Below are 870,087 nucleotides of genomic sequence, written 5' to 3' on the forward strand. Positions count from 1 at the left end.
GGGGTGCGGCAGACCAGCCTCGACACCGCACGCGCGAGCTGCAGCTCCGCGAGTCGCAGGAGTTCTGCGCCCCCCGCCTGCAGTTCGAGGTCACGCAGGTGCGCTGACGCGGCATCCGCCCGCCTCGCCCCGCGCCACCGGCGCATAACTCAGGCTGTTTCGCATCTGCGGCCGCCGAATCGGCCCGCACGGCCGAATCTGCCTGAGTTATGCGCCGTGGCGCGGCGCGACCAGCCACCTGCGGGGCCGGTCGGAGCGGATCGGGGTGGGGCCAAGGCGGATGCCGTCGACTCTCGCGCACCGCCCAGCAGCTGCGGCAACGGGTGAGGGAGGCGCGCCGCGGGGCCCCCAGGCGCACGGGATGCCGGCGCCCCAGCATCGGCCCGCGCCGGCACCAGCGCGTGAATCGGGGTCCGGAGCGGCGGGCTCGGGGTGGGTGAGGTGGGTGATCGCGACCCTGGATCGGTCGCCGAATCGCCCGCAGCGGCACGGCCAGCGGGCGGCGGGGACGGCGAAGGCCCCGGGTCGGGGACCCGGGGCCTTCGTTGAGCTAGCTCAGTTGTACGACGTGAAGTCGTCGGTGGTGAAGCTGTCGAAGTCGACGTAGCTCAGGTCGGCGTCGCTGTAGGCGCCGTCCGAGGCGAAGATGCGGTTGGGGTACCGCTCGCTCTTGGCCTCTTCGGTCGCCTCCACCGTGACATTGCGGTACTTCGTGAGTCCGGTGCCGGCGGGGATGAGCTTTCCGATGATGACGTTCTCCTTGAGGCCCACCAGCGGGTCGCTCTTGCCGTCCATGGCCGCCTGCGTCAGGACGCGGGTGGTCTCCTGGAACGACGCGGCCGACAGCCACGACTCCGTCGCGAGCGACGCCTTCGTGATACCCATCAGCTCGGGACGACCCGACGCGGGGCGCTTGCCCTCGACCACCGCGGTGCGGTTGATCTCCTGGTAGCGCTTGAAGTCCACCAGCTCACCGGGCAGCAGGTCGGTGTCGCCGTGGTCGACGACGGTGACCTTGCGCAGCATCTGGCGCACGATGACCTCGATGTGCTTGTCGTGGATCGGCACACCCTGCGAGCGGTACACGCCCTGCACGCCGCCGACGAGGTACTTCTGCACCTCGCGGGCACCCTGCACGCGCATGACCTCCTTGGGGTCGAGCGTTCCGACCTGCAGCGGCTGGCCGACCGTGACACGCTGGCCGTCCTCGACCAGCAGCGTCGCGCGCTTGAGCACGGGGTAGACATGCGGCTCGTCGCCGTTGTCGGGCGTGAGGATGACCTTCTTGGCCTTGTCGGTCTCGTCGATCGTGATGCGACCGTCGGCCTCGGCGATCGGGGACGCGCCCTTGGGGGTGCGCGCCTCGAACAGCTCCTGCACACGGGGCAGACCCTGCGTGATGTCATCGGCGCCGGCGGTACCACCGGTGTGGAAGGTACGCATCGTCAGCTGCGTGCCGGGCTCACCGATCGACTGGGCCGCGATGATGCCGACGGCCTCGCCGATGTCGACGAGCTTGCCGGTCGCGAGCGAACGGCCGTAGCACTTCGCGCAGACACCGACGGCCGAGTCGCAGGTGAGCACCGAGCGCACCTTGATGGACTCGACACCCGCCTCGACGAGCTTGTCGATGAGCACGTCGCCCACGTCGTCACCGGCGTCGGCGAGCACCGTGCCCGCGGCATCCACCGCGTCGGCTGCCAGCGTGCGGGCGAACACCGAGTTCTCGACGTTCGCGTCGCGCACCAGGGTGCCGTCGGCGCCCGGAGCTGCGATGACGAACTCGAGGCCCTTGCTCGTGCCGCAGTCCTCCTCGCGGATGATGACATCCTGCGAGACGTCCACGAGACGACGGGTGAGGTAACCCGAGTCGGCGGTACGGAGGGCCGTGTCGGCCAGACCCTTACGGGCACCGTGCGTCGCGATGAAGTACTCCGCCACCGACAGACCCTCGCGGTACGAGGAGATGATCGGACGGGGGATGATCTCACCCTTGGGGTTGTTCACCAGGCCTCGCATACCCGCGATGTTGCGGATCTGCAGCCAGTTGCCTCGGGCGCCGGAGCTCACCATGCGGTTGATGGTGTTGTCCTCGGGGAAGTTGTCCCGCATCGCCTTCTGGATCTCGTCGGTCGCCTCGGTCCAGATCTTGATGAGCTCCTGACGACGCTCGGCGTCGGTCGTGAGGCCCTTCTCGAACTGGCCCTGCACCTTGGCGGCCTGCTTCTCGTAGCCCGCGACGATCTCGCCCTTGTTGGGCGGGGTCAGCACGTCGCTGAGGGCGACGGTCACGCCGGAGCGGGTCGCCCAGTGGAAGCCGGCGTCCTTGATGCGGTCGAGCGACGCAGCCGTCTCGGTCTTGGTGTACTCCTCGGCCAGCTTGTTGACGATCTGCGACAGCTTGCCCTTGTCGGCCTGCTCGCGAACGAACGGGTAGCCCTTGGGGAGGGTGTCGTTGAAGATCGCCTGACCGAGCGAGGCGTCCACGAGGCCGTGACGCTCGTAGCCCTCGGGGGCTTCGCCCTCGAGGAAGCTCAGACCCGGGATGCGGATGCGGACCTTGGCCTGCAGGTCGAGGGTGCCCTCGTCCTTGGCCAGGATCGCCTCGCCGACCGAACCGAACACGCGGCCCTCACCTGCGGCGCCCTGCTTGAGGGTCGTCAGGTGGTGCAGACCGATGATCATGTCCTGCGAGGGCAGGGTGACCGGACGGCCGTCGGAGGGCTTCAGGATGTTGTTCGACGCGAGCATCAGCACGCGGGCCTCAGCCTGAGCCTCGACCGACAGCGGCAGGTGCACGGCCATCTGGTCACCGTCGAAGTCGGCGTTGAACGCCGCGCAGACGAGCGGGTGCAGCTGGATGGCCTTGCCCTCGACGAGCTGAGGCTCGAAGGCCTGGATGCCCAGGCGGTGCAGGGTCGGGGCACGGTTGAGCAGCACCGGGCGCTCGCGGATGATCTCCTCGAGCACGTCCCAGACCTCGGGACGGGTGCGCTCGACGGCGCGCTTGGCGGCCTTAATGTTCTGCGAGTGACCGAGGTCGATCAGGCGCTTGATCACGAACGGCTTGAACAGCTCGAGGGCCATCTGCTTGGGCAGACCGCACTGGTGGAGCTTGAGCTGCGGGCCGACGATGATGACCGAACGGCCCGAGTAGTCCACGCGCTTGCCGAGCAGGTTCTGGCGGAAACGACCCTGCTTGCCCTTCAGCATGTCGCTGAGGGACTTGAGGGCACGGTTGCCGGTACCGGTGACGGGGCGACCGCGGCGGCCGTTGTCGAACAGGGCGTCGACGGCCTCCTGCAGCATGCGCTTCTCGTTGTTGACGATGATCTCGGGGGCACCGAGGTCGATCAGGCGACGGAGGCGGTTGTTGCGGTTGATCACGCGACGGTACAGGTCGTTGAGGTCGGAGGTCGCGAAGCGGCCACCGTCGAGCTGGACCATGGGACGCAGCTCCGGCGGGATCACCGGGACGACGTCGAGCACCATCGCGGCCGGCGACATGCCGGTCTGCAGGAACGAGTTGACGACCTTCAGACGCTTGATCGCGCGGATCTTGCGCTGGCCCTTGCCCTCGGAGATCTGCAGGTGCAGGTTCTCCGACTCGGCGGCCAGGTCGAAGGCCTGCAGACGACGCTGGATCGACTCGGCGCCCATGTAGGCCTCGAAGTACTGACCGAAGCGGTCCTGCAGCTCGTGGAAGACGTCGTCCTCCTGCTTGAGCTGACCCACCTCGAGCGTGCGGAACTCCTCCCACATGCGCTCGAGCTTGGCGATCTGCTCGTCGAGGTTCTTGCGGATGGATGCCATGTCCTTCTCGGCGGCATCCTTGACCTTCTTCTTCTGGTCGGCCTTGGCGCCTTCCTCCTCGAGCGCGGCGAGCTCCTCCTCCAGCTTGGCGAGGCGGGAGGCGATGCGGGCGTCGCGACGGTCTCCGAGGTTCTTGATCTCGAGGCGCAGGTTCGACTCGTGCGTGGGGAGGTCGCGGTGGCGGGCCTCCTCATCGACCGAGATGACCATGTAGGCGGCGAAGTAGATGACCTTCTCGAGGTCCTTCGGCGCCATGTCCAGCAGGTAGCCGAGGCGCGAGGGCACGCCCTTGAAGTACCAGATGTGGGTGACGGGGGCGGCGAGCTCGATGTGGCCCATGCGCTCACGACGCACCGAGGACTTGGTGACCTCGACGCCGCAGCGCTCGCAGACGATGCCCTTGAAGCGGACGCGCTTGTACTTGCCGCAGGCGCACTCCCAGTCGCGGGAAGGTCCGAAGATCTGCTCGCCGAACAGACCGTCCTTCTCGGGCTTGAGGGTGCGGTAGTTGATGGTCTCGGGCTTCTTGACCTCGCCGTAGGACCAACGACGGATGTCGTCGGCGGTGGCCAGGCCGATGCGAAGCTGATCGAAGGTGTGTGACTCGAGCACTGATTCTCCTGTGTGCTTAAAAACTTCGGTGATTGAGTGGGCGGCGCAGCCGCCCTATCGAAATCGGCCGGATCAGATCTCGTCGATGGACGAGGACTCGAAGCGGCTGGAGATGTTGATGCCGAGCTCTTCCGCCGCGCGGAAGGCCTCATCGTCGGTGTCGCGGAGGTTGACCTCGGTACCGTCGGCCGAGAGGACCTCGACGTTCAGGCACAGCGACTGCATCTCCTTCATGAGCACCTTGAAGGACTCGGGGATGCCGGGCTCCTGGATGTTCTCACCCTTGACGATCGCCTCGTAGACCTTGACGCGGCCCACGATGTCGTCGGACTTGATCGTCAGGAGCTCCTGCAGCGCGTAGGCGGCACCGTAGGCCTCGAGGGCCCACACCTCCATCTCACCGAAGCGCTGACCGCCGAACTGCGCCTTACCACCGAGCGGCTGCTGGGTGATCATCGAGTACGGGCCGGTCGAGCGGGCGTGGATCTTGTCGTCGACGAGGTGGTGCAGCTTCAGGATGTACATGTAGCCGACCGAGATCGGGGCCGGGAACGGGTCACCGCTGCGGCCGTCGAAGAGCACCGTCTTGCCCGAGCCGCCGATGAGGCGGTCGCCGTCGCGGTTGGGGAGGGTCGAGTCGAGCAGACCGACGATCTCCTCCTCGCGCGCACCGTCGAACACCGGGGTGGCAACCTTGGTGCCGGGAGCGGCCTCGCGGGCGGCCTCCGGCAGCTCCTTGGCCCACTCCGGCGAGCCGTCGACCTTCCAGCCCTGCTTCGCGATCCACCCGAGGTGGGTCTCGAGCACCTGGCCGAAGTTCATGCGGCCGGGGATGCCGAGCGGGTTGAGCACGACGTCGACGGGGGTGCCGTCGGCGAGGAAGGGCATGTCCTCGACGGGGAGGATCTTCGCGATGACGCCCTTGTTGCCATGACGACCGGCGAGCTTGTCACCCTCGGTGATCTTGCGCTTCTGGGCGATGTACACCACGACGCGACGGTTGACGCCCGAGCCGAGCTCGTCGTCGCCGTCTTCGGCGTTGAACTCCTTGACCGCGATGATCGTGCCCTGCTCGCCGTGAGGCACCTTCAGGGACGTGTCGCGCACCTCGCGGCTCTTCTCGTTGAAGATCGCGCGGAGCAGGCGCTCCTCGGCCGACAGCTCGGTCTCACCCTTGGGCGTGACCTTGCCGACGAGGATGTCGCCAGGACGCACCTCGGCGCCGATGCGGACGATGCCGCGCTCGTCGAGGTCCTTCAGCAGGTCGGGGCTGACGTTGGGGAGGTCACGGGTGATCTCCTCCTTGCCGAGCTTGGTGTCGCGCGCGTCGACCTCGTACTCCTCGATGTGGATCGAGGAGAGCGTGTCGTTCTTGACGAGCTCCTGGCTGAGGATGATGGCGTCCTCGAAGTTGTGACCCTCCCACGTCATGAAGGCGACGAGGAGGTTCTTGCCGATGGCCAGCTCACCGTTCTCGGTGGCGGGGCCGTCGGCGAGGACCTCGCCCACCTCGACGCGGTCGCCGGCGGAGACGATGACGCGCTGGTTGTAGGAGTTGCCCTGGTTGGAGCGGTCGAACTTGCGCAGGAAGTAGTCCTGCGTGCCGCCCTCGTCGAGCTGCACGGTCACGACGTCGGCCGAGACCTCGAGCACGACACCGGCCTTCTCGGCGGTGACGACGTCACCGGCGTCGATGGCGGCGTAGCCCTCCATACCGGTGCCCACGAGCGGCGAGTCGCTGCGCAGCAGCGGCACGGCCTGACGCTGCATGTTCGCACCCATGAGGGCGCGGTTGGCGTCGTCGTGCTCGAGGAACGGGATGAGCGAGGTACCCACCGACACCATCTGGCGCGGCGAGACGTCCATGTAGCCGATCTCGTCGGCGTGGAACAGGTCGACCTCGCCACCCTGGCCACGGCGGGCGAGCACGCGGTCGCTGGCGAACGAGCCGTCGGCGGCGAGCTCCACACCGGCCTGGGCGACGATGTAGTCGGCCTCCTGCGAGGCGGTCAGGTAGTCGATGTTGTCGGTGACCTTGCCCTCGACCACGCGACGGTACGGCGTCTCGATGAAGCCGAACGCGTTGATGCGGGCGAACGAGGCGAGCGAGCCGATGAGGCCGATGTTCGGGCCTTCCGGAGTCTCGATCGGGCACATGCGGCCGTAGTGCGAGGGGTGGACGTCACGAACCTCGACGCCGGCACGCTCACGCGACAGACCACCGGGGCCCAGCGCCGAGAGGCGACGCTTGTGGGTCAGACCCGCGAGCGGGTTGTTCTGGTCCATGAACTGCGACAGCTGCGAGGTTCCGAAGAACTCCTTGATCGCGGCGACGACGGGGCGCACGTTGATCAGGGTCTGCGGCGTGATCGCCTCGATGTCCTGCGTGGTCATGCGCTCGCGGACGACGCGCTCCATGCGAGACAGACCGGTGCGGACCTGGTTCTGGATGAGCTCGCCGACGGCGCGGATGCGACGGTTGCCGAAGTTGTCGATGTCGTCGATGTCGAGACGGATCTCGGCGGGCTGGCCGCCGCGGACGCCGTTGATCGACGCGTCGCCGCGGTGCAGCGCGACGAGGTACTTGATCGTCGCGACGATGTCGGCGACGGTGAGCACGGAGTCGGAGAGGGGGCCCTCGAGACCGAGCTTCTGGTTGATCTTGTACCGGCCGACCTTGGCGAGGTCGTAGCGCTTCGGGTTGAAGTAGAAGTTGTCCAGCAGCGCGCGGGCGGCCTCGGCGGCGACCTGCTCGCCCGGACGCAGCTTGCGGTAGATGTCGCGCAGCGCGTCTTCCTTGGTGAGGATCGTGTCCTTGCTGAGGGTGTCCTCGATGGACTCGAAGCCGGCGAACTCGGCGAGGATGTCCTCGCTCGACAGGCCGAGGGCCTTGAGGAAGACGGTCACCGACTGCTTGCGCTTGCGGTCGATGCGCACGCCGACCTGGTCGCGCTTGTCGATCTCGAACTCGAGCCAGGCGCCGCGGCTGGGGATGACGCGCGCCGAGACGATGTCCTTGTCGGAGGTCTTGTCGGGCGTCTTGTCGAAGTAGACGCCGGGCGAGCGCACGAGCTGCGAGACGACGACACGCTCGGTGCCGTTGATGATGAAGGTGCCGCGACCGGTCTGGAGCGGGAAGTCGCCCATGAAGACCGTCTGGGTCTTGATCTCACCGGTGAGGTGGTTCATGAACTCGGCCTCGACGTAGAGCGGGGCGGCGTAGGTCTTGCCACGCTCCTTGCACTCTTCGATCGAGTACTTCTCGGGCTCGAGGTAGGGGTTCGTGAACGAGAGCTGCATGGTCTCGCCGAGGTCCTCGATGGGCGAGATCTCCTCGAAGATCTCCTCGAGTCCGCTGGTGTTGGGCACGTCGGTGCGACCGGCGGCCTCCGCCTCGGCGACACGGTTCTTCCATGCGTCGTTGCCGACGAGCCAGTCGAAGGACTCGGTCTGCAGCGCCAGCAGGTCGGGGACCGTGAGCGTGTCGGTGATCTTCGCGAACGACAGACGCGATGCGCCGCGGCCGTTCTTGGGGGTGGTGGAATTGGTTGCGTTGCGCGCAGCAGCCAAGGGGATTACCTCCGTGGGCCCGGGACGGGCCGGTGTCCTTGTCGTCAGGTGGAGTGCTCCCAGGTCCGACGCCTGCGGCATCCACCGTCTTCATCGGGACGGGGCGCAGGCACAAGCCGACCACCATATGAAGGCAAGGGGGACGGGAGCGCAACTACCCACTATACGCATCGAGACACGCCATGTCCAGCAGGTTCCTTGACGAGTTTCGGATGCTGCGGTATAACCGCGTGGCCAGACCTCAGCGGGTGTGGCGGAAGCGCACCCGGGTGCCCGGGCGTGCCTGCGCGAGGGCGTCGAGCGAGTCGTCGGCGACCACCGCGATGACGGGGTAGCCGCCGGTGACGGGCCCGTCGGGTCCGAGGATCACGGGCTGTCCGCTCGGCGGCACCTGGATCGCGCCGGGGAGCATGCCTTCGCTGGGCAGTTCGGCGGTGCGGATGCGCGCGAGCGCGGGGCCGTCGAGGCGGATGCCGACGCGGTCGGCCTCGTTCGAGACTGTCCACACGGCGTCGAAGAGCGCCCGGTGGGCGGCGGGAGTGAACCAGTCGGCGCGGGGCCCCGGGGCGAGGGCGACCTCGAGTGCGGTGTCGTCCGGCGGCGACCAGGGGTGCAGATCGGATGCCGGGACGGGAGCGACCGCTTCCCCCGCGAGCGCCAGGGCGCTGCCGGCGGCCAGGGCGGGCGGGCCGAGGCCGGAGAGCGAGTCGGTGGACCGCGAGCGGGCGACGGCGGGGGCCTCGACGCCGCCGCGGACGGCGAGGTAGGCGCGCGCGCCGTGGGCGGCCCAGTCGATGTGGAGCTCCTCCCCCGCCGGCCACGGCACGGCGGTGTAGGGGTCGACCGCGCGCCCGCCGATGCGCACGGGGCCCCACGCCCCGGTGACGGCGACCCAGAGGTCGGCGCGTGCGGTGGCGCGGAAGCCGCCGAGGGCGATCTCGATGCCGGCGGCCGCTTCGGGGTTGCCGACGAGGCGGTTCGCGGTGCGCAGCGCCCCGCGGTCGGCGGCGCCGGCGGGGGCGATCCCCTCGGCGAGGTGGCCGGGGCGGCCGAGGTCTTGCACGGTCGCGCGCAGTCCCGGGTCGCGCACGACCAGCGCGGGGGCGGCCGGCGGGGTCGCGGGCGGCGTCGACGACTGCGCAGGCGCCGGCGCACCGATCGTCGCGGTGGCGGGGACGACGACGACGCGCACGCGGCTGCCGGGGGCGAGGAGCGCGGGCGGGTCGGCGGCGGGGTCGAACAGCGGCGCTGCGGTGGTGCCGATCAGCTGCCAGCCGCCCGGGGTCTCGCGCGGGTAGGCGCCGGTGAAGGCGCCGGCCAGGCCCACCGCTCCCTGCGGGACGCGGGTGCGCGGGGCGGTGAGGCGCGGCACGTCGAGGGTCCAGTCGGGGCTCACCAGGTAGCCGAACCCCGGGGCGAAGCCGGTGAAGGCGACGGTCCACGCCGCGGCGGCGTGCCGGGCGGCGAGCGCGTCGGGCGACATGCCCAGCAGCGCTGCGACGGCGTGCAGGTCGGCGCCGTCGTAGGTGATGGGCAGGTCGACCACGGATGCCGGACGCGGAGGCGCCGACGCCGCTGCCGAGGTGTCGAGAAGCCAGCCGCGGGCCGCGGCGAGGGTCAGCCGTGCCGGGTCGACGTGCACGAGCACGGTGCGCGCGGCGGGCACGAGGTCGATGACCCCCGGCGGCCGGGTGGACTGCAGCCGCGTGTGCAGCGCGAGCACGTCGTCGAGCGTGTCGACCTCGGCCAGCACCGCGCGGTCGCCGAACGGCCGCAGCCGCGGAACCGTGTCGCCGGGCGCGACGCCCCCGGGATCGGCACCACTCGGAATGGGAACCCCGGGAACGGGGCCGCCGTGAGCGGAGCCCCTGGGGACGGGGCCGCCGCTCACCATGGCGCGCGGATCTCGACGCCCGCGGCCTGCAGCGCCGCGCGCACGGCGCGGGCCATGGCGACGGCGCCGGGCGAGTCGCCGTGCACGCACAGCGAGACGGCGTCGGCGCGCACGAGCGTGCCGTCGACGGCCTCGACGACGCCGTCGCGCGCGAGCCGCACCGCGCGGGCGGCGACGAGGTCGGGATCGGCGAGCAGGGCGCCGGGCTCGCCGCGCGGCACGAGCGACCCGTCGGGCAGGTAGCCGCGGTCGAGGAACGCCTCGACCCGGAAGGGCAGGCCCGCCGCGGCGGCGGCGTCGGAGATCGCCCCGGGCAGCCCCAGCACCGGCAGCGCCCGCCCGAGCGTGCGCGACAGGTCGGCGACGGCGCCCACCACCGCCTGCGCCTGCGCGGGGTCAGCCTGCACCGCGTGGTAGAGCGCGCCGTGGGGCTTGACGTAGCGCACGTCGGCGCCGGCGGCGACGAGCGCGGCCAGCTGCCCGGCGACGCTCGCGCCGAGGGCCTCGGCGGTCATCTCGATGCGCGTGCGGCCGAAGCCGGCCCGGTCGGGATAGGAGGGGTGCGCCCCGACGGCCACGCCGAACCGGCGCGCGCGGGCCGCGGCATCCGCCATCGAGAGGGCGTCGCCGGCGTGCGCCCCGCAGGCGACCGAGGCGGAGGACACGACGGCGAACATGGCGTCGTCGTCGGCGGTCGGGACGCCGTCGACGGTCTCGCCGAGGTCCGCGTTGAGGTCGATCGCCGGCATGGCTCCACGGTACCGGGAGCGGCCCCGACGCGGCGGGCCGGACGGCGTCGCGCCGGTAGCGTGGGCACATGGCCCGTGCACACGTCGAAGAACCCGCCCCGCAGGTGCGGCTGAGCGACGGGACGATCGCGCGCGTCGTGCCGAGCCGGTTCGCGGCGGGCTGGGAGCTCGACGTCGACGGCACCCCGCAGTCGCACGTCGACCTCGACGACCCGACGCACCTGCACTTCGAGTACGTCGCCCGGATGGCCGCCGTGATCGATCAGCTGCGGATGCCGGGGCAGCCGCTGACGGCCGTGCACCTCGGCGCCGGCGCCCTCACCCTGCCCCGCTACATCGAGCACAGCCGCCCCGGCTCGCGGCAGCAGGTGGTGGAGCTGGAGCAGCCGCTGGTCGACCTGGTGCGCAGCGCCCTGCCGCTGCCGCGCGGCGGCCAGCTGCGGGTGCGTATCGGCGACGCCCGCGACGTGGCCTCGCGCCTGCCCGCAGGGCTCGTGGGAGCGGCCGACCTGGTGGTGTCGGATGTATTTGCCGGCGCGCAGACCCCCGCGCACCTCACGAGCATCGAGTACTTCCAGGTGCTGGCGCGCCTGCTCTCCCCCGAGGGCGTGCTGCTGGTGAACGTCGCCGACGGGGCGGGCCTGGCCTTCGCGCGTCGCGAGGTCGCGACCGTGCGCGAGGTGCTGCCGCACACGATCGTGCTGGCCGAAGTGCAGACGCTGAAGGGCCGCCGGTTCGGCAACCTGGTGATCGCCGCGTCGGCCGCGCCGCTGCCCACCGGCTGGCTGCCGCGCCTCATGGCCGCCGGCCCCCACCCCGCGAAGGTGGCGCAGGGCGCCGAGATCGACGAGTTCGTGCGCGGCGCCCGGGTGGTCACCGACGCCGACGCGACCGCGTCGCCCAAGCCCGCGTCGTCCGTCTTCGACGTCTGACCGGGGCGCTCCCGGCGTGCCCGGAGCACTTTCCCGGGCGGCCGGGTGAGACTGGACGGCGAGCCTGGTGGGGGCGAAGGGAGTCACGTGAGCTACATCCTCGGTTACGATCCGGAGACCCTGCGCGAGCAGGTCGACTTGGCGCGGTGCCGCGACCGACTGGACGAGCTGGGCGACCAGCGCAGTCTCGCGGCCCTGCTCGAGCGGGTGTGGCTGCTGAAGGTGCTCGACCGGCTCGACGAGGCGCTGACGGTGTCGGAGCAGTCGGTGCGCGTGGCCCGCATGGCCGGTCCCCGCAAAGACCTGCTGCGCGCCCGCATCCTGCACGCGACGATCCTGCAGATGCGCGGCGCCTACGCCGCCGCCGAGCAGGAGCTGACCACCTGCGCCGACGAGGCCGAGGGCCAGGGCTGGGCGGCGCTGGCCGCGTTCGCGCTGCAGCACCGCGGCAAGGTGCACTTCGACGCCGGCGAGTTCGACGAGGCCCGCAGCGACTTCAAGCGCACGCTGTTCCTGCGCCAGGAGTCGGGCGCGCCCGAAGACCAGCTGGAGTCGACGCTGCTGGCCATCGAAGCCGCCGACCGCCGCCGCAGCCGCGTGGCGAGCTGACCGCGCCCCGCGTGTCGTAGGTATGTTCTAGCGTTCTCGCATGTCAGAACCCGCTCACGTCCGCCGCGAGGCGGAGCTGCTCATCGCGACGCACCTGGATGCCGGGTGGTCGTTCGCCTTCGACAACGCCAAGCGTCGCGCGGGGGCGTGCGACTACACCCGGCGTCGCATCACCGTGTCGCGTTACCTGTCGGCGCGCTACGACGACGAGACCAACCACCAGACCCTCCTGCACGAGGTCGCCCACGCCCTCGCCGGCGCCGAAGCCGGCCACGGCGCGCGCTGGAAGCGGGTCGCGCGGTCGATCGGGTACACCGGCGGCACCACCCATCACGGCGAGACGGCCACCGAGCTCGCCCCGTGGGTGGGCGTGTGCCCGGCCGGGCACGTGGCCTACCGGCACCGCCAGGCGACGCGGGCGACGTCGTGCGCGAAGTGCTCGCGCCGGTTCGACGAACGGTTCCTCTTCCAGTGGAACCGGCGCGAGATCACCCCGGCCACCCGCCTGTCGGCGATGACGCCGCGCTGAAGCGGCCCCGGCGCTCAGGCCCCCGCGAACACGCCGGCGCGCAGCAGCGGCACCGCGTCGGTGTCGTCGACCACGGCGGCCGCCAACACCTCGTCGCGGCGACCCGCGTCGATGAGCTCCTGCCCCGAACCGGATGCCGTGAGCAGATGCCGGGTCGCCCCGCGCAGTCCGCGGAACGCCTCGCAGGCCGCCGCCGCCTCGGGAGCGGTGTGGTCGATGCCCAGCGCGCTGAGCGCGTCGACGACGGCGCCCGCCCCGAGCAGGTCTTCCACGGCGACGCGCACCGGGCCGCTGCGCCCGTCGCGCTCCCCCGCCGCGATGACGGCGATGGAGGTGCGTGCGGCGCGGCGCGTCTGCTCGGCGAGCACGGCGCGGGCCACGGCCGCGGCGTTGCGCAGGCAGCCCAGCAGCACCACCGCACCGGTGCCGGCTGCCCGCTCGGCGACCGCGGCGCCGTTGAGCGACACCGCGTGGGCGGCCTCATCCAGCGGCACCGCCTCGCCGCCGGCGACGGCGGCGGTGACCGTGGACGAGAACCGCAGCACGTCGACGACGATCACGACGTCGGCGGGGGCCAGACGGTCGAGACCGTCGACGCCCCACTCGAGGCGGACCTGATAGCGGGACTGGTCGAACGGCGAGCTCACCGCAACAGCGTACGCGGCGGGCGCGGTCAGGCTCGGGCGTCGACGGTGGGCGCCAGGGCGAGCACCAGTCGCAGCACGTTGCGGGCGGTGCGCTGCAGCTCGCCGAGCGTGATGCCCTCGGGCTGCGCATACGAGGCGAGGATCGTCTCGTCGGCGTAGGCCTGCGGCCCCTCGTCGGTCTTGACCCCGCCCGGCATGAGCACGTCGACCTGCGCGCGCACACGGTAGGCGTTGTCGGCGAGGGCCGGGAAGTCGGGGTCGACGGCATCCTCCATCCACCAGTCGGTGATGACGGTGCCGGTGAAGCCCCACTCGTCACGCAGGATCGTGGTGACCAGATCGTGGTGGTAGTGCGCCCACACGCCGTTGATCTGGTTGTACGAGGTCATGAGGGCCAGCGGCCGCGCCTCGCGGATGCACAGCTCGAACCCGCGCAGGTAGATCTCGCGCAGCGCGCGCTCCGAGACGCGCGAGTCGTTGCGGGTGCGGTTGGTCTCCTGGTTGTTGGCGGCGAAGTGCTTGGGGCACGCGGCCACGCCGTTGGCCTGCACGCCCTGCACGACCGCGGCAGCGGTGCGGCCGGTGACCAGGGGGTCTTCGGAGAAGTACTCGAAGTTGCGGCCGCACAGCGGGTCGCGGTGGATGTTCATGCCGGGGCTCAGCAGCACGTCGGAGCCCTTGCGCACCATCTCCTCGCCGTGGCGGGTGGTGAGCTCGCGCACGAGCGGCAGGTTCCAGGTGGAGGCCAGCGCGGTGCCGCACGGCAGCAGCGAGGCGTACGCCGAGACACGGATGCCGGAGGGTCCGTCGGTCGTGGTGATCGGGCGCACGCCCTTGGCGCGCAGCGACTCGGCCACCCCGCCCAGCACGCCGGCGTTGCCGGCGACGCCCAGCGGGCTGTGCATCGTGACGTCGCCGCGGGCCAGCAGCGACAGCTCCTCGACGCTCAGCTGCGCGAGGAACGCGTCGAGCTCGGCGGTGCCGGCGGCCACGTCGTCGAGGTGGATGCCGCGGTCGCCGGTGAGGGGCACCTCGGCGGGGAGGGTGTCGAGGATGCGGGCGCGACGGGACACGGTGGCCGTGGGCACGTCCTCCCATCCGGCGACGGCGCGGCCGTCGGCGTCGGTCGCCCGAGTCATGCGGGGGAAGGCGTGCACGGGGGCGGCGGCCTCGGTCACCTGGCGCACCACCTGCGGCTCGTCCTGCGTCACGACGCCGGCACGGGAGGCCGAGCGCACGTCGGTGCCGACGTGGATGACGTAGTCGCCGGCCTCGCGCACCCATGCGCTGCGGTGACCGGTGGCGCCGGTGTCGTCGTAGGAGGCGAGGTCGTCGAGGGCGATCTCGATGCGGACGCGCTCGCTCTCTCCGGGGGCGAGCAGGGCGGTCTTGGCGAATCCGGCCAGGCGCCGCGCCGGCTGCGAGAGCGCCACCGACGGGGCCTCGATGTAGACCTGCACGGTCTCTTTGCCGCTGTGCCGGTCGCCGGTGTTGCGCACGTCGGCCACGACGGCGAGGGTGCCGCCGTCGACGGCCGTCTGGATCACGTCGACGGCGAACGTGGCGTAGCCCAGGCCGAAGCCGAACGGGTACTGCACGCGCTCGGGGGCGAAGGTCTCGAAGTAGCGGTAGCCGACGAAGATGTCTTCGCGGTACTCGTTGCGATCGGGGTCGCCGAAGTTGTCGGAGCTCGGGTAGTCGGCGTACGACCAGGCGATCGTGTCGGTGAGCTTGCCGCTCGGGGCGACCTCGCCCGCCAGCACGGCGGCGACGGCGCGCGCGCCCTCCATGCCGCCCTGCCAGGCGTAGAGCACGGCGGCGATGCGCGGGCCGTAGCCGGCGATCCACGAGAGGTCCATGACGTTGCCCGCGTCGATGACGACGACGGTGTGCGGGAAGGCCGCGGTGACGGCATCCAGCATCGCCCGCTCGTCGGCGGTGAGGTGGAAGCTGCCGTCTTCGAGGGTGCTCTCGCGGGCCTCGCCGGCGGCGCGACCGATCACGACGATCGCGGTGTCGGCGCGCTCGGCGGCGGCGGTGACCAGGGCGGGGTCGAGCGGCATCTCGGGGAAGTGGTGCGGCCACTGGCCCCAGGTGCCGTCGTGACGGGGACGGTTCTCGCCCGACCAGGCGGTGTAGGCGGCGGCCAGCTCCGCGTCGACCTGCACACCGGCGTCGCGCAGCCCGGCGAGCAGGTTCCAGATGTAAGGGACCTTCACGTCGCCGCCCGAGCCGTATCCGACCGCGAACCAGTCGACCTGCACCCGTCCGAACACGGCGACGGGGCGCTCGGCGCCCAGCGGCAGCGTGCCGTCGTTGGCCAGCAGCACCGCGCCCTCGGCGGCCGCCTGCCGCGCCAGTGCGGCCAGGGCGGGGTCGAGCGTGGGGTCGGTGTCGAGCAGCAGCGTCGAGATCTGCGCGACCGACTCGACGGGGGCGAGGGAGTGCGAGCGGTCGCCGGACTCGATGGCGGGGGAGAGAGGCATGGTGGGGATTCCAGTCGTGGGAGCGTTCTCACAGCGTATCGGGCCAGTATGCCATCGAAACGATTCGACGGCTAGTGGCGGATGCGGGCCCACGGTGTGAGACTGGGGCGATGCGCGTGCACCTGAAACTCGTCATCGACTGCGATGCGGATGCCGCGTGGCGGGCACTGCACTCCCCGCGCGCCGTCGCCGAACTGTACGGCCCGTTCCTCGCGCTCGAACCGCTCGCCGCGGAAGGGCTGCCGACCACCCTCGAGGCCGGCGCCGATGTGCCGGTGCGCCTGCGCGCGCTCGGCGCCTCGCTCGGCGCGCAGCTGATCCACATCAGCGACCGCCGCGTCGACGACGCCCACGGTCCGGTGCGCATCATGCGCGACAGCGGCATCCCGCTGACGGGACCGCTGGCCGCCCTCGACGTGTGGGACCACCAGCTCGCCGTCGCGCCCGCGCCCGGAGACCCCGGCCGCACCCTGTGGCGCGAGCGGCTGGTGATCGGCGGGGCCGCGGCCCCGGCGTTCTGGCCGGTGCTGTGGGGCGTGTGGCAGTGGCGCGCGGCGCGCATCCGCGCCCTCGCGCCCACCTGGGCCCACGACCCCGAGTCCGCCGGCTGACACCCGCGCAGCGCGCCGCCCCGGTCCCGGCCCACCCGTGCGGGCGCGACCGGGACCGGGGCGTGCGGCTTACTCCGCCAGGGCCGCCACGGGGCTCACCCGGGTGGCCAGGCGCGTGGGCACGACGGCGGCGAGCGCGGTCAGCACCGCGGTCGCGGCGACGACCACCGCCAGCGTGACCCACGGCATCCCGGGGGCGACGAACGTCGGCGACGACCAGTCGGGCGGGATCTGCACCGACCCGAGCAGCGACTGCGCGCCCGCCCAGCCGTAGGCCACGCCCAGCAGCAGCCCGAACAGCAGCGAGGTCACCGTCACGTGCGCCGCCTCGAGCAGCACGACCCGGCGCACCTGGGATGCCGTGAGCCCGAGCGCCCGCAGCAGTCCCAGTTCGCGGCGACGCTGCACCACCCCGATCGTCAGCAGGTTCACCAGGCCCACCGCGGCGATGATCGCCGACACCCCGACCAGGCCCATCATGACGCCGGTGAAGGTGTCGAGCAGCTGCGCCATCTCGACGGGCATGTCGCCGCCGCCCGAGGCGGTGATCACCCCCTTCACGCTCTCGTTGGCGACGGCGAACATCGTCACCAGCGCGACGCCCATGACGACGCCGATCGCCATGCGGCTGGAGCGCTCGGGGTAGCGCAGCGCGTTCTCGGATGCCAGTCGTGCCGGCACCGACGAGCCGAACAGCCGCCCCGTCAGGCGCAGCAGCGGGGGCATCACCTGCACCGCGCCGAGAGTCAGCCCGGTGAAGGAGAGGAGGCCGCCGGCGAAGGCGACGATCACCCCGGCCGGGGTCACCAGGCCCGCCACGATGCCCAGCGCCAGCAGGGCCAAGCCCGTGACGACCAGGCCGATCGCGGCGATCGCCCGACCGCGCGACGAGCTCGCCTCCTCGTGGCTGCGCGGCGTCGACCCGGCGAGCGCCTGCAGCGGCGTCACCGTCAGCACCCGCCGCGACCCCGCCCAGGCGGCCGCGCCGGTGACGGCGGCCACGACGACGGCGGGAACGAGCAGCACCGGCTGCACGACCGACACGCTCGCGGCGATGTCGAGCACGGTGCGCGCCACCTCGATCAGCCCCCAGGCCGCAAGCGCAGCGCCGACCAGCCCGATGGCCGCGCCGATCGCGCCCACCGTCAGCCCCTGCCGGGCGATCTCGCTGCGCTGCGAGCGCGCCGAGGCGCCGATGAGGCGCAGCAGCGCGATGCGGCGGGTGCGTCCGGCGACGATCGTGGCGAAGGTGTTGGCCGTGACGATCGCGGCGACGTAGACCGCGACGCCCAGCAGCAGCACGCTGAGGATGCCGACCACGATGGTCACCGTCTCGCCGCCGCCGATGTAGGGGTCGCTGCGCAGCCACTGGCCGAGGAAGGCGGTGGTGCTCAGCAGCAGCACGCCGAACGCGGTGGAGATGGCGGCCACCAGCACCGTGGCCCCCATGCCGCGCTCGCGCAGCCAGGCGGTGTCGACGCGGCGGCGCGGGGCTGCCGTCGCGGCGGGCCCGGAGACCGCGGTGAGCGCACTCATGCCGGCACCTCGGCGGCGAGCATGTGAGCCGAGATCTGCTCGGCGCTCTGCCGGGGCTTGTCGGCGACGAGACGTCCGTCGCCGAGGAAGAGCACGCGATCGGCGGCGGCCGCGGCGATCGGGTCGTGGGTGACCATCGCGATCGACTGCCCATGCTCGCGGCTGGCGGCCGCCAGCAGCGCCAGCACCTCGCGCCCGGAGCGGGAGTCGAGGTTGCCGGTGGGCTCGTCGGCGAAGACGAGGTCGGGGGCCGTGGCCAGCGCCCGCGCGATCGCGACGCGCTGCTGCTGACCGCCCGACAGCTGGTGCGGGCGGTGGCGCAGCCGCGGCCCGAGGCCGAGCGTGTCGACGAGGCCGTCGATGCGGGCGCGCTCGAGGGCGCTGGGACGCCGGCCGTCGAGGTCGAAGGGCAGCAGGATGTTGCCGATCGCGTCGAGGGTGGGCACGAGGTTGAACGACTGGAACACGAACCCGACGCGGCGGCGGCGCAGCACCGTGAGCTCCAGGTCGGAGAGGTCGGTGATGTCGGTGTCGCCGATCCACGCCCGCCCCGACGAGGGCGCGTCGAGGCCGGCCATGATGTGCATAAGCGTCGACTTGCCCGAGCCCGACGGGCCCATGATCGCCGTGAACTCGCCGCGACGGATGCCGACGGTCACCCCGTCGAGGGCGTGCACCCCGGTCTCGCCGGTGCCGTAGGTCTTGGTGAGGCGCTGGACGCGGGCGGCCAGGCCCAGCTCGCTGGTGGTGATTTCCATGTGGCCGACGCTACGGACGGGCCCCGGCCCCCGGCATCCGCCCCCGGTCGCTGCCGGATACATCGCACGGATGATCTGACCGGCCGCTGCCGGCACCGGCGGCGCGGTGCGCGTCAGGCGAGGTTGTGCTCGAACGCGAAGACCACCAGCTGCACGCGGTCGCGCAGTCCGAGTTTGGTGAGGACGCGGCTGATGTGGGTCTTGACGGTGGCCTCGGAGAGGAACTCGCGCGCGGCGATCTCGGCGTTGGAGAGCCCGCGGGCGGCGAGCGCGAAGATCTCGCGCTCGCGCTCGGTGAGGGCCGCATAGCTCGGCGGGGCCTCGCGCACCGGCGCGGTGAACTGCGCGAACAGCTCGCGGGTGGCCGCGGCGGCGATCACCGACGACCCGGAGTGCACGGTGCGGATGGCGGCGAGCAGGAACTCGGGGTCGGCGTCTTTCAGCAGGAAGCCGCTCGCCCCCTGCCGGATGGCGCGGGCGGCGGCCTCGTCGAGGTCGAACGTCGTGAGCATCACGACGCGGGGCGGGTCGGGGCGCTCCAGCAGCTCGGCCGTCGCTGCCAGACCGTCCATCACCGGCATCCGGATGTCCATCAGCACGACGTCGGGGCGGGTCTGCTCGACGACCGCGATCCCCTGCCTGCCGTCGCCGGCCTCGCCGACGACTTCGAGGTCGGGCTGCGAGTCGATGACCATGCGGATGCCGGCGCGGAACAGCGCCTGGTCGTCGACGAGCACGACGCGGATGGGGCCGCTCATGCGACGCTCCGGAGGGGAAGGGTGGCGATCACGGCGAACTCGTCACCCATCGGCGAGGCCTGCAGCGCCCCGCCCACGAGCGCGGCCCGCTCCCCCATGCCCACCAGGCCGTGGCCGCCCGAGGCGGCACGGTGCCCCGGCGCCAGCGCGTTGCGCACGTCGATCTCCACCCGGTCAGGATGCCACGACAGCCCGACCCGCACCGGACCCGCCCCGCCGTGGCGCAGCGCATTGGTGAGCGCCTCCTGCAGGATGCGGTAGACCGCCAGCTGCACCGCGGCCGGCGGCTCGGCCACCGGCGCGGGGTCGACGTCGACGCGCAGGTCGACCGCGGCGGCGCGCACCTGCGCGTACAGCGTCTCGAGGTCGGCGAGGGTGGGCTGGGGCCCTTCGGTCTGCGAGTGGCGCAGCTGCGTGAGCAGCAGGCGCACGTCGGACAGCGCCGCCCGCGCCGTCGTGGAGATGGTGCCGAGGGCCGCGGTCGCCGCATCCGGGTCGTGCGCGGCGGCGTAGCGCGCGCCGTCGGCTTGGGCGATGACGACCGCGAGCGAGTGGGCCACCACGTCGTGCATGTCGCGGGCGATGCGCACCCGCTCCTGCTCGGCGGCCGCCTCGGACTCGGCGCGCACCTGCGCGGCCCGGTTCTCGCGCCCGCGGATCACGGCGCGCACGAGCGCGCCGATGGTCCACGCCAGGCCCAGCCCGAACAGCGCCGCGACGAGCACGGCCACGGCGGTGGCCACATCGGCCAGTGCGAGACCCCCCGTGACCCCCACCACGCGGGCGTAGAGGTAGACGACGATGGCGGCCGACCCGACGAACACCGAGACGAATCCGGCCCAGAAGGTGCGCCGGCCGCCGTAGGCGGCGCTGGCGTACAGCGCGATGAACACCGGCAGGTCGGTGGGACTCGGGTCGCGACCGAAGGCCATCTGGATGATCGCCCCCACCCAGGCCGCCGTGAGGGCCAGCGCGGGCGAGACCGTGGTCAGCGCGAGGCTCACCGCCATCGCGACCACGAACAGCACCGTTGACAGCGCGTTGAAGGCGAGGTCGCTTCCGGCCGAGAGCTCAAGGAAGAACGCGACGACCGCGAACAGGCCTGCCACGCTCACGCTGACGATCAGGCGGGGGCGGGACACGTCTCGGAACACCCTTCGACGCTACGCGAGGCGGCATCCGTCCGGCATCCGCCTGGCGATGTATGCGGTCGCGGCGGGGCGTGGAGGAGGGCGGGCGCGTCAGCGCGGGACGGCGGCGCGGTTCTCGAAGAAGGTCTGCAGCACCACGGTGGTGCGGGTGTTGACGGCGGCGGCCTGGCGGATGTCGCGGATGAGGGCCTCGAGATCACGCGGCGAGGCGACGCGCACGAACAGCATGTAGGCGGCCTGGCCGGCGATGGAGTGGCACGCCTCGATCTGGGGCAGGTGCTCGAGCAGCTCGGGGGCGTTGTCGGGCTGAGCCGGATCGAGCGGGGTGATCTCGATGAACGCCGACAGCGGCACGCCCACGACATCGGGGTCGACCACGGCGCGATAGCCGGTGATCGCCCCCCGCGCCTCGAGCCGCTTGATGCGCGCCTGCACGGCCGACACCGACAGACCCGACTCGGCGGCCAAGCGGGCGAGCGTGGCGCGGCCGTCGGCGGCGACCACGCGCAGGAGTCGCAGGTCGATGTCGTCGAGGGCGGATGCGGGCACGACAGGAGAGTACCGGAATTCTTCCGGCGAGAAGGGCTTGCAGCCGATGCGTTTCCTAGACTCCGAACGACGAAAGGACGAGCCATGACGATGACCACGCCCCGTGCGCCCGGCGAGGACCGCGCCACCGCCGACCTCGCCCGGCACCCCGACTGGCTGGCGCTGAAGGGCGCCGCCACCGCGCTGCAGCAACTGCAGGCCGCCGACGGCGCGGTGCCGGAGGCCACCGACCACCCCGTCGCCCGCGCCCACGTCGCGGCGATCGTGGCGGCCATCGAGGCGCTGAGCCCACTCTTCCCCCACGACGCCGACTACCTCGCCGCCCTGCCGGTGGACTTCCGGCGCTGGGTCGACGGCGGCTTCGGCGTGCCCGACTTCCTCGACGCCCTCACCCGCTTCCAGCCGCAGCGGGATCGGGTCGACGGTCTCGCCCACCTGGTCGTGTTCCCGATGTACACGCAGAACGGCTCGCGCAGCCGCCTGGTGGAAGCAGTGCTGTGCGAGGTCATCTGGCCCGAGTTCATCGACCGGCTCGAGACCGAGTACACCAACGGACTGTTCGTGTCGCTGCGGTTCATCGACTTCACGCCCGGATACGACACGAACTCGGCGGTGCTGTTCCCCGAGACGGTCGCGATGCGCGAGATCCCGACCTTCACGTGGGGGGCGATCTTCCAAGACCGCGAGGCCGCGCGCTACCGCCGGGTCGTCGCGGCCGCGGCGCGCATCACCAAGCTCGATCTGCCCGAAGCGGCGGCGCGCATGCTCGCCGACCAGCAGCTCACCGAGAAGACGTTCGTGATGTGGGACCTCATCCACGACCGCACGCACATGCGCGGCGATCTGCCGTTCGATCCGTTCATGATCAAGCAGCGGATGCCGTACTTCCTGTACTCGCTGGAGGAGCTGCGCTGCGACCTCACCGCGTTCCGCGAGTGCGTGCGGCTGCAGCAGCGGCTGGAGGCGGCCGGCGACCTCGACGAGGTCGATGTCGAGCTGCGCAGCCAGGCCGTGCTCGTGCAGTACGCGGTGATCTTCGACCGCATCTTCCGGTTCGCGATCACCGGCGCGCGCGTGCGCAACTACGACGGCCTCGGCGGGCAGCTGCTGTTCGCGTGGCTGCACCAGCGCGGCGTGCTGCACTGGACCGACACCGCCCTCACCTTCGACTGGGACGAGGTGCCGGCCGCGGTCGTGGCCCTCGCCGACGCGATCGACGACCTCTACTGGCGCTCGATCGACCGCCCCAAGACGGCGCACTGGCTGGCCGCCTACGACCTCGTGCGCGGCGTGCTGACCCCGCACCCGGCCTCGCAGTGGGCGCGGGGGCTGCCCGACGAGGTGCTCGCCGGTCCCCCGGCGGGCTACACCGACGCCGTGCGCGACGACGAGTTCCCACTGTCGATGTTCTACGAGGCGCTGGAGAAGAAGATGCGCGCGGTCATCGCCTCGACCGCGGGCATCACCGGACGCACGGCGGACACGGACCCCGCCACCTGAGCACGGCCCCGAGCGCGCTACGCCCCGTCGACGTCGGCGGAGCCCGCGCGGGAGTGCACGGCGGGGGCCGGCGTGCCGTCGGCGGGGACGGATGCCGGCTGGTCGACGTACTCGGCCGACAGCGTGCGATAGGCCTTGGTGGTGAAGGCGAGGGCGGCGATGACGATCATCACGATGCCCGCGAAGAAGAACACCAGCGCGATGCCGCGCGCTTCTCCGTCGCCCAGGAGCCAGCCCCACGTGTCGCGCCCGGCGTCGGAGTTCATGTAGGGGATGATCCAGAACTGCGCCAGCGGCGCGATGAGGAACGCCGTGACGGGCGCCGCTGCCGCTTCGAAGGCCTGCGCGAACCCGAACACCCGCCCCTGCGTCTCGTAGGGGACGACCTTCTGGATGACGGTCTGCTCGCTGGCTTCGATCACCGGGATGAGGCACATGTACGCCCAGATGCCGACGATGTACAGCCAGCCCCACTCCCGCACCGTGAACAGCGACCCGAGCGCGCCCATCACCATGACGAACAGCAGCATGGTGCGGATGGGGTTGCGGCCGAGCCCGAACTTGGCGATGAGACCGCCGCCGATGATGAAGCCGGTGGCGGTGATGCCCAGGATGACGCCCCACCACTCCACGGGGAACAGCGTCAGGCCGTACGGGTCCATGAGGGCCATGTACACGCCGCCGACGAGGTTGTTGAGCATCGAGAACAGGATGAGCGCGAACAGCCCGCCGACGGCCGAGACCGCCCGCCAGCTGCCCCGCAGGTCGATGAGCGGCGCCTTCTCGGCGGGCGCGGCGGGCTCCCGCTCGGGGATGCGGATGATCAGCAGGTGGAGGAACGCCAGCACCGTGAACACGATCGCCAGGGCGAGGGTCCACCCCATGCCGAGCAGGCCCACCGACAGGCCGCTGAAGATGCTGGTCACCATGAACGCCATGCCCTGCACGGTGCCGACGAGGCCGTTCGCGTTGGCGTGGCGCTCGACGGGCACCAGCAGGGTCACCGTGGTCGACAGGGCGATGTTGCGGAGGTTCTCGATGACCGCGCCGGCCAGCAGCACGGTGGCGAACAGCCAGAACCAGGGCTGACCGAGGTCGATGAGCGCGTCTTCGCCCAGCGCGATCCACATCGCCCCGCACACCAGGAAGGCGGCGAGGGTGATGACCCCCGAGACGAGCATGACGCGGTGCTTGCGGTGACGGTCGACCACGGTGCCGAACAGCATGCCGAACAGCGCGATGAGCAGCATGTAGGCGCCGCCGATGAGACCCGTCGCCAGCACCGACTGCGTCTCGAGGTAGGCCCAGAAGGTGAGGGCGAACCACAGGTAGCTGGTCGTCACGTTGGCGACGGCGGTGGTGATGAGCACCTGCAGGAACACGCGCTCGCCGCCGGGCGGCGCGAGCTCGGTCGCGCCGCCCGCCTCGCTGACGTCGACCTCGGCGGTGGCGTCGGAGGCGGCGGCGCGGGGCTCGGACGGGGTCACGGCCGACGGCCCCCCGGTCGGGTCGGTCATGCGGCGAGGATAACGCGGACCGCCGACATGCGGAACCGGGTGACAGGATGACAGGCATGACCCACCCCGTGCACGGTCGCACGATCCTGCTCGCCGGCGGCACCAGCGCCGCCGGACGGGTCGTGGCGGCAGCCGCCGTCGAGGCCGGGGCGACGGTGCTCGTCGCCGGCCGTGACGCGGCGAAGCTCGACGCCCTGCGCCGCGATCTGCCGCCGGTCGGCACCTTCCGCTGCGACCTCGCCGACGAGGGCGATGTCGCCCGGCTCGCCGCCCGCGTGCACGACGCGCACGGCCCCGTCGACGGCGTGCTGCACCTGGTCGGCGGCTGGCGCGGCGGCGGAGGCCTGGCCGGTCAGTCCGACGCCGACTTCCGCGCGCTCGAGGTCTCGCTCACGGCGCTGCGCCACGTCAGCCGGGTCTTCGACGCCGACCTGCGCGCGGCGCCCGCCGGGCGGCTCGCGATCGTCTCGTCGACCGCGGTGGCCCGTCCCCTCGCCGGGGGCGCCGCCTACGCGGCGGTGAAGGCCGCGAGCGAGGCCTGGACCCGCGCGGTCGCGCACGGCTTCGCGAAGGACGCCCGCGATCGCGGGGTGCCGCCGGCCGCGGCCTCCGTCGTCTTCCGGGTGCGCGCGCTGGCGGGGCTCGAAGCGGCGCTGGCCGCGGCCTTCCTCGGGCTGTGGGGGCAGCCGGCCGACGCGGTCAACGACCGCATCGTCGAGCTCGCCTGACCGGCCCCGCCCGGGAGGGGGCCGGCGTCGTAGGCTGGACGATCGTGATGACCCTGCACGACACCAGCATCCGCAGCTTCGCTAGCGACAACTACTCCGGCGTGCACCCCGACGTGCTCGCGGCCGTGGCCGCCGCCAACGACGGACACCAGCGCGCCTACGGCGAGGACGACTACACCGCGCGGCTGGCGGAGGTGTTCACCCACCACTTCGGCGAGGGCGTGGAGGCCTTCCCGGTGTTCAACGGCACCGGAGCCAACGTCGTCGGGCTGCAGTCGATGCTCCCCCGCTGGGGCGCGGTCGTGGCGGCGACCACCGCGCACATCAACGTGGACGAGGGCGGCGCGCCCGAGCGCGTCGGCGGCATCAAGATCCTCGGTGTGCCCACCGACGACGGCAAGCTCACCCCCGAGCTCATCGACCGCGAGGCGTGGGGCTGGGGCGACGAGCACCGCGCACAGCCGCTGGTCGTGTCGATCACGCAGTCCACCGAGCTCGGCACCCTCTACACGCCCGACGAGATCCGCGCGATCACCGACCACGCCCATGGGCTGGGCATGCGCGTGCACCTCGACGGCGCGCGCATCGCCAACGCCGCCGCCGCGCTCGGCCTGCCCCTGCGCGCGTTCACCCGCGACGTCGGCGTCGACGTGCTGAGCGTCGGCGGCACCAAGAACGGCGCCCTGGGCGCGGAGGCGATCGTCGTGCTCGACCCCGCGGCATCCACGGGTCTGCAGTACCTGCGCAAGCTCAACATGCAGCTGGGCAGCAAGATGCGCTTCATCTCGGCGCAGCTGATCGCGCTGCTGGACGGCGACCTCTACCTGCGCAACGCGCGCCACGCCAACGCGATGGCCGCGCGCCTGCGCGCCGCGGTGGCGGCGGGGCTCGGCGACGGCTCGATCGCGGGCGTCGCCTTCACCCAGCCCACCCAGTCCAACGGCGTCTTCGCGACCGTTCCCGACGGCGTCGCCGACCGGCTGCGCGAGCGGTTCCGCTTCTACGACTGGGATGCCGCGAAGAACGAGGTGCGCTGGATGTGCTCGTTCGACACCGACCCGGGCGACATCGACCTGTTCGTGGCCGAGCTGTCGCGGCTGACCACCGCGCGCTGACCCGACGCCGCCGCTGCCGCTCCTCCGCGGGGCGGAGGCAGCGATCGGCGAGGGGGTCGGTCAGGCGTTGTCGGCGGCCTCGACGATGGCCTCGGCCTCGTCGATGACGGCAGCGGCATCCTCGGCGGGCACGCCCGCCACGGTGACTGCGGATGCCGAGGCCGCGGATGCCGAGGGCGCGGTGTCGGTGCGCATGAGGTCCTTGACCTCGGCCATGAAGCTCGACAGCTGGTGCTGCTGCCAGCGCAGCGAGCGCGCGCGGTCTTCGGCGTCGCGCAGCACGCCCTGCGAGTGGGCGGTGACGGTGTCGATGATCTTCTGCGCCTTCACCCGCGCCCGCTCGAGGTGCTCGCGCGCACGCACATCGGCATCGGCCTCGATCTGCAGCGCCTGCGCGCGCATCAGGCGGTCGAAGTCATCGGCCTTCGCCGAGACCCGCTGGGCGTGGTCGAGCGACGCGGCCACCTGGTCGTTGGCGTCCTGCGTGATGCGCTCGGCGTGGGCGACGGCCTGGTTGTGGAGGGTGAGGAACTCCTGCTGCGCGTCGTCCTGACGGCGGGTGAGGGACTCCTCGAACTCGAGGGTGCGCACGCGCAGCTCGCGCACGGCGTCTTCGGCCTCGGCGCGCTGCTGCTCGGTCTCGCGCGCCACCAGCGCCCGCAGCGACGCGGCGCCCTTCTCGGCCTCGGTGCGGATCGCGGCGGCCTCCTGCTCGGCCTGCGACACCTTCTCGGCGGCGTGGGCGGCCTGACGCTCGAGCTCGGCCTGGTGCGCGGTCAGCTCGGTGTCGATGCGCAGGCGCACCTGCTGGGCGTCGTGCTCGGCACGGGCGCGGATGGCCTCGGCATCGGCCTGCGCCTGACCGCGCCGGTTCTGGGTCTCTTCGTGCGCGGCCTCCATGAGGCGGTCGGCCTGGATCGACGCGTTCTTGATGATGACGCTCGCCTGCTCTTCGGCGACGTGCAGCACCTCTTCGAACTGGTGCCGGTTGGCCGACTCGCCGGGGGCGGCGACGAGCTCTTCGGTGAGCGCCTGCACCTTCTCTTCGGCGTTGGAGGCCTTCGCCGTCTCGACGGCGAGGTCGGCCTCGAGCTGCTCGACCTTCTTGGCGTGGGTCTTGGCGGTGGCCACCGCCCGCCGGTAGCGATCCTTGAGGTCCTCCACCTCGCGGGCGAGCGCGTCGGCCTCGCTCTTGGCGCCGCTGAGCTCGCCGGTGTGCGCGCTCTGGCGCGACGAGAGCGCGGCGATCGCGGCATCCACCTCGCTCTTGTCGTAGCCGCGGAACACGGTGGTGAACGCGCCCCCGCCTTGGCCGGACGAGGCGCTGATCAGCTCGTCGAACGGCGACGGATCCTGGTCACGGGACGAAGGCTGATCGGGCACGGGCGCACTCCGGTTTCACGCAGGGGCCGCCGCGGATCCTTCACGCGACGACGGGGTGGATGCCGGCCCCGGGTAGGCCGACAGGAGGAAGGATACCGGGTCGCGGGACCCGCGTGAACACGCGGTCGGCGGCGGGTGCGGCGGGTGGGTGGGGCGGCGGTCGCCGGGTGGGTGCGGGGTGGGTGGGGCGGCGGTCAGCGCAGGGCCCCGACACTGGCCAGGGCCAGGCGCACGAGGGTGCCGCGGCCGCCCTCCATCTCGGCGGCGAGAGTGTCGGATGCGGCCTCTTCGGGCGGCATCCAGGTGACCTCGAGGGCGTCTTGGCGCGGCTCGCACGTGCCGGTCACCGGCACGACGAACGCGAGCGACACGGCGTGCTGGCGGTCGTCGTGGAAGGCGCTGACGCCGGGGATCGGGAAGTACTCGGCCACCGTGAACGGCAGCGGCTGCGGCGGCAGCAGCGGGAAGGCCATCGGCCCGAGGTCGTTCTCGAGGTGACGGAAGAGGGCGTCGCGCACCGTCTCGCCGTAGCGCACACGCCCCGACACGAGCGTGCGGGTGATCTCGCCGACGGGGGTCGCCCGCAACAGGATGCCGACCTCGGTCACGGTGCCGACGCCGTCGGTGCGCACCGGCAGCGCCTCGACGTAGAGGATCGGCAGGCGGCGTCGCGCCTCGGCGAGCTCGACGTCGGTGAGCCAGCCCGGGTTGGCCGCGTTGCCGGGCGCCGGCGAGCCGAACGACCCGTCGCCGAGCGGATGCCCGGACCGTCCGAACCCGTCGCCGAGCCCGCGCAGCGGGTCGCGGGGATCCTCGTCGCCGCGCTCGTTCGGGTCGGGGTCGGGGGTGCGAACGGCCATGGTCCATGTATACCTCAGCCCCCGCCGCGGGAGTGGGGGCGGGGCGGGTGGTGGGTGCGGGTGTCGGGGGTGGCTGGTTGGATGGGGCGGTATGACGGACGGTTCGGGAACTGGCGCTTCGGGAGCAGTGGGCATGGCGGGCGCGGGGGCGGAGATCCCCGAGCTGGATGCCGACGCCGTGGTGTGGTCGCACGCGCCGGGCGACCGGGCGGGCAGGCCGCTGCTCGTGCTGCTGCACGGTTACGGATCCCACGAGCAGGACCTCTTCGCCCTGGTCCCCCACCTTCCGGACGGCGTGACGATCGCCGCGGTGCGCGCACCGCTGGCGCCGCCGTTCCCCACGCCGGGCTGGTCGTGGTTCCCCATCGAGGGCCTGCGGCGCCACGACCCCGTGAGCACCACCGCGGCCGCGGAGCGCTTCCTCGCCTGGCTCGACACCCTCGCCCACGACGGGCCGGTCGGCCTGCTCGGCTTCTCGCAGGGCGGGGTGATCGCCCTGCAGGCGCTGCGACTGCGCCCCGAGGCGTTCGCCTTCGTCGTCGACCTCGCCGGATACGCCGACCCCGCCCCCGTTGCGGGCGACGAGCGCCTCGCCGCGCTGCGACCACCCGTGTTCTGGGGGCGCGGCGCGCGCGACGAGGTGATCCCCGCCCCCCTCGTCGAGCACTCGGTGGCCTGGCTCCCCGCGCACGTCGACCTCAGTGGACGCGTGTACCCGGGCCTGGCCCACAGCGTGTCGCAGGACGAACTCGACGACGTCGTGGCCTTCCTCACCAAACGGCTCGGCGAACTCGACGCGCAGCCCGCGGCATCCGCCCCCGCCTGATCGGGTCAGCCGCGACGAACGGATGCCGGTCGCCAGGCATACCGCCCGGTGACCACGCCCATCAGCCATTCCACCGGTCCGAGCCCGACGAAGCGCCACCAGAGCGTTCCCAGCACCATGAGCCCCGGCACGAGCACGAGCCACGGCACGGGGTGGTTGCCGTGCCAGCCGAGCCCCTGCGACGACCACCAGGCGATCAGTGCGACCTGCACGACGTAGAGACTGAGCGCGACCGAGCCGCAGGCACGCAGCGGCACGAACACCGCATCGACCACGCGCCGCACCCCCGGACGCCGGATCGCGGCGAGGCCCGCGACCGCGGCATACGCCAGCGCGACCAGGCCGATGTCACGGGCCGTGTCGGCCCACGTTCCCGAGGCGGGCGGGTACCCCTGCACCGCGGCGACCGCCTGGTTGGCACTGAACCCGGCGATCCCGACGAAGCCGGCCACGGCGACCGCCGTCCACGACGACGGCAGTCCCACCCGCAGCAGCAGCGCGCCGGCGAGGAACATCGGCAGCAGGTTCACGAGCCGGTAGTGCGGGTTCATGCTGATCCACCCCGCCACCAGACTCCCCGCCGTCGACGACCCCGCCAGCGGCGCGAGCACCTGGTTCAGCCACGTGATGAGGGGCTCCGACGCCAGCAGCAGCACCACGGTGAGCGCGGCGACCGCGCGCGTCGACAGCAGCAGCAGCGGGGCGCCGACCAGCAGCACGAGACCGAGGAACGACAGCACGATCGCCACCCAGCTCCCCCACATCGACAGCCACACGCCGAGCACGATGAGGATGACCCCGCGCGCCAGCTGCTGCAGCGTCACGACCCGCGGCGAGGCCGCCGGCCGCCCCAGCACCAGCTGGGCCGAGATCCCCATGACGAGGGCGAACAACGGCGATGCCACGTCGTTGAGCATCCCCGTGAGCACGGTGACCGTCGCCGGCACGTCGGTCATCAGCGGGATGCCGTGGGCGACGAGCATCGCGAAGATCGCCACGCCGCGCAGCACATCGGGGATCACCAGCCGCCCGGGCTGACGGCGCGGGGCGACGGCGGGACGCGGGTGCGACATGCCCCTCCTCGACTGGTGGACGCGACTGGTGGATGCAGCCGGCGGACGCCGCTGACGGGTGCCGACGGTGCCGCCAGCCTAGCCACCGGCATCCGCCCGCCTCTGGACCCGTCCAGGTGGATGGGGTAACCTCGCTGGCGTCCCTGTCCCGAGTGTGAGGAAGACCGTTGAAGGGTATCGACGCGACCGCGCTGTGATCTCGCGCTGATCGTCGACCTCCGGTCTGGGGCTTCTCGCCTCCCGTTCTTCGACGCGTCTGCGCATCTTTCCGATCCGCGCAGGCACGTCGACCCCGTCTCCACCGGGCTACCCGGTGTCCGGCGTTGCGTGCGTGCGCTCCGACCCTCACCGGGAGGCACCATGCTCAACACTTCTCCTGCGGTCGTCCTCGACCGCCTCTCCTTCACCTGGCCCGACGGCACCCCCGCCCTCGGCGACGTCTCGGGCGCGTTCGGCTCGGGACGCACCGGGCTCATCGGACGCAACGGCGCCGGCAAGTCGACCCTGCTGCGCCTGATCGCGGGCGAGCTGGCCCCCTCGGCCGGCTCGGTGGCGACGGTCGGCACCGTCGACCGGCTGCCCCAGCAGCTGACCCTCGACACCGACCGGCCGATCGTCGACCTGCTCGGCATCGGCGACGCGGTGCGCGCCGTGCGCGCCATCGAGTCGGGCGATCCCGACCCGGCGCACTTCGACGCGGTCGGCGACGACTGGGACATCGAGGCGCGCGCCACGGCGGCCCTCGCCGAGGCCGGGCTGCCGCCGGGGGCGCTCGACCGCCGCATCGGATCGCTGTCCGGCGGCGAGGCGGTGCTGGCCGCGCTGGTCGGCGTGCGCCTGCGCGGCGCCCCGATCGCGCTGCTGGACGAGCCGACCAACAACCTCGACGGCGATGCCCGCGCGCGCCTCTCCGAGCTCGTACGCGGGTGGCGCGGGGCACTGATCGTCGTCAGCCACGACACCTCGCTGCTCGAGCTCATGGACGACACCGCCGAGCTCTACGGCAACGGACTGAGCGTCTACGGCGGCCCGTACTCGCAGTGGCGGGAGTGGCTGGAGGCCGAGCAGGCCGCAGCCCGGCAGGCCGAGACGGCGGCGCGCGCCGACCTGCGGCGCGAGAAGCGCGACCGCATCCAGCAGGAGCAGGTGATCGCCACCCGCGCCGCGATGGGACGCAAGGCCCAGATCGAGAAGCGGGTGCCGGGCATCATCGCGGGCGCGCGGAAGCGGGCGGCGCAGGTGTCGGCCGGGAAGGTGCGCGGCACGGCGGCCGACCGCGAGACCGCGGCCCGCAGCGCCCTGGATCTGGCGGAGCGGCGCGTGCGCGACGACGAGTCGGTGCGCATCGACCTGCCCGATCCGGGCGTGGCCGCGGGCCGGCGGATCGCGACGCTCGGCGACGCCGAGCGGTCGTGGACCGTGCAGGGCCCCGAGCGGGTCGCCCTTGTCGGGCCCAACGGGGCCGGGAAGACGACCCTGCTGCAGCGGATGCTCGCCGACGCCTCGCGAAACTCCTCCAATCCGGACGGAATCGGGGCCGGGGGGCCGGATACGGGCGAAACCGCGACGGATTGGAGGAGTTCGGCGACGGCGACCGCGCACACCGACCGCATCGGCTACCTGTCGCAGCGCATCGACGGCCTCGACGAGGGCGCCTCCGTGCTCGAGAACGTGCGGGCGTCGGCTCCCGGTGTCGGTGACGTCGAGCTGCGCAACCGGCTCGCCCGGTTCCTGGTGCGCGGCGACACGGTGCTGCGGCCGGTGTCGGCCCTGTCGGGCGGCGAGCGGTTCCGCGTCGCGCTGGCGCGCCTGCTGCTGGCCGACCCACCGCCGCAGCTGCTGGTGCTCGACGAGCCGACGAACAACCTCGACCTCGACACGCTCGACCAGCTCGTCGATGCTCTGTCGGCCTACCGCGGGGCCGTGCTGGTGGTCAGCCACGACACCGGATTCCTGCAGCGCCTGGGCCCCGACCTGACCCTCGAGCTGCGGGGCGGGGAGCTGTCGGAGCACTGACCGGACGAGGCGGGGCGGGGCGGATGCCGCATCCCGATAGGCTCGCGGAAAGGAGAGACGATGACCGACGCTGCACCGGCCCCCGCCCCCCGATCCCGCCGCTGGCTGCCGTGGACCCTGGCTGTCTTCGTCGCCCTCGCCGTCGGGATCGCCGCTGCCTTCGTCGTGGTGCCGCGCCTGACCGCCACGCCGGCGGAGACACCCGCGGCCTCGCCCGCCCCCTCGAGCCCGACACCCTCCGCCACGCCGTCATGCCTCGTTACCACTGTCGACACGACGTGGCGCGACGCGCAGGCCCTCGATCTTCCGACCGACGGCGCGCTGACCGCGACGACGCTCGCCGACGTCACAGGGAAGTACGCGTCTCCCTTCGCCATCGACGACACCCGCACCGGCGTGCTGGTACAGGGCGATTACGGCACCGGCGACGCAACACTGCTGGTGATTGACCACGACGACGCCGAGGTCCTCTGGTCGGCGGAGGTGCCGTACGGGACGGCCGCCGTCGCCACCCCCGCCAGCGCGGGACTCGACGAGCGCATCGTGGTGTCCCATAGTGTCTCGCCCGCGTTCACGGAGAGCGCTCTGACGATGTACGACCTGGCCACCGGCGAGGCCGTCGCCGAACGCACCCTGCCCGGCGACTGGGCGGGCGGTATCCATCCGGGCGGCGGGCTCACCGCCTCCGCCCTCATCGCCCCCGCGGACCCGTCGGGGTTCGCCGTCACGACGCGCGACGCCGCGACCTATCTCGACGCCGCGACCCTCGAACCGCGCTGGTCCGTCACGGGAGAGCAGTTCGATGTCGGTTGGTTCGAGGGCGGCGTGCCCTTCGACCTCGCTGCCGATTCCCTCTTCGTCAGGGGCAATGCCGTTTTGCTCGAGTCCGGCGAACCGCGCGGGTGGACGGTCGACGGGAGCGTGTTCGTCGCGGCGGGCCACGTACTGACCACGCCCATCGTGTACGACTCGCTCGAGCCGTATGCACTGTCCGGCATCGACACCCGCACCGGTGAGGCGTGCTGGAGCCATCAGGTCATCAGCGCGGCGTCGGATGACGAGGCGGTCTGGATCGTGACCGCTGACGGGCTGCTGCAGCGCATCTCGCCGTCCGACGGCGCCGTGGTCGACGATCGCGGACAGGTCGGCGACGTGGGCGTTCACCTCCTGCCGGGGGCGCTGGTGGTGACTCCCCGTGTGCACGACATCGCCGACGCGATCTACACGACCGTACATCCGCCCACGGGAGCGCCCTGGACGCTGGCCGGCTACTCGGGAGCGCCGCTGCGCACCTCGAACGGCCAGATCATCATGATGGAGTGGGGTTCGGTCACCTCGCCGGGGGTGGCCACGGCGTACGACATCGCCACCGGTGAGACGGCATGGAACCTCGAGACCGACCCGGTGGACCGCACGTCGAGCACGATGTTGGAGGCCGGTGTCGCACTGCGCACGACCGATCTCGGCGGCGGTCGCTTCCGCCTCGAGCTGCTGCGCTGATCCGCTCCCGCGGGCCAGATGTCGGCGGTGGGGGTGAAGATGGGGTGATGGTCGATGTGCTCGAGCGGTTCGGTCCTGCCACCCAGGACTGGTTCCGCTCTGCGTTCGCGCGCCCGACCGATGCGCAGGCGGGCGCGTGGACGGCCATCTCGGCGCGCAAGCATGCGCTCGTGGTCGCCCCGACCGGGTCGGGAAAGACGCTGTCGGCGTTCCTCTGGGCGATCGACCGCATCTTCCACGACAAAGACGCGGCACCGGCTCCCGCCCCCGCCCCCGCCCCCGCCAAGGGACGGAAGAAGGAGCCCCGCCCCCCGCGCACCCGCGTGCTCTACATCTCGCCGCTGAAAGCGCTCGGCGTCGACGTCGAGCGCAACCTCCGCTCACCCCTGGTCGGCATCGGCCAGTCCGCGCGGCGGCTGGGCGTGTCCGTCCCCGAGGTCACCGTCGGCGTGCGCTCGGGCGACACGGCATCCGCCGACCGCCGCAGGCTCGTGGCCGACCCGCCCGACATCCTGATCACGACACCCGAGTCGCTGTACCTCATGCTCACCTCGCAGGCCGCAGAGACGCTCACGGGCGTGCACACGGTGATCGTCGACGAGGTGCACGCGGTGGCCGCCACCAAGCGCGGCGCGCACCTGGCCGTGAGCCTCGAGCGCCTCGACGCGCTGCTGGAGACGCCCGCCCAGCGCATCGGCCTGTCGGCCACGGTGCGACCCATCGACGAGGTCGCGCGCTTTCTCGGGGGCGCCGCACCCGTCGAGATCGTGGCGCCGCGGGCGACGAAGGCGTTCGACCTGTCGGTCGTCGTGCCCATGGACGACATGTCGAACCCGCCGCCCGCTCCGGGCGCCGAGACGCCCGCACCGCCGGCGGATGCCGACGCGGATGCCGACGGCGACGGCGACTGGTTCGCGCCGCAGACCACCGAGATCACCGGGTCGGTGTGGCCGCACGTCGAAGAGGCGATCGTCGACCGCATCCTCGCGCATCGCTCGACGATCGTGTTCGCCAACGCCCGCCGCCTCGCGGAGCGCCTCACCGGGCGGCTCAACGAGATCTACGCCGAGCGGCTCGGGCTGGAGGTGCCCGACCCGACCGTGCCGGCGGCGATGATGGCGCAGGCGGGGGCCAGCGCCGGTGTGGCGCCGGTGCTCGCGAAAGCCCACCACGGGTCGGTGTCGAAGGAGCAGCGCGCGCAGGTCGAAGACGAGCTCAAGTCGGGCGCACTGCGGTGCGTCGTGGCGACGAGCTCGCTCGAACTCGGCATCGACATGGGAGCGGTCGACCTCGTCATCCAGGTGGAGGCGCCGCCGTCGGCCGCCTCGGGGCTGCAGCGCGTGGGGCGCGCCGGCCACCAGGTCGGCGAGGTGAGCCGCGCGGCCCTGTTCCCCAAGCACCGCGGCGACGTGCTGCACACCGCGGTGGTCACCGAGCGGATGCTGGCGGGCCAGATCGAGTCGATCTCGATCCCCCAGAACCCGCTCGACATCCTCGCCCAGCAGACGGTCGCCGCCTGCGCGATCGGGCCGGTCGACGTCGAGGGCTGGTTCGAGACCGTGAAGCGCTCGGCGCCGTTCCGGGCGCTGCCGCGCTCGGCGTACGAGGCCACGCTCGACCTGCTGGCGGGCCGCTACCCGTCGGACGAGTTCGCCGAGCTGCGACCCCGCGTCGTCTGGGACCGCGATCAGGGCGTGCTCACCGGGCGGCCGGGCGCCCAGCGGGTCGCCGTCACCAGCGGCGGCACCATCCCCGATCGCGGCCTGTTCGGCGTGTTCGTCGCCGGCGAGACGCGCAACGCCCGCGTCGGCGAGCTCGACGAGGAGATGGTGTACGAGTCGCGCGTCAACGACGTGTTCACCCTCGGCACCACGAGCTGGCGCATCGTGGAGATCACCCACGACCGCGTCAACGTGACCCCCGCGTTCGGCCAGCCGGGCAAGCTCCCGTTCTGGCACGGCGACGGCCTCGGCCGCCCCGCCGAGCTCGGCGAGGCGCTCGGCCGGTTCTCGCGCGAGGTCGCCGCGGCAGGCGCCGAGAAGGCCACCACGCGCCTGCGGGCATCGGGGCTCGACGACAACGCCATCGGCAACCTGCTCGGCTACCTCGACGAGCAGAAAGAGGCCACCGGCACCCTGCCGACCGACAAGACGCTCACCGTCGAGCGGTCGCGCGACGAGGTCGGCGATTGGCGCATCATCCTGCATTCCCCGTACGGCATGCACGTGCATTCGCCGTGGGCACTGGCCGTGAACGCGCGCATCCGCGAGCGCCTGGGCGTCGAGGGATCGGCGGTCGCCAGCGACGACGGCATCATCGCCCGGGTGCCGGATGCCGAGGCGGAACCGCCCGGCGCCGAGCTGTTCGTCTTCGACCCCGACGAGCTCGAGCAGATCGTCACCGACGAGGTGGGCGGGTCGGCCCTGTTCGCCTCGCGGTTCCGCGAGTGCGCGGCGCGGGCGCTGCTGCTGCCGCGGCTGAACCCGAACCGCCGGTCGCCGCTGTGGCAGCAGCGGCAGAAGTCGGCGCAGCTGCTCGAGGTCGCCAAGAACCATCCGACCTTCCCCATCATCCTCGAGACCCTGCGCGAGGTGCTGCAGGACGTCTACGACCTGCCCGCGCTGCTGCGGGTCACCCGCGCGATCGGCGACCGTCGCATCCGTCTGGTCGAGACCTCGACCAGCCAGCCCTCCCCCTTCGCGCGCGACCTGCTCTTCGGCTATGTCGGGGCGTTCATGTACGAGGGCGACTCGCCGCTGGCCGAACGCCGCGCCGCCGCCCTGTCGGTCGATCCGGCGCTGCTGTCGGAGCTGCTCGGCAAGATCGAGATGCGCGAACTGCTCGACCCCGAGGTCATCGCGCAGTTCGAGCGCGAGGCGCAGCGGCTCGATCCGTCGCGGCGGGCGCGCGGCGAAGAGGGCGTCGCCGATCTGCTGCGTGTGCTCGGGCCGCTGTCGGTGGCCGAGGTGGCCGAGCGACTGGAAGAGCCGGGGACGGCCACGACGACCGTCGACGACGGAGCGACCCGCACCGCCGACGCGGCCACCGCGCGCACCGCCGAGCTCGCGGTCGGGGCCCTCGTCGACGCGCGCCGGGCGATCACGGTCACCGTCGGCGGGGCGCCGCGGATCGCCGCGATCGAGGATGCCGCGCGGCTGCGCGACGCGCTGGGCATCGCGCTGCCCGTCGGCATCGCCACCGCCTTCCTCGAGCCGGTGGCCGACCCGCTCGCCGATCTCATCGCACGCCACGCGCGCACCCACGGGCCGTTCCGCACCGCCGAGGTGGCCGAGCGACTGGGCATCGGCGCGGCCGTCGCGCGGCAGACCCTGCAACGACTCGAAGCGCAGGGACGACTGGCCAGCGGGTTCTTCCTGCCGGCCACCGGCCCGGCATCCGACGAGGTCGAATGGTGCGATCGCGAAGTGCTGCGCCGACTGCGGATGCGGTCGCTCGCGGCCATCCGGGGCAGCGTCGAGCCCGTCTCGCCCGAGGCGTTCGCGCGGTTCCTGCCGGAGTGGCAGCACCTGGCGCGCCCGCTCGACGGCATCGACGGGGTGCTCGCCGTGATCGAGCAGCTCGCCGGGGTGCCCATCCCGGCGAGCGCCTGGGAGTCGCTCGTGCTGCCCGCACGCGTCTCGGACTACAGCCCGGCGATGCTCGACGAGCTGACCTCGACCGGCGAGGTCGTCTGGTCGGGCCACGGGTCGCTTCCGGGGCGCGACGGCTGGATCGCGCTGCATCCGATCGATGCGGCGCCGCTCACCCTGCGCCCCTCCGACGACGACGTGGAGTCGTCCGAGCTCGAGCAGCGCGTGCTCGACGCGCTGGCCTCGGGCGGTGCCTACTTCGCGGCGCAGCTGGCGGCGATCACCGGCGCCGAGAACGAACTGAGCGTCGTGGACGCCCTGTGGAACCTGGCGTGGACGGGCCGGGTCACCAACGACACCTTCTCGCCGGTGCGTGCGCTGCTGGGCGGCGGCTCGCAGGCGCACCGGGTGAAGCGGCGCACCCCGCGCACGCGGATGTTCCGGGGCACGCCGCTGGCCGCCGCCGCCCCGCGCACCACCGCGCCGCAGCGACCCGTGCTCGTGGGCGGCCGTTGGTCGCTGCTGCCTGAGCCCGCCGAAGACCCGGGGCACCGCGCGGCGGCGGCGGCCGGTTTGCTGCTCGACCGCCACGGTGTCGTCACGCGCGGCGCGGTGCAGGCCGAGGGCGTGCCGGGCGGGTTCGCCCAGGTGTACCGCACGCTGGCCGGCTTCGAGGATGCCGGGCACTGCCGGCGCGGGTACTTCATCGAGAAGCTCGGCGCCGCACAGTTCGCCACGTCGGCCACCGTCGACCGCCTGCGCGGCTACGCGGGACTGGCCGACCCGCCGCCGCTGACGGCAGTGACCCTCGCGGCCACCGACCCCGCCAACCCCTACGGCGCCGCGCTGGGCTGGCCCGCACTCGAGGGTGTGACGCACCGTCCGGGCCGCAAGGCCGGCGGGCTCGTCGTGCTCGTCGACGGAGCACTCGTGCTCTACCTGGAACGGGGCGGCCGCACCGCCCTGACGTTCTCGAGCGACACCGACGTGCTCGCCGCCGCCGCCCGCAGCCTCGTCGACACCGCCCGGGCACGGCGCCTCGACACCCTCACCATCGAGCAGGTGGGTGGCGCGTTCGTCTACGGCACCCCGCTCGGCACCGCGCTGCGCGCCGCCGGCTTCGTCGAGTCGTCGCGGGGTCTCACCCTTCGACGCGGGCACGGGTGAGTGCCGTGCAGGTGAGCGGGGTGCCGGTCGCGCGACCGCTCCTGGGCCAGCCCAGGGGCGTGGTGGTGCGGGTGCCTGGGGGCTCGATGCCTGAGGTTCTCGATGACTGAGGTTCTCGATGCCTGAGGGCGACACCGTCTTCCGTGCCGCGCGGCGCCTGCATGAGGCGCTCGCGGGCGACGAGGTGACGCGGTTCGACATCCGGGTGCCCGGCAGCGCCACCGCCGACCTCACCGGACAGCGGGTCGAGGCGGTCGCAGCGCGCGGCAAGCACCTGCTGCTGCGCATCGGCGATCACACCCTGCACTCCCACCTGAAGATGGAGGGAGAGTGGCACGTCTATCCGTCGGGCGGGCGCTGGCGCAAACCCGCGTTCACGGCGCGCGCGATCGTCGGCACCCGCCGGGCGGATGCCGTCGGCTTCGACCTCGCGCAGGTCGAGGTGCTGCCCACCGCCGAGGAGGACCGCGTCGTCGGACATCTCGGGCCCGACCTGCTCGGACCCGACTGGGACGCGGCGGAGGCGGTGCGCCGGGTGGCCGCCGACCCGCGCGCGGCGCACGTCGCACTGCTCGACCAGCGCAATGTGGCCGGGTTCGGCAACGTCTACGCCAACGAGCTGCTGTTCGTGCGCGGCATCCGCCCCACCCTGCCCGCCGCCGAGATCGACGACGTGCCGGGGCTGATCGCCACCGGTGCGCGCATGATCCGGGCCAATCGCGACCGGTCGCACCGCACGTTCACCGGCGAAGACCGCCCCGGGCGGCGGATGTGGGTGTACCGGCGCGAACGTCAGCCGTGCCGCCGCTGCGGAACGCCGATCGAGCGCACCGACCTGGGAGCCGATGCCACCAGCGAGCGCATCGTGTTCTGGTGCCCCCGCTGTCAGCCGTGACGGCGGCGCGGTGCGCGGTCAGTGACCGAGGTAGCGTCCGGGGCGGTGGTTGAGGGCGAGCACCAGGTTCAGCAGCACGGCGCCGACGGCGCTCATCAGCACGACCGGCCACGGCACGATCAGCAGCGACAGCGCGATGATCACGAGGTCGAAGATCATCATCGTCCACCCGGCACGGAATCCGGTGAGGTCTTCGACGACGAGCCCGATGACGTTGACGCCGCCGACGCTGCCGCGGTGGCGGAAGAGGATCAGCACGCCGACGCCGGCCAGCAGGTTGCCGGCGAGGATGCCGTAGAACGGCTGCAGCCCGTCGATCGGGAAGAACGCGTCGTGCACGATCGCGAACCCCGAGACCAGCGCGATGCACACCAGGGTGCGCAGCGTGAAGCTCCACCCCTTCTTCCAGATCGCCAGCAGGGCGAACGGCACGTTGATGACGAAGAACAGCAGCGGGAGGGGCCACCCGGTCGCGTAGGTCACCAGCAGCGCCAGGCCCGCGGTGCCGCCGGTGACCGCGTCGACCGCGTGCAGCAGGTGCAGCCCGAGCGAGACGAGGAAGGTGCCGGTGAGGATGCCGAGGATGTCCTCGGCGACCGAGTGCGCGTGGGCCTTCGAGTCGAACACCAACGAGGGCCCGGTCGTCGGGTCGGCGGGATCTGTCACCACCCAATCCTGCCCCACGCGTGTTTCGCGCTCGTCACGGTGCGACCGGCACAAACGGGTCCTCGGCCCGCGGCATCCGGGAATGAACAGGGGGTTCCGGTCGTTGTCATCTACCTGGAGGTTCTGTTGGGAAAGAACTACATCGACATCGAGAACGACAGCGGCGAGCTGCTGCGCTACCGGAAGCACGTGAACGGCCGCGGGCTCATCGCCAACGGCGCGAAGGTGCACGCCAGCGCGCTGGTCGAAGCGGGCGCCTACGTCGAACCGGGCGCGCAGATCGCCGCGGGTGCACACGTCGGCCGCGGCGTGTGGATCGAACCGGATGCCGTCATCGGCCCGGACGTCGAGATCGCCCCGCACGCCCACATCGGATCGGGCGCGGCCATCGGCGCGCGCGCGAAGATCGGCGTGCGCACCGTCGTCGGCCGCGGCGCCCTGGTCGTGACCGGGTCGCTCATCGGCGACGACGAGACGATCGGCGACGGCGAACGCGTCGCGACCGACCGTCGCGGCCTGCGCCTCGCCGCCTGACCCGCCCCGTCGCGCGCGCTGCGGCATCCGCCCATCACGGGCTCGCCTACGGGCACCGCGCGAGCGCGCGTGCGGAGCCGCCGTGACCTCAGGCGAGGATGAGCAGGATGATCGCGATGAGGGGCAGGGTGCCCTGCAGCGTCGCGGCGCGCAGGTAGCGCTTGCCCGAGCTGATCAGCACGACCGCGGCGGCGAGCATCGAGCCGACACTGAAGATCGCGAGCACGCGTCCGGCGAGGCCGACCTCACCGCCGAGGGCGAACAGCACCAGGCCGATGATCGTGCCGATCGCGAGGAACAGGTTGTAGAAGCCCTGGTTGTAGGCCATCGGCGCGGTCGTGTCGGCGGCGGCTTGGTCGGCGACCGAGAAGCGCTTCCAGGTCTCGGGGCGCCGCCACGTGATGCTCTCCATCGTGAAGATGTAGATGTGCAGGGCTGCGGCCAGGGCCGCGACCAGCGTGGCCAGCGTTGCGATCATGCCCCGACGATAGCGCGACTACGCTGACGGTATGGCGGCTCGCGCACACGGCGGCACCCCCGCGCGGAAGGGACGCTCGCAGCCGACCCGCCGCGGCGGCACCGCCCCGACCCCGAAGGCCCGGTCGAAGCAGGCGTCGACGCCGAAGCCCCCGCCCCCACCCGCCGGACCGTTCCGCCTCGGCGCGATCGCCGGCGCGACTCCGGGCAAGTGGATCGACGTGTGGCAGCAGCGGATGCCGCGCACCCCGCTGGAGCTCGTGCCGCTCGAGGTCGCCGACCAGCGCGCCGCGCTCGACGACGACATCGTCGACGCGGCCCTCGTGCGCCTGCCGATCGACCGCGACGACCTCCACGTGATCGCGCTCTACGACGAGGTCGCCGTCGTGGTGTGCGCCGCCGACTCCCATCTCACCGCCGCCGACGAGCTGACGCTCGCCGATCTTGCCGGCGAGGTCGTCATCACCCCTGCGGATGCCGCGATCACCGTCGCCGTCCCGGATGCCGTCGCGCCGCGCTTCACGCCCCCCGAGACGACCGCCGACGCGATCGCCACCGCCGCCACGGGCGTCGGGGTGGTCGTCGTGCCGATGTCGCTGGCGCGCCTGCACCACCGCAAAGACACCGAGTGGCGTCCGCTGGCCGACGGCCCGCTGTCGCCGGTGGCGCTCGTGTGGCCCGCGGAGCGCACCACCGAGCTCGTGGAGACCTTCGTCGGCATCGTGCGCGGCCGCTCGGCGAACTCGTCCCGCGCCTGACCCGTCCGGCCGCACCCGCAGCCCGCCCCCGCAGCCCCGCCCCCGCACCCGCACCCATCCGGACGCCGGGCAGACCGAACGGGTCGGTGAGGCCCCACACCTCACCGACCCGCGGACGGGCGTCATACCCCCCGGTCAGCCGTCCTTGTGGGAATGCGCTCGCCGCTCCCCAGCGACTCTCGCTTGCGCGGCGATTCGGTGAGGCCCCCCGACCTCTCCCGCGCGGTCATTCCGTATGAGAGGAGCGGTGTCGGGATGCCCTGATACATCCCCGCCCGAGATTTCTCAGAACCCGTTGCCGTGGCACTGGAACGGGGCGAGCACCCCGGTGCGCTCGGCGGCGACGGCCAGGGCCACGGCGGGTGCCTGCCCGGCCGCGAGTCCCTCGTGCATCGCGCCGAGCAGCTCGCACGCATCGTCGTCGGCGACGATGACCGGGGCGGCGACGACCGCGCCGGCGCCGGCGTGCAGCCACGCCCGCGTCATGCCGACCGCCTCCTCGCCCCACCGCACCGACGAGCGCCCCGACTCGCAGGCCGACAGCACGACGGTGCCCGGCACCCGCGGCATCCGGTCGATGTCGTAGCCGAACAGCACCCCATCGGCCAGTTGCAGACCCGAGAAGACCGGGTTGTCGACCGCGTGGCGGCCGTGGGCGCTGATGTGGAGCACGTCGACGGATGCCGCGAGCTCGCCGACCGCGTCGACGGTGGCCGCCGCGCCCTCGCGCACGGTCGCCGACGACCACGCCGCCGCGCCGACGGCGGCCTCTTCGGCCCCGCGTGCCACGCGCGGTCCGACGGCGAACCCGGCCGTGGTGGGCACGACCCCGGCGGCCGCGCGCCCGTGCACCCAGCGCGAGACCGATCCGGCCAGCGTGAAGGCCCGGCCGCGGAAGGCGGGGAGCATGCCCCAGGGCATCCCCGCCAGCACGCCGGGCGCCGTGAGCACGACGCGGGCGGGGTCGATGCCCCGCAGCGGCTCGTCGAGGAGCATCTGCGACAGCCGCTCCACGCGGCCGGCCAGCGAGCGGGCGACGACGGGCACCATGGGTCCGGTGCGCACCATGGCGGCCATGTCGAGGTCGGAGCGCAGACCCGCCAGAGCGGTGCGCAGATCGCCCCACGCCGGGAGGGTCACCACGCGCGCGCCGGCGGCGGTGACGACCACGCACGCCAGACCCACGGGGCTGAAGACGAACGAGAGCACGGCGGTGTCGGCATCCAGCACGGCAGCGGTCTCGCCGAGCGAGACGCGAGCCTCGATGTCGGCGGCGCCGGTGGTCGTCCACTGCCGGTGCCGCAGCCGGTCGGACAGTTCGACGGCGCGCGGGTCGGAGGCCCAGTCGGCGCTGCCGAGGTCGGCGCGCAGCGCCCGCAGCTCGCCGAGCTCGGCGGCCTGCTCGGGGTCGCCGGGTGGGCGCAGCGGTAGCACCTGCAGGCTCAGGTGCCGGGCCCGCTCCGACCAGTCGAACAGCACGTCGGGCCGGCCCGAGCGCACCGCCGAGCCCAGTCCGGCGAGGATCAGCCCGTTGCCGTACATCGACAGCGAGGTCTGCAGGTCGAGGCTGCCGAACGACGACCGCCACCGGGCGAGCTCTTCCAGCCCGTCGGCGGCATGCCGGCGGGCGGCGGGTTCGCGCCCCGCGGCGATCGCGCGCTCGACGCGCACCTCGGCGGCGAGCAGGCGCACCTCGAGGGGCGCGGATGCCGGCAGGGCGGGCAGCCGTCCCGCCGGGCGCCCGTGGCGCGCGCGCCACAGTTCTCGCGAGAGCCGCAGCGCGTCGCTCTCACCGCGCAGCCCCGCCGTGTGGAGCGTGCGGATCACCCCGTCGGCGTCGGCGGGATCGACGGGGCGGTCGGGCACGACCTTGCCGACCCGGTCGATCGCCCCGCCCGCCAGCCGGGCACGCAGACGCACGCCGTCGGCGCGCGCGGCCCACGAGGCCGACCCCAGGGCGCCGAAGCGCCGCGCCGAGACGGCCGCCGCCCGCGCCGCCGCCGGCGGGTCGTGGCGCAGCAGCGAACGGGCCAGCTGCAGCTCGGCCTCGGCCCGTGCCTGCGGCATCCTGTTGGCGCCGAAGGTGCGCGCCGCGCGCTGCAGCAGACGCTCGGCCTCGGAGACGAGTCCGGCGTCGCGCAGCGCCTCGGCCAGGTCGACGTCGCCGATCGCGGCGCTGGCGGCCGACGACTCTCCGGCCAGCTCGCGCGCGGCGCGCATCTCGCGCATCGCGCCGACGAGGTCGCCGGACAGGAGCGCCACGTAACCGAGGTTGTGCTGGGCCTCGGCGACGTCGACGGGCGTGCCGTGCGCGCGATAGAGCGCCACGGCCGCCTGCAGATCGGCGGCGCCGGCGGCGAGGTCGCGCCGCTGCATCGCGACGAGGCTGCGGTTCATGCGGAGGTTCGCCTCAGCAAGGGGGTCGGCCGCCAGGGCCGCGATGCCGCGCCCCAGCCAGGCGTCGGCGTCGTCGAGCCGCCCCCGGTAGAGCAGGGTCACCCCGAGCTGCCCGGCCAGCACGCCGCGCGTGTGATCGGTGATGTCGGGCGTGGCCAGCGCGCCGCGCACGATGCGCTCCCCCTCATCGTGCTCGCCCAGCTGCACGAGCACGTAGGCCGTCGTCCCGGCGATGCGCGCGGCGAGGTCGGTGTCGGTCGCCGCGGCCGCCGCCGCACCGAGCAGACGGTGCGCCTCGGCGAAGCGCCGCTGGTCGGTGAGCGCACGCGCGCGCGCGTAGAGCTCGTCGGCCGCGGGAGGGGTCACCGTCACAGCATGCCGTGAACGGCGGTGTTCCCGCGAGATCGGCCTCAGTCGTCGGCGCCGAGCACCTCCTTCGCGGCGTCGACGGCGGCGGCGATCGCGGCCGCGGCGTCCCCGTCCAGCGCCGGTCGCAGCCGCGCCGCGATGCGTCCGGCGATCAGGGGGGCGGCGAACGAGGTGCCGCTCCACACCGCGAATCCGCCACGGAAGTCCTCGGGGGCGATCGTCACGCGGCGCCGGTTGTACTCGTCGTCGCGAGCGGAGGCCTGGATGCCGCCGACGAAGTCGGGGAGGATGCTGACGACGCCGGCTCCGTGCGCGTAGGTGCGCACCCACGGGCCGACGTTGGAGAACAGCGCGGTCGAGCGACCGTCGGGGTTCAGCGCGCCCACCGACAGGTGCTCGGCACCCCCGTCGGGCACGATGCCGTTGTCGGCGTGCGGCCACGGCCACAGCGAGGCGGGGAAGGTCGGCCGGTCGACGGCGTCGTTGCCGGCCGAGACGACGACCGTCGTCCCCAGCGCCCGGAGCGCGGCGAGCAGGTCGTAGAGGTCGCGCGAGTAGTACCCGTCCTCCGGGGTCTCGTGGTAGTACCCCAGCGACATGCTCAGCACGTCGACGGGCCGCCCGTCGCTGCCGCCCGAGGCGTGATGGCGCGCGACGAGCACGGCGAGGTCTTCGACCACCTGCAGCAGGTTCGACTCCTCCACCACGCCGAGCGCATCGGCGACGCGGATGGCGAGCAGGTCGGCGTCGGGGGCGGCCTGCCGGATGATGCCGGCGATGAAGGTGCCGTGGCCGGCGACGGGGTCGAGCTCGCCGTCCAGCGGCCCGTAGAGGTCGGGGTAGATCTCGGGGTTGGGCTCGTCGTGGAACCCGACGTGGCGCCCGTCGATGGTCACGTCGCGATCGACGACGGCATCCGGAAGCCAGCTGTGCACGCCGGCGCCGGTGTCGAGGATCGCCACCACCGGGCGGCGCCGTCCGGGCTTCACCTCGGTGCGCACCGGTCCCGGTCCGATCCAGGCGACCGGCTGGCGCCCGCCCGACCCCGCCTCGCCGTACTCGCCGACGGGGTTGGTGCGGCCGTACGGGTTGGTGCGGCCGTAGGGGTTCGTGCGCCCATAGGGGTTGGTGCGGCCATACGGGTTCGTGCGGCCGTAGGGGTTCGCCTCGGTGAAGGGGTTGATGCCGATGGGATCGACGGTGAGCACGTGGTCCAGGCCCACCCGGTCGATCCCCGTCTTGCGCAGCACCTCGGCCACCGCCTCCCGTCCGGCCCCGGCCACGTTGTCGGCGCCGAACGCCGCCTCGAGCGCGTCGCGGCGCAGGCGCTGCAGCACCCGCCAGGCATCGGGCAGCGCCGGCGCGACCCGCTGCCGGTCGTCGGGGGCGGTCAGCCGCACCCGCACGACCACGGGGCCGCCGGGGATGCGCGGCTCGGGGCGCTCCCGCTCGCCGAGTTCGGCGCCGTCCAGTCGCTCGCGCACCGCATCCCAGCCGAAGGCCTCGGCCGCCGCGCGCACCCGGTCGTAGTTGCCCTCCAGCAGCCCCACGTCGGTGCCGCCGCCGATGAGGAGCCGGTCGGGCACGTACACCGTCGGGAAAACCGCCGGGATGCCGTCGAGCGGTTCGGTGGCCGGGTCGAGCACGCTCGCGTGCGACACCGACCCGCGGGCGCGGTCACGCCACGTCCATCCTTCGGGCTGGGCTCCGGCGGGGTTCACGGCGTCTTCGGGCATGATCTCTCCTCAAACAGGGTGGTGGGCACTCGGGGTGCGACGAGCGGGTGGGTCGTGCGGTGTCAGATCTCGAAGCGGGGGGTGAGGAGCTCGGCGGGCCCGTCGGAGGTCGCCGCGAGCGCGAAGCGCAGGCGCACGATGCCCGACTCGACGTCGTCGAAGGCGAACCGGCCGTCGACGACGGGCGCCGACAGGTCGTCCCCCTCGATCACCAGGTGCGCCTCACGCGCCGCGCCGTCGACCCAGCCGTCGAGCCGTCGGCGCCGGCCGCTGTCGGAGGTGACGTGCACGAGCACGCTGGTGGTGCCGTCGCTGAACTGGAGGGTCAGCATCTCGGCATCGCCGCGCACGGCGGCCGTCGCATCGCTGTCGACGAGCACGAGCAGTGCGAACTCCCGCGACAGGTCGGCGGCGGCGACCGCGGCGATCATCCGCTCGGCGAGGTCTGCGGGCGCCGGGTCGGCGGCCTCCCACGTGCCGCGCAGGGCGCGCCACAGGTCGGCATCCGAGAACGTCTGCTCAGAAGTCATGGGAGTCTCCTTTCCGGTCGCCCGCCCCCGCCGGCGGCAGGAGGGCGGTGCGCAGCTTGCCGAGGCAGCGCTGCCGAGTGGGCCCGATCGATCCGACCGGCATCGACAGATCCTGCGCGATGCGGGCGTAGTCGGGGCGCTCCTCGAACGCGACGATGCGCAGCAGCCGCCGGCATCGCTCCTCGAGGGTCGCCACCGCGCTCCACAGGCGCTCGTCGCGCAGCGACAGCTGCGCGGTGTCCTCCGCCGAGGCGGCCACCGGCAGCTGCGGTTCGAGGTCGACCTCGTCGACCGGTCGCAGCCGCTGCTGGGCGCGCCCGGCCCGCCACGCCTCGCGCCGCGCGGTGGTCGTCAGCCAGCCCGCGACGGCGCGCGGATCGTGGATGCCGTCGGCACGGCGCACCAGCGTCAGCCAGGTGGACTGCACCACGTCTTCGGCCAGCATCCGCTCGAGGCCGTACGCGCGCACCACGTGCCACAGCACCGGCGTCATCAGCCGCACCAGGTCGTCCATCGCGCGGGTGTCGCCGTCGCGCCAGCGGGCGAAGCTGTCGGATGCCTGTTCCCAGATGCCGGGCGCGCGGATCGGCCCCACGTCGCCGGGGGCTGGATCGGCGGGCGTGGGGTCGACGTCGCTCATAGCGCCCATTCTGGCCACATCGACAGGAGGGGGTCGAGGGTGGCGCTGATACATCCCGGCGCGACCAATTCCGTCACCGGCGTCGGCGACCGTGCGGTGGGCGATCTAGACTCGCCGCATGGCCCCGCTCGTGTACCTCTGCGTGCGCCCGCAGCAGGGCGCCGCCGAAGCGGAGTACGCCTCGTTCCTGAGCGCCACCCGACTGGGCGATGACGCCCTGGAACGCTGGGACCTCGTGCGCGACCCGCTGCCCGAAGACGCCTTCGAGCGCTGGCGCGGCTTCCTGGTGGGCGGCAGTCCCTACAACGTGACCGACCCCGAATCGACCAAGACCGACGCGCAGCGACGCCTCGAGCAGGCACTGGCGCGCATCGCCACCGCCGCGGCGGCAGGGCGCACCGCGGCGCTGTTCACCTGCTACGGCATCGGCGTGGCCACCCGCACCCTCGGCGGCGAGGTCACCCGCGGCTACCCCGAAGACACCGGGCCCACCACCGTCACCCTCACCGAAGACGGGCGCGCCGACCCCGTCTTCGGCGGACTCGCCGACACCTTCACCGCGGTCACCGCCCACAAAGAGGGCACGCAGCGGATGCCGGAGGGCGCCGTGCTGCTGGCGGGCAACGAGGCGTGCCCGGTGCAGGCCTATCGCGTCGGCGACCGGCTGTATGCGACGCAGTTCCATCCCGAGCCCACCGGCCGCGCCTTCACCGAGCGGATGGCCGTCTACCGTGACGACGGCTACTTCGACGCCCGCGACTACGACGCGATCGCCGCGCGCGTGCTGGCGGCGTCGTTCACCGAGCCGCCGCGTGTGCTGCAGGCCTTCGCGCGCAGCTTCTGACGCAGGGCGCGCGGGTGCCGCGGTGCGTCGCGGCTGCGATCAGTGCGCGTGGCGACGGCGGCGTGCGGCGGCCACGACGAACGGTGCGGCGAGCACGATGACCGCTGCAACGAACGCCGCGACGGCGACCGCCGGCGCGTAGGGCTCGGTGGCGAGGCGCGCGATGCCGATCCACACGAGACCCCAGGCCATCGCCAGCGGCGGGGCGATGCGCTCCCCGCGGGTGCCGATCGCGACGAGCACGCCGATCCCGGCGACGACCACCAGCACGATGACGCCCCAGATCGTCTGCGACGCGGCATCCATCGACGGCACCACTTCGGCGGCGAGCCACGCGGTCACGTTGGCGACCGTGGCCAGGGTGACCCAGCCCAGGTGCAGCCCCACCATGCCGTCGAGCAGCAGACGCTCGGCGAAGCTCTCGGTGCGCGACAGGCTCAGCACCCGCAGGGTGAGCCCGAGGGCGATCAGCAGCACGACGATGGCGATCACGGTGAGCGGGAGCGTGGTGAACTGCGCCGCCAGCAGCCAGCCGCCGTTGAGCACGGCCGTCAGCGCCACCCACCAGCCGGCACGGCGCTGGCGCGCCCGGCCGCGCTGCGAGGGCAGGGCCTGCCACACCGCGTAGCCGACCATCAGCACGTAGATGACCGTCCAGATCGAGAACGCCGACGTGCCCGGCGCGAGCACCGTGGCGTCGGCGTCGAGCGCGCCGCCCTGCAGCTCGCGCACGTTCGTGCCGCCGAACAGGCCCGTGCCCACCATCGCGGCGATGATCATGAAGACCACCGCCGAGATCACCGCCACCTGACGGATGATGTCGCGGGGCGTGCCGGAGGCGCTGCCGGTGGTCGTGGTCGTCGTCGTCGGGGTGGTCATGACCACACGCTAGACCGCCCCGCCGGTGCCGTCAGCCCCCTTGACGCCCGCCCCCCGACCCGCCTACCCCCGCCCCCCGGCGGTCGTTGAGCGAGCGCAGCGAGTCGAAACGCGGGGACCCGGGGGTTGCGTTTCGACTCGTCGCTGCGCTCCTCGCTCAACGACCGGCGAAGGGGCGTCGCGTTTCGACTCGTCGCTGCGCTCCTCGCTCAACGACCGGGGGAGGGGTCGCGTTTCGACTCGTCGCTGCGCTCCTCGCTCAACGACCGGAGGGGGGGCCGGTGATGAGGGCGGCGTCGGGGGGCACGGTGAACGAGGCGGAGGCGGAGGCGGAGGCGGGGGGATGCGGGGCGGGGGCCGTCGACAGCCACAGGGTCTCGCCGGGGCGCGCGGCGACCTGCCACGGCTCGGCGGACAGGTTCACGAGCACGCGCGCGTCGCCGCGGCCGAGTTCGTACCGTCGGCCCCCGGGGCCCTCGTGCACCGCCCCGGTGGGCCACGACGGGTCGGTGAGCTGGGGCTTGTCGCGCCGCAGCCGGCCGAGCCGGCGGTACAGCGCGAGCAGCTCGGCGTGGGCGCCGGTCTCCGCCTCCGCCCAGTTCAGGCGCGAACGCTCGAAGGTGGCCGGGTCGTTGGGGGCGGGCACGAGCGACTCGTCCCAGCCCATCTCGGCGAACTCGCGCTTGCGGCCCGCCTCGGTGGCGGCGGCCAGCTCGGGCTCGGGGTGCGAGGTGAAGAACTGCCACGGTGTCGAGGCGCCCCACTCCTCGCCCATGAACAGCATGGGGGTGCCCGGGGTGGTGAGGGTGAGCACGGCGGCCACCGCCAGCCGCTGCGGCGACAGGGTCTGCGACAGCCGGTCGCCGGCGGCGCGGTTGCCGATCTGGTCGTGGTCCTGGGCGAAGGTCACGAGGTGCCATGTGGCCGCGGCATCCGGGATGGGCGCGCCGTGCGCGCGGCCGCGGAACGACGAGTAGGTGCCGTCGTGGAAGAAGCCGCGCGTCCACACCTTGACGAGCGCCTGCGGGTCGGCGAAGTCGGCGTAGTAGCCGCTGGTCTCGCCGGTGAGGGCGACGTGCACGGCGTGGTGCCAGTCGTCCGACCACTGGGCGGCCAGGCCGTAGCCCGATGCCTCACGGGGCAGGAACATGATCGGGTCGTTGAGGTCGCTCTCGGCGATGAGGGCGAGCGGGCGCCCCTGGTGCACGCTGAGGGCATCGGCGGCCTCGGCGAGCTCTTGCAGGATGTGCACGGGCTGGCCGCCCGACTCGTGCAGGGCGTGCACGGCATCCAGGCGCAGCCCGTCGACGTGGTAGTCGCGCAGCCACTGGCGGGCGTTGTCGACGATGTAGTCGCGCACCGCGCGCTCGTCGAGGTTGACGCTGGAGCCCCACGTGTTGCTGTGGCCGTCGCGCAGGTAGGGGCCGAACTCGGGCAGGTAGTTGCCGCTCGGACCGAGATGGTTGTAGACGACGTCCTGGATGACGGCCAGCCCCGCGCCGTGCGCGGCGTCGACGAAGCGCTGATACGCGGCGGGGCCGCCGTACTGCTCGTGCACGGCATACCAGAGCACGCCGTCGTACCCCCAGTTGTGGGTGCCGTTGAACCCGTTGACCGGCAGCAGCTCGATGTGGGTGACGCCCAGCGCGGCGAGGTGATCGAGCTTGCCGGCGGCGGCATCCAGCGTTCCCTCGGGGGTGAAGGTGCCCACGTGCAGCTCGTAGACGAGGCCGCCGGCGAGCTGACGCCCCGTCCAGTCGGCGTCGGTCCACGCGAACCCGCCGGGTTCGAACCAGGCGGATGCCGCGTGCACGCCGTGCGGTTGGCGCCGCGAACGGGGGTCGGGGCGCAGATCGTCGCCGTCGCCGAGCACGAAGCCGTACTCGTCGCCCGCGGCGAGCTGCACCTCACCGCGCCAGAAGCCGCCCGGATGTGCGGTCAGCTCGACATCGCCGCGCCCGGGGCGGCGCAGCCGCACCCGTTCGGCGCGCGGCGCCCACACCTCGACGGAGACCGGCTCGTTGCTCATGCGTCCATCCTGCCGGGCCGGCGGCTCGCCCGGGTCACGCCTCCCAGCGGTAGCGGCCGCCGGCGGCGGCGAACTCGGCGGCCACCGCGGCGCGCAGGGCAGGGTCGGCCAGGTAGTCGACGGCGGTGGAGGCGAGGGCTGCGGCCGCGTCGACGAGCGCGTCGAGGGCCGGCGGCAGCACCGTGAGGCCCGCGAAGGCGGCGTTGTGCGGGAAGACGTCGTCGGGGCCGCCGAGGCCGATGGCGGGGTGGATGGCGGGGAGGAACCGACTGACGTTGCCCATGTCGGTCGACGGCCCGCCGGGCGCGCCGTCGGAGGGAGGCGGCACGTCCCAGCCGCGCGCGGCGAGGGCGTGCACCCAGCGCTCCGAGAGTGCGACGTTGGTCTGCAGCGGCAGGTAGGGCGGCACCGGATCGAGTTCGATCTCGGCGCGGGTGCCGGTGGCCAGGGCCGCGCCCTCGAGCACCGCGACGACGCGGTCGGTGAGATCCCGCAGCGTGTCGACCTCGGCCGAACGCACGTAGAACAGCGCGGCCGCGCGCTCGGGGACGATGTTGGGCGCCGCACCCCCGTCGGTGATGATCCCGTGGATGCGGTCGGTGGGGAGGATGTGCTGACGCAGCTGCGCGACGCCCTGGTAGGCGGTGACGACGCCGTCGAGCGCGTTCCTGCCCTGCCAGGGGGCGCCGGCGGCGTGGGCGGCGCGTCCGTGGTAGGTCACGGCGATGCGCCGCACCCCGGTCGTGCGCTGGCCGCGCACCGACCCGGTGACCGAGCCGCTGGTCGGGTGCACCATGCCCGCGGCATCCACGTCGTCGAATCCACCGGCGCGCAGGATGATCTCCTTGCCGCCGCCGTTCTCCTCGGCGGGGGTGCCGATGAGCGACAGCCGACCGCCGAGCCGCTCGACCTCGGGGGCCGCGGCCAGGAAGGCGCCGACCGCGACGGCGGCGATGACGTTGTGACCGCAGGCGTGGCCGATACCGGGCAGCGCGTCGTACTCGGCGATGATCGCGAAGTGCGGGCCGCCGGTGCCGACGTGGGCGTGCACGGCGGTGTCGAGGCCGAAAGCCCCCACCTCGGCGGCGACGCCGTGGGCGGCGAGCAGGCTCGCCACCTGTGCCGCCGACGCGTGCTCCTCGAACCCGACCTCGGGCCGGGCGTGCAGCGCCGCGACGAGCTCGGCGAGCTCGGGGCGCAGCGCCTCGACGCGGGCGGCGCGGTCGGCCGCCGCGGTCACAGCTCGACCAGCGCCCCGTCTGCGCGGCGCAGCGTCAGCCGGTAGCCCGATTCGGCACCGGTCTCGACCTCTGCCACCCCGTCGCCGAGGCCCAGGGCGCCCAGCACCGCGCGCAGCGGGGCCGGGTCGGGCTCGACGCGGGTGAACGAGACGAGCTCGAGCGCGGGGATCGCGCTGGTGCCCGGCTGCGCCGTGGTGCCCCAGTCGATGAGGAACGGCACGTCGAGACGGTGGTGCTCCCCGCGGGTGAGCCGCCACTCGAGCAGCTCGCCGCTGGGGGTGCGTCGCGACAGGTCGCTGACGTCGCCCGGGTCGAAGCCGCGCGCGCGTGCGGCGGCGACCACCCCGTCGATGTCGGCGGGGTGCACCGCGTAGGCCTGGATGCGGGGGGCGGTGAGGCTCGAGATGCCGAAGGTCGCCGGCAGGTCGGGCTCGGCGCGGTCGGGGTTCGGGCCGATGAGCTCGATGTACTGCGGGCCGCGCACGCCGTCGACCGTGAGGGCGACCAGGGCGTTGGCCGTGCCGGTGGGGTGGGCCCCGCCCGGGGCGGCGATGACCCCGGTGCGCTCGGCGAACCAGTCCACCACTCCCGCCAGGTCGGGACCGGCGATGACGATGTGGTCGAGAAGGGTGGGAATGCTCATGCGGCACCTCGCTGTCGGGACGGGACTTCGGGCTCTCCGAGGGAGAGCATCAGGCGGTTGGCCCAGTTGAAGAACGCGGCGCCGTTGACGACGTCGACGATCTCGGCGTCGCCGAGGCCGGCGCCGCGCAGCGCGGCGATGTCGCCCTGACCGAAGGACAGCGGCGTCTCGGCGAGGGCGACCGAGGCGGCCACGACGGCGTTCCACGTCGGGTCGCCGAGGTCGGTGTCGACCCCCTCGTCGAGCAGCTGCTGCACCTCGCGCTCCCGCCCCGACTCGCGGATGGCCGCGGCGGCGTGCACTGAGGCGCAGAAGACGCAGCCGTTGCGGCGCGAGGTGGCCGCCGCCGCGAGCTCGCGCTCGGCGCGACCGATGCCGCCGGTGGTGTTGAAGAAGATGTCGAGGTCGGTGAGGGTGCGTGCCCGCAGGGCCTCGGGGTCGCGGGCGAGCAGCCGGAAGTAGGGCATCTTGGCGCGTGCGGGCTCGATGAGGGCATCGCGCTGCAGGTCGGTGAGCTCGTCTTCGGCGACCGGCAGCAGCCACGGCACCCAGCCGAGCCCCTGCGCCGTGAAGGCCTCGGGGCGGGCGAGGTCTTGGTGGTCGGTGATGAGGGCGGTCATGTCAGGCTCCTTCGGTGACCAGGGTCGCGGCGGCGGGGGCCGGGGCGGCGGCGAGCACGCGCAGCCCCCACGCCACCCGCAGCTGGAAGCTGAGGAAAGCGATCAGCTGCGACAGCGAGACGATGTCGTCGGCGCTCCACCCGGCATCCACGAGATGCTGCAGTGCTTCCGGCCGCGCCTCCCGCGGGCGGAAGACGAGCAGGTGGGCGTGCGTGAGGGCGGCCTCGAGGCGCGCGCCGACGCCCGCCGGGGCGCTCCAGCGCAGCCCGTCGACGCCCTCGGCCTGGAGGCCCGGCTCGCGGTACTGCCCGTAGGGGCCCGTCGTGGCCGCGGCGCCCGCGGCATCGGCGACCGGCGCGACCAGCGCGGGGGCCTCGTCGGCCAGCAGGTCGCCGTAGAAGTCGGTCGCCGCGTCGAAGCCGTGCAGCCGGGCGACGAACGCGGCCACCGCGTAGCGCTCCGACAGCGGGAAGGTGCCCGGCTCGGCGGGCTCCAGCAGCGCCTCGAAGCTGCGCTGGGCGTTCTCGCGCGCCTGCGGGCGCTCGTCGCGCACGGCGGCGAGCCGGTCGCCGGGCCGGATGCCCGCGAGCAGATCGATGATGTCGGCGGTGGGCTGACTCATGAGATTCCTTCCGGAGTGGTCGAGACGGGGATGCGGTGGGCGTCGTGGAGGTCGCGCGCGGCCTCCGCGCCGACGGCGAGGCCGAGGCGCGGCGCCACCTCTTCGGCGAGCAGCTGCAGCGAGCGCAGGGTGAGCTCGTGGGTCGCGGCGATCGAGTGCACCTGGAACGACACGTCGCTGGCGGCCCCGAGGGTGCGGTCCTGCGCGAGCGAGGCGACCACCTCGTCGACGGTGCCGACGTGGGTGTCGGTGATGCGCACGAGCGCGTCGATGCCGAGCCCATCGGTGTCGATGCCGAACATGCTCTGCGCGAGGCGGCGCAGCCCGTCGTCGGCCAGTTCGAGCGCCCGCGTGCGGTCGGCCTCGTCGACGACCAGGGCGGTGCGGGAGGCGAGCACGCGGAACGGGGCGCCGGCGGGGAGCGCCTCGCGATAGGCGTCGATGATCGGCAGCTGCAGGTCGTGCAGCGGCGCGTCGGGGGCGCCGGCGGGGCGCGGCTGGGTGCGGGAGAGCATGAGGCCGTCGCCGTTCTCGCCGGCGCGGCGGCCGCCGTCGACCGAGAACGTCGCCTGCCAGATGCGCTCGGCGAGGTCGCCGCCGCCCGGGTAGATGTGCGAGTCGGTGCCGCGCACGCCGCGGCCGGCGAGCGCGTCGGTGAACACGCCGAGGTGGTCGGCGAAGATCTCGCGCCGACGGTCGGCGTCCTGGCCGAACGCGGCGAACGACGACGGGGTGCCGCCCGAGGCCACGCCCAGCTGCACGCGGCCGCCGCTCAGGTGGTCGAGCACGGCGGCATCCTCTGCGGCGCGCAGCGGGTCGTCGATCGGCAGGGTCACCACGCCCGTGGCCAGCGCGATGCGCGAGGTGCGCTGGGCGGCGGTGGCCAGCAGCACGAACGGCGACGGCAGGCCGCCCTCGTCTTCGCCGAAGTGGTGCTGCGCGACCCACGCCGAGGCGAACCCCGAGCGTTCGGCCTGGTCGATCTGCTCCAGCGCGAACCGGTAGCGCTCGGCCGCGGAGACGGGTTCGAGCAACCGGGTGAAAAAGCCCAATCGTGGTCCGGTCATGCGGGCACCTCTCTGTCGACGGGGACGGTGGTTCGCGGCGCGGCGGGCGATCCGGCACGCAGCGACGCGCCGGGGATCGCGGCCAGCAGCTGCCGCGTGTAGTCGTGCTGCGGGTCGTCGAACACGGCCTGTGCGGTGCCGAACTCGACCTGTCGGCCGCGCTGCAGCACCGAGACGGTGTCGGAGATCTGCCGCACGACGGCGAGGTCGTGCGAGATGAACACGTAGGTGAGGCCGAGCTCGGCCTGCAGGCGGGCGAGCAGGCGCAGGATCTGGGCCTGCACGGTCACGTCGAGGGCCGACACCGCCTCGTCGAGCACCACCAGCTGGGGTTCGACGATGAGCGCGCGGGCGATCGCGACGCGCTGCCGCTGGCCGCCGGAGAGTTCGTGCGGATGCCGCGTGGCGATCTCGGGGGCCAGTGCGACCAGCTCGAGGTGGTGCGCCACCCGGTCGGGGCGGTCGCCGCGATCGCCGATGCCGAAGTTGCGCAGCGGCTCGGTGAGGATCGCGGCCACCGACTGACGGGGATCCAGCGACGCGTAGGGGTTCTGGTAGACCAGCTGGGTGGTGCGATGGAACTCCCGACGGGAGCGCAGCGCCGTCACGTCGGTGTCGCCCACGCGCACGTCCCCCGCGGTGGGGCGCGAGAACCCGGCGACGATGCGGCCGGTGGTGGTCTTGCCCGAGCCGGACTCGCCGACCAGCGCGTGGGTCGTCCCCCGCGGCACGGTGAACGAGACGTCGTCGACGGCGCGCAGCGGTCCGCGGCCGGGGCGGCGGAACTCCTGCGTGATGCCCTGCACCGCCACGAGCGGCGGCTCGTCGGCGTCGACCTGCGGCCGCGTGCGCTCGACCACGCTGGTCAGCGACGGGGCGTCGGCCAGCAGGGTGCGGGTGTAGTCGGCGGTGGGCGCGGTGAGCACCTGGCTCGAAGGCCCCGCCTCCTGCACCTGACCGCCGCGCAGCACGACGACGTCGTCGGCCCGGTCGGCGGCGACGGCGAGGTCGTGGGTGATGAAGAGGATGCCGGTTCCCGACTCGGCGCGCAGGTCGTCGAGCAGGTCGAGAACCGTGCGCTGCACGGTCACATCCAGCGCGCTGGTGGGCTCGTCGGCGATGATCAGCTCGGGCTCCAGCGCCAGGGCGGCCGCGATCAGCACGCGCTGCCGCATCCCGCCCGACAGCTCATGCGGATGCTGACGCGCCCGCGCCTCGGGATCGTCGATGCCCACGCGGCCGAGCAGGTCGATGACCCGCGCGTCGATCTTGCGGCGGTCGCTCCAGCCGTGGATGCGCAGCGCCTCGCCGACGCTCGCGCCGATCGTCGTGACGGGGTTGAGCGAGTTGCCGGGGTCTTGCGGGATGAGGGCGATGCACCGGCCGCGCAGGCGCCGCCACCGCTTCTCGGAGAGGCCGACGAGTTCGGTGGCGCCGTCGCGGCGCTCATTGAGCACGATGCTGCCGCCGGCGACCCGGCCGTTGGCGGCGAGCAGGCCGATGACGGCCTGGGCGACGGTGGACTTGCCCGAGCCGGACTCCCCCACCAGCGCGGTGACGGCGCCCGCCTGCACGTCGAGCGAGACGCCGCGGACGGCCTCGACGGGGCCTCGGCGGGTGCGGTACTGCACCGCGAGGTCGCGGATGGACAGCAGCGGTTGCGCGCTCATACGGCATCCCCTCCCCGGATCGACTGGCTGAACCTGTTGGTGGCGAGCACGACGAGCACCACCACGATGCCGGGCAGCACCGTGAGCCACCACGCCGTGGCCACGTAGTTGCGGCCCTCGGCGATGAGCAGGCCCCACTCAGGGGTGGGCGGCGGCGCCCCGTAGCCGAGGAAGCCGAGGGTGGAGATCTGCAGGATCGCCGATCCCAGCTGGAGGGCGGCCAGGGCGATGACGGGCGTGAGGGAGTTGGGGAGGATGTGGCGCCACAGCACGCTGAAGAACGTGCCGCCGGCCCCGTAGGCGGCCTCGACGTACTCGCTGACCCGCACGCTCACCACCCGCGACCGCGCCAGGCGGGCGAACACGGCGATCGAGGTGACACCCACGGCGATGGCTGCGCTGGTGGTGCCGAAGCCGAGCAGGATGACGACGCTGAGCGAGAGCAGCAGGGCGGGGATGGCCAGCAGCACGTCGACCACGCGCATGAGCACCTCGTCGACGACGCCGCCCACCGCACCGGCGACCACACCCATCGCGGTGCCGACGACGAGGCCGACGGCCACGGCGATGAGCGCGCCGATGATCGACTGCGAGGCGCCGTAGATGACCCGCGCGTACAGGTCGCGCCCGGTGGCGTCGGTGCCGAACCAGTGCTCGGCGCTCGGCGCCTGCAGCGACGGGGCGACCGTCTCGGTGGGGCTCTGCGCGGTGAACAGGCCCGGCGCCAGGGCCCACGCGACGGCGATGAGGATGATCAGCGCGGGGATGAGGAACCCGGGACGCAGCAGCGCCGGCCAGGCCGCGCGCGAACCGCGCGGGGCGGCCGGCGGCGGGGAGACGGGGGCGGGGGCGATCGCGGTCATCGGTGATCTCCGGCTGCGGCGACGTCCGCGTGCAGTTCGCTCGTGAGGGTCAGTTCGCTCGCCGTCGTCGTCGGGGCGTTGCGCGCACGACGGCCGGGCGTGCGCAGGCGCGCGTCGAGCACGGGGTAGAGCAGGTCGACGATCAGGTTGATCGTGACGAAGGCCACGGTGGAGATCACCACGACCGCCAGCAGCACGGGGGTGTCGCGGTTGGCCACCGCCTGCGCGGTGAGCTGGCCGATGCCGGCGCGGGCGAACACGGTCTCGGTGACGACCGCGCCGCCGACCAGTTCACCGAACAGCAGGCCCGCCATCGTGAGGGTCGGCAGCAGCGCGTTGCGGGCGACGTTGCGCCACAGCAGCCACGAGGTCGTGGCGCCGCGGGCGCGCACGACGGTGACGAACGGCTGCTCGCGCACCTCGTCGATGCTGCGCATCAGCACCTGCGCCAAGGGGGCGGCGATGGGGATGGCGAGGGTGATGACCGGCAGGATGAGCGCCTGCACCGGGTCGGCGCCGATGACCGGCACCAGGCCCAGCCGGAACGAGAAGATCTGGATGAGGATGATGCCGATCCAGAACACCGGCAGCGACACGAACAGCGGCGGCAGGCTGCGGAAGATGCGCCGCAGCCACCCTCCCGCGCCGTAGGTGGCCGTGAACGCGATGGTCACGCCGAGGAAGATCGCCAGGATGAGGCCGAGCACGGCGAGCACGAGGGTCTCGGGCAGGGCCGCGGCGATGAGGTCGGAGACGGCCGCGCCGCTGGCCACCGAGTAGCCGAAGTCGCCGGTGAGGAAGCCCGCGATCGAGAGGAAGTACTGCACGATGAGGGGCTCGTCGGCGCCCAGCGATTCACGGATCGCCTGGATCTGATCGGGCGTCAGGCCGAGCTCGGGGCTGGCATAGCGCGCGATGATCGCGTCGCCGGGCAGCGCCGCCAGCAGCAGATAGGCGGCCGTGTAAGCCAGGGCGAGCACGAGGATCGCCTGGCCGACACGGCGCAGAACGTATGACATGGGGCTCTCCTGGGACAGTGCCGATGCGGGCGCATCGGCGGGGTGTCACGAACGACGGTGCCGTCCGGGACCGCCGCGAGGGCGGCCCCGGACGGCGGAAGGGGTCAGCCGGCGAGCCAGGTCGAGTAGAACGACGGGCGTCCCACCGACTCGGTCGCGAAGCCCTGCACCTTGTCGGTGAGCCCGAACACCTGCGGCTCCTCGAAGATCGGCAGGATGTAGGCGTTCTCGGCGAGGTACTGCTGGGCCGCGGCCGAGGCCGCCTGCCGCTGCTCGGTGGTGGGCTCCGAGGCGATGGCCTGCAGCAGCTCGTCGAGCGTGGCGTCACCGAGCGACCCGTCGGCCTTGTCGAAGTTCACCAGCGTGTTGCGGTTCTTCGAGAAGTACTGCGACTTGAGAACGTCGAAGTCGGCGCGGCCGACCATCGAGTGGTACACCTGGATCGTGCTCGGGTCGAGCGAGGCGGCCGTCTGGGCGGCCATGTCGCCGGCGAACAGGTCCACCTTGATGCCGAGCTTGCCCAGCTGCTCCTGGATGAGGGTCACGACCTCCTTGGAGCGCGGCTGCGGCAGGGCCTCGTTGAAGGTCAGCGACAGCGTCTCGCCGTCCTTCTCGCGCAGGCCGTCGGCACCCAGCTCCCAGCCGGCCTCGTCGAGCAGGTCGGCGGCCTTCTCGGGGTCGTAGGCGTAGTACTCCGACGTGTCGATGTAGCCGAGCGCCGTGGTGGCCAGTGCGCCGGTGGCCAGCGGGTAGCTGTCGGTGAACAGCGTGTCGACGATCTGCTGCCGGTCGATGCCCGCGATGAGCGCCTGACGCACCTTCAGGTCGGCCAGACGCGGCTCGCGGAAGCGGAAGCTCAGGCCGTTGTTGACGCCGTTGGTCGCCGCCGCGTGCAGCGACAGCCCGGATGCCGCGAACTGCGCCTCGTCGGGGGCTTCGATGCCGCGGGCGATGTCGGCCTGACCGGCCACGACGGTGCCGACGCGCACGCTGTCTTCGGCGGCCACGACGTAGTCGATGCCGTCGAGGTAGGCACGGCCCTGGTGCTCGAGCGACGCGGGCGCCCAGTCGTAGTCGTCACGCGCGGTGAGCGTGGTGGAGGTGCCGATGGCCTCGTCGGAGATGACGAACGGTCCGCTGCCGATGATCTCGGGCGCGTTGCCGGGACCGAACTGCTCGCTGGTGCGGTCGAGCGTGGCGTCGGAGAGCAGGCCCGAGTTGATGGTCGAGACCGCCTGCGCGAAGCCGGGCGACGGGGCGGTGAAGTGGAACACGACGGTGTCGTCGCCGGTGACCTCGCCGCGGTCGTAGTTGTTGATCGCCTCCGAGATCGGCAGGGCGCGGGCGGTGTCGCCCGTGCCGAACAGGTCGAGGTTCTTCACGACGTTCTCGGCGGTCAGGGCGCTGCCGTCCGAGTAGGTGACGTCGTCGCGGATGGTGAACGTGTACTCGGTGGCGTCGTCGTTGACCGTGTAGTCGGTCGCGATCCACGGCTCGAGCTCGAGCGTCTCGGGGTTCTGGTAGAGCAGGCGGTCGGTGATGTTGTTGACGATGCCGCCGTTGGGGTAGAAGCCCGCCGACGGCGGGTACAGGGTGCCCCAGGTCTGCGGCTCCAGGTAGGTCAGCGTGCCGCCCTGCTGGGGTTCGCCGGCCGGTTCGCTGGGTGCGGCGGTGCCGCCGCCGGACGAGCATCCGGCGATGAGGGCGGCCACGGCGGCGGTCGAGACCACGGCCAGGATCGCGCGGGTGAATCTGGGCATGAGGGCTCCTCGATGGCGCGCGGGCGCCGGTGCGGGTGACGGGGCCCCCAGCCCACCACAGCAGTGCCCGCGGACAGGCCTCGGGTGTCACACCGCGTAAGGCGGGGTCACGCGGCGTAAGAATGCTTCACACGCCGTGTCATACTCCCCGCCGGTGCCGTCCGCGCTCATCCCGGCGCGGCGCGCCCGCTCACGCCGGGATGAGCAGCGCGACCGGGTAGGTCGCCAGCAGCTCGCCGAGCGCGACCTCGCCCCCGGTGAAGCGCCGCCCCGTGAAGGCGTCGACGCTCGCACCGGTGTGGCGCAGCAGCACGGTGTCGCCCCAGCCGTGGCCGGCCAGGCACACCGGCAGACGGGTGGCGATGGCCACCGCCCCGCCGCGGTCGAACGCGACGGCATGGTCGGCGGCCGCGCCGGCGACGGTCATCGGCGTGTAGCGGGTGAACAGCTCGGGCCGGTCACGGCGCAGCCGCAGCGTGCGCGCGACGATCAGCAGCTTCGCGGCGCCGGAGTCGTCGACCGGCGGTTGCCAGCCGCCGTCGATGCGGGCCAGCAGGTCACGTCGGGCGGCGAAGTCGACCTCGCGGCGGTTGTCGGGGTCGACGAGCGAGTGGTCCCACAGCTCGGTGCCCTGATAGACGTCGGGCACGCCCGGGCCCGCCAGCTGCAGCAGTTTGGCGGCCAGCCCATTCGAGCGGCCCGCGGCGCGCACCTCGGCCACGAACGCCTCGAGCGCGGGGCCGGCGGCGCCGAAGGCGGCGTCGACCACGCCGGCCACGCGCGCCTCGAAGGCCTCGTCGGGGTCGGTCCACGAGGTGTGCACGCCGGCCTCGCGGGCGGCCTTCTGCGCGTAGGCGTGCAGGCGCTCGGGCGTGGCCGGCCACGATCCGACGATCGCCTGCCACAGCAGGTCGTCGAAGACGCCGTCGCCGCTGGACGCGTGGGAGCGCAGCTCGCCGAGCACGTCGGCCCAGCGCTCGGGCACCTCGGCGAGCACGTCGATGCGCGCCCGGGTGTCTTCGGAGCGCTTGGTGTCGTGGGTGGTCAGCGCCGTGAGCGCGTGCGGCCACGAGGCCTGGCGCGCGGCGGCGGCGGCGTGGAAGCCGGCCACGTCGAGCGCGAACTGCGACGGGTCGCCGCCGACCTCGGTCAGCGAGGTGAGCCGCGGGTAGCGGTAGAACGCGCTGTCTTCGACGCCCTTGGCGGTGACCGGACCGGTGGTCTGCATGAAGCGCGTCGAGAACTCGGTGCCGCCGTCGGCGACCGCGGCGGCGACCGCGGCCAGCGGGGCGGCCAGGTCGGGGCGGCGGGCGGATGCCGCGGCGACGGCCGCGTCGATCAGCTCGGTGCCGGCGGGCAGGTAGGCGCGGTAGACCGGGAAGGCGGCCAGCAGCTCGGCGATCGCGTCGCGCAGCGTCTCGGCATCCGTGGCCGCCGTGTCGCCCGTGGCGGGCAGGCACCGCAGCAGCCGCGCCACCTCGGGGGCCTGGGCCGTGTCGGCGACGGCGCGCTTGGTGCCGGCAATGAGCTCCGGCCACGCGGCCGCGGGCGGCTGGCCGGTGGCGGCGCGCAGGGCGGCGTCGAGCTCGTCGAGCGGCTCCTCGCCCCGGGGGTCGACCAGCACGCGCTCCACCTCGCCGAGCGCGTCGTAGCCGGTGGTGCCGTCGGTGGCCCACCAGCCGGGCAGGGCCTCACCGTGCTCGAGGATCTTCTCGACGACCGTGTAGGGCGAGCCGGCGGCATCCGCCAGCCGGGCGAAGTAGGCGCCGGGGTCGGCAAGGCCGTCGGGGTGGTCGATGCGCAGTCCGTCGATGAGGCCCTCGCGCAGCCACCGCAGGATCTCGACGTGGCTCGCCTCGAACACCTCGGGCACCTCGACGCGCACGCCCGCCAGCGAGGTGACGGTGAAGAAGCGCCGGTAGTTCAGCTGCTGCTCGTGGCGCCAGAATACGAGCTCCCAGTGCTGCCGGGCGAGCACGGCCGGCACGTCGGACGCATCGACGCCGTCGAGCGATCCGGGCGCCAGCGGCAGCTCGAGGTCGTAGTAGCGCACCCGGTCGGCGGCCGCGTCGACGACGATCTCGCCCGCGGCGATCGCCTCGGCGGTCTCGGCACCGAGCACGGGCAGGCGCACCCGGCCGCCGCCGAAGTCCCAGTCGATGTCGAACGAGGCGGCGTGGGCGGAGTCCCGCCCGAGGCGCAGCACGTCCCACCACCACGGGTTCTGGGCGGGGTCGGCGACGCCCTGATGATTGGGCACGATGTCGACGAGGATGCCGAGGCCGTGCGCGCGCGCCGCCGCCGAGAACCGCGCCAGCGCCTCGGGCCCGCCGCGGGCCTCGTCGACCCGCGTCGGATCGACGACGTCATAGCCGTGGTCCGACCCGGCAGCGGCCTGCAGGATCGGCGACAGGTAGGCCCAGTCGGCGCCGAGCTCACGCAGGTAGCCGGTGACCTCGGCCGCAGCATCCAGGTCGAACGCGGCCCGCACCTGCAGCCGGTAGGTAGAGGCGGGGACGCGCACGCTCAGAGCTCCGGCTTGGGGGCCGGGAAGGGCACGATGTCGATCGGCGTGGTGAGCGCCGCCAGCGACGCGGCCACCGAGTGGTCGATCTCGACGTCGGACTCCCGGTGATCGCGCAGCACGGCCACCGACTTGCCGGTGAGCGGCAGGGTGTCGCCGCCGCGCAGCAGGGTCGTGTCGTCGACGCGGCCGGCGGTGTCGATGATGACCTCCCAGCGGGCGTCGAGGCCCGCGTGGGGGATCGTGAAGTCGAGATCCTCGTCGCCGCCGTTGAACAGCACGAAGAAGTGCTGGTCGACGATCTCCTCGCCGCGGCGGTCGCGCTCGTGGATGCCTTCGCCGTTGAGGAACACGCCGATGGCCCGGCCGAAGCCGGCGCCCCAGTCGTCGGGCTGCATCGGGGTGCCGTCGGGGCGCAGCCACACCAGGTCGGGGAAGCGGGCCCCTTCCTCGGTGGGCACCGGGCGTCCGTCGAAGAACCGGCTGCGGCGGAAGATCGGGTGATCGTGGCGCAGGCGCGCCACGGCGGCGGTGAACTCGATCAGCGGCTGGTCGACCGAGTCCCAGTGCACCCAGGTGGTCTCGTTGTCTTGCGCGTACCCGTTGTTGTTGCCGTTCTGGGTGCGGCCGAGCTCGTCGCCGTGCGCGATCATCGGCACGCCCTGGCTCAGCAGCAGCGTCGTGAGGAAGTTGCGCTGCTGCCGGGCCCGCAGCGCGAGCACCTCGGGGTCGTCGGTGGGGCCCTCGACGCCGCCGTTCCAGGAGCGGTTGTGCGATTCGCCGTCGTTGTTGTCTTCGCCGTTGGCCTCGTTGTGCTTCTCGTTGTACGACACGAGGTCGCGCAGCGTGAAACCGTCGTGGGCGGTGACGAAGTTGATGGATGCCACGGGGCGGCGCCCATCGTGCTCGTAGAGGTCGGCCGAGCCGGTCAGGCGCGACGCGAACTCGCCGAGGGTCGAGGGCTCACCGCGCCAGAAGTCGCGGACGGTGTCGCGGTACTTGCCGTTCCACTCCGTCCACTGCGGCGGGAAGTTGCCGACCTGGTACCCGCCGGGGCCGATGTCCCACGGCTCGGCGATGAGCTTGACCTGCGAGATCACCGGATCCTGCTGCACGATCTCGAAGAAGGCCGCGAGGCGGTCGACCTCGTAGAACTCTCGGGCCAGGGTGGCGGCCAGGTCGAAGCGGAACCCGTCGACGTGCATCTCGAGCACCCAGTAGCGCAGCGAGTCCATGATCAGCTGCAGCGTGTGCGGGTTGCCGACGTTCATGCTGTTGCCGGTGCCGGTGTAGTCGGTGTAGTACCGCTTGTCGTTGTCTTCGAGGCGGTAGTAGGCCTCGTTGTCGATGCCGCGCATCGACAGGGTGGGGCCCATGTGGTTGCCCTCGGCGGTGTGGTTGTAGACCACGTCGAGGATGACCTCGATGCCCGCCGCGTGCAAAGCGCGCACCATGCCCTTGAACTCCTGCACCTGCTGACCGCGCTGCCCCGTCGAGGCGTAGGTGTTCTGCGGGGCGAGGAAGGCGATGGTGTTGTAGCCCCAGTAGTTCGACAGCCCCTTCTCCTGCAGGGTCGAGTCGTTGACGAACTGGTGCACCGGCATCAGCTCGATCGCGGTGACGCCGATCTTCTTGAGGTGCTCGATGATCGCGGGGTGCGCGATGGCGCTGTAGGTGCCGCGGATCTCTTCGGGGATCTCGGGGTGCAGCGCCGTGAGGCCCTTCACGTGGGCCTCGTAGATGACGCTCTCGGCGTAGGGGGTCTTGGGCAGCCGGTCGCCGGCCCAGTCGAAGAACGGGTTGACGACGACGCCCTTCATCATGGCCGCGGCCGAGTCGTCGTCGTTGCGCGAGTCGGGGTCGCCGAAGTCGTAGCCGAACACCGACTGCCCCCACGCGACCTGACCCTCGACGGCCTTCGCGTAGGGGTCGAGCAGCAGCTTGTTCGGGTTGAACCGCTGCCCGCTGGCGGGGTCGTGCGGGCCGTGCACGCGGTAGCCGTAGCGCTGACCGGGCTGCACGGTGGGCAGGTAGGCGTGCCAGACGTGCGCGTCGACGTCGCGCAGCTCGACGCGGGTCTCTTTGCCGCGGTCGCCGAACAGGCACAGCTCGACCTTCTCGGCGCCTTCGCTGAACAACGCGAAGTTCGTGCCGTTCCCATCGAAGGTCGCCCCCAGGGGGTACGCGGATCCGGGCCAAACCTGCATGTGCGCCTCCACTGTCGGTGGGGCCAACCCTACTTCGTCTCGGAGGAGTGCCCCGACCCCTTGACAGTGCCGCGCCAGCGCACCGTTCAGCCGCGCAGCGACAGCTGTTCGGCGAGGTAATCGGCCAGCGGGCGGCTGGCTCCCGCAGCGCTCCACATCACGTGCGGCACGCCGGATGCCGTCAGCAGCGGCCCCGACCGCGCACCGTGCGCGACGGCATCCAGGTCGAGGGCCTGCCAGCCCAGGTGCACCGCCTCGCCCTCGGCGAACCCGCCGCGGAACGCCGCGGCGGCGCGCTCGGACCGCTCGCGCTGCGCCTCGGCGGTGTAGCCGCGCACGGCCTCCTGCCGGGCGCGCAGGATCTCGCCGGTCGCGTAGACCGCGCCCGGCGCCACCAGCAGCACGCCGAGGTGCCACGCCTCGCCGACCGGCACGATGCGCGCCGCGCGGCCGAAGTCGAGCAGCCGGCGGCGCTGCGCCCAGTCGCCGAGCCGCTCGGTGGGCGTGCCGTGCAGCCGCCGGCGCGCGTCGTCGATCAGGTCTGCCGCCGAAGCCGGCATCAGCCTTCCTCGGAGATCGGCTGGGCGGGGCGGGTGACCGGCGCTCCGCGCACGGCGAGGGCGATCAGCGGGAACAGCAGCACCGAGAGCATGCCGCCGGCCACGAGCACCGGGGTCACCTGCGGGGCGAACAGGCCCTCGTCGTCGGCGATCGCGGTGACGGCGACGATGATCGGCAGGCCCGTGGCGGCGAGCATGCCGAACGAGATGCGGTCGCGCAGCGAGGCGCCCGCCGGCGCGGCGAAGGTGGCCGGGACGCCTCGGATGACCAGCAGCGCGAGGGCGGTGGCGATCACCCCGAGCCACAGCAGCGGGGCGTCGAGCAGGGTCTGCAGGTCGAAGGTGACGCCGGTGTAGATGAAGAAGACCGGCACGAGGAAGCCGAAGGCGACGCCCTCGACCTTGCTCTCCACGGCGTGCCGGCTGCTCTCGTCGGCGTCGCGGATGAGCAGCGACCAGACGATGCCGGCGGCGAAGGCCCCCAGCAGCACGTCGAGGTCGAGCACGTAGCTCACCGTCACCAGCAGTCCGATGATCAGCAGGATCACCCGGATGGCGAACTGCGCCGAGGTGTGCAGCGTCGCCTCGACGAAACGGTGCAGCGCCCCCTTGCGCATCCGGCCGGCGATGAGGATGGCGGCGCCGGCGAGCAGGGCGAACAGCACCAGCACGATCGTCGACGCGCCGATGTCGCGGGCGCCGAGGAACAGCGAGATGGCGATCAGCGGGCCGAACTCGCCCACCGCCCCCACCGCGAGCACGGCCCGGCCGAACGGGGTGCTCGTCTCGCCGGCATCCCGCAGGATCGGCAGGATCGTGCCGACGGCGGTGGAGCACAGCACGATGCCGATGACCACCGCCGTCTCGGGAGACCCGAGCGCGAGGCCGACGATCACGCCCAGCACGAGGCTCACGAACCAGGTGGCCACCGCGCGCCGGCCGGTGCGGCCGCGCAGGCTCGACGGTTCGATCTCGGAGCCGGCGACGAAGAACAGCAGCACGAGGCCGAGCTCGCTCAGCTGATCGATGAACTCGTTGGGCTGCGCCCAGCCGAGCACGCTCGGGCCGATGAGGATGCCGAGCACGAGTTCGAAGACGACCACGGGGATGCGCACCCAGCGGCCGATCCCCCGCGCCACGAGCGGTGCGAGGAAGGCGACCAGCGGGATCAGCAGCAGCGACGAGTGCACGCCGGTCAGCGTAGCGGCTGGCCTCGGCGTCGGTCAGCGGGCGGGATCGGCGGTCTCGGTCAGCGGGGGCCGGGGCGCACCGTCACGTCGCTGATGACCGCGTCGCGGGGCAGGTCGATCGCGGTGAGGATCGCGGTGACCACCGAGGCCGGGTCGATGAACGCCTCGGGCCGGTAGTCGGCGCCCTCCTGCTCGTGCACCTTGGCCTGCATGGGGGTCGCGGTGCGGCCCGGGTAGACCGTCGTCACCCGCACGCCGTGGGGCGCCTCCTCGCCGCGCAGGGCGTCGGCGAGCGCCTTGAGGCCGTGCTTCGATGCGGCGTAGGCGGCCCACTGCGGGTGGGCGGTGAGGCCGGCCCCCGAGTTGACGAACACGACCTGCCCCTTCGCGGCGCGCACGCGCGGCAGCACCAGGCGGGTGAGCTCGGCCGGGGCGACGAGGTTCACCGTCACCTGGCTCGTCCACGCCGACAGCGGCAGGTCGGCGACCTCGCCGAGGTCGACGATGCCGGCGGCGTGGATGACGGTGTCCACGGCATCCGGGAAGTCGGCGGCGGCGACGGCATCCGCGAGGCGCTCGGGGTGGGCGAGGTCGACGATCAGCGGCGCGGCGGTCGGGAAGGCGGCGGTGAGGTCGGCGGCGCGGGCGGCGTCACGGGCCACGAGCACGAGGCGGTCGCCGCGGTCGGCGAGGCGCTGCGCGACGAGCGCGCCGATTCCCGATCCGGCGCCGGTGATGAGGTGGGTCTGCGGCATCCGACCATTGTCCACCGCGCGGGCGCAGGCGGATGCCGCGGCGCTCAGATGCCGCCGTCGATCGAGCGCACGACGTCGCCCGGCTCGTCGGGCACCATGACCGGGGTCTCGCGGTTGAGGCTCTTGCCGTGGAAGAACGGCTTCGCCCGCGGGAAGCAGAACCAGATCACCATCAGCACCACGCCCAGCAGCAGCGCCCCGATGCCGATGACGAACGTGCCGCCGATGCCCAGCAGCACCGAGTAGCCGTAGTCGACGTCGTACATGTCGATGGCCGACTGCACGAAGGCGAAGGTGAGCATGAGGGCGCCCAGCAGCGGGAGCAGGCCGCGGTAGAAGAAGTTGCGCGCCGAGGTGAACAGGGTGGCCCGGAAGTACCAGACGCATGCGAAGCCCGTGATGGCGTAGTAGAACGCGATCGCCAGGCCCAGCGAGAGGATCGAGTCCTGCAGGATGTTGTCGCTGATCAGCGACATGCCCACGTAGTAGGCGACGGCCACGGTGCCACCGGCGATCGTCGAGAACGACGGCGTCTTGTAGCGCGGGTGCACCGTCTTGAACTTCGCCGGCAGCGCCCGGTAGACGCCCATGGCGAGGGTGCCGCGGGCGGTGGGAAGGATCGTGGTCTGCGTCGACGACACCGCCGAGATGAGCACGGCCACCACCAGCAGCCAGCCGAACGGGCCGAGCAGCCCGTCTTTGATGGCCAGGAAGAAGTCGTCGGCGTTGGCCTCGTTGCCGAGCCCCGGGCCGTCGGCGCCGAGCCCGGCGTACATCATGGCGGCGATGGTGACCGAGACGTAGGTGAACAGCAGGATGACGGTGGTCAGCAGCGCCGCCCGTCCCGGGATGCGCTTGGGGTCCTTCGTCTCCTCGTTGAGGGCCAGGCACGTGTCCCAGCCCCAGTAGATGAACAGCGCCAGCAGGATCGCCTCGGTGAAGCCGTGGAAGTCGGTGAAGCCCAGCGGGTTGAGCCACTCCCACGAGAAGGGGGTCGCGTCGGGCGCCTCGCCCGTGAAGTACTGCCAGAGCGCCGCCACCACGAAGATGATCAGGGCGAGGTACTGGATGCCCAGCAGCACGTTCTGGATGCGCTCGCCGATCTCGACCCCGCGCCAGCTGACCCAGGTCATCGAGGCGATGAAGAAGACGGCCACCAGGATGATGCGCCAGTCGTCGTTCTCGAGGTCCATGCCCAGCAGCGCCCAGAAGTAGACCGAGGCGATCTGGGCGAGGTTGGCGAGCACCACCATGCCGGCCACGGCCACGCCCCAGCCGCCCATCCAGCCCACCCAGGGCCCGAACGCTTTGGTGCCCCACGTGAAGGTCGTACCGCAGTCGGGCACGTCGTTGTTGAGCTCGCGGTAGGCGAAGGCGATGAACAGCATCGGCACGAAGGCGATGATGAACGCGATGGGCGCCTGCGCCCCGACGGCGAGCACGACGAAGCCGAGCGTGGCCACGAGCGAGTAGACCGGGGCGGTGGATGCCAGACCGATGACGGTCGATCCCCACAGGCCCAGGGTGCCCGCGGCCAGGCCCTTGCCCTCGGGTCGTTCCAGCTGGATGGGGGTGGTGGATCCGAAGTCGCTCATCGGGCTGCTCCTTCTCGTGGGGGGCCGCCGGCGCTGGCGACCATCGCCGCAGACTATCGCCGCCGCCCGCCGCCCCGATGTCGCCGCCGCGTCCAACCTCGCCGCCCCCACCCGCCCCCGCGTACACTGCCGTCGGCGGCCGTCCCCGGGTGCGGGGCTGGCTAGGCTCGAACCATGACCGTGCGCATCGATGCCACCTCAGACCACCTCGGCATTCCGTCGGCAGCCGTCGACCGGCTGGTGACCCGACTCGACGAGCGGGGCCTCGACCCGCACGCGCTGCTGATCGCCCGCGGCGGGCGCACCGCGGTCGAAGTCACCTGGGAGCCGTATCGCCGCGGCGAGCCGGTGCTCGTGTACTCGGTGTCCAAGACGTGGACGGCGCTGGCGATCGGCCTGCTCGTCGACGAGGGCCGCCTCGATGTGACCGCCGACGCCGGCGCGCTGCTGGGGCTCCCCAACCCGCACGGCATCACCGTGAAGCACCTGCTCACCATGAACACCGGCCACTCCCCCGAGCAGATCGTCGCCCTCGGCATGGACCCGGCGACGCTGCTGTCGACGCCGCCCGCCCATGCCCCGGGCTCCTTCTTCGCATACAACTCGGATGCCACCTACGCACTGTCGTGCATCGTCACCGCGCTGACCGGCGAGCGACTGACCGACTACCTGCGCCCCCGGCTGCTCGACCCGCTGGGCATCGGCGCGCGCTGGATGGCGCCGTGGCGCGGCATCGAGCAGGGCTACTCGGGGTACCACCTCACGGTGGACGACCTCGCCAAGGTGGGCACGCTGCTGGCCGGCGGCGGCGAGTACGACGGGCGCCGCCTGGTCTCGCGCGCCTTCGTCGACGAGCTCTCCCACCCCTGGAGCGACACCCGCAGCACGCACGGTGACGCCGACCCGGGCGACGACTGGGCGCGCGGGTACGGCTACCAGGTGTGGCGCAGCACCCACGGGTTCCGCCTCGACGGCGCCTACGGCCAGTTCGTGGTGGTCGACCCGGAACGGGATCTGGTCATCGCCTACCAGAGCGCGACGGTCACGACCCCCGAGACGCTGCACGCCTTCTGGGAGCTGATCGACGCGATCGACGCGATCGACGCGGCCGCGCCGGGCGATGCGGGTGCGCCGGGCGATGCCGGCGCGCCGGGCGACGCCGCCGGCGCCGGTGCGCCCGCGCCGGTCGTGCGCGACAGCTGGGACGAGCGGGCGCGGCTGAGCGCGGCCCCCGACGACGCCGCGATCGACACCACCGGGTGGACGCTCGACGCGGGTGCCCACGGCTGGACGCTGACGATGCCCGAGCTGGGTGCGGTCGCGGTGGGCGCCGACGACTGGGCGCGCACCGCTCTCGTCGACGAGCGCCCCGAGGCCGATCCGCGCGACCAGCCGGTGGCCGGCCCCCGCACCGCCCCCGGGCGCGAGGTGCACGTGGCCGCCCGCGGCGAGCGCCGCGACGACGGCGGCATCCGCGTGCACGTGGTGAGCACCACCTCGCCGCACCGCGTGCTGATCGCCGCCGATGAGGCCGGGATCACGGCGGCGTGGCACACCGTGCCGCTGCAGGAGCGTCGCCTGGGCATCCTGCGCGTGCCCTGATTCGCGTCGAGCGCACCGCCCTACGCAGACGAGGACGAATGCGGGTCGCCCCGGCATCCGTCCTCGTGTGCGTGCGAGGGCGCGGCGTCAGTCGCGGTGACGCGGCTTGCGCGGCTTGTCGTCCCACTCGCGGCGCGGCCGGTCTTCGCGGGGGCGGAACCCGCGCTCGCCGCGGTCGTCGCGGTCGCGTCGGCGGGGCGCCCCGGTGTCGGGGCGCAGCTCGATGAGCTGACCCGAGATGCGGGTGTCCTTCAGACGCTCGAGGGTCTCGGCCGACAGGTCGGCGGGCAGCTCGACGAGCGAGAAGTCGGGGCGGATCTGGATCGCACCGAAGTCGTCGCGGCGCAGGCCCCCCTCGTTGGCGAGCGCACCGACGATCTGGCGAGGCTCGACGCGGTGGCGGCGGCCGACGGCGATGCGGTAGGTCGCCAGGCGCCCGCCGCTGCTGCGGCGGGGCCGCTCGTCGCGGTCGCCGCGGTCGGGGCGCTCACGGCGGTCGTCGCGCTCGAAGGTGCGCGGCTCGGCGTCGGGGTCGAGCAGCAGCGGCGACTCGCCCTGCGCGACGACGGCCAGGGCCGCGGCCACGTCGGCCTCGGGCACGTCGTGGTGGCGCACGTAGTGGGCGACGATGTCGCGGAACGCGGTGATGCGCTCGCTCTGCTCGAGCGCCTCGGTGATGCGGTCGTCGAAGCGGGCGAGACGGGTGACGTTGACGTCTTCGGCGGTGGGCAGCTGCATCTGCTCCATCGGCTGGCGGGTCGCCTTCTCGATGCGGGCGAGCAGCCCCCGCTCGCGGGGGGTGACGAAGCTGATCGCGTCGCCGGTGCGGCCCGCGCGGCCGGTGCGGCCGATGCGGTGCACGTAGGGCTCGCTGTCGGTGGGGATGTCGAAGTTCACGACGTGGCTGATGCGCTCCACGTCGAGGCCGCGGGCGGCCACGTCGGTGGCGACGAGGATGTCGAGCTTGCCCGACTTGAGCTGGTTGACGGTGCGCTCGCGCTGGGCCTGGGCCACGTCGCCGCTGATGGCGGCGGCGGAGTAGCCGCGGGCGCGCAGCTTCTCGGCGAGCTCCTCGGTGATGCTCTTGGTGCGGACGAAGATGATCATGCCCTCGAAGTTCTCGACCTCGAGGATGCGGGTGAGCGCGTCGACCTTCTGCGCGAACGAGACGACCAGGTAGCGCTGGCGGATGTTCGCCGACGTCTGGGTCTTGGCCTTGACGGTGATCTCTTCGGGATCGTTGAGGTACTGCTGCGACATGCGCCGGATGGTGGGCGGCATGGTCGCCGAGAACAGCGCCACCTGCTTGGTGTCGGGGGTGTCGGCGAGGATCGTCTCGACGTCTTCCGCGAAGCCCATCTGCAGCATCTCGTCGGCCTCGTCGAGCACCAGGAACTTCAGCTCCGAGAGGTCGAGCGTGCCCTTCTCGAGGTGGTCCATGATGCGCCCAGGGGTGCCCACGACGATGTGCACGCCACGGCGGAGCGCCGACAGCTGCACGCCGTAGCCCTGCCCGCCGTAGACGGGGAGGATGTGCACGCCCTTCATGCGCGACGCGTACTTCTCGAACGCCTCGCACACCTGCAGGGCGAGCTCGCGGGTGGGGGCGAGCACCAGGGCCTGCGGCTGCTTCTGCGAGACGTCGAGCTGGGCGAGCACGGGAAGGGCGAAGGCGGCGGTCTTGCCGGTGCCGGTCTGGGCCATGCCCACGACGTCACGGCCGGCCAGCAGCGGCGGGATGGTGGCGGCCTGGATCGCCGACGGCGTCTCGTAGCCGACGTCGTCGAGCGCCTTGAGCACCGCGCCTTCGAGTCCCAGATCGGCGAACGTGGGCGAGATCGGCGCGTCGGCTGCCGTCGCGGATGCCGTGTCGTCGACGGCGGATTCGTTGGAAGTCACGTCTCAGAGTAGCCCGCCGACCCGCGCGCCCGCTGGGAGCAGGGGGTCGCGCGGGTCGGCGGCGGGGGTCAGTGCCGCGGCTGCGTGCGCACGGCGACCTCGCGCGGCGCGAGCTCGACATCGCCGGCGCGCACCGGCTCGTCGGTGCGGTTGGCCAGGAACAGGTGGCGCGTGTCGCCCTGGACGCGCGAGATCACCTCGACGCGGCCGTCGGCGGCCAGCGGGTCGGCGGCGAGCGCCGGCGCCTCGGCGGTGAGCGCGCGCAGCACGCCGCCGGCGCCCGCCACCCCGAGGTCGGCCGAGACGTAGGTCGCGGTGCCGCCGCCGGGCAGACGCCGCCGGGTGACGGCCGGCGCACCGTCGAGGTCTCCGCCGGCATAGGTGTCGAGCACCTCGACGTCGTCGCCGACGTGCACGATGCGCTCCGACCAGACGGTCGCCTCGGCGCCCGAGGCCAGCGCCGCGGGGCTGCCGGCCAGCAGCGGCACGAACTCCTCGACCCGGATGCCGAGCACCTCGCGCAGCGCTCCCGGGTAGCCGCCCAGCCACACGCGGTCGTACTCGTCGACGACGCCCGAGAAGTAGGTGGTCACCAGGTGGCGCCCGCTCTCGGCGACGGCGGCCAGCCGGCCGCGCAGCGCCTCGTCGACGACGTGGAGCATCGGCGCCACGACGACCTCGTACCCGTCGAAGGAGGCCGAGGCGGGGATGACGTCGGCGCGCACGCCCGCATCCAGCAGCGCCCGGTACCAGGTGAGGGCCTCCACGTCGTAGGCCAGCCCCTCGGTGGGGTGGCCCTCGCGTCCGCTGACCCACCACGACTCGTAGTCGAAGAGCACGGCCACCCGCGCCCGCTCGCGCAGCGCACCGGTGATCCCGGCGATCTCCTGCAGCCGCTGCCCCAGCGCGACAACGTCGCGGAAGACCCGGCTGTCGGCGCCCGCGTGCGGCAGCATGCCCGAGTGGTAGCGCTCGCCGCCGGCGCGCGACTGCCGCCACTGGAAGTAGCAGACCGCGTCGGCACCGTGGGCGACGTGGGTGAGGGCGTCGCGCACGAGCTCGCCGGGGCGCTTGGGCGGGTTCACCTCGCGCCAGTTCACGGCGCTGGTGGCGTGCTCCATGAGGAACCAGGGCCGGCCTCCGGCGATGTTGCCGGTGAGGTTCGCCCAGAACGAGAGATCGTCGCGGCCGATCGGGCCGGGGCGCAGGTAGTGGTCGTTGGAGACGAAGTCGACATCGCCCGCCCACGACACGTAGTCGATGTCGCGCACGTTCTGGGCGACCATGAAGTTGGTGGTCACCGGCACGTCGGGGGTGGCCTCGTGCAGCACCGCCGCTTCGGCGCGCAGGTGATCACGCACGGCATCCGAGGAGAACCGCTCGAAGTCGAGGCGCTGGCCGGGGTTGCGCAGCGTCGGCGCGATGCGCGGCGGGAGGATCTCGTCCCACGCGCCGTAGCGCTGCGACCAGAAGGCCGTGCCCCAGGCGTCGTTGAGCGCATCGAGCGTGCCGTATCGCGCGGCGAGCCACAGCCGGAAGGCCCGGGCGGCGTCATCGGAGTAGTCGTACAGGTTGTGGCATCCGAGCTCGTTCGACACGTGCCACGCCACCAGGGCGGGGTGGTCGGCGTACCGCTCGGCGAGGGTGCGGGTCAGGCGCAGCGCGTGCTCGCGGAACACCGGCGACGTCGGGCGCCAGTGCTGACGCGAGCCGGGCCAGAACACCGTGCCGTCGACGCCCACCGGCAGGATCTCGGGGTGGTTCTTGGCCAGCCACGGCGGCGGGGAGGCGGTGGCGGTGGCAAGGTCGACGTCGATGCCGTGGGCGTGGAGGAGGTCCATGACCTCGTCGAGCCAGCCGAAGTCCCACTCGCCCGGGCGCGGCTCGAGCAGCGCCCACGAGAAGATGCCGAGCGAGACGATGTTCACGCCCGCCTCGCGCATGAGGCGCACGTCCTCGTCCCACACCTCGCGCGGCCACTGCTCGGGGTTGTAGTCGGCGCCGAAGCGCAGCTTCCCCTCGCCCAGCGAGCCGTTCTTCACCCAGCGGTTCTTCGTCGCATCCGTCGTCACGCGACCACCCTAGATCAAAACCCGTGCACTTGCACGTTTTATGCGCGGGCGGGCTACGCTCTCCTCATGTCGGACCCGACTCCGCCCCGCCGAGGCCCCTACGCGAAGACCGCGGAGCGCCGCATCGAGATCATCCGCACCGCCACGGCGGTCTTCGGCGCGTACGGCTACCGGGGCGGGTCGCTGCGGCAGATCGCCAAGCAGCTCGACCTGTCGCTGACCACGGTGATGCACCACTTCCCCACCAAGGCCGCGCTGCTGGCCGCGGTGCTCGACCAGGAGGACGCCGCCGACCCGGATGCCGAGCAGCGCGCCCGCCGCGACGGCTTCGCGCCGATGGTGCTCGGTGTCGTCGCCCGCAACCTCGGCCGCCGCGAGCTGGTGCGCATGTTCTCGATCGTCTCGGCCGAGGCCACCTCGCCCGACCACGAGGCCCACGACTGGCTGATGCGGCGCTACGCCGCCGTGACCGTCGACTACGCCCGCATGATCGGGCACGACCAGCGCGCCGGGCGCGTCCGCTCGACGGTGGCGCCCGAGGTGCTCGCCACCCTCGTCGTGAGCGGGTGGGAGGGCATCCAGATCCGCTGGCTCGCCGACGGCACCGACCCGGTCGCTGCGATGACGGTGCTGCTGCAGGCGGTGCTCGACCCGCCCGTCGCCCTCGAGGCGGTGGGCGCGGGCGTGGAGCCGGGGTCGGGGCTCGCGTGAGCGGGGGTTAGCACTCCGATCCGGGGAAGGCAATCCCCGTCCGCGGCGCGGAGGCCGCTCCTACCCTCGGATCATGGCTACGAGCACGAAGACCACCGCCCCCAAGAACAAGCGCAAGCCGGCCCGAGGCGCCGGGCTCACCGACGAGCAGAACGCCGAGTCGGGCTTCACCGCCTCGGCCGCCCTCAGCGACAACCTGCAGAAGGTGCTCGTCGATCTCATCGAGCTCGCCTCGCAGGGCAAGCAGGCGCACTGGAACGTCGTCGGCAAGAACTTCCGCGACACCCACCGCCAGCTCGACGACATCATCGACGCCGCGCGCGAGTTCAGCGACACCGTCGCCGAGCGGATGCGGGCACTGCACGCGCTGCCCGACGGTCGCAGCGACACCGTCGCCGAGACCACGACGCTCCCCGAGTTCCCGCACGGCGAGGTCGACACGGCCACCGTCATCGACCTGGTCACCGAGCGCCTCGAGGCGACGATCTCGACGTGCCGCGAGGTGCACGACGACGTCGACGAGGAAGACCCCACCAGCGCCGACATCCTGCACGCCGTGCTCGAGAAGCTCGAGCAGTTCGCATGGATGGTCAGCGCCGAGAACCGGGTTCCCCGCACCTCCTGACGCCCGCCGACCCCGGCCGCCGGGGGCGAAGGATCACAGGCCCTCGCCCCCGGCCCTTCGGCCGCGGCGGAGGGTCACAGACCCTTGCCCCCGGTGACCGGCAGCACCGCGCCCGACACGTAGGACGCCGCCTCCGAGGCAAGGTAGACGTAGGCGCCCGCGAGCTCGGCCGGCTGACCGGCGCGGCCGAGCGGGGTGTCCTGCCCGAAGGTGGTCAGCCGCTCGGCATCCCACCCCGTGGCGGGGATGAGCGGCGTCCACACCGGTCCCGGTGCCACCGCGTTGACCCGGATGCCGCGGGGGCCGAGGTCTTGCGCGAGCGCCTTCACAAAGGCGACCTGCGCGGCTTTGGTCATGGCGTAGTCGACGAGGCCCGGCGACGGGTTGAAGGCCTGGATCGACGACGACACGATGATCGACGCACCCGCCGGCAGATGCGGGATCGCCGCGCGGGCGGTGAAGACCATGCCGTAGAGGTTCGTGCGCATCACGCGGTCGAACTCCTCGGTCTCGAGGTTCTCCACCCCGTCGCGGTCCTTCTGATACGCCGCGTTCAGCACGAGGATGTCCAGCCCTCCCAGCCCCTCGACCGTCGACTCGACGATCTGCGCTGCGAAGCCTTCGTCGCGCACGTCACCCGCGAGCGACAGTCCGGTGCGACCCGCCGCGGTGATCAGTTCGACCGTGCCGTCGGCATCCGCCTGCTCTTCGGGGAGATGCGCGATGGCGACATCGGCTCCCTCGCGGGCGAACGCGATCGCGACCGCGCGGCCGATACCGGAGTCGCCGCCGGTGATGAGTGCGCGGCGACCCTGCAGTCGGCCGCTGCCCTCGTAGCTGTCCTCACCGTGGTCGGGCGCGGGCGTGGTCTGCGCCAGCAGTCCCGGCTGCCTCTGCTGCTGGTCGGGGAAGCCGTCGTGCGGGTGGGACGTGCGGGGGTCGTTCGGCGTGGTGGTCACGTTCTCTTCCTTCGCGTCGGTCTGCAGTGCATCAGCGCCGGACGGCGCGCGGATGCGGTGGTGCCCGACACTAGGCCGCGCACCGACAGCCCGGCACGGGCTTGACACCTGCGAGAGTGGGCGCATGGCCGACACCGCGTATCACCGCCGCCTCGCCCCCGCTCAGCGCACCGTCGTGGCCGTCTTCGACCGTGACGGCCGCCGAGACGACGTCTGGGAGTCGCGCGAGATCCTGCTCGAGGCGCCGAACTGGACGCTCGACGGCACGGCGCTCATCCTCAACGGCGACGGACGGCTGTGGCGCCTCGACCTCGCCGGGCGGGATCTCACCGACATCACACCCGCCGGCATGCCCTCGCTCAACAACGACCACGTGCTCGATCCCGACGGCCGCCACATCTTCCTCAGCGCGAACGACGGGCACCTGTATCGGGCGCCGCTCGACGGGGGCCCCGCCGTGCGCATCAGCGACGACGACGCGCTGCTGCACTTCCTGCACGGGGTCTCGCCCGACGGCGCCGAGCTCGCCTTCATCGGCATCCGCCGCCCGGTCGACGGGTCGTGGGGCGCCGGCGCGGTGTACACACTGCCGGCGGGCGGCGGCACGGCGCGCCGGCTCACGGCATCCGCGGCGGCGGAGGACGGCAGCGAGTACAGCCCCGACGGGGTGTGGCTGTACCTGAACACCGAGCAGTTCGACGGGCACGCGCAGATCGCGCGGGTGCGCCGCGACGGCGGCGACCTCGAGCAATTGACCGTCGACGAGCGCGTGAACTGGTTTCCGCACCTGTCGCCCGACGGCAGCGCCGCGGTGTACATCGCCTTCCCTCCCGGAACGGAGGGCCACCCCGCCGACCTCCCGGTGGAGCTGCGCCTGGTCGAGGGCGGCGACTGGCGGCATCCGCGCACCCTCGCGCACCTGTTCGGCGGTCAGGGCACGATCAACGTGAACAGCTGGGCGCCCGACAGCACCCGCTTCGCCGCCGTCGCCTACCCCCTCGACTGACACCGCCCGGCGCTGCTGCGCGATCGGCGTGGGGCGGTGCGGCGGGGCACCCAGGCGGGGCGTGTAGGGCGCGAGAGGGGCGTTGTCAACGGGCTCGTGCGCGGCGGGACGGGGCGCGAGAGTGGAGCTCGAGCACGGAAGGCGACGACGATGAGGACCACCGTTTCCCGCTACAGCGAGCACGACGAGATCGCCGAGGCACTGCGCGATCTGCCCGCCCGCCACATCGAGCCGGCGTCGGATGCCGCGAGCGCGAGCACCGGAGGAGCCTCGGGCGTGACGTGGGCGCGCATCGACGTCGACGCCTACGAGGTGCGCCAGCGCGGCGCGGTCGTCGGATACATCGACGTGGTCGGCGCGGTGTTCGTCGCCTCGGCGGGCGCCCGCCGCGACACGGCCGAGGAGCGGCGCCAGACGCTCGTGTTCGACACCGCGGTGGCGAGCCTGCTGCAGCGCGCGGCCTGACCGTCCGGCGCGACCCGCCCTCCTAGGATGCCGAGGGTGAAGCTGCTGCGTCTTGCCGGTGCGCCCGGCGTGGGCAAGTCGACCACCGCGTGGGAGGTCGCGCAGCGCCTTGTCGCCGACGGCGCCCCGACCGGGTACGTCGACATCGACCAGCTGGGCATGTGCTACCCCGAATCGGCCGATGACCCCGGCCGGTGGATGCTGAAGGAGCGGGCCCTCGATGCCGTCGCCGCCGAGTTCCGCGCGGCCGGCGTCGAGCACCTCGTCGTCTCGGGGGTCGCCTGGCCGCACGCCGCCCCGCCCCGCCCGGAGGCCGCCGCGGTGCGCTCGATCTGGCTCGACGCGGCGGAGCAGACCCGCCGCCGGCGTCTGGCCCCGCGTCGGCTCGACGAGGCCGAGCTGACGCGTGTGCTCGCGGCCGGCACCGCCGAGGCCGCGCGCGTCCACACCGCGTGGGAGCGCCTGGCCACCGACGACGACACCGAGCGGCAGACCGTCGACCGCGTGATGAGCCTCTGGCGGATGCCGCACCCCGCGGCGCCACACATCCCAGACCCCGAAGCCCTGACCCCCGACGCCCTGACCCCCGAACCCACGACCCCCGAAGCCCTGACCCCCGAAGCCCTGGCCCCCGAAGCCCCGACCCCCGAACCCGCCCCGACCCCCGCGCCGGTGCTGTGGATCACCGGCGCCCGCCTGGCGGGGGCATCGCGGGTGGGCTGGGAGCTCGTGCAGCGTCATTGGCGCGCGGGGCGCACCGCCGGTTTCGCCGACCTCGCCCAGCTCTCCTTCGCCTGGCACGTTCACCGCCCCGTCGGACTCCCCGCGCTGGCACGGCTGCACGCGACGTTCGGCGCTGTCGGCGCCTCCCCGCTCGTGGTGGTCGCGCCGCTCGAGGTCGACCCCGCGCAGGTGCGTGCGGCGCTGCCCGCGAGCGCGGTGTCGTTCGTGCGACTCGCGCCGGATGCCGACGGCATCCGCGCACACGCCGGTTTCCGCACGCGCGGAGAAGGGCCGGTGCTGGCGGGCGATGACCTGTGCGGGGCGTCGGCAGCCCACGTGGACGGCGTGCTGCGCCTGTCGGCGGCGCAGTCCGCCCGCCCCGCGCGCCCGACCGAGATCGTCGTGCCGACCGCGGGCCTCTCCCCCGCGGCGGCGGCCGACGCCGTCGCCGGTGCCGTCACCGGCGGGGCGTGATCGCCTCCCTCAGCCCGCCGCTCCGCACGACCGGCGCACGGTCAGGCCGGGGAGCATCGTGAGGTGCCGCGGGGCCGACGGCCCGTCGCCGGCGGCCACGATGCGTTCGATGAGCACCCGCAGGGCCTGCTGCCCGAGATCGCGGCCCGGCGCGGTCACCGCGGTGAGCGGCACCATCGCGAGCGCGGCCGTGTCGTCGTCGTAGGCGATCACGGCGAGGTCGCGCGGGATGTCGATGCCGACGTCGGCGGCCATCTCGACCAGCCGCGCGGCGTGCACGTCGGTATGCACGAGCAGGGCCGTCGTGCCCGTCGACCGGCACTGGGCGAGCAGGTCTGCCAGCGCGGCGTCGAGGTCGTCCTCGTCGCCCTTGGGGAGGGTGACCTCCACCGCCGGGTCGAGGGCGAGCGCGGCGACGGCGCGGGCGTGCCCCTCGCGGATGAGCGGCGCGGTCGGGGTGCGGTCGAAGAGCGCGAGGCCGACCCGGCGGTGCCCGAGCGCGGCGAGATGCTCGACGGCGAGCACGGCGCCGCCGGCGTGGTCGGTGCGCGCGCTGTCGAAGGCCGCGAGGGCCATCGACTCGAGCCGGCGCTCGAGGAACACCACGGGCACGGGGATCGTGCGCACCCACGCGGCGAGCTCGGCCTCGCTGCGCCCCCGCAGGGTGGGCGCCAGCACGATCCCGTCGACCCCGACCTCGACGAGGCGCTCGACCTGGCGGCGTTCCAGGTCGAGGCGGTACTGCGAGGTCGCGAGGATCAGTCGGGCCCGGAGGGCGTGGGATGCGGCCTCCATCCCCTTCACGATGACGGGGAAGTGGCCGACCGAGCTCGGCACGACGACGCCGATGTCGGTGCGCGCCGACTGCGGCGTCGCGGGCGCGGCGACGCCGATCGCCCCGCCGTGCACCCGGGCGAGCAGCCCGGCCTTCTCGAGTTCGAGGATGTCGCGGCGGATCGTCACCTGGGCGACGCCGAGTTCGTGGGCCACGTGCGCCGCGCTCACGCTGCCGTGCAGTTCGAGCTGACGCAGCAGATGCTCGTGGCGCGCCCGCGGCAGCAGGTGCTGGGTGGACATCTCCGCTCCTTCGCGTGCGATCACCCCAGTGTCGCAGGTCGGTGTCGCAGTCTGATCGATTTTGTCCGTAACCCCGTCGGCGCCCGCGACGTGGTGCACGATCGGACGGTGACGGTGATGCACGACGACCCCCGCGCTCGCGACGGCGCGCCCTTCGACGGGACGCGGCGCGCGTGGGAGGCCCTGGCCGACCGCCTGCTCGCGGGCACCGAACCCTTCGCCTCCCCCACCGGCGCGCTCGTGACCATGCCCGGCCCGTCGAGCGCGTCGGGCCCGTGGAGCGACGGGCTCGAGGGGTTCGCGCGCACGTTTCTGCTGGCCGCCTTCCGGCTGCGCGGGGCGGGAGGCGCCGACCCGCACGGCCTCGTCGGCCGCTACCGCACCGGCCTGCTCGCCGGCGTCGACCCGGACGGGCCGGAGCGGTGGCCGACGATCTCCGAGCGCCGACAGGCGGTCGTCGAGGCGGCCTCGGTCGCCATCGCACTGTCGGAGACCCGCCCCTGGCTGTGGGACACCCTCGACGACGGCGAGCGGCAGCGCGTCGTCGCCTGGCTCTCGGGCGTCGTGGGCACGGCGGGCTACACGAACAACTGGATCTGGTTCCAGAACGTCATCGAAGCCTTCCTCGCCTCCGTCGGCGGCCCGTGGCGCCAGGCCGACCTCGACCGCAACGCCGAGATCCAGGAGAGCCTGTACGTCGGCGACGGCTGGTACTCCGACGGCGCGAGCCCCACCGGCGCCCGCCAGAGCTTCGACTACTACGCGGGCTGGGCGTGGCACGTCTACCCGCTGCTGCACGCCCGCATCGCCGGCATCCCGCTGGCATCCGTGCATCGCGAGCGCCTCGCGGCCTTCATCGACCAGGCCCGCACGCTGGTCGGCGCCGGCGGCGCGCCCCTGCTGCAGGGGCGTTCGCTGACCTATCGCTTCGCGATGCTCGCGCCGTTGTGGGCGGGCGCGATCGCCGGGGTCACGCCGCTCGCGGCCGGGCAGACGCGCGCACTCGGCACCGAGGTGGTGTCGCACTTCCTGGATGCCGGCGCCGTCGACGCGCAGGGGCTCCTGCCCATCGGATGGCACCGCTCGTTCCCCCGCATCCGGCAGCTCTACACCGGCGGGTCGTCGCCGTACTGGGCGAGCAAGGGGTTCCTCGGTCTGCTGCTGCCCGACGACCACGACGAGTGGTGCGCGGTGCCCGCGGCGCCGGAGCGCGAGCAGGTGAGCATGCAGGCGCTTCCGGCGCCGGGCTGGCTCGTCGTCTCGTCGGCGGCCGACGGCATCGTGCGGGTGCTCAACCACGGGTCCGACGGCTTCCGGGGCCCGGCGGGCGCCGTGCGCACCGACAACCCCTTCTATCAGCGCATCGGGTACTCGAACACGACCTCCCCCGAGCTGTCGCCCGGCTCGATCGCCTCGCCGTTGGACTCGCACGTCGCCCTGCTCGATGCGCGCGGCGCGGCCTCCCACCGCGATGTGATCGAGCGTGTGCACCTCGACGGGCGCGTCGCGGTGTCGCGCTCGCGCGTGCACTGGCTCGACACCGACGACGCCGATGCCGCCACGTGGGCATCGCTGCGTCGGGGGCCCGTGGTGACCACGGCCTCGGTCGTGCACGGTGTCGACGAGCTGCGCCTGGCGTGGTGGACGGCCCCGGCGACAGATCCGCGCCCGCACGCCGCGGTCGACGGCGACGCGGCCTGGCCCGAGGGCGCCGCGCCCTGGCGGTTCCGCATCGGCGGCTGGGCGCTGCCCGTCGAGGCCGAGGTCCCCCTCGCACAGGCCTCGTTCACGCGCGCAGACGGCGTGACGACGGCGGTGGTGCCGGTGCGGGGACTCGACGTGCGCGGTGTGGAGGTGCGCTCGGGGTCGAACCCGTTCGCGGCGCACGCGGTCATCCCGTGGGCGGCCCAGTCGGTGGCCGCCGGCGCGGGCGAGCTCGTCGCCGCCCTCGTGGTGCTGTCGGGCACGGCCCCTGAGCACCCGGGCGCGGTTCCCGAGATCCTCATCGAGCCTGTTGCCGTGCGCGTGCAGTGGCCCGACGGCACGGTCGATGTCGTCCCGACCGGCGGGCAGGTGCGCGCATGAGCGCCCCCCGCGCGATGATCGCCCTCGAGGATGCCGGCCTGGTGGGCGAGCTGTTCGACGAGGGGAGCCTCGCGCGCCTCGAACGTCTCGTGCGGCTGGATGCCCGAGTCGCCACCCGCAGCGACCCGCTGCCGGCAGGGGCGACCGCCGACACCGAGATCCTCATCACCGGGTGGGGCGCGCCGCTCCTGGATGCCGCCGCCCTCGACGCCCTGCCGCGCCTGCGCGCGGTCTTCCACGCCGCGGGTTCGGTCAAGCGCGTCGTCTCCCCTGCGCTGTGGCACCGCGGCATCCGGGTGTCGAGCTGCGCCGCGGCCAACGCGGTTCCGGTCGCCGAGTACACGCTCGCCATGGTTCTGCTGAGCGCGAAGAACACGCTCGAGGCCGCGGCCCGCTACCACCGCACCCGCGACATGGGCCTGGCCCGGCCGCCGGGTGCGGTGGGCGCCTACGGCATCACGGTCGGCATCGTCGGCGCCTCGCGCATCGGCCGGCGGGTGCTCGAGCTGCTGCGCCCGTTCGACGTCGACACGCTGCTCTACGACCCCTCGCTCTCGCCGGCCGATGCCGCGCGCCTGGGCACGACGCTCGTGTCGCTGCCCGACCTGCTGCGCACCGCCGACATCGTCAGCCTCCACGCCCCGTCGCTGCCGCAGACCTATCGGATGCTGGGGCCCGCCGAGCTGGCCCTGATGCGCACCGGAGCCACCCTCATCAACACCGCGCGCGGCGCGCTCGTCGACACCGACGCCCTCGTGGCGGAGCTCACAGCGGGCCGGCTGCGGGCGGTGCTGGATGTGACCGATCCGGAGCCGCTGCCCGCCGGGCACCCCCTCTTCGACGCGCCCGGAGTGACCCTCACCCCCCACATCGCGGGGTCGCTCGGCAACGAGCTGCGACGCATGGGGCGGCAGAGCGTCGATGAGATCGAACGGTTCCTCACCTTGGGTAGCCTCGAGTTCGAAGTGCATCATCGCGACCTCGCGACGATCGCCTGACCGGGAGGACCCATGCGCGCACTGATCGCGAGCGGCACGGGGCGCTACGCCGACCCGTGGCATCCGTTCCCTCGGACGAGCCCGCTCATCGCCGATGCCCTCGCCGCGGCGGGCATCGAGGCCCGCATCGAGCACGACGTCGATGCGGCGATGCGCTCGCTGGCCGGTGTCGACCTGCTGGTGGTCAACGCCGGCGACCCGTGGCGCACCGATGCCGGTGACGCCGCCGTGCCCGCGGAGTCGATCGCGGGGCTGGCCGCGGCGCTGGAGCGCGGCATCGGCGTGCTCGCCCTGCACTGCGCCGTCGCGTCGCTGCGGGACTATCCGGAGTGGGCGCCGGCGATCGGGGCGATGTGGGTGCCCGGCCTGTCGTTCCACCCGCCGCACGGCGAGGTCGCGGTCCGCGGGCGCGGGGACGGGGATGGCGCCGGGGATGGTGCGGATGCCGCGGTGGCGGGGCCCACCGTGCCGGACTTCCGCGTTGCCGATTTCAGCGTTGCCGACTTCAGCGTTGCCGATGAGCGCTACTGCCGGTTGCAGCGCCTGGGGCGCAGCGCGGTCGTGGCGCAGTTCGACGGCGCCGAGAGCGGCGACGTCGAACCCGCGGCCTGGATCAGAGAGGTGGGCGCCGCGCGCATCGCCGTCGACGTGCTGGGCCACGACGAGCGGTCGTATGCCTCGGCCGGACACCGACGGCTCCTCGCGCAGCTGGCCCGGTGGGCGCTGCGCGAGGAGCCGTCGTCGGTGTGAGCGTCAGCTGATCGCTTCGGCCTCCGCCCACCACTGGTCGACGAACTGCGCAACGTCGATCGTGCCGTACATCAGGTCTTCGTTCAGGCGCACCCACGTCGACTCGAGGCTGGCGAACGTCGGCGGGAGCACGGGGGTGGCCACCGTCTCGTACTGGGCGAGCGAATCGCGGTAGGCGATCGACTTCGCCTCGAGCGACCCCTCGGGGAACTCGAGCCCGTCGAGCACGGCTGCGTCGGTGGGGATGCCGCGGGAGGTGCCGAAGATCTCGGCGACGCCCGGATCGGTGGCGAGGAAGTCCAGCAGCAGGGCGGCCTCCTCGGGGTGGTCGGTGTTCGCCGACGCGCCCATGTGCAGCACGGTGTAGAACACCGCCTTCTCGCCCTCCGGCCCGGTGGGCACCGGGAGCGTCTCGAGGCCTTCGACGTCGGTGTAGCGCGAGAAGAAGCTGTCCCACGTGAGCGAGCTCGCCGTCTCGCCGATCGCGAAGCCGTCGGCGGGGGCGATCTCGGTGGCCCGCGACGGCGGGTAGTAGGAGGCGGCCTCTCGCAGCGGCGTCGTGGCATCCAGGAACTCGATCATGTCGTCCTTCGTGAACGCGAACGAGCCGTCGTCCTCGAAGGGCTCCTGCCCCTGCTGCAGCAGCCACTGGATGAAGAACCACATGGTCACGCCCTGGTCGTAGCCGCCGAACACCGACTTGCCGTCGGGCGTGGTCGCCCCGGCATCCGTCACCTCGGTGATCCAGTCGTTCAGGTCGTCCCACGTGTAGTCGGGGTCGAGCGGCTCGACACCGGTCTGCGCGAGCACCGCGGGATTCACGAAGAGCCCGAGGGTGCCGGTGCCCACCGGCACGCCGTACTGGGTGCCGTCGACCGTGGCGGCGTCGACGACGACGTCTTCCATGCCCGACACATCGATCTGGTCGCCCAGGTAGGGCGAGAGGTCGAGGAGGGCGCCGTTCAGGCCGTACTCGACGAGGTTCGCCTGGTCGAACTGCAGCACGTCGGGGAGGTTCCGCGCCGCCGACTCGGTGGAGCGCGCGTCCCAGTACGACGAGAAGTCGCCGAACGTTCCGTCGACGGTGATGCCCGGGTGCGACTCCTCGAACAGGGCGATCGCCTCTTCGTACATCGCCGCGCGGGTGTCATTGCCCCACCACGCGATGTTGAGGCTGACGGGGCCCGAACCCGCGTCGTCGCCCTGGCCGGACCCCGTGCAGCCGGCGAGCGCGCCGACCGCCAGCGCGCCCACGGCGGCGATCCCGAGAAAACGTGCGGTGTGCTTCATTGCAGTGATCCTCCATGGTCTCGCGCCGCCCACGCCCGCCCGGTTCCGCGCCCCGCGCGGTCCCCGTGCCGACGGAGCGGCCTCGCTCCTGTCGATGCGTCAGCGACGTCCGCCACTGTAAGAGCGCCCACCGACCGAATCGGACAAATGGACAAAACCGATCAGGGTCGTCAGTCACTAGCCCTGTCCGGGCGCACCCCACTGCCCGCCGCCGGGGGGCTCAGGGCACACGCCCGAGGCGGTGAGAGCAGCGACCTCGGCCCGCACGGCGACGCCGTCGTCGGTTCTGGCGATCGTGTACACGATCCCCTCCTGCGCATCGGGCTCGGGCACGAAGCCCACGATCGTGGAGTCGTCGATGGCGGACCCGACCGTCGTCGTGATCATGTCGGCGGGCGGATGGGCGAGCAACCATTTCGCGGTGCCGCCGACCGTCGCGTCCGGCACCGCCCAGAAGCCCGAGACCTCTTCAATCGGACCGCACGGCCAGCCCGTGTACGAGCCGAAGACGGCGATACCCGCGTCGGATGCCACGGCACCGGGCGGCAGCACGGTCGCGTCCAACCAGGCCTGGGCCTGCGCCGCCGCATCCGCGGTCTCGGTGCCCGCCTCGGTGGGCGCTGCGCTCGCGGCGGGCGGGCTTGCGACCTGCGGCGCCGCTGAGAGTTCACCCGCCGCGGGCGTGGGGGCTGTCGCCGTCGCACAGCCGGTCAGTGCAAGGAGAACCAGCGACGCACCGATGATCAGTTGTGAGCGACCTCGCATCCGTTCACCGTAGCGGTGCAGCACATCGGTCCCGCGGTCGCGCGGGGCGGCGGTCGGAGGTCGGCCGTCGGGGCGCGGAGGTGAGGGGTCGTGCCCCCGACGGCGCCCGCGGCGTGGCAGGCTCAGGGGAACAGGGAACGGAGCGATGGATGAGTGCGCCCGACGATGCAGCGCCCCGAACGGAAGCGACCCGGTCGCGTGGACGACTGATCCCGGCGCTGATCGTGGCGGCCGTCGCACTGTCGGCGCTCTCGGCGGTCTGGCTCATCGCCGTCCCCCTCGGTCCCGATGCGTGCGCGCTCGTGCTTCCCGGTCCGCGCAACTGCTTCACGTTCGACCGTCTGCGCGCCGCGGTGGCACCGACCGTGCTGCTCATCGTGCTGGCCGTCGGCACGCTGCTCGCGGTGATCCTCGCCCCGCGCACACCGGGCCGCGCCGCTGCGGCGGGTGCCCTGGCCCTCGCACTGGCCGGGGTGGCGTCGTATCTCGTGGTGGCGTGGATCCCCGCACTCGCCTACGTCACCTGACCCCGTGTGGCGCGGTGGCCGAACGGGCTACGCGGAGAATCCGACGCTGGTGAGCAGGTCCAGCCGCCCGGAGGCCAGGCCGTCCAGCACGAGCCGCTCGTAGTCGGGGATCTCCGCCGGCAGGCCGGTGAGGTCGAACCAGGCGATCTCGGCGCACTTCTGCGGTTCCATGATCGTCGGCTCGCCGGCCCACTCCTCGGCGGTGAAGAACCAGTCGACGCGCTGCTCCCTCGGCGCGTCGGAGCCGTCGGTGCGCTGCATGACGGTGACGGGGCGAAGGCTCGAGGCGGCGACGTCGATGCCGAGCTCCTCCCGCGCTTCGCGCCGCGCAGCGGTGACGGCTGTCTCGCCGGGCTCGATGTGCCCGGCCGCGCCCGCGACCCACATGCCGTCCATGTAGCCCGTGTTCTGACGCCGCTGCAGCAGCACCTGGCTGCCGCGCATCAGGAACACGTAGGAGGCGGGGACGACGGAGAACCGGGCGGACGACACCGGTCCACCCTAAGCGCGGCGGCCCGGCGAGGCCTCGACCCTCACCATCCGTCGGATCGGCGGGGCCCGTGTCACCTGCGGTGACACGGGAGACGACACCAGCCCCACCGATCCGACGGATGGAACGCCGCGACCGGCCACGGGCGGCGCCAGCGCGCCTGCCAGGCACGGAGAAACAGAAAACCCCCGCATCAGCAGGGGTTTTCATGGCGGTGACGGTGGGATTTGAACCCACGGTAGGGGGTTACCCTACACAACTTTTCGAGAGTTGCACCTTCGGCCGCTCGGACACGTCACCGCCGACAAGCTTACGACACTCCGAGGGATGCCGCGAACCAGCGGTCGCAGACCCCCGGGAAGCGCCTTCGGCACACCGCACCGTGCCAGGCTGGAGACACCGGCAAGCCCACCGCCCCACCACACAAGGAAGTGCACATGGATCAGCGCACCATCGGCCCGTACACCGTCTCGGCGATCGGCCTGGGCGCCATGCCCATGTCGATGAACGGCGACCGCGTCTACCCCGATCACGACGACGCCATCGCCACCGTGCACGCCGCGCTCGAAGCGGGCGTCACCTTCATCGACACCGCCGACATCTACGCGCCGAGCTGGGACACGATGGGCCACAACGAGCGCATCGTGCGCGACGCGCTCGTGACGTGGGGCGGCAGCACCGACGGCATCCTGGTGGCCACGAAGGGCGGCATCACGCGCACCGCGGAGAAGGACTTCGGCCGCGACGGCTCGCTCGCCTACCTGCGCAGCGCGGTGCAGAAGTCGCTGCAGAACCTCGGCGTCGACGTCATCGACCTCTACCAGTACCACCGCCCCGACCGGTGGCTGGTCTACGGCGAGATCATCGACAACCTGAAGACCCTGCAGAGCGAGGGCCTCATTCGCGAGATCGGCATCTCGAACGCGAGTGTCGAAGAGATCGAGATCGCCCGGCAGGTGCTCGGCGACGGCGGCCTGGCGAGCGTGCAGAACGAGTTCTCGCCGCGTCACCCCGGCAGCTACGGCGAGCTGCGCTACTGCGACGAGCACGGCATCGCATTCCTCCCGTGGAGCCCGCTGGGCGGCACCGGCGGCGGTGCCCGCGCGGTCGGCGAGCGCTTCGGCGTGTTCCGCGAGATCGGCGAGGCGCACGGGGTGAGCCCGCAGCAGGTGGTGCTCGCCTGGGAGCTGTCGCTCAGCCCCGTCGTCGTGCCGATCCCGGGCGCCCGGCGCGCGGCATCCATCGCCGACTCGGCACGGGCTGCCGACCTGCACCTCAGCGCCGACGAGCTCGCCCGCTGCGCCGCCGCCGTGAACATCGAGGTCTGACGCCGGCCGCGAGCAGAAGGCACCTCCGCGGCAAGACGCCCCCACGCGTCCCCGCCGCGACCTACGGTGGACCCATGACCGAGCGCATGACCCCCCAGCAGCGGCTGGTCGTGGCCATCGCGGTGCTCGGATCGTTCGTCGCGTTCCTCGACGGCACGGTCGTCAACGTCGCCCTGCCGGCGATCGAGCGCGAGCTCGGCGGCGGCCTGTCGACCCAGCAGTGGGCGGTGGATGCCTACCTCGTCACGCTCGGCGCGCTCATCCTGGTGGCCGGCGCCGCCAGCGACGCCTACGGCCGGCTGCTGATCCTGCGGATCGGGCTGATCGGCTTCGGGATCGCCTCGATCGCCGTCGCGGTGGCCCCCACGATCGAGCTGCTCATCGCGGCGCGAGCCGTGCAGGGACTGGCCGGGGCCTTCCTCGTGCCGAGCTCGCTCGCCCTCATCACCTCGACGATGGACGACCCGGTGCGCTCGCGCGCCATCGGGCTGTGGACGGCGCTGACCACCGGCGCGATGATCGTGGGCCCCTTGGTGGGCGGGGTGATCGTCGACGTCTCGTCGTGGCGGTTCGTCTTCGTCATCAACGTGGTGCCCATCGGCGTGGCGCTGTGGCTGCTCACCCGGCTCACCGCGCGCGATCACCGCCGTCCCGATGCGCGCATCGACTGGTGGGGTGCGGTCATGTGCACCCTGGGCCTGGGGCTGTTCGTCTTCGCGCTCATCGAGCTGCCGGTCGCGACCGACCCCGCCCCGCTGTGGGTGGCGCTGGCGGTGGGGGCGGCGCTGTTCGCGGGGTTCATCTGGCGCCAGCACGTCACCGCCTCGCCGCTGCTGCCCCTGTCGCTGTTCCGCAATCGCACGTTCGCGAGCGGCAACGTCGCGACGTTCTTCATCTACGCCGCCCTGTCGCTCAACGGCTTCGTCGTCGCGGTCTACCTGCAGCAGGGCGCCGGGCTCAGCGCCACCATGGCGGGCCTGGCGAGCCTGCCCACGACGATCCTCTCGATCGCGCTGAGCTCGCGGTTCGGCGCCCTGTCGGGTCGCATGGGTCCGCGCCTGTTCATGTCGGTCGGCCCGGTGGTCATGGCGGCGGGCTGCCTGCTGCTGCTGACGGTGGGTGCGACGTTCGACTACTGGTGGCAGGTGCTGCCGGGCATGATCGTGCTCGGGCTGGGCCTGGCGATCACCGTGTCACCGCTGACCGCGGGCATTCTCGGCGCGGTGGATGCCGGGCGCTCCGGCATCGGATCGGCGGTCAACAACGCGGTCGCGCGAGTGGCCGGCCTGCTCGCGGTCGCGTCTCTCGCGGCCATCACCGGCGGCGCGCTCGATCTCGGCGGCTTCCACCGCGCGTGCCTGGTGGCGGGGGTGCTGCTGCTGATGGGCGCCGCCGTCTCGGCGGTCGGGGTGCGCAACCCGCCGCGCACCCCTGCGCGGGGCGCCGCCGATCAGCCGGCTGTGCCGTAGCGCGCTCCGATCTCCTTCGAACTCCGTCCACCCTCGTAGGTGCCGTGCTGCGGCCAGCCGTCGGGCACGTCCTGCCACTCCTCCTGGCGGCCGTAGGGCAGCACGTCGATCAGCCCGTGCAGGTGACCGAGCTGCTCGGTCCCGCGGCCGTCGGTGTGCCACGTGCGGTACACGGTGTCGCCGTCTCGCAGGAAGACGTTCACCGCGAACCCCGCATCCGGCGGCGCGCCCATGTCGGCGCCGAACGGGCTGTGCGCCGTGGAGTACCACTCCATCTTGTTGCCGACGCGGTCGCGGTAGGCCAGGGCCTCGTCGATGAGGCCCTGGGTGACGATGACGAAGCGCGCGTCGTACTGGTCCAAGAAGTCGAGGCGGGTGAACTGCGAGGTCCACCCGGTGCACCCGGGGCACTGCCAGGTCTTCCCGTCGGCCCACATGTGGCTGTAGACGATCAGCTGCGATCGGCCGCGGAACAGGTCGACCAGGCGCACCGGGCCGTCGGGCCCGTCGAGCACATAGTCGGGCAGCTCGACCATCGGCAGTCGGCGGCGCTGGGCGGCGACCGCGTCGAGCTCGCGGGTGGCCGCCTTCTCGCGCACCCGCAGGGCGTCGAGCTCTCGCCGCCAGGTGTCGGCGTCGACGATCGGGGGCAGGGCGGACGATGTCGTCATGATGACCTTCCTCAGTGCGGGCGGATGCCGGACGGCCGGGCCCCGATGCCGGTGTCGACGGCGATCGGATGCCGCCGGCCGCGCCACCATCGTCGACCCGGCCGACGACATCGGCAAGGGGGGGTGGCGTTACCCCGGTGATGACGTGTGGCAGGGCGTGGCGTTCTGCTGACAGACTGACCCCATGAGCGTGATCGAGAACTCGAAACTCACTGTCGTCGGCGCGGGTGCGGTCGGATCCAGCGTCGCCTATGCCTCCCTCATCCGCGGGTCGGCCCGGCACGTCGCCCTGTACGACATCGCCACCGAGAAGACCGAAGCCGAGGTGCTCGACCTCTCGCACGGCGCGCAGTTCACCGGTTCGAGCGACATCATCGGCGGCTCGGATATCTCGGTCGCCGCGGGTTCGCACGTCGTGGTGATCACCGCCGGCGCCAAGCAGAAGCCGGGCCAGACCCGCACCGAGCTGGCCGGCGTCAACGCCAACATCCTCAAGACGATGATGCCGCAGCTGCTCGAGGTCGCCCCCGACGCCGTCTTCGTCATCGTCACCAACCCCTGCGACGTGCTCACCGTACTCGCCCAGGAGAACACCGGCCTGCCGGTGGGGCGCGTGTTCGCGTCGGGCACCGTGCTCGACACCTCGCGTCTGCGGTGGAAGATCGCCCAGCGCGCGGGCGTCGCGATCGCCAGCGTGCACGCCTACATCGTCGGCGAGCACGGCGACACCGAGTTCCCGCTGTGGTCGCACGCGACCATCGGCACCGTGCCGATCCTCGAGTGGCAGCCGCTCGACGGCCAGCCGAAGTTCACCGTCGACGAGCTCGACCAGATCGCCGTCGACGTGCGCGACGCCGCCTACAAGGTCATCCAGGGCAAGGGCGCGACCAACTACGCCATCGGCCTGTCGAGCGCCCGCATCGTCGAGGCGATCCTCAACGACCAGAACGCCGTGCTGCCGGTGTCCACCGTGCTCGACGACTTCCACGGCGTGAGCGGCGTGGCCCTGTCAGTGCCCTCGATCGTCAACAGCAAGGGCGCCCAGCCCATCCGCGAGACGCCGTTCTCGGCCAACGAGCTCGGTCTGTTCCGCCGCTCGGCCGACGCGCTGCGCGAGGTCGCCGACTCGCTGCGCTGACCCCGCCCCGCCGCGCGTTCCGCGCGGCGACCCCGCGGAACGCGGGGTGTCGGATGCCGCGGCTAACCTAGCCCCATGGCAACCCGACGCCCCGCGACCACGAGCGCCTTCCGGTGCACCGAGTGCGGCTGGACCACCGCGAAATGGGTGGGCCGCTGCGGCGAGTGCCAGCAGTGGGGCTCGGTGGTGGAGGCGGCGACGGTCACCGGCATCGTCCACTCCGTGACCGCGTCGGCGCCGGTGCGCGCCGCCCGCCCCATCACCCAGATCGACACGAGCGAGACCCCGCGGCGCACGAGCGGCGTCGGCGAGTTCGACCGCGTGCTCGGCGGCGGCATCGTGCCGGGCGCGGCCATTCTGCTGTCGGGCGAGCCGGGCGTGGGCAAGTCGACGCTGCTGCTCGAGGTCGCCGCCCAGAGCGCCCGCGCCGGCCGGCGCGTGCTCTACGCCAGTGCCGAAGAGTCCCTCGGGCAGGTGCGCCTGCGGGCCGAGCGCACCGGCGCGCTGCACGACGAGCTCTACCTCGCCGCCGAGACCGACCTGGCCACGATCCTCGGCCACATCGACGAGGTGCGCCCCGAGCTGCTCATCGTCGACTCGGTGCAGACGGTGTCGTCCTCCCTCACCGACGGCGTCGCCGGGCATCCGAGCCAGGTGCGCGAAGTCGCCTCCACCCTCATCCGCGTGGCGAAGGAGCGGGACCTCCCCGTGATCATCGTCGGGCACGTCACCAAAGACGGCTCGATCGCCGGCCCCCGCATCCTCGAGCACCTCGTCGACGTGGTGTGCCAGTTCGAGGGCGACCGGCAGACGTCACTGCGCTTCGTGCGCGCCCTGAAGAACCGGTTCGGCGCGACCGACGAGGTGGGCTGCTTCGACATGACCGGCGACGGCATCGCCGAGGTGCCCGACCCCAGCGCCCTGTTCCTCGGGCACGGGTCGAACGAGCCGGGCACGTGCGTCACCATCGCCCTCGAGGGCCGGCGGGCGCTGCCCGTCGAGGTGCAGGCGCTCACCCTTCCGGCCACCTCGGGCAACCCCCGCCGCATCGTCAGCGGCGTGGATGCGGCGCGGGTGGCGATGGTGCTGGCGGTGCTCGAGAAGCGCGCCCGCATCAAGGTCTCCGACCAAGACGTCTACGTGTCGACGGTCGGCGGGGTGCGGCTGGTCGAGCCGGCCGCCGACCTGGCGATCGCGATGGCGGTGGCCAGCGCCGTGACCGGCCGCAGCAACCCGGCCGGGGTCGTCGCCGTCGGTGAACTGAGCCTGGCCGGTGAGATCCGCGCCGTCACCCAGCACGATCAGCGCCGCAGCGAGGCCGCGCGGCTGGGCTACCGCACGGTGATCGACCGTGCGTCGAAGACGGTGCAGTCGGCGCTGGGCGATGTCGCACGGCTGCATCCGGTCGACACCCGCGACGTGCCCGACTTCTGAGCGGTCGAGTTCTGAGCGGTCGCCCTCAGAGGTCGAGGGCGGCGAGCAGGTCGGCGGGCGAGGCCTGCATCGGATGCGGGCCGGCGATGTCGAAGAAGACGGTGGTGATCTCGTCGCCGTGGGTGCCGAGGAAGGCCTTCAGCCAGCCCGGCGACTGCAGGGCGACCGCCGGCGGCAGTGCCGGGGGCTTGTTCACCGCATCGCTGAACAGCAGCAGCGCGATCTGACCGGTGTTCGGGTCGCGGAAGGTCCACACCTCACCCGAGTCGAGCGGGTTGTCGCGCTGTCCGGGGCGCAGCAGCGGCACGACGGTGGGTCCGTGGCGCAGTGCGAACGCGAGCGCCGCCATGTCCTGGGTCTGCAGGGCGTCGGCCAGCTGGGTGTTGCGGAACTCCAGCGGCTCGTCCTTCGACGTCTTCGCGCGCTTCTTGGCCATCCGTCCAGCCTAGCCAGTCGGTCTGCCGGGGCCACCCGGCGTGGGCCCGGCAGGGCAAAAGGGGGGGCCCTCTCGATCTCCCCATTGGGGACTGGGAAACTCGAGAGGGCCCTGCTCACCGCGGCAAGTCGCCTGCATCACGTCTCTGGGGAAGACAGTGAACCACCGCTGGGGACAGTGGGGCACCTACCAGTGGCGGGAGCTACGAATAGCGTAACGCGATAGATCTTTGGCACAGTCCCCCAAAAGGGGGACAAATGCATGAGAATGTTCTCAGGAATTCGCGGGGGGAGCATGTTCCGGCAGGGCCGGAAACCTCACCGCAGCCGGAACTGACCCGGCCGCGATTCGACCCCGCCGATCTCCACGGTCAGATTGTAGTAACCCGGCCGGGCGGCCGCACGGTTGCCGTCGCACGAGTCCACCGACGAGCGGGTGCGGTCCCACGACAGCGGCGCCGCGCTGGAGACCGTCTGACCGGCGGCGAGCTGGACGATCTGGCTGCTCGACTCCGACTGGCAGTCGGTCGAGCGCCACCACACGTCGCTCCCGCTGGTGATCGTGAACGCCTGCGTGGCCGTGCCGACGTCGATGAGGCACGGCTGCGTGCTGCGATTGGTGAGCGCGATCGACAGCTGGGGCTGCTCACCCGCGCCGTACGACTGCTTGTCGGTCACGGCCGACACCTCGAGACTGCCGGTGCTGCACTGCGCGATCTCGTCTTCGGCCGCGGGCGTCTCGGTGGGCTCGGGGGTGACCGCCGAGGTCTCGGTGGGCGTCACGTCGACGGTCGCCGAAGGCGCCGGGGCGGGGCTGGTCGCCACGCCGGATGCCGTCCCGGCGGGGCGCGGCTGCGCACCGGCATCCGTGGCATTCCACGGCTGCCAGAGCACGATCGCCACGGCGACACCCAACACCAGCAGCACGGCGAGCACCACGGCGAGTCGGCGCCGACGGTACACGGCGGGCGACGGGCGGCGCGGCGGGCTGGTCACCCCTCCAGGCTAGAGCGGGACAGCGCTCAGAGCCGCTTGAGCATGCGGGTGTTGCCGAGAGTGTTCGGTTTCACGTGCGCCAGGTCGAGGAACTCGGCCACACCTTCGTCGGGGCTGCGCAGCAGCTGCGAGTACACGTCGGCGTCGACGACCTGCTCGCCGATCGGCTCGAAGCCGCGACGCGTGAAGAAGGGGACCTCGAAGGTGAGGCAGAACAGTCGCGACAGCCCCAACTGCCGGGCATGCTGCTCGAGCCGCTCGACGATGGCGCCGCCGACCCCGTGCTGCAGCCAGCCCTCCGCGACGATGAGTGTGCGGATCTCGCCGAGGTCCTCCCACATGACGTGCAGGGCACCGCAGCCGATGATCGCGCCGTCGCTCTCGGCGACGACGAACTCCTGCACCGATTCGAAGAGGGTGACCCGCTCTTTGCCGAGCAGGATCCGTCGCTGCACCCACGGGTCGAGCAGCTCGAGGATCGCGCGCACGTCGGACGTGCGTGCCGGGCGGACGGTGAACGTGCTCACCGCACCACCTTATTGCGCCGCCCCCGGCTACCGGCCGGCGCCCCGCGCACGGCCGCCTCGCCGGCGCCGATAGTCTGACGGGGCACGACCCACTGTCCTGATCCCGGAGGCGGCCCCAGCGTGAGTGTGCTGCGCGAATACGCCGCGACCGTGTCGCAGCCGACACTGCCGTTCGGCGGCGACACCGCCCGCTACGACGAGGTCGTCGACGCCGACGGCTCGCTGCGTCCCGGGTGGAAGGCCCTGGCCGCCCCGGCGCTCGAGCTGACCGCCGCGACGCTCAGCCGGGTCGAGGGCGAGATCACCCGCTTCCTCGCCGACGACGGCGTCTCCTACATCCGCCGCGACACCGGCGCGCAGGCGTGGCAGCTCGACCCGCTGCCGCTGGTCATCGACGCGGCGTCCTGGGCCCGCCTCGACGTCGGCCTCGCCCAGCGTGCCGAGCTGCTCAACGCGATGCTCGTCGACCTGTACGGACCGCAGACGCTGCTGGCCCGCGGCATCGTCCCCGCCGCGGCAGTGGTCGGCCACTCCGGGTATGCGCGCCCCGTCGCCCGCGCGAGCGCCGACGACCCGCATCCGCTCGTGCTGTCGGCCGCCGACCTGGGGCGTGACGCATCGGGCGAGTGGCACGTGCTGGCCGACCGGGTGCAGGCGCCCTCGGGCCTGGGCTTCGCGATGGAGAACCGTCGCGTGATGTCGCAGGTGCTGCCCGACCTCTACCAGGAGAGCAGCCTGCACCGGGTGGAGCCCTACTTCTCGGCCGTGCACGCCGCGCTGCTGTCGGCCGCCCCCGACGGCGTCGCCGACCCGCGGGTGGTCGTGCTCTCCCCCGGGACCCTGTCCGAAACCTCCTTCGACCAGGCGTTCCTCGCCAACGCGCTGGGCTTCCCGCTCGTGCAGGGCAGCGACCTGGTGGTGCGCGACGGCTGGGTGTGGATGAAGCCCGCCGGCTGGCCGGCGAAGGCCCCCGTCGAGCGCATCGACGTGATCGTGCGCCGCGTGGATGCCGAGTGGTGCGACCCGCTCGAGCTGCGCGCCGACTCGCGGCTGGGCGTGGCCGGGCTCGCCGAGGCGGTGCGGCGCGGCCGCGTGCGCCTCATCAACGGACTCGGCTCGGGCGTGCTCGAGAACCCCGCGCTCATGCCCTACCTGCCCGCGGCGTGCGAGCACCTGCTCGGCGAGCAGCTGCGCCTGCCGTCGACGCCGACCTGGTGGTGCGGCGACCCGGTGGCCCGCGCCGAGGTGCTGGGCCGGGTGGCCGCCGGCGACGAGACGCTGTTCGTGCGCCCCATCGACCAGCCGCGCAGCACGCTGGCGGGCCTGACGCCCGACGAGCTGCAGGCGCGCGTGCTGGCCGCGCCGCACCGCTTCGTCGGGCAGCAGCTGCTGCCGCTGTCGCAGGCCCCGGCCTGGCAGGGCGGCACGCGCGCCGATGCCCGCCCCGTCGTCTTCCGCGGCTTCGCGCTGCGCCACGGCTCGGTGTACCGCCCGCTCGTGGGGGGCCTGGCCACCCTGCGCGCGCACCCCGACGCCCCGCCGGCGTCGAAGGACGTGTGGGTGCTGAAGGCCGAGCAGTCCGACCCCGACCAGGGCATCGCCGAGATCGCGGTGCTGCCGACCGCCCGCACCGTGCCCAGCCTCGCCCCCCGCGCCCTGGCCGACCTGTTCTGGAGCGGCCGCTACGCGGAGCGCGGCGAAGACGCCCTGCGCCTGGTGCTCACCGCGCAGCAGCAGATCGACCGCCCCGGCACCCACACCACCGGCATCCCCGTCGACGCGGTCGTGCTGATGCAGGTGCTCGCCCGCCTGGCCGGACGCCGCAGTGACGACCCCGAGGCCGAGTTCCGCTCGATGCTGCTCGATGCCGGGCGTCCAGGCTCGGCGGCCCACTCGATCGCCCGCCTGCGCGACGCCCTCGCCGGGGTGCGCGACCAGCTCTCCGGCGACACCTGGCGCGTGTTCTCGCAGGTGGAGCGCGCCGCACGGGCGCTGCGGGTCTCCCCGCATCCGCACCGCTCGCAGGAGTCGGCGGGCCGCATGCTGTCGGCCCTGCTGTCGCTCTACGGCGTCACCGCCAACATGGTGCGCGACGCCGGCTGGCACATGATCGAGACCGGCCGTGCGCTCGAGCGCAGCCTGCAGGTGTGCGAGGTGCTCGCCGCCGGGGTCATCGACCGCCGCGACCCGCGCGCCGAGCGCGAGGTGCTCGAGGGGCTGCTGCTGGCCTCGGAGAGCATCGTCACGTACCGTCGGCGCTACCGCGGCGCGATGCGCGTGGCCGACATGCTCGACCTGCTGCTGCTCGACCGCGGCAACCCGCGCTCGGTCGCCTTCTCCCTCACGGCGGTCGCCGAGCACCTGGCCGCGATGCCGAGCTCCACCGGCTCGTCGCGCCCCGAGCGCCTGCTCGATCATCTGCTGCGCGACCTGGATGCCGTCGACGTCGCCACCCTCGCGGCATCCACCGGCGGTCGCCGCCGCGCGCTCGAGCCGTTCCTGCTCGAGCTGATCGCGCGGCTCGAGCAGCTGGCCGACGCGATCGTGGCCCTGCACTTCGAGGTCGGCCCGCCCCAGGTGTCGCTGTCGTCGCTGTCGCTCATCGAAGAGATGGCGGCCCGCGCATGAGGCAGTACCGCGTGTGGCACCGCACCGCCTACTCGTACAGCAAGCCGGTGCAGGACTCCGTCGGCCAGTTCCACCTGATCCCCCGCACCCTGCCCTGGCAGCAGGTGCACTCGTCGGAGGTGGTCGTCGAGCCGCTCCCGGGCGACATGAGCCCCGACACCGACTACTTCGGCAACTCGGCGACCTACTTCCACGTCACCGACCCGCACGACGAGCTGGCCATCGTCTCGTCCAGCGACGTCGTCGTCGACGACCCGCACTACGACGAAGAGGCGCTGGCGCAGCCGTGGGAGCTGGCGCGGCCGCTGCTGGCCCCCGACATGCCGGGGGCGTGGAAGGCGGCCGAGTTCGCCCTGGAGTCGCCGCGCGTGCGGCACGTGGCCTCCGCCACCGCCTACGGCGCCGAGTCACTGACCCCGGGCCGGCCCATCGGCGAGGCGGCCACCGACCTCATGCACCGCATCTTCCGCGACTTCGACTACGACCCGACGGCCACCACCGTCACCTCCACCGTCGCCGACGCGATGGGCAAGCGCGCGGGGGTCTGCCAGGACTTCGCGCACGTCGCGCTGGCCTGCCTGCGCGCCCACGGCGTCGCGGCACGCTACGTCTCGGGCTACCTCGCCACCCAGCCGCCTCCGGGCAAGGAGCGGGTGTTCGGCGCCGACGCGTCGCACGCGTGGCTGGCCGTCTGGCTGCCCGGCACCGACCAGTGGCTCGCGATCGACCCCACCAACGACCAGTGGGCGGGCGACCGCTACGTCACCGTGGCGTGGGGCCGCGACTACGGCGACGTGTCGCCGGTGAAGGGCATCATCTTCACCAAGGCCAAGAAGTCGACCCTGCGGGTGCAGGTCGACGTCGCCCCGATCGGGGTCTGACCCGGGAGGCCGGCGGCGGGGCGCCGCGCCTCGGGGCAGCGCCGCGTCGATCGACGGTGGCGCCTCCGGCATCCGCTCAGGGGTCGTTGCTAGGGTTCAGGACGTGTCCACTCCCCCCACCCGCTCCGCGCGACGACGCCGCAACGTCCGCCGGCGCCGCGTGCTCGCGGGCGTCGTCTCGGTCATCATCGTCGCCGCCCTGACGGTGGGCATCTTCGGCTTCGTGCGCTCGCTCGGCGAGCGCGCCCAGGCCACCCCCGACACCACCCCCGCAGCCAACGCGTCGACCCCGACGCCCGAGGCCGCCGCGCCGCCGTCCTTCGACACCGCGGCCGCCGCCGACCAGGCCATGGCCGTGCTCGCCGACTACTCCGATGCCGCCCGCGCCACCGAAGACGCGCTCTACCAGGCGACCCAGAAGCTCCGCTCGGCCACCACCGCCGCCGACGCCGACGCCGCGCAGGCCGAGACGCAGCAGGCCGTCGATGCGGTGAAGGCGGATGCCGAGGCCTACCGCGCCCAGATCACCGCCGACGCCGCGGGCACGAACACCCAGCCGGCCGGCGGCGACGTCGCCGCCCAGATGGCCTACCTGCACCAGTACGTGTTCTCGTACAACTCCGCCGAGTGGGGCGACTACAACCCCTACGGCGGCGACTGCACCAACTTCACCAGCCAGGGCCTCATCGCCCGCGGCTGGCACATCGACGGCACGTGGTACTCCAAGGGCGCCATGTGGACGGCATCCAAGCCGTGGATCGCGACCGCGCCGATGGCCGCCTACTTCGACAAGCTCGGGTTCGGCTACTCCACTGAGGCCGATCTCGACCGCGTGCGCGTCGGCGACGTGGGCCTGTTCAGCTGGGGCGAGACCCAGGCCGGCATGGACCACACCATGACGGTCTCGAAGGTCGAGTACGTGCCGGGCGGCCCGCCGGTCGTCTCGTTCATCAGCCACAACAGCGACGGCGAGTACCGCGAACTCACCCACGCCCTCTACGTCGAGCACACCGACTCGACCGTGCGGATCTACCACATCCCCTGATCGGGGCGCGCCGCCCGCGGCCCGTCCCGACACACCAGAACGCCCCCTCCCGGAATCCGGAAGGGGGCGTCGCTGGTGGTGTGGGATCAGGCGCCGGCGGCCAGGTCGGGCGTGGCGGTGATCTCGGGGATCGTCGAGACCCCGATGGCCACCTTCTCGCCGCGGGGCGCACTCTCGAACGTGAACTTCCCGTCCTCGACGTCGACCTTCACGTGGTCGCCGCTGTTGAGCTCGCCGTGCAGGATCTGCTCGCTGAGGCGGTCTTCCACCTCGCGCTGCATGGCGCGGCGCAGCGGCCGGGCACCCAGCGTCGGGTCGAATCCGATCTCGATGAGCTTGTCCTTCGCGCTGTCCGACAGCTCCACCGTCATGTCACGGTCGAGCAGACGCTCCGACAGCCGCTTGGTGAACAGGCCGACGATCTGACGCAGCTCGGGCTTGCTCAGCTGCGGGAAGACGATGACGTCGTCGACGCGGTTGAGGAACTCGGGCTTGAAGTGGCGCTTGAGCTCCTCGTCGACCTTGCCCTTCATCCGCTCGTAGGTGGTCTGGGCGTTGCCCTCCACCTGGAAGCCGACCGGGCCACCGGCGATCGCCGACGAACCGAGGTTGGTCGTCATGATGATCACGGTGTTCTTGAAGTCGATGACGCGTCCCTGACCGTCGGTCAGACGACCCTCTTCGAGGATCTGCAGCAGCGAGTTGAAGATGTCGGGGTGGGCCTTCTCGATCTCGTCGAACAGCACCACCGAGAACGGCTTGCGGCGCACCTTCTCGGTGAGCTGGCCGCCCTCTTCGAAGCCGACGAACCCGGGAGGGGCACCGAACAGCCGCGAGACGGTGTGCTTCTCGCCGAACTCGCTCATGTCGAGCGAGATGAGCGCGCCTTCGTCGTCGAACAGGAACTCGGCCAGCGCCTTGGCCAGCTCGGTCTTTCCGACACCCGTGGGGCCGGCGAAGATGAACGAGCCCGAGGGGCGCTTGGGGTCCTTCAGACCGGCGCGCTGGCGACGGATCGTGCGCGAGAGCGCGGCGATCGCCTCCTCCTGGCCGATGACCCGCTGGTGCAGCGCCTTCTCCATGAAGACGAGACGGCTGGTCTCCTCTTCGGTGAGCTTGAACACCGGGATGCCGGTGGCCTGGGCGAGCACTTCGGCGATGAGGCCCTCGTCGACGATGGCGTGGGATGCCACGTCGCCGGAGCGCCACTGCTTCTCGAGGCGCAGCCGCTCGGCCAGCAGCGACTTCTCCTCGTCGCGCAGGGCGGCGGCCTTCTCGAAGTCCTGCTCCTCGCTGGCGATCTCCTTGTCCTCGCGGACCTTGGCGATCTTCTCGTCGAACTCGCGCAGCTCGGGCGGGCTCGACAGGATCGACAGACGCAGGCGGGCGCCGGCCTCGTCGATCAGGTCGATGGCCTTGTCGGGCAGGAAGCGGTCGCTGATGTAGCGGTCGGCGAGGTTGGCCGCCGCGACGATCGCGCCGTCGGTGATCTGCACCTTGTGGTGCGCCTCGTAGCGGTCGCGCAGCCCCTTGAGGATGTTGATCGCGTGGGGCAGGCTCGGCTCGGCGACCTGGATCGGCTGGAAGCGGCGCTCGAGCGCGGCATCCTTCTCGAAGTGCTTGCGGTACTCGTCGAGCGTCGTGGCGCCGATGGTCTGCAGCTCGCCGCGCGCGAGGAGCGGCTTGAGGATGGAGGCCGCGTCGATCGCGCCCTCGGCGGCACCGGCACCCACGAGGGTGTGGATCTCGTCGATGAAGACGATGATGTCGCCGCGCGTGCGGATCTCCTTGGTGACCTTCTTCAGGCGCTCCTCGAAGTCGCCGCGGTAGCGGGAGCCCGCGATGAGCGAGCCGAGGTCGAGCGAGTAGACCTGCTTGTCCTTGAGCGTCTCGGGCACCTCGCCCTTGACGATCGCCTGGGCCAGGCCCTCGACGACGGCGGTCTTGCCGACGCCGGGCTCGCCGATCAGCACGGGGTTGTTCTTCGAGCGGCGCGACAGGATCTGCATCACGCGCTCGATCTCCTTCTCGCGCCCGATGACCGGGTCGAGCTTGTTGTCGCGCGCGGCCTGGGTGAGGTTGCGGCCGAACTGGTCGAGCACCGCCGACCCGCCCTGGGCGGGCTGGTTCTGCTCGCCGGCGCCGGCGGCGACACCCGCGGGCTCCTTGCCCTGGTAGCCGCTGAGCAGCTGGATGACCTGCTGGCGCACCTTGTTCAGGTCGGCGCCGAGCTTGACCAGCACCTGCGCGGCGACACCTTCGCCCTCGCGGATGAGGCCGAGCAGGATGTGCTCGGTCCCGATGTAGTTGTGGCCCAGCTGCAGCGCCTCGCGCAGGCTCAGCTCGAGCACCTTCTTCGCGCGCGGCGTGAAGGGGATGTGCCCCGTCGGCTGCTGCTGCCCCTGACCGATGATGTCCTGCACCTGCTCGCGCACTGCGTCGAGCGAGATGCCCAGGCTCTCGAGGGCCTTGGCGGCCACGCCCTCGCCCTCATGGATGAGGCCGAGGAGGATGTGCTCCGTGCCGATGTAGTTGTGGTTGAGCATCTTCGCCTCTTCTTGGGCGAGGACGACCACTCGACGGGCACGGTCCGTGAATCTCTCGAACATTGTCGACTCCTCCGGGCGCCGAGTCTTCTGACGCCTTACGACGAGGGTAACGATCGCCGGATGCCGGTATGCCCGTGTTCGCCAGGGGCGGAGTGGCCGGGGGTCGGGCCCGGGTGGGGGTGGCGGGGTGGCTACTCGGGGTGCGAGCTGCGACCCGTGCGGCTCTCGTACACGAACACCACCAGCGCGATGACGACGAAGCCCGCCGAGAACCAGGCGCCGTGCGGGCCGAGCACGCGGGTCACCAGCGCTCCCAGCACCGCCCCGGCGGCGTACGAGCCGACGACGGCGGCGATGCGGCGGGCGCGGGAGCGGTGGATCGGCTCGCGCTCGCGCACGCCGGTGTGCACCGCGAGCACCAGGGTCATGAGGTTGGCGGTGTTGAAGGTCGTCGAGTAGCCCACGTCGCCCAGGCGCCGGAAGGTGGCGGCCTGCACGGCCACCGCGAAGGTGATCAGCACGGTGCCGAGCACGGTCGGGATCGAGGCGGGCAGGAAGCCCAGCACCACGAGGATCACGAGCTCGAGCGCGAGGGCCACCCGGTGCGGGCGGCGCACCACGCGCACCACCGAGGGCACGTGCAGCAGCTGGGCCACGAACACGCCGATGATGAACACGATGATGGGCGTGAGGAAGAGCAGGGTCTGCCCGAGGTCGAGCTCGCTCAGCGCGACCGACATCTTCACGAGGTTGGCGGTCTGGGCGCCGGCGAACGTCGAGAAGGTGACGACCGAGTAGGCCTCGACCGATCCGGCCGCCAGGGCCAGCAGCACGCCGAGCAGGAGCGACTCCGACGTGCGGCGGCCGCGCGCAGCAGGGTCGACAGGGATGGTCACGGCACTCCTCGGGGTCCCCACCAGTCTGCCAGCCCCCGCCCACCCCGCTCCCGCCCCCGCCGTGCCTTTCCCTCGCCCCCGCCCCCTCCTGTCACGATTCACTGGCGCCCAGCTGCGCCCCCGCGCGGCCCGGGGCCGCAACAAGGCGCGAGCGAACCGAAGCCCTCAGGCCGAGCGCGGCCCCACCCCCGTTCACTGGCGCCCAGCTGCGCCCCCGCGCGGCCCAGGGCCGCAACAAGGCGCGAGTGAACCGAAGCCGTCAGGGGGCGAGCGCGCGGCGGAGCGTCGCGAGGAGGGCGTCGGGTCGGGCGAGCTGGTCCTTGGTCACCCGGATGACGCGCCACCCGGCGGCGCTGAGCCTGTCGTAGCGGGCGATGTCGCGATGCCACTGGTCGAGGTCGGTGAGATGGTGCTCGCCCTCGTACTCCAGCGCCACCCTGCGCGCCCGGTACGCCAGATCCACCTGCCCCAGCCAGATGCCGTCCTCGACGACATCGGCGTTCACCTCGGCGCCGCCGAGCCCGGCATCCTCGAGCAGCAGTCGCAGCTTCGTCTCGGGGCGCGACCGCGACCGCTCGTGCAGCAACGGCAGCGCCGCGCGCAGGCTGGCAGCTCCCCGCCGCCGCCCGGCCGCGACGGCGGCCTCGAGCTGCGCCCGCGTCGCGAGTGCGGGCTGGTCGGTGCGGTGCATGGGCACGCGGATCGCGGCGTCGCCGGCGACGACGAGGTCGTCGACCCCGCGCACGGTCGTGCCCAGCAGCGCCCACGTCGTGGCGGGGCACGTCACCGCGAACCCGGTGACCGGATGCCGGACCACGGCGGTCGACCCGGGGGTCAGCGCATGCCCGGCGACCTGCTCCGAGGCGGGCGCGCGGCGCGGCAGCAGCACCGCGACGTCGAGGCTCCGCCCGTCGACGACCCATCGCGGCAGCGGCAGGTCCCAGAGCACCGCGGCGGTCACGTGGCTGAAGAACTCGTGCGGCGTCATGCGGTGCGCATACTGCTCGGCCCGGCGCCGCAACGCCTGCTCGCCGAACAGGTCGGCGTGCGGTGCCGCCGGCATCCGACTGCGCACGCCGCGGAACGGGCTGCCGAGATCGCCCGCGCGCAGTCTCCCAGCGCTCACCCCCGCATCGCGGGCATCGGCGACCGAGAAGCTGTCTCCCAGGTGCGGCGGCAGCGGGCGGGGTCTCATCGCCCCAGGATGCCCGTGCGCCGCCCCGCGCCCGCCCCTGTCCACAGCCCCGTGCCGGCCCCGCGCTCCTCGCCGCCCTGGTGAGGAAGCTGCGCCCCCCCTTCGCTGGCGCCCAGATGTCGGATGCCGGGCCGCGAGGCCGCGACACGGCGCGAGCGAACGGGGGTGGGGGCGGGTCAGTCGGCGATCGGGATGGTGACGGGGGTCGCGAACTCGGCGCCGCCGCCGGCGAGGGTGAGCGTCGCGTTGTCGTCCTCGGCTTCGGGCGCGGTCACCAGGGTGAGGCGCGGCGCCATGTCCATCGTGCAGACCTGATCGGCGGCGGGGGCGACGAAGGTCACGGTGACGGCGGCGCCGGCCACCTCGACGTTCTCGACCACGGGGGCGCACGACGACGAGCCGAAGGTCAGCAGCACGAGCTGGTCGTCGTCGACCCACCCGGCCGACGGGGTGAACTCCTCGACGGGACCGCCGGAGTAGCCGTCGAGATCGGTGTCGCCGGTGGCATCCGCGTAGGTCACCACGATGTCGAGCTCACGCGTCGGGTCGACGCCCTCGGGCAGCGCCACGAACGAGGCGCGCGGCACGAGGTCGCGCGTGCACGCCTGGCCCTCGATGTCGGTGAGGGTGACCGCGAGGGTGCCGTCGGCCTGCACCGTGGCCTCCGAGGCCGTCGGAACGCACGTCGACGAGCCGCTCGTGACCAGCGCGATCGCGGTGCCGCCGGCGAGCCAGGCAGCGTCGACCTCGAGCTCCTGGCCCGGCTGGACGACACCCGAGGATGCCGGGGCGTCACCCGACGCCGCGGGAGCCGGGGTGTTCGCGGCACAGCCGGCGAGAGCGAGCATGCCTGCGGCGACGAGGGCGGCGACGGAGAGGAGGCGCGAAGTGGTCATACCAACCATCCTGCCGTGCCGCACCCGCACCGTGGAACCCGGAGCCGGTCACATCGGCGTAACGGTCACTGCAGGGCGGAGGTGAGGCGCGCCAGGTTGTCGAGCACGGTGGAGCGCAGCGGCTGCTTGTTCCACTCCTCGAGGGTGAGCTCGCGCGAGCGCGACCGGTAGTCGTCTTCGACGGCGCGCAGCTGCCGCACGAACTCCTCGCCGCGCACGAGGAGGGTGATCTCGAGGTTGAGACCGAAGGAGCGCATGTCCATGTTGCTCGAGCCGATGACGGCCACCTCGTCGTCGATCGACATCGACTTGGAGTGCAGGATGTAGGGCTTCTCGTACAGCCAGATGCGCACACCGGCGCGCAGGAGCGCCTCGTAGTAGCTGCGCTGGGCGTGGTAGACCATCGCCTGGTCGCCCTCCTCCGAGACGAACAGCTCCACCTCGAGGCCGCGCTGACAGGCGGTCTGGATCGCGGTGAGCAGGCCCTCGTCGGGGACGAAGTAGGGGCTGACGATGATGATCTTGCGCTGGGCGGCGAACAGCAGCGCCATGAACAGCTTGAGGTTGTTCTGGAACTCGAACCCCGGGCCGGAGGGGACGATCTGGCAGTCGAGGTCGCCGCTGCCGGTGCCCAGTTCGAACAGCTCGACACCCTCGACGACGTCGCCCGTCTCGGCATACCAATCGGACAGGAACACCGCGTTGACGGAGGCGACGACGGGGCCGTCGAGGCGCGCCATCATGTCGACCCAGTGCAGGCCGCGGCGGATGTTCTTGCGCAGGTTGTAGGTGGAGTCGGTGACGTTCTGCGACCCGGTGAAGGCCACCGTGCCGTCGACGACGAGGAGCTTGCGGTGGTTGCGCAGGTCGGGACGCTGGTACTTTCCGCGCAGCGGCTGCACCGGCAGCATGAGGTGCCAGTGCGCGCCCATGTCGTGCAGGCGCTTCTTCGTCTGGCGGTAGTAGGGCTTGCCCCGGTTGGCCCAGTGGTCCATGAGCACCCGCACCACGACCCCGCGGGCGGCGACCTCTTCGAGCGCCCGGAAGAAGTCGTCGGTGGTCGCGTCGGTCTGCAGGATGTAGAACTCGACGTGCACGTACTTCTCGGCCTTGCGGATGGCGGCGGCCATGGCGGCGATGCTCTGCTCGTAGTCGGCGATGAGCGTGGCGCCGTTGTCACCGGCGATCGGCATGGCCCCGAGCTTGCGGTTGAGGCGCACGATCGCGGTGAACCAGTCGGGCGCGTTGGGACGCAGGGTGCCGAAGTCGAGCCCGTGGCTGGTGGTGCGGATGTAGTCGTTGATCTGGCTCTGCATCTTGCGGCGCTTGCGCGGCAGCCGCGGGTTGCCGATGAGCAGGAACAGCAGCACGCCCACGAACGGGATGAAGTAGATCGCCAGCAGCCACGCCATCGCGGCGGTGGGACGCCGGTTGCGCGGGACGACGATGATCGCGAGGACGCGGATGATGATGTCGGCGACGAGCACCACGATCGGCCAGAAGGCGACGATCGTCAACACCCAGTTGGTGTCATCCCCAGAATCCACGCGCTCCTCCGTCGGTCCAGCCCAGCGTAGCGGGCGGCGGAGTCAGCGCCCGGCGCTGTCGCCCGCGACCGGCGGGAGCCCGCGCTTGGCGCGCTCCTCCGCCTGGATCTGGGCGTAGACGCGGCGCTCGCTGCGATCCATCCGCAGGATCGAGCGCAGCACGTAGATGAACAGCCCCAGCACCACGACGGTGGGCAGCAGCGACCAGACGACGGCGGTCCAGTACGAGTCCATGCCTCCATCGTAACGGCCGCATCACTTCCTCACCTGCGGGCACTTTCGACAATCCGCCCCCACCGGGGCACCCTGCGCTCCCACGCCGGCGCCGGGCGGCCCAGGCTCACCTGCCATGACCACCGTCGTGAAGGCCGCCGGAGCGGCCGAGTTCCTCGCCCTCGTCCCGCGCCTCCTTGGCTACACCGCCGTGCGCAGCGCCGTGCTCGTGCCCACCGCCCGAGGCCGCAGCCTCGGCGCGATGCGCCTCGACCTTCCCCCCGACGACCCCGCCATGATCGACATGTTCGCCTCGACGGCGGTCGGGTTCGTGTGCCGCGTGCCCGACGTCGACGCGTTCGTCGTCGTGGTCTACACCGACGAGCCGATCGGCGACGCCCTCCCGTTCGCGCCCCTCGTGGCGGCGCTGCGCCTGCGCGCCGCCGCGAGCGGGCTGACGATCGTCGACGCGCTCGTGGTCGCCGGCGACGGCTGGGGATCGCACGACGACCCCGACCTGCCCCCGCACGGTCGCCCCCTGGCCGAGATCGTCACCCGGATGCCGTCGGGCCAGGCCGCTCTCCCCGCCGATCAGGCCAGCGGCGCGGCCCTGCCGCCGCACTCGGCCGCCGAGCGGCGCCGGGTGGGCGCGGCGATGCGCTCGCTGCGCACGTCGCTGGAGGTGCTGTGCGGCATCCCCGGCGGTCCGCACACCGAGCGGGTCGACCCGGCGGCGCTGGAGGCGGCGTGCGCCCTCGACGACCTGCCGCGGCTCATCGAGCGCGCGCTCGCCTGGGCCCCGGACGACCTTCCCGCGATGGACGCGGCGCTCATCGGCTGGTGCCTGGCGCGGCCGTCGCTGCGCGACGTGGCGCTGGTGCAGTGGGCGGGCGACATCGTCGACGGGGAGGACGCCCTCGACGCGCAGCGCCGGTGGGAGGACGGCGAGGAGTACCCCGCCGACCTCGCCGCCGTGATGTGGGGCGAGGGCCGCCGGCCCGATCCGGAGCGACTGGGACGCGCGCTCGAGCTCAGCCGTCACGTGGCGGCGCTGCTCTCGGTGCGCCAGCGCCCCGGGCCGCTGGCGGTATGCGCGTGGCTGTCGTGGGCCCTCGGCCGTTCCACCCACGCCGAGCGCTATGCGCAGCTGGCGCAGGAGATCGATCCCGAGCACGGGCTGGCCGACATCATCCGGTCGTTCGTGGCGGCGGGGCACCTGCCCGACTGGGCGTTCCACCGCCGCCCCGGCATCCCGCTCGGCACGTGAGCGCCGTGGCGGGGATGCCGGCGGTGCTACTTGACCAGCGGGAAGAGGATCGTCTCGCGGATGCCGAGCCCGGTGATCGCCATCATGAGGCGGTCGATGCCCATGCCCATGCCACCGGTGGGCGGCATGCCGTGCTCGAGGGCGCGGAGGAACTCCTCGTCGACGCGCATGGCCTCGTCGTCGCCACGGGCGGCGAGCTTCGCCTGCTCGACGAAGCGCTCGCGCTGGATGACGGGGTCGACGAGCTCGGAGTAGCCGGTGGCCAGCTCGAAGCCGCGCACGTAGAGGTCCCACTTCTCGACGACGCCCGCGATCGTGCGGTGCTCGCGCACGAGGGGGCTGGTGTCGAGGGGGAAGTCCATGACGAACGTCGGGCGCTCGAGGCCGCCCTTGACGAAGTGCTCCCACAGCTCTTCGACGAACTTGCCGTGCGTGGCGATCTTCTCGGGCACCTCGACTCCGACCTCGGCGGCGAGCGCCTTGAGCTCGTCGATGCCGGTGGCCGGCGTGATGGTGCGGCCGGCCGCCTCGGACAGGGAGTCGTACATCGAGATGCGGTCCCACTGCCCGCCGAGGTCGTACTCGGTGCCGTCGGCCCAGACGACCGTGGTGGAGCCCGAGACGGCGACGGCCGCCTGCTGGATCAGCTCCTGGGTGAGGTCGGCGATGCCGTTGTAATCGCTGTAGGCCTGGTAGGCCTCGAGCATCGCGAACTCGGGGCTGTGGGTGGAGTCGGCGCCCTCGTTGCGGAAGTTGCGGTTGATCTCGAACACCCGGTCGATGCCGCCGACGACGGCGCGCTTGAGGAAGAGCTCGGGCGCGATGCGCAGGAACAGGTCGGTGTCGAACGCGTTGGACTTGGTGACGAACGGCCGGGCCGAGGCGCCGCCGTGCTGCACCTGCAGCATCGGGGTCTCGACCTCGAGGAAGTCGTGGGCGGCGAAGGTGGCACGCAGGCTCGCGTTGGCCTTGGCGCGGGCGATGACCGTCTCACGCGCCCGATCGCGCACGATCAGGTCGAGGAATCGCGAGCGCACCCGCGACTCCTCGCTCAGCTCGGTGTGCAGGTTCGGCAGCGGCAGCAGCGCCTTGGCGGCGATGGCCCAGTCGGCGACCATGATCGACAGCTCGCCGCGGCGGCTCGAGATCACCTGGCCGGTGACCGAGACGTGGTCGCCCAGGTCGACGAGCTCCTTCCACGCCTGCAGCGATTCCTCGCCCACCTCGGCGAGCGAGACCATCGCCTGGATGCGGCTGCCGTCGCCGGACTGCAGCGACGCGAAGCAGAGCTTGCCGGTGTTGCGGCTGAAGACCACGCGACCGGCGACCGAGGCGGTGACCCCGGTCTCGGCGCCGGCTTCGAGGTCGGCGTAGCGGGCACGCAGGGCGGGGATCGTGTCGGTGACCGGCACCGCCACCGGGTAGGCGCCGCCGGCGGCGTCGGTGCGCTCGGCCAGCAGGCGCTCGCGCTTGGCCAGGCGCACGGCCTTCTGCTCGAAGACGTCGTCGAGGATGTCGTCGACCTCGGCGGCGGGGGCGTTCGACCCGGTGGGGACGGTCGGCTCGGCGGGCGCGGGTGCGGGCGCGTCGGTCATGGTGAAAAGGCTCCTCGGGGTCGACCACTGATTCTATCGACCGCTCCTGGGCGCTCCCCCGGCAACGGGTCCCCCCGGTCACCGGTCAGCGCAGCGGCGTCCAGCCCGGCGGCAGCGGGCCGTCGTCGACGGCGCGTTCCCGATCGGCGGCCAGCGACCAGCCCTGCGCGGCGTCGACGGCGTCGAATCCCCCGCGCGCCACCCGCAGCCCGACATCGTCGTGGTGCATGCGCGGCGCGCCGCCGCGGCGCACACCGGCGCGCACACTCCAGGCGTCGTCGGCGAAACCGCCGCCGCGGAACACCCGGTAATCGCCGTAGCGCAGCGGGTCGAGCAGGTCCCAGCACCACTCCCACGCGTTGCCGAGCGTGTCGAACAGACCGAAGAGATTCGGATGCCTGCCGCCGACCGGCTGCGGTGCGCTCAGCCCGTCGGCCGCCGTCCAGGCGACCTCGGGGAGCGGTCCGTACTGGGCGCCGGTGGAGCCGGCACGGCACGCGTACTCCCACTCGGCTTCGGTCGGCAGACGGAAGCCGTCGGAGTCGACGAGCCAGGAGACCTCGTCGCCGTCGACGCGGTAGGCGGGGTCGAGCCCCTCCCACTCCGACAGGGCGTTGCAGAACCGCACGGCCCGTTGCCACGACAGGTCGGTCGCCGGGCGGCGCGGGTCGTCGGGGTCGCCGGTGCCGGGCGAGGCGACGCCGAGCACGTCGGACAGCTGCTCCCGCGTGACCGCATAGACGCCCAGCTCGAACGGCTCGAGACGCACGGTGCGCCGCATGCGCCGCCGGGCGTCGCGCAGCTCCACTTCGCCGGCGGGGATCGCGGCGAGTTCGACCTCTGTCACCGCAGCTCCTCGTCGGGCGCCGGTCCCTGACCGGCTTCGACGAGGGCGCGCTCGACGGTGGAGTGCAGAAGGGGCGACAGGTAGCGCCCGGGCGCGGGCACCCCCGCCTGGTCGAGCAGCCGCGCGGCCTGGCGCACGATCGACGCCGAGAACTCCGTCGCGGTGGCGATCGCCTCACCGTAGGCGGCGCGGTCGTCTTCGGCCACGACGATCGGCTCGCATCCGAGCTCGACGGCGAGCGCCTGCGCGATGGGCAGCACCGAGCCGGGCGCCGTCACCGCCGCGTAGGCCCCGGCCAGCTGACGCAGGTCGATCGAGGTGCCGGTGAAGGTGATCGCCGGGTGCACGGCCAACGGGATGACGCCCTTGCCGACGGCGGGCGCGAGCACACCGGTGCCGTAGGCGGGGTCGGTGTGCAGCACGAGCTGCCCCGGCTGCCACGCCCCGAGGTCGGCGAGCCCCGTCACCAGGGCCGGCAGCTCGTCGTGCGGCACCGCGATCACCACGAGCTCGCTGCGGCGAACGACCTCGTCGGCGGCGAGCACCGGCACACCGGGCAGCACCGCCTCGACCCGCTCGGGATCACTGCCCGAGGTCACCCCGGTGAGGGCGTGCCCCGCGCCGGCGAGCGCCGCGGCGATGATCGGGCCCACGCGGCCCGCACCGATGACCCCGACGCCGAGTCTGCCGCTGCGGATCACGTGCGCTCCTCCGTCGTGGGCGCGGTGGCGACGGCACTCGAGTCCGCGGCGTCCGGCCGCGAAGGCTCGGCCGGCACGGCATCCGGGCTCACGGCATCCGGCTCGACGGCACCCGAGTCCGCGGCTTCTGCCCGCGGAGCCTCGGCCGGCGCAGCATCCGGCCGCGGAGCCTCGGCCGGCGCGGCATCCGGGCTCGCGGCATCCGGCTCGTCGTCCTCGGCGTCCCAGCGGTGCGAACGGTCGGCGGCGGAGGCGGCGACCACCGCGACGGCCACGTCTTCCCAGACGCGCTGGGTGGCGGCGCGGTCGAGGATGCCGAGGCCCCCCGACACCTGGCCGAGCACGGTGTGTCCGGTGAGGTTGGCGACATCGAGGCGGCGGTCGAGGGGGCCCTGGCTGATGCGCACCGACTGCAGGCGCGCCAGCGGCAGCACCACCAGCACGCGGCGCAGCACGCCCGAGCGCAGCAGCAGCACGTCGGGGGTGAGGCGGAAGCCGTTGCGGCGCCACGACAGCGGGCGCAGCCAGCGCGCCCGCCGCGGGGTCGTCGCGAAGCCGTCGCCCTCGGCGGGGCCGAGCACGCCCTGCGGGAACAGTCGCTCCTGCTCGTCGGCGGGCAGCCCCGGCAGCAGCAGTCGCAGCACCCGCTCGGCGTCGGCCCGCGTGCCCACCGGCAGCACGTCGGCGAACTGCACCGACTGGGTGTCGGTGGCCGAGCGCCCCGAGAGGCGGTTGACGCGCAGGCGCCACCAGCCGAACTTGCGCCACAGCAGCGGCTGGGCGATCTCGACGGCGTGGATGCGCCCCGGCGGGAGGGTCTCGGTGATCGTCGTGAACAGTCCGAAGGTGATGCGGATGCCGGCCGGCGTCGGCGCGATCGCGTAGCGCAGCGACCGCGTGATCTGGCGGAACCAGTAGGTTCCGAAACCGATGAGGGCGGGGACGATGGAGAACAGCACCCACGGGGTGCCGAAGATCGAGCCGACGACGACGGCGGCGACCAGCGCGATCAGCCACAGCGTGGACCCCGACAGCAGGTGCGCGCCGATGATGCGGCCGGTGGGGATGTGGACGACCGATTCCGGCTCTTCGACGGGTGCTTCGGCGCCGTCGATGAGGCCGGTGAGCCCGGCGCCGACGGTGGCCACGGCCGCGCGCGTGCGGGTGCCGGCGGCCTCGCCGCGGGCCGCCTGCGCGCCCAGGCGGCGACCTGAGGCCAGGCGCAGGATGTCGGCGCGGATCGTCTCGGCGTTGGCCGTCGACAGGTACTCCAGCTTCACGTTGGAGTCCAGGCCCGCGCCGACGACCTCGAGCTTGGCGGCGCCCAGCAGACGCGCGACCATCGGCCGCGTGAGGTCGACCCCCTGCACGCGGTCGAGCGGGGCGCGGCGGTGCGTGCGGAACAGCACTCCGCTGCGCACCTCGACGTCGTCGCCGGTGATGCGGAACGTGTGGAAGCGCCACGAGGTCCAGAACAGGGCGAGCAGCACCACCAGGGTGACCACGACCGCCAGCAGCGCGATGAGCAGCAATTCGTGCGTCACGAGGTACTCGACCGGGTCGGCCTCGGCGGCGTACTCGTCCCACTCGACGCCGTCGGGCAGCATCCACGGGAACACCAGCTCGATCAGGCGGTCGCGCAGGTTGGCGACGACGATGCCGATCAGCACGATGAGGAACAGGCCGCCGCGCAGCAGCGGCGTCAGCGGGTGCAGCCGGTGCCATTCGCCGTCGCTGAGCGGCGAGCGCACGAGCTCGGCGGGCACCGGCGCGACCGCCGTCCCGGCGACAGGGGCGGCAGGGGCGGGGGCGGCGGGCTCGGGCGGCGGCGGGGGCAGATCGCTCACGGTGCGGTTCGCCTCACAGCCCGGTCCGGCGCGATTCGGCGACGTCGATGAGGGTGTCGCGCAGCTCCTCGGCCGAGGCCTGCCGCAGGCCCGGGATCGTCACCCCGGTGGCCGCGGCGGCGGTCACGAGCTTCAGCTGGGCGATGCCGAACCCCCGGTCCAGCGGCCCGTGCGTGATGTCGACGAGCTGCATGCGCCCGTAGGGCACCGCGACGATGCGCTGCCACAGGATGCCGCGGCGGAAGACCAGGTCGTCCTTGCGCAGCCGGTAGCCGATCGACCGCGCCTGACGCGGCAGGATCGCCAGCGTCCACACGAGGATCACCGTGACGATGGCCGCGGGGATCCACACCCAGGTCTGATCCAGCACCAGCGCGCCGACGAGGGCGGCGGCCACGACCAGCACGAGCAGGGCCCCGCTCGAGATGAGCTGCACGATGACGTACTGCGGCGCGATCTGATGCCAGGTGCCGTCGTCGAGCGTGAGGCGGTTGGTGCTGCGCGGCTCGACGATCGCGGGGAACGTGCCCTCGTCGAGCACCGACACGGATGCCGGGGCGTCGGCCGCCGGCACGTCAGTCGTGGTGGGAGTATCCGAGTCCGGGCTCGGGTGGTCCGGGCTGGTCGTCATCGTCGTCCTTCCGAATGGTGCAGAGGTGCTCGGCGACGAGGCTCGCCGCGGTCAGCACGGCGCCCGCGACCAGAGCCGCGATCACCGCTCCCGTCGAGCCTAACGAGGGCGCGACGGGACGGGTGAGAAGGAACGAGAGCAGTCCGCCGCCGATGCCGGCGACGACGGCCCCGACGATGCTGGCGGCCTTGGCGAGCATCACCACGCGCACGGCGCGGAACGGGTCGACCTGCGCACCGCCGGCGCCACTGGTGGCGCGGCGGATCGGGATGGCCAGCAGCAGCACGACGACCGCCAGCAGCACCAGCAGCACGGGCAGCGCCAGCGACGGCGTGAACGTGGGGCGGGCGTTGGAGGTGAGCAGCTGGTCGACGAGGAAGCCGATCACGAGCCCGGCGAACACCGACCCGGCGATGACGCCCGCGCTCGTGCGCTTCACGAGCCGGCCCCCGCCTCGCCGGTGGCCGTGGCGTCTTCGAGCGCGGCGAGCAGGGCGTCGACGCGTCCCGCGCCCGGCAGCACGGCATCCGGGTCGACGGCCGCCCACGGTGCCAGCACGAACACCCGCTCGGCGGCGCGCGGATGCGGCAGCGTGAGCGCGGGATCGTCGGAGCGCAGGTCGCCGTAGGCGATGAGGTCGAGGTCGAGGGTGCGGTCGCCCCAGCGCTCGCGCCGCTCCCGGCCGTGCCGGGCCTCGATGGCGTGCAGATAGGTGAGCAGCACGCTCGGCGCGAGGCGCGTCTGCAGCAGCGCGACGGTGTTGAGGTAGGCGGGCGCGTCGGTGTCGGGGCCCGCGAGGGTCACCGCCACCGTCTCGATCGGGGCGGCGGCGGCCGTCACCCGCGTGAGCGGCAGGCGCGCGAGGTCGCCGAGCGCCTGCGCGATGGCATCCGCACGGTCGCCGAGGTTGGCGCCCAGGGCGACCACGACGGCGGCCGGGGACGCGTCGGCGCGCTGCACGGGCTCGTCGCGGATGCCCTGCGCGAGTCGGCGGCTCACGCGACGACCTCGGCGGGGGCGTCGTCGCGGGTGCGGCGGATGGTCACGGCGACGTCACCGAACGGCACCGGGATGGGCGCCTGCGGTTTGTGGAGGGTCACCGTCACCGCCTGCACGGCGGGACGCTCGAGGATCGCATCGGCGATGCGGGCGGCGAGGGTCTCGAGCAGGTTCACCGGGTCGCCCGCGAGGATCGCGGCGACCTGCTCGGCGACCTCGCCGTAGTGCACGGTGTCGGCGACGTCGTCGGTCGCGGCGGCGCGGGCCAGGGGCAGCTCGAGCACGAGGTCGGCGACGAACTGCTGCCCGTCACGGCGCTCGTGGTCGTAGACCCCGTGGAATCCGGTCGCCCGGATGCCGGCGATGCTGATGGTGTCGGTCATCGACCCTCCCAACGGCTCAAGACGCCCAGGGCGTCGCGGGTGGCCGACACGTCGTGCACGCGCACCGCCCAGGCGCCGGCCTGCGCGGCCAGCACGCTCGTCACGGCGGTGGCCAGGTCGCGGCGCTGCTCGGTGACCTCGGCGGCGGGCGCCTCGGCGCTGATCTCGCGCAGCGCGTCGGCGATGAAGCCCTTGCGGCTCGTGCCGACGAGCACGCGGTGCCCGAGGCCGACGAGCGCGTCCAGCGCCCGCAGCGCCTCCCAGTTCTGCGGCCCGCGCTTGCCGAACCCGATGCCGGGATCGACGATCACGCGACTCGCGGGGATGCCCGCGGCCGTCGCGGCGGCGGCACGGGCGGCCACCTCGCGCACGAGGTCGCTGCGCACGTCGGCGTACTCGGCATGCGCATACATATCGGCGGAGTGGCCGCGCCAGTGCTGCAGCACGATGTCGGCATCCGTGCCGGCGATGGCCGGGAGCATGTCGGGGTCGGCGAGGCCGCCCGACACGTCGTTGACGATGCGCGCACCGGCGGCGACGGCGGCCAGCGCGGTGGCGGCGTTCATGGTGTCGATGCTGACCACGGCGCCCTCGGCGGCCAGGGCGGTGACCACCGGCAGCACGCGCGCCTGCTCGACGGCCGCGCCCACGCGCTCCGCGCCGGGGCGGGTCGATTCGCCCCCGACATCGAGCAGATCGGCGCCGGCCGCGCGCAGCGCCCGGGCATGGGCGATGGCGGCATCCGCGTCGAGGTAGCGGCCGCCGTCGCTGAACGAATCGGGGGTCACGTTGACGATGCCCATCACGAGCGTCATGCGCCCGCCCCATGGGACGGCCCGTGGGGTGCGCCGTGGGGTGCGCCGTGGGGTGCGGCGCCGACGAGCAGGGCGATGATCTCGGCGCGGGCGGCGGGCTCGGCCAGATCGCCGCGGGCGGCGATGGTCACCGTGGAGGTGTCGGGCTGGCGGCCGCCGCGCATCGTGACGCACTGGTGGGTCGCGTCGAGCACGACGAGCACGCCGCGGGTGTCGAGCGAGCCCGCGATCGTGTCGGCGATCTGCTCGCCCAGGCGCTCCTGCACCTGCGGACGGGCGGCGAGCACGTCGACCACCCGCGGCAGTGCACCCAGGCCCACGACCTGCTCGCCCGGCAGGTAGGCGATGTGCGCGCGCCCGGCGAAGGGCAGCAGGTGGTGCTCGCACACCGACCGGAAGCGGATGTCGCGCAGCATGACCGCCCCGGAGGGCAGCGTCTCGGGGGCCGGCCCCCGGGTCACCGAGATGGTGTGGGCCAGCGGTGCCCCGGCATCCTCGCCGACGCCGGCGAAGAACTCCGCATACAGGTCGGCGACGCGCTCGGGAGTCGTCTTCAGCCCCGGACGCCCGGGGTCTTCCCCGATCGCCTCGAGGAGCTCGCGCACAGCGGCGGCGACGCGGTCACGATCGACGGCCACGTGCCGAGCCTACGCGGTCGCCGGCCGGGCCTGCCCCGTCGGGCGCCGCGCGGGCGCCGTCTTGGCCGCCGGGGCGTCTTCGGCCGAGGCGGATGCCGCGACGTCGACCTCGGCGCGACGCGGCACGTCGACCGGCGGCAGCGTCGAGACGGGGCGCTGGTCGCTGGAGAGCCACTGCGGACGCGGCGGCAGGTGCGTGACGTCCTTGAAGATCTCGGCGAGCTCGAGGTGGTCGAGCGTCTCCTTCTCGAGCAGGGCCAGCGCCAGCCGGTCGAGCACCTCGCGGTTGGCGTTGAGCACCTCGTAGGCCTCGTCGTGGGCCTGCTCGATGAGCGCGCGCACCTGCGCGTCGACGCGCTCGGCGACCCGCTCCGAGAAGTCGCGGCCGTGACCCATGTCGCGCCCCATGAACACCTCGCCCGACGACGAGCCGAGCTTGACCGGGCCCACGTCGGTGGTCATGCCGTACTCGGTGACCATCTTGCGGGCGATGCCGGTGGCCTTCTCGATGTCGTTGCTGGCGCCGGTGGTGGGGTCGTGGAACACGATCTCCTCGGCGACGCGGCCGCCCATGGCGTAGGCCAGCTGGTCTTGGAGCTCGTTGCGGGTGACCGAGTACTTGTCTTCCAGCGGCAGCACCATCGTGTAGCCGAGGGCCTTGCCGCGCGGCAGGATCGTGATCTTCGTCACCGGGTCGGTGTGGTTCATCGCCGCCGCGGCGAGGGCGTGGCCGCCCTCGTGGTAGGCGGTGATGAGCTTCTCCTTGTCCCTCATCACGCGGGTGCGGCGCTGCGGACCGGCGATGACGCGGTCGATCGCCTCGTCGAGCGCCCGCATGTCGATCAGCTGCGCGTTGGAGCGGGCGGTGAGCAGCGCGGCCTCGTTCAGCACGTTCGCGAGGTCGGCGCCGGTGAAGCCGGGCGTCTTGCGGGCGATGACGGCGAGGTCGACCGACGGCGAGAGCGGCTTGCCGCGGCCGTGCACCTCGAGGATGCGCTGACGGCCCTTCAGGTCGGGGGCGTCCACGCCGATCTGGCGGTCGAAGCGACCGGGGCGCAGCAGCGCCGGGTCGAGGATGTCGGGGCGGTTGGTGGCCGCGATGACGATCACCGACTCCTTGGGGTCGAAGCCGTCCATCTCGACGAGCATCTGGTTCAGCGTCTGCTCGCGCTCGTCGTGACCGCCGCCCATGCCGGCGCCGCGGTGGCGGCCGACGGCATCGATCTCATCGATGAAGATGATCGCCGGGGCGTTCTCCTTGGCCTGGTTGAACAGGTCGCGCACGCGGCTCGCGCCGACGCCGACGAACATCTCGACGAAGTCCGACCCCGAGATCGAGTAGAACGGCACGCCCGCCTCGCCGGCGACCGCACGGGCGAGCAGCGTCTTTCCGGTTCCGGGAGGGCCGTACAGTAGCACGCCCTTCGGGATGCGGGCGCCGACCGCCTGGAACTTGGTCGGGTCCTTCAGGAAGTCCTTGATCTCCTGCATCTCCTCGATGGCCTCGTCGGAGCCGGCGACATCGGCGAAGGTGACCGTCGGGGTCTCCTTGGTGACGAGCTTGGCGCGCGACTTGCCGAACTGCATGACGCGGCTGTTGCCGCCCTGCGCGGCCGAGAAGAAGAACCAGAAGAGCAGGCCCAGCAGCAGCAGCGGGAACATGATCGAGAGCAGACCCTCGAACCAGCCCGGGCGCGGCACCACGTCGTTGAAGCCGTCGGACGGGGCCGACGCGCTGATGGCATCCACCACCTCCGCGGAGCGGGCGTCGACGTAGTAGAACTGCACCTGCTCGGAGCCCTCGAACGGGGCCGACAGGGTCAGGTCGACGCGCTGGTCACCGTCGGTGTTGACCACCTCGGTGACGGTGTCGCCCTTCAGAAGCTCGAGACCCTGCTGCGTCGTGATCTGCTTGGCGCCGCCGAGGCTGTTGATCAGCGTCATGCCGAGCAGCAGCAGCACTCCGATGAGCACCACGTACACGAACGGATTGCGGGCGAGCTTCTTGAAATCCATGGTCCGCACAGGCTATCGCGCGAGGACTGTGCCTCGACTGTGCGTTCGTCCTGGGCGTACGGTGCGTCAGCTGTAGACGTGCGGCGCGAGCACGGCCACGTCGCGCAGGTTGCGGTAGCGCTCGGCGTAGTCGAGGCCGTAGCCGACGACGAAGTCGTTGGGGATGTCGAAGCCGACGTAGCGGCAGTCGATCTCGACCTTGGCGGCCTCGGGCTTGCGCAGCAGCGCCAGCACCTCGATCGACTCGGCACCGCGCGAGGCGAAGTTCTCGAGCAGCCAGCTGAGGGTCAGGCCCGAGTCGATGATGTCCTCGACGATCAGCACGTGCTTGCCGTGCAGGTCGGTGTCGAGGTCTTTGCGGATCTGCACGACGCCGCTCGACTTCGTGCCGGCGCCGTACGACGACACCGCCATCCAGTCCATCGAGATGTCGCGCTGCAGCAGCCGGGCGAAGTCGGCCATCACCATGACCGCGCCCTTGAGCACGCCGATGAGGATCAGGTCCTCGCCCTCGTAATCGGCGTCGACCCGCGCGGCGAGCTCGGTGAGCTTGGCGTGGATCTGCTCCTCGGTGACGAGGACATCCGTGAGCTGGTCAGCGATATCGGCCGCGCGCATGCCTTCGAGTGTACGTGGCGCCCGCCGGCCGCCGAGCGGTCAGGTCGCAGTGAAAACGATGCGGATGCCCTCGCGCCGGGCCGTGCAGCCGGGGAGGTCGAGGGGGCCCTGGCCGCGCCAGTCGGTCGCGAGGCGGCCCACCTCCACCGTCTGGGTGCGGGTGAGGCTCACCCCGAACTCGCTGTGCACGACATGGCGGATGATCCGGTGCCGCAGCGCGGCGGGGTTGGCGGCCAGGGCGGCCACCGACACCGAGATGCCCGCCTCGGCGTGCTCGACGATGTCTTCGATCGTCTCGTCGATCATGTCGGCGAACGCCTCGGCATCCTCGCGCAGCTGCTCGGCGGTGCGGGCCAGCGCCTCGGCGACGCCCGGTCCGAGCTCCGATTCCAGCAGCGGCATCACGTCTTGGCGCACCCGCACCCGCAGGAAGCGCCGGTCGAGGTTGTGCGGGTCGTCCCAGGGCGGCAGGCCCGCGGCCACGCACGCGGCGCGGGTGGTGGCGCGGCGCACGGTGAGCAGCGGCCGCAGCCACCGCACGCCCTCCTCGACGCGATCGGGCGACATGCCCGCCAGGCTCAGCGCCCCCGAGCCGCGGGCGAGGCCCGCCAGCACCGTCTCGGCCTGGTCGTCGAGGGTATGCGCCAGCAGCACGGCGGTGGCGGCCTGCTGGCGTGCGGCCGCGGTGAGCGCGCCGCGGCGCGCGTCGCGGGCGGCGGCCTCGGGTCCGCCCTCGGTGCCGACCTCGACGCGCACGACCCGCGCCGGAAGACCCAGTTGCTCGGCGGTGGCCGCGGCACGGGCGGCGACGACGTCCGACCCGTCCTGCAGCCCGTGGTCGACGACGACGGCGGTCGCCGCGACACCGGCCTTGGGCGCCTCGAAGGCCACGGCCGCCGCCAGCGCGAGCGAGTCGGCCCCGCCGGACAGCCCCACCAGCACCGGCCCGGTCAGACCCTCGAGGCATCCGCGCACCGCGCGACGGATCTCGGCGACGGCGGGGTCGAGGCTCGGGCGATGCGGCATACGCCCACGGTAGCCGGGCGAGGGGTGGGGTGCGGTGGGGCGGTGGGGCGGTGGGGCGGTGGGGTGGTGGGGCGCGGTGCCCGAGGCCGGGTGCGGCGGCGGGTGACCGGGCGGGTGGGCCGGGCGTGGTGACCTGAGCGCGGTGGCCCATAACTCAGGCAATTCGGGCGTTCCGCCCGGCCACGGACGCTCGGGGCCGGATTCTGCCTGAGTTATGGTCCGCTCGGCGGCCGTGACCGCCCGGCACGACGCCGGCCGGGCGGGCTGGAGGCGCCGCGACTAGGCTTGAGCCGCATATCCGCAGCCTTCAGAAGGAGCACCAGCATGGGCGCGTACGACGCCGTCATCGAGATCCCGCGCAACAGCAAGATCAAGTACGAGGTCGACCACGGCACCGGCCGCGTGTTCCTCGACCGCATCCTGTACACCCCGATGGGCTACCCGGCCAACTACGGCTTCTTCGAGAACACGCTCGGCGAAGACGGGGACCCGCTCGACGTGCTCGTGCTGCTCGACCACGACCTGGCGCCCGGCATCCTCGCCAAGGTGCGCCCCGTCGGCGTGCTGAAGATGACCGACGAGGCCGGCGGCGACGACAAGGTCGTCGCGGTGCTCGCCAAGGACCCGCGCTGGGGCCACATCCAGGACGTCTCCGACGTCGACGAGTGGACCAAGAACGAGATCAACCACTTCTTCGAGCACTATAAGGACCTCGAGCCCGGCAAGTGGGTCAAGGTCGACGAGTGGGCCGACGCCTCCGAGGCCGAGCGCCTCGTCTCCGAGGCGTTCACCCGCTTCGAAGAGCACGAGGGCCAGACGAAGACCCAGGGTGAGGGCGAAGCGCCCAACACGCTCTGACGCAGCGCCGCTGAACGGACGAAGGGCCGGATGCCATGGCATCCGGCCCTTTCTCGTCGGTCGTCGCGGTCTGTCAGACCGAGATGCCCTTGCCGCGCAGGAACGGCGCCGGGTCGATGCGGGTGCCGTTGCGCCACACCTCGAAGTGCAGGTGGCAGCCGGTGGAGGCGCCGGTGCTGCCGACGTAGGCGATGGTCTGGCCGGCGCCGACGTTGGCGCCCACGCCGACGTTGTAGCCGCCGTCGCGGATGTGCGCGTAGGCGGTGACGATGCCGCCACCGTGGTCGACCTTGATGTAGTTGCCCCACGAGTCCAGGCGCCCGGCCCAGATGACCCGGCCGCCGGCGGCGGCGAAGATCGGCGAGCCGCAGTTGCCGGCGAAGTCGATGCCGCGGTGACCCGTGGTGGTGCAGTAGCCGTTGCCGCAGATGGTGCCGCGGGTGCCGAACCATGACGAGATGCCGCCGTAGCCGGGCCGCACCCAGCCGGAGGGCTGCACCTGGCCGGCGTTGCCGCCACCGCCGCCGCCTCCTCCGCCGCCTCCGCCGCCTCCGCCGCCACCTCCGGCAGCAGCCGCGGCCGCCGCCTCTTGCCGGCGACGCTCTTCTTCGGCGGCGCGACGAGCGGCTTCCTCGCGCTCGCGGCGCTTGCGCTCTTCTTCGCGGCGGCGCTCTTCCTCGACGCCGGCCTGGTAGGCGGCGACGGTCTGAGCGGTCGTGTCCTTCAGGGCGGCCAGCTGCGCCTGCAGCGTGGAGAGGTTGGCCGTCTGGTTGTCGAGGGCGGCCTGCGCGGCGGTCGCGGCGTCTTGCGCCTTGACCATCTTCGCCTCGGCCTCGCGCTGCAGGCGGTCGCGCTCGTCGCGGGCGACCTGGGCCTGGTTGCTGAGGTTCTGGGCGTTGTCGCGCGCGGTGACCGCTTCGGTGTAGACGCTGCGGTTGGCGGCGACGAGCTGGTCCATCGTGCCCAGGCGCGCCAGCAGGTCGTCGGCGGAGGCCGCCGATCCCGAGAAGAACAGCTCCATCGCGGCGTCGTCGCCGCCGTTGCGGTACTGCTGGGCGGCGAGCTTTCCGAGCTTCTGCGACGCCACGTCGGCCTTGGCCGATTCGGCATCCGCCTGCTCCTGCAGGGTGTCGGCGCGCTCGGCGGCGGCTTCGAAGTCGAGCTGGGCCTGCGCGTACTCGCCGGCCAGCTGCTCGGCCATGGCCTGCTTGGCGGCGACGTCGGCCTGCATCTGCTGGATGAGGCCCTCGATGCGCGAGATCTCGGCGCCCTTGGTGGCCTCGTTGTTCTTGGCGCGCTGCACGTCGTCCCAGGACGGGTAGCCGGGCAGGGCAGCCCAGGCGGGCTGGGCGATGAGGAATCCGGCGGCGGCAACGCCGAACGTGCCGAGGGCGATTGCGCCTCGGCGGGAGAGCACGCGGCCCCGGCCGAAAGCCTGCATCTCGGCTGGCGTCGGGGCGCAGCCGCAGTCTTCTACCGAGGTGAACTCGTCCTTGCGCACGTGGGGGGCCTTCCGTTCGCGGACTTCACTTCTTTCACAGTAACAACATCGTCAGGCATTTCCCAGGTCGGATTTCCCATGCCGCTGCGCGGCCATCCTCCCCCTCGCAACGGCGATTCGACGCCTGCCACGCCCTCGATTTCGCATTCCCTGGAGAATCTCGTATGCTTGTCCCTCGGTAAGCGTGAGCCTCTGGGTTCGCTCGGCCCCATCGTTTAGCGGCCTAGGACGCCGCCCTTTCACGGCGGTAGCACGGGTTCGAATCCCGTTGGGGTCACTCTCCGAAACACATAACTGAATACGCATGGCCCTGTAGCGCAGTTGGTTAGCGTGCCGCCCTGTCACGGCGGAGGTCGCGGGTTCAAGTCCCGTCAGGGTCGCTCATAGCGACGGGCCCTTTGTCTTCAGAGGGCCTTTCGTCTACGACATGGCTCCTCGGATGCCATGCGGCTCTGTAGCTCAGTTGGTAGAGCGCACGACTGAAAATCGTGAGGTCACGGGATCGACGCCCGTCGGAGCCACACGGATGATCGTTACAGTCATCCCAGAAACCCTCGCCTAGCTTCTACATGGCGGGGGTTTTGCTTTGCCCCGACGAGGCCGTTCCGAAACGCCCTCGCCCCCGGTCGTTGAGCGAGCGCAGCGAGTCGAAACGCCCCCGCCCCCGGTCGTTGAGCGAGCGCAGCGAGTCGAAACGCCCCCCGCCTGCCGGCTCGCGGCGAGAAAGGCGTCGAGCGACGCCTCTATGGTCGTCAGGCGCGCGGCTCGCGTCCAGACGTACCTCTGAGCACGGATGCCCTCCCCGCGAGGGCCGGTCGTCCCCGCGCCCGGGGCGAACGACATCCCTCGCCTCTTCCGGCCACCGCGGCGCCGCGGTTAGGGTCTCTGCATGCCTGCAGCAGCAACCGACCGGAGGCCGCGCGTGATCGTCTTGGCTCCCGGATGGTACGCGGGCGACCTCATGCCGGACACCTTCATCCTCACCGCGGAGCTCCGCGCGGCGCTGCGCGCATGGAACCGCACCTGGGAGCACGTGCTGGACCCCGTCACCGAGATCCGCTGGCCCACACGGCCCGATGGGCTCGAGTGGGCCGCCGAGGGAGAGCGCCTCGTCGCTGAGCTCCAGGCGCAGCTGGGTCCGGAGTATCGGGTCGTGCGCGGCTTCGACGCGTACGACCCCGACAGCCCGGCGTACGAGGGCGTGGCGCCCTAACTCCGCCGCTGGGTGAGGTGCACGGTGACGGTGTCGCCGATGTCCTTGCCGAGCTTGCGGCGCATCGCCGCGTTGAGCGAGACCATGTGCCCGCCGGTGCCGGTGACCATCATCCCCACGTTCGGCATCGGGATGCCGTCGACGGTCAGGTCGACGCGCACCGCCCTCCCGGTGCCGAAGAAGTCGGCGGAGCCGGGCATCTCGACGCACGCCCATACCTCGCCTTTGACGTCCACTCCGATCGGAGCGGTGAAGGTGTGATCGAGCGGGGTCGGGTCGACGGGCATGAGTCCTCCTGGGGTGATCCGGTCAGAGACGTGCGGGCGAGCGCCGCACCAGTCGCGTGAGGGCGGCGGGAAGGCCCCAGCCGAACAGCAACGCGAGTGCGACGCCGAGCAGCGTCTCGCCGACGCGCTCCTGAAAGCTGACAGCGGGCGACTGGCCCGGCTGGTGCATGATCATCGACAGCGCGAGGAAGGTCGTGAATCCGGGGGCGACGTACCAGCGGCTGCGCTGCGTGGCGGTCGCCGCGGCCAGCACGAGCATGCAGGCGGCGGCGATGGCCCACGGCTGCGGGGCGGCCAGCGCGAACAGCGCCGCCGCCAGGGCGCCGACGAGCACCGACAGGGCGCGCCCGATGCTGCGCGAGAACAGCAGCGAACGGTGCGGGCGCATCACGAGCAGGCAGGCGCCGGTGGCCCACCCGACGTGCTCCAGCCCCAGCGCGTAGCCGATGCCCGCGGCGAGCGCGCCGGCCGTGCCGAGCAGGATGCCGTAGGCCAGGGCCGCACGCCGCCCGAGCGGCGGCGGTGCGGGCGCGCTCTCGGGCTCGGGGTCTTCGGCCGGCCACAGCAGCGACACCAGCCAGGCATACACGGATGCCACGGCCATGACGCCGCCCAGGGCGAGGGCGGTGGCGACGTCGGAGATGCTCAGCCCGATGCCCACCAGCGGCAGGCCGAGGGCGAGCGCCATCGCCCCGAGCCGACCCGTGCGCGCGCCCAGAGCGGCGGCCGGGCCCAGCAGGAACAGGACGGCGACGGCCACGGCGGGCACCTGCGTCAGCAGCGCACCGGCGACGAGGCTCAGCCCCGCGCCGACGCCGACCACGACGACCGAGACGCGAGCGGATCGCAACGGGGCGAGCCGGTTGATGGCGGCGGGAACCGTGCCCACGGCCACGGCCAGTCCGAATCCGGGCTGCCACAGCGCGACGACGGCGGCCGGCACGGCGAACACCACGCCCAGCCCGAACAGCCGCCACGACCACGCCATCCCGCCGGGCGTCGCCGCGACCCGAGGCCGATCGGCGGAGCGGTGCGCGACCTTCTCGACCTCCGGCACGGCGCCCCTCCCTCGGGACCCGGACGGCCCCCGCCTCACGGTAGCGGGACCGGCCGCGCCGCCGGAAGCCGCTCCGACTCAGTGGTGATGATCTCGGGCGTGATCGCCTGACCCGTCGTGACCCTCGTGACCGCTGTGGCCGCCGTCGTCGTCGTCGTCGTCGTCGTCGAGGATCATGCCGACCGAGGTCGCGCACGCGTCACCGCGCCACGCCTCGATACCCTCCCGCACCGCGAACGCGGCGATGACGAGCCCGGCGAGCGGGTCGGCCCACCACCAGCCGAAGGCGCTGTTGAGCACGAGTCCGATGAGCACCGCGGCCGAGAGGGAGGCGCACAGCAATGTCTGCCGCGCGTCGGCGACAGCCGTCGCCGATCCCAGCTCGGTGCCCGCGCGATGCTCCGCCCGCGAGAGGAAGGGCATGACCACGACGCTCACCGCGGTGAGCGCGATGCCGATCGGCGAGTGGTCGGCATCGACGCGCCCGACCAGCGCCGACACCGAACTGACCGTGACGTAGACCGCGAGGCCGAAGAACGCGACGGCGATGACGCGGAGCGTGCCGCGCTCCCACCGCTCCGGCTCGCGGCGGGTGAACTGCCACGCGACGGCGGCCGCCGAGAGCACCTCCACGGTCGAGTCGAGCCCGAAGCCCACCAGCGCGGCCGACGATGCCGCCGCACCCGCCGCGATCGCGATGCCCGCCTCGACGATGTTGTAGACGATGGTCGCGGTGACGATCCAGCGGATGCGACGCTGCAGAACGCCGCGACGCTCGTGCACGCCGGGGGTCGCGGCGCTCATGCGCACCGGCAGGTGCTGCCCGTGCAGCAGTCGGGCTCGACGTGGAGCACCACGCGCAGCAGTGCGTCCAGCGCCGGCGCCAGGTGGGCGTCGGCCAGCCGGTAGGCCACCCGGCGTCCCTCCGGCACCGCCTCGACCAGGCCGCAGCCGCGCAGGCACGCCAGCTGGTTCGACATCACCTGACGGGTCACCCCTATGGCATCGGCCAGATCCGACGGGTAGCCCGGCGCTGTGCGCAGGGCCAGGAGCACCGAGGCGCGGGTGGGATCGGACAGCGCATGGCCGAGCCGCGCGAGCGCTGCGGTATGGGTCGTCGAGGCGGTCATCGTCACCATGCCGACGACGATACATGTTTTGCTGTACTGACGGCATCCGCGGATGCCGCGGGCACCCGCATCGCCTCACAGCAGCGCGCTGATGCCCTTCTGCAGCTGCAGCACGGCGATGACCAGCAGCAGCGCGGCGTTGAGCACGTTGGTGTGGGTGGCGACCCAGTCGCGCAGCCGGTCGAGGCTGGGCTGGGCGGCGGCGCCGCGCACCAGCACGTAGATCACCGGGATCGCGATCGGCAGCACCGAGACGACCCAGAACACGGCCACGACCCCGACCAGCGGCGCGGTGTCGAGCCCGGCCAGGGTGAGATCGAGCGCGGCCAGCAGGGCGCACGAGGCGTCGACCGGGTTGAGCACGAAGATGCCGAGCCCGAGCGCCGCCGACCGTCCCGGGCGGAAGGTCGAGACCGTCTGCAGCCACCCCGGCAGCTGGGGCGCCGCGGCGACCACCGCCTGCGGGGTGGTCGCCACGGCCATCGCCTTCACGTGCGCGTGCCCCTTGCGGTACACCCAGACGGCGGCGCCCAGCAGGAACAGCGCGATCGCGATGCGCAGCAGATCCACCCACACCGGAGGCTTCTGCGGCGCCTGCACGTCGAGCGCCGCGAAGATCCACAGCCCGAGCAGCAGCACCGCGATGACGCCCGCCGCCCACCCGATGAGGAAGGCGACGCCGTTCACCCGGGCGAGCCGGGAGACGAGGATGGCCACGAGCGCCATGATCGCCAGCGGGCTCAGCACGATGCCGAGCGCGACGGGGATCAGCTGCAGGACGAGTTCGCCCACGACCTCTCCTTCGAGGTGACCTGCACCGGCAGGGCTTACGCCAGCAGGCGCGCCTTGGCGGTGTCGAACTCGGCCTGCGTGAGCGCGCCGGCCTCTTTCAGCGCTGCGAGCTTCTGCAGTTCGCCGACGAGATCGACGCCGGCCGCGGCGGGCGGCGGCCCCGCCTGGGCGACGGCCGACTGCGCGGCCGCGTTGACCTGGGCCTGCTGCTGCGCGGCCTCGTACTGCTCCTGCTCGTACTCGGCCTGCGCCTTGTTGCGACGGTGCTCCGCGATCCCGCCGCTGACGGCGGTGGCGGTGCCGGCGACGACGGCGGTGCGGGCGGCCAGACCCAGCAGCCCGGGGCGTCCGAACCTTCTGATGAGCGGCATCCTGATCTCCTACTCTGCGGCGGCGACGGCGTCGACGACGGCGTTGACGATGGGGGCGGGGATGCGCTCGGAGCGCAGCACGACGGCGCCGGCGGCATCCACGCTGCGCGCGAGGTCGCGCGCCCAGCTCAGTTCGAGGGCGACGAGCGCCGCCGACGACCCGGGCGGGATGAGCTCGGCGAACTCGGCGACGTCGTCGTCGGCGACGATGCCCGTCGCGCCCAGCTCGACACCGCCGAAGCCGTACTCCTCTGTCTCGTCCTCGATCTCGGTGACGGTGACCTCACCGCTGTCGGAGCGCGAGATGAGGATGAAGTCGAGCAGACGCACCAGACCGCCCTCGAGCAGGTCGGTGAGCGAGCGGATGACCTGGGGGTTGGGGCGGTCGCCCTCGAACCCCACCAGGTACAGCTCGACGGGACCGTAGGTGAACTGTGTCATGCGTCTTCCCTTCTAGAAGCTTCCGATGCCCTTGCCGATCATGGACACGCCGATCACGAGCAGCAGCACGGTCATGATGACCGCGTTCTCCTTCTCGAGCCAGCCCCGCAGCCCGTCGAGGGGGCCGCGCAGCCGATCGGATGCCACGAGGTAGGCGATCACGGGGATGGCCACCGTGCACGCGGCGATCACCGTGAACACGGCGATCACCACGACGATCGCGCCCACGTCGAGGCCGGCGCCGCCGATGTCGACACCGGCGCCTGCACCCATGAGCAGGTTCTTGGGGTTCAGCGCCGACAGCAGGAAGCCGAGGCCGAACGCGCCGAGGAAGGTGATCTTGTCGATCGCCTTCATCCAGGCGGGCAGCGCCGGCGCCTGGTCGCCGCGGGGCCGCCCGCGCCACTGCTTCAGCGCGAGCAGCAGCAGCAGGGCGCCGAGGATGAGCTGGATCACGCCCTGCACCGGCTTGGACGCGTCGGGGTCGCCGCTGGGGAGCACCGACGACAGCAGCGTGAAGACCACGACGGCCGCGATGATGCCGAGCACCCAGCCCAGCAGGAACCCGACACTGGTCACGCGCGCCTTGGGCGAGAGCAGCATGAGGATCGCGGCGATGATCGGGATCGGGCTGATGGCGATGCCGAGCGCGAGCGGCAGCACCTCGCCGATGACTGCACCCATGGTCAGTTCTCCTTCGGGGCGGGGTCGGTGGCCAGCGCGGTCAGCGCGGCGCGGTTGGTCGCGTACACCGGCTGCGCGTCGAGCAGCCCGAGGCGGCGCAGCCGCACGGCGGTGTCGGGTCGCACGCGGCTGAACCCGAGCGAGACGTGCTGCTCGTCGAGCCACGACTGCAGCGCCTCGAACGCCTCTGCGCCGGTGACGTCGACGTCGGTCACGGCCTCCATGTCGATGACCAGGTGCCGCACGGCGCCGGGCCCCGCGTGGGTGACGGCATCCTTCGCCGCCTGCGAGAACACGTCGCCGTTGGCGAAGAAGAGGGGCGCGGCCAGGCGGATCACGATGACGCCGGGGGCGGTCGTGGTGCCTTCGGGCGCCTCGGTCAGCAGCGACTCGGCCGGATCGCCCGAGGCGGCGAGCACATCGATGGCGGGGTTGGCGGCCCGCTTGGCGAGGTTGATGAGCGCGAGCACGAAAGCGACCACGATGCCGGCGATCGAGCCGACCAGCAGCGTCACGAGGAAGCAGACGACGCCGATCGCGAACTCGAACCGGTCTTTGCGCCACAGCTGGATGAAGTCACGCACGCCCAGGAGCGGGATGATGGCGACCGCCACGATCGCGCCGATCGCCGGCGAGGGGATGTCGGCCAGCAGCGCCGTTCCGAACATCACCAGCAGCAGCGTGCCCACCGCCAGCACGAGCGAGGGCAGCTGGGTGCGCGAGCCCGCCTGGTCCATCGCGGCGGTGCGCGAGGTGGACGAGCCGACGGTGAAGCTCGCCGAGGCACCCGCGGCGATGTTGCTCACGCCGAACGCGAAGAGGTCGCGGTTGGGACGGGTGGGGTAGCCGCGCTTCTCGCCGTAGGAGCGCGAGACCAGCAGCCCTTCGGCCGTCGTGATCATCGTGAGGGCGATCGCCGAGGGCACCAGCGCCAGCCACATCGACCAGTCGAGCACCGGCCAGGTCAGCTGCGGGGGCCCTGCCGGCACCTCGCCGAGCACGTCGACACCGGCATCCTGCGCGTCGGTGACCACGACGACGACGGTGGCGACGATGAGCACCACCAGCGCCCACGGCACCACGGGCAGCACGCGGCGGCCGCCCAGCAGCACGGCCACCGCCGCGGCGGCGATGACGATCGACCATCCGCTGGCGGTGCCGAGGCCGGCCACCAGCCCGGCGACCTTGTCGACGAACTCGCCGCCCGAGTCGATCTTCACCCCGAGCATCTTCGCGACCTGGCTGACCATGATGTCCAGCGCCAGACCGCCGACGAACCCGACGAGGATCGGCTTGGAGAGGAAGTTGGCGAGGAAGCCGAGCCGGAACAGCGACAGCGCCAGGAACATCACGCCGACGATGATCGCCTGCGCCAGTGCGAGCGTGGCGTAGTCGGCGCTGCCGGCCACGGCCAACCCGCCGATCGACGAGGCGACGAGGGCGGCGGCGGCGGCATCCGGCGAGGCGACCAGCTGACGCGACGAGACGGTGAGCGCGTAGACCACCGTGGGGAGGATGAGCGCATAGAGCCCCGCCGTGGCGGGCAGCCCGGCGATCTGGGCGTAGCCGATGTTGAGCGGCACGGCGATCGCGAGCAGGGTGACCCCGGCCAGCAGCTCACGGGCGGCGTTGTGTGCGGTCAGGCCCGCCAACGGTCGCTGCATCACGCTCTTTCTCTCGCACTCACAGGTGGCGCCAGTCTGGCAGAGCCGCGCCCGCGCGCGCGACAGGTTGCCGCGGCGTGGCCGGAGGGCGCGGCGGGCGGGCTAGCGTGAAGGCATGAACGAGATGGTGCTGATCGGCGGCGGCGCCTTCCTGATGGGGTCTGACGAGTTCTACCCCGACGAGGGACCGGTGCACGAGCGCGTGGTCGCCCCGTTCCGCATCGACCCCTACGCCGTCACCAACGCCGACTACGCGCGGTTCGTCGACGAGACCGGCTACGTCACCGTCGCCGAGCGCAGCCTCGACCCGGCCGACTTCCCCGGCGCCGACCCCGCCGACCTCGTTCCCGGCGCGATGGTCTTCACCCCGACCTCCGGCCCCGTCGACCTCTCGGACTGGCGCGGCTGGTGGCGGTGGGAACCGGGGGCGTTCTGGCGGCGGCCGTTCGGCCCCGATTCGTCGATCGACGACCGCCTCACCCACCCCGTCGTGCACGTCGCCTTCGAGGACGCCGAGGCGTACGCCGCCTGGGCGGGCAAGCGCCTGCCGACCGAGACCGAGCACGAGTACGCCGCACGCGGCGGTCTGGTGGGCGCCCGCTTCGCGTGGGGCGACGAGGCGTATCCCGACGGGGTGCCGCAGGCCAACTCGTGGATCGGGCGCTTCCCGTACGACAACCGCGGGTGGGGCGGCACCGCACCGGTGGGGTCGTACGCCCCCAACGGCTACGGCCTCTACGACATGACCGGCAACGTGTGGGAGTGGACGACCGACTTCTACGCCCCGCGCCACGTGCGCCCGTCCGACCGGCCGGTGGATGCCGGCACCCGCACGAACCTGCTCGGCTCCCCCGCCGGCGGCCCGACGACCGCGCGCCGGGTGCTCAAGGGCGGCTCGCACCTGTGCTCCCCCGCCTACTGCCTGCGCTTCCGCCCCGCCGCGCGGTCGCCGCAGTCGGAGGACACCGGCATGTCGCACGTCGGCTTCCGCTGCGTCGCCGACGCCTGATCCGCATCGGGAGAGGCGACCCGGCGCGGTACGGTGGCCGTCATGGACCTCAGCGCGATCCTGCCCAGTGACGTGCAGTGGTGGAGCCTGCTGATCGCGATCGGCATCGCCGTGGCCGGCTGGGTGCTCTCCCGCTACGCCCGCAAGGGCGTGCGCGCCCTGCTGACGCGCACGCCGGGCATCTCCGAGACCGTGGCCCACGTCGCCTCCCGTGTCTGCGGGTATGCGGTGATCCTGCTGGGGTTCGGCATCGGACTGGCGGTGCTGGGGGCCAATGTGCAGCCGCTGCTGGCGATCGTGCTCATCGTGGCCGTGGTGCTCGCCCTCGTGCTGCGCGGAGTGGCCGACAACTTCGCGGCGGGTGTGCTGATCCAGACGCGCCAGCCGGTGAAGGTCGGCGACGAGATCCGCGTCGACGGTCCCGACGGACTCATCACCGGCACGGTCACCGAGCTCAACTCCCGCTCGGTGGTGCTCCTCACCGTCGACGGGCGCACCGTTCACGTGCCCAACGCGATGGTGCTCGGCGACCCCATCATCAACGACTCCACCCACGGCGCGCGGCGCAGCGAGGTGCAGGTGCGGGTGAGCCGCGGCGGCGCCACCGTCGACGACCTGCTCGACCAGATCGCCACGGCGACCGCCGAGGTACCCGGTGTGCACGCGCGCGAGCACGTGCGCGCCCTCGCGGTGGCCGTCTCACCCGAGCGGCTGACCGCCCGGGTGCAGTTCTGGCACCATCCGCTCCACGGCGTGCCCGTCACCGCCGACGTCGTGCGCGCGCTGGCGGCGGCGCTGGAAGACGCCGGCCGCGTCGTGACGGTGACCAGCGAGCCGGCCGCGGCGCCGCTGACCCCGCCCGATCAGGTCTGACCGGGGGCGGCGGCCACCCTCAGGCCCGCCTCGACCGTGTCGTGGGTGCGCCCGGCCGTCGCCAGCGAGCGGTACCACTCGGTCTTGGCGGCGACGGCCCGCGCGCGCTCGGGCAGCGCCGCCAGGTGCAGGGTGATGTCTGAGGCGGCCAGCTCGCGGTCGAGATCGCTCAAGGCGTCGAGCACCGTGATGGTGATCGCATCCATCCGCTCCAGGTCGAGCACCACGGCGCTCACCGGCTCGCTCTGCGATGTGGCCAGCGCGATGATGGCGCGTTCGTTGGCGAGTGCGTTGGCGGTGTAAAGCCCGCGGCCCAGGTGCACGGCGATGACCGCGCCCACCCGGTCGATGATCGACAGCCGCGGGATGTTGAGCTCGCGCAGCACGAGCAGCAGGGTCACGATCACCCCGACCGCCACCGCCAGCAGCAGTCCGGCCGACAGCCCGACGAGGGCGACGATCAGCGCGATCCAGAAGTCGACGGGGCTGATGCGCGCCCAGCGCACCAGCTGCGGCACGTCGATGAGCCCGACGACCGCGACGAACACCATCGCCGCCAGCGTCGCCTGCGGCAGCAGCGACAGCACCGGCCCCAGCAGCAGCGCCACCAGCACCGCCAACGCCACGGTGACGAGGGTCGACAGCTGGGTGCGGGCACCGGCGCTCTGGTTGACGGCGCTCTGCGAGAAGCCGCCGGCGGCGGGCATCGCGGTGAAGAAGGCGCCCGCCACGTTGGCGGCACCGGTGGCCAGCAGCTCGCGGTCGCTGTCGATCGACGGCTCGGTGGGGCGGCGGATGCCACGGGCCACGGCGGTCGATTCGAGGAAGGCCATCACGGCGATCGCCAGCGCTCCCGGCGCGAGCGCCCCGATCTGCGAGAAGTCGGGCAGGCCGGGCACCGGCAGCCCCGACGGCACGGGCTGGATCAGCTCGACACCGATCTCGTCGATGTCGGCGAGCCACACCAGCAGGATGCCGGCGACGACGACCACGAGGGTCCCCGGGATGCGGGGGGCGAAGCGTCGCAACCCGACCAGGACGGCGATCGAAGCCACCGACAGCACGATGGTGGGCACGTTCGCGCCGGGGAGGGCGTCGCCGACCGCGGCGAGGGAGCGGAGGAAGCCGCTGCCCGACACATCGCCGGTCTCGCCGAGGAGCTTGGGCAGCTGGCCGACGGCGACCGTCGCGCCCACCCCGATCTTCAGTCCCAGCACGGTGGCGCCGCTGATGTTCTCGACGAGCCCGCCCAGGCGCGCGATCCGCGCCAGCACGAGGAATGCACCCACCAGAAGGCTCAGCATCATGAGCGACCCGAACGGGTCGTCGCTGTGCGCGGCCACCCCCGCCGAGACCAGCGTGGTGGCCGTCAGCGTGGCGATCGTCGAGGTCGTCGACACGCTCATGGCGCGCGAGCCGCCCAGCAGGGCGTAGACGAGCATCGGCACGATGCAGGTGTAGAGGCCGACCTGCACCGGCAGGTTGGCGATCGTCGCATACGCCATGGCCTGGGGCACCACCACCGCACCCGCCGAGAGGCCGGCGACGATGTCGGCGCCGAGCCACGAGCGCCGATAGCCGACGAGGGTGGGGGCGAACCAGGTGGGGCGGGCGCGGGCCACCGGCGCCGACGTCACTCGGCGCCCTCGGCGCCGGCGGCGCCGGCGTGCGGGAAGATCGTCGCCCAGTCGTCCCGCACGCTGATGAGCGTGTACCCGCGCGCGGCGGCTGCGGCGAGCGCGTCCTGCGCGCCGGTGTCGTAGGCGGGGTCGTCGCGGGTGTCGTCGTCGTGGTGGACGAGCATCGCCAGCGCCGGGCGCTGCCCGCCGAGTGCGAAGTCGAGCATCGGCATGTCGCCGTTGGAGTTGCCGACGGCGAGGAGCGGGCGGCGGCCCGTGCGGCTCCAGATGCGCACCGGCTTCTCGGGGCCGTCGTCGAGGAACGCGAACGACGAGCCGTAGCGCACCTGCGCGGCGGCGGGGTCGTAGGCGAGGCCGAGCGCCGACCCGATCACCCGCTCGGGCGGGATGCCGTAGGCCTGCTCGGTCATGGGCCGCATGAAGTCGCGGTCGCCGCCCGAGACGACGTAGCAGGTGAACCCGTGGTGCTCGAGGTAGGTCAGCAGCTCCCGCATCGGCGCGTAGGTCGTCTGTGGGAACGGGCGGTGCAGGGTGGGGTGGTGCGCGGTGGCGAAGAACTCGCCCACCGACCGGGCGTACGCCTCCACGTCGACGCCGTCGGTGAGAGCCACGATCGCCTCGATGATGACACGCACCTGGGAGTCGTCGCCGGCGTAGTGCCGGTCGATCGCCTCCCCCAGCCACTGCAGGTCGCCGGTGACGGCCGCGCGGTAGGGCTGGCGGTCGGCGAGGGCGGGGTCGGCCGCCGCGGCCGCCGCCCACCGCCCCACGATGTAGTGCAGCTGGGCCGGCATCGGCTTCTCGGTCCACAGGGTGCCGTCGTTGTCGAAGACGGCGATGCGCTCGGCCGCGGGCACGGCGTCCTCGCCGGTGGTGACGCGGGCCACGAACGCCTCGAGCGCGGATCGGGCGGCGCCGGCGCGCCAAGAAGGAAGATGCGGCATGACGACGGTCCCTCGGTCGGCGGGGTGGTTCCCCTCCCGAACGCTAGCGGGCCGGGCCTCCCCCGGGGAAGTCCGACCCGCCCGGCATCCGGTGGCCGCGCTCAGGCCTCGACGGCGTTGGCCTTGGCGACCTCGCCCAGCCACTGCAGGCTCGGCTTCGGGTGACGCTGGAAGGTCTCGCGGTCCCACCCGATGAGACCGAACGTAGGCCGGTACGACCCCCACTCGTAGTTGTCGAGCAGCGACCAGTGCAGGTAGCCGATGAGCGGCAGACCGGCGGACACCTCGGCGTGCAGCGCCTGCAGGGCGCCGCGCGTGTAGTCGATGCGCCGCGCGTCGTCGGCCGTGGCGATGCCGTTCTCGCTGACGAACACCGGCAGCCCGGTGACGTCGTGGGCCAGGCGCGCGGCCTCGGCGATCGCGGGCGGGTAGTACTCCCAGCCGGTGAGGGTCTGCTCGACGTCGTCGGGGGCCGGCAGCGGGCCGTCGAGGGTGATGCGGGTGCGGGTGTAGGCCTGCACCCCGATGAAGTCGTCACCCCGCGAGGCTTCGAGGAAGACCGTCTCGCGCGGGTAGGCGTAGGCGCGCAGCACCTCTTCGGCGCCCGGGTCGGCGAAGAACTGCTGCGGCGCCACCGGCCAGCCCACCGGGCGACCGGTGGTGCGCACGAGCTCGACGGCGCGGCGGTGCGCGGCGATGATGTGCTCGGTGACCACGGCATCCGGGTTCGGCAGCGCCCCCGCCTGGATCTGCTGATTGCCCTCTTTGCCGGCGAAGATCATGGCGAGGATGTTCGGCTCGTTGATCGTGAACACGTGGGATGCCGTGTGCAGCAGCGGCAGCACGATCTCGGTGAACCGGGCGAAGCGCTCGACCGAGGCCGGGTTGCGCCAGCCGCCGTCATCGGCGAACCAGCGGGGCGTGGTGAAGTGGTAGATCGTGATGGCCGGGGTCACCCCGAACTCGTGGCACGCCTCGACCACCCGGCGGTAGTGGTCGAGCGCGGCGTGGGAGACCATGCCCTCGGCCGGCTCGATGCGCGACCACTCCAGCGAGAACCGGTAGGTGTCGAGCCCCGACGCCGCCAGCAGCGCGATGTCCTCCCGGTAGCGGTGATAGCTGTCGGCGGCATCGCCCGAGGGCTCGGGGATGTCGGTGCCCGGCGCGACCTCCCGCGGCCACCAGTCGCTGTTCACGTTTCCGCCTTCGATCTGGTGGCCGGCGGTGGCCGCACCCCACTGGAAGCCGACGGGGAAGGTGAGCGTGGTCATGAATGGGTCCTTGTCTGGATCTCGGTCTGGATCTCGGTCTTGTCGGGGCTCACTTGAGCCCGGTCATGGCGATCCCCTGCACGAAGTAGCGCTGGAGGAACAGGAACAGGATGAGGATGGGCGTGACCACCAGCACCGAACCGGCCATCAGCAGGCCGTAGTAGGTGCCGTTGGACCCGACCGAGTACAGCGACAGGGCCACCGGGAGGGTGTACATGTTCTCGGTCTGGGCCACCACCAGCGGCCACAGGAAGTTGTTCCACGACGCCAGGAAGGTGAGGATCGCGAGGGTCGCGATCGCCGGTCCGCACTGCGGCAGCACGATGCGCGTGAAGATGCGGAACTCGCCCGCCCCGTCGATGCGCGCCGCCTCGATGAGAGCGTCGGGCACGCCCATGATGAACTGCCGCATGAGGAAGACGCCGAGCGGGCCCGCCAGGAACGGCAGGATGAGCGCCGGGTAGGTGTTGACCAGCCCCATGTTCGCCACCAGGACGAACATCGGCACGAGCGTCACGACGCCCGGCACCATGAGGGTCAGCAGCACGAGCCCGAACAGCACCTTCTTGCCGGGGAAGTCGAGCTTGGCGAGGGCATAGGCGACCATCGAGCAGAACACGATGTTGCCCAGCACCACCACGAGCGCCACGACGACCGAGTTGAAGAAGAACTGGCCGTAGTCGAGCTGGGTCAGCCAGCGCGAGTAGTTGTCGAGCGTGGCCTGCTCGGGCCACCACGTGATGGGCCGCTGCAGCAGCTCGCCCTGCGTCTTGAAGCTGCCCAGCAGCATCCAGATGAAGGGCATGAGGGTGAGGATGAGCCCGATCGTCAGCGCCACGTAGGTGGCGCCGCGCGACCACTCCGGGCGGCGGCGGGGCCGCCGGTCGGGGGTGGCCGGCGCGGATGCGACGGGGGTCGGTGCGATGGTGGCCATGTCACTTGTCCTTCGAACGCAGCAGCCGGAACTGCACGGCCGACAGTGCCGCGATGAACGCGAACAGCACGTAGGCGGCAGCCGATGCCAGCGAGTAGTCGCCGTAGCCGAACTGGTTGTAGACGTAGTAGCTGATCGTCAGGGTGGAATTCAGCGGGCCGCCCTGCGTCATGACGAACGGTTCCTCGAACACCTGCAGGAAGCCCACCGACAGCAGCACCGCGCCCAGCAGGAGCGTCGGCCGCATGAGCGGCATCGTGATGCCGGTGAACCGGCGCCACGAGCCCGCGCCGTCAACCTCGGCTGCTTCGTACAGCTCCTGCGGAATGGCCTGCAGCCCCGCGAGGAAGATGATCATCAGCGTGCCCATGTTGCGCCAGACGGCCATCGCGATGATCGAGGGCATCGCCCACGTCGGGTCGTTGAGCCAGTCGGGGCCGTCGATGCCGACCCAGGCCAGCACCGTGTTGACCAGCCCGGAGTCCTGCAGGATGAAGCGCCACACGACGGCCACGGCGACGATCGAGGTCACGACCGGCGTGTAGTAGCCGACGCGGAAGACGCTGCGGAACTTCTCGATGCCGGAGTTCAACGCCACGGCCAGCAGCAGGCCCGCCGCCATCGTCAGCGGGATGCCGATGATGACGAAGTAGAAGGTGTTGAAGATCGACTTGACGAACAGCTCGTCCTGGAACAGCGTGACGAAGTTGTCGAACGCGATGAAGTTCACCGCGAACGGCGAGCGCAGGTCCTTCACCCCCAGGTCGGTGAACGACATCGCGAACGACCCGAGCAGCGGGCCCAGCATGAACACCGCGAAGACCGCGACGAACGGCAGGGCGAACAACCAGGCGACGAGGGCCGTGCGCCGCCGCTGGGCTTTGAACCCTCCCGGGGCGGCGACCTTCCCCCGCCCAGCGGCGGCAACGGTCATCGTGTTTACCAGCCCGTCCCGAGCGACTCCGCCTTGGACTCGATGGCGGTGGCCGCGTCCTCAGCGCTCGAGCCGTTGGCGACCTTCTCGGCCTCGGTCTCGATGAACGCCGACATGGCGTCCCAGCTGGGCACCGACGGCGGGGCGACGGTGTTCTGGAGCTGCTCGTTGAGCACCTCGATGCGCGGGTTGGAGGTGAACGGCTCCTCGTCGAAGACCGACGAGACCGACGGCAGCGCGCTGGTCACATCGAACCAGTCGGCCTGCGTCTGGGCCTCCGACAGCCAGCGGATGAGCTTCCATGCGCCGTCGGCGTTCTTGGCGTCGCTGAAGACGCCGAGGTGGGCGCCGCCCAGGTAGGAGTCGTTGTTGTCGGCGCCGGCGGGAACCGGCACGGTGGCGACGTTCTGCTCGACCCAGTCGGCATCCTGCATGTCGGCGAGCACCGAGACCATCCACGGGCCCGAGATGAAGGCGGGGTTCGAGCCGTCGACGAACGCCGCGGTCTGCGAGTCGCCGTAGCCCGACAGCGGGGCCAGGCCCTCGGTGAAGAACGAGCCGTAGTACTCCAGCGCCTGCACGAGCGCGTCGTGGTCCCAGGCGTAGGCGTCGCCCGCGTCGTTGAGCACCTCGCCACCGGCCTGGGCGTAGTACGGCAGGATCACCTGGGTCGAGTCTTCGGCGTCGCCCATGGGCAGCTGGATGCCGTACTGGGCACCGGCCGTGGTGAAGCCCTTGGCGAAGTCGGTGAACTCGTCCCACGTGGTGGGCGCCGACAGGCCCGCCGCCTCGGCGAGGTCGCTGCGGTAGTAGAGCACGCGCGTCTCGACGTACCAGGGCACGCCGTAGGAGACGCCGTCGACGACGGTCGAGTCGGCTGCGGTCTCGTTGAGGGTGGACTCGTCGACCACGCCGTCGGGAACCGGCGCCAGGCCGCCCGCGGCGACCATCGAGGGCAGCAGCGACGAGCCGATCATGATGGCGTCGGGCACCGTGCCGGCGGCGACGGCCGTCTGGTACTTGGTCATGACGTCGGCCCACGGGATCGTGGTGACCGTCACGGTGGCATCCGGGTTGGCCTCGGTGAAGGCGGCGGAGAAGTCGCCGAGGTTCTCGCCCTCCTCACCCATCGCCCAGATGTTGATCTCGCCGGTGGCGGGCGAGTCGTCGATCGTCGTGGCCTCGGCGTTGCCGCCGGTGCCGGCGTCGTCTGTGCGGCCGCAGCCTGACAGTGCGAGCAGTCCGACGATGCCGATCGCCCCGATCGCGATCGTCTTGCGTCCCATCTTCATGGGTCCTCCTCATTGAGTGCGGGATGGCGGTGCTGCCATCCGGTGAAGCCAACTGTGAAAACTAACTTAGCAACTGCTTGCTTAGTTTGTTGAGCATAGACTGATCCGGAAACGACCCGCAAGGGGGGAGAGCGCATGAGCGACGACGACCAGCGCACCGACCAGGCCCGCGCCGACGGGGCACCGACCGCCGAGGCCTCGACCGCCGAGGGCGGGGCGGGTGGCGCCGAGGCGCCCGCCCGCGAAGACCAGCGCCGCGTGCGCGGCGACCGCAGGCGCACGACGATCCTCTCCACCGCCGTCGAAGTGTTCGGCGAGAATGGCTACCGGGGCACCTCCCTCCGCGAGATCGCGCGCCGGGTGGGCATCTCGGATGCCGGTCTGCTGCACCACTTCGGCTCGAAGGTCGGACTGCTGGCGGCGACCATCTCCGAGCGCGACGAGCAGGACCGGGTGCGCCGCGAGGCCGCCGAGGCGGCGGGCGTGACCTTCGTCGACACGATGCGCAACCAGGTCGCCCGCAACGCCCAGTCCCCCGGCCTGGTCGCCCTGCACGTCGTGCTGTCGGCCGAGGCGACCGATCCGCAGCATCCGGCCCACGAATCGTTCCGCGAGCGCTACCGGCAGATCCGCCACCAGGACGACCAGTCATTCACCCGACTGCAGGAGGACGGCGAGCTGCGCGGCGACCTCGACCCGCGCCGGGTGGGGCAGCTGGTGACCGCGATGATGGACGGCCTGCAGCTTCAGTGGCTGCTCGACCCCGACGCCGTCGACATGGTCGGGCTGTTCGAGGACTTCCTGCACCTGCTCGAGATCCCCCGGGCCGGCGAGGCGCCGGAGCCCGGCGCGGGCGACGCCGCGGGCTGAGGCTCAGCTCGCTGGGCGGGGGCAGAGCTCGCCGGGCGGGGACAGAGCTCGCTGGGACGGGTCAGAGCTCGCCGGGCTGGGTCAGAGCTCGCCGGGCTGCATCGCCTGCTCGTCGAGCTTCTCGATCGCCTCGCGCACCGGCGTCGGCTTGCCCTCCTTCTTGGGGGCGTAGACCACGAGCGAGTGGAAGACGAAGCGCACGAAGAAGGCGACGACGAGAGTGATGGCCGTCGCCAGCACCGCCGAGATGTGGCTGGTGCTGACCATGAGCGCCACGATCGGGATGCGGATGACCGCCTCGGCGTTGTTGAAGGCGAACGACTTCGCGAACCGCGACCACACCCCCGATGCCGCACCGCGCATGTCGTTGAACACGAAGCGCTCGATCAGCACGAAGTTGCCGACGATGGTGACCTCGGCGGCGATGACGGCGGCGACGATGTAGTCGACCCCCAGGTGCGTCAGCAGCCACACGATGACGACGTTGGCGACGGCCCCGAGCCCGCCGATCACGGCGAACAGCGACATCTTGCCGAACCGCAGCACCGCCAGCTGGGTGAGGAAGTGCAGGCCCTGCCGGAACGAGGCCTTGGAGTCGCCGGCGTGGCGGTCGGCGAAGTCGAAGGGCACCTCGGCGATGCGGAACGACTTGCGCACGAGGATCTCGAGCAGGATCTTGAAGCCCCGCGGCTGCAGGCCGTCGAGGTCGACCGCGGTGCGCGAGACGAGGAAGAAGCCCGTCATCGGGTCGGTGACATCGTGCAGGCGCACCGGGAACATGGCTTTGGTGAGCGCGGTGGAGGCGCGCGAGACCATCACGCGGGTGCGGTCGGCCAGCCCGCCCGACGAGCCGCCGCCGACGTAGCGCGACGCGACGACCACGTCGACCTCGCCCTGCCGGTAGCGCGCGTACATCTCTGGGATCTTCTCGGGCGGATGCTGCAGATCGCCGTCCATGACGAGGCAGACATCGGATGCCGCGCCGCGGATGCCCTCGACGACGGCGCCGCCCAGTCCGCCCGTCGGGGCGTCGCGGTGGATGACGCGCACCGGCATCGCCGCGGTGGCCGCCACGACGCGGATCACCTCGGGGGTGTCGTCGGTGCTGTCGTCGACGAAGACGATCTCGGCCTGGATGCCGTCGGTCGCCGCCGTGACGCGGCGCACGAGTTCGGCGACGTTGGGCGCCTCGTTGAAGGTCGGGACGATGATCGACAGGTCGATGGTGACTCCTGGAGCACGGCTGGGCACAGATCCGCGACCATCGTCGCACGCGAAGCCTGAGGGCGGAGGCGAGTTTTCACAGGGTTCACCACCTCGTCGCCTGTGTCGTCACGGCGGCACGTGCCGCCCGTGGCATGATGCGGGGATGACGCGCCTTCCGCGACGCCGTCTGGGGACGATCTGGGTGTGCGTGCTCTCGGCCGCACTGACCCTCACGGCGTGCGCATCGGAGCCGCCCGCCGCTGCACCCAGCCGCGGTGAGACCCCGTCGCCCACCCCGACGCCCACCCCGCTCACCCCGGTCGAAGCGCTGCTGGCGACCACGGCCGATCCCGCCGCCTGCGCGGTGAGCTTCGCCGGCGACGGCATCGCCGATGCGCCGGTGCTCGAGACCGGCGGCACGCTGTATGCCGCGCTGCCGATCCCCCAGCGCGAGGGCGCCGTGTTCGCCGGCTGGTATGCGACCCCCGACGACGCCGCGGCGCTGGCGATCCCCGGGCGGGTGAACGGCTCGGAGCTGGTGACCTGCACCGGCCGCGAGCGCACCCTGCACGCCGGGTGGGTGACGCCCGAGCGCAACGCCGCCGAAGGCGCCCGTATCCCGATCCTCATGTACCACCAGTTCACGGCGAAGCCGGAGGGCGAGTCGGGCTGGCTGCGCGGCAACTACGCGTATGTCGGCGACTGGGACGCGCACCTGGGCTACATCGCGGCGCAGGGCTTCTACCTGCCGACGTGGCTCGAGCTCGACGCGTTCATCGACGGCCGCCTGTTCCTCCCCGACCACTCCGTCATCGTCACCGACGACGACGGCGACCCCACGTGGCTCGAGCTGGCAGTGCCGCTGGTCGCGAAGCACGCGGTGATGACGACCTCCTTCGTCATCACCGACGGCGGCCCCGGACCCGACCTCACCCCCTACGTGCTCAAGCGCTCGCACACCGGCCACCTGCACACCGCCGGCGCGAACGGGAAGGGGCAGATGATCAACCTGTCGCCCGCCGAGATCGCCGCCGACCTCGAGGCCTCGGCGGCGACGCTGGGCGGGGTGAAAGAGGTCGTCGCGTACCCGTTCGGCCACTACGACGAGCGCACGAAGCAGGGCACGGCACAGGCCGGGTTCTCGCTGGGGCGCACGATCGAGCAGGGGTACGTCGCGATCGGCCAGGACAAGCTGGCCCTGCCGAGCGTGCGCGTCAACTACGGGATGGACGTCGACGACCTGCGCAAGCTCATCGGCTGAGCCGCGCCGGCAGCGCCCGTCCCCGCCCGAGCGACGACAATAGAGGGATGACCTCCACCGAGACCATCACGATGTTCGGCGCCGACTGGTGCCGTGACTGCCGCCGCACCAAGGCTCAGCTCGACGAGCTGGGCATCGGCTACACCTACGTCGACCTCGAGGCCGACCCGGCCGCGGCCGACGTGGCGCGCGAGATCTCGGGCCGCACCAACATCCCGGTGGTCGTCTACCCCGACGCCAGCCACCACGTCGAGCCGTCGAACGCCGACGTCGAGGCGAAGCTGCGCGAGCTCTCGCTCATCTGAGTCGCCCGCGGGGGCGCGCGCCGCCCCCGCTAGGGTGACACCCATGGCCACCGACGCAGCTGCCACCGCGCCCCCCGCCCTCCGTCGCAGCACCATCGCGCGGTACGCGGCGGGGTCGATCGGCACCGGCGGCTTCGCCACGCTGCCCGGCCTGGTGCTCACCTATTACCTGACCGACAACCTGGGCGTCACCGCGCTCATGGCCGGCGCCATCGTCACCGTCGCGAAGGTCTGGGACGTCGTCGTCGACCCCGTCATCGGTGCGCTCACCGACGCCGATCGCGCCCGGCACGGCTCGCGCCGCCGGCTCATGCTGATCGGCGCGCTGGCCCTTCCGGTGCTGTTCGCGGCCACCTTCGCGGTGCCGCCGGCGCTGTCACCGGTGTTCTCGGCCATCTGGGTGATGGTCGCTTTCCTGCTGACCGCCACCGCGTTCAGCCTGTTCCAGGTGCCCTACATCGCCCTGCCCGCTGAGCTGAGCGACCGCTACGACGAGCGCACGCGCCTGCTCACCTGGCGCGTGGTCGTGCTCACCTTCGCGATCCTGCTGTTCGGTGCGGGGGGTCCGCTGCTGCGGCGCATCGGCGACCCGACCACCGGCTACCTCATCATGGGCATCGTCTCGGGCGTCGTGATCGGCCTGGGCATGCTCATCGCCACCGGCGTCGCGGGGCGCGCGCACCGGCGCCTGTCGGGCATGTCGGCGGCGGCGACCGCGGCAGCCGAGCAGGCCGAACTCGTGGCCGGTCAGGTCGTCGGCGATCCCGCCCGGGGCGTCGGCCGCGACGCGTCCACCCCGGGTGGCGGCATCCGCGACAACTTCCGCGCCGCGCTGGAGACGCTGCGCCGCAGCCAGCCGTTCCGGGCGCTGCTGGCGACCTTCTTCCTGCAGGCGCTCGCCACCGGGCTCATGCTCGCCGGCGCGCAGTACCTGGCCACCTGGGTGATGCGCTCCGAAGACGCGGTGACCCTGCTGTTCGTCGCGCTCATCGCCCCCGCGCTCGTCGCCGCACCGGCGTGGGGCGACATCGCCCGCCGCATCGGCAAAGAGACCGCGTTCGGCCTGGCCAGCGCCCTGTTCGCCGTGGCCGCACTGTCGACGTTCGCCGCGGCGTGGCTGCCGGGCCTGTGGATCTACGCGTCGGTCGCCGTCGCGGGCGTCGCCTACGCCGGCATGCAGTCGCTGCCGATGGCGATGCTGCCCGATGTCATCGGCCACGACGCCCGCCGTCACGGCCCGGGGCGGGCGGGTGCGTTCGGGGGCGTGTGGACCGCGGGCGAGACCACCGGCTTCGCCCTCGGCGCCACGATGCTCACCATCACCCTCGCCGCGACCGGCTACATCGAGAGCACCGCCGGGGTGGCGGTGACCCAGCCGGATGCCGCGGTCAACGGCATCGTCGTGGCCTTCAGCATCGTGCCCGCCGCGCTCGTGCTGCTGAGCCTCATCCCGCTCTCCCGCTACCGCCTTCGCCGCGCCGACGTCGAAGCCGACGCCCTGGGCTGACGCCGACGGGCGGTTCACCGGGGGTCTCGGGGCGGTGTCGGGGGTCGCTGGGGGTCGCGGGGCGGTGCCGGGCTGACCCGTGGGGCGGTCGCGCCGCGGCACCGGGTCGCGTTCGCCTCGGCATCCGGTGCCGCCCGACCTATGCTGGGCCCGTGAGCCCGAAATCACCGTCGACCGCGCCCGCCTCCCTCCCCTCGGATGTGCGGGCGGAGCTGGATGCCGACATCGCCGCCCTGCAGACCGGCGCCCGCGCCTGGAGCCTGCTGAGCCTTCCCCAGCGCGCGACCCTGCTGCGTCGCATCCGCTCTGCCGTCGCCGCCGTCGCCGACGACTGGGTCGACATCGCCTCGACGTCGAAGAGCCTCGCACCGGGTCACCCGCTGCGGGGCGAGGAGTGGCTGTCGGGGCCCTACGCGGCACTGGTCGCCCTCGACGCGTACGCCGACACGCTCACCGCACTGGCCGCCGGCCGCAGCCCGCTGTCGAAGGTGCGCACGAGCGCCGCGCCGGGCGGCCGCACGGCCGTGCACACGTCGCCGCTGACGCCCACCGACGCCCTGCTGCTGTCGGGGTACACCACCGAGGTGTGGCTGACGCCCGGGGTCAGCCCCGCCCACGCCAAGCGCCGCGCCGGTCTCGGGCAGCTGACGCCCACGGCATCCGGCGGGGTCGGCCTGGTGCTGGGGGCGGGCAACGTGACCTCGATCCCGTTCCTCGACGTGCTGTACGAGCTGCTCGCGTCGAACCGCGTCGCGCTGCTGAAGGTCAACCCCACGCAAGACGCACTCGTGCCGGTGTTCGCGCGGGCGCTCGCGCCGCTGATCGAGCCCGGCTTCCTGCGCATCGTGCGCGGCGGGGGCGATGTCGGCGCATACCTCACGCGGCATGAATCGATCTCGCACGTGCACATCACCGGTTCGGAAGCGACCTTCCGCGCCATCGTGCCCGGGCTGACGGCGCCCATCACCGCCGAGCTCGGCGGGGTGTCGCCGATCATCGTTGTGCCCGGAGAGTGGTCGGCCGCCGACCTGCGCTTCCAGGCCGAGCACGTCGTGACGATGCGCCTGCACAACGGCGGCCACAACTGCATCGCCGGCCAGGTCGTGCTGCTGAGCTCCGACTGGCCGCAGCGCGAGGCGTTCCTCACCGAGGTGCGCGCCGCCTACGACCGCGCTCCCGCTCGTCCGGTCTGGTACCCGGGCGGCGACGGCAAGCTCGCCGCCGCGCGTGAGGACTACCCGGATGCCGCGTGGTGCGGCGACGGCACCCGCGCGCTCGTGCAGACCACCCCGGCCGAGGCGACCGCGATCGAGACGACCGAGTACTTCTCCCCCGTGCTGGGCGTGGTGGCCCTGCCCGGCACCGGGCAGCAGTTCGTCGACGCCGCCGTCGCCCACGCCAACGAACGGCTCGTGGGCACCCTCGGCGCCAACGTGATCGTCGACCCGGGCACCCAACGGGAGCTCGGCGCCGGCTTCGAGCGTGCGATCGCCGACCTGCACTACGGCACCGTGGCCGTCAACGCGTGGACCGCGTTCGGCTTCCTCACCCCCACCGCGACGTGGGGCGCCTACCCCGGCGGCACCGTCGACGACGCCCCGAGCGGCATCGGCATCGTGCACAACGCGCTGCTGCTGGCCGACGTCGAGCGCACCGTCGTGCGCGGACCGTTCCGCCCCTTCCCGCGGTCCCTCGGCCGCGGCCGCTTCTCGGCTCTGCCCAAGCCGCCCTGGTTCGTCACCTCGCGCACCGGCACCGCCGTCTCGGAGGGCTTCACCCGCTTCCGCATCACCGGCGACTGGGCCGCCATGTCGGCCACGCTGCTGAAGGCCTTCCGGGCCTAGCGGGCGGGCGGGCGGTTCGGGGCGGTTCGGGCGGGCGGGGTCGGGTCGGTCGGTCGGTCGGTCGGGTTGGTTCGGGTCGGTTCGGTCGGGTTGGGTCGGGTCGGTTCGGTCGGTCGGGTCGGGTCGGTCGGGTCGGGCGGGTTGGTTCGGTTCGTGGTCGCCGAGTTCGGAGACCATCACCGGATTCGGAGCTTCCGGGCCGATTCCTCCGACGTGGGCGCCGATCTCCGAAATGGGTGCGTCAGCGGGGGCCGGGAGAGCACCGGGTCGCACGCGCGGGCCGCGACTGCTCGGGGTCGTGACCACTCACGGGCCGTGGCACACGGCATCCGGGCTCTCCTGCTCCGCAGCCCGCGGCATCCGGCCGCCTCACCGGATTCGGAGACCAGCACTCAGATCGGATGCTTTCGCCACGATCCTCCGAACCGGATCGCACCCTCCGAGAAGGGGTGCACTCAGCGCGCCTGACGCGCCGCATCCGCGTCCCTTAGCGTCCACGCACCTCACCGGTTTCGGAGACCGGCGCCCAGATCGGATGCTTTCGCCACGATCCTCCGAACCGGATCGCACCCTCCGAGAAGGGGTGCACTCAGCGCACGCGTGGCACACGGCACCCGCAGCCCACCCGCCCCGCAGCCCGCGGCATCCGCCCGCCTCACCGGATTCGGAGACCGGCGCCCAGATCGGATGCTCTCGCCACGATCCTCCGAACCGGATCGCACCCTCCGAGAAGGGGTGCACTCAGCGCGCCTGACGCGCCGCATCCGCGTCCCGTGGCGTCCACGCGCCTCTGCGGATTCGGAGGCCGGCGCCCAGATCGGATGCTTTCGCCACGATCCTCCGAACCGGATCGCACCCTCCGAGAAGGGGTGCACGCAGCGCACGCGTGGCACACGGCACCCGCAGTCCACCTGCTCCGCAGCCCGCGGCATCCGCCCACCTCACCGGATTCGGAGGCCGGCACCCAGATCGGTTGCCTTCGCCACGATCCTCCGAAGGGGATCGCACCCTCCGAGAGAGGTACCCGGGAAACGCGAACGGCGCCTGCGCGCGATGCGCAGACGCCGTTCGTCAAGGGCTGGGGGTCAGCGGCCGCTGCGGCGCTGCCCACCGGTGTTGCTGCGGACGACCGAGCCGACCGTGTACTTGCCGCCGGCGGCACCGCCGCCGTGCGTGGCGCGGCGACCCGACGTGCGGGCGTTGCCGGATGCCGCGGGCTGGGCCGAGCGGGCCGTGCCCTGCGCGCGGTCGGCGGCGGGGCGGGCGTGCGCGTCAGTCGAGCGGGCGTTGTCGCGACCGCCGCTGCGGCCGGGGCGTCCCTGGCCGGAACGGCCCTGGCCACCCTGGCGGCCACCCTCTTCGCGGGCGGCGCGCTTGCGCTGCGCGTTGGCGCCCTGGCTGCGACCGCCACCACGGGGCTGCTCGACCTTCGGCGCCGGGGCGACGTAGGCGGCGACCGTGCCGACGAGGCTGGTGACCTCGGGCGAGGTGGGGGTCACGGTGATCGGCTGCACCGAGATGGCGGCCTTGCGCAGCAGATCCTTGACGTCCTTCTCCTGGCCGGGGAGCACGATCGTGACGACCGAGCCCTCGGCGCCGGCGCGGGCGGTGCGGCCCGAGCGGTGCAGGTAGGCCTTGTGCTCCATGGGCGGGTCGACGTGGATGACCAGCTCGACGTCGTCGACGTGCACGCCGCGGGCGGCGACGTCGGTGGCCACGAGCACCTTGGCGGCACCCGACGAGAAGGCCGCGAGGTTGCGGTCGCGCTGGGGCTGCGAGAGGTTGCCGTGCAGGTCGACCGACGGGATGCCCGAGGCGGTGAGCTGCTGGGCGAGCTTCTTGGCCGCGTGCTTGGTGCGCATGAACAGGATGCGACGCCCGGTGCCCGAGGCGAGGGTGCGCACGAGCTCCTTCTTGGTGTCGTTGCCGTCCACGTGGAAGACGTGGTGGGTCATCGCGGCGACCGGCGAGTGCGCCTCGTCGACCGAGTGCAGCACCTCGTTCTGCAGGAAGCGGCGCACGAGCTTGTCGACGCCGTTGTCCAGCGTCGCGCTGAACAGCATCCGCTGCCCGTCGCGCGGGGTCTTGTCGAGGATGCGCGTGACGACCGGCAGGAAGCCGAGGTCGGCCATGTGGTCGGCCTCGTCGATGACGGTGATCTCGACGGCATCCAGGCGCACGAAGCCCTGCTGCATGAGGTCTTCGAGGCGGCCGGGGCAGGCCACCACGATGTCGACGCCGGCCTTGAGGGCGGCGACCTGGCGGTTCTGGTTGACGCCGCCGAAGATGGTGGTCGTCTTCAGGCCGTAGGCGGCCGCGAGCGGCGCGAGGGTCGCGTCGATCTGGGTGGCGAGCTCCCGGGTGGGGGCGAGCACGAGGCCGAGGATGCGACCGGCGCGGCGGGTGCCGCCGGCGAGGGCGCCGCCGAGGCGCGCGGCCATCGGGATCGAGAAGGCGAGGGTCTTGCCCGAGCCGGTCTTGCCGCGACCGAGCACGTCACGCCCCGAGAGCGTGTCGGGCAGGGTGTCGACCTGGATCGGGAAGGGGCTAGTCTTGCCGTCGGCGGCGAGCACCTCGAGCAGGGGGGCGGGCACGCCGAGCGTGCGGAAAGTCATGTCTGTCATGGCGGATTTCTGGGCGATGGCCCGGATCGGTGGCCTGCGTGCGGAATGCGGGTGCAGGTTCGCCGTATGTGAATGTCAGCCGATCATCCGGGCGGTGCCGGGCGGCGAGGGAAGCGTTCTACGACGCGTGCCGCGGGCGGATGCCGGCGCGGCAAGAACCTTCAGTCTATCAGTCGGCGAAGCGGTCGGTCGCCTCGCGCAGCGCGGCGGCGATGCCGGGCTCGGATGCCGAGTGCCCCGCATCCGGAACGACGACGAACTCGGCCTCGGGCAGCGCGCGGTGCAGATCCCACGCGGTCATGATCGGCGTGCACATGTCGTAGCGCCCCTGCACGATGACCGTCGGGATGTGACGGATCGCCCCGGCATCCTCGATCAGCTGCCCGTCGCGCAGCCAGCCGCCGTGCTGGAAGTAGTGGTTCTCGATGCGCGCGAAGGCCACGGCATCCTCGGGCCCGGTCATCGAGTGCACGAGGTCGGGATCGGGCCGCAGCGTCAGCGTCGAGGCCTCCCACGTCGTCCACGCCACCCCGGCGGGCACGTGGACGGCCGGGTCGGGGTCGGCGAGGCGGCGCGCGTAGGCGTCCATCATGCGCGAGCGCTCGAGCACCGGGATGGGCGCGAGGAAGGCCTCCCACAGGTCGGGGAACACCGCCGCGGCGCCGCCCTCGTAGAACCACTCCAGCTCGTGGCGGCGCAGGGTGAAGATGCCCCGCAGCACCAGCTCGGAGACGACGTCGGGGTGGGTCTCGGCATAGGCGAGGGCCAGGGCGCTGCCCCACGACCCGCCGAAGACCTGCCAGCGCTCGATGCCGAGGTTGCGGCGCAGCAGCTCGATGTCGGCCACGAGGTGCCAGGTGGTGTTGAACCGCAGGTCGGCGTCGGGGGCGCTCATGTGCGGCGTCGACCGGCCGCAGCCGCGCTGGTCGAGCAGCACGATGCGGTAGCGCTCCGGGTCGAAGAAGCGCCGATGCCACGGCGAGGTGCCCGCCCCGGGGCCGCCGTGGAGGAACACGACGGGCTTGCCCTGCGGGTTGCCCGACTGCTCCCAGTAGACGCGCTGCCCGTCGCCGGCGACGAGGAAGCCGGTCTCGAAGGGCTCGATCGGCGGGTAGAGGATGTCGTCGAGGTGGGCCGGTCCCGCGCTCACAGGCTGCTCCCGGGGATCTCGAACGTGTCGCACGCCGACAGCCCGTTCTGGTAGCCGGCGGTGAACCACGCACGGCGCTGCTCGCTGGAGCCGTGCGTCCAGCTCTCGGGGTTGACGGCGCCCGACTGCGCCTGGATGTGGTCGTCGCCGACCGCGGCCGCGGCATCCAGCGCGTCGCGCAGCTGCGCCTCGGTCGGGGCCTGCAGGTAGGGCACGCCGTTCGCGTCGACCTCTTGCGAGGCCGAGGCCACCCAGGCGCCGGCGAGGCAGTCGGCCTGCAGCTCGGTGCGCACCCCGTTGCTCTCGGGGCCGGTGCCGTTGGGCGGGTACGCGTCGAAGACGCCGGTGATCTGCTGGATGTGGTGGCCGTACTCGTGCGCGAGCACGTAGAGCTGGGCGAGCTCGCCCGCGCTCGTGTCGAACTGCGTGCGCAGCAGACCGAAGAAGTCGGGGTCGACGTAGATGGTCTCTTCGGGCGGGCAGTAGAACGGCCCCGTCTGGTTCGACGCGGTGCCGCAGGCGGTGCTGGTCTGCCCGTCGACGACGATGAGCTGCGGCGGCCGGTAGCCCTGCACGTGGTCCTGCCAGTACAGGTCGAGCACGCGCTGGCCGAACACGAGCCGGCACTCGTCGTCGCTGTTCGCGTCGGCGCCCACCTCGCAGTCGGCGACGACCGTCTCGGATGCCGGTGCGCCGCCCGACCCGTCGCCGAGCCCCAGGAGGCCCCCGATGTCGCCGCCGGTGAAGAGGTTGAGAAGGAGGATGGCCAGTCCGCCCAGGCCCGCGACGCCGACGCCGCCGGCGACGAGGCCGCCGCGCTTGCGCGCCGTGGTGCCGCCGAGCTCAGCGCCGCTGTTGAACGTCATGCCGTTCACCGTACCGCCGCGGGGGCGCCCCGGCGAGCCTGCCGGGCCGCGACGCGCGGGGCTAGGCTCGTGCCATGCACCCCGCCCCGACGACAGTGACCATCACCGGCGCCGGCGGGCAGATCGGCTACGCGCTGCTGTTCCGCATCGCCGCCGGAGAGATGCTCGGCCCGGACCGCCCCGTGCGGCTGCGGCTGCTCGAGATCCCGCAGGGCGTGAAAGCCGCCGAGGGCGCGGCGCTCGAGCTGCAGGACTGCGCCTTCCCGCTGCTGGCCGGCGTGGAGGTCAGCGACGACCCGCGCGTGGGCTTCGACGGCGCCGACCTCGCCCTCCTGGTGGGGGCGCGGCCGCGCACCGCCGGCATGGAGCGCGCCGATCTGCTGGCGGCCAACGCCGGTATCTTCGGCCCGCAGGGCGCCGCGCTGAACGAGGTCGCGGCCGACGGCATCCGCGTGCTCACCGTGGGCAACCCCGCCAACACCAACGCACTCATCGCCGCCGCTGGCGCCCCCGGCATCCCCCGCGACCGCTTCACCGCGCTCACCCGCCTCGACCACGACCGCGCGGTCGCCCAGCTGGCCGCCGCCCTCGACGCGCCGGTGGCCGACATCGCGGGGGTGGCGATCTGGGGGAACCACTCCGCCACCCAGTTCGCCGACGTCGCCCACGCCTCCGTCGCCGGCCGCCCCGCGCTCGACGCGCTGGCCGATCGGTTCGGCGGTGCGGATGCCGCCAGCGCCTGGCTCGATGACGTCTTCCTCCCCCGCGTGGCCCAGCGCGGCGCCGAGATCATCTCGGTGCGCGGGTCGTCGTCGGCGGCGTCGGCGGCCAACGCCGCCATCGCCCATGTGCGCGACCAGGTGCTCGGCACGGGCGGGCGCCGGGTGTCGGCCGCGGTGGTCTCCACCGGCCAGTACGGCGTGCCCGAGGGGCTCGTGTGCTCGTTCCCGGTGGTCGGCGAGAGCGGCGACTACCGCGTCGTCGAGGGACTCGACCTCGACGAGCGCGCCCGCGCGCGCCTGGACGCCTCGGTGGCCGAGCTCGTCGCCGAGCGGGAGACCGTCCGTTCGCTCGGGGCCCTCTGAGGCCGGCCCCCGATGGAAGCCATCTCGATCCTCATCGCGGGTATCGCGGTCATCACCCTGTCGACGGTGCTGGCCCGCCGGCTCGGCGTGGCGGGGCCGCTCATCCTGGTGGCCGTCGGACTCGCGGTGTCGCTGTTCGTCGCGCCGGTGAAGGTCGAGCCCGAGATCATCCTGGTGGGCATCCTGCCGCCGCTGCTGTACGCCGCGGCGGTGCGGCTGCCGGCGGTGGAGTTCCGCCGCGACGCCCTGCCGATCACCGGGCTGGCGGTGGTGCTGGTCGTCATCAGCTCGCTCGCGCTCGGCGGCCTGTTCGTTCTCACGATCCCGGGGATCACCTTCCCGATCGCCGTCGCCCTGGGCGCGATCCTCAGCCCGACGGATGCCGTCGCCACCTCCATCATCAAGAAGCTCGGCATCTCGCCGCGCGTGGTCACGATGCTCGAGGGCGAGAGCCTGCTCAACGACGCGACCGCCCTCGTGCTGCTGCGCAGCGCCGTCGTCGCGGCCGCCGCCGGGTTCTCGTTCTGGGGCACGGTGCGCGCATTCGCGTGGGGCGTGCTGGTGGCCGTCGTCATCGGCGTGCTGGTGGGCTGGATCAGCTTGCGGGTGCGGCGGTGGGTGAAGGAGCCCGCCGCCAACACGGCGCTCGGCTTCATCATCCCGTTCGTGGCCTACCTCCCCACCGAGCACCTGGGCGGCTCGGGCCTGGTGGCCGCGGTGGCCGCCGGCATCACCATGGCGCAGGGGTCGACGCGGTGGCTCACTCCCGAGCAGCGCATCTCGGACCGGCTCAACTGGCGCACCGTCGAGCTGGTGCTCGAGGGCGGCGTCTTCTTGATCATGGGGCTCGAGCTGCGCGACATCGTCGTGGCCAACGCCCGCAACGAGGGCGGCGGGCTGCTGCATCCCGTGCTGCTGGCGGCCGCGGCCCTCGGCGTGGTGCTGGCGGTGCGGGCGGTGTACGTGTCGGGGCTCGTCGCGCTGCTGGCGCGACGGGCGCGCGGCGAACGCTTCGAGCGCCTGAAGTCGATCAGCGCGCGGCTCGACCAGATCGAGAGCTCGGGCGAGGCCCTCAGCCGGGGCCCGCAGCGCGGGGCGCAGGCACCCGAGCGGCGCGAGCGCCGGCTGGCCGAGTTCCGTGCCCGCGTGGCCCGGGGCTTCAACGACTTCGACTACTACCAGGGCTCGCCGCTGGGGTGGAAGCAGAGCGTCGTGATCGTGTGGGCCGGGATGCGCGGGGTGGTCACCCTCGCCGCGGCGCAGACGCTGACCGCCGAAGACACCCCGCTGCGCGACCTGCTGGTGCTGATCGCGTTCCTCGTGGCGCTGATGAGCCTGCTGCTGCAGGGGCTCACCGTGCCGCTCGTGGTGAAATGGCTGCGCATCCCCGCGGTGGTCGACGACCCCGCCGTCGCCGAAGAGCGCGACCGGCTCGACGAGGAGCTCAACGAGGCGGCCCGCGCCCTGCTCGCCGGCCCCGGCCCGCGCCGCCCCGACGGCACGCCCTTCGATCCCGACCTGCTGCACAGGATCGGCGCACGGATGGCAGCTCCCCCCGCCGAGGACAGCTCGTACACCCGCGACGACATGTACACGCTGCGCGTGGCCCTCATCGACGCCATGCGCGCCCGCCTCGACGAGCTCTCGCACGAGGGGTCGTACTCCACCGCCGCCCTGCGCCACGCCCTCACCCAACTCGACGCCGAACAGGTCAGCCTGCAACTGCGCACCGGCGACGAGGAATGACGGGTTCGCCTTCGGCATCCGCGTCGGTCAGAATGTGAGCGACGAAGGAGCGAGATGACCAGCGACATGTCGACGGCAGACGGGGGCCGCGCCCCCGCCGACTACGCCGAGTCGGTGTCGCTTCCGGCGAACACCGAAGCGGTTCCGATCATCGTCTCGGGCGAGCAGTGGTGGACGGCGCGCCCCGCGGGCTCGCGCCTGGTGGGCCTCGTCGTCGCCCGCGACGACCTGCCCAGCGTCATCGCCCAGCGCGACGCCCTGGCCCAGTTCGGCGTGGCGATCGAGGGATTCCGGCATCCGGCGCCCGAGACCGGCGAGAGCTGGGAGGAGCGCCTGACACGCCTGTTCGGGCGCCTCGCCGCCGGCGACGTGCTCGTGGTCGCCGACAAGCACGCCCTCGGCCGCGACGTGCACGAAGAGACCCGCACCGCCGCCGAGCTGCACCGCCGCGGCGTGATCGTGAAGGTGCTCTCCCGCTCCTGACGCGCTGCGCGCGCTGTTGTTGGGTCGATCGGGGTCGCGTGCTGCGGCCTCCAGGCCGCTGAAGCCGCACGTGGCGACCCCGATTCGAGGCCGAGGGCAGGGGGCTCGGGTCAGGCGGGGGCGGCTGCGGGATCGGGGTCGCGTCGTGCCACCTCGCGGATGCTGAGGCCACAGGTGGCGACCCCGATTCGGGGCGGTGGGCCGGGGCGCGCGTGCTGAGGCGCGTCACTGGGCAAGGTCTAGGGTCGCGCGCGTTGCCCTACCCAGCGGGATCGGGGTCGCGTCGTGCCACCTCGCGGATGCTGAGGCCACAGGTAGCGACCCCGATTCGGGGCGGTGGGCCAGGCCGCGAGGTCGTGCGGGCGCATTAGCGGGATCGGGGTCGCATCGTGCCACCTCGCGGATGCTGAGGCCACAGGTGGCGACCCCGATTCGGCGCCCCGATTCGGGGCGCGGAGTCAGCGCGCGAGAGTCAGCCCGCGAGGGTCAGGGGGTGCAGCCGCGGGTCTCGTCGCCCACGCGGGCGTCGGCGCGGCGCAGGCTCACCGAGATGCAGGTGGTGCCCGAGGGGTCGGCCGGCAGGGTCACCGAGGTCTCGGAGACGAGCTGACCGGCGCCCTCGGCCGTCAGCGTGTAGGGGTACCAGACGTAGCCGTCGCCGTCCTGCGGGTCGGGGTTGGTCCAGGTGAAGGTCACCTCGGCGCCGGTGACGGTGCCGGTGAGGTCGGCGGGGGCGGGCACGAACCCGGCCGACGGATCCTGCGGGGTGACCTCGCTGGTGGGCTCGGGGCTCGCGGTGGGCGGGGCGGGCGGCGCCAGCAGGCTCGCCCCCACGACCCCGGCCACGACCAGCACCGCCGCCGCGGCGATGCCGACCCCGATCCACAGCCCCTTCTTCGACCGGGGGCCGGCGGGCACCGCCGGTGCGGTCTCGGATGCCGGGGGCGTGACCGCGGGCGGTGCGGCAGCAGGGGCGGCCGGCGCCGTGCGCGCGGCGGTCGTGGCGGCCACCGACGGCCGGAGGATCGTCGCCTCGGCATCGTCGGCGGTGGCTACGGGCGAGATGACGGCGGCGCTGCGGGTGGCGTCGCCGGCCCGCAGCAGCGTGTCGTCGTCGACCGGGGGCGGCGGCGTGAACGCGGCGGCCGCGGTGGGCGCGAACGCCTCGCGGTCGCGGGTGCGCCCCGCTTCCGGGTTGGTGTGCGGCTCGATCGAGACGATGCCGCGCACTCGGGTGAGCTCGCCGTCTTCGTCGGCCTCGTCTTCGGCATCCGGCGCATCATCGAGGATGTCGATCGGCGTCACCGAGTGGGCCAGCTCGATCTGCACCTTCTGCAGCGCGCGGGCGAAGGCGACTGCCGAGTCGTAGCGGTCGGCGGCGCGCTTGGACATGGCACGGTCGAGCACGATCTGCAGCGACTCGGGCGCATCGGCACGGTCGAGCCGCACGAGCGGGGTCGACTCGATGCGCTGGATCAGGTCGGCGCCGCCGTTGCGCCCACCGGGCACCTCGAACGGCGAACGCCCGGCCAGCAGCGTGTACAGCGTGGCACCGAGCGCGTAGACGTCGCTGCGCGCCGTGTAGACGGGGGCGTCGGCGAACGACTCGGGCGGCGACCACGGGATCGACATGCCGGTGGACGGGTCGGCGTCGTCGGCGGTGGTGGCGATGCCGAAGTCGGTGAGGGCGGGCCGGTTGTACTCGGTGACGAGGATGTTCGCCGGCTTGATGTCGCGGTGCAGGATGCCGGCGCGGTGCGCGGTCTCGACGGCCGCCGCCACCTGGATGCCGACGCGCAGCGCCTCGGAGATCGGCAGGGCCGACTGGCGCGAGCGCACCTGCAGGTTCGGCTTCGGGCAGTACTCCATGGCCAGGTACGGCCGCTGGTCGTCGGACACGCCCGCCTGGTAGATCGTGGCGATGGCGGGGTGCGTCGACAGCAACGCCATGACGTTCGCCTCGGCGGTGAACTGGTCGAGCATCGACCCCGACAGCTTCTCGGGCAGCAGCACCTTGACGGCGACCTTGCGGCGAGGCAGGTGCTGCTCGTAGAGGTAGACGTCGGCGAACCCGCCCGAGCCGAGCACGTCGAGGAAGGTGAAGCCGGGCAGGGCGGGAGCGGGGGCCGGGGGGCGCTTGGTGCTCACGGAAGGTCCTCGAATGCCAGGGTGACGCCGTCGCCGATGTCGAGCACGTCGCCGTCGACGACCATGGTCGGCTCGTGCGGGTGCAGGCGCACCGGCTCGGCGCCGCCGCGCAGCAGCACGGTGCCGTTGGTGGTCGCCAGGTCGGTGACGATCACGTGCTCGCCCTCGGCGCGGATCTCGACGTGGCTGCGCGAGATGTCGTGCTGCGGGCTCTCGACGGCCACGAGCGTGGGCAGGTCGTCGCCCGACGTGCGGGTGGAGCGCGGGCGACGGCCGACGATGACGGTGCGCTCGAGCTCGACCACCCGGCCCGTCGACAGGCGCACGCGCCCTGTCGCCGGGGTGCGGGCGGGGACGTCGGCGGTGGGGGTGAAGCTCACCGGGGCGGCCTCCCCCTTCAGTCGGCGCGCTTCGGCGACCGAGATGGTGGCGCCGTCGTGGTCGCCCTGCACCTCCCAGTCGGTCGACGCGGCGGGCGGCATGGGCGGCACGCCGCGCAGGATCGTCGACGCCCAGTCGCCGCCGTCGACGGTCGCCGCGGGCAGGTCGGCGGCGGCGGGGACGGATGCCACGGGGGCCGGGAACGCGCCGCCGATGGTCTCGGGGGCGAGGGTCTCGGCCGAGACCGGTTCGGGCGCCGCAGGGATCGGGGGCAGCACGGGCACACCCGGCCGGGCGGGGACGTCGGACAGCTCGGGAAGCTCGGGGAGATCGGGCTCGTCGAGCACGGACGTCGCCGCGGGGCTCTGCGCGGGCGCCTCGTCGGGGGCCTCTGCGGGGGCGGGTGCGGGGGCGGGCTCGTCGGCGTCGTCCTCGTCTGCCGGCGGCAGCACCGAGAACGGCGACTGCGGGGCGGCAGGCGCCGCGGGCTCCTCCGCCGCGGGCGGCGCGGGTTCCGCCACGGGCTCCGCCGCGGGAGGCGTGACCAGGGCCGGAGCGGCCACCGACGCCGCGGCGGCCACCGACGCCGCAGCCGGCACCGGCACCGACGCCGGCACCGACGCCGCGGCCGGGGCGATCGCCGCGCCGACCGGGGCGGGGCGGGCCGCACGCGCTGCGGCGGCGACGGTGAGGGTGAGGGCGGATGCCGGGGCCACACCCGACACGAGGGGCAGCGCCTCCGCGGCATCCGCGGCGCCGGCCAGCGCGATCGAGAGGGTGCGCACGCGCGGGACGACCCGTTCCGCCCAGGTGGCAGCCCCCGCGGCGGTGACCGACACGACCTCGCTGTCGGTCTCGACGACCAGCTCGGTGCCGCCGCGCACGGCGATGCGCACGCCGTCGTCTTCGACCGAGATGAGCACGAAGGCGGGGATCGCGGTGAGCGACGTGCCGAAGGCGCCGGTGAGGGCCTCGATGAGCGCTCCGATGCCGCCGCCGTCGAGACGGCGCCACACGGCATCCGCGGTCTGGGCGGTCACCTCGGGCGGCAGCACCGCGACGGTGTCGCCGGCCACGGCGACCCGCCAGGAGTCGGTGCCCGCCGGGGTGTAGCGCAGGTCGGCCATCACAGCCCCTTCCCGGCGCCCGCTCGGGGGCGCGTGTCGGTGTCGATGTCGATGTCGCTCAGGTCGGGGGCGACGTCGGCCACGGCGCCACGGCCCGCCAGGTCGCGCCGGTGCGGAGCGGTGTCGTAATCGTCGTCGTCGCTGCCGGCCACACGCACCGCATCGACGATGACGACGGTGATGTTGTCGCGGCCGCCGCGCACCATGGCCTCGTGCACGAGACGGGTGGCTGCTTCCATGGGCGCCGAGACCTGGGCGAGCACCTCGGCGATGCGCTCGGCCTCGACCTCGCCCGACAGCCCGTCGGAGCAGACGAGGATGCGGTCGCCGGGCTCGGCGGGCACGAGCCAGAAGTCGGGTTCGCCCTCGCTGCCGGCGCCGATCGCGCGGGTGATCTCGTTGCGGCGACGGTCGACGGCGGCATCGGCGGGGGCCAGCACGCCGGCGTCGAGCATCTCCTGCACGAGGGAGTGGTCGACGCTGATCTGCTCGAGCACGCCGCGGGCGAAGCGGTAGGTGCGCGAGTCGCCGACGTTGATGGTGAGCCAGTAGCCCGCGCCGCCGATGTCGGCGATCGCGACACCGCTGAGGGTGGTGCCGGCCGCGCGCGCTCCCGCGCTGATGGCCCGCACGGCCGTGCGGGCGCGGGTGAGGGCGGCGCGCATGTCGTCGACGCCGACGCTCGGGCGCCCCGCCAGGCGGGTGAACTCGGTGACCACGGCCGCCGACGCGGCCGCACCCGACTCGTGGCCGCCCATGCCGTCGGCCACGAGAAACAGGGGCGCCGCGGCGAGGTAGGCGTCTTCGTTGGCGCGGCGACGCAGCCCCGGATGGGTCGCCGCGCCGTGCGCCACGTCGATGGGTGAACCGGTCATCGCACCCCCTCGATCGTCGCGCTGCGGTCGCCGATCTCCAGGATGTCACCTCCGCGGAGCGTGCACTCCTCTCCGGCGCCCACCGGGTGGGTCTCCCTGCGGCGGACGACGCGGATGCCGTTGGTCGAGCCGCAGTCGCGAACGCGCACCGTGCCGTCGGCGGCGGGCACGATCGCGAAGTGGGTGCGCGACAGCGACAGGGTCTCGTCGCGCATCGGCACGGCCTTCCAGCCGGGCTCGGCGACGGGGTTGCGCCCGAAGACGGTGGGCCCGAACACGCTCGTGCGGCTGCCGTCGTCCCAGACGAGGGTCACCAGCGCCGACGGCCACGGGTGCCGGGCGCCGGGGATCTCGGCCAGCAGGTCGCTCACTTCTCCCCCGCATCCGCGCCGCCGCGCCGGGGGCGGTATCCGCGTCGCAGCGAGCGCAGGCTCAGGCGGGCGCGCACCCGCGCCCAGAACCCGCTCTGCTCCTTCATGCCGCCGACGATCTCGTCGACCTCGCGCCAGAACGCCTCGACATCGGCGACGCTGGGGTCGCCGGGGCCGTAGACGTCGGCATCCGCACGGGTAGCGAGGGCGCCGACGCGGTCGGGGGCGAACGCCGCGCCCACGGCGGCGGCGCTCTCGGCACGGGTGACGCCGGCGTCGACGGGCACCCGCAGGTCCACGGCGTTGTCGACGAGTTCGTCCCAGCCGCCCGAGATGCGGTCGGCGGTGCGCGGGGTGGTGCGCCGCTTGGTGCGCCGCGAGCCCTTCACGATGCCCATGACGATGAACGGCGAGGCGAGCACCAGCAGCACCAGCAGGCTTCCGCCCACCCAGGCCAGCACCGCACCGATCCACTCGGCGCCCTGCTCGTCTTCGTCGTTCTGGTCACGGTCCTCGGCGATCGCCGGCGGCAGGTCGGCCGGCTCCTGCGCGGGCGGCGGCGGCTGCAGCACCTGCGGCTTGGGGTTGGCGCGGGGCTGCGTGTTCTGCTCGCTGGGCTGGTTGTCCTCGTCGGGGGTCGGGTCGAACGGCACCCAGCCGACGCCGGTGAAGGCGATCTCGACCCAGGCGTGCAGGTTGTCGCCGGTGGCGGTGAACACCCCGGAGGCCTGCTCGTCCTCGTCCGGGTACCAGCCCATGACCACGCGGGCGGGCATGCCGAGCTGGCGGGCGATGAGGGTCATCGCCACGGCGTACTGCTCGTCGTCGCCGATGAGCTGGTCGCCGCCGAACAGCGAGATCATGCGCGCCGTGCCGTGACCCGACGGCGAGTAGACGTCGTCGGCGAGGCCGTGGCTGAAGAAGCCGTCGGTCTGCAGCCACGATTCGAGGGCGCGGGCGCGCTCGATGGGCGTCTCGGCATCGGCGATCGCCTTCGAGCCGAGCTCAGCCAGCGACTCGGGCACGCCCTCCTGCGTGGGCATCTTCAGCGGCGCGAAGGGCACCTCGGCCAGCGCGGAGTCGCTGGGCACCGTGGGGATGACGGTCTCGATCGTGTAGGCGTCGCCCGGCACGAGACCGGTGGTGACCACCGCGGTGCCGGTGGCGTCGTTGTAGTGCGCGCCCTGGCGCAGCGCCGTGGCCTGGTCGCCGTCGAAGTCGATCTCGCGCACCGAGCCGACGTCGGGCAGCCACACGCCGCCGAGGTCGCCGATCTCGAAACGCACCGTCGCGAGGTCGCCCTCGGCATCCGGCGACATGTTCGAGCGCACCGGCGTGAACGCGCTCGATGACCCGGCGCCGGCGTCGGAGACGTTGTAGACGACGCCGTCGTAGGCGTCCATCGTCGCCAGGCGCACGCGCCCCTCGTCGGGGAGGCCGGAGGCGGTGAACAGCGCCGTCTCGGCGTCGTCGCGCACCATGCCGCGGAACGCCTGCAGCGGGCTCGGGTAGTCGCGGATGTCGAAGGGCGGCACGACGAAGTCGCGCAGGATGTAGCGGGCGGTCGGCGGCGACGCGTAGGCGGCCGTGGCGGCACCGCCGGCGGCGGCGATCAGCAGCACCAGCGAGCCGGCGATGAGCCGGCGGCGGCGCAGCGGCGCCCGGGCGTCGTCGGCGGCGATGCGCACCGCGGCCGAGCGGTCGACCCACAGCTGACGCACCGCCAGCCAGGCGATCGAGACGGCGGCGAGGATCGCGCCCTGCAGGAACGGCGCGGCCGGCTGCGAGACGCCCAGCAGGATCTGGCCGATGAGCAGCGCGACCGCCGGCAGCAGCGCCCACGCCGGGTGCACGGCGCGCAGCGCGAGCGAGCCGGCGAGCACGGCGGCCACCAGCACGAGCAGGAACGGCACGATGAGGTGCCCGTCGGATGCCGCGACGGGCGGCACCGTGGTGAGCAGCTGCTTGTAGGAGGTGACGGTGCCCACCGCCAGGCGGCGCCACGTCTCGAGGGTGGGGATCACCCCGACCAGCGTCGTGGTGGGCAGGGCCAGTGCCCCGCCGAAGAGGAAGTAGGCGCCCACGGTGGCGCCGGCCAGCGACGCCACGCCCCAGCGCCAGCGCGCGCCGACCCATGCCAGGGCGAGGCCGATGACCAGCGCGCCGAAGCCGGCGACGAGGTAGCCCGGACCGTCGAAGGTGGGGCCGAAGCCGATGATCGACACGGTGAGCAGCGCGGCGACGGCCACGAGGTCGACGATCACCGCGAGCGGGCTGCGGGTGCCGACGGCGATCGCCGACAGGCCGAACCGCGACGCGCGCGGGGTCGAGGTGGTGGTGGCGGTCATGCGAGCACCTTCCGCACCGAGCGCGGCAGGTCGTCGAGGTGCGCCAGGGTCACGGCATCCGCCGCGCCGATCCGGCGCAGCTCGGGAGCGGCGACGCGCTCGTCGGCCACGATGGCGAGCACACGGGTCTCGTAGGGCAGGCGCGCGCAGGCCTGCCGCAGCTCGGCGGCGTCGGCGCGCGAGCCGGTGATGAGCACGGCGATCGAGGCGCCCGGGGCGTGGGCCGACACGGCGCCGGCGAGGTCGCCGATGCGTCCCTCGCGGGGGCGGCTGGGCTCGAGGGCGGCGAGCGCGTCGAGGTAGCGGCGGCCGTCGGGCGCGCGCAGCGGGCCGTCCTGCACCCGCACGTCGAGGCTGCGCGAGTCGCGCAGGGCACGCAGGCCGATGGAGCCGGCGGCCGAGACGGCCAGCTCGAACTCGTCGTCGGAACGGTACTCGTCGGGGTTGGTCGACAGCCCGATGACGAAGTGCGAACGGCGCGTCTGCTCGTACTGGCGCACCATCAGCTCGCCCACGCGGGCGGTCGACTTCCAGTGCACGTGGCGCAGGTCGTCCCCGGGCTGGTACTCCAGCAGCGCGTGGAAGGAGACGTCGTCACGGGCGAGCTCGTGCACCGGCAGACCCTCGAGGTCGCGCAGCTGCCCGAGCGAGAGCCCGTCGAGGTTGGTGGTGCGCGGGTGCACGTACAGATCCATCGCCTGGCGGCGGTCGCGGGTGCGCTCGAACAGGCCGAGCGGGTCGGCGCGCAGCACGCTCACCGGGCCCACCGACAGCACGCCGCGGCGGGTGGTCGGGATGGCGAAGAGCTCTTCGTGGGCGGCGCCGGGAGCCAGCCGCGGCACCTCGAACACGCCGCGACCGGAGCCGACGGGCAGCACCACTTCGGCGGGCAGGAGCGCCCGCGACGTCGTGTTGCGCAGGGTCAGCGCACCCACCGCGCGCTCACCGACGACCACGCGGGTGCGGGTGAGGTCGAGCTCGATGCCATATGAGGTGCGGCCGAACAGGAACGCCACGCACAGCACGGCGACGATGGTCAGCACCACCGCCGCGATCATCAGCTCCTCCCACCCGAAGGTGAGCGAGACGATCCACAGCAGCACGGTCAGCGCGATCACGATCCAGCCGAGCGGGCGCACGGTCTGCGCGATGATCCGCATCCGGGTGAGGGCCACCCCGAGACCGGCGGACACCGTCTCGCGGATCACCTCGCCGCGGGTGGGATGCCGGGTGGTCCCGGCCGGGGCCGCACCGGCGTCGGCGTCCGCGGGCGCGCCGGACGGCGCGGGCGCGGCGCCCTCCACCGCCTCGTCGGCGTCGCGGGTGAGCGTCATCAGGCGGAGGCCCTCGCGAGCGGCGCCTCGACGTCGGCGAGCGCGTTCTGGACGATCTTCTCGGCGGTGATGCCCGAGAACTCCGCCTCGGGGTCGAGCACGATGCGGTGGGTCCACACCGGCGCGGCGAGCGCCTTGATGTCGTCGGGGACGACGTAGTGGCGGCCCTGCGCGGCGGCGTACACCTTGGCGATGCGCATCATCGAGATCGCACCGCGCACCGAGACGCCCAGGCGCGCCGAGCTCGACGCGCGGGTGGCCTCGACGAGTTCGGCGGCGAAGCGGGCCACGGCCGGGTCGACGTGCACGGTGGCGGCGAGGTCGGCCATGTCGGCGACGGCACCGGTGGTGATGACGGGCTTCAGGTGCGCCGACGGGTTGCGGTCGACCGCGCCCACGAGGATGCGCTCGGCCACCGCCAGCGACGGGTAGCCGATGGACGTCTTGATCATGAAGCGGTCGAGCTGCGCCTCGGGCAGCTTGTAGGTGCCCGCCTGCTCGATGGGGTTCTGCGTCGCGACCACCAGGAACGGCCGGCCCACCTCGTGGGCGACGCCGTCGACGGTCACGCGGGACTCCTCCATGACCTCCAGCAGCGCCGACTGGGTCTTGGGCGAGGCGCGGTTGATCTCGTCGGCCAGCACGATCGAGGCGAACACCGGGCCGCGGTGGAACTCGAACTTGTGGTTCTGCTGGTCGTAGATCGTCACGCCGGTGACGTCGGAGGGGAGCAGGTCGGGCGTGAACTGGATGCGGCTCGAGGTGCCCTGCACGCTGGCGGCCAGCGCCTTGGCGAGGCTCGTCTTGCCGGTGCCGGGTGCGTCTTCGAGCAGCACGTGCCCCTCGGCCAGCAGTGCCGACAGCACCAGTCCGACGACCTCGCGCTTGCCCATCAGGGCCTGATCGACGTTGTCGACGAGGCGCGTGAAGGTGTCGCGGAACCACGCGGCCTGTTCGGGGGTCATGCTCATTCGTTCGTTTCCTTGTCTCGAAGTCTTGTCATCACGGTCGCGCCCAGAATGTCTTCTCGGTGTCGACTCCCCCACCCCAGCCGAGGATGTCGACCCAGACGTTGCGCCCGTCCTGCCCGTGGTAGCAGCCGATCTCCTGCGAGCCGTTGCCGTTGAAGTTCACGGTGTAGGTGCTGCCGAACCCGCCGGGATACGCGTCGGAGTAGCAGCGCACCGACATGTTGCCCATGTTGGCGTCGCGGAAGTTCACCACGAACTTCAAGCACGCACCCAGGGTGCAGGAGTCTCCGTAGCTGCCCTTGGTGACCCACACCCTCGGGGACGGCGGCGGGGGTGCGTCCTGCGTACGGGCGGAAGCGGATGCCGTCGTCGTCTGCCCGGCCGCGCTCGTGCGCACCTCGATGGTGCGCGTCGTGCTGTAGCCGACGTCATAGTTCTCGGTGCCGCTGGCGCCCACGGTGCGCCACCCGCGCCCGTCTCCGGTGCGGATCTCGGTCGTGATGTCGCGGCCGTTGCGGCTGGGCGAGCTCCAGCTCATCGTGATCGTCGTGCCGCTGGCGCTGGCTCGCGCGGTCGGGTTGCCGATGGGGCCGTACGGGCGCACCTGGTTGGAGTCGTTCGAGGGGCCCGAGGCGAACGTCGAACCGCCGACCGAGGAGACCGCGCGCACGCGGATCGTGTAGGCGCCGTTGTTGTTCACCTGGCCGCCGCCGATCGTGCCCGACCCGTTGCTGCCGCCCGATGCCCAGCCCGACTGCCAGCCGCCGCCGTTGACGGAGTACTGGTAGCTGATCTCGTTGGCGCGGGCGCCGTTGGCCGCCCCCGCGGTCCACGTGACACCGACGGTGTTGTTGCCCTCGGAGGCACTGACCCCGGTGGGGGCGCCCGGCTCGTTCACGCCGCGACGGGGCGCCGAGGCGGCGCTCCACTGCCCCCAGCCCGCCTTGTTCTGGGCGCGCACCTGGAACGTGTAGTCGGTCTGCGAGGTGTCGACCACGACGGCCTGCGACGTGGTGCCGGCGGCGACGTTGACCGTGCGCACGACGCTCGAGCCCTGCAGCACCTGCAGCTGGTACCCGGCGATGCGGTCGCCGTTGTCCTTCGGGGCGACCCAGTTCACCTGGATCTGCGCCTGGCTGCCGACGGGGTCGAGACGGGAGGTGGTCGGCGCTGCCGGGGCCTCCGGCGCGCGGGCGGGCACCTCGCCGGCCGACCAGCCGCTGAAGCCCGACGGCTCCGGCGCCCGGTTGTGGGCCTGCACGCGCACCTGGTAGTTGACGCCGTTCTCGAGGCCCTCCCACACGGTGCTCGTGCCCTTGAGACCGGTCTTCTGCACGACGCCGGACGGCGGGGCGGGAGAGATCTCGAGGGTGTAGGTCTCCACCGGCGAGCCTTCGGTGCGCGGCACCGTCCACGAGACGTTGAGGCTCTGGTCGCCGAAGCGCAGCGACGGCGGCGCGGGGGTCTCGGGCCGCACGTCGGGGCGCGCCGTCTCGGACGGCACCGACGGGTCGGACTCGCCCACCCGGTTGGTGGCGGTCACCGTGAAGTTGTACTCGACGTTGTTGGTGAGCCCGTCGAGGGTGCACGTGGTGGCCGAGCACTGCTTGGAGTAGTCGCTCGCCCCGCGCGTGGAGGTGACGGTGTACCCGGTGATCGGGGTGCCGTTGTCGATCGGCGGCGTCCACGAGAGCACCACGGTGCGGCTCTGCACGCTCGAGACGGTCGGCTTGCCCGGCGCGTCGGGGCGGCCCTGCACGGTGAGGCGGATGCGGCCCTCGACGCGACGGTCGACGTCCTCGGTCTTGTCCTCGACGGTGTAGCGCACCACGATCGTGCCGACGAAGTCCTTCGTGCTGGTCACTTCGACCCGGTCGCCGTTCACGCGCACCGCGCTGGTGTCGCCGGTCTCGCGCACGGCATCCACGATCTTCAGCGGGGTGTCGGGGAACGGGTTGACGTCGTTGGAGAGCACCGGGATCGACTGCAGCTCGCCCTGGTCGGACTGCTCGATCACGTCGTCGTTGGCGCTGGCGAGCTCACGGGTCGAGGCGGTCACCGTGACGGTGATGGGCGCCTCGACGGGCTCGGTCTCGCCGTCGGTCACGCGCACCATCAGCGAGGCCTGCGTGCCCTTGTCGGTGTTGGCCGGGGCGCTGACGGTGAGGATCGAACCGTCGACGACGGAGGCCGACAGGCCTGCCGGCGCGTTGCCGACGAGCGAGAAGCGCAGCTTCTCGGCGTCGCCCGGGTCGGGGTCGGTGGCCAGCGACGCGAGGTCGAGCGTCGAGGGGTCTTCACCGGGCGCGACCGACATCGCCGCGCCGACCATCGTGGGCTGCTGGTTCTCGGGCGGCAGCACCGTGATGGGGATCGTCAGGGTCGCCTTGCGCCCGTCGGGGTCGTCGGGGCCGGTGCCGTCGGTCACCTCGAAGGTGAGGGCGTCGGCGCCGAAGTACCGGTCGGCGGAGGTGTAGACGAGGGTCGTCTGGTCTTTCACCAGCGAGGCGCCGTTGGCGTGCGCTGCGGCCACCTTGCCGGCCTCGGTGATGACGACCGACTTGCCGCCGGCCGCGCGCACGTACTCGGCGAGGGGCACCTCGATCGTCTCGCCGCTGGCGACCTCGATCGCGCGCGTCGCGTCGATGAGGGTCGGCGGCAGCTGCGACAGGCCGGGAACGCGGATGAAGGCGGATGCGGTCTGGTCGTCGCGGTCGCGCACCGTGTAGGTGATCAGCTGCGGCTCTTCGGTGAGGGTCACCGTCACCACGCCGTCGCGGTTCACCGTCGCGTTGTCGCCGCCGGTGCCCAGGGTCACCTCGAGGGCGCTCTTGGTGCCGTCGGGGTCGTCGTCGTTCTCGAGCACGGCCACCTCGGCCACGCCCTCCTCCGAGACCTCTTCGGGCAGCACGCGGTCATCACGGGCGATCGGCGGGATCAGCGGCACGTCCTCGTCGACGGTGATCTGCACCGACGCGGTCGCGCGCAGGCCGCGGGCGTCTTCGATCGTGTACGACACGCTCGTGTTGAGCTCTTCGGCAGGCGACGAGATCACGAGATACTCACCGGCGATGGTGGCCTTCAGGCCCGGCACGTCGGAGGGGACCTCCAGGCCGTCCTCGGCGAAGTTGAAGCGGTCGCCGTCGGGGTCGGAGTCGTTCTCCAGCACCGGGACTGCCACTTCGCGGTCGGGGCGCATGACGATCGCGTCTCGCACCGCGTAGGGCGCCTGGTTGGTCGAGGCGACCGGTGCGATGCCCACCTGCACGGTGGCGGTGGCCTCCTTGCCCAGCCGGTCGCGCACGCGGTAGGTGAACGAGTCGACGCCGAACGAGTCCTCGAACGCCTCGTAGCGGAACGTGTTCGCGCCGGTCGAGACGATGCGGCCCTTCGCAGGGGCGCTGGCGGCGCCGACGAGCTCGACCGAGTCGCCGTCTTCGTCGATGCCGTCCAGCGGCACCGGGATGTCGACGTTCGAGCCGCCCAGCACGCGGGCGGTGAGATCGCGCGGGCGCGGCGCGGCGTTGGCCTCGTCGTTGCGCGGCACGATCTGGATCGTCACCAGCGCGGCATCCTTCTGCCCGGTCGAATCGACCGCCTCATAGGTCGCGTAGACCGTCTTCGGCTCGTCGCCGGCGCGGAAGCGCAGCGTGTCTTCGGAGATGAACGCCTCACCGTCGGCGGCTTCGATGCCCGGGGGCACGAGGTCGGGCGCGAGGTGGATGACGTCGCCGTTGGGGTGGTAGTCGTTGTCGAGCACCGGGATGGTCACCACGTCGCCCACGCGCACCACCGCCTGGTCGTCGTCGGCGACCGGCGGCCGCAGCCGCGCGGGCGCGGGCACCGGGATGACGATGATCTCGCCGGTGGCCGACGCACTGCCGTTGGAGATCGTGTACTGCACGCGCACCTGCTCGTCGACACCGCCCTGGTCGGTGATGCGCACCGTCTCGTGGCCGAGCACGGCCGCCGCCGCCCCCGTGCCGGCGGGGGCGCTGACCGACTGCACCACGAGGATGCCGCCGGCGGGGTCGGTGTCGTTGGAGAGCACGTTGACGAGCACATCGCCGCCGGCGGGCAGCAGCGCGACATCGCGCACCGCCACCGGCGGGGCCGTCTCGTCGGATGCCGGCAGCACGTCGACGCGCACGATGCCGGGCACCGAGTTCGGGCCGGCCGAGGCGAGGTACTGCACGTAGTGGGTCTTCTCGACGTTCGAGGTGAACGTGAACGACTTGTCGGCGTAGTCGGGGAGCACGGTCGCGTCGGCGACCTCGTCGACACGGGTGAGTCGCAGCTGCTCGCTGCCGGAGCTGGTGTCGTTGGTGAGCGGGGTGACCACGACCGGCTGGCCGACGCGCGTCACGACGTGGTCGGCGTTGGTGATGGGGACCGTCGAGCCGAGCGGGCGGATGTCGTAGACGGCCACACCGCCACCGGTGAGCGTGCCGTCGGAGACGCTGATCGGCATCTCCTTGCGGCCGGCGACGCCGCCGATCGCGCGGTAGGTGATCTGCCCGTCCGAGGTGAAGTCGGCTTCGTCGCCGCCGTCGGGGGCCACGTCGAGCAGGAAGATGTCGTCGCCGTCGGGGTCGATCCAGTCGGCGAGCACGTTGTAGGAGGCGGTGCCGCCGGTCTCGACGACCACGGGGGTGCGGCGCTTCTGCACCGGCGGGGAGTTCTCGTCCCAGCCGTGCACCGTCAGGGTGACCTTGGCACTGGCCTCGCCGCCGCGACCGTCTTCGACCGTGTAGGTGAAGCTCGTCGACCCGGTGGCGTCTTCGGGCACCTCGATCTGCAGGGCGGCGCCGTTGTAGATCTGCGACACCGTGCCCAGCTGCTGGTCGGCGTCGGCGGTGGCCACGAGCACGTCGCCGTCGGCATCCGTGTCGTTCTCGAGCACGGGGAGGATCGTCGAGCGGCCGGGACGCACGCCGTAGCTGTCGTCGTTGGCGATCGGCGGGGTGTTGACCTCGGTGCGCTCGGGGAGGGTGGTCTGCACCGTCTCTTCGGTGGTCTCCTCCTGCTCCTCGCCCTCGCCCTCGGGCGGGGTGATGTCGTCCCAGTCGTCCACGCGCTGCATGGCGTCGCTGGCCATCCAGGCCGCGCCGCCGAACACGTCGTTGAGCACGACGATGTCGCGGTTCACACGGAACTGCAGGTTGGATGCCGCGTCGAGACCCTCGATCTCCTCGACCACGTCGGAGCTCTCGCCGGCGCAGTCGCGCACGAACATGCCGCTGCCCGACCAGGCGCCGTAGGCGCAGCCGGCCACGTAGGCCGGCGCTGCGGGGGTGCCCTTGCCGGCATCCGTGGCGATCGTGACGATCTCGCCCCCGCCGCGCGGCACGCGCAGCAGGGCGTCGGGGGTGGCCAGGGTGACCGCGGTCGCCTCGACCGACGGCTGCTGCACGACGGCGTCGGCGGGCACCGTCACCTGGCTGCCGTCGCTGCCGTACAGGGTGTCGGTGCTCTCGTCGAGCACATAGGCGGTGTTGCCGACGGCCGTCAGCTGCAGGGTGTGCGCGGGAAGCACGCCCTCGAGTGCGCGCTCCCCCGAGAGGGCGAGCGTGTCGTCGGCCGTGCGCCCGAAGGCGTAGAGCTTGGCGTCGGCGGCCGAGGCGGCGTACACGGTGCCGTCGACGGCGACCGTGGTGATGCCGCCCTGGCCGAGCTCGACGAGCGGGTCGTCTTTCGGGGCGTATGACGACAGCGCGGTGAACGGCGTGCCGCGCAGGCCGCCCGCCGGGTCGACGACGGCCACCTGGTCGGCGCCGAGCACGATCTGCGAGCCCGGCGGGATCTCGGCGCTGTCGCCGAGGGTCACCCGGGCGGGGTCGACCGCCGTGGCGGTGCCGGCCGTCTGATCGACCATGAGCACGCGCGAGGCGGACTGCTGGATGTCGAACTGCGTCGACGCGGCCCGCAGGCCGCCGTCGAGCACCGCCGACTGGTGGTTGAAGTGACCCAGGAGCATACTCGACTGCTTGGTCACCCACACGCCACCGTCGTTGAGGTCGACCTCGGTGGTCGGCTTGCCCTCATAGACGAAAGCAAGCGCGCCGAGGGTCACCGCGACCGCGCTGACGACGCTGACGGACGCCAGCGTCTTCGGGCGCGCTCGCAACCACGACGACATCTTCATCTCTGTTCGGCTCCCCGGGCGTAACGGTATGTGTGTGCGTCGGATACTGATCGCTGAATCAGTCGCTCACGGTCGGTCGGACACCAGAAGCCTACGTCACCGTTTGTCCTGGTCAGATCCCCTGGACAGGGGAGATCTCCCCTGTGTAGAGAGGGGGGTCGGGGACGGGGCGTTCGTGGGCGTGGGCGGGGCCCGCGGACCGCGGGTGCTGCGGGTGCCGCGGCGGCCGCGGCCGCCGTTTGCGAGACGCGCTCGGGCAGCGGGTCACACGAACCGTGGGTCCGAGCCACCGCATCCACCGTTTGCGGGACGCGCCCGGAAAGCAGGTCACGCAAACTGCGGGTCCGAGCCGCCGTATCCGCCGATCGCGGGACATGCCCCGACAGCGGATCCCGCAAACTGCGGGTCAACGCCACCGCATCCGCCGATTGCGGGACGCGCCCGGACAGCAGGTCCCGCAAACTGCGGGCCCGAGCCACACCATCCGCCGAATAGAGGACGCGGTGCGAGTGGAGGTCCCACAAACGGTGGGTGCCCGGGGCGCGGACGCAGCCATCGGATGCCGTGGCGTCGGCGCACGCGCATGTCCCGCAGAATGCGGCTCGCTGCCCTCACCACCCGCCGATCGTGGGACATGCCCCGACAGCGTGTTCCACGAACCGCGGGTTAGGGCCACCGCATCCGCCGAATGTGGGACACGCCCCGACGGCGCGTCACACGAACCGCGGGACCGAGCCGCCGCATCCGCCGATCGTGGGACATGCCCTGGCATCGGGGCCCGCAAACTGCGGGTCAATGCACCGCACCCCCCGATCGTGGGACGTGCCCGACGGCGGGTCCCGCAAACGGCGACTCAGAGCCACCGCATCCACCGACCGTGGGACATGCCCTGGCAGCCGGTCCCGCAAACTGCGGGTCAACGCCACCGCACCCGCCGATCGTGGGACATGCCCCAACGGCGCGTCACGCAAACCGCGGGCTCAAGCCCGCCGCACCCACCATCTCCGGGACCAGCCCCGACAGCGCGTCACACAATCCGCGGGCCCAGCCCACCGCACCCACCTCTCGCGGGACCCGCCCAACCGCCCAACCACCCCGCCCAACCGCCCCCGACGGCCCCCGCCCCAGCCTCAGCGCGCGCCGACGTAGCCGGCGAGGTGCTGGGCGGTGAGGGTGTCGGCCTGGGCGACGAGGTCGGCGGGGGTGCCTTCGAAGACGATGCGTCCGCCGTCGCGGCCGGCGCCCGGTCCGAGGTCGATGATCCAGTCGGCGTGGGCCATGACGGCCTGGTGGTGCTCGATGACGATGACGGAGTTGCCGGCCTCGACGAGGCGGTCCAGGAGCGCGAGCAGGTTGTCGACGTCGGCGAGGTGGAGTCCGGTGGTGGGCTCGTCGAGCACGTAGATCGCGCCCTTCTTGGCCATCGAGATCGCCAGCTTCAGGCGCTGCCGCTCACCGCCCGACAGGGTGTTGAGGGCCTGTCCGAGGGTGATGTAGCCGAGTCCGACGTCGACCATGCGCGCGAGCGTGGTGTGGGCGGGACCGGTCGGGAAGAACGCCGCCGCCTCGTCGGCCGACATCGCCAGCACCTCGGCGATGTTGCGTCCGCGCAGGGTGTACTCGAGCACCTCGTCGCTGAAGCCGCTGCCCTCGCACAGTTCGCAGCGCGTCTCGACGCTCTGGGTGAAGCCGAGGTTCGTGATGATGACGCCGAGCCCCTTGCACGCGGGGCAGGCGCCCTCCGAGTTGGCGCTGAACAGCCCCGGCTTCACGCCGTTCTCCTTGGCGAAGGCCGCGCGCACGGCATCGAGGATGCCGGTGTAGGTGGCGGGGCTCGACCGGCGCGATCCCTTGATGGGCGCCTGGTCGACGACGACGACGTCGTCGAACGCGGGCACGTTGCCGTGGATGAGCGACGACTTGCCCGACCCGGCGACACCGGTGACGACAGTGAGGATGCCGAGGGGGATGTCGACGTCGACGCCGGTGAGGTTGTGCTGGGTCGCGCCGCGGATCTCGAGCGAGCCGGTGCGGGTGCGCGCGGTCTGCTTCAGCTGCGCCCGGTGGTCGAGGTGGCGCCCGGTGAGGGTGTCGGAGGCGCGCAGGCCCGCGACGTCGCCGGTGAACTGCACCTCGCCGCCGGCACGGCCGGCCCCCGGACCGAGGTCGACGACGTGGTCGGCGATCTCGATGACCTCGGGCTTGTGCTCGACGACGAGCACCGTGTTGCCCTTGTCGCGCAGCTGGGTGAGCAGCCGGTTCATGCGCTCGATGTCGTGCGGATGCAGTCCCGCGGTGGGCTCGTCGAACACGTAGGTGATATCGGTGAGGCTCGACCCCAGGTGGCGGATCATCTTCAACCGCTGCGCCTCGCCGCCGGACAGGGTGCCCGACGCGCGGTCGAGCGAGAGGTAGCCCAGGCCGATGTCGATGAACGACTGCACCGTGTGGCGCAGGGTCGACATCAGCGGCGCCACCTGCGGGTCGTCGACCGTGACCAGCCAGGCGGCGAGGTCGGAGACCTGCATCGCCGCGGCATCCGCGATGCTGACGCCGTCGATCTTCGACGAGCGCGCGCCGTCATTGAGGCGGGTGCCGCCGCAGGCGGGGCACGGCAGGAACTTGACGGCCCGCTCGACGAAAGCGCGCACGTGCGGCTGCAGGGCCTCGCGGTCCTTCTGCAGCATCGACTTGGTGATCTTCGGGATGAGCCCCTCATAGGTCATGTTGATGCCCGAGATCTTGACCTTGGTCTGCTCTTTGTAGAGGAAGTCGTGCAGCTCGGTCTCGGAGTACTCGCCCACCGGCTTGTCGGCATCGACGAAGCCCGACTCGCTGAACCCCTTCACCATCCACCCGTCGGCGTTGTATCCCGGCACCTTGATCGCACCCTGCGACAGCGACAGCGACCGGTCGACGACCTCGTCGACGTCGATGTCGCTCGTCTCGCCGAGCCCCTCGCAGCGCGGGCACATGCCGCCCGTGATCTCGAACGAGCGCCGCTCCTTCTTGCCCTTCACGGTGATCGCGCCCGCCCCGGATGCCGAGGGCACGTTGAACGAGAACGCCTGCGGCGACCCGACGTGGGGCTGGCCAATGCGGCTGAACAGCAGGCGCAGCATCGCGTGCACGTCGGTGGCGGTGCCGACGGTGGAGCGGGCGTTGGCGCCCATGCGCTCCTGGTCGACGATGATCGCGGGGCTCATGTTCTCGAGCGCGTCGACCTCGGGGCGGCTCAGCTGCCCCATGAACTGCTGCACGAACGTCGGGTAGGTCTCGTTGATGAGACGCTGCGATTCATTGGCGATCGTCGCGAACACCAGCGACGACTTGCCCGACCCGCTCACCCCGGTGAACACCGTGAGGCGTCGCTTGGGCACCTCGAGGTCGACGTTCTTGAGGTTGTTCTCGCGGGCTCCGACGACGCGGATGACCTCGTGAGAGTCGGCGATGTGGTCGGCCATGTGCTCCTCCTCGGGGCGTGCGGGTGCAGGGCGACGCTACAGTCTCGCCGACGCCGCGGACAGATCCCGTCCGCGATGGCGGCCGGCCCCTCAGCCGGCACGGTGGCACCCGGCGACGTGGTCGTCGACCATGCCCGACGACTGCATCAGCGCGTACATCGTCGTCGACCCCACGAAGCGGAAGCCGGCCGCGCGCAGCGCCTTCGACAGGGCGTCGGAGTCGGCGGTGGTCGCCGGCACCTCGGCGAACGACGACGGACGGGCGTGGGATGCCGGGGCGAACGACCACATGAACGCGTCGAGCTCGCCCGGCGCCATGCCGAGCACCAGCCGCGCGTTGCCGATGGTGGCCAGGATCTTGGCGCGGTTGCGGATGATGCCGGCATCCTTCATCAGCCGCTCGACGTCGTCGTCGGAGAAGGCCGCGACCGCCTCGGGCTCGAACCCGGCGAACACCTCGCGGAACCGCGGGCGCTTGCGCAGGATCGTGATCCAGCTGAGCCCCGCCTGGAACCCCTCGAGGCTCATCTTCTCGAACAGTGCGCGGTCGCCGTGGAGCGGGCGCCCCCACTCCTCGTCGTGGTAGCGGCGGTACTCGGCGTCGTCTCCCACCCAGGCGCAGCGGGCGCGTCCGTCGGGTCCGATGAGGGTGTCGGTCACCGGCTCAGGCTAGCCCCGGCATCCGACACCGGCCCACCGCGTCGCGGATGCCGGAGGGGCGCTCCCCCACCGGCATCCGACGACTACTTGTCCTTCTTGAGCGACTTCTCGGTGGCCGGCGCCTGCCCCGAGGCGGCGAGGTCGGCGTAGTGCGCACGGGCCTCGTCCTGCCGGTCGCGCTCGGCGCCCGAGGCGATGGGCGCGCGCACGTGCTCGGGCTCGAAGCCGAAGGCATCCACGAGGTCCTGCGCGTGCGGACGCAGCCGCGCGCAGAGCCGGTCGATGTAGCGCGAGACCGAGGCCGCGCGCTGCGTGGAGAGCCGCCCGTTGACGAGGTACCAGGCGAGGTGCTTCTCGATGAGGTACATGCCGAAGAGGTCGCGCAGCCAGGTGAGCACCTGGCGGGTGCCGTCGTCCGTGACCTTCTCGAGGCCGTCGGTGAACGCCTCCCACTGCAGCAGCTCGCCGTGGGCGCGGGCCGCTTCGATGAGCTCGGCCTGGTGGGCGTTGAACAGCAGCGCCGCCTCGTCCTGCGAGAGCTTGGCCGACGGGCGCAGCGCCGCGGCCAGGTCGCCGATCATCCGCTGCACGCGGTCGGCCAGCAGCTCGTGCTGCTGGTCGGCGCGCAGACCCAGCTCGACGGAGCGGGCCGTGGAGCCGAGGTCGGTGACCGCCTGGCCGAACTGGCGCAGGCCGGCGCCGTGGAAGAGCTTGCCGGCGGTCTCGCTCACGGCGAAGCGCGCGAGCTTGGCGGCATCCGCACCGCGGAACTGCCGGGCGTAGTCGGCGAGCAGCCGCTTGCCGACCAGCTGCAGCAGCACGTTGTTGTCGCCCTCGAACGTGACGTAGACATCGAGGTCCTGCCGCAGGCCCACCAGGCGGTTCTCGGCGAGGAAGCCCGATCCGCCGCAGGCCTCGCGGCACTCCTGGATCGTCTCGAGCGCGTTCCAGGTCGACAGCGGCTTGAGCGCGGCGGCGAGGGTCTCGAGGTTCTCGCGCTCGGTGGGGGTGTCGGTGCGGCCCGAGAAGACGCCGTCGAACGTGCGCAGCAGCTCGTCGTTGGCGAAGAACTGCGCGTAGGTCTGGGCGAGGCGCGGCAGCAGGCGGCGCTGGTGCTTGCCGTAGTCGAGCAGCACGACCTCGTCGGTGCCCGACCCCGAGTCGAACTGGCGACGCTGGTTGGCGTAGGTGATCGCGATGTACTCGGCCAGGGCGGTGCCGGTGGTCGCCGCGCCGTCGAGCGACACGCGGCCCTGCACGAGCGCGCCCAGCATCGTGAAGAAGCGCCGACCGGGGCTGGCGATGTCGCTCGAGTAGGTGCCGTCGGCGGCGACGTCGCCGTAGCGGTTGAGCAGGTTGAAGCGCGGCACGCGCACCTGGTCGAAGTGCAGCCGGCCGTTGTCGATGCCGTTGAGGCCGCCCTTCACGCCGTCGTCCTCGCCGCCGATGCCGGGCAGGAACGCGCCCGCGTCGTCGCGCAGCGGCACGAAGAAGCAGTGCACCCCGTAGTCGACGCCGCCGGTGATGAGGTGGGCGAACACCGTGGCGGCCTTGCCGTGCAGGGCCGCGTTGCCGAGGTAGTCCTTCCAGGCGCCGCGGAACGGCGTGTGGATGACGAACTCTTCGGTGTCGGGGTCGTAGGTGGCGGTCGTGCCGATGGCCGCGACATCCGAGCCGTGCCCGGTCTCGGTCATGGCGAACGCCCCGGGCAGGGCGAGGTCGATGACGTCTCGCAGCCACGCGTCGTGGTGCTTCTCGGTGCCGAGCTGGTAGATCGCCGAGCCGAACAGGCCCCACTGCACGCCCGACTTGATCTGCAGGCTCGGGTCGGCCAGCACGAGCTCCATGAAGCCGGCGAGGTTGGCGCCGTTGTCTTCGAGCCCGCCGTACTTCTTGGGGAACGCCCGGCGCGAGCCGTCGTTCTCGACGAGCAGCTGCAGCTGGGTGAGCACGCGCTCGCGGTGCTCGGCCATCGGCTGGCCCTCGATGCGCCAGAACGCGGGGTCCTTGATCATCTCGCGGGCGCTGCGGCGGGTGTCGGCCCAGGTGCCCAGCAGCAGATCGGTGACGGCCGCGACATCGATGCGCGGCTCGTGGGCCTCTTCGGCGGTGTGCGCCGCGGTGGGCGCACCTCCGGCGGGCGTACGCGTGCTCGTGGCGGGCGTGGTGGGACGGACGGCGGCGTCGGTCATGGCGCACCTCTCGGCGGTCGAAGCAACGATGGGTTCTCTCCGACGCTAGATCCTGCACATACGCGTGCAAAGCCGGTTGGATGCCGTCGACAAACCGTGCCCGGCACGGGTGTCGGCGCGGTTGTGCGAAACCGAAACCCACGATCGACGGGACTCAGTGTCACCGGCGGCTGCGGTGGCCGACGGGGCGCGGGCCCTTGAGGAGGGTGCGGGGCGCCGGGCGGGATGTGCGCGCCCGACGCCCGGCGCCGCTCAGAGCTCGACGCGGTGACCGAACCGGAACTGCGGATCGGCCGTGTCGAACGGCACATCGGGGCGGGATGCCTCGACGGCGGCCATGGAGCGGGGGATGTCGAACGGCAGCCGCCCCTCGGCGCGGGCGGCGCCGCTGAGCACGTCGAGCAGGGCCGCCGGGCTCGCGCCCCAGTTTGCGGTGAGGGCGACGCCCGCCTCCACCAGCGGGCCGAGGATGGCCGGGCGGTCGAGGAACACGTCGACGACGGTCGGCACCGCCGCGGCGACCTCGCGCACGTGGTCGACGACGTCGCCCGGGAACTCCAGCGAGCCCGCGTGGAAGAAGTTCTCGAACATCGAGCCGCGCTGCTCGTAGGGTGCCTGCAGACGCAGCACCGCGAGGTCGGCGTCCGCCGGGTCGTCTACGACCTCGCCGTATCCGGCGGCCACGGCGGGGTCGACGCCTTCGACGTAGAGTCGCAGGCCGGGCGCGAAGGGAACGGCATCCGTCGTCTGCAGCACCGTGATGGCGGCGCGCTGGGCGGCGTCGCCGGCGGCACGGAAGGCATCCGAGCCCACGATCCGGTCGGCCGCATCGGCGTCGACGTAGGGGTTCTCGAACAGGCCGAGCACGAACTTCTCGCGCAGCAGGCGCCGCGCCGACACGTCGAGGCGCGCTTCGGTGACGATGCCGTCGGCCACCAGCTGCAGCAGCAGCTCGGTGCACTTCTCGCCGCCGAACTGGTCGGCGCCGGCGTCGAGGATCTTCGCCATGCGCTCCGCCGGCGTGAGGTGCTCGACGCCCCATGCCCGCGCCGGGAAGGGCGTGCCCATGATCTCGCTGTCGGTGATCAGGCCCCAGTCCGTGCAGACGATGCCGTCGAAGGCGAAGCGCTCCCGCAGCAGCCCGGTGAGCACCGACTTGTTGAACCCGAAGCCGACCTCTTCGTAGGCCGTGCCCACCGGCATCCCGTAGTACGGCATCACCTGGCTGGCGCCCGCGGCGAACGCGTCGGCGAACGGCTGCAAATGCAGCTCGAACGCGTCGCCCGGGTAGACCTGCTCGCGGCCGTAGGCGAAATGGGGGTCTTCGCCGTCACGCTGGGGACCGCCGCCGGGGAAGTGCTTGACCATCGTCGCGACCGAGCCGGCGCCCAGCCGATCGCCCTGGAAACCGCGCACGTAGGCGGCGCCCAGGCGCCCCGACAGCTCGGCGTCCTCGCCGAAGGTCTGCAGCTGCCGCGCCCAGCGGGGCTCGGTGGCGAGGTCGACCTGCGGATGCAGGGCGACCCGGATGCCGACGGCGGTGTACTCGTGTCGCGCGATGTCGCCGAAACGGCGCACCAGCTCCTCGTCGCGCGTCGCGGCGAGACCGAGCGCGTCGGGCCACTGCGAGAACGGCCCCGAGAGCATCGCGGCGCCGGGGTTGTCGGTGAACGAGTGGCGCGGGTCGGTCGAGACGGTCACCGGGATGCCGAGACGGGTGGCCGCCGCGAGCTGCTGCAGGCGGTTGTGCCAGCGCGCGATGGCGCCGGCCGTCGGCGCGACGCCCAGCAGGTTGAAGTGGGTCATGTGACGCGCGTTGACGTACTCGTCGGTCGAGGGCAGCCCGAAGACCGGGTCGCCGTCGGAGAGCTCGCCGTCCGGCCCCATCGCGATCATCGTCTGGAAGAAGAGCCCGGCCTTCTCTTCGAGCGTCATCTCGGCCAGCAGCAGCGTGACGCGCTCGTCGACGGGCAGGTCGGGGTCGAGCCAGGGACGGGTGGCCGTGGCGATCGTGGCATCCGTCATCACTTCACTCCCTTGATGCGGTAGACCAGCACAGCGCCGGCGAGGGCGACGACCGCGCCGAACAGGTAGTAGACCGTGTAGCCGCCGAGGGCGGTGGTGGCGCCGAGGGCGATGATGCCGGGGGCGATGGCCGGGGCGATCGACTGCGGCAGGGCGTTGGCGATGTTGAGCACGCCGAGGTCCTTCGCGGTGTCGTCGGGGTTGGGCAGCACCTGCGTGGCCAGGGCGAGGTCGACCGACAGGAACGATCCGGCGCCGAGGCCGATGATGGCCTGCGCGATGATCAGCGTCGTGATGTCGGGCGCGAAGGCGAGGATCACCAGCCCGATCACCATGATGACCCCGGCGATCGCCACGAACGGGCGGCGCTTGCCGATCTTGTCGGAGAGGATGCCGCCGATCGGGCCCGAGACGGCCATCGCCGCCATCGAGGCGAGGTTCGCGATGAGGATGATGCCGATCGCCCCCTGCTCGTCGAGGCCGAACTTCTCGGTCAGGTAGAACGGCAGGAACGTGGCGATGCCGGCGTAGCCGAACATGACGAGGAACTTCGTCAGCCAGGTCCAGCCGAAGTCGGGGTGCTTGACCGGGTTGAAGACGAACGAGCCGAAGAACTGGCCGACCGTGAAGCGCTGGGCGGGCTTGGCCGTGAGGCGGCGGTCTTTGAGCACCAGCACGAACAGCACGGCGAGCACGGTGGCGATCGCGGCGGGCACGACGAAGCGGGCGAAGTCGTCGGAGAGGAAGTTGACGAGGAAGTTGCCGCCCAGGATGCCCAGCGGCGTGGTGAGACCGATGATGCCCGAGACCTTGCCGCGGCTGAGGGCGGGCACCTGGTCGGGGAGGGTGGCGTTGGCGGCGGCGAGCACGGCGTTCATGGCCGCCTGCACGAGGCACCAGGCCGCGAGCACGACCCACACCGAGGTCGCGGCGCCGATGAGGGCGAAGCCGCCGAGGCCGACGAGGGCGCCGCCGAGGATCCACGGGCGGCGCATGCCCCAGCGCGATGTCGTGCGGTCGGACAGACGCCCGGCCAGCGGGTTGGCGATGAGGGCGAACAGTGCGCCGACGCCGAGGATGAGGCCCAGGTTGGCGGTGGCCTCTTCGGTGGTGGCGGAGATGTGCTGCACCTTGAAGGCCATCGAGACCAGCACCGGGGTCAGCAGCGCGAGGTACACGCCGAAGTTCACCGCGGCCAGGCCGGGCGTGTACCCGCGGGGGGTCTTGGCGGGCGTGGTGCCGGGCAGCTTCACGCCGGTGGTGCCGACGGCGGCGGCGCTCGCGGCGGGAGACAGATCGGTCATCGGGTTTCCTTTCACATCATCGTGAGAGACGGCGACATCGCCGCTGGAGCATGACTGTACATCAAAACAGACCACTTGGTAACTCAAAGCCGACCGGTCGGTAAGAGGTGCTCGTAGACTGGCGCCGACGGGAGGATGCCGTGACCACAGCCACACGCGCCGAGCCGACGCGCAGTGCGCGCGTCGCGCAGACGCGCGCGCGCATCCTCGCCGCCGCGCAGACCCTGTTCGTCGAACGCGGCTACCGCGCCACGTCGCTGCGCGACATCGCCGCGGAGGCCGAGATCAGCCACCCGGGCCTGCTCAAGCACTTCTCCTCGAAGGACGCCCTGCTCGCCGCCGTCGTCTCGTCGTTCGAGGCCGAGAACGAAGCGGTGCTCGCCTCGACCCTGCCGTCGGGTTCGAGCACCGATCTGCCGTTCAGGATGGTCGCCGAGCGCAACCAGCGCGTGCCCGGCTACCTGGAGCTGTTCGCCGCCCTCAGCGGCGAGGCGTGCGCGCACGGCCACCCCGCGCACGCGCCGATGGCCGCCCGCTATGCGCGGCTGCGCGCGCAGTCGTCGGCCGCGATGGCCGAGTACATCGCCGCGGGCGCCGTCGCCGCCGGGCGCGACCCGCTCGGCGAGTCGGTCCGTATGGCCGCCGCCTGGGACGGCCTGCAGGTCATCTCGCTCTACCTGCCCGAACGCGTACGGGTTCCCGACGCGCTCGCCCGTCACGAGCAGCGACTGCGAGAGCCCGCGGGCCGCCGCCCCGCGCCGCGCGCCACCGCATCCGCCCCCGCCCCCCTCCCAGACGTGCGCACGGCACTCGTCGCCGGGCGCGATGAGGATGCCGGCGGCTACCGGGTGGGACGCGAGCGTCGGGCCCGCATCCTCGAGGATGCGATGGCCCTGTTCGCGCGCGACGGCTACACCGACACGAGCCTGCGCGAGATCGCCGCGGCGGTGGGCGTGTCGAAGTCGACGCTGCTGCACCACTATCCGAGCAAGGAGGAGCTGCTGGCGGCCGTGCTCGTCGAGCGCGACGCCCGCATCGCCGACACCGTGCCGGTCACGGCGGTCACGGCCGCCGGGCTGCTGCGCGAGCTGCCGTCGGGCGCGGCGGCCAATGCGGCGGTCGCCCCCGGCCTCATCGAGGTCTACGCCGTACTCACCTGCGAGGCGATCCCCGCCGATCACCCCGCGCACGACTACTTCCGGCAGCGCTACGAACGCACGATCGACGAGTTCGCCGGGGTCTTCCGCGCCGCACAGCTCGACGGCGCCCTGGCCGCCGACCGCGACCCCGAGTTCGAGGCGATCTGGCTCGTCGCCCTGTGGGACGGGCTGCAGTACCAATGGCTCTACGACTCCGACGCCGTCGACGTCGCCGAACACCTCACCGCACACCTCGCCGACATCCTCCCCTGACGGGGGTGGGTCGGGGGCTGCGGCGCTGTCGCGCGGCGGGGCTCAGACGGGGGTGGGGGTCGGCGGGCGGCTGCCGGAGCAGGGGGCGCGGGTCGGGCGGCGGGCGCTGTCGCGCGGCGGGGCTCAGGCGCCGGCGACGACCTCGAGCACGGCCTCGCCGTAGGCCTCGCGCTTCTTGGCGCCGATGCCGGTGATGCCCTCGAGGTCGGACAGCGAACGCGGCCGGTGCTCGGCGAGGGCCCGCAGGGTGGCGTCGCCGAAGACGATGTAGGCCGGCACGCCCTGCTCCTTCGCGGCGCCCGCGCGCCAGGTGCGCAGCGCCTCGAACAGGTCGCGGTCACCCTCGGGCAGAGTGTCGGCCGCGGCCGCCTTGCGCACCCGCGTGCCGCCGCCGGTGCGGCCGAGCACATCACGGCGCAGCGGCACGGCCGTCTCACCGCGCAGCACGGCGGCGCCCTCGTCGCCGATGGCGAGCACCCCGTACTCACCCTGCGCGACGATGATCCCCCGCGCGAGCAGCTGGCGGATGACGGAGCGCCAGTCCTGCTCCGACAGGTCGGAGCCCAGCCCGTAGGTGGCGAGCTTGTCGTGGCCCTGCTGGCGGATGCGTTCGGTCGATGCCCCGCGCAGGATGTCGACGAGATGGCCGGCGCCGAACGCCTGGCCGCGTTCGCGCTGCAGGCGCACGATCGTGGAGAGGAGCTTCTGCGCCGGCACGAGGCCGTCGTAGGTCTCGGGGGCGGTGAGGCACGTGTCGCAGTTGCCGCACGGGTCGGAGTTCTGCCCGAAGTAGCCGAGCAGGTTCTGCCGACGGCATCCGATGGTCTCGCACAGCGCCAACATGGCGTCGAGGTGCTGCCCGAGCCGCATCTTGTAGGCGCGGTCGCCGGGCGACTGGTCGATGAGCCGGCGCTGCTGCACGACGTCGCCGAGGCCGTAGGCCATCCAGGCGACGGCCGGCTCGCCGTCGCGGCCCGCACGCCCGGTCTCCTGGTAGTAGCCCTCGACCGACTTCGGCAGGTCGATGTGCGCGACGAAGCGCACGTCGGGCTTGTCGATGCCCATCCCGAACGCGATCGTGGCGACCATGACGACGCCGTCTTCGCGCAGGAACCGCGACTGGTTGCGCGCGCGGATGCCGGCATCCAGACCCGCGTGATAGGGCAGCGCGTCGAGTCCCTGGGTGCGCAGATACTCGGCGGTCTGCTCCACCGATTTGCGGCTGAGCGCGTAGACGATGCCGGTCGCGCCCTCGCCGGTGGAGCGGATGAACTGCACCAGCTGGCGGCGCGGGTCGACCTTCGGCTCGATGCGGTACTGGATGTTCGGGCGGTCGAAGCTGGCCACGAAATGCTTCGCCGACGACAGCCGCAGGCGCTCGGTGAGCTCTTTGTGCGTCGCGCGCGTGGCCGTCGCGGTGAGCGCCATGCGCGGAACGCCCGGGAAGCGCTCGTCGAGGTCGCCGAGGGCGAGGTAGTCAGGGCGGAAGTCGTGGCCCCACTGGCTCACGCAGTGGGCCTCGTCGATCGCGATCACGCTGAGCGGCGCCCGCTGCAGCAGCGCGTTGGTGGCGGCGACGCTCAGCCGCTCGGGCGCGACGTAGAGCAGGTCGAGCTCGCCGGCCAGCAGCGCCTGCTCGACCCCGGCCCGCTCGGCGGGGGTCTGCGTCGAGTTGAGGTAGGCGGCGCGCACGCCGTTGGCCAGCAGCGCATCGACCTGATCGTGCATGAGCGCGATGAGGGGGCTCACGACGAGTCCGGTTCCCGGGCGCACGAGCGCGGGCACCTGGTAGGTGATCGACTTGCCGCCGCCGGTGGGCATGAGCACGACGGCATCCCCGCCGCCGATCACCTGGGCGACGATGTCGGCCTGGTCGCCGCGGAAGTCGTCGTACCCGAAGACCTCCTTCAGCACCGCGCGGGGGTCTGCCCCGGTGTGATCGCGGCGCGGCGGCAGGTCGGGGGCGGATGCCGTGACGGCCGGCGCCGTGCGCGGCGGGGCGCCGGTGGTGCGGGTGGCGGTGCCGGTTCGGGTGCTGGTGCCTGCGCGGGTGCTGGTGGTCGCGGCGGCGGGCCGGTCGCGGGTGGCGCGGGCGACGGCGGCGCCGTAGCCGTCGAAGGCGGGATCCGGCGGCGGGGGCGCGTCGTGGTCGTCGGGCGGCGTCAGCTCGTCGACGTCCCAGGGGACGTCGGCATAGGGGTCGTCATTCCAGCCGCTCACCCGACCAGGCTAACCGCGCCCGCCGACACCGGCCGCCGCGCGGAGCCCTCCTGTGCACTCCGACGCGCGGATCCGCTCTGGTGAGGCGGCGGTGCGCCGGCGCTGTTGCGCGCGAGCGGGCGCGGGCGCGTCCCGCGCGGGAGGTCGGTGCGCCGCGAAACTCCTCCACTCTCGGCCGCGCGGGCCCCGAATCAGCCGGATCCGGCGCCGTGGGCGTCGGAATGGAGGAGTTTCGCGAGGCCCCGCCCGCGATACCCCGCCCGCGAACCCCGCCCCGCGGCCGACCCGCCCGCCCCGCGGCCGGCCCACCCGCACGGCCCCGTGCCGCCCGAGAGCGTCGCCGCCGGGGCGGCTCGGCGCGCCGCGCGCCGCGAAACTCCTCCGATCCGCGCCGCGCGGGCCCCGAAACAGCCGATTCAGGCCTCATCGCCCTCGGTGTGGAGGAGTTTCGCGGAACCCGCTCAGCACCACTTCGCGGCGAGGGTCGTGACGACGGTGAGGGTGCGGCTGGTCGCGACGCCGAGCATCTTGGCGGCGCGGAGCGGATCGACCTCGCCGTCCTGGTATCCGGGGGCGAGCAGGGCGTGGGCCGCGCGCCCGCGCACGATCATCTCGCCCTTCGCGCTCGCGGTGTCCTCGACGGCGCGCACCTGCTCGGCCGTGAGCTCGTCCTTCATCAGGTAGACGTAGTGGCGGGCCAGTCCGGGGCGGGTGAGGGCGAGGGCGTCGGCGGCGACGTCGGCGAACTCCCGCTGCGAGAAGGCGATCGTCGGCACCTCGAACCCGCGGTCGCGGGCGAAGGCCTGCTCGAGGGCGGCCTCGATGCGGGCGCGCGAGCGCATCCGCGTGGTCAGCCGCACGTTGCCGGTGTTGATGTGGGTCTCGACGTCTTCGAACCCGAGGTCCTCGACCACCCGACGGATGTCGTCTTTGGGGAACACCCGCTTCGCTCCGAGATTGACCGCCCGAAGGAACGCGAGGTGTGTCGCCATCCGCACAGTCTGCCGTGGCGGCGCCGCGCGCGCGAGGGTTACAGCCGCACGACCTCGACCACCCGCACGACGGCGCTGCCCTCCTCGGCGGATGCCGTGAGGTCGACCTCCGCGCGGATGCGCCAGTCGTGGTCGCCGGCCGGGTCGTCGATCGTCTGCTCGACGCGCCACCTGCCGGCGGCGGCATCCGACTCGTCGATCACGCACAGTCGCGGCGAGCGCGCCGCCCCGCCGGTGCGGATCTGGTCGTGCTCGTCGTAGTAGTCGTCGAGCACCGTCGACCAGTCCACGTCGGGGTCGAGGGCGGCGAGCGCGTCGTCGTCTTGCAGGGCCGCCAGCTGCACGCGGCGGAACATCTCGTTGCGCACCAGCACGGTGAACGCGCGACGGTTGACGGTCACCGACGGGGGCGCGGGCGGCACCACCGGGGCGTCGGGGTCGCCCTGCGGGTCGATGAGGGCCTGCCACTCGTCGACGAGGCTCGAATCGACCTGCCGCACGAGCTCGCCCAGCCACTCGACGATGTCGTCGAGCTCCTCGGTGGTGGCGGCATCCGGCACCGTCTGGCGGATCGCCCGGTAGGCGTCGGAGAGGTAGCGCAGCACGAGGCCCTCGCTGCGGGCCAGCTGGTAGAACGACACGTACTCGCCGAACGACATCGCCCGCTCGTACATGTCGCGCACCACCGCCTTGGGCGACAGGGCGAAGTCGCGCACCCACGGCTGGCTCGACGCGAACACCTCGAACGCCTGGGCGAGCAGCTCTTGCAGCGGCTTCGGGTAGGTGACCTCTTCGAGCAGCGCCATGCGCTCGTCGTACTCGATGCCCTCGCGCTTCATCTCCGCGACCGCCTCGCCGCGGGCCTTGTACTCCTGCTGCGAGAGGATCGCGCGCGGGTCGTCGAGCGTCGACTCGATGACGCTGACGACATCGAGCGCGTGGTGGCCGGTGCCGGTCTCGGCGTCGTCGGGCGAGAGCAGCTCGATGGCGGCGAGCGCGAACGGCGACAGCGGCTGGTTGAGGGCGAAGTGGGGCTGCAGGTCGACGGTGAGCCGGATGGCCGGGCCCGACTCGTCGGCGCCGGGCACCTCGACGATGCCGGCATCGCGCAGCGTGCGGAAGATCGCCAGCGCCCGCCGCGCCAGGGCGTACCGCCGCGCCCGCGGCTCGTGGTTGTCGAACACGAGCGAGCGCACGTTGCCGAACACGTCGCCGCCGCGCCCGATCACGTTGATGAGCATCGCGGCCGTCAGCTGCAGGTGGGGGGTGAGCGGCTCGGGCGGGGCGGCGATCAGCCGCTCGTACGACCCCTCCGCCCAGTTGACCACGCCGGTGGGCGCCTTCTTGCGCACGATCTTCTTGCGCTTGGCGGGGTCGTCGCCCGCCTTGGCAAGGGCGACGGCGTTCTCGATCTCCCACTCGGGCGCCATCACCACGACGTTGCCGTGGGTGTCGTATCCGGCGCGGCCGGCGCGGCCCGACACCTGGTGGAACTCCCGCGCGCTGAGCTGTCGCATCCGGGTGCCGTCGAACTTCGACAGGGCGGTGATCACGACCGTGCGGATGGGCACGTTGATGCCGACGCCGAGCGTGTCGGTGCCGCAGATGACCCGCAGCAGCCCGCGCTGGGCGAGGGTCTCGACCAGCCGGCGATAGCGGGGCAGCATGCCGGCGTGGTGCACGCCGATGCCGGCGCGCACGAGGCGCGAGAGCGTCTTGCCGAACCCCGTCGTGAAGCGGAACCCGCCGATCGCCTCGGCGATGGCATCCCGCTGGGCACGCGAGGTGATCTGCACGGATGCCAGTGCCTGCGCGCGCTCGAGGGCGGCGGCCTGCGCGAAGTGCACGATGTAGACCGGCGCCTCCCCCTCGTCGAGCAGCATCGTGAGCACCTCGTGCACCGGTCGGCGCTCGTAGGAGAACGTGAGCGGAACGGGGCGGGTGAGGCCGGTGACCTCGGCCACGGGGCGCCCGGTGCGGCGCTCGAGGTCGGTGGCGATGTCGGAGACATCGCCCAGAGTGGCCGACATGAGAAGGAACTGCGCACCGGTGAGCGTCAGCAGCGGCACCTGCCAGGCCCAGCCGCGTTCGGGGTCTCCGTAGTAATGGAACTCGTCCATGACGACCTGGTCGACGTCGGCCGCGGCCCCCTGGCGGAGGGCGAGGTTGGCGAGGATCTCGGCCGTGCAGCAGACGATCGGCGCGTCGGGGTTGACCGACGAGTCGCCGGTGACCATGCCCACGTTCTCGGCCCCGAAGATCTCGACCAGGGCGAAGAACTTCTCGCTCACCAGGGCTTTGATGGGGGCGGTGTAGTAGGAGCGCCCGCCGGCGGCCAGGCACGCCGCGTGGGCGGCGACGGCCACGAGCGACTTGCCCGTGCCGGTGGGGGTGGCGAGGATCACGTTCGCGCCGGAGACGAGCTCGATGACGGCCTCGTCCTGCGACGGGTAGAGGGTGAGCCCGCGGGCACCGGCCCACTCGACGAAGCCCTCGTAGACGGCATCCGCCGTGGCATCCGCGGGGATGCCCTCCATCAGCAGCGGCGCGGGGGTCACCCCTCGAGTCTGCCCCACCCGGCGCGGCCGCCGGTCACGGGTGGGCGGACTTCGCCGCGAGGATGCGCGCCGCGGCCGCCTCGACCTTCTGGGCGAAGCCGGCATCCTGCTGCGCGCGGGCCAGCACCGCGTCGTACATGGCCGGCAGCGGAGAGGCATCGGCCGACAGCAGCAGCAGGTCGACGCCCGCGTCGATCGCGCGCACCGCCCGGTCGGCGGGGGGCACCGCGCGCACGGCGACGGCACCCGAGATGTCGTCGGTCATGACGACCCCGTCGAAGCCCACATCGCCCCGCAGGATGTCGCCGACGACGACCGGCGAGAACATCGCCGGCGCGGCCGGGTCGAGGTTCTGGTAGGTGGCGGAGCTGACCATCACGACCGACGGCCCCGCCGAGGTCAGCCCCGTGTAGACGGTGATGTCGGGGCCGCCGCGCACCACGGTCGTGTCGACGACGTTCGCGGTCGTGTCGGTGTTGGCGGTCACGTGGCCGAGGCCCGGGAAGTGCTTGAACGTCGGCATCACCCCGGCATCGCGCATGCCGGCGGCGAACGCGCCCGCCTTGGCCCCGACGGTGGCGGCGTCGTAGCCGTACTGCCGGCCGAAGGCGCCGATGGGCGGGTTGTCGAAGCGGACGTCGGCGCTGGTGACGATGTCGGCGACGGGCGCGAGATTCATGTCCACCCCGGCGGCGGCCAGCTCGCTCCCCCACGTGCCGGCCGCGGCGCGCAGCTGGTCGTCGGGGAGGTCGGCCTGACGGATGCCGTACGGGATCTGCGAGAACCCCGGTCCCTGCAGCACCTGCACCTCACCGCCCTCCTGATCGGTGGCGACCCACATGCGGGTGCCCGCCATGGTCGCCGGTCCCACCAGCGACGTGAACTGCTGCACGACCGCGGCCACCGCCGCGGGGGTCGCCTGCGAGCGCCCGCGCAGGAAGATGTTGCCCACGTGCCGATCGGTCACCGCCGCCATCGCCGCGGCATCCGCACCGTCGGCGGTCGTGCCGACCATGAACAGCTGCCCGACCTGCTGCTCGAGCGACAGCGCGTCGATCGGGTCGGGGGTCGGGGTCGGCGTGGGCGTCGGCGTGGGGTTGACTGCCGGGGTGGATGCCGTCGGCGTGGGCGCGGAAGCCGCACAGCCCGCCAGCGCGAGCGCGCCCGCGACCACCGCGGCGGCGAGGGTGAGGACGCGTCGACGCATGCGCCCATCCTCGCCCCCGCCGCACGGCCGCGCCACCCGGGGATGGTGGGGGGCGGGGCGGGGAGCGGCCGCGGGCGGGGCGAGCCGCGTGCCCGCGGGTCAGGGGTGGTCGGGGGTGTGGAGGCGGCCGAGGTAGCGGTCGACGCGGAGCGGGGCGCCACGGCGGTCGAGCAGCGAGACGGCGACGGTGACGGCTGTGGCCAGCGGGATCGTCCAGGCCGCGGGCTGGGCCAGCAGCGGCGCCGCGACCCCCACCCCGTCGACGGCGACGTGCACGATCAGGGCGAGGGCGCAGGATGCCGCGCCGGTGACCATCCCGGCGATCGCGCCGCGGGCGGTCAGCCCGCGCCACCAGATGCCCAGCAGCACGATCGGCGACAGGCTCGAGGCGGCCAGCACGAACACCGCCCCGACGCTGGCGACCAGTCCCGCCGGCACCGTGAGCAGCGCGACCACCAGGGGCACCGCGGTGCACAGCAGCGCCGACAGCCGGAACGACCGCACGCTCCCCGAGAACACGTCTTGGCTCACGACCCCCGCCAGCGAGACGACGAGGCCCGACGACGTCGCCAGGAACGCGGCGAAGGCCCCGGCCACGATCAGCGCCGTGAGCAGTTCGCCGGGAAGCCCCGGGAAGACCCGCGACGGCAGCACGAGGGCCACGGTGTCGGCGACTCCCGGCGCCGCGAGGTCGGGCGCGAGCTGCCGGGCGAGCAGTCCCATCCCGGTGGAGACGGCGTAGAAGACGCTCACCATCGCGATCACGATCACCGTGGTGCGGCGGGCGGCGACCCCCGTGGGGCTCGTGTAGAAGCGCACCAGCACGTGCGGGAGCCCCATCGTCCCGAGCAGCAGGGCCAGCAGCAGGGATGCCGACCCGTAGGCGTCGATGCCGGCCGGTCCCGCCTCGGCGGGGAAGAGCAGGGCGGGGTCGATGTCGCGCGGGCCTCCCGCCGCGGCGAAGGCGATGAGCACGACCGGCACGAGCAGCGCGGTGAGCTTGAGCCAGTACTGGAAGGCCTGCACGAAGGTGATGGCGCGCATCCCGCCGGCGGCGACCACCGCGCCCACGAGCACCGCGACGGCCACCGCGCCCACCCACGGCGGCAGCCCGGCCACCACCACGAGGGTGATCCCGGCGCCGTGCAGCTGCGGCACGATGTACATCCAGCCGATCACGAGCACGAGGGCGCTGGTCACCCGGCGGGCCGCGCGCGATTCGAGCCGCGCCTCGACGAAGTCGGGGATCGTGTAGGCGCCGCTGCGCCGCAACGGCGCCGCGACGAACAGCAGCACCAGCAGGTACCCGGCGGCGTAGCCGATCGGGAACCAGAATCCGCGGGCGCCCTCCAGCAGGATGAGCCCCGACAGCCCCAGGAACGTGCCCGCCGACAGGTACTCGCCGCTGATGGCCGACGCGTTCCACACCGGCCGCACGGTGCGCGAGGCGACGAAGAAGTCACCCGTGGTGCGCGAGACCCGCAACCCGTAGACGCCGATCAGCACGGTCGCCGTGGCGACGAGCGCGACGGCGACCAGGTCGAGCACCGCGTTCATCCGGCATCCCGCAGCGCCCGGTACCGCCGCTCGTTGCGCGCCGCCGTGCGCGCGTAGAGCAGGGCGAACACGACGATCACGGGGTAGTACGCGAACGCGTGCAGCAGCCATGACAGCGGGATGCCGGCCCACACGATGCGGTCGAGTTCGGGCACCAGCGCGATGCCGAGCGACACCGCGATCACCACGACGACGAAGCCGAGCACGGTGCCCAGCGCCAGCCGCAGCTGGCTGCGGCGCAGCGCGCGGGCGTAGACGGCATCCGCGTCGTCCGACGCCGCACCCGGCAGGGCGATGCCGCGCGTGGCCGACGGCATCCGCACCGGCGCGGCGTCGGAGGTGACCCGCACCCGCCGCGGCGGCGTCGCGCCGGCCCCGGCACCCGCACCGCCCGCCGCACCCCCGGGCCCGGCACCCGCCGGACCGTCGTCGGTCACCGCGCGCCCCGCTGCTCGCCGGGCAGAAGCGCCTCGCGCACGGCGGGCACCAGCCGGCGGCTGACCGGCAGCGACACCGCCCCCACCGACACGGCCGGCTCGGCGCCGCTGAGCCGCACCTCGGTGACCGCGGCCGTGTCGACCAGGTACGAGCGGTGCACGCGCACCCACCCGGCATCCGCCCAGCGCTGCTCGAGCTCGGAGATCGGCACGCGCACGAGATGCCCGACCCCGTCGTCGGTGTGCAGCCGCGAGTAGTCGCCCTGGGCCTGCACCCAGCGCACGTCGGCGCGGCGCACGAAGCGCACCGACGCTCCGACGGTCACCGGCAGCACCTCGTCGCCCGCGGCCTCGTCACCGGCGGCCCCCGACAGCTCGAGGGCCCGGTCGATCGCACGGCGCAGGCGCTCGGCGCGCACCGGCTTGAGCAGGTAGTCGGCGGCGCGCAGGTCGAAGGCGTCGACGGCGTGCGCGTCGTCGGCGGTGACAAACACGATCGCCGGCGGGGTGACAAGTCCGCCCAGCGTGCGGGCGAGGTCGAGGCCGGTCACCCGCGGCATGTGGATGTCGAGGAAGGCGATCGCCACCGGATGGGCGCTCAGCACGCGCAGCGCGTCGGCGCCCGACGAGGCCGCGTGCACCCGCCCGACGCGCTCGTCGGCGCGCAGCAGGTGGACGAGCTCGTCCAGGGCGGGCCGCTCGTCGTCGGCGACGAGCACATCGATCAGCGGCATCCGCCCGTCACCGCGCATCCCCGGGCTCATCGGCTGCGACGGGCGGCGGACCGGCGGTCTCGTGCTGCGGCTGCGACTTCGGGATCCGCATGCGCACCAGGGTACCGGCGGCCGCATTGGTCTCCACGACCAGTCCCCCGCCGGGGCCGTAGAGCTGCCGCAGCCGGGTGTCGACGTTGCGCAGGCCCACGTGGGCGCCGCCGGTGTCGCGGGAGGTGAGCAGCGTCCGCAGGGTCTCGGGCTCCATCCCGACCCCGTCGTCTTCGACGGTGATCTCGGTGTGGGTGACCTCGTCGCGCGCCTCGATGCGGATCGTGCCGCCGCCGTCGCCGGGCTCGACGCCGTGACGCACCGCGTTCTCGACCAGCGGCTGCACCGACAGGAACGGGATGACCGTCGCCAGGGTCTCGGGCGCGATGCGCAGCACGACCGTGAGCCGCTCGCCGAAGCGGGCGCGCTCCAGCTCGAGGTAGGAGTGGATGCTGCGCAGCTCTTCGGCGACTGTCGTGAACTCGCCCTGCCGGCGGAAGGAGTAGCGCGTGAAGTCGGCGAACTCGAGCACGAGCTCACGCGCCCGCCGGGGGTCGGTGAGGATGAACGAGGCGACCGCGGTGAGCGCGTTGTAGATGAAGTGCGGCGAGATCTGGGCGCGCAGCGCCCGCAGCTCGGCCTCGGCCAGCTGCGTGCGCGAGGCATCGAGCTCGCCGAGTGCCACCTGCGCCGCGCACCAGTCGGCCACCTCGGCGGCGGCGCGCACGAGCGGCGCCCGCACCGGTTCGGCGAAGGCGACGAGCACCCCGGCGATCTCGCCGCCCACGACGATGGGGGCGCCGACCGCCTCGAGCGGGTCGTCGCCGTCGCGCCGCGGGAACACCTGCCGGCGGCCGGTGCTGCGCACCCGCTCGGCGATGCGCGCCGCCGACCCGTGCAGGTCGCCGTCGGGACCTTCGACGACCACCTCGGCGGTCTCCCCCGCCCCGACGACGAGGGCCACGGCGGTGCTGCCCAGCAGCTCGCGCAGGTGGTGCAGCGCCCGCGCGGCGTCGGGACCGGCCAGTCCGGCGTGCAGGTGCGGGGCGGCCAGGCTCGCCTGGTGCAGCGCCCGGTAGGCCGCCTGCTCGGCATCGCTGCCGAGGTCGCGCGAGCCGCGGGCCAGGCGCCGCGAGAGCAGCAGCAGCGCGGTGAGCACGACGCCCCCGGCCACGCCCAGGACGGCGGCCAGGACGACGGCGTCGGTCATGCGCCCAGCCTAGGCACGACCGGGCCGCCGGTCAGCAGCAGCGGGCACCGGGGTTGCGGTCCTGGTCGTCCATCCGGTCGCGCCAGAACTGGCGCTCGGTGGGGGTCTCCCGCTCGGGGTGGTGGCGCTGCTGGTGGGCGACGTACGTGCGATACGCGTCGTCGCCCATCAGTGCGCCGAAATACCAGCGGATGCCGCGGCCCGCGGCGACCGCGGCCCGCCACACGCGCATGCAGAACTCCTCCAATCCGCGCGGGGCGCGGCCCCCCGGGGCCGGTCCGGCGCCCGCGGCGTGGAAAGTGGAGGAGTTCTGCATGGCACGCCCACCTACCGTCAGTGACGGCGGGCGAGTTCCTTCCGCTCGGCTTCCAGCAGCGGCTCCCACTGCTTGTCGAGCGCACGCTCGCTGGGGGTCGGCACGAGCCCCGCGGGTGCGTAGCGGCGCGAGGCCACCGGCTCGTCCTCGGTGTTCTCCCCGCCGCCGGCGCGGATCGCCTTGATGGTGACGATGAGCGCCGTGATGATCACGACGATCGCCAGCGTCACGAACACGATCGACAGGGTGCCCTGCACGGCCGTGTTGCGCACGACCGCCTCGACGGTGGCGACGGGGCCGAGGCTGTCGTCGCCGCTGTCCAGCGCGGTGCGGTACTTGATGTGGTTGGCCCAGTAGCCGATCGAGGGTACCGGCGAGAAGATCTTGTACGCCGAAGCCGTGATCGTCACCACCGCGGCGAAGGCCAGCGGCACCGCGATGATCCACAGCCACTTCACGAACCGGGGCCCGCGCTTGGCCACGATCGCCAGCACGACGGCCAGGGCGATCGCCGCCAGCAGCTGGTTGGCGATGCCGAACAGCGGGAAGAACGTGTTGATGCCGCCCAGCGGATCGGTGACGCCCAGGATGAGGATCGCGCCCCAGCCGGCCACCATGATCGCCGTGCAGATCCACACGCCCGGACGCCACGTGACGTCGCGGAAGCGGGGCACCCAGGCACCGATCGAGTCCTGCAGCATGAAGCGCGCCACGCGGGTGCCGGCGTCGACGGCGGTGAGGATGAACAGCGCCTCGAACATGATCGCGAAGTGGTACCAGAACGCCATGAGCGCCTGCCCGCCGAGGGCCTGCTGCATGATGTGCGCCAGGCCGAGGGCGAGGGTGGGGGCACCGCCGGTGCGCGAGACCACCGATTCCTCCCCCACGTTGGCGGCCGTCGAGGTGAGCATGTCGGCGGTGATCGGCGAGCCGGTGAGGCCCAGCGAGTTCACGAACGCCACCGCGCCCTCCACCGTGCCGCCGGTGAGGGCGGCGGGCGAGTTCATCGCGAAGTAGATGCCCTGGTCGATCGACAGCGCCGCCACGAGAGCCATGATCGCCACGAACGACTCCATGAGCATGCCGCCGTAGCCGATGAAGCGGGTCTGGCGCTCCTTCTCGATGAGCTTCGGGGTCGTGCCGGAGGCGATGAGCGCATGGAAGCCCGACAGCGCCCCGCAGGCGATCGTGACGAACAGGAAGGGGAACAAGGGCCCCGAGAACACCGGCCCGAGCCCGTTCTCGCCGAACACCGTGATGGCGGGCACCGTGATCTCGGGACGCACCAGCACGATCGCCCCGGCGAGCATGACGATGACGCCGATCTTCATGAACGTCGACAGGTAGTCGCGGGGGGCCAGCAGCAGCCACACCGGGAGCACGGCGGCGACGAACCCGTAGACGATGATGCCCCAGGCGATCACCTCGCGGTCGAGGTGGAAGATCGCGTAGCCCCACTCGGTGGAGGCCACCCAGCCGCCGCCGATGATCGCCGCGATCAGCAGCACGAAGCCGATGATCGAGACCTCGGTGACCTTGCCCGGGCGCAGGAAGCGCAGGTAGATGCCCATGAAGATCGCGATCGGGATGGTCATGGCCACCGAGAAGACGCCCCACGGGCTCTCGCCGAGGGCGTTGACGACGACGAGGGCGAGGATGGCGACGATGATCAGCATGATCAGCAGTGACGCGATGATCGCGGCGGTGCCGCCGATCTTGCCGAGCTCCTGCCGGGCCATCTGACCGATCGTGCGCCCGCCGCGGCGCATCGAGAAGAACAGCACCGTGTAGTCCTGCACGGCGCCGGCGAACACGACGCCGACGATGATCCAGATGGTGCCGGGGAGGAAGCCCATCTGCGCGGCGAGCACGGGGCCCACCAGCGGGCCGGCGCCGGCGATCGCGGCGAAGTGGTGGCCGTAGAGCACGCGGCGGTCGGTGGGGACGTAGTCCTTGCCGTCGGCGCGCACCTCGGCGGGGGTCGCCCGCTTGTCGTTCGGGCGCGTGATGTAGCGCTCGATGACCTTGGAGTAGAACCGGTGGCCGATCAGGTAGGTGCAGACCGCCGCGAAGACGAACCAGATCGCGTTGACGGTCTCGCCGCGCACGATCGCCAGCATGGTCCAGGCGACGGCGCCCAGCAGGGCGATGACGATCCAGACGGCGATCTTCAGCGGCGTCCAGCGGGTGTCCCGGGCGTCTTCCTCGGGGGTGAGGGACACCGGGGGAAGGTCGGGGTCGGTGGTGATGTCGGGCTCGACGCCGTCGGCGGATGCCGGGTCGAGCGCGGCGCCGCGACCGCGGCGCGACGAAGGTGCGGTCATTGGATCTCCTCGTGGGGACGCATCGTTGCGTGCCCCCACGGTACGAACTCCCCCGCCCCCGGAACCGGTCGCCGCGGGCACCGTGCGACGAGCGGCACGACCGGCGCGACGAACGGCGGGGTAGCGTGGGACCAGCGACGAGAGGAGCCCCCGTGACCGAGGCCTCGACCCCCACTGTGACGCGCAACGACGAGAAGAGCCGTTACGAGATCCATCTCGACGACGTGCTCGCCGGCTACGCCGAGTTCGAGCCCGACGATCACGGCCGCCAGGTGTACGCGCATACCGAGATCGATCCGGCCTTCGGCGGCCGCGGACTGGGCACGACCCTGGTCGCGGCGGCGCTGGCCGATGCCGCGGAGCGCGGCGAGATCGTGGTGCCGGTATGCCCGTTCGTGGTGCGCTACCTCGAGAACACCGACGTGCCCGGCCTCGCCGTGGTGTGGCGTCCGACCTCCGACGCCGCCGGCAGCGACGACGTCGACGCCCCGAACGACTGAGAGGCGGCGGTGACCCGCCTCGACGCCGACCCTCCCGCGCAGGAGGCTCCGGCCGACTGCGACGGCCCGCGCCGCCTGCTGCTGGAGGCCCGCGAGGTGCCGCTGGGCGGCGTGCGCGGCATGTCGGTGCACCGCAGCCTGCCGCAGCGCGACCTGCCGATGGTGGGCGCGTGGTGCTTCCTCGACCGCTTCGGGCCGCAGCGCACCCGCATGCGGGTCGAACCGCATCCGCACATCGGGCTGCAGACGGTGACGTGGCCGTTCGTCGGCGAGGTGCGCCACCGCGACACGATCGGCAGTGACGTGGTCGTGAGCCGGGGCGTGCTCAACCTGATGACCAGCGGCGCCGGCATCGCGCACTCGGAGTACTCCGTCGGCGAGGATGCCGTGCCGCTGGACGCGCTGCAGCTGTGGGTGGCGCTCCCCGAGGCGCGGCGCCACGGCGACCGCGCGTTCGAGCGTCACGCCGACCTGCCGGTGCGGGAGCTGGGCGGCGGTGCGACGGCGACCGTCGTCGTCGGCGAGCTGGCCGGCATCCGCTCCCCCGCCACGATGCACACCCCCATCGTCGGCGCCGAGATCGCGCTGCGGGCGGGCAGCCGGGTGACGCTGCCGCTGACGGCCGACTGGGAGCATGCGCTCGTGGGCGTGACCGGCACGGTGCGCGTGCACGCCGGCGACGAGCCGGTGGCCGTGGCCGACCTGGCACTGCTGTACCTCGGCATCGCGCGCAGCGAGGTGGTGATCGAAGCCGACGAGGATGCCGTCGTGTTCCTGCTCGGCGGCGAGCCGTTCGAGTCGGACATCGTGATGTGGTGGAACTTCGTCGGGCGCTCGCACGAGGAGATCGTCGCGGCGCGCGAGGCGTGGGAGGCGGGCGACGAGCGGTTCGGCAGCGTGCCCGGGCACGGCGCCGAGCGCATCCCCGCCCCGCCCCTGCCGGGGGTGCGTTTGACCCGGCGCCGGCGCCGGGGATGACCGGGCGCCGCCGGTAGGCTGGGGCGGTGGCCACGGCATCCCGACTTCCGACCCGTGTGCTGCTCGTCTGCGCGGCCATCGGCGTCGCGACCGGCCTGGTCGGCGGCATCGCGGGCGTGCTCACCCCCGTGGTCCTGGCGACCGCGCCCTTCGCCTACGGGCTGCTGCTCGGCTCGCACGTGCTGCCGGGCATCATCGCGCAGGAGGTGCTGCGCCGCCCGCTCGTGGCGATCCTGACCCACCTGGTCGCCGCCCTCGTGGCCAGCGCGTTCAACCCGGCGTGGGCGGGGCGCTTCATCGGCACGGCACTGCTGTTCGGCGCCATCCAGGAGGGTGTGGCCGCGCTCACCCGCTACCGCGCGTGGGGCCCGTGGCGCTTCTTCATCTCGGGCGGCATCATCGGGGTGCTCGTCGCCGTCGTCGTCTTCTTCGTCGCGCACCTCTCGGCGCTGCCGCCGTGGGCGCAGATCGCCTACCTGGTGCTCTCGGTGGCCGGTCCGGTCGCGTGGACGGCGCTGGCCCTGGCCATCGGCACCGCGCTGCGCCGCGCCGGCGTCGCCCGCCGCTGACCGCGCGCGGAGCACCCGCCCGAACCGGGGTTGGGACGCCAGGTTAGGCAGGGCTAAGTTAGGAGAGGCTTCCGCCTTTCCGCACCCGACCTCTGGACGCTCCCGTGACCGCTGCCTCGCCCGCCGCGGCCGACCTCTCGGCCACGCCGGCATCCGCCCCGCTCCTGCGGGTGCGCGAGCTGGGCATCGCCCACGACGGCGCCCCCACCCCCACCCCCGCGTCGGCGAGCTTCGAGGTGCGCGCCGGCGAAGTGGTGCTGCTGCTCGGGCCGAGCGGGTCGGGCAAGTCGACCCTCGCGCTCGCGCTTAACGGCCTCATCCCGCAGGCGGTGCCGGCGACGGTGACCGGCTCGGTGCACGTGGCGGGGCTGGATGCCGCGTCGACGCCGGTCGCGCAGCTGAGCACCCACGTGGGCATGGTGTTCCAGGACCCCGACGCGCAGCTGGTCACCGGCACGCTGCTCGACGAGGTGGCCTTCGGACCCGAGAACCTGCTGCTGCCGGCATCCGAGGTGCTCGCCCGCGCCGAAGACGCACTGCGCCGCGTGGGCCTGTGGGAGCGCCGCGCCGAGAACCCCGACCGCCTCTCCGGCGGCGGGCGCCAGCGCCTGGCCATCGCGTGCGCGCTCGCGCTCGGCTCGCCGCTGCTCGTGCTCGACGAGCCCACCGCCAACCTCGACCCGGCCGGCATCGAAGAGGTCTACGCGACCCTCGGCGAGGTCGTCGCCGCCGGCGAGCGCTCGATCCTGCTGGTCGAGCACAACCTCGACGCCGTGGTGTCGATCACGAACCGCGTCGTCGTGCTCGACCAGCAGGGGCGCACGGTGGCCGACGGCTCGGTCGACGAGGTGCTGCGCCGCCGCGCCGACGAACTCCACGACATGGGCGTGTGGCTGCCGGTGTCGACGCTGGCAGCGCTCCGCCTGCGCCGCGCCGGGTGGCACCTCGACCCGCTCCCCCTCAGCCCCGACGAGCTCACCGCCGCCCTCGAGGCGGCCGACGACCCGGCGGGCGCTGAGGTGGGAGCCGCTGCGGTGGGGGCTGCTGTCGTGGGGCCCGGCGTCACGTCGGGGCCGGGCGCACCGGCATCCGATCGCGCACCCGTCGTCGAGGTGCGCGGGCTCGACGTCACGCGCCGGCGCACCGAGATCCTGCACGGCATCGACCTGACGGTGCACGCCGGCGAGTTCGTCGCGATCGTGGGGGCCAACGGGGCCGGCAAGACGACGCTGCTGCAGGCCATCGCCGGGGTGATCCCGGTGCCGAAGGGGCGCGTGCGCCTGGGCGGGCCGCAGGGGGTCGACCCCGCGCGTGCCGACCTGCGCGGACTGTCGCGGCGCATCGGGTTCGTGTTCCAGAACCCCGAGCACCAGTTCATCGCGCACACCGTCTTCGACGAGCTCGCCCACGGCCTGCGCCGGCAGAAGCTGCCCGATGAGCAGGTGCGCGAGCGCGCGCACGACGTGCTGCGCCGCTTCGGCCTCGACGACAAGGCCGACGTGCACCCGTTCCTGCTCTCCGGCGGCCAGAAGCGGCGACTGTCGGTGGGCACGGCGCTCGTGGCCGGTGCCCCGATCCTGGCGCTGGACGAACCCACGTTCGGGCAGGACCGCGCCCGCGCCGAAGAGCTGCTGGGCCTGCTGCGCGAGCTCAACGAGGCGGGCACCACCATCCTCGTCGTCACCCACGACATGCAGCTGGTCACCGAGTACGCCCACCGCACGATCGTCGTCGGCGACGGACGCATCGTCGCCGATGCCGCGACCGCCGAGGTGTTCGCCGACGAGACCCTCGTGCGCGCGGCCGGGCTGCGGCTGCCGCCGCTGCGCCGCGCACTGCAGGGACTCGCCCGGCATCCGCAGCTGGCCGGCGTCACCCGCGTCGACGACCTGCCGGGGGGCGCGGAGTGACCGCCGTCGTCGACCCCTACGTGTCGGTGCACGCACCGGGACGCTTCCTCTACGCCCTCAACCCGCTCGCCAAGTTCGCCGCCCCGGTGCCGGCGATCGTGCTGCTGGTGTTCGTGCGCGACCTGGCCACCCCGCTCGCCTTCCTCGCCCTCGCCTACGTCGTGCTGCTGATCGGCGCGCGCGTCACCCCGCGCCTCCTGGCGCTGCTGGTCGTGGCGCTGCCGGTCGCGGCGGCGGTGCTCGGGCTGAGCATGTCGCTGTGGACGGATGCCGACCGCGTCGACCGCTCGGTCGCGGTGGCGCAGCTGGGCGCCTGGACCCTCTACGGTGGGGCCGTGGAGATCGGCTTCGCCACCGGCCTGCGCCTGGCCGCGATCGTCGCGCTCTCGCTGCTGGCGGGGCTCACGACCAACGGCCCCGATCTGGTGCGCGCGAGCGTGCAGCAGCTGCGCGTGCCCTACCGCATCGGCTACACGGCGCTGGCCGCGTTCCGCTTCGTGCCCCGCTTCGGGCACGAGCTCGACGTCATCCGCCAGGCCCACCGGGTGCGCGGCGCGCACGGCGGCCGCGGACCGTTCGCGGCCCTGGCCCGGTGGTGGGGCTACATCGTGCCGCTGCTGGCCGGCGCCATCCGCCACGCCGAGCGTGTGGCCCTGGCCATGGACGCGCGCGCGTTCGGCGCGCACGCCGAGCGCACCGAACGCCACCTCGTGCCGTGGCGGCGCCGCGACACCGTCTTCGTCGCCCTGATGTGGGCGGTCACGATCGTGATCGCCTGGTTCTTCTTCCCCTGGACCCTGCGCTAGAGCGCACTCGTCGCCGACCGAAAGGGGGCCCGATGGCCCGCTACAGCAACCTCGTCAAGCCCCGCTCGCCGCAGCTGCTGCACCTGCAGGTGCTGCGGAGCCGGCAGCTGTCGCCGCACTGGATGCGCGTCACCCTCGGCGGCGGCGAGATCGACCGCTTCGAGGCGATGGGCTTCGACCAGTGGTTCCGCATCTTCCTGCCGCTCGGCGGCGACGAGGGCCTCGAGCGCATCCCCGCGAAGGCCAACAAGCTGTTCGGCTACCTGAAGTACCTGCGCATCCCCGAGGGCGTCCGACCCGTGATGCGCAACTACACGGTGCGCGCCTTCCGCCCCGCCACGGCCGAGGCCGGGGCCGAGATCGACGTCGACTTCGTGCTGCACGGCACCGGGCCCACCGCCGGCCCCGCCTCGCGGTGGGCGGCGGCGGCCGAGCCCGGCGAGAGCGTCGTCATCATCGACGAGGGCCTGGGTTTCAACCCCGCCCGCGGCACCGCGCGCGTCGTGCTGGTCGCCGACGAGACGGGTGCGCCCGCCGTGGCGGGGGTGTGCGCCTCGCTGCCGGCGTCGGCCACCGGCATCGTGCTGATCGAGGCCCCCTCGGCCGAGGACGTGCTCCCCGTCGATGCGCCCGCCGGTGTGGAGGTGCGCTGGCTCGTGCGCGACGCGCAGACGCCCGGGAGCCTCGCGCTGGCGGCCCTGCAGGAGCTTCCCGTCGAGACCGCGGGCACCCACTACTTCATCGTCGGCGAGCAGTCGCTGCCCACCTCGGCCCGCCGCCACCTCGTCGCCGGCGGCGTCGACAAGTCCGTGATCAGCTTCGTCGGCTACTGGCGGGTGGGCGCCGCCTCCCCCGCGCCCAAGTCGCAGCAGGCCCAGCAGGGAGCGCAGGCGTGAACCGCGTCACCACGACCTACCTGCTCACCTGCGCGGCCATCGGCGTCGCGGGCGGCCTGCTGCTGTGGGGCGCCGGAGCTCTCTCGACCGCCCTCTACGCCGTGGTGCCGTTCATCTCGGTGGCCCTCGCCGGCCTGTGGCTGCTGCCGGCGACGGTCGCGCTGCGTCTGCTCGAGCGGCCCCTCGCCGGCATCCTCGTCGGGCTGATCTCGGGGCTCGTCGCCTTTCCGTACCTCGGGGCGGCCGTCTGGTGGGCGTTCTTCGCCGAGCTCGCCTTCCTCGTCGCGCTGTACCGGTCATGGCGCACGTGGCAGTACTGGGCGGGCGCGCTGCTGGTGGCGATCGTCTACCCGATCCTCGCTGCGCAGTCGTTCGACCTGTGGACGATGACGCCGATCGCCCTCATCGGGTTCTTCGTCATGACGATCGCCTCGTGCTTCGCGGGCGTCGGCCTCGGCATCCTCATCGGCGACCGGCTCACCGCCGCCGGCGTCGCCCGCCTCGCCCGCCGGCGCCCCGCGCCCGCCGCCGCGCCCGCGGCGCCGGCCGCGCACGGCGCATAACTCAGGCAGATCGGCCGATCCAGCCGCCCACAGGCGCCCCGAGGGCACAATCTGCCTGAGTTATGCGACCTGGCCCTTCCCCACCGGCGCGAACTCCAACATCGACAACCTCATCCGCCCCGCCCCGCGCGCCCGGCGTCACCGCTCGCCGCGCCCCCCGCCCCGGGCGCCCGGCGTCACCGCGCGCCACGCCCCCGGCGCATAACTCAGGCAGATCGGCCGATCCAGCCGCCCACAGGCGCCCCGAGGGCACAATCTGCCTGAGTTATGCGACCTGGACACGCCGCGACGCACCGCGGGGGTCAGCCGAGGGCGGCGCGCACCCGGTCGTGCGCGGCGGCGGGGGCGCCGACGTGGTCGAGGGCCAGCAGGGCCGCGCCGGCGATCGGCGGGGCGTCGGGGCGCACGATGCGCGCGCGGGGGGCGAGGGCGGCCATGCCGACGCGCACCCGCTGCTCGAGCCGCGGGTGGCCCGCACGCAGGATGCTGCCGCCGAGCACGACCGGCACCGCGGCGTCCGACAGCTCGAGTCGCCCGACGATCGCCCGGATATAGGCGACCACCTCGTCGGCCTGCCGGTCGACGATCTGCCCGGCGACCTCGTCGCCCGCCGCGGCGTGCGCGAAGATGTCGGGCGGCAACGCGGTGAGTTCGTCGTGGCTGCGGCGCTCGAAGTGCAGGTCTTCGATGAGCTCGTCGACGGATGCCGCGCCGAGCCGACCGCAGATGGCCTCGACGAGCGTGGTGGCGGGGCCGCGTCCGTCGAGGGCCCGCGCCGCGTGCCACAGGGCCGCGGCGCCCAGTCCATAGCCGCCGCCCCAGTCGCCCGACAGTTCGCCCAGCGACGCGAAGCGCACCCGCTCGCCGTCGCCGCGCACCCCGACGGCGTTGACGCCCGAGCCGCACACGACGGCGATCGCATCGGGCTCGTCGGTGCCGGCGCGCAGCACCGCGAACAGGTCGTTGTCGACGAGCGCGTCGCCGGCCCAGTCCCGGCCGGCGAGCGCGGCGCGGTAGCTCTCCTCCTCCACGGGCAGGTCGAGGCCCGACAGGTAGAGCTCGGCGGCGGCGACCGGATGGGCCCCGGCCACCTCGCGCACGAGGGCGTCGACGACGGCCACCGAACCGACCAGACCGACGAAGTGGGGGCTGGAGCCGGCGCCGCGCGCCCGGCCGACGATCTCGCCGTCGGGGGTGAGGGCGACGGCGTCGGTCTTCGTGCCGCCGCCGTCGACGGCGACGAGCACGGGGGTGGTCACGACGCCCACCGCAGGAAGGGCGCGTTGGCGGCCAGCAGCAGGTCGGTGAGCTTCTCGGCGCGGTCGTGCTGCAGCACGAGCGGGTGGGCGCGCATGGCGCGCAGCACCCGGTCGCGACCGCCGTGCACTGCGGCGTCGAGGGCGAGCCGCTCGTAGCCGGTCACCGCGGCGATGGTGCCGGCGATGTCGTCGGGCAGGGCGGCGACGGGCTCGGCGACGAACCGGCCACCCTCGAAGCGCGCCGGCACCTCGATGACGTGGTCGTCGGGCAGGAAGGGCAGCACCCCGTCGTTGCGGAGGTTCACGACCCGGGGCCGGGTGTCGGCGCCGGCCATCTGCAGCATGAGCTCGATCGCCGCCTCCGAGTAGAACGCGCCACCGCGGCGGGCGAGCGCCTCGGGCTTGGTGTCGACCGACGGGTCGGCGTACAGCTCGAGCAGCTCGTTCTCGATCGCCCGCACCGCCTCGGCGCGCGACTGATCGTGCTGCTGCTCGGCGAGCACCTCGTCGTGGGCGTAGTAGTAGCGCAGGTAGTACGAGGGCACGGCGCCCAGCCCGCTGATGAGGGCGGGATCGAGGTGCACGTCGCCGGCGAGGTCGGGGAGGCGCTCGCGCAGCATGCCGGGGAGCACGTCGACCCCGTCGACGGCGACGCTGCGCTCCCACGTGAGGTGGTTGAGGCCGACGTGGCCGAGGCTCACGGCATCCGCTTCGACGCCCAGCATCGCCGCGAACCGCCGCTGGAAGCCGATGGCCACGTTGCACAGGCCCACCGCGCGATGGCCCTCGTTCAGCAGCGCGCGGGTGACGATGCCGACCGGGTTGGTGAAGTCGATGAGCCATGCGCCCGGGGCGGCGTGACGGCGCACCGCCTCGGCGATCTCGAGCGCGACCGGCACGGTGCGCAGGGCTTTGGCCAGGCCCCCGGGGCCGGTGGTCTCCTGCCCGATGCAGTGCACCTCGTGCGGCCACGTCTCGTCTTGGTGGCGCGCGTCCTGCCCGCCGATGCGCAGCTGCAGCAGCACGACGTCGGCGCCGGTCACCCCGGCGACGAGGTCGGGGGTGGCCACCAGCCGCGCCGGGTGCCCCGCACGGGCGAGCATGCGCGTGGCCATGCCGCCCACCAGCTCGAGCCGGCGCGGATCGGGGTCGACGAGCCGGATCTCTTCGAGCGGCAGCACGTCGCGGTAGCGCGCGAACCCGTCGATGAGTTCGGGGGTGTAGGTCGATCCTCCGCCGACGATGGCGAGCTTCATGCGGTCGTTCTCCTCAGGTGGTGCGCACGCGGTGCGCGGGTGGTGCGGGGTCGTTCGGGCGCGCGGGAGCACGCCGCGGGGGTGGGTCGGGCACCGCGGGGGTGGGTCGGGGGCCGCGGGCAGGGGGCGGGGCGGGTCAGGCCGGCAGGATGCCGTCCTCCAGGCGGGCGCGGATGTGGTCGACGAGCAGTCGGCCGGCGCCGCGCAGCACCGGCTCGGGTCCGGTGGAGCTCATCCGCACGGCGGTGTGGGCGCTGGCGGGGCGCACGCTGCTGCGGGCGTCGTCGATGACGGCCAGGCGCTGCTGCACGACGGCGGCCAGCGCGTCGCCGCCGGCGATGCCGGTGGGCCCGCCCAGCACGATCGCCGCCGGGTCGAGGAGCGCGAGCACCGGGGTGAGGGCGAGCACGATGCGCTCGGCGAGCGCGGCGACGTGGTCGTCGGTGAGCGGGGTGGCCGCGAGCACGTCGCGCAGGTCTGCGCCGGGCGCGCCGCCCAGCAGGGCGACGACGGCGGCGGCGCCGAGCAGGTCGGTGAGGTCGCGCGCTCCCGGCACCAGTTCGAGGGCGGCCGGGGGCACCGGCAGGTAGCCGATCTCGCCGGCGCCGCCGCCGGCGCCGCGCTGCACGATGCCGTCGACGTCGATGCCCAGGCCCAGGCCCTCGCCGATCCAGAAGTAGACGAAGCTCGGCTCGTCCTGCGCGGCGCCGAAGGCGCGCTCGGCGATGGCGGCGAGGTTGACGTCGTTGCCGAGCACGACGCTCAGCCCCGTCGAGCCCGAGATGAGCGCGTGGGCGCCGGTCTGCGGCCAGCCCGGCAGGGTGTCGGTGAACGACAGCTCGTCGCGCTTGGCGTCGACGGCCGCCTGCACGCCGATGGCGATCATGCTCACGGTGTCGCGGGCGATGCCGGCCGCGGTGCACGCCGCGTCGAGGGCGCGGTCGACGTCGCGCTCGGGCGAGCGCTGCTCGCCGGCGACGGCGATGTGGGCCACCGGGTGCTCGGTGCCGAGCGCGTCGACGACCACGGCGGCGATCTCGTCGCCGAGGATGCTGACGGCCACGCCGGTCACGACGTCGCGGCGCACGCCGTAGAGCACCGCGTTGGGGCCGCGGCTTCCGGCCGTCTCGCCGACCTTCTCGATGAGCCCCGCCCGCTCGAGGCGCAGGATCATCTGGCTCGCGGTGGGCTTGGACATGCCCGAGAGCTCACCCAGCCGGGAACGGCTGAGCGGCCCGTGCTCGAGCAGCAGGCGCAGCGCGGTGCGGTCGTTGTGGGCACGCAGGAACGTGGGCGTGCCCGGGTCGGCGATGGTCACGATCAGCCCTTCCGAGCCGCCTCGGCGAGTTCGCGTCGGACCTCTTCTCGGAGGTTGCCGAGGTTCTCGGGTTCGGGGGCGGCGTTCAGCAGTGTACGGGTGTACGCGTGCTGGGGGCGGAGGATGACGTCATCCGCGGCGCCGCGCTCGACGATGTCGCCGTGGTACATCACGAGGATCTCGTCGCTGAAGTGGCGCGCGGTGGCGAGGTCGTGGGTGATGTACAGCACACCAAGATCATCCTCCCTCTGCAGGTCGGCGAGGAGATTGAGCACCCCCAGACGGATGGAGACGTCGAGCATCGACACCGGCTCGTCGGCCACGATGAACCGGGCGCCGGGGGCCAGGGCCCGGGCGATGGCCACGCGCTGGCGCTGACCGCCCGACAGCTCGTGGGGCCGGCGGTCGGCGATCTCCTCCCCGAGCCGCACGCGGCCGAGCAGCTCGATCGCGCGGGCGCGCACCTGTGCGCCCGACAGCTCGGGGTGGTGGATCTTCAGCGGTCGCTCGAGGTGGTGCGCGATCGAGTGGAACGGGTTCAGCGAGGCGAACGGGTCTTGGAAGACCATCTGCACGTCGGAGCGGTAGGCCGCCAGCGCGCGGCCGCTGCGCCCGGTGGGGGCGCCGTCGAGCAGCACCTGCCCGCGCGTGGGGGTCTCGAGCTTGGCGATCATGCGGGCGATCGTCGACTTGCCCGAGCCCGACTCGCCCACCAGCGAGATGGTCTTGCCCGGCTCGAGCAGGAACGACGCGTCTTTCACGGCGTGCAGGGTCGAGGTGCGCAGGCCGCTGCGGAGGCGGAAGTCCTTCACGAGCCCGCGGGCCTCGAGGGTGCCGGTGTTCATCGTGCGTCCTCCTTCGCTGCGACGGCTGCGCCCGGGGTGCCGATGCCGGCGCCGGTGCGCACGAAGTCGCCCCGTTCGCCGCGCAGGCTCGGGAAGCTCGACAGCAGCTTCTTCGTGTACTCGTGCTGCGGGTCGCGGTAGATCTGCGCGGCGGTCCCCTGCTCCACGATCTCACCCTGCAGCATCACCGCGATGCGGTCGGAGATCTCGATGAGCATCGGCAGGTCGTGGGTGATGAAGATCACCGCGAAGCCGAGCTTCTCGCGCAGGCGCATGATCTCGCGGATGATGCCGCGCTGCACGACCACGTCGAGGGCCGTGGTCGGCTCGTCCATGATCATCACCTGCGGGTCGAGGGCCAGCGCCATCGCGATCATCACGCGCTGGCGCATGCCACCCGACAGCTCGTGCGGGAACGAGCTCAGCCGGTCGGGGTCCACGCCCACCAGCGCCAGCAGCTCGCGGCTGCGCGCGGTCTTCTGCGCCTTGCTCATGCCGGGGCGGTGCGTGTCGAACACGTCGAACAGCTGCGCCCGCACGTTGATCACCGGGTTGAGCGAGTTCATCGCGCCCTGGAAGACCATGGAGATCTTGTCCCAGCGGAACTGGCGCAGGCCGTCGTCCTGCAGGGCGACGACGTCGATGTCCTGCCCGGAGCGGTCGTGGAAGATCACCTCGCCGGTGGTCATCAGCGCCGGCGGCTTCAGCAGCCGGTTCATGCCGTAGGCGAGGGTCGTCTTGCCGCAGCCGGACTCGCCGGCGAGCCCGAGGATCTCCCCCCGGTTGAGGGTGAGCGAGACGTTGCGCACCGCCTTCACCGGCGGGTCGACCTCGTACTCGATCGACACGTTGCGCGCGGTCAGCACGGGCTCGTGCGCGGTGGCGGCGCTCATGCGCGGACTCCGTTCTTCTCGGCATCCTCGGTGGAGGTCGTGGAGGTCGTGGCGGTCTCTGCGTTCGCCTGCTCTGCGGCGGCCAGCTCGGCGGCCTCGACCTCGACGCCCTTGCCGGCTTCCTTGGCCTTGCGCACCCGACGCGCGTTCTCGGGGGTGAGGCGCAGCTTGGGGTTGATGATCTCGTCGATCGAGAAGTTGATGAGCGACAGGCCGGCGCCCAGCAGCGCGATCATGATGCCCGGCGGCACGAACCACCACCACGCCCGGGTGCCGAGGGCCTGCCCGGTCTGGGCGTCGTTGAGGATCGTGCCCCACGTGATCGAGTCGGTGGCGCCCAGGCCCAGGTACGACAGGCCCGCCTCGCCGAGGATGGCGAAGATGATCGCGAACAGGAACTGCGCGGCCAGCAGCGGCAGCAGGTTGGGGAGGATCTCGACGAGGATGACGCGCGCCGGCTTCTCGCCGGCCACGCGGGCAGCCGCCACGTAGTCGCGGCTGCGCAGCGAGCGCGCCTGCACGCGCAGCACCACCGCCGATCCCGCCCAGCTGGTGATGCCGAGCACGAAGGCCACGAGCAGCCACGACCGGCTCGGGAAGTAGGTGGCGATGACCATCGCCAGCGGGATGCCGGGGATGACGAGCATGATGTTCGTCACCAGCGACAGTCCCTCGTCGCCCCAGCCGCCGATGTAGCCGGCGAGGATGCCGAAGACGATCGAGAGGGTGAGGGCGATGAGGGCGGCGATGATGCCGACCATGAGCGAGCCCCGCGTGCCGTAGGCGAGCTGGGCGAACACGTCGTAGCCGAGCTTGGTCGTGCCGAGCCAGTGCTCCGCCGACGGCGGCTGCAGGGCGTCGTTGCCGCTGTAGCGCGGGTCCTGCACGAACATCGGGGCCAGCACGCCGAAGGCGACGATGGCCAGCACGAGGACGAGCCCGATGATGAGCTTGGCCGACCGGCGCGGCAGCAGCTGGCGGATGCCGCGCCGTGCGGCCTTGGCATCCTCTCGTTCGATCTGCGTGTCGAGGGTGGTGGTGACGGCGACCGGGGCGGTGAGCGCGTGGTCGCGGGGGTCGAGTCGGGTGGAGTCAGACATTGTGACGCGCTCTCGGGTCGATGAATCCGTAGACGAGGTCCATGATGAAGTTCGCGGCGAGCACCGTGAGGGTGATGACCAGGAACACGCCCTGCATGAGTGCGTAGTCGTTGTTCTGCACGGCGGTGAACATGAGCTTGCCGATGCCCGGGTAGGTGAACACCTGCTCCATGACGATCGACCCGGCCACGATGAAGCCGAGGGTGATCGCGAAGCCGGCGACCGAGGGGATGGCGGCGTTGCGGGTGGCGTAGGTGCGCAGGATCCGCATGGGCTTGAGGCCCTTGGCCTCGGCGGTGACGATGTAGTCGTCGGCGAGGGTCGAGACCATCATGTTGCGCATGCCCAGCAGCCAGCCGCCCACCGAGCTCAGCACGATCGTGATGGCGGGCAGGGTGCCGTGGTAGACGGCGCTGGCGATGAAGTCCCAGCTCAGCTCGGGGCCGGAGGGGAACTCGAACACGTCGTAGCCGCCGATGATCGGGAAGATCCCCAGGCCCACCGAGAAGATCGAGATCATGATCAGCGCGAGCCAGAAGTAGGGGATCGACTGCAGGATCGTCGTGGCCGGGACGAGGTGGTCGACCCAGGTGCCGCGGCGCCAGCCGACCCAGGCGCCGATCCCGACGCCGAGGATGAAGGAGATGATCGTCGCCAGGCCCACCAGCACGATCGTCCAGGGCAGGGCCCCGGCGATGAGCTCGGTGACCGGGGTCGGGAACTTCGAGAACGAGATGCCGAGGTCGCCCTGCAGCAGGCGCCCCCAGTATCCCCAGTACTGGTCCCACAGCGACGTCTGGTCGTCGGAGCCCAGCAGCAGTCGGATGTTGTTGATGGTCGACTCCGGCACCTCGCCGCGCTGCTGCAGCTTCGCGATGAGGATGTCGGCCGGGTCGCCCGGCATGAGCCGGGGAAGCAGGAAGTTGAGGGAGATGGCGACCCACAATGTGATTGCGTAGAAGCCGATCCTTCGTGCGTAGAACTTCATTTCACGTCTCTCGTCTTGCTGCTTCCCCGGGTGGTCATGCCGTCGTGCGGTTTACTTCAGCGTCAGGTGCTGCAGGACGTAGCCCGAAGCCACCGAACCCCAGGAGGGCGGGAAGGCGTACAGGTCGTCCTCCGTCGGCCAGCCCGCGAAGTCCCTCGAGTTGTAGAAGGTCTGCGTGGCGTTGATGACGAGCGGGATGTAGGGCACGTCGTTGACGATCGCGGTCTGGATCGTCGCGTACGCCTCCTTCTTCGCGGCCTCGTCGTCGGTCGAGGCGGCCGCGTCGACGGCGGCATCCACGGTGGGGTTGCTGTAGCGGCTGAAGTTCCAGTCGCCCGGGTCGAGCTGCGTGCCCACCGGCTGGGTCGCCCCACCCGAGAACCAGTCCTTATAGATCTGGAACGGGTCGGCCACCGAGGTGCCGATCATGCCGCCCATGATGAGCTGGTAGGTGCCGTTCTGACGTGCGTCGGAGAACTCCTGCCACTGCACCGTGGAGGCGCTGACCTTGATGCCGGCGGCCGCGGCCTGCTCGGAGATGAGCTTGGCGGCGTCGTTGTAGTCGGTCCAGCCGTCGACCGAGGTCAGCGACAGCTCGATGGGGGTGCCGTCCTTGCCGTAGAACCCGTCGGATCCCTTGGTGTAGCCGGCGGCCTCGAGGATCGCGCCCGCCGCAGCGGCGTCAGCGGTCTGGGGGCTCTCGGCGTTGGCCGGGTCGGCCAGCCACTTCTCGTCGCGCGGCATCAGCGTGTAGGCCGGCGAGATGGTGGCCGCGAGGCCCACGAACGCCTTGTCGGTGATCGTGCCGCGGTCGATGGCCAGGTTCAGCGCCTGGCGCACGGCGACGTCGGTCTGCGCACCGGTGCAGCCGAGCTCGGCGTTGGCGCAGGTGTAGAGCACCGTCGGGTCCTGCGGGGTGTTGATCGTCGAGATGATGCCGTTGGCGGTCACGTCGTCGGGGTTCGGGATGAACATGCCGGTCCAGTCGAGCTTGCCGGCGGCCAGCAGGTCCTGTGCCGACTGGTTGGCGTCGATGCCGATGTACTGCACCGTCTTGATGGCGGGCACGCCCTCGTCGCGGAAGTTCTCGTTGGCGACGACGGTGTACGACGCGTCGGTGACGGTGTCGACCTTGTAGGGGCCGGTGCCGACCGGGTTCTCGTCGGTGAACGTGGCGAAGTCGTCGACGTCCTTCCAGACGTGCTCCGGCAGCATCCAGGTCGAGCCGAGCACGCCGAATGCGTTGGTGAACTGCGGCTCGTTGTAGGTGAGCACGACGGTGGTGTCGTCGGTGGCCTCGGCCGAGACGAAGTACTGGTTCTCGTTGCCCGGGTACTCGAAGGTGAAGGCGACGTCCTTGGCGGTGAAGGGCTCACCGTCGTTCCACTTCACGCCCTCCTTGAGCGTGACGGTGATGACGGTGCCGTCTTCGTTGAACTCGTAGCTGTCGCCGAGCATGCCCACGGGGGCTTCGTCGCCGGTCTTGTTGAAGAAGAACAGCGGCTCGTAGATGGGGCCGAGTGCGGCATGCAGCACGGTGGGGGCGAACGGGTTGAAGTTCGCCGTGATGGGCGTCTGGCTACCCGCCCAGACGCGCAGTACGCGGTCGCTCGAGTCGGTGTTGTCACCGGAGGAGGATCCGGAGCAGCCCGTCAGCGCGAGGGTGAGTGCGACAGCGCCGGCAGCGGCGGCCAGAGCGGCCTTTCGCAGTTCTCGTCTCATCGGTCGACGATTCCTTTCTTGCTTCATTGCTTGGTGAAGGACAACCGAGGCGAGCCCGCGTCGGCTTGTCGTCGATGCTATAGGCAAGAAAGTAACCGGTAACAGTCCTTAATGTAACGGTTTTGTTTCGACCCCTAGCAAATTCGAGAGGGTCGAGAACGACGGATGCCGGGACCCGGCCCGCAGGCTGGATCCCGGCATCCGGGTGAGGTATGAGCCGTCAGGAAACCTGCGCCAGATCAGGTGCAGTTGATCGTTGCGTTCACTGGCATCCGACACGACCGTCGACGACGACAGGCGTCAGCAGAGGTGAGAAAACATTCCGTGTGGGCCCACGCAACTATCCGAGCTGCTCTGATCGTCGCTTGACGTGCCCGGGCATGCCAGGAGTAGTGAAGGCGATTCGTCCTGGACCCGAGGTGAAGATCACGCCCTTGTTCGTCAATGACTCTCGCGCACCGACGAATGCCTGGCTGGACAAGCCGACGTTCTCCGCCACATCGTCAACGCCGTACTCGTCAAGCTGCTCCTGTGCGGCCATGTATCGCAGGACGCGTCGCTCGGAGGCGTCCGCACGATCCCAACTGGACCGAAAGTACCCCTGGTCGAGATTCTGGTATGCGGAGGCGAGCGCCCGACTAGCGACATCCACGTCGATCAGACGAGACCCCGTCAAGTTCCACGCTTCCCTACCGAAGAGTTGCAGGAAGTATGGGTAGCCCTTCGCATCGCGCGTGAGCATCGCGAGAGCATCATCATCGATGTGGAAGTTGTTGCGGATGAGCGGCTCTTTGATCGCGGCGACAGCGGATTCAGCAGCGAGCGCTCCGATGTGCCGATAATCGAACAGCCGCTCAGCGTAGCTACGAGCCCCCGAAAGTCGTGCGGGAAGAGTGGGAAGCCCCGCGCCGACGACGTAGAAGGGAATCTCCTTCTGCCCAGCCCGATTCTGCACGGTCAGCAACGCGGACAACATCTCATCGTCGACGTCTTGCATCTCGTCGATGAAGATCCCGATCGCGGAGCCAGTCTCGCGAAGCGCGTCCGCAAAGTCTTCTACAAGCTCCTCGAGATCAACTTCGAGAACGCCAGAACGCGCGCGATGACCAGCAGGCTCGCGAGCGGTTTCGATCGAAACCACACCAAGGGACAGGGAGAAGCCGGTCAGAGTCCCTAGAGCTCTCCGGACGGCTTCGCTGTACGCCTTTCCCTTTTTGAACTGCTCGGCGGCTTCATGAAGCTTCCGACCGAGTTGCTGGCGCAGTCGCACCGCACCCGTATCCGATGGCTGCGCTTCTACGTCGATGCACAGCCAACCGGCATTTTCCGCCTGGGTGCGCATCGCGTTCAGGAGCACGGTCTTCCCGACGCCACGGTAGCCATGCAGGACGATGCTTGCATCTGTACGGCGCGCGAGTGACCTCGCGACGATTAGATCGAATGCTGCGATTTCGCGGTCACGGCCAGCAAGTCGCGGCGGGCGTAAACCAGAACCCGGGGTGAAGGGATTGAGCTCGGGGTACACGGCTAGAGCCTACTTTCGTTGGCGGCGCCGCTCTCCACGTTGCATCGGTGACTGAGCCGCCAACTCACGCTTCATGGCGGCAAGAAGGCCAGACTCCACGGTGACCCCATCACCCCGCTCCCCCTCTTCCTTTCTTGCTTCACATCTCCACCCGGCACCCCCGGCTTACCCCTTCCTTTCTTGCTTCACATCTCCACCCAGTGCCCTGCTTTCCCCTTCCTTTCTTGCTTCACATCTCCACCCAGTGCCCTGCTTTCCCCTTCCTTTCTTGCTTCACATCTCCACCCAGCACACCGGCTTCCCCCTTCCTTTCTTGCTTCACATCTCCACCCAGTGCCCTGCTTCCCCCTTTCCTTCATCGCGGGCGGGCCTTGACAGTCCCAACCGGAGGAGGAGATACGTAGCCTCGCCGTCTACCAAGTCCCAGGACCGTCGATAGAGTCTGCGCAGACGAAAGAGAGATGATGCCCCCCGCCATTCGAGTTCCCGGACGAGTGAGCGCCGGGCGCGCCAGGGAGATAATCGACGAGCTCACCGCAGGTGGCTCGCCGGCACTCTCGGTTCCCAAATCGTTGTCGTACGTGAACGCCCTGTCGGTGACCTCGATCGCGCAGGCAGTGATTACTTGGGGCACTCATCCTGCTACCAGTACCCTCATCACCGATCTGGATCTCGAGGACGTGGACGCAGCGCGGGTGCTCTCTCGGAATGCAGTCCTCATGACCGCAATCGAGCTCGCAGATGAGATCCAACGCCCGGATGGAGCTGACGTCACCGACAGGTGCAAGGCTCTTGCCGCCTTCACACTGCGGCATTGGTCGTCGGACGTCCCTCAGATCGCATCCGGGGTGGAGGTCGGCACTGACCGCACGGTCATGGCCGTCGACCACGAACCCGCGCTCAGATCCCCGCGGGGCATGTATCCGCGGGGGGACCTCGATGAGCAGGCCCGTCCCTTCTTCGCCGGACGTGCCCACGCCGATGTCCATCAAATGAGAGGTCGACACCCGTTCGGGCATCGAGTTCTTGGAGTGAGCGGGCAGCGGCCTCCGAACTGGGCCGACCGGTACGCAGCAACCGGACACGCTCTCGGCGTCGTCCTGTTCGAGTTGTTCCAGAACACCGATCTTCATGCCCGCTTATCGGTGCACGGCAAACTGCTACCGAAGTCTGTCCGGTTGATGCACGCGCGCGGGTTCGCACAGACTCGCGATGTCTTGTCACGGTCAGACCCAGACAATCGCGGCCTCATGGAGTACTTCGCACGCACTTCAGCCCGCGAAAGTGGGGGCCACACCGCACGATTTCTCAGCGTCTCGGTGCTCGACTCCGGGCCAGGGATGGCTGGGACACTGCTGCGAAGACAGAACATCACCCGACCGGAGAGCCCCCAGCAGGAGCTCACATATTTCTTGCGCGCACTTCGCATGACCTCCGGCGGTAGCACTCGAGAACCGATGCGCGGTCTTGGCCTTCGGCGCGTTCAGTCCCTCCTGAGCGCCCTGGGCGGCTTCGCGCGGATCCGCAGTGGGCGCTTCGAGATCCAACGCGATTTCGTCCGCCACCCTTTCGATGGTCCAGACGAACGGGAGTCGATGTGGTGGGGCAACGTCGCCGAGCCCCGGCCCACTCAGAAGGTGGCCGGAACCGCGATCACGCTGCTGCTACCGATCCCTCCGTTAGCGGACGCAGCGACGCTGTGGGAGGTCGCATCCGATGACTGAGGCTCGAGGCATGGTGACGGGCGACACGTATATCTACGCCACGCACGTCGTACCGGAGGAGGGACGAAGTCGATCAATCGTTGTGGTCTTCGCGCCGAACGAACTGTCCGGGCTCAAACTAGGGGATCAACTTCGCGACTTCTTCCTTACGAATCCTCTCGCCTCAGAGTTGTGGTTGATTGCACCGGAGTGGGCCGCCGACGGCCTGCGGAAGGTGCGAGACTCCCAGCGCCTGAAGGAGCGCCTTCTGCACGCTGCAGCGCTGGACGCTCAGCGGCTCATCGTCTTCAATTCGTCGGGCGCCTGGATGCAGATCGACGAAGACGCCGACGGCCTGCTCACCTCAGCCGTGGCTGACCGCGTTCGGCAGGATGGGCTTCGTGTGATGTTCCGCGAGGGCCACGGGCTGATGGAGGCTCATGCAGGCCTCCACTATGCCAAGCCCAGCGGGTCCCACACCCAGCACTTCCTCCGGGCGGGACCGGTCGTCGCGCGAAGCGCGCACACACTTTTCGTTGCCGCCGCGCTGCTCCCCTGGGCGGCGTCCCGCCCACACCACAGGATCTGTGTCGACACCAACGCCATTGCCGGCGTTGGGTACGCGCTCGCCGCTCTGCAGGCCTCCTTCGGCAGTTCGACCGCGCTTGTGCCGGTCGACAGCTATGGCGGCTACGAACGGCTTGCGCTCAACCCACCTGACCCCAGCGAGCAACCTCTGATCCTCATTTCGGCGAGCACTTCTGGCTCGATGGCGGCGAGCATCAGCGGTGAGTACGGCATCGCCGAGGGCGACATCATGACGCTGTTCTACGTGGGCGATGAGCCGAGGTCTCCCGTGCTGTGCGATCTCACCCGACGCAAGCCCGACGATCTCGATGAATACAAGATTGACCCGATCGAGTCGTGGAGTGACGACTGCCCAATGTGCGCGGAGGGGAAGATCACGATCGAGCTCCTCGGTGAGGAATTCGTCCCAGAATCCGCTACTGCCTCGTCGCGGATGTTGAAGGCCGTCCACTCGTCCAGGCGCCTGCGTTCCTTCATCGACGTGTTCCGGGGTTCGGGTGCAATCCGCGTCGCCCGCCCCACAGACGCACAGTCCGGCTACGCGAGGGTCATGAACATCACCCTCGCGCCACTGCTTGAGGACACCGGGCACCCGGTCCAAGCTCGCGTTATGGCGGAGTTAAAGCGACATCTTCCGGCCCAACTGCGTTGGATCATCAGCCTCGGAGATCCGGATTCGAATGCAACCGCGGAACTCGCGAAGACTGCGTGCGAGGAGGTCGGTCTACGGAATGTCGAGATCGTGGGCCCCGGCGAACTGGACGAGGGGAAGAAGTTGGGCGGCGGGCACGCCTTCGTCGTCGGAGGGACCATCGCGAGCGGCAGAAGTGTCCGAAACATTAGCCGACAACTGCGGTCACTGCACGACGATCACATCCACTACTTCCTGGTGTGCGCGAAGCCGCGAAGTGAAGCGGCGTGGGACACGCTCGTTAGTGATCTCACCTACGGAAGGACCGCCAAGTACTACCCATTACATGTCGTATGGCGCGTGGAGACTGAGCCTGATCGCGGGGAACACAGCCCATGGCTTCTCGAACTCGAGACCCTCCGCTCCGTGTCCATCGAGCTGGCTGGACGAGATCCCGAGCAGGTCCCCGAGGGGACCCTCGATGCGGTGCAGGGCCGCATTGAGGAGCTCGCTGCCGAGGGCGCGGCGCACGACTTCGTCCTGTTGCCGGCGTCGGACTATGGGACATCATCCGGTCAGGCGTTGGACCTCAATCCGAACTTCGCGTTCTGGGACGATCGGGCGAAGAAGAGCGATGAGCTTGCCACGCAGGACGAGGTGTTCTTCACCATGGCGACCGTGTTGCATACGTTCCGCTATTCAGCGGACGGACGCTTCGCGCTCTTCGGAGTACCGGGCCACGGCTACGTGCTGGACCCCTTGAACTTTGGACGCTTCAATGATCCGATCATCCAGGCGTGCATCCTTCGTGCCGCAAAAGGTGTAGAACTCGACTTCCGGAGCCATAGCGATACGAGCCAGGTCATGGCAGATGAGATTCTTCATCTGCTGAGCGCATATGCGGACGTCAGCAGAGGCGGCGCGGCGGTCGAGATCGCCCTATCTATCGCGCGTGGCCTCACCGACGAGAAGTCACCGGGTGCGCTCCGATTGCGCGGCGATGACCTTTCACGGGTCGCCAACATGGTCGACGAAGTGGAACCAGCAATCGCGCCACTACTCGCTGCCCTCCTCCGCTACATCCAGGCGGTGGTCCACCGTGATCAGGTGGACGCCGCGGTCGCCCCGGCGGATGGCGACTAGTGCGAAGAGCCGTAGCTGATCAATCACCGCCATAGGTGACCTTCCCTCGAACACCTCGTCAGAGACGATCGTGCAGAAAACGCGGGTTCCCGATCGCGAGACATTTACCCTCGCGCGCTCGACTGCGTGAAGGGTTCCCGCCTCGTCGCCGATCCGGCGCATGGCGCACCAGAGCGTGTGCCTTGTCTTCACCACCCACCGGTCGTCGCTCCACCGCAGGCTTCTCGATGGTGGGGGCGCATGGAAGACGACACTGATCGTCGCGCCAACTCTGGATTGGGGTGGCTGCAGGACCGAACAGTCCGGACTTGCACGAGTTTCGCGCTCCGAGAGCCTGGAGGGCGAGCTCGTCAGCGGGTTGTAAGTGGACATACCCGCCTATGCGGCACCATCAGTGCTCGGGTGTCGCTTACATCCGCCCCTTCCGTCACTGATGCGGACGACCTCGGCTGCGCGTTCGAGCGGCTGCTGAGTCGTACACCGGACCTTCCCCTCGGCTGCGGACGTACTGATCAACGCATCGACCATCGAGGACTTGCCAACGCGCAGTGACCGCATAGCTGCAACATGCGATGCACAAACGAACCTCACACCAAGGCCTCACACGTTCGCGGCCGCTCCGCCGACGTACGCGTGGACGCCGGCGGTACTCGGCAGAGGATTCCGCAGCGCGCCGGAACATGGGAAGACCTGTTGACTAGGCTTCCTTTCGTGCACGTCGAGGAGAGGGACGCGATCCGGGCCATGTCCGGGCTCTTCACGACTGCAACCCTGCGAGCACTGGCCGCGCCAACACCGTGGGACGCGGCGGAGCGATTCGGGACCGTCGACCACATGATGTCGGCTGACGCACCGCTTGCGACGGTGTTCGATCAGGCGTATCAGGTGCTGGAGCGGTTCCGACGGTCCGAGTACGTGTTCAAGAACTCGGTGGTATCGAAGATCGTCTTCGGTCGGCACCGCCCGACCACAGCATCGGCTGCGTTGGAGTTTGCTCTCGGCGCATCTGTAGCTGACGTGGTGGTTTTCAACGGGACCATCACCGCCTACGAAATCAAGACCGACTTCGACAGCTTCGCGCGACTGCCGACTCAGCTCGCGGACTACGCCGCCGTAGCCGAATTCACGTACGTCGTCACCTCGGCGAACCGCGTTACGGCGGCACTTGATGCGGTACCTGCTCACGTGGGCGTCATGGCTCTCACGGCGAGGGGTTTCTTGTCGGTCCGACGTGAGGCGACACGACGACCGGACCTGCTCTCTCACCGCGGCTTGTTCGCGGTACTCAGATCCGCCGAGCGGGCCGAGCTCTTCCGCATCCATAGCCTATCGCCCGCCGACACCTCGACACGGGCCGCGTTCGAGGCGTTCACAACCCTCCACCTCGGCGGCATCTATCAGGACGTCACCAAGCTCCTCAAGCGACGGTTCAGCGACGCCGCGGTCGCAGCCGGCGCACCCGGAGTTCCAGAGTCTCTGAGAGCCCTCATGTGCGGTACACCTCTGTCGTCACGGGCCCGCGATCGGCTATCCGAACGCCTGGCGCAGCGTCCCGCTGCGTTGCTCGAATCCTCCTAGGATCTGCGCAGATGGCGCGCCCGAAGCGTCACCGCATCCTGAGGAGACACTCCCATGTACTTCCCGTACCTCTACGGACTCCAGAGCGAGTTGCTCGCACTCCGCGACCTCCCCAACACGGAGTCGCTGGCGCGCCTGTCGCCCACGATCGATCCGGTGAAATCGAACCCGGCGTCACTTCGAACCGCACTGTCATCCCTGGCAGAACTGCCGGTCGTCCCGGCCGTGGTGATCAATCCATCTCTTCAGGAGCTTCGCACGCCCGCTGCGGCTGCGGCCTGGTGGACAGAGATCGAGCCCACGATCCGCTCGACCCGCGCCACGCCGGCGCTGGCGATCACTAGTTCGACGACCCCCGCCGAAATCGCAGTCTTCGCCACCTCGTTCCCGGCTGGGCCGTTGCGCCTCGTCGTCCGCTCCGGGGGTCCGATTGCGTCCGTGGCCGCATCGACGCTTGCCGGCCGCGAAGTGATCGCGGTCTGCCATCACAACGTTGAGGACAGCGTCTTCGTCGCCGCGTTCGGAGCGGACAAGGTCGTCCGCCTCGCTGACAGCTTCGTGCGCCAGCAGCGCAACGCGGACTATGAAGGGGTGGAGTGGTTCACCAGTTCGAACACATCCTTCCGCGGGTCGGGGCGACCAGGCTTCGGCGACTACACCGTCCTCGCGTCCTTGCCCGCAAAGCCGGGCGGTGGCCGCGCCGGCGCGGTAGCGGTGCATGCCTCGTTCATCCACGCCAGCGGCGACATATGGGTCGCCCACTATGTGTCTGACACCACCGACCGCGACGAAGGAACAACGGCCGAGAAGCTACTGGAGGCGCTCGATAAGCTGCAGGTCGACCGCGCACAGTACCTCGACAGCGCCGGCATGCGCGGCTTCGACGACATTCACGCGCGTCGCCTAGCCACAAACCTTGCGACAAACAAGCGCCACCAAGTCTCCCATCACCTCGTCACCACGCTGGCTTCGTTCTAAGAGCCGTGGCGTGGCGTCCGTCATCCAGTTGAATGAAATGACGGACCCGATTCACACTTCCGTGCTCTGTGCGCGCGACCGCTCAGCGATGGATGCAATTGCCGCAACCTAACTACCCGAGCGGTGATGTGCACCCGGCTCCGGGAGGGCGTCACCCCCTTGCGGAGGCAGCAAACCCGAGTTCACGACGCTGACGCCCGTCAAGAGCCAAGTGAACACCGCGTCCGGTCGGATTACGGAGAGCGGCTGAGGAAGGAAGGCGGCGGCGAGCGCAAACATGCACGCACCGCCGATTGCGGCGCCGATCGGGAAACGGAGCAGGACCAGTGTTCTTCTCGGTGTCGGCGCGTTCACCCGCGCCGACACCGCCGACATTGCGCTGGGACCCTCGATCACAACGCCGGACGCGCGTGCCGACCTCAGCGACTTCATCATCCGAACACATCTGCTCGCACAATCCCATGCTTTGTGCGGACGCACGCCGTATCGTCGGCGCGATTGCCCTCGGCACGTCCGTGATTCTCGTACTCGTTCGCTGAGGCCTACAGCGGAAGCTCGGCCGGGGCGCACCACGCTTCAGTTCATGGCCGATGGCGCGCTAGTCGCGGTGACATTGCTCGCGGCCGCGTTCGCGAGTGGGCGCGGCGAGAACTGCGTCCTACCCTGGATGTTCGTACGAGCCGCGGGCGAACCGCTTCCTCCTTCTCCACAGCAACGGAGCATAAATGGCCAGTGTCAATGAGCCGCGCACAGCTCCTCGGGTCGTGAGCACCCTCCTCGGGACAAGGCGGGCTGCCTCGTCTTTCGCTCTCACAGTGTTCGTGGTCACTGCAGTGCAGGTGTTGTCGGTTCCCGCGATGGCGTACTTCGATGGAATGACTGAGTGGGGGCTTGCGCTGCCCGAACCGGCAATTGTTGTCCTGCTTGTACTCGGGTGCGCAGTTCAGGCGTGGGCTCTTACGCTCTCGGACCGCTGGCCGCGATGGGCGGTCGCGATCGCTACGACTACTTACGTCACACTCGCGATTGGCTTGGGGGTGCCGTCGTGGCTCGTAGGGATGTACTTGGTGATCGCACTAGCTCTCTTCCTTCTCGCAACTAGGGTCAGGGTGGTCGCCGCCTCACTGTGGGCCGTAGGTGTCATCGTCACGAGCATGGGCGCGCTATTCGCCTGGTTGCTGTGGCTAGGCTCCGATCCAAGCGTCGCAACGAGTTTCGTTCTGGGAGAGACAGCACGCCTGGCCGCGCCCGCGACTGGCGCTACCGCCCTCGGCATTTGGTGGGCGGTCCGAGTGCGACGGGTAACCGCAGTCCAGCAACAGGCGGAGCTCGCCGAACAAGAACATGCGCGGCGCGTCTCTGACGCGCAACGTTCGGAACGCGCGCGAATCGCGCAGGAGCTACATGATGTTGCCGGCCAGCACCTGGCAGGTCTCGTCACACTCGCCGACGCCGCCGTAGCCATCTCGCCCGATCAGCCCGAGCAGGCGCTCGCGCTCCTCGAAGACGTGCGAAGCGAGGGACGGTTCGCCGCTGCCAGCCTTTCCGGCGCGCTCGCGGACATGCGCGCTGTTGATTCGGCCCCGCGTCAGTCAACGCCAGACCTGAGGCGTGCAGAGGAGCTGTTCGTTTACTGGCGCAGGGTGGGAATGGCAGTCTCCGCCAGCGTTGAGGGCGACGTCGAAGACTTGCCGGCGGTGGTCTCCAGCACCGCCTACAGGGCAATGCAAGAAGCACTGACGAACGCTGCAAAGCATGCTCCCGGCGCGGTCGTCGAGGTGATGGTGATAGCGACCAGCAGCGACCTCGAGTTGATGGTCTCGAACACAGACCGGGATGCGTCCGCGCTGCCTCGAGTCGGTCTCGACCTGCGGTGGGGCCTTGCGGGGATGCGTGAACGCGTCGAGTTGCTGGGTGGCACGCTGGATGCGGGCCCATGCTCCAATGGTGGGTGGCGGGTGACCCTTAAGATCCCGATCACACCCGTCGCCTAGCAATCGAGACACCATGACCGGCTCGCCCAAACGCATCAGAGTGCTTATCGCGGACGACAACCGTGCCGTCCGGCGGGGGCTCCGCGTTCAATTGGAGAACGCACCCGGCATCAGCGTGATTGGCGAGGTGAGCAACGGTCGCGATGCGGTATTGGCCGCACGAAACGAACGCGCCGACGTGGTGCTGATGGATATCCAGATGCCGGAGCAGAGTGGGATCGCTGCAACTCGCGAACTCATGTTGACGTCCGACGAACAACCGGTTGCGGTCATCGTCATGACTAGCTTCGCGGTCGACGGCTACGTGACCGAAGCGCTCGACGCGGGCGCCGTCGGCTATCTGCTGAAGAGCCTCGATTCCACTCAGGTTGTCGACGCGATCTTCGCCGCCGCTAATGGCGAGGCGATTGTCTCGACGCACGTGACGGCGCCCGTTCTCCGTGAGTTCGTCCGGCGGCGTCCCGACCCAATCGAGCCGGACGCGATTGCCGCGCTCAGCGCGGCCGAACGACGCGTCGTCTCCGTGCTGAGTTCTGGCGTGACAAGCAATGAGGACATCGCGAAAGAGCTTCAGGTATCGGTACACACCGTCCGCTCGCAGCTACAGTCCGCGCTGAAGAAACTGGGCCTGAACGATCGGACACAGCTTGCCCTATGGGGCGCGAAGCACCACCTCGCTGCGGCGCCCCCTCACTCATCTGAGTGAAAACAGGGACTGAGTTAGACGGCTAGCCGGATCCTTCTTTAGCCCGAAAGGGCGACTGAAAGCCGCGTCACTTCGCGAGAGTCGCCTCAAGATCGCCGGTCGCGGCCATCCTTTATCTCCGATCCATCCGTGCGAGAACACTTTTCTCCTCATCGCACAATGTGCTGCGCCTGCGCGCATTCGTTCAATGGGGAGAACTGGTGGACCCGATCTACACTGCGTTCTCGGCTGCCAACACGGTTTTCTATGACCGCCCCGGGCGCCGAGGTAGTGACTCTTCGCGACCGTTCGACGTGTCTGCAAAACTCCGCGCCGCCTCATGGCGGCGTGTGGACGACGGTCATTGGATGCACTGGCTGCCAGCAGCGGCGGCTTTGCCCGATCAAGGGTGGAAGGTCCACGTAACCACTGTCCCAAGCGACGCGAGCGACACTCTCGAGCTGGTCTCCGCCTACTGCGCTGAGCACCGATTGGCGTTCAAGCATGTCTCCTCAGCGGGACGACTGCTCGTCTCCCTGAGCAAGGACGCGGACAGGGCGTCCTCGGGCAAGTTCATCACGATCTACCCACGAGACGAGAGTGAGCTGCTTGATGTGCTCACCGACCTGGATCAAATGATCGGCGGACGTCCGGGGCCGTACATCCTGTCGGACCTGCGGTGGAACGACGGCCCTCTATTCATCCGGTACGGCGCGTTCGAGCTGCAAACCGTGATCGAGGGAGGGACGCCAGTGCCCGCCATCCGCGACCGGGACACCGGGAAGCTCGTTCCGGACATCCGATCGACAGGTTTTCATGTCCCCCCATGGGTGCGTGTCCCGCTGTTCGTTGAACTGCAGCGCGAGCATTTGACCGACGCGCGTCCTAACTCCCTTCCCGAGATCACCGGGGTCCTTCATCACTCGAACGGCGGCGGCGTGTACGTTGCGCAGCTCGATGGTCGACGCGTGGTGCTCAAGGAAGCCCGCCCGCACGCAGGGTGGACGCCGGACAATCGGGACGCGATCGCCCGGCTTCGCGATGAAGAAGCCGCACTGGCCTCGCTACCGGCCGACGTGTCCGCGCCAAAGGTGCTCGGCACATATGTGGCGCATGGTCACCGATTCTTGGCTATGGAGTACCTCGAAGGCGAATCGCTGGCCACGGCCGTGGTCGCGCGTCACCCCATGACTCGCGCTGATTCCTCTTGTGACGATTACGACGCGTACCGCGACTGGGCGATCGTCACTGTCTCGAAACTGCGCTCTCAACTCCAGGCTCTTCACGACTCAGGACGGACGCACGGCGACCTCCACCCGCGGAATGTGCTCATCGACACCGCCGGCCGGGTGAGTTTGATCGATTTTGAGATGTCGATGGCGACGAATAGTTCGGCACGGGCCGTGATCGGGGTCGGTGGGTTCGTCGCTCCGGACGACCGCTCGCCAGCGGCACGGGACGAATACGCGTTGGCTTGCATCGAGTTGTTCATGTTCGTTCCGCTAACCCCACTACTTACGCTGAGCGCTGGGAAGGCGGAGGAGCTCGTTGAGTACGTGTCCGAGGCCTTTCGTCTTCCAAGCCATTGGGCGGACACGATTCTTGCTCGATTCGACTTGTCACACTCGAAGCACTCCGCGCTCGGCATCGAAGGCGGCGACGACCACGGTCGACCCGCGGAGGACGGTATTGTTCGGGGCCTTCTCGCCGACGCAACCACATGTCGGCAGGATCGCCTGTGGCCGGGCGATCCAAAGCAGTTCTCCGAGGCGCCATTCTCACTAGGTTCTGGTGCGCTCGGCATCGCGGCGGCGATCGTCGCGACGGGAACAGCCTTGCCTCCCGACCTGCGCACCTGGATCGAGAACGCGATCCTCAGGCACGCCGATGCGCCGCTCGGCTTGATAAACGGCTTGGCCGGCACAGTGTGGGGCGGCCGTGTCATCGGGCTCCGTTACGAAGAGCGTTTCTTGGCACGGGTGAGCAATAGCGACTGGCGGGCGCTCGACTCGACGCTCTACTCCGGGCTACCGGGAGTCGCACTCACACTGCTCGCATGCGCCGAGTTCGATCGGAGCGCCGCGGGGCTCGCCGCCGACATGGCGCAGGTACTCCAGGACCGTCTGGCGCGGTCACCCCTACCCGACCGAGTGGCCACCGACCACGGCGGTCTCCTTGCGGGCTCCAGCGGTACCGCGCTGCTCGCTCTTCGGCTCTACGAGTACTTCGGAGACGACGATTACCTGCGGCTTGCCGAAAAGGCGTTCGACATCGACCTCGCCACGCTGGTGGAGACCGATGACGGGGCAATGCACGTCAACGAAGGCTGGCGGATCGTTCCGTACCTCGGGTACGGGTCAGCGGGCATCGGAGCGGTCATTGCGCAGTATCTCGTTCACAGACCGGACTTTGATCGCTTCGGGCACACCCTGCATGGCATCACGCGGGCGGCATCCGTGCCGTTCGCGGCACTCGCCGGCCTCACACACGGTCGCGCCGGCCTGATCTACTATCTCGCCGAGCTGAACCGCCGAGGGTTCGGATCCGCCACCACGGACGCGGCGATGGTTCATCACATCCGCGATCTCCGCCTCCACGCGCTTGACGGCGGCGCAATCACCCGCTTCGCCGGGAACGGTCTGTTGCGGGCATCCTGCGACTTGACGACCGGCGCCGCCGGGATCCTCGCCGCCCGCCAAAAGCGCGGTGATGCCGGCCCGCTCGCTTTTCTCAGCCCGCTTCGTGCTGGTGGGCGCGCCATCTCGCCTGCGTCATCCTTCGACTACGCGAGGAGGTGAAGATTATGGGTTATCTGCTTTCGCTTCAGAATCTCGAGCGCGACCACGCTGAAGAAAGTGGCGTCCTCTACGCAAGCAGCCTCAGCGTTTCGCTGTGCCGCAGCAGCCTCTCCGCTGTGTGCTGAGGGTGTTGTTGGTGGGGCGGGCATCGCGCCGTCCCACCAACTCGCTGCGTAGCGACGCGGCGTCAGGTCGTATGACAGCCGGCTGCGCACCACCGACAGCCGTTGACGTCGTCGTAGGTCCTCTTGGCTGCGTCGACGGCTTTGGCGCAGTCGGTGTGCCATCCGAGGTCGAGACGATTGGCGGGGTCCGGCAGGCATCCACGGGTAGATGTGAGGTCATGGACCTCGTGGTCGCCTGATCCTGACTGCGCGCGGGTGTTTACACAGAAGTACGGCATTTGAGACCTCGATCCTGCGTGCCACGGTGCACGCAGTCACATTGACTCACCTATATCGGTCGCCCGTTTGCGAGCGGATGGCCCACGACCCACGCTCTGGAAGGCGTTTCCGCGGTCGTTGTCTGGAAACGCCGACTAGAAGGCGAGCACATTTCGCTCAGATGGATGACCGGATCACGACCGCCCGATCTGACCTGGACGCCGCGCGCCCGGGTACCTAGTACTAGCTGCTCTCCCGAGCTCCCGCTAGTAGTGAATCGACGAAGTTGTACAGGACCGAGCCCTCGACTCGCTCATAGAAGCGATCGGATCTGACGGGCTCTCGCCCGTGACTCATGCCACCAGGCGTCGACTTCCGATGCCCTCGGGCATCGCGGTCTTCCCCGAACTGCAACTGGTCGGCCGGCTCATCGCCCAGGACTGCACGACGTACTGAGCACCCTCGTCCGTCTCGGCGACGGCCCATGGTGTGGACGCGCTGGCTGCACGCGACAGGCCCACCGACGGCGCGATCACGCTGCTGCGTGAGGGAGGGATCGACGAGGTCATCGGGCTTGCCCGCAGGGCCGAGATCGTCCGTGTGCCACATCGATAGTGAGCGTCTCGGTGCACACCACCGCAGTCAAGCGGTCCACTCCCCGACAATGCATCCTGAACGTAACCGCCGACTGGGCCCTTGGCCTCGGAGCGCCCTCCCCTCATCACGGTGCACGCCTTCTGTTTATGTGGCGTGCAATCGAGTCAGGATGCACCCCACGCAAATGTTGCGGCTGCTGCGAAGAAGACAGCGGCGACGGATGTCAATGCATAGTGGACGAAAACTCGTGCTCGTGCGCGCCCTTGTTCCACGCGATCCTCGATCGCGAGGTCAAGCGGATCGACGGGGGGGGTCGTCGAGCGGGAACCGCGAATCCACCTTCCGACGGCCCCTCGCTGCTCGCGTGATGGCCACCCCAAAAAGCAAAAAGCAGATGCCCGCGAGGAGAATCGTGGCGCCGTTCAGCTCGATGGACGACGCACACGTACTCGCCCACTGGGTGAGCATGGCCACAGAGAGAATGGCGCATGCGATCCCAAACACGAGCCCTCCGACAAGAGGTTGCAGTCGTGCGAAAGCAATGCGCCAGCCTCCCGTTTCGGCGTTGACCTTGCGGACATACTCAGCACCCCAACGCCCCATTGTTATGCCGCCACCCGCGAACACGAGCAGACCGAGCGCTGCGAGCAACGGTGCCTGACAGCTCACTCCTCACCAGTCCTCACCAGTAGTAGTTGAACATCACGGAACAGCCTCCGCCAAGACCCACGAGACCACCGACTTCGTGCGAGACGCGAGGATTGAGTCCTGACCCCGGGGAGTCGTAGGAGCTTGCGGAGAAGTAACCCCCGACCCCGCCGGCCACCGCACTACAAGATACGGTGCTGACCCACGTGCCACTGGGCGGCGAGTTGTCGGACAGTCCCGCGGTCATCTGCCCTTCCAGAGTGGCTTTGATCCCGCCACCAATGCCCGCGTGGTCTGTCCCAACCTCTAGGCATCCAAGCGCGCACACTGTGCCTGCGGCACCCGGGGATAGCTTAGGTAGGTTCTGCCACGTTCTCGCCTGCGGGTTGTCGAGGAACTTGCTCACGGACTTGTTCAACGTGTTCTCAAGCACGCGAACTCCCAGTACTCCGGCTCCCGATGCTCTCCGGGATACCGGTGTACCCCGAGCTGCAACTCGTCGGCCGCCTCATCGTCCCAGGGCTCCACGATGTGCTTCAGGCGCTCGCCTGTCGCAGCGATGACCCATGGGCGTGGACACGCTGGCTGCACGCGGCCGGCGCCCCCGACAGTCTCGTAGCCCTGCTCCGGGGTGGGCGAATCGACGAGGCCGTCCAACTCGCTCGGATGGCGGTTGCCTAGCCCCCCGGGCGTACGCGGGCGAGATGCTCCTCTGGTGAGAGCGGGGCACGGCGGCAGTGTGACTGCGCCCGGCGTCGGTGTCATCACGACAGTGGCCGGAGGCGGCTCTCGATGGCGCCGTTGCGCTAGCCAGACCTAACGGCCGGTTGTACGTCTGCCGCATCGAGAATGAGCGCCGGCGTGTGGCGCGTTCATTGTCGACGTCGACAGCACATAGAAGGGTTTTCGACCTTGAAGACCCGAATAAGCGGTCATGTGACCTTCGACTGGTCGATAGCTCGGGCGACAGGACGACCGCCCTTCGGATCGCGACCTGACTGGTCGCTACGTCCAGTACCAGGCCGCGACGACAAGCAAGGCGGCCATAACGCTCATCACGCCGTAAATCGCTGCCACAATTCGCCGCGAACCGGGTCGGAGTCGGCGTGGGACGTCGTCGTCCTCCGCGGGTAGGGAGTCCCATTGATCTCTGCGTACGCGGCGGATCGCGGTGATGACGACCGCCGCGACCCAAACACCACCCGCCGCAAGCAGGAGCATTGCTCTGCCCGGTGAGATCGAATCGAGCATGCCGCACCCACCCCACCAATCGCTGATCGCATAAACCGCGATTGCCGTAATCGCAACACCGGTGGCGATACCGCTCCAGGAAGGGATTGAGCGCGCATACTCGACTCGCCATCCGCCGGCAGCGCGGTTCACCTGTTTGACATAGGCAACGATCCAAGGGGCCAAAATCAATACCCCTACCCCAATTGCCAAGGCAAGAAGGCCGGCAAACAGCTCCCAAGAACAGCCCATTTGTCTTTCCTAATACAGGTTGAGCATTACTGCGCAGCCGGCTCCCAGCCCGATCGTCCCGCCTAAGCCACCGCTCAACTCCGGCGAGAAACCTCGGGGATTAGAGTCCCAGACACCAACGCCAAGATAGCCGCCGATACCAGCGGAAGCGCTGCAGGTCCCTGCGATCTCCATCGAGGATTTCGGCGCGTTGAACTGGAGACCGACGCCTCCAGATACGTCGAGACTGGCCTTGGGGCCGAACCCAACGCCGAAGTGATCAGAGGAAACCTCGACACAGACCGTTAGACAAGCGCTGACGTTCCAACCAGGAGTTGAGGCGGGTAGAGACTTCGCGGCGGCCACCCACCATCGTCCGTTGGGGTTGTCAAAGAACTTCCGCCACGATTCGTTCCAGGTGTTCTGAAGCTTGCGCATGCCCGTCGCCTTGACATCGAGCGTGCCGCTCTTCGTCGTGTACGGCTTGTAGTCGCCCTTCTTGATGTAGCGCATGAGAGAGTCGGCCGTCATCAACCCCGACAGGTCGTTCATGTTCACTGGATCTGTGGGCCACACGTACGCGTTGTCCGCTCCCCCTTCAATGGGATCGACGGATAGGAATCGTCCAAACGCAGCAACGTAAACACGAGCACCCATTTCAGTGGTTGCGAAGCTGCCGATCGTGTCAACGAGCTTCAACGCTGACTGATACCAGCCTGCTCGCCCATCGTTGAGGCCGGAGTCGTCGCCTGCAGCTGTACCGAACCGCCCGCTGCCGTCGGCGGGCTGGCCATAGGGGTCGTGTACCCGGAGGGCAGAACTGGTCGTTCCGTGCCCTGTCGTTATCGTGTGCCCGAGCACCCCGGGGTACGCCCAAGACTTCGTGGCGCCTGCGACCGTGAGAAGAGCTCCTCCTGGCAGTGAGAGTTGCCGGGTCATGGCGGATCCTTCAACGCTCGCCCACGGGCTATCGCCCGCTCCGGCGGAGAGGTACTTCACAGTGCTTGTGACCGTTCCGACTTTGGTGTGGCGGGCGATGACGCGACCGAGGGGGTCGCGTTCGAGGGTGACCACCGATCCGTTCGCGTACTCCGTCGCATTGTGGCGATTGCCAGCGTCATAGGTGAACTTCTGCCGCCCGCCTTCTCCCGTTGCGCCCAGGCGAATCACGTTGCCTCGCGCGTCGTAGGAGATGTCACCGTCTGCCAAGCCATCCGAGACCGTGTGTGCTCCGGACACCGGGTTGAGCACCGACGAGGACGTCAGCCGGTCCGCCCAGTCGTAGCAGTACGTCGTGGTCGTCGTCGGCCCACCGCCTGCCGGCGTGTCGGTCAGTTTCGTGCGATTGCCTGATGCGCCGGCCGCGGTGTTCAGACCGCAACCGCCGGTACTTGCGTACTCGTATCCGAGGTCGTGTCCTGGCACGCTCGCGGTGATCATTCTTCCGGCAGCGTCGTACCCGAATGTCGACACGTTCGTGACGGTGTCTCGTGATGCTGTGTCGCGCAGCACGCGCCCGGATTGGGAGCGAATCACGGTGTCGGTCACGGAAGGGCCGGTCGGGAAGGTCCAGTCCAACGACAGGGTGCGGTCGGCGGCGTCACGGCCGATGGCGTTGAGCTTGGCGCCTCCGAGGTAGGTGACTGTCTTGAGTCGTTGCTTCGCGTCGTAGTCGGCGGTAGCGAGCGTGTCCGCGCCCTCTCTGACGGATGTGACTTTTCCGTCGAGGTCGTATGTGAATTCGGTCACCACAGGGGCGCCGACCGCAGGAGTCGTGGACGATGAGACGAGTCGCCCGGTAAAGGGGTCGTAGACGGGGATAGTGACGGTTCCCCACGCGTCCTCGTAGCGGACGACCTGGCCGATGAAGTTGACGTTGATGACGACCTTGGAGCCATTGGGGAAGGACGTGGAGGCGCTTCCGGTGACAGTCGTCACTGCACCAGGCGGCTTTCCGTTGCCGCCGAAGAGAACGCTCGGCTCGCGAGTCGTAGTGGCCTGCTGGGTCGCCACGCCCGTTGGGCCAGCGATCGACTGCGCGCTCACACGTCCCGCGGCGTCGTAGGTGGTGCAAGACCACGCCGCATCGCCGGTAGTTCTCGTGCCCGCGAGCCGGCCCATGATGTCGTAGACATACTCGGTCTTAACGGGGTTGTTCGTCACGTTCGAGCTGCTCGCTGCCGGGGTGGGGGAAGTTGACGATTTCAAGGCACCAAACTGTCCGACGCCGCCGACACCACAAACGCCGGCGGGTGCCGTCTCGAGCTCGGTGTAGTAGGAGTACTCGGACTTCGCCGTTGCGGGGGCCGCTGCACCGGCGGCGTTCGCTGCAGGCAACGTCTTCGTCAAGCGTCGCAACCACTTCGACCCTGGTGCTTCGAACGTGGTTGAGGTCGTGAGGTTGAGTTTGCCCGCTCCAGGGTCGACGGTCGTCGATGTCGCCAGGCCGAGCCAGGGGTACTCGTACGCGGTGGCCGTCGTGAGGGACGGGGCAAGCTCGTTGCTGAGCCCGCTTGCACCCGCCGGCGCGGAGTCGTCCGTCGTCGTGGTGGTGACGTTGCCGTAGTCGGGACGAAGGGCGGTTCCGGGCACGATGGTGTACGCCGGGTTGGTGGGTGTCGCCCATTTCAATTGAAGCGTGCCCGCTCCGGTCAGGTCGTAGTACTCGACACGGATTCGCCGGGTTTCGCCTGCCGCGACGGTGATCGTCTGCGACGTCGCATCGGTAGCGGCCCCGTCAGCCCAGCGATCGATGATGAGCGCGTCATTGAGCCAGACGCGCGAGCCATCGTCGCTCGTCGTGCGCAGCGTGTAAGTGCCCGCGGTCGGGAAGGTGACCAGTCCCGTCATCCTGACGGAGAAGTTGTCCGCTGGGAGTCCTGCCAGCGGTGCGGTCGCCCACGTCGCGTTTATCGTGCCGTCGGTGGAGCCCGCGGCACCGAGGGTGAACGCGGAGGGCTGGCCACTGAGGGATCTGTTTGCGTAGTAGGCCGCATGGAGCCCGCGAAGATTCTGGTCGTACGCCGTGCTCGTGTGCGCTGGCAGGATTCCACAGGCCGTCGTCCCGACCGGGTCCGTGATCGGGATGCCGGATCCTGCGAAGCACGCTGCCGGTGCTGGGCCGTAGCTGTCCGTCGCTCGATCAGTCGCCGTGTCGTAGACAGTTGTCGACTTCTGACCCGCCGAGCTCTCCAGAGAGGTGACGAGGTCCTTCGTCGGGTGCCATGTCTGACTCGATGACATCTGCATCGGAGATGTGGTCTTAGTCTGTCGCCACTTGTTGTCGTATTCGACCTTGGATGTCATCCCGGCCGCGCCAGCAGTGGTTACCACCGTAGAGGTTGCCGATTGATACGAGTACGTCTTCTTCATGCCGTCGGCGAACCCGTCCGGGCTTGGGAGTTGTATCGAGCTCACCCGCCCGCTGCTGTCGTACGCAATTCGAAGCGAAACGTCTTTCTCAAAGCCTGCGCCACCCTCGGGGTGAGACCAGATGTACTCGTTCACCACTTGATCAGTGACCGATGTCAGCAGCCCATTGCTGTAGTTGAACCACGTCCTGCCACTTCGAGGGTCTTGTACGGACCAGAGCGTTTCACCAAAGTAGTTCAACTCGGTCACGCTTCCGTCAGGATAGGTGACCTTGCACAGCATGCCTACCGGAGCTGGTTCATACTGCGGAGGCGGCCCGTTGCAGATGGTGTTGTAGGGATCGGTGTACTCCTGTTGATAGGTGAACGTGACGCTGCGGCGATATGTGGACCCATCCTTCGAAACCGGATCTACGATCGATGTCGCTGCGCCGTCACCGCCGCGAAGGATCAACGGCGTTGCAGGTTTGAGTGCATCAGACACGGGAGTCGCGGTTTCGATTCGACCGTTACCGTCGAACTGGAACACGGTCCCGGCTTCATCGGTGTACACGACGAGTCCGGACGTGGTGAGGCTCACCGTGCCGTAGTCGCCCGCAGGCGGGGTGTATCCGCCCGCCGAGGTTCGGGTGTGGGTATGCGCCGTTCCGGTTGAGTCGGTCAGGATGACCCCCGATTCAGTGACTGAAGCGGTCGTCCATGCAGCTGCTGCCCCGGCAATCGGCGTGGATGCCGACCATCCCTCAGGGAGCACGCGGCGCTGCTTGGAGAGCCAGCTCACGGGGACGATCATGGCCGGCTGTGAGTCGTTGATGTCGTCGGCCCACAACTCGACGTTCGCAGCACCTGCACGCTCGAAGTATTCGAGCTGGATCTTGCGCTGGGTGGTGTCGTAGTTCTGGTTACCAGACCACGACAGGCCGTTGCCGCTTGTACTCCAGCGCGACACTATCTCAGTGTCCGCGACGCGGAGGCGGCTGCCGTCGTCGCTGCGGATTCCCAGACGCCAGCCTGCCGACTGATGCGGAAGTCGGATGAATCCCGTCCAACGAGCGAGGAAGTTGTCCGCGGGGATTGCGCCACCGGGCGAGGCCGCGTCCCAGTTGAAAGCGACCGTCGGATCGGTTCGGGTGACCAATGGTGCCTTGCCTGCGAAGGTGAAGCCGGCATCCGTCGACGGAACATTGCCGAGCGCGTCTTTCGCGTCAAAGTACTGGCCCAGCAGGCCGGCGTTCGCGGTGCGAACGGCTTGCGAGTTGTAGGTGAAGGACATGCCCATCGGGCCGCCCAGTGTGGAGACGGTGTTCGACGCGAATCCGAACACGAGGTTTCCGTTCGCCAGGTTCACCGTCGCATTTCCTGCGGAGTCGAAAGGCGACGGGCCGGACGCTCCAAGCCGACGGTCGACTTTCAGCTTCATGACCCAGGTGGGATTGGTGTTCTTGTCGAGCCCGTCATGCGGTTGGACTATCCAGGAGTAGAGGCCGCCGTCTTGGAGGACACCCTCTGGGACTGTCCACTTCACTTTGCCGTCGCTGCCAGCTGCAATTAGCCCAGAGGTGTAGACGGCCCCGGAGCGGCCATCGGAGCCGGTAGCGATCTTGAACTCGTACTTGACCTGGCCACCCGCGGGAATCGAGTCAGCATCCGCGACCGCATCTACCTGCAGGGTCGGTGTAATGGTGGTGATGACCTCGGGAGTGTTCTCGTTGCCGGGCGAGGCGCTCGCTTTCGGCGGCGTGGGTGGCACCTTCTGGGTCCGGAAAGACCAGACTCCGCTCCCTCGGTCGGTCGGCTGGCCGGCATACATGTGGTGACCGTCATGCACGCGGACGCCCCAGTAGTAGGTCGTGTCTGGTTGGAGCTTGCCCTCAGGGACAGTCGCCTGCGTGGCCGACACCCACCCGGACGCCCACACCGGGGAGCTGAGGTTTGAGCTCGTCGAAACGGTGTAGGAGTAGGCCTGCGCGGCACCGTAAGGCGAGCTGTTCGTTGCGGAGAGCTTCAGTTGCGGTGTGACCAGCGATCCGGTCGCTCCATTTCCAGGGCTCGTTTGGGTCACCGTCGGGTAGGCCCAGTACTCGGAGTACAACGTTGTGGTGACGCGCTTATGGGTGTAGTTGGCGCTCTCGTCCCCGACGATCAGGAATGAGACGCCGGTGTCTCCCGCGGCGAAAGCGCTCGAGAGCTTCTGCGCGACACCCTCTCCCGCAGTCCAGATCCCGCCCGTCCCAAGGCCGGAGTAGTTGACGACATGACTTCCGTTGCAGGCGAAACACTCGGCGCTCGCGTGCCAGATCGATCCGCCAAAGGTTCCATTGGAGCCATAGTTGTCGTAGTTGAGCGAGATTTGCGTGTTACCGAGGTAATTTCCCGGCATGCCCGTATAGGGGAAGCGCACGAATGCTCGCCAGAACACGTTCTGGTTGCCCTGGCGAGTGTTCCCGATGTGCGCCTGGTTGTTGTAAACGCCACCGTCAGACTTGAAGGACTTCACGAACGCGGGGCCGGTCTGGAACGTCGGGTCGATGTAGACCGGGTAGACGCGCTCCGGTGCGGAGAGCCATATGGGATTGATTCGGACGGTGTACGTGTAGGTACCGGCGCCGGTCGTCGCGAGCTCCACGGTCGGGTTGATCAGCACGTCCTCGGACTGCCCGTCAACACCCGACGAGTCCCATGCAGTCGGTGTCGGAATGTGCATGACGACGACGCCCGCTTTGTCGAGAAGCTCGACCATTCCGTCCTTCGCCAGTCGCGGAGTCAGCGACCCTACCCGAAGCTTCCATGACCATGCGGAGACGCCAGAGGAGGGCGGTGCGGCCAGTGTTATCGTCTCTTTGACCGCCGACTTCTCGATCGCATACTCGAGGTCGGCGTTCGCGGCAACATCGTCAAATCGCAGGGTGTCGTTCTTGGCCGCCCGTGACGAACCGAGTGATGCCTTCCCGGCGCCTCCTACGAACGAAAAACTTGCGTCGTGCCCATCGCGGCTCACCGACACCGCAGGCGAGCCAGCGGAGTCCACGGATAGACGTGGACGCAACGGGTGCGCGTCCACGGACCATGCGCCTTTCGCGGCAACTAACCCGGTCGAGGCCTCCTGCCATTTCCCGCCGACCTTGACGTTCACGGGCTGGGTCGCTGACACCTGGATGCGGGATCCGTCGGCGCGCGCGTACGTAGTCGTGTATTCGTCGCGATCAACGATTGGCAGCGACTTCACTTCATCAGCGAGGTCCTTTGTGGCAGTGTGCGGCAGGACAGGCGCAAGGACGACATTGTCCAAGCCCGAACTGGCTGCGGCCGCGTTAGCTGAGAAGTCGCCGACTTCCGGATATGAGGGCGGCGCCTGCTCGACGAGGTCCACCTCCGGGGCGAGCTTCTTCACCATTTCGGCCGTAAGCTCCTCGGGCATCGGCCCAGCATCGCGAGATTCAGCCGCCAGGGCACTACCGGACGTCGCGTCGTCCTGCATCACGGCGTCCGTAGCGCCAGCGGAAGCCACCGCGCTATCGACGGGTAGCAGCGCGAGCGCCGAACTTAGGACTAGCGCAACAAGGCGCGTTCTAGCGTGGCCAATCACAAGGTGCCTCCGGGGGGAAGGAGCAAGACTCAGGCGAGCTGGCGCCAAGCTAGCTCGCCCCTCGAGCCTGCGTCCATAGTCCGATTGGACTAATGACGGGCGGGGGTGAGCTCGAGGCTTCTCCGGCATGTTTCGCGACGAGCTGGGTGAGGTCGGCGCATGACGGGTCGCTCAGATGAGCGAATCTGCCCTGGCAAGTGCTTTCGCCGATCTTCGGCATGCACACGAGAATCTGGCATCCGACACGCGCACACACCGACGCAGTCCCCTCTGGACGTCGACAGATTGACCGCACAAGACGGTCATCTCGAGCAACGAGGCCTCCCTATGCTCCGGTCAACGGCAAGTCGCCTTACTCAACTGGAGATCAAATGAAACGCCACACTGGATCGACCCGCACCACATCGCGCACGCTCGTAGCCGCCGCACTATCAGTCGCCCTCCTTGCCGTGACCGCTCTCCCGGCGCAGGCGGCAGAGTCCAGCGGAGTAACCGCCGAGGACGAGCAGATACTCACGCGTGTCTTCGGCTACGAACCGTCTGAATCGGAAATCGACGCGTACCTCCAGCGATATGGCGCAGTCCCGTCCGCGGATGAAGTTGCGGCGTATGTCGCGGCGGCGGAGTCCGAAGAGGCAGGTGTGACCGTCGCTCCGGAGGCGCCTTTCGCAGGTCGGGTCTCAGTCGCTGCAGCCGACTCCTTCAGTAGTTTCTTCCAGTCCGGCGCATGGATCACGCGCGACGGAATGCTGTCGCTCTCGCTTATGCCTCGCGCTGGTGGTATCGGGAACGAGGGAGGCACTCGAACCTGGACTACGGTGTACAACACCTTCTCCGGGTCGCCGAACTGGTGGAATCACAGCCACAACGTCACAGCGAGCATGAGCAAGCAGTACAACTGCCACTTCCGCTTCGGTATGGTCAAGACTCCCTGGAACCTCGAGCCCGCCAAGATTGCCGAAAACGTCTCCACGATCACCTGCAATTGACCTCCTGAAAGGGTGAGCATGTTGATTGACCTTCTTCCCTTGATCGCGTTTGTCGTTGCCGCTGGAGTCTCCGTGGCATGCACCGTTGCCCTCGCGCGGGCTGGGCGAACTACGGTCCGGACGGGCCGCACGTGGACGCTGGTCATCATCCCGGTCGCCATGCTCGCCCTGCCGTATATCGCCTTCGGGGCGCTGCGAGGGGACGTGGACGTATGGGACTTCTACCGATCGGTCTGGTGGGTACCTCTCGGGGTTCTCAGTGCGATCGCGGTGGTCGACATCCTGGTTGCGTTGCGCTCGTCGCGGACCGCAACTCTGTAGCGAGCAGCTTCGATCCAGGCGGGAGCAACGTTGTCGCCTGGATCGAAGCTGCGGAGAGCCGGGATTTCCTTCGGCGGCCCGGCAGCATGAATGACCGTGCGGCGTCCATAGGGCCCTGCAGGCTTAGTGGTTATCCAGGTACGCCCTGCCGGCCGCTGTGAGGTCCGCGACCTTGGCCACGCCCTTCCGACCTACTACTCGGGGGCCTCGCTCGTAGCTCGTCAGACCCGCCGTAGCCAACTTCCTCAGGTGATAGCAAAGTACCGAATGTGTCAGCCCTAGATCGCCGAGGTCGCTTGCGCTGCTTGGACCGCGCGCGGCGAGTCTCTCCAAGATACTCCTTGCCGACGCAGAGATCTCTGACTTGGACTTTTCGCACTCGTCACAGATGGGTCCCAACTGCTGTTGACGGTAAGCGCGCCGCGGCCACTCGTGGCCGTCACGGCATATCCAATGGATGACAGACCCCGACGTTGCGACGATGTTGTCCGGGTCGAGATCACCGTTCTTCGTCGGATGGAAGAGCTCGGCCATCCAGGAATCGGTCGTCCGCATGGAGTTCGCATCCGTAACGCGTCTATTGGCACAGACGGGACAGACGCGAAGGGCGACTCTTCGTGTCACGGACAAGTCATACACGTCACCCTCATCGCACACCCACCAGAACACCTCTGTCGAACCCGCGGTGACGTCGGCCGGCGATCGTGTTCCGTTCAGGGACCGATGCCAGGTAGCGGCGACGTCCGGTCGCATCATGAGCAACGAGTTTCGGCTGATGCGACAGTCTGGGCACTTTCGTCGAGTACTGATCGTGCCGTCTGCACGGGCTCGCTGTCCGACCTGGCTGCTCCACTGGTGGTTCCCCTCCCGGCAGATCCAGTTGACTTCCAGGTCAGTGCCTGCCAGCACGTCGGACGCGGTGAGGCCACCGTTGTCCGCGGAGAACTCAGCGGCCAGTTCTGGGTGGGTGTCGGCCAGCGTGTTGAAGCCAGGACGTAGTCGGCGACGGGAGCAGTAGCCGCACCCAGAGCCACCTGTATGCGCACCGAGCTGACGGTAGTTCGCGGTAAACCGGTGGCGACGTTCACACAGATAGCCGTCGTCGGCGACAACAGTGACCATGGGCTTCAACCTGCTCGACGGAGCAGGTGACCAGATGAACTGCGTCATGTGTAGGTGCATACGCCGCGGGAAGAAGGAAGTGCGGAGCTGCGCCAGGACCTCCCGATCGTCGAGGTCTTCGCGGTCGTCGCCTCCGAGGAACGAGTGGGGGTCCTCGGGCGGCTGATGTCCCATCGTCCGCAGCAGCAACCAGAGTCCGTCGACCAGCGTGGCCGCAGGTCGGTTGCCGACAACCTCGGCCACGACACCGGCTACTTCGCTGTATCGGGCTGAGGCAGTGCGGCCACGGTCGACGACCGAAGCCAACAGTCTCGGCCGCAGAAGCCGGTACGCGAGTCGAACAGCGATACGGAAGATCTCCGAGTCTGATAGTCCTTGTTGCGCTTCGACGAGGTTCCAGTACCGCACCAGTTCTTCCAGTTCGCTGAGCCGGAAAGCATCGACAATGCCCCACCGGCGCATGCGACGGTAGAGACGATCAGCACGCAGTACGCGCATGGATGCATCGTGTTGGCTCGCCGGCTCGGCGCCAGGACCAATCCATGAGAGGTGCCGACGGCAGACACGAGGGCCGTCGTGCGGGTACTGCGCGACCTCACCCGAAAAGCACTTGGCGCAGGCATATCGGTTCTCGAGCGTCGACGTGCACTTCTTGCAGCGGCTGCCATCAGGGTGATGCGGCTGCCGAGATTGCTCAGCGTCGAAATGGCCAGAATCCAGCCCGCCGAGTGCTTCGATCGTGCCTGAGTCGAAGGTCCAGCGAGCGAGCGACTGACCGCGTGAGTCCTTCGATCGGTGAATGCCCCAGGCCGGAGGCGGGATGTCGTTCGCCGTCCGAAGCCGACGCTCGTAGCTCTGCTGGGTTTCGTGCGGCGCGGGTCGCACACGGACGGGGAGTCGGCGAACTTCACGCTGCATGCGACGTGCCCCAGTTCTTGCCCGCCTCGATGTCGAGCGCGCGGTCCAAGTCGCGGCTGGCGGTGATGTCGAGTTTCACGGACTCCAGCTTGTCCATCGTGATGGTTTCGTTGGATGGGTCGCCAGCATCGATGAGTTCCAGGGCCACCGTCGTCAGAAGTCGGTTGAGAGTGCCCAGGGACCCACGGGTCACCTTCCACAGGTAGGCCCCGTGACTTAGGAGAGACTTCGCCTCGTGGTTCAGGAGCATGAGCTCCGACTCGAAGGCGTGAATGACACCACCCCACAGTCGCTGTTCGGCAGGCGTGTCGATGCCGAGCCTGTCGAGCGATATCAAGGTGGACCGGGACGCGAACTGTCGCCCCATCCCGTCGCCGGCGGTGAGGAAGCTCTCCAGCTCGACGCCCACGTACAGCGGCACGGCGGCGACTGCGTTCATCAGCGCTTTGATGGCTTGCGCGGCTTCACTGTGTCCGCGGCTGTTCATGAACAGGTTCTGCATCTCGTCGATGACCACGAGGCTGGTGTGGCCGCGGACCAAGTGCTCCTTCACCATGCGGGCACGAGTCTCCGCCGTAACGGTGTTGGAGTAAGGCAGGCCCAGGAAGTCGAGGAAGCACCCGAGTATGTTGCGTGCGTTCGAGCCGGGCGGCACCTCGACGTATACCACTGGGATGTGGCCGAGCTTTCGCCACTCGGGATAGCGCTTCTCGTGCCGTGCGAGCCCGTCGACCATTGCGCGGAACGCGCCGGTGGTCTTTCCGGCCGCGGGAGGGCCGCTTAGCACCACGCCCGTGCGACCGATGGCCCGGTCGGCGCGAAGCGACGCGCGTCGCAATTCCTTGAGCAGACTCTCGAGGTGCGGAGTGCGCACCACAATGTTCGAAGCGACGTGAGCGATTCGCATGTCGTCATACTCTTGCCGCGCGTTCGGGCTGAGCGCCGCGTGCTCCGCCAGCGACAGCGTGCTCGGCTTGGCGGGCTTGTCGTTCTCGATTAGCCAGAGGAGTTGCTCGAATTGGTCGAAGTGCCCACGCGGCGAGATCGGTTCCGTAGTCATCGGTAGTCCTTTCAGAAAGTGTCGAGGTCGTCGAACTCGTCGAAGCTCGCACCCGTCGACCGTGCTTCCAGTGCAGTTACGAGCGCGTCCGTGCTGACGCCGGTGGCCGTACTCTTCAGCGCGGCTCGCGTCGCCTCGATTTCGGCTCGCTTCCGGGTTGCAGCGTTGATGACCGCTTCACCCTGGAAGCGAATCAACAGGTCATCGGCCTCCTCATTGGTGAAGCCCGGCTTGACTGCGGCGAGGTCGGCCGCGGCGGCCATCAGCGCCGGGAGGTGAGGACGGGAGAGGCCGGCTTCCTCCGTCCAAGCGCACGTAATCCACTCCCCGTCGAGGGGCGAACGCACCCAGACCTGCGAGTAGTCGCTCGGGTCGAAGTGGACGTTCCGCATCGCGGCCTTTCCTTCCGGGGTCTTGTTGAGGCGCAGCGGCCCAAGGTGAGGACTGTCGTACGTTCGGGCGCCGAGGGTGATTCCCTTGGCTTGAACTGTTCGCGGTTCGAACGGGAGAAGGGCGATGTAGTCGTCCTCGAGCAGGGGAACCGGGTGGTGCCCGCTGAACTCGATTGCCGCGCTGTACATGGTGTTCGGCGTGTGTCGGACCGACGTCCTCCACGGGTCTACGAGACCGTCATGCTGGCGGTTCTGCCACACCACAGCCACCCAACGGTCGAACAGGTCGGCGACCGTACGCAGGTCCAGAGGCGCGCTGTCATCGAGCTTGGCCCCACGGTCATCGGACTTGCCACCGACGTACTGCGGAAGATAGCGGGCGAACTTGCTGCTGATACTGCCGAACGTGCGCTCGACGTGGGCCTTACTCGTCGGGCTGTGGGGCGGTGACTGCGTCAGCGTGATGCCGTACCGCTCGCAGGTCATCAGCACCACTTCGCCGCGGTAGTCCTGGCCGTTGTCGATGATGATGCGGCTCGGGAAAATCCATGGCCGGTGGGTGTCCCACTGGTTAGGGTCGTCGACCGACAGGTACTTGGCCCAGGGCAGCTCAGCGAGTCCGAGCTCGTCATAGTCCGTGCTCCACGGTCGCAGCTGTCGGGGAACGAGTGCGCGAGCGATGAGCGCCGCGTGGTCAGTGGCAGTCGGGGCGTCTACGGAGAAGTAGAAGGAGAGGATGCTGCGCGTTGCCTTGTCGGTGAGGATGGTCAGGTATGGGCGACGGATGCTCCCGTCCGGCATCAGCACTCGGGCGTCGAACCTCGTGGTGTCGGCCTGGCATTCCTCGCCCGGCGCCATCACGCGTCGCGGTCGGTGTGCTCGCTTTGGCGACAGCGACTTTGTTTCGCGCTGCTTGGCCGACCGGGTCGGGTCGAGGTCGCCGGAGATCGCCTTTACGTATCGTTCGACCGTTGAGATGGATGGTGCGGTGGGACGCTGGCTAGCGTCGGGGTACTCCTCCATCAGCCGCTTCTTAAGCTTCGCTCGGATGGCGGCATATGACGTGGTGCTCTGCCCTTCGTAGGTCGCGACGACTTCCCGAATGAGGCTCACCACGTCTTCATCAGTGCGGTTTGCCACGTTCTTTCGTCCGGCGCGCCTGTCCGTCAGACCGTCGATTCCCCTGGCCTTGAACGCGTAGTACTTGCGCTTGAGCGTGCCGAACGGGACGGGCATGTGAAGCTTCTCCAGCTCCAGTTCCTTCGCGCCCAGCTTCTCGTTGATGGGCACCTTCGCGCCGTACTTAGTTCGGCGTTCGCCGCCCTCGAGCGGAGTGCCGTCGAGGAGTTCCCGCAGATGCGGGAGGAGAGCGACCATCTCGGGTTTCAGGTCGGCGAGCGTCTCTGCGACGGTGCGTTCGGGCTCCACGGTTTCGAGCGCGCGTCCTCGCGGGAGGCGTCGCGCGAGCTCGATGTGGGAGAGCTGGATGTAGTCGTCTGTGTACTCGTTGCGGAGCGAGTAGACGCCGCGGTCGTAGCCGACGAGCGAGAAGACATCGTCGCCGAGTTCGACCGTCTGACCGATGCTGACTGCACGGGGAGCATTCATGGTGGTTCCTTCAGTTGCTGATTTGGTTGCCGACCCAGATGGGGCTGTGGTCCCGGAAGGGTCGGCTGAGGTTGAACTGGATGTGGCGGCGCCACATGAGGTGATAGATGTACGGGATGGCTTCGCCAGGCTTGTCCGTCTTCAGGGCGGCGCGAAGCTCGCCGAACGTCTCGACCTTGTTGGCGAGCGCGAGAATTGTCTCGGCGACCTCGGCCTTCGGCGCGTACCGCGGGTGCCGGTAGCGAGCGAACATTTCGAGATTCCAGACCGCGACGCGATTCAGCGAGTCGAACAGGTAGTAGCCCCAGCCCACTCCCTCGCAGAGGCGACGAGTCTGTTCGAACGATTTGGCGTGCTCTTTGGTGGTTCGCGCTTTGGGATGGACGTCGACGAGCAGGCGTCCTCCCGATGGCGTGTCGAGGAGATAGTCCGGGGTGTGATGGCTTCCGTCTGCGAACGTCACGAGCAGCGGTTGAGACAGCGCGTTCGTCGGGCTGTGCAGGTGGTCCATGAGCATCATCACGCTGTACTCGGCCATTGACTCGTGCCAGACGTGGCGTCCCGTGCTCGAGACCCAATAGTGCCCGTGGTAGTTGGTCATGCCCGTCCACTTGTAGATGGGTCGGGTGCGTCCGGTCGGCGACATGTCCCTTACCGACGCGGCGTCGAGTACCCGAACCGCCTGCGCCCGGCCCGCGCCGTCAATCCAGTGCGCGCGGTCATATCCATCTCCCGCGGGGAGCCCAATGTGCTGTTTCTTGGTCATGTGCTCCCCCATGCGCGAGGTCACGACCGAAACCCCGTTTGCGGTCTCCGAATGGCGCTTTTGGCGCTATTCGCTTCAGCCGACTACGGTGAGCTATGCCCAATCCCCGCTATCGCCCTCGTGATTTCGTGGTCGAGCCAACGGAATTCGGCCAGCTGGGCATCGTCCAGTGGGTCGACGTGGACCCACAGGAGAAACGCACGGTCGCGCATCGCTGGGCCGCTCAGTATCAGCACTCGATCGCGTTCGGTGTTCGGAAGCGCTACGTGCCGAAGTCGGACACGACCACGGTTCTGGCACTCGCGGAGGAAATGGGCCTCCCCTACCCACGGCTCCAGCGGCTGCTGACAGGACACGTGGTCATGCAACTTGAGGACGTTGGCCGGTTGTACACACACATCGGCCCCGCGATCGAAGTCTGGGGACTCAGCACTCCCCACCGTGAGATCATCGAGCGGTTCTACAGGGAGCGACAGCGCCAGTCCGAATCGCGACGGCAACCGTAGCGACGCTTGCCCCAGCTTTACGCGCCGGAGGCGACCTCGTGGATCTCGAACAACAGGCCAGCCGATTGCATGCGAGGGGCCACCCCGGCACGCGAATCGCCTCCGGATGCTCACCACGCGGGTGAGTAGCTACCGGCGGCGCACCCGGCAGCCTGGACATGTTGCGGTCCGCACTCTGTTGTAGACCCGTGCTTGGTACACGTGTCCCGACGATGCGCAGCGCCACCAGAGCACGGCAGATGAGCCAGCGAGGACGTCATTAGCGCTCAGCGCGCCGTTCAGCACCGGGTGAAGCGTCTCCGCGACCTCCGGGTGGGTTACGAGAAGGCTGGTAGACGGGTGCGCCAGTCTGCGCGAGCAGAAGGGACATCGGGCACACCGGACCTGTGACCTGATCAGCGCAGCGTAGGCATGGCCCCGGTCACACACCCACCACGCGCTCCCCCTACTGCCGCTGGTCACGCTCTCTGGCGTGATGGAGGCGTTGAGAGCGGGGTGCCATCGACTCGCGAGGTGGGGGTGCGTGTGAGCGAGTGTGTTGGCGTCCGGGTCGATGATTCGTTTGACGCACACGCCGCATCGCGACCCTTGCTTCACACGCGTCGCGGGGCTTGCGTAGTGAAGATGTCCACCATCACTGCAACGCCAGGCGACCTTTCGCCCGGATCCAGCCTGTAGCTCTGTCGGCTGAACACTCGTGTTCGCGTTGTAGTCCCACTCTGCGAGGACGTCGGGGTGAGTGTCCTGCAGCGAGTTGAACCCGATCAGTGTCTTACGGTTGCTGCAGTACGGGCACCCGCCGGTCGCGTTCTCTAGGCGCGAGTAGCGAGATCGATAGTGATGACCCAGCCGGCATGAGTACTCGGTCATCGCGTGGGGGACTCGACCCGCATCTTCCCTCGGCAGTCCCGCCCGGGAGAAGCGGACCTGCGATAGGTGCTCATGCATCTGGCGCGGCCACGCACAACTGCGCATCTCAACTTCGTGGCTACCCTCGCCAGTACCTGTTGCGACAGAGAACGCATGGGGATCGCCTGGGCTACCGACTGGGCGCAGCAGCATCCAGACGCGGTCAACGAGTCCGGATATGCATGTGCCACCGATGGAGTCGACCAGGTCGTCGTGCAATCCGTCATAAACAGCCTGAGCCGAAGACTCGCCGCGGACCGTTCCACGCGTGAACACGACGCGTGCCACGCGAACCGCCATCGCGAACAGGTCCGGGGGATCGAACGGCACCGCTCCCCGCCAGGCACGCCACTGCGAAACACACGACTCCAGCTCTGCCAGCAGAACCGGATTCAAATGACCGAGCCCTCGCATGCGGGCATACCGCCGATCGGCGTCGATGACGGTGGAATCGACGCGGACCTGCTGGTCAATGGCAGTGTGCGGACCAATCCATAAGCCGTGCAGAGTACACACTCGCGGCCCGTCATGGGGCATCTGCTCGGCGACCACGCCTCGCATGCACAGTCGGCAAGCCGCTCGTCCACTCACCCAAGCACGACATTCGTCGCACTCGACATCCTGATGATGCGGTGAGCCCTCACGAGAGCGAGCGAAGTGTCCACGATCGAGGTCGCCGGCAATCTCCACCCATAACTCTCGGCGATAGTCGAGCGCTGCCAACGATCTGCCCTCACGCCTCGATTGTGCGTAGGGGAAGGTTCCTTCCGGCAGGTGATTGACCTGCCGAAGGCGACGCTCGAAGCTCCTGATCGTCTCGAACGGAGCAGGGCGAACGAGCACCGGAAGGCGCCGCCAGGACGGATCCCCCCGCTCACCACATTCCGTTCCCGCGGTCTTCGCGGGTGTTGCTCGCCGTTGAGCCATGCGCGTATTGTAATACGCAATAGTAACCAATGGCAATGGCGCCTTGATGCCGGCGCTCCATCTGCACAGCCACCGAGGGGGCAGGCATGACGAGCGAATACACGCAGCTTCAGTCGGTGGTGGTGGCTCTAGACATGGACGGCGTCCTACGCTCTCTGCTGCGGTGGCCAGGCGACCCCGAGGTGATCGAGCTGTCGATCACGATGCATCGTGACGCGTACCCGTCCACCTTCCACTCGGAACCGCCGTGGGATGAGGACGGCACGTCGACGCAAACCGAGTACTTCTCGCGGGCCGGAGTCGAGTGGGTGCGGCGGCTGGTCGAGCGCGGCGAGGATGTGAGGTGGGCGACGACGTGGCAGGCCCACGCGAACTCCTACTTCGCCGGCCCGCTGGGGCTGCCCGAGCTCCCGGTCGCCGTGTCCGGTGAGGCGGGTGGGGCTCGGAGTTCGGGTGTGTGGAAAGCCCGGCAGCTAGCCGCCGCGTTCCCGGGCCGGCCGCTGGTGTGGGTGGATGACCAGCCGGACGATTCGCTGATGACCGCGCGTCGGCCCGTCGACCGGGCGCTCACCCTCATCTACCGGCCCGTGAGCTCGCTGACCGGGCTGCAGGGGCAGGACACTGTGGCGATCGACGAGTGGTTGGCGATGGCGAGCACGGTCGAAGGGCAGGCCGAGCTCCGTGATCGGCGACGCCGGGAGGTGCGGCGCAAGCGTGACAGGGACATCCGCTTCATGTGGCGGTCGCGGGAGGTGTACCGGGAACGCAACCGAGTCCTCGACGCTGTGAAGATCGAGTTCGCCGGCGAGGAGTTCATCGCGCAGATCATCGCTGATCACGTCGCGCGAGGCGGCGAGCGGGCGAGGCCGGCGATCAGCGATCTGCTGGAGCGGTGGCACGCGGGCAAGGAGGTCACGGCCGGGCGAGTACTGAAGATCATCGACGGACTCAACCTCCGCGAACTGCCGAGTCCCCGCAGGGTGCTGCCGGACCAGTGGGCGGCGACTCTCGGTCCGATGATCCCCCAGGACCACGCTGCAAAGCTCCTGGGGATGACGGACGAGGAGCTCGAGCAGGCGGCGGACGACCTGCGGGCGCTGCGCCTTCTGACGGTCGGCGAGGGGGCGTACTACCCAGGCTGGCAGATCAGCGACGGGCAGTTGATCCCCGGCCTGCAGGACGTGCTCCGTGTGCTCCGCACCGGCTCCGACGACGAATGGCGGTGGGCCGCCTGGTTGTACGCGCAGGACGGGCGAGGCCGTCGCAGGACCCGTCGGTTCGCCCTCGGACGAGCCGACGCCGTGCTCCAGGACGCACGATGGGTTGCGGCCGAGTGGCGTGCGACCGCGCTGCCGGAGGATCCCGATGACTGACGACACGGGAACCGAGGACGCGTGGGCGGTGGACTCGCTCACGCAGCGGTCCGATCCGGGGATGTATGTGGTGGTCACCGAGTCTCGGACCGTGTACGTCGTCGACCTCGATCAGGACCGGCCACCGACGATCACCCGCTACCCCGTCGTCTCGCTCCTCCTCCACGACACCGAGCCGATGTACGTGGTCTCGTGCACCTTCGACGTAAACACGAGGCACGGAATGATCGTCTGGTGGAAGAACGACGCCGAGAGGCCCGCCCACCCCGGCTACGTCGGCACCTGGCGCCACACCACCCCGGTCACGGCCATCGCACGCATCCCCGCAGGCAGCCCACTCCACGACCCGGAGGACCGCGGCCCCCTGCTCCTCGCGCTCATGAACGCGCTGGGAACCCTCCCGCACAAGCTGCCGCCTGCAGACACCAGGGCGCTCATCCGGATCCTGGCCTCCCCGGTCCCGAAGCCCGACATCAACCCGAGCCCCGCCGACTTCGCAGACCGCGGGTGGGCGAGCGCCGTCGGACCGCTCTTCTCCGCACCCCGGTTCAGCGAGATCGTCCAGCTGACGCCCCAAGAGCTAGACGAAGCAGCCCACGATCTCCGTCTTCTCCGGCTCCCGATGTCCTCGGGGTCGCCGGTCTACCCCGAGCTGCAGCTCGTTGGCCGGCTCGTCGTCCCAGGACTGCATGACGTCCTTCAGGTGCTCGCCTGTCGCAGCGACGACCCGTGGGCCTGGACGCGATGGCTACACGCGGCCGGCGCATCCGTCAGTCCGATCGGCCTCCTCCGCGGCGGACGAATCGACGAAGTCGTCCGGCTCGCTCGGACAGCCGTTGGCTAGTCGCGGGCGTACACGAGCGAGGCAGCTTCTGGTGAGAGCGGGTCACGGTGGCAGTGTGACTGCGCCCGGTGGTGATGTCATCACGACAGTGGCCGGAGGCGGCTCTCAAATGATCGCTGGCCGGTTCCGCGGGAGGTGATGCACTCGCACCACGCGCCAGTCCCGACCGCAATCCCCCTGTTGAGTTGTTGAACACCCTTCGTCGCACGTTGCCTGTACGTCCGCTACGGCCGTAGAGCGGCTGAGCATTGCTGCTCATGCAGTGGGTGCTCGTCTACGGCTCTCTCTCACCATGTACCCTGCGGCACATCGGGGGCCGATCAGCGCGAAACACCCGAGATCGCCTCGACCAAGGTCCTGCCAAGGTCGCTGCCAAGTCCAAAAACGATCAAAAGACCCGGTCGGAGCGACAAAAATTGCGCCTGCCAAGTCTGCCAAGCGCGGAACACCCATCCATAAGGGGTCGAAGAGTGCTTTTCCCCCTTTTACTCTTACTACTTACTTTTTCTTCTCATGTAGTACCTCTACTACTTGGCAGCCTTGGCGGGGGCCCTCTTTCCCAGTGGGGAGTAGGGCAAAGTCCTGCCAAGGTCACCTTGGCAGGACTTGGCATTTCGAGGCCCAACTAGAAGCTATGTTCGAACTTATGTGCATCGTGACGCGATCGTTGCCGAGTTCGTCTTACGAATCGAACCGGCTTGCCGACGCTCGTGACACCCTCCACACGAACCCGACACCATCGCGGCGACCGACCGGAGCCTCGACGAACGGCGTCGCCGACTCCCTCGGCATGAAGGTGACGTCCGCGAATGGGAACGCGATGACCAAGGCACACGCACGACACTCGTATCCAGCATCTGAGTCACCCATCACGGTCCTGCACGTAGGGCACCGAGGCTGGGCGAGCTTCGAGGTCGTCGTCCGCGATCATCCACCGACCATAGGCCGCGGTCTCGAACGCCGTCTGAGTTATCCACCACTAGTCGGAGACCGCTCCACGCCACACCCAGCACCTCCGAACACGGCCGTCCACCTGGAACTGGATGGCGACCGCATCCGCCGTCCACATGCACGCCTCCGCCTCCACGCGAACGGGTGTCCCACCGAACCGCACCCAGGCGCGCACCGACTTCGGCTGCGGATCTGTCGTGCACGGGACCGCGTCCAGCGCGAGCTCCTCTCGCGTAAGCGACTCAAGCGCGCCAGAAGCGGCAATACGTTGGAGAACTCGCTCATCCATCTGCGCGTCAACGACATGTGCGTATCGACGCGACGTTCCCACAGACGCTCCCCTCCCCAACGTCCCGATGCTAGGGCGGGCCACCGACGCAGTGGAGGCCGCAAGGGCCTCTGTCCTTGAGACAACTGCCCGCAGCGATTTGCCTTGGGCGGTCGCGCGCATGGCGGGCGCGCTGCGGCGGCGCCGAGATGGGCGACTGCCTCTGCGCGGTGCCGGACAGACACCGCGCAACCTGTACGACGTGCGCGAGAATGAGTGTGTACCGCGCATGAACCTGTCGAAGAGAGGGGAGGGTGCGATGAACACCACACGCAGTGTTGTTCGGGCACGGTCGACGGACCGCGCGCGCAACATCTACAGCGCGACAGTGGCGGAAAACCTGCGACTCAGTGACCGCGAGCTTCTGGATCTGATCGAGGGACGACCTGACACCCATTCTGGCGCGGTCGAGCGCGCGCGAGTCGAGATGGCGCTCAGCGAGTACGACCGAGCAGTGGACGCGCTTGCTTCCGGCGTCACCCCGATCATTGCGGGAGTCGAACTTGCCACCCGGTCAGTGACGAATGCGGTCCAGCAAGCCATCGAACGTGCTTCTGAAGTTGCGTTGGGCGGAGCCCCGGTCCATTCAGTGGTCAACGCGCTGAACGTCACTCTGATTGGGGCCGGCGCTGCTCCCGTCGCGATTGAACGAGCAACGACGACAGCGCTGTTGAAGGCGCTGGTGTTTGCCCGCAACGGCAAGACGAATCCGTTCGAGCTGTTCGTGCTGAAGCTGACGGGCAGTGACCTTGGCGACAGACCCGCGAACCCGCCGAACCGCGCCGAGCGGGCTCGGGCCGTCGAGGAGGCGTTCGCGAGCTGGGCGCTTGAGGGGTTGTCGCCCGACGAGCGAGATCTGACGGACGCTCGCAACTACGTCGACGGTCTCGCGACCGGCAGTGACCTGGTGGCGCGATTGAAGGCCGAGTATGGGGTCAAGTAGCGCGGATGACCTGTACACCGATCCCGCGTCGGGTGTCTTTCACAACAAGCTCCGCCTTACCGACCCGCGGCAACTCGCGGAGGCAGAGCGCCGTTTCAGTTTCGCCCGGCGTATTGAACTCGTCGATGCGCCGGTTGCGCAGACGTTCGACATGGCCCATCTGCGCGCCTTGCATCACCATCTGTTCCAGGACATGTACCCGTGGGCGGGCGAGGTGCGGAAGGTCGAGATCTCCAAGGGCCAGTCGCAGTTTCATGCGGCCTCCATGATGGACACCGCTGCGGAGCACACTTTCGGGAAACTGGCTGCGAGCGGTCTGATCTCGGATATGTCTCTCGACGACGAAACGTTCGTGCGGCTCGCAGCGGATGTTCTGGCCGACCTCAACTACATGCACCCGTTTCGGGAAGGCAACGGCCGCACTCAGCGCGCATTCCTTGACGATGTCGCGGCGGTCAGCCGCCGAGTACTGGCGTGGCGGAACGTTAGCGCGGCCGAGAACACGCGCGCATCGGAGCTTGCGCATTCCACGGCCTCTGGCGCTCCGTTCATCGACATGATTCGCCGCGCATGCGCGCCGCCGCTCGATGGGTTCGGGGTCTTGTCACCCGCGGCTTAGGGTGACGGCCGTGGTGATCGGTGCGCCTGGTGTGTGCGGGGCCAACACCTTGCAGGGAGCGCCTTGCCGACCACGCGGAGTCTGCCCCGACCATTCCGCGCGAGGCGCAGGTGCAAATGGCTCTGCCTCTAGTCTTCCAGCCGCATCTCATCCGTCGGCCGCTCAGGGCCGCAATGGTGCGACGCGCCGCGCTCCGGATGCGACACGCCGATCGTGTTGTCCACAGGCTCGAGATTTCAAGCGGCCCGCGGTTGCAGACGATGTTGTGGAAAGCTGTCGAAACTACTTACCACACTCGCGGAATTCCGCGGCCTGACGGTAATCGAAAGCTATGTGGCGCCTGTGGAGAAAGTGGTGGACAGTTTGTGTATTGCACGGTCACAACGGTGGATAACTACAGCGATGTAACTACTACCCCTAGGGGTAGGCCCCAATGTCGGCACCTACATGTAGTGTTGGGCACCGAACCGGCAGCGATGCAACGGAAAAGCCCCCCGATTCGACGGCAATCGAATGGGAGGGCGGGATTCCTTCTGGAAGACGGAATCCCTCCAAGGTACGCACGTCGGCTGCTGCCAGCAAACCCGTTGGCCGCATCCACAACGAACCTTGAAAGGGTTTGGACATGAACGACAAGTTGACCCCGGGCGACCGCACGCCTCGCTCCGGACAGTACGAGATCATCGGGCCGCGTGGTGGTGCGACCGGGGACGAGCGGACCTCAACCAGGGGAAACCCCCTGCCGCCCACGCCGAAGGCGGGGCAGTCGTACCGGCTCGTGGACCCGACGAAGCATCGGGGGAACCGCTGATGGCCCGCGGAAGCGGCGGATGTACCGCGCCGGTGCGTGGCCACATTCGCGGCGGCGGCGACGACTGCCCCGTCCATGGCGGCCGACGCTCACGCTACGGCTATGGGTACAGCTACCCCTCTGCGTACGAGCCGGCCCCCGCCTATACGCCTCCGCCTTCTCCTCCGCGCGTGCACCGCAGCTATGCCAGTCGCTCTTCCGGCGGCGGCACTCGACGCTCCGGCGCGAGCCATGCTCGCAGGTCGACGGTCACCTACTCGCCGAGTGAGTACCGGATCCTCAACCCCGTCCGCGAGGAGGTCGAGCGGATCGCGAAGACTGCAATCGACCGTCGCGATCTGTTTCTCTGCCACGCGTGGGATGACCGGCAGGGAGCAGCACTCGAGTTCTACAACCTGCTCACGGGGCTCGACGTCAAGGTGTGGTTCAGCGAAAAGGACGTCCCGCTCGGCACTCCCCTGATGCGCCAGATCGATAAGGGACTGAGGAGCTCTCGCGCGGGAATCGTGCTCGTAACGCCGGCACTTCTGCGAAGCCTCAACGCAGAAGGCATCGCAGATAAAGAACTGTCGGTACTCCTGTCCAGCGGTCGTGTGATCCCGATCGCACACGAGACGACGTTCCCGGAGCTTCGGGACGTGAGCCCGCTCCTCGCGTCCCACTCTGGCCTCACGACCTCCGACTACGCGTCGCTGGAAGAAGTCGCCACCAAGATCGCCGACACGGTCCTGATCGACTAGCCCTCCGCGCAGTAGTGGCACCCGACGACTCTGACCGGGTGCCACTACAGCCCGACCCGGCTGACCCGCGGGCGCTTCGGTCGGAGCATCCAACCGTGTCAAACACGCTGGGTCAGCGGGGGAAGAGAGGCACCCCAGTTGCACGCTCCAACCGAGAGATCGTCCGCAGATCCGGCCATGCGCTGCCCGCAAGAATGGTTCGGAGGGTCGACTCATGGACGCCGGAGTCGCGTGCGAGCGCACGCACGCTCCTGTCTGCCAGAACTGCGTTCACCGCGACGGCAAAAAGACGCGCCACCTCCGCGTCTGGGTCAGCGGAGGCACCATCGGGCCACGACGGCGTCAGTTCAGCAGGAGTCTTTCGTTCCGGTCTGGCCATTTCAGAACTCTCAGGTGCGGAGGACGCGCTCCCCAATCAACTCAACGATCAACTGTCTGAAGTTGACGCAACTCGATGGGCTTGGCGCATCTTCGCTGACGGATTTCGCAGGATGGCTGCAGGATCACATGAGGGGTCGGCTCAGCGCTTGCCGGCGATCTGACGCCCCACGATCTCGCGCATGATCTCGTTCGTGCCGCCGTAGATGCGGTGCACGCGGGCGTCGAGGAACGCCCGGGCGATGGGGTACTCGGTGATGTAGCCGTACCCGCCGTGCAGCTGCACGCAGGTGTCGAGCACTTCCCACTCGCGCTCGGTGGCCCAGAACTTGATCTTGGCCGCCTCTTCGGCCGAGAGCTTGCCCTCGCCGTAGGCCTTCAGGCCGCGGTCGATGTAGGCCCAGAGCGCATCGACGGTCGTGGCGACGTCGGCGAGCTTGAAACGGGTGTTCTGGAAGTCGATGACACGCTCGCCGAAGGCTTCGCGGTCCTTCGTGTAGGCGACGGTCCACTCCAGCGCGGCGGCCGCTGCGGCAGCGCCGGCCACGCCGATCGACAGGCGCTCCAGCGGCAGGTTCATCATGAGCTGGACGAAGCCGAGCCCTTCCTTGCCGCCGATGAGGTTGGCTTCGGGAACGAAGACGTCCGAGAAGCTGAGCTCGGCGGTGTCGTGCCCCTGGAAGCCCATCTTGTGCAGCTTCTTGCCGTGGTCGAAGCCCTCCATGCCGTTCTCGATCAGCACGAGCGAGAAGGCGTCGGGGCGGTTGCCCTCGCCCGTCTTGACGAAGGTGACGATGAGGTCGGCGGTCTTGCCGCTGGAGATGAACGTCTTCGCACCGTTGACGAGGTAGCCGCCGTCGACCTTCTTGGCGGTCGTCTTGATGCCGCGCAGGTCGCTGCCCGCGCCGGGCTCGGTCATCGCGAGCGCGCCGATCACCTCGCCGGTGGCCATGCGGGGCAGCCACGTCTGCTTCTGCTCCTGCGTGCCCATGTGCACGAGGTAGGGCACGGCCAGGTCGTCCTGGATGCCGAAGGCCCCGGCCAGCGAGCCGGCACCGGCGCGGATGACCTCTTCGTTCACCACGGCGCGGAAGCGGTAGTCCTGCAGCATGCCGGCGCCGCCGAACTCGTCGGGCACGCTGAGCCCGATGATGCCGGCCTCGCCCGCGGCGAGCATGGTGGCTCGGTCGACTTCGCCGTCGGCATCCCACTGCTCGCGCTTCTCGTTGGTGACGTAGCGCTTGATGAACTCCTTGACGACGTCGCGGAACGCCTCGTGGTCCTCGTCGTAGATATCGCGCTCCATGCGCCGACCTCCTCATCATTGATGGCGTGGTCGAGTCTACGCGTCGGTGAGATCGGATGCCACTGGGCATGGCACTCGGTATCCCGCACCCTGTTCTATCCTCGGAGCGCCCCGGTTGACGTTTCTTCGGTTTTCTGTTCGACTGTCGGAATGCGATGGCAGGGGCAGCAGGTGGGCGCGACGGACGTCGACGCGCTGCCCGGGCTGGAATCCCTCGACGGTCTCGTGCGCAGCGTGACCACGCCCGAGTTCGCGGGCATCACCTTCCACGAGGTGCTCGCCAAGTCGGCGCTCAACCACGTGCCGGGCGCCTCGGCGATGCCGTTCGACTGGACCATCAACCCCTACCGCGGCTGCAGCCACGCCTGCGCGTACTGCTTCGCACGCAAGACGCACGAATACCTCGAGCTCGACGCCGGCGCCGACTTCGACAGCCAGATCGTCGTCAAGACGAACGTCGCCGAGGTGACGCGGCGCGAGTTGGCGCGACCCACGTGGCTGCGCGAGACGGTGGCCCTGGGCACCAACACCGACCCCTACCAGCGCGCCGAGGGTCGCTACCGGCTCATGCCGGGAATCATCGACGCCCTCGCCGAGAGCGGCACGCCGTTCTCGGTGCTCACCAAGGGCACGCTGCTGCGGCGTGATCTGCCGCAGCTGGCCGACGCCGCGGCATCCGTGCGGGTGTCGATCGCGATGTCGATCGCGGTGTTCGACGACGACCTGCAGAAGCTCGTCGAGCCGGGCACCCCGTCGGCGGCGGCGCGGCTGGCCACCGTGCGCGCAGCGACCGACGCCGGGTTCCGGGTGACCGTGTTCCTCATGCCGATCCTCCCCCACCTCACCGACTCGCCCGCCGCCCTCGATCACGCGCTCGCGCAGATCGCGGCCGCCGGCGCCACGCGTGTCGTGTTCGGCGCGCTGCACCTGCGCCCCGGCGCCAAGCAGTGGTTCTGGCAGTGGCTCGAACGCGAGCGCCCCGACCTGCTGCCGGTCTATCGCGGCCTCTACCCGGGCGTCTCGGTGAGCGCGCCGGTGGGCTACCGCAAGCTGCTCACGGCGCGGGTGCGCCCGCTGCTGCACCGCCACCGTCTCGCCGGCGGCGCCGAGGAAGAGGTCGAGATGCGCGTCCCGCGCCCGGGACCGGTACGCGCCACGGGCGCCCGGATGCCGGCGATGGCGGGGGCGGCGACGCTGTTCTGAGTGGGGGCGTGCGGGGTGCTGGTCAGGGGTTGACGGCGTGCAGGGCGGCGAGGGCGCGCTCGGCGACGGGCACCGAGTCCTCCTGGTGGAAAAGCGTGCCCATGACGATCACCCACGCATCGCCCTCGAACGTGTAGTGCACCGAGTAGCCGAGGATCTCGTCGTCGAAGTCGGCGCCGTACGACGGCGCCCCCGAGACGGTGCCCCGCTCGTACGAACTGGCCTCGAGCGCGGCGATCAGCTCGTCACGGACGGTCGGGTCGAGCTGCGCGATCACCCCGTGGAAGCCGCCGTCGGAGTTCGGGATCCCCCACATGCACGACACCGAGACGGTCGCCGAGGCCAGCGCGGTCTGCGCGGCCGGGCCGGGCAGCGCGCTCGGCTCCAGCCCGCCGACGCCGGGGATGGGCTCGATGTTCGGGTCGAACAGCTGCGCGGTGGCGTCGGCATCCATGATCTGGTCGCACGTCGGCATGGTGAGTGGCCCCGACAGGGTGGTGGTCGGCGGGGGCGCACTCGTGGCAGTCGGCGACGCGGTCGCGGTGGCGGCCGGCGGCGCGCTCGTGGCGGGGGTCGACGGGGTCGGGGTGCTCCCGGCCGGGGTCGGCGTGCAGCCGGCGAGCACGACGATCAACGCCGGCGCTCCTGCGGCAGACAGCCTCGTCCGCATCCCCATGCCGACACTGTAGAACCATTCCGCGCCCGGCACACCGTGGTCACCCGTCTCGGGGCGTGCCGCCGCGGCATCCGCCCCGAAACGACGATCCCCGCGGCGGGATGCCCCGGAGGGCCCCGTCGCGGGGATCGATCGTGGATGCGGGTCAGGCGTCGACGTTGCGGGCCTGGCGGCCGGCCAGCTCCTCGATCAGGTCGTCGCCCACGCGCACCTCGTCGAACGGCGCGTCGATCTCGGCGCGCTCGAGCATCTCGGTCATGCGGCGGCGACGCTGACGGGCGATCAGCGTGACGACGGTGCCCTCGCGCCCCGCGCGGCCGGTGCGGCCGGAGCGGTGCAGGTAGGTCTTGTACTCGTCGGGCGCGTCGGCCTGGATCACGAGGTCGATGTCGTCGACGTGGATGCCGCGGGCGGCGACATCCGTGGCGACCAGCACCCGCACCTTGCCGTCGGTCAGCCGCTGCAGGTTGCGCGTGCGCTTGGCCTGATTCAAGTCGCCGTGCAGCGCGACGGCGGGGATGCCGGCGTCGTCGAGGTTCTCGGCGACCATCTCGGCGAACGCCCGCGTGCGGGTGAAGATGAGCGTCTTGCCGTCGCGGTCGGCGAGCGAGACGAGCATCTCGGACTTGTCGCGGTGGTCGATCACGAGCACGCGGTGCTCGATCGTGCCGGTGTCCTGCGTCTCGCCGGCCACCTCGTAGACGGCGGGATCGACCAGGAACTCGTCGACCAGCGCGGCGACCTCGCGGTCGAGCGTGGCCGAGAACAGCAGCTTCTGCGCGTCGGCGGGCACGAGGCGCAGGATGCGCTGCATCGGCTCGAGGAAGCCGAGCTCGCTCATGTGATCGGCCTCGTCGAGCACGACCACGCGGATGTCGGAGAGGTCGAGCTTGCCCTGCGCCTGCAGGTCTTCGATGCGGCCCGGGGTGCCGACGATGATGTCGACGCCCTTCTTCAGCGCACCCACCTGACGCGCCTGCGGCACACCGCCGTAGATCTGCGTGGTGAACAGGCCCACGCTGCGGGCAAGCGCCTGCACGGTGCGGTCGATCTGCAGGGCGAGCTCGCGGGTCGGGGCGAGGATGAGCGCCTTGGGCGACCGGCCGAACTCGCGGCGCTGACCGGCCTGGCTGCGCAGCACCGACTCGACCAGCGGGGCGCCGAAGGCGATGGTCTTGCCCGAGCCGGTGCGGCCGCGGGCCAGCACGTCGCGGCCCTCGAGGATCGGCGTGATCGTCGCGACCTGGATCGGGAAGGGCGTCTCGGCGCCGAGCTCGGCGAGCTGCTTCACGAGGTTCTGGCCGAGGCCCAGATCGCCGAAGCCCGCGGCCTCGATCGACGCGGCATCCACCGCCTCGGCCTGCAACCGCTCGTGCACGACGTCGACGTGGTCGGCGTGGGCCGCGGACTTCTGCGGGGCGTTCCAGTCCGACCGGTTCGGCCGGCTGTCGGGCCGCTCGCGGCGGGCCGGGCGGTCGTCGAACGAGCGGGCCGGGCGGTCGTCGGACCGACGCGGCCGGTCGTCGAACGAGCGGGCCGGGCGGTCGTCGGACCGACGCGGCCGGTCGTCGAACGAGCGGGCCGGGCGGTCGTCGGAGCGACGCGGCCGGTCGTCGAACGAACGGGCGGGACGGTCGAAACTCCTCCGATCCGAGCCCCCACGACCCGAATCGGCCCGATTCGGGCGCTCACGGTCGAAAGTGGAGGAGTTCCGCGAGCCACGGTCGTCGAACGAGCGGGCGGGACGGTCGTCGGAGCGACGCGGCCGGTCGTCGAACGAGCGCGCCGGACGGTCGAAACTCCTCCGATCCGAGCCTGCGCGACCCGAATCGGCCCGATTCGGGCGCTCACGGTCGAAAGTGGAGGAGTTCCGCGAGCCGCGGTCGTCGAACGAGCGGGCGGGGCGGTCGTCGGAGCGACGCGGGCGGTCGTCGAACGAACGGGCCGGGCGGTCGTCGGAGCGACGCGGGCGGTCGTCGAACGAGCGCGCGGGGCGGTCGAAACTCCTCCGATCCGAGCCTGCGCGGGCCGAATCGGCCCGGTTCGGGCGCTCACGGTCGAAAGTGGAGGAGTTCCGCGAGCCACGGTCGTCGAACGAGCGGGCGGGACGGTCGTCGGTGCGACGGGGGCGGTCGTCGTATGCGCGGGCGGTCTGGCTGCTGCGCGCGTCGCGCGCGTGGGTGCGGATGCCGCGCGACTCGTCGCGGCCGGCACGCTCCTGGGCGCTCCAGCGCTGCTTCTTCGGAGCGTCCTCGGCCTCGGGCTTGAACCCGCGGTGGCTGGGGCTCTTGCTGCCGGGCTTGCCGGCGGACGACTGGCCGGGGCGGCGCTTCGCGTCTTGGAAGGAGGTCTTCTTGCCGTAGCGGGGCTCGAAATTCTGAGCGCGGCCGCCGGCGGGCTTCTTGTTCTTGGGCATGGGGGACTTTCCGGGTTCTGTTCGCACGAGAACAGCGCCCGACCGCGAGATCCGCAGGGCGGGCATCCCGGACATCCGTCGGCCGGGGCCATTCAACAGTGATGGTCATGTGCGCCGAGCGGCGCTCACCATCGGCCCCTTGGACTCACAAACCCATCCGCGCCGCAGCACGGTGTCCGAAAGCCGACCCCACCACTGTATCGGCCGCACCTGTGTATCGCCCGACCGGCATGTGCCGGCCGGGTGGATGCCGTCAGTCGCGGCGCTCCTGCCACTGCTCGTCGCCGGGCTCTCCGTGCGGGTCGTCGCCGTGCGACTCGTCGCCGGACTCGCCGTCGGAGGCCTCACCCTCGCCCGAGCCGTCGCCGTCCTCGCCGTGCTCGGGCTCGTCACCCGCGGGAGCGGGCTCGCGCCACTGCTCGTCGTGCGCGGCGGTCGCGGCCTCGGGGGCGGGGACGTCCGAGCCCACCTCGACGTCGGGACCCTCGTCGAGCACGGGGGTCGCGGTCACGTCGGACCCGGCCTCGGTCTGCGCGGCGGCTGCCGCGTCGACGGGGGCGGGCTCGCGCCACTGCTCGTCGTGCGCTGCGGTCGCGGCCTCGGGCGCGGGGACATCCGAGCCCAACTCGACGTCGGGAGCCTCCTCGAACACCGGCTCGCCGACCACCGGGGCGTCGTCAGCGGAGTCGGTGTCGGCAGGGGCGCCGCCGGCGGGCTCGTCGGAGGTCAGCTCGACGTCGGGAGCCTCTTCGATGAGGGGCTCGGCTGCGGCGGCCGTCTCGTCGGACTCGACGACCTGCTCCTCCGCGATCGCCGCGTCGGGCACGTCCTCGACGGGGGCATCCGCCTCGGGCGTGGCTTCGACCGGAGCCGCCGCATCGACCGAGGACACCGCCTCGCTAGGGGCGTCCGCATCGACGGGGGCATCCGCCTCGGCCGCGACGACCGGCGCCGCGATGATCGGGATGCCGCCGGTCGCGGCCTCCTCGAGCAGGCGCCGCTCGCGACGGGTCGCGGGCACCCCGCCGGCACCCACCGCCAGCGCACCGGCACCCACCGCACCCGCACCAGCACCAACCCCAGCACCCACGGCGACAGCCCCCGCACCGGCGCCCGCCGTCGCGAAGTCACCCGGCAGCACAGCGGGCTCGCCGCGGCGCACGCGGCGACGCTCCTTGGCGCCCTCGACGAGGTTGTAGAGGGTCGGCAGCACCAGCAGGGTGAGCACGGTCGACGAGATGAGACCGCCGATGACGACGATCGCCAGCGGCTGCGAGATGAAGCCGCCGTGGCCGGTGATGCCGAGCGCCATGGGCGTGAGCGCGAAGATCGTGGCCAGCGCGGTCATGAGGATGGGGCGCAGGCGTCGCGCGCCACCGGCGAGGGTGGCGTCGTGGGCGGTGAGCCCCTTCTCGCGGTACTGGTTGACGAGGTCGACGAGCACGATCGCGTTGGTGACCACGATGCCGATGAGCATCAGCACGCCGATGAGCGAGGCGACGCCCAGCGGCACCCCGGTGGCGATCTGCAGCAGGATCGCGCCGGTGGCGGCGAACGGCACCGACACGAGCAGCAGCAGCGGCTGGCGCAGCGACTTGAAGGTCGCGACCATGACGATGTAGACGATGAGGATCGCGGCGAGCATCGCGAGGCCGAGCTGACCGAATGCGTCCTGCTGCTGCGAGAGCACGCCGCCCACCTGGGCGTCGGCGCCCGTGGGCAGGTCGAGGTCGACGAGGGCCGCAGTGACGGTGGCCGAGGCCGCGTTGAGGTCGTCGGTCGAGGGGGTCACGGTCACCGTCGCGGTGCGCTGCCCGCGCTCGGTGGTGATCGAGGTGGGGCCCTGGCTCTGCTCGACGGTGGCGATCTGCGACAGCGGGATGGGCCCGCCGGCGCTCGGGATCGGCAGGTTCTGCAGCTCGTCGATCGTGGCGGGCACCGACGCGGACTGCAGGTAGACGGTCAGCCCGGTGCCGTCGATCTCGACGGTGCCCAGCTGCGAGGGCTGCATCGTGCCCGAGACGATGCCGCCGACGGCGACCTCCGAGAGCCCGAGCGCGGCGGCCGCGTCGCGGTCGACGGTCACGGCCACGTAGGGCAGCGAGGCGGCGAGGTTGGAGGTGACCTGACCGAGGCCGTCGGCGCCGTCGAGGGCGCCCACCACGGTGTCGGTGGCCTCTTGCAGGGATGCCGCGTCGGGCGCGGTCACGTCGACGGCGATGTCGCTCGACCCGAAGCCGCCCTGACCCGACGAGACGGTGACGGTGCCGACGTCGTCGAGGTCGGCGACGGCCTGCTGCACGTCTTCGCGCACGGCGACCTGGTCGGCGGCGGGGTCGGTGGTGATCGAGTAGGTGATGCCGGCGCTGCCGCCCGAGAAGGCGTCGCGCACCGCCGACCCGCTCGAGCCGATCGAGGTCTGCACGGTGTCGATGCCGTCGACCTCGAGCAGCGCGTTCTCGACGGTCTGCGCGGCGGCGTCCTGCGCGTCGAGGCTGGCCGCGGGGCCGAGGTCCTGCGTGACGGTGAACGTGTTCTGCCCGCTGTCGCCGAGGAAGTTGGTCTTCATGAACGGCGCGGCGGCGACGGTGCCGGCGAGCACGAGCACGGCCAGCAGCAGCGTGATCCACGAGTGCTTCAGCGTCCAGCGCAGGATGGGCAGGTAGCCCTTCTGCAGGCGCGAGGGCGGCGCGGCCGGGTCTTCGGGGTCGACCTGACGGCCCTCGGCGTCGGTGAGGGGCTTGCCGGGCTTGAGGAACCAGTAGGCGAGCACCGGCACGATCGTCAGCGCCACGAACAGCGAGGCGGCCATCGCGATGGTGACGGTGAGCGCGAAGGGCCGGAACAGCTCGCCGGTGACGTCGCCGACGAAGGCGATCGGCAGGAAGACGGCCACGGTGGTGATGGTGGATGCCGTGATCGCCGCGGCGACCTCGCGCACCGCGAGCAGGATGGAGCGCAGCTTGTCGGCGCTGCCGACGTAGTGGCGCTTGATGTTCTCGATGACGACGATGGAGTCGTCCACGACTCGGCCGATCGCGATGGTGAGCGCACCGAGGGTGAGGATGTTCAGCGAGTACCCGAACGCCTGGATGCCGACGAAGGTGATGAGCACGCTGGTGGGGATCGAGATGGCCGCGACCAGGGTCGAGCGCACCGACAGCAGGAAGACGAAGATCACCAGCACCGCGAAGACGAGGCCGAGCAGACCCTCCTGCGCGAGCGCCTCGATCGACTGCTCGATGTAGGGCGCCTGGTCGAAGACGATCGTGAACTCGGCGTCGTCGCCGATGGCCGACTGCAGGTCGGGGATCGCGGCGGTGACGGCCTTCGAGACGTCGACGGTGTTGGCGGCGGGGAGCTTGGTGATCGAGACGGTGAGGGCGGGCTCGCCGTTGACGCGGGAGATCGAGGTGACCGGGTCCTGGCCGAGGGCGACGGTGGACACGTCGCCGATGCTGACGGTGCCGGCGGCGGCCTGCTCGGGGGAGGTGGGCACGAGCGGGAGCGCGGAGATCTCGTCGACCGAGGTGAGCTTGGCGCCGGTCTGCACGGTGAGGGTCTGGTCGCCCTCGGCGACGGTGCCGCCCGGGAACAGCACGCCGTTCTGCTTCAGGGCGTCGGAGATGGCCTGCTGCGAGAAGCCGGACTCGGCCAGACGTGCCGGGTCGGGGGTGATCGAGACGCGCTGGCCCTGACCGCCGACGATGGTGGCGCCGCTGACCCCGGCGATGTCTTCGAGGTCGGGGACGACGCTGGTCTCGAGCTCGCCCTGGATCGACGCGGCGTCGTCGTAGCCGGTGACGGCCAGCGCGATGACGGGCAGGTCGTCGATGGAGAACGACACGACGTTGGGCTCGACGCCCTCGGGCAGCTGGCTCTGGATGCGGTTGATCGACTGCAGGATCTTCTGCTCGGCCGTGGCCAGGTCGGTGCCGTAGGTGAAGGATGCCTGCACGATCGACGCGTTGGTGGTGCTGGTGGCCGTGGTCGATTCCAGCCCGGGCACGCTCTGGATCGCCGTCTCGATCGGGGTCGACACGTCGTTGTTGACGACGTCGGGGGACGCTCCCGGGTAGGTCGTGAGGATCGACAGCTGCGGGAACTCGATCGACGGGATGAGCTCCTGCTTGAGGCTCGTCAGCGCGAGGCCTCCGAAGACCGCGGCGACGATCGTGACGAGCGCGATGAGGGCACGGTTCTTGAGGCTCAGAACGGCGAGTTTCGACAAGGCAGGCCTTTGCGTGGAGGGCAGGTGCGGCGGGGACCGCGGGATACAGAGATGTATCGGTGTCAGTATCCCACGCGGATCAGCGAGAACGCGGGCGTGGGGGCCGATGGGGTGGCGGTCACCGCGGCGCGAGGCCGCCGATGCCGACCCCGATCCACGCGGCGACCACGCACACCACGAGGGTGCCGACGAGGTTCACCCACGCCCAGTCGCGTCGTCCGCCCTCGGCCAGCAGGATCGTTTCGACCGACACGGTCGAGAAGGTCGTGAAGCCGCCCAGCAGCCCCACCCCGAGGATCGCGGCCCACGCCGGGGCGATGACGGCGCCGAGCCCGGTGAGCAGGGCCAGCACGAACGAGCCGCTGAGGTTGACCAGCAGGATGCCGAGGGGGAACACCCCGCGGCGGCCGCGCATGACGGCGCCGTCGGCGAGGTAGCGCAGGCCCGCGCCGACCGCGCCGCCGGCCACGAGCATGCCGAATTCCAGCATCCCGGTCACTCCGCCGCCTCCGGTGGGGCGCCGACCGGGGCGAGGCCGGCCGCGCGCCCGAGGCGCAGCCCGGCAGCCGCGGCCACCGCACCGGCGAACACCGACACGACGGCGAGGGCCAGCCCCACCAGTGGGGCGTCAGCGGCCGTGGTCACCGTCTGCACGGCGAAGGCGCTGTAGGTGGTGAAGCCGCCGAGCACGCCGGTGCCGAGGAAGGCGCGCAGCCGCGGACGCCTGTCGCCCAGCCAGCCGACGACGACGCCCAGCAGCAGCGATCCGGCGACGTTGATCAGCAGGGTGACCGCCGGCACGACCAGCGGGTGGGTGCCCGCGCCCAGCGGCAGCACGATGGCGGCGCGCGCGGCGACGCCGACCGCGCCGCCCGCCATCACCAGCAGCAGCGTGGCCGGCGAGAACCACCGCGCACGGGCCATGGAATCACCGTAGGGCCGAGTCACCCCAGAATCAGCGCACGGATCGCCGATTCGGGCGACACGGTGGTGTCCAGCAGCACTCCGCGCCGATAGCGCTGGAACACGCGGGGGTCGATGTACGACCCCCGCGCGACCGACGGGGTGTTGCCGAGGGCTTCGGATGCCGCGCGCACGGCGAGCACCTCGGCGCGCTTGCGGTCGCTCGCGGTGTCGACGGTGCCGATGCGCGCCAGGGCGTCGGCGGCGAGGATCGTGCCGCGCAGGGTGCGGAAGTCCTTGGCGCTGAAGGCGCCGCCGGTCATCGTGCGCACATAGTCGTTGACGTCTTTCGGGGTCAGCGCGACGCGTCGGCGCCCGCGGGTGTAGGCCAGCAGCGGGGATGCCGGGCGCCCGGCCACCAGCAGCGCCGAGACCTCGGCGAGGTCGGGGTCGTCGATGTCGAGCTCTTGCCGTTTGCCGCTCTTGCCCGGGAAGCGCAGCGTCAGCACCGTGCCGTCCACCGCGGCATCCCGGCGCAGCAGGGTGGTGAGGCCGCGGCTGCCGTGGCGTTTGAGGTAGCGCTCCGACCCGATGCGCGGGGCGGCGTGGTCGAGCAGGCGGAACGAGGCGGCGAGCACCCGCTCGCGGTCGAGGTCGTCGCGGCGCAGCGACGTGGTGATCCGGCCGCGGGCGCGCGGCAGCGACTCGGCCAGCTGCAGGGCGCGGGCGTACTTGCCCTTGTCGCGGCCGGCCGACCACTGCGGGTGGTAGATGTACTGCATCCGACCGGCCTCGTCGACGCCGGTGGCCTGCACGTGACCGAGCGGGTCGGCGCTGATCCACACGTCTTCCCAGGCGGGCGGGATGACGAGGGCCACGGCGCGCTCGCGCTCGTCGGCGGCCAGGGCCCCGCCGTCGTGGTCGGTGTAGCGGAAGCGGTCGCCGACCCGGATGCGCCGGTACCCGGGATCGTCGCCGGGGCGCACGCGTCGCAGGCGCGGCACGTCAGCTGTCGCGGAGCATCCGGATGAGCTCCGCCTTCCGCTTCCCGGAGTATCCGGTGAGACCGATCTCCTTCGCCCGCGCCCGCAGCTCGGGCACCGTCCAGTCGTCGTACGACCCCGACTCGCCGCCGCGGCGACCGACGGCTCTGCGGCCGTCGCGGGCGGCGGCGTTGGAGATGCGCGCGGCCTTCTGCTTCGACGCGCCCTGGTCGCGGAGCTCTTCGTAGAGGCCGGGGTCTTTGAGCGTGGGGGTGGGATCTTGTCGCGGCATGCTTCGGTCTCTACCGCATCCGAACACCCTCATGCAAGGGGGTGAACTGAACGTGTGCTGAGGGAATAGCGTTGCCATGCCCGGTGGACGTGACCATGCGTTCATCGCCCCGCGAAAAGGAGACCCCGTGAACCTCGCGCTCATCATCATCATCGTCGTCGCAATCGTTCTGGCGATCGTCGGCGGACTGAACACCGCCCTCAACTGGCTGCTGTGGGTGGCTCTGATCGTTGCGGTCATCGCCATCATCGCCTTCCTGTTGCGGGTCGTCCGCGGCGGTCGAAGCTGACCTCACTCCCCCACACATCACGACGCCCCCACCGCGAAGGTGGGGGCGTCGTGTCGTCTGCGGGCGGTCTGTCCGCCCGCTCTCACAGGCGCGTCGCGGCGTAGACGCGCAGCGCGTCGCGCACGAGCTCGGCGCCGGCGGTGCCGCCGTAGTTGGCCGCGAACCGCGGGTCGGCGACATACATCTCGCCGAGCCCGGTCACGTAGCCGGCGACGTCGCCGCTGGGGGCCGATGCGGGCGTGCCGGGGATGCCGGTCAGCCACTGCACGTGGCGTTCTGCCAGCGCCTGCGCCTCGGGGCCGTCGGCGGGGATGCCGCGGGCGGCGGCGGCCGTCCACTCGGCGCCCAGTCGCGCGGTGCGCTCCTGCCAGTCGGCCTTCTCGTCGGCGGACATGCCGCGCCACCACGCGTCGCCGCGCGCATAGGCGTCGGCGCCCCAGCGCTCGGTGACCTCGTCGCGGTAGCGCGTGTGATCGAAACCGTCGAACATCTCTGATGCCATGGGGGTTTCACCTCCTCTCAGTGACGCGATGGTCGAGCCCACGGCGGCGATCTGCCGCCCGAGCCGGTCCTGTTCGTCGCGCAGCCAGGCGAGGTGGGCTTCCAGCGCCGGCACCTCGTCGGTCTCGCGCGCCAGCACGTCGCCGATCTGCGTGAGGCCGAGCCCCAGCTCGCGCAGCAGCAGGATGCGCTGCAGGCGCACCAGGGCGGTGCCGTCGTAGTACCGGTAGCCGTTCGCGCCGATGCGCGAGGGCTGCAGGAGCCCGAGCTCGCCGTAGTGCCGGAGGGTCCGGCTCGTGGTTCCGGCGAGCTTCGCGATCTGCTGGATCGACCATTCGTTCGTCATGTGTTCGACGGTAGAGGTTGACGTCGCGTCAAGGTCAAGCGGATCTCTTGACAACTTCGAGATATATCGTGTTACCCTCGCAACACGCGATATATCTTGATCGCGTCCCCGAATCTCATCCTCAGGAAAGAAGAGATCATGACCCTCGAGAAGTGGATCATCCACCCGGGCGACAGCCGCGTCATCGACATCGAGAACGCCCGCAAGCTCAAGGTCGGCCTCATCGGCGGGCAGATCGACGTCATCGCCCACGACGAGCCCGGCGTGCGCATCGAAGTGCACACCGTCACCGGCAAGGACCTGCGCATCGAAGTCGACGGCGACGTCGTCGAGATCGACCACCCGCAGCTGCGCTGGGACAACTTCATCGACGTGTTCCGCGGCTTCGGCTCCGGCGGCACCAAGGCCGAGATCAGCGTCGCCGTCCCCCGCGACATCGCGCTGAACCTCGGTGTGGTCAGCGCCAGCGCGCTGGTGTCGGGACTGGCCACCGACGCCAAGCTCAACACCGTCTCGGGCGACATCATCGTCGACGGCCAGACCGGCGACATCTCCGCCAACGCGGTGTCGGGCGACGTGCAGATCCGCGGCCTCCACGGCGCGCTGAGCGCCAACTCGGTCTCGGGCGACGTGGCCGTCACCGGCGAGCTGCGCAAGGCCACCATCGACACCGTCTCGGGCGACCTGCTGGTCGACTCCACCGGCCGCATCCAGGCCGTGGGCGTCAACACCGTCAGCGGCCAGACCACCGTGCGCCTCGACGAGGAGCTCCCCGCCAACTACGTGCTGCGCAGCGTCAGCGGCCGCGTCACGGTCGACGGCGTCAAGCGCTCGGCGACCGGCCCCACCAACTACGCCGACTCGATCGGCGAGCTGTCGGGCAGCTTCGTCGACATCCGCGCGAACTCGGTCTCGGGCTCGCTCACCGTGCTGCGCCGCGCCGCGGCATCCGAACCGGCCGCCGGCCCCGCCGGCGACGCGCCGACCCCCGAGGAGTGGTGACCATGGCTCCGGTCTTCTCCCACGGCGACCTCCGCCTCTACCTGCTGCGGCTGCTCGACGAGTCGCCCCGGCACGGCTACGACCTCATGCAGGCCCTCTCCGACCGCACCGGCGGCACCTACACGCCCAGCGCCGGCACGATCTACCCGCGCCTGGCCAAGCTCGAAGAAGAAGGACTGGTCACCAAGACCGTCGACGGCCGCAAGACGGTCTACGCGATCACGGATGCCGGACGCGCCGAGGTCGCCTCGCGCGCCGACGACCTGCAGGGCATCGAAGACGGCCTCTCGGACAGCATCCGACTGATCGCCGACGAGGTGCGCGGGTCGATGCGCGAGGCCATGCGCAGCCTGAAGGCCGACCTGGCCGCCGCCGCGCAGGCCGACAAGGATGCCACCCGCGAACGCGCCGCGAAGGCCCCCCAGCCCGAGCGCGACGAGTCCCGCTCGTCGTCGCGCGAGCAGGTGCAGCGCGCCGACGCCCTCGTCTCGACCTTCCGCGCCACCGTCCGTGCCGACCTGCGCACGCACGTCGCCCGCGGCGGAGCGCTGCCGGCGACCGCCGTCGACGAGCTCGAGCGCGCGCTCGAGGACGCATCGCGCTCCCTCACCCGCGCCCTCGCGGGCTGACGGGCGGGCCCGGGTACAACGCCGTCCGCGGGGAGCTCAGCCTTCGGGCCAGAGCTCCTCGTCGTCGGCGGCGGGCGCCTCCAGCGGCACCACGAGGATCGGGCGCGACTGCCGGTGCGCCAGCCGTGCGGCGACCGAGCCGGTGAAGAACTCGCGCACCGACTCCCCGAAGCCGCGGCGCCGCGTGCCGACGACGATGAGTCGCGCGTCGGACTGCTCGGCCAGATGCTTGATGGCCAGCGCGGGATCGCCCACCAGCGACGTCGCCGACCAGGCCACCGGAGACCCCGCCAGCGCGTGCGCGACGGCATCCTTCACGGCCGCGAACTGACTCTCGCCCGGCGAGACGTCGAGGTCGATGGGCGCCGTGTGCACGTAGCCGTCGGGGTCTTCATAGGTGACGAACCGCGTGACGTCGACGTAGGCGACCACCAGCGGCGCCTGCAGGAGCGCGGCATAGCGGGCGGCTTCGCGCACGACGCGCGCCGGCTGATCGGGGATCATCCCGACGATCACGGCATGCGGGGGAACGGGGGCAGATGCGTCGTCGCTCATGTTCGCCTTCCGGTCTGGCGCCCACCGGCGGGATGCCGTCTCGAAACCCCGCCGACCGGCGAGGTGACGAGGGCGCCGTGATATCCTGAATGCTACTCTTCCCGGCCACAGGCCGAATTGTTTTGACGGGCACCGCCGCACAGCCCGCGACTGAGAATCGAGGGGGTCTCGCATGGGGCGTGGCCGTCAGAAGGCGAAGCACACCAAGATCGCGCGTGAGCTCAAGTACGACACCTACACGGTGAACTTCGGCGCGCTCGAGAAGGAGCTGGGCCACCAGGACGATCAGTACGTCGACAAGTGGGCCGACGAGTACGAAGACGAAGACGAGGACGAAGAAGAACTAGAGAAGGCCTGACCTTCCGATTCTCCCCCGTCGTCTCATCGGGCGTGGCTCACCACGCGCCGTGCCGTCGCTCCCACGCGTCTTCGACCGTGCCGCCGCGCGTGACGATCACGCCCGCCGGCACGGCCAGCAGCATCAGCGCGCCGATCAGCAGCAGCGGCGGCGTCCACGACCCGGTGCTCTCGTGCAGCAGCGCGAACGAGATGGGGAACAGCGCCGCCACCGCGTAGCCGGTGCTCTGGGTGAACCCGCTCAGGGCCACCGACCCCTCGCGGGTGCGCGCCCGCAGCTGGATGAGCACGAGCATCGCGGGGAAGAGCCCCTGCGGGATGCCGAGCAGCACCACCCACAGCACGGTCGCCGCCTGCGGGGCGAGGATCAGCCCCGCCACCGACAACACCCCGGTCACCAGCGCCACCGCGTAGAGCACGCCGATGCGGCGGCCACGGGTGACGATGAGCGGCACGATGAACGACAGCGGCAGGCCGATCGCCGAGAACAGCGCCAGCAGCGCCCCCGCGGTGGCGTGGTCGACGCCGGCGATGTCGACGAGGATGACCGGCAGCCACGCGAAGGCGGTGTAGACGCTCGCCGACGAGATCGCGAACGAGGTCGCCAGGGCCCAGGCCAGCGGCAGGCGGAACAGGCGGCCGAGCACCCGCGGCGCAGGCTCGACCACGACGGCGCGGTGCTGCGCCCGGTCGCGGATGAGCAGGGTCACCCACGGCACGAGCGCCAGCGCGGCGAACACCGACCACAGGCCCAGCGAGAAGCGCCAGCCCGATGCATCGGCGATGGGCACCGCCACCAGCGGCGGCAGGAACGCCGCCACGGCGAGGGTGGCCGAGTACAGCGCCGTCATCACCCCGACCCGGTCGGGGAAGTACGCCTTGATGAGCGGGGGCAGCACGACGTTGCCCACGCCGACCGCCGCGAACAGCACCGTCGTGCCCAGCAGCAGCAGGGCGGCATCGGCCGCCAGCGCGCGCCCGGCGAGGGCGGCGGCGGCGATCACCATCGCGGCCACGGCGAGCCGTTCCAGCCCGAACCGGCGCTCCAGCAGCGGCGTGACGATGCCGAACACGGCGAAGCACACCGGCGGGGCGGTGCCGATGAGCCCGACCACCCAGGTGGGCACGTCGATGTCGGCGCGCACCTCGGCGAGGATCGGCGACAGCGAGGCCACGGCCGAGCGCAACGAGAAGGCCACGAGCACGACGCCGACGAAGGCGAGGACCCGACCCCGCCAGAGCGGGCGGGCGGGAAGGTCGGTCACCGATCCAGCCTAGGGCGCCCGGCGTCAGGTGCGGGCGCCGCACGGCATCCGCGCTCTGCCGTCGGCGGCCCGGTCAGCTCTCCTGCGAGCCCTCGACCCAGGCGAGGTACTCCTCGGTGACGGTGCCGGTGATGTAGCGGCCGTCGAAGCAGCTCATGTCGAGGTCTTCGACATCGGGCGACCCGTCGAGGATCGCGGCCTTGAGGTCTTCGACCTCCTGGTAGACGAGGTAGTCGCAGCCGAGCTCTTCGGCGATCTCGGGGATCGTGCGCCCGTAGGCGACGAGCTCGTGCCGCGAGGGCATGTTGATGCCGTAGACGTGCGGATGCCGGATGGGCGGGGCCGCCGAGGCGAAGGTGACGGAGGCGGCACCGGCATCCCGGGCCATCTGGATGATCTCCTTGGAGGTGGTGCCGCGCACGATCGAGTCGTCGATGAGCAGCACGTTCTTGCCCTTGAACTCGCTCGACATCGCGTTGAGCTTCTGGCGCACGCTCTTCTTGCGCACCGCCTGCCCGGGCATGATGAACGTACGGCCGACGTAGCGGTTCTTGTAGAAGCCCTCGCGGTACTCGATGCCGAGCTTGCGCGCCACCTGCATCGCCGCCGGACGCGACGAGTCGGGGATGGGCATGACGACGTCGATCGCATCCTTGGGCGTGTACTTGGCGATCGTGTCGGCCAGGCGGTCGCCCATGCGCAGCCGCGCCTCGTAGACCGAGATGCCGTTCATGATCGAGTCGGGACGGGCGAGGTAGACGTACTCGAACGAGCACGGCACGAGCTTCGCGTCGGCGGCGCACTGACGGGTGTGCAGGTTGCCGTCGAGGTCGATGAAGACCGCCTCGCCGGGCTCGACGTCGCGCACGACCTCGAAGCCCGCGTTCTCGAGCACGAGCGACTCGGATGCCACGACCCACTCGTACTTCGCCGCGTCGGCGCTGCCCGAGCCGGCCGGGTGCTCGGCGCGGCGGGTGCCGAGGATGAGCGGGCGGATGCCGAACGGGTCGCGGAAGGCGAGCAGGCCGTAGCCGGCGATGAGGGCGATCGAGGCGTACGAGCCCTCGACGCGCTCGTGCACGCGGGTGACGGCCTGGAAGATCTGCTCGGGGTCGAGCTCGGGGCCCGAGATCGTGGTCTGCAGCTCGTTGGCGAGCACGTTGACCAGCAGCTCGGTGTCGGAGCTGGTGTTGAGGTGCCGGCGGTCGTCACGGAACAGCTCTTCGGTGAGCTCGCGGGTGTTGGTGAGGTTGCCGTTGTGCACCAGCACGATGCCGTAGGGCGCGTTCACGTAGAACGGCTGGGCCTCTTCCTCGCTGGAGGCGGTGCCCTTCGTGGCGTAGCGCACGTGGCCGAGGCCGATCTCGCCCAGCAGCGCGCGCATGTCGCGGGTGCGGAACGCCTCGCGCACGTGCCCCTTCACCTTGGAGAGGTGGAACACGCCCGACGACTCGGCCGTCGCGATGCCGGCGGAGTCCTGACCGCGATGCTGCAGAAGCAGCAGCGAGTCGTAGATCTCCTGGTTGACGGGGGTCTGACCGACGATGCCGACGATGCCGCACATGGGGTGGTGATTCGCTCCGGGTAGGTGGGGAGAAGGGTCAGGCGTACGCGCCGACCAGGCGCACAGCGCCGCCGTCGACGCCCTTGGCGCCCTGTTCGAAGTCGCCGGCCGGGCGGGGGCCGTCGCCGACGACGCCGACCTGCCAGGTCGCAATCCCCTCGGCGGCGAGGGCGGATGCCGTGGCCGCGGCCGACTCGGCCGAGACGACGGCGAGGAAGCCGACGCCGAGGTTCCAGGTGCCCTCGGTGGCCTCGAGCTCGAGCGAGCCGAGGTCGGCGAGCACCCGGAAGACGGGCGAGGGCGACCAGGTGCTGCGGTCGACCTCGACCCACGTGCCCTGCGGGAGCACCCGGGCGAGGTTGGCGGCGATGCCGCCGCCGGTAACGTGCGACAGCGAGTGCACGGCATCCGGGAACTGCGTCAGCAGGCGCAGCAGCGGCAGGGTGTACAGGCGCGTCGGCTCGAGGAGCGCCTCGCCCCACGTGGTGCCGAAGTCGGCGGCGTGGTCGCCGTAGCTGATGCCCGCGCCGGTGACGACGTGGCGGATGAGGGAGTAGCCGTTGGAGTGCGGGCCGCTGGAGGCCAGGGCCAGCACCACGTCGCCGGCGCGCACGCGCTCGGCGCCCAGCACGCGGTCGGCATCGACGATGCCGGTGGCCGCGCCGGCCACGTCGTAGTCGTTCAGGCCGAGCAGCCCGGGGTGCTCGGCGGTCTCGCCGCCGACGAGGGCGGTGCCGGTCTGCTCGCAGCCCAGCGCGATGCCGCGCACGATGTCGGCGATGCGCTCGGGGAAGACCTTGCCGCACGCGATGTAGTCGGTCATGAAGAGGGGCTTGGCCCCCACCACGACGATGTCGTCGACGACCATGCCGACGAGGTCCTGGCCGATGGTGTCGTGCTTGTCGATGGCCTGCGCGATGGCGACCTTCGTGCCGACGCCGTCGGTCGAGGTGGCCAGCAGCGGCTTGGCGTACTCGCGCAGCGCCGAGGCGTCGAACAGGCCGGCGAAGCCGCCGACTCCGCCCAGCACTTCGGGACCATGGGTGCGACGGACGGCCGATTTCATCAACTCGACGGCGAGATCCCCCGCCGCGGTGTCGACGCCGGCTGCGGTATAGGGATTCGGCGGGGTCGAGGCCACGACGCACAGCCTACCGGCCGCGGCTGGGTGCTCGGCCGCCAGGGGGTGGGGTGGGGGGTGGGGTGGGGGCGGGTCGCGAGTGCACGGGGTGCGGGCGAGTGCACGGGGTGCCGGCATCCGCAGGGCCGTGCACTGGGCGCCAAGCCGTGCACTCGGCGCCGGGGGGCGGGATGTCGGCGCCCGGCGATCGCCCGGTGGGTGGGGCGGGATGCCTAGGATGGCGGCATGGTGAGCGGCGGGGAGTGGCTGGTGCGCGAAGACGCGGGCCTGCCGGTGATCATCGCCCTGTACCTCCGTCAGGTGCTCGGGGTGCGCTTCCCCGAGGAGCTGCCGAGTCTGCGCGGCGCGCCGGCCCGCGAGGCCGCCGAGTACGAGCCGATCGCCGAGCTCGAACGCCAGTGGCGCCGCTACTGGGAGATGACCGTCGAGCCCGAGGCGCACACGTCGCCGGTGCCGTTGGAGCTCGTCGACGGATTCGACCTGCTCGTGGCGCTGCCCACCGAGGGGTTCGCCGAGCTCGCCGCGGCCATCACCCCGCACGGACCGGATGCCGTCGCCTACGCGCGCGCGGCGCACGACCGGTACCGGGCGTCGGTGGGCACCGGATCGTCCTACCGCGCCTACGCGAGCGCGATCGCCCAGCACGAGCGCGCCGTCGGGCGCCGGGCGCACGGGTTCGAGCTGAACGTGCAGGTGCTGCCCCTCACCCAGCGCGGCGTCTGGTGGATCGGGGCGCTCACCGTCGCGGTCACCGACGGCCTGCGCGGCGACGTCGTCGCCTTCGACGCCGCGATCGCCCCCGTCATCGCCGACCTGGCGTAGGCCGCGGGGCGGCGCGGGCGGGTCGGGCGCGATGCCCGGGCGGGTGTCGGGGGTTTTCGCGAGTGCACGGGATGGATGCCGAGTGCACGGCCTGCCGGCATCCGTAGGTCGTGCGGTCGGCGCGAAGCCGTGCGCTCGACACAGGGGGCTGCCGCGTCGGGGCTTGCGGCACCTCGACCCGCCGCGCCGGGACCTGCGGCGCCAAGCCCTGCGACGCCAAGCCCTGCGGCGCCAAGCCGTGCGGCACCCGGGCCAGCGGCGCCGGGGCGCCCGCGGGTCAGTCTTCGGGCGGGGTGACGTGACGCTCGCGGTCGACCGCGACCTCGCGGGCGCGACGGCTGAGCGTGCGGTCGAGGATGAGGGCGACGATGCCGCCGACGACGAGTCCGACCGTGGCGCAGAACAGCGCCAGGAAGCCGAACACCTGCGAGTCGGAGTAGATGACGCCCGTGAACGGGCTCTTGTCGTCGCCGCCGAACGCGAAGGTGAGCACGAGGGCGACGATCACGCCGAGGGCAGCGCCCACCGTGAGGAACACCCCGTACTTGGGGCTCCGGCGCAGCTGCGCCTTCTCGATGTGGTGCTCGGCGGGTTCGGTCACAGCACCCATTCTCCCACCGCGCAGCCTCGCGCGGCCCCCGAGCCCCGCGCCGGGGGCCGAGCGCGCAGCGCCGAGCGCACGACCTGCCGTCGAGCGCACGACCTTCAGACGTAATGAAGGCCGTGCGCTCGGGCGCAGGTCGTGCACTCGGCGGGCGCGTCAGTCCTCGGTGGCGGAGGTGCCGGGGGCGGATGCCGGTGCGGGACGGCGCCGGGAGGCGATGACCCACGTGAGGGCGATCGCGGCGAGCAGCACGACACCGCCGCCCACGAGCCACGGCCACACCGGGGCCGGCTCGGCGTCGACGGCCGTGGTGGTCTCCGGCTCCGCGGCGATCGCCTCGGCCGTGACTGTGCCGTCGCCGGGCGCTGCCGCCGCCGCGCCGCACGCGGCGTCGACGGGGATCGTCGCCGAGACGGGGTCGAACTCCTCGCCGGCCGCGTACGTGCCGAACGCCGCGGCACCGGCATCCGTCAGCGTGGTGGGGAGCGCGTCGAGCACGAGCGCACCGCCGGTGACCTCCAGGTCGGGCAGGGCGAACTCGGCGAACCGCACGTTCGGCTGCGCGACGGGCGAGCCGTCCTGCGTGGTGCCGGTCACGTCGAACACGAGGTAGCCGACGTCGCCGGCGAGCTCGAGGCGCGCATTGCCCAGCGTCGTGTCGAGCGCGCCGTCGTGACCGGTGAAGCGGATGCCGCCGCCGAAGGTGACCAGTCCGGTGCGGGTGGCGAGGTCCACGCCGCCGGCGCCGCCGGTCCACGTGAACTGCGGGTAGGCGTAGGTGACGTCGGTGAGCTCCCAGCCGCCCTTGGCGATGCCTTCGATGTAGGTGCGGAACGACTCCTTGAAGCCCCACTGCAGGCCGGCGTCGACCACCGGGCACTGCCCCACGACGCCGACGGTCGCAGCCACGGCGCGGGCCAGGGTGAACACGAGCCCGCGCGAGACCGAGCCCTGGAAGGTGAGCGTGTGCTCGCCGTCGGCCAGCGTCGCCGGCAGCACGCCGGTCCACGACGCGACGCCGTCGGCATCGGCGGTGACGGTGCCCAGCAGCACCGGGGCCGAGTAGACGACCACCTTGATGCCCGCTTCGTTCGGCTCGAATCCGGATGCCGTGACGGTGGCCCGCTGGCCGGCACCGAGCGCCGCCAGCTGATCGCCGCCGGCCTGTGCGCCCGTCGTCGAGGGCGGTGCGGTGGGGATCGCGGCGGCGCGCACCGGGGCGGGAGCCGCGGCCACCGTGCCGGTGGTGCCGGCGGGCGCGGCGGCGGGAGCGCCGACGGTGAAGCTCACCGGGTCGAGGTCGGTCGCGTAGCCCGACAGCACCTGGTCGCGACCGGCGGCGGTGAGGGTGGCCGGCACGTTGCTGTAGCTGACGGCGCCGGAGGTGGTCACCACCACCGCGCGGGTGAGGTCGAGCGTCGCGAAGGCGACCTGGGCGCCGCCGTGGGTGACGTGGAGCGTCGCCGACGAGGCGGAGGTGAAACGCACCTGCGGGTTCGAGATCGTCACGTCGAGCACGCCGCCGTGCCCGGTGAACCGCACCGCGCCGGTGTACGAGACCGTGCCCAGCCCGGTCGCCCGGTCATAGGTCGACCCGGTCGCCTGGCCGAACTGGAAGAGCCCGTCGGCACGGGTCGCGCCTCCCGAGACCGCCACGGTTCCGTGCGCGATCGGTCCGGTCACGTACGACACGAAGCTCGACGACACGGCCCAGCGCAGCGATCCACCGGCGACCGTCTCGGGCGCCGTCGGCGGCGTGGTCGGCTGCGGTGTCGGGGTCGGGGTCGGCTCCGGGGTGGGGGTCGTGGTGGGCTTGAGCACCTTCCACTGGCTGTCGCTGATCGCGACGTCGGCGCGGCCGTACAGCGTGCCCGCCGCGGGGAGGGTGTGCTGCTTCCACACGATCACCTCGTACCGCTTCGACGGGTCGAGGTCTTCGGCGGCGACGACGAGGTCGCGCGCGAACGCCCCGTCGGAGACACCGCGCACGTAGGCCATCGCGAGGTGCCCACCACCGGCGGTCACGGCCGCCTCGGTGCCCGCTTCGATGACCGCGGCGTAGAGGCCGGTGGCGGCGCCGAGGTTGGATCCGGTGACGGCGACCGTCAGGGCCGAGGCGTCGGCCGTGGGCGTCGCCGTGATCTTGGGCGCGGCGGCGTAGTCGAGGGCGACCGCCTTCTCCTGCGCGGCGTTGGCGGCACCGCCCGCAGCGTAGGTGTACACGCCGTACGTGCCGCCCGCCGGATGCGACGGCGCATCCTTCAGGGTCAGCGTCGTGGTGAACGTGCCCTGAGGGCTCAGCTCCACCCATTGGCTGCGGATCGCGCCCTGGTACTGCGGGGGAACCTGCGCGAGCACCGTCGATGCCAGGGCCCACTTCTGCGCACCGACCTGACGCGCCGACGATGCGGCGCCCGCAGAGGGCTGCCATTGCGCCGCGAAGTCACCGAACACCACGTAGGTGCCCTGCGGGAGCGAGCTCGGAATCGGCACGCCACGGCCGCCGACGTTCGCGGTGGCGTCGTAGCCCGAGCCCTTCACGACGATCGTGTCGCCCGCCTTCACGGCTCCGGCCGGAGACACCCCGTCGGCGGCGAACACCTGCAGCGTCGCGGGATCGATGACGTTCCAGTCGGCGGCGCTCAGCGCCACGTCGGCGCGGCCGTGGAGCGTGGTCGCGTCGGGGAGGGAGTGCTGCTTCCACACGATCACCTCGTACGCGGTCCCGCGCTCGAGCTGCTCGGCCGAGACGACGAGGTCGCTCGTGAACGCCCCGCCGGAGACGCCGCGCACGTAAGCCATCGCGAGGTGGCCGCTGCCGGCGGTCACCGACGACTCGGTGCCCTTCTCGATCACGGCCGCGTAGGCGCCGGCGGTGGCCGTCGGCAGACCCGAGACGGATGCCGTCACCGTCACGCCCCGGTCGGACACGGCGGTGGTGGTCACGACCGTCGCCGGGGTCGGGGTGGGGGTCGGGGTCGGGGTGGGGGTCGGGGTGGCGGTGGGGGTCGGGGTGGCCGTGGGCTCCGGGGTCGGGGTCGCGGTGGGCTCCGGGGTCGCGGTCGGCTCCGGGGTCGCGGTCGGCGTCGGCTCCGGGGTCGGCTCGGGCTCGGGAGCTCCGAAGACGGCATCCCACTGCGTCGAAGAGACGGGCAGCGCCGTGCGGGCGAAGATCGTCGAGGCGCCGGGGGCGGTGTGCTGGCGCCACAGCAGCACCTCGTAGGACTGCGTGCGGTCGAGCTTCGCCGCCGGAGCGGTGAGCGTGAAGGTCGATGCACCCTGCGCGACGGCCGGGAACGGGATGGCGAACGCGGCGTAGCCGCCGCCGGCGTTCAGCGCCGATTCGGTGCCTTCGACGATGAGCGCGGCGTACACCGAGGCGACGTCGGGCAGCCCGTCCGCGCTCACCGAGATCGAGATCCCGGCGGTGTCGGCCTTCACCACGGCCGCCGTCGCGGAGGGGGTGGGCGCGGCGAGGGCGGGCGGCGAGGAGATCACCCCCGCCACGACGAGGAAGAGGGCGAGCAGACTCGCGACGAGGGCGCGCGCCCGTGAGGGCGCGGGGTCGACGGTGCTGGTGTTCACGTGTGATCTCCGGTGGCTGTGATCCCCGGTGACGACGGCCCGGCGCGCAGAACGGCGCTCCGGCCCTGGCCGCAGTGCATTCGGGTGGATAGGGGTGCGATACGGTAAGGCAAGGCTTACCTGCACCTGCCGCGAACGTAGCCGACCCTCACAGCGAACGTCAAGTTTTAGGTTAGCCTTCCCTAATGCGCCGCCGTCCATTATTCCCGGCCCTCCTCGTCCTGGCCCTCGCGCTGGCCGCGTGCACCCCGGCGGCCGCAGGCGACGCGGCCGCGGGCGACGGAGCGCCGACGCCGGCGGGCGCCTGCCCCGCGGCATCCGCCCCGCTGGCCTCGCTCGAGCTCGAGGCCGACGTGCGCGCCGTCGACGGGCGGTCGACCGCGTGCCTGCCGGACCGCACGATCGCCGCGATCGACGACGACACCGCGCCGGCGCTGCCGGTGACGGTGACCGACGCCGAGGGCCGGGCGGTCGAGATCACCGACGCGTCCCGCATCCTGCCGGTCGACATCTCGGGCACCATCGCGGCGACGGTCTTCGCGCTGGGGCTCGGCGACCGTGTGGTCGGACGCGACTCGTCGACCGACTTCGCGGGCACCGAAGACCTGCCCGTCGTCACGAAGTCGGGGCATTCGCTCAACCCCGAGGCGATCCTCGAGGTCGCCCCCACGGTCATGCTCACCGACACCACCATCGGGCCGAAGGAAGTGCGCCAGCAGCTGCGCGACGCCGGCATCGCCGTGGTCGTCATCTCGGACGAACGGCGCATCGACACCACCGGCGAGCTCGTCGCCGAGATCGCCGCCGCCCTCGGGGTCCCCGGTCGCGGTGCCGCCCTCGTCGACCGCCTCGACGCCGAGCTCGCAGCCGCCCGCGCCGAGATCGCCGCCCTCACCCCCGCCGAGCCGGCAGACCGGGCACGGATGCTGTTCCTCTATGTGCGCGGCAGCGCCAACGTCTATTACATCTTCGGCGCCGATTCGGGGGCCGACTCCCTGATCGACGCCGTCGGCGGCGTGGACGTGGCGGCCGAGATCGGCTGGGAGGGCATGAAGCCGATGACCGCCGAAGCGCTCGTGGCCGCCCAGCCGGACGTGCTGGTGATGATGACCGACGGGCTGACGTCGGTCGGCGGCGTCGACGGCCTCATCGAGCGCATCCCCGCCATCGCGCAGACACCCGCCGGCGCGCGCGGCCGCATCATCGACATGGCCGACACGGCCATCCTCAGCTTCGGACCGCGCTCGGCCGAGATCATCCGCAGCCTCGCCGGCGCGCTCTACGCCCCCGCGTCCTACCCGCCCGGCCCCGACGAGCCCGCCTCATGACCGGCGAGGTCGTCACGACGACCCCGACCGCGCACCGGCGGCGGCGCTTCGTCATCGCGGTGATCGCCCTGGCCGCGGCGCTCGTCGTGACGTGCGTGGTGTCGCTGGGGTCGGGGCAGTACGCGCTCACGCCGACCGAGGTCATCGGCATCCTGCTGCGCGAGATCGGCATCGCGAGCCCGTGGGCCCCCGCCGCCGACACCGCCGCGGGCGTCGTCATGGACATCCGCCTGCCGCGCATCGTGCTGGGGGTGCTCGTCGGCGCGGCCCTGGCCGTGTCGGGCGTGCTCATGCAGGCGATCTTCGGCAACCCCCTCGCGGATGCCGGAGTCGTCGGCGTCTCCTCCGGTGCGGCGGTGGGAGCCGCGGCATCCCTCACCTTCGGCCTCACCGTGTTCGGGCTCTGGACGACGCCGGTGCTGGCCTTCGTCGGCGGGCTGGCGGCGGTGTTCGCCGTGTACGGGATCAGCCGGTCGGGCGGGCGCACCGAGGTGGTCACCCTGCTGCTCACCGGCATCGCGATCAACGCGATCTGCGGCGCGGCCCTCGCCCTGCTCACCTTCCTCGGCACCACCTCGACGCGCGAGCAGATCGTGTTCTGGCAGCTGGGCTCGCTCAACGGGGCGCTGTGGCAGAACATCACCGTCGTCGCCCCGCTCGTGGCCGTCGGTCTGGCCGTCGCCGTGTTCGTCGCGCGGCGGCTCGACCTCTTCGCCCTCGGCGAGCGCACCGCCCGCCACCTCGGCGTGCGCGTCGAACTGCTGCGGGTCGTCGTGATCGTCACGGTGGCGCTGCTGGTGACCGCCGCCGTGGCGTTCGCGGGCATCATCGGCTTCGTCGGGCTCGTCATCCCCCACCTGCTGCGCATGACGATCGGCCCCGCGCATCTGCCGCTGGTCGTCACCAGCGCCCTCGGCGGAGCGCTGCTCATCGCCGTCGCCGACCTCATCGCCCGCACCGCGGTGCCCCTGGCCGACATGCCCATCGGCATGATCACCTCGCTCGTGGGCGGACCGTTCTTCCTCTGGCTGCTCGTGCGCACCCGCCGCCGCTCGGGAGGCTGGGCATGACGGCGGCAGCGGTGCGGCTCGTGGCCGACGGCATCCGCGTGCGCTACGCGGGAGCCGCCCGCGACGCCCTCACCGACGCGTCGATCCAGGTGCGCGCCGGTGAGATGCACGCACTGGTGGGGCCGAACGGCGCCGGAAAGTCGACGCTGTTCGCGGCGCTCGCGGGCGATGTGGCGCCGGATGCCGGCACGGTGACCCTCGACGGCCGCACCCTGTCGGCGGTCGCCCCGCGCGACCTCGCCCGGCAGCGCGCGGTGCTGCTGCAGGAGAGCCGCGTGTCGTTCCCCTTCACCGTCGAGCAGGTCGTGCGCATGGGGCGGGCCCCGTGGGCACGCACGCCCGCCGAAGACGAGGACGACGACGCCGTGGCATCCGCCCTCGCCGCCACCGACCTCACCGACCTGGCGCACCGCACGATCTCGGCCCTGTCGGGCGGCGAGCGCGCACGGGTGGCGCTGGCGCGGGTGCTGGCGCAGCGGGTCGACGTGCTGCTGCTCGACGAGCCGACCGCGGCGCTCGACCTGCGGCATCAGGAAGACACGCTGCGCATCGCGCGGGGTCGCGCCCGCGCGGGAGCCGCCGTCGCCGTCGTGCTGCACGACCTGAACGCCGCGCTCGCCTACGCCGACCGCGTGACCCTGCTCGCCGGCGGGCGCGTCGTCGCCGCGGGCGCACCCGCCGAGGTGCTCACCGCCGCCGCGATCGGCGAGGTCTACGGACAGGCGGTCGACGTGTTCCCGCACCCGGTGACCGGGGTGCCGCTGGTGGTCCCGCGGCGCTGACGGGGGCGGGCGTTCGGTGTCGGCGGGGCATCGCCGAGTGCACGACCTGGCGCCGAACGCACGGGCTATCGGATGCCGGAAGGCCGTGCGCTCGGGCACAGCCCGTGCACTCGGCGGGGTGCCAGGCGGGGGCGGCGGGGCGTTGGTGCGTCGGGGCGGCGTTCGGTGTCGGTTGGGTGTCGGATGGGCGTCGCCGAGTGCACGACCTGCCGCCGAACGCACGGCTTATCGGATGCCGGAAGGCCGTGCACTCGGGCACAACCCGTGCACTCGGCAAGGTGGGGGTGGAGCTCAGGGGCGGAGAGGAAGCAGGGCCTCGATGTCGGCGCGCGTGCCGGAGGCGTGGATCAGCCCGGCCGCGACGACCTCCGCCCAGGGGCGCGCGCCGGTGGCGACGGCGATCCAGGTGGCGGCATCCATCTCGACGACGTTCGGCGGAGTGCCTCGGGTGTGCCGCGGCCCCTGCACGACCTGCACCGCGCCGAACGGCGGCACGCGCACCTCGACGGAGTTGCCGGGCGCCTTCTCGACCAGCAGCTGCAGCAGATACCGCACCGCCGTCGCGAGGTCGGTGCGCGCGGGGCGTTCGTCTGCCTGCACGGCCGTGGCCACGGCCGCGAGCGCGTCGCGCCCGGCGTCGGTGGGGATGCTGCGGGCCATGCCCCCAACGCTACCCGTCGGCGCGGGGCGGACGCCGGGTCCCGTGATGCGCGTGCGGCGCGCGCAGCGGGGCCCATCCCACTCGTCACGCCGCGGGCCCTCGCGGCGTGCTGCACGAGGCCCCGTCCCGCGCGACGCCCCGGGCCCTCGCGGCCGCGGCGGACGAGACCGGCCCGGCGCGACGCCCCGGGCCCTCGCGGAGCGCGCCGAACGAGCCCCGACCTGGGGCGCGCCCCGCTGGCTCGCCCAGCCAGGTCGCGAAACTCCTCCAATAAGGGAGCCGCCGAGCCGCCGAGCCGCGGGAATCCGTGGCGGGCCCGGCGGGCGGCCGATGGAATGGAGGAGTTTCGCGGAGCGGGCGCACTGCGACAACGGCGCCGGGCGCTCGGCTCGGCAACGGGCGTGCCACCCCACCAGCACCCGCGCCCCACCGGAACCTCGCCCGGCCCCGCTGCGAAACTCCTCCAACCCGGAAGCCACCCAGCCACCCGTCCGCGGGAATCTGCGGGCCAGCCGGCAGCCGCGCGACGGAATGGAGGAGTTCCGCGACGCGGGCGGGCGAGGAGCGGCCTGGGTAGGCTGGCCGGGTGAGAATCCTGGTCCTCGGTTCCGGTGCCCGTGAGCACGCCATCCTCCTGGCCCTGAAGGGCGAGGGCGCGGGCCACGAGCTGTTCGCGGCGCCCGGCAACGCCGGCATCGCCGCCGACGCGACGGTCGTCGACGGTCTCGATGCGAACGATCCGGGTGCCGTGACCACCTTCGCCAACGAGGAGCACATCGACCTCGTCGTCATCGGCCCCGAGGCGCCCCTGGTCGCCGGCGTCGCCGACGCCTTGCGCGAGCGCGGCATCCCCGCCTTCGGCCCCGGCCGCGCGGCCGCACAGCTCGAGGGATCGAAGGCGTTCGCGAAGCGGATCATGGATGCCGCCGGCGTGCCCACCGGCCGCGCGACGCGCGCGACCACCCGCTCCGAGGTCGAGGCCGCCCTCGACCGCTACGGCGCACCGCACGTCGTGAAGGCCGACGGCCTGGCCGCCGGCAAGGGCGTCGTCGTCACCGACGACCGCGCCGCCGCACTCGCCCACGCGGACGAGTATCTGCCGACCGGCCCGGTGCTCGTCGAAGAGTTCCTCTCAGGCCCCGAGGTGTCGCTGTTCTTCCTCAGCGACGGCGACACGGTGCGCGCCCTCAGCCCCGCCCAGGACTTCAAGCGCGCCCTCGACGGCGACGCCGGCCCCAACACCGGCGGCATGGGCGCCTACTCGCCGCTGCCGTGGCTGTCCGACCGGTTCGGCAGCGAAGAGGCCTTCGTCGACGAGGTCACCCGCACCGTGGCCGCCCCCGTCGTACGCGTCATGGATGCCGAGGGCACCCCATTCATCGGCCTCCTCTACGCCGGGCTCATCCTCACCGACGACGGCATCAAGGTGATCGAGTTCAACGCCCGCTTCGGCGACCCCGAGACCCAGGTCGTCCTCCCCCGCCTCACCAGCCCGCTGTCGCGCCTGCTGCTGGCCACCGCCTCCGGCACGCTCGAGGACGAACCGGCGCCCGCCTTCGCCGACACCCGGGCCGTCACCGTCGTGCTCGCGAGCGAGGGCTACCCGCAGGCCCCGGTCACCGGCCGCGTCATCGGCGGCCTGGATGCCGCATCGTCGGTCGACGGGGTGCACCTGGCACACGCCGCCACCGCCGCGCGCGGCGACGACCTGGTCGCCACCGGCGGCCGCGTGCTCAACGTCGTCGCCACCGCCGACTCATTCGCCGCGGCGCGCGAGCGCGCCTATCGCGCGATCGACCGGATCTCGCTCGACGGCTCGCACCACCGAACCGACATCGCCGCCCGCGTCGCGACGGACTGACCCCGGGGCCGCCGACCGGTCGCTTCGCGCTCGGCCTCCGGCCTCCGCGCCTCCGCGCCTCCCGGCCTCCGCCCCTCCCGGCCTCCGCGCCTCCGTCGATTGCTCGCTGCGGCCCGCACCTCCTCCCGCTGAACTCCTCCGATCCAGCCGTCGCCCTCGGCGTCTCCCCCGTGTTGTCGCGCCCGGGCGCCATGCGCCGTCACGGGGTGGAGGAGTTTCGCGGCGCTCCCGCCATGCGCTCCCGCCATGTCGCCCGCCCGCGACGAACGCCCAGACGCTAGACCAGGACGTCGCCGTGCAGGAAGTCCCGTCGCTCGGGCCAGCGCTCGTGGGCGACTGAGACGCGCAGCCCGAACCCCGCGTCGAGGTCGACGTGGTCCGGAAGCGTGACGTGGAGGCCGTCGGCGCGGCGCTCCCAGGCGACCGCCTCGAAGGTCCCGAGCAGCTCGACGGTCTCGACCTCGGTCTCGATCAACCGCAGATCGGTTCCGAGCGAGCGCACCACGACCTCTCGCGCGTCGCCGCGCACCGACAAGACGTACACGTAGTCGACGAACGCGTTGTGGCGGTAGGTGAACCGATAGTCGCCGGGGCCGAGTCGGCGCGGTGCGGTCTCGTCGAAGTCGATGAAGGACCCCCGCGGGTGGCCGTCGGCCCCTCGCCGAACACACGCCACGGCGTCGTTCCGAAGATCCCCTCGCCGTTGACGGCGAGCCAGTCCCCGATCCGCTCGAGCAAGGCGATCTCGACGTCGGGCAGCGTGCCGTCGGCGCGCGGACCGACATTGAGCAGCAGGCATCCGTTCTTCGACACGACGTCGACGAGGTCGCTGATGAGCTCGTCGACGTCTTTGTACGCGTGATCGGCGACGTACCCCCACGAGCTGCGCGACACCGAGGTGTCGCTCTGCCACGGTCTGGCCCGGATGCCGGCGGCGGCACCCCGCTCGATGTCCCAGACACCCGCGCCTTCCGGCATCGCCTCGTTCTTGTAGTTGAGCACCACACCCCGCCCCCACTCGGCAGCACGGTTGTAGTAGTAGGCCGCGAGCCTGCGCAGGGTGGCATCGAACCCCGGCGCGTCGATGTAGAAGTCGAAGTAGAGCATCTGCGGGCGGTAGGCGTCGATCAGGTGCGTGGTGCGCAGCAGCCAGTCGTCCATGAAGTCCTGATCGGGGCCTGACTCTTCGCGGCTGGCCGGGCCGTAGAGGTCGCTCCACCGCGGGTCTTGCACGTCGGAGGCCAGGTCGCGCCCGGCCGCGTAGTAGAACCAGTTCTCGAGCCGGTGAGACGAGGCGCCGACGGTCAGCGACAGGCGCCGGCACGCCTCGGCGAGCTCGCCGAAGACGTCACGGTGCGGCCCGACGAGCGGGGCACGCCAGCGCGTGCGCGGCTCGTCGTACATCGCGAACCCGTCGTGGTGCTCGGCCACCGGCACCACGTAGCGCGCGCCGGAGCGGCGGAGCACCGCGGCCATGGCATCGGGGTCGAAGTTCGCGAAGTCCAGCTGCGGGATGAAGTCCTTGTAGCCGTGGACGGTGGTGTCGCCGTACCGCTCGAGGTGATGCTCGCGCACCGCGCTTCCGGGGCGGTACATCAGGCGCGGGTACCACTCGGTGATCGCTCCCGGAACGGCGAACACGCCCCAATGCACGAAGATGCCGAACTTCGATCTCGTGAACCACTCTGGCGGCTCGTAGGTGAGGAGCGACTCCCACGTGTCATCGAACGGGCCGCGGCGGATCACCTCGTCGACGGCGGACAACCGCTCGGCGGTGTCGGACGGCTCGGCGCGCGGCGGCACCCAGGACAGATCGGGCGACCGCCCTGCGGGAGTCAGCACGACCAGGCGCCGACGTCGTCCACGGCGCGCACCACCGGTTCGCCGCGCTCCCGGCTGAGAGCCGCGGCCTCGACGATCCCCACGATCGCGAGGATCTCGGCATCCGTGTTCCAGGGACGACCCATGTGTACCGCACGGATGATCGCCTCGAGCAGCCCGACATGCAGATCGGGGCCGACCTCGATGTCGAACGCCCGCTCACCGTCCGGCCCTCTCACCACGCCGCGGGTGAGGGGGCCCCATTCGTCATCGCCGCGCAGCGTGGCACAGCGAGCATCCGACCAGGTGATCCGCACGCCGGGGCCCGTGGCGTCGACGACTGTCCAGCCCGGTCCCAGCGCGGTCACAGCGAGGTCGACCAGGTGCACCCCGTACCAGGCGAGGAACGGATGGTGCGGCTGCTCGGGAAGCGGTCCCTCCAGGCGCACCTCGCGGGGAGCGGCGACCGCGCGGATCGTGGCCTGGAACGCGGGGGTGAAGCGCTTGGGTGACGCCGACAGCACGAGGCATCCGTGAGCGCGGGCGGTGGCGAGCGCCTCACGAGCGGCGATGCCGGTGAGCGCGAAGCGCGTGTTGACGAACACCGGCTTGCCGAGCACGCTCACCCGACCGAGCAGGGCCGGGTGGGTGCGGGCGTCGCTGGTGAGGATGAGAAGCACATCGGATGCCGCGGCCACCGCCTCGGGCGTGTCGAGCAACGGCACCCCCCGCTCGCCGAGGGCCGCCGCCTGCGCCGCATTGCGATCACGGCTCGGCGGGAAGTCCTCGGAGGTGGGGGCCTGCCATGCCGCCGCGACCAGCGCGCCGGGCACGCGTCCCGAGCGGCCGTCGCCCAGCAGATCCGCGAACTGCGTGGCATGGGACTGGTCGACGCCGATCAAGCCGAAGCGCAGCGGCGCGGCATCCGTCGTCATCCCTTCACACCCGACGAGGTGATGCTCGAGACGATGTGGCGCTGCAGGAGGATGAAGATCACCAGACACGGCACGAAGCTGATGAGTGCCGCTGCCATGACATTCGACGTCGAGATGGTCTCGCTGGCCAGTGAGGCCAGGCCCACCGTCAGCGTGCGCGCCTCGTCGGATTGCCCGATGACCAGCGGCCACAGCAGGTCGTTCCAATGCCAGAGGAACACGAAGATCGCGAGAGTCGCGAGCACCGGGCGGATGAGCGGGAGGACGATCGCGACGAACGTGCGCCACTCGCCCGCACCGTCGATGCGGACCGCGTCGAACAGTTCGTCGGGAAGGTCGCGCACGAACTGACGGATGAGGAACACCGCCTGCGCGTTGGCGAGGGTGGGGAGGATGAGACCCCACAGCGTGTTCACACCTCCCAGCCCCGCGATGAGGATGAACGTCGGGATGAGCGTGGCCTGCATGGGCACCATGAGGGTGGCCACGATCGACCAGAGCACCACGCTGCGCCCCGGGAACCGCTTGCGGGCCAGCGCGTACGCGGCCATCGACGCCGTCAGCAGCACGAGCACGACCGAGACGACGGAGTACACCAGCGAATTCCAGAACCACAACGGGAACTCGCCGACGTTGAAGATGCGCACGATGTTGTCGAACGTCAGCGAGGACGGCCACGCATACGGGATCGTCGGGGCATGCTCCGGGGACAGCGCGAGGATGATGACCGCCAGCAGCGGCGCCACCGTGAACAGCGAGATGACCACGAGGGAGACGGTGACCCAGGTCTGGCCGCCGGTCGCACGACCGCGGCGCCGACGGGACGGCGCCCCGGGGACGAGCGCCGGTTCGGCGGATGCCTCGTCGGCGCCGACGGGGAGGGAGGTCATGGCGGTCATGCCTCCTCCTTTCCTTCGAAGAACCGCCGCTGGATGAGCGACAGGATGAGTACGATGACGAACAGGACGATGCCGATCGCGGCGGCGTAGCCGAAGTCGAAGAAGCGGAAGCCCTGGTCGAAGAGGAAGTAGATGATGCTGTAGCTGGCGCGCGACGGGCCGCCGCCGGTCATGACGTAGATGGTGTCGAACACCTGGAAGCCCACGATCGTCTCGATCACCAGGACGAAGAACACGACGGGCTTGAGCAGCGGCAGCGTGATGTGCCGGAAGGTCTCCCAGGCATTGGCGCCGTCGATGCGCGCGGCTTCGTGCACCTCGGCGGGTTGGGCCTTGAGGCCGGCGAGGAAGATCAGCATCGAGTACCCGAAGCCCTTCCAGGTGGCCACCATCGCCAAGCTGAGGAGCACGAGCCACGCGTCGCCGGTGAGGAACGGCACGGCCCCCAGACCGATCGCCTCGAGTGCCGCGTTCAGCGGTCCGTCGGCGGCGAAGATCCACTTCCAGACGATGCCTGCCAGCACGAACGAACTGAGGTAGGGCACGAACAGCAGGGCGCGGAACACACCGCTCGCGCGCACCAGCCGATTGAGCAGCACCGCGCCCACCAGCGAGACGACGACGATGAGCGGCACGAAGAACAGCACGTAGAGCAGCGTCGTTCCCAGGCTCTGCCAGAAGTGCGGGTCGGTGAACAGGCGCGTGTAGTTGTCGGCGCCGAGGAATTCGATATCGCCGTTGAGGCGGTACTGCGTGAGGCTCATCGCCCCCGCGCCGCCGATCGGCAGGAACTTGAACACGACGAAGATGAGGATCGTCGGGAGCACGAACAGCAGGCCGGCGACCGCCTCGCGGCGTCGGGCGGCCACCTGTCCCGGGCGCCGCGCGGGCGGGGTGACGCGCCGGGGAGACGACGTGCGTCTCCGGGATGCGGTGTTCACGGACATGGCTGGCACCAATCGGGTCGAAGGATGGACCGGTGGGGGGACGAGCCCCCCACCGGTGCGATCAGTTGCGGTCGAGGATGGCCCGCGCCTCGTCGGCGGCCTTGGAGAGCGCCTCTTCAGGCGTGAGCTCGTCGCGCAGCGCGGCCTGGATGTAGGGCGCGAGGGCGGCCATCACCTGGCGCGCGGCCGGGTTCGGTTCGCCGGGGTTGGCGTACTCCAGCGCCGCCTGCAGCGTCTCGTAGTCGGCGCCCTCCCCGGGCGCCGGCACGTCGGTGCGCGCGGAGAAGTTGCCCGAGGCCGCGGCCAGCTCACCCTGGAACTCCTCGCCGCCCAGATAGCGCAGCACCTCGTACGCCGCCTCACGGTTCTCGCTCTTGTTGATGGAGGTGAGAGCGATCAGACCCGGGTTGCCGAACGCGACGCGCTCCTTGCCTTCGAAGGGCAGCGCGACCTCGACGCCCTCCCCGCCGACCGCGGCGCGCAGCGGCTCGACCTCGGCGGGAAGCCCGTTGGTGTGGATGCCGACCGTGCCGGCGGCCCACGGCGAACCGTCGATCGCGATGGAGGCCGTCGCGGCATCCGCAGGCAGACCGCCCATGTCCTTCAGGTCGACGAGGAACTGCAGGGCCGACACCCCCGCCTTCGAGTCGAAAGCGATGTCGTCGCCCTCCTCGGTGAACACGGTGCCGCCGGCCTGCCACAGGAAGGGATAGAACGACAGGTTGAGGGTCTGTTCGGTCGTTCCGGCGTAGTCCATCACGGCGATGCCCTTCTCCGCGAGCTCGGGAGCCGCCTCGAGCACCTCGTCCCACGTGTCGGGCACCTCGATGCCGGCATCTTCGAACACCCGGGTGTTGACGACGTTGGTGGCGATGTTCTGGAAGATCGGCACCCCGTAGGTCTCGCCGTCGAAGGTGCCGGCCTCGATCGTGCTGGGGTAGAACGCGTCCGGGGCGTCGATCGCGTCGTCGACGGGCAGCACACCTCCGACATTCAGGTAGGTGGCCGCCATGTCGGGCGTCACCAGCGCGAGATCCGGACCGGAGTTCGCTGCCAGAGCGGCAGAGATCTGCTCGTCGCGTTTGGCGAAGGGCTGCAGCTCGATGGTCAGCTCGACACCTGGCTGGGCCTTCTCGAACTTCTTCTCGACCTCGGCCCAGAACTCCTTGCTCTTGGCCTCGTCTTTGATGACCGGGTACATCCACATCGTGACCTTGCCGGTCACCCCGCCGTCTGCGGCGGGTTCTGTCGATCCGCCAGCGGATGCGCAGCCGGTCAGGGCGAGCGCGCCGACCGCGGCGACGGTGACGGCGAAGCGGAGCTGTCGTCTGCTCATGCGTGTTCTCTCTCTTTGGTGGCACCGGAAGCCTCGTCGGTTCCGGATTCGAGTGGTGTTGCGGGGCGGGGGTCGAAGCCGGCGGCGGCGTCTTCGAGGGCGGCGAGCGCGCGGCGGTGGCGCCCGTGGCCGGGCTGCGGCCAGAGCAGCGCGTCACCCGTGCGGCGCATCCACGCCAGCAGCGCGGCCGACAGCAGGGCGGTCACCTCGCTCGTGGACGGGGCGCCGGCGATGTTGGTCAGTTCGCCCTCATCGGCCACGAGGTCGTACAGCTCGAGGGTGGGGCTGGTGCCGATCGAGGGTCCGACGAGGTCGACCGGCATGCTGCGGTGATGCCAGGACTGCGTCGGGTCCATCGCTCGCGGCGCGTTGGAGAAGTTCGCGATGAGCTTGTGCGTGCGCGTGCGCACCGCACGCTTCGGGTCGTAGTAGGTGTGGTAGCTCAGCTGAGCGAAGACGTGCTCGCGCGTCGGCGCGTCCTGCTCGACCAGCGCGGTGAGGCTCGCGCCCTCGACGCCGACCGGGCGCGAGGTCGCCGCACCCTCGTCATCGCCGACTTCGTCGAGGCCCACCAGGTCGAAGAGGGTCGGCAGCACATCCACATGGCTCACGATGTCGCCGATGCGACGGCCCCTCCAGGCGGCCCGCCCCGGAGCCCGCACGATGAGCGCCACGCCCAACCCGGCGTCGTACAGCGTGCACTTTGCGCGCGGGAGCGCCAGCCCGTGATCGGTCGTGAAGACGACGACCGTGTCGTCGCGCAGGCCCAGCGCGTCGAGGCGGGCGAGCACGCGCCCGACCCCCTCGTCCATGGCGCGCACCGCACCCTGCAGTTCGGCCATCTCCTCCCGCGCACCTTCGTCGTCGCGGAGGAAGGCGGGAACGGTCAGGCCGAGGCTCGTGTCCGTCTCGCCGCTCTCGCCGAGGAAGCCCATGACGCCGGCCCGGTCGCGGTCCGACGGCGATCGGTGCGGCTCGTGGAAGCCCACCTGCAGGTAGAACGGGCGCCCGCTCTCGGCCGCGACGCCCAATGCCTCCACGGCTCGAGCCGACACGACATCCCGGTCGCCGCCCGTGCGCACGCGATCGAATCCCAGCCGTGTCGCAACGTCGTCGTCGGCGAGGACGGCCGACTCATGGTGCACGCCGACGAGCTCGGTGCGGTACCCCACGGCGCGCAGGCGATGCGCGATGTGCGTCGACGGATCGGCCAGATCCCAGCCGAACGGCTCGTGGGTGAGGCCGAGCACACCGTTCTGCTGCGGGTAGGCGCCGGTGAACAGCGAGGCGCGCGCGGGACTGCAGTGCGGCGCTGTCGAGAACGCCTGCTCGAACACCGCGGACTCGGCGGCGAACGCGTCGAGGTGCGGAGTCGACACCGTCTCGACACCGTAGGCGCCGAGGAACCGCCCGAGGTCGTGGCAGTGGAGGATGAGGATGTTGCGCATCAGCCCATGCGTTCCAGGTCGGCGCGCGTGAGCGCATACTGCAGGGGCTCGCCGGCGGCGAAGCGTCGGATCTCGCTCACGACGATCTGCCCGGCGCGATGTCGCGACTCGACCGTGGCCCCGCCGAGGTGGGGTGTCACGAGCACGTTGGGCAGCGTGCGCCACCGCTCGGTCAGCGGCTCCTCTTCGAAGACGTCGAGGGCGGCGTCCAGCCGCCCCGAGGCGACCGCGGCGTACAGTGCGTCGGCGTCGAGCAGTTCCGCGCGAGCGGTGTTGACCACCAGGGCACCGTCGCGCAGCTGCGCGAGTTCGCGGGCACCGAGCATCCCCGTCGTCTCCGCGGTGATCGGAGCATGGAGGGCGAGCACCTCCGCCTCGGCGAGCAGCTCGTCCAGACCACGACGGCACGCGCGCAGCGGGTCGTCGTCGGGCAGGTACGGGTCGAACACGAGCACCTCTGCGCCGAGGGCCTGGCACATGCGGATGTATTCGCGTCCCGTGCGACTGGCGCCGACGACGCCGATACGACATCCGGCGATCTCGCGGGCCCGCGGAACCTGACGGGCCTGTTCCCAGTCGCCACCGCTGCGCAGAGCGTGGTCGGTGCGCTGCACCCGACGCAGCAGCGCCATCGTGAACGTCAGCGAGAGTTCGGCGACTGCCGGTGCCATCGCCGCTCCGGCCTGCGAGATCGGAAGGCCGGAGGCCCAGAAGGCATCGTCGGTGAGCGCCTTGAGGGAGGAGGCGGCGTGCATCACGAAGCGCAGGTCGGGAGCGTCGGCGAGACGCGCGGCGTCGAGGCGGGGAAAGCCCCACGCGGTGACGACGACGTCGACCCCCCTCATCGCGGCGCGGAAGGCGTCGGGATCGGCGAGGTCGCGGGGCTCAGCGACGGCCACGGCGCCCAGACCTTCGAGCGCGGCGCGCGTCGCGGCGGGGAACATCGCGGCGGCCTCCGTCGCGGGCACGCTCAGCAGAATGCGGAGCCGTTCCGTCGGAGGGGAGGGGCGTGGGCCCGTGACGCCGTTGTCGATCATTCGACGAGAGTAATTGCACGAAGAGTGTTTAGTCAATGACTGAAGTAATAAGATGTGAACACCAGGGCGCCGCGTACGCACACGCGGGCGGGCCGGGGCAGACAGGATGAGGTTCCGATGACGGATGCGATCGCGAGGCGTACGCGATGAAGTTGCGTGCCGGGAGCAAGGCACTGATCCGCGAGATCAACGAGGCGCTGGTGCTCGATGTGGTGCGCGCCCGCCAGCCCGTCGCACGCGCCGTCATCGCTGCGACGACCGGCCTCAGTCCGGCCACCGTCACGGGGATCACGGGCAAGCTGCTCAGCACCGGCCTGCTCGCGGAAGCAGACGTCGTGAGGGGCACGGGCGGCCGTCCCGCTCGCCCGTTGCGCCTCGGTCGCGACGCCGTCTTCGCGGCGGGCGTGCGACTGGCGGCATCCGAGGCGATCGTGGTGCTGGTCGACCTCACCGGCGAGGTCGTCGACACCCACCGCGAACCCGTACCCTCCACCCATCCCGATGAGGCCGCCGCTGCCATCGTGCGGGGGGTGGAGCACGTGGCCGCCGCCCGCGCCGATGCCGCGCTCATCGGAGTCGGCGTCGCCGTCTCGGGGATGGTCGACCAGGCCGGCGGTGTGGTGCGGCACAGCGGCGCCCAGCAGTGGGAGGACGTGCCGTTGCGCGCGCTGCTCGCAGACCGACTCGGTGTGCCGGTCATCATCGACAGCTACGTCAACGCTCTCGCTTCGGGCGAGCTGCTGTTCGCTCCCCGACACGAGGGGCGCAGTCTCCTCGCCTTCACCGTCGGCACCAGTCTGGGTGCCTCCGTGGTCGTCGAGGGCAGGATCCACCGCGGGTTCGACGGCACCGCCGGGGGATTCGCGCACTGGCGGGCGGATGGCGCAGCCGAGGCGGACCGCCCCTGCCACTGCGGCGCCACCGGGTGCCTGGAGACGTGGGCCAGCGGGTGGGGTCTGGCGCGCGAGTACGAGCGACGCGGCGTCACCGCTGACACCGCGTCCGACGAGATCCGCGTGCAGGTGCACGACGAAGCCGCCCGGCGACTGGGGGCGGCCATGGCCAACGCCTGCAAGATGTTCGGTCCGGAGCGGGTGCTCGTCGCCGTCGGATCCGAGGTCGACGGCGACGCGCTCCTCCCCCGCGCCGCCGCGGTGTTCGCCGAGCAGTTCGTGCACGAGCACGCTCCCGCTCCCGCCCTCGACGTGACGGCGGCAGACCGCCTGGCTTTCGCTCGGGGCGCAGCCTACGAGGTGCTCGCGCACATGTTCAGCGCGGACCGCGCCTTCGAATCCGAGGCCGACGACCACACCGAGCGCGCAATCGCACACTGACCCTCCCCCACCCATTGCGGGCGGGATGCGGGGCACGGCATGCTGGCCGGGGGACGTCTGGGGGGACGGCATGGCGGAACAGGTCGGCATCATCGGCGGCGGGATCGTCGGCATCGCACTCGCGCGCGAGCTGACGGCGGCGGGCGCCGAGGTCACCGTGCTCGAGAAGGAGAGCCGGCTCGCGCAGCATCAGACCGGCCACAACTCCGGGGTCGTGCACGCCGGCCTGTACTACGCGCCCGGATCGATGAAGGCGACGCTGTGCGCCGAGGGACGCGGCCTGCTGCGGGAGTTCTGCGCCGACAGGTCGCTGCCCTACCGCGCGGTCGGCAAGCTGGTCGTCGCCGTCGACGCCGCGGAGCTGCCGGCCCTCGCCGAGATCGAGCGGCGCTCGCGCGCCAATGCCGTGCCCGACCTCACCCGCATCGACGATCCGGGGCGGCTGCGCGAGGTCGAACCGCACGTCGCCGGCGTCGCGGCCGTGCACTCGCCGCAGACCGCGGTGGTCGACTACGCCGCCATCACCGAGGCCCTCGCGCAGGACGTGCGCGCCGCGGGCGGCCGCGTGCTGCTGCACACCGAGGTCACCGGCATCCGCATCGAGCGCGGCCGCGTGCGGGTGATCACCCGCACCGGCGCGCACCTCTTCGACCGCGTGGTGGCCGCCGCCGGGCTGCAGTCCGACCTCATCGCCCGCCTCGTCGGGGCCGACCCGGCACCGCGCATCCTGCCGTTCCGCGGCGAGTACTGGATGCTGAAGCCGTCGCGCACCGGCCTCGTGCGCGGCATGATCTACCCGGTGCCCGACCCGCGGTTCCCGTTCTTGGGCGTGCACTTCACCCGCGGCGTCTACGACGACGTGCACGTCGGACCCAACGCGTTGCCGGCCCTCGCCCGCGAGGGCTACCGCTGGCGCGACGTGTCGCTCGCCGACACCTGGGGGTCACTGCGCTGGCCCGGCGCCCCCGCCCTGGCACGCCGCCACTGGCGCATGGGCGTCGACGAGATCAGCGGGTCGCTCGTGAAGGCGCTCTACTTCCGCAAGGCACGGCGGTTCATCCCCGAGCTGGCGATGGGCGACCTCGCCCGCAAATCGGGCGCCGGCGTGCGCGCACAGGCCTGGGGCCGGGCGGGGGATCTGCTCGACGACTTCGCGGTCGACCAGGTGGGGCCGGTCACCGTGCTGCGCAACGCCCCGTCACCGGCGGCGACGAGCGCGCTGGCGATCGCCCGCTACCTGCGCGCCCACCATCTCGGCTCGCCCGCCGCCCGCTGAGCCCGGAACGCCTCGCCGCCGCGCGCCCGGTTGACGGGGCGCGCGGCGGCGGGAAGGGCGCTCAGCGGGATGCCGAGGCGGGAACCTCCGCGGCGGGAACCTCCCCGGCGGGGGCGTCGCCGCGCAGGTGCTCGGGCTTCTTCAGGAACAGCACGACGATCACGCCCACCGCCATCACGATGATGGGGAGGATGAGGCTCTGCGCCATGGCATCCGCGAAGCCGTCGAGGGCCTGCGGCGGGAGGGCTCCCGAACCGAACTCGCCGCCGGCCGACCCCGCCTGCGGCAGGTTGGCTTCGAGGCGCGCCTGCATGAAGGCGGCGATGGCGGCCGATCCCATGACCGAGCCCACGGTGCGGGTGGTGTTGTAGATGCCGGCGCCGGCGCCCGCCTGTCGGGGCGACAGGTTGCGGGTGGCGGTGGTGGCCAGCGGCCCCCACATGCCGGCGTTGCCGATGCCGATGAGCGCGGCCGGGAACAGGTACATCCAGGTGGGGGTGTCGGGGTGCATGAGCAGCGCGTACCAGGCGAGGGCGACGGTGACGCAGAGGAGTCCGGGAACCAGCAGCACGCGCGGGTCGACGCGGTCGAGGATGCGTCCCGCGATCGGCGAGAGCACGCCGGCGGCGACGGCCGTCGGGATCAGCAGGAGCGCCGACTCGGTGGGGGTGAGCCCCTTGGCGAGCTGGAGGAAGAACATGAGCGGCAGCGTCATGCTCGTCACGACGAAGCCGACCACGGCGATGCCCATGTTCGACACCGAGAAGTTGCGCTCGGTGAACAGGCCCAGCGGCACGAGCGGCTCGCTGCGGGTCTTCGCCTGCTGCCAAAGGAACAGGCCCATCACGACGATTCCGCCGACGATCATGCCCCACACCCAGCCGGCCCAGTCGTAGTGCTCGCCCTCCTGCAGTCCGAAGACGATGAGGAACAGTCCGGTCGCGCTCAGCGCGACGCCGACGAGGTCGAACCGGTGCTGGTGGGTATCGAGCTTGGGGACGAGGATCCACGCCAGCACGAAGCCGATCACGCCGACGGGCAGATTGACGAAGAAGATCCACTCCCAGCCGAAGCCGTCGACGAGCAGGCCGCCGGCCAGCGGACCCACGAGCATGGCGACGCCCGAGGTCGCGCCCCACAGGCCCATGGCGGCGCCGCGCTGGGTGGGCGGGAAGGTGCGGGTGATCACGGCCATCGTCTGCGGCGTCATCAGCGCCGCACCCAGTCCCTGCACGGCGCGGAACGCGATGAGCGTGCCGAGGTCGGGCGAGAGCCCGCACCCGAGCGAGGCGAGCGTGAAGACGGCGAGGCCGATGAGGTAGATGTTCTTGGGGCCGAAGCGGTCACCGAGCCGGCCGGTGATCAGCAGCGGCACGGCGTAGGCCAGCAGGTAGGCCGACGTCACCCACACCACGTTGTCGAGGTTGGCGGTGGCCGGGTCGAGCGCCGCCTTGATGGCGGGGTTGGCGACCGAGACGATGGTCGTGTCGACGAGGATCATGAAGAATCCGATGACCAGCGCCCACAGGGCGGGCCAGGGACTCTGGGTGCGGACGGTGCCGGTGGGCGTACCGGTGGTGCCGGTCGTCCCGGTGGACGGGGTCGTGCTCATGCGCGGGCGGCCTCTCTCTGTGCCAGGTAGCGGTCCGTGGGGGCGGTGTCGGTGCCCCACGGGATGTCGTCGTCGGCGAGGCGCGCGATGAGCGCCTCGCTCCAGGTCAGGTCGGCGCGCACGAGGGCGAGGTCGCGCTCGACCTCGACGAGGTACTGCAGCGGCACCCCCTTCGCACGCCCCTTCGTGTAGCCCTCCGTGAGGGCGGACTCGTAGGCCGTGAGGGCGGTGTGACGGATGCCGAGCCTGTCGCGCACCTCGTCGCGGTCGAGGTTGTGCGACTCGGCCAGCGCGATGCGGAACTGCGCGGGAGTGTCGATCCCGACCAGTTCGCGCCGCACCCAGTCGAGGGCGACTGCGACGCCGGCATCCGTCACCGAATAGGTGGTGCGCTCGGGGCGGTTGCCGTCGCGGTCGACGCCGACCTCCACGATGAGCCCGCTCTTCTCGAGGCGGGCGACCGTGTGGTACATCGTGCCGTTGGTGATGGTCACCAGCCGGTCGTCGTGCCGGATGCGCATCAGGCGCATCATCTCGTAGGGGTGCATGTCGTCTACGCGCAGCAGCGTCAGGACCATGAGTCCCAGCGGCGTCAGGCGGTCGACGGCATCCTTCATCTTCACTCCGATTCGATTAGTCCACGTGGACTATACCATCTGGAGTGTTCCGCGACGGCGGGGTGGTCAGCGGCGCGGACCGCCTGCGGATCCGCCCGTCGGCGCCGTGGCGGTGTCGACGCGCACCACGAGCGTGGCGGTGAATCCGGCGGTGGCGTCTCCGGTGACGGTGGCCACCTGCAGCGCGCCGCCGTCGTCGCCGAAGACGTTGTCGGATGCCAGCGTGATCTGGGCGAGGTTGCGGGAAGAGCCGTCGTAGGCGGGCAGGGCGTAGACCGGCTCGACCGCGCTCTGCGGCAGCGCCAGCTGCGAGGTGGCGATGGCGTTGCCCGAGTCGGTGATGCCCGCCTCGGACGGGTAGACCTCGAAGTGGATGTGGGGCCAGCGCCCGGTGTAGCAGCCGGGCACGACCGAGGTGAAGGTGACCTGGCCGTCGGCGTCGGCGATCTGCACGCCGCGCAGGAAGGTCTCGTTCTCGACGCCCGACGAGTACATCGAGTAGCGCCCCTGGGCGTCGCAGTGCCACGCGTAGACGGCCACCCCGGCGAAGGGGGCGTCACCGGATGCCATGTCGGTGAGGCGCAGCGTGACGGTGAGGGGGACGCCGTCGACGGGCGCCTGTGCGCCGATGCTGGAGCGGATGTCGCTGCGGACGATGCCCGACTGCTCGAGCACGTCGGGGCCGTTCGAGCCGTCGCCCGGGTAGGGCCCGGCCGTCTCGTCGGGGATCTCGCCGGCGGGGAGCGCCGCGGCGGCGGTCGCGGTCGCACTGGCCGTGGGAGTCGGGGTGGAGGTCGGGCTCGGCGTCGTCGTGGGCGCCGCACTCGAAGTCGGCGCGCAGGCGGCGAGCGCCGCCGAGCCGAGCCCCAGGCCGACCAGCCCCAGCACGCTGCGGCGGCTGAACAGGGTCTGCAGGTCGAAGCGCGCGCCCTGGTCGACGACCTCTTCGTCGGGTCGCGGCAGCACGCGCCCCTCGTAGCGGGGGCCGTCGGAGCTCTGGTGCGGGTCGGGGATCATGACGTCAGTGTGCCGGGCCTGCTGATCCACGGCCTCGGGGAGGGCTATGAGACGGCTATGGGCGCGGGCGGCGGCACGACACGCCGCCCCCGATAATGGACGGGTGACGAACACGAGCGCGCTGCCCGGCTGGAACCACGTCTACTCGGGCAAGGTCCGCGACCTCTACCGCCCCGCCGACGACAGCGACGGGCGGATGCTGGTGGTCGCCAGCGACCGCGTCAGCGCGTTCGACCACGTGCTCTCCCCCGGCATCCCCGGCAAGGGGGCCCTGCTCACCGAGCTGAGCCTGTGGTGGTTCGACCAGCTCGCCGGCGCCGACGGCGGCCGCGCGATCCCCAACCACCTGCTCGGACAGACCCCGCCGGATGCCGTCGCCGACCGCGCGATGGTCGTCCGCGACCTCGACATGCAGCCGATCGAATGCGTCGTGCGCGGCTATCTGACCGGGTCGGGCTGGGCCGAGTACCGGGTCGACGGCACGGTGTGCGGCATCCCGCTGCCGGCGGGGCTGTTCAACGGCGACCGCCTTCCCGAGCCGATCTTCACCCCCGCCTACAAGGCGCCGCTGGGCGAGCACGACGAGAACATCTCGTTCGAGCGCACCGTCGAGCTCGTCGGCGCCGAGCGCGCCGCGCAGCTGCGCGACACGTCGATCGAGATCTACACGCGCGCCGCGGCGACCGCCGAGGCGAAGGGGCTCGTGCTCGCCGACACCAAGTTCGAGTTCGGGGTCGACGCCGACGGCATCCTCACGCTCGCCGACGAAGTGCTCACGAGCGACTCGTCGCGGTACTGGGACGCCGCGACGTGGGCGGCCGGGGGCACCCCGGAGGAGCGGATGGCGAGCTTCGACAAGCAGATCGTGCGCGACTGGCTGAGCGCCGAATGGGACAAGCAGGGGACCCCTCCCGAGCTGCCCGCCGACATCGTCGAGAAGACCGCCGGCAAGTATCGGGAGCTGCTGGAGCGCCTCACCGCCGCCTGACGCGGCGTCCAGCTTCCTCACAGGTAGGGTGGCGGCAGACCCGCATCCCCTCTCGTTCCGAGGAGCACACCCATGCCCATCTGGTCCCTCCACGGCGACGGCCGCACCGTCGAGCCCGGCGCCGTCGTCGCGCCCGGCGAGCGCCTCGCCTGGCCCGCCACCATCGCGATCGGCGCGCAGCACGTCGTCGCCATGTTCGGCGCCACCTTCCTGGTGCCGATCCTCACCGGCTTCCCGGTGTCGACGACGCTGCTCTTCTCCGGCCTCGGCACGATCCTGTTCCTGCTGATCACGCGCAACAAGCTGCCCAGCTACCTCGGATCGTCGTTCGCCTTCATCGCCCCCATCACCGCGCTCAACGGCGGCAACGCCCTCGAGACGCCGCTGCAGATCACCCAGGCCCTGCTGGGCGTGGTCGTGGCCGGCGTGCTGCTGGCGCTCGTCGGCTTCATCGTGCAGGCGTTCGGCACCGGCTGGATCGAGAAGCTGATGCCGCCGGTCGTCTCGGGCGCCATCGTCGCCCTGATCGGCTTCAACCTCGCCCCCGCCGCCTGGGGCAACTTCCAGAAGCAGCCCGAACTGGCCACGCTCACCCTGGCCGTCGTCATCCTCTTCAGCGTGTTCTTCCGCGGATTCCTCGGGCGCGTGTCGATCTTCCTCGGCGTCGTCGTCGGCTACGTCGTGGCGGCCCTCACCGGACAGGTGGCCTTCGACGCGGTCGCCGAGGCCGACTGGATCGGCCTGCCCCAGTTCCACCTCGTGGGTCTCACCGACGGCACCGCCTGGTCGTTCGTGCCGATGTTCCTGCCGGTCGTGCTCGTGCTCATCGCCGAGAACGTCGGCCACGTGCGGGGCGTCGCGACCATGACCGGCGACCAGTCGATCAACAAGCACACCGGGCGCGCGCTCATCGCCGACGGTGTCGCCACCACCCTCGCGGGCGGCTTCGGCGGCTCGGGCACCACCACCTACGGCGAGAACATCGGCGTGATGGCCGCGACCCGCGTCTACTCCACCGCCGCCTACTGGGTGGCCGGCGCCGTGGCGATCCTGCTCGCGTTCTCGCCCAAGATCGGGGCCCTGTTCAACACCATCCCGGCCGGGGTGCTCGGCGGCGTCACGACCGCGCTGTACGGCCTCATCGGCGTCATCGGCATCAAGATCTGGGTCGACAACCAGGTCGACTTCTCGCGCCCCGTCAACCAGTACACGGTCGCGGTGTCGTTCGTCATCGCCATCGCCGGCTTCGCCATGAGCTTCGGCAACCTGCAGTTCGGCGCGATCGTGCTCGGCACGGTCGCCGCGCTGGTGATCTACCACCTCGGCAACGCCATCGCCCGCGCCCGCAAGACCGGCGCCGACGACGGCGGCCCGATCGTCCCGATCGGCCAGCTCGGCGGCGACCCCGAGTAACCCCCGGGGCCGGAGGGCGCCCGCCCGGGGCGCCCCCAGGGTCGCCCTCCCGGGCGTCGCCCTCCCTGGGGGCCCCTCCCGGGGGTCGCCCTCCCGGGGTCGCCCGCCCGGGGTCGGCCTCCCTGGTCGAGTGTCCAAGACACGCGGCATCCGCGGCTCGCCAACCGCGTGTCCTGGACACTCGGCGGGCACATCGCGTCAGAAGGCGCGGCGGGCCCGCTAGCGGGCGGCGCCCCCGGACATGCACCCCGCGTCGCGTTCGCCGCCCCGCCCGGTTCCCGTACCCGGGTCGAGTGTCCAGGACACGCGGCATCCGCGGCCCGCCAACCGCGTGTCTTGGACACTCGGCGGCAACGAACACCCCGCGGGCGGGGAATGTCGGGCGGATGCCGGGGGTTGAGTATGCATGTGAATGAGAATCTGCCGGGGCTGGACGCGGCGACCACGATGGGCGCGGTGACGCTGCTCGTCGGCGATCTCGATGCGCAGACCGCGTTCTACCGCGACGTCGTCACGCTGCAGGTGCTCGCCGCCGCAGGCGACACGGTCACGCTGGGCCGTGCGGAGCGACCGCTCGTCATCCTGCGGCACGAACCGGCGCTGCGGCACGCGGCCGCCGGATCGGCCGGACTCTTCCACACCGCGATCCTGTTCGAGACGCAGGCCGCCCTCGCCGGCGCCCTCTACAGCGTCGCCCAGCACGCACCGCACACCTTCACGGGCAGCGCCGATCACCTGGTCAGCCAGGCTTTCTACCTCACCGACCCCGAGGGCAACGGCATCGAGCTGTACTGGGACCGCGCCCGCACCGAGTGGTCATGGACGCACGGGCAGGTCGAGATGGACACCCTGTTCCTCGACCCGAACACCTTCCTGCGCACCCACCTGGGCGAGGTCGACACGGCGACGGATGCCGCGGCGATCGGCCACGTGCACCTCTCGGTCGGCGACGTCGCGACCGCGCGCGCCTTCTACGTCGACGCCCTCGGCTTCGACGTCACCGCGGCGCTGGGCGGCCAGGCGCTGTTCGTGAGCGCGGGCGGCTATCACCACCACATGGCGATGAACGTCTGGAACTCGCGCGGCGCGGGGCCGCGCATGCCCGCGCCCGGCCTCGGCCGCGTCGACCTCGCCCTGCCGGATGCCGACGGCCTCGGCGCTCTCGCCGAGCGGCTCCGCCACTACGGGGTGGGCGTGCGCGACGACGGGCGCACGATCGCCTTCGACGACCCCTGGAACAACGCCCTGCACGCCGTCGTCGCCTGACCTTCCGCGCCCCGCCCTCCGCCCGCAGCTCCGCGCCGAGTGTCCAAGACACGCGGCATCCGGCCGGCGCATGCGGCGTGCCTTGGACACTCGGCAGGGGTGGCGACCCCTGGCCCCGCACGCTGAGCCCGCGCGGGCCATCGACCCGCACGCTGAGCACGCGCGCACCGACCCGCGCCAGACCCACGGAGTCCGCGGAGCCCGGCCCCGACGCCGGTCAGGCGGTGTCGCGGATGACGAGCTCGGTCTCGAGGATCGTCGCGTGCTGCGGCGATCCGCCGCTGAGCAGGGCCAGCAGCACCTCGACCATGCGCTCGCCCTGGGCGTACGAGGGCTGGCGCATCGTGGTCAGCAGCGGCGGGGTCGCCGTGGCGACCGACGAGTCGTCGAAGCCGATCACGGCCACGTCGTGCGGCACGCGGATGCCGGCGCGTCCGAGCACGTCGATCGCACCGCGCGCCATGAGGTCGCTCGCCACGAAGACCGCGTCGAACTCGGTGCCCGAGCGCAGGATCTGCTCCATGGCGGCGGCGCCGCTGTCGATCGTGAAGTCGCCCTCGGCGATGGGTCCGGGTTCGAGCCCCGCGGCGGCGAGGGCCTCGCGGTAGCCCTCGACGCGGTCGACACCGGCGGGCATGGTGAGGGGGCCGGTGACCGCCGCGATGCGTGTGCGCCCCTTGGCGATGAGGTGCGCGGTGGCGTCGCGGCCGCCGGCGACGTTGTCGATGTCGACGTAGAAGTCGGTGTCGCGGGCGCGCACCGGGCGGCCGCCGTAGACCAGCGGCAGCACGGCGGCGATGCGGTCGACGAACGTGTCGCTCTGGTGGTGCGAGACGACGATCGCCCCGTCGACGGCGCCGCTCTGCAGGTAGGCGGTCGCCTTGTCGAGCGGGTCGTCGCTGGCGAGGATCACGTTGAGCACGTAGCTCGAGCGGCTGATGCGCGAGTTGATGCCGGCGACGATGGCCGCGAAGAACGGGTCGCCGAAGAAGCGCGTGGTGTCTTCGGGGACGACCAGGGCGATGGCCATGGTCGACCGGCTCGCCAGGCTGCGCGCGGCCCTGTTGGGCACGTAGTGCAGCTCGGCGATCGCCCGCTGCACCGCCTCGAGCGCGCCGGGGCTGACGGCGGTCGAGCCGTTGACCACGCGCGAGACGGTCGAGCGAGAGACACCGGCCACTGCGGCGACCTCTTCGATGGTCGCGGCCGTCCGCGGCGGATCGATGGTCACAGTCCGATGTCCTTCCGGGATCCTCGCGGGATCGCTACGAGCCGGCGGGAACGTCGATCGCCCGAGCGGCGATGACCCGACGATACTCCAAGGCGCTGTCCTTGAGCGTGCGCTCCTGGGTCTCGTAGTCGACGCGGACGATGCCGAACCGCTTCTCGTACCCCCACGCCCACTCGAAGTTGTCCAGCAGCGACCAGTAGAAGTAGCCGCGCACGTCGACGCCAGCCTCCGCGGCATCCACGATCGCGCCGAGGTGTCCGCGCAGGAACTCGACGCGGTCGGCGTCGTGCACGCGCTTCTGGCCGTCCTCCTCGACGAGCTCGTCGTCGTAGGCGGCGCCGTTCTCGGTGACGTAGAGCACGGTCTCGGCCGGCTGGGCGTACTCGGTCCACACGCGCTCGAGCAGTTCGGTGAGCCCGGCGGGCTGCACCTCCCAGTGCATCGCGGTGCGCGGCAGGCCCCGCTCGTGCCAGTGGATGTCGTGCCCCACGGGCCACGGCGAGCCGGTCTCGCGGTCGGTCGGCGCGTCGCCGGCGGCCGGGGGGTTGGGGTCGGGCGCTCCGCCGACGAACTCGCCGTGGTAGTAGTTCACGCCCAGCGACTGCAGGGGCTGGGAGATGGTGGCGAGGTCACCGTCGTGGGTCGCCGCCTCGAGGGCCTCGATGGCGCCGGCATCCACGTCGCGGATGTCGTCGACGATGTCGGCCGGGTAGGCCCCGAGGAAGATCGGGTCGAGGAACCACCGGTTGAACTGGCCGTCGATGCGCCGTGCGGCGTCGACGTCGGCCGGGTTCTGCGGGTCGGCGGGCTCGGCGACGGTGAGGTTCAGCGTGATGCCGAGGTTCAGCGACGCGTCGCGGGCGCGCAGTTCGCGCACGGTCTGGCCGTGGCCGAGCAGCAGGTGGTGCGCGGCCAGCACGCCCTCGGTGATCGAGAAGTGGCCGGGGGCGTGGATGCCGCCGGTGTAGCTGAGGAACGACGAGCACCACGGCTCGTTGAGCGTGGTCCACGTGTCGACCCGGTCGCCGAGCGCGTCGTGCACCGACAGCGCGTAGTCGGTGAACAGGTCGCTGGTCTCGCGCACCGTCCAGCCGCCGCGGTCCTGCAGCGCCTGCGGCAGGTCCCAGTGGTAGAGCGTCAGCCACGGGAGGATGTCGTTCTCGCGCAGCTGGTCGACGAGGCGCTTGTAGAAGTCGAGCCCCTCCTGGTTGACCGCGCCGCCGTCGGGGCGCACCCGCGACCACGACACCGAGAACCGGTAGGTGTCGAGACCGAGCTCTTTCATGAGCGCGACGTCACCCTCGTAGCGGTGGTAGTGGTCGCAGGCGACGTCGCCGTTGTCGGCGTTGATGACGGCACCGGGGACCCGGGCGAAGGTGTCCCAGATGGAGGCGCGGCGGCCGCCCTCGAAGGCGGCGCCCTCGATCTGGTAGGCCGCGGTGGCGGCGCCGAAGAGGAACCCGTCCGGGAAGGTGCGACTCATGCTTAAGGACTCCTCTGGTCGGATCGCGGTCGTGGGGATTGCCAGTGACACCATCATCCCTTGACTGCGCCCGCCATGATGCCGCTGACCAACTGCTTGCCCGCGAGGACGAAGAGCAGGATGAGCGGGATCGTGGCCAGCAGCACACCCGCCAGCACGATCGAGTAGTCGACGAAGTAGTTCGCCTGCAGGAGCGAGAGCGCCACCGGGAGCGTGGGGCTCTGGCGATCGAGCACGATGAACGGCCAGAAGAACTGGTTCCAGGCGCCGACGAACGTGAAGAGGAAGAGCATGGCGGCCGCCGGTCGCGCCGCCACCACGCCGACGGTCCAGAAGGTTCGGATCTGCGACGCGCCGTCGACGCGCGCTGCTTCGATGAGCTCGTCGGGAACGGTCTGACCGATGTACTGCGTCATCCAGAAGACACCGAAGGCGCTGGTGAGAGCAGGAATGATGACGGCGCCGATGTTCCCCGTCCAGCCGAGGTCGGCGAACAGGATGTACAGCGGCACGACACCCAGCTGCATGGGGACGGCCATCGTCGCCACGACGAACGCGAGCAGCCATTTGCCGCCGCGGAACTTGAGCTTCGCGAAGGCCCACCCCGCGAGGGTGGAGAAGATGACGACGGATGCTGCGATGATCGTCGAGCTGAAGATGGAGTTCCACAGCGCCAGCCAGAAGTTGACGGCTGGGTCGTTCATGACCGAGAGGGCGTTGGGGATGAAGTTCCCGCCCGGCAGCCACGACATGTCGGGATCATTGATCGTCGACTTGTCTCCCGAGCCGATCAGGAACGACCAGTAATAGGGGAAGATCGCCGACACGGCGACCACACCGAGCCCCACATAGACCCAGAAGCCCGCGCGCACGCCCTTGATCCGCGTCGTGCGCGCGTTGCGACGACGATCGGCCGCGCGCGGGATGTTCTCTTCGACGATGGCGAGGGGAGGCTCGTTGATCGCGGTCATCGCTGGACGCCCTTCCGTGCACGGCGGGGTGATTTCACCCCGCGCCCACCCTCGTCGCGCACGAGGCGACGAGTGATGAGCAGGTTGATCACGCCGATGACGACGATGATGATGAACAAGATCCACGCCAGCGCGGCGGCGCGGCCGAAGTTGAACTGTCCCCAGCCGATGTTGTACAGGTACAGGGTGATCGTCAGCCACTGCTGCGCAGGGCCGCCTTCGCCGGTGTTGTCGAACATGCGGGGCTCGTCGAAGATCTGCAGGCCGCCGATCGTCGAGGTGATGATGACGAAGATGAGCGTGGGCCGCAGCGACGGGAGGGTGATGCTCGTGAACTGACGGAAGGCGCCGGCGCCGTCCACGGTGGCGGCCTCGTAATACTCGCGTGGGACCGCCTGCATCGCGGCGAGGAGGATGAGCGCGTTGTAGCCCGTCCATCGGAAGTTCACCATGGTCGCGATCGCGATGTGACTCCAGAACGGATCCTTGTGCCACGGGATCGGGTCGAGGCCGAAGTTGATGAGCGTGTTGTTGACCAGTCCGTGGACATCACCGAACATGTTGCTGAAGATGAGGGCCACGGCCACCGGTGCCATCACGTAGGGGAGCAGGACACTCATCCGCCAGAAAGTCTTGGCCCGGATGTTGCGGTCCAGCATGGCGGCGATGAAGATCGCGAGGATGAGCTGGGGGACCGTCGACAACACGAAGATGCTGAACGTGTTGCGCAGCGCCGCCCAGAATTTCGGGTCGTTCAGGATCCAGGCGTACTGGTCGAACCCGACGAAGGTGCCGGCGTTGCGGATGAGATCCCATTCCTGGAACGAGATCACCGCCGTGAACACGATCGGGAAGAGGCCCACGATCGCGAACAAGATGAAGAACGGCGAGATGTACAGATAGGGCGAGACCTTCAGGTCCCACCTGCTCAGTCGCTGACGGAACGGTATTGCCTGCTTCGGAGGCTTGGCGGTGGGGCGCGGGTCCGGTGTCGTCCGGGCGCGGGTTTCGGTCGCGGTCACGTGTGGCTCCGTCGGCAGGTGAAGAGGTCAGTGAAAGAGAAGTGCCGGCCACGCCGCTGCGCAGCGCGGCCGGCACTTCAGATCACGAGGTCAGAACGCTTCGACCTCGGTGACGTAGGTGTTCCAAGCGGTCGACTCGTCTTCGGTTCCGTCGAAGACGCGGTTGACTGCGTTCTGGAGCGCATCGTGGTACTTGTAGTAGTCCGCGCTCTTGTACGGCAGCACGGTCACGGCCTCGGCGCGGTCGGCACCGATCTCACCGGTCTTGGCCCCGCCGAAGTAGTCGTTGACGAAGCCGGTCAGATCGTCGTTGGTGTACGCGTCCTTCTGGCTGGGGAACGCACCGACGTTGACGAAGGCCTCCACCTGCTGCTCCGGCGCGGACAGCCACGCGGCCAGCTCCTGGGCTTCCTTGACGTGCTTGCCGTTGGCGGGGACGGTCAGGTACGAACCGCCCCAGTTGCCGCCGCCGTTGGGGAAGACGTTGGCGATCTTCCAATCGCTGACCTCGGGGGCGTAGCCCGCGATGATGCCCTGCATCCACCCGGGGCACAGCACCGTGGCGAACTCGTCGGACTGGAACGCGGCGATCCAGTCGTCGCCCCACTGCGCGGAGTACGCCGAGTTCGGGACGGCACGCTCGACGACGTCCTTGTACGCCTTCTCGACCTCGGGGTTGCTCGTCGCGATGACGGTGCCGTCAGGCTCGTCGTAGGTGTACTCCATCTGGTTCACGATGCCCTGGAGCACCGAGTTGGCGGAGTCGATCATCGCCTTCCCCGTCGCCGCCTTGTACTTGTCGGCCACCGAGAAGTAGTTGTCCCAGTCGCCGTTGAACAGCGTCTCGACGTCGGCGGGCTCGGTGGGCAGTCCCGCCGCGGCGAACAGCTCGCTGCGGTAGCAGATCGCCTGCGGTCCGATGTCAGTGCCGTAGCCGATGAGGTTGCCGTCGGCGTCCGTCGCCGCCTTCTCCTTCCAGTCCAGCCAGCGACCCTTCAGGTCGTCGGGGACCGGCGCGAGGAGGTCGGAGTACTGGAGCGCCTCGGCCAGCCAGTCCACTTCCACCGCCTCGATGTCGGCGAGACCGTCCTTGCCCAGCTTCTGGAAGAAGTTCTTGCGCGCGTCGCCGGACTCGGCTGCCTTGTTGTGGACGATCGTGATGTTCGGGTGCTCGTCCTCGTACTTCTGCAGGAACTCGTCCGTGTAGCCGAAGTTGTTGAACGTGGCCACCGTCAGCGTGATCTTCTCGCCGTCGGCGCTGCCGGTGGACCCGGAGTCCGCGCTGCCGGCGCATCCGGCGAGCACGATCGCTGTGGTTGTCGCGACACCGGCCACGAGGCCGATCCGTCGCAGTGCGCGTGTATTCACGTGTCACTCCTTTGTGGTGTGTGGGTGCAGAACTCGCCCGGCAGATTCCCGACGTGGTGGGAGCGCTCTCACCGGACAGATGTCACCATATGGGATCGCTCCCACGACTGCAAGGGAGCGCTCCCATGGACGGGTCACGATTCGATCACGACAGCGTGACGACCCTCGGATGCCGCCGGTGCGGGCATCCGGGCGGGCAGGTGCGGGCGGCACCCGTAGACTGGGGGCGCATCCCTTCCCGCGACTTTTCGGAGCCTCGAATGCCCACCATCGTCGTCGACGTCATGCCCAAGGCCGAGCTGCTGGACCCGCAGGGGAAGGCCGTCGCCGGCGCCCTCTCGCGTCTCGGCCACGAAGGCATCTCGGGGGTGCGCATCGGCAAGCGCTTCGAGCTGACCGTCGACGTCGCCGACGAGGCGACCCTCGCCGCCGTCACGAAGATCGCCGACGAGATCCTGTCGAACTCGGTCATCGAGGACGTCGTGGGCATCGAGGTCGTCGAGTGACCGTCCGCGTCGGGGTCATCACCTTCCCCGGCTCGCTCGACGACGTCGACGCGCAGCGCGCGATCCGCTTCGCCGGCGCCGAGCCGGTGGCCCTGTGGCACGGCGCGCACGACCTCGAGGGCGTCGACGCCCTCGTGCTGCCGGGAGGCTTCAGCTACGGCGACTACCTGCGCGCCGGCGCGATCGCCGCGCACTCGCCGATTATGGCCGAGGTCAAAGACGCCGCGGCGGCCGGCATGCCTGTGCTCGGCATCTGCAACGGCTTCCAGATGCTCGTCGAGGCGCACCTGCTGCCCGGCGGCCTCATCCGCAACGCCCACCAGCAGTTCATCCGCCGCGACCAGCGCCTGCGGGTCGAGAACGCGTCGACGGCGTGGACGAGCGGCTTCGAGACCGGGCAGGAGATCACCATCCCGTTGAAGAACGGTGACGGCGGCTACATCTGCTCGGCCGAGACCCTGGCCCGCATCGAGGGCGACGGCCTGGTGGCGTTCCGCTACGTCGGCGTCAACCCGAACGGCTCGCTCGACGACATCGCCGGCGTCGCCAACGAGCGCGGCAACGTGGTCGGCCTCATGCCGCACCCCGAGCACGCCGTCGAGCCGGGCTTCGGCCCCGACACCGCCGACGCCATGCGCTCCGGCGTCGACGGACTCACCTTCTTCACCTCGGCGGTCGCCGCCGTCGTGGCATCCGCCGCCTGACCCGCCTCGCGGGGCGGTGCGTGTCGTCAGACGGTGCCGGCCGGCGGCCAGAGCCCGATGACCAGTGACATCACGATCACCGACACGAGCTCCTGACCGATGGTGAGCACCGTCAGCTGCGACGGGCGCCCCTCGAACACGTCGTGCGTGATGACGCGCGCCGCGGTGAAGCCGGCCCACAGCGTGAGGCCCGTCACGAGCGCCGCGCCCAGATAGCCGCCGCCGTAGAAGTGCCACGCGATCGCCACCGACCCGGCCAGCACCCACGCGGTGAGGAACGTGACGGCCAACGCCACGAGCATCGGGATCGCGATGCTCGGGTTCTCGCGCGGCTCGATGCGCGCCAGCCGCTGCCAGCGGTCGACGAACAGCGCCTTCGAGTACCAGAGCGCGCCGACGCCCATCGCCAGCACGGTCGCGATGAGCACGGCCCAGTAGTTGATCTCGGGAATCATGGGCACCTCCGAGGCCGAGCGTAGCGCCCCGGCATCCGTTCGGTGGGGATGGGGCGGGGTGGGTGGGGTGGGCACCCGATTCGGAGCATGGCGCCCATATCGGAGGATCGCGGCGAAAGCATCCGAATCGGGTGCCGACCTCCGAGTTCGGTGCGGGGGACGGATGCCGAGGGCCGCGGCCCCGCCGCGCCGCGCCGCCCGCTGCCCCGCCCCGCCGCGCCGCCCCGCCCCGCCGCGCCGCCCGCCGCGCGGGACAGGTAGCGTCGAAGGATGAGCCTCGTCGTCACCGTGCCCTCCGCCGAACTCGCCGCCGACCTCTCCCCCGCGCCCGACGGCGTCGAGGTGCTCGTGTGGGACATGTCGGGGCCCGCGCCGCGTGCGCGCATCGACATCGTCGTGCCGCCGTACATGTCGCAGGGCACGACGCTGCCGCGACTGGCCGAGATCGAGGTCGGGCTCGTGCAGGGGCAGTCGATCGGATACGAGGGCGTCGACCGGATGCTGCCGCCCGGGGTCGTGTTCGCCAACGCCGCGACCGTGCACGAGACCTCGACCTCGGAGCTGGCGCTCGCGCTGACCCTGTCGGCGCAGCGACTCATCCCGCAGTCGGTGCGCAACCAGCTCGAGCACCGGTGGGAGGGCGCGTACGCGCAGAGCCTCGCCGACCGGCGCGTGCTGCTGCTGGGCTACGGCGGGGTGGGCAAGGCCGTCGCCGCACGGCTGCGGCCCTTCGAGGTCGACATCGTGCCGGTGGCCTCGCGCGCCCGCGTCGAAGATGGCGTGCAGGTGCACGGCGTCGACGAACTGGCATCCCTGCTGCCGTCGGCCGAGATCGTGATCCTCACCCTTCCCGGCGGGGATGCCACGCGGCACATCATCGGCGAGGCCGAGCTGGCGGCGCTGCCCGACGGGGCGCTGATCGTCAACGTCGGGCGGGGGCCGCTGATCGACACCGACGCGCTCGTCGCACACGTGCAGCGGGGGCGCATCCGTGCCGCGCTCGATGTGACCGACCCCGAGCCGCTGCCCGCCGACCACCCGCTGTGGGACCTCGACGGGGTGCTCATCGTGCCGCACCTCGGCGGCAACTCGTCGGCCATGCGCCCGCGCATCGCGGCGCTCGTGTCGCGCCAGATCGGCCACCTGCTCGCCGGCGAGACCCCCGAGAACATCGTCCTGCGCACCTGACCTCGCCGCGGGGGGCGTCAGCGGCGGTCGACGTCGGCGCCCGACCAGAGGTCGTCGCAGGGCACAGGGGCAGCGGCGTGCGCGGCGAGATACGGGGCGGCTCCGCGGTCGCCCGCGACGGATGCCGCGACGGCGGCCCAGTGCGCGCGGCCGATCAGGGCGGGGTGCCCGGGCTCGCCGCCGTAGGTCGCGCGGGCCAGCGCGTCGGGCGCGGTGCGCGCCACGAGGCGCTGCACCGCGGATGCCGGCAGTGCGGGCATGTCCACCGGCACGACCACCGCGGCATCGGCATCGGTGCCGGCCGCGGCCGACAGCGCGGCCCGCAGCGACGCCGACAGGCCCTCCTCCCACCCGGGCACCGGCACGACCACGACCCCGGCGGGCAGCAGCCCGGCCGCGTCGGGCGCGGCGCCGAGGGTCACCAGCACGGGATCGCATCCGGCCTCGCGGAGCGTCTGCACGGTGCGCGCGAGCCACGGGGTGCCGTCGGCATCACGGGCGCGCGCCTTCGGACCGCCGAACCTCGTGCCGGCCCCGGCGGCCAGCACGACGCCGCAGCAGCCCATCAGCCCGGCACGACCGCGGATGCCGGGGCGTGCACCGCCCCGCTCAGCTGCGACAGCCGGCGGCCGGTCGCGCCGTGCCGGTCGGCGACGATCTCGGCGAGGATCGACAGCGCCGTCTCGTCGGGGGTGCGGCCGCCGAGGTCGAGTCCGATCGGCGAGCGCAGGCGGTCGAGCTGCCCGGGCGCAACGCCGGCGGCACGCAGCCGCGACAGCCGGTCGTCGTGGGTGACCCGGCTGCCCATGGCCCCGACGTATCCGGCGGGCGAGGCCAGCGCCACCCGCAGCGCGGGCACGTCGAAACGCGGATCGTGGCTGAGCACGCACACGGCGGTGCGCGCATCGAGGCTCTGCCCGCTCAGCCAGCGGTCGGGCCAGTCGACGACGACCTGCGCCTCGGGGAAACGGGCCGCGGTCGCGAACACGTCGCGCGGGTCGACGACCGTCACCCGCATGCCCATCGCCGCGCCCAGCCGCGCCAGCGACACCGCGAACTCGACGGCGCCGACGATCACCAGTCGCGCCGGCGACCCGAAGTCGAGCGCCAGCGCACCGTGCGGCGGGGCCTCGTGGGCGGCCAGCATCCACCCGCGGCCGAGGTCGGCGCCGGTCGACAGGGCGAAGCGGGTCGGCACACCCGACCGTTCGCGGGCGGCCAGCAGCAGCAGGTCGGCCGCCGCGGCACTGCCGGCGCGCACCGGGCGCACGAGCACCTCGACCGCGCCCCCGCAGGTGAGGCCCACGGCCAGGCCCTCGGCGTCGGCATAGCCGAAGCGCTCGAGCGAGGGCGCGCCGGATGCCAGCGCGTCGCGGCACCGCTCGTACACGCTGCCCTCGACGCAGCCGCCCGAGACGTTGCCCACCGCCTTACCGCGATCGGACACGGCCATCGACGCCCCGACCTCGCGCGGCGCGCTGCCGGCGATGCCGACGACCGTCGCCACGGCGACGTCACGGCCGTCCCGCAGCCACGCGGCCGCGATCGGCAGGATCTCGCGCATGTCCACCTCCTGCCGCCACGGTAGGCCGCGCGTGTTGCGGGGCTGTTGCGGCCGGTGGACCGGCCCGTGAAACACGGTCGAAACGGGCCTCTGTTTCACTCGTCGCACCCGGGAGGCCTGATGGACATCACCAGCGTGCAGCGATACCGCCGCGCGACCACGCGCACCGAGCTCGCGCTCGCGCCCGGCGAGACGATCCTCGCCGGCGGCACGTGGCTCATGAGCGAGCCGCAGCCGGGCACCACCGGCTTCGTCGACATCACCGCGATGGGCTGGCCCGACCTCGAGCCCCGCCCCGAGGGCCTGCGCATCGCCGCCACCTGCACCATCGCGACCCTCGTGCGCTGGGCGGAGTCCGCCCCCGACGCCGGTTCCCCCGCCCCGCCGCCCTCGGCCTGGCCCGCCGTCGCGCTCATCCCCGCCGCGGCATCGGCCCTGCTGGCCTCGTTCAAGATCTGGAACACCGCGACCGTCGGCGGCAACGTGTGCCGCTCGTTCGCCGCCGGCGCGCTCGTGTCGCTGTGCGTCGCCCTCGACGGCGAGGCGGAGATCTGGATGCCGGACGGCGGCGCCCGACGCCTGCCCGTGGCCGCGCTCATCACCGGCAACGGCACCAACGCCCTCGCCCCCGGCGAGGTGCTGCGGGCGCTGTGGCTGCCGGCATCGGCGCTGCGCTCACGCGCGCGCCTGCACAAGATCGCCCTCGCCGAGCACGGCCGCTCGGGCGCCGTGGTGACCGGCCGCGTCGACCCCGACGGGCAGAGCGTGTTCACCGTCACCGCCGCCACCCTCACCCCGACGGTGCTGCGCTTCTCCGCACTGCCGGATGCCGTCGCGCTCGCGCACGCGGTGGGGACAGCATCCGGGTACTACAGCGACCCGCTGGGCGCGGCCGACTGGCGCCGCGCGGTCAGCGTCGAGCTCGCCACCCGCATCCGCACGGAGCTGGCGGCATGAGGCTGCACGTCGACGGAGCGACCGTGGTCGCCGACCCCCGCCCCGGCCAGTGCCTGCGCACCCTGCTGCGCGAGACCGGCCACACCACCGTCAAGAAGGGCTGCGACGCCGGCGACTGCGGCGCATGCACCGTGCTGCTGGACGGGCAGCCGGTGCACTCGTGCCTCATCCCCGCGATGCGCGTCGACGGCGCCGAGGTCACCACCGCCGCCGGACTCGCCCCCGCCGACGAACTGCACGCGGTGCAGCGCGAGCTCGCCGAAGGGTTCGGCTTCCAGTGCGGGTTCTGCTCCCCCGGCATGAGCGTCACCGCCTCGACCTTCACCCCCGACGACCTCGACGACCTCGACCGGCACCTGAAGGGCAACCTCTGCCGCTGCACCGGCTACCGCCCGATCCGCGAGGCCATCGGCCGCGCCGTGCTCGGTGCGGTGCGCGAGACCGGGGGTGCGGGGGCGGGTGCGGGGGCGGGGGGCGTTTCGACTCGCTGCGCTCGCTCAACGACCGGGGAGGAAGGCGCTCGCTCAACGACCGGGGGCGCGGGGGGCGTTTCGACTCGCTGCGCTCGCTCAACGACCGGGGAGGAAGACGGCGGGGAGGGGGTGGGGAGGTCGGTGGTGCCGGAGGCGGCGGAGCGCATCGTGCAGGGCCGCGAGCCGTTCACGTTCGACCTGCCCCCGGGCCACCCCGCGCAGGGCGCCCTCGTGCTGCGGGTGGTCGCCAGCCCCCACGCGCACGCGCGCATCCGCGCGATCCACACGGATGCCGCCGCGGCGCTGCCCGGTGTCGTCGCGGTCTTCACACACCTCGACGCCCCGGCCGGGCGCTACTCGACCGCGCGGCACGAGCACCGCGAAGACGACCCCGACGACACGCGCCTGCTCGATGACGTGGTGCGTCACATCGGGCAGCGGGTGGCCGCGGTCGTCGCCGAGACCGCCGAGGCCGCCGACGCGGCGGTGCGGGCCGTGCGCGTCGACTACGAGGTGCTGCCGGCCGTCTTCGACCCCGACGAGGCGCGCGCCCCCGGCGCCCCGCTGCTGCACCCCGAGCGCACCCCCGCCGACCGCGTCGACCAGGCGCACCGCAACGTGGTCGCCGCCCTGCACGAGCGTCACGGCGACGTGGCGGCGGCGCTGGCCGCCGCGGCGGTGACGGTGTCGGGCACCTGGCAGACCTCCCGGGTCACCCACGCGCAGCTCGAGACGCACGGTGCGCTCGGGTGGCTCGACGACGAGGGACGGCTCGTGCTGCGCTCGTCGACGCAGGTGCCCTTCCTCGCCCGCGACGAGATCGCGCGCATCTTCGACCTCGACCGCGACCGCGTGCGGGTGCACGCGGCGCGGCTGGGCGGCGGGTTCGGCGGCAAGCAGGAGATCTTCACCGAAGACCTCGTCGCCCTCGCGGTGCTGCGCACCGGGCGCCCGGTCGCCTACGAGTTCTCGCGCGCCGACGAGTTCCAGCGGGCGGCGCTGCGGCATCCGATGCGCGTGGCCGTCGACCTCGGCGCCGACGCCGACGGCGTGCTCACCGCGATGCGCGTCGACCTTCTCAGCGACACCGGCGCCTACGGCAACCACTCCCGCGGGGTCATGTTCCACTCCCTCGCCGAGTCGACCACGATTTACCGGGTGCCGGCCAAGCAGCTCGACGCCGAGGTCGTCTACACCAACAACGTGCCCTCGGGGGCCTTCCGCGGCTACGGGCTCGGGCAGGTGATCCTGGGGGTCGAATCGGCCATGGACATGCTCGCCGAGCGCCTCGGCATCGACCCCTTCGAGCTGCGCCGCCGCAACGCGGTGCGCAAGGGCGACCCGCTGCATCCGGATGCCGATCCGTTCGAGGACGACCTCGTCTGGGGCAGCTACGGGCTCGACCAGTGCCTCGACCTCGCGCAGGCGGCGCTGGCCCGCGGCGACGGCGACCCCGCCCCCGATGGCTGGGCGGTGGGCGAGGGGATGGCGGCGGCGATGATCGCCACGATGGCTCCGTTCGGCCACATCGCCCACACCACCGCCACCCTGCGCGCCGACGGCACCTACCTGCTGCGGGCCGGCACCGCCGAGTTCGGCAACGGCACCACCACCGTGCTGCGCCAGATCGCCGCGACCGACCTGTCGGCGCCGTTCGAGCGCCTCGAGCTGTGGCACGCCGACACGGATGCCGTCACCCACGACACCGGCGCGTTCGCCTCGGCGGGGATCACGGTGGCCGGCAAGGCGCTGCACGCGGCCTGCCTGAGCCTGGCCGCGCGGATGCGGGAGCGCGCCGCGGCCCTGACCGGCACCGACCCGGCGGCGGCCGTGCTGCACGAGGACGGCGTGGTCACCCCCGCCGGCGCGGTCGGCTTCGCCGCGCTGACCGCCGACGGCGAGCTGACCGCCGACGGCAGCGAGCTGGGCGCGCAGCGCTCGCTCGCCTTCAACGTGCACGCGGTGCGGGTGGCGGTGGAGCCGGCCACCGGCACCGTGCGCATCCTGAAGTCGGTGCAGGCGGCCGATGCCGGCTTCGTCATGAACCCCGCCCAGTGCCGCGGCCAGATCGAAGGCGGCGTCGCCCAGGCCGTCGGCAGCGCACTGTACGAAGAGGTGATGGTGGAGGCGGGCCGGGTGACCACGCCGGTCTTCCGGCTCTACCGCGTGCCGCAGTCCGCCGACATCCCCGACACCGAGGTGCTCTTCGCCGACACCTCCGACGACCTCGGCCCCTTCGGCGCGAAGTCGATGAGCGAATCGCCCTACAACCCGGTGGCCCCCGCCATCGGCAACGCGATCGCCCGCGCCCTCGGACAGCGGCCGTTCGTGCAGCCGTTCTCGCGGGATCGGGTGTGGCGGCTGACCCGTCACAACACCGAAACATGACCGGGCCTTAACCGGAAACTTAAGACCGTTAGCGTCGCCTCACAGCACCCGCGCGCCCTGCGCACATCTGAGGAGACCCGATGCACACACCCCGCAGCACCCGCCGTCGCGGCGCGGCCGTCCTGGCCATCGTCGCCGCCGCCACCCTGGCCTTCAGCGCCTGCGCTTCCGGCTCGTCCACCCCCGCCGCATCCGGCTCGGGCGAGGCCGAAGGCGCCTCGTACGGCGACATCAGCGTGCAGTACTCGTGGATCAAGAACGAGGAGTTCGCCGGCGAGTTCTACGCCTACGACGAGGGCTACTACGACGAGGCCGGCTTCGGCACCGTCACCGGCATCGCCGGCCCCGACACCGGTGTGGCCAAGCTCCTGTCCGGCTCGGTGCAGGTCGCGCTCAGCGACGCGGCATCCGTCGGCGCCGCCGTGGCCGAGCAGGACGCGCCGCTGAAGATCATCGGCGCCACGTTCCAGAAGAACCCGTTCACGATCCTCTCGCTGAAGGACGGCGGCGACATCGCCACCCCCGACGACCTCAAGGGCAAGAAGATCGGCGTGCAGGACTCCAACGCGTCGGTGTTCGCCGCACTTCTCAACGCCAACGGCATCGACCCCAGCGAGGTCACCGTGGTGCCGGTCGACTTCGACCCGACCCCGCTCATCAACGGCGAGGTCGACGGCTTCATGGCCTACCTCACCAACGAGGCGATCACCGTCGAGATGGCCGGCTACGAGGTGACCAACCTCGCCTACGCCGAGAACGGCCTGCCGTACGTGGCCGAGACCTTCTCGGTGACCGACCAGTACCTCGCCGAGAACAAGGAGCTGCTGAAGGCGTTCCTCATCGCCGAGATCAAGGGCTGGGCGAAGACCTTCACCGAGCCCCTCGACGACACCGTCACCAAGGTCACCGAGCACTACAACGAGTCGGCCGCCGCGGGCGACCTGACCTTCGGCGACCTCGACCCCGCCAAGGTCAAGGCCGGTCTGGAAGCCCAGGCCAAGCTCATCTCCACCGAGGAGACCGAGGCCAACGGCCTGTTCACCATCTCCGACGACCTGAAGACGCAGACCCTCGCGTCGCTGGCCGCGTCGGGCTGGGACCTCGAGGCCGACCAGCTGTTCGACACGACGATCATCGACGAGATCTACGCCGAGAACCCCGACCTGGTGTCCTACCTGCCCTAAGGGATCATGTCGAACCTGACGAACACGGATGCCGGTGCCCGCACGGGCACCGGCATCCACATCACCGGACTCACCAAGACCTTCTCGCTGCGCGGCGGGAAGACCCTCACCGCCCTGCAGGACACCGACCTGCACACCGAGAAGGGGTCGTTCCTGGCCCTGCTCGGCCCGTCGGGCTGCGGCAAGTCGACCATCCTGCGCATCCTCGCCTCGCTCGAGCACCCCTCGGCCGGCGTCGCGCTGGTCGACGGCGAGACCCCCGACCAGCTGCGCGCCAAGAGCGAGCTGGGGATCGCCTTCCAGGACCACGCGCTGCTGCCCTGGCGCACCGTGCGCGGCAACATCGAGCTGCCCTTCGAGGTGGCCGGCAGGCCCGTCGACAAGGCCTACGTCGACGAGCTCATCTCGCTGGTCGGGCTGAAGGACTTCGCCGGCGCCAAGCCCGCCCAGCTGTCGGGCGGCATGCGCCAGCGCGCCTCGATCGCCCGCGCCCTCGTGCTCAAGCCCTCGGTGCTGCTGCTCGACGAGCCGTTCGGCGCGCTCGACGACATGACGCGGCAGAACCTCAACCTCGAGCTGCTGCGCATCTGGACCGAGAAGCCCGCCACGACCCTGCTGGTCACGCACGGCATCAGCGAGGCGATCTTCCTCGCCGACCGCGTCGCGGTGATGTCGCCGCGTCCGGGCCGGGTCAAGCAGATCATCGAGATCGACCTGCCGCGCCCGCGCACCCCCGACATCATGCGCACGCCCGAGTTCCACGCCTACGTCGACCAGGCCTCCGAGCTGCTGTTCGGCTCGGACGGACGGGCAGAAGCCGAGGCGTGATGACCCGCACACGCGTTCCCGGCTGGCTGGCCGGCATCCTCGGCGGCGTCGCCCTTGTGGTGGTGTGGTGGATCTTCTCGATGACCGCCTTCCCGCCGCAGGAGGGCACGACCTTCACCCCCGTCCCCTCGCCGCTGGCGGTGTTCGACTGGCTGTTCCTGCAGGGCAACATCGCCGGCGCCTGGAACGTGTTCGCGCCCACCCTGGCCGCCGCCGGCATCGGCTACGTGTGGGGCAACGGCATCGCCCTGCTGCTGGCGACGGTCGTGCTGCTGTTCCCCCGCACCGAGACGGTCATCACCCAGATCGCCGTGGTGAGCTACTGCCTGCCGATCGTCGCCGTCGGCGGCATCTCGATCGTCGTCGTCGGCGGGGCCAAGAGCCCCGGCGACCCGTCGGCGACCGCCATCTTCCTCGCCGCGCTGGTGTGCGTGTTCACCACCGTGGTCGGCTCGATCCTCGGCTTCACCGCCGCCGACCGCTCCGCCCTCGACGTCGTGCACGTGTACGGCGGCGGGCGCTGGACGCAGCTGCGCAAGGTGCGCCTCATCGCGGCACTGCCCGCCATTCTCAACGCCCTGCAGATCGCCGTGCCCACCGCCTTCCTCGGCGCCGTGCTCGGCGAGTACCTCGGCGCGATCACCGCGGGGGTCGGGCCCACCCTCATCCGCCTGCAGGGTCAGCTCGACTCGGCCGGCGTCTGGTCGGTGTTCCTGCTGTGCGCCGTCGTGGCGCTCGTCGCCTACGGCCTCGTGGGCCTGCTCATCCGTCTCGTCACGCCCTGGGTGGCGGGGAAGGCCGTGTGATGGCCGACAACGACACCATCGACGCGGTGCGCCGGCCGGCGCACCCGACCGCGCAGATCGATCTCGCCGCCGACGCGACCGCCCTCGCCCGGCTGCGCGCCGACCGCCGCCGCGCGGTGCTCCGCTCGTTCGGAAGGTCGCTCGGCAACGCCCTCATCACGTTCGTGGTGCTCATCGTGCTGTGGCAGGCCGTGGTCAGCTTCACCGGCATCTCGCCGTACGTGGCCAAGGGCCCGCTCGACGTGTGGACGTTCCTGTTCGCCGACGAGGATGCCGCCGCCCACCGCGACCAGCTGTTCCCGCTGCTGGGCCAGACCCTCGTCGACGCCGTCATCGGCTTCGTCGTCGGCATGGCCGTCGCCGTCGTGCTGGCGGTGCTGTTCAGCCTGTCCAAGGCGATCGAGGCCGGGGTGATGCCGCTCGTGCTGCTGCTGCGCACCATCCCGCTCGTGTCGATCGCCCCGGTGATCATCCTCATCACGGGCCGCGGCACGACGGCATCCGTCGCCGTCATCGGCACCGTCGTGGTGCTCTTCCCGGCGCTGGCCAACGTGCTGTTCGGCCTCAGCCGCGCCAGCCGTCAGAGCCTCGACGTCGTGCACGTCTTCGGCGGCGGCCGCCTCACGGCGCTGCGCAAGGTCAACCTGCCGGGCGCCCTGCCGTCGGTATTCGCGGCGATGCGCGTGTCGGTGCCGAGCGCGGTCACCGGCGCCCTGCTGGCCGAGTGGCTGTCGACCGGAGCCGGCATCGGCGGGGCGATCCTCAAGTTCAGCGCGCAGGCGCAGTTCACGCAACTGTGGGGGGCGATCGCCCTCATCACCGTGATCACGCTCGTGCTCTACAACATCGTGCAGATCGTCGAGAACGTCGTGCTCGCCCGCATGGGCATGGCGGTCTCCGTCGCCTGACGGGGGCGGGGGTCGCGGGTCGCGGGTGCCGGTCGCGGGTGCGGTGGCTCCGCGGAGCGCGCGGCTCAGTGCGGGTGGCCGCGCAGCGGCACCAGCGCCGCGGGCAGCTCGTGCAGCTTGGCCGAGGCCTCCGCGGCCAGCGGGTTGGTCGAGACGCCGCGCTCGTCGACGAGTCGCCCGCCGACGTAGACCTGCTGCAGGTTCCGCGGGCTCATCGCCAGCACATACGAGCGCACCGGATGCCACAGCGGGCCGACGTCCGGCATCCGCGGGTCGACGACGACGAAGTCGGCGAACTTGCCCACCTCCAGCGAGCCGACGCGGTCGTCGACGCCCATGATCTCGGCGCTGCCGAGGGTGTGCAGCCGCAGCATGAGCTCGGGCATCATCGCGGCCGGGTCCTTCAGCCGCCCGCGCTGGGCGTAGATGCCCATGCGCATGTTCTGCCACGGGTCGGCCACGTCGGTGCAGGCCTGGTCGTCGAGCCCCACCCCGACCTTCATGCCCATCTCGAGCATCTCGGGCACGAGCGCCACCCCCGACGCAAGGCGGCCGTTGGATGCCGGCTGCCACGACATCGACGCGCCCCCGGCAACCGCCTGCGCGATGATCTCGGGGGTCGTCTGGATGAAGTGCCCGAACGTCAGCCCGAGGCCCAGCGCCCCCGCATCGCGGTACAGCGCGAACTTCGACTGCTGGTGGGCCACCGCCTCGGGCGACTCGAGGAAGTGCGCCTGGTTGGTCACCCCGAACCGGCGCATCGCCTCGACCTCGAACTGCGCCGCCTCGGGGTGCGGCGACCACTGCACCTGCCCCATGATCGAGGCGCCGAGGGCGTAATCGGGGTCGAACGTGCGGGTGTGGGCGACCTCGGCGGCGAAGCGCGCGAACACCTCGTCGGGGGTGCCGGCGGTCACGTCCATGCCGGCCGCGTCGACGAAGCGGATGCCGGCATCGCGGGTGCCCTCGGCCTGACGGAAGTGGTACTCGAGCCCGCGCAGGGGCGCGTCGCCGACGCGCTTGCCGTCGACCATCGACTCCCACGACTGCAGCGGGTCGGTGAAGTTGTAGGCGGTCGTGACCCCGTGGGAGAGGAAGTCGAGCGCGCCGTGCAGCGTCGACCAGTACATCTGGTCGGCGCTCATGTGCCGGGTCGTGCCGAGCATCGCGTCGCACCAGCCGTAGAGGGTGTCGGCGACGCCCAGGCCCCGCAGCCCCGACGTGAACAGGTGCGAGTGGCTCGACACGAAGCCTGGCGCGACGAACCGGCCCGCCGCCTCGAGGGTCTCGTCGGCGGTGGTGCCGGCGGGCGGCTCACCCGCGCCGAGCCCGGCGATGCGGCCGTCGTCGCCCACCAGCATCCAGCCGTCGTCGATGTATCCCGGATCGCCCGTGCCGGCGGGGATCGTGATGAGGCGCGCGTGGGTGACGAGGAGCGACATGTCACGCAGGCTATGCGGCCCATGTTTCCGCCCCGTCACGTTCCCGCGTCGCTCACCGTTCAGCCCGGACTTAACGGCGCCGGCGGGGCGGCTGGCCCCGCGGCGGGTGCCCCGGCGCGGCTGGCCCCGGCGCGGGCTGCGCCCCCGCCTCGGGGTTCACTCGCGCCCAGATGTGGCCTCGGGCCGCGCGAGGCCACATTTGGGCGCCAGTGAACAGCGGGGGTCGGGGTGGCCCCGGCTGCGCTCGGCGCGGGCGCGCTCGGCGCGGGTGGCCCCGCCTTGGGGTTCACTCGCGCCCAGATGCCGCCCGGGGGCGCGCGAGGCCACATTTGGGCGCCAGTGAACAGCGGGGGCGAGCGGGGCGGGGCGGGGCGCGGCCCGAGGCTCACAGCGGACGCATAGCGTTCGCATACGCTACATTCGGGATCGACGACCCGGTCGGCGCTGCCGATCCCGACGGAAAGCACCCCCCATGCGTCTGCGCCGCCTCGCCCCTGCCGCCCTGCTGCTGTCGGGGGCCCTGCTCCTGGGCGGGTGCGCGACCCTCTCGAGCTTCATCAGCGGCGGCGACCAGGCGGTGCGCGACGTCGACAGCGGCGAGGTCACCGACGGCGGCACCACCGACGTCTTCACGCTGGCCGTCGGCGACTGCCTCAACGACCTGACGGATGCCGAGGTCACCGAGGTGCCCGTCGTCCCGTGCTCCGAGCCGCACGATTCCGAGGTCTACTTCGAGTTCTCCCTCGACGACGGCGAGTTCCCCGGCGCGACGGCGGTCACCGACGCCGCCGACCAGGGCTGCTACGACGCCTTCGCCGCGTTCGTCGGACTCGCCTACGAGGACTCGGTGCTCGTGTTCGGCAACTACGTGCCCACGCAGGAGTCGTGGGAGAGCGGCAACGACCGCCTCGTCTCGTGCATGATCGGCGACCCCGAGGGCCCCACCACCGGCAGCCTCGCCGGCGCCGCGCGCTGACGCCGCGCCGCGCGCGAGCCCCGTTCACTCGCGCCTTCGTGTCGCCTCGGGCGACGCGAAGCGGCATCTGGGCGCGAGTGAACCTGGCGGGACGGGGGTCAGCGGGGCTCGGAGGCCAGGTGCAGCACTGATTCGGCGAGGGCGCGGATGCCGTGGGCGACATCGCCTGTCGCGACGGCCTCGTCGGGGTGATGGCTGATGCCGTCGGGGTTGCGCAGGAACAGCATCCCGACGTCGGTGAGGGCGCCCAGCGCCATGCCGTCGTGCCCGGCGCGGCTGAAGATCACCGGGGGCGCCTCGGCGCGCGGCGGCAGGGTCGCGGCGATGCCGGTGCGGATGACGTCCTGCAGCAGCGGCGCGCAGAACACCGCGGCGGCGGCGTGCACCTCGTGCGCGCGCCAGCGCAGTCCGCGGCGCCCCATGATCTCGTCGAGCTCGGCGGTGAGGCCCCGCCACACGCGATCGCGTTCGCCGTCGAACTCGCCGCGCAGGTCGAGGGAGAGCTGCACCTCGCCGGGGATGACGTTCACGGCGCCGGGGAAGGCCTCGAACTGCCCGACCGTGCCGATGATGTGATGCTCGGCGGCGCAGATGCGCTCGACGGCCAGCGCCGCCTCGCTCGCGCCCAGCAGCGCGTCGCGCCGCACGTCGTAGGGGGTGCCGCCGGCGTGACGGGCCTCCCCCTCGACCACGAGCCGGAACCGCCGTGCCGACGCGATCGACGACACGACGGCGAGGGGCTCGTCGGCGCGGTCGAGTTCGGGGCCCTGCTCGATGTGGGCCTCGAGGTAGGCGACCACCTCGTCGGGGCGCCGGGCGGCCTCGCCGATGCGGCCCGGGTCTAGTCCGAACTCGAGGAACGCCTGGCGCAGGGTCGTGCCGTCGGCGTCGGCGAGGTCCCACCAGGCGTCGTCCCACGTGCCGGCGACGGCGGACGAGCCCAGCAGCGCCTTGCCGAACCGGGTGCCCTCCTCGTCGGAGAAGGCGATCACCTCGAGGGCGAACGGCAGCGGCACCGCCCAGCCGCCCGCGGCGGGCACCCGCAGCAGGCGCACGATCTCGAGGGCCATGAGCACCCCGACGATGCCGTCGAAGCGGCCCGCGTCGCGCACGGTGTCGAGGTGCGATCCGAGCAGCAGAGCAGGATGCTCCGCTCCGCCCGCGCCCCCGCCCACGCCGCCCGCACCCGCACCCACCGGGTCGATGCGCCCCACCTGGTTGCCGGCGGCGTCCTGCCACGTGCGCATGCCGAGCTCGCGCATCCACTCCGCCGCCAGGCGGTTGACGCGGGCGTGCTCGGGCGAGAGGTGCACGCGCTCGATGCCGTCCGTCGTCGCCGACACCCGCGCGAGCTCGTCGCAGCGCGCCATCACGCGGCGTGCGGCGACGGCGATCTGGTCGGGGGCGGCCTGCAGCAGGCTCACGCCGCCGCCCGGTACACGTCAGCCGCGGCCTCGACCCCGCCGCCGGCCGGCACCGCCGCGCCGAAGCGGCGCAGCACCGCCTCGAGTGCCGCGAGGGTGGTGAGCACGGCGTCGTGGCGGGCGTTGAAGCCCATCGTGCCGATGCGCCACACCCGGCCGTGCAGCGGTCCGAACGATGTGCCGATCTCGATGCCGAAGTCCTCCAGCAGGGCTGCGCGCGCCGTGTCGCCGGGCACCCCCTCGGGGATCTCGACGGCGACGACGTTGTTCATCTTGTGGGCGATGTCGCCGAACACCGACAGGCCGAGGGCCTGCACGCCGGCGAGCATCGCACGGCCGGCGACCTCGTGGCGGGCGATCACCGCATCGCGGCCCTCGAGCATCATCACCCGGGCGCACTCCCGCGCGCCGTAGAGCATCGTGGTGGCCTCGGTGTGGTGGTTGAGGCGTCGCGGCCCCCAGTAGTCGAGGATCATCCCGAGATCGAAGTAGTTCGACCGCACGAAGTCGGATGCCGTCGGGTCGCCCGGCTCGCGGATCCCGGCCTCGATGCGCGCCCGCGAGCGCACCACCTCCACAGCGCACGGCGACAGGGTGATCGGCGCCGATCCACTCGGGCCGCCGAGGCACTTCTGCAGGCCGGCGGTCGCGGCATCCAGGCCCCATTCGTCGGCGTCGAACGCGTTGCCGCCGAGCGAGGCGGTGGCGTCGGTGTAGAACAGCACCCCGTGGCGCCGGCAGATCTCGCCGATCTCGTCGAGCGGCTGGTTCATCGTCGTGGAGGTGTCGCCCTGCACGAGCGCCAGCAGGGTGGGCTTCACGCGCACGATCGCCTCTTCGATGGCCGACGTCGGGAACACCTGCCCCCACGGCGCCTCGATGGTGTGCACCTCGGCCAGCGCCCGCTCGGCGATCTCGGCGAGCAGGTGCCCGAACCGCCCGAACACCGGCACGAGCACGCGGTCGCCGGGGCGCACGAGCGAGACGATCGCCGCCTCGATGCCGGCGCGCGAGGTGCCGTCGATGAGCAGGGTGGCCTCGTTGCGGGTGTTCCACACGCCGCGGTACAGCTCCTGCGTCTCGGCCATCGTCGCCGTCATGAAGGGGTCGTACTGGCCCACGAGGGGCGCCGACATCGCCCGCAGCACGCTGGGGTAGGCCGAGATCGGCCCCGGTCCCATCAGCAGTCGGGCGGGCGGGTCGATCGGTCCGGGGATCATGCGGTGAGGTCCTTCCTGGGCCCGAGTGCACGGCGGGGCGCCGAACGAACGGGATGGCGACGTACGGATGCCGTGCGCTCGACGCCACGTCGTGCACTCGGCGCAGCGCCCACAGCGAGCGCAGGGGCGCCAGCGAGCGAGGCGGCGCTCACGCGGGCTCACCCCCGTGCAGCAGGGCGTGGAGGCGGCGGGCGAGGCGGACGAGGGCGATGTCGGTGCCGGCGGGGCCGATGAGGCACACCCCGACGGGGGCGGGCCCGAGCCCGGCGTCGACGCGCAGCAGCGGCACCGACACGGCGGGGAGCCCCGCCACCGCGGCGGGCGTGGTCATGCGCAGGGTCGCCTGGCGCACGGCATCCACGCCGGTGCCGCGGGCGGTGCGCAGCGGCGCCGGCCCGGGAACGGTGGGCAGCAGCAGCACGGTGCCCTGCACGAGCGCGGCGACGCGCTCCCGCGGGGCGACGAGCGCGGCGCGGGCCGCGCGCTCCTGCTCGGCGGTGACGGCGGCGGCCAGGCGGAACCGCTCGGCGACGGCGGGGCCGACGGCATCCGGATGCTCGCGCAGCCAGGCGCCGTTGCTGCGCCAGGCCTCGGCGGCCTGCACGAGGCGGAAGGGCTCGTAGTAGTCGTCGAGCGCGCCGATGGCGGCGGTGTCGACCGGGGCCGGGTCGGCGGATGCCGCGAGGCGGGCCAGCAGGTCGTCGAAGGCGGACCGGGTGCCGGGCTCAGCGGCATCGCGCAGCTCGGCCGGCACGGTGAACCGCCACGGCAGGTCGCCGGCCGAGGCCCCGAGGGCGCTCTCGGTCGAGGCGGAGCCGTCGTAGCTCAGGCACCAGTCGGCGACCCGCTGCAGGGTGTCGCCGTCGCGGGTGAGCCAGCCGACGGTGTCGAAGCTCTGCGCCAGCGGCAGCATCCCCTGGCGGGGCACGAGGTCGTGCGTCGTGCGCAGCCCCCACAGTCCCTGGTACGACGCCGGCACGCGCACCGACCCGGCGGTGTCGGTGGCCAGCCCCACGTCGGCCTGGCCGGTGGCGACGGCCGATGCCGGGCCGCTCGAGGATCCGCCCGGGAGCGCGCCGGGCACGGCTCCGTTGGGAGGGGTGCCGTAGTGCGCGTTGTCGCCGGCGATCGAGTAGGCGAACTCGTCGGTGCGGGCGATGCCCCGCAGCGACGCGCCGCCGCGCAGCAGGTCGGTGACGGCGGGCGCGGTGGTCGTCTCGGCGCGGGCCGAGTCGAGGAAGGCGGGGTTGCCGGCGCCGATGCGGTAGCCCTTGATGGCGAAGAGGTCTTTGACCGCGACGGTGAGTCCGTGCAGCGGGCCCTCCCACGCGCCCTGCCAGAGCGGGTCGCCGACGGTGCGCCACACCGACCGGTCGAAGGCCTGCGCGCGGGGGGTGACGTGCGCGGCGGTGATGAGCCAGCGTCCGTGCCGGCGCTGCCACACCTGCGTCTGCAGGCCGGTGCCGCCGCCGAGGTAGCGGGAGACGGCGACCACCAGTGCGACGTCCTCCCCCAGGGGCCGGTACTCCACCCGGTCGATCGTGCGGGGCGGCACGCCGCCGCGCGCCCCGCGGAACGCGCCGATGGCGTCGTGCCCGACGAGCAGGCCCGCGCCGTCGCCGCGCAGCGTGTCGTCACCGGGCGCGAAGGCGGCGCCGAGCGCGTCGAGGTCGTCGGCGAGGATCGCGCGTTCGTAGTCGTCGAACGCCGCCCGCAGGTCGGCGGGCATCTCGGCGCTCACGCGTCGCCTCCCGTCGCGACCCCGGAGAAGTCGGCTTCGCGGATGCGGGCATGCACGCCGCACACGATGTCGACCACCTGCGAGATGTCGAAGTCGGTCGCCGCCGACAGGTAGGCGTAGGCGAGGTGCTCGGCCATCCCGTAGCGCGCCTGCAGCAGGTCGAGCGCCGCGCGCACGGCCTTGCGCATGGCCTCGTCGAGGTCGGGGTCGAGGCCGGTGGGGACGAGGTACTCGCCGGTGCGCACGAGCGGACCGGTCACCGCGCCGAAGGCGGCCAGCGCCGCGGCACGGGGCACGACCTCGAAGCGCAGCGTGGCCCGCAGCGAGGCCTCGAGGGCGGTGAGGGCCACCTCGCCGTCGCCCTGCGCGAAGTGCGGGTCACCGACGTAGGCCAGCGCCCCGGGCACCTGCACCGGCAGGTACAGCACGGTGCCGGTCACCAGCAGGTTGATGTCGATGTTGCCGCCGTGGGCGCCGGGCGGCACCGAGTGGGGTCGGTCGCCGCCGGCCACGGCGACGCCCATGGTGCCGAGGAACGGCGCGAGCGGGAACGCGACGGTGCGCTCACCGCCGTCGACGACCGGCAGCAGGCCGACGAGCCCGCCCTCGCGCTCCTCGACCGGCGTGAACACGCTGACGTTGCCGGTGCCGCGCGGCAGCACGCCGGGGAGCGCGCCCTTGCCGTGCCGGTTGGAGATCACGCCGTAGGGCACGCGCGGTGCGAGGTCGACGACGGTGATCTTCAGCAGGTCGCCGGGCTCGGCGCCGTCGACGTACACGGGGCCGGTGATCACGTGCGGCCCGTCGAGGGCGGCATCCCGCGCCGCGGTGGCGGCGATAGCGACGGCATCGGCGAGCACAGCGCCCGCGGGCACGCCGTGACCGGTGAAGTAGCCGAGCGGGTCCTGCCCCTGATCGGGGAGGATCCCCTCGTGGCTGACGGTGTCGAAGGTCACCGTGTCGCCGGCCGCGACGCGCAGCACGGGGGCGTCGGCGCCGCAGGGCAGGCGCCCCCACAGCACGTTCTCGGGCGTGGCCGGCACGTAGTGGTCGCCGGAGAGCGGTCCGACACCGGTCTGGAGCACCTCGAAGGTCATACCGCGATCCTCTCGGTGTGCGGGGCGGTCAGCAGGCGACCGGCCGGGGCGGCCGACGCGGCATTGACGTCCTCGACGTCCTCGACGTCGAAGATCGGCACGCCGCGCAGCCAGGTGCGGCGGATGCGTCCGGTCAGCTCGCGCCCGTCGTAGGCGCTGATGGGGTTCTTGTGCCGCAGGTCGCGCGCCTGCACGTGCAGCGCATCGTCGACGCCGAACACGGTCAGGTGGGCGGGGGTGCCGACGGCGATGCGGCCGGCCTCGGCGAGGCCCGCGACGGCAGCCGGCCCCGTCGTGAACAGCGGGATGAGCGTGGACAGCGGGATGCCGCGGGTGCGGGCCTCGGTCCACACCGCCGACAGGCCCACCTGCAGTCCCGAGATGCCGCCCCACGCCAGTCCGAAGTCGCCGTCGCCGGCGCGCTTGCGCTCCACGGTCGACGGCGAGTGGTCGCTGACGATCGCGTCGATGGTGCCGTCGACGACGCCCTGCCACAGGAGGTCCTGGTTGGCGGCCTCGCGGATCGGCGGGCAGCACTTGAACTCGCTCGCGCCGTCGGGGATGTCTTCGGCGACGATGGCCAGATAGTGCGGGCAGGTCTCGACGGTGAGGGCGATGCCCTCGGCCTTCGCGGCCCGGATGGCCGGCAGCGCCCGCCCGTCGCTGAGGTGCAGCACGTGCGCGCGCCCGCCCGACCGCCGGGCGGCCGCGATGACGGCGTCGATGGCCGCCTCCTCGCTCTCGGGCGGGCGCGAGGCGAGGAAGCCGGCGTACCCGCGACCGAGCGCACCGTCGCCGTGCAGGTGGTCGGGGTCTTCGGCGTGCACGATCAGCCGCGAGCCGAGCGCGGCGATCTCCGCCATCGCCGCCTCGAGGCCGCTGCGGTCGAGGTGCCCGAACTCGTCGACGCCGCTGGGCGCGAGGAAGCACTTGAAGCCGTACACCCCGGCCTCGTGCAGCGGTGCGAGGCCGCCGAGGTTGCCCGGCACCGCACCGCCCCAGAACCCGATGTCGACGAAGGCCGACGCGGCCGCGGCATCCTGCTTCACGCGCAGCGCCGCCACCGAGGTGGTCGGCGGCACGGAGTTGAGCGGCATATCGACGATCGTCGTGACGCCGCCGGCGGCGGCGGCACGCGTGGCCGAGCGGAAGCCCTCCCACTCGGTGCGCCCCGGCTCGTTCACGTGCACGTGCGAGTCGACGAGCCCGGGCAGCAGCACGGCGTCGTCGGGCACGATCACGGTGGCGGGGCGGGTAGCGGGCCGGATGCCGGTCGCCGGGGCGCCGGTCGACTCGGCGGTGCCGGGCTCGGCGTCGCCCTGCTCGCCGTCGCCGGGGTCGGTGATCGCGACGATCACGCCATCGGCGATGTCGATGACCGCGGGCCGGAAGGCGCCGTCGATCCAGGCGCGGCCGGCGTGGATGCGCAGCTCTGATGCCATGGGACGCCTCTCGAGATCGTGAACCTATCGCTTAACTCGCACGCTAGTGCCGGCGCGTTTCGAGAGTGTTACCCGCGCGAAACGGCGGCGCGCTAGCGTCGCCTCGTGACCCTCGCCGACTTCAACGCCGCCCCCGCCGGCGACGCCGCCGCGACCGCCTCCGTGTGGGCGGCCGTCCCCTCTTGGGTCGACGCCGTCATCGCCGCACGCCCCTACGCCTCGGTCGACGACGCCGCCGGGGTCGCAGGGCACGAGGCCGACCGGTGGACCCGCGCCGACCTCGACGCCGCCCTCGCCCACCACCCGCGCATCGGGCACAAGCCCGTCGGCGAGGCCGCCGAAGCCCGCGCCTCGCGGCGGGAGCAGGCGTCGATGGCGACGGCATCCGACGATCTCGCGCAGGCCATGGCGGCCGCCAACGCCGCCTACGAAGAGCGCTTCGGGCGGGTCTTCCTCATCCGCGCGGCGGGGCGATCGCCCGAGGAGATGCTCGCCGAGGCGCAGCGCCGACTGGGCAACGACGACGACACCGAGACGACCGAGGCGATCGAGCAGCTGCGTCAGATCGCACTGCTGCGGCTGCGCGCCGCCTTGGAGGGATGAGATGAGCCACCTGTCCACGCACATCCTCGACGCCACCGCCGGCGTCCCCGCGACCGGCGTCGAGGTGGTCCTCGCCACGATCGAGGGCGCCGAGCTCGCCCGCGGCCGCACGGATGCCGACGGCCGCCTGGCCCTCGGCGCCGAGGTGCACCCGCAGACCGACTACACGCTCACCTTCGCCACCGGTGCGTACTTCGCCGGGCGGGGCGTGGAGACGTTCTACCCGCAGGTCACGGTGACCTTCACCGTCGGCGACCGCCCGCACCACCACGTGCCGCTGCTGCTGAGCCCCTTCGCGTACAGCACCTACCGCGGCAGCTGAGCGCGCGGCGGATCGGCGGCGCGGCGGGAGCGCGCGGCGGTTCCGGCATCCAGCCCCGACTTAACGCCCCGGCATCTGCGGGGAAACGCGGCTGTGACACGCGCGGCCTAGCGTGCCGAGCATGAAGGTCATCATCATCGGCGCGGGCATCGGCGGCACGAGCGCGGGCATCGCGCTGCGGCGGCTCGGTCACCACGTGGTCATCTACGACCAGATGCGCGAGAACAAGCCGGTCGGCGCCGCGCTGTCGCTGTGGTCGAACGGCGTGAAGGTGCTCAACTGGCTGGGGCTCGCCGACGAGGTCGCCGCGCTCGGCGGCGACATGGCCGACATGGCCTACCGCGACGGACGCACCGGCGAGACGCTGTGCGAGTTCTCGCTCGACCCGGTCACCGCCCAGACCGGGCAGAAGCCCTACCCGGTGGCCCGCGCCGACCTGCAGGCGCTGCTCATGCGGGCGTTCGGCGAGGATGCCATCCACCTCGGCACCCGCATGGTGGGCCTCGACGACGACGGCGCGCGCGTGGTCGTCACCTTCGCCGACGGCAGCACCGACGTCGCCGACATGGTGATCGGCGCCGACGGGGCCCGCTCCCTCACCCGCGCGTACGTGCAGCCCGACGGCGCCCCCGAAATCGTGCGCGAGTACTCGGGGTACACGAACTTCAACGGGCTCATCGCCGCCGACGCGGCCATCGGCGCGCTCGACGCCTGGACCACCTACGTCGCCGACGGCAAGCGCGCCGCCGTCATGCCGGTGGCCGGCGACCGGTTCTACTTCTGGTTCGACGTGCCCCAGCCCGCCGGCCTCCCCTACGACCGCGCCGACGGCACCGCGCCGCTGCAGGCCGCCTTCGCGGACTGGGCGCCGGGGGTGCAGGCGCTGCTGGCGGCCATCGACCCGGCCGTCTCGCTCAACCGCGTCGAGATCTGGGACATCACCCCCTTCCACACCTGGGCGAAGGGCCGGGTCGCCATCCTCGGCGACGCCGCGCACAACACCTCCCCCGACATCGGCCAGGGGGCCTGCTCGGCGCTGGAAGACGCGTTCGCCCTCGGCATCGCCGTGGCCACCAACACCCTGAGCGTCGAAGACACCCTGCGCCGCTACGAGCGCAGCCGCACCGAGCGCGCCGGCGAGCTGGTGCTGCGCGCCCGCCGCCGTGGCGACGAGACGCACGCCTACGACCCGGATGTCACCGCCGCCTGGTACGAGAGCCTCCGCGGCTCCGACGGCACCGGCATCATCCGCGGCATCGTCGGCAACATCGAGGGCAGCCCGATCAACCTCGGCGTCGGCGCCCTCTGATCCGGCCGTGCCCCGGGGACGCCCGGGCCCAGGGCCCCGGCAGCCCCGCGCCGCGCCGAGTGCACGGCCTCCCGCCGAATGAACGGCATCCGCACGCGCAACACCCCGTGCACTCGGCGGGATCTCGTGCACTCGGTGGCACAGGCGGGCCAGCGCAGGGGCAACGGCTCCTCGCACCGGGTCGCGCCACCCCCGTTGCGTTGGCCACCCACGCGAGCGGCCCTGCGCCACCCTGCGCCCCCTCCCCCGTCGAACGCACGCTCCGCGGCCTGGTCCCCCCTGCGCCGAGTGCACGGCCTCCCGCCGACTGAACGGCATCCGCACGCGCAACACCCCGTGCACTCGGCGGGAGGTCGTGCACTCGGGGGCACGGGCGGGTCGGCGCAGGGGCAACGGGCCTCACAACCGCCGCCGCAGCCGCGGCGGCGCGGGGTCAGGCGGGTTCGGTGAGGTCGCGGAGGGTGAGCCAGATGGCGGATGCCGTGGCATCCGCCGACTCGTTGACCACGCGGTGCGGGCGGGTGGCCCAGAAGGCGAGGGAGTCTCCGGCGGCGAGGTCGACGGCGCCCTCGGCGAACTCGAAGCGGAGGGTGCCGCGCAGGATGGAGCCCACCTCGTAGCCGGTGTGCACGAGCATGGCGCCATCGGTGCTCGAGCTGGCCCGCGGCGGGTAGATCGTCTCGAACAGGTCGATGCCGTCCAGGCCCACCGGCGTGAGGCGTCGGTAGACGACGCCCTGGTCGAGGGTGGCCGCTTCGGCGGCATCCGCGGTCGCGGTGGTGACGCGCACGCCCGGGATCGGCTCGGAGGACCCGGCGGCGGCGGCCCGCGGGTGCAGCACGTCGTAGTCGTCGAAGATCGCCGAGACGGGAACGCCCACTTCGCCGACGATCTCGACGAGGCGGTTCACCGACGGCTGCATCGCACCGGTCTCGATCTGCGAGAGGGCACTCGACGAGATGCCGACGGCCTGGGCGACCGAGGCGAGCGAGCGTCCCTGCGCGAGGCGCAGCTGCCGCAGTCGCGCCCCGATGGCGGGCGCCGGCTGGTTCGAGCTCACGGCATCGACCCTACCGGCCGCGCGCCCGCGGGACCGGTCGCCGGCAGCCGGGTCGCTGCGCGTGGGCCGGTCCCGCGGGGTGCGGGCCGCAACGGTGCTCAGGGCTTCGGCTCGGCCGGCTCGGCCGGCTCAGCGGGCGCGGGCGCGGGCGCGGCCGACACGGCCTCCGCGGGGGCGTGCCGGTCGAGGGCGACGGTGGGGATGAGTCCCGTGCCCTGCGCATCGGGGTGCACGAGGGCCGCGGCGGCGGGGCCGCGCACCGCATCGTGCCCGCTGATGGCGGGGCTGAGCGCCTCGGCATCCCTCACGTCGCGGCTGTTGAGCAGGAGGTTCAGCAGGATCGCCACGATCGCGCCGGCCGAGATGCCGGAGTCGAAGATGAGCTGGAACCACGTCGGGAACTCGTCGTAGATGGTCGGGGTGACCGTCGGCAGCAGCGCGACGCCGACCGAGATCGCGACGATGAGCACGTTCTTGTTGTTGAACTTCACCTTCGCGAGGGTGCGGATGCCGCTGGCGGCGACCATCCCGAACAGGGCGATGCCCGCTCCGCCCAGCACGGCGCGCGGCACGCCCTCGACGACCGCCGACACCTTCGGGATGAGGCCCAGCACCACCAGGATCGCCCCGGCCATCGTGGCGACATAGCGCGAGCGCACCCCGGTGAGCGAGACGAGTCCGACGTTCTGCGCGAACGCGGTGTAGGGGAACGTGTTGAAGATGCCGCCGAGCACGGTGCCCAGCCCGTCGGCGCGCAGGCCGTCGGCCAGCTGCCGGCGGGTGACGGGCTTGTCGACGATCTCGCCGACGGCGATCATGTCGCCGGTGGTCTCGGTCATGATGACGATGCCGACGATGCACATCGACACGATCGAGGCGACCTCGAAGACGGGCAGCCCGAAGTGGAACGGGGTGACGACGGCGAACCAGCCGGCCTCGGCCACGCCCGACCAGTCGGTCATGCCCGGCACGAACAGCGCCGCGACCGTGCCGGCGACCAGACCCAGCGCACCGAGACCCGGGCCAGTGCGGGCGGCGCGAACCGCTCGATCAGCACGATGAACAGCAGGGTGCCGAACGCGAAGGCGAGGTTCAGCGGCGGCGCACCGGGGGCCTCGGGGGTCGAGCCGGTCATGATCCACCCGGCGGCGACCTTCATGAGCGACAGGCCGATGATGAGGATCACGGTGCCGGTGACGATCGGCGGGAAGAACCGCAGCAGCTGCGCGAAGAACGGCGCGATCAGCACCATGAACAGGCCGCAGGCGATGACCGATCCGAAGATCGTCTGGATGCCGTGCTGCTGGCCGATCGCGATCATCGGGCCCACCGCGGCGAAGGTGACGCCCTGCATGAGCGGCAGTCGCACCCCGAAGCGCCAGAAGCCGACCGACTGCACGATCGTCGCGACGCCCGCGATGAACAGGTCGGCGCTGATGAGGAAGGCGAGGTCGGCGGCGCTGTAGCCCAGCGCCCCGCCGACGATCAGCGGCACCGCCACGGCGCCGGCGTAGAGCGCCATGACGTGCTGCAGCCCGAGGGGGAACAGGCGCGCCAGCGGTGGGATCGAATCGACGCCGTTCTCGGCGGCCCGCGCCTTGCGGGCGGCGACCTTCGTCGCCTTCTCCTCTGCGGTGGTGGTCATGGCGGCTCCCGTCTGCGCGGGGCGCGGGGGAGTCGCACCCCGTCGTCCCTGCGACGTTAAGCCCCGGCTGAACGCGGGCGCGAGCGAATCCGGCATCCGTTCGCTGATCTTCACGCACCGAAACAGGGCCGTAACCCGGGGTGGGGGTGCGGCGCGGGGCCCCCCGGGCCGCCCCGGCTCGGACCTACAGGCGGTCGGCGATGGTCGCGGCGACCGAGAGCCAGGCGTCGCGGGTCTCGGGGGCGAGGGCGTCGAAGTCGATCGGGCCGCCGTCGACGAGCGCGGGGTCGAACGGCACGTGCACGACGGCCGAGGTCACCTGCTCGAAGTGCTGCTGCAGGCGGTCGGTGAGGCGCTTGTCGGGACGCTGCGACGGCGCGGCCAGGATCGTCACCGCGGCGTCGATCTTGCGGTCGAAGCCCTTCTCGCGCAGCCCGTCGAGCAGCCACGCGGCGCTGGCGGCGGTGTCTTCGCGCACGGTCGACACGATCACGAGCTGGTCGGCCGCGGCGACGGCGGCGACCCAGTTCGAGGCGCGCATGTTGTTGCCGGTGTCGACGATCATCAGGCGGTAGTACCGCGAGAGCACGTCGTGCAGCCGGTCGAACGCGGCGGCGTCGATGGTCGACGACGCGGCGGCGTCTTCATCGGATGCCAGGACGTCGAAGCGCGCGTCGACCTGCGTGCGCACATAGGTGTCGAGCGCGGCCAGGCTCGCGTCGCTGGCCGATCCGAACCGGTCGAGGTCTTCGAGCAGGTCGACGGCGGTGCGGTGGTGCGGCGCGTTCTGCGCCCGCCAGCCGAGGGTGCCGCGCGTCTCGTTGTTGTCCCACGCGAGGGTCGCGCCGCCGCGCTGGGTGCCGAAGGTGGCCGCCAGCAGCAGCGTGCTCGTGGTCTTGTGCGCGCCGCCCTTGGGGTTGAGCACGACGATGGTGCGCGGAGCGTCCAGGCGCCGCTGCACCTTGCGCTCGCGCTCGATGCGCGAGCGCTCCGCCTTGCCCGGCTGGGGCGAGATGGCGCCGCCGGTGGCGCGGCGCACCGCACCCTGCCAGCCCTCGGTCGCCCGCGGCTTGGCGCGCTCGGTGCGCGAGTTCAGCAGGTCGTCGACCGTCGGCGTCGCGCGCTGCACCGGGTCGCGGCGGACGCCGTCCGAACGCAGCGGTCCGGATGCCGCGGCCGCGGGCGCCGGCGCGGACTCGGCCGCGGCGGGGATCGCGCGCACCGGTGCGGGGTCGACCGGCGCGGGCTCGACGGGCGCGGCGGCCGGAGCCGGCACCGGGGCCGGGGCGGGCTCGACCGGCGCAGCCGGAGCGGGTGCCGCAGCCGCGGCAGGTGCCGGAGCCTCGGGAGCGGAGACGACCGGCGCCGGAACCGACTCGATCGGCCCCGACGCGGACTCCGCCGGGGCGCGCTCCGGAGCGGGCGCCGCCGGGGCGAAGGCGGGCGGGGCGGGCTCGTCGGATCGCGGCTGCTCGGCTGCGGCGGGCGTCGTGCCGACGGCATCCGTCGCGCCGTCGCCGAGCGAGGGGGCCTCGAGGAACGTGCCGTCGGGGTGCACGATCATCGGCCAGCGGGAGCCGCCGTCGATGACCGTCGCCCGCACGGGTTCGCCCGCCGCGGCGGCGAGCTGGCGGATGGCCTCGACGATGCGCTCGCGCAGTCCCTCGGCGGTCGACGAGTACAGCTGGTCGACGTCGCCGGAGACGTGGAGCTCGGCGACGGTGGCCGAGGTGATGTGCACGGTCGGTTCGAAGGTGATGGTTCCCACGGGGACCTCTCTGATCGGGCTCGGACGATTATCCCATCCGCCCCGGTCGACGCGGATTTCCGCGCCTCCCCGACGCATCCTCGTCCCCCAAGCCGGGCGCCCCCGCGCCCGAAGCCACCGGGGTCAGATGCGGAAGAGGCTGTGCACGTCGCCGACGACGGCGCGGCCGCCGAGGGCCTCGAGCTCCATCAGCACGGCGGTGCCGGCCAGCTCGTAGCCGAGGTCGGCGAGCAGCCGCTGGCCGGCCAGCAGGGTGCCGCCGGTGGCGAGGATGTCATCGACCAGCAGCACGCGGGCACCGCGCGGCAGATCCGACGACATCTCGATCGTCGCCTGACCGTATTCGAGGTCGTACGAGACGGATGCCGCGGGCCGGGGCAGCTTGCCGGCCTTGCGGATCGGCACCATGCCCACCCCCGCGGCGATCGCCACGGCTCCGGCGAGCATGAAGCCGCGCGCCTCGATGCCGGCGACCACGTCGAAGCGCCCCTCGAACGGCGCCACCACCTCGGCGATCACGGTGCGCAGCGCCGCGGGGTCGGCCAGCAGCGGCGAGATGTCCTTGAACTGGACGCCCGGCTCGGGGAAGTCGGGGATCGTCGCGATGAGCGCTTCTGCGGCTGCGAGGTTCACCGCTCCAGGCTAGTCGCCGCCGCCGCGCCGCCCTCCCGCCCCCCGAACCGCACCCCGCCCCGCGCCCGAACCCCCCGAACCCGAACCTCCACCCACGACTGCAAGCGCTTGCAGTACGCTGGACGCTATGAGCACAACGGACACGACCGCCCTGGCCGACGCCGCCCAGACCCGCCCCGGCTCGGAGTGGTGGCGCACCGCGGTCATCTACCAGATCTACCCCCGCTCGTTCGCCGACGGCAACGGCGACGGCATCGGCGACCTCCCCGGCATCACCGCGCACCTCGACGACCTCGTCGCGCTCGGCGTGGATGCCGTGTGGCTGAGCCCCTTCTTCCGCTCGCCGCAGCACGACGCCGGCTACGACGTCGCCGACTACTGCGACGTCGACCCCCTGTTCGGCACCCTGGCCGACGCGGACGAGCTGATCGCCCAGGCCCACGCCCGCGACATCCGCCTCATCGTCGACCTCGTCCCCAACCACTCCTCGAACGAGCACGTCTGGTTCCAGCAGGCGCTGGCGGCCGCTCCCGGCAGCCCCGAGCGCGGCCGCTACATGTTCCGCGACGGCAAGGGCACGGCGGGCGAGCTGCCCCCCAACAACTGGGAGTCGGTCTTCGGCGGTCCCGCGTGGACCCGCGTCACCGAGGCCGACGGCACCCCCGGCCAGTGGTACCTGCACCTGTTCGACTCCACCCAGCCCGACTTCGACTGGTCCAACCCCGAGGTGCAGGAGGAGTTCCGCCGCGTGCTGCGGTTCTGGCTCGATCGCGGCGTCGACGGCTTCCGCGTCGACGTGGCCCACGGCCTCGTCAAGACCGACGGGCTTCCCGACCACCTCCCCTCGGTCGACGGCGACAGCATGGGCGGCGACGCCGACGACGTGCCGTACTGGGGCCAGGAGGGTGTGCACGAGATCTACCGCGACTGGAACCGCGTGCTCGCCGAGTACGACGGCGACCGGGCGCTGTGCGCCGAGGCGTGGCTGCCGACCGTCGACAAGACCGCCCTGTGGGTGCGTCCCGACGAAATGCACCAGGCGTTCAACTTCCCCTACCTCATGACCCAGTGGCACGCCCCCGAGCTGCGCGAGGTCATCTCCGAGTCGCTGCGGGCCTTCCCCGCCGTCGGGGCGCCGGCCACCTGGGTGCTCTCCAACCACGACGTCGTGCGCCACGCGTCGCGCCTGGCCCTCACCGCCGAGAACCCGCAGGGTCACGGCATCGGCCCCGACTCCCCCGGGCAGCCGATCCCCGAGGTGGGGCTGCGCCGCGCTCGCGCCGCCACGACGCTCATGCTCGCCCTGCCCGGCTCGTCGTACCTGTACCAGGGCGAAGAGCTGGGCCTGCCCGAGGTCATCGAGCTCCCCGACGACGTGCGTCAGGATCCGACCTGGTTCCGCACCGACGGCGAGCGCTACGGCCGTGACGGATGCCGCGTGCCGCTGCCCTGGACGCCCGAGGCCCCGGCCTACGGCTTCAACACCACCGGCGCCTCGTGGCTGCCGCAGCCGGCGGAGTGGGCGGGGCTCGCCCGGTCGGTGCAGGAGGACCAGCCCGACTCGACGCTGTGGCTCTACCGCAGCCTGCTGGCCACCCGCCGCGCCGAGGGCCTGGGCGCGGGCACGCTGGAGTGGCTGCCCGGCTACGGCGACGACGTGGTGGCGCTGCGCAACGGCGATGTCACCGTGATCGCCAACGCCGGCACGGCCGCCGTGCCGCTGCCGAAGGGCACCGTGCTGGTGGCCAGCGGCCCGCTCGCCGGCGACGATCTGCCCGCCGACACGGCCGTCTGGCTGCGGACCGCCTGATCGGCATGGTCGGCATCGACGACGTCGCCCGCGCCGCGGGCGTCTCGACCGCGACCGTCTCGCGCACCCTCAGCGGGCGCGGGCCGGTCTCGGCGGGCGCCCGGGCGCGGGTGCTCGCCGCCGCCGACCGTCTCGGCTACGTCGTCTCATCGTCGGCGTCGAGCCTGGCCTCGGGCCGCACGCGCAACATCGGCGTGCTGGTGAGCCTGCCCGACCGCTGGTTCTTCGCGACCGTGATCGGCGCGATCTCGGCCCGGCTGCTCCCCCACGGGTACGACATCACGCTCTACCACCTCACCGACGACCCCGCCCAGCGACGGGCGATCTTCGAGCGGTCGCTGCGCCGCGGCCGGGTCGACGGGTTCATCGTGCTGTCGGCGTGGATGTCGGATGCCGAGCTCGACGAGCTGGCCGGGCTCGACCTGCCGGTCGTCGGCGTCGGCGCGAGCCCGCGCCTGGCCAGCCTCGCCGTCGACGACGAGGCCGTGGGGCGCACCGCCACGGCGCACCTGCTCGACCTCGGCCACCGCCGCATCGCCCACGTCGGCCTCTCGGCCGACGACCCGTTCCACATCCCCACCCGCCGCCGCCGCGGCTGGGAGGCGGCGCTGGGAGGCGCCGGCATCCCGGCATCCGACCACGATTTCGCCGCCGCCGACTTCACCTTCGAGGGCGGTCGCCGCGCCGCACGCACCCTGTTGGCGGGCGCGCACCGCCCCACCGCGATCTTCGCGGCGTCCGACGAGCTCGCCGTCGGGGTGATCTCGGCCGCGCGCGAGGCCGGACTGTCGGTGCCGGGCGACCTGTCGGTCGTGGGCGTCGACGGGCACGAGCTCAGCGCCTTCTTCGAGATCACGACGATCGACCAGTTCCCGCAGGCCCAGGGCGAACGCGCCGCCGACGCGATGCTCGCCGCCCTCGACGAGTCCGCCGACGCTCCCGCCCCCGCCCTCCCGTTCGAGCTGGTCGTGCGCGCGAGCACCGCGCCCCCGCGCGCCTGACACCGCACCGCGCCCGCCGCACGCACCCGCACGCCCGACCCCGGCGGGCACCCCGTGTCGCGGGCACGCCCCGTAGGCTCGGAGCATGACGATCGATCTCGAGGCCCTCTACATCGACCTGCACCGCCACCCGGAGCTCTCGTTCCAGGAGACCCGTACGGCGGGCGTCATCACGCGGGAGCTGCAGGCCCTGGGCCTGGACTTCGTCGAAGGCCTCGGCAAGACGGGCGTGGCCACGAGCATCGTCAACGGCGACGGCCCGGTGGTGTGGCTGCGCGCCGACATGGACGGCCTCCCCGTGCCCGAGCAGACCGGGCTGCCCTACGCGAGCACCGCCCGCGGCACCGACCCGGCCGGCACCGAGGTGCCCGTGATGCACGCGTGCGGCCACGACATGCACGTCACCGCGCTGCTGGGCGCGCTCGAGCAGCTCGTCGCGACGAAGGACCAGTGGGCCGGCACGGTCGTGGCCGTCTTCCAGCCCGCCGAGGAGTACGGCGCGGGCTCGCAGGCGATGATCGCCGACGGCGTGCTCGACCGGTTCCCGAAGCCCGACATCGTGCTAGGTCAGCACGTCACCCCCCTGCCCGCCGGCGTCATCGGCGTGCGCCCCGGCACCCAGATGGCGGCCTCCGACGGTCTCACCGTCACCCTGCTGGGCCGCGGCGGTCACGGCTCGCGCCCGCAGTCGACGATCGACCCGGTCGTCATGGCCGCCGCCACCGTCATGCGCCTGCAGACCGTCGTCTCGCGCGAGGTCGACCCGCGCGACGTGGCCGTCGTCACCGTCGGCTCGATCCACGCCGGCCTGAAGAACAACATCATCCCCGCCGAGGCCAAGCTCGAACTCAGCCTGCGCTACCCCGACGACGAGGCACGCGCCAGCGTGCTGTCGAAGGTCGAGCGCATCGTGCGCGCCGAGGCGGCCGCCTCCGGCGCGGAGGAGGAGCCGGTCATCGTCACCGACCACTCGCTGCCCCCCACCATCAACGACGCCGACGCCACCGCGCGCCTGGTGCGCGCGTTCTCGTCGGCCTTCGGCGACGACGCGGTCATCGACCCGGGCATGTTCACCGGCAGCGAAGACGTGTCGTGGTTCGCCCGCGAGTCGGGCGCCCCGCTGGTGTTCTGGTTCTGGGGCGGCGTCGACCCGGCGGCCTTCGCCGCGGCGCAGGCCGCCGGCACCGTGGAGAAGGACATCCCCACCAACCACTCGCCGTTCTTCGCGCCCGTGATGCACCCGACCATCGAGCGCGGCGTCGACAACCTCGTCGTGGCCGCCCGCGAGTTCCTGGGCGGCTCGGCATGACGCCGCGCAACCGCGTCCCCATCATCCTGGGCTCGGTGGCGGCGGTGCTGCTGGTGGCCGTCATCGTCGCCCTGACGATCCTGCTCACCCGAGGCTCGGGCACGCCCGCGAGCAGCACGCAGACGGATGCCGCGGCCCCCGCCCCCGCGCCGTCGGCGAGCACCCCCGCCGCCGACCCCGCCCATCCGGCGGCCGCCCGCATCGTGCTGGCCGCCGACGGGTTCTCGATCGTCGACGCCGAGGGCGAGCAGACGTTCCGCCACGGCTGGGGCGACGAGGGCGCGCCGGCGATCGCCGCGCTCACCGACGCGTTCGGCGCACCGCCGACCGAGGGCTTCCAGAACGGCGACGCCCAGCACTACGCCTACACGCTCTACGACTGGGAGGGCTTCCGCTTCGCGGACGTCTCGCTCAGCGCCGGAAACAAGCCGCGCGAGAAGGTGCCCGACCCCACGTGGGTCTCCTACACGGCCAACACCGTCGCCGGCGTCGAGGTGGGCGCCGAGTTCGGCCTGGCGATCGGCTTGACCGCCGACGAGGTCGAGGCACTGCATCCCGACGCCACCACGGCCGGGCCGCCCGCCGCCTACCGGTTCGGCACCGACCGCAGCACGTTCTACCAAGACGGGGTGCGCTCCTACACGGTCACCGCCACCGCGGATGCCGGCGGCGAGGTCGCCGAGATCGCCTACCGCTTCGACACCGGCGGGCAGTGAGCAGCACCGGCGTGTAAACGCTCGGTGACACCCGGCGGTGCCGCGTTGCGCGGCGGGTCGGGTGGGCGTAGTGTCGCGGGCCGTGACCACTGACAGTCGGGACCCGTCCGAAGAGACGACGCCGATCGCGAAACGCATCCTGATCGGCGAGCCCCTCACGAGCGAAGAGCTCGACGGACAGCTGCTCCCGAAGAAGATGGCGCTGCCCATCTTCGCCTCCGACGCGCTGTCGTCGGTGGCCTACGCCCCGCAGGAACTGCTGATGATCCTGCTCATCGGCGGCACCGCGTTCCTCGCCTTCAGCCCGTGGCTGGCCACCGCCGTGGTGGTGCTGCTGATCGTCGTGGTGCTCAGCTACCGGCAGCTCATCAAGGCCTACCCCTCGGGCGGCGGCGACTACGAAGTGGCGCGCACCAACATCGGCGAGAAGGCCGGTGTCGTGGTGGCATCCGCCCTGCTGGTCGACTACATCCTCACGGTGGCCGTGTCGGTGGCCTCCGGCGTGGACAACATCATCTCCGCAGTCCCCCAGCTCGACCCGTGGCGGGTGGAGCTGGCCGCCGGCTTCGTCGTGCTCATCATCCTCGTCAACCTGCGCGGCGTGCGCGAGGCGTCGACGGCGTTCGCGATCCCCACCTACGTGTTCATCGGCTCGGTGGCCTTCATGATCGTCACCGGGCTCGTGCGCTGGGCGATGGGCGACCCGCCCGTCGCCGAGAGCGCGCAGTACGCCGTGCAGGCCGAAGACCTCAGCCAGGCCGCCGTCATCCTGCTGATCCTGCGCGCGTTCTCGAGCGGATGCTCGGCGCTGACCGGCGTCGAGGCGGTCGCCAACGGCGTGCCCGCCTTCCGCAAGCCCAAGGTGCGCAACGCCCAGACGACCCTCGTGATGATGGGCACCGTCGCCATCCTCCTGTTCTCGGGCCTCACCGCCATCGCGCTGGTCTCGGGCGTGCACTACGCCGAGAACCCCTGCCACCTCATCGGCTTCGACTGCGCCAACGTGCCGCAGCAGAGCCTCATCGCGCAGGTCGCCTCGGCGACGTTCGGCATGGGGTCGATCCCGTTCTACGTCATCCAGGCGGCCACGGCGTGCGTGCTGCTGCTGGCGGCCAACACCGCCTTCAACGGCTTCCCGCTGCTGGGTGCGGTGCTCGCCCGCGACGGCTACGCGCCCAAGGCCCTCAACACGCGCGGCGACCGGCTCGTCTTCTCCAACGGCATGATCATCCTCGGCGCCGCCGCGATCGTCGTGCTGGTCGTCTCCCAGGCGGAGCTGACGACCCTCATCCAGCTGTACATCATCGGCGTGTTCGTCTCGTTCACGCTCGGCCAGATCGGCATGGTGCGCCACTGGCGGCGCGAGCTGCGCTACCTGCGACGGGGCACCACCGAGCGGCGGGAGGCCACCACGGGGCTCGTGATCAACTCGATCGGGGCCACCTTCACCGTCGCGGTGCTGCTGATCGTCACGGTCACCAAGTTCACCCACGGGGCGTGGCTGGTGTTCGTGGCCATCCCGGTGCTGTCGGTGCTCATGGTGGGGGTCAACCGCTACTACCGCGACGTCGACCACGAGATCGCGATGGACGACACCGTGCACTTCGGCTCGCAGGGCGACGTGGCGCTGGTGCTGGTCAGCAAGCTGCAGAAGCCGGTCGTGAAGGCCGTCGACTACGCCCTGGCCGCCAAGCACGACAAGACGATCGCCCTCCACGTCGCGGTGACCAAGGAGGAATCCGACGAGCTGCAGGCCGAGTGGCAGCTGCACGGGATGCCGGTGCAGCTGCTGACGATCGAGTCGCCCTACCGGCAGTACGCCGGGCCCGTCGCCGACTTCATCAAGCTCTACCGGCAGAAGCACGGCCCCTCGGTGGTCACCGTGTACCTGCCGCAGTACATCGTCGGCCACTGGTGGGAGAGCGTGCTGCACAACCGGCGCTCGCGCCGCATCGCGCAGCAGCTCATGCTCGTGCACGGGGTGTCGATCACCCTCGTGCCGTGGCTGCTCGACTCGTCGGAGCTGGTCTACGGGCGCCGGTCGCGGCCGCTGCCCGGCGATGACCGCGCGGGCCGCATCACCTCCTACGGCCTGGTCGCCCACACCGACGACGACGATCGCTGACCCCGCGCGGCGGGGCGCCGCTCACCGCACCGCGTGCAGCAGCTCCTCGCGGCGGGCGGCGAGGGTCGCCAGCCGCGCGGCCAGCTCGCGGTCGCGGCCGGCGAGGTAGCGACCGAGCTCACCCAGCCGGGCGCCCAGCCGACCGGCATCCGCCCGCGCCGTCGCGATGCGCCCCCGCACCATCCAGTCGCTGAAGATGTTGTCGAAGAGCACGTCGAACACGGCGAGCGACTCCGAGACCTCCACCCCGTCCACCGGCGCGGCGCCGATGTCGGCCAGCTCGACGGCGAGGTGCTCGAGGGCGCGGTTGGTGCGGGCGAAGGCGGCCGTGGCGGCATCGATGCGGTTGTGCTTCACGAGGTCGGTGAGGAATCCGCCGCCGAAGAACGTGTCGTAGGTCGACCAGCCGCCGGCGCTGTCGAGCTCGCCGAGCGCCTCCTGCAGCGCGGCCCCGGCGGTGCGCAGCGCCGCATGCGCCTCGCGCACCTCGCGACGCTGCGCCGCGGTGGCGCCCAGGTCGTCGGCGATCGCGGTCAGCTCGGCGGCGGCCGGTCCACCGGTGGCGCGCACCCGCTCGTCGAGGGCGGCCAGCGCCGCGGTGTGGCGGCCCTCCACGTCGCCGAGCTCGTCGCCTTCGCGGATGAGCGGCTCCGCCTCGGCCCGCGCCTGCGCGAGCCGCTTCTCGGCGGCGGCCACCGCCTGCGCGGCGGTGTCGCGCTCCGCCTTCTCGATCGCCAGGCGCTCCTCCGCGTCGCCGCGCAGCGTCGCCCACAGCCGGGAGGGCGAGAGCCGCTCGAGGCGCTCGACATCGGCCGCCTCGCCCACCAGCGTCTCGCGCAGGGCCTCGAGCTCGCGCTCACGGGTCTGCACGAGGTCGCCGGCGACGGCGAACCTCTCGTCGAGTTGGCGGCGGCGGGCGCGGGCCTCGGCGGCGGCGCGGAGGGCTTCGACAGGGGCGGTGAGGTCGTCGTCGGCGAGAGTCACCCTTTCAGCGTGCCATGCCCGCCCGTGCCCGGCACAAGACCGCATCCCCCCGCCCCGGCGGACGTGCGGGGCGGAGGGATGCGGGGTGTGGGGGGATCAGCCGGCGTAGGTCTCGAACTCGGCCACGCGGGGCTTGGCGGTCGCGCTCGTGATCTCGAAGTTGATCTTCTTCAGCGACGTGGCCGCGAAGCGGATCGTTCCGGCACCGGTGCCGGTGGCCAGCACCGCGCCGGTGTCGTTGTTGACGACCCGCCACGAGCCGATCGCACCGACGGCGCCGGCGGCCTCACGGATGACCACCGTCGACACGGTCTTGGCCGACGACCACTTCACCGAGATGCGACCCGTGTTCGACGAGGGCGACCAGTAGGTGCTGAGGCTGCCGTCGATCGCGTCGCCGTACCCGGTGCCGCTGGCCTTGCCCGAGCCGTCGGCCTCGGCGCCGCGGCTGAGGTTGGTGCCCGACGGGGCGCTCGGCGACGGGGTGGGGCTCGGCGCCGTGGGCGTCGGGGTGGGGGTGGTCGGCGGCGTGGTGGCCGTCGGGGTGGGGGTCGGGCTCGGGTTCTGCGGGGTGCACGACCCGTTCGAGACCTTCAGGCCCTTGTTCGCACCGGCCGTCGAGGCGACGATCCCGGGCACGCACGAGGCGGCATCCGCGGTGTACGCGTACGGGATCGACACCGTCGTGGTCGACACCGGGTTGGGGCCGGCCGGGTTGGTGTCCTCACCGCGCGGCGACCAGGTCACGTTGTCGAAGATGTTGCCGCTCACCTGCCAGGTGCCCGGCTGGTCGGTGTAGAAGGTGCCCAGCACGTCCTTCGAGTCCTCGAAGTAGTTGTTCTCGACCTTGGCCTGAGCGCCCGCGCGCGAGTTGATGCCCGACTCGTTGAGGCTCAGGTAGTGGTTGTTGAACATGTGGGCGATGCCGCCGCGCAGCAGCGGGGTGCGCGAATCGATGTTCTGGTACAGGTTGTGGTGGAAGGTCACGAACCCGTTCGCCCGGTCGCTCTCGCTCGAGCCGATGAGGCCGCCGCGACCCGAGTTGCGCAGGATGCTGTACGACAGGGTCACGTACTTCGTGTCGGCCTTCATGTCGAACAGGCCGTCGAAGCCGGCGCTCTCGCCGCCCGACGCCTCGAGGGTGGCGTGGTCGACCCAGACGTTGCGCACGCCGCTCTCCATGCCGATGGCGTCGCCGCCGTTGGAGGTGGGCGAGCCCGACTTCTTGACGTTCTTGACCGTGACGTTCTGGATGATGATGTTGCTCGACTCCCGGATGTGGATGCCGATCTGGTCAAACGTCGCGCCCGAGCCGACGCCGATGATCGAGACGTTGCTGATCTGCTTGAGCTCGATCACCCCCGCCGCCGTGCTGCAGCCGGCGCCCGACACCTTGGCGGTGTTGCCGACGGTCACGGTGCCCTGCACCTCGATCGTGATGGGGGTGCTCGGGGTGGCCCGGGCGCACAGGGCGGCGTGGATCTCGGTGCCGGTGGCGGCGCGGACGACCGTGCCGCCGGCGCCGCCGGTGGTGCCGCCGTTCTGGCTGGCGAAGCCGGTGGCACTGCCGGTGGCGGCGTTGGCGGCCGGGGCCGCGATGCCGATCAGGCCGGCGGCGATCAGGGCGGCACCGGCGGTGCCGGCGGCGATCGCGCGCCGCAGTCGGACTCTGTTCATGCTTTCGATCCTTCTCATCGTTGAGTGGGGTCACTCGTATCCGAGTCAGGGCAAGCGGGAGAGCATGCCCGCACCGGCCCAAGAACAGGGGGGAGGACCGGTGGGCTTGCTCGGCGTCCGCTCCGAGAAAGCGTTTTCTCGGCTATCATAGGTCGACGGTGCTCCCGGCTCAACCCCTTTCTCGAGGCGGCGGCGAACGGCCCGGCCCCGCACCTCCGCCACGGCGTAGCCTGGATGGGTGAGTTCACCAGCCACGACCCCCGCGCCGGCCGCGGTCACGCCCCCGACCGGGGCGCTCGATCCCGTCGCCCTGCGCGCCGACTTCCCGATCCTCGGCGAGCGGATCGGCGGGCACCGCCTCATCTACCTCGACTCGGCGGCGACGAGCCAGAAGCCCACCGCCGTCCTCGACGCCGAACGCGACTTCCTCACCCACGCCAATGCCGCCGTGCACCGCGGCGCGCACACCCTCGCCGCCGAGGCGACCGACCTGTTCGAAGACGCCCGCGCCACCGTCGCCGGGTTCGTCGGCGCCGGCCCCGACCAGCTCGTGTGGACCAGCGGCGCGACGATGGGGCTGAACCTCGTCGCCTACGCGATCGGCAACGCCACCGCCGGGCGCGGCGCCCCGGCATCCGCCCGCTTCGCCCTGCGCCCCGGCGACGAGATCGTCGTCACGGCGATCGAACACCACGCCAACCTCATCCCCTGGCAGGAGCTGGCGGCGCGCACCGGCACGGTGCTGCGGCACATCCCGGCACACGATGACGGCACGCTCGACCTGGATGCCGCGGCCGAGCTGATCGGGGCGCGCACCCGCATCGTCGCCTTCCCGCACGTGTCGAACGTGCTGGGCATCGTGAACCCGGTGGCAGAGCTCATCGCCCTCGCGCAGGAGGTGGGCGCGGTCACCGTCATGGACGCCTGCCAGTCGGCGCCGCACCTGCCGCTGGACCTCCCCACCCTGGGCGTGGACCTCGCCGTCTTCAGCGGCCACAAGATGATGGGCCCCTACGGGGTGGGCGGGCTCTACGGCCGCAGCGACGTGTTCGAGGCGCTGCCCCCGTTCCTCACCGGCGGCTCGATGATCACCACGGTCACCCTCGACGGCGCCGAGTACCTGCCGCCGCCGCAGCGCTTCGAGGCCGGCACCCAGCCGGTCGGGCCCGCCATCGGCCTGGCCGCGGCGGTGCGCTACCTCGACGGCGTGGGCCTCGCGAACATCCATGCCCACGAGGGCATGCTCGCCGCCCGCATGGGCGAGGGGCTCCGCGAGATCCCCGGCGTGCGCCTGCTCGGCGACGCCGCGGGGGTCGAGCGCGTGGGCCTGTGGTCGTTCGACGTCGACGGGGTGCACGCCCACGATGCCGGTCAGTTCCTCGACGCGCGCGGCATCGCGGTGCGGGTCGGCCACCACTGCGCCGCGCCGCTGCACACCCGCTACGGCATGACCGCCTCGGTGCGCGCCAGCGCCGCCCTCTACAACACGGTCGACGACGTCGACGAGTTCCTCGATGCCGTCCGCGGCATCCGCACCTATTTCGGAGCCGACGCATGAGCGATCTCGATGCCCTGTACCGCGAGCTGATCCTCGATCACTCCAAGAACCCGCAGCACTTCGGCCTGGCCGACGACGCGCCCCACTCGGGCACCTCGCACCAGAAGAACCCGGTGTGCGGCGACGAGATCACCCTGCGCGCCACCGTCGACGGCGAGCACATCACCGCGGTGACGTGGGAGGGTCGCGGCTGCTCGATCTCGCAGGCGTCGGCCTCGATGCTCGCCGACCTCGTCGTCGAGGAGGGCCTCGACCGCGCCGCCGCGAAGGAGCTGATCGACGGCTTCCGCGAGGCGCTGCGCTCCCGCGGCACCATCGAGCTCGACGAAGACACGTTCGGCGACGCCGCGGCGCTGTCGGGGGTGTCGAAGTTCTCGGCGCGGGTGAAGTGCGCGATGCTCGCGTGGGTCGCCCTCGAAGACGCCCTCGCCAAAGCGTGAGCACCGCCGTCTCGCCGAGTGCACGACCTGGCGTCGAGCACACGGCATCCGGACGGTGTGAAGGTCGTGCTCTCGGCGGGATGCCGTGCGCTCGGCGCACAGGAAGGAGTCGCTAGCGTGAGCGACATGACTCGAACCGCTCCGTCACTCCCGCACGTCGTGATCGTCGGCGGCGGGTTCGCCGGCATCAACGCGGCGCGCGCCCTGCGCGGCGCCCCCGTGCGGGTGACGCTGATCGACCGCCGGGTGTACAACACCTTCCAGCCGCTGCTGTACCAGGTGGCCACCGGCGGGCTGAACCCCGGCGACGTCACGCACTTCCTGCGGAGCCTGCGCATCGCGCAACCCAACCTCGACATCGTGCACGAGCACCTCATGGAGATCGACACGGCCGCGCGCACGGTGCGGCTGCTGGACGGTCAGACGATCGCCTTCGACTACCTGGTGCTGGCCAACGGCGTGACCACGGCCTACCACGGCACGCCGGGCGCGAAGGAGAACTCGTTCGCGGTCTATTCGCGGTCGCAGGCCATCGCCATCCGCGACACGCTCTTCACGCGCCTCGAGCGCGCCACCCAGCAGGGCGACCGGCGCCGGGGCCTGACCGTCGTGGTGATCGGCGGCGGCCCCACCGGCGTCGAGATGGCCGGCGCCCTGGCCGAACTGCGCGACCAGGGCCTGGAGCCGGCCTACCCCGAGCTCGAGGGCGACGCGTTCCGCATCGTGCTGGTGCAGCGCTCCGAAGAGATCCTCAAGCCCTTCACCCCGAAGCTGCGCCGCTATGCGAAGGCCGAGCTCGCCCGGCGCCATGTCGAGGTGCGGCTGGGCTCGGGGGTCGCCGAGGTGCGTGCGGATGCCGTCGCCCTGTCGGACGGCACCGTCATCCCCTCCGACCTCACGGTGTGGGCCACCGGCGTCGCACCCCACGAGGAGGTGCGGTTCTGGAACCTGCCGCTCGACGACGGCGACCGCATCCGCGTGGGCGAAGACCTGCAGGTCGAGGGCCTGCCGGGCATCTTCGCCGCGGGCGATGTGGCCATCGCCCCGCAAGACCTGCCGCAGCTGGCGCAGCCGGCCATTCAGGGCGGGGCGCACATCGGCCGGCAGATCCAGCGCATCCTGCGCGGCGAGCCCACCCAGCGCTTCGAGTACTACGACAAGGGGCAGCTGGCCATCATCGGCCGCCGCTCGGCGGTCGGCGAGGTGCCGGGACTGGCCAACCTGCCGGTGCTGCACCGCATCCCGGTGCTGCAGCGCGTGCCGCTGCTGCGCCGCATGATCGCCCTCACCGGCCGCTCCGCGTGGATGGCGTGGCTGTTCGTGCACATCACGAGCCTGCTGGGCCCGCGCAACAAGCTCACCGTCATGATCGGCCTCGTCGCCCGCTACGGGTCGGGCCTGTACCGCAAGCCGGTGCCGATCGTCGGCGACGTGCCCGCCATCCGCCCGTCGAAGGCCGAGCGGCTGCGCCTGCCCGAGCAGCAGCTCGAGGCCGTCGACGACGCGGCCGCCGAAGAGACCTCCGCCGCCACCGACTGACACCGCGAAGCGCCGGCCCGATGGTTCCGGGCCGGCGCTTCGTCGTGTGGTCAGCGGGTGCGGCGGCGGTAGATCGCCATCGCGCCGAAGAAGGCCGCGACGAGGATGCCGACCATCCAGGCCAGCGCGATCCAGATGTCGCCGGCCACGGGGGTGCCGCCCAGCAGCGCCCGGATGGTCTCGACGATCGGGGTGACGGGCTGGTTCTCGGCGAACCAGGCCACCGGCGCGGGCATCGTATCGGTGGGCACGAACGCCGAGCTGATGAACGGCAGGAAGATGAGCGGGTAGCTGAACGCGCTCGCGCCGTCGACCGTGGTCGCGGTGAGGCCGGCGATGACGGCCACCCAGGTGAGGGCCAGGGTGAACAGCACCAGGATGCCGGCCACGGCGAGCCACTCCCCCACCCCCGCCCCGCTGCGGAACCCCATCAGCAGGGCGACGCCCACCACGATCACCAGTGCGGTGATGTTGGCCACGAGCGAGGTGAGGGCGTGGGCCCACAGCACGCTCGAGCGGGCGATGGGCATCGACTGGAACCGCTCGACGATGCCGCCCTGCAGGTCGAGGAACAGCCGGTAGGACGTGTAGGCGATGCCCGAGGCCACGGTGATCAGCAGGATGCCCGGCAGCATGTAGTCGATGTACGACCCGCCGCCGGTGTTGATCGCCCCGCCGAAGACGTAGACGAACAGCAGCATCAGGGCCACGGGGGTGACCGCGGTGGTGATGATCGTGTCGGGGCTGCGCAGGATGTGGCGCAGCGACCGTCCGGTGAGGACGGAGGTGTCGTGGACGACAGCGGTGGCGACGGCGCTCATGCGGCCTTCTCTTCGGTGAGGGCGAGGAAGATCTCCTCGAGGGTGGGCTGCTTCTCGACGTACTCGACGGTCGCGGCGGGCAGCAGCTTCTTCAGTTCGGCGAGCGTGCCCTCCACGAGGATGCGCCCGCGGTGCAGGATCGCGATGCGGTCGGCCAGGTGCTCGGCCTCGTCGAGGTACTGCGTGGTCAGCAGCACGGTCGTGCCGGCGCCGGCGAGCGCCTGCACGGTCTGCCACACCTCGATGCGCGCCTGCGGGTCGAGACCCGTGGTCGGCTCGTCGAGGAAGATCACCGGCGGGTCGCCGATGAGGCTCATGGCGATGTCGAGCCGGCGCCGCATGCCCCCCGAGTAGGTGCCCGCGCGGCGGCTGCCCGCCTCGGTGAGCGAGAAGCGCGCGAGCAGGTCGTCGGCGATGACGCCGGGGCTGTGCAGGCGCCGCAGCTGGGCGACGAGCATCAGGTTCTCGCGGCCGGTGAGCACCTCGTCGACGGCGGCGAACTGACCGGTGAGGCTGATGGCCTCCCGCACCGTGTCCGGCGCCGTGGCGACGTCGTGCCCCGCGACGCTCGCGGTGCCGCCGTCTGCCCGCAGCAGGGTGGAGAGGATGCGCACGAGCGTCGTCTTGCCGGCGCCGTTGCCGCCCAGCAGGGCGAAGATGCTGCCCCGCTGCACCTCGAGGTCGACCCCGCGCAGCACCTCGAGCTCGCCGAACGACTTCTCGAGACCGCTCACGCGGATGGCGGGGGTGGATGCCGTGGTCATGAGGCACCGTCGCTTTCTGCAGCCCGGTCGATCTGCTCGATCAGCCGCGCACGCTCCTTGCGGATCCACTGCGCCTCGGCGTAGTTGGAGAGGAAGTCGTCGACGAACTCGACGGGGTTCTCGCCGACGATGGCGCGCACCGGGGTGCCGTCGGCGGCGGCGGCCTCGAACAGGGTCACGAGGTCGTCGAGCATCCGCACCAGGGTGCCGCCGTCGGAGACGCCACCGGCGATCATCAGGTAGCGGTCGAGGGCCTCGGCGGCGGTGCGGTAGGGGGCGGGCAGCGCGCGCACGCGCTCCTTGTACTGGCGGTACTGCTTCTTGTCTTCGAGCGATCCGGTGATCTTCTCGATCCATCCAGCGGCCATGTCATGCTCCTTCAGCGGTGGGGGTGGTGTGGAGCTGTTCCAGTCGGTCTGAGAGGAAGCTCCACGTCCTCCAGAACTCATCGAGCTGCCCGGTGCCCTGCGCGTTGAGGGTGAACACCTTGCGCGGCGGCCCCTTCTCGGAGGGCACCTTCTCGACGTCGACGAGGCCGCGCTGCTCGATGCGCAGCAGGAGGGCGTAGACGGTGCCCTCCGCGATGTCGACGAAGCCCTGGTCGCGCAGCCAGGCGGTGATCTCGTAGCCGTAGGCGGGACGGCGCGCGAGGATCGCGAGCACGATGCCCTCGAGCACGCCCTTGAGCATCTCGGTGGTCTGCTTTCCCATGCGGTCGTCCTCACTAGTCAGTGTTGCTTACTACCGGTACATAGTAAGCATGAGTACCGCTACTTGGCAACAGTGAGTACCAACTTCTCTGCGAGCGATCCGTGAGGACCGCGGCGCGAGCCGTAGGGAAACCGTGAGGATCACCCGGCGGCGCCCCCGGGCGGAGTTGTATCGGGAGCCGTGCCCACCGCGGGCACCCGCGCCACAGCGATCGCGCGGTCGAACGCTCCGGAGTCCCCCGTGCTCGATGTCCTCTTCCTCGCCGCGACGCTGGGGCTGTTCGCCCTCGTCGCGCTCATCGCCAAGGGGGTCGAGCGGCTGTGACCGTGATCTCGATCCTCGCCGCCGCCCTGGCCGTGGCCGCCGTCGTCTATCTCGTGATCGCCCTGGTGCGACCGGAGCGCTTCTGACATGGATGCCGCACAGCTCGGCTTCGCCGCCCTCTCGGCCGCCACCGTCCTCCTCCTGCTCGCCCTGCTGTACCGCCCGCTGGGCGACTACATCGCCCGGGTGTACACCTCCCCGCGCGACCTCGCCGTCGAGCGCGGCACCTACCGTCTCATCGGGGTCGACCCCCGCGCCGAGCAGACCTGGCAGGCCTACCTGCGCGGCGTGCTGCTGTTCTCGCTGGTGGGTGTGCTGCTGGTCTATGCGCTGCAGCGGATGCAGGAGGTGCTCCCCTACGCGCTCGGCCTCCCCGCCCCCAGCGAGCACCTCGCCTTCAACACCGCGATCTCGTTCGTGGCCAACACCAACTGGCAGTCGTACTCGCCCGAGCTCACCCTCGGCTACACCGCGCAGTTCGCGGGGCTCGCGGTGCAGAACTTCGTCTCCGCCGCCGTGGGCATCGCCGTGGCCATCGCCCTCGTGCGCGGCTTCGCGGCCCGCCGCAGCGGCACGATCGGCAACTTCTGGGTCGACCTCGTGCGCGGCACCTGGCGCCTGCTGCTGCCGCTGTCGGTGATCGCGGCGATCGTGCTGCTGATCGGCGGCGTCGCCCAGAACCTCAACGGCTTCACGGATGCCGCGACGCTGGCCGGCACCACCCAGTCGGTGCCCGGCGGGCCGGTGGCCGGTCAGGAGGCCATCAAGCTGCTCGGCACCAACGGCGGCGGCTTCTTCAACGCCAACTCCGCCCACCCGTTCGAAAACCCGACGCCGTGGACGAACCTCGTCGAGGTCTTCCTCATGCTGCTGATCCCGTTCGCGATGCCGCGTGCCTTCGGGCGGATGGTCGGCGACGACCGACAGGGGTATGCGATCGCCGCGGTCATGGCGGGCCTGTTCGTCGCCTCGCTCGCGCTCGGCACGTGGGCCGAGGCCGCCGGCGGCGGTCAGGCCGCGTCGCTGGCGGGGGCGGCGATGGAGGGCAAGGAGCTGCGCTTCGGCATCGGCGGCTCGACGCTGTTCACCTCGACGTCGACCCTCACCTCCACCGGCGCGGTCAACGCGATGCTCGACAGCTACACACCGCTGGGCGGCATGCTGCCGATGATCAACATGATGCTCGGCGAGATCGCCCCCGGCGGCGTCGGGGCGGGCCTGTACGGCATCCTCATCCTCGCCGTGCTGGCCGTGTTCGTCGGCGGTCTGCTGATCGGGCGCACCCCCGAGTACCTCGGGAAGAAGATCGGGCCGCGCGAGATCAAGCTGGCGAGCCTCTACATCCTGGTGACCCCGACGCTCGTGCTCGCCGGCACGGCGCTGAGCTTCGCGATCCCCGCGGTGCGCGCCGACGTCGAGGCGACCTCGATCTGGAACCCCGGGGTGCACGGACTGTCGGAGGTGCTCTACGCCTTCACCTCGGCGGCCAACAACAACGGGTCGGCCTTCGCCGGCCTCACCGCCAACACGCCGTGGTTCAACACGGCGCTGGGGGTGGCGATGCTGCTCGGCCGGTTCATCCCGATCGTGCTCGTTCTCGCCCTGGCCGGGTCGCTCGCCGCGCAAGACAAAGTGCCGGCGACCGTCGGCACCCTCCCCACCCACCGCCCGCAGTTCGCGGGCCTGCTGACGGGCGTCATCGTCATCGTCACCGCCCTCACCTACTTCCCGGTGCTCACCCTGGGACCGCTCGCCGAAGGACTCTCCTGACCATGCACACCGCGCAGACCACGACACCCTCCGCTCCCGCGCAGCCGGCACCGGCGGCCGGGGCGGCCCCCACCCCACCGCGCCGCGCGTTCGGCGCCGCGCAGATCGTCGCCGCCCTGCCGGGCGCGGTGCGCAAGCTCAACCCCGCGTCGCAGTGGCGCAACCCGGTGATGTTCCTGGTGTGGGTGGGCGCGGCCCTCACCACCCTCATCGCGATCGCCGAGCCCTTCCTGGGCGGGGCGCAGGCCTCGGGCGGGGCGGATGCGCCGTGGGGGTTCACCGCGGGCATCGCCCTCTGGCTGTGGCTCACGGTGTTCTTCGCGAACATCGCCGAGGCCGTCGCCGAGGGGCGCGGCAAGGCGCAGGCCGCCACGCTGCGCCAGACCCGCACCACCACGATCGCCCGCCGGGTGGACTCCTACGATCCGGCGACGGATGCCGCGGCCACCGGCGCCCCGACCGAGGAGGTGCCGTCGGCCCAGCTGCGGGTGGGCGATGTCGTCGTGGTCGAGACCGGGGAGCTCATCCCGGGCGACGGCGACATCGTGCACGGCATCGCCACCGTCGACGAGTCGGCGATCACCGGCGAGTCGGCCCCCGTCGTGCGGGAGTCCGGCGGCGACCGCAGCGCGGTGACCGGCGGCACGCGGGTGCTCAGCGACCGCATCGTGGTGCGGATCACCTCCCGCCCCGGCGAGACGTTCGTCGACCGCATGATCGCCCTCGTCGAGGGCGCCTCCCGTCAGCGCACCCCCAACGAGATCGCGCTGAACATCCTGCTGGCGAGCCTGTCGATCGTGTTCGTCGTCGTGGTGCTGGTGCTCAACCCGATCGCCTCCTACGCCGCCTCGCCGGTGTCGATCCCGGTGCTCATCGCCCTGCTCGTCTGCCTCATCCCCACCACGATCGGCGCGCTGCTGTCGGCGATCGGCATCGCCGGGATGGACCGGCTGGTGCAGCGCAACGTGCTGGCCCTCTCGGGCCGTGCGGTGGAGGCGGCGGGCGATGTGACCACGCTGCTGCTCGACAAGACCGGCACGATCACCTACGGCAACCGGCGCGCGACGGCCTTCGTCGCCGTCCCCGGCGCCGACGAGGACGAGCTCACCCGCGCCGCCGCACTGTCGTCGCTGGCCGACCCGACGCCGGAGGGCACTTCGGTGCTCGACCTGGCGGGGGCGGCCGGCATCGTCGCCCAGCTGCCCGCGGATGCCGTCACCGTGCCGTTCACGGCGCAGACCCGCATGAGCGGCGTCGACCTCGGCGACGGCACGCAGGTGCGCAAGGGCGCCGCGGGCGCGGTGCTCGCGTGGCTCGAGTCGTCGGGCGCCGACGTGGCGGCATCCGTGCGCGCCCAGCTCACCAGCGAGGCCGACCGCATCGCCCGCTCCGGCGGCACCCCGCTGGCCGTGGCGACCCGCGGGGCCGACGGCGCCGGGCGCGTGCTCGGAGTCATCCACCTGAAGGACGTCGTCAAGGAGGGGCTGCGCGAGCGGTTCGCCGAACTGCGGGCGATGGGCATCCGCACCGTCATGATCACCGGCGACAACCCGCTCACCGCGGCGGCCATCGCCGACGAGGCCGGTGTCGACGACTACCTCGCCGAGGCGACCCCCGAAGACAAGCTCGCCCTCATCCGCGCCGAGCAGAAGGGCGGCAACCTCGTCGCGATGACCGGCGACGGCACCAACGACGCCCCCGCCCTCGCGCAGGCCGACGTGGGCGTGGCGATGAACACCGGCACCTCGGCCGCCAAGGAGGCCGGCAACATGGTCGACCTCGACAGCGACCCGACCAAGCTCATCGACATCGTCCGCATCGGCAAGCAGCTGCTCATCACCCGCGGCGCGCTGACGACCTTCTCCCTGGCCAACGACATCGCCAAGTACTTCGCGATCATCCCCGCGATGTTCATGGGGGTCTTCCCCGGGCTCGCCGCGCTGAACATCATGCAGCTGAGCTCGCCGGCCTCGGCGGTCACCAGCGCGATCATCTTCAACGCGCTCGTGATCATCGTGCTCATCCCCCTCGCCCTGCGCGGCGTGCGCTACCGCGCTGCCGGCGCCGCGTCGATCCTCAGCCGCAACCTGCTGGTCTACGGTCTCGGCGGCGTGGTCGCGCCCTTCGTGGGCATCAAGCTGATCGACCTCGTCGTCAGCGTCATCCCGGGCTTCTGAGCCCCCGCATCCGCACCCGTCCCCGCACCCGCCCGAGAGGCCCTCATGTCCCCCACCCGCACCACCCTGCGCACCACCGGCGTCGCCGTCCGCGCGATGCTCGTCTTCACCGTCGTGCTCGGCCTCGGCTACACGTTCCTGCTCGTCGGCATCGGCCGGCTCGCCCTGCCCGACCAGGCCGACGGATCGCTCGTGCGCAGCGCCGACGGTCAGGTGATCGGCTCGCGCCTCATCGGCCAGTCGTTCACCGATGCGCAGGGCGCGGCCCTGCCGCAGTACTTCCAGTCCCGGCCGTCGGCCGCCGGCGACGGCTACGACGGCGGCGCCTCCAGTGGCTCCAACCTCGGCCCGAACAACGACGACCTGCTCGCCGCGATCGCCGAGCGCCGCGCCGCCGTCGCCGCCCTCGAAGGCGTCGATGAGGCGCGCGTGCCCGCCGACGCGGTCACCGCATCGGCCTCGGGCCTCGATCCGCACATCTCGGTGGCCTACGCCGAGCTGCAGGCGCCGCGCGTGGCCCGCGAGCGCGGGCTCACGGCATCCCGGGTCGATGAGCTCGTCGCCGCGCACACCACCGGCCGCGACCTCGGGTTCCTCGGCGAGCCGCGCGTCGACGTGCTCGCCCTGAACCTCGCCCTCGATGCGGAAGGCCGGTGACCCCCGTGGCCGCCGACCCCGTGGCCGCCGACTCCGTGGCCGCCGCGCCGGCCGCGCGTGCATAGGGTGAACCCATGAAGCGCGGCAGGCTGCGGGTGCTGCTGGGCGCCGCCCCCGGCGTCGGCAAGACCTACGAGATGCTCGAAGAGGGCCGCCGCCTGCTGGGCGGCGGCCTCGACGTCGTCGTCGCGGTCGTCGAGACCCACGGCCGCGCGGCGACCGCCGCCCAGGCCGAGGGGCTGCCGCTGGTGCCCCGCCGCGTCGTGCGGCACCGGGGCGTCGCGCTCGACGAGATGGACCTCGACGCGGTGCTCGCGCGCGCCCCGCAGCTGGCCCTCGTCGACGAACTCGCCCACACCAATGCCCCCGGCTCCGCCCACGCCAAGCGCTGGCAGGACGTCGAGGCGCTCCGCGACGCCGGCATCGATGTCATCACCACCGTCAACGTGCAGCACATCGAATCGCTCGGCGACGTCGTCGAGCAGATCACCGGCATCGCCCAGCGCGAGACCGTGCCGGATGCCGTCGTGCGCTCGGCCGATCAGATCGAGGTGGTCGACCTGGCCCCGCAGGCGCTGCGCGACCGCCTCACCGCCGGCGACGTGTATCCCGCCGAGCGCATCGACGCGGCCCTGTCGAACTACTTCCGGCTGGGCAACCTCACCGCCCTGCGCGAGCTCGCCCTGCTGTGGCTGGCCGACGAGGTCGACAGCGCCCTGCAGAGCTACCGCACCGAGCACGGCATCCGCGGCACCTGGCAGGCCCGTGAACGCGTGGTCGTCGCCCTCACCGGCGGCCCCGAGGGCGAGACCCTGGTGCGCCGCGGCGCGCGCATCGCGGCACGGTCGGCCGGCGGCGAACTGCTCGCCGTGCACGTGAGCGCGCAAGACGGGCTGCGCGAGCCGAGCCCCGGCGCCCTCACCGCCCAGCGCGCCCTCGTCGAGTCGCTCGGCGGCAGCTACCACCAGGTCGTCGGCTCCGACGTGCCGGCCGCCCTCGTCGAGTTCGCCCGGTCGGTCAACGCCTCGCAGCTCGTCATCGGGGTGAGCCGCCGCGGCCGCCTGGCCGCCGCCGTCACCGGCCCCGGCATCGGCGCCACCGTCATCCGCGCGTCGGGCGACATCGACGTGCACATCGTGTCGCACTCCGCCGCCGCCCGGCCCTTCACCCTGCCGCGGCGGGCGGGCGCGGCCCTCAGCATCCGTCGGCGCGTGCTCGGGTTCGCGCTCGCCCTCGTCGGCGGTCCGCTGCTGACGTGGCTGCTCGTGGCGCTGCGCAGCCCCGAGTCCATCACCAGCGATGTGCTGGCCTACCAGCTGCTGGTCGTGCTCGTCGCGCTGCTGGGCGGCATCTGGCCGGCCGTGTTCGCGGCGGTGATGTCGGGTCTCACCCTCGACTTCTTCTTCGTCGCGCCGCTGTACACCGTCACCGTCGCCGACCCGCTGCACGCCTGGGCGCTCACCCTCTATGTCGTCATCGCGCTGCTGGTGAGCGTCGTCGTCGACCAGGCCGCCCGGGCCACCCGCGCCGCCCGGCGCAGCGCCGCCGAGTCCGACCTGCTGGCCACCGTCGCCGGCAGCGTGCTGCGCGGGGAGGGCGCGCTCGATGCCCTCGTCAGCCGCACCCGCGAGTCGTTCGCCCTGGCGGGGGTGCGCCTCGTCGACGGCGAGGGCACGATCGCCAGCGACGGCGAGCCGCTGCGCGGCGACCGGCACACCGCGGTGCCCGTCGAGGGCGACACCGTGCTCGAGCTGCACGGCGCCCCGCTCGACGCCTCGGAGCGGCGCCTGCTGCAGGTGATCGTCACCCAGCTGAGCGCCGCGCTGCAGCAGCAGAAGCTCGAACGCACCGAGCATGCCGCCGATGTGCTGGCCGAGACCGACCAGGTGCGCTCGGCGCTGCTGTCGGCCGTCAGCCACGACCTGCGCCGCCCACTGGCTGCCGCCGTCGCCGCCGTCGGCGGGCTGCGCGCTGCCGGCACCGGGCTCAGCGACGACGACCGCCGCGAACTGCTCGTGACCGCCGACGAGTCGCTGTCGACCCTCACGGCGCTGGTCACCGACCTGCTCGACGTCAGCCGGGTCGAGGCGGGCGTGCTCGCCGTGTCGCTGGCCCCCGTCGACGCGGGCGGCGCGGTGCTGGCCGCCCTCGACGAGCTGGGGGCCGGCCCCGACCAGGTCGAGCTCGCCCTCGACCCGCAGCTGGGCGCACTCACCGCCGACCCCGTGCTGCTGCAGCGGGTGCTGGTCAACGTGCTCGCCAACGCCATGCGCGTCAGCCCCGACGGCATCCGCACCCGCGTGTCGACGAGCAGCCTCGGCGGCATCGCGCAGATCCGCATCGTCGATCACGGCCCCGGCATCGCCCCCGCACGCCGCGAGGAGATGTTCGCCCCGTTCCAGCGACTGGGCGACACCGACAACACGGTCGGGCTGGGGCTGGGCCTGGCCCTCTCGCGCGGGTTCACCGAAGGCATGGGCGGCACGCTGACCCCCGAAGACACCCCCGGCGGCGGGCTCACCATGGTGATCACGCTGCCCCTGGCCGAAGCGGAGACCGCGTGAAGATCCTCGTCGCCGATGACGACCCGCAACTGGTGCGGGCGCTGCGCATCACCCTCGCCGCGCACGGCTACGACGTGGTCGCCGCCGCCGACGGCCCCGCCGCGATCGCCCTCGCCGCCCGCGAGCACCCCGAACTGGTGCTGCTCGACCTCGGGATGCCGCGGCTGGACGGCGTCGAGGTCATCCACGCCCTGCGGGGGTGGACGCAGGTGCCGATCATCGTGGTGTCGGGCCGCACCGGCTCGGCCGACAAGGTCGACGCGCTCGACGCGGGCGCCGACGACTACATCACCAAGCCGTTCCAGATCGACGAGCTGCTGGCACGGCTGCGGGCGCTCGCCCGCCGCGCCGCGCCGGTGACCGGCGAGCCCGTGCTCGCCTTCGCCGACGTCGAGATCGACCTGGCCGCCAAGGCCGTCGAGCGCGGCGGCGAGCGCGTGCACCTGACCCCGACCGAGTGGCGGATGCTGGAGTTCCTGGCCCGGCATCCGGGCGCCCTCGTGACGCGCCAGACGCTGCTCAAGGAGATCTGGGCGAGCGACCAGGTGAGCGACTCGGGCTACCTCCGGCTGTACATGTCGCAGCTGCGCAAGAAGCTCGAGGCCGACCCGTCCGCCCCCCGGCACCTGCTCACCGAGTCCGGCATGGGCTACCGCCTCGTCCCCTGACACCCGCCCGCATTCCGCGAGATGGTGCACCTTCTCGGCGAAAAGGTGCACCATCTCGGCGCAGCGGGTCAGGCGGGGGCGAGGACCTTCTCTTCGAGACGCGCGTAGCTGGCTTCCATGCCGTCGGCCATGCCGGTGGCGAGGATCATGTCGCGGGTCTCCTTGTCGGGGTACTCGATGAGCAGGGTCAGCAGCGTCGCGCCGTCCTCCTCGTAGAGCTGCAGGTCGTTCGTCGTCGACGGACCCTCCATGCCGATCATCTTCTCGGTCGTCACGGCGCGGCGGGGCCGCTCGACCAGCAGGGCCTCGCCCTCGAAGCCGAAGGCGGTCTCGGGCGCGCCCTCCTGCTCCCACATCGACCGGTAGGCCTGGCCCACCTCGGTCGCCGGCTCGGCGACGGTCATGATCCACCCGTCGGGGCCCAGCAGCCACTGCTTCATGAGCTCGGGCTCGTGGTGCGCGCGCCACACGAGCTCGCGCGGGCCGTCGATCAGCCGCGTGATGCGCACGTGCACGTCGTCGAGCAGCTCCACCTGCGTGCCCTTGCCCTGCGCGTAGGCCCGCAGGTCCTGCAGCACGGCGTCGAGCTGGTCCATGGCCATGCGCGAGCCCTCGATGGCGCCCATCTCGATGGTCTGCTCGAGCGCCTCGTGCGAGACGAAGTAGGTCGTGTTCGTCATCTTCGACCCGGTGTCGGTCGCCTCGAACCGGAACACCATGCGCATCGCGGGGAACTCGGCGATCGGCGCGCCGTCTTCGTCGACGAACGAGTCGAGCACCTCGAAGGATGCCGGTGCGTCGATGCGCGTGAACTCCCAGCCGCCGCGCGAGACGTCGCCGGTGGGGCTGGTCATGTGGTACTTCGCATGGCCGCCGACGGTGAAGTCGAACGCGGTGAAGGTGGAGGGCCAGCCGGGAGGGCCCCAGAACCGCTCGAGCTGGCTCGGCTGTGTGAACGCCCGCCACAGCCGCTCGACGGGCGCGTCGAAGACGGCCTCGAGGGTCATGGTGAGCTTCTCGGGATCGGTCGTGATGTCGGTCACGGGCATGGCGTTCTCCTCTGTGAGTCCGCGGGGTTCCGCGGCGATGGGTGTGGGCGTATCAGTCGGGGTCGTCGGCGAGCAGGGCATCCAGTCGGTCGATGCGCTGACGCCAGAGGCTCTCGTAGCGCGACAGCAGCGCGCGGGCGCGGGCGATCATGACGGGGTCCGCGCGCACGAGGCGTTCGCGCCCCTCGGCGCGCTTGACGATGAGCTGCGCGGCCTCGAGCACGGCGACGTGCTTCTGCACCGCCGCGAACGACATGTCGTAGTCCGCGGCGAGCGCCGACACCGACTGCTCCCGCTCGATCGTGCGGCGCAGGATGTCGCGGCGGGTCGCCGCCGCGAGGGCGTGGAACACGCGGTCGGTCTGGTCATCGCTCAACTCTGTTTCTACAACCATTTGGTTGTACGTTAGACCCGCGGATGCCGGGTGTCAACCCCTTTCCCCGCTCGCCGCGCCGGCGGCATCCTGAAGGTCGGAGAGGAGCCGACATGACCACCGACGACCAGAACCCCGACGCTCAGAACCCCGACGCTCAGAACCCCGACGCTCAGAACCCCGAGCCCGACACCGCCGACCTCGAGAAGCCGAGCACCGAGAAGAAGCCCGGCGAAGAGCCGAAGGCGCCCGCGAAGAACGAGCCCGAGCCCAGCCACGAGGCCGTGGGCCTCGGCGTCGTCCACGACGACGGCGCCTGACCGGCCCCGACGGCGCCGCGGCGCGCCTCAACCCGCGAGGGTCAGGGGACGAGCGCCCCGTCGCCCTCGACCCGCTCGTGCGGCGGCCGCACGAGCACGCTGTCGAGCAGCGCCGCGCCCCACACCGCGGCGAGCCCGGCCACGATGACCGTGCCCTGCATCACCAGCGCATAGCCGCCGCTGGAGAAGTTCGCCTGGATGAGGATCGGCGCGATCAGCGGCGGCAACGCGGCCACGGCGACGACCAGCCAGGTGAGCGGATGCCGGCCGCGCGCGATGACCCAGCCGCCGACGGACGCCAGCAGCGCCACGAACCCCTGATTGAGCACGAAGTCCCACAGGGCCGGGGGCTGGGTGAGGGTGCCGTCGCCGCGCTCGAGGCCGAGGGCCGCCCACAGGAACAGCACGACGCACACGAGCGTCACCCCGGCCAGGCGCCGCGTGCCGCTGGTGGGCAGCAGCCACAGGGCGGTGACCATCGCGCCCAGGATGATCACGAACTGCACGAGGTTCACCAGGGGGGCGTCGTTGCGGATGGTGCCCGCGTAGGTCTCGGACTGCACGATCGCCGAGAAGTCGGTCGCGGTGACCAGGTAGGTCGCGAACAGCATCGCCACCACCGCCGCTCCATAGCGGGCGGAGCGGTCGAAGGGCAGTGTCGGGGCCATGGCGCGAGGCTAGCCGATCGCCTCCCCCTAGAATCGCAGGACATCCGGAGGGGGCCATGGCGGGACAGCGTGACGAGGCGAGAGGCCCGGTGCCGACCGACGCGCAGTGGGCGAGCGAGAAGCCCTCGCGGCGCGACTTCCTGCGGCGCGCGGGCATCGGGGCCGCCGGCGTCGCCATCGGCGGGTCGGCGGGTGCGGCGATCACCGCCGCGGCCACCGCGCATCCGCCCGAGTACGCCCCGCTCGCCCCGCGCGCGGTGCCCGGCTTCGACCACGTCGTGGTGGTGATGTTCGAGAACCGCAGCTTCGACAACATGCTCGGCCACCTCTACGCGTCCGGCGAGAAGACCCGCAGCCAGTTCGACGGCATCCCGCAGGGCGACTACGCCAACACCGCCCCCGACGGCACGCGCATCGCCGCGCACATCTACTCGGGACCCACCGATTCGGTGATGCAGCAGCCGCACCCCGACCCGGGCGAGACCTACCCCCACGTCAACACCCAGCTCTTCGGCAACGTCGCCCCGGCATCCAACGCTTACATCGAGCGCTACGGGCAGCGCCACCCCTACAACGCCCCCTCGCGCGGCCAGGAGGCGACCGGCACCGGGTTCGCGCTCGACTACGAGATCACCTTCCGGCTCAGCAAGAAGCGCGAACCGACCCCGGCCGAGGTCGCGGTGTCGATGGGCGGCTTCTCACCCGAGCAGATGCCGGTGCTGTCCACCCTCGCCCGCGAGTTCGCGGTCTACGACCGGTGGTTCGCCGCGGTGCCGTCGCAGACCTTCTGCAACCGCAGCTTCTTCCACGCCTCCACCTCGCACGGATACGTCGTCAACCACACCGGCGACGACTACTACAAGTGGGTCGACGCCCCACCGGCGCCGACGATCTTCAACCGCCTCGAGGATGCCGGGCTCACCTGGCGCGTGTACTACGACGCCACCCAGCTGGTCTCCCTGACCGGGATGCTGCACGCCTCGGTGCTGGAGAAGTACTGGAAGTCGAACTTCCGCGAGATGGGGCAGTTCTACCTCGACGCCAAGGCCGGCAACCTGCCCCAGTACGCGTTCATCGAACCGCGCATGGTGTTCAACCACAACGACATGCACCCGCCGTGGGGCGAGGTGAAAGAGGGCGAGATCACCCTCGACGACGGCACGAAGCTGCGGATCTCCAACAGCGCCGAATCCGACGTGCGCGCCGGCGACAAGCTCGTGCAAGACGTCTACGACGCCGTGCGCACCGGCACGACGGCCGCCGGCTCCAACGCGATGAACACCGCGCTGGTGATCACCTTCGACGAGCACGGCGGCACCTACGACCACGTCGCCCCGCCCAGCGCCGTGCCGCCCGACAGCAGCGGGCCCGGCGAGATGGGCTTCACGTTCGACCGGCTGGGGCTGCGGGTGCCGGCGATCGTGGTCAGCGCCTACACCCAGGCGGGCACCGTGGTGCACGACGAGATGCACCACGGGTCGGTCATCAACACCCTGTGCCGCCTGCACGGGCTGCGGCCGCTGACCGCGCGCGACCAGTCCGCCAACCCGATCTTCAACGCGGTGAACCTCACCGTGCCCCGCCAGCCCTACAGCTGGCCGCGGCCGCAGGCGCTGTACGTGCCGCCCAACCCCGAGCGCGGCACCGGCAAGTCCGGCGACGACAAGCACCACGCCCGCCCGCTCACCTCCCCCGCCCGGGGTCTGCTGGGCCTGCTCTCGTCGCGCTTCGACCCGGGCGCCAAGGTGCCCGTCAACTACGGCGAGGCCTACGACGCGCTCGTCGACAAGGGCGACGGACTGTTCGGAACGTGGGATGCCGACGGCGACGCCGAGGACGCCCTCGACCACCGGCGACGCTGACCGCGCCCGGTGCGGACTCCCGCGCGGACGGCGGCAACTAGACTGATGCCGATCCCCCGCCGGCACCCCGAGTCTTGGAGCCCCGCCGCGTGAGCACCCCTGTCACTTCTGTTGCAGACACCGTCGACAACGCCCGGGCGACGCCGGAGCGGGAGCAGCCCTACGGCGCCCTCGGTCTGAAGCCCGACGAGTACGCGAAGATCCGCGAGATCCTCGGCCGCCGCCCCACCTCCGGCGAGCTGGCGATGTACTCGGTCATGTGGAGCGAGCACTGCTCGTACAAGTCGTCGAAGATCTACCTGCGCCGCTTCGGCGACAAGGTCTCCGACCAGATGCGCGAGCGTCTGATGGTCGGCATGGGCCAGAACGCCGGCGTCGTCGACGTGGGCGAGGGCTGGGCGGTCACCTTCAAGGTGGAATCGCACAACCACCCCAGCTACATCGAACCGTTCCAGGGCGCCGCGACCGGCGTCGGCGGCATCGTGCGCGACATCATCTCGATGGGCGCGCGCCCCGTGGCCGTCATGGACCAGCTGCGCTTCGGCGCCATCGACAACCCCGACACCGCCCGCGTCGTGCACGGCGTGGTGAGCGGCATCAGCTTCTACGGCAACTGCCTGGGCCTGCCCAACATCGGCGGCGAGACGGTCTTCGACGCCGTCTACCAGGGCAACCCGCTCGTCAACGCCCTCGCCGTGGGCGTGATGCGCCACGAAGACATCAAGCTCGCCAACGCGACCGGCGCCGGCAACAAGGTCGTGCTGTTCGGTGCGCGCACCGGCGGCGACGGCATCGGCGGCGCGTCGATCCTGGCATCCGACACCTTCGCCGACGGCGGCCCCACCAAGCGCCCCGCCGTGCAGGTGGGCGACCCGTTCGCCGAGAAGGTGCTCATCGAGTGCTGCCTCGAGCTCTACAAGGCCGAGCTCGTGGAGGCGATCCAAGACCTCGGTGCCGCCGGCATCTCGTGCGCCACGAGCGAGCTGGCCGCCAACGGCGGCAGCGGCATGCGCGTCGACCTCGAGAACGTGCTGCTGCGCGACCCGTCGCTCACGCCCGAGGAGATCCTCATGAGCGAGAGCCAGGAGCGCATGATGGCCATCGTCGCGCCCGAGAAGCTCGACGCGTTCCTCGAGGTCGTCGGCAAGTGGGACGTGGAGACGAGCGTGCTCGGCGAGGTGACCGGCGACGGTCGCCTGCAGATCTTCTGGCACGGCGAGCAGATCGTCGACGTCGACCCGTCGACCGTCGCCGTCGACGGCCCGGTCTACGAGCGCCCCGTGGCCTACCCCACCTGGATCGACGCGCTGCAGAGCGACTCGGCATCCGCGCTGCCGCGCAGCTCCGACCCCGAGGTGCTGCGCGAGCAGTTCCTTCAGCTGCTGGGCAGCCCGAACCTCGCCGACACGGCGTGGATCACCAACCAGTACGACTACTACGTCATGGGCAACACCGCGCTGAGCTTCCCCGACGACGCCGGCATGATCCGCGTTGACGAGGAGTCGGGTCTCGGCTTCGCGATCGCCACCGACTGCAACGGCCGCTACTGCCAGCTCGACCCCTACCAGGGCGCCAAGCTCGCGCTGGCCGAGGCCTACCGCAACGTCGCCGTCACCGGCGCCGTGCCCACCGCCGTCACCGACTGCCTCAACTTCGGCAGCCCCGAGAACCCCGAGGTCATGTGGCAGTTCGGGCAGGCCGTCGACGGCCTCGCCGACGGCTGCTTCGAGCTCGGCGTGCCCGTCACCGGCGGCAACGTCAGCTTCTACAACCAGACCGGCGACACCCCGATCTTCCCGACCCCCGTCGTGGGCGTGCTCGGCATCATCGACGACGTGGCCCGCCGCATCCCCAGCGGCTGGCAGGATGCCGGCGAGAACATCTACCTGCTGGGCGTCACCGCCACCGAGCTCAGCGGTTCGGCCTGGGCCGGCACCGTGCACGGTCACCTCGGCGGCCGCCCGCCGGCCGTCGACCTCGACGCCGAGAAGCGCCTCGCCGAGCTCATCCACGCGGCATCCCAGCAGGAGCTCGTCTCGAGCGCCCACGACCTGTCGTCGGGCGGCCTCGGACAGGCCCTCGCCGAGGCGAGCCTGCGCTTCGGCGTCGGCGCCCGCGTCTGGCTGAGCGAGATCATGGAGCGTGACGGCGTGGATGCCGCGACGGCGCTGTTCAGCGAGTCGACCGGCCGTGTCATCGTGTCGGTGCCCCGCGAAGAGGACGTCAAGTTCCGCGGACTGTGCGAAGGCCGCGGCTACCCGGTGCTGCGCATCGGCGTGACCGACCCTGCCGCCGACGGCGACGCTCCCGCCCTCGAGGTGCAGGACGTGTTCACCCTGCCGCTCGCCCAGCTGCGCGGCGTCTCGACCGCGACGCTCCCCGCCGCCTTCGGGCCGATCATCGACGAGGTTCCCGCATGAGCGATCTTGACGAGTACTCCGGTTTCGCCGACAAGCGCTCGCGCCGCACGAAGATCGTCGCGTGGACGGTCATCGTCGCGCTGATCCTCGTCGGCGGCGGCGCGACCGTGCTCGCGCTGATCTTCGGCTGACGGAGGCGCCCGATCCCCGGGCCCTTCCCAGCGCGCCGGCGCGCGGGCGTGACTAGCATGGGCCTATGGACCCGCTCCTGTGGGCGACGATCGCCGAGTTCTGGTGGGTCGCTCCGGCCGCGGCGGGGCTCGGTACCGCCGGCGTGATCGGCGTGCACCATCACCGCACGGCCGCGCGCCGCATCGAAGTCGACACCGCCCGCATCGAGTTGCGGGGGGCGCAGTCCGATGCCGTCGCCGCGCGCTCCGCCGCCCGCATCGCGCGCGCCGATCTCGCCCGCGTGCAGGCCGAACGCGGCGCCGCCCGCGCCACCGCCGACGACGTCGCCTCGGCGCGCCGCGAGCTGACCACCGCCCAGCGCGAGGCGAAGGCCGCCGCCGCGTCGGTGCGGTCGCAGCGCGCCCGGCTGACGGCCGCCCGCACCGCGCTCGCGCACACCTCCGACCCGTCGCGGCTCCCGCTGGCCCGCCTCATGGCCGAGCACGACGCCGTCACGGCGCAGTGGATGCCGTACGAGACCGATCCCGCCAAGCTCATCGCGTTCCCCGAGATGACCGACGCCCGCGTGCCGGCGACGTCGCGGTTCTTCGCCGCACGCGCCGTCGCGAGCGAGGCGCGCCCGCGCACGGCGACCGAGCGCATCACCCCCGCCGACTTCGCCGCCTACCGCGACGCCGTGCACCGGATGACGGTCGCGTTCCGCGACGCCGAGGCCTCCGCGTGGCGCGAGGCGCGCGCCTCGGGCGCCGTGCCGCCGCAGCCGCAGGCGTGGGTGTCGGTCACCCAGAGCGCCGTCGTGCGCTCGGGCGAGGTCATCGCCCGAGTGGCCGAGCAGGCGGTCGCCGCCGTGCGCGAAGCCCGCGCCGCCGCGCCCGGCGCCCCGGCTGCGCCCCGCGGCGCCGCGGCACCTCCCGCCGAGGCGGCCCCACCCGCCGGCGACGCCCCGCCCGCCGGCGAGGTGCCGCCTGCTGGCCCCGCGGCCCCGCCCGCCGACGAGGTGCCGCCTGCCGCCGAGCCCCGGCCGACGGCATCCGCCCCCCGCCCGAAGAACCCGGTGTGGCCGGTGCCGTCGCGAAGCCCGCGGCGCCCGGGCGCATAGCATGGCACGGTGGAGCAGTTCTGGCAGTTCGCGGGCGCCTATTGGTGGCTCGTGTTCCCTCTGGCCGCAGGGCTCGGCGGCGTAGCCCGCTCGTGGGAGCGCGGGGCGCGGGCGCGGCACAAGCGCCGGCTCGAGATCCTGCAGGCCAAGACCGCGCTGCGATCGTCGCCGAAAGCCGTCGCGACGGCATCCGCCCCCACCTCGATCACCAAGCCGACGCCCACCCAGCCGCAGCTGGAGAAGCTGTTCGCCGCACATGACGGGGTCACCAAGCGCTGGCTCGAGTACGAGCTCGACGTGGCGAAGCTGATCGCGTTCCCGACCATCAGCGACGGCCGCCAGCCGCTGACGGCCGCGTTCCTGCGCGCGAAGAAGACCGCCGACCGGCTGCGTCCCGCCTCGGCGAAGGCGCACGTGACCACCGACGAGCTCGCCGCCTACGCCGCCGCCGTCACCGACTACGAGGTGGCCTTCGACGTGGCCGAGCGCGAGGCGCGGCGGCTGCGCGACTCCGACTTCTCCGACGCCGAGCGCAAACGCCTCGCCACCGCGCAGCGGCTGCTGTCGGTCGCCGTCGACGAGGCCGCGACCGCCGCCGAGCGGCAGCTGGCCTACAAGCGCGTGCGCGAAGAGCTCGACGGGCTGATCGTGGTCTCCGACGACGCGATCACCGTGCTCGAAGAGAAGGTCGCGCTCGCCCTCCCCACCACCCCCACCACCCCCACCCCGCCCGCCGAGCCGCCCGCGCACCCCGAGCACTGACCCCGCGCCCGCCGCCGCTCCCGCCCCCACCAACGCCGAGTGTCCAAGACACGCGGCAGGGCGCGGGGCGCAGCCGCGTGTCTTGGACACTCGGGAGGGGGTGGAGCGCCCCGGGCCCGCCTCGGGGCGGGGCCGGGCCGGGCGGGGCGCTCCGGGGGTCAGTCGGCGATGAGCGTGGAGAACGCGTCGGGGTTCGCGGCGATCCAGGCGTCGACGGCGTCGGCGTACTTGCCCTCGCCGTACTCGTTGACGACCATGTCCTCGAGCGAGCCGTACTGCTCGTCGTCGAGGCGGATGCCGGCGATCAGCTCGGCCACGTCGGGGTACTCCTCGGCCAGACCCGACGTGCCGAGGAAGTGCAGGGCCTCGGTCTCGCCCATGGCGCCCTTCGGGTCTTCCAGGTCGCGCAGGCCGTAGGCCGCGTTGGCCCAGAACGGGCGCCACGAGGTCACGACGATGTCGCGCTGCGCGCTGACGGCGCTGTCGAGCTCGGTGAGCATGGCCGCCGTCGACGAGGTCACCAGCTGGTACTCGCCGCCGAGGTCGTAGGCGGGGAGCATCGACTCCTGGGTCTGCTTGGTGAGCCCGGCGCCCGGCTCGATGCCGATGATCTTGCCGTTGAAGCGCGCACCGTTGCCGGCGAGCTGGTCGATCGAGGTGATGTCGACGTAGTCGGGCACCGCGATCGAGAGCTTGGCGTTGTCGTAGTAGGCACCGAGGTCTTCGATGCGGTCGCCGTAGGTCTCCATGTAGGAGGCGTGGGTGAGCTCGGGCCAGGCCGACGGGAAGATGTCGACGTCGCCCTGGGCGAGCCCGGCGTAGAGCGGGCCGGCCTCGGTGAGCTCCTCCATCTCGACGGTGTAGCCGAGCTTGCCCAGCTGGTCTTCGAGCAGGTAGGCGGTGCTCAGGCCGTCGGTCCACGAGGGGAGGAAGCCCAGGGTGATCGTGCCCTTGTCGCCGTCGCCCGCCTCGCCACTGCCGCCTTCGGCCTGGTTGCCGGTGGCGCACCCGGCGAGGGTGAGCGAGGCGATGGCGCCGAGCGCGACGATTCCGGTGATCCGCTTGTTCATGCTGTGTGCCTTTCCGTATGGAGTCGTTCGTTCCGTATGGGTGTGGTGCGGCCGCAGGGACGGCCGCGGGTGCAGCCGCCGAAGCGGCCGGGGATGCGGCCGCTTCGGCGGCCACGGCAGGTCAGACCGCGCGGCGGTAGTCGTTCGCCGAGCCCGCGACGACCTCGGCCTCGCGGGGGCCGGCGGCCACCGCGGCGGCGCGCCGCTGACCGGCGGCCTGGCCACGACGCCGGGCGAGGATGCTGAGCAGCGAGCTGCGCTGGCCGCGCAGGTTGCCCAGGGCCGCGGTGAGGCGGTCGAGGTAGACGGCGAGGAACACGACGCTCAGGCCCGCTTCGACACCCTTGGCGATGTCGACGGTCGACATGGCCTGCACGACCTCCTTGCCGAGGCCGTCGGCGCCGGCGATGCCGGCGATGACCGCCATCGACAGGGCGAGCATGATGACCTGGTTGACGCCGGTCATGATGGTCGGCATCGCCAGCGGCAGCTGCACGCCGCGCAGGATCTGCCCCGGGGTCGCGCCGAAGGCGTGTCCGGCCTCGACGGTCTCGGAGTCGACGCCGCGGATGCCGAGCTCGGTGAGGCGCACGCCGGGCGGCAGCGCGAAGATCACCGTGGCGACCAGGCCGGGGACGACCCCGATGCTGAAGAACACGATCGCGGGGATCAGGTAGACGAAGCCCGGCATCGTCTGCATGAGGTCGAGCACCGGCTTGATCGCGGCGCTGAAGCGGTCGCTGCGGGCCGCCTGGATGCCGAGGGGGATGGCGATGGCGACGGCGATGACCGCGGCGACGAGCACGAGGGCGAGGGTCTGCATGGCCGTCACCCACTGGCCCATCCCGAGGATCAGCACGAACGACACGACGGTGCCGAGGGCGAACTGCCACGAGCGCACGAGCCAGCCCAGCAGCGCGGCGATGACGATGATGCCGACGATCGGCGTGTTCAGGAGCACGTCGGTGAGCGAGTCGACCAGCCAGCTGACGCCCACCGAGATGGCGGTGAGCAGCCAGCCGAGGTTGTCGCGGATCCAATCGACCGCGGTGTCGGCCCAGTCTCCGATGGGAAGGCGGAATCCATCCATCAGCGCACCCCCTCGGTCTCGGTGGCCGCGCCGCCGACGGCGGCTCCGGCGAGGGCCTCGTTGATCTCGGTGACCGGCAGGGGCTCGGGCAGCACGGCGATCTCGGAGGTGTCGGTGGTGGTCGGGCCGAGCGCGCTCAGCAGCGTGACGCGCGGGATGACGCCGACCAGCCGTCCGTCGGCGTCGACGACCGCCAGCGGCAGCGGCGACTCGGCCGCCGGCACGAAGAGGTCGATGAGCACGTCGTCCTGGCCGACGGTCTGCGGGGCGGGGCGCAGGGCCCCGGTGATGGCCGACTCGCCGCGACGCACGAGCTTGAGGGCATCGCGGTCGGTCACGATGCCGAGCAGGCGACGGTCGCGGGCGGTGACGTAGACGGCCGACATGCGGGCGTCGCGCATCTGACGCAGCGCCGTGCGGGGGCCGGCGGACTCGGCTACCACGACCGGCGCGGGGCGCTCCATGACGTTGCCGGCGGTGAGCACACGGGCGCGGTCGACGTCTTGCACGAACTGCTCGACGTAGTCGTTGGCGGGGTCGGTGAGGATGTCTTCGGGGGTGCCGATCTGCACGATGCGGCCGTCGCGCATCACCGCGATGCGGTCGCCGAGGAACATCGCCTCGTTGAGGTCGTGGGTGATGAAGACGATCGTCTTCTGCAGCTTCTGCTGCAGCTCGAGCAGCTGCTCCTGCATCTCGCGGCGGATGAGGGGGTCGAGGGCGCTGAAGGCCTCGTCCATGAGCAGGATGTCGGTGTCGGCGGCGAGCGCACGGGCGATGCCCACGCGCTGCTGCATGCCGCCCGACAGTGCGGCGGGCAGCTTGTCGCCCCAGCCGGCCAGGCCCACGAGGGCGAGGATCTCCTCCGCCTTGGCGAGGCGTTCGGCGGTGCCCACCCCGCGCAGCTCGAGCGGGTAGGCCACGTTGGCGGCGACGGTGCGGTGCGGCAGCAGTGCGAAGTGCTGGAAGACCATCGCGATGCGGTCGCGCCGGATGCCGCGCAGGCGCGCGCCGGAGATGCCGGTGATCGGGTCGCCCTGCACCGCGATGGTGCCCGCGGTGGCGTCGTGCAGACCGTTGAGCATGCGGATGAGGGTGGACTTCCCCGACCCCGACAGGCCCATGATCACGAAGATCTCGCCGGGGGTGACGGTGAAGCTCGCGTCGATGACGGCGGCGGTTCCGGCATCCGCGATCTGCTCGCGGGTCGCGCCGGCGCGCAGTTTCTCGACGGCCGCCTTCGGGTTGCGGCCGAAGACCTTGTAGAGGTTCTTGACGTCGAGCGCGGGCGGTGAGGCCACGGCGGACGACGATGCCATTGCAGGCGATGAGGACACAGGACACCTCGGCAACCCGGTGCAGGGGTTGCATCGGTCACGCCCGGGTGACGGACCGTACGCACCCCCTGCGGGATGCTCGGCGTCGGATGTCGGATCCTCGCCTCGGCCGCCGACCGTACGCCCGCCGGTCTGGCGCCCCAGGGAGCCACCGGCGTTCGCGGACTGGTCTGAACGGGCCCGTGAAGGGCCTCATCCAACGTTTCATCCGTCTGCATGAAGGGCAAATTCGCATCCCCCGCGGGATCGGAGTATCACGCGTGCGCGCGTCGGGCCGCCGCGCACCGCGGGGAAAGTGGTGGTTGACGTCCACCAAGGTTCTGTGGTTACTTAGTCAAGTAACTAACCCACTGACCACGACGGGAGTCGGAGTTGATCGAAGAGGGAAAGGCGCTCTTCCTGCAGATCGCGGAGAGCGTGGAGGACTCGATCGTCGACGGGAGCCTGGCTGAGGACAGCCGCGCCCCCTCCACCAACGAGCTCGCCTCCTTCTTCCGCATCAACCCGGCCACCGCGGCGAAAGGCATCAACATGCTCGTCGAGAAGGGGGTGCTCGTGAAGCGTCGGGGAATCGGCATGTTCGTCGCTCCCGGAGCCCGCACCCAACTGCTGGCCGAGCGCCGCTCCGCGTTCGCCGACCGCTACATCCAGCCGCTGCTGGCCGAGGCTCGCACCCTCGGCCTCACCCCGGACGAACTCGCGCAGCTCGTGCGCGAGCGAGCCCACCTCCACACCGAAGGGACCACACGATGACCACCGTCGAGGTGAGCCGCCTCACCAAGCGCTACAAAGACACCCTCGCTCTGAACGAGGTCTCCCTCTCTCTCGAGGAGAACACGATCTACGGTCTGCTCGGACGCAACGGCGCCGGCAAGACCACCCTCATGTCGATCCTCACCGCGCAGAACTTCGCCACCAGCGGCACGGTGCGCGTGTTCGGCGAAGACCCCTACGAGAACGCCCATGTGCTCGGCCGGATCTGCTTCGTGCGGGAGAGCCAGAAGTACCCCGAGGACTCCCTGCCCTCCCACGCCTTCCGCATCGCGCGCCTGTTCTTCCCGAACTGGAGTCAGGAGCTGGCCGACCGGCTCATCGCCGAGTTCCAGCTGCCGATGAAGACGCGCATCAAGAAGCTCTCGCGCGGCCAGCTGTCGGCGGTCGGTGTCATCATCGGCCTGGCCTCGCGCGCCGAGCTGACGTTCTTCGACGAGCCCTACCTGGGCCTGGACGCCGTGGCGCGGCAGATCTTCTACGACCGGCTGCTCAAGGACTACGCCGAGCACCCCCGCACCGTCATCCTCTCGAGCCACCTGATCGACGAGGTCTCCAACCTCATCGAGCGCGTCGTGGTCATCGACGAGGGCCGCATCCTCCTCGACGAGGAGACCGACGTGCTGCGCGGCCGGGCGGCGACGATCGTCGGCGCCGCCGACGCGGTCGACCGGTTCGTCGCCGGTCGCGAGGTGCTGCACCGCGAGAGCCTCGGCCGGGTCACCGGCGTGACGGTGCTGGGCGAGCTGACCGCCGCCGACCGCGCCCGCCTCGACGCCGAGGGCCTCGATGTGGCACCCGTCTCGCTGCAGCAGCTGATCGTGCGGCTCACCCAGCACGGCGCGGCCGCCGACCCCGTCGCCGATACCGGCACCCCCACGGAAGGAGCCCTCCGATGAGCCGCACGCTCAATGTCGTCCGCATGCAGCTGGTGAACCGTCAGACCTTCATCTGGGTTCCGCTGATCGTGCTGGCCGGCGCCCTGGTGGTCTCGATGGGCATCTGGATCATCCTGCACGCCAACGGCGTGGTCGTGAACATGTACGGCGGCGGCGCCCAGGCACCGCTGTGGTACTTCGGGGTGGTCGGCATCCAGGCCCTCACCCTCACCTTCCCGTTCTCACAGGCGATGAGCGTGACGCGGCGCGAGTTCTATCTCGGCACGCTGCTGACCGCGGCGCTCACCTCCGGCATCCTCGCCGTGCTGTTCGTCATCGGCGGCCTCGTCGAGATCGCGACCGGCGGCTGGGGAGTCGGCGGCTACTTCTTCGCCCTCGACTGGCTGTGGCAGGCGGGACCGCTGGTGGCGGGCCTGTTCTTCTTCGTGCTGGCCATGTTCGCCTTCACCGCCGGCTTCTGGGCGGCGACCATCTACAAGCGGTTCGGCTCGGCGTGGCTCACGACGATCATCATCGTCCTGGTGATCCTGCTGCTCGCGGTGATCTGGCTCATCAGCGTCACCTCGTCGTGGCCCGAGGTCGTGACCTTCATCATGGATGCCGGGGTGGGCGGGCTCACCGGTGCGCTGGCGCTGGTCACGGCGGCCATGGCGCTGATCAGCTACCCGGCACTGCGGCGCGCGACGCCCTGAGCCCGGTCAGCGACCGTCGGCAGCGGCTTCGTGGTGGCGGATGACCTCGGCCACCACGAAGCCGAACCACTTCTGCGCGAACTCCGGATCGAGGTCGGCCTCGAGCGCGAGTTCGCGCAGTCGTGCGATCTGGCGCTCTTCGCGAGAGGGGTCGGATGCCGGCATCCCATGCTCGGCCTTGAGCACGCCGACGCGCTTGGTGCAGCGGAACCGCTCGGCGAGCATGAAGATGAGCGCGGCGTCGATGTTGTCGATGCTGGCGCGCAGGGCCTGCAGCTGGGCGTTGGCATCCGTCATGCCCCCGACTTTATCGGCTCCGCCGCCGCCGCTCCCTCCCCCATCGCCGGGCGTGACGGCATCCCCGGCGGGGGCCCGGCCCACCCCTAGAGTGTGACCATGAGATTCCGCCGCACCCCCCGCGTGGACAGCATCCCCGCCGAGCCGGCCGCGGCCCCCGCGCCCGCGGTCGCCGCGGGACGCCCGATCTGGGCATCACTGAACCGCCCGTTCGTCGTCGGGTTCCTCCTCACCTTCGGCGGCCTGGCCGCGCTGGCGCTGGGCATGGCGATCTCGAGCCTGGTGACGATCTGGATCTACATCGCCTTCGCGCTGTTCGCCGCCCTCGGCCTCGACCCGATCGTTCGCCGCCTGTCGCGCCACATGTCGCGCGTGTGGTCGATCGTGATCGTCTACTTCGTCTTCGCGGTGCTGCTGGTGGGCGTGGTGTGGCTCATCCTTCCCACCGTGGTCAGCCAGGTGGCGCAGTTCGTGCGCGACATCCCCACGATGATCGCCGACATCCAGCAGACCGAGATCTACCAGTGGGCGCACGAGCAGTTCGGCGCGCAGGTGCCGCAGCTGCTGGGCGAGGTGCAGAAGTTCCTCACCGACCCCGCCAACATCGCCGCGATCGGCGGCGGCGTGCTGCAGGTGGGCATCTCGATCGGCACGACGATCTCGGGCGTCATCATCATCATCGTGCTGAGCCTGTACTTCCTGGCGACGCTGCCCGAGATGAAGCAGGCGTTCTACCGCCTGGTGCCCGCGCGTACGCGGCCGCTCACCTCCGAGCTCACCGAGCAGATCACCGAGTCGGTCGGCGGCTACCTCGGCGGCATGGTGGTGCTCGCCTTCTTCAACTCGCTGATGACGTTCATCCTCTTCACGCTGCTGCAGCTGCCGTTCCCCGCGCTGCTGGCCGTCGTCGCGTTCTGCATCACGATCATCCCGCTCGTGGGTACGGTGCTGTTCTGGGGCATCGGCTCGGTCGTCGCGCTCTTCTCCAGCCCGCTCGCCGCGCTCGTGTTCGCCGTCGTCTACCTCGTCTACATGCAGATCGAGGCATATCTGCTGACGCCCCGCGTCATGAACAAGGCGATCTCGGTGCCGGGCTCGCTCGTGGTCATCGGCGCGCTCATCGGGGGCACGCTCATGGGCCTGCTCGGCGCCCTCGTGGCGATCCCCGTCACGGCGTCGATCCTGCTCATCGTCAAGAAGGTGTGGATCCCCAAGCAGGACGCCGCCGTCTGACCTGCCGCGTCAGCGCAGCGCGAGCACCTGCGTGGGGGTGGGAACCTCGACGCGGTGACGCACGCGGCCGGGAACGCCGGTGCGCTCGTCGAGGCTGAGCGAGGAGATCTCGCCGGAGCGCTGCCCGGCCACCAGCACGGTGTCGCGCACCACCAGGTGGTGGCGGGGCCAGTCGACCCCCGACTCGACGAGGGCCGCCGGATGCAGGTCGGCGCCGCTGCCGCGCACCCGCAGGGTCGCGAGGGTGTTGCTCCCCCGCACGCCGACGAGCACGTGCTCCGCGTCCCGCGACAGGGCGATCTCGCTCGGGTAGTCCACACCGGCGAAGGCGGCCGGCGACACCGGGGCCCCGGCCACCAGCGACCAGGCACCGAACCGGTCGGGCGCCAGCACGAACACCTCGCCCGAGTACTCGGTCACCACGAACAGGTGCCCCGACGGATGCCAGACGGTGTGGCGCGGACCCGAGCCGAACGGCAGCGTCACCGTGCCACGCTGGCGCAGGCCCCCGCCCGCGGTGTCCCACACCCGCACCTGGTCGTGGCCGAGGTCGGTCGTCACGAGCACCTCGCCCGGCACGAAGCGGGCCTGGTGCGCGTGCGGGGCACGGTCCGGCTCCCGCCCGGCGTGGGGGTCGACGGATGCCGCGCCGATGACGGCCGCACCCGGCACGCCCCCGGCGTCGAGCGCGATCCGCACGACCCGCCCGTCGCCGTAGCACGATGCGATGAGAAAGGTGCCGTCGGGCGCGACCGCGACGTGGCACACCGCCTCACCGGCATCCACCGCCGCACCCCGTGGTGCGAACGACTGCTCGCCGGTGCGGACGAACGCCTGCACCCGCCCCGCGCCCTCGAGGGCCGCGTACACGACCGGCAGCGTCGGGTGCCACGCCAGCCACGAGGGCGAGGGGGCGCTCAGCGCCGTGCCCGCGAAGCCGAGGGCACCGCCGGCCAGCACCGCGTCGGGCGCGCCGGCGTGCAGCACGCCGGCGCCGACGGCCCCGTCCATATCGGCGCCGTACGCGCCGAGCAGGAACCTCACACGAGGTCGTGACGCACGATCACGGCGTCACGGGAGGGGCCGACACCGATGACCGAGATGCGGGTGCCGCTCATCTTCTCGAGCGCCACGACGTACTCCTGCGCCTCGCGGGGCAGGTCGTCGAACGTGCGGGCGCCGGAGATGTCCTGCTGCCAGCCCGGGAAGTACTCGAGGATCGGCGTGGCGTGGTGGAAGTCGCTCTGGTTGACCGGCACCTCGTCGAACCGCTCGCCGTCGACGTCGTAGGCCACGCACACCGGGATCTGCTCGAGCCCGGTGAGGATGTCGAGCTTGGTGAGCACGAGGTCGGTGATGCCGTTGACGCGCGTCGCGTAGCGGGTGATGGGCGCGTCGTACCAGCCGACGCGGCGGGGGCGGCCGGTGGTCGTGCCGAACTCGAAGCCGCGCGAGCGCAGCCACTCGCCCTTCTCGTCGAACAGCTCGGTCGGGAAGGGGCCCGAGCCCACGCGCGTCGTGTACGCCTTCACGATGCCCACGATGCGGTCGAGGCGGTTGGGCCCCACTCCCGAGCCGGTCGAGGCGCCACCGGCGGTGGCCGACGACGACGTGACGAACGGGTAGGTGCCGTGGTCGACGTCGAGCATGGTGGCCTGGCCGCCCTCGAAGACGACGACGTCGCCGGCGTCGAGGGCGTTGCCCAGCAGCAGACCGGTGTCGCACACCATCGGGCGCAGCCGCTCGGTGTAGGAGAGCAGGTCGTCGACGATCTCGTCGGCGGTGATCGCGCGGCGGTTGAACACCTTCACGAGCAGGTGGTTCTTCTGGTCGAGGGAGCCCTCGACCTTCTGACGCAGGATGTTCTCGTCGAAGAGGTCCTGGATGCGGATGCCGACGCGGTTGATCTTGTCGGCGTAGGTGGGGCCGATGCCCCGGCCGGTCGTGCCGATCATGCGCTTGCCGAGGAAGCGCTCGGTGACCTTGTCGAGGGTGCGGTGGTACTGGGTGATGACGTGCGCGTTCGCGCTGATCTTCAGCCGCGAGGTGTCGACGCCTCGGGAGGCGAGCGCCTCGAGCTCGTAGAAGAGCACCTCGAGGTCGATCACGACGCCGTTGCCGATGACGGCGTTGACGCCGGGCGACAGGATGCCGCTGGGCAGCAGGTGCAGGGCGTACTTCTCGTCGCCGATGACGACGGTGTGCCCGGCGTTGTTGCCGCCGTTGAACTTGACGACCCAGTCGGTGCGGTCACCCAGGAGGTCGGTGGCTTTGCCCTTGCCCTCGTCTCCCCACTGGACTCCGACGATCACGATGCCTGGCATGGGCTACTCCCCCGTTATCGGACGGTTACACCCCATCCTATCGAGACCGCGGTCATTCGATCGGATCGCGCAGTTCATCGAAGCCGGCCGTCGCCGTCGGACGGTCTTCGCTGCGCAGCCAGTCGAAGACGATCTGCGTCTCGGTCGAGGCGACGGCGGGGTCCATGCTCAGCCGCGAGGCCACGAAGTCGCGCAGCTGCTCGGGCGAGCGCATGACCACGTGGATGAGGAAATCGGTCTGCCCGCCGAGGAAGAAGATGTTGAGCACGTTCGGCAGGCGGATCACCCGCTCGGCGTAGGTGCGGATCGCCGGGCGGGCCTGGGCGCGCAGCCGCACCGCGACGATCGCCTGCAGCGGCAGGCCCAGCGAGCCGTAGTCGACCGTCGCGTGCGCGGTGCCGAGGATGCCGGCCTCGCGCAGCGACTTCATGCGCGCGAGCGTGGTGGACGGCGACACGTGCAGCCGGTCGGCGAGCGCCTGGTTGGTGAGGTCGGCGTTGCGGTTGAGCTCCCACAGGATGCGCTCGTCGAGCTCGTCGATCCTTCGATCCTTCGCCGTCTTCGCGGCGGGTGCGTCGTCGGTCACAGATTCCTCCCGATCGTGGGCAGTCTCTGCAGATTCTGCAGAATCGCACGCCGCGGCACAACAACCGTCGTATCTTCCTCCCGTTCGCCGCATTTACCGTCGGCCACCCGCCGGCCCCGATGAAGGAGCCTCGATGCGCATCGGCATCCCCACCGAGATCAAGAACCACGAGTACCGCGTCGCGATCACCCCCGCGGGGGTGCGGGAGTTCACCCGCCGCGGGCACGAGGTGGTGGTGCAGGCCGGCGCGGGCCGGGGAAGCGCACTCACCGACGCGCAGTATGTCGCCGCGGGCGCCCGGCTGGGCACCGCGGAGGACGCCTGGGCATGCCCGCTGGTGATGAAGGTGAAAGAGCCCGTCGCCGCCGAGTACGGCTACCTGCGCCGGGACCTCACCCTGTTCACCTACCTGCACCTGGCCGCCGACGCGCCGCTCGTGGACGCGCTGCTGTCCAGCGGCACGACGGCCATCGCCTACGAGACCGTGCAGCTGCCCGACCGCTCGCTGCCGCTGCTGGCGCCGATGAGCGAGGTCGCCGGACGCCTGTCGGTGCTCGTCGGCGGCTACCACCTGCTGGGATCCAACGGGGGCCGCGGGTCGCTGCTGGGCGGGGTTCCGGGGGTGCGGCCGGCGAAGGTCGCGATCATCGGCGCGGGCATCTCGGGCGGCAACGCCATCGCGCAGGCGGTGGGGATGGGCGCCGACGTCACGGTGCTCGACCTCTCGCTGCCGCGCCTGCGCGAGATCGACGCGCAGTACCGCGGCACGGTGAAGACGGTGGCCTCGAGCGCCTACGAGATCGAGCGCACGGTCACCGAGGCCGACCTCGTCATCGGCGCGGTGCTCGTGCCGGGCGCCAAGGCGCCGCGCCTGGTCACCCACGAGATGGTCGCCGGCATGCAGCCCGGCAGCGTGCTCGTCGACATCGCCATCGACCAGGGCGGCTGCTTCGAAGACTCGCACCCCACCACCCACGAAGACCCGACGTTCGCCGTCGAGGGGTCGATCTTCTACTGCGTCGCGAACATGCCCGGCGCCGCGGCGGCCACCTCGACCCCCGCACTGACCAACGCGACACTGCCCTACGCCCTGGCCATCGCCGACAAGGGCTGGGCGGATGCCGTCGCCGCCGACCCCGCGCTGGCCGGCGGGCTCAGCACCCACACCGGTCGCATCGTGCACCCGGCCGTGGCCGCCGCCTTCCCCGCTCTGCCCGCCGAGGCGCCGCCCGCCTGAGGAGCACGCGTCGCTCGTGGCCGCCGCCGTCGCCGGCCGATAGTGTTCCCCCGTGCAGACGCAGACGTGGGCCACGACCTGGACGTTCCTCCGCCTCGCGATGGCGGCGGCGATCTTCGCGGCCGTGATCACGCAGCTGGTGGCCTCGATCACCACGACCGCCGAGGCGGGCCGGGACGTCGGCACCGTGATCGCGAACTTCTTCAGCTTCTTCACGATCCTCTCCAACCTCATCGCCGCCGTGGTGCTCACGTGGGCCGGCATCCGAGGGGTGCGACCGCACCCCGCCCCGCGCATCGACACCGTCGCCCTGGCCCATGCCCTGGCCTGCGCGACCACCTACATGGTCATCACGGGCGTCGTGTACAACGTGCTGCTGCGCAACGTCGTGCTGCCGCAGGGCAGTGAGCCGGTCGCCTGGTCGAACGAGACGCTGCACCTGATCGCGCCGATCTTCCTGCTGCTGGACGTCTTCGTCGGGCCCGGTCGTCGCGCGCTGCCGTGGCGAAGTGTGCTGCTGATCATCGTGTTCCCGCTGCTGTGGACCGCCTACACCCTCGTGCGCGGGCCGCTGGTGACCAACCCGGTCAGCGGCGACCCGTTCTGGTACCCCTACCCGTTCCTCAACCCCAACGGCCCCGGCGGCTGGGGCAGCGTCATCGTGTACGTCGTGATCATCGCCGTCGCCTTCGCCGTCGTGGCCCTCGGCGTCGTGTGGGCGGGGCGCCGGCGCGCACGATCGTAGGCTGGAGCGATGCGCTCCCGTCTTCTCACCGCCGCCGCCGTCGCCGGCCTCCTGCTGGCCCTCACCGCCTGCGCGGGACCGTCGACCACCGCCCCCGCCGCCACGCCCTCGGGCGATGCCGCGACGGCATCCGGCTGCGGCTACACCGAGGCGCCGGGCGGCGTGCGCGAGGTCGACGCGCCGCCGGCCGAGCCGACCGTGTCGGGCGAGATCGCGGCGACGCTGCAGACATCGGCGGGAGAGATCGCCCTCACCCTCGACGCCGACCGCACGCCGTGCACCGTCGGCAGCTTCGTCTCGCTGGCCGAGCAGGGCTACTTCGACGGCACGACGTGCCACCGCCTCACCGTCGAGGGCATCTTCGTGCTGCAGTGCGGCGACCCGTCGGCCACCGGCCGCGGCGGACCCGGCTACCGCTACGCCGACGAGCTCGACGGCTCGGAGACCTACCCCGCCGGCACCCTGGCGATGGCCAACGCCGGGCCCGACACCAACGGCTCGCAGTTCTTCCTCGTCTACGAAGACACCCAGCTGCCCGCCGCCTACACGGTGTTCGGACACATGGATGCCGCGGGCATCGAGACCGTGCGCGCGGTCGCCGCCGCGGGGCTCGCCGACGACGGCATCGCCCCGGCCACGCCGGTGGACATCTCCGCCGTCACCGTGGGCTGACCGGCGGCTCAGTAGACTGAGGGACCATGTCGAAGGTTCTCCAGTCCCTGCCCGTCGGCGAGCGCGTCGGCATCGCCTTCTCGGGGGGTCTGGACACCTCCGTCGCCGTCGCGTGGATGCGCGACAAGGGCGCCGTCCCCTTCACCTACACGGGCGATCTGGGCCAGTACGACGAAGACGACATCGCCTCGATCCCGGGCCGCGCCCTGCAGTACGGCGCCGAGGCCTCGCGCCTCATCGACTGCAAGCCGCTGCTGGTCGAAGAGGGCCTGGTCGCCCTCTCGTGCGGCGCGTTCCACATCCGCAGCGGCGGGCGCACCTACTTCAACACGACGCCCATCGGTCGCGCCGTCACCGGCACGCTGCTGGTGCGCGCCATGAAGGAGGACGGCGTCGACATCTGGGGCGACGGCTCCACCTACAAGGGCAACGACATCGAGCGGTTCTACCGCTACGGGCTGCTGGCCAACCCGGCCCTGCGCATCTACAAGCCGTGGCTCGACGCCGACTTCGTCACCGAGCTGGGCGGGCGCAAGGAGATGAGCGAGTGGCTCGTCGCCCACGACTTCCCCTACCGCGACTCGGTCGAGAAGGCCTACTCCACCGACGCCAACATCTGGGGCGCGACCCACGAGGCGAAGACCCTCGAGCACCTCGACGTCTCGCTCGAGATCGTCGACCCGATCATGGGCGTGCGCTTCTGGGACCCGGCGGTGGAGATCGCCACCGAAGACGTCTCGGTGACCTTCGAGGCCGGACGTCCGGTCGCCATCAACGGCGTCGAGTTCACCGACGCGGTGGCGCTCGTGCAAGAGGCCAATGCCATCGGCGGTCGTCACGGCCTGGGCATGAGCGACCAGATCGAGAACCGCATCATCGAGGCGAAGTCGCGCGGCATCTACGAGGCCCCCGGCATGGCGCTGCTGTTCATCGCCTACGAGCGCCTGGTCAACGGCATCCTCAACGAAGACACCCTCGCGACCTACCACGAGCAGGGCCGGCGCCTGGGCCGCCTCATGTACGAGGGGCGCTGGCTCGAGCCGCAGTCGTTCATGCTGCGCGAGTCGATCCAGCGCTGGGTGGGCTCGGCGGTCACCGGCACCGTCACCCTGCGGCTGCGCCGCGGTGAGGACTACACGATCCTCGACACGACCAGCCCCAACCTGTCGTACTCGCCCGAGAAGCTCTCGATGGAGCGCGTCGGCGACGCCGCGTTCGGCCCGGTCGACCGCATCGGCCAGCTGACCATGCGCAACCTCGACATCGCCGACTCGCGCGCCCGGCTCGAGCAGTACGCGGGTCTGGGCCTCATCGGCGGGGCGACCGCAGAGCTCGTGGGCGACCTTGCCACCGGCTCGGCCGCGGGCATCACCGCGCACGCCGAGGGCTACTCGGCCGAGCGCGAGCAGCTGGCGGAGGCCGTCGACGCGGCGGGCGAATCGGCCTCGTTCGACTTCGGCGCCGACTGACCCGCCTCTCCCCCCGGTCGTTGAGCGAGCGGAGCGAGTCGAAACGTCCCACGGACGACTGATCTTGCACATCAGCGTGCACGTTCGTAGAATCGCAGGGTGACCACGACCACTCCGGCGCGTCGCCTGCGAAAGGATGCCGCGGCCAACCGCGCCGGCATCCTCACGGCGGCGGCGCGCACCCTCGCCCTCGACCCCCACGCCTCGATCGACACGATCGCCCGGGCTGCGGGCCTGACCCGCCGCGCCCTCTACGGGCACTTCGACGACCGCGACGCGCTGCTGCGCGAGCTGCTCGCCGGCGGCGCCCAGCGCTTCAACGAGGTCGCCCACCGGGCACCCGAGGGCCCCGCGCCGGCCGCGCTGGCGCAGTTGACCGCTCGGCTGTGGCACGAGGCGGCGCACGTGCAGGTCGCCGCCGCCCTCGCCCTCGACGACGCCCACGTCGACGACACCGCCGCCGCCCTCGCGCCGCTGCGGCGCCGGCTGATGCAGATCGTGCGCGACGGACAGGACGACGGCTCGTTCCGCACCGACATCCCGGCGCCCACGCTCGCGCGCCTGATCGAAGAGGCGGCCCGCACCGTGGTCACCCGCCTGGATGCCGGCTCCCCCACCGCCGGCTCGCTCGCCGTCCGCGTGGTGCTGAGTCTGGCGGGGCTCTCGTGGCGTGAGGCCGACGCCCTCATCGACGACCTCGCCATCGAGGAGGACTGATGCGCATCGAGCTGACCGGCGTCGCCAAGGGGCGACGCGATGAAGCCCTGCCGCCCACATCGCTGCGGTTCGCGACGGGCCGGGCGAGCCTGGCCATCGCCGAGACCGAGCAGCGCCCCACGGTGCTCGGTCTCATCGCCTCGGGGCGGATGGTGCCCGATTCCGGCAGCGTCACCCTCGACGGCGCCCCCAACCGGCGGGGCCTGCGGCGCCGCGTGGCGCTCATCGACGCCCCCGACGTCAGCGACCCCGCACCCGACATCGCGGTGGCCGGCGTCGCGGCGGAAGAGCTCATGTTCGCCGGGAAGGCCTCCGACCCGCTGTCGGCACGGCGCTTCCTCGACCGCGTGGGCCTGCGGCACCTCTCGCGCACGCCGATCGCCGATGTCGCCCCGCGCGACCGGCTGCGGCTGCTGCTCGAGCTCGCGGTGCTGCGCCCCGGAGTGGAGGGCATCGTTCTGGTCTCCCCCGACCGCCACGGCGGCGACCCCGCCGAGTGGTGGGCCCTCGCCGAGGAGATCGCCCAGCGCGGCCTCGCCGTGCTGGTGATCGCCGGGCACGCCGCCGCCGAGCTGCTGCGCGACGCCCCCGCCGCCCGGCGCCCCCGGCCCAGCCGGGTGCGCCCCACCCGTCCCCGCGCCGCCCGCTCGACCCGCGAAGGGGTGACCCGATGAAGGTCCCGGCCATGATCGCGGCCGAGCTGCGCCGCCTCACCTCCACCCGCATGTCGGTGATCGCCCTGGTCGCCCTCATGCTCGTCCCCGTGCTCTACGGCGGGCTCTACCTGTGGGCCAATCAAGACCCCTACGGCCACTTCGACGAGGTGCCCGTCGCCCTCGTCGACCTCGACGAAGGCGTGCCGGCCAGCGACGGCCAGGCCGCCGCCCAGTACGGCGCCGACGTGTCCGACCAGCTGCTCGGCGGCGATGCCTTCGCCTGGCAGCTGCATTCGCAGACCAGCGCCGAGGCAGCGCTGCGGGGCGGCGACGTCGACTTCATCGTCACGATACCGGCCGACTTCTCGGCCGCCCTCACCTCGGCCGCGGGCGACGACCCGCGCCAGGCGACGATCTCCCTCACCACCAACGACGCGAACAACTACCTCGCCTCCACCATCGGCACCCAGGCCGTCGAACGCATCCGCCGCTCGGTGGCCGAGCTCGTGGGCGAGCAGGCGGCCAGCCGCATGCTGTCGGGCATCGCCGACATCCGCACGCAGCTCACCTCCGCCGTCGACGGCGCGACCCAGCTCGCCGACGGCGCGGTGCAGGCCGCCGACGGCGCCTCGCAGCTGGCCGACGGCACCGCGCGGCTGAGCGCCGGCGCCGGCGACCTCGCCGCCGGCGCGCGCCAGGTGGCCGACGGCTCGGCGCAGGTCGCCGCCGGCACCGCGACCCTCGACGGCTATGCCGACCGTGCCGGCGCCGCCTCGCAAGACGTCGTCGACGCGCTGCCGACCGCACGCGCCGACATCGCTCAGCTGCTCACCGACCAGGGCCTCGATCAGGCGGCCATCGACCGCGTGCTCGCCGAGCTCGACACCGTCGGAGACGCCGCCCGCCGCGGCAACGCCCGCGTGCAGGCCGCCGTCGCGCAGGTCGACACGCTCGCCGCCGGCGCCGCGCAGGTCTCGGCCGGCGCCGCGCAGCTCGCCGCCGGCGCCGACACCCTCGCGCAGGGTGCGGGCACCGCCGCCGACGGCGCCGGGCAGCTGGCCGGGGGCACCGCGCAGCTGCGCGACGGCTCCGACCGGCTGCGCGACGGACTGGCATCCGGGGTCGCGGCGATCCCCGACACGGATGCCGCCACCCGCGACGCGCAGGCGCAGACGATCTCGGATCCGGTGGCGGTGGACTCCGGCAGCCTCACCGCCGCGGGCGACTACGGCGCCGGGCTCGCCCCGTTCTTCGCCGCGCTGGCCGGCTGGATCGGCATCTACGCCCTGTTCCTCATCGTCAAGCCGATCTCCAAGCGCGCCGTCACGGCGCTGCGCTCCCCCATCCGCGTCACCCTCGCCGGCTGGCTCACCCCGGCGATGCTCGGCGCGGTGGGCATGGTCGCGCTCTACGGCGTGCTGTCGATAGCCCTCGGCTTCCGCTTCGCCCACCCGCTGTCCTCGCTCAGCATCCTGGTGCTCGCCTCGTTCACCTACGCGGCGATCATCCTGGCGCTGAACGTGTGGCTCGGGTCGGTGGGGCAGTTCCTGGGGCTGGTGATGATGGTGCTGCAGCTGGTGACGGCGGGCGGCACCTTCCCGTGGCAGACCCTCCCCGCCCCGCTCGCGGCGCTGCACCACATCCTGCCCATGGGCTACGTGGTCGACGCGCTGCGCCAGCTGATGTACGGCGGGTCCACCGCACGGGCGGTCGCCGACATCGGCGTGCTGATGCTGTGGCTGGGCGGCGCCCTCGTGCTCGCGATGGTCGGCGTGACGCGCATGACCCATCGCCGCACGCTGCGCGACCTGCAGCCGAGCCTCATCGGGTGACACGCAGCGCCGGAGCCCCCTCGGGGCCGCGGCCCGCGCCGGCGGCTACGATGCCAGAGCGGGCCGCCTGACGGGGGGCGCGGCCCGCCCGGCCCGCCCGTGGTCGCCGGAGCTCACCCGATGCCCCCGGAGAGTGCTTCGACGACGATGCCCCACCCCTCCTCCCTCGCCCCGCTGACACCGGACACCGAGGCCGACGACCCCGCCGCGCGCCCGCGTCGCTCGCTGCGGCGGAAGATCGCGATCGCGCTGTTCGGTCTGGTCGCCGGCGTCACGGTGATCGCGCTGATCGCCGCGGGCTTCGCGCTCTACACGGTGCAGCGCTCGTTCCCGCAGCTGAGCGGCACGATCTCGGCGCCGGGGCTGACCGACGAGGTCACCGTGCACCGCGACACCCTCGGGGTGCCCACGATCGTCGCCGACAACACCCACGACCTCTTCTACGCGCAGGGCTACGTGCACGCGCAGGACCGCTTCTGGGAGATGGACTTCCGCCGCCACGTCACCTCGGGCCGGCTGTCCGAGCTGTTCGGCGCCTCGCAGCTGGGCACCGACCGGTTCCTGCGCACCCTGGGCTGGCACGAGATCGCCCAGCGCGAGGTCGACGCGCTCGACGACGCCACCCGCGACCACTACGACGCGTACGCCGAGGGCGTCAACGCCTACCTCGCCGACCACGACGGCGCGGCGGCGTCGCTCGAGTACGCCGTGCTGGGCCTGCAGAACGCCGACTACGAGATCGAGCCGTGGACGCCCACCGACTCGGTGGCGTGGTTGAAGGCGATGGCCTGGGATCTGCGCACCAACATCGAAGACGAGACCGAGCGGGCGCTGCTGGCGGCCACCGCCACTCCCGCGCAGATCGCCGAGCTCTATCCCGACTATCCCTACGCCCGCAATCCGGTGATCGTGCCGCAGCTGTCCACCCCCGCCGACATCACCGCCGCCACGGCATCCGCGAGTATGCCGCAGATCGCATGGGACGAGGTCGACGGGGTCGTCGAGGCCGCCGCGGCCCTGCTGGGCGGCGTCGGCGAGGGGGTGGGATCGAACTCGTGGGTGGTGTCGGGCCGGTTCACCGAGAGCGGGATGCCGCTGCTGTCCAACGACCCGCACCTCGGGGCGTCGCTGCCGAGCGTCTGGTACCAGGTGGGGCTGCGCTGCCGGGTAGTCTCCGCCACCTGCGGGTTCGACGTGGCGGGGTTCAGCTTCTCGGGCATGCCCGGGGTGATCATCGGGCACAACGCCGACATCGCCTGGGGCTTCACGAACCTCACCACCGATGTGACCGACCTCTACCTCGAGAAGGTGCAGGGCGACCAGTACTGGCGCGACGGCGCGCTCGTGCCCCTCGACATCCGCACCGAGACGATCGAGGTGGCCGGGGACGATCCGGTGCAGCTCGAGATTCGCTCCACCGTGCACGGTCCGATCGTGTCGGGGCTCACCGGCGAGTTCACCGCGATCGCCGACGACCCCTTCACGGCCACGGATGCCGTCACGCCGGTGCCCGCCGCAGGGGCGGCCGTGCCGGGGTCGGCCGATGCGGTGCCGCCCGGCGAGAACGCGGTGGCCCTGCGGTGGACGGCGCTGGAGCCGGGCACGACGGCCCGGGCGATCTTCGCCCTCGACACCGCGACCGACTTCGACGGGTTCCGCGAGGCGGCGGCGCTGTTCGACGTGCCGGCGCAGAACCTCATCTACGCCGACCGCGAGGGCAACATCGGCTACCAGACGCCGGGCCGGCTGCCCGTGCGCGGTGCCGGCGACGGCTCGATGCCGCAGCCCGGGTGGGACTCGGCATATGACTGGACCGGCATGATCCCCTTCGACGACCTTCCGGTGGCGCTCAACCCCGACTCCGGCTTCATCGTGACCGCCAACAACGCCATCGTCGGAGCGGACTACCCGCACCCCCTCACCCGCGACTGGGACTACGGCTGGCGTGCCGCGCGCATCACCGACCTGCTGCAGCGGGCCACGGCATCCGGCGGGGTCACCGCCGACACCATGAGCGCGATCCAGGCCGACCAGGAGTTCTGGATGGGCAAGCGCCTGGTGGCCGCGTTCGCCGATGTGAGCGTGGCCGATGCCGATGCCCAGCGCGCACTCGACCTGCTCGACGCGTGGGACGCGCAGAACACCCCCGACAGCGCCGCGGCCGCTTACGCCAACGTGCTGTGGGACGAGCTGGCGCAGAACCTGTTCTCCCGCCGGGCCGACCCCGCTCCCGTCACCGGCCAGGCGCGCCTGTTCCTGGTGGTCGACGGCATCCTCGACGACGCGCAGTCGCCGTGGTGGACCAACGAGCAGATCGACGTGCAGACCCGCGCCGAGATGCTCGAGACGTCGGCCACCGACGCCTATCACCGGCTGGCGGCGCTGCAGGGCGACGACCCCGCCGGCTGGCGGTGGGGCACGCTGCACGCGATCACCCTCACCAGCGGCACGTTCGGCACGAGCGGCATCGCGCCCATCGAGTGGCTGTTCAACCGCGGGCCCTACCCGGTCGGCGGCGGCGCCTCGGTCGTCGACGCGACCGGCTGGTCGGTCGGCTCGGGCAGCTTCGCCACGACGACGGTGCCCTCGATGCGCATGACGGTCGACCTGGCCGACCTCGACGCCTCGCGCTGGAACCACCTCACCGGCCAGAGCGGCCACGCGTTCCACCCCAACTACATCGATCAGGTCGACGACTGGCAGCACCAGCGGCAGACGCCGTGGCTGTTCAGCCTCGACCGGCTCGCCGACACCGCCGCCGACACGCTGGTCCTCGCTCCCGCCGAGTGAGGGCCCCGCTGAGTGAGGGCTCCCGCCGGTGGCGGGCGGCTCAGCCGCCGGCGGCGGGCGGGGTGCGGCTCTCGTCGGCGAGCTCGTCGACGGTCAGCGACGTCTCGTCGAGGGTGCCGTTGCGGTAGGCCTGCCGGCCCACCATGTGCGCCGACAGCGGTGCGGTGGCCAGCTGGATCAGCACGACCGGCACCAGGAAGGCGGCCACCTCCCACGATCCGGATGCCAGGGCGATGGCGATGCAGATGAGGATGAGCCCCAGCACCTGCGGCTTGGTGGCCGCGTGCAGGCGGGTGGGCACGTCGCGGAAGCGGAAGAGGCCGATCGCGGCGGTCAGGCACAGCAGCGCCCCGATGAGGATGAGCGCGAGCACGATCCCGTCGATCATCGTCCGTCTCCGTCTCTGCGCGCCACGAAGCGCGCGATCGAGATCGACCCGAACACACCCACGGCGGCGACGATCAGCAGCAGCGGCAGGGTGCGCGTGTGATGGTTGATGGCCATCTCGGCCCCGAGCACGCAGATGACCAGCGTCAGCAGCACGTCGGCGGCCACCGCGCGGTCGAGGATCGACGGCCCGATGATGATGCGCCACACCGTCAGCAGGGCGGCCACGGCGAACACCACGGTGATGATCACGAGCATGACGCTCATCGCACCCTCCCCGCCTCGATGGCCTCGTCCATGGCCCGCACCTGCGCGCGCGAGCCCACCGCGCGCACGATCCGCTTCTCCCAGTGCTTGACCGAGCGCTTCTGCGTCGCGACGTCCTCGGCGCTGTCGATGCCCAGCACGTGCAGGTAGAGCACGCGGCGGTCACGGTCGACGTCGATGATCAGCGACCCGGGAACGAGGGATGCCGTCACGGCGACGTGCGTCATGATGAGGTCGTCGTCGGTCTCGAGCGGCACGGCGATGATGCCGGTTCCCCGGCGACGCGGCGAGATGACCTGCCAGGCGACGGTGAGCGATCCGCGCACGAGGGCGAAGAAGAAGTCGCCGATGAACACGAGCCCCCACCACAGGTTCACCCGGCCCGACAGCTCCACCGGCGGCAGCCGGAAGATGCGGGTCACGAAGATCGCGACGATGAGCCCGGTGAGGGCGGCGAGCACCGTGAACTGCCCCCACAGCAGCATCCACAGCGCGACCAGCCACACGAAGAACGGCAGCTGACGCCACACGGCGGCCAGCACGCCTTTGGCGGTGGGCTTCTCGGTGGGGGTCACCGGATCACCCCCTCGGCGGTCTTCTCGTCGACCTGCCCGATGTGCACGGGGTCTTGCAGTGCGGCGCCGATCTTGGTGCACAGCTCGTAGAGCGGGCCGGCGAAGACCGTCAGCGCGATGGTGACGGCGACCATGCCGGCCGTGGCCGAGGTCATCACGCGTGGGATCACGCGGCGCTGGGTCTGGGTGGCGGCGGCGGGCGCGTCGTCGAGGTAGGCGATGCGGTCGGCGCCCACCTCGTCGCCGTGCTCCTCCTCCTCGCGCCAGAACGACAGGTTCCAGGCGCGCATGAGGGCGTAGAGGGTGAGCAGCGAGGTGATGATGCCGCCCGCGATGAGCAGGTACATGAGGGGCGTGCCCACCTCGGCGGCCGCGTCGAACAGCGCGAACTTGCCGATGAAGCCCGAGAACGGCGGCAGGCCGCCCAGGTTGATGGCGGGCACGAAGTACAGCACCGCGATGAGGGGCGCCGCTTTCATGAGGCCCTTGACCTTGAGGATCGAGGTCGATCCCGCGCGGCGCTCGACGAGGCCGACCGCCAGGAACAGGGTCGTCTGCACCACGATGTGGTGCACCATGTAGTAGATCGTCGCCCCGAGCGAGGCGGGGGTGGCGATCGCCAGTCCGAACACCATGTAGCCGATGTGACTGACGAGGGTGAACGACAGGATGCGTTTGAGCTCGGCCTGCGCGACGGCGCCGAGCACCCCGACGATCATGGTGGCGAGGGCGACGATCAGCAGCAGCGTGTTGACGTCGTTGTCGCGGAAGATCTGCGTCTCGGTGCGGATCATCGCGTAGACGCCGACCTTGGTCAGCAGGCCCGCGAACACCGCCGTGACCGGCGCCGGGGCGGTCGGGTACGAGTCGGGCAGCCAGAACGAGAGCGGGAAAACGGCCGCCTTGATGGCGAAGGCCAGCAGCAGCATCAGGTGCAGCACGAGCTGCACCTCCTGCGGCAGCTCCATCATGCGCTCCGACAGCTGGGCGATGTTCACCGTTCCCAGGGCGCCGTAGATCGCCGCGATCGCCGCGAGGAACAGGATCGACGACACCAGCGAGACGACGATGTAGACCACGCCCGTGCGGATGCGCGACTCGGTGGAGCCCAGGGTGATGAGCACGTACGAGGCGACCAGCAGGATCTCGAACCCGACGTACAGGTTGAACAGGTCGCCGGCGATGAAGGCGTTGAAGATGCCCGCCGACAGGATGAGGTACGACGGGTGGAAGATCGAGACCGGGGTGTCGTCGTCGCCGTCGGCGGCGCCCTGGCCCACCGAGAACAGCAGCACCGCCAGCAGCACGATGCTGGAGACGACCACCAGCAGCGCCGAGAGCCGGTCGACGTAGAGCACGATGCCGAACGGCACCGGCCAGCCGCCCACCGACACGGCCAGCGGCACACCCGACTGGTCGACGGCGTACAGCAGCACGGCGGCGATGCCGAGCACCAGCGTCAGGGTGATGAGGGAGACCCCCACCTGCACGCGGCGGCGGCGGCCGAAGATCAGCGCGACGGCTGCGCCCAGCAGGGGCAGCGTCACCAGCAGCGGGACGAGGCTGCTCATGCGTCACCCCCCGATCCGCGCGGAGCGTCGTCGTCGGAGCGCCGCACCGGGCGGTCGACGGGGGCGTCGTCGCGCAGCGCCGACAGGTCGCGCTGGTGCAGCACGACGATCGGCGCCGTCTCGGTGCCGATGAAGTCGGTGGTCGCGTCGTCGTCCTCGTCGGTGATCTCGTCCTCCATCGTGTCTTCGTCCTTCTCGGCGCGCTCGCGCACCTCCAGGTCGGCCTCGTCGTCTTCGACGGTGTCGGCCTGGCCCAGCTGCCAGGAGCGGTAGATCAGGGCGAGGAGGAACGCCGACACCGCGAAGGTGATGACGATCGCCGTGAGGGTGAGCGCCTGCGGCAGCGGGTCGCTCATCTCGTCGGGCGAGGCCGCCGCGCCGAAGAACGGGGCGACGCCGGGCTCGCCCATCACGACGAGGAGGAACAGGTTGGCGGCGTTGCCCAGCAGCAGGAAGCCGATGAGCACGCGGGTGAGGCTGCGCTCGAGCATCGCGTAGACACCCGCCGCGAACAGCACGGCCATGATCACGATGAGCACCATCGACACGTTCACGAGACCACCGCCCCGCCGGCGCTGCGCGTGCTCGCCTCTTTGGTCTGGCGGTCGACCTCGGCGCCCAGCGAGCGCAGCACGTCGAGCACGAGGCCGATGACCACGAGGTAGACGCCGATGTCGAAGATGGTCGAGGTCACGAACTCGACGTGGCCGAGCACGGGCAGTTCGGCCTCGACGAACCAGCTGGTCAGCGGCGGCGCGCCGAAGAACATCGGCACGATGGCGCACGCCACGGCGAGGGTCATGCCCGCGCCCAGCAGCCGTCCGGCGTCCGTGGGGGCGGCCGCCCCCAGCTCGTAGGGGCCGCCCGCGACGTAGCGCATGACCAGCGCCATGCCCGCCACGAGGCCGCCCGCGAAGCCGCCGCCGGGCAGGTTGTGGCCGGCGAACAGCACGTAGATCGACACGACGATGATCGTGTGGAAGAGGATACGCACGATCACCTCGAGCAGGATCGAGCGGTTCTCGGGCAGCATCCGCTGGCCGCCGACGAGCCAGGCCTGGCGGGTGCTGCGCGGGTGGGCGCGGCCCGGCTGCGGGCCGTCGACCGTCTCGACGAGCGGGCGGCGGGTGCGCACGGCGCCCGTCGGCAGCGCCGAGATGCTCTGCGAGAGCGTGTCGGAGCGGTTGGTGACGAACACGAGCGAGGCCACACCGGTCGCGGCGAGGATGAGCACCGACAGCTCGCCCATCGTGTCCCAGCCGCGCAGGTCGACGAGGGCCACGTTGACGACGTTCTTGCCGTGACCGAGCTCGTAGGCCAGCTCGGGGAAGCGGTCGGAGATCGGCTCGGCGATGCGCGCGCCGGTGGCGACGATCGCGATGCACGCCATCGTCACGCCCACCCCGATCGCCAGGGTCGCCCGCAGCACGGGCGCCACCGACGCGTTGTGCTCGCCGAGGCGGGCGGGGATGCGGCGCAGCACGAGCGCGAAGGCGACCAGGGTCACCGTCTCGACGAGGATCTGCGTGAGGGCGAGGTCGGGCGCGCCGCTGGTGGCGAACAGCAGCACCATTCCGAGGCCGGTCACCGACACCAGCACGATGCCGGTGTAGCGCTTGCGGGCGCGCACCGCCACGATGCCGGCGAGGATCATGATCGGCGCGACGACGAGCTGCATCGGGGTCTGCCAGAGGTCGAGCTGCGTGCTCCACGGCTGGCCCGTGGCCACCAGCGCGGTGCCCTCGGCGGCGACGAACACGACGAAGATCGTGCCGACGTACACCGGCAGCGAACCGCGCTGGGTGAGCGTGGTGGTCCACACCGCGACCTTCGCGATGCCGCGCAGGCTCGCGTTGTAGGCGTCGAGCGAGGTGAACGGCAGCATGCGCCCCGGCAGCGGGCGGCGCCGGCTGGCCCAGAACACCAGGATGCCGACGGCGATGGAGCCGATCGTCATCAGCAGCGCCGGCTCGAGCCCGTGCCAGAGGGCGAGGTGGGCGGGATGCTCGGGGGCGGGGAACTCGTCGGCGTATCCCGAGAGGGCGACGTCGAGGGCGGGGGCGGCGAACCCGCCGGCCAGGCTCAGGGCGGCCAGCAGCACCGGGGCGCCGAGGAAGCCGATGGGCGGGTCCGGCCACTCGGTGCGGGGCAGCGCTTCGCCGACGGCATCCTTCTTGGTTCCGAACGCCCCCCACACGAACCGCAGGCCGTACGCCACGGTCAGCACCGACCCGGCCACGATGCCGACCAGGGCGATCCACGCCCACGGCGAGTGGGCGGTGTCGTCGAGCAGGGCGGTGAGGGCGGTCTCCTTGGCCACGAAGCCGAGGGTCGGGATGATGCCGGCCATCGAGGCGACCGTGATCACCGAGATCACCGCCAGGGTCGGCGCTTGCCGGGCCACACCCGACAGCTCGGTGATGTCACGGGTCGACAGCTGCCGGTCGATGATGCCGACCACCAGGAACAGCGCAGACTTGAACAGCGCGTGGCCCAGCAGCAGCGCGAGCCCCGCCAGCGCCGCGTCGCGGGTGCCGTAGCCGAGCACCACGGTGAGCATGCCCAGCTGGCTGACGGTGCCGAAGGCGAGGATGCGCTTGAGGTCGTTCTCGCGCAGCGCCTGCAGCCCGCCCAGCAGCATCGTGAACACGCCGAGGGTCACCACGATCGGCCGCCACGGCTCGGCCAGCGCGAGGGCGGGCGCGAGGCGGGCGATGAGGTAGATGCCGGCCTTCACCATCGCGGCGGCGTGCAGGTAGGCGCTCACCGGGGTGGGCGCGGCCATGGCGCCGGGCAGCCAGAAGTGGAAGGGGAAGATGGCCGACTTGCTGAGCGCGCCCACGAGCACCAGCACGACCGCCGTGTTCAGCAGCACGGGGTCGCCGGCCACCGTCTCCGGCCAGGTGGCGAGGATCTGGGCGATGCTGTTGGTGCCGGCCTGCACGACGACGATGACGACGCCGACGAACATCACCAGACCGCCGAGGGTCGTCACCAGCAGCGCCTGCAGGGCGGCACGACGGCTCGCGCCACGCGCGTGGTAGAAGCCGATGAGCAGGTACGAGAGCACGCTCGTGACCTCCCACAGCATCACCAGCACGATCGCGTCGTCGGTGAGCACCAGGCCGTACATCGCGCCGGCGAAGGCCAGCAGCACGGCCGAGAACAGTCCGACGCCGTCTTTCTTGCCGTCGAAGTACCAACGGCAGTAGAGCATCACGAGCGCGCCGACGCCGGTGACGATGAGCGCCATCACCCACCCGAGGGTGTCCATGCGCATCGACAGTTCGATGTCGAGCGACGGGATCCACGCGAAGGTCTCGGTGAGCACCTCGCCCGACAGCACCGCCGGCGACTGCGCCACGGCGTGAGCGAAGGCGACCAGGGGCAGCGCGGCGGCGACATAGAACGCGCGCGCTCCGATGCGTCCGACGAGCCAGGGCAGTACCAGCGGCACAAGAGCGAACAGGCAGAGGAGCAGCAGCAAAAAGGTGCCTCCTCATGGCGTCAGCCGGCGTCTGGGGATCGGACTCTATTCTATAGGGCGATTTCGGGAACCGGACCCGTCGTGTTCCCGAGGCGGAACGGACAGGGCAGCACGACGGATGCCACGGGGGTGCCCGCCAGCAGTGCGGCCACCGCGTCGCCCGCCGCGCGGCCCTTGCCGATGGCATCCTGCACGAGGGTCGTGAGCCGGTAGGGGGCCAGCCCGTCGACGGCGATCCCGTCGAAGCCGGTGACGCTGAGGTCCGCGGGCACGCGCAGGCCCGCCTCTTCGGCCGCGCGGATCACGCCGACGGCGAGCAGGTCGCTCTGGGCGAGGATCGCGGTGGGGCGATCGGGGCCCGCCAGCAGCGCGCGCCCGGCGATCAGCCCCTCGTCGATCGACGAGCCGGCGGTGGCGATGGCCGCCGCGCCCGGGAAGACATCGTGCACCCCCGCCAGCCGGTGGCGCGTGACGTCGACGACGATCTGCTGGTCGGCGGTGAGCACGCCGCGGGGCCGGCCGCCCACCGGCAGCGTCACGGTGGCCACGCGCGTGTGGCCGAGTGCGCGCAGGTGCTCGGCGGCCAGGCGCTGGGCCTCGCGGTTGTCGAGGTCGATGCGGGGCACGTCGTCGCCGGCGTCGCCCTCGATCACGACCAGGGGCACGCCGCGCGCCTTGACGGGCGCCAGGGCCGCGCGCTGACGCGCGGTGCAGCCCACGAGCACGGCCGCGTCGATGGGCGAGGTGGTGAGGGTGGGGGCGGCGGCATCCGTGTCGACGGTGTCGCGCACGAGTAGCAGGCCCGAGCCGAGCGGACCGACCGCCGCGGTCAGTCCGTCCATCATGAGGATCTTCACCGGGTCTTGGAACGCGCGGCCGAGGTGCTCGGTGAACACGACGCCGACGATGCCCGACCGCCCGCGCCGCAGCGAGGCGGCGAGCGGATGCGGTCCGGTGTAGCCGAGCGTGGTCGCCGCGGCGACCACGCGGGCCCGCGTGGCATCCGACACGGGCGTCTTGCCGCTGAAGACGACCGATGCCGTCGAGGCCGAGACCCCCGCCGCGCGGGCGACGTCGGCGATGGTGGCGCGGCGCGTCGTCATGGGCTGATCGTACCCGGTGGTCCCGGCGCGCGCCGAAACGATTCGATCCGCGCGATATAGGATCGGGGACCATGGAATCGACCCTCACACGACGGCAGCTCGTGCACTGGCGCACGGCGATCTTCACGATCTTCCTCGTGTGCGGTCTGGGCTTCGCCTCGTGGGCCTCGCGGCTGCCTACGGTCAAGCAGACCCTCGGCATCGACGACTTCCTCGTCGGCGTGCTGCTGTTCGTCATCGGCGCCGCCTCGATCGTCGGTCTCTCGCTGGCCAACGTCATCGTCGCCCGCTGGGGGGCGCGGCGGGGGATGTTCGCCACGATCATCTCGTTCGGCACCGGTGTGCTCATCGCCGGTCTCGGCGTGCAGTTCCTCGAGTCCTACGCGGTCACCGCGATCGGTCTGGCGTTCATGGGCCTCGGGATGAGCGCCACCGACGTCATGATGAACGTCGAAGCCGCCGCGGTCGAGCAGTCGTTCGAGCGCACCCTCATGCCCCTCTTCCACGCGTTCTTCAGTCTCGGCACGGTCGCCGGTGCGGGTCTGGGCATCCTCATGGCCGCCGCGCAGGTGGGCATCGCCTGGCACCTGTGGCTCGTGGGCGTCGTCGTGCTCGCCGCCGGCCTCGGGTCGCTGCGCTTCGTGCCCAACCGCGAGATCGTCCACGACGACCCGGCCACGGCCCCCACCCGGCGCGAGCGGTTCGCCGAGATCGCCGCGGTGTGGCGCGACCCGCGCACCTACGCCATCGGCGTCATCATGCTCGGCATGGCCTTCGCCGAGGGCAGCGCCAACGACTGGCTCACCATCGCCGTCGTCGACGGCCACGCGCAGACCGAGGCGATGGGCGCCATCGCGCTCACCGTGTTCTCGGTGGCGATGACCGTGTTCCGCGTGCTGGGCGGCCCGATCGTCGACCGCATCGGACGCGTCTGGACGCTGCGCATCCTCGCCGTCACCGCTGCCGTCGGCCTCATCACCTTCATCCTCGCCCCGAACCTCCCCGTCGCCTTCGTCGGCGTCGCACTGTGGGGCGCCGGAGCCTCCCTCGGGTTCCCGCTGGGCATGTCGGCCGCCGCCGATGACCCCCGGAAGGCAGCCGCATCGGTGTCGGCCGCGGCGACGATCGGCTACGTGGCCTTCCTGTGCGGGCCGCCCGTGCTCGGCTGGGTCAGCCACCAGATCGGCATCCTGCCCACCCTGTGGATCATCGTCGCGCTCATCGCGATGAGCGGACTCTTCTCGGGCGCCGCCAAGCCCATCGCCGGATCGAAGGTCGGCGCCGGTCACCACTGACCGGTGCGCGCCGCTTCCCCCGTACACTCGTCGGGTGCGTCTCGTCATCGCCCGCTGCTCGGTGGATTACACCGGCCGCCTCAATGCCCACCTGCCGCTGGCCACGCGTCTGCTGGTGCACAAGGGCGACGGCTCGCTGCTCGTGCACTCCGACGGCGGCTCGTACAAGCCGCTCAACTGGATGAGCCCGCCGTGCACCCTGACGGTGGAGGAGCCGGATGCCGAGTCGGCGTCGGCCGGCGTGCAGGAGCACTGGCGCGTCACGCACGCCAAGACCGGTGACGCGCTGCTCGTGCGCATCTACGAGGTGCTGCACGACTCGGCGCACGAGCTCGGCATCGACCCGGGTCTGCAGAAGGACGGCGTCGAAGCCGACCTGCAGCGCCTGCTGGCCGAGCAGGTGGACGTCATCGGCGACGGCCTGCAGCTGGTGCGCCGCGAGTACCCCACCGCGATCGGGCCGGTCGACCTGCTGCTGCGCAACCCCGAGGGCGGCACGATCGCCGTCGAGGTCAAGCGCCGCGGCGACATCGACGGCGTCGAGCAGCTCACCCGCTACCTCGAGCTGCTCGGTCGCGACCCGCACCTGGCGCCGGTGACGGGCGTGTTCGCCGCGCAGGAGATCAAGCCGCAGGCCAAAGTGCTCGCGAACGATCGTGGCATCCGCTGCGTCACCCTCGACTACGAGGGCATGAAGGGCACCGAGTCGGGCGCCCCGCGGCTGTTCTGACCGACCGGGCGGATCGATTCCGCGACCGGCCTAGGCTGGGGGCATGGCCCCTCGCTCCCCGTTCAGCTGCATCCTGTGGGACATCGACGGCACCGTCGTCGATGCGTCGGAGGGCATTCTGCGGCGCCTCACCCGCTGCCTGACCGAGCTCGGCTACCCCGCGCCGACCCGGGCCGAGCTCGTGCACTGGATCGGTCCGCCCATGCACCAGTCGTTCCAGACCAACGTGGGCATGTCGCCGGAAGAAGCGGCGGATGCCGTGACGCATTACCGCGCGATCGGCCGCGAAGACGGCTATGCCAGCGGTGCGCGGCTCTACCCGGGCATCGGGGAGCTCATCGGCGATCTCGCGGCCGCCGGCATCCCGCAGGCGACCGCCAGCTCCAAGCCGGAGATCCAGGTGACCGCGCTGATGGACCACTTCGACCTCGCCGTGCACCTGCAGGCGATCGTCGGTGCGACCGCCGACGAGAAGACGCGCGCGTCGAAGTCGGCGGTGATCGCCGAGGCGCTGCGTCAGCTGGCCGCGGACGGGCACGACATCAGCCGTCCCGTGCTCATCGGCGACCGGCACCACGACATCGACGGCGCGGCCGAGCACGGTGTGCCGGTCATCTTCGTGCGGTGGGGCTTCAGCTGGCCGCACGAGTCCGAGGGCGCGCAGGCCGTCGTCGACACCGCCGACCAGCTGCGTGCATTGCTGCTGGTCGACGGCGACGTGTGACGCCTGCGCGAGATCCGCGAGGGATCAGAGGGGGCGAATGTTCTCCGCCTGCAGGCCCTTGGGGCCCTGCGCGATGTCGAACTCGACCCGCTGGTTCTCCTCGAGCGAGCGGTAGCCGCCCGACTGGATGGCGGAGTAGTGGGCGAAGACGTCAGCGCCGCCCTCGTCGGGTGCGATGAACCCGAAACCCTTCTCCGAGTTGAACCACTTGACGGTACCGCTGGTGCTCATGAACTGCCTTACGTGCGAGCTGAATCCGGCGCGGGCGCGCCGTTGGAAACACCGTAACGGGAGCACTCGATGTTGTCCTGCCCGGTGAGAGAAGGTGACACAAATGTTGCAACCCCGCAACAACCATTCGACGCCCGGGCGGCATGCGCTGAGCGCTCACGCCCGGGCGTCGACGGATCCCCCCGGATAGGCCACGCGTAACGTGACGGCGCCGAGTCTACTGATATATCGGTCCGCCGGGGAGGGGTGCACGGTTGCGAATCCGCCGTGAGTACATAGGCCGGAGCCGTACACTGTTGCGGCAATGAGCGCGACACTCCACCCGATCGAACTCACCAGCGGCATCATCCTCGGCGACGAGGTGTACAGGACCATCGGCGCGGCGATCCTCGACGGACGCCTCGCCCCCGGCGAGCGCCTGCGCGACACCGACCTGGCCCAGCAGCTGGGTACTTCGCGCACCCCGGTGCGCGAGGCTCTGCAGCGCCTCGAGCGGTTCGGCCTCGTCGAGATCGCGGTCGGGCGCTACACGCGCGTCTCGGTCCCCGACGAGAAGCTCCGCGCCGACACCGGCGCCTTCACCGCCTACTTCATGGGCAACGCGCTGCGCCTCGCGCTGCACCACGCGTCCGATGCGCAGCTCGCCGAGCTCGTCGAGCTGGCCGATGCCGTCGTCGCCGCCTCCGCCGAGGCCGACCCGCTCGCCCTGTTCGAGCGATCGACCGACCTGTTCGTGCAGGTGACCCGCGCCACTGGCAACACCGTGTTCATCGGGGTGATCCGCGAGGCCTCCCTGGCCATCCAGCGCAATCTGCGCGGCTGGGTGCCGTTCATGGCCTCTCCCATCGAGCGCGCCGCGAGCTACACGCAGCTGCGCGATGCGATCGCGCACCGCGACGCCGACGAAGCCGAGCGCCTGCTGCGCTACCTGCACAGCGTCGCCTGACACGCCGTTCCGGCGCTGATCCGCGCCCCTACCCGCCCGCCACGGCGCATAACTCAGGCAGATCGGCCCGCGCGGGCTCCGATACCGGGCCTCGGCCCGGTTTCTGCCTGAGTAATGCGCCGCCCGTTCAGGCCGGCGCGGACTTCGACGCCAGCCGGCGCACGGCGCGAGCCACGGCGCATAACTCAGGCAGATCGGCCCGCGCGGGCCCCCAAGCGGGGCCCCGGCCCGGTTTCTGCCTGAGTTATGCGCCGCCCCGGTCAGTCCGGCTCGGACTTCGACGCCAGCCGGCGCACGGCCTCGCTCGTGATAGCAGGGTCGCGGGGCTCGGTGTCGAGTGCGGCATGGATGGTCAGGCCCTCGATGAGCGCGTCGATCATCAGCGCCGTCGCGGGATCGAAGTGGGCGGAGAGGGTGTCGCGGCTGCGCCGCATCCACCGGTTCGTCACGGCACGGAACGCCTCGTCGCGCGCGGCCAATGTATAGAGCTCGTGGGTGAGCACCAGGTCGCGTCGGGTGACGAAGACGTCCTGCTCGATGAGGTCTGCGACCGCGCGGATGGCGGCGTCGTGGTCGAGATCTCCTGCCAGCCGGGCTGCGAACCGCGCGCTCATCGAGTCGGTGAACCGCTCGAACGCCTCCCGCAGCAGCTCGTCGATGCCACGGAAGTGGTAGGTCATCGACCCCAGCGGCACATCGGCGCGCTCGGCGATGCGCCGGTGCGAGGCGCCGGCGACACCGACCTCGGCGATCACCTCGAGGCACGCGTCGATGATCCGGTCGCGCCTGCCTGGGTCGTAGCGTCGCGCCGACGTCATGCGCGTCGCCCCCCGCGCCCGTGCCCTCGGTCCATCATGTGTGCGACTGTACACACCGCGCCATCCCGCTCCCCGACCTCCCGCTCCCGCTTCGCGCTCGATGTGTACGTGCGTACACTGTAAGGATGCTTGCACGCGCGCGCCCTGCGCCGCTGAGCCCCCTCCACCCACGATGCCTCTCGAAAGGCCGTCTCCCCGCCCGTGTACTCGCTCCTCCTCGCGATCATCTACATCGCCTTCATCAGCCTCGGGCTGCCCGATTCGCTCCTGGGCGCCGGGTGGCCGGTCATGCACCACGACCTCGATGTGCCGATCGCCTTCGCCGGCCTGGTCACGATGATCATCGCGGGCGGCACCATCCTCTCCAGCCTCGCCTCCGAGCGCGTGACCCGCCGGTTCGGCGTGGGCGTGGTGACGGCGGTGAGTGTCGGGATGACCGCCGCGGCCCTCGTGGGCTTCTCGTTCTCGGATTCGTTCTGGATGCTGTGCCTCTGGGCCATCCCGTACGGCCTGGGCGCGGGGGCGGTCGACGCCGCGCTCAACAACTACGTCGCCGTGCATTACGCGGCGCGGCACATGAACTGGCTGCACGCGTGCTGGGGGCTGGGCGCGTCGTTGAGCCCGTTCATCATGAGCTTCGCCCTCACCGCCGACTGGGGGTGGTCGAGCGCCTACCTCATCATCGGCGTCATCCAGGCCGTGCTCACCTTCGCCCTGCTCATCAGCATCCCGCTGTGGAACAAGGTCAACGCCGTGCACCCCGCGGGGGCGGAGGAGGCGGAGGATGCCTCCGGCGCGCCCGCCGCGAGCCGCACCCACGTCTCGCTGGCCCAGGCGATCCGCATCCCCGGCGTCCTCCTGATCCTGACCGCGTTCCTCGCCTACTGCGCGCTCGAGAGCACCGCGATCCTCTGGGCCTCGAGCTATCTGGTGACAGAGCGCGGGGTGGATGCCGCGACGGCAGCCGCGTTCGCGTCGCTGTTCCTGCTGGGCATCACGGCAGGCCGCTTCCTGGCGGGCTTCTTCGCCGACCGGATCGGCGACCGGCAGATGATCCGCGGCGGCTTCGCGGCCGTGGGGCTCGGCGCCCTGCTGCTCGCCCTGCCGGTGGGCACCGACCTGCCGGCGCTGATCGGACTCGCAGTGCTCGGGCTCGGCTGCGCCCCCATCTACCCGGCGATCATCCACTCGACACCGGTCAACTTCGGGCGGCGCAACTCGCAGGCCATCATCGGCATCCAGATGGCCGCCGCCTACACCGGGTCGACCTTCGCGCCGCCCCTGTTCGGCATCCTGGCCGACGTCGTCGGACTGTGGCTGTTCCCGCTGTTCCTCGCCGTGCTCGTCGTGCTCGGCCTGTTCATGTCCGAGCGACTCAACAGCCTCGTCCGCCGCGGAGGCAACACGCACTGAGCCGGCGCTCGCCCGTCACGCCCAAACGAAGAAGCCGGCCGGAGCATGTGCTCCAGCCGGCTTCTTCCTGTTGTGCGCGAGGGGGGACTTGAACCCCCACGCCCTTGCGGGCACTGGCACCTGAAGCCAGCGCGTCTACCTATTCCGCCACTCGCGCGATTCCGCTTGCGCGGAGTCAACCTGCCGAGGATATCACGACCGCCCGGGTGCGCCCGAATCCGGGCCCACCGCACCCGCTCCATGGTGCGCTCAGGGTGTGCAACTAGCATGTAGCCACACGTCAGCCTGCCAGAGGAGCCCCGTGGGACTACTTGACAGCTTCGAGAAGGGACTCGAACGCGCCGTCAACAGCGCGTTCGCGAAGACCTTCCGCAGCGGCGTTCAGCCTGTGGAAGTGGCATCCGCCCTGCGCAGCGAACTCGACGTGAAGGCTGCCGTCGTCAGCCGCGACCGCATCCTCGCGCCCAACACCTTCGAGGTGCGCCTGGCGCCCGCCGACGCCGAGCGCATGGCGAGCCTGGGCAGCACGCTCGTGAACGACCTGCACCGCCTGGTCGAAGAGCACGCCAAGAAGCAGGGCTTCAGCTTCGCCGGGCCGGTGGCGATCTCGCTCGCCGCCGACGAGCAGCTCTCGACGGGCACCCTGCGCGTGGATTCGCGCACGGCGGCCGGTGGCGAGGTGGCCTGGCGCGGCGTCGTCGACATCGCCGGCACCCGGCATCCGCTCGTCAAGAGCCGCACGGTCATCGGCCGCGGCAGCGACGCCGACATCACGATCGCCGACGCCGGCACGAGCCGCCGACACGTCGAGATCCTGTGGGACGGCGAGCGCGCCATGGTGCGCGACATGAACTCGACCAACGGCACCAAGCTCAACGGCACCAAGGTGTCGGAGGCCGCGCTGCCGCCCGACTCGGTGGTGACCATCGGCCGCACCGATATCGTCTTCACTGTGGTGCCGCAGGCCCTGCCGCCACGCCCCGCGCCGAACGACGCGACCCGCGCCTTCGATCTGGGAGACCTTGCGTGAGCGAACTGACCCTGCTGCTGCTGCAGGTGGGCTTCCTCGTCCTGTTGTGGTTCTTCGTGTTCGCCGTGGTCTACTCGCTGCGCGCCGACCTGTTCGGCGTGAAGGCGCGCAAGCTCCCCGAGCCGGCCACCGCCGCACCCGCAGCCGCCGCACCGAGCCCGAGCGCGCCGACCGCCCCCGTCGCTCCGGCGGCGCCGCGCTCCGCGTCGGGTCCGGTGAAGGCCACCACCGACGCCGTCTCGCGCATCGTCGTGACCTCGGGCCCGAAGGCCGGCCTCGAGCTGCCGCTGGGGTCGGAGCCGGTCACCATCGGTCGCTCCAGCGAGTCGGGGCTCGTCATCCGCGACGACTACACCTCCAGCCACCACGCGCGCCTGCTGCTGTGGGGCACCCAGTGGATGGTGCAGGACCTCGACTCGACCAACGGCACGTGGCACGACGGCAAGCGCGTGAGCGCGCCCGTGCCGATCACGGTGGGAGCCCCCATCAAGGTCGGCGCCACGACGTTCGAGCTGCGGAAGTAGCGGACGCCGCGACATGGTCTTCGAAGGATCGAGCACCGCGATCTCCCATACCGGGAAGGTGCGGTCGAACAACCAGGACTCGGGCTACTGCGGCTCGAACCTGTTCGTCGTCGCCGACGGCATGGGCGGGCACGCCGGCGGTGACGTCGCCTCGAGCCTGGCCGTCCACCGTCTGAAAGAGCTCGACCACGCCTACGCCTCGACGACGGATGCCGAACGGGAGCTGCGCGACGCGATCAGCGACACGGCGGCCGAGCTGATCGACACCGTGGCGGTGCGCCCCGAGCTGGCCGGCATGGGCACGACGGTCAGCGCCCTGGTCATGGTCGACGACTACGCGGTCGTCGCCCACATCGGCGACTCCCGCGTCTACCTCTTCCGCGACGGCGCGCTCACCCAGATCACCACCGACCACACGTTCGTGCAGCGCCTGGTCGACTCGGGGCGCATCACCCCCGAAGAGGCGCGCTACCACCCGCGCCGCTCGGTGCTCATGCGGGTGCTCGGCGACATGGACCCCGATCCCGAGATCGACGCGTTCATCATGCCCACCCAGCCCGGCGACCGCTGGCTGCTGTGCTCGGACGGCCTGTGCGGCGTGGTCGACGACGTGCACACCGGCAAGGTGCTCGGTCAGGGTTACGCGCCGGGCCGCACCGCCGACCTGCTGCTGAAGCAGGCGCTGGATGCCGGTGCTCCCGACAACGTCACCATCGTGCTGGTCGACGTGGGCGGCAACCACCCGCTCGCCAGCGGCACGCCCACCATCGTCGGCTCCGCCTCCACGCCGCAGGGCGTGGAGATCCCCGCCGCCCGCTCGGGGCGCAGCAGCTGGCTGCACCCGGCACGCCAGGCCGCCAACGAGCCCACCCACTACGAGCCCGCGCTCGAGTACCTCGAAGAGGTCATCGAGGAAGACCGCCGCCGCGTGCGTCGGCGCCGCCTGTGGTGGATCGTCGGGCTCGTCGTCATCCTGGCGGCACTGGCCGTGGGCGCCTTCGCCGGCTACCAGTGGACCCAGACCCGCTACTTCGTCGGCTCCGACGACGACACCGTCGTGATCTACCGCGGGGTGCAGCAGGACATCGGCCCGATCTCGCTGTCGTCGGTCTACAACGACACCGGCATCCCCCTCGCCGACCTCCCCGTCTACCAGCGCATGGCCATCGAGGAGACCGTGTCGGCGCGCTCGCTCGCCGATGCGCAGGCGATCGTCGCGAGCATCCGCCGGTCGCTTCCGGAGGGATCACCGTGACCGCCGAAGAGATCAGCACCGACACGTCCGTGCTGCGGGCGCTCAAGCGCATCCGCATGCCCGCCACGCACCGCAACCGCGAACTCGCGCTGCTGGCGTTCTCGTTCGTCATCAACGGCAGCGCGCTGGCCCTCGTGCAGCTGGGCGCCACCGGCGCGATCGACGCGACGTTCCTCTACTACTGCGGCGGTCTCACGGTGCTCGTGCTGGCCCTGCACATCGTGCTGCGGCTGCGCGCGCGGGATGCCGACCCGTTCGTCGTCCCGATCGCCACGGTGCTGACCGGCCTCGGCATCGCGATGATCTACCGCATCGACCTCGAGAAGAAGGTCGAGGGGTGGTCGGCGCTGTCGATCCGCCAGCTGGTGTGGACGGCCATCGCCATGGCCGGCGCCATCGCGGTGGTGCTGCTGCTGCGCAACTACCGCGTGCTGTTCCGCTACACCTACGTGTTCGGCTTCGTCGGCATCGCGCTCCTGCTGCTGCCGCTCGTGCCGGGCCTGGGCACCAACGCCAACGCCGACGTGTGGGTCTCGGTGGCGGGCCTGTTCTCGTTCCAGCCGGGCGAGCTCGCCAAGATCGCCCTCGCGGTGTTCTTCGCCGGCTATCTCGTGCGCACCCGTGAGGCCCTCACCTCGGTGGGCACCCGCTTCCTCGGCATGACCTGGCCGCGCGCCCGCGAGCTCGGCCCGCTGCTGCTCATCTGGCTCGGATCGCTGGCGATCATCGTGCTGCAGCGCGACCTCGGCACCGGCCTGCTCATCTTCGGCATGTTCGTCGCGATGATCTACGTGGCCACCGGCAAGACCAGCTGGGTGCTGATCGGTGTCGTGCTGGCCGTGGTCGGGGCGATCGCCGCCTCGCAGGTGCTGCCCTACGTGCAGGCGCGCTTCACCAACTGGCTCGACGCGTTCAACCCGTCGCTGATGGACAACAGCAGCATGCAGCTGGTCACCGGCATCTTCGGTCTGGCCCAGGGCGGGCTGATCGGTACGGGCCTCGGCCAGGGCCGCCCCGGCCTCACGCCGCTGGCCCGCAGCGACTACATCTTCCCGAGCCTGGGCGAAGAGCTCGGGCTCGTGGGCGTGTTCGCGATCCTCTGCCTCTACATGCTCTTCGTCAGCCGCGGCATCCGCATCGGCATGGCCGGGCAGGACGACTTCGGCAAGCTGCTCGCGACGGGCCTGTCGTTCACGATCGCGCTGCAGGTGTTCATCATGGTCGGCGGCGTGACCCGCGTCATCCCGCTCACCGGCCTCACCACCCCGTTCCTCGCGGCGGGCGGTTCGTCGCTGGTGGCCAACTGGATCATCGTGGCCCTGCTGCTGCGCATCTCGGATGCCGTGCGCTCCCGACCCCGGGTGGTGATCGGATGACCAAGGAACTGCGTCGCCTCAGCATCGTGATGCTCGCGATGTTCCTCGCCCTGTTCGCCTCGACGAGCTACATCCAGGCCGTCGGGGCGGGGGCCCTGCAGGCCAACACCGCGAACAAGCGCGCCCTCTACGACTCGTACGAGGTGCAGCGCGGCTCGATCTTCGCCGGCAGCGAGCTGATCGCCTCGTCGGTGCCCAGCAGCGACATCTACAGCTGGTCGCGCACCTACCCCGACGCCCAGAAGTGGGCGCCCGTCACCGGGTACATCAACCCCGTGCTCGGATCGTCGACGGGACTGGAGCGCGCCATGAACAGCGCGCTGGCCGGCACCGGCAGCTCGCAGTTCCTCTCGCGCCTCGACCGCATCGTCACCGGCCAGCCCCCGCGCGGCTCGAACGTGCTCACCACGATCGACCCCGCCGTGCAGCAGGCGGCGTGGGAGGCGATCCAGCCCTACCAGGGCGCCGTGGTGGCGATGGATCCCTCGACCGGCCGCATCCTGGCGATGGTGACCAGCCCGAGCTTCGACACGAACCAGCTCGCCTCGCACGACACCTCCGCGGTGCAGACCGAGTACGACCGCCTGGTGGCAGACCCCACCAAGCCTCTCTACAACCGCGCCATCGCCGGCGACCTCGACCCGCCCGGGTCGACGTTCAAGCTGGTCGTGGCCTCGGCTGCGCTGGCCTCGGGCGAGTACACGCCCGACTCGACGTTCGAGAACCCCGCCGCCTGGACGCTGCCGGGCACCTCGACGCAGATCCACAACTTCGACAGCGGCACGTGCGGCCCAGGTGAGACGGTGACCCTGGCCACCGCGCTGCGGCTGAGCTGCAACATCCCGATGGCGCAGCTGGCCGTGCAGCTCGGCGACGACGCCATCCGCGAAGAGGCCGAGAAGTACGGGTTCAACCACTCTTTCGAGATGCCGCTGGTCTCCACGGCGTCGGTGTACCCGCGCGGGCTCAACGACGCGCAGACCGCGCTCAGCGGCTTCGGGCAGTCCGACGTGCGCGCCACGCCGCTGCAGATGGCGATGGTCTCGGCGGGCATCGCCAACGGCGGCGTGGTGATGAACCCGCTGCTGGTCGACTCGGTCGTCGCGCCCGATCTCACGGTGCAGCAGACGTTCGAGCCGAGCGAATTCGGCTCGGCGCTGACGGCAGAGCAGGCCGAGGTGATGACCCGGATGATGGTCGCCAATGTCGATGACGGCGCGGCCAGCGGTGCAAGAATAGACGGGGTCGAGGTGGCCGGTAAGACGGGCACGGCCGAGCACAATCCGGGCGATCCCTTCACCCTGTGGTTCACCGGTTTCGCACCGGCGGACGATCCCCAGGTGGTCGTCGGCGTCATGGTCCAAAACGGCGGCGGGCTGGGTCAAGCGGGACAGAGCAGCAAGATCGCAGCTCCCATCGGAAAGAAAGTCATTGAGGCGGTGCTGAACGGATGAGACCGACGCAGGGTGTGAGCTTCGGCGGACGCTACGAGTTGGATTCGCGCATCGCCATCGGCGGCATGGGCGAGGTCTGGGAGGCGACCGATCACGTCATCGGCCGCACCGTCGCCATCAAGATCCTCAAAGACGAGTACATGGGCGACCCGGGCTTCCTCGAGCGCTTCCGCGCCGAGGCCCGCCACGCCGCCCTCGTCAACCACGAGGGCATCGCCAGCGTGTTCGACTACGGCGAGGAGAACGGCTCGGCCTTCCTCGTGATGGAGCTCGTCCCCGGCGAGGCGCTGTCGACGATCCTCGAGCGCGAGGGGTCGCTGTCGACCGACAAGACCCTCGACATCGTGGCGCAGACCGCGGCCGCGCTGCAGGCGGCCCACGCCGCCGGTCTCGTGCACCGCGACATCAAGCCGGGCAACCTGCTCATCACCCCCGACGGGCGGGTGAAGATCACCGACTTCGGCATCGCGCGCATCGCCGATCAGGTGCCGCTGACGGCCACCGGTCAGGTGATGGGCACCGTGCAGTACCTGTCGCCCGAGCAGGCGTCCGGACACCCGGCCTCTCCCGCCACCGACATCTACTCGCTGGGCATCGTCGCCTACGAGTCGCTGGCCGGCAAGCGCCCCTTCACGGGCGAGTCGCAGGTGGCCATCGCGATGGCGCAGATCAACGACGCGCCCCCGCCGCTGCCGCAGACGATCGCCGAGCCGGTGCGCAACTTCGTGCTCAGCATGATCGCCAAGAAGCCCGACGAGCGCCCGGCCACCGCCTCCGCCGTCGCCCGCGCGGCCACGGCGCTGCGCCGCGGCGACATCGCCGGTGCCGCCGCGATCGTGCCGGCCATCGCCGGAGCCGGCGCCGTCGACGAGGTCACGCAGCTGCTGACCGCCGGCACGGCCACCGACCAGGCCACCCGCATCCTGCCCGCCACCGCCGCACTCGAAGAGACCCCGGGCGCCGAGGGCGAGCAGCCCAAGAAGAAGCGCAGCCCGTGGACCTGGCCGCTGGTCGCTCTCATCGTGCTGCTGGTGCTCGTGCTGGGCGGCACCCTGTGGGCGCTGCTGTCGGGCGACTCCAACGACACGCCCACGCCCACGAACTCGTCGCCGACGCAGTCGCAGACCGCCAGCGAGACCCCGACGCCCGAGGCGACCGGGATGAACATCAACTCGCTGAACCTCGTGGGCTCGCAGTGCACCGCCGCCGCGCAGAAGGCCAAGGATGCCGGCTACGAGAACGTCACGTGCCAGCCGGGCAACCCGGCTCCCACCGCCGACGAGCAGGGCCTGGTCTACGAGGTCTCACCGCAGGAGAACGTGCCGTTCACCGAGCCGGTGACCCTGACCTTCTACGCCGACCTCACCCCGATGGCCGCACCCGGTGCCCCCAGCATCCGCCTGCAGGGCGCGCCGGTGCAGAGCGTCGTGGCCGGCTCGACCGTGGAGGCCTACTGGGAGGGCTACTCGTGCCCGGCCGGGGCCGGCCAGGTGACGGGCTACAACCTGACGATCGCCTCCGGTGGCGTGTTCTCGGTGAACGGGTCGACCACCGCGTCGTTCTCGCTCGCACAGCGCGCGAACGCGACCATCACGGTCGACGACTCGGGGGAGACCGTGCTGGCGGTCACCTACACCGTCACGTGCACCAACGCGAGCACCGACCGCACCTCCGACGCGTCGCCGCAGGCCAACGCCTCGATCACCGCCGCACCGAGCCCGTCGCCCACCGCGAACGGCAACGGCAACGGGAACGGGAACGGCAACGGGTCGGACGGCTGACCCGGGGGTCTTCCAGGACCGTCCACTAGGCTGGCGAGGTCCAGCCGAGGGAGTGAAGTGTCAGTAGAGCCGCGCGTTCTTTCCGGCCGCTACCGGGTCGACGACCTGATCGGTCGCGGCGGAATGGCCTCGGTGTACCGGGGAGAAGACACGACTCTCGGTCGCACCGTCGCCATCAAGATCCTCAAGCCCGAGCTGGCCGCAGACGCCTCGTTCCGCACCCGTTTCCGCCTGGAGGCGCAGGCCGCCTCGCGCATGTCGCACCCGACGATCGTGCGCGTCTTCGACGCCGGCGAGGACGTCGCCACCGACGTCGACGGTCACGAGCGCCCCGTGCCCTACATCGTCATGGAGCTCGTCGACGGGCGGCTGCTCAAAGACGTCATCGCCGACGGATCGGTGCCGGTCGCCGATGCGGTGCGCTACGTCGACGGCATCCTCGAGGCCCTCGAGTACTCGCACCGTGCCGGTGTGGTGCACCGCGACATCAAGCCCGGCAACGTCATGGTGACCCCCACCGGTCAGGTGAAGGTCATGGACTTCGGCATCGCCCGCGCGGTGTCGGACTCCTCGTCGACGGTGGCCGAGACCACCGCGATCATCGGGACCGCCGCCTATTTCTCGCCCGAGCAGGCCAAGGGCGAGCCCGTCGACGGCCGCGCCGACCTGTATTCGGCTGGTGTCGTGCTCTACGAGCTGCTCACCGGGCGCGCGCCGTTCCGCGGCGAATCGCCGGTGGCCGTGGCCTACCAGCACGTCAGCGAAGCGCCGATCCCGCCGTCCGAGCTCGTCGGAGCCGTGTCGCGGTCGCTCGACGCGGTCGTGCTGCGTGCGCTGGCGAAAGACCCGTTCCAGCGATTCCAGGATGCCGCGTCGTTCCGCACCGCGCTGGAGGCGACCACCGAGGGCAAGACCCCCAGCAAGCGCCAGGTGGGCGCCCTGCAGACCCAGCTCTACGGCGCCGACCCGCGGCAGGCCGCCGAGACGGCGCGGTCGCTGCGACAGCTCAGCGCCGACACCACGATGCGCCGCACCCAGGCCGGGCCGCCGGTCGCGTGGATCTGGACGGGTGTGGCGGTGCTGGCCGTGCTGCTCATCTCGGTGCTGATCTGGGTCGTGACGATCCGCCCCGGCGCCGAGGTGCCCGGCAACGCCCGCATCGTGCCCGATCTCACCGATGTCTCATGGGAGCGTGCCGAGACCGAACTCACCGAGCTCGACCTCGTCGCCGAGCGCCACGAGCAGTCCAGCGACACCGTCGCCGCGGGCAACGTCATCCGCACCGACCCCACCGCCGAGACGAGTGTCGCCCCGGGGCAGACGGTGGGCGTCTACGTCTCGACCGGTCAGGAGATGTCCACCGTGCCCACGGTCGTCTCACTCAGTCGCACCGAGGCCGCCGACGCGCTCACCGCCGCCGGCCTACAGCTGGGCACGGTGACGGCGCGCAACGACCCCGATCTGGCCGCCGACACCGTCATCTCGGCCACCCCGGGCGAGGGCGTGCAGGTGGGCGCCGGCTCGACCGTGAACCTCGTGGTCGCCAGCGGCAAGGTGACCGTCGTGAACATGTCGGGCTGGACCCTCGACGCCGCCTCGCGACAGCTGCAGACCGACGAGCTCAAGCTCACCCCCGAGCGCGTCGACGACCCCAACTGCCCGGGGGAGGCCGACAACCCGGTCGTCTCGTCGCAGTCGGCGATCGGCGACGTGCCCATCCACTCGACGATCCAGCTCGTCGTCTGCACCGGCGCCTGACGCCGCGGCATCCACCCCGGGTCGACGCCCGGGTCAGGTCCGGGTCACGCCCGCAGCGGATGCCGTCCGTCGGAGCGCTGTGCGGCGCCGGGCATCCCCGCCTGCACCAGCCAGTTCGCCAGCAGGCGGTGGCCGTGCTCGGTGAGCACCGCCTCGGGGTGGAACTGCACCCCCCACAGCGGCAGATCGCGGTGAGCGATGCCCATCACGACGCCCGAGTCGCTGCGCGCGGTCACCCGCAACGGCGCCGGCAGGGTCGCCTCGGCCACCGCGAGCGAGTGGTAGCGAGTGGCGCGCAGCGGGCTCGGGATCCCGGCGAAAGCACCGGTGCCGTCGTGGTGCACCGTCGAGACGATGCCGTGCATCAGCTCGGGGGCGTGGCCCACGGTCGCACCGAACGCGGCGGCGAGGGCCTGGTGGCCGAGGCAGACCCCCAGCAGCGGCAGGCCGAGCCGGGCGGCGCTGCGTACGACGTCGATCGACGCACCGGCGGCGACGGGTGTGCCGGGCCCGGGGGAGACGAGCACGCCCGCGTAGCGACCGAGCGTCTCATCGAGCGCATCCGCGTCGAGGCTGTCGGCCTCGACGAGCGTGGTGTGCGCCCCGAGCTCGTGGAGGTAGCCCACGAGCGTGTGCACGAAGCTGTCGTGGTTGTCGACGACGAGGATGCCGGTTCCGCTAGCCACCGATCGTGGAGTCCTGCGGCGTGATGAACTGCGCCGCCCACGGGAAGGCGTAGAAGAAGAGCCCGTAGAGCACGGCGGCCACGAGCACCAGCAGGATGAGCACCCGCACCCAGGCGGGGCCGGGGAGGATGCGCCACAGGGCGGCGTACATCAGGCAGCTCCTTCGGTGAGCGAGGCGGGCGGGCCGTCGGTGCGGGGGGTGAAGCTCTCGAACATCGCGTACGCGATGATGCGCTCGAGCATGTTGAACTTCGGGGCGCAGCTGGTGAGGGTGAGGTAGCGCCCGTCGGGAGAGGTGCCCACCTCCTGCGGCACCGGCGCGAGCACGTCGACCTGGGTGTCCTGCACGTATTCGAGGGTGCGGAAGCGGTAGGTGTACCAGCCGTCCTGGGTCTCGACCACGATCGCATCGCCCACGACGAGGCGGTCGATCGGGTCGAAGGGCGCGCCCGAGGTCCAGCGGTGGGCGGCGTAGACGGTGTTGCCCAGCTCGCCCGGCATCTGGGTGTCGGGGTAGTGGCCGACCTCGCCCTGGTCGAGGATGTCCTTCCGCGTCACGCCCGAGGCGATCGTGAACTGCCACGTCGGGCCGAAGCGCGGCACGTGCATCACGCCGAACTGGTCGCCGTGGGCGGGCTCGGCCAGCACCGGCACCGGCACCTCGGCCGCGCCCGTCTCGTCGGGCTGCGGGGTGGCGCTCGCGTCGGGGGAGGGCGTGGCCGGTGCGGTGGTGGGCTCCTGGGCCCACGACTGCGACAGCGCGGTGGCCTCGGCGGTCTTCTGCGAGCCGATGATCCAGTCGCCGATCCACATCTGCCAGGCCACATACAGCAGCGCGACCACGCCGACGGTGATCAGCAGCTCGCCGATCACCCCGACGACCGACACCCGGCGGCGCGGAGCCGGCCCGCCGGACCGGGGTGACGGGCGCCCGCGACGGCGGTCACGGCGCGAGGGGGCGTCGGACGCGGCGGTCTCGGGTGCTGCCTGGGGTGCGTCTGCCACACCGGGATTCTCGCACAGCGGGGTTGCGTGCGACCTGACGGTAGAATCGGCGCATGGCACGTTCAGACAAGGGCGACGAGCCCCTGGAGCAGTCTCAGGGTGAGCAGGCGCCGAACCCGGTCTGGTTCAAGCCCATCATGCTGGGGCTCATGATCATCGGACTCGTGTGGGTGCTGGTGTTCTACCTCAGCGGCTCGCGCTTCCCCATCCCCGGCATCGACGGATGGAACATCGTCATCGGCTTCGGCATCGCGTTCGTGGGCTTCCTGATGACCACGCGCTGGCGCTGACGCTCGCGGCATCCGCTTTCGAACCGCACCGGACGGCATCCCCGTCCGGTGCTTTCGTGTGCCTGCGCAGCCGGATGCCGTGACAGGAATTACACCGGTGTGATTCATCCCCACATGTGGATGAACCTGTGGATAACTCTGTCCGCGCGCCCGGGTGCGGCGGTCGGGGAGGCGCTCAGCCGAAGAAGACGAGCGAGGCGGCCACGGTGATCGCGACGAGGGCGACGCCGGTGGCGATGAGCAGCCAGATCTGCGTGCGTCGCTGACGGATCTTGCGGGTGCGGGCGAAGATGAGTCCGACCAGGGCGCCGACGAGGCCGCCGCCGATGTGCGCCTGCCACGAGATGTTGGAACCGGGCAGGAAGGTGAACACGAGGTTGAGGCCCAGCAGCACCGCGATCGCGGTGACGTTGGCACCGATGTGGCGGCCGATGACGAGCATCGCGCCCAGCAGGCCCCACACCGCACCCGACGCACCGACGACCCACGAGCCGGGGGCCAGCAGCGCCACGAGCGCCGACCCGCCCAGGGCGCTGAGGGCGTACAGCGCGAGGAAGCGCGAGCGGCCGAGCAGCGGTTCGAGGCTGCGACCGATGGCCCACAGCGCCAGCATGTTGAGGCCGACATGGAAGATGCTCGCGTGCACGAACACCACGGTGAGCATGCGCCAGGGCTGGACGACGGCGAGAGCGCTGTTGAAGGCGAGGAAGTACTCGACCACGCCCCCGATCGAGGGGATCAGGGTCACGAGGTACAAAAGCACCGTGATCCCGACGAGGGTGTAGGTGGCCAGCGGACGGGTGTCCGTGGCCAGGCGTGACCGACGCCGCGGCATCCGCGCGATGTTCTGACGCTGCGCTTCACCGGCGGCCTGCCGCTGCGCGGCGAGGCATTCGGGGCAGATCACTCCGACGGGCATCTGCGTCATGCATTCCGGGCAGATGGTGCGGGTGCACCGCTGGCACAGCACGAAGCTCTGCCGGTCGGGATGCCGGTAGCAGAAGTTGTCGGAGTTCGAGCGGAACGCGGCGTCGGTCACGATGTGCGGGTCAGACCGCGGCGATGTCGATCGAGCTGATGACGACCGGCTCGATCGGACGGTCGCCGGCACCGGTGGGCACCGCGCCGATGGCGTCGACGACCGCGCGCGAGGCGTCGTCGGCGACCTCGCCGAAGATCGTGTGCTTGCCGGTGAGCCACGGGGTGGGGTCGGTCGTGATGAAGAACTGCGAGCCGTTGGTGCCCTCGGCCTTGCCGGTGATGGCGTTGCGGCGCAGACCTGCGTTGGCCATGGCCAGCAGGTAGGGGCGACCGAAGTCGAGCTCGGGGTGGATCTCGTCGTTGAAGTTGTAGCCGGGGCCGCCCACACCCTGACCGAGCGGGTCGCCGCCCTGGATCATGAAGTTGGGGATGATGCGGTGGAAGATGACGTCGCTGTAGAGCGCGCCCTCGCCGGGCTTGCCGGTGGCCGGGTCGGTCCAGGCCTGCGAACCGTCGGCCAGGCCGGTGAAGTTCTGCACGGTGCGGGGCGCGTGGTCCCCGAAGAGGTTGACGACGATGTCGCCGTGGTTGGTGTGGATCGTCGCGACTGCGGTGTGGATGGCCATGTCCGCCATTCTCCCATCTGTCAACCCCTGGCACGGGTCGCCTGGTCTGGCAAGATGGGACCAAAGCCGAATGAGGGAGGGCCCTGTGAGCCTCAGCCGCAAGCGCAAGAAGGAACTCCGCAAGCTCCAGAAGGATGCGAACACCCTGTGGGAGTCGCAGCAGGTTCTGCTGGGCCAGGCTGGTGACGTCGCCCGTGAGGCCGGCCGCCAGCTGAGTCACTACAACCGCGAGCAGGTCGTCCCTGCCGTGCACGAGAAGTACGACACGTACGCCGCGCCGTACGTGAACCAGGGCGTGGCCGCATCCAAGCGGATCTACAACCGTCAGCTGGTTCCCGCCGCGGGCGCGCTCGTCGGTTCGGCGCTGTCGGTGTGGGATGCCGCCAACGAGACGCGGGGCCGCATCGCCTCGGGTCGCGGTGTCGCCCCGGTCGACGTGGCGAAGCTGCAGAAGAAGGCCAAGAAGTACGGCGCCGCGGCGTCGAAGAAGCTGTCGGTCGTCGAGAACCCGAAGTCGGGGATCGGCGCCGGTGGCGTGATCGCGCTGATCCTCGGGATCGCCGCGGCCGCCGGCGTGCTCTACGCCGCGTGGCAGACGCTGCGTGCCGACGACGAGCTGTGGGTTGCCGACGACCCGCTGCGGGCCCCCGACGCCTGAGCGGATCGCCTGACCCCATGATCGAGACCGACGGCGTCGAACCCGTCGGTCTCGATCGTGTGCGCGCTGCGGCATCCGCCCGCCATCTGCCCATCGAGCTGCGCGAGCGGCCGGCGGCGAACAGCCTCGTCGAGGCGGCCGCCCTGCTGGGCATCGAGCCGGCGGGCATCGTGAAGACCCTCGTCGTCAAGCGCTCCGACGACACCTATCTGTTCGCCCTCGTGCCCGGCGACCGGTCGATCTCGTGGCCGAAGCTGCGCGCCGTCGTGGGCGTCAACAAGCTGCAGCTGCCCGACCCGGAACGCGCCCGCGCGGCGACGGGGTACGAGCGGGGCACCATCGTGCCGATCGGCAGCACCACCGACTGGCCGATCTTCGCCGACGAGCGCATCCGCGGTGCGCGCATCGCGATGGGTGCCGGTGCGCACGGGTACAGCCTGTTCGTCGACGCGGACGCGCTGATCGCCGCCTACGGTGCCACCGTGGCCGACATCAGCGAGGCCGCTCGCACCTAGGCGGTGCCGTCTGCGGCGGGCAGCAGTCCCGCCATGCGCAGGCCGATGTCGACGAGCTTCACGTGGTGGAGACCGGGCACCGACGCCAGGTCGAACCACTCGGCGCGGTCGGTCGTGCCGCCCACCTCGTGCCGCAGGCGTCCGCCGGTGATGTGGGCGCGGTAGATGATGCGCAGCGCGTGCAGGGGTTCGACCGCGTCGAGGATGCGCTGCCCGGCGGGGATCACCCGCGAATGGATGCCGAGCAGTGCGTCGATCACCACGCGGTAGCCCGTCTCTTCGCGCACCTCCCGGCGCGCGGCGAGCTCGGGGTCTTCGCCGGCTTCCAGTCCGCCGCCCGGCAGCGTCCACGCCGCGCGATGACCTTCGTTCCAGTGCGCGAGCAGCACGCGACCGTGGTCGTCGGTGACGACGGCGTAGGCCGCGACGCGCAGGTCCATAGGTGTCACCCTAACGCCGGCATCGGGCGCGGTGGACCACGCGCGGAACCGGGGCCGAGCCGAGGAGGAAGGAGTGGAGCCTGGGAGAATCGAACTCCCGACATCCTGCTTGCAAAGCAGGCGCTCTACCAACTGAGCTAAGGCCCCGCACGGTATGCGGTTGTCGGACGGGATGGTGGGGCTACCAGGACTTGAACCTGGGACCTCTTCATTATCAGTGAAGCGCTCTAACCGCCTGAGCTATAGCCCCGTTTGTCGGCTGCCGGCTTGCGCCGTCAACCTCCAAGACTTTACCCGAATCGCGGGGAAATCCGAAATCCGGGCCGCGGTCTCAGTTCGAGGTGAAACCGACGAGCAGGCCGCCGGTCACCTTGACCATGAGGTTGTAGATACCGGCCACCACGGCGCCGAGCACCGTGAGGACGATGAGGTTCAGGATCGCGACGATCGCCGCGAAAGCCATCACCTGCGGCAGGCCGACGACGTCGGTGAGCACGAAGCTCCCGTCGGTGAACGAGCCGAGCAGCGAGTCGAGCTGGGTGAGCAGGCCGGTGGTCTGCAGCACCATGAACACGAGGAAGACGGCGACCACGGTCACGATGGCCAGGGCCACCGCGGCGAGGAACGACAGCTTCACGGCCGACCAGAAGTCGACGTAGACGAGGCGGAGCCGCACCTGCTTGGCGCTGGTCTTGCTCGACGACTTCCTCGCCAGCTTGTCGGCAACGGTGCTCATGCGTCAGTACTCTCTTCCGGGGTCGGGGCGTGCCCGTCGGCGGGCTCGGATTCCGCGGCCCCTTCGGGCTCGCCGGCATCCACGGCTTCGGTCAGGCCTCGCTCGCCGTTGCGGGCGATCGCGATGATCCGGTCATCGTCATCGGGTCGGGCGAACACGACTCCCATGGTGTCGCGGCCCTTGGCGGGGACCTCGGCCACGGCAGAGCGTACCACCTTGCCACTGGCAAGAACCACCAAGACCTCGTCGTCCGCCGAGACGATCAGACCGCCCGCGAGATCGCCGCGATCCTCGTTCAGCTTGGCCACCTTGACGCCCAGTCCGGCGCGTCCCTGCAGGCGGTACTGGCCGACCTCGGTGCGCTTGGCGTAGCCGCCTTCGGTGACGACGAACACGAAACCGTCGTCCTTGGCGACCGAGGCCGACAGCAGACTGTCGCCCTCGCGGAAGGTCATTCCCTTCACGCCCTCGGTGGAACGGCCCATCGGGCGCAGCGACTCGTCGTCGGCGGTGAAGCGCAGCGACATGCCCCGACGCGAGATGAGCAGCACCTCGTCGGTCTCGTCGACCAGCAGCGCGCTGACGAGGATGTCGCCGTCTTCGTCGACCTCGCCGTCTTCGGACTGCGAGCCGCGCAGGCGGATCGCGATGATGCCGCCCTGACGGTTGGTGTCGTACTCGGCCAGCGCCGTCTTCTTCACCTTGCCGTCGCGGGTGGCCAGCACCAGGTAGGTCGCCACCTGGTAGTCGCGGATGTCGAGGATCTGCGCGATCTCCTCGCCCGGCTGCAGGGCGAGGAGGTTCGCGACGTGCTGACCCTTCGCGTCGCGCCCGGCCTCGGGCAGCTCATAGCCCTTGGCCCGGTAGACGCGGCCCTTCGTGGTGAAGAACAGCAGCCAGTGGTGGGTCGTGGTGACGAAGAAGTGCTCGACCACGTCGTCGGCGCGCAGCTGCGCGCCCTTCACGCCCTTGCCGCCGCGGTGCTGCGAGCGGTAGTTGTCGCTGCGCGTGCGCTTGATGTAGCCGGCGCGCGTGACGGTGACGACCACCTCTTCCTCGGGGATGAGGTCTTCCATCGACATGTCACCGTCGAACCCGTGCAGGATGTGCGTGCGCCGCTCGTCGCCGTACTTGTCGACGATGCCGGTGAGCTCTTCGCGGATGATCGCGCGCTGGCGGCTGGGGTCGGCGAGGATCGCGTTGAAGTCGGCGATCTGGGCCTCGAGCTCGGTGGCCTCGTCGATGATCTTCTGACGCTCGAGCGCCGCGAGGCGGCGCAGCTGCATCGCGAGGATGGCATCGGCCTGGATGTCGTCGATCGTCAGCAGCTCGATGAGGCCCTGGCGGGCGTCGTCGACGGTGGCCGAGCGGCGGATCAGCGCGATGACCTCGTCGAGCGCGTCGAGCGCCTTGAGGTAGCCGCGCAGGATGTGCATGCGCTCTTCGGCCTTGCGCAGACGGAACCGCGTGCGGCGGACGATGACCTCGACCTGGTGGGTGATCCAGTAGCTGATGAAGCCGTCGAGGGCCAGGGTGCGCGGCACCCCGTCGACGATGGCCAGCATGTTGGCGCCGAAGTTCTCCTGCAGCTGCGTGTGCTTGTACAGGTTGTTGAGCACGACCTTGGCCACCGCGTCGCGCTTGAGCACGATCACCAGACGCTGACCGGTGCGGTCGCTCGACTCGTCTCGGATGTCGGCGATGCCGGTGATGCGGCCGTCGCGTGCCAGGTCGCGGATCTTCAGCGCGACGTTGTCGGGGTTCACCTGGTAGGGCAGCTCGGTGATCACCAGGCACGTGCGGCCCTGGATCTCTTCGACGCCGACGACCGCGCGCATCGTGATCGAGCCGCGGCCGGTGCGCTGGGCCTCGCGGATGCCCTTCGTGCCGAGGATCTGCGCACCGGTGGGGAAGTCGGGGCCGTGGATGCGGGACATGAGCGCTTCGAGCAGCTCGTCACGCGTGGCATCCGGGTTCTCGAGCGCCCACAGGGCGCCCTCGGCCACCTCGCGCAGGTTGTGCGGCGGGATGTTGGTGGCCATGCCGACCGCGATGCCGACCGACCCGTTGACCAGCAGGTTCGGGAACCGCGCCGGCAGCACCGTGGGCTCCTGCGTCTTGCCGTCGTAGTTGTCCTCGAAGTCGACGGTCTCCTCGTCGATGTCGCGGACCATCTCCATGGCCAGCTGGGCCATCTTGGTCTCGGTGTATCGCGGGGCGGCAGCGCCCTGGTTGCCGGGCGAGCCGAAGTTGCCCTGGCCGTCGGCCAGCGGGTAGCGCAGCGACCACGGCTGCACCAGGCGCACGAGGGCGTCGTAGATGGCCGAGTCACCGTGCGGGTGGTACTGACCCATCACCTCGCCGACGACGCGCGCACACTTGTTGAACGACTTGTCGGGGCGGTAGCCGCCGTCGTACATGCCGTAGATCACGCGGCGGTGCACGGGCTTGAGGCCGTCGCGCACGTCGGGCAGCGCGCGACCGACGATCACGCTCATCGCGTAGTCGAGGTAGCTGCGCTGCATCTCGACCTGCAGGTCGACCTGGTCGATGTTGCCGTGGTTGTGGCCGGCGTTCAGATCCGGACGTTCTTCGTCAGTCATGTTCTCTCAGCGATCAGATGTCCAGGAAGCGCACGTCTTTGGCGTTGCGCTGGATGAAGCTGCGGCGCGACTCGACGTCTTCGCCCATCAGCACGGAGAAGATCTCGTCGGCGGCGGCCGCGTCGTCGATGGTCACCTGCCGCAGGGTGCGGGTGTTGTGGTCCATCGTGGTCTCCCACAGCTCCTTCGGGTTCATCTCACCGAGACCCTTGTAGCGCTGGATGCCGGAATCCTTCGGCATCCGCTTGCCGTTCGCGAGGCCGTCGGCCAGCAGCGCGTCGCGCTCCTTGTCGCTGAAGACGTACTCGTGCTCGGAGTTCGACCACTTCAGGCGGTACAGCGGCGGCATGGCCAGGTAGACGTAGCCGGCCTCGATGAGCCCGCGCATGTAGCGGAACAGCAGCGTCAGCAGCAGCGTGGTGATGTGCTGGCCGTCGACGTCGGCATCGGCCATGAGCACGATCTTGTGGTACCGCGCCTTGTCGACGTTAAAGTCCTCGCCGATGCCGCAGCCGAAGGCCGAGATGATCGCCTGGATCTCGTTGTTGCCGAGGGCGCGGTCCAGGCGCGCCTTCTCGACGTTGAGCACCTTGCCGCGCAGCGACAGGATCGCCTGGGTCTCGGGGTCGCGGCCGCGCACGGCCGAACCGCCGGCCGAGTCGCCCTCCACGAGGAAGATCTCGCTGATCGAGGGATCCTTGCTGGTGCAGTCCTTGAGCTTGTCGGGCATGGATGCCGACTCGAAGACGCTCTTGCGCCGTGCGGTCTCGCGCGCCTTGCGCGCCGCCATGCGGGCGGTCGCCGCGTCGATGGCCTTCATGATCACGCGCTTGGCCTGGGCCGGGTTGCGGTCGAGCCAGTCGGTGAGCTTCTCGCCGACGATGCGCTGCACGAACGCCTTCGCCTCGGTGTTGCCGAGCTTGGTCTTGGTCTGACCCTCGAACTGCGGCTCGGAGAGCTTCACCGAGATCACCGCGGTGAGACCCTCGCGGATGTCGTCGCCGGTGAGGTTGTCGTCCTTCTCCTTGAGAAGGTTCTTCTCCCGCGCGTACTTGTTGATGAGAGTCGTCAGCGCCGCACGGAAGCCCTCTTCGTGGGTGCCGCCCTCGTGCGTGTTGATCGTGTTGGCGAAGGTGAAGACGTTCTCGGTGTAGCTCGTCGTCCACTGCATCGCCAGCTCGAGCGAGATGTGGCGCACGGTGTCTTCGGACTCGAGCTCGATGATGTCTTCGTTGACGACCTCGGCCTTGCGGATCTTGTTGAGGTATTCGACGTAGTCGACCAGGCCGCGCTCGTAGAGGAAGTCGTCGTGCGGCTGCTTCTCCTCGGCGGAGCCGTCGGGTCCGTCGACGACGTAGGTCGAGGCGGGGCGCAGGTCGCTGAGGGTGATGCGCAGACCCTTGTTGAGGAACGCGGTCTGCTGAAAGCGGGTGCGCAGCGTGTCGTAGTCGAAGTCGACGGTCTCGAAGATGTCGGCGTCGGGCCAGAACGTGATGATCGTGCCGGTGCGCTCGCTCTCCTCGCCCTTCACGAGCGGGCCCTCGGGCTTGCCGCCGCCCGAGAAGCTCTGGCGCCAGATGTGACCCTGACGGCCGATCTCGACCTCGAAGCGGGTGGAGAGGGCGTTGACCACCGACGAGCCGACGCCGTGCAGGCCACCGGAGACGGCGTAGCCGCCGCCGCCGAACTTGCCGCCGGCGTGCAGCACGGTGAGCACCACCTCGACGGTGGACTTCGTCGGGTCGGAGGCGTGCGGGTCGACCGGGATGCCGCGGCCGTTGTCGACGACGCGCAGGCCGCCGTCGGCGAGGATCGTGACCGCGATGGTGTCGCAGTACCCGGCCAGAGCCTCATCGACGGAGTTGTCGACGATCTCGTAGACCAGGTGGTGGAGGCCCCGCTCACCGGTGGAGCCGATGTACATGCCGGGGCGCTTGCGCACCGCCTCGAGGCCCTCGAGCACCTGGATGGCGTCGGCCCCGTAGTCGTTCGTGATCTTCTCGGTCGGCTGGATCCGGTCGTCGGGCGATCCCGTGCTCTCGTCGGAAGCGGGTGCTTCGGGAACGCTGTCGGGGGAATCAGGCGTCATGGGTTCTCGAGCGCTCCACATCGGTGTTCAAGGATGTGTACAGTCTACCCTTTTCCACCCGCCGCACGCCGCTCTACGCCCCTGTGGCGCGCGAATCTTCGCGCGGATGCCCCGGGACGTGGTTCAGCCGTAGGTATCGCGAGGGCCCCGCCCTGGAACGGCTCTCGGGCCCCATTTCCAGGAGGGGACGTCCGGTCCGATGAACCGGATGTTCTGCACCCCCGCGTCGGGGAACCGACGCGAGAGCTCGGTGACGATGGCGGTGCGCATGAGTTGCAGGTTCTTGGCCCACGCCGTCGAGTCGCACTGCACGGTCAGCAATCCGCCCGACAGCGCCACCGGCGTCGCGTGACGCGCGGTCTCTTCACCGGCGGCATCGGCCCACTGCAGCACGAGGTCTTCCTGGGCGAGCTGGGAGTCCCACCCCGAGGTGCGGGTGAGGTCGGCGATCACGTCGCCGAGGCCCTTGGGGTCACGACCCGCGGTGAACGGCTGGTTCTCATCGTCGTCGTTGCCGCGGCGACGCCGGCGACGCTTGGTGGCCTTCGAGGGCTCGAGCCCGCGCAGGCGCAGATAGGTGGAGAGGGTCTCGGGCACGTCCGCGTCTTCAGACACCGGCATCCTCCCGGATCGTGCCGGCCTCGACACGCACGGTGCGGGCGCGCAGCGCCGGCGGCACGTCTTCCTCCACCGCCGCGGTGACGATGACCTGCTCGAAATCGGCGACGACGCCGGCCAGGCGTGAACGCCGGTCGGTGTCGAGCTCGGCGAACACGTCGTCGAGGATCAGCACCGGGTCGCCCAGCATCGACTGCTCGCGCAGCAGCCGGGCAGAGGCCAGGCGCAGCGCGAGGGCCACCGACCACGATTCGCCGTGCGACGCGTATCCCTTCACCGGGAGGCCCCGCACCCGCAGCAGCAGGTCGTCGCGGTGGGGACCGACGAGGGTGACGGCGCGATCGAGCTCGGCGTCGCGTTTGGCGGCCAGCGCCGTGCGGAAACGGGCCTCGATCTGCTCCTGCGTCTGCACCGCGTCGCCGGCGGAGGCCGCCGCGGGGGCGGGCGCGGCGTCCCGCGCGTCGTCATCGTCGTCGGCCGCCGCGCCGTCGAGGGAGAGCAGCCACTCCAGCTGCGGGCTGTGATCGGCGCCGGCGATGGCGGTGTAGGCGTCGGCCAGCGGCTGCGACAGGTCGGCGGCCAGCGCGAGCCGCCCGCGGATCACCTGCGTACCCAGCTGCACGAGCTTGTCGTCCCAGACGTCGAGGGTCGACAGCTCGTCACCGCGGATGCCGCGGGCACGAGCCGACTTCAGCAGAGTGGTGCGCTGTCGCAGCACGCGCTCGTAGTCGGCGAGCACGCCCGCCATGCGCGGCGCGCGCTGGATGAGCAGCTGATCGGCGAAACGGCGGCGGGCCGACGGGTCGCCGCGGACGATCTGTAGGTCTTCGGGGGCGAAGAGCACGACCTGCGCGTAGCGCGGCAGCTCGCTGGTCTTCACGGGCGACCCGTTGACGCGGGCCTTGTTCGATCCGGTGCGGTTCAGCTGTGCTTCCAGTTGCACGCGTCGCTCGCCGAAGGCGAGTCGGGCCCGCACGATGGCGGCATCCTGCCCATCGCGCACCATCGGGGCGTCTTGCGACACGCGGTGCGAGCCGAGCGTCGCGAAGTAGGCGATCGCTTCGGCGAGGTTGGTCTTGCCCTGGCCGTTGCGGCCGACGAACACGTTGGCGCCCGCGACCAGCGAGACGTCGACGGCCGCATAGTTGCGGAAGTCGACGAGGCTCAACTGCTCCACGATCACCGATTCAGCCTAGGCCGAGCGGGCGACACGCGTGGGCGTCGACGGTGCCGCCGTGACGGCCCCGCCTCAACGCAGCAGCAGGTTCGGCTGCAGCAGGTACTTGAAGCTCTCGGGCGTGCCCGAGGTCTGCGGCGTGATGAGCACGGGGCTCAGCTTGTTGGCGTTCTCGCTCGAGGTGAACGTGATGCGCGTGAACTCGCTCTTCACCGCGCCCAGCGACTCGAGCAGGTACTGGGGGTTCAGGCCCAGCGTGACCTCTTCGCCGTTGAGCGTCGCATCCACCGACTCGGTGGCGCGCGCCTGCTCGGTGCCGGAGGCGTCCATCGACACGCCTTCGTCGCTGAAGGTGAACCGCAGCGGCGCCGAGCGGTCGAGCACGAGCGCCACACGACGCACGGCCTCGATGAGATCGGCGGTGTTGACGACCGCGTAGTGATCGGTCTGCTCGGGGAACAGTCGGCGCACGGGCGGGAAGTTGCCCTTGATCAGCAGCGAGGTGACGGTCTTGTTGCCCGCGGTGAACGCGATGATCTCGCGATCGCCCGATCCCGAGAACGCGATCTTGATGTCACCGGAGTGCGCGAACGTCTTGCCGACCTCGGTGAGGGTGCGGGCAGGCACCAGAGCCGTGGTCGACTCGGTGTCGCCGGCGACGACGCCGCCGTCCCACGGGATGTCGCGCAGGGCGACGCGGTAGCGGTCGGTGGCCACGAGGCTCAGCTCGGTGCCGGCGACCTCGAGCTGCACGCCGGTGAGCACGGGGGTCACATCGTCGCGCGAGGCGGCGAAGGCCACCTGCGCGATCGCCGTGGCGAAGTCTTCGGCGGGAACGAGCCCCGCGTCGCCGCTCACCTCGGGGATGGCGGGGTATTCCTGCACCGGCATCGACGCGAGCGTGAAGCGCGCCGACCCGCAGCTGAGCACGATGCCGTCGTCGTCCTGGACGATCTGGATCGGCGCATTGGGCAGGCGGCTGGCGATCTCGGAGAGCAACCGGCCGTGCACGAGGATCGTGCCGGGCTCGTCGACCGTGGCCTCGATCGTGGTGCGGGCGGATGCTTCGTAGTCGAACGCAGCGAGCGACAGGCCGTCTTCGCTGGCTTCGATGAGCACACCGGCCAGGATCGGCTGGGGGTTGCGCTGCGGAAGAAGCTTCACGACAAACGACACGGCCTCGCTGAAAACGTCGCGATTGACGTGGAACTTCACTGGCGCTCCCTTGTCGGTGGTGAGGGCTCTCCCATGCTAGTGCCCTCGCCGTCGTGGTTTGTCAGCCTCTTGCGCCGGGGCGCCCTCACCGAGCAGGTGATCGAACGGGGATTTCTCTAGATGGATCTTTGTCATGGTGTTAACGGCTGTGGAAACTGTGGACAACTCGGCCGATCCCGCTCCACGAGCGGAAACCACACGCGTGTAACTTGTGGGCGAGCTGCGGATGGACGTCGACCCCCGGCGAATGACAGCGGTGTCATTCACGGATGTCATCCACAGGCTCTCCACGATCCCTCACAGACTCGACGGCCGGATGCCAAGTTATCCACAGGCTGTCCACACTGTGTAGAACGCGAATATTGGGGTCGCCGAGGCATCCGTGTCAAGAACGGAACGGGGAATGCACCGGTGCGTGACGCAGGGAGTCAGCGACCGACGCGGCCGAGCTGCGTGGTGATCTCGCTCACCTGGTTGTAGATCGAGCGCCGCTCCTTCATGAGCTCGCTGATCTTCTTGTACGCGTACATCACCGTGGTGTGGTCGCGGTTGCCGAACAGCTGGCCGATCTTCGGCAGTGACAGGCTCGTGCGCTCACGGCACAGGTACATCGCGATCTGGCGGGCGGTGGCGACGGCCTGCGAGCGGCTCGACCCGTAGAGGTCGTCGACCGACAGGCGGAAGTACTGCGCGGTGGCGGTGATGATGTCGGTCGGGGAGATGACGTTGGCATCATCGGTGTCGACGATGTCGCGCAGCACGGTCTGGGCCAGCGAGATGTCGAGCGTGGAACGGTTGAGGCTCGCGAAGGCCGAGACGCGGATGAGCGCGCCCTCCAGCTCGCGGATGTTGCTGGAGACCTTCGTGGCGATGTACTCGAGCACGTCGTCGGGAACGAGGAGGCGCTCCGACTGGGCCTTCTTGCGCAGGATCGCGATGCGCGTCTCGAGGTCGGGGGCCTGCACGTCGGTGATCAGGCCCCACTCGAAGCGGCTGCGCATGCGGTCTTCGAAGCCGGTGAGGTGCCGGGGCGGCACGTCGCTGGTGATGACGACCTGCTTGTCGTGATCGTGGAGCGTGTTGAACGTGTGGAAGAAGGCCTCCTGCGTCTCGGCCTTCCCCTGCAAGAACTGGATGTCGTCGATGAGGAGGATGTCGACGTCGCGGTAGCGCGCCTGGAACGCGGAGCCGCGGTTGTTGGCGATCGAGTTGATGAAGTCGTTGGTGAATTCCTCGCTCGACACATAGCGCACCTTGATGCCGGTGTAGAGGCTGATGGCGTAGTCGCCGATCGCGTGCAGCAGGTGGGTCTTGCCCAGGCCCGAGTCGCCGTAGATGAACAGCGGGTTATAGGCCTTGGCGGGGGCTTCGGCCACGGCCACGGCCGCGGCGTGTGCGAAGCGGTTGGACTGGCCGATGACGAAGTTGTCGAACGTGTACTTCGGGTTGAGCCTGGTGTCGCTGCGGGATGACACCGACGGCGGCTCGGGGAAGTCCTCGGTGGGGCGCGGGATCGTCGGCAGCACGGTCGGCAGCGGCGCGGCGGGCTCGCGCGGGGCCGCCGGCGACGCGTCGACGAGCTCGGGGTTGACCACGACGCGGAAGGTCGTGGCGGCCGGCTCGGCGTCGACGTGCGCGAGGGCTTCGAGGATCGGCGCGCGCAGGCGCTTGTTGAACTGCGCGGCGGTGAGGTCGTTGGGGACGTCGAGATAGAGGGTGCCGCCCATGACTCCCTGTGCCACGGCGAGGTTGAGGAACCCCTGCAGCTGCGGGGTGACGCGGTCGTCGCCGTCGAGCGAGTCCAGCACCGCGGTCCAGACGGGCACGTCCGGGATCTCGTGCTCTGTCATGTCATCCCCGTGTCTCGTTCTGCTGTGATCCGACTGCGGGGCCGCGACCTGGTCGCTGCACTCCCGTCGCGGCTGTGCTCCCCGTCTGTGCGGGACACCCGCGGGTGGGCGGATGCGATGATGGCATTCATCCACAGCTGTGGATAACTGCCTCCGACACGGTAATCACGAGGGGGTTCAGGCGCCAAATCCACTGTAGTTGCGGGCCGCGTGTCGCTGCGAGGCCGATCGTGGACCCGTGGATAAGGTGTGAACCGGCTGCGCCCGGTTTGGGTTCTCAGGCGTCCCGACGTATCCTTAGTCGGTTGACTTATGCCCACACGGGCAGTCCCTGTACCTGTGTCCCCGGCCTAGAGCGTTCCGGTGACCGCCGATCCGGAGTGATCCCAATGAGCAAGCGCACGTTCCAGCCCAACAACCGCCGCCGCGCCAAGAAGCACGGCTTCCGCGCCCGCATGCGCACCCGCGCCGGCCGCGCCATCCTGTCGGCTCGCCGCGGCAAGGGCCGCACCGAACTCTCCGCCTGATCCGACCAGCGGTGCTGGCGCGCGGGAACCGCATCACCCGCGGGGCGGAGTACAAGGCCGTCGTCCGTGGGGGTTCTCGCTGTGCCGGTGCCACCGCGGTGACGTACGTCGTGTCCACGACCGACGAGCGTCCCGCCCGATTCGGCTTCATCGTGAGCAAGCAGGTGGGCAATGCAGTCACCCGCAACACCGTGCGCCGGCGTCTCAAGTCCGTGTGCGCAGAAGCGCTGCCGACCGTGAGGCCCGGCGCCGACGTCGTCATCCGCGCGCTTCCCTCCGCGGCATCCGCGTCGTACGACGCTCTGCGCGGCGACGTGCTGCGATGCCTCGCCCGGAAAGCCGCCGCGTGAGTTCGGCGACGCTGCCCGCCTCGGCCACCGGAGAAGGCTCCCTCTCCTGGGATGCCGCTGCCCGCACCCTTCCCTTGGTGCCGCGCAACCTGGTGCTCGCCGCTCTGCACGGCTATCGCGCGACGATCTCGCATCTCTACGGCGACGTCTGCAAGTACTACCCCTCGTGCTCCGCCTACGCGGTCGGCGCTGTGCAGCAGCACGGTGCGATCAAAGGTGCTGCGCTGACCGCCCTCCGACTCGGCCGCTGCCACCCGTGGGCGCGCGGCGGGATCGACGACGTGCCGCCGCATGCGCACTATCGGCACTCACTGACTCCGCACGGATTCGTCGTGCCTCCCAGAAAGGACTGATCCGTGCTGGATCTTCTGTTCCGCGCCGCTGCCGCCACACCCACGCCGGCAGTCCCCACACCCACCACGCCGCCGCCCGGTACCGGCATGGACTTCTTCAGCATCATCATGTGGCCGTTCAAGTGGTTCGTCGAGGCGATCCTCGTGGCCTGGCACTGGGTGTTCACCTCGATCGGCCTCGACCCGTCGGCCGGCCTCACCTGGGTCATGTCGATCATCGGTCTGGTGATCGTGGTGCGCTCGGCGCTCATCCCGCTGTTCGTGCGGCAGATCAAGAGCCAGCGCAAGATGATGGAAATCGCTCCTGAACTGCGAAAAGTTCAGGAGAAGTACAAGGGCAAGAAGGACCAGCTCTCTCGCGAGGCCATGAGCCGCGAGACCATGGCGCTCTACTCGAAGCACGGCACCACGCCGGTGTCGAGCTGCCTGCCGCTGCTGGTGCAGATGCCCATCCTGCTGGGCATGTTCTACACGCTGAGCGACGTGAAGAAGCACGCCGAGTGGGGCCTGGGAGGCGTGGGCCTGCTGAGCGCCGAGCTCACCAAGCAGTTCTACGACGCCCAGCTGTTCGGCGTCGCCCCGCTGCACACCAGCCTGATGGATGCCATCAACACGAAGCCCTCCGGCTGGGAAGTCACGGTCATCATCCTGATCGTCCTGGTCGTGCTGATGATCGCGTCGCAGTTCATCACCCAGCTGCAGATCATCTCGAAGAACCTGTCGCCCGAGGCCAAGACCGGCCAGGCGTACCAGATGCAGAAGATCATGCTCTACGTGCTGCCCCTGGGCTTCATCTTCTCGGGTGTGTTCTTCCCGCTCGGCGTGGTGCTCTACTGGTTCACCTCCAACATCTGGACGATGGTGCAGCAGTTCATCGTCATCCGGAACATGCCGACGCCGGGCTCCGACGCGGCCAAGGCTCGCGAAGAGCGCCTCGCGCGCAAGGGCAAGGCCATCGACTCCTCGGGCAAGATCGTGCCGATGGAGAAGTACCAGGCCGAGCAGGCACGCCTCTACGAAGAAGCCCAGCGCGCCAAGGAGCAGGCTCCCAAGCGTCAGCAGCCGGTCAACAAGAAGCGCGCCAAGAAGCAGGGCCAGCAGGGTGGACAGAAGGGCGAGCAGGGCGGCCAGAAGAACGGCCAGAATCCCAAGCCGAACCTCCAGCCGCCGGCTGCTCCCGACTCCCCGTCCGGCCCCACGGCATCCTGATCACACGAGGAACCGACATGACCACGCCCAATGACACGCAGACCACGGCCCCCTCGGGCGCCGTGGTGACCGACGCCACCGTCGAGCAGCTCGAAGAAGAAGGCGACATCGCCGCCGATTACCTCGAGGGACTGCTCGACATCGCCGACGTCGACGGCGACCTCGCCCTCGACGTGCGCGGCGGTCGTGCCTACGTCTCCGTCGAGAACGAGGACGAGGCGGCGCTCTCGCTGATCTCGGAGCCCGACACCGTGCAGGCGCTGCAGGAGCTGACCCGTATCGCGGTGCAGGCGAAGACCGGCCGGTTCTCCCGCCTCATCCTCGATATCGGCGGATCCCGTGAGGCGCGCGAGCAGCAGCTCGAGAAGCTGGTCGACCGCGCCATCACCCGCATCGAAGACGGCGCGACGCAGGCCTCCCTGCCCGCCATGTCGAGCTACGAGCGCAAGCTGGTGCACGACATCGTGTCGGACCGCGGCTTCGTGTCGGAGTCGTACGGCGAGGGTGCGGACCGTCACACCGTGATCCGCCGCGCGTGACGTTTCACGTGAAACGCTGATGCTCGAGAACGAACCCGCTGTCGCTGCCGACCTGTTCGGTGATCGGATCGACCAGGCACGCGCCTTCACCGCGGCTCTCGCGGAGCACGGTGAGGAGCGCGGCCTCATCGGACCACTGGAACTCCCCCGACTCTGGTCGCGCCACGTACTCAACAGCGTGGTCGCTGCGCCGCTGTTCCCGGCTGGCGGCCGTGTCGGCGACATCGGATCGGGCGCCGGCCTGCCGGGTCTCGTGCTCGCCATCGCCCGCCCCGACGTGCGGTGGGTGCTGATAGAGCCCATGGAACGCCGTGTCATCTGGCTCACCGAGCAGGCGGAAGCCTTGGGTCTTGAGAACGTCGAGGTCGTGCGTGCCCGTGGCGAGGATTGGAAGCAAGGTCCTGTTCTGGATGCCGTGACCGCACGCGCGGTCAGTGCACTGCGCACGCTCATCCCCCTCACAGCGCCCCTCGTGCGCGACGGCGGCGAGTTGATCCTGCTGAAGGGCGCCAACGCCGCGAACGAGATCACCGCTGCAGAGAAGCAGATCCGCAAGTTCCGCCTGTCGGACGTGCGCGTCGAGCCCGTGGGTGAGGGCGTCATCGACGAACCCACCCGCGTGATCCGCGCCACCGTCCGCTGAGCTCGGCGTTCTGATCGGGCGCTGCACCAACGATTGACAGGCTCACACCCGGGGTTGATCCCCCGGGTGTGAGCCTGACTCGTTTGCGGCACTCGGCGCTTCGGATGCTGGAACGGGGTGTGAATCACCCGCGGCAGTCGTGCTTCGCTCATGCCAGGCCCGATGCCCCGAAACTCCGACTCGCCCCGATATGGGTACCCTGCGCCGGTGCGATCTTCGTCCGCGCCGGCACCCACGGCGCGGGTACGCGCTGATGGAGGCGTTGTTTCACGTGAAACGTCGTTGCATCATGCAGTGGAGACACCGTTGCCCGCAGAGGTGGACGATCGACCCGATGTATCCCGCGTGACCCACGTCGATTCAATGCAAGACGGTCTCGGCGCAGCGAACATTGGATCTTGGGGGTCGGCCCTGGCGTTTCACGTGAAACATCGACAGCGCGCGTCACTGGTCATCTCGACTCGATGGGGCTGTGCTCCGCTGTGTTTCACGTGAAACATCCTTCCGCCATGGATGGCGAATGATCAGAATGATCCTTCGCGGTAAGCGCCCAGTCCACGCGCTACGGGTGCAGGCTCTCTGAAAGACGAACGACGGCGGGGTGTTTCACGTGAAACCCCGAGAAGTACCCAGCTGAGCGGGGTGGGACTGCCGTGCGCTGCAGCCGGGCCGCCCGCGCATCCGGGCAAACCACCCGCCACCCCCGCCAGCCGCCGCCCATCCAGCCGCCGCCCATCTATGCAGCCGTCCAGCCGTCCGTTCATTCGCCCGTCTGCTCAATCGCGCATCAGCTCAGCCGGCGGTCCGCCCAGCCGGCCAGGCGTGCAGCCGGCCAGGCGTGCAGGCGTGGAGGCGGGCAACGCCGAGCGGCCTCTCTCCGCGCTTGCATTTCGGGCTTTGTCTGGCGAGGCGGGCTGCCTCCGCGCGAGGTTTCACGTGAAACATTGGTGTGGTCGTCCAAATTCACGCCCTGAGGCCACGCTGACGCGCGGGATGCGCATGGTCACCGACGGGTAAATGTGAACCACATCCCGGTGCCCATCTGTCGGATGCGTGGGGCGGGTGTCGTCGAATGTGGCGTCTTGGGTGACGTGAGCACCAATGTTCCGACGGATGGACCACACCGATGATCGCGGGGCGCCAGGGAGGGCCGTGAGCCGGTGACGCAGGTGCGGGACGGCCGCCGGGGGAGTCCGGGCGTCATCGTCGTCCGGGCCAGGTCGGCGCGACTACCGCCGTGCCGACCTGGAAGGTCGCTGGCGATGCGGTCCCCTTCCAGTGGTGAGGTCGCTGACCGGTGGTGGCTAGATGATGGATTCACTCCCGGCCAACTGAGCCAACGCGAGTCTTGGCGAGTGGTCGATGCTCGAGGGGCGACTGCCTCCGGGCTCACCGCACGGCGATCACGGCCGCTTGATAGGGGACGCGCTACGCCTGCTGTCTGCTGTCTGCTGTTCATTGCCCACTGTCCGTTGCCGGTTGTCGACCGTTGCCCGTTGCCCGTTGCCCGTTGCCCCTGGCCCGTTGTTCGCTGTCGGTGGTCGGCAACAGGTGACCGATCACCGATCAGAACGTGGCGCGTGTTTGATCTATCCGGTTGGTATCTCTGATTGTCGGCCTCCGTCTCGCGGCGTTGGCCAGCGTCGCGACTAGGTGCGCCGCGCGTGAGCTCGAGGGCTTAGCGGGGCGGCCGGGGGCGGCTGCTCTCCAGGCGCGGTGGCCACACCGGCATAAGAAGGAGGGTCGAACGAACTCACTCCCCTGCTGTCGCGAGTCGTAATGAAGCCACAATCCACGACCTGAGTCCTGAATCACCAGAGATTCCGGGTCACAGTGCCCATCTGCAGAGACGACGCTGAGGCGCAGCAAGACGTCCACGTGCCCCTGGTTGGGGGCACGTGGAGTGCTCGGGGCCCGTGTTCAGCGCTTTGGGAGCGCTTCCGGTGTGATCTCGACGAGAGAACCTCGAATCCAGTCCTGTGGCAAGCCGTTGGCTGCGTCCGAGCGGGCGCCTGACGCCCCCAATACCGCGGTCTCTCAGCGTGACCATCCGTCGGACCGGTGGGGCGGGTGGTGTCGGAAGTGGAGTGGAGGGCGACACCAGCACCAACGACCCGACGGATGGTGAGCTCGCACCCGCGGAATCACGCGCGCCTCCAGCTGACCGGCACCCGATTCCACATCCAAAGGCCCAATGTTTCACGTGAAACACGGACCCCCACCACCCGCCCGCGGCCCGATGTTTCACGTGGAACATCGGGCGGGGGAGGCTCGGGTCGGAGGGCTCGACTACAGTGGATGAGTCCCCCAAGTCAGGAGTTGCAGGTGCAGGAATCGGACGACGTGGCGGCACCGTTCTCCATCGACGACAGCCCCATCGCCCGCGAACTGGCCGATCTGACCTCGCGCCGCAAGGTGCTCGAGACCGTCGATCTGCACATTGAGGGACCGACCCGCGTGATCACGGTGTCGAACCAGAAGGGCGGCGTCGGAAAGACGACGACGGCCGTCAACATGGCATCCGCGCTGGCCTCCCTCGGTGCCCGCGTGCTGGTGATCGACCTCGATCCGCAAGGCAACGCCTCGACCGCCCTCGGAGTGCCGCACACGGCCGAGACCCCGAGCGTCTACGACGTGCTGATCGACGAGTTCCCGCTGGCCGACATCGTGCAGGTGTCGCCGGAGTCGCCGCGACTGCTGTGCGCTCCGAGCACGATCCACCTCGCCGGCGCCGAGATCGAACTGGTCTCGCAGGTGGCACGCGAGCACCGGCTGCGCACCGCGCTCGAGGACTACCTGTCGGACGACGCCGACCCTGTCGACTTCGTCATCATCGACTGCCCGCCCTCCCTGGGCCTGCTGACGATCAACGCGTTCACCGCGGCGCACGAGCTGATGATCCCGATCCAGTGCGAGTACTACGCGCTCGAGGGTCTCAGCCAGCTGCTGGGCAGCGTGCGGATGATCCAGAAGCACCTCAACCCGCGCCTGCACCTCTCGACGATCCTGCTCACCATGTACGACGGCCGCACGCGCCTCGCGCAGCAGGTGGCCGACGAGGTGCGCTCGCACTTCTCGAAGGAGGTGCTCCACACCGTGATCCCGCGATCTGTGCGTGTGTCTGAGGCGCCGAGCTTCGGCCAGACCGTGATCGCCTACGACGGCGCATCCGCTGGAGCAGTGGCTTACCGCGAAGCCGCGGTCGAACTCGCCCGACGAGGGCTGGCAGAGAACAACAAGGGGGCATCCTGATGGCGAAACGAACGGGTCTGGGGCGCGGCATCGGCGCGCTCATTCCGACGGCGGCCGACTCCGACGAGGCGCGTCCCGTCGACGTGTTCTTCCCCGGGGCGTCCTCGCGCGCCGCCGCGGTCACCGAGGCGCCCGAGCAGGATGCCGGGGAGACCGCGGAGCTGCTGGCGATCCCGGGTGCCCGGCTCATCGAGGTCGACCCCAACGCGATCGTCCCCAACCCGCGGCAGCCGCGCACCCACTTCGACGTCGACGACCTCGCCGAGCTCGTACACAGCGTGCGCGAGTTCGGTGTGCTGCAGCCCGTCGTCGTTCGCACGAACGAAGAGGGCGCCTACGAACTGATCATGGGCGAGCGACGCACGCGCGCCGCCCGCGAGGCCGGCCTGACCGCCATCCCCGCGATCCTGCGCGACACGACCGACGAGAACCTGCTGCGCGACGCGCTGCTCGAGAACCTCCACCGCTCGCAGCTGAACCCGCTCGAAGAGGCATCCGCCTACCAGCAGCTGCTCGACGACTTCGGCATCACGCAGGAGGAGCTCGCGGGGCGCATCGGTCGCTCGCGTCCGCAGATCAGCAACACGATCCGCCTGCTCAAGCTCCCGGTTCCGGTGCAGCAGCGGGTCGCGGCGGGCGTGCTCTCGGCCGGCCACGCCCGTGCCATCCTGTCGCTCGTCGACGTGGACGCCATGCAGCGCCTCTCGGACAAGATCGTCAACGAGGACCTCTCGGTGCGGGCCGCAGAGGCCGCGGCCAAGCAGCCGGATGCCGGCAGCACCTCGCGGATCGCCCCCAAGGCCGGTGCCCGTCGGGCCCACCTCGACGAGGTCGCGGAGCGGCTCGGCGACCGCTTGAACACCAAGGTGAAGATCTCGCTGAGCTCGAAGAAAGGCCAGATCAACATCGACTTCGCGTCGATCCAGGACCTCAACCGCATCCTCGCTGAAATCGGCGAAACGGAGTACGGCGCCTTCTGAGCCGCGTACCCTGGAAGGGTGACAGAAGAGCCCGACCTTCCGCGCCGCGCCAGCCTCGAGCTGTTGCGCGCCGAAGCCGCCGACGAACTGTCGGTGCTCGTCGAGGAGCGTCTGCGCGCGGGTGAAGACCCCTGGGACTTCATGGAAGACCTGCCCAGCGTCGACGAACTCGTCGTGCTGACCCTGCGTGCCGAGAACATCGCGGCCGACGGTGGCAACCGTCCCTCGGAAGCGCGCAACTATCGGGTGCTGCGCCAGATCGCCATCGCCCACCCACCCCTCACGCGGGCCGTGTGGCGGCTGCTGGGCAGTGAGCCGCATCGCACCTGGGACGCATCGGTTCGCGCCGAAGCGTCGTGAGTCGCTAGGTTCGAGCGGGTGAACCCGGCCGCACCCGCTCGCCTCGACGTCTCGTTCCCGCCGGCGACCGAGAACGCCGCGATGCTCGTCGTGGCCGCGCTCCGCGACTTCCGCGTCGACGGAAACGTGCACGTCGACGACGAAGCCCGCCGCGGCTGGGTGCGCGTCGACGTGTCGTATGCTCCCGAGCGCGGGATCATCGTAGCCGACCGCGCCGGCATCCGGGCGCCCACCCCGGCACCACCGCTGCTGGAGGCACTCGCGGCGCGGCTCGGGGCCACCGTGTCGCTGTGGAGCGACGACGCGTTCTTCGCGGCGGGGGACGACCGCGATACCGCGACCGGTGAGGAGTCGTCGCCGGCGGCGCGCGGGGCGAACGAGATCCACATCGTCTACGGCACCGTGCCGCTGGCCCCCGATCGCCGTGGTGAGCTCGCGCTGCAGCTGGGCGGCGATCTCACGGCGGTGCCCACCGCCCGCGGCGTCGTGATCGTCGCCGACGCGAGCGCGCCGGGCGCCCACTGGCCGAAGGCGCAGCGCCCCGTGCTGACCCTCACAGTCGATGCCGACGTGCTGCAGCTGGCCTTCTACGGCGCTTCGTCGGTGGCGGCGCTGCCGCTGCGCGAACGCCTCGCCGCCGCGGCGACGCCGGATCTGGTGCTGCGATGGGAGCCCGCCCCGGTTCCCACACTCCCGGAGCTCATTCCTGCGCCGCCCGCACCCGCCGCGGCCGACGACTCGTTCGACCTCACGCCGCTCGAGGAGATCCAGGTCGACCACGCCGCCCTCCGCGCGCTCATCGATGCCCCGCTCGACGCCGAGGTGCGGACCCGGGTGCTCACGGCGCTGCGGCTGGACCCGCCCGCCGACCAGATCGCGCGGGGAGAGGTCGATCCCGGGGCGCTGCCGGGCGCGGTGCGCATCGTGAAGAAGGGGCTGTGGGGGACGATCGCGGATGCCGTCGCCGCCGAGCCCGAGGGCACCTCGCTCTGGGCGCGCTGGCGCCGGCTGCCGCATCGCCGTCCCCGCCTCGCGCGTCTGCTCACCGCCCTCGAGGCGGTGGCGGCGGTCGCCGTGTGCGTGGCGGCAGCGCTGCCGCCCTTCCCGCAGCCCCTTACCACGGTGCAGTGGGTGATGGGCGCGGTGCTGGTCGTCGACGTGATCACCGACGTCGTCGTGCTGCGCGCCGCGGCATCCGCTCGGGCAAAAGGAAACCCCTGATCAGATAGATATCTGACCAGGGGTCGAGTCCTGTCGCGTCACCGGGTGACGCGGGTGCGAAGAGCTCAGCCGAGGTAGGGCGCGAGGTCCTGCTCGAGGGCGAACTTCGGCTTGGCGCCGATGATCGTCTTCTCGACCTCGCCCTTGTTGAACACCTTCATCGCGGGGATGGAGGTGATCTGGTACTTCATGGCGAGCTGAGGGTTCTCGTCGACGTTGAGCTTCAAGACGGTCAGCTTGTCACCGTTCTCGGTGGCGATCTCGTCGAGGATGGGTCCGACCATGCGGCACGGGCCACACCACTCGGCCCAGAAGTCCACGAGGACGGGACCCTCGGCGTCGATGACGTCCTGCTGCCAGCTGCTCTCGCTCGTGGCCTTGGCGGTCATGTCATTTCTCCTTCGTGTCGACGGGGAGTCCGTCAGTGTCCCCAACAGTGCGGGGACGGGGATTGTTCCGTGTGCTCGGGCGACGTGCTCAGGCGGCGCCGACGGCGGCCGCGTCGGGCAGGCCGTCGATCTCGGCGGCGTCGGCAGCGGGCTGGCCGGCGTCGGCCAGCGACGCGAGGTAGTGCTCGACGTCGAGGGCGGCCACCGTGCCGCTGCCGGCCGCGGTGACGGCCTGACGGTAGGTCGGGTCGATCACGTCGCCGGCGGCGAACACACCCGGCACCGACGTGCGCGACGAGCGGCCGTCGACCCAGATGGTGCCGTGCTCGGTGAGGTCGAGCTTGTTGTGCACGAGGTGCGTGCGCGGGTCGTTGCCGATCGCGACGAACACGCCGTCCAGCGGCAGTTCGCGCGTCGAGCCGTCGACGGTATCGCGCAGCAGGATGCCGGTGACGGCGTCCTCACCGAGGACATCGGCGACTTCGCTGTTCCAGACGAACTCGATCTTCTCGTTGGCGAAGGCGCGCTCCTGCATGATCTTCGACGCCCGCAGCTCTTCGCGGCGGTGGATGACGTAGACCTTCGAGGCGAACTTGGTGAGGAAGGTGGCCTCCTCCATGGCGGAGTCGCCGCCGCCGACGACGGCGATGGTGCGCTCACGGAAGAAGAAGCCGTCGCAGGTCGCGCAGTACGAGACGCCGCGTCCCGAGAGGCGGGCTTCGCCCTCGATGCCGATCTTGCGGGGCGCCGACCCGGTGGCGAACACGATGGACTCGGCCTCGTGGGTCTTGCCCGAGCCGAGCGTCACGGTCTTCACGGGGCCGTCGACGTCGAGCTCGACGACGTCGTCGTACGCGACGACGGTGCCGAAGCGCTCGGCCTGCTCCTGCATCTTGGCCATCAGGTCGGGGCCCATGATCGCCTCGGGGAAGCCCGGGAAGTTCTCGACCTCGGTGGTGTTCATCAGCTCACCGCCGGCTTCGACCGAGCTGGCGATCAGCAGCGGCTCGAGGTTGGCGCGGGCCGCATAGATGGCGGCGGTGAATCCCGCCGGACCCGATCCGATGATGATGACCTTGCGCACGACTGCTCCTTCTCTCGCGGGGCCGCGACAGGCCCCGAGACGTTCAACCAATGGTAGGCGCACCGCATTCCAGGTGCGCGGCGGCCCGCCCTACTTCCCGGGCTACTTCCCGGGAAGGAACCGGCGCACGGCGCGCATCGCGACCTGCAGCTCGGGAACGCGCAGCACCAGCAGCGCAGCACCGTAGACGGCGAGGGTGACGATGCCGATGATGCCGGCGGCGAGGATGCCGGTGAACTTCTCCGACGCCGCCCACCCGTCGACGCCGCCCAGCAGCAGGAAGACACCCCAGCCGACGGCGCCCGCGACGACACCGACCCCGAGGAACACCGCGAGCGCGCGCAGCGCACCGCCCAGCCCCAGCGGGCCGATCTTGCGGCGCAGGGCCGTGGCGGCCACCCCCAGCTGCGCGAAGTTGGCCACCGACTGGCCGAGGGCGATGGCGCAGGCGAGGAAGGCCAGCGGCAGCACCTCGGCCTCGAGCAGCTGCACGGCGACGAACGTGGTCGCGATGACGATCACCGCCTGCACGACCGTGAAGAAGAACGGGGTGCGGGTGTCGTGGAAGGCGTAGAACGTGCGCTGCATGCCGAACTGCAGCGACAGCGGCACGAGGGCCACGAGATACCCCGCCAGCACGAAGGCGAACGCCACGGCATCCTGCGACGTGTCGGTGAACACACGGGAGATCGGGATGATCGCGGCGACGATGGCCACGAGCGCGCCGACGATGAGCAGCGAGATGATGCGGGTCTGCGCGTCGAGGTCGCGTTTCACGGCGTCGGTGTCGCCCACCGTGGCGTGCTCGGCGATGCGTGTGTAGTACGGCGTTCCGATCGACATGACGATGACCGAGTAGGGGAGGATGAACACCGTCCACGCCGACTGCATCGTGAACACGGATGCCGCCGCTCCCGATGCCGCCGAGACGGTGCTCACCTGGTAGAGCGCGGCGAGCTGGCCGACGAGCACCATGAGGAACGTCCACCCGGCCAGGCGTCCGATCTGCCGCAGGCCGATGCCCCGCCAGTGGAAGTCGGCGCGCACGCTGAGGCTCGCCCGGCGCCAGAAGAAGAAGAGCACGACCGTCTGCAGCACGATGCCCAGGGTCGCCGTGCCGCCCAGCACGCCGACCATCTCGGGCGTCCAGCCGGTGGCGTCGCGGTGCAGGCCGAACAGCCACACGAACGCGCCGAAGCCGATGATCGAGACGATGTTGTTGATGATGGGCGACCAGGCGTAGGGCCCGAACACCTTGCGCGCGTTGAGGATCTCGCCCATGAGCGCGTAGAGGCCGTAGAAGAACAGCTGCGGCAGGCACCAGTAGGCCAGGGCGAGGGCCAGCGCGAACCCCTCGGGCGGCAGGTTGCGGCCATACAGCTGCACGAGCACGGGGGCCGCGACCATCGCGACGGCGGTGACGACGGTGAGGGCGACGATGCCCAGGGTGAGCAGCTTGGAGACGAACGCACTGCCGTGGTCGTCGTGCTCGCGCACCGCCCGCACGATCTGCGGCACGATCACCCCGGCCAGCAGGCCCGACGAGATGAGCGCGAAGATCGTGTTGGGCAGCTGGTTGGCGATGCCGAACGCGTCGGCGGCCTGCGACATGACCGTGCCCAGCGCGGCGGCGAGCACGATGTTGCGGATGAGCCCCGTCGCACGCGAGGCCAGGGTGCCGGCGGCCACCACCGCGCTGGCGCGTCCGAGACTAGCCATCGACCTTCTCCTCCCGGCCGTCGCGACCGTCATGGCCGTCGTGGCCGTCGTCGCGGCCGTCGTCGAGCCGGTCGTCGTCGCTCGTGGTGTCGCCGTCGTCGAGGTCGCGGGCACGCCGGCGGCGGCGCACGGTGCGGATGACGCCGATCAGCAGGAACCCGCCGACGAGCACCGACAGCACGACCACGCCGATCTGCTCCCACTCGGCGCGCACGTTGACGGTGACCTCCATCGGGTCGCCGATGGCCACCATGGTGGGGCTGCGCAGCTGCAGCGACAGTTCGGCCTCGCCGCTGCCGACGCGGGCCTCGACGGGCACGTTCACGCGCGTGGCCTGTGCGGCTCCGGCCTCGACGGTGGTGGTCGTCTGCACGATGATGCGGGGGTCGCCGGGCACCGTGTAGAGCACGAGCGACACCGGCCAGGCCAGGTCGTTGCGCACCGTGAAGCTCAGCGGCGCGCTGGTGCCGAGCAGGTTGATGTCGGAGACCGGCACGAGCTCGACCGACTCGAGCGTCGTCGTCGTGCGGGCGCGCTGCGCGGCGACGGCATCCGGCCAGGCCGACACGCCCCGCCACGCGTTGCCGATGATCTGCAGCGTGCGCGCGCGGTCGGGCACGGTGAGCACGGCCGGGTCGGCCAGGATGGTCGCGAACTGGGCGAGGGCGTCGGCGTCGGCGCGGAACGAGGCGAACGCGTCGACCCACGCGGCATCCGGCTGGGCATCACCCAGGGTGACGGCATCGGGGAAGACGGCGCGCAGCGCGCTCATGCCCACCGGGCTGCGGCCGAGCAGGGCCTGCGCGGTCGTCACCGCCGCGCTCAGGCCCTCGGGGGTGCGGGCAGCGGAGCGGTCGACGGTGACGGCCAGCGGCACGGCGGGGTCGGTGAACTCCTGATAGGCGGTGGCCTCGGCCGTGGCGGCGTCGCGGTCGACGTCGGTGATCGCCGCGCTCGCGGCCCGCAGCGCGTCGGAGATGTCGGCGTCGTAGACGAGCAGATCCGCATCGCCGGCGCGCGAGTGCGCGGCCGCAGGGCCGGTGACGGATGCCGACGAGACGAGGGTCAGCGACGCCGCCGCCCCGTCGGTGACGGCGCCGAGGGTGGCGATCTGCGCCGCCCCGACGCTGCCGGAGGCGGGCCAGAGCACCGCCGGGGCGGCGGTGCCGATGCCGTCGAGGCCCGACGCGGGCTGCTCGGTCGTGGTCTGCGGGTCGGGCGTGGGCGTGGGGGTCGGGGTGCCGGCCGGGGTCAGGCGCGGCGCCAGCGCGTCGATGTCGCCGACCTGCAGCGGGGTCGACAGCCCGGCGCCCAGCTGGGTGGCCAGGTCGGCGTCGCCGAACTGCAGCGCGAACCGTTCGTTGGGAAGGGCCAGCAGGTCGGCGAGCCAGGCGGTCGCCGTGGCGGGCGCGGTGGTGCCGAGGGCCCGGATGGCGGTGGGGATCGCCGGATCGACGGCGAGCACGGCTGCGGTGCCCGCGACGGCATCCAGCTGCGCGCGCAGCGCCCCGTCGGATGCGGTGAGGGTGGCCAGTTCGTCGGCGGTGAGCAGCGCGGTCGACAGCGCTCCCGCGGTGATCGGCACCACGACGGTCACCTGACCGGCGGGCCGGTCGACGGCGGGCACGATGAGCGTGCTCGCGCTCGTGAGCTCGCCGCGCTCGGTGAGGTAGGTGGCCCGCAGCGGGTAGACGCCCGCCGGAAGCCCGGCCAGCGCGGCCAGGTCGAGGGAGACCGAGGTGGCGGTGCTGCCGCGGGCGGGCAGGGCGTCGAGCACCGTGCCTCCGACCGCCGTGAACCCGTCGACGCCGGACTGGTCGGACAGCCAGCTGCCCAGGGCGGCGCGGGAGCCGAGCGGGGCGTTGCCGCGCTCGATGCGCACCTCGGCGGCATCCAGCGGGGTGGAGGCGGGATTGGAGGCGGTGACGTCGACGATGACCGGCAGGTCGGAGCGCACGATGCCGCGATCGCCGGGGCCCATCGCGAACGTCGGGGCGGCGTTGGCCGTCGCGGTGGGCGTGGGCCCGGGCGTCGGGTCGGTGGCCGCCGCCGCCGGCAGGGGCGAGAGCATCAGCAGCGCCACGCCGAGGGCGGCGGCGGCGCGGGCGCGCCAGCGGGGCGCGGCGCGCGGCACGGAATCGGGCGAAGTTGGGGTCATGGTGATCCGGTGCGATCACAGACCGCACGACTGCCTGCATTCTAGGGTTCGGGCGCTGTGCGCCACCCGTGACGGGCCGCGGCCCGCTTGAATGGACCGATGCCCGTCATCACCGCTGACCCCCGTCTGGCCGCCGCCCTGCGCACCGATCTCGACGCCGCCGGCTACACCGCCACCGCGGTGCGCGAGGGCTGGGGGCCCGTCGCCGACGCGGCCGTCGGACGCGGCCTGCACGGCCCGGCGCTGGCCGCGATCGCCGACCGCGACGACGCCGCGGCCGTGCACGCGCGGCTGCTGTTCCTCGGCGTGCCGCAGCCGGCTGCCGCCGTCGAGGCCGCGTTCCCCGCCTGCGGCGTCGACGGGCTCATCGGCCTGGGCCTGGCCCGCCGCGACGGCGACCGCGTGGTGCCGACGGCGCTCGTGCGACCCCAGGATGCCGGGGGTGCCGGTGCCGACGGCGCTGGTGCGGGGGTGGGCGCGCACTGGTGGATCGCGAGCGACCTCGACGAGGCCGCGCTGGCCGGGCCGCTGCCCACCGACCACGTGCTGGGAGTCGGCGGCGCCTCGCTCACCCTCGCCGGCCTGCAGCTGGCCACCCCCGTCGACCGTGTGCTGGATGTGGGCAGCGGCTGCGGCATCCAGTCGCTGCGGGCACTGCTCAGCGCCGACCGGGTCGTGGCCACCGACGTGTCGCACCGCGCGCTCGCCTTCACGCGCCTCAACGCCCTGCTGGCCGGCACCGACGCCGTCGAGGTGCGCCACGGAAGCCTGTTCGAGCCGGTCGCCGGCGAGCAGTTCGACCGTGTCGTCTCGAACCCGCCGTTCGTGATCACCCCGCGCGTGCAGGGCGTGCCCGAGTACGAGTACCGGGATGCCGGATACGCCGGCGACGATCTCGTGGCCGCGTTCGTCACCGGGGTGGGCGCGGTGCTCGCCCCGGGCGGCACCGCTCAGCTGCTGGCTAACTGGGAGTACCGGGAGGGCGAGGACGGCCTCGACCGGGTGCGCGCCTGGGTGGCCGCCTCGCCCGAGCCGCTGGATGCCTGGGTGGTGGAGCGCGAGCACCTCGACCCGCTGTCGTATGCGGAACTGTGGGTGCGCGACGGCGGCACGACGCCCGGCTCGCCCGAGTACGCGCGCCTCATCGACGCCTGGCTCGACGACTTCGCCGCGCGCAGGGTGACCGGCATCGGGTTCGGCTACGTGCTGCTGCGGCGCCCCGTCGACGCGGCGCCCGCGCTCGCCCGCTACGAGCGCGTGTCGCAGCCGGTGACCGGCGCGCTGGGCGTGCACCTGGGCGCGGCGCTGGCGGCCGCCGACCGGCTCGCCGCCCTGAGCGACGACGCACTGTCGGCGGCGGTGCTGCAGGTTGCCCCCGACGTGACCGAAGCCCGCCACCACCGGCCCGGCGACGAGGCGCCCACCGTGATCGAGCTGCACCAGGGGGCCGGGTTCGCGCGCGTCATCGCCGTCGACCCGGGGCTCGCCGCCCTCGTGGGCGCCTGCGACGGCGACCTTCCCGTCGGCGTGCTCATCTCGGCGATCGCGGATCTGCTCGAGGTCGACGCTGCGGCACTGGCATCCGACCTGCTGCCCCGCGTGCGCGAACTGCTCTTCACCGGGTTCCTGGGCTTCGCCCGGTAGGGCGGCGGGGGAGCGGCGCTGGGTAGGCTCGAAACCATGCTCAACATGGCCGCCGGCCTCGCCCGCCTCGCCGCGCTCGCCGCGTCGCCGGTCACCGCGACCCTCGGCGACGCGTTCGCCGCCGCGGGATTCGAGCTGTCGATCGTCGGCGGCCCGGTGCGCGACGCGATGCTCGGCCGCACCGTCAACGACCTCGACTACACGACCGACGCGCGCCCCGACGACATCCTGCGCATCGTCAAGCCGCTGGCGACCGCCACGTGGGACATCGGCCGCGCCTTCGGCACGATCGGCGCCAAGATCCGCCGGCCCGACGGCACCCCCGAACAGGTCGAGATCACGACCTATCGCGCCGACAGCTACGACGGCGTGACGCGCAAGCCCACCGTCGCGTTCGGTGACACGCTCGAAGAAGACCTGGTGCGGCGCGACTTCACCGTCAACGCCATGGCGTTGCGCATCCCCGGCCCCGCCCTCGTCGACCCCACTGGCGGCGTCGAAGACCTCGTCGCCGGCATCCTGCGCACGCCCGTCGACCCGGCGGTGAGCTTCGGCGACGATCCGCTGCGCATGCTGCGTGCCGCCCGCTTCGCCAGCCAGCTCGGCTTCGCCGTGGCCCCCGAGACCGAGGCCGCCGTCGCCGCGCTGCGCGAGACGCTGCGCATCGTCAGCCCCGAGCGCATCCAGGGCGAGCTGGTCAAGCTCCTGGCCACCGACGACCCCGTGCGCGGGCTGCGGCTACTCGTCGACACCGGCCTGCTCGACCAATTCCTCCCCGAGGTGCCGGCGCTGCGCCTCGAGGTCGACGAGCACCACCACCACAAAGACGTGTACGAGCACTCCCTCACGGTGCTGCGCCAGACGATCGACCTCGAGCACGAACGGCATCCGGATGCCGTACCCGACGTCACCCTGCGCCTGGCGGCCCTGCTGCACGACATCGGCAAGCCCGCCACCCGAAAGCTCGAGCCCGGCGGTGGGGTGAGCTTCCACCACCACGACGTCAAGGGCTCGCGCATGGCGCGAAAGCGCCTGCAGAGCCTGCGCTTCGACTCCGACACGATCGGCGCGGTCGCCCAGCTCATCGAGCAGCACCTGCGCTTCTTCGGGTACGCCGAGGGCGCGTGGACCGACTCTGCCGTGCGGCGCTACGTGCGCGATGCGGGCGACCAGCTCGAGCGCCTGCACATCCTCACCCGCGCCGACGTCACCACCCGCAACAAGCGCAAGGCCTCCCGGCTGAAGGCCGCCTACGACGACATCGAACGGCGCATCGATGAACTGGCCGAGCAGGAGCAGCTGGGCGCGATGCGACCCGAGCTCGACGGCAACCGCATCCAGGAGGTGCTCGGCATCGCCCCCGGCCGCGAGGTCGGCGAGGCCTACCGCTTCCTCATGGACATCCGCCTCGACGAGGGCATCATCGGCGAAGACGAAGCCGAACGCCGCCTGCGCGCCTGGTGGGCCGCCCGCCCCTGACCCCGCGCCCGGCGCGTGCCGCGGCGTTGCCCTCGTGTCGCGTGTCCCCTTCTGCCGCGGCGTTCTCCCCTGCCGAGTGTCCAAGACACGCCGTACGTGCCGGGCGGATGCCGCGTGTCTTGGACACTCGACGGTTCGAGGCGCAGCCGGTCGACGCCCGCACGAACCACGCGGAGCCCGCACCGAGGGGTGCGGGCGCTGCGGAGGGCGCGGGGCGGAGGTCAGGGCTTCGCGGCGGCCAGGGAGCGGCCGGCGTCGCGGGCGGCGTCTTCGGCGGCGGTGCGCAGCTGCGCGGCGGTGTCGGTGAAGGCGTCGAGCGCCGGGTTCACGCCCACCAGGGTGAACGGACGGGTCACGACGGTCAGGTCGAGGCCCCAGACGTCTTCGAGCACGCGGCGCAGCCAGCCGGTGGAGTGGTCCCAGCCCTCCTTGGGCGTGCCCACGTCGTAGTTGCCGCCGAGCACGGTCACCAGGGTCGCCGGCTTGCCGCGCAGCGCGGTGCCCTGCGGGTCGATGCGCGGGTCGGTGTAGGCCAGGTCGAACCACAGCTTCGCGTGCTGCGAGACGCCGTAGTTGTAAAGGGGCACGGTGAGCAGGATCGCGTCGGCGTCGATGAGCTCGTCGGCCAGGCGCGTGCGCAGGGCGAGGGCCTCGCGCTGCGCGTCGGTCAGCAGCTCGGCGGGGGTGAAGCCGGCGGTGACGGCATCCGTCCACGCGGTCGAGGGGATCGGGTCGGCGGCCACGTCGCGGCGCACGACGGCGCTGCCGGGGTGCGCGTCGAGCCACTCCTGCTCGACGAGGTCGCCGAGCGCACGGCTTGCGGAGGTGGCCGGCATGATGCTGGCATCGAGGCGGAACAGGGTCATTTCGCTACTCCCATCAGAGTGACTATGAAAAACAAAGCGACTAGCGGGAGACTAGCACGGGTAGCATGAGGGTATGACCGAGAACCACGACGTACGCAGCTGCGACGCCGCGGTCTCGCACGCGTTCTCGGTGCTGGGCAAGCGCTGGAACGGCATGATCCTCGACGCGCTCGGCGGCGGCCAGCTGTCGTTCGTGGGCCTGCGCCGGGCCGTTCCCGGCATCAGCGACGCCGTGCTGTCGGATCGGCTCAGCGAGCTCGCCGACACGCACCTGCTCGAGCGCCGCGTCGAGCCGGGCCCGCCGGTGGCCGTCGCGTATGCGCTCACCGACGCCGGGATGCGGCTGATCCCCATCCTCGGTCAGCTCGGCGCCTGGGCAGACGCCAACCTCGAACGCCGCTGAACCCCCCCGTCCCGCCACCCCGCACCGGTACCCCCCGGACCCGCACGCACGCACCCTCGCGGGGCCACGGCCCGCGACCTACACTGGTCGCACCCGCTCGCCGTCGAACGGAGCCGCCGTGCCCTCGCTGTGGTCGTCCCGGCGCGAGATCTCGCCGCAGAGCTCGCGCCTGCTGATCGAGCGCGCGCACGAAGAGCTCGTCGCCGGCAACGCGGGCGACGCGCGTCTCGACCAGGTGCGTCCGCTGGTGCGCGAGTCGTGGCGGCGGTCGCTGGCGGGCCTCGTCGGGGTCGAGGCGCTGCCGCCTCTCGAGCTCACCGACGACGAGCTGGAGGCGTATCGCAGCGCCCACCCGCTGGCCGGGGCGATGGACATGATCCGCGCGCTGCTGCTTCCCGAGCCGGATGCCGGTGTCGTCGTGGCCGTCGGCGATGCGGCCGGCCGTCTGCTGTGGGTCGAGGGCGACCGGCACGTGCGCACCCTCACCGGCGACATGGGCTTCGTCGCCGGCACCAACTGGTCGGAGCAGGCCGTCGGCACCTCGGCGCCCGGCACCGCGCTCACCCTCGACCGGTCGGTGCAGATCCACGGCGCCGAGCACTTCAACCGCCTCGTGCAGCCCTGGTCGTGCACCGCCGCGCCCGTGCACGACCCCGAGACCCGCGCGCTGCTGGGCGTGATCGACGTGACCGGCGACGCGGATGCCGCCACCCCCCAGGCGCAGCTGCTGGTAGACGCGACGGCGCGGGCGATCGAGGCCGAGCTGATGGTCGCGCGCCTGCGCAGCCGGGCGGCGGCCCCGCGCCTGCCGCGCCGTCACGCCCCGCCGCCGGTGCGCCGCACGACGACGCTGCGGGTGCTCGGCCGCGACCGGGCCCTGCTCGAGCTCGGCGGCGACGCGGGCAAGTCGGTCACCGAGCTGTCGGCCCGTCACGCCGAGATCCTGCTGATGCTCGCCGTCCACCGGCAGGGGGTGTCGGCCGAGCAGCTGGCGACGCTCGTCTACGGCGAACCGGTCGTCGACACGCTGCGCCCCGAGCTCGTGCGGCTGCGCCGCGTGCTCGAGAAGACCGCGCCCGCGCTCGTTCCCGCATCCCGCCCCTACCGTCTCACCACCGAGCTCGAGACCGATGCGCATCAGCTGCTGTCGCTGCTGGGGCGCGGCGCGCACCGGGTCGCGCTGGCCGCGTACCGCGGGCCGGTGCTGCCCGACTCCACCGCTCCCGGCGTCGAGGAGTTCCGCAGCACCGTCAGCTCGACGCTGCGCGACGCGCTGGTGGCCGAGGCATCCGTCGATGTGCTGCTGGCCTACGCCGACACCGCCGACGGGGCCGATGACGACGACGTGCTGCGTCTGGCCTTGAGTCTGCTGCCGGCGCGCTCGCCCAAGCGCGCCGCGCTGGTGGCCCGCGTCGAACGCCTGGACGCCGCCGAGGAGCGGGCGACCCGCTGAACCCGGCCGCACGCCGTGACCGCCGGTGCCCGCGCCTGGCAGGATGAAGCCAGACAGCCGCACCGCCCCGCCCCGGCTCTCCGGCCGCGGGCAACCGGGAGGCCGCGATCGTGCCGGAGGGATCGATATGACCGATGACCGCCCCACCCCCGCGCTGACGCGGCTGGCCGAAGCCCACGGCATCGCCACCGAGTACTGGTCGTTCTTCGGCGACCGCGTCGTCGTCCCCGCCACGACCCTGCGCGCCATCCTCGGCGCGATGGGGGTGACGGCGCAGACGGATGCCGAGATCGACGAGGCTGCGACGCTCGTGGCCGAGTCGCCGTGGCGCGAGCTGCTGCCGGCATCCGTCGTCTCCCGCCCCGGCGCGCGCAGCGTCGAGGTGCACGTCGCCGATGCGCACGAGGTGACCCTGGCGGTCGCGCTCGAAGACGGCACGTGGCGCGATGTGGCGATTCCCGAGCAGCAGCCCACGGCGCGGCTGGTCGACGGGGTGCTGCGCTGGAAGGTGACGGTGCCCGTCCCCGCCGACCTGCCCCTCGGGTGGCACACGCTGTGGGCGTGGCAGCGCCCGTTCGGCGGCGGGGAGGCCGACCGCACGGCATCCTGCCCGTTCGTGATCACCCCCGAGCGGCTCGAGCGCGGGCGCACACGACCGGGCAAGAACGGCCGCGGCTGGGGCCTGATGGCGCAGCTGTACTCGGTGCGCTCGCGCGGATCGTGGGGCATGGGCGACTTCGCCGGCCTCGGCGACCTCGCCGCGGTGGCCGGGGCGCAGGGAGCCGACTTCCTGCTCGTGAACCCGATCCACGCCGCCGAGGTCACCTCGCCGATCGAGCCGTCGCCCTACCTGCCGGCCACCCGCCGCTTCCTCGCGCCGCTGTACGTGCGGCCCGAAGACATCCGCGAGGCGTCGTACCTGGATGCCGCCGGCCGGGCGGCCCTCGCCGCCGCCCGCGCGCCGGTCGCCGCGCACGACACCGACCCGCACCGCATCGACCGCGACGCGGTGTGGGCCGCCAAGCGGTCGGCGCTCGAGGTCGTGTTCGCGGTGCCCCGCAGCCCCGCGCGCGCCGCGGAACTGGCCGACTTCCTCGCCCGCGAGGGCCGGCCGCTCGAGGACTTCGCGCTGTGGTGCGCCCTCGAGGAGCACTACGAGGGCGTGGAGCGCCCGGCGGCGGCGCGCGACATCGGGTCGCCGCTCGTGGCCGAGCTGCGCGCGCAACTGGCCGACCGGGTCGCCTTCCACGCGTGGCTGCAGTGGATCGCCGAGCAGCAGGTCGCCGCCGCGCAGGCCGGCGCCCTGGCATCCGGCATGACGATCGGCGTCATGCACGACCTCGCGGTCGGCGTGCACACGCTCGGTTCCGACGCGTGGTCGCTGCACGACATGTACGCCCCCGGAATCACCGTCGGCGCCCCACCCGACATGTACAACCAGCAGGGGCAGAACTGGAACCAGCCGCCGTGGCTGCCCGCCGCGCTCGCCACGGCCGGCTACGCGCCGCTGCGCGACATGATCCGCACGCTGCTGCGCCATGCCGGCGCGCTGCGGATCGACCACGTGATCGGGCTGTTCCGGCTGTGGTGGATCCCGGCCGGTCTCGGCGCCGGCGCCGGCACCTATGTGCGCTACGACCACGAGGCGATGATCGGGGTGCTCACCCTCGAGGCGCAGCGCGCGGGGGCGGTGCTCATCGGCGAAGACCTCGGCCTCGTCGAGCCGTGGGTGCGCGACTACCTGGCCGCGCGCGGGGTGCTGGGCACCTCGGTGCTGTGGTTCGAGCAGGACGGCGACAAGCCGCGCCCGCCCGAGCAGTACCGCGAGGCGCTGCTGGCCACCGTCAACACGCACGACCTGCCGCCGACGGCGGGCTACCTCGCCGGCGACCACGTCGCCCTGCGCGCCCGGCTGGGACTGCTCACCCGGCCGGTCGACGACGAACGCGCCGACGCCGAGCGCGAGCGCGACGCGATGCTCGCCTTCCTCCGAGAGCGCGGGCTCATCGGCCCGGATGCCGGCGAGCAGCAGATCATCGAAGCCCTCAACGTGCTCATCACCGCGTCCCCGTCGCGACTGCTCGGCGTGGCGCTCGTGGATGCCGTCGGCGAACGGCGCGTGCAGAACCAGCCCGGCACCGACAAGGAGTACCCCAACTGGCAGGTGCCCCTGGCCGACTCCGCCGGCGACGCCGTGCTCATCGAGGACCTCGCCGCGAACCCCCGGTTCACCGCCCTCACCGATGCCGTGGATCGGGCCTTGCGGGGCTGAGCGGGGGCGGGTGTCCTGACCCGCACTTCGTGGGACCCGGCATCCGCCCGTGTCCCGTGATCCGCGGGTGCGGCGGCCCTGACCCGCACTTTATGGGACCTGGCATCCGCCCGCGTCCCGCAATTGGCGGATGCCGCGACCTCTACCGCACTCCGCGGGACCCGGAATCCGATCATGTCCCGCAAACGGTGGGTCTGGCTGCCCTCACCCGCACTTTGTGGGACCCGGCACCCGACCACGTCCCGCGACAGGCGGATACCGCGCCCCGAACCCGCACTCCGCGGGACCCGCCCCCCACCCGCGTCCCGCAAACGGCGCCCACCGCCCACGGCACCGGCCCCCGCAACGGGATGCAACGTAGCGGGGCGTAGCGTCCACGGCATCCGAACCGCGGCGCGGATGCCGCGGACTCATGGACCGTCGAAGGAGACAGACATGACCATCGTCGAAGAGGGCGTCTCGAGCGTCTACGCCGCTCCCGGCCAGCGCGGGGCGGTCGCCGAGTATCGCGCCCGGTACGGGCACTACATCGGCGGCGAGTTCGTCGACCCGGTGAAGGGGCAGTACTTCGAGAACATCTCGCCGGTCAACGGCAAGCCGTTCTGCGAGGTGGGCCGCGGCACCGTCGAAGACATCGACCGCGCCGTCGACGTCGCATGGCAGGCGTTCGAGTCGTGGAAGCGCACGACGCCGGCCGATCGCGCCGTCATCCTCAACAAGATCGCCGACCGCATCGAGCAGAACCTCGAGAAGATCGCCGTGGCCGAGACGTGGGAGAACGGCAAGCCGGTGCGCGAGACGCTCGCCGCCGACATCCCGCTGGCCGTCGACCACTTCCGCTACTTCGCCGGCGTGCTGCGGGCGCAGGAGGGATCGCTCAGCCAGATCGACGAAGACACCGTGGCATATCACTTCCACGAGCCGCTGGGTGTGGTCGGCCAGATCATCCCGTGGAACTTCCCCATCCTCATGGCCACGTGGAAGCTCGCCCCCGCCCTCGCCGCCGGCAACTGCGTCGTGCTGAAGCCGGCCGAGCAGACGCCGGCGTCCATCCTGTTCCTCTTCGAGCTGATCGGCGACCTGCTGCCGGCGGGCGTCGTGAACATCGTCAACGGGTTCGGCATCGAGGCGGGGGCGCCGCTCGCGCAGCACAAGCGCATCCGCAAGGTCGCCTTCACCGGCGAGACCACGACCGGGCGCCTGATCATGCAGTACGCCTCGCAGAACCTCATCCCGGTGACCCTCGAACTCGGGGGCAAGAGCGCGAACATCTTCTTCGAAGACGTCGCGCGCGACACGTCGGATGCCTACTACGACAAGGTGCTCGAAGGGTTCACGTTCTTCGCCCTCAACCAGGGCGAGGTGTGCACGTGCCCGTCGCGCGCGCTCATCCAGCGCTCGATCTACGACCGGTTCCTCGGTGACGGGGTGGAGCGGGTGAAGAAGATCGTGCAGGGCAACCCGCTCGACCCGGCGACGATGATCGGCGCACAGGCATCGAACGATCAGCTCGAGAAGATCCTGTCGTACATCGACATCGGCAAGGCCGAGGGCGCCAAGGTGCTCATCGGCGGGGAGCGCGTCGACCTGGGCGGCGACCTGTCGGAGGGCTACTACGTCGCGCCGACGGTGTTCGAGGGGCAGAACTCGATGCGCATCTTCCAGGAGGAGATCTTCGGCCCGGTCGTCTCGGTGACGAGCTTCGACGACTTCGACGACGCCATCTCGATCGCCAACGACACGCTCTACGGCCTGGGCGCGGGCGTGTGGAGCCGTTCCGGCGACACCGCCTATCGCGCCGGACGCGCGATCGAAGCCGGCCGGGTGTGGACCAACACCTACCACCAGTACCCCGCCCACGCGGCATTCGGCGGCTACAAGCAGTCGGGCATCGGGCGCGAGAACCACCTGAAGATGCTCGACCACTACCAGCAGACGAAGAACCTCCTCGTCTCCTACGCCGACGGCGCGATGGGCTTCTTCTAACCCCCGGTCCGCTGTTCTCCCGCGCCTCCCCACCGCGAGAGAACAGCGGGGCGCCGAGGGAACGGTCGCCACCCGTTCCCTCGGCGCCGAGGTGTTCTCTCGCCGGAAGCGGCCGCGACAGCGGGCGGGGCGGGACGGGGAGACGAGACGGGGCCGGAACCAGGAGAGGGGTGCGGGATGGACATGGCTGAGACGTACGGGCGGGTGGCGGTGACCGATGCGGCGGCGCAGCTGCTGCGCGAGCTCACCGGGCAGCACGGGCCGCTCATGTTCCACCAGTCGGGCGGATGCTGCGACGGCAGCGCCCCGATGTGCTTCCCGGTCGGCATGTTCCTCACCGGGCCGAGCGACGTGAAGCTCGGCGACCTCGAGGTGGGGCTGGAGGCGCCCATCGAGGTGTTCATCTCCTCCGCGCAGTTCGAGTACTGGAAGTACACGCACATCACGATCGACGTCGTCCCCGGCCGCGGCGCCGGCTTCAGCGTGGAAGGCCCCACCGGCAAGCGGTTCATCATCCGGTCGCGGATGCTGACCGATGCCGAGCTGGAGCACTTCGGCCTCGCCCCGGCCTCCGGCGCCGGAACCCCGGCCTGAAGACCCCGCCCTCAGACCCCGCCCTCAGACCCCGCCCTGAAGACCCCGCCCTGAAGACCCCCGACGGTCAGACCCCGAGCGGCTCCCGCTGCTCGATGACGACCACGGGGTCGGTGCGGAAGATGATCTTGAAGATCGGGAAGTACACGGCGCACGAGATTAGCGCGTTGATGAGCATCGTCACCATGTCGGCGGCGGCCTCGCCGGCCGAGCCCATGCCCCAGGTCGTGATGAACAGGTCGTAGATCGGCGCCTTGTACAGCCCCTGCAGCGCGGCCGCCCCGAAGGTGATCACGACGTAGGCGGCCGTGTACCAGGCGGCGGCGATCCACGGGTTGCTGTTGGACTTGAAGGTGATGTTGCGCTGTGCGAAGAAGTTCAGCACCTGCGCGATGGCCAGGGTCAGCTGCACCGCGAGGAAGTAGGCCAGGCCGCCCCCGCCCTCGGGGAGCGCCCCCGCGGCGTAGTCGAAGACGAAGTAGTCCGATCCGATGGGCAGCGCCTGCAATCCGATGTCGACCAGCGGCGTCAGACCGAACAGCGCCTTGGCCACCGGCATCAGCACCAGCTGCAGCACCGTCATGCCGACGTTCAGCACGGCGAACACGATCAGCTGGGCGAGCGTCTGACGGGTGGCGGCGAAGAGGGCCCATCGGGCGCGCAGGCGAAGGAACACGCTGACCACCCGACCACGACCGCCACCCGCGGATGCCGTCGGCCGCGGAATCTGTCGCTCAGGCCGCGCGATCAGCCGCCCGCGACCTTTGGAACGGCCCTCTGACACCCGGCGCGACGGCATCCGGTGCCGCCGGAGGCGGGTTTCGGTCTCGTTACGAAACGGCCGTGAATACTGCCGTAAGCCACCGGCAGGTGAAAGATGAGTGACGCCCGCCCTCCGACGGGCGTCACCACACAGCAGAGGTACTACCCATGGCACTGCATCACAGCACGCGCGGCCGTCTCGGCCTCGCGATCGGCGCCCTCGGCGCGGCATCGCTCCTCCTGGCCGGCTGCGCCGGCGGCGGCAGCACCGGCGGCTCCTCCGGCGAGGCGTCCGGAGACCCGGTCATCGTCGGAACCACCGACAAGGTCACCACGCTCGACCCGGCCGGCTCGTACGACAACGGCTCGCTCGCCGTGCAGACCCAGGTCTTCCCGTACCTGGTCAACACCGACTACAACTCCACCGAGGTCGTCCCCGACCTGGCCGAGTCGGCCGAGTTCACCTCGCCCAACGAGTACACCGTCACCCTTCCCGCGGGCCTGAAGTGGTCCAACGGCAACGACCTCACCTCGTCGGACGTCAAGTTCTCGTTCGACCGCAACATCAAGATCGCCGACCCGAACGGCGCCTCGAGCCTGCTCTACAACCTCGACAGCGTCGAGACCCCCGACGACACCACCGTCGTCTTCAAGCTGAAGACCGACAACGACCAGGTGTTCCCGTTCATCCTCACGAGCTTCCCCGGCGCCATCGTCGACGAGGACGTGTTCTCGGCCGACGCGGTCACGCCCGACCAGGACATCGTCGACGCCGACGCCTTCGGCGGCCCGTACTCGATCACCTCGTGGGACTTCAACAAGACCGTCGAGTTCACCCCGAACGAGAACTACAAGGGTCTGCTCGACGCCCCCGTCAACGGCGGTGTGATCCTCAGCTACTTCGCCGAGTCGTCGAACCTGAAGCTGGCCGTCCAGCAGGGTGACATCGACGTGGCCTACCGCAGCCTCTCGGCCACCGACGTCGACGACCTGTCGGGCAACGACGACGTCAAGGTCGTCGAGGGCCCCGGCGGCGAGATCCGCTACATCGTGTTCAACTTCAACACGCAGCCCTACGGCGCCACGACCGCCGACGCCGACCCGGCCAAGGCGCTCGCCGTCCGTCAGGCCGTCGCCGACCTCGTCGACCGCGACGCGCTGTCGGAGCAGGTCTACAAGGGCACCTACACCCCGCTGTACTCGTACGTCCCCGAGGGCTTCGCCGGCGCGACCGACGCGCTGAAGGGTCTCTACGGCGACGGCGCGGGTGCTCCGGATGCCGCGAAGGCCAAGGCCACGCTCGAGGCGGCCGGCGTCACCACCCCGGTGGAGCTGAGCCTGCAGTACAGCCCCGACCACTACGGCCCCTCGTCGGGTGACGAGTACGCCCTGGTGAAGTCGCAGCTCGAGGCCGACGGCCTGTTCACGGTGAACCTGCAGTCGACCGAGTGGGTGCAGTACTCCAAGGACCGCACCTCCGACGTCTACCCGGCCTACCAGCTGGGCTGGTTCCCGGACTACTCCGACGCCGACAACTACCTGACGCCGTTCTTCCTCAAGGAGAACTTCCTCGGCAACCACTACGACAACCCCGAGGTCAACGACCTGATCCTCCAGCAGGCCGTCGAGCCGGATGCGGCCACCCGCACCGCCGACATCGAGAAGATCCAGGAGCTCGTCGCGGGCGACCTGTCCACGGTGCCGCTGCTGCAGGGCGCCCAGGTCGCCGTGACCGGTGCGGCGGTGAGCGGCGTCACCCTCGACGCCTCGTTCAAGCTGCGTTTCGCGCCGATCACCAAGTAAGTCAACGGGTGCGGGCGTTTCGACTCGCTGCGCTCGCTCAACGACCGGGTCCGGTCGTTGAGCGGGGCGCGCGGCGCCGAGTCGGAACGCCCGCACCGTACGTAAGGTAGACACCCATGACGACCGACGTCGCCGAACCGCCCGCCTTCCTGCACGCCCCGACCAAGAGCCGGGGCGGCGGCGGCACGCTCAGCCGCTACCTGCTGGTGCGGTTCCTGCTGATCTTCCCGACCGTGCTCATCCTGGTCACCCTCGTCTTCTTCCTGATCCGGCTCACCGGCGACCCGATCACCGCCGCACTCGGCGGGCGCCTCCCCGCCGACCAGCTGCAGGAGCGCATCCACGAGGCCGGCTACGACCGCCCGATCTTCGTGCAGTACATCGAGTACCTCGGGCAGATCCTCACCTTCAACTTCGGCACCACGATCACCGACAACCAGCCGGTCATCGACGTGCTCGCCACCTACGGGCTCGCGACCTTCGAACTGGTCGTCTACGCCCTCGTGGTCGCCTTCATCGTCGGCATCCCGTTCGGCATGGTCGCCGCCGCGATGCGCGACCGCTGGCCCGACGCGGTGCTGCGTGTCAGCGCGATCCTCTTCTATGCGACGCCCGTCTTCTTCTCGGGACTCATCGCCAAGCTCGTCTTCTCGGTGTGGCTCGGCTGGCTCCCGGTGTCGGGCCGCGCGAACGTGCGCACCGAGATCGCCCTCGAGCGCGGTGACGGCGGCACCGGCATCTACCTCATCGACGCGATCGCCAGCGGCAACCCCGCCTACGTGCAGGACGTGCTGGCCCACGCGGTGCTCCCCGCACTCACGCTGGGTCTGCTGACGGCCGGCATCTTCCTGCGCCTGGTGCGCACCAACGTCATCGGCACCCTCAACATGCCGTACGTGGACGCGGCGCGCTCGCGCGGCGTGCGCGAGGTGCGCCTCGTGCGCACCCACGCCTACCGCCCCGCGCTCATCCCGATCATCACCGTCATCGGTCTGCAGATCGCGCTGATGCTCGGCGGCGCGGTGCTGACCGAGACCACCTTCGAGTGGCAGGGGCTCGGCTTCCAGCTCGCGGGCTACCTGGCCTCGCGCGACTTCGTCGCGGTGCAGGGCATCGTCGCGATGATCGCGATCATCGTGGCTGTGACCAACTTCGTCGTCGACGTGATCGCCGCCTTCATCGATCCGCGAGTGAGGTACTGAGATGGCAAGACAACGTCTCGTCGACCGCCTGCCGGTCGTCCACCAGCTGCGTCAGAGCGTCGGCCTGCAGCGCGGGATGCTGGTGGCGGGCCTGGTCATCGTCGGCCTGTTCCTGCTCACCGCGCTCCTGGCCCCCTGGATCGCGCCCTACAGCTACAGCCAGCTGACCGGCCCCGACGGCAACTTCGGCGCCCAGCAGCCGCCGAGCGCCGAGCACCTGCTCGGCACCACCGTCGGCGGGTACGACGTGCTCTCGCGCGTCATCTGGGGTGCCCAGACCGCGCTGATGGTCGTGATCGTCGCCCTCGTGCTGTCGGTGTTCCTCGGCATCCTGCTGGGTCTGATCTCGGGCTACCTCGGTGGCTGGATCGACCGCACGCTCGTCGTCGTCGCCGACGCCATCTACGCCTTCCCGACCCTGCTGCTGGCGATCGTGGTGGCCATCGCGATCAGCGGCGGCCAGTCCGGGCTCTGGCCCGGCGTGCTCGCGGCCGCGGCATCCATCACCGTCGTGTTCATCCCGCAGTACTTCCGGGTCGTGCGCGCCGAGGTGGTGCGTGTGAAGTCCGAGGCGTTCGTCGAGTCGGCCAAGGTGATCGGCGCCTCGACGCCGCGCATCATGTTCCGCCACGTGCTGCGCAACTCGACCCGCACGCTGCCGCTGATCGTCACCCTCAACGCGTCGGAGGCGATCTCGACCCTCGCCGCGCTCGGCTTCCTCGGGTTCGGCATCCAGCCCACCGCGGCGGCGGAGTGGGGCTACGACCTCAACAAGTCGATCAGCGACGTCGCCGCCGGCATCTGGTGGACCTCGATCCCGCCCGGCATGGCCATCGTGCTGACGGTGCTCGGCGTCACCCTCATCGGCGAGAGCCTCAACGACCTGGCCGACCCGCGCCTGCGCGCGCGCCGCCGCGCCGGCACCACGAAGACACCGGCGGATGCCGTCGCCGCCGAGCAGCCCGCATCGCGCGAGTTCATGGGAGAGGTCGAATGATGACCGCAGCAGGCACCACGACGGCCGGTCGCCCGGCCGTCGACATCCGCGACCTCGACATCACCTTCGCCACCGACGGCGGCGACGTGCACGCCGTGCGCGGGGTGAGCCTCGAAGTCGCCCGCGGCGAGGTGCTCGCCATCGTCGGCGAGTCGGGCAGCGGCAAGACCGTGACCGCCCGCACGATCCTCGGGCTCCTGCCCGAGACCGCCATCGCCCACGGGGCGGTCGTGCTCGACGGCACCGACGTGATCGGCCTCGACCGGCACCGGCTGCGCGAGGTGCGCGGCACCAGCGCGGCCATGATCTTCCAGGAGCCCTCCACCGCCCTGAACCCGGTGTTCACGGTGGGCTGGCAGCTTGCCGAGGGCCTGCGCTCCCACGGCAAGGTGTCGAAGAAGCAGGCGCGCGAGCAGGCGATCGAGATGCTCCGTCGCGTCGGCATCCCCGACCCCGAGCGCCGCGTCGACGAGTACCCGCACCAGTTCTCCGGCGGGCAGAAGCAGCGCATCGTCATCGCGATGGCCCTCGCCCTCGAGCCCACCGTGATCATCGCCGACGAGCCGACCACGGCCCTCGACGTCACGGTGCAGGCCGAGATCCTCGAGCTGCTGCGCCGCCTGCGCGACGAGACGGGCACCGCCATCGTGCTCATCACCCACAACATGGGCGTCGTGGCCGACCTCGCCGACCGGGTCGCGGTGATGTACGCCGGCGAGATCGTCGAGACCGCGCCGGTGCACGACCTGTTCGCCGCGCCGCGCCACGAGTACACCAAGAAGCTGCTGGCGGCCGTGCCGCGCCTCGAGATCGTCGACCGCACCCGACCGGATGCCGCGCCCGGCACGGCGCCGGTGGTGGCGGCGGAGGATCTCGTGATCGAGTACCCCGGCCGGTTCCGCCGCGCGGGCTTCCGCGCCGTCGACGGGGTGAGCTTCTCGATCGCGCCCGGCGAGGTCGTCGGCCTCGTCGGCGAGAGCGGCTCGGGCAAGACCACCATCGGCCGCGCCATCGCGGGGCTCACCCCCGTGGCGGGCGGGTCGCTGAAGGTGCTCGGCGCCGAGATGAACGGGGTGCGCGAGCGCGCGTTCCGACCGCTGCGCAAACAGCTGGGCTTCGTGTTCCAAGACCCCGCGACGAGCTTCAACCCGCTGCTGACCATCGCGCAGAACATCGCCGAGCCGCTGCTCGTGCACGGCGCCGCTCGCGACGTCGAGTCGGCGCGTCCGCGCGTGGACGAGCTGCTCGACGCCGTGCAGCTGGGCGGCGCGTACGCCGACCGGTTCCCGCACGAGCTCTCGGGCGGTCAGCGGCAGCGCGCCTCGCTCGCCCGCGCGCTCGCCCTCGACCCGCCGCTGCTCATCGCCGACGAGCCCACCAGCGCGCTGGACGTCTCGGTGCAGGCGCGGGTGCTCGAACTGTTCGTCGACCTGCAGGAGCGGTTCGGCTTCGCGGCGCTGTTCATCACGCACGACCTGGCCGTGGTCGACATGCTCGCCCACTCGATCGTGGTGCTGCACAAGGGCAGCATCGCCGAGGCGGGGCCCACCGCACAGGTGCTCGGCGCCCCGAGCGACGCCTACACGCGGCGCCTCATCGCCTCGCTGCCGGTGCCCGACCCGGTCGAGCAGGCCGCGCGGCGCGCGGCGTCGCAGGCGGGCTGACGGGGCCGCGCCCGCGGATCGGGCGCGGCGGGCACGAGACGGCGCGCCCCGTGCTCGCTACGATCGCGGCATGAGCGCCGAGACCCCCGCCGACAGACAGCCCGGCGACCGGCATCCGCCGCAGCCGCCTCGCTCCGCGGGGCACCGCCCGGAGGGGTACCTCAGCGCCGAGCGGTGCGCGGCGTTCATCGACGCGGTCGTCGCCATCGCGATGACGCTGCTCATCCTGCCGCTCATGGAGGGCGTGTCGGATGCCGGCGGCCAAGGCCACTCCGCCGGCCGCTGGTTCGCCGACCACCAGGACCAGCTCACCAGCTTCCTCGTGAGCTTCGTGATGATCGCCCTGTTCTGGATGATCCACCACCGGCTCTTCCGGCAGGTCACCGCGGTGCCCACCGCGCTCATGTGGCTGGTGTCGGCGTGGCTGCTGACGATCGTGTGGCTGCCGGTGGCCACGTCGATGTCGGGGCAGTTCTCCGACGCGGACGGGCTCGTGCGCGCCGTCTACATCGGCAGTCTGTTCGCGGTCTGCGCGGCATCCTTCGTCATCCGCCTCTACGTGCGCGCGCACCCCGACATCTCCACCGTGCCGACGGCGACCGTGCGCGGCGACCTCGCCGTCGACCTGTCGATGATGATCATGTTCGCCGTGGCGCTGGGGGTCACCCTGCTGTTCCCGGCGCTCGGCTACTGGCCGCTGCTGCTGATGTTCCTCACCGGCGTGGTGCAGCGGCTCCTCCGCCGTGCGTGGCGCTGACCCGGGGCGGGGGTCAGGGGGGTCGGGGGTCAGGGGGGTCAGGGGAAGAACGAGCCGAGCAGGCCCCCGAAGACCCCGACCTGACCGACCACCCACAGCAGCGCGAACGCGCCGAGCACCACGATCGCGGCCCACGGCACGGCGCTCTTGAGGCGGCGTCCCGGCGCGGCCACCCCCGGCGGCGGGCGGAGCGCCTCGAGCGGCGGCGTGAACGGGAGGCTTCCCGCCGCGCCCGCCGGGTCGGCGGCGGCCGGCGCGCTCAGCCGGTCGTCGCGCCAGCGCTCCCACTGGTCGAGCTTGCCCAGCAGCGACCCCACCACCGAGAACAGCCACGCCCACGTCGACGGGTCGAGGGTCACCAGGTCGCGCTTGGCATAGAGGAACAGCCAGTCGTCGACGATCTCCACGTCGAGCGCGGCGGCGTTGTCGATGAAGCGCGCCATGATGTCGGGCGTGAACAGGTACAGCGCATCGGCCTCGTAGCCGGCCGGGCAGTACAGGGCGAAGTGCCGGTCGAAGTCGCCCTCCAGGCTCAGGCGCTGGTCGCGGTCGAACGAGGTCGGCAGGTTCGAGCCGAACAGCGAGTTGTTGCTCGTGGCATCCAGCACGATGTGCGGCAGCGGATGGGCGAGCTTCACGGCGACGTACCCCCAGCTGTGCGTCGACTCGTTCTTGCCGGAGCCGGTCTTGTAGCGGTAGTTGGCGAACTCGACCAGGCGCGGGCGGTCGCCGCGCACGATGTCGGTGGCCCGGCGGCTGTGGCCGATGCCGAACAGCATCCCGGGCAGCGGCGGTGCGTCGGCGCGGGCATACCAGGTCATGCCGTTGGCCTGCGCGAACGTGTCGAGGCGGTAGGTGCGCGCCCCGCCGGCGCGGCGCACCGCGTGCACGATGGCGAACACGGCGCCCGCGACGACGATGCCGAGCATCAGCACCGGCACGATGACGAAGCCGCCGCCGCCCGGGCTGCCGCTGTTCCAGGCCCCGAGCGCCGCCGAGAGCATGCCGACGGCGACCGTGCCGAACACCAGGAAGATGCCGAGCACGACGACCAGCACGACGACGGCGACGGCGGCCCCCTGCCCCGACGGCAGACGCCCGCTCTGCGTGAGGTGCTGCAGGTGGGCGCGCACTGTCGCGCGGTCGACCGGACCGGTGAGCGGTCGCGGGTCGAACCCGCTCACCGGTTCACCCCGTCGCCGTCCCACGACAGGTCGGCGTCGGGGCCGAGCGGCAGCGCCTCGAGGCGCGGGTCGGCGCACACGGCGCGAATGAGCTCCGCGCTGCCGCCGACGACCGTCGAGTCCCAGTCGACCTCCGACACCCACACCCACGCGCGGTCGGCCGGCCACACCAGGCTCGGGCTCTGCGCGCTCGGCGGGAAGCCCTGAGCTTCGGAGGGGCGGTCGCGCCACGGCATCCGCAGCTCCCAGGCCGGGTCGACCAGTTCGGCGACCCCGCCGCGGAACAGCACGTGGTTGCGTTCGGGGAGCGCGAGGCGCGGGCCCTCCGAGATGTCGCGCGAGAGGATGCCCTCCTGCCAGGTGGGCTTTCGGAACACCCTGTTGAGCACGTCGCGCGCGGCGGTGCCGAGCATCGCGTTGTGGCGGGCGAGGTCGGGGTCGGCGCCGTCGCCCATCTGGAAGAAGACGCGCGAGGGGCCGTGGCCCAGGTGCCCGACCAGCGCGGCGCGACCCTCCCAGAGGGCGACGCCCCCCTCGGTCGGGGTCGTCGTGGCCGCCGCCAGCACCTCGGCCAGCGCCGAGACGAGATCGGCCGGCATCCCGCCCATCTCGGGGTCGGCATAGCGCCAGCCGTCGGCGTCGCGGGGGTCGTCGACACGGTCGGCGCGGGCGTCGACGCGCGTGAGCGCGCTCCACTGGGCCTCGGGGTGGAACACGGTGCCCAGTGCGGCCGCGGTCGTGGCCCAGCTCACGCGCTCGGTGACCGTCTGCAGGTCGGGGTGCGCGTCGTGGAACCTCTCCCAGGCGCGGTGGTCGGAGTACGCGGCGGTGGGCCATGCCGTACCCACGGGGCGGTCGCGGGTGGCCGGGTGGAAGATGCGGGCGTACGCGGCGAAGCCGCGAGGCACCAGGTCGTGCATCGTGCCCCGCCACGGCTGGTCGATGCGCTCCCGCAGCCATTCCCCCGCGCTGACGTCCGGTTCCCACTCCATGAGCCCACGCTACCGGCGGGGCCGTGACCATCCGTCGGACCCGCGGTGCTGGTGTGACCCCTGTCGCCCCGCGAGTCGACTCCCGCCCCACCGCCCCGACGGATGGTCACCGCCCCGCCCGTTCCTGGGCCCGAAACCCCCGGTTCCGTCCCCGCCGCCACATCGGCTAGACTGTTGAGGTTGTCCGTCTGCGCCCATGCGCAGCAGCGGACACGTGCATCAACCCTCCTGGTGCCGGGAACCGCCCGGCATCCGTTCTAGTCCGAAGGAGGTGGGTTAGTGACGCACTCGCACCAGTACGAGCTCATGGTCATCCTCGACCCCGAGATCGACGAGCGCCAGGTCGCTCCCAAGCTCGACGGTTTTCTGAAGGTCATCACCGCTGATGGTGGCTCGATCGAGAACGTCGACGTGTGGGGCAAGCGCCGTCTCGCGTACGAGATCCAGAAGAAGAACGAGGGCATCTACGCCGTCGTCAACTTCACCGCCACGAGCGAGGCCACGCAGGAGCTCGACCGTCAGCTGAAGCTGAACGAGCAGATCATGCGTACCAAGGTCCTCCGCGCCGAGGAGGCGATCGCTCAGGTCGCCGCCGAGAAGGAGCGCGCTGAGGCCAAGGCTGCCCGCAAGGCTGCGAAGGCGTAACGACGATGGCCGGCGAGACCGTCATCACCGTCGTGGGCAACCTCACGGCAGACCCCGAGCTGCGTTACACGCAGAACGGCCTGCCCGTCGCGAACTTCACCATCGCGTCGACCCCCCGCACGTTCGACCGTCAGGCGAACGAGTGGAAGGACGGCGAGGCCCTGTTCCTTCGCGCATCGGTGTGGCGTGAGTTCGCCGAGCACGTGGCCGGTTCGCTGACGAAGGGCTCCCGTGTCATCGCGACCGGTCGCCTGAAGCAGCGCTCCTACCAGGACCGCGAAGGAAACAACCGCACCTCGATCGAGCTGGAGGTCGACGAGATCGGCCCCTCGCTGCGCTACGCGACCGCTCAGGTCACGCGCGCGGCCTCGTCCGGCGGTGGCGGCGGTAACTACGGCGGCGGCGGTGGTGGCCAGCAGGCCCGTCCGCAGCAGCAGGTTCAGCAGGACGAGCCGTGGGCGACCCCCGGCTCGGCGGCCCCCGACGCCTGGAGCGCCCCCGGCGCCTACGGCGACGACACCCCGTTCTGATTTCTCACAACTTTTAAGGAAGACCAATGGCTGGAAAGGCTACCGGCGATCGCCGCAAGCCGCGGAAGGGCGCGAAGAACGCCGCTCCCGCGAAGGCGATCCGCGTCGGCGTCATCGACTACAAGGACGTCGCAACCCTCCGCAAGTTCATCTCGGAGCGCGGGAAGATCCGCGCCCGTCGTATCACCGGTGTCTCGGTGCAGGAGCAGCGTCTGATCGCCAAGGCGATCAAGAACGCGCGCGAAATGGCGCTCCTGCCTTACGCCGGCGCTGGCCGCTAAGGGGTACCGATCATGGCAAAGCTGATTCTCACGAACGAGGTTGCCGGGCTCGGAAGCGCCGGCGACGTCATCGAGGTCAAGAACGGGTACGCCCGTAACTACCTCATCCCCCAGGGCTTCGCGGTCGCATGGACCCGCGGTGGCGAGAAGCAGGTGGCGTCGATCCGCGCCGCCCGCGACGCGCGCGCGATCCACGTGCACGAAGAGGCCGTGGCCCTCAAGGACGCCCTCGAGGCGACCAAGGTCAAGCTCTCCGTCAAGGCCGGTAAGGAAGGTCGCCTCTTCGGCGCCGTCAAGACCGCCGACGTGGCCGACGCCGTCAAGGCCGCCGGTCTGGGCGAGCTCGACAAGCGCAAGATCCACATCACCGCGCCGATCAAGGCCGTGGGCGAGCACGAGGCGACCGTTCGCCTCCGCGACGACCTCACCGCCGTGATCACCCTGCAGGTGGTCGCCGCGAAGTAATCGCGACGCACGACGGATGCCGTGGCCCTTTCGGGGGTCACGGCATCCGTCGTTTCCGGGGTCGTCGTGCGGGGGCGCGCCAGGCGTTGGCGCCCCCACACGGGCGTCCGGGTCACGCGATGCGGTTCCGACGGCGGGTGGCGAGGATCACCCCCAGCACCAGCGTGAGCGCCGCCAGCGACGGCAGGATGCCGGTGCTCCCGCCGGTCTCGGCGAGGGCGGTCACCGAGGTGGCCGCGGCCATCCCGACCACAGCGGTCGATGAGGCGGTTGCGGTGCCCGTGGTGCCCGTGGTGCCCGTGCCGGGGATGGTGGGCGTCACGGTGCCGGGCGTGGTGCCCGGATCCGTCGGGTCGACCGGGTCGACCGGGTCCACGGGGTCGACGGGGTCGACGGGGTCGACCGGCGCCGTCGGAACGGTCGGGGTCGTCGCGCCGCCGGTGGTGGCGTCGCCGGTCACCGAGATGGCGTTGCCGCCGAGGGTGATCGGCGCGGTGACAGGCAGCGCCACCTGGGTCCCGCCGAGGATGCCGTCGGTCCCGTCGGTGGTGGCTCCGCCGGTGCCGGTCGTACCGGTACCCGTGGTGGGTGCGGTGGTGCTGGAATCCGTGGTCTCGGCGTCACCGAGCACGGAGATGGCGTTGCCGCCGACGGTGACGGGGGCGGCAACGGGTGCTTGCACCTGGGTGCCGCCGGCCACGCCGTCGGTCCCGTCGGTGGTGGCTCCGGTACCGGCCGTGCCGGTGCCCGTGGTGGGTGCGGTGGTGCCGGCATTCGTGCTCTCGGCGTCGCCGAGCACCGAGATGGCATTGCCGCCCACGGTCACGGGGGCGGTGACCGGTGCCAGCACCTGGCTGCCGCCGGCCACGCCGTCGGTCCCGTCGGTGGTAGCTCCACCGGTACCGGCCGTACCGGTGCCCGTCGTGGGTGCGGCCGTCCCGGCATCCGTGGTCTCGGCGTCGCCGAGCACCGAGATGGCGTTGCCGCCCACGGTGATCGGCACGGCCGCATCGACGACCGCCTGAGTGCCCGAGGCGGTGCCGTCGGTGCCGTCGGTCGACGGGGCGGCGGGCGCCGCCGGAGCGGGCGCTGCAGCCGGGGCCGTCTGGGCATCGCTGCTCTGGGCGTCGCCGAGCAGCGAGATGCCGTTACCGCCCACGGTGATCGGCAGGCTCACCTCGACGAGGGCCTGGGTGCCCGACCCGGTGCCGTCCGCGCCGTCAGTCGACGGGGCGGTGGGCGTCGTGGCCGCCGCGGGCGCGGTGGTCGCGGCATCCGACGAACCGGCGTCGCCCAGCAGCGAGATGCCGTTGCCGGCAACGGTGACGGGCACGTCGAGCGAGATGAGGGCCTGGGTGCCCGAGAGCAGCCCGTCCTCTCCCGAGGTGTCTGCGTCGGCCGCCTGGGCGACCGTCGCGCCGAAGAACGTGAGTCCTCCGGCCAGGAGCGTGCCCCACAGGGCGCGCTTGACGATGGTGTTCATGATGTTCTTCTCCTCGAACTGATGTGTGGGACGGCGTGCGGGCGCACGCCGACGATGCATGCCGCGCAGAGGCGGCCGCATCCCCGGTCAGTCGGGGGAGACGTCGGTGGCGAGGACGGGTGCGGGCAGCGCCCACTCATCCCGTGGACGGCGTCGCAGCACCCAGGCACGGTGTGCGGCGAGCAGTCCGAAGGCGAGCAGCGCACTGAGGCCGAGGCCCCATCCGGCGGACGTGGCGAAGAGCGATGTCGCAGAGCCCAGGGGGGCCAGGAGTCCCATCGGGGGAGACGTCGAGCCCGCGGGCGCGACGGCATCCGTCGGCCCCATGGGCAGCACGACGGTCGCGAGGGTCGCGGCGGTCGCCGACAGCGCGGGCGCGAAGACCAGCACCGGTTCCGCCGGCGGCTGTCCGGCGACGGGCGCGGATGCCGTGGCTCGCGCCGCGATCACGGGGAGGCTCGCCGCGGTCGCGGGGCCGTCGGCGTCGCCGGGGAGCGGGAGACCGGCGCCCTGCAGGGGCGGCACCAGGCGATCGACGACAGGCAGCGCGGCGACCTCGTCGAGCACCGGCGTGAGGGCGCCCACGACGGGGTCGAGGGTCTCGAGCACCGGCGCCAGCACCGGGGCGAGGGGCGCCGTGGCGTCGGTGACGACGTCGATCACGGGGCCGAGCACGGGTGCGGCCGCGTCGACGACGGGCTCGACCACCTCGAGCACCGGCTCGGTGGCAGCGACGACGGGGGCGACGACCTCTGCCACGGGCGCGATCACCGGGGCGAGGGGTTCGAGAACGGGGGTGACGACCTCGCCGACCGGTTCGACGATCGGGGTCGTGATGGGGGCGACGACCTCGCTCACTGTCGTGGTGACGGGGGTGAGCACCGCACCCACGGTGTCGGTGACCGGCGTGAGCACCTCGCCGACGGCATCCAGCAGGGAGCCGAGGGGACGATCGTCGTCGTCTGCGTGGGCGGCGGTCGGACCGATGAGGATCGACAGCAGCATCCAGAGGAACGCAGCACCGACGCCCACGGCGGCGAGCATCGCGCCTCTGCGATACGACCGGAGTGTCATCCCGTCCACGTTCACCTCCACGACGAAGAGTCCGATGCCGGCCGGGGGTCCGACATCTCAAGGTGCCTGGTGAGCGCTGACGTTACTCGCGGCCCCGGGCGCTGTCTAGAGGTTTCGCGCGCACGGCCGGGAAAAAGCCGTTCACCGGCGATGTTTCCCGACTTGACAGCGAGGGCACCTATCCCCATGGTTGTCCCCAGTTCGCGGCGGAAGCCCGAACCTTCAAGTGCCACTTCAATCCCATTCCACATCCACAGGGTGTGAAAACTGAAAACCCCGGTCAGGATGGTTAACGAGACGCGAAACTCGCCCGACGTCGGCGGTTCTCCACACCCTTTGTGCACAGCCTCACCGGCGTTTCCCGCATCTTCTCCACAAAGTTATCCACAGGGCGGTTTGCGACTGTCGGAGGCCATCCCTAGCGTGTGCTGAGGTCCGGAACCCCCGGCTGGACCGTACCGGTGGAAAGAGGCTGCATGTCGATCGCGGATATCTCCGAGGAGCGGCTCGGCGCACCCCGCGACAACCAGCGCATCCCGCCGCACGACCTGCTCGCCGAGCAGAGCACGCTCGGCGGCATGCTGCTCTCGCCCGACGCCGTCGCCGACGTCGTGGAGGCGCTGCGCGGCACCGACTTCTATGTGCCCAAGCACGAGCTGATCTTCGAGGCCATCCTCAGCCTCTACTCCCACGGCGAGCCCACCGATGTGGTCGCCGTCACCGACGAGCTCATCAAGACCGGCGACCTGCAGCGTTCGGGCGGCGCCGACTACCTGCACTCGCTCACCTCGATCGTGCCCACCGCGGCCAACTCCGCCTACTACGCGTCGATCGTGCGCGAGCGTGCGCTGCTGCGCCGCCTCGTCGAGGCCGGCACCCGCATCGTGCAGATGGGGTACAACGGCCAGGGCGAGGCGCTCGACCTGGTCAACAACGCGCAGGCCGAGATCTACTCGGTCACCGGCGCCGAGCAGGCCGAAGACTACGTGCCGCTGCAGGTCGCCGTCGACGCGGCCGTCGACGAGATCGAGGCCGCCCGCGGCCGCGACGGGCAGATGACCGGCATCCCCACCGGCTTCGCCGGGCTCGACGCGCTCACCAACGGTCTGCATCCCGGTCAGATGATCGTCGTCGCCGCGCGCCCCGCCATGGGTAAGTCCACGCTGGCGCTCGACTTCGCACGCTCGGCGGCGATCAAGGCCAACAAGCCGACCATCTTCTTCTCGCTCGAAATGGGCAAGAGCGAGATCGCGATGCGCCTCATGAGCGCCGAGGGTGCGGTGCCGCTGCAGTCGATGCGAAAGGGCATGCTCGACAACCGCGACTGGACCACCATCGCCTCCACGCGCGGCCGCATCAACGACGCGCCCCTCTACATCGACGACTCGCCCAACATGACGCTCGTCGAGATCCGCGCGAAGTGCCGCAAGCTCAAGCAGCGCGTCGGGCTGCAGCTGGTGGTCATCGACTACCTGCAGCTCATGACCAGCGGCAAGCGCGTCGAGAGCCGTCAGCAGGAGGTCTCCGAGTTCTCGCGCGCGCTCAAGCTGCTCGCCAAGGAGCTGCAGGTGCCCGTGATCGCGCTGTCGCAGCTGAACCGTGGCGCCGAGCAGCGCGCCGACAAGAAGCCCGCGATCAGCGACCTGCGTGAGTCGGGATCGATCGAGCAGGATGCCGACATGGTGATCCTGCTGCACCGTGAGGCCGCCTACGAGAAAGACAGCCCGCGCGCCGGCGAGGCCGACCTGATCGTCGCCAAGCACCGTAACGGTCCGACCGACACGATCACCGTCGCCTTCCAGGGCCACTTCTCCCGCTTCACCGACATGGCGCCGGGGGACTTCGGGTAGGTCTCGCCGGGCGATGGCAGCTGCGATCGGCGGCCGATGCTCACCGAAGACCCGCAGGCTGTCCCGTGCGATCTCGACAGAGGCGCGCCTCACCCCGCCTCAGATGCCGAGCACGCGGCCCCTGTCCCACCCGAGCCGCCGCGCCTACGCTGAGCCGACGGATGAGATGGAGCCGCAGACGGCGGCGGGCAAGGTGCTGTGGCACTTCACGATGTCTCTCGACGGTTTCGTCGCCGGCCCCGGGCATTCGATGGACTGGATGCAGGGGCTCGAAGAGGGCGAGCGTGACGTGGTCGCCGACTATGTGGCGACCACGGGCGCGGTGCTCGGCGGACGTGACGGCTGGGATGCGTTCCCCGACGCGAGCATGACCTACGGCGGGCGCTGGAGCGGCGCGACGTTCGTGCTCACGCATCATCCGGGCGACGCCGCGCCCTCGCCCGGCGTCACCTTCCTCGACTGCGACGTCGCCGAGGCCGTGCGGATCGCGCTCGAAGCGGCAGACGGGAAGAACGTCGAAGTGCTCTCGCCCACGATCGGCGCGCAGCTGCTCGAACGCGGCCTGCTCGATGAGATCGACATCCACATCGCCCCGGTGCTGCTGGGCGACGGCATCCGCCTCTATGACAACCCCGGCGGATCGCCGATCCCGCTCACCCTCGTGAACGGCGACTCCGGACGCATCGAAGTGGGCCTGCGCTTCCGGCCGCTGCGCGCCTGACCCACCCCCACCCGACCTGCGGATGCCGCGGCGTCGGCTAGCATTCCGGCATGACGAACCCGGCTGCGATCGATGACGTCCCGATCGGCGGCGAGGGCATCCGCCTCGGTCAGTTCCTCAAGTTCGCGGGCATTCTCGACTCCGGCGGCGACGTGAAAGAAGCCATCATCGACGGCTTCGTCTCGGTGAACGGCGAAGTCGACCGCCGCCGGGGCCGGCAGCTGCAGGTCGGTGACATCGTCACGTTCGACGGGCGCAGCGTTCGCGTCTGCCCGTAAGGCCGGCGCGGCTCCCGCTCCCCCGCCTCAGCCGGTCAGCTGGGCGAGCAGTTCGTGGGGCCCGGTTCCCGAGGACTCGACGATGCGTCCCTTCGCCACCCGGTACATCGTGAACTCGGCGACGTTGACGTGGCGCCGGGTGGGTGCGACACCGCGGAAGGCGCCGAGGTGCGTGGCGCTCGCGCGCAGGTGGGCGGCGATGCGGTCATCTTCGACGATCAGCTGGATGCGACGCCACTGCCAGTCGGGAAACGCGCGGAACAGGTCGTCGAGGTCGGAGATCCAGGCATCCGCCCCGCCGGGGAGGTGCGCACGGCGTACCGCCGGGTCGATGAACTCGCGGATCGCCGCGAAGTCGCGCCGGTTGCACGCCTCGAGGAAGTCGGCGTACCAGGCGTGCATCTCCCACGGCTCCATCCCTCCATTCTCGCCAGAGGCGCGAAGGGGTGGCCCCGTCGGCGTGGCTCACGCGATGCGCAGCACCAGCTTTCCGGTGTTCTCGCCGCGGAACAGCCGCAACAGGGTCGGGCCGAAGTCGTCGACCGCGCCGTCGACGACGGTCTCGCGCGCGATCAGACGCCCGTCGGCGGCCAGTCCCGCCAGCGCCTCGAGGGCGGCGGCATCCTTCTCGGGGTAGTCGAACACCAAGAAGCCCTGCATGCGCGCGCGGTTGACCAGCAGGCTCATGTACCGCCGCGGGCCGGGAGGCGGCGCCTGGTCGTTGTACGACGCGATCGCCCCGCACAGCACCACCCGCGCACCGCGCCGCAGGTTGGCCAGCGCCGCGTCGAGGATCTCGCCGCCGACGTTGTCGAAGTAGATGTCGATGCCGCCCGGGGCGAGCTCGCGCAGCCGCCGCAGCACGTTCTCGTTCTTGTAGTCGATGGCGTGGTCGAAGCCGAGCTCGCGCAACCACGCGCACTTCTCGGGCCCGCCGGCGATGCCGATCACGGTCGCTCCGGCTGCGCGGGCGATCTGGCCGGCGACGCTTCCCACCGCCCCCGCGGCGGCGGAGATGACCACGGTGTCGCCCGCAGACAGCGCGCCGACCTCGTAGAGGCCGTGGTACGCGGTGAGCCCGGTCATGCCGAGCGCCCCGAGCCACGTGGCCGCCCCGGCGACGTCGGTGTCGATGCGGCGCACCCCGGTGCCGTCGCTGAGCGCATACTCGGTGACCCCGAAGGTGCCGGTGACGGCGGCGCCGACCGGGAAGTCCGGATGCCGGGAGTCGGTGACCGTGCCGGTGCCCTGCGCGCGCATGACGGCGCCCAGCTGCACCGGAGGCAGGTACGACGGCACATCGTCGAGCCAGCCGCGCATCGCCGGGTCGAGGGAGATGTGGTCGACGGCGACGACGAACCAGCCGTCGCCCGGAGCGGGCAGCTCGTCGGTTGTCACCGACCACGTGTCGGCATCGGGAAGTCCTGTCGGACGCTGGGCGAGACGTACCTGGCGGGTCGTGACCATGTCGCCACCCTACGCGCCGGGCCAAGGGGCGCGGGCCGCGGCCGATCGGTGCTCGCGCGGTGCGGGTCGGGCCCGTGGGACGTCGTCTCGGCCGCCCCCGACTTCTCCGACGACGTGTGGGAGCTGTACGACACCACCGTGGACTGGACGCAGTCGAACAACCTCGCCAAGGAGAACCCCGCCAAGCTCGCCGAGCTGCAGCAGCTGTTCCTCATCGAGGCGACGCGCTACAACGTCATCCCGCTCGACGACCGTGCCGCCCAGCGCATGAACCCTGAGTTCGCCGGTCGACCGACGATCGTGCAGGGCGACACGTTGCGCCTCTACCCCGGCATGACCCGCCTCAACGAGAACGTCGCGATCAACGTGAAGAACCGCTCGTGGTCGGTCACCGCCGAGATCGTGGTGCCCGACGACGGCACGCTCGAGGGCGCGATCGTCGCCCAGGGCGGTCGCACCGGCGGCTGGTCGTTCTTCGGCGAAGACGGCAAGGTCGGCTTCCACTACAACTACTGCGGGCTGCTGCGCAGCACGGCGTTGTCGACGGATGCCGTCGGCTCCGGCGTCCATCAGGTGCGCGCCGAGTTCGCATATGCCGGCGGCGGCATCGGTCGCGGCGGCACCGTCACGCTCTACGTCGACGGCGTCGCCGCGGGCACCGCGGAGGTCGAGCGGACCCACCCGATGTACTTCTCGTTCGACGAGGGACTCGACGTCGGCCGCGACACCGGCATGCCCGCCTACGAGGGGTACAAGCAGTGGGGCGCCGAGTTCACCGGCACGATCCACTGGGCGCAGATCGACCTCGGCCTCGACGACCACAGCCACCTGCTCGACCCCGAGGAGTGGCTGCAGGCGGCCATGCGTCACCAGTAAGGGGCGGGACACCGGCACATGCGGTGGGCTACTCTCGCCGCATGTGCCGGAACATCCGCGTTCTCCACAACTTCGAGCCGCCGACCACCGACGACGAGGTGCGCGAGGCCGCGCTGCAGTTCGTCCGCAAGGTGAGCGGGTCGACCCATCCCTCCCGCGCGAACGCCGAGCCGTTCGAGCGGGCGATCGACGAGATCGCCGCCGCGACACGGCGCCTCCTCGACGACCTCGTCACCCACGCCCCGCCCAAGCGCCGCGAGCTCGAGGCGATCAAGGGGCGCGAGCGGCACGAGAAGCGCATGGAGCGCGAGGTGCGCATCCGCACGGCGTCGTGACGGCGGGGCAGTGATGCGACGGCATCCGCTCACCTCGTCGGTGGTGCGCAGCGTCGGGTACGACGCCGAGACCGCCGTGCTCGAGATCGAGTTCACCAGCGGAGACGTCTACCGCTACTACGCGGTGCCTCCGTCGGCGCACCGGGCGCTGACCGAGGCCGAGAGCCCCGGCGCGTACTTCAACCGGCACATCAGCGACCGCTATCCCACCCGCCAGCAGTACGACCACTGAACGGCGGCCCGCGACGCCCCGGCCTCAGGCGGGGGCGACGTCGACGGCGATCACGGCGGCGAGGCCGTCGAACTGGTGGCCGCCGACGGCGTGCTCGTGCCGCGTGGCCGACGGCAGCAGCGCCGCGTTGCGGGCGATGTGCTCGAAGGGCACCACGTCGTCGTCGCGGCAGTGGTGCAGCGACAGCGTCGTGGCCGGCTCCGGGCCGCGGAAGGCGTAGTCGGCGACGTCCCAGCCGGCCTCGCTCCACTCCGGCATCGCCAGCAGCACGGCGCGCGCGGGGTGCGTGCGGGGTCGCTCGGCCAGCACGCGCAGCAGCACCGACGCCCCGAACGAGTGCGCCACGACGAGGTCGTCCGGCGCGACGGCATCCACGCGCCGCCGGATCGGCGCCGCCCAGTCCTCGTAGCCCCAGTCGTCGGTGGGCAGTGCCGGGTAGATGAGCTCGGTGCCGAGGGCTGCGGCGATGCCCGATGCGAGGGGCAGATCGTCGTCGTACCCGCCGGCGCCGTGGAAGAACAGGAGCGCCATGGCCAGATCCTCCCGCGCGCCTCCCGCCCGGTCAACGGGGGTGCGGCGCGCCCCGCGACCGGACGCGCGTACTGCCGCGCGTACGGTGGAAGCATGTCTCGCATCCTCGCCGTCACCGGCGGCCACGTCGTCCCCGTCAGCTCCGACCCGATCCCCGGTGGCACGGTGATCGTCACCGATGGCGTCATCACCGCCGTCGGCGGCGCCGACACCGCGATCCCCGACGGCGCCGAGATCGTCGACGCGACCGGGCGCTGGGTCGTGCCCGGCTTCGTCGAGTCGCACGGCCACCTCGGCGTGCACGAGGACGGCGAGGGCTGGTCGGGCAACGACACCAACGAGATGACCGACCCCGACGGGTCGCGCTTCCGCGCGCTCGACGGCATCGACATCGAAGAGGTCGGCTTCCGCGACGCGCTGCGCGGCGGCGTGACCACCGCGGTCATCAAGCCCGGCTCCGGCAACCCGATCGGCGGGCGCACCGTCGCCCTGAAGACCTGGGGCGGCCGCACCGTCGACGAGCAGGTGCTCGCCCACGACGTGTCGGTGAAGTCGGCGCTCGGCGAGAACCCGAAGCGGGTCTACGGCGACAAGAAGCAGACGCCCTCGACGCGTCTGGGCGTGGCATCCGTGCTGCGCGACGCGTTCGTCGCCGCCCAGAACTACGCCGACAAGCGCGCCGCGGCCGCCCAGAAGGACGAGCCGTTCGAGCGCCACCTGGGCAAGGAGACGCTGGCGGCGGTGCTGTCGGGCGACCTCTTGTGGGATCAGCACTGCCACCGCCACGACGACATCGCCACGGCCGTGCGGCTGGCCGAGGAGTTCGGCTACACGCTGGTCGTCAACCACGGCACCGAGGCGCACAAGATCGCCGACGTGCTCGCCGAGAAGCAGATCCCGGTGATCTTCGGGCCGCTGCTCACCTCGCGGTCCAAGGTCGAGCTGCGCGACCGCGCCATCGGCAACCTCGCCCTCATCGCCGCCGCCGGCGTGAAGGTGGCGATCACCACCGACCACCCCGTCGTGCCGATCGAGCAGATCCGCCTGCAGGCAATCCTCGCCGTGCGCGAGGGGCTGCCGGCCGAGACCGCGCTCGAGGCGCTCACCACCAACCCCGCCGAGATCCTGCGCCTGCACGAGCGCGTCGGCGCGCTCGAAGCCGGCCGCGACGGCGACATCGTCGTGTGGTCGGGCGATCCGCTCGCCGTCGACTCGCACGTCGAGCGCGTCTACATCGAGGGTCGTCCCGTGTACGTGCCCACCGCGGATGCCGGGTCGCCGGCGGTCGTGGAGCGGTGGGACCGCTTCGGTCGCACCTCCTGGACGGCCTGAACGTCGCACCGGGCGGCGGCGCGCGACTTGCACCGACCGCCCGGCCTGTCGGACCCTGATACCTGACGATTCCCCTGCGCGAGAGAGACCCATGACTGCGACACCGAGCCCGATCCGCATCTTCGAGCCCGAAGGCCGCGCCATCCCCTACGTCGACGAGGGGCAGGGCCCCGCGCTCGTGCTCATCCCCGGCGCACGGCTGAACGTCACCTACCTCGGCACCCTCGCCAGCGTGCTGGTCGAAGAGGACTTCCGCGTCGCGCGCATCGGCTCGCGCCGGCCCGTCGCCGGCGCGGCGGTGACCATGCACGACCTCGCGCAGGACGTCATCGACGTGATGGACCACATCGCCCTGCCCGACGCCTGGATCGGCGGACACGCGTTCGGCACGGCCGTCGCCCGCACCGTCGCCCTCGACCACCACGACCGGGTCAACGGGGTGCTCATGCTGGCCGCCGACGGGCCGGAGCCCGCCACGGCCGAGGCCGCGCAGGCGCTCGAGACGGTGTTCTCGGATGCCGCCGACGCCGACATCCTCGCGGCGATCCCGGCCCTGGCCGGCGAGGGCGCGGATGCCCAGGCGACATGGAACATCCTCCGTCAGGCGCGCGACCTCGAGGCGGCGCACGTGCAGCTGGCCGCGCAGTCGGCGACGCCGGATGCCGAGTGGGCGGTGCTCGAGCAGAGCACGCCGGTGCTCATCATCCAGGGCGACGACGACCGCGTCACGCCGCCCGCCAACGGCGAGGCCCTGCAGGCCGGCGCACCGCACCTGGTGACCACGACACTCGTGCCCGGCGGCGGACACCTGTTTCCGGCGACCCACCCCGGCGAGACCGCCGCGATCATCGAGGACTACCTCGACTGGGACTGACGCGCGTTCGGCCGGGCCTCGGCGCACGTTCGGGCGGTGGAGAACTCCGCCGAGTGTCGGAGGTATGTTCTCACCTCTGAGCATGTCGAACCTGCTGGCGAGCGTCACCGAAGCCCTCGAGGCGCTCGCCGCCGCGGGCGGCACACGGGCTCCCGCGTCGCTGACGCCCGGTGAGCTCGTCGCGGTCAACGCCGCGTTCGGTGCGCTCCGCCGACGGGTCGACGCGGCCTTCGCGCCGGTTGCGGTCGAGATCTCGCGGCAGTCCCGGGCCGAGCTCGGCAGAGACTCGCTCGCGCGCACGCAGGGGTTCCGCAACCCGGTGTCGATGATCTCGACCACCGCGGGGTCGACGACGGGCGAGGCGCTGCGCATGGTGCAGGTCGGCGAGGCCACCGCGCCGCGCCGGTCGCTCACCGGCGAGCAGCTTCCCGCCCCGCACCCGCACGTGGCGGCCGCCGTCGCCGCCGGGGTGCTCGGCATGACCGCCGCCTCGGCGATCATCACGCTGCTCGACCGGCTGGCGGTGCGGGTCGACGGCGAACGGCTGGGCGCGGCGGAGGCCGAGCTCGTGACGCTGGCGCCGGGCCTGCGCACCGACGAGCTCGCCAAGGTGCTCGCGCGGGCCGAGGCCCACCTCGACCCCGACGGGGTGCTCGATCGCCACGAAGAGGCGCGGGCCACGAGGGGCGCGAGCGTCGTCGAGCGCGACGGCATGATCCGCCTCACGGGCCAGTGGGACGTGCTGACGGGAGCGCCGATCAAGGCGTTCCTCGACGAGCCGTCACCCACACCCTGCGCGCGAACGAGCACGCCGCCGACGCCGACCGCGACGACCGCTCGGTCAAGCAGATCCAGGCCGATGCGCTCAGCGACCTCGCCCGCCACGGCCTCGGCTGCGACGCGGTGCCGACGGGGCCGACAGCCACCGTCGTGGTGCGCGTCGCGCTCGACGACCTCGTCGCCGGCGTCGGGTCGGCCACGGTCGACGGCATCGACCAGCCGGTGCCGGCCGCGTTCGTGCGGCGGATCGCCGCCGACACCCAGGTGATCCCCTGCGTGCTCGGCGGGCAGTCGGAGATCGTCGACTGGGGGCGCGCCAAGCGCCTGTTCACCCCCGCCCAGCGGCTCGCGCTCGCCGAGCGCGACGGCGGCTGCGCCTTCTGCGGGGCGCCGCCCGCCTGGACGATCGCCCACCACATCGACTGGTGGGGCCGCGACAGTGGACCCACCGACCTCGCCAACGGCATCCTGCTGTGCACCGCCTGCCACCACCGCGTGCACGACGACGGGTGGGAGATCCGCATCGACGGTCCGGGCACCGCCGCGCAGGTCTGGTTCCTCCCACCGCCCTGGCTCGACCCCGCCCGCACCCCGCGCCCCGGCGGCCGGCGAAGGTACGCGCTGACGGCCTGACAGCCTGATGGCCTGATGGCCTGATGGCCTGATGGCCTGATGGCCTGATGGCCTGATGGCCTGACGGCCTGACGGCCTGACGGCCTGACGGCCTTGCCCACCCCTGCCGCCGACCGGGCCGCCGACGGCGCCTGAGATAATCGCGACATGGACCTGACCGGGCGGATGCCGTGAGCCTCGCGCAACGCCGCCGGCGCAAGGCGCTGCTGTCGTGGATCCCGATCACGCTCGTCGCCCTCATCTGCGCGGGCTTCGTCGTCGGGGCGATCGCGATGCAGAACTCGTGGTGGACCGAGTCCGACCCGGCCGCCAGCGACGACCAGCAGACCGCCGACGGCATGTCGCGGTTCGATCAGGCCGGCATCGACTACTTCACCCGGCAGGGCATCGTGCGCGTCAAGGTGCTCGACGACGCCGCCACCGCCACCGCGCTCGGCCTGCCCGCCGATGGGTCGCAGGACTTCTCGCCGCTCACCCCCGTCACCGTCATCGTGCTCGCCCCCGACGGTGCCTTCGCCCACGAGCTGGTCGCCTCGTTCACCGTCGACACGCAGGACGACCGCGTCACGGCCGTGCGGCTGCTGCTCGACGGCTCCGGCACCTGGGCCGGAGCGTCGGCGCAGCTGCGCGCCATGGCATCCGATTGGGGCTGGACCGACGACCAGCTCACCGCGCTCACCGACGACGTCGGCGAGAAGGTGCGCAGCGGCGCCGGAGTGTCCACCGTCACCCTCCCCGCCGTCCCCGTGAAAGGGGCGCTCGTGTCGGCGGAGGTGCAGGTCGACACCTCGTCGGGCGTCGCGCTCACCCTCGTCGTCGCCGATCCCGCGGCAGGATAGCGGGCGGGGCCGCCCCGCGTCAGGGGGTCGCGCGACCGGCGCCCGGCGGGCACGATGACCCCATGAGCACTCCTCACGCAGGCACTCACCCCCAGACCCCCACCCCCTCCTCCTCGACCGGCGCCGGTTCGCCGCAGGAGGCCCACGCGATCGACGCCGTCATCGACCGGGTCGCGACCAAGTTCCCCACCCTCGACCACGGCCACATCGAAGACGTCGTCCACGACGAGGTGCGCAGCCTCGACGATGCGCACGTGCGCGACTACATCCCCGTCGTGGTGGAGCACACCGTCACCGAGAAGCTGCGCGAAGAGGCCGACCCCCTGCCGCTGGCCGAACGCCTCGCGCAGGCCGCCGGCGACACCGAGCCCGAGCCCTACCGCGACCGCTCGGGCGACGACGAACGCCGCTCGAGCGACGCCGGCCCGCTGCTCGGCGGCAGCATCTGACCGCCGCCCGCCGCCGCGCCCGGCACCCTCGCCCGCGCGTTGGCGATGAACACCCCGGCCACCAGCACCAGGCCGCCCACGGTCTCCCACGTGTTCGGGATCTGACCGAGCAGCAGCGCCGCCGACGTCATCGCCACCACCGGCGCCAGCAGCACCCACGGCACGACGGATGCCGAACGGTTGCGCGCCAGCAGTCCGTTGAAGATCGCATACCCCACCAGCGTGCACAGCCCCGCCGTGTAGAGCGTCGACAGCGCCGCCTGCCAGCCGAATGCCGCCAGGCCCGCCGCGATGGCATCCGGTCCTTCGACGAGGGCCGACAGCGCGAGCGCCGGCACCGGCACCACCAGTGACGACCAGACCGTGAGCGACAGCGCTCCCCACCGGCGGGCGGGCGCGACCACGCCGGCGTGCCGCGAGATCACGTTGCCGATCGCCCACGACAGTGCCGACAGCAGGCACAGCACCACCGCCACGGCGGGGGCGTCGCCGCCGCGCCCGAGCGCGACGACACCGAGGCCGAGGGTGCCCACGATCACGCCGGCCGCCTGCGCCCGCGTCGGGCGCTCTCGCAGGGCCAGCGCCGCCACGACGATCGTCAGCACCGCCTGCGCCTGCAGCAGCAGCGCGGCGACCCCCGGCTGCAGCCCCCACGCGATCGAGGTGTAGAGCAGCGCGAACTGCCCGAGGCTCATGAACAGGCCCACCCCCACCACGGTGCGCCAGCCGGCCAGCGGCCGCGGCACCACGAACGCCGCCAGCGAGACGACGACGAAGCGCACCGCGACGAACAGCAGCGGCGGGATGCCGGCCATGCCCCAGTCGATCACGACGAAGTTGAAGCCCCAGAGGCCGGCCACCAGTGCCGCCAGCAGCATGTCGCGTCGAGTCATGGTCTCATCGAACCGACCGCCACCCGGAAACACCAGCGACCGTTTGTGCGCGATATTCGGTAGCATCCGTGCATGATCGATCTGGAAGCCGTCGTGGCCCTGCGCGCCGTCGCCACCCGCGGCAGCGTCGCCGCCGCCGCCGACGCGCTCGGCTTCACGCCGTCGGCCGTCTCGCAGCAGATCAAGCGCCTCGAACGCGGCACCCGCGTGGCCCTGCTCGAGCGCGCCGGCCGCGGCGTCGTGCTCACCGACGCCGGGCGGCACCTGGTCACCTCGTCGGCGACCGTGTTCGCCGACCTCGAGCGCATCGAGGCCGATCTGCAGGCCGGCGGCGCCCGCACGCAGGGCGGCGACGGCGACCACCGCATCACCGGCGACGTGCGCATCGGCGCGTTCTCCACCGCGGTGCGCGGCATCCTCACCGATGTGCTGCCGCAGCTGCGCGCCGCGCACCCCGGGCTGCGCGTGCCGCTGCGCGAGAGCGAACCGTGGGAGACGGTCGCGCTGGTGGCATCGGGTCAGCGCGACCTCGGCATCGTGCACCGGTGGGGCGGGGTCGCCCTGGCGATGCCCGACCACCTCGTCGCCACCCCCCTGTTCACCGATGTGGCAGACGTGATCCTGCGCGCCGACCACCCGCTGGCCGGCCGCACCGAGCTCACCCCCGCCGACCTCGCCGACGAGGCGTGGATCGCCACCTTCGACTCGACGATCTGCCGGCAGTGGCTGCGGCGCCTGTTCGACGGGGTCGGGGGCGCGCCGCGCATCGTGCACGAGTCGATGGAGTTCCACAACCACGTCGAACTGGTGCGCGCCGGGCTCGGGGTCGCGCTGGTGCCGCGCATGGGTCGCGACCCGCTCGGCCCCGACCTCGTGGCCATCCCCACCGTGCAGCCGGCCTCGACGCGCGACATCGCCGCCGTGCATCGCCGCAGTCAGGCCGATTCGCCCGCCCTGCAGACCGTGCTCGAGGCGCTCCAGCAGGTCACCGCGCACCGCACGGCATGACGCCGGATGCCGGGGTGCGCCCCACCCGCGTCGATTCGGGACCAGAATCGACGTGTCGGCTGTTGTACCCGATGAGCCGCAGACCGCGGCAGAACGGATGAAGGAATCATGACGCACGGCAACCTCCCCGCGGGACAGATCACGCGCACCGAGGGCACCGAGACCGCGATCCTCGCGGGCGGCTGCTTCTGGGGGATGGAAGACCTCATCCGCCGTCAGCCCGGCGTGCTCGACACACGCGTCGGCTACACCGGCGGCGAGAACGACCACGCCACCTACCGCAACCACCCCGGCCACGCCGAGGCGGTCGAGATCGTGTTCGACCCCGAGAAGACCACCTACCGCGACGTGCTGGCGTTCTTCTTCCAGATCCACGACCCGTCGACGCTCAACCGGCAGGGCAACGACATCGGCACCAGCTACCGCTCGGCGATCTTCCCGCTCAGCGACGAGCAGGAGCGGGTGGCGCGCGAGACCATCGCCGACGTCGACGCGTCGGGGCTGTGGCCGGGCGCGGCCGTGACGACGATCGAGCCGCTGGCGCCGTTCTGGGAGGCCGAGCCCGAGCACCAGGACTACCTGCTGCGCATCCCCAACGGCTACACCTGCCACTTCCCGCGGGCCGGTTGGGTGCTGCCGCACCGCGCGACGCAGGGCTGAGCACACCGCCCACCCGCCCGCCTACCCTGGAGGGATGACCTCCACCACCTCTGCCGCCGCCCTGCTGCTCGACATGGACGGCACCCTCGTCGACTCGCACGCGGTGGTGGAGCGGGTGTGGACCCAGTGGTCGCGCGACCACGGCATCGACCCGGAGCGCACGCTCTCGGTCATCCACGGCCGGCAGGGGCACGAGAGCATGGCGCTGCTGCTGCCCGAGCGCTCGGCGGCCGAGAACCTCGCCGAGAACCGCGAGCTGCTCGCCGCCGAGACGGCGCAGACCGACGGGGTCGTGGCCATCGCCGGCGCCGCCGCGCTGATGGACGACCTCATCGGCCTGCCGCATGCGCTGGTGACCTCGGCCACGGTGCCGTTGGCGGCGGCGCGCATGGGCGCGGCGGGCCTGCGCATGCCCGACCCGGCGATCACCGCCGAAGACGTCTCGGCCAGCAAGCCCGACCCCGAGGGGTTCCTCCTGGCCGCCCGGCGCCTGGGCGTCGACCCGGCCGCGTGCATCGTGGCCGAAGACTCCGCCAACGGCATCGCCGCGGGCCTCGCCGCCGGCATGCGTGTGATCGGCGTGGGCCCCGCCGCCGCGGCCGCGCACCCCACCTGGACAGTCGCCGACGCGACCGGCTTCCGGGTCTCGGCCGCCCCCGACGGCATCGGCCTCGTCGTCACCTTCGCCGACTGACACCGCCGCGCGCGTTTTCGACGGGATTTCGACGGCACCGGCTCTTCCGTCGCTCCGAATCGATTCGATACACTGGTTCGCGCGCGCCGCCGCTCTCCGGTCCCTCACCCCTCCGTGCTCGAAAGTCCCTCATGGCCCGCACCCTCACCACCGGCTCTCCGTGGCGCGTCATCCTCGCCTTCTCGGTCCCGCTGCTCATCGGCAACGTCGTGCAGCAGCTCTACCAGTTCGCGGATGCCGTGGTCGTCGGCCGTCACCTGGGCGTCGACGCGCTGGCCGCCGTCGGCGCCACCGGCAGCATGCTGTTCCTGCTGCTCGGTTTCGTGTGGGGCATGACCAGTGGCTTCGCCATCCCGACCGCGCAGGCCTTCGGCGCGGGCGACCACGCCGCCGTGCGCCGGTCGGTGGCCACCGGCACGATCATCACCGGCGCCGTCACGGTGCTGCTCACCGTCGCCGCGCCGCTGATCTCCGAGCCGTTGCTGCGCCTGCTGCAGACTCCGCCCGAGCTGCTGGCCGAGGCCACCGTGTTCGCGCAGGTGAGCTTCCTCGGCTCGGCCGCGATGCTCTTCTTCAACTACCTCGCCGCCATCATCCGGGCCATCGGCGACTCGCGCACCCCGCTGATCTACCTCACCATCTCGTGCGCGCTCAACGTGGTGCTCGTGCTCGTCATGGTCGGCACCCTGGAGTGGGGCGTCGCCGGCGCGGCGCTGGCCACCGTGGTCGCCCAGGCCGTCTCGGTGGTGCTCTGCCTCGACTACGTGCGCCGCCGCGTGCCGGTGCTGCACGTGCACCGCGACGACTGGCGCATCCGTCGCGCCGACGTGGCCGAGCACCTGCGCCTCGGTCTGCCGATGGGCTTCCAGGCCTCGATCATCGGCATCGGCACCCTCGCGGTGCAGGTGGCGCTGAACACGCTCGGCGCCGAGGCGGTCGCCGCCTACACCGCGGCCTCGCGCGTCGACGGCCTGGCCGTCGCACTGCTCGGCTCGCTCGGGCTCGCCGCCTCGATGTACGTCGCCCAGAACCACGGCGGCGGGCGTCCCGACCGCATCCGTCGCGGTGTGGTGCAGGCGGTGTGGATGTCGATCGCCGCCTCGATCCTGCTCGGCATCCTGCTCATCGTGTTCGGCGCGTGGACGGTGCGGCTGTTCGTCGGCGACGCGTCGCCCGAGGTCGTCGACCTCGCCCACCTCATGCTCGTCATCAACGGCCTGTCGTACTCGGCGCTGGGCGTGCTCTACGTGCTGCGCGGCGCGCTGCAGGGGCTCGGGCACGCGATGATCCCGACGGTCACCGGTGTGGTCGAGCTCATCATGCGCGTGGGCGCGGCGGTCGTGCTGGCCGCCGCCATCGGCTTCGCCGGCGTCGCGTGGTCGAACCCGCTGGCCTGGTTCGGCGCGTGCGCCATCCTCATCCCCGCCTACCTGCGCGAGCACCGCCGCCTGGCCCTGGCCCCGGTGAACCCGCCCGTGGTCACCGAGACGACGGCGATCCCGATCATCGGCCCCACCGACGGGTCGATGGTGGTCGATGCCGTCATCACGGCCCCCGTGCCGGTCATCCGCGCCGACCGGGCCGGTCGTCGCCGTCTGCGCCGCCCGGGCGCCGGCGTGCCGGTGCGTCGCCGCGCCGACCGCGACTGAGAGGGGGCCTGTCGCTGCCACCCGACGGCGGCGTAGCCTGAGCCCATGAAGGCTGTTCTCGGTGACACCGTGATCGCAGAAGCGGATCGCGACGACCTCATCTCGATCGAGGGGAACTGGTACTTCCCGCCGACCAGCGTCCGCTCCGACCTGCTCGTCGACAGTCCCACGCCCTACACGTGCCCGTGGAAGGGCGAGTGCCAGTACTACACCGTGGCCGTCGACGGCCGGGAGCTGCCCGACCGCGCGTGGAGCTACCCGCATCCGTACGCGTCGGGCATCGAGCGCGTCGGCAAGGACTTCTCGGGCTACGTCGCGTTCTGGAAAGAGGTCGAGGTCGTCGACTGACCGGCCTCCCCTTCCATTATCCCCGACGAGGGGGTGCTTGCCGCAAGGGCCCCCTGCCGTGACACAATCGCTGGTCGCGCCGTGAATCCGACAGGTGATCGGAGGGCGCGGGGGAGATTCGATGACCGCTGAGACGCCGCGCCCGACCGCCGAGACCAGCGCCCTGCCGCCCGGCAAGGCCGCACCCGAGCTGGTGGCCGCCGACCTGCGGCACTTCGCCCGCATCGGCGCTGCGCTGTCGGATGCCGTCGCCGACGTCGAGGCGCGCCTGGTCGACGAGCGGCGTCGCCCCGCCGGCCGCGGGGAGCGCGCGCTGGAGCGCGACCTCGAGATCCAGCGCCTGGCCGCGCGCCTGCGGGTGCTGCGGCGGTTCGGCCTCGACGCGTGCCTCGGGCGCATCGTCGCCGCCGACGGCGAGGTGTCGTACATCGGCCGGTTCGGCCTGACGGATGCCGACGGCTCGCGGCTGCTCGTCGACTGGCGCGCCCCGGCCGCCGAACCGTTCTTCGCCGCGACCCACGCCCACCCCGCGGGGCTGACGAGCCGCCGCCGCTACCGGTGGACGGCCGGGCGCCTGGCCGACTACTGGGACGAGGTGTTCGCCGCCGACGGCGTCGACCACACCGCCGCCCTCGATGACCAGTCGGCGTTCATCGCGAGCCTGGGCGCGGCGCGCTCCGACCGCATGCGCGACGTGCTCGCCACGATCCAGGCCGACCAGGACGCCGTCATCCGCGCCTCCTCGCGCGGCGCGCTCGTCGTCGACGGCGGACCCGGCACCGGCAAGACGGTCGTCGCGCTCCACCGCGCCGCCTACCTGCTGGCCACCGATCCCCGCCTGCGTGCCGGCACCGGCAGCGTGCTGTTCGTCGGCCCCCATCAGCCCTACCTCGCCTACATCGACGACGTGCTGCCGAGCCTCGGCGAAGACGGCGCCCTCACCTGCACCCTGCGCGACCTCGTGCCGGTGGTCACCGCGGGCGAGGAGACCGACCCGGTGGCCGCCCGGGTGAAAGCCGACGTGCGGCTGGCGGGCGCCGTGGGCCCCGCCGTCGCGCTCTATGAAGAGCCCCCGACGGCCGCGCTGCGGGTGCCGACGCCGTGGGGCGAGGTCGAGGTCACCGCCGACGACTGGGCCGACGCGTTCGGCAGCGCCGACCCGGCGCTCACGCACAACGAGGCCCGCGACGAGGTGTGGGAGGAGCTGCTGGCCGCGCTGGTCGATCGCAGTGCCGGTGACGAGATCGCGCCCGCCGACCTGCGCCGCGCCCTGGCGCGCAGCACGACCCTGCAGGGGGCGTTCTCGCGGGCGTGGCCGCTGCTGAGCCCCGAGGTGGTCGTCGCCGACCTCTTCTCAGTGCCCGCCTACCTGCGCCGCTGCGCCCCGTGGCTGTCGCCCGCCGAGGTGGCCGCGCTGCAGCGCGACGACCCGCGCGCCTGGACCGACGACGACCTTCCGCTGCTCGACGCGGCCCGCCGCCGGGTGGGCGACCCGGCGCAGAACCGGGTGCGCCGCCGCCGGGAGGCGGCGCTGGAGCGCCGACGCGAGCAGATGGACCGCGTGGTCGACGAGCTGATCGCCGCCGACGACTCCGAGCTCGGCGAGGTGCGGATGCTGCGGGGCCTCGACGCGCAGCAGAGCCTCGTCGACGACGCCGAGCTGCCCGGCATCGACGTCGACGAGCTCGCCGGTCCGTTCGCGCACATCATCGTCGACGAGGCGCAGGAGCTCACCGACGCGCAGTGGCAGATGCTGCTGCGGCGCTGCCCGTCGCGGAGCTTCACCATCGTCGGCGACCGCGCCCAGGCGCGCCACGGCTTCATCCCGACGTGGGAGGAGCGCCTGTCGGCCGCGGGCCTGCGCGACATCTCGGTCGCCTCGCTGACGGTGAACTACCGCACCCCCGAGGAGATCATGACCGCGGCCGAGCCGGTCATCCGCGCCGCCGTCCCCGACGCCAACGTGCCCGTGTCGATCCGGCGCAGCGGCATCCCGGTGCGCCACGGCGCGCGGGGCGAGCTCGACGGCATCCTCGACGCGTGGACCGCCGCGCACGCCGACGGGGTCGCCGCCGTCATCGGGGCCGGCCCCCTGCCCCTGCCCGCCCGCGAGCGGGTGCGCGTGCTGACCCCGGTGCTCAGCAAGGGCCTCGAGTTCGACCTCGTCGTGCTCGTCGCCCCCGAATCCTGCGGCGCGGGGGGCGGGGCGGATGCCGTCGACGACGAGGTCGCGCGCGCCGTCGACCGCTACGTCGCGATGACCCGCGCGACGCGCGAGCTCGTGATCCTCAGCTGAGGCCGCGCGGGTCGGCGGCCGCGCGGCGCGGGACGGGCACGGGTCGGGAGGATGATGGAGGGATGGCCGACGCGATCCCCGAGCTCACCACCCTGCCCGACCCGCAGTACGTCATGTCGACGGACGGGCACCGGATCGCCACCTACACGTGGGGTGACCTCGATGCCCCCACCGTCGTGTGCGTGCACGGCTTCGCCTCGAACGCACGCGACAACTGGGTGTCGACCGGCTGGGTGCGCGACCTGCTGCGCGCCGGCTTCCGCGTGCTCGCCCTCGACCAGCTCGGCCACGGCGCCAGCGACAAGCCGCACGACCCGCGCGACTACACCGTGCGCGGACTCGCCGGGGTGGTGGAGGTCGTGCTCGACACCCACCTCGTCGACGACGCGCTGTACGTCGGCTACTCGCTCGGCGCCCGCGTGGGCTGGGAGGTCGCGCAGGACCTCAGCGACCGCATCGGCCGGGTCGTGCTGGGCGGGGTGCCCGACGGCGTGCCCCTCGGCCGCCTCGACCTCGCGCAGGCGCGCGCCTACGTCGACGAGGGGACGCCGGTGACCGACGCCGTCACCCAGAACTACATCGCCCTCACCGAGCGCGTCGGCGGCAACGACCTGCGCGCGCTCCTGGCCATCGCCGAGGGCATGCGCCGCTCGGGCACCGTCGACCCCGACCCCGCGCACACCCCGCAGCAGCCCGTGCTGTTCGCCACCGGATCGAAGGACGCCATCATCGAGGGCTCGAAGGCGCTCGCCGCCGCGTGCCCGCAGGGCACGTTCGTCGAGATCCCCGACCGCCACCACTTCAACGCGCCGGGATCGCGGGTCTTCCGGGAGCGGGCGCTGGAGTTCCTGACCGCCTGACCGCCTGACCGCCTGACGGGCACGGCCTCAGCCGCGCAGGGCGTCGGCGAACCAGCGGGCGTATGCCGGCCACGGGTCGGCGCCGCCGCCGACCTCGGCGATGTGCGCGAGCAGCCGCGGATCGGCCGCGAACCACTCGCCGCCCAGCCGCAGTTCGGCGAACTCGAGGTGGCGCCGGCGCTCCAGCATCCGCCCGCCCCGTTCGAAGGCGAGCAGCTCTTCGTGCCAGAGCACCGCCAGCCGTCGCCGCGGCTGCCTCGACGTGCCGATCTTCACGCGGTCGCCCCAGCGGATGTAGTAGACCACTTCGACCACTGGCAGCGGCAGGTCGGGGTCGGGCACGTCGCCCACCCGCCACCCGCACACCGCGCACGCGCGTGCGTCATCCCCGGATGCCGGGGCGACAGCATCCGCGCCGCACAGCCGGCACCGCTCGTCCACGCCGCGACGCTACCCCGCGCCCCCGACACCGCCCGGTGCTCCCCGCCCCGCCGGGAATGCGGCCCGCCGCCGCACGGTTGACCCGCTCCAGCGGGACGGCCATCATGGCCCCGGGACGGAGTGGCCATGACGCAGTCGGAGATCCAGCTGAGCACCGCGCCCGCCCCGCGCGCGCGGCGGCACCGCTCGATCGCCGAGAAGGTCTCCGCGATGGGGCAGCAGCGCACCGGCGCACTGCTCCTGCTGCTGGCCACCGTCGCCGCCATCGTCTGGGCCAACGTCTCCTCCGGCGCGTACCACGCGTTCTGGGAGACGCACATGACCATCGGCGTCGGCGACCTGCAGCTCGACTTCACCTTGCACGCCCTGGTCAACGACGCCCTGATGGCGATCTTCTTCTTCACCGTCGGCCTCGAGGTGCGCCGCGAGTTCGCGATCGGCGAGCTCACCAGCTGGCGCCGAGCGATGGTGCCGGTGATCGCCGCGATCGCGGGGCTCGCCGTGCCGGCGCTGCTCTACGTGCTCATCGCCGCCCCCACCGGCCAGGCGCACGCGTGGGGCGTGGTCATCTCCACCGACACCGCCTTCCTCGTGGGCGCGCTCGCCCTCATCGGACCGCGGGTGCCCGGCCGCCTGCGCGTGTTCCTGCTGGCGTTGGCCGTCGTCGACGACATCGGCGCGCTCAGCATCATCGCGCTCGTCTACACCGAGACCTTCACCCCGATGCCGCTGCTGATCGCGGCGGTGGGGCTGGCGGGCATCTTCTTCACGCGGTACCTGCGCTCGGGCCGGGGCCTGGTCTACGCGACCCTGGCGATCATCGTGTGGCTGGCGTTCCTGGCATCCGGTGTGCACCCCACCCTGGCCGGCGTCGCCATCGCGCTGCTCGTGCCGGTGTACCGGCCCAACCGGCGAGACGTCGAGCACGCGCTCGAACTGGCGCGCACCTTCCGGCAGTCGCCGAACACCGAGTACGCCCGCGCCGCCGCCAACAGCCTGCGCGAGTCGATCTCGATCAACGAGCGCCTGCAGTCGGCCTACGGCCCCTACGTCGCCTACGTCATCCTGCCGCTGTTCGCCCTCGCCAACGCGGGCGTGCTGGTCACCCCCGAGATCCTCACGGCCGCGTTCGGCTCCGCGGTCACGTGGGGCATCGTCGTGGGGCTCGTCATGGGCAAGTTCATCGGCATCTTCGGCTCGACGGCGCTGCTGAAGGTGCTGCGCATCGGCGAGTTCGGCCCCGGCCTCACCCTCGACCGCATCGCCGGCGGCGCCGCCCTGTCGGGCATCGGCTTCACGATCTCGCTGTTCATCGTCGACCTCGCCATCGACGACGAGGCGGTGCAGAACGAGGCGCGGGTCGGCGTGCTGCTGGCCTCGGTCATCGCCTTCGTCATCGCCACGGTGCTCTTCCGCATCTCGGATGCCGTGCGCCCGGACCTCGAGACCGGCCAGGTGCTGGTGCGACCGGTCGACCCCCGCCGCGACCACATCTTCGGCGCCGTCGACGCGCCGCTGTCGATCGTCGAGTACGGCGACTTCCAGTGCGGCTTCTGCCTCAAGGCGTCGGGCGCGATCCAGGAGGTGCGCGACGAGCTCGGCGACCAGCTGCAGTACGTGTGGCGCCACGCGCCGCTCGTGCAGCAGCATCCGAACGCGCTCGCCGGCGCCGAGGCCTCGGAGGCGGCGTCGATGCAGGGGAAGTTCTTCGAGTTCGAGCGCGGACTGTTCGCCGACCAGGACAACCAGCTGCCCTCCGACATCGTGCGCCTCGCGGGGGATCTCGGCCTCGACGTGCCGCGGTTCGAGAAAGACCTCGAGGGCGCCGAGGTCACCGCGCGCGTGCGCGACGACATGTTCGACGCCGAGGCGATGGGCATCACCTCGGTGCCCACCTTCTTCGTCAACGGGCGCCGCCACACCGGCCCCTACGACGCCCAGAGCCTCATCCGGGCGCTGCGGGCCACCGACGAGACGCCCGCCCCGGCGCCGGAGGTGTCGTGATGGGGCGGGCCACCGATCCGTCGCTCGCGCCGACGCTCACCGACGCGCAGTGGGAGCGGCTCGCCGCGCACGGAGAGAGGTTCGAGGTGGTCGCCGGCGACCACGTCTTCCGCTCGGGCGACCGCGCCTACGACATGGTGCTCGTCGAAGAGGGCGAGCTCGAGCTCGTGCGCGACGCGCTGCGGTGGATGGGCGAGGAGGTGCTCTCGACCATGGGACCGCGCTCGTTCGTCGGCGAGCTGGGGCTGCTCAACGGGCAGTCCGCCTTCCTGTCGGCGCGGGCGACCGGCCCGGGGGTGATGCGACGGGTCTCGCGCGCGCACCTGCGGCAGGTGATGAACGAGGACGACGAGCTGTGCGACATCATCCTGCACGCACTGTGGGCCCGGCGCGAGTCGCTGCGCCGGGGTCCGGCGGCCATGACCCTCAAGTTCGTCGGCGAAGACACCTCCCGCGACTTCCTGGCCCTGCGCCGCTTCGCGGAGCGGCTCGATCTGGTCCACACCGCCGTCGCCGTCGACGCCGGCGACCGGTCGACCCTCGCCACCCATGACCTGCGGGAGGACGACCTGCCGATCGCGTTCGTGCAGGGCGAGCCGATCGCCCGCGCGACCCCTGGCCTGGTGGCCGAGCAGCTCGGCCTGAGCTATCAGGCGCAAGAGGCCGACGTCGTCGACCTGGTCGTCATCGGCGGGGGCCCGGCCGGGCTCGCGGCATCGATCTACGGCGCGTCCGAGGGGCTGACGACGGTGCTGCTGGATGCCGTCGCGCCCGGCGGACAGGCGGCGGCGACCTCGCGGATCGAGAACTTCCTCGGTTTCCCGTTCGGCGTGAGCGGCGGCGATCTCATCGGCCAGGCGACCCTGCAGGCGCTGAAGTTCGGCGTGCGCGTGTACGCGCCGTGCGAGGCGGTCTCGCTCGCCGCCGCCGGCGACGCCCTCGACGTCACCCTGGTCGACGGGCGCATCATCCGGGCCCGCAGCGCGATCATCGCCGCCGGCGCCGCCTACCGCCGCCTGCGCCTGGATCGCTGGGAGGACTTCGAGCGCGCCGGCATCTACTACGCCGCCACGCCGCTCGAGGTGCGGCAGGTCTCGTCGGAGCCGGTGGTCGTCGTCGGCGGGGCCAACTCCGCCGGCCAGGCGGCGCTGTCGCTGGCGGCGGGCGGCTCGCCCGTGCACCTGGTCGTGCGCGGCGCCGAGCTCTCCCTCGGCATGTCGTCGTATCTCGTCGACCGCCTCGTGCAGGACCCGCGGATCACGGTGCACACCGGTGCGAACGTCGCCGGCCTCGATGGCGGGCGCTCGCTGGAGCGCGTGCGCATCGACACCGTCGGCGAGGTCGACGCTCGCGGGCTGTTCTGCTTCATCGGCGCCGACCCGGCCACCGGCTGGCTGGGCGCGCTCGAGACCGACGAGAGCGGGTTCCTGCGCACCGGCACCGACCTGACCATGCAGTCGCTGCAGCGGTGGGGGCGCCTCGGCCGCGAGCCGCTGCCGTTCGAGACCTCCCAGCCGCGGATCTTCGCCGCCGGCGACGTGCGACGCGGCTCGATGAAGCGCGTCGCAGCCGCCGTCGGCGAAGGCTCCAGCGCGGTGGCATCCGTCCACCGCGCGCTCGCCCTGGTCTGACCGGGTCGGTCAGGCTCAGATCGTGACGATGATCTTGCCGCGGGTGTGGCCGCTCTCGAGCTCGCGGTAGGCGTCGGCGGCCTCGGCGAGCGGGTAGCTCGCGGCGCGCTCGATCGTGAGCGTGCCCTCGGCGGCCAGGGTAGCCAGCTCCGCCAGCTGCGCCGCGTCGGGGCGCACCCACAGCGAGATGCCGCCGAACTCGGTGGCGGCGCGGCTGTCGGCGATCGACACGACGAACCCGCCCTCGCGCAGCAGCTCCGACGTCGAGTCGAGCGCCGAGCCGCCGATGAAGTCGAGCACGACGTCCACGCCCTCCGGCGCGAGCTCCTTCACCTGGCCGACGATGGCGTCGCCGTACTCCACGGGCTCGGCGCCCAGTGCCCGCACGTAGTCGTGCTTGCCGGCCGAGGCCGTGCCGATCACGCGGGCGCCGCGCAGGCGCGCCAGCTGCACGCCGAACGAGCCCACTCCACCGGCGGCGTTGTGCACGAGCACCGTGTCGCCCTCGCCGAGGCCCGAGCGCAGCACCGACTGCAGCGCGGTGAGACCGGCCAGCGGCAGCGCCGCGGCGTCTTCGAACGAGAGACCGTCGGGGATGTGCGCGGCGGTGCGCACCGGCACCGGCATGAGCTCGGCCACCGACCCGTGCTGCACGAGGTCGGCGCGGGCGTAGGCGAGGATGCGGTCGCCCACCTCGAACTCGGGGGTGTCCAGGCCCACCTTCTCGACGATGCCGGCCACGTCCCAGCCCGGCACGGCGGGCAGGGCCACGTCGATGAGGCCGCGCAGGTACCCCTCGCGGATCTTGTAGTCGACGGGGTTCAGACCGGCGGCGACCACGCGCACCAGCAGGGTGTCGGGGCCGATGTGCGGGTCGGGGACCTCGGTCAGGGCGAAGCGGTCGGAGCCGCCGAAATCGGAGTAGACGAGTGCCTTCATGCTGAGGGGCAACCCCGCGCCCGCTGCGGGCATTCCGCTCCGGGCCGCCCGCGGCGGCGCTTACGCTGGGAGCGTGATCCGCATCGCCACCATCGGAACCAGTGTCATCACCGAGAGCTTCATCGACGCCGTCGCCCAGGCCGGCGCCGACGGGTCGATCGCCGTCGCCGCGGTGACCTCCCGCACCGCCGAGCGCGCCCGCGCGTTCGCCGATACGACCGGCATCGCCACGGCATCCGACGATCTGCCCGGCCTCATCGCCGCCGGCGAGGTGGATGCCGTCTACGTCGGCTCGCCCAACGGCGCCCACGCCGCGCAGGCCCGCGAGGCCATCGCCGCCGGGGCCCACGTGTTCGTCGAGAAGCCCGCGACGCCGACTTCCGACGAGTGGGACGCGCTGGTGGCCGAGGCCCGCACCGCCGGCGTCGTGCTGTTCGAGGGCATGCGCAACGTCTACGACCCGGGGCTGGTGGCCGTGCGCGAGCTGATCCCGCAGCTCGGCGTGCTGCGCCGGGCCTCGTTCGCCTACTGCCAGCGCTCCGCCCGGTACGACCTCGTGCTGGCCGGCGAGACCCCGAACATCTTCGACCCCGCCCTGGGCGGCGGTGCGCTCATGGACCTCGGCGTCTACCCGCTGAGCGCGATGGTCGCCCTGTTCGGCGAGCCCGAGGCCGTCGCGGCGGTCTCGGCCCGCATCGCCACCGGCGTCGACGGCACCGGCACCGCCCTGCTGTCCTACCCCGGCATGGTGGGCGAGGTCACCTTCTCGAAGATCACCCGCAGCGACCGGCCGAGCGAGATCCAGGGCGAGCTCGGCTCGCTCGAGATCGACCACATCGCCCAGCCCCGCCATCTGCGCCTCACCCTGCTCGACGGCACCGTCGTCGAGCGCCGCATCGATGCCGCCGACAACAACATGCGCTACGAGGTCACCCGTTTCGCCGAGCTGATCGGCGGCGCCGACCCGGCCCCCGACCAGCAGCGCACCGGCGCCGTGCTGCGCACCCTCGAGCGCATCCGCGCCGACGGACGCATGGTCTGACGCCCCGCCGATGCCACGTGCGAAGATCGCCTCGTGGCATCCGGAGTCGACCTCGACACCCTCGTGCGGGTGCGGCGCGTGCGCGACCGCATCGACCGCGAGTTCGCCCAGCCGCTCGACGTCGAGGCCCTCGCCCGCGGCGTGCACCTGTCGGCGGGGCACCTGAGCCGGCAGTTCGTGCGGGCCTACGGCGAATCGCCGTACCAGTACCTGATGACCCGGCGCATCGAGCGGGCCATGCTGCTGCTGCGCACCACCGACCTGCCCGTCACCGAGGTGTGCTTCGCAGTCGGCTACGGGTCGCTGGGCACGTTCAGCACGCGCTTCAGCGAGCTGGTGGGCGTCGCCCCCAGCGTCTACCGCGACCGGGGCGCCGTGCCGCTGCCGGGGATGCCGGGATGCATCGTGCGCCAGATCAGCAGACCGATCAGGAATCGAGAAGCGCCCCCGATCGCCGGCGCGTAGCGTTCCGGGCATGGACATCACGATTCAGTCGAGCTTCCTCCCGCACCTGGATGCCGAGGCATCCCTCGCCTTCTACCGCGATGTGCTGGGCTTCGAGGTGCGCCTGGACGTCGGGTACGGCGACATGCGCTGGATCACCGTCGGACCCGTCGGCCAGCCCGACACCGCGATCGTGCTGCACCCGCCCGGCGTCGGCCACGACATCTCCGACGACGAACGCCAGACGCTCATCGAGCTGATCGCCAAGGGCAGCTACTTCGGCGTGAACCTCGCCACCGACGACGTCGACGCGGCCTTCGCCGCGATCGAGGCCAGCGGAGCCGACGTGTCGCAGGAGCCCATCGACCAGGACTACGGGGTGCGCGACTGCGCGTTCCGCGACCCCGCCGGCAACACCATCCGCCTGCAGCAGCGGTCCTGAGCACCCCCATCCACTCGCACACACACCGACGAACAGGAGCCGTCATGGCCGGCAAGACCAGTGAAGGCGTCGGCTTCTCCGACGAGGAGAAGCAGGCGATGAAGCAGCGCGCCGAAGAGCTGCGCACCACGAAGGGGCTCAAGGGCGCCGCCAAGCTCGCCAAGGAGCTCGAGGCGTGCGTCGAGGCGATCGACGCGCTCGAGGGCATCGACGGCGAGGTGGCGCGCGCGGTGCACCGCATCGTCAGCGAGGAGGCCGCGCACCTGAACCCGAAGACGTTCTACGGGTTCCCCGCCTACGCCGCCGAGGGCAAGGTGGTCATCTTCGTGCAGCCCGCCTCGAAGTTCGACACCCGCTACCCGACCGTCAACTTCGACGAGACGGCCCACCTCGACGACGGCGACATGTGGGCGACCTCGTTCGCCGTGGTCGCCGTCACCCCCGACGTCGAGCGGCGCATCCGCGAGCTCGTCGTGCGTGCCGTCGGCTGAGCGGGCCCGTCCCGCGCCCGGGCGCCGGGCGCGGGACGACCTAGACTGGGAGGGATCCGCGTCCGTCGTCCCGATCGAGCTCCCACCGTGCCAGCAGCCGCAACCCGCACCTTCGAGGTGCGCCACCTTCAGCTCGCGCGTGCCCTCTTCGCGGCCATCGCCGCGATCATGATCACCTTCTCGCCCGACCACTCCGCCGAGGTCGGCCTCTCGGTGTTCAGCGGATTCGCGATCGCGACGGCCATCGTCGAGCTGCTGGCCGTCTGGCTGGTCTACGGCGCCGGCACCCGCGCGAACACCGTGCTGCTGGCGGTGGCCACACTGCTGGCGGGCATGGCCTCCGGCATCCCGGCGCTGCGCTCGACGACGCTGTTCTTCGTCGTGGTCATCGCCTGGGCGTTCGTCTCGGGCGTCATCGAGCTCGTGGGCGGCCTGCGTGCTCGCCGCACCGACGACCCCGCCGCCAAGGATGCCGTGCTCATCGGCGCCCTGACCCTGGCCCTCGGGGTCGGCCTGCTGCTGGTCAACCCGGCCTACAGCCTGGAGTACTTCATCAAGGAGGCCGGGCAGAGCTTCACGCTCACCGGCATCGTCATCGGCGTCGGGATCTTCGGCGGGTACGCCGCGATCATCGCCGTCTTCCTCGGCATCGCGGGCTTCTCGCCCCGACGTGTCGAGCCCGCGTCGTCGCAGGGTGCCGCCGGCGCCGCCGCGTCGGAAGGAACCTCATGACCGACAAGCACCCGACCCGTCGCGACATCCTCAAGCCCGTGCAGCTGCTCGGCTTCGCCTTCGCGGCGGCGCTGTTCGCCGGGCTGATCGCGCTGCTGTCGATGGGCTTCTTCCAGTCGCTGACCGGTCCCGAGCGGGAGCACGTGGTCGTCGTGTCGCTGGTGATCGCGGGCATCGCCTTCATCTCGACCCTCGTCGGCATCGCGCTGCTCATGCTCGCCGTCGACCCTGCGCAGGTCACCAAGCCCGTCGACCGGCCGGTGCTGCTGCCCGAAGACAGCACGCACGGCACGGCCGAGGACGACACCCCGAAGGCCTGAGCGTCCGGGGCCGCGCGGCCCCGGACGGGATCAGAGCTCGTCGACGAGGGCGTCCGCCAGGCCCGTGTAGGTGGCGGGGGTCAGCGCGACCAGGCGCTCCTTGGCCGCGTCGCCGATGTCGAGCCCGCGCACGAACTCGGCCAGCTCCGCCGCGCCGACGCGGCGCCCGCGGGTGAGGTCCTTCAGCAACGCGTACGGGTCGGTGATCTGCGAGCGACCCGCCACGATCTCGGCGCGCACGACGGTCTGGATCGCCTCGGCGAGCACCTCCCAGTTCGCGTCGAGGTCGGCCAGCAGCACCTCGCGCGCCAGCAGGATCTCGGTGAGCCCGCGCTGCAGGTTGTCCAGGGCCAGCAGCGAGTGGCCGAACGCCACGCCGATGTTGCGCTGCGTGGTCGAGTCGGTGAGGTCGCGCTGCATGCGGCTGGTGACCAGCGTCGACGACAGGGTCTGCAGCAGGCCGCCGGCGATCTCGAGGTTCGCCTCGGCGTTCTCGAAGCGGATCGGGTTGATCTTGTGGGGCATCGTCGACGAGCCGGTGGCGCCGGCGACGGGGATCTGGGCGAAGAATCCCATCGAGATGTAGGTCCACACGTCGGTGGCGAGGTTGTGCAGGATGCCGCCGGCGTGCCGCACCCGGTCGTACAGCTCGACCTGCCAGTCGTGCGACTCGATCTGGGTGGTCAGCACGTTGAAGTCGATGCCGAGCCCCTCGATGAACGCGCGCGACAGTTCCGGCCAGTCGACGTCGGGCGCCGCCGACAGGTGCGCCGACCAGGTGCCGGTGGCGCCGGAGAACTTCGCGAGGTACTCGCCGCCCTCGATCTGACGGGCCACGCGCTCGAGCCGCCATGCGAAGACGGCGAGCTCCTTGCCCATCGTCGACGGGGTCGCCGGCTGGCCGTGCGTGCGCGAGAGCATCGCCGCGTCGCGGTGCTCGACGGCGAGGGCGCCCAGGGCGGCGATCACCGCGCGCAGCTTCGGCAGCCACACCCGCTCGACGGCCCGGCGCACGGTGAGCGCGTACGAGGCGGAGTTGATGTCCTCGCTGGTGCACGCGAAGTGGGTGAGCTCGGCGACGGCATCCAGACCCAGCGACGACAGCCGGTCGCGCACCAGGTATTCGATGGCCTTCACGTCGTGGCGGGTGACCGCCTCCTTCTCGGCGAGCCAGTCGATCTCGGCCTGACCGAAGTCGCGGTACAGCGCCCGCAGCGCTTCCTTGTCGGCATCCGACAGCGCGGCCGAGCCGAACAGCGAACGGTCGGTGAGGGCGATGATCCACTCCACCTCGACCTCGACGCGGGCGCGGTTCAGCCCCGCCTCGGACAGGTAGTCGGCGAGGCCGGTCACCGCGGCGCGGTAACGGCCGTCGAGCGGGCTGAGGGGCTGGGGCGGGAGAGTGGTCACGAGGCTCCGTTCGGTGAAAACGGGCGCTCAGGACGTCGTGCGGATCGCGGGTTCGAGCTGCCGGAAGAGCGCCCGGCTCGCAGACTCGATCATACCGAGCACCTCGTCGAACATCGCCGGCCCCGCATAGTAGGGATCGGGAACGTCGAGCACGCCGTTCGCGGCGCTGTCGAAGGTGAGCAGCAGCGCGAGCTTGTCGGCGTCGGCGCCCTCACGCGCCCACGAGGCGAGGATGCGCTCGTGCGAGCGGTCGAGGGCGACGACGAGGTCGTGCCGTTCGAAGTCGTCGTGGGTGAACTGTCGCGCCCGGTGCCGCGAGCCGTCGTAGCCGCGCCGCTGCAGGGCGTCGATCGTGCGGGCGTCGGCGCGCTCGCCGACGTGCCAGTCGCCGGTGCCGGCACTGGTCGACACGACCCGGTCGCCGAGCCCGGCGCCGTCGGCGATGTGGCGGAAGACGACCTCCGCCATGGGCGAGCGGCAGATGTTGCCGGTGCACACGAAGACGACGCGGAAGGGATCAGCTCGGCCGGGCACCAGAACATTCTGGCCTGACAGCGCCTCCGGCGCGAGGGCCGGGCTCCCCACGGCGCCCCGCGGGCTTCCTCCACAGGGCGCCATCTCGCGCCGTCGTCCCCGGATGCCGGTCCTCGGCGCCCGCGGCGGCGGTGGGCGCGGCAGGCTTCCGGCATGGATCCGGCCCCCCTCCTCGCATCCGCCGCCGATGCCGCGGCCTTCGCCCACGCCGGTCGGCAGCTGGCGGCGGCGCGCGGCGAGGCCGAAGACCTGCGGGCGGCCGCGCGCGCCCTGGCCGAGGCGACCGCCTGGCGTTCGCGCGCGGCCGAGGCCTACCGCGAGGCGCTCGCCGACTGGGCCCGCGAGCTCGCCCGCGTCGCGGCGCACCTCGACGAGGCCGCCGACGAGGTGCGCCGGGCGGCCCGCGCCGCGGTGCCGGTGCGCGGATGAGCGCCGACGACCTCGAGATCCGCAGCGGCGGGATCGTCGCCGTCGACACCGACGAGCTGCGCCGGGCCGCCGGGCGGCTGCAGGCGGCGGCAGGCGAGGCCCGAGGGCTCGGCCGCCGGGTCGATCGCGCGCTCGACGCCCTGCCGCCGTCGGGCTTCGCCGTGCTTCCAGTGCTGTCGCAGTGCCGCCGTGCGGGGGAGGCGGCGGCGGAGACGGCCGAGCGGATCGCGGCCGACCTGCGCACGCTCGCCGACGTCTACGAGTACGTCGAGCTGGGCGCTGCCGCCGCGGCCGCGGCGCTGGCCGGCGATCCCGGCGCGGCGGCGGAGCTGCGCGCCCGGCAAGACGCCCTGCGCGCGGCCTCGCCCGCCGTCGCCCACCTCGCCGCCGCGGCCCGCCGTGACTGGTGGGCGCGCCAGGACGACGGGCTCACCACCCTCGCGCAGCGCCTGGGGCTGCTGGCCGGGGTTCCGCCGCCGGCCGCCGCGGCCCTGGCGGGCCTGAGCGCGGGGCTCGTGACGGTCGTGGGGCGCGGCACCGTGCCGCGCGGGCAGGCGATGGGCGGCGTCGCCCCGGCGGTGACGGTGACCCCGCTGCAGCCGCCGGTGGTCGCTGCGGCCCCGGCCACCCTGGCCGAGGCCGTGCGTCGCGTGCCGATGGGCACGCAGGCGCGGGTGCGGGTGGAGGAGTACACGATGCCCGACGGTTCGCGGCAGTTCGTCGCCTACGTCACGGGCACGAAAGACGACGCCCCCGGGGAGGCCTTCGACATGGAGGCCAACCTGCAGGCCTACCTGCAACGCGAGCAGACCGCGTCGATCGCGGCGGTGGGCCGCGCCCTCGACCAGTCGGGGGCCGCCCCCGGCGACCGGGTGCACCTCGTCGGCTACTCGCAGGGCGCGATGATCGCCACGCACGTGGCGATGGACTCGCCCTACGATGTGGCCACCCTCGTCACGGTCGGCTCGCCGGTGCAGGGGGAGGTCGGCGACCACACGCTCAGCGTGGCGCTGCGGCACAGCGACGACCCGGTGTCGGCACTGGCCGGGGGCGGCTTCGCCACCGGGTCGGGGGCGCCGGGCAGCTTCGTGGCCGAGCGCACCGCCCTTCGCGACCCGGTGCCGGTGACCCAGTGGACGATGGGGGCGCACGACCTGGGGCGCTACGCGCAGACGGCGACCCTGCTCGACGGGTCGGCCGACCCGCGCATGGACGGGGTGCGGGGCGCGCTCGGCGCGCTCGCCGGCGCGGCATCGGTCACCGCCGTCGAATACGCGGTGACCGACGAACCCGCCGTCGCTGACGGGCCGCGCTGAGTCAGCGTTTGGTCTGCGGGCGCAGGATGATGCCGAGGATCCAGTTGATCAGCGAGATCACCAGGGCGGCGACCACCCCGAGCCAGAAGTCCTCGACGCGCAGGCCCCAGCCCCAGAACCCGGTGATCCACGCCGTGAACCACAGCAGGAACCCGTTGATGACCAGGGAGATGAGCCCGAGCGTGATGATGTACAGCGGGAAGGCCAGCACCTTGATGACGGTGCCGATGACCGTGTTCACCAGGGCGAACACGAGGCCGACCACCAGCAGCGTCAGCACGAACTGCAGGGTGTCTCCCGGGGGGAACGCGATGACGTCGACCTGGAGCGGCCCGATGAGGCTGACCACCCAGATCGCGAACGCGTTGATGGCGACGCGGACGATGAGGCGCATAGTGGGGTCAGTCTGCCACGTCGACACTCCGGTTTCGTAGACCGGTTTCGTAGACTCGCCCCGTGACCGACATCCCCCCGACCGACATCCCCGTGCGCGTGCGTCCCGAGATCGCGGGCCTGCCCGCCTACAAGCAGGGAGGGCAGGCCGGCGCCGACGCGTTCAAGCTCTCCAGCAACGAGAACCCGTACGAGCCGCTGCCGGGCGTGGTGGCGGCGGTGCAGGCCGCGACCGCCTTCAACCGCTACCCCGACGCCTCGGCGGCACGGCTGCGCTCGCGGCTGGCCGACCGGTTCGCCATCACCCCCGATGCGGTGCACATCGCCGCCGGTTCGGTCTCCATCCTCTTCCAGCTCGCGCAGGCGACCTCGGGCCCGGGCGACGAGATCCTGTTCTCGTGGCGCTCGTTCGAGGCCTACCCGAGCCTGGCGACCGTCGCCGGTGCCACCGCGGTCACCGTGCCCAACCGCGGCGACGGCGGCCACGACCTGGATGCCATGGCCGCCGCGATCACCGACCGCACCCGGCTCGTGATCGTCTGCACGCCCAACAACCCCACCGGCCCCGTCGTCACCCAGGCCGCCTTCGACGCGTTCGTCGCGGCCGTGCCCGCCGACGTGCTCGTCGTGCTCGACGAGGCGTACGCCGAGTTCGTCACCGACCCCGATGCCGTCCGCGGCGAGGCCGTGGTGGCCGAGGGACGCCCGAACGTCGTGGTGCTGCGCACGTTCTCCAAGGCCTACGGTCTGGCGGGTCTGCGCGTCGGCTACGCGATCGGGCACACCCGCGTGCTCGACGCGGCCCGTGCCACCGGCATCCCGCTGTCGGTGACCGCCGTCGCCGAGGAGGCGGCTCTGGCCAGCCTCGACGCCGAGGAGGCGCTGCAGGAGCGGGTCGCCGTCATCGCCGAGCGCCGCGACCGGCTCGCCGCCCGCCTGCGCGAGGCCGGCTGGGACGTTCCCGAGGCGCAGGGCAACTTCGTGTGGCTGCCCGCCGGTGAGCGCGCCCTCGAGGTCGCGGCCGCCTTCGAGGCGGCGGGCGTGATCGTGCGCCCGTTCGCCGGCGACGGGGTGCGCGTCTCGATCGGCGAGGAGGAGTCGCTGGAGCGCGTCGTCGAGGTCGCCGCCGCGACCCGGTGAACGCCATGGCCACGCCGCTGCTGTCGTCCCGCCTCGACCGGGCCGTGCTCTACCAGGTGTACCCGCAGAGCTTCGCCGACGCCGACGGCGACGGCATCGGCGACCTCGCCGGGCTCGCGGCGCGCCTCGACCACCTGTCGTGGCTCGGCGTGGATGCGGTGTGGATTAGTCCGTGCTTCGCCTCGCCGTTCCGCGACGCCGGCTACGACGTCGAGGACTTCACCCGCATCGCGCCCCGCTACGGCGGCGACGCCGCGTTCGAGCAGCTGATGACGGAGGCGGACCGCCGCGGCATCGCGGTGCTGTTCGACCTCGTCGCCGGGCACACCTCCGACACCCACGCCTGGTTCCGCGCGGCGATCGCCGACCCCGACGACGACCGCTACGTGTTCAGCGACGCGCCCGCACCCGGGTTCGAGCCGGTGCCCGGTGCGCGCGGCGGCTACTACCTGCCCAACTTCTTCGCGTTCCAGCCCGCGCTGAACTTCGGCTACGCGCGGCAGAACCCCGACGAGCCGTGGCGGCAGCCGGTCGACGCCGACGGCCCGCGCCGCAATCGCGACGCCCTCGTCGAGATCATGGGGCACTGGTTCGACCGCGGCGTGCAGGGCTTCCGCGTCGACATGGCCGCCTCGCTCGTCAAAGACGACCCCGGCCACGTCGAGACGGCGCGGCTGTGGCGCGACCTGCGCGCCCGCATCGACGCCCGTCACCCCGGGCGCGTGCTCATCTCGGAGTGGGGCGACCCGGCCCGCGCGGTGCCGGCCGGCTTCGACGTCGACTTCTTCCTGCAGTTCGGCGGCGACTTCGACGGCCGCCCGCTCAAGTCGCTGTGGAACAACGGCAGCGGCACGGTGCACGAGGCCTGGGGCGACGAGCCGGCGTGGGCGGATGCCGCGGGCCGGGGCGACGCCGCCTACTTCGTCGACGCGTGGCGCGAGGCGCGCGCCGCGATCGACGCCGCCGGCAGCGACGGCCTGGTGGGCCTGCCGACGTCGAACCACGACTTCACGCGCCTGGTCAGCGGCGACCGCGACGCCGCGCAGGCCCGCGCCGCCCTGCTGCTCGCGCTGACCTGGCCGGCGCTGCCGAGCATCTACTACGGCGAGGAGATCGGCATGCGCTACGTGCCCGGCCTCGCATCGCTGGAGGGCTCGTCGCTCGGCCCGACCTACGAGCGGGCGGGCTCGCGCACCCCGATGCAGTGGGGGGAGCTTCCCGCCGGCGCCGTTCCCACCGCGCCCTCGCGCTACCTGCCCGAAGACCCCGACCCGGCGCGGCCGACCGTGGCCGCCCAGCGCGGCGACGAGAGCTCGCTGCTGCACTTCGCGCGGGCCGCGATCGCCCTGCGCCGCACCGATCCGCGGCTGTCGGCGCGCGCCGCCGTCGAGGTGGTCACGACGGGCTACCCGTTCGTCTACCGCCGCGGCGAGACGCTCCTGGTGGCCCTGAACCCGTCGGCGCAGCCACGGGAGGTCGCGCTGCCGGCGTCCGCCGGTCCCGTGCCGCTCGCCTTCCGTGCCGCCGTCGACGGCCGGATGCTGCGCCTCGAGCCGTTCGGCTGCGCCGTGGTGGATCTGGCCGCGGTGGATCCCGCGGTGGATCCCGCCGAGTGATCGGCGATTTCCCCCGGCCCGGAACGCGCATCTTGTGCGCGGACGACCGCGGATCGCGGCATCCGTTGTCGAAGACATGCAGTGATGGGGATACGGTGCGCGCTAGCGTGAAGGGATGACCCCGCCCGACGATCCCGCCATGGTCCGCGTCCTGGCGGACGACGGAACCTACGCCCCGAGCGCCGCCGCCGAGGAGTATCTGCCCCTCATCGACGCGCTGGCCGACACCGATCTCGAGACGTTCTATCGCGACATGGTCGTGGTGCGCGCCTTCGACCGGCAGGCGACCAACCTGCAGCGGCAGGGGCAGCTGGCCCTGTGGCCGCCGTCGTTCGGCCAGGAGGCCGCTCAGGTCGGCTCGGCCCGCGCCGCCCGCCCGCAGGACCACGTCTTCCCCTCGTACCGCGAGCACGTCGTGTGCACGATCCGCGGCGTCGATCCCATCGACATCATCCGGCTCATGCGCGGACTCACCCACGGCGGGTGGGACCCGGCCGACCCCCGCAACGGCAACACGCGCCTGTACACGCTGGTGCTCGGCTCGCAGACGCTGCACTCCGCCGGCTACGGGATGGGGCTCGTCTTCGACGGGCGCACCGGCACCGGCGACCCCGAGCGCGACGAGGCCCTCATCGTCTACTACGGCGACGGCGCCTCCAGCCAGGGCGACGTGCACGAGGCGATGGTGTTCGCCGCCAGCTATCAGACGCCGCAGGTGTTCTTCCTGCAGAACAACCACTGGGCCATCTCGGTGCCCGTCGCCACGCAGTCGCGCGTGCCCCTGTACCGCCGCGGCGAGGGCTACGGCATGCCGTCGCTGCGGGTCGACGGCAACGACGTGCTGGCCAGCTACGCCGTCACCAAGCGCGCCCTCGACGAGGCGCGCGCCGGCGAGGGCCCGCGGGCGATCGAGGCGCTGACCTACCGCATGGGCGCGCACACCACCAGCGACGACCCCACGAAGTACCGCGGCGGTGACGAGGAGCAGTACTGGGCCCGGCGCGACCCGATCGCCCGGATGCGGGCGTTCCTTCAGTCGCGGGGCGCCTCGCAGGCGTTCTTCGACGGCGTGGAGGCAGACGCCGCCGCCTACGCCGACGACGTGCGCGTGCGCACCAACGCCCTCGGGGGCCTGGACACCTCGGTGATGTTCGACCACGTCTACAGCGAGCCGCACCCGCTCGTCGCGCAGCAGCAGGCCTGGTTCACCGAGTACGAGTCGTCGTTCGACCAGGAGGGCCGCGCATGACCGACATCGACATCGCCCAGGCGCCGCAGCGCGTGCAGACGCTTCCGTTCGCCAAGGCGCTCAACGCCGGCATGCGCGCCGCGATGGCCGCCGACGACCACGTGCTGCTCATGGGAGAGGACATCGGCCGTCTCGGCGGCGTCTTCCGCGTGACCGAGGGGCTGCAGGCCGAGTTCGGCGAGCAGCGCGTGCTCGACACCCCGCTGACCGAGGCCGGCATCGTCGGCACCGCGATCGGACTGGCCATGGCCGGCTTCCGCCCGGTGTGCGAGATCCAGTTCGACGGCTTCGTCTTCCCCGCCTTCGACCAGATCACCTCGCAGCTGGCCAAGCTCACCAACCGCCACGAGGGCAAGCTGCAGATGCCCGTGGTCATCCGCATCCCCTACGGCGGGCACATCGGCGCGGTCGAGCACCACCAGGAGAGCCCCGAGGCCTACTTCACGCACACCCCCGGGCTGCGGGTGGTCTCGCCGTCGACGCCCAACGACGCGTTCTGGATGATCCAGGATGCGATCACCTCGCGCGACCCGATCGTGTTCCTCGAGCCGAAGGCCAAGTACTGGCACAAGGGCGAGGTCGACACCGCCGAGCGGGCCCTGCCGCTGCACGCCTCACGCGTCGTGCGCCGCGGCACCGACATCACCCTCGTCGGCCACGGCGCGATGGTCACGACGCTCCTGCAGGCGGCCGCGCTCGCCGAGGGCGAGGGCACCTCGTGCGAGGTCATCGACCTGCGCTCGCTGTCGCCGGTGGACTACGGCCCGATCCTCGACTCGGTGCGCCGCACCGGTCGCATGGTCTACGCGCAGGAGGCCCCCGGGTTCACCTCGCTGGGGTCGGAGATCGCGGCGACCGTCATGGAGAAGGCGTTCTTCGCGCTCGAGTCGCCCGTGCTGCGGGTCTCGGGCTACGACGTGCCGTTCCCGCCCGCCAAGCTCGAGGGGCAGTTCCTCCCCGACGCCGACCGCATCCTCGAGGCCGTCGACCGCGCCCTCGCCTACTGAGCTCGCCTACTGAGAAGGACCCGCGATGAGCAACCAGACCTTCCACCTCCCCGACGTCGGTGAAGGCCTCACCGAGGCCGAGATCGTGCAGTGGCGTGTCGCCCCCGGCGACACGGTGTCCGTCAACGACGTGATCGTCGAGATCGAGACGGCCAAGTCGCTCGTCGAGTTGCCCTCGCCCTTCGACGGCACGGTGGGCGAGCTGCTGGCCGCCGAGGGCGACACCGTCACCGTCGGCGCCGCCATCATCACGATCTCCGGCGCCGCCGACACCCCGGATGCCACGTCGGGTCTCACCGAGCACGGCGAGCAGGCGGCCGAGCCCGAGGCCGCCGGCGCGGTGCTCGTGGGCTACGGCACCGGCGGCCACGTGCAGTCGCGCCGCCGCACACCCGCCGAGCGGCCCGTCAAGGCCTCGGTGGGCGTGGTCGCCAAGCCGCCGGTGCGAAAGCTCGCCCGCGACCTCGGCGTCGACCTCGCCACCGTCACCCCCAGCGGCACCGCGGGCGAGGTGACGCGCGAGGACGTCGTCACCCACGCCGCGCAGGCCAGCGTCTTCCGCAACATCGCCACCCCGGCCGTCCCCGCCGAGCGCGAGCAGACCATCACGGTCACCCCGCAGGTCGCGGCATCCATCGCGGCCCCGCCGCAGCTGGACGAGGGTCGCGAAGAGGCGTTCCCGGTGAAGGGCGTGCGCAAGGCGACCTCGTCGGCGATGGTGCGCTCGGCCTACACCGCACCGCACGTGTCGGTGTGGACCGACGTCGACGCCACCCGCACCATGGAGCTGGTCAAGCGGCTCAAGGCCTCGCCCGACTTCGCCGACGTCAAGGTGTCGCCGCTGCTGATCATGGCGCGCGCGGTGATCTGGGCCGTGCGGCGCACGCCGCTCATCGGCGCCGCGTGGATCGACAAGGAGGACGGCTCCGCCGAGATCCGGGTGCGCAACTACGTCAACCTCGGCATCGCCGCGGCGACCCCTCGGGGACTGCTCGTGCCGAACATCAAGGACGCGCAGGACCTCAACATGCGGGGCCTCGCGAACGCCCTCGAGAAGCTCACCCTCACCGCCCGCGAGGGCCGCACGAGCCCCGCCGACCAGCAGGGCGGCACGATCACGATCACGAACATCGGCGTGTTCGGCATGGATGCCGGCACCCCGATCATCAACCCGGGCGAGTCGGGCATCGTGGCGATGGGCACAATCCGCCAGAAGCCGTGGGTCGTCGACGGCGAGGTGCGCCCCCGCTTCGTGACGACCGTCTCGGGCTCGTTCGACCACCGCGTGATCGACGGCGACGGCATGAGCCGGTTCATCGCCGACGTCGCCTCGGTGCTCGAAGAGCCCGCCCTGCTGCTCGACTGAGTGGGGCGGCGCCGTTCAGGATTTACACGGCCGCCTGATTTTGAGAACGATTATCACTAAACGTACGATGGTGTCCATGACCCGTCGTGTGATCGCTCCGGCCGCCCTGCTCGCGGCATCCGCCCTCGTTCTGGCCGGCTGCGCCGGCTCGGCGACGCCCGCGGCGAGCGACGGCGGCCCGGTGCAGGTGGTCGCCTCGACGAACGTCTACGGCGACATCGCGGCGGCCATCGGCGGCGATCACGTCGAGGTGACCTCGATCATCGACTCGCTGAGCCAGGACCCGCACTCCTACGAGGCATCGGCCAAAGACCAGCTCACCGTCTCGCGCGCCGGGCTGATCATCGAGAACGGCGGCGGGTACGACGCGTTCCTCGACGGACTCGTCGAGGCCACCGGCACCGAGGCGCCGGTCGTCACGGCGGTGGAGTACTCCCACGACTACCCCGACAACGAGGGCCACGACGACCACGATCACGCCGACGACGACGCGCACACCGACGCCGCCGACGACCACGGCGACGACCACGCCGGTCACGACCACATCGAGGGCTTCAACGAGCATGTCTGGTACGACCCGCACACCATCGCCCACGTCGCCGAGGAGATCGCGCACGAGCTGAGCGAGATCGACCCCGCCAACGCCGCCGACTACCAGGCCGGCTACGAGACCTTCGCCGCGGGGGTGGCCGACCTCGAGTCGTCGCTCGAGCAGCTGGCCACTGCGCACGCGGGCGCCAAGATCTTCGTCACCGAGCCCGTGCCGCTCTACCTCACCGCGGCCGCCGGACTGGCCAACGTCACCCCGGACGCCTTCAGCGAGGCGGTCGAAGAGGGGCAGGACGTTCCGCCGGCCACCCTGCTCGAGGCGCTCAACCTGCTCGCCGCCGGCGATGTGAGCACCGTCATCGTCAACGCGCAGACCGGCGGCGCCGAGACCACCGAGGTCACCACCGCGGCCGAGGATGCCGGCATCCCGGTGCTCGAGTTCACCGAGCTCATCCCCGACGGCGAGACCTACCTGACGTGGATGCAGGCGAACATCGCCGATCTCGCCGGTACGCTGACCCGGTGACCACCGACTCCGCCGCGCCGCTGCAGATCCGCGGCGCGGCGCTCCGGCGCGGCGACCGCACGCTGTGGAGCGGGCTCGACCTCGACGTCGAGCCGGGTGAGCTGATCGCGGTGCTGGGGCCCAGCGGGTCGGGCAAGACCACCCTGCTGCGCTCCATTCTCGGACTCGTGCCGCTCAGCGCCGGCGAGATCACCGCGCTCGGCGAGCCGGTGCGCCACCGCGGCAACCGCCGCATCGGCTACCTGCCGCAGGCGCGTCCGCTGCCGCGCGAGACCTCGATGCGCGGCCGCGACCTCGTCGCCCTCGGCGTCGAGGGGCACCGGTTCGGCTTCCCGGTGCGCCGCGCCGCCGACCGTGCCCGCATCGACGGCCTCATCGACGCCGTGGGGGCGCGGTCGTTCGCCGACCGCCCGGTGGGCGAGCTCTCCGGCGGCGAGCAGCAGCGCCTGCGCGTGGGCCAGGCCCTCGCCGACGACCCCCGCCTGCTGCTGTGCGACGAGCCGCTCACGAGCCTCGACCTCGCCAACCAGCAGGCGGTCGTGCGACTGATCGACGAGCACCGCAAGACCGGTGCCGCCGTGCTGCTGGTCACCCACGACATCAACCCGGTGCTCGGCAAGGTCGACCGCATCCTGTACCTGGCCAACGGCCGCTTCACCCTCGGGAAGCCGAAGGACGTGCTCACCTCGCCCGTGCTCAGCGACCTGTACGGGGCGCCGGTGTTCGTGCTGCGCGCCGGCGACCGGCTGGTCGTGGTGGGGGCGCCCGACGCCGAGGAGTCGCACCACCACCACGACCACGAGGACCACGCATGAACTGGGCCGACATCGGCGATGCGATGTTCGGGGGGCTCGCCGACTACGGCGACATCCTCGCGCTCGTGTCGAACTCGATCTGGGCCGGCGCCGTGCTGGGGCTCGTCGGCGGACTCATCGGCGTCTTCGTCATCCGCCGCGACATGGCCTTCGCCGTGCACGGCATCAGCGAGCTGTCGTTCGCCGGCGCCGCCGCAGCGCTGCTGATCGGCGCCGACGTCGTCACGGGCTCGATCGTCGGGTCGATCGCGGCGGCCGCCCTCATCGGCTGGCTGGGCGCCCGCGCCCGCGACCGCAACTCCATCATCGGCGTGCTCATGCCGTTCGGCCTGGGTCTCGGCATCCTCTTCCTCTCCCTCTACGACGGGCGCAGCGCCAACCGGTTCAGCCTGCTGACCGGGCAGATCGTGTCGGTGCAGAACGCCCAGCTGGGCTGGCTGATCGGCATCTCGGCGTTCGTGCTGCTGGCGCTGCTGCTCATCTGGCGGCCGCTGGCCTTCGACTCGCTCGACCCGCAGTCCGCCGCCGCGCGCGGGGTGCCGACGGTCGGGGTCTCGCTGGGCTTCATGCTGCTGCTGGGCCTCATCGTCGCCGTCGCCGTGCACATCATCGGCGCGCTGCTGGTGATGGCGCTGCTGGTCACCCCCGCCGCCGCCGCGATGCGCATCTCGTCGGGCCCGGTCGCTGTGCCGGTGCTCGCGGCGCTGTTCGGCGTGGTCTCCGCCGTCGGCGGCATCCTGCTGGCCGTCATGGGCACGCTGCCGGTGAGCCCCTACATCACGACGATCTCGTTCCTCATCTACCTCGTCTGCCGCATCGCCGGCTCCCGCCGCGGCCGCGTCGCCCCCGCCTAGCCTCCGCCGGTCTCGACCGGCCCCCGTGGGTCTCGCCTGCCCCGTGGGTCTTCCCCCCCCGCCGAGTGTCCAAAACACGCGGCATGTGCGGGACGGATGCCGCGTGTCTTGGACACTCGGCCGGCCCGGGCCCGGGGGCGAGCGCGGGCTCCCAGCCGGCGGCAAGGCCCGCTCGGTAGACTCCGGGGCATGGCTCAGCGCAACACGTGGCAGCGCGATCGGGTGCGTTCGGCGCTCACCGACGCGCAGGGCTTCGTCAGCGCTCAGGACCTGCATGCCACCCTGCGCGGCGAGAACACCGGCATCGGCCTGGCGACGGTCTACCGCGCGCTGGCGACGCTGGCCGCCGCCGGCGAGGCCGACCAGCTGCAGAGCCCCGAGGGCGAGGCGATCTACCGCGCCTGCTCGACCACGGGGCACCACCACCACCTCATCTGCCGCAACTGCGGCACCGCCGTCGAGATCGAGGCGCACGCGGTCGAGCAGTGGGCCCAGTCGACGGCCGCCGCGCACGGGTTCACCCAGGCCGAGCACGTCGTCGACATCTTCGGCCTCTGCGCGGCGTGCACCGCGTTGGACCGTGAGCGCTGAGCTGCGCACCACCCGATCGGCGCAGCGCGTCGGACTGGGGGTCGGCCTCGGCGTGCTCGTCGTGGGCGTGCTCGTCGCGCTCGCGCTGTGGACGCCCGGGCCGTCGCTGCCCACCCGCGCCCAGGACGGACTGACCCTCGCGATCAGCGTGCTGATCGAGTCGCTGCCGTTCGTCATGCTCGGCGTGCTCCTGTCGATCATCGTGCAGGTGTGGGTGCCGCCGGGGGCGATCGAGCGGTGGATGCCGCGCCGCGCGTGGGCGCGCCGGGCGGTGCTGTCGCTGCTGGGCATGCTGATCCCGGTGTGCGAGTGCGGCAACGTGCCCTTCGCCCGCGGCCTGATGATGCGCGGCTTCGGGGTCTCCGAGACGCTCACCTTCCTCATCGCCGCGCCGATCGTGAACCCGATCGTCATCATCACCACCCATCAGGCGTTCGGCTTCGACGACGGCATCCTCATCGCCCGCCTCGTCGGCGGGTTCCTGATCGCGAACCTCATCGGCTGGCTGTACTCGCGGCATCCGAACGCGTCGGACATGCTGACCGACCGGTTCCTGGCCACCTGCGAGATCGTCGAGACCGAGTCGGGCGGCAAGGGCCGCCGCAGCCTCGCCCAGTTCGTCGTCGAGCTGCGCGCCGTGATGCCGGCCCTCATCATCGGCTCGGCCCTGGCCGGTGCGGTGCAGGTGCTCGTGCCGCGCGACGCGCTGCTGGCGATCGGCTCGAGCCCGGCGCTGTCGATCCTCGCCATGATCGCCCTGGCGATGATCGTGTCGATCTGCTCGAACGTGGATGCCTTCTTCGCGCTGTCGTTCGCCTCAACCTTCACCCCGGGTTCGATCGTCGCCTTCCTGCTGGTGGGCCCCCTGGTCGACGTGAAGATGCTGGCGCTGCTGCGCACCACCTTCCGCACCAAGGTGCTCGTGGGTCTCGTGACGATCGTCGTGCTGTCGGCGATCGCGATCGGAGGGGTGGTGAACCTCCTTGCGTGAGCGCACCCCCCGCCTCGTGGCCACGCGCCTGCTCGGCGTCGGCCTGACCGCGGGCCTGGCGGCGGTCACCGTGGCGCTGGCCCTCACCGGGCGCCTCGGTCTCTACATCAACCCCGAGTCGTCGTGGTTCGCGGTGTCGATGGCGGTGCTGGCCCTGGTGGGCGCGGCCGTGAGCTTCGCCCTGCCGCTGGGCGCCGAGGCCGACCACGGCCACGACCACGGCGACCACGCACCCGCGCACGACCGCCACGACCACGACCACGCCGCGCCCCACCCCGCGCGCCGCTCCGCGGGCGACGCGGTCGGCGCCGTGCTGGTCACCGCCGGCGGGCTCGTGGCCGTCGGCGTGGTCGGGGCGATCGTGCTCGTGCCGCCGGCATCCCTCTCGGCCGAGATCGCGATGTCGCGCGACACCGGCGCCCCGCCGCTGTTCCAGGGCGCCGACACCGTCGCGCTCGCCGCGACCGGCGACACCGGCTCGTTCGGCATCGGCGAGTGGGCGAGCGTGTTCGCCACCGCGACCAACCCCGAGGCCTTCGACGGCGACGACGTCACCCTCACCGGCTTCGCCACCCCCGGCGACGACGGGTTCCAGCTCACCCGCCTGGTGATCACCCACTGCGTCATCGACGCCCAGTCGGCGAGCGTGCCCATCGCCGGGGCCGACGCCCCCGACACCGGCCAGTGGGTCACCGTGACCGGCACCATCCGCGACGTCGACGGTCGTCTGCAGGTGACGGCGACGGACGTCGCCGCCGTCGACGAGCCCTCCGACCCCTACGAGTACTGACCCGCATGACCACCGACAGCCCCACCGGCGGCCTCCCGCCCACGCGCCGCGAGCAGGCGCGCCGCCGCCGCGGGCGGGCGTTCCTCGGGGCGTTCGCGATCGTCGTCGGCATCCTGCTGGTGCTGGGCCTGGCCGGCGCCGCGGTGACCACCGCGCTCGGCCCGCGCGTGTCGGCGGTGCAGTTCGACCCGCAGGCCGCCATCACGGCATCCGGGTCGCGCCTCATCATCACCACGACCGAGTCGCTGCAGGAGGTCACCCCCGAGCAGGTGACGGTGAGCCCGGCGGCCGACTTCACGGTCGACACCTCGGGGCGCAGCGTCGGCGTGCGCTTCGCCCTGCCGCTGTGGGACGACACCGCCTACACCGTGACCATCACCGGTGTCAGCGGACTCGGCGGCGGCCCGTCGGCGACGATCACCGAGACCCTGCAGACGCCTGCGCTGCACGCGTTCATCCTGCAGCGGGGGGATGCCGAGGACACCATCTTCCGCACCGACCTGGCCGGCGACGCCGCCGAGCCGGTGTACTCGGGCGCGCACATCGAGGACTTCCGGGCGACCGGCAGCCACCTGGTGGTCTCGACGCTCGACGATCAGGAGCAGTCGCACCTGGTGGTCACCGCCCTCGACGGGTCGGACGAGCGCGAGCTGCCGCTGCCCGGCGACGGCATGGTCACCAACCTGCAGAGCGCGGACCGCGGCAACCTCATCGGCTACACGTTCACCGACGCCACGGTCGGTCAGGAGGGCGCGCGCGAGAGCGAGCTGTTCACGGCCTCGCTCGTCGACGACCGGGCCGACGCCGAGCCCACCGCGATCGTGCGGGAGGGCGGCGACTCGCGGGTCGACGACTGGCGGTTCGTGCCCGGCACCGACAGCATCCTGATGATGACCTTCGACGGTGCCCTCACACTCGTGACCCCGGATGCCGCGCCCGTCGCGCTGGGCCTGGCCATCGCGATCGACGGCATCGGCAGCGGCGCGGCGGTGGCGATCGTGCAGCGCCCCTCGGGCGAACTGGTCGCCGTCGACCTCGCCACCGCCGACGAGCAGCCGATCCCCGCCACCGACCCCGCCCTCGGGCAGACGCAGTCGGTGCTCACCCTTCCCGACGGCTCGGGCGACACGCTGCGCGTGCTGTCGCGGCTCGCCGACGACGGGTTCACGCTGCTGGGCACCACCGTCGACGTCGTCGACGACGCCGGTGCGGCGCGCTCGATCTTCGCCGTGCCCGACGGCTCGGCCTATGTGGGCGCGTGCGTCTCGCCCAGCGGCAGGTACGCCGCCGTGACGATCGCCCCGGATGTCATCGACAACCCCTACGACGGCTACATGCTGCCGCTGCCGCAGCGCCTGCAGACGCACATCGTGCAGCTCGACGACGGCGCCGAGGTCGTCGCCCTCAGCGGGTTCGACATCTCGTGGTGCCAGAACGCGCCCCGCGGATGAGCGTGCCCGCCACGCGCGCGGCGCTGCAGGGCCTTCCCGTCGAGGTGGCCCCGCGTCTGCTCGGCGGGGTGCTGCGGGTCGTCGCCGACGGCGTGGAGGTCGCGGTGCGCCTGACCGAGGTCGAGGCCTATCACGGGCTCGGCACCGGCGAGGTGGCCGATGCCGGCTCGCATGCGCGCATGGGCCCGACCCCGCGCAACGCCACCATGTGGGGCGAGCCGGGTCATCTCTACGTGTACCTCAGCCACGGCATCCACTCGTGCGTCAACGTCGTGTGCGGTCCCGAGGGGGTCGCCGGCGGTGTGTTGCTGCGCGCGGGTGAGGTGATCGAGGGGCAGGATGCCGCGTGGTCGCGGCGCCCGGCGGCGCGCACCGCACGCGAGCTCGCCCGCGGGCCGGGGCGGCTGGGGCAGGCGGTGGGGCTGCGGCATCCGGTGCACGACGGGCTCGACCTCGTGACCGGCGCGGCGCGCGCGGGCGCGTCGGCTCGGCTGTGGCTTCCCGCCGAGCCGGTCGGGGGGATCTCCACCGGGCCCCGCGTCGGGGTGGCGGGGGTCGCCGGCGGCGACGGGTTCCCGTGGCGGTTCTGGATCACCGGCGACCCGACGGTGTCGGCGTTCCGGTGGGGGCGGGGAGCGGGCCCGGCCTGAGTCAAGGCGGCGCGCCGCGGCGTGCTAGGATTGCTCTTTGTCTGCGCGCACTCCAGCACGCAGTTCGCGTTTCGACTCGCGTCGCTCGCTCAACGACCGGTACATCCGGGCGGGGTTCGGCCGTGTGCGAAACGCAGACAAGGGATCTTGGGTGGGGCCGTCCGGCTCCACGGTACTAAGGAGACATCACTATGGCAGCAGTGTGCCAGGTGACTGGAGCAGTTCCCGGCTTCGGTCACAACATCTCGCACTCGCACCGCCGGACGAAGCGTCGCTTCGACCCGAACGTGCAGAAGAAGACCTATTTCGTTCCGTCGCTCGGTCGCAAGATCACGCTGAACGTTTCGGCTAAGGGCATCAAGGTCATCGACGCCCGTGGCATCGAGTCGGTCGTCAAGGACCTCCTCGCGAAGGGTGTGAAGCTCTAATGGCGAAGAAGGCTCAGGACGTCCGTCCGATCATCAAGCTGCGCTCGACCGCCGGCACGGGGTACACCTACGTGACGCGCAAGAACCGCCGCAACAACCCCGACCGCATCGTGCTGAAGAAGTACGACCCGGTCATCCGCAAGCACGTCGAGTTCCGAGAGGAGCGCTGATCTCATGGCCAAGAAGAGCAAGATCGCGCGCAACAACCAGCGTGAAGAGGTCGTCGCCCGCTACGCCGAGAAGCGTGCCGAGCTGAAGAAGACCCTGGTCGACCCCAACGCGACCGACGAGGCCCGCGAGGCCGCCCGCGTCGGCCTGCAGAAGCTTCCGCGCAACGCGTCGCCGGTGCGTCTGCGCAACCGCGACGCCATCGACGGTCGCCCCCGTGGCCACCTCTCGAAGTTCGGCATCTCGCGTGTCCGCTTCCGCGACATGGCGCACCGTGGCGAGCTGCCCGGCGTGACCAAGTCGAGCTGGTAAGCACCACAGCACGGTAAGCACCACAGCACAGTGAAGGCCGGAGCCCCTCGGGGCTCCGGCCTTCACTGTTCCCACCGCGCCGGTCAGGCGTGGGAGCTCGCCCAGGCGAGGGCGTAGTCGGCGACCTCTTCCCAGCCGGTCTGGCTCACGATGCGGTGGGTGCGGCCGGGGAACTCCTTGTAGTCGACGACGGCGGGGCTGCCGGTCGCGCGGTACTTCGCGACGATCGCCCGGCCGATGGCGGGCGGCACGACGTGGTCGATCTCGCCGGTGAGGATCAGCAGCGGTGCGCGGTCGGCGCGGGCGTAGTCGACGTGCGTGACGCCCTTCTTCTCGTTGAGCACGGAGGTCACGCCCTCGAAGAACACCCGGTTGTAGGAGTTGACGGCCGAGCGCTCCCACTCGGCATCCGACTCGGCGCGGGTCAGGTCGTTGCCGAAGGTGAAGTGGAAGTGGCGCTTGCTCAGCGGTTTGGCGCCGTTGATGCCGAACGGGTTGCTGAGGATCGGCGTGCCGGTCCACAGCGTCGACAGGGGCAGGGCGGTCACCCCCGCGGTCTGCCCGGGCTCGACGCCGACGTAGGCCACGCCGAGGCCCCGGTCGGCGAGCATCTGCGTGATGACGCCGCCGAACGAGTGCCCCATGATGATGGGCCGGCGGGGGAGGGCGCGGATGATGCGTTCGTAGTGGTCGGTGATCTGCTTCAGGCCGATGCCCTTGAGGGCGGCGGGGTTCGAGCGGATGTCGGCGACGGTGCGGTCGTCGATGCCGGGCCATCCGGGCACGAGCACCTCGTGCCCGGCGGCGCGGAAGCGTTCGGCCCAGGTGTCCCAGCTGGTCGGGGTCATCCACAGACCGTGGATGAGGACGATGGGGGCCTTCTCGGTGGTGTTCATTTCCGGTCTCCTTCTGATGCGGTGGGTGTAGCCTGATGGTAGACCGAACGTTCTATCTACACAAGACTATTCCCGATCGATCCGCATCGACCGGATGGCACGATGGACACGAGGAGAAGACATGACCACCACGACCGAGGGACTGCCCGTGCGATCGGCACGCGCGCGCCTGCTGGATGCCGCGACGACGCTGTTCTACGGCGAGGGCATCCGCGCCGTGGGGGTCGATCGCATCATCGAGGCCGCGGGGGTCACCCGCGCGACGATGTACAAGCAGTTCGCCGGCAAGGAGGGCCTGGTGCTGGCCTACCTCGAGGGTGAGGACGCGCAGCTGCGCGCCGTGTTCGCCGCGGCCTCCGGCGCGGAGCAGGCGCCCGAGGCCCTGCTCGAACTCGTCGTCGAGGGCATCGCCGCCGACATCCGCGACCGGCACACCCGCGGGTGCCCCTTCATCAACGCGGCCGCCGAGTACCCGGACGAGGGGCCGGTGCGCGCCCTCATCGCCGAGCACCGCGAGTGGTTCCGCGGCACGCTCGAGCAGCTGGCGACCGCCGCCGGTCTCACCGCGCCCGGCGAGGTCGCCGCCTCGCTGGTGCTGCTGAGAGATGCCGCCCTGGTGGGGGGATACCTCGACGGTCAGGACCGCGTGGCGCCGGCCTTCGCGCGCACGGCCCGCGGCGTGATCGCGGCCCATCGCCCCTGAAGCGCGTCACATTCGTCACATCTGTCACTTCCGACACGCGACACGCCGGTGAGTATGACGCGGGAGGGCTCTGAATCCGCGGAATTCCGCGGTTCATGGGTACATTGGGTGGCGGTCGATCCGACCAGCCGGCGGCGCTGCCGCCGGTCCGATGTAACTGAAGTCGGCAATCGCCGTCTGGAGGACAACCCCATGGCCATCACCAAGACCGAGCTCGTCGCCAGCATCGCTTCCGCGACGGGCCAGAGCCAGTCCGCCGTCTCGGGCGTTCTCGACGCCCTCTTCTCGAGCGTCTCCGACGCCGTCGCCAAGGGCGAGAAGGTCACCATCCCCGGCTGGATCGCGTTCGAGCGCGTCGAGACCTCGGCCCGCACCGGCCGCAACCCGCAGACCGGCGAGGAGATCAAGATCGCCGCCGGCCAGCGCGTCAAGGTCACCGCCGGCTCGAAGCTCAAGGCTGCGGTCAAGTGATCCGAGGCGCGTCACGGTCGTGAAGCGACCCTGACGCGCCGGCGATCCGGTCGCGTGGCCGCCCTCGGGCGGCGCACGCCACCGCGCACCCACCGCGAAGGGGGGATGCCGTCCGGCATCCCCCCTTCCGCTGTCTCCGGGGGCGACCCGGTGCCCGCCGCCGCGGCGGCGCACCCCCTCGGGCCACGTAGGCTGGACGGGTGGACTCGCGCGCGCTCCGGGTCGCCGGGCCCGTGATCCTGGCGGTCGCGGCCGTGCTCGCGCTCATCGTCGCCCTCTCGTACGGCGGCGGCGCCGCGCCGCTGCTGGCCGCCGACCCCGGGCCCGTGGTGCGCTGGGGGCTGCCGGTGGCCAAGCTCCTGGTCAACCTGTCGGCGGCGGGGCTCATCGGCTCGCTCGTGGTCGCCCTGTTCGCCCTGCGCGCGGGGGAGCGCCCCTTCGATCTCGCGCTCGACGTGGCATCCGTCTCGGCGGCGGTGCTCACCATCGCCGGCGGCGCGGTGGCCTACCTCACCTTCCTCAGCATCTTCAACGCGCAGCCCAGCGCCGGCGCCGAGTTCGGCGGCCAGCTGGGCCGCTTCCTCGTCGACACCGACGTGGGCCGGGCCTGGCTCATCACGACCATCGCCGCCGCCGTGCTGACGGTGCTGACCTTCGCGGTGCGCGGCTGGCTGTCGACGCTGCTGGTGGCCGTGCTCGCCCTGGCGGCCCTCGTGCCCATGGCCACGCAGGGGCACTCCGGCGACGAGGCCAACCACAACACCGCCGTCGTGGCGCTGCTGCTGCACATCGTCGGCGCCGCCGTCTGGCTCGGCGGCCTCGTGATCGTGGTGATCGTGCGCCCCGCCCTCACCCGGGCGCAGATGGCCGACGTGCTCGCCCGCTACTCCTCCATCGCCCTGGCCGCCTTCGCCGTCGTCGCGATCTCGGGCGTGGCCCGCGCCGTGGTCGGCGTCGTCTCGTGGCAGTACCTGGCCTCCCCCTACGGCGTGCTGCTGCTGGTGAAGGTCGGCGCGCTCGTGGCCGTCGGGGTGATCGCCGCCTGGTACCGCCTGCGCCTCATCTCCCGCATCCGCGAGGATGCCACCTCCCGCGCGTTCTGGGGCCTCATCGCCCTGGAGCTCGCCTTCCTCGGCATCGCCAGCGGTGTGGCGGCGGCGCTCGCGCGCACGCCCCCGCCGGTGGACACGAGCCTTCCCGAGGTGCCGAGCCCCGCAGAGCTGCTCACCGGGGCGCCGCTGCCGCCCGAGCTCACCCCCGCCCGATGGCTCACCGCCTGGGACATCGACATGCTGTGGGCCTTCGTCGTGGCCTTCGGGCTGTTCTTCTACCTCGCCGGCGCCTGGCGGATGCACCGCCGCGGCGACCGCTGGCCGATCTACCGCACCGTGCTGTGGGTGGCGGGCATGCTGACCCTGCTGTGGGTCACCTGCGGGCCGATCAATGCCTACCAGGACTACCTGTTCAGCATGCACATGGTCGGGCACATGCTGCTGAGCATGGCGATCCCGATGATGCTCGTCTTCGGGGCCCCCGTGACCCTCGCCGCCCGCGCGATCCGCAAGCGCGACGACGGCACCCGCGGCGGTCGCGAGTGGATCCTGTGGGCCGTGCACACCCCGTTCGCGAACGTCATCACGCATCCGCTGTTCGCGGCGGCGATGTTCATCGGGTCGCTGTGGGCGTTCTACTACACCGACCTGTTCCGGTGGTCGCTCTACGACCACATCGGGCACGAGTGGATGATCGCCCACTTCCTCGTCTCGGGCTACCTGTTCGTGCAGTCGCTCGTGGGCATCGACCCGGTGCCGCTGCGCTACCCCTACCCGTTCCGGCTGCTGACCCTCATCGGCGTCATGGCCATGCACGCGTTCTTCGGCATCTCGATCATGATGTCGTCGGGGCTGTTCGTGGCGGAGTGGTTCGGGTCGATGGGGCGCACCTGGGGCGGCACGCCGCTGGACGACCAGTACCTCGGCGGCGGCATCGCGTGGTCGATCGGCGAGATCCCGACCCTCATCCTGGCGATGACGGTGGCGATCCAGTGGAGCCGCAACGACCAGCGCACGCAGCGCCGGGCCGACCGGCAGGCCGACCGCACCGGCGACGCCGAGCTCGAGGCCTACAACGCCCGCCTCGCCGAACTCGCCGAGCGCGACGCCCGCTCCCCGCGCTGACGAACTCCCGGCGCCGGCGGTGGCCGGTCAGTCGGCGGGGGAGACCTGAATGGATGCCGACCCGTTCGGCAGCATCGTGATCGCGCCGGTCAGGAAGAACGGCACGTCGACGTCGACCTCGCGCACCGAGCCGTCGAAGATCGAGCGGATGTCGACCCGGATGTGCGCGGTCGCCTCGGTGCGCGGGATCTTCCAGCCCGCCCCGTCGGGCTCGAGGGCCACGGTCGGCTGCGTCGTCATCGACCAGGTGGGGGCGTCGACGATGCGGTTCTGCACCATGAAGCCGAACGGGCAGCCGGTGGGCTGCAGCACCTGCTGGGTGGTGCACTCGGTGAGGAACTTCTCGACCTCGTCCTGCACGACCGCGACGAACTCGGGCGTGGGCTGGGTCTGCAGGCCCACCGGGATCACGGCGCGCGGCTTGTCGGAGAGCACCGCCACCCCGGGGCTCGTCGAGACCGCCGTGTCGACGGCGATCGAGTAGAGCCCGGGCGAGAAGACCAGCAGCGGCACGTCGGCCAGCGGGTCGGCATCCTCGCGCTCGGGCAGCACCTGCCGCTTGTCGATGGCGAAGCCGTTGACCGAGAACTGCATCGACCCGCGCACCGACAGGTCGATGACCGCCAGCGGCGACGCCGCGAAGCGCCAGGTGGGGGCGAGGCCGATCGAGCCGGCGCGCTCGACGGTGAAGCTCGTGGTGCCGCGGTGCGGGCCGGCGTCGTACGAGACGGTCACCGTGACGGTGTCGCCTTCGTCGACGGCGGACTCGACCTCGATGTCCGACAGCGGCGCGAGGGCGGCCTGGCGCAGCAGCGCCTCGCTGGCGGTGGCGGGAAGGCCCGCGGCGGTGAGGTCGGTGGAGTCGACGGCGACCCCGGGCACGGCCAGCGCGTCGGCGGCCCGCCCCTCCGACAGCAGCGAGAGGTAGCGCGAGACGAACGCCTCGGGGCTGTAGAGCCCGCGGTAGGCGACGACCGACGCCGCCCACAGCGCGCCCACCAGCAGCACGCCGATCACGACGAGCGCGGTGAGGTCCCACGCCAGGATGCGGGTGCGGGTGCGACCGGCGCTGCGTGCCGCACCGGCATCCGCGCGCGTCGTCTTGTCCACCCCGTCCACTCCCCCAGTCTAGGAAGCCCGCCTGATAGCTAGCATGGATCGGTGACCCTGCCCCCGTTGTCGCCCGAACAGGATGAGCTGTTCCGGCGCATCGAGGACACCCGCGACCACGTGTTCGTCACCGGTCGCGCCGGCACCGGCAAGTCGACGCTGCTGCAGCACCTCGCCTGGAACACCTCGAAGCAGATCGCGGTGTGCGCCCCGACGGGGGTGGCCGCCCTCAACGTCGAGGGGCAGACGATCCACTCGCTGTTCCGGCTGCCCATCGGCCTCATCGCCGACAGCGAGCTCGAGCAGTCCGAGCCGGCGCGCAAGATCATGAACGCGATCGACACGCTCGTCATCGACGAGATCTCGATGGTCAACGCCGACGTGATGGATGCCATCGACCGGTCGCTGCGGCAGGCCCGCCGGCGCCGGTCGGAGCCCTTCGGCGGCGTACAGGTGGTGATGTTCGGCGACCCCTACCAGCTGTCGCCCGTGCCGCCCCGCGGCGACGAGCTGCGCTACATCAACGACCACTACCGCTCGTTCTGGTTCTTCGACGCGCAGGTGTGGGCGGGGCCGCGGGCCGATGCCGGGGCGGTGCGCTCCGACGGCCTGCTCGACCTCGGCCGGGTGGGTGCGCCGCTGCACATCGCCGAGCTGCGCGAGATCCACCGGCAGGCAGACCCCGCCTTCAAGCACATGCTCAACGCGGTGCGCTACGGCGTGGTCACCGCCGACATCGCCGAGACCCTCAACACGACGGGCGCGCGCACGCCTCCCGAGCCGGTCGACGGCGAGCCGCCGATCATCACGCTGGCCACCCGCAACGACATCGTGAACCGCATCAACCAGCGCCACCTCGACGCGCTGACCGGTCCGGTGCAGCGGGCGCGCGCCGAGATCTCGGGCGACTTCGGCCGCGGCGACACCTACCCCGCCGACGCCGAGCTGCAGCTGAAGGTCGGGGCGCAGGTGATGTTCCTGCGCAACGACGTGGCCGGGTACGGCGGCGACGGACCGCGGTGGGTGAACGGGTCGATCGGCACGGTCACCCGCATCGCCGGGGGCACCGTGCGCGTCGAGCTCGACGGTGAGGAGCACGACGTCGAGCCGATGGTGTGGGAGAGGTTCCGCTACGCCTACGACCCGGGCTCGCGCAAGCTCACGCGCGACATTGTGGCCGAGTTCACCCAGTTCCCGCTGCGCCTGGCGTGGGCCGTGACGATCCACAAGTCGCAGGGCAAGACCTACGACCGCGCGATCATCGACCTGGGTTCGGGGGCGTTCGCGCCCGGGCAGACCTACGTCGCGCTGTCGCGCCTGACCTCGCTCGACGGCCTGTATCTCTCGCGCCCGCTACGCCCGAGCGACATCCTCGTCGACGCCGACGTGCGCCGCTTCATGGCGGGGGTGCGCGCCGCCGGGATGTGACCCGGGCGGATGCCGCGCGTCAGGCGACCTGCGCGGCCTTGGCGTCGGCGAGATCGGTGAACAGGTCGGTGTTGAACTGGTAGGCCACCAGCACCTCGTCGATGATGCGGGCCTGCTCGTCGGCATCCCACGGCGCGGCGTCGAGCTGCTCGCGGTAGACGACCTTGAACGCCGCGGGGTCGGCGACCTCGTCGAACAGGTAGAAGCCGATGCCGTTGGTCTCGAAGCCGAACTGGCGGGCCATGAGCTTGCCGATGAACTGCCCGCCCGACAGGTCGCCGAGGTAGCGGGTGTAGTGGTGCGCGACGAAGCCGCCCGGCCAGACGGCGCCGACCTCGCGGATGCGGTCGACGTAGCGCTGGGTCGTCGGCAGCGGCGCGATGCGCTCCCGCCAGTCGTCGCCGATGAGGAAGGCGAGGTCGGCCTCCAGCGCCGGCAGGCGGGTGAGCTTCTCGCTGATGAAGGTCGCCGCGACGGGGTCGGCCGACATGCGGCCGGCGACGTCTTCGAGCGCCTCGTAGATGAACCAGTGCTGGGCCACCAGCGCGACGTAGTCGTCGCGGGTGCCTTTGCCGCGCATCAGGTCGGCCATGAAGCCGGCGTGCTCGCTGCCGGAGTGCGCGGAGCTGGAGCGCTCGCGGAGTGCGGTGGAGAACGGGACGAGTTCGGGCATGGCGCGACTATAGCAAAACTTAGGTACAGCTAACCTGAAGGTTGCGACACGCGACGTCTCGCCACCCCCCCCGTCGCGATCAGTCGTGGGGGCGCGGGGCCACACCGAGGCGGGCGCAGGCCTCGTCGTAGAGCGCGACGACTTCGCGGCGCACCTCGCGGCGCTCGGTGATGGGGCCGCCGAGCCAGGGGATGCGGACGGTCTGCTCCTCGCCGCCGCCCGTCGTCACGCGCCACTGTCCGGCGTCGCCGTCGAAGGTGACCATGGTGGCGGCGACGACGTCGACCGACGGCGCGAAGGCGCGCGTGATCAACAGGTTGTCGTCGGTGTGGTCGGAGTTCATGTGGCCGAGCACGCCCGTGAGGGCGGCGTCGTCGAAGGTGTGCGGCATGGCGATACCTTCTCACAGCGCGTCGTCATGCCCGGCGGCGTACGGCCGATGTGCTGTAATCGAAGGGACTGAATCCGGGGGAGAACAATGCCGAAACGTCCGATGCGCGCGCTGGCAGCCATCGCATCCGCGACGCTGGCTCTGGGCCTGGCCGCATGCGCGCCGACGTCGACGTCGGAGGTCGATCTGCCCTCGGTCGTGGAGACGGGACTTCCCGAGGGCGTGGTCGCCGAACTGCAGGCCGCCGTGGCGACCGCCGTGGCCGTGACCGGCGCGAGCGGCGCGATCGTCGACGTGCGCGCGCCCTGGGCAGGATCGTGGCAGGAGGCCACGGGGTCGCTGGTCCCCGGCGGCGCGGCCACCACCGTCGACGCCCCGTTCAAGGCGGGCAACATCACCCGCTCGATGACCTGCGACGTGCTCTACGGCATGGTCGCCGACGGCAAGGTCGCCCTGAGCGACTCGGTGGTGAAGTGGCTCCCCGGCTACCCCACCGGCGACACCGAGATCACCCTCGAGCAGCTGTGCGACGGCACCAGCGGTCTGCAGTCGTATGCCCCGGCGCTCATGGGGCGCTGGATGGCCAATCCGGCGCGCGACTGGAACCCCCGCGAGCTGGCCGCCTACGGCTTCTCGCGCGGCCTGGCGTACGCCCCCGGGTCGGCATATGCCGATTCCGACACGGGCTATGTGATGCTCGGCCTCGTGCTCGAGCGGGCCTCGGGCATGTCGGCCGCCGACCTCTACGAGCGCTACGTCTTCGAGCCGGTCGGCATGGACGCCAGCAGCCTGCCGTCGGGCACCGCCGCGACCGACGGCCGCCTCGCGGGCCTGCAGTCGCCGGTGGTCGACGGCGCCGCCGTGTGCGACGCCCCCACCGATGTCACCGCGCTGTCGTCATCGGCCGGGTTCACCTCGTCGGGTGTCGTCTCCACCGTCGACGACCTCTCCCGCTACATCCGCTCGGTCGCGGCATCTGCTCGCGACTATGACGCGCCCGGCCGGTTCGACGAGCCGATCTCGCTCGGCGAGCCGTCGTGGTTCACCGCCAAGGGCGGCGCGTTCCAGGCGGGCACTCTCGTGGGTCAGTACGGCTCGACGCCCGGCTACCTCACGGCCGCCTTCGCCGACCGCGACTCGGGCCTGTCGGTGGTGGTCGTGCTGAACAACTCGCTCGCCCCCGACACCGTCGTGCGGTCGCTGGCATGGCAGCTCGCCGCCGTCGTCTCCAAGGCTCCCGCCGCCGAGGGGCAGACCGCCCCCGACGCGGGACTGCCGTGGGATGCCGCGGGCCAGGGCGAGCAGGTCGTCGCCGGCGCGGTGTGCCCCGTCGGCTGACCGGGCCCGCCCCCACGGCGGTGGCCCTCGTGGTCGCCGGTCTCGCCTGTCAGGAGGTCGGCGCCGCCCTCGCGGTGCGCCTGTTCCCCGAGACCGGGCCGCTCGGCATGGTGATGCTGCGCCTGGTGTTCTCGGCGCTCGTGCTGCTGGCCATCGCACGGCCGCGCCTGCGCGGCCACGGCGCCGCCGACTGGCGCGCCGTGATCGCGTTCGGCGCGGTGCTGGCGCTCATGAACGGGCTGTTCTACCTGGCCCTCGAGCGCCTCGCGCTCGGGGTGACGGTGACCATCGAGGTGCTCGGCCCGCTCGTGCTGTCGATCGTCGCGAGCCGGCGTGCGGCGGCGTGGCTGTGGGCGGCGGTCGCGTTCGCGGGCGTGGTGGCCCTCGCCGGGGGCGGCTGGGACCGCCTCGACCCGCTCGGCGTGCTGTTCGCCCTCGGCGCCGCGGTGAGCTGGGCGTTCTACATCCTCGCCTCGGCGCGGGTGGGCGGCGCGTTCGTGAAGCTCGAGGGCCTCGCCCTGGCGATGGTCGTCGGCGCGGTGCTGTCGCTGCCGCTGGGCATCGTGGATGCCGGGGCGGCGCTGCTGCGGCCGGAGGTGCTGCTCATCGGTGCCGCCGTCGCGGTGCTCTCGTCGACCATCCCGTATGCGCTCGAGCTGATCGCGCTGCGGCGCCTGGCGGCCTCGGCCTTCGCGGTGCTGATGAGCCTCGCGCCGGCGATGGCCGCGATCGTCGGGTTCGTGCTGCTCGGGCAGCAGCTGCACGCGGCCGAGATCATCGGCATCGCGCTGGTGATCGCGGCGTCGATCGGCGCGGTGCGCGCGGCCGCCCGCGCGACCCCCGCCGCACCGCTGGCCTGAGCCCGGCCTACTCCGCGACCGGGCTGACCGCGGGGTACGGGGCGCGCACGGCCTGCGCGGCCAGCAGCTCGGCGCGCAGGGCCGGATCGGCGGCGGCGCGGGCGGCGGTCAGCGCCAGGGCGATGGCGCCGTCGACGACGGCGCCATCGCCGGCGGGCGAGGAGGCCGCGGCGGCGTAGCCGGCGGTGTGGGGCACCGCATCGCTGCCCCGCAGCGCGATCATCGGATGGATCGAGGGCAGGTAGCGCGACACGTTCGCCATGTCGGTCGACCCGGCGGCCATCTCGTGGTGGGAGAGCACGTCGTACCCGCGGGCGACGAGCTCGTCGTCCCACAGGCGCGCGAGCGGCTCGTGCTGGGCGAGCACGTCGTAGGGCGGCTCGGGCAGCTCGATCTCGAGGGTGCAGCCGGTGGCCAGGGCGGCCGCCTCGAGGCAGTCGCGCACCTTCGCGCGGGCGCGGTCCCACTCGGCGCGGTCGACGGCGCGCATCTCCACCTGCAGCACGCCCAGCGCCGGGATGATGTTGGTCGCGCGCCCGGCCTCCTCGACGAACGACGACACGACGGTGCCGGCCCGCAGCTGCTGACGGGCGAGCCCGATCGCCACCTGCGCGAGGGTGACGGCGTCGGCGGCGTTGATGCCGTCGTGCGGGGCGGCGGCGGCGTGGGCGGCGACACCGGTGAAGCGGGCGACGACGCGCTCGAAGGCCTGGGTCGTCAGGCCGACCGCGCTGTACTGCTCGGCCATCCCGCCGTGGACCATGAGCGAGAACGTCGCGTCGTTCCAGGCGCCCGCTTCGAGCATGACGATCTTGCCGCCGCCGAGCTCTTCGGCGGGCGTGCCGAGGAAGCGCACGCGGATGCCGAGCCGGTCGGCGACGGCGGCGAGGGCGACGGCGGCACCCACGCCCGCGGCGGCGATGAGGTTGTGCCCGCACCCGTGGCCGACCTCGGGCAGCGCGTCGTACTCGCCGACGACGGCGACGGTCACCTCGCCGTCGCCGTAGGTGGCCGCCACCGCGGTGGGCAGACCGAAGGCGCCGACCTCGACCTCGAACCCGTGGCGGCCGAGCACGGCGGCGACGCGAGTGGCGGCGCGGTGCTCGTCGAAGGCGAGCTCGGGATCGGCGCCGATGGCGTGGCTGAGCTCGAGCAGCTCGGGGGCGAGCCCGTCGACGGCGGCCGTGAGCTGTGCGCGCAGGGCGGTGACGGTGGTGGCGTCGAGACCGGTGATGCTCACGCGGCGACCTCCTGAGGGGTGGGGACGGATGCGGATGCCGGGCGCGGCGCGCGGCGGAGGGTGAGGGCGAGCACCGCGCCGACCACGTTGCCGACGGCGAACACGGCCCAGATGACCTGGAACGCCGCGGCCGCGGGCACGGCGGGCGCAGCGGCCGAGGGGTCGCCGATGACGAGCGTCGCCAGTGTCGCGGCCACGAACGCGCCCGCCAGCGACCCGGCGAGGGTGCGGGTGGTGTTGTAGAGCCCCGACACCGAGGCGGCCGACGACTCCGGCGCGCGCTGCACCACGATGCCCGGCAGCACGCCGGTCACGAGGCCCGTGCCGGCCGAGGCGATCGCCGAGAAGACCAGCAGCAGGGCGAGGCCCTGCGGCAGCGTCGCCAGCGCGGCGAAGCCGCCCGCGGCGATGAGGGCGCCGAGTGCGACCGTCGTGCGTTCGCCGAGCCGGCGCGCCAGGGCGTTGGAGAGGAAGGCGGCGACCGAGCTGACGAGCGCGGTGAGCCCGATGACCGCGCCGACGGCGCCGGCGGACACACCCGCGCCGTAGCCCACGGCATCCGGGGAGGCGGTCAGGTACAGCACCGACGGGGTCTGGTTGCCGAACAGGGCGATCGAGACGAGGAAGGCGATGACCAGCGGGGTGATGAGGCCGCCGCCGCGGATGACGCCGACATCGATCAACGGGGTGCGGGCGCGCATCTCGACGAAGACGAACCCGACGAGGGCGAGCGCGCCGATCGCGAGCGGGCCGAGGGTGAGGGGGCTCGTCCACCCGGCGGCGGTGCCTTCGGAGAGCCCGAACATCACCCCGACCAGCGCCACTCCCAGCACGATCGCGCCCGCCACGTCGACGCTGCGGCGGGCGTCGCCGCGGTCGGCCGGCACGAAGGCGAGGGTCGCCGCCACGAGCGCCACGATGCCGAGGGCAGGCAGCAGCTGCACGGTGGGGAGGTGGCCGATGGCATCCATCGCCACCCCGCCGAGCACCGCGCCCAACGCGACGCCGATCGTCAGCGTGCCGACGAGGTAGCCGATGACGCGATTCGCGGCGGCGGGGCGCAGGGTCTTGAGCAGGGCCATCTCGATCGGCAGCCAGACGGCCACCGGGCCCTGGATGATCGCGCCCAGCAGCAGCAGCGGGAAGGTCGGCGCCAGGGCGATGAGCACCGATCCCGCCGCCGTGAGCGCGACGGCGAGCACGAGGATGCGCTTGCGCCCGTAGCGGTCGGCGATCACCACGAACAGCGGCACCGAGACCGCCGACGAGAGCAGGCTCACCGTGAGCACCCAGCTCACCGAGCCGCCGGAGACCTCGTAGTGGGCGGCGATGCCTCCCACGAGCGGGATGATCCAGCCCTGGATGATGCCGCCGAACAGCTCGAGGGCGATCAGCACGGGAACGAGCAGTCGCCCGCCGACGCCGGTGGCGGGGGAGACGGAAGTGGTCATGGGGGTCCGATCTGGGATGCGGGACGGAATGCGGGAATCCTTCTCCGGTTGCACGCAGAGCGCTCGTATCGACGGATATTCGCGTGGAAAAATGCACGTATGACGGAATCTGCGCTGGATGCCACCGATCTGGAGATCATCCATGCGCTGCAGATCGAACCGCGGGTGTCGTGGACGGCGCTGGAGGCCGTGCTGGCGGTGGATGCGGTGACCCTGGCGCGGCGGTGGGCGCGCATCGTCGGCGACGGGCTGGCCTGGCAGAGCGCCCTCGACGGCCGCCGCGCGCACACGGCCATCACCGAGATCTCGTGCGTTCCGGGCGCCGTGCTCGACACCGCCGCCGAGGCGGCGCGCGACGCCGAGGTGCTCTCCATCGACGTCACCAGCGGACGTCGCGACCTCATCCTCACCGTCGGCACCGGCAGCATCGAGGCGCTCGCCGCCTACGCGATCGAGCGCTTCGGGTCGCTGCCCGGGGTGCGCTCGGTGCAGACCCACATCGTCGCCGACACCTTCCGGCTCGGTCAGCACTGGACGGTGCGGGCCCTCCCGTCGGCGCAGGCGGCCCGCGTGCCCCGCCCGCGCCCGCCCCGGCCCGGCAGCGCGCGGCGGGTGGCCCCGCCGATCGCGGCGGCCCTGTGCGACGCGCTGGCGGGCGACGTGCGGATGCCGTACGCCGAGCTGGCGGCACGGGTGGGCATCAGCGCGCAGCGGGCGGCCGACTACCTCGCGCGGCTGCGGGCCGACGGCGACCTCGTGCTGCGCACCGACGTGGCCGGGCCGGTCTCGAGCTGGCCGGTCATCTCGTGGTACTTCGTGCAGACCCCCACGCGCACCATCCAGACCGCACGCGAGCTGCTGCCGAGCCTGCCGGCCGTGCAGTTCGCCGCGGCCACCACCGGCCCGTACAACCTGATCCTCGCGGGCAGCGCGCGCACGATGGCCGAGACCATCGACCGCGAGGCCGACCTCGAGCGCTCGCTGCCGGGTGCGCGCATCGCCGATCGGTCACTGGTGCTGCGGGTCTACAAGCACCTCGGGCGCCTCATCGACGCCGACGGGCGCGCGATCTCGCGGTGACCGCCCCCGGTGCCTCAGGCCATGGCGTCTCAGGCCATGGTGTCGAGGATGCCGGTGAGGTGGGCCAGCGACGTGCGCGGGTTGAGGATCGCGAAGCGGGCGTTGGTGCGTCCGGCGTGGCTGGAGGGCGTCACGAATGCGTGCTGGTCGTCGAGCAGCTTCGCCGACCACCGGTCGTAGTCGGCCTTCTCCCACCCGTCGCGCTCGAAGACGACCACGCCCAGCTGGGGGCGGCGGACGAGCGTGAAGCCCGGGCGCGCCTCGATGACGTCGGCGACCTCGTGGGCGAGGTCGATCGCCGAGGTGATCGCGTCGCGGTAGACCCCGGCGCCGTAGGTGGCCAGCGAGAACCACAGCGGCAGGCCGCGGGGCCGGCGGGTGAGGTGGGCGGCGAAGTCGGACGGGCTCCAGTCGCTGGTCTGGGTGAGCGTGTCGAGGTACTCCGCGTGCTGGGTGTGCGCGCGGCGGCCGAGCTCGGGATCGCGGTAGATGAGGGCGCAGGCGTCGAACGGCGCGAACAGCCACTTGTGCGGGTCGACGATCACCGAGTCGGCGCGCTCGACGCCGCGGAAGAGGTCGCGGGTGCGCGGCGAGAGCATCGCCGCCAGGCCGTAGGCCCCGTCGATGTGCAGCCAGACGCCGTGTGCGGCGGTGGCATCCGCGATGCCGGCGATGTCGTCGACGATGCCGAAGTTGGTGGAGCCGGCCGTCGCCACCACGGCGAACACGCTGCCTTGGTGCTCCTCCAGCGCGGCGCGCACGGCCTCTCCGCGGAGCACCCCGTCGTCGGAGGGCACCGCGACGACCTCGACGTCCATCACCCGGGCGGCCGACGCGATCGACGAGTGCGCCTCGGCGCTGCACACCACCCGCCAGCGGTCGGGGCGCAGGCCCTGCTCGCGGGCGGCCTCGCGGGCGGCGACCAGGGCGGAGAGGTTGCCGAGCGTGCCGCCCTGCACGAACACGCCGCCGGCGCCGGCGGGCAGCCCGAACTCGTCGGCCAGCCAGCGCAGCACCTCGTTCTCGGCGTGCACCGCGCCGGCACCCTCCAGCCACGACCCGCCGTACAGGGCGCTCGCCGAGACCACCAGGTCGAACGCGGCGGCGGCCTTGGACGGGGCGGAGGGGATGAAGGAGAGGTAGCGCGGGTCGTCGGTGGTGATGCACGACGGGGCGAGCACGTGCTCGAACAGGCCGAGCGCCTTGCGGGCGCCGATGCCCGCTTCGGTGACGGTGCGCCCCGCCAGCCGGGTGAGCTCGGCGGCGGCGAGCGGCTTGTCGAGCGGGGTGTCCTCGGACAGCAGCCGCCGGTGCGAGTAGTCGAGCACGAGGTCGACGATGGCGCGGGTCTCGGGCGTGACGTCGTGCATGCGGGAGGGCTGAGCGGTCATGCGGGGGTCTCCTGGTCGTGCGAGGGATGCGCGGTGTCGTGCGCGGTGTCGTGCGCGGGCGGGGCGAGCGGCGGGGTGCGGGGCGGCGCGGTGCGGCGGGGTGCCAGTGCCTCGAAGGCGCCGGCCAGACGCAGCAGGGCGGTGTCGTCGTAGGCGCGTCCGGCGAAGGTGAGCCCGACGGGCATGCCGATGTCGGCCATCGTCCCCATCGGCACGGTGACGGTCGGGATGCCCAGATGCCGGATGGCGAGGTTGCCGTTGGCGATCCACACGCCGTTGCGCCAGCCGAGGTCGGCCGAGGCCGCGTCCACGTCCATGTCGGCCGGGCCGACGTCGGCGACGGCGGGGAAGACGACCGCGTCGAGGCGGCGGGCGTCCATCCAGTCTTCGAGGTCTTCGCGGCGGGTGCTCTCCAGGCCGCGCAGGCCCTCGGCGAGGTGCGGGATGTCGGTGAGGGCGGTGCCGGGGTGGGCGCGCACCCACTCGGGGTACTCGGCGATGTCGTCGTCGAACCCCGTGTAGCGGTCGGGAAGGGCGCCGGGCGGATGCGGGAAGATGCGCGCCCCGTCGACTCCCGCCAGGTGCGGCAGGGCCGGGTCGCCGTTGGCGCGCAGGAAGTCGTCCCACGCCCACGCCGACAGGTCGAGGATCTCCCGCTCCAGGAACGCGGGGCTCACGCGGCCGCGGGTGGCGATCGAGCCGGCGCCGGGCCGGTCGTTCTCGTAGCGCGACACGACGGGGAAGTCGACGACGACCACCTCGGCGCCGGCGGCCTCGAGGTCGGCGCGGGCGGCCCGCCACAGCGCCAGCACCGACGGGCGCGGGGTGATGGCCTGGCCGGTCGGACCCCCGATGCCCGGGGGCTCGGCGGTGCCGGCATCCGGATCTTCGCCGAGGTACATGGCGGGCACGCCGAGGCGCACCCCGCGCAGCGACCCGCCGCTCGCGTCGGCCGGATACGAGACGGGGCGCACCTGCGCGGCGGGCGGCACGCTCACCCACGGCTGGGTGCGCCAGAAGTCGCCGCGGGTCTCGGGGTCGTCGGCGACGATGACCTCGAGCACCTCGAGCAGATCGGCCATGGTGCGGGTGTGGGGCACGACGACGTCCATCGTGGGCACGAGCGGCCAGTTGCCGCGCACCGAGATGACCCCGCGCGAGGGCGTGTAGGCGCACAGGGCGTTGTTGCTGGCGGGGCCGCGGCCGCTCGACCAGGTCTCTTCGCCGAGGCCGAACGCGGCGAAGCTCGCCGCCGTCGCCGTGCCCGAGCCGTTGGACGATCCCGACGCGAACGGTGCGGTGAGGAAGTCGGCGTTGTAGGGGCTCTCGGCGCGGCCGTAGACGCCGCGCTGCATGCCGCCGTTGGCCATCGGCGGCATGTTGGTGAGCCCGAGGCAGATCGCGCCGCCCGCCCGCAGCTGCCCGATCGTGAAGGCATCCCACTGGGCGACGAGGTCGGCGAAGGCGGGGCTGCCGGCGGCGGCGGTGAGGCCGCGCACGAGGTAGCTGTCTTTCGCGGTGTAGGGGATGCCCTCGAGCGGACCGCGCACGTCGCCGGCCGCGCGGCGGGCATCGGAGGCGGCGGCCTCGGCGAGGGCGTCGGGGTTGCGCACGACCACCGCGTTCAGCGCGGTCGCGGTACCCGGCCCGTCGTAGGCGTCGATGCGCGCGAGATAGGCCTCGACCAGGTCGACAGCGGTGGCCGCGCCGCTCTCCAACGCACGGCGCAGGTCGGCGATCGACGCCTCGACGACGTCGATCATCGGCCGGCCGGAGTGGTGAGGGCGGGCTGCTGCTGGGTGATGCAGTGGATGCCGCCGCCGCGGGCGAACAGCTCGCGGGCGTCGACGGTGACGACCCGGCGACCCGGGTAGACGTCGGCGAGGATGCCGCGGGCGCGGTCGTCGGAGGCGGCGTCGCCGAACCCGCAGGCGATGACGCCGCCGTTGACGACGAGGTGGTTGACGTAGCTCCAGTCGACGAAGCCCTCGTCGTCGCGCAGGGTGGGAGGCGCCGGGAGGTCGACGATCTCGAGGCCGCGGCCGGCGGCATCCGTCGCGGCGGCGAGCACCGCGCGGATCTCGGGCATGACGGCGTGGTCGGGGTGGGCGGGGTCGGGCTGCGCGTGCAGCAGCACGCGGCCGGGCGAGGGGAAGGTGGCGACGATGTCGACGTGGCCGTTCGTGCCCATGTCGTCGTAGTCGCGGGTGAGTCCGCGGGGGAGCCAGACGGCGGTGGTCGCGCCCACGGTGCGCGCCATCTCGGCCTCGACGCGGGCGCGGTCGGCGTAGGGGTTGCGGCGCGGATCGAGCTGCACCGTCTCGGTGAGCAGCACCGTGCCCTCGCCGTCGACGTGGATGCCGCCGCCTTCGTTGACGAGCACCGAGCTGACCAGCTCGGCGCCGAGGCCGGCGGCCACGGTGCGGGCGTGGGCGGCCGACAGCTGCCACTGCGCCCACTGCGGGGCGCCCCAGCCGTTGAAGATCCAGTCGACCGCGCCGAGCACGCCGGGCCGGTCGTCGTCGACGACGAAGGTGGGGCCGTGGTCGCGCATCCAGAACTCGTCGACGGGCGTCTCGAGAAGCGTCACCGCGTCGCCGAGCATGCCGGTGGCGCGGGAGGTCTCGCTCGGGTCGACGAGCATCGTGACCGGTTCGAACTCGGCGACGGCGCGGGCGACGGCGGCCCACGCGTCGTAGCCGGCCGTGCGCTCGGCATCCGTCTCGCCGAGGGTGAGTCCCTCGCGCGGGAACGCCATCCAGGTGCGCTCGTGCGGCGCGGTCTCTGCGGGCATGCGCCAGGCCATCGTCCACCTCCGGTTTATTGATCACTTGATCAATTCGGGTTGAGCGTACAGAATCGCAAGGGTGACGTCAACGGATCCCGCCGCGACCGGCACCCGCAGGCGGCGCAGCGCCGACGAGCGCCGCGCCGAGATCGCCGACGCCGCGCGCGCCCTCGCCCTCGAGGAGGGGCTGAGCGGCGTGACGCTGCGCGCCGTCGCGGCGCGGGTGGGGGTGGCCTCGGGCCTCGTGGCGCACTACGAGCCGAGCATGGACGCGCTCATCGCCCGCACGTTCACCCGCATCGTCGGCGACGAACTCGACGGGCTGCGCGCCCTCACGGCGCAGGCGCCCGACGCGGTGGCGGCCGTGCGCATGCTGTTGGGCCTGCTGCTGGAAGGCACGCACGACGCGGTCACCCGCGTCTGGGTGCAGTCGTGGGGGCTCGGCGGCGAGGTGCTGGGCGCCGCCGTGCGCGCGGCGATGGACGACTGGGAGGGGTACCTCGAGCAGCTCGTCGACGCCGGCGTGGCCGCGGGGCGCTTCCGCGTGGTCGCCGGCTCCCGTGCCGTGGCGGTGCAGATGCTCGGGATGATCGACGGGCTCAACGCCCACGCGCTCGTGCGCTGGCGCGAGCCCGCCGACCGCCGGGCCCTCATGGCGCTGTCGGTCGAGGCGATGCTGGGCCTCGACCGCGGCGCGCTCGACGAGCGGTAGCGACGGCGCGGGGTCTGTGCGGGGTCCTGCGGGGTTCGGCGGGGTCCGGCGGGGTCCGGCGGAGTTCGACTCGCGAAACTCCTCCATTCCGCGGCCCGGTGCGCCCGAACCGGGCGGATCGGGGCCCACGCGGCTCGGAATGGAGGAGTTTCGCGGCGGCCCGGGGCGGACTGCGCGAGGGCCGGGCGGCCGACAGCCGGTGCCGACCGGTGCCGACCGCCGCTCCCGCCGCCCGCCGATGCCCCGTGCCCCGCACCCGCCCGGCGGTCCGGCGCCCGGACTCTTCGGCGACCCGGCTTGCGAAACTCCGCCAATCCGCGGCCCGAAGGGCCCGAATCCGGCGGATCGGGGCCGGCGCGGCTCGGAATGGAGGAGTTTCGCGGCGGCCGAGCCGCACACCGACCCGTGATCGGACCCCCGTCGCCGGACCCCGGCCGCCGCGGGCCGGGCATCCGGTCAGGGCCGCGTGACACAATGCCGGGCATGGCGCGCCCGGCATCCTCTTCGCGACGTGCGGGCACCCGCCGGGGCGGTCGGTCGCGCGGGCGCCGCGGGGTGCGCGGATCGGCGGCCCACCGGCGACGGCGGGCGGCGCGGCGGCGGCGCTGGGGTGTCGCGCTCGCTGTGAGTGCCGTGCTCGCGGTGCTCGCCGTGATGGTGGGGCTCGGGGCGTTCGCCGTGTCGCAGCTGGCGGCGCCGATCACGGCGCCGGCGCCCGAGCCGCGCTGCGTGCCGACGGCGCGCTACAGCGACGCGCAGCTGGCCAACGCGCAGACGATCATCGCCGCGGGGCGCGACGCCGGCTTCGGCGACCGCGACGTCACGATCGCGGTGATGACCGCGCTGGGCGAGTCGAGCCTGCGCAACATCGACTACGGCGACTGGGAGACCAGCGGGGTCACCAATCCCGACGGCACCCGGACGACGTCGATCGGGCTGTTCCAGCAGCAGGACGGCTGGGGCACCCGCGAGCAGCGCCTCGACCCGTACACCGCCGCGACCCTCTTCTATCGCGCGATGGAGCGGCGCGTGCCCGACCGCGCGTCGGTCGAGCCCACGCTGGTGGCCCACCGCACGCAGGTGAACAAGGATCCGCAGCACTACGCGCGCTACTGGGACGACGCCGCGCGCATCGTCGCCGGCGACGTGCTCGCGGACTGCCGGTGACCCGGGCGAGAATGAGGCCATGAGCGGGAGCGGTGCCGACGAGCTGGATGCGATCGCCGCCGAGCTCTACGCGGTGCCGCCTGCCGGGTTCACCGCCGCCCGCACCGCCCGCGCCCGTGAGGCCGACGGTGAGCTCGCGACCCGTATCGGCGGTCTGCCCAAGCCGGTCGTCTCGGCCTGGGCGGTGGACCTGCTCGCCCGCGAGGGCCGGCTGACCGATGCGCTCGCGCTCGCCGCGGCGCTGCGGGAGGCGCAGGACGACCTCGACGCGGCCGAGCTGTCGAAGCTCAGTCGGCAGCGTCGGCAGCTGGCGGGTGCGCTTGCCGCGGAGGCCGTCGACCTCGCCGAGGCGCACGGCGTCTCGGTCAGCACCGCCGCGCGCGATGACGTCGAGAAGACGCTCACGGCCGCGATGATGGATGCCGCGGCGGCCGCGGCCGTCTTGTCGGCGCGCCTGGTCAAGCCGCTCGAAGCCGCCGGCTGGGGCGAGGTCGACCTCGCCGGCCGGCTGGGCGGGTCGATGCCGGGCGCCGCGCCCGAGGCGCCGAGCGATGACCTCGCCGAGCGCCGCGCGCGCAAGGCTGCCGAGAAGGCGGCGCGGGAGGCCGAGCGCGCCGCGGAGTCGGCCGAGCGCGAGCACACCGGGCTCGAGGTGCGGCGCGGGCGCGCGCAGGAGCATGTCGATCGCCTCGCGGTGCGCCTCGACGAGCTGCGCCGCGAGCTCGACCGCGTCGAACGCGACGAGGCGGCAGCGCGCGCCGAGCTGGACGACCTCGCGCAGGCGGTGACGGCGGCGGCGGATGCGGCGCGCACCGCGGCCAAGAAGGCCGAGGCCGCGCGCCGCGGGCTGGGCTGAAGTCCGCCGCTCAGGCCTTCTGCAGCTCTTGGGCGAGCATGACGATGATGCCGCTCGGGCCGCGCACGTAGCTGAGCCGGTAGAGGTCGCGATAGGTCGCCACGCCGCGGAGCGGATGGCATCCGTGCCGCGCGGCGATCTCGAGGGCGGCGTCGATGTCGTCGACGGCGAAGGCGACCCGGTGCATGCCGATCTCGTTGGGCTGCGTGGGGGCGGTCTCGATCGCGTCGGGGTGGATGTACTCGAACAGCTCGAGGCGGCCGTGCCCGTCGGGGGTCTGGAGCATGGCGATGCGGGCGTGGTTGCCGTCGAGTCCGACGGCGGTGTCGGTCCACTCGCCGCTGACGGTGTCGCGGCCGATGACGGTGAGCCCGAGGTCGGTGAAGAACGCGATCGTCGCGTCGAGGTCGCGCACGGCGATGCCGACGTTGTCGAGCCGGATGGTCATGCGCGTCATCGTAGCCAGCCGGATGCCGGGGGGTCAGCCCCCTCCGGCGCGCGCGGCGAGCACGAGGAGCTCGGCGATCACGCGGGGCTCGGCGAGGATGCGGAAGTGCCCGCCGGTGTCGAGGCGGATGTTGGTGGCGCCGGCCAGTTCGCTGCCCTCGGGGATGTGCGGGTCGAACCGCGCGTAGAGGGAGACGATGCGCCCGTTGACCGCGCTCTCGCGGCCGAGCGCGACGATCGTCGCGTCGCGCGGGGAGAAGATGCGCAGCGATCGGGCGAGCATGAGGCGCGCATAGCGCGAGCCGCCGAACGGGGTGGCCACCGCGAGCATGGCGCGCACCCGGTGGCCTTCGGGGCCGAGCATGACCTGCTTGCCGACGAGGCCGCCCTTGCTGTGGGCGGCGATCACCACGTCGGTGAGGTCGTGCGCGACGAGGTAGGCGCTGACCTGTGCGGCGGTGTCGGTGACCGAGCGGCGGTTGCGTCGGAGCGCGTCGATCACGTGCACCGGGTGTCCCCGCGCGTGGGCGGCGGCGGCCAGCGGCTGCAGGAACTTCCACGTCTCGAAGATGCCGGGGATCACCACGATCGGCGCGCCGGTGCCGCCGAGGAACGCGTCAGGCCGGGTGCGGTCGACGAACGCGCGCACCTGCCACGCCGCCGCGTAGGCGTAGTCGCGCGCCCACCAGGCGAGCTCGCGCAGCGCTACTCCCGGCCCGGGAGGTGGAGGTCGCGCGGGTCGACCTCGACATCGCCTCCGTCATCGGGGCCGCCGGCGCCGGGCGCGACGTGCACGGCATCCTGATCGATGTCGTCGGGGAGCGCGTCGTCGGGGTTGTCATCGTCGGGCACCGGGGCGGGCGGCAGCGCATCGGTCTCGCCGGCGGCCACGCGCATCTCGTCTTCTCTGTCCATGCCGCCAGGCTCCCGCGCCCGGGCGTGCCGGGGCAGAGGGTTGACAGCGGGGGCTCCACGCGCGACGGGGCGGTGGACAACGGCATCCGCAGACCCCGCACGCCCGCGGCCGGACGAGTACCGTCCCTGACCTCGGGCGCGCACGGGCTCAGCGCGTGACGGCGACCGGCTCGGCCGCGGTGGGCACCGCGGTGGCGACGCTCGTGAAGCGGGTGCGGCCGACGACGACCGCGGCGACGATCATGAGCACGGCTCCCAGCCAGTAGGGCGCGGAGTGCGCGACGCTCGCGTAGAGCACGCCGGCGATGAGCGGCGCGACGGTGCTCATCGCGGCGTTGAGCGACTGGGTGGCGCCGCCCAGCCAGCCCTGCTCGTCGTCGCCCACGGCGTTCGACATGGCGCCGTCCATGGCGGCCTGCGAGGCGCCCTGCCCGGCGGCGAGCATGAGCGCGCCCAGGATGAACAGCCACGGCTGGGCGAGGATCGAGGCGACGAGGGCGAGAGCGCAGAGCCCGACGGCCTGCGCGACGATGCCGCTGACGATCACGCCGCGCTCGCCGATGCGGGGGAGCAGGATGCCCAGCAGCACGCCCTGCACGATGATGTCGATGATGCCGACGGCGGCGATGAGCAGTCCGATGGCGGTCGGGCCCCACTGGATCGCGTCGAAGGCCATCACGCTGAAGTTGTTCACGAAGAAGCCGAACGGCAGGGCGAGCAGGCCGAAGCCGATCATCAGGCCGCGCAGTTCGGGGCGGCGGAAGGCGTCGCGGAAGACGGCGAACGGATGTAGGTCGCGCACGGCGATGCGGGGGATCCGCTTGTCGGGGGCCAGGCTCTCGGGCAGCAGGAAGATGCTCAGGATCGCGATGACGAACGAGACGCCGGCGGTGACGAAGACGGGGAGGTCGACGCTCACCGCGGCGAGCAGGCCGCCCAGGGCGGGGCCGACCATCGTGCCGATGCCGGAGAGCGCGCCGAGGATGCCGAAGCGCTGGGCGCGCTTCTCGGGAGGGGTGATGTCGGCGAGGTAGGCGAAGAGGGCCGGCAGGTCGCCGGCGGTGGCGCCCTGGATGACGCGCGCGAGCAGCAGCACCCACAGGGCGCCGCCGATGCCGAACAGCGTCATGCCGATCGCGGCGCCGAACGCCGAGACGATGATCACGGGGCGGCGGCCGAAGCGGTCGGAGAGGCGCCCGAGGAACGGGGCGATGAGGAAGGCGCACAGGCCGTTGACGGCCTCGAGCACGCCCACCCAGACGGCGAGTTCGTTCTCGTTGCCGACGTACTGCAGCACGACGAAGGGGAGCACGGGGAGGACGACGGTCATGCCGGCCGTCGTGAGCATCGTCAAGACGATGAGCGTGGCCCACGCGCGCTTTCCGGTGCGCGTCGCGGGGGAGGAAACTGAAGTCATACCAAAACTGTACTCGTACCAGTCTTGAAGTCAATACAGGAATGGTGCGGATCGGGATATGCTCGGACCATGGTCGATCCGGCACCCCTCGGCAGGCGTGAGCGCAAGAAAGCGGCCACGCGCAAGGCGATCTCCGACATCGCGACGGTGATGTTCCTCGAGCGGGGGTTCGACGAGGTCAGCATCCGCGAGGTCGCCGATGCCGCCGATGTCTCGCCGACGACCGTATTCGCGTACTTCCCGCAGAAGGAGGCGCTCGTCTTCGACGAAGACGACGACCAGCGCGAGCGCCTGGTCTCAGCCGTGCGCGGACGGGCCGCGGGCGTGACCATCCATCAGGCGCTCTACGACCTCTACGCCGACGAGGTGCGCTCCAGCGCCGCCGAGCACGGTGACGACGTGACGCAGCGCTTCATGCGGTTCCTCAACGAGACCCCGGCGCTGCGCGACTACGGCGCGAAGATGTGGCTGCGGCACGAAGTCGCCCTCGCCGCCGCGATCGCCGACGAGCTGGGGCTGGACGAACCCACCCACGAGGTCCGCGCGTACGCGCGCTTCGTGCTGCAGATGCAGCTGCTGGTGAGCGAGAGCGAGGAGCCGATGGCGGTGCTCGACGCCGGGTTCGCGGTGCTCGAGCGCGGCTGGGCGCCGGTGGAATCCGCCCTCGGCTGAGGCCTCAGCGGTACGGGTTCGGCGTGTCGCCGGGGGTATCGCCGGGGCCGGTGCCGTCGGCATCCGCAGCGCCGGCCGCATGCCCGCGGTCCCAGGCGTCGCCGAGCGCCTCGAGGTCGCGGGCGCGCGTGGAAGTGCGCGGCGGCGGGTCGACGAGGCCGAGCACCACCGGTGCGTCGGGGTGGTCGTCCTCATAGGCGACCCACACCAGGGCGCCGACCTCGGCGAGGGGCGTCGCGAACGCGGCGAACGGCACGACGGCGCGCGCCCACAGCTGGGCGCCCGTCGTCGGGATCGTGATCTGCAGACGGCCCTGCCGCTCGGGGTCGTCGGCGGCGGAGATCTGCGCGCGGTGCACTGCCATGCCGCCACCGTACCCGCGGGGTCGTGCCGCCCCCTGTCGCGGCGCCGGCGGCGGTGGGACGATGGGGCGGCGCGGCGCGCTGCCGCAGGGAGGGTGACCGGACGTGAAGCTGCTGCTGACCTCGGGCGGGGTGACCAACGCGTCGATCCGCGCCGCGCTGATCCGGATGCTCGGCAAGGAGATCGCCGACAGTGACGCGCTGCTCGTGCCGACCGCGCAGTGGGGGCACCCCGCGTGCTCGCCGCAGTCGGTGTGGCGCACGGCCGCGGGTCGCTCATCGGGCGGGACGGGGCTGGTGGAGCTCGGCTGGAAGTCGGTCGGGGTGCTCGAGCTCACGGCGCTGCCGAGCATCGGCGCCGAGCGCTGGGAGCCCTGGGTGCGCGCGGCCGACGTGCTGCTCGTCGACGGCGGCGACGCGGCGTATCTCGCGCATTGGGTGCGCGAGTCCGGCCTCGGCGACCTGCTCCCGACGCTCGACGACACGGTGTGGGTGGGGGTGAGCGCCGGCAGCATGGTGATGACGCCGAGCATCGGCGACGAGTTCGTCGAGTGGCGGTCGGATGCCGCAGACGCGACGCTCGGCGTGGTCGAGTTCTCGATCTTCCCGCACCTGAACTACCCGGGGTGGGAGTCGAACACCCTCGAGCGGGCGCGGCAGTGGGCGACACGGATGCCGCGACCGTCGTACGCCCTCGACGATCAGAGCGCGATCGCCGTCGTCGACGGCGCGGTGTCGGTGGTGTCGGAGGGCGAGTGGGAGTCGTTCCCCGCAGAGGTCGGCTGCGCGGGCGGTTGAGGAACTCTGAGCACGCGCGATAGCTTGCACGGTATGCGCAGACTCACGGTGGCGTCGGGGCAGGTTGCCATCGCCGGGATGCTCGCCGTCGTGCTGGCGGCGTGCGCACCTGTTGCGAGCGCCCAGGCGCCCGAGCCGGAGCAGTCGGTCGCGGCCGTCGCGGAGCAGCAGACGGCGTCGCCCGCACCGGCCGATGCGCCCGTCGCAGTGACGCCCCAGCAGTACTACGACGAGCTGCTCGCCGGGATGACCTCCGGTGAGGTCGTGACCGTCGACACACTGCGGGCCGAGTATGCGCGTGCGATCCCCATCTTCCCCTTCCCGCTTCCCGAGGGCTATGCGTTCGCCGCCGACCCCGGCTATGTCGACGAACCCGACACCGGCATCTGGTGGAACCGGTCGATGAACTTCATGCGGATCTGGAGCTTCTGGGAAGGGGCGACCGCCCGGGAGGCGCTGCACGCGTACGAGCGGGGCGACGTTGCGGCGCAGACCGCCCTCCTCGACCTCCTCGAAACCGCATACCGTTCGCCGGCGCGGCCGGTCAACTTCGACGACCCGGGGCTCGGAATCCTGTCGCTCGCGGTGGAACCGGCGCGGGGCGGCGATTTCGAGATGCTGCTCGCACTGACAACCGATCCCGCTGCGTCGACGATCGCGGGCGCCACGCCGTAGCCTCCGGGTGCGGCCGGCCCGCGGCCGACCGGGGCCTCGGCCCGCGCGTCAGGCGTCGTGCTCGACCAGGGCGGCGAGGCGGTCGAGATCGGCGCGCACCGCGTCGACGTCGCGCGCGAACTCGTCGTCGGTCTGCCCGAGCTGACGCACCGTGAAGACGACTTCGGAGCCGTCGGGGTGGGCGAGCACGCGCACGGGGTTGGTGACCACCTCACCCGACGGCAGCGTGACGTCGTGGTCGAGAACGCCCAGGGTGTTGCGGGCGACGAACCTCACGCGCACCCGTCCCATCGGCGAGTCCACCACGAGCGTGTCGCCGTCGCGCGTCACCTCGCTGCGCGCCAGGCCCGACGCCCACGCCCGCAGATTGTCGGGGTCGGCCGCGTAGGCGTAGACGTCACCCGGCGCGGCGGCGATCACCCGACTGACGTGGATGCTCCTCATGCGACCAGTGTGTCAGGCGCCTTGTCGGGGGGAGTGCGGGCGGTCAGAACGGCGCCGGTTCGGAGACGGCGACGACCGCGGGGATGACGGTGGGCAGGACGTCGGGGAGGAAATGCACCGTCGGCGTCGGTGCGTCTTCGCGATATGTGCGTCCGGTGGGCGAGGTCCACTCGAGGACGCCGCCGCCGCGTTGTCGCACCCGCCATCGGGTGTGGTGTTTCAGCGAGTGATGTCGTCGGCACAGATGCGCGAGGTTGCCGAGGGCGGTGGGCCCGCCGGTGGCCGCATCGACGGTGTGGTCGACGTCGCACCGGAGCGCGGGGCGACGGCATCCGGGGAACCGGCAGTGCTGATCGCGCGCCTGCAGATAGCGGCGCTGCCGCCACGGGGTGCTGTAGCGGTCGACGGCGAGCACCGTGCCCTCGACGGGGTCGGTGAGCACCCGCGCCCAGGTGGGCGCATGGGCGGCGAGGCAGCGGGCGGTGTCGGCGTCGATCGGCGAGCGGCCGATGAGGTCGGCCGGCCCGTCGTCGGAGCCGAGCAGAGTGAGGGCGGGGACGACGACCTGCACCTGCGCGCGGATCGCCCCGAGGGCGCCGGGGGCGTCGCCGTGGGCGGTCGGGTCGAGGGCGGGCGCGCCCGACAGCAGCAGGTCGGTGAATACGTCGGTGCGCACCTGGTCGACGGTGCGGAGGTCGGGCGGCGCGTCGGCCTCGTCGGCGTCGCGCGCGTCGATCACCGCGCGAGCCTGCTGGGTGAGCCGATCGAGGATGCCGTCGGCGATGACTGTGGGCACGGTCGCGACGACGTCGGACATGCCGTCGCGGGCCGCCACCACCCGCACGCAGCGCCCTGCCGCCGCGTCGCGGTGCCGCTCGGTGAACGATCTTTCGGAGAGCCGCTCGGCGAGGATCTCGAGCCCGGGCCGCACGCGGTTGGGGGTGTCGCGGCTGCAGCGCTCGATCGCCTCGACCTCGAACTCGGCCCGCCGCGCCGCGGGCACGATGCCGCCGACGTCGGCGATGAGGCGGGTGTGACCGCGGGTGATGCGCCCCGTCTCCCACGCGGTCAGCGTGGCGCCCCAGGTCTCGACGAGGTCGCGCGCCTCGCCGATGCGCATCTGCACGGTGCGGTCGGTGACCCGCAGCACCCCGCCGACCTCGGCGGCGATCGACCGCAGCGCCATGTCGTGCGCCCGCACCCGCACAGGCGCGCCGGCCGCCTGATGCTCGGCCAGCCGGCCGGCGCGCGCCAGCAGGCGCACCTCGGCGACCTGGGCCGCCGTGAGCGCCGCTTCGACGCTCTCGAAACCCGCGACGATCTCGGTCAGCACGGCGACATCGCCGTCACTGCCCGGTGCCCCCGCGAACGTTTCCATGCCTCCATTGTGCCGAGGGGTTCCGACATTGCTACGAGCATCCCGTCGTCCGAGCAAGAAGAGAATCGCTGATGCGTTCCCGCATCCGGTCGGTTTCGCGAGGATCCCCCGGGCCCCGTAGCGTCGAGGTGTGACGACTCCGTTCGACGGCGAACAGCGCCCCCCGTCCCCGACCGACACCGACACCCCGACCGACACCCCGCCCCCGACCGACCGGGGCACCCCGCGGCTGCGGGTCGAGGTGCCCGCCGCCCCGCCGGTCGGCGCGGCGCCCCTCGACATGGGCGATGACGACGCCACCGCGAACCGCGTGCAGCTGACCACCCGCTACGTCACGTTCGACGGAGCGCCGTGGGTGCCCGTGATGGGCGAGTACCACTTCAGCCGCGACCTGCCGGAGAACTGGGAGCACGAGCTGCGCAAGATGAAGGCCGGCGGCATCAACGTGCTCGCCGGCTACATGCTCTGGATCGTGCACGAGGAGATCGAGGGCCGGCTGCGCTTCGACGGGCATCGCGACGTGCGGCGCTTCCTGCAGCTCGCCGACGAGATCGGGCTCAAGGTGATGCTCCGCATCGGCCCGTGGGCGCACGGCGAGGCGCGCAACGGCGGGTTCCCCGACTGGCTGCAGGCGCTGCCGGTGCGCCATCGCAGCGACGACCCGGCCTACCTCGCCGAGGTGCGCCGCTGGTATGCGGGCATCGAGGAGCAGGTGCGCGGGCTGTTCCACACGCCCGAGAACCCCGGTGGGCCCATCATCGGCATCCAGGTCGACAACGAGCTGTACGACGACGGTCCGCACCTGGCGACCCTGCGCGCACTCGCGGAGGAGGTCGGGATGCGCGCCGGCATCTGGACGGCCACCGGCTGGGGCGGCGCCGAGTTGCCGCGCGGCCGGGTGCTCCCGGTGTACGCCGGCTACTCCGACGGCTTCTGGGAGGAGTCGACGACCGGGTGGCCGGCCTTCGGCATCCGTCATTTCGCGTTCGACACGGTGCGCGACGACCTCACCGTGGGCGCCGATCTGCGTGAGACGCCTGCCGACGTGGATGCCGAGGCGACGGGCGGCGCGGATGACCCGTGGCCGTTCGTGACGTGCGAGCTCGGCGGCGGGATGGCCGTCGCATACCACCGCCGGCCCCTCGTCGACCCCGACGACGTCGCGGCGCTGGCGCTCACCAAGATCGGCAGCGGGTCGGCGTGGCAGGGCTATTACATGTATCACGGTGGTCTGCAGGTGCTCGGCGAGCTGTCGACCACGCAGGAGTCGCACGCCACCGGCTACCCCAACGACACCCCCGTGCGCGACTACGACTTCGCCGCGCCGCTGGGCGCCGTGGGGGCGCAGCGCCCGCACTTCCACAAGCTGCGGCAGCAGCACCTCATGCTCGACGCCTTCGGTGCGCAGCTGGCGACCGCGCCGGCGATCATCCCGCCGCACGTCGACGGCGCCCCGCGCTGGGCGGTGCGCGGCGACGGCGCCCGCGGCTTCCTCTTCGCCAACAACCACCAGCCCGCCATCGCCGCCCTCGAGCCCGTCGACGACGTGCGGTTCGAGGTGGCGTTCGCCGAGCGCACCGTCGTGGTGCCGACCCGGCCCGTCACCCTGCCCCGCGGCGCCTACGTCGTGTGGCCGCTGCGCCAGAGCTACGGCAGCATCCCCGCCCTCACCGTCACCGCGCAGCCCATCACCCAGCTCGTGGTCGAGGGGCGCACGATCGTGCTGTTCGCGGCGAGTGACGGCATCCCCGTCGAGCTGCAGCTCGAGGGTGTGGCCGTCGCCGACATCGCCGGCGGTGAGGTGCGCGACGACGGCACGCACCTCATGGTGAGCCCGATCGCCGCGCCCGGGCTCGACTGCGAGGTGCGCGTCGGCGACACGACCCTCGTGTTCCTCGACCGGGCCAGCGCCGAGTCGGTCTGGCGCGGCGAGATCGACGGGCGCGACACGCTCGTGCTCTGGCGCGGGGGCGGCTGGTTCGATCGCGACGGCTTCCGCGCCGTCGTTCCCGCAGCGGATGCCGTCGTCGACGCCGCCCCACCCCTGCACGGCGCCGCAGACGAGATCGCCGGTGTCGGCACCGTCTTCCGCCGCTACCGCGTGCGCGGCGCCGACGACGCCACGGCCCTGCCGGTCGGCGAGGTCGCAGGCCGACCGCTGGTGCCCGTGCGCCGCGGCGGGTCGTCGGACCGGCTTTCGGCGCCGACCGACGACGATTTCGCCGTCGCGGCGACCGTGCGGCTCGACGTCCCGGCATCCGGGTTGACGGGGGAGCGCAGTATCCTCACCCTCGACTGGACGGGTGACGTCATGCGCGTCTGCATCGGCGACCGGCTCATCGCCGACCAGTTCTGGTACGGCCGCCCGTTCGAGATCGACCTCGCCCCCTACCGCGAGCTGCTGCGCACGCAGCCGCTGACGCTCAAGGCCTTCGCGTGGTCGCCGGACACCGGCGTGTACGTCGACCCGCGCGTGCGGCCGACCGGCGCCGGGCCGACGCTCGAGATCCGCTCGGCCGTGCTGCGCCCGGTGCGCACGGTGACGCTCGGGTGAGGGTGGCGTCCATGGTCTCCCCGTATCGAAAGGCTCGAGGATGAACGCCTTCCCCACTGTGCACGCGGAACCTCGGTTCGAGAGCGATGCCACGACCTATCGGGTCAACTTCTGGGATCGAGAACGCCCCGACCATGCGTGGCTGCTCGACGCCTACGTCTTGGTCGGTGCGACGTCCGTCGCAGAGGTCATGGAGTGGGCCCATCAGAATGCCGCGGAGCGAACATTCGAGGTGTTCGTCGAGCTGGAGGCCGATCCCGTCGGGGACTTCACCGTGCCGAGACGATCGGTGCTGGTGCGCCTGCACGGACGCAATCCCAACCTGTAGGCCAGGAGTGAGCGGCCGGAGCAGCGCGACTGCGGGGCCGTCCCGGGTGGGGGCGCTGCCGAAGCGAGGGTGGCGGGCGAAGCCGCAAGTGGAGGGGCTGACGGGAATCGAACCCGCGCTATCTGCTTGGGAAGCAGAAGTTCTGCCATTGAACTACAGCCCCGAAGCCTCGTGATGTGCGAGGCCGGACCGCCGTGAAGGCGTGATGTCCACGTTAGTGCACAGACATCTGTTCTCGCGCCCGAGCGTGAGAACCCCCATCATACCGAGGCGACCTGCAGCGGTTCGTCGCGCCCGCTAGCCCCCGACGGCAGCGACCAGCGCCGCCGCGACCCCGACCAGAGACAGCACGGTGCGGAGGCGTGACGGGCCGCCGTCGCCGCACCGAACGAGTGGCCGACCACGTGCACGACCGCCATCCCCAAGGCGTCCAGCGCGTCATCCACCCACGCCGCCTGGTCGGCGGCGCTGCGCAGGGCCGCCGACTGCTGCGACATGCCGGCGTCGCCGAACGCGTCCCACGCGACGACCGTGCGCCCCGCGCCGAGCAGCCCCGGCAGGTTGTCGGCCCACATCGGCGCCCCCGCGCCGCGACCCGGATGCAGCACGACGGGCACGGCATCCGCGCGTCGCCCCTCCCAGACATATGCGCGCACCTGCCCGAACGCCGTGGGCAGCATGCGGGTCGCGGTCGGCGGCGGCAGCTCGGCCATCGCCGCCTCGTAGGCGCGGGCGAACCGCCGCCGCCCGGCCTCGTCACGGAACATGCCCACCGCCATCGCATCCCCCCGGATCCCGCGGCTGCACCCGTTGCCCCCGCGGCAATACGAGCGTATGGTCACGCATGGCGGCTGTAAAGGGGGGGTCGATGGAGACGCAGGCACGCATCCTCGCCGCGGTGTGGCGGGTGATCCTCGCCCGGGGCATCGCGGGCGTGTCGTTCCGCGCGGTCGCCGACGCCGCCGGCGTCTCGCTCGGCCTCGTGCAGCACTACCACCGCACGAAGGACGAGCTCATCCGAGCCAGCGCACAGGCGATGATCGCCGGATCGGCGGCGCGCTACGAGGCCGAGACGAAGGGCACGGATGCCGCGGCTTTCGACCTCGTCCTCCACGCGATCCCGGTGGCCGGCCTCCAGCGCGACGGTGTCATCATCTGGCACGCCTATCTCGCCGCCAGCGTCACCGACCCGCAGCTGGCCGAACTGCTGCGCGGCGCCAAGCGCGGACAGGAAGGCGAACTGGCACGAGCGCTCGAAGGCCGGCTGGGCGGCGACGCCGCCGCCGCGGCCGCCCGCCAGCTCATCGCCGCCGCCGACGGACTCGCCGACCGCGTGATCACCGGCGACCTCACCGGCGCCGAGGCGACCGAGGCCGCCACCGCGCTGATGCTCGCGCTCACCGGCATCCGCCCGCCCGAACCGCCGGCGCCCACCACCCTCGACGAAAGGATCAGCGCATGACCGCCACCTACACCTTCGACGTCTTCACCACCGTCGACGGCTTCGCCTCGTACAGCGAAGACGGCGACTGGGGCGGCTACTGGGGGAAGCAGGGCCCCCAGTTCCTCGCCCGCCGCGCTGCCCAGTACGAACCCGACCAGCGACTCGTGCTCGGCGGCACCACGTTCCGCCAGTTCCTGCAGTACCTCGTCGGCGACGACGCGCCCGACGACCCCGTCAACGCGCGTATGAAGGCGCTGCCGGCCACCGTGGTCTCGCGCACCCTGCAGGCGCCGGTGCCGTGGCCCGACGCGACCATCGCGGCCGGCGACGCGGTCGAGATCGTCGCGCGGCTGAAGGAGCAGTCGCCGGTGCCGCTGCGCTCCCACGGCAGCCTGTCGCTCAACCGCGCGCTCATGGCCGCGGGGCTCGTCGACCGCGTACAGCTGACGATCTTCCCGGTGATCTCCGGCCGCACCGGCACCGACCCGGTGTTCGCCGGCGCCGACGACTTCGACCTCGAGCTGCTCGAGAGCACCACCCTCGACGGGCACACGCAGGAGCTCGTCTACCGCCCCCGTCGTCATCACTGAGCGGCATCCGGCCCGCACGCGGCCAGTAGGCTGGCCGCGTGCTGCTCAGTGACCGCGACATCCGCCTCGAGATCGACAACGGCCGCGTCGGGCTCGCCCCGTGGGATCCGGCCATGGTGCAGCCCTCGAGCGTCGACGTGCGACTCGACCGCTACTTCCGGCTGTTCGACAACCACAAGTACCCCTTCATCGACCCGGCCGTCGACCAGCCCGACCTCACGCACCTCATCGAGGTCGCGCCCGACGAGCCGTTCATCCTGCACCCGGGGGAGTTCGTGCTCGGCTCGACGTTCGAGCAGGTCACCCTGCCCGACGACATCGCCGCGCGCCTCGAGGGCAAGTCGTCGCTCGGGCGCCTGGGACTGCTCACCCACTCCACCGCCGGGTTCATCGATCCGGGATTCTCGGGGCACGTCACCCTCGAACTGTCCAACGTCGCCACCCTGCCGATCAAGCTGTGGCCCGGCATGAAGATCGGTCAGCTCTGCTTCTTCCGGCTGTCGTCGGCCGCCGAGAACCCCTACGGCACCGGGCCCTACCTCAACCGCTACCACGGGCAGCGCGGCCCGACGGCATCGCGTTCGTTCCAGAACTTCCACCGCACCGACGTCGGCAGCACGGATGCGGGGGCACCCGGCCGCTGAGCGCCCCGGCGCCTCATCGCCGACGGCATCCGCCGGATTGGTTGTGCACAACTAGATTGTGTGCAAGGCTTTCGATATGGCGGCCGTCGATCAACTCGTGTGCTTCTCGCTCTACCAGGCGAGCCGCGCGACCACGCAGGTGTACCGGCGGCTGCTCGCCCCGTGGAACCTGACCTACCCGCAGTACCTCGTGCTCGTGCAGCTGTGGATCGACGGACCGGCGACCGTGTCGCAGCTCGGCGACGACCTCGACCTCGACTCCGGCACGCTCTCGCCGCTGCTGCGCCGCATGGAGCGCGACGGGCTGCTCGTTCGCGAGCGCGTGGACGCCGACGCGCGCATCGTCACCGTGCGCCTCACCGAGCGCGGCACGCAGCTGCGCGGCGAGATGACCGAGGTGTCGTCGGAGCTGCTGCGCTGCACCGGCTTCACCCTCGACTCGGCGGTCGAACTGCGCGACTCGCTGCACCGGCTCACCGAGAGCCTGCAGTCCGCGCGCTGACCCGCCCCACCCCCGTCGCCGGCGAACCGGCGAAGACAAGGAGAACACCCATGGACGCCATCTACACCGCAGAAGCCCTCGCCACCGGGGGAGGCCGCAATGGCCACGTGCGCACCGCCGACGGCCTCGTCGACACCGACGTGCGCATCCCCAAGGAGATGGGCGGCGCCGGCGGCGCCCCCAACCCCGAGGTGCTGTTCGCCGCCGGCTACGCCGCCTGCTTCCACAGCGCCCTGCAGTCGGTCGCCCGCGCCCAGAAGGTCTCGCTCGGGGAGTCGAGCGTCGGCGCCCGCGTCGGCATCGGCCCCAACGGCGACGGCGGCTTCGGCCTGAGCATCGAGCTCGAGGTCGTCATCCCCGACCTGCCGCACGACCAGGCGCAGGCGCTCGCCGAGGCCGCCGAGAAGGTCTGCCCCTACTCCAACGCCACCCGCGGCAACGTGCCCACCGTGGTCCGCGTCGTCGAAGACTGACCCCCACGCGGCGGCTTCCGCCGCCGTGCGTCGCGAAACTCCTCCATTCCAGGCCGCAGAGGCCCCGGATCTGCCGATTCGGGAGCTGTCGGCTTCGGATTGGAGGAGTTTCGCGCGTGTGGGGCGGGCGGTGGGGGTGGGGCCGGGCCAGGGCGGGGCGGGGCTGGCCGGGGCGCGGGGCCGGGGCGGCGCGCGGGGCTGGCCGGGGCGCCGGGTTTGCGGGGCGCCGGGCTGGGGCGGGGCGCGGGGCTGGTCGGGGCCCCGCGCGGGCGGGCCGGGGGTGGCGGGCGGGGGGCTGCGAAACTCCTCCACACGGGGCCGCGTCGCTGCCGAATCCGCGCGTTCGGGCGCCGGGGGCCTTGGATTGGAGGAGTTTCGCGACGGGGCGGGGTCAGGCGGGGGGTGTGGGCGGGGGATCGGCGGCGTACACGCGCACCCGGTCGCCGTCGACCTCGAACATCAGGGAGGTGCCCACGGGGAACCGGTCCTTGAGGGCCTGGGGCGAGTCTTCGGTCACTTCGATGGCGGTGCGCGCCGCGAACTCGCCGGCGGTGCAGCCGGCTCCGAGGATGTTGATCGACTGCAGGTCGCTGAACACATAGAGGCACGTGCCGTCGCTCGAGGCGGGGAAGGAGTTCGCGACGATCATCGGCCGCAGGCCCGCGAACTCGCCGAACAGCCGGCCGTCGTCGCCGCTGTAGAAGTTGTCGGGCCACTCGGTCTCGGTGTCGCGGTCGAGAACGGCGACCTGACCCGGATGCGACGCGCGATCGGCGAACGAGATGCCGCCGGCGATCCCGAAGGCCGCGCCGGCTGCCACGAGGGCGGCACCGGCCACGAGCGGCACGGCGACCGGCAGCCGCCACCAGCGCGCGGGCGCTGCGGTCGGGCTCCCTGCGGCGCGCGGATCGGTTGCGGCGCCCGGATCGTCGGCGGGGCCCGGATCGCCCGCGGTCCCCGGATCCCCGGCGGCGCGGGGAGCGTCGGGGGTTTCGGCATCCGTCCGGGCGAACACCGGGGCGAACGCGGCGGCCGCCGACGCGGCGGGCACCTCGGGAAGCCGGGGTGCGAACAGGCTCGGATCCAGCTGGCTAGACTCCGACGGCGCTGCCGGCTGCGCGGTCTCGCTGCCCGCGGCGAGCTGCGCGCCGAGGGCGCGGCGACGCTCGTCTTCGAGAGCGCGGAGGCGAGCCAGCGCGGCGTCGTCGAGGTCGGGTTGCGGCCCGTACGCCCGCTCGCGAAGCGCACGCAGCTCGGCGTCGGGATCTTCGGCGATCGTGCCCATCGAGGCCATCATGCCCCATCGGCTCGGGTCTGCAGCCCCCGCACGCGACGGCGGCCGCATCCCCGTGCTGAGGATGCGGCCGCCGTGGGCCCCGAGGAGGGAGCGAGGGTGTCGTCAGCTCGCGTCGCGCTCACGCCCGCGGGCGAAGCCGGCGTCGAAGCCGCGCTCGTACGCGTGCTGCGCGCGCCGCTCGCCCCGGTGGCCGTGGTGGCTGCGGTCGCCGCGGTGGTCGCCGTGATGATGCGGTTCGCCGTGGCACCCGCGCCCCGCGTGGGGGCCTGAGCCCGGGCCGAAGCCGCGGTGCTCGTCGCTGCCGGCATCCGGGTCGGCGTCGCCGCGGAATCGCGGGCCGAAGCCGTGCCGCATGCCGGGGTGCCCGAAGCCGCTGAAGCCACCGAAGCCGGGGCCTCCGAAGCCGGGGCCACCGAAGCCGCGGCGGCCGAAGCGGCCGCGACCGCGGGGGAGCGGCTGCGACTCGTCCCAGCCGAGCTCGCGGGCGATCGCCTCGAGCGAGGCGAGGGTCGTGGCGAAGTCTTCGGGCGAGACGGCGCCTGCCACCCGGGTGCGGATGCCGGCGACGATGTCGCCGAGGCGCTGGTGCGCGGCGGCACCCTCGTCGGTCAGGTGCCACGTGCCGTCGCCGCGCTGAGCGACCCAGCCGCGCTCTTCGAGTCGCTGCAGGCGCTTGCCCTTGCGGGCGAGCAGTGCGGTGAGCCGCTCGTCGACGATGTCGCCCGACAGTGCCGACAGCAGCATCCAGTCGCGGCGCTCGACGCCCTCGGCCTCGAGCGTGGTGGCGAACTCGGCCGTCAGCAGGTGGTCGACGGTGCGCAGCCAGAAGCCGAGCGGACGGTCGGGGCGGGGTTCTGGGGTAGGTGAATCGGTGTTCATGGGAAGTCCTTTCGGGAGCGGCCGAGCGGCCGCTGATGGTTTACATGTCAGATGACAACTACATGCAGTGTGACATGCAGTTCCAGTACATGTCAAGTCGCATGTAAATTGAGAGGATGCCGACGCCCCCGCCCACACCTCCGTCCACCCCCGACGAGGCGGCGGAGCAGATCGCCCAGGCGCTGGCGCGACTGCGGGGCCGACGCGGGCCGCGCCCGCCGTGGGCGACCGGCGATCCCGGCAGCGCACCCGACGGAGCATCACCGGGCCCCGGCCTCGGCGGCCGCCGCGGTCACGGCATGCATCACGGCGGCTTCCACGGCGGCCCGCACGGTGGACGATCCGGCGCCCCGGGCGAGGGGTGGGTGCCCGGGGGCGGATGGGGTCCGGGCGCCGCGCGCTTCGCCGGACCGGCGCGCCTGCGGCTGCTCGAGGCGCTCGCCGCGGCATCCGCGCCGCTCTCGGTCACCGAGATCGCCGAGGCCGTCGGCGTCGACCAGCCGCGCGCCTCGCGCCTCGTGCAGCAGTCGGTGGAGATGGGACTCGTCGAGCGTCAGGCCGACCCCGACGACGCCCGCCGCACCCGCATCGTGCTCACCGAGCGCGGGCGCAGCGTGGTGCGCGGCTTCCGCGGCGACCGGCGCGACGCCGTCGCCACCGCGCTCGAGGGCTTCACCGACGCCGAGCGCGGCGAGCTCGCCCGCCTCCTCGCCAAGCTCGCCGCCGCCTGGCCCGAGCGCTGACAGCTCGCCGCCGCCTGGCCCGAGCGCTGACCCCGCACAACGCAACCCCCTCACTCCGCCGGCGCCGGCTCGCTACCCTGTTCGGGTGACCGACCAGCCTGCTCCCGTGACTGTGCCCGGCGACGACGAACGGGCCGTCGATCCCGGCGCGCACCGCCCGATCGCCCGCTGGGTGTTCTGGCCGGCCGCCGTGATCGTGCTGGTGGTGGCGGGCTTCGCGATGATCTTCCCGGATGCCGCGGAGGACACCTTCGCGGCCGTGCAGGACACGATCATCCGCAGCTTCAACTGGTACTACGTGCTGATCGCCGCGCTGTTCGTCGTGTTCGCCCTCGCGATGGGCTTCAGCCGGTTCGGCGACATCAAGCTCGGCCGCGACGACGAGGAGCCCGAGTTCTCGATCGGCGCCTGGTTCTCGCTGCTGTTCGCGGCGGGCATGGGCATCGGCCTCGTCTTCTACGGCGTGAGCGAGCCGCTCAGCCACTTCGTCGACCCCCGCCCCGGCGTCGAGGGCCCGCACGCGGTGCTCGCCCAGTCGGCGCTGACGCAGACCTATCTGCACTGGGGCGTGCAGGCGTGGGCGATCTACGTGGTCATCGGGCTGGCTCTCGCCTACGCGATCCACCGGCGTCGCCGCCCGATCTCGATCCGGTGGGCGCTGGAGCCGCTGCTGGGCAAGGCCGTGCGCGGCTTCTGGGGCAACGTGATCGACGTGGTCGCGCTGGTGGGCACCATCTTCGGCGTCGCCACCTCGCTGGGGCTGGGCGTCATGCAGATCGGGTCGGGCATGGATGCCGCCGGCTTCGGCGAGCCGGGCATGGTCGGGCAGATCGTCATCATCGGCGTCATCACCGTGTTCGTGCTGGCCTCGGTGCTCTCCGGCGTCGGCAAGGGCATGAAGTGGCTGTCGTCGACCAACCTCATCCTCGCCGCGATCCTGCTGGTGTTCGTGCTCGTCGTCGGCAACACCGAGTACCTGCTGCGCGAGTGGGTGCAGTCGATCGGCGGCTACATCCAGAACTTCGTGGGGCTGAGCTTCAACGTCTCGGCGTTCCAGGGCGAGCCGGGCGTGGAGTGGCAGGCGGCGTGGACGTCGTTCTACTGGGGCTGGTGGATCTCGTGGGCGCCCTTCGTCGGCATCTTCATCGCGCGCGTGAGCCGCGGGCGCACCGTGCGCCAGTTCGTGCTGGGCGTGCTCATCGTGCCGACCCTCGTCGGCATCCTCTGGTTCGCGGTGCTGGGCGGCTCGGCGATCTACCTCGAGGTCACCGATCCCGGATCGATGACCACGCCCGAGGGCGAGGTCGACCTGCAGGGCGCGCTGTTCCAGCTGTTCACCCACCTGCCCGGCACCCCCGTGCTGACGGTGGGGGCGATCGTGCTGATCGCGATCTTCTTCATCACCTCGTCCGACTCGGGCGCGCTCGTGATGGGCATGATCGCCACCGGCGGCGACCAGGAGCCGCGCCGCTGGCTGCGCGTGTTCTTCACGCTCGCCACCGCCGTGCTGGCCATCGCGCTCATGATCGCCGGCGGCCTCGCGGCCCTGCAGGCCGCGGCCATCACCATCGCGCTGCCGTTCAGCGTCGTGATGCTGCTCATCTGCTGGGCCACCGTCATCGCCTTCCGCCGCGAACGCAAGGTGTACGACAAGGCCCAGCGCGCCCAGTTCGTCGGCTACATCGGCGAGCACTACGGTCTCGACGTCGAAGAGGAGAACGAGCGCGGCGTGCGGATGCCGTGGCTGCGACGCCGCGGCTGACCGGGGCGCGCGCGGTCGGCGCCGCCTTCCATCCGGCATCCGGATGACCCCGCCAGTCGGCGGGTCGCTGGCGCGATTCGGCGCCCACCCGGCGGATGATTCGGGGAGCGCCGGCGCGCACGATGGAGCGGTCGGGACGATCCGACGCGAACGAAGGAGTTCACCCATGACCGACGTGTCCGCGCTGCCGCGACCCCCGTTCGACGCCGAACTGGAGGCGGCCCTGCTCACCCTCGCCGGGGTGATGCCGAGCACGATCCTGCCCGAGCACATCATCCCCATGCGCACCCAGGCTCTGCCCGGCATGCCGTCGATCGACGAGATCATCGACGCCGCCGGGATCGAGACGCGCGACGTGACGATCGCCTCCTACGACGGCGCCGAGATCGTGCTGAGCATCCTGCAGGCCAAGGGCCGCACCGGTACCGGCCCCGGGTTCTTCCACACCCACGGCGGCGGCATGATCATCGGCGACCGCTGGACGGGAGCGGCGACGCTGTTCCCGTGGCTCCACCGCCACAACGGCGTCGCGGTGACCGTCGAGTACCGGCTGGCCCCCGAGTTCCCCGATCCGACGCCCGTCGAGGACTGCTACGCCGGCCTGGTGTGGACGGCCGCGCACGCCGACGAGCTGGGGATCGACCCCGACCGCCTGCTGATCGTCGGCGGCAGCGCCGGCGGCGGGCTCGCGGCCGGCACCGCGCTGCTCTCGCGCGACCGCGGCGGCCCGGCGCTCATCGGCCAGCTGCTCATGTACCCGATGCTCGACGACCGCGACCAGACGGTCTCGACCCACCAGATCGACGGCGTCGGCGTCTGGGACCGCGGCTCGAACGTCACGGGCTGGAGCGCGCTGCTGGGCGAGCGCCGCGGCACCGCCGATGTGTCGATCTATGCCGCACCGGCGCGCGCGACCGACCTGGCGAACCTGCCGCCGGCGTTCATCGACTGCGGCAGCGCCGAGGTGTTCCGCGACGAGGACGTCGCCTACGCCAGCGCCATCTGGGCGGCGGGCGGCAGCGCCGAGCTGCACGTGTGGCCGGGCGGATTCCACGCCTTCGAGGGGTTCGCCCCGCAGGCGGCGCTGTCGCAGCAGATGATCGCCGCGCGCGACAACTGGGTGGCGCGGATCCTCGCCGACTGAACCCGTTGCGCGCCTAGGATGAGGCGGCAAGAGGAGGGGCCATGCAGGATCTGGTCGGACGCCTGACCGCACTCGACCCCGCGGCCAGCGACTCACTCAAGGTCATCTCGTACTTCGATGCGCTCGTGGCCGGCGGCGCGGGCGTCGAGGCGCTCGTGCGCGCCGCCGCCGTGCTCGGCGGGTGCGCCGCCGGGGTGAGCACTCCCCGGCGGCGCATCCGCGTGGATGCCGACGGCCGGCGCACCGGTGTCGCCGATCCCGCCGGAGCCGATCCCGCCGGAGCCGACCCCGGCTGGCCGACGCTCGCGGCGCCGGAGCGCACCGTGTGGCTCGAGCGCGACGGCGCCGCGCACGCGAACGACGCGATGATCCTCGATCGCCTCGCGCTGGCCGTCGACATCGTCGACCGCCGCCGCGAGCAGCCGGAAGCGGCCCTCGAGGTGCTGCTCGACCCGACCCGCGACGACGCGCAGCGCGCGGCCGCCGCCGCCCGGCTGCAGCTGAGCCCCGGCGACCCGGTGCGGGTGGTCGCGGCCCCCGCCGAGGCGCCCGCTCCGCCGCAGGGGCGCACCGCGCTGGTCGCCACCCCGCGCGGACCGGTGCGGGCCGTGCTCGGCGCGGCGCACACGGCGCCCGCCGCCGGACCGGCCGGGCACGCGCTGGCCGCCGACCCGATGCGGCTCGCGGCGGCCTGGGCGGATGCGCTGATCGCATTGCGGCTCACCGACGCGCGGCATCCGATCGTCGATGCCGACGCGCTCGGCGCCCTGATGCTGCTGGTGCGCGCCCACGATCCGGCGCGCGGCGACCACCCCGACGTGGTGCGGCTGCGCGCCCTCGACGCCCACACCCTCGCGCTGCTCGATGCGCTCGCGGAGGCGGAGAGCGTGCGCGCCGCGGCATCCGCGCTGTCGCTGCACCACTCCAGCGTGCAGTCACGGCACGAGTCGCTCACGCGCGCCCTCGGCTACGACCCGCGGTCGGCGACGGGGCGCCTGCGTTACGGCGCGGCGCGGCTGCTCGCCCGCCTCGCCGACTGACCGCGTCGACCGGCCGCGCGCCGCGGCGACCGCGCGCCGACCGGCGCGCTCAGCCGCCGGCGCAGAGGTTCGCGCGCACCCAGTCGGCGGCGTCGGCCTGTGCCAGCTCGCCGGCGCGCACGAGCCGCACGAACTCGATCGCCTCGGCGCTCAGCCGGCCGTCGGCGGTGTCGGGGGGATCACGCAGCACCGTGGTGGTCAGCCAGCGCGCCACCCGGCCGCCGGTGCGCGTGGCCACCGCCACCGTGCCGGCGAAGTGCCGCGCCTGCCCGTCGGTGTCGTCGTCGAGCGCGGGGCGGAACCCGCGACCCCGCAGCCGGTTGCTGCCGCCCGAGGCGGCATCGGTCACCCACAGCAGCCCGCGGCGCACGCCGCCGGCCCGGCCGAGCTCCTTCAGGAACCGGCGGTCGGAGTGGCCCCGTGTCGCGAGGCGGTCGATGGCATCGGCGAGGTCGGCGCAGGCGTTGTTCATCGCCTCCAGCGTAGGCATGCCCGCACGCGGTCAGGGCGTGGCGGCATCGGCATCCGTGCGGGTGTGCGGAGGCAGGCGCACGAACAGCAGCAGCACGAGCCCGACCAGCAGCACGATCGCGATGCCGAGGATGCCCCAGTAGGTCGCGCCGAAGGCGGCGATGAACAGCGCCCACATGGCGGGGGCGATGAAGCTCGCCACGCGCCCGGTGGTCGCGTAGAGCCCGAAGATCTCGCCCTGCATGCCCTCGGGGGTCACCCGTGCCAGCAGCGAGCGGGATGCCGCCTGTGCCGGCCCGACGAACGCGCACAGGATCAGGCCGCCCACCCAGAACGGCGCCTTGCCGGCGTCGTGCAGGAAGAAGACGGCCAGCGCGATGACGACGAGGCCCGTCAGCGAGGTGACGATCACGGCGCGGGCGCCGAACCGGTCGTCGAGGCGCCCGGCGATGATCGTCGAGATGCCCGCCACGAGGTTGGCGACGATGCCGAAGATCATCACCTCGTTGTCGGTGAACGCGAAGGCGACGGAGGCCAGCACGCCGCCGAACGCGAACACGCCCGCGAGTCCGTCGCGGTAGACCGCGCTGGCGGCGAGGAACCAGAACGTGGGGCGGTGCTCGCGGAAGAGGGCGACGATGTCGCGCACGAGCTGCGCGTAGGCGCCGAAGAACCCGGTGCGTGCGACGCCCAGGCGCGCCGGGGGCTCGGGCACGTTGCGGAACAGCGGGATGGCGAAGACGATCGTCCAGACGCCGCAGCCGACGGCGATGAGCCGGTAGGCGAGCCCATCCGAGGTATCCATGCCGAACCAGTCGGCGAAGGTCAGCGCGACGACGATGCCGAGGGCCAGGATGCCGCCGATGTAGCCGAGGCCCCAGCCCAGCCCGCTCACGCGGCCGACGGTGCGCGGGGTCGACACGCTCACCAGCAGCGCGTTGTAGTTGACGCCGGCGACCTCGGAGACCACCGCGCCCAGCGAGACGGCGATCGCGCCGAACCAGAAGTAGGCGGGATCGGCGAAGACGAAGAAGAGGCTGAACTGCACGAGGGCCAGGGCCACGGTGGTCACCAGCAGCCACCGCTTCTTGCGGCCGGTGCGGTCGGCCACCTGACCGAGCACCGGGGCGATCAGCAGGATCAGCACGCCGGCCAGCGCCGAGACCAGCCCGTAGCCGCTGCTGAGCTCGGCCAGCGCGCGCTCCTTGATCGGGTCGTCCTTCGGCAGCGCCGCGATCTCGGCAGGCAGGAAGTTGTCGGAGACGAGGAACAGCGAGACGAAGACGAACGTCAGGATGACGGAGTTGAACGGCTGGGTCGCCCAGTCCCACATCGCCCACGAGCGCACCTGGCGGCGCGGCACGACGCGGTCGGCGGCGGTGTCTTGGAAGAGCTCGCCGATGGCTCCCAGCGCCCGGGAGTCCGAGGGGACGGGCGGGGTCGGGGACGGGCTGGCAGTCATGCTCGTCACGGTAGGACCCTTCGGTGAACGCGCGGTGCCGCCACGCGGCCGCGGCGCGGCATCCTGGAAACTTGATATGAGTCGTATCAAGTTCGTTTGACATCACGCCGACGGTTCGTTATCGTGGTCCGCGAGCCAAGTTGAGCCTCGCAGACTCAAGTCTCAACTTCCCGCTCGAAGGTTTCATTGATCCGCACCCCATAGAAGGAGAAACACATGGCACGTGCAGTGGGTATCGACCTCGGAACGACCAACTCGGTCGTCTCTGTCCTCGAAGGCGGCGAGCCGAAGGTCATCGCCAACGCCGAAGGCTTCCGCACGACCCCCTCGGTCGTCGCATTCACCAAGGACGGTGAGGTGCTCGTCGGCGAGACCGCCAAGCGCCAGGCCGTCACCAACGTCGACCGCACCCTCACGTCGGTCAAGCGCCACATGGGCACCGACTGGAAGACCCAGGCCATCGACGGCAAGGCCTACACGCCGCAGGAGATCTCGGCGCGCATCCTGCAGAAGCTGAAGCGCGACGCCGAGCAGTACCTGGGCGACACCGTGACGGACGCCGTCATCACCGTCCCCGCCTACTTCAACGACGCCGAGCGTCAGGCCACCAAGGAGGCCGGTGAGATCGCGGGCCTCAACGTGCTGCGCATCATCAACGAGCCCACCGCCGCAGCTCTGGCCTACGGCCTCGACAAGGGCAAGGAGGACGAGCTCATCCTCGTCTTCGACCTCGGTGGCGGCACGTTCGACGTGTCCCTGCTCGAGGTGGGCAAGGACGACGACTTCTCGACCATCCAGGTGCGCTCCACCGCCGGTGACAACCGCCTCGGTGGCGACGACTGGGACCAGCGCGTCGTCGACTACCTGATCAAGCAGTTCAAGGACACCACCGGTGTCGACGTCTCGGGCGACAAGATCGCCCTGCAGCGCCTCAAGGAGGCCGCGGAGCAGGCGAAGAAGGAGCTCTCCAGCTCGCAGTCGACCTCGATCAACCTGCCCTACCTGTCGCTGACCGACTCGGGCCCCGTGTCGCTGAGCGAGACGCTGTCGCGCGCCAAGTTCGAGGACCTCACCAAGGACCTGCTCGACCGCACCAAGAAGCCGTTCGAGGACGTCATCCGCGAGGCCGGCATCAAGGTCGGCGACATCGACCATGTGGTGCTCGTGGGTGGTTCCACCCGCATGCCCGCCGTGAGCGAGCTCGTCAAGAAGGAAGCCGGCAAGGAGCCCAACAAGGGCGTCAACCCGGACGAGGTCGTCGCCGTCGGCGCCGCCCTGCAGGCCGGTGTCCTCAAGGGTGAGCGCAAGGACGTGCTGCTCATCGACGTCACCCCCCTGAGCCTCGGCATCGAGACCAAGGGCGGCATCATGACCAAGCTCATCGAGCGCAACACGGCCATCCCGACCAAGCGCAGCGAGACCTTCACCACCGCCGACGACAACCAGCCGTCGGTGGCCATCCAGGTCTTCCAGGGCGAGCGCGACTTCACCCGCGACAACAAGCCGCTGGGCACGTTCGAGCTCACCGGCATCGCGCCGGCCCCCCGTGGCATCCCGCAGGTCGAGGTCACCTTCGACATCGACGCCAACGGCATCGTGCACGTGTCCGCCAAGGACAAGGGCACCGGCAAGGAGCAGTCGATGACGATCACCGGCGGCTCGTCGCTGCCGAAGGACGACATCGAGCGCATGGTGCGCGAGGCCGAGGAGCACGCCGCCGAGGACAAGAAGCGCCGCGAGGCCGCCGAGGTGCGCAACCAGGCCGAGACGCTCTCGTACTCGATCGAGAAGCTCATCGCCGACAACGCCGACAAGCTGCCCGAGGACGTCAAGTCCGAGGTGCAGGGCGACGTCGACGCCCTCAAGACCGCTCTGGCCGGGGATGACGACGACGCCGTGAAGACCGCGTTCGACAAGCTCAACGCATCGCAGGGCAAGCTCGGCGAGGCGATCTACGCATCGTCGCAGTCCGAGCAGACCCCGGATGCCGGTGAGCAGCCGGCCGGTGAGCAGCCCGCATCCTCTGACGAGGACGTCATCGACGCCGAGGTCGTCGACGACGAAGACGACAAGAAGTAAGAATCGACACATGAGCGACAAGGACTTCCAGCCCGAAGACGGCGACGAGGTCCTCGGCGAGAAGGGGTCGGAGGCTTTCGCCTCCGACCCCGACCCGCAGGAGGGCACCGCAGCCGCAGCGGACGAGCTGACCATCGAGGACATCCTCGGTGCGACGCAGTCCGACGATGCCGCCGTCGCCGATGCGCCGGCCGAAGACCACGACCTGCTGCTGGACCTGAAGCGTCTGCAGGCCGAGTACGCCAACTACCGGCGGCGCACCGAGGAGCAGCGCGAGGTGGAGATCGAGCGTGCCAAGGGCTCGGTCGCCAAGGGCCTGCTGCCCGTGCTCGACGACCTCGACCGTGCCGAGAAGCACGGCGACCTGTCGGAGGGCTCGCCCCTCGCGGCGATCGCCGACAAGCTCCGCGGCGTGGTGAGCCGTATGGGCGTGGAGATCTACGGTGCGGCCGGCGACGCGTTCGACCCGCAGCAGCACGAGGCGATCTTCCAGGTGCCGACTCCCGGCGTGCAGGCCGCGGCGATCATCGAGGTCGTCGAGGTCGGCTACCGACTCGGCACGATCGAACTGCGTCCCGCGAAGGTCGTCGTCGCCGTGCCGGCAGAGTAAGCGGAGGACGACATGGCCAGTCAGGACTGGTTCGACAAGGACTTCTACAAAGTGCTCGGGGTGTCCAAGGACATCTCTGCCGCCGACCTGAAGAAGACGTATCGCAAGCTCGCGCGCACCTACCACCCGGACTCCACACAGGGAGACCCGGCCAAGGAAGCGAAGTTCAAGGAGATCAGCGAGGCGTACGCCGTGCTCTCCGACAAGGAGCAGCGCGAGGAGTACGACCAGATCCGCGCGATGGGCGCCGGCAACGCGCGCTTCACGGCGCCGGGCGGCACCGGCGGCGGCTTCGAAGACGTCTTCAGCCGCTTCAGCAGCGGGGGCGCCCGCGGCACCCAGGGCGCCGACTTCGACGACATCTTCGCGATGTTCGGCCAGCAGTCCGGTGGCGGACGGTTCGGCTCCGGCCGGTTCGGCCAGCCCTCGGGCGGGTACCAGGGCTTCGGCGGACCGCAGCGCGGCACTGACGTCACCGCGCGCACGACGCTGGACTTCCAGACCGCCGTGCGCGGCGACACCATCACCCTCGCCGGCGAAGACGGCAAGCCGTTCAAGGTGAAGATCCCCGCGGGGGTTTCCGACGGTCAGAAGATCCGCCTGCGCGGACGCGGCCGCCCGTCCCCCGACGGCGGCGAGGCCGGCGACATCGTCGTGGCCGTCACGGTGCGACCGCATCCGGTGTTCACCCGCGACGGACAGAACCTGCGCGTCACCGTGCCGGTCACCTTCACCGAGGCGGCGCTGGGTGCCACCATCGAGGTGCCCACCCTCGGCGGCGACGTCGTCAAGCTGCGCGTTGCCCCCGGCACCCCGTCGGGCCGTGTGCTGCGCGTCAAGGGACGCGGCGTCGAGTCGTCGAAGGGCACCGGCGACCTGCTCGCCGAGGTGCAGGTGGCCGTGCCCACCCACCTCGACGACCGGGCGCGCGAGGCGCTCGAGCGGTTCCACGACCTGGAGCCGAAGGAGAACCCCCGCGCCGACCTGATGGCCAAGGCCCGCGGCGAGTAGGAGGCGAGCACGATGCCGGAGGAACCCCTCGACGAGGAGGCCCCGATCTTCGCGATCGCCGTGGCCGCCGAGCTGGCCGGCATGCACCCGCAGACCCTGCGCCAGTACGACCGGCTGGGGCTCGTGGTGCCCGCCCGCACCCAGGGTGGATCACGCCGCTACGCGCTGCGCCACGTCAAGCAGCTGCGCGAGGTGGCGGCCCTGTCGGCAGAGGGCATGAGCCTGCCGGCGATCTCGCGCATCATCGAGCTCGAGAACTCGGTGCGGATGCTGCGCGGCCAGGTGCGCGACCTCGAACAGCGCCTGCGCGAAGAGATGGACAGCCGCTCCCGCGTCTTCGCCGCCGGCGCCTCGGGCTCGGTGGTCACCCTGCGCCAGGGCACCCGCGTGCGCCGCGCGACCGAGGTCGTGGTCTGGCGCCCGCCCGCCGGCGACTGAGCCCCGGTGGCGTGTGGCCCCTGATTCGGGGTCGCGAGCTGCGGGCTCGGGCTGTGGCATCCGGTCGGTGGGGACCCCTCATGCCCGCGGGGCGAGAGCCCGTCTGATTCGGGGTCGCGAGCTGCGGGTTCGGGCCGTGGCATCCGGTCGTTGGCGACCCCTCATGCCCGCGGGGCGAGAGCCCGCCTGATTCGGGGTCGCGAGCGGCGGGCTCGGGCCGCACGAGCCGGTCGCTGGCGACCCCGAAATGAGACAGACGTGCGGATGCCGGACGGCGGGCTGGCGCGCGACGTCCGGCATCCGGGGGTCAGCTCTGGCGCACCCGCACGTGGGTCATGCCGCCGTCGACCTCGAGCACCGTGCCGGTGGTCGAGCGCGACGTCGGGGCGGCGAGGTAGAGGATCGCGCCGGCGACCTCTTCGGGGGTGACCATGCGGCCGGTGGCCTGACGGGCATCGAGGGCGGCGCGCTCGGTGACCGGGTCGGCGAACTGGGTGAGGAACTTCTCGACGAAGGGGGTCGCGACCGTTCCGGGGCTCACCGCGTTCACGCGCACGCCCTCGCGCACGTGGTCGGTGGCCATCGCGTAGGTCAGCGCCATCACGGCGCCCTTGGTCGCCGAGTACAGCGCCCGCTGCGGCAGTCCGTTGAGCGCGGCGATCGAGCAGAGGTTGACGATCGCGGCGTTCTCGGAGGCCCGCAGCAGCGGCAGCGCCGCGGCGGAGGTGCGCGCCATGCCGGTGACGTTGATGTCGAGCACGCGCGCCCAGTCGTCGTCGCCCTGCTCTTCGACCGTGCCGATCGCGCTGACGCCGGCGTTGTTGACGAGGATGTCGAGGCCGCCGAAGCGCTCGGCGATCTCGGCCATCGCGGCCACGAGCGAGGCGCGGTCGCGCACGTTCGCGGCGATGCCGTGCAGCGGCTGCGGCACCCCGTCGGCGTTGATGTCGAGCACGACCACGGTCGCCCCGGCGTCGGCGAACGCTCGGGCGGTGGCCAGGCCGATGCCCGACGCGCCGCCGGTGACGGCCGCGACCAGCCCGTCGAACGCGCCGGTCATGCCTGCACCAGCTCCTGGCGCGCACGGCCCAGGCCGTCGATCTCGAGCTCGACGACATCGCCCGCCCGCAGGTACGGCGTGCCGGGAAGACCGAGCGCGACGCCGGCGGGGGTGCCGGTGTTGATGAGGTCGCCGGGGCGCAGCACCATGAACTGCGACAGGTACCAGACCACGTGGGCGACCGAGAAGATCTGGGTGGCCGTCGACCCGTCCTGACGCAGCTGCCCGTTCACCCACAGGCGCAGCCCGAGCTGCTGCACGTCGGCGACGTCGGATGCCGGCACGAGCACGGGGCCCAGCGGGTTGAACGTCTCGCAGCTCTTGCCCTTGTCCCACTGCCCGCCGCGTTCGAGCTGGAACTCGCGCTCCGACACGTCGTGCGAGAGCACGTAGCCGGCGATGTGCGCGGCGGCGTCTTCGGGGGAGTCGAGGTAGCGCGCGGTGCGGCCGATGACGACGCCGAGCTCCACCTCCCAGTCGGTCTTGGTCGAGTTGCGGGGGATGAGCACCTGGTCGAACGGCCCGACGATGGTCGACGGGTCCTTCATGAACACGACGGGCTCGCCGGGGATGGCCGCGCCGGTCTCCTCGGCGTGGTCGCGGTAGTTCAGGCCGATGCAGACGATCTTCGTGGGCGGCGCGATCGGTGCGCCGACGCGCAGCTGCGCGGCCCCGTCGAGCAGCGGCAGGTCGCCGGCGTCGGCGGCCGCGCGCGCACGGGCGGCGCCGTCTGCGGCGAGGAAGGCGCCGTCGATGTCGGCGGTCAGCCCGCGCAGGTCGTAGACGGCGTCGCCGTGGTGCAGAACGGGGGTCTCGTGGCCGACGGGGCCGAGGCGTCCGAGTGTCATGGTGTCTCCTTCGGTGGAATGGGATTCGGGGGTCAGCGGCCGAGCCAGCCGCCGTCGACGGGCAGCACGACACCCGAGACGTAGTCGGATGCCGCGGAGGCGAGGAACACGGTCGCTCCCGCCAGGTCGCCCGCGGCGCCCCACCGGCCGGCGGGGATGCGGTCGAGGATGGCGCGCGAGCGGTCGGGGTCGGCGCGCAGCGCCTCGGTGTTGTCGGTGGCGATGTAGCCCGGCGCGATCGCGTTGACGGTCACGCCCTGTGCGGCCCACTCGTTCGACAGGGCGCGGGTGAGCCCGGCGATGCCCGACTTCGCCGCCGCATAGCCGGGCACGTTGATGCCGCCCTGGAAGCTCAGCAGCGACGCCGTGAAGATCACCTTGCCGCGCCCCCGCTCCAGCATGGTGCGGGCCAGGGCCTGCGTCAGACGGAACTGGCTGGAGAGGTTCACATCGATGACGCGGTCCCACAGGGCGAGCGGATGCTCGGCGGCGGGCGCCCGCTCGATCGTGCCGGCGTTGTTGACGAGGATGTCGACCCCGCGCCCGGCGAGCTCCGCGCCGAGCGACTCCACGGCATCCGGGTCGGCGAAGTCGCACGCGAACCCCTCGAACGAGCGGCCCGCGGCGGTGATGACGCGCTCGATCTCGCTGCCCGAGCGCTGCTGCGAAGCGCTCACGCCGATGATGTCGGCACCGGCGCCGGCGAGGGCGGATGCCATGGCGAAGCCGATGCCGCGCCGCGCCCCGGTGACGACGGCGGTGGTGCCGGTGAGGTCGAACAGCGTGCTCATCGGCCCGCTCCGGCCACGTCGACGAGGATCTTCATGGCCCGGCCGGCTTCGAGGTCGGCGAACGCGGTCTGGGTCTGGGCGAGCGGCACGACGCGGGTGATGAGCGTGTCGGCGGGGATCACACCCTCGGCGACGAGCTCGACGGCCGTCTCGAAGTCGGCGCGCTGGTAGACGCGCGCGCCCAGCAGGCGCAGCTCGCGCCAGAACACCCGCTGCAGGTCGATCTCGCGCGGGGTCGGGTGGATCGCGACGACCACGATGGTGCCGCGCACCTTGGCCAGGGCGGTGGCCCCCCGCACGGCCGCCGCCGCGCCCGACACCTCGAAGACCACGTCGGCGCCGGCGCCGTGCGTCCACTGCTCCACCCAGGCGACCTGGTCGCTCGCGCGCGGGTCGAGCGTCGCGAAGCCCAGCGCCTCGATCTGGGCGCGCCGCTGGGCGTCGAGTTCGATCACCACCACCTCCGCGCCGAAGTGACGTGCGACGGTGGCGATGAGAACGCCGATGGGCCCGCCGCCGATGACCACGGCCGTGTCGCCGGGCTGCAGCTCGGAGCGCCGCACGTCGTGCACGGCGACGGCCACCGGCTCGACGAGGGCCGCGTGGTCGAGGCGCACGCCGTCGGGCAGGCGCACCAGGGTCTCGGCGGGCACGTTCCACAGCTCCTGCAGCGAGCCGGGCGAGTCGATGCCGATGAAGTCGAGGTGCTGGCAGATGTGCTCGTTGCCGGCGCGGCAGGCCGGGCAGGTGCCGTCCCAGGCCAGCGGCATCACCGTGACGCCGTCGCCGACCGCCCAGCCCGCCACACGCTCGCCGAGGGCGGCGATCGTGCCGCTCATCTCGTGGCCGAACACGAGCGGCCGGCTCACCCGGGCGTCCATGTGGCCGTGGAGGATGTGCAGGTCGGTGCCGCACAGGCCCGTGTAGGCGACGGCGATCTGCACCGTTCCGGGCGCGGGCGCGGCCGGAACAGCATCGACGATCTCGATGGTGTGGTCTCCCACGTACGTTGCTGTCCGCATTGACGGCCTCTCAAACATCGGATGAATCCTCGCACAATCATGCACTACGAGCCCTCCCGGCGGCAATCGGCTTGATTCATCTAATGAACGCCCTACAATCAGACGCGACGAAAGGGACCACCATGCAGACGCGCGCAACGAAGCGCGGCCTGGAGCTCACCCAGCTGGGGCTCGGCGCCGCGCAGCTGGGCAACCTCTACCGTGTGACGACCGACGACGAGGCCGCCGAGACGGTCGACGAGGCATGGGCCGCCGGCATCCGCTACTTCGACACCGCCCCGCACTACGGCGTCGGCCTCTCGGAGCGGCGACTGGGCGCGCACCTGCGGGAGCACCCCCGCGAAGAGTACGTCATCTCGACCAAGGTCGGGCGGCTGCTCGTGCCGAGCCCCGAGACCGCCCACGAGCGCGACGGGCACGGGTTCGACGTTCCCGCCGATCCGCGCCGCGAATGGGACTTCAGCCGCGACGGCATCCTGCGTTCGGTGGAGGCCTCGCTCGAGCGCACCGGGCTCGACCGTTTCGACATCCTCTACCTGCACGACCCCGACGAGCACTTCGCGCAGGCCTCGACCGAGGGCATCGGCGCGCTGATCGAGCTGCGCGAGCAGGGCGTGGTGCGGGCGGTGGGCGCCGGCATGAACCACGCCGCGCCGCTGGCCGAGCTCATCCGCCGCGCCGACGTCGACCTGGTGATGTGCGCCGGTCGCTACACGCTCATCGACGACCGCGCCGCCGCCGAGCTGCTGCCCCTCGCCCTGGAGCGGGAGGTCGGCGTCGTGATCGCGGGCGTCTACAACTCCGGGCTGCTGAGCACCGCGCGCCCCGCCCCCGACGCGACCTTCGACTACCTGCCCGCCCCGCCCGAGATCCGCGCGGTCGCCGAACGCGCCGCCGACATCAGCGAGGCGCACGGCGTGACCCTGCCCGAAGTCGCCCTCGCCTACGTGTGGCGCCACCCCGCGGTCGCGTCGGTCGTCGTCGGCGCCCGCGGCCGCGCGCAGGTCGCGCAGAACGCGGCCCGCGCCACCACCACTGTCCCCGATGCCCTGTGGGGCGACCTCGCCGAGGCGGGCATCATCCCGAAGGAGCCGGCATGACCACCATCACCGCTGTGACCGCACACGACGTGCGGTTCCCGACCTCGCTCAGCATGGACGGGTCGGACGCCATGAACAAAGACGGCGACTACTCCGCCGCCTACGTCGTGGTGCACACCGACGACCCCGCCGTGAAGGGCTACGGGTTCACCTTCACGATCGGCCGCGGCAACGACCTGTGCGTGGAGGCGGCGCGTCAGCGCGGCATCCCCCTGGTGGGCCGCTCGGTCGAAGACAGCATCGCCGACCTGGGCGGGCTCTACCGCGAGCTCGCGTCGGACTCGCAGCTGCGTTGGCTCGGCCCGGAGAAGGGCGTCGTGCACCTGGGCATGGCCGCGGTGATGAACGCGATGTGGGACCTCGCCGCGCGGGTCGCCGGCAAGCCGCTGTGGCGACTGCTGGCCGAGATGACCCCCGAGCAGCTCGTCGACGTCGCCGACCTGAAGTACCTCTCCGACGCCCTCACCCGTGACGAGGCGATCGCGCTGCTGGCCGACCTCGCCCCCACCCGCGGGCAGCGCATCGACGAGCTCGCCGCGCGCGGCGGCTACCCCTGCTACACGACCAGCGCCGGGTGGCTGGGCTACAGCGACGACAAGCTGCGGCGCCTGCTGCAGGAGGCCGTCGACGAGGGCTACCGTCACGTGAAGCTCAAGGTCGGCTCGAACCTCGACGACGACATCCGCCGCCTGCGCATCGCGCGCGAGGTGATCGGCTGGGACGCCAACCTCATGATCGACGCGAACCAGGTGTGGGACGTGCCGGAGGCCATCGAGTGGATGTCGCACCTGGCCGAGTTCCGGCCGCTGTGGATCGAAGAGCCCACCAGCCCCGACGACGTGCTCGGTCACGCCGCGGTGCGCAAGGCCGTCGCCCCCATCGGCGTCGCCACCGGTGAGCACGGCATGAACCGGGTGCTGTTCAAGCAGATGTTCCAGGCCGAGGCGATCGACTTCTGCCAGCTCGACTCGGCGCGGCTGGCCAGCGTGAACGAGATCATCGCGGTCTACCTCATGGCCAAGAAGTTCGGCGTGCCGGTGTGCCCGCACGCCGGCGGCGTCGGCCTGTGCGAGCTCGTGCAGCACCTGTCGATCTTCGACTACGTGTGCGTCTCGGGATCGCTCGAGAACCGCGTCACCGAGTTCGTCGACCACCTGCACGAGCACTTCACCGACCCGTGCATCGTCGAGAACGGGCACTACACGCTGCCGTCGCTGCCCGGCTACAGCGCGCAGATGCACGACGCCTCGGTGGCGGAGTACTCGTACCCCGACGGGACGTATTGGGCGGGCGCCCGCTGATCAGACCCGCGGCGCCTCGGGGTCTTCGGCGGCGTGCTCGGCGCTGAACTGCTCGACCCCGAGCAGGTGCACCGACATGCGGATCCGGGCACGCTCGGGGTCGCGACGCACGAGCTCGGCGAGGATCGCCCGGTGCTCGGCCTGCGTCTCGGCCACCGACCCGCGGTGCGAGATCGCGCGCCACAGCCGCGCGCGGAACGTGCGGCCCACGAGCGCGTCGATCATCGCCGCCATCGGAGGGTTGCCGGCGGCCTGCGCGATGCGAGAGTGGAACTCGGCGTCGGCGCGGATGAAGTCCTCGAGGTCGATGTCGCCGCCGTCGTCGAGTGCGGCTTCCACCGACCCCAGCAGGTCGTCGAGGCCGGCGAGCTCGTCGTCGGTCATGCGGATCGCCGCCCGCGCGGCCGACTCCGTCTCGAGGATGCGGCGCACCGCCAGCAGGTCGGCGGCGTGCGCCGGCTGCTGCAGCTCGGCGAGGAACCCGAGCGGGCTCAGCAGGCTCGCCGGGTCGAGCGCGGTCACGTAGGTGCCGTCGCCCTGCCGGGTCTCGAGCACGCCCAGCGCGGCCAGGGCGCGCACGCCCTCGCGCAGCGAGCCGCGAGAGACGGCGAACTGCACCGCGAGGTCCTTCTCGATCGGCAGGCGCGAACCCGGCCGCAGCTCGCCGCGGCTGATCATGCCGGTGATGCCGTCGATCACGACGTCGGTCTGCGAACGTGACGAAGCGGCGGCGTCGGTGCTCATCCGAGCAGTGTACGGTGCAGTCATCGGAGCAATGGGCCGCCTCCGGCGGAGATTCGTCGCGCCACGGCCCGATACATCCGATGATCTGGTTTCAATGACGACTCCCGAAGGAGACACGAATGGCCCACCCGGTCATCGACGCGCACCAGCACGTCTGGGATCCCGCCCGCGCCGCGTACGACTGGCTCACCGCCGATCTGGCGCCGATCGACACGGCGATGTCGTTCGACGACGTCGCGCCCGAGCTGGATGCGGCCGGCGTCGATGCCACCGTGCAGGTGCAGTCGGCCGACAACCCCGAAGACACCGCGCTCATGCGGGAGTCGGCGGCCCGGCATCCGCAGGTGGTGGGCATCGTCGGCTACGCGCCGCTGCACGATCCGGATGCCACCGCCGCCACGCTCGCCGCGTGGGCAGGCGACCCGCTGATGGTGGGCGTGCGCACCCTCATCCATAACCAGCCCGACGACGACTGGCTGCTGCGCGGCGACGTCGACGCGAGCCTCGGCCTGCTCGCCGCGGCCGACCTGAGCTTCGACATCGTGGCCGTGCGCCCCCGCCACCTCGAACTGGTGTCGGTGGTGGCAGAGCGGCATCCGGGTCTGCGGATCGTCATCGACCACCTCGGTCACCCGCCGGTCGGCACCGACGACCGGGAACCCTGGAAGAGCCTCATCGCGCGCGCCGCGGAGCACCCGCAGGTGCACGCGAAGGTCAGCGGCCTCTACGCCGCGACCGGCGACATGGCGGCGTGGACGCCCGACGCGATCCGCCCGTTCACCGACCACGCCCTCGACGTCTTCGGCGCCGACCGCCTGATGTACGGCGGCGACTGGCCGATCTCGGTGCCCGGCGGCGGCTATGCGCGGGTGTGGGCGGGACTGAACGAGATCTTCGCCGAATGGGACGCCTCGGCGCGCGAGGCGGTGCTCGGCAGGACCGCGGCACGCTTCTACCGCCTGGATGCGGCACGGCTGGGTGCCGTCGGCGCGGGCGCCGAGGGAGGCCGGGCATGAAGCGCGTCGCCTCGATCATCGGCCTGCCGGCGGAGCACCGCGAGGAGTACGAGCGCCACCATGCGGCCGTCTGGCCCGCCGTGCTCGCACGCCTGACGGCCAGCAGCATCCGCAACTACTCGATCTACCGGCACGGCGAGCTGCTGTTCGCCTACTTCGAGTACGTCGGCGACGACTACGAGGCCGATATGGCCGCCGTCGCCGCCGATCCCGAGACGCAGCGGTGGTGGGCGGTGCAGGAGCCGCTGCAGCGGCCGTTCGCCGATCGCGGCGAGGGCGAGTGGTGGTCGGAGATGCCGGAGATCTTCCACCTCGACTGAGCTCGGATCGATTCACGTCGATGATTGCTCATAGGTCACATGTATGATCTAATGATCGTGTAGTCGCCCGGGGAGGCGACTCGTCGTCAAAGAAGCCGACCGAGAAAGGCTCTGTCCATGGCCGCACAGCAGCGCAGACACTTCACCCGCACCGTCGGTGCGGGCATCGCCCTCACCGGGCTCATCGCCCTGACCGCCTGCTCGGGCGCCACGGGCGAAGTCAACAGCGACTACGGTTTCGCCACCGCCGAGCAGTCGGCGGACGGCGCGATCACCGTTTGGGTCGACGCGGCGCGCGAGCCGATCGCCAAGGCCTTCGAGGCCGACAACCCCGACGTGAAGCTCAACATCGAGACCTACGACGGCAACGCCGGCGGATCGGGCTCGTTCCAGACGAAGGTCGCCCTGTTCGACCAGTCGGGCGAGGGCTGGCCCGACGTGGTCTTCTCGACCCAGACCAACGACGCCTCGTGGGCGGCGAAGGAGACCAACGGAGTGCAGGCCTTCGCCGCACCGCTGAACCAGGGCTTCCTCGACGAGGACTTCCTCGACGGCTTCACCGCCGGCGCCAACGACCCGATGACCGTCGACGGCTCGGTGTACGGCCTGCGCAACGACCTCGCGCCGGTGGTGCTCTGGTACAACCAGGCGCTGCTCGACCAGTTCGGCTACGAGATCCCGCAGACGTGGGAGGACTACGAGGCGCTCAGCGACAAGCTCGCCGCCGAGCACCCGGGCTACATCCTCGGCTCGGTCGGCGACTCGTTCGTGGGCACCTACGTCTACTACTGGGGAGCCCAGGCGCCCATCTTCCAGCTCGACGGCAACACCTTCACGTCGGACTTCGAAGACGAGCACTCCGTGGCCATGACCGACATGCTCGACCACATGGTCGACAACGGCACGCTCGTGCAGGACAGCGTGTTCAGCGCCGGCTTCGTCGAGAACTACGCCGACAAGATCGTCGCGATGCCCGGCCCGGCCTGGTACTCGGGGGCGCTCTTCCAGAACCCCGACAGCCTGAACAACCCCGCCGGCGAGATCGGCGCGGCCGACCCGCTGTACTGGGACGGTCAGGACGAGGTCACCGGCAACGTCGGCGGCGGCGTCTGGTACGCCTCCAGCCACTCGACCAACCTCGACGCGGTGAAGAAGTTCCTCGAGTACGTCATCGCCTCCGACAAGGCCGTCGAGCTCGCCTCGGGTCTGCCCGCCTACGACGCGGCGTCCTCGCAGTGGCTCGACACCCAGGCCTCCAGCGGCTACTTCGCCGGCGACTTCAAGGCCGCCGTCGAGAAGGCCGCGGGCAGCGTCTGGAGCGGCTGGGGCTACCCGAGCTTCAGCCCCGAGACCGCCTACGCCGCGGTCGTCGTCCCGGGCCTTGCCGCGGGCAAGACCATCGCCGACCTCGTTCCCGACTGGCACACGCAGATCCTCAACGAGGCGCAGGTGCAGGGCTACGAGACCGCCGAGTAAGCAGCAGCACACAGACAGGGCACGATCATCGCCACGACAGCGCAGCTGACGGCCCCCGCCGTCGGTCCCATGAAGGGCCGACGGCGGGAGGTCCGCCGCACCCGCCCCGACCGCAGCCAAGCACGCATCGGCTACGCGTTCGTCAGCGGGTACACGATCCTCCTCCTCGCGTTCGGCCTCGTGCCGACGCTGTACGCGGTCTTCCTCGCGTTCACGAAGAACGGCGCCTTCGCGGGCTTCGACAACTTCGTGAAGGTGTTCGGCGACTACCGGTTCTGGCCGGCCGTGCAGCACGTGGCGGTCTACCTGATCGTGTGGCTGGTCTCGCTGACGCTGTTCGTGGTGCTGCTGGCCCTGATCGTCCACGCCGTGCGGCGCCGGTGGGTCTCGGCATCCGTGCGCTTCCTCTACTACATTCCGGGCGCCCTCGCCGGAGCGTCGAGCGTCATGCTGTGGCTCTTCCTGCTCGACCCCACCGTCAGCCCGGTCGCGGGTGTGCTGCGCGCCCTCGGGTTCGAGTCGTTCGTGCAGGTCGTCTCCATCGACAACCTGCCGATCATCTTCACGCTCATCGCGTTCTGGGCCGGTGCCGGCGGGTGGATCATCATCCTCTACGGGGCGCTCAACAACATCCCCGAAGAGGTCATGGAGGCCGCCCGCATCGACGGTGCCGGACCCATCGCCACCGCCTGGTTCATCCAGATCCCGCTGATGCGCAAGTGGATCTCGTACATGGTCGTCATGTCGCTGGCCGCCGGCACCCAGCTGTTCGTCGAGCCGCGCGTGCTCTCGCAGGCCTCGAAGGGCGTCGTGCCCCAGGACTACTCCCTCAACCAGCTCGCCTACCTGTACGCGTTCCGCCAGAACGACTTCAACGGGTCGGCGGCCATCTCGCTGCTGCTGCTGACGGTCGCCGTCGTGCTGTCGGCGCTGTTCGTCTTCCGAGGAGGACTCTTTGAGCGCGACTGAGCTGATCGTCCAGCCGAAGGGACGCAAGCCCCGCATCTACCGCGGCCGCAGCGACGTGCAGACCGTGCGCCCCAGCCCCGCCCGCTGGATCGGACGGGTGCTCGCCTGGAGCGTCATCGGGTTCTTCGTGCTGTTCTTCGTGGTGCCGATGGTGTGGCTCGTGCTCGCGCCCACCAAGACGCCGCGGCAGCTGCTGCTCGACAACCCGTTCTCGTTCGGGGCGTTCCAGACCCTCGCGTCGAACTGGGGCGAGCTCATGGCCTTCCAGAACGGCATCGTCTGGACCTGGCTCGGCAACGCCGCCCTCTACTCGGGCGCGGCGCTCATCCTCGCGCTCGTGGTCAGCATCCCCGCCGGCTATGCGCTCGCGCTCGTCGAGTTCCGGTTCCGCAAGACCCTGCTGGCCGTGACGCTCATCATCATGCTGATCCCGAACACGGCCCTCGTGCTGCCGATCTTCCTCGAGCTCAGCGCGCTGAAGCTGGTCGGCACCCCGCTGTCGGTCATCCTGCCGTTCTCGTTCTACCCGTTCGGGGTCTACCTGACCTACATCTACTTCTCCACCGCGGTCTCCCGCGACCTGCTCAACGCGGCGCGCATCGACGGCGCCGGCGAGTTCCGGGTGTTCGCGCAGGTGGCGATGCCGCTGGCGACCCCCGTGATCGCCCTGGTCGGCTTCTTCAACCTCATCGGCAACTGGAACAACTACTTCCTGCCGTTCGTCATGGTGCCGGGGCGCCGCGCCCCGATCCAGGTGGGCCTGGCCGAGCTGCTCTCCAACGTGCCGCTGTTCAACCCCACCACCGCCGGATCGGTCACCATCGACCTGCCCGTGCTCGCCATGGCCACGATCCTCTCGGTCGCGCCCGTGCTCATCATCTTCCTGTTCTCGCAGCGCTTCCTCGTCAGCGGCCTCACCGCCGGCGGCACGAAGGAGTAGCGCGGGGGGTGGGGTTGGGGGTCGGGGTCGGGGGTCGGCTCTCGGTCGAGTGTCCAAGGCACGCGGCATCCGGAGGTCGCCAGCGGCGTGTCTTGGACACTCGGCGAGGTAGGACGCCCGGCGAGGCAGGACGCCCGGCGAGGCAGGACGCCCGGCGATAGCGGGCGGATCGGGCGGATCGCTGCTGTCACGCAGGTTGCGGGACCTGCCCGGGGCCAGGTCCCGCAGAGTGCGGTTGCAGACGCCGGATGCCGCAGGTTGCGGGACCCGCGCCGCGACCAGGTCCCGCAGAGTGCGGGTGCAGACGCGGGATGCCGCCGATTGCGCGACCCGCGCCGCGACCAGGTCCCACAGAGTGCGGGTGCGAGCGCGAGGGGCCGCAGGTTGTGAGACCCCGACCCGGGATCAGGTCCCACAGAGTGCGGGTGCGAGCGCGAGGCGCCGCAGATTGCGGGACCAGCGCCGAGGCCAGGTCCCACAGAGCGCGGCCCGCGGGATCAGCCTCGGGCGCTACGCGCCGGCGAGCTCGAGCACGCCGTCGACGCGGCGGGGGAGGTCGGCGGGGCCGTCGCGGAGCTCGGCGGGCAGGAGGGCCTCGGGGGCGTCCTGCCAGGCGAGGGGGCGGAGGAACCGGCGGATCGCGGTGACGCCGACCGAGGTGTGCTGGGTATTCGTGGCCGGCCACGGGCCGCCGTGGTGCATGCCCCATGACACGCGCACGCCGGTGGGGAACCCGTCGAACACGATGCGCCCGACCCGCGGGGCGACGTCGTCGACGAAGGCGGCGATGGCGTCGGCATCCGCGGGCTCGCTGTGGATCGTGGCGGTGAGGGAGGCGGGCACGGCGTCGAGCGCGCGCACCACCTCGTCGAGCGCGCGGTAGCGCACGACCACCAGCAGCGGACCGAAGGCCTCTTCGGTGGCGGCCGGGGTGAGGTCGGCGGCGTCGATCTCGAGCAGCGCGGGGGTGGTGGTGAAGCCGTCGGGCCCGGCGGCCGGAGCGACGAGCGAGCGCGCACCGCCCTCCGAGATCAGGCGCCCGCGGATCTCGTCGAATGCGCCGTGGATGCGGGCGTTGAGCAGCGGCTGCGCCTGCGCCGCCTCGGCGCGGGCGACGAGGTCGTCGACGAGCGCGTCGGCTCCGTGGGGCACGAAGGCGACCCCCGGCTTGGTGCACAGCTGACCGGCCGAGCCGGTGACCGAGGCGAACAGGCCCTCGCCGATCGCGGCGGCGCGCGCGGCGACGGCGGCCTCGGTGATCACGAGCGGGTTGAGGCTCGACAGTTCGCCGTAGAACGGGATCGGGGTCTCGCGCCGGTCGATGATGTCCTGCAGGATGCGACCGGTCGACAGCGACCCGGTGAAGCCGACCGCCGTGATCGCGGGGTCGGCCACCAGCGCCGCCCCCGGCTCCTGGCCGTAGACGATGCCGACGGTGCCCTCGGGGGCGCCGTACGCCCGCGCCGCTCCCTGCAGCACCTCGAACGAGCGCCGCGAGGTGAGCAGGTGCGACGAGTGCGCCTTGGCGACCACGGGACAGCCCGCGGCGAGGGCGGATGCCGTGTCGCCGCCGAGCACCGAGAAGGCGAACGGGAAGTTGCTGGCCCCGAACACCGCCACCGGGCCCAGGGGCACCAGCATCCGTCGCACGTCGGGTCCGGGTCCGAGCGGCGTCGGTCCGGCGTGGTCGATGACCGCCTCGAGGTAGCCGCCCTCGTCGACGGCGTCGGCGAACAGCCGCAGCTGGAACGCGCTGCGCGACAGCTCGCCGTTCAGGCGCGCCTCGGCCAGCCCCGTCTCGGACAGCGCCGCGGCGACCAGCGCCTCGCGGTCGGCCTCGACGGCGTCGGCGAGGGCGCGCAGCAGACCCGCGCGCCACCCGCGCGGCCGGGCGCGGAGCGCGCCGAAGGCCGCCACCGCCGCCTCGGTGATCGCGGCGAGCTCGGCCGGGGTGGTCTCGGCGATGCCGGTGTCGGTGCGCGCGCCGGTGCGCGGGTCGGTGGTGAGCAGGCTCATCGCGCCGCCTCCGCAACCGCAGCCCCGGCCCCAGCCCCGGCCGAAGCCCCAGCCCCGGCCACAGCCCCGGCGCCGGCCGAAGCACCAGCACCAACAGAGCGCCCACCCAGCAGCCCGCGCCGCGCGAGCCCGGCGAACAGGTCGGCGATGCCGTAGTCCCACGGGGGCGTCTGCTCGGCCAGCTGCACCCGGTTCACGAGCGCGCCGAGGGCCGGGGTCGAGATCGACACGATGTCGCCGACGTGGTGGGTGAACCCGCGGCCGGGCTCGTCGCGATCGTCGATGGGCGCGAACATCGTGCCGAGATACAGCACGAGCCCGTCGGGGTAGCGGTGGTGGGCGCCGATGGCCTGCGCGACGAGGTCGGCGGGGTCACGGCTGATCTGGGCCATGTGCGACTGGGCGTGCATCTGGAAGCCGTCGTCGCCGGTGACCGACAGGGTCACGGTGGCGGTGCGCACGGCATCCAGGTCGAACCCGTCGCCGAACAGGCGCACGAACGGGCCGACCGACGCCGAGGCGTTGTTGTCTTTCGCGTGGCCCAGCAGCAGCGCCGAACGGCCCTCGATGTCGCGCAGGTTCACGTCGTTGCCCAGGGTGGCCCCGACGATGGCGCCGGTCGACGAGACGACCAGCACGACCTCGGGCTCGGGGTTGTTCCACTGCGAGTCCGACCGGATGCCGACGGCCACGCCCGTGCCGACGGTGGCCAGCACCGGGGCCTTGGTGAACACCTCGGCGTCGGGGCCGATGCCGACCTCGAGGTACTGGCTCCACAGCCCCTCGGCGATGAGGTACTCCTTCAGCCGCGCGGCCTGCGGCGACCCGGGCACGAGCTCGCGCAGCTCGGATCCGATCGTGCCGAGGATGGCCTGCCGGGCGGCGTCGGCCTCGGCCGCCTCGCCGCGGGCACGCTCTTCGATGACGCGCTCGAGCATCGACACCGGGAAGGTGACGCCGGCCGCCTTGACCACGTGCAGGTCGATCGGCGACAGCAGCCACGGCCGCGCGGCGTCGCGGGTGGCGGGCACGGTGTTGGCGAGCACATCGGCGACCGTGCCGAGAGAGGGCCCGGATGCCGCGGCGACGGCCGCCGCCGGATCGGGCGCCTCGGTCAGCTCGCGCACCGTGGCGAACGTGCCGGTGACGTCGATGAGCTCGCCGCCGCGCACGGTCACGACCGCCGGCCCGTCGGCGCGCGGATCCCACGCGCGCCCGATGAGGATCGCGGTCTCGTCGGCGGGAAGGGCGACGGCGGTGCCGCCGGTCCAGTCGGTGCTCATGGTGTCTTCTCTCGTGACAGGTCGTGACAGGTCGGGACAGGTCGTGACAGGTGGCGGGTCGGTGACGGCCAGGGACGCGTGGAGAGCCGCAGGCTCAGCGCCCGTGGAACACGCCGGGGCGGCGCTCGGCGAACGCGGCGCGGCCCTCGGCGGCATCCTCGGTGGCGAATGTGATGCCCTGCAGCTCGCGCTCGTAGGCGATCGCCTGGTCGAGCGGCAGGTTGAACGCGGCGCGCAGGGTGGCCTTGGCCGTCTCGGCGGCGATCGGCGGGCGCGAGGCGATCGTGCGGGCGAGCTGCTGGGCGCGCGGCAGCAGGTCGTCGGCGGCGATGACCTCGCTCACCAGGCCCCACGCGAGGGCGCGCTGCGCGTCGATCGGGTCGCCGGTCATCAGCATCAGGGCGGCGTTGCTCGCCCCGATCGACCCGGCCAGCAGCGCCGACATGCCGCCGCCGCCGATCCACCCGAGGGTGATCTCGGGAGCGGCGAAGGTGGCGGTGTCGGCGGCGAGGCGGATATCGCAGGTGAGCGCGCTCTCGAGGCCGCCGCCGAACGCGTAGCCGTTGACCGCGGCGATCACGGGCTTGCGGATGGCCCGCAGCGCGTCGCAGTAGTCGCGGCGGTTGCGGAACTCCCACGGGGTCGCGTAGCGGTCGAGGGTGCGGATGTCGGATCCGGCACTGAACGCGCGGCCGGTGCCGGTGTAGACGACGGCGCGCACGGCGGGGTCGTCGTTGAGCGCGCCGACGATCCGCTCCAGCGCGTCCGACATCTCCTGGGTCACCGCGTTGAGCTTCTCGGGCCGGTTCAGCCGCACGGTGGCGACGGGCCCGTCGACCTCGACGACGATCTGCTCGAGGGGGGACGCGTGCGTGCTCATGCGGAGACCTCCGGAACGGTGACGGGGACGGGAGAGGGAACGGATGCCGCGGGCCGCGGCGCGACGGATGCCGCGGCCCGCAGCGCCTGGAAGCGCTCCTCGAGCTCGGCGAGCACCGCATCCGCGCGGCGCTGGCCGGCCACCGCGGCGCGCACGAGGGCCGACGCGGCGGACTGGAACGGGATGTAGCCGGGCAGGCGCGGGCGCACCCAGGCCTGCTCGATGGTCTCGAGCGTGCCGCCGTAGAAGCCGTGCGCGGCGGCGTCGACGGCGGGGTCGGTCCAGGCCGCGCGGGCGCTGGGCTGGCCGTCGGCGGCGGGGATGACGGTGCGCTGGGTCTCGGGGTCGAGCAGCCAAGCGAGGTGGTCGAGCAGGGCGGGCGTGGGCGCGGTGCGCCCCGTGACGGCGATGCCGGTGCCGCCGATCGTCGACCCGATGCGCCCCGGCCCCTTGCGCCCGAGTCTCCCGCCTCCGCGCGGCGGCGCGCCGAACACGAGGGTGTCGGAGGCGTAGGTGACGTAGCCGTACACGAGCGGGATGCACCCGATGTCGCGGCGGTCCCGCATCCGATCGAGCAGGCCGATGGGGTTCAGCGCGGCGGTGCCGGCGGGCGCGTGCGCCGAGAGCCGGGTGAGGATGCCGAGGGCCTCGGCCCCGATCGCCGGATCGAACAGGCGCTCGCCGCCGGCGGTCTCGTCGCCGAGCGACACCGCCACCGAGCAGAGGCTGAGGAAGGCGTGGGGGCCGGCCAGGCTCGTGGCCACGAGCCCTCGGTCGGCGAGGGCGAGGGCCTCGTCCCAGTCGGCCGGAGCCTCGGGCACGAGCGCCGTGTCGCGCGCCGACACCTGGGTCGCGGCATCCAGCGGCAGCGCCCACAGGTGCCCGTCGAGCTCGTACGACGCGATCGAGGGTCCCACCGCCGCCGACCGCCAGCGCTGCAGCTGCGCGGCCGGGTACAGCCGGTCGACGGGGATGAGCGCGCCGGTGGCGAGGGCGTCGCCCAGGTGCGGGTGGTCGAGCACCAGCAGGTCGTACCGCGCGGCGAGCTCGTCGATCGGCGCCGATTCGAAACCCTCGAGCGGCTGCACCTCCCACCGCAGCGTGTCGCCGCCGCCCACCCGGTGCGCGCTGCGCTCGAGGGCGTGCCGCCCGCGCGGGTGATCCCAGGTGAGGCCGACGAAGTCGGTCATCGCCGGGCGTCCTGCAGCGCCGCGGCCGTCTCGTCGGCGGCCACCGCCCCGTGGGCGAAGAGCGCCTCGACGTCGTCGGGGGTGCGGCCGAGCTCAGCGAGGATCTCGCGGGTGTGCTCGCCCACCAGCGGCGCCCCGCGCTCGATCGAGGCCGGTGTGCGCGAGAAGCGGTAGGGGAACCCGGGGGTCTTCACGTGCCCCTCGGTGGGGTGGTCGTATTCGACGAAGGTGCCGTTGTGCACGATCTGCGGGTCGTCGACCAGGTCGGCGTAGCCGTAGACCGGGCCCGCCCAGATGCCCGCCGCCAGCAGCACCTCGAGCCACTCCGCCGACGGGCGGGCGGTGAGGCGGGCGGCGGTCTTCGCGTAGAGCTCGTCGCGGTGGGTCCAGCCGTGCTCCTCGGCGTCGAGGCCCTCGAACGACGGCTCGCCGATCACGCGGCCGAGCACGTTCAGGTCGGCGAAGCCGAGGGCGATGTAGCCGTCGGCGGTGGCGAAGACCCCGTAGGGCGCCCGGATGTAGACGTGCGCGTTGGGCTGGGTGCCGCGCTGCTGCGGCACGCCGCCGACGGTGTGCACCGACAGCTCCTGCATCTGCAGGGTGGTGAGGGCGTCGAGCATGTTGACCGTCACCAGCTGGCCCTCGCCGGTGCGCTCGCGGTGCAGCAGCGCCGCCAGCACCGCCTCGAAGGCGGTGGAGGCGGTGACCGCGTCGGCGAGGTACTGGCCGGCCGGCACCGGCGGCTCGCCGGCCCGCCCGGTCGAGAGCATCGCGCCGCTCATCGCCTGCAGCAGCAGGTCTTGACCGGGACGGTCGCGGTAGGGGCCGTCTTCGCCGTAGCCCGACATCGACACGTAGACGATCGACGGGTTGATCTCGCGGAGCGTCTCGTAGTCCAGGCCGAGGCGGGCGGCGACGCCCGGGCGGTAGTTCTGCAGGAACACGTCGCCGGTGGCGACGAGGTCGCGCACCACCTGGCGGCCCTCGTCGGATTTCAGGTCGACGGCGAGCGAGCGCTTGTTGCGGTTGAGCGAGAGGAACGACACGTTGATGCGGTTGCCCTGCGCGCCGCCCGCCGCCGCGAACCGCTGCCACTCGCCGGCGGTCGGCTCGACCTTGATGACGTCGGCGCCCAGGTCTCCCAGGCGCTGCGCGGCGAAGGGCCCGGCCATCGCGATCGAGCAGTCGATGACGCGGAAGCCGTCGAGGATGCGAGGGGTGGTGGTCATGCGCGGGCCTTCGTTCGCAGGGGCGGGGTCAGTGGACGGCGACGGTGGCGCCGCCCTGCGCCGAGGAGCGCAGCAGAGCGGCGATCAGCTCGACCGAGCGGGCGGCCACGTCGACGGGGGAGTTGTTCTCGGTGCTGGCGCCGGTGATGAGGTCGATGAACCGGGCCGGCGGCACGAGGCATTCGTACTCGCCCTCGCCGGGGGTGATCGCGACCTCTTCGCGTTCGCCGTCGATGCGGCTGAGGCTCACCCGCTCGCGCTCGACGTCGATCATGAGCACGCCCTCCGAGCCGAACAGGCGGATGTCGACCTGGTACTTGTCGCCGTCGGCGAGGGTCGCCGCCCCCGACAGGGCGCCCAGCGCCCCGCCGTCGAAGGTGATGACGCCGGCGTCGTAGAGGTCGACGGGGGCGCCTGCGCCGATGACCCGGCCGGCCACCGTGGCCGCGCGCAGCCCGGTGAGCCAGAACAGCAGCGCCGACGAGTGCGTGATCTGCCCGTGGGCGTAGCCGCCGCCGTGCTCGGGGCTCGACCAGGTGCTCGGGTTGGGCGCGGTGGCCGAGTTCCAGCGCTCCAGCATGTGGGTCGGGTCGCTGCCGAACAGCCCGCGCGTGGGCGAGGCCATGTGGCACAGCGCGTACTGGATCTGCCCGATGCGCCCGGCGTCCAGCATCCGCTTGGCCGCCACGGTGAACGGCTTGTAGTTCCAGCCGTAGGGCACGACGAACACGGTGCCGGCGCGCTCGGCGCGCTCGGCCAGGTCCCACGCCTGGGCGGCGTCGAGGGTCATCGGCTTCTCGCACAGCACGTGCAGGCCGCGATCGAGCGCGGCCGCCGCCAGCGGGTGGTGCAGGTCGTGCGGGGTGGAGATGACGACGGCGTCCAGGCCCGCGTCGAGCAGCTCGTCGGCGTTCTCGGTGGCGAAGCCGAAGCCGAACCGGTCGCGGATGCCGGGCAGGTCGGGCCCGAGACCGCACACGCCCACCAGCTCGACGTCGTCGCGGGCCGCGAACAGCGGGAAGTGGTTGCTGGTGGCCCACCAGCCGGCGCCGATCGCGCCGAGGCGCACGCGGCTCACGGCCGGGCTCCCGCGGGGGTCTGCCACGCCCAGGTGCGCCGGCCGCCGCGCTCGCCGACGACGACACGGCCGTCGGCGGCGAAGCGCTCGAGGTTGCCGGTCATCGGGAAGATCAGGTACTCCCGCGCCCCGGGGCCCCACGGGCCCAGGTCGGCGGCGGTGCGCTCGATCAGCTCGAGGGTGGTCAGCGGTCCCGCCGCGGCGCGCAGCGCGGCGGAGACCACGGCGTCGATGCGCTCGGTGTAGGCCAGCGACTGCGTCAGGAACCGCTCGACGCCCTCCCCCTCGTACACCGGGTAGTGGGCGGTGAGCAGCAGGTCGGCGTCGAAGGTGCGCAGGTGCGCGATCGTCGCGGCGTAGGCGACGGTGTCGCGGTAGGTGGGCGGGAAGGCGGCGTCGCCGTCGGCGGTGGGCACGGTCTCTCCCAGCACGGCATCCGAGATCGCGAGCGCCCGGTTGTCGGCATCCCACACGGCCAGGTGCCCGGGCGAGTGGCCGGGCACCGCCAGCACGCGCACGACGCGGTCGCCGAGGTCGAACTCCTCGCCGCCGTGCAGCGGACGGTCGACGCTCACCAGGCCCGTCGAGGCGCGCACCAGCGCCGTGGTCTCGGGCGGGTCGTCGAACCCGTCGGGCTCGGCGAACTCGCCGTAGCGGCCGCGGATGAGCTCGTCGACGCTCTCGGTCATCGCCACGTCGGCGGCACCGGCGAGGAACTGCGTGTGCGGCGCGGCGGCGGCCAGGGCCGCGTTGCCGCCGGTGTGGTCGAAGTCGCAGTGCGAGCTCACGACCCAGCGCAGCCGCGCCAGGTCGAAGCCGATGCCCTGCAGATAGGGCAGCAGGGTGCCCGGCACGCTGTCGGCGACGCCGGTGTCGAGCAGCAGCGCGCCGGCGGGCCCCTCGAACAGGTACATCGCGATGAAGCGCTCGCCCAGCGGCGCCTGGATGCGGTGGAGTCCCGGTCGCAGCTGCATCACGCCTCCCAGCCGGTGTCGGTGATCAGCCGCAGCCCCGCCCGCGGCGAGCGCACGTGGGGGCCGGCGGCCTCGGCCCAGCCGGAACCGGCGCGGGCGGTGTCGATGGCCGACTCGTCGAGGCGGATGCCGGCGCCGGGCTCGTCGCCGAGCACGACGCCGCCGTCGGCGATCTGCTGGTCGAGGATGACGCCCAGCGGCGCGCCGAGGTCTTGGATCTCGGCCGACAGATGGTTGGGGATGGCGGCGGCCGCGGCGGCGAGGGCGTAGTTGGCCGTCAGGCCCACCGGGCTCACCGGCAGCAGCCGGCCGTGGGCGACGGTGGCCACCCGCAGGAAGTGCGTGATGCCCCACACGGCGCCCGCCTGCACGATGTCGACGGCGTGCGCGTCCAGCAGCGGGGCGAACTGCTCGAGGCCGGTGAGGTTCTCGCCCGTGGCCACGGCCGCCCGCACGCTGGCCGACAGGCGCGCGTGGCCCGCGGCATCCCAGCGGCGCAGCGGCTCTTCGATCCAGGTGAGGTCGCGGCGCTCCTCGATGGCCGAGACGTAGCGCACGGCCTGCTTGAGGTTCCACGACTCGTTGGCGTCGAGCATGAGTGCGGGGCGGGCGGTGTTCGTCGACAGGGCGTCCTCGACGATGTCGAGGCGGCGCAGGTCGGTCTCGACGTCGCGGCCGCCCTTGAGCTTTCCGCTGGCGAAGCCGCGCTCGGCCATCGTGCGGTAGAACGAGGCGAGCTGCTCGTCGTCGAGGGCGATGTCGAGCCCTGACGCGTAGCCGGGGACGAAGCGGTCGGCCGCGCCCAGCAGCCGCCACAGCGGCTCGCCGGCGGCCTTCGCCTTGATGTCCCACAGGGCGCTGTCGAGGGCGCCGATGCCGCCGAAGGTCGCCCCGCCGTGCCCCGACTTGAACACGCGGGCGAGCATCGCGTCGTAGAGCGCGGTCACCGCGCGGGGGTCTTTGCCCTCGAGGGCGGGGAAGAGCCGGTCGATGTCGTGGGCGGAGCCCATGCCGATGCCCTCGATGCCGGCGTCCGTCTCGACGACGACGAGGGCGAGGTCGGTGACGCCCGAAGAGATGAAGCCGTTGGCGTCGCCCACGGGGCGACCCCAGTGGTGACGCGTCCGCACGATGCGGTAGCCAGTGATCTTCATATCGCCCTTGATCGTCGAGACTGGTGGAAGTAGAAACAGCATACATCACACGTATGCGGTTCAGCGAGCCTTTCCTCGACGACGGCGGGCGACGTCCTAAAGTGGCCACCATGAGCGAAGTCAGCCCCGCCCGCGAGATCGCGCGCGTTCCGATCGATCGCATCGGCGCGGCGGTGCTCGCCGAGCTCGTCGAGGCGATCGTCTCGGGCCGGGTCGTGCCCGGCGAGGTGCTTCCGCCCGAGGCCGTGCTGAGCAGTCAGTTCGGGGTCAGCCGCACCGTCATCCGAGAGTCGATGAAGCGGCTGCAGGAGAAGGGCATGGTCACCGTCGCGCAGGGCCGCGGCACCCACGTCAACCCGATGACGTCGTGGAACCTGCTCGACCCCATGGTGCTGCGCTCGCTCATCGGGCACGACGACACCCTCGGCATCCTCGACGACCTCTCGGTCGTGCGCAGCGCCGTCGAGTCGGTCATGGCCGCCGCCGCCGCGCGCAGCGTCACCGACGAGGGCGCCGGCCGCCTGCGCGAGAGCCTCGACCGGCAGCGCGAGGTGATCGCCGACTCCGAGGCCTTCCGCCAGGCCGACGTGCGCTTCCACCAGGTCGTCATGGAGCTGTCGGGCAACCTGCTCGCCCAGAACATCGCCCTCGTGCTGCTGGAGCGGGCGGTGCACAGCACTCGCTACCAGGGCGTCGACCCCGCCCACGCCTTCGAGACGACCCTCGACGAGCACACGCAGATCCTGGATGCCATCGCGGCAGGCGACGCGGAACGGGCGCGCCTGGCCATGGAGGGCCACATCCTGGGCTCGTGGAGCCGGCGCCGCCTGCCCACCCACAAGGAGCCCACCCACAAAGAGTGAGCGCGGCACGGCCCCTCAGTTGAGCGCCGAGGTCAGCCGCGCCAGCCCGTCGAGGAAGGTCGCCGTGCGCGGCTCGCGGCGCCACTGCTCGAGGGTGAGCTCGCGCCCGGCGGCGCGGTAGCGGGCCTCGACGGCGCGCATCTGCTGCACGAACGAGGCGCCGCGCACCAGGAGCGACATCTCGGCGTTCAGGCTGAACGAGCGGATGTCCATGTTGCTCGAGCCGATGACGGCGATGTCGTCGTCGACCGAGAAGTGCTTGGCGTGCAGGATGTAGGGCGCCGGATACAGGTAGATGCGCACGCCCGCTTCGAGCAGCGTCTCGTAGTAGGAGCGCTGGGCGTGCGAGACGAGACCCTGGTCGGCGATCTCGGAGACGAACAGCTCGACCTCGAGCCCGCGCCGGCAGGCGCCGGTGATGGCGTAGACCATCGCCTCGTCGGGCACGAAGTACGGGCTCGTGATGATGACCCTCTCGGTGGCGCCGTGGATGAGGGCGAGGAACAGCCGCAGGTTGTTCTCGGTCTCGTAGGTCGGGCCGCTGGGCACCAGCTGGCACACCACCCCGTCGGGGCGCTCGTCGGGGATGCCCGCGCCGGAGCGGAACTCGCCGCGCAGGTCCTCCCCGGTCTCGATGAGCCAGTCCGAGAGGAACACCACGTCGATCTGCGCGACGGCCGGGCCCTCGACCCGCGTGACGAGCTCCTGCCACATCAGACCGCGCTTGCGGTTCTTCTCCGAGTCGTAGTCGCGTGCGATGAGGTTCTGCGATCCCATGAACCCGACCCGGCCGTCGACCACGACGAGCTTGCGGTGGTTGCGCAGATCGGGCCGCTGGTATTTGCCCTTCAGCGGCTGCACCGGCAGCAGCCACGCCCAGCGCACGCCGATGCGGTCGAGCTCGGCGAAGGTCTCGTCGGCGCGGGGGATCTTCCGCGAGGCGATGTGGTCGGCGAGCAGACGCACGCTCACCCCGCGGGCGACGGCCCGCTCCATCGCGGCGAAGAAGCCGCGCGTCGTGTCGTCCCACCCCACGATGTAGAACTCCACGTGCACGAACGTCGTCGCGGTGTCGATGGCGGCCGCCATCGCGTCGATCGCCTCCTGGTAGCCCTCGTAGAGGGCGAGCTCGTTGCCGGCGACGGCCGGCAGGCTCGTGAGGTTCTCGTTCTGCTCGACGATGCGCTGCACGGCCCGCGGCCACGACGCGGCATCCGCCCGGGCCGGCGCGGGGTGCGCACGCAGGATGCCGTCGATGCGGGACTGCTCGTCGCGCCGGGCCGCGGGCAGCCGCGCGTCACCGATGAGCAGGAAGAAGAGGATGCCGACGATCGGCAGCAGCAGGATCAGCAGCAGCCACGCCATCGCCGCGGTGGGCTTGCGGCGGCGCGGGATGACGATGAGGGCGATCAAGTCGATCGTCAGCACCACCAGCACGCCGACAACCCACCACACGTTGGTCCACAGCGCCGAGTCCATGCGCTCAGGATAGGGAGGTACCGCCCGGATGTGGGCACCGCCGCACCCGCGGCGCTACGGTGTGCACCATGAGCACAACGGTCCCCTCGCGGCCCGGCGCCCGGGGCGCCGTCGATACCTCCAGCGCCCGCACGCGCGAGTCGCTCGCGCTCGGCGTGGGCGCCGTGGCGTTCGTGGTCGCCGCGCTGGCCGCGCTCGCGGTGTTCCGGTTCTCCAGCGCCCCCATCGGCGGGCCCGGCTCGATCGGCCAGTTCGCCGCGCTCGCCGGCGCCGTCGCGGCGATGCTCGCCTTCGCCGCCGGCCGCTACGTCACCCGCGACCGGGGGCGCCCCGTCGCCGCGCTCGAGGTCTTCGACGTGGCCGCGCTCGCCCTCGCCCACGGCATCATCGCCCTGCTCGCCTGGACGCTGCTGACGGTGATCATGGAGGAGTCCTTCATCGGCGCGGAGGTGTTCGCCCTGCCGCTGCTGGCGCTGGCGGGGGCCGTCGCCGCCGTCACCGCCTACGCCGCGTTCCTTTCGGCGACCCGCATCGATCTGTCGCTGCTGGCGACGATCCTCGCCGTCTTCCTCGTGCTCGGCGTGATCGCCAGCATGCTCACCGCCACCGATCCGCAGTGGTGGAAGATGAACCTCTCGGCGCTGGGGATGACCGACGACCTCTCCGCGTTCGCGTTCAACCTCACCCTCATCGTCGCCGGCGCGCTGGTGACCACCCTCGCCCGGTACGCCACGACGGGCGTGCCCTCGTCGCATCCGCGCGGCGCGCGCAACGTGCGGCTGTGCCTGATCATCGTCGGGGTGTTCCTGGCGTGCGTGGGCATCTTCCACGTCGACGTGCACTTCTGGATCCACAACACCGTGGCCACCGGCATGGTCGCCGCCTTCGCCGTCGCGGCCATCCGGATGCGGGTGTGGATCCCCGGCATCCCGCGCGGCTTCGTCGTGCTGGGCTGGGTGTTCCTCGCCGTGATCGTCGTGCTCGGGGTGCTGTTCGGCGTCGGCTACTACACGCTGACGGCCGTCGAGCTCGTCGCGGGCCTGCTGATCTTCTCCTGGATCATCCTGTTCATCCGCAGCGCCGCCGCCCTGCAGACCGACACCGACGACGTGGCCCGCCCGGAGGGTAGCCTGACGGCGTGAAGCGCACCGCCCCGCAGCCCGCCCCCACGCCGCCGCCGGCCCTGTCGCCGACGACCCGCATCCTCATCGGGCTGGCCGCCGCGGTGGTCGTGCTCGTCGGTCTCTGGCTGGCGCGCGAGATCGTCGGACCGCTCGCCCTGGCGGCGGTCATCGTGATCATCTGCCACCCGGTGCGCCATCCGCTCGAGCGGCGCGGGTGGCCGCGCTGGCTCGCGACGACCGCGGTCATCGTCGTCGCCTACGTCGTGCTGGCGGCCATGGCCGCGCTGCTGGTCTACGCCGGCGGGGCGTTCGTGCGCCTCGTGCGCGAGTCGGCCGGCGACCTGCGGGCCACCGGCGACGCGGTCGTCGGCTGGCTGGCGACCCTCGGGCTCACCGATGAGGCCTCGGATGCCGTCGGCTCGCTGCTGGACCCCACCGCGATCGTGGGCTACGCCACTTCGCTCGGCGGCGCCGCGCTCAACGTGCTCACCGCGTTCTTCTTCGTGCTCGCCTACGTCATCTTCATGGCCGCCGACGGGGCCCGCTACGCACGGGCGACGGCGACGTTCGGCGCCCGGGTGCGACCGGCGGTCGGCCGCTTCCAGGCGTTCAACCGCGGTGTGCGCCGCTACTACATCGTCAACGCGAGCTTCGGCGCCGTCGTCGCCATCGTCGACGGGCTGGCGCTGTGGGCGCTGCAGATCCCGATCCCCGGGGTGTGGGCGATCCTCGCCTTCGTCACCAACTTCATCCCCAACATCGGCTTCGTGATCGGCCTCGTGCCGCCGGCGCTGCTGGCGCTCGTCGTGGGCGGCTGGCCGCTGATGCTGGCCGTCATCGCCATCTACTGCGTCGTCAACGTCACGCTGCAGGTGATGGTGCAGCCGAAGTTCGTCAGCGACGCGGTCGACCTCAGCCTCACCCTGAGCTTCTTCTCGGTGATCTTCTGGACGTTCGTGATCGGGCCGCTGGGGGCGATCCTGTCGATCCCGCTCACCCTGCTCGTGCGCGCCCTCATCCTCGAGGGCGACCCCGGGGCGTGGTGGCTGCGGTGGCTGTCGGGCGACCGGCAGGCGCGGCCGCCGGCTGAGGTCAGCGCGGATCGATCCTGAGCACGGTCGGCGACTCGCCCACGGTGAGGTCGTCGGCCAGGCGCAGCGACCGCGCGATCTCGTCGACGGCGCCGATCACGGTGCCGAACCGCTCCCGGTCGCCGCACACCGCCGTGACGGTGACCAGGTGCGTGCCGGTGTCCCACGTGTAGGTGGCGAACGGCGGGGTGCGCCCGTCGGGGGCGATCGCCATCACGAGCTTCTCGCCGGTGCCCAGGTGGGTGTTGCGGAAGTCCTCGGTGTCGTCGTACTCGATCGGCATCGTCGCCCGGGCGGCGCGCAGCTGCGGGGTGGCCTGCTGCACCTGCGCCATGACCACCAGCAGCGACGGGTCGTCCTTCCACACCCACACCAGCACGCGGCCGTCGGCCTTGCGCATGAGCAGCGGCGCGGCCTGGCTCATCGCCCAGGCCGCGAACCCGCCGCCGGGGCGGGGCGCGCCGGCCTCGCCCGCGGCGGCACCGCCCATGCCGCGGGCCTGGGAGAGCAGCATCCGGATGGCGGCTTTGCGATGGCGTCGTCCGCGCAGGCCCAGCGAACCGGTCACCGGCACCCAGCGCGACGGGTCGGCGTCGGCGGTCAGTCGAGTCATGCCCTCAGGGTAGACACCCGCCCCGAGCCGCGGCTGAGTGCACGCCGCCGATCCGCATAGCCCTGGCGCGACGTCGGGGTGTCGCGAACGCGCTCGGGTAGAGTTGGCCGGACCCGACACCCACCCCCGTCGAGCACGCCGCAGAGATAGGCAGCCACCATCCCGTGACTCCCACCGCGACCCCCGAGCCCTCCGCCCCCGGCGAGCATCGCCCCCTGACCATCGTCATGGCGGCCGACACGTTCGCCCCCGACGTGAACGGCGCGGCCCGCTTCGCCGAACGCCTGGCCGCCGGCCTCGCCGCGCGCGGCCACGACGTGCACGTCGTGACCCCGAGCGTCAAGCACTCCCAGCACGGCACCTTCACCGAGGTGATCGAAGAGGTGCCGCTCACCGTGCACCGCCTCCCCGGCGTGCGCTGGTACCCGCACGACTGGCTCCGCTTCGTCTGGCCGTGGCGCAGCAAGCACTACGCGCGCAAGGTGCTCGACGAGGTGAAGCCCGACGTCGTGCACAGCCAGTCGCACATCGTCATCGGCCGCGGTCTCACCCGCATCGCCACTCAGCGCGGCATCCCGGTCGTGGCGACCAACCACGTCATGGCCGAGAACATCCTCGACTTCACGACCCTCCCGCCCCTGCTCGACAAGGTCGTCGTCAAGCTCGCCTGGGAAGACGCCAAGCGCACCTTCGACATGTCGCGCGCCGTGACCACGCCCACCCGCAAGGCGGCGGAGTTCCTCGAGGCGACGATCGACATCCAGGGCGTCATCCCCATCAGCTGCGGCATCGACAAGCGCAACTACACCCCCGACCTCACCCCGCGCCCGCACTCGCGGGTGCTGTTCGTGGGGCGCCTGACGACCGAGAAGCACGTCGAGGTCGTGCTGCAGGCCGTCGCCCGGCTCGCCCCCGAGCTGCCCGACATCACGTTCGACATCGTCGGCGGCGGCGACCAGCGCCGCAACCTCGAGCAGTGGACCCAGAAGCTCGGCCTCACCGACCGTGTCACCTTCCACGGCCGCGTCGACGAGGCGGCCCTGCGGGCCTCCTACTCCAAGGCGGATGTCTTCGCGATCGCCTCGATCGCCGAGCTGCAGTCGATCGTGACGATGGAGGCCATGGCATCCGGTCTCCCCGTCGTCGGAGCCGACGCCGTGGCCCTGCCCCACCTCATCCGCGACGGCGAGAACGGCTACCTGTTCGAGCCCGGCAATGTCGACGACCTCGCCGACAAGCTGCGCCGCGTGCTCACGGCATCCCCCGAGGACTATCTGCGCATGCAGGAGGCGTCGCTGCGCGGCGTCGAGATGCACGACATCGAGAAGACGCTCGACACGTTCGAGAAGCTCTACCGCGGTGAGCCGATCGGAAGCTGACATGCGGCTGCTGTTCGACGCGCGCTACATCCGCTGGGAGTTCCACGACGGCATCAGCCGCTACTCGGCGGAGCTGGCCGCGGCCGTGGCCGCCGAGGCGCCCGCCCGCGGCGTGCAGGTGGTGTTCCTCGTCTTCGACGACCGGCAGGTGCCGCTGCTGCCGGCCGGCGCGAAGGTGCACAAGATCCACGCGCCCACCGCCGCGCGCGAGCCGCTGACCGCGCTCCTGCTCAACCGGCTGCGCCCCGACGTCGTCTTCTCGCCGATGCAGACCATCGGCTCGCTGGGGCGCCGGTTCCGGCTGATCCTCACCCTGCACGACACGATCTACTACCGGCACCGCACTCCGCCGCGCGACCTGCCCTGGTACGTGCGCGTCGGCTGGCGCCTGTTCCACCTGTCGTACGTGCCGCAGCGCCTCACGCTCAACGCGGCCGACATCGTCGCGACGGTCTCCGAGACCTCGGCCGCCCAGTTCGCCGAGGTGCGGCTGACCCGGCGCCCCGTCGTCGTGGTCCCCAACGCCCCGCAGCAGCTCGGCGCCTACGGCGTCACCGTCGAGCCGGGCGCGCAGAACCTCGTCTACATGGGCTCGTTCATGCCCTATAAGAACGTCGAGATCCTGGCGCGCGCGATGCGGCTGCTGCCCGGCCGCACCCTGCACCTGCTCTCGCGCATCACGCCCGAGCGGCGTGCCGAGTTCACGCAGCTCGCCGGCGACGGCAGCGTCGTGTTCCACGACGGCGTCACGGATGCCGCGTACGCCGCCGCCCTCGCCGACCGCGCCGTGCTCGTCTCGACGAGCCTCGACGAGGGCTACGGGCTGCCGCTGGCCGAAGCGCTCGCGTTGGGGGTTCCGGCCGTGGTCACCGACATGCCGATCTTCCGCGAGGTCGCCGGCGACGGTGCGCTCTACGTCGACCCGCAGTCGCCCGAGGCCGTCGCCGGGGCCGTGCGCTCGCTCGACGACCCCGCCCGCCGGGCCGACGTGGTCGCCGCCGGCACCGCGCACATCGCCCGCTTCACCTGGGCCCGCTCCGCCGGCATCCTCCTCGACGCCGTCGCCTCCCTCGCCCGCTGACCCGCCGGGGTGGTGGGGTGCGGCCGCCGGGGCGGGTCAGCTCGCGGGGGTAGGGCTTCCGCCCCCGCCCGCCGGTGCGCGCCCCGGGGCTCCCCCCGACCCGCCGAGTGTCCAAGACACGCGGCATCGTGCCCGCGGCATCCGCGTGTCTTGGACAATCGACCGGGGTGGATGCCGGGGCGACCGGGGCGGGAGCGGTGGGGGCCGACGGTGGTGATGTGTGTCCGGGCTCGTGGCGCTGGGCCCTGGCTCGCACCCTGAGTCTCGCCCCGACCGCCGAGTGTCCAAGACACGCGGCATCGTGCCCGCGGCATCCGCGTGTCTTGGACACTCGGCAGGGGGAAGCTCGACCGGGCGGCACTCGGCGGGACCCAGAGGCAGACCCGCGTGCGGGGGCGGGGGTCAGGGGAGGCGGGTGGGGTCGGTGGGGATGCGGCGGTAGCCGTCGGTGGAGAGTGCGCGAACCGTGCTGACGGCCGCGACACCCGCGAGCAGCAGGGTGAGGACGATGACGGTGATCATGGCAGAAACGCTACGCACGCACTCCGACTGCCACGAGTGGCAGGACTGCCGCTTCGTGTAGGATTCCTGCCATGAAGACTGTCGCGTGCATCGTGCAGCCCGGGTTCGCGCCGTTCGAGTTCGGCCTCGCGTGCGAGGCGTTCGGGCTCGACCGCAGCGACGACGGCATCCCGAACTTCGACTTCCGCATCGTCACGCCCGACCCCGGTGCCGTCGAGAGCAACATGCGCTTCTCGATCAACGTCGCCGACGACCTCGCCTTCGCCGACGAGGCCGACCTCGTCGTGGTGACCCCGATCCCGCGCTCGGCGTGGGATCACGTCGACGAGCGGGTGTGCGAGGTCATCCGGCGCGCGGTGGACCGCGGCGCCTGGGTGCTGACGGTGTGCAGCGGATCGTTCGCGGTGGCCGCCGCGGGCGTGCTCGACGGCCGGCGCGCGACCACGCACTGGCGGTATGCGGCGACGATGGCGCGCATGTATCCGACGATCGACGTCGACCCCGACGTGCTCTACGTGCAGGACGGCCGCATCATCACGAGCGCCGGCACCGCCGCCGGCATCGACGCGTGCCTGCACCTGCTGCGGCTCGAGCTGGGGGCCGAGATGACCAACCAGATCGCGCGGCGCATGGTGGTGCCGCCGCAGCGCGACGGCGGGCAGGCGCAGTTCATCGCCGCACCGCTGCCGGTGTCGACCTCGCTGTCGCTCGCGCCGGTGACCGACTGGATGCTCGAGAACCTCGGCCTCGACCTCTCGGTCGAGCAGCTGGCCGTGCGCGCCCACATGTCGCCGCGCACGTTCGCCCGCCGGTTCAAGGCCGACTACGGCACGACGCCGGCGGCCTGGCTGGCGCGCCAGCGCATCATCCACGCCCAGCGGATGCTGGAGCAGACCGACCTGGGACTGGATGCCGTCGCCCACGCCTCCGGCTTCGGCTCGGCCGCCGTGCTGCGGCAGAACTTCTCCCGCACCCTGGGGCTCACCCCCACCGCCTACCGCGCGCGGTTCACCTGCGCGGTCGCGGAGCCCGCCGCCTGATCACCTCAGTGCACGATCGCCTTCAGCAGCGCCATCAGCGCGCCGAAGCCGGCGGTGGTGGCCGCGCCGAGCAGGCGCACCGCCATCGGCGCTCCGCGGCGACGGAAGGCGACGTAGCCGAGCACTCCGAGGATCGCGACGCACGACCACAGGGCCACCCAGCCCGCCAGCGCGTCGGGCACGACGCGGAGCGTGCCCAGCAGCAGCAGCGCGCAGGGGAGGAGCGCGGCCACGAGCAGTCCCATCGAGTCGCGCACGGCGGCGCGCAGCGAGTCGCGGATGCCGATGGTGCGGCCCTCGTGCACCCCGTGCCGGGCGACGGCGCCGGCATAGACGTGGGCCAGCCAGAACACCAGCACCGTGAAGACCACGACGGTCAGCACATCGAGCGAGCTCGACGCGTGCAGGCTCGCCACCACGATGAGGCCGGCGACCAGCAGCACGCCGTAGATCGCCTGCTCGGTGGCGAAGGCGGCATAGAGCGACCGGCCGCGGCGTCGCAGTTCAGCATCCACAGCACGACGGTAACAGGCCGGTCGGATGCCTCGTTGCCGCGGCATCCGGTGTGCTGGTAAACTTGAGTCAAGCAGGCTCAACTTTGAGCCGAGAGATTTTCAGGAGAACGAATGAACGCACAACCCCAGCCCGGGCAGGAGGACCAGAAGAGCGCCCTCGAGCAGTTCGGGATCAACCTCACCGACCGCGCGCGCCAGGGCAAGCTCGACCCCGTCATCGGCCGCGACAGCGAGATCCGCCGCGTCAGCCAGGTGCTCACGCGTCGCACGAAGAACAACCCCGTGCTCATCGGCGAGCCCGGCGTCGGCAAGACCGCCGTCGTCGAGGGACTCGCCCAGCGCATCGTCGCCGGCGATGTCGCCGAGTCGCTCAAAGACAAGGAGCTCGTCTCGCTCGACATCTCGGCGCTCGTGGCCGGCGCGATGTACCGCGGCCAGTTCGAGGAGCGCCTGAAGAGCGTGCTCAAGGAGATCACCGAGTCGGACGGGCGTGTCATCACCTTCATCGACGAGCTGCACGTGCTGATGGGCGCGGGCGGCGGCGAGGGGTCGGTGGCCGCCTCCAACATGCTCAAGCCCATGCTCGCCCGCGGCGAGCTGCGCCTCATCGGGGCGACGACGCTCGACGAGTACCGCGAGTTCATCGAGAAGGATGCCGCGCTCGAGCGGCGCTTCCAGCAGGTGTACGTCGGCGAGCCGAGCGTCGAAGACACGATCGCGATCCTCCGCGGACTCAAGGGCCGCTACGAGGCGCACCACGGTGTCACGATCACCGACGGTGCGCTGGTGGCCGCCGCGTCGCTGTCGAACCGCTACATCCCGAGCCGTCAGCTGCCCGACAAGGCGATCGACCTCATCGACGAGGCCATGAGCCGTCTGAAGATGGAGATCGACTCGTCGCCGGTGGAGATCGACGAGCTCAAGCGCCAGGTCGACCGCATGCGCCTGGAAGAGCTCGCCCTCAAGAAAGAGAAGGACGACGCGTCGAAGGAGCGCCTGGGGAAGCTGCGCGAGCAGATGGCCTCGGCCGAGGCGACCCTGGCCCAGCTCGAGGCGCGGTGGGAGCGCGAGCGCTCCAGTCTCACCCGGGTCGGCGACCTGAAGAAGCGGCTCGACGAGGCCGTCACCGAGCGCGACCGCGCGCTGCGCGAGGCGAACTACGCCAAGGCGTCCAAGCTCGAGTACGAGACCATCAAGCAGCTGCAGGAGCAGCTGGTCGAGGCCGAGCGGGCCGAGGCCGCGCCCACCGAGGAGCGCATGGTCAACGAGCAGGTCACCGACGAGGACATCGCCGCCGTGATCGCCGCGTGGACCGGCATCCCCGTCGGACGTCTGCTGCAGGGGGAGAGCGAGAAGCTCGTGCACCTCGAGGCCGAGCTGGGCAAGCGCCTCATCGGGCAGAAGACCGCGGTCAAGGCGGTCTCCGATGCCGTGCGCCGCTCGCGCGCGGGCATCAGCGACCCGAACCGGCCGACCGGCTCGTTCCTGTTCCTCGGCCCCACCGGCGTCGGCAAGACCGAGCTGGCCAAGGCGCTGGCCGAATTCCTCTTCGACGACGAGCACGCCCTGGTGCGCATCGACATGTCGGAGTACGGCGAGAAGCACTCGGTGTCGCGCCTGGTCGGGGCTCCTCCCGGCTACGTCGGGTACGAGCAGGGCGGGCAGCTGACCGAGGCCGTGCGCCGGCGCCCCTACTCGGTGGTGCTGCTCGACGAGGTCGAGAAGGCCCACCCCGAGGTGTTCGACGTGCTGCTGCAGGTGATGGACGACGGCCGCCTCACCGACGGCCAGGGGCGCACGGTCGACTTCCGCAACGTCATCCTCATCCTCACCTCCAACCTCGGCTCGCCGATCCTCATCGACCCGATGCTGACCACCGAGCAGAAGCGCGAGCAGGTGCAGGTGCTGCTGCGGCAGGCCTTCCGGCCCGAGTTCCTCAACCGGCTCGACGACACGGTGATGTTCGAGTCGCTGTCGCACGACGACCTCGCCCAGATCGTCGAGCTGTCGGTCGACGCGCTGCAGCGCCGGCTGAAGGATCGCCGGCTCACCCTGGCCGTCACCCCCGACGCCCGGGCGTGGCTGGCCGAGCGCGGCTACGACCCGGTGTTCGGCGCGCGTCCGCTGCGCCGGCTCATCCAGTCCGAGATCCAGGACCGGCTGGCCATGGCGATCCTCTCCGGCGGGGTGCACGACGGCGACCTCGTGCGCGTCGACGTGGATGCCGCCGGCGGCGGGCTGGTGCTCACCAGCGGAGGCGGTCTTCCCGGATAGGGTGGCGCGCATGCCTCCCCCCTCCCACGCTGCGGGCCCCGTGCGTGCGCTGGCGATGTCCAGCCACCCGGGGCCCACACTCGTCGTGACCGCCCTGTCGGTCATCCTGGGGGTCTCGGCGGGGCTGGATGCCGGCCGGCTGGCGCTCCTGGCCGTCGCCGTGCTGGCGGGTCAGCTGTCGGTCGGGTGGTCCAACGACGCGATGGACGCGCGGCGCGACACCGCCGTGGGCCGCACCGACAAGCCCATCGCCCGCGGCGAGGTGTCGGCGCGCACCGTGTGGATCGCGGCGGCCGTGTCGGTCGCGGCGGCCCTCGCCCTGTCGGCACCGCTCGGGGCCGGGATGCTCGTCGCGCACGCGGTGGCCCTGGCATCCGCGTGGAGTTACAACCTCGTGCTCAAGCGCACCGCGATCTCGGTGGTGCCGTTCATCGTGAGCTTCGGGCTGTTCCCCTCGCTCGCGACGCTGTCGCTGCCCGCTCCCGCGCTCGCCGCGCCCTGGGCGTCGGTGGCGGGGGCGGCGCTCGGCGTGGCCGTGCACCTGACCAACGTGCTGCCCGACCTCGACGACGATGCCGCGACGGGCGTGCGCGGACTGCCGCACCGGCTCGGCGCGACGGCCTCGGCGGTCATCGCGTTCGCCGCAGTCGAGGCCGGCGCGCTCGCGGTGCTGCTCGGACCGGTGATTGCCGGTGCGCCGGTGGCGGTGGCCGGTGCCGTGGGGTTCGCACTGGTGACGGCGCTCGCCGGGGTGGGACTCGTGCGCGCGCTGCGCGGCGCCGACCGCACCGTCTTCCGTCTCGTGATGGCGGCGGCGCTCCTGCTGGCGCTGCAGCTGGCGGCCACCGGGGTGAGCGTGGCCTGAGCCGGGCGGACCCGCTCCCGGTCAGCGCGGGCGCAGCGCTGCGGCAGTCGGGTCGAAGTCCATCGCGTAGGCACGGGCGAGCAGCCGCTCGGCCGGCGACCGCAGCGCCAGACGCACCGCGACCGGTCGCACCCGTGCGGGGGAGGGACGCCCGAGGCGGGTGTTGACCGCGGCGATGCGCGCCGACAGGGCCGCCGCGCGGCGCCGCGACCGATCCCACCGATCGAGCTCGGGCGGGGCCTCGCCGTCCCGCGCCCACTGGGCCAGGAGGGGCGCCAGGGTGACCGCGTCGATGAGGCCGAGGTTCATGCCCTGGCCGCCGATGGGACTCACCTCGTGCGCGGCGTCGCCGATCGCCACGACCGGCCCGCTGCGCAGCGACGAGACGAGTGCACGCCGCACCCCGAACGCTGTCGCCGACGTGAGGGCCGCCGCGGCGGCATCCGATCCGGTGCGGCGGGCCACCGCCCTGCGCAGCCGCTCGGCGGCCGCCTCGCCGCTCTCGTCGCCGCCCGCGCGCACCCATGCGACGTAGCGCCGCGCGCCGCCCGGCAGCGGGAACGACTCGAGCACCCCGTCGGGGTCGAGGTGCACCACGGCGCGGTCGCCGTCGGAACCCGCGTCGGGCCCGTCGGTCATGAGGTAGCGGTCGGGGTAGGCGTGGGTGCGCGCGCCCGCCGGGTGCAGCGCACGCGAGCGGCCGCCGCCGGCGAGCACGACGACGGTGGCCTCGAGCGGATCGGCATCCGCCCGCAGCACGTGCGCGCCGCCGCGCCCCGGGCGGATGCCGGTCACCTCGGCGCCCCGTTCGGGCGCGGCGGCGCCCCACGCGCCGGCGGCGCCGGCGAGGGCGGCCTCGGTGGCCGACTGCGGCAGCGTCGCGACGTACGGATGCCGGGTGTCGAGGCGGTCGAAGCGCACGACGCCGAGGGTGCGGCCGCGGTGGCGCGCCTCGCCCTCGCGCACCCGCCGGGCGGTGGCCAGCAGGCGCTCGGTGACCCCGGATGCCTCCAGCGCGGCGAGTGTCGTGGCGTGGATGCCGACGGCGCGGGAGCCGGCGCCGGCGGCGGGGCGCCGTTCGAGCAGGCGGGCCGCCACACCGCGGCGCGCGAGTTCGGCGGCCAGCAGGGTGCCCACCGGTCCGGCCCCGACGATGACGATGCCGGTCATCGGCGGGGGGTGGCTGTTGCGGGGGCGGTGGAGGCGGGGCCGGTCGGTGCGCTGGCGGAGCGGGTCAGCAGCACCCGGAACGGCACCGGGGCGCTGGCGTCCCAGCCGGGGAGGGTCGCGAGCTCGGCGACGGTGCGGCTGCGGCGGATGGAGCGCAGTCCGTCGGTGCGCAGAAAGCTGCCGGGCGCGAGCGGGGTGATCCCCACCGCGTAGGCGGCGTAGGCCAGCCGCGACCGGGCGATGTCGGAGTGCAGCGCCAGGCTCGGGGCGAGGGCGGCGGAGTCGTCGAGCACGGTGGCGAGCTCGCGCGCGTCGAGGTGGTGGAGCACGTGGTTGGAGACGGCGATGTCGAAGCGCTCCCCGGCCGCGACGAGGTCGCTGCTGTGCGCGGCGCGATAGTCGACGCCCGGGAGCGCGGTGGCGCGGGAGACCGCGAGGCCCCGCTCGTCGGGGTCGATGCCGAGGCCGGTGACCTCGAAGCCGTCGCGGCGGGCGCGGGCGACCAGGCCGCGCAGCACATCGCCGCCCCCGCATCCGATGTCGACGATCCGCGCGGGGCCGGCGACGGCGCGCAGGGCCGGCCGCACCCGGGTGCGATACACCGTGCCCCACCCCGAGACGAGCCGGTTCACCACGGCGAAGCGCTCGAGCGTGCGGCGCAGGCGCACCGGGTCGCAGTCGGGGTCGTCCATGAGCTCGCGCAGTCGTTCGTCGCGTGCGGCGAGCCCCGTCATCGGGCGAGCGCCACCGGCGTCTCGCCGCGCAGCGCGTCGGCGAACGGCTCCGCGGCCGGGGCGCGCACGGTCAGCAGCGCCGACTCCACGGTGAGTCCGGGCGCGAACGCCAGCGCCAGCACCCGGGCGCCGTCACGGCGGGCGGGGTCTTCGAGCAGACGCTGCAGGATGAACAGCACCGTCGCCGACGACATGTTGCCGTAGTGGCGCAGCACGTCGCGGGAGGGCGCCAGCGCGGCATCCGGCAGGTCGAAGGCGCCCTGCACCCGGTCGAGGATGCTCTTGCCGCCGGGGTGCACCGCCCAGGTGTCGGGCGCGACCGACGTCAGCAGCGGCTCGAGCGCGCCGCGCACCTCGCGGCCGATGATGCGCGGCACCTCGGCCGACAGGGTCATCTCGAAGCCGGTGTCGCCGATGGTCCAGCCCATGTCCGACTCGCCGTCCTGCGTGATCGCGGTGGCGAACCGGTCGAGCTCGAGGTGCGGGGTGGCGGCGTCGACCGGCATCCCGGTGACCACAGCCGCGGCCGCGCCGTCGGCGAACACCGCCGACGACACGATCTGGTCGGGGTCGTCGGAGCGGCGCAGGTGGATCGTGCAGATCTCGCCGCACACAACGAGCACGGTCGCGGTCGGGTCGGCGGCGCAGATGCGCGCGGCCGACCGCAGGGCGGGCAGCGCCGCCGCGCACCCGAGGAACCCGAGGTGCTCGCGCGAGACCGTCGGGTCGAGGCCGAGGTCGCGCACGAGGCGGAACTCGGGGCCGGGGGCGAAGAACCCCGTGCACGAGGCGGTGACGACATGCGTCACCTCCGACGCGTCGACGCCGGAACGGTCGAGGGCGTCACGGGCAGCGGTGGCGAACAGCGCCGGTGCTTCGCGGGTGTACACCGCGTTGCGGGCGCCGGTGGAGGGGGCGAGGATGCCGCGCGTGGCCGCATCGATGAACGGCGAGCCCCCGCTCACCAGCTCGGGCAGCACCGTGTGGCGGGTGTCGATGTCGGCATGGTCGAACGCCGCGGCGACCAGCCTCGCGGTGAGCCGGGAGACGCCCGGCTGCCCCGCGAACAGGTCGCGCACCTCGGACTGGTCGAGGCGGGTCTGCGGGACGGCGGTGCCGATGCCGATGATCCGTGCAGTCATTGCCGCAGGCTACCGGGGTGCGGCCCCGCGCGGGGATGGGGTGGCGATTCGCGGGGAACTGTGCTGGGTGGTGGGGCGTCGGGCGGGGCGGGGCCGGGCGGGGGCGGTGCTGTGCCGGGCGGGGGCGGTGCGGGGGCGCGGCTACGCTCGGAGGATGCGCATCGCCTCGTTCGGCCGGTCGATCTTCGTGCTGCAGTGGATCTTCGCGGTGCTGCTGCCGCTGTTCGTCTTCATCGGGCGCGGGTTCGTCGGCGCCGAGCTCGGCTGGATGGCGGTGCTCGGCTTCGTCTACGGCATCTTCGTCATCGCCCTGCTGCTGCTGCCGCCCCTGCTCGGCCTGCTCGATCCGATCGCCCGCCGCGCCCGCTCGGTGCGCCTGATCTACGCGATCGCGATGATCGTGCAGTGGGTCGGCCTTCTCGTGGTCGGGCTGACGATCCCCGACTCCAGCGACGCCGGACCGCTCGCCCCGGCCGTCTCGGTGTGGACCGGACTCCCGATCGACATCGCCACCACGGTGTTCACCGCCGCGACGCTCGTGGCCACGGCATCCTGGTTCGTCACGCTCAGCACCGCCGTCGCCGGCATCCTGCGCGGCCGCCGCGAGGAGCGCGAGTAGCCGCGGGGGTCTCGCCGGGTGCGGCGCGGGCGTGTCCCGTATCCGGGTGCGGCGCGGCAAGGGCGCATAACTCAGGCAGATCGCGCGTTTCGGGCCCGCGCGCGGCCTGGTCGGGCGATTCTGCCTGAGTTATGCGCCGCGACGGGGCAGCTCGGCGTGCGAATCGCGCACGCACCCGCCCCTCACGCGCCGGCGGCGGCCGGAAGATCGCGGGTGAGGAAGCGCCGGCGCACGACGAACAGCGCCGAGGCCAGTGCTCCGACGGCGCCGATCCACATGGTGGGCACGACGCCGAGCGCCTCGCCGAGCACCCCGGCGAGCAGGGCGGCGATGGGCATGACGCCCCAGACGCAGAACCGGATCGAGGCGTTCATGCGGCCCAGCAGGCGTCCGGGGGTGATGCGCTGCCGGAAGGTGACCTGCGTGATGTTGTAGACGAGCACGAAGAACGACCCGGCGAAGCTCTGGGCGATGAGGATCGGGATCGCGAGCGAGGGCACGAGGGCGGCGGCGGGCAGCAGCAGCGCGACGAGCGAGAATCCGACGGCCGAGATCGGGATGGCGCGGGCCTCGCCGATCCCGCGTGCGAGGTGCGGGGTGGCGATGGCGCCGACGAGTCCGCCGACCGAGCCGGCCGCGAAGATCAGGCCCATCAGCTCGGGTCCGAAGCCGAGCGTGCGCAGCACGAACAGCGGCAGCAGGGTGAAGGTGATGGTGCTGAAGAAGTTCGACACCGTCGTGGTGCCGACGATGAGGCGCAGGTAGGGGTTGCCGAACACCCACGCCAGGCCCTCGCGCACCGACCGCACGAGCGGGTCGTGCGTGCCGCGCGCGGCGACGACCTCGGCGTCACGCGTCGCGCTCAGCGCCACCAGCGAGAAGACGTAGGTCACCGCGGTCGCCAGCAGCGCGAAGGGTGCGGTGATGACCGCGATCAGCCAGCCGCCGGCGGCGGGACCCACGATGCCGGCGATCTGCGACGTCGACTCCAGCTTGCCGTTGGCCTCGGCGATCTGCCGCGCCGGCACCAGCGAGGGCACGATCGACTGGTACGACACGTCGAAGAACACCGTCGCGACGCCCATGATCAGCGACACGACGAGCATGTGCCACACCTCGAGCGACCCGAGCCACCACAGCAGCGGCAGCATCGCCAGCGCCACCGCGCGGATGCCGTCGGCGACGATCATCACGTGCCGCTTGCGCATGCGGTCGATCCACGCCCCGGCGGGCAGTCCGACGATCAGGAACGCGGCGGTCGCGGCGGCGTTGAGCAGGCCGACCTCGAACTCGGTCGCGTGCAGCAGCAGCACGGCCAGCACCGGCAGCGCCAGCTCGGTGATCTGCGCACCGAACTGGCTGAGCGCCTGCCCACCCCACATCGTGAGGAAGTTGCGGTCGTGCCAGAGCGAGCGCGGCGCGACCTCGACTGATTGGGACATGCAAATCAGTATGACCGGAGTGATTGAACTCTGTCAATCACTGGGCTACGGTGGGCGCATGACCGACCCTGCGAACGTGGATGACGACCCGATCGCGGATGCCGACGACGCGGCCGCGCAGGCGCTCGCGCGGGCGCTGAGCTCACCGCTGCGACTGCGCGTGCTGCGCCTGTGCGCGTTCGACGCGCGCACCAACAAGGAGATCGCCGAGCTGCTCGAGGTGAACCCCGGCACGATGCTCCACCACGTGCGCACGCTCGTCGACGTCGGGCTGCTCGCGCCCCAGGACGAGCGCATCGGCACGCGCGGGGCGCGCGAGGTCCCCTACATCGCGACCGGCCTGTCGTGGCGCGCACCGCGGATGCCGAACCAGTCGATCGTGCTGCTCGAGACGATGCGCCAGCAGATGGAGGGTCTGGACCCCGAGTCGGTCGAGACCACCTGGCTGGGCCTGCGCCTGAACGACGAGCACCTGCACGAGCTGCGAGAGCGCCTCTACGGCCTGCTGCAGGAGTTCAAAGAGCGCGGGCCGGATGCCGAGGGTGCGTCGTTCTCGCTCGTCACGGTGCTCCACCCCGACCGCAACCCGCCCGCGCGGTGAGGTGCCCGCGGGGTGCGTTTCGACTCGTCGCTGCGCTCCTCGCTCAACGACCAGAACCCTCGACCCCCGGTCGTTGAGCGAGCGCAGCGAGTCGAAACGCGCTGCCCCGGGGGGGCGTTTCGACTCGTCGCTGCGCTCCTCGCTCAACGACCAGAACCCCGCCCGCCGGTCGTTGAGCGAGCGCAGCGACACCCCCGGTCGTTGAGCGAGCGCAGCGAGTCGAAACGCGACTCCGGCGGGTCAGGCGTTGGCGAGGAGCGAGTCGCCGATCGGGCGACGGGTGCGCGGGGCGAGCTCGCGGGTGCGGAGGGCCTCGGGTGCGGCGGCGATGTCGCCGAGCGCCCCGACGGCCATGACGGTGACGGCGGCCAGCTCGTCGCCGAAGCCGAACTCCTCGGCGATGGCGGCGCGGTCGAACCCGCCCATCTGGTGGGTGTGCAGGCCCGAGGCGTGCGCCTGCACGGTGAAGTGCGCGGCGGCCTGGCCGGTGTCATAGGCGGCCCACGCCAGCGGCTTGCCCTCGAGGGAGGTGACGGTGGCGAAGACGACGAGCGCGGCGGCATCCGCGGCCCAGCTCTGGTTGAACCCGACCAGCGAGTCGACGATCGAGGCGTGGGCGGCCGATCCGCGGCGGGCGACGATGAAGCGCCACGGCTGCGAGTTGTTGGCCGACGGGGCCCAGCGGGCGGCCTCGAGGGCGCTGGCGAGGGCCGCTTCGTCGATCGGCGCGGTGGCGTCGAAGATGCGCGTGCTCCAGCGCTCGGCGAGGACGTCGAGGATCGGGGCGTCGGTGGTGGCCGGCTGGACGAGGGTGGTGCTCATGGCGTCTCCTTGGGGGGTGGTCTGCGACGGGACGCCCTCGGCCCGACGCATAACAACGGTATGCACCCCGGTTGTGTTCCCGCTGGATGCATGAAGTTCGCCGTCACAGAAGACGCGGCGATCTTCCCGGCACCGCCCCCGCCACGGCATCCGTGCGTCGACCTAGCGTGGGCGCATGGGCATCGCGACGGCAGACCTCTACGACGACCGCGGCGAGGAGCTCGCCTCGCTGTCCCTGCAGCTGCAGGACATCGGCGGGCACATCGCCTTCGACGGGCCGGTGCGCACCGTGCGCTGTCACCGCGACAACGCGCTCGTCAAGCAGGTGCTGGCCACGCCCGGTGCGGGCGCCGTGCTCGTCGTCGACGGCGGCGGGTCGCTCGCCTCGGCGCTGGTGGGCGACCAGATCGCGGCCGCCGCGGTGGCGCACGGCTGGGCCGGCATCATCGTGCACGGCGCCGTCCGCGACCGCGCGGCGATCGGCCGCCTGCCGCTGGGCGTCAAGGCCCTCGGCTCCAATCCGCGCAAGAGCGCGAAGACCGGCGCCGGCGAGCTCGATGTGCCGGTGACCGTCGACGACGTCGTGTTCCGGCCCGGGGCACACGTGTGGGCGGATGCCGACGGCATCCTCATCGAGCGCTGACCGCCGCCCCGTCGGCACGAGGGGTCCGCACGGCGGGGGTCTTGCGCCGCACGCGCGGGAGGGCCACCGTGGAGGGGCACCGATCCGGGAGGAACACCATGATCGCCTTCGACTCCGCCTTCGCCGGGTTCTCGGTGGACGACATCGCCGCCGCCGAGGCGTTCTACCGCGACACCCTCGGACTGGAGGTGGAGCTGGGGGAGATGGGGATCCTCGACATCGAGCTGCCGGGCGGGTGGCACACGATCGCCTACCCGAAGCACGACCACGTGCCCGCGTCGTTCACGATCCTGAACCTCGTCGTGTCCGACATCGACGCGGCCGTCGACGCGCTCAACGCCGCCGGCGTCACGACGAAGATCTACGACGACCCCGACTTCGGCACCGACGAGCGCGGCATCGCCCGCGGCAACGGCGGCCCCGAGATCGCCTGGTTCCGCGACCCCGCCGGCAACGTCATCTCGGTGATCGTCGAGGGCTGACCCCCGCGGCGCCCACCGAGCCCGCACGTTGCATTACCGTGCGCGGACCGCAATCGCTCGCGCAACCGGCTCGCTCACGGTGTCCGTCGCTCCCAGGACGATTGCGCGCGCCGGAGACAATTGGGTCACGAGGTCGGCGGAGGCTTCCGGTAGACGATCCTGGCGTGTGATCAACATCGGCGCCCCGCTGGCGGCAGCGACTGCTGCGCCGGACACCGCATCCGGGAACTTCTCGCCGCTCGCCACGTAGATCGTCTCGGCGGGCGTGTGGGTCGTAGCGCGGACGATCGCAGCGGAAGTGGCGTATCTGTCCACTCCCGCGATGCGAGTGACGCTACCGCCCGAGGCCGACCATGCCGCATTCATCACCGATGCGCTGATCGATGCGCTGTCGCCCACCACCACCACTCGCTCGGGCCGGAGTCGCGCGAGTTCAGCCCGTGTTGCGGCGGGTAGCTCATCTCGCAACGCGAGAAGCACCGGACCACCCGCCCTTCCTGCCGGACCCGCCGCGCTGAGTGCATCGGGGAAGTTCGCGCCCGTCGCAAGATATGCCACCGGCGCCCCCGCCCCGAAGGTCGCGGCGGACAGCGACGCGGCCGTCTCGAAGCGGTTCTCGCCCGCAATCCGCTGGACCTCGGGAGCATACTGGCGAAGAAGGTCGAAGACACCGGCGGACACCGATGGCTCGCCACCGACGACAACTATCCGCCGCGGTTTCAGCCGGGAGAGTTCCGACCTGACCGCCTCTGACAGCTCCGCCGGAGATGTCAGGATCACGGGCGAAGCGGCACGGCTGGCCGCCGCTGCGCTCAGCGCGTCGGGGAAGTCCAGGCCTGTGGCCACGAAGACGGTGTCCGTTCCCGGGGCGAACGTTGCCGCTAGTCGGGCGGACGTCTCGTAGCGGTCCACGCCGGCGATACGACTGACGGGGGTCGGAATGGTGACGGCGCCACTGACCTGCGTCACCCTCCAGAACCCGTCGCGTGAGCCCACGGCCACCACGGACAGCTGCGCCCCGCGGTCCTCCTTGGTGACCGTGTAGGTACTGGATGTCGCGCCGGCGATCTGCGCGCCGTCCCGTATCCACTGGTAGCTGAATTCAGCAGCAGGTTGCCACGAGGCGGTTGCCACGAGAGTCCCCCCGACCGCTGGCGACCCGCTCAGCGTGGGCGCAGGTGTCGCGCTGAACCGTTGCGGCGTGGGAGTCGTGGACGTGAGACAGCACCCCCAGTTGGAGAACACCGTGTTCCCGGCCAGGTCCTGCCACGTTCCACGATGCACCGCGCTGCCGTTGCGCACGACGTAGTTTCCGAAGCGCATTCCGTCGACCGGATAGTACGGGCGTTGTGCGGTTCCGGGTTGTGGGGGATCCCCGTAGAGGATCGACAGGTGCACGTGCGGCCCGTTGGAGGAACCGCCGCAGGGGAGAGTCGACCCCGCTTCTCCGAGGTAAGCGCCGGCCGGAACCCACTGCCCGATCAAGTTCTCCTGCGCACCGGCGAGGTGGTAGTACTCCGACTTCCACCCTCCGCCGTGATCGACGCCGAGGAACCAGCCCGCCGGACAGACGACGCGATAGACGCGCCCTTCCGCGATAGCCACGACTCGTCGGTTAGGGCTAGAACCCGGTGCGAAGTCGAGCGCCCCCCAGGCCGTTCCGTCACTGTCTCGATGCGGGCCCCCCGACGACCAGCGCTGTCCCGGTTCGAAGGGAAGGTGCCACACGGGCGGAGCGAGCGAGCGCAACGTGGGTCGCGAGGGCGGATCCATCGGTTCGTCCCACGGCTCGATCGTGAGTGGCTCCGTCGGGCCCGAATGGTCGTGCCCGTCCTCGTCTCCGTGCGGGGCTGTCGTGTCATCCTCGGGGGGAGGCTGGGTCCCGCCTCCAGTCGGGGTCGGGGACGGGGTCGGGCTCATCGGAGCGGATGACGTCGGCGTCGGCGTCTGCGATGTGGTGGGGTCGGGGGAAGGAGTCGTTGCCTGCTCCGATGCAGAGGCCGGCGGTACCAGCGTCGTCAGCGAAGCAATCAGAGCGACCGTCACCAGTAGAGATCCTGCGCGATGTCGCATGCCGGCCTTCCGAATGTGGGCGCGCCCACCCTAACGCAGGCCGCGCGGGACATGGGGCGTTGTCCACAGGGCGCCCACCGCCCCGCGCACGGCAGAGGGCCCGGCGCGCCGTCGATGCGCACCGGGCCCTCGGGCCGGACTCAGGCCTTGAGAGCGTCCATCAGCTTCACGCGGGCGCCCATGCGCAGGATCGAGTTGTCGTAGATCTTCGCGCCGATCGCGATCGCGGCGACGCAGGTGGCCAGCAGCACCGCCAGCGAGAGCAGCGGCTCCCACCACTGGGCCTCGCCGAGGAAGATGCGCACCGGCATGCCCACGGGCGCCGAGAACGGCACGTACGACATGACGGTCATGACGACCGGGTTGTCGTTGAAGAAGATCACCAGGAAGTACGGCGCCATCACCAGGAAGGTGAGCGGGGTCATGGTGGTGCCGATGTCCTCCTGGCGGGAGACCATCGCCCCGGCCGCGGCGAACAGCGACGCGAGCAGCACGAACCCGAAGAGGAAGAACACCGCGAACCACACCAGGGGCGCGCCGAGTCCGGCCAGCACCTCGGTCTGCCCGGTGACCGTGAGCCCGACGATCGCGATGGCCGCGAGCCCCAGGATCTGCCCCATCGCCAGCAGCGTGTTGCCGATCACCTTGCCCGCCAGCAGCGCCCGGGTCGGGATGGCTGAGATGAGCAGCTCGACCACACGGGTCTGCTTCTCTTCGACGACCGACTGCGCGATGGTGGCGCCGAAGTTCAGCGCGGCCATGAAGAACACGATGCCGAAGCCGAGCGCCACGAGATACCGCAGCCCCTCGTTGGTCTCGTCGGGGTTGAGCAGCTCGACCGGCGGGGTCACGCTCAGTGCGCTGATCAGCCCGTTCGGCACGCTGTCGTCACCGATCACGCGGTAGCCGAACGGGTCGGGACCGCCCTCGATGATGGCGGCGTCGACCTCGCCCGAGCGCACCAGGTCTTCGGCGTCGGCCGCACTGTCGGCCTCGGTGACCTCGATCACGTCGTCCATGCCGCTGACCACCGACGCGGTCTGCGGGGTGACGGCGACGGGGGTGCGCGAGTCGGACTGCGCCGCGAACCCGCCCCACACGATGGCGACCAGGGCGATGACGAACAGGACGCCCGTCGAGATGAGGAACGCCTTGCTGCGCAGCTTCGAGCCGACCTCGCGCTCGGTGACGAGCCAGACGCTCTGGGCGATAGAGGGTGAAGACGTGTTCACTGGATGACCTCCTTGAAGATCTGGGCGAGGGACGGATGCCGCGGCGCGAAGCTCGCGACGTCGCCGGAGGCGACGGCGCGCTGCAGCACCCGCTGCACGGTGGCGTCGCTGTCGGCGTCGAACAGGGCGTAGCCGCCGTCGAAGTCGAGGACCTCGACGCCCGGCTCGGCGCGCAGCCAGCCGGCGTCGCCGGCCGAGACGAGCTCGTAGCGGCGCGAGGCGTGCGCGGCGCGCAGGCCGTCGCGGGTGCCGGCGGCGCGGATCGTGCCGCCCGCGATGATGACCAGGTCGTCGCACAGGCGCTCGACGACGTCGAGCTGGTGCGACGAGAACAGCACGCCCACGCCCTGCGCGGCACGCGCCTGCAGCACGCCGGCGACCACGTCGACGGCGATCGGGTCGAGGCCGGAGAACGGCTCGTCGAGGATGAGGATGCGCGGCTCGTGCACGAGCGCGGCCGCGATCTGCGCGCGCTGCTGATTGCCCAGCGACAGGGTCTCGACGTGGTCGTCGAGGCGCTCGCCGAGCCCGAGCTCCTCGAGCAGCGCGGTGGCGCGCGTCGTCGCATCCGTCTTGCTGAAGCCGTGGAGGCGGGCGAGGTAGACGATGTGCTCGAGCACCTTCATCTTCGGGTAGAGGCCGCGCTCCTCGGGCATGTAGCCGAACCGGCGGCGGTCGGCCGCGGTCACCGCAGCGCCGCCGAGGGTCACGGTGCCGGCGTCGCGGGCGAGCACGCCCAGCACGATCCGCATCGTCGTGGTCTTGCCGGCGCCGTTGCCGCCGACGAATCCGGTGACGCGCCCGTCGGCGACGGTGAACCCCACGTCGTCGAGCACACGGCGCGCGCCGTAGCTCTTGGTGATCCTGCTCAGTTCCAGCATCCGATCCTCCTGTGTCTGGGTGTCTCCGACGCTACGGGCGGGGCGGCGGCGCGTCCTCCCCCGCCCGGCGGGTTCGCATCCTCCCCCGGACGGGGGACTCCTCTCATCCGGGGCGGCTCAGAGGATTCACAGGTTGCGGCAACCTGACGTCAATGTGGCGTCAAGGCGGCGGGGCTATGCTCCGGCTGTGACGACTGCCCCCGAAGCCCACCGTCCCCTGTCGCGCCGCGGGGGGATCTTCGAGCGGATCAGGGCATTCGCCTTCACCCGTCGCGGCCTCCTGGCCGGCTGGGGCGCCCTGCACCTCGCCTATGCGCTGAGCCTGCTCCCCATCCTGCTGGCCGGCGGCACCGAGGGCGACCTGCCGCTGTACCGGCAGTGGGCGCAGGAGGCGCTGCACGGCGTCATCCCCGTCGTCGACGAGCCCTGGGTCTACCCGGCGGGCGCGCTGGCGCCGATCATGCTCGCCATCATCGCGGGCCCCTGGGCCTACCAGCTGGTGTGGCTGGTCATCATGGCCGCCGGCAACCTCGCCGCGATCGCCGCCATCACCGACGGCTTCCGTCGCCGCGCCGCCTACACCGCCGCCTGGTACTGGATGCTGATCGTGCTGCTGCTGGCGCCCGTCTCGATGCTGCGGCTCGAGGGCGCGGCGGCGCCGTTCGCCATCGCGGCCCTCGTCTACGTGGTGCGCCGCCCGGCCGTGGCCGGCGTGCTCATCGCCGCGGCCACCTGGATCAAGGTGTGGCCCGCGGCCCTGGCCGCCGCCGCCGTCACCGTCTCGTCGGCGCGCTCGCGCATCATCGTGGGCGGCGTCGCCCTCAGCGCCGGGATCGTGGGGGTCGTCGGCGTCGCCGGCGGCGCCTCGAACGTGCTCAGCTTCGCCACCATCCAGACCGACCGGGCGCTGCAGCTCGAAGCGCCCGTCGCGACGCCGTGGGTGTGGGCGACGGTGCTGGGCGTGCCCGGCGCCGAGATCCGCCAGAACTGGTACCTCGCCACGCGCGAGGTGGCCGGTCCGGGCGCGCACGCGGCCAGCGACCTCGTGGGCCTTCTGATGCCCATCGCCGTCGTGGGCCTGGTCGTGCTGCTCTGGCTGGCGCGCTCGCGCGCCCAGCGGGCCGGACTGCTCACCCCCGACATGGAGCAGCGCCTCATCCTGCGCGGCGGCTTCGCGCTGACGGCCGCGCTCATCGTCTTCAACAAGGTCGGCTCGCCGCAGTACATGCTGTGGATCGCTCCGATCGTGGCCGTCGGCCTCGCCGTCGACTACGAGGGCTGGCGCCGCCTGGCCACCTGGATGGCCGTCACGTGCCTGCTGACCACGCTGATCTTCCCGATCCTCTACCTGCCGCTCATCGACGCCGACCCGACCGCGGCCAGCGTGCTGCTGCTGCGCAACGGCATCGTCATCGGCATGTTCGTCTGGAGCGTCGTGTGGCTGTGGCGCGCCGCGCTGCCGGCGCGGGCGCAGGTCGAGGTCGTGCGCGCCGCCGCACCCGTCGCCGCCCACTGACCCCGGGCGGGTACCACGCGGTGCCCGGTGCGAGCGCGCCGGGGACCTGTCAGGCCAGGCCTGCGCGGTGCGCGTAGACGACCGCGGCGACCCGGTCGCGGGCGCCGATCTTCTGCAGCACGTTGGACACGTGGGTCTTCACCGTCGCCTCGCCGATGAACAGCCGCTGGGCGATCTCGGCGTTGCTGAGGGCCTGCGCGAGCAGATGCAGCACCTCCGCCTCGCGTTCGGTGAGCTCCACCGGGATCACCGACGCGCCGGTGGCGGGGCGGGCTGCGGATGCCGGAGCTCCGGCATCCGTGAAGCGTTCGATGACCCGGCGGGTGACCTCGGGGGCGAGCAGGGCGTCGCCGACGGCGGCCGCGCGCACCGCCGAGACGAGCTCTTCGGGGCCGGCGTTCTTCAGCAGGAACCCGCTCGCGCCGGCCGACAGCGCCTGGAACAGGTACTCGTCGCGGTCGAACGTGGTGACGATGACCACGGCGGCGTGGAGGTCGCCGTCGGCGACGATGCGCCGGGTGGCCTCGAGACCGTCCATGTCGGGCATCTGCACGTCCATGCACACCACGTCGGGGGTCAGACGCCGGGTCTCCGCGACGGCCGCGGCACCGTCGGCGGCCTCGCCGACCACCTCGATGCCGTCGGCGGCGTCGAGGATCATGCGGAATCCGGCCCGCATCACGGCGTGGTCGTCGACCAGCAGCACCCGGATCACGCGCGCACCCCTGCCGCGGCGCCGTCGGCGGCGCTGATGCCGGAAAGGGGGAGCGGGATGCGGGCGCGCACGAGGAAGCCGCCGCGCTCGCGGGGCGCGGCCTCGAGGCTGCCGCCGGATGCCGCGGCGCGCTCGCGCATGCCGACCAGCCCCAGCCCCGCGCGCACCGGCCGCGCGACCCGGCCCGTGTTGGAGACCTCGAGCTCGGTGATGCCCTCGGCGTAGCGCAGCCGCACCTCGGCGGTGGTGTCGGGGGCGCCGTGACGGCGAGCGTTCGTCAACGCCTCCTGGGTGATGCGGTACAGGTTCACCTGGGTCAGCTCGGGCACCTCGTGCGCGTCGCCCACGACGGTCAGGGTGGTGGGCAGGCCGTTCTCGTTGGCGTGCGCGACGAGGTCGGGCAGCGCCGACAGCCGCAGGGTCGAGTCACCGGGAGACGCGGCATCCGGGGTGCGCAGCGTCTCGAGCAGCTGTCGCAGCTCGGTGAGGGCCGACCGTGCCGCGTCCTCGATGCCCGACAGGGCCTGCGCGGCGGCATCCGGGTCGCGGGTGAGCACGGTGCGCGCGGCGCCGGCCTGCACGCCCATCGCCGAGACGTGGTGGGCCACGACGTCGTGCAGCTCGCGGGCGATGCGCACCCGGTCGAGGGCGACCGCCTGCGCCGCCGTGAGCTCCCGCTCGCGCTCGAGCTCGTCGGTGCGGGCCTGCAGCGCCGTCTGCTGGGCGGCCTGGGCGTATGCGCGCTCGCCGAAGTAGTAGGCGCCGCCGAAGAACGCGACGTTCACGAGGAAGTTCAGCAGCATGTAGGCGGCGAAGGGCGAGAACAGCCCCGCACGCGACAGTCCGGCCTCTTCGCCGGTGGCGGCCTGGAAGGTGACGACCGTCAGCCAGATGAACATGCCGGCGATCACGGCGAGGCGCACGATCGTGGCCCGGCGCCGGTCGTCGACCCAGGCGCCCACCGTGTACATCGCGATGAAGACCGCGATGTTGCCGACGTACACCTCGGGCACGCGGAAGGTGACGCCCAGGAAGAACGCGATCGCCACGATCACGAGCACGACCTCGGGGTAGCGGCGGCGCACCGCCAGCGGCGCCGTGAGCGCGGCGCCGTAGACCAGGCCCCACGCCAGCGACGGGGTCTGGTCGCCGTAGATGCCGGCGATCTGGCCGAGCGCCGCCGACAGCACGGCGGCGACCAGCAGCACGCCGGCCAGCACGTAGTCGCCGCGCAGTCCGTCGGCGGTCGGCCGGGGGCGGCGGGGGTGAGCGCTCATCCCTCCACGCTAGAGGCGCCGCCGCCTCCCGGCATCCGCCGCACGACGGAGACCCGCGGGTGTGGCCCTGGGGCCTGTCCCCGGGTTCCCCCGGGTTCGCCCCTGCCGAGTGTCCAAGACACGCGGCATCCGGCGGGCGCCAGCGGCGTGTCTTGGACACTCGACCGGATGCGGGGCCGGGAGGCCCCGGGGCTGGGCAGGTGTTTCGGGGCCCGGGCGCTGGGCCTGGCCCGGGCCCTGGGGCCTGTCCCCGGGTCCTGGCCCCGGCGTCTGCCCCCGGGCTTCCCCCTGCCGAGTGTCCAAGACACGCGGCATCCGGCGGGCGCCAGCGGCGTGTCTTGGACACTCGGCGAGGGGAGGCGAGGCGAGGGGAGGCGAGGGGAGGCCGGAGGGAAGCGGGGCTAGCGCGGGAGGGGGCGGGGCGCAAGGGGCGTGGCGGGGCGGAGGACGAGGCGACAGCATGGGGGCATGGCCACGTACACCGTCGGAATCCTGGTGGGCTCGGCATCCGAGCCCTCGCTCAACCGTCGCTTCGCCGACGCCCTCGTGCGGCTGGGCGCCGACGTCGGGCTCGAGTTCACCGACATCCCGATCGTCGACCTGCCGTTCTTCGGCACCCAGTACGAAGCCGACTTCCCGCCGGTGGGGCAGCGGTTCAAGACGGCGCTGGATGCCGTGGATGCACTGCTGTTCGTCACGCCGGAGTACAACCGGTCGATCCCCGCCGTGATGAAGAACGCCGTGGACTGGGCCTCGCGGCCCGTCGGCGAGAACGCGTTCCCCGACAAGCCCGTCGCCGTCACCGGCGCGAGCACGGGCGACATCTCGACGGCGGTCGCCCAGCAGGAGCTCAAGGGCATCCTGCTGGCCCAAGGCGCGGTGGTGCTCGGCGCCCCCGAGGTCTACATCCACGTGGTCGACGGGTTCTTCGCCGACAACGGCAGCGTCGCCGACGCCGACACCCGAGAGTTCCTGAGCGGCTTCCTCTCGCGGTTCCACCAGCACATCCGCCGGTCGCGCACCTGAGGACCGGTCCGACCCCGCCGCCGCGGCGGCACGACCCGCAAGGAGCATCATGACGCGCGGACGCATCGTGATCGACCTGTTCACCACGCTCGACGGCGTCGCCCAGGCGCCGGGCGGCCCCGACGAAGACCGGTCGAACGGGTTCGCCTGGGGCGGCTGGCAGGCCCCGCTGAACGACGAGACCGTCGGCGAGCGGGTGGGAGCCGGCATCCGCCGGATGGATGCCCTGCTGTTGGGGCGCCGCACCTACGACATCTTCGCGGCGTACTGGCCGCAGCGCACCGGCGGGGACGAGGGGTTCATCGGCCGCCGGTTCAACGAGATCCCGAAGTACGTGGCCACCCGCGGGGCGCTCGAGCCCGCGTGGGCCGGGACGACGGTGATCGGTCCCGACGAGCTGGCCGCGACCGTCGACGGGCTGCGCGACCGGCACGACGAGACGCACGTGATCGGCAGCGTCGACCTGGTGCAGACCCTGTTGCGCGCGCAGCTCTTCGACGAGCTGAACCTATGGGTGTACCCGATCGTGCTCGGAGAGGGGAAGAAGGTCTTCCCCGAGGGGGCGGCCCCGGCCCGGCTGCGGTTGCTCGAACCCGCGGTGTCGGGAGCCGGCGGCGCACTGCTGCTGCGGTACGGCCCCGACGGCGTGCCCGAGACGGGCGACATGACCACCGAGCCGACGGCGGGCTGAGCCCGAGGCCTAGAAGATCATCGGACGATCGTCGTCGTCGGACCCGCCGAGGTCGAGGTCGACGACCACCGGCACGTGGTCGCTGGGGATCTCGCCCTTGCGCTCGTCGCGGTGGATCGCGGCGCCCACCACGGCGTCGGCGAAGGCGTGCGAGCCGAGGATGAAGTCGATGCGCAGCCCCTCGTTGCGGGGGAAGCGCAGCTGCTTGTAGTCCCAGTACGTGTAGCCGGCGGGCACCAGCGGGCGCACGGTGTCGGTGAGCCCGACGTCCAGCAGCGCCTGGAACGCGGCGCGCTCGGGCGGGGAGACGTGCGTGGTGACGCCCTCGATGACCGTGGGGTCGCCGTTGTCGGCGTCGGTCGGCGCGATGTTGAAGTCGCCCACCAGAGCCAGCGGCAGGTCGGGCTCGGCCGCCAGGGCATCGGCGGTGTAGCCGCGCAGCGCCTCGAGCCAGGCCAGCTTGTAGACGTAGTGCGGGTCATCGAGCGAGCGGCCGTTGGGCACGTACAGGCTCCACACCCGCACGCCGTCGATCGTCGCGCCGATCGCCCGCGCCTCCTGCGGGGCGCCCGGCCCCTCGTGACCCTTGGCGAAGCCCGGCATCTCGGGGAAGGCGGTCTCGACCTGCTCCAGCGGCAGGCGGCTGGCGATCGCGACGCCGTTCCACTGGTTCAGGCCGTGCGCCTCGACGTGGTAGCCCGCCGCCTCGAACTCGGCGTAGGGGAACTGCTCGGGCTTGCACTTGATCTCCTGCATCGCGAGCACGTCGATGTCTTCACGGACGGCGAACTCGACGGTGCGGACGACCCGCGCGCGGATCGAGTTGACGTTCCAGGTGGCCAGGCGCATGGCATCCAGCGTATTGGCCCCCACCGACGTCGGACGACCCGTTTGTCACGGCGAGGGGCGGATGCCGCGGCCCGCGGCAGCGCGTAGCTTCGGCGCCATGACGCGCACACCGAGGTGGGTCGGGGTCTGTCTGCAGATCGTCGCATGGTTCTCGCTGGTCTCGGCGCTGGCCGGGATGGTGGGGCTCACGGTCGGCGGCGGGATGGGGCTTCCCGGCGAGTGGCTCGAGGGGAGCGTGTTCGACTCCTACTTCTGGCCGGGCGTGATCCTCGGGGTCGTGGTCGGGGGTGGGCAGGTGCTCGCCCTGGCGGCGCAGTACCGCCGCCTCGCGCTGGCGCCGGGGCTCCACGCGGCGGCGGGCCTGGTCATGATGATCTGGATCTTCGTGGAGATCGCCGTGATGCTCGTCTGGTCGCCGCTGCACGGCATCTACTTCGTCGCCGGTCTCGTGCAGGTCGTGCTCGCGGTGCTGGCGCTGGGGGCCTGGCCGCGCCCGTTCCTCACCCGCGCCTGACCCCGCACCCGCGCCTGACCCCGCACCCGCGCCTGACCCCGCACCCGCGCGCCGCCGCACCCGCCGCGCCCGCGCCTCGACGGGGTCAGAGCGCGCGCAGGATGTCTTCGACGCGGTCCTTGGCGTCGCCGAAGAGCATCTGCGTGTTGTCGCGGAAGAACAGCGGGTTCTGCACGCCCGCGTAGCCCGAGGCCATCGAGCGCTTGAACACGATGACGTTGCGCGCGTTCCACACGTGCAGCACCGGCATGCCCGCGATGGGGCTGCCCGGGTCTTCAGCCGCCGCCGGGTTGACGGTGTCGTTGGCGCCGATGACGAGCACCACGTCGGTGCCGGCGAAGTCGTCGTTGATCTCGTCGAGCTCGAGCACGATGTCGTAGGGCACCTTCGCCTCGGCCAGCAGCACGTTCATGTGACCGGGCAGGCGGCCGGCGACCGGGTGGATGCCGAACCGCACCTCGACGCCGCGCTCGCGCAGCCGTGCGGTGAGGTCGGCGACCGGGTACTGGGCCTGCGCGACGGCCATCCCGTAGCCGGGGGTGATGATCACCGACGACGCGCCGCCGAGCAGCTCGGCGACCGAGGCCGCGTCGATCTCGTGGTGCTCGCCCTGCTCCTCGTCGTCCGAGCGCGGGGCCTCGATGCCGAAGCCGCCGGCGATCACCGAGAGGAACGACCGGTTCATGGCCTTGCACATGATGTAGGAGAGGTAGGCACCCGACGATCCGACGAGGGCGCCGGTGACGATCAGCAGGTCGTTGTTGAGCAGGAAGCCCGCCGCGGCCGCCGCCCACCCCGAGTAGCTGTTGAGCATCGAGACGACCACGGGCATGTCGCCGCCGCCGATCGAGGCGACCAGATGCCAGCCGAGGGCGAGGGCGAGCAGCGTGACCACGATCAGCAGCCACAGCTCGGGGGTGATGACGTACCAGACCGTCAGGGCCGCGAACAGCACCAGGGCGCCCACGTTGAGCACGTTCTTGCCGGGGAGCATGAGCGGCCGCGACGACATGCGGCCCGAGAGCTTGAGGAACGCGACGATCGACCCGGTGAAGGTGACGGCGCCGATGAACACGCCGATGAACACCTCGGCGTGGTGGATGCCGGCCAGGGTGCCCTCCAGCCCGGTGTCGTAGAGCGCGCCGTTCCAGCCCACGAGCACGGCGGCCAGACCCACGAACGAGTGCAGCAGCGCGATGAGCTCCGGCATCCCGGTCATCTCCACGACGCGGGCCCGCCACAGGCCGATCGCCCCGCCGACGACGACGGCGGCGACCAGCAGGGCGAGGCCCAGGTAGGCGGTCGTGTCGTCGGGCACGAGCGAGCCGCCCGCGACGACCAGCACGAGCGTCGCCGTCAGGGCGATCGCCATGCCCGCGATGCCGTAGACGACCCCGCGCCGCGCGGTCTCCTGCTTGCTGAGGCCGGCGAGGGCGAGGATGAACAGCAGCGCGGCCACGATGTAGGCGGCCGTCGCCACCGACTGCGCGACGGCGATGGGGCTGTCGCCGGCGGCGAGCGGGGCGGCGGGCACGAGCGCGGCGATCACTTCTGGTCACCCTTCTGGAACATGGCGAGCATTCGCCGGGTGACGGCGAATCCGCCGAAGATGTTGATGGATGCCAGCAGCACCGCGACGGCGGCGAGGGTCTGCACCAGGGGGTCGGGCACGATCACCTGGGTCATCGCGCCGACGACGATGATGCCGCTGATGGCGTTGGTGACGCTCATCAGCGGGGTGTGCAGGGCGTGGGCGACCTTGCCGATGACGTAGAAGCCGACGACGACCGACAGCGTCAGCACGAGGAAGTGCTGGGGCAGCGGGGCCGGCGCGAACGCGCACACCAGGAACAGCACCACGATCCCGGCGACCGTCAGCGCGGCCCGGGCGCCCCGCGACATGGTCTTGGCGACCTTCGCGGGGGCGGGCTCGGCCGCCGCGCGGGGCGGCGCCGCCGAGACCTGCACGGGCGGGGGCGGCCAGGTGACCGCGCCGTCCTGGGTGACGGTGACCGCGCGCTGCACGACGTCGTCGTGGTCGAGCACGGGCTGGCCGTCCTTGCCCGGGGTCAGCAGCGTGAGCAGGTTGAGCAGGTTCGTGCCGTAGAGCTGCGAGGCCTGCTGCGGCAGCCGCCCGGCGAGGTCGGTGTAGCCCAGGATCACCACGCCGTTGTCGGTGACGACGCGCTCGCCGGCCACCGACCCGGCCACGTTGCCGCCCTGGGCGGCGGCCATGTCGACGATGACGCTGCCGGGCTTCATGCGGGCGACGTCGTCGGCGGTGATCAGCAGCGGGGCGGCGCGGCCCGGGATGAGGGCGGTGGTGACGATGATGTCGACGTCGGCGGCCTGGTCGCTGTAGAGCTGCGCGGCGGCGGCGTCGTAGGCGGCGCTGGTCGCCTTGGCGTAGCCGTCGGCCGAGACCTCCTTCTGCTCGTCGGGAACGACGACCTCGAGGTAGGTGCCGCCGATCGACTTCACCTGGTCGGCGACCTCGGGACGCGGATCGGTGGCGCGCACGATCGCGCCCAGACTGGATGCCGCGCCGATGGCGGCCAGTCCCGCCACGCCGGCCCCGGCGATGAGCACCTTGGCGGGCGGCACCTTGCCGGCCGCGGTGACCTGGCCGGTGAAGAACCGGCCGAACTCGTGGGCGGCCTCCACGACCGCGCGGTAGCCGGCGATGTTGGCCATCGAGCTGAGCACGTCCATCGACTGCGCGCGGGAGATGCGCGGCACGGCGTCCATCGCCAGGGCGGTGACCCCGCGCTCGGCCAGGGCGGTGAGCAGGTCGGGGCGCAGGGCCGGGCTCAGCAGGGCCACCAGCGTGGTGCCCGGGCGCAGCAGCGCGATCTCGGCATCCGTGGGGGCGGCGATCTTCAGCACGACGTCCGACCCCCACGCCACGACGTCGTCGACGATGGTCGCCCCGGCATCGACGTAGGCGCTGTCGGGGAACGACGAGGCCGATCCGGCGCCCGACTGCACGACGACGTCGTAGCCGAGCGCGATGATCTTGCCCACGGTCACCGGCGAGGCCGCGACGCGGTTCTCCCCGGGCTGTTCCGTGACGATGCCGATGCGGGCCATGTGCGGTGCTCCTTGCGTTCCCGTTCCGCCCCCGACTATATGGGGAGGCCCCCGGTGGGCGACGGGCGCGACGCCCGGGCAAAAACACCGGTTCTTCCGCTCCCGGCGCGAATCGCGGTCTGTGAGGGGCGGCCCGCGGCATCCGTAGACTTCTGGGCATGACCGCAGCCTCCACGCCCGAGCTCGAAGCCGACCGCCAGGCCCTCATCGGCCTCATCCAGGACGAGGCCGTGTTCCACGGCGACTTCACCCTCTCCAGCGGCAAGAAGGCGACGTACTACGTCGACATGCGCAAGCTCACCCTCGACCACCGCGCGGCCCCCGCGATCGGCCGCATCATGCTCGACCTCGTGCGCGGGGTCGACGGGGTCGTCGCCGTCGGCGGACTCACCCTCGGGGCCGACCCGATCGCCAACGCCGTCATGCACGAGTCGGTGCACGCAGGCGCCCCGCTGGACGCGTTCGTCGTGCGCAAGGAGCCCAAGGACCACGGCCGCGGTCGTCAGATCGAGGGCGCCGACGTCGCCGGCAAGCGCGTGGTCGTGGTCGAGGACACCTCCACCACCGGCCAGTCGGCGCTGAAGGCCGTCGAGGCGCTGCGCCGCGAGGGCGCGGAGCCGGTGGCCGTGGCCGTCATCGTCGACCGCAAGACCGGGGCGCAGGCCGCGGTCGAGGCCGAGGGCCTGCAGTGGCTGGCCGCCATCGACCTCGACGACCTGGGCCTGCAGCCGCAGTAGGCCGAGGGGCCCTGCGGCGCCGGCCGCGCGTCAGGCGCGGAAGACCGGCAGCTGCGAGGCGAGGGCGAGCACGAGTCCGAGCACCGTGAGGATGACGATGCCGCGACCGTTGGGCAGCGCCGTGCCCTGCGGGGCGTCTCGACGGCCGCGCAGGAACAGCACGAGCGCGACCACCAGCACGGCCAGCGCCGAGATCACCAACACGAGCGACATCACGAGTCGTCTCCTCCACGTCCCCGGCCGCGCACGAACTGCACGACGAACACCACGAGCGTAGTCGTCAGGATGAGGGCGCTCGTGACCAGCAGCAGGGTCTGTTCGGTCTCGTTCACGGCACCGGCCCGTTCAGAAGTCGTCGGGGAACTCGGTCTCGACCGGCTCGTCGCGCAGCAGGTCGGCGACCGAGTCGAGCACCTCGTCGGGGCGGAACGGGAACCGGGCGACCTCGGTGTCGTCGGCGATGCCGGTGCGCACGAGGATCGTGTGCAGGCCGGCCTCGATGCCGGCGATGACGTCGGTGTCCATCCGGTCGCCGATCATCGCCGTCGTCTCGGAGTGGGCGCCGATGCGGTTCATCGCCGAGCGGAACATCATCGGGTTGGGCTTGCCGACCACGTAGGGGGTCTTGCCGGTCGCGTGCGAGATGAGCGCGGCGAACGACCCGGTCGCCGGCACCACGCCGTCGGGCGTGGGCCCGGTGGCATCCGGGTTGGTGATGATGAACCGGGCGCCGGCGTTGATGAAGCGGATCGCCTTGGTGATCGAGTCGAACGAGTAGTTGCGGGTCTCGCCGACCACCACGTAGTCGGGCTGCGTCTCGGTCATGATGTAGCCGGCCTCGTGCAGCGCCGTGGTCAGGCCCGCCTCGCCGATGACGAACGCGGTGCCGCCCGGATGCTGCGACTTGAGGAACTCGGCCGTGGCCAGCGCCGAGGTCCAGATGCGCTCCTCGGGCACCTCCAGCCCCGCCAGGCGCAGCCGCGCGCTGAGATCGCGGGGTGTGTAGAACGGGTTGTTCGTCAGCACGAGGAAGGGCGTGCCCTCGGTGCGCCACTGCGCGAGCAGCTCGGCGGCGCCCGGGATGGGACGGCTCTCGTGGACGAGGACGCCGTCCATGTCGGTCAACCAGCATTCGATGTCGGCGCGTGTCCGCATGTGGCCAGCCTAGTCGGCGGGTTCGGGCCGTAGTCTCGAACCCGTGGCCGTCGACCCGTGGAACCCCGAGCACCTGCCCGACCTGAGTGGACGGCGCTACCTGGTGACAGGCTCCAATGCCGGTCTCGGATTCTTCGCGTCGCTGCAGCTGGCCGGGGCGGGCGCCCACGTGATCATGACCGGCCGCAACCCCGCGCGGCTGTCGGCGGCACGCGCGGCCGTGCTGCGCCGGCATCCGGATGCCGACCTCGCCACGCTCGCCCTCGACGTCAGCAACCTCGGCTCGATCCGCGCCGCCGCCGCCACCGTGCGCGGCCGCGCCGGGCTCAACGGCCTGCTGCTCAACGCCGGCATCGTGCACCCGCCCCGGCAGCGCGAGACCACCCGCGACGGCCACGAGGTCGTGTTCGCGACCAACGTGCTCGGTCACTACGCCCTCGCCGGCGAGCTGCTGCTGTCGCTGGCGGCCGGTCGCGGGCGGATGGTGTGGCTCGGGTCGATGTCGACGTCGCTGACCCCGTACGACCCGATCGACCCCGAGCTCGAGAACGGCTACACGCCGTGGCGCGCCTACGTGCAGTCGAAGGTCGCCGCCACTGCGCTGGGGCTCGAGGCCGACCGCCGGCTGCGCGAGGCCCACGTGCCGGTGGAGAGCGTGGTGGCCCACCCGGGCTACTCGACCAGCGGACGCACCCGCGGGGTCGTCGGCGTCAACGCGCCCACCCGCATGTCGCGGTTCTTCGACAACCTGCAGGCGCCCATCACCCAGTCCAAGGAGCACGGCGCGTGGCCGCTCGTGCGGGCCCTGGCAGATCCCGTGGTCGAAGGCGGCGAGTTCTGGGGGCCGTCGCGCATCGTGTCGGGTGCCCCCCGGCGGGCCACCCCCGCCAAGATCACCCGCGACCCGATCATCGCGGCGCGGCTGTGGAACTACTGCGAGCACGCCACCTCCCCCTGGCCGTACCTGAAGGCCGCGAAGGCGCGCAAGAGCTGAGGGTCGGCGGGGCGCTTCCCGTTTCGGGTGCGGCGGTGCTGGCGGCCGCGGCGGTGCTGGCGGCCGCGACGGCTAGGCGGTGAGCCAGACCGATTCGCCCGCGCCGGCCGGCAGCGGTGCCGCCGGGGCGTCGTCGATCCTCGCGACCTCGGGGCCGGCGACCGTCAGCGTGCGGCCGACGTCGATGCCCGCCTCCTCGCAGGCGCGCAGCAGTGCCGGGTCGCGGTCGCTGATGCGCAGCACCCGGCCCACGTGCCCCACCGGCGCGGCCGACAGCAGCACGAACGGCTCCCGGTGCACGTGCCCCTCGGCATCCGGGATCGCATCGCCGTGCGGATCGAAGCGGGGACTGCCCAGCCGCGCGTCGATGCCGGCCAGCAGGCGGTCGCTGATGGTGTGCTCGAGCACCTCGGCCTCGTCGTGCACCTCGTCCCACGAGTAGCCGAACTCCTGCACGAGCCACGTCTCGATGAGGCGGTGGCGGCGGATGATCGCGGCGGCGCGCAGCTCGCCGGCGTCGCTGAGCGAGATGGGGCCGTAGGGGCGGTGGGTCACGAGCCCCTGCGCGGCGAGCTTCTGCACCATCTCGGTCACCGTCGACGGCGCGAGTCCCAGCACGCCCGCCAGCTGCGAGGGCGTGATGCGGGCGCTCTGCCACTCGGTGTGGTGGTAGATCGTCTTCAGGTAGTCGTCGATCGCAGCGGAGTTCGGCATCCCGCCCAGGCTAGCCGTCGCCGCGGCATCCGTTCGGTCAACCGCCGGTGAGCACGAGCCACAGCAGCAGCACGTTCAGCGCGATGAGGAAGACCGATGCCACGACGCCGGCCGCCGTCGTCCACCACCGGTTGCGGTGCTCGCCGAGCACTGCGGTGCGCGCGGTGAGCCACACCAGCGGCACGAGGGCGAACGGGATGCCGAAGCTCAGCACCACCTGGCTGAGCACGAGGGCCAGCGTCGGGTCGACGCCGAGCGCGAGGATGACCAGCGCCGGGGCGAGGGTGACCAGGCGCCGGGCCAGCAGCGGCACCCGCACCCGCAGCAGGCCCTGCATGATCTCGGCGCCGGCGTACGCGCCGACCGCGGTGCTGGCCAGTCCGCTCGCGAGCAGGCCGACCGCGAAGAGGGTCGCCACCAGCGCGCCGAGGTTCTCGGCGAGGGCGGCGTGGGCGCCCTCGAGGCTGTCGGTGCCGTCGATGCCGGCGAGGTTCGCGGCGGCCAGCAGCAGGATGCACAGGTTCACCGTGCCGGCGATCGCGAGGGCGATGGTCACGTCCCAGCGCGTCGCGCGCAGCAGGCGGCGGATGCCGACGGCACGGTCGGCGGTGCGCGCCCCCGTCGCGGTGAAGCGGTCGCGCGCCAGGGCGGAGTGCGCGTAGATCGCGTGGGGCATGATCGTCGCGCCGAGGATCGACGCCGCCAGCAGCACCGAATCGGCGCCCTCGAAGCGGGGGACGAGCCCGCCGATGACCTCGCCGGCGTCGGGTGGGGCGACGAAGACCCCGTAGGTGAAGCCGATCGCGATGATCGCGAGCAGCCCGATCACGACGAACTCGAAGCTGCGGGCGCCGCGGCGCTGCTGGATGAGCAGCAGCCCGATCGACACCGCGCCCGTGATCACGCCGCCCGCCAGCAGCGGCACCCCGAACAGCAGCCACAGCGCGACCGCACCGCCGATGACCTCGGCGATGTCGGTGGCCATCGCCACGAGCTCGGCCTGCAGCCAGTAGGCCCGGCGACCGGTGCGGCTGCGGATGCGGGTGCCCAGCGTCTCGGCCAGACTCCGCCCGGTGACCACGCCGAGCTTGGCCGACAGGTACTGGATCAGCCACGCCATCGTGTTGCCGAGCACCACCACCCACACGAGCAGATACCCGTAGCGCGCGCCCGCGGTCATGTTGCTGGCCACGTTGCCCGGATCGAGGTAGGCCACCCCCGCCACCAGCGCCGGCCCGAGCAGCCACGCGACGCGGTGACGCTTGGACGTCGGGGGCGTGGGGGGTGGGGGTGTGGTGGGTGCGGGTGCGGTTGGTGTGGGGCCTGGGGGGCCTGGGGTGCCTGGGGTGCCGGGGGTGCCTGGGGTGCCGGGGGTGCCGGTGGTGCCTGGGGTGCCGGGGGTGCCGATGGGGGCGGGGGAATGGGTCACGGGTGGATCTGATGCCTTGAGTCGGGGTGCGGGGTGGGTCGGGTGCGATTTTTCGGCGTGCCGAAAACATAGCAGGGTTTCGGTCGACCGAAAACTGGGGACTGCCGTGTTTATCGCGGCGGTCGGTCGGGCCATGACGCCCGGTGATCCGGAAGGGCCATGTCCCGAAAACGGCGGGTGAGGGGCCGAGAACCCCTCAAATCTCGGGACCCGACCGCGCACCATGTCCCGTAACCCGCGGGTGCGGCGCTCGAGGCCCGCCGGCTGTGGGACCTGCCCCGGGACCGTGTCCCGCAACCCGCGGGTGCGGCGCCCGACACCCGCCGGTTGTGGGACCTGCCCCGGGACCGTGTCCCGCAACCCGCGGGTGCGGCGCCCGACACCCGCCGCCTGCGTGACCTCCCCCGGGACTGTGTCCCGCAATCCGCGGATGTGGCGCCCGAAACCCACCGAGTGGGAGACCTGCCCTGGAACCGTGTCCCGCAACCCGCGGGTGCGGCGCCCGACACCCGCCGTCTGTGTGACGTGCTCCGGCACCGTGTCCCGCAACCCGCGGATGCCGCGCCGCGCGGCCCGATGCCGACGGCGGCGCGGCATCGCAGACCCCGGTCTGGTCGGTCGGCGTCGCGGCGCCCGAATAGCCTGAGCGGGTGAGCGTTCCCGATCCGGACCCCGCGGAGCACCGCGACAGCGACCCCGCCGAGCCGCAGCTTCCCGTCGGCGTGGGCCCGTGGCCGGGGGACTGGCCGACCGACCCCCGGTACGACCGCGAGCTGCTCGAGCACGGCGATCGCCGCAACGTGATCGACCGCTATCGGTATTGGACGATGGATGCCATCGTCGCCGACCTCGATGCCCACCGGCATCCGTTCCACGTCGCGATCGAGAACTGGCAGCACGACATGAACATCGGCTCGATCGTGCGCAGCGCGAACGCGTTCGGTGCCGCCGAGGTGCACATCATCGGCAAGCGCCGCTGGAATCGTCGCGGCGCGATGGTCACCGACCGCTATCAGCACGTGCGCCACCACGAGGACGTCGCCGCCTTCGCCGCGTGGGCCGAGGCCGCCGGCATCCCGATCATCGCCGTCGACAACGTCGACGGCTCGGTGCCGGTCGACCGCGCCGACGTGCCCGAGCGGGCGGTGCTGCTGTTCGGCCAGGAGGGCCCCGGCCTGTCCGCCGAGGCGGTCGCCGCCGCGGATGCCGTCGTCGAGATCACCCAGTACGGATCCACCCGCTCGATCAACGCCTCCGCCGCCGCCGCGGTCGTCATGTACGAGTGGTGCCGCCGCTGGGCCTGACCCCACCTCCCCCGCCGAGTGTCCAAGACACGCGGTTGATGCCGCCCGGATGCCGCGTGTCCTGGACACTCGGCAGAGGAGCCGGATGCCGAACTCCGGCCGCCGGTGCGACGCGCACCCACGCGCGGCAGCGCTGACTCAGCGCCCGGATGCCGTGCGCCGCGCCCCGCCGCGGGAAGCACGCCCCGCGGTGTGCGGCCCCGCATCCGGTCGAGTGTCCAAGACACGCGGTTGACGCCGCCCGGATGCCGCGTGTCTTGGACACTCGGCAGAGTCAGGACGCACCGGGGTCGACCGCACTCCGGGCGCGCACCCCCAGGCCCGCACCCCCGAACCAGCACCCCCGGCCCGCACCTCCTGGCCCGCACCCCCGGGCCGACCCTCGGGCCCGACCCCGGGTCAGGCGCCGGCGGTGAGCCAGGCGGCGCCGCGGACGCGCCAGCCGAGGGTCGCGAGGCGGGCGAGCATGTAGACGCCGAAGAAGCAGACGGCGAGCCACATGAGGCCGGCGGCTCCGACGGGCTGCAGCCACCACACGATCAGGAGTGCGGGGAGGTACGGCACGAGGTTGAGCACGCCGGCCACCGCGAGGTACTTGGCGTCGCCGGCGCCGATCAGCACCCCGTCGAGCACGAACACGACCCCGCAAATCGGCTGCGCGACGGCGAGCACCAGAAGCGCCGGTTGGATGAGCGCCGCCACGGCCGGGTCGCCGGTGAACAGCAGGCCGAGCACCCCCGAGAGGGCGGCGACGAGGCCGCCCACGATCACCCCGAACCACACGCCCCACGCGACGGTGCGGCCGAGCACCCGCCGCACGAACGGCTCGTCGCCGGCGCCGAGTCCGCGGCCGATGAGTGCCTGCGCGGCGATGGCGAGGGCATCGAGGGCGAAGGCCGCCGTCGAGAACATCGTGAACGCGACCTGCCATCCGGCCAGCTCGGTCGTGCCGAGCCCGGTGGCCACGGCGACGGTGATCAGCAGCGCCACCCGCAGCGACACGGTGCGCAGGAACAGCCACCCGCCCGACCGGGCCGATCCGCGCAGCCCGTCTCTGCGGGGGAGGACGGATGCCGCGTGGCGCCGCGCCAGCCGGCCCACGACGATCACGTAGGCGGCGACCATCCCCCATTGCGCGAGCACGGTGCCGAACGCCGACCCGGCGATGCCCCAGCCGAACCCGTAGATGAACAGCGCGTTGAAGACGATGTTGGCCCCGAAGCCGGCCCCGGCGATCCACAGCGGCGTGACGGTGTCCTGCATGCCGCGCAGGAGTCCCGTGGCGGCGAAGACGATGAGCATCGCCGGCAGCCCCCACATCGACAGCGACAGGTAGATCTCGGCCTGCTCGGTGACCTCGGGCGCCGCCCCGAACAGCGCGACCACCGGCGGGGTCAGCCACGAGCCGAGCACCGCCAGCACCGCCCCGAGTCCGAGTGCCAGCCACAGTCCGTCGATGCCCGCCGACACGGCATCCCCGTGCGCGCCGGCCCCGAACCGCCGCGCGACGGCGGGCGTTGTCGAGTAGGCGAGGAACACCATCAGCCCGACGATCGTCTGCAGCACAGCCGAGGCGATGCCGAGCCCCGCCAGCGGCACGACGCCCAGGTGCCCGATCATCGCGGCATCCGCGATGAGGAACAACGGCTCGGCCACCAGCGCGCCGAGAGCGGGGACCGCCAGCCGCAGGATCTCGCGGTTGAGGGTGGGCGCAGCCATGCCACGAGCCTAGGGGCCGCCCGCGACACCGCCGCGCGCCCCCGCCCCGCAACCCGCCACCCCGCGGCCAGAACCCCGCCAGACCCCGCCGGGACCCCGCCGAACCCCACCCGCCCCGCCACCCCACCAGAACCCCACCCGCCCGGCCACCCCCCATATACCCCCGGCATCCGCGTCCCGACCCCCGCCGCCCTCGGGCTAGCGTGGAGGGATGGCACGGCCCGGCATCCTCTCGCGACTGCCGCTGCTGCGCCTGCACGCGCGCCAGCCGGTGTGGCTGCGTGCCGGGCTCGCGGTGCTGTCGCTGGTGCTGGGCGCGGTCACCGTGATCCGCCCGACGACCGCGCTCGACCTGCTGGCCGTGCTGCTGGGCGTCGGCATGATCCTCACCGGCGTGCTCGAGCTCACCGGCCGTGCCGACGATGATGCGGATGCCGACGCCACCGGCACCCGTCCGTGGTGGATGGTGGTCGTCGCCCTCGCGTGGGCCGCGGGCGGGGTGTTCGTGCTGCTGTGGCCCGGGTTGACCGTGCGGGCGCTGGCGGTGGTCGTCGGCATCCTGCTGCTCATCAGCGGCGCGCTGGGCGTGATCGGCGCCTTCCGCCGCGGCAGCGGCTGGGATGCGCGCATCGCCGACGCCGCCTTCGGGTCGAGCGGCCTCATCTTCGGCGTGCTCGCGCTGTTCTGGCCCGACATCACCCTGCTGGTGGTGGCGGTCGTGTTCGGCGCGTCGCTGATCATGCGCGGCGCGGCCGACCTCTGGACGCTGCTGCGCCGCCGTCGCGACCGCCGTTCCCGGTCGGATGCCGCCCCCCGCCGCCGCTGGGGGCGCACGGTGCTCGCGCTGGGGTCGCTGGGGCTGGCGGTGGCGGTGGCGGTGGTCACCACGCCGATGCGCGAGGGCTCCACCGTCGTCGACTCGTTCTATGCCGCGCCCCGAGAGATCCCCGCCACCCCGGGCCACCTCGTGCGCGCGGAGGAGTTCACCCGCACGGTGCCCGCCGGCGCGAAGGGCTGGCGCATCCTCTACACGACCACCGGGATGGACGGCGAGGTGCGGGTCGCGAGCGCCCTGGTGGTCGTGCCGCTCGGCGCCGAGCGCGGGCAGCGATGGCCGGTCGTGGACTGGAACCACGGCACCACCGGCTTCGCGGAGCACTGCGCGCCGTCGCTGCAGGAGCGGCCGTTCTGGTCGGGCGGAATGTACATCCTCTCCAAGGTCATCGCGCAGGGGTGGGCGATGGTCGCGCCCGACTACATCGGGCTCGGCACCCAGGGCCCCCACCCCTATCTGATCGGCGAGCCCAGCGCCCACGCGTCGCTGGATGCCGTGCGTGCCGCGTGGGAGCTCACCGAGGCGCAGCTGAGCCGCAACACCGTCGTGTGGGGTCACTCGCAGGGCGGTGCGGCGGCGCTGTGGACCGGCGCGCTCGGCGACGCCTACGCCCCGCGGGTGCCGGTGCGCGGCGTGGCCGCCCTCGCCCCGGCAAGCGACCCGCCGAGCCTGGTCGAGGGGGTCACCGAGATCACCGGCGGCAGCATCTTCGCGTCGTTCGCGTTCGAGTCGTTCTCGTCGATCTACCCCGACGTCACCTACGCCGACTACATCCGCCCCGGCGCGCAGACCGTGGTGCGGGCGATGGCCCAGCGCTGCCTCACCGACCCGGGGACGGTGCTGTCGGTGCTCGCGGCGGTGGGCATGAGCACCGACCCCGACATCTTCTCGCAAGACCCCACGACGGGTCCCCTGGGGGCGCGCCTGCGCGGCAACACGCCCCCGACCGACATCGGCGTGCCGATGTTCGTCGGCCAGGGCGGTGCCGACTCCGTCGTGCCGGTGCACACGCAGGACGGCTACGTCGAGCGCCTCTGCCGCGCCGGGCAGACCGTCGACTACCGCGTCTACGCCGGCTTCGAGCACGCGCAGGTGGTCGAGGGGTACTCGCCGCTGGTGGCCGACCTGCTCGCGTGGACGAAGGCGCGGTTCGAAGGGCGACCGGCGGATGCCGGGTGTCAGCGCTCCGACCTCTGATCATCCCTTCGCAGGGTCCCGGTCATAGGCCCGGCGACTATCCTCGTTCCCATGACCGACGCCCCCCGCTCCGGCATCCAGCTCGACGAGCTCGACGCCGCCATCCGCCCGCAGGACGACCTCTTCCGGCACGTGAACGGCTCGTGGATCGACCGCACCGAGATCCCCTCCGACAAGGCGCGGTGGGGGTCGTTCCATCTCATCGCCGAGCAGGCCGAGAAAGACGTGCACGTCATCATCGAGGAGGCGCAGTCGGCGGAGCCGGGCACCGAGGAGCGCAAGATCGGCGACCTCTTCGCGAGCTTCATGGACACTGACCGCATCGAGCGCCTCGGCGCCGAGCCGCTGCACGCGCAGCTGGCCGCGGCCGACGCGGTCGACTCGGTCCCCGCGCTGCTGCGCACCGTGGGCGCGCTCGAGCGCGAGGGTGTGGGCGGCCTGTTCGGCACCTACATCGAGCCCGACCCGGGCGCCCCGCAGCGCTACGTCGTCTTCTTCGTGCAGGGCGGCCTGTCGCTGCCCGACGAGAGCTACTACCGCCTCGAGAACTTCGCCGCCACCCGCACGGCGTTCCGCGGCTACGCCGCCACCATGCTGGGCCTGGCCGGCGTCGCCGACGCCGAGGCGCAGGCCGACCGCGTGCTCGCGCTCGAGACCGAGCTGGCCGCCTTCCACTGGGACAACGTGCGCAGCCGCGACGCCGTCGCCACCTACAACCTGATGACCTGGGATGCCGTCACCGAGCTCACCGGCCTCGACCTGGCGCCGTGGCGCGAGGCCGTGGCATCCGGTAGGGAAGACGGCTTCGCCGAGATCGACGTCAACCAGCCGAGCTTCTTCACCGGTCTGGGGTCGCTGCTGACCGAGGCGCGCCTCGAGGACTGGAAGGCGTGGCTGCGCCTGCACGTGGTGCGCGCGGCCGCCCCGTTCCTGTCGGAGGCGTTCGTCGACGCGAACTTCGCCTTCTACGGCACCGAGCTGACCGGTGTGCCGGTCAACCGCGAGCGCTGGAAGCGCGGCGTGGGCTTCGTCGAGGCCGCGATGGGCGAGGCCGTCGGCCGCGCCTACGTCGAGCGCCACTTCCCGCCGCGCGCCAAGGAGGAGATGGACGAGCTCGTCGGCAACCTCATCGAGGCCTACCGGCAGTCGATCTCGGCCCTGGAGTGGATGACCCCCGCCACCCGCGACCGCGCCCTCGAGAAGCTCGCCGCCTTCACCCCGAAGGTCGGCTACCCGGTGCGGTGGAAGGACTACTCGGCCCTCGAGGTCGAGCCCGGCGATCTGCTGGGCAACGTGCGCCGCGCCGGCGTCTGGGAGCACGAGCGCCAGCTGGCCAAGCTCGGCGCCCCCATCGACCGCGACGAGTGGTACATGACCCCGCAGACGGTCAACGCCTACTACAACCCGCTGATGAACGAGATCGTCTTCCCGGCCGCGATCCTGCAGTTCCCGTTCTTCGACCTCGAGCGCGACGCCGCCGCCAACTACGGCGGCATCGGCGCGGTGATCGGCCACGAGATCGGGCACGGCTTCGACGACCAGGGCAGCGCCTTCGACGGCACCGGCGCCCTGCACGACTGGTGGACCGACGACGACCGCGCCGCCTTCCAGCAGCGCACCAGCGCCCTCATCGCGCAGTTCGACCCGCTCGTGCCGCAGGGCCTCGACGAGCAGCACCACGTCAACGGGGCGCTCACCATCGGCGAGAACATCGGCGACCTGGGCGGGCTCGGCATCGCCCTGAAGGCCTACCGGCTGCACCTGGCCGCCGTCGGCGAGACCGGCGACGGCCCCGTGATCGACGGGCTCACCGGCATCCAGCGGCTGCTGCTGAGCTGGGCGCAGATCTGGCAGCAGAAGGGGCGCGACGCCGAGACGATCCGCCTCCTCACGATCGACCCGCACTCGCCCAACGAGTTCCGGTGCAACCAGATCGTGCGCAACCTCGACGAGTTCTACGCGGCGTTCGACGTGCGGTCGTCCGACGCGCTGTGGCTCGACCCCGGCGACCGCGTCACCATCTGGTGACAGCCCGCCGTCCGGCATCCGTCCCCGAGGAAGGAACCCCGTGAGCAGCGCCGAGCCGTCCGAATCGCGTCGCGCGCGTTCGCCGGAGCGTCCCAGCTCCCGCCGCTCCGGGGGCGGACGCCGCCGGCGCGCCGACGCCAGCCGGCGCACCTTCGCGCCCACGCTGAAGACCCTCGACGCACTCGCCTCGGCGGGGGCGCAGGTCTCGGTGCGGGTCACCGACCTCGACCGCGGCGACGTGGTGCTGGTCGGCGACGACCACCTCGTGCTGCCGGTGGGCGGCGTCGGCATCGTGCCGCTGCTGATCGAGGTGGCCGCGCAGGTGGATGCCGGCACCCTCGACCCGCTCGAGATCCTCGAGCGCTCGTCGGTCGAGCCGGTGACGGTCTCGGGGCTGTGGCACCACCTCAAGGCGCCCGCGCTGCCGGTGTGCGACATCGCCGTGCTCGCCGCCGCGTCCGGCGATGCGTCGGCGGCCAACGCCCTGCTGGCACGGGTGGGGCTGGATGCCGTGCGTGCGCGCATGGAGCAGGTCGGCCTCGTGCGCTCGGCGCTCATGGACCGCTTCCGCGACGTGCGCGGACCCGACGACGCCCCGCACGTCGCCCTGGGCTCGGCGGGGGAGCTGGCGACGGTGTTCGCGGCGCTCGTGAACTCCGAGCTCGTCTCGCCCGCTGTCAGCGCGCAGGTCTCGGAGTGGCTGAGCCTGAACCAGGACCTCTCGCTCGTGGCATCCGCCACCGGCCTCGACCCGTTCGCGCACGACGACGACCGCCACCAGGTGCTGTTCGTCAACAAGACCGGGCGCGCCGACGGGGTGCGCGCCGAGGCGGGCGTGCTCGCCGGTCCGCGCGCGGGTGTCGCCTACGCGCTCATCGTGTGCTTCGACGACCTGTCGGTCGCCCACCGGCTGCGCGCGCACGACGCGTTCCGCACCCTCGGCGTAGACCTCATGGAGTACGTGTTCTGACGCGGGCCGCGCCCGCGCGCCTCAGAAGACGATCGTGTGGTTGCCGTGGCGGATCACGCGGTCCTGCGCGTGCCACAGCACGGCGCGCGAGAGCACCTGGCGCTCCACATCGGCGCCGCGACGGGCCAGCTCGGCGACCGTGTCGGCGTGGGTCACGCGGATCGTGTCCTGCTCGATGATCGGGCCCTCGTCGAGGTCGGTCGTCACGTAGTGCGACGTCGCGCCGATGAGCTTCACGCCCCGCTGCTGCGCCTTCTTGTAGGGCTCGGCGCCGATGAAGGCGGGCAGGAACGAGTGGTGGATGTTGATCACCGGCACGCCCAGCTGGGTGAGGAAGTCCTCGGAGAGGATCTGCATGTAGCGGGCGAGCACCACGAAGTCGACGTTGCCGACGAGCAGCTTCAGCAGCTCCGCCTCCGACGCCGCCTTGTCGGGCCCCGACACCGACGGCACGTGGAAGAACGGCACCCCGAAGCTGCGCACGTCCTCGGCGGTGGTCGTGTGGTTGGAGATCACCATCGGGATCGTCACCGGCAGGTCGCCGCGGCGGTGGCGCCACAGCAGATCGAGCAGGCAGTGGTCCTGCTTGCTGGCGAGGATCGCCATGCGCTTGGGCACCGACTGGTCGGTCAGCGACCACTCCAGCTCGAAGTCGGCGAGCGTGCGCTCGATCTCCGCCTCGATCTCGGGCCGGTCGGCCGCGAAGTCGGGCCGGTGGAACACGACGCGCTGGAAGTAGTCGCCGCCGCGCGGGTCGTCGGAGTACTGGTCGAACGCGACGATGTTGCCGCCGATGCGCGTGATCATCGCCGAGACCGCCGCGATGATCCCGGGGCTGTCCTTGCCGTGCACGATCAGGCACGCGTGGGCAGGCAGGAGCGACGGGGAGTGCACGGTCATCCTTCGATTCTGCCGTGCTCGCGCCCCCGCCGCCGCCACCCGCGGCGCGGCGTCGGGCGGCCCGGGTGCGGGGTCGGACGCGGTGGCGGGCGTCGTGCCGGGCGTCCCGGGTGCGGTGTCGGGCGTCGTGTCGGGCATCCCCGACCTGTCGAGTGTCCAAGACACGCGGCATCCGGGCGGCGGATGCCGCGTGTTCTGGACACTCGGCCGTGGGTGGGGCGCCCGAAGCCGCGAACCCCGGGTCAGGCGCGGCGGGCGCCCTCGCCGAGGGCGGCGAGCTTGGCCCAGGCGATGTCGGGGTGGATGCGGCCGCCGAGGCCGCAGTCGGTCGAGGCGATCACGCGGTCGTCGCCCACGATGCCGGTGAAGCGGCGGATGCGCTGGGCGACCAGCTCGGGGTGCTCGACGACGTTGGTGGCGTGGCTGACGACGCCGGGCACGAGCACGAGGTCGTCGGGCACGGCGGCATCGGCCCACACGCCGAACTCGTGCTCGTGGCGCACGTTGCCGGCCTCGAACGAGACCGAGCCGACGCGGGCCTGCAGGATGACGGGGAGGATGTCCTGCAGGGCGACGTCGGTGGTGTGCGGGCCGTGCCACGAGCCCCAGCACAGGTGCAGGCGCACGAGCTCCTTGGGGAGCCCCTCGATGGCGTGGTTGATCGCGTCGACGCGGATGCGGGTGAAGGCCTGGTAGTCGGCGACCGACGGCTCCGGATTGATCTGGTCGAAGTTCTCGGCCAGCGACGGGTCGTCGAGCTGCACGATGAGCCCGGCGTCGGTGATGGCCTTGTACTCCTCGCGCAGCGCGTCGGCCCACGCGAAGATGTGCTCCTCGTCGGTGGCGTAGAAGTCGTTGCGCACGCGCGCGGCCGATCCGGGCGCGATCGCGGTGAGGAAGCCCTGCTCGCCCTCGCCGAGCGTGGCCTTCAGGTTGCGGATGTCGGATGCCACGGCATCCTGCCCGCGATAGGTGATCGCACCGGTGGTCGTGGGGAAGGCGGTGGCGCCGGCGCCCACCTCGACGGCCTCGGCGTAGACGGCGGGGAACAGCTGCCGGTCGCGGCGGTCGAGGAAGCTGGTGAGGCGCACGGCGCCGGGCTCGGAGCGCACGGGCGGCTCGTTGAAGGCGTTGACCTCGGTCAGCGACAGGCCGGCGGCGCGCTGGAACGAGTACGACCACCAGGCGCCGTAGTCGACGGCGTTGGACATGGCCTTGCCGAACTCGCCGTCGCCGACGAGGGTGATGCCGGCCTCGCGCTGGCGGGCGACGACGTCGGCGACGGCCTGCGCGGTGAGGTGGTCGAACTCGGGCGACGAGGTGAGGGTGAAGCCGTCGTCGTCGAAGGTGCGGGCCTTGTTGGCGTCGATGAGCGCGGCGGTGCGGGGCAGGCTGCCGGCGGTGGTGGTCGCAATGGACATGCGTCTCCTCCTGATGACGGGTCCGCCTGATGCGGACGAGGTGTCAGAAGGCTCTTGCAGCCGCGCGGGATGCGGTCTGCTCAAGGCGGAGGCTTCCGGTTTCCGAGCCGGTCGTCAGTCTAAGACGGGTGGTCGGCGCGGCCGGACCGCTGTCGGGGAATGTGACGCACCGCTACGCTCGACGCGACGACACCGTCGACCGCGTCCGAGAGGAGGCCGCACGCATGTGGCCTTTCCGCGCCAAGCCCAAGCCCGCTCCGACGCCCGTCCCCGATCCTCCGGCCGAGCCGGCCGACGCCGTGCCGAACCACCGCACCGCGTTCATCCTGCTCGCCCTCGGCGGCGCGGCGCTCGCGTCGTTCGGCATCGCCGCGATGGCATCGGTGTTCGCCGCGGCGTTCTTCGGACTCGTGCTGACGATCTGCGTCTACCCGGTGCGGCGCCGTCTGGAGTCGCGCGGGGTGCCCCGGGGGGTCGCCACGGTGGTGATCCTGCTGGCCGTCGTCGCGCTGCTGGGCTCGTTCATCGCCGCCCTCGTCATCTCGATCGGGCAGTTCCTCACCCTGCTGCCGCAGTACACCCCGCAGCTCGAGCAGTGGCTCACCGACGTCGGCGACTGGCTCGAGGGCTTCGGCATCGGGGCGACGCAGGTCGAGGCGATCCTCTCGTCGTTCCAGCCGTCGGCGCTCATCGGCTACCTCGGCAGCGTGGTGGGCAGTGCCGCCGGCCTGGTGTCGTCGGCGGTCGTGCTGCTGACGGTGCTGATCCTCATGGCGGCCGACTCGTCGTATGCCGCGACCATCACCGCGGGCATCACCGAGCGCCGGCCCGCCGTCGGCGGGGCCCTGCTCCGCTTCACCGACGGGGTGCGCCGCTACATGGTGGTCACCACCGCCCTCGGACTCGCCCAGGGCGCGATCAACTGGGCGGCGCTGGCGATCATGGGCATCCCGGGGGCCGCCCTGTGGGGCCTGCTGTCGTTCCTGTGCAGCTTCATCCCCAACATCGGCTACTTCATCGCGCTGGTGCCGCCGATCGTCTTCGGCGCGCTCACCGGCGGCTGGCCGCTCGTGGTGGCCGTGATCGTCGTCTACGGCGTCTTCAACGCGGTCATCCAGTCGGTCATCCAGCCGAAGGTGGTCGGCAACGCGGTCTCGCTCAGCCAGACGATCACGTTCGTCTCGGTGCTGTTCTGGGCGGTCGTGCTCGGCCCGATGGGCGCGATCCTCGCGGTGCCGCTCACACTGCTCGTGCGCATGATCCTCATCGACTCCGACCCGCGCACCGCGTGGATCCGGCCGGCCCTGGGCGAGGTCGACGGCGCCAAGCGGCAGATGGAGGCAGAGGATGCCGCGGCCAAGATGGCCCGTCGCGTGCGCCGCGAGCAGCGCCGAGACGACCGGATGCCGCCGCCCGCGGCGCGCGGCTAGCGCACGCCCTCCACGAGCTAGCGCACGCCCTTCATGAGCTTCAGCACCGGCTTGACGCTCAGCAGCAGCCCGACGCCGACGAGGATGGCGATCGCCCCGAGGATCGAGAAGTAGGGCACCTCGTTGGTGGGGTCGTAGTACCCGGCGAGCCAGCCCGAGATGGCCGAGCCCAGCGACACCGAGAGGAAGAACAGCGCCACCATCTGCGTGTGGAACGCGGCGGGGGCGAGCTTGGTGGCCACCGAGAGCCCGACCGGCGAGAGCAGCAGCTCGGCGATCGTGAACACCAGGATGATGCCGACCATCGCCAGCAGCGGGGTGGAGTCGGCGCCGCCGTCGGCGAACGGCAGGAACAGCAGGAACGCGACGCCCATGATGATCACGCCGAGTCCGAACTTCACCGGCGTCGAGGGCTGGCGGGGGCCGAGGCGGGTCCACAGCGCCGCGAACACGCCCGACAGGATGATGATGAACACCGGGTTGATCGACTGCACCCAGTCGGGCGGCATCTGCCAGCCGAAGATGTCGAGGTCGAGCTTCTTCTGGGCGTACAGCGGCACCACGGTGAACTGCTGCTGGTACAGCGACCAGAACGCCACGCTCGTGATGAACAGCGGGATGAAGCCGAGCACGCGGGAGCGCTCGTCGCCGTCGATGCGCCGCGACGAGAGGATGACGGCGAAGTAGGCGATCGTCGCGGCGATCACGGTGATGATCACCACGAGCGACAGGTTGTCGGCGCGGATAACGCCCACGAGCACCAGCAGCACGATGACGGCGATCGCCGCGACGCCGACGACGCCCACCAGCGGGTAGCGGCGGCGCGGCAGCGGGTTGGGCACGGCGCGGGCCTCGGCGGGCAGGTCGCGGCGGCCGAACGAGTACTGCAGCAGGCCCAGGCCCATGCCGACGGCGGCGGCGCCGAACGCCCAGTGGAACCCGGCGTTGGTGCGCAGCCACCCGGTGACGAGGGGGCCGAGGAAGGCGCCGAGGTTGATGCCCAGGTAGAACAGCGAGAAGCCGGCATCCCGACGGCTGTCGCCGGGGGCGTAGAGGGTGCCGACCACCGAGGTCGCGTTGGCCTTGAGGCCACCCGATCCCACGGCGACGAGGATGAGGCCCACGGCCACCCCGAACCCGCCGGGGAGCAGGGCCAGCGCGATGTGCCCGGCCATGATGACGATCGCGCTGATGAACAGCGTGCGCTCCGAGCCGAGCAGGCGGTCGGCGACCCAGGCGCCGAGGATCGTGGCGAGGTAGACCGCGCCGCCGTAGGCGCCGACGATGCCCACCGCCGTGCTCTCGGGGATGCCGAGGCCGCCCTCCGACACCGAGAAGTAGAGGTAGTAGACCATGACGATCTGCATGCCGTAGAAGCTGAAACGCTCCCACGCCTCGACGCCGAACACGTGCGCCAGCGCCCACGGCTGGCCGAAGAACCGGGTGTCGCTCGAACCGTGCGCGGCGCCGGCGCCGGGGTCGGTCATCGCCGCCCGCGGCGGCGTCGTCGGTTCGGACGGGGTCTGCTCGCTCATCCTTGAACGCTAGCGCCGACCGTCGCGCCCTGTCTCCCCGGGCACCGGAAGAACGCGGTCACGGCATCGACGGGTGCGCCTCGTGCGGGTCGCGGCGGCGGGGGATGAACAGCGCGACGACCAGGGCCACCAGCGCCGCGGCCAGTCCCAGCACGAACGACAGCTGGAACCCGGATGCCGACGGCACCGGCATCCCGTCGATCTCGATCGTGTGGGTGGCCAGCACCGCCGCGATCACCGCCGCCGCGGTGCTGGTGCCCAGCGACCGGAACAGGGCGTTGAGGCCGTTCGAGGCACCCGTCTCGGTCTGCGGGACCGAGCGCATGATGAGCATGGGCATCGCCGCGTAGCCGAAGCCGATGCCCACGCCGATGATCAGGTTCGCCACCACCAGCTGCCAGACGTGCGACGAGAACAGCAGCGTGAAGCCGTAGGCGGCCACCAGCGCGATCGCGCCGAGCACCAGCAGCAGCTGGGGGCCGACGGTGCGCGACAGGCGCCCCGAGAACGGCGAGAGCACCATCATCACCAGGCCCGCGGGCATGACAACCAGGCTCGCGCCCAGCAGCGACAGGCCGAAGCCGCCGGTCTCGACGGGCAGCTCGAGCATCTGGGGGTAGACGACGTTGGAGCCGAACAGCGAGAAGCCCATCGCGATCGAGGCGATGTTGGTCAGCAGCACCGCGGGGCGCGCCGCCACGCGCAGGTCGAGCAGCGGCTCGGCGATGCGCAGCTCGTACCAGCCCCACACCAGCAGCACCACGAGGCCGCCGATGCCGCACAGCAGCACGGGGGTGGAGGTCCAGCCCCACTCGTTGCCGCGCGAGATCGCCAGCAGCACGCCGATGAGGCCGACCGCCAGTCCCGCCGCGCCCACGAAGTCGAAGCGGCCGGGGGTGCGCAGCACGCTCACCGGCACGATCCAGGCGACCAGCGCGAACACGATCACCCCGAGCCCGCCCGACACCCAGAACAGCACGTGCCAGTCGCTGCGCTCGGTGATGAGGGCGCTGATCGGCATGCCGAGCGCGCCGCCCACGCCGAGGGTCGCACTGATGAGCGCGATGGCCGAGTCGACGCGGTCTTCGTGCAGCACGTCGCGCAGGATCGAGATGCCGAGCGGGATGACGCCGGTGACCGCGCCCTGCAGGGTGCGCCCGACGATCACCCCGATGATGCCGGTGGAGAGGGCGGCGATCACCGAGCCCGCCACCAGCAGGGCGAGCAGCACCAGCACGATGCGGCGCTTGCCGTACATGTCGCCCAGACGCCCCGCGATCGGGGTCATCACGGCGGCGGCCAGCAGGGTCGAGGTCACCACCCAGGCGGTGTCTTCGCGGCTGGCATCCAGCAGCTCGGGAAGCTTCGACTGGATGGGCACGACCAGCGTGAACATGAACGACGAGGCGAGACCGGCGATGGCCAGCACCGCGACGATGGCGCCCTGCGGCGGCATCCGGGTCAGCCGCCGACGTTCGTCATCCTCGTTTCCGCGCATCGGATCAGGCTATCGGCGCGGGAGCGCCCCGGGGTCGGCGGGGTACGGTGTGGGCATGGCCGACATCGACGACGCGACCCCGCCGCACGGCATCGAGATCCGCCCGCTCGAGACCGTCGAGCAGGTCTTCGCCGCCTGCGACGTGCTGTCGCAGGTGTGGGGCGGCGATCGCACCGGCATGCCCCCGAACCTGCTGCGCGCGCTCGCCCACTCCGGCAACTACGCCGTGGGGCTCTACGTCACCGGCGACGACGGCGTCGAGCGGATCATCGGCGCCTCGGTCGCCTTCTTCGCCGCCCCCGCCAGCCGCTCGATGCACTCGCACATCACCGGCGTGCTCGCCCCCTACCGCTCGCAGGGGCTCGGCCGTGTGCTCAAGGCCCACCAGCGCCGCTGGGCGTTCGCCCGCGACGTCGGGCACATCACCTGGACCTTCGACCCGCTCGTGGCGCGCAACGCCCACTTCAACACCCGCGTGCTCGGCGCGCGCATCACCGACTACCTCGTCGACCACTATGGCGCCATGGACGACGGCGTCAACCGCGGCGACGAGTCGGACCGGCTCATGGTGTCGTGGGCGCTCGCCGCCCCGGCATCCGCGCCCCGCGAAGCCGATGTGGTGACCTCGGTGGCCGTGCCGCACGACATCGAGGCGCTGCGCCGCGACGACCCCGCCGAGGCGCTGGAATGGCGCTACCGCGTGCGCGACGCGTTCGGCGGCCTGCTGTCGGACGGGTTCGTCGTCGGCGGCTTCGACGACGAGCGCGGGTATCTGTTCGTGCGGCCGTGACGGCTGAGGGCCTGTGACGGGTGCGGCCGTGACGGCGGTGACTCGTGTCGCCGGGGGCTGTCACGCCCGGGGCTCGTGACGGGCGCCGGTCGTCCGTCGTAGCCTGACCGCATGCCCATCGCCCGCGCCGCCGCCCCCGTCACCCTCGAGGCGATCGAGCTGCGGGTGCTGCAGATCCCGCTCGTCGCGCCGTTCACCACGTCGTTCGGCACCGAGACGGTGCGCGAGGTCATCATCGTGCGCGCCCGCACCGCCGCCGGCGACGGCTGGGGCGAGATCGTCACCCAGCACGCGCCGCTCTACTCCAGCGAATACACGCAGGGCGCGTGGGACGTCGCCGAGCGAATCCTCGCGCCGGCCCTACTGGATGCCGGGAGCATCGCCCCCGCGCAGGTGGCGCCGCTGCTCGCACCCTTCGTCGGCCACCGGATGGCCAAGGCGGGCCTCGAACTCGCGGTGCTCGACGCCGCGCTGCGCGCCGAAGGGCGGGGCTTCGGCGCTTACCTCGGCGCCGTGCACGACCGTGTGCCCAGCGGCGTGAGCGTCGGCATCCAGCGCGACGAGGCGGCGCTCGTCGACACCGTCGGCGGCTATCTCGATGCGGGCTACGTGCGCATCAAGATCAAGATCAAGCCCGGGCGCGACATCGGCGACACCGCCGCGGTGCGCGCCGCGTTCGGGGCGATCCCGCTGCAGGTCGACGCGAACTCCGCCTACACGCTCGCCGACGCCGACACCCTCGCCGAGCTCGACCGGTTCGACCTGCTGCTCATCGAGCAGCCGCTGCAGGAAGACGACCTCGTCGACCATGCCGCCCTCGCCCGGGCGCTGCGCACCCCCGTCTGCCTCGACGAGTCGATCACCTCGCACAAGGCCGCCGCCGACGCGCTCGCCCTCGGCGCGGCATCCGTCATCAACATCAAGGCCGGGCGGGTCGGCGGCTACCTCGAAGCCGTGCGCATCCACGACCTGTGCGCGCAGGCCGGTGTGCCGGTGTGGTGCGGCGGCATGCTCGAGACCGGCATTGGCCGCGCCGCCAACGCGGCCCTGGCGGCCCTGCCCGGATTCACGCTGCCCGGCGACGTCTCGGCATCCGACCGGTTCTACCACCGCGACATCGTCACCGAGCCGATGGTGCTCGAAGACGGCCACGTGCGCGTGCCGACCGGCCCGGGTCTCGGCGTCGAGATCGACCACGACGCCCTCGAGGCGTTCACCGTCGCCCGCGCCGAGCTGCGCCGCTGAGGCCGGTGGCGCGGGGGCGCGCCGGCGGGCGGCTCGCTAGCGTGGGGGCATGGACCGCACGCCCCACCGCCGCGACGACGGCGAGCTGCTCGGCTGGATCCGCGCCGAGGGGGACGGCTGGGTCGCGATCGACCTGCTCGGGCGCGAGGTGACCGGCGGCGTGGAGTGGCTCGACGCCGAGGCCGCGCTCGAGCGGCACGGCATCGCCTACCTCGCCGACCCGTGGATGCTCGAGGGTGACGGCGCGCCGCTGCGCGTGCGGCTGGTCGAGGTCACGCCCGCGCGCATCGTGGTCAAGGCCGACGACTTCGGCGACATCACGCGGGCGGCGCCGCTGATCGAGCTGCCGTGGCCGCTGCCGGCGCGGCTGCGCCCGCCGCGGGACGGCGACCCCGACGCGTTCACGGTCAGCCGCGACTGACCGCCGCGCGCAGGCGCGCGAGATCGGCATCGGCGAACGCCGCGCGGGGCAGGATCGCCACCGCGCCGCGCGCCGTCGTCAGCCGCAGGAACACCGCGCTCGCGCTCACGTCCACACGTCGCACCGCCGACACCTGCATCTCGCTGCGCCCCATCGCGCTCGACATCGCGAGCATCTGGCCGTCGCATCCGGCCCAGAAGGTCGACCCCGGCGGGAACGCGCGCGCGACCGATGAGCGCGTGAGGCCGTAGACGAGCGCGGCGATCACGGCCAGCAGCACGAGCCAGAGACCGACCATCACGACCCCGAACGGGTCGCCGGTGGCCACTGTCAGCACGACCGCCCCCGCCGTCAGCACGCCGGCGACCACCCACAGCGCGATCCACAGCGGACGCGTGAGCGTCCACGACGTGTACTCCCGCGCGAGCCGCCCCGCCAGCCCCGCATCCGCCACCGCCCCGCCGGCCGTCGCCCCGTCGGTCGGCTGCGCCCCGCCGGGTGCCGCAGGCGCTACGGGCGGCTGCGCCGCGTCGGCCGGCTGTGCCGCGTCGGGCGGCTGCGCCGTGTCGGCCGTCGCACGCGGCTCGGTACCCGGCGCAGGCGTCGCGGGCGCGGTGGGCTCGGGCTCCGGTGCGAAGGGCGTCTGGTCCATCCCGGGCAGTATGCCAGACCTCCCCGCCCGCGAAACTCCTCCAATCCGGCCGCCCCGCGCCCCGATCTGGCTGGTTCGCGGCCCTGCGGGCTCGATGTGGAGGAGTTTCGCGGCGCCGGGGAGGCACGACCCCACAACCCCCGGGTGTCGAGCTCGGGCGACCCGCAGCCGTGGGCCCGCGAGGGCCCCGACCTTCCCGCCCGCGAAACTCCTCCAATCCGGCCGCCCCGCGCCCCGATCTGGCTGGTTCGCCACCCTTCTGACTCGAACTGGAGGAGTTTCGCGGGGCCGAAGGGCCGAAGCCGCGGTCCCGGCTCGCGAGGAGGCGGGACAGCCGGCTCCAGGGCTGCGGGGCTGCGGGGCGCGGCGGGGCGCGGGTAGCGTGACGGCATGCCCGGGGTGGTTCGCGAAACTCCTCCGATCCGTGTGCGAAAGGACCGGATCGGGGCGGTTCGTGGGGCGACGGGGCCGAAGTGGAGGAGTTTCGCGGGGGTGGTGGCCGTGGGGCTGCTGCTCGCGGGGTGCGCGGCGACCCCGGCGGACTCGGCCGCGGCGGCGCGGGAGCTGCCGGCGGGGATGAGTGCGGAGCTGATCCAGCTGCGGTCGGACGTCGCGGCGCGGCAGGCGGAGGTGCGGATCGTGAACGGCACGGGGGAGCCGATCGAGGTGGGCGCGGTCTCGGTGGCCGACCCGCGGTTCCGCGCGCCGGCGGAGCGCGTGGTGGACCGCACGTCGACCCTCGCGCCGGGGGCCACGGTCGATGTGCGCGTGCAGCTGGGCGCGGCCGCCTGCGGGGTGGCTGCGGAGCCGGCCGCGACGCTCACCCTGCGCGGCGCGCGGGGGGACGAGCCGTTCGCGGCGGTCGTGCCGATCGCCGAGGCCATTCCGTTCCTCGCGGCCCTGCACGAGCGCGAGTGCGTGCAGGAGGGGGCGGAGCGCTCGGCCGACATCGCGCTCGGCGTCTTCACCCCGTCGGATGCCGGGGCGCCCGCGGCGCTGGAGCTCCAGGTCGCCCCGCGCCCGGGCGACGGGGTGCTGCGCATCACGGGCATCCGCGAGACGAACCTGCTCACCTTCGACGGGGTCGTCGGCGGCGCGCTGGCTCTCGACATCGATCAGACCGGCGCCGACCGTTCCGCGCAGTCGGTGTCGCTGCCGCTGCGGCCCGCGCGCTGCGATCCGCACGCGGTGCTGGAGGACAAGCGGGGCACGGTGTTCCGGCTGCTCGTCGAGGTCGACGGCGTCGCGGGCTCGTTCGACCTCGCCGCCTCGCCGGAGCTGCGGGGCGAGCTGCTGGGCTGGGTCGCCCGGTGGTGCGGCTACGGGTCCTGATCCCTGACCCCACGCTCAGAAACCGCCCTCCAGACGCACCGGAGCCCGCAGGGGCTGACCCCCGCGGGCTCCGTCGTCGTGCGAGGGCTCAGCCCTCGGCGTGCTCGCCCGCGTCCGGAGACGCGGCGGTGGCCGCCGCCGGCGCGGCCGAGAACGGCGCGGTCGCCGCCTTGCCGCCGGTCGAGGCCGCGTGCTCGGGGGCGAGGCCCTGGGCGATGCCGCGGCCGGTGGCCTGGCCCTGGATGATCGCGCGCAGGTCGATGCCGGTGGTGGCCTCGACGGCGTCGAAGGTGGCGCGCAGCCCCGAGGCCTGCTCGGCGGCGATGTGCGACGAGGCGCCCTGGCCACCGAGCACGGTGATCGATCCGACGTTGTCGAAGCCGCGGGCGAACTCGGTCATCATCGGCACGAGGGTCTCGATGGCCCGCTGGGCCAGCAGCGCCTGCTGGTTCTGCGCGAGCGCCTCGGCCTCGGCGGAGATCGCCTCGGCGCGGGCCTCACCGGCCAGGCGCACGGCGTCGGCCTCGGCCTGCGCGCGCAGGCGGGTGGCGTCGGCCTCCTGCGCGGCGATCTGCGCGCGCGCCTCGGCGGCCTTGACCTGGGCGTAGGCGTCACCGTCGGCGTTGCGCTGACGCTGGTAGAGGTCGGCGTCGGCCACCTTCTTGATGTCGGCGTCGAGCTGGGCCTGGCGGTTCTCGGCGGCCTGCAGCAGCACGTCCTGCTCGCGCTGGGCGCGGGCGAGGGCCTCGGCCTGCTCGGCCTCGGCGCGGGCACGGCCGACCTCGGCGGAGGCGGCGGCGCTGTTCTTGTCGAACGCGGTCTGCTCGATCAGGGTCGCCTCGTCGGTGGCGATCTGACGGGCCTTCACCTCACGGGCCGCGTTGATGCGGGCGACCTCGGCCTCGCGGCGCACGCGCTCGACCTCGGTGGCGCCGAGGGCGTCGATGTAGCCGTTCTTGTCGGTGACGCCCTGGATCTGGAACGAGTCGAGGATGAGGCCCTGCGAGAGAAGGTCGCTCTTGATGCCCTCGGCGATCTGGTCCGACAGCTTCTGCCGGTCGTTCATCAGCTGCTCGACGGTCAGCGTCGCCACGACGCCGCGCAGCGCGCCTTCGAGCTGCTCGGTGGTGAACTGCTCGATCGCGCCGTCCTGCGAGAGGAAGCGCTCGGCGGCGCGGCGCACGAGCTCGGGGTCGGAGCCGATCTTCACGAGCGCGACGCCGCTGACGTTCACGGTGACACCCGTCGACGACTGCGCCGTCGGCTCCATCTTGATCTGGCGAGCGCGCAGCGAGATCATCTCGGCGCGCTGGGTGAGGGGGTTCACGAGTGCGCCGCCGCCGGTGATCACCGAGATGCGCGACGATTCGCCCGAGGCGTTCTTCTGGTTCTTTCCGACGATCACGAGGGCCTGGTCGGCCTTGGCGACCTTGTACCAGGCGCGCACCACGATCAGCACGATGATCAGGACGACGATCAGCGCGACCACGCCGATCCCGATCAGAACGAACAATCCTCCGGCAGCGAACGGATCCACGATGTCTTCTCCAGTCAGTGAGCAGGCGTGGTTCGAACGTATCGTGTCGCCCCCTCCCGGCGGCAAACCCGGCACGGACGCGGCCGCCGTATGACGGCGGACAGGTGACGCGGCGCACCCCCGGGCCCTACTGTGTACCCGTGACCACGCCTCCTCCGCAGCCCCCGCAGCCGCCGTACGGCGGCGCCGGGCCTGCCTCGCAGCCCCTCAGCCCGTCCGACGAGAAGCTCTGGGCCACCCTGGTGCACGTCGGCGGCATCTTCTTCAACTTCCTCCCGGCGGTGATCGGCTACCTGATCCTCAAGGACCGCGGGCCGTTCGTGCGCGCGCACACCGCGACCGCGCTGAACTTCCAGATCACGATGGTGATCCTCGAGGTCATCGGCTGGATCCTCTCGATCATCCTCATCGGCCTCGTGCTCGTCGGCGCGGCCTACCTGCTGCGCCTGATCTTCTCGATCATCGCGGCCGTGAAGGCGAACCAGGGCGAGTGGTACACCTACCCGCTGGCCATCAAGTTCGTCAGCTGACCGGCGACTAGAATCGACGGATGCCGCCACGTGCGGCATCCGTCCCTTCTCGCGCGCTCGCGCATCCGACCATTGGAGCCACCGTGGCCGAGCAGTCCCGTCTCGACAAAGTCATCGCCCTCGCCCGTCACCGCGGGTTCGTGTTCCAGGCCGGTGAGATCTACGGCGGCTCGCGCTCGGCGTGGGACTACGGCCCCCTCGGCACGGAGCTGAAGGAGAACATCCGCCGCCAGTGGTGGCAGACGTTCGTGCGCGGTCGCGGCGACATGGTGGGCCTGGACTCGTCGGTCATCCTCCCCAAGCGCGTCTGGGAGGCCTCGGGCCACGTCGCCACCTTCACCGACCCGCTCGTGGAGTGCCTCAGCTGCCACAAGCGCTTCCGCGAAGACACCCTCATCGAGGACTTCGAGGCGCGCAAGGGCCGCAAGGCCGAGACGGGCCTGGCCGAGATCCCGTGCCCGAACTGCGGCACCAAGGGCCAGTACACCGAGCCCAAGGCCTTCTCGGGCCTCATCAAGACCTACCTCGGCGTCGTCGACGACGAGAGCGGCCTGTACTTCCTGCGCCCCGAGACCGCGCAGGGCATCTTCGTGAACTTCTCGAACGTGCTCACCGCGTCGCGCAAGAAGCCGCCGTTCGGCATCGGCCAGGTGGGCAAGGCGTTCCGCAACGAGATCACGCCCGGAAACTTCATCTTCCGCACGCGCGAGTTCGAGCAGATGGAGATCGAGTTCTTCACGCCGCCGACCGAGGCCCAGGAGTGGTTCGAGCACTGGGTCGCCGCGTGCTGGGACTGGTTCATCGACCTGGGCATCAACCCCGAGAACATGCGGCAGTTCGACGTGCCGAAGGAAGACCGCGCGCACTACTCCGCCGGCACCATCGACGTCGAGTACCGCTTCGGCTTCCCGGGCAAGGAGTGGGGCGAGCTCATGGGCATCGCCAACCGCACCGACTACGACCTGTCGAGCCACATCGAGGCGTCGGGCCAGAAGCTCACCTACTTCGACCAGGCGTCGGGCGAGACCTACGTGCCGTACGTCATCGAGCCCTCGTTCGGTCTGACGCGGTCGATGATGGCGTTCCTCGTCGACGCGTACCGCGAAGAGGAGGCGCCCAACGCCAAGGGCGGCACCGACACCCGCACGGTGCTCAAGCTCGACCCGCGGCTGGCTCCGGTGAAGGTGGCCGTGCTGCCGCTCAGCCGCAACGAGAACCTCTCGCCGCTGGCGCGCCGCGTCGCCGACGAGCTGCGCGGCAACGGCTGGAACATCGACTTCGACGACGCCGGCGCCATCGGCCGCCGCTACCGTCGTCAGGACGAGATCGGCACCCCGTACTGCGTCACGGTCGACTTCGACTCGCTCGACGACCAGGCCGTCACGGTGCGCGACCGCGACACCATGGCCCAGGAGCGCGTGCCGCTCGAGGGGCTCAGCACCTACCTGTCCGAGCGGCTGCGCGGCGCCTGACCCGTCCCCGGCGGATGCCGGCGTGAGCGGATGCCGCTGACACCCGGATGCCGCTGACACCCGGATGCCGGGACGTCGCGGCATCCGGGAGGCGCCGCCGTCAGTCGATGACGGTGAACTCGGCGTAGGCGCTGCCGCCGGCGATGACCTCGTCGTAGGCGCGCTGGATCAGCTCGCGCAGGGCGACGGGGTCGTTCTTGTCGAGGTCCTTCAGGTAGAGGCATCCCTTGCCGCGGGTGTGCGGTCCGAGCCGCGAGAGGGCGTTCTCCTGCGCCTGGACGTCGTCGAGCACGTAGAGCACGGCCGCGGTCTTGCGCGCCGCGAACCCGAGGATCGGCGAGAGGCCCTCGGTGCCGGTGGGGTAGGTGTAGCGGCAGGTGCCGAAGCCGACGATGCCGGCCGACCACATCTGCGGCTCGCGGCCCGACACCTCGCCCATCAGCGCGACGAGCGTGTCGGCGTCGCGGCGGCGCACGGCGGGGGTGACGTGCGCGAGGTGCTCGGCGACGCTCTGCCCGGTCTTGTCCATGCCCTCATCGTGGCACCGCCGCCCCTGCGACGACAGCACCCCGGCGACAGCACCCGACGACAGCCGGCGACAGCACCCGACCGGCTCAGGAAGCGGTGGCGCCCTTGGCCGCGGCCTTGGCGGCGCGCTTGTGCTCGCGCACCTTGGTGAGCGACTCGGGGGAGACGATGTCGGCGACGGAGCGGAACGACCCCTCCTCGCCGTAGGGGGCGCTCGCCTCGCGCCACCCGGCGCCGGTGAACCCGTACTGCTTGCCCAGCAGGGCCAGGAAGATGCGCGCCTTCTGCTCGCCGAACCCGGGCAGGGCCTTCAGTCGCTTCAGCACCGTCGGCCCGTCGGGGCCGGCATCGCCGTCGCCGCGCGTCCACAGGGCGGCCGCGTCGCCGTCCCAGTCGTCGACGAGCGCCTGACACAGCGCCTGCACGCGCGCGGCCATCGACCCGGGGAAGCGGTGCACGGCGGGCGTCTGCCGGAACAGCTCGGTGAACGCCTCGGGGTCGTAGCCCGCGACCTGCGCGGCATCCAGCCCGCCCGCGCGCTCGCGGATCTTCCACGGTCCGGTGAACGCGGTCTCCATCGCGATCTGCTGATCGAGCAGCATGCCCACCAGCAGCGCCAGCGGATCGTCGGTGAGCAGGGCGTCGGCCGCGTCGTCGCCGGTGATGTGCAGAGCCATGCGTCCATGGTCGCAGAGGTGGGGCGCACAGGTGGCGCCCCACCCGTGAATGCGAGGATGGATGCCATGGCCGAGACCGACCTGCTCTCCCGCGCCCGCGCCACCCGCGTGGTCGTCATCGGCGGCGGCATCGCCGGACTCGTCGCGGCGCGCGAATGCGCCCGGGTCGGCTTCACGGTGACGCTGCTCGAGGCATCCGATGCCCTCGGCGGGCAGATCGCCGCCGCCCACCTCGACGGCGTGCGCGTCGACGCCGTCGCCGACTCCTACGCCCCGGGCGTGCAGGGGCTCGTCGACGAGCTCGACCTCGGCGACCGGGTCGTGCCGCTGGCCGACCGCGCCGTGTGGATCTCGGGGCTGCCCGGTGCTGCGCCGGTGCCGGCCCAGGCGCTGGCGGGCATCCCCGCCAACGCGTGGGCCGACGACGTGCGCCGCATCATCGGCTGGGGCGGGGCGTGGCGCGCGTACCTCGACCGGCTCCGGCCGCCGCTGACCATCGGGCGGCAGAAGAACCTCGGCACGCTCGTGCGCAGTCGGCTGGGCGCGCGCGTGCTCGACCGGCTGGTCACCCCGCTCACCCGCGGTGTCTACGGCGTCGACCCGTCGCAGGTCGACGCCGATGCCGCCGTGCCGGGCCTCAGCACGGCACTGACCCGGCTCGGGTCGCTCTCGGGCGCGGTCGCCGACCTGCTGGTCGACGCTCCCGACACCACCCGCCGCTCGCTGCGCGGTGGCATGTCGGTGCTGGTCGATGCGCTCGCCGTCGACCTCGCTGCCCTCGCCGTCGACCTGCGCGTGGGCGCGCCCGCCGACCGACTCGAACGCGACGGCGAGGCGTGGCGGGTGCACGTGGCCGGCGACGAACCGCTCCCCGCCGACGTCGTGATCGTCGCGACCCCGCGCACGGCGGCCCTCGCGCTGCTCGACGCGGCCGGCGCCCCCGTGGCCGCCGACGACCCCGCCGTCCCGGCGCCGGCGGATGTCGTCACGCTGCTCGTCGCGTCCCGTGACCTCGATGCGGCTCCGCGCGGCGGGGCGGTGTACCCGGTGTCGGCCCAGGCTGCCTCCGTGCTGCACGCCGACGCGGCGTGGCCGTGGCTGGCCGAGGCGCTCGGCGGCGGTCGCCACCTGCTGCGCGTGCGGCTGCCGCGACCGGATGCCGCCGCCTCCGCCCCCGACGACGACGCCGTCATCGCGCTCGCGCTGGCCGAGGCGTCGGCGGCGCTCGGGGTGGCGCTGCCGCCGGGCGCGCTGCACGCCGCGCACCGCGTCGTCGTCGAGCCGGCCGCCCCGGCATCCGTGCTCGGTCACGCCGACACCGTCGCGGCGGTGCGCCGCAGCGTCGCGCGCACCCCGGGTCTGGCGGTCGTCGGCGCGTGGCTGGGCGGCGCCGGGATCGCTTCGACGGTGGCCGACGCGATCGCCGAAGCCGACCGCGTGCGGCATCGCGTGCTGTGGGCGAACGACTCCGGGCCGGATGTCAAGCCCCCGGCCCTCTAGATGCCGGAATCGGAATACGGCGTTACGCTAGAGGCTCCTGCACCACCCGCACGAGCGTGAGGAGACCCCATGAAGGGGAAAGTCGGAATCGTCGTCGGACTCGCGGCGGGCTACGTGCTCGGTTCGCGCGCCGGACGCGAGCGGTACGAGCAGATCAAGACCGGATTCCTGAAGGTCTGGCACACCGATCCGGTGCAGACGCAGGTCGACAAGGTCACCGCGCTCGGCAAGTCGGCGGCCCTCGCGCTGCCCAGCGCCCTGTGGGACGGCGCCGTGAAGATCGGCAAGGCCGCCGGCAAGAAGAACTCCACGCCCGGGCAGAAGCTCGACGCCGTCATCGGCGCCGGCAAGGCGTCGGCCGACGACGTCGCCGCGGCGGCGGAGGTCACCACGCGCGAGGTGAAGAAGGCCGCCACGCAGGCCGGCAAGCCCAGCAAGCCCGCCGCCAGCAAGCCCACCACCAGCAAGGCCACCACCACGAAGGCCGCCACCGCCAAGGACTCCTCCGGACCCACCACCGAGGCTGCGAACTGACATGAGCACGCCCCGCGGCTTCCGCGATCGCAACGACGACAGCTTCTTCACGCTGCTCGGCGACATCCCCGAGCTGGTCCGCAACCTCGTGACGGCCGAGATCGACGCCGCCAAGAAGTGGGCGGCGCGCGCCGGCAAGCAGATCGGGATGGGCAGCGCGTGGTTCGTGGTCGCCCTGTTCCTGCTGTTCTGGCTCATCCCCGCCCTCGGCGCGTTCACCATCATCGGCCTGGCCTCGTGGATGCCCGCGTGGCTGTCGTCGCTGATCGTGGTGGGCGTGCTGCTGGTCGGCATCGCGGTGTTCGCCTTCCTGGGGCTGCGCCGCTTCCAGAAGCTCTCCAAGACCGAGAACCCCGCGCAGGCGGTCGCCACCGACGCGCGCATCGTGAAGGACGTCGTCGATGAGTACTAATGCCCCGCTGCCCCGCACCGCCGTGCCGCTCGGCATCACCGACCCGGTCGAGAAGGCCCGCGCCGAGCTGAAGGCCGCGCTGTTCGCGATCGAGGAGAAGTCCAACATCCCCCAGCGCGTCAACCGTGCCGCCGACCGCGGCATCACCCGCGCACGCGAGTTCCACCGCCGCAGCCCGGGTGCGGCCACCGCCGCCGCGGCAGGCATCGCCCTGGCCGTCGGCACCGCGGTGTGGGGCCTGGTGCGCCTCTACACCCGCTGACCGTCGCCGACCACCCGGTCACGCGCCCTTGCGGCCCGGGGGTAGGATCTCACCAGGCAGTGGCGATGAGGCGGATGCTGCCGACGATGGCGACTTCGATGGATTCCCGAACCTGAACGGGGCGTCGCCGTGTCGGGCGCTCGATTTCGTGCGTCCGGAGTGACCACGAAAGCCGAACATGAACCACGCAGCAGCGGACGCGACGCCGTCCAAGCCCCTTCGCGGGTGGCGCGTGCTCGTGCCCCGCGGCGGGCCCTGGGGCGACTCGGTCGCCGCGACGCTGCGCGGCCAGGGCGCTGTTCCCGTGATCGCCCCGCTCATCAACTTCGCCCCCGCCGCCGACCCCGCCGACCTCGAGTCGGCGCTGCGCGAGCTGGCGGCCGGTGCGTTCGACTGGGTGACGCTCACCAGCGCCACGACCGTCGACGTGCTCTACGCGTACCGCGCGCAGATCCCCGCATCCACCAAGGTCGCCGCCGTCGGCGAGACCACCGCGGCCGCACTGACGGCGATGGGCTACCGGGTCGACCTCGTGCCCGACGTCGACAACTCCGCCGCCGGCATGGCCTCGCAGTTCATCGCGCTCGAGCCCGAACCGCGCCGCGTGCTCGCCCTGCGCAGCGAGATCGCCAAGCCCGTGCTCACCCGTGAGCTGTCGGCCGCCGGTCATCACGTGCGCAGCGTCGTCGCCTACCGCACGGTGGGTGTGCCCGTCACCGAGCGCATCGCGCACGATGTGCGCTCGGGGCGGATCAACGCGATCCTCGTCACCAGCGGGTCGGTCGCCGAGCAGGTGCGCGAGCAGTTCCCCGACATCCCCGAGGCGACCGTGGTCGCCGCGATCGGTCCGCGCACCGCCAAAGACGCCCGCCGCACCGGCCTGGGCGTGTCGGTCGTCGCCCGCGAGCAGTCCGTCGACGGGCTCATCGCCGCGGTCGGGCAGTTCCCGCTGCCGCACGCGACCGACGAATTCGCCATCTGAGGCCCCCGCGGGCGCGGGTGCGCGCCCCCCGGCATCCGGATCGTGACCTCCCCGTGAGCAATCCGGCGCGGTGGGCCTGGCAGACTGAAACGCATGGTGACTCTGCTGCTGGACGTGACGCGGCTGGAGGTCGTGCTGTCGGGCACCGAGCGTGTGCTGGCGCGACGGACCGAGAGCCTCAAGATCGCGCGTGAGCAGATCACCAAGGTGCAGCTCACCGACGACGGCTGGCCGTGGCTGCGCGGCGTGCCGAGCCCCGGCACCGCCGTGCGCGGCGTCATCGCCATGGGCACGTGGGCGGCCGCCGGCACCACCGACTTCGTGATCGTGCGCCGTCACCGGCCCGGTGTGGTCATCGACCTGAGCGAGGATGCCGAGTTCCAGCGCGTCGTGCTCACCACCCGCCACGGCGTCGCCCTGGTGCAGGCGCTGCACCTCGACGCGCCCGACGGCCCCGACGAGGTCACCGAGATCGGCGCCGGCACCGCCGACTGACGCCCGCGATGCCTGCACCGCCGACGGAGGCCGGCGGCGACGGGCCCGCGTCAGCTGACGTCGCGGCGCCAGCTGAAGAGGAAGCCGGCCACCAGGAGCACCGCGGCGTAGGCCAGGAGCACCAGGCCCCCGGCCCACCAGGCGACCTCGCTCTCGCCGCCGCCGCCCATGAAGCTCGTGTAGATGCTCGCGCCCACCAGGGCGTCGGAGGCGGCGCCGGGCAGCCAGCGCACCACGTCGGTGACGCCGTCGACGAACCCGCCGACGGTGCGCAGGATCGGCTCGAGGAACTGGGTGAACGCGATCACGCCCACCACCCCGGCCACCTGGTTGCGCACGAGCGTGCCGACGCCGATGCCGATCAGCATCCACAGCACGAACGCCACGGCCATGCGGGCGATCATCGCCCACGTGTCCGACTGGTCGAGCTGGGTGTCGACGCCGAACGCCGCCAGCAGCCCGGCGCCGGCGCCGACCGTGGCCGCGAGCGCGATGGCGGCGTAGAGCAGGGCCATCGCCACGCCGGCGGCGATCTTGCCGCCCAGGGCGACGCCGCGGCGGGGGGTGGCCAGGAACGTGGGGGTGAGGGTCTGGTGGCGGAACTCGCCGGTGACCACGAGCACGCCGATCAGCAGCGGGAAGACATAGCCGACGGCGGTGGCGAGGCTGTAGATCACCGGCGCGAGCACTTCTTCGGGGATGGGCGGGGCGCCGGTGGCCTCGCCGCCGATCGCGCCGCTGGAGACCGCGCCGAACGTGGCGGCCAGGCCCGCGGCGGTGCCGCCGACGTAGGCGACGAGCACGATGGCGAGGATCCACCACATCGCGGTGGAGAACTGCTTGGTCAGCTCCGACCGGGTCGCGTTCACGAGGCTCATCGCACGTCTCCTTCCGTCGGGGCCGGTGCCGGTGCCGCGGGGGCGGACTCCGGCGGCAGGAGGGTCGCCGGGTCGGGCGGCGTGGTGGGCAGGTCGCGGGTGCCGTCGACGAGGCCGAGGAAGACCTCCTCCAGCGCGGGGCCGCGACGCTGCAGCGACGAGAGGGCCACGCCGTGGGCGGCTGCGGCGGCGCCGACGGCCACCGGCTCGGCGCCGGCGACCACGAAGCCCGAGCGCATCGGCTGGTGGGCCAGGCCCGCGGCATCCAGCGCCTGCGCGAGCGCCACCCGGTCGGGGGCGTCGACGACGGTGGACTGGTCGTGGGCCTCGGTGAGGTCGCGCAGCGCGCCCTGGAACACGAGCCGGCCGCGGGCGAGGATGAGCAGGTCCTGCGCGGTCAGCTGGATCTCGGTGAGCTGGTGCGAGGAGACGAGCACGGTGCGCCCCTCGGCGGCCAGGGCCTGCAGGAAGCCGCGCATCCAGCGGATGCCCTCGGGGTCGAGGCCGTTGGCGGGCTCGTCGAGCACGAGCACGCCCGGGTCGCCCAGCAGCGTGTAGGCGAGCCCCAGGCGCTGCCGCATGCCCAGCGAGTAGCCGCCCACCTTGCGGCCGCCCACGTCGGCGAGCCCGACGACGCCGAGCACGTCGTCGACGCGCGAGAGCGGGATGCCGGCGGCGCGCGCATACACGGTGAGGTGCTTGGCGGCGGTGCGGCCGGGGTGGAAGCTCGACGCCTCGAGGGCGGCGCCCACCGTCTGCAGCGGATGCCGCAGCTGCGCATAGCGGCGGCCGCCGATGGTGGCGGTGCCGCCCGACGAGCGCACCAGCCCCAACAGCATCCGCAGTGTCGTCGTCTTCCCGGCGCCGTTCGGGCCGAGGAAGCCGGTGACGACACCGGGCTCGACGCGGGCGGTCAGGGCGTCCACGGCGGTGACCGCGCCGAAGCGCTTGGTCAAACCGGCGAACTCGAGCACGTGTCCTTCGGGCATGTGCGGCCTCTCGTCATCGTTCCGCGCGACGCGATGGTCGGGCAGGGGGCGGTCGGTCTTCTCCCATCCTGGCCGAAGTCGGCTCCCAGCGGGGGCAGGCGCGGCGGCGGGTAACGTTGCCGGGGTGACGGCAGACAGTCCCGCATCCGCCCCGCATCCCGCTGACACGCCGGGGAGCCCTCCCGAGCCGACGGTGCTGGTGCGCCGCGACGGCAGCGTCGGGCGCCTCACCCTCAACCGGCCGCGCGCGATCAACGCGCTCGACCTCGACATGATCCGGCAGCTGTCGGCGGCGCTGGATGCCTGGGAGCACCACGCCGACATCGAGGTCGTGCTGCTCGACGGCGCCGGCGAGCGGGGACTGTGCGCGGGCGGCGACGTGCGAGGCCTGCGCGAACAGGTGATCGGCGGGCACCCCGAGCAGACCGCGGTGTTCTTCCGCGCCGAGTACGCCCTCAACGCCCGCATCGCCGAGTACCCCAAGCCGGTCGTCGCGATCGCCGACGGCGTCACGATGGGCGGCGGCGTGGGCCTGGCCGGTCACGCCGCGGTGCGGGTGGTGACCGAGCGGTCGAAGCTCGCCATGCCCGAGACGCGCATCGGCCTCACCCCCGACGTGGGCGGCTCGTGGCTGCTCGCCCGCGCGCCCGGACGCACCGGCGAGTACCTGGCCCTCACCGGCGCGGTGATGGATGCCGCCGACGCGGTCTACGCCGGATTCGCCGACCACATGGTGCCCAGCGACCGCGTCGGCGACCTGCACGACGCCCTCGTCACCCGCGCCGACCCGCACACCCCGACCGAGCTCGTGCTGCTGTTCGACGAGACCCCGTCGCCCTCGCGGCTGGCCGCCGCCCGCCCGTGGATCGACGACGCGTTCGCGGCGGACACCGTGACCGAGATCATCGCCCGCCTGCGCGCGCGGCCGGAAGACGCGGCATCCGCCACCGCCGACACCCTCGAAGAGCTCTCGCCCACCTCGCTCGTGGTCACCCTGGCGGCCGTGCGCGCGGCCCGCGCCCTGCCGCACCTGCGCGCCGCGCTGGCGCAGGAGTACGGGCTGGTGCTGTGGTTCGCGGCCACCCAACCCGATCTGGTCGAAGGCATCCGCGCGCAGCTGGTCGACAAGGACCGCACGCCGCGCTGGAACCCGGCGACGCTGGCCGAGGTGCCGGACGGCACCGGCCGGGCGGCGCTGGCGTCCACCCCCGACCCGGCGCTGTGGGCCTGATGTTCGACAGCCCGCTCTCCGCGTCGGCGTACGACGTGCTCGGCGTCGCGCCGGGCGTGGACGACGAGACGCTGCGCAAGGCCTACCGGCTGCGGCTGCGCCAGACCCACCCCGACACCGGCGGCGATGCGGCCACGTTCGTGCAGGTGCAGCGCGCCTGGGAGCTCATCGGCACCGCCGACGGCCGCGCCCGCTACGACCGCGGCCACGGGTTCGGCGACGAGAGCGTCTCGTTCGGTCCCGCCACCGACGGCGCCCCGCAGTGGCGCCCCGCCCGCGGGGCCGCCGACACCCGACCCCGCGCGCGGTCGTTCGGTCAGCCCGGCGGCCGCCGCCGTGAGCTGTACCTGCAACTGATGCGCGAGTGGGTCGGCCGCGGCGCACCCCTCGACGACCCCTACGACCCGGCGCTCGTGCGCAGCGCCCCGCGCGACGTGCGGCGCCTGCTGGCCGACGCGCTGGCCGAAGAGGCCACGGCCCGCGCGGTCGGCGATCTCGGCATGGGCTACACGGTGTGGCACGACGTGGCCGTCGACCCCCGCGACCCGGATGCCAAGCTCGACCACATCGTGCTGGGCCCGAGCGGACTGTACGCGGTGCTTTCCGAAGACTTCGGCGGCCCGGTGCGCACCCGCCGCGGCGAGCTCATCGGCGACGAGGTCGCCGGCGCACCGGTGGCGACCGTCGTCGCGCGCGCCCGCGCCATGGCGCGCGCCGCCCGGGTGAAGTTCAGCGGCGTCATCGTCGTGCTACCCGACGACGACGTGGTCACCGCGATCGAAGAGCTCGGCAAGGTGCGCGGGCTCCCCGTGGCGATCGTCGGGCGCACCGCCCTGCCCACGGTGCTGCGCCGCGGCATCAGCGGCAGCCGCGACATCGGCGGCAACGAGCTGTTCGACGTGCGCACGCGCCTGCAGCAGAGCGTCCGCTTCGCCTGAGCGCTCCCCTGCCGGGCGCGCCCGGTTGCTCACTAGGGTGAGGGCATGGATGCCGCCACGTGGACCTTCGTCATCCTCGGGCTGGCGGTGGTGCTGTTCATCAGCGGCAAGGTTCCGCTGGGCATCGTCGCGATCGGGGTGGCGCTGAGCCTCTGGCTCACCGGCATCCTCACTCTCAACGAGGCCCTCGCCGGCTTCGGCGACCCCACCGTCGTGTTCATCGCGACGCTGTTCGTGGTGAGCGAGTCGCTGGATGCCACGGGCGTGACCGCCTGGGTCGGCAACAAGGTCGTAGGGCGCGCCGGCCGCAGCCGGCTGCGGCTCACCGTGATCGTGTGCTTCATGGTCGCCGTGCTGTCGGCGTTCATCTCCATCAACGGCGCGGTCGCGGCGCTGCTGCCGGTGGTGGTGGTCGTCGCGGTGCGGGCGGGCCTGGCCCCCGCGAAACTGCTCATCCCGCTCGCCTTCACCGCCAGCGCGGGATCGCTGCTGACCCTCACCGGCACCCCCGTGAACATCGTCGTCTCGGAGGCGGCCGCAGCCGCCGGCGCCCGTGAGTTCGGCTACTTCGAGTTCGCGCTCGTGGGCGTGCCGCTGGTGCTGCTGACCACGGCGGTCGTCGCGCTGCTCGGCGACCGGCTGCTGCCGGCGCGCGAGGCCGAGCACTTCGGCGCGCCGGATGCCAGCGACTACGCCGGGGCGCTGCGCTCCAGCTATGCGGTGGAACTGCCCACCGGGATGCTGTTCACCGCCCGCGAGGGGGTGGCCGAGGTGCTCGTCGCGCCCCGGTCGACCCTCATCGGCCGCACCGTCAGCGCGGGGATGACCACGCGCGACGAGAACCTCGTGATCCTCGCGCTGCGCCGGGGCGATGCCGAGGGGGAGGCTGCCGTCGGATCGCTCACCCTGCGGGCCGGCGACGCCGTGCTCGTGCGCGGACCGTGGGCCGCCCTCACCGCCTACGTCGCGTCGCCCGACGTGATCGCCGTCACCCCGCCGCAGGCGCTGCAGCGCGCGGTGCCGCTCGGCCGCGGCGCCAAGCGCGCGCTGGCGGTGCTCGCCGGCATGGTCGTGCTGCTGGCGACGGGCCTCGTGCCGCCGGCGGTCGCGGGGCTCCTCGCCGCGGGCGCCCTCGTGCTCATGCGGGTGATCACGGCGCCGCAGGCCTACCGCGCGGTGTCGTGGACGACCGTCATCCTCATCGCCGGCATGGTGCCGCTGTCGGCGGCGTTCACCTCGACGGGTGCGGCCGACATCGTCGCCGGCGGGGTCATCGCCGCCATCGGCGACCACTCGCCGCAGCTCGCGCTGCTGGTGCTGTGCCTCATCACGATGGTGCTCGGCCAGTTCATCTCCAACGTCGCCACGGTGCTGGTGGTCGTGCCGATCGCCCTCGCCGTGGCGCACGGCATGGGGGCGAGCCCGCTGCCGTTCATGATGGCGCTCACCGTCGCCGGGGCGGCGGCGTTCCTCACGCCGGTCGCCACGCCCGTCAACCTCATGGTCATGCAGCCCGGCGGCTACCGCTTCGGCGACTACTGGAAGCTGGGCGTGCCGCTCATGCTCGTCTTCCTGGCCGTCGCGGTGCTGTACGTGCCGCTCATCTGGCCCTTCTGACGCACGGCCCCGGTCGGCGGTGTTCCTGCTCCGGCGTCCGGCGTCAGTCGACGATGCCGAACAGCTCGAGCGGGTGCGTCAGGCGCCACCACGGGTCGGGGTCGGGCAGATCGGATGCCAGCTGTGCCGGCACCGTCGCCGCGCCGAGCGGGCCCGACAGGCGCAGCGAGCCCACCTCGTCGCCGGCGGCGCGGGCGTCGCCGAGGTCGATCGTGGGGGTCGCCGACGCCGAGGTGCGGTTCCACAGCACCACCGATGCGTCGCCCTCGGTCACGACGTCCGACGACGCGCCCCAGGGGGTGGTGACCACGCCGATGCGGGTGCCGCCGGGCATCACGGGAGGGGCCGACACCTCGGCGGTGATCGTGTCGAGCAGCCGCTGGGTCTCGCCGTCGCGGAGCGCGTCGGTGGGCTGACCGAGCACGGTGGCGAACACGCGCACCGTCTGGTCGCCGACGACGACGTCTTTGGCGGTCAGCAGGTTGTAGAAGTCGGTGAGGCCGCCGGTCTTGACCCCGACGACGCTGGGGTCGACGAGCAGGTCGTTGGTGTTGACGACCAGCCCCGCACCGGGCAGCTCGACCTGCGCGGTGCGCACGATCTCGGCGACGACGGGGTCGGCCAGCGCCAGCTCGCCGAGGGTGATGAGCGCCGCCGGCGGGGCGGCGTTGGCGCGGCCGATGCCGGTGGGGTCGACGATAGTGATCGCCGACAGCTGGTGCCCGGCCAGCCACGTGCGCGCGGCCGAGGCGAACACGGCATCCGTCGGCCAGTACTGCGACGCGAGGTAGTCGGCGTAGTTGCCGGCCGACCCCATGAGCACGCCCTGCAGCAGCTGGTACTGCGTGAGGGTGCCGCCCACCGGGAAGGGCAGCGCCGACTCGCCGCGGGCGAGGAAGTTCTGGTAGGTGCGGGCGTCGGCGCGCGTGAAGGTGTAGGTCGGGCCGCTCTCGCCGGGGGCCAGCGGCGACTGGTCGAGCACCATCAGCGTCGTGACGACCTTCGTGATGCTGGCGATCGAGGCGGCGGTGTCGGCGGATGCCGCGTCGGCGGCGATCCCGCCCACGCCCACCGCACCGGCGCCCGCGGCCGGCCAGGCCACGGCGGTGTCGGCGGCCGTCAGCGGCGTCACCTCGACGGTGCTCGCCACCGGCGCCACCGCGTGCAGCGGCCACAGCAGCGTGGCCGCGGCGTACGAGCCGACCAGCGCCATGATGATGAGGATCGGGAGGACGATCGTGGGGCGCAGGGGGTTGCGCCGCGGGCGGCGGGCCAGCAGATCCACCGTCACCCGCTGGGCGGCCGGCGGCTTCGGGCCGATGCGGTCCTCGTCGAGCCAGGTGAGCGCGTGACGGCCCGAGTGGGTGATGACGACATCGGGCGCCGACGACGCGTCGGCGGGGGCGAACAGCGCCTCGGCGGGATCGGCATCCGTCGCCGGGGAGGTCTGGTCCTGCGACGCTCCGGCCGACTCGGGGGGCGCGTCGAGCTGGGACATGGGCACAAAACTACCGTCCGCGCCAGGTCGCTATACTCAACGACACAACCACGGGAGTCCGGTGAGCCGGGCTGAGAGGAAGCGATCCACGCTTCGACCGTCGAACCTGATCCGGATCATGCCGGCGCAGGGAGGAGAACACATGCACGTGTCCGCGTCTGAGACCACCGTCCGCACCGCCTCGTCGGGCCGCTACAGCTGGCGGGTCGTCGACATCGTCGTCGCCGCCGTGCTGGGTGTGGCCATCGGCCTGCTGTTCTGGGCCTGGAACACCGTCGGCGGCGCCTGGTTCGGCGCCATGGACGCCCTCACGCCGGGCCTCGGCGGTATCGCCGTGGGCATCTGGCTCATCGGCGGCGTGATCGGGGGCCTGGTCATCCGCAAGCCCGGCGCCGCGCTGCTGGTCGAGGTGGTCGCCGCGATCGTCTCGATGCTCATCGGCAACGTGTGGGGGGTCTCGACGGTGTTCTCGGGCATCGTGCAGGGCCTGGGCGCCGAGCTCGTCTTCGCCCTCTTCCTCTACCGCCGCTTCACGCTGCCGGTCGCCGTGCTCGCCGGCATCGGCGCGGGCGTGGCCGCCTGGATCTTCGAGCTGTTCTACGGCAGCTCGCCCAACATCCTCAAGAGCCTCGAGTTCAACGCGATCTACCTCGGGTCGGTCGTGGTCTCGGGCGCGATCCTCGCCGGTGTGGTCGGGTGGCTGCTCGTGCGCGCCCTCGCCGCCACCGGGGCGCTCAGCCGTTTCGCGGTGGGCCGCGAGGCGCGCGCCGAGGTCTGACGATGACCGGCGCGGCGCGCATCACCGCCGACGGGTGGGGCTGGCGCTACGCCGGCCGCCGCCTGCCGGCGGTGCGCGACGTGTCGTTCACCATCGAGCCGGGCGAGCGCGTGCTGCTGCTGGGCGCGTCGGGGGCGGGCAAGTCGACGCTGCTGGCGGGTATGGCGGGGCTGCTGGGCGGAGCCGACGAGGGTGAGATGAGCGGCGACCTGCGCGTCGACGGCGCCCCGCCGCAGACCCAGCGCGGCCGGGTCGGCCTCGTGCTGCAAGACCCGGATGCCGGTGTCGTGCTCTCGCGCGTGGGCGACGACGTGGCCTTCGGATGCGAGAACCTCGGCGTTCCCGCATCCGAGATCCCCGGCCGGGTGGCCGACGCGCTCGACGCGGTGGGGCTCGAGGTGCCCCGTGACCATCCGACCAAGGCGCTGTCGGGGGGCCAGAAGCAGCGGCTGGCGCTGGCGGGCGTGCTCGCCATGCGTCCCGGCATCCTGCTGCTCGACGAACCGACCGCGAACCTCGACCCCGCCGGGGTCGTCGAGGTGCGCCGCGCCGTCGAGCACGCCGTCGCCCGCGCCGGCGCGACGCTCGTGGTCATCGAGCACCGCACCGCCGTGTGGGCGGACCTGATGACCCGCGTGATCGTCGTAGGCGCCGACGGCGGGCTGCTGGCCGACGGCCCGCCCGCCGAGGTCTTCGCCGCGCAGGGCGCCGAGCTCGCCCGCGCCGGCGTGTGGGTGCCGGGGGCCGCCGTCGACCTTCCGGCGCTCGCCCCCGCCACCGGCGGCGTCGCGCTCCTGTCCGCACGGGGGCTCGCGATCTCCCGCGACGGCCGGATGCCGGTGCGCACCGGCATCGACCTGACCGTGCCGCGCAGTGCCGCGACCGTGATCACCGGGCCGAACGGGGCCGGCAAATCGACCCTCGCCCTCACCCTGGCGGGCCTGCTGCCCGAACTGCGCGGGCAGGTCGAGGCGGCATCCGAGCTGGCCGGTCGTCGCGGCATCCGCCCGTCGCGGTGGAGCTCGCGCGAGCTGCTCACCCGCATCGGCACCGTCTTCCAAGACCCCGAGCACCAGTTCCTCGCGCGCAACGTGCGGGAGGAACTCGCCGTGGGGCCGCGAGCGGCGGGGCTCGACGACGCGGCGACGGCCCGCATCGTCGACGAGCTGCTCGACCGGCTCGGCCTGAGCGCGCTGGCCCTCGCGAACCCCTTCACGCTGTCGGGTGGCCAGAAGCGCCGGCTGTCGGTGGCGACGGTGCTCGCCACCGGGCCACGGGTGGTCGTGCTCGACGAGCCCACGTTCGGGCAGGACCGCCGGGGCTGGATCGAGCTGGTGCGGCTGCTGCAGGAGCAGATCCTCGAGGGGCGCTCGGTGGTCGCGGTCACCCACGACGACGACGTGGCGCACCACCTCGGCGGTCAGCGCGTCGCGCTCGATCCCGTCGACGATGCGGCGGAGGCGGCATGACCGCCGTCGCGTCGCGCCCGCGCACCGCGCCGGTGTCGGCCTGGCTCGACGGGGTGAACCCGGCGACCAAGGTGCTGCTCGCCCTGGTGCTGTCGGTGCCGCTGCTCGCCTCGATCGACGTCGTCAGCGCCCTCGTCGCCATCGCGCTGCAGCTGGCGTGCGTGCCGTTGACGGGACTGACCTATGGCACCGTGCTGCGCCGGCTGCTGCCGCTCGTGCTGCTCGCGCCGATCGCCGGCATCAGCATGCTGCTCTACGCCGAGCCGGCGGGCACCGTCTACTGGTCGTTGGGCCTCGCGACCATCAGCGACGCATCGATCCAGTTCGCCGTCGCCGTGGCCGTGCGCGTGTTCGCCCTCGCGCTGCCGACGATGCTGCTGTTCGGCCGCACCGACCCGAACGACCTCGCCGGAGCCCTCTCGCAGATCGTGCACCTGCCGAGCCGCTTCGTGCTCGGCGTGCTCGCCGGCACCCGCACCCTGGGGCTCTTCGTCGACGACTGGCGGGCCATGGGCCTGGCCCGCCGCGCGCGCGGCGTCGGCGACCGCGGCGCGCTGCGGCGCTACTTCTCGATGGCGTTCGTGCTGCTCGTGTTCGCGGTGCGCCGCGGCACCAAGCTCGCCACCGCCATGGAGGCCCGCGGCTTCGGCACCCCCGTCGAGCGCACCTGGATGACCCCCTCCCGCCTCCACCCCCGCGACGCCGTCGCCGTGCTCGGCGCCGTCGTCATCATCGCCGTCGCGCTCGGTTTCGCCGTGGCCGCCGGGACGTTCCGGTTCGTCTGGTCCTGACGGGTGGGGGTCTGTGCCCATCGGGCCCGGGGTGGGTCCCGGTGGGTGTCGGCATCCGCACCCGCGCTTTACGGGACATGGGTGCGGGGCGCGTCCCAGGACCGGTGGGTTGTCGGCCGCGCACCCGCCCTTTGTGGGACATGGGCGCGCGGCGCGTCCCTGGATCGGTGGGTTGTCGGCCGCGCACCCGCCGTTTGTGGGACACGTGGCTTCGGGGCGTCCCGCGAACGGTGAGTGGCGGCATCCGCAGTCGCCGTTCGCGTGACGTGTGGCTTCGGGCGTCCCGCGAACGGTGAGTGATGGCATCCGCAATCGCCGTTTGCGTGACATGTGGCTTCGGGCGTCCCGCGAACGGTGAGTGATGGCATCCGCATGCTCGCGGGAGCGGATGCCTTCGGTCGGGCCGCACTCCCCGGCGCGCAGCGCCCGAGCGCGTCCCGCGATCTGCGGGTCACGCCCCTCCGCACCCGCATTCTGTGGGACGTGCCTCGATCCGGCGTCCCACAATCTGCGGGTCACGCCCTCCGCACCCGCAGTCTGTGGGATGCGCCTTGAGGCCGCGTCCCATAATCTGCGGGTCACCCCCTCCGCACCCGCAGTCTGTGGGATGCGCCTCGACCCGGCGTCCCACATACAGAGGGTCACCCCCTCTGTGCTCACCTTTTGCGGGACGCGGCATCCGAGCGAGTCCCGCAATCTGCGGCCCACTCCCGTCCGCACCCGCGATTTGCGGGACCTGGCTCGAGGCGGCGTCCCACATTCTGCGGGTCAAAGCCCCCGCACCCGCACATCGAGGGACACCCCCACACCCCCCGCCTCACCCCTCCAGCTCCCGCACGAGGCGGGCGGGGGCGGTGCGGCGGTAGGAGGCGTCGACGAGCTCGGCGATCTCCGACCAGTCGGCGCCCGCGTCGACGTCGATGCCGAGCCATCCGGCGGGGCCGAGGTAGGCGGGCACCCAGAAGCGCGGGTCCTGACGGAGGGCGGGCTCGTCGAGCGGGTCGGGCAGCACGAGCACGGCGGCGTCGCGGCGGATCCACTTGCCGTCGATGCGCTGCGACCCGCCGAAGTACGCGAAGACCTTGGTCGTGTAGAACGTCGGTCGGCCGTGGCTGATCTTCTCGGATGCCCCGGGGAGGGCCCGCGCGATGCGGCGCAGCCGCCGCAGCAGCGGGTCGGCGTCGTCGAACATCAGGGGATGGCTCATGTCGCGTTCCACAGATCGCGGTAGTAGTCCAGCCGCTCGCGGTCGGGCGGCATGCCGTAGGCGGCGATGAGCTCGTCCTCCCACCCGGGGCCGTAGTTCCAGGCGGTGCTCATGGATGCCACGGCGATGTCGGCCCACCGATCGCCGATGCCGAGGGCCCCGAGGTCGACGTGCCCGAGCGGGCCGCCGTCGTCGTTGAGCAGGGTGTTGGGCACGCACGCGTCGCCGTGGCACACGACGAGGCGGTCCACCGGCGGCGGTTCGTGCAGCGCCGACGGCACGCGGATGCCGCGGCGCGCGGCCGCCTCGAGCCGGACCGGCACCGTCCACGCGAACGGGCACCCGTCCACCGGCAGCGCGTCGTGCAGCATCCGCAGCCCCCGGCCCACGGCGCGCACGGCGGTGGCGGGCTCGGCGATCCAGCGCGCGTCGACGGCCGACCGCCCCGGCAGCGCGACGGTGACGAGCCACTCGTGCGTGGCATCCGCCCCGTTCTCGAGCACGCGGGGCACGGTGGCATACGGGGCCGCCCAGGCGAGTCGGGCGGCTTCGTCGGCGAGGCTCACCTCGTCGTCGTGCGGGGCGTACTTCACGTAGCGCCCGTCGCCGGTGCGCCACGTGACGCCGCCCGCCTCGTTGAGCCACACCGGCTCGAGGTACGCACCGCCGGCGAGCCGGCGGACGAGCGCGGGCACGGGCACCTCGGTGGTCGGAATGGTCATGCCCTCATCCTCGCCCCGCCGTGCGCGGGGCGCATCCCGTCTGGTTGAGTGGAGCCATGGGTGCCCTGCGTGTCGGTCCGCTCACCGCGGTGGATGCCGTCGCCGGCGCCGCCCGGGATGCTGCGACCCCCGACGCCCCTGGCGCCGCGCGCCTGCCCGCCGCGCCCGTGCTGCCGGCTGTCGCGATCGGCGACGTCGCGGTGCGGCACGTGCGACTGACCACGAGCGGCGTCGAGCTGTGGCAGGGCGCCGAGCCGCACGAGGCGGTGGCGTGGGGGGAGGTCGCCGATGTGGAGCTCGACCTGCCGACGACGCGGCTGCCCTCGCCGCTGCTGGCCGACTCGATCGGGCCGGTGCTGCTCGGCGTGCTCGGCGACGCGTACACCGCTGAGCCCAACCCGGTGACGGCCCGCGTGGTGACGCGGTCGGCCGGTGCTCAGGAGTGGGAGCTCGACGGCCATCACGTCACCGGGTACCGCCGGCGCGACGCGGAGCTCACCGAGCGGCTCGTGGCACGGCTCGTCGCCGAGCCCGATGCGCGGGTGCTGCTGGCCGTGCCGGGCGAGCTGCTCGCCCGCCTGGGCACCGTCGCCCGACCGCGCAGGTGAGACCCGGTTTCACCTAGAGTGGGATGCGATACCGCGTTCGAAGGGGAACCATGGACATCGTCGGAGCATCCGCCCTCGTCACCGGCGGCGCCAGCGGGCTCGGGCTCGCGACCGCCCGTGCCCTCGCCGCCGCCGGCGCCCACGTCGTCATCGTCGACCTGCCCGCCTCCGCCGGCGCCGACCGCGCCGCCGAGCTGGGCGGGGTGTTCGTCGCCGCCGACGTCACCGACCCGGCGCAGGTGCAGCAGGCGGTCGCCACGGCCGTGGCCACCGCGCCGCTGCGCGTGGTCGTCAACTGCGCCGGCATCGCCCCGCCGGCGAAGGTGCTCGACCGCGAGGGCGTGCCGACGCCCCTCGACCAGTTCGAGAGGATCGTGCGCATCAACCTCATCGGCACCTACAACGTCATCGCCCAGGCGGCCGCCGCCATCGCCGCGGCCGAGCCGACGGCATCCGGCGATCGCGGCGTCATCGTGAACACGGCATCCGTCGCGGCGTTCGACGGGCAGATCGGGCAGCCGGCCTACGCCGCCAGCAAGGGCGGGGTGCACGCGATGACGCTGCCGATCGCGCGCGAGCTCGCCCGCCACACCATCCGCGTGGTCACCGTCGCCCCCGGCATCATGGAGACCCCCATGCTCGCCGCCCTCCCCGCCGACGCGCAGGCCAGCCTCGGGCAGCAGGTGCCCTACCCGGCCCGGCTCGGCCGGCCCGACGAATACGCGGGGCTCGTGCTCGAGATCGTGCGCAACGGGTACCTCAACGGCGAGACCATCCGCCTCGACGGCGCCATCCGGATGGCCCCGAGATGATCCGCACCGCCGCCACCGACACCGTTCCCTTGGAAGAGAGGATGCCGCGATGAGCGACACCATCCTGCTGACCCGCGACGGGGCGCTCGCGCGCATCACGTTCAACCGGCCCGCGTTCCTCAACGCGATGGACTTCGAGATGGGCGGCCGCTGGCGGGACCTCGCCCACGAGCTCACCGCCGACGACAGCGTCGGGGCGATCCTCCTCGACGCGAACGGCCCGGCCTTCTGCGCCGGCGGCGACGTCGTGGCGATGGCCGGCTCGGGCGCCGGGGGTGAGAAGATCACCGAGATGGCGCACGTCATCCACGACGGCATCCGCACGTTCGTGCAGTCGGACAAGCCGATCGTCGCGGCCGTCGGCGGCGCGGTGGCCGGCGGCGGCCTGGGGCTCATGCTCACCGCCGACTACATCGTGGCCGCTCCGGGCGCCAAGTTCGTCAGCAAGTACGCCAACATCGGGCTGACCCCCGACCTCGGCGTCTCGACCCTGCTGCCCGCCGCGATCGGCCAGCAGCGCGCGCTGCGGCTGCTGCTGACCGACACCACCGTGGATGCCGAGACGGCGGCCGACTGGGGGCTCGTGACCGAGGTCGCCGCCGACCCCGGAGCGCGCGCGCTCGAGGTGGCGCAGGGGTGGCTGGGAGGTGCGACGGCGGCCTTCGGCCAGGCCAAGCGCCTCATCCGCACCGGCGCGCACCGCGCGCTGACCGACAACCTCGACGACGAGGCGGCCACCATCGGCCGCGCCTTCGACACCGACGACGCCCACGCGCGGGTGGCCGCCTTCGCCGCGGCCTCGCGCAAGACCAAGGAGAACCGATGACCGCCTCCCTCGCCGGCAAGACCATCCTGATGTCGGGCGGCAGCCGCGGCATCGGCCTCGCCATCGCCCTGCGCGCGGCGCGCGACGGCGCGAACATCGCGCTGATCGCGAAGACCGACACCCCGCATCCGAAGCTCGAAGGCACCGTGCACACCGCTGCCGCGCAGATCGAGGATGCCGGCGGGCGCGCGCTCGCGATCGTCGGCGACGTGCGCGACGACGCCGCCATCACCGCCGCGGTGCTGAAGGCCCAGGGCGAGTTCGGCGGGATCGACATCGTCGTCAACAACGCCTCGGCGATCGACCTGTCGGGTTCGCTGGATCTGGCCACGAAGAAGTTCGACCTGATGCAGGACGTCAACGTGCGCGGTACGTTCCTGCTCTCGCGTGCCGCGATCCCCGCGCTGAAGGATGCCGCCAACCCCCACATCCTGTCGCTGTCGCCGCCGCTGAACCTCTCGCCGCGGTGGCTCGGCGCCCACACCGGCTACACGATGGCCAAGTACGGCATGACGATGGCGACGCTGGGCTTCGCGGCCGAGTTCGCCGACGCCGGGATCGCCGCGAACACCCTGTGGCCGCGCACCACCATCGCCACCGCCGCCGTGCAGTACTCGCTGGGCGGCGACCGGATGATGGCCGCCAGCCGCACCCCGGAGATCTATGCGGACGCGGCGTACCAGGTGCTCATCCAGCCGGCCCGCGACTACTCGGGGCAGACGCTGATCGTCGAGGACGTGCTCGCGGCCGCCGGCATCACCGACTTCTCGGGATACGCCGCGGTGCCGGGAACGCCCGATGAGGCCCTGTTCCCGGACGTCTTCCTCGACTAGCCTTCCGCGCATGGCGGTGCGCAGCGGCTTCCCGATCCTGTCCACCCGCGACCTCCCCGACCTGGTCGCGTTCTACGAGCGGGCCTTCGGCGCGGTCGTGGAGTACCGCTTCGACCAGGACGGCATCGACGTCTACGTGTCGCTGGCCGTCGGCGGTGCGAAGCTCGGCATCGGCGCTGATCCGCACACGCCGGATGCCGGCGACCGCGCGGCCCTGTGGTTCTACGTCGACGACGTCGACGCGACCTTCGAGGCGGCCGTGCGCAGCGGGGCGTCGGTCGAGCAGGAGCCGGCCGACATGCCCTGGAACGAGCGCGTCGCCCGCATCCGCGACCCGCACGGTACCCTGATCAACCTCGGCGCCCCGACCTGACGCGCTGCGCGCCCGGTGGGTGCGGGGTGCCGGGTGCCGGGTGGTGCGGGTCTCCCACTTCGTCGAGTGTCCAAGACACGCGGCTCGTGCGCGACCGCATCCGCGTGTCTTGGACACTCGCCGGGGCGCCGGGGCGACGGGGTGACGGCGAGGCTGCGGGCGCGGCGTGTCGGCGGGGACACGCGGGGGGACCGTGCTCGACTCGGGGAAACCCAGGACAGGAGAAACGATGCTCATCGTCACCACCAACGACATCCCCGGGAAGACCGTCACGACCGTGCTCGGCGAGGTGTTCGGCCTCACGGTGCGCTCGCGCAACATCGGGTCGAACATCGGCGCCAGCTTCAAGGCGCTCGCGGGCGGTGAGCTCAAGGGCATCACGACGCTGCTGCACGGTGCGCGCGAAGAGGCCCTGAAGCGCCTGTGGGCCGAAGCCGAGCAGAAGGGCGCCAATGCGGTGCTCGCGTTCCGCTTCGAGACGAACGACTACAACGGCGCCGGCGTCGAGGTCTGCGCCTACGGCACCGCCGTCGTCGTCGCCTGACCCGCCCCCACCGCGCACCGCGCGCTGCACCGGATGCCGAGTGTCCAAGACACGCGGCTGGCGCGCGACGGATGCCGCGTGTCTTGGACACTCGACGGATGCCGGGGCACCGAGGCGGGGATGCCCCCGGTTCTGTGCCGCGCTCTGCGAACGTTGGTGCCAGGGGTGCCACGGGTGCCACGGGTGCCACGCCGGCTCGCACCGGATGCCGAGTGTCCAAGACACGCGGCTGGCGCGCGACGGATGCCGCGTGTTTTGGACACTCGGCGGATGCCGGGGCACCGACCCCCGCCCGGGGCACCGACCCGGCCCGGGGCACCGACCCCGGCCCGGGACCCCGACCCCGAACGGGGCCCCGTCAGACGAGGCCGGCGGAGACCAGTGCGTTGCGCACGCCGTCGTCGAGGACGCCGGTGGTGACGCGGCCGGCGATGGCCTGCAGCTCGGGGTCGGCGCCGGCCATCGCGAAGGACTGACCGACGACCTGGAACATCTCGACGTCGTTCCAGCTGTCGCCGATGCCGACGGCATCCGCGGCGTCCTTGCCGAGCAGGTCGAGCACTTCGAGGATCGCGGAGCCCTTGTTGACGCCGCGCACCATGATCTCGCCGTTGGAGCCGCCCGGCAGCGGGATCGAGCCCGGGATGACGTGGAAGCGCTCGCCGAGCTCGTTCTGCGCGTGGTCGAGCGTGTCGGAGCGGCTGCTGATGAACGTCGACTTCACGACCGCGTCGAGGTCGGCCTCGGCCATCGGGCGGTACTGGATCATCGGCAGCGGCTCGTCCTCCTCGTCCAATCCCAGCGCCTTGAGGTCTTCGGCGTGCCGGGTGCGGCGCTGCTCGAAGAACTCCTCGACGAACCCGCCGATGCCGTCGCTCGCGTAGACGGCGTCGTTGGTCTGCAGGAAGTAGTGGATGCCGTGCGCCTCGAAGTACGCGACCATGCGGTCGACGTCGGCGCGGGGCATCAGGTGCTCGACGACGCGCTCGTCGCCGCGGGTGGCGAAGGCGCCGCCGTTGGTGATGGCCCCGTCGAAGCCGATCTCCTGCACCGCGGGGTGGATGTCGCCGGCGGCGCGCCCCGTGCACAGGTAGACGAGGTGACCGTTGGCTCGCGCCGATCGGATGGCGGTGACGGTGGAGGGCGCGATGATCGAGCCGTGCTCGAGGATCGTGCCGTCGACGTCGATGAAGGCGATGCGCTGGGGGGTGGGGGAGGCCTGGGTCACGTGTTCCATTCTCGCGGAGCCGGATGAACGCTGGATGAGCGTCAGATGAGGCCGTGGCGGCCGAAGGCCTCGTGGATGCCGTCGGCGTCGATCGCGGCGGTCACCTCGTCGGCGAGCGCCTTGACGCCGTCGACGGAGTTGCCCATCGCGATCGACAGGCCGCAGACCTCGAACATCTCGGCGTCGTTCCAGTTGTCGCCGATGCCGATGGCGTCGGCCGGGTCGATGCCGGCCACGGCGAGCAGCTCGAGGATCGCGGCGCCCTTGTTGACGCCGAGCGGCGCGATCTCGCCGGAGTGGCCGAACGGCATGGGGATCGTGCCGCTGACGACCGCGAAGTCGTCGCCGAGCTCTGCCAGGGCGGCGGCGACGGCATCCGCGTCGTCGCTGACGATGACGGCCTTGGCCATCTCGTGCGGGGAGTAGTGGGCGCGGTCGTCGAAGACCTTCATGCCCACGCTGAAGAAGACGATGTCGTCGGGATGCCGACCGGCCTGGCGTGCGCGTTCGTCGTGCGCCGCGCGGTCGAGCTCGAGTGCGCGGGTCATGAGACCGGGCAGGTCGGGGCTGGCGAACATGCGGTCGTACGACTGGAAGTACCAGTGCACGCCGTGGTCGGCCAGTCGCTCTTCCAGCCGCGCCACCGCCTCGGGGGTGAGCGTGCGCGAGACGACGAGCTCGTCGCCGAGGTTCGCGTAGGCGCCGCCGTTGGTGACCGCGCCGTCGAAGCCGATGTCCATGATCTCGCCGACGAGCTCGGCCATGCCGCGCCCCGTGCTCAGCAGCACCAGGTGACCGGCTGCGCGGGCGGCGCGCACCGCCGCGATCGCCGAGGGCGGGATGTAGTGGCCGCCCTGCATGAGGGTGCCGTCGACATCGAGGAAGACGGCGCGGCGACGGAAGGGGGTGGAGGTGGTGCTCATGGCTCTCTGGTCTCGACGGTGGGGGCGATCGCGGGGTGGTACGCGAGGGGGGGGAAGGGTGACGCCGTCGCGACCCGCTCTCAGGTTCGGGTCGCGACGGCGTCGGTCAGGGGCGGGGCCTGCTCACGCGGTGAGGGAGGCTCCGTTGGTGCGGATGACCTCGGCGTACCAGTCGAACGACTTCTTCTTGAAGCGCTCGAGGGTGCCCGAGCCGTCGTCGTTGCGGTCGACGTAGATGAAGCCGTACCGCTTGCTCAGCTGCGCGGTCGAGGCGCTGACGAGGTCGATGCAGCCCCAGGTGGTGTAGCCGAGCAGGTCGACGCCGTCGGCGATGGCCTCGCCCACGGCCTCGAGGTGGGCCTGCAGGTAGGCGATGCGGTAGTCGTCGACGACGGTCTTCACACCGTCGACCTCGACGAGCTGGTCCTTGGCGCCCAGGCCGTTCTCGACGATGAACAGCGGCTTCTGCCAGCGGTCCCAGAACTGGTTGAGCACGAGGCGCAGACCCACGGGGTCGATCTGCCAGCCCCACTCCGACTCCTTCAGGGTCGGGTTCTTCACGCCGCCGAAGAGGTTGCCCTCGCCCATGACGCGCTTGTCCTCGTCGACCGTCTCGCAGATCGAGGAGTAGTAGCTGAACGAGACGAAGTCGACGGTGTGCTCCTTGAGCAGCGCCTTGTCCTCGTCGCTGATCTGCAGCTCGACGCCCTGCTCGCGCAGCGCACGCAGGTAGTAGCCGGGGTACTCGCCGCGCACGTGGATGTCGCCGAAGGCCAGGTTGACGCGCTCGGTGGTGAGGGCGGCGAACACGTCGTCGGGGTTCGGCGTGAGCGGGTAGACCGGCATCGAGAGCACCATGCAGCCGATCTGCGCGTTCGGGGCCAGCTCGCGGGCGACCTTGGTGGCCAGGGCGGATGCCACCAGCTCGTGGTGCACGGCCTGGTACAGGTCGGTCTTGGAGAGCTGGTCCTTGGGGGTGTTGATGCCGCCCGACATGAACGGGGCGTGGACGACGGAGTTGATCTCGTTGAAGGTCAGCCAGTACTTCACGCGGGCGCCGTAGCGGGTGAACAGCACGCGCACGTAGCGCTCGTAGAAGCCGATCAGGTCGCGGTTGACCCAGCCGTCGTACTGCTCGGCCAGGTGCAGCGGGGTCTCGTAGTGCGAGATGGTGACGAGGGGCTCGATGCCGTGCTTCTCGAGCTCGTCGAGCACGCGGTCGTAGAAGGCGAGGCCGGCCTCGTTGGGCTCGGTCTCGTCGCCCTTCGGGAAGATGCGGCTCCAGGCGATCGAGAACCGGAAGGTCTTGAAGCCCATCTCGGCGAACAGCGCGATGTCCTCCGCGTAGCGGTGGTAGAAGTCGATGCCGACCTGCTTGAGGTTGTCGTCGGTGGGGCCCTCGCTGCGGGGGGTCATGATGCCCTGGGGCATGACGTCCTGGATGGACAGTCCCTTGCCGTCTTCGAGGTACGCGCCCTCGAGCTGGTTGGCGGCGGTGGCGCCGCCCCAGAGGAAGCCCTCGGGGAAGGTGGTGGTGGTGCTCATGTCGGAATCCGTTTCGTGTCTTCTGTGTCTTCGGGGAGGAGGGGAGAGGATGCCGGGGGTGCGGGCGCGGCCGCACCCCCGGCAGGTGTCATCTCGCGGCGGTCACTTCGCGGCGATGGCCGACTCGACGGCGATCGCGTAGAAGAGCGGCTCGCCGTGGGCGATGGGCCCGGCGGCGGGCGTGCCGACCTCGGGGTACAGCTCGCCGTTGGTGATGATGACCGGCGTGGTCAGGTCGTAGCCGGCGTTCTCGATCGCGGCGGCGTCGAACTCGACGAGCAGGTCGCCGGCCTTCACCTGCTGACCGGTGGTCACCTTCACGTCGAAGTGCTGACCGCCGAGCTTGACGGTGTCGATGCCCACGTGGATGAGCAGCTCCGCACCGTCGGCGTGGCGCAGCCCGATGGCGTGACCGGTCGGGAAGGCGGCGGCCACCACGGCGTCGAACGGCGCGTAGAGCGCACCCGAGCGGGGGATGATGGCGACGCCCTGACCGAGCGAGCCGTCGGCGAACGCGGCATCCGGGGTCTCGCTCAGCTTGACGACGGTGCCGTCGAGCGGGCTCAGCACGGTGATGTCGTTCGCGGCGGCCGGGATGGTGGCGTCGTCGGCGGGCTCCTTGAAGCCGACGATCACGGTGAGCAGGAACGGCACGACGATCGCCACGAGCAGGCCGATGCCGAGCATCACCATGTTGCCGTTGCCGAACAGGGCGGGGAGGGCGAGACCCGAGGGCACGACGAACGCGGTCGAGAAGACGCCGCCGATCGCGATGATCGCGCCACCGATGGCGCCGCCGACGATGCCGAAGGCGAACGGCCGCTTGAGGGGCAGGTTGATGCCGTAGATCGCGGGCTCGGTGATGCCGGCGAGGAAGCCCGACAGCGTGGCGGGCGCGGCCAGCGACTTGAGGTTCTTGTTGCGGGCACGCACCCACACGCCGGCCACGGCTGCGGCCTGGGCGAGCACGGCGGCGAACACCGGGCCGACGAGGGCGATCTGACCGGTCGTCTGGAACTCGAGCGTGAACAGCGGCACGAGGCCCCAGTGCAGACCGAAGATCACGAAGACCTGCCACAGGCCACCCATGATGGCGCCACCGGCCCACGGAGCGTTGTCGAAGACCCAGCCGATCGCGCCGCCGAGGCCGCTGCCGATGATGTCGGAGATCGGGCCGATGACCACGAAGACGATCGGCACGGCGAACAGCACGACGAGCATGGGGGTCACGAAGCGCTTGATCGAGCCGGGGAGCTTCGCGTAGAGGAACTTCTCGGCGTGGCTCTGCAGCCACACGATGACGATGATCGGGATGACGCTGGAGACGTAGCTGACCATCGTGAAGGGGATGCCGAAGAAGGTCAGGTCGGGCTGGCCCACCAGCACGGTCATCGTCGGGTAGAGCAGGGCGCCGGCGATGGCCAGCGACGTCCACTCGTTCGCCTTGAAGTAGCGCGCCGCGGTGATCGCCAGGGCGAGCGGCAGGAAGTTGATGAACGCGTCGGAGAGCGCGTTGAGCACGGCGTAGGTCGAGGTGTCGGTGGTGATCCAGCCGAAGGTCACGGCCGCGGCCAGGAACGCCTTGAGCAGACCGGTGCCGGCCAGGGCCCACAGCACGGGGGTGAAGATCGACGAGATCATCGAGATGAAGCGGTTGAAGAGGTTGCCCTTCGGGCCCTCCTCGGCAGCGGTGGTCGAGCCGGCGCCGCCGAACTTCGAGATCTTCCCGATCTCGGCGAACACGTCGGGCACGTCGTTGCCGATGACCACCTGGTACTGACCGCCGGCCTGGGCCACCGTCACCACACCGGGCGTCGACTTCACTGCGGCGGTGTTGGCCTTGCCCTCGTCCTTCAGGACGAAGCGCAGCCGGGTCGCGCAGTGCACGAGGGACTGAACGTTCTCTTCGCCGCCGACGCCGGCGAGTACGCCTGCCGCGGTCTTCGCGTAATCCGCCATCGGGATCCGCCATCCTTTCGCCGCTCCACTGCGGCCGTGTGTTGCGAGGCTCGGCATCCGTTTCCGGGCAACAAAAAAACCTGAACTCGTTCATCTGCCGACCGAACGGATTCGGTGGTGATGTGAGTCCAGGTTTCGCCCGCTGCGCGGTAACGATCCGGAGATCTCGGCAGGGTCGGACACCCTGCGGGGACCAAGGTACCACGTGGTCGGGATTCGCGCTACCCGCGATCTGCGCCGCCCTCGATCTGGTTGCGCAGGCGCTCCACGTGCACGATCACGTAGAGCAGCTCTTCGTCGGTGAGCTCCGACTCGGTGGCCGCCTTCACGTAGGCCTTCACCTTGACGGCGATCTCGTACGACCGCGGGTAGCTGTGGCTGGCGAACTCGAAGAACGAGGTGTCGCCGCTGGAGAGCATCGTGCGGTTGACGAGACGCTGCAGCAGGAACTGGATGTGCAGCACGAAGCGGGCGTAATCGGGGCTGTCGACATCGAGGGTCACCCCGAGCTCGTGCTCGACCACCTGCACCACGTGCTGCACCCGGCGAAACAGCAGCGCGGCGGTGCCGTTGGGCTCGTCGCGGGTGGCGTTGAGCAGGTGCATCGTGAGGAACACCGCCTCTTCGGCGGGCAGCTCGCGATCGAGGGAGGCGGCGATCTGATCGGCCATCTGGCGGGCCACCGCGAACTCCTGGGGGTGCAGCACGCGCAGCTCCGGCATCGCCGTCGAGGGGATGCGCACCCCGTTGTCGAGGCGCTCCAGCACGAACTGCACGTGGTCGAGCACGGCGATCGTGAAGCGGCGACCGAGCGAGCGCCCGAGGCCGCGCTCGGCGCCGTCGACGGCGCGGGAGACGGCTTCGACCACGGGGTAGGGCACGTCGTTGAGCAGCCGCAGCTCGTTCTCGCCGTCGGCGCCGGGGTCGAGGATGAAGGTCTTCTCGACCTTGGCGGGATCGACGATGTCGGCGGGCTTGAGCTGGAAGCCGATGCCGCGGCCCATGAGCACGCGTTCCCGACCCGACTCGTCGATCGCGATGACGACGTTGTTGTTCAGCACCTTGTGGACGGGTGCGCGCACCGCGTCGTGTGGGCTGACCATGGGGTAATCCTAGGTCTCCGGCGGGCGCGCGGCACGGTGGACACCGGCGCACCGGCATCCGCCCAGGTGCCGCCGGTACCCTGGGACGATGACCGATTCCACTCCCGTACGCGCCACCAAGCCCCGCCAGGTGCGTCCCCGCGCCGAGGGGTGGACCCAGCAGAAGGATGCCGAGGGCCGGCCGCTGCTGCAGTTCTCGAGCCCCCGGCGCACCATGCCGCCGACGCACCTGGCCGATCTCACCCCCGAGCAGCGGGTCGAGAAGGTCAAGGAGCTGGGCCTTCCCGGCTTCCGGGCGGCGCAGATCGAGAAGCACTACTTCCAGCACTTCACCAGTGACGCGGCGCAGATGACCGACCTGCCGGCCGCCGGCCGTGACGAACTGGTCGGGCAGCTGCTGCCGAACCTGCTCACCGAGGTGCGACGCCTCGAGACCGACCGCGGCGACACGATCAAGTTCCTCTGGAAGCTGCACGACGGGTCGCTGGTCGAGTCGGTGCTCATGCGCTACCCCGGCCGCATCACGCTGTGCGTGTCGAGCCAGGCCGGCTGCGGCATGAACTGTCCGTTCTGCGCCACCGGCCAGGCCGGGCTCACCCGCAACATGACCGCCGCCGAGATCGTCGACCAGGTGGTGCGCGCCAACCGCCTCATCGCCGACGGCGGACTGGGCGACCCCCGCAAGGTCGGGCACGCCGGCGAGCGCGTCTCGAACATCGTGTTCATGGGCATGGGCGAGCCGCTGGCCAACTACAACCGGCTCATGCAGTCGGTGCGCACCATGGTCGACAAGAAGCACGGCATGGGGATGAGCGCCCGCGGCATCACGGTCTCGACGGTGGGCTTCGTGCCCAACATCATCCGCCTCGCCGACGAGGACATCCCGGTCACCTTCGCCCTCTCGTTGCACGCGCCCGACGACACCCTGCGCGACGAGCTCATCCCGATCAACTCCAAGTGGAAGGTCGACGAGGCGCTCGACGCCGCGCGCGGCTACTTCGACAAGACCGGGCGCCGCGTGTCGATCGAGTACGCCCTGATCAAGGACATGAACGACCACGCCTGGCGGGCCGACCTGCTGGCCGAGAAGCTCAACGCCCGCGGTCGCGGCTGGGTGCACGTGAACCCCATCCCGCTCAACCCGACGCCGGGCTCGGTGTGGACGGCATCCGAGACGGCCGTGCAGAACGAGTTCGTGCGGCGGCTCAACGAAGCCGGCATCCCCACGACCCTCCGCGACACCCGCGGCAAGGAGATCGACGGCGCCTGCGGTCAGCTGGTGGCCACCGAGGAGGATGCCGAAGCGGCAGCCGCCGTCCCGGCGCCCTGACACGGGCTCGGGGCTCTCCGTCGCGTCTCGCGCGCGCGGTTCGGTCGGCGGCGCCGGCCCGGGTGTCGGCTCCCGGCGCTAGCGTGGAGGCATGGTGAACTATCGCTACCTCGGCAACAGCGGATTCAAGATCTCGGAGATCACGTACGGCAACTGGGTGACCCACGCCTCGCAGGTCGGCGACGACGCCGCCGTGGCCACCGTGCACAAGGCGCTCGACCTCGGCATCACGACGTTCGACACCGCCGACACCTACGCCAACACGGCCGCAGAGGTCGTGCTCGCCAAGGCGCTCAAGGGTCAGCCGCGCGAGTCGCTGGAGATCTTCACGAAGGTCTACTGGCCGATCGGTCGCAAGGGCCCCAACGACCAGGGTCTGTCGCGCAAGCACATCTTCGACGGCATCAACGGGTCGCTCCGGCGCCTCGAGGTCGACTACGTCGACCTCTACCAGGCGCACCGCTACGACTACGAGACCCCGCTGGAAGAGACGATGCAGGCCTTCGCCGACATCGTGCGCCAGGGCAAGGCCCTCTACATCGGCGTGAGCGAGTGGACCGCCGAGCAGCTGCGCGAGGGTCACGCCCTGTCGAAGCAGCTCGGCTTCCAGCTGGTGTCGAACCAGCCGCAGTACTCCGCGCTGTGGCGCGTGATCGAAGACAAGGTCATCCCGACCTCGGAAGAGCTCGGCATCTCGCAGATCGTCTGGTCGCCGCTGGCGCAGGGCGTGCTCACCGGCAAGTACCTGCCCGGGCAGCCCGTGCCCGAGGGCTCGCGCGCCACCGACGAGAAGAGCGGCGCGAACTTCATCAAGCGGTTCCTGCGCGACGAGGTGCTCGAGGCCGTGCAGAAGCTCACCCCGATCGCCGACGGGGCCGGCATCACCGTGCCGCAGCTCGCGCTGGCGTGGGTGCTCCACAACCCCAACGTCGCCGCGGCGCTGGTGGGCGCCTCGCGCCCCGAGCAGCTCGAAGACACCGTGAAGGCCTCCGAGATCACGCTCGACGACGACGCCTACGCGGCCGTCAACGCGGCCCTGGCCGGTGTCGCCGAGACCGACCCCGCCAAGACCTACGAGGTGTCGCCGGCGTCGCGTCCGGCCTGACCGCCGATGCCCGCCACGAGCGCCGGCATCCTGCTGTACCGGGTCGATCCGGACGGCGGGGTGTCGGCGCTCGTCGCACACATGGGCGGGCCGTACTGGGCGAACAAGGACGACGGCGCCTGGACGATCCCCAAGGGCGAGTACGACGAAGACGACGAGAGCGCGCTGGATGCCGCCCGTCGGGAGTTCGCCGAAGAGCTCGGGCTGCCCGCGCCCGACGCCGACTACGCCGAGCTGGGCACGTTCGCCTACTCCTCCGGCAAACGGGTGACGGTGTTCGTCGCCGACGGTGCCGGATTCTCGGTCGACGGCGCCGACTTCGGGCAGTTCGAGATGGAATGGCCGCCGCGGTCTGGCCGCACCCGGTCGTTTCCCGAGGTCGACCGGGTGGAGTGGATGCCGGTCGCCGAGGCCCGGCCGCGCCTCGTGGCCGGGCAGCGCCCCGCGCTCGACCGCCTCGCCGAGCTCATCGCCACCGTCTGACCCGTGGCGTCTGGCCCGGGGCGTCTGGCCCGGGGCGTGTGACCTGGGGCGTGTGACCTGGGCGGCGGTTCGGCGTGCACCCTGTGCCGTCGGCATCCGGCAATGGGGAGTGCTCCCCATCGCTCCGGGTGCGTGCGGCTCCGTATGCTGAGGGAGGACCGGCACGGGGAGGCTGACGATGACCGATGGGGTGGAGATTCCGCTGGAGTCGATGCGCGCGCTGAGCGACGCGCTCGCCGCCATCATCTCCGAGTTCGAGGATGCCGGATCGCGCACGGGCGCCCTGGTGGGAGCCATCGGCAGTCCCACCGGCGACAGCCGTCTGGCGCGCGCCGCCGAAGACTTCGAGTCGGAGTGGGACGACAAGCGCGAGACGCAGCGGCGCAACCTCGAAGAGATGAAGAAGCGCCTCGACGACGCGCACGAGGGCTGGGTGCAGGCCGACCTCGAGCTCGCCCAGAGCCTGGAGGCATCGGAATGACCGAGAACTCGTACATCTACTCCCGCGAGGAGATGCCGCCCACCCCCGGCGGCCGGCACATGCAGCAGATCGAGGGCGAGCCGGGCACCATCTCGACCCGCGCGACCCAGATCGAGCAGCTGGGCGAGAAGATGGCGCGCGCGGCGCGCACGCTGGAGCTGTTCGCCGACGGCACCGTCGGCAAGGGCGAGTCGTTCGAGGCCATCCGCGAGCAGGCCAAGGAAGTGCACGAAGACCTCCGCGTGGCCGCCGCGCGCTACCGCCCCAGCGGCGCCGCGCTCGGCACCTATGCCACCGCGCTGTCAGCCGTGCAGGGCTCGACCGACTGGCGGGTCACCGGCGCCCGCAACGCCTGGCCCGAGGTGCGTGACGCGTCGTGGGCGCTGAGCGCCGCCGAGCGCGACCAGGACGAGTTCGACCGCAACGAAGACCGCGAGATCGAGCAGACCGGCACCCGGCCCACCACGGGCTCGGAGCAGACCACCTTCGACAACGCCGTCGACACGTGGGAGATGTACTGGAGCGGCTACGACGCCCCCGTCGAGACGTGGGAGAGCGCCTACGAGACGGCGTGCTCGAGCCTGGAACGCACCAACGCCGACGGCGTGAAGGACAGCTTCTGGGACAACTCGATGCCGTTCGTCGAGATCATGCTCGACGTGCTGCTCGTGGTCGGCATCGTGCTGCTGGTGGTCGCCTTCGTCGTCACCGGCCCGCTGGCCATGCTCGCCGGCGTGCTCGCCGTCGTCGCCGGCGTGCTCAGCCTCATGGGCGAGATCGCCAAGCTCAACGCGGGCCGCGGCGACTGGGGCAGCGTCGCGCTGGCGGCCGTGGGCATCATCCCGTTCGGCAAGCTCGCCAAGCTCGCCAGCCTCGCCGATTTCGCCCAGGTCGGCGCCCGCTTCCCGCGGCTGTCGGGCGCGTTCCGGCTGGGCGGCAGCGAGTTCCTCGAATTCGGCGGCGAGCTCAACGCGTTCCTGCGCACCAAGATCCCCGACCTGTTCACCAACCACGGGCTCAACTCGCAGAACCTCATGCGCGGCCTCTACATGCCGAGCTTCCTCAGCCAGGGCAACGAGCTGGTCGGCGGCTGGGCGGCCGGGTGGAACGCGCTGGCGGGCAACCCGCAGAACCTCGCGGAGGCCCTCGGCGGCTCGGTCGATGTCATGACCGACGTCATGGGCATCCTCAAGGACGGCGGGCAGAAGCTCGAACAGTGGACGAGCTAGGCTCGACCTCGGTGCGGGCGGTACCCGCAGAAGGAGTCATGAATGTCCTTGAGGGCCGAGCTCATCGGCGCGACCGCGGGCATGCCCGGCTTCGCGGTGCTCCTTCCCCCCGACTGGCAGGCCACCGACGGGGCCGGTGACGGCCTCCGCGAACGCACGGATGCGGTGCTCGCCGGCTTCCCGGCCGCCACCCGCGTCGCGCTGCGGTCGCAGCTGGACGCGCTGATGGCGACCGCGTCGGCATCCGCCCGCGCCGACGTCATCCGCGTCTTCGCGCCCAGCGGTGCCGCCCCGGAGGACTTCCTCCCGGTGACCCTGGTCGCCTCGTGGCTGCGCGCCCCCTCGGGCGGGTCGATCCAGCAGATCGGTGCGGGGCTCATCGCCGACCGCGGCGCGACCGTGCTGGGCGACTCGAGTGCGATCCTGCGCTGGACGATGGACCAGACCGTCGAGCTCGAGGGCGCGCCGGTCCGCCTCGCCGGTGCCGGCTACCTGCTGCCGGTGCCCGGCTCCCACAGCACCGGGCTGCTTTTCCGCTCGCAGATCCTGCGCAGCGCGGCGGGAACAGACGTCGACGACGACGGCATCCGCGCCATGGCGCTGCTGTGCGATGCGATCGTCGCGAGCCTGCGGTGGCGTCGCGAGGTGGCGTCGTGACCGCTGCGCTCACCGTGCGCGCCGACCCCGCCGTCTGGCAGGTCGTGCCCGCCGACGCGGATGCCGCGTGGATCGACCGACAGGTGCAGCGCGCGGCCGAGCACGCGCGCCCCGCCGTGGCCGACGCCGCCGCACTGGCCGTGCTGCACCGCCGAGCCGGCGACCTGTCGCTCGCGCTGTTCCTGTCGCTGCCCGAGGCGGGGATGTTCGGCATGCTCGGCATCGCCGGGGTCGACGTGCCCGCGCCGTCCGACGTCGAGACGGCGGGCGAGGTGGCCGCCGCGCTGCTGCCGTCGCCGTGGCCCGCCGAGGGCCTCGCCGTGGAGATCGGGGCCGCGCGCGGCTGGCGCTTCACGGTGCTCGACGGGGGGCCGGACGGGTCGTCGGAGCCGGTGGTCGTGGCGCAGACGGTGTCGACCGCGTACGTGCTCGATCTGCAGGGGCGCTGCGTCGTCGCCGCGCTCACGCCCATGGCGCCGCTGGCGGCGACCGTCGCGCAGGCGCTGGCCGAACGCGCCCTGTCGACCCTGGAACGGGAGGACGCGGATGTCCGCTGACGAACGCGCCGCCCAGCTCGACGCGGTGCGGCGAGAGATCGCGCCCGCCCTCCCCAAGAACGTCGACGCGCGCACCGTCGAACTCGCCGCCTTCGGCGCCGTCGGTCAGCGCGACCTCGCGCTCCGGCTGTGGGCCGACGCGCGGTCGGCCGCCGAGGCCGCACGGCGCACCACGAAGCAGAAGCTCCGTGACCGCTTCGGCGCCCGCAACCCCAACAGCTGGCTGTCGATCACGCTCATCCTCGGCGCCATCTGCGCCGCCGTGGCCGCCGTCCTCACCAGCGGCATCCGGTTCGACCCCGCCGCGACCGCCGGCGCCGTCGCGGTGCTGGCGGCTGCGGCCGCCGCCACCGCGCTGCTCGTGCTCATCGTCGGGGCGGGCCGCCCCCTCAACCGCGCCGTGGTGCGCATCCACGCGATCGTCACCGTCGCCCTCATGATCGCCGCCGCCCTGCAGGCCGGGCGCGGGCTCTGGCCGCAGGCGGGCGTGACCATCGGCGCCGCGGTGGTCGGCCTCGTCGGGTTCGTCGTGCTGCTGGTCGTGCGCGGTCGCGACGGCGTCGGCACCGAAGAGATCGACACCGCGATCAACATCGCCTACGCCGACACCGAGCCCGAGGTCGAGGCGGTCGCGCTCCGGCTGCGGGCAGAGGCCGAGCGCGCCCTCACCGCCGACCAGGCCGCGCGCATCGTCGACCTGCGCACGGCCACGCTGGCCGGCCTCGCGGCCGACGGCATCCGCCTCCCCGACGTCGACCCGTCGCTGCCCGCCGGCGCCGTGATCATCGACGCCCTCCTCAGCACCTGGATCCCCAAGGTCCTCCAGGGCGAGCGCGGCCTCTAGCCCTTCGGCCCCCCGCCCCCGCGGCCGCCGCCGCCGCCGCCGTTGCGGCGCCCGCCCTGCCGAGTGTCCAAGACACGCCGTTGGCGACGCGCGGATGCCGCGTGTCGTGGACACTCGGCGGGGCGCGGCCCCTGCCGCATGGTCCCCAGCGGGGCCTGTCGACCGGCGGCCGGACCACGAGCCGCCCCGGACGGCGAGCCGCCCCGGACCACGAGCCGCCCCCCTCGCATCCGGTCGAGTGTCCAAGACACGCGGTTGGCGACGGGCGGATGCCGCGTGTCGTGGACACTCGGCCGGGCGCGGCCCCTGCCGCCCTGCCCCCACCACCCTCACCGGGGCCTGTCGACCGGCGGCCGGACGGCGAGCCGCCCCGGACCACGTGCGCCTCGCGCCCCCCGCATCCGGTCGAGTGTCCAAGACACGCGGTTGGCGACGCGCGGATGCCGCGTGTTGTGGACACTCGGCGCAGCGTGCAGGCGCGGCGCGGAGCGGGCATGGGCCTTGTCGGGGGCGGCGGGGGAGAGGAGACTCGCGTCGGCGAAAGGGGCACACCATGGCGCACGGCGACATCACCCACATCGACATCCCGGTCTCCGACCTCGAGAAGGCGTCGGCGTTCTACTCGGGGCTGTTCGGCTGGAGCATCGCGGAGGTCCCCGGCTTCGAGGGCTACCCGATGTGGCAGGCGCCCAACAAGATCTCGGGCGGCGGACTCGCACCGCGCAGCGAAGGGTTTTCGCAGCCGCGGTCGTATGTCGAGGTCGACTCGATCGACGAGACGATCGCCGCGGCCGAGGCCGCCGGCGCGAGCGTGGCGATGGCCAAGGCGCCCATCTCGGAGACGAGCTGGTGGGCCATCATCGTCGACCCCGACGGCAACCACATCGGCCTCTACGAGGGCACCACCTGACCGTCGCCCCCGCGCCACGCCCGGCGTCCGACCCCGGTCGAGTGTCCAAGACACGCGGATGCCGGGGCGAGCCAGCCGCGTGTCTTGGACACTCGGCGCCGCCCGGCGGGCGGGCCCGGGCCGAGCCGCGGGCGGCGGCAGAGCCCGCGCGGGCGGCGGCGGAGCCGGACCCGGGCCGAGCCGCGGGCGGCGGCGGAGCCCGCGGCGGCCTACCCCGCAGCGGGGGTCAGCGGGACTTCTTGGGCGCGGCGCTCACGTCGACGCGCTCGTGGGTGCCGGCCAGCGACGACCAGGCGCTCGCGGTGCCCTTCGCGGCGTGCTCGGCGGCGCGCACGGCACGCTCGTCGGCCCACTCGTTGAGGACATGGCCGCGGTGGCCGCGCACATGCTCCAGCACGACGTCGGGCAGCCCCACGGCGCGCCGGGCGTCGCGGGCGGCGATCAGCTGCTCGAGGATGTCGACGTTCTTCGCCGGCGCGCCGGTCGAGGTCTTCCAGCCGCGGCGGCGGTGGCCGTCCATCCACTTCTCGTAGGTGTCGATCGCGTACTTCGAGTCGGCCTGCACGACGAGGCGCTCGACATCGGGGTGATCCTCGATCGCCCGCAGCAGGCCCATCAGCTCGCCGACGTTGTTGGTGCCGAGCACGATCGAGCCGGCGGCCCACTGCCCGTCTTCGCCGACCCACGCCCACCCGGTGGGTCCCGGGTTGCCCTTGCAGGCGCCGTCGGTGGCCACGGTGTAGGTCGATTCAGTCACCCTTCGACGGTAGTCGAGCCCCCGCGCTGCTCCCGCCACTCGGCCGCGAGACTGCGCGTCGGGCTAACGGCGGCCGCGCAGGCGGGTGAGGAGGGGGCCGAGGATGCCGCGGGCGAGGCCCACGAGGCCGAACGGCACGAAGAACGCGAAGACCACGAGCACGATGCCGTAGGCGGCGCCTGTGGCGGCGGGGCTGATCGAGGCCGTCCACATCGGCACGTACTGGATGAACAGCGCCCCGAGCACCGCGCCGCCGACGGTCGCGAGCCCGCCGACGACGATGAGCGTGATGAACGAGATCGACAGCATGAGGCCGAAGTTCTCGGGGCCGATGAACTCGAGCAGCAGGGCGTAGATGCCGCCGGCGACGCCGGCGTACGCCGCGGATGCCGCGAACAGACGCGTCTTGGTCTGGGCGATGTCGACGCCGAGCGTCTGCGCGACCAGCTCCGCGTCGCGCACCGCGACGAAGGAGCGCCCGAGGCGTCCGCGGCTGAGCCGGCGCGTGAGCACGTACGCGAGCGCGGCGACGACGAGCGCGAGGTAGTACACCCACTGATCGTGGGCGAGCGGGATGCCGGCGGGCGGGTCGCCGTCGATGCGGATGCCGCGACTGCCGTGCGTGATCGGCTCCAGCATCCGGATCACGGCGGGCGTGGCCATCGCCAGCGCGAGGGTCACCAGCCCCAGCTGCAGACCGCGCAGCCGCAGGGCGGGGAGCCCGATGAGGTAGCCCACGGCGAACGGGACGATGCCGGCGATCACCAGGGGGAGGAGGGGGCCGAGCCCCGACTCGCCGCCGACGGCGACCGCGTAGGCGCCGATCGCGAAGAACGCGGAGTGGCCGAGCGAGATCTGCCCGCCAAAGCCGACGAGCAGGTTCATGCCGAGACCGACGATCGTCCAGACCATCACGAGGGTGATCGGCAGGGTCACGTAGCTGGGGTTCAGCAGCGGCACGGCGACGAGGCCCGCCCCGCCGGCGACGACCAGTGCGACCCGCAGCCACCGCGGCACCGGCAGCGGGGGCCGCGGGGTGCGCAGCCATTCGACGGGGGACGGGCGGCGGGCGCGGCCGACCCGCGGCAGCGTCTGGGTGGCCAGGCTCATACCCGCACCAGTTCCTTCCGGCCGAACAGGCCCTGGGGTCGCAGCAGCAGCACCGCCACGATGATCACGAGCGCGAAGATCTGCTTGAGCTCCCCGCCGACCCCGGGGACGTAGCTGCCGGCGAGGTTCTCGACGACGCCGACGATCACCCCGCCGATGAGGGCGCCCACGGGGGAGTCGAGGCCGCCGAGCGTGGCCGCGGCGAAGGCGTAGATCAGCACCGGCGCCATCATCCCCGGATGCAGGAACAGCTCGGGCGCGATGAGGGTGCCCGCCAGGGCGCCGATGGCCCCGGCCATCGCCCAGCCGAGCGACATCATGCGCCCGGTCGAGACGCCGGACAGCTCGGCGGATTCGGGCGCCGAGACCGCGGCGCGCATGCGCAGGCCGGTGCGCGTGAACCGGAACACGGCTGCCAGCACGAGGGCGAGCACGAGCACGGCGGCGACGATCCCGATGTCCTGCCGCGAGACGGCGACCCCGCCCGAGGCGACCGACCCGGCGCCGAACAGGGCCGGCATCTCCTTGGTCTGATAGGTCCACACCCAGCCGATGACCGCGTTCAGGGCGATCATGAGCCCGAGGCTCACGATGATGAGCGGCAGGTGCTGGTGGCGCCGCACGAGCGGGCGGAACAGCACGCGCTCCAGCCCCACGCACAGCAGCGCCAGCGCCGCCATCGACACCGGGAGGGCGATCCAGATCGGCATCCCCCAGGCCGTGCACTGCCACGACACGTACGCGCCGAGCAGCGCGAGCTCGCCCTGGGCGAAGTTGAGGGTGCGGGAGGCCCGGTAGACCAGCACGATCGCCAGCGCGAGGGCGCCGTAGACCGCGCCGGTGGCCACACCGTCGACGAGCTGCTGCCAGATCACGGCATCCTCACATTCCCAGGTAGGCGCGACGCACGTCGTCGTCGCCCTGCAGATCGGCGGCCTCGCCGCGGGTGACGATGCGGCCGCTTTCGAGCACGAGCGCGGTGTCGGCGATGCCGAGAGCGAGGGCGGCGTTCTGCTCGACGATGAGCAGCGCGGTGCCGCGGGTGCGTCCCAGCTCGTCGATGGCGGCGAACACCTCCGCGGTGACCTTGGGGGCCAGTCCCAGCGACGGCTCGTCGAGCAGCACGAGGCGCGGCGCGGCCATGAAGGCCCGGGCGATGGCCAGCAGCTGCTGCTCGCCGCCGCTGAGGCCCGACGCCGGGCGCCCAGCGCGCTCGCCGAGGCGCGGGAATCGCTGCATCCAGAAGTCGGCGTCGGCGGATGCCTCGCGGGCGGGGCGACGCGTGCCGCCCAGCAGCAGGTTCTCGCGCACGGTCAGGTCGGGCACGGTGCCGCGTCCCTGCGGGACGTGCGCGATGCCGTGGCGCGCGATGCGGTGGGCCGGCAGCCCTCGCAGCTCCACACCGCCCAGACGGATGCTGCCGGTCGCGGCGCACAGCCCGGTCAGAGCGCGCAGGGTCGTGGTCTTGCCGGCGCCGTTCGCGCCGAGGATGACCAGGCGACGGCCCTCGTCGAGGTCGAACGCGATGTCGTGCAGCACGGGCACGGCGCCGTAGCCGGCGGTGCGCAGGTCGACGCGGAGGAGCGAGGATCCGGCGGTGAGGCTCATGCGGCCGTCCCCAGGTAGGCGGTGATCACCGCGGGGTCGCGGGCGACGTCGGCGGGCGCGCCTTCGGCGATGAGGCGGCCGAAGTCGAGCACCACGACGCGGTCGCAGGTCGACATGACCAGTCCCATGTGGTGCTCGACGAGCAGGATCGCGGTGCCGCGGTCGGCGGCCAGTGCGCGCAGGGTCGCGCCGAGCTCGGCGACCTCGCTCTGGATGAGGCCGTTGGCCGGCTCGTCGACCAGCAGCAGGCGGGGCGATCCGAGCAGGGCGCGGGCCAGCTCGACGCGCTTGAGGGTGCCGAACGGCAGGGTGCCGGCGATGCGGTCGGCGACGCCGGAGAGGGAGAGGGCGCTGAGCAGCTCGCGGGCCTCGGCGCGCACGCGCGCCTCGGTGCGCGCCACCCCGGGAAGGGCCAGGGCGCTGGCCCAGTAGCCGCCGCGCGTGACGTGATAGGCCCCGGCGAGCACGTTCTCGAGCACCGTCTGCGTCGAGAACAGGCCGAGGTTCTGAAAGGTGCGCCCCACGCCCAGGCTCGCCACGCGGTGGCGCGGCACCCCGATCACCTCGGTGCCGGCGACGCGGATCGAGCCCGACTGCGGCCGGTACAGTCCGCTGACGCAGTTGAACAGGCTGGTCTTGCCGGCACCGTTGGGGCCGATGAGGCCGACGATCTCACCGTCGGCGACGGTGAACGACGGCCCGTCGAGAGCCTGCAGGCCGCCGAAGGCGAGGCGCACCTCGGCGACCTGCAGCAGGGGCGAACTCATGCGATCAGTCGCCCACCGTGTACGTCTCGTCGTGCAGGTCCCAGTTCTCGCCGTTGAACACCTGCACCCCGATCTCGCTCCAGACGAACGGGTAGTCGGCGGTGGTGGTCACCGGCACGGGGGCCAGGTCGAGCTCGAGCCCGTCGAACGAGGTCGCCGCGTCCAGCAGGCCCTCGCGCGTGCATCCGTCCATCGAGGTGAGGGCGGCCTCGAGCAGCTGCGCGGTCTGGTAGCCCGCGGCGGCGGGCGCCGACAGCGCGTTGACCTTGTCGGAGTGCTTCGCCGCGAAGGCGGTCCAGGCGTCGAAGCCCGCGTCGCCGGCCAGGCCCGGATCGGTGATGTCCTTCGTGTAGGCGATCGACACGACGCCGTCCGCGGCGCCGGGTCCGGCCGGCTTGAGGAAGAACGTGGCATCCGCGGCGGGCGCGTTGATGACCGTCGTCGCGTCCCAGCCGAGCTCGAGCTTCTTCTTCAGCGACTGGGTCGCGAACGCGCCGACGGCCCAGTCGAGGAAGACGTCGGCGCCGCTGGCGGCGAGGGTGGTCACCTGACTGTCGACGGATGCCGAGGCGAGCTCGTACGACTCGGCGGCCACGAGCTCGACGTCGGTGCCCGCGAACGCCTCCTCGAATCCGGCCCGGATGCTCTCGCCGAAATCGTCGTTCTGGTACAGGATCGCCGCTTTCGCGCCGGGGTGCTCGGCGATGAGGTACTCCGACAGCGCCTGCACCTCGAAGCCGTACTGCGGCATGAACCCGGTGGTCCACGGGGAGTCCTCGTGCAGGGTGAGCAGGGCGTCGGTGCCGGTGCCGACGAAGAGGTTCGGCACGCCCTGCTCGGCGACGTAGGGAGCCGCGCCGATCGCGGCGCCCGTGCCCAGCACGCCGGCGAGGGCGAACACCTCGTCCTGCTCGACGAGGGTGCGCAGGTTCACGGTGGTCTTGGCGGGGTCGTAGCCGTCGTCGATGACGGTGACCTCGACCGTGCGCGTCTTGCCGTCGGCGAACTCGAGACCGCCGGCCTCGTTGATGTCGTCGAAGTACGCCTGCAGCGTGGTGCCGATCGCGCCGTAGGCGGCGGCGGGGCCGGACAGCGGGATGCTGTTGCCGATCTTCACCGTGCTGTCGGTGAAGCCCGGGCTGCAGGCGGCGGCCTCGCCGCTCTGGCCCGGGTCGGCGATCGCCTCGTCGTCGCGGCCGGCGCAACCGGCCAGGACGAGAGCCGAAGCCGCGGTGAGGGAAGCGATGGCGGTCGCGCGTCGGTGCCGCGAGCGAAGGGTGCTGTGCATGTGTTCCTCCTCGAACGGATGCCCCCGGAGCGCATCGACGCTCGTCCGCCCTCGCCGATGAGGGTGGACGCGGAGCCGCAGTCACGCGGGGTCCGGCCGGGTGCTGTCGAGTATGACAAGCCGCCCGCCGATTGTCACGTATTTTGTGAACCGGCATTCACGTGGATGTGAATGAGAACTCACGTTCGGGACGGCGTGCGGGAGGGCGCTCCGGGCCGCTGGGGCCCTGGGCCCCTGGGGTGCGGGAGCCCCGCGGCGCGGGAGCCCCGCGGCGCGGGAGCCCCGCGGCGCGGGCGCGCGCCCGAGCCCTCGCGGCTCGGCCCGGCGCCGGAGCTCCGCGCCTGGTCAGGGGCCGAGGGTCGAGGCGCGGGCGACGAGCTCGGGCTGGAACTCGACCTGCTCGGCCGGGGCGCCGGCGTGCATCGCGAGCAGCAGCTCGACGGCGGTCGCGCCGATGAGCGCGGCGGGCTGGCGCACCGAGGTCAGCGGCACGACGGCGGCCGAGGCGAAGTCGATGTCGTCGTAGCCGACCAGCGCGATGTCGCCCGGCACGCGCGCGTCGCCGGTCATCACGAGGCTCTGCAGGATGCCGAGGGCCACCAGGTCGTTGGCGGCGAACACGCCCCGCGGGCGCTGGTCGTGCGGGCGGTCGAGGATCGCGCGGCCCACGGCCCGGCCGGCCTCGACGGTGAGCGCGTCGGTGGGGAGATGCTCGAGCGAGGCATCCGCGGCGGCGACCGCCTCGGATGCGCCGCGGTACCGGTCGCCGACCTGCCGCAGGGTGAGCGGCCCGCCGGCGAAGGCGAGGCGGCGGTGGCCGAGCGAGAGCAGATGCGCCGCGGCGACCCGCCCGCCCTCGACGTCGTCGACGGCGACCGACGACAGCTGCGGGTCGTCGGAGGTGCGGTCGACGAGCACCGCGGCGATGCCGTTGTCGCGCAGCCGCGCGAGGCGCTCGGTCGCGTCGCCGGTCGGCGTCACGAGCAATCCCAGCACGCGCTGCTGCTCGAACAGGTCGAGGTGGGCGCTCTCGCGGCCCGGCTGCTCGTCGCTGCCGGCGACGAGCACGCTGAGCCCGTCGGCGGCGGCGCGCTCCTCGGCGCCGCGGGCCATGTCGGTGAAGAACGGGTTGCGCAGGTCGAGCACGACGAGCCCGATCGCCCGGCTGCGCCCGGCGCGCAGCTGGCGGGCGGCGTCGTTGCGCACGAAGCCGAGGGCGGCGATGGAGGTCTGCACGCGTTGCACGGTGGCGGCGGCGACCTTGTCGGGGCGGTTGAGCACGTTCGAGACGGTGCCCACCGAGACGCCCGCGTGCAGAGCGACGTCTTTGACGCTGACGGCCACGTGGTCCTCCTGGCTTGACGGGTGTTCGTCGCCAGACTACGGTATTGATCGATTCATTGAATCGTTTCAGGATCACGCACCACCCGCCGCACTCACGAAGAGGTGACATGACCACCCGGGTCGCATTCCAGCTGCAGATCGTTCCCGAGCGTCTCGACGAGTACGTCGCCCGGCACACCCCGGTGTGGCCCGAGATGCTCGCCGAGATCGCGGCCGCCGGCCGGCGCAACTACTCGCTGTTCCTCGGCGAGGGCGGCCGGCTGTTCGGCTACTACGAGACCGACGACGATGACGCCGCGCAGGCCTACCTCGCGGCATCCGCCGTCGCCGCCCGCTGGGAGGCCGAGATGGCGCCGTTCTTCGCCGGACTCGACGGCCGCCCCGACCAGGCCGCCACCGCGCTCACCGAGATCTTCCACCTGTCCGATCAACTCGCCGCCGCGACCACCTCCACCGACGAAGGCCCCTCCGCATGAGCACTCTCACCGCCGACCACCTGTCCGCCCTCGCCCAGCAGGGCATCGAGCTGCCCTCGTGGGCGTTCGGCAACTCAGGCACCCGCTTCCGCGTGTTCGCCACGCCCGGCACCCCGCGCGACCCGTTCGAGAAGATCGCCGACGCCGCCCAGGTCAACGCGTTCACGGCGCTCGCGCCGTCGGTGGCGCTGCACATCCCGTGGGACAAGGTCGATGACTACGCCGCCCTGCGCACGTACGCCGAAGACCTCGGCGTGAGCCTGGGCACGATCAACTCCAACACCTTCCAGGACGAGGACTACAAGTTCGGCGCCCTCACCCACCACGACGAGCGCATCCGCCGCAAGGCGATCGACCACCACCTCGAGTGCATCGACATCATGGATGCCACGGGCTCGCGCGACCTGAAGATCTGGCTCGCCGAGGGCTCCAACTACCCGGGGCAGAACGACATGCGCGGCCGGCAGGACCGCCTGCAGGACTCGCTGCAGCAGATCTACGCCCGCCTGGGCCAGAGCCAGCGCCTCGTGCTGGAGTACAAGTTCTTCGAGCCGTCGTTCTACCACACCGACGTTCCCGACTGGGGCACCAGCTACGCCCAGGTCGCCGCGCTCGGCGATCGCGCGCTGGTCTGCCTCGACACCGGGCACCACGCGCCGGGCACCAACATCGAGTTCATCGTCATGCAGCTGCTGCGCCTGGGCAAGCTCGGCTCGTTCGACTTCAACTCGCGCTTCTACGCCGACGACGACCTCATCGTGGGTTCGGCCGACCCGTTCCAGCTGTTCCGCATCGTGCTCGAGGTGATCCGCGGCGGGGGCCTCAACAACCCCGACGTCGCCTTCATGCTCGACCAGTGCCACAACATCGAAGACAAGATCCCGGGGCAGATCCGCTCGGTGCTCAACGTGCAGGAGATGACCGCCCGCGCCCTGCTCGTCGACCGCGAGGCGCTGACCGCCGCGCAGACCGCGAACGATGTGCTCGCCGCCAACGGCATCCTCATGGACGCGTTCTACACCGACGTGCGTCCGCAGCTGGCCCAGTGGCGCGAGGAGCGCGGCCTGGCCGCCGACCCGCTCGCCGCCTACCTGGCCTCGGGCTACCAGCAGCAGATCGCCGACGCGCGCGTGGGCGGCACCCAGGCCGGCTGGGGCGCGTGACCCCCACCTCGAGTGTCCACAACACGCCGCTGAGCCCGCGCGCCAGCCGCGTGTTCTGGACACTCGACCACCCGACCCCGACGACCAGAGACGAGACGCCATGACCACCCCGACCGCCGCCGACCTCATCGCCCGCAGCAACCGCCTGGGCGCCGACCCCAAGAACACGAACTACGCCGGCGGCAACACCTCGGCCAAGGGCACCCAGACCGACCCGGTCACCGGCGACCCCGTCGAGCTGCTGTGGGTGAAGGGCTCGGGCGGCGACCTCGGCACCCTCACCGCCGATGGCCTCGCGGTGCTGCGCCTCGACCGCATGCGCGCCCTCGTGAACGTCTACCCCGGCCTCGACCGCGAAGACGAGATGGTCGCCGCGTTCGACTACTGCCTGCACGGCAAGGGAGGCGCTGCCCCCTCGATCGACACCGCGATGCACGGACTCGTGGATGCCGCGCACGTCGACCACCTGCATCCCGACTCGGGCATCGCCATCGCCACCGCCGCCGACGGCCCGCAGCTGACCGCGACGATCTTCGGCGACAAGGTCGTCTGGGTGCCGTGGCGCCGGCCCGGGTTCCAGCTGGGCCTGGACATCGCCGAGATCAAGGCGCAGAACCCGCAGGCGATCGGCACGATCCTCGGTGGCCACGGCATCACCGCGTGGGGCGACACCAGCGACGAGGCCGAGGCCAACTCGCTGTGGATCATCGACACCGCCGCCGCCTACATCGCCGAGCACGGCGCCCCCGCTCCGTTCGGCGGCGTGCGTGCCGGATTCGAGGCGCTGCCCGAGGCCGAGCGCCGCGCCCGCGCCGCCGCCCTGGCCCCCACCATCCGCGGCCTCGCCTCCACCGACAAGCCGATGGTCGGGCACTACACCGACGGCGCCGTGGTGCTGGACTTCCTGGCATCCGAGAAGGCGCCGGCCCTGGCCGCGCTGGGCACGAGCTGCCCCGACCACTTCCTGCGCACCAAGGTCAAGCCGCTGATCCTCGACCTCCCGGCATCCGCGTCGGTCGACGAGCAGATCGCCCGCCTGCGCGAGCTGCACCAGGACTACCGTGCCGACTACCAGGCCTACTACGACGCCCACGCCAGCGCCGACAGCCCCGCGATCCGCGGCGCCGATCCGCTCATCGTGCTCGTGCCGGGCGTGGGCATGTTCAGCTACGGCGCCAACAAGCAGACGGCGCGCGTGGCGGGCGAGTTCTACGTCAACGCGATCAACGTGATGCGCGGCGCCGAGGCGCTGTCGACGTACGCGCCGATCTCGGATGCCGAGAAGTTCCGCATCGAGTACTGGGCGCTCGAAGAGGCCAAGCTGCAGCGGATGCCGAAGCCGAAGACCCACCAGGGACGCATCGCGTTCGTCACCGGCGCGGCATCCGGCATCGGCAAGGCCATCGCCACTCGGCTCGCCGCCGAGGGGGCGTGCGTCGTGATCGCCGATCTCGACCTCGCCAAGGCCCAGGCGGCGGCCGCCGAACTCGGAGGCACCGACGTCGCCATCGGCGTGGCCGCCGATGTGGCCGACGCCGACGGCGTGCAGGCCGCGATCGACGCGACCGTGCTCGCCTTCGGCGGCATCGACCTCGTCGTCAACAACGCCGGACTGTCGCTGAGCAAGCCCCTGCTGGAGACCACCGAGAAGGACTGGGACCTGCAGCACGACGTCATGGCGAAGGGTTCGTTCCTCGTCGCGAAGGCCGCCGCGAAGGCGCTCATCGCGCAGGGCATGGGCGGCGACGTCATCTACATCTCGTCGAAGAACTCCGTCTTCGCCGGCCCCAACAACATCGCCTACTCGGCGACCAAGGCCGACCAGGCCCACCAGGTGCGCCTGCTGGCTGTCGAGCTGGGCGAGCACGGCGTGCGCGTGAACGGCATCAACCCCGACGGTGTCGTGCGCGGCTCCGGCATCTTCGCGTCGGGCTGGGGCGCCAACCGCGCCGCCACCTACGGTGTCGCCGAGGAGGACCTCGGCCAGTTCTACGCGAACCGCACGATCCTCAAGCGTGAGGTCGTCCCCGAGAACGTCGCCGACGCCGTGTACGTGCTCACCGGGCCCGAGCTCAGCCGCACGACGGGCCTGCACATCCCGGTGGACTCGGGCGTCGCGGCGGCGTTCCTGCGATGACCGCGGGTGCGGCGGCGGTGGGCGTGACCATCCGTCGGAACGGTGGTGCGGATGTGGCCGCCGTCGCCTCGCGAGACGACACCAGCCCCACCGATCCGACGGATGGTCGGCCGTGAGTGCCGGAGCGGTCGCGGCGGTCGACCTCGGGGCGACCAGCGGGCGCGTGATCGTCGGGCGCATCGGTCGCGACACGCTCGAGATGGAGCAGGTCGCCCGGTTCGCCAACGACCCGGTGCCCGCCGGCGACGGCCTCCACTGGGACGTGCTGTCGCTGTACGCGGCGGCGCTGGCGGGACTGCGCACGGCGGTGCGCGCCCACCCCGACCTGGCGAGCATCGGCATCGACTCGTGGGCCGTCGACTACGGCCTCATGCGCGGCGGGCGCCTGCTCGGCAACCCGTTCCACTACCGCGACGAGCGCACCGCCCGCGGTGTCGACGCGGTGCACGCCCGCATGCCGCACGCCGAGCTGTTCGAGCGCAACGGGCTGCAGTTCCTGCCGTTCAACACGCTGTACCAGCTCGCCGCCGAAGACCCCGCGGTGCGGGGTCTGGCCGACCGGATGCTGCTCATCCCCGACCTGCTCGGCTCCTGGCTCACCGGCCAGACCCGCGCCGAGCAGACCAACGCCTCCACCACCGGGCTGCTGCGGGTGCTCGATGCGCGCTGGGACGACGAACTCGTCGCCGCCCTCGGCATCCCGCGCGCGCTCCTGCCCGACCTCATCGCGCCGGGCGAGGCCCTCGGGGCGCTGCGGCCCGAGGTCGCCGCTGCGCTCGGGGCCCGCGCCGACCTGGGCGTGACGGCCGTCGGGTCGCACGACACGGCATCCGCCGTCGTCGCCGTGCCGATGCAGCCGGATGCCGCCGCCTACATCTCCTGCGGCACGTGGGGGCTCGTCGGCGTCGAGGTCGAGCACCTCGTGCTCACCCCCGACGCGCTGCACGCCAACTTCACCAACGAGGGCGGCGTCGACCGGCGGGTGCGGTTGCTGCGCAACGTGATGGGGCTGTGGGTGCTGACCGAGACCGTGCGCGGCTGGGAGCGGGCGGGCGAGCGCATCGACCTGCCGACGCTGCTGGAGGCCGCCGCGGCGGTGCCCGCGGCATCCGTGCCTGTCGTCGACATCGACGACCCGCGGTTCCTGCCGCCCGGCGACATGCCCGCCCGCATCGACGCCTGGTGCGCCGAACGCGACCTGCGCGCCCCGCAGAGCCGGGCCGAATACGCCCGCACGATCATCGAGTCGCTGGCCGCAGCCTTCGCCGACACGGTGCGCACGGCCGCGCGACTGGGCGGAGTCGACGTGCGCACGATCCACATCGTCGGGGGCGGGGCGCTCAACGCGCTGCTGTGCCAGCGGGTCGCCGACCGCTCGGGGATGCCGGTGCTCGCCGGCCCCGTCGAGGCGACCGCGCTCGGCAACATCCTCGTGCAGGGACGCGCCGCCGGCTTCGTGTCGGGCTCGCTCGAGGCGCTGCGCGACCTCGTCGCCCGCACCCAAGAGGTGCGCCGCTTCACCCCCGCCGCCTGACCCGTCTGGGCGAGGGCGGCCGACGCGCGACCGCGGGAGGCACGCGGGCTGCGGCACGTTTGTATACGGCGATGCGGCGAAACCCGGGCTCGACCCCGATGTCGCGGGTTTGTGTATACACTGGGGCGCGAAGCCACGACGGGGAGGTGTGCATGCGGGCCAGTGATCGCGCGTACCGCGCCCTGCTCGACGAGATCCAGTCGGGCGCGCTCGCCCCGGGCGCCGTGCTCGGCGAGGTCGAGCAGTCCACTCGCCTCGGGGTCAGCCGCACCCCGCTGCGCGAAGCGCTCGGTCGCCTCGCCGCCGACGGCCTCGTCGCCCAGGCCTCGCCGCGGGTCACCGTCGTCACCGCGATCGACGCCGACGACATCCGCTCGCTGTTCCAGGTGCGCCGCGCGCTCGAGGAGAGCGCCGCGCGCCTGGCCGCCGCCACGGCCGACCGGGCCGTGTTCGCCGGGCTCGCCGACGAGTTCGCCGACGCCGAGCCCGCCGGGGCGACCGGCGCCGAGCCCGCCGGCGACGCCGACGCCTACTACGCGCTGATCGCCCGGTTCGACGCCGCCCTCGACGCGGCCGTCGCCAACGGCTACCTCACCGCCGCGCTGCGCACGGTGCGCACCCACCTCGTGCGGGTGCGCCGCCTCGCCCGCGACAACCCCGCCCGCCTGGCGGCGTCCGTCGCCGAGCACCGCGTGATCGCCGCCGCGATCGCCGCCGGCGACACCGACCTCGCCGCCCATGCGACCCACGTCCACCTGCACAACGCCCTGACCAGCATCCTCGAGTCCCTGGAGTCACGATGACCGTCATCCACCCCGTCCGCGTGTACCGCAGCGAAGAGCCGCTGCCGCGCACCGCCCAGCTCGCCTACAAGATCGCCGAGGTCGCCGTCGACCCGGTGCCCGTCGAGCCCGACGTCGTCGACATGATCATCAACCGCGTCATCGACAACGCGGCCGTCGCCGCGGCATCCCTCACCCGCGCGCCCGTCTCGGCGGCCCGCGCGCAGGCGCTCGACCACCCGGTCTCGCGCGGCGGCGCCGGCGCCACGGTCTTCGGCGTGCCCGGCGACACGCACTCGAGCCCTGAGTGGGCGGCGTGGGCCAACGGCGTGGCGGTGCGCGAGCTCGACTACCACGACACGTTCCTGGCCGCCGAGTACTCGCATCCGGGCGACAACATCCCCCCGATCCTCGCCGTGGCCCAGCACACCGGCGCCGACGGCGCCGCCCTCGTGCGGGGCCTGGCCACCGGCTACGAGATCCAGATCGACCTCGTGCGCGCCATCTGCCTGCACAAGCACAAGATCGACCACGTCGCCCACCTCGGACCCTCGGCGGCGGCCGGCATCGGCACGCTGCTCGGCCTCGACGTCGACACCGTCTACCAGGCCGTCGGCCAGGCGCTGCACACCACCACCGCCACGCGCCAGTCGCGCAAGGGCGAGATCTCGACGTGGAAGGCGCACGCCCCCGCCTTCGCCGGGAAGATGGCCGTCGAAGCCGTCGACCGGGCGATGCGCGGCGAGACGAGCCCGTCGCCGATCTACGAGGGCGAAGACGGTGTGATCGCCTGGATGCTGGACGGCAAGGATGCCGCCTACGAGGTGCCCCTTCCCGCCGCCGGCGAGCCCAAGCGCGGCATCCTCGACTCGTACACGAAGGAGCACTCCGCCGAGTACCAGGCGCAGGCGTGGATCGACCTGGCCCGCAAGCTCCACCACGAGGCGGCGTTCGACCCGGCCCAGGTCGCGTCGATCGTGCTGCACACCAGCCACCACACCCACTTCGTGATCGGCTCGGGAGCGGGCGACCCGCAGAAGTACGACCCGACGGCATCCCGCGAGACGCTCGACCACTCGATCCCCTACATCTTCACCGTCGCCCTGCAGGACGGCGGCTGGCACCACGTCGACTCGTACACCCCCGAGCGCGCCGGCCGGCCCGACACGGTGGCGCTGTGGCACAAGGTGACGACCGCCGAGGATGCCGAGTGGACGCGCCGCTACCACTCCGACGACCCCGATGAGAAGGCGTTCGGCGGGCGCGTGGAGATCACCCTGCAGGACGGCACCACCATCGTCGACGAGATCGCCGTCGCCGACGCCCACCCGCTCGGTGCGCGCCCGTTCGCCCGCGCCGACTACGTCGCGAAGTTCCGCCTGCTCGCCGAGCCCGTGCTCGAGCCCGCCGAGATCGACCGGTTCCTGGCGCTCGCCGAGCGGCTGCCCGAGCTCACGCCCGCCGAGGTGCGCGAGCTCAACATCGTCGCGAAGGCCGGCGTGCTGGCCGCGGCGCCGTCGCCGAGGGGGCTGTTCTGATGGGGCGTTTCGACTCGCTGCGCTCGCTCAACGACCGGGGGGCGGGGGGTGCGAGGGGGCGTTTCGACTCGCTGCGCTCGCTCAACGACCGGCGCGGGGGCCGGGCCGGGGGAGGGTGCTGACATGCTGTACGCCACCACCACTGCGGCCGAGAAGCGCCGCGCGCTGCGCGAGCGGCTCGCCGCCGGCGAGCTCGTGCGCTTTCCCGGCGCGTTCAACCCGCTGTCGGCGCGGCTCATCGAGCAGAAGGGCTTCGACGGCGTCTACATCTCGGGGGCCGTGCTCGCCGCCGACCTCGGGCTGCCCGACATCGGCCTGACGACCCTCACCGAGGTCGCCGGGCGCGGGCAGCAGATCGCCCGCATGACCGAGCTGCCCGCGATCATCGACGCCGACACCGGCTTCGGCGAGCCGATGAACGTCGCCCGCACGATCCAGACCCTCGAGGATGCCGGCATCGCCGGGGCCCACATCGAAGACCAGGTCAACCCGAAGCGCTGCGGTCACCTCGACGGCAAGGCGGTCGTGGATGCCGACACCGCCGTCAAGCGCATCCGGGCGGCCGTCGACGGGCGTCGCGACCCGAACTTCCTGGTCATGGCCCGCACCGACATCCGTGCCGTGGCGGGACTGGACGCGGCCATCGACCGTGCGAAGGCACTCGTCGACGCCGGGGCGGATGCCGTCTTCCCCGAGGCCATGCGCGATCTCGGCGAGTTCGAGGCGATGGCATCCGCGCTGGACGTGCCGATCTTGGCCAACATGACCGAGTTCGGCAAGAGCGAGCTGTTCACCGTCGACCAGCTGCGCAGCGCGGGCGTGCAGATCGTGATCTGGCCGGTGTCGCTGCTGCGCATCGCGATGGGCGCGGCGGGCCGCGGGCTGGATACGCTGACCGAAGACGGGCACCTCACCGGGCTGCTCGACCAGATGCAGCACCGCGCAGACCTCTACGACCTCATCGACTACGAGGGCTACAACCGATTCGACACCAGCGTCTTCGATTTCACGATCGACCGCTGACCCACCGGCAGAGGCGAAGGAGCCACACATCATGACCGACCAGGACATCAAGAAGGGCCTCGCGGGCGTGGTGGCCGATGTCACCGCGATCAGCAAGGTCAACCCCGAGACCAACTCGCTGCTCTACCGGGGCTACCCGGTGCAGGAGCTCGCGGCCACCCAGCCGTTCGACGCCGTCGCCTACCTGCTGTGGCACGGCGAACTGCCCACCGACGAGCAGCTGGCCGCGCAGCGCGCCGACGGCCGCCGCTACCGGGCGCTCGCGCCCGAGGTGAAGGCGGCGATCGACCAGCTGCCCCTCGAGGCGCATCCGATGGACGAGCTGCGCACCGCGGTGAGCGTGATCGGCGCGATCGAGACCGCCGGGCAAGACGTGCTGACCGCGGTCGGCACCCCCGAGGAGAACATCGCCCGCAGCCTGCACCTGTTCGCCGCGCTGCCGGCCATCGTCGCCTACGGGCAGCGTCGCCGCCACGGTCTCGAGCCGATCGAGCCCCGCGAAGAGCTCACCTACGCGGAGAACTTCCTGTGGATGACCTTCGGCGAAGAGCCCGACCCGGTCGTCGTCGACGCGTTCAACCGGTCGATGATCCTCTACGCCGAGCACTCGTTCAACGCCTCGACGTTCACCGCGCGCGTGATCACCTCGACCCTCAGCGACCTGTACTCGGCCGTCGTCGGCGCCATCGGGGCGCTCAAGGGCCCCCTGCACGGCGGCGCGAACGAGGCGGTGCTGCACATCTTCGACGAGATCGGGGATGCCGACAACGTCGGCCCGTGGCTGGATCGCGCGCTCGCCGAGAAGCGCAAGATCATGGGCTTCGGCCACCGCGTCTACAAGCGCGGCGACTCGCGGGTCCCCACGATGAAGGTCGCCCTCGACTCGCTGGTCGACTTCTACGAACGGCCCGACGTGGCTGCGCTCTATGCCGAGTTGGAGCGCGAGTTCGTCGAGCGCAAGGGCATCTACCCGAACCTCGACTATCCGTCGGGGCCGGCCTACAACCTGATGGGCTTCGACACCCTCACCTTCACCCCGCTGTTCGTCGCGGCCCGCATCACGGGCTGGACCGCGCACATCATCGAGCAGCAGGGCGCCAACGCGCTCATCCGTCCGCTCTCGGCCTACAACGGCCCCGACGAGCGGCACATCGACGGCTACGCCCCCGACACCGAGGCGATCCGCCTGGCCGAGCGTCCGGAGGAAGCCGCCGGCTGAGCCCCACCCGCGCGGGCCGGAGGGGCGCCGAAGTCGGAGATCGGTGCGCACATCGGATGCTTTCGCCCACAGCATCCGATTCCGGTGACGACCTCCGACATCGGTGTCGTGCGCGCACCCGCACGCACACCCGCACGCCGCGCGTGACGGGGTGGACCCCGCCCCGGCCCCGGCCCCGGCGCACAGAAACGGGAACGGCCCCGGATGCGGATGCACCCGGGGCCGTTCCGTTGCGGATCAGGCGGTCGCGCGGCGGCGCAGCACCATCACCAGGCCCGCAGCGAGCAGGCCCGCCGCGAGCACCGAGACGAACCCGATCGGGAACGTGCCGCCGGTCGCGGCCAGCGTGCCGCCGGCGAGCACAATGACCCCGAGGGTCACTTCGCCGTCGCCCGAGACGAGCACCAGGCGGTGCGCGCCGGTGGGCAGGCTCGCCGGGATCGCGACCGTGAACGAGACCTGACCGTTGGCGTTCGCCGCCGGGATGCCGGTGATGACGATCGGGTCGCTGAACAGCGTCGCCGAGATCTGCTGACCGGGCAGGAGCCCCGCGATCTCGACCTCGAACGACCCGCCCTGCTCGACCCGGCCGGAGCCGAACTCGATCACGGCCTTCTCGAGCGCGGCGCCCAGCTCGGCGGCCGTCGGGCCGCCCGTGCCCGGCAGCTCGCCGCCCGGGTTCTCGCCCGGGTTCTCGCCGCCCGGGTTCTCGCCACCCGGGTTCTCGCCGCCGGGGTTCTCGCCCGAGGCGAGGGCGGCGCGGCCGAGCGGCGCCGGCGCGACCACGTCACGCGAGGCGAAGTAGGCGACGGTGGCCTGCAGGTCGACCTGGCCGGTGTCGGTGCGGTCGGTGCCCTGCGCGAAGGTGACGAAGTTGTCGCCGCCCGCGGCGAGGAACGAGTTGGTCACCACGGTGACCGCATCCGCCGCCGTGATCGGCGCACCGTCGAGGCTCATCGACACGATGCGCTGCCCGCGCGGGGCGGCCGGGTCGTACGTGTAGGCGAAGCCCGCCGAGACGCCCAGGTGCAGCTTCGGGCGCGACGAGCCGTCGGGCTGCCACTGCTCCTCGAGCACCGCCTTCAGCTGCGCCCCCGTGAGGGTGACCGTCACGAGCGTGTTCGCGAACGGCTGCACGTTGGCCACGTCGCGCACCGTCACGGTGCCGTCGCCCGTCTTCACCAGGTCGGCGCGCAGGCCTCCCGGGTTCATCAGACCGATCTGCGCCGGGGTGCCCGCGTAGTCGTCGTTCGACGTGGCCCACAGGTACAGGTCGGCCACGGTGTTGCCGAGCGTCGACTCGACGCCGCGGTCGGAGCCGGCGGTGCCGCCGCGGGTGATGCTGTCGCTGATGCGACCCACCTCCACCTTGCCCTCGGTCTCGGCGACGGCCACGGCATCCGCGACGATCTGCGCCACGGCGGGGTCGGCGGGGAAGGCCGCCTTGCCGTCGGCGACCAGCGGCACCAGCGACGGGGTGACGGAGACGAGCTCCTTCGAGGCGGTGTCGACCGAGATGTCGAGCTTGCCCAGCGTCGTGCCGTACTGGTGGGCCTGGATCACCGGGCGGGGGCCGGCGGGACCGGCGACCTCGCAGGCGAACGACTGGTGCGTGTGCCCGGTGACGATGGCATCCACCTCTGCCGAGGCGCCGCGGATCAGGTCGCCGAACACAGTGGTGTCGCCGGCGACGGCGTCGCAGGAGCCGGTGGCGGGGCCCTCGTGGGTGAGCAGCACGATCACGTCGGCGAGGTCGCCGTCGGTGATCTTCGCCGCGACGCGGTCGACCGCCTCGAGCTGGTCGCCGAACTCGATGCCGGCGATGCCCGTGGGGGTGACCATGGCGGCGGTCTGCTGGGTGACGGTGCCGATGAACGCGATGCGCACGCCGTCGACCGTCTCGACGCGGTACTCGTCGAGCGCGGGCGTCTTCGTGCCCTTCAGGTAGACGTTGGCGCCGAGGGAGAGGTGGCTGCCGCCCAGGCCCGGCGTCACGCGGTCGGTCAGGTCGGCGAAGCCGGCGTCGAACTCGTGGTTGCCCACCGCGCCGACATCCAGTCCCGCCGCCTTCAGCGCCGCGATCGTGGGGGTGTCCTGCTGGATGAACGACGTGAACGTCGAGGCGCCGATGTTGTCGCCGGCCGAGACGAGCAGGGTGTTCGGGTTCGTCTTCTCGAAGTCGTCGACGGCTCCGGCGAGCACGGCGGCACCCGCCTCGCCGTTGGCGAGGTTCTGCTCGATGCGACCGTGGAAGTCGTTGATCGTGAGCACCTGGATGTCGGTGGTCTGCGGCTCGGCGGGGGCGCCGTCGATCGCGAACAGCGTGGTGGTGCCCGAGACCTCGTTGGCCACGGCCAGGAGCGGCTCGCCGGTCGCGGAGCGCTCGGCGGGGATGAAGGTGACACCCTCGGCGCCGAGGTCGAGCGAGGCGGCGCTGGGCTCTTCGCCGGCGGAGAAGTCGCGGTTGTTCACGTACGTGACGAACCGGGATGCCGCGGGGTCGGTGATGTCGTAGACCATGATGCCGCCGACGCGCTCGAGGCCGACGAAGGCGTAGGTGCGGCCGCCGACGGTGCCCACGGCGACGTTCTCGGGCTCGGGGCCCTTCGCGGCGCTGCGGGTGTCGAAGCCGGTCTCGTCGTGGCCCGAGTCGAAGTGGTCGGGGATGGCCGCCGCGGTGATCTGCTCGAACTGGTCGCCCGAATCGAACACCTGCTCGCCGTCGGTGGTCCAGATCGAGAACGACCGGGCGCCGTAGGCGTACAGCTCGCTGTAGCAGTCGGCGCCGTCGGCGATGCCGAGGTCGGTGGCGATCTTGAGGCGGCCGAGGTCGGCGTCGGCGGTGAGCGCGGCGAGGGGGCTGGTGGTGCAGATCGGCTTCTGCTGCTTCTTGCCCAGGTCCTTCACGCGGGCTTCGTCGATGTAGTCGCCCCACTCGCGGGCGTCACCCTCGTTCGCGGTGACGAGATAGGTGGTGCCGCCGGCCTGGTACGAGCTCATGCCGTCGGGCATGTAGATGCCCTTCAGGCCCGGGTAGGCGGCGATGTCGATCGCGTTGTCGCGGTCGCTCGCGTCGAGACCGTTGCCGGGCAGGCCGTGGTCCTTGAACCCGAGCGGGAACAGGTCGGTGACGGTGGCCGAGGCGAGGTCGACGACCGCGATCGCGTTGGCCTCCTGCACGGCCGCGTAGGCGGTGCCGCCGTCGACGGCGATGTACTCGGGCTCGAGGTTGCGGCTGACCCGGTTCGCCGCGAGCGGGGTGTCGCCCTGATCGGGCGCGGCCACGTCGGGGCCGAAGACGCGCACGCCGCCGGGGAGGTTCTCGCCCTCGAACGCGGCGAAGCCGGCCAGGCGCACGGCCTCCTGCGCCGGGGCGGTCTTGCCGGTGGGGAGGGCCACGACGCCGACCGAGCCCTCCGGGTCGGTGGAGAAGTCGTCGGCGGGCTCGCCTTCATTGGCGACGACGGCGTAGGCGCCGTCGGACGAGATCGTGACCATGTCGGGGAGGGCCCCGACGGTGACAGATCCGAGGATGCGGGCCTCCGCGGCATCCGCGTCGAAGAACACCAGCGCGCCGGGGTCGGTCTTGGTGGGCGACTCGAGCGCGATCACGCCGAGGCCGTCGGCGCGGACGGCGACGGAGTTCGCGACGCCGTCGGCGGCGATCTCGAACAGCTCGACCGGCGATGCGGGGTCGCGGTAGTCGAGCACCGTGATCGAGCCCGCCTGCGCGTTGACGACGAAGAGGCGGTCGCCGTGGGCGGCGACGATCTCGGCGGCGGAGGCGCCGAACACGCTCGTGGCGTGCGTGCCGAGCGGGGTCAGGGTCAGGGCCGCGTCGGCGGCGGAGTGCACGACGGGCGCGGGCGTCGCCGGGGCGGCGGCCGCGGCGGTGAGCGGTGTCAGGGCGAGCGTGCAGGCGAGTGCGGCCGTGATGGCCGCAGCGACCGCACGACGTCGGACTGGCGAAGGCATGGGAGTCCTCAGGTCGATCGGGCAAGGGGTGCTTCTTGCCTACCGACGCGGGGTGGACCCCGGGTGGACCGTCGGTGAACGGACGGCGACGCCCGCTCAGTCGCCCGCCACGCGCACCGGCCGATCGTCGACGCGCTCGAGGACGAAGTGGTAGCGCCGCCCGTCGACCTCGGTGCCCGGGCCGGTCATGACCCCGAGGATCGTGTCGGGGCCCAGCCGGGTGAACAGGTCGATGACGGGGCGGGTGTCGTAGAGCATCGCCGCCGTGTCGACACCGTCGTGGCGCACGGTGCGCACCGTGGCCCCGCCGCCGGCCAGGCGCACGTCGGCGACGAGGTCGCCGTCGGCATCCGTGCACACGATCGGGGCGACGTCGTCGAGCGTGCGGAACAGCTTGCCGAACCAGCCGCTGCGTTCGAGCTGACGCTGGATCGGGTGGGTGAGGCTCAGCCCCGTGCCCCGCCACAGGCCGATCAGCTCGTCGGGTCGCACCGGCGGCAGCGAGCGCCACACGTGGGCGAGGTCGGCGTCGGCGATCTCGGTGATCGGGACGAGCGCCGGTGCTGGGGCGGTCGCGGCGGCGGCCGCGGTGCCCGCGGTGCCCGCGGTGCCCGCGGTGGCGATGGTGCCCGCGGTGCCCGCGTCGCCGATGCGGGCGACCGCCTTCACCACGCGCCCGGCCCGCGCATCGTCGACGGCGGCGTCGATGTCGTCGAACGCATAGCCGGTGACGAGCCGGTGCACCGGCAGGCGGCCCGCCCGCCACAGGGCGGCGAGCATCGGGATATCACGGTGGATGTCGGCATCCCCCTCGATCACGCCCGTGAGCGTGCGGCCCCACAGCAGCTGCGACTGCGACAGCGTCAGCGGGTTGGCGCCGGCGCGCAGCGCCACCGTCGCGCACACCCCGCGCGGGGCGAGCGCGGCCAGGGCGAGGTCGAGCGCCGACTGCGTGCCCACCGTGTCGAGCACGTGCGAGACGGGCTGCGCCAGCACCTCGCCCGGCTCGAGGGCCTGGTCGGCCCCGAGCTCCTGCGCCAGGCGTCGCCGCTCCTCGAGCGGGTCGACCACGACGATCCGGCCGACCCCGCGGTGGCGGGCGGCCATGACGGCGGCGAGGCCGGTCGTCCCGGCGCCGATCACCAGCAGAGCGTCGCCCGGCGCGGGACGCAAGACGTTCAGCACCGTGCCGACGCCGGTGAGGATGCCGCACCCCAGGGTCGCGGCGACCTCCCACGGCACGTCGTCGTCGATGCGCACCGCATTCGATGCGCGCGCCACCACATGGGTCGACCACGACGACTGCGACATCCAGCCCGTCGTGGCCCGCTCGCCGTCGACATCGGCATCCGATCGCGGCGCGTAGTTCAGGTCGGCGAAACGGTCGCAGTAGGCCGGATGCCCGGCGCGGCACGACGCGCACGCGCCGCACGAGTCGAAGCTGAGCACCACCCGGTCTCCCACCGCCAGCGCGCTCACCCCCTCGCCGACGGCCTCGACGATGCCGGCGCCCTCGTGACCGAACACGGCGGGGAAGCGGTCGCCCGCCCCGCCGGCGATGCCGAACAGGTCGGTCGCGCACACGCCCGAGGCCATGATGCGCACGAGCAGCTCTCCGGCTCCGGGGTCTCGCACGGTCACCTGCGAGAGCGCGACGGGTCCGCCGCGCTCCCTCACGAGCGCGGCCACGGCGACGGTCACGAGATCACGCCGTCGCCGGCTCGCGGTCGGCCGTGCGCAGGGCCACCTTGTTGACCTTGCCGGCGGCGTTGCGCGGCAGGGCCGGCACGACGACGAGGTGCTTGGGCTGCTTGAAGCGGGCGAGCTTGTCGGAGAGCCAGTCCTGCAGCTCGTCGATCGACAGCTCCTGCGCGGGGTGCAGGGCCACCGCGGCCACCGGCACCTCGCCCCAGCGCTCGTCGGCGCGGCCGTACACGGCGGCCTCGAGGATCTTCGGGTGCGCGGCGAGCACGTTCTCCACCTCGGCGCAGTACACGTTCTCGCCGCCGGAGATGATCATGTCCTTCTTGCGGTCGACCACCCACACGAAGCCCTCCTCGTCTTGCTTGACGAGGTCGCCGGAGTGGAACCAGCCGCCCTCGAACGCGGCGGCGGTCTCCTCCGGCTTGCGCCAGTAGCCCTTCATCAGGTTGGGCCCGCGGTAGACGATCTCACCCACCTCGCCCGGGGCGACGTCGTTCATGTCCTCGTCGACCACGCGGTACTGGATGGTGGGGATCGGACGCCCCACCGATCCGAGCTTGCGCAGCGAGTCCTCGCCGCGCAGCACGCAGGTGATGGGCGAGAGCTCGGTCTGGCCGAACACCGCCACGTTCGTCGCGTGCGGGAAGCGGTCGGCCATCGCGTGCAGCAGGGTGTCGGATGCCGGGGCGGCGCCCCAGCTGATGATGCGCAGGTGCAGGTCGCGGTCGGGCAGGGTCGGGTCGGCGCAGATCACCTGCCACTGCTGCGGCACGTTGAACACGATCGTGGCCTTCTCGCGCTCCCACGCGTCGAGCAGCTCGCCCGGGTTGAAGGCGCCGAGCGGGTGGATGACCGTCGGGATGCCGATGATGAAGTTCGGGGCGATCGAGCCGAGCCCGGCGATGTGGAACAGCGGCGCCGTCATGAAGGCGATGTCGCTCTCGTCGTTGACGTTGTTGGCTCGCAGACACGTGATCGACTGCGCATACAGGTTGAGGTGGTCGAGCATCGCGCCCTTGGGTCGACCGGTGGTGCCCGAGGTGTACATGATGAGCGCCGTGGTGTCTTCGGGCACGTCGGGGGCCTCGAAGCCGGCGGTGTCTTCGGCGACGAGGTCTGCCCACGCCTCCTGGCCGTCGCCGGCCTCGCCGATGACGATCACCTTCTTCACGCGGTCGGTCACCTGCGCCACGGCGCCCACGAGGGGCGCGAGCGGACCCTCGACGATCAGCACGTCGGCATCCGCGTCGTCGACGATGTAGGCGATCTCGGGAGGGGTGAGGCGGATGTTGATGGGCACGGCGATCGCGCCGAGCCGGTTGATGCCGAACACCGACAGCACGACCTCGGGGCGGTTGAGGGTGAGCAGCAGCACGCGGTCGCCGAAGCCGACGCCGCGACGGGCGAGCGCGGCGGCGAAGGCGTCCATGGTGTCGCGTGCCTGCGCCCAGCTCGTCTCGGCGCCCAGAAAGCGCAGCGCCGGGGCGTCGGGCTTGTTCGCCGCGTGCGTGGCCACCTGGTTCATCCAGTGGTTGCGGCGCGCGGCGGTGGGGATCGCATACGCGGTGTGATCGGTCATCGGAGGTCCCTCTCCTACGTCGTCGTCGGGGGGATCGCCGCCACTCTGCGGCGCCCGGGGCATGGGTCGAGTATGCCACCGGGATGCCGTGTTGTCACGCAGTTTGTTAACGGCGATTCACAGAATCCCGGATGCCGGATGTGAACCGCCGCTCCCGGTCGGTGGGCGGCGGCGGGGTCTAGGCTGTTCCGCATGACTTCGGCAGGCGGATCCGCCCTCGCAGCGGCGGAGGCGGCAGCGGAGCCGCCCGCCGCCCCGGTTCCCCGCGCCCGTCCGCGCGACCGCAAGCGCCGCATCGAGGAGGCCGCCGCCGTCGCCTTCGCCGAGCGCGGCTACCACGCCGTCGGCATGCAGGACATCGCCGCCGCCGTCGGCATCTCGGCCCCCGCCCTGTACCGCCACTTCCCGAACAAGTACCAGCTGTTCGTGCGCACCGCCTTCGGCCTCGCGCACCGCCTGGTCGAGGCGACCGAGCCGCCGGCATCCGCCCCCGCCGACGCCGACCCGCGCGCGGTGCTCGACGAGCTGCTGGACGCCGTCATCGACACGACCGTCGAACTGCGCGCCACCGGCGGCATCTACCGCTGGGAGGGCCGCTACCTCGAGGCGCCCGACCGCGCCGTGCTGACCGGTGAGTTCGTGCTGCTGCGCGAGCGGTTCTCGGAGCGGCTGGCCGTGCTGCGCCCCGAGCTCGACGACGTCGAGCAGCGGTGGCTGGCGCTGGCGGCGCTGTCGGTCGTCGCCTCGATCACCGCCCACCACACCGTCGTGGCCGCCCGCACCCTGCGCACGCTCCTGGCCGAGGCCGCCTGGCGCGTGCTCGAACTGCCGGTGCCGGTGGCCGCCAGCGGCGCCGAGGTGACGGCATCTGGGCCGGAACGGGAAGACGACTCGCGGCGCGAGCGGCTGATCGACTCGGCGGTGCGCCTGTTCGCCGCCCGCGGCTACAACGACGTGACGATCGAAGACCTCGCCACCGCCGTCGACCTCACCCCGTCGGGGGTCTACCGCCACTTCGAGAACAAGTCGGCGCTGCTGCTGGCCGCCTGCGAGCGGGCCGCGGTCTCGCTCGAACGGGCCGTGCTCGGCGCGCGCGAGCACGCCGCCTCGCCCGCGGATGCCGTGCGCGAGCTGTGCCGCGTCTACGTGCAGCACACCTTCGCGCACCTCGCCCTCACCCGCGTGTACTTCGCCGAACTCGGCAACCTGCCCGCCGAAGACCAGCGTCGGCTGCGCGCCCTGCAGCGCGCCCACGTCGCCGACTGGACCGCCCTGCTGCAGTCGGCCCGCCCGCAGCTGCGCGGCAAGGAGGCCGCCGTGCTCGTGCACGCCGGCCTCAACATCGTCGCCGACCAGGCTCCCCTCCTCCCCGTGCGCGACGCCGACGCCGCCGACCGGCTGGTCGCGCTGATGGGTGCGGCGCTGGGCGTGTAGATCGGGGGCGCGGGGTTGGGGTCGGGGTTGGGGCTCTGGCTGGGGTTGGGGCTCGGGCCGTTGAGGCTCAGGCTCGGGTCGGGGAGCGGGCGTGCGGCATCCGCCGTTTGCGGGACATGCCCTCGAGTCGGGTCCCGCATTCCGCGGCTGGGGGAGCCGGAACCCGTCGTTCGTGGGACCCGCCCTGGATCCAGGTCCCGCATCCCGCGGCTGGGGGAGCTGGAACCCGCTGTTTGCGGGACCCGTCCTGGAACCAGGTCCCGCATCTCGCGGGTGGGGGAGCTGGAACCCGCTGTTTGCGGGACCCGCCCTGGAACCAGGTCCCGCATCTCGCGGGGGAGGGAGCCGGCATCCGCCGTTTGCGGGACCCAGCCGGGTCGCATGTCCCGAAGTCGGCGGGTGCCCCGCCTGCCACCCGCCGTTAGCGGGACCTGCCCTCGAGCCAGGTCGCGCATTCCGCGGGTGGGGAGCCGGCATCCGCCGTTTGCGGGACCCGCCCTCGAGCTGGGTCCCGCATTCCGCGGCTGGGGGAGCTTGAGCTCGCCGTTTGTGGGACTAGCCCTGGATCCAGGTCCCGCATCCCGCGGGTGGGGGAGCGGCATCTGCCGTTTTCGGCACTAGCCCTGGATCCAGGTCCCGCATCCCGCGGGTGAGGGAGCCGGCATCCGCCGTTTGCGGGACCCGCCCGGAACGCATGTCCCGAAACCTGCGGGTCTGCCGCCCGCCGCCCGCCGTTACCGGGACGCCGCACGGATGCCCGTCCCGCAAGATGCGCTGTTCGGCGTGGGTGCCCGCACCTTGCGGGACCTGCCAGATGACCACGTCCCGCGTTCCGCAAGCCGCACGCCCACCCACCCGCCACCTGGCGTGACAGCATGAGCACATGACCGCTTACGAGACGATCCTGGTCGAGACGCGCGGACGCGTCGGCTGGATCACCCTGAACCGTCCCGAGGCGCTGAACGCGCTCAACTCGCAGGTGATGCGCGACGTCGTCGCGGCATCCGAGGCGTTCGATGCCGATGAGGGCATCGGCGCCATCGTCGTCACGGGCAGCGAGAAGGCGTTCGCCGCCGGTGCCGACATCAAGGAGATGGAGCAGAAGTCCGGCCGCGAGATGATCATGGACGATCACTTCGGGGCCTGGGCGCGCTTCGCCGCCGTGCGCACACCCGTCATCGCCGCGGTCTCGGGCTACGCGCTGGGCGGCGGATGCGAGCTCGCGATGATGTGCGACATCATCATCGCCGGCGACACCGCACGCTTCGGGCAGCCCGAGATCAACCTCGGCATCATCCCGGGGATGGGCGGCACGCAGCGGCTCATCCGGGCCGTGGGCGCATATACCGCTGCCGACATGGTGCTCACCGGGCGGATGCTGACCGCCGACGAGGCCCAGCACGTCGGGCTGGTCTCACGCGTCGTGCCGTCCGCCGACCTTCTCGCCGAGGCCACGACCGTGGCCGAGACCATCGCCGCCAAGTCGCTGCCCTCGGTGTTCGCCGCCAAGGCCGCGCTCGATGCCGCCCTCGAGACCACCCTCGCCGAGGGCCTGCGGTTCGAGAAGCACGTGTTCGCGGCGCTGTTCGACACCGACGACCAGAAGGAGGGCATGGCCGCGTTCCGCGAGAAGCGGCAGCCCGGCTTCACCCACCGGTGAGGCCAGGCCGCGGGCTCACTTCCCCTTGCCGTGCAGCAGGGGGATGAGCTTGGCGACCAGGTGCATGTCCTTGTCGGTGCGCTCCATCGTGAGCAGGTTCAGTGCCGCCTTGCGCGTCTGACGGGCCACCGACTTCGGCGTCGAGAACTCCCGCAGGCCGTCGGCCCCGTGGATGCGCCCGAACCCCGAACCCTTCACGCCGCCGAACGGCAACGCGGGGATCGCGGCGAATCCGAGCACCGAGTTGATGGTCACGACCCCCGCCTTCAGTTGCGCCGCCAGGCGCTCGCCGGTGCGGGCGGATGCCGTGAACACCGCGGCCCCGAGACCGTACTCGGTCGCGTTCGCCTTCGCGACGGCCTCGTCGAGCGAGTCGACCGCGTTGATGACGACGGTCGGGCCGAAGGTCTCCGACCGCACGGCGTCTGCGTCTTCGGGCACGTCGCACAGCACCACCGGGTCGACCGTGCGGCCTCGCACCGACCCGGCGCCGCCCAGCACCGCCGTGCCGCCGCGGGCGAGAGCATCCGACACGTGCGCGGCCACCACGTCGGACTGCGTGCCGAGCGTCATCGGCCCGTACGACAGCGCCTCGCCGTCGGTGCGCAGCCGCTGCGCGCGCTCGACGACCTTGGCCACGAGCGCATCGCGCACCCCGCGCTCGACATACACGCGCTCCACACCGACGCACGTCTGGCCCGCGTTGCCCATCGCCCCGAAGACGACGAAATCGGCGGCCGCGTCGAGGTCGGCATCGGATGCCACGATCAGCGCATCCTTGCCGCCGCACTCGGCGACGAGGGGGGTGAGGGTCTGCGCGCAGGCGGCCATCACGCGCTTCGCGCTGGCCGTCGACCCGGTGAAGGCCACCTTGTCGACCCCCGCCGACACCAGCGCGGCGCCGGTGTCGCGATCGCCGGTGGCCACCTGCAGCACCGGCTGCGGGCACACCTCGTTCCACCGCGCCTCGATCCACCGGGCGGTGCCGGGGGTCAGCTCGCTCGGCTTGAAGACGACGGCGTTGCCGGCCGCCAGGGCGTAGGAGATCGACCCCATCGGCGTGTAGAGCGGGTAGTTCCACGGGCCGATCACGCCGACGACGCCGTAGGGCTCGTAGCGCAGCGTGGCGCGCTGGTTGTAGTTCATGAGGCCGGCTGCCACCTTGCGTCGGCCCAGCACCTTCGGTGCGTGCACGGCCGCCCAGTCGAGGTGGCCGAGGGTCAGCATCACCTCGAGCAGGGCGTCGCCGGCGGGCTTGCCGGTCTCGCGCGAGATGACCGCCGCGAGATCCTGCGCGCCGCGCGCGATCGCTCCCTTCCACGCGCGCAGCACGCGCTTGCGGCCGTCGAAGCCCTGCGCCGCCCACCAGGCGGCCGCATCGCGGGCCTCGGCGACGCGGCGGGCGATCGCCGCGGCATCCTCGAGTCGGTGTTCGGAGATGACCGAGCCGTCGCGCGGGTCGTGCGCGGCGAACGTCGTGGCGGTGCCGTCGTCGGCGATCAGTGTCATGTCGGATTCCTCGCTCATCGTTGAGCGGTCCCAGAAGTGAACCGTGGTTCACTTTACGTCTGTCGCAGGGAGTTCTGCAAGCATTTTCGAATCCCCGTTAGAATGAGCGCGGGAGGTGCCATGAGCGGACAGGTGCAGACGCCGAAGTCGGCGCGCACGCGCGAGCGGATCCTCGATGCGGCCGCCCAGGTGCTCAGCCGCAAGGGCTACGCCGGCACCCGGCTGAGCGACGTCGCCGAAGTCGCCGGCATCCAGGCGCCCGCGATCTACTACTACTTCGGCTCCCGCGACGACCTCGTCGAAGAGGTGATGTGGGCCGGCGCCCACCGCGTGCGCGCCCACGTCGAAGAGGTGCTCGGCGGGCTGCCCGAGGCGGATGCCGGGGAGCGACTGCTCGCCGCCGTCGACGCCCACCTGCGCTACGAGCTGTTGATCTCCGACTACACGACCGCCTCGGTGCGCAACGCCGGGCAGGTTCCCGAGCATCTGCGCGTGCGCCCCGCCGCCGAGGAGGGCGCCTACAGTCGCCTCTGGCGCGACCTGTTCCAGGCGGCGCAGGATGCCGGACTGCTGCGCGACGGCCTCGACATCAACGTCTTCCGCCTGCTGCTGCTGGGCTCGATGAACTGGGCCGTGGAGTGGTGGAACCCCCGCACCCGGTCGCTCGACGACCTCGTGCGCGGTGCGCAGGACATGGTGCGCTTCGGCACCTTCGCCCGCCCCTAGCCCCCGCCTGTTCGCCGGGGCATCCGGCGCATAACTCAGGCAGAACCTCGTGAAACGCCCCGACGACGGGCTCGGGCGGAGAATCTGCCTGAGTTATGCGACCTGGCCCGCTCCTCACCGCCCGCCACCTCCACCTCGCCGCGCAGCCCCGTGCGGGTTCGGCGACACCCGGGGCGGTGTCGGCGCCGGCGCATAACTCAGGCAGAACCTCGCGGAACGCGCCGATGGCGGGCTCGGGCGGCGATTCTGCCTGAGTTATGCGACCTGGCCCGGTCGCAGCTGCGACGCCGCAGCCCGCCCCGTGGGGCTCAGGCGAACTGGGCCAGGCGGCGGGTGAGGATCTCGTGGGCCTCGGCCACGGTGCGGCGCACGACCTCGCCGGCGGCGGGGATGTCGCGGATGATGCCCTGCACCTGGCCGACGGTCCAGATGCCGGCCTCGACGTCGCCGTTCTCGAACACCTTGCGGCCCCGCGCCCCGGCGACCAGCGGCTGCACGTCGGGGAACTGCCCGCCGTCGCGGAGGATCTGCACGACCTCGTCCGACACCGAGTTCTTCGCGACGCGCGCGGTGTTGCGCAGCGACCGGAAGATGAGGTTGGTGTCGAGTTCGGATGCCGCGACGATGCGCTCCTTGACCGCCTGGGCGATCGGGGACTCGACCGTGCACATGAACCGCGAGCCCATGTTCACGCCGTCGGCGCCGAGCGCGAGGGCGGCGGCCAGGCCCCTGCCGTCGGCGAAGCCGCCCGACGCGATGAACGGGATCTCGAGCGCGTCGGCGGCGGCCGGGATGAGCACGAGCCCGGGAACGTCGTCTTCTCCGGGGTGCCCGGCGCACTCGAACCCGTCGATCGACACCGCGGTCACCCCGACCGCCTGCGCCTTGAGCGCGTGACGCACCGACGTGCACTTGTGGATGACCCGCACGCCGTGCTCGCGGAACAGCTCCATGTGCGGCTCGGGGTTGGCGCCGGCGGTCTCGACGATCGTGATGCCGGCGTCGATGATGGCCCGCCGGTACTCGTCGTAGGGCGGCGGGGTGATCGACGGCAGGATCGTCAGGTTCACCCCGAACGGCTTGTCGGTGAGAGTGCGCGCACGCTCGATCTCGGCGACGAGGTCGGCGGGAGTCGGCTGGGTGAGCGCGGTGATCATGCCGAGGCCCCCCGCCTCGGACACCGCCGCGGCCAGCTCTGCCCGCCCGACCCACATCATGCCGCCCTGCACGACCGGATGCTCGATGCCGAGCGCCTCGGTGAACCGGGTGCGCAGGCGCGTTTCGACTCGTCGCTGCGCTCCTCGCTCAACGACCGGGGGTGCGGCGGCCGCGGGCGGGGGTGCGGCGGCCGGGGGTGCGGCGAGCGGGGAGGGGGTGGGGTGCGTTTCGACTCGTCGCTGCGCTCCTCGCTCAACGACCGGGGGTGCGGCGACCGGGGCAACGACCGGGGGTGCGGCGAGCGGGGAGGGGGTGGGGTCACTCATAGGTCTCACCGGCCTCGGCCTTGGCGACCAGCGATGCCGGCGGGGTGAAGCGCTCGCCGTAGGTGGCGGCCAGCTCGCGGGCGCGGGCGACGAAGCCGGGCAGGCCCCCCTCGTACTGGTTGGCGTACTGCAGCACGCCGCCGGTCCACGCGGGGAAGCCGATGCCGTAGATCGAGCCGATGTTGGCGTCGGCGACCGAGGTGAGTACGCCCTTGTCGAGGCAGTCGACGGTGTCGATGACCTCGGCGAACAGCATCCGCTCCTGCAGATCCTTCAGTGGAATCGAGGTGCGCCCCGAGTCGTACTTCTCGCGGAGCCCGGGCCAGATGCCCGTTCGCTTGCCGTCGACGTAGTCGTAGAAGCCGCCGCCGGCCTTGCGGCCCGGGCGCTGCGCCACGTCGACGATCCAGTCCATGACCGCCTCGGACGGATGCTCGGTCCACACGCCGCCCTCGGCCTCGACGGCCGCCCGCGTCTCCTGCCGGATCTTCTGCGACAGCGAGATGGTCAGCTCGTCGAGCAGCTGCAGCGCGCCGGCGGGGTAGCCGGCCTGGAGCGCGGCCTGCTCGACCGAGACCGGTTCGACGCCCTCGCCGACGGCGGCGACCGCCTCGGCGATGAAGGTGCCGATCACCCGCGAGGTGAAGAAGCCGCGCGAGTCGTTGACGACGATGGGCGTCTTGCGGATCTGCAGCACGTAGTCGAACGTCTTGGCCAGCACCTCGTCGCTGGTGTTGCGGCCGCGCACGATCTCGACCAGCGGCATCTTGTCGACGGGGGAGAAGAAGTGGATGCCGATGAAGTCGGGGCGCCGCTTCACCCCCTCCGAGAGCTCGGTGATGGGCAGGGTCGAGGTGTTCGAGCCGAGCACGGCGTCGGGGGCGACGACGTCTTCGATCTCCTGGAACACGGCCTGCTTGACCGGCACCGACTCGAACACGGCCTCGATGACGAAGTCGACGCCGGCGAAGGCGGCGGCCTCGCCGGTGGGGGTGATCTTCGCCAGCAGGGCCTCGCTCTTGTCGGCGGTGGTCTTGCCGCGCGCGAGGGCCTTCTGCTCGAGGCCGCGGGCGTAGTCCTTGCCCTTCTCGGCCGCCTCGAGCGAGACGTCTTTCAGCACGACGTCGATGCCGGCCTTGGCCGACACGTAGGCGATCGCCGCGCCCATCATGCCGGCGCCGATGACGCCGACCTTAGTGGCCCGGAACGGCGGGAACCCGTCCGGCCGCGAGGTGCCGGAGTTGATGGCCTGCAGGTCGAAGAAGAACGCCTTGATCATGTTCTTGGCGACCTGGCCGTGCGTGAGGTTCACGAGGTAGCGGGTCTCGATGAGCGAGGCCGTGTCGAGGTCGACGTAGGCCCCCTCGACAGCGGCCGCGAGCGCGGCGCGGGGCGCCGGCATCGGGGCGCCCTTCACCTGCTTGCGCAGGAGCGCCGGCAGGGCGGGCAGCATCGCGGCGACGCCGGGCGAGGTGGGCGCACCGCCCGGCAGGCGGAAGCCCTTCTCGTCCCACGGCTTCACCGGGGCGGGGTGGGCGGCGATCCACGCGCGGGCGCGGGCGTCGAGTTCGGCGGCGGGGGCGACCTCGTCGATGATGCCGACGGCCAGGGCGTCGTCGGCGCGGAAGCGGGTCGCCGGCAGGATGACCTCTTGCAGCGCCTTCTGCAGCCCCAGCATCCGCACGGTGCGGGTGACGCCGCCGCCGCCGGGAAGCAGCCCCAGCGACACCTCGGGCAGCCCGAACTGCGCGCCGCGCGCGTCGGAGGCGGCGATGCGGTGGTGGGTGGCCAGGGCGACTTCGAGGCCCCCGCCGAGGGCGGTGCCGTTGAGGGTCGACACGACCGGCCGGCCGAGCTTCTCGAGGCGGCGCAGCAGCGCCTTCACGTGGTCGATGTGGGCGGTCTCCTCGGCGGCCTTGGCCGGGTCGGCCGCCCGCAGCAGGTTCAGGTCGCCGCCGGCGAACCAGCTCTTCTTCGCCGAGGCGAGGATGACCCCGGTGATCGTCTCCCGCTCGGCCTCGAGGCGGTCGACGGTGGCCTCGAGCGCGCGCACGAAGTGCGGGTTCATGGTGTTGACCGAGCTGTCGGGGTCGTCCATGGTGATGGTCACGATGCCGTCGGCATCCTGATCCCAGGCGTAGCCGGTGTAGGCGGGGGCGTCGGTGGTGCTGCTCATCTCGTGCTCTCCTTGTCCGTCCGCGTCAGACGCGCTCGATGATGGTGGCGATGCCCATGCCCGCCCCGACGCACAGGGTCGCCAGACCCCGCTTCAGGTCGCGGCGCTCGAGCTCGTCGAGCAGGGTGCCGAGGATCATGGCGCCGGTGGCGCCCAGGGGGTGGCCCATCGCGATGGCGCCGCCGTTGACGTTGACCTTGTCGTCGGGGATGCCGAGGTCTTTCTGCCACTTCATGACGACGGCGGCGAAGGCCTCGTTCAGCTCGAACAGGTCGATGTCGTCGACGGTGAGGCCCGCCCGTTCGAGCGCCTTGCGCGTGGCGGGGGTGGGGCCGGTGAGCATGATCGTCGGCTCCGACCCGGTGACGGCGGTGGCGACGATCCGCGCCCGAGGGGTGAGGCCCGCCGCCGCGCCGGCGTCGGCCGAGCCGATCAGCACGAGGGCGGCGCCGTCGACGATGCCCGACGAGTTGCCGGGGCCGTGCACGTGGTCGATCTTCTCGACCCAGTGGTACTTCTGCAGTGCGACGGCATCGAACCCGGCCTGGTCGCCGATACCGGCGAAGGATGCCGGGAGGGTGCCGAGCGAGGCGACGGTCGATTCGGGGCGACGGTGCTCGTCGTGGTCGAGCACGACCACGCCGTTGACGTCGGTCACCGGCACGATCGACCGCGCGAACCGGCCCTCCTGCCACGCCGTCTCGGCGCGCGCCTGCGAGCGGGCGGCGAAGGCGTCGACGTCTTCGCGCGAGAAGCCCTCGATCGTGGCGATGAGGTCGGCGCCGATGCCCTGCGGCACGAAGTAGTTGTCATAGCCGGTGGTCGGGTCTTGCGCGTAGGCGCCGCCGTCCGAGCCGATCGGCACGCGCGACATCGACTCGACGCCGCCGGCGAGCACGAGGTCTTCGAAGCCCGAGCCCACCTTCTGGGCGGCGAGGTTGACCGCCTCCAGGCCCGACGCGCAGAACCGGTTGACCTGCACGCCGGCCACGGTCTCGGGGAGTCCCGCCACCAGCGCGGCGGTGCGGGCGATGTCGCCGCCCTGCTCGCCGACGGGGGAGACCACGCCGAGCACGATGTCGTCGACGTTCGCGGCGTCGAGCCCGGGGTTGCGCTCGGTGATCGCGTCGATCAGCGTGACGACGAGGTCGACGGGCTTGGTGGCGTGCAGTGCGCCGCCCTTGTTCTTGCCGCGCGGGGTGCGCACGGCGTCGTAGATGAATGCGTCAGTCATTGTTCTTCCTCCGTCACAGGCCCAGATCGCGGCCGACGATCTCCTTCATGATCTCCGTCGTGCCGCCGTAGATGGTGGTGATGCGCGCATCGAGGTAGTCCTGCGCGATGCGGTACTCCTTCATGTAGCCGTAGCCGCCGTGCAGCTGCAGGCACCGGTTCACGATGTCGACGTACTGCTCGGTGGTCCAGAACTTCGCCGCCGCGGCATCCGTCGCCGACAGCCGTCCCTCGCCGTGCTGGCGGATGGCGGCGTCGATGTAGGCGCGGCTGACCGCGGTGGCGGTGACCATGTCGGCCAGCTGGAAGCGGGTGTTCTGGAACGAGCCGATCGGCTTGCCGAACGCGGTGCGCTCGGTGACGTACGACAGGGTGCGCTCGAGCACGCCCTCGCTGGCGGCGACGGCGGCCGCGGCGATCGACAGGCGCTCCTGCGGCAGGTTCTTCATGAGCCCGATGAAGCCGCTGCCCTCGGGGCCGAGCAGGTTCGCCGCCGGCACGCGCACGTCTTCGAAGACGAGCTCCGAGGTGTCCTGCGAGTGCAGGCCCACCTTGTCGAGGTTGGCGCCGCGGCTGAAGCCGGGCATGTCGCGCTCGATCACCAGCAGGCTGAGGCCCTTGTGCGGGTCGGGGGAGGTGCGCACGGCGGTGGCGATGAGGTCGGCGTTCTGCCCGTTGGAGATGAAGATCTTCGAGCCGTTGACGACGAAGTCGTCGCCGTCGCGCACCGCCGAGGTGCGGATGCCGGCGAGGTCGCTGCCGGTGCCCGGCTCGGTCATCGCGATGGCGGTGATGAGCTCGCCCGCCGCGATGCCGGGCAGCCAGCGCTGCTTCTGCTCGTCGTCGGTGAGGTCGGTGAAGTAGGGGATCGTGATGTCGTTGGACAGGGCGATCCCGGCCATGCCGTTGGAGACGGGGTTGCGGGCCAGCTCTTCGCCCATGATCGCGTTGAAGCGGAAGTCGTCGGCGCCGCCGCCGCCGTAGGCCTCGTCGATGGCGAACCCGAGGATGCCGGCCTCGGCAGCCGCAGTGAACAGCTCGCGGTCGACCTTGCCCTCGGCCTCCCACCGCTGCGCGTGCGGCTTCGCGTTGCGCTCGACGAACTCCCGCACGAGCTCGCGGAACTGCTCGTGGTCGTCGTCGTACAGATCCCGTGTCAGCGCCATCGCCGCCCGTCCTTCCGCGCCGCTCCTTCGCGGCATCCGGCTTTTTATTATGCATTAGAAACCCGAGGATGCAATGCCGGTTTTCTCAGGTTGCGTTTCGGCGCTTGTTTAATCAGGATTAGAGAATCCGACCATCGAAGGAGATGCCATGACGGATGCCGCGACGTCCACCCCCGGTGCCGGCGAGCCGTTCCGCGGGCGGGTGGCCCTGGTCACCGGAGCCAGCCGCGGCATCGGGCTCGCCATCGCCGAGCGCCTCATCGCCGGAGGCGCCTCGGTGTGCCTCACGGCGCGCCGCGCCGCACCGCTGGCCGAGGCCATCGCGCAGCTGCCGGAGGGCCGGGCGATCGGCCTCGCCGGCGGCGCCGACGACCCCGCCCACCGCAGCGAGGTGTTCGCCGCGATCGAGCGCACCTACGGGCGCATCGACGTGCTGGTCAACAACGCCGGCATCAATCCCGTCTTCGGGCCGCTGGCCGACCTCGACCTGGAGGCGGCGCGGAAGATCCTCGAGGTGAACGTCGTGGGCACCCTCGCGTGGACGCAGGCGGCGCTGGCGGCCGGCCTCGGCGACCACGACCACGCCGCCGTCGTCGACGTGTCGTCGGTCACCGGCGACGTGCCCTCGCCCGGCATCGCCTGGTACGGGGTGAGCAAGGCCGCCGTCAGCCATCTGACGCGCAGCCTCGCCGTCGAGCTCGCCCCGCGGGTGCGCGTGAACGCCGTCGCGCCGGCGGTCGTGAAGACCCGGTTCGCCCGCGCGCTCTACGAGGAGCGGGAAGACGAGGTGAGCGCCACCTACCCGATGGGGCGGCTCGGGCAACCCGCCGACGTGGCCGAGGCGGTGGCCTTCCTCGCTTCGCCGGCGGCGTCGTGGATCACCGGCCAGGTGCTCACCCTCGACGGCGGGCTGCTCCAGGCGGGAGGCACGGCATGAGCGACCTCGTCGCGCGCACGCGCGCGTTCATCCGCGAGGCGGTGGTGCCCGCCGAGCCGGGCTGGGGGCAGACCCTGGGCGACGCCGAGCTGGCCCGGCTGCGCGCGGCGGCGCGCGAGGCCGGCGTGTTCGCCCCGCACGCCCCGCGTGCCTACGGCGGGCTGGGCCTGTCGCTGCGCGACTGGTCGCCGGTGTTCCAAGAGGCGGGCTACTCGCCCATCGGCCCCGCGGTGCTCAACATCATGGCGCCCGACGAGGGCAACATGCGCCTGCTCGAGATCGTCGCCTCCGACGACCAGCGCGAGCGCTACCTGCGCCCGCTCGTCGCCGGCGACGTGCGCTCGGCGTTCGCGATGACCGAGCCCCACCCGGGCGCCGGCTCCGATCCGGACGCCCTCACCACCACGGCGCGGCGCGTGGCCGGCGGCTGGGTGATCGACGGCGAGAAGCGCTTCATCTCGGGCGCCGAGGGCGCCGGGTTCGCCATCGTCATGGCCCGCACCGAGGCCGCCGGCGACCACCCCGCCGGGGCGACCATGCTGCTCACGCCGCTGACGGCCGACGGCATCCGCATCGGCCCCGCCATCGGCACCATCGAGGCCGCGATCGCGGGCGGCCACCCGCACGTGCGCTTCGAGGGGGTGTTCGTGCCGGATGCCGATGTGCTCGGCGCCCCCGGCGAGGGCTTCCGCTACGCGCAGGTGCGGCTGGGTCCCGCCCGCCTCACCCACTGCATGCGCTGGCTGGGACTGGCCCGCCGCGCCTTCGACATCAGTCTCGACCGGGCGGGCGCCCGCAGCCTGTTCGGCGCGCAGCTGTCCGAGTTGGGGCTCGCGCAGGCGCTCATCGCCGACAGCGCGATCGACATCGCCACCTCGGACGCCGTCATCGACGCAGCCGCCCGCGCGCTCGACGACGACACCGACGGGGGTCGCGCCGGCGCTGCGCTGTCGTCGATCGCCAAGGTGCACTGCTCCGAGGCCGTGTACCGCGTGATCGACCGCGCCGTGCAGCTGTGCGGCGGCGACGGTGTGAGCTCGGGGCTGCCGCTCATCCAGTACCTCAACGAGGTGCGCCCGTTCCGCATCTACGACGGGTCGAGCGAGACCCACCGCTGGGCGATCGCCCGCCGCGCGGCCCGGGCGCGGGCGCGCGAGGTGGCCGCCGGCGAGCCCCGGCGCGATCTGGTGACCCGCGCGGATGCCGGGGGACCCGGCCACGGTGGCGGTGGCGGTGGCGACGGTGGCGCGCGCGCCGGCGGCGACCACGGCGGCGCGGGCGGGGCGGCATGATCAGCGAGCCCGACGGCGTCGAGGTGGTGGCCACGGCGGCCGACGCCGCGCCGGGCGCGGCACCGCTGCTGGTGGTCGACCGCATCGCGGCCTACCTCGCCGGCCAGGGGCTCGGCACCGGGGAGCTGTCGTGGGAGCGGATCGGCGAGGGGCAGTCCAACGTCACCTACGCGGTGCGCCTCGACGGGCGCGACCTCGTGCTGCGCCGCGGGCCGCGCCCGCCGCTGCCGCCGTCGACGCACGACATGGTGCGCGAGGCGCGCGTGCAGCGGCTGCTGGCCGCCGCCGGGCAGCCGGTGCCCGAGATCGTCGCCGTCTGCGACGACGACAGTGTGCTCGGGGTGCCCTTCTACGTCATGGAGCGCGTCGACGGGGTCGTCGTCACCGACGAGCTGCCGGCCGTCTTCGCCGACCCGGCGCAGCACGCGCCCCTGGCCGAGGCCGCCGTCGACGCCCTCGCCGACCTGCACGCCGTCGACGTGGCATCCGCACCGCTGGCCGACCTCGGGCGGCCGGGCGGCTACCTGCAGCGACAGGTGCGGCGCTTCGCGGGACTGTGGAGCGCCAACACGCGCCGCGACCTGCCGCTGGTGGCCGAGCTCGCCACCCGCCTCGAGAACCGGATGCCGCTGACCCAGCGTCACAGCGTCGTGCACGGCGACTACCGCATCGGCAATCTCATGTACGGCCCGGCCGCGCCGCCCCGCGTTGCTGCGATCCTCGACTGGGAGATGGCGACCCTCGGCGACCCGCTCGCCGACCTCGGCTACTTCACGGCGACCTATGCGCGCCCCGGCATGCGCGAGACGCCGCTGGAGCTGACCACCGTCACCCGCGGCGCCCACTTCCCCGACACCCACGCGCTCGTGGAGCGCTATGCCGCCCGGCACGATCTCGACCTGTCGGCGCTCGGCTGGTACGAGGCGCTGGCGCTGTGGAAGGCCGCGGTGTTCTGCGAGGCCCTGTACACGCGGTGGCGGGCGGGGGAGCGCCCCGGCGACACGTTCGGGCCGACGCTCGAAGACGGCGTGCCCCGGTTGCTCGACGCTGCCGCGGAGCGGCTGCCGTGATCGCGCCCCGCGGCGGCGGAGTGCGTGCCCGGATGCATAGACTCGGTGGACGGAGGATCCCCCTATGAAGATCGTGGTGCTGGTCAAAGAAGTCCCGGACACCTATGGCGACCGCACGCTGAACCTGGAGACCGGGCTCGCGGAGCGTGACTCGTCGGAGCGGGTGCTCGACGAGATCGGAGAGCGGGCGCTGGAAGTGGCGCTCTCGTACGCCGACGCGCACGCGGGCACCGAGGTCGTCGTCGTGTCGATGGCCCCCGAAGCCGCCCAGGCGTCGGTGCGGAAGGGGCTCGCGATGGGTGCGGCCTCGGCCGTGCAGGTCGTCGACGAGGCTCTGGCCGGTGCCGACCTCGGCGTGACCGCGAAGGTGCTCGCCGCCGCCGTGCAGCGCGTCGGGTTCGACCTGGTGATCACCGGCAACCTGTCCACCGACGGCTCGGGCGGGGTGCTGCCGGCCATGATCGCCGAGCACCTCGGTGTGCCGCAGGCCACCGCGCTGTCGGCCGTCACGATCGCCGACGACACCGTCTCGGGCACGCGTGCCTCGGATGCCGGGACCGCCCAGGTCTCGGCGGCGCTGCCCGCGGTCATCTCGATCACCGAGGCTCTGCCCGATGCCCGCTTCCCCAACTTCAAGGGGATCATGGCGGCCAAGAAGAAGCCGCTCGAGGTCGTCTCCCTCGCCGAGCTCGGCGTCGACATCGACCCCGCCGCCGCCCCGCAGACGATCCTCACCGCCGTGGCGGCCAAGCCGCCGCGTGGTGCGGGCGTGAAGATCACCGACGAGGGGGACGCCGGCGAGAAGCTCGCGGCGTACCTCATCGAGAACCGACTGGCCTGAGGAGCACCGACATGACGTTCGCCGCCGATTCGATCCTCGTGCTGCTCGATGTGACCCCCGCCGGTGAGCTCGCCTCGTCGTCGGCCGCCCTGCTGGGCGCCGCCGCGCAGGTGGGCACCCCCGTCGCCCTCGTCGTCGCCGGTGACGATGCGCTGCCCGCGCTCGCCGCCGCCGCCGGCGATCTGGGCGCCGCCGCCGTGCTGACCGCCGGTCTGAACGGGGCCGACACCGCACTCACCGTGCCGCTGGTCGATGCGCTCGCCGAGGCCGCGGCGCTCGTGCAGCCCGACGCGGTGCTGGTGTCGAACTCGATCGAGGGCCGCGACGTGGCCGGGCGCTTCGCCGTGCGCACCTCGGCGGCCCTGTCGGTCGACGCCGTGGGCATCGCACGCGACGACGACGGGGTCGTGGCCCAGCACTCCGTCTACGGCGGCGCGTTCACCTCGACCTCGGCGCCCACCTTCGGGCCGCTGGTGGCCACCGTGCGTCAGGGCGCCGTCGACGCGCGCGCCGACGCGGTGGCCGCCCCCGAGGTCACGCCCCTCGCCGCCGCACCCTCCGGCGTCGCCGCGGCGACCATCGCCTCGTTCGACGCCGCCGTCGTCGAGTCGTCGCGGCCCGAGCTGCGCGGCGCCGGCCGTGTGGTCGCCGGCGGCCGCGGACTCGGCTCGCAGGAGAAGTTCGTGCTCGTCGAGCAGCTGGCCGACGCCCTCGGCGCCGCCGTGGGCGCCTCCCGCGCGGCTGTCGACGCCGGGTACATCCCCTACGCGCACCAGGTCGGGCAGACCGGCGTCTCGGTCTCGCCGCAGCTGTATGTCGCCCTGGGCATCTCGGGCGCGATCCAGCATAAGGCGGGCATGCAGACCGCCAAGACCATCGTCGCGATCAATAAGGACGGCGATGCCCCCATCTTCGACATCGCCGACTTCGGCATCGTGGGTGACGTGTTCCAGGTCGTTCCGCAGCTGATCGCCGCCCTCGAGGCGAAGAAGGCGTGATGGCCACGTACGGGCGCGCGCTGCGCCGGGGACTTCCCCGCGCCGCCGGGGGAGAGGCCTGGCCTCCCGCCGGCGAGGCCGCCGGTGATGCGGTCGCCGCGCCCGTCGTCGATGCGGCCACGTCGGTCGCCGAGGCCCCCGCCGCGCCCGTCGCTGGCGCGGCGAGGCCCGTCGCCGAGGTCACCGCGACGCCCGTCGCCGCGGAGAGCGCCGCGGTGGTCTCATCGCCCCCGGTCGCCGACGTCGAACCGGCCGCCGCGCCGGCCGCGCCCACCGCCGCATCCGTGACGCTGCGCCGAGGACTGCCGCGCACGCCCGGCGGAGAGCCCTGGCCGCCGGCATCGGCCACCGCCGCCGTCGCGGCCGTGGCGTCAGCCCCGGCTGCCTTGACGCTCGACACCGTTGCCCCTGCCGCAGCCGCGGCCCCCGCCGCCGCAACCCCCGTCGTGGACGCCCCCGCCGCCGTGACCGCCGCGGCCGCGTCCGCCGTCGCGGATGCCGGTGGCGCGAGCCTGCGCCGCGGCCTGCCGCGCACCACGGGCGGCGAGCCCTGGCCGCCCGCCGGCACCGCGCGCGCCGCGGTCGCCGCATCCGCCGAGGACGCCCCCGCCGCCGAGACTCCCGCTTCCGTGCCGACCCCGGCCGCCGCGGAGACCCCCGCTCCCGCCGCCGCGGCGCCCGTCGCGCCCGCACCCGCCCCCGCCCGCACGCCCGCGCCGGTGGTGCGCGCACCCCTCACCGTGCCCCGCACGGTGTGGCCGGGGCGCGCGGCCTTCCACCGCCCGCCGGCCGCGCCCGCGCCGCGCCGCCTCGGGCCGTTCACCCGGGCGCAGTGGGCCGGTGTCGTCGTCATCGGCGGCGGTGGCCTGCTCGTGGCCGCGGCCCTCGCGGTGCTGTTCGTACGGGCGCTGCTGAGCATGCCGGCGCTGCAGGACTTCCTCGCCGCCTACCCCGGCGAATACCACCTCCCCGAGGGCGCCCCCGTCGGCATCCCCGCCTGGCTCGGCTGGCAGCACTTCCTCAACGGGTTCTTCATGCTGCTGATCATCAAGACCGGCCTCACGATCCGCACCGAGAAACGGCCCGCCGTCTTCTGGACGCCGCGCCGCGACAAGAAGGGCAAGACGAGCCTCACCATCTGGTTCCACCAGGCGCTCGATGTGCTCTGGATCGTCAACGGCGTCGTGTTCGTCGTGCTGCTGTTCGTCACCGGGCAGTGGATGCGGATCGTGCCGACCAGCTGGGAGGTCTTCCCCAACGCGCTGTCGGCCGCCCTCCAGTACGTGTCGCTGGACTGGCCCACCGAGAACGGCTGGGTCAACTACAACTCGCTGCAGCAGCTCGCCTACTTCGCGACGGTGTTCGTCGCCGCCCCGCTGGCCTTCCTCACCGGCATCCGCATGTCGGGTGTCTGGCCGCGGGGCAACACGAAGCTCAACACGCTCTACCCGATCGACTGGGCGCGCAAGGTGCACTTCCCGGTGATGCTCTACTTCGTCGCGTTCATCATCGTGCACGTGGCGCTGGTGCTCTCGACCGGGGCGCTGCGCAACCTCGGCCACATGTACGCCGCGCAGGGCTCCACCGACCCCACCGCCTACGCCGACAACTGGCTCGGCTTCTGGATGTTCGTGCTGTCGCTCGCGGTGATGGCCGGCGCCTGGATCGCCGCGCGCCCCATGGTCATCGCGCCGATCGCACGGCTGTTCGGCACCGTCAGCGGTCGCTGACGGGCGGCACCGTCCGCGTCAGCGGACGAAGCGCACTTCGGTCAGCGTCTCGCCGAGGAACGGCTCGGTGTGCGTCGCGCCGTCGAGGGTGAAGCCGTTGCGGGCGTAGAAGCGGTGCGCGCGGGGGTTGTCCTCGGCGACCCACAGGTAGGTGGGCTCGTCGGGCTCGATCGCCGCGTCGAACAGCTTCTGGCCGATGCCGGTGCCGTGGTGGGCATCGAGCAGGTAGATGAAGTAGAGCTCCCGCAGGGTGGGGGCGTCCTTGTCGCGCGCCGGCCCCGACCCGACGAATCCGACGATCTCGCCGCCGACGAGCGCGGCGAACATGCGGAAATCAGGTCCCTGAGAGGCCCAGTGGGTCCACAGCTCCGCCAGTCGGCGAGGCGAGACCTTCTCGAGCGCGGCCTTGCTGATGAGGTGGTCGTAGGTCTCGTGCCAGCACGTCGCATGCACCCGGCCGAGAGCCTCGGCATCCACATCGCGAACGGGACGGACGACGATGTCGGTCTGCAGTTCGGCTTCCATGGCCAGACTCTACGTCCGGGCCCGGTTTTCGCGAAATCGCGGGCGACGGGCGGCCTGGAGGGTGTCGACAACGGGTTTGCCCCCGCCCCCTCCGGAGGCGCTAGCATCGCCGCTCGTGAACGTGTGGTGGCGGACCCTGCTGACGATCTGGCGCGCGAAGGTGCTGCTGCGCCGTCGTGGCCCCATCCCGCCGCACTCGGTGGGCCGCCTGCGGCTGCGCACCCTGCCCACCGACATCGACCTGCTGATGCACATGAACAACGGCCGCTACGCGTCGCTGTTCGACCTCGGCCGGTTCGACCTGCTCATCCGCACCGGACTGTGGGATGCCATGAACGCCCACGACTGGTATGCGGTGGTGGCCAGCGAGACGGTCACCTTCCGCAAGTCGCTGCAGCTCTGGCAGCGCTTCACCGTCGAGTCGCGCCTGTACGGGCACGACGACAAGGCGGTCTACCAGATCCACCGCGCCGTGGTGAAGGGCGAGGTGTACGCCGAGATGATCGTGCGCGCGCGGTTCCTGCGCAAGGGCGGCGGCGTCGTCAACACCGACGAACTGTTCGCCGCGCTGGGCCGCCCCGACGACCTGCCGCCGCTGCCGGAGTGGATCCCCGCCTGGGCCGCCGGCGCGGCCCTGCCCTCGACCCGCGCCGAGGCCCCCAGCACCTGGGACTGACCGGCGCGCCGACGCGGATCGGCGCGGGCCGGTGAGGGGTGCCGGACCCCGGTGCGGCGCCCGGCCGCGCGGGCGGCGCAGACGTAGGCTGGGCGCATGCCGGACACCGCTCCCGCGGCGCCACAAGCGCCGCGCTCCGACCTGGCCGCGCAGGCGATCGACCTCGCGCAGCGCTGGGTGACCGCCTCGGCCTCCGTCGAGGTCGACCCCGCCGCCGCACGCCTGGCGGGCGTGCTGAAAGACCCGAACGGTCTGCCGTTCACGATCGGGTTCGTCGACGGCGTCATGCGCCCCGAGAGCCTGGCCGCCGCCGCGGCCAACCTGCAGCGCGTCGCCCCCCTCGTGCCGGGCTTCCTGCCCTGGTACCTGCGCGGCGCCGTGCGCACCGGCGGCGCCGTGGCCCCCGTGCTCCCCACCCCGACCGTGCCCATCGCGCGGCGCGTGCTGCGCGAGATGGTGGGGCACCTGGTCGTCGACGCCCGCGACGACAAGCTCGGTCCGGCGATCGAGAAGCTGCGCGCCTCGGGCGCGCGCCTGAACCTCAACCTGCTGGGTGAGGCGGTGCTCGGCGAGCACGAGGCGCTGCGCCGACTCGACGGCATCCACGACCTCATCCGCCGCCCCGACGTCGACTACGTGTCGGTGAAGGTGTCGGCCATCGCCAGCCACATCTCGATGTGGGCCTTCGACGAGGTCGTCGACGCCGTCGTCGAACGGCTGCTGCCGCTGTACCTGACGGCATCCGGCGACGCGACCTTCATCAACCTCGACATGGAGGAGTACCGCGACCTCGATCTGACGATCGCGGTGTTCACCCGCATCCTCGAAGACCCGCGGCTGGCGGGCCTCGAGGCCGGCATCGTGCTGCAGGCCTACCTGCCCGACGCGCGCCCCGCGCTGCGCGAGCTCACCGCGTGGGCGCGGCAGCGCGTGGCCGCCGGGGGCGCGCGCATCAAGGTGCGGCTCGTGAAGGGCGCGAACCTCGCCATGGAGCGGGTGGATGCCGTGATGCACGGCTGGGCGCTCGCCACCCACGCCTCCAAGCTCGACTCGGATGCCGGCTACCTGCGCTGCCTCGACGACGCGCTCGACCCCCGCAACACCGCCGCCGTGCGCATCGGCGTTGCCGGCCACAACCTCTTCGACATCGCCCACGCCTGGCTGCTGGCGGGGGAGCGGGGCGTGCGCGACGACATCGAGTTCGAGATGCTGCTCGGCATGGCGCAGGGCCAGGTCGAAGCCGTCGCCCGCGACGTCGGCCCCGTGCTGCTGTACGTGCCGGTCGTGCGCCCCGACGAGTTCGACGTCGCCATCAGCTACCTCGTGCGCCGCCTCGAAGAGAACGCGTCGAGCGACAACTTCCTCTCCGCCGCGTTCGACCTCGCCACCGACCCCGCCATGTTCGAGCGGGAGCGGGACCGGTTCGTCGCGTCGGTGGAGCGGGCCGCCGACCCCGCCCTGCCCGACGGGCCCCGCCGCACGCAGGACCGCGGCCTCCCTCCCGAGGCCCCGGCGCCCCGCCGCACCCGCGGCCCCGCCGACGACGATGACGCACTCACCCAGGCGGTGCTCGGCATCGCCCGGTCGGCGGCGGCCGAGCCCGAAGAGACCCAGCCGCTGGCTCCCGGCGTGCAGGGGCAGATGTTCGGCGGCGCCGAGATCGTCGAGACCGCGGTCTTCTCCTCCCACGAGTCCGCCGAACGCGCCTACGGCGCCCCCGGCTTCGAGAACACGCCCGATTCCGACCCGGCGCTCCCGGCCAACCGGGCCTGGGCCCGCGGCATCCTCGGCCGGGTGGAGACCTCGGCCGCCGGCGAGGCGACCATTGCCGCCGCCCGTATCGACGACGCTGACGCCCTCGAAGCCGCCGTCGCCCGCGTGCGCGCCGCCGCCGCCGCATGGGGCGCGCGCCCCGCTGCCGAACGATCGAGCGTGCTGCAGGCCGCCGCGGCCGCCCTCGAAGCCCGCCGCGGCGAGCTGATCGAGGTCGCCGCCTCCGAGACTGGCAAGGTCTTCGCCGAGGCCGACGTCGAGGTGAGCGAGGCCGTCGACTTCGCCGGCTACTACGCCGCCACCGCCCGTGAGCTCGACCGCGTCAGCGGCGCCGTGTTCGTGCCGGCCCGGCTCACCCTCGTCACCCCGCCGTGGAACTTCCCCATCGCGATCCCCGCCGGTGGAGTGCTGGCCGCTCTGGCCGCCGGTTCGGGCGTCGTCTTCAAGCCCGCACCGCAGGCCCGCCGCTGCGCCGCCGTCGTCGCGGAGGCGCTGTGGGAGGCCGGGGTGCCGCGCGACCTGCTCGCCCTCGTCGACCTCGACGAAGGCGCGCTCGGGCAGCGGCTGGTCGCCCACCCGGACGTCGACCGCGTCATCCTCACCGGCGCGTGGGACACCGCCGCCCTGTTCCGCTCGTGGCGCCCCGACCTGCCTCTGCTGGCCGAGACCAGCGGCAAGAACGCCATGATCGTCATGCCCTCCGCCGACCTCGACCTCGCGGCATCCGATCTCGTGCGCAGCGCCTTCGGGCACGCCGGGCAGAAGTGCTCGGCTGCGTCGCTGGCGATCCTCGTCGGACCCGTCGCCCGCTCGGAGCGCTTCCGCCGGCAGCTCGTCGACGCCGCCCGGTCGCTGCGCGTCGGGCTGCCGTCCGACCCGCTCAGCGAGGTCGGTCCCGTCATCGAGGCGCCGCGCGGCAAGCTGCAGTGGGCGCTGACCACCCTCGACGAGGGCGAGCAGTGGCTCGTCGAGCCGGCGCCGCAGCAGACCGCGCCCGAATACGCCGGGCGGCTGTGGAGTCCCGGCATCCGCGTCGGGGTGCAGCCGGGCTCGCGCACCCACCTGGAGGAGTTCTTCGGGCCGGTGCTGGGCGTGATGCACGCGCACTCGCTCTCGCACGCCATCGAACTGCAGAACCAGGTCGCCTACGGCCTGACCGCAGGGCTCTACACGCAGAGCCCCGACGACCTCGCGCTCTGGCTCGACCGGGTCGAGGCCGGCAACCTCTACGTCAACCGCGGCATCACCGGCGCCATCGTGCAGCGGCAGCCGTTCGGCGGCTGGAAGCGCTCGGCCGTCGGGCCCGGCACCAAGGCCGGCGGCCCCAACTACCTGATCGGCCTGGGCACCTGGCGGCCAACCACGGGCGCCGCCCCGTCGGCGACCCTGCACCTGCGCGGTCTCGACACCCGCATCACGTCGGTGATCGAGGCCGCCCAGCCGTCGCTGGACTACGAGGCCTTCGAGTGGCTGCGCCGCGGCGCCCTCTCCGACGCGATCGCCTGGGACCGCGAGTTCGGCCGCGTGCGCGACGTGTCGCAGCTGAAGGTCGAGCGGAACCTGTTCCGCTACCGGCCGGTGCCCGTCGCGATCCGCGCCACCGCCGACGCGGCGTGGAGCGCGGTGCTGCGGGTGGTCGTGGCCGGCGTCCGCGCGGGCGCGGCGATGACATTGAGCACGCCCGTCGGCATCCCGGCATCCGTCCGTCACGCCCTCGCCGGGCTCGACGTGCCGGTCTACCTCGACGACGACGACCAGTGGATGCAGCGCCTCACCCGCCCCGCCGACCCGCTCGACCCCGCCGCCACCGGCCGCCCGGCGCGCGTGCGCCTCGTCGGCGGTGCCGATGCCGTCGCGCAGGTGCGCGCCCGCATCGCCGCGGCGACCGGCGGCGACCCCGACCTCGCCGTCTACGCGAACGAGGTCACCACCGCGGGGCGCATCGAGCTGCTGCCCTTCCTGCACGAGCAGGCGGTCACCATCACCGCGCACCGCTTCGGCAACCTCGACGACTGGTCGGCCGAGGTCATCTGACCCCGCGGCCCCGTGGTTCGGGGGCGGGGCTGCGGTCGAGGGCTGGGCTTCGGGCCTCTGGGCTTCAGGAGGTCGAGGGCCCGCAGCCGAGCTCCAGGGGCCATTCGTTCGCGGCCGTCACCATCCGTCGGAGCGGTGGGGCTGGTGGCCACGCGAGGAGCTGATGGGGCGGTGATCGCCCGGTCGGTCCGACGGATGGTCGGCGCGGCGTCCCGAGGCGGGTCGGCGCCCCGAGGTCGGCGCCCGACCGTCCCGCTCGGCCGGGCGTGGCGGGGACGGCGCGGGGACGGCGCGGCGGCTCACCATCCGTCGGAGCGGTGGGGCTGGTGGCCACTCGAGGGGCTGGTGGGGCGGTGAACGCCGGGTCGGTCCGACGGATGGTCGGCCTGGCGCCCCCGAGGCGGGTCGATGCCCCGAGCTCGGCGTTCGACCGTCCGGCTCGGCCGGGCGTGGCGGGGAGGGCGCGGCGGGTCACCATCCGTCGGAACGGTGGGGCTGGTGGGCACCCAAGGGGCTGATGGGGTGGTGATCGCCCGGTCGGTCCGACGGATGGTCGTCCCGGGGCCCGAGTGAGCCGTCGAGGCCGAGGCGGGCGTGCGTCCGTGCGCTGGAACGGGCCGGGGCGAGAGCGATGCGGTAGCCGGGGTGGCAGGCTGGGGATGACGGGTCTGATAGGTTTCCCCGACGAAGACGCCGCTGTGCAACGTTGTAGAGTGGGCGCACGAAGGGGAGAGCATGGCTGCGACGCTGCACGACGTGGCCCGCCTGGCGGGCGTGTCGATCAAGACGGTGTCGAACGTCATCAACGACTACCCCCATATCCGGCCGGCAACGCGCGACAAGGTCGAGCAGGCGATCGCCGAGCTCGGCTACACGCCGAACCTCACCGCCCGCAATCTGCGCTCGGGACGCAGCGGTGTCATCACACTCGCTGTCCCCGACTTGGGGCTCGCCTACTTCGCCGAGCTGGCGGCGGAGGTGATCGCTGCGGCCGAGGGAGTGGGACTCGTCGTGACGATCGAGCAGACCGGCGGCGATCGAAACCGCGAGCTCGACTTGCTGCGCAGCCCGCGCCGCCAGTCCACCGACGGTCTCATCTTCAGCCCGCTGGGTATGGGGCAGGAAGACGTCGACGCATTGCGGGTGCCGTACCCGCTCGTCGTCCTCGGTGAGCGCATCTTCGACGGCCCCGCCGACCACGTGACGATGCGCAACGTCGAAGCCGCGCGTGCGGCGACGGAGTTCCTGATCGCGCAGGGTCGGCGCCGCATCGCCGTGGTCGGCGCCCACCAGGGCGAGGTGATCGGTTCGGCCGGCCTGCGCCTGCGTGGTTACCGCGAGGCGCTCGAGGCGGCCGGTATCGAGTTCGACGAGCGGATCATCGGTTACACCACGCTGTGGCATCGTGCCAACGGTGCTCGGACCATGCGCGAGCTGCTCGATCGCGGGGTGCCGTTTGATGCGGTCTTCGGCCTCAACGACACCCTGGCGCTGGGCGCGATGCGGATGCTGCAGGAAGCGGGAGTGCGCGTGCCCGACGACGTGGCTGTCGTGGGGTTCGACGATCTCGACGAGGCGCAGTACTCGATCCCCTCGCTGACCACCGTCGATCCCGGGCGCGACTGGATCGCCCGGACTGCGGTCTCGACGCTCCAGGCTCGCATCGCGGGGAACGCTCCCGAGACGGTGGCTCAGCACCTCGCCGCCTACCGGATCGCCGCCCGCGAGTCGGCGCCGGTGGCATCCTGACCAGCCGCCCTGGATAGCGCCCGGGGCCCTCTTGACATCGCCGCCCGTCATGCGGCATCATCTCTACAACGTTTACTTACAACGTTGTAAAATAGCTCGACGGAGAGCGAACTCCGTGGAGCACCCATCGCCAACTGGTCGCACCACCCACGAGAGAAAGCACAGCCAATGAAGTCGAAGATCCTGGCCGGGGTCGGCATCGCCGCCGTCGCCGCCATTGCTCTCACCGGATGCTCGTCCTCCGACTCCGCGGACTCCGCCGGCCCCACCACAGTGACCGTCTGGCACGGCTTCACCGAGGCAGACGGTGACGTCGTGAAGACGATCGCGGACGAGTTCAACGCATCGCAGTCCGACTACAAGGTCGAGATCGAGGTGAACCCGTGGAACGTCATCAGCGACAAGCTGCTGCCCGCGCTGAAGGCCGGAAACGGTCCTGACCTCGTCACGCAGGAGGTGGTGGCCGCAACCGGCTACATCCGTCAGGGCGCGTTCGTCTCACTGCAGGACTTCTACGACAACCCCGACAACCAGACCGACACCTACGACCAGCACGTCGTCGACTACACGCAGGTCGACGGAGAGTACTACGGCGTCCCGATGGGATACGCACCGTACTCGATCTGGTACAACAAGCAGATGTGGGCCGACGCCGGCGTGACCGAGTGCCCTACGACGTGGGATGACATGCTCGCCCTGGCGGAGAAGCTCACGGTCAAGGGCTCGGGCGGCGGCACTCCCGACGTGTACGGCCTCTCGATCAGTGACAAGCAGATCGCCATGCTGCCGGCGTTCCTCGAAGCCGGTGGCGGAGATGTCTACGACGCCGACAAGGGCGTCGTGCTCGACACCCCCGAGAACGTGAAGACCCTCGAGTGGCTGCGTTCGGCCTACGCGAAGGGTGCCATGCCCACCAACATCGGGCTCGCCGATGCGGTCGCACTGTTCACGGGCAAGAAGGCCGCCATGACCTGGATCGGTCCCTGGATCGTCTCGGGTGCGGAGGCCGCCGGCGTCGAGCTGGGCGTGTGCAACGCCCCGGCAGGGTCGGAGCGTGTTGCGACGCCTGCGGCGGCGAACTACTGGTGGCTCACGTCCCAGGGCGCGGACGACGAGAAGACCAAAGCCGGCTCGGAGGCCTTCCTCGCGTACTTCAACTCGCACGACTCGCAGGTCACCTGGGCGGTGGATGCGAACTACCCGCCCAACCGCAACGACGTGACCGCGGAGGAGATGGCCGGCAACCCGGTCATCGCCACGCTGACGCCGTTCGTGAAGGATGCCTACATCCGACTGCCCGGGCTGCCCGGCGGTGCGACCGACGTCGAGGCCGAGCTCGACACCCTCTCGGTGAACATCAGCCAGAACACGGGTGGAGACGTCTCCTCGCTGGTGAAGGACACGAGCGACAAGCTCGAGGGCATCATCTCCGAGTTCGAGTGACCGACGCATGGGCCGGGCTCATGCCCGGCCCATGCCTCTGAACGGAAGCCATTCCTCATGACGACAACAGCTCCTGGTCGCCCCTACCGACCGCCGGCACCGATCGGCGGGCGACGCCGGCAGCTCCGCCGTGCCGATTCCGTGCGAGCGGCAAAAGGGTACGCGTTCCTCGCGCCGGCCCTGATCATCATCATCGGCTTCGTGTTCGTCCCCGCGGTCTATGCGCTCGTCACGTCGTTCACCGACGCCTCGGGATTCGGTGACCCCGACTGGGTCGGACTGGAGAACTACGCCGCCGCTCTGGCATCCCCGACGGTGCAGCGTGCCTTCATCAACACGTTGCTCTACGCGGTCATGTACACCCCGGCCGTCATCGCGCTGGGGCTCGGCGCGGCGCTGCTGCTGAACCGCAACGACCTCCCGCTGAAGGGCTTCTTCCGCACCGCGATCTTCCTGCCCTTCGTCATCTCCATGGCCGTCGCCTCGATCGCCTGGGGCTTTCTGCTCAACCCCAACCTGGGGCTGGTCACCTATTGGCTCAGTTCCATCGGCATCCAGATCGGCGACCTGTTCGGAACCGAGGCGACGGCGCTGCCGGCGGTCACGGCCATCGCGGTGTGGAAGAACTTCGGCTACTTCATGGTGATCTTCCTCGCCGGTCTGCAGGGAGTGCCGCGGCACCTGTACGAGGCAGCGCGACTGGACGGCGCGGGGCGCTGGCGCACGTTCCGTGCGGTGACCCTGCCCGGCCTCGGGAGCACGATGACCTTCGTCGTCATCTTCGCGGTCATCGGCGCGTTCCAGGCGTTCGATCAGATCTACATCATGACCCAGGGCGGACCCAACCACGCGACCGAGACGCTCGTCTACCGCATCTACACGGACGGGTTCCGCGACTTCAAGCTCGGGTTCGCGTCGGCGCTGTCGTACCTGCTCCTCATCATCACGCTGGTGCTGGGACTGATCCAGCTGCGGCTGAACGCCCGCGCCGAGAAGGACTTCGAATGACCACGGCCACCCGCCGCGCGGGCTCGCCCTCGCGCGCCCCCCTCGGAGAACGCGTCCTCGTCTTCGCCGGTCTCATCGCGCTGACCATCATCACGGCCTTCCCCGTCGTCGTCGTCGCGATCTCGGCGTTCTCGCCGCCCTCCGAGGTGAACCAGTGGCCACCGCGCCTGTTCCCCTCGCGGCTGACCCTGGAGAACTTCGACGTGCTGCTCGGACGGCTTCCTGTCGCGCTGCAGTCGTGGAACTCACTGGCGTTCGCCGGAGCCGTGACGCTGTTCTCGCTCGCCCTCAACACGCTGGCGGCCTACGCGCTCGCGCGGATGGAGTTCCGGGGTCGGACCGTGGTGTTCACCGTGCTCGTGGTGACGCTGATGGTGCCCTTCCAGGCGCTGCTGCTCCCCGTGTACCAGATCACCTCTTCGCTCGGATGGGTGAACACGTTCGCCGGGCTCGTCATCCCCCGAGCCGCCGACGTGGCCGGCATCTTCCTGCTGCGCCAGTTCATGGTCACGCTGCCCCGTGACCTCGACTCGGCCGCCCGCATCGACGGTGCGGGCGAGTTCCGCATCTTCTGGTCGATCATCCTGCCCAACACGGTTCCCGCGCTGCTGACGATGGCGCTGTTCAACTTCGTCAACAACTGGAACGACCTGCTGTGGCCGCTCATCATGACCAACGACTCGCAGGTGCGTCCGCTGACGGCGGGGCTCGCGCTGCTCACCGGCTCGGCGACGGCGTCGGTACCGCCGAGCGTCGTGATGGCCGGAGCGCTCATCGCGGTGCTCCCGTTGGTGATCCTCTATCTCGTCGTACAGCGACGATTCGTCGAAGGCGTCGCCCTCACCGGGCTGAAGGGTTAGGACTGCAGTGAACTGGTATGAGGATGGACGGCTGCACTTCGGGGTGGGTGTCGAAGACACATTCGTCCCGCAGAGCGGGCCCGGCGAGCGAGCGCTCGACGAGTACGAACTCACCGAGCACTACGAACGGGTCGAGTCGGACCTGGCTCTGGCAGCGGAGGCGGAAGCGGAGTTCGTGCGCTGGGGCATCCCCTGGCACCGGGTCAACCCCGAGCGCGGCGCGTGGGACTGGGCGTGGGTCGACAGGGCGATGGACCGGTTCCAGGAGCTGCAGCTGCGTCCGATCGTGGATCTGCTGCACTACGGCACGCCGCTGTGGGTCGACCGCGAGTTCGCGCATCCCGACTTCGCCGACTACTTCTCGGAGTTCGCGGTGCGCACGGCGGAGCGGTACGCGCATGTCGCCACCGACTACACGCCCGTCAACGAACCGATGATCCACGCGCGGTTCTCCGGCGACATCGGCTACTGGCCGCCCAAGCTCACGGGTGAAGCGGGATACAACACGATCGCCGTCGCGCTCGCCGAGGGCTTCGTCCGGGCGCAGACCGGCATCGCCGAGGTGCTCGGAGACCGCGCGACCTTCGTGCACGTGGATGCGACCGCGAGATTCGCAGGCGACGTCGACGGGGCCCACACGGGACTCATCGCCTTGCAGCGCGGGCAGTCCTTCCTGGTCGAAGACCTCGTGACCGGCGCGGTCGACGACGACCACCCGATGGTGCCGAGCCTGCGCGCCGCGGGGTTCTCCGCGGCTCGCATCGACTGGTTCCGCGAGCACGCCGTGCGCCCCGATGTGATGGGCGTGAACTACTACCCCCGCCACTCCACCCAGCTCATGGAAGAGGGCATCACGCACGCGGGCGGCTTCATCGACCCCTGGCCGACGCAGGACGACGGGGTGAGCGGACTCGCCGAGCTGCTGCGTGCGTACGCCGACCGTTATGACGCTCCGGTGATGCTGAGCGAGACGTGCGTCACGGACACCCCCGATGTGCGCGTGCGCTGGCTGGACGACTCGGTCGCCTGCGTGCGGGAGCTTCGCGCGCAGGGCGTCGACATCGTCGGCTACACCTGGTGGCCGCTCTTCGACATGTACGAGTGGACCTACCGCCACGCGACCACGCCCCGCGAGGACTCGCTGTTGTCGATGGGGCTGTGGGATCTCGTCGAGACGCCCTCCGGTCTCGACCGGCGACGCAACATCGTCGCCGACCGTTTCCACGCACAAGCCACCCACCCCGCGAACCTCGTCCGCCCCGCGCGCTGACCTCCCCCTCGAACAGAAAGCACAGCCATGCCCCGCGCACGCCTCACCATCGACCCGCACTTCACGATCGGGCCGATCCGCCGCAAGCTCTTCGGTGGCTTCGTCGAGCACCTCGGCCGCCACGTCTACGACGGCATCTTCGAGCCCGGCCATGAGACGGCGGATGCCGACGGCTTCCGCACCGACGTGATCGACCTGGTCAAAGAGCTCGGGGTCGACACGATCCGCTACCCCGGCGGCAACTTCGTGTCGGGCTTCCGGTGGGAGGACTCGGTCGGCCCCGTCGAGGAGCGGCCGCGCCGACTCGACCTGGCCTGGCACTCGACCGAGACCAACGAGGTCGGCCTGCACGAGTTCTCGTCGTGGCTGGAGAAGGTCGGCAGCGACCTGATGATGGCGGTGAACCTCGGCACGCGCGGCACCCTGGAGGCCATCGACCTGCTCGAATACTCCAACATCCGCGGGGGCACGGCGCTCAGCGAGCGCCGCATCGCCAACGGCCGCACCGCGCCGTTCGATGTGCGCATGTGGTGCCTGGGCAACGAGATGGACGGCCCGTGGCAGCTCGGGCACCGCTCCGCCGACGACTACGGCAAGATCGCCGCGCAGACCGCCAAGGGCATGCGCCAGCTCGACCCCGACATCCAGCTGGTGGTGTGCGGATCCTCCAGCGCCCACATGCCGACCTTCGGCGAGTGGGAGCGGGTCGTGCTCACCCATACCTACGACGACGTCGACCTCATCTCGTGCCACGCCTACTACGAGGAGCGCGGCGGCGACCTCGACAGCTTCCTCGCCTCCGCCGTCGACATGGACGGCTTCATCGAGACGGTCGTGGCCACCGCCGACCACGTCGGCTCGGTGCGCGGCTCGAAGAAGCGGATCGACATCTCGTTCGACGAGTGGAACGTCTGGTACATCGAGCGCTTCCACGGCGTCGACAAGATCGAGGGCATCGACAACTGGCCGGTCGCGCCGCGCCTGCTCGAAGACGTCTACTCGGTGGCGGATGCCGTGGTGTTCGGCAACCTGATGATCTCGCTGCTCAAGCACGCCGACCGCGTGGCATCCGCGTCGCTGGCGCAGCTGGTGAACGTGATCGCGCCGATCATGACCGAGCCGGGCGGCCCGGCCTGGCGGCAGACGACGTTCTTCCCGTTCTCGATCACCTCGCGCCTCGCGCAGGGTGAGGCGCTGCAGCTCAAGCTCGACTCGCCCACCTACGAGACGGCCGCCTACGGCGAGGTGCCGCTGGTCGACGCCGTCGCCACCCACGACGCCGACACCGGCCGCAGTGCGGTGTTCCTCGTGAACCGCTCGACGAGCGAGCCGGTCACCGTGAGCGTCGACATCTCGGCGCTCGGCGACGTCGCGCTCGTGGAGTCGCACACCCTCAGCGACGACGACGTGTACGCGAAGAACACGCTGGAGGACCGCGAGCGGGTGGCGCCCCGGCCCAACGACAGCGCCGCCGTCGCGGGCGGCGTGCTGACCATCACCCTGCCGCCGGTGTCGTGGACGGCGCTCGCCCTGGCATGAGCGGGGAAGACCCGACAGCGCCGGCCCCGGCCGGCGCTGTCGTGGTGAGATGGCTGACATGACCTCCGACGTGGGCACCAACTGGGCCGGCAACCTCTCCTACCGGGCGAGCCGGCTCGCCGAGCCGCAGAGCCTCGATGCGCTCGCCGACCTGGTGCGCGGGGCCCCGCGCCTGCGCATGCTCGGCAGCCGGCACAGCTTCAACGACCTCGCCGACACCGACGGCGTGCTGGTGTCGCTGGCCGCGCTCGCCGGCGCGCAGCCGTCGGTGGCGGCCGACCGCCGCACGGTGCGGGTGCCCGCCGGCATCCGCTACGGCGATCTCGTGCCGTTCCTGCAGGCCGAGGGGCTGGCGCTGGCCAACCTCGCCTCGCTGCCGCACATCTCGGTGGCCGGCGCGGTGCAGACCGGCACCCACGGGTCGGGCGACGCGATCGGCACCCTCGCCACCCAGGTCGCCGCCCTCGAGCTGATCACCGGCACGGGGGAGCGGCTGCGGCTGGCCCGCGGCGATGCCGACTTCGCCGGCGCCGTGGTGGCACTGGGGGCGCTGGGCGCGGTGACCCACGTCGAGCTCGACGTCGAACCGGCCTACGAGGTGCGCCAGCGGGTGTTCGAGGGGGCGCGGTGGGATGCCGTGCTGCCGGCCTACGACGAGGTGACCGCGGCCGGCGACAGCGTGAGCCTGTTCACGACGTGGGCCGACCCCGACGTCGTCGGTCAGGTGTGGGTGAAATCGCGCACGACCCGCGACGAGCCCGACCTCGCGTTCGTCGGCGCGGCGCCGGCCGACGGCCCGCGGCATCCGATCCCCGGCGTCGACCCGCAGCCGTGCACGCCCCAGCAGGGACAGCCCGGTGCGTGGTTCGACCGCCTGCCGCACTTCCGGCTCGCGTTCACCCCGTCGGTGGGCGCCGAGCTGCAGTCGGAGTACCTCGTCGCCCGCACCGACGCCGCCGCGGCCATCGAGGCGCTGCGCCCGTTGGCGGGGCGCATCGCGCCGCTGCTGCACGTGTGCGAGGTGCGCACGATGGCCGCCGACGACCTGTGGCTGTCGCCGGCGTCGGGGCGACCGACCGTCGGCATCCACTTCACCTGGCGTCCCGACGAGCCGGCGGTGCGGCAGCTGCTGCCCGAGATCGAGGCGGCGCTGCCCGCCAGCGCACGACCGCACTGGGGCAAGATCTCGACCCTTCCCGCGGATGCCGTGCGCGCACGGTTTCCGCAGTGGTCCCGGTTCGCGCAGCTGCGGGAGCGCCTGGATCCGCAGCACCGGTTCGGCAACGCGTACCTGGCGCGCCTCGGGCTGTGACCGGCCGACCCGGAGCGGCCGGATTGCTGGACGGGGTGCGGGAAACCGCCTACCCGAGAAACAACTTATCTTTCTGGTTTGAGCACCCCGCCCGGGACACCATGGCAGAGGTGCCGCTGGGGAGCACCAACCCAGGATCCGGGGGCCTCTCTTGGGGGGCGGGGTCCACACAGCAGGAGACACACCGGGGGGAGTGTCCCTCGTGCTCTGGGGCCGACATCGGCCCCAGAGCTTCTCCTGTTTTCGGGCCTGAGGCCGGGCTGGCTAGGCCTGTGCGCCGGGCTGGCTAGGCCTGCGCCGTGCTGGCTAGGCCTGGGCGCCGGGCTGGCTGTCGTCGCCGCCGGCATCCTCGGATGCGGGGTGGCGCTCGGCGGGCGGCAGCGGGTGCGAGGTGTCGTCCGGAACGATCATGAAGCCGTAGACGAGCGCGCGCACGACGAGCCCGAACAGCGGCCAGCGCCCCGTCGGGCCGCCCTCTTCGTCGAGGTCGAAGCTCGGGTGGGCCATCCCCGCCAGCGCGTGGATGGCGAACCCCTCGCCGCTGGCGGCCATCGCCTCGGTGAAGTCCTCCACGGTCAAACCCGGCTTCATCCGCAGTCCGTACGCGGTCATCAGGTCGCCGTACAGCCGCGCGTAAGAGGCGACCGAGTCGCGGTGCCGCTCGCGGCTGGCGTCGCGCAGCTCCGGCCACGTCGTCGCCGTGGTGCGCAGCGCCAACGCGATGAGGAACTGCTTGGCATCCAGGGTCGATGCGGCGTCTTCTCCGGGCGCCCAGGTCGAGCTCACGTGCGCCTCGGCGGCGGTGCGGATCACCTCGTCGCCCGACGCCCCCGCGGCGATGAGCGGCTCGACCGCGGCGCGCGCGCTCTCGGCCGGATCGCCCACCCGCAGGGTCAGCATCGCCACGGCGAGCTCGCGCTGATACTCGTCCTGATCCGACCAGAGCCGGTAGGCGGCGCCGGTGGTCAGACCCGCCCGGCGCAGCACCTCCTGCAGTCGGATGTGCTGCACGCCCGCCGATGCGCCGCGCTCGAAGAGCATCTGCATCCCGACGCGCAACAGCAGCTCCCGCGTCTGCTCGCCCGTTCTTCTCCCCATGAAGTCCCCCAACCCCAAAGCGGGGATCCCCATCCCCCGAGAAGAAATCTTCTCACTACTTCGTCCCGCGCGCGACCGCTTCGGGGCGCTGCGGGTCTGCTCTGGCAAGATGGAGGCCCGGCGTGTCCGCGCCGTGTCCCCGGCTGAGCAGGTGAGCCACGCGGATGCCGCGGGCCAGAGGACAGCGTCCGCCGCCCGTGCGAGGAGGACCATGCGCATCCAGCAGCACCGCCGATACCTCATGTGCCGACCCGAGCACTTCACGGTGAGCTATCGCATCAACCCGTGGATGGAACCGGCCACCCCCACCGACACCGACCGCGCACTCTCGCAGTGGCAGGCGCTGTACGACACCTACCTCGACCTCGGCCACGAGGTGGAGCTCATCGACCCGGTGCCGGGCCTGCCCGACATGGTCTACACCGCCAACGGCGGATTCGTCATCGACGGGCGGGCGCTGGGCGTGCGCTTCCGCGTCGACGAGCGCCGCGGCGAGGAGCAGCCCTTCATGGACTGGTTCGCCGCCGACGGCCTCGAGGTCGTGCGCCCGCAGGCGGTGCAGGAGGGCGAGGGCGACTTCCTGCTGGTGGGGCAGGCGATCCTCGGCGGCAGCGGGTTCCGCTCCAGTCCCGACAGCCACCGCGAGATCGCCGAGGTGTTCGGCCGCGAGGTCGTCTCGCTCACCCTCGTCGACCCGCGGTTCTACCACCTCGACACCGCGATCGCCGTGCTCGACCCCGTCGAGGGCCCGGGCGGTGTCGACCGCGCGAACATCGCGTATCTGCCGTCGGCGTTCGACGCCGCCTCGCAGCGCCTGCTCGCCGAGCGCTACCCGGATGCCGTGCGGGTCTCCGACGCCGACGGCGCCGTCTTCGGGCTCAACGCCGCCTCCGACGGCTACAACGTGTTCGTGTCGCCGCGGGCGACCGGCTTCGCCGCGCAGCTGCAGGAGCGCGGCTACAACCCCGTCGCCGTCGACCTGTCCGAGCTGCTGCTCGGCGGCGGCGGCATCAAGTGCTGCACGCTGGAACTGCGAGGTGCCCGATGACCATCCCCGCCACCGATGCGACGACGATCCAGCTGATCGACGTCGAGAACGCCCACGTGGCCCGCAACTACGCGCCGCTGCCGGTGGTCGTCGCGCGCGCCGAGGGTGCGTGGGTGACCGATGTCGAGGGCAAGCGGTACCTCGACCTGCTGTCGGCGTACTCGGCGGTGAACTTCGGCCACCGGCATCCGGCCCTCGTCGCCGCCGCGACCGAGCAGCTCGGGCGGGTCACCCTGACCAGCCGCGCGTTCCACAACGACCAGCTCGGCCCCTTCGCCGACGCGCTGGCCGCCCTGTGCGGCAAAGACCTGGTGCTGCCGATGAACACCGGCGCCGAGGCGGTGGAGACCGGCATCAAGGTCGCCCGCGCCTGGGCCTACCGGGTGAAGGGCGTCGCCGCCGACACCGCCGAGATCGTCGTGGCGGGCGGCAACTTCCACGGCCGCACGACCACCATCGTCGGCTTCAGCGACGACCCGCAGGCGCGGGAGGGCTTCGGGCCGTTCGCCCCCGGATTCGTCACGGTGCCCTTCGGCGATGCCGCCGCCATCGACGCGGCGATCACCCCGGCCACCGCCGCGGTGCTTATCGAGCCCATCCAGGGCGAGGCGGGCGTGATCGTGCCGCCCGACGGCTACCTGCGCGCCGTGCGCGAGATCTGCGACCGCCACGGCGTGCTGATGATCGCCGACGAGATCCAGTCGGGACTCGGACGGGTCGGCACGACCTTCGCGTGCGACCGCGAGGGGGTCGTGCCCGACGTGTACCTGCTGGGCAAGGCGCTCGGCGGCGGCATCGTGCCGCTGTCGGCCGTCGTCGCCGACGAGGCCGTGCTGGGTGTCCTGCGCCCCGGCGAGCACGGCTCGACCTTCGGCGGCAACCCGCTCGCCTGCGCGGTGGGTCGACAGGTCGTCGACATGCTGGCATCCGGAGAATTCCAGACCCGCGCCGCCGCCCTCGGCGAGCATCTGGCCACGCGCCTGGACTCCCTCATCGGCCACGGCGTCACCGCCGTGCGCACCGCCGGGCTGTGGGCCGGCGTCGACATCGACCCCGCCGTCGGCACCGGCCGCGAGGTCGCCGAGCGTCTGCTGGGGCGCGGCGTGCTCGTGAAGGACACGCACGGGCAGACGGTGCGCATCGCGCCCCCGCTGGTCGTGCGCGCGACCGAGCTCGACTGGGCCGTCGAGCAGCTGCGGGTCGTGCTCGCCGGCTGACCCGGGGTGTCGGGGGTGGGGCGCCATCGCCTGACGCCGAGTGCACGGCCTGGCGCCGAGTGCACGGCCTGGCAACGGTGCGGATGCCGTTCGCTCGGCGCTACCTCGTGCACTCGGCGCGGGGGCGCGGGGGTGCGGGGGTGCGGGGGCGCGGGGGCGCGGCGGGTCAGCTGACGGTGACGTCGATCGTGTGGTGTCCGGTGGCGCCGTCGGGGGCGGGCGGGGCCTCGTCGGGAGTCTGCACCTCGCCGGTCGTGCTGATGGCGCGGCAGCGGATGCGGTGGCTGCCGGCGGCGGCAGCCCAGGGCAGCGACCACTGCACCCAGGTGTCGTCGGAGATGGCGGGGGCGAGGGTCGCCCGTTGCCACGCGCCGTCGTCGATCTGCACCTCGACGCCCGCGACGCCGACGTGCTGGTGCCAGGCCACCCCGGCGATCACGGTGTCGCCGGCCGCGATGCCGCGGCGCGGCACGTCGATGCGCGACTGCAGCTTGATCGGGCCGCGCTCCGACCAGCCGCGGTCGCTCCAGTACGCCCGCGCCCGGTCGAACCGCGTCACTTCGAGCTCGCTCACCCACTTCGTCGCCGAGACGTAGCCATAGAGCCCCGGCACGACCAGCCGCGCCGGGAACCCGTGCTCGATCGGCAGCGGCTCGCCGTTCATTCCGACCGCCAGCACCGCGTCGCGCTCATCGGTCAGCACCTCGAGCGGCGTCGACGCGGTGAAGCCGTCGACCGACCGCGACAGCACCATGTCGGCCTCGGCCGTCGGCCGTGCGCGGGCGAGCAGCTCGCGCACCGGGTATCCCAGCCACACCGCGGTGCCGATGAGGTCGCCGCCGACCTCGTTCGACACGCACGCGAGGGTCGTCGTGCTCTCCGACAGCGGCAGCGCGAGCACATCGGCCCACGTCAGCACGACCTCCTCCTCGACCATGCCGTGGATGCGCAGGCTCCAGTCGGCCGGGTCGACCTGCGGCACCAGGATCGCCGTGTCGATGCGGTAGAACGCGCCGTTGGGGGTGATCAGCGGCGCCACCCCGGGGATGCCGAGGTCGGCGGCGGCGGGCACGCTCGCGCGCGTCACCGGTGCCGGCAGGCGCACCGCATCGCGGATCGCCCCCACCGCCCGCGACGCACCCTGCACCAGCTGCGCGCCGAGCGCGGCGAGCGCCCCCACGCCGATCGCGACCCCGCTCCACGCGAAGAAGGTGCGACGGCTCAGCGTGCTGTCGGGCACCGCGCCCTGCCGCGGAGCGAGGTCGACGGACGCCGCGGCCCCGGGCCCCGCACCGGGCGGGGTCGCGCCGGATGCTGCGGACGCGGGCGCCGGCAGTGGTGTGGTCGCGTCGGATGCTGCGGACGCGGGTCCGGGGCCGGGCGGGGGCGCATCGGAGGCTGCGGACGCGGGCGCCGGGGCCGTCGGGGCCGTGGCCGTGGCCGTGGCGGCGGCGGGCGTCGCGCCGACCGGCCCTCGGGAGTGGGCGGCGCGCGCGAGGCGGGCGAGGTGCATCACGGTGATCGCGGCGGCACCGCCGGCGATGATCGACGGCACGGCGGCCAGGCCGCCGGCATCCGCTCGCGTCACCGCGGCGACCACGCCGGCGACGCCGAGCAGCACGAACACGAGACGGCCGAGCGGAGGTCGCCGCGCCTCCAGCGCTCCCGCGGCCGCGGCGACCGCCAGCAGCACCAGGGTGATGCCGACCACCAGCGCGATCTTGTCGGCCGTGCCGAACAGCGCGATCGCCGTGTCTTTGGCCCAGGCGGGCGCGAGGTCGATGAGGGCCGATCCCACGACGGCGATCGGACCGGCGGCGGGGGAGAGGAACGCCGCCGCCAACTGTCCGAGTCCCGCGCCGAGCGCCGCGGCCGCCACCCCTGCCAGCAGCGGCACCCAGCCTCGGCGGTCATCGGCATCGGTCATCCCGTCAGCGTACGTCCGGGTCGGAACCCCGGGGCCCCGAGCGCACGACTTCACGCCGAGTACACGGCATCCGCACCGCTTGCAGCCCGTGCGCTCGACGGTAGGCCGTGCACTCGGCGTGGGGGACGGCGCCGTCGTCGAGTGAGGGCCGCTGTGACGCACCGCCCCGCTGCCGGCTGCCCCGGGCGCCGAGTGCACGAGGACGCGCCGAGTGCACGGCATCCGCACCGTTCGGAAGCCGTGGCCTCGGCGGGAGGTCGTGCATTCGGCGACACACCCCGGGACCTCGGCGATACACCCCGGGACCTCGGCGATACACCCCGGGACCTCGGCGACACACCGACCCGGCGAAACACCGACCCGGGCGACACACCCCGGCACCCCGACCGGCCCACCCCGCACCCCCACCCGCACACCCCGGTGGGGGCCCGCGTCAAGGGGGGTGGGGCCGAAACAACCGCGCAACATGGCCCGGACTAGGCTCATGCCATGGGTGACCTCTTCGACGGCTACGGCTCCACACTGGCGCCGCGCAAGACGGTCTCCGGAGTGCCGGCGTTCGACGAGATGTTCGCGTCGGTGGCGGCTTCGGAGGGTCTCGCGCAGTCCCGCGACGCGTACCGCGAGCTCTATCAGGCGCTCGCGCAGATGACGCAGGAGGAGCTGCGCGGCCGCACCGAATCGCTGGCCAGCTCGTACCTCGCGCAGGGTGTCACGTTCGACTTCGCCGGCGAGGAACGGCCCTTCCCGCTGGATGCCGTGCCGCGCATCATCGAGTACGACGAGTGGTCGCACGTGGAGAAGGGCGTGCAGCAGCGCGTGCGCGCGCTCGAGGCATTCCTCGACGACGCGTACGGCCACCAGCACTGCGTGCGCGACGGCGTGCTGCCGGCCGCGCTCATCGCCAGCTCTCAGTACTTCTACCGCCAGGCCGCCGGCATCCACGTCGCCAACGGCGTGCGCATCCAGGTGGCGGGCATCGACCTCATCCGCGACGAGCACGGTGAGATGCGGGTGCTCGAAGACAACGTGCGGGTGCCGTCGGGCGTCAGCTACGTCATCTCCAACCGCCGGGTGATGGCCCAGACCCTGCCCGAGCTGTTCTCGTCGCTGCGGGTGCGTCCGGTGGGCGACTACCCCAACAAGCTGCTGCAGGCCCTGCGCAACTCCGCCCCTCCCGGCGTCGAAGACCCGAATGTCGTCGTGCTCACCCCGGGCGTCTACAACTCCGCCTACTTCGAGCACACGCTGCTGGCCCGCCTCATGGGCGTCGAGCTCGTCGAGGGGCGCGACCTGCAGTGCCTGGGCGGCAAGGTGTTCATGCGCACCACTCGCGGCCCCAAGCGCGTCGACGTCATCTACCGCCGCGTCGACGACGACTTCCTCGATCCGCTGCAGTTCCGCGCCGACTCGATGCTCGGCGCTCCCGGGCTCATGCTCGCCGCGCGCCTGGGCAACGTGACGATCGCCAACGCGGTGGGCAACGGCGTGGCCGACGACAAGCTGCTCTACACGTATGTGCCCGACCTCATCCGCTACTACCTGGCCGAAGAGCCGCTGCTGAAGAACGTCGACACGTGGCGCCTGGAAGAGCCCGAGGCCCTCGAAGAGGTGCTCGACCGCCTCGACGAGCTCGTCGTCAAACCCGTGGACGGCTCGGGCGGCAAGGGCCTCGTGGTGGGGCCGGATGCCAGTCCCGCCGAGCTCGACAAGCTGCGCAAGAAGCTCACCGCCGACCCGCGCGGGTGGATCGCCCAGCCGGTGGTCATGCTCTCGACCATCCCGACCCTCGTCGACGACGGCATGCGCCCCCGCCACGCCGATCTGCGTCCGTTCGCCGTCAACAACGGCGACGAGGTGTGGGTGCTTCCGGGCGGCCTCACCCGCGTGGCGCTGCCCGAAGGCCAGCTGGTGGTCAACTCCAGCCAGGGCGGCGGGTCGAAGGACACCTGGATCGTCGGCGGCGCCGCGCCCGGCAGCGTCGAGTACGCCCAGCAGAGCGTGGCCTCGATCGTCGCCGAGCAGGCCTCGATCACCGAGGCGATCCCGATCATCTACGACCCGCAGACCGAGCCGGCGCACTCCCCGCAGGACCGGCCGCGCACCACCGTCGAACAGCAGGAGCAGCAGCAACAGCAGCAGCAGGAGGACCGGGGGGTGGGCTCATGCTGAGCCGCATCGCCGAGAGCCTGTTCTGGATCGGGCGCTACATCGAGCGCAGCGACGGCACCTCCCGCATTCTCGACGTGCACCTGCAGCTGCTGCTGGAAGACCCGTGGATCGACGAGGACACCGCCTGCCGCTCGCTCATGGCTGTGATGGGCTCCGCCCCGCCCGACGGCCTCGAGCGGGTCAGCCGCGGCGACGTGCTCACGCGCCTGGCCGTCGACCGCACCCACCCGTCGAGCATCGCCTACGCGCTGCAGGCCGCGCGTGAGAACGCCCGGCGGGCGCGCGAGATCGTCTCGACCGAGCTGTGGGAGACCCTCAACACCACCTACTCGCGCATGCCGCGACGGCTCAACGACGAGAAGACGCACGAGTTCTTCCAGTGGGTGCGCGAGCGCTCGGCGCTGGCCGTCGGCATCACCGACTCCACCACCAGCCGCGACGAGGCCTGGCAGTTCTTCACGCTCGGCCGCGCCATCGAGCGCACCGACATGACCGCGCGGATGCTGGCGACCCGGTCGCTCACCGAGGCGTCGGGGCCGTCGTGGACGACGATCCTGCGCTCGTGCGGCGCCTACGAGGCGTACCTGCGCACCTACCGCGGCATGCCGTCGGCCCGCAACGCCGCCGAGTTCCTGCTGCTCGACCGGCTCTTCCCGCGGTCGGTGATCCACTCGATCGCCCGCGCCGAGGAGTGCATGCGCGCCATCGACCCCGTCGCCGACCGCGTCGGGCACTCCAACTCGGTGCTGCGGGCGCTCGGTCGCATCCGCAACGACCTGGAGTACCGGCCCATCGGCGAGATCATCGACGAGCTGCCGGCCCACATGGAGCAGGTGCAGAAGGTGACCCGCGAGGCCTCGGAGGCCATCCGCAGCCGCTTCTTCCCCACCCATGCCGAGCCCAGCTGGATCGGAGAGACCTCATGAGGCGCTTGCGCATCGAGCACGCCACCGGCTTCGCCTACCAGGGCGACGTGGGCGCGTCCTACAACGAGGCGCGGATGCTGCCGAGCTCGACCGAGAGCCAGTTCGTGCTGAGCTCGCAGCTCGACATCGAGCCGTCGACGAGCGTCAACCAGTACATCGACTACTTCGGCACCCGCGTGGCCGCCTTCGACGTGCTCGCCGGGCATTCGGCTCTGAACATCACCGCGCGCTCGCTCGTGGAGGTGCGCCCGCGGCAGCTGGAGCTGCCCGACATGGACTGGGATCACCTCGCCCGCGAGGCCCAGCGGAGCATCTCGACGGTCGAGATGCTCGGCCAGTCGACCCGCACCGCCCCGCATCCGGAGGTCGCCGAGATCGCGCGCTCGATCGCCGCGCAGCATGACCATCCGGCATCCGCGGCGCTGGCCATCACCACCGCGATGGGGGATGCCGTCGAGTACATGCAGGGGATCACCGGGGTGCATTCCACCGCGGCCGAGGCCTGGGTGGAGCGCAAGGGCGTCTGCCAGGACATCGCCCACATCACCCTCGGGGCGCTGCGGCACGTCGGCATCCCGGCGCGCTACGTGTCGGGCTACCTGCACCCGCAGCCCAACGCCGAGGTGGGCACGGCCGTCACCGGCGAGTCGCACGCCTGGGTGGAGTGGTTCGCCGGGCAGTGGCAGGGCTTCGACCCCACCAACAACACCGAGATCGGCGACCGTCACGTGCTCGTCGGCCGCGGCCGCGACTACAACGACGTGCCGCCGCTGCGCGGCGTGTACGCCGGCCCGTTCAAGAGCCAGCTGCACGTGAAGGTGACGATCACCCGCGAGGCGTGAGGGCGATCAGGCCGGCGGGTTGTCGGGGTCGACGGTCTTCAGCATGTCCTCTTCGACCGCGTTGTCGGCCTCGAGGTTCTCTTCGGTGATCTCGTCGCCGCCGACGGGGGCGTCGTCGTCGCTGCCGCGGGGAGTGCTCGCATCGGTGCTCATGTGCCGACCCTACGCTCCGCAGCGGATGCCGAGGGCCGCGGCGCCGGTCAGCCGGCCTTGCGCTGCGGCGCCTGGGTGGCGGCGGGCAGGCTGATCGGGGTGGTGGCGGCCAGCTCGTCGCTGAACTCCTCGGGCGGGATGACCGAGATGGGCGTCGTCTCGTCGAGCGAGAGCGCGAAGCGGCGCGACTCGTGCCGGTGCAGACGCCCCGAGCGCAGCAGCCACGTCATGCCGATGCCGAAGGCGATGAGGGCCGCGACCCCGCCGACGAGGATCGCCACGCGCGGACCGAACTCGGAGGCGACCCAGCCGACGATGGGCGCGCCGATGGGCGTGCCGCCCATGAGGATCGCCATGTAGAGCGCCAGCACGCGGCCGCGCAGGGCCGGGTCGGTGGTGGTCTGCACGTAGCCGTTGGCGGTGGTGAGGGTGGTGACCACGGCGAAGCCGGTGAACATCAGGGTGAGCGCGTACGTCCAGTAGGTCGGCATCACCGCCGAGACCAGCGCGGCGGCGGCGAACAGGCCCGAGCCGAGGATGACCATGCGGATGCGGGCGCGGTCGCGGCGCGCGGCCAGCAGCGCGCCGGCGAGCGAGCCGATGGCGAGGATGGAGCTGAGCAGGCCGTAGCCGTCGGCCTCCTGCCCGAACTCGATGGCCATCGTCGAGGCGAAGATCGGGAAGTTCATGCCGAAGGCGCCCAGGAGGAACACCATCGCGAAGGCGACCATGAGGTCGGGGCGGCGGCCCACGTAGCGGAAGCCGTCGGCCAGGCGCGCGGCGCCGGGCGCCTTCACGCGCGGGATGAGCTCGTCGGTGCGGATGAGCAGCAGGGCCACGATCATCGCGAGGAACGTCGCCGCGTTGACGAAGAACACCCAGCCGGTGCCGACGGCGACGATCATGATGCCGGCCAGGGCCGGGCCGATCATGCGGGCCGCGTTGAACGAGGCGGCGTTGAGCGCGACGGCGTTGGAGGCGTACTCCCGCGTGACGAGGTCGGAGACGAAGGCCTGACGGGCCGGGTTGTCGAAGGCGGCGATGAGGCCCAGCAGCAGCGCGAAGGCGTACATCATGCCGAGGGTCATGACCCCCTGCAGCAGCAGGTAGCCGATGACGGCGCCGACCACGAGCAGCGAGGACTGCGTCACGATCAGCAGGCGGCGGCGGTCGAACCTGTCGGCGACCCACCCGGTGACCCCGACCAGCAGCAGCGGCGGGGCGAACTGCAGGGCCATGGTGATGCCCATCGCGCCGGCGTCGTTGTCGGTGAGGCCGGTGAGCACGACCCAGCTGAGCGCGGTGGACTGCATCCACTGCCCGGCGTTGGACACGAGCGCCCCGATGAACCAGACCCGGTAGTTGAAGGCGGCGAACGAGCGGAACATGGTGCTCATCGGGCGGCCACCTCGCGCATGATGTCGGCCGCGGCCGCCAGCGCGTCGCGCTGCGCGTCGGTGAGGTCGCCGAGCGCCTCTTCGAGCCACGAGTCGCGGCGCCGGGTGGTCTCTTCGACGACCACCAGTCCGGCATCCGTGAGGTGGATGTTGACCTTGCGCCGGTCGTCTTCGTCGGGGGTTCGCGAGAGGTAGCCCGCCTCTTCGAGCCCGTTGACGGTGCGGTTCATCGACGGCGCCGACACCCGCTCGCGGTCGGCGAGCTCGCCGAGCGTGTGGGGGCCGTTCACCTTGAGGGCCGCCAGCACCGCGAACTGCCCGTCGCTCATCGAGTCGACCGCGCGCTGCGAGCGCAGGCGCCGGGCGAGGCGGAAGGTCGCCATGCGCACCTCCGTGGCCAGGGGCGCGTGGGGGTGCTCGTCGAGGAGGTCGGTCGGTATCGCGGGGGAAGACGGGGCGGGGCTCACAAGATCATTAGCTTAGCTTATTAGCGTCGCTAACGGCCTGCTCGTCCTCATCCTCCCGCCGCTTTCCCAGCCCGATGGTCGCCACCAGGCCCAGTGTCACGAAACCGGCGGCGGTGGCCGCGGCCCACCGGGTGCCCTCCGAGAAGGCGGCGCGGGCGGCGTCCGCCGCCTCCGCCGTGGCCGGATCGCCGTCGAGGCCCGCGATGGCCGCGCCCGCACTGTCGACGACCGCCGAGACGATCTGGTCGCGCTGCGCGGCAGGCACGCCCTCGTCGTCGAGCGACTGGGTGAGGGCTGCGGCGGTGGTCGTGAACAGCACCGTGCCGAGGATCGCGATGCCGAGGGCCGAGCCCACCTGGCGGGCGGTGGACTGGGTGCCCGACCCCTGGCCGGATTTCGCCACCGGCACGTCCTGCAGGATCACCCCGGTCAGCTGCGCGGTGGCGAGGCCCACGCCGATGCCGTAGACGAACAGTCCCGGCAGCAGCCAGCCCCACACTGCGTCCGGGCCGATGACCAGCGCGACGGCGGCGATGCCGATGATCTCGGCCACCAGGCCCGCGCGCACCACGAGCACCGGCGCGACCTTGCCGCTGAGCGCGCCGGCGATGCCGCTGGCCACGAACGAGCCGCCCGCCAGGGCCAGCAGCACGAGGCCGGTCTGCAGGGCGTCGAAGCCGAGCACGAACTGCAGCCACAGCGGCAGGGCGAGAATGAGGCCGAACTCGCCGAGCGCGACCACCAGCGCCGCGATGTTGCCGGTGCGGAAGGTCGCGATGCGGAACAGTGCGAGATCGAGCAGGGTGGCCCGGCCGCGCCGGCGCCGGGAGGTGGTCCAGGTGAGGAAGCCGATGAGCGCCAGCAGCGAGACCGCGAAGGCGAGCGGAACCGGCGACAGGGCGAACGGCCACGTCCAGTCGCCGATCGTGGGAGCTGTCTTGGTGAGCCACCAGCCGTAGGTGCGGCCCTCGATGAGTCCGAACACGAGCGTGCCGAACAGCACCACCGACAGTGCTGCGCCCACGAGGTCGACCCGGCCGTAGCCCTCTTCGCGCGACTCCATGACCGCCCAGAGCACGCCGATGACGATGATGATGCCGAGGGGCACGTTGATGCCGAAGGCCCACCGCCACGAGAACTCGGTGGTGAGCCAGCCGCCCAGCAGGGGCCCGACCGCGGCCATGCCGCCGATGGTCGATCCCCACACCGCGAAGGCGATGCCGCGCTCACGCCCGCGGAAGGTGGCGTTGAGCAGCGACAGCGTCGTCGGCAGGATCATCGCGCCGCCGACCCCCTGCACGAGGCGCGCGGCGATCAGGAGGCCGCCGGTGGGGGCGAGAGCGGCCAGCACCGACGAGACGGCGAACACCGTGACGCCGATGAGCAGCATCCGCCGCCGACCGAAGCGGTCGCCGAGGCTGCCGAACAGCAGCAGCAGCGAGGCGAAGACGAGGGTGTAGGCCTCCTGCACCCACTGCACCTCGGTGGACGAGATGCCCAGGTCGTCGACGATGGCCGGGATGGCCACGTTGACGATGGTGGAGTCGACGATGATGAGCGCCACGGCGAGGCTGATGAACACCAGCCCGAACCAGCGCAGAGCGCGCTTGTCTGTCATGGATAGTTAGCTTATCTAGCAAAACGCGTTCGGAAAACCCCCGCCCTAGACTGCCCTCATGCCCGAGTTCACCGATGCACACGGCATCCGGATCTTCTACGACGTCCACCCCGCCGAGGCCGCGCCCCGCGCCGTCGTGCAGCTGCTGCACGGGGTCGGCGAGCACGCCGGCCGCTACGGCGCCCTGATCGCCTCGCTCACGGCCGCCGGGTACACCGTCTACGCCGACGACCACCGCGGCCACGGCCGCACCGGCATGACCCAGCACGCCGGCGACGCCGCGCGGCTCGGGCGCCTGGGGCCCGGCGGACACCGGGCCGCCGTCGCGGCTGTGCGCCGGCTGACCGGCATCATCCACGACGAGCACCCCGACCTGCCGCTGGTGCTGCTCGGCCACTCGTGGGGGTCGTTCCTCGCGCAGATCCTCTTCGACGCACACCCCGACCAGTACAGCGCCGTCGTGCTCAGCGGGTCGTCGCTGCGGTGGCCCGGCGCGCTCAACGCCGGCGACCTCAACAAGCCGTGGCGTGGGCCGGATGCCACGGGGCAGGAGTGGCTGTCGTCCGACCCCGCCGTCGGGCAGGCCTTCCTCGATGACCCGCTCACCACCGTCACGACCCTGCCGCAGCTGTTCGGCCCCCGCGAGACGCTGCGCCTGATGGGGCTTCCCCGCAAGAACCTCGGCGTCGACGTGCCGATGCTGCTGATGGTGGGGCGCGACGACACCGTCGGCGGACCGCGCAGCGTGCACCGACTGGCAGAGGCCTACCGGTCGCGGTCGGGGCTCACCGACATCACGACGCTCGTCTACCCCGACGCCCGGCACGAGATCTTCAACGAGACCGTGCAGGCCGAGGTGCGCGCCGACCTGCGCGCCTGGCTCGACGCCCGGTTCCCGGTGCGCGCATGAACCGGCCGCGGCGCCGCTCGCGCCGCCCGCGCCGGGCGAACCCCGCCCCCGCGGCCCCGGCCGCCGCGGCGCCGGTGATCGCGCCGGCGTGGGCGGGCGCTCCCCGCGGCGCGGTGCGCTGGACGGTCGCCGGCCTCGCGGTGGCCGCGGTGCTGGCGATGTCGACCCTCGACCCGGCGGTCTTCCTCGTCGCCGAGCCCGCGTTCTGGCTGATCCTGCTGGCCGGCACCGGCGGCGGCGGACTCGTGGCCTCGCTGCGGATGGCCGCCTTCCCCATCGAGGCCATCGTGCGGCACGAGCGCGCGCGGGGCGCCGGGGGTGCGGGCGCCGGGGCTGCGGGTGCCGGGGCTTCGGGTTCCGCCGGGGTCGGCGCCGCGGCATCCGGGTCGCGGTGGCAGGCGGTGTTCGGCGTGCTCCTGACCCGCACCGGCGGCGACGCCGTCTGGGCGGTGATCATCGTGACCGTCGGGATGGTGGGCCGCTCGCTCATCGCCGGGATGCTCAGCGGGTGGTCGCCCGAGAGCATCCGCAGCATCATCATCACCCCGCTCATGGCGCTCATGACCTTCGCGGGCATGTGGATCGCCGGGGTGCTGATCGTGCTCACGGTCACCCTGCTGCGGGGGCTGCAGCGCCTGCGCCGCGCCGGGCGCACGGTGCCGGCGGCGGTGCTGTGGACGGTCGGGGTCTTCGCCGGGCTCGCACTGTTCGTGCCGAGCCTGCTGGCCGTGGGCCTCTCCGACACCTCTGGGGTGTCGGTGGACGGGCTCGACGCGTTCGTCACGTTCCTCGTCGGCGACGTGTGGCTCGAGCAGGCGTGGCAGGTCGTGCTGCTGTGGTGCGCGCGGATCGGCTTCGCCGTGATCGCCGTCAGCCTCGTGGGCGTCGTCGTCGCCCGCATCCGCACGTCCGACCAAAAGTAGGCTGGGAGGATGCACGGGGAATACAAGGTTCCGGGCGGCAAGCTCGTCGTCGTCGATCTCGAGGTGCGCGACGGGAGGATCTCCGACTTCCACCTCGCCGGCGACTTCTTCCTCGAACCCGACGACGCGCTGCTCGACATCGACGCGGCCGTCAACGGCCTGCCGGTCGAGACCGACGCCGCCGGCATCGCCGCCGCGGTGCGCGCCGCCCTCCCCGCGGGGGCGCAGCTGCTCGGCTTCACCCCCGACTCGGTGGGCACCGCCGTGCGCCGCGCGCTGGTGACCGCGCCCGGCTGGCGCGACTTCGACTGGGAGGTCGTGCACGACGCGGCCGTCTCGCCGCGGATGAACCTCGCCCTCGACGAGGTGCTCACCACCCGCGTGGGCGACGGCCGCCGCAAGCCCACCCTGCGCATCTGGGAGTGGGACGAGTCGGCCGTGGTGATCGGATCGTTCCAGTCGCTGCGCAACGAGGTCGACCCCGACGGCGCGAAGCGGCACGGCTTCGACGTCGTGCGGCGCATCTCGGGCGGTGGCGCGATGCTCATGGCGGCGGGCTCCATCGTCACCTACTCGCTCTACGTCCCGGCATCCCTCGTGGCCGGGATGACCTTCGCCGACTCGTACGCCTTCCTCGACGACTGGGTGCTGCAGGCGCTGCGCTCGCTCGGCATCGATGCGGTGTACCAGCCGCTCAACGACATCGCCTCGCCGTCGGGGAAGATCGGCGGTGCGGCGCAGAAGCGCCTCGCCAACGGCGGGGTGCTGCACCACGCGACCCTGTCGTACGACATGGACGGCCAGGTCATGACCGAGGTGCTGCGCATCGGTCGAGAGAAGCTCAGCGACAAGGGCACCGCGTCGGCCGCCAAGCGCGTCGACCCCCTGCGCAGCCAGACCGGCCTGCCGCGCGCGGCCATCATCGAGCGGTTCGTCGAGGCGTTCTCGACGCTCTACGGCGCCGAGCCCGGGCACGTCACCGACGAGGAGTACGCCGAGGCCGAAGCCCTCGTCGAGTCGAAGTTCGCGACCGACGCGTGGCTGCGCCGGGTGCCGTGACCGCAGGCGGCGCCCCCGGCGCGGTGGGGCCCGGGGCGGTGCCGCGGGGGCGGATCGAGATCCGCGAGGGCGACAACCTCGCCGTGGCCGCGGGGCTGGCCAGCGGCTCGTTCACCCTCGTCTACCTCGATCCGCCGTTCAACACCGGCCGTTCGCAGGGCCGTGCCGTCGAGTCGGCCGTCGCAACTCCTCCGATCCTCTCGCCCGCGACGGGCGACGCCGCGGGATCACGCGGCACAGCGTCCGGCGAGGGCGCGGAATGGAGGAGTTCTGCGGACGGTCCTGTGAAGACCGGCTTCCGCGGCACCAGCTACGCGCGCCTGAAGGGGCAGCTGCGGCAGTACGACGACCGGTTCGACGACTACTGGGACTACCTCGAGCCGCGCCTGCGCGAGGCCTGGCGGCTGCTCGCCGACGACGGCACGCTGTACCTGCACCTCGACTACCGCGAGGCGCATTACGCCAAGGTGCTGCTGGACGCACTGGTCGGGCGCGACAAGTTCCTCAACGAGCTGATCTGGGCCTACGACTACGGCGCCAAGAGCCGCCGCCGCTGGCCCACCAAGCACGACACGATCCTCGTCTACGTCAAAGACCCCGCGCGCTACTGGTTCGACTCCGACGCGGTCGACCGCGAGCCCTACATGGCCCCGGGGCTGGTGACGGCCGAGAAGGCGGCGCGCGGAAAGCTCCCCACCGACGTGTGGTGGCACACGATCGTGCCCACGAGCGGCCGCGAGAAGACGGGCTACCCGACCCAGAAGCCCGAGGGCATCCTGCGCCGCATCGTGCAGGCCTCCAGCCGCCCGGGCGACCGGGTGCTCGACCTGTTCGCCGGCAGCGGCACGACCGGCGCGGTCGCCGCGGCACTCGGTCGCGACGCGGTGCTCGTCGACGCCAGTCCCGATGCGGTCGCCGTGATGCGCCGACGGATGCCGGATGCCGTGGTGATCTGACTCGGGCGGTCCGCGGGTGCCGGGCTCAGGCGGGTGCGCCGGGCTCCGCGCCGCCGGGGCGCAGCAGGGCGAAGAAGGTCTCCAGGGTCGCGGCCATGTCGACCGACGGGTCGAGCAGCCACTGCAGCTGCAGTCCGTCGGTGACCGCCTGGATGAGCCGCGCGACGGCTTCGGGGTCGGCGGCGGGCACGCCCGAGGCGATGACGGATGCGGTCAGCTCGGCGCGCAGCGCGGCGCTGCGCCCCAGGAAGTATTCGTGCGCCGGATGCCGGGGGTCGGCCGCATCGACGGCGAGGCGCGAGAAGAGTTCGACGAGCCCGGGCACCTCGGCGTTGTGGCGCACGACCCGCAGGAACGCGGCCTCGGGGTCGGCTGCAGCGCCGGCGGAGGTGAGCTGGTCGAGCTCGTCGCGCTTGCGCAGGATCTCGGTGAACAGCTCCTCCTTCGAGTCGAAGTAGTGCAGGAGGCCGGCCTGGCTGAGGCCCACGGCCTCGGCGATCTCCTTCACCGACGCGCCGCGCACGCCCTGTCGGCCCACGACGTCGAGCGCGCGCGTGAGGATCTCCTCGCGCTTGGCGATGCCCTTCGCGTACGACCCCCGCTGTGCCATGCAGTCAGTAAAGCGGAGATCGCTTGATATTGAAAACCGAGCGGAATAAGGTTTCTGTCACGGACAGCGCTGCCCCCGGAAGGAACACCATGGCCCACATCTCGGCATCCGATCTCACCCTCGAGGAGAAGGCGTCGCTGACCAGCGGCGCGAGCTTCTGGTACACCAAGCCGATCGAACGCGTGGGCCTGCCCGCGGTCATGGTCACCGACGGCCCGCACGGTCTGCGCAAGCAGCGCGAGGGCGGCGACCACCTCGGCATGGGCGATTCGGTGCCCGCCACCTGCTTCCCGCCCGCCGTGGGACTCGGCTCGTCGTGGGACGTCGATCTCATCGAGCGGGTCGGCGTCGCCCTCGGCGTCGAGACGTCGATCGAGAACGTGGCGGTGCTGCTGGGCCCCGGCATCAACATCAAGCGCTCGCCGCTGTGCGGCCGCAACTTCGAGTACCTCTCCGAAGACCCGATCGTCTCGGGTGTGCTCGGCGCGGCGCTCGTGCGCGGCATCCAGTCGCAGGGGGTCGGCACGTCGCTCAAGCACTTCGCCGCCAACAACCAGGAAGACGACCGCATGCGGGTCAGCTCCGACGTCGACCCGCGGCCGCTGCGCGAGATCTACCTGCGCGGGTTCGAGCGGGTCGTGAAGGACGCCCAGCCGTGGACCGTGATGTGCGCCTACAACAAGATCAACGGCGTCTACGCCTCGGAGGACCCGTGGCTGCTGACGCAGGTGCTGCGCGACGACTGGGGCTTCGAGGGGCTCGTCGTCTCGGACTGGGGCGCCGTCAACGACCGCGTCGCCGGGCTTCCGGCCGGTCTCGACCTCGAGATGCCGTCGTCGAACGGCGTCACCGATCGGCAGCTGGTGGATGCCGTCGCCGCCGGCACCCTCGACGAGGCCGCGCTCGACGTCGCCGCGCAGCGCGTGATCGACCTGGTCGAGAAGGCGCAGGCCGGGGCGGGCCGCATCGCCGGGCCGCTCGATGTCGACGCCCACCACGCCCTCGCCCGCGAGGCGGCGGGCCGCTCGATCGTGCTGCTGCAGAACGAGGGCGACCTGCTGCCGCTGCGCCGCGACGCGAAGATCGCCGTGGTCGGCGCCTTCGCCGAGAAGCCCCGGTACCAGGGTGCCGGGTCGTCGATGATCAACCCGACCCGCCTCGATGATGCGCTCACCGCTGTTCGCGGTGCGGCGAGCGGCGAGGTCGCCTACGCCCCCGGTTTCAGCGTCGCCCCGGCCGCCACTGACGACGAGCAGCAGACCCTGCGCGCCGAGGCGGTGGCCGCCGCCGCCGGCGCCGACGTGATCGTCGCCTTCCTCGGCCTTCCCGCCCGCATCGAGTCGGAGGGCTACGACCGCACCGACATCGACCTGCCCGCCGAGCAGCTCGCCCTGCTCGACGCGCTGCTGGAGGTCACGCCGAACGTGGTCGTCGTGCTGTCCAACGGCGGCGTGGTCGCCCTGCCGTTCGCCGACCGCGTGCCGGCGATCGTCGAGGCGTGGCTGCTGGGCCAGGCGGGCGGCTCCGCGACCGCCGACGTGCTCTTCGGCGACGTGAATCCGTCGGGCAAGCTCACCGAGACGGTCCCGGTGCGGCTGTCGGACACCCCCGCGTTCCTCGACTTCCCCGGCGAGTTCGGCCACGTGCGCTACGGCGAGGGCCTGTTCGTCGGCTACCGCTGGTACGACGCGCGCGGCCTCGAGGTCGCTTTCCCGTTCGGCCACGGCCTGTCGTACACGACGTTCTCGTACGGCCAGGCGACGGCATCCGTCGGGGCGGACGGCGACGTGACGGTGACGGTCCCGGTGACCAACACCGGCGCGGTGGCCGGCCGCGAGGTCGTGCAGGTCTACACCTCGCGGGGCGCCTCGATCGTGCAGCGTGCGCCCCGCGAGCTCAAGGCGTTCGCATCCGTCGCACTCGAGGCCGGGCAGACCCGCGAGGTGACCGTGACGGTGCGCCGCGCCGACCTCGCCTACTGGGACGTGCGCGTCGACCGCTGGGTCGTCGAGGGCGGTGCCTACGCGGTCGAGGTGGGCGCCTCGAGCCGCGACATCCGCGCCACGGCGACCGTCGAGATCGAGGGGGATGCCGTCTCGGTGCCGCTCAGCCGCGAGTCGAGCCTCGGCGAGGTGATGGCGCACCCGGTGGCGGGGCCGGTCATCCAGCAGGCGATCGCCCAGATGATGCAGGGCATGGAGGGCGTCGCCGACATCATGCCCGAGGGCGTCGACCCGACCGCGATGATGGCCTCGTTCCCCTTCGGCCGCATCTCGATGATGGCCGGCGACGCGGCCACCCCCGAGATGATCGACGGCATCATCGCCATGGCCAACGCCCCGCGCTGACGGCGGGGGCGGGGCGTCGGGCGCTCTGAGTGCTCAGGCGCTGTCGGGTCGGTGCGCTGTCCGCTGCGCCGAGTGCACGGGTTGTCGCCCAGTGCACGGGGTGCGGGCGCGTGCAAGGTCGTGCGCTCGGCGGGAGGTCGTGCACTCGGCGGATGGCGGGGTGGCGGGTGGAGGGGTGGCGGTTGACGGGTCACCGGATGCCGGGTGGCGGGGTGGCAGGACGCCGGTCACCGGATGCCGTCGGGCCTCAAGTTGCGTGATGCGGGGAGCCCTGTGCCGATGCTCTCTGCGCCGAGTGCACGGCTTGTCACCCAGTGCACGGGGTGCGGGCGTGTGCAAGGTCGTGCGCTCGGCGGGAGGTCGTGCACTCGGCGGGTGGCGGGTGGCGGGTGGCGGGTGGCGGGTGGCGGGTGCCGCCCGCGCCGGGGCGCTCCAGCCCCGAGCCCGAGCCCGCGCCGGGGCGCTCCGGCCCCAGCCCCGAGCCCCAACCCCCGGAGCTCAGACCTCGGTGTGGCCGAGGTCGAGGCCGGGGAGGAAGCGCACGTCGCCGGTGGCGGCGTGCAGCTCGAGCACGATGAGCTCGTTCGCGCCCGCGCGCACCAGCGGCGCCGGGATGTAGAGGGTGCGCTGCGGGCCGCGGGTCCAGTAGCGGCCGAGCGGGGCGCCGTTCCACCAGGCGACGCCCTTGCCGAAGTCGGCGGTGTCGAGGAACAGGTCGGCGGGCGCGTCGAGGTCGATGCGGGCGCGGGCGAACACGGGCCCGGCCAGCGGTCCGGTCGCCGGGGTCAGGGCGCCCCGCACGGGGGTGAGGTCGCCCAGCGCCAGCGGCAGCACCTGCCAGTCGTCGACGGCGGCGCCGCCCAGGGTGACGGGGCCGAGCAGCCCCTTGGCCTCGCCGATGCGCGGGCCGTAGTCCACGCGCCCCTGGTCTTCGACGAGCAGGTCGAGGGTCGCGGTGCCCGCCGCCGGCAGCGGGAGCCGGGTGTCGTGGTGGTCGCGGGCGAGCACGCCCACCGGGGCGCCGTCGAGCAGGGCGATCGCGCGGTCGCGCACCTCGCCCACCCGCAGCACCGCCGCAGACTCCAGCGACACCCGGGTGCGGTACAGCGCGAAGCCGGTGTAGGCGCCCAGGTCGTCCATGGTCGGGGGTGCGGCGTGCGTGCTCCACGAGCCCAGCCGGTCGGCGACCTCGAGCAGCGGCATCCGTTCGGTGAAGGTCCCCGTCGGCAGCGGGGCCGGGGCGGATGCCGTGGGCACATCGGCCTCGTCGAGTTCGGTGTACCGGGCGAGCACCTCGCGGAAGGCCCAGTACTTGGCGGTCGGGTCGCCCGCCTCGTCGAGCGGGGCGTCGTAGTCGTAGCTGGTGGCGATCGGCTGATAGAGGCCCTTGTCGTTGGCGCCGTTGGTGAAGCCGGTGTTCGTGCCGCCGTGGAACATGTAGAGGTTCACCGAGGCTCCCGTCCGCAGCAGATCGTCGAGGTCGCCCGCCGACTGCGCGACGGGGGTGGTGTGGTGGTGGGTGCCCCAGCTGTCGAACCAGCCGTCCCAGAACTCCGCGCACATGAGGGGGCCGGTGGGCTGGTGGTGGCGGAGGGTCTCGAGGCGCTCGATCGAGCGCGAACCGAAGGATGCCGTCTTGTGCAGGCCCGGGATGCTGCCCGCCTCGAGCATGTCGGGCTGGGGCTGGTCGACGGTCGTGAACGGCACGGTGAGACCGATCGCCCGGTTCAGCTCGACGAGCTTGCGCAGGTACACCGGGTCGGCGCCGTACGCGCCGTATTCGTTCTCGATCTGCACGAGCAGGATCGGGCCGCCGCGGTCGACCTGCCGGGGGACGAGCACCGGAGCCAGCTGCTGCAGGTAGCGCTCGATCGCGGCGAGGTACTGCGGCTCGTCGCGGCGCACGCCCACGGTGCCCGAGCGCAGCAGCCAGGCGGGCAGACCCCCGCCGTCCCATTCCGCGCAGATGTAGGGGCCGGGGCGCACGATGGCGTGCATGCCCTCGGCGGCGATGTCGTCGAGGAACCGGCCCAGGTCGAGGCCGCCGGTGAGGTCGAAGACGTCTTCGTGGGGCGCGTGGGCGTTCCAGGCGACGTAGGTCTCGATGGTGTTCAGGCCCATCTGCCGCGCCTTGCGGATGCGGTCGCGCCACAGATCGGGGTGCACGCGGAAGTAGTGCAGCGCACCGGAGAGGATCTGCAGCGGCCGGCCGTCGAGCTCGAAGTGCTCGTCGCCGATGCGGAAGTCAGGCATGTGGGGGGTCCTTGCGTGCGCGGGTGAGCGGGGGACCGGGTGCGGCCGCCGGGGCGGCCGCACCCGGGGGCGGGATCACTCGACGGTGAAGCCCTGCTGGTTGCCGTAGTCGACGAGCTGGTCCTGCCAGGTCTGCAGGCCCGCGTTCAGGTCGGTGCCGTTCTTGTAGGCCTGACCCACCGTGTCGCCGAAGATGCTGTTGGCGTACACCTCGTAGGGCAGGTACTGCCAGCCGGTCGGCACGTTCTTGGCGGCGTCGACGAGAACCTCATTGATCTTCTGGCCGCCGAAGTACTCGGGGGCCGCGGCGAGGAACTCGGGCGACTCGAGGTCGGCCGTGGTGGCGGGGAAGCCGCCCGACTCGAGGAACACGGCGATGGAGGCCGGGTCGGAGTTGAGCCACTTGAGGAACGCGGCCGCCAGGGCCGGGTTCTTGCTCTGCTTGAGCACCACCTGACCGCCGCCGCCGTTCTCGGCGGTGACGGGGGTGCCGTCGTAGGTCGGCATCGGCGCGACGCGCCAGTCGCCCGCGGCGTCGGGAACCGACGACTGCAGCACACCCGGCATCCACGCGCCGGTCAGCAGCGTCGCGATCGTGCCGTCGCCCAGGCCCCGGTACCACTCGTCGCTCCAGCCGGGCACGGTGGAGAGCAGGTCGCCCTCGACCAGGCGGTTCCAGCTGTCGGCCCACTTCTTCGAGCCGGCGTCCTGCAGGTCGATCGACACGTTCGTGCCGTCGGCGGAGAACGGCTTGCCGCCGGCCTGCCAGATCATGCTCGTCGCGAAGCCGGCGTCGCCGGTGTCGGAGGTGATGTAGGCGTTGGGGTCTGCCGCGTGCAGCTTCTCGGCCGCGGCGACGTACTCGTCGTAGGTCGTGGGCACCTCGATGCCGTAGGTGTCGAAGACCGTCTTGTTGTAGAACATGGCCATGGGGCCGGAGTCCTGCGGCAGGCCGAAGATCTTCTCGCCCGAGGTCACCGCGCCCCAGGGGCCGGCGGTGTACTGGTCTTCGAGGTCGCCGAAGCCGTAGGGGGCGAGGTCGACGAGCGAGTCCGACAGCGCGAACTGGGGGATGGCGTAGTACTCGACCTGCGCGACGTCGGGCGCGCCGGAGCCGGCGGTGATGGCGTTCTGCAGCTTCGTGTACTCATCGGTGTTGGTGCCGGCGTTGACGAGGTTGACCGTCACGTTCGGGTACTGCTTCTCGAACGCGGCGACCTGCGCCTCGCCCGAGGGCGTCCAGCTCCAGTAGGTGATCTCGCCACCGGCTTCGAGAGCGGCGTCGAGCGCGTCGGCGCTGGCCTCGCCTCCGCCGGAGGTGCTGTCGCCCGACGACGAGCAGCCCGCGAGGGCCAGCCCGAGGGTCAGCGCGGATGCGGTGGCCGCCAGCGCCAGGCGGGCGCCGCGCGATCGTGTGATCGTGGACATCGGTGTTCCTTTCACTTCATTGTTTTCGGTACTGCGGGAGGGTGCGGGGGCGTCACTGCTTGACGCTTCCGGCGCTGAGGCCGGACTGCCAGTAGCGCTGGAGGATGAGGAACACCGCGACGATCGGGATGATCGTCAGCAGCGATCCGGTGATGACGAGGTTGTAGATCGGCTGCGCGGCGACGCCGCTGGCCTGCGCGCTCCACTGGCTGAGGCCCACCGTCAGCGGGTACCAGGTGGGCTCGCTCAGCATGATCAGGGGGAGGAAGTAGTTGTTCCAGGTCGCCACGATCGCGAACAGCAGCACCGTCACGATGCCCGGCGCCAGCAGGCGCAGCGAGATGGTGAAGAAGGTGCGGAACTCGCCCGACCCGTCGACGCGCGCCGCTTCGAGCAGCTCGGTGGGAACGGCATCCACGGCGTAGGTCCAGATGAGGTAGAGCCCGAACGGGCTGATCAGCGACGGCAGGATGACGGCCCACGGGGTGTTGGTGAGTCCGAGCTGGCTGAACATGAGGAAGGTCGGCACCGCCAGCGCGGTGCCCGGGATGGCGATCGCGCCCAGCACGACGGCGAACACCGCGCGCCGGCCGGGGAAGTTGTACTTGGCCATGCCGTAGCCGGCGACGGTGGCCAGCAGCGTCGCCCCACCGGCGCCGACGATCACGTAGAGCAGGGTGTTGCCGAACCACTGCAGGAAGATGCCGTCGCGGTAGGTGAGGGTGTCGACGATGTTCTGCCACAGGTTGAAGTCGGAGCCGAACCACAGTCCGAAGCTCGAGAACAGGTCGGCCTGGTCTTTGGTGGCGTTGAACAGCAGCCACAGCAGCGGCACGATCGAGTAGATGACGAACAGCGCCATCACGATGGTGAGCACGATCGATTTGCGCTGGCGCGGCGGGGTGCGGCGCACGTAGGCGGGGCGGTACCGACGGGCGGGGCGGGCGGGGGTGAGGGTGTCGGTCGCCATCTCAGCGCACCTCCTGGCGCGAGCCCCGCAGTTGCACGATGTAGGCGATGGTGGCGGTGATGACGCCCATGACGATCGCGACCGTGGCGGAGTAGTTGAACTGCTGTCCGGCGAAGGACAGGTTGTAGGCGTACATGTTCGGGGTGAAGTAGCTGCTGATGACGTTGGGGGCGAGGTTCTTCAGCAGGTTCGGCTCGTTGAACAGCTGGAAGCTGCCGATGATCGAGAAGATCGTCGCGATCACGATCGAGCCGCGCAGCGCGGGCAGCTTGATGCCGGAGATGATGCGGAACTGCCCGGCGCCGTCGATCTCGGCGGCCTCGTAGAGCTCGCCCGGGATCACCTTCAGCGCCGCGTAGAAGATGAGCATGTTGTAGCCCATGAACTCCCACGTGACGATGTTGCCGATCGAGGCGAGGATCCACTCCGACGAGAACGGCTGCAGCAGGTCGGCGCCCAGGAAGCTGTTGATCGACCCGGTGAGGCCGAACTGGTTGCCGTACATGAAGCCCCAGATGAGGGCGGCGACCACGCCCGGCACGGCGTAGGGCAGGAAGATCGAGATGCGGAAGAACGCCGATCCGTGCAGCCGGGCGCTGTCGATGGCCAGCGCCGCGCACAGCGACAGGACGAGCATGATCGGCACCTGCACGACCAGGAACAGCGTGACCCGGCCCAGCGACTCCCAGAACTTCGGGTCCTGGAACAGCTGGGCGTAGTTGGCGAAGCCCGTGAACGCGGTGCCGCCCACCAGCTGCTGGCGGAACAGGGTGAGGATCAGCGCGTAGACCACGGGGGCCACGAGCACCGCGAGGAACACGACCATGAACGGGGCGACGAACGCCCAACCGCGCCAGTCGCGTCGCGCGCGACGGTGCGGAGATCGGCGGGGGGATGCCGGGGGTGCTGACGCGAGTGCTGACGCCGTCGTCATGGTTCCGTCCTTCGTTGACCGGGATGCGCATGTTTGCGTAACCATACTGCGATCGGGAGCCTAGCATGTTTGCGCAACCATGCACCAGGCTGGTTCACTGGGGGTCAGCAGGCGCTTCGACTGAGAGAGTCGGGGCCGCGGAGAGGAGCCACGTGTCGGCAACGGATGCAGCCGTCGTGCCGGCCCGACGTGCGCCCTCGATGGCCGACGTCGCCCGCCACGCGGGCGTCTCGGCGCAGACGGTGTCGCGGGTGGCCAACGGGCTCGCCAACGTCGACGACGCGACCCGCGAGAAGGTGCTCGTCTCGATGCGGGCGCTGGGCTACCGCACCAACAGTGCCGCCCGCGCGCTGAAGATGGGCCGCTTCGACACGATCGGCGTCATCATGTTCACCCTCGAGACCCTCGGCAACGTGCGCACGCTCGACGCCATCGCCTCGGCGGCGGCGCCCGCCGGTTACTCGGTGACTCTCATGTCCGTGCCCGACCCCACCATGGGCGCGGTCTCGGGCGCCTACCAGCGGCTGAGTCGCCAGGCCGTCGACGGGGTGATCATCATCTTCGAGGCGTCGCTGCTGGACCGCATGGAGATCTCGCTGCCGCCCGGGCTGCCGGTCGTGGTGATCGACTCCAACGCCGGGTCGGGCTACACCGTCATCGACACCGACCAGGCCCAGGGCGCCCGCATCGCCACCGAGCACCTGCTCGGGCTCGGACACCCGCAGGTCTGGCACATCGCCGGCCCTGCGTCGTCGTTCTCGGCCGGCCACCGCGCCGAGTCGTGGCGGGCGACGCTGCGCACGGCGGGCATCACGCCCCCGCCGATCGTGCACGGCGACTGGACCACCGAGTCGGGGTATCGCATCGGGCTCGAGCTGGGCGCCCGCCCCGAGGTGACGGCGATCTTCGCCGCCAACGACCAGATGGCCCTGGGCGCCATGCGCGCCCTGCATGAGCTCGGGCGCGACATCCCGGGCGACGTCAGCGTCGTCGGCTTCGACGACATGGACGAATCGCGCGCGTTCTGGCCGCCGCTGACGACGGTGCACCAGAGCTTCCGCACCGTCGGACGCCTGGCGATGGAGAAGCTGCTCGCCCAGATCGACGATCCCGGTGCCCCCGCGGAGACGACGTTCATCCCGACCGAACTCGTCGCCCGCGAGAGCACCGGACCGTACCGCGAACCCCGCTGACGGGCGTGCCGCGGCCGGCTCGCGCCGGCGGGTCAGCCCTGCAGGAAGGCCAGCAGCGCCTCGTTCACCTCGGCGCCGTGGGTCCACAGCAGACCGTGCGGAGCGCCGTCGATCTCGACGTACGTGGCATCCGGCAGCAGTTCGCGGAAGCGCCGCGCCGTCTTGTCGATCGGCAGGATGTTGTCGGCGGTGCCGTGCAGGATGAGCGCCGGCACCGTCACCTCGGGGATGTCGGCCCGGAAGTCGGTCGGCCACGTCAGCGGCGCCGCGGCGAGGGCCGCGTTGCCGGCCCGGTTGGCGGTCTGCACGCTGGCATCCACCGCCTCCTGCGAGATGCGGCTGCCGAGGAACTCGTCGAGGTTGTAGAAGTCCTTGAAGAAGCCGGAGAGGAACGCGTAGCGGTCTTCGCGCACCGCCGCCGACGTGCCGTCGAAGAACGCCTGGTCGCCGGCACCGTCGGGGTTGTCGTCGGTGATGAGCAGGAAGGGTTCGAGCGAGCCGAGGAACGCGGCCCGCGACACCCGCCCCGCGCCGTAGCGCGAGAGGTAGCGGGCGATCTCGCCGGTGCCCATCGAGAAGCCCACCAGCGCGACGTCGTCGAGGTCGAGCTCTTCGATCAGCGCGTGCAGATCGGCCGCGTAGGTGTCGTAGTCGTGCCCGGATGCCGTCTTGGTCGACGCCCCGAAGCCGCGGCGGTCGTACGAGATGACGCGGTAGCCGGCATCCAGCAGCGCCGCCTGCTGCTTGCCCCACGATTCGCCGTCGAGCGGGAAGCCGTGGATGAGCACGACGGGTTCGCCGGTGCCCTGGTCGGTGTAGAACAGCTCCACATCGACGGAGTTCTCGGTGGCCACGGTGATGTACGACACGGTGTCTCCTCTCGGACCCCCGGTGGGTCCTCGGACTCGACGCTACGGCCCGCCCCCGGCCGACGCCAGCGTTTCGACTCGCTGCGCTCGCTCAACGCCCGGTGGTCGCCCCGCCCCCGGTCGTTGAGCGAGGAGCGCAGCGACGAGTCGAAACGCGCCACCCCCCGCGTCGGTCGTTGAGCGAGGAGCGCCGCGACGAGTCGAAACGCGCCCGCCCGGCCCCCGGTCGTTGAGCGAGGAGCGCAGCGACGAGTCGAAACGCGCCGCCCGCGCGCGTCGGCGTTTCGACTCGCTGCGCTCGCTCAACGCCCGGCGGTTGCCCCGCCCCCGGTCGTTGAGCGAGGAGCGCAGCGACGAGTCGAAACGCGCCGCCCCGAGAGGTCAGCCGTCGCGGCGGGCGCCCTCCGACGGGGTCACCGTGAAGATGTGGGGCGCCGTGTACCCGGCATCCGCGAACGCCTTCTCGACGGCATCCGTCACGGCCGGCACGAGGCCCAGGTCGACGAGGGCGATCGCGGCGCCGCCGAAGCCGCCCCCGGTCATGCGGGCGCCCACGGCGCCGGCGGCACGCGCGGTGTCGACGGCGAGGTCGAGCTCGGGCACCGAGATCTCGAAGTCGTCGCGCATCGACACGTGCGACGCGTCGAGCAGGTGGCCGATCGCGCGGGGACCCTCGGCGCGCAGCGTCGCCACGGCGTCGAGCACGCGCTGGTCTTCGGTGACGACGTGGCGCACGCGCCGGAAGGTGACGTCGTCCATGAGCTCGGCGGCCCGCGGCAGGTCGGCGGGAGTCAGGTCGCGCAGGGCGGGCACGCCCATGATCGCGGCGCCGCGCTCGCACGCGGCCCGGCGCTCGCCGTAGCCGCCGGTGGAGTGGGCGTGGGTGACCTTGGTGTCCATCACCAGCAGCGCGAGGCCGGCGGGCGCGAAGCCGAGCTCGACGACCTGCGCCTCCAGCGAGCGGCAGTCGAGGAACGTGCCGGCGTCGGCCCGGCCGAGCATCGAGGCCATCTGGTCCATGATGCCGGTGGGCGCGCCCACGGCCTCGTTCTCGGCGCGGCGGCCGACCTGCGCGAGGGCGACGCGGTCGAGGCCCAGCCCCCACACGTCGTTGAGCGCCGCGGCGGTGGCGCCCTCGATCGCCGCCGACGACGACAGGCCCGCGCCCACGGGGACGTCGGAGGAGAAGTCGAGGTCGACACCGGGCACCGATGCCGGGTCGGCGCCGGAGGCCTGCAGCAGCGCCCATGCCGCCCCGAGCGGGTAGCGCGCCCACTCGACGATCTCGTCGCGGCGGGCGGGGAACAGGGCGGCGAGGTCGGCGAGGGCCACCTCGACGGCATCCGGGTCGAAGGTCGACGCCACGCGGATGCGGGCGTCGTCGCGGGTGGTCAGCCGCACCGAGGTGCGGTATTCGATCGCGAACGGGAAGACGAAGCCGTCGTTGTAGTCGGTGTGCTCGCCGATGAGGTTCACGCGGCCGGGCGCCGACCAGGTGCCGGCGGTCGGGGCGTCGGTCTGCGCTGCGGGGGTCGGGGCTGCGGTGGTCACAGGGTCACTCCTTCGATGGCGGCGCGCAGCTTCTCCGCTGCGGTCTCGGGCGGGACGTCGCCGATCCAGGCGCCCATGGCGGACTCCGACCCGGCGAGGAACTTGAGCTTGTCGGCGGCGCGGCGCGGGCTCGTCAGCTGCAGGTTGAGGCGCACCGTGTCGCGGCCGACGTGCACCGGCGCCTGGTGCCAGGCGGCGATGTAGGGCGTCTCGCTGTCGTAGAGGGCGTCGACGCCGCGCAGCAGCCGCAGGTAGAGCGGGGCGAGCTCGTCGCGCTCGGCTTCGGTGAGCCCGGCGAAGTCGGGCACGTGGCGGTGGGGGAGCAGGTGCACCTCGAGCGGCCAGCGGGCCGCAAACGGCACGAACGCCGTCCAGTGCTCGCCGCGCAGCAGCACGCGGGGGCCCGCCTGCTCGAACTCGAGGATGTGCTGGAACAGATCGGGCGCGGTGCGGTCGATGGCATCCAGCAGCCGCTGGGTGCGCGGGGTGATGTAGGGGTAGGAGTAGATCTGGCCGTGCGGGTGGTGGAGCGTGACGCCGATGGCCTCGCCGCGATTCTCGAACGGGAACACCTGCTGCACACCCGGCAGCGCCGACAGCGCCGCGGTGCGGTCGGCCCACGCCTCGATCACGGTGCGGGCGCGCGTGACCGACTGGGTGCCGAACGACCCGGCGCGCTCGGGCGAGAAGCACACGACCTCGCAGCGGCCGACGCTCGTGCGGGTGCGGCCGAGACCCAGGGCGGCGAGATCGTCGAGCCCGCGCGGGGCGTCGCTGGCCTCGGGCGCGTCGCCGGTGGCCTCGGCCAGCGCCGGGCCGAACGACGGCGACTTGTTCTCGAACACCGCGACGTCGTAGGTCGACGGGATCTCCGACGGGTTCGTCGGCGTCTGCGGGGCGAGCGGGTCGAGCTCGGGCGGGGGCAGGAACGCCCGGTTCTGGCGGGCCGCGGCGACCGAGACCCAGTCGCCGGTGAGCACGTCCTGGCGCATCGAGGCCGTCGCCGGCCGCGGGCCGAGCTCGCGCGTGTCCACGGCGCGCTCGGCGCCCAGGGTGGTGTCGGGGTCGTCGAAGTAGATCAGTTCGCGGCCGTCGGCCAGCCGGGTGCTCCGCTTGACGACGCCTGCGCCGAGTGTCTGTGCGCTCAACTCCTGCATGTTCACGTCAACATGGTACGTGGGAGGCGTGTTATCGTCAACATGACGCAGATTGCGGGAGTTTCGCGGGCGGGTCGCCTGTGGGATCCGGGTCATCGGGTCGCGGCGGAACCGCCGGCGGACAAGGGCGGGTGCGGAAGGGACGAGGATGCAGCGACGAGTGTCGATGGCGGACGTCGCCGCGGCGGCGGGAGTGTCGGGGCAGACCGTCTCGCGCGTGGTCAACGACAGCCCGCGCGTCGATCCGGCCACCCGGCAGCGCGTCGAGCAGGCCATGTCCGACCTCGGCTACCGCCCGCACCGTGCCGCCCGCGCCCTGCGCACCGGCCGCACCGAGACGATCGGGCTCATCGTCGCGACCCTCGCGAGCGTCGGCAACTCGCGCATGCTGCAGGCGATCGCCGACGCGGCATCCGATCGGGGATACGCCCTGACCGTCGTGACGGCGACGGGGGCGGATGCCGTCGCCCAGGGCTTCGTGCGGCTGCACGACCAGGGCGTCGACGGCGCGATCGTGCTGAACGAGGCCACCGCCGCCGCCCGCGGTGTCGAGGCGCCCGCAGGACTGGCGCTCGTGGTCGTCGACTCGCCGCCCGACGACCGGTACACCGTCGTGCAGACCGACCACGTCGCCGGCGCGCGCGCGGCCACCGCGCACCTGCTCGAGCGCGGCGCCGACACGGTGTGGCACCTCGCCGGGCCCGAGGGCTCGTACGCGGCCGCCGAACGCGAGCAGGGCTGGCGCGCTCAGCTGGCCGCGGCGGGCATCGCCGCGCCGCCGCTGCTGCGCGGCGACTGGACCGCGGCCTCGGGCCACGCCGCCGTCGCAGCGCTGCCGGCGACGGCGACCGCGCTGTTCGCCGCCAACGACCAGATGGCCCTCGGCGCGCTGCGCGCCCTCGCTGACGCGGGCCGGGCCGTTCCCGACGGCGTGGCCGTCATCGGCTTCGACGACGTCGCCGACGCGGCCGAGTACCGCCCGCCGCTCACGACCGTCCGACAGGACTTCGACGCCCTCGGCGCCGCCGCCGTCGACGCCCTCGTCGCCGCGATCGAGGGGAACACCCCCGCCAGCCGCACGATCCCGACCCAGCTGGTCGTCCGCGCCTCTTCTTGAGGGTGGGCGGTTGGGGCGTTTGGCGCTAGGGGCTTGGTGCTTGGTGCCTGGGGGTGCGCCGAGTGCACGACTTCGCGGCGAGTGGACGGGGTGCGACGCGTGAGGAGGGCGTGCGCTCGGCGGTAGGCCGTGCACTCGGCGGAGGGGGCCGAGCGTGAGGGGCGGCGAGGTGCGCTGGGGCGGGGATGCGTGGCATCCGGAGGTCGAACTCGAGGGCTGGATGCCGGTCGGGGCGGTGCGGTGAGGTGCGGGCGCCGAGCGCACGGCTTGGCTCCGAATGCACGGGGTGTTACGGGTGCGGAGGTGGTGCATCCGGCGGTACGTCGTGCACTCGGCGGAGGGGGGGGCTGGGTGCGGAGGGCGGGGGCCCGGGAGCGCGGTGGCGTGTTGGGAGAGGGAGGGGTGGCATCCGGGGATGGGGGCGAGCACCGGATGCGGGAGGGGTGGTTCGGTCGGTCGGCGCGCCGAGTGCACGACGTTGCGCCGAGTGCACGGCCTCTGACGCGCGGGTAGGTGGTTCACGCGGCGGGAAGTCGTGCGCTCGGCGGGGGAGGTGGCGCGGGCGAGCACGCGGGCGGGCGGGCGCGCGAAAGGCGACGGGGAGCGCGAGGGCGCGCGAGAGGCGACGGGCGCGCGAGAGGCGACGCGGACGCGGGCGCGCGAGAGGCGACGGGGAGCGCGAGGGCCCCGACGAGCGCGCGAGACCCTGCGAGACCGCGCGAGGCCCTGCGGCGGGGGTCAGCGGGCGGCGCGGCGGGCCTCCCAGCCCGAGCTGACCATCTCGTCGACGGTGTAGCGGTTGCGCCAGTCGAGGTCGCGGGCGGCGAGCTCGCCGGTGGCGACGATGCGGTCGGGGTCGCCGGGGCGGCGCGGACCGATGCGGGGCGTGAAGTCGATGCCGGTGACGCGGGCCATCGCATCCATGATCTGCTTCACCGACAGGCCGTTCTGCGAGCCCAGGTTGTAGGCCGGCTCGATCGGCTCGCCGCCGGCGAGGCGCTGCGCGGCGACGACGTGCGCCGCGGCGATGTCGGCCACGTGCACGTAGTCGCGCACGTTGGTGCCGTCTTCGGTGTCGTAGTCGTCGCCGTTGATCTGGGGCGTCTCGCCGGCCAGCAGCTTCTCGAAGACGATCGGGAAGAGGTTGTGGGGGCTGGTGTCGTAGACGGTGGGGTCGCCCGACCCGACGACGTTGAAGTAGCGCAGCGACGTGTGGCGGAGGGGGTGATCGGATGCCGCGGTCGCGATGCCCTGATCGCGTAGCAGCCACTCGCCGATGAGCTTCGACTCGCCGTAGGGCGACGTGGGGCGCTTGGGGAGGTCTTCGACCACGAGCGGCACATCGGGCGTGCCGAAGACGGCGGCGCTGGAGGAGAACACGATGTTGTGCACGCCCGCGTCGGCCATCGCCGCCAGCACGATGCGGGTGGCGTCGACGTTCTGCTCGTAGGTGTGCAGCGGGCGCTGCACCGAGACCCCGGCGTACTTGAAGCCGGCGACGTGGATGACGCCCTCGACGTCGTGCTCGCGCATCGCGGCGGCGAGCAGCTCGCGGTCGAGGATCGTGCCCTGCACGAAGGGGATGCCGTCGGGCACGAACGACGCGTGCCCGCTGGAGAGGTCGTCGACGACGACGGGGGCGATGCCCGCCGCGGCCAATGCGCGCACCACGTGCGCCCCGATGTATCCCGCCCCGCCCGTGACCAGCCAGCTCACCGTGTCGTCCTCTCCGGGCATGTTGACGTCAACACGCCTCGTGTTCCGATGCTACCAGTCTGTCGCATCGCGATGTCGGCCGACCCCGGCGCCCGCCCCCGTCAGCGCCGCGCCGCCGTGGAGATGAGGTTGTGCAGCTGGTCGGGGTCGACTCCCGGGCGCATGGCCCGGTGGGTGAGCAGCACCCAGGCCACGCCCGCCGAGGGGTGCACCCAGAACTCGGTGCCCGCCCATCCGGCGTGCCCGTACACGTCGTCGTCGATGAGGCCCGCGGCGCGGGTGCGCAGCTTGAGGGTGAAGCCCCAGTCGTGGTCGCCGGTGCCGGGGTAGGTGTCGAGGTGGGGGAGCCCGGCGGTGAGCGGGCGACGCATCATGGCGAGGGTCGCCGGCGCGAGGATGCCGTCGCGCGCGCCCGCGTGGATGCGCAGCAGCTCGGTGCCCAGCCGCAGCAGGTCGTCGGCCCGCCCCGCCAACCCGGCGCCGGGGGCGCGGGTGGTGGCGAAGCGCGCCAGGTCGAGGCCCGCGGCCGCCGCGTCGACGACGGGGGCCGCCCGCATCGGGTCGAGGGTGAGCCCGGTGGCCCCGAGCGGGCGCGCCCAGTCGTGCAGCTCGGCATCCCAGGGGCGGCCGGTGGCGTGGGTGATCATCGCGGCGATGCCCTCGAAGGCGAGCGAGGAGTAGCGCACGAGCCGCCCGGCGGGGAAGTCGCGCGGTCGCGTGAGCAGCTCGGTGCGCAGCGGCACCGCGGTGTCGAGCGGGGGCTCGGCGATGCCGGACGTGTGCGAGGCGAGGTGCCGCAGGCGCACGATGTCGTCGCGGCCCGTGCCGAAGGCGGGCAGCGCCTCGGCCAGCGGGGTGTCGAGGGTGAACGCGCCCCGCTCGATGAGCCGTGCGGCGGTGATGCCGGTGAGGAGCTTGGTGATCGAGAAGAGCGCGAACTCGTCGCGGGGGTCGGCGCCGAACCCCTCGAGCGCGACCGTGCCCTCGGCGGTGGCGATGCCCAGCACCGCCGAGGGGAGCCGCCCCGCCCGCACATGCGCGTCGACCCATGCGAAGGCGGGGGCGGCCATCAGCGCACCACCACCGACACCGGCGTCGAACGGGTCGCCCCGGCGGCGTTGGTGAACTCGGCCACGTAGACGTACGTTCCCGGGGCGCGTCCGGTCACGGCCGTCGTCGCCTGCTGGGCCCGCGGCGAGGCGGCGACCAGCTGCTGCTCGTCGATCAGCGTGCCGTTCTCGTACAGGCGGTACCCGGTGCCGTTGGTGCCCCACCACAGGTTCGAGGTCACCGTGTAGGCGCCGTCGCGATCCCGGTTGTCGTGGGAGACGACGGGCTGGGCGGGCGCGGCATCCTTCACCTTCACGGTCACCGAGGTGGTCGGCGTCACGCCCCGCGCGTTGACCAGTTCGCCCGTGTAGACGTAGGTGCCGTTGCCGCGGCCCGCGATGTCGACGGTGGTCACCTGCGCCTGCGGCGAGTGCGGGTCGAGCAGCGTGGTCGACACGAGCTCACCGTTCTCGTAGAGGCGGAAGGCCGACCCGTTGACACCCCACCAGAGGTTCATCGAGATCGTGTACTGGCCGTCGTGCAGCCCGGTGTCCCACCCGCTGTCGCTGGAGAGCGTGCCCCGACCGGGCGCGGCGGTGGCGCCCTCGTCGGCGAACACGATGATCTGCGATGAGGCGCGCGCCACGACGCCGTCGTGGTTGACGGCCGTCACCGAGACGGTGTGGATGCCGGTGCGCCCCGCCAGCGGGATCTGCTGCCCGGGCGCGACGGCCTCGCCGTCGAACGCGATGTCGAGATTGCGCACCCCCGATTCCGGGTCGTCGGCGGTGACCTCGACCGTGTAGGTCGCCGAGTCGGCCAGCAGGATGCCGTCGGCCGGGAGTCCGCTGATCACCGGCGCCGTCGCATCCGACTCGCCGGCTGCACCCGTGACCGAGATCGACGGTGCCGCCGGCATCGCCATCCCGTCGCCGATGAAGAAGCTCGGGTGCGGGGGCTGGTTGTAGCCGGTGTTCTGCCAGGCGACGGCGACCCGGTACTGCAGGTCGTGCATCAGGGTGCGCAGGCGGATGTCGGTCTCGTCGGTGGTCGAGTAGATGCGCAGCTCGCTCGAGTCGGCCGAGCGCCACGCGACCTCTTCGCGCCAGTCGCCGAACAGGTCGGCCTGCAGGTTGGGGGTGCCCTTGGTGCCGTTGTTGCTGCGGGCGCCCTCGTCCTTCAGGATCACCTCCTCGGTCTGGGTCTCCCAGTTCCACTTGGCCACCGTCGGGTAGCCCTGGTAGGCGGCGTCGTCGAACGCGTGGTCGACGATCTCGCGCAGCGGGTCGCCGTCGAACCAGGCGAGGAAGTTCGCCGCCGGGATCGTGTCGCCGATGCGCTCGCCGGATGCCGAGACGAGCGAGCCCGCCCGCGAGTTCCAGGCGGCGTCACCGCCCACGGCCCACCCCTCCGCACCCGGGTGGCGCGGGTCGATGTCGCCCATGGCGGCGCGCCCGGTGTCGACGGCGGCCGGCACGTCCCACAGGATCTCGCCGGTGCGGGCATCGCGGAAGGTGGCGCCGCGACCACCCGAGGCGGTCATGTTCTCGTGGGCGGCGAACAGCTCCAGACCGGGGCGCGACGGGTCGAAGTCGGAGACGTGCAGCGCGTCGCCGTGGCCGAGGCCGGTGGCGTAGAGCAGCTCGCCGTCGTCGTCGATCGTGGCCGATCCGAACACGACCTCGTCTTTGCTGTCGCCGTCGACGTCGGCCACCGACATGGAGTGGTAGCCCTCGCCGTACAGCGCCTCCGAACCGTCGTCGTTCGAGTCGACCACCCAGCGGGTGTGCAGGCTCTCGCCGTCGAAGTCGTAGGCGGCCACGACCGCGCGGGTGTAGTAGCCGCGCGAGAAGACCGCGCTCGGGCGCTCGCCGTCGAGGTAGGCCACCGACGCCAGGAACCGGTCGACGCGGTTGCCGTAGGTGTCGCCCCACGCGCCCACGTCGCCGCGGGCCGGGATGTAGTCCACGGTGTCCACCGCCGCGCCGGTCTGCCCGTCGAACACGGTCAGGAACTCCGGACCGGTGAGCACGTACCCCGAGCTGTTGCGGTGGTCGGCGCTCGCGTTGCCGATGGGCTGGCCGACGCCGTCGACGGTGCCGTCGGCGGTGCGGGTGATCATCTCGGCCCGCCCGTCGCCGTCGAAGTCGTAGACCATCACGTCGGTGTAGTGGGCGCCCGCGCGCACGTTCACGCCCAGGTCGACCCGCCACAGGCGCGTGCCGTCGAGGCGGTACGCGTCGAGGTAGACGTTGCCGGTGTACCCGGCCTGCGAGTTGTCCTTCGCGTTGGACGGGTACCACTTGACGAACAGCTCGTACTGACCGTCGCCGTCGACGTCGCCGACCGACGCGTCGTTGGCCGAGTACGAGTAGGGCTGCCCGTCTTTCGTGTAGGCGTCGGCGGGCTTGTCCAGCGGCACCGAGAGGTAGCCGGCCTGCTGCACGCCGAACTCGTCGGTCTCGGTGGTCTCCACCCCGTCCGTGATCGCGGTGACGAAGTAGCGCGCGTCGGCGGTGCCGTCGGCGTCGAGCAGGTTCGTCGAGTCGGTGATCGGCGCGGTGGTGATGCGGGCGCCATCGCGGTAGACGTGGAAGGCGATGGCATCCGGGTCGGTGCCGAGCATGCGCCACGACACCAGCACGCCGTCGTCGGTGCTCACGGCCGCGGGGGCGCGGTCGAGGTACTCGGCCTGACGCTGCAGCACCGTGGGCGCCGACGTCTCGTACTGCGCGGATGCCGCACCCGTGCCGCCCGCGTTGACGGGCACGACGGTGTAGAAGTACGGGATCGTGGTGAGCACGTCGGTGTCGACGAAGCGCGCCGTCGGGGCGTAGCCGACGAGCTCACCCCGCTCACCGGCGACCTCGGAGCGGAACACGAGCGCGTAGGCGGTGTTCACCGGCGACGCCCACGCCAGCTCCACCTCGCGGGCCTCGACGCGCACGGCGGCGAGGTTCTGCGGGGCGCTGGGCGGGGTGATGTCGGCGTCGACGAACGACACCGGCACGGTGCGCGAGGGCACCGACTCGAGACCGGTCTGGTCGACCGCGGTCACGTGGTACTCGTAGTCGAGCCCGACGCGCGCGGTGGTGTCGACGAACGCCGGCTCGGCGACGGTGCCGACGAGCTCGGGCTTCGGGTCGAACGGCGACGAGCGGTACACGTTCCAGGCCAGGCCCGGCTCGGCGTCCCACGCCAGCGAGACGGCGGGCGTCTCGGCATCCGCGTCGATCTCGACGACCTCCAGGCCGGTGGGGCCGAGCAGGATGGGCGTGACCTCGAGGCCGTTGAAGCGCGTGCCGGCGGCGGCGCCGAAGGCCTCGACGTTCAGTTGCCCGTCGGTGACGAGGAACGGGCCGCGGAGGGTCGCGTTGACGGCGCCGCGCCCGGCGTTGCCGGTGCCCGCGTCTTTGCCCTCGACGCGGAAGCTGGTGCGGGTGGAGCCGATCCAGTCGCCCGAGTAGGTCTTCACCGAGTACGTGCCGTTGGGGACGTCGAGGGCGAAGGTCGCGCTGTCGCCGGGGAGCACGAAGTCGCGCACCAGGTCGTTCGACCCTTCGGCGGCGCCGCGGTCGCGCCCGGCCGTGGCCGGCAGCGGGGTGAGGAAGCCGTAGCCGCGCTCGGCGGTGTAGCCGGTGTCGGGGGTGACCTCGGTGTAGCCGGCGGCGAGCGGGTTGCCGGACAGCTGCAGGTCGAACCGGTAGGCCGCCTGCTTGGTGGTGAAGGTCACCGCGGCGCTGGGCTCCGACTCGCCCCGGCCGTTGACGGCCACGACGCGGTAGCGGTAGGCGGTGCCTTCGGCCAGGCCCTGCACGATCGAGCTGGTCTGGGTGACGCTGCCCACCAGCGCCCAGGTGGGCTCGGGGTCGAGCACCGCTTGGCGGTAGATCTTGTAGATGTCGGCCGTGGGCGCGGCCTGCCACTGCAGCGTTGCGCCGCCGTTGGAGATCGCGCCGGCGACCACCTGCTGCGGCGCGGGCGGCACCGCGGCGGGCGGCTCGATGTCGGACACGCGCGCGGCGAGCGGGTCGTCGAGGGCGGCGATGTCCTGCGCGATCAGCCGCGCCATCTGGATGGCGCCGTACTCCTGGAAGTGGGTGTCGTCGACGGTGCCGCCGGGGCGGTTCGGGAACACGCCCGGGTCGACGTGGAGGAACACGGCCTTGGCCGCGTCAGGACCGATCTGGTCGAGGTAGGCGCGGCTCGATGCCGACAGGTCGACCAGCAGCACGTCCTCCTCCACGGCGAGCTCGGTCATCTTGGCGACGTACTCGGGGAAGCTGACGTTGAACAGGCCCGTGGCGGCGTCGAAGCTGCGGCGTGAGACGGGGGTCACCAGAATCGGCGTGGCCCCGCGCTGGCGCGCCCCCGCGACGTAGGTGCGCAGGTACTCCTTGTAGTCCTCGGGGCTGGCGTAGCGGTCGTCGACGCCCTGGGTGGCGTCGTTGTGGCCGAACTGCGCGAACAGGTAGTCGCCCGGGCGGATGGCGCGCAGCACTTCGTCGAGGCGGCCCTGGGTGAGGAAGTTCTTCGACGAGCGGCCGCCGATGGCGTGGTTGGCGACGGCGATGTCGTCGGCGAAGAACCGCTCGATCATCTGCCCCCAGCCCGCCTGCGGCGCGTAGGCGGTGGCATCGTAGGTCTGCACCGTGGAGTCGCCGGTGAGGTAGGCGGTGGTGATCGCCCCGGCGACGCGGGCCGGGAGGCGCGTGATGGTGAGGGCGTTCAGCGCCGCGGCGTCACCGCCGACCTGCAGGGTCAGCGTGCCGTCGACCAGGGCGATGGGGAACGACATCTCCAGGTACGACCCGGCCTGCTGCGGGTTGGCGGCCACCTTGGCGATGCTTTCGGCGGTGATGGTCGTCGTGCTCGCGGCATCCGCGTCGCCGGCGATGACCTTCACCGCGTAGTCGCCCGCCCCGAGATCGACCTCGAAGGTGCCCCCGGCGGCGGCGACGAAGTCGCTGCGCAGCGCGTCGGCGGTGCCGCGGTCGATGTCGGGGGTGGCGGCGGTGGGGGCGGTGGAGAACCCGTAGCCCCAGGCGGGGGCGTAGCCGGTGCCGCCGGCGACCGGCAGCGCGCCCTCGGCCACGGCGCCCGCGCCGAAGTCGAAGGTCACGGTGTCGCCGGCCGGGAGGGGCGCGGGGGCCGCGTAGGGCGCGGCGGTGACCTCGGCCGCCGGCGAAGCGCCGGCGTCGTTGCGGGCGCTGACCCGGTAGTCCCACCCGGCGGCGGTGTCGACGTCCGTGTCGGTGAAGCCGGGTGCGTCGACGGTGCCGACCGCCGCGAAGGCGTCGGTGCCGGCGGGGGCTCGTTCGATGTCGTAGGCGGTCGCGCCGGGCACGGCGGTCCAGGTGAGGGCGATGCTGCCCGGGGTGACGGCCGCCACGGCGAGGCCGGCGGGGCTCGCGGGCACGGCCAGTGCGGGGATCTCGCCGCTGCGGACGGTGTCGGATGCCGCGGAAGCGCGGTCGTAGGAGCTGACGGCGATCACGGCGTAGGCGTAGGAGGCGCCGACGGTCACGGCCGTGTCGCGGTAGGCGGGGTCGGTGGTCTCGGCGATCGTCGCGAAGGCGCCCACCGCGCCGGCGGCCGAGACGTCGGCCCGCTGCACGCGGTACTCGGCGGCGCCGTCGGCGGCCGTCCAGGTGAGGTCGACGGCGTCGTGGGTCACGCGGGCCACGGTGAGCGCGGCGGGCACCGCCGGGGTGACCGGGCGCACCTCGATGCCGTTGACGTAGGCGCCCACGCCCGTGCCGGTCAGGCCCACCGTCAGCTGCCCGTCTTCGACGACCGTGCGGAAGGTCTGCGCGGTGACGGCCTGGCGCGAGGTGATGCGGCCGGCTTCGACGCCCTCGAGGGCGACGGTGGTCGCGGTGGAGCTGGTGCCGGCGAGCTGGTCGCCGCTGTGCACCGTGATGTCGTACTGGCCGACCGGCACGTCGGCGAGGAACTGCCAGTCGGTGCCGGCGACCCAGTCGTTGGCCACCGGGTCGGCGGGGGAGGTGCTGCCGGTGCGGTCGCGGAAGATCAGCCCGGTGCCGTTCTGGGCGGCGACGCCGAAGCCCGACTCGGGGGTGTAGGCGGTGGTCGGCGTGACCTGCTGGTAGCCGGCAGCCAGCGGCGAGGTCGGGCCGCCGAAGTCGAACAGGTAGGCGCCGTCGGGGTCGGGGGAGAGCGCGGCGGCGGCGGGGGAGGCCAGCAGCAGGGCGCCGATGACGGCGCCGACGGTGGCGGCCGCGCAGCCGGCGAGCACCGGTCGGCGGTGGCGCGCGGGGGTGGGGTGCGCGGGGGTGGGGTGCGCGGGGGCGGGGTGCGCAGGGGTGGGGATGGGCACGGTTCCTCCTTGGACAGCACTGGGCAAGGGGCATGACGTCCGCCCGCGCGGCAGCGCACGGGGGCGAGTCATCGAACCGGGGGCGCACGGTCGGCCACGGTCCGAGCGGAGTGCCGCGATCCGATGGAAAGCGCATTCCTACTCGTTCCTGAGTGATCCTGGCACGCGCCTCGCGGATCGCGCAAGGGTGACATGAAAACGTTTCACGTTTCACGGGGCATCCACGTGCTACGGTTGGGGAAACGTTTTCCCGTGGTCGTTATCGCGGGAGGACCCCCGGAGCAGGTTTCCCAGGCAGAGGGTCGGGATGGGCCGCAGTGCGATGAAGCGAGTGGGCATCAAGGATGTCGCCGCGCGCGCCGGCGTGTCGATCAGCACCGTCTCCAACGCGCTCAACCGCCCCGAAACCGTCAGCGACGCCCTCGCCGCCCGGGTGCGGACGGCCGTCGACGAGCTGGCCTACGTGCCGCTGCAGGCGGCGCAGCAGCTGCGCGCCGGGCGCAGCGGCCTGCTCGGGATGACGGTCATCAACATCGCCAACCCGTTCTTCGCCGCGATGGTCGCCGGCGCCGAGAGTGCGGCCGCCGACGGCGGTGTGCGCATCCTCGTCGGCAACAGCGGCGACGACGCGGCGCGCGAGCGCGACCACCTCGAGCTGTTCGAGCGCGTGCAGGTCGACGGGGTGCTGATCTCGCCCTACGGCACGATGAACGGCGCCCTCGAGAATCTGCGACGCCGCGGCATCCCCGTCGTGCTGGTCGACGCCGTCGACGACGCCGGCGAGCTCGACTCGGTGTCGTTCGACGACGTCGCGGGTGGGCGCCTGGCCGCCCAGCACCTCATCGACATCGGACGTCGGCGTCTGGCGTTCCTCGGCGCCCGCGACCACGTGCGCCAGATGCGCGAGCGCCTCGAGGGCGCCACCGCCGCCGTCGCCGATCACCCCGCGGTGACGATGGAGGTCACCTGGACCGCCCGCACCACCGCCGAGATCGGTCGCGACCTCGGCGCCCGCATCGCCGCGATGCCGCCGGCCGAGCGCCCCGACGGCATCATCGCGACCAACGACCACCTCGGATGCGGCATCGTGCACGGACTGGTGCGCGGCGGGGTGCGCGTGCCCGAGGAGATCGCGGTCGTCGGCTACGACGACATCGAGTTCGCCGAGGTCGCCGCCGTGCCGTTGACCTCCGTGCGCCAGCCCGCCCGCGAGATGGGCCGCGCCGCCGGCGAGATGCTGCTCGAGCTGACCTCCGGCCGCGCCACCCCGAGCGGCCGCACCCTGGTCTTCGACCCCGAGCTCGTCGTCCGCGCCTCGACGCTCCCCGGCGCCTGACCCGCCCGGTCGGCCGCGCCGCCGGCCTCGGCCTCGGCCGCGAGAGAACACCTGGGCGCCGAGGGAACGGGTGTGCCCCGGTCCCTCGGCGGGGCGTTGTTCTCTCGCGGACAGGCCGGGCGGCCGGGCGCGACCCCGGCCGGCCCGACCCCGGGGTCAGGGGAGGACGAGGATGCCGTTGCGGCGGTGGGGCAGGTGGGCAAGCGACGCGTCGCGCAGCGGCGCGGGCAGCAGCGCGTCGGGGGCGTCCTGGTAGGCCACTGGGCGCAGGAACCGGCGGATCGCGGTGGCGCCCACCGACGTGTGCAGCGACGTCGTGGCCGGCCACGGGCCGCCGTGCTGCTGCGACCAGGTCACCGCGACGCCGGTCGGCCACCCGGCGAACAGCACCCGGCCGGCGCGCTGCTGCAGCAGCTCGAGGGTGCCGGCCACCTCGTCGCCGTCCTCGGCGTGCAGGGTCGCGGTGAGCGATCCGGGCACGGCGGCCAGGGCCGCGCGCAGCTCGTCGTCGCCGGTGTAGCGCACCAGCAGCGTGACCGGTCCGAACACCTCTTCCAGCAGCGTCGCCGCACGCTCCGCGACCGCGGCCGCGTCGGTGGCGAGCACCACGGGGCGGGCCCCGTCGGCGGTCTCGGCGCCGAAGCCCACGACCTCGACCGATGCGTCGGCGGTGAGGTGCGCGATGCCGTCGGGGAAGGCGGCGGTGATGCGGTCGGTGAGCAGCACGCCGCCGGCCGCGCCGGTGACCGCGTCGGCCACGCGCTGTTCGAACCCGGCATCCGCGGGCACGAACACGACGCCGGGCTTCGTGCAGAACTGGCCGACCCCCAGGGTGAACGAGCCGACGAGTCCCTGCGCGAGCTGGTCGCCGCGGGCCGCGACGGCGGCGGGGGTGATGACCACCGGGTTCACCGAGCCGAGCTCGCCGTAGAAGGGGATCGGGTCGGGCCGGCCGGATGCCAGGTCGAACAGCGCCCGGCCGCCCGACAGCGACCCGGTGAACCCGGCCGCCGCGACGGCGGGATGCTGCACGAGGGCGTTGCCGGCCTCGCGGCCTTCGACGAGGGCGAGCGAGCCCTCGGGGGCGCCCGCCGCGCGCAGCGCGGCGATCGCGACCTCGGCGGTGCGACGGGAGAGTTCGGGGTGCCCGGAGTGCGCCTTGACGATGACGGGGTTGCCGGCCGCCCACGCCGAGGCGGTGTCGCCGCCGCACACCGAGAAGGCGAACGGGAAGTTCGACGCCGAGAACACCGCGACCGGCCCCACGCCCACCAGCAGGCGACGCAGCTCGGGGCGCGGCGGTGTGGCATCCGGGTCGGCGTCGTCGACGGTGAGCTCGAAGGCGGAGCCCTCGCGCACGACCTCGGCGAACAGGCGCAGCTGCCCGGTGGTGCGGCCGACCTCGCCGCGCAGGCGGGTGGCGCCCAGGCGCGTCTCGCGGTCGGCGATCTCGACGAGCTCGTCGGCGTGCGCGGTGAGCGCGTCGGCGACGGCCTCGAGCCACCCCGCCCGCGTGGCCGCGTCGGAGGTGCGCCAGACGGGCGCGGCGGCGGCGGCCGGGCCGGTGATGTCGTCGATGCTCATGCGGAGGTCCTCTCGGAAGAAGCGGAAGAAGCGGAAGAAGCGGAAGAAGCGGAAGCGGAGGAGGCGACGGCCGCGCGGAAGCGCAGACCCAGGCCCTCGTGGGGGAGTTCGGTGAGCTGCCCGTCGGCGATGCGCACCGGCGAGGGGCCCTCGAGCGCGCCGAGGGCGCCGAAGCCGGCGTCTTCGACGTCTTCGACCAGCACCTCCTGCGCGAGGGTGAGGGCGAGCTGCCCCGACAGTTCGGGCAGGAGATGCGGATGCAGCGGCGCGCCCGCCTGCTCGGCGAGGGCGGCGATGCGTCGGAAGGGCGTGATTCCGCCCACGCGCACGATGTTGGGCTGCACGATCTGCGCGGCACCGGCGCGCAGGAAGTCGTCGAACCGGTAGGCGGTGTGCACGTTCTCGCCGAGGGCGATCGGCACCTGCGACGAGCCGGCGAGCCGGCGGGCCAGCTCGGTGTGCCCGGCGAGGTCGTCGGCGCGGAGGGGCTCTTCGATCCAGGCGAGGCCCGCTACGGCGAGGGCCTCCACCGAGCGGGTGGCGCGGTCGAGGTCCCAGCGCTGGTTCGCGTCGATCATCAGGGAGCGGCCGGGGCCCAGCACGTCGCGCACGGCGGCGACGCGTTCGAGGTCTTCGGCGAGGTCGGGCTTTCCGACCTTGATCTTGACGCCCGTGAACCCGGCGGCCACCCACCGCTGCACCTGCGCGACGAGCTCGTCCTGCGTGTAGTGCAGGTTCACGCCGCTGCCGTAGGCGCTCACCCGCTCGCGGCGGCGGCCGAGCAGCGACGACACCGACCCGCCGGCGGCGCGCGCCGCGGCATCCCACAGCGCCAGGTCGAGCCCGGCGAGGGCGATCGTGGTCAGGCCCCCGCCGCCCGCCTCGTGCAGGTGCTGCCATGCCGGCAGCCACAGCTGTTCGGCGTCGGCGTCACGCCCCACGGCGAAGGAGGCGATGTCGTGCTGCAGCAGGGCGAGAACCGCTTCGGCGCCGATCTGCGGGGTCCACGCGAACCCCCAGCCCTCGACGCCGTCGCTGCGCACCACGTGCGTGGCGATCACGCCGACGCTCGTGACGTCGGCCGCCCACGGCCGCGTGAGCGACACGCGCACCAGTCGCGCCGTGAACGAGGTGATCGTCGTCACAGCAGTGCTCGTCCCGCCTCGAGGATGTCGCCGAGGCGCCGCTCCTGCGCGGCGGTGGGGTCGACCAGCGGCGCCCGCACCGAGCCGACCGGCAGGCCCTGCAGGCGCAGTCCCGCCTTGATCAGCGACACCCCGAAGCCGGGCGTCTCGTCGCGCAGGGCCACCAGCGGCGCGTAGAACCCGTCGAGGATCTCGAGGCGGCGGGCCTCGTCGCCGTCGACGTAGGCGCGGTAGTAGGCGCCGGCGACCTCGGGGATCATCGCGAACGCGGCCGACGAGTACAGCGGGATGCCGATGCCGCGGTAGGCGGCCTGGGTGAGCTCGGCGGTGAGCAGCCCGTTGAAGAACGCGAAGTCGTCGCGGCCCGACCGGGCGACCTCGCGCACGATCAACTGCGCCGCGCCCACGTCGCCCGCGCCGTCTTTGAACCCGACCACCCGCGGGTTGTCGGCCAGCTGCCGCACCGAGGCGGGGGTGAACTGCCCGTTGGCGCGGTGGTAGACGATCACCGGCAGCTCGGCGGCCGCGGCGATGGTCTCGACGTACGAGACCAGGCCGGCCTGTGTGCCCCCGACGAGGTAGGGCGGCAGCACCAGCAGGGCGTCGGCGCCGGCCTCGGCCGCGGCGCGGCCGACCTCGATCGCGTGCCCGAGGGGGCCGCCGGCGCCGGCGATCACCGGCACGGCCCCGCCGACGGCGCTGACCGTGGTGCGCACGACCGTGGCCGCCTCGCTCGCCGACAGGGCGTGGTACTCGCCGGTGCCGCAGGCGGGGAACACGCCGCCGGCGGCATGGGCGACGCCGGTGGCGACGTGCTGGGCCAGCAGGTCGGTGTCGATGCGGCCTGCGGCGTCGAACGGGGTGACCGGGAAGAAGAGGATGCCGTCGAATCTCATGCCGGGATGTGCTTTCTGTCGGGGTGGACGTCGGCGGCGAGGGGTGCCGCGCCGTGGTCGGAGAGGGCGGATGCCGCGGCTGCGGCGGCCAGTTCGCCCCGCCAGTGGTGGGCGGGCGCCCAGCCGAGCAGGCGCCCCGCCTTGGCGTTGGAGAAGGCGGGGGTGGTGCCGGTGAGCACCGCGGCGACCTCGTCGGTGCCGGGGTGGAAGCGCGGCACGAGCGTGGCCAGCGGCTCGCGGGCCAGGGCATCGTCGGCGCCGACGAAGAACGTCTCGGCGTTGGGGATCTCGGGCAGGGCCGCCAGCAGCCGGTCGCAGAAGGCGGCGACGTCGCGCGCGTCGACGTAGTTGAACACGGCGGGTGCCGACAGGGCGGGGTCGTCTAGGCGCTGCTGCACGGTGTGGCCCTGCTGGGTGGGGGCCCCGGCCCACTCTTCGGGCGCGATCACATAGCAGGGGCGGAACGAGGCGAACCGCACGGTGTCGCCGGTCTGGCGGGCGTACATGCGCACGGTCTGCTCGATGAGGTGCTTCGACAGCGCGTAGGCGTTCCACGGCCGCGGCACGGTGTCTTCGTCGAGGGGGAAGCGCTCGGGCACCCACCCGGTGGGGCAGTTGTAGCCGAGCACGGTGGGACTGGAGGCGGCGACGACCTTGGGGATGCCGGCGGCCACGGCGCCGCCGAGCACCGAGACGGCCAGGGCCGCGTTGGTGCGCAGGATGACGTCTTCGGGGGCGCTGAAGGGCACCGCGATCGCGGCGAGGTGGATGAGCGCGTCGGGGGCGAGATCGGTGAGCGCCCGGGTCGTGGCATCCGCGTCGGTCAGGTCGAGGGCGACCTGATGGATGCCGTCGAGTTCGGCGGCATCGGAGGCGGCGCGGTCGATCGAGACGATCTCGTGGCCGGCGCCGGCGAGCCCGGCGACGAGGCTGCGGCCGAGCCTGCCCGCACCACCGGTGACGACGATGCGGCTCATGCCCGCTCCCGTGCCAGCAGCGGCACGCCCAGGTCGGCGACTTCGACGGGCAGGCCTGTGGCCAGCGACCGGTTGCCGGCGATGCCCACGGCGATGGACTGCACACCGTCGCGCCAGTCGGCGGGGCGGGCCAGCGGATCGTCGCCGGGGCCGACGAACACGTCGGCCAGCAGCAGCGCGTCGCCGCCGCCGTGGCCGCCGGCGGCGTTGACGATGGGGACGACGGCCGCTTCCTCCCAGTGCCGCTGCACGAGCAGGCGCTCGCCCTGCGGGCGCAGCGACGCCGTGCCGCCGGCGTCGGTCGCGCTGGGGTCGAGCACCGGGTGCAGCCCCTCATCGTCGAGCACGGCGCCGCGCTCGACGACCTCGAGCTCGGCACGGCCGAGGGTGCCGTTGACGGCCACGCGGTAGCCCTCCCAGGGGGCGTGGGCGTTGAGCGAGTAGCTGAGCGTCGCGCCGGAGGCGTAGTCGACGACCAGGGCGAGGTTGTCTTCGATCGTGATGCCGGGGCCGAACACGTCGCGGTCGCGCAGATAGCCGTCGTGCGCTTCGGTGTCGAGGTAGAGCTCTTTCAGCCGGGCGTCGCCGCGCAGATCGAGTTCGAACGGGTCGTGCGCGCCGTCGTGGGTGCCGCGCTCGGGGCGGGGGCCGAGGCCCCGCACGGCGGCGTTCTCGGCGCCGTAGAACCGCAGCCCGCCCGAGGCGTACACGCGGCGGGGCGTGGAGCGCAGCCACCAGTTGACGAGGTCGAAGTGGTGGCTCGACTTGTGCACCAGCAGGCCCCCCGAGTGCACCTTCTCGCGGTGCCACCGGCGGAAGTAGTCGGCGCCGTGCATGGTGTCGAGCATCCACGAGAAGTCGATGGAGGTGATCTCGCCGATGAGGCCCTCCTGCAGCACCTGCCGCAGGGCGCTGTTGCGCGGCGAGTAGCGGTAGTTGAAGGTCAGCACGACGCGGCGTCCGGTGCGCTCGACGGCCGCCTCGATGGCCGCGGCGCTGTCGGCGTCGATGGTGAGCGGCTTCTCGACGACGACGTCGGCGCCGGCCTCCAGCGAGCGCACGATGAGCTCGGCGTGCAGGTCGTCGCGCGCGCAGACGATCACGCGGTCGACGCGCTCGGCCGCGATCATCTCCTCCAGACGGTCGGGCTGCCAGGTGGTGGGGGCGGCGAAGCCGCGGCCGGCGACGAGGTCGGCGTAGTGGGCGGCGCGGCCCGGGTTGGGCTCGCAGATCGCCACGAGCGCCGCCCGGTCGGCGTAGGTGTCGGTGATGGCATCGACGTACATCTGCGCGCGGTGGCCCGCGCCGATGAGCGCGTAGCGGGTGATCGTCATGACTCGTCCTCGGGTCGGGATGCGGCCGGGGCGTCGCCCCAGGAAACGTTTTCTCACGGTAGCACACGCACCGTGGGTGGTGCCGTGCGGCCGCAGCGAGGCCGGTGCGCGGCAGGGCTCAGCGCGCGACGGCGCTCGGCGCGCGGCGGGGATCAGCGCGCGGCGGGGCCGGTGCTGGCCCGCAGCACGACTGCGGGGGTGCGGGTGGCGGCGGCGACCGGGGTCGCCCCGGTGAGCTGGGCGTGGAGGGCGGCCCACGCATCGGCGCCGAGCTCGGCGGCGGGCACGGCCGCCGTCGTCAGCGGCGGTGTGGTGTAGCGGGCGAACGGGATGTCGTCGAACCCGGCGATCGACAGGTCGTCGGGCACGCGCACGCCACGGTCGCCGACCGCCGACAGCAGCCCCATCGCCACGAGGTCGTTGAAGGCCAGCACCCCCGTCGCGCCGCCGGCGAGCACCGCGTCGGCCACGGCCGCGCCGCTGTCGAAGTCGACGCCGCAGGCCAGCTCGTCGATCGTCAGATCGGCGTGCGCGGCCCGCGCGTCGGCGAGGGCCTCGCGCCGCGCCGCGTTGGAGGCGCTGCCGGCGACACCGGCGAGGAAGACGAGGTGGCGGTGCCCGAGTCCGTGCAGGTGCGCGATGAGCTCGGCCAGCGCGCTGCGGTAGTCGGCTGCCACCACGGGGGCGAGTTCTTGCGGGGCCCGGTTGACCACGACCACCGGCGACAGCGTCGGCAGCAGCGCGGCGAGGGCGTCGGCATCCATGCGGGGCGCGCACAGCACCACGCCGTCGGTGCGCCGGCGGGTGTCGACGGCGAGCACCTTCTCTTCGTCGACCTGCTCGGCCGAGTCGGCCACCAGCACGTGGTAGCCGTCGACGGCGGCGGCGCGGCTGAGGCCGCGCAGGATCTCTTGGAACGTGGGGTTGGCGAGGTCGGGAACCACCACGGCGATGGTCTGGGTGCGCCCGAGCACCAGGCTGCGGGCGAGCGGATTGGCGGTGTAGCCCAGCTCGGCGGCCGTCGCGCGCACCCGCTCGGCGAGGGCCGGATCGACGGTCGCGTTGCCGTTCATCACGCGCGAGACGGTCGACAGCGACACCCCCGCGTGGCGGGCCACGTCGGTGATCGTCGTGGTTCCGGGCGTTCTTGCCATCCGCACGCTCCATTTCTCGCCACGGGCAGGACCCTTCATACTAGGCCGAGAAAGCGTTTTCAGATCGAATCACGAGCCGCGACGACGCGAGCCGCGACGCCGCGCGCGAGGTTGGGGAGACCATGGCGACAGCAACCGACCGCGACCACAAGTGCCGGCGGGTGGCCGCCGTGCGCGCCCAGGCCGGCGGTGCCCCGCTGCTGCTGACCTCGCACGAGGCCGTCGCCTGGTACCTCGACGGTGTGCGCACCCACGTCTCGCTGGCCGGCCCCCCGGTGGTCGCGGTGCGCGTCGACGACGACGGCGACACCCTGTTCGTCGCCGACAACGAGGCCGACCGGCTCGTCGCCGAAGAGCTGCTGCCGGCAGACGCGGCCCGCCTCGTGCGGGTGCCGTGGCGCACGCCCCCGGCGGTGGCCGCCGCGGCGGCGGGAGCGGCGACCGTCGAGGCCGAGCTCGCCCCCGCCCTGCGCGCCGCGCGGGCGAGCCTGCTGCCCGGCGAGGCCGACCGCTACCGGGCGCTCGGGCGCGAGACGGCGCAGGTGCTCACCGAGGCGGCGATCACCCTCGGCCCCCGCGCGACCGAGCGCGACGCGGCCGCCGCGCTGGCCGCCGGGCTCGTCGCCCGCGGCATCGACCCGCTCGTCGTGCTGGTGGCAGGCCACGGGCGCCTGCCTCACCGGCATCCGCTCCCCACCGGCGAACCGCTCGGCGCCCGCGCGATGCTCGTGGTGTGCGGCCGGCGCCACGGCCTCATCGCCAACGCCACCCGCTGGGTGGGTGAGCTCGGCGCCGACGACGAGCGCATCCTCGCCGTCGAGGCCGCCTACTTCGCCGCGACCCGGCCCGGCGCGGTGCTCGACGACGCCTTCGCCGCCGGGTGCGCGGCCTACGCCGCGGCCGGGTTCGACGCCGACGAGTGGCACCGGCACCACCAGGGCGGCCCGACCGGGTATGCCGGGCGCGACCCGCGCGCCACCGGTGCCGAGGGCGACGTGATCGTCGAGCAGCACGCCTTCGCGTGGAACCCCAGCGCGCCCGGCGTGAAAGTCGAAGACACCGTGCTCGTCACCGCCGCCGGCGTGGAGGTGCTCACGGTCGATCCGCGGTGGCCCACCGTCACGGCATCCGGGCGGGCACGGCCCGCCGCCCGGCCGTTCGACTGATCGCGGCGCCGCTCAGCTGACCAGCTGCGAGCCGCGGGCCGGCGCATCGCCGTCGCGACGCTCGATCGCCCGCAGCGACCGCGCGACGAACGCGGCCACGGCGCGGGCGCCCTCGAGGCGGAAGTGGGTGTCGTCGGCCAGGCCGGCCGGCCACGCGGCGGTCTCGCCGGGCGCGTAGTGCGAGAGCAGCCGCGCCGAGCCCGCGTCGCCGAGGTGCTCGTAGAGCCAGGTGGTGAACACGGTCAGGTCGATGAGGGGCACGTCGAGCTCGTGCGCCAGGTCGCGCACGGCGTTGGGGTAGTCGCCGTGGGTGGGTGTGATGCGCTCGCCGTCGAACCAGCGCCGCTCGCACGAGGTGCACAGCACCGCGGCGGCGCCCCGGGCCTGCGCGTCGGCGACGAAGCGGCGCAGCAGGTCGGTGTAGCCGCCGCGGGCGGCCAGCAGCTCCGGCTCCTTCTGGTCGTTGTGGCCGAACTGAATGACGACGGTGTCGCCCGGGGCGACGCCGTCGAGCAGGGCGTCCCACGACCCGGCCGCGACGAACGACGCCGTCGTGGCGCCGCCGAAGGCGAGGTTGCGCACCGGCGCGTCCACGAACAGGGGGAGGCACTCTCCCCAGCCCGCCATCGGCTCCTCGCCGGGCTTCATGGGGGCGACGGTCGAGTCTCCGGCCAGGTGGTACGTCACGGGTGTCCTCTCGTGATTCCTCGGATGCCGCCCGGCGGCGGCCCATCGTGACTACCATGGCAGGGGTGACGAGGAAAGCGCTATCCGATCCTGCGCGGGCGATCGACGGATCGCATCCGACGCGGTCGGTGCTGCGCCTGCTGGCGCGGCGTCCGGCGCGCATGGCCGCCGCGGTGGCCGCCTTCGCGATGAAGGAGATCCCGCTGTGGTTCCTCCCCGTGGTCACCGCCGCCATCATCGACATCGTCGCCGGCGGGGGAGAGGTGACCGCCGTCCTCGGCTGGTTCGCCCTGGCCGCGGTGCTGCTCGTGCAGAACTACCCGATGCACCTCGTCTACACCCGCAACTTCATGACCGTCGTGCGCGACACCGGCGCCGACCTGCGCAATGCCCTGGCCGCCCGCCTGCAGAGCCTGTCGATCGGGTACCACACGCGGGTGAGCTCGTCGATCGTGCAGACCAAGGTGGTGCGCGACGTCGAGAACGTCGAGCTCATGCTGCAGCAGGTGACCCACCCGCTGCTGTCGGCGATGATGGTGATGATCGGCGCCATCTCGATGACGGCGATCGCGGTGCCGCAGTTCCTGCCGGTGTACGCCCTCGCCGTGCCGATCGCCATCGGCATCCGCTACGGCCTGCGCAACCGCTCGCGGGTGCGCAACGAGACCTTCCGCCGCGAGGTCGAGGTGCTCTCGGCGCGCGTCGGCGAGATGGCCTCGCTCATCCCGGTCACCCGCGCGCACGGCCTGGAGGAGACCGCCGTCACCCGCGTGCAGGCCGGCGCCGACGGCGTGCGCCGCGCGGGCCTGCACCTCGACATGCTCAACGGCCACGTCGCATCGATCTCATGGGTGGCGATGCAGCTGCTCGGGGTGGGGTGCCTGGTGCTGGCCGCCGTGTTCTCGCTCACCGGCATCCTCCCCATCACCCCCGGCGAAGTGGTGCTGCTGTCGACCTACTTCACGCTGCTGACCGGCGGGCTCACCCAGCTGCTCATGCTGATCCCGGTCGGGGCGCGCGGCCTCGAGTCGGTGCGCTCGATCGCCGAGGTGCTGCAGGAGCCCGACCTCGAGGTCAACGCCGGCAAGCGCGCCGTCGCGCACGTCGACGGGCACCTGCGCCTCGAGCACGCCTCGCACCGCTACGACGGCGCCGACAGCGACGCGCTGCACGAGATCGACCTCGACATCGCCCCGGGCCGCACCTACGCGTTCGTCGGGTCGTCGGGGTCGGGGAAGTCGACGCTGCTCAACCTCGTGCTCGGGTTCGTGCGCCCCACCGGCGGGCGCGTGCTCATCGACGGTGCCGACATGCAGGAACTCGACATGCGCACCGTGCGCCGCTCGGTGTCGGTCGTGCCGCAGGAGTCAGTGCTGTTCGAGGGGTCGATCCGCGAGAACATCGCCTACGGCCTGCCCGACGTCTCGGACGAGCGCATCACCCAGGCGCTGCGCGACGCGAACGCGTGGGAGTTCGTGCAGGAGCAGCCCCACGGCTGGGACACCGTCGTCGGCGAACGCGGCGCCCGCCTCTCGGGCGGGCAGCGACAGCGGCTCGCGATCGCCCGGGCGCTGGTGCGCGACCCGCGCATCCTGCTGCTCGACGAGGCGACCTCGGCGCTCGACCCCGAGTCGGAGCAGCTCGTCAAAGAAGCCCTCGACCGCCTCATGGCCGGGCGCACCACCCTCGTCGTCGCCCACCGCCTGTCCACCGTGCGCAAGGCCGACCGCATCGTCGTGCTCGAGCACGGGCGCATCATCGAACAGGGCACCCACACCGAGCTCGTCGAGGCCGACGGCCGCTATGCCCGACTGCATCTGACCCAGGCGGGGCTCGCCGGCTGAGCCCTGCCCCCGCACGCCACACGAAGGAGTGAGAGTGTCCGACCCCCAACCCGCCGCACGGCGGGTCGCCCTCATCGGCACCGGTGCCATCGCCCACGCCCACGCGCAGGCCGTCATCGACCTGGCCCCCCGCGTCGAGATCGTCGCCGTCGTCGACGTCGACGCGGCGCGCGCCCGGGCGTTCGCCGACCGGTTCGCGCCCGGCGCGGCCGTGTACCCGGATGCCGGCGCGCTGCTGCGCGGTGAGCACCTCGACCTCGTGCACATCTGCACGCCGCCGCAGACGCACGTGCCGCTGGCGATCCAGGCCCTGCGAGCCGGCGTCCCCGCCCTCATCGAGAAGCCGACCGCCCTGAGCCTGGCCGAGATGGACGAGCTCGTCGCCGTCTCCCGCGAGACGGGCGTGCCCGCCCTCACCGTGTTCCAGCACCGGTTCGGCCCGGCCGCGGTGCGGCTGCGCCGGCTCCTCGCGGGCGGCGTGCTCGGCCGGCCCCTCGTGGCCACCTGCGAGACGCTCTGGTACCGCACGGCCGACTACTTCGACCTGCCGTGGCGCGGGCGATGGGAGATCGAGGGCGGCGGGCCCACGATGGGCCACGGCATCCACCAGTTCGACCTGCTGCTGTCGGTGCTGGGCCCGTGGACGCGCCTGTCGGCGTTCGCCGCGCGGCAGGCGCTGCCCACCGACACCGAGGACGTGTCGATGGCGCTCGTCGAGTTCGACAACGGGGCGCTGGCGACCGTGGTGAACTCCCTCGTCTCGCCGCGCGAGACCTCGCGCCTGCGGTTCGACTTCGCCCACGCCACGGTGGAGGTCGAGCACCTCTACGGCTACACCGACGCCGACTGGACGTTCACCCCCGCGCCCGGGCACGAGCATCTCGCCGAGCTGTGGGCGGAGGACGCGTCGGACGAGACCAGCGGTCACCGCGGGCAGATCGCCGCGATCCTCGACGCGTGGGATGCCGGCCAGGTGCCGGCGGCGGCGGCCGACGACGCCCGGCGCACCCTCGAGTTCGCCGCGGCCACCTACGCTTCGGCCTTCCGCGGCCGCCCCGTCGCCGCCGGTGAGATCGCCGGCGACGACCCCTTCCTGCGCTCCATGGACGGCGGCGCCGTGCCGTGGGGTCCGGCCCCATCCCGCCAGGAGGCGCACGCATGACCCTCTCCCTCGTCCACGATCAGGGCACCGGCTTCACGGTGCGCGCCGGCGACGTCGACCTGCTGCACTGCGTCTACGCGCCCGACTCGCCGCAGCTCGAGTCGCCCAAGCCCTACCTGCACCCGCTGCGTACCCGCGCCGGTCACGTCGTCAGCGCGTTCCGGCCGTGGGACCACGTGTGGCACAAGGGCATCGCCTGGTCGCTGCCGGTGGTCGGCGACGAGAACTTCTGGGGCGGACCCACCTATGTGCACGGGCAGTCGTATGTGCAGCTTCCCAACGACGGCGCGCAGCGTCACGTCGGCATCCGCGAGCTCTCCGACGCCGACGGGGTCGTCACGTTCGCGCACGACCTCGACTGGATCAGCCAGGCGGGCGTGCGCATGTTCACCGAGCAGCGCACCCTCACCGCCCGCGTGCTCGCCGACGACGCCTGGGCCCTCACCTTCGAGACGGCGATGACCAACGTCACCGACGACGCCGTCGCGATCGGTTCCCCCACTACCAAGGGGCGCGACAACGCCGGCTACGGCGGACTCTTCTGGCGCGGTCCGCGCGCGTTCACCGGCGGCACCCTGGTCACCGCCGACGGCACCGGCACCGGCGCCGACGTGCGCGGCCAGCGCCACGAGTGGATGGGCTTCGAGGGCCGCCACGACGAGGTCGACGCGACATCGCTGGTGGTCATGGTCGACGCCGCCGACAACCCGCACCACCCGCCGCAGTGGTTCGCCCGCTCCGAGGAGTTCGCCGCGCTCAACCCGGCGCCGTTCTTCAGCGAGGAGGTCGTGGTCGGTGCGGGCGAGACCGTGCGCTTCCGCTACGGCATCGCGATCGCCGACGCCGACCGCGCGCGGGCAGCCGAACTGGCCACCGCCCTGCGCGCGCTGATCGGGGCGGGGGTGTCGGCGTGAGCGCACCCTTCCCGGGCGGCACCGCGGTGACCGACCTGCAGGTGTACGACTGGGAGGCGGCCGACGGATGCCGGGGCGGCACGCCCCACCTGCACACCGCCTCCAGCGAGGGGTATGTCGTGGTCGGCGGCGCCGGTGCCGTGCACACCCTGTCGGCAGACGGGGCGGCCGAACACCCCCTCGCCCCCGGCGATGTCGTCTGGTTCACCCCGGGCACCGTGCACCGCCTCGTCAACGACGGCGACCTGCGCCTGCTGGTGGTGATGTCCAACGCCGGGCTCCCCGAGGCCGGCGACGCGGTGCTCACCTTCCCCGCCGAGGTGCTCGACGACCCCGAGGCGTACGCCGCGGCCGTCGCGCTCCCCGCCGGCGACGGCCGCGAGGCGGCCGCGCGCGCCCGCCGCGACCTCGCGATGCGGGGCTATCTCGAACTGCGCGACGCCGTCGACTCCCACGGGCCCGCCGCGCTGGCCGACCTGCACGCCCGCGCGGCGCGCCTCGTGCGCCACCGCATCCCGCAGTGGCGGGACCGCTGGGAGGCGACCGTCGCCGCCGAGACCGCGCGCACCCGCGCGCAGCTCGACGCGCTCGCCGCCGGCGACGTGGGGGCGCTGCCGACGGCATCCGTCGCCCGCGCCGTGCCGACGGGCGCCGAACGCACCCTCGGCATGTGCGGACGGCTGCACACCTGGCACTGGCCCACCGGCGCCGACGCCGACTGACGGGGCGCGCCGATCGCGCGTGGTCATCCCGTTCCGGCGCAGTCCGGATGCTGTCGCGTCGATCTCGGAGATCGTCACCGAGTTCGGAGCATTCGGCCGAGAAGCTCCGCCGTGGGTCGCGTCCTCCGAGGTGCGTGCTGCCTGGTGGCGCGTGGCGGGTGGGGCGCGTGATCCCGTTCCGGCGCAGTCCGGATGCCGTCGCGCCGATGTCGGAGATCGTCACCGAGTTCGGAGCATGCGGCCGAGAAGCTCCGACGTGGGTGGCGTCCTCCGACGTGGGTGCTGCCTGGTGGCGCGTGGCGGGTAGGGCGCGTGATCCCGTTCCGGCGCGGTCCGGATGCCGTCGCGCCGACATCGGAGATCGTCACCGGGTTCGGAGCCTGCGGCCGAGAAGCTCCGACGTGGGTGGCGTTCTCCGAGGTGCGTGCTGCGCGGTGGGCCGCGCCGGGTGGGGCGCGTGATCCCGTTCCGGCGCGGTCCGGATGCCGTCGCGCCGACGTCGGAGATCGTCACCGTGTTCGGAGCATGCGGCCGGGAAGCTCCGACGTGGGTCGCGTCCTCCGAGGTGCGTGCTTCGCTGTGGGCGCGCCGGGTAGGGCGCGTGATCCCGTTCCGGCGCAGATCGGATGCCGTCGCGCCGACATCGGAGATCGTCACCGTGTTCGGAGCATGCGGCCGAGAAGCTCCGACCTGGGTCGCGTCCTCCGAGGCGGGTGCTGCCTGGGGGCGCGTACCGGGTAGGGCGCGTGATCCCGTTCCGGCGCAGATCGGATGCCGTCGCGCCGACATCGGAGATCGTCACCGTGTTCGGAGCATGCGGCCGGGAAGCTCCGACGCGGGTCGCGTTCTCCGAGGTGCGTGCGGCACGGCGGCGCTTCCGGCAGGGCCGGGCGACCGATCCGATCGGGCATCGAAAGTCGGGTGCTGCCCGCCGGGATCGGGAAAGGTGGGGGTCGAAGGAGGCGCCATGATCGCGGAGCTGAACAGGCTGGTCGAGCTGATCGAGGCTCGCCTCGACGACGACCTCGACGTCGCGTCGCTGGCGGCCGGGCTCGGCACGACGCAGTACCACCTCCGCCGGATGTTCTCGTCGTTGGCGGGCATGCCGCTGTCGGAGTACGTCCGGCGGCGCCGGATGACTCTCGCCGCGGCCGACATCGTCGGCGGTGACGATCTGCTGAAGATCGCGGTGCGCTACGGCTACGGCTCGACCGAGGCGTTCGGCCGGGCGTTCCGGTCGGTGCACGGTGCGCTGCCGGGCGAGGTCCGGCGGGGCGGCGGCCCCCTTCGCACGCAACCGCAGCTCAGGTTCCGCCTGACCGTCGAAGGGAACAGCACCATGGACACCCGCATCACCGAGCGGCCGGCCTTCCGCCTCGTCGGCCACGCGACGCGCGTGCCGCTCATCCATCACGGGATCAACCCGCACATCCAGGCGCACATCGCCGCGCTGCCGGCGGCCGAGCACGCGCGCCTCAAAGCCCTGGGCGACACGGAGCCGCACGGCATCCTGCAGGTGAGCGACGACGTCGACGCCGACTACGCCGAGGGCAGTGAGCTGACCTACCTGCACGGCGTCGCGCTCGCCGCGGCGACGCCGGTGCCCGACGACCTCGACGCCATCGAGGTTCCCGGCGGCACGTGGGCGGTGTTCCGCGCGGCGGGGGAGTATCCCGCCGCGCTGCAGCAGGTGTGGAGCGCGACGGCGACCGACTGGTTCCCCTCGAACCCGTGGCGCCTGCGGCCCGGGCCGTCGATGGTCGCGGTGCTCGAGCGGGCCGACGACTTCCGCACCGCCGTGTGCGAGCTCTGGCTGCCCGTCGAACGCGCGTGAGGCGGACCGCGTGGGGGACCGCCGCGCGGATAGCGCTTTCCCTCGAAACGTTTTAGGCTGGCATCATCCCACCTCGATGCGGAGGATCCGTGCCCAGCACTCCCGCGCCCGCCGGCGCCGCCCCTGACGTCCACGCCCGCACGCTGCGCTGCGCCATCATCGGCACGGGCGCCGTCGCGCACCTGCACGCCCGCGCCGTCGCGCAGCATCCGCGCGCGGCGCTGGTGGCCGTCACCGATCTCGACCGCACCCGCGCCGAGGCCTTCGCGGCCGAGCACGGCGGCCACGTCCACGACACGCTCGAGGCCCTGCTCGCCGCCGAACGCCCCGACGTCGTGCTCGTGTGCACGCCCCCCGGTGCGCACCGCGCGCAGACGCTCGCCGCCTTCGCGGCGGGGGCGCACGTGGTGGTCGAGAAGCCCCCGGCGCCGTCGCTGGACGAACTCGACGAGATGCGCGCCGCCGCGGCGGCCGCGGGGCGGCGCCTGGCGGTCGTCTTCCAGCAGCGCACCGGCACGGCCGCCGCGCACGTGAAGCGGCTGCTGGCGGCGGGCGCCCTCGGCCGGCCGCTGCTGGCCGTGTGCGAGACCCTCTGGTTCCGCGGCGACGACTACTTCGCGGTGCCGTGGCGCGGCCGATGGGAGACCGAGGGCGGCGGCACCACCCTCGGCCACGGCATCCATCAGATCGATCTGCTCGCCTACCTGCTGGGCGACTGGGCCAGCGTGGAGGGCCGGCTGTGGCGCCTCGACCGCGAGACGCAGACCGAAGACGCCTCGACGGCGACGGTCACCTTCGCCGGCGGCGCGGTGGCGCAGGTGGTCACCAGCGCCGTCTCGCCGCGTCAGGTCAGCGCCATCCGCATCGACACCCAAAAGGCCACCGTCACCGTCGACCATCTCTACGGTCACGGACACGACGACTGGAAGATCACGCCCGCACCCGGGTTCGAGTCCGAGGCGGAGGGCTGGGCGCTACCGGCCGACGAGGAGCGCAGCGACCACGCGCCGCTGCTGCGCGACGTGTTCGACGCGCTGCTGGCGGACGCCCCGCTGCCGCCCACGGCCGCCGATCCGGCGCGGTCGTTCGAGATCGTCGCCGCCATCTACGCCTCGGCGGCCGCCGGCGGGGCCCCGGTGACCCCGGCCGACCTCGCCGCGCACCCGACGCACCGCGGGGGCTTCGCCAGCCCGGTGACCGACATGCGTCCGGCTCCGTGACCGCCACCGAGCTGTACCGCGACCCGGTCTACGACGGCGCGACCGACCCCGTCGTGCGGGTCGTGGGCGACCGGTGGTGGATGTTCTACACCCAGCGCCGCGCCAGCCACCCCGCCCCCGGACCGGGCGTCGCCTGGGTGCACGGCAGCCGCATCGGCATCGCCCACTCCGACGACGGGCGTGCCTGGCGGTACGCGGGCACCCTCGAGCCGGATGCCGTCGGCGACCGGCTGGCGCTGAGGGCCGGTGCCCCGCCGGCCGAGGTCGAACGCACCTACTGGGCGCCCGAGGTCATCCACGACGGCGACCGGTGGCGCATGTACGTGACCGAGATCGACGGCATCCCCACCCGGTGGGAAGGCCACGCCCGCGAGATCGTCGAGTACGTCTCGGACGACCTCGCCCGCTGGCAGCGGCGGGGCGCGGTGCCCCTGGCGAGCGATCGGGTCATCGACGCCGCAGTGGCCCGCACCCCCGACGGCCGCTGGCGGCTGTGGTGCAAAGACGAGGCCGCCGACTCGGTCACCCGGGTGGCCGTCTCGGACGACCTGTCGACGTGGCAGGTGGAGGGGACGGCGGTCGGCGGGCGCCCGCACGAGGGGCCGACCGTGTTCGCCCTCGGCGGCAGCTGGTGGATGATCGTCGACGAGTGGCGGGGGATGGCGGTGCACCGCTCGCCCGACGCGGTGACCTGGGAGCGGCAGGGCGGGCCCGACGCGGTCGTCCTCGCCGCCGGCGCCGTGCCCGGGCCCGGCTTCGGGCACCACGGGGCGGTGCTGCAGCACGACGGCGACACCTGGCTCTACTTCTTCGGGCATCCCGCCCGCGCCTACGACCCGTCGTCGTCGCACACCGCGGATGCCGACGAGCGGCGCTGCGCCGTCTACCGCGCACGGCTGCAGGTGACCGACGGCCTGCTGCACGTCGCCCCCGAATGACGGGCCCCCGCCCCGTCGAGTGTCCAAGACACGCGGATGCCGACGAGCGGCGCTGCGCCGTCTACCGCGCACGGCTGCAGGTGACCGACGGCCTGCTGCACGTCGCCCCCGAATGACGGGCCCCCGCCCCGTCGAGTGTCCAAGACACGCGGATGCCGGCGCGAGCCAGCCGCGTGTCCTGGACACTCGGCGTGGGGTGGGCGGGCGGACCGGGGTCGCGGGAGGGGGCGGGGCGTGCGGGGTGACCGCGGTGGCGGCGTTAGTGAAACGTTGCAAGTTTTGCTTGCGAAACGTTTTTGCGTGAGGTAGCGTCAGCGGCAAGCGCTTTCCCGAATGCACCAGATCTCAGGTGGCGCACCACCGCACTCACACGGACAACGAATGTTCGCGGGAAGAACGCAGACGTTCGAAGAGAGGACAAAGATGTTCAGCAAGAAGCGGGCACTGGCCGCCGTCGCCTTCGCGACCGGCGCCGCCCTGGCCCTCGCCGGCTGCGCCGGAGGCGGCGACCCCGAACCGGCCGCCACGTTCGACCCCGACGAGAAGGTCACCCTCGACCTCGCCTTCTGGGGCAACGACGTGCGCGCCGAGCTCTACAACGAGGCGATCGCGGCGTTCAACGAGGAATACCCGAACATCACCGTCAACGCCACGTTCCTGGGCTTCCCCGAGTTCTGGGAGAAGCGTCAGACCGAGGCGGCCGGCGGCAACCTCCCCGACGTCATGCAGTTCGACTACTCCTACCTGCGTCAGTACTCGCAGAACAACCTGCTGCTCGACCTCGACCCCTACCTCGGGGGCATCATCGACACCGAGCCGCTGAGCGAGAACATCCTCGGCATCGGCGTGGTCAACGACACCACCTACGGCATCCCCACCTCCACCAACGCGTGGGGCCTGTTCACCAACCCGGTGCTGCTCGAGCAGGCCGGCGTCGACGAGTTCGCCGGCGGCAGCTGGGACGACTACGCGGCCTGGATGACCGAGGTCACCGAGGGTGCCGGCGGCGCCTTCTGGGGCGGCGCAGACTACGCCGGTCGCATCCAGAACTTCGAGCTGCAGCTGCGCTCGGAGGGCTCGTACCTCTTCAACGACGCGGGCGAGCCCGGCTTCGACGAGGCGCGTCTCACCGAGTTCTGGGAGTCCAGCGCCGACATCCGCGAGAACGGCACGATCATCCCGCAGCAGCGTGTGGAGGAGGTCGCTCCCAAGGGCGGCTTCGACTCGGCGCTGACGGCCAGCGAGCTCACCTGGGACAACTTCGGCGCCGGTTACCTCGGCGGCCTCGGCGAGGGGTACACCGAGCTCGGCCTTATCGAGCCCCCCGTCACCGAAGAGGGCGCCAAGGACCTCTACCTGAAGCCGTCGATGCTGCACACGATCTCGGCCAAGACCGACCACCCCGAGGCGGCCGCGACGCTCGTGAACTTCCTCATCAACTCGCCCGAGTCGGGAGAGATCTTCGGCACGAACCGCGGCCTGCCGGCCTCGGAGACCGCCCTGGCCGCCGCCGACCTCGACCCGCTGAGCCAGCAGGTCAAGGACTACGAGGCATCGATCGCCGACCGCCTCGGCGACGCCCCGCCCGTGCCGATCGTCGGCTACGGCACCATCGAGGAGAAGTTCCGTCAGCTGGGCATCGAGCTCGCCTTCGGCACCGTCACCGTCGATGACGCCGTCTCGCAGTTCTTCTCCGAGATGAACGTCGTCCTGGGTCAGTGACCACGCTTCCGGGGGCTCGGCCGACCAGGCCGGGCTCCCGGAACACCACCTCCCCATCCGTCCCGCCATCGGCCTCATCACCGCAGGAGCATCCGTGAGCACCACCGCGACCAGGGTCATCGTGACCGGAGAGCGTCGTCAGCGTCGCCTCGTCCGTCGTAACAAGCCCGAGGAGTACACCCGTCCTGGGCAGAGGGGCCGGCAGCGTCGGGAGACGTTGTCGGGGTACGGGTTCCTGATCCCGTGGCTGGTCGGGTTCTTCGGGTTGACGATCGTGCCGATGGTGTACTCGCTCTACCTGTCGTTCACGTCGTACAACATCTTCAGCCCGCCGAAGTGGATCGGGTGGGACAACTACGTCCGTCTGTTCACGAATGATCCGCAGTTCATGCAGTCGGCGCAGATCACGTTGATCTATGTGCTGGTGGGTACTCCGATCACGTTGGCGGCGGCGCTGGTGGTGGCGATGCTGTTGAACTTCCGTGACAAGGGGTCGGGGTTCTTCCGGTCGGCGTTCTATGCGCCGAGCCTGATCGGCGGGTCGGTGTCGGTGGCGATCGTGTGGCGGGCGATGTTCGCCTCGGACGGTCCGGTCGACAGTGGTCTGAGTTTCTTCGGGATCGATCTGGGGGGCTGGATCGGCAACCCGGCGCTGGTGCTGCCGGCGATGATCCTGCTGTCGGTGTGGCAGTTCGGCGCGACGATGGTGATCTTCCTGGCCGGGCTCAAGCAGATCCCGAAGGAGTTGTACGAGGCGGCGGAGATGGATGGTGCGGGTGCGTGGCACCGGTTCCGTGCGGTGACGATCCCGATGCTGTCGCCGGTGATCTTCTTCAACCTGCTGCTGGGGCTGATCGGCGCGTTCCAGGTGTTCGCGTCGGCGTACATCATCTCCAACGGTTCGGGTGGCCCGGCCGGGATGACGAACTTCATCACCCTGTACCTCTACAAGCGGGGCTTCAGCGACGGGCAGATGGGGTATGCCGCGGCGATCGCGTGGGTGCTGCTGGTGGTCGTGGCGATCATCGCCTTCATCCTGTTCCGCACCCAGCGCAACTGGGTCCACTACTCGGGAGACAACCGATGAGCACTTCCAACGCGTACACGACCTCGGGTGCGGCCTCCACGCCGGTGTTCGCCCAGCAGCAGGCCATGCCCGCCCCGCCGGTGAAGAACCGCCGCACCGTGAAGCGCAAGACCTGGCAGACGGTCATCTGGGCCGTGGTGCTGCTCGTGCTCACCGCGATCGTGCTGTACCCGCTGGTGTGGCTGGTGTTCGCCACGTTCAAGCCCAACAGCGAGTTCGGGCAGAACATGGCCATCCTCCCCAACAGCCCCACCCTCGACAACTACGCGAAGGTGATGGAGGGCATCGCCGGGGTGCCGATGTGGCGGTTCTTCGCGAACTCGCTCGTGCTGGCCGTGCTCGCCGTGGTCGGCACCGTGCTCAGCTCCGCCCTGGCCGCCTACGCGTTCGCCCGCATCCGCTTCAAGGGACTCGGCATCCTGTTCGCCGCGATGATCGGCACCCTGCTGCTCCCGTTCCACGTCGTGATCATCCCGCAGTACATCATCTTCAACTCGCTGGAGATGGTCGACACGATCTGGCCGATCGTGCTGCCGAAGTTCCTCGCGACCGAAGCGTTCTTCGTGTTCCTGCTCGTCCAGTTCATCCGCCAGATGCCCGCCGACATGGACGAAGCGGCCCGCATCGACGGCGCCGGCCACGTGCGCATCTTCTGGTCGATCATCCTCCCCCTCATCAAACCCGCCCTCATCACCTGCGCGATCTTCGCGTTCATCTGGTCGTGGAACGACTTCCTCGGACCCCTGCTCTACCTCACCAGCCCCGAGAACTACCCCCTCCCCATCGCCCTGCGCCTCTACAACGACCAGACCTCCTCCTCCGACTACGGCGCCACCGTCACCGCCAGCTTCGTCGCCCTCCTCCCCGTGCTCCTGTTCTTCCTCGTCTTCCAACGATTCCTCGTCGACGGCGTCGCCACCCAAGGACTCAAGGGCTGACCGGTGATGACCACCGTGACCAGCCGGCGCGAAGAGCGTGCCGTGCGCCGGGCCGAGGAGTCGGGCTCGGGCCCGGTGCGCGAGGAGCGCGCCCCGGCCCGCTTCCCCGGTGCCTCGGCGAAGTTCGCCCTGTTCGGCGAGGTGCTGATGGTCGGCGTGCTCGTCACACTGGCCGGCATCCTCGTGGTCACCCTGCCGGCGGCCCTCGTGGCCGGCATCCGGCACCTGCGCCGCTTCATCGCGGCGGAGGGATCGCCGATGAGCGCGTTCTGGAGCGACTACCGCCGGGCCCTTCCCGGGGGCCTCGCCGTCGGCGCCGGTGCGGTGCTGCTGTCGGGCGTGCTCGTGATCGACATCTTCGTCGCCGGCTCGGGCGCGCTTCCCGGCGGGCAGGTCATCGCTGCGCTGGGCTGGGTGGGCCTGGCCGCGGTCGCCGTGGCGCTGCTGATCGCCGCGTCGCAGTGGTCGCCGGAGAGCCGGTGGCTGCCGGCCCTGCGCGCTGTTCCGCGGCAGGTGGCGGCCGACCCGGTGGGGGCGCTCTACCTCGCCGTCGCCGCCGGCCTCACCGGCGTGGTGACCTGGATGCTCTTCCTGCTGTTCGTCCCCGCGCTGGGCTGCGCCACCCTCGCCGCCGTCGCCGTTCCGCACCGACGCGGCCGCTGACCCCCATCCCCCCGAACCTGGAGACGCACGTGCAGTACGGCGCCGACTACAACCCCGACCAATGGCCGGAGGAGGTCTGGGACGAGGACGTGCGTCTCATGCGCGAGGCGGGCGTCACCGTGGTGAGCCTCGGCATCTTCGCCTGGTCGCGCCTGCAGCCGGCCGAGGACGTCTGGGACTTCGCGTGGCTCGACCGCGTGCTCGACACCCTGCACGCCGGCGGCATCGCCGTGAACCTCGCCACCGCCACCGCGTCGCCGCCGCCGTGGGTGAGCGCGACCTACCCCGACACCCTGCCCGCCGACGAGAGCGGCGCCTCGTACTGGCCGGGCAGCCGGCAGCACTTCGCGCCGAGCTCGCCCACCTACCGGCGCCTGGCCGGCGAGCTCGTCCGCCGCCTGGCCGAGCGCTACGTCGGGCACCCCGCGGTCGTGCTCTGGCACGTCGGCAACGAGTACGGCTGCCACCTCTGGATGGACTTCTCGGATGCCGCGCGCGACGCCTACCGCGGCTGGCTGCGGGCGCGCTACGTCGAGGTCGACGCGCTCAACGAGGCGTGGGGCACCACCTTCTGGTCGCAGCGGTACGGCTCGTTCGACGAGATCTTCCCGCCGCGGCTCGCGCCCTACAGCCACAACCCGTCGTCGATGCTCGACTGGCGCCGGTTCACCTCCGACATGCTGCTGGAGTGCTACCTCATGGAGCGCGAGATCCTGCTCGCGGCCGGGGCGACGCAGCCGATCACCACGAACTTCATGGGCCCGTTCAAGCCCGCCGACTACCGGCGCTGGGCTCCCCACATGGACGTCATCGCCGACGACTGCTACCCCGATCCCGCCAACCCCCACCGGGTGCGCGACGCCGCCTTCCAGCGCGACCTCGTGCGTTCGCTCAAGCCCGGGACGCCGTGGATCCTCATGGAGCAGGCCACGGATGCCGTCAACTGGCGCCCCGCCAACCCCGGCAAGGCTCCGGGCGTGCTGGCTGCCGAGTCGGCGCAGTCGATCGGGCGCGGCGCCGACGGCATCATGTTCTTCCAGTGGCGGCAGTCGCGCGCCGGCAGCGAGAAGTTCCACTCGGCGATGCTGCCGCACACCGGCACCGACACCCGCGTGTGGCGGGAGGTCTCGGCCCTGGGCGAGCGCCTGGCGGCGCTGCCCGCCCTGCCCGCCCCCGGCCGTGACGCGCGCGTGGCGCTGGTGTTCGACTGGGAGAACTGGTGGGCGCTCGAGGAGCGCGACCACCCCGTCGACATCGAGTACCTTCCGATCGTCGTGGCCTGGTACGGGGCGCTGCACCGCCTCGGCATCCCGGTCGACATCGTCCCGGCAGAGCAGATCGACGACGGCTACGACCTCGTCCTGGCGCCGGCCCTCTACCTGCTGCGCGCCGAGGGCGCCGCAGCACTCACCACGTTCGTCGGCGGCGGGGGCACGCTTCTGGCGGGTCCCTTCACGGACGTCGTCGACGAGCATGACCAGTTCCGCCCCGGCGGATTCCTCACCCAGCTCGGCCCGGTGCTGGGGGTGCGGTTCGAGGACTTCGCCGCCCTCGGCCGCTCGTCGGGCGGAGCGATGGGCGTCGGCGCCCTGTCGGTGGTCGACACGGGAGGCGAGGCCGAGACCGTGCGGTTCGATCTCGACGGCGTCACCGTCACGGGGTCGCTGCACGCCGAGGTCGTCCACCCGGTGGGCGCCCAGGTCGTCAGCACCTTCGCCGACGGCCGCTCGGCCGGCGCCCCCGCGGTCACCCGGCACCGCAGCGGCGCCGGCGAGGCCTGGTACGTGGCCACGATGCCCGACGCCGACGGGGTGGCCGCGCTGACCGCGATGCTCGTCGAGGCGTCGGGGGCGCGTCCGCTCGTGCCCGACCTGCCCGCCGGTGTCGAGGTCGCCCGCCGCGGCGATGTCGTCACCCTCATCAACCACACCGACGCCGGTGTGCAGCTGACCCTCACCGGCACCGACCTCGAGTCGGGTGTCGACGCCGACACGTGGGCGCTCACCCCGCAGCAGGTCGTGTTCGTCCGCGTGCCCGCCTCCGCCCCGCATCCTCCCGCACCGACGCAGAACAGGACCCACCCATGAGAAACCCCCGACACACGCTGACCGCTGCCGCCGCCATCGCCGTGGCCGGCCTCGTGCTCACCGGCTGCGCCGGCGGCGCGAGCGAGGAGACCGCCTACGACCCTGAGGCGCCGGTGACCTTGAACTTCGCGTTCTGGGGCAACGACGACCGGGCGACCCGCTACAACGACCTGATCGCGGCCTTCAACGAGGAGTACCCGCAGATCACCGTCAACGCCTCCTTCACCGATTTCCCGAGCTTCTGGGAGAAGCGGCAGACCGAGGCCGCCGGCGGCGGCCTGCCCGACGTCTTCCAGTTCTCCGACAGCTACCTGCGCCAGTACGGCCAGTCGGGCAACCTGCTCGACCTCGCGACGGTCGACGACTACATCGACACCACGACCTTCGAGGACGGGCTGCTGGGCACCGGCGCGCTCGAGGGCGTGCAGTACTCCCTCCCCACCGGCTACAGCCTGTGGGCGAACTTCGTCAACGACGACCTCCTCGCCACAGCGGGTGTCGAGGTGCCCGAGGGCGGCACGAGCTTCGCCGACTTCGACGACTGGATGGCCGAGGTCACCACGGCGACCGGCGGCGCCGTCTACGGCGGCACCGACTACACCCAGCGCATCCAGACCTTCGAGCTGCAGCTGCGCGCCGACGGCGGCAACCTCTACACCGAGGACGGCGAGCTCGGCTTCACCGAAGACCAGCTGCGCGAGTACTGGGAGTCGGGGGCGACCATCCGCGACGGCGTGACCGTGCCCCAGCAGCGCCTCGAAGAGCTCTCGCCCAAGTCGGGCTTCGGCGCCGGCGTCACCGCCAGCGAGATGAGCTGGAGCAACTTCCTGGGCGGCTACCTCGCCGACTCGGGGTCGTCGGCGATCTCGCTGGTCGCCCCGCCCACCGCCAAGGCCGGGTCGAAGGACCTCTACCGCCAGGCGGGTCTGCAGATGGCCATCGCCGAGAACACCGAGCACCCCGAGGCGGCGGCGCTGTTCCTCGACTTCGTGGTCAACAGCGAGAAGGCGGGCGAGATCTTCGGCACGACGCTGGGCTTCCCGGCATCCTCGAGCAAGCTCGCCGGCGCGACGCTGGAGGGCCCCGACAAGCAGGTGGCCGACTACATCGACGCCAACGCCGACCGCATCGGCGACGCCCCGCCGGTGCCGGTGGTGGGCTACGGCTCGCTCGAGCAGACGTTCTGGGACCTCGGCAAGTCGATCGGGCTGGGGGCGATCAGCGTCGACGACGCCGTGAACTCGTTCTTCTCCGAAGCCGACGCGATCCTCGGCTGAGCGGCGACGCATGAGCCACGCACGCCTCGACCCGCACCATGCCGTCGCCGACATCGACCGGCGCCTGTTCGGCGGCTTCGTCGAGCACCTCGGCCGCCACATCTACGACGGCATCTTCGAACCGGGCCACCCCACCGCCGACGCCGACGGGTTCCGCGCCGATGTGATCGAGCTCGTCAGAGAGCTCGGGGTCTCCACCATCCGCTACCCCGGGGGCAACTTCGTCTCGGGATACCGGTGGGAAGACGGCGTCGGCCCGGTGGCCGAGCGCCCGCGCCGGCTCGACCTGGCCTGGCATTCCACCGAGACCAACGAGGTGGGCCTGCACGAGTTCCAGAGCTGGCTCGACAAGGTCGGCTCCGAGCTCATGCTCGCCGTCAACCTCGGCACCCGCGGCACGCAGGAGGCGCTCGACCTGCTCGAGTACGCCAACTCCGACGCGCAGACCGCGTGGACGGCCCAGCGCGCCGACAACGGCCGGCCGCAGCCGTTCGGGGTGTCGATGTGGTGCCTGGGCAACGAGATGGACGGTCCGTGGCAGATCGGGCACAAGAACGCCCACGACTACGGCACGCTCGCCTCGCAGACGGCGAAGGCCATGCGGATGCTCGACCCCGGCATCGAGCTGGTGGTGTGCGGGTCGTCGGGGCGTGGCATGCCGACGTTCGGCTCGTGGGAGCGCACGGTGCTCGAGCACACCCTCGACGACGTCGACTTCATCTCGTGCCACTCCTACTACCAGGAGCGGGGCGGCGACGCGCAGGAGTTCCTCGCCTCGGGCGTCGACATGGCGCGCTTCATCGAATCGGTCGTCGCGATCGCCGACACCGTGGCGGCGACGGCCAAGAGCTCCAAGCGCATCATGATCTCGTTCGACGAGTGGAACGTCTGGTACCTGCACGACGACGACGGCGGGCAGAACGACAAGCCCGCCGAGGCGGGCTGGCCGGTCGCGCCGCGGCTGCTCGAAGACCGGTACCACGCGCTGGATGCCGTCGTGTTCGGCGATCTGCTGATCACGCTGCTGCAGCACGCCGACCGGGTGCGCTCGGCGTCGCTGGCCCAGCTGGTCAACGTCATCGCCCCGATCATGACCGAGCCCGGGGGCATCGCCTGGAAGCAGACGACCTTCTTCCCGTTCTCGATCACGTCACGGCTGGCGCACGGGCGCGCGGTGCGGGTGCCGGTGGATGCCGGCACGTTCGCCTCCGCCGCGTTCGGCGAGGTGGCCGCGGTCAACGCCGTGGCCACCATCGACGACGACGGGGTCTCGCTGTTCGTCGTCAACCGCTCCACGACCGAGGCCACCGACCTGCGCGTCGATCTGGCCCCGCTCGTCGCAGCGCGCGGGACCGGCGTGCGGCTGGTCGAGTCGCACCTGCTGCACGACGACGACCTCTACGCCGCGAACACCCTCGATCAGCCGGGCCGCGTCGGGGTGCGACCGGTGCCGGGCGCGCGGGTCGAGGGCGACGTGCTGGTGCTGCCGCTGCCCGCCGTCTCGTGGGCCGCCGTGCGGCTGGCCTGACCCCGTGGTGCCCGGGGGGATCGGAAATGGGAAAGCGCTTGCACGCCGATCCCTCCCGTGGCACACTGGGGAAACAGGGTTGGAAAGCGCTTACCCACTGACCTTCTCCGCGGCCCCGGCCGCCCCGCATCCCGCACGGACCGTCACCGACGACACCGCGCTCCTCCTCGAAGAAAGCAGGACATCGTGACCGACACGACCCTCGCCCCCGCCCCCGCCGCGACCCCCGCCCGCCCCGCCGTGCGCGAGATCGGCATCATCATGAACGGCGTCTCGGGTCGCATGGGCTACCGCCAGCACCTGGTGCGCTCGATCCTCGCGATCCGCGACCAGGGCGGCATCGAGCTGCCCGACGGCACCAAGGTCACCGTCAAGCCGCTGCTGGTCGGCCGCAGCGAGGCCAAGCTGGCCGATCTGGCCGCCGCGCACGGCATCGAGGACTACACGACCGATCTGGATGCCGCCCTCGCCGACCCGCGCTGGGAGATCTACGCCGACTTCCTGGTGACCAAGGCCCGCGCCACGGCGCTGCGCAAGGCGATCGCCGCCGGCAAGACGATCTACACCGAGAAGCCCACCGCCGAGTCGGTCGAGGAGGCGCTCGAGCTGGCGCAGCTGGCCGCCGCGGCCGGCGTCAAGACCGGTGTCGTGCACGACAAGCTCTACCTGCCGGGCCTGCAGAAGCTCAAGCGCCTGATCGACTCGGGCTTCTTCGGCCGCATCCTCTCGGTGCGCGGCGAGTTCGGCTACTGGGTGTTCGAGGGCGACTGGCAGCCCGCGCAGCGCCCCAGCTGGAACTACCGCACCGAAGACGGCGGCGGCATCATCGTCGACATGTTCCCGCACTGGAACTACGTGCTCGAGAACCTGTTCGGCCCGGTGAAGACCGTCTACGCACAGGCCGCCGTGCACATCGCCGACCGCTGGGACGAGAAGGGCGAGCACTACACCGCCACCGCCGAAGACGCCGCCTACGGCATCTTCGAGCTGGAGGGCGACGTGGTGGCGCAGATCAACTCGTCGTGGACGGTGCGCGTGAACCGCGACGAGCTCGTCGAGTTCCACGTCGACGGCACCCACGGCTCGGCCGTGGTGGGCCTGTTCGGCGCGAAGATCCAGTCGCGCAACGCCACCCCCAAGCCGGTGTGGAACCCCGACCTCGAAGACACCCACGACTACGACGCCGACTGGGCGCAGGTTCCCACCAACGACGTGTTCCTCAACGGCTTCCGTCAGCAGTGGGAGGAGTTCCTCGCCTCGTACGTGCTCGACACGCCCTACGAGTTCGACCTGCTCGCCGGCGCCCGCGGCGTGCTGCTGGCCGAGGCCGGTCTGCAGTCCAGCCGCGAAGGCCGCAAGGTCGAGCTGGCCGCGCTGACCCTCGACTGAGCCATGACCGAGCTCGCCCTCCTCGGCGCCGACGGCGCCGTCACCCGCACGCCCCTGATCGCCTCGTCCGGGTATTCGCGCCCCGCCGCGCCGCTGCGCAGCCGGGTGGCCTATGCGGCCGCCCACGTGGTGCCGCGCACCCACGCCGACAACACGCCGGGTCGGCCGGCCGACGTCGACTGGGACGCCACGCTCGCCTTCCGCCGCAACGTGTACTCGTGGGGCCTGGGCGTGGCCGATGCGATGGACACCGCGCAGCGCAACATGGGGCTGGATGCCGCCGCCACCCGCGAGCTCATCTCCCGCTCCGCCCAGGTGGCCCGGGAGGAGGGCGGCTCGGTCGTCGTCGGCGTCAACACCGACCACGTCGAGGCCGAGCACATCTCGCTCGACGAGGTGATCGACGCCTACAAGCAGCAGCTGCACTTCACCGAGGAGCAGGGCGCGGGGCCGGTGCTCATGGCATCCCGTCACCTCGCCCGCGCCGCGCAGTCGGCCGACGACTACCGCCGCGTCTACCGCGAGGTGCTCGGCTCGGCCACGGTGCCGGTCGTGCTGCACTGGCTCGGCACCGCGTTCGACCCGCAGCTGGCCGGCTACTTCGGCGCCGACGACTGGCAGACCGCGTCGGCGGTGCTGCTGGAGATCATCGGCGAGCACACCGACAAGGTCGCGGGGGTGAAGATGAGCCTGCTCGACGCCGAGTCCGAGGTGGCGGTGCGCGAGCTCCTGCCCGCCGGGGTGCGCATGTTCACCGGTGACGACTTCAACTACGTCGGCCTCATCGGCGGCGCCGATGTGCCGGATGCGCGCCAGCCGCGCCGCGACCCGGCATCCGACCGGCAGCACTCCGATGCCCTGCTGGGGGCCTTCGCGGCGATCACCCCGGTGGCGTCGGCGGCCATCCAGGCCCTCGACGCCGGCGATGCCGCGCGCTACCTGGAGATCCTGGAGCCCACCGAGGCGCTGTCGCGTCAGGTGTTCGCGGCGCCCACGTTCTACTACAAGACCGGCGTCGCCTTCCTCTCGTGGCTCAACGGCCACCAGAGCGCGTTCCAGATGGTCGGCGGCCTGCACTCGGCGCGCAGCCTGCCGCACCTGTCGCGCATCGTCGAGCTCGCCAACGCCGCCAAGGCGTTCGAGCAGCCCGAGCTGGCCGCCGAGCGCTGGCACGGCATGCTGCGCCTGAACGGAGTCGACGCGTGAACGCCCCCCACCCCCGCCTCTCGATCAACCAGGCCACCATCAAGCACGCCGATCTCGCCACCGCGCTGCGGGTGACCGCGGATGCCGGTGTGCCGGCGATCGGACTGTGGCGCGAGCCGGTGCAGGAGGTGGGACTGGCCACGGCCGCCCGCATGCTCACCGACTCGGGGCTGCGCTTCACCACGCACTGCCGCTCCGGCTTCTTCACGATGCCCGAGGGCCCCGCCCGCCGCGCCTCGATCGACGACAACCGCATCGCGATCGAAGAGGCGGCGACCCTCGCCGCCGCCGGCGCCCCCGGTTCCACCGCGATCCTCGTGCTGGTCGCCGGCGGCCTCCCCGAGGGTTCGCGCGACCTCGTCGGTGCCCGCGAGCGGGTGCGCGACGCGATCGGCAAGCTCGCCCCCGACGCCCAGGCGGCCGGGGTGACGCTGGCCATCGAGCCGCTGCATCCGATGTACGCGAGCGACCGGTGCGTCGTCTCGACGCTGGGGCAGGCCCTCGACATCGCCGCCGACTTCGCCCCCGAGGTCGTCGGCGCCACCGTCGACACCTTCCACATCTGGTGGGACCCCGACGTGCAGGCCGCCATCGCCCGCGCCGGGCGCGAGGGCCGCATCGCGACCTATCAGGTGTGCGACTGGAAGACGCCGCTGCCGGCCGACGTGCTGCTGTCGCGGCACTACCCGGGCGACGGCGTGATCGACTTCGGTGCGCTCACCGAGGCGGTCATCGCCACCGGCTACGACCGCGACATCGAGGTGGAGATCTTCAACGAGGAGATCTGGGCGACCGACCCGGCGCTGGCCGTCGCGCGCACGGCCGCGGGCTTCGGCCGTGCGGTCGCGCCGCACCTGCCGGCGTGATCGCATGCGACGCCTGACGGGGAAACGTGTTCCCGAGTCCTAAACTCACGAGCGTGACCGACCCCTCCGCCCCCGCCCGCCCCGGTTCTGTGACCCTGCACGACGTCGCCGACGCCGCGGGGGTCTCCCTCGCGACCGCGTCGCGCGTGCTCAACGGCTCGACGCGCAACGTCGCCGGGCCCTACCGCGAGCGGGTCGAGGCGGCCGCCGCGCGGCTGGGCTACTCGGCCAACCTCTCGGCGCAGGCCACCGCGCGCGGCACATCGGCGATCGTGGCGCTGCTGGTCGCCGACATCGCCGACCCCTACTTCGGCGAGCTCGCCGCCGGTGTGGCCCGCGGCGCCGACGAGGCGGGGCTGGTCGTCACCATCGCCACCACCGACCGCGACGCCGACCGCGAGCTGCGCCTCGTGCGCGCCCTGCGCGGGCAGCGGCCGCGGGGGGTCATCCTCGCCGCCTCGCGCGCGGCGGCGCAGTTCGCGCCCGAGCTGGCGCGCGAGCTCGACCTCATCGCAGCCGCGGGCGGCCGCGTCGTCGCCCTCGGGCCGCAGGCCGACGGCATCCGCGGCATCACCCTCGACAACCGCGGCGGTGCCGAGGCGCTCGGCCGCGCCCTGGCCGACAGCGGCTACCGCGACGCGATCGTGCTCGCCGCCGCCGAGGGCATCGTCACCAGCGACGAGCGCGTCGCCGGGTTCACCGCCGGGTTCACGGCGGGCGGCGGCTCGGCCCCACGCCTCCACCGGGCGGGGTTCACCCGCGACGCCGGCGCCGCGGCGATGACGGCCGCCCTGGCCGAGGGCGTCGCGCCGGGCACCCTCGTGTTCGGCATCAGCGACGTCGTCGCCATCGGCGCGATGGGCGCGCTGCGGCAGGCCGGCCGCGAGGTGGGCGCCGACGTGGCCCTGTGCGGCTACGACGACATCCCCACCAGCCGCGACGTGACCCCGGCGCTCACGACCGTGAACATCCCGCTCGAAGAGGTCGGCTACCAGGCCCTGCGCGCCGCCGTCGACCCCGACTGGTCGCCGGCGCCGCTGCCGCTGCAGGTGCTGCTGCGCGGCAGCACGCCCCCGCCGTCATGACCCGCATCGTCGTCGCCGTCGACAGTTTCAAGGGGTCGATCTCGGCCGCCGACGCGGCACGCGCGCTGAGAGACGGCATCCGCGGTGCGGTGGGAGGCGCCGAGGTGGTGCTGCGCCCCATGGCCGACGGCGGCGAGGGCACCCTCGACGCCTTCGCGGCCGCGGTGCCGGGCGCCCAGCGCATGCCGGTGCGGGTGACGGGGCCGGCGGGCACCGACGTCGACGCCGCGTGGCTGCTGCTGCCGGGCGGCACCGCGGTGGTCGAGCTCGCCTCGACCAGCGGCATCGAACTGCTCGGCCCGGCGGCGCACGCCGACGATGGGCTGCCCGGTGGATTGCCCGGTGGGCTGCCCGGTGCGGTCCTGCCCGGTGCGGTCCTGCGCGGCGAGGATGCCGACACCACCGGCTTCGGGCAGGCGATCGCCGCGGCCCTCGACCACGGAGTGCACCGCCTCGTGCTCGGCATCGGCTCGAGCGCGTCGACGGACGGCGGCACCGGCATGCTGCGCGCCCTCGGAGCGCGGCTGACAGCCGCCGACGGCGCCGACACCGCCCCCGGCGCCCGGGGGCTGGGGTCCCTGGCATCCGTCGACCTCTCGGGTCTGCGCGCGCTGCCGCCGGGAGGTGCGGTCGTGCTGACCGACGTCACCAACCCGCTGCGGGGCGCCGCCGGCGCCGCCGCCGTCTTCGGGCCGCAGAAGGGCCTCGACCCCGCCGGCGTCGTGCGCGCCGACGCGGGCCTGGCGCGCCTGGCCGCGCTGCTGCCGCAGGTCGACCCCGCCACCCCGGGCGCGGGCGCGGCCGGGGGCACCGGGTTCGGGCTGCTCGCCTGGGGCGCGCGACTCGTGCCGGGCGCTGCCGAGGTGGCCGCCCTCATCGGGCTGGCCGAGGCGATCGGCGGCGCCGACCTCGTCGTCACCGGCGAGGGCTCGTTCGACGGGCAGTCGGCCGCCGGCAAGGTGCCGACCTTCGTGCAGGCCGCCGCGGCGACGGCGCACGTGCCGGTCGTGCTCGTGGCCGGCCGCATCGCCCCCGATGCCGACACGGCGGCGTTCGCGGCGACGTTCTCGCTCACCGACCTCGCCGGCAGCCCCGCGGCCTCGCTCGCCGATCCCGCGCGCTGGCTGCACGCCGCCGGCACGCGGATGCCGCACGCCGGGGCCTGAGGCCGGTTCCGGCCCTCGGGGCTGCCGGCGGCTGCTCTTCAGATCACGGGAGCCGGGTCAGGAGCCGTGACTCCGGGCGCCGGGTCAGGCGCCGAGCGCGGCGGCCACCACCGCGCGGGCTTCGGCCTGCACCTCGGCGAGGTGCTCGGGGCCGCGCAGCGACTCGGCGTAGAGCTTGTAGACGTCTTCGGTGCCCGACGGCCGCGCCGCGAACCACGCGTGTGCGGTCTGCACCTTGAGGCCGCCGATCGCGGCGCCGTTGCCGGGCGCGTGCGACAGCTTCGCGGTGATGGGCTCACCGGCCAGCTCGGTGGCCGTCACGGCTTCGGGCGCCAGGCGCGCCAGCGCCGCCTTCTGCTCGGGCGTGGCCGGGGCGTCGACGCGCTGGTAGGCCGACGAGCCGTACTCGGCCTCGAGCTCGGCGTAGCGCTGCGAGGGCGTCTTGCCGGTGACCGCGAGGATCTCGGAGGCCAGCAGGCACAGCAGGATGCCGTCCTTGTCGGTCGTCCACACCGTGCCGTCGAAGCGCAGGAACGATGCCCCCGCCGACTCCTCGCCGCCGAAGGCGACCGACCCGTCGATGAGGCCGGGGACGAACCACTTGAACCCGACGGGCACCTCGACCAGGCGACGGCCGAGCGCCTCGACGACGCGGTCGATGATCATCGACGACACGAGGGTCTTGCCCACCGCGGCATCCGCCCGCCAGTTCGGACGGTGCGCGTAGAGGTAGTCGATCGCGACGGCGAGGTAGTGGTTGGGGTTCATGAGCCCGCCGTCGGGGGTGACGATGCCGTGACGGTCGGCATCCGCGTCGTTGCCGGTGAGGATGTCGTACTCGTGGCGGCGGGCGACGAGGGCGGCCATGGCCGAGGGGGAGCTCGGATCCATGCGGATCTTCTCGTCCCAGTCCAGCGTCATGAAGCGCCAGGTCGGGTCGACCTCGGGGTTGACGACGGTCAGGTCGAGGCCGTACTTCTCGGCGATCAGCGCCCAGTACTCCACCGAGGCCCCGCCCAGCGGGTCGGCGCCGATGCGCACCCCGGCCTTGCGGATCGCGTCGATGTCGATGATGTCGGCGAGGTCGGCGACGTAGTTCTCGCGGAAGTCGTAGGTGCCCACGCGCCCCTCGACGATGTCGGCGAAGCGGGTGCGCTGCACGCCCTCGAGGTTCGCTTCGATGAGCGCGTTCGCGCGGTCGGCGATCCACCCGGTGGCGTCGGTGTCGGCGGGGCCGCCGTGCGGCGGGTTGTACTTGAAGCCGCCGTCGCGGGGCGGGTTGTGCGACGGGGTCACCACGATGCCGTCGGCGCGGCCCGGGTCGGCCTCGTCGCGGTCGCGGTTGTAGGCGAGGATCGCGTGGCTGAGCGCGGGCGTGGGCACCCACGCGTCGCGGGAGTCGGCGCGCACGTCGATTCCGTTGGCCACGAGCACCTCGATGGCGCTGCGCTCGGCAGGGCGCGAGAGCCCGTGCGTGTCGCGCCCGAGGAAGAGCGGGCCGGTGATGCCCTGCGCGGCGCGGTAGTCGACGATCGCCTGCGTCGTGGCGAGGATGTGCACCTCGTTGAAGCTCGACGACAGCGACGACCCGCGGTGGCCGCTGGTGCCGAACGCCACCCGCTGCGCGGCGACCGACGGATCCGGCCGGCGGTCGTAGTACGCGGCGATCAGCTCGTCGATGTCGATCAGGTCGGATGCTTCGGCGGGCTGTCCTGCGCGGCTCATGCCCCCAGTCTGGCACTCGCCGGTCGTGGTGGCACCTCTGCGGGCGATGATCCGCAGCCGGGCATTTGCCACGGTCGTGCACCGCCGGGCTCGGGCGCGGCGCGTGCGACAGTGTCGGGGAGGACACCCGGAGGAACCCATGGCACGACGCGCGCGCAGGGCCGAGACGTGCCGCGCCGTGCTGTCGCGGGTCGACGGCACCGTCGTCTCCGATGAGATCGTCGAGGCTTCGGCGGCGTCGCTCCGCCGCATCGACCGCGTCGAGTGGCACCTTCCCGACGGCGACTACGTCATGCGCATCGAGGCCGCCGACAGGTGAGCGCCCGCGCCGGTCTCCTTACCCGCGCTGGAGTGTCGCCGTGGCCGTGCCGCCCGAGATCGTGCTCTCGAGCGTGAGCGTGTCGCCCTCGCAGGTGTAGGGGGCGTCGGCGACGGGGGAGGCTGCGATCTGTTCGATGATCCCGCTGGCATCGGTGGGCGCGCCGTCGAGGGTCGCGCTCACCTGCAGGCCGTCGGTCGACGTCGTGTCCGCGGTGATCCGGTCGTCGGTCGCGGTGTAGGTGCCCGACAGTGCGCCGCCGAGGGTCACGGCGATCTCGGTGCCTCCGACGTCGGCGGTGACATTCGTCGGCGGCGTCCACGCGTAGGCACCGTCGGCGCCGATCGTGAGCGAGGCCGTCCCCTGCGGCGTGTACCCGATGTCGGCACCCGAGAGGATCGTGTTGATATCGGCGTAGAACCGGTCGAGGCCCGCCTGGTCCATGCGCCAGTCGCCGATGAGGCACGCAGCGCCTGCTGCGGCGGAGGGAGAGGGCGTGGCGGTGGTGGACGCGCTGGGCGACACCGATGCGCGGGGCGACGATGTCGAGGTGCCCGTCGCGGTGGGTGCGGTGCCCTCGGGCGCACACCCCGCCAACGCGCACACCAGCAGGGCGGATGCCGAGAGGGCGAGCATGGGGGCGAGACGGCGACGAGTCATGCTCTTCACCCTAGGTCGACCGTGCCCGGCAGTCCGCGCGCACGCGCGGCACGGCGCCCGCGCCGGTCTAGGCTGAATCCCCGTGAGCACAGACGCGAGCGGCATCCCGATCCGACGCACCTACAGCTACCTGGGTCCGGCAGGCACGTTCACCGAGGCCGCCCTCGCGCAGGTTCCCGAGGCGCGCGACCAGATCTGGCGCCCGGTGCGCAACGTCGCCGAGGCTCTCACCGACGTCGTCGAGGGGCGTGCCGACGCGGCGATGATCGCGATCGAGAACTCGATCGACGGCGGGGTGTCCACCGCGCAAGACGCCCTGGCGACCATGTCGGGGCTGCGGATCGTCGGCGAGTACCTCGTGCCGGTCAACTTCGTGCTGGTGGGCCGCCCCGGGGCGCGCCTGGCCGACGTGTCGCTCGTCGCGGCGCATCCGGTCGCCTACGCGCAGTGCCTGCACTGGCTCTCGGCGCACCTCCCCGAGCACGCGCACCTGCCGGCGGCCAGCAATGTGGCCTCGGCGGTCGGCATCGTCGACGGCGCGAGCGATGCGGATGCCGCGATCGCGCCCCCCGGCATCCTCGGTCACTACGACCTCGAGCTGCTGGCATCCGACATCGGCGACAACCCCAACGCCGTCACCCGCTTCGTGCTGGTGGCGCGCACGGTCGCCCCGCCGGCGCCCACCGGCGCCGACAAGACCTCGCTGATCGCCGAGCTGCCCGACGACCACCCGGGCGCGCTGCTCGAGCTGCTCGAGCAGTTCTCGACCCGCGGGATCAACCTGTCGCTCATCGAGTCGCGGCCCATCGGCGACGCCCTCGGCCGGTACCGGTTCGTCATCGACGCCGACGGGCACATCGAAGACGAGCGCATGGCCGACGCGCTGCTGGGCCTGCGCCGCTTCAGCCCGAAGGTGACATTCCTCGGCTCGTACCCTCGCGCCGACCGTGCGATCGTGCACTACCCCGACCGCTACTCCGACGACGTGTTCGTCGAGGCCCGCGACTGGCTGCGCGGCCTCATCTCGGGCGAACCCGAGGCCTGAGCCGGCTCGGGCTCCGGGGACCGGGGCTCGTCAGGCGGCGAGCAGCTCGAGGGTCTGCACGCGCCCGGATGCCGTGTCGAACGGCTCCGCCGCGTACGGCGCGGCGACGGGCGAGATCATGACCTCGTCGACGCCGTGGCGGGTTGCGAAGGCGGCCAGGCGCGTGCGCACCTCGTCGGGCACGCCCACGAACCAGCGGCTGCGCATCACGTCGATGAGCGGGGTCGCCAGGCCGTCCGCGGCCTCGGCGGCCGCGGCCTCCTCGACGGTCTCGAGCGGGCCGAGCGGGCGCCCGCCGCGCAGCCGGGCCATCATGCGCGCCTGCGGCAGCATCCGCTCGTCGGCTTCGGCGGCGGTGGGGGCGACCACGGCGTTGGCGGTGAGGAACGTGCGCGGGGCGGCGAGCGTCTCGGACGGCTGGAAGCCCTGCCGGTAGAGGTCGAGGGCGCGCTCGAGTCCATCGCCCGAGAAGTGGTTGGCGAAGACGTAGGGCAGGCCCATCGCCGCGGCCAGCTGCGCCGAGTAGTCGCTCGATCCCAGCAGCCACACCTCGGGGGTGCTCGTGGCGGCCGGTGTCGCGTGCACGTCGTAGGTGCCGCCCGAGGTGAAGCGCACCGTCGCGCCCTCGGGGCTCACGAGCGAGACGATGTCGCGCACGTTGTCGGGGAACCGGTCGACGTCGCTCGTCGTGCCCGACTGGCGCAGCAGCTGCGTGATCACCGGGTCGCTGCCGGGCGCGCGGCCGAGGCCCAGGTCGATGCGCCCGGGGGCGATCGCCTCGAGCGCGGCGAACTGCTCGGCCACCACCAGCGGGGAGTGGTTGGGCAGCATCACGCCGCCCGATCCGAGCCGGATGCGGTGGGTGCGGCCGGCCGCGGCGGCCACGAGCACCGGCGGGGTGGTCGAGGCCACGGCGGGCATGTTGTGGTGCTCGGCGAACCAGTAGCGGCGGTAGCCGAGGTCGTCGGCGCGCGCGGCGAGGGCCAGCGAGGATGCCACGGCCTGGGCGCTGGACTGACCGGTGCGCACCGAGACGAGGTCGAGGACGGAGAGTGCGGGGGAGGAGCTCATCACCTCACCGCAACGCGGCGGGGGCGCCGGGCATTCCGGCGGGGCGTCGGGGTGGGTGGGTGGAGGTCGCGGGGACGCCAGGCGCCGGGCGCCACCGGGCTCGCTTGACGCTCGGGGTCACCGGGCGCGCTTGACCGCCTCGTACGCGTCGAGGGCCGCACGTCGCGTGGCGGCGAGGTCGACGAGGGGCTCCTGCCCCGCGGCATCCGGCGCCCACTCGTTCACGTACTGGCCGTGACGGTCGAACTTCTCGGCCTGCAGCACCGGGTTGAAGATGCGGAAGTACGGCGATGCATCGGCGCCGGAGCCTGCCACCCACTGCCAGTTGAACGGGTTGCTGGCCGTGTCGGCGTCGACGAGGGTGTCCCAGAACCACTGCTCGCCGTGCCGCCAGTCGATCAGCAGGTTCTTGGTGAGGAACGAGCCGGTCACCATCCGCACCCGGTTGTGCATGTAGCCGGTGTGCCACAGCTCCCGCATGCCGGCGTCGACGAGGGGGATGCCGGTGCGTCCCTGCTGCCAGGCGGCGAGGTGCGCCCGGTTCAGCGTCGGCCAGGGGAATGCGTCGAACGAGCCGCGCCAGTTGCGGGTGGCGAGGTCGGGGAAGTGGAACAGCGTGTGCCAGGCGAACTCGCGCCAGCCGAGCTCGGAGAGGAAGCGGTGCGCCGAGCCGCCCGCCCCCGCTGCGGAGCTGGCGTCGACGGCATCCAGGGTCTCGCGCCAGACGGTGTGCGGGCTGATCTCGCCCCACCGCAGTCGGGGCGACAGCAGCGAGGTGGCCCCGCCGGCGGGCTCGTCGCGGGCGCGGTCGTAATCGGGGAGGTCGTCGGCGAGGAACTCGCGCAGGCGCGCGCGGGCGGCCGGCTCGCCCGGCTCCCAGCGCTCGCGCAGGCCCCCCGCCCAGTCGGGCGTGGTGGGAAGCAGGTGCCAGTCGTCGAGGTCATCGGAGGCAGGCGTGCGTCGCGGGCCGGTCAGCTCGCGCGGCTCGGGCAGGGGCGCGCGGGGTGCCGGCAGGTCGCGGCAGGCCTTCCAGAACGGGGTGAACACGGCGTAGGGGGTGCCGCTGCCGGTGGTCACCGTCCACGGCTCGAACAGCAGCGAGGCGGCGAACGACTGCGCCTCGACGCCCGATGCGCGCAGCGCCGTCTTGACCGCGGTGTCGACCTCCCGCTCGGGGGCGCCGTACCGGCGGTTCCAGAACACGGCGCCGGCGCCGGTCTCGTCCACCAGCCGCGCGATCTCGTCGGCTCCCGCGCCGCGGCGCAGCACCAGCACCGACCCCTTGTCGCGCAGCCGTGCGCCGAGCGAGTCGAGCGAGTGGTGCAGCCACCAGCGGGCGGCCCCGCCCAGCGGGCGGATGCCCTCGGACTGCTCGTCCCACACGAACACCCCGATCACCGGCTCGCCCCGATCGACCGCCGCCCGCAGCGCCGGGTTGTCGGCCAGCCGCAGGTCGTCGCGGAACCACACGAGCGAGGGAGACGCGTCCATGCCTCCATCATCTGCCGAGTGTCCACAACACGCGGCATGCGCGCCCCCGCACCCGCGTGTTGTGGACACTCGCTGTGCGGGTGCGGGTGCGGGTGCGCGTGCGCGTGCGCGTGCGCGTGCGGGGGCGGGTATGGGCGCAGGCGGGTGTGTCCGCCCGTGCCGAGTGTCCAAGACACGCGGCTGGCGCCAGCCGGATGCCGCGTGTCTCGGACACTCGGCGCCGCGCGCCGCGGGCCGCGGCATCCGCACGGCCGCGCAGCGGACGAGGCGAAAGAACTTGCGTGGACTTGCGCGGGCTTGCATAGGATGACGGCATGTCGAAGCGTCTCGCGGAGGTCGCGCGCAAGGTCGGGGTCAGCGAAGCCACCGTCAGCCGCGTGCTCAACGACAAGCCGGGTGTCTCGGATGCCACACGTCAGGCGGTCCTGACCGCGCTCGACGTGCTGGGGTACGAGCGCCCCACCAAGCTGCGTGGCGAGCGGGCTCCGCTGGTCGGCCTCGTGCTGCCCGAGCTCACCAATCCGATCTTCCCCGCGCTGGCCGAGATCATCGCCGGCGGGCTCACTCAGATGGGCTACACGCCGCTGTTGTGCACCCAGAACGCGGGCGGCATCACCGAGGCCGATTACGTCGACATGCTGCTGCAGCAGCAGGTGTCGGGCGTGGTGTTCCTCGGCGGCAACTACAGCCAGACCGACGCGCCGCACGCCCACTACGCCCGGCTCGTCGACGTGAAGCTGCCGACCGTGTTCGTCAACGCGCGCACAGAGGGCATCGAGGTCGCGACGGTGTCCACCGACGACACCACGGCGGCGGAGCAGGCCGTGACGCACCTGCTGCAGCTGGGGCATCGCCGCATCGGGATGCTGCTGGGCCCCATCGATCATGTGCCGTCGCAGCGCAAGCTCGTCGGAGCGCGACGAGTGCTCGACGCGGCCGGCGAACCGCTCGACGACCGCCTCATCGTGCGCGGTCTCTACACCCTCGAGTCCGGCCAGGCCGGCGCGACTGCCCTCCTCGACCGCGGTGCGACGGCGATCGTCTGCGCGAGCGACGTGTTGGCGCTCGGCGCCATCCGCGCCGTGCGTCGGGCGGGCAAGCGCGTGCCGCAGGATGCCAGTGTGGTCGGCTTCGACGACTCCGCGCTCATGAGCTGCACAGAGCCGCCCCTGACGACTATCCGTCAGCCGATCGAGGCGATGGGGCGCACCGCGATCGACCTGCTCGTCGCGCAGATCCGGGGCGCCGTCTCCAGCGGCATCGAGCTTCTCTTCGAGCCCGAGCTGGTCCTGCGCGCCTCGACCGCGCCGGTGAGTCCGCTGCCCGCGTAGCGCCGCGGCCCCGCCACCCTCCCCGGCGCGTCGGTCGCTCGCGGGCTCGGAGTGTCAGCCGAGCTCGCCGAGTGTCCAAGACACGCGGCTCGCGCCGTCCGGCATCCGCGTGTCTTGGACACTCGGCAGAGGGCGCGCCCGCGCAGGGCTGGGCGCAGCCGCCGGGTGCTGTGCGCGAACTCCGCCGCGCTCGTGCGTGCACGCCACCGCATTCGCTCGACGGCGCCGCACTCGCTCGAGCGTGCCGCACCCGCTCGGGCGCGCGGCGCGCCAGCGCACGGCCGCGCTTGCGCGAGCTTGCAGCGTTTGCGCAAGCGCGACAAGTTGCGCAACTTTGTCGGCTTCTTGCGTTAAACCATCTATTTCGCTACATTCGACCGCAGTCGCCCCGCGCACCAGCAACCCGCCGACAGGAGCACCGTGGACACCGAGGTCCAGATCGACCACCGCAGCGCCCCCGCCGCGCCCGCGCCGCACCAACCCCCCGCGCCGCACCTCACCTCCGCGCACCAAACCGACGCCCCCGACACCCCCGACACCCCCGACACCACCCAAACCCCCAGCGCCCCCGCGCGCCCCGCCCTCCCCGTCGACGACCCGCTGTGGTGGCGGTCCGCGGTCATCTACCAGGTGTACGTGCGCAGCTTCGCCGACGGCGACGGCGACGGCACGGGTGATCTGGCCGGGGTTCGCGCCCGGCTGCCGTACCTGAAGGCGCTGGGCGTGGATGCCATCTGGTTCAACCCCTGGTACGCGAGTCCGCTCGCCGACGGCGGCTACGACGTCGAGGACTACCGGGCGATCCACCCCCGTTTCGGCACCCTCGCCGAGGCGGAGCTGCTCATCAGCGAGGCCCTGAGCCTCGGCATCCGCACGATCATCGACGTCGTCCCGAACCACATCTCCGACCGTCACGTGTGGTTCCAGCAGGCTCTCGCCGCCGGCCCCGGCAGCCCCGAGCGCGAGCGGTTCTGGTTCCACCCCGGCAAGGGCGAGAACGGCGACGAGATCCCGACGCACTGGGAGTCGAGCTTCCAGGGCTCGACGTGGACGCGCACCGTGAACCCCGACGGCACGCCGGGCGAGTGGTACCTGCACCTGTTCACCCCCGAGCAGCCCGACCTGAACTGGAACCACCCCGATGTGCGCCGCGAGCACGAGGACATCCTGCGGTTCTGGTTCGACCGGGGCGTCGCGGGAGTGCGCATCGACTCCGCCGCCCTGCCGGTGAAGGATCCGGCGCTGCCGGAGGTGCCCGCCGATCCCGGGGCGGGGGAGCACCCGCACCTCGATCGCGACGAGATCCACGACATCTACCGCGCCTGGCGCGCCGTGGCCGACGAGTACGAGGGCAGCCGCGTGCTCGTGGGCGAGGTGTGGCTGGCCGACGCGGAGCGCTTCGCCCAGTACCTGCGCCCCGACGAGATGCACACCGCGTTCAACTTCGACTTCATGACCCAGCCGTGGAGCGCCGGGGCCCTGCGCGCCTCCATCGAGCGCACCCTCGCCGAGCACGCGCCCATCGGCGCGCCGGCGACGTGGGTGCTCTCCAACCACGACATCACCCGCCCGGTCACCCGCTACGGCCGCGCCGACTCGGGCTTCGCGTTCGCCCGCAAGCGCTTCGGCACCCCCACCGACCTGCAGCGCGGCACGCGCCGGGCGCGCGCGGCGGCACTGCTGGTGGGGGCGCTCCCGGGCAGCATGTACATCTACCAGGGCGACGAGCTGGGCCTGCCCGAAGCCGACCTCCCGCGCGAGGTCATCGAAGACCCGATGCACTTCCGCTCCGGAGGAGTCGACCCGGGGCGGGACGGATGCCGCGTGCCGCTGCCCTGGTCGGGCCCGGTGCCCCCGTTCGGGTTCGGCACCGACGCCCGCCACGACACCTGGCTGCCGCAGCCGGCCGGCTGGGAGACGTTCACCGTCGAGGCGGAGTCGGCCGATCCGGCCTCGACGCTGCGGCTCTACCAGGACATGATCCGCACCCGCCGGGCGCGGGCCGACCTGGCCGCCGAGAGCGGTGCGCCCGGGCTGGACTGGCTCGAGCTCGGCGCCGATGTCCTCGCGTTCCGCCGCGGCGAGCACACGGCATCCATCACCAACTTCGGCCCCGTGCCGATCGCCCTCCCCGCGCACGGCGGGGTGGTGCTCAGCAGCGCGCCGCTCGAGGACGGCGCGCTGCCGCCCGACACCACCGTCTGGCTCGAGGTCTGAGCCGGGCACCCTCGACGCGCGAGAGCGCACCACCACCACACAGCACCGAAAGGACTGACAATGTCGTCTCCCACCACCCGTGCCGCCCTCGCGGGCGTCGCGCTCTTCGGCAGCGTGGCGCTGCTGGCCGGCTGCGCCGGAGGATCGTCGCCGTCGTCGAGCGACGACGGCAAGACCACCATCAAGGTCGCCATCGACGCCGGTCTCGAGCAGGAGGCGCGCGACAACTTCGACGCGCGCGTGAAGCTCTTCGAAGAGGCCAACCCCGACATCATCGTCGACGCCCAGGAGTACACCTGGACGGCGCCCACGTTCACCACCGACCTCGCGGGCGGCACGCTGCCCGACGTGTTCACCATCCCGTTCACCGACGGTCGCGCGCTCATCGCCAACAAGCAGATCGCCGACATCTCGACGCTCGTGGCCGCCCTGCCCTACGCCGACAGCTTCAACCCCAACGTCGCGCAGGCCGGACAGTCCGAAGACGGCGCGCAGTGGGCGATCCCGATCTCCGCCTACGGTCAGGGCCTGCACTACAACCGCACCCTGTTCGAAGCGGCAGGCCTCGACCCCGACAACCCGCCCACCACGTGGGACGAGGTGCGCGAGGCCGCCAAGAAGATCTCGGATGCCACCGGCGAAGCCGGCTACGCGACCATGACCTCGGGCAACACCGGCGGCTGGATCCTCACGACGCTCGTCAACGCCTTCGGCGGCCGCACCGAGAACGCCGACGCCACCGAGCCAACGCTGGTGAGCGACCCGGCCGTGAAGGAGGTGCTCGACTACCTGCACCAGCTGCGCTGGGACGACAACGCGATGGGCGCGAACTTCCTCTACGACTGGGGCACGATCAACCAGGACTTCGCCTCGGGCCGCATCGGCATGTACGTCTCGGGCGGCGGCAACTACGGCAACCTCGTCACCCAGAACGCGCTGAACCCCGACGACTACGGGCTCACCGTGCTCCCGCTCGAGGGCGATGACCCCGGCCTGCTCGGCGGCGGCACGCTCGCCGCGGTCAGCCCCAAGTCGACCGAGGCGGCGCAGGCCGCCGCGGTGAAGTGGATCGACTTCTACTACATGGCCAAGATCGCCGACGAAGACACCGCTGTCGAGACCGCCGAGCTCGCCGCGTCGCTCGACCAGCCGGTCGGCGCCCCCGAACTGCCCGTGTTCGACCAGGAGCAGTTCGAGCAGTACCAGTCGTGGATCGCGCCGTATGTCAACGTGCCCACCGCGCAGATGGCGCCCTACACCGACGCGATCTTCGACCAGCCGCTGATCGCCGAGCCGCGCGTGGCCACGCAGGACGTCTACGCGCTGCTCGACACCGTCGTGCAGTCGGTGCTCACCGATCAGAACGCCGACATCGACCGGCTCCTGGCCGACGCGCAGACGCAGGCCGAAGCGCTCTACGCCAAGGCGGGCTGACCCCCGCGCCGCTCCCCGGGATCCTTGCGCGATCCCGGGGAGCGCGCCCCACTCGACGACGAGGACCGCACATGACCCAGCTCACCCCTACCACCGCCCCGCCGCCGGCCGCCCCGACCGCGGCGACCATCGGCGAGGCCGTCGCCCGCCGGCCGCGCCGCCGCGCCGGCATCCTCGGCTGGTTCCGCGGCGACGGACCGCACACGATCGTGTTCCTGCTGCCGCTGCTGTTCGTCTTCGTGCTCTTCTCGTGGAAGCCGATCGTCGACGCCGCCATCATGGCGTTCCAGCAGACGAATCTCATCGCGCCCGCCGAATGGGTGGGGCTCGACAACTTCGCCACGGTGCTCAGCGACCCGCTGCTGGGCACCGCGGTGATGAACACCGTGTGGTTCGCCGCGCTCGCCCTGCTGCTGGGATACCCGATCCCGCTGGTCGTGGCGGTGCTCATGAGCGAGGTGCGCCGTGCCCGCGGCCTCTACAGCGCACTGGCCTATCTGCCGGTCATCGTGCCGCCGGTGGTGGGCGCGCTGCTGTGGAAGTTCTTCTACGACGCCTCGCCCACCGGGGTGTTCAATACGATCCTCGGCTGGGTGGGGCTCGGCCCGTTGCCGTGGCTGCAGGATGCCGCCACCGCCATGCCCTCGGTCGTGCTGTTCGCCACGTGGTCGGCCGCCGGCGGCACCATCATCATCTACCTCGCCGCCCTGGTGGGCGTGGCCCCCGAGCTCTACGACGCCGCCGAGGTCGACGGTGCGGGCATCTGGCGCAAGGTCTGGCACGTGACGATGCCGCAGCTGCGCGGTGTGCTGCTGATCACCTTCATCCTGCAGATCATCGGCACCGCGCAGGTGTTCCTCGAACCGTTCCTGCTCACCCAGGGCGGACCGGCCAACTCGACGATGACGATCCTGATGCTCATCTACAAGTACGCGTTCCAGAACAGTCTGGGCGGCGACTACGGCGCCGCGACCGCGCTGAGCCTCATGCTCGCCGTCGTGCTCGCCATCTTCTCGGCGGTCTACTTCCGCCTCACCAAGAGCTGGAGCACCTCGTGAGCACCGCGACCACCCCCGCACCTGCCCCTGCTGCTCCGACCGCGGCCGCGGCGGCCCCGACTGCAACCGCGAAGCGGCGGAAGGATGCCGAGGCGAAAGACCGCGGCATCCTCTCTGTCGCCGACTGGCGTCGCCGCCGGGTGCGCGTCACCACCCGAGTGACCCACCTCGTGCTGCTGGTCTCGCTGCTCGTGGTGGGGCTCGGCCCGATCCTGTGGCTGGCGAAGTCGGCGATCACCCCCACGCAGGACACGCTGCGCACGCCCCTGGCCCTCTGGCCCAACGGCATCGACTGGGCGAACCTGTCGGAGGCGTGGACGCGCGTCGAGATCGACAAGTACTTCCTCAACACCGTGATCATCGCCCTCGGGGTGTGGCTGGTGCAGATCGTGGTGGCGACCACAGGCGGATACGCCCTCTCGGTGCTGCGGCCCCGCTACGGCAAGGTCATCGTCGGCCTGGTGCTGGCGACCCTGTTCGTGCCCAGCATCGTGCTTCTCGTGCCGCTCTACCTCACGATCGTGCAGCCGCCGCTGCTGGGGCAGACCCTCATCAACACGTTCTGGGCGGTGTGGCTGCCCGCGGGTGCCAGCGCGTTCAACGTGCTGCTGGTGATGCGGTTCTTCGACTCGCTGCCGCGGGAGGTGTTCGAAGCCGCGCGCATGGACGGCGCCGGCCCCTACCGCCTGTTCTGGTCGATCGTCGTGCCGATGTCGCGCCCGATCATCGGCGTCGTGTCGGTGTTCGCCGTCATCGCGGCCTGGAAGGACTTCCTGTGGCCGATGCTGGTGCTCAAAGACCCGGCCATGCAGCCGTTGTCGGTGCGCCTGCCCCAGCTGCAGCAGTTCATCGAGCTCGACGTGTTCCTGGCCGCGCTCGCCATCTCGACCGTGATCCCGATCCTGCTCTTCCTCGTGTTCCAGCGCCTCTTCCTCAACGGCGCCGGCCTCGGCGGCGCCGTCAAGGGCTGACCGCCCCGCCCCGGCTCCCCACGGCCCAGCCCTGCCCCCTGCCCCCGCCCCCCTCCGCCGAGTGTCCAAGACACGCGGTTGGCGTCAGCCGGATGCCGCATGTCTTGGACACTCGGCCGGGTGGTGACCGGGGCCGGAGGCAGCGCCCCGGGGATGACGGTCGCCCCCGGACGCGTCACGCGCTAGCCCACGAGCCCGACTCTCGGCATCCGAGGGGCGCGCGCCGCCCCGCACCCCGCGCGCATCCCACCCGCCGAGTGTCCAAGACACGCCGTTGGCGCCAGGCGGATGCCGCGTGTCTTGGACACTCGACCGAGCCAGGCCGCACCTCCACCCACACGCACCCACACCAACGCGCCGCCCACCAACCTCCGGCATCCGCGGCCCTCGCGCGCACCCCACCCGCCGAGTGTCCAAGACACGCGGTTGGCGCGAGCCGGATGCCGCGTGTCTTGGACACTCGACCGAGCAAGACCCCGACCCAGCGATGCCCGACAGCGGGGCCCGCGGTCAGGCGGGGACGGGGGTGATGCTGTGGTCGTGGGGGACGGTGAGCACCAGGGCGCCGGCTTCGACGCGGGCGAGCACGCCGGTGGCCTCGCCGAACTCGTCGCCGTCGAGCTGCACGTGCTGGGGCTCGCTGAGGGCCACGGCCACCACGGTGCCGCGGGAGTACCGCACGGCGTTGTCTTTGGTGCGCAGGGCCAGGGCACGGCGCCCGGCGCGGAACTTGCGCAGCACCGAGTTGTCCCAGGCGACGCGGCGCCACACCAGCATCCAGCCGAACGCGCCCTTGGGCTGCACGACGACCACGTCGAGCTGGCCGTCGGTGACCGACGCCTCGGGGATGAGTTCGAGCCCGGCGGGCAGTGACCCGCAGTTGGCGAACAGCACGCTCTGCGCGTGGGTGCGGTGGGTGCGGTGCCCCGACACCTCGTACATGACCGAGAACGGCTTCGCGCCCACGAGCGAGCGCGCGGCGCCGTCGACGTAGGCGACCCAGCCCATCCGCTTCTTGAGCTCGCCGTTGGTGTTGGCGATCATCGCGGCATCCAGACCCATGCCGCCCATCACGACGAACGCGTGCTCCTCCTCCGACCCGTCGGCGCGCGAGATCTTGGCGAAGCCGACGTCGATCGGGCGCTTGTCGCCGTCGAAGGCGGTGGCGATCATGGCGTCGGCGTCGGTGAGAGGCAGCAGCAGGTTGCGGGCGAGCAGGTTGCCGGTGCCGCTGGGCACGATGGTCAGCGGCACGCCCGAGCCCGACATGGCCTCGCTCACGGCGCGCACGGTGCCGTCGCCGCCGGCGACCAGCACGGCATCCACGCCCTCGGCGAGGGCCTGACGGGTCACGTCGTCGCCGAGGTCGTCGACGGTCGTCTCGTAGAAGAGGGGTTCGCCCCAGCCGGCGTCGCGGGCGTGGGTCTCCACGGCGGTGCGGAGCGCTTCGGGGTCGACCTTGATGGGGTTGTAGACGAGCGCGGCGACCCGCGCCGGCTCGCCGCCCCCGGCCATGGGGGCGGTGCGGCCCTCGGCGTCGACCCGGCGGGCTTCGCCGGTCTCGTCGTCGGCGGTGTCGGCGGGGATGTCCTCGGGCTCGTGGATGACCTGATCCGGCTCGGCGGCCTGTGCCGGGTCGGGCTGGTCGGCCTCGTCGTTCGAGCCGTCGTGAGGGGTGCGCGCCATGGTCAAAGATTAGGCCCCGGCGGACGGATGCCGGTCTCGGAGGCCCCAAGTAGGCTGTCAGGGTGATCGATCTCGCTCTGCTCCGCGACAACCCGGACCTCGTCAAGCGCTCGCAGGTGGCGCGCGGGGAGTCGCCCGAGTCGGTCGACGAGGCCATCGAGGCCGACCGTGCCCGCCGCGCGGCCATCACCACGTTCGAAGAGCTGCGCGCCGCCCAGAACGCGCACGGCAAGACCGTCGCCAAGGCGCCCAAAGACGAGAAGGCGGCGCTGGTGGCGCAGGCCAAGCAGCTCAGCGACGACGTCAAGCAGGCGCAGCTGGCGGTCACCGCCGCCGAAGAGGCGGCCACCGCCGCCCTCGCCCGCATCGAGAACATCGTGCTCGAGGGCGTGCCCGCCGGCGGCGAGGCCGACTTCGTCACGCTGCGCACCCACGGCGAGGTGCCCTCCTTCGACTTCGAGCCGCTCGACCACCTCGCCCTCGGCGAGAAGCTCGGCGCCATCGACATGGAGCGCGGCACGAAGGTGTCGGGCTCGCGCTTCTACTTCCTCACCGGCATCGGCGCGCGCCTCGAGTACGCGATCATGTCGCTGGCGCTGCAGCGGGCGCTGGATGCCGGGTTCACGCCGATCATCCCGCCCACGCTCGTGCGCCCCGAGGTGATGCGCGGCACCGGTTTCCTCGGGCAGCACTCCGCCGAGGTGTACCGCCTCGAAGAAGACGACCTCTACCTCGTCGGCACGAGCGAGGTGCCCCTCGCGGGCTACCACATGGACGAGATCCTCGACCTCGCCCCGGGCGCCAAGCGCTACGCCGGCTGGTCGACGTGCTACCGCCGCGAGGCGGGCTCGTACGGCAAAGACACCCGCGGCATCATCCGCGTGCACCAGTTCAACAAGCTCGAGATGTTCGTCTACACGACCCCCGAGGATGCCGAGGCCGAGCACCTGCGCCTGGTCGCGATGCAGGAGGCCATGCTGCAGGACCTCGGGCTGAGCTACCGGGTCATCGACGTCGCCGCCGGCGACCTCGGCTCCAGCGCCGCCCGCAAGTACGACGTCGAGGCGTGGGTGCCCACGCAGGACGCGTACCGCGAGCTCACCAGCACCTCGAACTGCACGACCTACCAGGCCCGTCGCCTCGACATCCGCTACCGGCCGGCCGTCGAGGCCGGGGGAGCGGGCAAGACGACGCCGGTCGCCACGCTCAACGGCACGCTGGCCACCACGCGGTGGATCGTGGCGCTGCTCGAGACCCACCAGCGCGCCGACGGGTCGGTCGCCGTGCCCGAGGTGCTGCGCGCCTACCTGGGCGGGCTCGAGGTCATGGAGCCGATCGCGTGAGCCACGCCCATCTCCCGCGCACGGGCGAGGTCGAGATCGTGCCGCCCACCGAGGCGGCCGAGATCGTCGAAGAGATCGCGGGCGACGCCGAAGACCCCCGGGTCGACGCACCGCGCCTGCTCATCGCGCTCGATGTCGACGGCACGGTGCTGCTCGAAGACGAGACGCTCAGCCCCGGCGTCCTGGATGCCGTCGCCCACGCGCACCGCGCCGGGCACGAGGTCATGCTCGCCACCGGCCGGTCGTGGGAGGGCACGCGCGGCATCCTGCGGGTGCTGACGCTGGCGCCGGAGTATGTCGTGTGCTCCAACGGGGCCGTGATCATGAAGCGTCTGCGCGACCTCGACGGGGGCCCGGGCGACCTGGCCGACGAGACGCAGTACGAGCGTTTCCACGTCGAGACGTTCGATCCGGCCGAGGTGCTGCAGCTGTTGCGCGAGCACCTGCCCGACGCGAAGTACATGGTCGAGCTCGCCGACGGGCGCCGGCTCTACACCGAGCATCTCGACGACTGGAACCTGCAGCGCGCCTCGCGGGTGTCGTTCGACGAGCTGTCGGCGCAGCCGGTGTGCCGCGTCGTGGTGGTCTCGCCCGACGAGACCGACGGCGACTTCGTCGACCTGGTGTCGCGCATCGGGCTCAACAAGGTGTCGTATGCCGTGGGCTGGTCGGCCTGGCTCGACATCGCCCCGCACGGGGTCGACAAGTCCACCGCGCTCGAGCGCGTGCGCGCCTGGCTGGGCGTGGCGCCCGCCGACGTGCTGGTGATGGGCGACGGACGTAACGATGTCGGCATGTTCCGGTGGGCCAAGGCCCACGGCGGGCGCGCCATCGCCATGGGCCAGGGCCCCGACGAGGTGCTCAGCGAGGCCGGCGAGATCACGGCATCCGTGCATGCCGGCGGCGTCGCCGACGTGCTGCGCCTGCTCTGACCTGGGGTTGTCCACCCGGGCCAGGCCGCGCCACCCCGGCCGCACCGCCGCGGTTCGCGGCGTGCCTTTCAGCGCCTCCACAGCCGCCCGCCGCCAGAATGTGAGGGGTCCCTCTACTAGACTCGACCCCTGTTCGATGGATGCTGTCTGTCTGTCGGGAGGGTTGTCCGAGCGGCCGAAGGACCCGGTCTTGAAAACCGGTGGGCAGCAATGTCCCGTGGGTTCGAATCCCACACCCTCCGCATCTCCTGCGGCGTGAGCACCCGAAAGGATCCCCGTGAGCGAACGCACCTCGGCCAAGAGCCGTCGCCTGCCCGTCGCCCGTCACGGCATCCTGCGCTCGCCGAACCCGATCACGCAGATCCTCACGGTGCTGGGCGCGATCGTCGCCGTCGTGGTGGTGAGCGTGGGCACCGTGGGTGCCTTCTACGTGTGGGACGCGGCCAACGCCCTCGAGACCACCAGCGTCTCCATCGGCGAAGACGAGGGGCAGCTGCCGCCGACGCTCGGTGAGATCGAGGGCGGCGCGAACATCCTCGTCGTCGGCACCGACTCGTGCGAGGGTCAGGACCTCGCGCTGTTCCCGCGCTGCGCCGCCAAGGACGCGCCGGGCGAGCGCAACGACGTGACCATGCTGGTGCACATCAGCGACAGCCCGCGCCGGGTGACCGTGGTCTCGTTCCCGCGCGACATGGTCGTGCCGATCCCGTCGTGCCCCCGTGAAGACGGCGCCGGCAGCTACTCGTCGATGAGCGCGCAGATGCTCAACTCGTCGTACGGCTACGGCGGCCTCGCGTGCACCGTGCTCACGATCGAGAACCTCACCGGTGTCGACATCCAGTACGCGGCATCCGTGCGCTGGACCGGTGTCATCAACATCTCCGACGCGATCGGCGGCGTGAACGTCTGCCTCTCCGAAGACGTGAGCGACCCCCACACGGGCCTCAACCTCACCGCCGGCGAGCACTCGCTCGTGGGCGCCGAGGCGCTGCAGTTCCTGCGGATGCGTCACGGCATCGGCGACGGCTCCGACCTCGGCCGCATCTCCAACCAGCAGCAGTTCATGAGTTCGCTCGTGCGCACGCTGCAGTCCGACGGTGTGCTGGCCAACCCCGGCACGCTGTTGAACCTCGCCAACACCGCGGTGTCGCAGGTCAAGAGCGGCCAGCTGCTGCTGAGCGACACGCTCGCCAACCCGCAGCGCATGGTGCAGATCGCCATGGCGGTGCGCAGCGTCCCCTATTCCGACATCGTGTTCGTGCAGTACCCGACGGTGTATGCCGACGGTGGTGCCCGCGTGCAGCCTGTGAAGGCCGCCGCCGATGTGCTCTTCGACGCCCTCGCCGCCAACGAGCCCCTCGTGCTCACCGGTGCGACCAGCGGCGGCTACGGCACCGAGGTCGTCGGCGAGGCCACCGCGCCCACCCCCACGCCCACCGCGACCGGCACGCCGGCTCCCGGGTCGACGGCCACGCCCGCGCCGACCGATGCCGCCACGCCCGCGCCGACCGAGACCGCCGTCGAACTGCCCTCGCAGATCACCGGCCAGACGGCCGCGCAGGTCACCTGCACCGTGGCCCAGCGCTGACCTGGTCGACGGGGTTTCGGCGGCGGGTTCGCATCGAGGGTCTGCCGCGGCGCGCGCCGGATGCCGCGGCATCCGCACCCGGTCGTGCTCGGTTCGGAGAGTGGGTGCGGAACGGTTATGATTGCCGGGTGCATTCGCGCCGTTTCGCGTCGAATGCCATGGAGACGTCGCATAGTCAGGCCTAGTGCACCACCCTGCTAAGGTGGAGTCCTCGCAAGGGGACCGAGGGTTCAAATCCCTCCGTCTCCGCCATTTTTTGGCTGATCAGAGCCGGTTTTCTTCCCCAGACTGGTGTCCATTGCGTGGTCATTCGCGTTCTCAGGAATATCGCGAGGGTCCCGTGGGGGTCCCGACGACAGCTCGTTGAGGCGGCGCAGGCCCTCGATCGTCTGCTGCTCGCCGAGGACGTGAGCGTAGACCTTGAGCACGGTGCGCGGGTCGTCGCCGAGCCATTCGGCGACCTGGTTGATCGGGACGCCGGCGCGAAGCCACTGGGATGCGCAGTAGTGCCGCAGCATGTGGGGACGCTTGCGTGGTGCTGTCATCGACCAGCGCGTGAAGCGCCGGTAGAGGTTCATCCGCAACTGCCGGCCCTTGGGACTCGTGAACAGATGTGCTTCGGGGCGCTTCCCGGCCGCTGCCTCGCGGGCGAGTTGCCGCGCGCGATCCGTGAGCGGCACGGCGCGCTCGCCGTTGGCCGTCTTGGGCGCCTTCTCGTCGTAGCCCTCCGACTGCGCCCGCCGCACCCAGACCGCGGGGAACGGAACGTCTTGGAGATCAGCGACGCGCAGCGCCCGTGTCTCGGACCAGCGCAGGCCGGTCAGGGAGGTCCACTCGGTGATCGTCACGTAGTGCGCCGAAGCCGCGCGCTGCGCCGCGAGCGTCGCGGCGAGACTTTCCGCCGTGAACCACTCATCGGCGGGCTTCTGGCTCGCGCCAGGCGGCAAGTCAACGCCGCGAACGGGATGCGCGGCAACGTACTTCTCGCGCATCGCGTAGGTGAACAGGGCGCTGAGCGTGGTGCGCGTCCGCGCGACGGTGGAGCGCCCTTTGATCTTGAGCTGATCGGTGAGGAAGCCGAGCACGTCGGCCTCGCTGACCGAGCCGATCGGTCGTGCCTTGAGCTTCGCGGGGAGGGCAGCGAGGTTGTCGCGGTCGGTGCGATGCGAGTGCGCCGAGACCTGGGAGGTGCGCGCCGCGAGGAACGAGGCAACAACCTCGCCCAGGGGCGTCTTGGCCTTCTGCGGCGGAAGGAGTCGCGTTCGCCGCGAGTCGGTATCAGTAGCGGCGCGACCAAGCGCCGGGCGGGGTTGGTTGACTTCGGCGGGCCAAGAGCGTCGAGCCAGCGAGAGGGCGGGCTTTCCGTAGACTCCGAATCGTGGGTGCTGACCGCGAGGACGTGACGACATGGGAGTTTCTGCGTGTCGAAACTCGCGGTGCCTCGGAGAAAGTGTGGCTCTCCCAGCCAGGTGGTTCATCAACGCGTCCTGAGACACATTGGCTTTTCAAACCGGCCACCGTGCAGAGCAATGGCAATCGGCAAGTGGGCGACTGGGCCGAGGCCGTTGCGGCGACCATCGCCGACGACCTGGATGTCCCGGCTGCTGAGGCCCGGCTAGCCGTGCGCGGCGGGGTCGAAGGCGTCATCACGCGAAACGTGCGGCCGGCTGAGTACGACATGGACACGGGTCGTCTCGCGATGCTGGATCGGATTAACGTCCACCTTCGTGATTCGCTGCGGGACCGATCGGCGTCGATCGGCCACTCGCTGGACAACATCCGTCGAACTCTGGATGGGTATGCGGCGCCTCCGCAGACGGCGTCATGGGCCGCGTGTGCAGCGTACGACGTGTTCGTCGGGTATCTGATTCTTGACGCGTTGATCGGGAACGGTGACCGCCACGAGCAGAACTGGTCTGTGCTCCGTGCCCGGTCCAGCGAAGGCCCAGCCGACGCGCTGGCGCCGGCGTATGATATGGAAGCGAGTCTGGGTTTTCAGTTGACGGATGACGCGAGGGCTGCCAGGCTTCGCGATCCGGGAGCGCTTGAGTCATTCGCCTCGAAGGGTCTGGCACGCCGCTTCGACGGGGACTTGAAAACCTCGCTGGTTGATCTTGCGGCACGAGCCACGCAGAACTGCAGCGACGCGGGAAGAGCACGCATCGCGAGCTTGTTGGAGTCGGTAGAACGCGCTGATTTCGAAGCGATGCTTGCCCCTCATGGCGGAGTGTCGGAGGTCACGCGTAGGTTCGCAGGTGCAGTGTTAGAGATCAATGGAAGGAGGATCCAGGATGCCATCCGTGCTTGAAGCGCCTACTGCTGATGTCGTGACCGAGACCGAGTTGCTCGTTGTCTGGCAGCAGCCCAGCACACGCGCGATGATTCCCGTCGGGGTCCTTACGTTCGATGGCGAGACTTACGCGTTCGAGTACCTTCCGAACGTTGCTCACGTCGCAGAGTTCAGGCCGTTGCTCGGCTTCCGCGACCTCACCAAGAGATACGAGAGCGACGAACTGTTCCCGCTATTCCATGAGCGGGTGATGGACCCTACTCGTCCAGATTTTGTCCGCGTGCTTGACGGGTTGAGCCTTGATCCCGCCTCTGCGACTCCATGGGAGCAGCTCGTTCGTTCAGGTGGCTCCTCGGAGGGGGACACGCTCCAGGTCACTCCCTTCCCTCGCGAGAGCACAGAGGGCTGGACCTGTACCGCCCTGGCGGCAGGGGTCCGGTATCTTGCCAAGAAGACCGTTACGACGACCGACGGCCAGACGCGTCTCTACTCGGATGTCGAACTCGAAGCTCTCTTGGGTGGGCTTGTCCCCGGCCAGCCCCTCCGAGTCATCGCGGAGGTCGGGAACGACTACAACGCCGACGCTCAACTGTTTTTCACGGAGCACGATGAGCCTGTCGGGTACGTGCCTGACTGGCTTGCGAAGCTCACGGCGCCCTGCCTTCACGACGGAACAAGCGTCCGAGCGGTTGTTGACCGTGTCAACGGGCTGAGTGCGGGGTGGCATCTTCGCGTGCTCGTGACTCTTCACGTTGGGGAGTCCTTTGCGGATCTACAGAGTCGGCTCGACGCCGCCACTTGCTCTTACTGATCCGCGTGCCCGAGGGTCCCGTGGGGATCCCAGCGTCCGATGACACCGCCGAATCCAGCGTGTTCCACGTGCAGGAACCCATGATTCCTTCACCACATGCATACGTCGCAGTTCCCTTGGAAGAGTGGAGTTTCTCGAACGAACTTCCCCATGGCGGGACTCTTCGCGGCCGGAAGATCTACACGAACACCGCGAACATAACGTCCAAAAGCCAACATGCGCACAAAGTGAAGTTCGGCGCCATCGGTGCGCCAAGATCGATCTGTGAGCCCCGTGCGGAGCAAGCTTCGACCAGCGGAAGAGGAAGTACTGTGAGGTCCGGCAGTCGTCAATTCGTGGTGGGACCATGAACTTCGGTCGCGTCGTTGATATCGACGACGATGCCGATGAGGTTTGGGTCGAGTTCGAGAACGGCAACCGGGTCCCGCTCGACGCGGACAGCGTCCCCAATGGGGCAGAGATCGGTGACCTCCTCTATGTCAGCGATCAAGAGATTCGCCGTGCTCCTGCGTCGGCGGTATGGAAACGTGCACTGCAGCTAGTCGCGCGCCTGGTCTCCATTGACGGAGACCGAGTAATCCTGCGAGTCGACCGATCGCCACGCGTGGAAGAGCTGGCGGCCATCGAGGATCCAGCACTAGACGCGTACTACTTCCTCGACGGGGACTCCAGGATCTGGCGCCGGATGACGGACGCAGAGGCGAGCGCGGCCGAGAGCGCCGAGGGTATCGACTTCAGCGTCAACCGATTCGACATCGAAGAGCTCACCCCGGCGTTGGGCGGTCGTGCCGCGTATGGCGGCATGGCCGAGTGGTTCGACCGGCTCCTGGTCGCGCTCAACGGCAACTTCGACGCGCGCGCGATCGCTGACGGGCGCGACTACTCGTCCGGGGCCATCTTCTTCGGCCCGCCGGGGACGGGAAAGACATTCCTCGCCCGGTCGCTCGCCGAGGAAGCCAGTGCCAGCCTGATCACCGTCAACGGTCCGGAACTCGTCGACCGCTGGTTCGGGTCGACAGAGAGGGCGATGCGCGATCTGTTCGAGACCGGCCGAACCCGGCCCCGTGCGGTGATCTTTATCGACGAGTTTGACTCCATCGGTCCTCGGCGCGGACCAGACGTGCACGAGGCGATCAATCGGCAGGTTGGACAGCTTCTGTCGCTGACGGACTCTGCCAACCGCGCCGATCGACCGTTCGTCATCGCCGCCACCAACCGGCTCGAAGACGTCGATGAGGGCTTCCTCCGCGCGGGACGCTTCGACTACAAGGTGCCTTTCGCTCTCCCACACACCGCCGAGCGCGAGCAGATCGTGAAGGCTCAGGCGCCGGAGCTCGCCGTGGACGTGGTGCGATGGATTGCGGCCGCCACCGACGGCCTCTCGCCCGCACAGCTCGCTCAGGTCTGGCGCGAAGCAGATCATCAGCGAGACAGCGACGGACGCACCACCCGCACCCTCGAGGACGTCCTAGCCGGCCTCGACGTCGTGCGGGCGGAGCACACGACTGTCGCCCAAGCCCGTGAGCAATGGGAACGAGACAAGGAACGACCGTGAGACGCAGAAACGCACTCGGGGAGATCCGTGAGTTCATCTACCTCGACGAGACCGGGGTCGAGAGCATGCTGGCCGCGGTGGACGGGGAGATCCTCGTTCAGACCACCAACTCCACCTCACGGTCGCGAGAGTTCACCGCGGGCGCCACCATGCCGGGCGACTCAGCCTTCGGCGCCACCGAGGTCTCCACTGGCCTCAAGCTGGGCCGCACTCGTGCTCAAGAAGAGACCCGAAAATCCGTTGCGCAGTCGGCGTTCGCAAGATTCCGCAGCAAGAACCATCAAAGCTTCGTGCTCAGACATGCTCCGACCTATCGCTGGCTTGCCAAGCGGCGATTGGACGCCCTCGACCAGAGCGCGCTGCGCAAGTACGGCGCCGGAGTGAAGGTCTCTGACCTTCGCCGTGGCGACCTCATCGAGCTTGAGGTGACTCTCGCCGCAGCCGACAGCTATCAGGTGCGCACAGCGATCAACGCTGTGGCCGACGTGGTCAACTCGTTCCCCGAGCTGCTCCCGCTAGAGCAGAGGGAGGTGTTCCGGCAGGTACGGCCGTTGACCGCCCTGATCGACAACCTCAACGGCGAAGCCGTCCCCGTGGTGGCGATGCTGCCGAATCTTCGGCTGGTAACTATCGGTGGCGAGGACTGGCTTACGGTGACTCCAGGTGAATCGAGCGACGTCGTCGAGCTTCACGCCGTCACCATGCCCAACTGGTTCTGGGGCGACCTCGGTAGAACCCTCTTTCAATCCAGGCGGTACACCGTCCTGTGCCGCATCATCGACCCCGAACTCCGGCCCGAGTCCGCCTCGTCGTACGTGGGCGCGATCCTGAACGTCGTTCACCCGCAGCTAGCGGCAACGGTCGACAACATCGGTCCGATGATGATGGGCGCGCTACGCCAGGGCACCGAGCGCGGTGCGACAGGGCGACCATCCGAGTGGCTCTCCGCATACGCCGATGGCGTCGCTGAGCTGACCGGCAGCGAGGCGGTCAGACCGGATCTCTCGGAGATGCCGACGATCGATGTGCGGCAGATGCCGATGGCGAAACAGCTCGACCTTTTTGGTGCGGTCGACCAGCACTACGGCATCGAGGGCGGCGCTATGGCCCAAGAACTCAGCACCCTGCGCAACGATGTGCGTGACCGCTTCGGCCTGTGGCCGTGGTCCGAATCGACTCCGGCTGCGGCGCCGAAGAAGTTGGGCGCCGCAGTGTCGCGCCTCGACGTCGAGTTGATCGCCGCGTATTGGTGAAACCCCTGGACCCGCCACAAGTCCCCAGTACGCCATAACCTACCCACGAGGAGGATCGTTGCTTCGGTACCAGCTCGACGACCTAGACCTCGACGCCTTCGCTCGCGACTGGCTCGATGGGCTGGAGAGCGATGACGCGTCGATGCGCTCGCTCGTGGTCGACAAACCCGACATGGGCCCCTATTTCATGATGGCCAACATCGCTCCGCGTGCCGTCAAGCCATCTGCGTCCACCGAAGAACTCGCTCTCTTCGCCGTCCTTTCTGCGTTCCAGGACGCGGTTCATTCAGGGGTTCGAGCTCGGGAGCCGTGGCGAGGAACGGCACACCACTTGGATTCCGCCTTCAGGTATGCAAAGGAGATGGGGCGGGCGGGAGTAGCCGCAAGCCTGTTGCAGTCCGTTGTAGGGCGCGGCCGGGATGAACGTGGACTATCGGAGCGCCTAACAGCCCGATCTCTCGGCAACGATCTCGCCAAGATCGCAGCACACGAACAGGACATGGCCCAGATCGTGGATCGCGATATCCGCGCCGCTCGACTGCTCGACCCTTCTCAGTCGATCGATGCTCTTCTCCTCGGTGACGCCGATGAACGCTGAGCCGCCCGGCGCCGATAATCAGGCCGTCGTTCAGGGTCGCGCAAGTTGCTGGGAGCAACTCCGAGGGTCCCGTGGGGGTCCCAGCGTCCGATGACACCGCCGAATCCAGCGTGTTCCACGTGCAGGAACCCGCAGATTCTGCACCATCTGCATAAGTCGCAGGCCCTGCTAAGGTGGAGTCCTCGCAAGGGGACCGAGGGTTCAAATCCCTCCGTCCCCGCCACAAAGTTCCTGGTCAGGAGAGTTTTTCGTCGCGCTGCGGTTCGCCCGTGTAGGGTGTGAATCCGCCCCTCCAGCTACGAGAAGGTTGCGCCTCCCATGAGCGAATTCCCCCCGACGTACGAGCCCGAGAATGCCTGGCAGCGGTTCTGGAACCGCGGGGGATGGTGGCGTGCGCTGCTGTTCGTGGTGGTCTACCTCGCGCTGTACGAAGGTCTGAGCTTCCTCATCTCGACCGTGTTCGCGTCGCAGATCGACGCGAGCGACCTGTTCGGCAGCGAGTCGACGGTGTTCTTCGGTGTCGCGCTTCCGATCCTCGTCATGGGTCTGCTGGTGCTGGTGTTCGTGGTGACGCAGCGCTGGAAGCGCGAGATCTTCGGTCGCCAGCCCGTCACGGGCGCCTGGTGGATGTGGATCGCCGTCGTGCTGCTGATCATCCCGATCGTGCTGCGCCTGTTCGCGACCGACTGGGGCGCCTACACCCCGACCGTCGTGCTGACGGTGCTCTTCATGGGGCTGTGCGTCAGCTTCGCCGAAGAGCTGCTCACCCGCGGCGTCGCGGTGAACATGCTGCGCCGCCACGGGTATGGCGAGCGGGCGGTCTTCGTGCTGTCGTCGGCCATCTTCGCCCTGCTGCACTCGGTGAACGCGCTGAGCGGTGCCGAGCCGCTCGTCGTCGCGATCACCGTCGTCTACACGTTCGGCTTCGGGGCGATGATGTACCTGACGATGCGCGTCACCGGCAGCATCATCCCCGCCATCCTGCTGCATGCCGCGACCGACCCGACGACCTTCCTGGCGACCGGCGGCATCGACGCGCACGGCTCGACGGCCGGCGACTCCGGGCTGCTCACGGTGGCGGGCCTGTTCAACGGGGTCTACCTCGTCTTCGGCCTGATCGCCATCATCTTCGTCTCGGGACGGGTGTTCGCCCGGCGCGGCGCGAAGGGCGCGGCGGCGTCCTGACGGACGCTCTCGCCTCCGTCAGCGTCGCGGCACGAGAAGCGTCGCCGCGGCGATCGCGAGGCCGAGCGCGGCGATGAACGCCACCAGCAGGCCCCATCCGCCGGCGGTCCAGGCCAGCGCTCCGAGGGTGCCGAACACGCTCGATCCGCAGTAGTAGGCGACGCTGTAGAGCGCGACCGCGTGCTGTCGCCCCGAGCCGCCGGCGCGGGCGACGGCGGAGTTGGCGGTCGCGTGGCAGAGGAACATCCCCGCCGTCAGCAGCAGCACCCCCAGCACGATCACCGCGAGGTTCGGCGCGAGCGAGATCAGCGCGCCCACCACGATCGCGCCGCCACCCACCCACAGCGGGATGCGCTCGCCCCAGCGGTGCACCGCCCAGCCCGAGCTGCGCGAGGTCACCGTGCCGGCGAGGTAGGTGAGGAACACCAGCGACACCGCGGTCGCCGACAGCAGGAACGGCGGCGCCTCCAGTCGGAATCCGAGCGCGTTGAACGTCGCGACGAGCGCTCCGACTGCCAGGGCTCCGATCGCGTAGAACGGGAGCGCGCGCGGGTTCACGATCTGGCGGGCCAGGGTCGATGCGCTGTGACGCAGCCGCACGGGCCGGTGGGGCTCGGTCGCCGGCAGCAGCAGGGCGAACACCACGGTCAACGCGGCCGCCGCCGCGCCGAGCAGTTCGAGCGAGAGGCGCCAGCCGAACAGGTCGCCGATGGGGGCCGCCGCCAGCCGCCCGGCGAGCCCGCCCACGCTCGTCGCCGCGACGTACGCCCCGGCCGCCACGCTCGCGCGATGCGCCGGTGCGGCTTCGTGCACGTAGGCGATGGCGAGCGCCGGGATGCCGCCGAGCGCGATGCCGAGCAGCAGCCGCCCCACGAGCAGGCCCGCGAAGCCGGGCAGCAGCGGTGCGGTCACCGCGACCACCGCCGCGCAGATCGCCGCGATGCGCATGGTGCGCCGCCGCCCCAGCCGGTCGGCCAGCAGCGCCCACGGCAGGATCGAGGCCGCCAAGCCCAGCGTGGCCGCCGACACGACCCACGACGCATCGGCGGCGGTCAGGTCGTAGGTGCGCGCGATGCCGGTGAGCAGTCCCTGCGGGGCGTAGAGGACGCCGAACGTCGCGATCCCCGTCGTCCACATCGCCGCACCGAGCCGCCGCGGCGCGACGTCGATGCGCGGGGGAAGGGGCAGCGTTCCGGTGGACACGCCACGACGTTACGTCTCCGGTTCCATGCGCGTCCAATACGAATTCGGTGTCAGTGATACGTTTCCGACATGAGTCCGGATCGGCTTACCGCGCTGCTGCCGCACCTGCCGCTGCTGGACGCGCTCGCCGACGACGAGCACCTCACGCGTGCGGCCGAGCGGCTGGGCGTGCCCCAGCCCACCGTCAGCCGCGCGCTCAAGCACCTGGGCGAGCAGCTGGGGGTGCCGGTCGTCGAGCGCAGCGGCCGCGGCATCCGTCTCACGCCGGCCGCGCGCCGGATGCTGCCGGCCGTGCGGGTGGCGCTGCGTGCCGCGCACGACGCGCTGCAGTCACTCGACGACGCGCGCGCCACCGTCGGCGTCGCGTTTCAGAACTCGCTCGGGGAGCGCCTCGTGCCCGCACTCATCGCCCACCTGCGCGACGCCGGCGCCGGCATCGCGTTCTCGCTGATGCAGGGTGCGCGCGACACCTGCCTCGCCGCACTCGACGCCGGCCGGGTCGACCTGGCGATCGTCTCGGGCGCCGGGCTGGGCCTCGACGCCGACCGCGCGCGCCACCTCTATGAAGAGCGCCTCGTCGTGGCGGTGCCGACCGGGCACCCGCTCACCGCGCTGCCGCGGGTGGGGCTGCGCGACCTCGTCGACGAGGCGCAGGTGACCCTCAAGCCCGGCTACGGACTGCGCCAGACGGTGGAGCGGCTGTTCGCGACCGAGGGCGCCGCACCGCGCATCGCGTTCGAGGGCGACGATCTGCGGACCCTGCACGGACTGGTCGCCGCCGGCCTCGGCGTCGCGATCGGGCCGCCCGTGCGCCTGCCGATCGAGGGATGCGTGCAGCTCGAGATCGACGACCCGCGGGCGGTGCGCGACATGGGTGTCGTCGTGCGTGCGGGCGCGCGGGCCCCGGCGGTCGACACGGTGGTGCGCGCGCTCGTCGAGATCACCGACGGTGCCGACCCCGCGGTCTTCGCCCTGAGCTGAGCGGCGACGATGCGACCCGGGCGGCGTCGTTCAGCGGCGCATCGTCATGGTCGCGAGAACCATGTCGCCGATGAGCGCCCGGTGCGACTCCTGAAGGTCCGGTGCGAGCATGTCCCGATTGAAGATCGCGGCGAACGTGTGCCGGTTCGCCACGTGGAAGCACGCGTAGGCGCTGATCATCATGTGCACGTCGACGGCATCGACGTCATCGCGGAAGAGTCCGGCGCCGACCCCCCGGGCGATCACCTCCTCGAGCAGCGTGATCGCGGTCGCGTTCTCGCGGAGGATCGTCTCGGATCTGCGCAGGTGTTCGGCGCGATGGATGTTCTCGATGCTCACGAGCTTGATGAAGGCCTCGTGGGTCGTGTGATGGTCGTATGTCGCCACGGCGATCGTTCGCAGGGCCTGATCGGGCGGCAGCTCGCTGACGCGGATATCGCGCTCGACCCGACGGATCTGCGCGTATACGCGCTCGAGGACCGCCAGATACAGTCCCTCCTTCGAACCGAAGTAGTAGTACAGCATCCGCTTGGTGGTCCGCGTTCGCGCGGCGATCTCGTCGACGCGGGCGCCGGCGTAGCCGTTGGCCGCGAATTCCGCCATCGCGACTTCGAGGATGTCCTCCTGGCTTCGGGCCGCGCGCGGCGTCATCGCACCCGCGGTCGACTCCTCAGCCACCCGCTGCTCCGAATGCTGTGCTCTCATGTTCGATGAGCGTACGGAAGTGTCGCTCCATCCGCTTCCGATCGGGACGGATGCCGGTGATGATCTGCATGCTCGCGAAGGCCTGCCCGACTGCCATCAGCCCACCGCTCAAGACGGGGAGGCCTCGCCGCTCGGCGTCTCGGACCAGCTGGGTCGCCAGGGGACGGTAGACGACCTCCGACACCCACGTCCCGTCGCGAAGGATGTCGACGTCGAAGGCGACACCGGGATGGTGGGCCATACCCAGGGGGGTCGCATGAACGACCCCGCTCGCCGTGACGAGCGCTGCATCCACCCCCTGCGACGGCGAGGACAGCACCCGCGCTGCAGGGAAGAGCGTCTGCAGGTGATCGGCGAGCGCGGCTGAGCGCCGATCGTCGACGTCGACGAGGTGGAGCTCGGAAGCTCCGCACGTCAGAAGCGCGTAGGCGGTGGCCGCTCCGGCGCCCCCGCAGCCCAGCTGCACGACGCGGGCCAGCGACGCCCCGGGGAGTCCGGCCAGAAGTCCGTCCCGGAAGCCCATCCAGTCGGTGTTGTATCCGGTCGTCCGCCCCTGCCGCAGCAGGATGAGGTTGACCGCGCCCAGTCGGCGGGCGTCCTCGTCGAGCTCGTCGACCAGTTCGAATGCGATCTGCTTGCAAGGGTGCGTGACGTTCACGGCGTCGTAGCCCTGGGCGATGAGCTCGCCGATCAGCGCCTCGAGCTCGTTCGGGGCGCGGCCGAGGCGGAGCAGGTCGAGGATCCGGTACTCGTAGTCGAGGGCGAGGTGCGCGGCTTCCACCTCATGCAGCGCCGGGGTGAGCGAGGCGCCGATGCCTTCTCCGATGAGTCCGACGAGATGACCGGCGCGAGATCCGCCGCGTGCGATGCCGTTCTCATCGGCGCTCATGCCGGGTCTGCCGTCTCGTGCGCGGCGGGGCCGCCGAGCACATCGGGTCCCAGGCTGACCGTGGCGACGGCGGTTCGCATGGGGCTCCTTCTGCGAACGCCGGCGTCGGCGCCCGTCTGGCTGGGACAGCATTGCATCAAAACGTACCAACTAGTACATTTCGGAACGAGGGGTTGGTCAACGCCGATTCAACCCTGCAGAGGAGGATGCTCGATGACGAGTCTCGCCGAATGGAACGCACCCGACGCGAACGCGCAGGCGCCCACATCGCTGCTGGGTCGGATCATCGCCATCCTCGACGCGGTCAAAGGGGCGGGAGCCTGCGCGTCGATCACCGAGATCGCCGCTCGCACCCACCTCCCGAAATCCACGGTCTCGCGTCTCGTGAGCGAACTGACGGCGCAGCGCTACCTCGACCGCGCCGACGAGGGCGTCGTGCTCGGACTGCGCCTGTTCGAGCTGGGTGCGCGGGCCAGCCTGCCGCGCCGCCTGATCAGCGCCGCTGCACCGGTCATCCGCACGCTGCGGGAGGCGACCGGGGAGCGGATCGTGCTGTGGATCCAGCAGGGAGATGACATGGTCTCCCTCGCCGCAGTGCCGGGCCGACTTCCGATGCTTCCGACGCGCGCGGGGATGCGCTTCTCCGCGCTGACCACCGCCAGCGGCAAGGCGTACCTCGCGTTCTGCGCAGACGAGCGCGTCGTGAATCGCATCAGCGCTCCCCTCGTCGATGGGGCGGCAAGCCAGTTCCGCGACGAACTCACTCACGTGCGCTCAGCAGTCGTCGCCATGGACATCGAAGCGTCGTATCCCGGGATCGCGGCGGTCGCGAGTCCGGTGCTCTCGCCCGACCGGGTCGTTCTCGGGGCGCTCTCGCTCGCCGGACCGAGCGACGGACTGGACCCCCACGGAGTCGCGCCACTCGTACGTGCCGCGAGCACCAACCTCACGAGGCGCCTGGCGGCGGCGGCCTGAGCCATGCGAACAGCCGCGTGGACCGACTCGGTGAGCGTACTGGACCGCATCACGGCCGTCTTCGACGCGTTCGGTGATCACGATGAGGGTATGGGTGTCTCGGCACTGGCCCGGCGGGCGAACCTCCCCAAATCGACGGTGTCCCGCATCGCCGGCGAGCTCGTGGAGGAGGGCCTGCTCGATCGTGAAGGCGACACGTTCTACCTCGGGGTCAGGCTGTTCGAGTTCGGGCAGACCGTCGAGCGACCCCGGCGATTGCGCCACCTCGCCTACCCGATCATGACCGGGCTGCGCGACCTCACTGCGCAGTCCGTGCAGCTCGCTGTCCTGGACGGGGCGGACGTCGTCTTCCTCGCGATCGTCCGCAGTGAGCCCGCCGTCCGCCCGTACGCGAGGATCGGTGGACGCCTCCCCGCGCACGCGACGGCCGTCGGGAAGGCCATTCTCGCCTTCTCGCCCCCCGAGGTGGTCGAGCCGGTCGTCTCCGGCGGCCTCCCGGCGCAGACGCTGCACACCATCACGCAACCCGCAGCGGTGCTCTCGGAGCTGCTGCACATTCGCGGCGCGGGGGTCGCCGCCGAGCGCGAAGAATGCGTTCTCGGGCGCTCGTGCATGGCGAGCCCGGTGCTCGCCGCCGGGGGTGAGGCGATCGCCGCGATCTCGGTCTCGGGCGCGACGGCCGACGTCGTCGTGGATCACGTCGCAACGGCCGTGCGGGCCGCGGCGGCGACCCTCTCGCATCGGGCCGGCATCGCCGATCGCGTCGGCTGACCGCCCCGCAGAACTCGGCGGAACGGGGAGAGGGGGATGAGCGCCGTTGGCGCCCACCCCCCTCTCCACGTTCTGTGCCTCAGCCGGCGAGTGCGCGGATCGCCTTGTACGCCTCGAGGTTCTCGCCCGTGTAGTAATCGTTGAAGAACTCCTCAGCCTGGCTGATGAAGGCATCCATGTCGATGTCCTCCTTCTCGATCACCGTGTACGTGGAGTCGCTGCGGTAGCCCTCCAGGATCTCGTCCGTGGCGTCTTCCACGCACACGCGGTTGTCGGGACGGATCTCGTGCAGGGTCTCCTCGAGCTTCGCTGCCTGCTCGTCATTCATCTTGTCGTAGGTCTTGTCGCTGACGATGAGCCAGTGGATGCCCACGTTGTGGTCGTTCAAGATCACCGTGTTGAGAACCTCGTCGTAGCTCGACGAATGGGTCGCGACGATCGGGTTCTCCTGACCCACCGCGATGCCCTGCTGCAGGGCCGAATACACCTCTTCGACGGCGACCGACACCGGGTTGTTCACGCCCAGCGCCTGCGCGTTCGCGAGGAACTGGGGAGAGTTCGGGAAGCGGATCGGTGCGCCGCCCAGATCCTCCGGGCTCTTCACCTCGAGGTCCTTCGTGGTGAAGGTACGGTTCCCGAAGAACCATCCGTCGACCACGCGGACGCCGGTGGCGTCGTGGAAACCGTTGAACAGGTCCTCCGAGCCGTCGTCGATCCACTCGAACGCGTGGTCGACATCGTCGAACGCATAGGCCGCGTCGATCACGCCGATCGGCTCGTAGGTGGAGCTCAGCGCCGAAGCGCCCTGCAGGTCGATGTCGATGTCGCCCGCCTGCACGAGCGGGAAGCGGTCGGCGTCGGGGCCGAGCTGGCTCGCCGGGAACAGATCCACGGTGAAGCCCATGTCGGCGGCTTCGAGCTTCTCCTTGAGTACTTGGACGCCGCAGTAGTAGTTCGGCGTCTGCTCGTTCTGACTGGTGGCGACCGTGAGAGTGACCGGCTCGTTGGCCCCGCCGGTCTCGCCTGCCGTGCTCTCGGGACTCGCCCCGCCGGCGCAACCGGTGATGGCGAGGGCTGTTGCTGCGAGCGTCGCTGCCGCGAAGCGGCCCCGGCGCGTCGATCGGGACGTGCCCATTTGACTCTCCTCTTTCATGCGCACGTCTTCGTGCGAGGTGCTGGACAAGGTGCGTGCGGCTGCATCGTGATCGAAGACTCTCCGAACCGTGACCGGTCCACATCATCGACGGTGCCCACGCTGCAGCATTCTGACAGTGCCGACTCTGACCGACTTCGACACGCGAGGACAGCGATGTCCCGACGAATGGAACATCCGGTCCGCCGGCGCCTGCGGGCGTCAGACCCGACCTTCGCGGAGGACCCGGTCCACCACGCGGATGGCGAGCTCGTAGCCGTAGGCGCCCGCTCCGGCGATGACGGCCCGCGACACGGTCGAGATCAGGGAGTGCTGATGCACGGCGTCGCGGGCCTGGATGTTCGTGATGTGCACCTCGACGATGGGCGTCCTGAGCATGCGCAGGGCATCGAGGAGGGCGACCGAACCGAAACTGTACGCGGCGGGATTGATCACCACGGATGCGTCTCGACGGAACGCGTCATGCACCCATTCCACGAGTTCGTGCTCGGCGTTGGTCTGGCCGAAGAAGACGTCGAAGCCGAGCTCCGTCCCCATCCGCGTGCAGTCGGCTGCGATGTGCTCGAGCGTCGTGCTCCCGTACAGCTCGGGTTCACGCAACCCCAGCATGTTGAGATTCGGCCCGTTCAGCACCGACAGGTGTCTGTGCACCGGCCGTCCTTTCGCGATCGGCGGAGCGCTACATCAGCCCGAGCATCGTCGGCAGAGCCGTGACGATGACGGGGAAGAGCGTGAGCAGCAGAAGCACGATGCCGAGCGGGATTAGGAAGGGCAGGATGCCGCGGAACAGCTCTCCCATCGGGCGTCGGGTGATCGAGCCCACGACGAACAGCACGGCCCCGACCGGTGGAGTGAGCGATCCGATCATCAGGTTGAGGATCATGATCACGCCGAGCTGCACCGGCTCGATGTCGTACTGACCGATGATCGGCATGAGGATCGGCACGAGCACGAGGATGACCGGCGCCGCCTCGAGGGGAATGCCCAGCAGGATCAGCAGGACGTTCAGCAGCAGCAGGAACACGATCGGGTTGTCGGTGATGCCCGTGAGCCATTCGCCGAGGTGGCGCGTCACCTGCTCGCGTGCCAGCACCTGACCCATGAGGTTGGAGGCGCCGAGGATGAGCAGGATGCCACCGGAGATGACGACCGTCTCCTTCGCGGACTTCCAGAAGACGCGCCAGTTGAGCGTGCGGTAGACCAGACCCAGAGCGAGCATGTAGACGGACGCGATGCCCGCGCTCTCGGTGGGGGTGAACCAGCCGCTGAAGATCCCGCCGAGGATGATGACGGGCAGCAGCGCCGGACCGATCACGCGAAGCGCTGCGCGCCCGAGCATCCCGCCGTCGAAGGGGCGGCTCCCCGCCACATCCGGGTGACGGCGCACCCAGAAGAAGATGTACGAGGCGAGGCCCACGGCCATCAGCATCGCGGGGATGATCGAGCCCGCGAACAAGGCGCCGGTCGAGATCGACGCGGTCGCGGCGAAGAGGACGGCCGGGATGCTGGGGGGCATCACGGTGCTCATGAGCGAGCCCGAGGCGGTCAGACCCGCGGAGAAGCCGTAGGGGTAGCCGGCCTTCAGCATCTGCGGAATCTGCACCTTGCTCGTCGACGCGGCGTCGGCCAGTGCGGAACCGCTGATCCACGAGAATCCGATCGCGGTCCCGAGGTTCACGTAGGCCAAGTTGCCCGGAAGACGGGGAAGGAGGGCGCGAGCGAGGTCGTAGAGCCGGGTCGCGATACCCAGGTTGTTGGCGATGCTGCCGACGAAGATGAACAGGGGGACGGCCAGCAGAGGAAAGCTGTTGATCCCGTTCACCATGGAGGACAGCGCGTAGCCCGCCGACAGCCCGTGGCTGTAGAAGTACAGCATGCTCGACGCGATCATCGCGAAGGCCACGGGCACGCGCAGGAGGAGGAAGACGACGAACAGCAGGATGTAGAGCCACAGTTCCACGGGTCAGATGTCCATTTCGCCGATGTCGAGTTTGCGTTCAGGGCGGCCGGCGTAGGGGATCTTGAAAGCCGAGTGCACCGCGGCGGAGAGGAAGCCGACGAGGGCGAAGATGTAGAGCACACCCATCGGGACGTGCATCGCGGCGCTGAGCCGCCCCCACTCCGCGTCGACCTTGACCCAGGCCTCATACGCGAGGGCGACACACGTGAGCACCATGATGACGGCGGACACGATGCGCAGCGCCGCGAACCAGCGGGTGCCGGCGAGCATCTCGTCGAAGATCTCGAGCACGATGTGCCCGTTGCGCCCGACGAGGTAGCCGGCCGTGGTGAAGGTGAGCGCGATCATCGAGAGCAGCGCCAACTCGCCCGCCCCCACCCAGCTGACGGCGGGAAAGTAGCGGCCGAGCACCTGATACATCACACCGATGATGATGAAGGCGAAGAGCGTCACGGCGACGGTGATCTCGATGGCCGAGAGCACCCGGATGAACCCGGGATCGGCCGGCACGCCCTCATTGAGTTTCGGCGTCGTGAAGAACGTCTTCGTCGCCGGAAAGATCGAGTTCTCGATCTCGGGCGGCACTGCTGCTGATTTCGCGTCGGGGTGCGAAGGTGCCGGATCCTCCGGCTGGTCGAACTCCCGTGGCCCGTCCGTCATGACGTCACCATCGACGTGTCTGGCTGCATTGCCGATCTCCTTGTCGGTCCAGCGGCGCTGCGCCCACGCGGGCGCCACCCCTGGAACTCTGGTCTCCAAAACGGGGACTGCAAAGTCGAGTCTCGCCGAATGGGACACCGCTCGCATCTCCGCGGAGACGGGCATCGGGGGAGCGTTTCTGCCCAGTGGGACGCGCGTTGTGACCGGTGTCGGCGTGTGCATAGCATGCGGCCATCGGCGTCATCGCCCATGGACGGAGTTGTCATGACCGCATCACCGAGATCGCTCTCGAGCGAGCAGGAAGCCGAACTGGAAGACGTGTTCGCGCGCGCCCGCGCGGCACTGAAGATCATCGAAACCTACGACCAGGAGCGCGTTGACCGTCTCATCCGCGCCGTCGCGTGGGCCGTCGCGAACCGCTCCTCCTTCCACCGTCTCGTCGACATGGGAATCGAGGAATCCGGGCTGGGAGATTTCGCGAGCCGGATGAACAAGCGGATGAAGATCCGCGGAGTCCTCCGTGACGCGCTGCGCAGCCCGTCGGTGGGCATCATCGAGGAGGATCGCGAGCGCGGCCTCGTGAAGTACGGCAAGCCCGTCGGCATCATCGGATGCGTCGTGCCGACGACCAACCCCGACCTGACTCCGGCGGGCAACGCGATCTACGCGATCAAGGCGCGCGATGTCGTCGTCTTCTCGCCGCATCCCCGCTCGAAGCACACCACGTTCGAGACCGTGCGCCTCATGCGCGACGCCCTTGAAGCCGAAGGCGCACCCGCTGACATCCTGCAATGCATCACGCATCCGAGCCTCGCCGCCTCGCAGGAGATCATGCGCAGGTCCGACCTCGTGATCGCGACGGGCGGTCAGGGACTGGTGCGCGCGGCATACAGCTCCGGAACCCCCGCTTACGGTGTGGGAGCGGGCAATGCGACGGAGTTCGTCGATGAGACCGCCGATCTGGACGAGACGGCGCGCAACTGCATGCTCTCCAAGACCTCGGACTTCGGCTCCGGGTGCTCTGCGGATGGCAACGTCCTGGTTCCTGATTCGCTGTACTCGGCCATGCTCGCGGCGCTCGAGCGAGAGGGGGCCTTTCTCGCCGACGCGGAGCAGCGGGCCGCGCTGCAGTCGGTGATGTGGGATGACGAGGGACACCGGCTGGCGGACACCGTCGCCGTGTCGCCGCAGGCGCTGGCCCGTGCCGCCGGTTTCGAAATTCCGGCCGACCGCCGCTTCATCGTCGTCGAGGGCGACGGGATCGGCGAAGACCACCAGTTCTGCAAAGAGAAGCTGACCACGCTGATGGCTGTTCACGCCTACTCCGGCACCTTCGAAGATGGAGTGGAGGTCGCTCAGCGGCTCTACGAGATCGGTGGCAAGGGGCACTCGTGCGGAATCGCATCCACCGATGACGCGCACATCGACTACTTCGCCCAGCGCATGCCGGTCTCGCGGATCATGGTGCGTCAGCCCAACTCCAAGGCCAACGCCGGCTCGTTCACCAATGGCATGCCGATGACGTCCTCCATGGGCTGCGGAACGTGGGGCGGCAACATCACCTCCGAGAACGTCTCGCTTCGCCACTACCTGAACACGACCTGGGTCTCGCGCACGATTCCCGAGGACCGCCCTTCCGATGAGGAGCTGTTCGGCGAGTTCTACGATCCGGCATTCGAAGTCGTCGACCCGACGGCGGCCCCCGTCTCATGAGCGACCAGACCGACGGTGGCGGGTCGCGCGCTCTCCGTGCCGAAGAGCTCGTCGCAGAGGCGCGGCAGTGGTGGCAGACCGACATCATCGACATCCGCCCCGGTGAGATCGCGCTGCGCGGTTATCCGATCCAAGAACTCATCGGCACGGTGAGCTTCGTCGAGACGATCTGGCTGATGCTCCGAGGCGAGTTGCCGTCGCCCGCGCAGGCCGCGCTCCTCGAGGCGGCGATGGTGGCGTCCGTGGACCACGGGCCGCAGGCGCCGTCGATCGCCATCGCGCGGATGGCGACGACGTGCGGCTCACCGGTCAACAGTGCGATGGCATCGGCGATCAACGTGCTCGACGACATCCACGGAGGACCGGGACAGCAGTGCATGGAGCTGTATCTCGAGATCGACGAAGACATGAGCGCGACAGGCTCGCTCTCCTCGTCGGTCGCCCGGGTGCTGCAACGTCATCGGGACGCCGGCCTGCGCTACGTGCCGGGTTTCGGCCATCGCTTCCATCCGCTCGACCCGCGGACGCCGAGGCTTCTCGCGCTGGTCGAGGAGGCTGCCGCCGACGGCGTCGTCGATGGGCGCTTCGCCGCCATCGGGCGAGCGGTGGGGGAGGCCCTCAGCGCGGGCCGGCCTGCGCCGATACCGATGAACGTCGACGGCGTGACAGCCGTCATCTACTGCGAACTCGGCCTGCCGCCGGTGCTGGGCCGCGGGGTGTTCATCCTCGCGCGTTCCGTCGGCATCCTCGCCCATGCGAGCGAGCAGATGGCCCAGGGCGGCCGCATCAAAGGCCCCCTGCCGAAGTCGCTCGGCTACACGTACACCGGCCCGGACCTCAGATCGGTCCCCCGCAACGACGAAAGAAGGACACAGTGAAGGATCTCGTCTCCAACCAGATCACGCGCTATCTCGAATCGCGCGAGGTGACGCACATCTTCGGGCTGTGCGGCCACACGAACATCGCACTGCTGGCAGCCCTCGAGAAGAGCGAGCAGATCTCCTTCGTCAACGTGCGGCACGAGCAGATCGCGGCGCACGCCGCCGACGGGTATGCGCGCGCCACCGGGGAGACCGCGGTCGTGCTGACCCACCTCGGGCCCGGCCTCACCAACGCGACGACCGGCGTCGCGAACGCGGCGCTCGATTCCATCCCCATGGTCGTGATCGCCGGCGACGTGCCGACCCACTACTACGGCAAGCACCCGCACCAGGAGATCAACCTCCACGCCGACGCGGCGCAGTACGAGATCTACCGTCCGTTCGTGAAGCGTGCGTGGCGCGTCGATCAGCCGCACCTCGTCGCGGAGATCCTCGACAAGGCCTTCACGCTCGCGGCGAGCGGGCGGCCCGGCCCGGTGCTCGTGGATGTGCCGATGAATGTCTTCTCCGCCGAGGTCGACGTCGCGTCCTTCGATCGGGTCATCGGCAACACGCGCTCTCTCGCGAAGCCGAGCCTCGACGAAGCCGTGGCAGAGCGCATCGTCCAGAACCTCCTCGAGGCACAGCGCCCCGTGCTCTATGTCGGTGGCGGCATCGTCGGCGCCGACGCGGCGCCGGAACTCGCCGAGTTCGCGGAGCTTCTCTCCCTCCCCATCGCGCACAGTCTCATGGGCAAGGGGGCCATTCCCGACGACAGCCCACTCGTGCTCGGCATGACCGGATTCTGGGGCACGGCGTACACGAACGAGTCCACGCGGACCGCCGATTGGATCCTCGCCCTGGGCACGCGGTTCGCGGAAGCGGATTCGAGCTCGTGGTACGCGGAGTACACCTTCGACATCCCCGCCACCAAGCTCATGCAGATCGACATCGATCCGTCGGAGCTGGGGCGCAACTACCCGCTGGAGGTCGGCGCCCTCGCAGACCTGAAGTCGGCGCTCAGGGTGCTCACCCGCGTGGCTCGACGACTGGCTCCGGAAGGAGTGCAACGGCCCGCGCTGCTCGAGCAGATCGCCGCCCATCGCGCCGCCGTCAAGAGCGGCAACATCGACGCCCAGAACTCGGATGCGTGGCCGATGCGCCCCGAGCGCATCCTCTGCGAGGCCCGTGAGGTGCTTCCCGCCGACGCGATCATCACGACCGACGTCGGCTGGAACAAGAACGGCGTAGGTCAGCAGTTCGACATCCTGACTCCCGGCACCTTCCTCACGCCCGGCGGATTCGCGACCATGGGGTTCGGCGCGCCGGCTGCGATCGGAGCGAAGATGGGCCGGCCCGATCGCGTCGTGGTGTCCCTCGTGGGTGACGGCGGCTTCGGTCAGAACCCCGCAGTGCTTGCGACGGCCCGCGAGGAGAACGTGTCGGTGGTGTGGGTCGTGATGAACAACAACGCCTTCGGCACGATCGCCGGACTCGAGAAGGCCGCCTTCGACACCACCTATGGGACGGTGTTCGGCACCGCCGACGACCCGATGTACACGGACTTCGCGAAGATCGCGGACGCCTACGGCATCACCGGCATCAAGATCGAAGCCGCCTCGGAGTTCAAGCCCGCACTGGAGCGGGCCATCGCCCACGGCGGGCCGGTCGTGATCGACGTCTCGATGGTGAACGTGCCCACTCCGACGTCAGGCCATTGGAACATCCTCGACATCTACTCGCCGGGCGAGAAGATCGAGCACGTCGCCACCCAGTGACCGGCAGAGATCCAGGCCCCGATCATGAACGCTTACCGGCGACCGCGCGACGTCCTCATCTCGACGGTCTGCTTGTCCGGAACACTGGAGGACAAGCTGCACGCCGCCGCCGAGGCCGGATTCGCGGGGGTCGAACTGCTCGAGTACGACCTGCTGATGTCGTCGTGGTCGCCGTCGAAGGTGGCGAGCGAGGCATCCGATCTCGGTCTGGCCGTGGAGGTGTACCAGCCGTTCCACGTCGAGACGGTGCCCACGGAGGCCTTCGCGAGGCATGTGCACAGAGCCGAGCGAAAGCTCGACCTTCTCGGTGAGCTCGGTGCACGGGTGCTGGTGTGCTGCTCCACGAAGACGGCGGAGGGGGTGGACGACGACGAGCGCGCCGCCGACCAGCTGCACGCGCTCGCAGAGCGAGCGCATGCACGCGGGATCCGGCTCGCCTACGAGGCGGTTCCCTGGGGGCGCGTGCGCACCCATGACGAGGCGTGGCGAGTCGTCGAACGGGTGGGTCATCTGGCGCTGGGGCTGTGCCTCGACAGTTTCCACGTCCTCTCCCGAGAGAACCGCGCCGCAGCGATCGAGGGCATTCCCGTGGACAAGGTCTTCCACGTCCAACTGGCAGATGCACCCCGGCCGGGGATCGACGTGCTCGAGTGGAGCCTGCACCACCGATTGTTCCCCGGTCAGGGCTCGCTGGAGGTCGGCGGTTTCGTCGGGCGGCTGCGGGCAGGCGGCTACGACGGCCCGATCGCGCTCGAAGTCTTCAATGACGTCTATCAGCAGGAGGACCCGCGTCACACCGCGACCGACGCGATGCGCTCCATCCGCGTTCTCGCCGAGGCGGTGAGTCGTGGTGACGCTCCTGCCGCGCGCACGCCCACTCCGCGCGACCTTCCGTCGGCTCCCGCACTGGCGGGCCTGGCGTTCGTCGAGCTGGCGGTCGACGAGGTGTCCGGGCCGCTCGTGGCCCGCTCGCTGCGGGCGCTCGGCTTCGCTCAGACCGGTCAGCACCGCTCCAAGCCCGTCCAGCTGTGGGAGCAGGCGGATGCGCGCGTGCTCCTGAACTTCGGACCGGAGCGTTCCGTGTCGCCGGCGACGGCCTCCATCAGCGCGATGGGCGTCGCCAGTGCCGACCCGGCCGGGTCGCTGCGCCGTGCCGAGAGCCTGCTGGCGTCGCGACTCGCACGGCCGCGAGGGCCCCGCGAGCTCGACCTCGCCTCCGTGGCGACTCCGGGCGGCGTGGCCCTGTTCTTCTGCGAACCCGACGCAGAGCAGACCTGGGAGACGGACTTCGAGCGGGATGAGGAGGTGCTGGCACCGCCGCCCCTCGTGCGGGAGATCGACCACGTGGCCATGACGGAGGTCATCGACCATTTCGACCAGTCGACCCTGTTCTTCCGCACCGTTCTCGGGCTCGTCGACGGCACGTCGCAGGACATCACCGCTCCGTTCGGGCTGGTCCGCACGTGGTCGGCTCGGGACCGGGACGAGCGGGTGCGGGTGGTCCTCAACACCACACCGCTGAGACGCGGGGACTGGGCTCCGGCGGTCTCGAGTCCGCAGTGCATCGCGTTCTCGACGGATGACGCGGTCGCTTGCGCGCGGGCGCTGCGAGACAGAGGTGCTCCGATCCTCAGGATCCCCGACAACTATTACGACGATCTGGAGGCGCGTCTCGATCTGTCCGCCGAGTTCGTCGCGACGCTGCGCGAGCACTCGATTCTGTACCACCGCGACGCCGAAGGCGTCTTCCTGCATCTGTTCACAGAGATGGTCGGCGCGCGGATCTTCTTCGAGATCGTGCAGCGCATCGACGGCTACGACGGATACGGCGATCCGCGCAGCATCCCGCTGCGGATGGCCGCGCACCGCCGCCAGCGCATGCGCACGCTGGGAGCCCGGCCGTCGGCCGGTGACGCCGACAACCGCCGCGAGTATTCGCTTGCGCACCTGACGGCGCTGAGCCTGACGCCCCCGGAACTCGTCGACGCGGCCGCCTCGGCGGGGTACCGATACGTCGGACTGCGGATGACGAAGGTCACGACGCAGGAGCCGCACTACCCCCTCGCCTCCGACCCCGCACTGATGCGCGCGACGAAGACGCACCTCGCCGCCACGGGCGTGGAGGTCCTCGACATCGAACTGGCCCGCATGACCTCAGGAGACAACCCCCGCGATTACCTCCGCTTCCTCGAAGCCGGTGCCGAGCTGGGCGCGCGCCACGTCATCACCCAGCTGCCCGATGCCGATTTCGCGCGCAAGACCGATCGCTTCGCGGAGCTGTGCCAGCTGGCGGCGCCGCTCGGCTTGAGCATCGACCTGGAGTTCCCCTCGTGGACGGAGACACCCAACCTCACCGAGGCGGTGCGCGTGCTGCGTGGTGCGGCCCAGCCCAACGCCGGCCTGCTGATCGATCTGCTCCACTTCGCCCGATCGGGCTCGAGCATCGAGGCGCTGCGCGACCTGCCGCCCGAGTGGTTCCACTACGCGCATGTCTGCGATGCTCCCGCAGAGATCCCGACCACGACGAGCGAGCTGATCCACACCGCGCGGTTCGAGCGGCTCTTCCCCGGGGAAGGAGGCCTCGACATGCACGGCATCCTGGCGGCGCTGCCCGAAGGCATCCCCTACGCGCTCGAGATCCCGCGTGCCATGCTGGTGGCGCAGGTGGGGCCCAAAGAGCACGCGCGGCTGGCGATCGACGCGGCTCGTCGACACCTCGACGCCGTCCCCGTGAGCGTGTGACGGGTCCGCGCCGGCAACCGGCATCGTGACCGACCTCCCGGCGCACGCCTGGGCTCTGCTGATCGCCGGAGCCCTGGTCGTCGGCCTGTCGAAGACCGCCCTTCCGGGTTCGGCGACGCTCGCCGTGGTCGTGTTCGCCGCTGTGCTGCCCGCGCGGTCGTCCACCGCGGCGCTGCTGGTGCTGCTCATCGTGGGCGACATGATGGCGCTGGCGCTGTATCGGCGCCACGCGGACTGGAACACGCTGGTGCGCCTGGCGCCCGCCGTCGCCGTCGGGATCGCGCTCGGAGCGCTGTTTCTCGCACTGGGGGATGACCAACTGGTGCGACGGGGCATCGGCGCGGTCCTCCTGAGCCTCGTCGTCATCACCCTGATGCTGCGCCGCTCGCCGGCGCGTCCGAGCGCAGGACGCGCCGCCCGGATCGGGTACGGCGCGCTGGGCGGCTTCACGACCATGGTCGCCAATGCGGGCGGGCCGGTGATGTCGTTGTACTTCCTGGCCGCGCGCTTCGACGTGCGCGCCTTCCTCGGAACCGCGGCGTGGTTCTTCGCGATCGTCAACATCGCGAAACTGCCTATCGTCGCGGGGCTCGGTCTGCTGTCCCCGCCCGTGCTCTGGATCGATCTTCTGCTGGTGCCGGCGGTGATCGTCGGCGGTCTGGTCGGCTGGAAGCTCGCCGGGCGGCTGAGCCAGCGGATGTTCGATCGAGTCGTGCTCACGCTGACCGCGGCGACTGCTCTGTACCTGCTCGTGGGGCCCGCCTGATCGGCGAGTGCGACGCCCTGAGCTGAGCGGCGAGTATTAGACCCGGGCGGTGTCGCCGGCGTCCTTCGTACGATGGATGCGGTGGAAGGAGACCCCCATGACCCGGCATCGTCCCTTCGTGCAGGTGGACGTCTTCTCGAGCGCGCCCTACTGCGGCAACCCCCTCGCGGTCGTCGTCGACGGCACCGACATCAGCGACGACGCGATGGCGCAGTTCGCGCGGTGGACCAACCTCTCCGAGACGACGTTCCTGCTGCCTCCGACCGATCCCGCGGCCGACTACCGTGTGCGGATCTTCACCCCCGGAGGCGAGCTGCCGTTCGCCGGCCACCCGACGCTCGGCTCGGCGCACGCCTGGCTCGACGCGGGCGGTGCCCCGCGAGACCCCGACGTCATCGTGCAGCAGTGCGGGGCGGGGTTGGTGCGGGTGCGCCGCGACGGCTCCCGCCTCGCCTTCGCGGCGCCGCCGATGATCAAGACCGGCGCCCTCGAGGCGCACGAGCTCGACGTCTTCACGCGCGCCCTGGGCATCGACCCCGCCACCGTGCTCGACCACCAGTGGGTCGACAACGGCCCGGGCTGGGCGGTGCTGCGCCTGCCTTCGGCGGCCGACGTGCTGGCACTCGAGCCCGACCTCGCGCAGATTCCGGATGCCATGATCGGAGCGATCGGACCCTACCCGGCGGGCTCGGAGCACGACTTCGAGATGCGCACCTTCGCCCCGGGGGTCGGCGTGCCCGAAGACCCGGTGTGCGGCAGCATGAACGCCGGCGTGGGGCAGTGGCTCCTCGGCTCGGGTCACGTGTCGCAGTCGTACACCGTCTCGCAGGGCACGCGCCTGGCGCGAGCCGGCGAGATCGCCGTCGTGCCCGACGGCGACACCGTCTGGGTCGGCGGCGCCAGCACCGTCTGCATCCGCGGCGACGTGCTGCTGTAGGTGCGGGTCACACCCGCGGGGGTGCGGTCGACGCGCGGGGGATCAGCGTCGGGAGGGCGCTGCGCATCGCCCCCTCGGAACCCGGGGGCGCGGTCAGCAGCTCCATCGCGGCCGCGGCGATCTGATCGAAAGGCGTGTGCACGCTCGTGAGCGGCGTGGGCAGCTGCGAGACCAACGGGATGTCGTTGTAGCCCACGATCGACAGGTCGTCGCCGGGAAGGATGCCGAGCGTGCGGGCGGCGCTGACGACACCGATCGCCAGGTTGTCGTTCGCCGCGAAGATCGCCGTGGGGCGGTCGGCGGAGTCGAGCAGCTGCCGCCCCGCGGTCAGGCCGTCGTCGACCCCGTACCCCGTCGAGACGATGCGTCCCGCCCGCGGCGTGATGCCGGCTTCGCGCAGTGCGCGCTCGGCGCCGTGCTGGCGGTCCTGCCCGCTCGAGGTGAACCAGGGGCCCGTCACGATGGCGATATCGCGGTGGCCGAGATCGATGAGATGGCGTGCCGCGAGATAGCCGCCCGCCTCGTCGTCGCCGAGCGACGAGGGGCTGATGCGGTCGGTGCGCAGCACCAGGGCGTGCGGGATACTGCGGGCGCGCAGTGATGCCGGCAGTTCGTCGTCGAGTCGGGCGGTGGCCAGGATCAGTCCGTCCACGTTGCGATCCAGCAGCGTCTCGGTGGCGCGCCGCTCCTCGTGCGGGTCGTCGCCGCAGGTGGCCACGACGGCGAAGTAGCCCTGACGTCTGGCGGTGCGCTCGACCGCCTCGAACATGAGCGCCATCACCGCGTCGGTCAGTCGCGGCACCAGCACGCCGATCGTCGCCGTCGCCCCGCGCCGCAGGTTCGACGCGAACAGGTTCCGCCGATACCCGAGGGTGTCTGCGGCCTCCCGAACTTTTTGAGCGGTCTGCGATCGGGAGGGCGGCGTGCGGTCGTCGAGGATGCGGCTGGCCGTCGAGATGCTCACGCCCGCCGCCTGCGCGACATCGCGCAGTGTCACGACGTGTCGCTCGGACTGCTCGGGGTACATGCGGCCCTCTCTGAGCTGCGGATGCGGGAACGATTGCAGATCGCCTCTTGACATCATCCCATCTCCGCTCGCATACTTGCGATCGTTCCTGCAAACGTTCCCGCGAACGTTCTCACCGCTCGAAGAGCACGACCAGAAGGACAACGAATGTCTCTCGATCTCCGCGGACTCAGCCCCGCACCTGTCACTCCGTTCACCGAAGACGGCGATGTGGATTACGCCGCCATCCAGCGACTGGGCTCCTGGCTCGGCTCGATCGACGGCGTCAAGAGCCTGGTCGTCCTCGGCCACGCCGGCGAAGGCACGTTCCTCACCGACGAGGAGCAGCTCGACGTCATCCGCGCGTTCGTCGACTCGACCGACGGCCGTGTGCCGGTGGTGGCCGGCATCACCAAGGAAGGCAACAAGACCGCCGCGCTCGAGGCCAAGAAGGCCGTCGAGGCGGGCGCGTCGGCCGGCCTCGTCTACCCCTCGCACGGGTGGCTGCGCTTCGGCTACCAGAAGGGGGCACCCCAGACCCGCTACCAGGAGATCTATGACGAGTCCGGGCTTCCGCTGATCCTCTTCCAGTACCCCGACAACACCAAGGCGACGTACGACCTCGACACGCAGCTCGAGATCGCCGGTCAGGACGGCGTGTTCGCCACGAAGAACGGCGTGCGCAACATGCGCCGGTGGTACACCGAGATCCCCGCCCTGCGCGCCGCCTACCCCGAGCTGCAGGTGCTGTCGTGCCACGACGAGTACCTGCTGCCGACGATGTTCGACGTCGACGGTCTGCTGGTCGGATACGGCAACATCGCCCCCGAGATGCTCGTCGAGCTCATCGAGGCGGGCAAGGCCCAGGACTACCCGCGCGCCCACGCGATCCACGAGCGGCTGCTGCCGGTGACCAAGAACGTGTACCACCGCGGCTCGCACATGGAGGGGACCGTCGCTCTCAAGTGGGGCCTCGTCAACCGCGGCATCCTGGATCACGCGACGGTGCGCACGCCGCTGCTGCCGCTCCCCGACGGGGCCGAGGCTGAGATCGCGGCGGCCTTCGCCACCGCCGACATCGGCGCCGTGACCGTTCCGGCGTGACCGGATCGGGTGGCGGTCGCCGGTCGCGGCCGCCACCCGCACCACCCGGACTCTCACGTCCGCGCCGTTCGCGGCACCCGAGTCAATGAAGACCACCGCGGCCTCGCCGCTCTCCGAAGAAGGAGGCCTCGCCATGAGCGAGCGCATCACGTCTCGTCCCCCCGCAACGCCCGGCACCGGGCACGGCCGCATCTCCACGAGTACCGTGAGGACCATCGTGGAGTCCAAGCGGCAGCGTCGCACGTTCTGGCAGCAGCTCACCCTGATCGGGCCGGCCTTCGTCGCCGGCGCGTGGCAGTTCGGCCCCGGAAACCTCACCACCGCCGTTCAGGCGGGGAGCGCCTTCCAGTACGCGCTCATCTGGGTCATCGTCGTCTCCACGATTTTGATGATCTTCCTCACCGACATGAGCGTGCGCCTCGGCATCAAGTCGCCGGTCTCGCTCATCGCCTCCATCAAGGAGCACCTGGGCAGGCCGGTCGGCGTCATCGCCGGCATCGGAGTCTTCCTCATCACGCTGTGCTTCTCGGTCGGCAACGCGGTCGGCTCGGGGCTCGGGCTGTCGATGCTCATCCCCGGCTCGTCCCCGATCATGTGGACGATCCTGTGCACGCTCGCCGTGGCCGCGGTGCTGTTCATCCGCCGCATCTACAACGTCGTCGAGAAGATCCTGATCGCCATCGTCGCGCTCATGGCCTGCTGCTTCGTCGTGAGCGCCTTCATCGCCAACCCCGACTGGGTGGCTGCCGGCGCGGGCCTCCTGCCGACGGCTCCCGACGGCTCCTGGCTGCTCATCGTCGCGCTCGTGGGCACGAACTTCTCGATCAACGCCGCGTTCTACACCTCGTACGGCACCAAGGCCCGCGGCCGCACCGAAGCCGACTACCGCGACATCACGATGGTCGACACGATCCCGGGCATCATCGCACCCGGCATCATGACCTCGCTCGTGATCATCGTCGCCGCTGCGGTGCTCGGCGCCACCGGCCAGGCGGCCGCGAACATCGTCGGTCTGGCCGCGATCTTCGAGCCGCTCGCCGGACCGGTCGGCGGCTTCATCTTCGCGCTCGGCTTCTTCGGCGCGGCGTTCTCCTCGATGATCCCCAACGCGATCGCGGGCGGCACCATGCTGTCGGATGCGCTCGGTCGCGGCCCCTCCGCCGACACGATCACCGCGCGCCTCACGAGCGGCTTCATCCTCGCGTTCGGCATCACGATCACGCTCATCTTCCAGAGCTCGCCCGTGCAGCTCATCGTGCTGGCACAGGCGCTGACCGTGCTCGTCGCGCCGATCCTGGCGGCGCTGATCATCATCATGGCCAACCGCCGCAGCCTCATGGGCTCGATGCGCAACAAGTGGTGGCAGAACGCCATGGGGGTCATCGGACTCGTCGCGGTGCTGGCACTTTCCGTGCGGCTGGTCACCAGCCTGGTGGGTGCCGGCTGACGCTGTCGGCGGAAGCGTCGAGTCCGTCCCGCGTCCAGGTGATCGCGGGACGGACTCGATCCACGTGCGGTCAGCCCGCCAGCTGCGGGCAGAGCGTCTCGAGCGGAGCGGACAGCGCCGACTTCAGGTGCACGGACGTGTCATCGGCGAGCACCTCGTGGGCGCCGGCCTCGGTGCCGTCGAGCACGCGCGCCACCAGCAGCGCCGGGTCGAGCTTCGTGCCGTCGGCTGCGGCAGCCATCGCTGTGTCGACCCAGCCCACGTGCACTCCGACGACCTGCACTCCGGCCGGGTGCAGTTCGAGTCGCAGGGAGTTGGTCGCCGACCACAGCGCGGCCTTCGTCGCCGAGTAGATACCGCCCACCGCGAACCAGGCCATCGCGGAGTGGATGTCGATGATCGCCGTCTCACCGCCCCGCGCCGACAGGATCGGCGCGTAGGCGCGTGCGAGCAGGAGCGGCCCGACGAAGTTGGTCTCGATGTTGCTGCGGATCTCTTCGTCGGTGTGGTCGAGGATGCCGAAGGTCGACGGCGAGGCGCCCGCGTTGTTGATGAGGATCGTGACATCCGGTGCGGCCGCGACGACCTCCGCGATGGAGGCGGCATCGGTCACATCGAGTTGCAACGGCACGATCCGCTCGTCGTCCCATGCGCGCGGGGTGCGTGCGGTGGCGTACACCTTGGCGGCGCCGCGCTCAAGTGCCGCATGGACGAACTGCGTGCCGATGCCGCCGTTGGCGCCCGTGACGAGGACGACGGCTCCCGTGAGTGAGGTCATGATGAATCTTCCTTTTCTATCGGGGGTCAGGCGCCGGCGAGCACGGGGTAGTCGACGTAGCCGCGCGCGCCGCCGGCGTACAGCGTGTCGGGGTCGAGCTCGTTGAGCGCAGCGCCGGTGCGCAGACGTTCGACGACATCGGGGTTGGCGAGCGCGAACCGGCCGAGCGGGGCGAGGTCGGCAAGGCCCGCGTCGATGTCGTCGGCGATCTGCTCTCGCGTGCGGCCGTAGCGCACGACCAGCACCGCGGTCGGCCAGGCCTCCCGCATCGCGCGGAGCAGCTCATCGTCGCCGAGGTGGTGAACGTGGAGGTAAGCCAGGCTGAGCGGTGCGAGTCGACCGACGAGGTCGAGATACTGCGCGTGCACGTTCTCGCGCGGGCCCTCATCGATCCCGCCGAGGGGGAAGGCGGGCGAGATGCGGATGCCGGCGCGGTCGGCCCCGATCTCATCGGCCACCGCTGCAGCCACCTCGACGACGAACCGCGATCGGTTCTCGACCGACCCGCCGTACGCGTCGGTGCGCTCGTTGGCGTTGGGGGAGAGGAACTGGTGCAGCAGGTAGCCGTTGGCGGCGTGGATCTCCACACCGTCGGCGCCGGCGGCGATGGCCGCCGCGGCAGCGTGGCGGAACTCGGCGACGACATCGGCGATCTCGTCGGTCGCGAGCGCGCGGGGGACGGGCATCGGCTGCGGCCCGGTCGGCGTGAACATGTCCTGGCCCGCCGCGATCTCCGACGGTGCCACCGGACGACGGTGATGCGGGGTGTTGTCGGGGTGCGAGACGCGGCCCGCGTGCATGAGCTGGATGTAGAGGTGCCCGCCGCGGGCGTGCACCTCGTCGGCGACGGCGCGCCATCCGGCGACGTGCGCCGCGGTGTGGATGCCGGGGGTGTTCAGATATCCCTATCCGTCGGCGGAGGGCTGGGTTCCCTCGGTGATGAGCAGTCCCAGCCCGGCCCGCTGCCCGTAGTACTCGACCATGAGGTCGCCCGGAGTGCCGTCGGCATCCGCGCGGTTGCGGGTCATGGGTGCCAGTGCCAGGCGGTGGGGCAACTCGAGGCGGCCGAGGGAGAGGGGCTGCCAGAGGGCGGAGAGGGTCATCGTGAACGCATTCCTTGTGTCGTCGGACGGGTGATCACCGAGGTGCGGATGGGACACTGGATGGACGCCCTCCGCATGTAGTGACTACGCTCATAACCGAGGGAACTCACTAAGTATTCCGGGAGGATGGAAGATGACGCTGGCATCGCCCCCGGCCGGCCGCCGCGAGCGGAACAAGCAGGCCAAGTTGGAGCGCATCGTCGCTGCCGCCGGAGCGCTGTTCGCCGAGCGCGGCGTCGACGACGTCACCACGCAGGAGATCGCCGATGCCGCCGACATCGGCACCGGCACGCTCTTCCTCTACGCGAAGACCAAGGGAGAGCTTCTGCTGCTCGTGCAGAACGCGCACTATGCGCGGGCGCTCATCGAGGGTCGGGCAGCGGCCGAGAAGGCCTCCGGCGCCGTCGAGGGTGTACTCGCGCTCGTGACCCCGATCGTGGCGTGCAATCGCACCCACGTCGACAACGGACGCACCTACCTGCGCGAGATGGTCTTCGGCGACGCGGGGGAACCCCACCACGCCGAGGCGCTGCGCGTCGTCGCCGAGAGCGAGCAGACCCTCGCCGAGTTGATCGCCACGCGCGCCGGTCGGAGCGAGGCGGATGCCGCGGTGCTGGCCCGCGTGATCTCGGCCGGGCTCCTCGTGACGATGGCATCCGCCCCCACCGCGGAGGTCGGCGTGGCCGACATCGTCGCCATGGTGCGCGCGCAGGTCGAGGCCATCCTCGCCGTCGGCCCGCGCGCGTAGCGATTCAGGCCCGGCTGCGGGCGTCGTTCAGGAATGCCGCCGCGACCGGGGCGAAGGCCTCGACGTACTGGAAGATCGCCCCGTGACCCGAGTTCGGGTAGATGATCAGCTCGGAGCCGCTGATGCGCCGGTGCAGGTCTTCGGAGAGCACGCTGGGCACCATGCGGTCGTTGTCGCCGTTGGCGATGAGAGTGGGTGCGGTGATCGCCGAGAGGTTGGACGGGGCGGAGCGGCCGAAGCGCTGGATCGCCTTCAGCTGGGTGCGGAACGCGGTCGTGCCGATGGGCCGGTCGCGGTCGATCGTGCGCTCCTTGAGGCGCTCGACGAACGCCTTGCCGGCTCGCTTGCCCACCTGGTCGCGGTTGAAGAACAGGAACTCCTTGGGGTCGGAGCGAGTGAGCACGGCGCGAACGATGTCGCCGTACGTGACGCCGACGACCTTGTCCATGTCTCTCCCGCCGCGCGGGCCGGTGCCGGTCAGAACGAGCGAACGCACCAGCTCGGGATGGGCGATCGTCAGATCCTGCGCGATCATGCCGCCCATCGAGAACGAGAAGATGTCGATCCGGCGCAGGCCGAGACCGCGCGTGATGAAGCGGTGGGCGTCGTGCGCGGCCTGCTCGAGCGTCGCGGGGACGCGGCCGCTGGAGGCGCCGACGCCGAGCTGGTCGAACGTGATGACATGCCGGGTCTGGGCGATCGCGTCGATGATGCGCGGGTCCCAGTTGTCGAGCGTCGCCGCCAAGTGCACGAAGAAGACGACCGGGATCTCCTCCCGCGGGCCGAGCTCGCGGTAGGCGAAGGTGTCGCCGTCGACCGTGAGGGTCTTGGCGGGGGCGTGGGCGTAGGAGGTGATGGGGGGCTCAGGGGTGGGAATGCCCATGGGATCGTCCTTTCGGATCGGGAGGGAGGGAGGGAGGCCGGCCGGTCGGCGCGGGGGCGGTTCAGGCGCCGAGCAGCACCGTCTTCCCCCGCACGCTGCGCGTGCGCGCCGCCGCAAGGGCTTCGGGGGCCTGGTCGAACGGGAAGGTCGCGCCGACGACGGGGCGGAGAGCCCCGGCATCCACGAGATCGGCGATGGTGCGCAGTTGCGCACCATCGGGGCGCATGAACAGGAACTCGTAGGTCACGCCGCGCTTCTTCGCCCGCGCGCGCACCGTGCGGCTGAGCGCGCCGAAGATGAGTCGCAGTGCCGGGTTGAGCCCGATCTGCCGCGCGAAAGCGGGCGTGGGAGGGCCCGAGATCCCGATGGCCGTGCCGCCCCGACGCAGCACCTGGATGGATCTCTCGAGGTTCTCGGCGCCCACGCTGTCGAGAACGAGGTCGTAGTCCGATAGCTCTGCCGCGAAGTCTTGCGTGCGGTAGTCGAGGGCGATGTCGGCGCCGAGCTCCCGAACGAAGTCCACATCGGCGCCCGACACGGTGGTCGCCACGTGGGCGCCGAGGTGTCTGGCGAGTTGGATGGCGATCGAGCCCACGCCGCCGGCCCCGCCGTGGATGAGCACCTTCTGACCCGCGGTCACCTTGCCGCGCTCGACGAGCGCCTGCCATGCGGTCAGCGCGACCAGCGGCAGCGATGCCGCCTCGGCCACCCCCACCGAGGTCGGCGCGAACGCCACGTCGGCCTGGTCGACGGCGATCCGCTCGGCGAACGTGCCGATGCGGTGATCGCGGGGCCGCGCGTACACGACGTCGCCGGGCGCGAAGGAGGTGACCTGTGCGCCGACGCTCAGCACGGTGCCGGCCACGTCGTGCCCGAGCGTCAGCGGGAACCGGTAGCGCAGGAACGCGGCGAACGCGCCGGTGCGGATCCTCTCGTCCAGACCGTTCACCCCCGCCGCGGCGACGGCGATCAGCACGTCGTCGTCGCCGACCGCGGTCTCGGAGACGGCGGCCTCGTGTAGGGGCTTCTTGTAGGCGTCGATGACGAAGGCACGCATGGGGTGAGGGTCCTCGAGTGATGAAGAACGATTGCTCTCAATAATGAGTACACTCAGTTCGTTTGTCAAGATCGCACGACCGCCGCGCGCGTGCGGCTCTGGCCGGGCGGCCGCCGGCGGCGTAACCTGCGTGGCATGGTCGACCGGTTCGCTCTGCGGGTGACGGTCCCCGATGTCGTGGGGATGCCGTTCCACATCGGGCGCGACGTCGCGGGGGCGGCGGGGGTGGCGCTGGCCGGCCGCGATCCCGACGGCCCTCCCATCGCGGCCCTGGCGTGGCCGGGCCTGTTCTACATCACCGCTCAGCATCCGCCGGCGGGCACCCGTGTCTACGAATGGGACTCGGTGGTCGTCGACGTCGTCGAGCACGGCTCTGCCGAGTCCACGGCGCATCGCCGCCCCGATGACCGGCCGCCCGGCCTGCCCGAGCACGCCGAACCGGGGCGCGATCAGGTCATCGACCTCACCGACGACGCCGCCGAGCGGTGACGCGTGGCGCAGCCCCGGCGTCAGAAGTCGTCGAGCGTGCCGCCGAAAAGGTTCGTCAGCGCGACGTCTTCGAGCGCCTCGCCCGCCCGCCGCTGCGCGTCGGGGCCGAAGGTCTCGGTGCAGAAGGCGATCTGACTGGTCGGGGTGATCAGCGCCTCGACGCGCCGGTTGTCGACGAGGGCGAAGTCGACGAAGGCGGCGGCGCCGCGCACGGCGAGCTCCATATCGGCCTTGATCGCAGCGATGTCCTGACCGGGGGCCAGGTCGAAGCGCACGCCGTCGACGACGACGGACGTGCGGGTCACCGCCTGGGGGGTGGTCATGCGAGCGAAGTTACGCCACGGCCGTGCGATTGCAGACCCCCTTGACATCTGGATGCCGGGCCGCGACCTGCCTGCGGTCTAGGGTGATGTCGAAGGAGGTGCCTCGTGGGGACTTTGTTCTACGACGGTCAGCGATTCGAGCTCTCAGATCGAGTGCTCGCTCATCTGCAGGTGATCATCGGGCTGAAGCTGCGGCGCAAGGAGTCGTTCTTCATCTCGTGGCAGATCGGCCCCGGTGAGGGGTCGGGTCGCAATGTCATCTGGATCGACAACGGCATCCCCATCCGGTTCAAGTACGACGGCTCGCGGCCGCCGCAGATCAACCGCGAGTGGGCCGAGTCGCTGTCGCTGTCGGCGAACACGAGCAACGGCCTGTTCATCACCGACGAGCGCATCACCTCTGAAGCCTGACCGCGGCGCGGGGGAGCGCGGCCTCTAGTCTGGGCGGATGCGCGAGTTCTTCCGGGGAGCGGGGATGCTGGGCGGCGGGTTCGCCTTCTGGCGGCGCCGCCCCGCGGTCATGGCGCTCGGACTGATCCCGGCGGCGATCGCGGGCCTGATCGTCGTAGCGGGCTTCGTCGCCCTCGGCTTCACCCTTCCAGGCATCGCGACGGCGCTCACACCGTTCGCCGAGGACTGGCCGGCGCCGTGGGAGGACGTCGCACGGTTCACGGCCGGCACCGCGGTGGTGGTGGCGGCGCTCATGCTCGTCGCGATCTCGTTCACCGCGCTGACCCTCTTCCTGGGCGAGCCCTTCTACGACCGCATCTGGCGGGCGGTCGAGACCGACCTGGGCGATCCGCCGGCCGACTCCTCGTACGGCTTCTGGCGGGCGCTCGGCGACGGCCTGTCGCTGGTGGCGCGAGGCCTCGTCATCGCCCTGGCGGCGGCCCTCCTCGGCCTCCTTCCGGTGGTCGGCGGGCTGGTGGGCGGCACGACGGCGGTGCTGCTCACCGGGTGGCTGCTCGCCGATGAGCTCGCCTCGCGCGCACTGGCCGCTCGGGGCCTCACGGGGCGCCGGCGTCGCGTGCTGCGGCGCCGCCATCGGGCGCGGGTGCTGGGATTCGGCGTGGCCACGCAGCTGTGCTTCCTCGTGCCGCTGGGCGCCGTGGCCACGATGCCGGCCGCCGTGGCGGGGGCGACGCTGCTGTCGCGCTCGCTGCTCGAGGGCGAGCCCGAGAACCGTGCGGAGCGCCGGCCCGAGACGCCGACCGCGGGGTGAACCGCCGCGCGCGGGCGGACGATGGTACGCCCCGGCGGGGGTGCTGTACAGGGGGTCAGACGATCTTGGTCACACGGGCCCCGGCGCTGTTACGGTGAGGCCGCACCTCGCGTGTTGCGCCGACCACCCTCCGGCGCATCTGACCAGTTAGGACACTCACATGTTGTGGACCATCCTCGGCCTCATCCTCATCGGCCTCATCGCCGGCTTCATCGCACGCGCCATCATCCCCGGCAAGCAGAGCATGGGCATCCTGATGACCATCGTCCTCGGCATCGTCGGCTCGTTCGTCGGCGGCTTCCTCGGCTTCCTGATCTTCGGCAACGACCCGGCCGGCGGCTTCCTGCAGGCCTCGGGCATCATCGGCTCGATCATCGGCGCCATCATCGTGCTCGGCATCTACGTCGCCGTCTCGCGTCGCAGCTCGTCGCGCAGCTGACACCTCGTGCTCGCGGCATCCGCTCGACGGATGCCGAGACGGCCGTATCGCCTCCGGGCGGTGCGGCCGTCGTCGCCTCAGTCGTGCAGGGCGCCGTCGGCGTCGCCGCGCGACCACCGGGTGACCCGCACAGTGAGGCCCGACCGCGTCGGCGCGCACACCAGCGGCCCCGCCTGCGCGGCCACGCCGACCGGAAACGGCAGCACCCGCACGAGTCGCATCGGCCCGTCGCCGCGGCGCGCGCGCACCGTCACGGCGTCGCCGCTGCGGCTGGCGCGCACCGTCACCGGCCCGCCGGCCCAGTCGGGCACCGGCGCCAGTGACCAGTCCGACATCCCGTCGGTGACCACGGCGCCCAGCTGCGCCTCGCCGTCGGAGTACTCGATGCCGGCCTTCACCCAGCGCTCCGACGACACGCGGATGAAGATGCCCGCCTGATCGAACTGCGCCGAGAAGTCGGCGACGAACTCGACCTCCATCGCCGAGCCGTCGGGGAAGTCAGCGAGCAGTGCGTGCTCGGTGTCGTGCACGAAGCCGTACGAGGTCACGCGCCAGGCGTCACTGCCCTCGCGCGCCGTCACCTCGAGCGCCGTGCCCGCCTCGACCGCGCCCTCCGGCTCGTTCGTCCACTGTCCGCTGCTCCACGCGATGCTCTCCACGCGTCCATTCTGGCCGAGGATGCCGAGGCGCCCGGACCCTTGCCGCCGGCACCCGGCCGGGAGGGGGTCTGCCAGTACCTGGAACGACGGGGCCTTGTCGGTGGGAGGCGACCGGGGTGGACTGGCAGCATGCACACCGTCACACTCAACAACGGCATCGAGATGCCGATCCTCGGCTTCGGCGTCTACCAGGTCGGTCCGGAAGAGACCGAGGCCGCGGTGACCGCAGCGCTGGCCGCCGGCTACCGCTCGCTCGACACGGCCGCCGCCTACGGCAACGAAGAGGCCGTGGGCGCGGCGATCGCGGCGTCGGGCATCCCGCGCGACGAGCTGTTCATCACCACCAAGCTGTGGGTGCAGGACGCCCCCGCCGAGCAGAACACCGCCCGCGCCTTCGACGACTCGCTGCGCAAGCTGGGTCTCGACCACGTCGATCTCTACCTGATCCACCAGCCGTTCGGCGACTACTACGGCCAGTGGCGCGCGATGGAGCAGATCAACCGCGACGGGCGCGCCCGGGCGATCGGCGTCTCGAACTTCCCCGCCGACCGCATCATCGACCTCATCCTCAACAACGAGATCGCTCCGGCAGTGAACCAGATCGAGACCAACCCGTTCCACCAGCGCGCCGAAGACCAGCGCATCCTCGCCGCCGAGGGCGTGCAGATCGAATCGTGGGGTCCCTTCGCCGAGGGCAAGAACGGTCTGTTCACGAACGAGCTGCTCGCCGGCATCGGCCGCACGCACGGCAAGTCGGTCGCGCAGGTCGTGCTGCGGTGGATGATCCAGCGCCAGGTCGTCGTCATCCCGAAGACGGTCAGCCCGGAGCGGATGGCCCAGAACCTCGACGTGTTCGACTTCGAGCTCTCAGACGACGACATGGCGCAGATCGCCACGCTCGACGAGGGCGGGTCGCAGTTCTTCGACCACCGCGACCCCGAGATGGTGCGCTGGCTCAGCGCCCGTCGCCTGGGGTGAGACCCGGATGCCGGCGGCCCGTGCGCGAGAGCGTGCGGGCCGCTCGGCGTCGGGGCGATGCCCGGTGCCGCATCCGATCCCGCATCCGAGCGTGCATCCGGTCCAATCCGTTCCGCCGTCGGGGCCGAACTACCGGTGCGGGAACGCTCGCGCCGTCGCAGGCGCCCGGGTCCCCGCCGACCGAGGAGACGACCGATGAGTGCACGAACCGCGCGGCGCACGCCGAGCCGCTGGCTGTGGAGCGCCCTGGTGGGCATCGTGTCGGCGGCGGCGTTCCTGGCCACCGCCGAGCTGTTGTCGCTGCTGTTCACGCGCGGCAGCGGGCCCATCATCGCCGTCGGCGGGTTCGTCATCGACATCGTGCCGCGCCCCCTCAAAGAGTTCGCGATCACCACCTTCGGCGTCTACGACAAGCCGGTGCTGCTGATCGGTCTCGGCATCGCCGTGCTGATCGCCGCCGCTGTCGCCGGCATCCTGCAGTACCGGCTGCGCCCCCTCGGGGTGGTCGTCGTCGTCATCGCCGGGGTGCTCGCCACCCTGGCGACCGTCACCCGGTCGGGCGCCTCGGGCCTGGCCTGGGTGCCGACGACGGTCGGCACCCTCGTGGGGGCTCTGGTGCTGCTCCTCCTGACCGCCCGGTTGCGAGCCTGGGCGGGGTCGGCCGTGAGCGGCGAGGCGGATGGTCACGCCGTCGCTGCTCCGGCTGTGCCCGAGAATCCCGCCGCACCCCGTCCGAAGGTGGCCGTCGATCGACGCGCCTTCCTGCGCACCACCACCGTCATCGGCGTCTCCGCGGTGCTCGTGGGCGTCGGCGCGCGACTGGTGAGCGCGGCCACCACCTCCGCCGAGGCGCTGCGCAACGAGCTGCGCCTCCCGGCCCCTCGCACCAAGGTCGCGGTGCCGGACGGCGCCGAGTTCGACGTCGAGGGGCTCGCGCCGCTGGTCACCCCCAACAAGGACTTCTACCGCGTCGACACGGCGCTGGTGGTGCCCGCCGTCGACCCGGCATCCTGGCGTCTCGTGATCGACGGCATGGTCGATCAGCGGATGGAGTTCACCCTCGACGACCTGCTCGGCATGGGCTTGGACGAGTACGCCATCACTCTCACCTGCGTCTCCAACGAGGTCGGCGGGGGCCTGGTCGGCAACGCGATCTGGCTCGGCCTGCCCGTGCGCGACCTGATCGCCCAGGCGGGACCGCAGGCCGGTGCCGACATGGTGCTCTCGCGCAGCGTCGACGGGTACACCGCATCCACGCCGTTGGCCTCGCTCACCGACCCCGGCCTCGATGCCATCATCGCGGTCGGCATGAACGGCGAGGCGCTGCCCCCCGAGCACGGCTTCCCGGTGCGCATGGTGGTGCCCGGGCTCTACGGGTACGTCTCGGCCACCAAGTGGCTCACCGAGCTGAAGGTCACCACGTTCGCCGACGACGAGGCGTACTGGACGCCGCGCGGCTACAGCGCCGAGGCGCCCATCAAGTTCTCGTCGCGCATCGACACCCCCCGCACCGGCGCCCCGGTCGCGGCCGGCACCGTGGCCATCGCCGGCATGGCATGGGCCCAGACGGTGGGCATCGACCGCGTCGAGGTGAGCATCGACGAGGGGGAGTGGCAGCCGGCGACGCTGTCGAACCCCATCAACGACAACACCTGGGTGCAGTGGATGCTGCCCTGGGAGGCCACCGCCGGCACCCACTACATCGCGGTGCGCGCGGTGAACAAGAACGGCGAGCTGCAGATCGAGGAGCGCGCCCCGATCTTCCCCGACGGCTCCAGCGGCTGGCAGCGACTGCTGGTCACCGTGACCTGACCCCCGCCCCCTGCCGGCACCCACGGCCGCCCTCTTCGGAGGGCGGCCGTTCGCCGTTGACGCCGGTTTCCAGACCCGCCCGAACGGTCACGAAAAGGACACGGAAACGGGGCTTTCCGGGCCCGCGACGACAGAACACGTGACCGAAACGACCGATCGTGCGCCCGCCCCATGAGGCCCTCGACCCCCGTGGAAATCTCGATCCAGCACCAACCGTCCCCCTGCACGAACCCGCCCGGCCCGCCGGACGATCGCACAGTCGCGATGGTCGACGCTACGGCCCCAGAGGCGGGGCCAGCATCCTCACGCAAGGCGCGTGCGGATGTCTGTCGATGACGAAAGGGATAGGCCAATGAAGGCCCTGCCAAAGAAGGGAATCGCGGTACTGACCGGCTTCGGTCTCGCGATCACTCTCGCCGGATGCACCGGCGGCACCGAGGAAGCATCCAAGTACACGACCCGCGACGTCTCGGACGGCACCACGGACTTCGTGGTCGTCGAGAACCCGAAGGGCGGGAAGACCCTGTCCTACTCCGCCGACGGCCCGATCGAGCTGCTCGAGGTGAAGGACGGGAACGACACCCTCGCCTTCAAGGACCTCGACGGTGACGGTGAGCTCGACACCTTCGAAGACTGGCGCGTCGAGGCAGCGGAGCGTGCTGCGGCCTACGCCGAGACCCTCAGCGCCGAGCAGATCTCCGGTCTGATGCTCTTCAGCTCTCACGAGCGGTCCCCCGCCGACGGTCTGACCGACGCGCAGAAGACCTACCTCGACGAATCGAACCTTCGCAACGTCCTGAACGCCGGCGGCTCCGACGTCGAGGAGAACGTCACCTGGGTCAACGCCATGCAGGCCTACGTCGAGACCCTCGCCGACAAGGATCGCCCCTACGTCCCCGCCAACTTCTCCTCCGACCCCCGCTCCGAGGCCCAGTCGGGCTCCACCTACACGGGTGAGGCGACCGGCGTCTCGCTGTGGCCGTCGGTGCTCGGCCTCGCGTCGACGTTCTCGGCCGAGACGGTCGAGGAGTTCGGCCGCGTCGCCTCGCAGGAGTACCGCGCGCTCGGCATCTCCAACGCCCTGAGCCCGCAGATCGACCTCGCCACCGAGCCGCGCTGGCTGCGCGTGTCGGGCACGCTCGGCGAGAACGCCGACCTCGCGCAGGAGCTCGCGGCCGCGTACGTCTCCGGCTTCCAGAGCACTTACGACGCGGACGGCAAGAACATCGGCTGGGGGATCGACTCCGTGCCCACCACCATCAAGCACGCGCCCGGAGACGGCGCGGGCGAGGGTGGCCGTGAGTCGCACACCAACGCCGGCAAGTACGCGGTCTTCCCGGGCGACAACCTCGACGAGCACGCCTCGGTGTTCGCCGCGGCGAAGGACTCGCTGGGCATGATGACCAACTACTCGATCGTGCTGGGTGCCGACGGCACCCCGCTGCTGGGTGACGAGGCGGTCGGCACGGCCTACAACAGCGAGGCCCTGTCGTACATCCGCGACGAGGTCGGCTTCACCGGTGCGATCGTCACCGACTGGGGTGTCATGACCGGCTCGAAGGACCCCGAAGCCTTCATCGCCACCGCGTGGGGCGCCGAGGACATGGCTCCCGTCGAGCGCTACTTCACCGTGCTGCGCAACGGCGTCGACATGTTCGGCGGCGTGAACGACGCGACGCACATCCTCGAGGCCTACGACCTGTGGAACGAGCGCTTCGAGGCTGGTGAGGTCGAGGTGGATGCCGACACCCGCTGGGCCGAGTCGGGCGCGCGGATCCTCACGGCCTACTTCGCCCCGGGGCTCTTCGACAGCCCGTTCGTCGATCTGGAGCGCTCGAAGGAGATCGTCGGCAGCGAAGCGAACGTCGAGGCCGGTCTCGCCGCGCAGCTCGACTCCGTCGTCATGCTGAAGAATGACGGCACCGTGGCGGAGGACGCCGACTGGTCGGACAAGACCGTGTACATCCCGCACACGTTCGACGTCGGCTCGCCGGGTCTGTTCGGCCCGCCCGAGTACAGCGAGGGCGCGAGCCTGAGCATCGAAGCGGCCGAGGGCATCTTCGGCACGGTGCTCACCGACACGGTCGAGTACGACGCGGACGGCAAGGTCACCTCGATGACCGCGCCCGGCCTCTCGGGAGTCGACGCGGTGCTCGTCGGCCTGCGCTCGCCGAACAACGGCAACCCGTTCTCGGCTGCGGGTCTCGACGCCGAGAACGGTCAGTGGTACCCCTTCTCGCTGCAGTGGGCCCCCTACACGGCCGACGGTGAGAACGTGCGCACCACCTCCATCGGCGGCGACACTCTCGCCGACGGCACCAAGGAGAACCGCTCGTACTTCGGCAACACCTCGCGCATCTCGAACGCGGCCGACATCGATGCCTTCAACCGTGCGGTCGCGGCCGTCGAGGCCGCCGGCGGCGACATCCCCGTGATCACGATCGTCAAGGCGAACAACCCGGTCGTCCCGGCCGAGTTCGAGTCGAAGTCGAACGTCGTGCTCGTCGGCTTCGGCGTCAGCGACCAGGCCACGCTCACGGTCGCCTCCGGCGCCCACGAGCCGCACGGTCGCCTGCCGATCGGGTTCCCGGTCGACATGAACGCCGTCGAGGCGCAGCAGGAGGACGTCGGCGAGGACGTGGAGACCTACGTCGACGACGCCGGCAACGACTGGAAGTTCGGCTTCGGCCTGAACTTCTCGGGTGCCATCACCGAGTAGAGCCAGACCCGCCCGGTCGTGGGCGAC

At 71.7% G+C, this 870,087-nt stretch carries 762 protein-coding genes, 10 tRNA genes, 4 pseudogenes and 1 riboswitch (1 of these 777 running past the window's edge); of the genes and pseudogenes, 407 read left to right on the plus strand and 369 right to left on the minus strand.

Translation table 11 applies throughout. The features are described 5' to 3' along the window. A protein-coding gene (locus N3K63_RS02295) for a hypothetical protein (protein ID WP_261578339.1) crosses the window boundary here: on the plus strand, window positions 1-107 show its 3' portion. It extends 19 nt beyond the left edge of the window; only the last 107 of its 126 coding nucleotides appear in the window; its start codon lies off the left edge, out of view; its stop codon occupies window positions 105-107. A gap of 448 nt (window positions 108-555) precedes the next feature. Here the strand turns inward: N3K63_RS02295 and N3K63_RS02300 are convergent, their stop codons facing one another. The 4 genes from N3K63_RS02300 to pxpA all read right to left on the minus strand — a co-directional run bounded on the left by N3K63_RS02300 (window position 556) and on the right by pxpA (window position 10,638). Then, the gene (locus N3K63_RS02300; RefSeq protein WP_261578340.1) at window positions 556-4,425 is read right to left on the minus strand and encodes a DNA-directed RNA polymerase subunit beta'; all 3,870 of its coding nucleotides are present in this window, start codon (window positions 4,423-4,425) and stop codon (window positions 556-558) included. Between the two features lie 72 nt (window positions 4,426-4,497). Further along, on the minus strand, window positions 4,498-7,995 hold the full coding sequence (gene rpoB / locus N3K63_RS02305) for a DNA-directed RNA polymerase subunit beta (RefSeq protein WP_261578341.1): 3,498 nt from the start codon (window positions 7,993-7,995) through the stop codon (window positions 4,498-4,500). Window positions 7,996-8,236: 241 nt separating this feature from the next. Beyond that, window positions 8,237-9,748 (minus strand): 5-oxoprolinase subunit B/C family protein, encoded by a 1,512-nt coding sequence (locus tag N3K63_RS02310; RefSeq protein WP_390894909.1) that lies wholly within the window; start codon window positions 9,746-9,748, stop codon window positions 8,237-8,239. A 134-nt stretch (window positions 9,749-9,882) separates the two neighbouring features. After that, entirely contained in the window at window positions 9,883-10,638 is a 756-nt protein-coding gene (pxpA, locus tag N3K63_RS02315; RefSeq protein WP_261578342.1) for a 5-oxoprolinase subunit PxpA, read from the minus strand. 68 nt (window positions 10,639-10,706) lie between these two features. Here pxpA and N3K63_RS02320 point away from each other — a divergent pair, with 68 nt between their 5' ends. The 3 genes from N3K63_RS02320 (at window position 10,707) to N3K63_RS02330 (ending at window position 12,708) form a co-directional block, all read left to right on the plus strand. Continuing rightward, window positions 10,707-11,570 (plus strand): spermidine synthase, encoded by an 864-nt coding sequence (locus tag N3K63_RS02320; RefSeq protein ID WP_261578343.1) that lies wholly within the window; start codon window positions 10,707-10,709, stop codon window positions 11,568-11,570. Window positions 11,571-11,657: 87 nt separating this feature from the next. Then, on the plus strand, window positions 11,658-12,179 hold the full coding sequence (locus tag N3K63_RS02325; RefSeq protein WP_261578344.1) for a hypothetical protein: 522 nt from the start codon (window positions 11,658-11,660) through the stop codon (window positions 12,177-12,179). 40 nt (window positions 12,180-12,219) lie between these two features. Further along, on the plus strand, window positions 12,220-12,708 hold the full coding sequence (locus N3K63_RS02330) for a SprT-like domain-containing protein (protein ID WP_261578345.1): 489 nt from the start codon (window positions 12,220-12,222) through the stop codon (window positions 12,706-12,708). A 14-nt stretch (window positions 12,709-12,722) separates the two neighbouring features. Here the strand turns inward: N3K63_RS02330 and N3K63_RS02335 are convergent, their stop codons facing one another. Both N3K63_RS02335 and N3K63_RS02340 read right to left on the minus strand, forming a co-directional pair. Continuing rightward, a complete protein-coding gene (locus tag N3K63_RS02335) occupies window positions 12,723-13,355 on the minus strand; it encodes a 2-phosphosulfolactate phosphatase (RefSeq protein WP_261578346.1) in 633 nt (210 codons plus the stop codon). A 26-nt stretch (window positions 13,356-13,381) separates the two neighbouring features. Continuing rightward, window positions 13,382-15,841, minus strand: coding sequence for a glycoside hydrolase family 3 protein (locus tag N3K63_RS02340; RefSeq protein ID WP_261578347.1), 2,460 nt, complete (start codon window positions 15,839-15,841; stop codon window positions 13,382-13,384). Window positions 15,842-15,951: 110 nt separating this feature from the next. Between N3K63_RS02340 and N3K63_RS02345 the strand changes: the two genes are divergently transcribed. After that, on the plus strand, window positions 15,952-16,452 hold the full coding sequence (locus N3K63_RS02345) for a hypothetical protein (RefSeq protein WP_261578348.1): 501 nt from the start codon (window positions 15,952-15,954) through the stop codon (window positions 16,450-16,452). Window positions 16,453-16,521: 69 nt separating this feature from the next. Here the strand turns inward: N3K63_RS02345 and N3K63_RS02350 are convergent, their stop codons facing one another. The 5 genes from N3K63_RS02350 to N3K63_RS02370 all read right to left on the minus strand — a co-directional run bounded on the left by N3K63_RS02350 (window position 16,522) and on the right by N3K63_RS02370 (window position 21,204). Beyond that, window positions 16,522-17,988, minus strand: a complete 1,467-nt coding sequence (locus tag N3K63_RS02350; protein WP_261578349.1) for an ABC transporter permease — start codon at window positions 17,986-17,988, stop codon at window positions 16,522-16,524. Next, window positions 17,985-18,746, minus strand: a complete 762-nt coding sequence (locus N3K63_RS02355; protein ID WP_261578350.1) for an ABC transporter ATP-binding protein — start codon at window positions 18,744-18,746, stop codon at window positions 17,985-17,987. Before N3K63_RS02355 ends, N3K63_RS02350 begins: the two co-directional genes overlap by 4 nt. A gap of 113 nt (window positions 18,747-18,859) precedes the next feature. After that, complete coding sequence (locus tag N3K63_RS02360) at window positions 18,860-19,504, minus strand: response regulator (protein ID WP_261578351.1); 645 nt, start codon at window positions 19,502-19,504, stop codon at window positions 18,860-18,862. After that, window positions 19,501-20,658, minus strand: a complete 1,158-nt coding sequence (locus N3K63_RS02365; protein ID WP_261578352.1) for a sensor histidine kinase — start codon at window positions 20,656-20,658, stop codon at window positions 19,501-19,503. The genes N3K63_RS02360 and N3K63_RS02365 overlap by 4 nt, the downstream gene beginning before the upstream one ends. An 87-nt stretch (window positions 20,659-20,745) precedes the next feature. Further along, window positions 20,746-21,204, minus strand: a complete 459-nt coding sequence (locus tag N3K63_RS02370) for an Lrp/AsnC family transcriptional regulator (protein WP_261578353.1) — start codon at window positions 21,202-21,204, stop codon at window positions 20,746-20,748. Window positions 21,205-21,294: 90 nt separating this feature from the next. Between N3K63_RS02370 and N3K63_RS02375 the strand changes: the two genes are divergently transcribed. Next, the gene (locus N3K63_RS02375; RefSeq protein ID WP_261578354.1) at window positions 21,295-22,704 is read left to right on the plus strand and encodes a DUF6421 family protein; all 1,410 of its coding nucleotides are present in this window, start codon (window positions 21,295-21,297) and stop codon (window positions 22,702-22,704) included. A 17-nt stretch (window positions 22,705-22,721) separates the two neighbouring features. On the opposite strand, the gene N3K63_RS02380 is transcribed toward N3K63_RS02375, so the two are convergent. Next, on the minus strand, window positions 22,722-24,191 hold the full coding sequence (locus N3K63_RS02380; RefSeq protein WP_390895095.1) for an MFS transporter: 1,470 nt from the start codon (window positions 24,189-24,191) through the stop codon (window positions 22,722-22,724). Between the two features lie 86 nt (window positions 24,192-24,277). Between N3K63_RS02380 and N3K63_RS02385 the strand changes: the two genes are divergently transcribed. After that, the gene (locus tag N3K63_RS02385) at window positions 24,278-24,949 is read left to right on the plus strand and encodes an SDR family NAD(P)-dependent oxidoreductase (RefSeq protein WP_261578356.1); all 672 of its coding nucleotides are present in this window, start codon (window positions 24,278-24,280) and stop codon (window positions 24,947-24,949) included. 44 nt (window positions 24,950-24,993) lie between these two features. Further along, window positions 24,994-26,064 (plus strand): threonine aldolase family protein, encoded by a 1,071-nt coding sequence (locus N3K63_RS02390; protein WP_261578357.1) that lies wholly within the window; start codon window positions 24,994-24,996, stop codon window positions 26,062-26,064. Between the two features lie 60 nt (window positions 26,065-26,124). Here N3K63_RS02390 and N3K63_RS02395 read toward each other — a convergent pair whose 3' ends face one another. Together N3K63_RS02395 and N3K63_RS02400 are read right to left on the minus strand one after the other, a co-directional pair. Continuing rightward, the gene (locus N3K63_RS02395; RefSeq protein ID WP_261578358.1) at window positions 26,125-27,447 is read right to left on the minus strand and encodes a cell division initiation protein; all 1,323 of its coding nucleotides are present in this window, start codon (window positions 27,445-27,447) and stop codon (window positions 26,125-26,127) included. Between the two features lie 194 nt (window positions 27,448-27,641). Next, entirely contained in the window at window positions 27,642-28,307 is a 666-nt protein-coding gene (locus tag N3K63_RS02400; RefSeq protein WP_261578359.1) for an NUDIX hydrolase family protein, read from the minus strand. A 133-nt stretch (window positions 28,308-28,440) separates the two neighbouring features. On the opposite strand from N3K63_RS02400, the gene N3K63_RS02405 reads away from it, so the two are divergent. Next, the gene (locus N3K63_RS02405) at window positions 28,441-29,133 is read left to right on the plus strand and encodes an alpha/beta hydrolase (RefSeq protein ID WP_261578360.1); all 693 of its coding nucleotides are present in this window, start codon (window positions 28,441-28,443) and stop codon (window positions 29,131-29,133) included. Between the two features lie 5 nt (window positions 29,134-29,138). On the opposite strand, the gene N3K63_RS02410 is transcribed toward N3K63_RS02405, so the two are convergent. Next, a complete protein-coding gene (locus N3K63_RS02410) occupies window positions 29,139-30,206 on the minus strand; it encodes a heparan-alpha-glucosaminide N-acetyltransferase domain-containing protein (protein WP_261578361.1) in 1,068 nt (355 codons plus the stop codon). Between the two features lie 360 nt (window positions 30,207-30,566). Between N3K63_RS02410 and N3K63_RS02415 the strand changes: the two genes are divergently transcribed. The 4 genes from N3K63_RS02415 (at window position 30,567) to N3K63_RS02430 (ending at window position 39,374) form a co-directional block, all read left to right on the plus strand. After that, entirely contained in the window at window positions 30,567-32,222 is a 1,656-nt protein-coding gene (locus N3K63_RS02415) for an ABC-F family ATP-binding cassette domain-containing protein (RefSeq protein WP_261578362.1), read from the plus strand. A 60-nt stretch (window positions 32,223-32,282) separates the two neighbouring features. Further along, window positions 32,283-33,722, plus strand: coding sequence for a PQQ-like beta-propeller repeat protein (locus tag N3K63_RS02420; RefSeq protein ID WP_261578363.1), 1,440 nt, complete (start codon window positions 32,283-32,285; stop codon window positions 33,720-33,722). A 47-nt stretch (window positions 33,723-33,769) separates the two neighbouring features. Then, complete coding sequence (locus N3K63_RS02425) at window positions 33,770-38,479, plus strand: ATP-dependent helicase (protein ID WP_261578364.1); 4,710 nt, start codon at window positions 33,770-33,772, stop codon at window positions 38,477-38,479. Window positions 38,480-38,597: 118 nt separating this feature from the next. Then, window positions 38,598-39,374 carry a DNA-formamidopyrimidine glycosylase family protein gene (locus tag N3K63_RS02430; RefSeq protein ID WP_261578365.1) on the plus strand — a complete coding sequence of 259 codons (777 nt, stop codon included), beginning with the start codon at window positions 38,598-38,600 and terminating at the stop codon, window positions 39,372-39,374. An 18-nt stretch (window positions 39,375-39,392) separates the two neighbouring features. Here N3K63_RS02430 and N3K63_RS02435 read toward each other — a convergent pair whose 3' ends face one another. Next, the gene (locus tag N3K63_RS02435) at window positions 39,393-40,040 is read right to left on the minus strand and encodes a YitT family protein (RefSeq protein ID WP_261578366.1); all 648 of its coding nucleotides are present in this window, start codon (window positions 40,038-40,040) and stop codon (window positions 39,393-39,395) included. 126 nt (window positions 40,041-40,166) lie between these two features. Between N3K63_RS02435 and N3K63_RS02440 the strand changes: the two genes are divergently transcribed. Further along, entirely contained in the window at window positions 40,167-40,574 is a 408-nt protein-coding gene (locus N3K63_RS02440) for a transferase (RefSeq protein WP_261578367.1), read from the plus strand. Window positions 40,575-40,662: 88 nt separating this feature from the next. Here the strand turns inward: N3K63_RS02440 and N3K63_RS02445 are convergent, their stop codons facing one another. Continuing rightward, entirely contained in the window at window positions 40,663-41,052 is a 390-nt protein-coding gene (locus tag N3K63_RS02445; protein ID WP_261578368.1) for a DUF1304 domain-containing protein, read from the minus strand. Window positions 41,053-41,083: 31 nt separating this feature from the next. Between N3K63_RS02445 and N3K63_RS02450 the strand changes: the two genes are divergently transcribed. Next, window positions 41,084-41,809 carry a substrate-binding domain-containing protein gene (locus N3K63_RS02450; protein ID WP_261578369.1) on the plus strand — a complete coding sequence of 242 codons (726 nt, stop codon included), beginning with the start codon at window positions 41,084-41,086 and terminating at the stop codon, window positions 41,807-41,809. Window positions 41,810-42,094: 285 nt separating this feature from the next. On the opposite strand, the gene N3K63_RS02455 is transcribed toward N3K63_RS02450, so the two are convergent. From N3K63_RS02455 to N3K63_RS02470, 4 genes are all read right to left on the minus strand, one after another. Beyond that, window positions 42,095-44,572 carry a CHAT domain-containing protein gene (locus N3K63_RS02455; protein WP_261578370.1) on the minus strand — a complete coding sequence of 826 codons (2,478 nt, stop codon included), beginning with the start codon at window positions 44,570-44,572 and terminating at the stop codon, window positions 42,095-42,097. Between the two features lie 44 nt (window positions 44,573-44,616). Beyond that, the gene (locus N3K63_RS02460) at window positions 44,617-46,311 is read right to left on the minus strand and encodes a S8/S53 family peptidase (protein WP_261578371.1); all 1,695 of its coding nucleotides are present in this window, start codon (window positions 46,309-46,311) and stop codon (window positions 44,617-44,619) included. Between the two features lie 62 nt (window positions 46,312-46,373). Further along, window positions 46,374-46,841 carry a hypothetical protein gene (locus N3K63_RS02465; RefSeq protein ID WP_261578372.1) on the minus strand — a complete coding sequence of 156 codons (468 nt, stop codon included), beginning with the start codon at window positions 46,839-46,841 and terminating at the stop codon, window positions 46,374-46,376. Then, window positions 46,831-47,481 carry an RNA polymerase sigma factor gene (locus N3K63_RS02470; RefSeq protein ID WP_261578373.1) on the minus strand — a complete coding sequence of 217 codons (651 nt, stop codon included), beginning with the start codon at window positions 47,479-47,481 and terminating at the stop codon, window positions 46,831-46,833. The genes N3K63_RS02465 and N3K63_RS02470 overlap by 11 nt, the downstream gene beginning before the upstream one ends. Window positions 47,482-47,599: 118 nt before the next feature. Here N3K63_RS02470 and N3K63_RS02475 point away from each other — a divergent pair, with 118 nt between their 5' ends. Then, window positions 47,600-48,325 carry a glutamine amidotransferase-related protein gene (locus N3K63_RS02475; protein ID WP_261578374.1) on the plus strand — a complete coding sequence of 242 codons (726 nt, stop codon included), beginning with the start codon at window positions 47,600-47,602 and terminating at the stop codon, window positions 48,323-48,325. Between the two features lie 39 nt (window positions 48,326-48,364). Here the strand turns inward: N3K63_RS02475 and N3K63_RS02480 are convergent, their stop codons facing one another. The 17 genes from N3K63_RS02480 to N3K63_RS02560 form a co-directional block, all read right to left on the minus strand. Beyond that, the gene (locus N3K63_RS02480; RefSeq protein WP_261578375.1) at window positions 48,365-49,204 is read right to left on the minus strand and encodes a tryptophan-rich sensory protein; all 840 of its coding nucleotides are present in this window, start codon (window positions 49,202-49,204) and stop codon (window positions 48,365-48,367) included. Between the two features lie 259 nt (window positions 49,205-49,463). Further along, window positions 49,464-51,233 (minus strand): malto-oligosyltrehalose trehalohydrolase, encoded by a 1,770-nt coding sequence (gene treZ, locus N3K63_RS02485; RefSeq protein ID WP_261578376.1) that lies wholly within the window; start codon window positions 51,231-51,233, stop codon window positions 49,464-49,466. A gap of 34 nt (window positions 51,234-51,267) precedes the next feature. After that, the gene (locus N3K63_RS02490; protein WP_261578377.1) at window positions 51,268-52,473 is read right to left on the minus strand and encodes an amidohydrolase; all 1,206 of its coding nucleotides are present in this window, start codon (window positions 52,471-52,473) and stop codon (window positions 51,268-51,270) included. Further along, window positions 52,470-53,117, minus strand: coding sequence for a VOC family protein (locus tag N3K63_RS02495; protein ID WP_261578378.1), 648 nt, complete (start codon window positions 53,115-53,117; stop codon window positions 52,470-52,472). The genes N3K63_RS02490 and N3K63_RS02495 overlap by 4 nt, the downstream gene beginning before the upstream one ends. Further along, entirely contained in the window at window positions 53,114-53,737 is a 624-nt protein-coding gene (locus N3K63_RS02500) for an alkylhydroperoxidase domain protein (protein ID WP_261578379.1), read from the minus strand. Before N3K63_RS02500 ends, N3K63_RS02495 begins: the two co-directional genes overlap by 4 nt. Window position 53,738: 1 nt before the next feature. Next, window positions 53,739-54,359, minus strand: coding sequence for a CMD domain protein (locus N3K63_RS02505; RefSeq protein ID WP_261578380.1), 621 nt, complete (start codon window positions 54,357-54,359; stop codon window positions 53,739-53,741). After that, complete coding sequence (locus N3K63_RS02510) at window positions 54,356-55,426, minus strand: putative FMN-dependent luciferase-like monooxygenase (RefSeq protein ID WP_261578381.1); 1,071 nt, start codon at window positions 55,424-55,426, stop codon at window positions 54,356-54,358. The genes N3K63_RS02505 and N3K63_RS02510 overlap by 4 nt, the downstream gene beginning before the upstream one ends. Continuing rightward, window positions 55,423-57,096 (minus strand): dipeptide ABC transporter ATP-binding protein, encoded by a 1,674-nt coding sequence (locus tag N3K63_RS02515; RefSeq protein ID WP_261578382.1) that lies wholly within the window; start codon window positions 57,094-57,096, stop codon window positions 55,423-55,425. The genes N3K63_RS02510 and N3K63_RS02515 overlap by 4 nt, the downstream gene beginning before the upstream one ends. Further along, entirely contained in the window at window positions 57,093-57,959 is an 867-nt protein-coding gene (locus N3K63_RS02520) for an ABC transporter permease (protein WP_261578383.1), read from the minus strand. Before N3K63_RS02520 ends, N3K63_RS02515 begins: the two co-directional genes overlap by 4 nt. After that, window positions 57,956-58,978 carry an ABC transporter permease gene (locus tag N3K63_RS02525; protein WP_261578384.1) on the minus strand — a complete coding sequence of 341 codons (1,023 nt, stop codon included), beginning with the start codon at window positions 58,976-58,978 and terminating at the stop codon, window positions 57,956-57,958. The genes N3K63_RS02520 and N3K63_RS02525 overlap by 4 nt, the downstream gene beginning before the upstream one ends. A gap of 104 nt (window positions 58,979-59,082) precedes the next feature. Beyond that, window positions 59,083-60,738, minus strand: a complete 1,656-nt coding sequence (locus N3K63_RS02530; protein WP_261578385.1) for a TIGR04028 family ABC transporter substrate-binding protein — start codon at window positions 60,736-60,738, stop codon at window positions 59,083-59,085. 190 nt (window positions 60,739-60,928) lie between these two features. Continuing rightward, window positions 60,929-63,262 (minus strand): malto-oligosyltrehalose synthase, encoded by a 2,334-nt coding sequence (gene treY, locus N3K63_RS02535; protein ID WP_261578386.1) that lies wholly within the window; start codon window positions 63,260-63,262, stop codon window positions 60,929-60,931. Between the two features lie 2 nt (window positions 63,263-63,264). Beyond that, complete coding sequence (gene glgX / locus N3K63_RS02540; RefSeq protein WP_261578387.1) at window positions 63,265-65,469, minus strand: glycogen debranching protein GlgX; 2,205 nt, start codon at window positions 65,467-65,469, stop codon at window positions 63,265-63,267. Window positions 65,470-65,555: 86 nt separating this feature from the next. Continuing rightward, on the minus strand, window positions 65,556-66,029 hold the full coding sequence (locus N3K63_RS02545) for a glutaminase (protein ID WP_261578388.1): 474 nt from the start codon (window positions 66,027-66,029) through the stop codon (window positions 65,556-65,558). Continuing rightward, window positions 66,029-67,219 carry a cation:proton antiporter gene (locus N3K63_RS02550; protein ID WP_261578389.1) on the minus strand — a complete coding sequence of 397 codons (1,191 nt, stop codon included), beginning with the start codon at window positions 67,217-67,219 and terminating at the stop codon, window positions 66,029-66,031. Before N3K63_RS02550 ends, N3K63_RS02545 begins: the two co-directional genes overlap by 1 nt. Window positions 67,220-67,278: 59 nt before the next feature. Then, window positions 67,279-67,974 (minus strand): SDR family oxidoreductase, encoded by a 696-nt coding sequence (locus N3K63_RS02555; protein ID WP_261578390.1) that lies wholly within the window; start codon window positions 67,972-67,974, stop codon window positions 67,279-67,281. Window positions 67,975-68,018: 44 nt separating this feature from the next. After that, complete coding sequence (locus tag N3K63_RS02560; RefSeq protein WP_261578391.1) at window positions 68,019-69,569, minus strand: APC family permease; 1,551 nt, start codon at window positions 69,567-69,569, stop codon at window positions 68,019-68,021. Window positions 69,570-69,743: 174 nt separating this feature from the next. Here N3K63_RS02560 and N3K63_RS02565 point away from each other — a divergent pair, with 174 nt between their 5' ends. Then, the gene (locus N3K63_RS02565) at window positions 69,744-71,171 is read left to right on the plus strand and encodes a serine hydrolase domain-containing protein (RefSeq protein ID WP_261578392.1); all 1,428 of its coding nucleotides are present in this window, start codon (window positions 69,744-69,746) and stop codon (window positions 71,169-71,171) included. Window positions 71,172-71,258: 87 nt separating this feature from the next. Here N3K63_RS02565 and N3K63_RS02570 read toward each other — a convergent pair whose 3' ends face one another. Then, window positions 71,259-73,070, minus strand: coding sequence for a DEAD/DEAH box helicase (locus N3K63_RS02570; RefSeq protein WP_261578393.1), 1,812 nt, complete (start codon window positions 73,068-73,070; stop codon window positions 71,259-71,261). Window positions 73,071-73,138: 68 nt separating this feature from the next. Next, window positions 73,139-75,142, minus strand: a complete 2,004-nt coding sequence (locus N3K63_RS02575) for a beta-galactosidase (RefSeq protein WP_261578394.1) — start codon at window positions 75,140-75,142, stop codon at window positions 73,139-73,141. A 66-nt stretch (window positions 75,143-75,208) separates the two neighbouring features. Between N3K63_RS02575 and N3K63_RS02580 the strand changes: the two genes are divergently transcribed. After that, window positions 75,209-75,853 (plus strand): TetR/AcrR family transcriptional regulator, encoded by a 645-nt coding sequence (locus N3K63_RS02580; RefSeq protein ID WP_261578395.1) that lies wholly within the window; start codon window positions 75,209-75,211, stop codon window positions 75,851-75,853. A 73-nt stretch (window positions 75,854-75,926) separates the two neighbouring features. Continuing rightward, window positions 75,927-76,478 (plus strand): Dps family protein, encoded by a 552-nt coding sequence (locus tag N3K63_RS02585; protein ID WP_261578396.1) that lies wholly within the window; start codon window positions 75,927-75,929, stop codon window positions 76,476-76,478. A 74-nt stretch (window positions 76,479-76,552) separates the two neighbouring features. On the opposite strand, the gene N3K63_RS02590 is transcribed toward N3K63_RS02585, so the two are convergent. Then, window positions 76,553-77,437: an SDR family oxidoreductase gene (locus tag N3K63_RS02590; protein WP_261578397.1), complete on the minus strand. Its 885-nt coding sequence runs from the start codon at window positions 77,435-77,437 to the stop codon at window positions 76,553-76,555. A 124-nt stretch (window positions 77,438-77,561) separates the two neighbouring features. On the opposite strand from N3K63_RS02590, the gene N3K63_RS02595 reads away from it, so the two are divergent. From N3K63_RS02595 to N3K63_RS02605, 3 genes are all read left to right on the plus strand, one after another. Further along, a complete protein-coding gene (locus tag N3K63_RS02595; protein WP_261578398.1) occupies window positions 77,562-78,443 on the plus strand; it encodes a TolB family protein in 882 nt (293 codons plus the stop codon). Window positions 78,444-78,593: 150 nt separating this feature from the next. After that, window positions 78,594-78,908, plus strand: a complete 315-nt coding sequence (locus N3K63_RS02600) for a hypothetical protein (RefSeq protein WP_261578399.1) — start codon at window positions 78,594-78,596, stop codon at window positions 78,906-78,908. A 36-nt stretch (window positions 78,909-78,944) separates the two neighbouring features. Then, entirely contained in the window at window positions 78,945-80,105 is a 1,161-nt protein-coding gene (locus N3K63_RS02605) for an AAA family ATPase (protein ID WP_261578400.1), read from the plus strand. 9 nt (window positions 80,106-80,114) lie between these two features. On the opposite strand, the gene N3K63_RS02610 is transcribed toward N3K63_RS02605, so the two are convergent. Next, complete coding sequence (locus tag N3K63_RS02610; protein WP_261578401.1) at window positions 80,115-81,182, minus strand: substrate-binding domain-containing protein; 1,068 nt, start codon at window positions 81,180-81,182, stop codon at window positions 80,115-80,117. A gap of 117 nt (window positions 81,183-81,299) precedes the next feature. Between N3K63_RS02610 and N3K63_RS02615 the strand changes: the two genes are divergently transcribed. The 3 genes from N3K63_RS02615 to N3K63_RS02625 are packed head-to-tail and all read left to right on the plus strand — an operon-like array spanning window position 81,300 to window position 85,015. Continuing rightward, the gene (locus tag N3K63_RS02615) at window positions 81,300-83,267 is read left to right on the plus strand and encodes a DUF2264 domain-containing protein (RefSeq protein WP_261579165.1); all 1,968 of its coding nucleotides are present in this window, start codon (window positions 81,300-81,302) and stop codon (window positions 83,265-83,267) included. Continuing rightward, a complete protein-coding gene (locus tag N3K63_RS02620; protein WP_261578402.1) occupies window positions 83,264-84,265 on the plus strand; it encodes a hydroxyacid dehydrogenase in 1,002 nt (333 codons plus the stop codon). The genes N3K63_RS02615 and N3K63_RS02620 overlap by 4 nt, the downstream gene beginning before the upstream one ends. A 12-nt stretch (window positions 84,266-84,277) precedes the next feature. Beyond that, the gene (locus tag N3K63_RS02625; protein ID WP_261578403.1) at window positions 84,278-85,015 is read left to right on the plus strand and encodes a ThuA domain-containing protein; all 738 of its coding nucleotides are present in this window, start codon (window positions 84,278-84,280) and stop codon (window positions 85,013-85,015) included. A gap of 3 nt (window positions 85,016-85,018) precedes the next feature. Here N3K63_RS02625 and N3K63_RS02630 read toward each other — a convergent pair whose 3' ends face one another. Both N3K63_RS02630 and N3K63_RS02635 read right to left on the minus strand, forming a co-directional pair. Then, window positions 85,019-86,305 carry an ABC transporter substrate-binding protein gene (locus tag N3K63_RS02630; protein WP_261578404.1) on the minus strand — a complete coding sequence of 429 codons (1,287 nt, stop codon included), beginning with the start codon at window positions 86,303-86,305 and terminating at the stop codon, window positions 85,019-85,021. Between the two features lie 177 nt (window positions 86,306-86,482). Then, complete coding sequence (locus tag N3K63_RS02635) at window positions 86,483-87,094, minus strand: hypothetical protein (RefSeq protein WP_261578405.1); 612 nt, start codon at window positions 87,092-87,094, stop codon at window positions 86,483-86,485. 200 nt (window positions 87,095-87,294) lie between these two features. Between N3K63_RS02635 and N3K63_RS02640 the strand changes: the two genes are divergently transcribed. After that, window positions 87,295-87,597, plus strand: coding sequence for a hypothetical protein (locus N3K63_RS02640; RefSeq protein WP_261578406.1), 303 nt, complete (start codon window positions 87,295-87,297; stop codon window positions 87,595-87,597). Window positions 87,598-87,624: 27 nt separating this feature from the next. On the opposite strand, the gene N3K63_RS02645 is transcribed toward N3K63_RS02640, so the two are convergent. After that, on the minus strand, window positions 87,625-88,089 hold the full coding sequence (locus N3K63_RS02645; RefSeq protein WP_261578407.1) for an NUDIX hydrolase: 465 nt from the start codon (window positions 88,087-88,089) through the stop codon (window positions 87,625-87,627). A 207-nt stretch (window positions 88,090-88,296) separates the two neighbouring features. Then, window positions 88,297-88,387 (minus strand) — tRNA-Ser (locus N3K63_RS02650). A 137-nt stretch (window positions 88,388-88,524) separates the two neighbouring features. On the opposite strand from N3K63_RS02650, the gene N3K63_RS02655 reads away from it, so the two are divergent. Together N3K63_RS02655 and N3K63_RS02660 are read left to right on the plus strand one after the other, a co-directional pair. Continuing rightward, window positions 88,525-89,415 carry an aldo/keto reductase gene (locus tag N3K63_RS02655; protein WP_261578408.1) on the plus strand — a complete coding sequence of 297 codons (891 nt, stop codon included), beginning with the start codon at window positions 88,525-88,527 and terminating at the stop codon, window positions 89,413-89,415. A gap of 74 nt (window positions 89,416-89,489) precedes the next feature. Further along, a complete protein-coding gene (locus tag N3K63_RS02660; RefSeq protein ID WP_261578409.1) occupies window positions 89,490-90,884 on the plus strand; it encodes an MFS transporter in 1,395 nt (464 codons plus the stop codon). Here the strand turns inward: N3K63_RS02660 and N3K63_RS02665 are convergent. Then, window positions 90,866-91,555 carry a DUF899 domain-containing protein gene (locus N3K63_RS02665; protein ID WP_261578410.1) on the minus strand — a complete coding sequence of 230 codons (690 nt, stop codon included), beginning with the start codon at window positions 91,553-91,555 and terminating at the stop codon, window positions 90,866-90,868. The two genes, N3K63_RS02660 and N3K63_RS02665, sit on opposite strands and share 19 nt — an antisense overlap. A gap of 184 nt (window positions 91,556-91,739) precedes the next feature. On the opposite strand from N3K63_RS02665, the gene N3K63_RS02670 reads away from it, so the two are divergent. Next, a complete protein-coding gene (locus N3K63_RS02670) occupies window positions 91,740-92,693 on the plus strand; it encodes an L-lactate dehydrogenase (protein WP_261578411.1) in 954 nt (317 codons plus the stop codon). Window positions 92,694-92,768: 75 nt separating this feature from the next. Then, complete coding sequence (gene radA / locus N3K63_RS02675) at window positions 92,769-94,127, plus strand: DNA repair protein RadA (RefSeq protein WP_261578413.1); 1,359 nt, start codon at window positions 92,769-92,771, stop codon at window positions 94,125-94,127. Between the two features lie 25 nt (window positions 94,128-94,152). Here the strand turns inward: radA and N3K63_RS02680 are convergent, their stop codons facing one another. The 3 genes from N3K63_RS02680 to N3K63_RS02690 all read right to left on the minus strand — a co-directional run bounded on the left by N3K63_RS02680 (window position 94,153) and on the right by N3K63_RS02690 (window position 96,085). After that, entirely contained in the window at window positions 94,153-94,563 is a 411-nt protein-coding gene (locus N3K63_RS02680; protein WP_261578414.1) for a dehydrogenase, read from the minus strand. A 317-nt stretch (window positions 94,564-94,880) separates the two neighbouring features. Continuing rightward, a complete protein-coding gene (locus N3K63_RS02685) occupies window positions 94,881-95,558 on the minus strand; it encodes a hypothetical protein (protein ID WP_261578415.1) in 678 nt (225 codons plus the stop codon). Window positions 95,559-95,584: 26 nt separating this feature from the next. Further along, a complete protein-coding gene (locus N3K63_RS02690; RefSeq protein ID WP_261578416.1) occupies window positions 95,585-96,085 on the minus strand; it encodes an amino-acid N-acetyltransferase in 501 nt (166 codons plus the stop codon). 120 nt (window positions 96,086-96,205) lie between these two features. On the opposite strand from N3K63_RS02690, the gene N3K63_RS02695 reads away from it, so the two are divergent. The 3 genes from N3K63_RS02695 (at window position 96,206) to N3K63_RS02705 (ending at window position 100,639) form a co-directional block, all read left to right on the plus strand. After that, entirely contained in the window at window positions 96,206-98,713 is a 2,508-nt protein-coding gene (locus N3K63_RS02695; RefSeq protein WP_261578418.1) for a circularly permuted type 2 ATP-grasp protein, read from the plus strand. After that, window positions 98,710-99,594, plus strand: a complete 885-nt coding sequence (locus N3K63_RS02700; RefSeq protein WP_261578419.1) for a transglutaminase family protein — start codon at window positions 98,710-98,712, stop codon at window positions 99,592-99,594. Before N3K63_RS02695 ends, N3K63_RS02700 begins: the two co-directional genes overlap by 4 nt. 103 nt (window positions 99,595-99,697) lie before the next feature. Next, window positions 99,698-100,639, plus strand: a complete 942-nt coding sequence (locus N3K63_RS02705; protein ID WP_261578420.1) for an amidase domain-containing protein — start codon at window positions 99,698-99,700, stop codon at window positions 100,637-100,639. An 86-nt stretch (window positions 100,640-100,725) separates the two neighbouring features. Here the strand turns inward: N3K63_RS02705 and N3K63_RS02710 are convergent, their stop codons facing one another. The 6 genes from N3K63_RS02710 to N3K63_RS02735 form a co-directional block, all read right to left on the minus strand. Next, complete coding sequence (locus N3K63_RS02710) at window positions 100,726-103,248, minus strand: ATP-dependent Clp protease ATP-binding subunit (RefSeq protein WP_261578422.1); 2,523 nt, start codon at window positions 103,246-103,248, stop codon at window positions 100,726-100,728. 131 nt (window positions 103,249-103,379) lie between these two features. Continuing rightward, the gene (locus tag N3K63_RS02715; protein WP_261578423.1) at window positions 103,380-104,084 is read right to left on the minus strand and encodes a YoaK family protein; all 705 of its coding nucleotides are present in this window, start codon (window positions 104,082-104,084) and stop codon (window positions 103,380-103,382) included. Window positions 104,085-104,343: 259 nt separating this feature from the next. Continuing rightward, a complete protein-coding gene (locus N3K63_RS02720) occupies window positions 104,344-105,279 on the minus strand; it encodes an endonuclease domain-containing protein (RefSeq protein ID WP_261578424.1) in 936 nt (311 codons plus the stop codon). A gap of 176 nt (window positions 105,280-105,455) precedes the next feature. Beyond that, on the minus strand, window positions 105,456-106,175 hold the full coding sequence (locus N3K63_RS02725) for a hypothetical protein (protein WP_261578425.1): 720 nt from the start codon (window positions 106,173-106,175) through the stop codon (window positions 105,456-105,458). Window positions 106,176-106,240: 65 nt separating this feature from the next. Continuing rightward, window positions 106,241-107,722, minus strand: coding sequence for a cardiolipin synthase (gene cls / locus N3K63_RS02730; RefSeq protein ID WP_261578427.1), 1,482 nt, complete (start codon window positions 107,720-107,722; stop codon window positions 106,241-106,243). Window positions 107,723-107,764: 42 nt separating this feature from the next. Next, window positions 107,765-107,956: a hypothetical protein gene (locus N3K63_RS02735; RefSeq protein WP_261578428.1), complete on the minus strand. Its 192-nt coding sequence runs from the start codon at window positions 107,954-107,956 to the stop codon at window positions 107,765-107,767. 115 nt (window positions 107,957-108,071) lie between these two features. Between N3K63_RS02735 and N3K63_RS02740 the strand changes: the two genes are divergently transcribed. Continuing rightward, window positions 108,072-109,202 carry a DUF4192 domain-containing protein gene (locus tag N3K63_RS02740; protein ID WP_261578429.1) on the plus strand — a complete coding sequence of 377 codons (1,131 nt, stop codon included), beginning with the start codon at window positions 108,072-108,074 and terminating at the stop codon, window positions 109,200-109,202. 26 nt (window positions 109,203-109,228) lie between these two features. Here N3K63_RS02740 and lysS read toward each other — a convergent pair whose 3' ends face one another. The 13 genes from lysS to tilS all read right to left on the minus strand — a co-directional run bounded on the left by lysS (window position 109,229) and on the right by tilS (window position 121,318). Beyond that, window positions 109,229-110,797 carry a lysine--tRNA ligase gene (lysS, locus tag N3K63_RS02745; RefSeq protein WP_261578432.1) on the minus strand — a complete coding sequence of 523 codons (1,569 nt, stop codon included), beginning with the start codon at window positions 110,795-110,797 and terminating at the stop codon, window positions 109,229-109,231. 85 nt (window positions 110,798-110,882) lie between these two features. Further along, on the minus strand, window positions 110,883-111,644 hold the full coding sequence (locus N3K63_RS02750; RefSeq protein WP_261578433.1) for a formylglycine-generating enzyme family protein: 762 nt from the start codon (window positions 111,642-111,644) through the stop codon (window positions 110,883-110,885). After that, window positions 111,641-112,345 carry a Rossmann-like and DUF2520 domain-containing protein gene (locus N3K63_RS02755; protein WP_261578434.1) on the minus strand — a complete coding sequence of 235 codons (705 nt, stop codon included), beginning with the start codon at window positions 112,343-112,345 and terminating at the stop codon, window positions 111,641-111,643. Before N3K63_RS02755 ends, N3K63_RS02750 begins: the two co-directional genes overlap by 4 nt. Beyond that, complete coding sequence (locus N3K63_RS02760) at window positions 112,342-114,192, minus strand: PH domain-containing protein (protein ID WP_261578438.1); 1,851 nt, start codon at window positions 114,190-114,192, stop codon at window positions 112,342-112,344. Before N3K63_RS02760 ends, N3K63_RS02755 begins: the two co-directional genes overlap by 4 nt. A 13-nt stretch (window positions 114,193-114,205) precedes the next feature. Next, window positions 114,206-114,823: a PH domain-containing protein gene (locus N3K63_RS02765; RefSeq protein WP_261578439.1), complete on the minus strand. Its 618-nt coding sequence runs from the start codon at window positions 114,821-114,823 to the stop codon at window positions 114,206-114,208. Further along, entirely contained in the window at window positions 114,768-115,262 is a 495-nt protein-coding gene (locus tag N3K63_RS02770; protein WP_261578440.1) for a DUF3180 domain-containing protein, read from the minus strand. Before N3K63_RS02770 ends, N3K63_RS02765 begins: the two co-directional genes overlap by 56 nt. Further along, window positions 115,259-115,822 carry a 2-amino-4-hydroxy-6-hydroxymethyldihydropteridine diphosphokinase gene (gene folK, locus N3K63_RS02775; RefSeq protein ID WP_261578441.1) on the minus strand — a complete coding sequence of 188 codons (564 nt, stop codon included), beginning with the start codon at window positions 115,820-115,822 and terminating at the stop codon, window positions 115,259-115,261. The genes N3K63_RS02770 and folK overlap by 4 nt, the downstream gene beginning before the upstream one ends. Then, window positions 115,819-116,205 carry a dihydroneopterin aldolase gene (gene folB / locus N3K63_RS02780; RefSeq protein WP_261578442.1) on the minus strand — a complete coding sequence of 129 codons (387 nt, stop codon included), beginning with the start codon at window positions 116,203-116,205 and terminating at the stop codon, window positions 115,819-115,821. The genes folK and folB overlap by 4 nt, the downstream gene beginning before the upstream one ends. Continuing rightward, window positions 116,202-117,020, minus strand: coding sequence for a dihydropteroate synthase (folP, locus tag N3K63_RS02785; RefSeq protein ID WP_261578446.1), 819 nt, complete (start codon window positions 117,018-117,020; stop codon window positions 116,202-116,204). Before folP ends, folB begins: the two co-directional genes overlap by 4 nt. Beyond that, on the minus strand, window positions 117,017-117,658 hold the full coding sequence (gene folE, locus N3K63_RS02790) for a GTP cyclohydrolase I (RefSeq protein WP_261578447.1): 642 nt from the start codon (window positions 117,656-117,658) through the stop codon (window positions 117,017-117,019). The genes folP and folE overlap by 4 nt, the downstream gene beginning before the upstream one ends. 9 nt (window positions 117,659-117,667) lie before the next feature. Further along, window positions 117,668-119,674, minus strand: coding sequence for an ATP-dependent zinc metalloprotease FtsH (gene ftsH, locus N3K63_RS02795; protein ID WP_261578452.1), 2,007 nt, complete (start codon window positions 119,672-119,674; stop codon window positions 117,668-117,670). Between the two features lie 66 nt (window positions 119,675-119,740). Beyond that, on the minus strand, window positions 119,741-120,292 hold the full coding sequence (hpt, locus tag N3K63_RS02800) for a hypoxanthine phosphoribosyltransferase (protein WP_261578455.1): 552 nt from the start codon (window positions 120,290-120,292) through the stop codon (window positions 119,741-119,743). A 39-nt stretch (window positions 120,293-120,331) separates the two neighbouring features. Beyond that, window positions 120,332-121,318 carry a tRNA lysidine(34) synthetase TilS gene (gene tilS, locus N3K63_RS02805; RefSeq protein ID WP_261578458.1) on the minus strand — a complete coding sequence of 329 codons (987 nt, stop codon included), beginning with the start codon at window positions 121,316-121,318 and terminating at the stop codon, window positions 120,332-120,334. Window positions 121,319-121,642: 324 nt separating this feature from the next. Here tilS and ppa point away from each other — a divergent pair, with 324 nt between their 5' ends. Continuing rightward, window positions 121,643-122,176, plus strand: coding sequence for an inorganic diphosphatase (ppa, locus tag N3K63_RS02810; protein ID WP_261578461.1), 534 nt, complete (start codon window positions 121,643-121,645; stop codon window positions 122,174-122,176). A 73-nt stretch (window positions 122,177-122,249) separates the two neighbouring features. On the opposite strand, the gene N3K63_RS02815 is transcribed toward ppa, so the two are convergent. After that, window positions 122,250-123,617, minus strand: a complete 1,368-nt coding sequence (locus N3K63_RS02815) for a M23 family metallopeptidase (RefSeq protein WP_261578462.1) — start codon at window positions 123,615-123,617, stop codon at window positions 122,250-122,252. Window positions 123,618-123,881: 264 nt separating this feature from the next. On the opposite strand from N3K63_RS02815, the gene N3K63_RS02820 reads away from it, so the two are divergent. The 4 genes from N3K63_RS02820 (at window position 123,882) to N3K63_RS02835 (ending at window position 124,890) form a co-directional block, all read left to right on the plus strand. After that, window positions 123,882-123,954 (plus strand) — tRNA-Glu (locus N3K63_RS02820). A gap of 29 nt (window positions 123,955-123,983) precedes the next feature. Continuing rightward, window positions 123,984-124,057, plus strand: a tRNA-Asp gene (locus N3K63_RS02825). Window positions 124,058-124,125: 68 nt separating this feature from the next. Further along, a tRNA-Phe gene (locus tag N3K63_RS02830) sits at window positions 124,126-124,198 on the plus strand. 368 nt (window positions 124,199-124,566) lie between these two features. Continuing rightward, window positions 124,567-124,890: a hypothetical protein gene (locus N3K63_RS02835; protein ID WP_261578464.1), complete on the plus strand. Its 324-nt coding sequence runs from the start codon at window positions 124,567-124,569 to the stop codon at window positions 124,888-124,890. Here N3K63_RS02835 and N3K63_RS02840 read toward each other — a convergent pair. The 9 genes from N3K63_RS02840 to N3K63_RS02880 all read right to left on the minus strand — a co-directional run bounded on the left by N3K63_RS02840 (window position 124,887) and on the right by N3K63_RS02880 (window position 131,316). Then, entirely contained in the window at window positions 124,887-125,177 is a 291-nt protein-coding gene (locus tag N3K63_RS02840; RefSeq protein WP_261578465.1) for a DUF1905 domain-containing protein, read from the minus strand. The genes N3K63_RS02835 and N3K63_RS02840 overlap by 4 nt on opposite strands. A 22-nt stretch (window positions 125,178-125,199) precedes the next feature. Then, window positions 125,200-126,234, minus strand: coding sequence for an FUSC family protein (locus tag N3K63_RS02845; RefSeq protein ID WP_261578466.1), 1,035 nt, complete (start codon window positions 126,232-126,234; stop codon window positions 125,200-125,202). 78 nt (window positions 126,235-126,312) lie between these two features. After that, window positions 126,313-127,038, minus strand: a complete 726-nt coding sequence (locus N3K63_RS02850; RefSeq protein WP_261578468.1) for a cation transporter — start codon at window positions 127,036-127,038, stop codon at window positions 126,313-126,315. Continuing rightward, entirely contained in the window at window positions 127,035-127,373 is a 339-nt protein-coding gene (locus tag N3K63_RS02855) for an ArsR/SmtB family transcription factor (protein ID WP_315943078.1), read from the minus strand. Before N3K63_RS02855 ends, N3K63_RS02850 begins: the two co-directional genes overlap by 4 nt. Window positions 127,374-127,439: 66 nt before the next feature. Continuing rightward, window positions 127,440-128,156 (minus strand): GAP family protein, encoded by a 717-nt coding sequence (locus N3K63_RS02860; protein WP_261578470.1) that lies wholly within the window; start codon window positions 128,154-128,156, stop codon window positions 127,440-127,442. Window positions 128,157-128,191: 35 nt separating this feature from the next. Continuing rightward, on the minus strand, window positions 128,192-128,527 hold the full coding sequence (locus tag N3K63_RS02865; RefSeq protein WP_261578471.1) for an SHOCT domain-containing protein: 336 nt from the start codon (window positions 128,525-128,527) through the stop codon (window positions 128,192-128,194). Window positions 128,528-128,536: 9 nt separating this feature from the next. Further along, the gene (locus N3K63_RS02870) at window positions 128,537-128,968 is read right to left on the minus strand and encodes a DUF6325 family protein (protein ID WP_261578472.1); all 432 of its coding nucleotides are present in this window, start codon (window positions 128,966-128,968) and stop codon (window positions 128,537-128,539) included. A 12-nt stretch (window positions 128,969-128,980) separates the two neighbouring features. Then, on the minus strand, window positions 128,981-129,652 hold the full coding sequence (locus N3K63_RS02875; protein ID WP_261578473.1) for a GAP family protein: 672 nt from the start codon (window positions 129,650-129,652) through the stop codon (window positions 128,981-128,983). Between the two features lie 2 nt (window positions 129,653-129,654). Beyond that, window positions 129,655-131,316 (minus strand): SulP family inorganic anion transporter, encoded by a 1,662-nt coding sequence (locus N3K63_RS02880; RefSeq protein ID WP_261578475.1) that lies wholly within the window; start codon window positions 131,314-131,316, stop codon window positions 129,655-129,657. 124 nt (window positions 131,317-131,440) lie between these two features. Between N3K63_RS02880 and N3K63_RS02885 the strand changes: the two genes are divergently transcribed. Together N3K63_RS02885 and N3K63_RS02890 are read left to right on the plus strand one after the other, a co-directional pair. Continuing rightward, entirely contained in the window at window positions 131,441-132,325 is an 885-nt protein-coding gene (locus tag N3K63_RS02885; RefSeq protein WP_261579171.1) for a formylglycine-generating enzyme family protein, read from the plus strand. Between the two features lie 42 nt (window positions 132,326-132,367). Further along, window positions 132,368-133,198 carry a mechanosensitive ion channel family protein gene (locus N3K63_RS02890; protein ID WP_261578476.1) on the plus strand — a complete coding sequence of 277 codons (831 nt, stop codon included), beginning with the start codon at window positions 132,368-132,370 and terminating at the stop codon, window positions 133,196-133,198. On the opposite strand, the gene N3K63_RS02895 is transcribed toward N3K63_RS02890, so the two are convergent. From N3K63_RS02895 to N3K63_RS02920, 6 genes are all read right to left on the minus strand, one after another. Next, entirely contained in the window at window positions 133,189-134,835 is a 1,647-nt protein-coding gene (locus N3K63_RS02895; RefSeq protein ID WP_261578478.1) for a SulP family inorganic anion transporter, read from the minus strand. The genes N3K63_RS02890 and N3K63_RS02895 overlap by 10 nt on opposite strands. Further along, window positions 134,832-135,782, minus strand: coding sequence for an HAD family hydrolase (locus N3K63_RS02900; RefSeq protein WP_261578479.1), 951 nt, complete (start codon window positions 135,780-135,782; stop codon window positions 134,832-134,834). Before N3K63_RS02900 ends, N3K63_RS02895 begins: the two co-directional genes overlap by 4 nt. A gap of 101 nt (window positions 135,783-135,883) precedes the next feature. Next, window positions 135,884-137,053 carry a glycoside hydrolase family 1 protein gene (locus N3K63_RS02905; RefSeq protein ID WP_261578482.1) on the minus strand — a complete coding sequence of 390 codons (1,170 nt, stop codon included), beginning with the start codon at window positions 137,051-137,053 and terminating at the stop codon, window positions 135,884-135,886. A gap of 49 nt (window positions 137,054-137,102) precedes the next feature. After that, the gene (locus N3K63_RS02910; RefSeq protein ID WP_261578483.1) at window positions 137,103-137,987 is read right to left on the minus strand and encodes a carbohydrate ABC transporter permease; all 885 of its coding nucleotides are present in this window, start codon (window positions 137,985-137,987) and stop codon (window positions 137,103-137,105) included. Window position 137,988: 1 nt separating this feature from the next. Further along, on the minus strand, window positions 137,989-138,921 hold the full coding sequence (locus tag N3K63_RS02915) for a carbohydrate ABC transporter permease (RefSeq protein ID WP_261578484.1): 933 nt from the start codon (window positions 138,919-138,921) through the stop codon (window positions 137,989-137,991). A gap of 5 nt (window positions 138,922-138,926) precedes the next feature. Continuing rightward, on the minus strand, window positions 138,927-140,213 hold the full coding sequence (locus N3K63_RS02920; protein ID WP_261578485.1) for a sugar ABC transporter substrate-binding protein: 1,287 nt from the start codon (window positions 140,211-140,213) through the stop codon (window positions 138,927-138,929). A gap of 135 nt (window positions 140,214-140,348) precedes the next feature. Between N3K63_RS02920 and N3K63_RS02925 the strand changes: the two genes are divergently transcribed. Then, entirely contained in the window at window positions 140,349-141,083 is a 735-nt protein-coding gene (locus N3K63_RS02925) for a TetR/AcrR family transcriptional regulator (RefSeq protein ID WP_261578486.1), read from the plus strand. A gap of 81 nt (window positions 141,084-141,164) precedes the next feature. On the opposite strand, the gene N3K63_RS02930 is transcribed toward N3K63_RS02925, so the two are convergent. Beyond that, complete coding sequence (locus N3K63_RS02930; protein ID WP_261579172.1) at window positions 141,165-142,307, minus strand: glycosyltransferase; 1,143 nt, start codon at window positions 142,305-142,307, stop codon at window positions 141,165-141,167. A 145-nt stretch (window positions 142,308-142,452) separates the two neighbouring features. On the opposite strand from N3K63_RS02930, the gene N3K63_RS02935 reads away from it, so the two are divergent. The 4 genes from N3K63_RS02935 (at window position 142,453) to N3K63_RS02950 (ending at window position 147,206) form a co-directional block, all read left to right on the plus strand. After that, the gene (locus N3K63_RS02935) at window positions 142,453-143,550 is read left to right on the plus strand and encodes a polysaccharide deacetylase family protein (RefSeq protein WP_261578487.1); all 1,098 of its coding nucleotides are present in this window, start codon (window positions 142,453-142,455) and stop codon (window positions 143,548-143,550) included. A gap of 47 nt (window positions 143,551-143,597) precedes the next feature. Beyond that, complete coding sequence (locus N3K63_RS02940; protein WP_261578488.1) at window positions 143,598-143,855, plus strand: glutaredoxin family protein; 258 nt, start codon at window positions 143,598-143,600, stop codon at window positions 143,853-143,855. Window positions 143,856-143,898: 43 nt separating this feature from the next. Continuing rightward, the gene (locus tag N3K63_RS02945; RefSeq protein ID WP_261578489.1) at window positions 143,899-145,362 is read left to right on the plus strand and encodes an MFS transporter; all 1,464 of its coding nucleotides are present in this window, start codon (window positions 143,899-143,901) and stop codon (window positions 145,360-145,362) included. A 152-nt stretch (window positions 145,363-145,514) separates the two neighbouring features. Then, the gene (locus N3K63_RS02950) at window positions 145,515-147,206 is read left to right on the plus strand and encodes an aldehyde dehydrogenase family protein (RefSeq protein WP_261578490.1); all 1,692 of its coding nucleotides are present in this window, start codon (window positions 145,515-145,517) and stop codon (window positions 147,204-147,206) included. 1,085 nt (window positions 147,207-148,291) lie between these two features. On the opposite strand, the gene N3K63_RS02955 is transcribed toward N3K63_RS02950, so the two are convergent. The 3 genes from N3K63_RS02955 to ypfJ all read right to left on the minus strand — a co-directional run bounded on the left by N3K63_RS02955 (window position 148,292) and on the right by ypfJ (window position 151,846). Continuing rightward, window positions 148,292-149,830, minus strand: a complete 1,539-nt coding sequence (locus N3K63_RS02955; protein WP_261578491.1) for a DEAD/DEAH box helicase — start codon at window positions 149,828-149,830, stop codon at window positions 148,292-148,294. Between the two features lie 169 nt (window positions 149,831-149,999). Then, a complete protein-coding gene (pip, locus tag N3K63_RS02960) occupies window positions 150,000-150,980 on the minus strand; it encodes a prolyl aminopeptidase (RefSeq protein ID WP_261578492.1) in 981 nt (326 codons plus the stop codon). After that, window positions 150,977-151,846, minus strand: coding sequence for a KPN_02809 family neutral zinc metallopeptidase (gene ypfJ, locus N3K63_RS02965; protein ID WP_261578493.1), 870 nt, complete (start codon window positions 151,844-151,846; stop codon window positions 150,977-150,979). Before ypfJ ends, pip begins: the two co-directional genes overlap by 4 nt. 74 nt (window positions 151,847-151,920) lie before the next feature. Between ypfJ and N3K63_RS02970 the strand changes: the two genes are divergently transcribed. The 3 genes from N3K63_RS02970 to N3K63_RS02980 are packed head-to-tail and all read left to right on the plus strand — an operon-like array spanning window position 151,921 to window position 155,160. Next, window positions 151,921-152,931, plus strand: a complete 1,011-nt coding sequence (locus tag N3K63_RS02970) for a malate dehydrogenase (RefSeq protein WP_261578494.1) — start codon at window positions 151,921-151,923, stop codon at window positions 152,929-152,931. A gap of 12 nt (window positions 152,932-152,943) precedes the next feature. Then, on the plus strand, window positions 152,944-154,677 hold the full coding sequence (locus N3K63_RS02975) for a cation:proton antiporter (RefSeq protein WP_261578495.1): 1,734 nt from the start codon (window positions 152,944-152,946) through the stop codon (window positions 154,675-154,677). Between the two features lie 54 nt (window positions 154,678-154,731). After that, complete coding sequence (locus N3K63_RS02980; RefSeq protein WP_261578496.1) at window positions 154,732-155,160, plus strand: recombinase family protein; 429 nt, start codon at window positions 154,732-154,734, stop codon at window positions 155,158-155,160. Window positions 155,161-155,646: 486 nt separating this feature from the next. Here the strand turns inward: N3K63_RS02980 and N3K63_RS02985 are convergent, their stop codons facing one another. The 13 genes from N3K63_RS02985 to N3K63_RS03045 all read right to left on the minus strand — a co-directional run bounded on the left by N3K63_RS02985 (window position 155,647) and on the right by N3K63_RS03045 (window position 180,505). Continuing rightward, entirely contained in the window at window positions 155,647-157,308 is a 1,662-nt protein-coding gene (locus tag N3K63_RS02985; RefSeq protein WP_261578497.1) for a serine/threonine-protein kinase, read from the minus strand. After that, on the minus strand, window positions 157,305-158,816 hold the full coding sequence (locus tag N3K63_RS02990) for an FHA domain-containing protein (protein WP_261578498.1): 1,512 nt from the start codon (window positions 158,814-158,816) through the stop codon (window positions 157,305-157,307). Before N3K63_RS02990 ends, N3K63_RS02985 begins: the two co-directional genes overlap by 4 nt. Then, window positions 158,816-159,691: a PP2C family protein-serine/threonine phosphatase gene (locus N3K63_RS02995; RefSeq protein ID WP_261578499.1), complete on the minus strand. Its 876-nt coding sequence runs from the start codon at window positions 159,689-159,691 to the stop codon at window positions 158,816-158,818. Before N3K63_RS02995 ends, N3K63_RS02990 begins: the two co-directional genes overlap by 1 nt. Continuing rightward, window positions 159,688-160,062, minus strand: coding sequence for an FHA domain-containing protein (locus tag N3K63_RS03000; protein ID WP_261578500.1), 375 nt, complete (start codon window positions 160,060-160,062; stop codon window positions 159,688-159,690). Before N3K63_RS03000 ends, N3K63_RS02995 begins: the two co-directional genes overlap by 4 nt. After that, window positions 160,059-162,410, minus strand: coding sequence for a transglutaminase-like domain-containing protein (locus N3K63_RS03005; protein WP_261578501.1), 2,352 nt, complete (start codon window positions 162,408-162,410; stop codon window positions 160,059-160,061). The genes N3K63_RS03000 and N3K63_RS03005 overlap by 4 nt, the downstream gene beginning before the upstream one ends. Continuing rightward, window positions 162,407-163,744 (minus strand): DUF58 domain-containing protein, encoded by a 1,338-nt coding sequence (locus tag N3K63_RS03010; RefSeq protein ID WP_261578502.1) that lies wholly within the window; start codon window positions 163,742-163,744, stop codon window positions 162,407-162,409. The genes N3K63_RS03005 and N3K63_RS03010 overlap by 4 nt, the downstream gene beginning before the upstream one ends. Continuing rightward, entirely contained in the window at window positions 163,744-164,715 is a 972-nt protein-coding gene (locus N3K63_RS03015) for an AAA family ATPase (RefSeq protein WP_261578503.1), read from the minus strand. The genes N3K63_RS03010 and N3K63_RS03015 overlap by 1 nt, the downstream gene beginning before the upstream one ends. 31 nt (window positions 164,716-164,746) lie before the next feature. Beyond that, window positions 164,747-170,860 (minus strand): Ig-like domain-containing protein, encoded by a 6,114-nt coding sequence (locus tag N3K63_RS03020; RefSeq protein ID WP_261578504.1) that lies wholly within the window; start codon window positions 170,858-170,860, stop codon window positions 164,747-164,749. Window positions 170,861-171,990: 1,130 nt separating this feature from the next. Next, a complete protein-coding gene (locus N3K63_RS03025; RefSeq protein WP_261578505.1) occupies window positions 171,991-174,324 on the minus strand; it encodes an excinuclease ABC subunit UvrA in 2,334 nt (777 codons plus the stop codon). 90 nt (window positions 174,325-174,414) lie between these two features. Then, complete coding sequence (locus tag N3K63_RS03030; protein ID WP_315943079.1) at window positions 174,415-174,984, minus strand: DNA-3-methyladenine glycosylase I; 570 nt, start codon at window positions 174,982-174,984, stop codon at window positions 174,415-174,417. An 83-nt stretch (window positions 174,985-175,067) separates the two neighbouring features. After that, a complete protein-coding gene (locus tag N3K63_RS03035; protein ID WP_261578506.1) occupies window positions 175,068-177,176 on the minus strand; it encodes an acyl-CoA dehydrogenase family protein in 2,109 nt (702 codons plus the stop codon). A gap of 252 nt (window positions 177,177-177,428) precedes the next feature. Next, window positions 177,429-179,201 carry a glycoside hydrolase family 3 protein gene (locus N3K63_RS03040; protein ID WP_261578507.1) on the minus strand — a complete coding sequence of 591 codons (1,773 nt, stop codon included), beginning with the start codon at window positions 179,199-179,201 and terminating at the stop codon, window positions 177,429-177,431. Beyond that, window positions 179,201-180,505 (minus strand): MFS transporter, encoded by a 1,305-nt coding sequence (locus N3K63_RS03045; protein ID WP_261578508.1) that lies wholly within the window; start codon window positions 180,503-180,505, stop codon window positions 179,201-179,203. Before N3K63_RS03045 ends, N3K63_RS03040 begins: the two co-directional genes overlap by 1 nt. A 140-nt stretch (window positions 180,506-180,645) precedes the next feature. On the opposite strand from N3K63_RS03045, the gene N3K63_RS03050 reads away from it, so the two are divergent. Then, complete coding sequence (locus N3K63_RS03050) at window positions 180,646-181,917, plus strand: TetR/AcrR family transcriptional regulator (protein WP_261578509.1); 1,272 nt, start codon at window positions 180,646-180,648, stop codon at window positions 181,915-181,917. 123 nt (window positions 181,918-182,040) lie between these two features. Here N3K63_RS03050 and recQ read toward each other — a convergent pair whose 3' ends face one another. From recQ to N3K63_RS03100, 10 genes are all read right to left on the minus strand, one after another. After that, on the minus strand, window positions 182,041-184,137 hold the full coding sequence (gene recQ, locus N3K63_RS03055) for a DNA helicase RecQ (protein WP_261578510.1): 2,097 nt from the start codon (window positions 184,135-184,137) through the stop codon (window positions 182,041-182,043). 461 nt (window positions 184,138-184,598) lie between these two features. Further along, complete coding sequence (locus tag N3K63_RS03060; protein WP_261578511.1) at window positions 184,599-185,129, minus strand: DUF1697 domain-containing protein; 531 nt, start codon at window positions 185,127-185,129, stop codon at window positions 184,599-184,601. A 38-nt stretch (window positions 185,130-185,167) separates the two neighbouring features. Continuing rightward, entirely contained in the window at window positions 185,168-187,666 is a 2,499-nt protein-coding gene (locus tag N3K63_RS03065; protein WP_261579175.1) for a DEAD/DEAH box helicase, read from the minus strand. A 55-nt stretch (window positions 187,667-187,721) separates the two neighbouring features. Continuing rightward, entirely contained in the window at window positions 187,722-188,894 is a 1,173-nt protein-coding gene (locus N3K63_RS03070; protein ID WP_261578513.1) for a glycoside hydrolase family 3 N-terminal domain-containing protein, read from the minus strand. 99 nt (window positions 188,895-188,993) lie between these two features. Continuing rightward, on the minus strand, window positions 188,994-190,451 hold the full coding sequence (locus N3K63_RS03075) for a sodium/solute symporter (RefSeq protein ID WP_261578514.1): 1,458 nt from the start codon (window positions 190,449-190,451) through the stop codon (window positions 188,994-188,996). Beyond that, window positions 190,448-190,888: a heavy metal transporter gene (locus N3K63_RS03080; RefSeq protein ID WP_261578515.1), complete on the minus strand. Its 441-nt coding sequence runs from the start codon at window positions 190,886-190,888 to the stop codon at window positions 190,448-190,450. The genes N3K63_RS03075 and N3K63_RS03080 overlap by 4 nt, the downstream gene beginning before the upstream one ends. Continuing rightward, window positions 190,885-191,640, minus strand: coding sequence for a LytR/AlgR family response regulator transcription factor (locus tag N3K63_RS03085; protein ID WP_261578516.1), 756 nt, complete (start codon window positions 191,638-191,640; stop codon window positions 190,885-190,887). The genes N3K63_RS03080 and N3K63_RS03085 overlap by 4 nt, the downstream gene beginning before the upstream one ends. Next, window positions 191,630-192,862: a sensor histidine kinase gene (locus tag N3K63_RS03090; RefSeq protein WP_261578517.1), complete on the minus strand. Its 1,233-nt coding sequence runs from the start codon at window positions 192,860-192,862 to the stop codon at window positions 191,630-191,632. Before N3K63_RS03090 ends, N3K63_RS03085 begins: the two co-directional genes overlap by 11 nt. Before the next feature lie 31 nt (window positions 192,863-192,893). Then, window positions 192,894-193,094, minus strand: a complete 201-nt coding sequence (locus N3K63_RS03095; protein WP_261578518.1) for a YbdD/YjiX family protein — start codon at window positions 193,092-193,094, stop codon at window positions 192,894-192,896. A gap of 101 nt (window positions 193,095-193,195) precedes the next feature. Continuing rightward, a complete protein-coding gene (locus N3K63_RS03100; protein WP_261578519.1) occupies window positions 193,196-195,502 on the minus strand; it encodes a carbon starvation CstA family protein in 2,307 nt (768 codons plus the stop codon). Between the two features lie 152 nt (window positions 195,503-195,654). On the opposite strand from N3K63_RS03100, the gene N3K63_RS03105 reads away from it, so the two are divergent. The 7 genes from N3K63_RS03105 (at window position 195,655) to N3K63_RS03135 (ending at window position 201,724) form a co-directional block, all read left to right on the plus strand. Continuing rightward, complete coding sequence (locus N3K63_RS03105) at window positions 195,655-196,002, plus strand: GNAT family N-acetyltransferase (protein ID WP_261578520.1); 348 nt, start codon at window positions 195,655-195,657, stop codon at window positions 196,000-196,002. 9 nt (window positions 196,003-196,011) lie between these two features. Continuing rightward, window positions 196,012-196,980, plus strand: coding sequence for a pirin family protein (locus N3K63_RS03110; protein ID WP_261578521.1), 969 nt, complete (start codon window positions 196,012-196,014; stop codon window positions 196,978-196,980). 26 nt (window positions 196,981-197,006) lie between these two features. After that, window positions 197,007-197,549 carry an ECF transporter S component gene (locus tag N3K63_RS03115; RefSeq protein ID WP_261578522.1) on the plus strand — a complete coding sequence of 181 codons (543 nt, stop codon included), beginning with the start codon at window positions 197,007-197,009 and terminating at the stop codon, window positions 197,547-197,549. 104 nt (window positions 197,550-197,653) lie between these two features. Continuing rightward, window positions 197,654-199,459, plus strand: a complete 1,806-nt coding sequence (locus tag N3K63_RS03120; protein ID WP_261578523.1) for an ABC transporter ATP-binding protein — start codon at window positions 197,654-197,656, stop codon at window positions 199,457-199,459. Continuing rightward, a complete protein-coding gene (locus N3K63_RS03125) occupies window positions 199,456-200,265 on the plus strand; it encodes an energy-coupling factor transporter transmembrane component T family protein (protein ID WP_261578524.1) in 810 nt (269 codons plus the stop codon). Before N3K63_RS03120 ends, N3K63_RS03125 begins: the two co-directional genes overlap by 4 nt. Window positions 200,266-200,297: 32 nt before the next feature. Beyond that, window positions 200,298-201,161 carry a siderophore-interacting protein gene (locus tag N3K63_RS03130; protein ID WP_261578525.1) on the plus strand — a complete coding sequence of 288 codons (864 nt, stop codon included), beginning with the start codon at window positions 200,298-200,300 and terminating at the stop codon, window positions 201,159-201,161. After that, window positions 201,158-201,724: an ECF transporter S component gene (locus N3K63_RS03135; RefSeq protein ID WP_261578526.1), complete on the plus strand. Its 567-nt coding sequence runs from the start codon at window positions 201,158-201,160 to the stop codon at window positions 201,722-201,724. Before N3K63_RS03130 ends, N3K63_RS03135 begins: the two co-directional genes overlap by 4 nt. A gap of 302 nt (window positions 201,725-202,026) precedes the next feature. On the opposite strand, the gene N3K63_RS03140 is transcribed toward N3K63_RS03135, so the two are convergent. The 9 genes from N3K63_RS03140 to N3K63_RS03180 form a co-directional block, all read right to left on the minus strand. After that, window positions 202,027-202,983, minus strand: coding sequence for an N-acetylglucosamine kinase (locus N3K63_RS03140; protein ID WP_261578527.1), 957 nt, complete (start codon window positions 202,981-202,983; stop codon window positions 202,027-202,029). Next, complete coding sequence (locus N3K63_RS03145; protein WP_261578528.1) at window positions 202,980-204,239, minus strand: 6-phospho-beta-glucosidase; 1,260 nt, start codon at window positions 204,237-204,239, stop codon at window positions 202,980-202,982. The genes N3K63_RS03140 and N3K63_RS03145 overlap by 4 nt, the downstream gene beginning before the upstream one ends. A gap of 136 nt (window positions 204,240-204,375) precedes the next feature. Continuing rightward, window positions 204,376-205,557: an ROK family transcriptional regulator gene (locus tag N3K63_RS03150; RefSeq protein ID WP_261578529.1), complete on the minus strand. Its 1,182-nt coding sequence runs from the start codon at window positions 205,555-205,557 to the stop codon at window positions 204,376-204,378. Window positions 205,558-205,559: 2 nt separating this feature from the next. Next, complete coding sequence (locus N3K63_RS03155) at window positions 205,560-206,402, minus strand: ABC transporter ATP-binding protein (protein WP_261578530.1); 843 nt, start codon at window positions 206,400-206,402, stop codon at window positions 205,560-205,562. Beyond that, on the minus strand, window positions 206,399-207,295 hold the full coding sequence (locus N3K63_RS03160) for an ABC transporter ATP-binding protein (RefSeq protein ID WP_261578531.1): 897 nt from the start codon (window positions 207,293-207,295) through the stop codon (window positions 206,399-206,401). The genes N3K63_RS03155 and N3K63_RS03160 overlap by 4 nt, the downstream gene beginning before the upstream one ends. Continuing rightward, entirely contained in the window at window positions 207,292-208,395 is a 1,104-nt protein-coding gene (locus N3K63_RS03165) for an ABC transporter permease (protein WP_261578532.1), read from the minus strand. Before N3K63_RS03165 ends, N3K63_RS03160 begins: the two co-directional genes overlap by 4 nt. Next, window positions 208,388-209,383, minus strand: coding sequence for an ABC transporter permease (locus tag N3K63_RS03170; RefSeq protein WP_261578533.1), 996 nt, complete (start codon window positions 209,381-209,383; stop codon window positions 208,388-208,390). The genes N3K63_RS03165 and N3K63_RS03170 overlap by 8 nt, the downstream gene beginning before the upstream one ends. A gap of 51 nt (window positions 209,384-209,434) precedes the next feature. Beyond that, complete coding sequence (locus N3K63_RS03175) at window positions 209,435-211,105, minus strand: ABC transporter substrate-binding protein (RefSeq protein ID WP_261578534.1); 1,671 nt, start codon at window positions 211,103-211,105, stop codon at window positions 209,435-209,437. A 340-nt stretch (window positions 211,106-211,445) separates the two neighbouring features. Further along, entirely contained in the window at window positions 211,446-212,630 is a 1,185-nt protein-coding gene (locus tag N3K63_RS03180; protein WP_261578535.1) for an ATP-binding protein, read from the minus strand. 494 nt (window positions 212,631-213,124) lie between these two features. Between N3K63_RS03180 and N3K63_RS03185 the strand changes: the two genes are divergently transcribed. The 7 genes from N3K63_RS03185 (at window position 213,125) to lanKC (ending at window position 224,728) form a co-directional block, all read left to right on the plus strand. Continuing rightward, complete coding sequence (locus N3K63_RS03185; RefSeq protein WP_261578536.1) at window positions 213,125-214,354, plus strand: hypothetical protein; 1,230 nt, start codon at window positions 213,125-213,127, stop codon at window positions 214,352-214,354. Between the two features lie 10 nt (window positions 214,355-214,364). Next, the gene (locus tag N3K63_RS03190; protein WP_261578537.1) at window positions 214,365-216,695 is read left to right on the plus strand and encodes a hypothetical protein; all 2,331 of its coding nucleotides are present in this window, start codon (window positions 214,365-214,367) and stop codon (window positions 216,693-216,695) included. A 711-nt stretch (window positions 216,696-217,406) separates the two neighbouring features. Next, window positions 217,407-218,273: a sce7726 family protein gene (locus N3K63_RS03195; RefSeq protein WP_261578538.1), complete on the plus strand. Its 867-nt coding sequence runs from the start codon at window positions 217,407-217,409 to the stop codon at window positions 218,271-218,273. Between the two features lie 54 nt (window positions 218,274-218,327). Continuing rightward, the gene (locus N3K63_RS03200) at window positions 218,328-219,251 is read left to right on the plus strand and encodes a sce7725 family protein (RefSeq protein WP_261578539.1); all 924 of its coding nucleotides are present in this window, start codon (window positions 218,328-218,330) and stop codon (window positions 219,249-219,251) included. 764 nt (window positions 219,252-220,015) lie between these two features. Next, entirely contained in the window at window positions 220,016-221,245 is a 1,230-nt protein-coding gene (locus N3K63_RS03205) for a sensor histidine kinase (RefSeq protein ID WP_261578540.1), read from the plus strand. A 13-nt stretch (window positions 221,246-221,258) separates the two neighbouring features. Then, entirely contained in the window at window positions 221,259-221,951 is a 693-nt protein-coding gene (locus N3K63_RS03210; protein ID WP_261578541.1) for a response regulator transcription factor, read from the plus strand. Window positions 221,952-222,151: 200 nt separating this feature from the next. Next, the gene (lanKC, locus tag N3K63_RS03215; protein WP_261578542.1) at window positions 222,152-224,728 is read left to right on the plus strand and encodes a class III lanthionine synthetase LanKC; all 2,577 of its coding nucleotides are present in this window, start codon (window positions 222,152-222,154) and stop codon (window positions 224,726-224,728) included. A 2,633-nt stretch (window positions 224,729-227,361) separates the two neighbouring features. On the opposite strand, the gene N3K63_RS03220 is transcribed toward lanKC, so the two are convergent. Both N3K63_RS03220 and N3K63_RS03225 read right to left on the minus strand, forming a co-directional pair. After that, window positions 227,362-227,838, minus strand: coding sequence for a hypothetical protein (locus N3K63_RS03220; RefSeq protein WP_261578543.1), 477 nt, complete (start codon window positions 227,836-227,838; stop codon window positions 227,362-227,364). Window positions 227,839-227,847: 9 nt separating this feature from the next. Next, on the minus strand, window positions 227,848-234,666 hold the full coding sequence (locus N3K63_RS03225) for a PA14 domain-containing protein (RefSeq protein ID WP_261578545.1): 6,819 nt from the start codon (window positions 234,664-234,666) through the stop codon (window positions 227,848-227,850). Between the two features lie 557 nt (window positions 234,667-235,223). Between N3K63_RS03225 and N3K63_RS03230 the strand changes: the two genes are divergently transcribed. Next, window positions 235,224-235,763 (plus strand): DUF2599 domain-containing protein, encoded by a 540-nt coding sequence (locus tag N3K63_RS03230; RefSeq protein ID WP_261578546.1) that lies wholly within the window; start codon window positions 235,224-235,226, stop codon window positions 235,761-235,763. Window positions 235,764-236,207: 444 nt separating this feature from the next. On the opposite strand, the gene N3K63_RS03235 is transcribed toward N3K63_RS03230, so the two are convergent. The 4 genes from N3K63_RS03235 to N3K63_RS03250 form a co-directional block, all read right to left on the minus strand. Next, window positions 236,208-237,704 (minus strand): zinc-ribbon domain-containing protein, encoded by a 1,497-nt coding sequence (locus tag N3K63_RS03235; RefSeq protein ID WP_261578547.1) that lies wholly within the window; start codon window positions 237,702-237,704, stop codon window positions 236,208-236,210. Between the two features lie 409 nt (window positions 237,705-238,113). Continuing rightward, the gene (locus N3K63_RS03240) at window positions 238,114-239,184 is read right to left on the minus strand and encodes a TniB family NTP-binding protein (protein WP_261578548.1); all 1,071 of its coding nucleotides are present in this window, start codon (window positions 239,182-239,184) and stop codon (window positions 238,114-238,116) included. Window positions 239,185-239,195: 11 nt separating this feature from the next. Further along, window positions 239,196-241,184 (minus strand): Mu transposase C-terminal domain-containing protein, encoded by a 1,989-nt coding sequence (locus N3K63_RS03245; RefSeq protein ID WP_261578549.1) that lies wholly within the window; start codon window positions 241,182-241,184, stop codon window positions 239,196-239,198. 10 nt (window positions 241,185-241,194) lie between these two features. Next, window positions 241,195-241,950, minus strand: coding sequence for a TnsA-like heteromeric transposase endonuclease subunit (locus N3K63_RS03250; RefSeq protein ID WP_261578550.1), 756 nt, complete (start codon window positions 241,948-241,950; stop codon window positions 241,195-241,197). Window positions 241,951-242,045: 95 nt separating this feature from the next. On the opposite strand from N3K63_RS03250, the gene N3K63_RS03255 reads away from it, so the two are divergent. Further along, window positions 242,046-242,456 carry a hypothetical protein gene (locus N3K63_RS03255; protein ID WP_261578551.1) on the plus strand — a complete coding sequence of 137 codons (411 nt, stop codon included), beginning with the start codon at window positions 242,046-242,048 and terminating at the stop codon, window positions 242,454-242,456. A 129-nt stretch (window positions 242,457-242,585) separates the two neighbouring features. Here the strand turns inward: N3K63_RS03255 and N3K63_RS15215 are convergent, their stop codons facing one another. Further along, window positions 242,586-243,518 (minus strand): zinc-ribbon domain-containing protein, encoded by a 933-nt coding sequence (locus tag N3K63_RS15215; RefSeq protein WP_390895098.1) that lies wholly within the window; start codon window positions 243,516-243,518, stop codon window positions 242,586-242,588. On the opposite strand from N3K63_RS15215, the gene N3K63_RS03260 reads away from it, so the two are divergent. The 6 genes from N3K63_RS03260 (at window position 243,480) to N3K63_RS03285 (ending at window position 250,901) form a co-directional block, all read left to right on the plus strand. Further along, window positions 243,480-243,863, plus strand: a complete 384-nt coding sequence (locus tag N3K63_RS03260; RefSeq protein WP_261578552.1) for a hypothetical protein — start codon at window positions 243,480-243,482, stop codon at window positions 243,861-243,863. The genes N3K63_RS15215 and N3K63_RS03260 overlap by 39 nt on opposite strands. A 515-nt stretch (window positions 243,864-244,378) precedes the next feature. After that, a complete protein-coding gene (locus tag N3K63_RS03265; protein ID WP_261578553.1) occupies window positions 244,379-245,665 on the plus strand; it encodes a hypothetical protein in 1,287 nt (428 codons plus the stop codon). After that, entirely contained in the window at window positions 245,658-246,509 is an 852-nt protein-coding gene (locus N3K63_RS03270) for a hypothetical protein (RefSeq protein ID WP_261578554.1), read from the plus strand. Before N3K63_RS03265 ends, N3K63_RS03270 begins: the two co-directional genes overlap by 8 nt. Window positions 246,510-248,017: 1,508 nt before the next feature. Then, a complete protein-coding gene (locus tag N3K63_RS03275) occupies window positions 248,018-248,731 on the plus strand; it encodes an antitoxin VbhA family protein (RefSeq protein ID WP_261578555.1) in 714 nt (237 codons plus the stop codon). Beyond that, entirely contained in the window at window positions 248,718-249,350 is a 633-nt protein-coding gene (locus N3K63_RS03280; protein ID WP_261578556.1) for a Fic/DOC family protein, read from the plus strand. The genes N3K63_RS03275 and N3K63_RS03280 overlap by 14 nt, the downstream gene beginning before the upstream one ends. Before the next feature lie 981 nt (window positions 249,351-250,331). Beyond that, window positions 250,332-250,901 carry a toll/interleukin-1 receptor domain-containing protein gene (locus N3K63_RS03285; RefSeq protein WP_261578557.1) on the plus strand — a complete coding sequence of 190 codons (570 nt, stop codon included), beginning with the start codon at window positions 250,332-250,334 and terminating at the stop codon, window positions 250,899-250,901. Between the two features lie 112 nt (window positions 250,902-251,013). Here the strand turns inward: N3K63_RS03285 and N3K63_RS15220 are convergent, their stop codons facing one another. Next, window positions 251,014-251,280: a helix-turn-helix domain-containing protein gene (locus N3K63_RS15220; protein WP_390894961.1), complete on the minus strand. Its 267-nt coding sequence runs from the start codon at window positions 251,278-251,280 to the stop codon at window positions 251,014-251,016. A 141-nt stretch (window positions 251,281-251,421) separates the two neighbouring features. Further along, window positions 251,422-252,585: an acyl-CoA dehydrogenase family protein gene (locus tag N3K63_RS03290; RefSeq protein ID WP_261578558.1), complete on the minus strand. Its 1,164-nt coding sequence runs from the start codon at window positions 252,583-252,585 to the stop codon at window positions 251,422-251,424. Between the two features lie 150 nt (window positions 252,586-252,735). Between N3K63_RS03290 and N3K63_RS03295 the strand changes: the two genes are divergently transcribed. Then, on the plus strand, window positions 252,736-253,788 hold the full coding sequence (locus N3K63_RS03295) for an Rv2578c family radical SAM protein (protein WP_261578559.1): 1,053 nt from the start codon (window positions 252,736-252,738) through the stop codon (window positions 253,786-253,788). 22 nt (window positions 253,789-253,810) lie between these two features. Here N3K63_RS03295 and N3K63_RS03300 read toward each other — a convergent pair whose 3' ends face one another. Continuing rightward, the gene (locus N3K63_RS03300; protein ID WP_261578560.1) at window positions 253,811-254,263 is read right to left on the minus strand and encodes a hypothetical protein; all 453 of its coding nucleotides are present in this window, start codon (window positions 254,261-254,263) and stop codon (window positions 253,811-253,813) included. 43 nt (window positions 254,264-254,306) lie between these two features. On the opposite strand from N3K63_RS03300, the gene N3K63_RS03305 reads away from it, so the two are divergent. Beyond that, complete coding sequence (locus N3K63_RS03305) at window positions 254,307-254,477, plus strand: hypothetical protein (RefSeq protein ID WP_261578561.1); 171 nt, start codon at window positions 254,307-254,309, stop codon at window positions 254,475-254,477. A gap of 132 nt (window positions 254,478-254,609) precedes the next feature. On the opposite strand, the gene N3K63_RS03310 is transcribed toward N3K63_RS03305, so the two are convergent. The 6 genes and pseudogenes from N3K63_RS03310 to N3K63_RS03335 all read right to left on the minus strand — a co-directional run bounded on the left by N3K63_RS03310 (window position 254,610) and on the right by N3K63_RS03335 (window position 263,289). Next, a complete protein-coding gene (locus N3K63_RS03310) occupies window positions 254,610-256,880 on the minus strand; it encodes a DEAD/DEAH box helicase (RefSeq protein ID WP_261578562.1) in 2,271 nt (756 codons plus the stop codon). A gap of 1,069 nt (window positions 256,881-257,949) precedes the next feature. Further along, window positions 257,950-261,111: pseudogene (locus tag N3K63_RS03315) on the minus strand (efflux RND transporter permease subunit); the annotation flags it as partial. Window positions 261,112-261,229: 118 nt separating this feature from the next. Next, window positions 261,230-261,601: a fluoride efflux transporter CrcB gene (gene crcB / locus N3K63_RS03320; protein ID WP_261579180.1), complete on the minus strand. Its 372-nt coding sequence runs from the start codon at window positions 261,599-261,601 to the stop codon at window positions 261,230-261,232. A 5-nt stretch (window positions 261,602-261,606) separates the two neighbouring features. Continuing rightward, a complete protein-coding gene (locus N3K63_RS03325) occupies window positions 261,607-262,035 on the minus strand; it encodes a fluoride efflux transporter FluC (protein ID WP_261578563.1) in 429 nt (142 codons plus the stop codon). 20 nt (window positions 262,036-262,055) lie between these two features. After that, entirely contained in the window at window positions 262,056-263,018 is a 963-nt protein-coding gene (locus tag N3K63_RS03330; RefSeq protein ID WP_261578564.1) for a DNA topoisomerase IB, read from the minus strand. 1 nt (window position 263,019) lies between these two features. After that, entirely contained in the window at window positions 263,020-263,289 is a 270-nt protein-coding gene (locus tag N3K63_RS03335) for a Rho termination factor N-terminal domain-containing protein (RefSeq protein ID WP_261578565.1), read from the minus strand. A 127-nt stretch (window positions 263,290-263,416) separates the two neighbouring features. Between N3K63_RS03335 and N3K63_RS03340 the strand changes: the two genes are divergently transcribed. Beyond that, window positions 263,417-263,578 (plus strand): hypothetical protein, encoded by a 162-nt coding sequence (locus tag N3K63_RS03340; protein ID WP_261578566.1) that lies wholly within the window; start codon window positions 263,417-263,419, stop codon window positions 263,576-263,578. An 82-nt stretch (window positions 263,579-263,660) separates the two neighbouring features. Here N3K63_RS03340 and N3K63_RS03345 read toward each other — a convergent pair whose 3' ends face one another. Next, the gene (locus N3K63_RS03345; RefSeq protein ID WP_261578567.1) at window positions 263,661-264,425 is read right to left on the minus strand and encodes a MerR family transcriptional regulator; all 765 of its coding nucleotides are present in this window, start codon (window positions 264,423-264,425) and stop codon (window positions 263,661-263,663) included. A 138-nt stretch (window positions 264,426-264,563) separates the two neighbouring features. Between N3K63_RS03345 and N3K63_RS03350 the strand changes: the two genes are divergently transcribed. Next, entirely contained in the window at window positions 264,564-265,427 is an 864-nt protein-coding gene (locus N3K63_RS03350) for a DUF4097 domain-containing protein (RefSeq protein ID WP_261578568.1), read from the plus strand. Window positions 265,428-265,429: 2 nt separating this feature from the next. Beyond that, window positions 265,430-266,056: a PadR family transcriptional regulator gene (locus N3K63_RS03355; protein WP_261578569.1), complete on the plus strand. Its 627-nt coding sequence runs from the start codon at window positions 265,430-265,432 to the stop codon at window positions 266,054-266,056. A 36-nt stretch (window positions 266,057-266,092) separates the two neighbouring features. Here the strand turns inward: N3K63_RS03355 and N3K63_RS03360 are convergent, their stop codons facing one another. Next, window positions 266,093-266,611, minus strand: a complete 519-nt coding sequence (locus N3K63_RS03360; protein WP_261578570.1) for a universal stress protein — start codon at window positions 266,609-266,611, stop codon at window positions 266,093-266,095. A 172-nt stretch (window positions 266,612-266,783) separates the two neighbouring features. Here N3K63_RS03360 and N3K63_RS03365 point away from each other — a divergent pair, with 172 nt between their 5' ends. After that, entirely contained in the window at window positions 266,784-266,969 is a 186-nt protein-coding gene (locus tag N3K63_RS03365; RefSeq protein ID WP_261578571.1) for a DUF3073 domain-containing protein, read from the plus strand. 37 nt (window positions 266,970-267,006) lie between these two features. On the opposite strand, the gene N3K63_RS03370 is transcribed toward N3K63_RS03365, so the two are convergent. The 3 genes from N3K63_RS03370 to purM all read right to left on the minus strand — a co-directional run bounded on the left by N3K63_RS03370 (window position 267,007) and on the right by purM (window position 270,938). Continuing rightward, window positions 267,007-268,233: an MFS transporter gene (locus N3K63_RS03370; RefSeq protein WP_261578572.1), complete on the minus strand. Its 1,227-nt coding sequence runs from the start codon at window positions 268,231-268,233 to the stop codon at window positions 267,007-267,009. 73 nt (window positions 268,234-268,306) lie between these two features. After that, window positions 268,307-269,797 (minus strand): amidophosphoribosyltransferase, encoded by a 1,491-nt coding sequence (gene purF, locus N3K63_RS03375; RefSeq protein ID WP_261578573.1) that lies wholly within the window; start codon window positions 269,795-269,797, stop codon window positions 268,307-268,309. A 37-nt stretch (window positions 269,798-269,834) separates the two neighbouring features. Beyond that, window positions 269,835-270,938, minus strand: a complete 1,104-nt coding sequence (gene purM, locus N3K63_RS03380) for a phosphoribosylformylglycinamidine cyclo-ligase (RefSeq protein WP_261578574.1) — start codon at window positions 270,936-270,938, stop codon at window positions 269,835-269,837. 225 nt (window positions 270,939-271,163) lie between these two features. Here purM and N3K63_RS03385 point away from each other — a divergent pair, with 225 nt between their 5' ends. Beyond that, entirely contained in the window at window positions 271,164-271,760 is a 597-nt protein-coding gene (locus N3K63_RS03385) for a zinc-binding alcohol dehydrogenase (protein ID WP_261578575.1), read from the plus strand. A 277-nt stretch (window positions 271,761-272,037) separates the two neighbouring features. On the opposite strand, the gene N3K63_RS03390 is transcribed toward N3K63_RS03385, so the two are convergent. Both N3K63_RS03390 and N3K63_RS03395 read right to left on the minus strand, forming a co-directional pair. Beyond that, a complete protein-coding gene (locus N3K63_RS03390) occupies window positions 272,038-272,370 on the minus strand; it encodes a potassium transporter Trk (RefSeq protein WP_390894967.1) in 333 nt (110 codons plus the stop codon). A gap of 150 nt (window positions 272,371-272,520) precedes the next feature. Beyond that, window positions 272,521-275,949 (minus strand): HtaA domain-containing protein, encoded by a 3,429-nt coding sequence (locus N3K63_RS03395; RefSeq protein ID WP_261578577.1) that lies wholly within the window; start codon window positions 275,947-275,949, stop codon window positions 272,521-272,523. A 185-nt stretch (window positions 275,950-276,134) separates the two neighbouring features. Here N3K63_RS03395 and N3K63_RS03400 point away from each other — a divergent pair, with 185 nt between their 5' ends. Genes N3K63_RS03400 through N3K63_RS03410 form a run of 3 tightly spaced genes read left to right on the plus strand, consistent with a single transcriptional unit; the run spans window position 276,135 to window position 279,129 of the window. Beyond that, a complete protein-coding gene (locus tag N3K63_RS03400) occupies window positions 276,135-277,277 on the plus strand; it encodes a heme/hemin ABC transporter substrate-binding protein (RefSeq protein ID WP_261578578.1) in 1,143 nt (380 codons plus the stop codon). After that, entirely contained in the window at window positions 277,274-278,347 is a 1,074-nt protein-coding gene (locus N3K63_RS03405; RefSeq protein WP_261578579.1) for a FecCD family ABC transporter permease, read from the plus strand. Before N3K63_RS03400 ends, N3K63_RS03405 begins: the two co-directional genes overlap by 4 nt. Further along, window positions 278,344-279,129: a heme ABC transporter ATP-binding protein gene (locus tag N3K63_RS03410; RefSeq protein WP_261578580.1), complete on the plus strand. Its 786-nt coding sequence runs from the start codon at window positions 278,344-278,346 to the stop codon at window positions 279,127-279,129. The genes N3K63_RS03405 and N3K63_RS03410 overlap by 4 nt, the downstream gene beginning before the upstream one ends. A gap of 291 nt (window positions 279,130-279,420) precedes the next feature. On the opposite strand, the gene N3K63_RS03415 is transcribed toward N3K63_RS03410, so the two are convergent. After that, window positions 279,421-279,789 carry a sterol carrier family protein gene (locus N3K63_RS03415; RefSeq protein ID WP_261578581.1) on the minus strand — a complete coding sequence of 123 codons (369 nt, stop codon included), beginning with the start codon at window positions 279,787-279,789 and terminating at the stop codon, window positions 279,421-279,423. Between the two features lie 587 nt (window positions 279,790-280,376). Here N3K63_RS03415 and purD point away from each other — a divergent pair. After that, complete coding sequence (purD, locus tag N3K63_RS03420) at window positions 280,377-281,651, plus strand: phosphoribosylamine--glycine ligase (protein WP_261578582.1); 1,275 nt, start codon at window positions 280,377-280,379, stop codon at window positions 281,649-281,651. 277 nt (window positions 281,652-281,928) lie between these two features. Here the strand turns inward: purD and N3K63_RS03425 are convergent, their stop codons facing one another. From N3K63_RS03425 to N3K63_RS03460, 8 genes are all read right to left on the minus strand, one after another. Next, on the minus strand, window positions 281,929-282,126 hold the full coding sequence (locus N3K63_RS03425) for a hypothetical protein (RefSeq protein WP_261578583.1): 198 nt from the start codon (window positions 282,124-282,126) through the stop codon (window positions 281,929-281,931). Further along, on the minus strand, window positions 282,123-283,493 hold the full coding sequence (locus tag N3K63_RS03430; protein WP_261578584.1) for an alpha-L-fucosidase: 1,371 nt from the start codon (window positions 283,491-283,493) through the stop codon (window positions 282,123-282,125). Before N3K63_RS03430 ends, N3K63_RS03425 begins: the two co-directional genes overlap by 4 nt. Then, on the minus strand, window positions 283,487-284,407 hold the full coding sequence (locus tag N3K63_RS03435) for a gfo/Idh/MocA family oxidoreductase (RefSeq protein WP_261578585.1): 921 nt from the start codon (window positions 284,405-284,407) through the stop codon (window positions 283,487-283,489). The genes N3K63_RS03430 and N3K63_RS03435 overlap by 7 nt, the downstream gene beginning before the upstream one ends. After that, window positions 284,404-285,306, minus strand: a complete 903-nt coding sequence (locus N3K63_RS03440) for a carbohydrate ABC transporter permease (RefSeq protein ID WP_261578586.1) — start codon at window positions 285,304-285,306, stop codon at window positions 284,404-284,406. The genes N3K63_RS03435 and N3K63_RS03440 overlap by 4 nt, the downstream gene beginning before the upstream one ends. Continuing rightward, the gene (locus N3K63_RS03445) at window positions 285,303-286,175 is read right to left on the minus strand and encodes a carbohydrate ABC transporter permease (RefSeq protein WP_261578587.1); all 873 of its coding nucleotides are present in this window, start codon (window positions 286,173-286,175) and stop codon (window positions 285,303-285,305) included. Before N3K63_RS03445 ends, N3K63_RS03440 begins: the two co-directional genes overlap by 4 nt. A 139-nt stretch (window positions 286,176-286,314) precedes the next feature. Then, a complete protein-coding gene (locus tag N3K63_RS03450) occupies window positions 286,315-287,589 on the minus strand; it encodes a sugar ABC transporter substrate-binding protein (protein ID WP_261578588.1) in 1,275 nt (424 codons plus the stop codon). Beyond that, a complete protein-coding gene (locus N3K63_RS03455) occupies window positions 287,586-289,037 on the minus strand; it encodes a sulfatase family protein (RefSeq protein WP_261578589.1) in 1,452 nt (483 codons plus the stop codon). Before N3K63_RS03455 ends, N3K63_RS03450 begins: the two co-directional genes overlap by 4 nt. Then, window positions 289,037-290,005 carry a hydroxyacid dehydrogenase gene (locus N3K63_RS03460; protein WP_261578590.1) on the minus strand — a complete coding sequence of 323 codons (969 nt, stop codon included), beginning with the start codon at window positions 290,003-290,005 and terminating at the stop codon, window positions 289,037-289,039. The genes N3K63_RS03455 and N3K63_RS03460 overlap by 1 nt, the downstream gene beginning before the upstream one ends. Before the next feature lie 215 nt (window positions 290,006-290,220). On the opposite strand from N3K63_RS03460, the gene N3K63_RS03465 reads away from it, so the two are divergent. Together N3K63_RS03465 and lhgO are read left to right on the plus strand one after the other, a co-directional pair. Beyond that, a complete protein-coding gene (locus N3K63_RS03465) occupies window positions 290,221-291,408 on the plus strand; it encodes an ROK family protein (RefSeq protein WP_261578591.1) in 1,188 nt (395 codons plus the stop codon). Between the two features lie 70 nt (window positions 291,409-291,478). Continuing rightward, complete coding sequence (gene lhgO / locus N3K63_RS03470; RefSeq protein ID WP_261578592.1) at window positions 291,479-292,684, plus strand: L-2-hydroxyglutarate oxidase; 1,206 nt, start codon at window positions 291,479-291,481, stop codon at window positions 292,682-292,684. Between the two features lie 61 nt (window positions 292,685-292,745). On the opposite strand, the gene N3K63_RS03475 is transcribed toward lhgO, so the two are convergent. The 3 genes from N3K63_RS03475 to N3K63_RS03485 all read right to left on the minus strand — a co-directional run bounded on the left by N3K63_RS03475 (window position 292,746) and on the right by N3K63_RS03485 (window position 295,930). After that, the gene (locus N3K63_RS03475) at window positions 292,746-294,296 is read right to left on the minus strand and encodes a DHA2 family efflux MFS transporter permease subunit (protein WP_261578593.1); all 1,551 of its coding nucleotides are present in this window, start codon (window positions 294,294-294,296) and stop codon (window positions 292,746-292,748) included. After that, window positions 294,293-294,913 carry a PadR family transcriptional regulator gene (locus tag N3K63_RS03480; protein WP_261578594.1) on the minus strand — a complete coding sequence of 207 codons (621 nt, stop codon included), beginning with the start codon at window positions 294,911-294,913 and terminating at the stop codon, window positions 294,293-294,295. The genes N3K63_RS03475 and N3K63_RS03480 overlap by 4 nt, the downstream gene beginning before the upstream one ends. 66 nt (window positions 294,914-294,979) lie before the next feature. Further along, window positions 294,980-295,930 (minus strand): intradiol ring-cleavage dioxygenase, encoded by a 951-nt coding sequence (locus tag N3K63_RS03485; RefSeq protein WP_261578595.1) that lies wholly within the window; start codon window positions 295,928-295,930, stop codon window positions 294,980-294,982. 103 nt (window positions 295,931-296,033) lie between these two features. On the opposite strand from N3K63_RS03485, the gene N3K63_RS03490 reads away from it, so the two are divergent. The 3 genes from N3K63_RS03490 to N3K63_RS03500 all read left to right on the plus strand — a co-directional run bounded on the left by N3K63_RS03490 (window position 296,034) and on the right by N3K63_RS03500 (window position 299,597). Further along, on the plus strand, window positions 296,034-296,918 hold the full coding sequence (locus tag N3K63_RS03490) for a phosphoribosylaminoimidazolesuccinocarboxamide synthase (RefSeq protein ID WP_261578596.1): 885 nt from the start codon (window positions 296,034-296,036) through the stop codon (window positions 296,916-296,918). Window positions 296,919-296,990: 72 nt separating this feature from the next. Continuing rightward, window positions 296,991-298,331, plus strand: a complete 1,341-nt coding sequence (locus tag N3K63_RS03495; protein WP_261578597.1) for a uracil-xanthine permease family protein — start codon at window positions 296,991-296,993, stop codon at window positions 298,329-298,331. A 402-nt stretch (window positions 298,332-298,733) separates the two neighbouring features. After that, entirely contained in the window at window positions 298,734-299,597 is an 864-nt protein-coding gene (locus tag N3K63_RS03500) for a VOC family protein (RefSeq protein WP_261578598.1), read from the plus strand. 217 nt (window positions 299,598-299,814) lie between these two features. Here N3K63_RS03500 and N3K63_RS03505 read toward each other — a convergent pair whose 3' ends face one another. From N3K63_RS03505 to N3K63_RS03525, 5 genes are all read right to left on the minus strand, one after another. Further along, entirely contained in the window at window positions 299,815-300,828 is a 1,014-nt protein-coding gene (locus tag N3K63_RS03505) for a LacI family DNA-binding transcriptional regulator (RefSeq protein ID WP_261578599.1), read from the minus strand. A gap of 34 nt (window positions 300,829-300,862) precedes the next feature. After that, window positions 300,863-302,311 carry a glycoside hydrolase family 1 protein gene (locus N3K63_RS03510; protein ID WP_261578600.1) on the minus strand — a complete coding sequence of 483 codons (1,449 nt, stop codon included), beginning with the start codon at window positions 302,309-302,311 and terminating at the stop codon, window positions 300,863-300,865. Window positions 302,312-302,364: 53 nt separating this feature from the next. Further along, on the minus strand, window positions 302,365-303,282 hold the full coding sequence (locus tag N3K63_RS03515; protein WP_261578601.1) for a carbohydrate ABC transporter permease: 918 nt from the start codon (window positions 303,280-303,282) through the stop codon (window positions 302,365-302,367). Then, window positions 303,279-304,304 carry a carbohydrate ABC transporter permease gene (locus N3K63_RS03520; RefSeq protein WP_261578602.1) on the minus strand — a complete coding sequence of 342 codons (1,026 nt, stop codon included), beginning with the start codon at window positions 304,302-304,304 and terminating at the stop codon, window positions 303,279-303,281. Before N3K63_RS03520 ends, N3K63_RS03515 begins: the two co-directional genes overlap by 4 nt. 90 nt (window positions 304,305-304,394) lie before the next feature. Continuing rightward, on the minus strand, window positions 304,395-305,672 hold the full coding sequence (locus N3K63_RS03525) for an ABC transporter substrate-binding protein (protein ID WP_261578603.1): 1,278 nt from the start codon (window positions 305,670-305,672) through the stop codon (window positions 304,395-304,397). A 260-nt stretch (window positions 305,673-305,932) separates the two neighbouring features. Here N3K63_RS03525 and purS point away from each other — a divergent pair, with 260 nt between their 5' ends. Both purS and purQ read left to right on the plus strand, forming a co-directional pair. After that, window positions 305,933-306,178: a phosphoribosylformylglycinamidine synthase subunit PurS gene (purS, locus tag N3K63_RS03530; protein ID WP_261578604.1), complete on the plus strand. Its 246-nt coding sequence runs from the start codon at window positions 305,933-305,935 to the stop codon at window positions 306,176-306,178. Continuing rightward, window positions 306,175-306,882, plus strand: a complete 708-nt coding sequence (gene purQ / locus N3K63_RS03535) for a phosphoribosylformylglycinamidine synthase subunit PurQ (protein WP_261578605.1) — start codon at window positions 306,175-306,177, stop codon at window positions 306,880-306,882. The genes purS and purQ overlap by 4 nt, the downstream gene beginning before the upstream one ends. A gap of 26 nt (window positions 306,883-306,908) precedes the next feature. On the opposite strand, the gene N3K63_RS03540 is transcribed toward purQ, so the two are convergent. Further along, entirely contained in the window at window positions 306,909-307,337 is a 429-nt protein-coding gene (locus N3K63_RS03540) for a DUF1761 domain-containing protein (protein ID WP_261578606.1), read from the minus strand. A 270-nt stretch (window positions 307,338-307,607) separates the two neighbouring features. On the opposite strand from N3K63_RS03540, the gene N3K63_RS03545 reads away from it, so the two are divergent. Continuing rightward, window positions 307,608-308,525, plus strand: coding sequence for a 2-hydroxyacid dehydrogenase (locus N3K63_RS03545; protein WP_261578607.1), 918 nt, complete (start codon window positions 307,608-307,610; stop codon window positions 308,523-308,525). Between the two features lie 17 nt (window positions 308,526-308,542). Here N3K63_RS03545 and N3K63_RS03550 read toward each other — a convergent pair whose 3' ends face one another. Both N3K63_RS03550 and N3K63_RS03555 read right to left on the minus strand, forming a co-directional pair. Further along, window positions 308,543-309,091, minus strand: coding sequence for a nucleotidyltransferase family protein (locus tag N3K63_RS03550; protein ID WP_261578608.1), 549 nt, complete (start codon window positions 309,089-309,091; stop codon window positions 308,543-308,545). Beyond that, window positions 309,091-310,089, minus strand: coding sequence for an XdhC family protein (locus N3K63_RS03555; protein ID WP_261578609.1), 999 nt, complete (start codon window positions 310,087-310,089; stop codon window positions 309,091-309,093). The genes N3K63_RS03550 and N3K63_RS03555 overlap by 1 nt, the downstream gene beginning before the upstream one ends. Before the next feature lie 120 nt (window positions 310,090-310,209). On the opposite strand from N3K63_RS03555, the gene N3K63_RS03560 reads away from it, so the two are divergent. The 6 genes from N3K63_RS03560 (at window position 310,210) to N3K63_RS03585 (ending at window position 317,633) form a co-directional block, all read left to right on the plus strand. Next, window positions 310,210-311,046 (plus strand): FAD binding domain-containing protein, encoded by an 837-nt coding sequence (locus N3K63_RS03560; protein ID WP_261578610.1) that lies wholly within the window; start codon window positions 310,210-310,212, stop codon window positions 311,044-311,046. Next, window positions 311,043-313,907, plus strand: a complete 2,865-nt coding sequence (locus tag N3K63_RS03565) for a molybdopterin-dependent oxidoreductase (RefSeq protein WP_261578611.1) — start codon at window positions 311,043-311,045, stop codon at window positions 313,905-313,907. The genes N3K63_RS03560 and N3K63_RS03565 overlap by 4 nt, the downstream gene beginning before the upstream one ends. 80 nt (window positions 313,908-313,987) lie before the next feature. After that, window positions 313,988-315,091 (plus strand): ABC transporter substrate-binding protein, encoded by a 1,104-nt coding sequence (locus N3K63_RS03570; RefSeq protein ID WP_261578612.1) that lies wholly within the window; start codon window positions 313,988-313,990, stop codon window positions 315,089-315,091. Window positions 315,092-315,097: 6 nt separating this feature from the next. Beyond that, window positions 315,098-315,919: an ABC transporter ATP-binding protein gene (locus N3K63_RS03575; protein ID WP_261578614.1), complete on the plus strand. Its 822-nt coding sequence runs from the start codon at window positions 315,098-315,100 to the stop codon at window positions 315,917-315,919. Beyond that, window positions 315,919-316,725, plus strand: a complete 807-nt coding sequence (locus N3K63_RS03580; protein ID WP_261578615.1) for an ABC transporter permease — start codon at window positions 315,919-315,921, stop codon at window positions 316,723-316,725. Before N3K63_RS03575 ends, N3K63_RS03580 begins: the two co-directional genes overlap by 1 nt. After that, window positions 316,725-317,633 (plus strand): ABC transporter permease, encoded by a 909-nt coding sequence (locus N3K63_RS03585; protein WP_261578616.1) that lies wholly within the window; start codon window positions 316,725-316,727, stop codon window positions 317,631-317,633. The genes N3K63_RS03580 and N3K63_RS03585 overlap by 1 nt, the downstream gene beginning before the upstream one ends. 65 nt (window positions 317,634-317,698) lie before the next feature. Here N3K63_RS03585 and N3K63_RS03590 read toward each other — a convergent pair whose 3' ends face one another. Beyond that, on the minus strand, window positions 317,699-319,075 hold the full coding sequence (locus N3K63_RS03590; RefSeq protein WP_261578617.1) for an amidohydrolase family protein: 1,377 nt from the start codon (window positions 319,073-319,075) through the stop codon (window positions 317,699-317,701). A 472-nt stretch (window positions 319,076-319,547) separates the two neighbouring features. Here N3K63_RS03590 and N3K63_RS03595 point away from each other — a divergent pair, with 472 nt between their 5' ends. Continuing rightward, a complete protein-coding gene (locus N3K63_RS03595) occupies window positions 319,548-320,051 on the plus strand; it encodes a septum formation family protein (RefSeq protein WP_261578618.1) in 504 nt (167 codons plus the stop codon). Between the two features lie 98 nt (window positions 320,052-320,149). Here N3K63_RS03595 and N3K63_RS03600 read toward each other — a convergent pair whose 3' ends face one another. The 5 genes from N3K63_RS03600 to allB all read right to left on the minus strand — a co-directional run bounded on the left by N3K63_RS03600 (window position 320,150) and on the right by allB (window position 326,975). Beyond that, on the minus strand, window positions 320,150-321,475 hold the full coding sequence (locus tag N3K63_RS03600; RefSeq protein ID WP_261578619.1) for a Zn-dependent hydrolase: 1,326 nt from the start codon (window positions 321,473-321,475) through the stop codon (window positions 320,150-320,152). After that, complete coding sequence (locus N3K63_RS03605; protein WP_261578620.1) at window positions 321,472-322,695, minus strand: pyridoxal-phosphate-dependent aminotransferase family protein; 1,224 nt, start codon at window positions 322,693-322,695, stop codon at window positions 321,472-321,474. Before N3K63_RS03605 ends, N3K63_RS03600 begins: the two co-directional genes overlap by 4 nt. A 148-nt stretch (window positions 322,696-322,843) precedes the next feature. Next, entirely contained in the window at window positions 322,844-324,436 is a 1,593-nt protein-coding gene (locus tag N3K63_RS03610; protein ID WP_261578621.1) for an AtzH-like domain-containing protein, read from the minus strand. Beyond that, a complete protein-coding gene (locus N3K63_RS03615) occupies window positions 324,433-325,533 on the minus strand; it encodes an acetamidase/formamidase family protein (RefSeq protein WP_261578622.1) in 1,101 nt (366 codons plus the stop codon). The genes N3K63_RS03610 and N3K63_RS03615 overlap by 4 nt, the downstream gene beginning before the upstream one ends. Further along, window positions 325,530-326,975, minus strand: coding sequence for an allantoinase AllB (gene allB / locus N3K63_RS03620; protein ID WP_261578623.1), 1,446 nt, complete (start codon window positions 326,973-326,975; stop codon window positions 325,530-325,532). Before allB ends, N3K63_RS03615 begins: the two co-directional genes overlap by 4 nt. Before the next feature lie 105 nt (window positions 326,976-327,080). On the opposite strand from allB, the gene uraD reads away from it, so the two are divergent. The 3 genes from uraD to hpxO all read left to right on the plus strand — a co-directional run bounded on the left by uraD (window position 327,081) and on the right by hpxO (window position 329,209). Next, window positions 327,081-327,578, plus strand: coding sequence for a 2-oxo-4-hydroxy-4-carboxy-5-ureidoimidazoline decarboxylase (uraD, locus tag N3K63_RS03625; protein WP_261578624.1), 498 nt, complete (start codon window positions 327,081-327,083; stop codon window positions 327,576-327,578). A 1-nt stretch (window position 327,579) separates the two neighbouring features. Next, the gene (gene uraH / locus N3K63_RS03630; RefSeq protein WP_261578625.1) at window positions 327,580-327,900 is read left to right on the plus strand and encodes a hydroxyisourate hydrolase; all 321 of its coding nucleotides are present in this window, start codon (window positions 327,580-327,582) and stop codon (window positions 327,898-327,900) included. A 121-nt stretch (window positions 327,901-328,021) separates the two neighbouring features. Beyond that, window positions 328,022-329,209 carry an FAD-dependent urate hydroxylase HpxO gene (gene hpxO, locus N3K63_RS03635; protein ID WP_261578627.1) on the plus strand — a complete coding sequence of 396 codons (1,188 nt, stop codon included), beginning with the start codon at window positions 328,022-328,024 and terminating at the stop codon, window positions 329,207-329,209. Window positions 329,210-329,642: 433 nt separating this feature from the next. On the opposite strand, the gene N3K63_RS03640 is transcribed toward hpxO, so the two are convergent. The 5 genes from N3K63_RS03640 to N3K63_RS03660 all read right to left on the minus strand — a co-directional run bounded on the left by N3K63_RS03640 (window position 329,643) and on the right by N3K63_RS03660 (window position 334,315). Further along, window positions 329,643-330,269, minus strand: coding sequence for a helix-turn-helix domain-containing protein (locus N3K63_RS03640; RefSeq protein ID WP_261578628.1), 627 nt, complete (start codon window positions 330,267-330,269; stop codon window positions 329,643-329,645). Between the two features lie 98 nt (window positions 330,270-330,367). Continuing rightward, on the minus strand, window positions 330,368-331,231 hold the full coding sequence (locus tag N3K63_RS03645) for a solute carrier family 23 protein (RefSeq protein WP_261578629.1): 864 nt from the start codon (window positions 331,229-331,231) through the stop codon (window positions 330,368-330,370). Further along, window positions 331,228-331,914 carry a solute carrier family 23 protein gene (locus N3K63_RS03650; RefSeq protein ID WP_261578630.1) on the minus strand — a complete coding sequence of 229 codons (687 nt, stop codon included), beginning with the start codon at window positions 331,912-331,914 and terminating at the stop codon, window positions 331,228-331,230. The genes N3K63_RS03645 and N3K63_RS03650 overlap by 4 nt, the downstream gene beginning before the upstream one ends. Before the next feature lie 184 nt (window positions 331,915-332,098). Then, complete coding sequence (locus tag N3K63_RS03655) at window positions 332,099-333,682, minus strand: MinD/ParA family ATP-binding protein (protein ID WP_261578631.1); 1,584 nt, start codon at window positions 333,680-333,682, stop codon at window positions 332,099-332,101. Window positions 333,683-333,805: 123 nt separating this feature from the next. Beyond that, window positions 333,806-334,315: an adenine phosphoribosyltransferase gene (locus N3K63_RS03660; protein ID WP_261578632.1), complete on the minus strand. Its 510-nt coding sequence runs from the start codon at window positions 334,313-334,315 to the stop codon at window positions 333,806-333,808. Between the two features lie 127 nt (window positions 334,316-334,442). Here N3K63_RS03660 and N3K63_RS03665 point away from each other — a divergent pair, with 127 nt between their 5' ends. The 5 genes from N3K63_RS03665 (at window position 334,443) to N3K63_RS03685 (ending at window position 341,276) form a co-directional block, all read left to right on the plus strand. Beyond that, on the plus strand, window positions 334,443-336,125 hold the full coding sequence (locus N3K63_RS03665) for a glycoside hydrolase family 13 protein (protein WP_261578633.1): 1,683 nt from the start codon (window positions 334,443-334,445) through the stop codon (window positions 336,123-336,125). 5 nt (window positions 336,126-336,130) lie between these two features. Beyond that, complete coding sequence (locus tag N3K63_RS03670) at window positions 336,131-337,126, plus strand: LacI family DNA-binding transcriptional regulator (RefSeq protein ID WP_261578634.1); 996 nt, start codon at window positions 336,131-336,133, stop codon at window positions 337,124-337,126. An 85-nt stretch (window positions 337,127-337,211) separates the two neighbouring features. Further along, window positions 337,212-338,435 carry an amidohydrolase gene (locus N3K63_RS03675; RefSeq protein WP_261578635.1) on the plus strand — a complete coding sequence of 408 codons (1,224 nt, stop codon included), beginning with the start codon at window positions 337,212-337,214 and terminating at the stop codon, window positions 338,433-338,435. Then, window positions 338,432-339,151, plus strand: a complete 720-nt coding sequence (locus N3K63_RS03680; protein ID WP_261578636.1) for a hypothetical protein — start codon at window positions 338,432-338,434, stop codon at window positions 339,149-339,151. The genes N3K63_RS03675 and N3K63_RS03680 overlap by 4 nt, the downstream gene beginning before the upstream one ends. 70 nt (window positions 339,152-339,221) lie before the next feature. After that, the gene (locus N3K63_RS03685) at window positions 339,222-341,276 is read left to right on the plus strand and encodes an APC family permease (RefSeq protein ID WP_390894984.1); all 2,055 of its coding nucleotides are present in this window, start codon (window positions 339,222-339,224) and stop codon (window positions 341,274-341,276) included. A 21-nt stretch (window positions 341,277-341,297) separates the two neighbouring features. Here the strand turns inward: N3K63_RS03685 and N3K63_RS03690 are convergent, their stop codons facing one another. Together N3K63_RS03690 and N3K63_RS03695 are read right to left on the minus strand one after the other, a co-directional pair. Beyond that, window positions 341,298-342,260 (minus strand): hypothetical protein, encoded by a 963-nt coding sequence (locus tag N3K63_RS03690; RefSeq protein ID WP_261578638.1) that lies wholly within the window; start codon window positions 342,258-342,260, stop codon window positions 341,298-341,300. Between the two features lie 96 nt (window positions 342,261-342,356). Beyond that, window positions 342,357-343,937, minus strand: a complete 1,581-nt coding sequence (locus N3K63_RS03695; protein WP_261578639.1) for a pectate lyase family protein — start codon at window positions 343,935-343,937, stop codon at window positions 342,357-342,359. Window positions 343,938-344,175: 238 nt separating this feature from the next. Here N3K63_RS03695 and N3K63_RS03700 point away from each other — a divergent pair, with 238 nt between their 5' ends. The 3 genes from N3K63_RS03700 (at window position 344,176) to N3K63_RS03710 (ending at window position 347,474) form a co-directional block, all read left to right on the plus strand. Beyond that, window positions 344,176-345,495 carry a SufS family cysteine desulfurase gene (locus tag N3K63_RS03700; RefSeq protein WP_261578640.1) on the plus strand — a complete coding sequence of 440 codons (1,320 nt, stop codon included), beginning with the start codon at window positions 344,176-344,178 and terminating at the stop codon, window positions 345,493-345,495. Further along, complete coding sequence (gene sufU / locus N3K63_RS03705; RefSeq protein WP_261578641.1) at window positions 345,492-345,935, plus strand: Fe-S cluster assembly sulfur transfer protein SufU; 444 nt, start codon at window positions 345,492-345,494, stop codon at window positions 345,933-345,935. The genes N3K63_RS03700 and sufU overlap by 4 nt, the downstream gene beginning before the upstream one ends. A gap of 126 nt (window positions 345,936-346,061) precedes the next feature. After that, the gene (locus tag N3K63_RS03710; RefSeq protein WP_261578642.1) at window positions 346,062-347,474 is read left to right on the plus strand and encodes an NAD(P)/FAD-dependent oxidoreductase; all 1,413 of its coding nucleotides are present in this window, start codon (window positions 346,062-346,064) and stop codon (window positions 347,472-347,474) included. Between the two features lie 50 nt (window positions 347,475-347,524). Here the strand turns inward: N3K63_RS03710 and N3K63_RS03715 are convergent, their stop codons facing one another. The 4 genes from N3K63_RS03715 to N3K63_RS03730 are packed head-to-tail and all read right to left on the minus strand — an operon-like array spanning window position 347,525 to window position 349,770. Beyond that, window positions 347,525-348,295 carry an ABC transporter permease gene (locus N3K63_RS03715; protein WP_261578643.1) on the minus strand — a complete coding sequence of 257 codons (771 nt, stop codon included), beginning with the start codon at window positions 348,293-348,295 and terminating at the stop codon, window positions 347,525-347,527. Further along, entirely contained in the window at window positions 348,292-349,059 is a 768-nt protein-coding gene (locus N3K63_RS03720) for an ABC transporter ATP-binding protein (protein WP_261578644.1), read from the minus strand. Before N3K63_RS03720 ends, N3K63_RS03715 begins: the two co-directional genes overlap by 4 nt. Next, window positions 349,056-349,427: a DUF1048 domain-containing protein gene (locus N3K63_RS03725; RefSeq protein ID WP_261578645.1), complete on the minus strand. Its 372-nt coding sequence runs from the start codon at window positions 349,425-349,427 to the stop codon at window positions 349,056-349,058. Before N3K63_RS03725 ends, N3K63_RS03720 begins: the two co-directional genes overlap by 4 nt. 1 nt (window position 349,428) lies before the next feature. Beyond that, complete coding sequence (locus tag N3K63_RS03730; RefSeq protein WP_261578646.1) at window positions 349,429-349,770, minus strand: PadR family transcriptional regulator; 342 nt, start codon at window positions 349,768-349,770, stop codon at window positions 349,429-349,431. A gap of 180 nt (window positions 349,771-349,950) precedes the next feature. On the opposite strand from N3K63_RS03730, the gene N3K63_RS03735 reads away from it, so the two are divergent. The 7 genes from N3K63_RS03735 (at window position 349,951) to N3K63_RS03765 (ending at window position 357,930) form a co-directional block, all read left to right on the plus strand. After that, window positions 349,951-350,094, plus strand: a complete 144-nt coding sequence (locus N3K63_RS03735) for a hypothetical protein (protein ID WP_261578647.1) — start codon at window positions 349,951-349,953, stop codon at window positions 350,092-350,094. Beyond that, window positions 350,091-350,180, plus strand: coding sequence for a potassium-transporting ATPase subunit F (locus N3K63_RS03740; protein WP_261578648.1), 90 nt, complete (start codon window positions 350,091-350,093; stop codon window positions 350,178-350,180). The genes N3K63_RS03735 and N3K63_RS03740 overlap by 4 nt, the downstream gene beginning before the upstream one ends. A gap of 1 nt (window position 350,181) precedes the next feature. Continuing rightward, window positions 350,182-351,864 (plus strand): potassium-transporting ATPase subunit KdpA, encoded by a 1,683-nt coding sequence (gene kdpA / locus N3K63_RS03745; protein WP_261578649.1) that lies wholly within the window; start codon window positions 350,182-350,184, stop codon window positions 351,862-351,864. A gap of 2 nt (window positions 351,865-351,866) precedes the next feature. After that, window positions 351,867-354,041, plus strand: a complete 2,175-nt coding sequence (gene kdpB, locus N3K63_RS03750; protein WP_261578650.1) for a potassium-transporting ATPase subunit KdpB — start codon at window positions 351,867-351,869, stop codon at window positions 354,039-354,041. A 45-nt stretch (window positions 354,042-354,086) separates the two neighbouring features. Beyond that, complete coding sequence (gene kdpC / locus N3K63_RS03755) at window positions 354,087-354,698, plus strand: K(+)-transporting ATPase subunit C (protein WP_261578651.1); 612 nt, start codon at window positions 354,087-354,089, stop codon at window positions 354,696-354,698. A 74-nt stretch (window positions 354,699-354,772) separates the two neighbouring features. Continuing rightward, entirely contained in the window at window positions 354,773-357,262 is a 2,490-nt protein-coding gene (locus N3K63_RS03760; RefSeq protein ID WP_261578652.1) for a DUF4118 domain-containing protein, read from the plus strand. Next, window positions 357,259-357,930 carry a response regulator gene (locus tag N3K63_RS03765; RefSeq protein WP_261578653.1) on the plus strand — a complete coding sequence of 224 codons (672 nt, stop codon included), beginning with the start codon at window positions 357,259-357,261 and terminating at the stop codon, window positions 357,928-357,930. Before N3K63_RS03760 ends, N3K63_RS03765 begins: the two co-directional genes overlap by 4 nt. 68 nt (window positions 357,931-357,998) lie before the next feature. On the opposite strand, the gene N3K63_RS03770 is transcribed toward N3K63_RS03765, so the two are convergent. Then, on the minus strand, window positions 357,999-358,979 hold the full coding sequence (locus N3K63_RS03770) for an SRPBCC family protein (RefSeq protein ID WP_261578654.1): 981 nt from the start codon (window positions 358,977-358,979) through the stop codon (window positions 357,999-358,001). Window positions 358,980-359,031: 52 nt separating this feature from the next. Beyond that, window positions 359,032-359,373 (minus strand): ArsR/SmtB family transcription factor, encoded by a 342-nt coding sequence (locus N3K63_RS03775; protein ID WP_261578655.1) that lies wholly within the window; start codon window positions 359,371-359,373, stop codon window positions 359,032-359,034. Between the two features lie 92 nt (window positions 359,374-359,465). Here N3K63_RS03775 and N3K63_RS03780 point away from each other — a divergent pair, with 92 nt between their 5' ends. Continuing rightward, the gene (locus N3K63_RS03780) at window positions 359,466-359,672 is read left to right on the plus strand and encodes a hypothetical protein (protein ID WP_261578656.1); all 207 of its coding nucleotides are present in this window, start codon (window positions 359,466-359,468) and stop codon (window positions 359,670-359,672) included. 41 nt (window positions 359,673-359,713) lie between these two features. Here N3K63_RS03780 and N3K63_RS03785 read toward each other — a convergent pair whose 3' ends face one another. Next, entirely contained in the window at window positions 359,714-360,340 is a 627-nt protein-coding gene (locus N3K63_RS03785) for a hypothetical protein (RefSeq protein WP_261578657.1), read from the minus strand. 56 nt (window positions 360,341-360,396) lie between these two features. Between N3K63_RS03785 and N3K63_RS03790 the strand changes: the two genes are divergently transcribed. The 5 genes from N3K63_RS03790 (at window position 360,397) to N3K63_RS03810 (ending at window position 366,615) form a co-directional block, all read left to right on the plus strand. Further along, entirely contained in the window at window positions 360,397-362,202 is a 1,806-nt protein-coding gene (locus tag N3K63_RS03790; RefSeq protein WP_261578658.1) for an alkaline phosphatase family protein, read from the plus strand. Between the two features lie 89 nt (window positions 362,203-362,291). Then, window positions 362,292-364,622: a phosphoribosylformylglycinamidine synthase subunit PurL gene (purL, locus tag N3K63_RS03795; RefSeq protein WP_261578660.1), complete on the plus strand. Its 2,331-nt coding sequence runs from the start codon at window positions 362,292-362,294 to the stop codon at window positions 364,620-364,622. After that, window positions 364,619-364,753 carry a hypothetical protein gene (locus N3K63_RS03800; protein WP_261578661.1) on the plus strand — a complete coding sequence of 45 codons (135 nt, stop codon included), beginning with the start codon at window positions 364,619-364,621 and terminating at the stop codon, window positions 364,751-364,753. The genes purL and N3K63_RS03800 overlap by 4 nt, the downstream gene beginning before the upstream one ends. A gap of 65 nt (window positions 364,754-364,818) precedes the next feature. Continuing rightward, window positions 364,819-365,853: a hypothetical protein gene (locus tag N3K63_RS03805; RefSeq protein WP_261578662.1), complete on the plus strand. Its 1,035-nt coding sequence runs from the start codon at window positions 364,819-364,821 to the stop codon at window positions 365,851-365,853. 9 nt (window positions 365,854-365,862) lie between these two features. After that, window positions 365,863-366,615, plus strand: coding sequence for a hypothetical protein (locus N3K63_RS03810; protein ID WP_261578663.1), 753 nt, complete (start codon window positions 365,863-365,865; stop codon window positions 366,613-366,615). A 158-nt stretch (window positions 366,616-366,773) separates the two neighbouring features. Here the strand turns inward: N3K63_RS03810 and N3K63_RS03815 are convergent, their stop codons facing one another. From N3K63_RS03815 to N3K63_RS03825, 3 genes are all read right to left on the minus strand, one after another. Then, window positions 366,774-367,685 carry a glycine betaine ABC transporter substrate-binding protein gene (locus tag N3K63_RS03815; protein ID WP_261578664.1) on the minus strand — a complete coding sequence of 304 codons (912 nt, stop codon included), beginning with the start codon at window positions 367,683-367,685 and terminating at the stop codon, window positions 366,774-366,776. 121 nt (window positions 367,686-367,806) lie between these two features. Then, complete coding sequence (locus N3K63_RS03820) at window positions 367,807-368,775, minus strand: ABC transporter permease (RefSeq protein ID WP_261578665.1); 969 nt, start codon at window positions 368,773-368,775, stop codon at window positions 367,807-367,809. Continuing rightward, complete coding sequence (locus tag N3K63_RS03825) at window positions 368,775-370,094, minus strand: quaternary amine ABC transporter ATP-binding protein (RefSeq protein ID WP_261578666.1); 1,320 nt, start codon at window positions 370,092-370,094, stop codon at window positions 368,775-368,777. Before N3K63_RS03825 ends, N3K63_RS03820 begins: the two co-directional genes overlap by 1 nt. 390 nt (window positions 370,095-370,484) lie before the next feature. Between N3K63_RS03825 and N3K63_RS03830 the strand changes: the two genes are divergently transcribed. Genes N3K63_RS03830 through N3K63_RS03840 form a run of 3 tightly spaced genes read left to right on the plus strand, consistent with a single transcriptional unit; the run spans window position 370,485 to window position 372,474 of the window. Then, window positions 370,485-370,865, plus strand: coding sequence for a GntR family transcriptional regulator (locus tag N3K63_RS03830; RefSeq protein ID WP_261578668.1), 381 nt, complete (start codon window positions 370,485-370,487; stop codon window positions 370,863-370,865). After that, entirely contained in the window at window positions 370,862-371,782 is a 921-nt protein-coding gene (locus N3K63_RS03835; protein ID WP_261578669.1) for an ABC transporter ATP-binding protein, read from the plus strand. The genes N3K63_RS03830 and N3K63_RS03835 overlap by 4 nt, the downstream gene beginning before the upstream one ends. Further along, entirely contained in the window at window positions 371,779-372,474 is a 696-nt protein-coding gene (locus tag N3K63_RS03840; protein WP_261578670.1) for a hypothetical protein, read from the plus strand. The genes N3K63_RS03835 and N3K63_RS03840 overlap by 4 nt, the downstream gene beginning before the upstream one ends. A gap of 6 nt (window positions 372,475-372,480) precedes the next feature. Here N3K63_RS03840 and N3K63_RS03845 read toward each other — a convergent pair whose 3' ends face one another. Beyond that, on the minus strand, window positions 372,481-372,771 hold the full coding sequence (locus tag N3K63_RS03845; RefSeq protein WP_261578671.1) for a chorismate mutase: 291 nt from the start codon (window positions 372,769-372,771) through the stop codon (window positions 372,481-372,483). Window positions 372,772-372,870: 99 nt separating this feature from the next. Here N3K63_RS03845 and N3K63_RS03850 point away from each other — a divergent pair, with 99 nt between their 5' ends. Next, entirely contained in the window at window positions 372,871-374,004 is a 1,134-nt protein-coding gene (locus N3K63_RS03850) for an AI-2E family transporter (RefSeq protein ID WP_261578672.1), read from the plus strand. Window positions 374,005-374,013: 9 nt separating this feature from the next. On the opposite strand, the gene N3K63_RS03855 is transcribed toward N3K63_RS03850, so the two are convergent. Genes N3K63_RS03855 through N3K63_RS03865 form a run of 3 tightly spaced genes read right to left on the minus strand, consistent with a single transcriptional unit; the run spans window position 374,014 to window position 376,914 of the window. Further along, on the minus strand, window positions 374,014-375,048 hold the full coding sequence (locus tag N3K63_RS03855) for a lactonase family protein (RefSeq protein ID WP_261578673.1): 1,035 nt from the start codon (window positions 375,046-375,048) through the stop codon (window positions 374,014-374,016). After that, window positions 375,045-376,328: an adenylosuccinate synthase gene (locus tag N3K63_RS03860; protein ID WP_261578675.1), complete on the minus strand. Its 1,284-nt coding sequence runs from the start codon at window positions 376,326-376,328 to the stop codon at window positions 375,045-375,047. Before N3K63_RS03860 ends, N3K63_RS03855 begins: the two co-directional genes overlap by 4 nt. A 52-nt stretch (window positions 376,329-376,380) precedes the next feature. Beyond that, window positions 376,381-376,914, minus strand: coding sequence for an Lrp/AsnC family transcriptional regulator (locus N3K63_RS03865; RefSeq protein WP_261578676.1), 534 nt, complete (start codon window positions 376,912-376,914; stop codon window positions 376,381-376,383). Between the two features lie 133 nt (window positions 376,915-377,047). Between N3K63_RS03865 and ald the strand changes: the two genes are divergently transcribed. From ald to N3K63_RS03905, 8 genes are all read left to right on the plus strand, one after another. Continuing rightward, window positions 377,048-378,151 carry an alanine dehydrogenase gene (gene ald, locus N3K63_RS03870; RefSeq protein WP_261578677.1) on the plus strand — a complete coding sequence of 368 codons (1,104 nt, stop codon included), beginning with the start codon at window positions 377,048-377,050 and terminating at the stop codon, window positions 378,149-378,151. 52 nt (window positions 378,152-378,203) lie between these two features. After that, window positions 378,204-378,896, plus strand: coding sequence for a Pr6Pr family membrane protein (locus N3K63_RS03875; RefSeq protein WP_261578678.1), 693 nt, complete (start codon window positions 378,204-378,206; stop codon window positions 378,894-378,896). A gap of 9 nt (window positions 378,897-378,905) precedes the next feature. Then, complete coding sequence (locus tag N3K63_RS03880) at window positions 378,906-379,568, plus strand: peptidylprolyl isomerase (RefSeq protein ID WP_261578679.1); 663 nt, start codon at window positions 378,906-378,908, stop codon at window positions 379,566-379,568. Window positions 379,569-379,594: 26 nt separating this feature from the next. Further along, complete coding sequence (gene argG / locus N3K63_RS03885; protein ID WP_261578680.1) at window positions 379,595-381,037, plus strand: argininosuccinate synthase; 1,443 nt, start codon at window positions 379,595-379,597, stop codon at window positions 381,035-381,037. A gap of 99 nt (window positions 381,038-381,136) precedes the next feature. Beyond that, window positions 381,137-381,754: a TetR/AcrR family transcriptional regulator gene (locus N3K63_RS03890; RefSeq protein ID WP_261578681.1), complete on the plus strand. Its 618-nt coding sequence runs from the start codon at window positions 381,137-381,139 to the stop codon at window positions 381,752-381,754. Further along, on the plus strand, window positions 381,754-382,428 hold the full coding sequence (locus N3K63_RS03895; RefSeq protein WP_261578682.1) for a hypothetical protein: 675 nt from the start codon (window positions 381,754-381,756) through the stop codon (window positions 382,426-382,428). The genes N3K63_RS03890 and N3K63_RS03895 overlap by 1 nt, the downstream gene beginning before the upstream one ends. Beyond that, window positions 382,425-384,242 (plus strand): YhgE/Pip family protein, encoded by a 1,818-nt coding sequence (locus tag N3K63_RS03900; protein WP_261578683.1) that lies wholly within the window; start codon window positions 382,425-382,427, stop codon window positions 384,240-384,242. The genes N3K63_RS03895 and N3K63_RS03900 overlap by 4 nt, the downstream gene beginning before the upstream one ends. Before the next feature lie 147 nt (window positions 384,243-384,389). Then, window positions 384,390-387,032: a penicillin acylase family protein gene (locus N3K63_RS03905; protein WP_261578684.1), complete on the plus strand. Its 2,643-nt coding sequence runs from the start codon at window positions 384,390-384,392 to the stop codon at window positions 387,030-387,032. Between the two features lie 40 nt (window positions 387,033-387,072). Here the strand turns inward: N3K63_RS03905 and mnhG are convergent, their stop codons facing one another. The 7 genes from mnhG to N3K63_RS03940 are packed head-to-tail and all read right to left on the minus strand — an operon-like array spanning window position 387,073 to window position 394,422. Continuing rightward, on the minus strand, window positions 387,073-387,420 hold the full coding sequence (mnhG, locus tag N3K63_RS03910; RefSeq protein WP_261578685.1) for a monovalent cation/H(+) antiporter subunit G: 348 nt from the start codon (window positions 387,418-387,420) through the stop codon (window positions 387,073-387,075). Beyond that, window positions 387,417-387,686: a monovalent cation/H+ antiporter complex subunit F gene (locus N3K63_RS03915; RefSeq protein WP_261578686.1), complete on the minus strand. Its 270-nt coding sequence runs from the start codon at window positions 387,684-387,686 to the stop codon at window positions 387,417-387,419. Before N3K63_RS03915 ends, mnhG begins: the two co-directional genes overlap by 4 nt. Then, a complete protein-coding gene (locus N3K63_RS03920; RefSeq protein ID WP_261578687.1) occupies window positions 387,683-388,261 on the minus strand; it encodes a Na+/H+ antiporter subunit E in 579 nt (192 codons plus the stop codon). The genes N3K63_RS03915 and N3K63_RS03920 overlap by 4 nt, the downstream gene beginning before the upstream one ends. Next, the gene (locus tag N3K63_RS03925; protein WP_261578688.1) at window positions 388,258-389,832 is read right to left on the minus strand and encodes a Na+/H+ antiporter subunit D; all 1,575 of its coding nucleotides are present in this window, start codon (window positions 389,830-389,832) and stop codon (window positions 388,258-388,260) included. The genes N3K63_RS03920 and N3K63_RS03925 overlap by 4 nt, the downstream gene beginning before the upstream one ends. Continuing rightward, window positions 389,829-390,386: a Na(+)/H(+) antiporter subunit C gene (locus N3K63_RS03930; RefSeq protein ID WP_261578689.1), complete on the minus strand. Its 558-nt coding sequence runs from the start codon at window positions 390,384-390,386 to the stop codon at window positions 389,829-389,831. The genes N3K63_RS03925 and N3K63_RS03930 overlap by 4 nt, the downstream gene beginning before the upstream one ends. Beyond that, window positions 390,383-393,319 (minus strand): Na+/H+ antiporter subunit A, encoded by a 2,937-nt coding sequence (locus N3K63_RS03935; RefSeq protein ID WP_261578690.1) that lies wholly within the window; start codon window positions 393,317-393,319, stop codon window positions 390,383-390,385. The genes N3K63_RS03930 and N3K63_RS03935 overlap by 4 nt, the downstream gene beginning before the upstream one ends. Window positions 393,320-393,369: 50 nt before the next feature. Then, on the minus strand, window positions 393,370-394,422 hold the full coding sequence (locus tag N3K63_RS03940; RefSeq protein WP_261578691.1) for a LacI family DNA-binding transcriptional regulator: 1,053 nt from the start codon (window positions 394,420-394,422) through the stop codon (window positions 393,370-393,372). 71 nt (window positions 394,423-394,493) lie between these two features. Here N3K63_RS03940 and N3K63_RS03945 point away from each other — a divergent pair, with 71 nt between their 5' ends. The 3 genes from N3K63_RS03945 to N3K63_RS03955 are packed head-to-tail and all read left to right on the plus strand — an operon-like array spanning window position 394,494 to window position 397,171. Beyond that, window positions 394,494-395,717, plus strand: a complete 1,224-nt coding sequence (locus tag N3K63_RS03945) for an MFS transporter (RefSeq protein ID WP_261578692.1) — start codon at window positions 394,494-394,496, stop codon at window positions 395,715-395,717. 34 nt (window positions 395,718-395,751) lie between these two features. Continuing rightward, window positions 395,752-396,447 carry an endonuclease NucS gene (gene nucS, locus N3K63_RS03950; RefSeq protein ID WP_261578693.1) on the plus strand — a complete coding sequence of 232 codons (696 nt, stop codon included), beginning with the start codon at window positions 395,752-395,754 and terminating at the stop codon, window positions 396,445-396,447. Between the two features lie 43 nt (window positions 396,448-396,490). Continuing rightward, a complete protein-coding gene (locus tag N3K63_RS03955; RefSeq protein WP_261578694.1) occupies window positions 396,491-397,171 on the plus strand; it encodes an HAD hydrolase-like protein in 681 nt (226 codons plus the stop codon). Window positions 397,172-397,195: 24 nt separating this feature from the next. Here the strand turns inward: N3K63_RS03955 and N3K63_RS03960 are convergent, their stop codons facing one another. Continuing rightward, complete coding sequence (locus N3K63_RS03960) at window positions 397,196-397,402, minus strand: cold-shock protein (protein ID WP_121056763.1); 207 nt, start codon at window positions 397,400-397,402, stop codon at window positions 397,196-397,198. 304 nt (window positions 397,403-397,706) lie between these two features. Here N3K63_RS03960 and N3K63_RS03965 point away from each other — a divergent pair, with 304 nt between their 5' ends. Beyond that, window positions 397,707-398,348: a GntR family transcriptional regulator gene (locus N3K63_RS03965; RefSeq protein WP_261578695.1), complete on the plus strand. Its 642-nt coding sequence runs from the start codon at window positions 397,707-397,709 to the stop codon at window positions 398,346-398,348. Window positions 398,349-398,608: 260 nt separating this feature from the next. Here the strand turns inward: N3K63_RS03965 and N3K63_RS03970 are convergent, their stop codons facing one another. After that, window positions 398,609-399,166: a TetR/AcrR family transcriptional regulator gene (locus N3K63_RS03970; protein WP_261578696.1), complete on the minus strand. Its 558-nt coding sequence runs from the start codon at window positions 399,164-399,166 to the stop codon at window positions 398,609-398,611. Window positions 399,167-399,367: 201 nt separating this feature from the next. Between N3K63_RS03970 and N3K63_RS03975 the strand changes: the two genes are divergently transcribed. After that, window positions 399,368-400,579 (plus strand): MFS transporter, encoded by a 1,212-nt coding sequence (locus N3K63_RS03975; RefSeq protein WP_261578697.1) that lies wholly within the window; start codon window positions 399,368-399,370, stop codon window positions 400,577-400,579. Window positions 400,580-400,652: 73 nt separating this feature from the next. Here N3K63_RS03975 and N3K63_RS03980 read toward each other — a convergent pair. Further along, a tRNA-Leu gene (locus N3K63_RS03980) sits at window positions 400,653-400,736 on the minus strand. Window positions 400,737-400,880: 144 nt separating this feature from the next. Between N3K63_RS03980 and N3K63_RS03985 the strand changes: the two genes are divergently transcribed. From N3K63_RS03985 to pknB, 7 genes are read left to right on the plus strand one after another with little or no spacing between them, the layout of a single operon-like run. After that, window positions 400,881-401,609, plus strand: coding sequence for an FhaA domain-containing protein (locus N3K63_RS03985; RefSeq protein WP_261578698.1), 729 nt, complete (start codon window positions 400,881-400,883; stop codon window positions 401,607-401,609). Next, a complete protein-coding gene (locus N3K63_RS03990; RefSeq protein WP_261578699.1) occupies window positions 401,606-402,133 on the plus strand; it encodes an FHA domain-containing protein FhaB/FipA in 528 nt (175 codons plus the stop codon). Before N3K63_RS03985 ends, N3K63_RS03990 begins: the two co-directional genes overlap by 4 nt. A gap of 13 nt (window positions 402,134-402,146) precedes the next feature. Then, window positions 402,147-403,388, plus strand: a complete 1,242-nt coding sequence (locus tag N3K63_RS03995) for a PP2C family protein-serine/threonine phosphatase (protein WP_261578700.1) — start codon at window positions 402,147-402,149, stop codon at window positions 403,386-403,388. 56 nt (window positions 403,389-403,444) lie between these two features. Beyond that, window positions 403,445-404,764 carry an FtsW/RodA/SpoVE family cell cycle protein gene (locus N3K63_RS04000; protein WP_261579182.1) on the plus strand — a complete coding sequence of 440 codons (1,320 nt, stop codon included), beginning with the start codon at window positions 403,445-403,447 and terminating at the stop codon, window positions 404,762-404,764. Next, window positions 404,761-406,218 (plus strand): peptidoglycan D,D-transpeptidase FtsI family protein, encoded by a 1,458-nt coding sequence (locus N3K63_RS04005; protein ID WP_261578701.1) that lies wholly within the window; start codon window positions 404,761-404,763, stop codon window positions 406,216-406,218. The genes N3K63_RS04000 and N3K63_RS04005 overlap by 4 nt, the downstream gene beginning before the upstream one ends. Next, the gene (locus N3K63_RS04010; RefSeq protein WP_261578702.1) at window positions 406,215-407,999 is read left to right on the plus strand and encodes a serine/threonine-protein kinase; all 1,785 of its coding nucleotides are present in this window, start codon (window positions 406,215-406,217) and stop codon (window positions 407,997-407,999) included. Before N3K63_RS04005 ends, N3K63_RS04010 begins: the two co-directional genes overlap by 4 nt. A gap of 57 nt (window positions 408,000-408,056) precedes the next feature. Further along, window positions 408,057-409,757, plus strand: a complete 1,701-nt coding sequence (pknB, locus tag N3K63_RS04015; RefSeq protein ID WP_261578703.1) for a Stk1 family PASTA domain-containing Ser/Thr kinase — start codon at window positions 408,057-408,059, stop codon at window positions 409,755-409,757. 44 nt (window positions 409,758-409,801) lie between these two features. On the opposite strand, the gene N3K63_RS04020 is transcribed toward pknB, so the two are convergent. The 3 genes from N3K63_RS04020 to N3K63_RS04030 are packed head-to-tail and all read right to left on the minus strand — an operon-like array spanning window position 409,802 to window position 411,448. Then, the gene (locus N3K63_RS04020) at window positions 409,802-410,443 is read right to left on the minus strand and encodes an anthranilate synthase component II (protein ID WP_261578704.1); all 642 of its coding nucleotides are present in this window, start codon (window positions 410,441-410,443) and stop codon (window positions 409,802-409,804) included. Next, complete coding sequence (locus N3K63_RS04025; RefSeq protein WP_261578705.1) at window positions 410,436-410,594, minus strand: hypothetical protein; 159 nt, start codon at window positions 410,592-410,594, stop codon at window positions 410,436-410,438. Before N3K63_RS04025 ends, N3K63_RS04020 begins: the two co-directional genes overlap by 8 nt. Further along, complete coding sequence (locus N3K63_RS04030) at window positions 410,594-411,448, minus strand: class E sortase (RefSeq protein ID WP_261578706.1); 855 nt, start codon at window positions 411,446-411,448, stop codon at window positions 410,594-410,596. The genes N3K63_RS04025 and N3K63_RS04030 overlap by 1 nt, the downstream gene beginning before the upstream one ends. A gap of 53 nt (window positions 411,449-411,501) precedes the next feature. On the opposite strand from N3K63_RS04030, the gene N3K63_RS04035 reads away from it, so the two are divergent. Next, a complete protein-coding gene (locus N3K63_RS04035) occupies window positions 411,502-411,738 on the plus strand; it encodes a cell division protein CrgA (protein WP_261578707.1) in 237 nt (78 codons plus the stop codon). Between the two features lie 175 nt (window positions 411,739-411,913). Here the strand turns inward: N3K63_RS04035 and N3K63_RS04040 are convergent, their stop codons facing one another. After that, on the minus strand, window positions 411,914-412,777 hold the full coding sequence (locus N3K63_RS04040; RefSeq protein WP_261578708.1) for a rhomboid family intramembrane serine protease: 864 nt from the start codon (window positions 412,775-412,777) through the stop codon (window positions 411,914-411,916). A gap of 10 nt (window positions 412,778-412,787) precedes the next feature. Beyond that, on the minus strand, window positions 412,788-413,345 hold the full coding sequence (locus tag N3K63_RS04045) for a peptidylprolyl isomerase (RefSeq protein ID WP_261578709.1): 558 nt from the start codon (window positions 413,343-413,345) through the stop codon (window positions 412,788-412,790). A gap of 85 nt (window positions 413,346-413,430) precedes the next feature. Between N3K63_RS04045 and N3K63_RS04050 the strand changes: the two genes are divergently transcribed. Then, window positions 413,431-414,003 (plus strand): DNA helicase, encoded by a 573-nt coding sequence (locus tag N3K63_RS04050; protein ID WP_261578710.1) that lies wholly within the window; start codon window positions 413,431-413,433, stop codon window positions 414,001-414,003. A 17-nt stretch (window positions 414,004-414,020) separates the two neighbouring features. Next, complete coding sequence (locus tag N3K63_RS04055) at window positions 414,021-414,518, plus strand: aminoacyl-tRNA deacylase (RefSeq protein ID WP_261578711.1); 498 nt, start codon at window positions 414,021-414,023, stop codon at window positions 414,516-414,518. Here the strand turns inward: N3K63_RS04055 and N3K63_RS04060 are convergent. The 10 genes from N3K63_RS04060 to dnaA all read right to left on the minus strand — a co-directional run bounded on the left by N3K63_RS04060 (window position 414,515) and on the right by dnaA (window position 425,246). Further along, window positions 414,515-414,958: an NUDIX hydrolase gene (locus tag N3K63_RS04060; RefSeq protein WP_261578712.1), complete on the minus strand. Its 444-nt coding sequence runs from the start codon at window positions 414,956-414,958 to the stop codon at window positions 414,515-414,517. The two genes, N3K63_RS04055 and N3K63_RS04060, sit on opposite strands and share 4 nt — an antisense overlap. Window positions 414,959-415,032: 74 nt before the next feature. Continuing rightward, window positions 415,033-415,105 (minus strand) — tRNA-Ala (locus N3K63_RS04065). 26 nt (window positions 415,106-415,131) lie between these two features. Further along, window positions 415,132-415,208, minus strand: a tRNA-Ile gene (locus N3K63_RS04070). 81 nt (window positions 415,209-415,289) lie between these two features. Further along, window positions 415,290-415,694, minus strand: a complete 405-nt coding sequence (locus N3K63_RS04075) for a DUF3566 domain-containing protein (RefSeq protein WP_261578713.1) — start codon at window positions 415,692-415,694, stop codon at window positions 415,290-415,292. Then, on the minus strand, window positions 415,691-418,297 hold the full coding sequence (gene gyrA / locus N3K63_RS04080) for a DNA gyrase subunit A (RefSeq protein WP_261578714.1): 2,607 nt from the start codon (window positions 418,295-418,297) through the stop codon (window positions 415,691-415,693). The genes N3K63_RS04075 and gyrA overlap by 4 nt, the downstream gene beginning before the upstream one ends. 13 nt (window positions 418,298-418,310) lie before the next feature. After that, window positions 418,311-420,386 carry a DNA topoisomerase (ATP-hydrolyzing) subunit B gene (gene gyrB, locus N3K63_RS04085; protein WP_261578715.1) on the minus strand — a complete coding sequence of 692 codons (2,076 nt, stop codon included), beginning with the start codon at window positions 420,384-420,386 and terminating at the stop codon, window positions 418,311-418,313. A gap of 123 nt (window positions 420,387-420,509) precedes the next feature. Beyond that, complete coding sequence (locus N3K63_RS04090) at window positions 420,510-421,007, minus strand: DUF721 domain-containing protein (RefSeq protein WP_261578716.1); 498 nt, start codon at window positions 421,005-421,007, stop codon at window positions 420,510-420,512. Then, complete coding sequence (recF, locus tag N3K63_RS04095) at window positions 420,994-422,187, minus strand: DNA replication/repair protein RecF (protein WP_261578717.1); 1,194 nt, start codon at window positions 422,185-422,187, stop codon at window positions 420,994-420,996. Before recF ends, N3K63_RS04090 begins: the two co-directional genes overlap by 14 nt. A 66-nt stretch (window positions 422,188-422,253) precedes the next feature. Further along, complete coding sequence (gene dnaN / locus N3K63_RS04100) at window positions 422,254-423,396, minus strand: DNA polymerase III subunit beta (protein WP_261578718.1); 1,143 nt, start codon at window positions 423,394-423,396, stop codon at window positions 422,254-422,256. Between the two features lie 428 nt (window positions 423,397-423,824). After that, window positions 423,825-425,246 (minus strand): chromosomal replication initiator protein DnaA, encoded by a 1,422-nt coding sequence (gene dnaA, locus N3K63_RS04105; protein ID WP_261578719.1) that lies wholly within the window; start codon window positions 425,244-425,246, stop codon window positions 423,825-423,827. Window positions 425,247-425,635: 389 nt separating this feature from the next. On the opposite strand from dnaA, the gene rpmH reads away from it, so the two are divergent. The 10 genes from rpmH (at window position 425,636) to N3K63_RS04155 (ending at window position 434,680) form a co-directional block, all read left to right on the plus strand. After that, the gene (gene rpmH / locus N3K63_RS04110; RefSeq protein ID WP_036304730.1) at window positions 425,636-425,773 is read left to right on the plus strand and encodes a 50S ribosomal protein L34; all 138 of its coding nucleotides are present in this window, start codon (window positions 425,636-425,638) and stop codon (window positions 425,771-425,773) included. Window positions 425,774-425,784: 11 nt separating this feature from the next. Further along, window positions 425,785-426,123 (plus strand): ribonuclease P protein component, encoded by a 339-nt coding sequence (gene rnpA, locus N3K63_RS04115; RefSeq protein WP_261578721.1) that lies wholly within the window; start codon window positions 425,785-425,787, stop codon window positions 426,121-426,123. Continuing rightward, window positions 426,120-426,476, plus strand: a complete 357-nt coding sequence (gene yidD / locus N3K63_RS04120; protein WP_261578722.1) for a membrane protein insertion efficiency factor YidD — start codon at window positions 426,120-426,122, stop codon at window positions 426,474-426,476. The genes rnpA and yidD overlap by 4 nt, the downstream gene beginning before the upstream one ends. 87 nt (window positions 426,477-426,563) lie before the next feature. Continuing rightward, the gene (gene yidC, locus N3K63_RS04125) at window positions 426,564-427,685 is read left to right on the plus strand and encodes a membrane protein insertase YidC (protein ID WP_390895101.1); all 1,122 of its coding nucleotides are present in this window, start codon (window positions 426,564-426,566) and stop codon (window positions 427,683-427,685) included. Between the two features lie 17 nt (window positions 427,686-427,702). Then, a complete protein-coding gene (locus tag N3K63_RS04130) occupies window positions 427,703-428,224 on the plus strand; it encodes a Jag family protein (protein WP_261578724.1) in 522 nt (173 codons plus the stop codon). A gap of 19 nt (window positions 428,225-428,243) precedes the next feature. After that, window positions 428,244-428,867, plus strand: coding sequence for a 16S rRNA (guanine(527)-N(7))-methyltransferase RsmG (gene rsmG, locus N3K63_RS04135; protein WP_261578725.1), 624 nt, complete (start codon window positions 428,244-428,246; stop codon window positions 428,865-428,867). A 2,298-nt stretch (window positions 428,868-431,165) separates the two neighbouring features. After that, a complete protein-coding gene (locus N3K63_RS04140; protein WP_261578726.1) occupies window positions 431,166-432,119 on the plus strand; it encodes a ParA family protein in 954 nt (317 codons plus the stop codon). Then, window positions 432,119-433,099, plus strand: coding sequence for a ParB/RepB/Spo0J family partition protein (locus N3K63_RS04145; protein ID WP_261578727.1), 981 nt, complete (start codon window positions 432,119-432,121; stop codon window positions 433,097-433,099). The genes N3K63_RS04140 and N3K63_RS04145 overlap by 1 nt, the downstream gene beginning before the upstream one ends. Before the next feature lie 18 nt (window positions 433,100-433,117). Continuing rightward, window positions 433,118-433,459, plus strand: coding sequence for a tryptophan synthase subunit alpha (locus N3K63_RS04150; protein WP_261578728.1), 342 nt, complete (start codon window positions 433,118-433,120; stop codon window positions 433,457-433,459). Between the two features lie 18 nt (window positions 433,460-433,477). Then, window positions 433,478-434,680 carry a hypothetical protein gene (locus tag N3K63_RS04155; protein ID WP_261578729.1) on the plus strand — a complete coding sequence of 401 codons (1,203 nt, stop codon included), beginning with the start codon at window positions 433,478-433,480 and terminating at the stop codon, window positions 434,678-434,680. 65 nt (window positions 434,681-434,745) lie between these two features. Here the strand turns inward: N3K63_RS04155 and trxA are convergent, their stop codons facing one another. The 4 genes from trxA to N3K63_RS04175 form a co-directional block, all read right to left on the minus strand. Further along, window positions 434,746-435,069: a thioredoxin gene (gene trxA / locus N3K63_RS04160; RefSeq protein ID WP_261578730.1), complete on the minus strand. Its 324-nt coding sequence runs from the start codon at window positions 435,067-435,069 to the stop codon at window positions 434,746-434,748. Window positions 435,070-435,157: 88 nt separating this feature from the next. Beyond that, window positions 435,158-436,153, minus strand: coding sequence for a thioredoxin-disulfide reductase (gene trxB / locus N3K63_RS04165; RefSeq protein ID WP_261578731.1), 996 nt, complete (start codon window positions 436,151-436,153; stop codon window positions 435,158-435,160). A gap of 102 nt (window positions 436,154-436,255) precedes the next feature. After that, window positions 436,256-437,872 carry a murein biosynthesis integral membrane protein MurJ gene (gene murJ / locus N3K63_RS04170; RefSeq protein WP_261578732.1) on the minus strand — a complete coding sequence of 539 codons (1,617 nt, stop codon included), beginning with the start codon at window positions 437,870-437,872 and terminating at the stop codon, window positions 436,256-436,258. Next, window positions 437,865-440,030, minus strand: a complete 2,166-nt coding sequence (locus N3K63_RS04175; RefSeq protein WP_261578733.1) for a DUF6049 family protein — start codon at window positions 440,028-440,030, stop codon at window positions 437,865-437,867. The genes murJ and N3K63_RS04175 overlap by 8 nt, the downstream gene beginning before the upstream one ends. A 99-nt stretch (window positions 440,031-440,129) precedes the next feature. Between N3K63_RS04175 and N3K63_RS04180 the strand changes: the two genes are divergently transcribed. Both N3K63_RS04180 and N3K63_RS04185 read left to right on the plus strand, forming a co-directional pair. Beyond that, window positions 440,130-441,674: a DUF7059 domain-containing protein gene (locus N3K63_RS04180; protein WP_261578734.1), complete on the plus strand. Its 1,545-nt coding sequence runs from the start codon at window positions 440,130-440,132 to the stop codon at window positions 441,672-441,674. Between the two features lie 36 nt (window positions 441,675-441,710). Next, window positions 441,711-443,153: a CCA tRNA nucleotidyltransferase gene (locus tag N3K63_RS04185; protein ID WP_261578735.1), complete on the plus strand. Its 1,443-nt coding sequence runs from the start codon at window positions 441,711-441,713 to the stop codon at window positions 443,151-443,153. A gap of 221 nt (window positions 443,154-443,374) precedes the next feature. Here N3K63_RS04185 and N3K63_RS04190 read toward each other — a convergent pair whose 3' ends face one another. Beyond that, complete coding sequence (locus N3K63_RS04190) at window positions 443,375-444,019, minus strand: FMN-dependent NADH-azoreductase (protein WP_261578737.1); 645 nt, start codon at window positions 444,017-444,019, stop codon at window positions 443,375-443,377. Between the two features lie 73 nt (window positions 444,020-444,092). Between N3K63_RS04190 and N3K63_RS04195 the strand changes: the two genes are divergently transcribed. From N3K63_RS04195 to N3K63_RS04215, 5 genes are all read left to right on the plus strand, one after another. After that, the gene (locus N3K63_RS04195) at window positions 444,093-444,422 is read left to right on the plus strand and encodes a winged helix-turn-helix transcriptional regulator (RefSeq protein WP_261578738.1); all 330 of its coding nucleotides are present in this window, start codon (window positions 444,093-444,095) and stop codon (window positions 444,420-444,422) included. A gap of 118 nt (window positions 444,423-444,540) precedes the next feature. Further along, window positions 444,541-445,875, plus strand: coding sequence for a GAF domain-containing protein (locus tag N3K63_RS04200; RefSeq protein WP_261578740.1), 1,335 nt, complete (start codon window positions 444,541-444,543; stop codon window positions 445,873-445,875). 127 nt (window positions 445,876-446,002) lie between these two features. Beyond that, a complete protein-coding gene (malQ, locus tag N3K63_RS04205; RefSeq protein ID WP_261578741.1) occupies window positions 446,003-448,147 on the plus strand; it encodes a 4-alpha-glucanotransferase in 2,145 nt (714 codons plus the stop codon). Between the two features lie 435 nt (window positions 448,148-448,582). Next, window positions 448,583-450,133: an acetaldehyde dehydrogenase ExaC gene (exaC, locus tag N3K63_RS04210; RefSeq protein ID WP_261578742.1), complete on the plus strand. Its 1,551-nt coding sequence runs from the start codon at window positions 448,583-448,585 to the stop codon at window positions 450,131-450,133. Between the two features lie 183 nt (window positions 450,134-450,316). Continuing rightward, complete coding sequence (locus N3K63_RS04215) at window positions 450,317-450,727, plus strand: DUF779 domain-containing protein (protein ID WP_261578743.1); 411 nt, start codon at window positions 450,317-450,319, stop codon at window positions 450,725-450,727. 67 nt (window positions 450,728-450,794) lie between these two features. Here N3K63_RS04215 and N3K63_RS04220 read toward each other — a convergent pair whose 3' ends face one another. Beyond that, entirely contained in the window at window positions 450,795-451,403 is a 609-nt protein-coding gene (locus N3K63_RS04220) for a hypothetical protein (protein ID WP_261578744.1), read from the minus strand. 254 nt (window positions 451,404-451,657) lie between these two features. On the opposite strand from N3K63_RS04220, the gene N3K63_RS04225 reads away from it, so the two are divergent. The 5 genes from N3K63_RS04225 (at window position 451,658) to N3K63_RS04245 (ending at window position 457,912) form a co-directional block, all read left to right on the plus strand. Continuing rightward, on the plus strand, window positions 451,658-453,292 hold the full coding sequence (locus N3K63_RS04225) for an ABC transporter substrate-binding protein (protein ID WP_261578745.1): 1,635 nt from the start codon (window positions 451,658-451,660) through the stop codon (window positions 453,290-453,292). A 116-nt stretch (window positions 453,293-453,408) separates the two neighbouring features. Then, a complete protein-coding gene (locus N3K63_RS04230) occupies window positions 453,409-454,494 on the plus strand; it encodes an ABC transporter permease (protein ID WP_261578746.1) in 1,086 nt (361 codons plus the stop codon). A 1-nt stretch (window position 454,495) separates the two neighbouring features. Further along, a complete protein-coding gene (locus N3K63_RS04235; RefSeq protein WP_261578747.1) occupies window positions 454,496-455,491 on the plus strand; it encodes an ABC transporter permease in 996 nt (331 codons plus the stop codon). Then, window positions 455,491-457,155, plus strand: coding sequence for an ABC transporter ATP-binding protein (locus tag N3K63_RS04240; RefSeq protein WP_261578748.1), 1,665 nt, complete (start codon window positions 455,491-455,493; stop codon window positions 457,153-457,155). The genes N3K63_RS04235 and N3K63_RS04240 overlap by 1 nt, the downstream gene beginning before the upstream one ends. A 70-nt stretch (window positions 457,156-457,225) precedes the next feature. Beyond that, the gene (locus tag N3K63_RS04245; protein WP_261578749.1) at window positions 457,226-457,912 is read left to right on the plus strand and encodes a TMEM175 family protein; all 687 of its coding nucleotides are present in this window, start codon (window positions 457,226-457,228) and stop codon (window positions 457,910-457,912) included. 38 nt (window positions 457,913-457,950) lie between these two features. Here the strand turns inward: N3K63_RS04245 and N3K63_RS04250 are convergent, their stop codons facing one another. Together N3K63_RS04250 and N3K63_RS04255 are read right to left on the minus strand one after the other, a co-directional pair. Beyond that, window positions 457,951-459,096 carry a hypothetical protein gene (locus N3K63_RS04250; RefSeq protein WP_261578750.1) on the minus strand — a complete coding sequence of 382 codons (1,146 nt, stop codon included), beginning with the start codon at window positions 459,094-459,096 and terminating at the stop codon, window positions 457,951-457,953. Next, complete coding sequence (locus tag N3K63_RS04255; RefSeq protein ID WP_261578751.1) at window positions 459,093-460,088, minus strand: hypothetical protein; 996 nt, start codon at window positions 460,086-460,088, stop codon at window positions 459,093-459,095. The genes N3K63_RS04250 and N3K63_RS04255 overlap by 4 nt, the downstream gene beginning before the upstream one ends. 306 nt (window positions 460,089-460,394) lie before the next feature. Between N3K63_RS04255 and rpsF the strand changes: the two genes are divergently transcribed. Genes rpsF through rplI form a run of 4 tightly spaced genes read left to right on the plus strand, consistent with a single transcriptional unit; the run spans window position 460,395 to window position 462,009 of the window. After that, window positions 460,395-460,733 carry a 30S ribosomal protein S6 gene (gene rpsF / locus N3K63_RS04260; RefSeq protein ID WP_036282987.1) on the plus strand — a complete coding sequence of 113 codons (339 nt, stop codon included), beginning with the start codon at window positions 460,395-460,397 and terminating at the stop codon, window positions 460,731-460,733. 5 nt (window positions 460,734-460,738) lie between these two features. After that, window positions 460,739-461,263, plus strand: a complete 525-nt coding sequence (locus N3K63_RS04265; RefSeq protein ID WP_261578752.1) for a single-stranded DNA-binding protein — start codon at window positions 460,739-460,741, stop codon at window positions 461,261-461,263. A 26-nt stretch (window positions 461,264-461,289) separates the two neighbouring features. After that, window positions 461,290-461,544 carry a 30S ribosomal protein S18 gene (gene rpsR / locus N3K63_RS04270; protein WP_005054609.1) on the plus strand — a complete coding sequence of 85 codons (255 nt, stop codon included), beginning with the start codon at window positions 461,290-461,292 and terminating at the stop codon, window positions 461,542-461,544. 12 nt (window positions 461,545-461,556) lie between these two features. Continuing rightward, window positions 461,557-462,009, plus strand: a complete 453-nt coding sequence (gene rplI, locus N3K63_RS04275; protein WP_261578753.1) for a 50S ribosomal protein L9 — start codon at window positions 461,557-461,559, stop codon at window positions 462,007-462,009. A gap of 112 nt (window positions 462,010-462,121) precedes the next feature. Here rplI and N3K63_RS04280 read toward each other — a convergent pair whose 3' ends face one another. Together N3K63_RS04280 and N3K63_RS04285 are read right to left on the minus strand one after the other, a co-directional pair. After that, window positions 462,122-463,492 carry a chaplin family protein gene (locus N3K63_RS04280; RefSeq protein ID WP_261578754.1) on the minus strand — a complete coding sequence of 457 codons (1,371 nt, stop codon included), beginning with the start codon at window positions 463,490-463,492 and terminating at the stop codon, window positions 462,122-462,124. Between the two features lie 87 nt (window positions 463,493-463,579). Next, window positions 463,580-464,566, minus strand: coding sequence for a hypothetical protein (locus tag N3K63_RS04285; protein WP_261578755.1), 987 nt, complete (start codon window positions 464,564-464,566; stop codon window positions 463,580-463,582). Window positions 464,567-465,042: 476 nt separating this feature from the next. Between N3K63_RS04285 and dnaB the strand changes: the two genes are divergently transcribed. The 3 genes from dnaB to N3K63_RS04300 all read left to right on the plus strand — a co-directional run bounded on the left by dnaB (window position 465,043) and on the right by N3K63_RS04300 (window position 467,415). Continuing rightward, on the plus strand, window positions 465,043-466,416 hold the full coding sequence (gene dnaB / locus N3K63_RS04290; RefSeq protein ID WP_261578756.1) for a replicative DNA helicase: 1,374 nt from the start codon (window positions 465,043-465,045) through the stop codon (window positions 466,414-466,416). A 166-nt stretch (window positions 466,417-466,582) separates the two neighbouring features. Next, window positions 466,583-467,137, plus strand: coding sequence for a dihydrofolate reductase family protein (locus tag N3K63_RS04295; protein WP_261578757.1), 555 nt, complete (start codon window positions 466,583-466,585; stop codon window positions 467,135-467,137). Between the two features lie 50 nt (window positions 467,138-467,187). After that, window positions 467,188-467,415: an RNA-binding S4 domain-containing protein gene (locus N3K63_RS04300; protein ID WP_261578758.1), complete on the plus strand. Its 228-nt coding sequence runs from the start codon at window positions 467,188-467,190 to the stop codon at window positions 467,413-467,415. Window positions 467,416-467,442: 27 nt separating this feature from the next. Here the strand turns inward: N3K63_RS04300 and N3K63_RS04305 are convergent, their stop codons facing one another. Both N3K63_RS04305 and N3K63_RS04310 read right to left on the minus strand, forming a co-directional pair. Next, window positions 467,443-467,832 carry an ester cyclase gene (locus N3K63_RS04305; RefSeq protein ID WP_261578759.1) on the minus strand — a complete coding sequence of 130 codons (390 nt, stop codon included), beginning with the start codon at window positions 467,830-467,832 and terminating at the stop codon, window positions 467,443-467,445. Window positions 467,833-467,880: 48 nt separating this feature from the next. After that, window positions 467,881-468,882, minus strand: a complete 1,002-nt coding sequence (locus tag N3K63_RS04310) for an NADP-dependent oxidoreductase (RefSeq protein WP_261578760.1) — start codon at window positions 468,880-468,882, stop codon at window positions 467,881-467,883. Window positions 468,883-468,930: 48 nt separating this feature from the next. Between N3K63_RS04310 and N3K63_RS04315 the strand changes: the two genes are divergently transcribed. The 3 genes from N3K63_RS04315 to N3K63_RS04325 are packed head-to-tail and all read left to right on the plus strand — an operon-like array spanning window position 468,931 to window position 470,325. Then, entirely contained in the window at window positions 468,931-469,758 is an 828-nt protein-coding gene (locus tag N3K63_RS04315; RefSeq protein WP_261578761.1) for a hypothetical protein, read from the plus strand. A gap of 41 nt (window positions 469,759-469,799) precedes the next feature. Then, window positions 469,800-470,093 (plus strand): DUF2277 domain-containing protein, encoded by a 294-nt coding sequence (locus N3K63_RS04320; protein WP_261578762.1) that lies wholly within the window; start codon window positions 469,800-469,802, stop codon window positions 470,091-470,093. Between the two features lie 13 nt (window positions 470,094-470,106). After that, window positions 470,107-470,325 carry a KTSC domain-containing protein gene (locus tag N3K63_RS04325; RefSeq protein WP_261578763.1) on the plus strand — a complete coding sequence of 73 codons (219 nt, stop codon included), beginning with the start codon at window positions 470,107-470,109 and terminating at the stop codon, window positions 470,323-470,325. 24 nt (window positions 470,326-470,349) lie between these two features. Here N3K63_RS04325 and N3K63_RS04330 read toward each other — a convergent pair whose 3' ends face one another. Beyond that, window positions 470,350-470,856, minus strand: a complete 507-nt coding sequence (locus N3K63_RS04330; RefSeq protein ID WP_261578764.1) for an alpha/beta hydrolase — start codon at window positions 470,854-470,856, stop codon at window positions 470,350-470,352. A 93-nt stretch (window positions 470,857-470,949) separates the two neighbouring features. Here N3K63_RS04330 and N3K63_RS04335 point away from each other — a divergent pair, with 93 nt between their 5' ends. The 6 genes and pseudogenes from N3K63_RS04335 (at window position 470,950) to N3K63_RS04360 (ending at window position 475,763) form a co-directional block, all read left to right on the plus strand. Continuing rightward, window positions 470,950-472,188, plus strand: coding sequence for an amidohydrolase (locus tag N3K63_RS04335; protein ID WP_261578765.1), 1,239 nt, complete (start codon window positions 470,950-470,952; stop codon window positions 472,186-472,188). A gap of 91 nt (window positions 472,189-472,279) precedes the next feature. Then, window positions 472,280-473,062 (plus strand): alpha/beta fold hydrolase, encoded by a 783-nt coding sequence (locus N3K63_RS04340; protein WP_261578766.1) that lies wholly within the window; start codon window positions 472,280-472,282, stop codon window positions 473,060-473,062. Window positions 473,063-473,144: 82 nt separating this feature from the next. Beyond that, window positions 473,145-474,148: pseudogene (locus N3K63_RS04345) on the plus strand (DUF222 domain-containing protein); the annotation flags it as partial. Between the two features lie 111 nt (window positions 474,149-474,259). Next, a complete protein-coding gene (locus N3K63_RS04350; RefSeq protein ID WP_261579183.1) occupies window positions 474,260-474,475 on the plus strand; it encodes an HNH endonuclease in 216 nt (71 codons plus the stop codon). A 170-nt stretch (window positions 474,476-474,645) separates the two neighbouring features. Next, a complete protein-coding gene (locus tag N3K63_RS04355) occupies window positions 474,646-475,314 on the plus strand; it encodes a hypothetical protein (protein ID WP_261578767.1) in 669 nt (222 codons plus the stop codon). 62 nt (window positions 475,315-475,376) lie between these two features. Continuing rightward, window positions 475,377-475,763 (plus strand): three-helix bundle dimerization domain-containing protein, encoded by a 387-nt coding sequence (locus tag N3K63_RS04360; RefSeq protein WP_261578768.1) that lies wholly within the window; start codon window positions 475,377-475,379, stop codon window positions 475,761-475,763. On the opposite strand, the gene N3K63_RS04365 is transcribed toward N3K63_RS04360, so the two are convergent. Continuing rightward, entirely contained in the window at window positions 475,691-476,656 is a 966-nt protein-coding gene (locus N3K63_RS04365; protein ID WP_261578769.1) for an EamA family transporter, read from the minus strand. The two genes, N3K63_RS04360 and N3K63_RS04365, sit on opposite strands and share 73 nt — an antisense overlap. Window positions 476,657-476,728: 72 nt before the next feature. Here N3K63_RS04365 and N3K63_RS04370 point away from each other — a divergent pair, with 72 nt between their 5' ends. From N3K63_RS04370 to N3K63_RS04400, 7 genes are all read left to right on the plus strand, one after another. Further along, window positions 476,729-477,664 carry a LysR family transcriptional regulator gene (locus N3K63_RS04370; protein ID WP_261578770.1) on the plus strand — a complete coding sequence of 312 codons (936 nt, stop codon included), beginning with the start codon at window positions 476,729-476,731 and terminating at the stop codon, window positions 477,662-477,664. Window positions 477,665-477,772: 108 nt separating this feature from the next. Next, window positions 477,773-478,324 carry a peptide-methionine (S)-S-oxide reductase MsrA gene (gene msrA / locus N3K63_RS04375; RefSeq protein WP_261578771.1) on the plus strand — a complete coding sequence of 184 codons (552 nt, stop codon included), beginning with the start codon at window positions 477,773-477,775 and terminating at the stop codon, window positions 478,322-478,324. A gap of 34 nt (window positions 478,325-478,358) precedes the next feature. Then, window positions 478,359-479,018, plus strand: a complete 660-nt coding sequence (locus N3K63_RS04380; protein ID WP_261578772.1) for an HAD-IA family hydrolase — start codon at window positions 478,359-478,361, stop codon at window positions 479,016-479,018. A 131-nt stretch (window positions 479,019-479,149) separates the two neighbouring features. Beyond that, window positions 479,150-480,667, plus strand: coding sequence for an MATE family efflux transporter (locus N3K63_RS04385; protein ID WP_261578773.1), 1,518 nt, complete (start codon window positions 479,150-479,152; stop codon window positions 480,665-480,667). A 45-nt stretch (window positions 480,668-480,712) separates the two neighbouring features. Further along, the gene (locus N3K63_RS04390) at window positions 480,713-481,015 is read left to right on the plus strand and encodes a DUF427 domain-containing protein (protein WP_261578774.1); all 303 of its coding nucleotides are present in this window, start codon (window positions 480,713-480,715) and stop codon (window positions 481,013-481,015) included. A 121-nt stretch (window positions 481,016-481,136) separates the two neighbouring features. Beyond that, window positions 481,137-483,311, plus strand: a complete 2,175-nt coding sequence (helR, locus tag N3K63_RS04395) for an RNA polymerase recycling motor ATPase HelR (protein WP_261578775.1) — start codon at window positions 481,137-481,139, stop codon at window positions 483,309-483,311. A 62-nt stretch (window positions 483,312-483,373) separates the two neighbouring features. Further along, window positions 483,374-484,171, plus strand: a complete 798-nt coding sequence (locus tag N3K63_RS04400; RefSeq protein ID WP_261578776.1) for an alpha/beta fold hydrolase — start codon at window positions 483,374-483,376, stop codon at window positions 484,169-484,171. A gap of 27 nt (window positions 484,172-484,198) precedes the next feature. Here the strand turns inward: N3K63_RS04400 and N3K63_RS04405 are convergent, their stop codons facing one another. Continuing rightward, entirely contained in the window at window positions 484,199-484,612 is a 414-nt protein-coding gene (locus N3K63_RS04405; RefSeq protein ID WP_261578777.1) for a GIY-YIG nuclease family protein, read from the minus strand. Window positions 484,613-484,738: 126 nt separating this feature from the next. Here N3K63_RS04405 and nhaA point away from each other — a divergent pair, with 126 nt between their 5' ends. Together nhaA and N3K63_RS04415 are read left to right on the plus strand one after the other, a co-directional pair. Continuing rightward, a complete protein-coding gene (gene nhaA / locus N3K63_RS04410; protein ID WP_261578778.1) occupies window positions 484,739-486,616 on the plus strand; it encodes a Na+/H+ antiporter NhaA in 1,878 nt (625 codons plus the stop codon). Next, window positions 486,616-488,247 (plus strand): FAD-dependent oxidoreductase, encoded by a 1,632-nt coding sequence (locus N3K63_RS04415; protein WP_261578779.1) that lies wholly within the window; start codon window positions 486,616-486,618, stop codon window positions 488,245-488,247. The genes nhaA and N3K63_RS04415 overlap by 1 nt, the downstream gene beginning before the upstream one ends. A gap of 15 nt (window positions 488,248-488,262) precedes the next feature. On the opposite strand, the gene N3K63_RS04420 is transcribed toward N3K63_RS04415, so the two are convergent. Beyond that, window positions 488,263-489,186 carry an NADP-dependent oxidoreductase gene (locus N3K63_RS04420; RefSeq protein WP_261578780.1) on the minus strand — a complete coding sequence of 308 codons (924 nt, stop codon included), beginning with the start codon at window positions 489,184-489,186 and terminating at the stop codon, window positions 488,263-488,265. Between the two features lie 73 nt (window positions 489,187-489,259). On the opposite strand from N3K63_RS04420, the gene N3K63_RS04425 reads away from it, so the two are divergent. The 6 genes from N3K63_RS04425 (at window position 489,260) to N3K63_RS04450 (ending at window position 492,657) form a co-directional block, all read left to right on the plus strand. Beyond that, a complete protein-coding gene (locus tag N3K63_RS04425) occupies window positions 489,260-490,228 on the plus strand; it encodes a Gfo/Idh/MocA family protein (protein ID WP_261578781.1) in 969 nt (322 codons plus the stop codon). A gap of 33 nt (window positions 490,229-490,261) precedes the next feature. Beyond that, complete coding sequence (locus N3K63_RS04430) at window positions 490,262-490,693, plus strand: helix-turn-helix transcriptional regulator (RefSeq protein ID WP_261578782.1); 432 nt, start codon at window positions 490,262-490,264, stop codon at window positions 490,691-490,693. A gap of 10 nt (window positions 490,694-490,703) precedes the next feature. Beyond that, on the plus strand, window positions 490,704-491,114 hold the full coding sequence (locus N3K63_RS04435) for a VOC family protein (RefSeq protein WP_261578783.1): 411 nt from the start codon (window positions 490,704-490,706) through the stop codon (window positions 491,112-491,114). Between the two features lie 44 nt (window positions 491,115-491,158). Then, window positions 491,159-491,605: a hypothetical protein gene (locus N3K63_RS04440; RefSeq protein ID WP_261578784.1), complete on the plus strand. Its 447-nt coding sequence runs from the start codon at window positions 491,159-491,161 to the stop codon at window positions 491,603-491,605. Between the two features lie 87 nt (window positions 491,606-491,692). Continuing rightward, window positions 491,693-492,337 (plus strand): acyl-CoA synthetase, encoded by a 645-nt coding sequence (locus N3K63_RS04445; protein ID WP_261578785.1) that lies wholly within the window; start codon window positions 491,693-491,695, stop codon window positions 492,335-492,337. Next, on the plus strand, window positions 492,334-492,657 hold the full coding sequence (locus N3K63_RS04450) for an amino acid transporter (protein WP_261578786.1): 324 nt from the start codon (window positions 492,334-492,336) through the stop codon (window positions 492,655-492,657). Before N3K63_RS04445 ends, N3K63_RS04450 begins: the two co-directional genes overlap by 4 nt. A gap of 30 nt (window positions 492,658-492,687) precedes the next feature. Here the strand turns inward: N3K63_RS04450 and purB are convergent, their stop codons facing one another. Together purB and N3K63_RS04460 are read right to left on the minus strand one after the other, a co-directional pair. Further along, the gene (gene purB, locus N3K63_RS04455; protein WP_261578787.1) at window positions 492,688-494,067 is read right to left on the minus strand and encodes an adenylosuccinate lyase; all 1,380 of its coding nucleotides are present in this window, start codon (window positions 494,065-494,067) and stop codon (window positions 492,688-492,690) included. A gap of 27 nt (window positions 494,068-494,094) precedes the next feature. Beyond that, the gene (locus N3K63_RS04460; RefSeq protein ID WP_261578788.1) at window positions 494,095-494,601 is read right to left on the minus strand and encodes a low molecular weight protein-tyrosine-phosphatase; all 507 of its coding nucleotides are present in this window, start codon (window positions 494,599-494,601) and stop codon (window positions 494,095-494,097) included. A 153-nt stretch (window positions 494,602-494,754) separates the two neighbouring features. Between N3K63_RS04460 and N3K63_RS04465 the strand changes: the two genes are divergently transcribed. Both N3K63_RS04465 and N3K63_RS04470 read left to right on the plus strand, forming a co-directional pair. Further along, on the plus strand, window positions 494,755-495,030 hold the full coding sequence (locus N3K63_RS04465) for a WXG100 family type VII secretion target (RefSeq protein ID WP_261578789.1): 276 nt from the start codon (window positions 494,755-494,757) through the stop codon (window positions 495,028-495,030). Further along, on the plus strand, window positions 495,027-496,346 hold the full coding sequence (locus N3K63_RS04470) for a type VII secretion target (RefSeq protein ID WP_261578790.1): 1,320 nt from the start codon (window positions 495,027-495,029) through the stop codon (window positions 496,344-496,346). The genes N3K63_RS04465 and N3K63_RS04470 overlap by 4 nt, the downstream gene beginning before the upstream one ends. A gap of 1 nt (window position 496,347) precedes the next feature. Here N3K63_RS04470 and N3K63_RS04475 read toward each other — a convergent pair whose 3' ends face one another. Beyond that, window positions 496,348-496,740: a phage holin family protein gene (locus N3K63_RS04475; protein ID WP_261578791.1), complete on the minus strand. Its 393-nt coding sequence runs from the start codon at window positions 496,738-496,740 to the stop codon at window positions 496,348-496,350. Window positions 496,741-496,802: 62 nt separating this feature from the next. Here N3K63_RS04475 and N3K63_RS04480 point away from each other — a divergent pair, with 62 nt between their 5' ends. The 16 genes from N3K63_RS04480 to rpsN all read left to right on the plus strand — a co-directional run bounded on the left by N3K63_RS04480 (window position 496,803) and on the right by rpsN (window position 511,242). Beyond that, window positions 496,803-497,879 (plus strand): histidinol-phosphate transaminase, encoded by a 1,077-nt coding sequence (locus N3K63_RS04480; protein WP_261578792.1) that lies wholly within the window; start codon window positions 496,803-496,805, stop codon window positions 497,877-497,879. Window positions 497,880-497,884: 5 nt separating this feature from the next. Continuing rightward, a complete protein-coding gene (locus N3K63_RS04485) occupies window positions 497,885-499,495 on the plus strand; it encodes an alpha-amylase family glycosyl hydrolase (protein ID WP_261578793.1) in 1,611 nt (536 codons plus the stop codon). A 115-nt stretch (window positions 499,496-499,610) separates the two neighbouring features. Next, window positions 499,611-500,744: a thiamine pyrophosphate-dependent enzyme gene (locus tag N3K63_RS04490; protein WP_261578794.1), complete on the plus strand. Its 1,134-nt coding sequence runs from the start codon at window positions 499,611-499,613 to the stop codon at window positions 500,742-500,744. Next, window positions 500,741-501,751 (plus strand): alpha-ketoacid dehydrogenase subunit beta, encoded by a 1,011-nt coding sequence (locus N3K63_RS04495; RefSeq protein WP_261578795.1) that lies wholly within the window; start codon window positions 500,741-500,743, stop codon window positions 501,749-501,751. The genes N3K63_RS04490 and N3K63_RS04495 overlap by 4 nt, the downstream gene beginning before the upstream one ends. 25 nt (window positions 501,752-501,776) lie before the next feature. Then, window positions 501,777-503,117: a dihydrolipoamide acetyltransferase family protein gene (locus N3K63_RS04500; RefSeq protein WP_261578796.1), complete on the plus strand. Its 1,341-nt coding sequence runs from the start codon at window positions 501,777-501,779 to the stop codon at window positions 503,115-503,117. Between the two features lie 76 nt (window positions 503,118-503,193). Next, window positions 503,194-504,192 carry a metal ABC transporter solute-binding protein, Zn/Mn family gene (locus N3K63_RS04505; protein WP_261578797.1) on the plus strand — a complete coding sequence of 333 codons (999 nt, stop codon included), beginning with the start codon at window positions 503,194-503,196 and terminating at the stop codon, window positions 504,190-504,192. Beyond that, a complete protein-coding gene (locus N3K63_RS04510; protein WP_261578798.1) occupies window positions 504,189-505,007 on the plus strand; it encodes a metal ABC transporter ATP-binding protein in 819 nt (272 codons plus the stop codon). The genes N3K63_RS04505 and N3K63_RS04510 overlap by 4 nt, the downstream gene beginning before the upstream one ends. Beyond that, window positions 505,004-505,861, plus strand: coding sequence for a metal ABC transporter permease (locus tag N3K63_RS04515; protein WP_261578799.1), 858 nt, complete (start codon window positions 505,004-505,006; stop codon window positions 505,859-505,861). Before N3K63_RS04510 ends, N3K63_RS04515 begins: the two co-directional genes overlap by 4 nt. A 189-nt stretch (window positions 505,862-506,050) precedes the next feature. After that, complete coding sequence (locus N3K63_RS04520) at window positions 506,051-506,452, plus strand: Fur family transcriptional regulator (protein WP_261578800.1); 402 nt, start codon at window positions 506,051-506,053, stop codon at window positions 506,450-506,452. Beyond that, complete coding sequence (locus N3K63_RS04525; RefSeq protein ID WP_261578801.1) at window positions 506,442-507,443, plus strand: permease; 1,002 nt, start codon at window positions 506,442-506,444, stop codon at window positions 507,441-507,443. Before N3K63_RS04520 ends, N3K63_RS04525 begins: the two co-directional genes overlap by 11 nt. After that, window positions 507,436-508,233, plus strand: coding sequence for a TIGR03943 family putative permease subunit (locus N3K63_RS04530; RefSeq protein WP_261578802.1), 798 nt, complete (start codon window positions 507,436-507,438; stop codon window positions 508,231-508,233). The genes N3K63_RS04525 and N3K63_RS04530 overlap by 8 nt, the downstream gene beginning before the upstream one ends. A gap of 5 nt (window positions 508,234-508,238) precedes the next feature. After that, window positions 508,239-509,684 (plus strand): hypothetical protein, encoded by a 1,446-nt coding sequence (locus N3K63_RS04535; RefSeq protein WP_261578803.1) that lies wholly within the window; start codon window positions 508,239-508,241, stop codon window positions 509,682-509,684. Further along, the gene (locus N3K63_RS04540) at window positions 509,681-510,334 is read left to right on the plus strand and encodes a DNA-3-methyladenine glycosylase (RefSeq protein WP_261578804.1); all 654 of its coding nucleotides are present in this window, start codon (window positions 509,681-509,683) and stop codon (window positions 510,332-510,334) included. Before N3K63_RS04535 ends, N3K63_RS04540 begins: the two co-directional genes overlap by 4 nt. 191 nt (window positions 510,335-510,525) lie before the next feature. Then, window positions 510,526-510,762 (plus strand): 50S ribosomal protein L28, encoded by a 237-nt coding sequence (gene rpmB, locus N3K63_RS04545; protein WP_018187658.1) that lies wholly within the window; start codon window positions 510,526-510,528, stop codon window positions 510,760-510,762. Further along, window positions 510,762-510,932 (plus strand): 50S ribosomal protein L33, encoded by a 171-nt coding sequence (gene rpmG / locus N3K63_RS04550; protein ID WP_005051772.1) that lies wholly within the window; start codon window positions 510,762-510,764, stop codon window positions 510,930-510,932. The genes rpmB and rpmG overlap by 1 nt, the downstream gene beginning before the upstream one ends. Before the next feature lie 4 nt (window positions 510,933-510,936). Beyond that, complete coding sequence (rpsN, locus tag N3K63_RS04555) at window positions 510,937-511,242, plus strand: 30S ribosomal protein S14 (protein ID WP_144806591.1); 306 nt, start codon at window positions 510,937-510,939, stop codon at window positions 511,240-511,242. 83 nt (window positions 511,243-511,325) lie between these two features. On the opposite strand, the gene N3K63_RS04560 is transcribed toward rpsN, so the two are convergent. Further along, window positions 511,326-512,138, minus strand: coding sequence for an alpha/beta hydrolase (locus N3K63_RS04560; RefSeq protein ID WP_261578805.1), 813 nt, complete (start codon window positions 512,136-512,138; stop codon window positions 511,326-511,328). Window positions 512,139-512,259: 121 nt separating this feature from the next. On the opposite strand from N3K63_RS04560, the gene N3K63_RS04565 reads away from it, so the two are divergent. The 3 genes from N3K63_RS04565 (at window position 512,260) to N3K63_RS04575 (ending at window position 515,489) form a co-directional block, all read left to right on the plus strand. Further along, a complete protein-coding gene (locus tag N3K63_RS04565; RefSeq protein WP_261578806.1) occupies window positions 512,260-512,841 on the plus strand; it encodes a TetR/AcrR family transcriptional regulator in 582 nt (193 codons plus the stop codon). Window positions 512,842-513,033: 192 nt separating this feature from the next. Further along, a complete protein-coding gene (locus N3K63_RS04570; RefSeq protein WP_261578807.1) occupies window positions 513,034-513,312 on the plus strand; it encodes an HU family DNA-binding protein in 279 nt (92 codons plus the stop codon). Window positions 513,313-513,512: 200 nt separating this feature from the next. Further along, the gene (locus N3K63_RS04575; protein WP_261578808.1) at window positions 513,513-515,489 is read left to right on the plus strand and encodes a bifunctional copper resistance protein CopD/cytochrome c oxidase assembly protein; all 1,977 of its coding nucleotides are present in this window, start codon (window positions 513,513-513,515) and stop codon (window positions 515,487-515,489) included. Between the two features lie 27 nt (window positions 515,490-515,516). Here N3K63_RS04575 and N3K63_RS04580 read toward each other — a convergent pair whose 3' ends face one another. Beyond that, window positions 515,517-516,608, minus strand: a complete 1,092-nt coding sequence (locus N3K63_RS04580) for a hypothetical protein (RefSeq protein ID WP_390895013.1) — start codon at window positions 516,606-516,608, stop codon at window positions 515,517-515,519. Between the two features lie 42 nt (window positions 516,609-516,650). Between N3K63_RS04580 and N3K63_RS04585 the strand changes: the two genes are divergently transcribed. After that, window positions 516,651-518,027 (plus strand): ATP-dependent DNA helicase, encoded by a 1,377-nt coding sequence (locus N3K63_RS04585; protein WP_261578809.1) that lies wholly within the window; start codon window positions 516,651-516,653, stop codon window positions 518,025-518,027. Between the two features lie 19 nt (window positions 518,028-518,046). On the opposite strand, the gene N3K63_RS04590 is transcribed toward N3K63_RS04585, so the two are convergent. Next, window positions 518,047-518,700 carry a biliverdin-producing heme oxygenase gene (locus tag N3K63_RS04590; RefSeq protein WP_261578810.1) on the minus strand — a complete coding sequence of 218 codons (654 nt, stop codon included), beginning with the start codon at window positions 518,698-518,700 and terminating at the stop codon, window positions 518,047-518,049. 79 nt (window positions 518,701-518,779) lie between these two features. Further along, window positions 518,780-519,091 (minus strand): DUF2470 domain-containing protein, encoded by a 312-nt coding sequence (locus N3K63_RS04595; protein WP_261578811.1) that lies wholly within the window; start codon window positions 519,089-519,091, stop codon window positions 518,780-518,782. A gap of 102 nt (window positions 519,092-519,193) precedes the next feature. Here N3K63_RS04595 and N3K63_RS04600 point away from each other — a divergent pair, with 102 nt between their 5' ends. Together N3K63_RS04600 and N3K63_RS04605 are read left to right on the plus strand one after the other, a co-directional pair. Then, on the plus strand, window positions 519,194-520,429 hold the full coding sequence (locus tag N3K63_RS04600; protein WP_261578812.1) for a serine hydrolase domain-containing protein: 1,236 nt from the start codon (window positions 519,194-519,196) through the stop codon (window positions 520,427-520,429). After that, on the plus strand, window positions 520,414-521,289 hold the full coding sequence (locus tag N3K63_RS04605; RefSeq protein WP_261578813.1) for an EamA family transporter: 876 nt from the start codon (window positions 520,414-520,416) through the stop codon (window positions 521,287-521,289). The genes N3K63_RS04600 and N3K63_RS04605 overlap by 16 nt, the downstream gene beginning before the upstream one ends. A 7-nt stretch (window positions 521,290-521,296) precedes the next feature. Here N3K63_RS04605 and N3K63_RS04610 read toward each other — a convergent pair whose 3' ends face one another. Together N3K63_RS04610 and N3K63_RS04615 are read right to left on the minus strand one after the other, a co-directional pair. Continuing rightward, on the minus strand, window positions 521,297-522,529 hold the full coding sequence (locus N3K63_RS04610; protein ID WP_261578814.1) for an amidohydrolase: 1,233 nt from the start codon (window positions 522,527-522,529) through the stop codon (window positions 521,297-521,299). Next, window positions 522,526-523,980, minus strand: coding sequence for an MFS transporter (locus tag N3K63_RS04615; RefSeq protein WP_261578815.1), 1,455 nt, complete (start codon window positions 523,978-523,980; stop codon window positions 522,526-522,528). The genes N3K63_RS04610 and N3K63_RS04615 overlap by 4 nt, the downstream gene beginning before the upstream one ends. 99 nt (window positions 523,981-524,079) lie before the next feature. Here N3K63_RS04615 and N3K63_RS04620 point away from each other — a divergent pair, with 99 nt between their 5' ends. Then, window positions 524,080-525,060 (plus strand): Lrp/AsnC family transcriptional regulator, encoded by a 981-nt coding sequence (locus N3K63_RS04620; RefSeq protein WP_261578816.1) that lies wholly within the window; start codon window positions 524,080-524,082, stop codon window positions 525,058-525,060. Between the two features lie 29 nt (window positions 525,061-525,089). Here the strand turns inward: N3K63_RS04620 and N3K63_RS04625 are convergent, their stop codons facing one another. Genes N3K63_RS04625 through N3K63_RS04635 form a run of 3 tightly spaced genes read right to left on the minus strand, consistent with a single transcriptional unit; the run spans window position 525,090 to window position 529,257 of the window. Continuing rightward, window positions 525,090-526,451, minus strand: coding sequence for a pyridoxal phosphate-dependent decarboxylase family protein (locus N3K63_RS04625; protein ID WP_261578817.1), 1,362 nt, complete (start codon window positions 526,449-526,451; stop codon window positions 525,090-525,092). After that, entirely contained in the window at window positions 526,448-528,214 is a 1,767-nt protein-coding gene (locus tag N3K63_RS04630) for an amidase (protein ID WP_261578818.1), read from the minus strand. Before N3K63_RS04630 ends, N3K63_RS04625 begins: the two co-directional genes overlap by 4 nt. Next, window positions 528,211-529,257 (minus strand): agmatine deiminase family protein, encoded by a 1,047-nt coding sequence (locus tag N3K63_RS04635; protein WP_261578819.1) that lies wholly within the window; start codon window positions 529,255-529,257, stop codon window positions 528,211-528,213. Before N3K63_RS04635 ends, N3K63_RS04630 begins: the two co-directional genes overlap by 4 nt. A 61-nt stretch (window positions 529,258-529,318) precedes the next feature. On the opposite strand from N3K63_RS04635, the gene N3K63_RS04640 reads away from it, so the two are divergent. The 3 genes from N3K63_RS04640 to N3K63_RS04650 all read left to right on the plus strand — a co-directional run bounded on the left by N3K63_RS04640 (window position 529,319) and on the right by N3K63_RS04650 (window position 531,974). Further along, window positions 529,319-529,951: a TetR/AcrR family transcriptional regulator gene (locus tag N3K63_RS04640; protein ID WP_261578820.1), complete on the plus strand. Its 633-nt coding sequence runs from the start codon at window positions 529,319-529,321 to the stop codon at window positions 529,949-529,951. Window positions 529,952-530,575: 624 nt separating this feature from the next. Next, window positions 530,576-531,118: a peptidase M23 gene (locus N3K63_RS04645; protein WP_261578821.1), complete on the plus strand. Its 543-nt coding sequence runs from the start codon at window positions 530,576-530,578 to the stop codon at window positions 531,116-531,118. Window positions 531,119-531,137: 19 nt separating this feature from the next. Continuing rightward, a complete protein-coding gene (locus tag N3K63_RS04650) occupies window positions 531,138-531,974 on the plus strand; it encodes a transposase (RefSeq protein ID WP_261578822.1) in 837 nt (278 codons plus the stop codon). A 10-nt stretch (window positions 531,975-531,984) separates the two neighbouring features. Here N3K63_RS04650 and N3K63_RS04655 read toward each other — a convergent pair whose 3' ends face one another. The 4 genes from N3K63_RS04655 to N3K63_RS04670 form a co-directional block, all read right to left on the minus strand. Beyond that, entirely contained in the window at window positions 531,985-532,422 is a 438-nt protein-coding gene (locus N3K63_RS04655; protein ID WP_261578823.1) for a VOC family protein, read from the minus strand. 33 nt (window positions 532,423-532,455) lie between these two features. Beyond that, window positions 532,456-533,070, minus strand: coding sequence for an esterase/lipase family protein (locus N3K63_RS04660; protein ID WP_261578824.1), 615 nt, complete (start codon window positions 533,068-533,070; stop codon window positions 532,456-532,458). 56 nt (window positions 533,071-533,126) lie between these two features. Further along, on the minus strand, window positions 533,127-533,336 hold the full coding sequence (locus N3K63_RS04665) for a hypothetical protein (protein WP_261578825.1): 210 nt from the start codon (window positions 533,334-533,336) through the stop codon (window positions 533,127-533,129). A 148-nt stretch (window positions 533,337-533,484) separates the two neighbouring features. Beyond that, window positions 533,485-534,753, minus strand: a complete 1,269-nt coding sequence (locus N3K63_RS04670) for an MFS transporter (protein ID WP_261578826.1) — start codon at window positions 534,751-534,753, stop codon at window positions 533,485-533,487. Between the two features lie 69 nt (window positions 534,754-534,822). Here N3K63_RS04670 and N3K63_RS04675 point away from each other — a divergent pair, with 69 nt between their 5' ends. Further along, complete coding sequence (locus N3K63_RS04675; RefSeq protein ID WP_261578827.1) at window positions 534,823-535,425, plus strand: TetR/AcrR family transcriptional regulator; 603 nt, start codon at window positions 534,823-534,825, stop codon at window positions 535,423-535,425. 4 nt (window positions 535,426-535,429) lie between these two features. Here the strand turns inward: N3K63_RS04675 and N3K63_RS04680 are convergent, their stop codons facing one another. Beyond that, entirely contained in the window at window positions 535,430-535,789 is a 360-nt protein-coding gene (locus N3K63_RS04680) for a phage baseplate assembly protein V (protein WP_261578828.1), read from the minus strand. Window positions 535,790-535,892: 103 nt separating this feature from the next. On the opposite strand from N3K63_RS04680, the gene N3K63_RS04685 reads away from it, so the two are divergent. Beyond that, window positions 535,893-536,585, plus strand: coding sequence for a Type 1 glutamine amidotransferase-like domain-containing protein (locus tag N3K63_RS04685; protein ID WP_261578829.1), 693 nt, complete (start codon window positions 535,893-535,895; stop codon window positions 536,583-536,585). A gap of 33 nt (window positions 536,586-536,618) precedes the next feature. Next, the gene (locus N3K63_RS04690; protein ID WP_261578830.1) at window positions 536,619-537,260 is read left to right on the plus strand and encodes a hypothetical protein; all 642 of its coding nucleotides are present in this window, start codon (window positions 536,619-536,621) and stop codon (window positions 537,258-537,260) included. Window positions 537,261-537,308: 48 nt separating this feature from the next. On the opposite strand, the gene N3K63_RS04695 is transcribed toward N3K63_RS04690, so the two are convergent. Together N3K63_RS04695 and N3K63_RS04700 are read right to left on the minus strand one after the other, a co-directional pair. After that, window positions 537,309-537,704, minus strand: a complete 396-nt coding sequence (locus N3K63_RS04695) for an SRPBCC family protein (RefSeq protein WP_261578831.1) — start codon at window positions 537,702-537,704, stop codon at window positions 537,309-537,311. A gap of 43 nt (window positions 537,705-537,747) precedes the next feature. After that, complete coding sequence (locus N3K63_RS04700; protein ID WP_261578832.1) at window positions 537,748-539,082, minus strand: HNH endonuclease signature motif containing protein; 1,335 nt, start codon at window positions 539,080-539,082, stop codon at window positions 537,748-537,750. A gap of 130 nt (window positions 539,083-539,212) precedes the next feature. Here N3K63_RS04700 and N3K63_RS04705 point away from each other — a divergent pair, with 130 nt between their 5' ends. Next, window positions 539,213-541,636, plus strand: coding sequence for a beta-galactosidase (locus N3K63_RS04705; protein WP_261578833.1), 2,424 nt, complete (start codon window positions 539,213-539,215; stop codon window positions 541,634-541,636). Between the two features lie 40 nt (window positions 541,637-541,676). Next, complete coding sequence (locus N3K63_RS04710) at window positions 541,677-541,964, plus strand: hypothetical protein (RefSeq protein WP_261578834.1); 288 nt, start codon at window positions 541,677-541,679, stop codon at window positions 541,962-541,964. 89 nt (window positions 541,965-542,053) lie between these two features. Here the strand turns inward: N3K63_RS04710 and N3K63_RS04715 are convergent. Continuing rightward, window positions 542,054-542,127 (minus strand) — tRNA-Gly (locus N3K63_RS04715). A gap of 97 nt (window positions 542,128-542,224) precedes the next feature. After that, window positions 542,225-542,731, minus strand: a complete 507-nt coding sequence (locus N3K63_RS04720) for an alpha/beta fold hydrolase (protein ID WP_261578835.1) — start codon at window positions 542,729-542,731, stop codon at window positions 542,225-542,227. 101 nt (window positions 542,732-542,832) lie between these two features. On the opposite strand from N3K63_RS04720, the gene N3K63_RS04725 reads away from it, so the two are divergent. The 5 genes from N3K63_RS04725 to N3K63_RS04745 all read left to right on the plus strand — a co-directional run bounded on the left by N3K63_RS04725 (window position 542,833) and on the right by N3K63_RS04745 (window position 545,617). After that, the gene (locus N3K63_RS04725) at window positions 542,833-543,426 is read left to right on the plus strand and encodes a TetR/AcrR family transcriptional regulator (RefSeq protein WP_261578836.1); all 594 of its coding nucleotides are present in this window, start codon (window positions 542,833-542,835) and stop codon (window positions 543,424-543,426) included. Continuing rightward, window positions 543,423-543,998, plus strand: coding sequence for a dihydrofolate reductase family protein (locus N3K63_RS04730; protein ID WP_261578837.1), 576 nt, complete (start codon window positions 543,423-543,425; stop codon window positions 543,996-543,998). The genes N3K63_RS04725 and N3K63_RS04730 overlap by 4 nt, the downstream gene beginning before the upstream one ends. Window positions 543,999-544,036: 38 nt before the next feature. Then, a complete protein-coding gene (dcd, locus tag N3K63_RS04735) occupies window positions 544,037-544,642 on the plus strand; it encodes a dCTP deaminase (RefSeq protein WP_261578838.1) in 606 nt (201 codons plus the stop codon). 76 nt (window positions 544,643-544,718) lie between these two features. Next, window positions 544,719-545,144: a MarR family winged helix-turn-helix transcriptional regulator gene (locus N3K63_RS04740; protein WP_261578839.1), complete on the plus strand. Its 426-nt coding sequence runs from the start codon at window positions 544,719-544,721 to the stop codon at window positions 545,142-545,144. Window positions 545,145-545,194: 50 nt separating this feature from the next. Continuing rightward, complete coding sequence (locus N3K63_RS04745) at window positions 545,195-545,617, plus strand: organic hydroperoxide resistance protein (protein ID WP_261578840.1); 423 nt, start codon at window positions 545,195-545,197, stop codon at window positions 545,615-545,617. Window positions 545,618-546,008: 391 nt separating this feature from the next. Here N3K63_RS04745 and N3K63_RS04750 read toward each other — a convergent pair whose 3' ends face one another. After that, window positions 546,009-546,902 (minus strand): hypothetical protein, encoded by an 894-nt coding sequence (locus tag N3K63_RS04750; RefSeq protein WP_261578841.1) that lies wholly within the window; start codon window positions 546,900-546,902, stop codon window positions 546,009-546,011. A 114-nt stretch (window positions 546,903-547,016) separates the two neighbouring features. Further along, window positions 547,017-547,793 carry a MarR family winged helix-turn-helix transcriptional regulator gene (locus tag N3K63_RS04755; RefSeq protein WP_261578842.1) on the minus strand — a complete coding sequence of 259 codons (777 nt, stop codon included), beginning with the start codon at window positions 547,791-547,793 and terminating at the stop codon, window positions 547,017-547,019. 116 nt (window positions 547,794-547,909) lie between these two features. Between N3K63_RS04755 and N3K63_RS04760 the strand changes: the two genes are divergently transcribed. The 4 genes from N3K63_RS04760 to N3K63_RS04775 all read left to right on the plus strand — a co-directional run bounded on the left by N3K63_RS04760 (window position 547,910) and on the right by N3K63_RS04775 (window position 552,482). Then, on the plus strand, window positions 547,910-548,536 hold the full coding sequence (locus N3K63_RS04760) for a MarR family winged helix-turn-helix transcriptional regulator (protein ID WP_261578843.1): 627 nt from the start codon (window positions 547,910-547,912) through the stop codon (window positions 548,534-548,536). Window positions 548,537-548,621: 85 nt separating this feature from the next. Continuing rightward, window positions 548,622-550,298, plus strand: coding sequence for a BCCT family transporter (locus N3K63_RS04765; protein WP_390895020.1), 1,677 nt, complete (start codon window positions 548,622-548,624; stop codon window positions 550,296-550,298). A 166-nt stretch (window positions 550,299-550,464) separates the two neighbouring features. Further along, on the plus strand, window positions 550,465-551,442 hold the full coding sequence (locus tag N3K63_RS04770) for an alpha/beta hydrolase (RefSeq protein WP_261578844.1): 978 nt from the start codon (window positions 550,465-550,467) through the stop codon (window positions 551,440-551,442). A gap of 41 nt (window positions 551,443-551,483) precedes the next feature. Next, window positions 551,484-552,482 carry a hypothetical protein gene (locus N3K63_RS04775; protein ID WP_261578845.1) on the plus strand — a complete coding sequence of 333 codons (999 nt, stop codon included), beginning with the start codon at window positions 551,484-551,486 and terminating at the stop codon, window positions 552,480-552,482. A gap of 49 nt (window positions 552,483-552,531) precedes the next feature. Here the strand turns inward: N3K63_RS04775 and N3K63_RS04780 are convergent, their stop codons facing one another. Continuing rightward, window positions 552,532-552,972 carry a hypothetical protein gene (locus N3K63_RS04780; protein ID WP_261578846.1) on the minus strand — a complete coding sequence of 147 codons (441 nt, stop codon included), beginning with the start codon at window positions 552,970-552,972 and terminating at the stop codon, window positions 552,532-552,534. 12 nt (window positions 552,973-552,984) lie between these two features. Beyond that, window positions 552,985-554,415 carry an MFS transporter gene (locus N3K63_RS04785; RefSeq protein WP_261578847.1) on the minus strand — a complete coding sequence of 477 codons (1,431 nt, stop codon included), beginning with the start codon at window positions 554,413-554,415 and terminating at the stop codon, window positions 552,985-552,987. Window positions 554,416-554,631: 216 nt separating this feature from the next. On the opposite strand from N3K63_RS04785, the gene dnaK reads away from it, so the two are divergent. The 4 genes from dnaK to N3K63_RS04805 are packed head-to-tail and all read left to right on the plus strand — an operon-like array spanning window position 554,632 to window position 558,553. Further along, window positions 554,632-556,494, plus strand: coding sequence for a molecular chaperone DnaK (gene dnaK, locus N3K63_RS04790; RefSeq protein ID WP_261578848.1), 1,863 nt, complete (start codon window positions 554,632-554,634; stop codon window positions 556,492-556,494). 10 nt (window positions 556,495-556,504) lie between these two features. Continuing rightward, on the plus strand, window positions 556,505-557,104 hold the full coding sequence (locus N3K63_RS04795; RefSeq protein ID WP_261578849.1) for a nucleotide exchange factor GrpE: 600 nt from the start codon (window positions 556,505-556,507) through the stop codon (window positions 557,102-557,104). Window positions 557,105-557,116: 12 nt separating this feature from the next. Beyond that, entirely contained in the window at window positions 557,117-558,115 is a 999-nt protein-coding gene (locus N3K63_RS04800; protein ID WP_261578850.1) for a DnaJ C-terminal domain-containing protein, read from the plus strand. Window positions 558,116-558,127: 12 nt separating this feature from the next. Further along, window positions 558,128-558,553, plus strand: coding sequence for a heat shock protein transcriptional repressor HspR (locus N3K63_RS04805; protein WP_261578851.1), 426 nt, complete (start codon window positions 558,128-558,130; stop codon window positions 558,551-558,553). Between the two features lie 307 nt (window positions 558,554-558,860). Here N3K63_RS04805 and N3K63_RS04810 read toward each other — a convergent pair whose 3' ends face one another. The 4 genes from N3K63_RS04810 to N3K63_RS04825 are packed head-to-tail and all read right to left on the minus strand — an operon-like array spanning window position 558,861 to window position 562,274. Beyond that, window positions 558,861-559,613: an SDR family NAD(P)-dependent oxidoreductase gene (locus N3K63_RS04810; RefSeq protein WP_261578852.1), complete on the minus strand. Its 753-nt coding sequence runs from the start codon at window positions 559,611-559,613 to the stop codon at window positions 558,861-558,863. Further along, on the minus strand, window positions 559,610-560,461 hold the full coding sequence (locus N3K63_RS04815) for a fumarylacetoacetate hydrolase family protein (protein ID WP_261578853.1): 852 nt from the start codon (window positions 560,459-560,461) through the stop codon (window positions 559,610-559,612). The genes N3K63_RS04810 and N3K63_RS04815 overlap by 4 nt, the downstream gene beginning before the upstream one ends. 32 nt (window positions 560,462-560,493) lie before the next feature. Further along, complete coding sequence (locus tag N3K63_RS04820) at window positions 560,494-561,252, minus strand: SDR family oxidoreductase (protein ID WP_261578854.1); 759 nt, start codon at window positions 561,250-561,252, stop codon at window positions 560,494-560,496. Next, window positions 561,249-562,274 carry a zinc-dependent alcohol dehydrogenase gene (locus tag N3K63_RS04825; RefSeq protein ID WP_261578855.1) on the minus strand — a complete coding sequence of 342 codons (1,026 nt, stop codon included), beginning with the start codon at window positions 562,272-562,274 and terminating at the stop codon, window positions 561,249-561,251. Before N3K63_RS04825 ends, N3K63_RS04820 begins: the two co-directional genes overlap by 4 nt. A gap of 122 nt (window positions 562,275-562,396) precedes the next feature. Here N3K63_RS04825 and N3K63_RS04830 point away from each other — a divergent pair, with 122 nt between their 5' ends. Further along, the gene (locus N3K63_RS04830; RefSeq protein WP_261578856.1) at window positions 562,397-563,374 is read left to right on the plus strand and encodes an aldo/keto reductase; all 978 of its coding nucleotides are present in this window, start codon (window positions 562,397-562,399) and stop codon (window positions 563,372-563,374) included. Continuing rightward, window positions 563,371-564,675 (plus strand): L-fuconate dehydratase, encoded by a 1,305-nt coding sequence (locus tag N3K63_RS04835; protein WP_261578857.1) that lies wholly within the window; start codon window positions 563,371-563,373, stop codon window positions 564,673-564,675. The genes N3K63_RS04830 and N3K63_RS04835 overlap by 4 nt, the downstream gene beginning before the upstream one ends. On the opposite strand, the gene N3K63_RS04840 is transcribed toward N3K63_RS04835, so the two are convergent. Then, the gene (locus N3K63_RS04840; RefSeq protein WP_261578858.1) at window positions 564,676-565,419 is read right to left on the minus strand and encodes a FadR/GntR family transcriptional regulator; all 744 of its coding nucleotides are present in this window, start codon (window positions 565,417-565,419) and stop codon (window positions 564,676-564,678) included. It abuts the gene before it with no gap. 119 nt (window positions 565,420-565,538) lie between these two features. On the opposite strand from N3K63_RS04840, the gene N3K63_RS04845 reads away from it, so the two are divergent. The 5 genes from N3K63_RS04845 to N3K63_RS04865 all read left to right on the plus strand — a co-directional run bounded on the left by N3K63_RS04845 (window position 565,539) and on the right by N3K63_RS04865 (window position 570,140). Then, a complete protein-coding gene (locus tag N3K63_RS04845; RefSeq protein WP_261578859.1) occupies window positions 565,539-566,435 on the plus strand; it encodes an amidohydrolase family protein in 897 nt (298 codons plus the stop codon). Continuing rightward, window positions 566,432-566,755 (plus strand): L-rhamnose mutarotase, encoded by a 324-nt coding sequence (locus N3K63_RS04850; RefSeq protein ID WP_261578860.1) that lies wholly within the window; start codon window positions 566,432-566,434, stop codon window positions 566,753-566,755. Before N3K63_RS04845 ends, N3K63_RS04850 begins: the two co-directional genes overlap by 4 nt. 117 nt (window positions 566,756-566,872) lie before the next feature. Then, window positions 566,873-568,231 carry an ABC transporter substrate-binding protein gene (locus N3K63_RS04855; RefSeq protein WP_261578861.1) on the plus strand — a complete coding sequence of 453 codons (1,359 nt, stop codon included), beginning with the start codon at window positions 566,873-566,875 and terminating at the stop codon, window positions 568,229-568,231. Between the two features lie 69 nt (window positions 568,232-568,300). Then, on the plus strand, window positions 568,301-569,200 hold the full coding sequence (locus N3K63_RS04860) for a carbohydrate ABC transporter permease (RefSeq protein WP_261578862.1): 900 nt from the start codon (window positions 568,301-568,303) through the stop codon (window positions 569,198-569,200). Then, a complete protein-coding gene (locus tag N3K63_RS04865; protein ID WP_261578863.1) occupies window positions 569,187-570,140 on the plus strand; it encodes a carbohydrate ABC transporter permease in 954 nt (317 codons plus the stop codon). Before N3K63_RS04860 ends, N3K63_RS04865 begins: the two co-directional genes overlap by 14 nt. A 510-nt stretch (window positions 570,141-570,650) precedes the next feature. Here N3K63_RS04865 and N3K63_RS04870 read toward each other — a convergent pair. From N3K63_RS04870 to N3K63_RS04905, 8 genes are all read right to left on the minus strand, one after another. Continuing rightward, the gene (locus N3K63_RS04870) at window positions 570,651-572,156 is read right to left on the minus strand and encodes an aldehyde dehydrogenase (NADP(+)) (RefSeq protein ID WP_261578864.1); all 1,506 of its coding nucleotides are present in this window, start codon (window positions 572,154-572,156) and stop codon (window positions 570,651-570,653) included. Next, entirely contained in the window at window positions 572,153-573,439 is a 1,287-nt protein-coding gene (locus tag N3K63_RS04875) for a fumarylacetoacetate hydrolase family protein (protein ID WP_261578865.1), read from the minus strand. Before N3K63_RS04875 ends, N3K63_RS04870 begins: the two co-directional genes overlap by 4 nt. A 94-nt stretch (window positions 573,440-573,533) precedes the next feature. Then, entirely contained in the window at window positions 573,534-574,319 is a 786-nt protein-coding gene (locus tag N3K63_RS04880; RefSeq protein WP_261578866.1) for an enoyl-CoA hydratase/isomerase family protein, read from the minus strand. Further along, window positions 574,316-575,509 carry a hypothetical protein gene (locus tag N3K63_RS04885; protein ID WP_261578867.1) on the minus strand — a complete coding sequence of 398 codons (1,194 nt, stop codon included), beginning with the start codon at window positions 575,507-575,509 and terminating at the stop codon, window positions 574,316-574,318. Before N3K63_RS04885 ends, N3K63_RS04880 begins: the two co-directional genes overlap by 4 nt. After that, window positions 575,506-576,738: a CaiB/BaiF CoA transferase family protein gene (locus tag N3K63_RS04890; protein ID WP_261578868.1), complete on the minus strand. Its 1,233-nt coding sequence runs from the start codon at window positions 576,736-576,738 to the stop codon at window positions 575,506-575,508. The genes N3K63_RS04885 and N3K63_RS04890 overlap by 4 nt, the downstream gene beginning before the upstream one ends. Window positions 576,739-576,766: 28 nt before the next feature. Continuing rightward, complete coding sequence (locus tag N3K63_RS04895; RefSeq protein WP_261578869.1) at window positions 576,767-577,816, minus strand: Gfo/Idh/MocA family protein; 1,050 nt, start codon at window positions 577,814-577,816, stop codon at window positions 576,767-576,769. Further along, a complete protein-coding gene (locus tag N3K63_RS04900; RefSeq protein ID WP_261578870.1) occupies window positions 577,813-578,790 on the minus strand; it encodes an MBL fold metallo-hydrolase in 978 nt (325 codons plus the stop codon). The genes N3K63_RS04895 and N3K63_RS04900 overlap by 4 nt, the downstream gene beginning before the upstream one ends. Further along, entirely contained in the window at window positions 578,790-579,944 is a 1,155-nt protein-coding gene (locus N3K63_RS04905) for a mandelate racemase/muconate lactonizing enzyme family protein (RefSeq protein WP_261578871.1), read from the minus strand. The genes N3K63_RS04900 and N3K63_RS04905 overlap by 1 nt, the downstream gene beginning before the upstream one ends. A 110-nt stretch (window positions 579,945-580,054) precedes the next feature. Here N3K63_RS04905 and N3K63_RS04910 point away from each other — a divergent pair, with 110 nt between their 5' ends. Further along, window positions 580,055-580,807, plus strand: coding sequence for a FadR/GntR family transcriptional regulator (locus N3K63_RS04910; protein ID WP_261578872.1), 753 nt, complete (start codon window positions 580,055-580,057; stop codon window positions 580,805-580,807). Window positions 580,808-580,822: 15 nt separating this feature from the next. Here N3K63_RS04910 and cls (N3K63_RS04915) read toward each other — a convergent pair whose 3' ends face one another. After that, entirely contained in the window at window positions 580,823-582,286 is a 1,464-nt protein-coding gene (gene cls, locus N3K63_RS04915; RefSeq protein ID WP_261578873.1) for a cardiolipin synthase, read from the minus strand. 68 nt (window positions 582,287-582,354) lie between these two features. Here cls (N3K63_RS04915) and N3K63_RS04920 point away from each other — a divergent pair, with 68 nt between their 5' ends. Both N3K63_RS04920 and N3K63_RS04925 read left to right on the plus strand, forming a co-directional pair. After that, window positions 582,355-583,428: a DUF998 domain-containing protein gene (locus N3K63_RS04920; protein WP_261578874.1), complete on the plus strand. Its 1,074-nt coding sequence runs from the start codon at window positions 582,355-582,357 to the stop codon at window positions 583,426-583,428. Further along, on the plus strand, window positions 583,425-584,522 hold the full coding sequence (locus tag N3K63_RS04925; RefSeq protein WP_261578875.1) for an AI-2E family transporter: 1,098 nt from the start codon (window positions 583,425-583,427) through the stop codon (window positions 584,520-584,522). The genes N3K63_RS04920 and N3K63_RS04925 overlap by 4 nt, the downstream gene beginning before the upstream one ends. On the opposite strand, the gene N3K63_RS04930 is transcribed toward N3K63_RS04925, so the two are convergent. Next, window positions 584,503-585,114 (minus strand): hypothetical protein, encoded by a 612-nt coding sequence (locus N3K63_RS04930; RefSeq protein WP_261578876.1) that lies wholly within the window; start codon window positions 585,112-585,114, stop codon window positions 584,503-584,505. The two genes, N3K63_RS04925 and N3K63_RS04930, sit on opposite strands and share 20 nt — an antisense overlap. Before the next feature lie 164 nt (window positions 585,115-585,278). Between N3K63_RS04930 and N3K63_RS04935 the strand changes: the two genes are divergently transcribed. The 3 genes from N3K63_RS04935 to N3K63_RS04945 all read left to right on the plus strand — a co-directional run bounded on the left by N3K63_RS04935 (window position 585,279) and on the right by N3K63_RS04945 (window position 589,136). Further along, entirely contained in the window at window positions 585,279-586,493 is a 1,215-nt protein-coding gene (locus tag N3K63_RS04935; protein WP_390895026.1) for a glycosyltransferase, read from the plus strand. A 1-nt stretch (window position 586,494) separates the two neighbouring features. Further along, the gene (locus N3K63_RS04940) at window positions 586,495-587,574 is read left to right on the plus strand and encodes a glycosyltransferase (RefSeq protein WP_261578877.1); all 1,080 of its coding nucleotides are present in this window, start codon (window positions 586,495-586,497) and stop codon (window positions 587,572-587,574) included. A 593-nt stretch (window positions 587,575-588,167) separates the two neighbouring features. Further along, window positions 588,168-589,136 (plus strand): GlxA family transcriptional regulator, encoded by a 969-nt coding sequence (locus N3K63_RS04945; RefSeq protein ID WP_261578878.1) that lies wholly within the window; start codon window positions 588,168-588,170, stop codon window positions 589,134-589,136. A 5-nt stretch (window positions 589,137-589,141) separates the two neighbouring features. Here the strand turns inward: N3K63_RS04945 and N3K63_RS04950 are convergent, their stop codons facing one another. Then, window positions 589,142-589,651 (minus strand): hypothetical protein, encoded by a 510-nt coding sequence (locus N3K63_RS04950; RefSeq protein ID WP_261578879.1) that lies wholly within the window; start codon window positions 589,649-589,651, stop codon window positions 589,142-589,144. A gap of 111 nt (window positions 589,652-589,762) precedes the next feature. Between N3K63_RS04950 and N3K63_RS04955 the strand changes: the two genes are divergently transcribed. Together N3K63_RS04955 and N3K63_RS04960 are read left to right on the plus strand one after the other, a co-directional pair. Further along, complete coding sequence (locus tag N3K63_RS04955; protein WP_261578880.1) at window positions 589,763-591,925, plus strand: ATP-dependent Clp protease ATP-binding subunit; 2,163 nt, start codon at window positions 589,763-589,765, stop codon at window positions 591,923-591,925. Window positions 591,926-591,935: 10 nt separating this feature from the next. Then, window positions 591,936-592,790 (plus strand): UbiA family prenyltransferase, encoded by an 855-nt coding sequence (locus N3K63_RS04960; protein ID WP_261578881.1) that lies wholly within the window; start codon window positions 591,936-591,938, stop codon window positions 592,788-592,790. 21 nt (window positions 592,791-592,811) lie between these two features. Here N3K63_RS04960 and N3K63_RS04965 read toward each other — a convergent pair whose 3' ends face one another. The 3 genes from N3K63_RS04965 to N3K63_RS04975 are packed head-to-tail and all read right to left on the minus strand — an operon-like array spanning window position 592,812 to window position 595,836. Further along, a complete protein-coding gene (locus tag N3K63_RS04965) occupies window positions 592,812-593,960 on the minus strand; it encodes an FAD-dependent oxidoreductase (protein ID WP_261578882.1) in 1,149 nt (382 codons plus the stop codon). After that, window positions 593,957-594,694, minus strand: a complete 738-nt coding sequence (locus N3K63_RS04970; protein WP_261578883.1) for a methyltransferase domain-containing protein — start codon at window positions 594,692-594,694, stop codon at window positions 593,957-593,959. Before N3K63_RS04970 ends, N3K63_RS04965 begins: the two co-directional genes overlap by 4 nt. Then, on the minus strand, window positions 594,691-595,836 hold the full coding sequence (locus tag N3K63_RS04975; RefSeq protein WP_261578884.1) for a type III polyketide synthase: 1,146 nt from the start codon (window positions 595,834-595,836) through the stop codon (window positions 594,691-594,693). The genes N3K63_RS04970 and N3K63_RS04975 overlap by 4 nt, the downstream gene beginning before the upstream one ends. A gap of 154 nt (window positions 595,837-595,990) precedes the next feature. Here N3K63_RS04975 and N3K63_RS04980 point away from each other — a divergent pair, with 154 nt between their 5' ends. Further along, the gene (locus N3K63_RS04980; protein WP_261578885.1) at window positions 595,991-596,455 is read left to right on the plus strand and encodes a hypothetical protein; all 465 of its coding nucleotides are present in this window, start codon (window positions 595,991-595,993) and stop codon (window positions 596,453-596,455) included. A gap of 182 nt (window positions 596,456-596,637) precedes the next feature. Here the strand turns inward: N3K63_RS04980 and N3K63_RS04985 are convergent, their stop codons facing one another. Further along, window positions 596,638-597,897, minus strand: a complete 1,260-nt coding sequence (locus N3K63_RS04985; protein WP_261578886.1) for an MFS transporter — start codon at window positions 597,895-597,897, stop codon at window positions 596,638-596,640. A 58-nt stretch (window positions 597,898-597,955) separates the two neighbouring features. Here N3K63_RS04985 and N3K63_RS04990 point away from each other — a divergent pair, with 58 nt between their 5' ends. Continuing rightward, on the plus strand, window positions 597,956-598,498 hold the full coding sequence (locus N3K63_RS04990) for an ArsR/SmtB family transcription factor (RefSeq protein WP_261578887.1): 543 nt from the start codon (window positions 597,956-597,958) through the stop codon (window positions 598,496-598,498). A 240-nt stretch (window positions 598,499-598,738) separates the two neighbouring features. Here N3K63_RS04990 and N3K63_RS04995 read toward each other — a convergent pair whose 3' ends face one another. Beyond that, window positions 598,739-599,320 (minus strand): nitroreductase family protein, encoded by a 582-nt coding sequence (locus N3K63_RS04995; RefSeq protein WP_261578888.1) that lies wholly within the window; start codon window positions 599,318-599,320, stop codon window positions 598,739-598,741. Window positions 599,321-599,495: 175 nt separating this feature from the next. Here N3K63_RS04995 and rraA point away from each other — a divergent pair, with 175 nt between their 5' ends. Next, a complete protein-coding gene (gene rraA / locus N3K63_RS05000; protein ID WP_261578889.1) occupies window positions 599,496-599,963 on the plus strand; it encodes a ribonuclease E activity regulator RraA in 468 nt (155 codons plus the stop codon). 98 nt (window positions 599,964-600,061) lie between these two features. Continuing rightward, a complete protein-coding gene (locus N3K63_RS05005) occupies window positions 600,062-600,445 on the plus strand; it encodes a VOC family protein (protein ID WP_261578890.1) in 384 nt (127 codons plus the stop codon). A gap of 33 nt (window positions 600,446-600,478) precedes the next feature. Here N3K63_RS05005 and N3K63_RS05010 read toward each other — a convergent pair whose 3' ends face one another. From N3K63_RS05010 to N3K63_RS05020, 3 genes are all read right to left on the minus strand, one after another. Beyond that, a complete protein-coding gene (locus N3K63_RS05010; RefSeq protein ID WP_315943080.1) occupies window positions 600,479-602,518 on the minus strand; it encodes a cell wall-binding repeat-containing protein in 2,040 nt (679 codons plus the stop codon). 140 nt (window positions 602,519-602,658) lie between these two features. Continuing rightward, entirely contained in the window at window positions 602,659-603,750 is a 1,092-nt protein-coding gene (locus N3K63_RS05015) for an ABC transporter permease (RefSeq protein ID WP_261578892.1), read from the minus strand. After that, entirely contained in the window at window positions 603,747-604,631 is an 885-nt protein-coding gene (locus N3K63_RS05020; protein ID WP_261578893.1) for an ABC transporter ATP-binding protein, read from the minus strand. Before N3K63_RS05020 ends, N3K63_RS05015 begins: the two co-directional genes overlap by 4 nt. A gap of 187 nt (window positions 604,632-604,818) precedes the next feature. Between N3K63_RS05020 and N3K63_RS05025 the strand changes: the two genes are divergently transcribed. Continuing rightward, the gene (locus N3K63_RS05025) at window positions 604,819-606,147 is read left to right on the plus strand and encodes a hypothetical protein (protein WP_261578894.1); all 1,329 of its coding nucleotides are present in this window, start codon (window positions 604,819-604,821) and stop codon (window positions 606,145-606,147) included. Between the two features lie 49 nt (window positions 606,148-606,196). Here N3K63_RS05025 and N3K63_RS05030 read toward each other — a convergent pair whose 3' ends face one another. Together N3K63_RS05030 and N3K63_RS05035 are read right to left on the minus strand one after the other, a co-directional pair. After that, window positions 606,197-606,862 (minus strand): response regulator, encoded by a 666-nt coding sequence (locus tag N3K63_RS05030; protein ID WP_261578895.1) that lies wholly within the window; start codon window positions 606,860-606,862, stop codon window positions 606,197-606,199. Further along, window positions 606,859-608,139 (minus strand): sensor histidine kinase, encoded by a 1,281-nt coding sequence (locus tag N3K63_RS05035; RefSeq protein ID WP_261578896.1) that lies wholly within the window; start codon window positions 608,137-608,139, stop codon window positions 606,859-606,861. Before N3K63_RS05035 ends, N3K63_RS05030 begins: the two co-directional genes overlap by 4 nt. A 468-nt stretch (window positions 608,140-608,607) precedes the next feature. Between N3K63_RS05035 and N3K63_RS05040 the strand changes: the two genes are divergently transcribed. Next, a complete protein-coding gene (locus N3K63_RS05040) occupies window positions 608,608-609,165 on the plus strand; it encodes an NADPH-dependent FMN reductase (RefSeq protein WP_261578897.1) in 558 nt (185 codons plus the stop codon). Between the two features lie 49 nt (window positions 609,166-609,214). Further along, window positions 609,215-609,856: a dihydrofolate reductase family protein gene (locus N3K63_RS05045; protein WP_261578898.1), complete on the plus strand. Its 642-nt coding sequence runs from the start codon at window positions 609,215-609,217 to the stop codon at window positions 609,854-609,856. Between the two features lie 9 nt (window positions 609,857-609,865). Here N3K63_RS05045 and N3K63_RS05050 read toward each other — a convergent pair whose 3' ends face one another. Beyond that, entirely contained in the window at window positions 609,866-610,705 is an 840-nt protein-coding gene (locus N3K63_RS05050; protein ID WP_261578899.1) for an exodeoxyribonuclease III, read from the minus strand. Window positions 610,706-610,802: 97 nt separating this feature from the next. Here N3K63_RS05050 and N3K63_RS05055 point away from each other — a divergent pair, with 97 nt between their 5' ends. After that, complete coding sequence (locus tag N3K63_RS05055) at window positions 610,803-611,219, plus strand: hypothetical protein (protein WP_261578900.1); 417 nt, start codon at window positions 610,803-610,805, stop codon at window positions 611,217-611,219. 85 nt (window positions 611,220-611,304) lie between these two features. Here the strand turns inward: N3K63_RS05055 and pntB are convergent, their stop codons facing one another. Continuing rightward, window positions 611,305-612,717 carry a Re/Si-specific NAD(P)(+) transhydrogenase subunit beta gene (gene pntB / locus N3K63_RS05060; protein WP_261579198.1) on the minus strand — a complete coding sequence of 471 codons (1,413 nt, stop codon included), beginning with the start codon at window positions 612,715-612,717 and terminating at the stop codon, window positions 611,305-611,307. Window positions 612,718-612,764: 47 nt separating this feature from the next. Further along, window positions 612,765-614,309, minus strand: a complete 1,545-nt coding sequence (locus N3K63_RS05065) for a Re/Si-specific NAD(P)(+) transhydrogenase subunit alpha (RefSeq protein ID WP_261578901.1) — start codon at window positions 614,307-614,309, stop codon at window positions 612,765-612,767. A gap of 158 nt (window positions 614,310-614,467) precedes the next feature. Here N3K63_RS05065 and pyrE point away from each other — a divergent pair, with 158 nt between their 5' ends. After that, window positions 614,468-615,046 (plus strand): orotate phosphoribosyltransferase, encoded by a 579-nt coding sequence (gene pyrE, locus N3K63_RS05070; RefSeq protein ID WP_261578902.1) that lies wholly within the window; start codon window positions 614,468-614,470, stop codon window positions 615,044-615,046. Between the two features lie 30 nt (window positions 615,047-615,076). Here pyrE and N3K63_RS05075 read toward each other — a convergent pair whose 3' ends face one another. Further along, window positions 615,077-615,259 carry a hypothetical protein gene (locus tag N3K63_RS05075; RefSeq protein WP_261578903.1) on the minus strand — a complete coding sequence of 61 codons (183 nt, stop codon included), beginning with the start codon at window positions 615,257-615,259 and terminating at the stop codon, window positions 615,077-615,079. A 132-nt stretch (window positions 615,260-615,391) separates the two neighbouring features. After that, entirely contained in the window at window positions 615,392-616,201 is an 810-nt protein-coding gene (locus tag N3K63_RS05080) for an HAD-IIA family hydrolase (protein ID WP_261578904.1), read from the minus strand. 43 nt (window positions 616,202-616,244) lie between these two features. Here N3K63_RS05080 and N3K63_RS05085 point away from each other — a divergent pair, with 43 nt between their 5' ends. Then, entirely contained in the window at window positions 616,245-617,195 is a 951-nt protein-coding gene (locus N3K63_RS05085; RefSeq protein ID WP_261578905.1) for an SDR family NAD(P)-dependent oxidoreductase, read from the plus strand. Window positions 617,196-617,267: 72 nt separating this feature from the next. Here N3K63_RS05085 and N3K63_RS05090 read toward each other — a convergent pair whose 3' ends face one another. Next, on the minus strand, window positions 617,268-617,909 hold the full coding sequence (locus N3K63_RS05090; RefSeq protein WP_261578906.1) for a metal-dependent transcriptional regulator: 642 nt from the start codon (window positions 617,907-617,909) through the stop codon (window positions 617,268-617,270). Between the two features lie 37 nt (window positions 617,910-617,946). Further along, window positions 617,947-619,170: pseudogene (locus N3K63_RS05095) on the minus strand (Nramp family divalent metal transporter); the annotation flags it as partial. A gap of 818 nt (window positions 619,171-619,988) precedes the next feature. Here N3K63_RS05095 and N3K63_RS05100 point away from each other — a divergent pair. Beyond that, entirely contained in the window at window positions 619,989-620,642 is a 654-nt protein-coding gene (locus N3K63_RS05100; RefSeq protein WP_390895032.1) for a TrmH family RNA methyltransferase, read from the plus strand. A gap of 399 nt (window positions 620,643-621,041) precedes the next feature. On the opposite strand, the gene N3K63_RS05105 is transcribed toward N3K63_RS05100, so the two are convergent. Next, window positions 621,042-622,361: an MATE family efflux transporter gene (locus N3K63_RS05105; protein WP_261578907.1), complete on the minus strand. Its 1,320-nt coding sequence runs from the start codon at window positions 622,359-622,361 to the stop codon at window positions 621,042-621,044. Window positions 622,362-622,572: 211 nt separating this feature from the next. Between N3K63_RS05105 and N3K63_RS05110 the strand changes: the two genes are divergently transcribed. The 3 genes from N3K63_RS05110 to N3K63_RS05120 are packed head-to-tail and all read left to right on the plus strand — an operon-like array spanning window position 622,573 to window position 627,391. After that, entirely contained in the window at window positions 622,573-624,393 is a 1,821-nt protein-coding gene (locus N3K63_RS05110; RefSeq protein WP_261578908.1) for a DUF308 domain-containing protein, read from the plus strand. A gap of 51 nt (window positions 624,394-624,444) precedes the next feature. Beyond that, window positions 624,445-626,421, plus strand: coding sequence for a M13 family metallopeptidase (locus N3K63_RS05115; RefSeq protein ID WP_261578909.1), 1,977 nt, complete (start codon window positions 624,445-624,447; stop codon window positions 626,419-626,421). 40 nt (window positions 626,422-626,461) lie between these two features. Beyond that, on the plus strand, window positions 626,462-627,391 hold the full coding sequence (locus N3K63_RS05120) for a class A beta-lactamase-related serine hydrolase (RefSeq protein ID WP_261578910.1): 930 nt from the start codon (window positions 626,462-626,464) through the stop codon (window positions 627,389-627,391). A 21-nt stretch (window positions 627,392-627,412) separates the two neighbouring features. On the opposite strand, the gene purU is transcribed toward N3K63_RS05120, so the two are convergent. Both purU and N3K63_RS05130 read right to left on the minus strand, forming a co-directional pair. Next, window positions 627,413-628,291 (minus strand): formyltetrahydrofolate deformylase, encoded by an 879-nt coding sequence (purU, locus tag N3K63_RS05125; protein WP_261578911.1) that lies wholly within the window; start codon window positions 628,289-628,291, stop codon window positions 627,413-627,415. Between the two features lie 242 nt (window positions 628,292-628,533). Next, window positions 628,534-629,712: a cobalamin-independent methionine synthase II family protein gene (locus N3K63_RS05130; protein ID WP_261578912.1), complete on the minus strand. Its 1,179-nt coding sequence runs from the start codon at window positions 629,710-629,712 to the stop codon at window positions 628,534-628,536. Window positions 629,713-629,936: 224 nt separating this feature from the next. On the opposite strand from N3K63_RS05130, the gene N3K63_RS05135 reads away from it, so the two are divergent. Beyond that, window positions 629,937-631,142, plus strand: coding sequence for an AI-2E family transporter (locus tag N3K63_RS05135; RefSeq protein ID WP_261578913.1), 1,206 nt, complete (start codon window positions 629,937-629,939; stop codon window positions 631,140-631,142). A gap of 17 nt (window positions 631,143-631,159) precedes the next feature. Here N3K63_RS05135 and N3K63_RS05140 read toward each other — a convergent pair whose 3' ends face one another. Together N3K63_RS05140 and N3K63_RS05145 are read right to left on the minus strand one after the other, a co-directional pair. Then, window positions 631,160-632,629 carry a peptide MFS transporter gene (locus tag N3K63_RS05140; protein ID WP_261579200.1) on the minus strand — a complete coding sequence of 490 codons (1,470 nt, stop codon included), beginning with the start codon at window positions 632,627-632,629 and terminating at the stop codon, window positions 631,160-631,162. 106 nt (window positions 632,630-632,735) lie between these two features. Next, a complete protein-coding gene (locus N3K63_RS05145) occupies window positions 632,736-634,133 on the minus strand; it encodes an MFS transporter (RefSeq protein WP_261579201.1) in 1,398 nt (465 codons plus the stop codon). 97 nt (window positions 634,134-634,230) lie between these two features. Here N3K63_RS05145 and N3K63_RS05150 point away from each other — a divergent pair, with 97 nt between their 5' ends. The 3 genes from N3K63_RS05150 (at window position 634,231) to N3K63_RS05160 (ending at window position 636,631) form a co-directional block, all read left to right on the plus strand. Continuing rightward, window positions 634,231-634,965 (plus strand): GNAT family N-acetyltransferase, encoded by a 735-nt coding sequence (locus N3K63_RS05150; RefSeq protein WP_261578914.1) that lies wholly within the window; start codon window positions 634,231-634,233, stop codon window positions 634,963-634,965. Window positions 634,966-635,076: 111 nt separating this feature from the next. Further along, on the plus strand, window positions 635,077-636,210 hold the full coding sequence (gene menC, locus N3K63_RS05155) for an o-succinylbenzoate synthase (RefSeq protein WP_261578915.1): 1,134 nt from the start codon (window positions 635,077-635,079) through the stop codon (window positions 636,208-636,210). A gap of 49 nt (window positions 636,211-636,259) precedes the next feature. Next, window positions 636,260-636,631: a hypothetical protein gene (locus N3K63_RS05160; RefSeq protein ID WP_261578916.1), complete on the plus strand. Its 372-nt coding sequence runs from the start codon at window positions 636,260-636,262 to the stop codon at window positions 636,629-636,631. On the opposite strand, the gene N3K63_RS05165 is transcribed toward N3K63_RS05160, so the two are convergent. Further along, window positions 636,618-637,283 carry a hypothetical protein gene (locus tag N3K63_RS05165; RefSeq protein WP_261578917.1) on the minus strand — a complete coding sequence of 222 codons (666 nt, stop codon included), beginning with the start codon at window positions 637,281-637,283 and terminating at the stop codon, window positions 636,618-636,620. The genes N3K63_RS05160 and N3K63_RS05165 overlap by 14 nt on opposite strands. 501 nt (window positions 637,284-637,784) lie before the next feature. On the opposite strand from N3K63_RS05165, the gene N3K63_RS05170 reads away from it, so the two are divergent. Continuing rightward, window positions 637,785-638,615 carry a hypothetical protein gene (locus tag N3K63_RS05170; protein ID WP_261578918.1) on the plus strand — a complete coding sequence of 277 codons (831 nt, stop codon included), beginning with the start codon at window positions 637,785-637,787 and terminating at the stop codon, window positions 638,613-638,615. Window positions 638,616-638,703: 88 nt separating this feature from the next. Here the strand turns inward: N3K63_RS05170 and N3K63_RS05175 are convergent, their stop codons facing one another. Beyond that, the gene (locus tag N3K63_RS05175; RefSeq protein ID WP_261578919.1) at window positions 638,704-640,152 is read right to left on the minus strand and encodes an SPFH domain-containing protein; all 1,449 of its coding nucleotides are present in this window, start codon (window positions 640,150-640,152) and stop codon (window positions 638,704-638,706) included. Window positions 640,153-640,292: 140 nt separating this feature from the next. Here N3K63_RS05175 and N3K63_RS05180 point away from each other — a divergent pair, with 140 nt between their 5' ends. Together N3K63_RS05180 and N3K63_RS05185 are read left to right on the plus strand one after the other, a co-directional pair. Then, window positions 640,293-640,682, plus strand: a complete 390-nt coding sequence (locus tag N3K63_RS05180; RefSeq protein WP_261578920.1) for a DUF4870 domain-containing protein — start codon at window positions 640,293-640,295, stop codon at window positions 640,680-640,682. An 83-nt stretch (window positions 640,683-640,765) separates the two neighbouring features. Further along, window positions 640,766-642,154 (plus strand): glycine--tRNA ligase, encoded by a 1,389-nt coding sequence (locus N3K63_RS05185; protein WP_261579202.1) that lies wholly within the window; start codon window positions 640,766-640,768, stop codon window positions 642,152-642,154. Between the two features lie 100 nt (window positions 642,155-642,254). Here the strand turns inward: N3K63_RS05185 and N3K63_RS05190 are convergent, their stop codons facing one another. Next, window positions 642,255-642,683 carry a DUF1801 domain-containing protein gene (locus N3K63_RS05190; RefSeq protein WP_261578921.1) on the minus strand — a complete coding sequence of 143 codons (429 nt, stop codon included), beginning with the start codon at window positions 642,681-642,683 and terminating at the stop codon, window positions 642,255-642,257. Between the two features lie 85 nt (window positions 642,684-642,768). Further along, entirely contained in the window at window positions 642,769-643,359 is a 591-nt protein-coding gene (locus tag N3K63_RS05195; RefSeq protein ID WP_261578922.1) for an HhH-GPD-type base excision DNA repair protein, read from the minus strand. A 66-nt stretch (window positions 643,360-643,425) separates the two neighbouring features. Between N3K63_RS05195 and N3K63_RS05200 the strand changes: the two genes are divergently transcribed. From N3K63_RS05200 to N3K63_RS05225, 6 genes are all read left to right on the plus strand, one after another. Further along, window positions 643,426-644,859, plus strand: coding sequence for a protoporphyrinogen/coproporphyrinogen oxidase (locus N3K63_RS05200; protein WP_315943081.1), 1,434 nt, complete (start codon window positions 643,426-643,428; stop codon window positions 644,857-644,859). 69 nt (window positions 644,860-644,928) lie between these two features. Next, entirely contained in the window at window positions 644,929-645,393 is a 465-nt protein-coding gene (locus tag N3K63_RS05205; RefSeq protein WP_261578924.1) for a hypothetical protein, read from the plus strand. Between the two features lies 1 nt (window position 645,394). After that, window positions 645,395-645,805 carry a phage holin family protein gene (locus tag N3K63_RS05210; RefSeq protein WP_261578925.1) on the plus strand — a complete coding sequence of 137 codons (411 nt, stop codon included), beginning with the start codon at window positions 645,395-645,397 and terminating at the stop codon, window positions 645,803-645,805. After that, entirely contained in the window at window positions 645,795-646,067 is a 273-nt protein-coding gene (locus N3K63_RS05215; protein WP_261578926.1) for a hypothetical protein, read from the plus strand. The genes N3K63_RS05210 and N3K63_RS05215 overlap by 11 nt, the downstream gene beginning before the upstream one ends. 178 nt (window positions 646,068-646,245) lie before the next feature. Further along, a complete protein-coding gene (locus tag N3K63_RS05220; RefSeq protein ID WP_261578927.1) occupies window positions 646,246-647,049 on the plus strand; it encodes a uroporphyrinogen-III synthase in 804 nt (267 codons plus the stop codon). A 93-nt stretch (window positions 647,050-647,142) separates the two neighbouring features. Next, window positions 647,143-647,544, plus strand: a complete 402-nt coding sequence (locus N3K63_RS05225) for a hypothetical protein (RefSeq protein WP_261578928.1) — start codon at window positions 647,143-647,145, stop codon at window positions 647,542-647,544. Between the two features lie 50 nt (window positions 647,545-647,594). Here the strand turns inward: N3K63_RS05225 and N3K63_RS05230 are convergent, their stop codons facing one another. Together N3K63_RS05230 and N3K63_RS05235 are read right to left on the minus strand one after the other, a co-directional pair. Continuing rightward, window positions 647,595-648,422 carry an ABC transporter permease gene (locus tag N3K63_RS05230; protein WP_261578929.1) on the minus strand — a complete coding sequence of 276 codons (828 nt, stop codon included), beginning with the start codon at window positions 648,420-648,422 and terminating at the stop codon, window positions 647,595-647,597. After that, the gene (locus tag N3K63_RS05235) at window positions 648,419-649,411 is read right to left on the minus strand and encodes an ATP-binding cassette domain-containing protein (protein ID WP_261578930.1); all 993 of its coding nucleotides are present in this window, start codon (window positions 649,409-649,411) and stop codon (window positions 648,419-648,421) included. The genes N3K63_RS05230 and N3K63_RS05235 overlap by 4 nt, the downstream gene beginning before the upstream one ends. A 193-nt stretch (window positions 649,412-649,604) precedes the next feature. Here N3K63_RS05235 and N3K63_RS05240 point away from each other — a divergent pair, with 193 nt between their 5' ends. Genes N3K63_RS05240 through N3K63_RS05250 form a run of 3 tightly spaced genes read left to right on the plus strand, consistent with a single transcriptional unit; the run spans window position 649,605 to window position 653,197 of the window. Further along, the gene (locus N3K63_RS05240) at window positions 649,605-650,642 is read left to right on the plus strand and encodes an enoyl-CoA hydratase/isomerase family protein (RefSeq protein ID WP_261579203.1); all 1,038 of its coding nucleotides are present in this window, start codon (window positions 649,605-649,607) and stop codon (window positions 650,640-650,642) included. Further along, window positions 650,642-651,580: a DnaJ domain-containing protein gene (locus tag N3K63_RS05245; protein WP_261578931.1), complete on the plus strand. Its 939-nt coding sequence runs from the start codon at window positions 650,642-650,644 to the stop codon at window positions 651,578-651,580. Before N3K63_RS05240 ends, N3K63_RS05245 begins: the two co-directional genes overlap by 1 nt. 45 nt (window positions 651,581-651,625) lie before the next feature. Further along, on the plus strand, window positions 651,626-653,197 hold the full coding sequence (locus N3K63_RS05250) for an SLC13 family permease (protein ID WP_261578932.1): 1,572 nt from the start codon (window positions 651,626-651,628) through the stop codon (window positions 653,195-653,197). Window positions 653,198-653,240: 43 nt separating this feature from the next. Here the strand turns inward: N3K63_RS05250 and N3K63_RS05255 are convergent, their stop codons facing one another. Further along, window positions 653,241-654,695 carry a D-alanyl-D-alanine carboxypeptidase gene (locus N3K63_RS05255; protein WP_261578933.1) on the minus strand — a complete coding sequence of 485 codons (1,455 nt, stop codon included), beginning with the start codon at window positions 654,693-654,695 and terminating at the stop codon, window positions 653,241-653,243. Window positions 654,696-654,735: 40 nt separating this feature from the next. Beyond that, window positions 654,736-654,845: riboswitch (TPP riboswitch) on the plus strand. Between N3K63_RS05255 and N3K63_RS05260 the strand changes: the two genes are divergently transcribed. The 3 genes from N3K63_RS05260 to N3K63_RS05270 all read left to right on the plus strand — a co-directional run bounded on the left by N3K63_RS05260 (window position 654,838) and on the right by N3K63_RS05270 (window position 657,733). After that, entirely contained in the window at window positions 654,838-655,473 is a 636-nt protein-coding gene (locus N3K63_RS05260) for an ECF transporter S component (protein WP_261578934.1), read from the plus strand. (Overlaps the previous riboswitch by 8 nt.) A gap of 2 nt (window positions 655,474-655,475) precedes the next feature. After that, entirely contained in the window at window positions 655,476-656,942 is a 1,467-nt protein-coding gene (locus tag N3K63_RS05265) for an ABC transporter ATP-binding protein (protein ID WP_261578935.1), read from the plus strand. Next, window positions 656,939-657,733, plus strand: a complete 795-nt coding sequence (locus tag N3K63_RS05270; RefSeq protein WP_261578936.1) for an energy-coupling factor transporter transmembrane component T family protein — start codon at window positions 656,939-656,941, stop codon at window positions 657,731-657,733. Before N3K63_RS05265 ends, N3K63_RS05270 begins: the two co-directional genes overlap by 4 nt. 817 nt (window positions 657,734-658,550) lie before the next feature. Here N3K63_RS05270 and N3K63_RS05275 read toward each other — a convergent pair. Together N3K63_RS05275 and N3K63_RS05280 are read right to left on the minus strand one after the other, a co-directional pair. Next, complete coding sequence (locus N3K63_RS05275) at window positions 658,551-658,940, minus strand: MmcQ/YjbR family DNA-binding protein (protein ID WP_261578937.1); 390 nt, start codon at window positions 658,938-658,940, stop codon at window positions 658,551-658,553. Further along, the gene (locus N3K63_RS05280; protein WP_261578938.1) at window positions 658,937-659,662 is read right to left on the minus strand and encodes an aminoglycoside 3'-phosphotransferase; all 726 of its coding nucleotides are present in this window, start codon (window positions 659,660-659,662) and stop codon (window positions 658,937-658,939) included. Before N3K63_RS05280 ends, N3K63_RS05275 begins: the two co-directional genes overlap by 4 nt. A 56-nt stretch (window positions 659,663-659,718) precedes the next feature. Here N3K63_RS05280 and N3K63_RS05285 point away from each other — a divergent pair, with 56 nt between their 5' ends. The 6 genes from N3K63_RS05285 (at window position 659,719) to N3K63_RS05310 (ending at window position 663,658) form a co-directional block, all read left to right on the plus strand. Further along, window positions 659,719-660,270: a hypothetical protein gene (locus N3K63_RS05285; protein WP_261578939.1), complete on the plus strand. Its 552-nt coding sequence runs from the start codon at window positions 659,719-659,721 to the stop codon at window positions 660,268-660,270. A 50-nt stretch (window positions 660,271-660,320) separates the two neighbouring features. Then, on the plus strand, window positions 660,321-661,082 hold the full coding sequence (locus tag N3K63_RS05290) for an SDR family NAD(P)-dependent oxidoreductase (RefSeq protein WP_261578940.1): 762 nt from the start codon (window positions 660,321-660,323) through the stop codon (window positions 661,080-661,082). A gap of 49 nt (window positions 661,083-661,131) precedes the next feature. Further along, complete coding sequence (locus N3K63_RS05295) at window positions 661,132-661,908, plus strand: enoyl-CoA hydratase/isomerase family protein (protein WP_261578941.1); 777 nt, start codon at window positions 661,132-661,134, stop codon at window positions 661,906-661,908. After that, window positions 661,905-662,741 (plus strand): SDR family oxidoreductase, encoded by an 837-nt coding sequence (locus N3K63_RS05300; RefSeq protein WP_261578942.1) that lies wholly within the window; start codon window positions 661,905-661,907, stop codon window positions 662,739-662,741. Before N3K63_RS05295 ends, N3K63_RS05300 begins: the two co-directional genes overlap by 4 nt. A 10-nt stretch (window positions 662,742-662,751) precedes the next feature. Beyond that, window positions 662,752-663,114, plus strand: coding sequence for a VOC family protein (locus tag N3K63_RS05305; protein WP_261578943.1), 363 nt, complete (start codon window positions 662,752-662,754; stop codon window positions 663,112-663,114). A 229-nt stretch (window positions 663,115-663,343) separates the two neighbouring features. Then, complete coding sequence (locus N3K63_RS05310; protein WP_261578944.1) at window positions 663,344-663,658, plus strand: YbjQ family protein; 315 nt, start codon at window positions 663,344-663,346, stop codon at window positions 663,656-663,658. Between the two features lie 358 nt (window positions 663,659-664,016). Here the strand turns inward: N3K63_RS05310 and N3K63_RS05315 are convergent, their stop codons facing one another. The 5 genes from N3K63_RS05315 to N3K63_RS05335 all read right to left on the minus strand — a co-directional run bounded on the left by N3K63_RS05315 (window position 664,017) and on the right by N3K63_RS05335 (window position 670,416). Then, the gene (locus N3K63_RS05315; protein ID WP_261578945.1) at window positions 664,017-664,895 is read right to left on the minus strand and encodes a Cof-type HAD-IIB family hydrolase; all 879 of its coding nucleotides are present in this window, start codon (window positions 664,893-664,895) and stop codon (window positions 664,017-664,019) included. A 32-nt stretch (window positions 664,896-664,927) separates the two neighbouring features. After that, window positions 664,928-665,809 carry a Cof-type HAD-IIB family hydrolase gene (locus N3K63_RS05320; RefSeq protein ID WP_261578946.1) on the minus strand — a complete coding sequence of 294 codons (882 nt, stop codon included), beginning with the start codon at window positions 665,807-665,809 and terminating at the stop codon, window positions 664,928-664,930. Window positions 665,810-665,932: 123 nt separating this feature from the next. Further along, window positions 665,933-667,354: a glycoside hydrolase family 1 protein gene (locus N3K63_RS05325; RefSeq protein ID WP_261578947.1), complete on the minus strand. Its 1,422-nt coding sequence runs from the start codon at window positions 667,352-667,354 to the stop codon at window positions 665,933-665,935. 102 nt (window positions 667,355-667,456) lie between these two features. Further along, entirely contained in the window at window positions 667,457-669,313 is a 1,857-nt protein-coding gene (locus tag N3K63_RS05330) for a beta-glucoside-specific PTS transporter subunit IIABC (protein WP_261578948.1), read from the minus strand. 221 nt (window positions 669,314-669,534) lie between these two features. Continuing rightward, window positions 669,535-670,416 (minus strand): PRD domain-containing protein, encoded by an 882-nt coding sequence (locus N3K63_RS05335; RefSeq protein ID WP_261578949.1) that lies wholly within the window; start codon window positions 670,414-670,416, stop codon window positions 669,535-669,537. A gap of 88 nt (window positions 670,417-670,504) precedes the next feature. Here N3K63_RS05335 and rlmN point away from each other — a divergent pair, with 88 nt between their 5' ends. From rlmN to N3K63_RS05380, 9 genes are all read left to right on the plus strand, one after another. After that, window positions 670,505-671,746, plus strand: coding sequence for a 23S rRNA (adenine(2503)-C(2))-methyltransferase RlmN (gene rlmN / locus N3K63_RS05340; RefSeq protein ID WP_261578950.1), 1,242 nt, complete (start codon window positions 670,505-670,507; stop codon window positions 671,744-671,746). Between the two features lie 91 nt (window positions 671,747-671,837). Continuing rightward, entirely contained in the window at window positions 671,838-672,851 is a 1,014-nt protein-coding gene (locus tag N3K63_RS05345) for an aldo/keto reductase family protein (RefSeq protein ID WP_261578951.1), read from the plus strand. Between the two features lie 6 nt (window positions 672,852-672,857). Next, window positions 672,858-673,334, plus strand: coding sequence for an NUDIX domain-containing protein (locus N3K63_RS05350; RefSeq protein WP_261578952.1), 477 nt, complete (start codon window positions 672,858-672,860; stop codon window positions 673,332-673,334). A 178-nt stretch (window positions 673,335-673,512) separates the two neighbouring features. Next, window positions 673,513-673,815: a hypothetical protein gene (locus N3K63_RS05355; RefSeq protein WP_261578953.1), complete on the plus strand. Its 303-nt coding sequence runs from the start codon at window positions 673,513-673,515 to the stop codon at window positions 673,813-673,815. After that, window positions 673,812-675,044 carry a hypothetical protein gene (locus N3K63_RS05360; protein WP_261578954.1) on the plus strand — a complete coding sequence of 411 codons (1,233 nt, stop codon included), beginning with the start codon at window positions 673,812-673,814 and terminating at the stop codon, window positions 675,042-675,044. The genes N3K63_RS05355 and N3K63_RS05360 overlap by 4 nt, the downstream gene beginning before the upstream one ends. A gap of 42 nt (window positions 675,045-675,086) precedes the next feature. Further along, window positions 675,087-675,701, plus strand: a complete 615-nt coding sequence (locus N3K63_RS05365; protein WP_261578955.1) for a hypothetical protein — start codon at window positions 675,087-675,089, stop codon at window positions 675,699-675,701. Next, complete coding sequence (locus tag N3K63_RS05370) at window positions 675,698-676,258, plus strand: hypothetical protein (protein WP_261578956.1); 561 nt, start codon at window positions 675,698-675,700, stop codon at window positions 676,256-676,258. Before N3K63_RS05365 ends, N3K63_RS05370 begins: the two co-directional genes overlap by 4 nt. Further along, window positions 676,248-677,102 (plus strand): hypothetical protein, encoded by an 855-nt coding sequence (locus N3K63_RS05375; RefSeq protein WP_261578957.1) that lies wholly within the window; start codon window positions 676,248-676,250, stop codon window positions 677,100-677,102. The genes N3K63_RS05370 and N3K63_RS05375 overlap by 11 nt, the downstream gene beginning before the upstream one ends. A gap of 553 nt (window positions 677,103-677,655) precedes the next feature. Further along, complete coding sequence (locus N3K63_RS05380; RefSeq protein WP_261578958.1) at window positions 677,656-678,012, plus strand: VOC family protein; 357 nt, start codon at window positions 677,656-677,658, stop codon at window positions 678,010-678,012. 226 nt (window positions 678,013-678,238) lie between these two features. On the opposite strand, the gene N3K63_RS05385 is transcribed toward N3K63_RS05380, so the two are convergent. The 7 genes from N3K63_RS05385 to N3K63_RS05415 all read right to left on the minus strand — a co-directional run bounded on the left by N3K63_RS05385 (window position 678,239) and on the right by N3K63_RS05415 (window position 684,886). Further along, window positions 678,239-678,769, minus strand: coding sequence for a ribonuclease H family protein (locus tag N3K63_RS05385; RefSeq protein WP_261578959.1), 531 nt, complete (start codon window positions 678,767-678,769; stop codon window positions 678,239-678,241). A gap of 63 nt (window positions 678,770-678,832) precedes the next feature. Beyond that, complete coding sequence (locus tag N3K63_RS05390; protein WP_261578960.1) at window positions 678,833-679,879, minus strand: branched-chain amino acid ABC transporter permease; 1,047 nt, start codon at window positions 679,877-679,879, stop codon at window positions 678,833-678,835. Next, entirely contained in the window at window positions 679,876-680,754 is an 879-nt protein-coding gene (locus tag N3K63_RS05395) for a branched-chain amino acid ABC transporter permease (RefSeq protein WP_261578961.1), read from the minus strand. The genes N3K63_RS05390 and N3K63_RS05395 overlap by 4 nt, the downstream gene beginning before the upstream one ends. 7 nt (window positions 680,755-680,761) lie before the next feature. Further along, a complete protein-coding gene (locus N3K63_RS05400; RefSeq protein WP_261578962.1) occupies window positions 680,762-681,487 on the minus strand; it encodes an ABC transporter ATP-binding protein in 726 nt (241 codons plus the stop codon). Next, window positions 681,484-682,254 carry an ABC transporter ATP-binding protein gene (locus N3K63_RS05405; protein WP_261578963.1) on the minus strand — a complete coding sequence of 257 codons (771 nt, stop codon included), beginning with the start codon at window positions 682,252-682,254 and terminating at the stop codon, window positions 681,484-681,486. Before N3K63_RS05405 ends, N3K63_RS05400 begins: the two co-directional genes overlap by 4 nt. A gap of 4 nt (window positions 682,255-682,258) precedes the next feature. Further along, the gene (locus tag N3K63_RS05410) at window positions 682,259-683,542 is read right to left on the minus strand and encodes an ABC transporter substrate-binding protein (protein WP_261578964.1); all 1,284 of its coding nucleotides are present in this window, start codon (window positions 683,540-683,542) and stop codon (window positions 682,259-682,261) included. A gap of 345 nt (window positions 683,543-683,887) precedes the next feature. Beyond that, on the minus strand, window positions 683,888-684,886 hold the full coding sequence (locus N3K63_RS05415; RefSeq protein ID WP_261578965.1) for a LacI family DNA-binding transcriptional regulator: 999 nt from the start codon (window positions 684,884-684,886) through the stop codon (window positions 683,888-683,890). A gap of 107 nt (window positions 684,887-684,993) precedes the next feature. Here N3K63_RS05415 and N3K63_RS05420 point away from each other — a divergent pair, with 107 nt between their 5' ends. The 8 genes from N3K63_RS05420 to N3K63_RS05455 all read left to right on the plus strand — a co-directional run bounded on the left by N3K63_RS05420 (window position 684,994) and on the right by N3K63_RS05455 (window position 694,758). Continuing rightward, a complete protein-coding gene (locus N3K63_RS05420; protein ID WP_261578966.1) occupies window positions 684,994-685,362 on the plus strand; it encodes an L-rhamnose mutarotase in 369 nt (122 codons plus the stop codon). Further along, window positions 685,359-686,525, plus strand: a complete 1,167-nt coding sequence (gene rhaI, locus N3K63_RS05425) for an L-rhamnose isomerase (RefSeq protein WP_261578967.1) — start codon at window positions 685,359-685,361, stop codon at window positions 686,523-686,525. The genes N3K63_RS05420 and rhaI overlap by 4 nt, the downstream gene beginning before the upstream one ends. 100 nt (window positions 686,526-686,625) lie before the next feature. Next, window positions 686,626-688,662 carry a bifunctional aldolase/short-chain dehydrogenase gene (locus N3K63_RS05430; RefSeq protein ID WP_261578968.1) on the plus strand — a complete coding sequence of 679 codons (2,037 nt, stop codon included), beginning with the start codon at window positions 686,626-686,628 and terminating at the stop codon, window positions 688,660-688,662. Window positions 688,663-688,774: 112 nt separating this feature from the next. Further along, window positions 688,775-690,196, plus strand: a complete 1,422-nt coding sequence (locus tag N3K63_RS05435) for a rhamnulokinase (protein WP_261578969.1) — start codon at window positions 688,775-688,777, stop codon at window positions 690,194-690,196. 152 nt (window positions 690,197-690,348) lie between these two features. After that, window positions 690,349-690,999: a GntR family transcriptional regulator gene (locus tag N3K63_RS05440; protein WP_261578970.1), complete on the plus strand. Its 651-nt coding sequence runs from the start codon at window positions 690,349-690,351 to the stop codon at window positions 690,997-690,999. Further along, window positions 690,996-692,516 (plus strand): MmgE/PrpD family protein, encoded by a 1,521-nt coding sequence (locus N3K63_RS05445; protein WP_261578971.1) that lies wholly within the window; start codon window positions 690,996-690,998, stop codon window positions 692,514-692,516. The genes N3K63_RS05440 and N3K63_RS05445 overlap by 4 nt, the downstream gene beginning before the upstream one ends. 123 nt (window positions 692,517-692,639) lie before the next feature. Further along, window positions 692,640-693,539 carry a methylisocitrate lyase gene (prpB, locus tag N3K63_RS05450; protein ID WP_261578972.1) on the plus strand — a complete coding sequence of 300 codons (900 nt, stop codon included), beginning with the start codon at window positions 692,640-692,642 and terminating at the stop codon, window positions 693,537-693,539. Window positions 693,540-693,570: 31 nt separating this feature from the next. Then, entirely contained in the window at window positions 693,571-694,758 is a 1,188-nt protein-coding gene (locus tag N3K63_RS05455; RefSeq protein ID WP_261578973.1) for a bifunctional 2-methylcitrate synthase/citrate synthase, read from the plus strand. Window positions 694,759-694,995: 237 nt separating this feature from the next. On the opposite strand, the gene N3K63_RS05460 is transcribed toward N3K63_RS05455, so the two are convergent. The 3 genes from N3K63_RS05460 to fadD5 all read right to left on the minus strand — a co-directional run bounded on the left by N3K63_RS05460 (window position 694,996) and on the right by fadD5 (window position 702,016). Next, window positions 694,996-698,733 carry a choice-of-anchor I family protein gene (locus N3K63_RS05460; protein ID WP_261578974.1) on the minus strand — a complete coding sequence of 1,246 codons (3,738 nt, stop codon included), beginning with the start codon at window positions 698,731-698,733 and terminating at the stop codon, window positions 694,996-694,998. A 96-nt stretch (window positions 698,734-698,829) separates the two neighbouring features. After that, window positions 698,830-700,434 carry an alcohol dehydrogenase catalytic domain-containing protein gene (locus N3K63_RS05465; RefSeq protein WP_261578975.1) on the minus strand — a complete coding sequence of 535 codons (1,605 nt, stop codon included), beginning with the start codon at window positions 700,432-700,434 and terminating at the stop codon, window positions 698,830-698,832. Between the two features lie 4 nt (window positions 700,435-700,438). Continuing rightward, window positions 700,439-702,016, minus strand: coding sequence for a fatty-acid--CoA ligase FadD5 (gene fadD5, locus N3K63_RS05470; protein ID WP_261578976.1), 1,578 nt, complete (start codon window positions 702,014-702,016; stop codon window positions 700,439-700,441). Between the two features lie 192 nt (window positions 702,017-702,208). On the opposite strand from fadD5, the gene N3K63_RS05475 reads away from it, so the two are divergent. Beyond that, window positions 702,209-703,450 carry a TetR/AcrR family transcriptional regulator gene (locus tag N3K63_RS05475; protein ID WP_261578977.1) on the plus strand — a complete coding sequence of 414 codons (1,242 nt, stop codon included), beginning with the start codon at window positions 702,209-702,211 and terminating at the stop codon, window positions 703,448-703,450. A gap of 883 nt (window positions 703,451-704,333) precedes the next feature. Then, window positions 704,334-705,110, plus strand: a complete 777-nt coding sequence (locus N3K63_RS05480; protein ID WP_261578978.1) for an enoyl-CoA hydratase — start codon at window positions 704,334-704,336, stop codon at window positions 705,108-705,110. Window positions 705,111-705,125: 15 nt separating this feature from the next. Here the strand turns inward: N3K63_RS05480 and N3K63_RS05485 are convergent, their stop codons facing one another. Then, the gene (locus N3K63_RS05485) at window positions 705,126-706,619 is read right to left on the minus strand and encodes an aldehyde dehydrogenase family protein (RefSeq protein ID WP_261578979.1); all 1,494 of its coding nucleotides are present in this window, start codon (window positions 706,617-706,619) and stop codon (window positions 705,126-705,128) included. Between the two features lie 120 nt (window positions 706,620-706,739). Between N3K63_RS05485 and N3K63_RS05490 the strand changes: the two genes are divergently transcribed. Beyond that, window positions 706,740-707,345: a TetR/AcrR family transcriptional regulator gene (locus N3K63_RS05490; RefSeq protein ID WP_261578980.1), complete on the plus strand. Its 606-nt coding sequence runs from the start codon at window positions 706,740-706,742 to the stop codon at window positions 707,343-707,345. Between the two features lie 308 nt (window positions 707,346-707,653). Here the strand turns inward: N3K63_RS05490 and N3K63_RS05495 are convergent, their stop codons facing one another. From N3K63_RS05495 to N3K63_RS05510, 4 genes are all read right to left on the minus strand, one after another. Continuing rightward, on the minus strand, window positions 707,654-708,619 hold the full coding sequence (locus N3K63_RS05495; protein WP_261579204.1) for an NAD(P)H-dependent flavin oxidoreductase: 966 nt from the start codon (window positions 708,617-708,619) through the stop codon (window positions 707,654-707,656). Between the two features lie 202 nt (window positions 708,620-708,821). Next, window positions 708,822-711,005, minus strand: coding sequence for a 3-hydroxyacyl-CoA dehydrogenase NAD-binding domain-containing protein (locus tag N3K63_RS05500; protein ID WP_261578981.1), 2,184 nt, complete (start codon window positions 711,003-711,005; stop codon window positions 708,822-708,824). Window positions 711,006-711,030: 25 nt separating this feature from the next. Beyond that, the gene (locus N3K63_RS05505; RefSeq protein WP_261578982.1) at window positions 711,031-712,239 is read right to left on the minus strand and encodes an acetyl-CoA C-acetyltransferase; all 1,209 of its coding nucleotides are present in this window, start codon (window positions 712,237-712,239) and stop codon (window positions 711,031-711,033) included. Between the two features lie 13 nt (window positions 712,240-712,252). Continuing rightward, window positions 712,253-713,404, minus strand: a complete 1,152-nt coding sequence (locus tag N3K63_RS05510) for an acyl-CoA dehydrogenase family protein (protein WP_261578983.1) — start codon at window positions 713,402-713,404, stop codon at window positions 712,253-712,255. A 148-nt stretch (window positions 713,405-713,552) separates the two neighbouring features. Here N3K63_RS05510 and N3K63_RS05515 point away from each other — a divergent pair, with 148 nt between their 5' ends. From N3K63_RS05515 to N3K63_RS05540, 6 genes are all read left to right on the plus strand, one after another. Further along, window positions 713,553-714,341: an SDR family oxidoreductase gene (locus tag N3K63_RS05515; protein ID WP_261578984.1), complete on the plus strand. Its 789-nt coding sequence runs from the start codon at window positions 713,553-713,555 to the stop codon at window positions 714,339-714,341. Beyond that, on the plus strand, window positions 714,338-715,633 hold the full coding sequence (locus tag N3K63_RS05520) for an acyl-CoA dehydrogenase family protein (protein ID WP_261578985.1): 1,296 nt from the start codon (window positions 714,338-714,340) through the stop codon (window positions 715,631-715,633). Before N3K63_RS05515 ends, N3K63_RS05520 begins: the two co-directional genes overlap by 4 nt. Continuing rightward, on the plus strand, window positions 715,630-716,703 hold the full coding sequence (locus N3K63_RS05525) for a phosphotransferase family protein (RefSeq protein ID WP_261578986.1): 1,074 nt from the start codon (window positions 715,630-715,632) through the stop codon (window positions 716,701-716,703). Before N3K63_RS05520 ends, N3K63_RS05525 begins: the two co-directional genes overlap by 4 nt. Window positions 716,704-716,767: 64 nt before the next feature. Next, window positions 716,768-717,544, plus strand: coding sequence for an electron transfer flavoprotein subunit beta/FixA family protein (locus N3K63_RS05530; protein ID WP_261578987.1), 777 nt, complete (start codon window positions 716,768-716,770; stop codon window positions 717,542-717,544). Window positions 717,545-717,555: 11 nt separating this feature from the next. Then, complete coding sequence (locus tag N3K63_RS05535; protein ID WP_261578988.1) at window positions 717,556-718,542, plus strand: electron transfer flavoprotein subunit alpha/FixB family protein; 987 nt, start codon at window positions 717,556-717,558, stop codon at window positions 718,540-718,542. Beyond that, on the plus strand, window positions 718,542-720,272 hold the full coding sequence (locus tag N3K63_RS05540) for a cytochrome b/b6 domain-containing protein (protein WP_261578989.1): 1,731 nt from the start codon (window positions 718,542-718,544) through the stop codon (window positions 720,270-720,272). Before N3K63_RS05535 ends, N3K63_RS05540 begins: the two co-directional genes overlap by 1 nt. Before the next feature lie 18 nt (window positions 720,273-720,290). Here the strand turns inward: N3K63_RS05540 and N3K63_RS05545 are convergent, their stop codons facing one another. Further along, the gene (locus N3K63_RS05545; protein ID WP_261578990.1) at window positions 720,291-720,797 is read right to left on the minus strand and encodes a GNAT family N-acetyltransferase; all 507 of its coding nucleotides are present in this window, start codon (window positions 720,795-720,797) and stop codon (window positions 720,291-720,293) included. 115 nt (window positions 720,798-720,912) lie between these two features. On the opposite strand from N3K63_RS05545, the gene N3K63_RS05550 reads away from it, so the two are divergent. The 9 genes from N3K63_RS05550 to N3K63_RS05590 all read left to right on the plus strand — a co-directional run bounded on the left by N3K63_RS05550 (window position 720,913) and on the right by N3K63_RS05590 (window position 734,461). Then, a complete protein-coding gene (locus N3K63_RS05550; protein ID WP_261578991.1) occupies window positions 720,913-721,473 on the plus strand; it encodes an acyl-CoA thioesterase in 561 nt (186 codons plus the stop codon). 96 nt (window positions 721,474-721,569) lie between these two features. Next, window positions 721,570-725,280, plus strand: coding sequence for a bifunctional proline dehydrogenase/L-glutamate gamma-semialdehyde dehydrogenase (locus tag N3K63_RS05555; RefSeq protein ID WP_261578992.1), 3,711 nt, complete (start codon window positions 721,570-721,572; stop codon window positions 725,278-725,280). A 735-nt stretch (window positions 725,281-726,015) separates the two neighbouring features. Then, window positions 726,016-727,029, plus strand: coding sequence for a LacI family DNA-binding transcriptional regulator (locus N3K63_RS05560; protein WP_261578993.1), 1,014 nt, complete (start codon window positions 726,016-726,018; stop codon window positions 727,027-727,029). A gap of 168 nt (window positions 727,030-727,197) precedes the next feature. After that, the gene (locus tag N3K63_RS05565; RefSeq protein ID WP_261578994.1) at window positions 727,198-728,472 is read left to right on the plus strand and encodes an extracellular solute-binding protein; all 1,275 of its coding nucleotides are present in this window, start codon (window positions 727,198-727,200) and stop codon (window positions 728,470-728,472) included. Window positions 728,473-728,613: 141 nt separating this feature from the next. Beyond that, window positions 728,614-729,480 (plus strand): carbohydrate ABC transporter permease, encoded by an 867-nt coding sequence (locus N3K63_RS05570; protein ID WP_261578995.1) that lies wholly within the window; start codon window positions 728,614-728,616, stop codon window positions 729,478-729,480. Further along, the gene (locus N3K63_RS05575; RefSeq protein ID WP_261578996.1) at window positions 729,477-730,340 is read left to right on the plus strand and encodes a carbohydrate ABC transporter permease; all 864 of its coding nucleotides are present in this window, start codon (window positions 729,477-729,479) and stop codon (window positions 730,338-730,340) included. Before N3K63_RS05570 ends, N3K63_RS05575 begins: the two co-directional genes overlap by 4 nt. 7 nt (window positions 730,341-730,347) lie before the next feature. Beyond that, the gene (locus N3K63_RS05580) at window positions 730,348-731,610 is read left to right on the plus strand and encodes a family 1 glycosylhydrolase (protein WP_261578997.1); all 1,263 of its coding nucleotides are present in this window, start codon (window positions 730,348-730,350) and stop codon (window positions 731,608-731,610) included. 27 nt (window positions 731,611-731,637) lie between these two features. Then, on the plus strand, window positions 731,638-733,149 hold the full coding sequence (gene arfA / locus N3K63_RS05585) for an arabinosylfuranosidase ArfA (RefSeq protein ID WP_261578998.1): 1,512 nt from the start codon (window positions 731,638-731,640) through the stop codon (window positions 733,147-733,149). 49 nt (window positions 733,150-733,198) lie between these two features. Continuing rightward, window positions 733,199-734,461, plus strand: coding sequence for a D-arabinono-1,4-lactone oxidase (locus N3K63_RS05590; RefSeq protein WP_261578999.1), 1,263 nt, complete (start codon window positions 733,199-733,201; stop codon window positions 734,459-734,461). Window positions 734,462-734,767: 306 nt separating this feature from the next. Here N3K63_RS05590 and N3K63_RS05595 read toward each other — a convergent pair whose 3' ends face one another. Continuing rightward, window positions 734,768-735,559: a hypothetical protein gene (locus tag N3K63_RS05595; RefSeq protein ID WP_261579000.1), complete on the minus strand. Its 792-nt coding sequence runs from the start codon at window positions 735,557-735,559 to the stop codon at window positions 734,768-734,770. A gap of 211 nt (window positions 735,560-735,770) precedes the next feature. Between N3K63_RS05595 and ddaH the strand changes: the two genes are divergently transcribed. Both ddaH and rocD read left to right on the plus strand, forming a co-directional pair. Continuing rightward, window positions 735,771-736,607 carry a dimethylargininase gene (gene ddaH / locus N3K63_RS05600; RefSeq protein ID WP_261579001.1) on the plus strand — a complete coding sequence of 279 codons (837 nt, stop codon included), beginning with the start codon at window positions 735,771-735,773 and terminating at the stop codon, window positions 736,605-736,607. Continuing rightward, window positions 736,604-737,824 carry an ornithine--oxo-acid transaminase gene (gene rocD, locus N3K63_RS05605; protein WP_261579002.1) on the plus strand — a complete coding sequence of 407 codons (1,221 nt, stop codon included), beginning with the start codon at window positions 736,604-736,606 and terminating at the stop codon, window positions 737,822-737,824. The genes ddaH and rocD overlap by 4 nt, the downstream gene beginning before the upstream one ends. A 166-nt stretch (window positions 737,825-737,990) precedes the next feature. Here the strand turns inward: rocD and N3K63_RS05610 are convergent, their stop codons facing one another. Further along, window positions 737,991-739,751, minus strand: coding sequence for a molybdopterin-dependent oxidoreductase (locus tag N3K63_RS05610; RefSeq protein WP_261579003.1), 1,761 nt, complete (start codon window positions 739,749-739,751; stop codon window positions 737,991-737,993). Window positions 739,752-740,240: 489 nt separating this feature from the next. On the opposite strand from N3K63_RS05610, the gene N3K63_RS05615 reads away from it, so the two are divergent. Genes N3K63_RS05615 through N3K63_RS05625 form a run of 3 tightly spaced genes read left to right on the plus strand, consistent with a single transcriptional unit; the run spans window position 740,241 to window position 743,691 of the window. Next, a complete protein-coding gene (locus N3K63_RS05615; RefSeq protein ID WP_261579004.1) occupies window positions 740,241-741,923 on the plus strand; it encodes a circularly permuted type 2 ATP-grasp protein in 1,683 nt (560 codons plus the stop codon). Then, window positions 741,917-742,849 carry an alpha-E domain-containing protein gene (locus N3K63_RS05620; RefSeq protein WP_261579005.1) on the plus strand — a complete coding sequence of 311 codons (933 nt, stop codon included), beginning with the start codon at window positions 741,917-741,919 and terminating at the stop codon, window positions 742,847-742,849. The genes N3K63_RS05615 and N3K63_RS05620 overlap by 7 nt, the downstream gene beginning before the upstream one ends. Then, on the plus strand, window positions 742,846-743,691 hold the full coding sequence (locus tag N3K63_RS05625; protein WP_261579006.1) for a transglutaminase family protein: 846 nt from the start codon (window positions 742,846-742,848) through the stop codon (window positions 743,689-743,691). The genes N3K63_RS05620 and N3K63_RS05625 overlap by 4 nt, the downstream gene beginning before the upstream one ends. Before the next feature lie 6 nt (window positions 743,692-743,697). Here the strand turns inward: N3K63_RS05625 and N3K63_RS05630 are convergent, their stop codons facing one another. The 4 genes from N3K63_RS05630 to N3K63_RS05645 all read right to left on the minus strand — a co-directional run bounded on the left by N3K63_RS05630 (window position 743,698) and on the right by N3K63_RS05645 (window position 747,326). Continuing rightward, window positions 743,698-743,844 (minus strand): hypothetical protein, encoded by a 147-nt coding sequence (locus N3K63_RS05630; protein ID WP_261579007.1) that lies wholly within the window; start codon window positions 743,842-743,844, stop codon window positions 743,698-743,700. 47 nt (window positions 743,845-743,891) lie between these two features. Next, complete coding sequence (locus N3K63_RS05635) at window positions 743,892-745,241, minus strand: MFS transporter (protein WP_261579008.1); 1,350 nt, start codon at window positions 745,239-745,241, stop codon at window positions 743,892-743,894. Next, a complete protein-coding gene (locus N3K63_RS05640) occupies window positions 745,238-745,624 on the minus strand; it encodes a MarR family winged helix-turn-helix transcriptional regulator (RefSeq protein ID WP_261579009.1) in 387 nt (128 codons plus the stop codon). The genes N3K63_RS05635 and N3K63_RS05640 overlap by 4 nt, the downstream gene beginning before the upstream one ends. A gap of 91 nt (window positions 745,625-745,715) precedes the next feature. Continuing rightward, window positions 745,716-747,326, minus strand: a complete 1,611-nt coding sequence (locus N3K63_RS05645; RefSeq protein WP_261579010.1) for a DHA2 family efflux MFS transporter permease subunit — start codon at window positions 747,324-747,326, stop codon at window positions 745,716-745,718. 58 nt (window positions 747,327-747,384) lie between these two features. Here N3K63_RS05645 and N3K63_RS05650 point away from each other — a divergent pair, with 58 nt between their 5' ends. Genes N3K63_RS05650 through N3K63_RS05665 form a run of 4 tightly spaced genes read left to right on the plus strand, consistent with a single transcriptional unit; the run spans window position 747,385 to window position 751,174 of the window. Then, complete coding sequence (locus N3K63_RS05650) at window positions 747,385-748,236, plus strand: alpha/beta hydrolase (RefSeq protein WP_261579011.1); 852 nt, start codon at window positions 747,385-747,387, stop codon at window positions 748,234-748,236. Then, window positions 748,233-749,159 carry a hypothetical protein gene (locus tag N3K63_RS05655; protein WP_261579012.1) on the plus strand — a complete coding sequence of 309 codons (927 nt, stop codon included), beginning with the start codon at window positions 748,233-748,235 and terminating at the stop codon, window positions 749,157-749,159. Before N3K63_RS05650 ends, N3K63_RS05655 begins: the two co-directional genes overlap by 4 nt. Before the next feature lie 9 nt (window positions 749,160-749,168). Further along, window positions 749,169-750,218: a lipoate--protein ligase family protein gene (locus N3K63_RS05660; protein ID WP_261579013.1), complete on the plus strand. Its 1,050-nt coding sequence runs from the start codon at window positions 749,169-749,171 to the stop codon at window positions 750,216-750,218. Next, entirely contained in the window at window positions 750,215-751,174 is a 960-nt protein-coding gene (locus N3K63_RS05665) for a DNA-methyltransferase (protein ID WP_261579014.1), read from the plus strand. The genes N3K63_RS05660 and N3K63_RS05665 overlap by 4 nt, the downstream gene beginning before the upstream one ends. A 25-nt stretch (window positions 751,175-751,199) precedes the next feature. Here the strand turns inward: N3K63_RS05665 and N3K63_RS05670 are convergent, their stop codons facing one another. Continuing rightward, on the minus strand, window positions 751,200-751,784 hold the full coding sequence (locus N3K63_RS05670) for a TetR/AcrR family transcriptional regulator (protein WP_261579015.1): 585 nt from the start codon (window positions 751,782-751,784) through the stop codon (window positions 751,200-751,202). Between the two features lie 89 nt (window positions 751,785-751,873). Between N3K63_RS05670 and N3K63_RS05675 the strand changes: the two genes are divergently transcribed. Then, the gene (locus N3K63_RS05675; RefSeq protein WP_261579016.1) at window positions 751,874-754,132 is read left to right on the plus strand and encodes a glycoside hydrolase family 3 C-terminal domain-containing protein; all 2,259 of its coding nucleotides are present in this window, start codon (window positions 751,874-751,876) and stop codon (window positions 754,130-754,132) included. A 498-nt stretch (window positions 754,133-754,630) separates the two neighbouring features. Here the strand turns inward: N3K63_RS05675 and N3K63_RS05680 are convergent, their stop codons facing one another. The 4 genes from N3K63_RS05680 to N3K63_RS05695 form a co-directional block, all read right to left on the minus strand. Next, window positions 754,631-756,385, minus strand: a complete 1,755-nt coding sequence (locus tag N3K63_RS05680) for a glycoside hydrolase family 35 protein (RefSeq protein ID WP_261579017.1) — start codon at window positions 756,383-756,385, stop codon at window positions 754,631-754,633. Window positions 756,386-756,460: 75 nt separating this feature from the next. Continuing rightward, entirely contained in the window at window positions 756,461-757,813 is a 1,353-nt protein-coding gene (locus tag N3K63_RS05685) for an ABC transporter substrate-binding protein (protein ID WP_261579018.1), read from the minus strand. A 52-nt stretch (window positions 757,814-757,865) separates the two neighbouring features. Beyond that, on the minus strand, window positions 757,866-758,783 hold the full coding sequence (locus N3K63_RS05690; RefSeq protein ID WP_390895060.1) for a carbohydrate ABC transporter permease: 918 nt from the start codon (window positions 758,781-758,783) through the stop codon (window positions 757,866-757,868). A gap of 1 nt (window position 758,784) precedes the next feature. Then, complete coding sequence (locus N3K63_RS05695) at window positions 758,785-759,717, minus strand: carbohydrate ABC transporter permease (RefSeq protein WP_261579019.1); 933 nt, start codon at window positions 759,715-759,717, stop codon at window positions 758,785-758,787. A 152-nt stretch (window positions 759,718-759,869) separates the two neighbouring features. Between N3K63_RS05695 and N3K63_RS05700 the strand changes: the two genes are divergently transcribed. Beyond that, window positions 759,870-760,910: a LacI family DNA-binding transcriptional regulator gene (locus N3K63_RS05700; RefSeq protein ID WP_261579020.1), complete on the plus strand. Its 1,041-nt coding sequence runs from the start codon at window positions 759,870-759,872 to the stop codon at window positions 760,908-760,910. 32 nt (window positions 760,911-760,942) lie between these two features. On the opposite strand, the gene N3K63_RS05705 is transcribed toward N3K63_RS05700, so the two are convergent. The 3 genes from N3K63_RS05705 to galT all read right to left on the minus strand — a co-directional run bounded on the left by N3K63_RS05705 (window position 760,943) and on the right by galT (window position 764,487). After that, complete coding sequence (locus N3K63_RS05705) at window positions 760,943-761,779, minus strand: alpha/beta fold hydrolase (protein WP_261579021.1); 837 nt, start codon at window positions 761,777-761,779, stop codon at window positions 760,943-760,945. Window positions 761,780-762,160: 381 nt separating this feature from the next. Continuing rightward, window positions 762,161-763,330, minus strand: a complete 1,170-nt coding sequence (galK, locus tag N3K63_RS05710; protein ID WP_261579022.1) for a galactokinase — start codon at window positions 763,328-763,330, stop codon at window positions 762,161-762,163. Continuing rightward, entirely contained in the window at window positions 763,327-764,487 is a 1,161-nt protein-coding gene (gene galT, locus N3K63_RS05715) for a galactose-1-phosphate uridylyltransferase (protein WP_261579206.1), read from the minus strand. The genes galK and galT overlap by 4 nt, the downstream gene beginning before the upstream one ends. 166 nt (window positions 764,488-764,653) lie before the next feature. Here galT and N3K63_RS05720 point away from each other — a divergent pair, with 166 nt between their 5' ends. Then, window positions 764,654-765,604 (plus strand): LacI family DNA-binding transcriptional regulator, encoded by a 951-nt coding sequence (locus tag N3K63_RS05720; protein ID WP_261579023.1) that lies wholly within the window; start codon window positions 764,654-764,656, stop codon window positions 765,602-765,604. A 738-nt stretch (window positions 765,605-766,342) separates the two neighbouring features. Here the strand turns inward: N3K63_RS05720 and galE are convergent. The 3 genes from galE to N3K63_RS05735 form a co-directional block, all read right to left on the minus strand. After that, window positions 766,343-767,320 (minus strand): UDP-glucose 4-epimerase GalE, encoded by a 978-nt coding sequence (gene galE / locus N3K63_RS05725; protein ID WP_261579024.1) that lies wholly within the window; start codon window positions 767,318-767,320, stop codon window positions 766,343-766,345. 101 nt (window positions 767,321-767,421) lie between these two features. Beyond that, window positions 767,422-768,390 carry a serine hydrolase domain-containing protein gene (locus N3K63_RS05730; RefSeq protein WP_261579025.1) on the minus strand — a complete coding sequence of 323 codons (969 nt, stop codon included), beginning with the start codon at window positions 768,388-768,390 and terminating at the stop codon, window positions 767,422-767,424. Further along, a complete protein-coding gene (locus tag N3K63_RS05735) occupies window positions 768,390-774,710 on the minus strand; it encodes a rhamnogalacturonan lyase family protein (protein WP_261579026.1) in 6,321 nt (2,106 codons plus the stop codon). Before N3K63_RS05735 ends, N3K63_RS05730 begins: the two co-directional genes overlap by 1 nt. 322 nt (window positions 774,711-775,032) lie before the next feature. On the opposite strand from N3K63_RS05735, the gene N3K63_RS05740 reads away from it, so the two are divergent. Beyond that, window positions 775,033-776,046, plus strand: coding sequence for a LacI family DNA-binding transcriptional regulator (locus N3K63_RS05740; RefSeq protein ID WP_261579207.1), 1,014 nt, complete (start codon window positions 775,033-775,035; stop codon window positions 776,044-776,046). Window positions 776,047-776,202: 156 nt separating this feature from the next. On the opposite strand, the gene N3K63_RS05745 is transcribed toward N3K63_RS05740, so the two are convergent. The 6 genes from N3K63_RS05745 to N3K63_RS05770 form a co-directional block, all read right to left on the minus strand. Beyond that, the gene (locus tag N3K63_RS05745) at window positions 776,203-777,630 is read right to left on the minus strand and encodes an aldehyde dehydrogenase (NADP(+)) (protein ID WP_261579027.1); all 1,428 of its coding nucleotides are present in this window, start codon (window positions 777,628-777,630) and stop codon (window positions 776,203-776,205) included. Then, window positions 777,627-778,775, minus strand: a complete 1,149-nt coding sequence (locus N3K63_RS05750) for a mandelate racemase/muconate lactonizing enzyme family protein (protein ID WP_261579028.1) — start codon at window positions 778,773-778,775, stop codon at window positions 777,627-777,629. Before N3K63_RS05750 ends, N3K63_RS05745 begins: the two co-directional genes overlap by 4 nt. Beyond that, entirely contained in the window at window positions 778,772-779,671 is a 900-nt protein-coding gene (locus N3K63_RS05755; protein WP_261579029.1) for a 5-dehydro-4-deoxyglucarate dehydratase, read from the minus strand. Before N3K63_RS05755 ends, N3K63_RS05750 begins: the two co-directional genes overlap by 4 nt. Then, window positions 779,668-780,648 (minus strand): NAD-dependent epimerase/dehydratase family protein, encoded by a 981-nt coding sequence (locus tag N3K63_RS05760; RefSeq protein WP_261579030.1) that lies wholly within the window; start codon window positions 780,646-780,648, stop codon window positions 779,668-779,670. The genes N3K63_RS05755 and N3K63_RS05760 overlap by 4 nt, the downstream gene beginning before the upstream one ends. Next, window positions 780,645-781,982, minus strand: a complete 1,338-nt coding sequence (locus N3K63_RS05765; RefSeq protein ID WP_261579031.1) for a Gfo/Idh/MocA family protein — start codon at window positions 781,980-781,982, stop codon at window positions 780,645-780,647. The genes N3K63_RS05760 and N3K63_RS05765 overlap by 4 nt, the downstream gene beginning before the upstream one ends. Before the next feature lie 152 nt (window positions 781,983-782,134). Next, window positions 782,135-783,136 carry a LacI family DNA-binding transcriptional regulator gene (locus tag N3K63_RS05770; protein ID WP_261579032.1) on the minus strand — a complete coding sequence of 334 codons (1,002 nt, stop codon included), beginning with the start codon at window positions 783,134-783,136 and terminating at the stop codon, window positions 782,135-782,137. Window positions 783,137-783,258: 122 nt separating this feature from the next. Here N3K63_RS05770 and N3K63_RS05775 point away from each other — a divergent pair, with 122 nt between their 5' ends. Continuing rightward, entirely contained in the window at window positions 783,259-784,302 is a 1,044-nt protein-coding gene (locus N3K63_RS05775) for a M24 family metallopeptidase (protein ID WP_261579033.1), read from the plus strand. 12 nt (window positions 784,303-784,314) lie between these two features. Here N3K63_RS05775 and N3K63_RS05780 read toward each other — a convergent pair whose 3' ends face one another. After that, on the minus strand, window positions 784,315-784,989 hold the full coding sequence (locus N3K63_RS05780; RefSeq protein ID WP_261579034.1) for a GDSL-type esterase/lipase family protein: 675 nt from the start codon (window positions 784,987-784,989) through the stop codon (window positions 784,315-784,317). A 65-nt stretch (window positions 784,990-785,054) separates the two neighbouring features. On the opposite strand from N3K63_RS05780, the gene N3K63_RS05785 reads away from it, so the two are divergent. The 19 genes from N3K63_RS05785 (at window position 785,055) to N3K63_RS05875 (ending at window position 808,637) form a co-directional block, all read left to right on the plus strand. After that, on the plus strand, window positions 785,055-786,833 hold the full coding sequence (locus N3K63_RS05785; RefSeq protein ID WP_261579035.1) for an ABC transporter ATP-binding protein: 1,779 nt from the start codon (window positions 785,055-785,057) through the stop codon (window positions 786,831-786,833). Between the two features lie 34 nt (window positions 786,834-786,867). Continuing rightward, entirely contained in the window at window positions 786,868-787,995 is a 1,128-nt protein-coding gene (locus N3K63_RS05790; RefSeq protein WP_261579036.1) for a Gfo/Idh/MocA family protein, read from the plus strand. Then, window positions 787,992-788,909, plus strand: a complete 918-nt coding sequence (locus N3K63_RS05795) for a DUF6807 domain-containing protein (protein WP_261579037.1) — start codon at window positions 787,992-787,994, stop codon at window positions 788,907-788,909. The genes N3K63_RS05790 and N3K63_RS05795 overlap by 4 nt, the downstream gene beginning before the upstream one ends. Next, window positions 788,906-789,631, plus strand: coding sequence for a cupin domain-containing protein (locus N3K63_RS05800; protein WP_261579038.1), 726 nt, complete (start codon window positions 788,906-788,908; stop codon window positions 789,629-789,631). The genes N3K63_RS05795 and N3K63_RS05800 overlap by 4 nt, the downstream gene beginning before the upstream one ends. A gap of 967 nt (window positions 789,632-790,598) precedes the next feature. Then, window positions 790,599-791,465 carry an AraC family transcriptional regulator gene (locus N3K63_RS05805; protein ID WP_261579039.1) on the plus strand — a complete coding sequence of 289 codons (867 nt, stop codon included), beginning with the start codon at window positions 790,599-790,601 and terminating at the stop codon, window positions 791,463-791,465. 89 nt (window positions 791,466-791,554) lie between these two features. Continuing rightward, window positions 791,555-792,685 (plus strand): Gfo/Idh/MocA family protein, encoded by a 1,131-nt coding sequence (locus N3K63_RS05810; RefSeq protein ID WP_261579040.1) that lies wholly within the window; start codon window positions 791,555-791,557, stop codon window positions 792,683-792,685. Next, window positions 792,682-793,623: a family 43 glycosylhydrolase gene (locus tag N3K63_RS05815; protein WP_261579041.1), complete on the plus strand. Its 942-nt coding sequence runs from the start codon at window positions 792,682-792,684 to the stop codon at window positions 793,621-793,623. The genes N3K63_RS05810 and N3K63_RS05815 overlap by 4 nt, the downstream gene beginning before the upstream one ends. A gap of 423 nt (window positions 793,624-794,046) precedes the next feature. Next, window positions 794,047-795,345, plus strand: a complete 1,299-nt coding sequence (locus N3K63_RS05820; protein ID WP_261579042.1) for an ABC transporter substrate-binding protein — start codon at window positions 794,047-794,049, stop codon at window positions 795,343-795,345. Between the two features lie 94 nt (window positions 795,346-795,439). After that, window positions 795,440-796,432, plus strand: a complete 993-nt coding sequence (locus N3K63_RS05825) for a carbohydrate ABC transporter permease (RefSeq protein WP_261579043.1) — start codon at window positions 795,440-795,442, stop codon at window positions 796,430-796,432. Then, window positions 796,429-797,370, plus strand: coding sequence for a carbohydrate ABC transporter permease (locus tag N3K63_RS05830; protein WP_261579044.1), 942 nt, complete (start codon window positions 796,429-796,431; stop codon window positions 797,368-797,370). Before N3K63_RS05825 ends, N3K63_RS05830 begins: the two co-directional genes overlap by 4 nt. 6 nt (window positions 797,371-797,376) lie before the next feature. Continuing rightward, a complete protein-coding gene (locus N3K63_RS05835) occupies window positions 797,377-798,033 on the plus strand; it encodes a DUF624 domain-containing protein (protein WP_261579045.1) in 657 nt (218 codons plus the stop codon). Window positions 798,034-798,062: 29 nt separating this feature from the next. Then, entirely contained in the window at window positions 798,063-800,120 is a 2,058-nt protein-coding gene (locus N3K63_RS05840; protein WP_261579046.1) for a beta-galactosidase, read from the plus strand. Continuing rightward, window positions 800,117-801,397 (plus strand): ABC transporter substrate-binding protein, encoded by a 1,281-nt coding sequence (locus N3K63_RS05845; protein WP_261579047.1) that lies wholly within the window; start codon window positions 800,117-800,119, stop codon window positions 801,395-801,397. Before N3K63_RS05840 ends, N3K63_RS05845 begins: the two co-directional genes overlap by 4 nt. A gap of 10 nt (window positions 801,398-801,407) precedes the next feature. Then, the gene (gene arfA, locus N3K63_RS05850) at window positions 801,408-802,925 is read left to right on the plus strand and encodes an arabinosylfuranosidase ArfA (protein ID WP_261579048.1); all 1,518 of its coding nucleotides are present in this window, start codon (window positions 801,408-801,410) and stop codon (window positions 802,923-802,925) included. Between the two features lie 186 nt (window positions 802,926-803,111). Then, window positions 803,112-804,314, plus strand: coding sequence for a Gfo/Idh/MocA family protein (locus N3K63_RS05855; RefSeq protein ID WP_261579049.1), 1,203 nt, complete (start codon window positions 803,112-803,114; stop codon window positions 804,312-804,314). 3 nt (window positions 804,315-804,317) lie between these two features. Beyond that, on the plus strand, window positions 804,318-805,520 hold the full coding sequence (locus N3K63_RS05860) for a dihydrodipicolinate synthase family protein (RefSeq protein ID WP_261579050.1): 1,203 nt from the start codon (window positions 804,318-804,320) through the stop codon (window positions 805,518-805,520). Then, window positions 805,517-806,386, plus strand: coding sequence for a sugar phosphate isomerase/epimerase family protein (locus N3K63_RS05865; RefSeq protein WP_261579051.1), 870 nt, complete (start codon window positions 805,517-805,519; stop codon window positions 806,384-806,386). The genes N3K63_RS05860 and N3K63_RS05865 overlap by 4 nt, the downstream gene beginning before the upstream one ends. Window positions 806,387-806,439: 53 nt before the next feature. Beyond that, a complete protein-coding gene (locus N3K63_RS05870; RefSeq protein ID WP_261579052.1) occupies window positions 806,440-807,471 on the plus strand; it encodes a LacI family DNA-binding transcriptional regulator in 1,032 nt (343 codons plus the stop codon). Then, window positions 807,468-808,637 (plus strand): glycerate kinase, encoded by a 1,170-nt coding sequence (locus N3K63_RS05875; RefSeq protein ID WP_261579054.1) that lies wholly within the window; start codon window positions 807,468-807,470, stop codon window positions 808,635-808,637. The genes N3K63_RS05870 and N3K63_RS05875 overlap by 4 nt, the downstream gene beginning before the upstream one ends. An 84-nt stretch (window positions 808,638-808,721) precedes the next feature. On the opposite strand, the gene pgm is transcribed toward N3K63_RS05875, so the two are convergent. Further along, window positions 808,722-810,362 carry a phosphoglucomutase (alpha-D-glucose-1,6-bisphosphate-dependent) gene (gene pgm / locus N3K63_RS05880; RefSeq protein ID WP_261579060.1) on the minus strand — a complete coding sequence of 547 codons (1,641 nt, stop codon included), beginning with the start codon at window positions 810,360-810,362 and terminating at the stop codon, window positions 808,722-808,724. A gap of 139 nt (window positions 810,363-810,501) precedes the next feature. Here pgm and N3K63_RS05885 point away from each other — a divergent pair, with 139 nt between their 5' ends. Continuing rightward, entirely contained in the window at window positions 810,502-810,681 is a 180-nt protein-coding gene (locus N3K63_RS05885; RefSeq protein ID WP_261579062.1) for a hypothetical protein, read from the plus strand. Window positions 810,682-810,699: 18 nt separating this feature from the next. Here the strand turns inward: N3K63_RS05885 and N3K63_RS05890 are convergent, their stop codons facing one another. Then, window positions 810,700-811,341 carry a hypothetical protein gene (locus tag N3K63_RS05890; RefSeq protein ID WP_261579063.1) on the minus strand — a complete coding sequence of 214 codons (642 nt, stop codon included), beginning with the start codon at window positions 811,339-811,341 and terminating at the stop codon, window positions 810,700-810,702. Window positions 811,342-811,423: 82 nt separating this feature from the next. Between N3K63_RS05890 and pheA the strand changes: the two genes are divergently transcribed. Beyond that, window positions 811,424-812,386, plus strand: coding sequence for a prephenate dehydratase (gene pheA, locus N3K63_RS05895; protein ID WP_261579064.1), 963 nt, complete (start codon window positions 811,424-811,426; stop codon window positions 812,384-812,386). Window positions 812,387-812,416: 30 nt separating this feature from the next. Here the strand turns inward: pheA and N3K63_RS05900 are convergent, their stop codons facing one another. Both N3K63_RS05900 and N3K63_RS05905 read right to left on the minus strand, forming a co-directional pair. Beyond that, a complete protein-coding gene (locus N3K63_RS05900) occupies window positions 812,417-813,457 on the minus strand; it encodes an LLM class flavin-dependent oxidoreductase (RefSeq protein WP_261579065.1) in 1,041 nt (346 codons plus the stop codon). 117 nt (window positions 813,458-813,574) lie between these two features. Continuing rightward, window positions 813,575-814,948, minus strand: coding sequence for a cryptochrome/photolyase family protein (locus N3K63_RS05905; RefSeq protein WP_261579067.1), 1,374 nt, complete (start codon window positions 814,946-814,948; stop codon window positions 813,575-813,577). 314 nt (window positions 814,949-815,262) lie between these two features. On the opposite strand from N3K63_RS05905, the gene N3K63_RS05910 reads away from it, so the two are divergent. From N3K63_RS05910 to N3K63_RS05930, 5 genes are all read left to right on the plus strand, one after another. Then, complete coding sequence (locus N3K63_RS05910) at window positions 815,263-816,279, plus strand: LacI family DNA-binding transcriptional regulator (RefSeq protein WP_261579068.1); 1,017 nt, start codon at window positions 815,263-815,265, stop codon at window positions 816,277-816,279. Between the two features lie 600 nt (window positions 816,280-816,879). After that, the gene (locus N3K63_RS05915; RefSeq protein WP_261579208.1) at window positions 816,880-818,496 is read left to right on the plus strand and encodes a glycoside hydrolase family 13 protein; all 1,617 of its coding nucleotides are present in this window, start codon (window positions 816,880-816,882) and stop codon (window positions 818,494-818,496) included. Window positions 818,497-818,556: 60 nt separating this feature from the next. Beyond that, complete coding sequence (locus N3K63_RS05920; RefSeq protein ID WP_261579069.1) at window positions 818,557-819,930, plus strand: ABC transporter substrate-binding protein; 1,374 nt, start codon at window positions 818,557-818,559, stop codon at window positions 819,928-819,930. Window positions 819,931-820,001: 71 nt separating this feature from the next. After that, the gene (locus N3K63_RS05925; protein ID WP_261579071.1) at window positions 820,002-820,988 is read left to right on the plus strand and encodes a carbohydrate ABC transporter permease; all 987 of its coding nucleotides are present in this window, start codon (window positions 820,002-820,004) and stop codon (window positions 820,986-820,988) included. Further along, on the plus strand, window positions 820,985-821,959 hold the full coding sequence (locus N3K63_RS05930) for a carbohydrate ABC transporter permease (protein WP_390895075.1): 975 nt from the start codon (window positions 820,985-820,987) through the stop codon (window positions 821,957-821,959). Before N3K63_RS05925 ends, N3K63_RS05930 begins: the two co-directional genes overlap by 4 nt. A 510-nt stretch (window positions 821,960-822,469) precedes the next feature. Here N3K63_RS05930 and N3K63_RS05935 read toward each other — a convergent pair. Continuing rightward, window positions 822,470-823,645: a diacylglycerol/lipid kinase family protein gene (locus N3K63_RS05935; RefSeq protein WP_261579075.1), complete on the minus strand. Its 1,176-nt coding sequence runs from the start codon at window positions 823,643-823,645 to the stop codon at window positions 822,470-822,472. 62 nt (window positions 823,646-823,707) lie between these two features. Between N3K63_RS05935 and serS the strand changes: the two genes are divergently transcribed. From serS to N3K63_RS05960, 5 genes are all read left to right on the plus strand, one after another. Next, window positions 823,708-824,988 (plus strand): serine--tRNA ligase, encoded by a 1,281-nt coding sequence (serS, locus tag N3K63_RS05940; protein WP_261579079.1) that lies wholly within the window; start codon window positions 823,708-823,710, stop codon window positions 824,986-824,988. Next, complete coding sequence (locus N3K63_RS05945; protein ID WP_261579080.1) at window positions 824,985-825,920, plus strand: HAD family hydrolase; 936 nt, start codon at window positions 824,985-824,987, stop codon at window positions 825,918-825,920. Before serS ends, N3K63_RS05945 begins: the two co-directional genes overlap by 4 nt. A 157-nt stretch (window positions 825,921-826,077) precedes the next feature. Further along, a tRNA-Ser gene (locus N3K63_RS05950) sits at window positions 826,078-826,162 on the plus strand. 35 nt (window positions 826,163-826,197) lie between these two features. Next, window positions 826,198-827,508, plus strand: a complete 1,311-nt coding sequence (locus N3K63_RS05955) for an LCP family protein (protein WP_261579081.1) — start codon at window positions 826,198-826,200, stop codon at window positions 827,506-827,508. Window positions 827,509-827,668: 160 nt separating this feature from the next. Then, window positions 827,669-827,760, plus strand: a tRNA-Ser gene (locus N3K63_RS05960). On the opposite strand, the gene N3K63_RS05965 is transcribed toward N3K63_RS05960, so the two are convergent. After that, window positions 827,739-828,917 carry a tyrosine-type recombinase/integrase gene (locus N3K63_RS05965; RefSeq protein ID WP_261579085.1) on the minus strand — a complete coding sequence of 393 codons (1,179 nt, stop codon included), beginning with the start codon at window positions 828,915-828,917 and terminating at the stop codon, window positions 827,739-827,741. The two genes, N3K63_RS05960 and N3K63_RS05965, sit on opposite strands and share 22 nt — an antisense overlap. On the opposite strand from N3K63_RS05965, the gene N3K63_RS05970 reads away from it, so the two are divergent. The 6 genes from N3K63_RS05970 (at window position 828,887) to N3K63_RS05995 (ending at window position 835,200) form a co-directional block, all read left to right on the plus strand. Then, entirely contained in the window at window positions 828,887-829,816 is a 930-nt protein-coding gene (locus tag N3K63_RS05970) for a HipA domain-containing protein (protein ID WP_261579087.1), read from the plus strand. The genes N3K63_RS05965 and N3K63_RS05970 overlap by 31 nt on opposite strands. Next, entirely contained in the window at window positions 829,800-830,609 is an 810-nt protein-coding gene (locus N3K63_RS05975) for a hypothetical protein (RefSeq protein ID WP_261579088.1), read from the plus strand. Before N3K63_RS05970 ends, N3K63_RS05975 begins: the two co-directional genes overlap by 17 nt. Window positions 830,610-830,955: 346 nt before the next feature. Then, on the plus strand, window positions 830,956-832,164 hold the full coding sequence (locus N3K63_RS05980; protein WP_261579089.1) for an AAA family ATPase: 1,209 nt from the start codon (window positions 830,956-830,958) through the stop codon (window positions 832,162-832,164). Beyond that, complete coding sequence (locus tag N3K63_RS05985; RefSeq protein WP_261579090.1) at window positions 832,161-833,417, plus strand: DUF6414 family protein; 1,257 nt, start codon at window positions 832,161-832,163, stop codon at window positions 833,415-833,417. The genes N3K63_RS05980 and N3K63_RS05985 overlap by 4 nt, the downstream gene beginning before the upstream one ends. Before the next feature lie 58 nt (window positions 833,418-833,475). Next, window positions 833,476-834,015 carry a hypothetical protein gene (locus tag N3K63_RS05990; protein WP_261579091.1) on the plus strand — a complete coding sequence of 180 codons (540 nt, stop codon included), beginning with the start codon at window positions 833,476-833,478 and terminating at the stop codon, window positions 834,013-834,015. 318 nt (window positions 834,016-834,333) lie between these two features. Beyond that, complete coding sequence (locus N3K63_RS05995; RefSeq protein ID WP_261579092.1) at window positions 834,334-835,200, plus strand: CPBP family intramembrane glutamic endopeptidase; 867 nt, start codon at window positions 834,334-834,336, stop codon at window positions 835,198-835,200. Window positions 835,201-835,218: 18 nt separating this feature from the next. Here N3K63_RS05995 and N3K63_RS06000 read toward each other — a convergent pair whose 3' ends face one another. Further along, on the minus strand, window positions 835,219-836,403 hold the full coding sequence (locus N3K63_RS06000; protein WP_261579093.1) for an MFS transporter: 1,185 nt from the start codon (window positions 836,401-836,403) through the stop codon (window positions 835,219-835,221). Between the two features lie 69 nt (window positions 836,404-836,472). On the opposite strand from N3K63_RS06000, the gene N3K63_RS06005 reads away from it, so the two are divergent. Continuing rightward, window positions 836,473-837,384, plus strand: a complete 912-nt coding sequence (locus tag N3K63_RS06005; RefSeq protein ID WP_261579094.1) for a LysR family transcriptional regulator — start codon at window positions 836,473-836,475, stop codon at window positions 837,382-837,384. 30 nt (window positions 837,385-837,414) lie between these two features. On the opposite strand, the gene N3K63_RS06010 is transcribed toward N3K63_RS06005, so the two are convergent. Both N3K63_RS06010 and N3K63_RS06015 read right to left on the minus strand, forming a co-directional pair. Continuing rightward, on the minus strand, window positions 837,415-838,035 hold the full coding sequence (locus N3K63_RS06010; protein ID WP_261579095.1) for a TetR/AcrR family transcriptional regulator: 621 nt from the start codon (window positions 838,033-838,035) through the stop codon (window positions 837,415-837,417). 19 nt (window positions 838,036-838,054) lie between these two features. Further along, complete coding sequence (locus N3K63_RS06015; protein WP_261579096.1) at window positions 838,055-838,978, minus strand: shikimate dehydrogenase; 924 nt, start codon at window positions 838,976-838,978, stop codon at window positions 838,055-838,057. A gap of 213 nt (window positions 838,979-839,191) precedes the next feature. Between N3K63_RS06015 and N3K63_RS06020 the strand changes: the two genes are divergently transcribed. Together N3K63_RS06020 and N3K63_RS06025 are read left to right on the plus strand one after the other, a co-directional pair. Next, the gene (locus tag N3K63_RS06020) at window positions 839,192-839,953 is read left to right on the plus strand and encodes an IclR family transcriptional regulator (RefSeq protein WP_261579098.1); all 762 of its coding nucleotides are present in this window, start codon (window positions 839,192-839,194) and stop codon (window positions 839,951-839,953) included. Between the two features lie 3 nt (window positions 839,954-839,956). Then, a complete protein-coding gene (locus tag N3K63_RS06025) occupies window positions 839,957-840,724 on the plus strand; it encodes an IclR family transcriptional regulator (RefSeq protein ID WP_261579099.1) in 768 nt (255 codons plus the stop codon). A gap of 79 nt (window positions 840,725-840,803) precedes the next feature. Here N3K63_RS06025 and dctP read toward each other — a convergent pair whose 3' ends face one another. The 4 genes from dctP to N3K63_RS06045 form a co-directional block, all read right to left on the minus strand. Further along, window positions 840,804-841,859 (minus strand): TRAP transporter substrate-binding protein DctP, encoded by a 1,056-nt coding sequence (gene dctP, locus N3K63_RS06030; protein WP_261579100.1) that lies wholly within the window; start codon window positions 841,857-841,859, stop codon window positions 840,804-840,806. 219 nt (window positions 841,860-842,078) lie between these two features. Next, window positions 842,079-842,528 carry a type II 3-dehydroquinate dehydratase gene (locus tag N3K63_RS06035; protein WP_261579102.1) on the minus strand — a complete coding sequence of 150 codons (450 nt, stop codon included), beginning with the start codon at window positions 842,526-842,528 and terminating at the stop codon, window positions 842,079-842,081. Window positions 842,529-842,556: 28 nt separating this feature from the next. Continuing rightward, complete coding sequence (locus N3K63_RS06040) at window positions 842,557-843,837, minus strand: TRAP transporter large permease (RefSeq protein WP_261579104.1); 1,281 nt, start codon at window positions 843,835-843,837, stop codon at window positions 842,557-842,559. Between the two features lie 3 nt (window positions 843,838-843,840). After that, window positions 843,841-844,662, minus strand: a complete 822-nt coding sequence (locus N3K63_RS06045) for a TRAP transporter small permease (RefSeq protein ID WP_261579105.1) — start codon at window positions 844,660-844,662, stop codon at window positions 843,841-843,843. Window positions 844,663-844,761: 99 nt separating this feature from the next. Here N3K63_RS06045 and N3K63_RS06050 point away from each other — a divergent pair, with 99 nt between their 5' ends. The 6 genes from N3K63_RS06050 to N3K63_RS06075 all read left to right on the plus strand — a co-directional run bounded on the left by N3K63_RS06050 (window position 844,762) and on the right by N3K63_RS06075 (window position 853,293). Further along, window positions 844,762-846,210: an aldehyde dehydrogenase family protein gene (locus N3K63_RS06050; RefSeq protein WP_261579107.1), complete on the plus strand. Its 1,449-nt coding sequence runs from the start codon at window positions 844,762-844,764 to the stop codon at window positions 846,208-846,210. Then, a complete protein-coding gene (locus N3K63_RS06055) occupies window positions 846,207-847,088 on the plus strand; it encodes a citryl-CoA lyase (protein ID WP_261579108.1) in 882 nt (293 codons plus the stop codon). The genes N3K63_RS06050 and N3K63_RS06055 overlap by 4 nt, the downstream gene beginning before the upstream one ends. Further along, the gene (locus tag N3K63_RS06060) at window positions 847,085-848,848 is read left to right on the plus strand and encodes a thiamine pyrophosphate-binding protein (RefSeq protein ID WP_261579109.1); all 1,764 of its coding nucleotides are present in this window, start codon (window positions 847,085-847,087) and stop codon (window positions 848,846-848,848) included. The genes N3K63_RS06055 and N3K63_RS06060 overlap by 4 nt, the downstream gene beginning before the upstream one ends. A 24-nt stretch (window positions 848,849-848,872) precedes the next feature. Beyond that, window positions 848,873-851,590 (plus strand): TIM barrel protein, encoded by a 2,718-nt coding sequence (locus N3K63_RS06065; RefSeq protein WP_261579110.1) that lies wholly within the window; start codon window positions 848,873-848,875, stop codon window positions 851,588-851,590. A gap of 25 nt (window positions 851,591-851,615) precedes the next feature. Continuing rightward, window positions 851,616-852,356, plus strand: a complete 741-nt coding sequence (locus N3K63_RS06070; RefSeq protein ID WP_390895083.1) for a sulfite exporter TauE/SafE family protein — start codon at window positions 851,616-851,618, stop codon at window positions 852,354-852,356. A gap of 97 nt (window positions 852,357-852,453) precedes the next feature. Then, window positions 852,454-853,293: a PhzF family phenazine biosynthesis protein gene (locus N3K63_RS06075; RefSeq protein WP_261579111.1), complete on the plus strand. Its 840-nt coding sequence runs from the start codon at window positions 852,454-852,456 to the stop codon at window positions 853,291-853,293. Window positions 853,294-853,300: 7 nt separating this feature from the next. On the opposite strand, the gene N3K63_RS06080 is transcribed toward N3K63_RS06075, so the two are convergent. Then, a complete protein-coding gene (locus tag N3K63_RS06080; protein WP_261579112.1) occupies window positions 853,301-854,320 on the minus strand; it encodes a LacI family DNA-binding transcriptional regulator in 1,020 nt (339 codons plus the stop codon). 147 nt (window positions 854,321-854,467) lie between these two features. Here N3K63_RS06080 and N3K63_RS06085 point away from each other — a divergent pair, with 147 nt between their 5' ends. Together N3K63_RS06085 and N3K63_RS06090 are read left to right on the plus strand one after the other, a co-directional pair. Beyond that, entirely contained in the window at window positions 854,468-855,403 is a 936-nt protein-coding gene (locus N3K63_RS06085; protein ID WP_261579113.1) for a dihydrodipicolinate synthase family protein, read from the plus strand. A gap of 133 nt (window positions 855,404-855,536) precedes the next feature. Then, on the plus strand, window positions 855,537-856,850 hold the full coding sequence (locus N3K63_RS06090) for an Nramp family divalent metal transporter (RefSeq protein ID WP_261579116.1): 1,314 nt from the start codon (window positions 855,537-855,539) through the stop codon (window positions 856,848-856,850). A 70-nt stretch (window positions 856,851-856,920) separates the two neighbouring features. Here N3K63_RS06090 and N3K63_RS06095 read toward each other — a convergent pair whose 3' ends face one another. Beyond that, window positions 856,921-857,628 (minus strand): SDR family oxidoreductase, encoded by a 708-nt coding sequence (locus tag N3K63_RS06095; protein ID WP_261579118.1) that lies wholly within the window; start codon window positions 857,626-857,628, stop codon window positions 856,921-856,923. A 26-nt stretch (window positions 857,629-857,654) separates the two neighbouring features. Beyond that, a pseudogene (locus tag N3K63_RS06100) lies at window positions 857,655-858,731 on the minus strand (alkene reductase). 133 nt (window positions 858,732-858,864) lie between these two features. Between N3K63_RS06100 and N3K63_RS06105 the strand changes: the two are divergent. Beyond that, window positions 858,865-859,479, plus strand: coding sequence for a TetR/AcrR family transcriptional regulator (locus N3K63_RS06105; protein ID WP_261579120.1), 615 nt, complete (start codon window positions 858,865-858,867; stop codon window positions 859,477-859,479). A 4-nt stretch (window positions 859,480-859,483) separates the two neighbouring features. Here the strand turns inward: N3K63_RS06105 and N3K63_RS06110 are convergent, their stop codons facing one another. Together N3K63_RS06110 and N3K63_RS06115 are read right to left on the minus strand one after the other, a co-directional pair. Continuing rightward, complete coding sequence (locus N3K63_RS06110; protein ID WP_261579122.1) at window positions 859,484-860,362, minus strand: alpha/beta fold hydrolase; 879 nt, start codon at window positions 860,360-860,362, stop codon at window positions 859,484-859,486. Between the two features lie 61 nt (window positions 860,363-860,423). Continuing rightward, on the minus strand, window positions 860,424-861,419 hold the full coding sequence (locus tag N3K63_RS06115; protein WP_261579123.1) for an NADP-dependent oxidoreductase: 996 nt from the start codon (window positions 861,417-861,419) through the stop codon (window positions 860,424-860,426). 135 nt (window positions 861,420-861,554) lie between these two features. Here N3K63_RS06115 and N3K63_RS06120 point away from each other — a divergent pair, with 135 nt between their 5' ends. Continuing rightward, window positions 861,555-861,908: a hypothetical protein gene (locus N3K63_RS06120; RefSeq protein WP_261579124.1), complete on the plus strand. Its 354-nt coding sequence runs from the start codon at window positions 861,555-861,557 to the stop codon at window positions 861,906-861,908. A gap of 20 nt (window positions 861,909-861,928) precedes the next feature. Here N3K63_RS06120 and N3K63_RS06125 read toward each other — a convergent pair whose 3' ends face one another. Beyond that, on the minus strand, window positions 861,929-862,231 hold the full coding sequence (locus N3K63_RS06125; protein WP_261579125.1) for a hypothetical protein: 303 nt from the start codon (window positions 862,229-862,231) through the stop codon (window positions 861,929-861,931). 105 nt (window positions 862,232-862,336) lie between these two features. On the opposite strand from N3K63_RS06125, the gene N3K63_RS06130 reads away from it, so the two are divergent. The 3 genes from N3K63_RS06130 (at window position 862,337) to N3K63_RS06140 (ending at window position 863,892) form a co-directional block, all read left to right on the plus strand. Beyond that, the gene (locus N3K63_RS06130; protein WP_261579127.1) at window positions 862,337-862,642 is read left to right on the plus strand and encodes a DUF7882 family protein; all 306 of its coding nucleotides are present in this window, start codon (window positions 862,337-862,339) and stop codon (window positions 862,640-862,642) included. 37 nt (window positions 862,643-862,679) lie between these two features. Further along, window positions 862,680-863,453 carry an EI24 domain-containing protein gene (locus N3K63_RS06135; protein WP_261579128.1) on the plus strand — a complete coding sequence of 258 codons (774 nt, stop codon included), beginning with the start codon at window positions 862,680-862,682 and terminating at the stop codon, window positions 863,451-863,453. A 160-nt stretch (window positions 863,454-863,613) separates the two neighbouring features. Further along, window positions 863,614-863,892 (plus strand): GlsB/YeaQ/YmgE family stress response membrane protein, encoded by a 279-nt coding sequence (locus N3K63_RS06140; protein ID WP_261579130.1) that lies wholly within the window; start codon window positions 863,614-863,616, stop codon window positions 863,890-863,892. 77 nt (window positions 863,893-863,969) lie between these two features. On the opposite strand, the gene N3K63_RS06145 is transcribed toward N3K63_RS06140, so the two are convergent. Then, window positions 863,970-864,551: a DUF1349 domain-containing protein gene (locus tag N3K63_RS06145; RefSeq protein WP_390895088.1), complete on the minus strand. Its 582-nt coding sequence runs from the start codon at window positions 864,549-864,551 to the stop codon at window positions 863,970-863,972. A 129-nt stretch (window positions 864,552-864,680) separates the two neighbouring features. Between N3K63_RS06145 and N3K63_RS06150 the strand changes: the two genes are divergently transcribed. From N3K63_RS06150 to N3K63_RS06160, 3 genes are all read left to right on the plus strand, one after another. Further along, window positions 864,681-865,529, plus strand: coding sequence for an aldo/keto reductase (locus tag N3K63_RS06150; protein ID WP_261579132.1), 849 nt, complete (start codon window positions 864,681-864,683; stop codon window positions 865,527-865,529). A gap of 195 nt (window positions 865,530-865,724) precedes the next feature. Beyond that, complete coding sequence (locus N3K63_RS06155) at window positions 865,725-867,341, plus strand: molybdopterin-dependent oxidoreductase (protein WP_261579133.1); 1,617 nt, start codon at window positions 865,725-865,727, stop codon at window positions 867,339-867,341. Window positions 867,342-867,693: 352 nt separating this feature from the next. Then, window positions 867,694-870,060 (plus strand): glycoside hydrolase family 3 N-terminal domain-containing protein, encoded by a 2,367-nt coding sequence (locus N3K63_RS06160; protein WP_261579134.1) that lies wholly within the window; start codon window positions 867,694-867,696, stop codon window positions 870,058-870,060. The last annotated feature ends 27 nt before the right edge of the window (window positions 870,061-870,087 follow it).

It is taken from the genome of Microbacterium festucae, assembly GCF_025421715.1.
GTDB lineage: Bacteria > Actinomycetota > Actinomycetes > Actinomycetales > Microbacteriaceae > Microbacterium > Microbacterium festucae.

Coding starts and splice junctions, on each gene's coding strand:
- N3K63_RS05190 (WP_261578921.1), bottom strand. CDS start 642,683: ATGGACAAGACCGGGCAGAGCGTCGCCGAGCACCTCGCGCACGTCACC.
- kdpB (WP_261578650.1), top strand. CDS start 351,867: ATGCACACCGCGCAGACCACGACACCCTCCGCTCCCGCGCAGCCGGCA.
- N3K63_RS04590 (WP_261578810.1), bottom strand. CDS start 518,700: ATGCCCGAACTCGTCCCGTTCTCCACCGCACTCCGCGAGCGCTCCAGC.
- N3K63_RS05440 (WP_261578970.1), top strand. CDS start 690,349: ATGCGGGCCAGTGATCGCGCGTACCGCGCCCTGCTCGACGAGATCCAG.
- lysS (WP_261578432.1), bottom strand. CDS start 110,797: ATGACCGACGCGCCCGCACCCGCGCCCGCCGAGCCGACCGTCCCCACC.
- N3K63_RS05295 (WP_261578941.1), top strand. CDS start 661,132: ATGAGCGACACCATCCTGCTGACCCGCGACGGGGCGCTCGCGCGCATC.
- N3K63_RS03020 (WP_261578504.1), bottom strand. CDS start 170,860: ATGAAGATGTCGTCGTGGTTGCGAGCGCGCCCGAAGACGCTGGCGTCC.
- N3K63_RS06075 (WP_261579111.1), top strand. CDS start 852,454: ATGACCCGGCATCGTCCCTTCGTGCAGGTGGACGTCTTCTCGAGCGCG.
- N3K63_RS04980 (WP_261578885.1), top strand. CDS start 595,991: ATGCGCATCGCCTCGTTCGGCCGGTCGATCTTCGTGCTGCAGTGGATC.
- N3K63_RS05330 (WP_261578948.1), bottom strand. CDS start 669,313: ATGGCGGATTACGCGAAGACCGCGGCAGGCGTACTCGCCGGCGTCGGC.
- purU (WP_261578911.1), bottom strand. CDS start 628,291: ATGACCGTGCACTCCCCGTCGCTCCTGCCTGCCCACGCGTGCCTGATC.
- N3K63_RS06140 (WP_261579130.1), top strand. CDS start 863,614: ATGTTGTGGACCATCCTCGGCCTCATCCTCATCGGCCTCATCGCCGGC.
- N3K63_RS04465 (WP_261578789.1), top strand. CDS start 494,755: ATGGATCCGGCCCCCCTCCTCGCATCCGCCGCCGATGCCGCGGCCTTC.
- N3K63_RS03560 (WP_261578610.1), top strand. CDS start 310,210: ATGGACATCACCAGCGTGCAGCGATACCGCCGCGCGACCACGCGCACC.
- N3K63_RS05555 (WP_261578992.1), top strand. CDS start 721,570: ATGCCGGACACCGCTCCCGCGGCGCCACAAGCGCCGCGCTCCGACCTG.
- N3K63_RS04335 (WP_261578765.1), top strand. CDS start 470,950: ATGTCTCGCATCCTCGCCGTCACCGGCGGCCACGTCGTCCCCGTCAGC.
- N3K63_RS03235 (WP_261578547.1), bottom strand. CDS start 237,704: ATGCGCGTACTGCGTGCTGATCGTCTCTACCGTCGCATGCGCCGGTGG.
- pxpA (WP_261578342.1), bottom strand. CDS start 10,638: ATGCCGGCGATCGACCTCAACGCGGACCTCGGCGAGACCGTCGACGGC.
- N3K63_RS03900 (WP_261578683.1), top strand. CDS start 382,425: ATGAAGGTCCCGGCCATGATCGCGGCCGAGCTGCGCCGCCTCACCTCC.
- N3K63_RS03265 (WP_261578553.1), top strand. CDS start 244,379: ATGACGAGCGAATACACGCAGCTTCAGTCGGTGGTGGTGGCTCTAGAC.
- N3K63_RS03045 (WP_261578508.1), bottom strand. CDS start 180,505: ATGACCGATCTGTCTCCCGCCGCGAGCGCCGCCGCCGTCGGCACCACC.
- N3K63_RS04415 (WP_261578779.1), top strand. CDS start 486,616: ATGGGGCGGGCCACCGATCCGTCGCTCGCGCCGACGCTCACCGACGCG.
- N3K63_RS04235 (WP_261578747.1), top strand. CDS start 454,496: ATGGCAAGACAACGTCTCGTCGACCGCCTGCCGGTCGTCCACCAGCTG.
- N3K63_RS04850 (WP_261578860.1), top strand. CDS start 566,432: ATGAAGCGCGTCGCCTCGATCATCGGCCTGCCGGCGGAGCACCGCGAG.
- kdpA (WP_261578649.1), top strand. CDS start 350,182: ATGGATGCCGCACAGCTCGGCTTCGCCGCCCTCTCGGCCGCCACCGTC.
- N3K63_RS03585 (WP_261578616.1), top strand. CDS start 316,725: ATGGCCGACAACGACACCATCGACGCGGTGCGCCGGCCGGCGCACCCG.
- N3K63_RS04540 (WP_261578804.1), top strand. CDS start 509,681: ATGAGCGTGCCCGCCACGCGCGCGGCGCTGCAGGGCCTTCCCGTCGAG.
- N3K63_RS05900 (WP_261579065.1), bottom strand. CDS start 813,457: ATGAGCTCCTCCCCCGCACTCTCCGTCCTCGACCTCGTCTCGGTGCGC.
- N3K63_RS04505 (WP_261578797.1), top strand. CDS start 503,194: ATGACCCGTCGTGTGATCGCTCCGGCCGCCCTGCTCGCGGCATCCGCC.
- N3K63_RS02345 (WP_261578348.1), top strand. CDS start 15,952: ATGCGCGTGCACCTGAAACTCGTCATCGACTGCGATGCGGATGCCGCG.
- N3K63_RS04975 (WP_261578884.1), bottom strand. CDS start 595,836: ATGACTGCACGGATCATCGGCATCGGCACCGCCGTCCCGCAGACCCGC.
- N3K63_RS03065 (WP_261579175.1), bottom strand. CDS start 187,666: ATGGAGGGCATCCCCGCGGATGCCACGGCGGATGCCGTCTACGAGGGC.
- N3K63_RS03730 (WP_261578646.1), bottom strand. CDS start 349,770: ATGGGAAAGCAGACCACCGAGATGCTCAAGGGCGTGCTCGAGGGCATC.
- N3K63_RS05445 (WP_261578971.1), top strand. CDS start 690,996: ATGACCGTCATCCACCCCGTCCGCGTGTACCGCAGCGAAGAGCCGCTG.
- malQ (WP_261578741.1), top strand. CDS start 446,003: ATGACCGATGACCGCCCCACCCCCGCGCTGACGCGGCTGGCCGAAGCC.
- N3K63_RS04515 (WP_261578799.1), top strand. CDS start 505,004: ATGAACTGGGCCGACATCGGCGATGCGATGTTCGGGGGGCTCGCCGAC.
- N3K63_RS05035 (WP_261578896.1), bottom strand. CDS start 608,139: ATGAGCGCTCACCCCCGCCGCCCCCGGCCGACCGCCGACGGACTGCGC.
- N3K63_RS03210 (WP_261578541.1), top strand. CDS start 221,259: ATGACCGGCTCGCCCAAACGCATCAGAGTGCTTATCGCGGACGACAAC.
- N3K63_RS05760 (WP_261579030.1), bottom strand. CDS start 780,648: ATGAGCCGCATCGTCGTCACCGGTGGTGCGGGCAGGCTCGGCCGCAGC.
- N3K63_RS06085 (WP_261579113.1), top strand. CDS start 854,468: ATGTCTCTCGATCTCCGCGGACTCAGCCCCGCACCTGTCACTCCGTTC.
- ald (WP_261578677.1), top strand. CDS start 377,048: ATGCGCATCGGCATCCCCACCGAGATCAAGAACCACGAGTACCGCGTC.
- arfA (WP_261579048.1), top strand. CDS start 801,408: ATGAGCCACGCACGCCTCGACCCGCACCATGCCGTCGCCGACATCGAC.
- N3K63_RS03280 (WP_261578556.1), top strand. CDS start 248,718: ATGGGGTCAAGTAGCGCGGATGACCTGTACACCGATCCCGCGTCGGGT.
- N3K63_RS03485 (WP_261578595.1), bottom strand. CDS start 295,930: ATGATCCCCGACCCGCACCAGAGCTCCGACGGCCCCCGCTACGAGGGG.
- N3K63_RS05005 (WP_261578890.1), top strand. CDS start 600,062: ATGATCGCCTTCGACTCCGCCTTCGCCGGGTTCTCGGTGGACGACATC.
- N3K63_RS05640 (WP_261579009.1), bottom strand. CDS start 745,624: ATGGCGACCTTCCGCCTCGCCCGGCGCCTGCGCTCGCAGCGCGCGGTC.
- rsmG (WP_261578725.1), top strand. CDS start 428,244: ATGCTCGAGAACGAACCCGCTGTCGCTGCCGACCTGTTCGGTGATCGG.
- N3K63_RS05590 (WP_261578999.1), top strand. CDS start 733,199: ATGGCTGACATGACCTCCGACGTGGGCACCAACTGGGCCGGCAACCTC.
- N3K63_RS03130 (WP_261578525.1), top strand. CDS start 200,298: ATGGCCCGCTACAGCAACCTCGTCAAGCCCCGCTCGCCGCAGCTGCTG.
- N3K63_RS04650 (WP_261578822.1), top strand. CDS start 531,138: ATGAGCGGGAGCGGTGCCGACGAGCTGGATGCGATCGCCGCCGAGCTC.
- N3K63_RS03360 (WP_261578570.1), bottom strand. CDS start 266,611: ATGAGCGACGACGCATCTGCCCCCGTTCCCCCGCATGCCGTGATCGTC.
- N3K63_RS03860 (WP_261578675.1), bottom strand. CDS start 376,328: ATGCCAGGCATCGTGATCGTCGGAGTCCAGTGGGGAGACGAGGGCAAG.
- galT (WP_261579206.1), bottom strand. CDS start 764,487: ATGCAGGAGTTGAGCGCACAGACACTCGGCGCAGGCGTCGTCAAGCGG.
- N3K63_RS05265 (WP_261578935.1), top strand. CDS start 655,476: ATGACCGGCGCGGCGCGCATCACCGCCGACGGGTGGGGCTGGCGCTAC.
- N3K63_RS03240 (WP_261578548.1), bottom strand. CDS start 239,184: ATGACTACGGAACCGATCTCGCCGCGTGGGCACTTCGACCAATTCGAG.
- N3K63_RS05205 (WP_261578924.1), top strand. CDS start 644,929: ATGAAGGGGAAAGTCGGAATCGTCGTCGGACTCGCGGCGGGCTACGTG.
- N3K63_RS03500 (WP_261578598.1), top strand. CDS start 298,734: ATGCATGTGAATGAGAATCTGCCGGGGCTGGACGCGGCGACCACGATG.
- N3K63_RS05645 (WP_261579010.1), bottom strand. CDS start 747,326: ATGACAGACAAGCGCGCTCTGCGCTGGTTCGGGCTGGTGTTCATCAGC.
- N3K63_RS04265 (WP_261578752.1), top strand. CDS start 460,739: ATGGCCGGCGAGACCGTCATCACCGTCGTGGGCAACCTCACGGCAGAC.
- N3K63_RS02885 (WP_261579171.1), top strand. CDS start 131,441: ATGGTGCTGATCGGCGGCGGCGCCTTCCTGATGGGGTCTGACGAGTTC.
- N3K63_RS04400 (WP_261578776.1), top strand. CDS start 483,374: ATGGCCGACGCGATCCCCGAGCTCACCACCCTGCCCGACCCGCAGTAC.
- N3K63_RS03790 (WP_261578658.1), top strand. CDS start 360,397: ATGGCGGGACAGCGTGACGAGGCGAGAGGCCCGGTGCCGACCGACGCG.
- N3K63_RS05050 (WP_261578899.1), bottom strand. CDS start 610,705: ATGCGCCTGGCCACCTGGAACGTCAACTCGATCCGCGCGCGGGTCGTC.
- N3K63_RS05375 (WP_261578957.1), top strand. CDS start 676,248: ATGTCCGCTGACGAACGCGCCGCCCAGCTCGACGCGGTGCGGCGAGAG.
- N3K63_RS04995 (WP_261578888.1), bottom strand. CDS start 599,320: ATGAGCACCACCCTCGTCCAGCCGGCCACCACCGACGCCCCGATCCTC.
- N3K63_RS04320 (WP_261578762.1), top strand. CDS start 469,800: ATGTGCCGGAACATCCGCGTTCTCCACAACTTCGAGCCGCCGACCACC.
- N3K63_RS04940 (WP_261578877.1), top strand. CDS start 586,495: ATGCGGCTGCTGTTCGACGCGCGCTACATCCGCTGGGAGTTCCACGAC.
- N3K63_RS03495 (WP_261578597.1), top strand. CDS start 296,991: ATGCCCATCTGGTCCCTCCACGGCGACGGCCGCACCGTCGAGCCCGGC.
- N3K63_RS04060 (WP_261578712.1), bottom strand. CDS start 414,958: ATGGACCTGCGCGTCGCGGCCTACGCCGTCGTCACCGACGACCACGGT.
- pyrE (WP_261578902.1), top strand. CDS start 614,468: ATGACCGCAGCCTCCACGCCCGAGCTCGAAGCCGACCGCCAGGCCCTC.
- N3K63_RS02850 (WP_261578468.1), bottom strand. CDS start 127,038: ATGAGCGCCGCGACCCCCGGCGTGCACGAGCGTCGCGGCGTTCTGCAG.
- N3K63_RS05250 (WP_261578932.1), top strand. CDS start 651,626: ATGGATGCCGCCACGTGGACCTTCGTCATCCTCGGGCTGGCGGTGGTG.
- N3K63_RS04450 (WP_261578786.1), top strand. CDS start 492,334: ATGACCGACAAGCACCCGACCCGTCGCGACATCCTCAAGCCCGTGCAG.
- ppa (WP_261578461.1), top strand. CDS start 121,643: ATGGGCGCGTACGACGCCGTCATCGAGATCCCGCGCAACAGCAAGATC.
- uraH (WP_261578625.1), top strand. CDS start 327,580: ATGAGCCACCTGTCCACGCACATCCTCGACGCCACCGCCGGCGTCCCC.
- N3K63_RS05010 (WP_315943080.1), bottom strand. CDS start 602,518: ATGCGACATCGCGCAGGATCTCTACTGGTGACGGTCGCTCTGATTGCT.
- N3K63_RS03085 (WP_261578516.1), bottom strand. CDS start 191,640: ATGCGCGGTGACGGGCGGATGCCGCTGATCGATGTGCTCGTCGCCGAC.
- N3K63_RS05540 (WP_261578989.1), top strand. CDS start 718,542: ATGGCCACGTACGGGCGCGCGCTGCGCCGGGGACTTCCCCGCGCCGCC.
- ftsH (WP_261578452.1), bottom strand. CDS start 119,674: ATGGATTTCAAGAAGCTCGCCCGCAATCCGTTCGTGTACGTGGTGCTC.
- N3K63_RS04680 (WP_261578828.1), bottom strand. CDS start 535,789: ATGGCAGTGCACCGCGCGCAGATCTCCGCCGCCGACGACCCCGAGCGG.
- N3K63_RS04385 (WP_261578773.1), top strand. CDS start 479,150: ATGGCCCGCACCCTCACCACCGGCTCTCCGTGGCGCGTCATCCTCGCC.
- N3K63_RS04380 (WP_261578772.1), top strand. CDS start 478,359: ATGACCTCCACCACCTCTGCCGCCGCCCTGCTGCTCGACATGGACGGC.
- N3K63_RS02975 (WP_261578495.1), top strand. CDS start 152,944: ATGGAAGCCATCTCGATCCTCATCGCGGGTATCGCGGTCATCACCCTG.
- N3K63_RS02865 (WP_261578471.1), bottom strand. CDS start 128,527: ATGCCGCTCATCAGAAGGTTCGGACGCCCCGGGCTGCTGGGTCTGGCC.
- N3K63_RS03310 (WP_261578562.1), bottom strand. CDS start 256,880: ATGCCCAAGAACAAGAAGCCCGCCGGCGGCCGCGCTCAGAATTTCGAG.
- N3K63_RS05225 (WP_261578928.1), top strand. CDS start 647,143: ATGGTGACTCTGCTGCTGGACGTGACGCGGCTGGAGGTCGTGCTGTCG.
- N3K63_RS04360 (WP_261578768.1), top strand. CDS start 475,377: ATGAGCACTCCTCACGCAGGCACTCACCCCCAGACCCCCACCCCCTCC.
- N3K63_RS03540 (WP_261578606.1), bottom strand. CDS start 307,337: ATGATTCCCGAGATCAACTACTGGGCCGTGCTCATCGCGACCGTGCTG.
- N3K63_RS05885 (WP_261579062.1), top strand. CDS start 810,502: ATGGCACGACGCGCGCGCAGGGCCGAGACGTGCCGCGCCGTGCTGTCG.
- N3K63_RS02835 (WP_261578464.1), top strand. CDS start 124,567: ATGCCTGCAGCAGCAACCGACCGGAGGCCGCGCGTGATCGTCTTGGCT.
- N3K63_RS02320 (WP_261578343.1), top strand. CDS start 10,707: ATGGCCCGTGCACACGTCGAAGAACCCGCCCCGCAGGTGCGGCTGAGC.
- N3K63_RS05410 (WP_261578964.1), bottom strand. CDS start 683,542: ATGCACAGCACCCTTCGCTCGCGGCACCGACGCGCGACCGCCATCGCT.
- N3K63_RS02545 (WP_261578388.1), bottom strand. CDS start 66,029: ATGCCGGCTTCGGCGGCAGACCTGATCGACGACGCGCGCCGGCGGCTG.
- N3K63_RS05270 (WP_261578936.1), top strand. CDS start 656,939: ATGACCGCCGTCGCGTCGCGCCCGCGCACCGCGCCGGTGTCGGCCTGG.
- N3K63_RS02880 (WP_261578475.1), bottom strand. CDS start 131,316: ATGCAGCGACCGTTGGCGGGCCTGACCGCACACAACGCCGCCCGTGAG.
- N3K63_RS04970 (WP_261578883.1), bottom strand. CDS start 594,694: ATGACGGGGCTCGCCGCACGCGACGAACGACTGCGCGAGCTCATGGAC.
- N3K63_RS04670 (WP_261578826.1), bottom strand. CDS start 534,753: ATGACTTCAGTTTCCTCCCCCGCGACGCGCACCGGAAAGCGCGCGTGG.
- N3K63_RS02425 (WP_261578364.1), top strand. CDS start 33,770: ATGGTCGATGTGCTCGAGCGGTTCGGTCCTGCCACCCAGGACTGGTTC.
- purF (WP_261578573.1), bottom strand. CDS start 269,797: ATGTGCGGCATCGTCGGCATCGTCGGTCAGACCCCCGTCAACCAGGAG.
- N3K63_RS04695 (WP_261578831.1), bottom strand. CDS start 537,704: ATGAGGAGCATCCACGTCAGTCGGGTGATCGCCGCCGCGCCGGGTGAC.
- dnaK (WP_261578848.1), top strand. CDS start 554,632: ATGGCACGTGCAGTGGGTATCGACCTCGGAACGACCAACTCGGTCGTC.
- N3K63_RS03915 (WP_261578686.1), bottom strand. CDS start 387,686: ATGAGCGTCATGCTCGTGATCATCACCGTGGTGTTCGCCGTGGCCGCC.
- N3K63_RS02700 (WP_261578419.1), top strand. CDS start 98,710: ATGAGGCAGTACCGCGTGTGGCACCGCACCGCCTACTCGTACAGCAAG.
- N3K63_RS02875 (WP_261578473.1), bottom strand. CDS start 129,652: ATGGGTGCAGTCATCGGCGAGGTGCTGCCGCTCGCGCTCGGCATCGCC.
- N3K63_RS02450 (WP_261578369.1), top strand. CDS start 41,084: ATGGCGGCTCGCGCACACGGCGGCACCCCCGCGCGGAAGGGACGCTCG.
- N3K63_RS04860 (WP_261578862.1), top strand. CDS start 568,301: ATGAAGGGCCGACGGCGGGAGGTCCGCCGCACCCGCCCCGACCGCAGC.
- N3K63_RS03720 (WP_261578644.1), bottom strand. CDS start 349,059: ATGACCACGGCATCCACCCCCGCCATCCGCGTGAGCGGTCTCGAGAAG.
- N3K63_RS04035 (WP_261578707.1), top strand. CDS start 411,502: ATGGCACGTTCAGACAAGGGCGACGAGCCCCTGGAGCAGTCTCAGGGT.
- N3K63_RS03710 (WP_261578642.1), top strand. CDS start 346,062: ATGACTCGAACCGCTCCGTCACTCCCGCACGTCGTGATCGTCGGCGGC.
- N3K63_RS02890 (WP_261578476.1), top strand. CDS start 132,368: ATGGACCTCAGCGCGATCCTGCCCAGTGACGTGCAGTGGTGGAGCCTG.
- radA (WP_261578413.1), top strand. CDS start 92,769: ATGGCAACCCGACGCCCCGCGACCACGAGCGCCTTCCGGTGCACCGAG.
- N3K63_RS04805 (WP_261578851.1), top strand. CDS start 558,128: ATGCCGGAGGAACCCCTCGACGAGGAGGCCCCGATCTTCGCGATCGCC.
- N3K63_RS05650 (WP_261579011.1), top strand. CDS start 747,385: ATGCCCGAGTTCACCGATGCACACGGCATCCGGATCTTCTACGACGTC.
- dctP (WP_261579100.1), bottom strand. CDS start 841,859: ATGGGCACGTCCCGATCGACGCGCCGGGGCCGCTTCGCGGCAGCGACG.
- N3K63_RS04325 (WP_261578763.1), top strand. CDS start 470,107: ATGCGACGGCATCCGCTCACCTCGTCGGTGGTGCGCAGCGTCGGGTAC.
- N3K63_RS06095 (WP_261579118.1), bottom strand. CDS start 857,628: ATGACCTCACTCACGGGAGCCGTCGTCCTCGTCACGGGCGCCAACGGC.
- N3K63_RS05765 (WP_261579031.1), bottom strand. CDS start 781,982: ATGACGATCACCCGCTACGCGCTCATCGGCGCGGGCCACCGCGCGCAG.
- N3K63_RS04185 (WP_261578735.1), top strand. CDS start 441,711: ATGCTCAACATGGCCGCCGGCCTCGCCCGCCTCGCCGCGCTCGCCGCG.
- gyrB (WP_261578715.1), bottom strand. CDS start 420,386: ATGACGCCTGATTCCCCCGACAGCGTTCCCGAAGCACCCGCTTCCGAC.
- N3K63_RS02410 (WP_261578361.1), bottom strand. CDS start 30,206: ATGTCGCACCCGCGTCCCGCCGTCGCCCCGCGCCGTCAGCCCGGGCGG.
- N3K63_RS05680 (WP_261579017.1), bottom strand. CDS start 756,385: ATGCCTGACTTCCGCATCGGCGACGAGCACTTCGAGCTCGACGGCCGG.
- N3K63_RS02505 (WP_261578380.1), bottom strand. CDS start 54,359: ATGAGTCAGCCCACCGCCGACATCATCGATCTGCTCGCGGGCATCCGG.
- N3K63_RS03680 (WP_261578636.1), top strand. CDS start 338,432: ATGACGCCGCGCAACCGCGTCCCCATCATCCTGGGCTCGGTGGCGGCG.
- N3K63_RS03450 (WP_261578588.1), bottom strand. CDS start 287,589: ATGAGCAGACGACAGCTCCGCTTCGCCGTCACCGTCGCCGCGGTCGGC.
- N3K63_RS05390 (WP_261578960.1), bottom strand. CDS start 679,879: ATGAGCCTGGCCACCCAGACGCTGCCGCGGGTCGGCCGCGCCCGCCGC.
- N3K63_RS04930 (WP_261578876.1), bottom strand. CDS start 585,114: ATGACTCGACTGACCGCCGACGCCGACCCGTCGCGCTGGGTGCCGGTG.
- N3K63_RS03165 (WP_261578532.1), bottom strand. CDS start 208,395: ATGTCTGACTCCACCCGACTCGACCCCCGCGACCACGCGCTCACCGCC.
- N3K63_RS05345 (WP_261578951.1), top strand. CDS start 671,838: ATGGTGAACTATCGCTACCTCGGCAACAGCGGATTCAAGATCTCGGAG.
- N3K63_RS05980 (WP_261579089.1), top strand. CDS start 830,956: ATGAACTTCGGTCGCGTCGTTGATATCGACGACGATGCCGATGAGGTT.
- N3K63_RS03300 (WP_261578560.1), bottom strand. CDS start 254,263: ATGCCGACGTGCGACCAGATCATGGATGCCGACGCCACCGCGCAGCTG.
- N3K63_RS05910 (WP_261579068.1), top strand. CDS start 815,263: ATGTCGAAGCGTCTCGCGGAGGTCGCGCGCAAGGTCGGGGTCAGCGAA.
- cls (WP_261578873.1), bottom strand. CDS start 582,286: ATGGACTCGGCGCTGTGGACCAACGTGTGGTGGGTTGTCGGCGTGCTG.
- N3K63_RS02400 (WP_261578359.1), bottom strand. CDS start 28,307: ATGGCCGTTCGCACCCCCGACCCCGACCCGAACGAGCGCGGCGACGAG.
- N3K63_RS05285 (WP_261578939.1), top strand. CDS start 659,719: ATGGGTGCCCTGCGTGTCGGTCCGCTCACCGCGGTGGATGCCGTCGCC.
- N3K63_RS04905 (WP_261578871.1), bottom strand. CDS start 579,944: ATGAAGATCACTGGCTACCGCATCGTGCGGACGCGTCACCACTGGGGT.
- N3K63_RS02600 (WP_261578399.1), top strand. CDS start 78,594: ATGAGGACCACCGTTTCCCGCTACAGCGAGCACGACGAGATCGCCGAG.
- N3K63_RS05625 (WP_261579006.1), top strand. CDS start 742,846: ATGAGGCGCTTGCGCATCGAGCACGCCACCGGCTTCGCCTACCAGGGC.
- N3K63_RS03785 (WP_261578657.1), bottom strand. CDS start 360,340: ATGGCCCCGACACTGCCCTTCGACCGCTCCGCCCGCTATGGAGCGGCG.
- N3K63_RS06125 (WP_261579125.1), bottom strand. CDS start 862,231: ATGACCACCCCCCAGGCGGTGACCCGCACGTCCGTCGTCGTCGACGGC.
- N3K63_RS05560 (WP_261578993.1), top strand. CDS start 726,016: ATGGCTGCGACGCTGCACGACGTGGCCCGCCTGGCGGGCGTGTCGATC.
- N3K63_RS04665 (WP_261578825.1), bottom strand. CDS start 533,336: ATGGACAGAGAAGACGAGATGCGCGTGGCCGCCGGCGAGACCGATGCG.
- N3K63_RS03390 (WP_390894967.1), bottom strand. CDS start 272,370: ATGGGTGCTGTGACCGAACCCGCCGAGCACCACATCGAGAAGGCGCAG.
- N3K63_RS03225 (WP_261578545.1), bottom strand. CDS start 234,666: ATGCAGGACGACGCGACGTCCGGTAGTGCCCTGGCGGCTGAATCTCGC.
- N3K63_RS02620 (WP_261578402.1), top strand. CDS start 83,264: ATGAGCGCCCCCCGCGCGATGATCGCCCTCGAGGATGCCGGCCTGGTG.
- rraA (WP_261578889.1), top strand. CDS start 599,496: ATGGGCATCGCGACGGCAGACCTCTACGACGACCGCGGCGAGGAGCTC.
- N3K63_RS03510 (WP_261578600.1), bottom strand. CDS start 302,311: ATGAGTCGCACCTTCCCGGACGGGTTCCTCTTCGGCGCCGCCACCGCG.
- N3K63_RS04835 (WP_261578857.1), top strand. CDS start 563,371: ATGACCACCATCACCGCTGTGACCGCACACGACGTGCGGTTCCCGACC.
- N3K63_RS03645 (WP_261578629.1), bottom strand. CDS start 331,231: ATGACCGACTGGTCGGGCGTGGCCGAGGCCGGCTGGTTCGCCGTCGTC.
- N3K63_RS04485 (WP_261578793.1), top strand. CDS start 497,885: ATGGCCACGCCGCTGCTGTCGTCCCGCCTCGACCGGGCCGTGCTCTAC.
- N3K63_RS04195 (WP_261578738.1), top strand. CDS start 444,093: ATGACCGAGAACCACGACGTACGCAGCTGCGACGCCGCGGTCTCGCAC.
- N3K63_RS02680 (WP_261578414.1), bottom strand. CDS start 94,563: ATGGCCAAGAAGCGCGCGAAGACGTCGAAGGACGAGCCGCTGGAGTTC.
- kdpC (WP_261578651.1), top strand. CDS start 354,087: ATGTCCCCCACCCGCACCACCCTGCGCACCACCGGCGTCGCCGTCCGC.
- N3K63_RS03775 (WP_261578655.1), bottom strand. CDS start 359,373: ATGGTTGTAGAAACAGAGTTGAGCGATGACCAGACCGACCGCGTGTTC.
- N3K63_RS04770 (WP_261578844.1), top strand. CDS start 550,465: ATGACCGACGTGTCCGCGCTGCCGCGACCCCCGTTCGACGCCGAACTG.
- N3K63_RS03250 (WP_261578550.1), bottom strand. CDS start 241,950: ATGACCAAGAAACAGCACATTGGGCTCCCCGCGGGAGATGGATATGAC.
- N3K63_RS05565 (WP_261578994.1), top strand. CDS start 727,198: ATGAAGTCGAAGATCCTGGCCGGGGTCGGCATCGCCGCCGTCGCCGCC.
- N3K63_RS05830 (WP_261579044.1), top strand. CDS start 796,429: ATGAGCACTTCCAACGCGTACACGACCTCGGGTGCGGCCTCCACGCCG.
- N3K63_RS03035 (WP_261578506.1), bottom strand. CDS start 177,176: ATGACCGACGCCGCCGTCCGTCCCACCACGCCCGCCACGAGCACGCGT.
- N3K63_RS03845 (WP_261578671.1), bottom strand. CDS start 372,771: ATGACGGATGCCAACGCCCAGCTGCAGGCCCTGCGCGCCAGCATCGAC.
- N3K63_RS04285 (WP_261578755.1), bottom strand. CDS start 464,566: ATGACACTCCGGTCGTATCGCAGAGGCGCGATGCTCGCCGCCGTGGGC.
- N3K63_RS05080 (WP_261578904.1), bottom strand. CDS start 616,201: ATGCGGACACGCGCCGACATCGAATGCTGGTTGACCGACATGGACGGC.
- N3K63_RS02415 (WP_261578362.1), top strand. CDS start 30,567: ATGCTCAACACTTCTCCTGCGGTCGTCCTCGACCGCCTCTCCTTCACC.
- N3K63_RS03400 (WP_261578578.1), top strand. CDS start 276,135: ATGCGCCGCCGTCCATTATTCCCGGCCCTCCTCGTCCTGGCCCTCGCG.
- rlmN (WP_261578950.1), top strand. CDS start 670,505: ATGACCGATTCCACTCCCGTACGCGCCACCAAGCCCCGCCAGGTGCGT.
- treZ (WP_261578376.1), bottom strand. CDS start 51,233: ATGAGCAACGAGCCGGTCTCCGTCGAGGTGTGGGCGCCGCGCGCCGAA.
- hpt (WP_261578455.1), bottom strand. CDS start 120,292: ATGCGCGCGGCCGATATCGCTGACCAGCTCACGGATGTCCTCGTCACC.
- murJ (WP_261578732.1), bottom strand. CDS start 437,872: ATGGCTAGTCTCGGACGCGCCAGCGCGGTGGTGGCCGCCGGCACCCTG.
- N3K63_RS04240 (WP_261578748.1), top strand. CDS start 455,491: ATGACCGCAGCAGGCACCACGACGGCCGGTCGCCCGGCCGTCGACATC.
- N3K63_RS05500 (WP_261578981.1), bottom strand. CDS start 711,005: ATGAGCAGCACCACCGACGCCCCCGCCTACACCGGCTACGCCTGGGAT.
- N3K63_RS02935 (WP_261578487.1), top strand. CDS start 142,453: ATGACGCGCCTTCCGCGACGCCGTCTGGGGACGATCTGGGTGTGCGTG.
- N3K63_RS03805 (WP_261578662.1), top strand. CDS start 364,819: ATGGACCCGCTCCTGTGGGCGACGATCGCCGAGTTCTGGTGGGTCGCT.
- N3K63_RS04920 (WP_261578874.1), top strand. CDS start 582,355: ATGAGCACAACGGTCCCCTCGCGGCCCGGCGCCCGGGGCGCCGTCGAT.
- N3K63_RS04615 (WP_261578815.1), bottom strand. CDS start 523,980: ATGACCACTTCCGTCTCCCCCGCCACCGGCGTCGGCGGGCGACTGCTC.
- N3K63_RS02340 (WP_261578347.1), bottom strand. CDS start 15,841: ATGCCTCTCTCCCCCGCCATCGAGTCCGGCGACCGCTCGCACTCCCTC.
- N3K63_RS06135 (WP_261579128.1), top strand. CDS start 862,680: ATGCGCGAGTTCTTCCGGGGAGCGGGGATGCTGGGCGGCGGGTTCGCC.
- N3K63_RS03295 (WP_261578559.1), top strand. CDS start 252,736: ATGCGATGGCAGGGGCAGCAGGTGGGCGCGACGGACGTCGACGCGCTG.
- N3K63_RS04075 (WP_261578713.1), bottom strand. CDS start 415,694: ATGAGCACCGTTGCCGACAAGCTGGCGAGGAAGTCGTCGAGCAAGACC.
- N3K63_RS04810 (WP_261578852.1), bottom strand. CDS start 559,613: ATGACCGGCGCGTTCGACGGGCTGGTCGCGGCCGTCACCGGCGGCGCG.
- N3K63_RS03365 (WP_261578571.1), top strand. CDS start 266,784: ATGGGGCGTGGCCGTCAGAAGGCGAAGCACACCAAGATCGCGCGTGAG.
- N3K63_RS05245 (WP_261578931.1), top strand. CDS start 650,642: ATGTTCGACAGCCCGCTCTCCGCGTCGGCGTACGACGTGCTCGGCGTC.
- N3K63_RS06155 (WP_261579133.1), top strand. CDS start 865,725: ATGAGTGCACGAACCGCGCGGCGCACGCCGAGCCGCTGGCTGTGGAGC.
- N3K63_RS05520 (WP_261578985.1), top strand. CDS start 714,338: ATGAGCGACCTCGTCGCGCGCACGCGCGCGTTCATCCGCGAGGCGGTG.
- N3K63_RS04055 (WP_261578711.1), top strand. CDS start 414,021: ATGATCGAGACCGACGGCGTCGAACCCGTCGGTCTCGATCGTGTGCGC.
- N3K63_RS02420 (WP_261578363.1), top strand. CDS start 32,283: ATGACCGACGCTGCACCGGCCCCCGCCCCCCGATCCCGCCGCTGGCTG.
- N3K63_RS02765 (WP_261578439.1), bottom strand. CDS start 114,823: ATGACGACCAGCCCGGACCACCCGAGCCCGGACTCGGATACTCCCACC.
- N3K63_RS03715 (WP_261578643.1), bottom strand. CDS start 348,295: ATGAGCGCCGTCGCCACCGCTGTCGTCCACGACACCTCCGTCCTCACC.
- N3K63_RS03415 (WP_261578581.1), bottom strand. CDS start 279,789: ATGGCCCGCAGCATCCCCACCGACGCCGGGCGCGACGCGCTCGCGGCC.
- N3K63_RS04500 (WP_261578796.1), top strand. CDS start 501,777: ATGAGCAACCAGACCTTCCACCTCCCCGACGTCGGTGAAGGCCTCACC.
- N3K63_RS04300 (WP_261578758.1), top strand. CDS start 467,188: ATGACGAACCCGGCTGCGATCGATGACGTCCCGATCGGCGGCGAGGGC.
- N3K63_RS03665 (WP_261578633.1), top strand. CDS start 334,443: ATGAGCACAACGGACACGACCGCCCTGGCCGACGCCGCCCAGACCCGC.
- N3K63_RS04870 (WP_261578864.1), bottom strand. CDS start 572,156: ATGAGCCTGCTCACCACCGACCCGCGCACCGGCGCGCGCACCGACACC.
- N3K63_RS05875 (WP_261579054.1), top strand. CDS start 807,468: ATGACCCGCATCGTCGTCGCCGTCGACAGTTTCAAGGGGTCGATCTCG.
- N3K63_RS03840 (WP_261578670.1), top strand. CDS start 371,779: ATGAGCCGCACGCTCAATGTCGTCCGCATGCAGCTGGTGAACCGTCAG.
- N3K63_RS04620 (WP_261578816.1), top strand. CDS start 524,080: ATGACGGAATCTGCGCTGGATGCCACCGATCTGGAGATCATCCATGCG.
- N3K63_RS04495 (WP_261578795.1), top strand. CDS start 500,741: ATGACCGACATCGACATCGCCCAGGCGCCGCAGCGCGTGCAGACGCTT.
- N3K63_RS04775 (WP_261578845.1), top strand. CDS start 551,484: ATGCAGGATCTGGTCGGACGCCTGACCGCACTCGACCCCGCGGCCAGC.
- N3K63_RS05690 (WP_390895060.1), bottom strand. CDS start 758,783: ATGGCGACCGACACCCTCACCCCCGCCCGCCCCGCCCGTCGGTACCGC.
- N3K63_RS02360 (WP_261578351.1), bottom strand. CDS start 19,504: ATGAGCGGCCCCATCCGCGTCGTGCTCGTCGACGACCAGGCGCTGTTC.
- N3K63_RS02900 (WP_261578479.1), bottom strand. CDS start 135,782: ATGCCGCATCTTCCTTCTTGGCGCGCCGGCGCCGCCCGATCCGCGCTC.
- N3K63_RS02980 (WP_261578496.1), top strand. CDS start 154,732: ATGACCAGCGACATGTCGACGGCAGACGGGGGCCGCGCCCCCGCCGAC.
- N3K63_RS05740 (WP_261579207.1), top strand. CDS start 775,033: ATGAAGCGAGTGGGCATCAAGGATGTCGCCGCGCGCGCCGGCGTGTCG.
- N3K63_RS05150 (WP_261578914.1), top strand. CDS start 634,231: ATGGCCGACATCGACGACGCGACCCCGCCGCACGGCATCGAGATCCGC.
- rhaI (WP_261578967.1), top strand. CDS start 685,359: ATGAGCACTCTCACCGCCGACCACCTGTCCGCCCTCGCCCAGCAGGGC.
- N3K63_RS04475 (WP_261578791.1), bottom strand. CDS start 496,740: ATGCGCCTCATCGTCCGCGTCGCCATCAACGCGTTCGCGATCTGGGTG.
- N3K63_RS02515 (WP_261578382.1), bottom strand. CDS start 57,096: ATGAGCGCGCAACCGCTGCTGTCCATCCGCGACCTCGCGGTGCAGTAC.
- N3K63_RS05620 (WP_261579005.1), top strand. CDS start 741,917: ATGCTGAGCCGCATCGCCGAGAGCCTGTTCTGGATCGGGCGCTACATC.
- N3K63_RS06110 (WP_261579122.1), bottom strand. CDS start 860,362: ATGGGCATTCCCACCCCTGAGCCCCCCATCACCTCCTACGCCCACGCC.
- N3K63_RS03605 (WP_261578620.1), bottom strand. CDS start 322,695: ATGATCCCCGGACCGATCGACCCGCCCGCCCGACTGCTGATGGGACCG.
- N3K63_RS03405 (WP_261578579.1), top strand. CDS start 277,274: ATGACCGGCGAGGTCGTCACGACGACCCCGACCGCGCACCGGCGGCGG.
- N3K63_RS05350 (WP_261578952.1), top strand. CDS start 672,858: ATGCCCGCCACGAGCGCCGGCATCCTGCTGTACCGGGTCGATCCGGAC.
- N3K63_RS05510 (WP_261578983.1), bottom strand. CDS start 713,404: ATGGCGCTGACACGGGATCTGTACGACGACGACCACGAGCAGTTCCGC.
- N3K63_RS04090 (WP_261578716.1), bottom strand. CDS start 421,007: ATGCCGGTGTCTGAAGACGCGGACGTGCCCGAGACCCTCTCCACCTAT.
- N3K63_RS05075 (WP_261578903.1), bottom strand. CDS start 615,259: ATGTCGCTCGTGTTGGTGATCTCGGCGCTGGCCGTGCTGGTGGTCGCG.
- N3K63_RS02530 (WP_261578385.1), bottom strand. CDS start 60,738: ATGCCCAGATTCACCCGCGCGATCCTGGCCGTGGTCTCGACCGCCGCC.
- N3K63_RS05315 (WP_261578945.1), bottom strand. CDS start 664,895: ATGGAACACGTGACCCAGGCCTCCCCCACCCCCCAGCGCATCGCCTTC.
- N3K63_RS03060 (WP_261578511.1), bottom strand. CDS start 185,129: ATGGCGACACACCTCGCGTTCCTTCGGGCGGTCAATCTCGGAGCGAAG.
- N3K63_RS03090 (WP_261578517.1), bottom strand. CDS start 192,862: ATGACCGACGCCGTCGTCCTGGCCGCCGTCCTGGGCGTGGCCGGGGGC.
- N3K63_RS03070 (WP_261578513.1), bottom strand. CDS start 188,894: ATGCGTCGACGCGTCCTCACCCTCGCCGCCGCGGTGGTCGCGGGCGCG.
- N3K63_RS03435 (WP_261578585.1), bottom strand. CDS start 284,407: ATGACGACGGATGCCGCGCCGCTGCGCTTCGGCTTGATCGGCGTCGAC.
- N3K63_RS02625 (WP_261578403.1), top strand. CDS start 84,278: ATGCGCGCACTGATCGCGAGCGGCACGGGGCGCTACGCCGACCCGTGG.
- N3K63_RS04230 (WP_261578746.1), top strand. CDS start 453,409: ATGACGACCGACGTCGCCGAACCGCCCGCCTTCCTGCACGCCCCGACC.
- N3K63_RS03290 (WP_261578558.1), bottom strand. CDS start 252,585: ATGGAGCGCGATATCTACGACGAGGACCACGAGGCGTTCCGCGACGTC.
- dnaB (WP_261578756.1), top strand. CDS start 465,043: ATGTCGATCGCGGATATCTCCGAGGAGCGGCTCGGCGCACCCCGCGAC.
- N3K63_RS03575 (WP_261578614.1), top strand. CDS start 315,098: ATGTCGAACCTGACGAACACGGATGCCGGTGCCCGCACGGGCACCGGC.
- N3K63_RS05475 (WP_261578977.1), top strand. CDS start 702,209: ATGACTTCGGCAGGCGGATCCGCCCTCGCAGCGGCGGAGGCGGCAGCG.
- N3K63_RS02995 (WP_261578499.1), bottom strand. CDS start 159,691: ATGACCGGTTCACCCATCGACGTGGCGCACGGCGCGGCGACCCATCCG.
- N3K63_RS02920 (WP_261578485.1), bottom strand. CDS start 140,213: ATGAAGATGGGACGCAAGACGATCGCGATCGGGGCGATCGGCATCGTC.
- N3K63_RS03555 (WP_261578609.1), bottom strand. CDS start 310,089: ATGCGCGAGATCCTGCCGATCGCGGCCGCGTGGCTGCGGGACGGCCGT.
- N3K63_RS03325 (WP_261578563.1), bottom strand. CDS start 262,035: ATGGCCCGTGCGCGGTGGTTCTCGCCGGCCACGCTGCTGCTGGTGATG.
- N3K63_RS03570 (WP_261578612.1), top strand. CDS start 313,988: ATGCACACACCCCGCAGCACCCGCCGTCGCGGCGCGGCCGTCCTGGCC.
- crcB (WP_261579180.1), bottom strand. CDS start 261,601: ATGCTGGAATTCGGCATGCTCGTGGCCGGCGGCGCGGTCGGCGCGGGC.
- N3K63_RS02915 (WP_261578484.1), bottom strand. CDS start 138,921: ATGACCGTTGCCGCCGCTGGGCGGGGGAAGGTCGCCGCCCCGGGAGGG.
- N3K63_RS03615 (WP_261578622.1), bottom strand. CDS start 325,533: ATGACCTTCGAGGTGCTCCAGACCGGTGTCGGACCGCTCTCCGGCGAC.
- N3K63_RS05920 (WP_261579069.1), top strand. CDS start 818,557: ATGTCGTCTCCCACCACCCGTGCCGCCCTCGCGGGCGTCGCGCTCTTC.
- N3K63_RS05275 (WP_261578937.1), bottom strand. CDS start 658,940: ATGAGCCATCCCCTGATGTTCGACGACGCCGACCCGCTGCTGCGGCGG.
- rpmH (WP_036304730.1), top strand. CDS start 425,636: ATGAGCAAGCGCACGTTCCAGCCCAACAACCGCCGCCGCGCCAAGAAG.
- N3K63_RS02815 (WP_261578462.1), bottom strand. CDS start 123,617: ATGCAGGCTTTCGGCCGGGGCCGCGTGCTCTCCCGCCGAGGCGCAATC.
- N3K63_RS03145 (WP_261578528.1), bottom strand. CDS start 204,239: ATGAAGCTCGCCATCGTCGGCGGAGGATCGACCTACACCCCCGAACTC.
- N3K63_RS05310 (WP_261578944.1), top strand. CDS start 663,344: ATGCTCATCGTCACCACCAACGACATCCCCGGGAAGACCGTCACGACC.
- N3K63_RS06120 (WP_261579124.1), top strand. CDS start 861,555: ATGGTCGACCGGTTCGCTCTGCGGGTGACGGTCCCCGATGTCGTGGGG.
- prpB (WP_261578972.1), top strand. CDS start 692,640: ATGCTGTACGCCACCACCACTGCGGCCGAGAAGCGCCGCGCGCTGCGC.
- N3K63_RS05130 (WP_261578912.1), bottom strand. CDS start 629,712: ATGTCCATTGCGACCACCACCGCCGGCAGCCTGCCCCGCACCGCCGCG.
- N3K63_RS03725 (WP_261578645.1), bottom strand. CDS start 349,427: ATGGCCGCTGGATGGATCGAGAAGATCACCGGATCGCTCGAAGACAAG.
- N3K63_RS02630 (WP_261578404.1), bottom strand. CDS start 86,305: ATGAAGCACACCGCACGTTTTCTCGGGATCGCCGCCGTGGGCGCGCTG.
- N3K63_RS05420 (WP_261578966.1), top strand. CDS start 684,994: ATGACCACCCGGGTCGCATTCCAGCTGCAGATCGTTCCCGAGCGTCTC.
- N3K63_RS05635 (WP_261579008.1), bottom strand. CDS start 745,241: ATGAGCACCATGTTCCGCTCGTTCGCCGCCTTCAACTACCGGGTCTGG.
- N3K63_RS04435 (WP_261578783.1), top strand. CDS start 490,704: ATGGACATCACGATTCAGTCGAGCTTCCTCCCGCACCTGGATGCCGAG.
- N3K63_RS05860 (WP_261579050.1), top strand. CDS start 804,318: ATGACCGAGCTCGCCCTCCTCGGCGCCGACGGCGCCGTCACCCGCACG.
- N3K63_RS04365 (WP_261578769.1), bottom strand. CDS start 476,656: ATGACTCGACGCGACATGCTGCTGGCGGCACTGGTGGCCGGCCTCTGG.
- N3K63_RS02615 (WP_261579165.1), top strand. CDS start 81,300: ATGCACGACGACCCCCGCGCTCGCGACGGCGCGCCCTTCGACGGGACG.
- N3K63_RS06080 (WP_261579112.1), bottom strand. CDS start 854,320: ATGTACCCCGAGCAGTCCGAGCGACACGTCGTGACACTGCGCGATGTC.
- N3K63_RS02460 (WP_261578371.1), bottom strand. CDS start 46,311: ATGCCCGAAGACGCCGTGAACCCCGCCGGAGCCCAGCCCGAAGGATGG.
- N3K63_RS05235 (WP_261578930.1), bottom strand. CDS start 649,411: ATGCCCGAAGGACACGTGCTCGAGTTCGCCGGTTTGACCAAGCGCTTC.
- N3K63_RS03005 (WP_261578501.1), bottom strand. CDS start 162,410: ATGACCGCCACCACCACCTCGACCCCGCGCGCGTCGCGGTTCGGCCTG.
- N3K63_RS03275 (WP_261578555.1), top strand. CDS start 248,018: ATGAACCTGTCGAAGAGAGGGGAGGGTGCGATGAACACCACACGCAGT.
- N3K63_RS04960 (WP_261578881.1), top strand. CDS start 591,936: ATGCCTCCCCCCTCCCACGCTGCGGGCCCCGTGCGTGCGCTGGCGATG.
- N3K63_RS04675 (WP_261578827.1), top strand. CDS start 534,823: ATGGTCGATCCGGCACCCCTCGGCAGGCGTGAGCGCAAGAAAGCGGCC.
- N3K63_RS02495 (WP_261578378.1), bottom strand. CDS start 53,117: ATGAGCATTCCCACCCTTCTCGACCACATCGTCATCGCCGGTCCCGAC.
- N3K63_RS03175 (WP_261578534.1), bottom strand. CDS start 211,105: ATGAGACGAGAACTGCGAAAGGCCGCTCTGGCCGCCGCTGCCGGCGCT.
- N3K63_RS03440 (WP_261578586.1), bottom strand. CDS start 285,306: ATGACCGCCATGACCTCCCTCCCCGTCGGCGCCGACGAGGCATCCGCC.
- N3K63_RS03100 (WP_261578519.1), bottom strand. CDS start 195,502: ATGACCGCACCTTCGTCGCGCCGCGGTCGCGGCGCCGCGCTCGACCCG.
- N3K63_RS05925 (WP_261579071.1), top strand. CDS start 820,002: ATGACCCAGCTCACCCCTACCACCGCCCCGCCGCCGGCCGCCCCGACC.
- N3K63_RS05195 (WP_261578922.1), bottom strand. CDS start 643,359: ATGGCTCTGCACATCACCGGCGACGACGCGGCCGACGCCCTGCTCACC.
- N3K63_RS05595 (WP_261579000.1), bottom strand. CDS start 735,559: ATGGGGAGAAGAACGGGCGAGCAGACGCGGGAGCTGCTGTTGCGCGTC.
- N3K63_RS04990 (WP_261578887.1), top strand. CDS start 597,956: ATGACCGACCCTGCGAACGTGGATGACGACCCGATCGCGGATGCCGAC.
- N3K63_RS06010 (WP_261579095.1), bottom strand. CDS start 838,035: ATGACGCCGCGCGCGGCCCGAAGCCAGGAGGACATCCTCGAAGTCGCG.
- N3K63_RS04985 (WP_261578886.1), bottom strand. CDS start 597,897: ATGTCCCAATCAGTCGAGGTCGCGCCGCGCTCGCTCTGGCACGACCGC.
- N3K63_RS02430 (WP_261578365.1), top strand. CDS start 38,598: ATGCCTGAGGGCGACACCGTCTTCCGTGCCGCGCGGCGCCTGCATGAG.
- N3K63_RS05995 (WP_261579092.1), top strand. CDS start 834,334: ATGAGCGAATTCCCCCCGACGTACGAGCCCGAGAATGCCTGGCAGCGG.
- N3K63_RS05675 (WP_261579016.1), top strand. CDS start 751,874: ATGGCCCACATCTCGGCATCCGATCTCACCCTCGAGGAGAAGGCGTCG.
- argG (WP_261578680.1), top strand. CDS start 379,595: ATGTCGAAGGTTCTCCAGTCCCTGCCCGTCGGCGAGCGCGTCGGCATC.
- N3K63_RS03550 (WP_261578608.1), bottom strand. CDS start 309,091: ATGGGCTGCTGCGGCGTCGTGCTGGCCGCCGGGGCCGGCACGAGGTTC.
- N3K63_RS04045 (WP_261578709.1), bottom strand. CDS start 413,345: ATGGCCATCCACACCGCAGTCGCGACGATCCACACCAACCACGGCGAC.
- N3K63_RS03515 (WP_261578601.1), bottom strand. CDS start 303,282: ATGACCGCGATCAACGAGCCTCCCCTCGCCATCGTCGAAGAGAACATC.
- N3K63_RS04520 (WP_261578800.1), top strand. CDS start 506,051: ATGGCTCAGCGCAACACGTGGCAGCGCGATCGGGTGCGTTCGGCGCTC.
- N3K63_RS03345 (WP_261578567.1), bottom strand. CDS start 264,425: ATGACGAACGAATGGTCGATCCAGCAGATCGCGAAGCTCGCCGGAACC.
- N3K63_RS05630 (WP_261579007.1), bottom strand. CDS start 743,844: ATGAGCACCGATGCGAGCACTCCCCGCGGCAGCGACGACGACGCCCCC.
- N3K63_RS02350 (WP_261578349.1), bottom strand. CDS start 17,988: ATGAGTGCGCTCACCGCGGTCTCCGGGCCCGCCGCGACGGCAGCCCCG.
- N3K63_RS04600 (WP_261578812.1), top strand. CDS start 519,194: ATGCGCGCGCTGGCAGCCATCGCATCCGCGACGCTGGCTCTGGGCCTG.
- N3K63_RS03850 (WP_261578672.1), top strand. CDS start 372,871: ATGAGATTCCGCCGCACCCCCCGCGTGGACAGCATCCCCGCCGAGCCG.
- N3K63_RS05795 (WP_261579037.1), top strand. CDS start 787,992: ATGACCCTCTCCCTCGTCCACGATCAGGGCACCGGCTTCACGGTGCGC.
- N3K63_RS02660 (WP_261578409.1), top strand. CDS start 89,490: ATGACCGAGCGCATGACCCCCCAGCAGCGGCTGGTCGTGGCCATCGCG.
- N3K63_RS03155 (WP_261578530.1), bottom strand. CDS start 206,402: ATGAACACCGGCACCCTCGAGGCCCGCGGGCTCGTGAAGGACTTCCGC.
- N3K63_RS02720 (WP_261578424.1), bottom strand. CDS start 105,279: ATGAGACCCCGCCCGCTGCCGCCGCACCTGGGAGACAGCTTCTCGGTC.
- N3K63_RS03995 (WP_261578700.1), top strand. CDS start 402,147: ATGGTCTTCGAAGGATCGAGCACCGCGATCTCCCATACCGGGAAGGTG.
- N3K63_RS06005 (WP_261579094.1), top strand. CDS start 836,473: ATGAGTCCGGATCGGCTTACCGCGCTGCTGCCGCACCTGCCGCTGCTG.
- N3K63_RS02655 (WP_261578408.1), top strand. CDS start 88,525: ATGGATCAGCGCACCATCGGCCCGTACACCGTCTCGGCGATCGGCCTG.
- N3K63_RS06020 (WP_261579098.1), top strand. CDS start 839,192: ATGACGAGTCTCGCCGAATGGAACGCACCCGACGCGAACGCGCAGGCG.
- N3K63_RS03895 (WP_261578682.1), top strand. CDS start 381,754: ATGCGCATCGAGCTGACCGGCGTCGCCAAGGGGCGACGCGATGAAGCC.
- N3K63_RS03580 (WP_261578615.1), top strand. CDS start 315,919: ATGACCCGCACACGCGTTCCCGGCTGGCTGGCCGGCATCCTCGGCGGC.
- N3K63_RS04595 (WP_261578811.1), bottom strand. CDS start 519,091: ATGCCGCACACCTTCGACGACGCCGCCCTCACGGGCGTGCTCGGCCAC.
- N3K63_RS02525 (WP_261578384.1), bottom strand. CDS start 58,978: ATGTCATACGTTCTGCGCCGTGTCGGCCAGGCGATCCTCGTGCTCGCC.
- N3K63_RS03455 (WP_261578589.1), bottom strand. CDS start 289,037: ATGCGCAACATCCTCATCCTCCACTGCCACGACCTCGGGCGGTTCCTC.
- N3K63_RS06105 (WP_261579120.1), top strand. CDS start 858,865: ATGACGCTGGCATCGCCCCCGGCCGGCCGCCGCGAGCGGAACAAGCAG.
- N3K63_RS03335 (WP_261578565.1), bottom strand. CDS start 263,289: ATGCCGCGACAAGATCCCACCCCCACGCTCAAAGACCCCGGCCTCTAC.
- yidC (WP_390895101.1), top strand. CDS start 426,564: ATGGACTTCTTCAGCATCATCATGTGGCCGTTCAAGTGGTTCGTCGAG.
- rpsF (WP_036282987.1), top strand. CDS start 460,395: ATGGTCATCCTCGACCCCGAGATCGACGAGCGCCAGGTCGCTCCCAAG.
- N3K63_RS04955 (WP_261578880.1), top strand. CDS start 589,763: ATGAACGCACAACCCCAGCCCGGGCAGGAGGACCAGAAGAGCGCCCTC.
- N3K63_RS02670 (WP_261578411.1), top strand. CDS start 91,740: ATGAGCGTGATCGAGAACTCGAAACTCACTGTCGTCGGCGCGGGTGCG.
- menC (WP_261578915.1), top strand. CDS start 635,077: ATGCCCATCGCCCGCGCCGCCGCCCCCGTCACCCTCGAGGCGATCGAG.
- N3K63_RS04700 (WP_261578832.1), bottom strand. CDS start 539,082: ATGGAAACGTTCGCGGGGGCACCGGGCAGTGACGGCGATGTCGCCGTG.
- N3K63_RS02840 (WP_261578465.1), bottom strand. CDS start 125,177: ATGCCCGTCGACCCGACCCCGCTCGATCACACCTTCACCGCTCCGATC.
- N3K63_RS02595 (WP_261578398.1), top strand. CDS start 77,562: ATGGCCGACACCGCGTATCACCGCCGCCTCGCCCCCGCTCAGCGCACC.
- N3K63_RS05455 (WP_261578973.1), top strand. CDS start 693,571: ATGACCGACCAGGACATCAAGAAGGGCCTCGCGGGCGTGGTGGCCGAT.
- N3K63_RS04310 (WP_261578760.1), bottom strand. CDS start 468,882: ATGGTCACGACCCGCCAGGTACGTCTCGCCCAGCGTCCGACAGGACTT.
- N3K63_RS02470 (WP_261578373.1), bottom strand. CDS start 47,481: ATGAGCGACGTCGACCCCACGCCCGCCGATCCAGCCCCCGGCGACGTG.
- N3K63_RS02725 (WP_261578425.1), bottom strand. CDS start 106,175: ATGACCACTTCGCGCCTCCTCTCCGTCGCCGCCCTCGTCGCCGCAGGC.
- N3K63_RS05770 (WP_261579032.1), bottom strand. CDS start 783,136: ATGGCAAGAACGCCCGGAACCACGACGATCACCGACGTGGCCCGCCAC.
- N3K63_RS05105 (WP_261578907.1), bottom strand. CDS start 622,361: ATGGCTGCGCCCACCCTCAACCGCGAGATCCTGCGGCTGGCGGTCCCC.
- N3K63_RS02665 (WP_261578410.1), bottom strand. CDS start 91,555: ATGACGACATCGTCCGCCCTGCCCCCGATCGTCGACGCCGACACCTGG.
- N3K63_RS05145 (WP_261579201.1), bottom strand. CDS start 634,133: ATGCCGCCGCAGGGCGCCATCGTCGCGGTGCTGGCCATCGCCGGTCTC.
- fadD5 (WP_261578976.1), bottom strand. CDS start 702,016: ATGACCGATCACACCGCGTATGCGATCCCCACCGCCGCGCGCCGCAAC.
- N3K63_RS04750 (WP_261578841.1), bottom strand. CDS start 546,902: ATGGGCACGATCGCCGAAGATCCCGACGCCGAGCTGCGTGCGCTTCGC.
- N3K63_RS03480 (WP_261578594.1), bottom strand. CDS start 294,913: ATGAAGGATGCCGTCGACCGCCTGACGCCGCTGGGACTCATGGTCCTG.
- N3K63_RS04565 (WP_261578806.1), top strand. CDS start 512,260: ATGACCACCACGACCGAGGGACTGCCCGTGCGATCGGCACGCGCGCGC.
- N3K63_RS02445 (WP_261578368.1), bottom strand. CDS start 41,052: ATGATCGCAACGCTGGCCACGCTGGTCGCGGCCCTGGCCGCAGCCCTG.
- folB (WP_261578442.1), bottom strand. CDS start 116,205: ATGACCGACACCATCAGCATCGCCGGCATCCGGGCGACCGGATTCCAC.
- glgX (WP_261578387.1), bottom strand. CDS start 65,469: ATGCAGGTTTGGCCCGGATCCGCGTACCCCCTGGGGGCGACCTTCGAT.
- N3K63_RS04630 (WP_261578818.1), bottom strand. CDS start 528,214: ATGATCGACGTCGTCGAGGCGTCGATCGCCGACCTGCGCCGTGCGTTG.
- rplI (WP_261578753.1), top strand. CDS start 461,557: ATGGCAAAGCTGATTCTCACGAACGAGGTTGCCGGGCTCGGAAGCGCC.
- N3K63_RS03925 (WP_261578688.1), bottom strand. CDS start 389,832: ATGAGCAGCCTCGTCCCGCTGCTGGTGACGCTGCCCCTGCTGGGCGCA.
- N3K63_RS04180 (WP_261578734.1), top strand. CDS start 440,130: ATGCCCGTCATCACCGCTGACCCCCGTCTGGCCGCCGCCCTGCGCACC.
- N3K63_RS05975 (WP_261579088.1), top strand. CDS start 829,800: ATGCCATCCGTGCTTGAAGCGCCTACTGCTGATGTCGTGACCGAGACC.
- N3K63_RS02945 (WP_261578489.1), top strand. CDS start 143,899: ATGGCCACCGACGCAGCTGCCACCGCGCCCCCCGCCCTCCGTCGCAGC.
- N3K63_RS03595 (WP_261578618.1), top strand. CDS start 319,548: ATGCGTCTGCGCCGCCTCGCCCCTGCCGCCCTGCTGCTGTCGGGGGCC.
- N3K63_RS04010 (WP_261578702.1), top strand. CDS start 406,215: ATGAGACCGACGCAGGGTGTGAGCTTCGGCGGACGCTACGAGTTGGAT.
- N3K63_RS05670 (WP_261579015.1), bottom strand. CDS start 751,784: ATGGCACAGCGGGGGTCGTACGCGAAGGGCATCGCCAAGCGCGAGGAG.
- N3K63_RS02910 (WP_261578483.1), bottom strand. CDS start 137,987: ATGGCCACCATCGCACCGACCCCCGTCGCATCCGCGCCGGCCACCCCC.
- N3K63_RS03010 (WP_261578502.1), bottom strand. CDS start 163,744: ATGACGCTCACCCGCGACGCCGACGAGGCGGTGGAGGGCGCCGCGCCC.
- N3K63_RS02465 (WP_261578372.1), bottom strand. CDS start 46,841: ATGACTTCTGAGCAGACGTTCTCGGATGCCGACCTGTGGCGCGCCCTG.
- N3K63_RS04885 (WP_261578867.1), bottom strand. CDS start 575,509: ATGACCGACTTCGTCGGCCTCACCTGGGATCACCCGCGCGGGCGGCAC.
- N3K63_RS04490 (WP_261578794.1), top strand. CDS start 499,611: ATGACCCCGCCCGACGATCCCGCCATGGTCCGCGTCCTGGCGGACGAC.
- N3K63_RS05655 (WP_261579012.1), top strand. CDS start 748,233: ATGAACCGGCCGCGGCGCCGCTCGCGCCGCCCGCGCCGGGCGAACCCC.
- N3K63_RS05890 (WP_261579063.1), bottom strand. CDS start 811,341: ATGACTCGTCGCCGTCTCGCCCCCATGCTCGCCCTCTCGGCATCCGCC.
- N3K63_RS06050 (WP_261579107.1), top strand. CDS start 844,762: ATGACCGCATCACCGAGATCGCTCTCGAGCGAGCAGGAAGCCGAACTG.
- N3K63_RS03200 (WP_261578539.1), top strand. CDS start 218,328: ATGTACTTCCCGTACCTCTACGGACTCCAGAGCGAGTTGCTCGCACTC.
- N3K63_RS04440 (WP_261578784.1), top strand. CDS start 491,159: ATGGCCGGCAAGACCAGTGAAGGCGTCGGCTTCTCCGACGAGGAGAAG.
- N3K63_RS05210 (WP_261578925.1), top strand. CDS start 645,395: ATGAGCACGCCCCGCGGCTTCCGCGATCGCAACGACGACAGCTTCTTC.
- N3K63_RS03075 (WP_261578514.1), bottom strand. CDS start 190,451: ATGAACGCGGTGCTCGACCTGGTCGCCGTCGCGCTCGTCGCCACGGCG.
- N3K63_RS06055 (WP_261579108.1), top strand. CDS start 846,207: ATGAGCGACCAGACCGACGGTGGCGGGTCGCGCGCTCTCCGTGCCGAA.
- N3K63_RS05965 (WP_261579085.1), bottom strand. CDS start 828,917: ATGTCGTCACGTCCTCGCGGTCAGCACCCACGATTCGGAGTCTACGGA.
- N3K63_RS04295 (WP_261578757.1), top strand. CDS start 466,583: ATGGAGCCGCAGACGGCGGCGGGCAAGGTGCTGTGGCACTTCACGATG.
- N3K63_RS05730 (WP_261579025.1), bottom strand. CDS start 768,390: ATGGCCGCCCCCGCCTTCGCATGGGTCGACGCGCATGTGCGGGCGGGG.
- N3K63_RS03385 (WP_261578575.1), top strand. CDS start 271,164: ATGGTGAGCGGCGGGGAGTGGCTGGTGCGCGAAGACGCGGGCCTGCCG.
- N3K63_RS05305 (WP_261578943.1), top strand. CDS start 662,752: ATGGCGGTGCGCAGCGGCTTCCCGATCCTGTCCACCCGCGACCTCCCC.
- N3K63_RS03565 (WP_261578611.1), top strand. CDS start 311,043: ATGAGGCTGCACGTCGACGGAGCGACCGTGGTCGCCGACCCCCGCCCC.
- N3K63_RS05165 (WP_261578917.1), bottom strand. CDS start 637,283: ATGGACCAGACGCCCTTCGCACCGGAGCCCGAGCCCACCGCGCCCGCG.
- N3K63_RS04830 (WP_261578856.1), top strand. CDS start 562,397: ATGCAGACGCGCGCAACGAAGCGCGGCCTGGAGCTCACCCAGCTGGGG.
- N3K63_RS04910 (WP_261578872.1), top strand. CDS start 580,055: ATGAGCGAAGTCAGCCCCGCCCGCGAGATCGCGCGCGTTCCGATCGAT.
- N3K63_RS05320 (WP_261578946.1), bottom strand. CDS start 665,809: ATGAGCACCACCTCCACCCCCTTCCGTCGCCGCGCCGTCTTCCTCGAT.
- N3K63_RS04245 (WP_261578749.1), top strand. CDS start 457,226: ATGAGCGCCGAGACCCCCGCCGACAGACAGCCCGGCGACCGGCATCCG.
- N3K63_RS05300 (WP_261578942.1), top strand. CDS start 661,905: ATGACCGCCTCCCTCGCCGGCAAGACCATCCTGATGTCGGGCGGCAGC.
- N3K63_RS05745 (WP_261579027.1), bottom strand. CDS start 777,630: ATGAGCATCGACGACATCACCGGCCCGGCCGCCGCCGCCGCGCCCGTC.
- N3K63_RS03820 (WP_261578665.1), bottom strand. CDS start 368,775: ATGGATGGATTCCGCCTTCCCATCGGAGACTGGGCCGACACCGCGGTC.
- N3K63_RS03475 (WP_261578593.1), bottom strand. CDS start 294,296: ATGAGCACGACCCCGTCCACCGGGACGACCGGCACCACCGGTACGCCC.
- N3K63_RS15215 (WP_390895098.1), bottom strand. CDS start 243,518: ATGCTGCTGCGCCCAGTCGGTAGCCCAGGCGATCCCCATGCGTTCTCT.
- N3K63_RS02475 (WP_261578374.1), top strand. CDS start 47,600: ATGGCCCCGCTCGTGTACCTCTGCGTGCGCCCGCAGCAGGGCGCCGCC.
- N3K63_RS03545 (WP_261578607.1), top strand. CDS start 307,608: ATGAGCCTCGTCGTCACCGTGCCCTCCGCCGAACTCGCCGCCGACCTC.
- N3K63_RS02740 (WP_261578429.1), top strand. CDS start 108,072: ATGACCACCGTCGTGAAGGCCGCCGGAGCGGCCGAGTTCCTCGCCCTC.
- N3K63_RS04000 (WP_261579182.1), top strand. CDS start 403,445: ATGCCCGCCACGCACCGCAACCGCGAACTCGCGCTGCTGGCGTTCTCG.
- N3K63_RS05525 (WP_261578986.1), top strand. CDS start 715,630: ATGATCAGCGAGCCCGACGGCGTCGAGGTGGTGGCCACGGCGGCCGAC.
- N3K63_RS05290 (WP_261578940.1), top strand. CDS start 660,321: ATGGACATCGTCGGAGCATCCGCCCTCGTCACCGGCGGCGCCAGCGGG.
- N3K63_RS05255 (WP_261578933.1), bottom strand. CDS start 654,695: ATGTCCCAGCTCGACGCGCCCCCCGAGTCGGCCGGAGCGTCGCAGGAC.
- rpmG (WP_005051772.1), top strand. CDS start 510,762: ATGGCGAAGAAGGCTCAGGACGTCCGTCCGATCATCAAGCTGCGCTCG.
- N3K63_RS04730 (WP_261578837.1), top strand. CDS start 543,423: ATGACCGCCACCTACACCTTCGACGTCTTCACCACCGTCGACGGCTTC.
- N3K63_RS03350 (WP_261578568.1), top strand. CDS start 264,564: ATGACCCTCGAGAAGTGGATCATCCACCCGGGCGACAGCCGCGTCATC.
- N3K63_RS04225 (WP_261578745.1), top strand. CDS start 451,658: ATGGCACTGCATCACAGCACGCGCGGCCGTCTCGGCCTCGCGATCGGC.
- pgm (WP_261579060.1), bottom strand. CDS start 810,362: ATGAGCCGCGCAGGACAGCCCGCCGAAGCATCCGACCTGATCGACATC.
- N3K63_RS04880 (WP_261578866.1), bottom strand. CDS start 574,319: ATGAGCACGCACGCGTCCCCCCTCGAGCAGATCGTCGTCGAGGTCGAC.
- N3K63_RS02375 (WP_261578354.1), top strand. CDS start 21,295: ATGACCACGCCCCGTGCGCCCGGCGAGGACCGCGCCACCGCCGACCTC.
- N3K63_RS05230 (WP_261578929.1), bottom strand. CDS start 648,422: ATGAGCCTCGTGAACGCGACCCGGTCGGAGCTGACCAAGCAGTTCTCC.
- N3K63_RS02510 (WP_261578381.1), bottom strand. CDS start 55,426: ATGACCGGACCACGATTGGGCTTTTTCACCCGGTTGCTCGAACCCGTC.
- N3K63_RS05090 (WP_261578906.1), bottom strand. CDS start 617,909: ATGCCGAACTCCGCTGCGATCGACGACTACCTGAAGACGATCTACCAC.
- N3K63_RS03355 (WP_261578569.1), top strand. CDS start 265,430: ATGGCTCCGGTCTTCTCCCACGGCGACCTCCGCCTCTACCTGCTGCGG.
- rocD (WP_261579002.1), top strand. CDS start 736,604: ATGACCATCCCCGCCACCGATGCGACGACGATCCAGCTGATCGACGTC.
- N3K63_RS04420 (WP_261578780.1), bottom strand. CDS start 489,186: ATGAAGGCACTCGTCTACTCCGATTTCGGCGGCTCCGACCGCTTCGCC.
- N3K63_RS05200 (WP_315943081.1), top strand. CDS start 643,426: ATGGCCGAGACCGACCTGCTCTCCCGCGCCCGCGCCACCCGCGTGGTC.
- N3K63_RS02955 (WP_261578491.1), bottom strand. CDS start 149,830: ATGACAGACATGACTTTCCGCACGCTCGGCGTGCCCGCCCCCCTGCTC.
- N3K63_RS05020 (WP_261578893.1), bottom strand. CDS start 604,631: ATGCTGGAACTGAGCAGGATCACCAAGAGCTACGGCGCGCGCCGTGTG.
- hpxO (WP_261578627.1), top strand. CDS start 328,022: ATGAAGGTCATCATCATCGGCGCGGGCATCGGCGGCACGAGCGCGGGC.
- rpmB (WP_018187658.1), top strand. CDS start 510,526: ATGGCAGCAGTGTGCCAGGTGACTGGAGCAGTTCCCGGCTTCGGTCAC.
- N3K63_RS04825 (WP_261578855.1), bottom strand. CDS start 562,274: ATGCGGACAGCAACGTACGTGGGAGACCACACCATCGAGATCGTCGAT.
- N3K63_RS04875 (WP_261578865.1), bottom strand. CDS start 573,439: ATGAGCACCGACTGGACCGGCGGCACCGCCGTCGCCCTTCCCGCCGAC.
- N3K63_RS02940 (WP_261578488.1), top strand. CDS start 143,598: ATGACCTCCACCGAGACCATCACGATGTTCGGCGCCGACTGGTGCCGT.
- N3K63_RS04215 (WP_261578743.1), top strand. CDS start 450,317: ATGGCTGAGACGTACGGGCGGGTGGCGGTGACCGATGCGGCGGCGCAG.
- allB (WP_261578623.1), bottom strand. CDS start 326,975: ATGGCATCAGAGCTGCGCATCCACGCCGGCCGCGCCTGGATCGACGGC.
- N3K63_RS04470 (WP_261578790.1), top strand. CDS start 495,027: ATGAGCGCCGACGACCTCGAGATCCGCAGCGGCGGGATCGTCGCCGTC.
- N3K63_RS05045 (WP_261578898.1), top strand. CDS start 609,215: ATGACGCGCGGACGCATCGTGATCGACCTGTTCACCACGCTCGACGGC.
- arfA (WP_261578998.1), top strand. CDS start 731,638: ATGCCCCGCGCACGCCTCACCATCGACCCGCACTTCACGATCGGGCCG.
- N3K63_RS04780 (WP_261578846.1), bottom strand. CDS start 552,972: ATGCCTACGCTGGAGGCGATGAACAACGCCTGCGCCGACCTCGCCGAT.
- N3K63_RS03880 (WP_261578679.1), top strand. CDS start 378,906: ATGCGCTCCCGTCTTCTCACCGCCGCCGCCGTCGCCGGCCTCCTGCTG.
- N3K63_RS04370 (WP_261578770.1), top strand. CDS start 476,729: ATGATCGATCTGGAAGCCGTCGTGGCCCTGCGCGCCGTCGCCACCCGC.
- N3K63_RS06115 (WP_261579123.1), bottom strand. CDS start 861,419: ATGCGTGCCTTCGTCATCGACGCCTACAAGAAGCCCCTACACGAGGCC.
- N3K63_RS04795 (WP_261578849.1), top strand. CDS start 556,505: ATGAGCGACAAGGACTTCCAGCCCGAAGACGGCGACGAGGTCCTCGGC.
- N3K63_RS05695 (WP_261579019.1), bottom strand. CDS start 759,717: ATGACGACGGCGTCAGCACTCGCGTCAGCACCCCCGGCATCCCCCCGC.
- rpsR (WP_005054609.1), top strand. CDS start 461,290: ATGGCTGGAAAGGCTACCGGCGATCGCCGCAAGCCGCGGAAGGGCGCG.
- N3K63_RS05660 (WP_261579013.1), top strand. CDS start 749,169: ATGCACGGGGAATACAAGGTTCCGGGCGGCAAGCTCGTCGTCGTCGAT.
- N3K63_RS02905 (WP_261578482.1), bottom strand. CDS start 137,053: ATGACCACGCTCACCTTCCCCGTCGGCTTCCAGTGGGGTGCGGCCACC.
- N3K63_RS03255 (WP_261578551.1), top strand. CDS start 242,046: ATGCCCAATCCCCGCTATCGCCCTCGTGATTTCGTGGTCGAGCCAACG.
- N3K63_RS05820 (WP_261579042.1), top strand. CDS start 794,047: ATGTTCAGCAAGAAGCGGGCACTGGCCGCCGTCGCCTTCGCGACCGGC.
- N3K63_RS05325 (WP_261578947.1), bottom strand. CDS start 667,354: ATGAGCACCACCACCACCTTCCCCGAGGGCTTCCTCTGGGGCGGCGCC.
- N3K63_RS04190 (WP_261578737.1), bottom strand. CDS start 444,019: ATGACCCTGTTCCGCCTCGATGCCAGCATCATGCCGGCCACCTCCGCA.
- N3K63_RS06015 (WP_261579096.1), bottom strand. CDS start 838,978: ATGAGCGCCGATGAGAACGGCATCGCACGCGGCGGATCTCGCGCCGGT.
- N3K63_RS04890 (WP_261578868.1), bottom strand. CDS start 576,738: ATGACCACCACCCCTCGCATCCTCGACGGCTTCCGCGTCATCGACTGC.
- N3K63_RS04535 (WP_261578803.1), top strand. CDS start 508,239: ATGACCACCGACAGCCCCACCGGCGGCCTCCCGCCCACGCGCCGCGAG.
- N3K63_RS06150 (WP_261579132.1), top strand. CDS start 864,681: ATGCACACCGTCACACTCAACAACGGCATCGAGATGCCGATCCTCGGC.
- sufU (WP_261578641.1), top strand. CDS start 345,492: ATGAGCGATCTCGATGCCCTGTACCGCGAGCTGATCCTCGATCACTCC.
- N3K63_RS03270 (WP_261578554.1), top strand. CDS start 245,658: ATGACTGACGACACGGGAACCGAGGACGCGTGGGCGGTGGACTCGCTC.
- N3K63_RS05110 (WP_261578908.1), top strand. CDS start 622,573: ATGGCACGGCCCGGCATCCTCTCGCGACTGCCGCTGCTGCGCCTGCAC.
- N3K63_RS04655 (WP_261578823.1), bottom strand. CDS start 532,422: ATGACCATCCGGCTCGACAACGTCGGCATCGCCGTGCGCGACCTCGAC.
- trxA (WP_261578730.1), bottom strand. CDS start 435,069: ATGACCGCCAAGGCCACGAGCGAGAGCAGCTGGCAGCAGGACGTCATC.
- N3K63_RS05040 (WP_261578897.1), top strand. CDS start 608,608: ATGGCCACGTACACCGTCGGAATCCTGGTGGGCTCGGCATCCGAGCCC.
- N3K63_RS05160 (WP_261578916.1), top strand. CDS start 636,260: ATGGACCGCACGCCCCACCGCCGCGACGACGGCGAGCTGCTCGGCTGG.
- N3K63_RS03780 (WP_261578656.1), top strand. CDS start 359,466: ATGACCACCGACGACCAGAACCCCGACGCTCAGAACCCCGACGCTCAG.
- N3K63_RS05355 (WP_261578953.1), top strand. CDS start 673,513: ATGACCGATGGGGTGGAGATTCCGCTGGAGTCGATGCGCGCGCTGAGC.
- N3K63_RS03905 (WP_261578684.1), top strand. CDS start 384,390: ATGCCCCACCCCTCCTCCCTCGCCCCGCTGACACCGGACACCGAGGCC.
- N3K63_RS02330 (WP_261578345.1), top strand. CDS start 12,220: ATGTCAGAACCCGCTCACGTCCGCCGCGAGGCGGAGCTGCTCATCGCG.
- N3K63_RS05845 (WP_261579047.1), top strand. CDS start 800,117: ATGAGAAACCCCCGACACACGCTGACCGCTGCCGCCGCCATCGCCGTG.
- N3K63_RS04175 (WP_261578733.1), bottom strand. CDS start 440,030: ATGACCCCAACTTCGCCCGATTCCGTGCCGCGCGCCGCGCCCCGCTGG.
- N3K63_RS05140 (WP_261579200.1), bottom strand. CDS start 632,629: ATGACCGACCCCGGCGCCGGCGCCGCGCACGGTTCGAGCGACACCCGG.
- N3K63_RS02520 (WP_261578383.1), bottom strand. CDS start 57,959: ATGACCGCGATCGCCCCCGCCCCCGTCTCCCCGCCGCCGGCCGCCCCG.
- N3K63_RS05405 (WP_261578963.1), bottom strand. CDS start 682,254: ATGAGTTCGCCCCTGCTGCAGGTCGCCGAGGTGCGCCTCGCCTTCGGC.
- N3K63_RS05575 (WP_261578996.1), top strand. CDS start 729,477: ATGACCACGGCCACCCGCCGCGCGGGCTCGCCCTCGCGCGCCCCCCTC.
- N3K63_RS02560 (WP_261578391.1), bottom strand. CDS start 69,569: ATGAGCGACTTCGGATCCACCACCCCCATCCAGCTGGAACGACCCGAG.
- N3K63_RS03260 (WP_261578552.1), top strand. CDS start 243,480: ATGGGGATCGCCTGGGCTACCGACTGGGCGCAGCAGCATCCAGACGCG.
- N3K63_RS05065 (WP_261578901.1), bottom strand. CDS start 614,309: ATGGCCCGCATCGGCATCGTCACGGAACAGCCCGGGGAGAACCGCGTC.
- N3K63_RS04740 (WP_261578839.1), top strand. CDS start 544,719: ATGGCGGCCGTCGATCAACTCGTGTGCTTCTCGCTCTACCAGGCGAGC.
- N3K63_RS02405 (WP_261578360.1), top strand. CDS start 28,441: ATGGCGGGCGCGGGGGCGGAGATCCCCGAGCTGGATGCCGACGCCGTG.
- N3K63_RS04560 (WP_261578805.1), bottom strand. CDS start 512,138: ATGAACACCACCGAGAAGGCCCCCATCGTCCTCATCCACGGTCTGTGG.
- N3K63_RS03945 (WP_261578692.1), top strand. CDS start 394,494: ATGGAATCGACCCTCACACGACGGCAGCTCGTGCACTGGCGCACGGCG.
- N3K63_RS05260 (WP_261578934.1), top strand. CDS start 654,838: ATGCACGTGTCCGCGTCTGAGACCACCGTCCGCACCGCCTCGTCGGGC.
- N3K63_RS03965 (WP_261578695.1), top strand. CDS start 397,707: ATGAGCGCGACACTCCACCCGATCGAACTCACCAGCGGCATCATCCTC.
- N3K63_RS05280 (WP_261578938.1), bottom strand. CDS start 659,662: ATGACCATTCCGACCACCGAGGTGCCCGTGCCCGCGCTCGTCCGCCGG.
- N3K63_RS02855 (WP_315943078.1), bottom strand. CDS start 127,373: ATGGTGACGATGACCGCCTCGACGACCCATACCGCAGCGCTCGCGCGG.
- N3K63_RS03815 (WP_261578664.1), bottom strand. CDS start 367,685: ATGAACAAGCGGATCACCGGAATCGTCGCGCTCGGCGCCATCGCCTCG.
- N3K63_RS03800 (WP_261578661.1), top strand. CDS start 364,619: ATGAGCGATCTTGACGAGTACTCCGGTTTCGCCGACAAGCGCTCGCGC.
- N3K63_RS03025 (WP_261578505.1), bottom strand. CDS start 174,324: ATGGCCGACCACATCGCCGACTCTCACGAGGTCATCCGCGTCGTCGGA.
- N3K63_RS04280 (WP_261578754.1), bottom strand. CDS start 463,492: ATGAACACCATCGTCAAGCGCGCCCTGTGGGGCACGCTCCTGGCCGGA.
- N3K63_RS03410 (WP_261578580.1), top strand. CDS start 278,344: ATGACGGCGGCAGCGGTGCGGCTCGTGGCCGACGGCATCCGCGTGCGC.
- N3K63_RS02355 (WP_261578350.1), bottom strand. CDS start 18,746: ATGGAAATCACCACCAGCGAGCTGGGCCTGGCCGCCCGCGTCCAGCGC.
- N3K63_RS05775 (WP_261579033.1), top strand. CDS start 783,259: ATGGCGACAGCAACCGACCGCGACCACAAGTGCCGGCGGGTGGCCGCC.
- N3K63_RS05545 (WP_261578990.1), bottom strand. CDS start 720,797: ATGGAAGCCGAACTGCAGACCGACATCGTCGTCCGTCCCGTTCGCGAT.
- N3K63_RS05360 (WP_261578954.1), top strand. CDS start 673,812: ATGACCGAGAACTCGTACATCTACTCCCGCGAGGAGATGCCGCCCACC.
- N3K63_RS03160 (WP_261578531.1), bottom strand. CDS start 207,295: ATGAGCGCCGCCACCGCGCACGAGCCCGTGCTGACCGCGCGCAACGTG.
- N3K63_RS05135 (WP_261578913.1), top strand. CDS start 629,937: ATGTGGCCTTTCCGCGCCAAGCCCAAGCCCGCTCCGACGCCCGTCCCC.
- N3K63_RS05805 (WP_261579039.1), top strand. CDS start 790,599: ATGATCGCGGAGCTGAACAGGCTGGTCGAGCTGATCGAGGCTCGCCTC.
- tilS (WP_261578458.1), bottom strand. CDS start 121,318: ATGCCGCATCGCCCGAGCCTCGACCCCGCCGTCGCCGAGATCCGTCGC.
- N3K63_RS04840 (WP_261578858.1), bottom strand. CDS start 565,419: ATGAGCACCGACGCCGCCGCTTCGTCACGTTCGCAGACCGACGTCGTG.
- N3K63_RS03190 (WP_261578537.1), top strand. CDS start 214,365: ATGGTGACGGGCGACACGTATATCTACGCCACGCACGTCGTACCGGAG.
- dnaA (WP_261578719.1), bottom strand. CDS start 425,246: ATGACAGAGCACGAGATCCCGGACGTGCCCGTCTGGACCGCGGTGCTG.
- N3K63_RS05535 (WP_261578988.1), top strand. CDS start 717,556: ATGACGTTCGCCGCCGATTCGATCCTCGTGCTGCTCGATGTGACCCCC.
- N3K63_RS02385 (WP_261578356.1), top strand. CDS start 24,278: ATGACCCACCCCGTGCACGGTCGCACGATCCTGCTCGCCGGCGGCACC.
- N3K63_RS03245 (WP_261578549.1), bottom strand. CDS start 241,184: ATGAATGCTCCCCGTGCAGTCAGCATCGGTCAGACGGTCGAACTCGGC.
- N3K63_RS02710 (WP_261578422.1), bottom strand. CDS start 103,248: ATGTTCGAGAGATTCACGGACCGTGCCCGTCGAGTGGTCGTCCTCGCC.
- N3K63_RS02610 (WP_261578401.1), bottom strand. CDS start 81,182: ATGTCCACCCAGCACCTGCTGCCGCGGGCGCGCCACGAGCATCTGCTG.
- N3K63_RS05480 (WP_261578978.1), top strand. CDS start 704,334: ATGACCGCTTACGAGACGATCCTGGTCGAGACGCGCGGACGCGTCGGC.
- N3K63_RS04305 (WP_261578759.1), bottom strand. CDS start 467,832: ATGGAGCCGTGGGAGATGCACGCCTGGTACGCCGACTTCCTCGAGGCG.
- N3K63_RS05835 (WP_261579045.1), top strand. CDS start 797,377: ATGACCACCGTGACCAGCCGGCGCGAAGAGCGTGCCGTGCGCCGGGCC.
- N3K63_RS03465 (WP_261578591.1), top strand. CDS start 290,221: ATGAAGTTGCGTGCCGGGAGCAAGGCACTGATCCGCGAGATCAACGAG.
- N3K63_RS05515 (WP_261578984.1), top strand. CDS start 713,553: ATGACGGATGCCGCGACGTCCACCCCCGGTGCCGGCGAGCCGTTCCGC.
- N3K63_RS04900 (WP_261578870.1), bottom strand. CDS start 578,790: ATGCAGCTGCGACCGGGACTCCACCGCATCCAGGCGCCGCTGGGCGAG.
- N3K63_RS03220 (WP_261578543.1), bottom strand. CDS start 227,838: ATGGGCTGTTCTTGGGAGCTGTTTGCCGGCCTTCTTGCCTTGGCAATT.
- N3K63_RS04625 (WP_261578817.1), bottom strand. CDS start 526,451: ATGACCGCTCAGCCCTCCCGCATGCACGACGTCACGCCCGAGACCCGC.
- N3K63_RS04965 (WP_261578882.1), bottom strand. CDS start 593,960: ATGACCGGCATCGTCATCGTCGGGGCCGGACCGGTGGGCACCCTGCTG.
- N3K63_RS04690 (WP_261578830.1), top strand. CDS start 536,619: ATGCGCAGACTCACGGTGGCGTCGGGGCAGGTTGCCATCGCCGGGATG.
- N3K63_RS05610 (WP_261579003.1), bottom strand. CDS start 739,751: ATGACCGATGCCGATGACCGCCGAGGCTGGGTGCCGCTGCTGGCAGGG.
- gyrA (WP_261578714.1), bottom strand. CDS start 418,297: ATGACTGACGAAGAACGTCCGGATCTGAACGCCGGCCACAACCACGGC.
- N3K63_RS05615 (WP_261579004.1), top strand. CDS start 740,241: ATGGGTGACCTCTTCGACGGCTACGGCTCCACACTGGCGCCGCGCAAG.
- N3K63_RS04330 (WP_261578764.1), bottom strand. CDS start 470,856: ATGGCGCTCCTGTTCTTCCACGGCGCCGGCGGGTACGACGACGATCTG.
- N3K63_RS03675 (WP_261578635.1), top strand. CDS start 337,212: ATGACGATCGATCTCGAGGCCCTCTACATCGACCTGCACCGCCACCCG.
- N3K63_RS04945 (WP_261578878.1), top strand. CDS start 588,168: ATGAAGACTGTCGCGTGCATCGTGCAGCCCGGGTTCGCGCCGTTCGAG.
- N3K63_RS04710 (WP_261578834.1), top strand. CDS start 541,677: ATGAACGCCTTCCCCACTGTGCACGCGGAACCTCGGTTCGAGAGCGAT.
- N3K63_RS06160 (WP_261579134.1), top strand. CDS start 867,694: ATGAAGGCCCTGCCAAAGAAGGGAATCGCGGTACTGACCGGCTTCGGT.
- N3K63_RS03170 (WP_261578533.1), bottom strand. CDS start 209,383: ATGAAGTTCTACGCACGAAGGATCGGCTTCTACGCAATCACATTGTGG.
- N3K63_RS04725 (WP_261578836.1), top strand. CDS start 542,833: ATGGAGACGCAGGCACGCATCCTCGCCGCGGTGTGGCGGGTGATCCTC.
- N3K63_RS04755 (WP_261578842.1), bottom strand. CDS start 547,793: ATGAACACCGATTCACCTACCCCAGAACCCCGCCCCGACCGTCCGCTC.
- N3K63_RS04820 (WP_261578854.1), bottom strand. CDS start 561,252: ATGAGCACGCTGTTCGACCTCACCGGCACCACCGCCGTCGTCACCGGG.
- N3K63_RS05365 (WP_261578955.1), top strand. CDS start 675,087: ATGTCCTTGAGGGCCGAGCTCATCGGCGCGACCGCGGGCATGCCCGGC.
- N3K63_RS02500 (WP_261578379.1), bottom strand. CDS start 53,737: ATGACCGCCCTCATCACCGACCACCAAGACCTCGCCCGCCCCGAGGCC.
- N3K63_RS03040 (WP_261578507.1), bottom strand. CDS start 179,201: ATGACGGATGCCACGATCGCCACGGCCACCCGTCCCTGGCTCGACCCC.
- N3K63_RS04025 (WP_261578705.1), bottom strand. CDS start 410,594: ATGTACGCCGCCCTGTGGCGCATCCTCCCCGGCCCCGCCTGGGTGCGG.
- nhaA (WP_261578778.1), top strand. CDS start 484,739: ATGACGCAGTCGGAGATCCAGCTGAGCACCGCGCCCGCCCCGCGCGCG.
- N3K63_RS04720 (WP_261578835.1), bottom strand. CDS start 542,731: ATGTTCCGTGACGAGGCCGGGCGGCGGCGGTTCGCCCGCGCCTACGAG.
- N3K63_RS05720 (WP_261579023.1), top strand. CDS start 764,654: ATGGCGGACGTCGCCGCGGCGGCGGGAGTGTCGGGGCAGACCGTCTCG.
- N3K63_RS04815 (WP_261578853.1), bottom strand. CDS start 560,461: ATGACACTCGGACGCCTCGGCCCCGTCGGCCACGAGACCCCCGTTCTG.
- N3K63_RS04145 (WP_261578727.1), top strand. CDS start 432,119: ATGGCGAAACGAACGGGTCTGGGGCGCGGCATCGGCGCGCTCATTCCG.
- N3K63_RS05485 (WP_261578979.1), bottom strand. CDS start 706,619: ATGACACTGATCGCCGACGACGGCACCGCCACGACGTTCGCCGCGCAC.
- N3K63_RS05115 (WP_261578909.1), top strand. CDS start 624,445: ATGACCGACGCCCCCCGCTCCGGCATCCAGCTCGACGAGCTCGACGCC.
- purS (WP_261578604.1), top strand. CDS start 305,933: ATGCCCACCATCGTCGTCGACGTCATGCCCAAGGCCGAGCTGCTGGAC.
- exaC (WP_261578742.1), top strand. CDS start 448,583: ATGACCATCGTCGAAGAGGGCGTCTCGAGCGTCTACGCCGCTCCCGGC.
- N3K63_RS03835 (WP_261578669.1), top strand. CDS start 370,862: ATGACCACCGTCGAGGTGAGCCGCCTCACCAAGCGCTACAAAGACACC.
- N3K63_RS03940 (WP_261578691.1), bottom strand. CDS start 394,422: ATGACGACGCGCCGCGCCACCATCGCCGACGTCGCCCGCGCGGCGGGG.
- N3K63_RS05685 (WP_261579018.1), bottom strand. CDS start 757,813: ATGTCCACGATCACACGATCGCGCGGCGCCCGCCTGGCGCTGGCGGCC.
- N3K63_RS02735 (WP_261578428.1), bottom strand. CDS start 107,956: ATGGACTCGTACTGGACCGCCGTCGTCTGGTCGCTGCTGCCCACCGTC.
- N3K63_RS03670 (WP_261578634.1), top strand. CDS start 336,131: ATGGTCGGCATCGACGACGTCGCCCGCGCCGCGGGCGTCTCGACCGCG.
- N3K63_RS05505 (WP_261578982.1), bottom strand. CDS start 712,239: ATGACTGACGCATTCATCTACGACGCCGTGCGCACCCCGCGCGGCAAG.
- ypfJ (WP_261578493.1), bottom strand. CDS start 151,846: ATGACGTTCAACAGCGGCGCTGAGCTCGGCGGCACCACGGCGCGCAAG.
- N3K63_RS05430 (WP_261578968.1), top strand. CDS start 686,626: ATGACCACCCCGACCGCCGCCGACCTCATCGCCCGCAGCAACCGCCTG.
- N3K63_RS05380 (WP_261578958.1), top strand. CDS start 677,656: ATGGCGCACGGCGACATCACCCACATCGACATCCCGGTCTCCGACCTC.
- N3K63_RS04760 (WP_261578843.1), top strand. CDS start 547,910: ATGCCGACGCCCCCGCCCACACCTCCGTCCACCCCCGACGAGGCGGCG.
- N3K63_RS04340 (WP_261578766.1), top strand. CDS start 472,280: ATGACTGCGACACCGAGCCCGATCCGCATCTTCGAGCCCGAAGGCCGC.
- helR (WP_261578775.1), top strand. CDS start 481,137: ATGACCGCTGAGACGCCGCGCCCGACCGCCGAGACCAGCGCCCTGCCG.
- N3K63_RS06025 (WP_261579099.1), top strand. CDS start 839,957: ATGCGAACAGCCGCGTGGACCGACTCGGTGAGCGTACTGGACCGCATC.
- N3K63_RS03960 (WP_121056763.1), bottom strand. CDS start 397,402: ATGAGCACCAGCGGTACCGTCAAGTGGTTCAACTCGGAGAAGGGTTTC.
- N3K63_RS06090 (WP_261579116.1), top strand. CDS start 855,537: ATGAGCGAGCGCATCACGTCTCGTCCCCCCGCAACGCCCGGCACCGGG.
- N3K63_RS02555 (WP_261578390.1), bottom strand. CDS start 67,974: ATGCCGCAGACCCACCTCATCACCGGCGCCGGATCGGGAATCGGCGCG.
- N3K63_RS05905 (WP_261579067.1), bottom strand. CDS start 814,948: ATGGACGCGTCTCCCTCGCTCGTGTGGTTCCGCGACGACCTGCGGCTG.
- N3K63_RS02480 (WP_261578375.1), bottom strand. CDS start 49,204: ATGACCACCCCGACGACGACGACCACGACCACCGGCAGCGCCTCCGGC.
- ddaH (WP_261579001.1), top strand. CDS start 735,771: ATGCGCATCCAGCAGCACCGCCGATACCTCATGTGCCGACCCGAGCAC.
- N3K63_RS05335 (WP_261578949.1), bottom strand. CDS start 670,416: ATGGTCAGCCCACACGACGCGGTGCGCGCACCCGTCCACAAGGTGCTG.
- N3K63_RS05055 (WP_261578900.1), top strand. CDS start 610,803: ATGACGCGCACACCGAGGTGGGTCGGGGTCTGTCTGCAGATCGTCGCA.
- N3K63_RS05220 (WP_261578927.1), top strand. CDS start 646,246: ATGAACCACGCAGCAGCGGACGCGACGCCGTCCAAGCCCCTTCGCGGG.
- rpsN (WP_144806591.1), top strand. CDS start 510,937: ATGGCCAAGAAGAGCAAGATCGCGCGCAACAACCAGCGTGAAGAGGTC.
- N3K63_RS02990 (WP_261578498.1), bottom strand. CDS start 158,816: ATGGCCGACCTGCGCTACACCCCGGCGGGCACCGACTCCTGGCGGGTC.
- N3K63_RS06065 (WP_261579110.1), top strand. CDS start 848,873: ATGAACGCTTACCGGCGACCGCGCGACGTCCTCATCTCGACGGTCTGC.
- N3K63_RS05490 (WP_261578980.1), top strand. CDS start 706,740: ATGAGCGGACAGGTGCAGACGCCGAAGTCGGCGCGCACGCGCGAGCGG.
- N3K63_RS03770 (WP_261578654.1), bottom strand. CDS start 358,979: ATGCCCGTGACCGACATCACGACCGATCCCGAGAAGCTCACCATGACC.
- N3K63_RS02585 (WP_261578396.1), top strand. CDS start 75,927: ATGGCTACGAGCACGAAGACCACCGCCCCCAAGAACAAGCGCAAGCCG.
- N3K63_RS04390 (WP_261578774.1), top strand. CDS start 480,713: ATGAAGGCTGTTCTCGGTGACACCGTGATCGCAGAAGCGGATCGCGAC.
- N3K63_RS04570 (WP_261578807.1), top strand. CDS start 513,034: ATGGCCATCACCAAGACCGAGCTCGTCGCCAGCATCGCTTCCGCGACG.
- N3K63_RS05935 (WP_261579075.1), bottom strand. CDS start 823,645: ATGGCGCGCACCCCTCACGACGGCTCGAACGACGAGGCCGACCAGCCC.
- N3K63_RS04800 (WP_261578850.1), top strand. CDS start 557,117: ATGGCCAGTCAGGACTGGTTCGACAAGGACTTCTACAAAGTGCTCGGG.
- lhgO (WP_261578592.1), top strand. CDS start 291,479: ATGGCGGAACAGGTCGGCATCATCGGCGGCGGGATCGTCGGCATCGCA.
- N3K63_RS04130 (WP_261578724.1), top strand. CDS start 427,703: ATGACCACGCCCAATGACACGCAGACCACGGCCCCCTCGGGCGCCGTG.
- N3K63_RS04845 (WP_261578859.1), top strand. CDS start 565,539: ATGGCCCACCCGGTCATCGACGCGCACCAGCACGTCTGGGATCCCGCC.
- N3K63_RS05460 (WP_261578974.1), bottom strand. CDS start 698,733: ATGCCTTCGCCAGTCCGACGTCGTGCGGTCGCTGCGGCCATCACGGCC.
- N3K63_RS02565 (WP_261578392.1), top strand. CDS start 69,744: ATGACCGTGCGCATCGATGCCACCTCAGACCACCTCGGCATTCCGTCG.
- N3K63_RS05400 (WP_261578962.1), bottom strand. CDS start 681,487: ATGAGCCTCACCGCCGGATCCTCGCTCCTCCGCGTCGACCTGCGCACC.
- N3K63_RS04745 (WP_261578840.1), top strand. CDS start 545,195: ATGGACGCCATCTACACCGCAGAAGCCCTCGCCACCGGGGGAGGCCGC.
- N3K63_RS03095 (WP_261578518.1), bottom strand. CDS start 193,094: ATGCGCGTGTGGCGGGCCGCGGTCGCCGCGGGCCGCGGCATCCGCTGG.
- N3K63_RS03015 (WP_261578503.1), bottom strand. CDS start 164,715: ATGAGCATGACCCCCGAACAGGCCGCGTGGTTCCGCGACACCTTCACG.
- N3K63_RS05755 (WP_261579029.1), bottom strand. CDS start 779,671: ATGAGATTCGACGGCATCCTCTTCTTCCCGGTCACCCCGTTCGACGCC.
- N3K63_RS04005 (WP_261578701.1), top strand. CDS start 404,761: ATGACCAAGGAACTGCGTCGCCTCAGCATCGTGATGCTCGCGATGTTC.
- N3K63_RS02580 (WP_261578395.1), top strand. CDS start 75,209: ATGTCGGACCCGACTCCGCCCCGCCGAGGCCCCTACGCGAAGACCGCG.
- folP (WP_261578446.1), bottom strand. CDS start 117,020: ATGACGCTCGTGATGGGCATCGTCAACGTGACCCCCGATTCGTTCAGC.
- mnhG (WP_261578685.1), bottom strand. CDS start 387,420: ATGATCGACGGGATCGTGCTCGCGCTCATCCTCATCGGGGCGCTGCTG.
- N3K63_RS02870 (WP_261578472.1), bottom strand. CDS start 128,968: ATGACACAGTTCACCTACGGTCCCGTCGAGCTGTACCTGGTGGGGTTC.
- N3K63_RS02970 (WP_261578494.1), top strand. CDS start 151,921: ATGCACCCCGCCCCGACGACAGTGACCATCACCGGCGCCGGCGGGCAG.
- N3K63_RS03970 (WP_261578696.1), bottom strand. CDS start 399,166: ATGACGTCGGCGCGACGCTACGACCCAGGCAGGCGCGACCGGATCATC.
- N3K63_RS04140 (WP_261578726.1), top strand. CDS start 431,166: ATGAGTCCCCCAAGTCAGGAGTTGCAGGTGCAGGAATCGGACGACGTG.
- N3K63_RS02925 (WP_261578486.1), top strand. CDS start 140,349: ATGAGCGACGACGACCAGCGCACCGACCAGGCCCGCGCCGACGGGGCA.
- N3K63_RS03695 (WP_261578639.1), bottom strand. CDS start 343,937: ATGAACAGAGTCCGACTGCGGCGCGCGATCGCCGCCGGCACCGCCGGT.
- N3K63_RS06045 (WP_261579105.1), bottom strand. CDS start 844,662: ATGCCCGTCTCCGCGGAGATGCGAGCGGTGTCCCATTCGGCGAGACTC.
- N3K63_RS05215 (WP_261578926.1), top strand. CDS start 645,795: ATGAGTACTAATGCCCCGCTGCCCCGCACCGCCGTGCCGCTCGGCATC.
- N3K63_RS03955 (WP_261578694.1), top strand. CDS start 396,491: ATGGCCCCTCGCTCCCCGTTCAGCTGCATCCTGTGGGACATCGACGGC.
- N3K63_RS03650 (WP_261578630.1), bottom strand. CDS start 331,914: ATGACCACCACCGCAGAGGAGAAGGCGACGAAGGTCGCCGCCCGCAAG.
- N3K63_RS05530 (WP_261578987.1), top strand. CDS start 716,768: ATGAAGATCGTGGTGCTGGTCAAAGAAGTCCCGGACACCTATGGCGAC.
- msrA (WP_261578771.1), top strand. CDS start 477,773: ATGACGCACGGCAACCTCCCCGCGGGACAGATCACGCGCACCGAGGGC.
- N3K63_RS03590 (WP_261578617.1), bottom strand. CDS start 319,075: ATGTCGCTCCTCGTCACCCACGCGCGCCTCATCACGATCCCCGCCGGC.
- N3K63_RS04785 (WP_261578847.1), bottom strand. CDS start 554,415: ATGACTGCCAGCCCGTCCCCGACCCCGCCCGTCCCCTCGGACTCCCGG.
- N3K63_RS03760 (WP_261578652.1), top strand. CDS start 354,773: ATGAAGCGCGGCAGGCTGCGGGTGCTGCTGGGCGCCGCCCCCGGCGTC.
- N3K63_RS04635 (WP_261578819.1), bottom strand. CDS start 529,257: ATGGCCTGGCGCATGCCCGCAGAGACCGCGCCGCACGAGCGCACCTGG.
- N3K63_RS04255 (WP_261578751.1), bottom strand. CDS start 460,088: ATGGAGTGGGAACCGGACGTCAGCGCGGGGGAATGGCTGCGGGAGCGC.
- N3K63_RS03825 (WP_261578666.1), bottom strand. CDS start 370,094: ATGGCATCGTCGTCCGCCGTGGCCTCACCGCCCGCGCTCGACGTCAAG.
- N3K63_RS04855 (WP_261578861.1), top strand. CDS start 566,873: ATGGCCGCACAGCAGCGCAGACACTTCACCCGCACCGTCGGTGCGGGC.
- N3K63_RS15220 (WP_390894961.1), bottom strand. CDS start 251,280: ATGGCCAGACCGGAACGAAAGACTCCTGCTGAACTGACGCCGTCGTGG.